Source organism: Kitasatospora sp. NBC_00315 (assembly GCF_041435095.1).
Classification (GTDB): domain Bacteria; phylum Actinomycetota; class Actinomycetes; order Streptomycetales; family Streptomycetaceae; genus Kitasatospora.
Genome location: NZ_CP108025.1, coordinates 6,081,625 through 7,000,578 on the forward strand (window position 1 = coordinate 6,081,625; position 918,954 = coordinate 7,000,578).

The following is a 918,954-nucleotide window of genomic DNA, read 5'->3' on the forward strand; positions in this document are numbered from 1 at the left end:
GACACGAGCCCCCCGGACGCGGACGGGGCCGCCCCGGCCGGCGCCCGCGGCGATGCCACGACGGGCACCGGCCACGCTGCCGCGGGCACCGCTGCCGAGCGGGACGGCCACGAGCGGGACGGCCACGAGCCGGGCGGCCGTGCCACCGGTGACGAGCCGGGCGGGCCGGACGCCGCCGGGCCGGTGCCCGAGGGCCGTGCACCCGAGCAGCTCGACCGTCCGCTGCCCGAGGGCGTCCGCCGCCGGGTGGTCGGAATCGCCGCCGACGCGCTGGGCGGCCTGCCCGTCGGCGAGCTGCCGCTGTCGCTGCGTCAGTACGCCAAGTTCACCCCGGCCCGCCGGGCCAAGTACGCCGCCACCGCGCTGGCCGCGGCCCTGGAGGCGGAGCCTGCCTTCCGGGTGCGGATAGCGGACCGGTTGCGCCTGGGCCAGCCCGACCTGGTCTCCGCGCTGGAGGCGGGCAGCGTACCGGGCGCGGCCGACCCGATGGACGTCGCCACCGCCGCCTACCTGCTGCGCCCGCCCGGTTGGTCGCGGCTGGTCGCGCAGGCCGGCGAGCAGGCCGAACGGGCCGGCGCCGAGGGCGCGGTCGCCGAGGCCACCCGGCTGAACGAGAAGCTCCAGGCGGAGCTGGCCGAGGCGCGGGCCGCCGCGCGGGCCGACCTGGACCGCCGCCGGGCCGAGTCGGAGGGCGTGCGCAGGGAGGCCGAGTCGCTGCGCAAGAAGGCGCGCTCGCTGGAGAGCGACACCCGAAGGGCCCAGGCCGAGGCGCGGAAGCTGGCCGCCGAGCTGGAGGCGGTCCGGGCCGCCGCCGCCGCGGAGCGCAGCGCCGCCGAGAGCGAGGCGCGCCGGCTGCGGCACCGGATCTCGGAGCTGGAGACCGCGGTGGAGCAGGGCCGCCGCTCCGCGCGCGAGGGCCGCAGCGTGGAGGACATGCGGCTGCGGCTGCTGCTGGACACCGTGCTCCAGTCGGCCCAGGGGCTGCAGCGGGAGCTGGCGCTGCCGGTCGCCCAGATCCATCCGGCCGACCTGGTCGAGGCGGTGCAGCCGGCCTCGGCCTCGCCGCACGACGTGGCCCGGCGGGCGCTGGCGGAGGACGATCCGGCGCTGCTGGACCAGTTGCTGGCGATCCCGCAGGTACATCTGCTGGTGGACGGCTACAACGTGACCAAGACCGGCTATCCGACCCTGCCGCTGGAGCAGCAGCGGATCCGGCTGCTCGGCGGCCTGGCGATGCTGGCGCAGCGCACCCAGGCGGAGGTCACCTGTGTCTTCGACGGCCAGGACCTGGACGTCCCGGTGATCCTGGCGCCGCCGCGCGGGGTCCGGGTGCGGTTCAGCCGTACCGGGGAGACCGCGGACGAGCTGATCCGCCGCCTGGTGCGGGCGGAGCCGCAGGGGCGTCCGGTGGTGGTGGTCTCCACCGACCGCGAGGTGGCCGACGGGGTGCGCGACGCGGGGGCCCGGCCGGTGGCGTCGATTCTGCTGCTCAACCGGCTGGCGCGGTCCTGAGACGTCCGGCCCCTCGGACCGTCGCGGGGCCGGTGCGCGGGCCCGGCGGGGGCGGGCGGGGGCGCCCGGAGTGACAGCTGGTCAGCGGCTTGGTGACGCGGGTGTGTGGGTCACGTGAAATCCCCGCCGGAGCTCCAGGTTCATGGTCCCGTGGGAGTGGCGGAAAGCTCTGATCTTCACTAGGGTCTGGCGTCAAACCTATTTCCGGATACTCACTCGTTCGGGTGAGTCCGCAGAAAGAAGGAGCGGGTCTTTTGGCCTCCCACCGCCGTCCTAAGCAGCCGAGCCGCGCACGGGTCTCCGTGCTCACCGCTGCGGCGGCGACCGCGGTCGCCCTCTCCGCCCAGATGAGTGCCCACGCCGCGCCGGCGCCCAAGAAAGAGGACGTCAAGGCGCAGGTCGACCAGCTCAACACGGAGCAGGAGCAGGCGGCGGAGCGGTACAACGGCGCCAAGGAGCGGGCCGACCAGCTGCGCAAGCAGGCGGACCAGCTGCAGGACCAGGTCGCGCGTGGCCAGGACCAGATGACCCACCTTCAGGCCGGTCTGGCCGAGGTGGCCGGCGAGCAGTACCGCACCGGGGGCATCGACCCCTCCGTCCAGCTGATGCTCACCTCCGACCCCTCCGGCTACCTGGAGCAGGCGGCCAGCGTCCAGCAGGCCACCTCCAGCCAGGCGGACGCGCTCAAGGGCCTCCAGGACCAGCAGCGCCGCCTGGACCAGCAGAAGATCGAGGCCGCCGCCGTCCTCGCCTCGCTGGACGAGACCACCAAGGACCTGAACCAGGCCAAGGCGGACGTCAACAAGAAGCTCCAGGAGGCGAACGCGCTGCTGAGCCAGCTCAGCGCCTCCGACCGGGCCTCGATCACCCAGGGGGACGGCCGCGCCTCGCGCGACTCCGTCCGGGTCGACCTCTCCGCGCTCCCGCAGGCCGCCGGCTACGCCGGTGTCGCGGTCGCCAAGGCGATGAGCAAGCAGGGGTCGCCGTACGTCTGGGGCGCCACCGGCCCCAGCACCTTCGACTGCTCGGGCCTGATGGTGTGGGCCTACGGCCAGGCCGGGGTCTCGCTGCCGCGTACCTCCCAGGAGCAGGGCAACGTCGGCGCCCGGGTCCCCTCGCTCGCGGACGCCCAGCCCGGCGACCTGATCGTCTACGGCAGCGACCGGCACCACGTGGCGATGTACATCGGCAACGGGCTGGTCGTGCACGCACCGCACACCGGTGACGTGGTGAAGGTGATGAAGGCGGACGCCATGCCGATCAACACCATCCGCCGGGTCTGACGCACCGGGAGGCGCCCGGTGCCGGGCGCCCCGGGCCTCTCCCGCTCGGCCCCTGCGGGCCGGCCGCCCTCGGTCGCGGCGAGCGGACAACGCCCGCATAACGGACATTTGCTGACCGTTCGCCACATCCAACACGCCCGAACCCGGGGAAATCGTTCTGTGATCTGGAACACCCCCGGCCGGCGCTCCGTGTGACCAGCTGATGAAAAACAATCAGCCCTCCGTGGGATTCCGGTCACGGATGGTCATATGTGCCACCGAACTCGGCCGTCATTCCAACTTTTTTCCTACAACGATTTGAACGGATCACGGTTTCGTTACTAGGGTCATGCCTCGAACCACCGCACAGTCGATCACCCAGTCCGGGTGGCGGCGGGGGTTACCGCCGAGTCCGCGAAACAGCCGGGCAGTCAACTGCTCACGGGGAAGCCCCTGTGGGGGTGCTGTGGAACGGAGCCGGGGAACCATGTTCCTCGGGGTGAATCGGCGCCAGGTCGGCCGCGTGCGGCCGGTGAGGCGTCGTAGGGCATGTCTTCCAGCCCGAACCCGTCAGCTCACCCGGTAGGCGGACGTAGGAAGAAGGAGTCCGCCTTCGTGGCGTCCCATCGTCGTCCCAAGCCTGCCGGCCGTGCCCGCGTGTCGATCATGACCGCTGCTGCCGCCGCCGCCGTGGCCCTCTCCGCGCAGTCCGGCGCCCACGCCGACCCCGCGCCGACCAAGGACCAGGTCAAGGAGCAGGTCGACCAGCTCAACGAGCAGGCCGAGGTCGCCACCGAGCAGTTCAACGGTGCGCAGGCCAAGCAGCAGGAGCTGCAGAAGCAGGTCGGTGACCTGCAGGACAGGGTGGCCCGTCAGCAGTCCCAGGTCACCGACCTGCAGGGCGGTCTGGCCGAGATCGCGGCGGAGCAGTACCGCAACGGCGGCATCTCGCCCACCGTCCAGCTGATGCTCTCCAGCAGCCCGGACAACTTCCTGACCCAGGCCGGTTCGCTCAACCAGGTCGGCGACTCGCAGAGCAGCGCGCTCAAGGAGCTCCAGGCTCAGCAGCGCAAGCTCGACCAGGACAAGTCCGAGGCGCAGGGCAAGCTCGCCGAGCTGGACTCCACCACCCAGCAGCTCAAGGCCAGCAAGGACGAGGTCCAGGGCAAGCTGGCCAAGGCCACCGAACTGCTCAACACGCTGACCGAGCAGGAGCGCCAGGCCCTGCGCGCCGCCGAGGCCAAGTCCGCCGCGGACGCCAAGGCGCAGGCCGACGCCGCCAAGGCCAACACCGACCGCGCCTCGCGCGACAGCGGCCGCAGCTCGCTCAGCGCCTCCACCGGCTCCGCGCCGGCCTCCTCCGTCCCGGCCAGTGGCCGTGCCGCCGCCGCCATCGCGGCCGCCGAGAGCAAGCTCGGTTCGCCGTACGTCTACGGCGCCACCGGCCCGAGCTCCTTCGACTGCTCGGGTCTGACCGGCTGGGCCTACGCCCAGGCGGGCGTCACGCTGCCGCGCACCTCGCAGGCGCAGGCCTCGGCCGGCACCCGGATCGGCACCAACATCGCCAACGCGCAGCCCGGCGACCTGATCATCTACTACAGCGGCATGACCCACGTGGGCCTCTACGTGGGCGGCGGCCAGATCATCCACGCCCCGCACACGGGCGCGGTGGTCCGCTACGAGTCCGCCACGGTGATGCCGATCGCGGCCATCGTGCGCATCTGACCTCCCGCCGAAGCGGCGGTACCGACAGGCCCGGCCCCCGATCCCCGGGGGGCCGGGCCTGCGGCTTTCCGGGGAGCCGAGTGGATGTCCGATTAGGGGTCAAATATTCGTGTTGAGAGGGGTTTGGACTCGGTCGCGCTGACTCGCTAACGTCTGCCACCTGGCCCCCGCACGGACGGCCGCCCAGCCCGGGCGGCGGCGGTGGCCGGGCCGCAGGAATGGAGCCGCGCCGTATGGCGATGCACCGTCACCAACTGCCAGGTGTGCACACACTGGTCCGCGCGCTGGTGCTCACCGCCGCCGCCAGTACCGCGCTCGGCGTGACGGCCGGCGGCAGCGCCTTCGCCAACCCGGGTGCCCCCGGTGGGCCGCCCGACCGCAACGATGTCAAGGCCCAGGTCGACCAGCTCTACGGCGAGGCCGAGCAGGCCTCGGAGAAGTACAACGCGGCCCAGGAGTACCAGCGCAGGCTGATCGCCGAGACCGGCGCGCTCCAGCAGCAGGTGGCGCTCGGGCAGGACGAGCTCAACCGGCTCCGCGGCGACCTCGCTGTGGTCGCGGGCGCCCAGTACCGGGCCGGTGGCATCGCGCCGACCGCCCAGCTGATGCTGGCCTCCGACCCGGCCGGCTACCTCTCCCGGGTGAGCAGCCTGGACCAGGCCGCCGAGCGGCAGAGCGACGCCCTGCGCGAGGTGGCCGACCACCAGCGCAGACTGGACCAGCGGCGCGCGGAGACCGGTGCCAAGCTCGCGGAGCTGGAGGAGGCCCGCCGGGCGCTGGCCGACAACAAGCAGCAGATCCAGCAGCGGCTGGCGCAGGCCCAGCGGCTGCTCAACGGTCTCGGGGTCGGCGGGCGGGCGAGGTTCGTGGCGCAGGACGCCCGGGAGGCCGAGCAGCGCGTCACCCGGGGCACCGACCGGCTCGACCTCGGCACCGCCCCGCCCGCCTCCGAGCGCGCGGCCGCCGCGCTCGCCGCGGCCGTCGCCAAGATCGGCTCCCCGTACGTCTTCGGGGCGACCGGGCCCGGCGCGTTCGACTGCTCCGGTCTGATGTACTGGAGCTGGCGGCAGGCCGGAGTGACCCTGCCGCGGACCTCGCAGGGGCAGGCCTCGGCCGGCCGGCGGGTGAGCCTCGCCGAAGCGCAACCGGGAGACCTGGTGATCTTCTACAGGGACATGCACCACGTCGGCATGTACGCCGGCGGGGGAGTCGTCGTGCACGCGCCCTACCCCGGCGCCCGGGTGCGGTACGAGAGCGTCAACGCGATGCCCGTCGCGGAGGTGGTCCGGCTCTGAGCCGCACCCGGCCGGATCCGGCGGACGCGATCGGCGACCCGCCCCGTGAGGAACCCGGGGCGGGTCGCCCCGTGCTGTCCCGGCGCGGCGCGCTGCTGCTCGCGGCCGGCGCGCTGACCCAGCTCTCGCTCCCCCCGGCCACGCCCGTGCCCCGGGCGGCGCAGGCGCCGACGCCCGGTGAGGTGGCCGCCCTGCTGGCCGCGCGCGCCGGGGCGCTGCGGACGCACGACGCCGCGGCCCTCCCGGTCGGCGGCGCCACCGCCGGGGCCGAGGGGTCGGAGCCGGTGGCCAGGATCGCAGCCGTCCCGCTGGCCGCCCTGGAGTACCGCACGCCCACCCGCGCCGCTCCCGGCCCGGACAGACGGCCGGTCGTCGACGCCGTCCTCGCGGTGCGCGTCGAGGGGTACGACGACCATCCGGCGCTGTTCTCCCGCCGGATCACCCTGATACGCGGGGCGGGGCCGCGCGGGGCCCGGCCCTGGCGGGTCGAGCGGGAGGAGGCGGCCGGCGGCGCCGTACCGCTGTGGGACCTCGGCACGGTGGAGGCCGCCGCGGGCACGCACTGCCTGGTGCTCGGCACGGCCGGCGCCGCCACCGCGCCGGCCGCCCTGGTGCCGGTCGCCGACCGCGCGGTGGCGGCGGTCAGCGCGGCCTGGGGCACCGGCTGGGCCGGCCGGCTGCTGCTGGAGGTCCCCGCCACCGAGGACGGCTTCGCCCGGCTGCTGGACGTCCCGCCGGCCGACTGGGCCGGCATGGCGGCGGTCACCAGCGCCGCGGCCGGCGCGCCGGCCGGCACCCCGGCGGACCGGGTGCTGATCAACCCCGAGGCGTACCAGCGGCTCAGTGAGCTCGGCCGGCAGGTCGTCGTCACGCACGAGGCCACCCACGTCGCGACCCGCGCGGACACCCGACCGTGGACCCCGCTCTGGCTCTCCGAGGGCGTCGCAGACTGGACGGCCTACCGGGAGACCGGGCGCACCGCCCGGCAGATCGCGCCGGAACTCACCCGGGACGTCGCCGCGGGGCGGCTCCCCACCGCGCTGCCGACCGCCGCCGACCTGGCACCCGGCGCGAAGGACATCGCGCAGGCCTACGAACTCTCCTGGCTGGCCTGCGAGCTGATCGCGCGCCGGTACGGGCCCGAGCGGCTGGTCGGGCTCTACCGGGCGGTCGGCGCGGCGGGCGCCGGCGCCGCGCCCGAACGGCGCCTGGACCTCGCCCTGCGCGCGACGCTCGGGACCGGCCTCGCCGACTTCACCGCGCTGTGGATCGCCGAGACCCGACGGCAGCTGGCCGGCGGCTGAGGACGGCCGACCGCCGCCTCAGCGCTCGGCGCCCGCGGTCCGGCGGTCGATGCCGTCCAGCAGGTCCTGCTCGTACGCGATGCCCGGCCGCACCGGGTAGCCGGTGCCCGCCGGCGCGTCCACCACGGTGGCCGGCAGCGCGACCGGGACGATCGCGGCCGTCGGCACCCGGGTGGAGCGCCACAGCCGGACGCAGGAGAGCACGGCGGCCGCGAGCAGGAGCAGGTTGCGCAGGCCCAGGACGATCACACCCCAGGTGTGGCTGCCGGTCACCTGGACGAACAGCAGCGGGAACTCCAGCAGCGTCAGCGGGGTGGCCAGCAGGATGAGCACGGCGACCGGCCGCTGCCCGGTCGCACGGACGGTCAGGCAGACCGCGGCCGCGCCGACCAACCAGACCATGTACTGCGGGCTGATCACCCGGCTGGTCACGGTGAAGATCAGCAGTGCGGAGAGCGCCGCGTCGTACGTGGTGGCGGCGGTGCGGTGCTTCAGGGTCAGGCGCCAGAACAGCAGCCAGGCGAAGCCGCCCAGGGTGCCGGCCACCATGACCTTGGAGATGACGTCCACCCACGGCCCGAGCATCTCGTTCGAGCCGTAGTTCATCTTCACCTCGCCCGTCCAGGCCCCGGCCATCCGGGCGAAGTGCAAGGGCATGGCGCCCAGTGACTCGACCTCGATGCCGCGTTCCTTCTGGAACTTGAGGAACTCGAAGGCGCCGTTCATACCGGCCGCCAGCAGGAACCCCAGGCTGCCAGCGGTCGCCGCGGCCGAGGTCCAGGACCGCCGGGTGCGCCGGCCGGACGGTGTGCCGATGAGCGCCAGCAGCGGCCAGACCTTGATGATCCCGCCCAGGCCCAGCAGCAGCCCGCCGATCGCCGGGCGCCGCAGGACGGCCAGCAAACCGGCCACGGCCAGTGCGGTGACCAGGATGTCGTACCGGTTGTAGATCATCGGGCCGAGCAGCGGCACGCCGACCACCCAGACCCAGGCCCCGCTGAAACTGCGGCCCCGGCGCCCGCCGGCGCGCATCAGCAGCGCCACCGTCAGGGCGTCCACCACGCCGCAGATCACCCAGAAGGAGACCAGGTAGGACCACGGCAGCAGCCCCGGCAGGAGGATCACCAGGGCCGCGCCCGGCGGATACTGCCAGGTGACGTCGTCCAGCGGGAAGGTGCCGGTCTGCAGGACGCCGTACCAGCCGTGGTAGATCACCCAGACGTCGGTGCTCACCTCCCCGGCCAGCCTGAGAACACCGGTCACGGTGAGCAGCAGCAGGGTCCGGGAGGCCGCCCAGCCGATCCCGAGCGCCCACAGCGCCCCGCCCGCGGCCCGCGGGGGGACGGCCGGCTCCGCGGTCGTCGTCCCGGCCCCGGGGTCGTCGGCGCTGCTGGATCTGCCGGACTCGCCGGCCGGGGCCAACTCCACTGCGCTCCCTCGTTCGTCTCGTACGTCCCGCCGCAGGTGTCGCGCACGACGCCGGGCACCTGCGACCGACACCCGTACCGGCCGCCCGGGGCCCACCGATTACCAGGACGGACCCGGGGAGGAAACGGTTGCCGTACGTCGTTCCGTTCCCGGCGGGTCGTGGTGTTGACCTATCGTACGGATCACCGAGCGGTACACCGAGCACCCCCCGACCGAGCGAGCCGTGGCCTGATGCACAAGACCTTGATCGTCACCAACGACTTCCCGCCCCGGCCCGGCGGTATCCAGGCCTTCGTCCACAATATGGCGATACGTCAGCCCGCCGGGAGCATCGTGGTGTACGCCTCCTCCTGGCGTGACGGCGCCGAGTGCGCCCGGTTCGACGCGGAACAGCCCTTCCCGGTCGTCCGCGACCGCACGAAGGTGATGGTTCCCACACCCCGGGTCACCCGCCGGGCCGCCGAGATCCTCCGGGCCGAGGGGTGCGAGTCGGTCTGGTTCGGCGCCGCCGCGCCGCTCGGCCTGATGGCCCCCGCGCTGCGCCGGGCCGGCGCCGGGCGGCTGCTCGGCATGACGCACGGGCACGAGGCGGCCTGGGCGCAGTTGCCCGGCTCCCGGCAGCTGCTGCGCCGGATCGGCGCCGGCACCGACACCCTGACCTACCTCGGGGAGTACACCCGCTCCCGGATCGCCGCCGCCGTCGGGCCCGAGGCGGCCGGCCGGATGGTGCAGCTGCCGCCGGGCGTGGACGAGGAGACCTTCCACCCGGGCTCGGGCGGCGTGGAGCTGCGCCGCGGCCTGGGCCTCGCCGACCGGCCGGTGGTGGTCTGCGTCTCGCGCCTGGTGCCGCGCAAGGGGCAGGACACGCTGATCGAGGCGATGCCGCAGATCCTCGCGGCGGTGCCGGACACCGTCCTGCTGATCGTCGGGGACGGGCCCTACCGGGGGGATCTGGAGAAACTGGCCGACGCGCGCGGGGTGCGCGCCTCGGTGCGCTTCACCGGCGCGGTGCCCTGGGCGGAGCTGCCCGCGCACTTCGGCGCCGGGGACGTCTTCGCGATGCCCTGCCGCACCCGCAGGGGCGGCCTGGACGTCGAGGGCCTCGGCATCGTCTACCTGGAGGCGTCCGCAACCGGTCTGCCGGTGGTGGCCGGCGACTCCGGCGGTGCGCCGGACGCCGTGCTGGAGGGCGAGACGGGGTACGTGGTGCCGGGCGGCTCGGCCCCGGCGGCGGCGGAGCGGATCGTCCGGCTGCTGAACGACGAGGGGTTGCGGCGGCGGATGGGCGCGGCCGGGCGCCGCTGGGTCGAGCGCTCCTGGCGCTGGGACCTGCTGGCCGGGCGGCTGACCTCGCTGCTGGCCTCCTGACGCGCGGACGCGCCCGCCGGACGGTGCCCGGCTCACGCCGGACGGTGCCCGGCTCACGCCGGACGGTGCCCGGCTCACGCCGGACGGTGCCCGGCTCACGCCGGACGGTGCCCGGCTCACGCCGGACGGCCGGCTCACGAGGACGGCCCGCCCGGTCGGGTGACCGGGCGGGCCGTCCGTGCGTCCGGCCGTCGGCGGCGCGGTCCGGGGGTCAGCGCAGGTAGAGCGCCTCCACCTCGACCGCGTAGTCCCTCAGCACCACGTTGCGCTTGAGCTTGAGCGACGGCGTGAGGTGGCCGCTCGCCTCGGAGAAGACGGTGTCCAGCAGCCGGAACTTCTTCACCGCCTCGGCGTGCGAGACGGCGGCGTTGCCCTCGTCCACCGCGCTCTGCAGGGCCGCCAGCAGGTCCGCGTCCTCGCGCAGCTCGGCGACGGTGGCGCCGGCCGGCTTGCCGTTCATCTCCTTCCACTTCGGGAAGAAGTCCTCGTCCACGGTGACCAGACAGGCGATGAACGGCTTGCGGTCGCCGACCACCATGACCTCGCCGACCAGCGCGTGCGCCCGGATGCGGTCCTCGATCACCGCCGGGGCGACGTTCTTGCCGCCCGCGGTGACGATGATCTCCTTCTTGCGCCCGGTGATGGACAGGTAGCCCTCGTCGTCGAGGGCGCCCAGGTCACCGGTGGCGAACCAGCCGTCGCGCAACGCCTCGGCGGTGGCCTGCGGGTTGTTCCAGTAGCCGGTGAAGACCTGCGGGCCCTTGAGCATGACCTCGCCGTCCTCGGCGATCCGCACGGCGGAACCGGGCAGCGGCTGGCCGACGGTGCCGATCTTCGGCTTGTCGTGCGGGTTGAAGGCGGTGGCCGCGCAGGTCTCGGTCAGGCCGTAGCCCTCCAGCACGGTGAAGCCGATGCCCCGGTAGAAGTGGCCGAGCCGCTCGCCCAGCGGGGCGCCGCCGGAGATGGCGTGGGTGGCCCGGCCGCCGAGCGCCGCCCGCAGCCTGCTGTAGACGAGGCGGTCGAAGACGGTGTGCCGGAGTCTCAGCATCAGCCCGACGCGGCCCCGGTCCAGGGCCCGGCTGTACGCCACCGCGGTGTCGGCGGCCCGGTCGAAGATCCTGCCCTTGCCGTCCGCCTGGGCCTTGGACCGGGCGGTGTTGAAGACCTTCTCGAAGACCCGCGGCACGCCCAGGATCAGCGTCGGGCGGAACGAGGCGAGCTCGGCGGTGACGTCCTTGATGTCCGAGACGTGGCCGAGCTTGATCGGGGTGATCGCGGCGGCGATCTCGGCGATCCGGCCCAGCACGTGCGCGAGCGGGAGGAACAGCAGGACGGAACTCTCGCCGGTCCGGAACAGCGGCTCCAACCGGGCCGTCACGTTGCCCAGTTCGGCCATGAAGTTGCCGTGGGTGAGCTGACAGCCCTTCGGCCGGCCGGTGGTGCCGGAGGTGTAGACGATGGTCGCGATCGAGTCGGCGCCCGGGACGGACCGGCGCTCGGTCACCGTGGTGTCGGCGACCCCGGTACCGGCCTCGGCGAGCGCGGCCAGCGCGCCCCGCTCGATCTGCCAGGTGTGCTTCAGCTCCGGCAGCGCGCCGCGCACCTGCTCGACCAGCGCCGCGTGCCCGTCCGTCTCCGTCAGCACCGCGACGGCCCCGGAGTCACCGAGGATCCACTGCACCTGTTCGGCGGAGGAGGTCTCGTACACCGGCACGGTGACCGCCCCGGCCGACCAGATCGCGAAGTCCAGCAGCGTCCACTCGTAGCGGGTGCGCGACATCACGCCGACCCGGTCCCCGGGCTCGATGCCGGCCGCGATCAGGCCCTTGGCGGCGGAGTGCACCTCGGCGAGGAACTGCGCGGCGGTGAGGTCGGTCCAGCTCCCGTCCACCTTGCGGCTGAGCACCGCGACATCCGGATGCCGCTCGGCGTTCTGGTGCACCAGGTCCGAGAGGTTACCGCCGCTCGGTACCTGGTAGAGGGCCGGAAGACTGAAGTCGAGCAAGACTGCTCCTCGTTCGCGACGCTGCGGGACGCCAGGACGTTACTGCCCGGTAGGCGGATTGGACCAGGGGGGTCGGCCCCGGTGTTCGAAGTGTCACACCTTCGCAGGCGGGGCCGGTACCGGGCCGGATCGTTCGATTGGCACCCTATGACAGCGGCGCGGTGACCTGCCGGTAGCCCCGGGCCGACCTGACGACCTGTGGACCGAGCTGTTCCCCGGGCGCGATAGCCTGCCCTGGGCGCACAGCCGACGGGCGGCCAGGGCCGTCCGGCCGCGCACCCGACCAGCACGCACCGGATCACGCGGAGGGCCGTTCCATGGCGGAGCACACCAGGGCGAGCATCACCATCGAGGCGACCCCGGCCGAGGTGATGGCCGTGATCGCCGACTTCGCCGCCTACCCGGCCTGGACCGGCGAGGTCAAGGAGATCGAGGTGCTGGAGACCGGCGCCGACGGCCGGGCCGCCCAGGTCCGGCTGCTGCTCGACGCGGGCGCCATCCGCGACGAGCACGTGCTGGCCTACACCTGGGACGGCGACCGCCAGGTCGGCTGGACCCTGGTCAAGAGCCAGATGCTGCGCACGCTGGACGGTTCCTACGCGCTGGCCCCGCTGGGCGACGGCACCGAGGTCACCTACCAGCTGGCCGTCGACGTCAAGATCCCGATGCTCGGCATGATCAAGCGCAAGGCCGAGAAGGTCATCATCGACCGGGCACTGGCCGGTCTCAAGAAGCGCGTCGAAGGCTGACCACCACCCGCCGGGCGGGCCGCCGCGGCGGCCCGCCGGGGACGACGGACCAGGACGAGCGACCCAGGACGGCGGAGCACCGGCCATGACGGCGACCAGCAGCGAGACACCCCGCCCCACCGCGGCGCGCACCGTCCTGGTCACCGGTGCCCCCGGGGCGGTCGCCGTGGCCGCCGCCACCGCGCTGCACCTCGCCCGCCGGGGCCTGCGCACCCGCCTGCTGGCGGCCGACGACCCGCACCGCACCCTCGACCGGCTGCTCGGCGCCCGCCTGAGCGCCGAGCCCCTCGACCACGCCCCCGGGCTCACCGTGGCGCGCACGGACGAGCAGGCGGCCTTCCGCCGCGCTTTTGACGCCGTGGGCGGGCGGATCAAGCCCGCCCTCGACCTGCTCGGCGCCGATCCGCTCGACCCCGAGGAGCTCACCGCCCTCCCCGGCACCGGCCGGCTCGCCCTGCTGCGGGCCCTGCACGACTGCGACGCCGACGTCCTGGTCGTCGCCGCTCCGCCGCCCGCCGAACTGATCGCCACCCTCGCGCTGCCCGAGCAGTTGGAGCGCTACCTCGCCCGGCTCGTCCCCGAGCAGCGCCAGGCCGCCCGCGCGCTGCGTCCGCTGCTGGCCGCGGTGGCCGGCGTCCCGATGCCCGCCGAGTGGCTCTTCGAGGCCCGGGCCTCGGCCACCGCGGCGCTCGCCGAGGCCCGGCGGGCGATCACCGCGCCCGGCACCTCCGTCCGGCTGGTGGTCGACGCCGACGCCCGGCCCGCCGAGGAGCTGCGGCGGATCCGCTCCGGCCTCGCCCTGCACGGGCTGCGGACGGACGCGGTGGTCGCGCACCGGGCGCTGCCGGCGGCCGCGCTGAGCTCGGCCGACCCCTGGCTGGCCGCCAGGGCCGCCCGGCAGCGGGAGGTGCTCGCCGGCCTGGCCGCCGAGCTGGACGTGCCCCTGCTGCTCGGCGGCGATCCCGAGGCCGCGCCGCAGGACCTCGCCGAGGAGCTGTACGGCGGCCGCCCCGACCCGGCGCCGCTCGCCGCGGCGCCCTGGACGGTGGAGGACCGCCTCGCCGAGGAGGGCCTGCTGGTCTGGCGGCTCACGCTGCCCGGCGCCGACCGGGCCGACCTGGATCTCGTCCGGCGCGGCGACGAGCTGGTGGTCGGCCTCGGTGCGTACCGTCGGATCCTGTCGCTGCCGTCCGCGCTGCGACGGTGCACCGTCACCGGCGCGGGCCTCACCGACGGTGTGCTCGCGGTGCGCTTCGCGCCCGACCCCGCGCTCTGGCCCCGGGGCTGACCGGCGCGCTTCGGGTAGCGTCGGAGGTGGCGGCCGCAGGTGCGGTCGCAGCTGAGGAGGCACCCGCGATGACCACTGCCGACGACCGGACCGGTGACCCGAGCGCCGAGGCGCCCGACGGGGCGGAGCACCCCTTCGGGCCGGAGCTCGGCCCGCTGGTGGACGAGGTCCGGCGGCTCGCCGACGCGGTCGGGGCGAAGGCCCAGGAGGCCGGCGCCCAGCAGTTCGCCGCCGCGGCCCTGGGCTCGCTCGCCGCACTGGCCGAACTTCCGGGCACGCTGCGCGAGAAGCACCCCGAGGTCTACGGGCACCTGTCCGCGGCCGGGGGCGAGCTGCTCGCCGCGTATCGGGCCGCCGTCTCGGGTCATGAGCGCCGATGGTCAGCCGGAGAGCGTTCCCCGAGTGAGCACATCGACCTCGACACGCCGAGCGAGCATGCTGCCAAGGAGTGAATCCCCAGGTCAGGCATGGTTACTCAGGGAAGGAGCTAGCTGACGCAGTGATTCGAAACGTACGACTTTTGAAGGCGCTCGGCCATGTTCCTCGGCACTTGCTTTCGGATAATGTAGGCGCCGGTGTGTACGGGAGCGGCGCTGGACGGTACCTTTCCGTGCAGCGGGAACGAGATGAATAGCTGAGGGACACATGGCTCTGACCATCGGCGTCGATGTCGGCGGTACCAAGATTGCGGCCGGCGTGGTCGACGAGGCAGGCGAGATCCTGGCCCGGACCCGGGTACCCACCCCGGCCGACCCCCAGTGGGCGGTCGATGCCATCGCGCAGGCAGTACGCGAGCTCAAGGAGCTGCACCCGGACGTGGCGGCGGTGGGCGTAGGGGCCCCCGGCTTCGTCGACCGGGACCGCTCCACGGTGATCTTCGCGCCCAACATCGACTGGGAGAACGAGCCGCTCAAGGCCCGGATCGAGGAGCTCACCGGCCTTGAGACGGTGATCGAGAACGACGCCAACTGCGCGGCGTGGGCCGAGTTCCGGTTCGGCGCGGCGGCCGAGCACAGCGACATGGTGCTGATCACCGTCGGCACCGGCATCGGCGGCGGCATCGTCCTGGACGGCCGCCTGCACCGCGGCCGGTTCGGGGTGGCCGGCGAGATCGGCCACCTCAACATGGTCCCGGACGGCCTGCTCTGCGGCTGTGGTGGCAAGGGCTGCTGGGAGCAGTACGGCTCCGGCCGCGCGCTGCGCCGCTACGGTCGCGAGGGCGCCGCCGCCGACCCGGTGCGCGGCAAGCGGATGCTGGAGCTCAACGACGGTGTCGCCGAGACGATCCGGGGCATCCACATCACCGAGGCCGCCGAGGCGGGCGACCCGCTGGCGCTGGAGTGCTACGACGAGCTGGCCGACTGGCTCGGCCGCGGCATGGCGGACCTCGCGGCGCTGTTCGACCCGGGCGTCTTCGTGCTCGGCGGCGGCGTCTCCGACTCCGGTCGGCTGCTGCTGGACCCGGTCGCCAAGGCCTTCCAGCGCTACCTGACCGGTGGTGTCCACCGCCCGCGCGCCGAGGTCGTCCTGGCCTCGATGGGTTCGGCCGCCGGCATCTCCGGTGCCGCCGACCTGGCCCGCACGCTCTGACCGTACGGCCCGGCCGTACGGTCCACGCAGTCCACTCCGCCGACGGCGGGACGGGGAGCCCTCACCCCCGCCCCGCCGTCGCGGCGTTTCGGGCCCCGGCCGGGAGCGGCGCGGGCCTATCGTGACGGGCGGACCGCCGGGGCCGTGCAGGCCCCGCCCGGCGGACCGCCCGAGCGCAGGAGGGACGAGAGCGCGTGACCGAACCCCCGGCGGACACCCCGGCCGCCGTGCCCGCCGTGCCCGCCGTGCCCGCCGTGCTTCCGGCCTCCGGGCCCGGGCCGGACGGCAGCCGGCGGGTGCGGCTGCTCAGCTACAACATCCGCTCGCTGCGTGACGACCGCCGGGCGCTGGCCCGGGTCGTCCGCGCCTGCGAGCCGGATCTCGTCTGCGTCCAGGAGGCGCCCCGGTACTGGCGCCCCGAGGGCCAGGCCCGGTGGCTGGCCCGGAGCACCGGCACGGTGGTCCTCTCCGGCGGCGGGCGCAGGGCGGCCGGGCCGCTGCTGCTCGGTACGCCCGGCGTCGAGGTGCTGGCGCGGCACGACCGTCTGCTGCCCAAGACCCGGGGCCTGCACGCCCGGGGCTTCGCGAGCGCGGTGGTGCGGATCGGCGCGAGCGCGCCCTTCTCGGTGACCAGCTGCCATCTCAGCCTGGACGCGGCCGAGCGCCGGGGCCAGTTCTCCCTGCTGCTGGACGGGTCGGCCGTCGCCGAGCACGCCGTGATCGCCGGCGACCTCAACGAGCACCCCGACGGTCCCGGCTGGCGGCTGCTCGCCGGGCGGCTCCAGGACGCGCACCCCACCGCGCCCTGGGGCGGCACCTTCACGTCCGTCCCGGAGAACCCCTACCAGCGGATCGACGGGGTGTTCGCGACCGCCGGCATCCGGGTGCTGGCCTGTGGCGTCCCGCACGACCTGCCCGGCGTCGCCGAGGCCGATCTGCGGGCCGCCACCGACCACCTGCCCGTGCTCGCCGTGCTGGAGATCCCGGCCGCCTGGTAGAGCCGGGTGCGCCGGCGGGGTGCGCCGGCGGATCGACGGGCCGGCCCCGGCCGTCCCGCGCCTGCCGCCGTCGCCCCGGTGGCCGCGCCGCCCCGGCCGTCAGACGACCGCGCCGCCGTGCGGGTCCGGCGGCTCGTCCTCGTCGCGCTCCTTCATCCGGACCACCAGGGTGACGAAGCCGCCGAGGAAGGCCGTCACGCCGACCCAGGCCGGCCAGCCGGCGACCTCCTGCCAGACCACCGCGTCGAACAGCAGCAGCGCCGGCCCGCCGAGCACGGCGAGCCAGGCGAACTTGGCCGTCGCGTCGGCCTCGGGCAGCGGCGGGGGCTCCGGCGGCACGAAGTGCCCCTCGTCCGGGTCCTCGGCCACCTCGAAGTCGCGCGGACCGGCCGGGGGCCGGGGCCGGGGCTGCGGGGCGAGGTCGGAGACGTCGGCGCCGCCCCTGAAGCCGCCGCCCTTGAAGTCACCCTTGGACTCGCCCCTGGCCCGCAGGTTCTCGATCTCGGGCCAGTCGGGGTCGTTGAGGTCGACGGGGTCGTCGAACTGGGCGATCAGGGCGGCGAAGATCTCGTCCTGCTCGGCCTGGCTGCGCTCGGGCACCCGTCTGGCCGGCGGGGCGTCGTCCGTCCGGCCGGGGGCGCCGCCCGCGGCATCGGAGGCGACGCCGTCCGCGTGCTGGCCGGACGGCTCCTCGGCGGCCTTCTTCAGACCGTCCTCGCGGGGTGCTTCGTCCTCGCCGCCCGCCGTGCTGCTCTCGTGCACTTCCGGCCCTTCAGCTCAGCCTCGGTGATCGTCGGATTCGACCCGGGTGGCGCCCGCCGCGTTCGCCGGCGCCAGTCGTCGGATGAAGTCCAGACTCGCCCCGAATATTTCCGTCGCGTCGTGGTCGAGCGTCGCGACGTGGAAACTGCGCTCGCACAGCCGCTCGGTCACGTCCGTCGAGGATATCCGGGCGAGCACCAGTTCCGAGTTGGCCGGCGAGACCACGTGGTCCTGCGGACTGTGGAACAGCAGCACCGGCTGGCGCACCTGTGCCAGCCGGCCCCGGACGTCCCGCCACAACCGGGACAACGACCAGGCGGCGTGCAGGGGTGTGCGGTCGTAGCCGGTTTCCCTGGAGCCCTCCAGCGCGATGTCGTTGGCCACCCCCGACAGGCTCGGCACCAGATGCCGCAGCACCGGCAGGAGCACGGTCGCCGGGTTGTCCGAGCGCACCGAGGGGTTGACGAGCACCAGACCGGCCACCGCGCCGCCGTGCACCGCCGCCAGCCGCAGGGCCAGCGCGCCGCCCATCGACAGCGCGCACACGAAGACCTGATCGCAGCTCTCGGAGAGCGTCAGGAACTCCCGTTCGACCTCGGCGTACCAGTCCTCCCAGCGGGTGACCTGGAGGTCCTGCCAGCGGGTCCCGTGGCCGGGCAGCAGCGGCAGCGAGACGGTCAGGCCCGCCGCGGCCAGCTCGTCCGCCCACGGGCGCAGGGACTGGGGCGAGCCGGTGAAGCCGTGGCAGAGCAGGACGCCGACCGGGCCGCCCTGGTGGCGGTACGGCTCGGCACCGGGCAGCAGCGGCATGCGCGGGGGCTCCTTCGCGTCTGCGGACTGCGCGACCGCGCGGATGGCCCGGGCGGGAGCGCTGGAGCCGCATCGTCCCACGCGCCGGTGCGCGCCGTACAGCCCGCCGGGGCCGCCGAAGCCCCGCCCCGGAGCCCGCACGGAGCCCGCGCCGGAGCCCCGCCCGGAGGCCGTCCGGAGCCCGCCGGGGGCGGGGCGCGGCGCGTGGGCGCTCCGCTGGGCATTAGGATCGACCGGTCCGCTGAACATGGAGGCCCGGCGTTGTTCTACCGACTGATGAAGATGATCGTCGCGCCACTGCTACGGATCTTCTTCCGGCCGTGGATGGAGGGGGTGGAGAACATCCCCGACGAGGGCGCCGCGATCATCGCGAGCAATCACCTCTCCTTCTCGGACTCCTTCTTCCTCCCCGCACTGATGAAGCGTCGAGTCACGTTCATCGCCAAGGCGGAGTACTTCAACACCCCCGGGATCAAGGGCAAGCTCACCGCCGCCTTCTTCAAGGGCGTCGGCCAGCTCCCGGTGGACCGCTCGGGCGTGCGCGGGGCCGGCGAGGCGGCGATCCGCAGCGCGGTGGCCGTGATCGACCGGGGCGAGCTGTTCGGCGTCTACCCCGAGGGCACCCGCTCGCCCGACGGCAAGCTCTACCGGGGCAAGGTCGGCGGCCTGGCGCGGGTCGCGCTGGCCACCGGCGCACCGGTGATCCCGGTCGCGATGATCGACACCGAGAAGGTCCAGCCGCCCGGCCAGGTGATGCCCAACTTCGGCATCCGCCCCGGCATCCGGATCGGCCGCCCGCTCGACTTCTCCCGCTACCACGGCATGGAGAACGACCGCTTCATCCTCCGTTCGGTGACGGACGAGGTGATGTACGAGATCATGCGGCTGTCCGGCCAGGAGTACGTGGACATCTACGCGACCGCCGCCAAGCGGCAGATCGCGGACGAGAAGAAGCGGGCCGACACCGAGCGCAAGGCGGCGCAGAAGGCCGAGCAGGCCGCGCTGAAGGCGGAGAAGGCCGAGGCGGAGAAGGCCGAGGCCGACGCCGCCGGAGCCGAACAGGAGGACGGGCCGGCCTGACCGCCGGCCCGCCGGGGGAGGGCACAGATGGACGGCACCGGCAGACCCGCCCCGACCGGGCTCGCCCGGCCGGGACCGCCCGGGCCCGTGGCGGCGCCCGCCGCCCGGGCCGGAGCCGGGCTCGAAGGCCTCCCGGGCGTCGGCGCCTCGGTGGCCGCCGGGGGGATGTCCGTCGAGCTGCCGCTCTGGCGCGCGATCTCGTACTTCAGGGTGCTGGCGCTCGGCTACGCCGTGCTGCGCTACCTCGACGCCTACCTGGACTTCCGGCACCCGGTCGCGGGCTGGATCTACATGGGCGCGCTGGTCCTCTGGACCCTCGCGACCGTACGCGCCTTCGCCGGCCCCCAGCGGTGCACCTGGGCCGTGCTCGGCGTCGACCTCACCGTCGCGGTGACGGGCGTGGTGATGAGCGGGTTGGTGGACGACCCCGCGCGGATCCACCACGGCTCGCTCACGCTGCCCACCATCTGGGCGGCGGGCACCGTCCTCGGCTTCGCGGCGAAGGGCGGCTGGCGGCCGGCGGCCTTCGCGGGGACGGTCATCGGCATCGCCAACATCTTCGCCCACGGCGGGTTCACCGGGGACAACGTCCACAACATCGTGCTGCTGATGGTGGCCGGCTGCGCGATCGGCTACGTGATCGAGCTGGCCCGCGCCGGCGAGGCGGCCCTCACCCGCGCGCTGCGGGTGGAGTCCGCCACCCGCGAGCGCGAGCGGCTCTCGCGGGACATCCACGACGGGGTGCTCCAGGTGCTGGCCCTGGTCCAGCGCCGGGGGAGCGAGCAGGGCGCCGGCGCCCCGGCGCTCGGCGGGCCCGGCCCGGATCTGGCCGAGCTCGGCCGGCTGGCGGGTGAACAGGAGCGGGCGCTGCGCACGCTGATGACCGGCGGCCCGATCCCCCGCCAGGCCCAGGACGGCCCGCCCGGCCCGGCGGACCTGCGCACCCTGATCGCCCCCTACGCCACCGAGCGGGTGACCGTGTCGGCGCCCGGGACCCCGGTGCTGCTGCCCGGCCCGGTCGCCGACGAGCTGGCCGCCGCCGTGGGCGCGGCGCTCGACAACGTACGCCGGCACGCCGGTCCCGCCGCCCGGGCGTGGATCCTGCTGGAGGACGAGCCGGGGGCGGTGACGGTCGGCATCCGGGACGACGGCCCCGGCTTCGAGGCCGGGCGTCTCGGAGAGGCGGAGCGGGCCGGGCGCCTGGGCGTCTCGCAGTCGATCCGCGGGCGGCTGCTGGACCTCGGCGGCACGGCCGAGTTGTACTCGACGCCGGGCGAGGGCGTCGAGGTGGAGCTGGTGGTGCCGAGGAGCGACGGATGACGGGTCGGGAGCGGACGACGGTGGAGGACGGCATGACGGGGCAGCAGCCGGCCGCGCTGCGGGTGATGGTGGTGGACGACCACCCGATGTGGCGCGAGGCGGTCTCCCGGGATCTCGCCGAGGCGGGCCTGGACGTGGTCGCGACCGCCGGGGACGGGGAGGAGGCCGTCCGCCGGGCGCGCGCCTGCTCCCCGCAGGTGGTCGTGCTCGACCTCAACCTGCCGGGACTGCCGGGCGTCGAGGCCTGCCGCCGGATGGTCGGCCAGGACCCCTCCGTGCGGGTCCTGGTGCTCTCCGCGAGCGGGGAGCACCAGGACGTCCTGGAGGCGGTGAAGTCGGGCGCGACCGGCTACCTGGTCAAGTCGGCCGGGCGCGAGGAACTGCTGGACGCGGTGCGCCGCACCGCCGTCGGCGACGCGGTGTTCACCCCGGGCCTCGCCGGTCTGGTGCTGGGGGAGTTCCGCCGGCTGGCCGCCGAGCCGGCGCCGGCCAGTGCGCCGGCCGCCCCGCAGCTCACCGCGCGCGAGACCGAGGTGCTGCGGCTGGTCGCCAAGGGGCTGTCGTACCGTCAGATCGCCGACCGGCTGGTGCTCTCGCACCGCACCGTGCAGAACCACGTGCAGAACACGCTCGGCAAACTGCAACTGCACAACCGGGTGGAGCTGGTGCGGTACGCGATCGAGCAGGGGCTGGACGACGGGGCCTGACCGGGGCCCCGGCGACGGCCGGCTCCCCCCCCGGCCGGGTGGCCCGGGGGAGCCGGCCGTGGTCAGGCCCCCGCCCGGAGCGCCGCGCTCGGCGCCCCCAGCAGCCCGGCGACGATCTCGACCCCCTCGCGGGTGAGCACCGACTCGGGGTGGAACTGCAGCCCGGCGAAGCCCGGCCCGCGCAGCGCGTGCACGTCCCCGGTGACCCGGTCGCGGGCGACCTCGACGCCCTCGGCGGCGAGCCGGGCGGCCGCCTCGTCCGAACAGCGCGCGGTGAAGGTGTTGTAGAACCCGACGGTGCGGCGGGCCCCGAAGAGGTCGATCTCCTCCTGGGCGCCCTGGTAGGGGACGGCCTTGCGGGCCAGTGGCAGTCCGAGCACGTCGCAGAGCAGCTGGTGGCTGAGGCAGACGGCGAGCAGCGGCGCACCGCGGGTGCCGGCCCGCACCGCGGCCAGCGCGTCGGCGACGATCGGGCGCAGCAGCGCCATCTTGGGGTCGGCGGGGTCGGCCGGGTCGCCGGGGCCGGGGCCGAGCACCAGCGGACCGTTGTGCGCAGCCACCCGTTCGCGCAGCCCGGGGGTGTCGTGGCGCAGCACCGAGACCTGGTGGCCGAGCGAGGACAGCAGGTGGGCGAGCATCGCGGTGAAGGTGTCCTCGCCGTCCACCACCAGGGTCGGCAGCGGTTCGGTGACCTCGGTGGGGTCCTGCATCCGGAGCCAGAACGGCGCCAGCCCCGCGCGCCGGGCGTCCAGGGCGGCCTGCACCCGGTGGTCGTCGGAGAGCCGGGGCCCGCCGGGCCGGGGGAGTCGGTGGGCCGGCGCCGGCCGGGCGCCGATCGCGGTGAGCACGCCGGCCGCCTTGGCGTGCGTCTCGGCCACCTCGGAGTGCGGGTCGGAGTGCCGTACGAGGGTCGCGCCGACCCGGACGACGAGTTCCCCGGTGGCCGGGTCGATGTCGGCGGCGCGGATGCAGATCGGGGAGTCCAGCAGCTGCCCGCCGCTGCCGGAGCGCCCGATCAGGGCCAGCGCGCCCGAGTAGTAGCCGCGGCCGGTGGACTCGTAGCGCTTGATCACGCGGGTGGCGTTCTGGACCGGGCTGCCGGTGACGGTGGCCGCGAACATGGTCTCCTTCAGCACCTCCCGGACGTCCAGCGAGGTGCGTCCGCGCAGCTCGTACTCGGTGTGCGCGAGGTGGGCCATCTCCTTGAGGCGCGGGCCGAGCACCTGGCCGCCGAGGTCGCCCACGGTGCACATCATCTTGAGCTCCTCGTCGACCACCATGGTGAGCTCCTCCAGCTCCTTGGGGTCCTTGAGGAAGTCGAGCAGCGAGTCCAGGCCGGGCCCGGCGGCCGGGTAGCGGTAGGTGCCGGAGATCGGGTTCATCACGACCGTCCCGCCGGACTGCCGTACGTGCACCTCGGGGGAGGCGCCCACGAGCACGCGCTCCCCGGTGTGCACCAGGAAGGTCCAGTACGCGCCCCGCTCCTGCTCCAGCAGGCGCCGGAAGAGCGAGAGCGCCAGCTCGGGGGAGAAGTCGTCGAGCGTGGCGGTGAAGTCGCGCCGGATCACGAAGTTCGCGCCCTCGCCCCGGCCGATCTCGTCCCGGATCACCCGGCGGACGATCCTCGCGTACTGCTCGTCGTCGATGTCGAAGCCGCCGCCGGAGAGCGTGACGGGCAGCCGCGGGAGGGCGTCGAGCACCTCGGCCAGCGGGTACACGTACTGCTCGTCGACGCTCAGCGCCTGCAACGGGGTGGCGTCGTCGTGCGCCTCGAAGCCGCGTTCGCGGATCTGCCGGTACGGGACCAGGGCCAGCAGGTCGTGCCGGGGCCCCTCGGCCGGGATCCCGGCGCGTACCGGCAGGTCCGCGAGCCGCTCGTGGGTGGCGACCGTGCCGAGCAGCACCTCCACGGTGTCCGGCGCGAGCCGGGGGGCGCGGCGGTGCAGCAGGGCGAAGGCCGGGGCACCGGGGGCGGTCAGGCGGGCGAGCAGATGCGTGGGACTGGTCACGTTCACGGCTTCCTTCCGGGAAGGCTTCGGGGTGCGGTGCAAGGTCCGCTGTCCGGGAAGGCCGTCTGCTCGCGATACGCCGACGGCCGCCCCGAGGGGCGGCCGTCGTGTCGTCAGGGACGCGCTATCGGTGGGCCACCTCGGGGATGGTCCACCACCAGGAGAAGGTGCGCGGCGCGTTCATGGGGGAGAGCCTAGCGGATGCCCCGCGGACGTGAGCCCGGTCACGGATATGTCCACGACGCGTCTCATCCATCGGGCAGGGGACACAATTCGGTTGTCACACCCCGTAGCCTGGCTCTGTGACCGTGACAAATCTCCACACATGGCAGTCCCTGCCCGCGGCGCAGCAGCCTGAATGGCCGGATTCTGAGGCGCTGCGCAAGGCTCTTGCGGACCTCGCCTCCTATCCGCCACTCGTCTTCGCCGGCGAGTGCGACCAGCTGCGCGCCCGGCTCGGTGCCGTCGCGCGTGGTGAGGCGTTCCTGCTCCAGGGCGGCGACTGCGCCGAGGCGTTCGACGGCGTGTCCGCCGAGCAGATCCGCAACAAGCTCAAGACGCTGCTCCAGATGGCGGCCGTGCTGACCTACGCCGCCTCCGTGCCGGTGGTCAAGGTCGGCCGGATCGCGGGCCAGTACTCCAAGCCGCGTTCCAAGTCGACCGAGACCCGCGACGGGGTGACCCTGCCGGTCTACCGTGGCGACTCGGTGAACGGCTTCGAGTTCACCCCCGAGTCCCGCATCCCCGACCCGGAGCGCCTGAAGCGGATGTACAACGCGTCCGCCGCGACGCTCAACCTGGTGCGTGCCTTCACCACCGGCGGTTACGCGGACCTGCGCCAGGTGCACGCCTGGAACCAGGACTTCGTGCGCAACTCCCCGTCCGGGCAGCGTTACGAGAAGCTGGCCAAGGAGATCGACAACGCGCTGGCCTTCATGCAGGCCTGCGGGGTCGCTCCCGAGGAGTTCAAGACCGTCGAGTTCTACTCGTCGCACGAGGCGCTGGTGCTCGACTACGAGACCGCGCTGACCCGGGTGGACTCGCGGACCGGCGACCTCTACGACGTCTCCGGCCACATGGTCTGGATCGGGGAGCGGACCCGCCAGCTGGACGGGGCGCACATCGAGTTCGCCTCGAAGGTCCGCAACCCGATCGGCGTGAAGCTCGGCCCGACCACCACGGTCGAGGAGGCGCTCACGCTGATCGAGCGGCTCGACCCCGAGCGCGAGCCCGGCCGGCTCACCTTCATCACCCGGATGGGCGCGGGCAAGGTCCGCGACCACCTGCCCACCCTGGTGGAGAAGGTCACCGCGTCCGGCGCCCAGCCGGTGTGGATCTGCGACCCGATGCACGGCAACACCTTCGAGGCCTCCAGCGGCCACAAGACCCGCCGCTTCGACGACGTGCTCGACGAGGTCAAGGGCTTCTTCGAGGTGCACCGCGCGCTCGGCACCCACCCGGGCGGCATCCACGTGGAGCTGACCGGCGACGACGTCACCGAGTGCGTCGGCGGCGGCGACGAGGTGCTGGTCGACGACCTGCACCAGCGCTACGAGACGGCCTGCGACCCGCGGCTCAACCGCAGCCAGTCGCTGGACCTCGCGTTCCTGGTGGCGGAGATGTACCGCGGCGGTCACTGACCGCCCCCGATGTGACGAAGGCCCCTCCGGTTTCGGGATTCCCGAACCCGGAGGGGCTTTTTCGTACCCGGATCCCCGGGTAAGGTGAGGCTTAGTGAGGTAAGCCTTGCTTGATCATCCGCCTCCGGAGCGCGCCTCCGGGCACACCGAGCCACCCGGGAGAATCCGCGATGTACGTGTGCATGTGCCATGCGGTCACCGAGGACCAGGTGAAGCGCGCGATCGACGCCGGCGCCGACAGCCCCCGCCAGATAGCCAAGGGCTGCAAGGCCGGCACCGACTGCGGCTCGTGCGTGCGACGGATCCAGGCGCTGCTGGGCGAGCACGGGGCGCGGCCCTGCCCGACCGCCCGGCTGGCCGCCCGGCTGGGCCTGGCCGAGCCCGAGCTGCCGCCGCCCGCGCAGGTGCCGGTGACGGCGGGGGCCTGCGCCCCGGTGCCGACCGTGAAGTCACCGCTGTCGGTGGTCCGCGGCCTCGGCGCCGGCCCGCTGCGCGCGGCCTGACGGCCTCCCGGGCGTGCGCCGCGGCGGGTGTCGCCGGCCGGGCCGGTGTCAGGACTCCGGCTGCTCGATCAGCTGGGCGAGGTAGAGCGGCTCCCCGAGCTTCGCCAGCAGCTCCAGCTGGGTGTCGAGGTAGTCGATGTGGTGCTCCTCGTCGGCCAGGATCGACTCGAAGATGTTCGCCGAGGTGACGTCGTTCTTGGCGCGCATCACCACGATCCCGCGCCGCAGCCGGTCGATCGCCTCGACCTCGACCTGGCGGTCCGCCTCGAACATCTCCTGGACGGTCTGGCCGACCCGGACGTGGAAGAGCCGCTGGTAGTTCGGCAGCCCGTCGAGGAAGAGGATCCGGTCGGTGAGCAGCTCGGCGTGCTTCATCTCGTCGAAGGACTCGTGCCGGGTGTACTTGGCGAGCTTCGTCCAGCCGAAGTTCTCCTGCATCTTGGCGTGCAGGAAGTACTGGTTGATCGCGGTCAGCTCGGCGGTGAGCTGCTCGTTGAGGAACTCGATGACCTCGGGGTCACCCTTCATGGGGCTGCCTTCCTGCTGTACATCCGGGAACCACGGCTGCTCGCATCCTGGCACCGATATGGGACGTAATTCCAGTAAGTTCACACTCACTCGGACATGTGTCGGAATATACGATTTGCGCCCCATTGCGCTGATCGGGCGGGCGCAGGGGCCCGTCGAGGGGCGCGCGTCTGGCGTGGCGCGCCGTCTGTCACCATGGATGCATGGGTCAGTCCGAACAAGAAGCACCTCCGCCGTCTGACCCGAGGCTCCCCCCGGGCCAGCGCCTCCAGCGCGGCTGGCCGGTTCTGCACTACGGGCCGGTACCCCGGTTCAAGCCGTCGACCTGGGACTTCCAGGTGTTCGGGGCGACCGCCTCGGCCGAGAAGCACAGCTGGGACTTCACCGGCTTCCACGCGCTGCCGCGCACCACGGTCCAGGCCGACCTGCACTGCGTGACCCGCTTCTCGATGCTCGGCAACGAATGGACGGGCGTGCCGGCCGCGGTCGTCCTCGAACAGGTGCCCCCCGCCCCCGGCGTCACCCATGTGATGGTCTGGGCCGAGTACGGCTACAGCGCCAACCTGCGCCTGGCGGACTTCGCCGACCCGCGGACCGTCTTCGCCACCCATCACGACGGCGAGCCGCTCACGGTGGAGCACGGCTTCCCCGTCCGGCTCGTGGTGCCCCAGCTGTACGCCTGGAAGGGCCCCAAGTGGGTGCGCGCGGTCGAGTACATGCGCGCCGACCGCCGGGGCTTCTGGGAGGAGCGCGGCTACCACAACCGTGCCGACCCCTGGGCGGAGAAGCGGTACTCCTACCAGGAGGAGCCCGGCGACGGGCCGTTGCGCTGAGGCCCCGGCCCGTCCACCGGGTGCCGGCTCAGGCGGCCGGCTCGATGTTCTGGTTGAGATGGAACAGGTTGCCCGGGTCGTAGTCCCGCTTCACCGCCGCCAGCCGGGCGTAGTTGCCCCGGTAGTTCGCCTCGATCCGGTGCTGGTCGTCGGCGCCCATGAAGTTGACGTACCCGCCGGCCTCGGAGTGCGGCGCCAGCGCCGCGTGGTAGTCCCGTACCCACGCCGTCTCCGCCGCGCCGCCGGCCGGGTCCTCCCAGACACCCAGGACGACGGTGGAGAAGGACGCGTCCCGGTACGAGTAGGCGGTGGCGTCCGGGGCGATCCGCTGGGGGGCGCCGTCGACCGGGTAGATGTGCACGGTCGAGCTGAGCGTCGGCACCCGGGGCCCGTGCTCCAGGTGCACCGCGATCGCCTCGTCGGTCAGCCCGGTCGCGAAGCTGCCCTTCCAGTACTCCCGCAGCCCCGGCGGCAGCAGCGCGTCGAAGGCGCCGTTGATCGCCGGATACGGCATCGGTCCGACCGCCTCGGCGACCCGGGGAGCCAGCTCGCGCAGCGGCCGCAGCACCGCGTCCGCCTCCTCGGGCGGCCCGGACCAGCAGACCACCACGATGCCGAGGACGTCGCCGTGCCGGTTCTCGGGGATGAACGGCAGCGGCGGCGCGGTCTGGAAGCCGGGGAACAGGAAGAGCTGCTCGGGGGCGCCCCCGACGAACTCGCGGTAGAAGCGCAGGACGCTGTCCATGTGCTCCAGCTCGAACAGCATCGGGCCGGCCACCACCGTGTCGACCGGGCTGAGCCGGTACTCGAACGACGTCACGGCTCCGAAGTTGCCCCCGCCGCCGCGCAGCGCCCAGAAGAGGTCGGGGTGGTGCTCGGAGTCGGTGGTCAGGAACCGGCCGTCGGCCGTCACCACATCGGCGGACAGGAGGTTGTCGCAGGTCAGCCCCAGCGACCGGGTCAGGTAACCGAAGCCGCCGCCGAGGGTCAGCCCGGCGATGCCGGTGGTGGAGATGATCCCGCCGGTGGTGGCGAGGCCGAAGGCGTGGGTGGCGGCGTTGAAGTCGCCCCAGGTCGCGCCCGGCTCGGCGCGGGCCGTCCGGTTCTCCGGGTCGACGCGCACCCCGCGCAGGCCGGACAGGTCGGCCACCACCCCGCCGTCGCAGGTACCGAAGCCGGGCCCGCTGTGACCGCCGCCGCGTACCGCGAGATCGAGGCCGCTCTCGCGGGCGTACCCGACCGTGGCCATCACGTCGCCGGCGTTGGCGCAGCGCACCACGGCCGCCGGCCGCCGGTCGATCGCGGCGTTGTAGACGGTGCGGGCCTCGTCGTAGCCGTCGTCCCCGGGGGTGATCACGGCGCCCCGGGTACGTTCTCTTAAGTCGTCGATCGTGGTGGGCCCGGCCATGGTGACCACTCCTCGGGTACCGGCCTGCGACGCCCCGTCCGGAAGACCCGGCGCTGGGGGGATCGGAGCCGCCCGCAGCGGCACGGCGGGGCCTGGTTCCACGCTACGCCGATCGGGCGACCCCTCAACCCGGGGCGCCCGGGCCCGTCAGATCAGCGGGAAGCTGATGACCACCGTCGTGCCCTGCGGGCGGCGCTGGCCGGCGGCCGGGGCCTGGCCGGACACCTTGCCCGTCCCGAACAGGTTCAGGCCGTTGCTCTGCACCTGGAACCCGGCGGCCTGCAGCGCCTTCGTCGCGTCGTCCTTGGACATCCCGCCGACGTCCGGGACCGGCACCATGCCCTTGCTGACCACCACGGCGACCGGGGAGTTCTCCGGGAGCAGCGCCCCGGCGGCCGGGGAACTGCTGATCACGGCCCCCTGCGCCACCGTGTCGTCGTACTCCTCGGTGCTGCTCCCCGGTGTCAGCCGCGCGTCGGTCAGCGCCTGCCGGGCCTGCTCGGCGGTCTTGCCGGCGAGGTCGGGCACGGCGATCCGCTTCGGCCCCCGGGAGACCGTCACCGCCACGGCGTCGCTTCTGCGGACCCGCTGCCCGACGCCGGGATCGGTCCCGATCACCTCGCCGGCCGGCACGTTCTCGCTGTACGCCTGGGTGAAGCGGCCGCGCAGCCCGGAGCCGTCCAGCACGGTGACCGCCTGGGCCTGGCTCTGGCCGATCACACTCGGCACCGTCGCGTACAGCGCGCCGGACAGCGCGTACGTCGCGCCGCCGACGGCCAGCAGCACGGCGGCCAGGACGCCGGCCCAGATCAGCGGCCGGAGCGAGCGTCGCCGCCGGGGCGGGCGGGCCGCCCTGGCCGGCGGCGGCTCGTTGTACGGGCGGGGCGTCGTGAGCAGGCCGTCCAGCAGCTCCGGCGGTACGTCCAGCACGCTGGTGTGCTGCACCGGCCGGATCACCGAGGTGGCCTCCGTGGTGGGGTACGCCGGGCTCGGCCGGGCGGAGGCCGGCGGCTCGGCGTCCAGCTGGGCCGGGGTCAGGCCGCGCCGCACCCGTTGCAGCGCGGCCAGCAGCTCCACCGCGTCGCCCGGCCGCCCCCGCGGGTCGCGCGCGGTCGCGGCCGCCACTATCGCGTCCAGCGCGGGCGGGACGCCGGGCACGGCCAGGGACGGCGCGGGGACGTCCTCGTGCAGGTGGCGGTAGATCACCTGGGCGTTGTTCTCGCCGGTGTGCGGCCGCCGGCCGGCGAGCATCTCGTACAGCAGGATGCCCGCCGCGTAGACGTCCACCCGCTGGTCGCTCTCCCCGCCCGGCCGGATCTGCTCGGGGGCCAGGTAGGAGACCGTGCCGAGGACCACGCCGGTCGCCTCGGCGCCGCCGGTGGCCTGGGCGTCCGCGGCGTTCAGCAGGCGCACCAGCCCGAAGTCGGCGACCTTGACCAGGCCGTCGTCGGTGATCAGCACGTTCTCCGGCTTGACGTCCCGGTGCACCAGCCCGGCGCGGTGCGCGGAGCCGAGCGCCGCGAGCACCGGCTCCAGGACGTCCAGCGCGGCCCGGATGGACAGCGCGCCCCGGTCCTGCAGCAGGTCGCGCAGGGTGTGGCCGGGCACGTACTCCATGGCCAGGAAGACCGTCGTGCCGTCGGCGCCCTGGTCGAAGACGTTCACCACGTTGGGGTGCGAGAGCCGGGCGACCGCCTTGGCCTCGCGGATGAAGCGGCCGGTGAAGTCGGCGTCCCCGGCGAGCGAGGGGTGCATCACCTTGAGCGCCAGCACCCGGTCCAGCCGGGTGTCGGTGCCCCGGTAGACGGTGGCCGTCCCGCCGGTCGCGATGCGCTGCTCGACCCGGTACCGGCCGTCCAGCAGGGTACCGATGAGCGGGTCGTGCAGTGCCATGTCCACCAGGGCAGTCTAGGGGCGCGGACGGCGCCGGCCCCGGGCGGACGCCACCCCCGGGGCCGCTTGTGCCCGGCTTGTGACACGTACGCGAGGGCCCCGCTCAGAAGGCCGGCCGCTCCCGGTGGTCGAGGTCGGCCCGGCCGGCCATCGCGGAGGAGGCCTCGGCGTGGAAGCGGCGCGGGATGCGCCCGGCCCGGTGGGCCAGCCGGCCGGCCTCCGCGGCGTGCCGCATCGCCTCGGCCATCAGCACCGGATCCTGGGCCCGGGTCACCGCCGAGGCCAGCATGACGGCCGCGCAGCCCAGCTCCATCGCCAGCGCGACGTCCGAGGCGGTGCCGGCCCCCGCGTCCAGGATCACCGGCACGCCCGCGCTCTCCACGATCAGCTGGAAGTTGTGCGGGTTGCGGATGCCCAGACCCGAGCCGATCGGCGAGCCCAACGGCATGATCGCCGCGCAGCCGACGTCCTCCAGCTTCCGGGCCAGCACCGGGTCGTCGTTGGTGTACGGGAGCACCGTGAAACCGTCGTCGACCAGCGTCTCCGCGGCGTCCAGCAGCTCGATCGGGTCGGGCAGCAGGGTCCGCTCGTCCGCGATGACCTCCAGCTTGACCCAGTCGGTGCCGAGCGCCTCCCGGGCGAGCCGGGCGGTCAGCACGGCCTCCCCGGCGGTGAAGCAGCCCGCCGTGTTGGGCAGCACCCGGATGCCGTTGCGGGTGAGCACGTCCAGCACCGAGCCCTGGGTGGTGGTGTTCACCCGGCGCATCGCCACCGTGGTCAGCTCGGTGCCGGAGACCCGCAGCGCCTGCTCCAGGATCTCCAGGCTCGGCGCGCCGCCGGTGCCCATGATCAGCCGGGAGCCGAAGGCGGTGCCGGCGATGGTCAGGACGTCCTTGTCGTCCGCGGGACGGCTGTCGGTCGTCACGGCTCAGCCCCCCTGGACGGCGGTGAGGATCTCGACCCGGTCGCCCTCGGCGAGCGCCGTGCGCGACCAGGCGCCACGCGGCACCACGGCCTCGTTGAGGGCGGCGGCGACCCCCGAGGGTGCGCCGCTCACGGTGGCGACCACCTCGGCGAGGGTGCTCGCGACGGGCACCTGCCGGGCTTCGCCGTTGACGGAGAGGGAGATGTCGCTCATACCAGGGCCTTTGCGGTGAAACGGGTGGGGGAGAAGTCGGTGGCGAGCTCCGGCGTCGCGCCGGTGGCGAGGTACTCGGCGAGCAGATCCGCCGTCACCGGGGTCAGCAGCACGCCGTTGCGGTAGTGGCCGGTCGCCGCCACCAGGCCGGGCAGCGCGGTCGGGCCGAGCAGCGGGGCGTTGTCCGGCGACCCCGGACGCAGCCCGGCGGAGGTCTCCACCAGTGGCAGCTCGGTGATCCCGGGGACCAGGTCGTGGGCGTCGCGCAGCAGCTCGTACACCCCGCCGGCGGTGACCGTGGTGTCGTACCCCTGCTCCTCGCTGGTGGCGCCGATCACCAGCTCGCCGTCCTCGCGCGGCACCAGGTAGAGGTGCTGCCCCCGCACCACGGCGCGTACGTTGCGGGAGAGGAACGGCCGGTACGCCTCGGGGACGCGCAGCCGCAGGATCTGCCCCTTCACCGGCCGGATCGCCGGCAGCACGCCCTCGGGCAGGCCCGGCAGCAGGTGGCTGCGGGAGCCGGCGGCCAGCACCACCCGATCGGCGCCGAGCGCCTCCCCGGTGCTCAGCCGCACCCCGGCGGCCCGGCCGTCGGCCACCACCAGCTCGGTCACCTCGGCGCGCTCCAGCACCACCCCGGCCCGCTCGCAGGCGACCACCAGCGCCCGGGCCAGCCGCCGGCCGTCCACCTGGTGGTCGTCCGTGACGTGCAGGCCGCCGCGCACCCCCGGGGCCAGCATCGGCTCCAGCCTGCGGCACTCGCGGCCGGTCAGCCAGTGCGAGTCCAGGCCGAGCCGCCGGTGGAAGGCGTGCAGCTCGCGCAGCTCCTCCCGGTCGTCCGCGTCCAGCGCCACGGCGAGCGTGCCGCAGGCCCGGTAGCCGGTGGAGAGGCCGGAGGCCTCCTCCAGCTCGGCGGCGAACGCCGCGTACCGCTCGTTGGAGGCCATCCCGAGGCGCAGCAGCGCCTCCTCGCCGTACTGGAGCTCGGTGACCGGCGCCAGCATCCCGGCCGCCACCTGGACGGCCCCGCCGCCGTGCGCCGGATCGACCACCACGACACGCAGCCCGCGCTGCGCCGTCCGCCAGGCGACCGCGAGGCCGATGACGCCGCCGCCGATCACCAGGACGTCCGCGGGCGTACCGCTCTCGAAGCGTGTCAAAGTCGCTGCTCTCCCTTCGCCGGTATGACCCGGATCAGGTTCGGACGGTCGCGGGCCGTGCAAGCCCGCCTCTCAGCCCGGTCCGCCGGGCTCCCGTGTGAAGTGCCCCCACCATAACTCCGCGTGCCACCGGCCCCGAAGGCGCGTACCGGGGGTGGCCGGCCCGGCCGATAGGGTGACGCCGTGGGAGAGCTGCTGAGCACGGACACGGTGGTCGTCGTCGGAGCCGGACTGGCCGGCGCGCAGTGCGCGGGCGCGCTGCGGGCGGGAGGCTGGCCGGGCCGGATCACCCTGCTGGGGGACGAGCCGCACGCCCCGTACGACCGGCCGCCGCTCTCCAAGGACGTCCTGCTCGGCAGGGCCGACGCCACCACGCTGGACGTCGACCACGCCGCCCTCGGCGTGGACCTGCTCACCGGCCGCCGCGCCACCGGGCTGGAGCCCGGCGTGCTGCACACCGACGGCGGCGGGCTGCGCTACGACAGGCTGGTGATCGCCACCGGCGCCGCCGCCACCGCACTTCCCGGCGCGGAGCGCGCGCACCTGCTGCGCACCGTCGACGACGCGCTGGCGCTGCGCGTCCTGCTGCGGCCCGGCGCCAGGATCGTCCTGGTCGGCGCAGGCTGGATCGGCGCCGAGACCGCCACCGCCGCCCGCGCGCTGGGCTGCGAGGTGACCGTGGTCGAGGCGGGCCCGACACCGCTGCCCGGCACGCTGCCCGCGGCGGTCGGCGGCGCGATGGCCGCCTGGTACGAGGAGGCCGGCGTCGACCTGCGGCTCGGCGCCGCCGTCGCCTCGGTCGGCCCGCACGAGGTGCTGCTCGACGACGGCACCCGGCTGGCCGCCGACGAGGTGGTGGTCGGCATCGGCGCCCGGCCCGCGACCGGCTGGCTGGCCGGGTCACCGGTGGAGCGGGCGGCCGACGGCGCGGTCCTGGTGGACGAACGGCTGCGCACCTCGCTGCCGGGCGTGCTGGCGGCCGGTGACTGCCTCTCCTACCCCTCGGCCCGCGCGGGCACCCGGCTGGCCGTCCAGCACTGGGACCACGCGCTGCGCTCGGGTGCGGCCGCCGCCGCCTCGCTGCTGGGCGACGACACCCCGTACGACCCGGTGCCGTACTTCTGGTCCGAGCAGTTCGGCCGGATGGTGCAGTACGCCGGGCGGCACGCCGAGGGTGACCGGATGCTCTGGCGCGGCGCCCCCGGCGACCCCTCCTGGACGGTGCTCTTCACACGCGGCGGGCGGCTGACCGCCCTGCTGACCGTCGACCGGCCGCGGGACCTCGCCCAGGGCCGGCGCCTGCTGGAGCGGGGCGCCGCCCTCGACCCGCTCCGGGCCGCCGATCCGGCGGTGCCGCTCAAGTCGGCCGTCACGCCCTGATCCGCCCGGTCACGTTCGGTCATCGGTGTGCCCGTCCGGGGTGCGGGTGGTGCGCGGCGGCCCGGCGAGGTGGCAGTCTGGTGACGTGAGCGAGATCGAAGCGAAGATTGAAGACCTTGTCCCCGAGTGGATGTACCTGCCCGACATCTCGGAGCAGTGGGGCGTCCGGGTCACCGAAGTCCGTGACCTGGTCAAGACCGGCGGCCTGATCGCCGTCCGGCGTGGCCCCAACAGGTCGCTGCAGGTGCCGGCCGCCTTCATCGACGGTCCCGGCCTGGTCAAGCACCTGTCCGGCACCCTGACCGTGCTGCGCGACTGCGGGTACAACGACGCGGAGATCCTGGAGTGGCTCTTCACCGAGGACCCGTCGCTGCCCGGCAGCCCGATCCAGGCCCTTCAGGAGAACCGGGGCACCGAGGTGAAGCGCCGCGCCCAGGCGATGCTGATCTGATGGCGGCCGACACCGCCCCGGCCGGCACCGCCCCGGCCGACACCGCCCCGGGCGCCGGCGCCCCGGCCGACACCGCCCCGGCCGACACCGCCCCGGCCGACACCGCCCCGGGCGCCGGCGCCCGCGCGCGGCTGGCCGAGGCCCGGCTCTACCTGTGCACCGACGCCCGCCGCGAACAGGGCGACCTGGCGCAGTTCCTGGACGCCGCGCTGGCCGGCGGCGTGGACGTCGTCCAGCTCCGGGACAAGGGCCTGGAGGCCCGCCAGGAGCTGGAGTACCTGGAGATCTTCGCCGACGCCTGCCGCCGCCACGGCCGGCTGCTCTCGGTGAACGACCGGGCCGACGTCGCGCACGCCGCCCGCCCGGACGTGCTGCACCTCGGCCAGGACGACCTCCCGGTGCCGGCCGCCCGCGCGATCCTCGGCGAGGACGTGATCGTCGGCCGGTCCTGCCACGCCGAGTCCGAGGTGGACGCGGCGATCGCCGAACCGGGCGTGGACTACTTCTGCACGGGCCCGGTCTGGCCGACCCCGACCAAGCCCGGGCGGCACGCCCCCGGCCTCGGCCTGGTCTCGTACGCGGCGAAGCAGGCCACCGGGCGTCCCTGGTTCGCCATCGGCGGCATCGACCTCGGCAACCTCGACGAGGTGCTGGCGGCCGGTGCCCGCCGGGTGGTGGTGGTCCGCGCGATCACCGCGGCCGACGACCCCGGAGCGGCGGCGGCCGAGCTGGCCCGCCGGGTCCGCGAGCTCTGACCGCACCGCGGACCGTCCGGCGCCGCTGCTGAGCCCCGCTCGGTACCGCCGGACGGTCGCGGCCTCGGCCGGCGCCGGCAGCACCGCCCGTGCCCGCGGGTCCTGGGCCCTGCTCAGTACCGCCGGACGGTCGCGGCCTCGGCCGGCGCCGGCAGCACCGCCCGTGCCCGCGGGTCCTGGGCCCTGCTCAGTACCGCCGGACGGTCGCGGCCTCGGCCGGCGCCGGCAGCACCGCCCGTGCCCGCGGGTCCTGGGCCCTGCTCAGTACCGCCGGACGGTCGCGGCCTCGGCCAGCGCCAGCAGCACCGCCCGGGCCCGCGGGTCCGCCAGCGGGGCGGCGTCGAGCGCCGCCAGCGACTGCCGCATCAGCTCCTCGATCCGCTGCTCCACCCGCTCGGCGGCGCCGCTGCGCGCGACCAGCCCGCGCAGCACCGTGACCTCCTCGGGCGCCAGGTCCGGCGCCCCGAGCCGCTCGTCCAGGTGCCGGGCGTCCGCGGCCGGCAGACCGCGCATGGCATGGGCGACCAGCAGCGTCCGCTTGCCCTCGCGCAGGTCGTCCCCGGCCGGCTTGCCGGTGACCGCCGGGTCGCCGAAGACGCCCAGCAGGTCGTCCCTGAGCTGGAACGCCTCGCCGAGCGGCAGACCGAAGGCCGAGTACGCCTCGACCAGCTCCGGGCCCGCCCCGGCGAGCAGCGCGCCGATCTGGAGCGGCCGCTCGATGGTGTACTTCGCGGACTTGTAGTGCAGGACGGTCTGCGCCCGCTCCAGCGCCCCCTCGTCGGTGGAGTCGCCCGCGACCGGCTCCAGGACGTCCAGGTACTGCCCGAGCATCACCTCGGTGCGCATCAGGTCGAAGACCGGCTTGGCCGCCAGGACGGCGGCCGGGTCCAGGCCCGAGCGCAGGAACAGCTCGTCGCACCAGATCAGCAGCAGGTCGCCGAGCAGGACGGCGGCCGAGGCCCCGTACTGCTCGCGGTCGCCGCGCCAGCCGCTCTCCCGGTGCAGCGCCTCGAACCGGCGGTGCACCGAGGGCAGGCCCCGGCGGGTGTCGCTGCGGTCCATCAGGTCGTCGTGCACCAGCGCGCTGGCCTGGAGCAGCTCCAGGGCCGCCGCCGCGTTCGCGATCCCGTCGCCGTCGGCGAGGCCGCCGGCCCCGCGCCAGCCCCAGTAGCAGAACGCCGGGCGCAGCCGCTTGCCGCCGTCCAGCAGGAAGTCCCGCAGGGCGTCGGCGGCGGGCACCAGCTGGGGGGAGATCTTTCCGAGCAGCACCGCCTGGCCGTCCATGAACTCCGTGAGGGCGCCGTTGACACGCTCGCGCACGGCCTCCACATCGATGGGGTTGGCCGGTCGGCTGCTGGACGAGGTCACGATGAGGCTCCGGAGTCGCTGGGGATACCGGTCAGCCTAACCGGGCTCCGCCGAACAGACGGCCGGCCACAGGACTGTTGTCCGTCCGTTCGTCTCAGTCGGTGGACATAAGGTGTCCGCTCTCTCAGGGCGACGGTTAACCTGCCAGCATGGCACTCGGCATCGCTTCCACCAGAACCGACCGCGCACTGACCGTTCGCGAACTACTGGCGGCGGGCAACCGGTCCTTCTCCTTCGAGTTCATGCCGCCGCGTACGGAGGCCGCCGAGAAGCGGCTCTGGGACGCGATCCGCCGGGTCGAGGCACTCGACCCCAACTTCGTCTGCATGACGTACGGCGCGGGCGGCTCCTCGCGCGGGCGCACGGTCAACCTGGTCGGCCGGATCGCCACCGAGACCACCCTGACGCCGGTCGCCCACCTCACCGCCGTCGACCACTCGATCGCCGAGCTGCGCAACATCATCGGCCAGTACGCGGACCAGGGCGTGCGCAACGTCCTCGCGGTGCGCGGCGACCCGCCCGGCGACCCGCTGGGCGAGTGGGTCCGCCACCCGGACGGCGTCAGCTACGCGGCCGAGCTGGTCGAGCTGATCAAGGGCATCGGTGACTTCTGCGTCGGCGTCGCGGCCTTCCCGCAGATGCACCCGCGCTCGGCCGACTGGGACGACGACATCCGTCACTTCGTGGCCAAGTGCCGGGCCGGCGCGGACTACGCGATCACCCAGATGTTCTTCGAGGTGGACGACTACCTGCGGCTGCGCGACCGGGTCGTGGCGGCCGGCTGCGAGGTGCCGATCATCCCGGAGATCATGCCGGTCACCAACATCAAGCAGCTGGAGCGGTTCCCGCAGCTCAGTGGTTCGGAGTTCCCGGTGGAGCTGGTGCGCCGGTTCCGCGCCGTCGAGGAGGACCCGGCGGCCGTCCGCGCGGTCGGCATCGACCACGCCACCGCGATGTCCGAGCGGCTGCTCGCCGAGGGCGCCCCGGGGCTGCACTTCATCACCCTCAACCACTCCACCTCCACGCTGGAGATCTACCAGAACCTCGGCCTGCACCGGCCCTGATCCCGGCCGCCCGCGAATGTGGGCCGGGAAGGGCGGAACCGGTACAGTCGCGGCACACGCGCGGCGGGCGCGCACGCGACTGGAGGTAGCGGCGAATGAGCATCGGATACCTGCTCCTGTACGCCGCTCTGGCGGTGGTGGCGCTCTGGCTGGTCGCCGAGCTGCTGCTGCAGAACCGTGCGCCGCTGCACTGGCGCGCGGTGGCGCTCGGCGGCTTTCTCACCGTGGTCGCGGGGATGGCGCTGGGCTCGGTCGTGGTGATCGGCGCCGGTGCGGTGCTCTTCGCGCTGGGGCAGGTCTTCGTCACCGTGTCGGTCAAGCGCGGCTACCGCACGGGCTGGTCGCTGCGCAGGTCCGACGGCGGGCTGCCCGGCCCGCTGGCCAAGGTGCCGCTGCTGAGCGCGGCGACCGGCGGCGAGGACGTGGCCGAACCGGTCGTGGTGCGCCAGGTCGGTGAGGTCGGCGCGGTCGAGGCGGAGCCGGCGCTGGTCGGCGCGGTGCTGCCCGGCCCGCGCGCCGGGTCCTTCGGCGGGTCGTTCGGCGGCTCCGCGGCCGGTTCCGCGGCCGGTTCCGCGGCCGACGAGGCCCCGGCCGTCCAGGAGACCTCCGCATTCGAGATGCAGGAGCTGGGCACGGACGGCGTCTACGCCGACGCCCGCTACGACACCCACTACGGGGGGCAGCAGGCGTACGGCGGGCAGCAGGACGGGTCCTACGCGGCCGTCCAGCAGCAGCCGGTCTGGGACGCGGCCACGCAGCAGTGGCAGCAGCCCGCGCAGCAGCAGGTCTACGGGTACGACCAGGGCTACGGCGGCTACCAGCAGGACCTCTACGGCCAGGCCGGCCAGCAGTGGCAGCAGCAGCCGACCGGCTACGAGCAGCAGGACCAGGGGTACCAGGGCTACGCGCAGCAGCAGCCGGTCTGGGACGCGGGCACGCAGCAGTGGCAGCAGCCCGCGCAGCAGCAGCAGCAGCAACAACAACAGCAGCAGGCCGGCCACGAGTACCCGCAGGGCGGCTGGCAGCAGCAGGGCTGACGGCCGGGAGGGCCCGGCCGGGCCCTCCCCCCGGGCCATCCGCCCCCGGCATACGGGGCCGGGCGTCAGGAGCGCTCGCGCGCCGGTACGACGGCCTCGCCCGCCGGCGCCGGTACGACGGCCTCGCCCGCCGGCGCCGGTACGACGGCCTCGCCCGCCGGCGCCGGCGGGAGCTCCCGCAGCTCCCGGGCGGCCGCGCGCAGCACCGTCAGCAGGGCCAGGCCCATCAGGGCGGCGTAGAGCTCGATCTTCAGGTAGCGGCCGACGTCCGGCGCCAGGTACTCCAGGTAGGAGCCGAAGGAGGCGACCTGCACCAGGACCGGCAGGTACCGGAGCCGGCCGGGCAGGTAGAAGGCGGCGATCACGCTGAGTACGTCCGCCGGGTAGAAGTACCGGTCGTGCATCGAGGGCAGCAGGAACGGCACCAGGATCACCGAGGCGGTGGCCAGCAGCACGATCTGGGTGGCGGTCAGCTCCCGGGACCAGCCGCCGGGCCGCAGCGGCCCCCGGCCGGAGCGGCGCAGGACCACCCAGGCGGTCAGCGCGAGCACCACCGCGCCGGTCACCAGGACCCCCGCCTGCCGGACGCCGTCCGCGTGGTCGCCCGCCTGGAAGAGCTGGTAGACCGACGGCGCGTTCATGGTGAGTTCCTGGTAGGTGCCGGTCTGCCGGGCGTACACCGTCAGGAGCCGGACCGGATCGGCGCCGAGCAGCAGGGCCGGCACGTCGAGCAGCAGGTACACGGCCGGCACGGCGAGCAGCGCCCGCCAGGGCACCCGCCGGGTGAGCAGCAGGACCAGCAGGAAGGGCAGCACGAAGACCGCCTGGAGCTTGAAGGCCAGCGCGATCCCGAGGAAACCGCAGGCCCACCAGGGCCGGTGGCGCAGGACGGCGTGGACGGCCGCGAGCACGAACACCGTGTACAGCGAGTCGGCCTGCCCCCACCAGCCGCTGTTCGTCGCGACGGTCGGCAGGAACAGCACCACGGCGCCGGCGAGCGGCGGCCGCCAGGTGCTCTCCGGGTGCCGTACCGCCACGATCAGACGGGCGAGGTGGGCCGCCATCAGATCGAACAGGGTGGAGACGGTCTTCATGCCGGCGAGGTCCTGCACCGGCAGGTGGGTCAGCCCGGCCAGGACGTAGAGATACGGCACGTTGTAGTCCGCGAAGCCGCTGTCCTTGAGCGCCGCGAAGCCGCCGTGCGTCCTGATGTGCTCGTACCAGGGGTGCAGGAAGTAGTGGTAGTCGTCCGACTCGTAACGGAACATCATCTGCCGCACCACGATCGCGAGCAGGACGACCCCGAGTGCCAGCATCGTGGGGCCGGCGGACCGCTCGGCGAGGGCCGGCCGCTTTTCGGCGGCGGTGACTCTCGGCATGTGGACCTCCGGGGCGGCGGGGTTGCTGGACGGGCGGTGGCGCATCGGATGCTAGCGGCCAGGGCCGCCGACTGTCAGTCAGGCCGGCACGGCGGGAGGGCCGGTGACCGGTCAGGCCGGACCGATCAGCCCTGCCGTGATCGAGGCGGACATCCCCACCCGGGCCAGGCCGCCGCCCGGGTGGGCGGCGCCGCCGACGAGGTGGAGGCCGGGGCGGGAGCTCTCGTTGGCGGTCTGCAGGTGTCCGCCGCCCGACCCCGCCAGCGCGGGTCTCGGGACGGAGCCGAGCAACGAGCCGCTCTCGCGCGCGGTGTCCGCCGGGGTGCGCACCACCCGCCACAGCAGGCGCTCGCGCAGGCCCAGCCCGGCCGCGTCCGCCTGGGCGAGCATCCGGTCGGCGAAGGCGTCGGCGACGCCGGGCGCCGTCCAGTCCAGGTCCATCGAGGGCGCGGTCGCGGTGAGCACGACGCTCTCGTGGCCGCCCGGGTGCAGCGTCGGGTCGTCGGGGCGCAGGACCTGGACGGTCGGCCGGTCGGTGAGCGGAGCGCCGGGGTCGAACACCCCGGCCCGCTCGGCCGCCGGGTCCGCCGCGTGCACCACCGTGCGGTGCGCGGTGCCCGGCGGGCGGGCGCCGCGCAGGGCGAGCAGGACGCCGACCCGGCCCGGGACGCCGCGACGGGCCCCCGGCGGATCCGGCCGCTCGCCCCGGGGCCGGGACGGGCCGGTCCACCCGGTGGGGAGCACCCGGGCGTCCATCGCGGACACCACCGTGGTGCTCGCCAGCCGACTGCCGTCCGCCAGCTCCACGCCGTCGACCCGGCCGGCCTCGCCGGTGACCTCGACCACGCGGGCGTCGAAGCGGAACTCCACCGCGCGCTCCAGGCAGCGCTCGTACACCGCGTCGGCGAGCGCCCGGATGCCGCCTCGGACGTACCAGACGCCGAAGGACTGCTCCATGTACGGCAGCACGGTGGCGCCGGCCGGGGCGGTGCGCGGATCGAAGCCGAACCGCAGGGCGTGCTCGTGCAGCAGCGCGGTGAGCCCGGGGTGGCCGCCGAGTTCGGTGGCGGCCACGTCCGCGAGCGTCCACGGCGCGCGCCGCAGCCGGGCCAGCCCCCGGCGCGGCGGCGCGGGGTAGGGGTCGGCGTGCAGCGGCTCGGGGTCGGCGGGGAGCGGCTCCTCCAGCAGCGGGCGCCGGGTGGCCTCCCAGACGGCGCGGCCACGGTTCATCACCGTGCTCCAGCGCTCGCCCGAGCCCGCGCCGAAGGCGGCGTCCAGCGCCTGGGCGACGCCGCCCCGGGAGGCGTTGGGGAGCAGCAGGTCGGTGCCGTCCGCGAACAGGTGCCGGCTCTCCGGATCGACCGGGGCCAGCCCGACCAGCTCCTCCAGCGGCTGCCGGCCCGTCTTCAGGGCCAGGTCGCGGTAGACGGCCGGCAGCGTGAGCAGCCCGGGGCCGGTGTCGAAGGCGAAGCCGTCCCGCTCGTACCGGCCGACCATGCCGCCGTAGGTGCCGGTGGCCTCGCAGACGGTCACCCGGTGCCCGAGGGTCGCCAGTCGGGCGGCTGCCGCGAGCCCGCTCATTCCTGCGCCGATGACGACGATCCTTGCCATGGCATCCGATCCTAGGGGGCGCCCCGAGGTGCCCCGACCGGACGGGTCAGTAACCGCCCCGGTCGGGCACCGGCCGGGGGCGGCCGCCCGTGGTCCGGGCGGCGGCGCGGGCGGCCCTGCGCTCGCGCCGCCGGGCCAGGAAGCGGCGGATCCGGGTGACGGCGAACCCGACCAGCAGCAGGCCCGTCAGCAGCAGGACCGCGGCGATCGAGGCGGCCACCCACGGGTGGAAGATCGCCAGCGTCACCAGGCCGGCCACCGAGAGGTCCTCGGCGAGGCTGATCACGATGTTGCTCGCGGGCTCCGGCGAGGTGTTGACGGCCATCCGCAGGGACGCCTTGACGCCATGGCTGACGAGCGCCGTCGTGCCGCCCAGCGCGCCCGCCGCCACGGAGCCGAGCGAGCCCGGGTCGTGGCTCGCCAGCAGGGCGGCGACGGTGGCGCCCGCGACGGGGCGGATCAGGGTGTGGACGGCGTCCCAGGCGGTGTCCACGTACGGGATCTTGTCGGCCACCGCCTCCAGCAGGAACAGCGCGGCGGCGGCGATCAGCACGTCCGGGCGCTCCAGGACCGGCGGCACGGTGTCCGCGCCGCCGAAACGTCCGAGCAGGCCGAGCAGCAGCACCACCGCGTAGGCGTTGATCCCGCTCGCCCAGCCGCTGGTGAAGATCAGCGGAATGATCGACATGCCTCTTCGCCCCTCCCAGGAACCCCGGCCGGTTCCACCCGGCCGCGCCACACCGTACCGGCCCGCGCCGTCGTGCCGTCACCGCGCCCGGCGCTCTGAGGACGCGTCCGGGAGCCCGCCGGTTCCACCCTGCCCCGGCCGGCGCGGATCTGAGTACGGGTACTCAGATCCCGGATTGAGTACCCGGACGGATAGCCCTCCGACCTGCGGGGACGAGAAGCTGTGCGGACCGGGAGGACGGGCCGCGAGGCTGTGGTCCCGGGAGCGGCCACGATCGGAGCCGCCGGTCACGGGGGTGTCGGCGGCGGGGGGGCGATCGCGCCGTGCACACGAGCCGGCCCCGGGGCCGCGCACTGCCGGTACGGGGCGGCGGAGCACGGCCGGGTGGCCGGCGGTGGGGGATCCGGTGTGTCGGGAGCACGCGGAGGGCGCGCGGGGTGACACCGGGTGGCCGGCCGGGACGGGGGAGACGCCGGGCCGGCCGCCGGGGTGTCCCGCGCGAACGGCCCGGCGGCCCCGGCCTGCGGGGTCGCTCCGCGCACGGCCGATTGTCAGTGGGGCTTGTCACCATGGACCCGCACGGGTCGACCGGCCCGCGCGACTCGCCTCGGACCGGGGGAGACCATGACCATCAGCCACCCTGAGCCCGTCACCGCCAGCCGCCGCCACCCTGCCGACGAACAGCCGCAGCCGGGCCGTGCCCGACCCGCGGCCGCGCCGCCCGCCGTGCCCCCCGTCCAGCCCTCCGTCCAGCCACCGTCCCTCCAGCCACCGTCCCTCCTGCCACCGTCCCTCCTGCCCCAGGCCGCCCGGGCGGCCCCGGGCGCACCCGCCGTGCCGGCCGCCGGCCAAGCCGGCGACGTGCACCCCGTGCTGCGCCGGGTCGGCGCGCCGCCCGCCGGGCTGGATCTGCTGCTGCACGCGCAGCGCACGCTCCTCCAGGCCCGTCGTACCGAGGATCCGCTGCAGCGGTACGCCACCGCCCACCTCGCCGCACTGCGGACGGTCGCGGCGGTGCTGGCCGTGCGTGGCCGGCCGGAGAAGAACCCCAGGCGGCGCAAGGCCATCCGCAGCGCCTGGGAGGTGCTGCCGGAGGTCGCGCCCGAGCTCGCCGAATGGGCGGTGTACTTCGCGGCCGGCGCCCGCCGCCGGGCCGCCGCCGAGGCCGGTATCGCGGGCGCCGCCGGGCCGAGGGACGCGGACGACCTGATCCGCAACACCGCGCTGTTCCTGCGGATCGTCCAGCGGCTGCTCGGCCTGCACCCGACGCCCCCGGCCCCGCGCCTGCCGCTGGAGGGGGTGCACGAGGAGTAGCGGTCGGGGTACGGCGGGCGGGCACCGGTGCGGCGGTGCCACGCCCGCCCTACCCCGCCCGCCGATCCGGCTAGGGTGGTGCCAGTCCCGACGTACCTCCCCGCGCCAAGGAGTCCTCACCTTGTACCCGACGCGTCCCCGCAGTGCCCTGCGTACCGCCGTGGTCTGGGAGGTGGTGCGGGCTGCCCTGGAGAAGCGGGCCGGGGAGCTCGGGCAGCCGGTCCTCGACATCGTCGACACCGGTGGCGGGACGGGCAACTTCGCGGTGCCGGTGGCGCGGCTCGGTCACCGGGTCACGGTGGTCGACCCGAGCCCCGACGCGCTGTTCGCGCTGGAGCGGCGGGCCGCCGAGGCCGGCGTCACCGAGCTGGTCCGGGCCGTCCAGGGGGACACCCAGACGCTGCCCGAACTGGTCGAGCCCGGCAGCGTGGACGCGGTGCTCTGCCACGGCGTGCTGGAGGTCGTGGACGACCCGGCCGAGTCGCTCGGCAGCCTGGTCGCGACCCTGCGCGGTGGCGGCGTGGTCAGCCTGCTGGCCGCCAACCGCAACGGCGCGGTGCTGGCCCGGGCGCTGGCCGGCCACTTCAACGAGGCCCGCGCGGTGCTGGAGGCCGCCGAGGGCCGCTGGGGCACCGGCGACCCGATGCCCCGCCGCTTCACCGGCGAGGAGCTGGCCCTGCTGGCCGCCGCCGCCGGCCTGCGGGTGGAGTCGGTGCACGGGGTGCGGGTCTTCGCGGATCTCGTGCCGGGCGTGCTGGTGGACACCGAGCCGGGGGCGATGGAGGCGCTGCTGAAGCTGGAGCAGGCGGCCGCCGAGCAGCCGGCCTTCCACGCCGTCGCCACCCAGCTTCACCTGTTGGCCACGCTCGCCTGACTTCTCCTCCGTGTGCGGTACTCCTCCCGTTCTCCCGTGCATCCGCCCATGTCCGGGGTGATTCCAGGGTCTCGGGCACTTGTACGCGGCCTCCGCCGTTGGGATCGGTGCGTGTCCGGTGTGCCGACGTGGCCCGACCCACGAGCCGTTGACCACTCCGGAAAGCGGCGGTGGACCGTATGATCTGGGTAAAGCCGGAAAGCATGACAGCCGGACGCATGGGGCATATGGACGACACAGGACCGGGACGGCGGAGCTCTCAGGGGCAGGCACCACGATCGTCCGGGTCCCGTGGTGACGGGTATGGGGCGGAGGCGGCCGTCGCCTCGGCCCCGGCCGGCACACAAGCGTCCGACTGCGTGTCTTGAAAGCTGAATGGACTGGCCGCCCTGTGCGGGGCGGCGGACCGGTCGCCCCGCGACCGACGAGTAGGAGGACTCCGTGCCGCTCTCGGAGCACGAGCAGCGTCTGCTCGAGCAGATGGAGCGAGCGCTGTACGCCGAAGATCCCAAATTCGCGTCAGCGCTTGAGGGAACCGGGCTGCGCGCCTACACCCGTCGTCGGGTCTACCAGGCCGCCGCGGGGTTCGTGGTGGGCATCGCCCTGCTGATGGGGGGCATGGTCGCCCAACTGATCTGGGTGAGTGTCGTCGGGTTCCTGGTGATGCTGGGTTGCGCGGTCCTCGCCGTCACCGGGTGGAAGCGCAGTCCGGCCGGACACGGCGGGGCACGTCCGGGCTCACCCCCGGCCGCGCGCCGCAAGGCCGGGGTCATGGACCGGATGGAGCAGCGCTGGCAGCGCCGCAGGGACGAGCAGAGCGGCCTCTGAGATCTGCCCGCCGCGGCGGGCGACGAGGTGGAACCGAAGAACCTGTGCCGAGGGCGGGCAGTCGCGGCGACTGCCCGCCCTCGGCGTCGTCCCACCCTGCGGGGCCCTACTCGCCCCGGTCGGGACGCACCCGCGCCCAGGCCCGGCGCACCGGCCCGGTGACCACCCCGGCGGCCCGTGCCACCCGGCCCCGGGCCGCCGCCCGGAGGTTCTCGGCCCGGTCGGCCGTACGCCACCAGAGCCGCGCCGAGGACGGCGGCAGCAGCAGGGCGCGGGCGCGCCCCGAGCGCCGGGCGGAGGCCCGCAGGCCGTCCCGGGCGGCCCGCACGTCCGGCGCCAGCGGGCCACCCGTCCGGGTACCGCCGGCCTCGGCGTACAGCACCCGCTCGGTGGCGAGGGCGACCCGCCCGGCGGCCGCGGTGGCGCTCTCGTCGAGCTCGCCCGCCTCGGCGATCCGCCGCGCGGCGGATCGCGGGGTCCGGGAGTCGTCCGGCGGGATGCCGAGATCCCAGGCGGAGTCGACCAGCTCGTCCCAGGCGGCGAGCACCTCGGCGTCCGTCGGCCCGGTGGGCCCGGCGCCGCCGGGCCCGCGCCGCCCGCCCGCGCCGAGGCGCCGGCGTCGCTGGGCGCCGCGCCAGAGCATCGGGGTGGCGAGCAGCGCCAGCAGGACGGCCGCACCGGCCGCGGTGCCGAGCACCTGCCAGGACAGCAGCCAGGACCGGTCCCCCGGCGCCGTGGCGGCGTTCTTCTTCGGGCTGCCGGGGCAGTCGGCGCTCGGCCGCCCGCCGGTGCAGCCGGTGCCGGCCGTCGCGGACGGCGCCGCCGTGCCGCTCGGCGCGGCGGTGGTCGGCTGCTGGGTCGGCGTGGTGCTGGGAGCGGCCACCGGCTCGGAGTACTCCGGCGTGCTGCCCCGGCTCGGGGTGGGTTCGAAGCGCAGCCAGCCGGCGCCCTGGAAGTAGAGCTCGGGCCAGGTGTGGTACTCGCGGTCCGTCACCGAGTAGCTGTTGGGCCCGGTCGGGTTGCCCGGGGTGAAGCCGACGGCCAACCGCGCGGGGATGCCGAGTGACCGGGCCATCGCCGCCATCGTGGAGGCGAAGTGGACGCAGAAGCCCTGCTTGTTCTGCAGGAAGGTGACGATGGCGTCGTTGCCCGTCCCCTCCGCCACCTCGGCGTCGTAGTGGAAGCCGCCGGTGGACGAGAACCAGGTCTGCAGGGCCACCGCCTTGTCGTACGCCGTCCGCTTGCCCCTGGTGACGTCCGCGGCGGTGGCCGCGACGACCGTCGGAAGGTTGCCGGGCAGGCTCAGGTAGCGGCTGCCGATCGCATCCGGGGCGGGGGCGGCCGCTCGCAGCTGATCCGCGGTGGGCCGCACGTCCAGGCTGCTGACCTGGTACGACAGCCCCTGGGTGGTCTGCTTGCCGTTCCCGACCAGGGTGCGGGTGGAGCGTTCCAGGCTCCACTTGCCGGGGGGCGTCGCCCTGGTCGCCGGGTAGGGCATCGGCAGCCAGACCGAGTCCGTCCCGCTGCCGACGGTGAACGCGGTGGTGACCGCCGAGGTGTCGATCGCGCCGGTGAGCCCGTCGGGCGCGGGCAGCGTGCCGGGGTTGTCGACGACGTCCTTGGCGCCGAGCTTCCACGCGGTGCCGTCGAACTCGTCGAGGGCGGCCGTCCGCAGGTAGGTGCTGCCGGCCGAGTCGCCCGACATGGTGTACGTCAGCAGTTCCCTGCCGGTGGGGCGGCTCAGCGAGGCGGAGAGGGTGACCAGCGGGTCCAGCGTGGTGACCCCGCCGCTGCCGCCCAGGCCGGGCCCGCTGCCCGCCCGGCCGTCGATCAGGCCGTGGTCCAGGCTGCCGAGCGCCATCGGCAGAGCCAGCGCGGCGGCCAGTGCCAGCAGGCCGATCCGGTGGCCGCCGAGCGAGAGAGCGCCGCCGCCGCCGCCCTGGCCGCCGTGGAAGACCCGGCCCCAGCGGGAGAGCCGGTCCTGCCCCTCGGCGAACAGCAGCAGCAGGTATCCGAGGGCCGCGAGCAGGAACCAGAGCCAGGCCCTGCCGCCGTCGGCGCCGATGCCGGTGCCGACGGAGTAGAGGGCGAGCAGCGGGAGCCCGGCCAGCGCGGCCCGGCGGAAGGTGACCGCGACGGCGTCCACCAGGACGGCGATCAGGGTCACCGAGCCGACCAGGATCAGCCGCAGGCCGGCCGAGGAGGGCGCGGGGATGGCGTAGACCTGGATGTCCTCGACGCCGCTGTTCAGCAGGGTGCCGAGGGCGTCCAGCGCCTTCGGGCCGGGCAGCAGGCCGAGGGTCATCGCCGACCCGGCGAAGGTGAGCATCAGCGTGTACAGCAGCACCAGCAGCTGGCCGGCGGGGACCAGCCAGCGCGGCAGGGGCAGCCGGCGCAGGCCCGCGCCGGTCGCCGCGATCAGCGCGATCAGCGCGAACGCGTGGAGCAGCCAGGCGTTGGAGACCAGCAGCGGGGTCAGGCACAGGGTCGCGAGCGCGCAGGCCAGCGCCGAGTAGACGGTCAGTTTGGCCCGGGTGGTCACGCGTCGGCCTCTTCTCGGTGGGCGGCGGCGGAGTCGGCGCGGTCGGCGGCCCGCCACAGGTCGGGCACGGAGTCGCCGGCCCGCGCGGGCAGCACGGTCCAGCCGGCCTCGCGCAACTGGCGGACCCGGGCGCGCAGCTCGGCGCCGCCGGTCTCCGGGGCGAGCAGCCGCAGGCCGGCCCAGGTGTCGGTGTCGATGAGGAAGGCCACGGCGGTCCCGGTGCGGCGGCGCAGCCGGGCGAGGCGGGCGGTCTGCTGCTCGTCCAGCGTGCCGAGCACGGCGACCAGCAGGCCCTCGCCGCCCAGCCGCACGGCCTCCTCGCCCCGGGAGAGCGAGGTGCCCTCGGAGAGGTCGACCAGGGCGAGCGCGTCGAGCAGCATGCCGGAGGCCTCGGAGACGGTGTTGGCGCCGCCGTCCGGGCCGGGGACCGACAGGCCGGTGTCGGTGAGCAGCCGGACCTGGTAGCCGCGCTCCATCAGGTGCACGCCGACCGAGGCGGCGCAGCTGACCGCCCATTCGAAGGAGGAGGCCGGGCCGGTTCCCCGGTGGCCGCTCTCCCGGGTGTCCAGCAGGACGCTCGCCCGGGCCCGCTGGGGCTGCTCCTCGCGGCGGACCATCAGCTCGCCGTAGCGGGCGGTGGACTTCCAGTGCACCCGGCGCAGGTCGTCGCCGTGCCGGTACTCGCGCAGGATGACGTCGTCGTCGCCGGCCAGGGCGACCGACCGGGCCTGGCTCTCGCCCTGGCCCGACCACGCGCCGCGCAGCCGGACCTCCGGCAGCGGCTGCACCCGGGGGACGACGGTCAGCAGGTCGGAGGCGGCGAAGGCCCGGTTGAGCTCGCACATGCCGAACGGGTCGGACAGGCGCAGTTGCAGCGGGCCGAGCGGGTACTGCCCGCGCAGGTCCGAGCGGACCCGGTAGGAGACCTCGCGGTGGCCGTGCGGCTCTATCCGGTCCAGCACGAAGCGCGGCCGCGGACCGAGCACGTACGGGACCTTGTCCTCCAGTTGGAGCAGGCCGGTGGGCACCCGGGAGACGTTGTCGACCCGCAGGTGCACCCGGGCCTCCTGGCCGGCCGTCGCCCGGTGCGGGCTGAGCCGGCGGCCGCTGGCGACCCGGTAGCGGGTGCGCAGCAGCAGCAGCGCGGCGACCAGTGGCAGCGCGGTGAGCAGGACGCCGACCCGGAGCAGGGCGTCCTGGCCGAGAACGTACGCGCACAGGACGGCCGTGACCCCGGCGGCGAGGAAGGAGCGGCCCCGGGTGGTCAGGCCCGCCAGGCCGGCGCGCAGGCCCGACGGTGTGTCGGACGAGGCCACCTCAGCCCCTCCGGACGGCCGGGCCCTGCGGGCGCGGCAGCGGCAGCCGGGCGACCAGGTCGAGCACGATCTGCTCGGAGGTGCGGCGGCTGAGCTGGGTCTCGGCGGTCGGCATCAGGCGGTGGGCCAGCACCGGGACGGCGAGGGCCTGGATGTCGTCGGGGGTCACGTAGTCGCGGCCGTCCAGGGCGGCGGCGGCGCGGGCGGCCCGGACCAGGTGCAGGGTGGCCCGGGGGGAGGCGCCCAGGCGCAGCTCGGGGCTGGTGCGGGTGGCGCCGACCAGGTCGACGGCGTAGCGCCGGACCGGATCGGCGACGTGCACCGTGCGCACCAGCTCGATCAGCTTGAGGATGTCGTGCGCGTGCGCGACCGGTGCGAGGTCGTCCAGCGGGTTGGCGCCGCCGTGCACGTCCAGCATGGCGAGCTCGGCGTCCGGGCTCGGGTAGCCGATGGAGATCCGGGCCATGAAGCGGTCGCGCTGGGCCTCCGGGAGCGGGTAGGTGCCCTCCATCTCGACCGGGTTCTGGGTCGCCACCACCATGAACGGGGACGGCAGTTCGTAGCTGGTGCCGTCGATGGTGACCTGGCGCTCCTCCATCGACTCCAGCAGCGCGGACTGGGTCTTGGGCGAGGCCCGGTTGATCTCGTCGCCGACCACGATCTGCGCGAAGATCGCGCCGGGCCGGAACTCGAAGTCACGCTGGTGCTGGTCGAAGATGTTGGTGCCGGTCACGTCCGAGGGCAGCAGGTCGGGCGTGAACTGGATGCGGCGCACCGTGCAGTCCAGCGACTTGGCGAGTGCCTTGGCGAGCATCGTCTTGCCGACGCCCGGCACGTCCTCCAGCAGCAGGTGGCCCTCGGCGAGCAGGACCGTCAGCGCGATCCGGACGGCCTCCGGCTTACCCTCGATGACGCTCTCCACGGAGGCGCGCACCCGGTCCACGACGGCGCCGAGCTCCTGCAGGCCGCCCCGCTGGTAAGCCTCGGGCTGCCGGTCGCCGCCGCGACTGTTCTGACCGGCCTGATCGTATGTGCTCGTCACCCGTACGCTCCCTGGCATTGCGCCGGTCCTCACCCCGAGGACGGCCCCCACCCCGTGACTGACGCGGCGCGCCCGGACGCGGTTCCGACTGGGGCCGGTGCCGGGCGGAGCCTGCGGCCAGGCCGCCCCAGGTGGTGCGGGGCAGGCCTGCCGTCGCATTCTTCCCTGTCGGGTGGCCAGAAGTCACTCTCCGCCCTTGACCGGGGCTTTGCCGGTGGTGCGGGGTGGGCGACAAGAGAGCAGTGTCCCGGTTCGTCCCCGGTGCGCCGCCGGTGGGAGCGGGTACGGCGGTGTCCGAACCGTCCCCGGCAAGGGCCCCGGGCTTTGCCGGGCGCGCCGGAAGGTGGGCGCCGGAAGGTGGGCGCCGGGAGGTGGGCGGCGGCCCGGCGGCGGGCGTGGAAAAAGGGCCCGGACGGCGCTGGCCGGGCCCTGGAGGACGAGGTGTGCTCAGTGGATCTCGCGGAGCAGTCCGGTGTGCACGTCGAAGACGAAGCCGCGCACGTCGTCGGTGTGCAGCAGGAACGGTGAGGTGCGCACCCGCTGCATCGACTGGCGGACGTCGCCGTCCAGATCGGCGAACGCCTCGACGGCCCACTGCGGGCGCTGTCCGACCTCCACCTCCAGCTCGTGGCGGAAGTCCTCGGTGAGGCCGAGCAGACCGCAGCCGGTGTGGTGGATCAGCGCGATCGAGCGCGAGCCCATCCCGCGCTGGCTGATGGTGAGCGAGCGGATGGTGTCGTCGGTGACGACGCCGCCGGCGTTGCGGATCACGTGGGCGTCGCCGAGTTGCAGGCCGAGCGCGGCGAACAGGTCGAGTCGCGCGTCCATGCAGGCCACCACGGCGACCTTCTGGACGGGGCGGGCATCCATGCCGCCGTCGCGGAAGTCGACGGCGTAGGCGCGGTTGGCGCTGACGAAGCGGTCGATGATGCCGGGCCGGACCTGGGCCGCGGCCACGTCCTCGGAGGCGGCGGTGGAGGACGCGGGGGCGGCAGCGGCGGTCGGCGCGGGCCGGTCGGGGGTCACTGTCATAGCTCCGACGTTAGTGCGATTCCGGCCGCCGTGGTGAGGGGACGGGCCCGCTGAGCGGCAGCTGTGATCGATGGCATACCGCCGGGGCGGGGCGTCGATGGTGGAGTGTCCCGCTATGCCCGGTCTTGTCCGGCGCGTACTCACACCGGCGCGCGTCGCGCCGTGAGCTCGCGCGGGCCCCCCGAGTGCGCGGCCCGCACCGGTGGCGGCCTGCGGGAATCCGTACCGCCGCTCGGGTGGCGCGCCGCAGCGGGCCATTGACGGGCAAGGTGTCCGCGATAGAGTTGCGGCGCAGTGCAGCACAGCCGCCGATCACCGTCAACCGGGTCTTTCCGGACGGTCCCGGCGCAGGCGTACGCAGTCCGCGGCCTCCTCCCGCTCAGTGCCACCTGGCGCACCTTCCCCGGTGCCGGGCGGTCACGGTCTTCCCCAGCGAGCGGGCGGGGACCACGGACGGCGTGCGGGCCCCATGCGGTGGGCCGGGCGCGGAGTGGGCCAAAATGGTCCCAGCCTCCCCGCGCCCCGGGCCCCTCCTCCCGGCGGCGGCCAGGGAGGGAGGCTTCGCACCGAGGAAGGGCGCCACAGCGCACATGAGCACCAACGATCCGGCACCCAAGCACGTCCCGGTCATGCTCCAGCGGTGCATGGACGCGCTGGCCCCGGCGATCTCCGGTCCCGGCGCGGTGGTGGTGGACGCCACCCTCGGTCTCGGCGGGCACAGCGAGGCACTGCTCACCCAGTTCCCGGACGTCCGGCTGGTCGCCGTCGACCGCGACCCGGCCGCGCTGAAGCTCTCCGCCGAGCGCCTCGCCCCGTTCGGCGAGCGCGCCACCCTGGTGCACGCGGTCTACGACGAGATCCCCGAGGTGCTGGAGCGCCTGGACATCCCGCGGGTCCAGGGCATCCTGTTCGACCTCGGCGTCTCCTCGATGCAACTGGACGAGGCGGAGCGCGGCTTCGCCTATTCCCAGGACGCCCCGCTCGACATGCGGATGGACCAGACCCGCGGCCTGAGCGCCGCCGAGGTGCTCAACACCTACGGCCACGGACAGCTCGCCCGGATCCTCAAGGTCTACGGCGAGGAGCGGTTCGCGGGGAAGATCGCCTCGGTGATCCTGCGTGAGCGCGAGAAGGAACCGTTCACCAACAGCGCGCGTCTGGTGGAACTGGTGAGGAACGCCATCCCGGCCGCCACCCGGCGTACCGGCGGCAACCCCGCCAAGCGGACCTTCCAGGCGCTGCGGATCGAGGTCAACGGCGAGCTGGAGGTCCTCGACCGGGCCGTCCCGGGAGCGCTCGACGTGCTCGCGACGGGCGGACGGATCGTGGTGATGTCGTACCAGTCGCTGGAGGACCGCCTGGTCAAGCAGTACTTCGCGGCCGGCGCCACCAACACCGCGCCGCCCGGGCTGCCGGTGATCCCCGAGGAGCACCAGCCCTGGCTCAAGCTCATCACCCGCGGTGCCGAGCAGGCCACCGAGGAGGAGATCGAGGAGAACCGGCGTGCCGCGCCCGTCCGACTGCGGGTGGCGGAGAGGATCAGGGACCGGGGCAACCGCCGCTGACCAGGTCGGGGGCGGTGGACCGGATCGACGGACGAGAGCGACAGACGCGGGCGAGGAGGGCGTGGTGCCAGTGGCCGGCGGGGAGGCCCGGGCGGGCGGCAGGCTGCTGCCCGGTCAGGGCGGCAGAGCGCGGATCACCGTGCGGCCGGGCCGGGCGTCCGCCCGGGGCCGGACGCCCTTCACCGTCCTGGTGGTGGTGCTGCTCGCGGGCGGCCTGCTCGGGCTGCTGGCCCTCAACACGGCGCTCAACGAGGGCTCCTTCGAGCTCTCCCGGCTGCAGAAGCAGACCACCGCGCTGACCGACCAGGAGCAGACCCTCCAGCGCCAGATCGACCAGGGGTCGGCCCCGGACGCGCTGGAGCGCCGGGCCCGGGAGCTGGGCATGGTCCCGACCGGTGGGCTGGCGTTCCTCCAGGAGGACGGCACGGTGCTCGGCAAGCCGGGGACCGCCCAGGACAGCCCGCCGGTCAAGCCCTCCGGGGCGCAGCCGTGGGGCGGCGCCCAGCCGGGCGGCGGCGCCCCGGCGGCGCCCGCGCCGTCCCCGGCGGCCTCGCCGGCCGCTCCCGCGGCTTCGCCGGCCGCCGCCGCGCCGGCCTCCCCGGCCGGCTCCCCCGCTCCGCCCGGGGACACCACCGTCCAGATCAACCCGGCAGGCCCGGCCACGCCGGTTCCGAGCGGAGGCCCGGCCCGATGAGCACGCCCCGTCAGCCGCCCGGTGGCCCGGGCGACCGCAAACCGCCGCCCCGCGGCTCCGGCGAGCGCCCGCGCGCACAGTCCCCGCGGACCCCCAGGGCGCCGGGTCCGCGCCGCGCCGCCGGGCAGCCGCCCGAGCCGCCGGCCCGCTCCGGGCCCCGGCCGGGGCAGCCCAAGGCGGCGCAGCCCAAGGCCGGGCGGTCCACGCCGGGGCAGCCCGGGGCGGGACGCTCCGGGGACCAGCAGCGCCGCCCGGCCCCCGCCGCCGGCTCCACGGCCCGCCGGCCGGGGAGGACGCAGCGGTCCGAACTGCGCTCCGGACCAGCCGGGCCCCGTCCGCGCCCGGCCGCCCGGCCGCAGCCCAGGAAGATCCGGCTGGCCGACCCGCGCAAGCGGCTGCGCCTGGTCACGGTGGTGCTCTCGCTGGTGTTCTCGGTCTTCGCGGGCCGGCTCGTCCAGCTCCAGCTGATCGACTCCGACGCGCTGGCCGCCGACGCCAACACCAACCGCTACCAGGAGATCCCGCTCACCGCGGAGCGCGGCTCGATAACGTCCTCCGACGGCGTCGCGCTCGCCACCACCGTCGACGCGTACGACATCACCGCCGACCCGCAGATGTTCACCCCGGCCGCCACCGGTGTGCCCGACGCGCCCGAGCAGGCGGCCGCACTGCTGGCGCCGATCCTCGGCGTGCCCAAGGAGCAGCTCGCCTCGGACCTGCACACGCCCAAGACCCGGTACAAGCGGCTGGCCGCCCAGCAGACGCCCGACACCAAGAACCAGATCAGCGACCTCAAGGCCGGCCTGGACAAGCAGGCCGGCTCCAAGGCGTGCCAGGCCCAGAAGGCACTCCTGCGCCTGCCCGCCGACCAGGGCGGACGGACCAGGGTCGACAACGAGTGCGCCAACCCGCTGGCCGGCGTCTTCAACCGGGACACCCAGCGCCGGGAGTACCCCTCCGGCGGCCTCGCCTCCAACCTGGTCGGCTTCGTCAACGCCGAGGGCGTCGGCTCGGGCGGCCTGGAGCAGCAGTACCAGCAGCAGCTGGCGGGCAAGGACGGGCGCAGCAGCTACGCCCAGGCGGGCGGCCGCCTGGTGCCCACCTCCGGCGGCTCGATGGACGCCGCCGTGCCGGGCACCGACCTGCGCCTGACGGTGAACCGGGACATCCAGTGGGCGGCGCAGCAGGCCATCACCGACCAGGTCGCCAACGCCGGGGCGCAGAAGGGCTACGTCATCGTCCAGGACGTGAAGACCGGTCAGGTGCTGGCGATGGCGACCTCGCCGGGCTTCGACCCCAACGACCTGCGCTCCGCCAAGGCCGACCAGCTCGGCAACACCGCGCTGCAGGACGTCTACGAGCCCGGCAGCACGGCCAAGCTGATGACCATGGCGGCCGTGCTGGACACCGGCAAGGCGACCTGGGACACCCACGTCACCGTCCCGAACACGCTGCAGCGCTCGGACCACGTGTTCCACGACGACGTGGACCACGCGACCTGGTACCTGACGCTGGCCGGGGTGCTCGCCAAGTCCTCGAACATCGGGACCATCGAGGCCGCCGAGCAGCTCGGGGCCACCCAGCCCGAGTCCAACAAGGTGCTCTACGACTACCTGCGCAAGTTCGGCATCGGCCAGCCGACCGGCCTGGGCTTTCCGGGGGAGACCCCCGGCCTGCTCGACAGGCCCGAGGACTGGAAGGCCTCCAAGCAGTACACCATCCCCTTCGGCCAGGGCCTGTCGCTGAACGCCCTGCAGGCCACCTCGGTGTACTCCACCATCGCCAACGGCGGTGTGCGGGTCGCCCCGAGCGTCGTCCAGGGCACCACCGCACCGGACGGCCACTACACCCCGGCCGCGCCCGCCGCGCAGAGCCGGGTGGTCAGTGAGCAGACCGCCAGAACGCTCACCGGGATGCTGGAGTCGGTCGTCACGGACGAGCAGGGCACCGGCGGCGCGGCGGCCATCCCCGGCTACCGGGTCGCGGGCAAGACCGGCACGGCCAACCGGGCGGACGGCAAGGGCGGCTACTCCGGCTACACCGCCTCCTTCATCGGCTTCGCCCCCGCCGACCAGCCCCGGGTGACCGTCTCCTGCGTCATCCAGGACCCGGTCAACGGCCACTTCGGCGGCCAGCTCTGCGGGCCGGTGTTCAAGCAGGTGATGGAGTTCTCGCTGAAAACCCTCCAGGTCCCGCCGAGCGGCAGCGCGGCGCCCAACCTGCCCGTCGACTGGAAGCCGTGATCAACGATGACCACCGAGCCCCACGATGTGTTCCCGGTCACAGCGGCCCCCGCGCCGGCCGGGGCGGCGCGGTCGCGGTTTGGCCCTGGGCGGCCCGAGGCCGATAGCCTGCCCGCCGTGCCGAAACCCGATCAAACCACCGTGAGCCCGCCCCGCCCCGACCGGGTGGCGGCGCTGCCGCTGCCCGAGGTGGCCCGCCTGCTGGGTCTGCCGCCCGTCGACGGGGGCCCGGTCAGCGGCGTCACCCACGACTCCCGCGCGGTGCGCCCCGGCGACGTCTACGTGGCCTTCCCCGGCGCCAACCACCACGGCGCCGCCTTCACCGCCCAGGCCGCCGCGGCCGGCGCCGTCGCCGTGCTCACCGACCCGGCCGGTGCGGAGCTCGCCGCCGGCGCGGGCCTGCCGCTGCTGGTGGTGGACCGCCCCCGGGCCCGGATGGGCGAGCTCGCCGCCGCCGTCTACGGCCACCCCGCCGACCGGCTGCTCACCATCGGCCTGACCGGGACCAACGGCAAGACCACCACCTCGTACCTGGTCGAGGGCGGTCTGCTGGGCGCCGGCCGCGCCCCGGGCGTGATCGGCACCGTCGAGATGCGGGTCGGCACCGAGCGGATCAAGAGCGAGCGCACCACCCCCGAGGCCACCGACCTGCACGCCATCCTCGAGGTGATGCGCGAGCGCGGAGCCGACGCGGTGACCATGGAGGTCTCCAGCCACGCGCTGGTCTTCGGCCGGGTGGACGGGGTGACCTACGACGTCGCGCTGTTCAACAACCTGACGCCGGAGCACCTGGACTTCCACCCCGACATGGAGGACTACTTCCAGGCCAAGGCCCGGCTCTTCGCCCCCGGCAGGTCCAGGGCCGGGGTCGCCAACGCGGACGACGCCTACGGCCGCCGGCTCGTCGCCGAGGCCCGGATCCCGATGACCACCTTCTCCGCCCGGGGCGCCGCCGACGCCGACTGGCGCGCGGTGGACGTCCAGCTCGGACCGGTCGGCTCGACCTTCCGGGTGCTCGGCCCCGACGGCGCGGCCGCGGACGCCTCGGTGCCGCTGCCGGGCCCCTTCAACGTCGCCAACGCGCTGGCCGCGATCACCGTGCTGGTCACCGCCGGGCTGCCGCTGGACCGGGCCGTCGCCGGCATCGCCGCGGTGGCCGGAGTGCCGGGCCGGCTGGAGCGGGTCGACGCCGGCCAGCCGTACGTCGCCGTGGTCGACTACGCCCACAAGCCGGACGCCCTGCAGGCCGTCCTGGAGTCGCTGCGCGAGGTCACCAAGGGCCGGCTGCACGTGGTGGTCGGCTGCGGCGGCGACCGCGATCCGCACAAGCGCGCCCCGATGGGCGCCATCGCGGCGCGCCTGGCCGACACCGCTGTGCTGACCAGCGACAACCCGCGCAGCGAGGATCCGCTCGCGATCCTGGCCGCCATGCTGACCGGCGCCGCCGGCGTCCCCGAGACCGAGCGTGGCGCGGTCCTGGTGGTGCCCGACCGGGCCGAGGCCATCGCGGACGCGGTGACCCGCGCGCACGCCGGCGACACCGTCCTGGTGGCCGGCAAGGGCCACGAACTTGGCCAGTACGTACGAGACGAGATCCGCCCCTTCGACGACCGGGAAGTCCTCCGGGACGTCATCTCCCGCTCCTCGGCCGCCCGGGGCACCCGAGGAGTGGAACAGCCGTGATCGCACTGACCCTCGCCGAGGTCGCCGCCGCCGTCGGAGGCACCCTGGACGGCGCCGACCCGGCCGCCACGGTGACCGGACCGGTCGTGGTGGACTCCCGGCAGGTGCGCCCCGGCGGCCTGTTCGTGGCCTTCGCCGGCGAGAACGTCGACGGCCACGAGTACGCCGGGCGCGCGGTCGAGGCCGGCGCCGTCGCGGTGCTCGCCGCCCGCCCGGTCGGCGTGCCCGCCGTGCTGGTCGACGACGTGCTGGACGCGCTCGGGAAGCTGGCCCGCGCCGTCGTGCTGCGCGCCGAGGACGTCTCGGTGGTGGCGCTGACCGGCTCGGCCGGCAAGACCAGCACCAAGGACCTGATCGCCCAGCTGCTGGGGCACCTGGGAGAAACGGTCTTTCCGCCCGGCTCGCTGAACAACGAGATCGGGCACCCGATGACGGCCCTGCGGGTCGAGCCGACCACCCGTCACCTGGTGCTGGAGATGGGCGCCCGGCACAAGGGCGACATCGAGTACCTGACCGCGATCACCCCGCCGCGGATCGGCGTCGTGCTGAACGTGGGCACCGCCCACGTGGGCGAGTTCGGCTCCAAGGAGGCGATCGCCGAGGCCAAGGGCGAGCTGGTCGAGGCGCTGCCCGCCGAGGGCGTCGCGGTGCTGAACGGCGACGACCCGCTGGTACGGGCGATGGCCGCCCGCACCCGGGCCCGGATCGTGCTGTTCGGCGAGAGCGCGGACGCGCACGTCCGGGCGAGCGATGTTCGCCTGGACGCCACCGGAAGGCCGTCGTTCACGCTGACCACCCCGGCCGGTTCCGCAGCGGTGCGGCTGCGCCTGTACGGTGAGCACCACGTCTCGAACGCCCTCGCCGCCGCTGCGGTGGCGATGGAGCTCGGGCTGTCCGTCGACGACACCGCCGCCGCCCTGGGCGAGGCGGGCGCGCTGTCCCGCTGGCGCATGGAGGTCGTCGAACGGGCCGACGGTGTCACGGTCGTCAACGACGCCTACAACGCGAACCCGGACTCGATGCGGGCCGCGCTGCGGGCGCTCGTGTCGATGGGAGGCCGCGGCCCGGGGCGCCGCCGTACCTGGGCGGTGCTCGGCGAGATGCGGGAGCTGGGCGAGGAGAGCTTCGCCGAGCACGACGCCATCGGGCGCCTCGTGGTCCGACTGGACGTCACCAAACTGGTGGCGGTCGGTGGACGCGACGCGGCCTGTATGGAACTGGGCGCGAGGAACGAAGGTTCGTGGGGTGAGGAGTCGGTGCTGGTGTCCGATGCGGACGCGGCGGTCGAACTGCTGCGCGGTCAGCTGCGGCCAGGGGACGTGGTCCTGGTGAAGGCGTCCCGTTCGGTGGGTCTGGAGCGGGTGGCCGAGGCGCTGCTCGCCGACGTGGCGCCGCTGACGGGCGGTGCTGCCCTGTGATGAAACAGGTGCTCATCGCCGGGCTCATCGGCCTGGTGCTGTCGTTGCTCGGCACTCCCGCCCTGATCAAGGTGCTGGCCAAGCGCGGCTACGGCCAGTACATCCGCGACGACGGTCCCAAGGCCCACCACAGCAAGCGCGGCACACCCACCATGGGCGGCATCGCCTTCATCCTGGCCACGCTCATCGCGTACGCCGCGACCAAGGTGATAGCCGGGGAGAGTCCGACCGCCTCCGGTCTGCTGGTGCTGTTCCTGACCACCGGCCTCGGCCTGGTCGGCTTCCTGGACGACTACATCAAGGTCGTCAAGCGCCGCTCGCTCGGGCTGCGCGCCAAGGCGAAGCTGCTCGGACAGTCCTTCGTGGGCCTCGCCTTCGCGGTCCTGTCACTGCAGTTCAGCGACAGCCGCGGACTCACTCCAGCCTCCCAGCACCTGTCGTTCGTACGCGACTTCGGCTGGACGATCGGCCCGGTGCTGTTCGTGATCTGGGCCTACTTCATGATCGCCGCGATGTCGAACGGCGTGAACCTGACGGACGGCCTGGACGGCCTGGCCACCGGCGCCTCGGTGATGGTCTTCGGCGCCTACGTCTTCATCGGCGTCTGGGAGTACGGCCAGAGCTGCGCGTTCGTGCACTCCGCGACCAACAGCTGCTACGACGTACGCGACCCGCTGGACCTGGCGGTCGTCGCCGCCGCGCTGATGGGCTCCTGCTTCGGCTTCCTCTGGTGGAACACCTCGCCCGCCAAGATCTTCATGGGGGACACCGGTTCGCTCGCCCTCGGCGGCGCGCTGGCCGGCCTGGCGATCCTGTCGCGCACCGAGATGCTGCTCGCCCTGCTCGGCGGCCTGTTCGTGATCATCACGCTGTCCGTGATCATCCAGGTCGGCTCGTTCCGGATGACCGGCAAACGTGTCTTCAAGATGGCCCCGCTCCAACACCACTTCGAACTGAAGGGCTGGAGCGAGGTCCTGATCGTGGTCCGCTTCTGGATCATCCAGGGCCTCTGCGTGGCCGTCGGCCTCGGCCTCTTCTACGCGGGATGGGTGACCGGATGACCTCGACCCCCGACTGGGACGGCCTGCCGGTCGTGGTGGCCGGCCTCGGCCTCTCCGGCATCAGCGCCGCGCGCGTCCTGCACGGACTCGGCGCCCGGGTCACCGTCGTCGACGGCGGCTCGGGCGAGGGCCTGCGGGCCCGCGCCGACGGCGTCGAGGCCCAGGGGGTCACCGTCCGCCTGGGCGACGGCGACAGCCTGCCCGAGGGCACCCGGCTGATCGTCACCTCGCCCGGCTGGCCGCCGAGCAGCCCGCTGTTCGCCGCCGCCGAGGTGGCCGGCGTGCCGGTCTGGGGCGACGTCGAACTCGCCTGGCACCTGCGCCGGCCGCTGGCGGCCACCGGCGAGCCCGCCCCCTGGCTGGCCATCACCGGCACCAACGGCAAGACCACCACCGTCCGGATGCTCGCCTCGATCCTCACCGCCGCCGGGAGGCGCACCGCCGCCGTCGGCAACGTCGGGGTCTCGGTGCTGGACGCGGTGCTCGCCGACGAGCCGTACGACGTGCTCGCCGTCGAGCTCTCCAGCTACCAGCTGCACTGGGCCCCCTCGCTCCGTCCGCACTCGGCGGCCGTGCTCAACCTGGCCCCCGACCACCTGGACTGGCACGGCTCGATGGAGGCCTACGCCGGCGCCAAGGGTCGGATCTACCAGGGCAACGCCGTGGCCTGCGTCTACAACACGGCCGACCCGGCCACCGAGGAACTGGTCCGCGAGGCCGACGTCGAGGAGGGCTGCCGCGCCGTCGGCTTCACCCTCGGCGCCCCCGGACTGTCCGAGTTCGGGGTGGTCGACGGCCTCCTGGTGGACCGCGCGTTCGTGCCCGACCGGCAGAAGAACGCCGCCGAGCTCGGCTCGGTCGAGGACGTCAACCCGCCCGCCCCGCACAACATCGCCAACGCCCTCGCGGCGGCGGCGCTGGCCCGGGCGTACGGGGTCGACCCGAAGGCCGTCCGCGAGGGTCTGCGGGCCTTCCGGCCGGACGCCCACCGGATCGACGAGGTGGCGGTGGTCGACGAGGTCACGTACGTCGACGACTCCAAGGCGACCAACACCCACGCCGCGGCGGCCTCGCTGGCCGCCTACCGCCCGGTGGTCTGGATCGCCGGCGGCCTCGCCAAGGGCGCGACCTTCGACGACCTGGTCCAGGGCGCCGCGGAGCGGCTGCGGGCCGCCGTGCTGATCGGCGAGGACCGCGCGCTGATCCGGGAGGCGCTGGCGCGACACGCGCCGGATGTGCCGGTGATCGAGGCGGCCGAGGGCCAGACTGGCGCGGTGGCGATGGCGGAGGTCGTCGCCGCGGCCTCCGGGATCGCCCGACCGGGTGACACGGTCCTGCTGGCCCCGGCCTGCGCCTCGATGGACATGTTCGCCGACTACGGCGAGCGCGGCGACCTGTTCGCGGCGGCCGTCCGGGACCTGGCGGACATGTAGGACCCGCGCTACCGCGCGCCCCGCGGCCGGGCCGGGGCGAGCCCCGGCCCGGCCGGCGGGAAGGCGCCGCCAGGGGCCCGTGACAGCTGCTCCGGCGAGCGGGCCGTCGGGCCGCCGTCGGTACGACGCGAGAGCCCCGGCGGGGCTCGTGACGGCACCGGGAGCGAGCCGGGCCACAAGACGTTGGGAGCGTGCAGGGGTGGCGGGTCAGGGCAGCAAGGGCGCGGCGACGGCTCCGCCGGAGCGCGGCGAGTCCCCGCTGAAGCTGATCTCGGCGACCTCCACCACCTTCAAGTCGGCCGGGCCGCTGGCCCGTCTGCGGGCCTTCCGGGCCCGGCTGCGGTACGCCCTGGAGCGGCCGCTGACGCCGTACTACCTGATCCTCGGGTCGGTGCTGCTGCTGCTCGTCCTGGGCCTGGTGATGGTCTTCTCGTCCTCCCAGATCCTCGCCATGGGCCAGCACCGCTCGGCGCTGTTCTACTTCCGCAAGCAGCTGGTGGCGGCGATGCTCGGCACCGTCATGCTGGTGCTGCTGGCCCGGACGCCGGCGGCGGTGCTGCGGGTGCTGGTGTACCCGCTGCTGTGCGTGGTGGTGGGCGCCCTCGTGCTGGTGGCGATCCCCGGCGTCGGGGTGCAGATCAACGGCAACCGCAACTGGCTGGATTTCGGCTTCTTCCAGGTCCAGCCCTCGGAGTTCGCCAAGCTCGCGCTGGTGCTCTGGGGCGGGGACCTGCTGGCCCGCAAGCAGCGGACCGGCACCCTGGAGCAGTGGAAGCACCTGCTGATCCCGCTCGTGCCCGGAGCCCTGCTGCTGCTGATGCTGATCATGCTCGGCGGCGACATGGGCACCTCGATGATCCTGGTCGCCATGCTGTTCGGCCTGCTCTGGATGGTCGGGGCGCCGGTGCGGCTGTTCGTCGCCACCCTCGGCGTCGCCGTGGTGGCCTGCACGGCACTGGTCGTCACGGTGCCGCACCGGGCCGAGCGGCTGAGCTGTATCGGCGTCACCAGACTGGACGCGAAGGGCGCCTGTTTCCAGGCGCTGCACGGCGTCTACTCGTTCGCCCTGGGCGGTCCGTTCGGCTCCGGCCTCGGCGCCGGCGTGGAGAAATGGGGCCAGTTGCCGGAGGCCCACACCGACTTCATCTTCGCCGCGACGGGCGAGGAACTCGGACTGGTGGGGACGCTGTCGGTCATCGGCCTCTTCGCGGCACTAGGCTACGCGGGTATCCGTGTGGCCATCGGTACGAAGGACCCCTTCGTCAGGTACGCCGCGGGAGCCGCCACCACCTGGATCATGGCTCAGGCCATGGTCAACCTGGGGTCGGCGCTGGGACTGCTGCCCATCGCGGGCGTCCCGCTCCCGCTGTTCTCCTACGGCGGTTCCGCCATGCTGTCGGCCATGTGCGCCGTCGGTGTGCTGCTCTGCTTCGCACGCAGCACGCCGGGGGCCCAGGCGGCCCTGGCCGCTCGGACCACCAACTCCCGGTTCAGGACACGACTGGCCCGGGTGCTGCCACGACGACGAACCACAGCACGCCCGGCCTCCCGGCCGGCGCGCAGGGAGCGGTGAATTTCGGTGCATGTCGTACTCGCCGGCGGGGGGACCGCCGGTCACATCGAACCGGCCCTCGCCCTCGCGGACGCCCTCCGCAGGCACGACCCGACCATCGGGATCACCCTCCTGGGCACCGAACGCGGCCTGGAGACCAGGCTGGTGCCCGAACGCGGCTACCAGCTGGAGCTGATCCCCGCGGTGCCGCTGCCCCGCAAGCCCACACCCGAGCTGATCACCGTCCCGGGCCGGCTCCGCGGGACGGTGAGGGCCGCCCAGGACATCATCGAGCGGGTCAAGGCGGACGCCGTGGTGGGCTTCGGCGGCTACGTCGCGATGCCGGCCTACCTGGCGGCCAAGCGGGCCGGTGTGCCGATCGTGGTGCACGAGGCGAACGCCCGCCCGGGCCTGGCCAACAAGATCGGCGCGCGGTACAGCGACTTCGTGGCGGTCTCCACGCCCGACAGCAAGCTGCGCGACTCGCGGTACATCGGGATCCCGCTGCGCCGCACCATCGCCACCCTGGACCGCAACGCGGCCCGCCCGGAGGCGCGCCAGTACTTCGGGCTCGACCAGCGGCTGCCCACCCTGCTGGTCTCCGGCGGCTCGCAGGGCGCCCGGCGCCTGAACGAGACGGTCCAGAGCATCGCGCCGCGCCTGCAGCAGTACGGCGTCCAGATCCTGCACGCCGTCGGTCCGAAGAACGAGCTGCCGGTGATCGACGACATCCCCGGGATGCCGCCGTACCGGGTGCTGCCGTACGTGGACCGGATGGACCTCGCGTACGCCGCCGCGGACCTGATGCTCTGCCGGGCCGGCGCGATGACCGTCGCCGAGCTCGCGGCCGTCGGCCTGCCGGCCGCGTTCGTCCCGCTGCCGATCGGCAACGGCGAGCAGCGGTTGAACGCCCAGCCGATGGTCAAGGCGGGCGGCGGTCTGCTGGTGGACGACGCCGAGCTGACCCCGGACTGGGTGCTGAACAACGTGCTGCCGGTGCTCACCGACCCGCAGCGACTCTGGGACATGAGCCGGGCGGCCGCCGAGTTCGGCCGCCGCGACGCGGACGACCTGCTGGTCGGCATGGTGTACGAGGCGATCGAGGCAGCCCGGGGCGGCCGCCGCCGTGGCTGACGGCTCGCCCGGCACCGGGGCGTACGGGGACGAGGAGGAGGCCGAGGAGTACGCTCCCCGCCTGCGCCTCTCCCGGCGCGGTTTCACGGTGCTGGGCGTGCTGATCGCCGCTGTCCTGGGCGCGCTGTCCTGGCTGGTCTTCTTCTCCTCGGTGCTCGACGTGCGCAGCGTCTCGGTGCAGGGCGTGCGGGACGACCGGCTGACGGCCGACCAGGTCCGCCAGGTGCTGGGGAACCTGGGGGACGGGCCGCTCGCGCGGGTCGACCTCGCGGACGCCAGGCGCCGGGTGGAGTCGATCCCGCGGGTGGCCTCGGCCGAGGTCTGGCGCGGCTGGCCGCACACCCTCCAGGTCAAGGTGGTGCAGCGCAAGCCCGTCGCCGCCGTCAAGGGTGACGACGGGCAGTTCACCCAGATGGATGCGGGCGGGGTGAGTTTCGCCACCGAGGCGACCGCCCCCGCGGGTGTGCCGGTGGTCGAGCTGCAACTCAGTCAGCAGGCGAACGACGCGATCGGCGTGATCACCCGCCAACAGCTGGTCCAGGGGGCGGTGGCGGTGGCGGCGGGCCTGCCGCCGGCCGTCGCCGAGCGGGCCGGTGCGGTCACCGTGCACTCGTACGACGACATCCGGCTCCAGCTCGGCGGGGGCACGACGGTGCGCTGGGGGAGTCCGGAACGGACCGATCGGAAAGCCAAGGTGCTGACCGCGCTGCTGAATCGGAAGGCCACGAACTATGACGTGAGCGTGCCGGAGGCGCCGGCGGTGTCGGGATGATCCGGTAGGTTCTCTCTACGGCCGTTTGTCGGTCACCCCGGTTTCCCAGGCCGGTTGATGATCACATAGGCTCAAAAGAAAAAAGGGAAGCTCGGCGTGTTCGTTGAACACGGGCTCGCCGCGACCTAGTGTCCTGTGTCACCAGGCTGTGTCCTACGGTGATGTGACAGAGGCACAGCAGTAACCCTAAAGGTCAAGTTTAGGGTTCGGGTCGGCGGTCGGCATTTCGGACATTCAGTCAGGAACCAGGCTCCCCACCCATCGACATCCGTCGGAACGGCGCGCACCCGGGCGCCGGGCCGACCCGGAAATTCGAGGCGAGAGGCCTTCGACGTGGCAGCACCGCAGAACTACCTCGCAGTCATCAAGGTCGTCGGCATCGGCGGCGGTGGTGTCAACGCCATCAACCGGATGATCGAGGTCGGTCTCAAGGGCGTCGAGTTCATCGCGATCAACACCGATGCGCAGGCCCTCCTGATGAGCGACGCCGACGTCAAGCTCGATGTGGGCCGTGAACTCACCCGGGGCCTCGGCGCCGGCGCGAACCCCGAGGTCGGCCGCAAGGCCGCAGAGGACCACCGCGAGGAGATCGAGGAGGTCCTCAAGGGGGCCGACATGGTCTTCGTGACCGCCGGCGAGGGCGGCGGCACCGGCACCGGCGGCGCGCCCGTCGTGGCCAACATCGCCCGCTCGCTCGGCGCCCTGACCATCGGCGTCGTGACCCGCCCCTTCACCTTCGAGGGCCGCCGTCGCGCCAACCAGGCCGAGGACGGTATCGCCGGCCTGCGCGAAGAGGTCGACACCCTCATCGTCATCCCCAACGACCGGCTGCTGTCCATCTCGGACCGCCAGGTCAGCGTGCTGGACGCGTTCCGCTCCGCCGACCAGGTGCTGCTCTCCGGCGTCCAGGGCATCACGGACCTGATCACCACCCCCGGCCTGATCAACCTCGACTTCGCCGACGTCAAGTCGGTCATGTCCGAGGCGGGCTCGGCGCTCATGGGCATCGGCTCCGCCCGCGGGGAGGACCGCGCCAAGGCGGCCGCCATCATGGCGATCTCCTCGCCGCTGCTGGAGGCCTCCATCGACGGCGCGCGCGGCGTCCTGCTCTCCATCTCCGGCGGCTCGGACCTCGGACTGTTCGAGATCAACGAGTCGGCCCAGCTGGTCAGCGAGGCCGCCCACCCCGAGGCCAACATCATCTTCGGCGCGGTCATCGACGACGCGCTCGGCGACGAGGTCCGGGTCACCGTCATCGCGGCCGGGTTCGACGGCGGCCAGCCGCCGGCGATCGTCCGCGACCCGGTGGTCAAGTCGACCCCGGCCGCCTCGCCCGCCGCCCCCGAGCGCCCGGCCACCCGGCCCTCGTACGGGAGCATCGGCTCGGTGACCTCGCGCTCGGAGGGCGAGTCCGGATCCCGGCACTCCGACGGCCCGTCCACCACGACCGCCTCGCCGGTTCCCCCGCAGGTGCAGCCGGCCCGGCAGCCCTACGTGGAGAGTCCCGCCGAGGAACTCGACGTGCCCGACTTCTTGAAGTGAGGCAGCTCGACGCGCGAAACGGTGCTCACTTCGCCTTCACCGACCGGTGGGGCGGGGTGAGCATTTCGCCGTACGGGGAGCTGAACCTCGGCGGCGCGGTGGGCGACGACCCGCTCGCCGTCCGGGAGAACCGGCGGATCGCGGCCCGTTCGCTGGGCCTGGATCCGGCGGACGTGGTCTGGATGAACCAGGTGCACGGCGCGGACGTGGCGGTGGTGACCGAGCGGCAGCCGCAGGGCGGCGCCCCGACGGTGGACGCGATCGTCACCGACCGGCCGCTGGCGCTGGCGGTGCTGACCGCCGACTGCACGCCCGTACTGCTGGCGGACCCGGCGGCCGGTGTGGTCGGCGCGGCCCATGCCGGGCGGCCCGGGCTGGCGGCGGGTGTCGTCCCGGCGGTGGTGCGGGCGATGGTCGATCTCGGCGCCCGGCCGGAGCGGATCACCGCGGCCACCGGCCCGGCGGTCTGCGGCCGGTGCTACGAGGTTCCGGCCGCACTGCGCGCCGAGGTGGCCGCCCTGGTGCCCGCCGCCCACGGCGAGACCTCCTGGGGGACGCCGGCCCTGGACATCGCGGCCGGGGTCGAGGAGCAGTTGACCGGTGCGGGAGTCACCGAGTTGGTGCGATCATCTGTCTGCACCCTGGAATCCGCCGATCACTTCTCCTATCGCCGCGAGCAGCGCACCGGCCGGCTCGCGAGCTACGTCTGGTTGGGCTCTGAACTCTCATGACGAATGACATCTACGGTCCGTTCCCCGGCGGGCCCGCCTTCCTGGACGCCCTGACGGACGGTCAGCGGGCTCGCTCTGAGGAGCTCGGGGCCAACCTCGACGCGGTCGAGCGCCGGATCGCCGCGGCCTGCGACGCCGCCGGCCGGGCCCGGGGCGAGGTCCGGCTGATCGTCGTGACCAAGACCTACCCCGCCGAGGACAGCGCACTCCTGGCCGGACTCGGTGTCACGGACGTGGCGGAGAACCGCGACCAGGACGCGGCGCCCAAGGCCGAACTGTGCGCGAACCTTCCGCTGGAGTGGCACTTCGTCGGCCAGCTGCAGACCAACAAGGTCCGCTCGGTCGTCCGGTACGCGAACCGGGTGCACTCGGTGGACCGGCCGCGCCTGGTCGGCTCGCTGTCGGCGGCGGTGCTCAAGGCCGAGCGGGCCGAGCTGGGTTGCCTGGTCCAGGTCGCCCTGGACAAGGAGGCCGGCGAGGGCGAGGGCCGGGCGGGCGTCGCCCCGGCGGACGTCGAGGCGCTGGCCGACGCGATCGCCGCCGCGCCCGGGCTGCGCCTGGACGGTGTGATGACGGTCGCTCCGCTCGCCGGGCCGCTGGCCGGTGATCCGGCCCGGGCTTTCGGGCGGCTGGCGGAAATCTCAACCGTCGTACGGGCGACCCATCCTGCTGCCACCATGGTTTCCGCGGGAATGAGCGGCGACCTGGAGCAGGCCGTGGCCGCCGGAGCGACACATGTGCGCGTCGGAACGGCGGTACTCGGAGTGCGGTCACCCCTCGGGTAACGTCACCGGGTAGTAGATCAGACTGCAGGACAAAACAGGACAGAACCTAGCAGCTTTCCAGAGCGCTAGCGAACCGTGGATCGCAGCTTCACGACCCCACCAGCCCGCTCGGTCGATTCCCGGGTCGGGCCCCGGGGTCGCGGAATCCGCAGGCGAAGGCCGCCGGTGACGGAGCCGATCCACCACAGAGCGGAGGAGACAGGAGAATGGCCGGCGCAATGCGCAAGATGGCGGTCTACCTCGGCCTCGTGGAGGACGAGACGTACGACGGTCAGGGGTACGACCCCGACGACGACTACGACGCGGACCCCGAGCCGATGCGCACCGGCCGGACCGAGGACATCCCCCGGCCCGCCGCCGCACAGCCCGCCCCGGTCGCCCAGATCGCCCCGCAGCCCGTTCCGGCCGCGGTCCCGATCCGTCAGGAGACCCCGAGGATGGCCCCAGTGTCGTCCATCACACCCGAACGCCGCCAAAACCTGGAGAAGAGCGCCCCGGTGATCATGCCCAAGGTCGTGAACGAACGAGAGCCCTACCGCATCACGACGCTGCACCCCAGGACCTACAACGAGGCCCGTACCATCGGGGAACAGTTCCGTGGCGGTACTCCTGTGATCATGAATTTGACCGAGATGGACGACACCGACGCGAAGCGCCTCGTAGACTTCGCCGCTGGACTCGTCTTCGGTCTGCACGGCAGTATCGAGCGCGTGACACAGAAGGTGTTCCTGCTGTCGCCTGCTAACGTCGATGTCACGGCGGAGGACAAGGCTCGTATCGCCGAGGGTGGGTTCTTCAACCAGAGCTGACCCGGCCACGACTGTACGTGTGGATCTGATCGACAGTGAGTTAGCGACAGTTCAGCAGGCGCGAGCCGAAGTCAGGGAGAGGGAGACGGATGGGGATCGTGGGGGCGGTGCTCGGTTACGCACTGACCGTCTTCCTGGTGTTCCTGCTCTTCCGGCTGGTCATGGACTGGGTCTTCCAGTTCGCGCGTTCGTGGCGGCCCGGCAAGGCCATGGTTCTGGTCCTGGAGGCCACGTACACTGTCACGGATCCGCCACTCAAGCTTCTTCGGCGGTTTATCCCGCCGTTGCGTCTCGGGGGCGTGGCGCTCGACCTGTCCTTCTTCGTACTGATGATCATTGTGTATGTCCTGATCTCGCTCGTGCAGCGCCTGTCGTAGGTGAGCGATGCGACAGGATGCCGGTGTGCCGACGATCACGTTGAGGTGAAGAGATGCCATTGACCCCCGAGGACGTTCGGAACAAGCAGTTCACGACCGTCCGCCTGCGCGAAGGCTATGACGAGGACGAGGTCGATGCCTTCCTCGACGAGGTCGAAGCCGAGCTGACCAAGCTGCTCCGCGAGAACGAGGACCTGCGCGCCAAGCTGGCCGCCGCGACCCGTGCCGCCGCGCAGAACCAGGCCAACATGCGCAAGGAGCCGCCGCAGGACTCGCGTCCCGGCGCCCCCGTGCCGGCGGCCATATCCGGCCCGCCGGTGCCCGGCCAGCAGCAGGGCCCCGGTCAGCCGATGGGCGGCCCGATGGGCCAGCAGCAGATGGGCAACCAGCAGCAGCAGATGGGCAACCAGCCGCTGGGCCTGCCCTCCGGCGCTCCGCAGCTGCCCTCCGGCCAGGGCGGCCCGATGGGCCAGCAACAGCAGCAGCAGCAGATGGGCCAGCCGCAGCAGATGGGCGGCCAGCAGCAGATGGGCACCATGGGCGGCCAGCAGCAGCTGGTGCAGCCGATGGGCGGCCAGATGCTGCAGCCGATGGGCGGCCCGATGGGCCAGCAGCACGGCCAGCAGATGGGCCAGCAGCACGGTCAGCAGCAGATGGGCGGCCAGCAGCTCCAGCCGATGGGCGGCCCGATGGGCCAGCAGCAGCAGATGGGCGGCCCGATGGGCGGCCCGATGCAGCAGCAGCAGCCTCCCGGCGGCGACAGCGCGGCCCGTGTGCTCGCGCTCGCCCAGCAGACCGCCGACCAGGCGATCTCCGAGGCCCGCTCCGAAGCCAACAAGATCGTCGGCGAGGCCCGCAGCCGCGCCGAGGGTCTGGAGCGCGACGCCCGTGCCAAGGCCGACGCCCTGGAGCGGGACGCGCAGGAGAAGCACCGCGTCGCGATGGGCTCCCTGGAGTCCGCGCGGGCCACGCTGGAGCGCAAGGTCGAGGACCTGCGGGCGTTCGAGCGCGAGTACCGCACGCGTCTGAAGTCGTACCTGGAGACCCAGCTGCGCCAGCTGGAGTCGCAGGCGGACGACTCGCTCGCCCCGCCGCGCATCCCGGCCACCGCCTCGCTGCCCCCGGCAGCGTCGTCGATGGCTCCGGCCGGTGCCTCGGCGATGAGCAGCGGTCAGCCGAGCTTCGGTGGCGGCCAGCAGTCGTTCGGCGGCGGTCCCTCCTTCGGCGGGAACTCCTTCGGCGGCGGGAACCAGCCTTCCTTCGGCGGCGCCGGCCAGGCGTCCGGCGGATCGGGTGCGCCGCAGATGGCCCCGGCCGGGATGACCCAGCCGATGGCCGCCGTGCGGCCGCAGCCCCCGCAGCCGATGCAGCAGGCGCCGGCGCCGATGCGCGGCTTCCTGATCGACGAGGACGGCGACAACTAGTCGCCCAGCGATAACCGAAGGCGCCCCCTCCCGGTGGAGGGGGCGCCTTCGTGTCCGCCCGCGGCCGGTGGCGCCGTGGCCGGGCGGGGTGCGCGGTGCCACCGGCCGGGCGCGAGCCCGGGCCGGGGCCCTCGGAGGAACGGCGCCCGGCCCGTGGGGCGAACGACGCGGCGGCCGCCCGCCCCGGGAGGGGGCGGACGGCCGCCGCGGGCCGTGCGGGTCAGGCCTTGCGCAGCTGGAACACCAGGCCGAGGGCCTCGTCCTGGAACGCCTCGGACTGCCAGTCGGCGGCGCCGTCGGCGAAGTCGACGGCCAGCACCTCCTCGGCGACCAGGGCGCCGTGCTCGGCGATCGCCTCCGCGGTCGCCGGGTCGGTCGACCGCCAGCGCAGCACGATCCGGTCGGCGACGTCCAGGCCGGAGTTCTTACGGGCCTCCTGGATCTGGCGGATCGCGTCCCGCGCGATACCCAGGCGCCTGAGCTCCGGGGTGATGTGGAGGTCGAGCGCGACGGTGGCGCCGGCCTCGTTGGCCACCGCCCAGCCCTCGCGCGGCGTCTCGGTGATGATCACCTCGTCGGGGGAGAGGGCCACGCTCTCGCCGTTCAGTTCGACGCTCGCGCTGCCGGTGCCGCGCAGGTCGGCGGCGAGCACGGCCGCGTCGGCGGCGGCGACCGCCTTGGCGACGTCCTGGACACCCTTGCCGAAGCGCTTGCCGAGCGCCCGGAAGTTGGCCTTCGCGGTGGTGTCGACCAGCGAGGCGCCGACCCCGGCCAGCGACTCCAGCGCGGAGACGTTCAGCTCCTCGGCGATCTGCGCCCGCAGATCGGCCGGCAGCTCCTCCCAGCCCTGGGCCGCGATCAGCGCGCGGGAGAGCGGCTGGCGGGTCTTCACGCCGGACTCCGCGCGGGTGGCGCGGCCCAGCTCGACCAGCCGGCGCACCAGCGCCATGTGCCGGGACAGCTCGGTGTCGATCAGGCTCTCGTCCGCCACCGGCCAGGAGGCCAGGTGGACCGAGGCGGGGGCGCCGACCTCCACCGGGACGACCAGGTCCTGCCAGACCTGCTCGGTGATGAACGGGGTCAGCGGGGCCATCAGCCGGGTGACCGTCTCCAGCGCCTCGTGGAGCGTGGCGAGCGCCGCGGCGTCGCCCTGCCAGAAGCGGCGGCGGCCCCGGCGCACGTACCAGTTGGAGAGGTCGTCGACGAAGCCGGAGAGCAGCTTGCCGGCCCGCTGGGTGTCGTACGCCTCCAGCGAGGCGTCCACCTCGCGGACCAGGGTGTGCAGTTCGGAGAGCACCCAGCGGTCCAGCTGCGGCCGCGCCTGCGGGGCCGGGTCGGCGGCGGACGGCGCCCAGCCGGCGGTGCGGGCGTACAGCGCCTGGAAGGCGACGGTGTTCCAGTACGTGAGGAGGGTCTTGCGGACCACCTCCTGGATGGTCCCGTGGCCCACCCGGCGGGCCGACCAGGGCGAACCGCCGGCCGCCATGAACCAGCGCACCGCGTCGGCGCCGTGCTGGTCCATCAGCGGGATGGGCTGCAGGATGTTGCCCAGGTGCTTGGACATCTTGCGGCCGTCCTCGGCCAGGATGTGGCCCAGGCAGACGACGTTCTCGTACGCGTTGCGGTCGAAGACGAGGGTGCCGACCGCCATCAGCGTGTAGAACCAGCCGCGGGTCTGGTCGATCGCCTCGGAGATGAACTGCGCCGGGTACCGGCTCTCGAACAGCTCCTTGTTCTGGTACGGGTAGCCGTACTGCGCGAACGGCATCGAGCCCGAGTCGTACCAGGCGTCGATCACCTCGGGCACCCGGGTGGAGGTGCCGCCGCACTCGCGGCAGTCGAAGGTGACGTCGTCGATGTAGGGGCGGTGCGGGTCCAGCCCGCTCCGGTCGGTGCCGGTCAGCTCGGAGAGCTCGGCCAGCGAGCCGACGCAGGTGAGGTGGTTCTCCTCGCAGCGCCAGATCGGCAGCGGGGTGCCCCAGTAGCGGTTGCGCGAGAGGGCCCAGTCGATGTTGTTGTTCAGCCAGTCGCCGAAGCGGCCGTGCTTGACGTTCTCCGGGAACCAGTTGGTCGCCTCGTTCTCCCGGATCAGCGCGTCCTTGACGGCGGTGGTCCGGATGTACCAGGACGGCTGCGCGTAGTACAGCAGCGCGGTGTGGCAGCGCCAGCAGTGCGGGTAGCTGTGCTCGTAGGGGAGGTGGCGGAAGAGCAGGCCGCGCTCCTGGAGGTCCTTGACCAGCGCCTCGTCAGCCTTCTTGAAGAAGACGCCGCCGACCAGCGGCACCTCGGGGGAGAAGGTGCCGTCCGCGAGGACGGGGTTGACCACCGGCAGGCCGTACCTGCGGCAGGTCGCGAGGTCGTCCGCGCCGAAGGCGGGGGACTGGTGGACGATGCCGGTGCCGTCCTCGGTGGTGACGTACTCGGCGTTGAGGACGTAGTGCGCGTTCTCGATCTCGACCAGGTCGAAGGGGCGGGTGTACGCCCAGCGCTCCATCTCGGCGCCGGTGAACCGCTCGCCGGTGGGCTCCCAGCCCTCGCCCAGCGCCTTGGCCAGCAGCGGCTCGGCGACCACGAGCCGCTCGGCGCCGTCGGTGGCGACCACGTAGGTGACGTCCGGGTGGACGGCCGCCGCGGTGTTGGAGACCAGCGTCCAGGGCGTGGTCGTCCAGACCAGCAGCGCGGCCCCGCCGGCCAGCGGGCCCGAGGTCAGCGGGAAGCGGACGAAGACCGAGGGGTCGACGACCGTCTCGTAGCCCTGCGCCAGCTCGTGGTCGGACAGGCCGGTGCCGCAGCGCGGGCACCAGGGGGCGACGCGGTGGTCCTGGACCAGCAGGCCCTTGTCGAAGATCTGCTTGAGCGACCACCAGACGGACTGCACGTAGGACGGGTCCATCGTGCGGTACGCCTCGTCGAGGTCGACCCAGTAGCCCATCCGGGTGGTGAGCTCGGCGAAGGCGTCGGTGTGCCGGGTCACGGACTCGCGGCACTTCTCGTTGAACTCGGCGATGCCGTAGCGCTCGATGTCCTGCTTGCCGGAGAAGCCCAGCTCCTTCTCGACGGCGAGCTCGACCGGGAGGCCGTGGCAGTCCCAGCCGGCCTTGCGGGCGACGTGGTAGCCCTTCATCGTCCGGTAGCGGGGGAAGACGTCCTTGAAGACGCGGGCCTCGATGTGGTGCGCGCCGGGCATGCCGTTGGCGGTCGGCGGGCCCTCGTAGAAGACCCACTCCGGGCGGCCCTCGGACTGCTCCAGGCTCTGCCGGAAGACCTTGTTGTCCTGCCAGAAGCTCAGGATCCGGTGCTCCAGGGCCGGCAGGTCGACCTGGGCGGGTACGGGGTTGTAGCTGTTCATACGGGGCGTCTACCTCCGGCGGATGCGTTGACTGGCTCCGACGGAGGGACGAGACGGCGTGCCGTCCCGCGGTACCACCCTCCTTGGCCGCGATACTGCCTGCGACCCACTTGTTTGGGCTTGCTGCCGGGTCTACCGGGCCCTTGCGGGCCGTTCTTCCGGCGGCTCCGGGGTGATCTTCCCGCCGTGCACACCCCCGGGCTCGCACCGTCCCCGGGTCGCTGGTGGCTGCGTACGTCGGTACTCGTCCCATCTGCGCCTTGCAGGCCCAGTGTATCGGCCCCGGCAAGCCGATTCGGCCCGCGTTCGTCCGTTCGCGGCCCCGGCCGGCGGGGGCGGCCCGGGCCGCCGGTGATTAGCGGATGACGATCTGGGCACAAGTTGGACAGCGCGCTGCTGGTGGCGGCCGGGGAGGCCGCCCGGGTGGGAACGACAGGGCGTATCGGTATGTCACATTGTGGCCGGGTTTGATGGGGATTATCGTTCCGGCACTGGAGGCCGCCGGGAACCGGCGGCTCGATTCATTCGTAGATGGGGTCGAAGCCATGGCTGAGAAGGCAACCGGCGCGGGCACCGCCACCAAGCGGGCCCGCAAGGCCGTGGCAGGCGACCCAGGGGAGGGGACCGTGACCACTACCGCACGGCGCACGACCAGCACCGGAGCCGGACGCGTGGCAGCGCCCGGCCGTACCCGCACACCCGCTGCCACCGGCGCCCGAGCGAGCGGCGGCGGCGCGGAGTCGGTGGATCCGGCGGAGCTGCCGGTACGCCCCGGCGAGGACCCGTGGACCTCACGGGAGGTGGCCGACCTGCACGCCGAGCTGATCAGCGAGATGGAGCGGCTGCAGGCCGAGATCGACGCCTCCGAGGCCGCGATCACCGGCCTGATGCGCGACTCCAACGACGGGGCCGGCGACGACCAGGTCGACGCGGGGACGAAGAACATCTCGCGGGAGAGCGAGCTCGCGCTCGCCAACAACGCCCGCGACAGCCTCGCCCAGACCGAGCGAGCCCTGCTCCGCCTGGAGGGTGTCGGTTTCGGCGTCTGCGAGTCCTGCGGCCAGGCGATCGGGAAGGCCAGGATGCAGGCGTTCCCGCGGGCCACACTCTGCGTCCAGTGCAAGGCGAAGCAGGAACGGCGGTAACCGGGGCGTCGAACGGGGCCGGGCTTGCCGTACGCTCGACCCCGTAACGTCGGCCCTCCCCAACCTTCGGCCGGGGAGCCCCATCGGCAGCGGAGCGGATCATCAGTACGCCAGGTTCCCCCAAGACGCGGGACGATTCCGTCCCGACCACCGCTGCCCCGGCGCAGACGCCCGCCACCGCACCGGAGGACGCCGTGCAGCAAGCAGCCGTGGCCGAACCCGCGCCGACCGCCGGGGCCGAGGCCCCGGCGGGCGCCACCGCCTCGACCGGCGGCGCCCGCCGCCGCCGGATCGGCGTGCTGCTGCTGGTGGCGGTGCTCGCGTACCTGATCGACCTCGGCAGCAAGCTGCTGGTCGTCGCCCGGCTGGAGGGCCACTCGCCGATCCAGGTGGTCGGCGACGTCGTCACCCTTCAGGTGATCCGCAACGGCGGCGCCGCGTTCGGCATGGGCCAGGCGATGACCATCGTCTTCACCATGATCGCCGCCGCCGTCATCGTGGTCATCTGGCGGATCGCCCGCCGCCTGTACAGCCTGCCCTGGGCCGTCGCGCTCGGGCTGCTGCTCGGCGGGGCGTTCGGGAACCTCACGGACCGGCTGTTCCGGGCACCGCAGGTGTTCCGCGGGCACGTCGTGGACTTCATCTCGGTCCAGCACTTCGCCGTCTTCAACCTCGCCGACTCCGCCATCGTCTGCGGCGGCATCCTGGTGGTGCTGCTCTCCTTCCGCGGCAGCAACCCGGACGGAACCGCCCACCAGGGCAACGCCAAGGCCGGTTCCGCCGCCGAGGGCACCGGCTCCGAGGGCGCGGGCACGGAGGAGTAGCCGGGCGGGGCGGGGCGGGTGCGTCAGGACCGGCCCCGCCGTCCGGCATACTCGTACGAGTGAGTACCGCAGCGCAGACCCGCAGCCTCCCCGTTCCCGACGGCCTGGAGGGCGAGCGACTCGACGCCGCTCTCGCCCGGATGTTCGGCTTCTCCCGGACGAAGGCCGCCGAGCTGGCCGCCGACGGCAAGGTGACCATCGACGGGACGACGGCCGGCAAGTCCGACCGGGTGATGGCCGGATCCTGGCTGGAGGTCGAGATCCCCGCCCCCGCCGCGCCCGTACGGATCGTGGCCGAGCACGTCGAGGGCATGCGCATCGTCCACGACGACGACGACATCGTGCTGGTCGACAAGCCGGTCGGCGTGGCCGCCCACCCCAGCCCCGGCTGGACCGGCACCACCGTCATCGGCGGCCTCGCCGCCGCCGGCTACCGGATCTCCACCTCCGGCGCGGCCGAGCGCCAGGGCGTCGTGCACCGCCTGGACGTCGGCACCTCCGGGCTGATGGTCGTCGCCAAGTCCGAGCGCGCCTACACCGACCTCAAGCGGCAGTTCCACGACCGCGTGGTCGAGAAGAAGTACAACGCGCTCGTCCAGGGCCACCCCGACCCGATGAGCGGCACCGTGGACGCGCCGATCGGCCGCCACCCCAGCTCGGACTGGAAGTGGGCCGTCACCCAGGCCGGCAAGCCGTCCGTGACGCACTACGACCTGATCGAGGCCTACCGGGCCGCCTCGCTGCTCGACATCAAGCTGGAGACCGGCCGCACCCACCAGATCCGGGTGCACATGTCGGCGCTGCGCCACCCCTGCGTCGGCGACCTGACCTACGGCGCCGACCCGACGCTCTCCAAGCGGCTCGGCCTGACCCGGCAGTGGCTGCACGCCGTCTCGCTCGGCTTCGAACACCCCTCGAACGGCGAGTGGGTGCAGTTCGACAGCCAGTACCCGGCCGACCTGCAGAAGGCCCTCGACGTCATCTCCTCGGAGTCCTGACGTGCCCGACATCCGGGTCGCCGCGGGCGAGGCCGACATGGCGCTGGTGCACGGAGTCCGGCGCCAGGTCTTCATCGTCGAGCAGGAGATCTCCGAGGACGAGGAGTGGGACGACCTCGACGCCACCTCCGAGCACCTGCTCGCGCTCGGCGCCGACGGCGCCGCGCTCGGCACCGCCCGGCTGATCCACGGGGAGCAGGCGCTCGCCGTCACCGGCGGCGTCGAGGGCCGGGTCCTGCTCGGCCGGCTCGCGGTCCTCAAGGAGACCAGGGGCACGGGCCTGGGCGCCGCCCTGGTGCGCGCCGTGGAGCAGGCCGGCCGCGAGCGCGGCGCGACCGCGATGGAGCTGCACGCGCAGGTCCAGGCGCTCGGCTTCTACGAACGGCTCGGCTACGTCGCCGAGGGGCCGGAGTACCTGGACGCCGGCATCCCGCACCGGACGATGACCCGGGGGCTCTGAGCCCCCGGCCGGGTGCGGCCCGTCGGCCGCTCTCCCGGCGCCGCGCGACGGCCAGGCCCACCACCCGACCTCGGCCGACGGCCCGGACCGCCTTTACGGCTTCCCTACCGGAACCGCCCATAGGATCGCTGTTCATGAGGTTCGGTGGGGCATGGCGACGTCGGCGGGCACGCAGGAGATTCACGACCCGTGCACTGGCGGTCGCCGCCGCCTCGGTGGTGGTGCTCGCCGGAGCGGGGACGTGGACGGCGCTGGCGGCCGGCGGCGGGGCGGCGGTCCGCCAGGAGGACCAGGTCCTGGCGATGCCCGAGACGCCCGGCAGCGCGCGGACCGTCTCCATCGACACCTCGTACTTCACCACCGGGACCACTCCTCGGCCCGCCGTCCTGCTCGCCCACGGCTTCGGCGGCAGCAAGGAGGGGGAGCGCGACCGGGCCCGGCAGCTCGCCCGCTCCGGCTACGCCGTCCTGACCTGGTCGGCCCGGGGCTTCGGGCACTCCGGCGGCAGGATCGGGCTCAACGCGCCGGACCGTGAGGTGGAGGACGTCAAGCACCTGGTCGACTGGCTCTCCCACCGCCCCGAGGTCCAGCTCGACGCACCCGGCGACCCCCGGGTCGGGATCACCGGAGCCTCGTACGGCGGCGCGGTCGCCCTGCTCGGCTCGGCGTACGACCCCCGGATCGACTCGGTGGCGAGCCAGATCACCTGGTGGAACCTCGCCGACGCGCTGTTCCCGCAGGAGGTGCAGGGCGGGGCCGCGGTCGACGGGGTCTTCAAGAAGCTCTGGGCCGGCATCTTCTTCACCACCGGCTCGGCGGGCGACCTCTCGGCCCCGGACACCGGGCAGGCGGCCACGCCGACGGGGCCGGTCGGGTGCGGGCGCTTCCTGGACGACCTCTGCGCGATGTACGACCGGGTGGCCACCACCGGGCACGCGGACGCCGACGCCGTCGCCCTGCTCGACCGCTCCAGTCCCTCCTCGGTCGCGGCCCGGCTCAAGGTGCCGACCCTGGTCGTCCAGGGGCAGCAGGACTCGCTCTTCCCGCTCGACCAGGGCGACGCCATCGCCAAGGCGGTCGCGGCGAACGGCGCGCCGGTCGCGGTGGACTGGTTCGCCGGCGGGCACGACGGCGGCACCGAGACCAGCGAGCGCGTCGACAGTCGGGTCACCGGCTGGTTCGACCACTACCTGAAGGGCGCGGCCGGCGGCACCGACCCCGCATTCCGGGTCACCCGTACCGGCGGCGTCGACTCCACCGGCTTCCAGGCCGTCCTGCGCGGCGCCACCGCCGACGCCTACCCCGGCCTGGGCGGCACCGGCTCGCGCAGCGTCCCGCTCACCGGCACGGAGCAGGCGTTCGCCAACCCGCCCGGCGGCTCCCCGCCGAACATCTCCTCGCTGCCCGGTATCGGCGCGCTCTCCCAGGCGGCCTCGCTGGGCGCCGGGCTCTCGCTGGACTTCCCCGGCCAGCACGCCACCTTCGACTCCGCGCCGCTGGGGAGCGCGCTGCACCTGACCGGTCGGCCCACGGTCGCCGTCCAGGTCAGCGCCGACCGGCCGGACGCCGTCCTCTTCGCCAAGCTCTACGACCTCGGCACGGACGGCAAGCAGACCCTGCCCCAGCAACTGGTCGCCCCCCTGCGGGTCACCGGCGCCGACGCACCCGGCGGCCGGACCGTCCAGGTCGAGCTGCCCGCCGTCGACCACGACTTCCCCGCCGGGCACCGGCTGCGGCTGGTGCTCGCCGCCACCGACCTCGCGTACGCCTCGCCGGCCGAGCCCGCCACCTACCGGGCCGCGCTCGCCGGTCAGCTCACCGTGCCGACCGTCGAGGCCCTGGTCACCGAGCCCGCACCGCTGCCCGCGCGCACCTGGCTGCTGCCGCTGATCGCGCTCGCCGCCGCCGCTCTGCTGCTCGGCGGGCGGGGTCTGCGGCGGCGCGGACGGCGGCCGGCGCCCGATCCCGCGCTCGCCGACGTACCGCTGGAGATCACCGGCCTGAGCAAGCGCTACAAGGGGGCCGAGGACCGTTACGCTGTCCGGGAGCTGGGCTTCCGGGTCGAGCGGGGCCAGGTGCTCGGCCTGCTCGGCCCCAACGGTGCCGGCAAGACCACCACCCTGCGGATGCTGATGGGGCTGATCCGCCCCGACGCCGGTGAGATCCGGATCTTCGGCCATCCGATCCGGGCCGGCGCCCCCGTGCTCTCCCGGGTCGGTTCCTTCGTCGAGGGCGCGGGCTTCCTGCCGCACCTCACCGGCCGGGCCAACCTGCACCTGTACTGGCAGGCCACCGGCCGCCCGGCCGAGGACGCGCACCTGGAGGAGGCCCTGGTCATCGCCGACCTCGGCGAGGCCCTCGACCGGGCGGTCCGCACCTACTCCCAGGGCATGCGCCAGCGCCTCGCCATCGCGCAGGCGATGCTCGGTCTGCCCGACCTGCTGATCCTGGACGAACCCACCAACGGGCTCGACCCGCCGCAGATCCGCGAGATGCGCGAGGTGATGATCCGCTACGCGGCCGCCGGGCGCACCGTCATCGTCTCCAGCCACCTGCTCTCCGAGGTCGAGCAGTCCTGCACGCACCTCGTGGTGATGGATCACGGCCGGCTGGTCAGCGCGGGCGCCGTCGCCGAGATCGTCGGCGCGGGGGAGCTGCTGCTGGTCGGCACCACCGCCGGCTACGGAGCCGACGAGCTGGCCGTGGCCGCCGACAAGACGGCCGCGCTGGCCGGGGTCGGCTCCGCCGAGGTGGTCGAGGGCGGGCTGCTGGTCCGGCTGGACGGCATGACGGCCGGGCAGCTGATCGCCGAACTCGTCCGCCTCGGCGTCCCGGTGGAGCGCGCCGGGCCGCACCGCCGCCTGGAGGACGCGTTCCTCTCCCTGATCGGAGGCTCCGCGTGAGCACCCCCACCGCCGTCGCCCCGGCCCCCGACCACGCGGCCGGCTACCGGGCCGGCCGCACCCTGCCGCTGCGGGTCGAGGCGATGCGCCAGCTGCGCCGCCGGCGGACGATGATCATCGGTGGGGTGCTGGCGGCGATGCCGTTCGTCATCCTGCTGGCCTTCCAGATCGGCGGTACGCCGAGCCGCGCCGACCGGACCACCTTCATCGAGCTGGCCACCGCCTCCGGCCCCAACTTCGCCACCACCATGCTCTTCATGGGTACCGGCTTCCTGCTGGTCATCCCGGTCGCGCTGTTCTGCGGCGACACCGTCGCCTCGGAGGCGAGCTGGTCCTCGTTGCGCTACCTGCTGGCCGCCCCGGTGCCCCGGGCCCGGCTGCTGGCCCGCAAGTTCGCCGTCGGGCTGGCCTTCTCGGCGGCCGCGATCGTCCTGCTGCCGCTGATCGGCCTGGCCGTCGGCACCGCCGCGTACGGCTGGGGGGATCTGCGGCTGCCGGCCGGGGCGAGCCTGCCCGCCTCGGCCGCGCTGCCCCGGCTGGCGATCGCCGTGGCGTTCGTGTTCCTCAGCGAACTGGTCATCGCCGCCCTCGCGTTCTGGCTCTCCACCGCCACCGACGCACCGCTCGGGGCGGTCGGCGGGGCCGTCTTCGCGTCCATCATCACCGGCGTGCTGGACGCCGTCACCGCCCTCGGCGGCCTGCGCGAGTGGCTGCCGGCGCACTGGCAGTACGCCTGGGCGGACGCCCTCCAACCGAACCTGGAGTGGGGCGGGATGATCCAGGGCGCCTCGCTCTCGCTCTCGTACGCGATCGTGCTGCTGGCCCTCGCCTTCCGGGGGTTCGCCCGCAAGGACGTGGTGTCCTGACGCGGTGTCCTGACGCGGGGCCCCGGCGCGGGGCCGGCCGGCCGGTCCGCCGGAGCGTCCGGGCCGGCCGGGGCCTCGGCTCTCAGATCCGGGTGCCCGCCGGCACGGGGGTGGGTGCGTCCTCCTCAGCGGCTCCGTCCGCGCCGTCGGCTCCGTCGGCCTCGGCGGACGGAGCGCTTCCGCCGCGCTCGACCATCCCGAGTGCCACCCCCGCGACGATGATCGCGCCGCCGACGACCTGGGCGAGCCGGACGACCTCACCGTTGACCAGCACCGCGCCGAGCACGCCGAAGGCCGGCACCAGGTTGAGGATGTTGACCGCGACGCTCGACGTCATCCGGCGCAGGCCGTAGTTGTAGAGCAGGAAGCCGCCCACCGAGCACGCGACGGCGAGGTAGGCGAGGAGCACCGAGGCGACCGTGCCGGGCAGTCGGAAGTCCCGTACCTCGATCACGGAGGCGAGCAGGAACCCGCCCGCTCCGGCCAGCGTCTGGTGGTAGGTGAGGCCGAGGGCGTCCTGTCCCCTGCCGGCGTGCGTGCCCAGGATGTTGTACCCGGCCCAGACCAGGCCGCCGAGCAGGAGCAGGAAGTCGCCGATCCAGCGCGAACTGCCGCCGATCTGGGCGCCGTTGTGCACCACCAGGGCGGCGCCGAGGGTGGCGAGCAGCACCCCGGCGATCCGGGTCGGCGCCAGTCTGGCCCGGAAGGCCGCCAGTTCGAGGAGCATCGTCATCAGCGGGTAGGTGGCCACGATCAGCGAGGCGTCGGAGGCGGTGGACAGTTCGACGCCGATGTTCTCCAGGACGAAGTACGCCGTGATGCCGAGCAGTCCGCTCAGCCAGATCAGGCGCCGCCGCCGGGCGTCGGGGCGTACGCCGGGCTTGCGGCGCAGCCGCACCATCAGGCCGAGCAGCCCGGCGGCGAGTGTGAAGCGCATGGCGCCGATGGTCAGCGGTCCGACCTCGTCCAGCACCCGCTTGGTGACCGCGTACGAGCTGCTCCATAACAGTGCCGCCGCCGTCACCGCCAGGATCGCCCGTAGTCTGTCGCTGCCCACGTACCGCATCGGTGGTCCCCTCTGTGCGGACCCGTCCGGACCACGCCGGCCTCGGAACGGCAGGCGGAACAGTGGACGAGGTCTCCGGGGCCAACCTTAGAGTGACCGGCACATGGCGGATGCCGCCCGCCGTCGGCCGCCCGGGGTGTCGCCCGGGCGGCCGACGGCAGATCGCGGTGGTCGGCGGCCCACCGCCGGATCCGCGGTCAGACCGGGACCGGCGCCGTCCAGCGGATCCGGGTGGCGCACAGCGAGACCAGGGCCGCCGAGACGGCGACGGCGCCCATGCCCCACACCAGGCTGCCGGCGCTCGCGATGAAGCCGATCAGGGCCGGCCCCGCCAGCAGGCCGGTGGTGCCCATCGCGGCGACCAGGGCCAGCGCGTCCGGACCCTGCTTGGCCGCGGCCACGTAGACGCAGGGCGTCACGGCCGCGACCCCCAGGCCGACGCAGGCGAAACCGATCAGCGCGGGGGCCACGCCGCCGACCAGCAGGGCGGTCGCCAGCCCGAGCCCGGCCAACGCGCTGCCGGCCACGACGATCCGGCCGTCGCCCCAGCGGGCGCGCCGGCCGTCGGCGAAGATCCGGGCGAGCACCATCATCCCCGACACCACGGCGATGCCCAGCGGCGCGATCTCGGGCGCCGCATCCGCGACGTCCTTCATGTACAGCGAGGACCAGTCGTTCATGGCGCCCTCGGTGACGGTGCCGAAGACCATCGCCAGGCCCATCCAGACGGTCAGCCGGGACGGCAGGGGCAGCCTGCGCGGCGCCTTCTCCGGCTGCCCCGCTTCCTGCTCCTGCGGCGCCGTCGGCGGCTGCTGGTCCTCGGTCAGCAGGCCGGACCGGGTCACCCCGACCAGCAGCAGCACCAGGACGGCCGCGGCCGTCAGATGCACCCCCAGGGAGGACGTGAACAGGTTGACGCCGGAGGCGAGCAGCGCGGCGCAGAGCGAGCCGGCGCTGAACGTCGCGTGGAACCTGGCCATCACCGTGCGCTCGTGGGCCACTTCGAGGGCCGCGCCCTGGGCGTTCATCGCGACGTTGAGGAATCCCACGGCCACGCCGTCCAGGCAGATGACCAGCAGGGTGACCGGGTAGTCGGGTGACACCGCCAGCACCGGCAGGATCAGACCCAGGACCAGTACGGACCAGAGCGACAACCGCCGCGAGCCCAGGCGTTTCATCACGATCGGCACCAGCGGGAACGAGGCCACCGCCCCGATGCCGCCCGCCATCAGCAGCAGGCCGAGCTGTGCCTCGCTCAGGTCGAGCCGTGTCTTCAGCGCGGGGAGCCGCGAGACCCAGGTGGCGTACTGGAACCCGAGAAAGAGGAACAGCGCGGCGATGGCCAGCTGAGCTCTTCGGAATGGATCCTGGTTGCGAAACATTGATCTGCCTACTGTCTTCCGGTGGTGACCCGCGCAGCGGATCGCTGGGTACGGCGATGTCCCGGTCCGGGGGGTCTACAGCTCCTTGGACATGTAGACCGCCTTCGGGCCGTAGCTCTCGGGGAGGGTGACGTCGGCATGGGCGGTGTAGCCGAGGCGGCGCCAGAGGATCCAGCTGCGCTGGACGGCCACCATCGAGATCCGGTCGAAGCCCTGGGACCGCGCCTCCTGCTCGAACTGCCGCACGAAGTGCGGCGAGAGGCCCCGCGCGCGCAGGTCCTCGGTGATCACGAAGTCGTGCGCGTGCAGGTTGGCCGAGCCGAGGCCGTCGGAGCCGTCGGCGCCGTCTGAGCCGTCGGCGTCATCGGCGTCGTCGGTCTCGGTCTCGGTCTCGGTCTCGGTCTCGGGGAGGGTCAACTCCGGGCAACGGCCGGGCGGGTAGGGCAGAGCCAGCAGGTAGCCGCCGAACCGCTCGGCGTACTCCAGCACGTAGCAGGTGGCCGGTGAGACGCGGCCCCTGGAGCGCAGCACCTCCCGTCCCTCGGACAGGCCGCTCTCGGCGTAGGCGCGTGCCTCCAGCGCCACGACCTCGTCCCAGTCGCTCTCGGCCAGGCGGCGCAGGCGGATGGTGTCCTCGGCCATCGCTCAGACCTCTTCCGCGGCGGAGCCGGTGTCGGCGGGCGGAGCCGCCACGGCGCCGGGCGTGCCCGCCGCCCCGTGCGGGCGGGCCGAGTCCGGCACCGGCGACTGCGCGAGGCCGGTGGCCCGGCTCGCCGCGACCAGCGGGGCCCAGGCGTCGATCAGCAGCGCGAAGTACTCGATGTCCGCCTGGGCCTCGTCGAGCAGGCGCTCCCGCAGCGGCGCCAGGTGGTCGGCGAACTCGGCGTACTTTCCGCCCAGCCGCCGGTAGCAGCGGTCCACCACGTCCAGTCGCCGGACGTTCTCCGCGCGGTCCGCCCCGGCCGTCCGCCGGGCGAATCCGGCGATCGTCGCGGCACGGACGTGGTGCTGCTCGTCGAGCAGTTCCGGGCCGGCCGCCTCCAGGTCGAAGTAGACGGGGTGGAAGTAGAGCATCGACAGCAGGAACTTCACGAACCGCAGCTGGTAGGCGAGGAAGCCGGGGCCGGTCCGCCGCTCCGCGGTGTAGTAGTTGACGATGTGGCGGTTGTGCACGACCGCGGGGAGCGGGGCGTGGCGGACCACGTGCAGCAGGAAGTAGTCGCTGCCGATGGTGGCCGTCGCGGGCGGCAGGGGGACGCGCTCGTACAGCTCCCGGTCGAAGCCGATGTTGCACATGTCCAGCCGCCAGATGTCGGGGATGTCCAGCACCGAGTGGTCGGCGCCGAACGGCTCGGTACCGGCCCCGACGAACGACTCCTGGACCAGCTCCCCGATCTCCTCCGCGGACCACTCGGGCGGCGCCCAGAGGCTGACCACCTCGTGGTACACACCGGCGTCCAGCTCCTTGATCTCGCCGACGTCGACCGACAGTTCACCGACGAAGGAGGCCCCGACCATCGAGACCGGCTTCGCGCCGTGCGCCCGGTCCAACGTGTTCTCGGTGACGCCGTCGGCCGCGTCGGCCCCCGACCTGCCGAGGGAGAGCAGTTCGTGGTGGATCGGGAAGACCGGCTCGCCGTCCAGGCGCTGGTAGCCGCTGTCGGAGTCCCGGCGGTGGATCGACTCGCAGCCGAGGGCGGCGGCCAGCAGGAACGCCCGGTTGGTGCAGGCACCGTAGGAGACGGCGTCCGGAAGCATCAGGTCGAGCAGCAGCTCGGGCCCGGCGACCCCGGCGCGCCGGATCACCTCCCGCAGGAAGTCGCGCTGGCGCGCCTCGTCGAGGTGGTGCACGATCACGTTCGGTACGGCGGGGAGCTCCTCGACGGCCTTCGCGTGCTCGGAGAACGTCGACCCGTCGGAGGAGTCGAGGATCAGCAGGCGGACCTCCACGCCGAAGTGCTCGGCGGCGTAGGCGGCCTCCTCGCCGATGTCGGCGATGGTCGCGGTACAGGCCCGGTTGGTGGGGAGGGTCAGGCAGATCCTGCGCATGTCGGTGTCCCGGTTCACTGTGCGGTGTCCGTTCCGTGCCGGGGGCGGCCCGGCCGTCTCGTGCCGAACCCGGTGGGTTCGGCGCTTCGGTGGCGGAGGGGAGTCGTGGGTCAGGGCGTCGCGGTGGCTCTCGGGCGGGTGGACGGGCGCGGTGTCGGCGGGAGCGCCTGCGCGCCCCCCGCCGGTCGCGGCCTCCGGCGCCGGAGGCCGCGCTAGCGGAGCGTGGCGCCCGCGCCCCGCCGCTCACCGGCGGTCTCCGGGGTGTCCGGCAGCCAGGTGTAGGGAAGCGGGTCGAAACCGTTGAAGCCCTGGGTCGTGTAACTGGTGGCGTAGGCACCGCTGGAGAGGATCCAGACCGGATCCCCGGAGCCGACCGTCCTGGGCACCTGGACGCGGCTGTGCTCGTGGGCGTACGCGTCGTCGCTGTCGCAGGTGGGCCCGGCCACGACGGCCGGGACGTACTCCGCGTCCAGGTGCGCCGGGAAGACCAGCCGGTACTGCAGTTCGTCCATCTCGTACAGGCCGTTGAACTTCCCGCAGCTCAGGTAGAGCCAGTGCTGCCGCTCGCCGTTGAGCTGCTGGCGCGAGGAGAGGCGCGAGACGTGGGCCTTGATCGCGCCCTGGTCTGCGACCAGGTGGCGGCCCGGCTCCATGACGAAGTCCAGCGCGGAGGCGGAGACCTCCCGGAGCCGCTGCACACCCTCGCGGATCACGGCGAACATCTTGTCCAGCGGCGGGTCGAGCGGATTGCCGCGCCGGTCGAGGTAGCCGAGCGCGGGCAGCCCGCCGCCCAGGTTGACGTGGTCCGGGTGGATCCCGAGGCGCTGCAGGGCGACCAGCACGCCCTCGATGCGCTCGAAGGCGTCCTGCCAGGCCTCGGTCGTCATCTGCTGCGAGCCGACGTGCACCGAGAGGCCGGCCGGTGTGAGACCCGCCGCCCGTGCCGCCGCCAGGACCCGCACCGCGTCGGTGTCCGAGCAGCCGAACTTCTGGCTGAGGCCCCAGAGCGCGCCCTCCCCGCTGGTGGCCAGCCGGCAGAACACCCGGGCGCCGGGAGCGGCCGTGGCGATGGCCGCGACGTCCTCCAGGCTGTCGGTCGCGAAGTCCCGCACCCCCAGGCGGTACGCCTCGGCGATGTTCCGGTCGGACTTGACCGTGTTGCCGTAGTGGATCCGGCCGACCGGTACGCCGGTGCGGAGCGCCTGGGCGATCTCGTTGGGGCTCGCCGCGTCGAATCCGGCTCCCTGGGCCGCGAGATGGGCGAGCACCTCGTCCACGGGGCAGGCCTTCATGGCGAACCGGACGGCGACGCCGGGGAGTTCCTCGGTCAGTGAGGTGTACCGCGCGCCGATGCCGGCGAGGTCGTAGATGATCCGGTCCTCGGACGCGGCCGCCAGGGCGGCGTGCAGGGCCGCGCTCAGCGGGGCCGTTCCGGCGCCGCTCACGGCCGCGCCCGGTCGGCGCCGGTGGCGCCGCCCGCCCGTGACAGCGGGTCCGAGTCCTCGGACCCTTCGTGCCAGGGGGTCAGGCCGAGCAACTTCCGCCCGAGGTCGTTGAGTTCGGCCGAGGGGTAGCGCAGGGACTCGTGCGTGACGGCGTCGCCGACCAGGGTGCGGTTCCAGTCGGGAGTGCTGAGGGTGTACCAGGAGTTGATGCGGGAGCGGCGCATGTCCCGGTGCTCCTCGAGCGCGGGCATCATCGAGAGGTACTGCACCGCCCGGACGCCGTCGCGGGAGGTGTTGCGGGCCACGCCGTGGGCCAGCGCGCCGTTCCAGATGAGCAGGTCGCCGGCGGACAACTCCGGCCTGATGACGGGGAACTCGTCCCGGTCGACGGCCGGGCGGATCGGGTCGCGGTCGTCCGGCTGGTCGAGCTTCCAGTGGTCGAACCGGTGGAACAGCTCGGGGTTGCACTGGAAGCCGCCGTGGTCGGGCTCGGTGTCGGAGAGGGCGATGATGCCCTGCACGCGCTGCGGGACGACGGCGAGGGTGCTGTCGATGTCCCAGTGGAGTTCGATGTCGAAGCCGGTGTCGGTGGGTTCGATCAGGGCCCGGTCGCGGTTGCGGACGTTGGGCGGGTTGAGGTTGAGGCGGTCCAGGGTGACCCAGAGTTCCTCGCAGTCCCAGACGTCGACGAAGGCGTCGTAGACGCGCTGGGCCTGCCGGCTGTCCCAGATCAGCTGGTGGTGGTAGGCCTCGACGAAGCCGTAGACGTGCAGGTGGCGGTCCAGCTCGTCGCGGTAGGGACGCTCCTGGTACCAACTGTCGGGCCGCTGCGGGTCCAACCCCTGGAAGTCCCAGGCGAAGTCCAGCAGGCGCCTGGCGGCGTCGGCGGGGATCGCCTCCTTGACGACGACGTACCCGTAGGTCTGCCAGAAGGCGAGATCGGCCTCGGACAGCACGCGCAGCGGTTGCTCCTTGCGGATGTCCTTCAGGGGAGTCTGGGCCAGGTAGCTCTCACCGTCCGCGCTGAAGTACGGGCGGCTGGAAGCGGCTCGGTGCAGATATCGGTCGGGCGCGGTCATGAGGTCTCTCCGGATTCGGTCACGGGCGGAGGGCGGATCGAGGGCACGGCGGGGCCCGGTGCCGGCCGACGCCGGGCAGGGCGCCGCGGGCGCGTCGGAAGCCCCGTCGTGCAGCTGATGGTTGTCGGAGGGTATGGCGCGCCGGTATTCCGCCCCCGGTGGGAACAGGCGCCCTCACGACTCGTGTCTCTACATTGGACTAGACCAACTTTCGGCGTCAACCCTTTCCGGCGGGTAACTCGCCTCCATGCGTGTCGGAACTGTGAATTGATGCCGCGACAGGCATTCGGAAGGGCTGCGAGAAGGGCTGCTAATCGAGATCGGTGCGCGGACGCATTATGTGTAATTCGAAAACAAAAAAGCGATCGGTGAAGGCGGGGGAGGCTATTCGCCGGTCGTCCGGAGGTCTCGGCGCGGGCCCGGTGACGGGATGCGAGCCGGCCGACGGCCTGCTCCGCGGGCCTCCGGGGACGGTGGCACGACGGCTGGTCGGGCCGGTCGGGGTGGGGTCGGTCGGACGGGCCGGGGTCCCCGTGGCCGCGTGGCCGGCCGGTCGTGGCGCGGACCCCCGGGGATGTTCCACCGGGCGCCGCCCTCCGGCCCGCTGTCGGTCGGCCGCCGGTCGGCCGGGTGAATTCCGGCGCTCGGGGCTGGTGGCGCCCGGGCCCGCCGGGGCGGCGGTGACCGAACGTGGGCGAAGGGTCGCATTCCGCTGTCGGTCGCCGCTGGGGAGTATCCGCCGCCGATCGCTCGGCGGATATCGGAGCGGGTTCGTGGTCCGGCGCCGCCCGGCCCGGCAGGTCCGGTCCGCCGGCGTCCGGCCTCCCGGGCCGAACTCGCCGGCGCGCCCCGGGAGGGTCCCTCGCCGCGGGCGCGCCCGGGGGCCGGCCCCGGCCGTCCCGGGTGGGTGTCGGCGGCCGTCGCCGCGCCCCCACCCGTCCTCCGCGCGAGCGGCGGCCGGCGGGCCCGGTGCGGGCCCCGCGCGGTCGCGCTCGGCGTGCTCGCCGCCGGGCCTCTCCCGGGGGAGCGTGCCCCGGCCCTGCGGTCACCGCGGCCCGGCGGATCGCACCCGTGGCCACGGGTGCACCGGTGGACGAGCGGCCGCGAATTAATCGGTGGGCAACTCCGGGCGGCCCAGCTACTGTTCCGGGTGCGGGCGGCTCCGCGGCGTGCTTCCTTCTCCACTCACCCTGACAACGATCAGTGTGCCCCCTCTCCGCCCCCTCTTTCCTCTGCCTTCCTCTCCTCGGGGGATTTCTTTGACCCGAGTCGCCTCGACCGTCGTCGACGTCGACCTTGACTCCTTCCTGCTCCGCCGGCGCGGTGTCGTCTGCGTCCCGCCCGGCGACCTCCTCCCCGTGGCCGATCCCTGGAACGCGGACGGCCTGCTGGCCCTGGACGCCGATCTGATCCAGCGCGGCTACCTGCTGACGAGCGGACTGCGCACGGCGCTGGGCCGGTTGGCACCGCCCGCGCTGGCCGCGACCGGCGGCGCGCTGCTGGCCCGGATCGACCACCGCCTCGGCTCCGACCGAAGGCACCTGACGCTCTTTCACCGCTTCCCCGACGCCGTGCCGGACCACGCCCACCTGCTCTACTCCCGGAGCATCAGGGCGTTCCTGCTCAACCAGCCCCGCCAGCCGTGCGCGCACTGCGGGCGGACGGGCGCCGAGGCGGGCATCGGAGCGCTCGCGCCGTGCGCCCACCTGGTGTGCGGCGGATGCTACGACGGGCTGGAGGCCGAGGGCCGCGCCGGACAGTGCCCGCTGTGCGGCGCCGCGTTGGCCGACCGGCCGTACCTCGGCGAGGACCACCGGGCCGGCCGACTGGCCGCCGAGGAGTTCGGCGGGGACCGGACGCTGCGCCCGCTGCGCCTCGCCGAGGGCGACACCCTCACCGTCGCGCTGGCCGGACTCGACCGGCTGCTCGCCCGCCGTACCCCGCTCGGCCCGGAGGACCGCGAGGACCTGGGCGCCCTGCTCGCCCTCGCGCCGGAGGACCTGCCCGAACGACTGCCCGCGCGGATCCCCGTCCGTGAGACCAAGGCCGTCGTGCTCGCCGCGCTGCTGCGCCGCGACCCGGCCCGGGCGCTGCCGGTGCTCGCGGCGCGGATCGACACCGCGACGGACGTCCTGCGGCTGCTCTGGGCCTGGTCCGGCGCGGAGCCGGACCTGCTGCCGGCCACCGCCCGCAGACTACGGCTGGCCAACCTTCCGCGCCCGCTGCGGCGTGACCTGCTGGCGATACTGGACGCCCTGCATCCGGCCGCGCTCGCCGAGGACCTCCGGCGCCACCGCTCCGCCTGGCTGCGCGCCGGCGAACTCCTCCACCCGTTCGAGTACCGGCACCGCCACCCGACCGTGGCCGCGGCGTTCGCGCTGCTGCGCGGGACCGACCTGCGGACCCATCCGATCGGCACGCAGTTCGCCGAACCGGCCGCCCCGCTGCGGGTGGTGGAGTCCGCAGGACGCACCCGGCTCGCCCACACCGGATTCGCCGGGCGGGTCGAGACCCTGCTGGCGGCCGGGGACGTGTCCGGGGCGGCCGGGCTCCTGGCCACCCGCCCGGGCGAACTCGCCCGCCGCCTGCACCACCTCCTGCGGGTGCGGGCCGCGACCGCACCCGGCGAGGCGCTGCCCGGGGACGTCCTGCGAACGATCGACGCGGGCCTGCGCGGCGCCGCGCCCGGCCCGCTGCTCGGTGCGTACGGGCGGCTGCGCGGGGCCCGTGAGCAGGGCGAGCGGCGGTTGTACTTCCCGCGTGGGACGGTCTCCCTGGCGCATGCCCGGGAGGACCACGGCGCCCTGGTCCCGGTGGAACTGAGCGCCCCGGTGGTCGAGTCGATCGAATCGGAACTGCTGCGCCGGTGCGCCGGGGAGCGGTACGACCTGGCGGTGCTCGACGAGGGGCTGGCCGACCTGGTGGCCCCGTTCGCGGAGCGGGCCGCCGCCCGGACCCTGGTCTCCGTGCCGCGCGGCTCCCGGCAGCGGCTCCCGGCCGGCGATCGCCTGCGGCTCTTCCTGCACTGGATGCAGCCGGAGCACCTGCGGGTGGACCTCGATCTCTCGGTCGCGCTGTACGACGCCGACTGGCGGTTCACCGGGCTCTGCGACTACACCGCCCTCGTGCACGGCGACCGGGCGGCCGTCCACTCCGGTGACCTGGTGTCGGCCCCGCCGCCGCACGGCGCCACCGAGTTCGTGGACCTGGACCTCGGGCGGCTGGCGGCCGGCGGGTCACGGTACGCCGTGATGATCGTGTTCAGCTACAACGACGTGTCGTTCGAGCAGCTCACCGACGCCTTCGCGGGCTTCATCCAACTGGCCGGAGCCGACCGGGGCGCCGGGCACTACGACCCGAAGGCCGTCCGCCAGCGGATGGACCTGGCCGGTGACGCCAAGGTCTGCGTGCCGATGATCATCGACCTGGCGGACCGCCGCTACACCTGGACCGACCTCAACACCGGTGCCGACGGGGGGTTCCACAGCGTCCGCCGGTACCACGAGGAGGTCGGGCAGCTCTCCCGGGACGTCCTCGCCCACTTCTCCCCGGGCAGCCGCGCCACGCTCTGGGACCTCGCCTGCGCCACGGCCGCCGCGACCACGGACGAGGTACTGGTGCGGGGCCGGGACGCGGCCGGGAGCCCCCGGATCTGGCGACGCGGTGCGGGCGAGTCGGTGGAGGACTTCGCCGCCAGGCTCCGGAACCGGCGCGGCGAGGACGGGCCGGCCGCGGCGGGGATCACCGAACTTCTCTCGGCGCGACGGGCGTTCGTGGCCCTGGTGGACGGGGACGTGCCGGCGCCCGAGAAGCTCTCCGGGGTGGCGTACCGCCTCTACCCCGGCCCCTTCGATGCGGCGCCCGAGGAGCTGGAACGTCTCACGGCGGGTGACCTGGTCGCCCGCTTCGGGCCCGGGTCGTAGCCGCCGGGGCCGTCCGTCCCGGCCCGGCGAGCGCCGGTCCGGTGGCGGGCGGGCCGGCGGGCGTCGGTCTGCTGGGCGGGCTCGGTCCCCGGGGCCCGTCGAGGCGGCGACCGGCCGCCGCCTCGACGGGAGGCGCGGCCGGTCGTCCGGCCCCGGTCACGGTGGTCCGGCCCCGGTCACGGTGGTCCGGCCCCGGTCACGGTGGTCCGGCCCCGGTCACGGTGGTCCGGCCCCGGTCACGGTCGTCCGGCGTCGCTTCACCTCCGGCGCTACTTCACCGGTGCCCAGACCCGCTCCAGGCTCTGCGTGCCCGAGCGGCTGCGGTAGGAGCGGGTCCAGGTGCTGGTGGCGTCCCGGCGGGTGCGGTCGGAGAGGATGTAGTAGTCCATCTGCACCTGGTCGGGGGTGACGTCCAGGACTCCGTAGCCGTGCGAGTCCAGGTCGATCCACTTCACGTGCCGGTTGGCGCTCCTGAGTGCGGCGGCGGCCACCAGCGAGACGGTCTGCGGCGCGACGTGCAGGAAGTCGTCCACGTTGTCGGAGGTCACGGACGTGACCACGAACTCGGTGGCGACACTGCCCGAAGCCGGGTAGGTGGCGGCCTCGTTCGGTACGTCGGCGGCCCAGGCGGAGTGGATGTCGCCGGTCAGGAAGACGGTGTTGCGGATGCCCTGCGAGGTCAGGTGGCCGAGCAGCTCGCGCCGGTCGTGGGTGTAGCCGTCCCACTGGTCCGGGTTGATCGCGAGCCCCTCCCCGGGCAGGCCGAGCAGTTTGGCGACCGGACGCAGCAGGTAGTCCGGGAGCGAGAGGAAGGCGACCGGCGAGATCATCACCGAGTTGCCGACCAGGCGCCACATGGTGTCGGAGGCGGACAGGCCGGCCTTCAGCCAGTCGAGCTGGGTACGACCGGTGATCGTGCGGTCGGGCGAGTCGACGTCCCCGTTGCCGACCTTCACCTGGGCCGAGCGGAACGAGCGCAGGTCGAGCAGGTTGATGTCGGCCAGCCTGCCGTAGCGCAGGCGGCGGTAGGTGGTGCCGGCGATCGAGGGTCGGACCGGCATCCACTCGAAGTACGCCTGCTTCGCGGCGGCGACCCGGGCCGCCCAGTCGCCCTCGGTGGCGGGGGTGTGGTTCTCGGCGCCGACCGAGGAGGCGTCGTTGGCGAACTCGTGGTCGTCCCAGATCGCGATGGTCGGGACGGCCGCGTGCAGGGCCTGGAGATCCGGGTCGGTCTTGTAGCGGCCGTGCCGGGTGCGGTAGTCCGCGAGGTCGAGGATCTCGTGGGCGGGCTCGTGGGGGCGGACCACGGTGCCGGCGGCGCAGAACTCGCCGGACTTGTACTCGTAGATGTAGTCGCCGAGGAAGAGGAAGGCGTCCAGGTCGCCGCGGGCAGCCAGGTGCCGGTAGGCGGAGAAGTAGCCCGCCTCCCAGTTCGCGCAGGACGCGACGCCCAGTCGGAGCCGTTGCACCGCGGCCTCGCTCGCGGGGGCGGTCCTGGTCCGGCCGACCGGGGAGGCGGCACCGGTGGCGGAGAAGCGGTACCAGTACGCGGTGTCGGCGCGCAGGCCCCGGGCGTCGACCTTGACGGTGTGGTCGGTCGCGGCGGAGGTGGTCACCGTGCCGCTCGCCACGACGGCCGTGAAGGCCTTGTCGGTGGCCAGCTCCCAGCGGACCTCGGTGTCCGCCCCGGCACCCGAGCCGGGTACGGCGTCCGGGGTCGGCGTGAGCCTGGTCCACAGCAGGAGGCCGTCCGGCAGCGGGTCACCGGAGGCGACGCCGTGCAGGAAGGCGGCGCCCTGGCCGGTGCCGGCGGCGGCGCGGTCGGCGAGCGCCAGCGGCAGGGCGGCGGCCCCGGCGGCGATGGCGGTGGCCTTCAGTACCTGACGGCGACGCGGGCGGGGGGTGGCGAGCGCCACGGACTTGTCATGTATGGGATCAGTCACGGCGTTCAGGCTACCCGCTGGTAATTCTGTTGTGGAGAGGACCGACTGACTGTTCGTCCGGCCGTCACCCAGGGCTCGGCCGCCGACACCCCCCGGCGCCCGGCACGCCACCCGGCGGCCATCCGCGCCCGCCCGCCGGCATGGGAGAGGATGGGGCGTACCCCCGACCGAGTTCGCGAAGGAGCCCGTACCCGTGGCCCACATCGTCCTTTTCCACTCCGCCTACGGCCTGCGCCCGGCCGTCCACGAGGCAGCCGACCGGCTGCGCTCCGCCGGGCACCGGGTGCACGTCCCCGACCTGTACGACGGCCGCACCTTCGACACCGTCGAGGACGGCATGGCGTACAAGGACGAGCTCACCACCGACGAACTCCTGCGCCGCGCCGTCACCGCCGTGGCGCCGCTGCTCACCTCGGCCAACGGCACGACCGCGCCGCCGGACGGTCTGGTCTACGCCGGCCTCTCGCTCGGCGGCGCGCTCGCCCAGAACCTCGCCCTCGCCGACGAGCGGGCCAAGGGCCTGCTGCTCCTGCACGGGACCTCGGACATCCGCGAGGACGCGGCCACCACGGTCCCGGTCCAGCTGCACGTCGCCGAACCCGACCCGTTCGAGTCCGAGGACTGGCTGAACGCCTGGTACCTGCAGATGCGCAAGGCCGGCGCCGACGTCGAGGTCCACCGCTACCGGGGCGCCGGCCACCTCTTCACCGACCCCGAACTCCCGGACTACGACGCCGAGGCCGCCGAGCAGACCTGGGCCGGCGCGCTCGCCTTCCTGGCCGAACTGGACGGCTGACCGACGCGGCGGCTCGCGCGCGGCTCGCTGCTCGCTGGGCGCGGCGGCCGGAGGGCCGGGACGGCCCGGGGCCTCCGGCACGCCGGTCATCGGCTGTCATCTGTCATCTGTCAGGCGTTATCGGCTATCGGTTATCTGTCAGTCGTCAGGCGGTCGGCGGACCGACTGGTCGAGTCGGCGCAGCCGCTCCGATGAGGGTCCGGCCCGGAGCCGGAGGGAGCGATGTACTCGGGTGCGGTGCGTTCAGAGGGTGCGGTGCATGATGTGGAGGCCGACGTAGCCCTTCGACGGGTGGCGGAAGCCCTCCGGCAGGGTGCCCAGGATCTCGAAGCCGAGAGAGCGGTACAGCTTCACCGCATGGACGTTCGTCTCCACGACGGCGTTGAACTGCATCGCCCGGAAGCCCGCCGTGCGGGCCCACTCCACCGTGTACGCGCAGAGCGCCCGTCCGACGCCGCGCCCGGAGTACGCCGGATCGACCATGTAGCCAGCGCTCGCGATGTGCGAGCCGTTGCCCAGGTGGTTGGTGTTCATCTTCGCCGTGCCCAGGACCGTACCGGCGTCGTCGACGGCGACGACCGTTCGGTGGGGGGCGCTCAGGAGCCACCAGTCGCGGCCGTCCTGCTCGCTCAGATCCGTCGGACAGGTGAAGGTCTCACCCGCTCTGACGATCGTCCGGAAGAAGGGCCAGACGGCGTGCCAGTCCTCGGTGTCGGCTTCCCTGATCAGCATGTGGACAGGATGTCCGGGCGGCCGAGGGAGCACCAGCGCTTTTCGCCCCCGGACGAAAGGGGTGTCCCGCCCCCACAGCGGAACACCCCCGGGTCAGTTGTCCTGGGTGGCGTTCGAGTCGGCCTGCGCGGCGGCGCTCTCGGCCGCGTCGACCTTCTGCTGCATGTCCTTCACCTGGGCGTCGTCCGGGGCGGCCGGCTGGGTGACGGCCGCCTGCCCGCCCGCGTCGCTCCCGCCCGCGCCGCTTCCGCCCGCGCCGTGGGGGCCGCAGCCGGTCAGCAGCAGGGCGGTGACGGCGGCCAGGGTCGCGAGGCCGGCGGCGGTGCGGCGGCTCACTTGGCCGCCGCCGTGCCGAGGCCCTGCGCGGCGCACCAGGTGGTGACCGCCGCGAGGTCGGTCTGCCGGGTCTGGAGCGTGGGCAGCAGGCTCTTGCGGAAGGTCAGGCGGTCGTTCAGGTAGGTGTGGATCTCGGTGTGGCCGGCGGCCTGGGCCTCGTCCACCCGCTTCTGCAGGCGGGCCACCGAGCCGGTGACGGTGGCGTCGCCGTTCAGCCGGGCCAGGGCGGTGGTGACGCGCTGATCGATCTTCGGCAGGCGGTTGCAGACGGATTTGGCGCCGTCGCCCTTCGGGGCGACCGGGGCCTTGGTGCCGGCCGCCTGAGCGGGGGCGCCCGCGAGGAGGGCGGCGGCTACGGCGAGGGCGCCGACGGCGGCGGCCTTCCTACGGTTCGGGAGCATCGCTGGGTCTCCTTCGTGGCAGGTGCGCCGGGCCCGTGGGCGGGTCCGGCTGTGCTGGAAGGTAGCGGGGCTTCTTGTGGATTCCTTGTGAGTGGATTCCTTGCTCGGGCGGCTCGGGCGGCTCGGGCGGCTCGGGCGGCTCGGGCGGCTCGGGCGGCTCGGGCGGTCAGGAGTGTCCCGAGATCCAGTCCCGGCGGACGGGCAGCTCGACGGTCGGTGCGTCCGTCCGCAGCAGCGGCAGCCGCACCTCGAAGCGGGTGCCCGCGCCGCCGGGCGCCGCTCCGGCCGTGACGCTGCCCCGGTGCAGCGCGGCCTGCTGGGCGACCAGGGTCAGACCGAGCCCCGACCCCGGGCTGTCCGGGCGGCGGTGGAAGCGATGGAAGATCGCCTGGCGCTCCGGTGCGGGGATGCCGGGCCCCGCGTCGTCCACGGTCAGGACGGCCACCCCGCTCTCCGCCCGCAGGCCGACCGCGATCGTGGCCGGCTCGCCGGGGCGGTGCCCGTGCACCACCGCGTTGGTGAGCAGGTTGGCGAGCAGGATCCGCAGCCCGCCCTCCCAGCCGAAGACCCGCAGCTCGGTCAGCCCTCCACTCGTGACCGTCGCCTCGGGGTGACGGCGGCGGGCCTCCCCGGCGGCGGCGTCCACCAGTTCGGCGAGGTCGAGCGGGCCGAACGCCGACACCTCCACCAGATCGCCCTGGGCCAGTGTCCGCAGGGCGGTGAGCAGTTCCTGCAGCCGGGCGTGATCCTCCCGGAGGTCGCGGACGACCTCCGCCCGCTCCTCGGCGGGCAGGTCGGGGTGGGCGGCCAGGACGTCCAGATCGGTCCGCATGCTCATCAGCGGGGTGCGCAGTTCGTGCGAGGCGGCCGAGGAGAAGGAGCGGGCGCTGTCCAGCGCCTGCGCCGTCCGTCCGGCCTGTTCGTCGTAGCGCGAGAGCAACAGGGCTATCGCCGTGGTGAGTTCGTCCACCTCGGCGATCCTGCTGGGTTCGGGGGCGAAGGCGGCGGCCCCGGCACGCGGGTCCAACTCGGCGGCCCGCCTGCTGAGTCGGCGCAGTGATCCGGTGGCCCGGTGTGCCAGCCCGAGGGCCAAGAGTCCCGAGACGGGTGCGGCGAGCAGGGCCACCAGCAGCACCCGGCGCCGTACGGCGGTGAGTTGGGGGCCGTCGGCCACCGCCGGGGCGAACAGCTGGAGGGTGCCGGGCGCGTTGCCGTCCACCGCCACGGTCAGCACCCGCCAGGCCCGGCCCCGCTCGCGGACGGTCGCCGGGCCACCGGTCGTGCGGGCCGTCCGGGCCGGGTCGGTGGGCTGGGGGCCGCCCGTCAGTACGACCGTGCCGTCGGTGGCCGTCACCCGGACACCCGAGTCGAGGGTGTCGCCGAGCACCTTGCGGCTCTGGTTCTGCTCGGCCTTGGGCCGTCCGCCGTGGTCCGCGGTCAGCAGCGCCCGGATGTCCGGGGCGATCGCCGCCGCCCGGTCGGCCAGTTGGGTGTCCTGCTGGGCGTGCAGATCCCGGCCGACCAGGCCGAGCAGCAGCGCGCCCGCGCCCAGCACCAGCAGCGGCACGACGACGGTGACGGACAGGGCTATCCGGGTGGAGAGTTTCACGCCCCGACCTCCCCGGCGGGCAGCCGCAGCACGAAGCCGACGCCCCGGACGGTGTGGATCAGCCGCGGCCGTCCGCCCTCCTCCAGCTTGCGGCGCAGGTAGCTGACGAAGGTGTCGACGGCGTCGGTGCGCACGTCGAAGTCGTAGCCCCAGACCCGGTCGAGCAGCTGGTCCCTGGTGAGGACGATCCCGGCGTTGCGGGCGAACTGCTCCAGCAACTCGAACTCCCGCCGGGTCAAACGGATCTCGACGTCGTCCCGGTGCACCTGACGGGTGGCCGGGTCGATCACCAGCGGGCCGACCCGGAGCCGTTCGGTGGGCGGCGCGGGCCGTCGGCGCAGCAGCGCGTGCAGCCGCAGCACCAGCTCCTCCAGGGCGAACGGCTTCACCAGGTAGTCGTCCGCTCCGGCCTGCAGCCCGGCCACGCGGTCGGCGAGCTCGTCCAGCGCCGAGAGCATCAGGACGGGCGTCTCGTCGCCCCCGGCGCGGACGGCCCGGCAGACCTCGGTACCGGACATCCCCGGCATCGACACGTCCAGGACCAGGACGTCCGCCGCCTGCCGGGCGAGCGCGGCCAGTGCCGACGGGCCGTCCTCGGCGAGCAGCACGCCGAAGCCGCTCAGCCGCAGCCCGCGCTCAAGTGACCGGCGGATGGCGGCATCGTCGTCCACGACGAGCACCCGGCCCGTGGTCATGGGCGTCTCCCTCCGTCACGCGAAAGAGGGCCACCGTCTCATGCGCCTCCGACGCGCGGCCCGTGGGGGTCGGCGCCGGCCGCGGGACCGGGTGTCGCGGCGGCCTCACCCGCCTGCCGGACGCGAGCGTCGCCTCCTGGCCCGGCCAGGCGGCCGGTCACCGACGGTTCCGGGCCGCCGTCCCCGGTGCCACCGTCGCCGGTGCTGCCGTCGCCGGTGCTGCCGTCGCCGGTGCTGGCTGCCCCGGTGCCGCCGTCGCCGGGGCGAACGGCGCGGGGGCTCGCCGTGCCGTTCGGGCCGCCCGCAGCCGGCCTGCCACCAGTTGCAGGGCGAGCGCGCAGGCGACGGCGATGCCGAAGGCGGGGCCGCCGCCCAGGGGTTCGGTCAGCTCGGCCACCAGGAAGCAGAAGACGGCGAAGCCCAGGAGGCCGCGCAGCACGCCGCGCAACGTCGCCTCCGCGACCGAGGCGCCGCCCTGGGCGAGCGCGAAGGTCGCGACCACGCTGGTGCCGATGGGGAACGGCGCGAGTACGCCCGTCAGGTCGGGACCGAGGTGCGAGGCGGCCGTGGTCAGGACGGTGACCAGCAGGGCCGTCGCGGCGGCCCGCGCCGGGAGGTCCCACCGCGGTGGCCGCGGTGTCGCCGTCACCTCACCCCCCGGAGTGGTTCGGCCCAGTGCCCGGGCGCCGCAGGCGGTCGCGGCCAGCGACAGGCACAGGGCGAGGAGGGGCGGCACGGAGAGCAGCGACAACGCGGGGTCCGCGACCAGACAGAGCGACCAGGCCAGTACCAGGGTGACCGACCAGTGCCCGGTCCGCACCGTCCGGGACAGCAGGGCGAAGACGACGACGAACAGTGCCAGCGAGACCAGGCCCAGCAGCGAGGCCCCGGCGGCTCGTGCGGCGAACCCCGGGCCGTGTTCCAGACAGGTGATGAACAGGATCGGCCCGGCCACGATCGGGAGCGCCACCAGGGTGCCCGTCAGGGCCGGTCCCCAGCGACGTCCGGCGAGGGAGGAGGCCACCACGAGCCCGGGCGCGAGGAGCAGCTTAAGGATCAACATCGACACTGGCGTCATCCTGACGCATCCGCCCGGCGGACCGGTCCGCCCTGGTGGGCGGCCCGGCGCGGTGGTTCAGGACGGACGCTGATCCCCGGGCGGGGTGGCCGGGAACACCGGGGGGAACGGCGGCGGGCCCGGCTGCGCGGGCGGGGGAGTGGCGGCCTGCGGCGCGGGCTGGTGCGGCGCTTGGGGTGCCTGCGGCGCGGGCTGGTGCGGCGCTTGGGGTGCCTGCGGCGCGGGCTGGAACGCTGTCGGCCCGGAGTGGGCTGCCGGCTGGAACGGTCCGGGCTGGAACGGCGTCGGCCCGGACTGCGGCGGCACCCCGGTCGGCACCGGCCCGTAGGAGGTGTACGGGTTGAACACCGGAGCGGGGGGCGTCGTGGTGCGGGTGGCGGCGACGATGACGGCCACCAGGACGGCGGCGAGAACCGCGAAGACGTGCAGCAGGTTGAAGGTCAGATAGGTGCCGTTGTACGCGAAGCCCCCGCCGGCGTCCGAGCCGCTGAGCTGGTTGATCAGTGACGCCGCGGTGGAGTAGGCGTCCACCGCGAGCAGGACCACCGCCGCGGGCCGGACCCACCGGCCGCCGCTGAAGGCGCCGACGGCGATGGCCAGCAGGGCGAGCGACAGTGCTGTGTCGTACCCGAAGAAGCCGCTCGGGCCGGGGATGACGTGGGCGTAGCTGAAGCCCAGCGCGACCGGGACGTAGCCCAGGCCCTCCTGGCTGATGTCGTAGGCGAGGGTGCCCAGTTCGCCGAACAGCAGCAGGAGCGCCAGGATTCCGATGCCGACCAGCCCGCCGCCGCCGGGGCCTCGGTTGACGGGTGCCACCGGCGGGTAGCCGCCGACGGCGGGGCGGTACGGGTCGTAGGTCATGAAGTCCCCCAGGTGGTGCGGTGATTCACAGGTCCGCACGAGGCTAGCGCGCGGGATGCCCGGGCGGAACACGGTCGGGTGAGCGCGTCCACCTGCGGGGGCGCCGTCCGCGCCGCGGCCGCCCCCGCGCAACCGGGGGCTAGAGCCCCGGGATCCGGCCGTTGCGGAACAGGTCGACGAAGATCTGGTGGTCCTGGCGGGCCCGGGCTCCGTAGGCGTGGGCGAAGGCGACCAGCATGTCGGCGAAGCCGGCCGCGTCCTCGCCGATCGCCGCGTCGATGGCGTGCTCGGTGGAGAACGGCACCAGGGTGTGGCCGCTGGAGGATTCGTCGGCGGCCGCGTGCATGCCCGCGGTGGCCCGGCCGAGGTGGTCGATCACCGAGCGGAGGTCGGCGGGCTCGTTGAGGTCCGTCCAGTCCAGGTCGGTGGTGTAGGGGGAGACCTCGGCGACCAGCTGTCCCTGGCCACGCAGGGTGGCGTGGCCGAGCCAGGGGTCGCTGTGGGCCTGGAGGGCGCGCTGGGAGATGACGGTGCGGTGGCCCTCGTGCTCGAAGTAGCCGCGGATCGCCGGATCGGTGACGTGCCGGGAGACGGCAGGGGTCTGGCCCTGCTTCATGTAGATGACGACGTCGTTCTCCAGGGCGTCGGTCCGGCCCTCCAGCAGCAGGTTGTACGAGGGCAGACCGGCGCTGCCGATGCCGATGCCCCGCCGCCCGACCACGTTTTTGACGCGCAGGGCGTCGGGCCGGGTGCGGCTGGCGGGCGGCAGGGTGGCGAGGTACGCCTCGAACGCCTCCAGCACCTCGGCCCGGGTGGCCTCGTCCAGGTCGATCGCCCCGCCGCCCTTGCGGAAGCGGCGGTCGTAGCCGTCGACGACGGTCTCGCTGTCGAGCAGGGAGACGCGGGTCTGCAGGCGGGCCCGGCGCAGGGTCTCCAGGATCGGGCCGGTGGCCGTGTCCAGGGTGAACGCGGTGCTCTCGCCGTCACGGACGAGGACGGAGATCTCCTCCCGGTAGGCGGCGGCGAAGGCCCGCACCAGTTCGGTGATCGTCTCGTCCGAGAGCGCCTTGGCGTATCCGATCAGGGCGAGGCTGGCGGCGAGCCGCTGGACGTCCCAGGTGAAGGCGCCGACGTACGCCTCGTCGAAGTCGTTCACGTTGAAGACCAGCCGGCCTTCGGCGTTGAGGTAGGTGCCGAAGTTCTCCGCGTGCAGGTCGCCGTGGATCCAGACCCTGCTGGTGTGCTCGTCCAGGAACCCGGCGCCGTAGGCGTCGTAGGGGGCGGTGGTGAGGTCGGCGTAGTAGAGGCCGGCGGTCCCGCGGTAGAACGCGAAGGCGGAGGCGGCCATCTTGCGGAACTTGACCCGGAACGCCGCCGGATCCTGGGCGAGCAGCTCGCCGAAGGCGGTGTCGAAGACGCGCAGAATCGCCTCGGCGCGTTCGGGTTCGCGGTGGGCGGCGGTGAGCTGGTCGGGCATCGGTGTTCCTTCTGTGGCGCTCGGCGGATCCGGTGGCGAGTCCGCACCCTACTGCGGGTGACCGGAGGGCGGCGATTCGCCGCTCACGGGGCCGCTCCGGGTCCGCCGGGGCGGGACGGCTGCGGCTGGATCGACCCGCGCGCCCGGGCGAGGCGATCTCTCCGACGTCGGATGCCTTCGACTTCCCGGGCGCCCGGTCCACCCGATCCCGCCCCGCGCCCGTTCCGCCGGTGCCGCCGTCCGGCCGGTGCCGATCGTGCCGCTGCCGCCGTCCTCGCAGGTGCCGCCGTCCCGCCGCTGCCGCCGTTCTTCGAAGCGATGACCGGTCCACCCGGGAGCGAGCCCTCGGTCGGGGAGCTCCGTCGGCATGATCGGCCATCCCGACGGTCGCCGAAAAACTCTCGATGTCAAGTATCTTGACGTCGAGATTGATTGTCGGGCAAGCTGCTCCCGAGTCTCTTGATGTCGAGACACTTTCCGTACGGATCGGAGGCCGGCGATGCCACGCGGCGCAGTGAACCCCCGGGCCCGCCGGGGCGAACCCGGCCTGTTGGCACAGTTGCGGCGGCCACCGGGCGGCCGTGACGCGCGGATCATGCTGCTCGCCCAACTGATGGACAGGACCGGCTCGGGCGTCTGGGGCGCCTCGGCGGTCCTGTACTTCACCTTCGTGGCCGGACTGGACGCCCGGCAGTTGGGCCTGTTGCTCGGCGCGGCCGGCGTCGCGGGCATCGCCGGCTCGCCGCTGGCCGGTCGGCTGGCCGACCGCTTCCCGGTGCGCCCGCTGCTGATCGGCTGTCACCTGCTGCGCCTCGGGACCCTCTGCCTGCTGCTGGTCTGCACCGGCCTCCACCTGCTGCTCCCCGTGGTCGCGGTCACCCACCTCGGCGACCGGGCGGCCAAGACCCTGGAGATGCTGTTCGCCACGCGGGTCGCGGGTGAGCGCCGCTCCACCTACCAGGCGCTGTCGCGCAGTGCGGCGAACGCCGGCTACGCGCTCGGCGCCGGGATCGCCGCGATCGGACTCGCGGTGGGGACGGCCGCCGCCTACCGATCCCTGATCCTGGCCGACGCACTGTCGTTCCTGGTGGCCGCCGCGCTGGTGTGGCGCACCGGCGAGCCACGCGGCGGCGGTTCGGTGGTGGCGCGCTACGGCGGCCCCGACGCGGCGAGTGACCCGGTGGGTGGCGGGGTCGGCGATTCGGCGGGCCGGCCGGCCGAATCGCCGACCCGGAGCCCGTGGCGGGATCGCGGCTACCTGCTGTTCGTCCTGCTGGACGTCCCGATGAACCTGGACGACTCGATTCTGGGCGTCGGGCTGCCCCTGTGGCTGGTGAGTCGCACGGCGGCGCCGCACGCCGTCGTCCCGGTGTTCCTGGTGATCAACACCGTGCTGGTGGTCGTGCTCCAGGTCCGGGTGTCGGCCAGGGTCACCGAGCCGCGCCAGGCCGCCGGAGCGGTGCTGCTGTACGGGCTGACGATGTTCGCGTCCTGCATCGTGCTGGCCACCGCCACCGGCGGCGGGCCCTGGGCCGCCGCGGCCGCCATGCTCGCCGCGGCGGTGCTGGTGACCGCGGCGGAGCTGATGCGTTCGGTGAGCTCCTGGGAGCTGGCGGTCTCGCTGGCGCCCCGGCGGGCGCGGGCTTCCTACCTGGGGGTGGCCGGAATGTCCCAGTCGGTGCAGAAGTCCGCCGGACCGCTGCTGCTGACCGGCGCGGTGCTGACCGCCGGCCCGGCGGGCTGGCTCGTGCTCGGCGCGGCGGTGGCGGCGCTTTCCGTCGTGCAGCGACGGGCTTGCCTGCGGCGGTTGGAGGCCGTGCTCCCGCCGTCCCCCGCCGACCGGCCGCCGGTCGCCCAGCCGGCCGGCGGCCGGATCACGCCCTGAACCCGCCGGTCGCCACCGCAGCGCCACCACCGCCGTCACCAGCGCAGCGTCACCCCGCCGGTCACCACCGCAGCGCGTTCCCCCGCCCCGGGTCCGGGTCCGGGCCCGGCCGCCCGCCGGTCAGGCGCTCCAGGCGGACGGCCCCAGCAGTGTCTTGACCTCGCTCGCGAAGCCGTTGTCGGGGTTGACCAGGAACCCGAGCTCGTAGAGGACGTTCTTCTGCGGACTGGTGGTCAGCATCCGGACGGGCACGTCCCCGGGGTGGGCCCGCAGCGAGCGCTTGAGCTCGTGCACCACGCGCGGGCTCACCTTGGTGAACGGGACGGTGATCTGCACGGGGGGCTTGCCGCCGTGCTCGGCCGAGGAGATGTCGAGGGTGCTGATCTCCTGGCCGAAGATGCTCAGGGAGCCGTCGCGCTCGTTGAGCCGGCCGCGGGCCGAGATGACGTTGTCCTCGACCATCTGGTCGGCCATCAGGTTGTAGGTGGCGGGGAAGAACAGCACCTCGACGGAGCCGTCGCGGTCCGCCAGCGTGATGATGGCCCAGGCGTTGCCGGCCTTGTTGATCCGGCGGTCCACGCCGGTGATCAGCCCGGCGAGCTTGACCTCGCCCTCGGTGCGCCCGGAGCCGAGCAGCTCCGCGATGGAGATGTCACGGTTGCGGGAGAGGATGTGCTCGGCGCCGTCCAGCGGGTGGCTGGAAACGTACAGGCCGAGCATCTCCCTTTCGAGGCTGAGCAGTTGCTTGCGCGGCCACTCGCGTTCGGTGAGTTCGAAGTCCAGGCCGATGGCCGGGATGTCCTCGCCGTTGTCCATCGCGCCGAACAGGTCGTCCTGGCCGATGGCCTGCTGCTTCTTGACGCCGGTGACGGCGTCGACCGCACTCTCGTGCACGCTGGTGAGCGAGAGCCGGGTGTGCCCGAGCGAGTCGAAGGCGCCGGCCTTGATCAGGGAGTCGATGGTGCGCTTGTTGCACACCACCAGCTCGACCTTGTCGAGGAAGTCGGCGAAGGAGGTGTACTTGCCCTTCTCGCCACGGGTCCGCACCAGGGACTCGATGACGGGCACGCCGACGTTGCGGACGGCCTTGAGGCCGAAGCGGACGTCGGTGCCGACGGCGGTGAAGTCGACCACGGACTCGTTCACGTCCGGCGAGAGGATCTTGATGCCCATCTGGCGGCACTCGGCGAGGTAGATCGCCATCTTGTCCTTGTCGTCGGCCACCGACGTGAGCAGGGCGGCCATGTACTCGGCCGGATAGTTCGCCTTGAGGTAGGCGGTCTGGTAGGAGACCAGCCCGTACGCGGCGGAGTGCGATTTGTTGAACGCGTAGCCGGCGAACGGGACCAGGACGTCCCAGACCGCCTGGATGGCCTCGTCGGAGTAGCCGCGCTCCTTGCAGCCCGCGTGGAAGGGCACGAACTCCTTCTCCAGGACCTCCTTCTTCTTCTTGCCCATCGCGCGGCGGAGCAGGTCTGCCTGTCCGAGGCTGTAGCCGGCCAGCACCTGCGCGGCTCGCTGCACCTGCTCCTGGTAGACGATCAGGCCGTACGTCGGGCCGAGGACCTCCTTGAGAGGCTCCTCCAGCTCCGGGTGGATCGGGATGATCTCCTGCTGGGCGTTCTTGCGCAGCGCGTAGTTGGTGTGCGAGTTCATGCCCATCGGGCCGGGCCGGTACAGCGCCGAGACGGCGGAGATGTCGGCGAACTCGGTGGGCTTCATCAGCTTGAGCAGGGCGCGCATCGGGCCGCCGTCGAGCTGGAAGACGCCCAGGGTGTCACCCCGGGCGAGGAGTTCGTACGTGGTGGGGTCGTCGAGGGGGATCTTCTCGATGTTGACCTCGCCACCGCGGTTGGACTTGATGATCTTGATGCAGTGGTCGATGATGCCCAGGTTCCGCAGACCCAGGAAGTCCATCTTGATCAGGCCCAGGGCTTCGCAGGACGGGTAGTCGAAGCCGGTGATGATCGTGCCGTCCTTGTCCCGCTTGTGCAGCGGGACGAGTTCCAGCAGGGGTGTGGACGAGAGGATCACGGCGGCCGCGTGCACGCCGGTGCCGCGGATCAGGCCCTCGATGCCGAGGCCGGTGTCGATGATCTTCTTGACGTCGGGCTCGTTCGCGTAGAGCGAGCGGATCTCGGTGCCCTCGTTGTAGCGCGGGTGCTTCTCGTTGAACAGGTCCGCCAGCGGGACGCCCTTGCCCATCACGTCCGGCGGCATCGCCTTGGTGATCCGGTCGCCCATCGCGAAGGGGTAGCCGAGGATGCGGTTGGCGTCCTTGACGGCGGCCTTGGCCTTGATGGTGCCGAAGGTGTTCACCTGGGCGGTGTACGCCTCGCCGTACTTGTCGGTGACGTAGCGCACCATCTGGTCGCGCTGGCGGTCGTCGAAGTCGATGTCGACGTCCGGGGGGTTGATGCGCTCGGGGTTCAGGAACCGCTCGAACAGCAGATCGTGCTCCAGCGGGTCCAGCTCGGTGATCCGGGTCAGGTAGGAGACCATCGACCCGGCCGCGGAGCCACGGCCCGGGCCGACCGGGATGCCGTTGTCGCGGGCGTACTGGCAGATGTCCGCGACCACGAGGAAGTACGCGTCGAAGCCCATCGGGGAGATGACGCCCATCTCCAGCTCGACCCGGTCCAGCACCTCCTGGCTCGGGTTGTCGCCGTAGCGCAGCGACAGCCCGGCCTTGATCTTCTGGCGCAGGAAGGACGCCTGGGTCTCGCCCTCGGGCACGTCGAACTGCGGCATCCGGTCGACGTAGGTGAAGACCTCGTCGTAGGGCTGGATCCGCTCGCCGATCGCCAGCGTGTTGTCACAGGCCTCGGGCAGCTCGCGGAACATCTCCCGCATCTGCTCGGCGGTCTTGATGTAGTAGCCCGAGCCGTTGAACTTGAACCGGTTCGGGTCGTCCTTGTTCTTGCCCACGCCGACGCAGAGCAGGCTGTCGTGCGCGTCGGACTGGTCCTCGGTGACGTAGTGCGAGTCGTTGGTGGCCAGCAGCGGGATGTTCAGTTGCTTCGCCAGGCGCAGCAGGTCCTCGCGGACGTCGCGCTCGATGGACAGGCCGTGGTCCATCAGCTCCAGGAAGTAGTTCTCCCGGCCGAAGATGTCCTGGTAGGCAGCGGCGGCCTTGACCGCCTCGTCGTACTGGCCCAGCCGCAGCCGGGTCTGCACCTCGCCCGAGGGGCAGCCGGTGGTGGCGATGATGCCGGCCGCGTTCTCGGCGATCAGCTCGCGGTCCATGCGGGGCTTCATGTAGTAGCCCTCCATCGACGCGAGCGAGGAGAGCTTGAAGAGGTTGCGCAGGCCCTGGGCGTTCTCCGCCCACATGGTCATGTGGGTGTACCGGCCGCCGCCGGAGACGTCCTTGCCGCCCTCACCGTCGGCGTTGGCCATCCGCTGCCCGCCCGGAGCCCAGAAGACCGGCTTCTTCGCGAAGCGCGAACCGGGCGCGACGTACGCCTCGATCCCGATGATCGGCTTCACCGAGCTCTTGGTCGCGGTCTGGAAGAACTCGTACGCGCCGAACATGTTGCCGTGGTCGCTCATCGCGATGGCCGGCATGCCCTGCTTCTCGGCCTCGGCGAAGAGCTTGCCGTTCTTCGCCGCCCCGTCCAGCATCGAGTACTCGGTGTGGACATGGAGGTGCACGAAGCTGTCGGCCACGGTGGAAAGGCTCCTAGCAGAGGGGGCGGGACGCGTTCCGGGGGATGTTCCACCCTAGCGCCACTGAGGCCCTTGAACCTCGCCGTGACCGATGGTGTCCGCGATGCCTTCACAAGCGATCGGGGCTGCTCGGGCAGGGCCGTCGCAGGGGCCGGACGGGTCGGCGCCCGGCCCCCGGTGAGACCGACGTCACGTACCCGCCCGGCGGCCGGTCAGCTCCAGCGGTAGCGCAGCTTCAGCCGGTCCACGACGAGGTTGAAGCGGGCCCGGTCCAGCGCGCAGGCCTCGCGGCGCATCCCCGCGTCGTGCACCCGCAGCACCCGGTCCAGGGCGACCCAGGAATCCCGGCCGGTGCGGTCCCAGGGCCCCGAGCCGATCGGCACCCAGTCGCTGTCGGCGTGCGCCTTGCTGGAGAGCATCACGGTGAGCAGCGTGCCGTCCGCCTCCCGGGCGACCACCAGCACCGGGCGGTCCTTGCCGCGGCCGTCGTTCTCCTCGTACGGCACCCAGGTCCAGACGATCTCGCCCGGGTCGGGATCACCGTCGTGGTCGGGCGCGTACTCGGTGCGGACCCGGCCGATCCGCAGCGGGTCGACCTCCCGGGTCGCGGCGGGTCCGTGGGAGCCGGGGGAGCGCTCGTCCTGGTGCGTCAACTCAGCCATGCGCGAAGGCTAGTGATCGCGGCCCGGACGATCAAGATCCCGGCGCGGTCGCGCTCCCGAGAGCGGAGGGCAGCGTCGTGCGCAGCGCGGCGGTGAAGGCGGCCACGGCCGGGTGGGTGGCCGCCCCGCTGCGGAACGCCGTCCTGGTGCGGCGGCACATCGCGAGTTCGGTGAGGAGGACGCCCGGCGGCGGGTCCACCGCACCGAGGCGGGGGACCAGGGCGACCCCCTGGCCCGCCGCGACCAGGGCCAGCACGGTGGCGAACTCGTCGACCTGGTGGCGCACCCGGGGGGTGAAGCCGGCCGCCTCGCAGGCCCGGACGGCCATCGTGCGGCAGAGCGTGCCGGGCGTACCCATGATCCAGGGGGTGTCCCGGTGCGCGGCGACCGGATCGACGGGGGCCGACGCGGCGGCGGCGCCGGCCGACGCCGGGGTCGCGGCCGGAGCGGCGCCGTCGGTCCTGGCTGACGCCAGAGCGGCGCCGTCGGTCCTGGCTGACGCCAGAGCGGCGCCGTCGGTCCTGGCTGACGCCAGATACATGGCCTCGCTGAACAGCGGTTCGGTGGCCAGGCCCGGTTCGGCCGGGGAGGGCACGAAGTCGTAGTCGTGGACGAGCGCGACGTCCAGCTCGCCCGCCCGCAGCGCGTCCGCGACGTCCGCCGGATCCATCTCGGCGACCATCGGTTCCAGCGCGGGGTGCTCGCGGGCGAGGACGGCCAGCGCGCCCGGGACGATCGCCCGGGCCGCACTCGGGAAGGTGCCGATCCGCAGCGGTCCGGCCGGCCCCTGCCGGGCGTCGACCAGTTCGGCGGCGGCCAGCTCCAGCCGCTCCAGCACGGCCTCGGCATGGCGGACCAGGTTGCGCCCGGCGGGCGTCAGGCTCACCCGGCGGCCGGTGCGCTCCAGCAGCGGCACCCCGGCCTCCCGCTCCAGCACGGACAGCTGCTGGGAGACGGCGGACGGACTGAAGGCGAGGGCCTCGGCCACGGCGGCGATGGTACCCCGGTGGGCGAGTTCCCTGAGCAGGCGCAGGCGCCGGACGTCGAGCATCGGTCCAGCTTACGGTTCTCGGTGGAAATGTGAACTGGACCCGGCGGTACGGTGCGGGCCAGGCTGGTCACCATGGACCACCGCACCCCGCTGCGCGGGATCTACGTACCGCTCGTCACCCCGTTCGCCGCCGACGGCACGATCGCCGCCGGGGCGCTGGAGGAGCTGGCGCACGGCGCCCTGGACCAGGGCGCCGCCGGCCTCGCCGCGCTCGGCACCACCGCCGAGGAGGCCGCCCTGGACGCGGCCGAGCGGCGGACCGTGCTGCGGGTGACCGCCGCCGTCTGCCGTGAGCGCGGCGCGACGCTGCTGGTCGGCGCCGGTGGCTCCGACACCCGGCGCGCCGGCGAGGCCCTGCTCGCGCTCGGCGAGCAGGCCCCGGAGGCGGCCGCCGCGATGGTGACCGTCCCGGCGTTCTCCCGCCCGGGCGAGGCCGGGGTCGTCGCGCACTTCCGGTACCTCGCCGGGCTGAGCCCCGTCCCGCTGGTGATCTACCACATCCCCTACCGCACCGGGCAGCCGCTCGGCGCCGCCGCGCTGCTGGAGCTGGCGGCCGTGCCGGGCATCGCCGGGGTCAAGTACGCGACCGGCGGCATCGACCAGGACACCGTCGAGCTGCTGGGCGCGGCCCCGGGGGGCTTCGCCGTGCTGGCCGGGGACGACGCCTTCCTCTCCCCGATGCTGGCGCTCGGCGCCGCCGGCGGCATCCTGGCCTCCGCCCACCTGGCCACCGCCCGCTTCGCCGAGCTGGCCGGGGCCTGGCTGGCCGGCGACGTGGAGCGGGCCCGGCCGCTCGGCCACGCCCTGGCGGGCCTGGCCGGAGCCGCGTTCGCGGCGCCCAATCCCACCGTGATCAAGGGCGTGCTGCACGCCCAGGGCCGCATCCCCACCCCGGACGTCCGGCTGCCGCTGCTGCCCGCGGAGCCCGCCCGGGTGGCGGCGGCGCTGGCCCGGGCGGCGGCCCTGGCCGACTGAGGCAGGGCCCCCGACGAGCCGGGGCCCGGGCCCCCACGGGCCGAGCGGAGCCCCTCCCCCGTTCACAGCGTGGAACGCCCCGCGGCCCGAGTCGGCTGTCAGGGCATGATGGGCGGAGTGCGGCTGACATCGGCAGGCTGTGACCTGCGAGAACCACCCCAGAGGAGATAGTCGGATGAGGATCGGCATTGTTGGGGCCACCGGCCAGGTCGGCGCGGTCGTGCGCGGCATCCTGGCGGAGCGCGAGTTCCCGGTCGAGCAGCTCCGGCTGTTCGCCTCGGCCCGCTCGGCCGGACGCACGCTGCCCTGGCAGGGCACCGAGATCACCGTCGAGGACGCGGCCACGGCCGACTACAGCGGCCTGGACATCGTGATCTTCTCGGCCGGCGGCTCGACCTCCAAGGAGCTGGCACCCAAGGTGGCGGCTGCCGGCGCGGTCGTCATCGACAACTCCTCGGCCTGGCGCCGCGACCCCGAGGTCCCGCTGGTGGTCTCGGAGGTCAACCCCGAGGCGATCGCCGACCGCCCCAAGGGCATCATCGCCAACCCGAACTGCACCACCATGGCCGCCATGCCCGTGCTGCGCCCGCTGCACGAGGAGGCCGGCCTGACCGCGCTGGTCGCCACCACCTACCAGGCCGTCTCCGGCTCCGGGCTGGCCGGCGTCGCCGAGCTGCACACCCAGGCCGGCAAGGTCGTCGGCGAGGCCGACCGGCTCACCCACGACGGCGAGGCCGTCGAGTTCCCGGCCCCCACCGTCTACCGGCGCCCGATCGCGTTCAACGTGATCCCGCTGGCCGGCAACCTGGTCGACGACGGCTCCTTCGAGACCGACGAGGAGCAGAAGCTCCGCAACGAGTCGCGCAAGATCCTCGGCATCCCCGAGCTCAAGGTCTCCGGCACCTGCGTGCGGGTGCCGGTCTTCTCCGGCCACTCGCTGCAGATCAACGCCCGCTTCGCCGGCCCGATCAGCGTCGAGCGCGCCTACGAGCTGCTCAAGGACGCGCCGGGCGTGGAGCTCTCCGAGATCCCGACCCCGCTCCAGGCCGCCGGCAAGGACGCCAGCTACGTCGGCCGGATCCGGGTGGACGAGACGGTCGACAACGGCCTCGCGCTCTTCCTCTCCAACGACAACCTCCGCAAGGGCGCGGCGCTCAACGCCGTCCAGATCGCCGAACTGGTCGCCGCCGAACTGGGCTGACCCGCTCCGCCCGGCACCGCCGCGCCCGTTCCCCGACGCCGGGGGACGGGCGCGGTTCGTCGCACGGGGGTCGCGGGCGCCCGGGGCCCGTGCGTCGACGCACCGCCCGGACCGGGCGCGGCCGTGGTCCACCGGGCGCCCGGGGCGGCGGCCGGTCGGCGCCGGCGGCGCCCGGAGCCCGGCAGGGGCCGTCGGCCCGATCGGCGTGGTTTGGGGGATTGGAGGGCAGCCGGTCGGGCAGACTGCTCCGTACGCCGCGCCCCGGGCCGCCTGCCCGGGTGGTGGCGGACCGCGCCCGCGCGGCGCTGCCGGCCCGGTGGCGCGGTGCCCGGGGCCGACCGGAACGACCGGAAAGAGGTGCGGACGTGGACCGCTGTGTCGTCCTGGTGGACGCCGGATACCTGCTGGGCGCGGCCGCCAGCCTGCTCGCCGGGGACCCGTCCCGGTCGCGGGTGACGGTGGACCACACCGCGCTGATCGCCGCGCTGCGCGAACGCGCCGAGGCCGAGACCGGTCTGCCGCTGCTGCGCATCTACTGGTTCGACGCGGCCCCGGACCGCCGCCCGATGCCCGAGCACCGCCGGCTGCGGGTCCTGCCCCGGGTGACGGTCCGGCTCGGTGCGCTGACCCGCGCGGAGGGCCGCTGGGTGCAGAAGGGCGTGGACGCCGCGATGCACGCCGAACTCTCCGAGCTGGCCCGTAACCGGGCCTGCGCGGACGTGGTCCTGGTCACCGGGGACGGCGATCTGCTGCCCGGCATGATGTCCGCCAAGGAGCACGGCGTGGTGGTGCACCTGTGGGCGCTGCAGGCCGCCGACGGGGACTTCAACCAGTCCGAGGACCTGGTCGGCGAGGCGGACGAGCGCCGGGTGCTGGACCGCGAGTGGATCGAGCGCTGGGTCGCCGTACGGGAGAGCCTGCCCTTCCAGGCGCCGGGACCGCGGGCCGAGATCGCCAAGATCCTCTCCGCGCCGCCGGCCCCCGCGCGCTCCGGCGCCGCGACGCGGCCGGCCGCGCGCCCGGAGCCGGCCGCCGCGCTGGCCGGGGCGGCGGAGCCCGCCTCGGCGCTGAAGGTCGTGCCGACCCCCAAGGACCTCGCGGGCCGCGCCCCGGTGCCGGTCGTGGCCGCCGCCGTCCCGAGCGCCAACGGCGGCGGGGGCGGGAACGGCGGGGGTGCCCACGCCGGGGTGAACGGCACGGGTGCCAACGGGCACGTGGTGAACGGCAGCGGCCCCGTGCTGCGCTGGTCCTCCGACCGGGGCTGGGTGGACCGCCCCGCCGCCGAGACCGCGACCGCGGGCGACGGCCTGCCCACGCTCGCCCAGCTCACCACCGCCGAGCAGCGCTGGGTCGACCGCGAGGAGGACATCACCACCATCGGCGGCGACGCCCACGAGGTCGGCCAGGTCTTCGCCCGGCGCTGGACGGAGCGGCTCGGCGACGTCGAGCGGCTCACCGTGCTGTGGCCCGACTACCCGCGCATCCCGCACCGCGTCGACGGCGAACTGCTCCGCTACGCGGCCCGGTTCGGCCTCCTCGCGCACAAGGACGACCAGATCGACGAGCACGACCGGTACGCCATCCGGGCCGGCTTCTGGAAGGAACTGGCCGTCCGGGTGCCCGGCGGGGACCTGATCGTCGTCGAGGACTGAGCGCCCGGCGCCCGCCCGCCGCGCGGCCTGATTCGTCGCATCAGGCCCCCTTGTCCGGATCTGGCCCCCCAGCGCGTAGAGTCTTCGCTCGTGAGCGAGACCGACCGGCGGGCACCACGGGCCGTGCCGCAGGGCGAGGCCGCCGACCCGCCGGGCCGGCCGGCCGAGCTGTGCTGCGCCGTGCGCGACCTGGTCAAGACCTACCGCCCCGCCCGTGGCGGGGACGCGGCCGTGATCCGCGCCAACGACGGCATCAGCCTGGACATCCGCCGGGGCGAGGTGTTCGGCCTGCTCGGCCCCAACGGGGCCGGCAAGTCCACCCTGGTCCGCCAGCTCACCGGGCTGCTGCGCCCGGACAGCGGCAGTGTGGAGATCCTCGGCCACGACGTGGTGCGCCACCCCGAGCGGGCGGCCAGGCTGCTGGCCTATCTCGGCCAGGAGTCCACCGCGCTGGACGAGCTGACGGTCGCGCTGGCCGCCGAGACCACCGGACGGCTGCGCGGCCTGAGCCGGGCCGGGGCCCGCGCCGAGGCCGCCGACGTGCTCGCCGAACTCGGCCTCGAAGCTCTCGCGGCCCGTCCGCTGGCCAAGCTCTCCGGCGGTCAGCGCCGGCTGGCCTGCCTCGCCGCGACGCTGGTCGGTGAGCGCCCGCTGCTCGTCCTGGACGAGCCGACCACCGGTATGGACCCGGTCGCCCGCCGGGCCGTCTGGTCCGCCGTGGACCGCCGCCGTGCCGAACACGGCGTGACCGTCCTGCTCGTCACCCACAACGTCATCGAGGCGGAGACGGTGCTCGACCGGGTCGCGGTGGTGGACGAGGGCCGGGTGATCGCCTGCGACACCCCCGGTGGCCTGAAGGCACTGGTCGACGGCGACGTCCGGCTCGACCTGGTCTGGCGCACCGAGGCCCCGATGGAGGTACCCGCCGTCGCCCGGCTCGCCGAGCGGGCCGAGCGCACCGGCCGCCGCTGGACCGTGCGGACCAGCCCCGAGCAGGCCCGTGAGCTGGTCGCCGCCGTCACCACCGGACCGGCCTTCGCCGCCCTGGACGACTTCACCCTGGCCACCCCGAGCCTTGAGGACGCCTACCTCAAACTGGGCGGCCGCCACGGAGGTCTGGCCAAGTGACCCTGTTGTCCGCCCCGCCCCAGCAGAGCGCCGGGCCGTCGGCCGTGCCCGCGCCGCTGGCGCCCGCCGCCCGGCTGCTGCCCGCGCTCGCCGCCGTCTACCGGGCGCAGCTGGCCCGGGCCAAGGTCGCCCGGATCCCGCTGCTGTTCGTGGCGACCTTCCAGTCGATCGGCATCCTGGTGATGATGCGCGGAGTGGTCGACCCGGGGGACAACCCGGCCGCGCACACCGTGGTGGCCGGATCCAGCGTGCTGGTGGTCGCGTTCGTCGCGCTCAACCTGCTCGCCCAGTACTTCGGACGGCTGCGCGCCACCGGCGGCCTGGACCACTACGCGACGCTGCCGGTACCGGCAGCGTCGGTGGTGCTCGGCGCGGCGGCCGCCTACGCCTCGTTCACCCTGCCGGGGACGCTGGTGACGGCCGTCGCCGGTGCGGTGATGTTCGGCCTGCCGGTCGGGCACCTGTGGGTGCTGCTCGCCGTCGTCCCGTTGGCCGGTGCGGCGCTGTCGGGCCTCGGCGCCGCCTGCGGCCTGATCGCCCCGCGCCAGGAGATCGCCACCCTGCTCGGCCAGCTCGGCATGTCGGCCGCGCTGCTGCTGGGCGTGCTGCCGGTGGAGCGCCTGCCGCAGCCGGTGCTCTGGCTGCGGGACCTGCTGCCCTCGACGTACGGGGTGGAGGCCTTCGCCAGGACGTTCACGCCGAACCCCGACTGGGCGGCGGTCGCCGGTGACCTCGGGGTCTGCGCCGCGGTGGGACTGGTCTCGCTGGCAGTGGCGACCTGGGCCTACCGGCGGGCCACCACCCGATAGTGCCGCTCCGGGTAGGTCCTGCGAGGGTCAGCCTGCCTTGAGTGGGGTGCCGTCGTAGGTCCGGCGATGGGGCCCGGCGCTCTGGTGGGGTTCGATGACGTAGGTGTCCGTCGCGTCGGTCAGGTCGTCGCGCGCGTCGAGCCGCCCCGTGGCGGACCACGCGGCGGCTCGACGCGGAGAAGAACAGCTCTACCCGGTTGGGCCAGGAGGCGTGCGCGGGTCCGGTGGACGTGCCGCCGCGGATGGGCGCGAAGCCCGTCCGGTGTGCCCGTGATCTCCGCCGGATCTAACTGCCGGTCGTCCCGTCGAGCATCTCGCGCAGGATGTCCAGGTGGCCGTTGTGGCGGGCCGTCTCCTCGGTGAGGTGGAGGAGGATCCAGCGCAGGTCGACGTGGAGGCCGTCGCGGATGGTTCGCCGGGTTTTCGTGTCCAGGCCGTTGCCGGCGACCAGTTCGCGGTAGCGGGCGCTCTGTTCGGCGTATTCGTCGAGAAGCTGCGTGAGGGGGAAGTCGACGGCGATGCGCATCTCGCGGTCGGGGTCCTCCTCGGTCCAGGGGCCCTGCTCCTCCTCGCCGAGGAAGACCACCTGGAACCAGTAGTACTCGACCCAGCGGAGATGGTTGATCACTCCGCTCATGGTCATCAGCGGTGAACCCGGCAGGAGCGCCTCGCGTGCGTTCTCCGCGGAGACGCCGTCGCACTTGGCGCGGGCGGTGGCACGGGCGTAGTCGAGAAACGTGGTGAGCTGGGTGCGCTCGTCCCACGCGGGCGGGGTGTCGTCGATTTTGGTCATCGCGCGAAGCGTCGCCGATCAGCGCGACCGATGTCGAGGTATTTGTCGACAGCCCCGACCCGATCCGCCCGGTTCGACCGTCCCCCGGGCACGAGCTCCGGCGACGCCCGCAGCTCACCCGGCGCGACACCGTGGGGACGGCCCGCACCACCCCGGCGGGGCCGATCGTGAAACGATGACGGGGTGACCGTACCGAACACACCTCCGGATCCCGGCCGGATCCCCGCCGCGGACGTCGCGGGACCGGCCGCGGACGCCGCCGCGAGCGCCCCGGCGAGCCCCGCCCCGGACCCCTACGGTCCGCCCGCCGCCGTGGACCCCTTCGCCCCGCCCGCCGCTCCCGATCCGTACGGCGCGCCGCCGGCCTTCGGCCACGGGCCCGCCCCGGCGCCCGCCCGTCCGCTGCTGCCCGAGCTGCGGGCGGGCGCGCTGACGGCTCTCGTCTGCGTGCTGCTGGGGCTCGGTGTGGCCGGGCTCTGGGTCTGGCTGGCCCCCCGGGTGCCACTGCTGGTCAGCGGGAACCGCATCCTGTACGCCGACCCGGAGGGCGAGCAGCGCGCCGGGGCGGACGCCGTGTTCGCGCTGATCGGACTGGGCGCCGGCGTGGTCACCGCGCTGGGCGCCTTCCTGCTGACCCGCCGCCGGGGCGGCGGGATCGCGGTGGCGGTCGGCCTGACCGTCGGCGGGCTGCTCGGTTCGCTGGTCGGCTGGAAGCTCGGGGTCCGGCTCGGCCCGACCTCCGACGTCGTCGCGCACGCCCGGCAGGTCGGGGACGGGCACGGCTTCGACGACGCCCTGCGGCTGGGCGCGCACGGCGCCCTGCTGGTCTGGCCGATGACGGCGATGGTGCTGCTGCTCGTACTGTCGGCGGCGTTCGGCAAGCGCGAGGAGGATCCGCCGCCGTACTGGGCGGGTACGGGCTGGCCGGCGCCGGGCACGCTCGGCGCACCCCCGGCCGGTGGCGCCCTGCCGCCCGGCGGGTACGCGCCCGCCCCCGCGCCGGGCCCGGCGCCCGTGCCGCTCTCCGAGCCCGGGTCCGCGCCCGAGCCGCCGCCCGGCGCAGAGCCCGTGCGGCCCGCCGACGACCGGCCGGTCCCGCCCTCCTGACCCGTCCCGCCCCTGATGACCCGCCCGCTCTCCCGAGCCGGCGGAGCGCCGCCGACGGCCCCTATCGCCCGATGGGGGCCGTCAGCGCGTCGGTCAGCGCCACCAGGTCGGCCGGGGCCAGCTCGACCTCCAGGCCGCGCCGGCCCGCCGAGACGTACACCGTGGGGTGCTCCAGCGCGCTCTCGTCCAGGACCGTCCGCAGCGCCCGGCGCTGCCCGAGCGGGGAGATGCCGCCGAGCACGTAGCCGCTGCTGCGCTCGGCCGCGGCCGGGTCCGCCATCGCGGCCCGCTTGCCGCCGACCGCCGAGGCCAGCGCCTTGAGGTCCAGCCTGCCGGAGACCGGCACCACACCGACGGTCAGCTCGCCGTCGACGTCGGCTACCAGGGTCTTGAAGACCCGGGCGGCCGGGATGCCGAGCAGCGTCACCGCCTCCCCGCCGTAGGAGTCCGCGGCCGGGTCGTGCTCGTACGCGTGCACGGTGAACGGCACACCGGCGCTCTCCAGGGCCACCGTCGCGGGCGTGCCCTGCCCGCCCTTCTTCGCCTTCTTGGCCATCGGGCGGCCTCCCCTCGAACGTCCGACGGTCAGTTCGGGCTGAACGACTGCCGGGTCAGGTCCACCGCCGGCAGCGACGGCAGCCAGGCGAGCACCGCCGTCTCGCGCCGCAGCAGCTCCAGCTCCATGGTCAGCCGCTGCGCGGTGTCCGGGCAGGCCAGCAGCTGCTGCTTGACCGGGGTGTCGAACACGGACGCCGCCGCCACCAGGTAGGACAGCACCTGCGGGTCGGCCGGCAGCTCCTGCTCACCGGCGATGCTGGCCTCGCGCGCGCCCGCCAGCCGCTTCTGGTACGTCCGGAAGGCCCGCTCGACGCCGGCCGCCAACGCTCCCGCGCCCTCGCCGGGCTCCTCCTCGATCGTCTCGATCTCGCCGGTCAGGTAGGGGCCGCCGGTGTCGACGCTGCGCAGCCAGAACCGGGTGGTACCGGTGACCAGCAGCTCGTAGCGGCCGTCCGGCTGGGGTTGCACGGAGGCCACGTCGGCGACGCAGCCGATGTGGTGCAGCGCCTCCAGCGGGTCCCCGGTCACGGTGCCGAGGCCGTCCAGCGGCCCGGCCGGACCCTCGCTCTCGCGGACCGGGGAGACCTCCCGGCCGTCCTTGATCGCCAGTACCCCGAACCGGCGCGGTTCGTCCTCCGGCTGCGCCAGCAGGTCGGCGACGAGACGGCGGTAGCGCTCCTCGAAGACGTTGAGGGGCAGCACCAGGCCCGGGTAGAGGACCGAGTTGAGCGGGAAGAGCGGCAGCCGTTCTGTCACGGCGCTCAGCGTAGTTGCCCGGAGCGGTGCGGCGCGCCAGGGTTCCGCGCGCGCCCGGGCCCCGGCGCCCGCCGGCGGCTGCCGCCGCCGGCTCAGCCCCGCTGGAGCAGCCGGGTCGCGCCCGCCACCACCGTGGTCGCCAGCACCCAGCCGATCACCACCAGCCCGGCACTGACCCACTGCCCGGCCCCGGCGGGGTTCCAGCCGCCCTGCCCGAAGTCGACCACCGGCAGCAGCTGGCTCAGGGTGTACAGGGCGGCGTTCCAGTGCGGCCGCTCGTCCGCCTTGAGCGGCTCGGGCGGATGCTGCCGGAAGAAGATCGTGCCCAGCACCCAGGCCAGCAGCAGCCAGAGCGCGGCCCGGCCCGGCCGGTAGCCGTAGCCGACGGTGGCCTCCTGCAGCCGCCCCCAGACCCGGCTGGGCAGCGGCAGGGTGGCGTGCCGGCGGCGCTGCTTGGCGTACAGCACCTCGCGCGCGTCGTCGTCGGCGCCGTCCCGGCGCAGCGCGGCCGCCAGCTGTTCGTACGACTCCGGCTGGAAGTCGACGGAGGCGCTCTCCAGCCAGGCGATCCGCTGCTGGACGCTGAACGGCGCCAGCGGGCGCAGCACCTCGTAGGTGAAGCCGGTCAGTCCGAGGTGCTTGCCCTGCGGCCAACTGGCCGGGGCGTCCACCAGGTTGCCGACCTTGGCACGGGAGAGCGCGACGGTGCCGGTGGGCCGCATCCGGCAGGCGAAGCGCAGCTCGGGGGTCTGGATCCGGCGCAGCGACAGCTCCTCCTCCGGCCCGAGGTGGAACTCGCCGGATATCAGGCAGGCGCTCTCGAACCTGGCGTCGGAGAGCCGGACCCTGCCGTAGGCGCGGAACGGCGTGCTGGGCGAGTTGAGCGGCGCGTGCTCGCCGTACCCGGAGCCGTAGTAGGAGCGGGAGCCGGACCACCCGCCGTCCGCCGAGCTGGTCAGGTAGAGGGTGTGGCCGACGCTGAGCCGCACCGCGTTGAGGCAGGCGCTGTTCTGCGGTGTGCCGCGCAGCTGGGCGCCGCGCAGCGAGAGCCGGCCGCCGATCCGGGCGGTGCGCAGGCTCAGCTCGCCGGTGGACTCCAGCCGGTCGGCCTCGAAGTCCTGGTGGATGTTCATCCCGTCGGCGGAGAGCGAGCGGCCGTGGCGGTCTGCGCCGATCACCGCCTGGTTCAGCAGCAGGTCGGTGCCGATCCTGGCGTCGGTCAGCCGCAGGCCGTCGGGTATCCGGCAGCGGGCGAGATGAAGGTCACCCTCGGTGGCCAGCCGGGACGCCTCGATCCGCGGCAGCAGGCAGCTGACGAAGCGCAGGGTGCCCGCGCGCGCCTCGGACATCAGCACGGTGTTGCGGAACCGGCAGTCGTGCAGCTCGACGTAGTGCGCGATGGTTCCGCCGGCCAGCACCAGCGGCCCGGTGACCGTCGCGCCGGTGAGCTTCAGCGCCGCCACCCGCCCGGGTACGGCGGTCGGACCGTCCAGCAGCAGCCGGGCGATCACCTCCGCGCGGATCGTGCGCTCCGGGCCCCAGGGCGCCTCCCCGAAGACCGCGTCCTGCTCCTCGACGCCGGTCACCAGGCTGTAGATCTCGCCCTTGCGGAAGGCCTCCCACAGGCCCCGCTCCACCGGCGTCCAGTCCTCCGGCGCCTGTTCCACGATGCTTCCCCCCCAAGATCCCCGACCGTCCCGGCTTTCGTATCACGGACTGAAATGCGGGGCCGCCCGTTCCGGCCACTCCTTACACTGGGTGGCGTGATCTCTCGAATCGACCTCCGCGGCTCCCTTGAGGACCCGCGTGACCTGCTGCCCCGTGCCGAGTTCGACGTGGAGGCCGCCCTGGAGAAGGTGCGGCCGATCTGCGAGGACGTCCGCCATCGCGGAGTCGCGGCACTGGTCGAGATCACCGAACGGTTCGACGGGGTGACGCTCGCGTCCACCCGGGTCGCCGAGGCGGACATCACCGCCGCGCTGGAGACGCTCGATCCCAAGGTGCGTGCCGCGCTGGAGGAGTCGATCCGCCGCGCCCGCCTGGTGCACCGCGAGCAGCGCCGCACCGACCAGACCGTCGAGGTGGTGCCGGGCGGCACGGTCTCCGAGCGCTGGGTGCCGGTCGACCGGGTCGGCCTGTACGTGCCGGGCGGCCTGGCCGTCTACCCGTCCTCCGTGGTGATGAACGTCGTCCCCGCGCAGGAGGCCGGCGTGCCGGGCATCGCCGTCACCTCGCCGCCGCAGAAGGACTTCGGGGGCTCCGTGCACCCGACCATCCTGGCGGCCTGCGCACTGCTCGGGGTCACCGAGGTGTACGCCGTCGGCGGCGCCCAGGCGGTCGCGATGTTCGCGTACGGCACCGAGGAGTGCCGCCCGGTGAACCTGGTGACCGGCCCCGGCAACATCTACGTCGCGGCCGCCAAGCGCCTGCTCAAGGGCCGGATCGGCATCGACGCCGAGGCCGGCCCGACCGAGATCGCGGTGCTCGCCGACGACAGCGCCTCGCCGCGCGACGTCGCCGCCGACCTGATCTCGCAGGCCGAGCACGACCCGATGGCCGCCTCCGTGCTGGTCACCGACTCCACCGAGCTGGCCGAGGCGGTGGAGGCCGAGCTGGCGGCCCAGGTCGCGAACACCAAGCACCGTGAGCGGGTCACCGAGGCGCTGAGCGGTCGGCAGTCCGGCATCGTGCTGGTCGACGACGTCGAGCAGGGCCTCGCGGTCGTCAACGCCTACGCCGCCGAGCACCTGGAGATCCAGACCCGCGACGCCCGCGCGGTCGCCGCCCGGGTCCGCAACGCCGGCGCGATCTTCATCGGCCCCTACGCGCCGGTCTCGCTGGGCGACTACGCGGCCGGCTCCAACCACGTGCTGCCCACCGGCGGCTGCGCCTGCCACTCCTCGGGCCTGTCCGTGCAGTCGTTCCTGCGCGGCATCCACGTCGTGGACTACAGCCGGGAGGCGCTGGCGGACGTCGCCGCGCACGTGGTCAACCTCGCCGACGCCGAGGACCTGCCCGGTCACGGCGACGCCATCCGCGCCCGCTTCGACTGGACGGTACCGAACGCCTCGTGAAGATCGACGATCTCCCGGTCCGCGACGAACTGCGCGGCCAGTCGCCCTACGGCGCCCCCCAGCTGGACGTCCCCGTCCAGCTGAACACCAACGAGAACCCGTACCCGCTGCCCGAGCCGCTGGTGGCCCGGATCGCCGAGCGGGTCGCCGAGGCGGCCCGGAACCTCAACCGCTACCCGGACCGCGACGCCGTCGAGCTGCGCACCGAGCTGGCGCGCTACCTGACCCGCACCACCGGGTTCGAGCGCACCCCCGAGCAGGTCTGGGCCGCGAACGGCTCCAACGAGATCATCCAGCAGCTGCTGCAGACCTTCGGCGGCCCCGGCCGCAGCGCGCTCGGCTTCGAGCCCTCGTACCAGATGCACGAGCTGATCTCGCGCGGCACCGGCACCCGGTGGATCTCCGGTCCGCGCCGGGCCGACTTCACCATCGACCTGGACGCGGCCGTCGCCGCGCTCGCCGAGCACCGCCCGGACGTGCTGTTCATCTGCTCGCCGAACAATCCGACCGGCACCGCCGTCGACGCCGACACCGTGCTCGCGCTCCACGACGCCGCTCAGGCCGTCAAGCCGACCGTGGTGATCGTGGACGAGGCGTACGTCGAGTTCTCGCACCGGCCCTCGCTGCTGTCGCTGCTCGAAGGCCGCCCGCTGCTGGTGGTCTCCCGCACGATGTCCAAGGCCTTCGGCGCGGCCGGCCTGCGGCTCGGCTACCTGGCCGCCGACCGGGCCGTGGTGGACGCGGTGCAGCTGGTCCGGCTGCCGTACCACCTCTCCGCCGTCACCCAGGCCACCGCGCTGGCCTGCCTGGAGCACACCGACACCCTGCTCGGGTACGTCGAGCGGCTCAAGGCCGAGCGGGACCGGCTGGTCGACGCGCTGCGCGCGCTCGGCCTGGAGGTCACCGACTCCGACTCCAACTTCATCCAGTTCGGCACCTTCGAGGACCAGCGCGCCGTCTGGCGGGCGATCCTCGACCTCGGCGTCCTGATCCGCGACAACGGCGTCCCCGGGCAGCTGCGGGTCACCGCCGGCACGCCCGCCGAGAACGACGCCTTCCTGGACGCCGTCCGTACAGTCATCAAGGAGCTGTGACCCGCATGTCCCGCATCGGCCGCGTTGAGCGCACCACCAAGGAGACCTCGGTCCTCGTCGAGATCGACCTCGACGGCACCGGCAAGACCGACATCTCCACGGGCGTCGGGTTCTACGACCACATGCTCGACCAGCTGGGCCGCCACGGTCTCTTCGACCTCACCGTCAAGACCGAGGGCGACCTGCACATCGACACCCACCACACGATCGAGGACTCCGCCCTCGCGCTCGGCGCCGCCTTCAAGCAGGCGCTCGGCGACAAGGTCGGCATCTACCGGTTCGGCAACTGCACCGTCCCGCTGGACGAGTCGCTGGCCCAGGTGACCGTCGACCTCTCCGGCCGCCCGTACCTGGTGCACACCGAGCCGGAGACGATGGCGCCCATGATCGGCGCCTACGACACCACGATGACCCGGCACATCTTCGAGTCCTTCGTGGCCCAGGCGCAGGTGGCCCTGCACATCCACGTCCCGTACGGTCGCAACGCGCACCACATCGTCGAGTGCCAGTTCAAGGCCCTCGCGCGTGCCCTGCGCTACGCCTCCGAGCGCGACCCGCGCGCGGCCGGCATCCTCCCCTCGACCAAGGGCGCACTGTGAGCAAGGCCGCAACAATCCTGATCATCGCCGGGCTGTTCCTGTCCGGCGGCGTGTACTCGTTCTGGAAGCAGAAGCAGTCCAAGAGCCTGATCGCGGTGCTCGCGATCGGCGCGGTGCTGTGCCTCGTTTCCGGCGTCATGCGCCTCTAGAGACTGGACGACGAACTCCCATGGCAAAGAACGTTGTGGTCCTCGACTACGGGTCGGGGAACCTGCGCTCCGCCCAGCGGGCCGTCGAGCGCACCGGCGCCAACGTCACCGTCACCTCGGACTTCCGGACCGCGCTGGACGCGGACGGCCTGCTCGTCCCCGGCGTCGGCGCCTTCGAGGCCTGCATGCGCGGCCTCAAGGAGGTACGCGGCGACGTGATCATCGGCCGCCGGCTGGCCGGCGGCCGCCCGGTGCTCGGCATCTGCGTCGGCATGCAGATCCTCTTCCAGCGCGGCGTCGAGCACGGCGTGGAGAGCGCCGGCTGCGACGAGTGGCCCGGCACGGTCGAGCCGCTGGACGCGCCGATCGTCCCGCACATGGGCTGGAACACGGTGGACGCCCCCGAGGGCAGCCGGCTGTTCGCCGGTCTCGACGCGGACACCCGCTTCTACTTCGTGCACTCCTACGGCGTGCGCTCCTGGGAGCTGCGGGTCACCAACGAGAACATCACCGCGCCACTGGTCACCTGGGCCACGCACGGTCAGCCGTTCGTCGCGGCCGTCGAGAACGGCCCGCTCTGGGCCACCCAGTTCCACCCCGAGAAGTCCGGCGACGCCGGCGCCGCCCTGCTGACCAACTGGGTCAACACCCTCTGACATCCGGAGAGTTGCAACTCCATGAGCAACCGCCTCGAACTCCTCCCCGCCGTCGACGTCCGTGACGGCCAGGCCGTGCGCCTGGTGAAGGGCGCCTCCGGCAGCGAGACCTCCTTCGGCGAGCCGCTCGCCGCCGCCCTGGCCTGGCAGAGCGCCGGCGCCGAGTGGCTGCACCTGGTCGACCTGGACGCCGCCTTCGGCACCGGCGACAACCGGGCCCTGGTCCGCGAGGTCACCGAGCGCCTCGACATCTTCGTCGAGCTCTCCGGCGGTATCCGCGACGACGCCACGCTCGCCGCGGCACTGGCCACCGGCTGCCGCCGGGTCAACCTCGGCACCGCCGCGCTGGAGACCCCGGAGTGGGTCGCCAAGGTCATCGCCGAGCACGGCGACAAGATCGCCGTCGGCCTGGACGTGGTCGGCACCACCCTCAAGGGCCGCGGCTGGACCAAGGACGGCGGCGACCTGTACGAGGTGCTCGCCCGCCTCGACGCCGAGGGCTGCGCCCGCTACGTCGTCACCGACGTCAACCGCGACGGCACCCTGACCGGCCCCAACCTCCAGCTGCTGCGCGACGTCTGCGCCGCCACCGACCGGCCCGTGGTGGCCTCCGGCGGCGTCTCCTCGCTGGACGACCTGCGCGCCATCGCCACCCTGGTACCCGGAGGTGTCGAGGGCGCCATCGTGGGCAAGGCACTCTACGAGCAGAAGTTCACCCTCGAAGAGGCCCTGGAGGCCGTGTCATGACAGATCGTCAGATCGTACGCGGCCGGATCGCCGGATTCTCCCCCTGGGAGGACGAGTTCGGCTACTCGCGGGCGGTGGCAGCCGGGGACTACGTGCACGTGGCCGGCTCCACCGCGTGGGTCGACGGGAGGATCGAGCACGAGGGCGACCCGTACCACCAGACGCTCGCCGCCTTCGGCGTCGGGCTCACCGCACTCGCCGCGTACGGTCTGACGGCGGACGACGTGATCCGCACCCGGATGTACATCACCCACGTCCGCGACGCCGACGAGGTGGGCCGCGCCCACCGCAAGCTCTTCGACGCCGCCCGCCCGGCCGCCACCATGGTGGTGGTCGAGGGCCTGATCGACTCCCGGATGATGGTCGAGATCGAGATCGACGCCTATCGCGCCGGGCTCGCCGGCGCGTTGCGTGCAGGCACTTCGCGCGAAAGCACTTCGGAAGGCAAACAGCCGTGACCCTCGCAGTACGTGTCATCCCCTGCCTGGACGTGGACGCGGGCCGCGTGGTCAAGGGCGTCAACTTCCAGAACCTGCGCGACGCCGGGGATCCGGTCGAGATGGCCAAGCTCTACGACGCCGAGGGCGCCGATGAGTTGACCTTCCTCGACATCACCGCCTCGTCCGGCTCCCGGGAGACCACCTACGACGTGGTGCGCCGCACCGCCGAACAGGTCTTCATCCCGCTCACCGTCGGCGGCGGCATCCGCGCCGTCGACGACGTCGACAAGCTGCTGCGGGCCGGCGCCGACAAGGTCGGCGTCAACACCGCCGCGATCGCCCGTCCCGAGCTGATCAACGAGATCGCCCGGCGGTTCGGCCGCCAGGTGCTCGTCCTGTCGGTGGACGCCCGCCGCTGCCCCGAGGGCACCGAGACCGCCTCCGGTTTCGAGGTCACCACCCACGGCGGCCGCAAGGGCACCGGCCTGGACGCGATCGAGTGGGCCGGCCGGGCCGCCGAGCTGGGCGCCGGGGAGATCCTGCTCAACTCGATGGACGCGGACGGCACCAAGGACGGCTACGACCTGGACATGATCCGGGCCGTCCGCAGGACCGTCTCCATCCCGGTGATCGCCTCCGGCGGCGCCGGACGGCTCGCCGACTTCGCCCCGGCGGTCGAGGCCGGGGCGGACGCGGTGCTCGCCGCCAGCGTCTTCCACTTCGGCGACCTGCGGATCGGCCAGGTCAAGGACGCGCTGCGGGAGGCCGGGCACCCCGTCCGCTGAGCCTAGGCCCGCTCCCCGGGCAGTGGAAGCGCCCCGGCCAGCGCTTCCACCGCCGCCGGGGAGCCGTCCACCGCCACCCGGCTGCGGGCGCCGCGGCCGCCCGCGAACAGCACCAGTTCGCCCGGCTCGCCGGTCACCTCCACGCGCTCCCCGCCGGCCGGGCCGACCTCGATCCGGCCGCCCGCGGCGCCCGAGCGCGCCAGCACCAGGCGGACCGGCGACCTGCGGCCCGCCTCCAGCCGGGCCACCATCGGCAGCCGCCGCCAGAGCGCCGCCGACAACTCGGCGGAGATCTCCTGCGGCTCCCCGGCCCCGGCCCCGGCCCGCCGGACGTCCTCCGCGTGCACGAAGTACTCCACCGTGTTGGCCGCCTCGTCCGCCCCGGGCAGCGCGAACGGCGACAGCGTGGGCGGCCCGCCGCGGAACGTCCGCACCAACTCCTGGTAGGGCCGGGCCGCGTAGCGCCCCTGCACCCGGGCCGTCCAGCCGGCCAGGGCGCGCAGCTGGATGCCCGCCGCCGCGTCCGGCCGTCGTTCGCGCAGTACCAGGTGCGCGGCCAGATCCCGGGTGGTCCACCCGGTGCACAGGGTGGGGGCGTCCGGCCCGGCGGCGGTCAGCAGGTCGGCGAGCCGGTGGCGTTCGGTACGGGCGAGTTTCGGCATGCGGCCAGCCTACGGGCGCGGCTCCGCACGGCGTCAGTGCAGATGGCCGGTCAGCTTCCTGCCGTCCTGCTTGTTACTGGCCGCCAGGGTGCAGGTGGCGTCCCGCATCCCCTGCTGGTAGTACGCCAGGTACGGCCCGAGCGGACGGCTGTAGTACGGCCCGGTGTCGCCCTGGCGTTGCTCCGCCGCGTCGACGGCCGCCTTGCAGGCCACCAGCAGGGCCCGCCCGATCTGGCTGTCGCTGGTCAGCCCCTCCGGCAGCAGGACGTCGGCGATCGCCTCCGCGTCGTGCGGGCCCTCGCACGGCCGGGCCTCGGCCTTGGTGATCACCTTGCTCAGCTGCGGGTGGTCCAGGCACGTCCCGACCGTGAAGAACGGGTACGGCAGCACCTTGGTGGGCGTGGGCGTCGGGGTCGGACTGGGCGTCGGGGAGGGCGAGGCGGAGGGCGGCGGGGGCTGGGCCACCGGCTTGGTCCGCGGCCACAGCGCCACCGTGGCGACCACGGCCAGCAGCAGCGCCAGCACGGCGAGGACGGCGAGGACCAGCCCCCGCGACGGACGGGGGGCGGCGGGCGGCTGCTCGGTGGTCATGCCCGAAGAATGGCCCACCGGAGCCCGCCGCGGCAGGCACTTCGCACAAACTCCTCCCGGCCGGCCGCCCCCTGTGGTGCCCTAAGCTGGGCGCGGCACGACACGTTCCCAGGAGTCAGCGGATGCGCGTCGGAATCACCGGGTACCAGCGGCTTTCGGGCATCACCGAAATGCTCGTACGCGGCGAACTCTGGAAGTTGGTCAGCACCTTCGGCTCCTACGAGCTGGTCGGTGTCAGCTGCGTCGGGGAGGGGCCGGAGAGCTGGTTCGCCCGCTCCGTCCTGGAGCACGGCGGCAAGCTGGAGGTGATCGTCCCCGGCGGCGGCTCGGTGTTCGCCGCGGTCGGCGACGCCCACCGCAGTACCCGGCTACGGCTGATGAACGAGGCGAACGCCGTCCACCGGCTGGCCCCGGTCGCCCACGGCGGGCTCGGCGACGACACCGCCGCCGCGCTGGTCGGCATGGTCGACGAGGTGATCGCGGTCTGGGACGGAGCCTCCGGCACCGCCCCCGCCCGGGTCGCCGAACTCGCCCGGCGGGCCGGGCTGTACGTCCACCGGCTCTGGCCGGACGGCTGCGAGCCGCCCGCCTGACGGAGCCCCGCGCCCCGCGCAGGGCGGTGCTGACAGAATGGGGCGCATGTCCACCACACCCGCCGCTCCCGGCAGCACCGCCCTGGCCGCCGACATCGCCGCGCGACTCAAGCGCACCCCCGACGGCCTGCTGCCCGCCATCGCGCAGCAGTACGACACCGGCGAGGTGCTGATGCTCGGCTGGATGGACGACGAGGCGCTGCACCGCACCCTGACCACCGGGCGCTGCACGTACTGGAGCCGCAGCCGCAGCGAGTACTGGGTGAAGGGCGACACCTCGGGGCACTTCCAGCACGTCCACGCGGTGGCACTGGACTGCGACGGCGACACCCTGCTGGTCAGGGTCGACCAGGTCGGCGCGGCCTGCCACACCGGCGAGCGGACCTGCTTCGACGCCGACGTGCTGCCGGTCAGTCGCTAACCTTCTCCCACCCTCACCATCGATCTTCATCCGCCCCACAGTCCGTCACACAGGACAGGAAACGGTGCCGCCATGGACCTCGACGCCTTCCGCGAACTCGCCGTCGACACGCGGGTCATCCCGGTCACCCGCCGGCTCCTGGCGGACGGCCTCACACCGATCGGGCTGTACCGCAGCCTGGCGGGCGAGCGTCCCGGCACCTTCCTGCTGGAGTCGGCCGAACAGGGCAGCTGGTCGCGCTACTCCTTCGTCGGCGTGCGCTGCGCCGCCACCCTGACCGCCGACCTCGACGGCAACGCCCGCTGGCACGGTGAACCGCCGGTCGGCATCCCCACCACCGGCGACCCGCTCCAGGTGCTGCGCGCCACCGTGGAGGCCCTGCACACGCCCCGGCCCGCGGACGGCCTGCCGCCGCTCACCGGCGGCCTGGTCGGCTACCTCGGCTACGACGTCGTGCGCCGCCTGGAGAAGCTGCCCCGACTGACCCCGGACGACCTGCGGCTGCCCGAGCTGACCATGCTGCTCGCCACCGACCTGGCGGTGCTCGACCACTCCGACGGCACGGTGCTGCTGATCGCCAACGCGGTCAACCACAACGACCTGGCCAGCGGCGTCGACGAGGCGTACGCCGACGCGGTCGTCCGCCTCGACGCGATGGAGGCCGATCTGCTCAAGCCGGTCGACCCGGGCCTGGCCACCTTCGTCCCGACCGCCGCCGAGGCCGTCTCGCCGTTCGGCGGAGCGCCCTACCGCGCGGCCGTCGAGGAGATCAAGGAGCGGATCCGGGCCGGCGAGGCCTTCCAGGTCGTCCCCTCGCAGCGGTTCGAGGCACCCTGTCCGGCCTCCGCGCTGGACGTCTACCGGGTGCTGCGCACCACCAATCCCAGCCCGTACATGTACCTGTTCCGCTTCCCCGGCCCGGACGGCACCGCCGAGGGCGGCTTCGACGTGGTCGGCTCCAGCCCGGAGGCGCTCGTCAAGGTCACCGAGGGCCGGGCGATGGTGCACCCGATCGCCGGCACCCGCCACCGCGGCGCCACCCCGCAGGAGGACGCCGACCTCGCCGCCGAGCTGCTCGCCGACCCCAAGGAGCGGGCCGAGCACCTGATGCTGGTCGACCTCGGGCGCAACGACCTCGGCCGGGTCTGCGAGCCGGGCAGCGTCGAGGTGGTCGACTTCATGTCGGTCGAGCGCTACAGCCACGTGATGCACATCGTCTCGACCGTCACCGGCACCGTCGCCGCCGGCCGGACCGCCTTCGACGTGCTCACCGCGTGCTTCCCGGCCGGCACGCTCTCCGGCGCGCCCAAGCCGCGCGCGATGCGGATCATCGAGGAGCTGGAGCCCACCCGGCGCGGCCTGTACGGCGGCTGCGTCGGCTACCTGGACTTCGCGGGCGACTCCGACACCGCGATCGCGATCCGCACCGCGCTGCTGCGTGACGGCACCGCCTACGTCCAGGCGGGCGCGGGCGTGGTCGCCGACTCGGACCCGCACAGCGAGGACACCGAGTGCCGCAACAAGGCCGCCGCCGTGCTGCGCGCCGTCGCCACCGCCAACACGCTGCGCGCGCCGCTATCGTGAGCTGAGGAGCACCGCCGCAACCGCCGCGGCCGCGGCCGGGAGGTGACCGGGATGACCACGCCGAGCGCCTGGGACGTACTGGAGGGCACCACCCTGCCGCGCGGCCACCGGGTGGAGATCGCGGCCGGGCGGATCGTGATGACGCCCCGCCGGGAGGCCGGACGGCAGGCCGTCCTGGCCGCCTCGCCGCAGATCGAGGCCCAGCTGGCCGGCCGGGGCGTCCTCGTCGCCGACGCCAGGATCGACTTCCCGTCCGCCGACCACGGCTACGCGCCCGACCTCGCGGTCCTCGCGCCCGGCGCCGCACCGGGCCGCCGGGGCCGCTACTCCTGGCGGGTGATCGAGGCCGCGTTCGACGTGGTCCCCAGGCCCGAGCAGGACCACGACTACGTCCGCAAGCTGCGCTTCCTCTCCGAGTGCGGGGTCCCGCTGTACGTCGTCGTCGACCCGGTCGAGGCGCTCTGCACGGTGCACAGCGACCCGCAGCGCGCCGGCGCCTACCGGGAGGCCGAGCGGGTGCCGTTCGGGAGCGATCTGTACCTGCCGCTGGCGGACCGCACGCTGGTGATCGGGACGGGAGACTTCCCGGCCGAGCCGCCGCGCGCGGCGACCCCGGAGGCCGGGCCCGGCCGGGCCCGGGGGACACTGGACGGGTGAGCGCACTCCCCGCACCCCGGACCGAAACCCGCGACGAGCCGGCCGAGGCCGTCCCCGCCGCGCCGCCGAGGGCGGGCCGCCGCACCCTCGCACCGATGCTGCTGCTGACCGTGCTCGGCGCCGTCCTGGTGCTGACCGCCGTCGGCCGGGTCTGGGCGACCGGCACGGTGGCCGGCGTCACCGGCGGCACCCTGGACGTCTCCGTCACCGGCAGCACCGTCTCCGGCCTGCCGACCGGCCTGGCGCTGGCCGCGCTGGCGGCCGCCGTGGCGGTCTTCGCGGTGCGCGGCGCCGGGCGGGTCGCGGTGGGCGCGCTGACGGCGCTGGCCGGGCTGGGCGCGGCCGGCGCCGCCGCGGCCGGTGCGGGTGACACCGCGGCCCTGCACACCGAGGCGGCCCGCAAGCTGGCGCTGACCGGCGCGCAGGCCGAGCAGGTCGGCCACAGCCTCTGGCCGTGGGTCGCGCTGGCCGGCGGGCTGATGATCGCGTCGGCCGGGCTGCTGACCGTACGGTTCGGGCGGGACTGGCCGGGCATGGGCAGCCGCTACGACGCTCCGACCCGCAGGAAGCCCGCGCAGGCCGGTGACACCCCCGCCGACCTGTGGAAGGCGCTGGACCGCGGCGAGGACCCGACCTCGGGCTGAACGCGGCCGCCCCGGCTCCGGCCCCGGCCTCGGCTCCGGCCCCGGCTCCGGCCCCGACGGGCGGCCCGGACTGTGACCCGACAGACAGCGGCCCCCCTTTGGGCCGGGCCGTGGCGGCCCGGCACAATGGACAGCGACAACCCACCAGGAGCCCCCGGCGCCGCCCTCGGACGGCAGCCCGGCCGGACCCCGGAGAACCAAGGAGCAGCATCAGATGTCGGCAGCAGCACACGGCCACACTCCCGCCGCCTGGACCGGCGTGACCATCGCCTTCATCGGCTTCACGGTCAGCGGCGTCGCGATGATCATCCCGAACGTGCTCCTGGTCTGGGCGGGTCTCGTCGTCGTCCTGCTCGGCGGCGTGGTCGGCAAGGCGATGGCGATCGCCGGCATGGGGCGCCAGCCCAGCCCGCACTACGAGAGCGCCCCCGCCGTGCTCGTCACCGACAAGCGGGCCGCCGTCGCCGCCTCGTAAGGCATCGGCACGGGCCGGGAGCCCGCGAGGCGTCGGGCGCGTCGCGCCCGCCGTTGCGCTCGGCCCCCGGCCCGGCGGGGCACAATCGTCCGGGTGAACGCTCCCGCCGCCCCCGCGCCGCCGACCTCCGCCCTGCGCCGGCTCGGGCGCCCGCTGGCCGCTCTGGCGGCCCTGGCCGTGCCCACCGGCTACGTCGCCTCGGTGGACCCGAACGCGCCCGGCCACTACCCGACCTGCCCGTTCCTGCGGGCCACCGGCTGGTGGTGCCCGGGCTGCGGCGGCCTGCGCTGTGTACACGCACTCAGCCGCGGCGACCTCTTCACCGCCCTGCACGACAACGCCCTGGTGGTCGGGCTGGCCGCGGTGGTCGCGGTGCTGTGGCTGAGCCGGGTCCGGTCCGCGGTGCGCGGCGTCCGGCCCCCGGGCCTGGTCATCGGCGGGCGGCGCACCGTCCTGCTGGCCGTCCTGCTGGTGCTCTTCACCGTGCTGCGCAACCTGCCGATCGGCATCGGCCTGGCACCGGCGGCCCTCTGAGCGGCACCGCGGCGCCGCAGGTTCGAAGCGCCGCCGTGCAGGCCCCCCGCTCCGTCCGAGCGGCGCCGCGGGGCCCCTGACGGCGCCCGGCGGGGTCCGCTCCGCGAGACGTGCGCCGGTCGGATGCGCCCCGCGCTCCCCGGTGCCGATACCATCGAAGTGCCGACGAAGGCTGATGACCACAGAATCCTCACCGATCTGTGTGAATCGCGGCCGTCGGCCCGACAGGGCCGGGAGGACCGAGGTCACCCCGGCTGCCGGTCCGCAGAACTAGCAGAATGATGGGGGCGCCCGCGTGAGTGTGCTCGACGAGATCATCGACGGGGTCCGCGAGGACCTCGCGGAGCGGCAGGCCGGGGTCACCCTGGACGAGCTCAAGGCGCTCGCCGCGAAGGCCCCGAACGCCAAGGACGGCGTGGCAGCCCTGCGCGGCGACGGCGTGCGGGTGATCTGCGAGGTCAAGCGCTCCAGCCCCTCCAAGGGCGCGCTGGCCGCGATCGCGGACCCGGCGGCCCTGGCACTCGACTACGCGGCCGGCGGCGCCGCCGCGATCAGCGTGCTGACCGAGCAGCGCCGCTTCGGCGGGTCGCTCGCCGACCTGGACAGCGTGCGCGCCGCGGTCGACACCCCGGTCCTGCGCAAGGACTTCATCGTCACCGCCTACCAGCTCTGGGAGGCCCGCGCCCACGGCGCCGACCTCGCGCTGCTGATCGTCGCCGCCCTCGACCAGCCGGCCCTGGTGTCGCTGATCGAGCGCGCCGAGTCGATCGGCCTGACCCCGCTGGTCGAGGTGCACGACGAGGAGGAGATCGCCCGCGCGGTCGACGCCGGCGCGAGGATCATCGGCGTCAACGCCCGCAACCTCAAGACCCTCGAGGTGGACCGCAACACCTTCGGCAACGTCGTGGACAGCATCCCGGCGCACATCGTCAAGGTCGCCGAGTCCGGTGTGCGCGGGCCGCACGACCTGATCGCGTACGCCAATCTCGGCGCCGACGCGGTGCTGGTCGGCGAGTCCCTGGTGACCGGCCGGGACCCGAAGGCGGCCGTGGCCGACCTGGTCGCCGCCGGTGCCCACCCCGCGCTGCGCAACAACGGCCGGGGCTGACCCGCCGCCATGTCACTCGCCACCCGCCTCGCCCCCGGCTGCCGCCCGCGCGGCTGCCGCGCGCCCGCACGCCGGGTGCTCGGGCGGCGGGTGCGCTACGTGATCGGCTGCGAGCCGGGGCAGGTGCAGGGCAGCCGATGGCGCAGGACGTCCGGCTGACCACAGCCGTCCGACGTCACTGCAGTCATCTCTGAGAAGGACTTCACCATGTCCGAGAAGGACTACCTGCCAGGCGCCCAGGTCCCCGACGCCCGGGGCTACTTCGGCGCGTACGGCGGCCGCTTCATCCCGGAGGCGCTGGTCGCCGCCGTGGAGCAGGTCGCCGACGAGTACGAGAAGGCCAAGGCCGATCCGGCGTTCACCGCCGAGCTGGACGGCCTGCTGAAGGACTACACCGGCCGCCCCAGCCCGCTCACCGACGTCCACCGCTTCTCCGCGGAGGCGGGCGGCGCGCGCATCCTGCTCAAGCGCGAGGACCTCAACCACACCGGCTCGCACAAGATCAACAACGTGCTGGGCCAGGCCCTGCTGACCCGCCGGATGGGCAAGACCCGGATCATCGCCGAGACCGGCGCCGGCCAGCACGGCGTCGCCACCGCCACCGCCTGCGCGCTGTTCGGCTTCGACTGCACCGTCTACATGGGCGAGGTCGACACCGAGCGCCAGGCGCTCAACGTCGCCCGGATGCGGATGCTCGGCGCCGAGGTGGTCGCCGTGACCTCCGGCAGCCGCACCCTCAAGGACGCCATCAACGAGGCCTTCCGGGACTGGGTGGCCAACGTCGACAGCACGCACTACCTGTTCGGCACGGTGGCCGGCCCGCACCCGTTCCCGATGATGGTCCGCGACTTCCACCGGGTGATCGGCGTCGAGGCCCGCGAGCAGGTCGTCGAGCGCACCGGCAAGCTGCCGGACGCCGTCGTCGCCTGCGTCGGCGGCGGCTCCAACGCGATGGGGATCTTCCACGAGTTCATCCCGGACGCCGGCGTGCGACTGGTCGGCTGCGAGGCGGCCGGCGAGGGCGTCGACACCCCGCGCCACGCGGCCACCCTCACCAAGGGCGAGCCCGGCGTGCTGCACGGCGCCCGCTCCTACGTCCTGCAGGACGAGGACGGCCAGACCATCGAGAGCCACTCCATCTCGGCCGGCCTCGACTACCCCGGCATCGGCCCCGAGCACGCCTGGCTCAAGGACACCGGCCGCGCCGAGTACCGCCCGGTCACCGACGACCAGGCCATGCAGGCGCTGCGCCTGCTGTCGCGCACCGAGGGCATCATCCCGGCCATCGAGAGCGCCCACGCGCTGGCCGGCGCCCTGGAGCTGGGCCGCGAACTCGGCCCGGAGGCCACCATCCTGGTCAGCCTCTCCGGGCGCGGCGACAAGGACATGCACACGGCCGCCCAGTACTTCGGCCTCTACGACGACAAGGGCGGTAAGTGACCGTGGCTTCCAAGCTCAGCGAGACCCTGGCGGCGGCCAGGGCCGAGGGCCGGGCGGCCCTGATCGGCTACCTCCCGGCGGGTTTCCCCAGCGTCGAGGGCGGCATCAGGGCCGTCCGCGCGCTGATCGAGGGCGGCTGCGACATCGTCGAGGTCGGCCTGCCGCACTCCGACCCGGTCCTGGACGGCCCGACCATCCAGACCGCCGACGACATCGCGCTGCGCGGCGGCGTCAGGATCAAGGACGTCATGCGCACCGTGCGGGAGGTGGCCTCGGCCACCGACGCCCCGGTGCTGGTGATGACGTACTGGAACCCGGTCGACCGCTACGGCGCCGCCCGCTTCGCCGCCGATCTGGCGGCCGCCGGGGGAGCGGGCTGCATCCTGCCCGACCTGCCGGTCGAGGAGTCCGAGGAATGGCGCAAGGCCGCCGGGGAGCACGGTCTGGACACCGTCTTCGTGGTCGCTCCGAGCAGCAAGGACCCGCGTCTGGCCGAGGTCACCGCGGCCGGCACCGGCTTCGTCTACGCCGCCGCCGTGATGGGTGTGACCGGCAGCCGGGCCCAGGTCGGCAACCTCGCCGAGGACCTGGTCGCCCGGACCCGGGCCACCACCGACCTGCCGGTCTGCGTGGGTCTCGGCGTCTCCACCGCCGCGCAGGCCGCCGAGGTGGCGGGCTTCGCGGACGGCGTGATCGTCGGCTCGGCGTTCGTCCAGCGCATCCTGGACGCCGACGGGGACGAGGAGGCCGCGCTGACGGCGGTCCGCGCCCTGGCCGGCGAGCTGGCCGCCGGCGTCCGGCGCCGCTGACCACCGTGCCGCGCACCTGAACGACCGATCGCGCGTCCGACGGCCCGTCGACTCCCTCCTCCCCGGAGGGAGTCGACGGGCCGTCCGCCGTTCCGGGCGGCGCCGGAGCCACCGCTCCCGCCCGGTCCCCGCGGCCACGGCGGGGCGGGCCGTCCCCCCGTGAACCCGTACGGGTGAACAGTGGACGGGGGACGCATCACCCGCGGTTGACCGGCGTTGAGTGAGGGGACGGGTCGGCGGTGGGCTCCGGCGTTCGTCGTTCGTGCACGGTTCAGCCCCCGGGAGCGAGAGGACGGGCCGGTCGGTGCCGTGTCAGCAGCGAGCCGTCGTGATCCGGGCGGCGGTGGCGGCGCTGGCGCTCGGGATCGCGATCGGGGCGGACGCCGCGGTCGGACACGCGCTGGCCAGGAGGGGTGCGGAGCGCGCCGAGCGGGAGGCCTCGGTGTGCGCCGAGGAGGCGGCGGCGAACGCCTCGGCGCGGGCCGCGCGCTCGGCCGGCGCTGGTCGTCCGAGCCTCGGGGAGGACGCCGGGACGGTGGGGTGCACGGGCGGCCTGCGTTGACCGACAGGGGACGGAATGCCGCAAAGCATCACTCATTCGGCTTAATTCGCGAATATGGAGGAACCACACCTCATCCCCTACGGTTCATCAGGAAGCGTGGTTCGCGCCACGGCAGGACCGCGTGAGCGTCCCCGGCCCGTGAGGGCGGTACGGGCGGCCGCGCAGGCATTCACACCCGAGGGGGGTTCCCGATGTCCGGTCAGCAGGGCGCCGAGTCACGCCCGCACATCGCCGGCCGGTCCGACGCCGGTTCGGCGCTGCGGCGGGTGACGGACGGTCCGGCGGCCGAGTGGATCAGCACGGCTGCCAGGCTCGGCCTGGCCGTGGTCTGGGCCTGGGCCGGCTTCGCCAAGGTGTCGGATCCCGCCGCCGCCGCCCAGGCCGTGCGCGCGTACGAGATCCTCCCGGAGTCGCTGGTGAAGCCGGTCGGCTACGCGCTGCCGTTCCTGGAGCTGGCGCTCGCCCTGCTGCTGCTGATCGGCCTGGGCGTGCGGATCGTCGCCGTGGTCTCCGCGGTGCTGCTGCTCGCCTTCATCGCGGGCATCGGCTCGGCGTGGGCGCGCGGCATCTCGATCGACTGCGGCTGCTTCGGCGGTGGCGGGGCGGTGGACGCCTCGCAGACCGAGTACCTGCAGGAGATCCTGCGCGACACCGGCTTCCTGCTGCTGGCCGGCTGGCTGGTGTTCCGGCCCCGTACCAAGTTCTCCGCCGACGCCTGGCTGGCCGCCTGAGCGGTCCCGGCCGCCCCCGCCCGACCCCCACCCGCGCCGGCCCCCGCCCGGCCCCGACCCTGGATGTCCAGCAGATGAGCGAGAAGAACCGAGATGGCAAGCGCACCGCCCGTGAGCGGATGCTGGAGGAGCGGGCGGCCGAGGAGGCCAAGTCCAGGCGGAACAAGAAGCTGGCCGTCGGCGGCTCCGTCCTCGCGGTGATCGTGGTGGCGGCGGTGGTCGGCGTGGTGGTGCAGAACAACCGCTCCAAGCCCGAGACGCCGGTGGCCGCCCCGGCCGGCACCATCGGCGACAAGAACCTGGTCATCCCGGTCGGTTCGCCCGACGCCCCCTCCACGCTCACCGTGTACGAGGACCCGCGCTGCCCCGCCTGCGGTGCCTTCGAGCGCGAGTTCAGCCCGACCATCGACCAGCTGGAGGACCAGGGCAAGCTGGTCATCAACTACCACATCGTGTCGTTCATCGACCGCTCGCTCGGCGGCAAGGGCTCGAAGTACGCCGCCAACGCCCTGGCCTGCGCGCAGGACGCCGGGCACTTCCGCGACTACCACGACGTGCTCTACCGCAACCAGCCGGACGAGACCAACGACGCCTTCGGCGACAAGGCCACCCTGATCTCGCTCTCCAAGCAGGTCACCGGCCTGGACACGCCGACCTTCGAGGCGTGCGTCAACGACAACAGGTTCAGCGGCTGGGTGTCGGCCGTGCAGCAGGACTTCGACAAGTCCAGCTTCAAGTCGACCCCGACGGTGCTGCTCAACGGCCAGCCGGTCTACCCGAAGAACGGCGCCGACGAGATCACCCCGGAGAACCTGGTCAAGTGGGTCGACGCGGCCAACCAGGGCAAGACCCTCGGCACCCCGGGCTCGAACGGCCAGACGCCGGCCCCGACCAGTACCGCCTCCGAGTCGAACAACCCGTCGCCCGGTGTCACCGGCTGATCGCGCGGGCGGCGGCGGGCGCGGGCCGAGTGCGATCTGTGACCCGCCGGGGTGGCCGATCGGGGCCCGCGACACGGTAGCGTCGACCCTGCCATGAATATCGCTTACATTCCGAGCCCGTCGCGGGGCGTCCTCCACCTGGGACCGCTCCCGCTGCGCGCGTACGCCTTCTGCATCATCATCGGTGTCGTCGTGGCCGTCTGGCTCGGCAGCAAGCGCTGGGTCGCCCGGGGCGGTGCCAAGCACACGGTGGGTGACATCGCCGTCTGGGCCGTCCCGTTCGGCCTGGTCGGCGGTCGGCTGTACCACGTGATCACCGACAACCAGCTGTACTTCGGGGACGGCAGGAATCCCTGGAACGCCTTCAAGATCTGGGAGGGCGGCCTCGGCATCTGGGGGGCGATCGCGCTCGGCGCGGTCGGTGCCTGGATCGGCTGTCGCCGCCGGGGCGTACCGCTGCCGGCCTGGGCGGACGCCCTCGCGCCGGGCATCGCGCTCGCCCAGGCCTGCGGCCGCTGGGGCAACTGGTTCAACCAGGAGCTCTACGGCCGGGCGACGACCCTGCCCTGGGGCCTGAAGATCGACAAGACGCTGCCGGACGGCGAGGTGGTCCACGGGATCTACCACCCGACCTTCCTGTACGAGTCGCTCTGGTGCGTCGGTGTCGCGCTGCTGGTCATCTGGGCCGACCGCCGCTTCACCCTCGGCCACGGCCGCGCCTTCGCGCTGTACGTCGCCGCGTACACGGTGGGCCGGTTCTGGATCGAGGCGCTGCGGATCGACGAGGCCCACCGGTTCCTCGGCCTGCGCCTCAACGACTGGACGTCGATCGTCGTCTTCGTCGGCGCCGTCACCTACCTGGTGATCGTCGGGAAGAAGCGCCCCGGCCGGGAGGACCCGGACTCGATCGACCCGGCCGCCCGTGAGGAGCGTGCCGCCGCGGCGTCCCACGCCTCGGACGGTGACGACTCCGCCGAGAGCCCCGGTGCCGGCGGCGGCCTGGCCGACGCGGTCGGCCCCACCCCCGCACAGGCTGCCCCGACGGATGCCGAGAAGCTCATCTGACCTGCGTCGATCTACTGCTTCGGCCGCTCCCACCGACCAGGTGGCGGGCGGCCGAAGCGCTGTTCGGACAGCCTTACTTTGCTGGAAAACACCTGATCATCGGACTACGTTCAGCCATGTGAGAGCCCCCGGGCAGTCCGTCGCTCACGGCAGTCAGCCGTGCCCGGACGCGGCCGGGGACAGGCGGCGACGGAGGACGACAGACGTGAGCGCGACCATCAGCGAACCCCGCACCGAGGACGACCAGCCGAAGCCCCGCATTCCCGCGGAGGGACACCACCGCGACGTGAACGGCGGCTGGCTGCGTCCGGCGGTGTTCGGCGCGATGGACGGGCTGGTCTCCAACTTCGCGCTGATGACCGGCGTGGTCGGCGGCGCCGCCTCCAGCGGTGCGGTGGTGCTGACCGGCCTGGCGGGGCTCGCCGCCGGCGCCTGCTCGATGGCGGCGGGGGAGTACACCTCGGTCGCCTCCCAGCGTGAGCTGGTGCAGGCCGAGATCGAGGCGGAGCGCCTGGAGCTGAGCCGCAACCCGCACGGCGAGCTGGCCGAGCTGGCCGAGCTGTACGTCTCCCGGGGGGTGGAGCCCGAGCTCGCGCGCGAGGTGGCCCGGCAGCTGTCGGCGGACCCGGACCGCACGCTGGAGATCCACGCCCGGGAGGAGCTGGGCATCGACCCGAACGACCTGCCCTCGCCGCTGGTGGCGGCGGGCTCCTCGTTCGTCTGCTTCGCCCTGGGCGCGCTGCTCCCGCTGCTGCCCTACCTGCTGGGTGCGACCTCGCTGCTGCCCGCGCTGCTGCTCTCGCTGGCCGGCCTGTTCGCCTGCGGCGCCGTGGTGGCCCGGGTGACGGCCCGCAGCTGGTGGTTCAGCGGTCTGCGTCAGCTGGTGCTGGGCGGGGTCGCGGCCGGTGTGACCTACCTGCTGGGGTGGCTGATCGGCGGGGCGGTCGGCTGACCGGAGCGTGGGCCGCCCGCCTCCGGGCGGTCGGCCCCGCGGCATCGTGCGATGGCACAACTGATGCATGATTATGCCCCGGAGTGCGTGACGTTCCGCACATGGGAGCAGGGTGCTCGGTTGTCCTAGTATCCCCGTGGGGCCTGCGGACCCGACGATTCCAATCTTCGGCTCCCCCTCGTGGTGACGAATCGCAGGCGGGCCCGAGGCGATCTTGGTTCGCCGGCATTTCGTCACTGTTTCAGGCGCGCGGCCGGCGGGCACACTGGTGGGAGCATGCGGACGCGTGTTCGCCCCCCTCGGTAGCTACTACCCGTCGGTAACCGGCTCTGACCTGGGGTTTGCGTCCGCCATGTGGACGGCGCCGTCCACTTCCCGGGATGTCGGGCATCATGTAACCTGCACGAAATCGCAGAGGGCCAACGTCGTCCCTGTTGCACAGAGAGCTCCCCAGGCCTTGGCGCCGGGTGGGCCCCACTATCAAGACGACGACGGGAGAGCCGATGCTGTCTGCATCCATGCACTCCGACAACGAGCCCAAGGCCGGCGCATCGCGCTCGCCGTACGCGCTCGTTCCGGATGCGCGACCTGCTGCTCAGGGCCTGTACGACCCGCGGAACGAGCACGACGCCTGTGGTGTCGGTTTCGTCGCGACGCTGACCGGCGTCGCCGACCACAAGATCGTCGAGCAGGCGCTCACCGTCCTGCGCAACCTGGAGCACCGCGGTGCGACCGGTGCCGAGCCGGACTCCGGTGACGGCGCGGGCATCCTGACCCAGGTCCCCGACGCGTTCCTGCGCTCCAAGGTCGCCTTCGAGCTCCCCACCGCCGGCGCCTACGCGGTCGGCATCGCCTTCCTCCCCGACGAGGACGCCGCCGATGCCGGCGCGGTCGCCCAGATCGAGGCCATCGCCGCCGACGAGGACCTGACCGTCCTCGGCTGGCGCGACGTCCCGGTCACCCCCGACCTGCTCGGCGCCACCGCCCGCTCGGTCATGCCGCGCTTCCGGCAGATCTTCCTGGCCGCCGCCGCTGGTAAGGGTGACCTTACCAGCCTGGAGCTGGACCGCGCCGCGTTCGTGGTGCGCAAGCGCTCCGAGCGCGAGGCCGGCGTGTACTTCCCGTCGCTCTCCGCCCGCACCATCGTCTACAAGGGCATGCTGACCACCGGCCAGCTGGAGCCCTTCTTCCCCGACCTGTCGGACCGGCTCTTCGCCTCCGCCATCGGCCTGATCCACTCGCGCTTCTCCACCAACACGTTCCCGAGCTGGCCGCTCGCCCACCCGTACCGCTTCGTCGCGCACAACGGCGAGATCAACACGGTCAAGGGCAACCGGAACTGGATGACCGCGCGCGAGTCCCAGCTGGCCACCGACCTGATCCCGGCGAACCGGAACGGCCAGGGCCTGGAGCGGATCTTCCCGATCTGCACCCCGGACCACTCCGACTCGGCGTCCTTCGACGAGGTCCTGGAGCTGCTCCACCTCGGCGGCCGCTCGCTGCCGCACTCGGTGCTGATGATGATCCCGGAGGCCTGGGAGAACCACGCCACCATGGACCCGGCCCGGCGCGCCTTCTACCAGTACCACTCCAACCTGATGGAGCCCTGGGACGGCCCGGCCTGCGTCACCTTCACCGACGGCACCCAGATCGGCGCGGTCCTCGACCGCAACGGCCTGCGCCCGGCCCGCTACTGGATCACCGAGGACGGCCTGGTCGTCCTCTCCTCCGAGGTCGGCGTGCTCGACCTGGAGCAGGAGACGGTGGTCAAGAAGGGCCGCCTGCAGCCCGGCAAGATGTTCCTCATCGACACCGCGGAGCACCGCATCGTCGAGGACGAGGAGATCAAGTCCGCCCTCGCCGCGGAGCACCCGTACGAGGAGTGGATCGCCGCCGGCCAGATCCAGCTCGCCCAGCTCCCCGAGCGCGAGCACATCGCGCACACCCACGCCTCGGTCACCCGTCGCCAGCAGACCTTCGGTTACACCGAGGAGGAGCTGCGCGTCATCCTCGCCCCGATGGCGAAGACCGGCGGCGAGGCGCTCGGCTCGATGGGGACCGACAGCCCGATCGCGGCCCTCTCCGAGAAGCCGCGCCTGCTGTTCGACTACTTCATCCAGCTGTTCGCGCAGGTCACCAACCCCCCGCTGGACGCCATCCGCGAGGAGCTCGTCACCTCGCTGCTGAGCAACCTCGGCCCCGAGGGGAACCTGCTCGCCGCCGAGTCGGCCGCCTGCCGCTCCGTCGGCATCACCTTCCCGGTGATCGACAACGACGAGCTGGCCAAGCTGGTCCACATCAACGCCGACGGCGACCAGTCCGGCCTCAAGGCCGTCACGCTCTCCGGCCTCTACAAGGTCTCCGGCGGCGGCGAGGCCCTGGCCGCCCGCCTGAAGGCCGTCGCGGCCGAGGCCGACGCGGCGATCGCCGACGGCGCCCGCATCGTCGTCCTCTCGGACCGCCACTCGGACGCCGAGCACGCGCCGATCCCCTCGCTGCTGCTCACCTCCGCGGTGCACCACCACCTGATCCGCACCAAGCAGCGCACCCAGGTGTCGCTGATCGTGGAGGCCGGTGACGTCCGCGAGGTCCACCACGTGGCCCTGCTGATCGGCTACGGGGCCGGCGCGGTCAACCCGTACCTGGCGATGGAGTCCGTCGAGGACCTCGTCGCCCAGGGCGTGTTCATCACGGGCATCGAGGCCGAGAAGGCCATCAAGAACCTGATCAAGGCGCTCGGCAAGGGCGTCCTGAAGGTCATGTCGAAGATGGGCATCTCCACCGTCGCCTCCTACCGCGGCGCCCAGGTCTTCGAGGTCATCGGCCTCGACCAGCAGACCGTGGACAGCTACTTCTCCGGCACCACCACCAAGCTCGGCGGCATCGGCCTGGACGAGATCGCCAGGGAGGTGGCCGCCCGCCACGCCAAGGCGTACCCCGCCTCCGGCATCACCGCCGCGCACCGCGCGCTGGAGATCGGCGGCGAGTACCAGTGGCGCCGCGAGGGCGAGCCGCACCTGTTCGACCCGGACACCGTCTTCCGTCTGCAGCACTCCACCCGCAGCCGCCGGTACGACATCTTCAAGCAGTACACCGAGCGGGTGAACGAGCAGTCCGAGCGGCTGATGACGCTGCGCGGCCTGTTCAGGTTCGACGGCAACGGCCGCACCCCGATCTCCATCGACGAGGTCGAGCCGGTCTCCGAGATCGTCAAGCGCTTCTCCACCGGCGCCATGTCCTACGGCTCCATCTCGATGGAGGCGCACGAGACGCTCGCCATCGCCATGAACCGGCTCGGCGGCAAGTCGAACACCGGTGAGGGCGGCGAGGACCCGGAGCGCCTGTACGACCCGGAGCGCCGTTCGGCCATCAAGCAGGTCGCCTCCGGCCGCTTCGGCGTCACCAGCGAGTACCTGGTCAACGCGGACGACATCCAGATCAAGATGGCCCAGGGCGCCAAGCCCGGCGAGGGCGGTCAGCTGCCCGGCCACAAGGTCTACCCGTGGGTCGCGCGGACCCGGCACTCCACCCCGGGTGTCGGCCTGATCTCGCCGCCGCCGCACCACGACATCTACTCCATCGAGGACCTGGCTCAGCTGATCCACGACCTCAAGAACGCCAACCCGGCGGCCCGCATCCACGTGAAGCTGGTCTCCGAGGTCGGCGTGGGTACGGTCGCGGCCGGCGTCTCCAAGGCGCACGCCGACGTCGTGCTGGTCTCCGGCCACGACGGGGGCACCGGCGCCTCGCCGCTCACCTCGCTCAAGCACGCGGGCGGCCCCTGGGAGCTCGGCCTCGCCGAGACCCAGCAGACCCTGCTGCTCAACGGCCTGCGCGACCGCATCGTCGTGCAGACCGACGGCCAGCTGAAGACCGGCCGCGACGTGGTCATCGCCGCGCTGCTCGGCGCCGAGGAGTTCGGTTTCGCGACCGCGCCGCTCGTCGTCTCCGGCTGCATCATGATGCGCGTCTGCCACCTGGACACCTGCCCGGTCGGCGTCGCCACCCAGAACCCGGTGCTGCGCGAGCGCTTCTCGGGCAAGCCCGAGTTCGTGGTGAACTTCTTCGAGTTCATCGCGGAGGAGGTCCGCGAGATCCTCGCGGAGCTGGGCTTCCGCACCATCGAGGAGGCCGTCGGCCACGCCGAGCACATCGACGCGACCGAGGCCGTCAGCCACTGGAAGGCGGCGGGCCTCGACCTGGCCCCGCTGTTCCACGTGCCCGAGCTGCCCGAGGGCGCGGCCCTGCACAACACCACCGGCCAGGACCACTCGCTGGACAAGGCCCTGGACAACCAGCTGATCTCGCTGGCCGAGGACGCCCTGGAGCGCGGCGACGCCGTCCGCATCCAGCTGCCGATCCGCAACGTCAACCGGACCGTCGGCACCATGCTCGGCCACGAGGTGACCAAGCGGTACCGCGGCGAGGGCCTGCCCGAGGGCACCATCGACGTCACCTTCACCGGGAGCGCCGGCCAGTCCTTCGGCGCCTTCGTGCCGCGCGGCATCACGCTGCGCCTGGAGGGCGACGCCAACGACTACGTCGGCAAGGGCCTGTCGGGCGGCGTGCTCATCGTCCGCCCGGCGCGCGGCGCGGCCGCCATCGGCGCCGACGCCCAGAACCACGTGATCGCGGGCAACACCATCGGGTACGGTGCCACCAGCGGCCGGATCCACCTGCGCGGCAAGGCCGGCGAGCGCTTCGCCGTCCGCAACTCCGGTGCCACCCTGGTCGTGGAGGGCGTGGGCGACCACGGCCTGGAGTACATGACCGGCGGCCGGGTCGTCATCCTCGGCGAGACCGGGCGCAACCTGGCGGCGGGCATGTCCGGCGGTATCGCCTACGTCCTGGACCTGCGCCCCGCGAACGTGAACGACGGCATGGTGGGCATCGAGGCCCCGACCGCCGCCGACCGCGAATGGCTGCGCGACACCGTGCAGCAGCACTACGAGGAGACCGGCTCCACCGTGGCCGCCGAGCTCCTGGCCGACTGGGCGAGCGGGGTCTCCCGCTTCTCCAAGATCATGCCGACCGACTACAAGGCTGTGCTCGCCGCCAAGGATGCCGCTGAGCGCGACGGGCTCTCCGAGTCCGAGACCACTCGCAAGATGATGGAGGCGGCAAATGGCTGACCCCAAGGGCTTCCTGACCACGCCCAAGCAGCTCGCCGAGCGTCGCCCCGTCGACGTCCGGATCCGTGACTGGAACGAGGTCTACGTCGAGCGCAGCCTCCTTCCGATCATCACGAAGCAGGCCGGCCGCTGCATGGACTGCGGCATCCCGTTCTGCCACAACGGCTGCCCGCTCGGGAACCTCATTCCCGAGTGGAACGACCTGACCTACCGGGACGACTGGTCCGGCGCGATCGAGCGCCTGCACGCGACCAACAACTTCCCGGAGTTCACCGGCCGCCTCTGCCCCGCTCCCTGCGAGTCGGCGTGCGTGCTCGGGATCAACCAGGACGCGGTGACCATCAAGAACGTCGAGGTCACCATCATCGACAAGGCCTGGGACAACGGCGGCGTCACGCCGCAGATCCCGGAGCGGCTGTCCGGCAAGACCGTGGCCGTCGTCGGCTCCGGCCCGGCCGGCCTGGCCGTGGCCCAGCAGCTGACCCGGGCCGGGCACACCGTGGTGGTGTACGAGCGCGCCGACCGCATCGGCGGCCTGCTGCGCTACGGAATCCCCGAGTTCAAGATGGAGAAGCGCCACATCAACCGCCGCGTCGAGCAGATGCGCGCGGAGGGTACCCGCTTCCGTACCGGTGTCAGTGTCGGCGAGGACATCACCGGCCAGCAGCTGCGCGAGCGCTTCGACGCCGTCGTGGTCGCCGCCGGTGCCACCACCGCCCGTGACCTGCCCGTCCCCGGCCGGGAGCTCAAGGGCATCCACCAGGCGATGGAGTACCTGCCGCTCGCCAACAAGGTGCAGGAGGGCGACTTCGTCGAGACGCCCATCAGCGCCAAGGGCAAGCACGTCATCGTCATCGGCGGCGGCGACACCGGCGCCGACTGCCTCGGCACCGCACTGCGCCAGGGGGCGGCCTCGGTCACCCAGCTGGAGATCATGCCGCGCCCGAGCGACGACCGGCCGACCGGCCAGCCGTGGCCGACGATGCCGATGGTCTACAAGGTCACCTCCGCGCACGAGGAGGGCGGTGAGCGCGTGTACAGCGTGAACACCACCCACTTCAGCGGCGACGAGGACGGCAACGTCCAGGAGCTGCACCTGGTCGAGGTCGAGTTCAAGGACGGCCGCTTCCAGCCCGTCGAGGGCACCGAGCGGTCCATCCCGGCCCAGCTCGTCACCCTCGCCATGGGCTTCACCGGCACCGACACCGCCAACGGCCTGGTGGAGCAGCTGGGCGTCGACCTCGACGCCCGCGGCAACATCAACCGGGACGGCGCCTTCGCCACCAACGTGGACGGCGTGTACGTCTGCGGCGACGCCGGCCGCGGCCAGTCACTGATCGTCTGGGCCATCGCCGAGGGCCGCTCCGCGGCCGCCGCGGTGGACACGTTCCTCGGTGGCAAGACCGCCCTGCCCGCCCCGATCCGCCCGACGGACCGCCCCCTGGTGGTCTGACCGGACGGCCCGGCGCCGCATCGCCGGGCTGCTTCAGCCGCTGACCCGTCAGAGCCGCCGGGCCACCGCGGTCTTGCAGCGCCTGCTCCCTCCCCGACCAAGTTGGGAGCAGGTGCTGCTTTGTCGTGTGCGCCCGCCCTGCGGGGCGCGGCGTGTGAGCCCGCGCGGGCGGGGCTGCGCGGGCGGGCGAGTCGGCGGGCGGTTCGGCCCCCGGGGTGCCGGTGTGCCCCAGGAGCCCTTCGGCGTACCACAGTTGTGGGTCGTCCGGCGGTTCCGGTACCGGATGTCGGCCCCAAGTGGCAGACTGCGGCGAGAACCGGGGGCGGACGCGAGTGGCGGAGGTTCACCAGGATGAGCACAACGCAGACCGGTGGCGGTACGACGGTGCGGCGCCTGATGCTGGGCTCCCAGCTGCGCCGGTTGCGGGAGGCCGGCGGTGTCTCGCGGGAGGAGGCCGGGTACTCGATCCGGGCGTCCGAGTCCAAGATCAGCCGGATGGAGCTGGGCCGGGTCGGCTTCAAGGAGCGGGACGTCGCGGATCTGCTCACCCTCTACGGCGTGGTCGGCGACGGCGAGCGCGGCGCTCTGCTCGCCATGGTGGGCGAGGCCAACGCGGCCACCTGGTGGCACGGTTACGGTGACGTGGTGCCGAGCTGGTTCCAGGGGTACCTGGGGCTGGAGGAGGCGGCCTGCCGGATCCGCAGTTACGAGGTCCAGTTCATCCACGGCCTGCTGCAGACCGCCGACTACGCGCGCGCCGTCATCCGCCTGGGCAACGGGGGCGCCGAGCCGGAGGAGATCGAGCGGCGGGTGGCGGTCCGGACGCGTCGCCAGGAGCTGCTGACCGGCGACCGGGCGCCGCTGCTCCTCGCGGTCGTCGACGAGGCGGCGCTGCGCAGGCCCTGGGGCGGGGCCGAGGTGATGGCCGCCCAGATCGACCGGCTGGCGGAGCTCGCCGAGCTGCCGAACGTCGACCTGCGGGTGATGCCGCTGGGGGTCGGCGGCATCCGTGCGGAGGGCGGCGCCTTCTCGATGCTGAGCTTCCCCGAGCCCGAACTGCCCGACGTGGTCTACCTGGAGCAGTTCACCAGCGCGCTCTACCTGGACAAGGCGGACCAGGTCGAGGCGTACGGCCGGGCCATGGAGCGGCTGGTCGCCGACTGCCTGGCGCCGGAGCAGGGGCTCGAACTGCTGGGGCTGATCCGCAAGGAGCTCTAGCGGGACGGCCCCGACCGGACGGCTGCCCTCCGTTCGGCGCCCGGACACCCAGGATCCGTTCGTGGTCACTACGATGATGGTCGGTCAGACGAGAGGTCGGCCGGTGGTGTCGTGGGCGAGAGGGATCAGATGTCCTACTTTACGGAACTGTCGCGGCAGTTCATCGACGGCGAATGGCGGACCGGTTCCGGCACCTGGGACATCGTCGACATCGATCCGTACAGCGGCGACAAGCTCGCCACCATCACCGTCGCCACCGTGGACGAGATCGACGACGCGTACCGCGCGGCGGAGCGCGCGCAGCGGTCCTGGGCCCGGGTCAACCCGTACACCCGGCGGCTGGTGTTCGAGCGCGCGCTGCGGGTGATCGAGGAGCGCGAGGCCGAGATAACCGAGGCGATCATCGCCGAGCTCGGCGGTACGGCGCTGAAGGCCGGCTTCGAACTCGCCCTGTCCAAGGACATGTTGCGCGAGGCCACCCAGCTCTCGCTGCGCGCGGAGGGCCGGATCCTGCCCTCGCCGGTGGACGGCAAGGAGAACCGTCTCTACCGGCTGCCGGTCGGCGTGGTCGGGGTGATCAGCCCCTTCAACTTCCCGCTGTTCCTGTCGCTGAAGGCGGTCGCGCCGGCGCTGGCGCTGGGCAACGCCGTGGTGCTCAAGCCGCACCAGAACACGCCGGTGGTCGGCGGCACCCTGATCGCCAGGATCTTCGAGGAGGCCGGGCTGCCCGCCGGTCTGCTGAACGTGGTGGTCACCGACATCGCCGAGATCGGCGACGCCTTCATCGAGCACCCGGTGCCCAAGGTGATCTCCTTCACCGGCTCCGACACCGTCGGCCGGCACGTCGCCACGGTCGCCGCGGGGCACTTCAAGCGGACCGTCCTGGAGCTCGGCGGCAACAGCGCCCTGATCGTGCTGGACGACGCGGACCTCGACTACGCGGTGGACGCGGCGGTGTTCAGTCGGTTCGCGCACCAGGGGCAGGTCTGCATGGCGGCCAACCGGGTGCTGGTCGACCGCAGCGTCGAGCAGGAGTTCACCGAGCGCTTCGTGGCCAAGGTCGCCTCCCTGAAGGTCGGCGATCCCAGGGATCCGGCCACCCACATCGGCCCGCTGATCAACGCCAACCAGGCCGAGGCGCTCACCGCCGAGGTGGACCGGGCGGTCGCGGCCGGCGCCACCGCGCTTCTGCGCGGGCAGACCGTCGGCACCCTGATGGACCCGGTGGTGCTGGGCGGCCTGCCGGACGGTGACCCGATCCTGCGGCGCGAACTCTTCGGCCCGGTGGTCCTGGTGGTGCCCTTCGACGGCGAGGACGAGGCGGTGCGGATCGCCAACGACACCCCGTTCGGGCTCAGCGGCGCGGTGCACACGGCGGATGTGGAGCGAGGGGTCCGGCTGGCGCAGCGGATCGAGACCGGCATGATCCACATCAACGACGGCACCATCCACGACGAGCCGGTGGTGCCGTTCGGCGGCGAGAAGAACTCCGGGGTGGGCCGGCTGAACGGTGAGGCCACCGTGGAGGCGTTCACCACGGTGAAGTGGATCTCCATCCAGCACGGGCGCAGCCGCTTCCCGTTCTGACACTCCGGCCGGGTCGCCACCCCCTGTGGGGGCGGCGACCCGGCCGGCGGACCGCCAGTGATGGGCCGGGGGTGGGCCGGGGCCCGGCCCACCCCCCAGGGTGCCTAGAAGACCGGCACGCCGGCGCGGACCAGGCGCCAGGACACCGAGGCGAAGTCCGCCGGGTCGATGACGCCCTTGGCCTTCACCCAGGCGATCATCGTGTTGCGGATCTCGTTGGAGTCAGCCCAGACCGACGTGGCCGCCGCGACGTGCGGGAAGTTGCCGCCGCCGTTCGCCCGGTAGTTGTTCACCGCGAGGACGAACTGCGCGGCCGGGTCGACCGCCTTGCCGTCGTAGGAGAGGCCGACGATCCGCGAGCCGACCGGCTGCGAGATGTCGATGTCGTAGGAGACCCCGTACAGCGAGTCGTAGTTGTAGTCGGGTGTGCTCTGCTGGTTGGTCAGCGTCTCCAGCACCACGGGCGCCCCCGGGGCCAGCTGCGCGAAGTACTTGGCCGAGAACTCCAGGTAGTCCTTGATCTGGGCGCCGGTCAGGATGCGCGCCTCCAGGGTGTTCTCGTAGATGTACAGGCCGGCCGCGTCGCGCAGCTTGACCTGCCCGGCCGGGATCAGCGCCGTCCGGTTGAAGGGCGCGGCCTGGGCCAGCACCGGCAGGTTCGCGTACGACGTGGAGGCGAGGGCGGCCTTCACCGTGTCGGCCTGCACCCGGCCGATCAGGTCGATGATCGGGGTGTCCTTGAACGGCGCCTCGGCGATGGAGAGTTCGGTCTTGCAGGTGCCGATCACCTGGTTGACGTACTCGACCACCTTCTTGTGCTGGGCGGAGAGCGCGTCGACGATCTCCGGGTCCTCCGCCACCGTGTTGGAGTTCAGCACCCGGGAGGAGAGCGAGACGAGCGTCCAGGAGCCGTTGTCGAACTCCACCTCGAAGTCGAAGCAGGTCAGGCGCTGGCCCCAGCAGAGCGGCTCGGAGAGCACCACCGTCCTACCGGTCTGCTTGTTGACGATCAGGCGCTGGGCCACCTCCTTGTGGGTGTGGCCCACCAGCACCGCGTCGATGCCGGCCACCGTCTCGGCCATCTCGCCGGACGCGTCCTCGGGCCAGGGCAGCTGGTCGCCGTAGGTGGTCGGCTCGTCGATGCCTGAGTGTGCCGACACCACGATGATGTCCGCGCCGGCCGCCTTCATCCGGGGCACGTACTTCGCCGCCATCTCGACGATGCCGGGGAAGACCATCTTGCCCGAGACGTTGGCCTTGTCCCAGATCGCGATGCCCGGGTTGGTCAGGCCCAGGATGCCGACCTTGAGCGGGCGGCCGTGGCCCAGGTGCAGCTCCTTGATGACGTACGGAGTGAACGCGGGCTTCTCGTTCTTGGCGTGCAGCGCGTTGGCGCCCAGCAGCGGGAACTCCAGCTGCTCCTCGAAGGCGCGCAGGGTCGGGATGCCGTAGTTGAACTCGTGGTTGCCGAGCGCCGCCGCGTCGTAGCCCATCAGGTTCATGGCCAGGGCCATCGGGTGCTCGGGGGCGGTGTCCGCGTCGGTGGCGATCGGGTCGACCCGGGCGTAGTAGTACGTCAGCTGGGTGCCCTGGATCATGTCGCCGGCGTCGATCAGCAGGGTGCGGTCCCAGCCCTTGTCCTCGCGGACCTGGTTGGCGAGGGTGGAGATCTTGGCCAGGCCGACGTCGTTGTGCGCCTTGTCCGCGTAGACCGCGTCGGTGAAGTAGTCCCAGTTCAGCACCCGGCCGTGCAGGTCGGTGGTGCCCATGACGGTGAAGGCCTGCTTCTTCTGGTCCTTCTTCTTGCCCTGCTGGTCGGCGCCCGCGGCCGCGGCCGGGGAGGCCGCGGCCACCGAGGCGCCGCCGGCCAGGGCGGCGCCCGCGGCGGTCGCGGCGGAGCGGGTGACGAAGTCACGGCGGTTCAGAGGCATCAACGGCTCCAGGGGGACGTGCGGGCAGACGGATCGTCAAACATATGTGACGCGCGTAGAGGAACGCGCGTAGAAGTGTGCCCCGTGACGGCCCCGCGCCGATAGACCCCGGACGTTTCCAACAGGTGAGATCTTGGCGACCCCGCGATGGCCGCGGGCACCGGAGGGTGGCCGCCCCCGCCGCCCGGGCCGGGCGCGGCTAGATGTAGCCCTCGCGCAGCGCGTGCGCGACCGCGTGCGCCCGGTTGCGCAGGTGCAGCCGGGTCGTCAGGCCGTGCAGGACGTTCTTCACCGTCCGCTCCGAGTACGAGAGCTTCGAGGCGATCTCGGCCGTGTCCCAGCCCTCCGCGACCAGTCGCAGGATGTCCGACTCCCGCTCCGAGATCCCCGGCGGGGTGAACCCGGGCAGGCCCTGGACACTGCGCTGCAGTCGCCCCATCTGCACGATCAGCCGGCCCAGCAGGTCGGCCGGCAGGTCGCCGTCGCCCCGGGCCGCGGCGAGCACCGCCTGGCCGAGCCGGGGCGCGGTCGCCTCGCGCCGCCACAGGATCGCCGCGACCCCGCACTCCACGGCCTCCAGCAGCTCCGCCTCGCGCATCCGCTCGACCACCAGGACGACCCGGACCTCGCCGCCGCGCACCAGCCGGCGCAGCGTCGCCGTCACCGTCGCGTCCACCGTCTCGGCCAGCATCACCGCCACCGCCCCGGGACCGGGCGACGGCTCCTCGGCGAGCCGGACCGCGGCGCACTGCTTGAGCTGGCTGACCGCACCGGCCCGCGAGATCGGGTCCGCCGCGTGGACGACCACCGGAATCCGGACCCCCGGCCGTACACCGCCGCGGACCACGCTCTCGGCCTGCAGGACACTCATGGCTCCCCCTTCTGGATGCCCGGCCCGACGGCGCCCGGCCGCGGCCGCCCGAACGACGGTCCGCATGTGCCTGACACCCGGGTGGGCCCACCTGTGACAAAGGGCCGGCGCCGACAGCACCCCGCCCCGTACCCATGCTCACCGCAGCCCGGGCCGCCGGGCCATCGTGGTGCACCACGAGATCGGGCGGCCCTCCGCCACCGGGTGCGACGAAGCTCACAGCCCCCGTTGGGGCGCTGGTGCAACGTCAAGGTCACCGAGCACGTGGAGGTGAGGAGCAGGCCGTCCGGCCCGCTGACCGCCGCCGTCTCGACCGGGGGGACCACGATGATCGGCACCACGACCACGGGCACCACGAGCACCGGCGGCGCGACCACGAGAAACCACCGGGCTCAGGCCCCCCTCCCCGCCCCGGCCGGACGGCCGGGGCCGGCCGACCGCCGGGAGCCACTGGCCCGCGCGGACGCCATGGCCGAGCGGGCCCGGCAGGGGCAGGGCGGCATCCTGCTGCTCACCGGCGCCGCCGGGACCGGCCGCAGCGCCCTGCTCACCGCCGTCGCCGACCGGCACGCGCGCGACGGCATGACCGTGTTGTGGGCGCGCTGCTCCGCGGACGAGTCGGACCGCGCGTACGGCGTCGCCCGACAGCTGTTCAACCCCGGCGCCCGGGACCGCGTCCCGGCCGCCCGCGCGCCCGCCGACCCCGGCCGGGCCGGGCCCCCGCACCGGGCCCCCGCACCGGAGAGCGACCTGTGGGAGCTGCTGCTGCTGCACGCCTCGCACGGCCCGGTGCTCCTCGCCGTCGACGACGTCCAGCTGGCCGACGCCCCCTCCTGGCGCTGGCTGCACCAGGTCGGCCGCCGGATCGACCGGCTGCCGGTGCTCCTGGTCGTCACCGAACGCCGCCAGCACGAGCTGCGCGCCCCGCTGGCCCGCTTCGGCCGCACCCTGACCGCGCCGCTCGCCCAGTCCTGCCGGATCGGCCCGCTCGGCCGGCCCGCCGTCGCCGAGCTGCTCACCGGCCGCCTGGGCGCGCCCGCGCCCCGGCGACTGCTCGACGACTGCGTGGCGGCCACCGGCGGCAACCCGCTGCTGCTGGAGGCCCTGCTCACCGACCTGGACGCCCTGCCCGCCGGAGCCGCCGCACTGCCGCCGAGCTGCGCCGGGCTGCCGACCGGGGCCTTCCTCGACGCCGTCGACCTCTGGCTGCACAGCGCCGGACCGGAGGCGGCCACCGCCGCCCGCACGCTGGCCCAGCTGCAGGACCACCGGATGGGACCGGGCCACCACCCCGGCCCGGAGTCGGAGTCGGAGTCGGAGTCGGAGTCGGAGTCGGACACCCCCACGGCGGCCGACCTGGCCGAACTCACCGGCGCCGACCCCGAACGGCTGGCCGGCTGGCTGGCCGGGCTGGCGGCCCAGGGACTGCTGCACACCCGGCCGGGCGGCGAGCGCCCCCGGTTCGGCCACCCGCTGCTGCGCGAAGCCGTCCTGGCGGGCTGGCGGGCGCCCCGCCGGGCCGAGGCGCACCGGGCCGCCGCCCTCCTGCTGCACCGGCGCGGCGAACCGGACGAGCTGGTCGCCGCCCACCTGGTGCACGCCCCCGGACCGGGTGTCCGGTGGGCCGCCGACGTGCTGTTCGGCGCGGCCCGCGCGGTCCGGCGCGCGGGCCGCCCCGACCGGGCCGCGGCCCTGCTGCGCCGCGCCCTGGACGAGCCGCTCCCGGCCCGCCGCCGGGGCGCCACGCTCACCGAACTCGGCTGCCTGGAGATCTCGCTGGGCGCCGCCCGGCACGCCGCGGGCATCCGGCACCTGGCCGAGGCGGTGCACCTGGAACAGTCCGACGAGGGCGTCTTCGCGGCGGCGAACGCGCTCGGCGCCGCCCTCGCGGCCCAGGGCGAGACGGCCGCGGCCCTGGAGGTGCTGGAACAGCTCGCCGAGCGCTTCGCCGGCCGGGAGGACCTCACCCGGGCCGTCCAGGCCGCCGCCGCCCTGATCTCCTCGCACGACGGGAACAGCTGGCTGCAGGTCGTCCAGGGGCTGCGCCGGCTCGCCGCCCGCACACCCCGGCCGATCGCACCGGCCGCCCGGGCGCTGCTGACCGAGTTCGACTCGACCAGCGGGCTGCTGTCGGCCGCCGAGGTGGAGCGGCGGGTCCGGGAGCTGACACAGGCGCCGTCCGAGCCGTTCTCCCAGCACTACGTGCTGGCCTCGGCCGCCACGCTGGCCCAGTGGGCGGACTGCCTCCCGGAGGCCGACCGGCTGGTGGAACAGGGCCTGGCCGCGCACCGCGGACCACTGCTGCACTCCGGCTACCAGTGCCTGCTGAGCGTGCGGGCCGAGAGCCGGGTGATGCGCGGGGAGTACGAGCCGCTGCTCGACGAGCTCCGGGCGCTGGGCCGGGAGGCCGGGACGCGGGGCTCCGGCGGGGCCGGGAGCGCGGACGCGGGGGAGGACGGCGGCTGCCTCGCGGTGCTCTCGCTGGGCAACGCCCACCTGGTGGCGCAGGCCGTCATCGCGCTGACCGAGCTGGGCCGCCCGGCGCAGGCCCGGGAGCTGGCCCGCCACGCCGAGGCGGTTGGCGCGCACGGCTCGTGGGAGTGGAACGAGTACCTGTACGCGCGGGGCCTGCTGCACCTCGCCGTCGGCCGCCCCGCCACGGCGCTGGAGGACCTGCTGGAGTGCGGCCGGCGCCAGCGCGAACGCCAGGTGGAGAGCCCGATCGTGACCCCCTGGCGCTCGGCGGCGGCCGACTGCCAGGTGCTTCTCGGCCTGCCCGGACCGGCCGTCGCGCTGGCCACCGAGGAGCTGCGGCTGGCCGAGATCTGGGGTACGCCCCGGACGATCGGCCGGGCGATGCGCGCGCTGGGCGCGGCCACCGGCGGCCGACAGGGTCTGGAGAGCGCCGGGGGAGCGGTGGACCTGCTGCGCACCGCGCAGGTGGAGACGGAGCTGATCCCGGCGCTGCTCACCCTCGGCCGGATGCTCGGCGCAGCCGGGCGCCGGGCCGCCGCGCGGCAGACCCTGCGCGAGGCCGCCACCCGGGCCGAGCGGCTGGGCGCGACGCGGCTGCGGACGGCCGCGGAGGACCTGTTGCAGGAGACCGGTGCCCGGCTGACGAAGGAGCGGCACACCGGGGCCCCCGCGCTGACCGGCAGCGAGCAGCGGATCTGCCGGCTGGCGGTCGCCGGGCACTCCAACGGCGAGATCGCGGCCATGCTGCACCTGGCGGTGCGGACGGTGGAGACCCATCTGACCAACAGCTTCCGGAAGCTGGGCGTCCGGCGGCGGGCCGAGCTGGCGGGCCGGTTCGAGCCGCCGGAGGGCCCGCAGGACCTCTGAGGACGCGCCCGGCGGCGGACCGGTTGCCCGCAAGGGCAACCGGCACTGCCCCCGGGGGCGCCCCGGTGGCCGCTGACACCCCGTCCGGTCGGCGCCTAGAGTCCGGCGGTGAGCATCTGGACTTCCCTAGAACCCGCGTCGGCCACGGTGGACGCAGGCGGCAGCACCGGCGTCACCCTGCGGGTGCGCAACACCGGTGACGTCGTCGAGGAGTATCGCGTCGCCCCGCTGGGCGACCCCGCGCGCTGGCTGCGGGTCGAGCCGGCCACGCTGACGCTCTACCCCGGTACCACCGGCACGGTGGAGCTGGTCCTCACCCCGCCGCGTTCGCCGGAGGCCGTCGCGGGGCCGCACCCGTACGCCCTCCAGGTCATCCCGGCCGAGCAGCGGGAGGCCACCACGGTGGTCGAGGGCGTCGTCTCGGTCGCGCCGTTCACCGAGCTGCACGCCGAGCTGGTGCCGCCGACCTGCCGGGGCCGGTTCCGGGGCCGGCTGCGGCTGGCCGTCGACAACCTGGGCAACTCGCCGGTGACCGCGGTGCTGGCCGGCCGCGACAGCGGGGACCAGCTCGACTTCGACGTACGCCCCTCCTCGGTGCAGATCGAACCCGGCCGGGCGGTGTTCGGCACGGTCGTCGTCAAGCCGCGGCGGATCCGCTGGAGCGGCGGCAGCGAGACCGTGCCCGTCACGCTCGCCGTGCAGCGCCCGGGTGTCGAACCGCTGATTCTGGAGGGCACCTACCTCAGCCGGGCGGTGCTGCCCGGCTGGGCGGCCGGCGTACTGGGCGCGGTGGCCGCGCTGACGCTGGCCTGCGTCGCCCTGTGGCTCACCGCCGCGCCCTCGGTGGCCGGCAGGGCGAAGCCCGCCACCCCGGTGGCGCTGCAGCCCGCGGGCGCCCCGATCGCGGCCGAGACGCCCCCGCTCGCACCGGCGCCCGGCGAACCGGCCCCGGCGGCACCGGCCCCCGCCGATCCCGGCACCGGGCCGGGCGCCGGCGGCGGTGGCGGCGGCGCCCAGGCCGGCGGGTCCTCCTCCGGCGGTGGCGGCGGCTCCTCGTCCACCGGTGGTGGCGCAGGCGGGGGCGGTGCCGCGCCCCCCGCGCCCGTCGTACCGGCGGCCCCGGCCCGGGCCGCGCTGCCGATCAAGGCGGGGGACAAGACCCCCAACCTCTTCGTGCTCTTCGCGCAGGAGCGGCTGAAGCGGCTGGACGCGACCAATCCGTGCCGGCTTGCCAAGCCCGTCACGGCGGGTGTGATGGACGCCAACACGGTCGAGCAGGTCGGCTGCTTCCAGCAGGCCACCGACCGGCACGGCGGGCGCACCCCGGCCGGCACCCTGGTGGCGACCGACAAGCTGGGCAACCTCGGCCGTTCGACGCTGGCCGGGCTCTGGATGTGGGACGTCATCGGCGACACCGCGAAGATCGGCCCCGGGAAAACCACCTGGGAGGTGTTCGCCACCAGGGCCGCCCTGCGCTGGGCCGACCAGAGCCAGCTGAGCGCCGCCGACCTGGACGCCGACGCGGACAACGTCCGTAAGCTGATCGCGAGTTGGAACACCAAGGCCGCGCTGCCGACCGCTTCGTACGACGCCGTGAAGCTGGCGGACGCGCTCACCCGCTACCAGGGCGACCAGCCGAAGGCGGCGGGCTCGACCGGCACCGCCCTGACCGCGCTGATCTCCGGCTGGGTGAAGGACCAGACGGTGCCCGGCGAGGTGCAGCCCACCGCCTGGCCCGCACCCTAGGGCCCGGGCCGAACAGCGGTGGGGAACGGCTGCGGCCGGGGAGGCGTCCACGCTCCCCGGCCGCAGCCGTTCTCGCTCCCGTTCTCGTGCCCGGGACTGTGCTCGTTGCCGGTGCCGGTGCCGGGGCCGCTCAGTCGTACGACAGCTCGACCCGGTGGGCCACGTGGGCCGGCCGGTGCTCCTCCACCAGGGCCTCCACCCGTCGCAGCAGCATGCCCCGGACCGTTGCGGCGGCGGCAGAGTGGGCCGTGACCGGGCCGGTCGGGACCTTGGTGACCGAGATCCGGTCGGCCGGGAGCCCGGCGGCCGTGACCCGGCCGGTCCGGACCGGGCCCGTCGCCGTCGCGGTCGTCCCGTCGGTCGCGGTCGCGGTCGCCGTCGCCGTCGCGGTCGTCCCGTCCGTCGCCGTCGTCCCGTCCGGAGCCTCGGAGCCGGTCGTTCGGCCGTCCCCCGCCGCCGGTACCCGGACCCGGACCAGCAGGGCCTGCCGGGGCGAGCCGGGCAGCGGACCGTTCGGAGTGGCGGACCAGTGCGCCCCGCCGCTGTCGGTGACCTCCGCCTCGACGCCCAGCAGGCGCAGCTGCGCGGCCAGGCCGGCCGTCGTGCCGCGCAGCCGGTGCACCCGGACCGCCTCGGCCACCGCCACCCGGCGCCGCTCCGGCGGCTGCTCCCGGGCGCCGTCCGCGGCGACCCAGCCGGCCAGCCAGTCCACGAAGTCGGTCGGCGCCAACCGCGGGTCCCAGTAGGCTTCCAGACAGTCCAGCACGGCGAACACCGGGGCCAGCACGTCGTCGAAGGCCCCGACGAACCGCCCGGTGAACTCACCCTCGGCGTACACCTCGGGCAGCCGGCCGGCCAGCGGCCGGGGAGAGGCCAGGCCGTCGACGGCGTGGCGCCCCCCGCCCGGCCGCTGCGGGCCGCTGCCCGTCCCCCCGCTCACAGCTCCTCCACCCGGACCTGGTGCTGGAAGGAGAACACCAGCGCGTTGCGGTCCAGGTCGACCCGGTCGCCCGGCACACCCCGCTCCCCGGTCAACGGGTTGGCCGGGAACAGCTTCACGTCGTCGACCAGTTCGACCCCCGGCAGACGCTGCAGCACCGCGTACGCCTCGCCGGCCTGCACCGGGCGGCCGAACGGCCAGCCCCTGCCGTCGGCCCCGCCCGTCAGCGGGTTCAGGTAGCGGTACAGCGCGTCCAGGGCCCGTTCGCGCACCTGGCCGGTCGCGGTGCCGCGCCTGGCCATCAACCGGGCCACCACCGTCACCCCCTGGTAGAAGGGCGGCTCCACCACCAGCCGGGCGCCGATCGGGCGGCGCTCGTCCAGGTACCGGGCGATGTCGGCCAGCATGTCGTCCGGCGGGACCATCTGCTCGAAGCGCAGCCGGTCGCCGGTGTCCGCCACCGCCGACGGCACCACCAGCACCCGCACCCCGCCGTCCTCGGCCCCGCTGCCCGCCGGCAGGGCGAGGATCCGCGCCGCCGAGGGCGCCGCCCGCCGGGCCAGCAACTCGTAGTCCGCCGCCGTCACCGCCCGGTCCTGGGTCCGCAGGTACATCGGCCCGCGCTCCATCGCACCCTGCACGCTCTCGCCGTCCACCCCGCCCGCCGCCGCCTCCCGGTTCTCCACCCGGGCCACGTACGGCACGGAGCTGCGCACCACCGACAGCGCGCCCCTGGCCACGTTTCCGCGCCGCCCGCCGCCGGTGCGGTAGCGCACCACCCGCAGCCGCGCGCCCTTGGGCGGCACCGCGCCGTAGCGGCGCAGCGAACCGTCCGGCTCCCGGACGGCGGGCCCGAACGCCAGCTCACCGGCCGTCCGGTCGACGGTGAAGCACCGCTGGTCCGCCCCGCAGTCCCCGAAGGACTCCACCTCGCCCCAGCTCTGCCAGCCGTCGTCCGAGGAGACCTCCACGGTCAGCGGGCCGTCACCGCCCAGCATCGGTGCGTGCGCCACGGTGAAGCGCTGGCCCGGGGTGCCCTCCGACTCGCCGATCGACTCCCCCTCCACGCTCTGCGCGTTGACCGCCCCCACGGTGGCGCCGACGGTCGCCGCCGACACGGCCCGTACCGTCGGCGAGGCCGCGTAGAACGGCTGACCCGGCCGGGCGGGCACCGTCCGGCAGCGCAGCCAGCCGGCCCGCTGCCCCGCCACCGTCGCCAGCGCGTGTCCGCCGGGGACGTGCAGCACCACCTCGCCCGGCCGGTTCAGGCCGCCCGTACCGTCGCTGTCCACCTCGCACGGCAGCCAGCTGTCACCGTCGTACGCCTCCCAGAGCAGCGGGGGCTGGCGCGGGTCCACACCGACGCCCTCGACCCGGCTGTCCAGCCGCAGCAGCACCGCGCAGTGCGGCACCGCCGCCGAGAGCCCGACCAGCAGCTGGTCGCCGACCTGCGGGACGTCCGCGAAGCACTGGACGTCCTGTCCGGCCTGCAGCCCCTCCGTGCGGTCGACCGGCCGGCCGTCCGCCACCCTGGTCAGCAGATGGCCGAACTCGCAGGGATTGATCGCGAGTTCGTCCGTGGTGGCGAAGACGATCCGGTCGTCGTGGCCGGTGCTCAGCGTCGACACCTCGGTGCCCGCCCGCAGCCGGAGCTGGACGGGCTGCGGCGCCGACAGCCAGAACGTCACCTCGGCGCGGGCCGCGGTCGCCGGGAACAGCGTGACGCCCACCAGGTCCAGGAAGGCCAGGTAGCTCTTCTCCGGCACCCGGTTCAGCCGGTAGAGCAGCTGGTCGGTCATGTGCGCGAACGCCTCGACCAGCGTCACCCCCGGATCCGAGACGTTGTGGTCCGACCACTCCGGGCAGCGCTGCTGGATGAACCGTTTGGCCTCGTCCACCAGGTGCTGGAAACGGCGGTCGTCGAGATGGGGGGAGGGAAGGGCCATCAGCGGTAACTCTCCTGAACGGACTGCGCGCCGGCGCCGGTCGGCGACGGCTCGTGCGCGGGGATCACGTAGAACGGGAACACCAGGCTGCGAGGGTTGTTGGTGCCCCGCACGGTGTAGTGGACGTCGATGTAGAGGGTGCCGCCGTCCGCGCTGTCCAGCGCCACCTCCACGGCGTCGACCAGGATCCGCGGCTCCCACCGGTCCAGCGCCCGCCGCACCTCGTACGAGATCCGCCCGGCGGTGTCCGCGTCCGCCGTCGCGAAGACGTAGGCGTGGATGCCGCAGCCGAACTCCGGGCGCATCGGCCGCTCGCCGGGCGCGGTGCCGAGCACCAGCCGGATCGACTCGGTGATCTCCTTGTCCCGGTCGACCAGCGCGATCGACCCGGTCGCGTCGACCCGCAGCGGGAACGCCCAACCCGCGCCGACGAACTGCTCCGGCATCTCAACGCCCCCCGACGAACACGGTCGGCGCCCCGCTGCTCACCGAGGCCTGGCAGGTCAGCCGGTCCCCCTTGCGGGCCGCCGGGAAGCCGCCGATCAGCACCCGGCCGGTGACCGGCGCCGCGAGCGCGGGCAGCGCCAGGTTGTTGGTCAGTGTCAGCGTCATCGGCATGTGCAGCGAACAGGTGTGCACCGTGCCGACGACGGCCGCCGGCCGGCCGCCGATCCGCACCGAGGGCACCCCGAGCAGCGGCCCCGGATTCACCGGCAGCGCGGGCAGTGCCGCGCCGCCGGGCGGACCGACGGTGCCGGTGGGAACCCCGGGCACCACGGGGGTGTAGGTGTGGCTGGTGGTGTCGCCCAGCCTCGCCGCCTGCGGCATCGGTCACTCCTCGATCGGACGGAACGTCAGTTCAGGTGGATGGTGGCGGCCTTGACCGTGACGTCGGTGCCGCCGTGGACCGAGACGCTGCGCCCCTTCAGGCTCAGCTCCCCGTTGCCGGCGTCCAGCGTGATCCCGTCGCCTTTGACGGTGATCCCCTCGGCCGCCGTCACCGTCACCGCCCCGTCGCTGTGCACGGTGATCTCGGTGCGCCGGCGGTCCAGGTGGACGGTCAGCCGGTCGTCGCCCGTGCGCAGCCGGATGCCCTGCTCGGCGTAGAGCGAATCCAGCAGCTCCAGCCGGTCCCCGCTGCGGGAGGCCAGCGAGCGGCGGTTGACCCGGCCGTACCCGTCGGTCAGCGGCAGCGTGTCGGGGGAGGGCCGGTCCAGCCCGTTGTAGAGTCCGCCGATCACGTACGGGCGGTCCAGCAGGCCCTGCTCGAAGGCCACCAGCACCTCGTCCCCGATCTCCGGGCAGATCAGTCCACCGCCGCGCACCCCGCCCAGCTGGACGGTCCGTGCCCAGTCGCTGACGTACGCCTCGCCGCCACCCGAACTATCGGACAGCCAGGGGAACTTCAGCTTCACCCAGCCCTGCTTCTCCTGCTCCCGGTAGCCCGAGAGCGGTGTCTCGCCGGCCTTCATCACGTCCACCACCACGCCCGTCGCGACCGAGGGGATCCGGGGGGAGCGCGCCTGCGCCGAGGCTCCGGAGGCCAGCCCGTACAGGCTGCGGTCCTGGCGCCCGCTGACCGTGAGCCGGGTCTCGTACCCGATCCCGAGCAGGTCGGTGTGCACCGCCGACGTGATCGTGTACTTCCCGTCGAACGGCGCCCCCGCACTGCTCAGCGCCACCGGCACCCCCACCCGCAGGTGCGGATTGCCGCGGACCGTGATCTCCAGCTCGCCCAACGCGCCGGCGGTGTCGGCCGCCAGCGCGGCGGACACCGCGGTGGCCTCCGCCGCCGTGCGGTACGGCACGTCCGCCACCAGCATCCGGGCCGGCCCGAAGGCCGCGACCGCCTGCTGCGGGGTGACGCCCAGCTGGAGCTCGGTACTCGGGGTCACCGCGGTGTCCGCCACCACCGCCTCCTTGCGCGTGACGTCCCAGCCGCGCACCTCCACCGTCGAGACCTGCCCCACCGAGGAGACCGCCGCACGCACCGCCAGCACGTTCTTGCCCAGCTCCAGCACGTACGGGCTCTGCTCCGGGCGGGTGGACAGACCCGGCGCCGACGTCGCCGGGACGGGATCGCGGAAGTGCAACAGGCCGTCGGCCACCACCAGTTCCCGGCCGTTCTCCACCGCCAGGGTGCGCAGGAACTCCCAGTCGGACACGTTCGGCTGGGTCAGGTACTCGTACACCGTGCCCGTCGCGTCCACCGTGCCCAGCGGCACACCCGCCGCCGTCGCGAGCTGCGTCACCACCTCGGACGCCGTGCTGTTGCGGTGGCCCGCGATCCGCCGTCCCCGCTGCAGGCGGTGCGAGACGTCCAGGGCCCGGATCGTGGTGAAGCTGCCCGTGCCGTCGAACTCGGCCTCCAGGGCGACCACCTCACCGGCGAACAGCGGAAGTTGGGCGGTCTCATCACCGGGCTTCACCTGCACGGTGAACCTGCCGCCCACCCGGATGCCGGTCTGCGCCAGCAGATCACGACCGGGGTCGAGAAAGCGCACCACGGCGACCGCGGGCAGCCCGCCGCTCTCCTCGACCCGGACCTCCGTCGGCATCCTCGGCCAGGGCGCCGGCAGCGGCCCCGGACAACCGATCACGAAGGCGTTGGTGTTCGCACCCAGCGACATGACCCGCTACCCCGCCCTCAGCTCGGAGGCGGCCGGCACCAGCAGCTCCGCACCCGGTCGCAGCCGCATCGGATCCTCGACGCCGTTGGCCTCCGCGATCACCCGCCAGGCCGTCGAGTCCCCGTACTCCTGGTGGGCCAGCAGCTCCAGGCTGTCCCCCGCCACCAGGCGGTGCACCCGGCGCGCGTCGATCGCACCCGAGGTCGGGTTCTGGCCCGGCGTGGGCTCCCCGGACTCCGTCACCTCCACCTGGCAGGTCGCGCGCAGCGGACGGCCGCTCGGGTCGAAGAGCGAGTACGTCGCGCTGACACTGCCGAGATAGCCGAAGAACTTCACGCTCTCGAACGATCCCCAGGCGAACATCACCCGGGGCGCGCACGGCGCCTTCGCCGCGATGCTGGCCGGCGTGGGGGCGCACCAACCGAGCAGCGTCTCCACCGACTTGGCGACGCTGTCGTCCCGGGTGGCGGTGGCGTCCAGGAACAGCTCCACGCCGAGCCGGCGCGGCGCCGCGCCGACGAACTCCGGGACGCCGGTCTCCTCGCCGCCCCGGATGAGGTTCTGCCGCCACTGCGCTCCCTTGCTCAGCGACAGCGTGTTCGGGTTGAACTGGAACCTGATCTCCGGCCCGAACCGCCCGCCGGGCTGGGCACCCGGTTTGGGTGGCGGCTCGTAGGCGGTCAGGGTGGCCTTCGTCGGTGTGCTCTGCATGGGGTGCGTCTCCTTGGTCCGCTGCGGCAGTTGCTCCGGGGGTGTCCGGCTGATCCGGTGTGCGGGGCGGATGGGGGGAGGCTCGGTCCGGTGTGCGGGACCGCGCCGGCGAACTGGCGGGAGGGATCAGAGGAACCCGTGGTGGGCCAGTTCGATGCTCTCGGTGGCGGCCTCGGAGCGGGCCGGGTCGAAGGAGGGCCCGGTCCAGCGCACCACGATCACCTCGCGCAGCGCCCACGTGGCCAGCACCGGACCGGCCCCCAGCATCGGTGTCAGCGCGGTGATCTGCGCACTGCCCCGGGTGACCTGGGTGGGCAGCGTGGCCAGAAACCGGGAGACCTTCGCGGTGTCGGGCGTCAGGCCCCGGGAGAGCGTCACGTTCGGGTACGTGATCCTGGTCGGCAGCTGCCAGACGAAGCCGTTGTTGCCGCCCTCGGCCCGCTGCTCGACCTCCACCTGGGCGCCGAGCCCGCTGCACGTGGTGAAGTCGCCCAGGTCGATCCCGCTGATCTGCAGCTGGAAGTGGACGCTGGTGCCGGGGTAGGGGAGGGTCACGGTCGGGATCTTCCTGTCATCGGTGGGGCGGGTCGTGCGGGTACGGCTGGCGGGTCGCGTGCGGTGGGTGCGGTGGGTGCGGTGGGTGGGACGCGTGCGTCGGGTCGGATGGAGCGGGCCGCGCCGGTCGCTCGGGCGGGGCGGCCCGGACGCCCGGGCCCGGGTGCGCCGTCAGCGTCCGCCGTCCAGCAGTCGGCCGCCGCGCTCCCGGCCGAGCCGCAGCTCCGAGCGGAACAACCTCCCCAGCGGCTCGGCCAGCTTGCGGGCCAGGTCGTCCAGGTGTCCGCGCTCCAGCGCGTCGAGCAACTTCGCCGGATCCACCGGGGCGGCCGGCGGATCCGGCTGCCACGCGGCGCCCGGGGCGGCCGCGGTCGCACCCCGGGGTGTCCCGCCACCGCTCGGGGCCGGGCGGCCGAAGAGGTCGACGGTCGTGGCACCGGTCGACCGGGTGGGCGCCGGCTGACCGCCCTGACCACCCTGACCGCCCTGACCGCCCTGACCGCCCTGACCACCCTGAGTGGCCGGGGACGGCGACGCCGGGCGTCGCTGCACGACCATCGGGCCGGCCTCGACCGCCACGGGCAGCCGTGGGGCGATGGTGGGCAGCGCGGACGGCGGTACGGCCGCCGGCCGGACCAGCGGCGTGGACGGGACGGGCAGAGCGTTCGGGGTGGCCGGGGTGCCGGCCGCAGCCGCGACCGGGGAGGCGGTGGCTGAGGTCGAGCCGGCCGCGGACGAGGCGCTGGAGGTGGAGGCTGCGCGCTGCAGGGACGGCAGCGAGGTCGCGGCGGGCGGAGGGAGGACAGGAGACGGAGACGGAGGAGAAGGCGCGGAGGGCACGGAGGGTACCGAGGGCGTGGTGGCGCCCGCGACCGAGCGGGGCACCGGTGGACCGGTGGTCGCACCCCGGCGGGTCGGAGCGACCGAGGGCAGTACCGCGGGGGGCGACGCGGGCGCGGCGGGCCTCGCCGAGCGTTGGACGGGCGCGGCTTCCCGGGCCGTTCGGGGCGCGGGGGCGGACACCGGCCGGGGAGCGGGGGAGTGTCCGGCCGCGCCCGGGACGGGCGCCGGGTACGAGGACACGCCGCCCGGTGAGGGCACGCCGCCGGGTGAGGGCACGGCGACCGAGGGGGACACATCACCCGAGGAGGACACGGCGACCGGGCCGGGCCGGAGGGTCGGGTGAGCTTCCTCCCGGACGGCCCGACGGTCGCCGCCGACCGACGCCGGGGCCGCTCGCCGCAAGCGCTGGACGAAGCGCCGTCCTGCCCCCGTTCCTGTTCCTGCTCCGGTGCCTGCTCCCGTGCCGCTTCCGGGCCCGGGGCCCGGGGCAGTCGGCCCGACGGAGCTGGCCGAGCGTGGCGCGGCCGGGGCCCCGGACGTCGTTGCCGGGGCGCTCGGTTCGCCGTGTTCGGTGGCGCGAGCACCGCGCGGGCGGCGGGGTGCGGACGCGTCGGTACCGGAACGGCGCGGGGCGAACCGGGGTGTCCGGCCGCCCCGCTCCCGGCCGCCGCCTGCCTCGCCCTGCGGCGCGGCGGACGCGGCCGGGCCGGGCGGTGTGCGCCGCCCGGCCCGCTGGACCGCGGAAGCTGCGGGAGTCGTAGGAGGCCGGGTTCGTTCGGTGCCCGACGCCGCGTCCACGGGCACCGCCGGCGGCCGGACCCATCGCAGCGGGACCACGGCGGGACCGGTGACCGTCGGTGGGGCGAAGGCCGCCCCCGCAGCGCCCCCCGCTGACACCCGAGGGGACAGCGGACGGTCCGCCAGCAGCTGGACCACCCGGACGGGCGGCAGCGACCCGGCCGGGCCCGTACCGGCCTTCACGGTGGCCGTCCCGTCGGTGGCCGGGGGGTGCACGGCAGGGGCCGGCTCGACGAAGTCCGACCGCGCGCTCCGGGTCGGGCCCGGTACGGACGCCGGTCCACGGGCGGGCGCCGTCGGCGTCACGGCACGTTGGACCGCGGGTGCGGGTGCGGGTGCGGGTGCGGGTGCGGCGGCGGTAGCGGGGGCGCGGGTCGAGGTGGGGGCGGGTACGGGGGCCCCTCCGTTCGTCCGTCCGGACAGCAGCGGCTGCGCCGGGGCCGCCGTCGCCAAGGGAGCCGCCGTGGGCGGCAGTGCGGGCAGCGGTTCGCCCAGACCGGTCCGCCGGTGGGCACTGCGCTGGACCGGACCGACCGCACCGGCCGGCCCGGTCGGCGGCCCCGCAGCGCCGGACCGGGTGGGCACCGCCGGTGTCGCCGACCCTGTCACCGGCGACGAGCCGGACGACGAGCCAGACGACGAGCCGGACGACGAAGGAGCCGACGAAGGAGTGGCGGCCGGCCCGGTGGGTGCCCCGGGCCCCCCGAGCGTGCTGCGTACCGGCTCCGCGGGCCCCGGCTGCGCGGGAGCGGTGGGGTTTCGGCGCGGTGGCGCGGTCGAGGGCCCGGGCAGCGGCTGGAGCCGACGCAGCTGGGTCGGCGCCCCCTGCGCGGACACGAGCGGGCGCGCAGGGGACGCCGGCCGACCGACCGCCCCGGGGACGGCGGCACGCTGCACCGCGAGCCTGGGCAGCACGTCCGCCGGGGCCGGAGCGGCCACCGCCTTCGACCGTTGCGCCATCGCAGGCGTCACGCGGGGCGTCACAGGAGGCGTCACGAGAGGTGTCACCAGGGGCGCTGCCGCCGAGGCTCGGGCCTGCGGCTGTGCCACCCCGGGCGCGGACGGACGGGCCGGCGGCGCGGTTGCGACCGCACCGCCGCCGGGAGCCTGCGGCCCGCCCACGCGTGCCCCGACCGCCTGCGCGGCCTGTACCGGCGCGGTGGTCGGCAGCTGCGGCGTCTGCACCCGCGCGGTCCGCACCGGCGGGGCGCTCGGGGGCGAGGCGTTCACCGCTGGCGGGCGCGGCGGTGTCGGGCGCGCCGATGCCGGGTGCGGCGAGGGCGCGTTCGCCGGCGTGGTGTCCGTCCAGGCGGTGTCCGCCCGGGCGGCGCCGGTCGGCCGGAGCACGGCGCGCCGCGGTGCCGGTCGCCCCGCCGCGCCGGTCCGGCTGCCGGGTGCACGTCCGGCGGCGGTGCCCGCCGCGGCGGGCGGACCGCTCCGTACGTCCGGGCCGCCCGCGAGGGTCGGGGACTGCGCTCCCGCCGACGGGCCCGCCGCACCGGCCTCGGACCCGCCCGTCTCGTCGGGCCGGACGAGCGGCAGTGCTCCGCCGCCCGCCCGCTGCACCGCCGTGCCGGGTACCGGACGCAGCAGGCCGTGCAGGACGCCCGACGGCGCCTGCGCGCTCACCAGGTGTCCCAGGCCGCCGTGGAACATCGGATTCCGACGGGTCGCCAGACCGTGCTCGAAGCGCGCCGGGTCGCTGAGCAGCGCGGCGTCCGAGGCCGTCCGCTGCACGGTCGGCAGGCGGCGCCAGTCGTCCTGCGTCGTCCGACCCCCGGGCTCGGGAGCGGGGCCCGCCGGAGCCGTCCCCGGTACGTCCGCCGGGTCCGGGCCCGCTGCGGCCGTGGCAGCCGCAGGGTCGTCCGTCGGGCGCTGTCGCCGCCCCAGCCGGTCCCGCAGTGCCACGTTCCTCACTCCTACCCTTCGTTGACGCGCGTGTTGATCCGGGCGATCTCCTGCACCCAGCGGATCCGGTCCGGATGGGTCAGGTCGAGCAGCCGGTCCTGCTCCCAGTGGAAGTGGTAGGCGATGTACGCGATCTCCTCGTACAGACGGTCGGTCGCGTACGTCACGATTCCCCCAGGCGCCCCCCGGCGAGGTCGACCTCGAAGGGGGATTCGCAGGACGGACAGGTGACCGCCGCGCGGGTGTGCCCCTCCGCGTTGATCCGCCGGTAGAAGTCCTGGAGGAAGGCCAGGTCGGAGGCGAACAGCTCCTCCACCACCGTCCCGCCGGGGTCCGTGACGGCACCGATCCGGGTGATCACCGAGCCGAGCAGGACGACCGTCAGGTACGCCGGGTTGTTCTTCACCCGCATGTCGACCAGCGGCATCAGTTCGTCCCGTGCGGTGGCCAGGCGCATGGCGCCGTGCCGGTGCAGGGTGCCGTTGGCGTCCAGGTAGCCGCGCGGCAGTTCGAACTCGAACTCGGTCCGGAACCGCTCCGGCGGGGCCGCCGCCGGAGCGGGCCGACCGGAAACCGGCGGGAGGGCGAACTGATCCTGCTGCTCCGCCTGTTGCGCGTCGTCGGCCTCGTCCGGGCGGGCGGCGGGGCCGGTCAGGGTGCGGCGCCTCACTTGAGGTCGACGTCCTCGAACACGACGGTGACCTTCTCCAGCGCGGGCTGGGACTCACCGGCCTTGAGGGTCGGACCCTCCCACTTCTTCACCCAGGCGTTCTTCAGGTTGATCGTGCGCACCGCCTGGTTGGCCGCGTCCCTGATCACGATCGACAGGGACTGCCGGGCGGTGGCGACGTTGCCCCGGATGAAGGACTCCTCCAGCCAGTTGGTGAGGGTGGGGCTCTGGCCCAGGCCGCGCGAGATGACGACCTCGCCGCCCTTGCGGGCACCGGCCAGCTTGCGGACCAGCAACTGGCCCGTCCTGGTCACCTCGTAGTGGTCGATCGAGTCCATCTCGAAGGAGAGACCGGAGATCTCCTGGACGGTCTCGACCTCGTAGGCACCCAGCTGGATGCTGAAGATGTGGGTCGCGATCGGGTTGCCGGCTGCCTGGGGCATGCGGGGCTACCGCCTTTCTGTGGTCGGTGTGCGGGGAGTCGGGTGGGGGAGCCGGGGCGCTATTCGTTCACCAGGCTGGTGCTGTCGGAGAACTGCGCCAGCCTGAAGACCACGAACTCGGCGGGCTTCACCGGGCAGATGCCGATCTCGCAGACGACCTGCCCCAGGTCCACCGACTCCGGCGGGTTGGTCTCCGCGTCGCACTTCACGTAGAACGCCTGCTCCGCCGTGGCGCCGAAGAGCGCGCCACGGCGCCACTCCTCCATCAGGAAGGCCGAGATGTCGCGCCGGATGCTGATCCACAGCAGCTCGTCGTTCGGCTCGAAGACCGTCCACTGGGTGCCCAGGAGGATCGACTCCTCCAGGTAGTTGAACAGCCGACGGACGTTGATGTAGCGCCAGGCCGGGTCGGAGGCCAGGGTCCGGGCGCCCCACACCCGGATGCCGCGCCCGGGGAACGCCCGGATGCAGTTCACGCCGATCGGGTTCAGCAGGTCCTGCTCGCCCTTGGTGACGTTGGTCTGCAGGTCGATCGCCCCGCGCACCACCTCGTTCGCCGGGGCCTTGTGCACCCCGCGCTCGGTGTCGTTGCGGGCCCAGATGCCCAGCAGGTGGCCGCTCGGCGGAACGAACCGGTTCTGGCCGCTGGCCGGGTCGAACACCTTGATCCACGGGTAGTACAGCGCCGCGTACTTGGAGTCGTAGCCGGCGCCCTCCTGGCGCCACTCGCGCACCTGGCGGGGCGTGAGCTCGGGCAGCGGGTCCAGCACGGCGACCCGGTCGCCCATCAGCTCGCAGTGCGTGATCATCGCCAGCTGGACGGCCTTGACGCCCTCGGCGTCGATCAGGCCCTGCTGGTGCGCCGCCATCAGGTCGGGCACCGCCAGCATGGTGATCTCGTCGATCGCCTCCAGGCCGGCGAAGCCCGTCCGGGCCTCCGCGTCACCCACGTACTCGGCGGCCGAGATACCGGTCGGGACCACCTCGGCCGGCGCGGCGGGCACCGTCAGGGTCAGCGTCTGCTTCTGCGGCCGGGCCAGCGCGCCCGTACCGGCCGCCGCCTCCTCGACCAGGACCAGCGCGGAGCGCTCCCGCACCTGCGTCACCACGTAGTTGCGGGCGCTCTTCTTCGCCGAGACGTCGAAGGACTCGGCCGGGCGGCCTGCCTGCTGGACCACCAGCTTGAAACGGTCCTCGGCCGGCGCGTCGCCGTCCGCGTCCGCCACCTCGACCGTGACCTCGCCCTCGATCCCGGCCCGGGCCGCGATCCGGAAGGACCCGAGCGCCACCGGCTCCCCGGTGGCCGGCTCCTTCGCGCCGCCCCGCGGGCCCTTCGCCAGGGCCGCCTTCGCCGCGCCGCCCTCACCGCCGACCTCCGCGCCGACCCGGACCACGTACGCGATGCCGCCGCCGTTCGCGAAGTACCCGTACACCGAGTGCGCGAGGTACGAGCCCTCGACGAACCCGCCGAACAGCTGGACGTACTGGCTCCAGGTGGTCACCAGACTCGGCGAGTGGAACGGCCCCTTCTCGGCGAACCCGACGAAGGCGGCCACGGACGTCCCGACCCCCTCGATCGGACGGGGTCCGCTGTGGACCTCCTCCACGTACACCCCGGGCGACAGGTACTGCGGCATGCTCGGCGCTCCTTCGACGACTGCTCTTCCACCACACAGCCTGTCCGTCCGCGCCCCGCCTGAGAACGGCCGCCCGTCACCCGCCGGGGGCAGGCCCCGCTGCCCGATCGGGCAGCGGCGCGGGCCCCGCCACCCCGCGCGCCGGGCCCGCCGACGCGCTCACACCCACGGCCCGAACTCCTCGCTCAGCACCAGCCGTCCCAGCTTGCGGTACTCCCGCCGCACCGCCGCCACCAGATCGGCCATCCCCACCGGCCGCCCCGCCTCCGCCGCCAGGTACGCCGCCGTCACCGCACACGCCCGGATCGAGCCGCCCGCCAGTTCGAAGCGGGCGCAGAAGGCGAGATCCAGGTCCTCGGCGCGGGGCAGGTCCGGGCCCAGGCAGCGGTCCCACAGCGCCTCGCGCTGCACCGCGTCCGGTACCGGGAAGTCCACGATGACGTCGAGCCGCCGGGTGAACGCCTCGTCCAGGTTGGCGCGCAGGTTGGTGGTGAGGACGGCGATGCCGTCGAAGGACTCCATCCGCTGGAGCAGGTACGCGCTCTCCATGTTGGCGTAGCGGTCGTTCGCGTCCTTCACCTCCGAGCGCTTGCCGAAGATCGCGTCCGCCTCGTCGAACAGCAGGATGCCGTTGACGCCGGCCGCCTCGGTGAAGATCCGCTCCAGGTTCTTCTCCGTCTCGCCGACGAACTTGTCCACCACGGTGGAGAGATCGACCACGTAGAGGTCCAGCCCCAGATCGGCCGCCACCACCTCCGCCGACATCGTCTTGCCCGTCCCCGAGTCACCCGCGAACAGCGCCATCACCCCGCGTCCCCGCCCACCGCCGGGCCGCATCCGCCAGCGGCCCAGCACCTGCTCCCGATGCCGGGCGCGCAGGGCCAGTTCGCCGAGCTCACGGCCGGTCGCCTCCGGCAGCACCAGGTCCTGCCAGCCCACGGCCGGCTCCACCCGGCGGGCCAGCCGCTCCAGTCCGGCCGCGTTCTGCCCCCGGACACCCGCGCGCAGGTGCGCGGCCCCGACCGGCGCGCCGCCGTCCAGCAGGGCCTGGCGCCGCGCGCTGCCGGCCGCCCGGCGGATCTGGTCGGGGGTGAGCAGGTACGGCGCCAGCGCGTGCGCGAGATCCAGCTCCGGGTCCACCGGAGAACCCTCCAGGGCGCTCCGGAACACCTCCGCCCGCCCGGCGGGGGCCAGCTGTCCGGCCGTCACCGACAGCGGGCTGTCGTCCGCCCAGAGCGGGTCCCACGCCCCGTGCCCGGTCAGCAGCACCGGCACCGGCAACCGCGCCAACTCACCCAGCAACCGGGCCCGCTCCGGACGCCCGGCCGGCTCCAGCGCCTCCACCGGACCGGCCACCAGAGCGCCGCCCAGCAGCCGGACCTCCCGCGCCACCAGCGGCAACAGCTCCCGCGGGTGCGGCTCGGCTGCCAGTGCGGTCAGATCCAGCCCGATCGCCGGCCGGCCCACCGCCGCCAGCGCGGCGGCGGCCAGCGCCGCGGCCGACCCGCCGGGCCGCTCCCGCAGGTGCACCAGCCGGACCCCGGCCGCCAGCGCCCCGGCCAACTGCTCCGCACCCGCGACCGGCGCGGACACGGCGGGAGTCAGCAGCCCCCGCAGCGCCCGGTCCGCCCGGTCGTCCCCCAGCAGCGCCGAGGTGACCCGGTCCGGGACCCGCAGGGAGCGTCCCAGGAAGGGCCGTTCGCCGTCCTCCACCAGCAGCAGGCCGCCGCCCACCAGCGCGGATCCGTCGGCGAGCAGCGCCCTGGCCGTGGCGTCCAGCGGTGCCAGGCCGAGCAGTTCGAAGGCCCGCGCGACGGTGGCCCGCCGCCGCGTCACGTCGTCGTTCAGATAGCCGTACACCTGCTCGAACCGGGCGTCGGCGTCCGGGAGCAGCGCGATCAGCAGCAGCTCCACGTCCAGCGCCGAGAGCCCGAAGTTCCGCTCCAGCGCCCGCAACGGCAGCACCGCGCCCGCGGCCTGCGCCGCGTCGGCCCAGACCTCCAGCTCGGCCGCCCGCGCCTCCACCGACGCATCCGGCTCCCCGAGCACCCCCGGCCCGCCGAACACCCCCGGCTCCCCGACCACCCCCGGCCCGCGATCCAGCAGCCGCTGCGCCGCCTCCTGCGACAGGAACATCCCCCGGAACGGGTCGTCCGGCTGCGGATCACCGGCACGCCGGCGCTCCACCGCGCGTCGCACCCGCCCTTCGGTCAGCGCCAACCGGCGCTCCAGATGGTCCCTGCCCTGCTCGTTCACCGGCCGATCCCTCCCGGCCGCGACCGGCCGGCCGCCGCCCCGCGCGTCCGGCGCGCGCCCACCTGCGCCGCCGGCCGGGCCGAAGCCGACGGCGCGTCCTCGAACCGGGGCCGGCGCACCTCCGCCGCCGCACCCTCGCCACCGCCCGCGTCCACGACGCTCAGCAACAGCGCGTCCGTCACCAACGCCGCCGGCACGGACCGGGCGCCGGCGATCGGCGCCGACACCAGCAGATTCAGCGAGGGCTTCAACTCCCCGCCCAACGCCGACCAGATGTCCGCCCCGGCCCGGCCCTCGCCCGGCGCCGCCACCGTGTACGGCAGCGGCAGGCCGAGCGCGGCCAGCGTCCCGGACAGCCGGGACGGCTCCAGCCCCGGGCGCCCGATCAGCCCGGCCAGCAGCACCGACAGCAGCCGGTGCTCGTCCTGCGGCCGGGCCGTCCACGCCGTCACCAGGTACGACAGCGTGAACCAGCGCGGCGGCGCGTGCTCGGCCACCAGCTCACCGCGCTCGGCACCCAACTCCCGGCGCCGCCCGGACTCCCGCCGCCCGACGTCCTCCCCGATGTCGTACAGGAACACGTTCACCGTCGGACCGTTGCGCCGGGCCGCCCAGTCCCTGGTCGGCGCGTCGAACAGCACCTCGATGCCGGACGTCCCCAGGATCTCGTCGCGCAACAGGGCGGACAGCGCCTCGTCCACCTCGTGGATCACGAGGAACCCGAGGACGTGCGGCCGAAGAACTCCAGCTCCGCGACCGCCACCTGCTTGCCCGCCGCCACCCCGAACGCGGACCGCAGCACCACCCGCACCTTGGTCACCCGGGCCGCCCGCAGCTTCACCCGCTGCGCGCCGTCACCGGTCAGCTCGACCTGCCGGGTCTCGCTGCGCCCGTCCGCGTCGGTGATCACCAGCTCCACCAGGTGCGGGCGGGCCTGGGCCAGCTGCTGCGCGGCGTCCGCGGACGCCCCCGGTGTGACCAGCAGGTCGAGCAGCCGCACCGGCCGGCCGAAGGAGGCCTCCAGCCACTCACCGGCGCCGTCACCCTCGATCCCGGTGCCCCACCAGGAGTTGGACACCTTGTCGACGGTGAGTTCGGGCCCGTGTCCCTCGTACGACCGCGACGCGGTCATCGTGACCGGGTCGAGGGGCACCCGGGCGGCGAAATGGTCGGTCACCGCGTCCACCGCGGGGCCGGTCCACACCAGCGCCGCCACCAGGACCGCCACCGCGAGCAGGGCGGCCAGTACCAGGCGCACCGTCCGCCCCAGGCCCCGCCGCAGCCGCGGCCGCTGACCCGCCCAGGGGGCCTCACCGCCGTCGCGGGCCCACAGCCGGCGCCACCAGGAGCGTGGCACCGGCGCACGGTCGCCGATGGTGGAGAACTGCGCGCCGCAGCGCCGGCAGAAGTGCCGCTCGGGCGGGTTGGACGTGGCGCACCACGGACAGTCCGTCCCGTCGAACCGCGGCTCGTCGCCCGCGGTGCGGACCCTCGGCCTGGCCTCCTCCGGGCGTCCCGGCAGCACCGGGGCCACCGCCGGGTCCCCGGCCGGCGCGGCCACCGGGCCGGGCACCGGGACGAGCAGCGCGTGGGCCCGCTCGGCCGCCGCCCGCGCCGGCGCTCGGGGTGCGGCGGGGGCCGCGACCGGCGGGAGTTCGGTGGTCTCGGCCTCCGGGGCCGGGACGGGGGCGGTCACGGTCGGGTCGCCCGAGGGCGCGGGCGCGGGCGTAGTCGTGGCGGGGCCGGCGGCCGGGGCCGCCTCCCGGGCCGTCCCGGCGGGCGCCTCGGCCACTGCGCTCGCCGCCACCGCCGCCGGCGCCGGTCCGGGCGCCCAGCTCAGGAACGCCCCGCACTCCTCGCAGAACGTGCGCTCGGGCGACGCCTCCGCACCGCAATCCGCACAGGTGCCTCGGGCCGGACGTGCTGGGGTCTCGCTCGCGCTCACCGGGGTGGATCCTCTCCGGCGCGGCTGGTGCCGCTGCCGGGCCACAGCATCCCCGCGCCCGCGCCGGCCCGACAGGGACGTTCGGCCGCCATCGGGGGCGCCCCGAGCTGCCCCTTCGGGCAGTCACCCCGAGCACCGGGCGGTGCCCGGTCTACCCGAGGCTCGCGGCCATCAGGTCGACCTCGCGCCGCAGGGCCGTCACCGGGTCCTGCGCGAGCGTCGCCCACCGCTCCCAGCTACGCGCCCGAAGGTACCCGTCCAGCGCGATCGGCAGTCGTTCGGTCGCCACCAGGCGGGCCGTCCGCAGGGCGGCGGCGTCCGGTCCGGGCCGTCCCGCCGCGGCCGTCCGCCCCAACGCGGTCAGCAACTCCTCCACCCCGGCCGACCAGGGCAGCTGCACGTCCGCCAGGTGGTCCGCCAGCTCGGCCAGCTCGGCCCGCAGCTCCTCCGACAGCAGCTCCTCGGCCGTCCGCACCGGTCCGGCGACGGCCGGCGCCGACACCGCCGACACCGCCGTGCCGGGCCCCCGGCGGGGGCCGGGCGCCAGCAGCGCCCCGACGCCGTACAGCCCCGCCACCACGGCCGGCCACCAGGGGCCCGCGACCCCCGTGAAGTGGAGCACCAGCCCAGCCGTGCCACCTGCGCAGCCCGCCAGGTTCCGCCCCGACTCCAGGTACCGCCACAGCCCTCTACTGATAGCCACGGATCTCCTCGAACGCCCCCTCCAGCGAGCCCGTCCCGTCGAACAGCTTGCCGCCGGTGAGATCCGCGATCCCCTGCACCTGCCCCTTCGCCGCGTCGCCGAACAGGATCGGGAACACCGGCACCGCCCGCTCGGACGACGGCAGCGCCAGGAAGAACGCCTTGAAGTCGCCGTCCGAGGCCCCCTCGTTGCTCTCCCCGTCCGTCATCAGCACGATCGAGGTGAACCGGTCGTCCTTCGCCGCCGACTGCTGGCGCTCGATCGTCCGGTACGCCTCCTCCAGCGAGCTGTACACCGCCGTGCCGCCGTCCGCCGCCAGCCCCTGCACGTCCTTGTCGATCGACGCCAGCTCCGCCTGCGGGTCCCGCTCCGGCACCGAGTGGGTGCGCGTCCACTTCACCTTCGAGGCGAAGGAGATCAGCGTGACCTCCTCACGATCGCGGAACCGCCGCACCGCCCGGGTGTCGTCCGCCCCGGTCAACCGCGCCATCGCCGCCTTCAGCGAGGCCAGCCGCTCGCCCGACATCGACCCCGAGGTGTCCAGCACGTACACCGTCCGGGAGGGGCGCCGCAGCTCGTTCTGGTACGAGGCGAGCAGCCCGTCGGCCACCGCCTTGCTGCCCGGGAACGGCAGCTCCCGCCGGCGGTCGGCGGGCAGCCCCGCGGCCGGCGCCACCCCCGGCGCGACCGGCCGGCGCAGCGTCAGCTCCGAGATCCGGCGCTGCACGTCGTCCTTGAGCAGGTAGGCCGTCAGTCGCTGGAAGGACTCCCGCTCCCGCTCCCCGGAGGAGGCCAGCAGGGCCAGCGGGTAGTCCGCCGACACCACCCCGTCGGTCGGCCGCACCACGGTCAGCTGCCCGTCGGCCGGCAGTGTGCGGTTCAGCGACAGCAGTACGGACTCGTAGTTGACCAGCGCCCCGATCCGGCCCGGCTCCGCCTTGCCGTACGCCTGGGCCAGCCAGCCGGAGGACCCGGAGGTCAGCTTCTGCCCGGTGAAGAACTGCTTCAGCGAGGGAGCGGCCTTCTGCACGTCCGCGTCGGTCAGCGCCGAGCCGGCCCCCGAGAACGCCGAGGCCACCGCGACCAGCGCCGAGAAACCCGAGTTGGAGCGCGAAGGGTCCGCCATCCCGTACGCGAGCCGCCCCGTCGACGCCGCGTCCCCGATCTGCGCCCAGGTCACCTGTGAGCCGTCGCCCCACCCGAGCTCCGCCAGCACGGAGGACCGCACGCCCACGGCGACCGGGGAGACCATCACGGGCGTCTCGGAGAGCAGTTTCGCCCGGCCGCCGTCGTCCAGCCGCAGATAGTGGTCGGAGGGGAACCAGACCGCGTCGTACCTGCCGTCCGCCCGGCCCGAGGCGACCGCCTCCGCGCCGTCCAGCGAACCCGTCCAGGCGAACTGCACGCTCACCCCGGTGGCCTTCCTGGCCTCCTCCAGGATCGGCGCCATGTCCTGCAGCTCGCTGCCGGCCAGCACCCGCAGCACCCCGGCCTGCGGCGTGGGCGCGACCGCGTCGGTGGGCGCGGGCGCGGGCGCGGCGCCGCCACCTCCCGAGGTGCACCCCGCCACCAGCAGCGCCAGCCCCGCGATCAGGATCCGGCCGGCCGCCATGCTCCGCTTCAGTCCCGCGTTCACCGCAGTCATCCCCCGTCACCGGCCCTTGGCCGCGTCGACCAGCTGGTTCAGAATCGTGAGCGCGGGCACCGGCACCTGCTGCACACCCGCCGCCGTGAGGTCCGGTGCGAACACCGGCCCGGCCCTGCCGGCCACCGCCGCGCCGAAGGCCGCCGGATCGCCCTGCGGGCGGAAGCCGTAACGGGCCTCCAGGGCGCGGAGCGTGGTGTCGTCGCGCAGCAGCGCGGCGACCTTCCAGCCGTTGTCCGTCAACCCGACCAGGGTGTGGTCACTCGAAACGGTGGTGTCCGGGTACAGCACCACCAGATCCCCCGTCGAACGCCCCTGGGACACCAGCGCCGCCACCTGGGACTCGTACACCAGCACCAGCGGACTGCCCACCCCCGACAGGAAGTCCTTGAACGGGCCGTCACTGCTGGTCTTCTGGTCCCCCTGCATGGCCGTCACCTTGCGCAGCACGTCCCGGGTCCGGTCCACCCCCGCGGAGTCGGCCACCACCCGGCCGCCGTTGGCCAGGTACGAGACCGCCGCCAGGTGCAGGGCCCCCGAGGAGGAGGTCCCCGGATCCGTGGTGGTCACGTACAGCGCCCCCGCCAACTCGGCGTGACCGGCGGTGTCCTTCAGCTGCTGCCAGGTCCGGTCCGCCCGGACGGCCGTCAGGTACTGGTCCATCCGCAGCGTCCAGACCCCCGACTCCGCCTTCGCGGCCAGGCCGTTGCCGCGCAGCACCTCCGCCACCGGAGCGTGCGCGATCACCACCAGCGGCGAGTAGAACGGCCGGACCGGCTCACCGGCGATGTTCCGCCTGGCCCGGATCTCCTCGGCCGGCGAGAGCGCGGCGGGGAAGGCGAAGTCGTCGCCGTTCAGTTCCGACCCGGCCATCTGCCAGGACCCGGTGGTGACCGCGTCGATCCGCAGACCGTGCGCCCGGAACGCGGCGACCACCTCCGGATCCGCGAAGAACTCGCGCTTCTCGGAGCCGATCACCCCCTTGACCACGGTCACTCCGTTGTCCGGCTGGGACCGGTGCAGGACCGCGAACACCACCCCGCCCAGCAGCACCAGCGCGGCGAGCACGCTGATCACACGTCTCATGGCGACCGAATCCCCCTCGACCTTCAGTCCAGCCCTCGGAACCGAAGCGTCCCGCCGGGCGGGGAGCGGTGGCCGACGCGGGGGTGAACCAGGGGTGAACAGCCCTTCACGGAACGGCACCAGTGCCCACAGGGCGGGCAACTCGCCCTCACCGGCCCTGAAGTCACGATGTGTCAGATTGTTCAACGAACCTTTCGGCAACGGTCATCCCGCCGCCCGGCGGAACGTCGTTGTTACGCACCGGTAATGCCTACGCTCAGCACTATGCGCCGAGCAAAAATCGTCTGTACTCTCGGGCCCGCCACCGATTCGTACGACCAGATCAAGGCCCTGGTCGTCGCCGGCATGGACATCGCCCGTCTCAACCTGAGCCACGGCTCCCAGAACGAGCACGAGGAACGCTACCGCCGGGTCCGCAAGGCCGCCGACGAGACCGGCCGCAGCGTCGGCATCCTCGCCGACCTTCAAGGCCCGAAGATCCGACTCGAGACCTTCGCCGAAGGCCCTGTACTTCTCGAACGCGGCGACGAGTTCACGATCACCACCGAGGACGTCACCGGCGACCGCGACATCTGCGGCACCACCTACAAGGGGCTCGCCGCCGACGTCTCGCGCGGCGAGCGCATCCTCGTCGACGACGGCAGGGTCTGCCTGGAGGTCACCCGCGTCGACGGCCCCCGCGTCCACTGCACCGTCCTCGAAGGCGGCCTGGTCTCCGACCACAAGGGCCTCAACCTGCCCGGCGTCGCCGTCTCGGTGCCCGCGCTCAGCGACAAGGACGTCGCCGACCTGCGCTGGGCCCTGCGGACCGGAGCCGACCTCATTGCCCTGTCCTTCGTCCGCAGCGGCCAGGACATCGAGGAGGTCCACAAGGTGATGGCGGAGGAGGGCCGCTTCCTCCCCGTGATCGCCAAGATCGAGAAGCCGCAGGCCGTCGAGAACCTCGAATCCATCGTCGACGCCTTCGACGGCATCATGGTGGCGCGCGGAGACCTGGGCGTGGAGATGCCCCTCGAACAGGTCCCGCTCGTCCAGAAGCGCGCCGTCAAGCTGGCCAAGCGCAACGCCAAGCCGGTCATCGTCGCCACCCAGATGCTCGACTCGATGATCAACGCCTCCCGGCCCACCCGGGCCGAGGCCTCCGACGTCGCCAACGCCGTCCTCGACGGCACCGACGCCGTGATGCTCTCCGGTGAGACCTCCGTCGGGAAGTACCCCGTCGCCACCGTCCGCACCATGAGCCGCATCATCGAGGCCGCCGAGGAGGAGGTCCTCGCCGCCGGCCTGCCGCCCCTCACCGCCACCAACAAGCCCCGGACGCAGGGCGGCGCCGTCGCCCGCGCGGCCGCCGAGATCGGCGACTTCCTGAACGCCAAGTACCTCGTCGCCTTCACCCAGAGCGGCGACACCGCGCGCCGCCTCTCCCGCTACCGCTCGCCCATCCCGGTGCTCGCCTTCACCTACGAGCCCGACGTCCGCAGCCAACTCGCCCTCACCTGGGGCATCGAGACCTTCCTCGGCCCCTTCGCCCCGACCACGGACGAGATGGTCGAACAGGTCGACGCCGCCCTGATCGGCCTCGGCCGCTGCCGGAAGGGCGACATCGTCGTCATCACCGCCGGCTCCCCGCCCGGTCTGGCGGGGTCCACCAACCTCGTCCGGGTGCACCACGTCGGGCAGCTCGACAACTGAGCACGGCCACGCGTACCGACCGCGCCGCGGCCCCGCGCCGCGGTCGGTACGCGTGGCCGAGGTGCTCGTCCATCGGGGCGGCCGACGCCCTGCGGGCGGCGGAGACGTGCGCGGCGCCGGCGGGACGGGCCGAGGCCCTGCGGTCCGGGCCCGCGGTGTCGAGGGCGACCGCGCGGCGCCGGGTGGCCATGTCGTCCACGGGGCGAGCCCGTGCGACGGACCGTCGAACGGCGGCCGGAACGCCCACGGCCACTCGAAAAGCTGAAGATCGCCAACTGTTGCTTCAGATGGCGACCTTCGAATTGAAGGAAAAGTACCCCGAGTGGGATTCGAACCCACGCTGGATGGTGTTTGAGACCATTGCCTCTAACCGCTGGGCTACCGGGGCATCACTGAATCAAAGGTTTCCTCTGACCCCTCTGGGTCTCAAACATACCGTGTCTAGGTAGGCTCATGCATGCAGTACCCCGCCGGAACGAGGAGCCCCGTGAGCACCGCCGACGAGCAGCCTGAGCCGCTTGAGACCTATTCGTCCCAGATCACCCGGATTGTCATCGCCGAGGACGAGGCGTTGATCCGCCTCGACCTGAAGGAGATGCTCGAAGAAGAGGGTTACGTCGTCGTCGGCGAGGCCGGGGACGGTGCGACCGCGCTGAAGCTGGTCGAGGAGCTCCGGCCCGACCTGGCCATCCTCGACGTGAAGATGCCCGTCCTGGACGGCCTGTCGGCCGCCGAGCAGATCCACGCGGCGCACCTGGCGCCCGTCCTGATGCTGACCGCGTTCTCGCAGCGCGAGCTGGTGGACCGGGCGCGGGACGCCGGCGCGATGGCGTACATCGTGAAGCCGTTCAGCAAGAGCGACCTGGTGCCCGCGATCGAGATGGCGGTCTCCCGCTACACCGAGATGCGGACGCTGGAGGAGGAGATCGCCGACCTCACCCAGCGCCTGGAGACCCGCAAGCTGGTGGACCGCGCGAAGAGCGTGCTGCAGACCAAGTTCGGGCTGACCGAGCCGGCCGCGTTCCGCTGGATCCAGAAGACCTCGATGGACCGCCGGATGACCATGGCCGCCGTCGCGGAGGCCGTGATCGAGGAGGGCGTCGCGCAGGACAAGAAGAAGGCGGACGAGGCTCCCGCCGAGGGCTAGGACCGCACGGCGAAGGGCCCGACCGCGAGGTCGGGCCCTTCGCCGTTCCGGTCGCCCGGTCAGTCCTCGCCGAGGTAGGCCTTGCGGACGGACTCGTCGTGCAGCAGGTCGCCGCCGGTCCCGGTGAGGACGATCCGGCCGGTCTCCATCACGTACCCCTGGTCGGAGAGCGAGAGCGCCGCCTGGGCGTTCTGCTCGACCAGCAGGATGGTGGTGCCGGAGGTCTTGAGCTCGATGATGGTCGCCATGATCTTCTGCATCATCAGCGGGGAGAGCCCCATCGAGGGCTCGTCCAGCATCAGCAGCTTCGGCCGGGACATCAGCGCCCGCCCCATCGCGAGCATCTGCTGCTCGCCGCCGGAGAGGGTGCCGGCCGCCTGCTTGCGGCGCTCGCCGAGGATCGGGAAGAGCGTGTAGGCGCGCTCGACGTCGGAGGTGATGCCGTCGGCGTCCTTGCGCAGGAAGGCGCCGAGGAGCAGGTTCTCCTCGATGGTCATCCGGGGGAAGATGTGCCGGCCCTCGGGGGAGTGCGCCAGCCCGAGCGCTACGATCCGGTGCGCGGGGACGGTGCTCAGCGGCTGCCCGTCGAAGGTGATCGTCCCGGAGGTCGGCCGGAGCAGCCCGGACAGGGTGCGCAGGGTGGTGGTCTTACCGGCGCCGTTGGTGCCGATGAGCGTGGTGACCTCGCCCTGGTTGACGGTGAAGCTGATGCCCTTGACGGCTTCGATCTTGCCGTAGGAGACGCGGAGGTCCTCGACCTCCAGGAGAGCGGTCACTGGCTGGCCTCCGTGCTTGCGTCCGGGCCGGGCCCGGTGGTTCCTTCGAGCGGTGCGCCGAGGTAGGCGGTGATGACGCGCTCGTCGCTCTGGACGGTCTCGCGGTCGCCCTCGACGATCTTCTGGCCCTGGACCAGCACGGCGGTGCGGTCGCAGAGGTTGAAGATGAAGCGCATGTCGTGCTCGATGACGAGGATCGCGACGCCCTTGTCCCGGATCGCGAAGACGAGCTCCTCGGCGGCGCGGGTCTCCTGGGGGTTCATGCCGGCGGTGGGCTCGTCCAGCAGCAGCAGGCCGGGGTCACTGGCGAGGGCGCGGGCGATCTCCAGCTTGCGCTGCTCGCCGTAGGGCAGATTGCGCGCCAGGTGGTCGGCCTTGGCGGCGAGGCCGGTGAACTCCAGGAGCTCCATGGCCCGGTCGTGGCCCTCGGACTCGGCGCGACGGTAGCCGGGGCCGCGCAGGATGGCGGAGAAGATGCCCTCCTTGGTGCGGCAGTGCCGGCCGACGAGGACGTTCTCCAGGACGGTCATGTTGGCGAAGAGCCGGATGTTCTGGAAGGTGCGGGCGATGCCGGCCTGGGTGACCCGGTGGGGCTTGGGCGGCAGGACCTTGCCCCGGTAGCTGACGGTGCCCTCGGTGGGGACGTACAGGCCGGTGAGGCAGTTGAAGAAGGTGGTCTTGCCGGCGCCGTTGGGCCCGATCAGGCCGATGATCTCACCCTCGTTGACGGTGAGGTCGACGTTGTTGACGGCGGTGAGGCCGCCGAAGCGCATGGTGACGCCCCGGACGTCGAGCAGCGCGGTGCCGACGGGCGCGGGCGCGGGGGCGGTGGTGGTGGTCATCTGGGTTTTCACGCCCCTGCCTTGGTGAGTGCCGAGTCGTCCGGTGAAGCCTGGGCCGGGATGAGCGGCTCGTGGAACTCCAGCTTGTTGCGGCGGTTGGGGATGAGCCCCTCGGGGCGGATCCGCATCAGGATGATGAGCGTGACGCCGAACGCGAGCAACTGGTAGTTGGAGAGGAACTCGAGCTTCTTCGGGACGAGGAAGAGCAGGGTGGCGCCGACCAGGGGCCCGCTGATGGTGCCCATGCCGCCGAGGATGACCGCGGCGAGCAGGAAGGCGGAGTTCGGCGGGAGGGCCTCGGCGAAGGTGTACTGGTCGGGGGTGACGGTGTAGCTGACGTGCGCCTGGACGGTACCGGCCAGGCCGGCCAGGCAGGCGCCGAGGGCGAAGGCGAGCAGCTTGAGGCGGAAGCCGTTGATGCCCATGGCCTCGGCGGCGGTCTCGTCCTCGCGGATGGCGACCCAGGCGCGGCCGATCCGGGAGTTGCCGACGCGGGCGAAGACCAGCACGACGAAGGCGGTGACGATGAGCATCAGCAGGTAGTAGTTGGAGAACCGGCCGAGTTCGACGCCGCCGACGAGGTGCTTCCTGCCCAGGTCGAAGCCGAGGATCTGGAGGTCGGGGATGCGCGGGATGCCGTTGGACCCGTTGGTGAGGTTGGGGCCGGTGGTCCCGTTGAGGTTGTTCATGGTGATGCGGAAGATCTCGCCGAAGCCGAGCGTGACGATGGCGAGGTAGTCGCCGCGCAGTCGCAGGGTCGGGGCGCCGATCAGGACGCCGAACACCATGGAGGCGGCCGCTCCGGTGAGGGCCGCGGCCCAGAAGGGGAACTGGACGTGGATCGGGGAGGCGGGGGAGCCGGAGACCAGGGCCGCGGCGTAGGCGCCGACGCCGAGGAAGGCCACGTAGCCGAGGTCGAGCAGGCCGGCCAGGCCGACGACGATGTTCAGGCCCAGGGCGACGGTCGCGAAGATCAGGATGTTCGCGGCGACCGAGGTGTACTGGTCGCTGGTCTGGGTGAACGGGAAGCCGGCGGCGGCGGCGAAGGCGGCGCCGGTGGCGACCGGGCGGTGCTTGACGGTCAGGGCGCGCAGGCGGTCCAGCAGGCCGGACTTGGCGAGTGCGGCGACGCTGAAGCCGGTCAGCAGCAGGTAGGCGGTGAACAGCTCGCCGTACTCGGTGTCGATGCCGAAGGTGATGGCGAACAGGCCGACCGCGAACGCCGCGATGATCAGCAGCACCTCGACCCAGGAGGGCAGTTCGCGGGGCGGCGCGAGGCGGCGCTCGACCTTGGCCAGGCGCAGTCCGCGTCCGGTGGTGTTGCGCTCCAGCGGGAGGCCGAGCGCGCCCACGACGGTGAGCAGCGAGGTGAGGCCGGCGAGCCAGCCGCCGGGTTCGAGGTTGGCGAGGCCGCCGAGCTCGACCGAGATGGCGATGAGGGAGAACCAGCTGACGGCGGCGGTGCCGAAGGCGGCGTACAGGACGGCGTTGTCACTGCCGGTGGGGCTGAGCCAGCGCAGTCCGGGGACGCGGTGCCCGGCGAGGGTGAGCAGCAGGGTGATCAGGCCGCCGGTGAGGGTGAGCCACTGCAGGCCGGCGGGGGAGCCGTAGTAGGTGAGGTCGCCGGGGAACTCGGAGGTCCAGGTCCAGGCGGTGAGGGCGGTGAGGGCGGTGGCGGCGGCCGCCGCGGCGGTGAAGGGCCGGGCGGCGCGGGCGGGGACGGGGATGACGGGGGTGAGTTCGGTGCTCATGGTGGTCACGCCCTGTCCGCGACGCGCTCGCCGAGCAGCCCCTGGGGCCTGACGAGCAGGACGACGATGAGGAGTACGAACGCCCAGACGTCCTTCCAGGCGCCGCCACCGAAGAGGTGCATGCCGGGGACGTGCTGGATGTAGGCGGTGGCGAGACCTTCGGCGAGGCCGAGGGCGAGGCCGCCGAGCATGGCGCCGTAGATGTTGCCGATGCCGCCGAGGACGGCGGCGGTGAAGGCCTTGAGGCCGAGGATGAAGCCCATCCGGAAGTCGACCTGGCCGGTGCGCAGGCCGTAAGCGACGGCGGCGACGGCGGCGAACGCGGCGCCGATCGCGAAGGCCATCACGATGACCCGGTCGGTGTCGATGCCCATCAGCTTGGCGGTGTCGGGGTCCTGGCTGGTGGCCTGCATGGCGCGCCCGGAGCGGGTGCGGGCGACGAACCAGCCGAGGATGACCATGCAGACGGGTGCGGCGATGATCAGGAAGACGTCGCTGCGCTGGATGGTGACGGAGGCCAGGTGGAAGGGGTCACCGGGGATCTTGGGGAAGACCCGGGCCTTCTTGGCGTCGGGGTAGAACGAGAAGACCAGCTGCTGGAGCACGATCGACAGGCCGATGGCGGTGATCAGCGGTGCGAGCCGGGGGGCGGTGCGCAGCGGCCGGTAGGCGAAGCGCTCGGCGCCGACGGCGACCAGGGTGGAAACCAGGATGCCCGCGATCAGCATGAGGGGCACGGCCAGCCAGAGGGTGGTGCCGCCGGGCAGCACGAGGTAGGCGGTGAGGGCGCCGAAGCCGCCGACCATGAAGATCTCGCCGTGGGCGAAGTTGATGAGCTGGACGATGCCGTAGACCATCGTGTAGCCGATCGCGACGAGGCCGTAGAGGGCTCCGAGGATCAGGCCGTTGGCCAGCTGTTGCGGTAGATCGTGCACCGCTGGGCCTCCGTTGTGCGTGTGTCCGCGTGGGTGGGGGAAGTGGGTGCGCGGGGGCGCTCGTGGCGCCCCCGCGCGGGTGGTTCGGCTGTCGGGACGGTGGGAGGTCAGCCGGCGAAGGTGCCGGACTTCTCCACGGCCCACGCGTTGTCCTTGACGGCGTAGACGGTGAGCTGCTTGTTGGTGGTGTCGCCGTACTCGTCGAAGGAGACCTTGCCGGTCACACCGTCGAAGGAGATCTGCTGGACGGCGTCGACGACCTTCTTGCGGACGTCCGTGGGGACCTTGCCGTTGTTGGCGGCGACGACGGTCTTGACGGCCTGGACGATGGCCCAGGCGCTGTCGTAGGAGTAGCCGCCGTAGGTCTCGTACTTGTCCTTGTAGCCGGCCGCGTTGTAGTCGGCGATGAACTTGGCGGCGGTGGGCAGCTGCTCGACGGGCAGGCCGACGGCGGTGGCCAGGTCGCCCTGGCCCTTGGGGTTGAGCTTGATGAAGTCGCCGCTCTGGATGCCGTCGCCGCCCATCAGCGGGATGTTGACGCCGGCGTCCTTGAGCTGGAGGGAGAGCGGGCCGGCCGCGGGGTACTCGCCGCCGTAGTAGACGGCTTCGGCGCCGGCTGCCTTGACCTTGGTGACGATGGCGTTGAAGTCGCGGTCGTCGGGGTTGACGTGCTCCTCGCCGACGATGGTGCCGCCGAGCTTGGTGAACTCGCCCTTGAAGGTGGCGGCGAGGCCGGCGCCGTAGGTCTTCTGGTCGTCGATGAGGAAGACCTTGGACTTCTTGGCGTCGGTGAACAGGTACTGGGCGGCGAAGGGGCCCTGCACGGCGTCGGTGGTGGCGGTGCGGAAGTAGGACTTGAAGGGGCGGGCCTTGGTGCCGGTGGCCCACTTCTCGCCCTGGCTGAGGGCGACGCCGGTGTTGGCGGGGGAGATCTCGACGAGGTTGGCGTCGTTGAAGATCTGCTGCATCGACTGGGCGACGCTGGAGTTCAGCGGGCCGACGACGCCGATCACGTTGTTGTCGGCAACCAGCTGGGTGGCGTTCTGCTGGCCGGGAGCGGGCTTGGCGGTGTCGTCCAGGGCCTTGATCTGGAACTTGACGCCGGGCACCTCGTTCTTCTCGTTGGCCTGCTTGATGGCGAGGTCGACGGAGTTCTTGATGCCGAGGCCGAGCGCGGAGAGGTCTCCGGTGAGGGGGGCGTCCACGCCGATGGTGACGGTGGTGGATCCCCCGCCTGCGGCGTCGCCGCCCTTCTTCGCGTCGCGGGCGCCGCAGGCGGAGAGGCTGAGCGCTCCGATGACGGCGATGCTCACGACAAGCGCTGAACGATGACGCACGAGGGACTCCTTCGGTCAGGAGGCGCCCCGCCAGAGGTGGCGGGTGCCGGGTCGCGCGCTGAGCCGGGCCCAGTTGGGTGGCGCGGTGACTGGCCGTGACTCTAGATGCCGTTGGGCGGCTCGTGGAGGGGTCCGGGCAGGCTGTGATTCTCTTGTTATGAGCACAGTGATCATCTGTCTCAGAATCCGGTCCGTTCTGGCGCGATCGATCCGTTGCTGCGCAGGGGGCGGCCCGCCCCGGTTCCGATGTAAGGCCCAGAACCGCAGGTGACTACTGGTGTGTTCGACTATCGGTCATCACCGTCCGCCGTGATGGACCCGGACACAGGTGTCCGGATACCGGACGAAGGGTGGGGAAGGCGCAGGTCGGCCGACGGATCGAGCGCATACGCCTCGCCCGGGATTCGATGCGGGGTCTGAATTGCGTCCGTGTTACGCAGCGTTACATCCAGGAAAGGACGTTCCGCATCCGCGGGCGCCGCCGCGCGGTCGGCGGCCGTGTACCGGGTCTTCGGCTCCACCGGCCGCCGCGGTGTCACCGCGGTCGCGGGAGGGTCGGCCGTCCCGTCGGGGAGGGCGGCGTGCGGCCGCCCGATGCCGGTGATCCGGTACGGGTGGCCGCCGGTGCCGGTGCCGGTGCCGGTGCCTGTGCCGGTTCCCGCCGGGGTGCGCGGGGTGGAGCCGCTGCCGGGCCCGGTCGCCTCGCGGACCGCGCCGACGTACGTGAACCGGACGTCCCGCGCGGGGTGCGGAAGCAGGGTTGGCGGTGCGTCGGCCGGTGGGCCGGAGCCGGTCGCCCGGTGTCCCGTACCGGCCGCCGGAAAGGCCGCGAACAGGGCGGGTTGACGCCCCGTCGGCCCGGGGCCGGCCGGGCGGGCAGCACGTCGCGCCCCTCCGTGCTCGCACTCCGTGCCGGACATGCCGCCGCCCCCTCGTCTGGACCAAGGGCCTGCCCGGCGGGGACAGTTGTCAAACGCCTTGATCGAACAAGGGGGCGGAGCACGATCGTTGGTCCGGCGGCCGGTGGGCCGGGAGCCGTCCTACAGGTCGCGCAGCATGCAGGTGAGCCGGCAGCTGGTGATCCGCCGTCCGGTGTCGTCGGTGATCGCGATCTCGTAGGTCGCGGCCGTGCGGCCCTTGAAGACCGCGGTGGCCACGCCGGTGACCGTTCCCGAGGTCGCCGAGCGGTGGTGGGTGGCGTTGAGGTCCACCCCGACCGCGTAGCGGCCGGGCCCGGCGTGCAGCATCGCGCCGATCGAACCGAGCGTCTCGGCCAGCGCCGCCGAGGCGCCGCCGTGCAGCAGGCCGTACGGCTGCTGGTTGCCCTCCACCGGCATGGTGCCGACCACGCGGTCCCCGGAGGCCTCGACGACCTTGATGCCGAGCCGGTCGCCGAGATGGCCGCCGGAGAAGGTGGAGGGGTCGACGCCGAGCTTGGCGAAGTGGTCCAGGACGTCCTGCGGGACGTCCAGGACGGGGGCCGCGTCGGTGGGGGCCGCGTCGGTCATGGGAGCTCCTGCCGGTCAGGGGTCACGTCTTCATGAGCGTGCTGCTGTGATCGTACGACCGCGCTACCCGGGAGTAGCGGCCGCGCCCGGCGGTGGCGCGGCGCACCGCCGTCCGGGCCCGCCGCCGTCCTCGCGTCCGTTGTCGGCGGCGGGCCATAGGATCGGTCACCGGCAGTGGAATCGGCAGGAACGGGACGTTGACGTGGCTACGCAGAGTACGGGCAAGGGCGCGACGGGTGGCGACGGGACCGGCCCCCGGCCCCGGCTGATGCTGCTCGACGGGCATTCGATGGCCTACCGGGCCTTCTACGCGCTGCCCGTGGAGAACTTCAACACCTCCACCGGTCAGCCCACCAACGCGGTGTACGGCTTCGCCTCGATGCTCGCCAACACGGTGCGCGACGAGCAGCCGACCCACCTCGCGGTCGCCTTCGACCTCTCCCGCAAGACGTTCCGTTCGGCCGAGTTCCCCGACTACAAGGCCAACCGGGCCAAGACGCCGGACGAGTTCAAGAGCCAGATCGGGCTGATCGGCGAACTGCTCGACGCGATGAACGTCCCCCGGATGACGGTGGAGAACTTCGAGGCCGACGACATCATCGCCACCCTCGCCACCGCCGCCGCGGCCGAGGGTTTCGACGTCGACATCGTCACCGGTGACCGGGATTCGCTCCAGCTGGTCACCGAGCGGGTCACCGTGCTCTACCCCACCAAGGGCGTCTCCGAGCTCACCCGCTACACGCCCGAGAAGGTCGCCGAGAAGTACGGCGTCACCCCCGCCCAGTACCCGGATCTGGCCGCCCTGCGCGGCGATCCGTCGGACAACCTCCCCGGCATCCCCGGGGTCGGCGAGAAGACGGCCGCGAAGTGGGTCAACCAGTTCGGCTCCTTCGACGAACTCGTCGCCAACGCGGACCAGGTCAAGGGCAAGATCGGCGAGAAGCTCCGCGAGCACCTCGACTCGGTCAAGCGCAACCGGGTGCTCACCGAGCTGGTCCGCGACGTCGAACTCCCGCTCGGCGTCGCCGACCTGCAGCGCGCCGCGTTCGACCGTGAGGCGGTCGGGCAGCTGATGGAGTCGCTGGAGTTCCGCAACAGCAACTTCCGCGAGCGGATCTTCGGCATCGACCCCACCGCCGGGCAGAGCGCCGAGCAGGCCGAGGTCGCCCCCGGTATCGAGGTGGACGGCGATCTGCTCACCGAGCCCGGTGCGCTGGCCGGCTGGCTCGCCGAGCACGCCGCCGGCGCCGCCGCCCCGGTCGCGCTGGCCGCCGTCTACCAGTGGGGTCTCGGCGCGGGCAGCGTCCAGGAGGTCGCGCTCGCGGCCGGCGAGAGCGCCGCCTGGTTCGACCCCGCGCACCTGGACGAGGCGGACGACCGCGCCTTCACCGCCTGGCTGGACGACCCGGTCCGCCCCAAGGCGCTGCACATCGCCAAGCAGGTGATGCGGGCCTTCGCCGAGCAGGGCTGGCAGATCCGGGGCGTGGTCGCCGACACCGCGCTCGCCGCCTACCTGGAGAAGCCCGGCCGGCGCACCTTCACCCTGGAGGTGCTGGCCGAGGAGTACCTCTCCCGCTCGCTCACCCCGGCCGCGGCCGCCGAGACGGGCCAGCTCAGCTTCGACGCGCCGGAGGAGGACGCGACCGCCGGTGCCCGCGCGCTGATGGTCCAGGCCCGTACGGTGCTCGACCTCGCGGCGCAGTTCGAACCGCGGCTCGCCGCCGCAGGCGCCACCGAGCTGCTGCGGGACATGGAACTGCCGATCGCCTCGCTGCTGGCCCGGATGGAGCGCACCGGCATCGCCGCCGACCGGGCCTGGCTGACCGGCCTGGAGGCGCAGTTCGCCACCGAGATCCAGCGGGTGGTGGAGGAGGCGCACGCCGCCGCCGGGCACGAGTTCAACCTCGGCTCGCCCAAGCAGCTGCAGGAGATCCTCTTCGGCGAACTGGCGCTGCCCAAGACCAAGAAGATCAAGACCGGCTACACCACCGACGCCGACGCGCTGGCCTGGCTGGCCGGCCAGACCGACAACGAGCTGCCGGTCGTCCTGCTGCGCCACCGGGACCAGGCCAAGCTGCGCACCACCGTGGAGGGCCTGCTCAAGACGGTCTCCCCGCAGGGCCGGATCCACACCACGTTCAACCAGATGGTCGCCGCCACCGGCCGGCTCTCCTCGCAGGACCCGAACCTGCAGAACATCCCGGTCCGCACCGAGGAGGGCCGGGCGATCCGTCGTGCCTTCGTCGTCGGCGAGGGCTTCGACGCGCTGCTGACCGCCGACTACTCGCAGATCGAGCTGCGCATCATGGCCCACCTCTCCGAGGACGAGGCCCTGCTGGAGGCCTTCGCGGGCGGCGAGGACCTGCACACCACCGTCGCCTCCCAGGTCTTCGGCGTCGAGTCGGGCGCGGTCGACGCCGAGATGCGCCGCAAGATCAAGGCGATGTCCTACGGCCTGGCGTACGGGCTCTCCGCCTACGGGCTCTCCCAGCAGCTCGGCATCAAGCCGGGCGAGGCGCAGGGCCTGATGGACACCTACTTCGAGCGCTTCGGCGGCGTGCGGGACTACCTCCAGCGGGTGGTGGAGGAGGCCCGCGCCACGGGGTACACCGAGACGCTGCTCGGGCGCCGCCGCCACCTTCCCGACCTCAACAGCGACAACCGCCAGCGCCGGGAGATGGCGGAGCGGATGGCCCTGAACGCCCCGATCCAGGGCTCGGCCGCCGACATCGTCAAGATCGCCATGCTGAAGGTGGACGACGCCCTGCGGGCCGCCGGGCTGACCTCCCGGATGCTGCTGCAGGTGCACGACGAAATCGTCCTGGAGCTGGCCCCGGGCGAGCGCGGGCAGGTCGAGGCGATCGTGCGCGAGCAGATGGCCGGCGCCTACCCCCTGCGGGCTCCGCTGGACGTGTCGGTCGGCGTCGGCCCGAACTGGGAGAGCGCCGCGCACTGACCGCGCCGGTCGGCGGGGGCGGTGCGCGGCCGCCTCCCGCCGACCGGTCAGGGGCGGCGAAGACTCGGAAAGGGCTTGCAGCAAGTTTCTGAAATTCTTTGCGAGATCCATTGACCGCCGCCGAGCCGGCGCGGGAGGGTCGTGGTCGTCACCCCTCCCACCGAAAGGCGCCACGCCATGCCCGGACACGCCCCGCCGGTCGCCGACGAGCGCGACGCACTGCTCGCCTTCCTCGCCCAGCAGCGCCAGGGACTGCGGATCACCGCACACGGCCTGACGGAGGAGCAGGCGCGGTCGGCGCCCTCCGCCAGCGAGCTGAACATCGCCGGCCTGATCAAGCACGCGGCCCGCTGCGAGCGCGGCTGGATGGATCTCGTCCTGCGGCGCGAGAGCGGCCCGCGCCGGGAGGCCGACGAGTCGGACGACTCCGACTTCCGACTCACCCCGGACGAGACGCTGGCCGGTGTCCTGGACGACTACCGGCAGGCGGCCGCCGAGACGGACGAGATCGTCGCCGGCATCGCCGATCTCGGCCAGGGCGTACCGGTGCCCCGGGGAGTGCCGTGGTTTCCGGCCGACGTCGAGCAGTGGTCGGTGCGCTGGGTGCTGCTCCACCTGATCGAGGAGACCGCGCGGCACGGCGGCCACGCCGACGTCATCCGGGAGACCGTCGACGGCGCCACCCACTACCCGCTGATGGCCGCCGCCGAGCGGTGGCCCGACCCGTGGTTCCGGCCCTGGGAGCCCGCCGGCCCCACTACCTGACCGGACGGTCCGTCAGCTCGGCCCGGTCGGACCGGACATGAGGTGCGCAGGCGGCCTGGCGGGCGCCTGCGCACCGACGGGGCGGCCACCCCCGCGCGGTGCCGGGCGACGGCCCCGGCCCGACGGATCCGGCGCCGCGCCTACCTCCGCTGGTTGAGCCGCCGGGTGGGCTCGGCGGTGCCCGGGTCCTCCGGCCAGGGGTGGCGGGGGTAGCGGCCGCGCAGTTCGGCGCGGACCGCCCGGTAGCCCTCCCGCCAGAACGAGGCGAGGTCGCCGGTGACGGCGGCCGGCCGCCCGGCGGGGGAGAGCAGGTGGACCGTCAGCGGCACGCGGCCGCCGGCCAGCGCGGGGGCCGCGGCCCAGCCGAACAGCTCCTGGAGCTTGACGGCGAGCACGGGCCGCTCGCCGCTGTAGTCGACCCGGATCCGGGAGCCCGACGGCACCGTGATCCGCTCGGGGGCGAGTTCCTCCAGCCGCCCGGCCTGCCCGGTGGCCCAGGGCAGCAGCCGATGCAGGGCGGCGGCGGTGTCGAGGCGTTCGAGCGCGGAGCGGCGGCGGGCACGGGAGAGTTCCGGCTCCAGCCATCTGTCGACGGCCGCCAGCAGCGCGTCGTCGCCGACGTCGGGCCAGGGCTCGCCGAGGGCGCGATGCAGGAAGGCCAGGCGCTCGCGCAGCGCGGCGGCGGCCGGTGACCAGCTGAGCAGGTCGGTGACGCCCTCCCGGGCCAGGCCCTCCAGCAGGGCGGCCCGGACCAGGGCCGGGTCCGGCGAGGTGAGCGGGACGGCGGCGAGTTCGATGGCGCCCAGCGACTCGACCCGGCGGGCCGCCAGGTCACCGCGGCGCCCGCCCGGCGGCGTCGCCCAGCGGACCTCGGCCCGGCCGGTCAGCAGCGGCGCCCCGGCCAGTCGCGCGGTGCTCTCGTCCAGTGCCGCGGCGTGCAGGATCCGGGCCGAGGGCGAGCCGGCCGGGCGGTCGGCGACCGCGACCGCGAGCCAGGGCAGGCCGGTCAGCGCGGTGCCGGGGGCGGTCTCGGCAGCCGTACCGGACGCCATCAGATAGGGGCTCCGGGCGCCGGGTTCGGGCTTGTCCACGCGGGCCCGGGCGATCCGCTCGGGGAAGGCCAGCGCGACCACCAGGCCGGCGGCGGCGGTGTCCGGCAGCCCCCTCCCCGGGGTCTCGTCCAGGCTCCGGCGCAGCCGCCGGACCTCCTCGCGCCAGCGGCCCGCATAGGGGTCGTTGCCCTGCCTGACGGCACGCCAGACGGCGCCGAGGTCGTCCCCGAGCGCGCGCGGCGGCTCCTCGGAGAGCAGCGCGACCACCTCCGCGGCCCGTCGGGAGCCGACCTCGGCCGCGCCGTCGAGCAGCGCGCGGGCGAGCCGGGGGTGCAGCCCGGTGCGGGCGAGGCCGGTGCCGCGCGCGGTGGCCCGGCCGTCCTCGTCGACCGCGCCCAGGGCCCGCAGGGTCTGCCGGGCGGCGGCCATCGCGCCGGCCGGCGGGGCGTCGGGCAGGGCCAGGCCGCGCGCGTCCGGGTCGCCCCAGCAGGCGGCCTGGAGGGCGAAGGAGGTGAGGTCGGCGAGTGCGATCTCCGGGGTGGGGAAGCGGGCGGCGAGGGCGTCCTCGGCCTCGTTCCAGCAGCGGTAGACCGTGCCGGGTGCCTCGCGTCCGGCCCGTCCGGCGCGCTGGCGGGCGGCGGCCAGCGAGGCCCTCACCGTCACCAGGGCGGCGAGGCCCCGGGCGTGGTCGGTGCGCGGCTCGCGGGCCAGCCCGGCGTCCACCACGGTCCGCACCCCGGGGACGGTGAGCGAGGACTCGGCGACCGAGGTGGCCAGGATGACCCGCCGGGCGCCGCCGGCGGTGAGTGCCGCGTCCTGGACGGCCTGCGGGGCCCGGCCGTGCAGCTGCAGCACCTCCGCCGGCGCGCCGGCCAGCAGGCCCGCGACCCGGGAGATCTCGCCGACGCCGGGCAGGAAGCAGAGCAGGTCGCCGGTCCGCTCGGCCAGCGCCCGCCGGACGGTGGCGGCGACGTGCTCCAGCAGCAGCGGGTCGGTACGGGTGCCCTGCGGGGCGCGCACGGCGCGCGGCGGGGGCGCCCAGACGACGTCGACGGCGTGCGACACCCCGTGTGCCTCGATCACCCGGGCCGGCCCGTCGGGCCCGCCGAGCAGTCGCGCCCAGGCCTCGGTGTCGGAGGTCGCCGAGGCACAGACCAGTCGCAGCTCGGGGCGGAGCGCGGCGCGGACGTCCAGCAGGAAGGCCAGCGCGGTGTCGGCGTCCAGATGCCGCTCGTGGCACTCGTCCAGGACGACGGTGCCGACGCCGGCCAGCTCCGGGTCCCGCTGGAGCCGCTGGAGCAGCACACCGGTGGTGACCACCTCGACCACGGTGGCGGGGCCGACCCGCCGCTCGCCCCGGATCGCGTACCCGACGCGCCCACCCGGCTGCTCGCCGAGCAGCCAGGCCATCCGCCGCGCCGCCGCCCGGACGGCGAGCCGGCGTGGCTCGGCCACCAGCACCCGGCCGGGCGGCCCGGGCGGCCCGCCGGCCAGACCGGCCAGCGCCAACGGCACCAGGGTGGTCTTGCCGGTGCCGGGCGGCGCCGCCAGCACGGCCACGCCGTCGGCGGCCAGTGCGTGCCGCAGGGCGGGGACGGCCTCGCGGACCGGAAGGTCGAGCCAGGCGGGGTTCAGCGCGGCGGAGGTGTCGGTCAAGGCCGGTTCAGCCCCGCTGCGTGACGAAGATCGCGGTGCCGGGGATGTGCCGTCCGCGCAGCGGGCTCCAGCCGCCCCACTCCTGCTCCAGACCGGCCGGCCACTCGGGCTCGACCAGGTCGAGCAGCCGGAAGCCGGCCGCGGTCAGCTCACGGACCCGGTCGCCGAGGGTGCGGTGGTGCTCGACGTAGGTGGCCCGCCCCTGCTCGTCCTCCTCGACGTACGGGGTCCGGTCGAAGTAGGAGGCGACGGCGGTCAGGCCCTCCACCCCGGGCTCGTCGGGGAAGGCCCAGCGGATCGGGTGGGTGACCGAGAAGACCCAGCGCCCGCCCGGCCGCAGCACCCGGTGCACCTCGCGCATCAGCTGCTCGGTGTCGGCGCTGAAGGGCACCGCGCCGTACGCGGAGCAGGCCAGGTCGAAGGAGCCGTCGGCGAACGGCAGCACCGCGGCGTCCGCCTGCACCACGGGGACGACGGCGGCGCCGCGACCGAGGTCGATCCGCCGGGAGTGCTGGAGCTGGCGGTGGGAGATGTCCAGGGCGACCGGGCGGGCGCCGCGCGCGGCCAGCCAGCGCGAGCACTGCGCCGCGCCCGCACCGATCTCCAGGATGTCGCGGCCCTTCCAGGACGAGGGCTCGCCGAGCAGCCGGGCGTCGGCCTCGTCCAGGCCCTCGGGGCACCAGGTGAAGCGGTCGTCGCCGAGGAACTCGCCGTGCTCGTCCTGGTACTCGTCCGCGTTGCGGTCCCACCAGTGGCGGCTGGCCCGGCTGCTCTCGCCGGCCTCGGCGGCGCGCCGGACGGCGTCGTTCTCGTCCTCCCCGGGCAGGGCCGTGGCCTGCGGTTCGAGCAGAGGATCAGGGGTGGTGGCCAAGGTGGTAGTGCCCGTCGCGTAGGGTGTCGTCTGCGGAAAGCGCCGCTGTTCCGAGTCTGTCCCGTACGGGTCAGCTCCGGGACGGTGGCATCCGGGGAGCGGGCCCCTGCGGCTGCCACCCGACACACCGGCCGAGCCGGCGTGAAGGGGCGCGGTTGCGAGGATATGGCCTGATCCACACCGGCCTCCACCGTCTCGCCACAGTTGGCGTTGACCGTGCCCGGCTGTCCCCGTATGCTACAAGTTGCGCTGCGGGCCTGCGCGCCTCGGACGGAGCAGGTCGCGCTCGCATCTGTCGAAGACCCCACGGTCGCAAGACGGACACCGGATCTCGGATTCTTTCTGGGAATCACCGGTGCGCCGTGCATCTGGCTGTCCGGCTTTCGGTGGGAGCGATACGGGCCCTCCGCGTGGCATTACCTACGACTTCATGTCCGTACCGGAGCCCTTTTCCTAATGACGAGCCCCACCGACTCCTCCCTCAGCACCACCCCGCAGGTTGCGGTCAACGACATCGGCGACGCTGAGGCATTCCTCGCGGCGATCGACGAGACCATCAAGTACTTCAACGATGGCGACATCGTCGAGGGCATCATCGTGAAGGTCGACCGTGACGAGGTTCTCCTCGACATCGGTTACAAGACCGAGGGTGTGATCCCTTCCCGCGAGCTCTCGATCAAGCACGACGTTGACCCGCACGAGGTCGTCAAGGTCGGCGACGAGATCGAGGCCCTGGTTCTCCAGAAGGAGGACAAGGAGGGTCGTCTGATCCTGTCCAAGAAGCGCGCACAGTACGAGCGCGCCTGGGGCACGATCGAGAAGATCAAGGAAGAGGACGGGATCGTCACCGGTACCGTCATCGAGGTCGTCAAGGGTGGTCTCATCCTCGACATCGGCCTCCGTGGCTTCCTGCCGGCCTCGCTCGTCGAGATGCGCCGCGTCCGCGACCTCCAGCCCTACGTGGGCAAGGAGCTCGAGGCCAAGATCATCGAGCTGGACAAGAACCGCAACAACGTGGTCCTGTCCCGCCGTGCCTGGCTGGAGCAGACCCAGAGCGAGGTCCGCCAGACCTTCCTCACCACCCTGCAGAAGGGTCAGGTGCGCTCCGGCGTCGTCTCCTCCATCGTCAACTTCGGTGCCTTCGTGGACCTGGGTGGCGTCGACGGCCTCGTGCACGTCTCCGAGCTGTCCTGGAAGCACATCGACCACCCGTCCGAGGTTGTCGAGGTCGGCCAGGAGGTCACCGTCGAGGTTCTCGACGTCGACATGGACCGCGAGCGCGTCTCCCTGTCGCTGAAGGCGACCCAGGAAGACCCGTGGCAGCAGTTCGCCCGGACGCACCAGATCGGCCAGGTCGTCCCCGGCAAGGTCACCAAGCTGGTTCCGTTCGGTGCGTTCGTCCGCGTGGACGAGGGCATCGAGGGTCTGGTCCACATCTCCGAGCTGGCCGAGCGCCACGTGGAGATCCCGGAGCAGGTCGTCCAGGTCGGCGACGAGATCTTCGTCAAGGTCATCGACATCGACCTCGAGCGTCGTCGCATCAGCCTCTCGCTGAAGCAGGCCAACGAGTCGCTCGGTGCCGACCCGGCCTCGGTCGAGTTCGACCCGACCCTGTACGGCATGGCTGCCTCGTACGACGACCAGGGCAACTACATCTACCCGGAGGGCTTCGACCCCGAGGCGAACGACTGGCTCGACGGCTTCGAGAAGCAGCGCGAGGCGTGGGAGGCCCAGTACGCCGAGGCGCAGACCCGCTTCGAGCAGCACCAGGCCCAGGTCATCAAGAGCCGTGAGGCCGACGCCGAGGCCGCTGCGGAGGGTGGCGACGCCGTCGCCGCCGCCGCCGGTGGCTCGTACTCCTCCAGCAGCGACGAGGGCTCCGGCGCTCTCGCTTCGGACGAGGCGCTCGCCGCACTGCGCGAGAAGCTGGCCGGCGGCCAGAGCTGAGCTCTCGCCCCTGCCGCTGAGCGTCAGGCGATCACTCGCTGAGCCGCTGAGCAACGGCTGAAACGTGGACCCCCGCCCGGGGAACCGGGTGGGGGTCCACGCGTTTGTGCGGGTGCGGGTGCGGGTGCGGGTGCGGGTGCGGGTGCGGGTGCGGGTGCCGTGGCGACGGTGGCAGTGGCTTCGTCGGGGGCCGGGTGGGCGCCGCGCCGCAGCCGTGCTTTCCGGCGGCCCGACGGTCCCGATGTTGGCCCGGGTACGCGCCCGCTTACGCGTTCACTACGTGAACGAATTGTGTGACGAGGGGCTCATTGCACCCCTATGGGTCTTTCATGTCTCAGCGCCTACCTTGGGGTGAGTTGCCCGACGGGCCCCTCCGGAGCCCCCTGACGCAAGGCACCCCCCGCATATGCGCCGAATCACCGCAGTGACCACCGACGCTCCTGCATCCGACGCCCCCGAGGTCCGCGGCCGGCTGGCCGCCCTGGGACGGTTCTGCTTCCGGCGGCGTCGCTGGGTGCTGGGCCTGTGGGCCGTGGTCCTGGTGGTCGGGGTGCTGATCGGCGGCCGGGTGTTCGAGGGGAGCGTCGCCGGCGCCTCCGGAAGCTCCGAGGCGGATCGCGGCACGTCCGTGGTCACGGCGGCCGATCCCGCGAAGGGATCGGTCACCGCCGTGGTCGACGGCGTCCCGGTGGACGACCAGCCGGTCCGCGCGGCCGTCACCAAGGCCGCCGCCGAGATCGCCGCCCTGCCGGGAGTGGTCTCCGTCACCGACGCCTACGGCCCGGGCGGCGCGGCCCTGCGCTCCGCGGACGGCAACGCGAGCCTGGTCAGCGTCCGGATGGCCGACGCCGGCGACAACGCCCAGCTGGACACCGTCGTCCACCACCTCTCCACGATCGAGGCGGACGGCGCCCACGTCACCGTCGGCGGGGACCTCGTGCTCCAACAGGAGGTCAAGAAGCAGACGGCGAGCGACACCCGCTTCGGCGAGATCGTCACCCTGCCGCTGACCCTGATCGTGATGGTGCTGGTCTTCGGCGGCCTGGCGGCCGCCAGCCTGCCGCTGATCGGCGCGGTCGCCTCGGTGGGCGGCGCGCTGCTGGCGATGTTCGGGTTCAGCAAGATCATGGACATCGACACCAGCGTGCTGCCGATCGCCACCGTGCTCGGCCTCGGCCTCTCCATCGACTACGCCCTGCTGATGGTCAACCGCTTCCGTGAGGAACGCGGGCACGGCGCGAGTGTCGCCGCCGCCGTGGAGCGCACCGCCGCCACCGCCGGACGTACCGTCGCCTTCTCCGGGCTGACCGTGGCCGTCGCGCTGTCCGGCCTGTTCGTCTTCACCAGCCCCGTCCTCGGCGCGGTGGCCGCGGCCGGCGTGAGCGTGGTGGTGATCGCGGTCGCGGCCGCGCTGACGCTGATCCCCGCGCTGCTCGGCTTCTCGGGCCACCGGATCAAGGCGCCCGCGACGCCCGTACCCGACGAGGGTTTCTTCAGCCGTACGGTCCGACGGGTGCGCCGCCGCGCGGTGCCGGTGGCGCTGATCTGCACCGCGCTGCTGGTCGCGGCCGGCGCGCCGTTCGCCGGCGCCCAGATGCGCAACTCCGGCGCGGCCGTCCTGCCCGCGTCCTCCGCCGGGCGACAGGTCTCGGAGACCGTCGACCAGCGCTTCCCGCAGGTCTCGGCGGCGCCCGTCACGGTCGTGGTCAAGGCCGGGCCGACGGTGGCCCAGGCGTACGCCGACGAGGTGGTGGCGAAGCTGCCGGGGGTCAGCGGGGTCCGGGCGGTGACGCCGGTCGGCGACCAGGTCTCCACCATCGACGTGCTGGTGGCGGGCGACCCGCAGGGCGGCGCGGCCAAGCAGGTGGTGAAGGAGCTGCGGGCCGACCGGGCCGGGCTGACCACGTACGTCACCGGCGGGGCCGCCTCGGTGGTGGACTTCCAGCACGAACTGCTGACCCGGGGCCCCTGGGCACTGGGCCTGGTGGCCCTCGGCACGCTGATCCTGCTCTTCCTGATGACCGGCTCGGTGGTGATGCCGGCCAAGGCGCTGCTGATGAACCTGCTGTCGCTGGGGGCCTCGCTCGGTGCGCTGACCCTGGTCTTCCAGGACGGCTGGTTCAGCGGCCTGCTCGGCTTCAGCCCGGTCGGCGGTCTGGAGACCTTCATCCCGGTCCTGGTCTTCGCCTTCGCCTTCGGACTCTCGATGGACTACGAGGTGTTCCTGCTCGCCCGGATCAAGGAGCTGCGCGACCGGGGCCACAGCTGCACCCGGTCCGTCGAGCTCGGCCTGCAGCGCAGCGGGAAGATCATCACCTCGGCTGCCCTGCTGATGGTCATCGTCTTCGCCGGCTTCGCGGCCGGGGACATGCTGATGGTGAAACAGATGGGCATCGCGCTGGCGGTCGCCGTCGCGGTGGACGCGACGCTGGTGCGGTGCCTGCTGGTGCCCGCCGCGATGACCCTGTTCGGCGAGTTCAACTGGTGGGCGCCCGCGCCGCTGCGCAGGCTGCACCGGCGCTTCGGACTCAGCGAGCACGTCGAACTGCCGCCGATCACGGCTCCCGGCGCTCCCGTCGCGGCTCCCGGCGCTTCCATCCCGACTTCCGGCGCTTCCGTCCCGGCTCCCGACGCTCCCGTCGCGACTTCCGGCGCTCTCCTCCCCGCGCAGCGCGGCCGGAGCACCGCCGTCGGTGGCGACCTGGTGGGAGTCGCGGCCGAGCACTGAAGCCTTGACCGGCCGGTGTCGTCCGGCCGGTGTCGTTCGGCCGGTGTCGTTCGGCCGGTGCCGTTCGGCCGGTGCCGGGCGACCAGGACCGACCGGGGCACGCGCTCCGGCAGCGCCGACCGGCGCCGTCCCACGAACACCGAACCGTCGTCGGGGAGGGCGACTTCGGGGGGTCGGTGCGGGTCTGGCTAGAGTGAGCCACTGCCGCGGGCGCCCTGAAGGTCGCCCGCCGAGGACCGGGGGGCCGACCCAGCATGCGCTTCAAACCCATTGGCCGGGTCGTGACGGTGGCCGCCCTGGTGGCGGGAGCCACGGGAGCCGCGCTGAGCGCGGGAGTGGCGCTGGAGTCCGAGGGCGACGCGCCGGAGCAGGCCGTGGTCAGCACGAGCGCGGCCCCCGGCGGCGACGTCCGGCCGGCCGCCCCGGCCGCCTCGTACCTGCAGATCGTCGCGCACCAGGACGACGACCTGCTGTTCATGAACCCGGACATCACCCACCAGGGCAAGGCCGCCTCGGTCACCGTCTATCTGACGGCCGGCGAGGCCGACGGCGCCGGGTTCCGGGACCGCTGCGCGTACGCCGAGGGCCGCAAGGCCGGGGCCCGGGCCGCCCACGCCCGACTGGCGGGCACCGCCGACGAGTGGAACCGGGCGCCCCTCACCCTGGACACCGGCCGCACGGTCGAGGTCGACACCCTGGTCGGGGCGCCGCACGTGGCCCTGGTCTTCCTCGGGCTGCACGAGAGCGGGGATTCCGCCTTCAACCCGAAGGGCCGGTCCGGCGATCTGAAGAACCTGGCGATGGACCAGAACGCGCCCCCCAACGTCTCGCTCGGCAGCCTGGCCACCGACGGCCGGTGCGATCCGGCGTACGCCGGGCAGAGCTACGGCCGGGGGGAGCTGGTCGGCACGCTGCTCGACCTGATGCGGCGCTTCCGGCCGACGGTGGTGCTCACCCAGGACCCGAAGGTCGGCCTGATCGGCGCCGACTACCACGCGAACACCGCCGAACGGGGCGACCACGCCGACCACATAGGCGCCGCGCGGCTGGCCGGCGAGGCCCTGTCCGCGTACCACGGACCCGACGGCGACGGCCGGGTGCTGTCCCGCAGCTACCGCGACTACAACATACGCTCGGCCCCGCCCAGCCTGGACGCCGCACAGACGGCGGCCAAGCGGCAGGTCTTCCTGGCGTACCTCGGGCCCGGCCAGTCCTTCGACCCCTCGCCCCGGCCGGACGAGGTCTCGTTCTACGGGATGTTCCAGAGCCGGCAGTACCCGCGCTGGTCCAACGGCACCGCCTGGTCGGCCCTGGACCGCAGTGGACGTCTGAACGCCTTCGCGGTGGTCGACGGCCGGGCCAAGACGTGGCGCGAGCAGGCCCCGGGCGGCCGCTGGAGCGGCCCGCGGGATCTCGGCAGCGGGCTGCTCGCACCCACACTGAGCGTGGTCAAGGGCGCCGACGGCCTGCTGCACCTGGTCGCGGTCCGCCTGAGTGACGATCAGGTCGTCACGGCGGACGAGAGCGCCCCCGGCATCTGGGGCCCTTGGAGCCCGATCGGCGCCCCGGGGCCCGGTGACCCGGCGCTGATCGGCACCCCGGTCGCGGTTCCCCGGCCGGGCGGCCTGCTGGTGTTCGTCCGCAACCCGGCGGGCGGGGTGAGCGCGCGCGGCCAGGGGCCGGACGGCGCCTGGGCGCCGTCCTGGACGGACCTCGGCGGCACCGCCGTCCAGGACGGTCTGGCCGCCGCGCCGGTCGCCGACGGCCGGGTGGACCTCTTCGCGCCCGCCGCCGGGGGAGTCCTGCACTGGAGCCAGGCCGGGCCCGACGCCCCGTTCGTCCAGGACCAGGGCCTCGCCGGCGCCGTGCCCGCGGGGCCGCTGACGGCGACTCGCAGCGCGGACGGGCGGGCACAGGTGTTCTACGTTCAGGGCGGCACCGGGCAGGCCGTCACCCAGGGGCGGCAGGCCGACGGCAGCTGGAGCCTGGTCCCGGTTCCGCTGGGCGGTCCGGCCCTCCAGGAGGGCCTGGCGGTGGTCGACGGGGGAGACGGCCGACTGACCGTGGTCGCCCGCAACGCGGGCGGCGGCGTCAGCACCACCTCGCAGTCGGCGCCCGGCGGCGGCTTCGGCGCCGAGTGGCCGGATCTCGGGAGCACCGTGATCGGCACGCCGACGGCAGCCGTGGACTCGGCCGGCCGGGTGGTGGCGCTCGCGCTCGCACCGGACGCCGGCCTGCTGGTGGCCCGGCAGCGCGCGGCGGGGGCCGGGCAGGCGTTCGGGCCCTGGGAGCCGGCCGGTTCCTGAGCACCGGGTTCCTGGGCGCCCGTTTCTGAGCACCGGGTTTCTCGGCGCCGGGTTCCTGGGCGCCGGGTTCCTGGGCGGCGGTTCGTCGGCGCCGGGTTTCGAACGCCGGGCCGCCTCCGCCCGAGGGTCCGCGCGTGGGTCTGCCCGTCGGTGTGCCCGCCCCTCGGTGTGCCCGCCGCGACGGCGGGCCGGAGCGGCTCGGGAGTCAGGCGAGGCGGCGCAGCAGTTCGATGCCGCAGCGAAGTTGGCGCTGCTCCTCGGCGGAGAGGCGTTCGGTGATGGCCGCCGCGATCCGGCCCTCCCGGCGGGCGCGCTGGGCGAGCAGGGCGGCGGTACCGGCCGCGGTCGCGGCGACCAGCAGCTTCCGGCCGTCGGTGGCGTGCCGCTCCTGGTGCACCAGCCCGGCGTCGGTGAGCAGTGCCACCGTCCGGGCCATCGACTGGTGCCGTACCCGCTGCCGCGCGGCGAGTTCGCTGGTGGTGCTCGGGCCCTCGCGGACGAGCAGCCCCAGGACACTCGCCTGGTTCTGCGGCAGGGCGTCGTCCGTCCGCAGGGTGCGGACCAGGTGGCCGACGGCGGTGCGCAGGTCGGCGGCGAGCTCCAGCGGGTCCGGCGCGTCCTGCGGGTCCGGCACGTCCTGCGCGTCCGGCACGTCCGGCACGTCCTGCGGGTCCGTCGCGTCCTGCGGGACCGGTGTTTCCGGTGGTGACGTCATGGGTTCAGGGTACCGCCAGGTCTGCAGCAAAACTGCGCAGCCTTGCTGTAGAGTCTGGAGACATGAAGCTGACCAAGTTGGGACATGCCTGCGTACGCCTGGAGCAGGGCGACACCACCCTCGTGATCGACCCGGGTGTCTTCACCGAGAGCGACGCGCTCGCCGGGGCCGACGCGGTGCTGATCACGCACGAGCACTTCGACCACTTCGTGGAGGCGCAACTGCGCGCCGCCCTGGCGGCGGACCCGGCACTGCGGGTCTGGGCCAACCGCTCGGTGGCCGCGCAACTGGACGGTGTGGCGCAACGGGTCACGGTGGTCGGTGACGGCGACGCCTTCGAGGTGGGCGGCGTCTCCGTCACCGTGCACGGGGAGCTGCACGCGGTGATCCACCCGGACGTCCCCCGGGTCGGGAACATCGGATTCGCCGTCGACGGCCGGCTCTTCCACCCCGGCGACGCGCTGACCGTGCCGCCGCACCCGGTCGAGACCCTGCTGGTGCCGGCCGGTGCCCCCTGGGCCAAGCTCTCCGAGCTGCTGGACTACGTCCGCTCGGCCGGGCCCGGCCAGGCCCTCGGCGTTCACGAGGCGCTGCTCAGCGAGATCGGGCAGCAGTTCTACGGGCGCATGCTGGGCGAGGGTGGTCCGGGGACGGGAGCGCCCTTCCGTCAGCTGGCCGCCGGCGAGCAGCTCGACCTGGGCTGACGGCTCCCTCCGTCCTCCGGCGGCGTTCCCTCGACCGGCCGTGAGCCGCACCGATAGCCTGACGGCATGGTGAAGATCGGACTGACGGGCGGGATCGGCGCGGGCAAGAGCGCGGTGTCGGGGCTGTTCGCCTCGTACGGGGCGGTGGTGGTGGACTCCGACCTGATCGCTCGTGAGGTGGTCGCGCCGGGCACCGAGGGGCTGGCCGCCGTGGTGGCCGAGTTCGGCCCGGAGGTGCTGGTGGCCGACGGCTCGCTGGACCGCCCGGCGCTCGGCGCGCTGGTGTTCGGCGATCCCGGGCGCCTGCGGGCGCTCAACGCGATCGTCCATCCGCTGGTCCGGGCCCGCTCCGCCGAACTGGAGTCGGCGGCCGAGCCCGGAACGGTCGTCGTGCACGACGTCCCGCTGCTCGCCGAGAACGGTCTCGCTCCGCTGTACGACCTGGTCGTGGTGGTGGACGCGTCCGACGAGACGCGCCTCGACCGGCTGGTCCGGCTGCGCGGCATGGCCGAGGCCGAGGCCCGGGCCCGGATGGCCGCACAGGCCACCCGGGAGGCCAGGCTCGCCGTCGCCGACATCGTGATCGACAACAGCGGGCCCCTCGACGCTCTGGCCCCGCAGGTCCGCCGGGTCTGGGACGGCCTGGCCGACCGCTAGGTTCTCTACGGCGGATCCGGGGGCCGTCGCATGAGCGGATCGCGGACGAGGCCCACGGTGCGCACCGAATCCGCCGCTACCTGCGTGGACGCGGAATCGGCCGCACCATCCCGGAACCCCGCGCCCGGCGGGCCGACCGCCCGCGACGTGATCCCACCGGGTGGAGGCGGTCCGCGGCGTCCCGGGCCGCGTCGGCGGCCGGATCGGCCGTACCCGTCCGGGTCGGTGGTACGGCCCTGGCCGGTCGATGGCGGCCCCTGGTTCAGCGCGGCTGGATGAGGTCCCAGCGGTTGCCGTACAGGTCCTCGAAGACCGCCACCGAGCCGTACGCCTCGTGCCGGGGCTCCTCCAGGAAGGCGACCCCGGCGGCGGTCATCCGCCGATGGTCGGCCGCGAAGTCGTCCGAGGTGAGGAAGAGGCCGACGCGTCCGCCGGTCTGGTCGCCGATCCGTGCCACCTGCTCCGGCCCGGACGGGCGGGCCAGCAGCAGCCCGGTCTCCCGTGAGCCGCGCGGGGCGACCACCACCCAGCGGGCGCCGTCGCCGCGTGGGGAGTCCTCCCGCAGTTCGAAGCCGACCGCGTCGACGTAGAAGGCGATTGCCTCGTCGTAGTCGCGTACGAGCAGGGTGGTCAGTCCGATGTGAGCCATCGGCCGATCCTGTCACAGCCGCCGGCGGCCCCGGCGACCCGCGCCCGGCCGCGCCCGGCCGTGGCGCCCCGTGGCGCCCTCGGCCCCGCACCGCCTCCGGTCCGTCCGCCACCTGCCGCCCGGCGAGGAGCCTGACTGACTGTCTGCCTGACTGTCTGCCGGGCGGGCGGGCGGGCGTCAGTCCGCCGTGGTCTCCGGTCCCGTCCCCGGATCCCGGGTGAGCAGGTAGCGCGCACCCGGGCCGGCGGCGGCCGCGCGGTCACCGGCGTTGTAGAGGGCGCAGCGCGAGATGGAGAGGCAGCCGCAGCCGATGCACCCGGTGAGCTTGGCCTTCAGCCGCTCCAGCTCGGCGATCTGCTCGTCGATCCGGGTCTGCCAGGAGGCGGCCACGCCGCTCCAGTCGGCGGTGCTGGGGGCGCGGTTGTCCGGGAGGCGGTCGAGCGCGGTCCTGGCCTCGTCCAGCGAGAGGCCGACGCGCTGGGCGGCGCGGACGAAGGCGACCCGGCGCAGGGTCGCGCGCTGGAAGCGCCGCTGGCCGCCGGCGGTGCGCTCGGAGTGGATCAGCCCGAGCTTCTCGTAGTAGCGCAGGGCGGAGGTGGCCAGACCGCTGCGTTCGGCGAGCCGGCCGATGGTCAGGAGGTCGTGGCGGTTCGGTCCCATGTCGCTCACTCTAGCGGCTTGACTTGAAGTCGACTTCAAGTTGCACGCTCTTTCCATGACCGCGACAGATGTACGTGTGCAGCAGCCCGGACGCCGGCTCCCCGGAGAGTACGCCTTCGGCGACCTGCCGGGCCTGATGGCCCTGATGACCGGCGCCGAGAAGCACGGCCCGGCCGCCACCTCCACCCTGGACGTCCTCTGGGTGCTCTACGACAGGGTGCTGGACGTGGACCCGGCCGGGTTCGGGCGCCAGGACCGCGACCGCTTCCTGCTCTCCAAGGGCCACGGCCCGATGGCCTACTACGCGGTGCTCGCCGCGAAGGGTTTCCTCGCTCCGGACGTGCTGACGAGCTTCGGGGCGTACGACTCGCCGCTCGGCCACCACCCGGATCGGCTGCTCGTCCCCGGCGTCGAGATCAGCTCCGGCTCGCTGGGCCACGGGCTCCCGCTGGGCGTCGGCACCGCACTGGGCCTGCGGGCCCAGGGGCTGACCGATCCTGCGGTCTGGGTGCTGCTCGGCGACGCCGAGTTCGACGAGGGCTCCAACCACGAGGCGGTGGCCTTCGCCGGGGCGGCCGGGCTGGAGCGCCTGCACACCGTCGTCATCGACAACTCCTCGGCCACGCACGGCTGGCGCGGTGGCATCGCGGCCCGCTTCGAGACCGAGGGCTGGTCGGCGGTGACGGTCGACGGTCGCGACCACGAGGCACTGTACGAGGCGTTCACCGTCCCGCACCCGGGCCGCCCGCACGTGGTGGTCGCCCGGGTCGAGCCCAAGAACGGCTGACCGCCGGAAGCCCCCGACCGCCTGTCGGCCATGACGGCCCGACCGCCATGACCGCCTGTCGGCCACGACCGCCCGTCGGCCGAGAACGTCGGACCGTCAGGAACCGCATGCCCGAGAGCGCCCGACCGGCTCCGTCCCCCCGACCCCCCCTCCACGATGAAGGAATCCCGATGGACACCATGCGCGACCGCTTCCTGGACGTCACCACCCGCCTGCTCGACGAGGACCCGCGCCTGGCCCTGGTGCTCGCCGACATCAGCGCGGCCGGCTTCGAGCCCGCCGCCGGGCGGCACCCGGACCGGGTGATCAACGTCGGCATCCGTGAACAGCTGCTGATCGGCACCGCCGGCGGTCTGGCACTGACCGGGATGCGCCCCATCGCGCACACCTTCGCCAGCTTCCTGATCGAGCGGCCGTTCGAGCAGGTCAAGCTGGATCTGGTGCACCAGGGCGTCGGCGCGGTCCTGGTCAGCGCCGCCGGTTCGTACGACTGGCCGGCCGGCGGGCGTACCCACATGTCACCGGGGGACGTCGCTCTGCTGGACACCCTCCCCGACTGGACGGTGCACGTGCCCGGCCACCCCGACGAGGCCGAGACGCTGCTGCGGCACGCCGTCGCGGACGGCGACCGCAACGTCTACCTCCGGCTCTCCGAGCACCGCAACGCGGCCGCCCACGCGGTCGTCCCGGGCCGGTTCCGCACGCTCCGCGAGGGTCGCGGGGGTGTGGTCCTCGCGGTCGGGCCGATGCTCGACGCGGTGCTCGCGGCCACCGAGACGCTGGACGTGACGGTGTTGTACGCCGCCACCGTCCGGCCGTTCGACGCGGCGGGCCTGCGGGCGGCGCTCGGCGGCCGGGCGGATGTGGTGATCGTCGAGCCCTACCTCGCGGGCACCTCCGCCACCGAGGCGCACGAGGCACTGGCCGCCGTCCCGCACCGGGTGCTCGGGCTGGGCGTCCCGCGCGCGGAGCACCGCCACTACGGCTCGATCGAGGAGCACCTGGCCGCCTACGGGCTGGACTCCCGCTCACTGCACGAGCGGATCGCCTCCTTCCTCCGGTGAGCCGGCGTCCCGCCCGCCGATCCGGTGCCCCGCCCGTCCGGCGTCCCGCCCGCCCGTCCGGTGCCCCGCCCGGCGAGCGGTGCGCCGCGCTCAGACCCGGACCACGGCCGTGGAGTTGTGCGCCAGCACGAGCGATTCGCCGTCCGTCTCGCACCGCCCGAACACCGCGAGCGCCCCGGCGCCCGGAGCCCCGAGCGGGACAGTTCGGGGGCCCTCGGACCCGAGGTTGGCCGCGATCCGGTACGGGCCCCGGTGCACCACCAGCCAGCGCGCCTCCTCGTCGTACGCGACCCGGACGCCGGCCAGATCCGGATCGCAGAGCTCGGGGTGCGTGCGGCGCAGCCGCAGCAGGAGGCGGTACCAGTCGAGGATCTCGGCGTGCGGCTGCTGCCCGGGCTCGCTCCAGTCCAGGGTGGAGGCCCGGACGGTCTCGGGGGACTGCGGGTCGGGGACCTCCTCGGCGAGCCAGCCGTGCTCGGCGAACTCACGGCGCCGGCCCTGGCGCACGGCCTCGGCGAGCGCGGGATCGGTGTGGTCGGTGAAGTACTGCCAGGGCGTGGCCGCGCCCCACTCCTCACCCATGAAGAGCATCGGGGTGAACGGCGAGGTCAGCACCAGGGCCGCACCGGCGGCGAGCAGGCCGGGGGTCAGGCCGGCGGAGAGCCGGTCGCCCAGTGCCCGGTTGCCGATCTGGTCGTGGGTCTGCAGGTACCCGAGCAGCCGGTGCCCGTACGGCGCGGGGAACGGCCGCCCGTGGGCGCGGCCCCGGAAGGAGGACGGGCTGCCGTCGTGGAACCAGCCCCGGGTCAGCACCTTGGCGAGGGCCGCCATCGGCCCGGCCGCGAAGTCGGCGTAGTAGCCCTGGGATTCGCCGGTCAGGGTGGCGTGCAGGGCGTGGTGGAAGTCGTCGCTCCACTGGGCGGCCAGGCCCTGGCCGCCGCTCTCACGCGGTGCGGTGGTCCGCGGGTCGTTGCGGTCGGATTCGGCGACCAGGAACAGCGGGCGGTTGCTGGTGACGGCCAACCGGTCGACCTCGGTGGACAGTTGCTCCAGGAAGTGCACGGCCCGGTCGTCCACGAGGGCGTGCACGGCGTCCAGCCGCAGCCCGTCGATCCGGTAGTCGCGCAACCAGGTCAGGGCGCTGCCGATCAGGTAGTCCCGTACCTCGTCGGAGCCGGGGGCGTCCAGGTTGACCGCCGAGCCCCAGGGCGTCTGGTGACGGTCGGTGAAGTACGGGCCGAAGGCGGGCAGGTGGTTGCCGGACGGGCCGAGGTGGTTGTGCACGACGTCGAGCACCACGCCGAGGCCCCTGCGGTGTGCGGCGTCGACGAAGCGCTTCAACCCCTCCGGACCGCCGTAGGGCTCGTGCACCGCCCAGAGCGACACCCCGTCGTAGCCCCAGCCGTGCCGGCCGGGGAAGGGGCAGACCGGCATCAGCTCGACGAAGTCGACGCCGAGCTCCACCAGGTGGTCCAGGCGCTCGACGGCCGCCGCGAAGGTGCCCGCCGGGGTGAAGGTGCCGATGTGCAGCTCGTAGAAGACGGAGCCGGGCAGCGGGCGCCCGCGCCGACCGGCGTCGGACCAGCGGAAGGCGCCGTGGTCGACGGCCCGGCTCGGTCCGTCCGGACCGAACGGCTGGCGCGGGGAACGCGGGTCCGGCAGCGGGGGGCCGCCGTCCAGCCGGAAGGCGTAGTCCCCGGCGGGCGCGGTGCCGTGCCACCAGCCGGGCCGGCCGGCGAGCGGATCGAGGTGGAAGCGACTGCCCGCCACCTCGACCTCGACCCGGCCGGCCTCCGGGGCCCAGACCTCGTACTGGCTCACACGTGCTCCTCCGGACGGGCCGGCGGACGGGCCGGCGGGCGGGTCAGCAGGGCCACCGGCTGCTGCTCCAGGAGCAGGGCCAGCGGGACGGGACCGGGCGGGAAGTCGCGCCCGGTCAGTTCGTCCGTCCACCGCGTCCCGCCGGCCGGCAGCTCCAGCGTGCTGTCGCGCCAGCCGCCTGCCCGCGCCAGCCCGTGGGGGAGGCGGGTGACGGCGGTGACCACGTCGTCGCCGCGGCGGAACGCGAGCAGGTGCTCCGCGGCCGCTCCATGGGCGCCGATCGGCCGGTACGGGCCGAGCGGACGGCTTCGCCGCAGGTGCAGCGCCGTGGTGGTCAGGTGGAGCTTCTCCCGGGCCAGGTCGTCGGCCCGGGCGGCGGCGGAGTCGGTCAGCCGCACGGCCAGCGCGCCCAGGTCGACCGGTCCGCGGTTGTCCGGGTCGACCAGCGTGTACAGCGGCTCCTCGCTGCCCTGGTAGAGATCCGGGACCCCGGGGACGGTCAGGTGCAGCAGCGCCGCACCGAGCGTGTTCGCCCGCGCGTACGGCGCGAGGGCGTGCACGAAGCCCTCGATCCGCGGCAGCAGCCCCGGGTTGGCGTAGACCCCGCGGGCGTGGTCGGCGAGGGCCTGTTCGTAGGCGGCGTCCGGGGCCGTCCAGGAGGTCTGCAGCTTGGCCTCGCGGGCGGCCTTGAGCAGGGCGGTGACCAGCCGGTCCGGGGTGATCGGCCAGGCGGCCACCAGGGTCTGCCAGAGCAGCCAGGCGCTGTTGCGGTCGGGGCAGGGGCCGGCCGCCGTCGTCCAGGCGGCGGCCTCGTCGGCCCAGGCCCCCGGCTGCTCGGCCAGCACGGCGAGCCGGGCCCTGGCGTCGGCGCTGCGCTTGGTGTCGTGGGTGGAGAGCGCCGTCATGGTGTGCGGCCAGCGCCGCTCGATGTACTCGCACCAGGCGTGGAAGTCGGCGGGCGGGACCCCGGGGTGGGCGGGCTCGCCGCCGACCTCGTTGAGCGCGGTCAGCGCGTTGAAGCGGTAGAACGCGGTGTCCTCGACGCCCTTGGCGGCCACGGCCGAGGCGGTCTGGGCGAACCGCACGCAGAACTCGTCCTTCTCCGGGCTGCTGCCGAGCCGGCCCAGGGTCAGCGCGCCGACCAGGGCGAGCGTGTCGGCGCCCGGGCCGCCGGCCGGGTCCCCGGCCCGCTCCCCGCCCGCTGCCGGGCCCGGCCCGGCGGCCTCCTCGCCGTCCGGCTCCAGGGCGGCCCGCAGGTGCTCGGCGGCGATCGCTGGGGCCGGTTCGCCGGGGCGCACGTAGGGGCGGTAGACGGGGTAGTCGGTCAGTATCCGGTGCAGGGCCGTCCGAAGCTCCCACGGCGCGTGGTCGGCGAGCCGCGGCTCGGCGGCGCAGATCCGACCGGCGAGGCGGACCAGCCGGTCGACCTCGGCGGCCAGCTCGCCGAGCGGCGCGGTGAGCTGGGCCCGGCCCAGCCGCCCGGCCTCGTCGGCGGGGTGCGGATCGGCGCACGGCTGCCCACCGCCCGAGCCGGGGGTGTCGGATCCGTCGAGGAACCGCTCGTACGCGGCGGTGAGCCGGCAGGCGCCCGCGTGGTCGGTCAGCACGCCGTCGATCCGGTGCAGCGCGTCGTAGCCGGTGGTTCCCGCGCAGGGCCAGTCGTCGGGCAGCTCCTCGTCACCGGTGAGGATCTTCTCGACCACGGTGTACGCGCCGCCGGTGGCCTCGGCGAGGCGCCGCAGGTAGCCGCGCGGGTCGGCCAGGCCGTCGGGGTGGTCGATCCGGAACCCGTCCAGCACGCCCTCGGCGTGCAGCCGCAGCAGCGTGCCGTGGGTGGCCTCGAACACCTCGGGCAGTTCGACCCGCAGGGCGATCAGGTCGTTCACGGTGAAGAAGCGGCGGTAGTTCAGCTCCGTCCTGGCCAGCTGCCACCAGGCCAGCCGGTACCACTGGCGTTCCAGCAGGTCGGGCAGCGGGAGGCCCTCGGTGCCGGGGCGCAGCGGGAAGGCGTGGTCGTGGTAGCGCAGCACGTCCCCGTCGACGGTCAGGTCGCCGATGACGGCGCCGAGCCGGTCGCCGAGCAGCGGCAGCAGCAGCCGACCGCGCTCCGGGGCGTCGACCGGGCCCGGATGGGCGGCCCAGTCGATGTCGAACCAGCGCGCGTAGGGAGAGTCCGGACCGTCGCGCAGGACGTGCCAGAGCGGCCGGTTGAGCTGCTCGGGGACGGGGACGGCCATGTGGTTGGGCACCACGTCGGCGATCAGCCGCAGGCCGTGGCGGCGGGCCTCGGCGGCCAGCTCCCGCAGGGCGTCCTCACCGCCGAGCTGTTCGCTGATCCGGCCGTGGTCGACGGTGTCGTACCCGTGGGTGGAGCCGGCGGTGGCCTCCAGCAGCGGGGACAGGTGCAGGTGGGAGACGCCGAGCGCGGCCAGGTACGGTACGGCGGCGGTGGCGTCGCGCAGGGTGAAGGCGGGCTGCAGCTGGAGGCGGTAGGAGGCGGTGGGGGGCGGCGCCGCGTCGGCCGGGGTGCGGGCCCGGCCGTCACCGGCCGGGCGTGGCTGCGCGGGCTCGGCGGGTGAGGTCATGCTCCTACACCTACCCGCCGCGGCCCCTCGCTATGGCCCGATGTCGGGCGAACGGGTGAACGCCCGGTGGCTCCCGGGCTCACGAGGCCCGTTGCAGGACCAGGAGCGAGCGGTCGGCCAGCCAGAGCGCGTCCCCCGCCTTGACCCGCGCGCCGGTGCCGGGGGCGGGCAGCACGGGCTGCGTGGTGTCGACCACCACGTGCCACTCCTTGCCGTGGCCGGCCGGGACGGTGAACTCCAACTGCTCGAAGTGGGCGTTGAACATCAGCAGGAACGAGTCGTCGGCGATCTTCCCGCCGCGTCGGTCCGGTTCGGAGATCGCGTCGCCGTTCAGGAAGACCGTGAGCGACTTGGCGTAGCTGGCGCCCCAGTCCCGCTTGGTCATCTCCTCGCCCGAGGGCGTGAACCACGCGATGTCGGTGAGGTCGTCGTGGGTGCCGGAGACCGGGCGGCCGTGGAAGAAGCGGCGGCGGCGGAAGACCGGATGGTCGCGGCGGAGCCAGATCATCCCCTGGGTGAACTCCAGCAGCGTGGCGTCCGGAGCCTCGTCCTGCTCACCCGTCCCGCCGTCGGGCCAGTGCACCCAGGAGAGTTCGTTGTCCTGGCAGTAGGCGTTGTTGTTGCCGCGCTGGGTGCGGCCCAGCTCGTCGCCGTGGGAGAGCATCGGGACGCCCTGGGAGAGCATCAGGGTGGCCAGCAGGTTGCGCTGCTGGCGTGCTCTCAGCTTCTGGACGGCCGGATCGTCGCTCGGGCCCTCGGCCCCGCAGTTCCACGAGCGGTTGAAGGACTCGCCGTCCCGGCTGTCCTCGCCGTTGGCCTCGTTGTGCTTGTCGTTGTAGGAGACCAGGTCGCGCAGGGTGAAGCCGTCGTGGCAGGTGACGAAGTTGATGGAGGCGATCGGCCGCCGGCCGTCGTCCTGGTAGAGGTCGGAGGAACCGGTGATCCGGGAGCCGAACTCGGCGAGCGTGGCGTTCTCGCCGCGCCACAGGTCACGGACCGTGTCGCGGTACATGCCGTTCCACTCCGTCCAGAGCGGCGGGAAGTTGCCGACCTGGTAGCCGCCCTCCCCGAGATCCCACGGCTCGGCGATCAGCTTGGCCTGGGAGACCACCGGGTCCTGCTGGACCAGGTCGAAGAACGAGGAGAGCCGGTCGACCTCGTGGAACTGCCGGGCCAGGGTGGCGGCGAGGTCGAAGCGGAAGCCGTCCACGTGCATCTCGGTGACCCAGTAGCGCAGCGAGTCCATGATCATCTGAAGGACGTGGGGGCTGCGCATCAGCAGGCTGTTGCCGGTGCCGGTGGTGTCCTCGTAGAAGCGCTGGTCCTGGGCGAGCCGGTAGTAGGAGACGTTGTCCAGGCCGCGCAGCGACAGCGTCGGGCCCAGGTGGTTGCCCTCGGCGGTGTGGTTGTAGACCACGTCGAGGATCACCTCGATACCGGCCGCGTGCAGCGCCTTCACCATCGACTTGAACTCCTGCACCTGCTGCCCGCGGTCCCCGCCGGAGGAGTAGGAGGAGTGCGGGGCGAAGAAGCCGATGGTGTTGTAGCCCCAGTAGTTGGCCAGCCCCAGATCGCGCAGCCGGTGGTCGCGGACGAACTGGTGCACCGGCATCAGCTCGATCGCGGTCACCCCGAGCTTCGCCAGGTGCTCGATCGCCGCCGGGTGGGCCAGCCCCGCGTACGTGCCCCGGATCTCCTCGGGGATGCCCGGGTGGAGCTGGGTCAGCCCCTTCACGTGCGCCTCGTAGAGGACCGTGCGGTGGTAGTCGGTGCGCGGCGGGCGGTCGTTGCCCCAGTCGAAGTAGGGGTTGATCACCACCGAGTGCATCGTGTGGGGGGCCGAATCCAGGTCGTTGCGCCGCTCGGGCGCGCCGAAGTGGTACCCGTAGACCGCCTCGTCCCAGTCGATCGTCCCGCTCATCGCCTTGGCGTACGGGTCCAGCAGCAGCTTGGCACTGTTGTGGCGCTGGCCCAGCCCCGGGTTGTAGGGGCCGTGCACCCGGAACCCGTAGCGCTGGCCCGGCTGCACCCCCGGGATGTAGGCGTGCCGGACGAACGCGTCCGTCTCCCGCAGCTCCACGGCCGTCTCCGAGCCGTCCTCGCCGAAGAGGCACAGCTCGATCCGGTCGGCGCTCTCGGAGAACACCGCGAAGTTGGTGCCGGCCCCGTCGTAGGTGGCGCCAAGCGGGTACGGCTGACCTGGCCAGACCTGCATAAGTCCTCAACTTCTCTTTGTGTGACGGGAACTGACGATATCTCCGGCCCCGGCCCAGCTCTGCCCGCTGTCTTCCCGGCCGAGCGGCCGGGCATGTGCGGTTGCCGCGTACCGTGACGCACGGCACACCTGGCATACTCCCCGACGCCTCGCCCGACCCATGGTCCATTCGCCTTTTGTTCGCCCGAACGGGTGTCCGCGGGGCTGGTGGGGCGGGTGTGACGACCCGCCCGGCCCGGGGCGCGGTCGCCCATCCGGCTGCGGGCGCCGTCCGGCGAGCAGTACTCTTGATCGTCCGGAGGGCCCCGAAATCCGGGGACCGCGCCGGTGCCCGGCGGGCCCGGCCCCGTCGCCACCGTGGCTGAACGGCTGTCAGCCCACGATCCGTCAACGAACGACCCGTCACCCCCGCGGTGCGACGGCCGAGAGGTGAGGTGGCGCATGGTGTTCCCCGCCGGCGGTCGGGGCGGCGGGCCCGGCGGCGCCAGGGGCCCGGCCCGCAGTGAGGCTCCGACGGTCGTCATGCGCCCCTCGATGGCCGGGCGCACCACCGTGCCCGCCCAGAGCGGCCCGGTCGAGATACCGGCGCTGGCCTGGTCGGGAGCCGAGTGGGACGCCGCCTACCAGCGGGTGCGGCTCGCCGGGCGGGCGTACGTCTGGCTCAACCTGGTCGAGCAGCGGCTGCGCGCCCTGGTCGACGAGGTGCTGCGGCCGGTCTACGCCCCCGCGCACGGCGAGGACTGGGTGACGGCCGCGGCCGGTCCGGCCGGCGAGGAGTGGGCCCACCGGGCCGGCGCCGTCCGCGAGGTCAGCCGCCGCAAGGGCTTCCTGCTCGACCCGGCCGACGACGATCCGCTGGTCTTCCTCACCCTGCCCCAGCTGCGCGAACTCATGGTCCAGCACTGGCCCTGCTTCGAGCCCTTCCTCGCCGACCGGCGCGAGCTGGAGATGGCGCTGGACGAGCTGGAGGTCGCCCGGCACGTGGTCTCCCGCAACCGCACCCTGTCGCCGACCGTCCTCGCGCAGACCGAGCGGGCCGCCGCCCGGCTGCTCGCGGTGCTGGACGGCGGCACCGGCGGCGTGCCCGCCGACGTGGTCGAGTCGCTGGTCGCGGGACGGTACGCGGACGTGGTGGCGGTGCACGCCGACCGGGTCCGGCTCCAGCGGGACCTGCCGGTGGAGGACCTGCTCGACGGCGCGCGTCGGCTCGACGCGCTCGGCATCGGTCTCGGGATGCTCTGCCAGAACTACACCGGCCGCCGCCTGGTCCGGCTGGCCACCGACGGCTGCCGGGTGCGGCTGCTCTTCCTCAACCCGGCCAGCAGCGCGGTGCGGCGGCGCGAACGCGAGCTGGGGCTCGGGCGCGGCGAGCTGGCCCGCTCGATCGAGATGAACATCATGCACGTGCGGCGGGTCCGGGCCCGGCTGCGCGACCAGGGCGGTTTCGAGATCCGGGTCTTCGACGAGACGCCCCGCTTCACCGCGTACCTGGTCGAGGGCCCCCGCCCGAGCGGGCAGGCGGGCGGTCGCCGCCAGTCCACCGACGTCGGCGTGGTCCAGCCGTACCTGCGCAAGGCGCGCGGGATGGAGTCGCCGGCGCTGGTGCTGCGCGGCGGGGCGGGGCAGCAGCCGGGCGCCACCGAGCCGGGCCTGCTGGAGGTCTACCGCGAGGAGTTCGAGGGCGTCTGGGCGGACTCCCGCCCGGTCTCCTGAGCCGACGCGCGGGCCGACGCGCCGAGTCGCTGGGCCGAGCCGCCGGGCCGAGCGTCGGGCCGAGCCGCCGAGGCGCCGGCCCGCGCGGGTCGGCCGACGCAGATCGGCCGACGGGGGCGTCCGGGGCGCGTCGGACGCCCGGCCCCCGGGGTCGCGCGCGGTAGGCCGGACGGATGGCAACCGGCCGGTATTCAGCCGATGGGCGGTCCCCGGCGCCGTCCGGCAGCGCGCGGGCGTGGCGTGGTTGCTAGCGTCGCCTCCATGATCGAACAGGCCGTGGTCCTGTTCTCCCCGTGACCCCACCCGCGAGCCCGGGCCGAGCCCGGGCGCCCGGGCTCGGCACGCCCGTGGGCCGTCCGTACCCTCCTCGCCGGCCTCCGCGCACCCGCGCGCCGCCCTGCCCCGCGTTGATCCGCTCCGCCACCGTTGTGCCCAGACCCGGAAGGCCGATCGATGACCAGCCAGCACGCAGCCGGTGGCTCCCGCCCCGTCCAGCCCGCGACGCTCCAGCCCGCGACGCTCCAGCCCACGACGATCCAGCCCGCGACGGCCCCACCGACGAGTGACCTGCCGACGAGTGACCTGCCCGTCCCCGACCTGCCCGTCCCCGACCCGCCCGTCCCCGACCGGCCCGAGGCCGCCGCACCGGTGACGAGCCCCCGCCGGGGGGCCGCCCCGGCCTCCCGCCGCAGCTTCGTCCGCGCCGCGCTCGGCGCCGGCACGGCGGGCGCCGCACTGGTCCTCGGGGCCGCCCCGGCGGCCGCCGCCCCCACCGCCCCCAGGTCGCAGGCCGGGTTCGTCCCCTTCCACGGCCCGCACCAGGCCGGCATCACCACTCCGGTGCCGGCCTTCGCGTCCTTCGTCTCCTTCGACGTCACCGTCCCCGACCTCGCGGCGCTCCAGGAACTCTTCCGGACCCTCACCGAGCGCATCCGCTTCCTCGCCTCCGGCGGCACCCCGCCGGACCTCGGCCCGAGCGCCCCGCCCTCCGACAGCGGCATCCTCGGACCGGTGCTGCCCACCGACGACCTCACCGTGACGGTGGGCCTCGGCGCCTCGCTCTTCGACGACCGTTACGGGCTGGCCGCCGTGAAGCCCGTCCGGCTGGCCCCGATGAAGAGCTTCCCCAACGACAGCCTGCGCCCCGCCGAGACCCACGGTGACCTCTCGCTGCAGATCTGCGCCGAGAGCCGGGACACCGTGCTGCACACCCTGCGCGACCTCACCCGGCACACCCGGGGCGCGCTGCGCGCCCGCTGGCGGACCGACGGGTTCCAGAACCGCCCCCGCCCCAGCGGCTCCCAGCGCAACCTGCTCGGCTTCAAGGACGGCATCGCCAACCCGGACACCGCCTCCGCCCGGCAGATGGACGCGCTGGTCTGGGTGGTGGACGGCGGCGGCGAACCGGGCTGGGCGACCGGCGGCAGCTACCAGGTGATCCGCACCATCCGCACCCTGGCCGCCGCCTGGGACGGCACGCCGCTCGGCGAGCAGGAGCGGATCATCGGCCGCCACAAGGACACCGGCGCCCCGCTCGGGGCCTCCTCCGAGGGCGACAACCCGGACTACGCGAAGGATCCGCAGGGCGCCGTCATCGCGACGGACGCGCACATCCGGCTGGCCAACCCCCGTACCGCGCAGAGCGCCGACAGCCGGATCCTGCGACGCGGCTACAACTACGACCGGGGTGTGGACGAGGCCGGCGAGCTCGACATGGGGCTCGCCTTCTGCTGCTACCAGCAGGACGTGGTGCGCCAGTTCGAGGCCGTCCAGACCCGGCTCGTCGACGAACCGCTGGCCCGCTTCCTGCAGCCCACCGGCGGCGGCTGCTTCTTCGTGCCGCCGGGCGTCAAGGACGCCTCCGACTGGCTGGCCCGGGGCCTGTTCGCGGCGCTCTGAGCACCCCCGCGCGGTGGTCCGCGGGCCACTGCGCGGGGGCCGCCGGGCCGGGTTGTCGGTGGCGCGGGCGATGATAGGGGACGTCAGCGCGGCCGGACGGAAGGACACACCCCTATGAGCTGGTGGCAGGAGCCACTGGTCGGCTTCGATCTGGAGACCACGGGTACCGACCCGGCCGAGTCCCGGATCGTCACGGCCGCCCTCGTGGACACGGTCGGGAGCCGCCGGCAGGGCGCCGCCAACTGGCTGCTCGATCCCGGTGTCCCGATCCCCGCCGAGGCCGAGGCCATCCACGGCATCGGCGACGACCTCGCGCGCGGCAAGGGCCGCCCGGCGAAGGAGGGGGTCGGGGAGATAGCCGCGGCCCTCTGCGAGCGCCTCGCGGCGGGCCGCCCCGTGGTCGCCTTCAACGCCCCCTTCGACCTCTCCATGCTCGACGCCGAGCTGCGCCGCCACGGCCTGCCCGACCTGGCCGAGCGGCTCGGCGGCCCGGTCGCCCCGGTGCTGGACGCCCTGGTCATCGACCGCGCCGTCGACAAGTACCGCAAGGGCTCGCGCACCCTCCAGCGGGTCTGCGAGGTCTACGGGGTCGAGCTGACGGACGCGCACGAGGCGGGCAGCGACGCGCTCGCGGCGGTCCGCGTCGCGGTGGCGCTCGCCGAGCGCTACCGCGCGGAGGTCGCGGAGCTGCCGCTCGCCGAGCTGCACCGCCGTCAGGTCGACTGGTACCGCGAGTGGGCCGAGGGTCTGGAGGCGTGGCTGCGCAAGGGCAAGGACCCACAGGCCGTGATCGACCCGCGCTGGCCGTTGCGCTGATCCGGCCGGGCGGCGCCCGGCGGGATCAGGTGGCGGGAAAGTCGAAGGTGTAGCCCTGGGCGGCCAGCTGCGGGAGCAGCTGCCGCAGGGCCGCGACGGTCTGGCTCCGGTCGCCGCCCCCGTCGTGCATCAGGATCACCCCGCCGGGCCGCAGCTCCCGCCGGACGGCGGCCAGGATCGCCGGAACCCCGGGCTTCGCCCAGTCCCGGGTGTCCACCGTCCAGCCGAGCGGGCGCATCCCGTACGAGGCCGCGACCTGCTGGTTGGCCGCGGTGAAGCCGCCGCCCGGCGCCCGGAACCAGGCGACCGGGGTGCCCGGGCCGCCGGCCCGGACGATCATCTCCCGGGCGGCGGATATCTCGTACACCTGCCGGTCGGGCGGGAGCGCGGCGAACGGCTGGGGGTGGTGCACGCTGTGGTCGCACAGCCGGTGGCCCGCGGCCAGGATGCGCCGGACCGTCGCCGGGTCGGCGGCGGCCTGCGGGCCGATCTGGCAGAAGGTCGCCTTCGCGCCGTACCGCGCCAGCAGGTCGAGGATCTGTCCGGTGGCCGGACCGGGGCCGTCGTCGAAGGTCAGTGCCACGCTCCGGCCGCCGGAGGCGGTGGCGGTGACCACCGCCGGTGACACACCGCCCGTGGGAGGCGGGGCGGGGGTGGTCGCCGCGAGGGGAGCCGCCGCCGCCGGGGCCGGCGTGCTCGACGCCGCGACGGGGGAGCGTGTGGCGGAGGCGGAGGCGGGGGCGGAGGGCGTGGGCGACGTTCCGGGCGAGGTCCCGGGCCCGGACCGGCCCGAGGAGACCGAGGGGTCCGACGAGCTGGAGGAGGGCGCCGCCGGAGCGGTCGCCGTCGGCGGCCGGAGCGCGCCCTGCGCGGTGCCGCCGCAGCCGGCCAGCACCGCCGAACCCACCAGGGCGGCGCAAGCCGCCGCCAGGCCGCGCCGCAGTGCGCGGTTCGTCCGTGCCGGGCGGCGGCCGGGCTCCGGCAGGTGCTCCGGCACGAGGTCGGAGCGGCGCCGGGTGAGGTGCACGGGCGTCCGGGCGGTGGGGAGTTCGGGCATCGCAGCGGCTCCTGGTGTCCTACCGATCGCCCTCGACCGGGATGACTGTCCGACAAGACGCCCGCCGGGTCGTCACGGTTCCGCGCGCTCGGCCACGCCCGCCGCCCGGCCGGTCGCCCGCCACCCGCCCGGCCGGTCGCCCGCCACCCGCCGCTCGGGGTACGGGGTCAGAACGGGTACCAGCGCACCGCCGTCCCGCCGTCCCGCAGGGACGCCACCCGGCGGCGGAACTCCGCCAGGGCCGCCGGATTCCCCGGCGCCTGCTGCGCGACCCAGGACGCGCTGGCCGTCTCCCGCGCGCCGCGCAGCAGGGCGAACCCGGGCCACTCGCGCACGTCCCAGCCGTAGGCCGAGGTGAAGGCGAGGTAGTCCTCGGCGGGCACCCCGTACCGGTCGTGGCTCAGCGCGAGCACCACCAGATCGTGTTCGCGCAGATCCCGCGAGAAGGTCTCCAGGTCCAGCAGCACCGGCCCGTCGGGGCCGACGTGGACGTTGCGCGGCAGTGCGTCGCCGTGGACGACCCCCGGGGTCAGATGCGGTGTCAGCTCGGCCGCGGCGGCGGCGAAGGAGTCCCGGCGCCGGCGCAGGAAGGCCACGTCCGCCGGGTCGACGTGCCCCTCGGCCGAGGCCAGCCAGCGTTCCACCGGCGCGAGCAGATCCCGCCCTCCGAGCTCGAACGGCGGCGGCTCGAGCCCGTGCAGGGCGCGCAGCAGCGGCGCGAGATCGGCGGGGCGGGCGGGCCGGACGGCGGGAGCCAGCCGGTGCCAGAAGGTGACGGGGTGCCCGTCGGCGAGCTGCGGCTCCGGCGGCGCGTCCCGGTACGGGAGGACCACCGGGATGCCCCGGCCGGCCAGCCAGTGGGCGACCGTGAGCTCCCGGCGGGCCTGTTCGGCCAGCTCGGGGCCGCGTCCGACCTTCGCGACCACCGCCGGGTCGCCGAGGTCGAACACGGCGTTCTCCCCGAGGGCGATCAGCCGCGCCCGCGCCGGTACGGCCAGCCCGGCCCCGGCGCAGGCCACGGTGAGCAGGGCGCGGGCGCGGCCCTCGTCGAAGGCGGTCATCGGGCGGGCTCCGTTCAGCGGGGGACGTCGCCTCATCTTCACCCACCCGCCGAGCCGTGGTCCGACCGGCCCGCCGGGCCGTGGTTCGCCCGCCCGCCGTGCCCGCCCGCCCGCCGTGCCCGCCCGACCGCCGTGCCCGTGCCGACCGGCCGTCGGCGTCGCAGCGGCTACGCGCGGGGGCCGGGGAGGGGGCGGGTGAGCCGGGCCTCCCGGAGCACCGATCCCCACCAGAGCAGCTGGTCCAGCAGCAGCCTCGCCGCACCGGCCGGCTCCGCCGGCTCCCGGAGCGAGCCGTCCGGGCCGAACAGCTGGTAGTAGCGGGGGAAGGACACGTAGTCCCGGACGGTGTGCGCGTGCAACTCCCCGAACACCTGGCGGAGCTGCTCGATCGCCAGCAGCCCGCCGCTCGCACCGCTGTAGCCCACGAAGCCGACCGGCTTGGCCCGCCACTCGGTGTGGTGCCAGTCGATCGCGGCCTTCAGCGCCGCCGGGAAGCTCCGGTTGTAGTCCGGCGTCACCACGACGAACGCGTCGGCCGCCGCGAGTCGTTCGGTCAGGCCGGTCATCCCGGCGGGCCGGAGCAGGTCCGGCTGCAGTGCGGGCGGCACCGACGGCAGTTCGAGCGGGAGCTCGACGTCCGCCAGGTCGACGACGTGCACCGCGAAACCGCCGTGCAGCTCGGCCTGCCCGGTGAACCAGTTCGCGACCACCGGTCCGAACCGGCCCTCCCGGACGCTGCCGATGATCACTGCGAGGTCGAGGGTGTCGGTGCTTTCGACGGACATGGCTGTGCTCCTTCTCCGTACTGCGAACTCCGGACCGGCCGGGCGGCCGTGGCGGCCGCACCCCCAACCTGCCGGGCACCGACCGGGGTAGGAAGGCCGGGCCGGGACGGGCACCGGCAGGGCCACGATCCGACCGGCCCCGGCTGCTAGGTTCGAGGGGTGAGCGACAACGAGCTCGGCCTCTTCCTCCGGATCCGCCGCGAAGCCGTCACCCCCGCCGCCGTCGGCCTGCCCACCGGCCCCCGCCGCCGCACCCCCGGGCTGCGCCGCGCCGAACTGGCCACCCTGGCCGGCGTCAGCGTCGAGTACCTCTCCCGGCTGGAGCAGGGACGGGACCGCAGGCCGTCCGCCCAGGTCCTCGCGGCCCTGGCCGACGCGCTCGGCCTCACCGTCGGGGAGCGCGTCCACCTGCACCGCCTCGCCAAGGGGGCCGAAGGGGGCTTCAGTTGCCGGGGTGGCGCGCTGCCCGCCCGCGCGGTGCGCCCGACCGTCCGCAGGCTGCTCGAGAGCCTGGAGCCCGCCGCCGCCGTCCTGCTGAACCGGCTGAGCGAGATCCTCGCCTGGACCGAGGGCTACGAACGGCTCGCGCGGCCGGTCGGGCTGCTGGACGGCGGCCCGCCCAACCTCGCCCGCTTCGTCTTCACCGACGCCCGCGCCCGCACCGCGCTCCCCGACTGGGAGCACGCCGCCGACGAGCAGGTCGCCGCCCTGAAGCAGGGTCCCTACCGCGCCGATCCCCATGTCGCCCGGCTCGCCGACGAGTTGACCGTCACGGCGGGCGCCGCCTTTGCCACCCGCGCGAGCACCGTCCCCGGCCTGCCCAGGCCCAACGGCGTCACCCGCCTGGTGCACCCAGAGGCGGGCGAGCTGCGCCTCGCGTACGAAAGTCTCGACCTGCCCGCCGACGACGACCTGCGCCTGGTCGTCCACCTCCCCGCGGACGAGGCCACCGTCACCGCCCTCGCCCGCCTCGCCGGCCGCCGTGCGGGCGCCCTGCGCGTGGTCCCGGCCTGAGCGTGCCGTCGGTGGCACCGCTGCAACAACCCCCGGCGCGCCGGAGACGTCGTCCCGTCCTGCCCGCCGTCCCCGTACTGCGCGCCGTCCCCGCCCTGCGCGCGTACGCCGCCGCCCGCGGGTACCGTGCCCCCGTGACACGACACCACGGTGAACCACCGGCGCCCGCAGCGGGCGACCTCGACGTCCACTGGCACGCCGGCTGGCCCTCCGCGAAGCACGATCCGGCGCCGGAGATCCAGGTGCACGCCTACACCGAGGACACCCTGATCCTGCGGCAGAACAAGTCGGTCCACTACGAGGCCCCCTTCCTGTTCCTGCTGTTCGGCGCGGAGCGGGCGCTGCTGCTGGACACCGGGGCGACCGAGGACGCCCGGTACTTCCCGCTGCGGCGGACGGTGGACGGGCTGGTCGCACGGTGGCTGGAGCGCCACCCGCGCGAAGCCGGGCAGGAGTACGGGCTGCTGGTCGCGCACACCCACGGGCACGGGGACCACGTGGCGGGAGACGGCCAGTTCGCGGGCCGGGCGGCGACCACGGTGGTCGGGCGCGAGGTGGCGGCCGTGGTCGAGGCGTTCGGCCTGGCGCACTGGCCCGAGCGGCTCGGGGAGCTGGATCTCGGCGGCCGGGTGCTCGACCTGATCCCGGGGCCGGGCCACCAGGAGGCCGGCCTGGTCCTCCACGACCGCCGGACGGGACTGCTGTTCACCGGGGACTCGCTCTACCCGGGACGGATCTACGTCCAGGACCCGCCGGTGTTCGCCGCCACCGTCGAGCGACTGCTCGCCTTCTGCGCGGTCAACCCGGTGACGCACGTCCTGGGCTGCCACATCGAGATGTCGACCACGCCGGGCAAGGACTACCCGCGCGGAACGACGCACCAGCCGGACGAGCCCGCGCTGCAGCTGGGCGTCGACCGGCTCCGGGCGCTGCGCGAGGTCCTGGCACGGGCCGGAGGCCGCCCCGGCGAGTACCCGAGCACGGACTTCATCGTCCACATCGCCGGCTGAACGCGGCCGGGCCCCGCACGAGGCGGGGCCCGGCCGGGGCGCTGTGCGCTCAGACACCGACCCGGCGGTGCCGGGCGCCGTCCCGCTCCGAGGGCGCCGGGGAGTCGGCGACCGGCTCGAACGCCTCGGTGTGCGAGAGGTCCGGGAGCCGGTCGAGCCAGCGCGGCAGGTACCAGTTGCGCTCGCCGAGCAGGGTCATCACGGCGGGCAGCAGCACCCCGCGGATGACGGTGGCGTCGATCAGCACCGCGACGGCCAGGCCGACGCCCATCTGCTTCATGGACTGCATGGAGAGCGTCCCGAAGACCGCGAACACCGCGACCATGATGACCGCCGCGCTGGTGACGACCCCGGCGGTGGAGCGGATGCCGTGGGCGACGGCCTCCCGGGTCGGCAGGCCGCGGTCGTGGCTCTCCTTGATCCGGGAGACCACGAAGACGTGGTAGTCCATCGAGAGCCCGAAGAGGATCACGAACAGGAACAGCGGGACCCAGCTCTCCACCGCGCCGACCCCGGCGGTGCCCAGCAGCGAGGCCCCGACACCGTGCTGGAACACCAGCGTCAGCACTCCGTACGCCGCGCCGACCGAGAGCAGGTTGAGCACCACGGCGGTCAACGCGATGCCGAGCGAGCGGAACGAGGTGAGCATCAGCAGGAAGGCGAAGAGCACCACGAAGCCGAAGACCGGCAGCATGCTGCCCGTCATCTGGCGGTTGAAGTCGTACGAACCGGCGGTGGAGCCGGTGACCGGGGCCTGCGTGCCGGGCACCTTGAGCAGGGTGGCCGGCACGATCTCGCCGCGCAGCGTCCGCAGGGCGTCGGTGCTGGCCCGGTCGTTGCCGGAGCCCGCGAGCGGGACGTCGACGGTGGCGATGTTCTGCTCCGGGTGCACGGTGACCTCGATCGGGCCGTGCATCCGGCCGCTCGCCAGCGCCCGCGCCTTGAGGTCGGCGATCGCGGTGGTGATCGCGGGGGAGCCGATGTCGGCGGCCTTGATCACGACGGTGGCGGGGGAGGGGCTGCCGGGGAAGGCCGCCTCGATCCGCTCCGAGGTGGTGACCAGGGCGTTGCCCTTCGGCAGTTGCTGGCGGAAGGTCAGGTTGGCGGTGTGCATGGTGACCAGCGGGGCGGCGACCGCCAGCAGCAGGCCGCCGGCCAGGACGGTCGCGGCCAGCGGGCGGCGCAGCACCGGGGTGAGGACGGCGTTCCAGATCCGGCCGCCGTCGGCCGGCGCGGTGGTGCGGCGCAGGCGGTGCAGGAACGGCAGCCGGCCCTTCTCGACCCGGTCGCCGAGCAGGGAGAGCAGGGCGGGCAGCACGGTGAGCGAGCCGAGCACGGCGGTGACCACCACGACGATGGTGGCGTACGACATGGCCTGGAACTCGGCGACGCCGGTGAGGAACATGCCGGCCATGGCGACCACCACGGTGACGCCGGAGATCAGGACGGCGCGCCCGCTGGTGGCGGCGGCGATCCGAAGGGCGGTCTCGGCGTCCCGGCCGGCGGCCCGCTCCTCGCGCTCGCGGCGCAGGTAGAAGAGGCAGTAGTCGACGCCGACGGCCAGGCCGACCAGCAGCATCACGGAGCCGGCACTGTCGCTGGTGTGCAGGAACCCGGTGCTGAGGGCGACCAGGCCACCCGCCGCGACGAACGCGGTGAGTGCGAGCAGCACCGGCAGCACGGCGGCGACCAGGGCGCCGAAGGCGACCAGCAGGATGCCGAGGGCGAGCGGCACGGCCGTCCACTCGGCGCGCTGGAAGTCGTCGGCGAACTGGTCGGAGACCCACTTGCCGGAGCTGGCCTCGCCGAGTTCGTCGACGGTCAGGTCGCGGTGCCGCGCCTGGACGGCGGCCACCGCGTCGAGCACGGCGGGGACGTTCTTGACCGCCTCCTCGCTGTCGCCCTCGACGGTGAACCGGACCAGGACCGAGTGGCGGTCCGCCGACACGGCTCCCGAGTCGTACGGGGAGCGCAGGTCGGCGGTCCTGCCGGTGCCGGTGACGGCGGCGACGACCTGGTCGACGACGGCGTGGAAGGCCGGGTCGTCCGCGGTCAGCGTGGCACTGCCGACGAGTACGCTCTCGCCGGCCGGGGTCTTGATACCGGCCTCGTCGAGGATCTTGGAGGCGCGGGCGACCTGGCCCGGCATCGACTCGGCGTCGGTGATCTTGGTGCTGCCGTGGGCGCCGCCGAGGTACGCGGCGAGGACGACGAACAGGAGCCAGCCGAAGACCGCGCTCTTGCGGTGCCTGGCGCTCCAGGCGCCCATGGCGGCGGCGAGCCCCCGCCCGCGGTCCTGCTTGGTAGTCACGGAGGTTCCCCCAGGATGTGCGGCGGTACGGGCCGCCGATGTCGGTGCCGGGATGCGGTCCGGCGTCACCACCGACACTAGGAACACCGGAACTTCGCCGGAATCCGGCTGGCGGGGGAGTCGTCCCGGGGGTCCGCCTCGGGGAAGGGGTGGGGTTTTCCCTACCTGTCCGCCCTGACACGCGTCGGGGGTCTCCTCCTTGGGGACGGCGCGAGATCCACCCTGAGGGGGAGGGGTCTCCACCCGGAGCACGAGGTCAGCGGGCCTGCGTCCGGTGCAGGATGGTCCGGGGGCGGCCGTGCCGGCGCTCCGAGGGGCGGATCCACGGGGGCTGCTTGCCGGGCGGCAAGCAAGGGCTCGTAGGATGATGCTCCAGTCACTTACCTGCCGACCGGCTAAGGAAGACCCTCCGGGGCCGCTCCCGAATCGGTCCTCAACCGTCGCCCGGCGTCCCACCCCCAGGGCTGCGGTGAACCATGCCCAGGAGGCAAAGCGAGCATGTTCCACCGAATCGGACAATTCGTGGTACGCCGTGCGTGGTGGGTGATCGCGGCGTGGGTGGTCGCGGCCATCGCGATCATCGGCACCGCCCCGACGCTGACGGCGCAGACCGACGAAGCGGCCTTCCTGCCCAAGCACTACGAGTCCATCCAGGCCTCGATGCTCCAGGAGAAGGCCTTCCCGGCCAGCTTCACCCCCGGCGCGCTGATGCTCTTCGAGCGCACCGACGGCGGAAAGCTGGACGACGCGGACAAGGCCACCATGGACAAGGTGGTCCAGGGCCTCACCGACAAGCACATCGCGCTGGTCGAGCAGATCATCCCGGTCAGCGACCAGTCGATGTCCAAGGACGGCAAGTACGCGCTGTCGATGGTCGCCATCGACAAGACGAAGATGCAGTCCCCGGAGTACGGCGACGCCGCCAAGGCGCTCCGTACGGACGGCGCCGACCTGACCGCGGGCACCCCGCTGAAGTTCCAGGTCGGCGGCCAGGCCGCGATGAACCTGGACCAGAAGGACTCCTCCGCGCTGGCCAACGCCCTGATCGGCGGCGGCACGGTGGTGATCATCCTGCTCACCCTGGGGATCATCTTCCGCAGCCCGATCATCGCCCTGCTGCCGATCCTGTCGATCTTCGTCTACTCGATGGTCGCCAACGGCCTGATCGCCGACGCGAGCAAGCTCTTCGGGCTCAAGTCCGACGCCTCCATGTCGGCGATCCTGATCGTGGTGCTGTTCGGAGTCGGCACCGACTACTTCCTCTTCCTGATGTTCCGCTACCGAGAGCGGTTGCGGGCCGGCGAGGACCGCAAGACCGCCGTGGTCAACGCGGTCGGCCGGGTCGGCGAGGCGATCGCCTCCGCCGCCGGCGCCGTCGTGGTGGCCTTCGCGGTGCTGGTGCTCTCCAGCCTCGGCCTGTTCAAGGCGCTCGGCCCGTCGCTGGCCATCGCGGTCGCCGTCACCGCCCTGGCGTCGGTCACCCTGGTGCCCGCGATCCTCTCCCTGATCCCGGAGAGGGTGCTGTTCTGGCCCTCCAAGGCCTGGAAGCTGGAGCCCAAGGGCGCCCGCTTCGCCGCCATCGGCAAGGCGGTCAGCCGTCGCCCGCTGGTCGCGGTTCTCGGCTCCGGCGTGGTCATGCTGGCGCTGGCCCTCTCGGTGGTCGGCTACAAGGGCACCTTCGACCTGGCCGGCAGCTCCATGCCGAAGAGCAAGGAGTCGATGGTCGTCCAGGACAGGCTGATGACGGCGTTCTCGGCCGGCGCGGCCGACCCGAGCCACGTCTACCTGACCACCACCCAGGACGGCGCCAAGCTCGACACCGCCGCGCTGGACGCCTACGCGGCCAAGCTCGGCGCGGTCGACGGCGTCGCCTCCGCCTCGCTGCCCAAGAACGGGCTCAGCAAGGACGGCTCCACCGCCGACTTCACCGTCCTGCTCAAGGACGCCCCGGCCAGCAACAAGGCGATCGGCACCATCGCGGGCCTGCGCGACACGGCCCACTCCCAGGCGCCGGCCGGCACCAAGGCGTACGTCGGCGGCCTCACGTCCGTCTACAAGGACATCAACACCGCGATGGCGCACGACTACTCGCTGGTGTTCCCGGTCGCCGCACTGCTGATCATGGTGATCCTCGGCCTGCTGCTGCGCAGCGTCGTCGCGCCGTGGTACCTGATGGCCTCGGTCGGGCTGGGCTTCGGCGCGACCCTGGGGGCCACCAAGCTGGTCTTCCAGAACTTCAGCGGCGAGCCCGGTCTGATGTTCATGCTGCCGATCTTCATCTACCTCTTCGTGGTGGCGATCGGTACCGACTACAACATCCTGATGATCGCCCGCCTGCGGGAGGAGGCCCGCGAGGGCCGCAGCCCCCGCGAGGCGGCGGGTGAGGCGATCCGGCACGGCGGTCCGACCGTCGCGGCGGCCGGCTTCATCCTGGCGGCGACCTTCGCCACCATGATGCTGGCGGGCAACACCCTGTTCAGCGAGATGGGCTTCTCGATCGCGTTCGGCATCGTGCTGGCGGCGTTCGTGATGTCGCTCTTCTTCACTCCGGCGCTGACCGCGCTGCTGGGCCGGGCGGCCTGGTGGCCGGGGCACGGAGACACCGCGGGCCACGGCCACCAGGCCGCGGTCGCCGAGACCCACGGTGCGCCGGAGCCGGCCGGGCGGCGCTGACGCGTCGTACCTCCCGACCCGGGTCCTACCTGGTCACAGGGCACCCGGCGGCCGCTTCGGCGGCCGCCGGGTGCCCTCGCCGTGGGCCCTGCAAACGTGACGTGTCCGGCAAAAAATCACTCGATCATTCCGCTGGGCACCGTGCTACAGTCGACGCAGTTGCAGTTTTGGTTCCCATGAACGTCTGTGTGCGCCTGCTGGTACCAACCAACAGGCGCATTTGTTTTGTCCGGTGTTTCAGTCTCCGGATGGGGATCGCGGCTACTTTGGGGCTCACGAGGTGTGGGTCCCGATGCCCCAGTATGAGGAGACGGTTATGGCTACCGGCACCGTGAAGTGGTTCAACAGCGAAAAGGGCTTCGGCTTCATCGAGCAGGACGGCGGCGGCGCTGACGTGTTCGCCCACTACTCGAACATCCAGGCGAACGGTTTCCGTGAGCTGGTCGAGGGCCAGAAGGTCGAGTTCGACGTCACCCAGGGCCAGAAGGGCCCGCAGGCCGAGAACATCCGCGTCATCTGAGTCCAGCCTCCGAGCTGACTCGCGAGTCGCGAAGCGAGGGCCCGTACCGCACGGTGCGGGCCCTCGTGCATGCCGCCGAACGGCCGGGGCGGCAGTGGTTCATTCCTCTCCTGACGGCCGACCTTCCCCAGCTCCCCGCTGGGGGCCCTACCCCCAGCCTCCGCGGGGGGTACCCCCAAGGTCCGCCACCACGGCACAGCCGTGGCAGTCGGCCGTATCAGGACGGAACATCACCACATGACCGATCAGTCACGCCCGCAGCGCAACCGCAGCACCGGCGGCCGCACCCAGGGCGCCGCAGCAGGCCAGGCCGGCCGCGGCCGCCCCCGCACGGGCGGCAACGCGAGCAGCAGCGGCGGCTTCAGTGACGCCCAGCGCCGCAGCGGCACCAGCGGTGGCGGCCTGCGCGGCGCCGGCGCCGCCAACAACGGCGGCCGTGGCCGCGGCCGCGGCGCCGCCCCCCGCGAGCGCGCCGTCGAGGCGCCCGCCGACTTCGCCGTCGTCGAGGGCACCCCGGCCCGCCCGCCGGCGGCGACCTTCGCCGAGCTGGAGATGCCCAAGGGCCTGCTCTCCGCACTGACCCGCGAGGGTGTCACCGAGCCCTTCCCGATCCAGTCGGCCACGCTGCCGGACGCGATCGCCGGGCGCGACGTGCTGGGCCGCGGCCGTACCGGCTCCGGCAAGACCCTCGCCTTCGGCCTGTCGATCCTCGCCCGGACGGCCGGCAAGCGCGCCGACGCGCGCCGCCCGCTGGCCCTGGTCCTGGTCCCGACCCGCGAGCTGGCCCAGCAGGTCACGGACGCCCTCACCCCGTACGCGACCGCGGTGAACCTGCGGATCGCCACCGTCGTCGGCGGTATGTCGATCACCCGGCAGGCGAACGCGCTGCGCCGGGGCGCCGAGGTGCTGGTGGCCACTCCCGGCCGCCTCGACGACCTGATCAACCGCCAGGACGTCCGGCTGGACGACGTCGCCGTCACCGTCCTCGACGAGGCCGACCAGATGGCCGACATGGGCTTCCTGCCGCAGGTCACCAAGCTGCTGGAGCAGGTCGCCGAGGGCGGGCAGCGGATGCTGTTCTCCGCCACGCTGGACCGCAACGTGGACCGCCTGGTCCGCCGCTTCCTGACCGACCCGGTGACGCACTCGGTCGACCCGTCGGCCGGCGCGGTGACCACCATGGACCACCACGTCCTGCAGATCGACGCGACCGACAAGGCCTCCGCCACCGCGCACATCGCCGCCCGCGAGGGCCGGGTGATCATGTTCGTGCACACCAAGCACGGCGCCGACCGCCTCGCCAAGCAGCTGCTGGCCACCGGCGTGAAGGCCGCCGCCCTGCACGGCGGGAAGTCCCAGCCGCAGCGCAACCGCACGCTGGACCAGTTCCGCGAGGGCCACGTCTCCGCGCTGATCGCCACCAACGTCGCCGCCCGCGGCATCCACATCGACGGTCTCGACCTGGTCGTGAACGTCGACCCGCCGATCGACCACAAGGACTACCTGCACCGCGGCGGCCGTACCGCCCGGGCCGGCGAGTCCGGCACGGTGGTGACCCTGGTGCTCCCCGAGCAGCGCCGCGAGGTCAGCCGCCTGATGACCACCGCCGGCATCCGCCCGACCACCACCAAGGTCCGGCCCGGCGACGCCGAGCTGGCCCGGATCACCGGTGCCCGCACGCCCTCCGGCATCGCGGTCGCCCTGGCCGTGCCGATCTCCCAGGCCCCGGCCGCTGCCACCAGCGCCCCGCGCCGGCGCACCTCCGGCCCGCGCTCCGCGCTGCCCGCCGACGTCGACATCAACGGCAACGCCCGCCGTCGCCGTCCCAAGCAGCGGATGGGCACCACCGGTGGCGGCGCGACCCACACCGCGGCCGGCTTCTCCGGCAAGGCCAGCGTCGGCTCCAAGCCCGGCTCCGGCTCGAAGACCGGCTCCAACTACGGCACGGGCCGCCAGCGCCGCCAGGCGGGCTGACCGGGCTCCCGGCTCCCGGGCTCCCGGTCCGACGGACACACGAAGCGGGCACCGCCTCCGGGCGGTGCCCGCTTCGCCGTTGCCGCCCTTCGCCGGCGGCGCCCACCCCGCGCACCCGTGGCCCGGCACCCGTGGCCCCGCACCCGCCGTTACGCCTCGCTGAGCGCGTGCGCCGGGGCCAGGCGGTGGAAGCGACGAGCCGTGGCCTCGTCCCTCGGGGCGAACACCACCAGTTCCAGGCGGGGTTCGGCCTGGGCGAGCAGGACGGCCTGGTCGATCCGCAGCAGGCCCAACTCCTCGTGCTCCAAGTCCTTCTCGGTGCCGGAGCGTTGCTGCACCTGGTGCTCGTCCAGCCAGCGGGAGGCCTCCGGGAAGCCGGCCCGCAGCCGGACGATCAGGGACGCCAGTCGACGGGCACCAGGGGAGTCGTCACCGCCGCGTTCACCGTAGGCGGCGCGCAGTTGGGCCAGCATCCGGCGGGCGTGCTGCTCCCAGTCGACCGTTCTGGCCCGGTGCTTCTGGTTGGCGAACACCACCCAGGCGAGATTGCGGTCCTGCTCGGACCACCGGGCGAAGTCGAACAGCGCCTCGGCCTGGGGGTTCCAGGCCCGGATGTCCCAGGCCGAGTCGATCAGGAAGGCGGGCGACGGCGACTGCGAGTGCATCAGCCGCAGCAGCGCGTCCGGCACCCGCTCGGTCACCGCGCGTTCGACCGGCTGGGGGTGACTGCCCGCCAGCCTGAAGAGGTACTCGGTCTCCGCGCGGTCCAGGCGCAGCGTCCGGGCCAGGCTGGTCAGCACCTCGGGGGAGGGGTTGATCGCCCGCCCCTGCTCCAGCCAGGTGTACCAGGTCACCCCGACACCCGCGAGCACCGCCAGCTCCTCCCGCCGCAGGCCCGGGGTGCGGCGGCGCAGCCCGGGGGCCATCCCCACGTCCTCGGGGGTGAGCCGGGCCCGTCGACTGCGCAGGAAGTTCGACAGTGCCGTCCGACGTGTCGCCGTCGCGGTCGCCGTCATCGTCATGGTGCGTCCCCCACTTCCGTTGCCTGGTAGCCGTACTACCAGTATTGCCACGCACTGCTGCGGCGCCGTGGATACCGCGAAGCTTGCTCTTAAAGGAACACGGGCCTTCGTCGTCCGTGGCACCGGTCCCTCGGCGATCCGGCCGACGGACCGGCCGACGGACCGACCGCCGCGTCCGACCCACCCGAAACAATCTGTCGAACCGATCCCTCGCGGGATCCGTCACAGGGGGCCAGCCTCATGAACCGTCAGCTCAGCCGTGCCCTGGTGGCCGCCGCGACCACCGCGCTGCTCACCGCCGGCGCACTGCCCGCCGCCAACGCCGCGTCCGCCAACGCCGCGTCCGCCAACGCCGCGGCCGCGAACGGGCACGCCGCCCACTACCAGGCCGTGGTCGCGGGCCACGCGCCCTCGCTCCACCCCGAAGGCGCGACCTGGGATCCGCTGCACCGTCAGTTCCTGGTCGGCTCGCTGCACCACGGTACCGTTTCCGCGGTCCGCCCGGACGGCAGTGTCCGCACCCTGGTCGACGAGCCGCAGACCATCGTCTCCGTGCTCGGCCTGCACGTGGACGCCGCCCGCGACCGGGTCCTGGTGGCCAACGGCGACAACGGCGTCGGCGTCCGCAGCTCGGCCGCGACCACCGGCAAGCTGGCCGGGCTCGGCGCGTACGACCTGGAGACCGGCCGCCGGCTGTTCTACGTCGACCTCGCGGCGGTGGCCGGCGACGGCGCCGCGCACATCGCCAACGACGTGGCCTTCGCGCCCGACGGCACCGCGTACGTCACCGACTCGCTCTCGCCGATCGTCTACCGGGTCACCCGGGACGGCCGGGCCTCCGTCCTGCTGCGTGACGCGCGCCTGTCGCCGGCGCCGGGCGGCTACGGCCTGAACGGCATCGTCTACCAGGACGGCACGCTGGTGCTGGGCAAGTACGACGACGGCACGCTGTGGCGGGTGGACGTCCGCCGCCCGGCCGACGTCCGCCCGATCCCGGTCACCGGCACGGCCGGCGCGCTGGTCGGCCTGGACGGTCTGCTCGGCCGCCGGGACGGCAGCATCCTGGGCGCCACCAACGGCCTCGGCGCCCCCGGCCGGGACGCCCAGGTCGAGCTGCGCTCGAAGGACGGCTGGCGCACCGCGCGCCTGGTGGCGGTCCACCCGTCGGTGGACCCCGCCGTCACGGCCGTCACCCCGGGCCCGGACGGCAGCGCCTACCTGCTCTCGGGCCGGATGGACCTGCTCTTCTCGGGCACCACGAGCGACAGCTTCACGCTGCGCAGGATCTGAGGACTCCGGGCGGTGCACCGCCCGGGCAGTGAGCGGCCGGCCGGCGGCGGTGCCGGCCGGCCGCACGGGCGCGGCCCGGTGGCACGTCGGCAGCGGCGTGCCACCGGGCCGCGCCCGTGCGACGTTCGGTGCGGCAGGGTGTGTGCGGCAGGGTGTGTGCGCTGCGGGCCGTTGTCGCCCGGGACCGGTGCGAGCCGTCCGGGACCGTCAGGCGGTCAGGTCAGGCCAGGTCAGGTCAGGTCAGGCCAGGTCAGGCCAGCCGGTCAGGCGGTCAGGGCCGAGGGGTGGTCGGCCGCCGCCCGCCGGGCCCGGTCGTAGCGCCGCAGCAGCAGGCGGGCGACCTCCGGCGCGGCGCCGAGCACGCCGGCGGTGAGGTCGGCGCCGTCGGCGGCGGCCGCGATCCGGTCGGGCAGCAGTCCGGGGGCGAGCAGGTACGGGGCGACGGCGACCCGGGCGGCGCCGGCCGCCCGCAGGAGGCCGATCGCCTCGGGCACCCGGGCGCCGCGGGCGGCGGTCGCGGCGTACGCGACCTCGACACCGGCCCAGCCCCTGCTCCGCTGCCAGTCGGCCGCGAGTGCCCGGGTGGCGCGGTCGGCGGCGGGATCGGAGGAGCCGGCGGCGGCGAGCACGACGCCCGTCCCCGCCCGGACGGCGGCCGAGCCGACGTCCAGCCCGGCCTCCGCGAGCCGGCGTTCCAGTGCGTCGAGCAGCAGGGGGGAGGGGCCGAGGACGTCGGCCAGCGGAAGGTCGGCGCCGGCCTCCCGCAGGGCGGCCGGGATGTCCGTCTTGGCGTGGAAGGCCCGGTTGAGCAGCAGCGGCACGGCGACGGCGGGGGCGCCGGCCAGGCGCCCGGTGACCTGCGGCAGGCGCGGGGCGCAGAACTCCAGGTAGGCGGTGACGACCTCCAGCGCGGGCCGCAGATCGTGGACCCGCCGGACCAGCGCCTCGACGGTGGCCGCGTGCCGGGGGTCGCGGCTGCCGTGGGCGATCAGCACCAGGGCAGGGCTGCCCGCCGGTGGAGCAGCGGGCAGCCGGCCGGCGAACATGGGTCCGAGCCTACCGGGCGGCGGCGAGCAGGCCGCGGTTGCGCAGCACCCGGCGCTCGATCGGGGCGAACACCAGCAGCTCGATGGCGATGCCGACGATCAGGATCAGGACGATGCCGAGCAGTACCCCGGACATCTCCGAGAACTCGCGCTGGTTCTCCAGGTAGCGGCCGAGGCCCTGCCCGAGGTCGGGGGAGCTGGCCACCAGCTCGGCGGCCATCAGCGAGCGCCAGGAGAACGCCCAGCCCTGCTTGAGGCCGGCCAGGTAGCCGGGCAGCGCGGCCGGGAGCAGGACGTGCCGGGCGCCGGAGAGCCCGGTGGCGCCGAGGGTGCGGCCGGCCCGCAGGAACAGCGGCGGAACCTGGTCGATGCCGGCCACCAGGCCGTTGGCGACCGAGGGGACGGCGCCGAGCAGGATGACCGCGTACATCATCTGGTTGTTGATCCCGAGCCAGATGACCGCGGGCGGCACCCACGCCACCGAGGGCAGGGACTGCAGCCCGGAGAGGATCGGGCCGACGGCCGCGCGGACCGGCTTGACCCGGGCGACCAGCAGGCCGATCGGGGTGCCGATGGCGACCGCGATGACGAAGCCGGACAGGCCGCGCCAGACGCTGGTCCAGATGATCTCGAACAGGGTGCCGGCGGTCCAGAGGTCGCCGAGCGCGTGCCACACGTCCAGCGGGCTGGGCAGCTTGTCGGGGGTGGTGAGCTCCAGGCTGTACGCGCCCTGCCACAGGACGAGCACCAGGAGCACGCCGAGCAGCGGCGGCAGGGCCTTCTTGCGCAGCTGCCGGCCGAACGAGTCGCCCTGGGCGGCGACGGTGTCCAGGGCGTCCAGGCCGGCCTCGACGCTGGCCGAGTCCGCGGCGCCGTCCTTGACGAGGCCGGGGGCGGTGTCAGTGCTGGCCATGGCGGCGGATCTCCCCACGCAGTTCTTCGGTGATCTCGATGGACAGGTCCGCGACGCCGGCGGACTCGATACGGCGCGGCTGCGGGAGGTCGATCCGCCACTCACGGGCGACCCGGCCGGGGCGGGAGGAGAGGAGCACCACGCGCTGCGCGAGGCGGACGGCCTCGCGCACGTTGTGCGTGACGAACAGGACGGTGAGCTTCTGCTCGGCCCAGATCCGGGTGATCTCGTCGTGCAGGACGTCCCGGGTGATCGCGTCGAGCGCGGCGAACGGCTCGTCCATCAGCAGGACGGAGCTGCCCTGCGCGAGCGCGCGGGCCATCGCCACCCGCTGGCGCATGCCGCCGGAGAGCTCGTGCACCCGCTTGCCGTAGGAGCCGCCGAGGCGCACCAGCTCCAGCAGCCGCTCGGCCTCGGGGCGGCGCTCGGGGCGGGCCACGCCGTTCAGTCGCAGGGCGAGTTCGATGTTCCTGCCGGCGGTGAGCCACGGGAAGAGCGCGTGCTCCTGGAACATCAGGGAGGGGCGCCCACCGGGCACCTCGATGCTGCCCGAGGAGGGCTTGTCGAGGCCGGCGACCAGGTTGAGCAGGGTGGACTTGCCGCAGCCGGAGGCGCCGAGCAGTGTGACGAACTCGCCGGGCGCGACGTCGAGCGTGATGTCGTCCAGCACGTGGGTCGCGGCGCCGGGGCGGCCGAAGGACTTGTGGACGTGCGAGATCCGGACGGCGGGGGAGCCGTCCAGGACGCCGACGCCGGGGGCGTCTTCCGAGGTGGTCAGTGCCGGGCTCATTCGGGCACCTCCTGCATGAGTGGTCTGGGGCCCTCGCTCCCGGCCTGGCGGCCGGGAGGTGCCCCTGCCCGTTCGGCGGGCGGGGAGGGAGGGGTGGCGAAGTGGGAGCCGGGGTCCGGCCCCGCCCGGCCCTGTGACTGGGCATCGACCGGGCGGGCGGGGTTCCGGACCGCGGAGCTTGTGCGGGTCGCGCTGACGGGTGCCGGCCCCGCGGGGGCCGGCACCCGGTACGGGCTACTTGGTGCCGAGCCCGGCGTCCGCCACGGCGCTCTGACCGGCGGCCTTGAGCACCTTGTTGAGCAGGGTCAGGTCGTAGATCCCGGTCAGGTCGGGCTTCTTCAGCAGACCGGCGGTCACCGCGTGGTCGGCCTCGGACTGCAGGGTGCCGGCCAGCGGGTCGTCCAGGAAGTCGATGTCCTGCCAGGCCGGGTCGAGGACGGCGGGCTCCAGCGCGTTGCCGGCCGCCTCCTTGATGGCGGCGTTGGCGGAGGCCTTGGCCTTGTCCGGGTTGGCCTTGATGAAGGCGTTGGTGTTCACCGAGCCGCGCAGTACGGCCTCCACCACGTCCGGGTGCTCCTTGAGGAACTTCTGGGACACGATGATGTTGGTGATCACGAACTTGTTGTCCGGCCAGAGCGACTTCTCGTTCAGCAGCACCTTCGCGCCGAGCGTGACCAGCTTGGAGGCGGTCGGCTCGGGCACCCAGGCGCCGTCGATCGCACCGGACTTGTAGGCGTCCGGGGTGACCTTGTTGTCCGTACGGACCACCGAGACGTCGCCGGCGCCGGTGTTGGCGTCGACCTTGAGGCCCTTGGTGGCGAGGTAGTTGAGCAGCGCCACGTCCTGGGTGTTGCCCAGCTGCGGGGTCGCGATCTTCTTGCCCTTGAGGTCGTCCAGCGAGGTGACCTTGTCGGGGTTGACCACCAGCTTGACGCCGCCGGAGGCCGAACCGCCGATGATCTTCAGCGACTTGCCCTCCGACTTGGTGTAGCCGTTGATCGCCGGGGAGGGGCCGATCCAGCCGATGTCGATCGAGCCGGCGTTCAGCGCCTCGATCTCGGCCGGGCCGGCGTTGAAGATCTGCGGCTTGATCTGGGTGGCGCCCAGCTCCTTCTGGAAGATGCCTTCCTTCAGGCCGATCAGGGGGGTGCCGTGGGTGAGGTTGGCGAAGTAGCCGATCTTCACCGTGTCGGCGGAGAGCTTGACGGCGGAGCCGGAGCCGGCCACCGGGGCGGCCGCGGGGGAGGTCTTGTCGGTGCTCTTGGAGCCGTAGCCGCAGGCGGTCAGCAGGGTGACGGCGGTGAGGCCGGCCACCGCCGCCACGGCGGAGCGTCTGATCCGGCCGGCGGCGGGGCGTGCGGCGCTATGGGGCAGGGACTGGTTCGAGGCCATGGAGTCGTCCTGTTCATGGACGGACCGTCACCTGACGGTCCTCGTGCGGAAGCTGGGGTGTCGCTCGCGGCATCGGTGATGCCGGGCAAGCCGGGCGGTACCTGCTGTGGGAAGGAACCGGCCCGGTGACAGGGGGTCAGAGCCCCTGTCCGCCCACACATCGCGTCAGTCCGCCCTGGCCGCTGCCGAGGACGCCGCTGCCGATGCGGCCGCCTTCCTTGTCCATGCCCGAGAACGCCTCGTGGGGCATCAGACCCAGTCCTCCTCGTCTGCCGCGTCGACCGCGACCGTGTCGAAGGCCTCGCCCGCCATGCCGGCGGTGAGGGTGGTGCCGTCGGCCGGGTCGATCAGCAGGAAGGACCCGGTCCGGCGGTTGTCGGTGTAGTCGTCGAGGGACAGCGGCTCGGAGGTGCGCAGCGTGACGTGGCCTATGTCGTTGACCGACAGGCCGTCGGCGCCGGAGCGCTGCTCCAGGGAGTCGATGTCGATGCGGTAGCCGATCTCCTTGACCAGCGCGCGCACGGTCCGGGTGGTGTGCTTGAGCAGCACCTTGTCCCCGATCCGCAGCGGCCGCTCGTGCAGGTGGCAGACGGTCGCGACGACGTCCTTGGTCGGCACCGGGATCCGGCCGCCGGCGATCAGGTCGCCGCGCGAGACGTCGATGTCCTCGGCGAGGCGGACGGTGACCGACTGGGGGGCCCAGGCGACGTCCGTCTCGCGGCCGAGCGCGTCGATGCCCACGACCGTGGTGGTGTGGCCGGACGGCAGGACCGTCACCGCGTCGCCCTTGCGCAGCACGCCGGAGGCCAGCTGGCCGGCGTAGCCCCGGTAGTCCGGGAAGTCGGCGTTCTGCGGGCGGATCACGTACTGGACGGGGAAGCGGACCGGCTCCTGGCTCGGGTCGCTGCCGACCGGCACCGTCTCCAGGTGCTCCAGCAGGGTCGGTCCGCCGTACCAGTCCATGTGGGCGGACGGCTCGACCACGTTGTCGCCGGCCAGGGCCGAGATCGGCACGGCGACGACGTCGGTCACGCCGAGCGAGGCCGCGTACGCGGTGAACTCCTCGGCGATCGCGGCGAAGACCGGCTCCGCGTAGTCGACCAGGTCCATCTTGTTGACGGCCAGCACGACGTGCGGCACCCGCAGCAGCGCGGCGACGGCGGCGTGCCGGCGGGTCTGCTCGACCACGCCGTTGCGGGCGTCGACCAGCACCACGGCGAGTTCGGCGGTGGAGGCGCCGGTCACCATGTTGCGGGTGTACTGCACGTGGCCGGGGGTGTCGGCGAGGATGAACCGCCGGCGCGGGGTGGCGAAGTAGCGGTACGCGACGTCGATGGTGATGCCCTGCTCGCGCTCGGCGCGCAGGCCGTCGGTGAGCAGTGCGAGGTCCGGGGTCTCCTGGCCGCGGCCGAGCGAGACGCGCTCGACGGCCTCCAGCTGGTCGGCCAGCACCGACTTGGAGTCGTGCAGCAGCCGGCCCACCAGGGTGGACTTGCCGTCGTCGACGGAGCCCGCGGTGGCGAAGCGCAGCAGCGCGGTGGCCGAGGCCTCCTCGCCGAACGGGTTCTCACCGGAGGCGGGGGCCGTCGAGTTGGTGTGCAGATCGGTCGACATGTCTAGAAGTACCCCTCGCGCTTACGGTCTTCCATGGCGGCCTCGGACATCTTGTCGTCCGCCCGGGTCGCTCCTCGCTCGGTGAGCCGGCTGGCGGCGATCTCGGCGATCACGTCGCCGATGGTCGCCGCGTCCGAGTCGACCGCGCCGGTGCAGGACATGTCGCCGACCGTGCGGTAGCGCACCAGGCGCCGCTCGACGGTCTCGCTCTCCTTGGGGCCGCCCCACTCGCCGGCGGTCAGCCACATGCCGTTGCGGGCGAAGACCTCGCGCTCGTGGGCGTAGTAGATCTCGGGGAGATCGATCTTCTCCCGCTCGATGTACTGCCAGACGTCCAGCTCGGTCCAGTTGGAGAGCGGGAAGACGCGCACGTGCTCGCCGACCGCGTGCTTGCCGTTGTAGAGGCTCCACAGCTCGGGCCGCTGGCGGCGCGGGTCCCAGGCGCCGAACTCGTCGCGCAGGGAGAAGACGCGCTCCTTGGCGCGGGCCTTCTCCTCGTCGCGGCGGCCGCCGCCGAAGACGGCGTCGAACTTGTTGGACTCGATGCCGTCCAGCAGCGGGACGGTCTGCAGCGGGTTGCGCAGGCCGTCCGGGCGCTCGCGCAGCCGGCCGTCGTCGATGAAGTCCTGGACGTGGGCCACGTGCAGCCGCAGGCCGTGCTCGGCCACCGCGCGGTCCCGGTAGTCCAGCACCTCGGGGAAGTTGTGGCCGGTGTCGACGTGCAGCAGGGCGAAGGGCACCGGCGCCGGCCAGAAGGCCTTCAGCGCCAGGTGCAGCATGACGATGGAGTCCTTGCCGCCGGAGAAGAGGATCACCGGGCGCTCGAACTCGCCGGCCACCTCCCGGAAGATGTGCACCGACTCCGCCTCGAGGGCGTCGAGGTGGGAGAGGGCGAAGGGCCCGCCCGGGTTTTCGTCGGTGGCGTCCGGCAGGGTGTGGGTCGCGGTCGTCATGCCAGCCCCTTCGTGGTCAGGAAGGCGTGCAGTTCGGCGGCCGAGTCGGCCACCGAACGGCCGTGCGTCTCAAGGCGCAGCTCCGGGTTCTCCGGGGCCTCGTACGGGTCGTCCACGCCGGTCAGGTGGGAGATCTCGCCGGCCGCCTGCTTGGCGTACAGGCCCTTGACGTCGCGCTCCGAGCAGACCTCCACCGGGGTGGCGACGTGGATCTCCAGGAACTCCGTACCGGCGGCGGTGTGCCGCTCGCGGACGGCGGCGCGTGAGCCGGCGTACGGCGCGATGACCGGGGCGAGCACCTTGACGCCGTGGGCGGCGAGCTTCTCGGCCACGAACCCGATCCGGGTCACGTTGGTGTGCCGGTCCTCCTGGCTGAACCCGAGGCCCTTGGAGAGGAACTCCCGGATCTCGTCACCGTCCAGGACCTCCACCTGGTGGCCCTCGGAGCGCAGCCGCTCGGCGAGGGCGAAGGCGAGGGTGGTCTTGCCCGCGCTGGGCAGCCCGGTCAGCCACACCGTGGCGCCGCGCTCGCAGGGGGCGGCCGCACGGGCCGCCTCTGCGGCTCCGTCAGCGGCCAGTGTGCTGGCTGTCGTCACGGTGATCTCTCCTGGTCGGTGGTGCGGGGTGGTCTGGTGCGCGGCGGCGCGGTGGGTCAGAGGTGGATGCCGCACTCGGTCTTGCCCGAGTCGGCCCAGCGGCCGGCCCGGCCCTCCTCGCCCTCGGCGGGCTTGCGGGTGCACGACAGCGGCGAGCAGCCGACCGAGGTGTAGCCCTCCCACAGCAGCGGGTTGAGCAGGACGCCGTTGGCCGCGACGTAGGCGTCCACGTCCTCCTGCGTCCAGCGGGCGATCGGGGCGATCTTCACCTTGCGGCGCTTGGCGTCCCAGGAGACCACCGGTGTGCCGGCCCGGGTCGGCGACTCGTCGCGGCGCAGCCCGGTGGCCCAGGCGTCGTACCCGCCGAGGCCGCGGTTCAGCGGTTCGACCTTGCGCAGCGCGCAGCACAGGTCCGGGTCGCGGTCGTGCAGGTTCGGCCCGTACTCGGCGTCCTGCTCGGCCACGCTCTGCAGCGGCTTGAGGGTGATGACGTTGACCGGCATCACGGCGGCCACCGCGTCGCGGGTGCCGATGGTCTCGGCGAAGTGGTAGCCGGTGTCGAGGAACACCACGTCCACGCCCGGGAAGACGGAGGAGGCGAGGTGCGCGACGACCGCGTCCTCCATCGAGGAGGTCACACAGAAGCGCTTGCCGAAGGTGTCGGCGGCCCAGCGGAGCACGTCCTGCGCGGACGCCTCCTCCAGGTCGCGACCGGCGGCGGTGGCCACCGCCTCGTAGTCAACCGTGCTGGTCATCTCGCTCGCCCCCGTTCGCAGGTGACCGGCCGTGGCCCGGCGCGGCCGTCGTGGGCCCGTCGGCCGGCGACAGCAGGCCGAGGAACTTCAGCTGGAACGCCCGGCGGCAGCTGTGGCACTCCCAGGCACCGTGGCCGGCCTCGGCGGAGGGCCGCAGGTCCTCGTCGCCGCAGTACGGGCAGTGGAAGGGCGCCGCTCGCTCGCTCACGAGAGGGCCTCCTCGCCGGCCCTGGCGGTCCACTGGGCGAACCGCTCGCCCTCGGTGCGCTCGGCCTGGAACCGGCCCAGCACCCGCTCGATGTAGTCCGGCAGGCCGTCCTTGGTGACCTTGAGGCCGCGGACCTTGCGGCCGAAGCCGGCCTCCAGGCCCAGCGCGCCGCCCAGGTGCACCTGGTAGCCCTCGACCTGCTCGCCGTTCTCGTCGGTGACGAGCTGGCCCTTGAGGCCGATGTCGGCGACCTGGATGCGGGCGCAGGCGTTCGGGCAGCCGTTGATGTTGATGGTGAGCGGCTCGGCGAAGTCCGGCAGGCGCTTCTCCAGCTCGTCGATGAGCGTGCGGCCGCGCTCCTTGGTCTCGACGATGGCGAGCTTGCAGTACTCGATGCCGGTGCAGGCCATCGTGCCGCGGCGGAACGGGGACGGGGTGACCCGCAGGTCCAGCGCCTCCAGGCCGGCCACCAGCGACTCGACCCGGTCCTCGGCGACGTCCAGGACGATCATCTTCTGCTCGGCGGTGGTCCGCAGGCGGTCCGAGCCGTGCGCGGCGGCGAGGTCGGCGATGGCACCGAGCAGCTTGCCGTCCACCCGGCCGACGCGCGGCGCGAAGCCGACGTAGAAACGGCCGTCCTGCTGGCGGTGCACGCCGACGTGGTCGCGCCAGGTGCCGCTGGGCTCCTTCGGCGCGGGGCCGTCGACCAGCTTGTACTTGAGGTACTCGTCCTCCAGCACCTGGCGGAACTTGTCCTTGCCCCAGTCGGCGACCAGGAACTTCAACCGGGCGCGGTTGCGCAGCCGGCGGTAGCCGTAGTCGCGGAAGATGCCGATGACGCCGCCGTAGACGTCCGCGACCTCCTCCAGCGGGACCCAGGCGCCGAGCCGCACGCCGAGCTTGGGGTTGGTGGAGAGGCCGCCGCCGACCCAGAGGTCGAAGCCCGGCCCGTGCTCGGGGTGGACGACGCCGACGAAGGCGATGTCGTTGATCTCGTGCGCGACGTCCAGCAGCGGCGAGCCGGAGATCGCCGACTTGAACTTGCGCGGCAGGTTGGAGAACTCCGGGTTGCCGATGAAGCGGCGCTGGATCTCGTCGATGGCCGGGCTGCCGTCGATGATCTCGTCCTCGGCGATGCCGGCCACCGGCGAGCCGAGGATGACACGCGGGGTGTCGCCGCAGGCCTCGGTGGTGGAGAGCCCGACGGCCTCCAGCTTCTGCCAGATCGCCGGCATGTCCTCGATCCGGATCCAGTGGTACTGGACGTTCTGCCGGTCGGTCAGGTCGGCGGTGTTGCGGCCGTAGAGCTCGGAGACCTCGGCGATCGCCTTCAGCTGGGCCACGGTCAGGCGGCCGCCGTCGATGCGCACCCGGAGCATGAAGTACTCGGCGTCCAGCTCGTGCGGGTCGAGGATCGCGGTCTTGCCGCCGTCGATGCCCTCCTTGCGCTGGGTGTACAGACCCCACCAGCGCATCCGGCCGCGAAGGTCGGCCGGATCGATCGAGTCGAAGCCGCGCTTGGCGTAGATCGTCTCAATGCGTGTCCGCACGTTGAGACCGTCGTCGTCCTTCTTGAACTGCTCGTTGGCGTTCAGCGGTGTGAAGTGCCCCATGGCCCACTGGCCCTCGCCGCGGTGGCGGGTCACCTTGCGGGCGGCGGCGGGGCGTGGCGCCGGGGCGCTCGCTTCCTGGGGCTCGACCGGTTCGGGAGTGGTGGCCATGGTGAAGTCCTTACGGGCAGGTGGCTCTGACGCTTGCGGGAGGCGCTGGGCGTGCTCCGGTTCGGCGCTGCTGTGACCTGCGGTCCTGCACGGGGTGACGTGCCGGGGACCAGGAACAGTGACCGTGGCCGGGGGCGCCCGCGCATCCGCTTCAGCGGGGATGACGAGGTGTGGCGCCGGGTGTGACGATGGCAGCGGGGGTGGGGGCTCAGGTCACCGGACAGATGGCGCTGGACACGCGAAGGAGATCGACGTGGAGTCGACCAACCAGGGTGGTTCCGGCGCTTGGCATGCCAAGAGATTCGCACGCCTGGCGACTCGCGGTCCACTAACGTCCGCATAGTGGACGGAATGGTTTCACACTGTGAGACGAACCGCTCTTTCCCGCGCTCCTGGCCCTGAGCTCCCGCCGGACCGGCCCGGGCGAGCCCGCCGTCCGGCCCCGGCAGCCCGCCCCGCCCCACCGTACGGGACCCGTCGGCGGCACCGGCGGCCCCGTAGATCCGCACGGAGGCGTCGGCCCGATACCGTAGGGCTGTGCAACCAGCAGGCGAAATCACGAGACCGACTCCCGAGCGCCCCTCGCGGCGGCGGGGCAAGGGCTCCCGGCGCGCGGTCAAGCGGGTCACCTGGCGCAGTACGGCCTGGGTGCTGATCAAGGAGACCACCAACACCTGCGTCGAGTACCGGGTGACCGGCCTCGCCGCCGAGGCGGCGTTCTTCACCCTGCTCTCGATCCCGCCCCTGCTGCTCTGTCTGGCCGGCACCCTCGGCTACCTCGACGCGTTCCTCGGCGCAGGCACCATCGACAAGCTCAAGCAGGACATCGTCTCGGCATCCGGGACGGTGCTCTCGCAGTCGTCGGTCCACCAGATCGTCGAACCGCTGCTGCACGGCGTCTTCGACGACAAGCGGCCCGACCTGATCTCGATCGGCTTCCTGCTCTCGCTCTGGTCCGGCTCCCGGGCGCTCTACATCTTCATCGACACCATCACCGTGATGTACGGCCTGGACGGCAAGCGCGGCATCGTCAAGACCCGCCTGCTGTCACTGGGCCTCTATCTGGGCGCGCTGGTGATCGGCTCGCTGGTCCTGCCCCTGCTGGTGGCCGGCCCCGGCCTGGTGATGAACGCGCTGCCCAACTCGGCCGCACTGGTGAGCGCGCTGTACTGGCCGGTGGCGATCCTGCTGCTGGTGGTCTTCCTCACCACCCTCTACCACCTGGCCGTGCCCGTCTCCACACCCTGGCGCGAGGACATCCCCGGCGCACTGGTGGCACTGGTCGTGCTGGTGGTCTGCAGCCTGGCACTGCGCCTCTACCTGGTGAGCTCCGTCGAGGGCCACTCGGTGTACGGGTCGCTGGCGGCGCCGGTGGCCGTCCTGCTCTGGATCTTCGTGGTCGCGCTGGCCGTGCTGATCGGCGCCGCGATGAACGCCGCCCTGGACCGCCGCTGGCCGACCCTGGAGACCGCCGACGCCCGCGCGGAGAACGAGCGCGCCAACGAGGAGGCCGCCGCCGCCGTGGTCCGCGAGGTCGCGGCCCGCCGGGCGGTCGAGCGGGCCAGGCGGGCCCGCGAGCTCGGCCTGGCCGAGGGGGTCGAGGACGAGTCCGAGGAGGAGGGGGACGAGGGCGCGGTGCCCTCCGAGTACCCCGAGCGCTGGGCCGACGTCCTGGCGCCGGAGAACGTCAAGGGCCGGCTCGCCTCCCGCGGCCCGCACCACCGGCCGACGCCGCCCCCGCCCGACAGCGACCGCCCCGCCGAGCCCTTGCCCGCTCCGCCCGTGCACCCGGGGGCGCCCGGCCCGGACCCCGGCCGGGTGATGCCGGGGCAGCCGCCGCAGCTCCAGCCGCCCCGCCCGCCCCGGCCTCCCTGGGAGTAGCGCCGCGGACGGCCGCGGCCGCCCCCGGTGGCGGGCGGCCGTCCACCGGTCGGTCATGATGGCCGGGGCCGGGGCGTCGCGAGTGCGGGGCAGCGCGGTCCGGCAAGGAGAGCGACGGATGCAGACCTCGGGACAGGCCCTCGGCTACCACGGCCCGCCACCCTGGCACTGGGCCGACCTGGCCACCGCGTGGACGCCCGAGCCGGTCGTGCTCACCCTGGCGGCGCTGCTGGCGGGCTGGTACCTGTACGCCGTCACCGCGCTCGGCCGGGCCGGCGAGCGCTGGGGGCCGACCCGCACCGCCGCGTTCCTCGGCGGCCTGCTGCTCTGGGTCTGGGTCACCTGCTCCGGCCTCGGTGTGTACGAGCGGATCCTGTTCACCGACCGCGCGGTGCAGATCGTCCTGCTGCTGATGCTGGTCCCGTTGCTGCTCGCGCTCGGCGCGCCGGTCTCGCTGCTGGTGCGGACCTCCCCGCCCGCGCGCCGGGAGCGGCTGTTGCGGGCGTTGCGCAGCCGTCCGTCCAAGCTGCTGATGTTCCCCGCGATCTCCACCGCGCTGCTGATGGCGCCGCCCTGGCTGCTCTACTGCACCCCCTGGTACGAGAAGACGCTCAGCAGCGGGCTGTGGAACACCGGCCTGCACGTCTCGCTGGTCGCGCTGGGACTCGCGTACTTCTGGCCGCGGCTGCAGATCGACCCGGTCGGCCACGAGTACCCGCACCTGGTCGGGCTGTTCATCACCTTCGCCGAGGTGATCTTCGACGCGGCGCTCGGGATCCTGCTGATCTACGGCGGCCACCTGGTGGCCGGCCACTACTACACGGAGCTGGCCCGCCCGTGGGGCCCGAGCGTGCGCCAGGACCAGACCTGGGGCGGCAACAGCCTCTGGGTGCTCGGCGACCTGGTCGGCCTGCCGTTCCTGTGCGCCCTGGTCCGCCGCATGATCGTCCAGGGCCGGGTCGAGACGGCCGAGGTGGACGCTGCACTGGACGCCCGCTTCGAGGCGGCGGCCGTGGCCGGGCACCCGGAGCAGGACGAGCAGAGCATGCGCCCCTGGTGGCTGGACGACCCCAACCTGCGCCACCGCTACGGCGGGGAGCACTGAGCGGCGAGCACTGGTCCCCGGGTACTGATCCCGGGTACTGAGCGCTGAGCGCCGGGCCCCGGCGGCCCGAAAACCTGTGGCGGAGTCGGTCGGCCGGCGCTAGCGTGACTCTCGTCAGGAGCGGCCCGAGGCGGGCCGCTGCCGCAGAAGCCGTGCAACACACCGGGAGGTGAGGATCGTGACGACTGTCGCTGCCGTGGGCGCCGTCCGCGTCCGGAAGGTCATCGTTCCCACCCCCCTGGTCTCCGGCTGACCCGACGTCCGACACCTCCGTGCGACGTCCGTAGCTCATCGCTCGCGCCCGAACGCGCGCAGCCGGGGCCGCCCCTTGCGAAGGGTCACCCCGTTGTATCTCTCCACCTCCGCTGCCCATCCGCTGTCCGGCTACGGCTGGGACGACGACTGGGCCGCTGATTTCTCCTTCCACGCCGCGGTCGGGCTGCTGCCCGGCCGGGTGGTCCGGGTCGACCGCGGCCTGTGCAGCGTCGCCGTCGCCGACGGCGGCGCCGTGCGCGTCCTGCGGGCCGAGATGTCCGACGTCTCCACCCCCGATCCGATGCGCTACGTCTGCACCGGCGACTGGGTCGCGGTCGACGAGGTGCCCGGCGGCCGAGCGGCCGTACGGGTCCTGATGCCGCGTCGCACCGCACTGGTGCGCTCGACCAACACCAAGCGCTCCGAGGCGCAGGTCCTGGCGACCAACGTCGACCGGATCGCGATCTGCGTCTCGCTCGCGGCCGAGGTCGACCTCGGCCGGATCGAGCGCTTCCTCGCCCTGGCCGCCGCCAGCGGCACCGGCGAGGCGCTGCTCGGCGGTCCGCCCCGGCCCGGCGCCGAGCCGCTGATCGTGCTCACCAAGGCCGACCTGGCCTCCGACGCCGAGCACATCCGGGCCGATGTCGAGGGTGTCGCCCCCGGCGTGACGGTCCTGGTGGTCAGCGCCGGGACCGGCGAGGGCCTGGACGTGCTGCGGGCCTGCACACCGGGCAGCACCGCGCTGATCGGCCAGTCGGGTGCGGGAAAGTCCACCCTGACCAACGCGCTGGCCGGGGCCGAGGTGATGACGGTCCAGCAGACCCGGTCGGTCGACGAGAAGGGCCGGCACACCACGACCGCACGCGAGATGGTCCCGCTGCCGGGCGGCGGCGTCCTGATCGACACGCCCGGCCTGCGGGAGGTCGGCCTCTTCGGCGGGGACGGCCTGGCCCAGGCCTTCTCCGAGGTCGAGGAGCTCGCCGAGCGCTGCCGGTTCCACGACTGCGGCCACCACACCGAGCCCGGCTGCGCCGTGCGGTCGGCGCTGGCCGACGGCGAACTCTCCGAGCGTCGCTGGGAGAGCTACGTCAAGCTGCAGCGCGAGAACGAGTGGGTCGCCTCGCGGACGGACGCCCGGCTCGCTGCCGAGCGGCTGAAGAAGTGGAAGGCGATCACCAAGTCGGTGCGGGCGGCGGGCGGCACCGTCAAGCGCTGACGTCCCGCCGTCCGCGACCTGCCGTACGGCCGCCCGGGGCCCTGACGCCCCGGGCGGCCGTACGGGCCGGTGGGTCGGTCAGCGGGCGGGCAGCCGACCGGTGCGGATCACCTCGGCGTACCAGCGGGCACTGTCCTTGGGGGTGCGGCGCTGGCTGGCGAAGTCGACGTGCACGATGCCGAACCGCTTGCTGTAGCCGTATGCCCACTCGAAGTTGTCCAGCAGCGACCAGAGGAAGTAGCCGCGCACCTCGGCGCCCTCCTCCATCGCGCGGTGCACCGCGTCCAGGTGGCCGTGCAGGTACTCCACCCGCTCGGGGTCGTGGACGGCGCCGGAGGGGTCGCTGTAGTCCTCGTACGCGGCGCCGTTCTCGGTCACCAGCAGCGGCACGCCGGGCAGGTCGTCCCGGAGCCGGGTGAGCAGTTCGTAGAGGCCGTCGGCGTCCACCGGCCAGTCCATCGCGGTCCGGCTGCCCTCGGCGGGCAGGAACCGCACGCCCTCGTCGGCCGGCCAGGGGGAGAGTGCGCTGGCGTGACCGTCCAGGCGCGGCGCGGGGGCGGCCGGGTCGTCGGCGGCGACCACCGTCGGCGTGTAGTAGTTGATGCCCAGCGAGTCGATCGGGCGGGAGATCTCGGCGAGGTCGCCCTCCCGGACGAAGGACCAGTCGGTGACGTGCGCGGTGTCGGCCAGCACGTCGGCCGGGTAGTGGCCGTGGAAGACCGGGTCCAGGAAGATCCGGTTGGCCAGGCCGTCGATCCGGCGGGCCGCGTCCAGGTCCGCCGGGGAGTCGGAGAGCGGGCGGACGGCCGCCAGGTTCAGGGTCAGCGAGACCTGGGCGCCGGCCGGCAGCTCGTCGCGCAGCGCCGCGGTGCCCAGGCCGTGCGCGAGCAGCAGGTGGTGGTGCGCGGTGAGGGCGGCCGCCGGGTCGGTCCGGCCGGGCGCGTGGATGCCGGCGCCGTAGCCGAGGAAGGCGCTGCACCAGGGCTCGTTGAGGGTGGTCCAGGCGGGGATCCGGTCGCCCAGCCGGCGGGCGGCCAGGGCGGCGTACTCGGCGAAGCGGTACGCGGTGTCGCGCTCGGTCCAGCCGCCCCGGTTCTCCAGCACCTGGGGGAGGTCCCAGTGGTACAGCGTGGCGACCGGGGTGATGCCCCGGGCGAGCAGTTCGTCCACCAGGCGGTCGTAGAAGTCCAGGCCCGCCTCGTTGGCCGGGCCCTCGCCGGCCGGCTGGATCCGCGGCCAGGCGAGCGAGAACCGGTAGGCGCCCAGGCCGAGTTCGGCCATCAGCGCGACGTCCTCGCGGTAGCGGTGGTAGTGGTCCGCCGCGATCTCCCCGGTGTCCCCGTTGCGGACCCTGCCGGGGATGCGGCTGAAGGTGTCCCAGATGGAGGGGGTGCGGCCGTCCTCGCTCGCGGCGCCCTCGATCTGGTACGCGGCGGTGGCCGCGCCCCAGAGGAACCCGGGCGGGAAGGCCGGACCGGCCGCGAGGGCCGGTCCGCCGGCCGGTGCGGGCCGCACCGGAGTGGTGGTGGGCAGGGCTTCGACGGACATAACGCCTTCCAGAAAGGGGAGTGGGGACGGGGGTCGGTCCTCGGTGGGTCAGCCCTTGACGGCGCCCTGCATGATGCCGCCGACGATCTGCCGGCCGAGCAGCGCGAACACCACCAGGACCGGGAGGGTGCCGATCAGGGTGCCGGCCATCACGATCGACTGGTCCTGGACGTAGCCCTGACCCAGCGAGCGCAGCGCGACCTGCACCGTCGGGTTCTGCGAACTCAGCGCCACGATCGGCCAGAAGAAGTCGTTCCAGGTGGCCATGAAGGTCAGCATGCCGAGCACCGCCATGCCGGGACGGGCCACCGGCAGCACGATGGACCGGAAGATCCGCAGGGACGAGGCGCCGTCCACCCGGGCGGCCTCGATCAGCTCGTCGGGCAGCGCCTGGATCAGGAACTGCCGCATGAAGAAGACCCCGAACGCGGAGACCAGGGACGGCAGGATCACCGACGGCAGCTTGTTCTGCAGATCCATCTTGACGATCACCATGAACAGCGGGATGACCCCCAGCTGCGGCGGGATCATCATCGTGCCCACCGTGACGGCGAGCAGCAGCCCCCGGCCCCGGAACCGGAGCTTGGCGAAGGCGAAGCCGGCCAGCGTGGAGGAGAGCACCACGCCCAGCGTCACCGTGGACGCGACGATCAGCGAGTTCACCAGCGCGGTGCCGATGGCGGCCTGCTGGAGCGCCTCGCCGATGTTGTGGAACAGGTTGCCGCCGGGGGTGAGCGCGGGCCGGGCCGAGCTCATCTCGGCATTGGTGCGGCTGGCGCCCACCAGTGTCCAGTAGAACGGGAACACGAACAGCGCGGTGGCACCGATCAGGACGGCGTAGGCCAACGGGCCGCCCTGCAGCGGCGAGCGCCTGCGCAGCCACGCGATCCGGGGCCGCTCGGCGGAGTGGGGCTCCCGGACGCGCAGCTCCGAGGTCTGAACAGTCGTCATGTCACTCACCGGTCCGTACGGTTGCGCCGGGCGGCGATCGCCGCGTTGGCCAGGGCCAGCAGCACGATCAGCAGGAACATCACCCAGGCGACCGCGGCCGCCCGGCCGAGGTGGAAGAAGCTCCAGCCCTGCTCGTACATGTAGAGGCCCAGGGTCTGGTACTGGTGCGAGACGCCGCCGCCCGCGTTGCCCTCGTAGAGCAGCGGTTCGCCGAACAGCTGGGTCGCGCCGATGGTGGAGACCACCACCGTGAAGATGATCGTCGGGCGCAGGCCGGGCACGGTCACGTGCAGGAACTGCTTCCAGCGCGAGGCGCCGTCCATCGCGGCGGACTCGTACAGCTCGGTCGGGACGGCCTGCATGCCGGCCAGGTAGATCAGGGCGTTGTAGCCCGTCCAGCGCCAGGTGACGATGGTCGAGACGCCGATCTGCGAGGCCCAGCTGTTCGCCTGCCAGTCCACCGGGTCGAGTCCGACGCTGCTCAGGGCCCAGTTGAGCAGCCCGTAGTCGCGGCCGAAGAGCTGCGCGAAGACGAGCGTGGCCGCGGCCACCGAGGTCGCGTACGGCATCAGCATCGCGACCCGGAAGAAGGTGCGGCCGCGGAGGCGGTAGTTCAGCAGGTGGGCCAGTCCGAGCGCCATGATCAGCTGCGGGACGGTGGAGAGCACCCCGATGGTGAAGGTGTTGCGCAGCGCGTTCCAGAAGAACGGGTCCTCGAACAGGCGGGTGTAGTTCTGGAACCCGACCCAGTCCATCCGGTCGGAGGTCTGCAGTTCGACCCGGTGCAGCGAGACGTACGCGGTGTACAGCAGCGGGAAGAGGCCGAAGGCCGCGAACAGGACGAAGAACGGCGCCAGGTAGCCGTAGGGCGCGGCGCGGGTGCCCCGCCGGGCGCGGGGCCGGCCCCCGGGGACGGCCGCCGCGGGGCGGGGGCTTCGGTCGGTGGTACTGATGGCCATGGTGGTCCTTCGGTGGGCCGGGTGGTCCGGGCCGGCGGGGCCCGGACCACCGGTGGTCTGTCAGTTCCCGCTGGCCTTCTTGACGTTGTCCAGCGCGTGCTGCCAGGCGGCGTCCGGCGCGGTGCCGGTGCGCTCCACCTCGCCGAGGGCGTCGGTGAACGCCTTGCCGACCACGCCGTCCTCGGTGCCGAGCACCTGGGCGGGCATGTTGGCGGCCGACTCGCTGAAGATCTGGCCGATCGGCGCGTTGTTGAAGTACGGGTCCTGGATCGACTTGATGTCGGCCTGGGCGTCGGTGCTGGAGGGGAAGGACCCCTGCTTGGTGAACACCTTGACCTGCTGCTCCCGGGCGGTCAGCCAGGTGATCAGCTCGGCGGCCGCCTTCTGGTGCTTGGAGGTCTTCGGGATCGCCAGGTAGGAGCCGCCCCAGTTACCGGTCTTGCCGGGGCCGGCCGCGATGTCCCACTTGCCGGCGAAGGCGTCGCCGGCCTGGCCCTTGATGTAGCCGATCATCCAGGCGGGGCAGCTCAGGGTGGCGAACTTGCCCGTGGTGAAGGCCTTGTTCCACTCGGGCGTCCACTGCGGGAGCTTGGCGGAGAGGCCGTCGGCGACGAGCTTGGTGGAGTCCGCCCAGGCGCTCTTCACGGCCGCGCTGCTGTCGTAGACCGGCTTGTCCGACTCGTCCGCGTAGCGGACCTTCTGCTGGCCCACCTCGGCGGTGAACATGCCCGCCGCGCTGTCCGTCCAGGCGTTGCCCGCCTCGGCCTTGCCGACGTACTCCTTGCCGAGTTCGAGGTAGCCCGCCCAGGTGGACCACTTCGCGGCCAGCTCGGTGCGGTCGGTGGGCAGGCCGGCCGCCTTGAACAGGTCGGTGCGGTAGCAGATCGCCTCCGGGCCGATGTCGGTACCGGCGCCGAGGACCTTGCCGTCGGCGGTCTTGACGGCGGCGGCCTTCCACGGCACCAGGCCGTCGTTGACGGTGCCGGCGCCCACCGTCTTGAGGTCGACGAACTTGTCGGCCTGCTTCTGCAGCACGCTGGCGACCCGGCCGACCTCCAGGCCCTGGATGTCGGCGAGCCCGCCGCCGCCGGCCAGTTTGGTCTGCAGCGCCTGCCAGTACTGGCCCTCGTCCTGGGTGTCGCTCTGCTTGATGGTGACGTTCGGGTGCAGCTTCATGTACTCGTCGTAGAGGCCGGTCTCCTTGAACCCGAAGGTGCCGAAGAGGTCCACGGTGAGCGTGACCTTGCTGTCGGCGGCGTCCGTGGACCCGCCCGCGGAGCCCGAGCTGCAGGCGGTGAGGAGGAGCATGGCGGCGAGGGCAGCGGTGCCGAGGGAGGCGGCGGTGCGGCGGGCTCTGAAGGTGGGCATGGAAGCCTCCTGGCTTCGTCCGGATTCATCGGCACTGGGTGGAGGGCTGGGTGAGGGGGACAAGAGAGCGCTCTCATCGAATGGGCTTGAGAGCGCTCTCAAGCGCTGTCAGGAGATTGCCGGGCGGCACCACCCGCCGTCAAGGGCCCGAAATCCGACCGTGACCTAGCGCTCGGCCGGGCCGGGCGTGTCGGCGCCGTGATTCGGGACGGTTTCCGGCCGGTCTCGTCCAGGTCATTGACAGCCCGGCGGCCGGGCCTTACCTTCCGGAATTTGAGAGCGCTCTCACCTGGCCCTTTGCGGGGATTCCCCACCGGTGGCTCTCGCCCGTGCCACCGTCCCGGACTCACCCCACCCCCACGAGGTGTCCCGAATGAAGCCGCTACGCCAGCTCCGCCGGCCCACCGCAGCCGTGGCCGCGCTGACCCTGGCAGCCGCCGCCGCGCTGACCGCCACCGTCGCGACCGCGAGCGCCTCCGCCGCGACCGTCCCGGTCGGACTCGGCGGGTACCGCGACGCCCGCCCGGCCGGCACCGTCGGCCCGAGCAACTCCGACGGCGCTCCCGTGGCCCCCAAGGTCACGCCGAGGACGGCGGGCCGGGCGGCCCCCACCAACGACTGGTGGTCCTCGCTGATCTACCAGCGCTACGCGGGCAACCCGTACAGCGAGAACATGTACGCCAACCCGTACACCTTCAAGGCGGGCGCCTCGGGTCTGGAGGTCGGCTACCCCACCAACCCGACCGTGACGCCCGACGGCCGCCAGTACGACTTCACCCACACCAAGGACCTCACGCTCGGCGTGGCGGGCCTCAACTCGCCCGACACCAAGGTCGACGGCTGGTCGGACTGGACCGTCACCCCGTACTGGGCCGACGGCACCCGCACCTTCAGTGCCACCATCGGCCACGGCATGCCCTACGTCTACGCCCACGCCACCGGAGGCGCCGCCCAGGTCACCACCGCCTCCGCGCCCGCCGTCTGGTCGAACCAGGGCAACGTGCTCGGCATCACGGTGGCCGGCCACACCTACGCGCTGTTCGCCCCGACCGGCGTCAACTGGACCGTCAGCGGCAGCACCATCAGTGCCGACCTCGGCGCCAAGGACTACTACTCGGTCGCGGTGCTGCCCAGCCAGGCCGACCTCGCCACCTACCGGAATTACGCCTACAACTTCGTCACCGACACCAAGGTCGCCTGGGACTACCAGCCCACCGCCGGGACGCTGCGCACCACCTACACCGCCACCACCACCCCGCAGGAGGGCGCCGGGACGGGCACCCTGCTCGCCCTGTACCGCCACCAGTGGCTGGTCACCGGCGATCCGCTGACCGCGCTCAGCTACACCTCGCCCGAGGGTGTGATGAAGGTCCGCGAGGGCTCGTCCTTCACCACCACGCAGAGCGTCAACGGCATCCTGCCCTCGCTGCCGGACGTCGGCTCCTACGACCGCGCGAAGCTGTCCGGCTACCTCCACGCGGTGGCCGACCTGCCGGATCCGTTCATGGGCTACAGCGACACCTACTGGGTCGGCAAGGCACTCGGGCAGCTCTCCCAGCTGATCCCGATCGCCGACCAGCTCGGGGACACGGCGACCCGCGACAAGCTGCTCGGGCTGGTCAAGGGCAAGCTGCAGGAGTGGTTCGCCGGGACCAACTCGGCCTCCTTCGCGTACGACAACGTCTGGAAGACGCTGATCGGCTACCCCGCCTCCTACGGCACCGACTCCGAGCTCAACGACCACCACTTCCACTACGGCTACTACATCCAGGCGGCCGCCACGGTGGCGCGCTACGACGCCGCCTGGGCCGCCGACTCCGCCTGGGGCGGCATGGTCAAGGTGCTCGCCAAGGACGCCGCCAACGCCGACCGCAACGACGCCCGCTTCCCGCTGCTGCGCAACTTCGACCCGTACGCCGGCCACGGCTGGGCCTCCGGCCACGCGGGCTTCGGGGCCGGGAACAACGAGGAGTCGTCCTCCGAATCCCTCAACTTCTCGTCCGCGCTGGTGCTCTACGGCTCGGCCACGGGCGACACCGCCATGCGCGACCTGGGCGTCTACCTCTACACGACCGAGGCGAGCACGGTCGAGCAGTACTGGTTCAACGCCGACAAGCAGACCTTCCCCGCCTCCTTCCAGCACGGCACGGCCGGCATGGTCTGGGGCAGCGGCGCCGCGTACTCCACCTGGTGGACCGCCGCGCCCGGCATGATCCACGGGATCAACGTCATCCCGGTGACCGGAGGTTCGCTCTACCTGGCCCGGCGTCAGGACGTCGTCACCGCCAACCTGGCGGAGCTGAAGGCCGAGAACGGCGGCCGGTTCACCGACTGGCGCGACCTGCTCTGGGAGTTCCAGGCGCTGGCCGATCCGGCCGCCGCCAAGGCGAACTGGGACGCCGGGAACGCCGGTTACACGCCCGAGGAGGGCGAGTCCAAGGCGCACACCTACCACTGGATCTACAACCTCGCGACCCTCGGCACCCTCGACCCGGCGACCACCGCCGACAGTCCGACGGCGGCCGTCTTCGTGAACGGCGCCACCAGGACGCACGTGGCGCACAACTACACCACCGCCTCCCGGGTCGTGCGGTTCTCGGACGGCTACGGCCTCACCGTGCCGGCCAGGTCCACCGCCAGTGAGCGCGGGTCGTTCACGGACGGCGGCAGCGGCGGCGCCGACCCGTCGCCGACGGCGAGCGCCTCGCCGTCGCCCACGGCCTCGCCGAGCGCCTCGCCGTCCGCCACCGCCTCGCCGTCGCCCACCGCCTCGCCGACCGCCTCACCGACCGCCACCGCCACCGCTCCCGCCACCACCGGCACCCTGTACCTGCAGCCCGGCGGGGCGCTGACCGGTGCCAACGGCACGGCGGCGGCCTCCGCCACGATCGCCTCCGGCGGCGGTCTGAACCACGACGGCGCCCCGTACCAGCCGCTGGTGTACCAGGTCACCAACCTCACCGGGACGCTGAAGCCGGGCGGCGCGACGGACTTCGACCTGTACGTCGACGCGGGCGCGAGCGTCGGGCTGGCCCCGCAGGTCAGGGTCTCCTACGACCTCACCGGTGACGGCAGCTACGACCGGGTCGAGACCTACCGCTACTTCGCCACCGACCCGGTGACGGGCTGGGAGCGCTACACCGGGGCCGCGGCCGGGCTGCAGTCGGCCACCGGCACGCTCGGCAACCTGAACAAGGGCACCGTCCGGGTCGAGGTGTGGCCGGCCCTCGGCAACGCCACCGCACAGCTCCGAGTCGGCGCGAGCCAGGCCCAGGGCAGCGTCTCGGTGCTGCGGATCCCGTTCGGCTGACCCGCCGCCGAACCCTCCCGAACGGCCGTCCCACCGGCCGGCGGCGGGCCCGGAGTCCTCGACTCCGGGCCCGCCGCCGTGCGTCCCGGGCCCGGGCGGCCCCTCACGCCGTCGCCCGCACCACCAGCCGGGTCGGGATGATGATCGAGGTCGGGCCGGAGACGCCCGGGCCGGCCAGTCGGCGCAGCAGGAGGCGGGCCATCAGCCGGCCCATCTCCTCGATGTCCTGGCGCACGGTGGTGAGCGGCGGGTCCGTCCAGGCGGCGATCGACTCGACGTCGTCGAAGCCGACCAGCGCGACGTCCTCCGGCACGCGCCGGCCGTGCTCGCGCAGCACTCGCAGGGCGCCCGAGGCCATCGCGTCGGAGGCCGCGAAGACGGCGTCCAGGTCGGGCCGGCGCTCCAGCAGTTCCGTCATCGCCCGACCACCGCCGTCGGCGGTGAAGTCCCCCTCGGCGATCAGGTCGGGTTCGCCGTCGGGGAGCAGGTCGCGGTAGCCGTCGAGGCGGTCGACGGAGGAGGTCTGGTCGAGCGGGCCCGTGATGGTGGCGATCCGGGCGCGGCCCAGCGCCCGCAGGTGCTGGACGGCGAGGCGCGCGCCGCCGCGGTTGTCACTGTCGACGTAGAGCAGTTCGCGGTCGGCCTCGGCGCCGGGCCAGCCCGGGCGGCCGCCGATCACGGTGGGCAGCCCGACCCTGCGGGCCATCTCCGGCAGCGGGTCGCTGTGGTGCAGGGAGAAGAGCAGGGCGCCGTCGACGTGGCCGCCGGCCAGGTAGCGGCCGACCCGCTCGTAGTCCTGCTGGTCCTCGACCAGCAGCAGCACCATCTGGTTGTCGGCCGCGGACAGCTCGCGGCTGATCCCGCGCAGGTGCTGGGCGAAGAACGGGTCGGAGAAGAGCCGGCTCTCGGGCTCGGCCACGACCACGGCGATCGCCCGGTTGCGACGGGTGACCAGGGTGCGGGCGGCGAGGTTGGGCACGTACCCGAGTTCGTCCACGGCCTGCTGGACCTTGGCCCGCAGCGACTCGCGCACGCCCGTTCCGCCGTTGACCACCCGTGACGCGGTGGCTCGGGAGACTCCGGCGCGCTCGGCCACGGATTCCAAGGTGGGTCGCGGGAGTGCGCCGACGGGCTGTTGCTCGGTCACCGGTGGTCCCTTCGAGTGCCGCGGTCCGGAGGTCCAGCCTATCGGGTGCGGAAAATGCTTTGAGAGCGCTCCCATGACTTCGTCCCGCCCCGTGGCGGAGCGCCGGACGCGGACGGTGCCGCGGACGACGCTGCCGAGACCGCAAACCCGCATCGTACGTCCGGGCGGCGCGCGCCGACGGCAACGTCCGATTTCCGCCAGTCGGGACGCGGGCGGTGCCGCAGACTGGACAGCGTGATCGACGACGACATGCGGTACCGAGCGGTGGACAGCCGGGACGCCCGTTTCGACGGGGTGTTCTTCACGGCCGTCACCTCGACGGGCATCTACTGCCGCCCCAGCTGCCCGGCGGTGACCCCCAAGCGCGCCAACTGCACCTTCTACCGGACCGCCGCGGCCGCCCAGGGGGCGGGCTTCCGGGCCTGCCGCCGCTGCCGCCCCGACTCCGTCCCGGGCTCCCCGGAGTGGAACCACCGGGCCGACCTGGTCGGCCGCGCGATGCGGCTGATCGGCGACGGCGTGGTGGACCGCGACGGCGTGGCGGGTCTGGCCGGCCTCCTCGGGTACAGCTCCCGCCAGCTCCAGCGCCAGCTGACCGCCGAGCTCGGCGCCGGTCCCATCGCGCTGGCCCGCGCCCGCCGCGCGCAGACCGCCAGACTGCTGCTGCAGACCACCGAGCTGCCGGTGACCGAGGTCGCCTTCGCGGCCGGCTTCTCCTCCGTCCGGCAGTTCAACGACACCGTCCGCGAGGTCTACGACCGCACGCCCAGCGGCCTGCGGGCGGAGGTCGCGGCCGGCCGCCGCACCGCGAGCCCGGCCGGCGGGCTCGCGCTGCGCCTCGCCTACCGGGGCGCGCTCGACAGCGGGCACCTGATCGACTTCCTGGCGCTGCGCGCCGTCCCCGGCGTGGAGGAGGTCGTCCCCGGCGCCCGGCCTGGGGTGCGCACCTACCGCCGTACGCTCGCCCTCCCGTTCGGGCACGGCATCGCCGAGGTGGACGGTCTGGCGGCCGGCGAGTCCCGGACCCGGGGCTGGCTGGACTGCCGGCTCCGGCTCGCCGACCTGCGGGATCTCACCACCGCCGTCCACCGGCTGCGCGCGCTGTTCGACCTGGACGCCGACCCCGACGCGGTGGACGAGCAGCTGGGCGCCGACCGGCTGCTCGGCGCGGCCGTCCGGGCCCGGCCCGGTCTGCGCTCGCCCGGGCACGTCGACCCGCACGAGCTGGCCGTCCGGGCCGTCCTCGGTCAGCAGGTCACCGTCGCGGCCGCCCGCACCCTGGCGGCCCGGCTGGCCGGGACGTACGGGGCCGCGCTGCCCGCGCCGAGCGGTGGACTGACCCGGCTGTTCCCGACGGCCGCCGCGCTGGCCGGCGCGGACCCGGCCGACCTCGCGATGCCGGCCGCCCGCAAACGGGCCCTGACTGGGCTCTGCGCGGCCCTGGCCGAGGGCGCGGTCCGGCTGGACGGCGGCGTGGACCGCGAGCAGGCCGCCGCCCAGCTGCTGGCCCTGCCGGGCATCGGCCCCTGGACGGTCGGCTACCTCCGGATGCGGGCGCTCGCCGACCCCGACGTGTTCCTGCCGGGCGACGTCGGCGTGCGACACGGCCTGCTGCGGCTCGGCGCCGCCGGGGATCCGAGGAGCGCCGCGGCGATCGCGACCGGCTGGGCGCCCTGGCGCTCGTACGCGGTGCACCGCCTGTGGGTGCTCGCCTCGAACCAGGCGGCGGACGCCGCACCGTACACCGGGACGGACGCCACGCCGTGCGGCGGGGTGGAAACCCCGACGTACACCGGGACGGACGCCACGCAGTGCAGCGGGGTGGAAAACCCGACGGCGACGGGCACCGCGGTGACCGAGGACGGACAGCCGGCGGAGTCGGCCCGAGAAGCGGAGTGTGAAACGGCATGACCACGGTCTTCACCACGATGGACAGCCCGCTGGGACGGCTGCTGCTGAGCGGCTCCCGGGACGGCGACGGGCCGGCGGCCCTCGCCACGGTGACCGCCCCCGGACAGAAGGGCGCTCTCGCCGAGCCCGCCGACGACTGGGAGTACGACCCGGAGGCGCTGGCGCCGGCGGTCGAGCAGCTGACGGCCTACTTCGCCGGCGAGCTGACCGCCTTCGACCTGCCGCTGGCGCCGGTCGGCACGGAGTTCCGGCAGCGGATCTGGGCGGCGCTCGACGACATTCCGTACGGTGCGACCGTCACCTACGGCCAGCTGGCCGCGATGGCCGGCCAGCCGCCCCAGGCGGTGCGGGCGGTCGGCGGCGCGGTCGGCGCCAATCCGCTGCTGGTGATCCGGCCCTGCCACCGCGTGATGGGCGCGAGCGGCGCGCTGACCGGTTTCGCGGCCGGGGTCGACCGCAAGCGGCGGCTGCTGGATCTGGAGGCGCAGCGCGCGACGCTGTTCTGAGCCCTGCTCCGGGGCGCTGTTCCGGGCCCTGCTGCGCGACGGTGTTCCGCGCCCTGCGGCGGGGGGACGTCCGTCGGGGCCGCCCTCGGGCCGCGGGGGCGGGCGGACGGGGTGCTCGGGCCGCGACTCGGGCCGCGGGGTCAGGCGGAGGACGTGCCCGGGCCGGGGGCGGCGAGTGCCCGGGCGAGGCTCTCCAGGCCCGGCAGCGCCGCCATCACGGCCTCGCGCTCGGTGGGGGAGAGGCTGCCGAGTGCGTCGGCGATCCTGCGCTCGTGCGCCCGCTGCCAGTCCTCCAGCTGCCGGTGGCCGGCGTCGGTGAGGGCGATCCGCGCGGTCCGGCGGTCCCCGGGGTCGGCCTGGCGGTCGACGAATCCCGCCTCCAGCAGCTTGCTGATCAGCCCGCTGACGGTGTTCGGCGCCAACCGCTGCCGGGCCGCCAGTTCGCCGACCCGCAGGGGCGCGGCGGCCAGCGTCTGGAGGAGTTCGATCTGCGCCATCGGCAGCGACTCCCACGGGTAGTCGGTGCGGATGCTGCTGCGCAGGGCGCGGCGGAGCCGGGTGACGACGTCGGTGAGCAGCCGGGCGCGCTCGACCGCGAGCGGGGCGCCCGCGCCGGAGGTGTCGCGATCGGGACCGTGGTGGTCCGGGGTGCCGCGGTCCGGGCCGTCGTGGTCCGGGCCGTCGTGGTCCGGGCCGTCGTGCCCGCCGTTTCCGTCGTCCGGGATCGCGCGCGCCGGTGCCGGGGTCCGGTCCGCCGGAGCGGACACCGCGCGGACCGGAGCCTCGCCGGGTGCCTCGGAGTGGGCGTCGGCGCTGGTCGGATCGGGTTCGGGCAGTGGCGGCATGGCCGAAAGCGTAGCGCTTCGCCCGGCGCGGTCCGGTGGCGAGGTCACGGAGCCGGTCGCGCCGGGGGCGGTCGGGGCGGTCGCCGGGGACGGCCTCCAGGGAGATCATCGGGGACAGAGAGGATCTTCGAGCGATAAGGTCGTCAGCAGAACAGCTCGGTGTCAGATATATTTTTCTCATGAGCGCCGACCGCCCCCTCCCCTCGCCCTCGTTCGGCGTCCGGCTGCGGGAGAGCCCGCTGTTCGCCGAACGCGCGCGCCCGCGCGGGGTCGCCCGCTGGCGGTACGCGCACTGGTTGGCCGTCGGCACCGTCTGCCTGGGGGCCTTCCTCGGGCAGCTGACCGCGAGCATCACCGCCCTGGTCTTCCCGGCCCTGGAGCACCACTTCGGGGCGGGCCCGGCGACCGTCGAGTGGGTCGCGCTGGCGTACCTGCTGGTGCTGGTCGCCCTGCTGGCACCGATCGGGCGGCTGTCCGATCTGGTCGGCCGCAAGACGATGTACCTGTGGGGGTTCGCCGTCTTCGCCCTCGCCTCGCTCGGCGCGGGCTTCGCCGGGAGTCTGGCCCTGCTGGTGGCCTGCCGGGCCGTGCAGGCGGTGGGCGGGGCGATGATGCAGGCGAACAGCGTCGCCCTGGTCGCCCGGGGCGTGCCCGGACGGGCGATGCGCGGCGCCCTCGGCGTCCAGGCCGCCGCGCAGGGGCTGGGCCTCGCCCTCGGCCCCACCCTCGGCGGGCTGCTGGTCCAGCACGCGTCCTGGCGGTGGGCTTTCTGGATCAACGTGCCGATCGGTGTGCTCGGCATCCTGGCCGGCTGGTTCCTGCTCCCCAGGACCCGGCCCGAGGCCGCACCGGGGCCGTCCCACGAGGCACCGGGCCGGTCCGCTGCCGAGGCACCGGGCCACGCCGGTGCGCCGATTGCGTCGGGCGGGGGCCGGTTCGACCTCCCCGGGCTGCTGCTGCTCGCCGGTGCCTCCGCGACGCTGCTGCTCGCCCTCTCGGCCGCCTCCGGCCTGCCGGTCCCGGCCTGGGCGGCGGTCGCGCTGCTGCTCGCCTCGGTGGTCCTGGGGCACGCGCTGGCCCGCCGGGAGCAGCGCGCCGAGCGGCCGATCATCGCGCCCGGCCTGGTCAGCACCCCAGGGGTCCGGGCCGGTCTGGTGGTCGCGCTGCTCGGCTACCTGCTGCTGTTCTGTCCACTGGTCCTCGGCCCGATGATGCTGGCCGGAGCGGGCCTGCCGACCGCCCGGGCCGGGTTGGTGATCACCCTCCTGCCGGCCGCCTTCGCCCTCACGGCGACCCTCGGCGGCCGGCTGCTGCCCCGGCACTGGCCGGACGGCACCCGCTGCCGGTGGGGCGCCGGGACGGCCGGGGCCGGGCTGGCCCTGCTCGCGCTGCTCCCGGCCGGGGCCACGCTCCCGCGGCTGATCCCGCCGGGGGTGGCCCTGCTGGTGATCGGTGCCGGGCTGGGTCTGCTGCTGCCGGCCAACAACGCCCTGGTGATGCGCGCCGTGCCGGCGGAGTGCTCGGCCCTGGGCGGCGGCATGGTGAACATGGTCCGCAGCCTCGGGACGGCGCTCGGGACGGCGCTTCCGGTCCTCGGTGTGCACCTGGCCGGGCCCGCGCTCGGGGGCCGGGCGGTGCTGCTCGTCCTGGTGGTGCTCGCCGGGTCGGCCGTGGTCCTCGGCGGGGCCGGCGGCGGTGCTCCCGGCCCGACGGGCACCGACGGGAGGGCCCCGCGCGGTCGGCCCTCGGGCGGGGACCGGACCGGGGTGCGGCGGACGTAGCCCGAAGGCCGTCCGCCGCACCCCGGTGCGGTGCGCGTGCGGTGCTGCGCGTGCGGTGCGCGTGCGGTGCGGGTGCTCAGGAGGTGGCCGGCTCCGCGCCGCGCTCCGTGAGCATCTCCGTGATCAGCTTGATCTCGGAGGTCTGGCCGATGACCATCGACTGCGCGAGCCGCTTCTCCGACTCGTTCTTCGCCAGGTCGACGTAGCCCTGCGCCATCGCCACCCCGCCCTTGTGGTGCTCCAGCATCAGCTGCAGGTAGTAGACCTCGGCCTCCCGGCCGCTCAGGCCGCGCAGCTTGTCGAGCTGGGTGTTGGTGGCCATGCCGGGCATCAGCGAGCCGTCGTGGGCCTGGTAGGCGTGGCCCATCTGCATCCACGCCATCGGCTTGGCCGCCGAGGACTGGGTCAGCCCCCACTGGTCGAGCCAGCCCATCATCATCCCGCGCTGGTTCGCCTGGGTGTTGATGATGTCGAAGGCCAGGTTGCGGACCGGCACGTCGGCGGTCCGGTCCCGGACGATGAACGACAGGTCCACGGCCTGCTGGTGGTGGACCGACATGTCCCGGGCGAACCCGGCCTCGGGAGAGCCGTCCGCCGGAGCGACCGCGACCGTGCCGGAGGCGCTGCTGCTGGTGCCGCTCGCCACCAGGGCGGGCACGCCCAGGCAGAGCGCCACCGCCGCCGCCAGCGCCGCCGGCCACCACAGCTTGCGGCGCCGCGCGGAGGTGATCCGCGGGTCGCTCACGTCCGAGGACCGCTCGGCCGGGGTCTTCCGCTCGGAGCTCATCGCGTCGCCCCCGGTCACTGCGGGCCGGTGCAGGACGCGCCGGGCTCCTGGGTCTGCTTGCCCTGGACGTACTTGGAGAAGAACTCGCCCACCCGCGGGTCACTGGCGCTGTCCAGCACCAGCTGGGTGCCCCAGGCGCTGAGGGTGATGGTGCCCGGCTCGTCCGGGTAGGGGCTCATCAGCGAGTACGGGGTCGCCTGCACCTTGTCGGAGAGCGCCTTGATGTCGTCCGGCGTGGCCTTGGCGTTGTAGGTGACCCAGACCGCGCCGTGCTCCAGCGAGTGCACCGCGTTCTCGTTCACCACCGGCTGGTCGTAGACGTGGCCCATGCAGTCCAGCCAGACCGGGTTGTGGTCGCCGCCGACCGGGGGCGTCTGGCCGTACGTGACCTTGGTCTGGACGTGGTTGCGGGTCAGGTTGTCGTACGTCTTCACGCCGTCGATCGGCTTGTTCGCGGCCGCCTCCGCGGCGGCCGCCTTGGCCTTCTTCTTCTGGTTCGCGTCGGTGACGATCCAGGTGCCGGTCGCCACCGCGCCGATCACCACCACACCGGCGACGACCCCGGCGATCACCTTGTTGCGGCGGTCGCGACGCTGCTCCTCGGCGCGCAGCTCGGCGATCCGGGCCCGGCGGTCCAGGCCGGTCTGCTTGCCGGACGGCTTGTTCGAGCTGCTCGACTGCTTCGAGGCGGAACCCATGGAGATGTCCTTGTCCCCGTCGTGCGCTCTGGGCACGACGGCGTGAGAGATGGAGGAAGGCGCGGAGCCGTCGGCCCGGATCGCCCGTGGGTGCGGGCGCGGACCGGCGGTGGGTTCCGCTCAGGATCTGTGGATCTGCAATTCGTGCAGGTCGGGCGCGAGACGGTGGGCGACCGGGGTGCCCGGGCGCGGGGTCTCGGGCAGCGCGTCCACGGTGACCAGCCGGGGCAGGGTGCCGGGCACCGGCTGCGGCGGGGCGTTCGGAAGCTGCGACTCCTGGGCACAGGACGGGTGGCTGGAGCACCCGTTGTTGTTCCGGGGCAGGCCGTCCAGGGCCGAGCACCAGGTGTGGTCCGGCCGCTCGTCGGCGTACCGGACGGCCGGCTGTCCGTGGTGCGGGGCGCCCGAGGCCACGGTCGCCGCGAGTGCGGCGGCCCGCCCGGTCGGGGCCGCGTCGCGCGGGGCGGCGGTTCCGGTCGGCGTGGCGTCGGCGGTGCCTGCTCCGGGGGCGGTGGCGCGCGGGCCGACCGGTCCGGTGGCCGGCGCGAGCAGCGCGCCCGCCTCACCTGCGGCGGCCTGGGCGCTGGCGGCGCACGGGAGCACGGTGAGCAGTCCGACCAGGAGCAGCGACCACAGAGCGCCCACCGGGCGGCCCGCGGCTGCGGCCCTCCCCGGCCGAGGTGCTCTGGGCGCCGACGCGGTCATGCGCACATATTAATCAGCCGAACGAGTGAAGCGATGCCCCCCTCGGGCCCCGAATTTCCGTACGCCCCCGCCCGGGAGCCCGGGTGTCGGCTCCCACGGCACCTCCGGCGACCGACCGGTGGGCGGCCCCGGACCGACAGCGGACACGGGCGGTTGCGGCACGGCGGTACACGTCGGATGCCCACCGGCCCCTTCGGCCCGGTTCGTCATCAGGGGCGCCCGTGGGTCCCCCGATCGGTGCGGCGTTGTCCCCGAATGCCGGACACCGTCGGTGCGCACGGGGAGAATGACGTCGAGTCCGGGACGCGGTCAGCCCGCTCGGCAGAGCCGCCGCGCCCGCCGGGGGACGGCAAGCACCGACCAGGAGTCGCCAGATGAGCAACCAGGGCGCACCCGCCCAGCACCGGCCGGAGGACGACTGGTGGCACGCGGTGTACGAGGGGCCGGCCGGCACCCTCCCGGACACGCCGGGCGCCGTGGCGGGGGAGGGCAGCGTCGACGACTGGTTCGCGACCGCCGCCGGCCTGATCGGGGCTCAGCGCACCGCCGAGACGGGCGTGCCCGCCGAGGTGACGGGCTCGGCCGACGGGAGCGCGGACCGGTCGCCGCGGATCTGGGCACAGGCCGGCGCCGAGACGGCGGGGGTGGACGCGGAGCGGGCGCAGGCGGGCCCGGCGACGGTGAAGGCCGACCCGGCGCCCCGGGATTCGGCTCCGCGGGATTCGGCTCCGCGGGATTCGGGGCCCCGGGATTCGGCTCCGCGGGATTCGGATTCGGGGCCCCGGGACCCTGCGGCCGAGGGAGCACCGCCGGTGGCGGCGGTCGACCGGCCAAGCCTGGACGACTGGTTCGACACCGCCCTGGGCGTGATCGGCGTGCAGCGGCCGAGCGGGAGTGCCCCGGGGCCGGTGCCCGCCGAGCGCGAGACGGAGCCAGCCGCGTCGGCCGCGCCGCCCGTGCTTGAGCCGCCCGTGCTCGGGCCCCTCGTGCCTGACGCGCCCGCGCCTGAGCCGCCCGCGTCGGACGCGGCCCGGAGGCCGGTCGGTGCCCGCAGCTCCGCGCCGGTCGAACCGGTCGGGCCGGACGAGACGCACAGGTTCCCGGCACCCTTCTGGGCCGGCCGTACCGTCCCCGCAGCGGAGCGGATCCCGGAAGTAACGCCTGACGCGGTGCCGGACGGGGCGCCGGCCGAGGTCCCGGCCGAAGGCCGCGCAACCGTTCCCGTACTCGCCGGCCCGGTCGTCCCGGCGGCGGAACCCGCGCCCGCCGTCTCCTCGGAGGAGCCCGCTCCGGCCGGGGCGCCCACTCCCGTCAGATCCACCCCTCCCGCCGTGCCGCCCACTCCCGTCAGGTCGGCCCCTCCCGCTGTGCCGCCCGCTCCCGTCAGGTCGGCCCCTCCCGTGCCGGCCGTCCCCGTCCGTCCGGCAGGCCGCGCTGGGGGCGCCGAACCGGCGGCGCCCGCGCCGCCGCACGTGGGGGAGCGCCCGCCCACCTACGGCCCGGAGCCGACCGCCGTCCCGGCCGCCGATCCGGAGGCGCTGGGCGTGATCGTCCCCGACACCGCGCTGGAGGGGGCGCAGTACGCGTCGGCCACCCTGCGGGCCGCCTCCGTCCGGGGCGACTCGGCCCGCCACCGGGGCGAACCCCGCCGCGACAGCCTGCTGGTGACCCGCTTCGGCGACGGCCCCGACGGGCTCCTCCTCGCCGTCCTCGGCGGCTACGGCCGTACCGAGGGGCAGCGGGAACCGGCCCCCCAGGAGGTGGCCGCCGCCACCGCCGAGGCCTGCCGACAGCTCGCCTCCGCCGTCGGCCGCAGCCGCGCCGAACTCGCCGCCGACCTTCGTGCGGGCGCCCGGGACCGGCTCCGCTACGGCCTGCAGCGCCTCGCCACCGGTGCCTGCGCGCCGCTGCGCGCCCTGGTCACGGACACCCCCGTGCCGGTCACGGAGGCCCACTCCCTCCTCACCGACGCTCCCGAGCCGCCCGGTGCCGAGACCCGGGACGAGTGGCCCGAGCAGCCCCCACCGGGATCGCTGCACTGCCTCCTGCTCTCCCTGGACCCGGAGGCGGCCTACCGCGCGGCGTTCGGGGTGGGGCCGGGTGGTCTCTACCTGCTTCGCTCCGGCCACTGGATCGACGCGTACGCCGCCCGCCTGCTGCACCACCCGGACGGTCACCCGCCGGTGCCCGCCGAGGCGGTGCCCGATCCCCGTCCCTTCCGGTTCCGGCTGGTGCCGGCCACGTCCGGCGACATCCTGGTGCTCTGCACGCCCGGCCTGGCCGGGCCGATCGCCGACGAGCCCGCCGTCGCGCACTTCCTGGCCTCGCACTGGGCGCACCCCCACCCGCCGGGTACGGTCGACTTCCTCCGTCAGGTGCAGGTCCGGGCCAAGGGGTATGCCGACGACCGGACGGCCGCCGCACTCTGGACAGAGTGATCCACGAGCGGGCCCGCCGCCTGGCCCCCGGGCCCCGTCACCCCTGGGCCGCCTCCGCCGGGCCGGTCAGCGTCGGCCGAGCAGCGCCGCCGCGCCGGCGGCCGTCTGGGCCAGCGCCTCGGTGCGGCGGGCACCGGGCAGCCCGATCGCCAGCGGAACGGCGAAGCCGTCCAGCAGCGCGCGGAGTTGGACGGCCCGGTCGTTCGCCGGTCCGGGGGTGAACGCCCCGCAGGTCGTCCCCTCCTCGATCAGCGCGACCAGGTCGGCCTGCCAGGGGCCCTCGATGTCGAGCTGGCCCTGCCGGATCTCCGCACTCGCGGGCGAGCGCCCCCAGACCTCGACCCAGAGGATCCACCGGGGGTCGCCCGGGCCCTCGGGAAGGTACAGCCGCCGGTACTCCGAGAGCCGGTCCCACACGTCGTCCTCGGAGCGCGCCAGCGCGGCCTGCCGACGGCTGCCGAGCTGCTCCTCGCTCCAGCGGAGTGTCTCCAGCAGGAGCTGGTCCTTGCTGCCGAAGTAGTAGAGGAGATGGCCGGCGCTCATCTGGAGCTGCTTCCCGAGGCCCGCCATGGTCAGCTTGGCGAGCCCGTGCTCGGCGATCGCGGCCCGCGCGACGGCGAACACCTCCTCGCGGGGGCGCGCCGGGCGGCGCGGCCGGGGGTCCGCCATGGTGTGTTCTCCTCCTGCTGCCGGTCGACCCTCACGATACGTGGCCCGGTCTGCCGACCTCGCGCTCCGTGGAGGCGCCGCCCGGTCTTGACGGCGGGCACGGCCGGCGCCGGAGGACCGCCCTGGCAGGCCGGTACCCAGGTGGTGCGGTCCTTCAGGTTCGAGCCGAACGCGTGGGTGGATGCCGGATCGGGCCCGACGGTCAGCACGGTGTGCGCGCCGGCGACCGCAGGCTCCTGGTCGATCTCACGACCACCGACCACCGACCACCGACCGCCGACCACCGCCGCCGCACCGGCCGCGCCCTGGACCGCTTCTGCGAGCTCTGCCGGCACTGAACGAAGCCGGCCTCGCACGCGATGGCCGTGGGTCGCCGCTCCGAGCTGCCCGCAGACAGGAGCCGTCCGAGGTCTGACGGAACGGCCCCGCGGACCGCCGCGACGACACCCGCCCGACCCTCCGCGCCGGTGAACCGGCTGTTCAGGGGCCAGGCGGTACCGTCGGCACCATGATGATCGTCGAACTCGCCCTCACACTCGATCCGGAACGTCTCGCCGCGCGCCCGGCCCACCGGGAGAAGCTGGCCGTCCTGCACGCGGACGGGCGGCTGATCGCCGCCGGGCCCTGGGAGGGGGACACCGGCGCCCTGCTGCTGTTCGACGTCGAGCGACCGGAGTTGGAGCTCATCCTCGACGCCGACCCGTACTACAGGACGCCCGGCGTCGAGGTGGCGGCCGTCCGCGAGTGGAACCCGGTGTTCGGCCTGTCCCGCTGACCGCGGCGGCCCCCGCTCGTCACCCCGTCCGGCCCCCGCGGCGTCCCGGGCGTCCCGGCCCCGGCATCGCCTGCGGAACGGGAGCCGTCCGTCACCCCGTCCGCCTCGGCGCTGCCCGGCCCGCCTCGCCACCGCCCGGGCGGCCGTCGGGGCGGCCCGGAACCCGGCTCGCGGCCGCCCGATCCGGGCCGGTCGGCGCCCGCCCGAAAAGCGGCCGGGCGGCCGGTTGGCGAGCCCGATCATCCCGCGACACTTACCCCTGGTAAGCCACTTGACCTGCGGGCCGGATCAGCCGATACCCATCAACGGCAGCTGAACTCGCACCCGAGAGGCCCCCGTGATGTGGCTCCGCATCCTGACCGCCGCAGGCATCCTCCTGGTCGCCGCGAGCGCGGTGTTCGTCCTCGCCCGGTGCACCTCGGGCGCCGCCGGTGAACGAGCCGGACCGACCGAGCCGGACACCCGGACGTCCGCCGTCGAGAGCGGGCTGATCCCGGGGCCGGAGGAGGAGTGCTTGTGACCGGCCGCAGCGGTCGCGGTCAACCGGTTCCGGAGGGCCGCCGCGTGAGAGCGCCGGAGGCGTGCAGGGCGAGGCTCTCGCGCAGGTGGGCCAGCCGGTCGATCTCGGCGTCGAGGGCCGCCAGCCTGCGGCCGACGACCCCGGAGCCGGGCGAGCCGGGTTCGACGGAGCCGCACCGGGGCGGCGGGTCCTGGCCGAGCAGGTGCAGGCGGTCGGCGCAGCCGCGCAGGTCCTCGATGGTGAGCCCGAGGGCCAGCAGCTCGCGGATGACCCGCACGCGGGCGATCTCGCCCGGCCCGTACTCCCGTTGCCCGGAGGACGTCCGGACGGGCGGGGGCAGGAGTCCGCGCTGCTCGTAGAGCCTCAGCGCCCTCGGTGTGGCCCCGGCCGCAGCTGCCGCGTCGCCGATCCGCATGCTGTCCCCCGCTCCCCGAACTCCGCCGTGGACCGCCCCCGGCCGGTGCCGCGCAGCCACCGCCGGCGTCACGACGCCCGGCGACTGCACGACGACGGCGCCACAACTCCCTACGGTTCCACGACGACGGCGCCGAAGTGCCTGCCCTCGATCATCTCCTGCAACGCCTGCGGCGCGCGATCGATGCCCGCGATCCGGGTGTGGGGGAAGCGGATCTCTCCGGAGCGCAGCCAGTCGCCGAAGCGGCCGGTCCACTCCCGCTCCACGTCCGGGTGGTCGGCGCCGCTGTATCCGCGCAGCGAGACGCCCTTGACGACCAGGCGGAAGGCGTCGATCTCCACCGGTGCGCTGCCACCGGCCAGTTGCGCCGACAGCTGCCCGGACAGCGTTCCGACCAGGACGAACCGCGCGCCCTGCCGGGCCGCACCGAGTGCCGCGACCAGTTGATCGCCGGCCACGGTGTCCACCAGGACGTCGACACCCTCCGGCGCGGCCTTCGCGAGCTGCGCCGCGATCGGCTCGCCCCCACGCAGCAGGACCGCGTCGTAGCCGAGTTCGGCAACCAGGCGGTCGGCCTTCGCGGGCGAGCCGGTGGTGCCGATCACCCTTCCGGCGCCCAGCAACCGGGCGATCTGCCCGGCGAGCGATCCCACGGCTCCCGCCGCGCCGGTGACGAGGACGGTGTCGCCCGCGCGGACCTCGGCGAGCCGGGTCAGGGCGCCGTAGGCGGCCGACCCGGGGGAGAGGTGGGCGACGGGATCGGGCAGGGTGCCGTCCAGCGGGGTGCAGTCCGCGGCGGCGACCAGGGCGTACTCCCGCCAGCCGAGCAGGTGGGACACCATGTCGCCGATGCGCAGCGGGCTCCCCGCCGCCGCGGCCACGACCTCGCCGACGGCGGGCCCGAACAGCACGTCCCCGCTGCGCAGCGGCGGCAGTGGCACGCCCTCGACCTCCCCGCCGATCAGCGTCCGCAGGCCGGGGAAGACCAGGAAGTGCCGGTTCCTGACCAGGACCTGGCCCGCCCCGGGCACGGGCAGGGGCGTCTCGACGACCGCGAGGTGCTCCCTCCCGGGCAGCCCCTCGGGGACGGTGGCGAGTCGGACTTCGCGGGACGTACGGGGCAGGGCTTCGGTCACGGTCGTCTCCTGGGCGGGCTCGGGACAGCGTCGGCGCACTCCGGCGACGACAGGCCGTGGGCCCGCGGCCGCCGGAGTGCGCCGACGCTAACTCCTGACCCGCGGGTCAGGGTCAAGCCGATCCCGTCCCTGTCCCGCACGAACCTGACGGTGGCTCAGGCAGTCGGCTGCTGCTGGGTGATGCAGTGGATGCCGCCTCCGTTGGCGAAGATCTCGCGGGCGTCCACGAGCTCCACCGTCCGGCCGGGGTAGGCCTCGCCCAGGATGTCGGCGGCCTGCTGGTCGCGCGGGTCGCCGAAGGCGCACAGGACGACCACGCCGTTGGCGACGTAGTGGTTGACGTAGGAGTAGTCGACGGGCTCGTCGTCCTCGTCGAACAGCACGGTCGGGGCCGGGAGTTCGATGACCTGGAGGGTGCGGCCACCGGCGTCCGTGGAGGTCCGCAGGATGGTGACCAGGTCCTTGCAGACCTCGTGGTCGGGGTGCGAGGGGTCGGGCTGGACGTGGGCGACCACGACGCCCGGCCGGACGAAGGAGGCGACGATGTCGATGTGGCCGCGGGTGCCGAACTCGTCGTAGTCGCGGGTGAGTCCGCGCGGCAGCCAGACGGCCTTGGTGGTGCCCAGCTGGGCGTGCAGTTCGGCCTCCACCTCCTCCCTGGTCCAGTCGGCGTTGCGGCCCTCGCCGAGCTGGACCGTCTCGGTGACCAGGACGGTGCCCTCGCCGTCGACGTGGATGCCGCCGCCCTCGTTGATGAGACGGGAGGCGAAGCGCCGCACGCCGGCCAGGCCGGTCACGGCCTCCGCGACGTGCCGGTCCTTCTCCCAGCTCGCCCAGGACTGCGCGCCCCACCCGTTGAACACCCAGTCGGTGGCGGCGATCCCGCCCTTGCCGTCGATGAGGAAGCTCGGGCCGATGTCCCGCATCCAGGCGTCGTCCAGCGGTCGCTCCACGAGCTCGACCTGCTCGGCGACGTACCTGCGGGCGTCCTCGCTCTCACCGGTGTTGACGACCAGCGTCACCGGCTCGTACCGGACGAGGGTGTTGGCGACCTCGGCCCAGGCGAGGCGGGCGGCGTGCAGGTGCTCGGCGCTGTCGAAGGTCTGGTTGGCGGTGGGGAAGGCCATCCAGGTGCGGTCGTGCGGGGCCCATTCGGCGGGCATCCGGTAGCCGAGCACGGCGGGAGTGGTCATGAGGGTGGGATCCTAAGCGGTGGGGGAGGGACGGCGGGTGGTGCCGGGTCGCGCGGGGCGCCGGCTCACTGGAGGTACGGGCTCACAGGAAGTACAGGCGGCTGAGCGAGACGCTGTCGGCCGGCTCGGAGCGGATGGGGGAGCCGTCGAGCGAGACCAGGCCGGTCTCGGCCACCTGCACGTCGCCGATCCGGGCGTTGCGGACCATGTCGCGGGGGCCGATGCCGCGGGTGTCGCGGACGGCGACGCGGCGGCGGCGGGTGGGCATTTCGTCGCCGTTGTCGGTGGCGGCCCGGGCGACGAAGGCGACGGAGAGGTCGGCGGCGGTGGCGCCGTGGGCGCCGAACTGGGGGCCGAGGACGAGGGGTTCGCAGCGGTCGGTGGAGGCGTTGGGGTCGCCGGTGACGCCGTAGGCGGGGAAGCCGGCTTTGAGGACGAGTTGGGGTTTGGCGCCGAAGTGGTCGGGGCGCCAGAGGACGATGTCGGCGAGTTTGCCGATCTCGAGGGAGCCGACCTCGTGGGCCAGGCCGTGGGCGATGGCGGGGTTGATGGTGAGTTTGGCGATGTAGCGCAGGACGCGGTCGTTGTCGTCGCCGTGGGCGGTGGTGCCGTAGGAGCCGGTGCCGTCGAGGGGGCCGAGTTCGTTCTTCATCTTGCCGGCCATGGCGAAGGTACGGCGTACGGTCTCGCCGGCGCGGCCCATGCCCTGGGCGTCGGAGGAGGTGATGCCGATGACGCCGAGGTCGTGCAGGACGTCTTCGGCGCCCATGGTGCCGGCGCGGATGCGGTCGCGGGCCATGGCGGCGTCGCCGGGCAGGTCGGTCTTGAGGTCGTGGGCGGAGACGATCATGCCGAAGTGTTCGGCGAGGGCGTCGCGGCCGAAGGGCAGGGTGGGGTTGGTGGAGGAGCCGATGACGTTCTCGACGCCGGCCATCTTGAGGACGTTGGGGACGTGTCCGCCACCGCAGCCCTCGATGTGGAAGGCGTGGATGGTGCGGCCTTCGAGGACGGCGAGGGTGTCCTCGACGGAGAGGCATTCGTTGAGGCCGTCGGTGTGCAGGGCGACCTGGACGTCGTGTTCCTCGGCGACGCGCAGGGCGGTGTCCAGGGCGCGGGTGTGGGCGCCCATGTCCTCGTGGACCTTGAAGCCGCAGGCGCCGCCCTCGGCGAGGGCCTCGATGAGGGGGGCGGGGTCGGAGGAGGAGCCGCGGCCGAGGAAGCCGATGTTGACGGGCCAGGCGTCGAAGGCGTTGAAGGCGTGGCGCAGGGCCCAGGGTGAGTTCACCCCGACGCCCCAGACGGGGCCGAATTCCTGGCCGATGACGGTGGTGACGCCGGAGGCGAGGGAGGCTTCCATGATGCGGGGGGACAGGAGGTGGACGTGGGTGTCGATGGCGCCGGCGGTGGCGATCATGCCTTCGCCGGAGACGATGGTGGTGCCGGTGCCGACGACGACGTCGACGCCGTGGAGGGTGTCGGGGTTGCCGGCGCGGCCGATGGAGGCGATCCGGCCGTCGATGAGGCCGATGGAGGTCTTGCGGATGCCCTGGATCGCGTCGATCACCAGGACGTTGCTGATCACCACGTCGCAGGTGTCGCGGACGGCGGCGGCCTTCAGGTGCAGGCCGTCGCGGGCGGTCTTGCCGAAGCCGGCCAGGAACTCCTCGCCCGGCTCCTGCGAGTCCGTCTCGACCCGTACGATCAGGCCGCTGTCGCCCAGCCGGATCCGGTCCCCGGCCCGCGGACCGTGCACCGAGATGTAGTCATGGGGCGTGATCGCGCTCATGCTCCCACCTCGCCGCACCCGGCGGGGCGGGACCGCCGGGCGGCTCCGTCCGGTCGCTCTGCCCGGGTCCGGGGCCGGGGGTGCCCCCAACGCTCGCTCATGACTCGACCTCCGTGTCGTCGAAGCTGATCAGGTATCCGGTCGCGCGGGCCTTGCCGAGCGCGGCCTCCTTGGCGCCGGGGGCGTCCAGCGGGCCGTCGACCAGGCCGGCGAAGCCGATCGCCACCCGTTGGCCGCCGATCGGGACGAGTCCGACCTCCACGGTGGCGCCCGGGTCGAAGCGGACGGAGGACCCGGCCGGGACGGCCAGGTGCGTGCCGTAGGCCGCCGCCCGGTCGAAGGCGAGGCGCGGGTTGGCCTCGAAGAAGTGGAAGTGCGAGGTGACCGAGATCGGGACGGCCGAGGTGTTGTGGACCGCCAGCACCACCGTCTCCTCCACCGGGTCGTAGCCCTCGCCCGCGCCGATCAGGGCACCGCCGGGGGCGCCGTCCCCGAGGGAGCCCGCTCCCCGGAACGGGTCGTCGACCACGGCGAGCCGGGTGCCGTCGTCGAACACGGCCTCGACCTGGACGACGGTGACCACGTCCGGTACGCCGGGCAGGACGTCCTCGGCGGTGAGCACGCTGCGGCCGGCCTCGATGGCCTCGGCCAGCCGGCGGCCGTCGCGGGCCGCCTCGCAGACGGCGTCCGCGATCAGTGCGTGCGCCTCGGGCACGTTGAGGCGCACGCCCCGGGCGCGGCGGGCGCGGGCCAGCTCGGCTGCGGTGAAGATCAGCAGCCGGTCCCGCTCGGTGGGGGTCAGTCGCACGGTTCCTCGCTAGCGGTCGACGGTGTGCCGGGGCGGGCCGGCGGGGGCCGGTCGGTCCGGCCCGGGAAAGTTAGAACGGCGTTCAAACATCCCCGGCTCATTGAACCCGGACGGGGCCGCCCTGTCCAGCCTCGCCGGGGCGCGGCCGCACTCCCTCCAGCCTGGCGCCGCCCCGGGCGGCCCGCCCGGGCGGAGGTCGCGCGCCGCGCCCGGGCCTCGTCCGATCAGCGTTCCCCCCTCACCCCCGGCGCGGGAGCCGCCGCGCCGGAGCGAGCGCCCCGGTCCGCGCGCGGCGGTCCACCGGTCCACCCGTTTGCCGTAGCGGATCGACGGGCGCGGCGGACGGCGACCGGGAGGGCCCTACGTCTCGCAAACCTGTCCGAGGCCGGGGATCGGATCACGCGACGGTGTTCGAGCCCCTTTCACCCCATGTGACCGGACGCACACTGTTGCAAAGCGCCGCAGCTGGGCATGAGGATGAGTGTCGGTAAGAGGCTGCCCGGCCGGCGGGGGACTCCGGCACGGGCGTCGTGCGAAGGCGGGGGCGTGTGGTGATGGACGGTCAGGCGCGGTTTCCGCGGCAGCGGACGGATTCAGGGTCGTGGCGACGGATGGATCCGGGGCCGCGGTCGGCGCCGGGTGACGCGGTCGGATTCCCGGCGCCCGGTGGCGGGCCGGCCGGGCAGACCGGCCCCGCCAGGGCGGCCGACCCGGCCGACCAGGGCGTACGCGGGGTGTCCGCCCCCGGCTGCGCCCTGCACCGGCGGCTGCACCTCCCGCTCGACGCGGCCGACCTGGTCGCGGTCGGCGCCGTCCGGCACCGGCTGCGTGGCGCACTCGAACAGTGGGGTGTTCCCGAACTCGCCGACACCGCCGAACTGCTGACGTCGGAGGTGGTGACCAACGCGCTGGTGCACACCACCCACGGCGCGGTGTTCGACGCGGTGCTCACGGCGGACCTGCGGCTGCGGATCGAGGTCCAGGACGGCACACCACGGCTGCCGGGCCGCCGGCGCGAGCCGGCCGCTGAGTTCGCCACCTCGGGCCGCGGCCTGTTCCTGGTCGAGGCCCTCGCCGACGACTGGGGCGTCCAGCTCCGCGGGGACGGCAAGGTCACCTGGTTCGAGTTGGCATATTCCTGAGCCGATCGCCCGGCCCCTCCCCGAACGCCCGTAGCGGCTGTTCGGGGACTTCCGGACGGCCCGGTACGCCCCGGGGGCATTCGCGGTCGTTCGCCGTCGAAGGAAAGATTCCCGGGCGCCGCCATTGCCGCTCTGCCGAACATTAGACAGGATGGTAAGAACGTGTGCCCGGGAGCGGGACCCAGCGGGGAGATCCGGCCTCGACCGACCACCGCTCGCCGGCCCACTCCTTCAGATCCATCACCACACGGTCATGCGCCCCGCCCGGACGGGCCCGCATGGCACGGCAGCGGCAGGAGCAGCATGGCCACAGAGCCCGAGCCACAGGGGCCGGGGCTACCGCCCGGTCCGCCCGCGGCCGGGTCCGGCCGCGCCAGGCCGCCCGCCCAGGCGGTCCGCCGGCATGCGCTGCGCACCGCGCCGGGCCTCGCGGCCGGCCGGATGGCGCCGGTCGTGCCCAGCGGTCTGCCGACCCCCTCCGGGGACTCCACCCCGGACTGGCTGGAACCGGCGATGGCCGCCAACGGCATCGGATCCTTCGACTGGGACATCCGGCGTGACGTCCTGGAGGGCGACCAGCGCGCCTGCACCATCCTGGGCGTGGAGAAGGGCCGCTTCGACCACACCTCGGCGTCCTTCCTCGGGCTGCTGCACCCGGAGGACGCGCCGGTGGTGCGCCGCCGCGTCGAGCGCGCGGTGGCCGAGCTGGGCCAGTGCGGCGCGTACTACCGCACGGTCGGCCACGGCGGCACGATGCGCGCCGTACGCTTCCGCGGCCGGGTGCTGGCGGACGCCTTCGGCCGGGCCTCCCGGATGGTCGGATTCGTCTGGGACGCCACCGTCGAACTGCACAAGCGCGACCGCGCCGACCGGATGGCCATGCTGCGCGAGGAGCGCTCGCGCTTCATCAAGGAGGCCGCCCGGGCGCTCTCCGAGGCGGTCACCGTCAGGGACGTCGCCCGGGTCTTCACCGAGCTGCCGCTGCCCGGCCTGCCGCCGGACGGCCTGGTGCTCGCCTCCCAGGAGGCCGGCCGGGTCCAGATCCTCGGGGCCAGCGGCTACCAGCCGCACGAGCTGGCCGGCTACGACCGCTCACTGCTGCCACCCACGCACCCCGCCGCCGAGGCGATCCGGCTGCGTGCCCCGGTGTTCATCGCCAGCCGCGAGGAGTACCGCGAGCGCTACTCGGAGGTCTGGACGACGGCCAGTCCGATCCGCAGCGCCTGGGCCTTCCTGCCGCTGGTCGCCAGCGGCCGGGCCATCGGCGTCTGCCTGGTCAGCTTCGACGACGACCGCGAACTCGACGCGGACGAGCGCACGCTGCTCTCCACCCTGGGCGGCCTGGTGGCGCAGTCGCTGGCCCGGGCCCGCCTGCACGACGCCGAGCACGAGCTGGCGGCCGGGCTGCAGCGGGTGATGCTGCCGCGCACGGTGCCGTCGATCCCCGGCGTCTCCACCGCCGTGCGCTACCTGGCAGCCGGGTCCGGCCTGCAGATCGGCGGCGACTGGTACGACGTGGTGCCGCTGCCCGGCGGGCACGTCGGTCTGGTCATCGGCGACGTCCAGGGCCACGACGTGCACGCCGCCGGGATCATGGGCCAGCTGCGGATCGCCCTGCGCGCGTACGCCGCCGAGGGCCACCCGCCGGCCGCCGTGATGGCCCGCGCCTCCCGCTTCCTCGCGGACCTGGACACCGACCACTTCGCCACCTGCACGTACGCGGAGGTGAACGTCGACTACGGCGTGGTCTACGCGGTGCGGGCCGGCCACCTGGATCCGGTGGTGCGCCGGGTGGACGGCACCACGGCGGTGCAACCGGTCGCGGGCGGACTGCCGCTCGGGATCGCGCCGGACGAGGAGTACCGGGTCACCCGGTTCAGCCTCGACCCGGGGGAGACGGTGCTGCTCTGCACCGACGGCCTCGTCGAGTCCCGCACGATGGATCTCGACACCGGCTTCGCCCGGCTCTGCCACGCCCTGTCCGGCGAGCTCCGGCCCCGTCACGAGGGCGTCCGGGATCCCCTGGAGGACCTCGCCGACCGGGTCGCCTCGCAGTCCGCCGACTCCAGCGAGCGCGAGGACGACATAGCGCTCCTGCTGCTGCGCTGGGACGGACCGGAGGGCGGCCTCGCCGCCCAGCAGCTGCGCCGCCGGATCGGACAGGCCGACCTGGCCCGGATCTCCGAGGTCCGGGCCGAGCTGAGGGACGCGCTGAGCCGCTGGGGGGTCGCCGAACTGATCGACACCGCCGAGCTGCTCGCCTCCGAGCTGGTCACCAACGCCATCCGGCACACCGACCGGGACGCCATGTTCACCGCGCGGCTCTACCGGGAGCCCGGCGCGGACGGCGCCAGGCTCCGGGTCGAGGTGGAGGACGAGTCGGATCTCTGGCCGACCCGCCGGACGCCGGGCGAGCAGGCCTCCTCCGGGCGCGGGCTGATGCTGGTGGAGGCCCTGTCGGACGGCTGGGGCGTGGAGCCCCGGGGCTCCGGCAAGCGGATGTGGTTCGAGCTCAGCGCGGCCGGGCTCGCCGCTCCCGCGAGCGGGGGCAGGAGCCCGGCCTGAGCCGGCGCCGCCCGGCGACCGGCCCGGGGCGGCAATCCGGTCCGGGGTGCGAGTCCGGACCGGACGCCGGGCCCCGGTCGGGCGTCAGCCGAACTGCTGCTCCAGATCCTTGAGCTTCTGCTCCAGGGATTCCAGCCGGGGCAGCGTGACGGTCTCGTCCTCGGCGGTGAGGTCGATGGTCCGCCGGCCGGGGCGGACCGGCAGACCGGGCCGGGAGAGCCGACCCTCGACACCCTCGGCGCCGGCCGCTGGCGCCGCCGCCGCTCCGGGGGCCGGGAGCGGCTCCGCGGGTTCGTCCGCCGTCGCTATCGCGGACTCCGATCCGGACTCCAGCTGCCGGGCCGCCCCGCGGGGGCGCCAGACACTGTGGGTGCGGTTGATCGCGCGGATCTCGGCCCGCTCGCGCCGACTGGCCATCCGCTGGCGTTCGCGGTTGGCGGCGGCCTCGCGCTTGTCGTCGCGGACCTCCTCGACCGCCTCGTCCAGGCTGCGGACGCCCTCCAGGAGCATCAGCGACCAGGCCGCGTACGTCTCGCGCGGTGCCCGCAGCCAGCGCACGATCCGGATCTGCGGGAGCGGTCGCGGCACCAGACCCTGCTCGCGCAGTGCGGCGACCCGCGTCTGCTTGAGCGCGCGGTCGAACAGCACGGCCGCCGAGAGGGACATCCCCGCGAAGAACTGCGGCGCCCCGGCGTGACCGAAGCCGCGCGGCGCGTGCACCCAGTTGAACCAGGCGGACGCGCCGGCGAACAGCCAGACCAGCAGTCGGGAGCCGAGCGCCGCGTCGCCGTGGCTCGCCTCGCGGACCGCCAGCACCGAGCAGAACATCGCGGCTCCGTCGAGGCCGAACGGCACCAGGTACTCCCAGCCCCCGGAGAGGTTGAGGTTCTGCACCCCGAAGCCGACCAGGCCGTGGAAGGAGAGCGCCGCCGCGACCGCTGCACAGCAGAACAGCAGCGTGTAGGACGCCCCTCCGTAGAGCGATTCCTTCCGTCGCCTGCGCTCCTCGGAACGCTCCCAGGAATCGGAGCCGACCGTGGCCGAGGAGGAGCCCCTGGTACGTGCGAAGGCCACCAGCACAGCGCTGACCACCAGCGCTGCCACGCCCGTGACGGCCCAGCCCAGTGGTATGTCGGACAGTTTCATCGCCTGAACCAGCCTCGCTTTCCTGCGTAGTGACGGCGGCACCATCATGGCGGATTCGCGGCTGCGGAATGACTGATTTGCTGTCAATGCGCTGAGGAGGGGGATTTCTGACGGGATATAAATGCGATCGTATTACTGATATCCCTGCGCTATTTCCCGGAATCACTGCTTTTCGGGCCGCTTCCGGATCCGGCGGACGTCAACTCCGCGTGGCCCGGGGGCAGCCCGCGCACCGCTGCTCCGGGCGGACGGTGTAGAGCAGGCAGCAGCCGGCCCGGTCCCGGGTCCGGGACGATCCCGTCGCGGCGCATCCCGGATCCGCGCTCGCCCCGGCCCGTCCGGCGCTCGCCGCCCGAAATCCGGCCCCCCCGACGAACGGGCCGGTCGCCGCCGGGGGCGGTGGCAGCAGCCGGGCGAGGGCGGCCACCGCGCGCTCCTCCTCGCCGAGTCGGGTGGCGACCTGCCAGAGGCCCTCGACCACCGCGTCCGTGGCGCAGGCCCAGAGGGTGCGCGGGCCGCGCCGCAGCTCCGGGCGGAAGGCCGCCAGCACGGGCGACAGGTGCTCGGCCAGCGCCCGGAGGAGCTCACCGCGCAGCGCCGCCGCGTCGGCCACCACCCGGGCACCCGGCAGGCCGGCCGCCGGATCGTCCGGCAGGCAGGAGAAACCCGCCGGATCGGCGGTCAGCTCACCGGTCCGGCGGCGGATCGAGACCGCCTCGGCCGCCAGTCGCGGCACCCGGCGCTCCCAGAGCCAGGGCAGGGTGAACAGCAGTCCGGCCGGCCAGCAGTAGCGGTGCAGGCAGAAGCCGGCCGCGACGTCGGGGCGCAGCGGCCGTCCGTAGCGCTCCAGGCCCTGGCGGGCGTCGAAGGCGATCAGCTCCCGCACCGCCGCCCGGTCGGCCAGCAGGTCGGCGCCGCTGATCCAGCCGTCGCCGGTGCGGGGCGCGCCGCCGTGCACGCGCACCCCCGGAAATGCCTCGGTGAGCCGGGCGTACCCGAAGATGCGGGGCGCGCCGGCCAGGTGAAGCGCCGGGGTGTTCGCGCCCGGTCCCGCGCCCGGGGGCCGGGCGGTGCGGACCGGCGGCGGGCAGGGGCTTGCGCTGCTCACGGTCATGGCGGGGCCCCATCGGGTCGACCGGAGCTCGCGGAGCCCGGGAAACGGCAAGGCGACCTGGCCGGAGTACTGCTCCCTCCGGCCAGGTTAGGCTCACCTTAGCTGATGGCGCCACCCGCTTCCTGTCCGATGCGTCCGTCCGGGGGAGCGCCCGCTGCGGGCAGCGCGCTGAGCTGCCGGGCGAGCCAGACCGGGACGCCCCCGAGCGCCTGCACCAGCCGGGAGGCCTCGGACCGCATCCGGGCCGCCTCGGTCGGCGTCGAGACCTCGGCGAGCGCGGCCAGCGCGGGCGCCACCCCGACCGTGAACCCGAGCTGCTCGCGCAGGCGCAGGGAGGACGTGAAGCCCTCCTGCGCCCGGGCGGTGTCCCCGCTCGCCAACGCCAGTGCCGCCAGGTGCCGCCAGGTGTAGGAGCAGAGCAGGTCGTCCCCGCGCTCCTGTGCGCCCTCGTGCGCCCGTCGATACGCGATCCAGGCCGCCGTCCGGTCCCGCAGCAGGTTCTCCGCCACCAGCCCGCGACGGAAGTCCAGTAACGGGCGACCGGGAGCGTCGGGCGGCAGGAGCGCCGAGGTGCGGCCGAGCGCGGCCTGCGCCTCGTCCAGCCGGTCGCGCGGGCCCAGCACGCTGGCGACGTAGGCCAGGAAGCCGCGCGCGCAGGACGCCGCCGCACGCTGTTCCGTGGTGGACACGCCGGCCTCCGCCAGCCGCAGGGCCTGCTCGGCCTGCTGCCAGTGCGACGCGGTGAACAAGCACTGTTCGATGAGGAGTTCGGCCATTCCGAGGGCTGCCGTGGGATCGTGTTCGGCGGCCGGGCGCAACAGCTCCGCGGCCTCCTGCCAGCAGGCCCGTGACCGCAGCCGCCACACGGTGTCCCGTGGTTCCTCCGGAGCCCGCCCCCGCTTGTCCCAGCCCTCCAGGGCCGTTCCGTGCTCCGACAACGCCACCTCCTTGTGTGCGCCATCCAGCAATCGGGACTGCTGTGGCCGCAATTCAACACGGGGGTGAGCTTGTGCACCAGATCACGAGCGCGACTGTTTTGAACCCGCCGCCGCCGGGCGAGCGCCCGAGCGCCCCGCCGTGGCCCCGCGGCGGACGGCTCGTCAGCTGGGCCGGCGGCGGGTCGCGGGGCAGGTCAGGATGTCCAGCCGGTCTCCACCAACGACTCCGCCGCGCCGTTCGCCGGCTGCGGGACACCCGCCTGGTCGACGCTGAACAGGGCCACCAGAAGCTGCTCGCCGCGGACCGTCGCCTGGTGCGAGTAGCCGGACATGGTGAACATCGCGGCCGCCATCTCCTCCGCGTGCAGGGTCTGCAGCCACAGGCACTCGACCGACTTCACATCGGCCGGCTCCGTCCAGGTGTCCACCTGGGCGACCATCCGGCGGCCGAGCAGGGTGACCCCGTCACGCTCCTGGGCCTCGGAGAGCTCCAACTCGCCGAACCCCAGCCACTCCAGGTACCTGGCCGCGGTGAACACCGCGTCCTGCGAGGTGCGCACCGGCTGGGGCAGGAACGGCGAGCGGTGCTTGCGGTGCCCCCGCGGCGGGACGGCCGGTGCGGTGGGCGGCGCCTGCGCCGGGGTGGCGCCGTACGGGCGGTCGGCCTGCGGCCGGGTGCTCTGCGGGCCGGTGCCGGCGGCGGGCGCGCCGCCGTGCAGACGGCTCGCCCGGTCCACCGGCAGCCGGACGGTGGCGCCGCAGTTGCAGGTGAACTCCGGCTGCGGCCACTGGTCCGAGCGGCCGCAGTGCGGGCAGCGCATGCTCAGCCAGGAGTCCTCCCAGGAGCGGAACCGCACCTGGACCGGCACCCCGCCGCGCAGCAGCGGCACCTTCAGCGCCGCCCCGCACGGACAGGGCAGGGACGGCGGCTCGTACAGGTGCTCGCGGCGGCACGCCGGACAGCGGATCGGCCTCGCCCCGCCACCGCCCTGGCCGGGCTGGGACGGATCGCGCCCGGTGAAGTCGTCGGGCAGTGACAGTCCGGACACGGCGGGCACCGTCCGTTTCGGTTCGGCATTGCGGTGCCCCCGGGCGGGCCCGGGGGACGGACGACTCCATGCTCCCCGATCGGCACCGGGCGCGGCGCTGATTGCGGCAATCATCAGGGAGAGATCAGGGGTGTACGCGCGATCGCGTACGCGGGGCGGAGGAGGCCCGGCGATCCGGCTCGTCCCCCTGGGGGAGCGCCGGGGAGCGGCAGGAGGGGGCGCAAGGGGCGCACGGGGGCGCACATGGAGTGTGCCGCGCCTGCCACCCCGGCCGCGCGCCCCGGTGAAGCCGTGCGGTTTCCTGTTATCCCCCCGGCCGACCAGGGTCTCCGAGGTGCTGGGTGTCGGGTGCCGGGTTTCGGAGCAGTGAGGACAGCGGATGCGGGTGGGCAGGGGATTCGGTGCGGCGGCTGCGGCGGTCGACGGCGGGGCGGTCGGTACGGAGGCGACCGGTGGCGCGGTGACCGGTGACACGGTGACGGGCGGCGCGCCGACCGATGCGGACGCGACCGGTCCGGCGGTGGTCGCCGCCGCGCAGGCCGGGGACGAGGCGGCCCGGGAGCGCCTGGCCGCCGCGTACCTGCCGCTGGTCTACAACGTGGTCGGCCGGGCGATGGACGGTCACCCCGACGTGGACGACGTGGTCCAGGAGACCATGCTCCGGGTGTGCGGCCGGCTCGACGGGCTCCGCGACCCGTCCTCGTTCCGCTCCTGGCTGGTCGCCGTCGCCATGAACGAGGTCCGCCGGCGCTGGGCGGCCCGGCAGCAGGCGGCGGTCCCCGGCCTGGACGGCGCCGAACGGACTCCGGACCCGGCGGCGGACTTCGTGGACCTGACCATCCTGCGGCTCGGGCTCTCCGGGCAGCGCCGCGAGGTCGCCGAGGCGACCCGCTGGCTGGACGACCGGGACCGCGACCTGCTCTCGCTCTGGTGGCTGGAGACCGCCGGCGAGCTGACCCGCGCCGATCTGGCCTCGGCCCTCGACCTCTCGCCGCAGCACACCGCCGTACGGGTGCAGCGGATGCGGGAGCAGCTGGAGAGCGCCCGGGTGGTGGTCCGCGCGCTCGCCGCCGTGCCGCGCTGCGCCGAACTGGCCGACCTCGCCGCGCCCTGGGACGGCCGCCCGGCGGCACTGTGGCGCAAGCGGATCGCCCGTCACGCCCGAGGCTGCCCGGCCTGCTCGGGTCACCGGCGCGGCCTGATGCCGGCCGAGGGACTGCTGGCGGGCCTCGGCCTGCTGCCCGCCCCGCAGCACCTCGGCGGCGCCCACCTCGCGGCGCTGCCCGCCGCCTGGCAGGTCCCGGCCCCCGGCGGCGCCGGGACGAACGGTGCGGGTACGGGTGCGGGTACGGGCGGCGGAGCGGGTGCCCGGGGCCCGGCCCCGACCGGTGGCGCGTCATCAGGCCCGACCGGGCCGCGCACCCGGCGGGGACGGACCGGTGGACGGCGTACGGGGCGCCTGGTCGCGCTGGCGGCCGGGGTGCTGGCCCTCTCGGCGGCGGTGCCGGCGGTGCTGCACGCGGGCCCGGACGCCCCGCCGGCCGCACCCCCGCCCGCCCCGGCGTCCCCGCCCACGGCCACCCCGACGGCCCCGGTGGCCGCCTCACCCCTCCCGTCGCCCCCGCCGGCGCCGCCGACCGTCGCACCGGTGCCGCCCACCGCCACGGCCGCCGTCAGCACGACCGCGGCCCCGAGGAGCACGGAGCAGCAGGTGACCGACCTGATCAACACCGCCCGGGCGGGCCACGGCTGCGGGGCGCTGCGGATCGATCCCCGGCTGCACGTCGCGGCCCAGAAGCACTCCGAGGACATGGCGGCGCGTCACTACTACGACCACGTGACCCCCGAGGGGACCCACGCCGACAGCCGGATCACCGCGGCGGGCTACCGCTGGAGCCTGTGGGGCGAGAACCTGGACCGCGGCCGGAAGGGCCCCGCCCAGCTGGTGGACGCCTGGACGGACGGGGCGATCCACCAGGAGAACATGCTGGACTGCCGGTTCACCGGCGTGGGCCTGGGCTCGGCGGCCGGGCCCGACGGCACCCTGTGGACGCTCGACCTCGCGGCGCCGCGCTGAGTCGGACCGGCGGGCGGCCAGGGGAGCCGGTGGCCGCCCGGCCGGCCGACGGGGGGGTGCCGGGCCGGGCGGGGCGGTCGTCGGGCGGGGCGGTCTCAGCCCGCGGTGGCGAACACCTGCGTCCACCACGGTCCGCCGGCGCCGAGCGTGACGCCGACACCGATCTCCCGGAAGTCGCAGTCGAGGATGTTGGCGCGATGGCCCGGACTGTTCATCCAGGCCGTCATCACCGCCGCCGGGTCCTGCTGGCCCTGGGCGATGTTCTCGCCCCAGCGGCTCCAGCGGTAGCCCGCCGCGGTGATCCGGCTGTCGGCGTGGTGCCCCTCCGGGTCGGCGTGGTCGAAGTAGTGACGCGCCGCCATGTCGTCGGAGTGCGCCTGCGCGGCCGACTGCAGGGCCGGGTTCACCGTCAGTGGCGCGCAGCCCTGCTTGGCCCGCTCCTCGTTGACCAGCTCGGCGACCCGGCCGACGAACCGGCCCGCCGCGGTGGCGCCGGCCGGCGTGTCCGAGCCGGCGGCGGGCACGGCGTGGGGGGCCGCGGCCGGACTCCTCGGCGGGGTCGTGGCGGTGGGCGCGGTCGTGGCGGGGGTCGCGCGGGCGGCGGCGGTGGCCGTCGCCGCTCCGTCCGGGGCGGCCGTGCCGCGGCCATCTCCCGGGACGGCGGCCGGTGAGGCCGTGGTCGTGGCCGCGGGCGGCTGCGCCGGCTGCCCGGACGGCGCGGGGAGGGCGGCGTCGGGAACGGGCCGGTCGGGGAGGGTGAGCGCGGCGGGCCGGGCGTCGTCGGCGCCGGGCGCTCCGGCCGTCAGGAACCAGCCGCCGGTGGTACCGAGGGCCACCGACCCCGCGATCACCCCCAGCACACGGCGGGCCGCCCGCGGCTTCCTCCGGTGACCGCGCCTGCGGTGCCGGGCCGCGGGGGCGTGACCGCTCTCGGGATGCTGGGGGTTCATACGGGTACGTCCTCTGCCGTCAGGTGTCGTGCCTACACCTGGGAGACCGCCGAGCGGGCACCCCGACAACAGAAAACCGATCACCGATCACCGATCACCGGCGAATGCCGGTCGTCCGCCCGGGCCGACCGCCGCAGTTCCGCCCGGGCCGACCGCCGCAGTCCCGCCCGGGCCGACCGCCGCAGTCCCGCCCGGGGTCCGCTACCCGTCCGCCGTCCAGCGGGCCAGGTCCGCCGGGGTGTCGAGGTCGTCCGGGACGGCCACGTCGCCGCACTCCACCAGGGCGACCTCCGCCGCGTGCGCACCGAGCAGCGCGCGGGCGCCGGCGTCGCCGGTGGCTCCGGCGGCGGCCTCGGCGAAGTAGCGGGCGCCGATCAGCACCGGGTGTCCGCGCCGCCCCTGGTAGGCGGCGGCCGCGAGCAGCGCGCCGGCCCGGTGGGCGGCCAGCAGCCGGGCGACGGCGGCGGGGCTCACCCCGGGGGTGTCCACCAGCATGACCAGGACGGCCGGGGTGCCGGGTGCCAGTGCGGCCAGGCCGACCCGCAGTGAGGAGCCCATGCCGCTCTCCCAGTCGGGATTGTCGACCAGTCGGCAGTCCGCCAGCCGGGCCCGCGTCCGGACCTGCTCGCGTGCGGCGCCCAGCACCACGGTCACCGGCCCGCAGCCGCCCTCCCGGACCACCTCCGCCGCGTGCTCGACCAGCGGACGGCCCCGGTACGGGATCAGGGCCTTCGGCCGCCCGCCGAGCCGCCGCCCGCCCCCGGCGGCCAGGACCAGCGCGGCGACGCCCGGCTGTTGATGCCGATCTTCCATGCGACCAGCTTGCCGGGCGCCGCCGGGACCCGCAGTTGGACGAATGCACAACACGATCCCGCAGGTCGTGGCGGCGCACCGGCTCTTCCGCCGCTGGATTCTGTCGCGAACCGAGCCTGTACTTGGTCGATGGACACCGCACCTCCCCCGCTGGTCGACCGCTTCGGCCGGGTCCACACCGACCTGCGGGTATCCCTGACCGACCGCTGCAATCTGCGCTGCACCTACTGCATGCCGGCCGAGGGCCTCAACTGGCTGCCCAAGGCGGAGGTGCTCGGCGACGACGAGGTGGTCCGGCTGGTGCGGATCGCGGTACGGCGCCTCGGCATCACCTCGGTCCGGCTCACCGGCGGCGAACCACTGCTCCGGCGCGGTCTGCCCGACCTGATCGCCCGGCTCACCGCCCTGGGCCCGGTCGCCGCGGACCGGGCCGCCCCGGACCGGGAGCACGAGGACCGGGAGCACGAGGGCGGGCGACAGGCGGGCCGGGGGGCGTCCGGCCCGGAGATCTCCCTCACCACCAACGGCATCGGTCTGGCCCGTACCGCCACCGCGCTGAAGGCGGCGGGGCTGCACCGCGTCAACGTCAGCCTCGACACCCTGCGGGCCGATCGCTACACGGAGATCACCCGTCGTGACCGGATCACGGACGTCTTCGCCGGCCTCGCGGCCGCGCACGCCGCCGGGTTGGCGCCGGTCAAGATCAACGCTGTGCCGGTCCGGGGCGTCAACGACGACGAGATCCTCGACCTGGTCGAGTTCGCGGCGGACCACGGCTACCGGATGCGCTTCATCGAGTCGATGCCGTTGGACGCCCAGGGCGCCTGGGACCGCAGCACGATGATCACCGCCGACGAACTGCTGGAGATCCTCGGGGCCCGCTGGCAACTGGTCCCGGTCGGGCGGCACGGCAACGCGCCCGCCGAGGAGTGGCGGATCGCCGGTACCGACACCGTGATCGGCGTCATCGCCTCGGTGACCCGCCCGTTCTGCGGCGGCTGCGACCGGGTCCGGCTCACCGCCGACGGTCAGCTCCGCAACTGCCTGTTCGCCACCACCGAGTCCGACCTGCGGGCCCTGCTGCGCGGCGGCGCCGACGACGCCGCGATCGAGGCGGCCTGGCGCCGGACCATCGCCCGCAAGGGCCCGGGACACGACATCGACTCCGCGGACTTCGTCCAGCCGGATCGTCCGATGTCCGCGATCGGCGGCTGAGCACCCGGCGCCGGGGCGTCCCGGCGCCCGCCGGCGCCGGTCCCGACGGCGGCTGCGCGGCCGGACCATGGCGGGCCGTCAGCCGGGGCGGGGCCGGCCGGCCGGGGGCGGGTCGGCCGGTTGCGGGGGTGCGACGGCCCGCGCGTCGCCCGGGCCGGCCCGGGACCGGCGCACGCCCGCCCGGAATGTGAGCTTCGACATGCTCCCCCGCGCCCGAGCCGCGGCCACTTGACCCGGGGTGAGACGGCTGCTCTGCTGGTGCGCCGTCACCTGCCCACCACTCCGGGAGCCCCCGTGCCCGCTCGCCGCCGCATCCTGTCCACGACCGCCCTCCTGATGCTCACGGCCCTGGGGCTGACGGGGTGCACCGGCGGCGCCGGGACGTCCGCCGACAGCGTCCCGGCCGGCGGCGTCGGCACCAGCCCGCTGCAGAACCCGGACGGCACCAAGCCCGGTCTGGGGCCGATCGTCTCGGCGGCCGACCGGCAGACGGCCCGCGACCTGATGGCCAAGGTCCGGACGGCCGCCGCGGGGCCCAAGGACGGCTACGACCGGGACCAGTTCGGCCCGGCGTGGACCGACAGCGTGGACGGCGTGGCGCTCGGGCGCAACAAGTGCGACACCCGCAACGACCTGTTGGCCCGCGACGGCCGCTCGGTGGAGCACAAGGACAAGTCCGCCTGCACGGTGACCGCGATGACCATCTACGACCCCTACACCGGCAAGGACGTCCGGTGGACCAAGCAGCAGGCGTCGAAGATACAGATCGACCACGTCATGCCGCTCTCCTACGACTGGCAGATGGGCGCCGCCAAGTGGGACAAGGCCGAGCGCGTGCAGATAGCCAACGACCCGCTCAACCTCATCCCGGCCGACGGTCCGCAGAACGCCGCCAAGGGCGACTCGGGGCCGGCCGAGTGGCTGCCCGCCAACCCGGCCGTGCGCTGCTCGTACGTGGTCCGCTTCGCCCAGGTGTCGATCAAGTACCAACTGCCGGTCACCGAGGCGGACAAGAAGGCGATGCTCCAGCAGTGCGCCGGCTGACGGCTGGCACCGGCGGGGCTACCCGGCCCAGTGCGCCGGGCGGGTCAGGGCCGCCGGCAGTCCGGTGGCGCCGTCGCCCTTCGCCGCGTTGAGCTGTGCCTGGGTGAGGAAGATGCTCCCGGTGAGGTCGGCGCCGGCCAGTCGCGCGTCGCGGAGGTCGGCGCCGATCAGGTCGGCGGAGCGCAGGTCGGCGCCCGTGAGGTCGGCGGCGATCAGGTACGCCCCGCGCAGGTTCGCGCCCCGCAGGTCGGCGCCCCGCAGCCGGGCCCCGATCAGGTCGGCGCCGCGGCGGTCCTTCGGCTTTCGCGCGACGCCCGCCCGGGCGAGCTCACTGGCGCGCAGCAGCAGCGCGTTCACGGTCGCCCGGTGCCCGGAGACGTCCAGCCGTACCAGGGCCTCGGCGTCCTGGCCGGCCAGCCGCTCGGTCTCGGCGACCGCGTGGCGGAGCTCGGCGCGCATCCCGGCGGCCGGGGCCAGCGTCAGTGCCTCGGTCAGGTACCAGAGCAGCTCGTGCAGATGGCGTACGACCGGGAAGACCTCGAACATCTGCCGGGCGCTGCCGGGTTCCCGGCGCCAGTCCCGTCCGCCGAAGGTGATTCGGGAGACCCGCTGCCCGGCGCCGAAGCAGTCGTACACGGTGCAGCCCTGGAAGCCGCTCGGCCGGAGCCGGGTGTGGATCCCGCAGCGGAAGTCCTCCCGCAGGTTCGTGCAGGGCTTTCCGGCGGGCTTGTCGACCGCGAAGTCCGCCGAGGCCGCGAAGGGCAGGGCGACGCAGCAGAGCGCGAAGCAGTTGCCGCAGTCGGCCCGCAGGTCGGTGGGGCCGCCGTCGACCGGCCCCGGCGGGTGGTTCTCGGACACGGCTGGTGGTTCCTCCGACGTGATCGGTGCTGCTGCCCGGGACGGATCGTACCGCGCGACGGGAGGGGGCGGGCCGCCTGCCGCGGCCCGCCCCCTCCCGTCGCCACCCTCCCGGCACCGTGCGTCCGGTCAGCCGGTGGGGGCCGTCAGGTCGTACACGGTGGCGTTGCCGACCGTCTTGGCGGTGAAGTGGGAGGACACCCAGGTGGAGATCTCGTTGGAGTCCGAGGAGCCGCCCATGCCACCGCCCATGCCGCCGAAGCCGGTCGTGGCGCCCGCCTCACCGGTGCCCGCCTCCGTGCCGGTGGCACGGCCCTGCGAACCGCCGATGAAGTAGTGGACCTTGCCCTCCTGCACGTACTGCTGGAAGGCGCTCAGGGTCAGCGAGGGGTCGGTGCCGTTGAAGCCGCCGAGCGCCATCACCGGCTCGCCGGTGGCCAGCTGGTAGCTCGCCTGGTTCTGCGAGCCGACCGCGGCGGCGACCCAGGTGTACTGTCCGGCGTCCTGCTTCAGCATGGCCGCCAGCTCGCTGCTGACCTGGGCGCCGTTGAGCAGACCGCCCATACCGCCGCCGCCCGCGCCGCCGCCCGCACCACCGCCGCCGCCCGCGCCGCCGCCCGCACCACCGCGGCCGCCGAAGCCGCCGGCCGCGCCGCCCTGGCCGCCCGTGCCGGTCCGGCCGCCGAAGCCGCCCTGCGGCATGCCGGGGAAGCCGTTCTGACCCTGGCCCGCCCGGCCGCCCTGGCTCTGACCGGGCCGGCCCTGGCCCGCCTGGCTCTGACCGGCCCGGCCCGGGATCTGGCCGGCGCCGAAGAACTCCGCGCCGCCGCCCGTACGGCCGCCGCCGGGCCCGCCGAAGCCCGCGCCCTGAACGGCCGGTCCGGCGGTCACGATCGACCCGGAGTGACCGGTCGAGACCGTGTCCAGCGCGTACGCCGTGGGGCCGCCCAGCGCCGCCGCGAGGCCCACCAGCCCGACCGCGGTCGCGACCCGGGCGGCCAGCCGGCCGGCCACCACCAGGCCGAAGGCCGCCACCAGGCCGCCGAGCAGGACCGCCCAGCGCAGCCACGGCAGGAACGTCGAGCTGCGCCCCAGCAGGACGAACGCCCAGATCGCGGTGACCGCCAGGGTCGCGCCCAGCACCGCCGCGTACGGCAGCCGGTGCCGGACCCGCCACAGGCCGTCCACGCCCATGCCGACCAGTGCGGCGACGGCCGGGACGAGCGCCACGGTGTAGTACTGGTGGAAGATGCCCGACATGAAGCTGAAGGTCAGGCCGGTGCAGAGCAGCCAGCCGCCCCAGACCAGGAAGGCCGTGCGGGCGCTGTCGGTGCGGGCGTAGCGGCGGGTGCCCCAGAGGCCGAGGACGAGCAGGATCAGTGCGGCGGGCATCAGCCAGGCGATCTGCCCGCCGATGTCGCCGTCGAACAGCCGGGTGATCCCGGTACTGCCCCACATGCCGCCGCCCGCGCCACCCGCGCCGCCGCCACCGCCGCCACCGACGCTGCCGGTCTCGTCGCCGGTGATCCGGCCGAAGCCGTTGTAGCCGAAGGTCACGGAGAGGAAGTCGTTGTCCTGCGAGCCGCCGATGTACGGCCGGTCGGCCGCCGGGACGAGCTGGACGATCGCGACCCACCAGCCGGCCGAGACGACCATCGCGAGGGCCCCGTACAGCAGCTGGCGCACCCGCCGGCCCAGGCCGGTCGGCGCGACCACCAGGTAGATCAGCGCGAAGGCGGGCAGGATCAGGAAGGCTTGCAGGGTCTTGGTCAGGAAGCCGAAACCGAACATCACGCCGGTGAACACCAGCCACCGGGTGCTCGCCGTCTCGGTGGCCCGGACCACGCCGTACGCGGCCAGCGTCATGAGGAGCACGAGCAGCGCGTCCGGGTTGTTGAACCGGAACATGAGCGCCGCCACCGGGGTGAGCGCCAGCGCGGCGCCGGCCACCAGGCCGCCGAGCGGCGAGAAGCGCCGGCGTACGGTCGCGTACACGGTGGCGACCGTGCCGACCGCCATCAGCACCTGCGGTGCCAGGATCGCCCACGAGCTCAGCCCGAAGATCCGGACGGACAGCGCCATCGGCCAGAGCGACATCGGCGGCTTGTCGACCGTGATGAAGTTGGCCGAGTCCGAGGAGCCGTAGAAGAGGGCCTTCCAGCTCTGGCTGCCCGCCTGCACGGCGGCGGAGTAGAACGAGTTCGCCCAGCCGGAGGCGGTGAGGTTCCAGAAGTAGAGGACGGCTGTCGCCGCCAGCAGCCCGAGCAGCGCGGGGCGGGCCCAGCGCGGGTCGTCCGCCCGGCCCCGCCAGGTGCGGCCGGGGAGGGTGCGCAGTCGTCCGGACCAGGAGGCCGGGCCCTTGGGGCCCGGCTCGGGCAGCTCGACGGGCGGGAACAGCGGGGCGTCGACCGCGTCACGCGCCGGGGCCTGGGGCGGCGGGTAGTTCGCAGCCTCGGGCCACGGTTCGCTGGTCGGAGGGAAGGAACTGGTCGTGGTCATGGGGGATACGCTCGGCCGGTCGGCTGAGAGGTTCATGAAACCCAGCTATGAGCGGCCTGTGATCTTCCCGGGGAGCGCGGGCCGCCGTCGCCGTCCGTCGTCCCGGACGGTGAAGTACCGCTGCTGTCAGACAGTCTGATGATCCGTCAGGTGCTTGCCCAGCCACTCCAGGGCGGGCGGAATCTCCCTCGTCCAGGTGTGGAAGTTGTGGCCGCCGCTGTTCAGCGTGATGGTCGACAGCTGGGTCGGCGCCCTGAACGCGCCGACCATCGTCTGGGTCTCCTGGTAGTTGTTCTCGTCGTAGCTGGTGGCGAGGAGCAGCGAGACCGGTGCGGCGGGCTCGTTCCTCAGCCGCCAGAGCAGGTCGTTCTGCTGCTTGAGACGGGCGTCCCCGCCGAAGAGGTCACCGGTGGTCTCGTCGATCGGCGCGGTGTAGTAGCCGGAGAGCGAGATCGCGGAGCGGTACGCGTCGGGCTTGCGCAGGGCGAACTTCAGCGCGCAGTAGCCGCCGGTGGAGTTGCCGATCACGGCTCGCGAGCCGGGGTCGTCGGCGAGCCGGTAGGTGGCGGACAGCGCCTTCGGCAGGTCGGCCGTGAAGAAGGTCTCCACCTGCGGACCGCCCGGGACGTCCACGCACTCGGTGTCGCGGTTGCCCGCGACGGTGGGACGCATCAGCACCAGCACGGTGGGCGGCAGCTTCTTCTGCTCGATCGCCTTCAGGGCGGAGGCCGGGTACTGCATCAGGGAGATCAGCTTCTCCGCCGACCCGGGGTATCCGGCCAGCACCAGCGCCATCGGGAACGCGTGCGCGGCGTACTCGGGCTGGAAGTACTGCGGCGGCAGGTAGACGTAGGCCTCGCTGCGCAGGCCGCTCACCGCGCCGCGCACGTCGACCTGCTGGATCACGCCCGAGCGCTCGCGGGCCGAGCCCTGCTCGGAGTAGACCTTCTGCTCGCCCATCACCGCGACGGCGCCGTTGGGCCGGTGGTCGACGACGGTCCCTGGGCCGCCGTCCGAGCCGAGCAGGTCGCTCCAGGAGCTGTAGAAGCCGAAGTAGCCGTTGGCGATCAGGCCCATCGCGACCAGCACCGCCAGCTGGGTGGCGAGGAACGCGCCCACCCTGCCCAGCCAGGACCGCCAGCTCCGCCCGCCGAATCTCGGCCAGAGGTACATGGTGGCGGCGAAGACGAGGATCGCCGCGGCGACGGCGGCGATCTGGAGCGGAAGTCCGGTGAGGCTGAGCACGCGCCCGATCGTAGTGGACGGGCTGCGCGCCTTCGCCCGTGCCCTGGTGCGCCCCCGGTTGCCTCCGCACGCCCCTCTGGATCCGGTCGATTCCGTTGACCGGCCGCTCCGCTGCTCGGGATCATGACCGGGGGAGTGCCGCAGGACAATCGGGGGGTCGTGGATGGCTTCGGTTCGTACCATCGGGAGATCGACGACGGGGCGGGCCGCCGCCCGCGCCACCGGCGCCGCGGGCGCGCTGGCCTGCGCCGTCCTGCTGCTCGCCGCCTGCAGCAGCGGGGGCGGCGGCGGGGGTGCGCCGACCCCCGCGCGGCTCGCCGACCGGGGTGTCGCCGCCTCCCCGGCGCCCGTTCCCACCCCCACCGCACCCCCGTACGGGTCGGTCCTGGTGAAGTGGATCAACCCGCTGAACACCGCCCTCGCCAAGCTGCCGCCGAGCGGTGACCTCACCGCCTTCGGCGCCGCGCTGGAGGAGGTCCGGTCGGCGGCCGCCTCCGCCGGATCGGGCCTGGAGCTGGCCGACGAGCCGCCGGGCGTCTCCACCGCGCACCGCCAGGTACTGGTCGCCCTCGACTCGCTGGTCGAGCACATCACGAAGGTGCAGGCCGACATCGAGGACCGCAGCCTGTGCGCGACCGGCTCCGCGCTGGCGAGCTTCGGCCAGGCGGACGCCCTGGTCACGCTGCCGACCGCCCTGCAGAGCCTGGCCGCCGCCGGCTACCCCAGCACCCTCACCGTCCCGCAGACCGGCACGCTCCAGCAGCGCGCGCTCGACAACGGCACGCTGGTGCGGGAGGGCGGCCGCGACGGCGAGGGCGAGCTGACCATCGAGAACGGCGGCAGCTCCGACGCCGTGCTGTCGCTCGCGCTGGACGGCAAGTCGGTCCACTCGATCTACGTCGGCCAGGGGAAGAACGCGACCCTCAAGGGCATCGAGGACGGCACCTACACCGTCTACTTCGCCGGCGGCACCGACTGGGACCCGGGCACCAAGGCCTTCACCCGGAACTGCGGGTTCAGCAAGTTCGACGACACCATGGCCTTCGAGACCGGGCGCACCTACACCACCTGGACGCTCACCCTCCAGCCCACCGTCGGTGGCAACGCCACCACCAGCGACGTTCCCGAGGGCTCCTACCCGCTGCCGTAGCGGGCGCCGGCGCCGGGCCGCCCGGGCGGCTCAGGCCGCTTCGCGCGGGATCCGCTGCTCCCAGACGCGGGTGAAGATCACCGTGCCGCCCTCCAGGGCGGTGAGGTGACTGCGGGCGGTGAAGTGGGTGGCGTCGCAGGTGATCTCGGAGCGGGTCTGCACGGTGACGTCCCAGCCGATGTCCTGGCGCTCCAGCCGGATGGTCCAGTCGGAGCGGGTCGCGGCACTCAGCGGGTCGCCGGAGAGGATGCGGTAGGCCTCCACGGCGTGTTCGTCGTAGACCAGGCCGTCGGGGTGGATGGTGGCGCCGCCCTGGCCGGGGTCGACCTCCAGCCGCCATTCGTCGGTGGCGACGTCGCGCAGGACGACGCGCGGCGGGCGGCAGGTGAGCGGTTCGGTGTGGCGCAGCTCCAGCGGTGCGGCCTGCTCCGGCGGGCCGAAGGAGACGGGCGCGCTGCCGGCGTCGGCGGCGAGGTGGCGCACCGGCAGGGTCAGGGCGCTGTGGCCGGGGTCCAGCTCGAAGCCCTCGTCCTCGGGCTGCGGCCAGATCCAGGGCCAGTACGCCGAGGAGAGCGAGAGCCGGACCCGGTGGCCCGCCGGGAACGCGTGGCCGATGCCGACCAGGCCGAACGCGACGTCCTCGGTGGCCCCCGGGGTCCACTCGACGGCGCGGTCGCGGCCGTGCCGGGCGGAGAGGTTGAGCACGCCCCGGGTCACCAGCGTGGACGAGCCGTCGGGCGCCACGTCGCACAGCCGGGCGATGACCTGCCCGCGGCGGGCGGGGGTGCGCAGCCGCAGTTCCACGGCGGCCCGGCCGAGGATCTCGACCCGCTCGGGCAGCGGGGCGGTCTCGAAGCAGACCGAGCGGCCGTCCTCCTCGCGCTGGTCGGGCGGCAGGTCGGCGGCGCCGCCGAGCGGGATGAAGCGGCCCGCGTCGACCCCGGTGTGCTGGGGGGAGCGCACGTGCACGAACCGGTCGGCGGAGGCGGTGCCGGCGCCGCGCAGCGCGGTGTCCAGACCGTAGTGGATGTCGCGGACGTCGGGGGAGGGCCAGGACTCCTCGCCCACCCAGCGGCCCGGGCGGATCCCGTAGTCGGTCGCGGGCGGTACCGACTCGTTGATCCAGCCGCGCAGCGCGGGCTCCCGCATGACACCGGTGTCGTCGCCCTTGAGCCAGTGGTCCCACCAGCGCAGCGTCTCCTGGAGGAAGCCGATGGCAGGGCCGGGTGGCAGGGCGCCGTCGGGGTACTGGTGCGACCAGGGCCCGATCAGGCCGCGGACCGGGGCGTCCAGGTGCTCGATCAGGCGCAGCACGGCGTCCCGGTACGGGTCGGCCCAGCCGCCGACGGCGAGCACGGCGGCCTTGATCGCGCCGTAGTCCTCGCAGACCGACCCGCGGCGCCAGTAGTCGTCGCGGGTCTGGTGGCCCAGCCAGGGCTCGATGAACGGGGCGAGGGCCTCCAGCCGCTCCAGCCACATCCGGCGCCAGTGGTCGCCGACGTACTTCGGATCCGGCGGGCGGGCGGCGCACGCCAGCATGGCGGCGGAGCGCGCGTGCATGTCCACGGCGAGCAGCGATCCGCCGAAGTAGTGCACGTCGTTGTCGTAGCGGTCGTCGCCGGCACAGACGCTCACCACGGCCTTGAGCGCGGGCGGGGCGAGGGCGGCGATCTGCAGGCTGTTGAAGCCGCCCCAGGCGATGCCGAACATGCCGACGCTCCCGTCGCACCACTGCTGGTCGGCCAGCCACTCGATGACGGCGACCCCGTCGGCGAGCTCCTGGGCGCAGTACTCGTCGCCGGGCAGGCCGCCGGAGTTGCCGTGGCCCCGGATGTCGACGCGTACCGAGGCGTAGCCGTGGCCGGCGTACCAGGGGTGGCGCTGGGCGTCGCGCGCGGCCGTCCGGTCGGCGAGCCGGTGGGGCAGGTATTCGAGCAGGGCGGGGACGGCTTCGGTGGTGACCGGGCGCCAGATCCGGGCGTACAGCTCGACGCCGTCCGCCAACGGGATCCGGACGTCCTCGCGGACCGTCCGGCAGGGGTAGGACGACGGGTGCTGCACGGTCTGCGGCATGGCCCCTCCGGGGGGAGCTGGTCGGTGGACGGGAGACGTGGTCCGGCGCAGCCGGGGCGCGGTGCACGGGTGGCGGAGGCCGTCGGGGCCGGGGCCCGGGCCGCGTCGCCGGGGCGGCCGGCGACGGGGGCGCCGCCGGGGTGGCGCTCCCGGACGGCTCGAACCCGAGCAGCGGCGTGGGGCTGCTCGGGTTCGGCGCGCTCGGGCAAGGGAGGGCGGCCTCTCGGTGTCACGGTCGGGCCCACCGGGTGGAGGGGACGGCCGGCGGCCGCTCCGCCCACCCGGTGGGTCGCGTGCCGGGTGGTCATTCAGAATCAGACGATAGTGGACTCCATTGCCGTTTTCCTGATGACTCGGGATGTAGCGGACATTCTGCCCGTCGGGAGGATCAGCCGGTGCCGGTGGCCAGCCAGGCGGTGGCGTTGAGGGCGAGGGCGGCGTCGGTGCCGGCCGGGTCGTCCCAGCCGTTGTAGAGGGTGTTGCCGGACTGGCCGGTGCCGTCGTCGATGGTGGAGCTGTCGCCCCAGATGGCCACCCGGCCGCTGCCGAAGGTGCTGGTGACGAAGAAGGCGCCGGTGTTGCCGCTGTAGCCGGTGCGGTAGACCAGGCCCTTGACCGCGGGGTTGTCGGCCGGCTTCAGGGTGAAGGTGGTGCCGTTGCGCAGGATCGAGCCGGTGACGGCGCCGAAGGCCCCGTGCAGCACCGGGTTGCTCGCGTCGGTGATCGCCCGCGGGTTGTCGGTGGTGATGTTCAGCAGGTCGACCGAGAAGCCGAAGGGGTCGGTGTTGTCGACCCCGTTGCTGGTCAGCAGGTCGTTGATGATCTTCGGAGAGTCCCAGCCGTCGTTGTTGCGGTCGCTGACGGTGTGGTCCGAGATCAGGAAGAGGCCGCCGCCGTTCTGCACGAACTTCATGATCGCGGTCTTCTCCGCGGTGCTGAATCTGGTGTTCGGCTCGGGGATCACGAAGGTGTCGAAGTTGGCGAGGTCGAGCGCGCCGCCGGTGCCGTAGGTGATGGTGGAGCCCGAGGGCAGCGTCTTCAGGCTGTACTGGCCGGTCTTCTGCAGGGCCACGCCCCAGGCGGAGAGCGCGCCCGTCCAGCTCTTCTCGGTGGTCGGGTTGGCGTTCTGGGTCAGCGGGTCGGGCTGGCCGGTGCCGATGATCCAGTCGGCGTTGCCGGCCGTCTCGGCCTTGGTGTTGTCGAACAGCACCCGGTGCGCGGTGCCGGCGGCGACGGCCGCCGGGGCGGTGACGGCCCCGGCGCCGGCCGGAGCGGCCAGGCCGATGAGGGCGGCGGCGAGCAGGGCCGCCCCGGCCATGGCCGCCTTCGGGCGCATACGGTGACGGTTGATCATGTTCTGTGCCTCCATGGGGAGTCGAGGGTCGCGCATCCGGGGTGTCCGCGCGTGGATCCCGAGTATCCGCGCGTAGACCGGCTGTCGAAAGCCTCCGGAGGTTACGGGCGTTTGTACGGTGCATGACGGGATTCGGGGCCGCCCCGCCCCGTCGCCGCCGGGAAGTACTTGCATATGACTTGCAACTACTTCCCGGAAGAGGGAAAGATGGCCCGGTTGCCCCTGCTCCTATGCATCCGAGAGGACGCCGCCATGCCGAGCGCGCCCCCCGCCGCCCCGACCGTCAGCGTCCCCGGCGCGACCGGTGGGCCCGGCCGGCTCACCCGGGACGAATGGGTACGACTGGCCGGCATGGGCGGCTTCGTCCTCGCCCTGCACGTGGTCGGCTGGTTCACCCTCCTCGCGGTCATCGCGCCCCGGCACTACGACGTCGGCGGCCAGGTGTTCGGCGCCGGCATGGGTCTGACGGCCTACACCCTCGGCATGCGGCACGCCTTCGACGCCGACCACATCGCGGCCATCGACAACACCACCCGCAAGCTGATGGGGCAGGGCAAGCGCCCGCTCTCGGTCGGCTTCTGGTTCTCGCTCGGCCACTCGTCGATCGTCTTCGGGCTCTGCGCGCTGCTCGCCTTCGGCATCAAGTCGCTGGCCGGCCAGGTCGAGTCCGACGACTCCGCCCTGCACACCGCCACCGGCCTGATCGGGGTCAGCGTCTCCGGCGTCTTCCTGGTCCTGATCGGGCTGATCAACCTCGGCGCCTTCAACGGCATCCTCAAGGTCTTCCGCCGGATGCGGCACGGCGAGTTCGACGAGGCGGAGCTGGAGCGCCAGCTCGACCGGCGCGGGTTCATGAACCGCATCCTCGGCAGGGTCACCCGGGCCGTCACCAAGCCCTGGCACATGTACCCGGTCGGCCTGCTCTTCGGCCTCGGCTTCGACACCGCCACCGAGGTCTCGCTGCTGGTCCTGGCCGGTGGCGCGGCGGCGTTCTCGCTGCCCTGGTACGCGTTGCTGGTCCTGCCGGTCCTCTTCGCGGCCGGGATGAGCCTGCTGGACACCATCGACGGTTCGTTCATGAACTTCGCGTACGAGTGGGCGTTCTCCAAGCCCGTCCGCAAGATCTACTACAACCTCACGGTCACCGGCCTGTCCGTGATCGTCGCGCTCGTCATCGGCGTGATCGAGCTGGTCGGCCTGCTCGGCGAGAAGCTCGACATCACCAGTGGCCCGGTCGCCTGGGTCGGCGCGCTGGACCTCAACATGGTCGGCTACGCGATCGTCGGCCTCTTCGTGGTCACCTGGGCCGGGGCGCTGGCCTTCTGGAAGTTCGGCAAGGTCGAGGAGAAGTGGTCGGCCGGCATCCGCAAGGCGGCGGTCGCCCCGGGCACCGACTGACCTGCCCGTCCACGGCCCCGCCGGCCCCCGTCACCCCCGCGGTGGCGGGGGCCGGCGTCGCTCTGCGGTCGCCGCCCGCGCCCGGGCCCGGGCCGCCGCCGCGCCGGGGCCGGGCACGGCGATCACCGGCGGGTTCTCGGCCTCGCGGGGGTGCCCTGGGCCGGCCGCCGGGCGGTGGTCGCGGGACCGCAGCCGGGTGACGGCGACTCAGGGGGTGGGCCCGGCGGGGGTGTCGCCGGTGAGGCCGATCCAAGAGTTAACCGCAGAGGTCTTGTCGCGTCATTTTCTACGCGCGTATCTTGAGCGCTGCAAGGCTGCTCGCGGCCTTGGTCTACGCGGGTAGTGCACGCGGTGCACCGCCCGAACCACCCTCACGTCCGGTAGCCGCGAGGCGGCCGGGCGATCGTGCTGCACCACTGCACCCGGACGCCGTGTCATGGCAATGACACGGCAGCCTTAAGGAGTCCTGCCCCGGTGACCACGCCCACCGCTTCCCGCCCCCACTCCCGCCGGGCGCTGCTGCGCGCGACCCTCCTCCCGGCCGGCCTGGCCGCCTCGCTGGTGCTCGTGCCGCTGCCGTCCGCCTTCGCCGCGCCGTCCGCCGACGCGGTGATCGCCGAGGTCTACGGCGGCGGCGGCAACTCCGGCGCGACGCTGAAGAACGACTTCGTCGAGCTGGCGAACAAGGGCGGCGCGGCCTTCGGCCTCGCCGGCTGGAGCGTCCAGTACATCTCCGGCACGCCGGGGGCGAACTCGCAGTGGTCCGTCACCCCGCTGACCGGTTCGATAGCCGCCGGCGGGAGCTTCCTGGTCGCCGAGGCGGCCGGGACGGGCGGCACCGTCGCGCTGCCGACGCCGGACGCCACCGGCACCCTGGCACTCTCCGGCACCTCCGGCACCGTCGCGCTGGTCAACGGCACCGACCCGCTGACCTGCAAGACCGCCGCCGACTGCGCGGCCGACAGCCGGGTCCGCGACCTGGTCGGCTTCGGCACCGCCGTCGTCCACGAGGGTTCGGCCTCGGCCGCCGGCGCGAGCAACACCGCCTCGGTCGCCCGGCACGCGGACCTCGCCGACACCGACGACAACGCGGCCGACCTGGCGGCCGGCGTGCCCAGCCCGACCAACAGCTACGGCGAGGTCGCCGAGGGCTCCGCGCCGCCCGCCGGCCCCACCGAGCCCGGCCCGCTGCGCATCCACGACATCCAGGGCACCACCCGCATCTCGCCGCAGCTCGGCAGCACCGTCCCCGGCGTGCCCGGCATCGTGACCGGCGTGCGCGGCTACGGTTCCAAGGGCTTCTGGATCCAGGACCCGACCCCGGACGCCGACCCGGCCACCAGCGAGGGCCTGTTCGTCTACACCGGCAGCGCCGTCCCGACCGTGAAGGTCGGCGACTCGGTGCTGATCACCGGCAAGGTGGCGGAGTACTACCCGAGCTACGCCGGCGGTTCGCAGTCGCTGACCCAGCTGACCGCCCCGGCGATCACCGTGCTCTCCTCCGGCAACGCCGTGCCGGCCCCGGTGGTCATCAGCACCCGCAACATCCCCGGCACCTACACCCAGGACGCGGCCGGCGGCTCCGTCGAGGGCCTGACGCTGAACCCCGGGAAGTACGCCCTCGACTTCTACGAGTCCCTCGAGGGCATGAACGTCCAGGTCCAGGACACCCGAGTGATCCAGGCCACCGACAAGTACAACGAGCTCTGGGTCGCCGCCGACGCGCAGGACCAGAGGAGCAAGCGCGGCGGGGTGCTGTACGAGTCGTACCGGGAGCCGAACGTCGGGCGCCTGATGGTCCAGCAGCTGGCCCCGGTCGCCCAGCAGCCGTTCCCGGTCGCCAACGTCGGCGACGTGCTGACCGGCGCCACCACCGGCCCGCTGGACTACAACGCCTTCGGCGGCTACACGCTGGCCGCCACCGCCATCGGCGCCCTCCAGGACAACCACCTGGAGCGCGAGGTCACGGCCCCGGCCGCCGACCGCGAGGCGACCATCGCCACCTACAACGTGGAGAACCTGGCGCCCGGCAACCCGGACGCCAAGTTCGCCCAGCTGGCCCAGGCCGTCGTCACCAACCTGCGCTCGCCCGACGTCATCGCGCTGGAGGAGATCCAGGACGACAACGGCGCCACCGGCGACGGCACGGTCGACGCGAGCGTCACGGTGGCCAAGTTCATCGCCGCGATCCAGGCGGCCGGCGGCCCGGCGTACGACTGGCGCTCCATCAACCCGGTGGACGGCAAGGACGGCGGCGAGCCCGGCGGCAACATCCGCCAGGTGTTTCTCTTCAACCCGCAGCGGATCTCCTTCACCGACCTCCCCGCCGCCGACCCGACCAACACCCCGGTGGACGTGGCCGGCACCGGCGCGGCCGCCGCGCTGACCGCCTCGCCCGGCCGGATCGACCCGCTGAACGAGGCCTGGGCGAACAGCCGCAAGCCGCTGGTGGGTCAGTTCAGCTTCCGCGGCAAGAAGCTCTTCGTGATCGCCAACCACTTCAACAGCAAGGGCGGTGACCTGGGCATCGACAGCCGCTTCCAGGCCCCGGCCCGCAGCTCCGAGGTGCAGCGCGGCAAGCAGGCCGTGGTCGAGCAGGCGTTCGTCGCCAAGCTGCTGGCCGCCGACCCGACCGCGAAGATCGTCTCGGTCGGCGACTTCAACGACTACCAGTTCTCCCCGGCGCTGGGCGCGCTCACCAAGGACGGCGTGCTGCGCGACCTGGTGAACGAGTTGCCGGAGAAGGAGCAGTACTCGTACGTCTACCAGGGCAACTCGCAGGTGCTGGACCACATCCTGGTCAGCCCCGAGGTCGGCTACGCCAAGTACGACGTGGTGCACATCAACAGCGAGTTCGCCCAGCAGGCGAGCGACCACGACCCGCAGATCGTGCGCGTCAAGCCCTGATCCCGGGGCGGACCGAGGGGGCGTGGCCGGGGGTTTCGGCCACGCCCCCTCGGGGTTTCGCGGGCGGTGCTCCGAGCCGTCACCGGCGCCCGGTCTACCGCAGGGCGGCCAGTACGGCCTGCGCCATCACCTTCTCGCCGGTCGCGTTCGGGTGGAACGGGACGGCGGGGGAGCCGGGCAGCGCGCCCTCGATCCAGCGGTCGGTGGAGCAGGCGTCGTGGCCGCGGGTCGGGCCCGCGGTGTCCACGTAGGTGGCGCCGTGCGCCGCGGCGGTGACCGCGAGCATCGTGTTCAGAGCGCCGAGCACGCCGCGCAGGTAGCTGACGTCGCCGGGAGTGACGGGCTGGCGGCCCACGCAGTCCCCGGAGTTCTGCGGCAGCACGGACGGGTAGCCGACCACCAGCACCCTGGCCCCCGGCGCCTTCGCGTGGATCCGGCCGAGGACGTCGGCGAGCTGCGGCGCGGTGGCCGCGACCCGGTCGGCCAGGTCGTCGTTGCCGTACTGCCAGGACCAGCTGCTCCAGTCCCAGTGGCCGTGGTTGTACACGTCCCTGCAGGGCGTGCCGAGCGGGTTGACCACGGCGCCCGCGATGCAGGTGGCGATCACGTCGCCGACGCCGAGGTCGCTGGTGCCCAGGTCGTTGCCGCCGATGCCGATGGTGACCAGGTCGGTGTCGGGGGTGAGCGCGTTCAGTTGCGGGTCGTTGACCCGGATGAAGGCGTCGTACTGGGGCGAGGTCATCGCCTTGACCTTCGCCGCCGAACAGGTGACGTCGGTGTACGCGGCGGTGTTGATCGCGGCGGCGACCAGACGGCCGTAGTTGTGGTCCGAGCGCAGGCAGAGTCCCGCCGACTGCCCGGGTACGCCCGCCCCGGCGGCGTACGAGTCACCGAGCGCGACGTAGTGGCGGGAGCCGGTCGCGGCGTTCGCGTCCGAGCCGGTCAGTGCGACGGTCATCAGCAGCGCGATGCCGGTGACCAGCAGGGAGGCGAGTTTCCGGGCAGGACTGAGCATGGTTCCTCCTGGGGGAGAGAAACAGCGGGTGGGGGTTGCGGGAGCCGGGCCCACGACTCCTACTGATCAGTAAGTTACTGCCAGGTTTCGCGTTCGTCCATGGAATGCGCGGTCATTTCTGAAAATCCGTCAGAATGCATTCGGAATTACGCTCCACCGTGGAGCGGCCGGTATTTCTGCTCCACCGTGGAGCGAAATTCGGGCCGCGGTATGTTACCGACCGGTTGACTGCGCGCAGGGCAGGCCGCAGTATCGGACCACCCACGGGCGCCCCCATCCACCGGCCCCGGCAGCCCGCGCGCACGGAGGACCCCCGCATGGCATTCGACGCCGACGTCATCGTCATCGGAGCCGGCCTGGCCGGTCTGGTCGCCACGGCGGAACTCGCGGACGCCGGGCGCCGGGTCATCCTGCTCGACCAGGAGCCGGCCGCCTCGCTCGGCGGCCAGGCGCACTGGTCCTTCGGCGGGCTCTTCCTGGTCGACTCGCCCGAGCAGCGCCGGATGCGCATCCGCGACTCCCACGAGCTCGCCTGGCAGGACTGGCAGGGCACGGCCGGCTTCGACCGCGACGAGGACGCCTGGCCCCGCCGCTGGGCCGAGGCGTACGTCGACTTCGCGGCAGGCGAGAAGCGCTCCTGGCTGCACGCCCAGGGCGTGCGCTTCTTCCCCGTCGTCGGCTGGGCCGAGCGCGGCGGGCTGCTCGCCAGCGGCCCCGGCAACTCCGTCCCGCGTTTCCACATCACCTGGGGCACCGGCCCCGGCATCGTGGAGCCCTTCGCCCGCAGGGTCCGGGAGGCCGCCGCGCGCGGCCTGGTCGACCTGCGCTTCCGGCACCGCGTGACCGGGCTCGCCGCCAACGCGGGCGTCACCGACACCGTCACCGGCGAGATCCTGGAGCCCAGCGACGCGGCGCGCGGCGCCGCGAGCTCGCGCGAGGCGGTGGGAGCCTTCGAACTCCGCGCCCAGGCCGTCATCGTGACCTCCGGCGGGATCGGCGGCAACCACGACCTGGTCCGCAAGGCCTGGCCCGCCCGCCTCGGCACCCCGCCCGCCAGGATGCTCTCCGGAGTGCCCGCCCACGTCGACGGCCTGATGCTCGGCATCGCCGGCGACGCCGGCGGCAACCTGATCAACGGCGACCGGATGTGGCACTACACCGAGGGCATCGAGAACTGGGACCCGATCTGGGCCCGGCACGGCATCCGGATCCTGCCCGGCCCCTCCTCGCTCTGGCTGGACGCCCGCGGCAACCGGCTGCCCGTGCCGCTGTTCCCCGGGTTCGACACCCTCGGCACCCTCGAACACATCATGACCACCGGCTACGACCACACCTGGTTCGTCCTCACCCAGAAGATCATCGAGAAGGAGTTCGCCCTCTCGGGCTCCGAACAGAACCCCGACCTGACGGGCCGCAGCATCCGCCAGGTGCTCGCCCGCGCGCTGCCCGGCGCGACCGCACCCGTGGAGGCGTTCAAGCGCCACGGCGCCGACTTCGTGGTGGCCGGCAACCTCCCCGACCTCGTCCGGGGCATGAACGCCAAGACCCCGCAGGCCCTGATCGACGGGGACGCGCTGCGCCGCGAGATCGAGGCCCGCGACCGCGAGATGGCCAACCCCTACAGCAAGGACCTCCAGGTCACGGCGATCCACGGTGCCCGCCGCTACCTCGGTGACAAGCTGATCCGCACCGCCTCCCCGCACCGCATCCTGGACCCCAAGGCCGCACCGCTGATCGCCGTCAAGCTCAACATCCTCACCCGCAAGTCGCTCGGCGGGCTGGAGACCGACCTCTCCTCCCGGGTGCTGCGCGCCGACGGCAGCGTGCTGGACGGCCTGTACGCGGCCGGCGAGGCGGCCGGGTTCGGGGGCGGCGGCGTGCACGGCTACCGCTCGCTGGAGGGCACCTTCCTCGGCGGCTGCATCTTCTCCGGTCGGGCCGCCGGCCGGGCGGCCGCGGCCGCCACGGCCTGAAGCCCGGGCCGGCCGGGCCGCCGACGCGGCCTCGGCCCACCGGGCCTGCGTGCTCCGCGGTGGCGCCCGGCGCCCGCTCCGTCGCCGCCCCCTCCCGGCTCCCGGCGCGGGCACGGGGGTGGCGCCGGTCGGGTACGGCGCGGGCACGGGTCAGTCGCGGACGACACGTACCCCGCCCACCAGGCCCCAGGCGTCCACCCGGACGACCGGGCCGCCGGGCGCGCTCGGGCCGTCGTCGCTGACACCGCCCAACCGGATGCCGCCGACCCTCACCCGGACGTCCGGGCGGACCCGGATCGTGACGCCGCCGACCAGGCTGATCTTGGTGATCCGCAGCTCGGCGCCGTCCGGGATCAGCACCTCGGTGAGATCGATGTCGGCGCCGCCGACCAGTGAGGCGGTCAGCGTCCGCCGGTTGAACACCGCACCGCCCAGCCGGTGCCCGCCGATGATGCTGATCCGGACGTCGGTCTTCTCGTCGTGCCCGTCGCTCTTCGTCATGACGCACACGGTAGGGGGCCGGGTGGCCCGGCCTCCAGTGCCCCGAGGCAGCCGTTCGGGCTGACACCTGCCACATCGTCAGCACCCGTGAGGGGCCGTTCCCTCGGTCGTCCGGCCGGGGGCGGGGGCCCGGAGCCGGACGACCGGCCGGTCAGCCCGCCGCGTACGCCAGTGGCGGCAGCACCGCCTGGGCGTCCGCCCCGTCGATCCAGAGCCCGATCACGAACGCGGCGGTGGCCTCCAGCAGCCCGGCGCGGGCCAGTGCGCCGCCGGCCACCGGGGTGGCCCCGAGGTCGGTGACCAGGCGGCGGACCACCGTGAGCGCCTGCGGATCGTCACCGCAGAGCGGAACCGCCAGCGGGCGGCCGTCGAAGACCGGCGGCGTGCGCCGCCAGACGCTGACGTGGCACAGGTTGAACGCCTTCACCACCGGCGATCCGGGCGCCGCCGCCGCGATCCGCTCGGCCGTCGACGGCCCGCCCCAGCTCTGCAACTCGCCACCGACGACCGGGTTGGTGCAGTCGATCAGCACCGTACCGGGCGGCGGCGCCGCCCGCGCCACCACCTCCGGAGCGCTGCCGGCCGGCACCGCCACCAGGAGCGCCTCGCCGAACGCCGCCGCCCGCGCCGTACTGCCGGCCGCGGCGCCCGGGCCGATCCGCCCGGCCAGCGCGTGGGCCCGGCCCGGATCGCGTGCACCGATCACCAGCCGGTGCCCGGCCTGAGCCCAGCGGGTGCCGAAGGCGTCCGCCATACCGCCCGCACCGAGGATGCCGATCCGCATCCTTCCTCCTCTGCTTGACTGGTTGTCAGGACGACGCTAGGAGGCCGGACAGGTACCGACCGGTGCCTGACGGTGGTGGTAGAGGGGGCTGGAGACTGATGGCGCACGACGCGTTCCTGGCCGACTGCCGGGCCCGGCAGGGCTTCGACCTGATCGCCAACACCTGGACGGCGGTGGTCGTCTGGTCGCTGCGGCACGGCCCGAGCCGGCCGGGAGAGCTGCGCGCGCGGATCGGCGGGATCAGTGCCAAGGTGCTCACCGAGACCCTGCGCCGGCTGGAGTACAACGGTCTGGTCGAGCGGACCTCCTACGCCGGGGCCCCGCCGCGGGTCGAGTACGCGCTGACCGCCCTGGGCCGCACCCTGCTGGCACCGATCGAGGCGCTCGGCGCCTGGGCGTTCGAGCACGGCGACGCGGTGCTGGAGGCCCAGGACCGCTCCGCCGAGCGGGCCCGGCCGTTCGTCCCGCCCGGTCGGCCGGGCGACTGAGTCACCGTCAGATCCGCTGGGCGTCCTGCTCGACCGGCGCCTGGGACGGCAGCGCCGCCACGACCGGATGGTCCCGTCCGAGCGGACCGAGCCTCGCGCTGCCGCCGGGGGCGCCGAGGTCGGCGAAGAACTCGGCGTTCACGGTGTTGAAGTGCTGCCACTCCTGCGGGGTGTCGTCCTCGAAGAAGATCGCTTCGACCGGGCACACCGGCTCGCAGGCACCGCAGTCGATGCACTCGTCCGGCTGGACGTAGAGCATGCGCTCACCCTCGTAGATGCAGTCGACGGGGCACTCGTCGAGGCATGCCTTGTCCTTGACGTCCACACAGGGCAAAGCGATCACAAACGTCATCGAACTGCCGTCCTCTCCGGGTCGTTCCTGCTTGCCGTTCCTGCTTGCCTTCCGACGAAGCCGACCGTATGACCTCAAGTAAGCTTGAGGTCAAGAGGAGGATCTTCATGACGAGCTACCGTTGCGGCGGCGTCCGAGCCACTCCGGACGACTGGCTGAGCATCGGTGAGGTGAGCGCGCGGACCGGGGCGGCCGTCTCCGCTCTGCGGTTCTACGAGGAACTCGGCCTGATCGCGTCCGAACGCGACGAACGCAACCAGCGCCGCTACCCGCGGCACATGCTGCGCCGGGTGGCACTGATCTCGGTGGCAAAACGGATCGGCATCCCGTTGCAGGACCTCCAGGAGGCGTTCGCCGATGTGCCGCTCGACCGTCCGCCGAGCCACCAGGAGTGGCAGCGCGCGTCACGCGGCTGGAAGCGTCGACTGGAGGAGCGCCGGCAGACCATCGAGCGGCTCGAGGCGGAACTCACCGGCTGCATCGGCTGCGGATGCCTCTCGATGAAGGCGTGCGCTCTGCTGAATCCCGGTGACGCGCTCGCCGGGGATGGTGTCGGGCCTCGACGGCTCTGAGAGACGGACGATCGCGCCGGAGGGTTCAGCGCGGTCGCCGCACGGGCCGCAGACGGTGGGAACGCCGCCGGGGCTCGTGCCCCACGGGGCCGGGCGTTCAGGGCCGCACGAAGCGCGGCCTCGCCCTCGACGGCCTCGCCCTCCGCGGCCACGGCGAGCGGATCCGAGGCGCCGGCTCCCGGCGCGGCGGCCGGTCGGCCCCCGCGCTGCACCAGGACCGGCCGGTCCGGCTCCCGGGCCCGTTCCCGCTACCCCCGGCGCGGGCCGGCCTGACCCACGGCGGCCCGGGCCCGGGCGACCAGGGCGCGTCCGGCGGGGCTGCCGACGCCGTCCGCGCGCCAGGCGAGGACCAGTCGCCCGCGCAGGGCGGGGCGGTCGATGCCGATCGACTTCAGCTGCTCCGACCGCGCCGCCGCGAACACGCCGGGCAGGATGGCCGCGCCCAGCCCGTGCGCGGCGAGCTCGGCGAGTTGGCCGGGGTCGCTCGCCTCGAAGGCGATCTGCGGCGTGAACCCGGCCGCCGCGCAGGCCTCGTCGAGCCGGGCCCGCAGCCCGGTGCCGCGCGGCAGGCTGATCAGGGGCCGGCCCCGGAGGGTGTCGATCGAGACGACCCGGTGGACCGCGAGTTCGTGGTCGTGGGCGACGGCGACGACGATCGGCTGGTCCTCGATCACCTCGATGCCGACACCGGCCGGGGTGCTGTCGCCCACGCTGGCGATCACCGCGTCGAACTCCCCGGTCCGCACTCCCTCCAGGAGCCGGTCGGAGGGGGCCTCCGACAGGGTGATCCCGACGGCCGGGTGGTCCCGGTGGAACTCCGCCAGCAGGCCGGGCAGATCGACCTTGTGCGAGGTGACCGTGCCGACCGAGACATGCCCCCGGAGCAGCCCGGTCAGCTCGTCCACGGCGAGTCCGGCGCCCGCCACGGCGGCGAGCGCCGCGCGCGCGTACGGGAGAACGGCCTCGCCCGCCTCGGTGGTCCGGACCGAGCGTCCGGAGCGGTCCAGGAGCTCCTGGCCGAGCTCGCGCTCCAGCCGGCGGATCTGGGCGCTGACGCCGGGTTGGGACACGTGCAGCTTCTCGGCGGCGCGGGTGAAGTTCCGCTCCTCGGCGACGGTGACGAAGTACTCGAGCTGCCGGAGTTCCATAACCGATGATTCTAGTGGTCAGACATACCATGTCTTGGACTTCTGATCGTCGCGGGACGAGAGTGGGACGTGTGACCGAACGGGAAGACCAACCGAACGGGATGACCAGGAGAGGAACCACCATGACGGAGACCCGAGAAGCCGCCACCACCCCCGAGGACCTCGCCCGGCTGTTCGTCGAACGGGTCAACGCCCGCGATGCGCGGGGTGCGGCCGCGCTGTACGCCCCGGACGCCGTGATGGCCTACCCGGCCGGTACCGCGACGGTCGGCCGCGAGGCGATCCAGGCGGTGCTGCAGCGGTTGATCGACCACGCGCCGCTGCCCTTCCGGGTCGAGGAGCCGCTGCCGACCGTCCGCCACGGGGACCTTGCGCTCACCTCCACCCGCAGCGCCGACGACACCGGCGGCCGGGTCCAGGTCGCCCGCCGCGAGGCGGACGGGACGTGGTTGCGGATCATCGACCGCCCCGAGGTGCCGGGCGCCACGGCCTGATCGCGGCGGGCGCCCGGGACGCCCGGTCCGGCGCCGGCAGCCCCGGTAAGCACCGGCAGTACCGGTGGCCAGGGGCGTGCGGCGGGCGGTGTGCGGCGGGTGGCCGAGCCTCAGCGGCTGGTCGGCCCCGGTCCGTCGGCGGGGTCGGTGGTTCGCGCGCCGGACCCGTCGCCGGACCCGCTTCCGTCCGCACCGCCGGAACCGTCCCCGGCGCTGGTCTCCCACGGCCGCCGGGACCAGGCCGTCGTCGCCGTCGGCGGCGGCGCGGACCTGCTCCCGGACACCATTGCCGGGCGCGCCGTCGAGCGCTCCCGGTACGGCGGCGTGGCCAACGCCGCCGGCGCCGCCATCGCCCTCATCAGCGGCGAGTACGAGACCCTCGTCCCCGCCGACGCGGGCCGGGCCGAGGCACTCGCCGACGCCCGGGCCGAAGCCGTCGGCCGGGCGGTCGCGGCCGGTGAGGCACCCGAACACACCGGCGTCGTGCGGATCCGCGAGGTCCCGGTCAGCTATGCCGGTCGCCCCTGCCTGCGCGTCACCGTCAAGGCGGCGGGGCGTCTGCGCTCCGCCTGACCGCCCCCCGGCCGACGACCGGGAGAGACCCGGCCGCGCGGGACCCGGCCGCGCGGGACCCGGCCGCGCGGGACCCGGCCGCGCGGGACCCGCCGTCGTCTCCGTCCCGGGCCGGCCGCTGTTCCCGTCCCGGGCCGGCAGCGGTTCCTGGGGTGGCTCCACCCCGGACCGGCAGAGGTTCCCGCCCCGGGGCCGGTAGCGGTCCCGGGGCCGCCCCGCCCCGGGAACTGTGCTGCGTTGGATAGAGCGTAGGGGCGGGCTCGCGCGCCCCCGGGCGTGCGCTGTGCGCCGCGGTGACCGAGGTCTTGGGGGACGGATGCGCTGGAGAACCGCGAAGCAGGGGTCGGCGACGGACGAGTCGGGCGGGAGGCCCGCCCGGGACCGGCGCCGGCGGCCGTTCTGGCAGGAGTTGCCGATACTGATCGTCGTCGCGCTGGTCCTGGCCTTCGGCATCAAGACCTTCGCGGTGCAGGCCTTCTCGATTCCGTCCGGCTCGATGCAGAACACCCTGCAGCAGGGCGACCGGGTGCTGGTGGACAAGCTGACGCCCTGGTTCGGGGCCACGCCCTCGCGCGGGGACGTGGTGGTCTTCCACGATCCGGGCGACTGGCTGGCGAACCGGCCGGTGCCGCGCTCCGGCGCCCTCCAAAAGGCGCTGAGCCTGGTCGGCCTGATGCCCTCGGCCGATGAGAAGGACCTGATCAAGCGGGTGATCGCGGTCGGCGGGGACACCGTCACGTGCAGCGCCGGGTCACCACTGGCGGTCAACGGCGTCGTCCTGGACGAGCCCTATCTCTATCCCGGGGCGACGCCCTGCGACGACTACCCGGTCGGCACCGTCACCGTGCCGAAGGACCGGATCTGGGTGATGGGCGATCACCGCAACGACTCCGAGGACTCCCGCTACCACGAGCTCGACCGGGCCGGGAACGGTTTCGTGCCGGTGGACGACGTGATCGGGCGGGCCGTCGTGGTGGCCTGGCCGCTGGGCCGCTGGGCGACCCTGCCGGAGCCGGACACCTTCGGGCAGCAGGGGCTCGCCGCCGGGCGGGGCGGCGAGCCGGTCGCGGCCGCGGCCCCGGGGGCGCTGGGGGCGGCCGCCGCCGTACCGCTGACGCTCTGGCTGCGGCGCCGGCGGGCAGGCCGCTGAGGTGCAGGCCGCCGAAGCGCAGTCCGTGGAGGGGCGGTCCGTGGAGAGGCGGTCCGTGGAGGGGCCGGTCATTGAGGGATTCGGACGGGGTCCCGGGGACCCCGTCCGGCGGGGACGGTACGGTGATCATCGGCCGCAGCCACGACAACCGGTCGCCGGTGCCGACCCCCGGGCCACCGGGTGGCTGGACCGCTGGACGATGGCCGGGCGCCGGATGGCCCGGGGTGCCGGCCCGCGCCGCGCCTTCGGACCGAGGTACCACCGCACCGTAGGACGGAACCACCACCGCGCCGTAGGACCGCTGGACCGACAACGACCGCACCACCCGTAGCGCCCACCACAGCAGAGTGCATCAGGGAGCCCGATGAGCCGCCGAACCCGCCCCGACAGCCCGGCGGTCCCGTCGCCGGTGACCGTCACCGTCTGCCGGGGCTGCTGCTGCGGCACCGAGGCCAAGCACCCGGGCGTCGACCACGCGGCGCAGCTGGTACGGCTGCGCACGGGCGTCGGCGACAGCGGTCAGGTCCGGGCGGTCAAGTGCCTGGACGCGTGTGCACACTCGAACGTGGTGGTGGTCAGCCCGTCCGCCGAGGGCCGGCGGGCCGGCGGCCGTCCGGTCTGGCTCGGCTGGGTGCTGGCGGACGACATGCTGGACGAGATCACCGACTGGGTCCGGGCCGGCGGCCCCGGCCTGGCCGACCCGCCGGGAACGCTCGACCTCCAGGAGTTCGCCGTATCCCGCCGGGTCCGGGAGGGCCTGCCGGGCTAGGGGCACGTCCGGAGAGCGGTCGGCGACCGGGCCGCCGGTACCGGGTTGCGCCCGGGCCGGTCCTTGTCCGGCGACTTCGGTGCAGCGGCGGGTGTCGCGGGTCTACGCTGGCGACTGGCGCCGACGACGGAGGAATCACCATGGCCACGATCACGCGGGCCGCCGACCACCCCGCGGGGGTGTCCCGGTGACGACGGTCTGCCGGATCTGCGCAGGCACCGGCCGCACCGCCGGCCTCAGCTGCCGCACCTGCCAGGGCACCGGCACCACCGAGGTGGGCGGTGGCGGCGGGAACTGCTTCCTCTGCGACGGGACGGGCCTCTACGTCCGCTACCGGGTGGACGCGAGCGGCGCCAAGCACGCGTATCGCGAGGAGGTCTGCCGTACCTGTGACGGCACCGGCAACCGCGCGCCGAGCTCGCGGGACGAGACCCTCGCGACGTAGCGAGGACGCCGGCCGGGGTGATCCCCGGTGAGCTGCCGCCCGGCCGAGGCAGCCCGGCCCGGTGGACTCAGCCGGGCGGTGTGACCAGCCCCATCTCGTACGCGGTGATCACGAGTTGGACCCGGTCCCGGGCGCCCAGCTTGCTGAACAGCCGTGCCACGTGAGACTTGGCCGTGGCCACCGAGATGAACAGGTCCTCGGCGATCTCGGTGTTGGAGCGGCCCCGGCCGACCAGGGTCAGCACCTCCCGCTCCCGCTCGGTGATCCCCTCCACCGCGCGCAGGGTGCTCCCGGGAGTCGGCGGACCGGGCTGCCGGGCGATGTCCGCGATCAGCCGGCGGGTCACGGCCGGGGCGATCAGCGCGTCACCGGCGGCGACCACGCGGACCGCCGTGAGGATGTCGTCCAACGCCATGTCCTTGACGGCGAAGCCGCTCGCGCCGGCCCTGAGCGCGCCGTAGACGTGATCGTCCTCGTCGAAGGTGGTGAGGATCAGCACGCGGGTCGTGGCCGGTCCGGCCGTGATCCGCCGAGTGGCCTCGATCCCGTCCATGCCGGGCATCCGGATGTCCATCACGACCACGTCCGGGCTGTGCTCACCCACCAGCCGGACCGCCTCGGCCCCCGTCGCGGCCTCACCGACGACGGTCAGGTCAGGGGCGTCGGTCATCAGTACACGGAGACCGGAGCGCACCAGCGGCTGGTCGTCGGCCAGGACGACGCGCACGCTCACCGCGCCTCCTCCGGCGCCCCGGCGCCCTCGTGCAGCGGCGGCAGCGGCAGCGACGCCGTCACCCGGAACCCGCCCCCGGGGCGCGGCCCCGCGCTGAAGCGGCCCTGCAGCAGGGCGACGCGCTCGCGCATGCCGGTGATGCCGAAGCCCGTGTCTCCCGGGCCGTCCGGCGCGCCGCGCCCCTCGTCGTCGACCTGCACGTGCAACTCCTCGACCCCGTACCCGATCGTCACCCAGCAGTGCCCGACGGCCGCGTGGCGGACCACGTTGGTCACCGCCTCCTGGACGATACGGTAGGCGGACAGTTCGATGTCGGGCGGCAGCCGACGCTGCTCCCCCCGCCGGTGCAACTCCACCCGGACGCCGGCGTCCGCCGTCATCGCCACCAGTCGTTCCAGGCCCGCCAGATCCGGCGTGGGCGCGAGCGGCTCCTGCTGCCGGCCGGCTCCGGGATCGGCCTGACGCAGCGCCACCAGCGTCCGCCGCAGGCCCGCCAGGGTCTCCCGGCCGATGGTCTCGATGGCCTCCAGGGCGTTGCGCGCCTCGGCGGGCTGCGTGTCGATGACTCGGCGGCCGACCCCGGCCTGGATCGCGATGATGCCGATGCTGTGCGCGACCATGTCGTGCAACTCACGGGCGATCCGCAGCCGTTCGGCGGTCACCGCCTCGGTCACCTCCTTCGAGCGCAGCGACACCGCGTGTTGGCGCCGCTCGCGGGCCAGCAGGCCCACCGTGCAGGAGACGGTCATCGCCAGCAGGGCGACCACACCGGTGGCCGTCATGTCGTCGGGCCTGTGGGCGAACCCTCCGACGGCGGCGCTCTGCACGAGGAGCGACAGCAACGCGCCCGCCGTCGCGCTCCGCCACGACCTGGAGGCGACGACGAAACCGAGCGCGACATCCGCAGCCAGGAAGGACAGGAACCGCCCCGGGGCGAAGTCGCTCGACACCGCCAGCGCCAGCACGGATCCGGTCAGCGTCAGCGCCAGCACCGACAGCGGAGACCGGCCGAGCAGGCCGACGAGCAGGGCCGCGGCGAGCACCACTCCGAGGGCCTGGACGGCGGCGGACGCCCTTGGCGCGCCCCCGAGCAGGAGGGTGAGGAAGACGAGGTAGAGGAGGGCTCCGCCCCAGGCCGCGCCGGCGGCCACGCCGCGTGCGGTAGGTCGTGAGGACGGGGGCCCCGGCAGCGAAGCGGGTGAGGTGGCGGTCATGCCGCGACCCTAGGCGGCGCCCGCCCGCGAACGCATCGCCCCGGGGATGTAAACCCCCGGGCCAGTGCTGGGCACCGAAGTGCAACCCCCGGTCCGATGCCCGGCCGGCCCGCGCCCGGCAGGCTCGGTGCCGTGATCAAAGTCGATGAACTCACCGAGCGCCACGGCGGCACGACCGCCGTCGACCGACTGTCCTTCAGCGTGCGGCCCGGGCGGGTCACGGGCTGCCCGGGCCCCCACGGAGCGGGAAGGACCAGCACGCTGCGCATGGTCCTCGGTCTGGACGCTCCCACCGCCGGTACCGCCACCGCGGGCGGGGTACCGTTCCGCTCCCATCCGCGCGGGCTGCGCCACGTCGGAGCCCTCCTGGACACCCATCAGGTCCACGGCGGGCGCAGCGCGGTGGCGCATCTGCCCGCCCTGGCCCGTGGCAACGGCATCCCGCTGTGCCGGGTCGACGAGGTGCTCCCGGAGGTGGGCCCGGTCCGGCGGTGCGGAGCCCGGACGGGCGTCGTGGCGGGCGCCCCGCAGGCCGCGGAACCGGCCGAGCTGCTGACGGCGGCCGGAGCACCGATGGAGCCGGAGGCCCCGGCGACGTCCGGGCGGATCGCGGTGACCGGGCTGCCGGCGGGCCGAATCGGGGCACTCGCCCTCGAAGACGTGGCCCCCGTTCGTGCGCCGGCCGGTCCGAGGCTCGGAGTGCTGATCCGACACAGCGCGGGCACGATGGTGACCACCGCCATGACGTTGCTGATGCTGCTGTTGTTCTTCTCGACGAGCAGGCGCTGGTCCGCCGACGTCAGCGCCTCCACGGTGGCGAGCGCCTGGCGGCGTCCGGTGCAGAATCGGGGAGCCGGATCCCGGCAGCCGCGGGTTCTCGCCCACCGTGGGAGGCTCCCGGCCGGTCTTCGTGCCGTGGTCGCTGGTCGCGATCGCTCTCGCGCCGGTGGTCGTGCGCCGCCGCGACGTCCGAGCGGGCTGCCTGGGGAGGACGGGGGCGGCCGGTACCCGTGGTCGTCACGGCGGCCGTGCGGGGTGGTGAGTCGCCGCCTCGGGCGGCACCCGGAGCGGGGCCGGCCGGTGCGCCGGGAGCTCCGTCGCCTTGTACACCTCCCAGGGGTACTTTGCCTGCACATGGTCGAACATTGGTGTTCGAGTGGCCGACACGCCGATGGCCGTTCACCGTCCGTCCGTGTGCGGGCAATCCGCCGCTGCGAAAGTCCGGCCATGGATATCCCTCGCATGGGCGTGCCCGAGAAGCTCGCCGACCGTATGAGCATGGCTGAGCAGCACGAGTACCTGCGCAGCCGCTTCTCCCGCCGCCGGATGCTGCGCACCGGCGCGATCACCGTGGGCGCCCTCGCGGTCGGTGGCACGCTCGGCACCGGCAGCGCCGCCGCCGCCCCCCTGTCGTCGAAGACCGCCACCACGGACGGCATCGACGGCTCGCTGGTCGCCCCGATCGGCCGTCACCTCGCCTTCGGCCCCGAGCCGGACACCCAGTTCCGGGTCTCCTGGCAGGTCCCGGCCCCGGTGAAGAAGCCGTTCCTGCGCTTCGGCAAGCAGCCGTGGGACCTCAGCCACAAGGTCGCTGCCGAGGTGCGCGCCCTGCACACCCCCGCGCTGGTGCCGACCGCCGCGCCGGTCGACCAGTACTACCTGCACGTGGCGCTGGAGGACCTCCAGCCCGACACCACGTACTACTACGGCGTCGGCCACCAGGGCTTCGACCCGGCCTCGCAGCAGGCGGTCTCCACCCTGAGCACCTTCCGCACCGCGCCCGCGCGCGACCACATGTGGGGCAAGGTGTACGAGCCGTTCACCTTCACCGCCTTCGGCGACCAGGGCGTCAGCGCGCACGCGGCCGGCAACGACCACGTGATCCTGGCTCAGAACCCGGCCTTCCACCTGCACGCCGGCGACATCTGCTACGCCGACCCGGCCGGCTCCGGCCAGGACTCCGACAAGTCCGTCTACAACGCCACCACCTGGGACGCCTTCCTCGCGCAGACCGAGACGGTCGCCTCGAAGATCCCGTGGATGGTCTCCTACGGCAACCACGACATGGAGGCCTGGTACTCGCACAACGGGTACGGCGGCGAGAACAACCGCTTCTACCTGCCGGACAACGGGCCGGACCCGCGTACCGTCCCCGGCGTCTACAGCTTCCGCTACAAGAACGTCGGCGTCATCTCGCTGGACGCCAACGACGTCTCGTACGAGATCCCGGCCAACCTCGGCATCTCGGCCGGCAAGCAGACCAAGTGGCTGGAGCGCCAGCTCAAGGACCTGCGCAACGACGAGACGATCGACTTCGTCGTGATCTTCTTCCACCACTGCGCGTTCTCCACCACGCACCAGCACGCCTCCGAGGGCGGTGTGCGCGAGGCCTGGGTGCCGCTGTTCGAGAAGTACCGGGTGGACCTGGTGGTCAACGGCCACAACCACGTCTACGAGCGGACCGACGCGATCCTCGGCAACAAGGTCTCCAAGGCGGTGCCGAGCGGCGCCACCGTCGAGCCCGCCAAGGACGGCGTGGTCTACGTGACGGCGGGCGCGGCCGGGCGCAGCCTCTACAGCTTCGACGCCCCCGACACCTACGAGGGCCACGAGAACCCCCAGGACTCGGTGAACACCTTCCACTTCGCCCAGGGCGGCGTGAAGGTCACCGAGACCGTCGAGTGGTCGCGGGTGCGCTACACCGGCTACTCCTTCATCCGGGTCGACGTCACCCCGGCGCACCTGGGGCAGAAGTCCTCGATGAAGGTCATCGCGCTCGCGGAGAACGGCACACAGGTGGACAACTACACCATCCTGCGCACGGTCGGCGAGGGCTGGGACAGCAAGAGCGACGACGACGGCCACGGCGGCGGCTGGGGCTGGAGCGCCGGCGACCGCTGACGCCCCACCACACGCCGTCCGGCCCCGGGGGAATCCTCCCCGGGGCCGGACGGCGTCGCGGGCCCGGCCGATGCACCCCCGCGCCCCTGCCCGGGGCACCCGGTAGGAGCCGAACGTGCCGTGCAGCGGGGTGCCGTGGCGCAAGCTGTCCGGCCCGCGCGCCATCGCGCGGATCGCAGGGGTCTACCGGCGAAAATGTCCTCTCCACGCTCACCGTGTCCTGCCGCCGGGGCGGGCCGGCCTTTCGGCTGACGACGACTCCCTCACTTCGCGTCGTCCGGCTTTGGCCTCGCGTCGTCCGTCGTCCGGCTTTGGCCTCGGGTCGTCCGTCGTCCGGCTTTGGCCTCGGGTCGTCCGCCGTCCGGCTTTGGCCTCGGGTCGTCCGCCGTCCGACCCTCGCTTCGCGTCGGAGTGGAGGCCACGGGCACGTGGGGGCGGGCCACGCAGACGTCAGACGTGTCGGCGGTCGCGGCCCCCGGCCCGCGAGGTGCCCGGGGGCGTCTCGGGCCTGCGCTGTGCCGCCGGTCAGTCCCTCAGTGCGGCCAACTGCTCCGCGAGTGTGTCGCTGTGCTGGAAGGTCAGCCCGGCGAGCGCGACGTGCTTCCAGCGGACCGTGCCGTCGCCGTCCAGGATGAAGACCGAGCGGCGCAGCCCGAGCCCGGGTACGGCGATGCCGTACGCGCGGGCGACGGCCCGGTCGGTGTCGGCGAGCAGGGGGAAGCCGAGGCCGTGCTTGCGGGCGAAGCGCTCGTGACTGTCGAGGTCCTGCGGGCTGATGCCCCACACGGTCGCGCCGAGGTCGCGGAAGCGGTCGAGGTCGGAGGTGTACGAGCAGAGCTGCTTGGTGCAGACGGCGGTGTCGTCGCCGGGGTAGAAGACCAGCACCAGCGGCCCGCCCTTGGCGTCCACGAGCCGGTGCTCGCGCCGCTCGGCGTCGCCCTTCTCGGGGTCGAACAGCAGGCCGGGCAGGGTGAATTCGGGGGCGCGTGTACCGGGCTCGGGAGGCTTGGGCATCGGGGGGTCCTTCCGCGGTGGGGGTGAGGCCGATGCTAGCCCGCCGGGTCGCCGGCCGGCGCTCCGGCCCGCCCCGGCGGAGCCAGTTGAACATGTTCAAAATATTGGCCATGATGAGCCCGGCCGTCCTGGACGGCTCGGAGCACCGCCGCCGGTCACCCCGGCGCGCCGACTGTCGGCGCGCCCCGTCGCCCCGTCGCCTCCGCTCCCCGGGCTCCGGCGGCCGGTCCGTCGGCGGCTTTCGGACCGGTCGGCATCGAACGAGAGGACGATCACGTGATCAGATCCCGGTGGACAGCGCTGCCGGCGGCAGCGGTCGCCCTGATGTGGTTCTACGAGGGCTTCTGGTGCAAGGTCCTCCCCGGCCGGGCGGACCAGCGGGCCATCGTCGAGAGCGTGCCGCTGCTGCCCGGCGGCGCGGTCACCCCGGTGCTGCTCGCCATCGGCTTCGCCGAGGTGGCCCTCGGGCTCTGGGTCCTCGGGGGCCGGGCCGCCCGGGCCGCCGCGGTGGTCCAGACCGGCCTGGTCGTCGGGTTCAACGCCGGCGGCCTGCTGTTCGGCGGCGACCAGATCCCCGAGCCCGGGCGACTGGTCGTCCAGGACCTGGCGTTCCTCGCGCTGATCTGGACGGTGGCCGCCCGTGAGCCCGCTCGACGGACCACCGGGGACCGCCCGCGGCCGGTCGCGGTATGAGCGCCACGCCGTGGGCCGGAGCCCGGCTGTCGGTGGGCCCGGCCGGCCGGCCGCGCGTCCTGTTCGGCCGGATGTACGAGGACCCTGCCGTCGAACTCGCGGCCTTCCCCCCGTCCGGCGCCCGGGTGTTGAGCATCGCGTCGGCCGGCGACACCGCGGCCGCGCTCGCCGCGGCCGGCCACGAGGTCACCGCCGTCGACCTCAATCCCGCCCAACTCGCCTACGCCCGGGCTCGACTGGAGGCCGGGGCGCCCGCCGTGGCCGGCTCCGCCGAGCGGCTGACGGCGGTCGGCCGGGTCGCCGCCGCCATGGCCCTTCCGGCCTGGCGCCCCACTCCGATGGAGCGCTTCCTGCGGCTCGACGACCCCGTCGCGCAGGGCCGCCACTGGCGTACCGCCCTGGACGGCCCCGGTCTGCGCTGCCTGATGGGCGCGGCGCTTCGACCGGCCGGCACGCTGGCCGTCGGCCTGCGCCCGGAGTTCCGCCGCGTTGTACCGCGCCGCTTCGACGCCGTCCTGCGCTCCCGGATCGAGCGGGCCGTCGGCACCCACCCCAACGCCGCCAACCCCTGGGCCTGGCGGCTGCTGCTCGGCCGCGAGCGCCCCGGCGACCCGGAGGGCCTCGACACCGGCGGGCAGCGCGTGCGGCTGGTGCTCGGCGACGTGGTCGAACACCTGGAGCGGGCCCCGGCCGGCAGCTACGACGGGGTCACCCTGTCCAACATCCTGGACGGCCCCGGCCCGGACTTCGCCGCCCGGCTGCGCGCCGCCGTGCGTCACGCGGTCCGCCCAGGCGGCGCGGTGGTGCTGCGCAGTCTCCGCGAGCCGGGCCCGGCCGGCCCAGGCCGGGCGGCCGAGGACCGCTCGATGCTCTGGGGGGTCGTACGGGTCCTGCGGATCGGCGCCACCGGTACCACCGAGGAGAGGAACGACTCGTGAGACACCTGCTGCAACGCCACCCCTTCCCGATGCGCACGCACTTCGCGCACTCGCTGGTGCTGACCTACGCGCTGGCACCGGAGCTGCTGACCCCGCTGCTGCCGCCCGGGCTCACCCTCGACACGTACACCGACCGGACGGGACGGGAGCACGGCTTCGTCGCGGTCGCCCTGGTCGACGCCCGGCGGCTGCGCCCGGCCGGCCTGCCGGCCCGGCTCGGCGGCGACCACCTGCTGACCGGCTACCGGATCTTCACCCGCTTCGCGACCCCCGGTGGCCGCACCATGCGCGGGCTGAAGATCCTGCGCAGCGACACCGCCGGCCGGCCGATGGTGCTCGGCGGCAACCTGTTCTCCCGCTACAACTACCGGCTGGCCCGGATCGGCAGCCGGGTGGTGGCCGACACCCTGGAGTTCAAGGTGGCCAGCGCGGACGGACGCGCCGACCTGCACGTGCGGGCCGATCTCGCGGACCGGCCGGCTCCGCTGCCGCCGGACAGTCCGTTCGCGGACGCCAGGGACGCCCGCCGGTTCGCCGGCCCGCTGCCCTACACCTTCGAGCACGAGCCGCAGACCGGTACCGTCATCGTGGTCAAGGCCACCCGCACGCGGTGGGACCCGGTGCCGGTGGCGGTCGAGGTGCCCCGCCTGACCTTCTTCGAGCACGGTCCGTTCGCCGGGTCGAAGCCGGTGCTTGCCAACGCCTTCCACGTGGCCGCCGTCGACTACGGCTGGGAGTCCGGCCGCCGCCGCCGTGAGAGCGGGGCCGAGCTGTGACGAGGCCGCCGGCCCCGCCCCGCCCCTCGGGCGTACGCGAGGTGCTCGCCTACAACTGGCCGCTCTACGCCGCCGGGGCGGCCACGGTGGTGGGCGGCCGCGCGTCGGCCGCTCGGCTTCCCCGGCCGGCCGCCACCGCCGTGCGGACCCTCGCGTGGGGCGCCGCCGCGCTACTGGCCACCGCCACCGCGGCCACCTGGTGGGTGTACGACCGCTCAGAGCTGCACTCCTTCGCCTGGCTGCCCGACCTCCTGCCGGACGGCCCCGGCCGCTACCTGGTGGTCTCGGCCGGGCTGGACGAGGCCGCCCGGCCGCTCGCGGAGCGCCACCCCGGCGCGCGGGGCACCCTCGTGGACCTCTACGACCCGGCGCTGATGACCGAGGGCTCGATCCGCCGGGCCCGGCTGCGGGTGCCCCCGATCCCCGGTACGCTGCCCGGCCGCCCCGGCCGGCTGCCGGTGGCGTCCGGCTCCCAGGACACCGTGTTCGCGGTCTTCGCCGCCCACGAACTGCGCCACCGGACAGACCGGGAGGCACTGTTCGACGAGATCGCCCGGACACTGCGCCCGGGGGGCACGCTCGTCCTGGTGGAGCACCTGCGGGACGCCGCCAACACGGCCGTGTACGGCCCCGGCGCCTGGCACTTCCTGCCCCGCTCCGAGTGGCTGCGACTGGCCGCCCGCTCGGGGCTGGTCCACGCGGCCGAGCGCCGGATCGCCGGGCTGGTCACCGCCTTCGCCTTCCGCGGCGAGCCTTCGTGAACCACCCGCTCGCCGCGCTGCTCACGCTGGACGGCCAGTTGCGCCTGGTGGGCCTCGTACTGGTCGGCCTGGGCCTGTTCCACGCCCTGCTGCCCCGGATCGTCGGCTGGCCGGCGGATCTGGCCGGCAGCAGCCTGCTGACCCGTCAGGTCGGCTACGCACACCTGTTCTTCATCGGTCTCACCTGCGTCCTGCTGGGCCTGCTGCCGCTGCTGCTCGTCCGCGACCTGCGGGCCGGTACGCCGCTGGGCACCGCCGTGCTGGCCGGTCAGACCCTGTTCTGGGGCACCCGATGGGTCTTCGAGTTCGCCTACTTCTCGCCCCGCCTCTGGCGCGGCGACCGGCTCCGGACCGCCGCCCACCTGGCCCTGTCGGTGCTGTGGACCTGGGTCACCGGGGTGTTCGCCTGGGCCTTGGTCCTGGCACTGACCGCGTCGGGAGGCTGACCGGACGAGCGGCGGCGCGCGCGGCCGACGGGGCCCCCGGGGGCAGGTGGCGCGGGTTCCTTGACGATTTAGTCTGCGCGTAGGTAATCTACGCGTAGAGCAAATGCCGAACGGCTGAGCGCGGAGCACCGGGAGACGACATCATGTGGAGCCACGAGTACAGCGCCGAGACCAGCGCCACCCCGCGGGCCGTCTGGAGCGTCCTGCGGGACCTCGACGGCTGGACGCGCTGGGACACCTCGATGGAGACGGTCTCGCTCCAGGGCCCGTTCGAGGTCGGTTCCAAGGTCTCGATGACCCCCAAGGGCCAGGATCCGATCGTCTCGGTGATCACCGGCGTCCGGGAGAACGAGTACTACGCCGACGAGACCGAGTTCGGCGGCGTCACGCTCGGGTTCAGTCACACCCTCACCCCGCTGCCCGACGGCGGCACCCTGGTGGTCCACCGTCTGGAGATCACCGGCCCCGAGGCCGACGCGCTCGGGCCGGAGGTGGGCCCCGCCATCACCGAGGACTTCCCCGAGGCGATGGCGGGCCTGCTCGCCCACGCCGTCGCCCCGTGAGCGGCGCAGGGCCCGACCAGAGCCCCGGGTTCTGGCTCTGGCACGCCACCCTGCGCTGGCAGCGCGAGATCGCGGCGGCGCTGACACCGCACGATCTGACCCATGTGCAGTTCGTGCTGCTCTCCTGCGCGTGGTGGCTGAACGAGCGCGGCAGTACGCCCAACCAGCAGGCCCTGGCCCGGCAGGCCGGCACCGACGTCAAGATGACCTCCCAGGTCGTCCGCCGGCTGGAGGCCAAGGGTCTGCTGGTCCGGGAGGCCGATCCCGCCGACAGCAGGGCGCGGCTGCTGCGGATCACTCCGGAGGGCACCCGGGTGGCGCTCGCCGCCATCACCGAGGTGGAGCGGGTGGACGCGGAGTTCTTCCGCCCGGCCGCCGAGGGCGAGTTCGGCCGCGGTGCGCTGCTCGGTCTGCTCAGGGGCCTGGCCGAATCGCCGCCCGCCCCCTGAGCGGCCGTCGGGGCGGGTCGGGCGTGGGCCGGAGGCGAGCTGGGCGGGACGTCGGCGCGGGACGTCGGGGCGGGGCGGCCGCCGGGGCGGTTCAGCTCCCGCTGCGCGGCCCGTACATGATGACCGCCACCCCGGCCAGGCAGATCGCCGCTCCCACCACGTCGTAGCGGGTGGGGCGGAAGCCGTCCACCACCACGCCCCAGAGCAGTGAGGCGGCCACGAACACCCCGCCGTACGCGGCGAGCACCCGCCCGAAGTCGGCGTCCGGCTGGAGTGCCGCGACGAAGCCGTACGCGCCGAGCACCAGCACGCCGAGTCCCGCCAGCCACCACGGGCGGGACTCGCGCATGCTCTGCCAGATCAGCCAGCAGCCGCCGATCTCCGCGAGGGCGGCGAGGGCGAAGAGCAGGACGGAGCGCAGTACGGTCATGCCGGCCAGCCTACGGAGGGCCGCAGGCCCGGGCCGCCGCCGGCTGCGCGGCACCCCGGCTGCGCAGTGGGTCACTGCCGGTAGGTGGTCAGGAAGCGGCCGATCCGGCTGATCGCGGTCTCCAGGTCGTCGGCGCGCGGCAGGGTGACGAAGCGGAAGTGGTCCGGCCGGGGCCAGTTGAAACCGGTGCCCTGGACGATGTGGATCTTCTCGCGGAGCAGCAGGTCCAGCACGAACTTCTCGTCGTCGACGATCTTGTGCACGGCCGGGTCGAGCCGGGCGAAGGCGTACAGCGCGCCCTTGGGCTTGACGCAGCTGACGCCCGGGATGTCGTTGAGGGCGCGCCAGGCGACGTCGCGCTGCTCGGCGAGCCTTCCGGTCGGCAGGACCAGGTCGTTGATGGACTGGTGCCCGCCGAGCGCCGCCTGCACGGCGTACTGCGCCGGTACGTTGGGGCACAGGCGCATGCCGGCCAGCATGGTGAGCCCCTCCAGGTAGTCCCGGGCCCGGGCCTTGGGGCCGGAGACCATCAGCCAGCCGCTGCGGAAGCCGGCCACCCGGTAGGCCTTGGAGAGGCCGTTGAAGGTCAGGGTGACCACGTCGTCGGCCAGGGCGGCCAGGCAGTGGTGCTCGACGCCGTCGTAGAGGATCTTGTCGTAGATCTCGTCGGCGAGAACCATCAGGTTGTGCCGGCGGGCCAGGTCGAGGATCCCCTCCAGCAGTTCCTTCGGGTAGACCGCGCCGGTGGGGTTGTTGGGGTTGATGACGACGATGGCCTTGGTGCGGTGGGAGATCTTCGAGGCGATGTCGTCCAGATCGGGGTACCAGTCCGCCTCCTCGTCGCAGAGGTAGTGGACGGCCTTGCCGCCGGCCAGCCGCACCACGGCCGTCCAGAGCGGGAAGTCCGGCGCCGGGACGAGGACCTCGTCGCCGTCGTCGACCAGGGCCTGGACCGACATCTGGATCAGCTCCGAGACGCCGTTGCCCAGGTAGACGTCGTCCACCGTGACACCGCCGACGCCCCGCTGCTGGTAGTACTGCACGACGGCGCGGCGGGCGGGCAGGATGCCGCGCGAGTCGCTGTAGCCGTGCGCGCCCCGCAGGTTGCGGACGATGTCCTGGATGATCTCCTCGGGCGCCTCGAACCCGAAGGTGGCGGGGTTGCCGGTGTTCAGCCGCAGGACGCTGTGCCCGGCCTCCTCCAGCGCGTTCGCCTGGTCGACCACCGGCCCGCGGATCTCGTAGCAGACACCCTTGAGCTTGCTGGACTGGCGGAACTCCATCAGTGGCCTCCCGACCCTCACCCTCATCAACCGATCGCTTTGTTCTACCAAGTATCCACTTGGAAAGTCCAACCTTTTGGCTATGCTGATCCCCATGTCACGCCGAAGCTACGACCAGTACTGCGCCGTCGCCCGCGCCCTGGACGCGGTGGGGGAGCGCTGGAGCCTTCTGATCGTCCGTGAACTCCTCGGCGGCCCCCGCCGCTACACCGACCTGCACGCCGACCTCCCGGGCGTCTCCACCGACATCCTCGCCGCCCGCCTCAAACAGCTGGAGGCCGACGGCCTCGTGCTGCGCCGCAAGCTGGAGCGCCCGGCCAACGCGGTGGTGTACGAGCTGACGGAGCAGGGGCTGACCCTCCATCAGGTGATCGCGGCGCTCGGCGAGTGGGGTACCGCCCTGCTCGGCAAGCAGCGCCCCACGGACGCCGTCCGGGAGCACTGGTTCACCCGGACGGCGGCGGACACGGCGTGGCTCGGTGGCTAGGGTCGGGCCATGACCACGCTCACGCCCGTCGACGTGGCGATGTCCGACGACCCCGCGCACCAGCTCGCGCAGGTGAACATCGCCCGGATGCTCCAGCCGCTCGACAGCCCCCTGCTCGCCGACTTCGTCGCCGCCCTCGCCCCGCTGAACGCCGTCGCCGACGCCGCCGACGGCTTCGTCTGGCGGTTGCAGAGCGAGGACGGCGACGCCACCGCGATCCGGGTCTTCGAGGACGACTGGCTGCTCGTCAACATGTCGGTCTGGCGCGACCCCGCCGCCCTCGACGCCTACGTGTACGACACCGGGCACCGCGCCATGCTGAAGCGTCGGCGCGAGTGGTTCGAGAAGCCCGCCGAGGCGATGACCGCGCTCTGGTGGGTCCCGGCCGGGCATCGCCCCGACGCGGTGGAGGCCGAGGAACGCCTCACCGTGCTCCGCGCCAACGGGCCCACGGCCGAGGTGTTCACCCTGCGGCAGACCTACCCCGCGCCGGTGGCCGGCTGACGGGCCGGGCGCCGGCCGGTCACGACCCCGCGCGCGTGGCGCCGATCCGCTCGGCGAGGTGCTCGGGCAGCGGGTACGGCCGCTCGGCGGGGATCCGCGCGTCGGCCGCCTCGGGGCCGCTCGTGCGCAGCAGGTCGCGGCTCTCGTGCGCCAGCGCGGTGACGTCCTCGACGCCGAGGATCCACTCGTCGACGTACCGGTGCACGGCCTCGCCGGACAGGCCGATCTGGATCGCCCGGTGGGCGAGCGGGGCGAGCCGGGTGGAGCGCTCCGGATCCCACTGGAGCCGGACCGGACTGCGCCCGAGATCCGCCTTCCAGGCGGCTGCGTCGGCGTACCGGTCGCGGTCGTAGTGGCTCGGGCAGGCGTGCGCCAGGGCCCACTCGAATCCCGCCCGGCTGATCCGGACGGCCAGCACCCGCTCCTGCCCCGCCCTGGTGCCCCAGCCGGAGCGGTACATCATCCAGCGGAAGGACGGCTTGATCCAGGTCATCCGGTCGCGCTCGAACGGCGGTCTGAAGGTGCCCGCCGTGAGGGCCGCCTCGGCGATGTCCGCCGGATACGCCTGGTACACGACGAGGCCGTGCGCGTCGTGCACGGCGCGGATCTGCCGCAGAAGGGGTTCGGGCACGCGGGGCCTCCACGGCCGCCGCGGCGGCCCGGTCGGGGACGGCCGGAGTCTACCGACCGGTATCCGCGCCGTCGCGTGGATTCCGGCTCCGCCGGGCGCGACCTGCCGACGACGGACTACCCGCAGGTAGGGGAGTGCCTCCGGTACGCGTACGATCGTCGCGCCATGGAGAACACAGTCACTTCCACCGTGAACCGCAGGTACACCAGCTACGTCGCCGTCGGGGACTCCTTCACCGAGGGCATGTGCGACGACCTGCGCCCCGACGGCCACTACCTCGGCTGGGCCGGCCGGGTCGCCGCCCGACTGGCCGCCGAGCAGCCCGAGGGCGGCGGCTTCCGGTACGCCAACCTCGCCGTCCGGGGCAAGCTGATCGGGCAGATCCACGACGAGCAGGTGCCGGGCGCGGCCGCCATGGGCGGTGAGCTGATCACGCTGGCCGGCGGTCTCAACGACGTGCTGCGGCCCAAGTGCGACGTCGACCGGGTCGAGGACCTTCTCGGCCGGTCCGCCACCGCACTGCTCGCCTCCGGCGCCACCGTCGTGCTGTTCACCAGTACCGATCCCAGTCGCAGGCTCGCGGGCAGCGCCCGGCTGCTCCCCGCGATCCTGCGGATGAAGGCCTTCGTCGAGGGCCTGGCCGCCGCCCATCCCGGTGTCGCCGTGGTGGATCTCTACTCCGCCCCCTGCTTCGACGACCGCCGCCTCTGGGCGGAGGACCGCCTGCACCTCTCGCCGGAGGGCCATCGCCGGGTCGCCGAGGCCGTCCTGGAGGCCCTCGGCCGTCCCGCCGGCTTCGACTGGCGCGCTCCGCTGCCGCCGGTCGCGGCGCCCGGCCGCTTCGAGAAGCTCCGGTCGGACCTGCGCTGGCTCGGTACGCACCTCGGCCCCTGGATCGGCCGCCGCCTCACCGGCCGCTCCTCCGGCGACGGCCGGCCGCCGAAGCAGGCGGAGCTGGCCCCGTACGAGGGCTGACCGCCCGGACCACCCGGCCGGGCCGGGGCACGGCAGTGCGCGATGCGCTGCTCCCGCCCCGGCCCGGCACTGCCGTGTCCCGCCCGTCGCGCCGGGCCACCTGCGGCGCCGTGTCGTTCGCCGCCCCCGCCCGCCACCAGGGGAGACGTCGGAGAACTTCATTGTCATGCCCATGAAGATCGTGATCTCCCCCCGCTCTGTCACGGGTTGCCGACGCGCAGCAATCTCCTGCAGGGGGATTGACCCACGAAATCTGAACCCCTAGGTTTCCCGGGAAGTTGCGGAAAGGTTTTCGAAATGTTTCGAGCGACAGTGGCTCGGCGCGACCCGCGCGAGGGCCCGGTGTTCCGCAACACCTGAAGGGACACAGAGACATGAAGGCGACTCACGCCGTGGTGGTCGGTACCGCAGTAGCCCTGCTGGCCGGCGCGTTCACCCTCCCCACCGCCTCGGCCGCTACCGGGAGCGGCGGCCCGGGCCCGGTGAAGAAGGGCTCCTCCGCCCGGACCCTGGGCGAGCTCGGCGACCGCGCCGGTGTCCGGATCGGTACGGCGGTCGACATGTCCGCCCTGGCCGCCGACGCGCCCTACCGGGCCGTGGCCGCCACCGAGTTCTCCGCCGTCACCCCGGAGAACGTCATGAAGTGGGAGGCCGTGGAGCCCACCCGTGGCACCTACGACTGGGCCCCCGCCGACCAGTTGGTCGACTTCGCCCGCGCCAACGGTCAGCAGGTCCGCGGCCACACCCTGGTCTGGCACAGCCAGCTGCCGTCCTGGCTGACCGAGGGCGACTTCAGCGCCGCCGAGCTGCGCGACATCCTGCACCGGCACATCACCGACGAGGTCGGGCACTTCAAGGGCAAGATCTGGCAGTGGGACGTGGTCAACGAGGCGTTCAACGACGACGGCACCATGCGTGACTCGATCTGGCTGCAGAAGCTCGGCCCCGGCTACATCGCCGACGCCTTCCGGTGGGCCCACCAGGCCGACCCCAAGGCCAAGTTGTACATCAACGACTACAACGTCGAGGGCGTCAACGCGAAGAGCACCGCCCTGCTCGCCCTGGTGGCCGAGCTGAAGAAGCAGCACGTGCCCGTCGACGGCGTCGGCGTCCAGGGCCACCTGGACGTCACGTACGACGCCCCGCACGACATCGCGGCCAACCTGCAGCGCTTCGACGACCTCGGGCTGGAGACGGCGATCACCGAGGCCGACGTCCGGATCCCGCTGCCGGTCGACAGCACCAAGACGGAGGCGCAGGCCGAGGCCTACAGCGTGCTGCTCCAGGGCTGCCTGCTCACCGAGCACTGCACCGACTTCACGGTGTGGGGCTTCAGCGACAAGTACTCCTGGGTTCCCGGCGTGTTCAAGGGCGAGGGCTCGGCCAACCTCATGGACGAGAACCTCCGGACCAAGGCGGCCTACACCGCGCTCTCCCAGGACCTGAAGCTGGCCGCCGGCCGACGCTGATCCGGGCGCTGCACCGGCCTCCGCTGCCCCCGGGCGGGACCGGCGCACCGCCGGGGGCGGCTGCGGCGCAGGTCGCGGCCGCCCCGGGCGGCGTGGCCCACCGGGCCCGCGCCCGATCCCACCCACCGCCGGGACGCACCACCGAGACGCACCGCGGAGACTCACCGCCGGGACGCACCACCGAAGTCACCATCGAGACGAAGACCCTGGGAGAGCTCCGCATGGACAAGCAGGTCCCGCACCACACCAGCCGCCGGGCGGTCCTCGGCGCCGGCCTGGGCCTCACCACCGCGCTGGCGACCCCGCTGGGCTCGCTGCTCGGCCTCGCCGGCTCGGCCTCGGCGGCCACGCCCGGCGATCCGGACGGCCTGCTCGCCCCGGACGGCCGCGCCGGCGGCTTCCCGCTGGTCGCCGGCGGCAGGGCGGCCCCGATCCTGGTCAGCGCCGCGGACCATCCCGGCGTGGTGCGGGTCGTCGGCGACCTCCGGACGGACGTCGCGCGGGTCACCGGTGTGCGCCCCCTCGTCGTGCGCGACACAGCGCCGCGCACCCGCGAGCTGGTCATCGTCGGCACCATCGGCCGCAGTCCGCTGGTCGACGCCCTGGTCGCCGCCGGCCGGCTTGACGTCACCGGCATCGCCGGCCGCTGGGAGACCTCCCTCCAGGTCGTGGTCGACCGGCCGATGCCGGGCGTCGACCGGGCGCTGGTGATCGCGGGCAGCGACCCGCGCGGCACCATCTACGGCGCCTACGACCTCTCCCGTGCCATCGGCGTCTCGCCCTGGTACTGGTGGGACGACGTGACCCCGCTCCACCGGGACGAGCTGTACGTACGGCCCGGCCGCCACAGTCAGGGAACCCCGGCGGTGAAGTACCGCGGATTCTTCGTCAACGACGAGAACCCGGGGCTGGGCACCTGGGCCCCCGCCTTCTTCGGCCCCGGCAAGGCGCCCGGTTACGAGGGCGGCTTCAACGCCGACTTCTACGCGAAGATCTTCGAGGTGATGCTCCGGCTGCGGGCGAACTACCTGTGGCCGGCCGTCTGGGGCCGCGCCTTCGCCGAGGACGACCCGCTCAACCACGCCACCGCGAAGGCGTACGGCGTCGTGATGGGCACCTCGCACGAGGCCCCGATGATGCGCGGCATCGAGGAGTGGAACCGGCACGCGGTGCCCGCCGTACGCGATGCCGCCGGCACCGTGACCACCCCCGGCCACGATCCCTACGGTGGCACCGGAGAGTGGTCGTTCCGGCGCAACTCCGCCGCACTGAAGGCGTACTGGGCCGACGGCATCCGCCGGATGACCGACCAGGACTTCGAGGGCGTGGTCACCCTCGGCATGCGCGGCAACGGCGACGTCGGCCTGCCGGACGGCGACGGCATCGAGCTGATGACCGAGATCATCGCCACCCAGCGGCAGATCCTCGCCGAGGTCAGCGGCCGGGACGTCACCACCATTCCCCAGGTCTGGACGCTCTACAAGGAGGTCCAGCGCTACTGGGACCGTGGCCTGCGGGTGCCCGACGACGTCACCGTCGTGCTCACCGACGACAACTGGGGCAACATCCGCAAGCTGCCCGCCCCCGGCGCCGCACGCACCGGCGGATACGGCCTCTACTACCACTTCGACTACGTCGGGGTGGGCCGCGACTACAAGTGGGTGGACACCACCTCGCTCCCCAACATGTGGGACCAGCTGCACCAGGCGCACGCCTACGGCAACCACGGCCTCTGGGTCACCAACGTCGGTGACCTCAAGGGCAACGAGGCGGCCACCCAGTTCTTCCTCGACTACGCCTGGGCGCCGGACCGCTGGAGCCTGGAGGCCCTCCCCGAGTGGGAACGGCGCTACGCCGCGCAGAACTTCGGCGAGGAGCAGGCGCAGGCCGTCGCCGAGGTGCTCGGCACCTACGGACAGCTGCAGTCCCGCCGCAAGCCCGAGCTGCTGAACCGGCGGATCACCCTGGACCCGGCCAGGGATCCGGCCACGGACTCCTCCGCGATCGTCTACGACGACCAGGCCACCCCCTTCAGCCTCACCGACTACCGGGAGCTGGAGCGGGTCACCGAGGACTGGCGCAAGCTCGCCGCCGACGCCGAGGCCATCGCCCGCAGGCTTCCCAGGAGCGGGCAGGACGCCTGGTACGAACTGGTCGGCTACGAGATCGCCGCCACCGCCAACCTGTACGAGCTGCGTGAGGCGGGCTTCACCAACCTGCGGTACGCGGCCGAGGGGCGGGCGGGCACCAACGACCTCGCCGCCGCGGCGGAGGCCCGGCTCGCCGAGGACCGGCAGCTCGCCGACCGCTTCGGCACGGCCGTGGCGGGCGGCAAGTGGAAGGGGTTCCAGACCCAGCCGCACATCGACTACGGCGACGTGGCGCGCTACGGGCCCAACGCACCCTGGCAGCAGCCCGAGTTGAACAACGTGGCGCTGACCGACGTGCTCTTCCCCGCCGTGAGGCGGATCGAGCTGCCCGCCGCGGCGGAGATGGGCGTCGCGATCGACGGCTCCGGCGCCTGGTGGCCGCACGAGCAGGGCCCCGCCGAACTGCCCGTGTTCAGCCCGTACCAGAGCCAACCGGCCCAGTACATCGAGGTCTTCAACCGCGGTGGCAGGGCCTTCGACTACCGGATCGGGACGGGGGTGTCCTGGCTGAGGGCCGACCGCACCCGGGGCCGGGTCGACCAGCAGGAGCGCGTGACGCTCAGCGTCGACTGGTCGAGGGCCCCCCAGGGCCTCACCCACGTCCCGGTGACCGTCTCCGGCCCCGACGGGCGCACGGTGGTGGTGGGGGCGGTGGTCGACAACCGGCGGGTGGCCGCTGCCGAGGGCGCCGGGCCGGCCGGATTCGTGGAGGCCAACGGGTACGTCTCGATCGAGGCCGAGCACCACTGCGCGGCGGTCGGCGCGGCCGGGATCGGCTGGCAGCGCATCCCGCGCATCGGCCGCACCGGCGCCGGCATGGAGCCGATCCCGGTCACCGCGCCCCGGCAGACGCCGGGTGGCGGCAGCCCCCGCCTGGAGTACCAGGTCAGCCTGTTCACCACCGGCCCGGTCACGGTCTGGGCCTACCTGTCCCCGCGCAACAACGCGCTGGCGAGCGACGGGCTCAAGTACGCCGTCTCCTTCGACGAGGACCCGCCGCAGACGGTCAACGTCACCGCGGTGACCGGAGCCGACGACGGCACCATGAATTCGCAGTGGGCGCGCAACACCTCCGACAACGTCAATCTCACCAGCACCACGCACCATCTGGCCGCCCCCGGCCCGCACGTGCTGAAGTTCTGGATGGTCGACCCGACGGTGGTGCTGCAGAAGCTGGTGATCGACACCGGTGGCCTGCGGCCCAGCTACCTCGGCCCGCCGGAGAGCACGCGGCTGGGCTGAGCGGCCCGCCGGCCCGGCCCTCGCCCTCGCCCTCGCCGTCGCCCCGCAGGCCGGGCGACGGCGAGGGCCCCAGGCGGGGAGCCCGTCTCGGCATCGGCCGGGGCACACGTCACCGGGCCGCGCCGGCCAACCCCGCCTCGGGCCGGGGCACCGCCGCCCGGTACGCGAACCGGGGCAGCAGCAGCTGGGTGAGCGGCCCGACCACGAGCGCGTAGAGCACCGTACCGAGGCCGACTCCGCCGCCGAGCAGCCAGCCCAGGGCGAGGACCGTCAGCTCGATCGCGGTCCGGACGGACCGCAGGGAGCGCCCGGTGTTGGCAGCGGCCCCCGTCATCAGCCCGTCGCGCGGCCCGGGGCCGAAGCGCGCCCCGACGTAGACGGCGATGGACAGCGCGTTGAGGGCGATGCCGGCCACCAGCAGGACGAGCCGGGCGGCGAGCCCCAGGTGGTGCGGGAGCAGGAGCAGCCCGAGGTCCGAGGAGAGCGCCAGCACCACGATGTTGGCGAAGGTGCCGAGGGTCGGCCGCTGCCGCAACGGGATCCAGCACAGCAGGACGAGCGCACCCAGCGCGGCACTGGTCGCGCCGAAACTGAGCGGGGTGTGGTCGGCCAGACCCTCGGTCAGCACGCTCCAGGGATTGACGCCCAGCCCGGCGCGGACCATGAGCGACAGGCTGAAGCCGTACAGCCCGAGGCCGGCGAAGAGCTGCGGCAGCCTGCGCAGCGGTCGCTCGCCCGCCGGGAGGTAGCCGAGCGGCGGCAGGGGGCGGGGGGTACGGGCCATCGGGTGCTCCTGGATGCGTGCGGTGGGTGCGGTGGGTGCGGTGGGTGGGGCGGATGCGGTGGGAGCGGGGGCCGCCGCTGCCGGGGTCCGCTCCGGCCCGACGCTAGGCGGCGGCGTGCTCGGCGTCCTGGTCCACTTCGGGCAGACTGGACCAGTGCGGATGGGTGTGGAGCAACTGGTCAGGGCCCTCGGCGCGTGGCAGAGCGCCGGCGTGCCGCTCGTCGACGCGCTGGACGGCGCCCTGCGGGAGGCCGTCCTGGACGGGCGGCTGCGGGTCGGCGGCGCACTGCCCGCCGAGCGCCGGATCGCCGAGGGCCTCGGCGTCAGCCGGGGCACGGTGGTGGCCGCGTTGGCCCGGCTGCGGGAGAGCGGCTGGGTGCGCACCCGGCACGGCGGTGCCAGCACCGTGCAGCTCCCGCCCCAGGCGGCCGAGCGGATCGCCCCCCTCTCGGCGGACGGCAGCGGCGGCTCGATCGATCTGCGCCGGGCCGTACCGGCCGCCCCGCGGGCCGGCTATCTCGCCGCCTCCGTCCGGGCACTGGAGCGGGCCGGCCCCGCGCTGGCCCAGGGCGGCCGGTCGGGCGCCGGCCTGCCCGAGCTGCGGGCGTCGATCGCGCGGCGCTACACCCGCGAGGGGCTGGCGACCAGGCCGGAGCAGATCCTGGTCACCTCGGGCGCCCGGGCCGCGCTCGCCCTGCTGGCCGCGCACCTGCGCCCCCGGGTCGCCGCGGTCGAGAACCCGACCTACCCCCGGGCGCTCGCCCTCCTGCGCGGGGCCGGGGCCCGGCCGGTGGGCCTGCGGGTCACCACCGGGGGCTGGGATCCGGACCAGCTGCGGGCCGCCCTCGCCGCCGCGCACGGCGGACTGGCCTACCTGGTCCCGGACTTCCAGAACCCGACGGGGGCACTGATGGACGCCGCCACCCGGCGGGACGTCGCCGCGGCCGCAGCCGAGCACCGGGTCACGGTGGTGGCCGACGAGACCCTGCGCGACCTGCATCTGGAGGATCCGGCGCGGCTGCCGCCGCGGATCCGGCGCGCCGTCCTGGTCGGATCGGTCAGCAAGGCGATCTGGGCCGGTCTGCGGGTGGGCTGGATCCGCGCGCCCGAAGCGGCCCTGGTCGGCGAACTCCTGCACCACCCGCTCAGCGAACCGCTCTCCGCGCCGCCGATGGAGCAGCTGGTCGCGGTCGAGCTGCTGGACGAGCTGGACCCCCTGCTGGAGCGGCGCCGTGCCGAACTGCGCGCCCAGCGTGACCACCTCGCCGGCCGGCTGGCCGGGGACGGCCGGTGGGATTTCACGGTGCCGCAGGGTGGTCTCGTGCTGTGGTTGCGGCTGAACGGCATGCGGGCCGACGCCGTCACCGCCCGGGCGAGCGCGGCGGGGCTCCACCTCGCCCCGGGGCAGGGCTTCGCCGTCGACGGCACGCTCGGCCGCTACCTGCGGGTGCCGTACACTCCGCCGCCGGCCACCCTCGACCGGATCGCGGCGATCCTGGACGAGGCCTGCGGCCCGCTGCCCGGTTAGACCGCACGACGCCCTGGCACCAGGTGTCATACCGGGCACTCCTGTGGAGACTCTCCAACAACCCGCCCCGAAGTCGATCACGGACGGCAGGTGATGGGCTGTCACTGCCCTGGCAGAGTCGCAGATGTCCACAGCACCGCCCCGACGACCAGTGGGGACGTGTGTGACTTCACCACAAGGGAGAGCACCCGATGACCGTCGCAGACACCACCGTCGTGGTCACCGGCCTCGGCGCCACCACCCCCCTCGGCGGGGACGTCCCCTCGACCTGGGCCGCGATGCTGGCCGGCGAGTCGGGCATCACCGCGATCGAGGAGGAGTGGGCCGCCGGCCTGCCGGTCCGGATCGCGGCCCGGCTGCGGGTCGACCCGGCCGGGGTCCTGGACCGCGTGCAGGCCCGCCGGATGGACCGCTGCGAGCAGATCGCCCTGATCGCCGCCCGCGAGGCCTGGGCCGACGCCGGCCGCCCCGAGGTCGACCCGGAACGTCTGGCGGTGGTCGTCGGCACCGGTACGGGCGGCGCGTTGAGCATGCTCGGGCAGGACGACGTCCTGGAGACCTCCGGCGTACGCAGGGTCTCCCCGCACACCGTCCCGATGCTGATGGCGAACGGGCCGGCCGCCTGGGTCAGCATCGAACTGGGCGCCCGGGGCGGCGCCCACACGCCCGTCAGCGCCTGTGCCTCCGGCGCCGAGGCGATCGCCCTCGGCCTGGACCTGATCCGGCTGGGCCGGGCCGACGTGGTGGTCGCCGGCGGCAGCGAGGCCTGCATCCACCCGCTCCCGTTGGCCGGGTTCGCCCAGGCCAGGGTCCACTCCACCCGCAACGACGCGCCCCGGGCGGCCTCCCGGCCGTTCGACGCGGCCCGGGACGGCTTCGTCATCGGCGAGGGCGCCGCGCTCGTCGTCCTGGAGTGCGCCGAGTTCGCCGCCGCCCGCGCCGCCCGCCCGTACGCGCAACTGGCCGGTGCCGGGCTGACCTCCGACGCGCACCACATCACCGCCGCCCACCCGGCCGGTCAGGTCCGCGCGATGCGTCTCGCGCTGGCGAGCGCCGGACTCGCCCCGACGGACGTGGCGCAGGTGCACGCCCACGCCACCGCGACCCTCCGGGGGGACCTCACCGAGGCCGAATCGGTCGCCGAGGCGATCGGCCGCCACCCCGCCGTCACCGCCACCAAGTCGATGACCGGTCATCTCTTCGGCGCGGCGGGCTCGCTCGGGGCGGTGACCGCCGTGCTCGCGCTGCGCGACCGCCTCCTGCCCGCCACCCGCAACCTGGAGCGGCTCGACCCGGGGGTGAAGCTGGACGTCGTCACCGGCGCGACGCGCGAGGTGGCCCCTGGGGCTGCGCTCACCAACGCCTTCGGTTTCGGCGGGCACAACGCGTCACTCCTGTTCGCCGCGCTCTCCTGAGCGCGGCGGCCGTCTCCCGGCGCGGGCCCCCGGGCGGGCGTCGGGAGGGCGCCGGCCAGGTGGCGGGCCGGGCCGCGAACCCGGCCCGCCACGGTACGGGCCCGCACCGCCGGTCCCCGGGCTGACCCGGAGACCTCCGGGTCGGTGCCTGTAGAGTCGCTCGGCATCGGACACCGCGCACCCTGGGGGATCAGTGCCGGAAGGCCTGCTCGTGCACCTCGTCGATCAGTTCGTCACCCGCCGCGAGCAGGTGGCGACCTGGGGACTGTCCTACCTCGCCCGCGAGTACGCCGCCGTCCGGCAGGTGCTCGGGGCCCTGTCGGAGGTCGCCCCCGCCGACCGCGACGCCCTGGTGTACCGCTCGGAGGGGCAGGACCAGGACGCCCTCGGCCGCCCGGATCTGGTCGGCGAGTACGGCGGGAGACGCTGGGTCACGGTGGAGGGCAAGTTCTGGGCCAGGCTGACCCCCGCGCAGCCCTGCCGCTACCTCGACGGCGTGGTGGAGGGCGGGGTGGTGCTGTTCCTCTGCCCGAGCTCCCGGATCGAGCCGCTCTGTGACGAACTCGCCCGGCGGGTGAGGTCGGAGGGCCTCGGCTACGACGACTTCGCCCCGGACGGCACCGGCCTGCACGTGCTGACCACCGCCGGATCCCGCCACCTGGTCGTCACCTCCTGGCCCGTCCTCCTGCGGCGGATCAGGGAGAGCCCCGGGGCGGCCGGCCGGTTGGACTACGAGATCGAGCAACTGGAGGGCCTGGTAGGCCGCTTGGAGAGCGAACTGGTGGAGTGGTCACGCGCCGGACTGGAGCAGGGCGTCAGCCGCGACAGCTTCCGCAAGGCCGTCACGACGGCCGGGCTGCTCTTCGAGGGTCTCGACCGGGACGTGCGGCTCACCCGGGACGGCTCGGCGAAGTGGGTCGACCAGAAGGGGGTGTACTACCGCGCCCGGTACGTCGTGAACCCGGCGGTGCGGTTCTACGCCGGGTTCGAGCCCGAGCGCTGGTCGTCCGGGCTTCCCACCCCGCTGACCTTCGGCATCTGGCGCGACGACGTCCCCGCCGAGGCGCGGCCGCAGGTGTACCGCGCCTACGCCGGGGCCGTCCGCCGGATCTGGGCCCGATCCGACTTCCCCCGGCTGGAGTTCACGCCGGCGCCCGAGGCGGCCCGGTGGTGGTGGGGCCCGGTGCCCGTCGCGGCCGACCGCCCGGCGGACGAGACCAGGGCCCTGCTCACCGACGTACTGGACGAGCTGATCGACGCGGTGGCGAAGGTCTGAGCGCGTGCGGCTGCCGCCCGGCGGCGCCCCGCCGCCGTCCGCCGGTGACCGGCCGCCGTCCGCAGGGCCCCCGTTGCCGTCCGCCGGGGTGCGGGCCGGACGGACGGCGGCGGACGGCAGTCGGACTCAGAAGAACGTCATGTCCCAGTCACCGGTGATCAGGGCCTGGAGGGACGGCGCGAAGCCGTTGGCGACGCGCTGGACACCGGCGTCCCCGGCGATCAGGATGTCGCCGTTCTCGGCCAGCAGCACCCAGTCCTCCGTGGAGGAGGTGACGCCGACCGGGAGGACCGGCTCCCCGATGCGCTTGGCGTAGATCCGCGCACTGCGGACCGGCATGTCCAGTGCCTGCTCGACCGAGGTGGTGAGTTCGACCTCCCACTGCCGGAACATCCAGGTCACCGTGAGCTCGCCGTAGTTCTCCAGGAACTCCCGGAGCCGGGGCGTGACCTCGTACCCGGCCTCGGCGTACCGCCGGCAGGCGTCCTCGACGTCCAGCGGGCCGACCTCGAACCGCTGCGCCCCGGTGAGGGTGTCGCGCAGGCGGTCGAGCTCCGGCCGCTCGGGGGAGGCGCTCATCCGGTCAGAACCTCTCCTCCGAAATCGGGCACCCACGTCTGGCAGTTCGAGCACATCTTGAACTTCTTCCCCTTGGGGTTGACGGTGACCAGGTCCACGTTCTTCGGATCGGCCCCGTCCTTGATCGCGTTGGTGAACATCCGCGGCTCGCCGCAGACACCCGGCGGGCGGCCGCGTTCGTGGTGGGACTCCTTGGGCATCGCATCCGTCACGGCCTGCTCGTGGCCGGTCTCCGGGCCGCTGTCGCCGTAGTAGATCTTACCGGTGGTCCGGTCCTTGCCGACGGTGTAGGCCCCCGGCGGGGTCTCGTCGTCGCCGAGGGTCGACGCGACGTCCGTGATCCGCTTCTTCCCCAGGTCCATCAGGTGCTTCCTGGTGGCGTCGTTGGGATCCGGCATCAGCCCCAGCGGGTCGCACCAGGTGTGCGGATTGTGGACGTAGCCGTCGGCGTTCGGGGCCGGGCTGAGACCGAGCGGGTCGGGGCTGGTGTAGCGGGCCGTCTCGGGGTCGTAGTACCGGTGCAGGTTGTAGTGCAGCCGGGTCTCGGGGTCGAAGTACTGACCGGGGAAGCGCAGCGGGGTGTACGTGCTGCTGGAGCTGGGCCAGGTGGTGTTGCCCCAGAGGGTGGGGGTGGCGCGCCAGGCGACGGTGGCGGAGGCCGGGTCGACGAGTTCGGTGGGCGTGCCGACCAGGTCGGTGACGATGGCGAAGAAGCGGCGGTCGATCTGCTCCTGGGGCGTGTCGGCCGTCGCGGGGGTGGTGATGGTCTCGGTCTGGGCGAGCGGCTGGAGGCCCTTGTGGTTCCAGGTCAGCGTGTGCGGGCCGGGGAGGTAGGGGGCGTGCGTGGTCTGCTCGGCGAGGGTGCTGCCGTCCCAGGTGAAGTCCGTCCACTCGGCGACGGTGACGCCGTCCGCGGCCAGGCGCTGCTTGGCGATCCGCCGGCCGAACGGGTCGTAGCGATAGCGCCAGCGGGTGCCGTCGGGGGTGGTGACGGCGGTGAGGCGGTCCTCGGCGTCCCAGTCGTAGTGCCAGCTGTCGGGCTTCCGGGAGAGCCGGGTGACCTGCCGCAGGACGATGCGGCCGGCCCCGTCGTACTCGTACCGGATGCGGCCGGCGCTGCCGAGCTCGGTCCCCTGGTAGCTGCGGGTGCCGAGGGCGGCCTCGGTGGCGCCGGTGGCGGGCCACTCGGCCTCGGTGAGGTTTCCGGCCGGGTCGTAGGCGTAGCTCTCGGTCCAGGTCGCGGCGTGGACGGCGGTGACCCGGCCGGCGGCGTCGATGTCGAAGCTGCGGTCGCCGCCGAGCTCGTCCTCGACCCCCGTGAGGACGCCGTCGGCGCGGTAGGAGTAGCCCCGGCGTTGCAGCACCGACGGCCCGGCGCTGAGGATCTGGCCGGTGAGGCGGTGCTCGCTGTCCCAGGTGCTGGCCAGGGTCAGGCGCTCGCCGATACCGCGCTCGGACTCCTGGCCGGCGGCGTCGTAGGCGAAGTCGAGCCGGCCGTCCGGAGTGACCAGCGAGGTCCGGCGCCCGCCCCGGTTGTACGTCCAGGCGCTGGTGTGGCCGCTCGGGGTGGTGCGTCCGACCGGCCGGGCCATCATGTCCCGGGCGTGGGTGAGGGTCCGTCCGTTGACGGTCTCGGTCAGCAGGTTGCCGAGCGGGTCCACGGTGCGGAGCAGATCGGCGTCCGGGCCGGTGGCGCGGACGAGGTGCCCGGCGGGGTCGTAGCCGTAGGTGGTGGCCGCTCCGTCCGCGTTCTTCCCGGTGAGCCGGCCGATGTCGTCGTAGGAGTAGTCGATCCGCGCGCCCAGGGGGTTGGTCCGGGAGACGAGCTGCCCGGCGGCGTCCAGGCGGTAGCCGACCGTGCGGCCGTTGAAGTCGGACTCCTCGATCAGCTGCCCGGCGGCGTCGTAGACGTAGTCCCAGGTCTGGCCGAGCGCGTTGGTGACCTTGACGAGCTGCATGTGGGCGTCGTAGTCGAACGCGAGGCGGGCGCCGTCCGGTCCGGTGCGGGCGGCGAGGGTCTCGAAGGGCGTGTACTCGAAGGTACTGACCCGGCCGACGCGGTCGGTGTGCGTGAGGAGGTTGCCCTCGTCGTCGTAGGCCCAGGTCTCGATGGTCCGGTCCGGGGCGGTGAGCGAGGCGATCGCGCCCTCGATCGTCCAGGTCAGCCGGGTGATCCCGCCGAGCTGGTCGGTGACGGTAACGACCCGGCCGAAGCCGTCCCGGTCGTACCGGCTGGTCGCTCCGGAGCGGTCGGTGACCTCCAGCGGGAGGCCGGCCGCGTTGCACCGGACGAGCGTGGAGTGGCCCAGCGGGTCGGTGACCGAGGCCAGGTGGCCCGCCTCGTCGTAGCCGTACCGGGTGGTGGCGCCGGTCGGATCGGTCACCGAGGTGCGCCGGCCGGCCTCGTCGTAGGTCTGTCGCCAGGTCAGGCCGCCCGGCCTGGTGATCACCGCCGGGAGGCTCAGCTCCCCGGCGTAGGCCGCCGTGGAGCGCTCGCCGTCGGGGTGGGTGACGGCGACGACGTCGCCCGCGCCGTCGTACTCGAACCGGGTGACCCGCCCGAGCGGGTCGGTCCGCGAGAGCAGGCGGTCGTACTCGTCCCGTTCGAACCGGGTGGTGTGGCCCAGCGGATCGCTCTGGGCGACCACCTGGGAGAGCTCGTTGACGTGGTGGAGGACGGTGTGGCCGAGCGCGTTGGTCTCGGAGTGGACCCTGACCCCGGTGACCGGATCCGGCTCGCCGTAGGCGAAGCCGAACCCGAGGGTGCCGTCGGCGGCGCCCTCCGCGAGGACCCGGTCGTACTGGTCGTAGGTGTAGCGGTACTGCGTGCCGTTGCGGTCCGTCCAGGAGACCACCCGCCCCTGCGAGTCGTTGGCGAACCGCAGCGGCCGGCCGGAGGAGTTGTAGACCGAGCTCAGGTGGCCGTCGGTGTACCCGTAGCGGGTCAGCAGGACGTCCCGGCCGTCCTCGCCCGCGCCGGCCAGGCGCAGGGCGGTGATCCGGCCGCTGTCGACGGTCACCAGCACCCGGTAGCCACCGGAGTGGGTCATGCTCAGCGGCGAGCCGTCGGCGTCGTAGGCGAAGTGGACGCGGTGGCCGGACCGGTCGCGGATCGCGGTCAGCGGGGCCGTCCCGCCGTCGGGCCAGGTGGTGAACTCCCGCACCAGGCCGGTGGACGCGTCCGTCAGCGTGTAGTCACCGGTGGTGGCGTCGACCGCCAGGTCCAGGCGGGCACCGGCCGTCGCCTGCGAGGGGTCGCCGGGCTCCGGGTGCGGGTACGCCTGCGAGATCCGGTCGGCGCTGAGGTAGACCACGCCCTGCGCGTCGATCTCCAGGCGTTCGTCGAACGTGCACACCCAGCGCGGGCCCATCCAGCGTCCGGCCTGGTACCCCGACTCGAAGGAGCGCTTGAACAGCAGCGGCAGGGACCCCGGCAGGGAGAGGTCCATCTGCTCGATGAACATCCGCCCGGTGGCCATGTCGACCGGTTCACCACCGGGACAGACGGAGTCCTGCGGCCGGCCGGACTCGTGCGGCTTGTCCACCTGACGCCGGCCCCGCCCGTCGTTTTTGGGCGGACCACCGCGATCGCGCGGGCCGCCGCCGTCGGCGTGCACCGTGTGCGGGGTCTTCTTGGCGTCGCCCTTGAGGATCTTCTCCAGGTCCTTGGCGTGCTTGCCGTCGGCCTCGCGGGTGTTGTGGGCGACGTTCTTCAGGTTGTCGCCGGCCTTGCGGTAGAAGCCCTTCAGCGCCTTCCCGGCGTCCTCCGCCAGGGTCTTGCCGAGCTTCTGCGCGCCGTGCTCCAGCGCCTTGACGATCTGGTTGCTCATTCGAAGCTCACCCCCGCGATCCTGGACTGGAAGGTCTGCGCGTGCCCGGCCACCGTCTCGGCGTGCTGGTGCATCGTCTGCGCGTGCGACTCCAGCGCCGCCGGATCGATCCGGAACCCCGTACCGCCCCCGCCGCCCGACACCCCGAGCGCCGACTCCGCACCCTTGAACACCAACCCGGCCACCGCGCCCGCCACCACGTCCACCAACGGGTTGATCGCCGCCTCGATCACCTGCCCGATCACGTACTGCTCCAACTGCTGCTCCAGAGCGTTGACCAGCCGCTTGCCGGCCTCCTCGATCGCGATCACCGCCGCCTCCGCCAGACCGAACGTCGCCACCGCCGCCGCCTGGTCCGCCACCAACGCCACCGCCAGCACCACCAGCTCGGCGATCGTCTCGATCTTCATCGCCACGATCACCCCCGCCGCCACGTCCAACGCCGTCGCCACCACATGGCACGCCTGCACCAGCTCGTTGAAGTGCGCGTCCGACACCTGCGACCACTTGGCCAGCAACGCCTCGTAGGACGCCCCCTCGTACGCCTCACCCAACGCGTGGATCGTCGCCGTCGAATCCCGGTGCGCCGACTCCACGCTCTCCGCGAACTCCCTCACGTGCGAGGCGAACTCACGCACCTTGTCCTCGTTCACCGTCGGCCAGTTGATGCCGATGAACGACAACAGCGAGACCACCTCGCCCGGCAACTCGATCGCCACGTGGTTCCCCCTGTCAGCGTCGCCGATGCCGGCCCGCCCCGGACGGCCCCTCCGCCCCGGAAGGTGACACTGTACTTTCCCGCAGGCGTCGTCCCGGCTAACGCGGGGGGCTGCCCGGGCCGGCGGTGGGGGAGTGGTGGGGAACGAGTGGCCTGCTGGTAAGGGGTCTGTGGCGGCCGCCTGTCCTGGGTGTCAGACGGAGGCGGGGAACTCGCCGGAGCGGACTGCGGTGACGAAGGACGCCCAGGCGGCCGCCGGGAAGACGAGGACCGGGCCGGCCGGGTCCTTGGAGTCGCGGACGGGGACGAGACCGGGGAGACCGGTGGCGGCCTCGACGCAGTTGCCGGCTTCGGGCCCGCTGTAACTGGCCTTTCGCCAGACGGCCCTGGAGAGGTCGGGGGCGGTGGAGCTCATGTTGAGCAGTCCTTCCATCACGCTGCGGATCAGGCGTGCACTGTCCTGACGCGAGAGCGCGTCACCCCTGAGCTGATCGTACCGCCGCTGCCACTCCTGTACCTTCTGCGGATTCTCGAGGAAGTGGCCGTGCGCCAGCGTCTCGGAGTAGGCGCACTTCCTGCCCTCGGGCGAGGTCAGGATGATCAAGGAGGTGCTCAGTCGGTTGAGCTCGCCGAGAGCGAAGGGGGCCACTTGGACCGTCACGTTCCTGCGTCCTCCCATCCTTAGAAGATGCAGGAGTTGGTCGTGCATCACCTGCCGACCACCGACCGTCTGGCGCAGCGCCGTCTCTGCGAGGATCACGGTCAGGAGTGGTGCGTCCGGGCCGGTGACACGGTGCTGACGGGTGAGTCGGGCGGTCACCCGCTCCTCGAGGAGCTGCTCGTCGCCGGTCACGTTTCCGACGGTGAGGATCGCTCGGGCGTACGCCTCGGTCTGCAGGAGCCCGGAGATCCAAGGGGTCTGGAACTCCTGAATGCTGACCGCCTTGGCTTCGAGTCGTACGAACCGTTGGAACCAGTCCGGATGCTCCACCTGCGCGTACCAGTCGACCTCCTCCCAGATCGACAGCAGCTCCCCGCCGGTGTCGAGGATCGTGTCGCAGGCCGTCACGAGCGAGTACTGCGGCACCCGCAACCCCTGCTCGATCCGGGTGATCTGCGGGCGGCTGCACGGGATGAGCCGCGCCAGCTCCCCCTGCGACATGCCCTTGGCCTCGCGGGTGCGCCGGAGCAGCGTCCCGAACAGGGATGCGGCGCTCGACCGCAGATGAGGGCCGCTCGACGGTCGACGGGTCATGCGGGCGCCCCCTGGTGCCAGAGAAGTCGGTGGTACCGGCCGATCACTCGTCACCGTAACGACAGCGACCGATGATTGGTGGCGGAACGAGTCGATCTGCTCGCTCTGCGTGACCTCGCGCGCCCGGCGTTCCGTTCGTGCGCCCCCGGTCACGTCTTCCCGCTCCCCGGAGGTGGCCCCGCCATGCCCGAAATCCTCGACAGACCGGACGCCGTGGCAGGCGAGTGTGCCGTCCTACTGCCGCACCACCGCAGGTCGGCCGGTGTGGCCAGGCTGCTGCTGAGGCGCCTCCTGGAGGGCCTGGAGGGCGGCGAACAACTGCTGGAGGTAGGCGAGTTGCTGGTCAGCGAGCTGGTCGCGAACGCGGTTGAGCACGTCCGAATGCCGGCCGGGCGGGTGATCGAGCTCCGCTGCCGGGTGGCGGCCGGGCACCTGCGGATCGAGGTCGCGGACGCGGGCGGCGAACTGCCCCGAGTACGGGAGCTGACGGTCGAGGCGGAGTCCGGGCGAGGTCTCCGGCTGGTCAGGGAGTTGGCGCTGGCCTGGGGGTGCTGCCCACGGACGGGTGGGAACGGCAAAGTCGTCTGGGCGGTCGTCGGCCCGGACGGTCTGCCGGGGGAGTCGACCGCGTGACGCCGCCCCTGGGTGAGACCGGCCGGCGCCCGCGGACGCTCAAGGAGGTGATGGCGCCCGTACGGGCCTATCTGTTCCGGGTGTTGGACGACGGTGGGCCGTTCGAGGGCGCGACCGTGTTCGCGGGCGAGGTCGCCGGGGCGGGGCGGGCGCTGGTGCGCGTCCGGGTGGAACTGGTGGCCCTGCCGCCGAGGAGTGGCCGCCCGGCTGACGGTGCCACCCAGTCTCGGGCGGCCGCGTCGTCGTCGCCGCCCCTCGCGCAGGACGGCTTGGACCGCGCCGGGCGCCGTGCCCGCAGGGTTCGACCGGCCGTCGTTCCGGGCGTCAGTCGGCGGTCGGCCGGGAGGTCACCAGGGTCTGCAGTGCGCGCACCAGCCCGTCCGCGTCCGCCGGCGCGAGCGGGGCCAGGAACCGCCGCTCCGTCTCCCGGCGGGTCTGCTCGGCGCGGTGCAGCAGATCCCGGCCGGCAGGGGTCGGCTGCACGATGTTGCGCCGCCGGTCCCGTTCGCTGCGGCGGCGCTCGACGAGGGCCTTGCCCTCCAGCGCGTCCACCAGTGCCACCATCGTCGTCCGGTCGACGCCGAGGCGGCCGGCCGCCTCCAGCTGGGAGAGCGGGTCCTCGCCGGCGAGCACGGCGAGGACGGCGAGCTCCCGGCCGCCGATCCCGAACGGCTCCAGCGCCCGCGTGGACGCCTCGGTCAGCTGCAGGTGGGCGTGCTTGAACAGGTAGCCGAGGCGGGAGGTGAGGAGGTCGGTGGAGCTGTCGCCGGTCATGCAGACAGCCTAGACGCCCCTGATCGTCAGTAGCACTGACGATCGGCTATGGTGATGATATCTGCCGTCGCCCGCCGCGACGGCGCACCGAACCGAAGGGCGCGTGAGCACCATGGGCGAGCAACACCGGATTCAGCTGACCTTCGGGGTCAAGACCACACCGATGCGGGCCACCTACGACGAGATCCGCCGGGTCTGGGAGGAGGCCGACGCGCTGCCGGAGATCGCGGACGCGTGGCTGTGGGATCACCTGATGCCGATCGCGGGCCCGAAGGACGGGCAGGTGCTCGAAGGCTGGACGCTGCTGAGCGCCCTCGCCGCGCAGACCCGGCGCCTGCGGCTCGGCCTGCTGGTCACCAGCAACCGGGTGCGGGAGCCGGCCGTCCTGGGCAAGATCGCCACCACGGTCGACGTGATCTCCGGCGGACGCCTGGTCATGGGGCTCGGGGTGGGCGGCACCCACCAGCCCCCCGGCGCCGGGGGCATCGCCGGGGTGAACCCCGCGGTCGCCGAGTACGAGGGGTACGGCCTGACCCTCGTGCCGCCGGCCGAGGGCATCGCCCGGCTGGCGGAGACCGTCGACATCCTCCGGGGCATGTGGACGCAGGACGTCTTCGACCACGAGGGCCGCCACTACACGCTCAGGGGGAACCGCAACGACCCCAAGCCCGTCCAGCGGCCGGGGCCGCCGCTGCTGATCGGCGGCTGGGGCACGCGGACCCTGCGCCTGGTGGCCGAGCAGGCGGACATCTGGAACATCCCCGGCCCCCCGCACCACGCCGTCGGGTACCTGGCCGAGCGCGGCCGCGTGCTGGACGACCACTGCGCGGCCATCGGGCGCGACCCGCGAACGATCACCCGCTCCGTCCAGTTCACCGTCTCCTACGACGACCCCGCCGGTGACCGGGCGACGATCCTGGAGCTCATCGCCGCGGGTTTCACGCACATCGTGCTCAGCCTGCGCAGCCCGTACCCGCGAGGCGCCGCGCAGTGGCTCGTCGACGAGATCATCACTCCCGTCCGTGACGCCCGGCAGGGCTGAGGCGCGCCGGTACCGGGAGCCGATTTGACAGAACATTGACCAAACGACGGGAGAACGCCGACAAACACCCCAACTATGGTCGGCCGCATGCCCTCACACCCCCAGAGGACCTCCGCCCTCCCGGTCCTGCCCTACCGCAAACCCACGCGTGACAGGGACTACTGGCTCATCGACGACGTCCTGCCGAACATCGACGCCGTGCGCGCCCGCGTCCTCGCCCGGGACGACTGGGCCGAGGGGTACCCGCACAAGCCGGAGAGCTGGCCCGGCCTGCGCACCATGCCCGGTCTGGAGCCGGCCGAACTGGCGCGGGTGGAACGGCTGGTGATGAAGGCGACCGGCGCTCGGAGGATCTGGCCCGAGACCGCTCCGGGCGGCGCCACCCTCAACCACAACTGCGTCCAGGTCGTCGGCAAGGACGAGTGCGAATCCCGTCCGCACACCGACTCGCGCGCACTCTGCCGCTACGCCGCCGTGCTCTACCTCAACCCCGACGTGCCCAAGGACGCCGGCACCAGCTTCTACCGGCAGAGCCTGCCCGGCGGACTGCTCGGCGGGAACATGGTGACGGCCCCGCACAACAACCTGGTCGAGGCCCTCGGCACCCGCTACGTCCCCGCGGACCACTTCACCGAGGACGTCCGCGTGCCGCACCGCTACAACCGCCTGCTGCTCTACACCTCCAACATGATCCACAGCGCCACCGGCTACTGGGGCAGCACCCTGGCGGAGAAGCGCATGACGGCGGTCTTCTTCTGGATGGCCTGACCGGCCCGCCCCGGAGCGACGCCGGAGGCCCGAGCGCCTGCGCGGCGCCCGGACCTCCGGCGTGGCTGCCATTCGCCATGCCGTCACACGACGGGACGAACCGGCCGGATCAGAGGCGGTACCAGGTGCGGAAGGCCTCCCCGGGTGCGCCCTGGTCGATGGCCCAGGTGGCACCGGAGGCATCGACGGCGGTGACGATCATGGCGCCGCTCGCGGCGATGGTGACGCCGGGGTCGCCGGCGAAGACGGGGGAGGTGGCGTCGGGGGAGCTGCCGCTGCTCAGGCGGAGGTCGATCCGGTCTGACCGAAGACGGCGATGTGGCCGTCCGTGGTGCGGGCGAAGAGATTGACGGTACCGCCGCCCCCCGGCGAGAGCACCGCGGCGGTGGCACCGCTGAGGCCGCCGGAGACGCGCTGGCCGGTGGCCAGATCTGGCACACCGTCCGCCACCCCGACACCTCCTGGCGGGCCTGGGGCAACGTCAGTTCAGCAGTGGGTGCGCTCACCCAGCCGCTCTGGTCGGCAGTCGTCAACTCCGGCGGCGACCTCAAGCTCGTCACCGTGGCGGGCGGCGCACTCAACTACACCAAGCGCTCCGCCGTCACCAGCAACTGGCTCCCCTGGGCCCAGATGCCGCAGAGCGCCACCTCCACGCTGAGCGATCCCGTCCAGCGAGCCTCCACCTACCCCACCCCGGGGAGCACCCAGCCTCACGCCCTGGCCCGCGTGGACACCACCGGTACCGGAGCGCCTACCGACACCTTCACCTACGAGACCGCAGGCAACACCGTCCGTCGCGTCACGGCCGAGGGAGACCAGACCCTCGTCTGGGACTCCGAAGGCCACCTCGCCAAGTCCACCATCGCAGGCAAGGACACCACCTTCCTGTACGACGCCGACGGAAACCGGCTCCTGCGCCGCGACCCCGACGCGACCACCCTCTACCTCCCCGGCCAGGAGCTGAAACTCACCAAGGCCACCACCCAGGTCACCGGCACCCGCTACATCACGGCCGGCACCAGCACCATCGTCAAGGGCTCCGACGGCAGCCTGAACTACCTCCTGCCGGACCGCCAGAACACCGGCCAGGTCACCGTCAACGCCACCACCATGGCGTACACCCGCACCACCACCACCCCGTTCGGCGGCCCGCGCGGCACCCAGCCCACCACCCGCCCCACCGACAAGGGCTTCGTCGGCGGAACCACCGACACCTCGAACGGGCCTCACCCACCTGGGCGCTCGGGAGTACGACACCGCCAACGGGCGCTTCGTCTCGGTCGACCCGGTTCTGGACCTGACCAATCCGCAGCAGATCAATGGGTACGCCTACGGCAACAACGATCCCATAAACCTCAGCGACCCTTCCGGGCTCTGGAGCTGCGGCTGGTGCAAAAAGGCGGCAAAGTCGACGGGGAAATTCCTGGCCGGAGCCGTAGACAACGCAGTTGGTTATGTGGGATCGATTAGCCCCTATGTCGGTTTCCGGAACTCAATTTCCGGTGCCAGCAACAGAATGGGTATACCTGGGCCTACGACCGTTGCGCCTGCAACGCACCCGGCAGCCGATCTATTCGGAATATCGCATGATGACCCGTCCTATGTGGCGGGGGAGGTTACGGAAGCCGTCGTCGAGGTAGCGATCGACGGCGTAGAGATCGCCAGGGGAGCTGTCAGGGGCGCACGATTCATCAAGGCGGCAAAAGACGCCGGAGATCTGAAGGCTCTGTTCGGTAAGCTCCTGCCGAAGAAGGCGGCGGAGCCAACGGGAAACTTCTGCAGCTTCTCTGCATCCACCCTCGTCCTGATGAGCGACAGCTGTACAAAGCCAATCGCTGATATTCGATCCGGTGATGAGGTCAAGTCCGCCGACCCCGAAGTCTCTGGAGGCACTGCTGAGGGGAATCGGACTGTCATTGCTACCTGGGTGCGCACCGACGCTGATCTAGTCACTCTCACGGTTCGCTCGGGTAGCGGTAACGAGTTCACCATAAACACTACTGCGGAACAACCGTTCTGGGATGCAACGGAGAGTTCCTAGATCCCTGCGAAGGGGCTCAAGGAGGGGCATGTCCTAGAGTCGGCCGTAAAGGGCCGTGTCACCGTGGTGAAGGCACGGGCGGTCGCGGGGCCGGCGGTCATGTATAACCTGACCGTCGCTGGCTTTCACGCGTACTATGTGATGGCAGGCACCGCGCCGATCTTGGTGCACAATACTTGTGGACCGACTACTGAATTCCATACGGTGCAGGGGCCGGAAGATGCTTCCCGGCTGACGTCAGGAGGGGATCCGTTCCCCACGGAGCCATATCGTGCGCATTTCGGTCCTGACGTTTACTCGTCATGGATTGGACTACACAACCCGGCCGACAGCACGCGGAACGGAAAACTACTTCTCCTCCGATATCTTTCACCTACTGAACTTTGGCGAGTCGGGATGACCAGCACATATGTCTATCGATTGATCAAGTCCTCGTGGGGGATCCGCATTGCGATCACGGCGCGCGTTGAACAGCGTGCTTCTGTGGAGGGGGTGCGGATATCCCGCGAGGATCAGCTCTGGTTGGAGTTTCCCAGCGGCTCAATGCTTACGGATCCCGAGAAGGACGAAGTTGCCAAGGGATTGCGGTATGTCTCTCGTGAGATCACGGCGAAGATCGGCTCTCACGCCGTGGTGCTGGTAATTGAGTCGATCTCATATGTTGAGTCAGATTTCCAACTGGAAGGGCTTTCTGTCGCCATGCTCCGATGGGCGGAAGTTGAGTTTGGATTGCAAGCCCATGAAGTGGTGGAGACATTTAGCCGAGAGTCTAATCGCTATATAATTGAAGGGCCCAGATAGCCAAGATTGGCCCCACCGGGGTGCTTTTCCGGTGGGGCCGCTGTGGCGTCTGAGCTGAGAGGCTCTGAGGGCAGTAGTTGACGGCAACGTCAGCGGACGGGCGCTGCCCAAAGCGGCGGGTTCCAGTCAGCGGAGGGCGTCCGGTCATCGACGTCCCATGGACCACGCCGTGTCGTGAGCGCTGGACGCGATGCGCTGAGGCCGCCTACCCGGCCGCCTTGGCCCGGCGGAGGAACTCCTCGATCAGGTCGGGGCTCTTCACGCCGCGCCTGATCTCCACGCCGCTGGAGACGTCCACGCCCCAGGGGCGGGCCAGGGTGACGGCCTCGGCGACGTTCGCGGGGGTCAGGCCGCCGGCCAGCAGCCAGCGGCCGGCCGGCGGGGTGGTGCCCAGCTCGGACCAGTCCCAGCTCTCGCCGGAGCCCGGTACGGGGGAGTCGAGCAGCAGCAGGTCCTCGCCGAAGTCGCCGGCGGCGGCTCCGGCGGCGGAAGCGGCGGAGGTGGCGCGGACCAGCGTCAGCCCGAGGTCGCGCAGTTCGGCGAAGGCGTCGGCAGGGTGATCGCCGTGGAGCTGCACCGCGCCGACGCCCGCCGCGCGGACGGCGCGCCGTACCTCGTCGGCCGGCTCGTCGCGGAAGACCGCCACCGTGAGCACCTTCGCGGGCACCGCCTCGACCAGCTCGCGCACCAGTGCCGGGTTCACCCGGCGCGGGCTCTCGGTCAGCACGAAGCCCACCGCGTCCGCGCCGCCCCGTACCGCGGCCTCGATGTCCCGGATGGTGCTCAGACCACAGATCTTGACGAACACGCCTGCCGTCCCTCCTCCGCTGTGCCGGTGTGCGGGGCCAGCCTGCCACGACCGGCCTTCCGGCCGCACGGCACGGCCGCTGTCAGTGGGCGGCGGCCGTCGCGTACGGGTGGGGGTGCCCGAGGTGGTGGGCCATGAACTCCTCGGCGGCGGCGGCGTCGCCACCGAGCATCAGGTCGAGCAACTGGAGGTGCTCCTCGGCGGAGGCCATCAGCTCGCCGGCCCGGTCGAGCCGGGTGAGGTCGTGCAGCCGGGCGCGGCCGTGCAGTTCGCCGACGGTCTCCACCAGCCGGGTGTTGCCGGCCAGCGCGAGCAGCGCCAGGTGGAAGCGGCGGTCGCTCTCCAGACAGGCGACCAGGTCGCGCGTCCGCGCGGCGTCCACGACGGCGCGGGCCAGCGGCCGGAGCTGCTTGAGCTCCGCGGTGGTGGCCGTGCGGGTGATCCGGCCGACGGTGGGCACCTCGATCAGGGCGCGGATCTCGGTGTAGTCCCCGAGGTCGCGCTCGGTGAGCTCGGTGACCCGGAAGCCCTTGTTGCGGACGGCCTCGACCAGGCCCTCCCGGGCCAGGTCGAGCATGGCCTCGCGGACGGGGGTGGCGGAGACGCCGAAGTCGGCGGCCAGCACGGGGGCCGAGTACACCGTGCCGGGCCGCAGTTCACCGGAGATCAGCGCGACGCGAAGGGCGTTGGCGACCTGGTCGCGCAGCAGCTCCTGGGCGGAGACCGGAGCGCGGTTCAACGGGTCGGCCATCGTCTTCCCTCCGGTGGACTGGGCGGCCATCGTACAAGCTCACCCGGTGGCCGGCCCGGCACCGGCGAGCGGCGGCCCCGGCGGCCCCGCGCCCCAGCAGGGGCCCGCGTCAGTCCGCGAGCGTGATCCTGATCCCGACCGTGCCCGTGTCCCCCCGGCGCAGTTTGCTGCCCAGCAGCGTCACCATGCCGAGCAGGCCGTACTTGCGGCGCAGCAGCGTCCGGTAGGCGGCCGTCCGCTCGGCACCGAGGATCTCGGCGGTCGCCGGGACGGACTCCCCGGTGGGGTTGCCGCGCACGTCGCATGGGCCGACCAGGACGTCGGCGCGGTTGCGGATGCGCTTGACCTTCCAGGAGTCGGTCACCGTCCAGACGCCCAGCGCGTCGCCGTCGCGCACCACCCAGACGGGGGTGGGGACGGGCGTGCCGTCCTTCTTGTACGTGGTGACCAGCAGGTAGCTCCCGGCGGAGAGTCGGACGATACGTTCGAGCTGCTCGCGCGGCATGTCGTTCATGGCGTGAAGTGTACGGCCGCGAGCCGGGCCCGGACCGGGCCACGAGGTCGGCCGCCGGAGGATCGGATGTCGCGGGCGTCCACCGCGCCGTGGGCTGCCAGAATGCAGGACGTACGGGGAAAGCAACGCGGCAACACTGGAGAAGGTGACCGGCTTCGTGAGCACGGCAGTCGAACAGGCGGCCCAGCGGGCAGTAGAGCGCAAGATCGCCGAGGAGCTCGGCGTCCGCGAGGGGCAGGTGAAGGCGGCGGTCGACCTGCTCGACGCCGGCTCGACCGTGCCCTTCATCGCGCGGTACCGCAAGGAGGCGACCGGCGAGCTCGACGACGCCCAACTGCGCGCGCTGGAGGAGCGGCTGCGCTACCTGCGCGAGCTGGAGGAGCGCCGGAGCGCGATCCTGGAGTCGGTCGAGGCGCAGGGCAAGCTGGACGACACCCTGCGCGCGCAGATCCTCGCCGCGGACTCCAAGGCCCGGCTGGAGGACATCTACCTCCCGTTCAAGCCCAAGCGCCGGACCAAGGCGCAGATCGCCCGCGAGGCCGGTCTGGAGCCGCTCGCCGACGCGCTGCTGGCCGATCCGGGGCTCGACCCGGCGGCCACCGCGGCCGGTTACGTCAACGAGTCGGTCGCGGACGGTGCGGCCGCCCTCGACGGCGCCCGCTCGATCCTGGTCGAGCGCTTCGCCGAGGACGCCGACCTGATCGGCACCCTGCGCGACCGGATGTGGACGCGCGGCCGGCTGGTCGCCACCGTCCGCGCCGGCAAGGAGCAGGAAGGCGCCAAGTTCGCCGACTACTTCGACTTCGCCGAGCCGTTCACCAAACTCCCCTCGCACCGCATCCTGGCGATGCTGCGCGGCGAGAAGGAGGAGGTCCTCGACCTCGAACTCTCCCCCGAGGACGGCCAGGAGGCCGCCGACCTGCCCGGCCAGAGCGACTACGAGCAGCGGATCGCCGCCCGGTTCGGGGTCGCCGACCACGGCCGCCCCGGCGACAAGTGGCTCGGGGACACCGTCCGCTGGGCCTGGCGCACCCGCATCCTGGTCCGGCTCGGCATCGACCAGCGCACCCGGCTGCGCCAGGAGGCCGAGGACGAGGCCGTCCGGGTCTTCGCCGCCAACCTGCGCGACCTGCTGCTCGCCGCCCCGGCCGGGACCCGCGCCACCATGGGCCTGGACCCGGGCTTCCGCACCGGCGTGAAGGTCGCCGTCGTGGACGCCACCGGCAAGGTCGTCGCGTACGACACCATCTACCCGCACCAGCCCGCCAACAAGTGGGACGCCTCGATCGCCACCCTCGCCGCGCTGGCGAAGAAGCACGACGTCGACCTCATCGCGATCGGCAACGGTACCGCCTCCCGCGAGACCGACAAGCTGGCCGAGGACCTGATCAAGCGCCACCCGGAGCTGACGCTCACCAAGGCGATGGTCTCCGAGGCCGGTGCCTCGGTGTACTCCGCCTCCGCGTACGCCTCGCAGGAGCTGCCGGAGCTGAACGTCTCGATCCGGGGCGCCGTCTCGATCGCGCGCCGCCTTCAGGACCCGCTCGCCGAACTCGTCAAGATCGACCCCAAGTCGATCGGCGTCGGCCAGTACCAGCACGACCTCAGCGAGGTGAAGCTCTCGCGCTCGCTCGACGCCGTGGTCGAGGACTGCGTCAACGCGGTCGGTGTGGACGTCAACACCGCCTCGTCCCCGCTGCTCACCCGGGTCTCCGGGATCACGGGGACGCTCGCCGACAACATCGTCGCGCACCGCGACGCCAACGGGCCCTTCCGCACGCGCAAGGCGCTCAAGGACGTCGCCCGGCTCGGCCCCAAGGCCTTCGAGCAGTGCGCGGGCTTCCTGCGCGTCCCCGGCGGCGACGACCCGCTGGACGCCTCCGGCGTCCACCCCGAGGCGTACCCCGTGGTGCGCCGGATCCTCGCCGCCACCGGCGGCGACCTGCCCGCGCTGATCGGCAACGGCCCCGCGCTGCGGGCGCTGCGCCCCGGTGACTTCGCCGACGACACCTTCGGTGTCCCGACCGTCACCGACATCCTCGGCGAGCTCGACAAGCCCGGTCGTGACCCCCGCCCCGCGTTCAGGACGGCGACCTTCAAGGAGGGCGTCGACAAGATCGGCGACCTGGAGGTCGGCATGGTGCTGGAGGGCGTCGTGACCAATGTCGCCGCCTTCGGCGCCTTCGTCGACGTGGGCGTGCACCAGGACGGTCTGGTGCACGTCTCCGCCCTGTCGAAGACCTTCGTCAAGGACCCGCGCGAGGTGGTCAAGCCCGGCGACATCGTCCGGGTACGGGTCACCACGGTGGACGTGCCGCGCAAGCGGATCGGGCTCACGCTGCGGCTCGACGACGAGGTGGGCGCGTCCGCCGCCTCGGCCGGTGGCGGCGGCCGCGATCGGGGTGGTGAGCGCGGTGGTGAACGGGGTGGTGAGCGCGGTGGCGACCGTGGGCCGCGACCGCCGCGCCAGGACCGTCGGGGCTCCGGCTCCGGCTCCGGTGCCGGTGCCGGGCGTACGGGTGGCACCGGTGGTGCGGGTGCCCCGGCCCCCGCGGGCAACAGTGCCATGGCGGACGCGCTGCGCCGGGCTGGTCTGACCGGCGGCTCGGGCTCGGGATCCGGCTCCGGCTCGGGATCCGGCTCGGGCTCCGGGCAGGACCGGCGGTCCGGCCGCCGCTGAGCGGAGCGTGGCGGGTGCAGGTCGGCCGGGTGACCGGTGACTGGTAGCCGTGGCCCATGGATCGGTGGCCGGGCGGACGCGTCGGAGTGTCCGCCCGGCCTTTGAGCCGCGGCCCCTGAGTGCCGGCCCCTGAGTGCCGACTGCCCGCGTGCCGGCCCCCGGCCTGCCGTGGCGCGGCCGAGGGGCGTCGGCGGACTCCGGCGGGGGAGCCGGACGGCGGACCGGCGTCAGTAGACGGTGACGTCCCAGTGGCTGCCCTCGTTGCAGTAGAGGTTGCCGGAGGCGGCCTGCCACTGCGGGTATCCGTCGCCGCGGTACCCGATGTAGCTGAAGCTGTTCTGCACGTAGCCGTCGATGCAGGAGTTGCGCGCGATGTCGACCTTGTAGCCGTTGTAGTGGCTGTAGGTGCCCGAGGCGTGGCCGACCTCGGTGCCGCCGGTGATGTTGATGGCGCAGCCGCTGGACTGCTTCAGCGTGATGATCGTGCTGACGGTGCCGGAGTTGATCTGCTCGAACGAGGTACAGGTCGAGTTGGAGCGGGTGGTGCAGTTCCCGCTCGAACTCCAGGTGATGCCGGCGGCGCGGAACTGGCTCGCGGCGGCGGACTGGGAGAGCTTGGTGCCGCTCGCCTCGGCGGCGGGTGCGGCCAGGGGGAGCAGGGCCATCGCCAGGACGACGGTGGCGGCAGCACGGCGGGTGTTCATGCGTTCTCCAGTGTGTCGGCTTCGGTTACAGGGGTGCCCGCCCGGCATGCCGAGTGTGGGCATGCCAATGCTGTCCACCGCGCGGGGGTTTCAGACCTCTGAATTCCCGGCCGACCCGGCGGCGCCCGAACGCGTGGGAGCCGGGGCGGCTGCACCCGGCCGCTGTTGCAGGCGTGCGGGCGCGGGCGGAGATTGGGAACGGGCCGCCGCGACGACGGCGGGGGGTGCCATCGACCGATCAGGAGGGCTCGCATGGCGATCCTCGCGCAGATCACGCTGGACGGCGTCACCAAGCAGCAGTACGACGCCCTGAGCGCCAAGGTGGAGTCGGGCGAGGTGCCCGCCGAGGGGTGTCTCGCCCATGTCGCCGTGGTGACCCCGACGGGTGTGGAGGTGACGGACGTCTGGGAGTCGCAGGCGGCGATGGACACCTTCACCAGTCGGCTGACGCTGGCGGCCCGGGAGGTCGGCTTCCCGCAGGTGGACGCGCGGCCCCGGATCAGCCAGGCGCACACGGTCTGGATCCCGGGCCGGTAGCGGGACCGAGCCGGTTCCGGTCCTGCGGTCGAGGGCCGGGGCCGGCTTCTCGGCTGTCCGGGGCCGGTTCCCCGGCGCCCGTGCGCCATGGGGGCCGCGGGGCCGCGGGGGGCGTGCGGCCGCGTGCGGGGGTGTGTGGAGGTGCGGGGTGTGCCGCCGCGGCGCGCGCGGAGCCCGGATCGCCCGCGCTGCGCGTCCGCTTGCTGACGTTGCGTGGCAAGTGTGGCCGCGGCCACTCGGGCGAGGGGGTCGAGCGGCCGGGGATTGGACGGGGGGTCGGTCGGTGGTGACGGTCCGTGGAGCGTGTGGTCGGGCTCACGGGGGTTTCGGAGTGACCGGGGGCACTCTCGGGGGGTGTTTGATCATGAAAATGCGGTCAAAAGGGCCGATTCACGGCATATTCCTTGATCCATACACCTGGTAACCCTGCATTGACCTGCGACGATCGCCGAATGCTTGAATCAAACCTCGCAGGTCCGTAGCTTCGTTGTTGTCGGTGCAACGAGCACCACCCGGGTTCACCCCCGCAGCGCGGCCCGCCGGTTCAGCCGGATGGAGACGGTACGTCCCTGACGTGCCAGGTCGGCGCTCATCCGAAGAAGGCGAGAAGTCCCGGCCCGTCCAGGGTCTGGTTCCGCATGCCTGCCCGGGGTTTTCCGAGAGGACATACATGACCTTCCGTAACGAGACCGCCGCTGCCACCACCGCCACCACCGCCAAGGCCGCCACCAAGCGCAGCCGGGCCCGGATGGCGCTCATGGGCGCGGCCGTCGTGGCCCTGCCGGTGGCAGGCCTCGTCACGGCCAACTCGGCCTCCGCCGCCTCCTCGTCCACCTGGGACAAGGTCGCGCAGTGCGAGGCGACCGGCAACTGGAGCATCAACTCGGGCAACGGCTTCTACGGCGGCCTGCAGTTCACCTCCAGCACCTGGGCCGCCTTCGGTGGCACCTCGTACGCCCCGCAGGCCCACCAGGCCACCAAGGCGCAGCAGATCGCCATCGGCGAGAAGGTGCTCGCCGCCCAGGGCCCCGGCGCCTGGCCGGTCTGCTCCGTCAAGGCGGGCCTCACCAAGTAACAGCCGGGGTCGCGCGACGACCCCGCGGTGCCCGAACACGACTGTGCCCCACCCCTCCGGCGTTTCCAGGGGTGGGGCACAGTCGTGTTCGGGCACGTCAGCGGCGGGCGTGCGACTCCACCGCGAGCTGGACGAGTTCGCCCCACCACCCTTCGCGCGCGTGCACCAGCAGCCGTCCCGCCTCCTGCGGATCGACCGCGCGGACCTCGACGACCTCCTCGCCGTCCGCCGGGTTGGTCGGCGCGGAGTCGACGTCCACCTCGGCCCAGCCCCAGAGCCACGCCTTCTCGGGGTGCGGCTGCCAGGGACGGTAGGGCACCGGGTCCTCGGTCACACATCTGTGCGCGCCGATCCAGACCGGTGCTCCGGTCAGCCGGGCACCCGCCTCCTCGCGCAACTCCCGTGCCAGGCACGATTCGACGCTCTCACCGGCCTCTCGGGTGCCCCCCGGAAGGAACCAGTGGCCGCGGGCGTCGCGGCAGAGCACCACCCGGTCGTCCGAGAACCCGACCACATGGATGTTGGTGATCAGTTCGTCCGGCGGCAGGGCCGTCGAGAACTGGGCGTCGTAGCCACCCCAGGCCCAGTGCTGCGGGGCATGCAGCAGCGGGAACCGGGAGGCCGGGTCGGTGAGTTCCGTCGCGGTTTCCGTGGTATCCGTCATCGAATGATCGTAGTCCTCAAGGTGCTCCGGAGGTGAGGGTCAGTCAGCTCCGCGCCTCCCGCGCGCGTCGGGCGCCGCCGGTGCTCGCCGCGCTCGGCGTGCTCTCGGGCCGACCGCATCGCCCGCCGCACGGGCTGTGCCCCCGGACCGTCGCGGGTCCGCGCGTCCGCTCTCAGCGATTCCGCCGAGAGCGTGCGGGGGTTCACCGACGGGCCGGCCCGGGGCAGAGTCGGGGGCATGAGACTACTGGTGCTGGGCGGAACGGAGTTCGTGGGCCGGGCGGTCACCGAGGACGCGCTCGCGCGCGGGTGGGACGTCACGGTCTTCCACCGCGGTCGGCACGAGCCGCCCGAGGGCGTGACCGCGTTGCGCGGCGACCGGACGGCCGAGGGCGGGCTGGCCGCGCTCGGCGCGGGTGAGTGGGACGTGGTGGTGGACACCTGGCGGGCCGCGCCCGTGGCCGTCCGGGACGCCGCCCGCCTGCTCGCCGACCGCGCCGGGCACTACGCGTACGTCTCCAGCCGGTCGGTGTACGCCGACCCCGTGCCGGCCGGCGCCGGGGAGGACCACCCGGTGGTCGAGGGCTCACCGGACGACGACGGGCCGGTGGACTACGCGCGTGCCAAGCGCGGCGGGGAGCTCGCCGCGCAGGAGGCGTTCGGGGAGCGTGCGCTGCTGGCCCGGGCCGGGCTGGTGATCGGCCCCGGTGAGAACGTCGGGCGGTTGCCGTGGTGGCTGGACCGGATCGCCCGGGGAGGTCCGGTGCTGGCACCCGGCCCGCGTGAGCTGCCGCTGCAGTACATCGACGCCCGTGACCTCGCGGCCTGGATCCTGGACGCCTCGGCGGGTGGCCTCGGCGGCGCGTACAACGTGGTCGGCCGCCCGGGTCTGACCACCATGGGGGAGCTGCTGGAGATCTGTGCCCGGGTCACCGGTTCGGACGCCGAGCTGCGCTGGCAGGATCCCCGGCGGATCGTCGACGCCGGCATCGAGCCGTGGACCGACCTGCCGCTCTGGCTGCCGCCGGGGGAGCTGCACGACAGCCTGCACCAGGGCGACGTGACCAGGGCGTTCGGCGCGGGTCTGCGGGTCCGCCCCGCCCGGGAGACCGTCGCCGACACCTGGGCCTGGCTCTGCGACCGGCGCGAGCACGGGCATGCCGAGGGCGCGCCGATCCGGGAGGACCTCGACCGGTGCGGGCTTGACCCGGCGACCGAGGCCGCCTTCCTGCGGGGCGTTCCGGCCGGGTGAGCCCCGGCCCGGACGGCGCCCCGCCGCCGCGACGGTGGGCGCCGTCCGGTGGACGCCGCGCACCACTGCGGCGGCGGTCCGGTCCTGACGCGCCCTCGGCTCCGGCCGGACGGTCACCAGGCCGCCTCCCGGTAGTCCTTGAGGAACACACCGGAGACGGGCGAGCCGGCCTCGCCCCGGACGATCGGATCGTAGACACGGGCCGCGCCGTCGACGATGTCCAGCGGGGTGCGGAAGCCCAGGCGCGCCAGCCGGGACTTCTTCGGCGCCGGGTTCTCGTCGGTGATCCAGCCGGTGTCCACCGCGCACATGTGCACGCCCTGGCGGGCCAGTTCTCCGGCGCTGGTCCGGGTGAGCATGTTCAGGGCGGCCTTGGCCATATTGGTGTGGGGGTGCCCGCCCGTCTTGTTGCGGACGGTGAACCTGCCCTCCACCGCCGTCACGTTGACGATGTAGCGGCTGGGGTGCGGGGAGGCGAGCAGCAGCGGAAGCAGCCGGTCGCAGAGCAGTGCCGGGGCGAGCGCGTTCACCAGCTGGGTCTCCAGCAGCTCGCCGGGGTCGAGGGCGCCCAGCCGCGCCGACCAGGAGTTGGTCGGCGAGAGGTCGGGCAGCAGGCCGGCCTCGTCGGCCGGGGGCATGCCGGGTCGCGGCAGCGGCAGGGCGCCTGCCGGGGCGGCGCCTCCGGTACGGCCTCGACCGGATGCGAGCCGGCCCCTCCGGTCGGTCGTTCCGGTGCACCGGCGCCACCCCGCGGGTCCGCACCGCCCGGACGGTCGGATTCGAACCGACGTCTCCACCTTGCGGAGGTGGTGCGCCTGCCTCTGCGCCACGCCCGGACGTGAGGTGGACTGTAGTGGGCCGCCGTCCGCGGCTGACAACCCTTTTCGGGCGGCGCCTGGCACCCCGCCCGGTCCGGGCGCCGCCCGTGGCACCGGCCCGGAGGAGTCACCCGGGCAGCCTGCCCGGCAGCGGTCGCCGGGGGTGTCACCCCGGCGCCGTCCCGGAATGGCGTGCGGCTACCGTGGGGGCGGTGCTCGGGTCCGTCGGGGGCTCGCGCCCACGGGGGAGGCGGAGTTCATGGTGGTGAGTGCGGCGGCGACGGCCGGGATCGCGGCGGTCGCGTTCGGCATGGTGCTGACACCGGGGCCGAACATGATCTACCTGGTGTCCCGGTCGGTGTCCCAGGGCCGCCGGGCCGGGCTCATCTCGCTGGCCGGTGTGGGCGTGGGCTTCCTGACCTACCTGGTCGCGGCCACCGCCGGGATCGCCACGGTGTTCGAGCTCGTCCCCGAGATCTATGTGGCGATCAAGCTGGCCGGCGCCGGCTACCTGCTCTGGCTGGCCTGGAAGGCCGTCCGGCCCGGCGGCGAATCGGCCTTCGCGCCGAGGGAGTTGAAGGCCGATCCACCGGCCAGGCTGTTCGCGATGGGGCTGCTCACCTGCCTGCTGAACCCGAAGATCGCGATCCTGTACGTCTCCCTGCTGCCGCAGTTCGTCGATCCGGCGCGCGGCCACGTCGGCGTGCAGAGCATGCTGCTCGGCCTGACCCAGATCCTGGTCGGGCTGTCCATGAACGCCGTCTTCGTGCTGACGGCCGGTTCGGTGTCGCGGTTCTTCGCCGGCCGTCCGCTCTGGACCAGGATGCACCGCTACCTGATGGGGACGGCTCTGACGGCCTTCGCCGTGCGGATCGCGGCGGACCGTTCGCAGGCGGCGCTCGCGGCTCCCTGAACGGCTCCGGCAGGGCCCGCGCCGCCGGTCCCGCCGGTCCCGCCCCGCCGACCGGCCGTTCGGCCCGCGTCCGGGATCTGCCGTGTCCCGGTGAGCGCGGTGAGCGCGGGGAAGTGCGGCGGCGTCACGGCCCGGCCGCTTCGTCTCGTGGACGGCGGCCGGGCTCGTCGGTGTCCAGCGGGGTGTCGCGGCCGAATCCGGCCGACGGTGGATAGCATTTCCAAGCGAAGGTGATGAACGCCGTCCGGGGAGTCGACCGGAAACACCTGCTGTTCTTCGAGCCTTCCCTGACCGACGACTTCGGTACGCCGGACTGGATGCCGAATCCGACCGGCGATCCGAGCGGGCACGAGCTGTCACGACCACTGCCTCGGCCAGGCCGACACCTGTGTGAGCAACGGAAACAGTGTGTTCCGGGCCGCTCGTGCCGTGGCGGGCAGGATGTGCGCGACCGCCGGGGTGTGGGCCCGGCGGGCCACCGGGCGGATCTCGGGCGCGGTCGCAGCCGACGCGGTCGCACCCGACGTGGTGGAAGCCGACGTGGTGTCAGCCGAGATGGTGTCAGCCGGTGTACTGCGCGACGATCTTCGAGAACTCGTAGGGCTGCTGCGCGATGTTGGTGCACTTGTACAGCGCCCCGGTGCAGGCGTTGGCGTCCCGGGTGGCGTCCCAGAAGGCCAGGACACCGAGGTGGTGCTGCTTCGCGAAGGCGACCAGCTGTCGGGCGTCCGCCTGGTCGTAGATCTGGTGGTCGTCGTTCTCGCCGATCATCGGCGTGACCCCGACGGCAGCCCAGAGCTGGGCGTCGGACTTCGCCGGGTAGAGCGACTTGAGCTGGGTGTAGGTGCTCTGGGCGGCCTGTACCGCCGCGTCGCCGTAGTCGGCTCCGGTGCGGTAGTAGTCCATCGCCATCACGTTGACCAGGTTGACGTCGACGCCGGCGTCCCGGGCCGACCGGACCACGGCGACGCCGTCGGCGGTCAGGCCCTCCGGCAGCACGGGCAGCGTGAAGGAGACCTTCAGCCCCGGGTGCGCCGCCTGGAGCCTGGCGAGTGCGGCGGCGCGGCGGTTGTTGGAGGCGGTGTCGGCGATGGCCGCGCCCTCGATGTCGAAGTCGACGTACCGCAGGTTGTACGCGCGGACGACGGCGTCGTACTCGGTGAACAGCGAGTCCACCGTGGTGCAGGCGGCGGCGAGTTCGGTGCCGCCGGCGCCGCCGAACGACACCTTGACGTCGCCGCCGGCCGCGCGCAGCGCGTCGACCTGGTCCCTGGCCCAACCCGTGCGCGGGTCGTAGGCGTTGAACCAGCTGGCCTTGCAGCCGACGCCGGTCACGAACCCCATGGTGAAGGAGCGGAGATTGCCGGCCGTCGCCATCGCGGGCAGCGAAGGGGTCGGCCACGCGCCCATGTCGACGTACGGAGCGGCCGGCACGGCCACGCTGGGCGGCGGCGCGGTGGGCGTGCCGCTCGGCGCGGGCGTCGAGCCGGAGGGCGAGGGGGAGGGCGAGGTGGGCGGCGGGGTGGTCGGCGTACCGCCGGGCCCCCCGAGCACCACGTCGTCCGCGCCGTACGCGCCCTGCCCGTACCAGCCGTGCAGGTAGACGGTGACGCTGGTGGTGGCCGCGCCGGTGGTGAAACCTGTCGACAGCTGCTGCCAGGCGGCGCCACCGGCCGTCCAGGTCGCCGGGTCGGTCACCCCGCTGCCCGTCACTCCCAGATAGACGTAGGCGCCCTGCACCCAGGCACTGAGCGAGTACGCGGTGTTGGGCTTCACGGCGACGGTCTGGCCGCACTGCGCGGTGTCGTTGTTTCCCGCCGCGCCCCTGAGCGCGTAGGAACCGGCGTGGACCGGGCTGCTGACGACCGATCCGGTGCCGGCCGAGCAGCTCCAGGCGCCGAGTGAGCCGCTCTCGAAGCCCGCGTTGGCGAGCAGGTTGGTGTCGGCGGCGCTCGCGTTCACGGTCAGGGTGGCGAGCGTGCCGACGGTGAGGACGGCGGCGGCGCCGACGGCGAGGAGCCCGGTGGTGCGGGGAGTCGTCCCGCGGTGGTGTGCGCGTGGCATGGGGGAGCCTTCCGGGACGGGGAGGGCGGCGCTGCCGGGCACGGCTGTGGGGGTGGCCCGGCGGGGCCGGCGGGTCCGATCGGGTGCACGGGTACTAGCCAACAAAGTGGACTAGACCAACTGTGCACGTCAAGAACCCCGACCCGCTTTTTCGACGGTTCCGGGCGCGGGGTGGCCGGCTGCGGCCACCCCGCGGTGCCGCCCGCCGGGTCCGCCCCGCAGGGGCGCCCGCTCCAGGCGCCCGCCCGCCGGTGACTCCCGCCCGTGCTCCGGCCCCCGGTCAGTCAGCCAGCCCCAGGGCCAGCACCGCCACCGCCGGGAGGAGGAACCCGAGAGCCAGGCCGTACGCGTCGTCCCCGGCCGGTCGCAGGTGGGTGAGGATCGCGCCGACGAAGAAGAGCACGATGCCGGTGGCGGCGGCCGTGCCGACCACCGGCACGCCGATCAGCCCGGCCAGCAGACCGACCGCGCCGGCGCCCTTGAGGGCGCCGAGCACGGGCAGCCACGTGTGCGGGACACCGGCCCTGGTCATGTTGACCAGGATCGGCTGGTAGCGGGCGAAGTCGAGGACCGCCGAGAAGGCGCAGTAGGCGATGACCGCGATGGCGACGGTCAGATGGGCGATGTGCACAGGAGGCTCCGGTCTTCCCCGTCGGGGGTTCAGTCGGCCATGCCGAGGGTGTGGTGGACGGTCTCGGGCCGCTCCAGCGCGGCGAGCATGCAGTGGGCCACGTCGGCGCGCGAGACGGAGAAGCCGCCCCGCACGTTCTGGTCGAACGCCGTCCGGTAGTCCGCGGTGAGCTCCTTGTCGGTGAGCTTGGGCGGCCGGACGATCGTCCAGTCCAGCCCGCTGGCGTGGAGGGTGTCCTCCATCCGGGCGAGGTCGGCGTAGTGCGGGCGCAGGAAGACCCGGGTGAGCGGGGCGCCCAGGTGCCGCATGAAGAAGCCGTCACCCGGATCGTGCCGGGGCGGCGTGGGGCGGGCCGGTGAGGGGACGGTGCCGATCGGGGCGGCGCTCACCACGACGATCCGCCGCACGCCGGCCGCCGCCATCGCACCGGTGACCGCGAGCGTGCCCCGCCAGGCCACCCCCGCCTCGGCGTTGGAGCGCGCGCCCAGGCCGGACAGGACGGCGTCGGCACCCTCGACGGCGGCGCCGAGGACGGCGGGGTCGGGATTCGCGAGGTCGGCCGTGACGCTGCGCACCGGCCGGGTCAGCCGGGCCGGGTTGCGGACGACGGCGGTCACGTCGTGGCCGGCGGCGACGGCCTGTTCGAGGATCTGCTGTCCGATGCCGCCGGTGGCCGCGAGGACGGTGATCTTCATGGTCTGCTCCCTTGATCTGCGGGGTCTGCGGGGTCTGCGGGTCTGCGGGTTTGCGGGTTTGCGGGGTTTGCGGGGGGTGCCGGGCCGTGGGTCGTGGGCCGAGACCCGTGAGCCGGGGCCCGGGCCCCGGCTCACGGGGTGTGCCGGGGTGGCGCGGCGTTTCGCGGGTCAGCCGCCGAAGGCGTCGGCGTGGTCGGCGGCCCAGGCGTCGTAGCCGCGCGCCGGGCGGCCGAGGATCTCCTGCACGACGCCGGTGGCGGGGTGCTGCGGGCGGTCGAGATGGCGGGCGTACCTGGCCATCAGGGCCTGGACGAACGGTGCGGGCATGCCCGCACGGATCATGGCGTCGGCGGCGGCCCCGGCCGGGATCTCCTCGAACCGCAGCTCCCGGCCGAGCACGCCACCGAGCACGGCGACCGTCTCCCGGTGGGAGAGCGACCGCGGGCCGGTCAGCTCCAGGCGGCGGCCGGAGGGCAGCTTTCCGAGCAGCGCGTGGGCGGCCACCTCGGCGATGTCGCGCTCGTCGACCAGCGACTCCTGGAACGCCCCGAACGGGTAGCGGACGACGTCCCCGGCGCGGAGCTGTCCGCCCCAGGCACGGGCGGTGTTGCCGGCGAAGGAGCTGGGCCGCAGGCTGGTCCACTCCAGGCCGCTCGCCACCGCCACCTCCTCGCACTCCCTGTTCCGGTCGCCGGCCGCGCGGGAGGGCTGCTCGTCGAGCGGGTCGTCGATGTTCATCGCGGCGAGCGCCACCACGCGGCGCACGCCCCGTTCCCGGGCCAGGGCCAGCAGTTCGGCGGCCCGGTCGCCGGCCACACGCGGGTGCAGGAAGATCGCGTCGACGCCGGCCAGGGCGTCGCCGAGCAGGTCGGGCCGCAGGGCGGCGTCGCCCTCGACCACCCGCACTCCGGCGGGCAGGGCGGCGGTCGCGGGCGCGCGGGTGACGGCGCGCACGGCGGCGCCCCGGCCGAGGAGGGAGTCGGCGAGCAGGCGGCCGACGGCGCCGGTGGCTCCGGTGAGGAGTATCACGGGATGTCCCTTCGATTCGTGGTGCTGGCGGTTCGGTGGTGCTGCGGGGTCGGTGGTGCTGACGGCCGTGGCGGTCGGCGGAGGGGATCAGTCGAGGTGGGAGAGCTTGTCGGGGTTGGTCACGAAGTAGATGTCGCGGACCAGTGAGGTGTCCGGCTCCAGGTCGACGACCAGGACGGCGAACGGCGAGCCCTGGTGGAACAGCACCGCGGACGGGCCGCCGTTGACCTGCCGGTAGCGGATGTCCAGGTGGCCGGAGATCCGGCTGCCCCGGACGGCCAGCAGCCGGCCGATCCGCTCCCGCCCGTGTACCGGTCCGAGACCGGCGGCCGGGGCCTTGCCGCCGCCGTCGGCCCAGAGCGTCACGTCCGGCGCGAGCAGCCGCAGCAGCGCCTCCAGGTCGCCGCCGTGGACGGCGGCGGCGAACCGCTCGGTGACCTGCTGCTGCACCCGGGGATCGGCCCGGTAGCGCGGGCGGCGGGCCTGGACGTGCTCGCGTGCGCGGTGGGCCAGCTGCCGTACGGCGGCGGGGCTGCGGCCCAGGATCCCGGCGGTCTCGGTGTGGGCGTAGCCGAACACCTCGTGCAGCACGAACACCGCGCGCTCCAGCGAGGTGAGCGACTCCAGGACGACCATCAGTGCCATCGACACCGACTCGGCGCGCTCGACCACCTCCGCGCCGTCCCCGCCCGGCCCTTCCCCGCCCGGTCCGGCGCCCCCCGGCCCGGCGACCAGGCCGGTGGCGAGCGGCTCGGGCAGCCAGGGGCCGACGTACGTCTCGCGCAGCCGGCTGACGGCGGCCTGCCGGGCCAGGGCCTTGTTGACGGCGATCCGGACCAGGTAGGCGCGCGGGATTTCGACGGGTTCCGCGTGCGGGGAGCCGGTGCGGGCGGCCCAGGCGAGCCAGGTCTCCTGGAGGACGTCCTCGGTGTCGGCCACGGTGCCGAGCATGTTGTAGACCATGGAGAACAGCAGCTCGCGGTGGTCGACGAAGACCTGGGTCGCGATCTCCGCGGGGTCGTCCGCGCCGGCGGCGCCGGCGGCCTCCCGTGCGCGGCCGGGTGGTGAGGTGTCGGACATGGTGGGTGCCTCCTGTCGGTGTCGCATCCTGAGAGCGGAGCGGGCGCCGTGGTGTGACATCCGGGCCGGGGAACGTGACCCGGCTCTCATCGGCGGGGACGGCGCCGCAATCGACGGTACGAGGGCCGGGCCCGGTGGCCGTGGCGGCGCCCGGCCGGAGGGGCCGATCGGAATCTTTGTTTCCTGACGCACGGTCACCGTGATCGGTCGAGGGGCCGACGGCCGAATCAGTCGCAACCGGGTCATCGGGGGCCCTGCGCTGACCGAGTGTCACGGTTCGGCCGCCCGAGCGGGGAGGCGGGAGAGGGGGTGACCCTTGACGGCGATTATTGGTCCAGTCCAATCTTTGGTGCGGCGCCGCGCCCGCCGTCCTCGGCCTCACGCGGCACCGGTTCCACCGCATCCGTTCCACCCCCGCACGTCCCCGTTTGCAGATCCCACCCCCACAGGGCTCCCACCCGCCCGGGCTCCCCGCCGATCCATCCCGGGTCGCTTGCACCGCCGGAAAACCCCACGTCTCCGGAGGACCTTCCATGCTCGAACGAGCCACACCCGAGCGCGCGTCCGCGCACCGGGTCACCCCCAGCCGCCGGGCCGGCGCGCTGGCCGTCGCCGCCGTGCTCGCCACCACGGGCGCGGCGCTCGCCACCACGTACGGCGCCGCCTCGGCCGCCACCGTGAACCTGCTGGCCAACCCCGGCCTGGAGACCGGCACGCTCAGCGGCTGGACCTGCTCCAACGGCTCCGTCGTGACCACCCCCGTGCACAGCGGCTCGTACGCGCTGAACGGCGGCGCCTCGGCGTCCGACACCGGCCAGTGCCAGCAGACCGTGACCGTCCTGCCGAACACGGCGTACACCCTGTCGGCCTGGGTCCAGGGCAGCTACGTCTACCTCGGCGCGACCGGGACGGGCGTGAACTCCAGCGTCTGGGCGCCCTCGGCCGCCGCCTGGAGCCAGCTGTCCACCTCCTTCACCACCGGTGCGGCCACCACCTCGGTGACCGTCTTCACCCACGGGTGGTACGGCCAGGGGGCGTTCAAGGCGGACGACCTGAGCCTGACCGGCCCGGCCGGCACCACCGCGAGCCCGAGTGCCTCCGCCTCCGCGTCGGCCAGTGCCTCCGCCTCGGCCTCCGCCAGTGCGTCGGCCAGCGCCTCGCCCAGCAGCAGCCCCTCGGGCAGCGCGAGCCCCACGAGCAGCGGCAGCCCGAGTGCCACCGCCACGGCCACCGGCACCAGCGGCCCGACCGGCGACGGCAAGGTGACCACGCCCACCGGTGTGACCGTGGGCAAGGTGACCCACAACGCGATCGTGCTGAGCTGGAAGCCGTCCACCGACAACTCGCAGAACGGCGACACGGCCGCGTACAAGGTGTGGGCCAACGGCCAGGTCGTGGCGACCTCGATGGGGACCCAGGTGGCCGTCAGCTCGCTGCTCCCGAACACCTCGTACACGTACACCGTGCAGGGCTACGACGCGAGCGGCCACGCCTCCGGCCAGTCCGCCCCGGTGAGCACCACCACGGCGGCAGCGCCGGCCGCGACGCCGTTCAAGTCGGCGTACTTCGACCAGTGGGGCATCTACGAGAACGCCTACTACCCGAAGAACGTCGGCACCAGCGGCGCGGCCGGCAAGCTCGACGTGATCACCTACGCGTTCGGCAACATCGACCCCACGTCGCACACCTGCTTCGAGGCGGTCAAGGCCTCCGACGCGGCGCACGAGGAGAACCCCAACGCCGGCGACGGCGCGGGCGACGCGTACGCCGACTACCAGGACACCTACGCGGCCGCCGACAGCGTGGACGGCACGGCCGACAGCTGGGAGCAGCCCATCAAGGGCAACTTCAACCAGCTGCGCCAGCTCAAGGCCAAGTACCCCAACCTGCGGTTCACGATGTCGCTGGGCGGCTGGACCTACTCGAAGTACTTCTCCGACGCGGCCGCCACGGACGCCTCGCGGAAGGCCTTCGTCTCCTCCTGCATCGACATGTTCATGAAGGGCAACCTGCCCAAGAACATCGCGGGTGACGCCTCCGGCGGCGTCGCCTCGGCCGCCGGTCTCTTCGACGGCATCGACATCGACTGGGAGTACCCCGGCTCGGCGGGCGGCCACACCGGCAACCACTACACGGCCGCCGACAAGGCCAACTTCACCCTCCTGCTGAAGGAGTTCCGCACCCAGCTGGACTCCTACGGCTCGACCGTGGGCAAGAGGTTCCTGCTGACCGCGGCCCTGCCGAGCGGCCAGGACAAGATCAACTACATCGAGACCGACAAGATCGGCGCGTACCTCGACCACGCCGACATCATGAGCTACGACATGCACGGCTCCTGGGACGCCACCGGCCCGACCAACCACCAGGACCCGCTGCACGACAGTGCCGCCGACCCGACCACGCCGATCGCCCCGGGCACCCGCAAGTACAACGTGGACACCACGCTCGCCGCGTACACCACCGGCCTGCCCGAGTACGGCATCCCCGGCGGCTTCCCGGCCTCCAAGATCGTGCTCGGCATCCCGTTCTACTGGCGCGGCTGGACCGGGGTGCCCGCCGGCTCCGACTACGGCCTGTACCAGAGCGCGACCGGCCCGACCGCGGCCAAGGCGCTGAGCCAGGAGGCCGGTCTGGCCGCCTGGAAGGAGCTCAGCCCGACCGCCGCCACCACCCACTGGGACGCCACCACCGAGAGCTCCTGGATCTACGACGGCACCAACTTCTGGACGGGTGACACCCCGCAGGCCATCCAGGCCCGTGGCGCGTACGCCAAGTCCAAGGGCCTGGGCGGCATGTTCGCCTTCTCGCTGGAGAACGACGACACCTCCGGCACCCTGCTGAACGCGGTGGCGAGCAGCCTGGGCTGATCCGGCCCGACTGCCCCGTCCCACCCGGATCCCGGACCCGGCCCCGTCGCGAGAGCGGCGGGGCCGGGTCCGGGTGCGTCGAGGGGGCCGGGAGGGGTCCGCCGGGGCTGCTTGGGCCCGCCGAGCCGCCCGCCCCGGGTGACGGCGAGCGACCCGCCACCCGGCCGGCCCAAGTCCCGGCGCGGCGGCGGTGCTTGCCCTGGAGTGCACTCGAAGGGGCATGCTGGTGCCCGTACGCGACCGACAACTGAGGGAGTATCAGTCATGCGCACCAGCACACTCGGCGAGGGCGGCCCCGAGGTCGGCGTGGTCGGCCTCGGCTGCATGGGGATGACCTTCGCCTACGACCCCACCGGCCGGGACGACGCCACCTCCACCACGGTGATCCGGACCGCGCTCGACCTCGGTGTCACGCTGCTCGACACGGCCGACATCTACGGCCCGTACAGCAACGAGGAGCTGGTCGGCGCCGCGCTGGCCGGCCCGTACCGCGAGCGGACGGTGCTCGCCACCAAGGTGGGCCTGGTCCCCGGCGAGGGGGACGAACTGGTCCGGCGCAACGGCCGGCCCGAGCACATCCGCCGCTCGATCGACGACAGTCTGCGCCGGCTCGGCACCGACCACGTCGACCTCTACCAGTTGCACCGGGTCGACCCCGAGGTGCCGATCGAGGAGAGCTGGGGCGCGCTCGCCGAGGCGGTGACGGCCGGCAAGGCCCGGCGGATCGGCCTCTCGGAGGTCACCGTCGAGGAGATCAAGCGGGCCCAGAGCGTCCACCCGGTGGCCTCGGTGCAGTCCGAACTCTCCCTGTGGACCCGTGACCCGCTGACCGAGGTGCTGCCGTACACGGAGGAGCAGGGCATCGCCTTCCTGCCCTTCTCGCCGCTCGGCCGGGGCTTTCTGACCGGCCGCTTCGGCTCCCCCGACGACCTGCCCGCCGACGACTGGCGGCGTACGCTGCCGCGTTTCCAGCAGGACGCGCTGAAGGCCAACCTGGCCCTGGTGGACGCGGTCGCGGCGATCGCCGCCCGGTACGGCGCCACGCCCGCGCAGGTGGCGCTCGCCTGGGTGCTGGCGCAGGGCCGCTACGTCCTGCCGATCCCGGGCACCAAGACGCCCAGGTACCTGGCGGACAACGCGGCCTCGGCCGATCTGGTGCTCACCGCCGAGGACCGCGCCGAGCTGGACGCACTGCCGGCGCCCACCGGCGGCCGGTACTGACGACCGCTGCCGGCGCCGACCGGCGGACGGTACCGACGACCACCCTGGCGTCCGCCGCCGGTCAGGCCGCCGCGCCCCGCTCCATGAGCCAGATCAGCTTGCGGCCGGTCTCGGCCGGGGCGGTCACCGGGGCGTCGACCACCCGGTCGAGCCGGTAGCCGAGCTTGCGCGGCACGGCGGCGCTGGGGCCGTTCGCCTCGTCGCAGTGGATCTCCACCCGCTCGATCCCGGGCAGCGCGAGGGCGGCCGCGGTCAGCGCCCGGGCGGCGGCGGTGGCGATGCCCCGGCCGACGTGGTCGCTGCCGACCCAGTAGCCGAGTTCGAGCGCGCCGGGGCCGATCCGGCCGTGCAGGCCGAACGCGCCGACGACCCTGCCCGGTTCGGCGTCCGCGACGGCCAGGTACATGAAGTCGGTGCCGGCGTCCCAGGCGGCGATGCCGGCCCGGGTCATCTCCACGGTGCGCTCGGGGAGCGGGGCCCGGTCCGCCCACTCCATCCAGGGCCGCAGGTGGTCGAGGTCGGCGACCACCGCCGCGTTCAGGGCCGGTGCGTGTGCCACGGTCCGGCGCTGCAGGGACACCCCGGCGGTGGTGGGCAGCAGCTCGGGCGGGCGGCCCGTGGTGATCTCGGCGGGCACGGCGGGTGAGTGGCTCATGACACGATTATGTCCGCCTGCTCAAGCTGCTGACCAGCAGGTTTCGCTTCAGGTGGAGCCCGCCGGGGCGCTCAGAGGCGCACCAGCACCTCGTCGAGCGCCTTACGGCGCAGATCCGGTACCCGTGCGCCCTCCGCCGGGTAGCCGACCGGGATCACGTAGGCGGCGCGCTCCTCGGCCGGGCGCTCGCAGACCTCGTTGAGGAACCGCATCGGGCTGGGCGTGTGGGTGAGGGTGGCCAGTCCGGCCTGGTGCAGGGTCGCGAGCAGCAGGCCGACGGCGATGCCGACCGACTCCTTGGTGTAGTAGGGGCGGGGTGAGTCCGGCCCCTTGTGCACCTCGAAGACCACGATCACCGCCGGGGCCTCCTCCAGGAAGGGTTTGCGCCAGTCGGTGCCGATCGGCGCGAGGGCGGCGAGCCACTCGGCCGAGGCGCGGTGAGTGTAGAAGGCGCGCTCCTCGTCCTCGGCCGCCGCCCGCAGGAGCCGCTTGCGCTCCGGATCGGTGATCACCACGAATCGCCACGGCTGGACGTGCGCCCCGCTGGGTGCGGTGGACGCCGTCCGGACCGCCCACTCGATGACGCCGTCCGGGACGGGCCGGGCCGAGTAGTCGCGGACGGTCCGGCGCCGGGCCATCACGTCGTGGAAGGACCTGCTGCGTGCCTCGGCCTCGTGGGCGGGCACCGTCATCGGGCGGTGCGGGACGCTCGGGTACGAGCTCCCGGCCGCTGTGCTGTCAACCATGTCCGCCAGCACAGCACATGACGGAGCGTCGGCGAAAGGGTGCGGCCGGCCCGACCGCCCCGCCGGCCGGCGCCGCCGTCAGCTCTCGTGGACCAGGCCGCCGCGGACCTCGATCCGGCGGTTGACGGTGACCGCCTCCAGCATCCGCCGGTCGTGCGTGACCAGCAGCAGCGTCCCGGTGTAGGACGAGAGGGCGGACTCCAACTGCTCGATCGCCGGCAGGTCCAGGTGGTTGGTGGGCTCGTCCAGTACCAGCAGGTTCACCCCGCGCGCCTGGAGCAGCGCCAGCGCCGCCCGGGTGCGCTCGCCGGGGGAGAGGGTCGCGGCGGGGCGTACCACGTGGAACGCCTTGAGCCCGAACTTGGCCAGCAGGGTGCGGACCTCCTCGGGGGACAGCTCCGGCACCGCCGCCTCGAAGGCGGCCGACAGCGGCTCCCCGCCCAGGAAGAGGCCGCGGGCCTGGTCGACCTCGCCGACCACGACGCCGGAGCCGAGCACGCTGCTGCCGCCGTCCAGTTCGAGGCGGCCGAGCAGGGCGGCCAGCAGGGTGGACTTGCCGGCCCCGTTGGCGCCGGTGATGGCGATCCGGTCCGCCCAGTCGATCTGCAGGTCCACCGGCCCGAAGCCGAAGTCCCCGCGCTTCACGCTCGCCCCGCGCAGGGTGGCCACCACCGAGCCGGAGCGCGGCGCGGCGGCGATCTCCATCCGCAGCTCCCACTCCTTGCGGGGCTCCTCCACCGTGTCCAGCCGCTCGATCATCCGCTGGGTCTGGCGGGCCTTGGCGGCCTGCTTCTCGGTGGACTCCGAGCGCATGTTGCGGCCGAGTTTGTCGTTGTCGCCGGACTTGCGGCGGGCGTTGCGCACGCCGTTCTCCATCCAGCCGCGCTGCATCCGGGCGCGGGCCTCCAGGCCCGCCTTGGTGTCGGCGTACTCCTCGTAGTCCTCGCGGGCGTGCCGGCGGGCCACCGCGCGCTCGTCCAGGTACGCGTCGTAGCCGCCGCCGTACAGGTTGACCTGCTGCTGGGCGAGGTCCAGCTCCAGCACCTTGGTCGCGGTGCGGGCCAGGAACTCGCGGTCGTGGCTGATCAGGACGGTGCCCGCGCGCAGGCCCTTGACGAAGGCCTCCAGCCGCTCCAGGCCGTCCAGGTCGAGGTCGTTGGTGGGCTCGTCCAGCAGGAAGAGGTCGTAGCGGGAGAGCAGCAGCGAGGCCAGGCCGGCCCGGGCGGCCTGGCCGCCGGAGAGCGCGGTCATCGGCAGGTCGAGGCCGATCTTCAGCCCGAGCGAGTCGGCGACCTCCTCGGCGCGCTCCTCCAGATCGGCGCCGCCCAGGTCCAGCCAGCGGTCCAGGCTCACCGCGTAGGCGTCGTCCGCTCCGGGGCGGCCCTCGACCAGGCCCTCGGTGGCCTCGTCCAGCGCGGCCTGCGCGGCGGCGACGCCGGTGCGCCGGGCCAGGAAGTCCCGGACGGACTCGCCCGCCCGGCGCTCCGGCTCCTGCGGGAGGTGGCCGATGTTGGCGCTCGGCGGGCTGAGCCTGAGCGAGCCGCCCTCCGGGGTGTCCAGGCCGGCCATCAGCCGCAGCAGGGTCGACTTGCCCGCGCCGTTGGCCCCGACCAGGCCGATGACGTCGCCGGGGGCGACGACCAGGTCGAGCCCGGAGAAGAGGGTGCGGTCGCCGTGGCCGGCGCTCAGGTCTTTGACTACGAGAGTGGCGCTCATGATGCCCCGATCATAGGAGGCCGGGGCATGATCGCGTGATCCCGTCCGAAAGGGCCCCGGGGGCCGCGGCGGTCACCGCGGCCCCCGGGGCCCTTCGCGCGCACCGAGGTGTGCGCCACGTCACCGCCTCGCGGTCACTTCTTCTTGGTGAAGTAGTCGAAGGCGTGCGCCGCCACGTCGTCCAGGTACGGGCCGGCCTCCCAGGTGTTGTCCTCGCCACCGATCGAGGTGTCGCTGACCAGGTAGTTCCTGCCGTCCTTGGCGGCGTACCAGGCGCCGCCGCTGTCGCCGGCGGTCATCCGGCAGCCGATGGTGAGCATCGACGGGCGGGTCGCGTCGGAGGACGTCCGGACGGGCCTGCCGCCGTCGCAGTGGTTGAGCTCGGCGCCGTCGAAGGGCGGGGCCGCCGGATAGCCGTAGTTGCTGACGGCGCTCAGCTGGTCACGCGGCGCGTTGAACCACACCGGCACCGAGCCGCCGACGGTCTCCTCCAGCGACTTGCCCCCGGCGGACGGGTTGGCCACCCGCATGATGCCGAAGTCGTACTGGCTCCAGGCCCCGCCCCTCTCGGCGTCGGCCTCGCCCGGCCACTGCGGGGAGGTGACCGCGTCGACCACGCCCCACTCGCCGAACGGCTCGGCCAGCGTCTGGGTGGTGCTCTTGCCGTTGCTGGCCGCGCCCGAGCTGTTGAACGCCGGGGCGAAGGTGATGTTGGTGTGGAACTTGCCGCCCTTGCCGCTGTGCAGGCAGTGGCTCGCGGTCCACACCAGATTGCTCTTGCCCGGGTGCGCGGGGTCGGAGACCACGGTGCCGGAGCAGACGTACGACTTGTCGCCGTCCTCGAAGAAGATCTTCCCGTTGACCTGGTACTTGCTGTACGGGTGCGGGACGGCCTTGGGCGTGATCGGCGACGGCCGCGGGTCCTCGCCGCCGTCGTCCGACACCGGCTGCGGTGCGGCCGACGGCGCGGCCGTGGACGGCCGACCGGCCTTCGACGCAGTGGCGGACGGCTGTGCGGTCCTCGACGGCTGAACGCTCGGCGCGGCCGGCGCCAGCGGCTTGGCCGGCTGCGCCTGCATGATCTTCTGGAGGTCCCAGAAGCCCTGGACGGCCGGGGTGATGACGTTCTGCTGGGCCCACTTGTCCCAGTCGTCGAACTTCCAGTTCTTCAGCTCGTCCGCACTCGGCAGCTTGATCGGCGCGGCGGTCGCGTTCGGGCCGGCGGCGTTGCCGGGGCCGTCCGCCTGGTCGTTGTCCGGGCCGCAGCCGGACACGGCCAGCAGGGTCAGCGCGGCGACCGACGCGGCCAGCGCGGTGCGGGTCGTGCGGGCGGTACGGGCGATGCGGGCAGTACGAACATTGGATGACACGAAATCATTTCCCCCTAGAACTCCCCCGAACGGCCCAGGGCCGCCGGTCCGGCAGCAGGGAGTCTCCCATGTCGGGTCGGTGCCGACGGCAGCCACCCCCCGGCTCACCGGCGGGGCGCGTGTGCGGGGCGCGTGCGGCCCGGGCGGGACGAAAGTCCGTTGCGCGCCCGTGGCGGCGCCCTTAGCGTGGAATCCGACACCCGCCAGAACAGGAGAAGGCCGTTGCTCCACTGAGGTCCCGAGACACCGCCCCCCGCGCCGATCGAGCGCGGCGCGCGAGCGTGCGACCTCAGTGCTGAACCGCAGCGGCAGGCCGGCCCCGTAGGGCCGGGCCGCCCCTCGCCGGGTTCCCCCGCACCCCCGCACCCGCCCCGCGGTGTCTCCCGTGTTGCTACCTCCCCCCCCCCAGCAACCATTCCGGGAGACCATCCATGGCTCATCCGACCACCACCTCCGTACTCTGCACCGACCTCGGCTTCGAGTGGCCCGACGGCAGCGGCGTCTTCGACGGGCTCCACCTGGCGATCGGTCCCGGGCGCACCGGCCTGATCGGCCTCAACGGCGCCGGCAAGTCCACGCTGCTGCGGCTGCTCGCCGGTGAACTCACCCCCACCCGGGGTACCGTGCGCACCGTCGGCGAACTCGGCCACCTCCCGCAGGGGCTGACGCTCGACACCACCCTGCGGGTGGACGAGGCACTGGGCGTCCGGGCCACCCGCGAAGCGCTGCACGCCATCGAGGCCGGCGACCCCGACACCCGCCACTACGACGCGGTCGGTGACGACTGGGACGTCGAGGAACGCGCCCGCGCCACCCTCGACCGGCTCGGTCTCACCCGGTTGGAGCTCGACCGAACCACCGGTGAACTCTCGGGCGGTGAAGCCGTGTTGCTGCGTCTGGCGGCCCTGCTGCTGCGCCGCCCGGACGTGCTGCTGCTGGACGAGCCCACCAACAACCTCGACCTCGCGGCCCGGGAGCGGCTCTACGAGACGGTCGCGTCCTGGGGCGGGGTCATGGTGATCGTCAGTCACGACCGCGAACTCCTCCAGCACGTCGACCAGATCGCCGACCTGCGCGACGGCGCCGTCACCTGGTACGGCGGCAACTTCGCCGCGTACGAGCACACGGTGGCGGCCCAGCAGGAGACGGCGGAGCGGCTGGTCCGCACGGCCGAGGCCGACGTCCAGCGCCAGAAGCGGGACCTGGTCGACTCCAGGACCAGGCAGGAGCGCAGCGCCGGCTACGGAAAGAAGCGCGCCGTCACCCGCAACGACCCGAAGATCTTCGCGGGCAAGTTCAAACGCCAGAACCAGGAGACCACCGGGCGCCTCCAGGGCATCCACACCGAGCGGCTCGACGAGGCGAGGCAGCGGCTCAGCGCCGCCGAGGAGGCCGTCCGCGACGACGCCGAGATCCGCGTGGACCTGCCCCGGACGGCGGTCCCCGCCGGGCGCACGGTGCTCTCCCTCGACCGGGTCCGGCTGCCGTACGGCGTCACCGCGGACCTGGAGGTGCGCGGCGCCGAGCGGATCGCACTCGTCGGCCGCAACGGCTCCGGCAAGACGACCCTGCTGCGCACCATCGCGGGTGAGGTCGCCGCACAGGCGGGGGAGATCAGCACGCCGGTACCGCTGCGCCACCTCCCGCAGCGGCTCGACCTGCTGGACGACACCCTGAGCGTGGCCGACAACGTCAAGGCCTTCGCCCCCGGTGCCGGGGACAACGCGATCCGGGCCCGGCTGGCCCGCTTCCTGTTCCGTGGCGCCAAGGCCGAACAGCTCGCGGCCACCCTCTCCGGTGGCGAGCGGTTCCGGGCGACGCTCGCCGCCCTGCTGCTCGCCGACCCGCCGCCCCAGCTGCTGCTGCTCGACGAGCCGACCAACAACCTCGACCTCGCCAGCGTCCGCCAGCTCACCCAGGCCCTCGCCGCGTACGAGGGAGCCCTCCTGGTGGCCAGCCACGACCTGCCGTTCCTGCGGGGTCTGGGCATCACCCGCTGGCTGGAGCTGGACGGGGGGCTGCGGACGGTCGAGCCGATGTGACGGGCCGGGCGGCGGTGACGGGCTGTGGCGATGTGACGGGCCGGGCGGCGGTGACGGGCCGGGCCGGTGCGCGGGGTCGGGCCGCTCCGGCCCCGCGCGCCGATCCGCCGGGAGACGCGGTCCGGCCGGCCCGGGGGATCATCGGATCAGCAGCAGGTTGAAGGCCACGGCCGGGCGGTCCGGCCGGCGGCTCCAGGAGCGTCCGGTGCCGTCCATCAGGCCCAGGAACAGCTTCAGCTCGTCCGGTTCGTCGGCCAGCAACTGCCCGGCGTCCGCGACCACGACCAGGTAGTGCCGGCTCGGCATCCAGGAGAGGTCCCGCACGCACTCGTGGAAGGCCGCCCAGTTCCACCCGAAGTGGACCGGGAAGCGCAGGGCGCGGGCGAACTCCTCGAACACCCCCTGGCTGTCGCGCATCCGCGCGCCGTCCAGGTGGGCGACGTAGCAGGTGCCCGGCGGCGGGAGCGGCCAGTGGGGCCGGGTCGCGGATCCGTCGTCGACGCGGTGGATCCACGGCGCTGTCCCGCTCCAGACATCCGGTTCGTCCGGCATGGCACCCTCCGACGCTCCCGACCAGGAGCCGGGGGTGGCGCACTGCTCCGTCACTCCCGGCCGCGTGCCCCCACGGTAGCGCTGCTACGCCTCGACGGGGGCCGGCCGGAGCCTGCCCGCGACCAGGGTGCCGAGCCGGTCCAGGCCGACCACGACGGCCGCGAGGACCACGAACTCGACGGTGAGCAGCGCGATCTGGCCCCACACGTAGCCGTAGCCCTTGGTGGTCGGGTCGAAGAAGAAGTACGGGTACGGGGTCGGGTAGTTGGAGAACAGCGCCGCGCGGGCCATCACGACTCCCGCGTATCCGAGCGGGAAGGCCAGCCAGAGCGGGATGTCACGCCAGTGCGAGGCGTTGCGCGGACGCAGGGTCAGCCAGTCGATGATCACCATCACCGGCGTGACGTAGTGCAGGAAGAAGGACGACCAGTGCTGCAGCCGGTCCGGGCCGTCGAAGAGCCCGGGCAGCGGGTTCGCGCCGTGCTCCAGCAGGATGTGCGAGACCAGGCCGGTGATCAGGATGTACAGCGTGACGGCGCCGCGCAGCCGGGGCGCGGGGGCGTCGACGGTCCCGCGCCGCTTCATCCAGTAGACCGCGCCGGCGAAGTAGCCCACGACGAACACGTTGCTCTGGACGGTGAAGTAGACCAGGGAGGCGGTGCCGAGGGTGATGCCCGTCGCCGCCGAGATCACGATGGCCAGGCGCCACCAGAGCGCGGGTCGGGTCCAGATCGGCATGCTGTCACCTGTTCTCTTCGGGGCCGTGGGGCACCGCGTCGGGGAGTGGGGCGTCGTGGTCGTCGCACTCTACTGACTGGTAGGAGTGCGGGGGAACACTCGTGCCCACGGCGGGTGGCGACCCGGTGGCCCGGTGTGGAAACCGGCCGGAGAAGCATGGAGCGTCGGCCTTGTTACTGGCCGGTCGCTTATCTATCATCGCGAGTGTGACAGCTTCACTGTCAAACCTAGCGAAGGGGCAGCCGGTGGCCAGCACGCCCGATCCCGGTCCGCTCGCCGGCGTACGCGTGGTGGAACTGGCCGGTATCGGCCCCGGGCCGTTCGCCGCCATGCTCCTCGCCGACCTGGGCGCCGACGTCGTCCGGGTCGACCGCCCCGGGCCGTCCCCGCTCGGCACCGAGCCGGCGTACGACGTGACCAACCGCAACAAGCGCTCCGTCCTGATCGACCTGAAGGCCCCCGGTGGACCCGCTCTGGTGCTCGACCTGGTCGAGCGCGCCCACCTGCTGATCGAGGGCAACCGCCCGGGGGTCGCCGAGCGGCTCGGCGTGGGCCCCGAAACCTGCCTCGCCCGCAATCCGGCCCTGGTCTACGGCCGGATGACCGGCTGGGGCCAGGACGGCCCGCTCGCCCCCCGGGCCGGCCACGACATCGGCTACGCCGCGGTGGCGGGCGTGCTCGGCCTGATCGGCGAGCCCGACCGGCCGCCGGCCATCCCCGCGAACCTGCTCGGCGACTACGCGGGCGGCTCGCTCTACCTCGTGGTCGGACTGCTCGCCGCGCTGCACCACGCCCGCGAGAGCGGAGCCGGCCAGGTGGTCGACGCGGCCGTCGTGGACGGCGCCGCTCATCTCACCTCGATGCTCTGGGGCCTGCTCGCCGCCGGCCACTGGCAGGACCGGCGCGGCGTCAACCTGCTCGACGGGGGCGCGCCCTGCTACGCCGTGTACGAGTCGTCCGACGGCGGCCACCTCGCGGTCGGGGCCCTGGAGCCGCAGTTCTACGCCGAGTTCGCCGAGCTGCTGGGCCTCGGGGCGGACGCCCCCGGCCAGTTCGACGTCGCCCGCTGGCCGGAGCTGCGGGCCAGGATCGCCACCCGGTTCGCCGCCCGCACGCTGGCCGAGTGGACGGCGGTCTTCGACGGCACCGACGCCTGCGTGGAGCCGGTCCTGACGCTCCGTCAGTCCGCCCGGCATCCGCACCTGGTGGCACGCGGCACCTACACCGAGGTCGACGGCATCACCCAGCCCGCCCCCGCCCCCCGGTTCTCCGCCACCCCGGGCACCCTGCGCCGGCCCCCCGCCCGACCGGGCGCCGACACCGCCGAGGTCGCCCGCGACTGGGGCGTCCCCGGCCTGCGGCCCCGCTGACCGGCCGACCCCGGCTCCCCGGCCCGGGCGCTCCGGGCCCGCCGACGTTCCCCCGAGAGGACTTCGCAGTGCAGCGAGACATCTACACCGAGGAGCACGAGGCCTTCCGGGAGACCGTCAGGGCCTTCCTGGGCAAGGAGGTGCTGCCGCACCACGACCGCTGGGAGCGGGCCGGCATCGTCGACCGCTCCGCGTGGACGGCCGCCGGCGCCCAGGGCCTGCTCGGCCTCGCCGTACCGCAGGAGTACGGCGGCGGTGGCAGCGACGACTTCCGCTACAGCGCCGTCCTCGCCGAGGAGTTCACCCGGGCCGGCGCCTCCGGCCTGGCGATCGGCCTGCACAACGACATCATCGGCCCCTACCTCACGTCACTGGCGGACGAGGAGCAGCGCCGGCGCTGGCTGCCGGGATTCTGCAGCGGCGAGATCGTCACCGCCATCGCCATGACCGAGCCGGGCGCCGGCTCCGACCTCCAGGGCATCCGCACCCACGCGGTGGACCAGGGGGACCACTACCTGCTCAACGGCTCCAAGACCTTCATCTCCAACGGCATCATCTCGGACCTGGTCGTGGTGGTGGCGAGGACCACCCCCGAGGGCGGCGCGCACGGGCTCAGCCTGCTCGTGGTGGAGCGCGGGACGCCCGGCTTCGAGCGTGGCCGCAACCTCGACAAGATCGGCCAGAAGGCCCAGGACACCGCCGAGTTGTTCTTCAACGACGTCCGGGTGCCGAAGTCCAACCTGCTGGGGGAGGAGAACGGGGCCTTCGTCTCGCTGATGCGCAACCTCGCCCAGGAGCGCCTGGCGATCGCGGTCGCCGCGATCGCCGCCGCCGAGCACCTGGTGGAGATCACCACCGCGTACGTGAAACAGCGCGAGGCGTTCGGCCGTCCGCTCGCCAGGCTCCAGCACGTCCGCTTCGAGATCGCCGAGCTGGCCACCGAGTGCGCCGTCACCCGCGCGTTCGTCGACCGCTGCATCACCGAGCACAACCGCTTCGCCCTCACGCCGGTGGACGCCTCGATGGCGAAGTGGTGGGCCACCGAACTGCAGAAGCGCACCGCCGACCGCTGCCTCCAACTGCACGGAGGCTACGGCTACATGAGTGAGTTCCCGGTCGCCAAGGCGTTCACCGACGGCCGGATCCAGACCATCTACGGCGGCACCACCGAGATCATGAAAGAGATCATCGGCCGTTCCCTGCTCGGCTGAGGCCCCCGGCCGCGGCCCCGACCACCTTGCCCCGAAACCCCCTCGAAAGGCACCCACCGTGACCACCGAAGCGTACGTCTACGACGCTGTCCGCACCCCGCGCGGCCGGGGCAAGGCCACCGGCTCGCTGCACGGCACCAAGCCGATCGACCTGGTGGTCGGCCTGATCCACGAGCTGCGCCGCCGCTTCCCCGGCCTCGACCCGGCCGCGGTCGACGACATCGTGCTCGGTGTGGTCAGCCCGATCGGCGACCAGGGCTCCGACATCGCGCGGGTCGCCGCGATCGCGGCCGGCCTGCCCGACACCGTCGCCGGCGTCCAGGAGAACCGCTTCTGCGCCTCCGGGCTCGAGGCCGTCAACATGGCCGCCGCCAAGGTCCGTTCGGGCTGGGAGGATCTGATCCTGGCCGGCGGCGTCGAGTCGATGTCGCGGGTCCCGATGGGCTCCGACGGCGGCGCGTGGGCGATGGACCCGATGACCAGCTACGAGACGCGCTTCGTTCCGCAGGGCATCGGCGCCGACCTGATCGCCACCGTCGAGGGCTTCTCCCGCACCGACGTGGACGCCTACGCGGCCGAGTCGCAGGCCCGCGCCGCCAAGGCCTGGGCGGACGGCCTCTTCGAGCGCTCCGTGGTCCCGGTCAGGGACCGCAACGGACTGGTCGTCCTGGACCACGACGAGTTCATCCGCCCCGGCACCACGGTGGAGTCGCTGGCGGCCCTCAAGCCCTCCTTCGCCGGCATCGGCGAGGCGGGCGGCTTCGACGCCGTCGCCCTGCAGAAGTACCACTGGGTCGAGCAGATCGACCACGTGCACCACGCGGGCAACTCCTCCGGCATCGTCGACGGCGCCGCCCTGGTCGCCATCGGCTCCGCCGAGATCGGCGAGCGGTACGGGCTGCGCCCACGGGCCAGGATCGTCTCGGCCGCCGTCTCCGGCTCCGAGCCGACCATCATGCTCACCGGTCCCGCCCCGGCCACCCGCAAGGCCCTCGCCAAGGCCGGTCTGACCGCCGCCGACATCGACCTGGTGGAGATCAACGAGGCGTTCGCCGCCGTCGTCCTGCGCTTCATGCGTGAACTGGGCTTCCGGCACGACCAGGTGAACGTCAACGGCGGCGCCATCGCGCTCGGCCACCCGCTCGGCGCCACCGGCGCGATGATCCTCGGCACCCTCCTCGACGAGCTGGAGCGCCGGGAGCTGCGCTACGGCCTGGCGACCCTCTGCGTGGGCGGCGGTATGGGCATCGCCACCATCGTCGAGCGCCTCGCCTGATCCCCCTTCCGGCTTCCCGATCGGCTTCTGGAGAACCTCACATGTCCGAATCGCACCTGTCCGAGACGGCCCGCCCGCAGGGGGGCACCCCCGCCATCCGCTGGGAGCAGGGCCGGGACGGCGTCGTCACGCTCGTCCTGGACGACCCGGCGCAGTCCGTGAACACCATGAACGACGCCTTCCGGGACGCCTTCGCGGACGTCGTCGCCCGGCTCGCCGACGACGAGGGCCTGCGCGGCGTGATCATCACCTCGGCGAAGAAGACCTTCTTCGCCGGCGGCGACCTGCGACTGCTCTCCACCGTCGGGCCCGAGCGGGCGGCCGACTTCCTCGAGGCGTCGATGGCGTTGAAGCGCGCGCTGCGCCGGCTGGAGACGCTCGGCAAGCCGGTGGTGGCCGCGATCAACGGCAGCGCGCTCGGCGGCGGCCTCGAACTCGCCCTCGCCTGCCACCACCGCATCGCCCTGGAGGCGCCCGGCAGCAAGCTCGGCCTGCCCGAGGTCACCCTCGGGCTGCTCCCCGGCGGCGGGGGTGTGGTCCGTACCGTCCGGCTGCTCGGCATCACCGACGCGCTGCTCAAGGTGCTGCTGCAGGGCCGCCAGTACCGGCCCGCGCAGGCGCTGGAGATCGGCCTGGTGCACGAACTCGCCGCCACCCCGGAGGAGATGCTCGCCAAGGCGCACGCCTGGATCGCGGCCAACCCGACGGCGCAGCAGCCCTGGGACGTCAAGGGCCACCGGATCCCCGGCGGCACCCCGTCCACCCCGGCCTTCGCCGCCAACCTGCCCGCCTTCCCCGGCAACCTGCGCAAGCAGCTGGCCGGCGCGCCCTACCCGGCGCCGCGCAACATCCTGGCCGCCGCGGTGGAGAGCGCCCAGGTGGACGTCGACACCGCGATGGCGATCGAGGCCCGCTACTTCACCGAGCTGGTCTGCGGGCAGACCGCCAAGAACATGATCCAGGCGCTCTTCTTCGACATGAACGCCGTCAACTCCGGTGCGGGGCGCCCCAAGGACGTCCCGAAGCGCGAGGTGCGCCGGGTCGCGGTGCTGGGCGCCGGCATGATGGGCGCCGGCATCGCGTACTCCTGCGCCAGGGCGGGTCTCGACGTCCTGCTGAAGGACGTCAGCCGGGAGGCCGCCGAGCGCGGAAAGTCCTACTCCGCCGGACTCCTGGACAAGGCGGTGGCGCGCGGGCGTTCCACCCCGGCCCAGCGCGAGGAACTGCTCGCCCGGATCACCCCGACCGCCGACGCGGCCGACCTGGCGGGCGTCGACGTGGTGATCGAGGCCGTGTTCGAGAACCCGGAGCTCAAGCACAAGGTGTTCCAGGAGGTGCAACAGGTGGTGGCGCCGGACGCGCTGCTCTGCTCCAACACCTCCACCCTGCCGATCGGCCTGCTCGCGGAGGGCGTCGAGCGCCGGGCGGACTTCATCGGCCTGCACTTCTTCTCGCCGGTGGACAGGATGCCGCTGGTGGAGATCATCCGCGGGCCGGAGACCGGCGACGAGGCCCTGGCCCGCGCCTTCGACCTGGTCCGGCTGATCGGCAAGACGCCGATCGTGGTGAACGACTCGCGCGGCTTCTTCACCTCGCGGGTGATCGGCCAGTTCATCAACGAGGGTGTCGCCATGGTCGGAGAGGGCCTGGACCCGGTCTCGGTCGAGCAGGCCGCCGCCCAGGCCGGCTACCCCGCCAAGGTGCTCTCGCTGCTGGACGAGCTGACCCTCACCCTGCCGCGCAAGATCCGCAACGAGGCGCGTCGGGCGATCGAGGAGGCCGGCGGCAGCTGGGCCCCGCACCCCGGTGACGTGGTGATGGACCGGATGCTCGACGAGTTCGGCCGCCCCGGCCGCAGTGGCGGCGCCGGTTTCTACGAGTACGAGGAAGGCCGCCGTACCCGGCTCTGGCCGGGGCTGCGTGAGCACTTCACACGGGCGGACGCGCGGATCCCGTTCGAGGACATGAAGGAGCGGATGCTCTTCGCCGAGGCACTGGATTCGGTGCGTTGCCTGGAGGAGGGCGTGCTCACCTCGGTCGCGGACGCCAACGTCGGCTCGATCCTCGGGATCGGCTTCCCGGCCTGGACGGGCGGTGTGCTGCAGTACATCAACGGATACCAGGGCGGCCTGCCCGGATTCACCGCCCGGGCCCGCGAGTTGGCGGCCGCCTACGGCGAGCGGTTCGCGCCGCCGGCGCTGCTGGAGCGGCTGGCCGCCGAGGGCGGCCGCTTCGGGGACTGACGGCGGGACGGGCGCCCGCGCCCTCGGGCCGCCCGCGCCGCGTACGGGGCTCAGCCCTCGTGCGCGGCGCCGTCCACCGGTGTGGTCGGGCCGCCCGGCCGGGCGCCCTCGCCGTTCGGTCCGCCGCCCAACTCCTCGCGCAGCGAACGCTGGAAGGCCGTCACGAGGGCCTGGGCGATCATCGGCTGGATGTGGTCGGTGAGCTCCTTCATCCGCTCCAGTTCGGCCGGCTCCGGGCCGCTCTCCCGGTAGGGGCGCCAGACCGTCTCGCGGAACAGCCGGTGCAGCTCGTGCGCGGTCGCCCGGCTGTGCCGCAGCACCACCGCGCGGGCGGCCACCAACGTCTCCAGCGGGATCGGCACGTCCAGCACCCGGACCCCGAGCGGCAGCAGTCCCGGGTCGACCCGGAACACGTCCGGGTCCGCCGTCCGGGCCAGGGCGCCCATCGCGGCGAGCCGGGCCAGATGGGTCTCCGACAGGGCCCGGCCGGCCCGGCGCTCCAGCTGGGCCCGGGTGCTCTCCTCGGCGGCCTCCGGTGTCCAGGAGGCGACCAGGGCCCGGTGGATCGCGAGGTCCAGCGAGCTCATGCCCTCCGGCAGTTGGGCCAGGTAGCGCTCGATCGCGGCCAGCGTCAGGCCCTGCCGCTGCAGTTCCTCGATCAGCTCCAGCCGGTCCAGGTGCTCCGCCCCGTACAGGCCGACCCGGCGGGCCCCCAGCTCGGGCGGGGGCAGCAGGCCCTTGCTGCTGTAGAAGCGCAGCGTGCGGACGGTGACGCCGGCCCGGGCGGCCAGTTCGTCGACGGTCAGCCGCAGCGGCGCGGCGGGTGTGGCGGTCATCGCGTGGTGCCTCCGCTGCTGGTGGGCCGGACGGGACAGTCCTGGTGTGACAGTAGCAGTGGGACGCTCCGTGCAGCCGAGGTCGCAGGGGCTCGGGCCCTGATGCCCATACACCTTCCTGTTGCTCGATGCGGCCTGTTTGGCAAACCTTTCACATGATCAGGCAAAGACTCCCGCAGATCTCTTGTCGTCCGGGCGTCGATCGGGTGGGATGCGCGAGTCCTACTGCCGTCTCGACCGGGGCCGCGCCCCGTACGGGCCGCCCTGATCCGAGGGCAGCCCCTTGGGCGTTCCGGACGATCCGGTCCGCCAGGCATTCGAACATCGAGGTCGAAGCACATCATGCGTCTGATATCCCCCGCCGCCGGCCTGCTCGCCGTCGCGGTGCTCCCGCTGGCGCTGACGGCCTGTTCCCCCACCGCCCCGAAGGCCGCCGCGCCGGCCGCCGCACCCGCCGCCGACGCGCAGACGCCCTCCGCCGCCGTTTCTGCCTCGCCCACCGAGGCAGACGCCAACGCCGGTCTGCTGACGGGCACGCAGCTCAAGGCGGCGCTGGCGCCCGCCTCGTACTTCGCCGCCGGCTTCACGGCCGACCCCGCGGACGCCCGTGACACCGGGGACACCTACGAGCTGCCGGCCGCCGCCGACGTGCCCACCCCCGACTGCACCAAGCTGGGCGGGACCTCCTGGACGGCCGTCACCGGCATCTCCGGGGTGTCGTTGGCGCAGAACGCCTACGTGAACAAGAACTCCTCCGACGAGCTCGCCCAGGAGATCGACGTCTACCGCGGTACGACCGCCGAGACCGTGCTCGGCGCGCTGGGCAAGCTCTCCAAGGCGTGCCCGAGTTTCTCCGACGCGCAGACCAGCAGCAAGGTCACGGTCACCGAGAAGGCGGTGGCCGGGCTCGGCGACGGGGCCTGGGCGATCACCGAGACCAGCCCCGCCTGGAAGGGCGGCACCACCCTGGTGGCGGCCCGGGTGGGCACCTCCGTGGTGACGGTGCTGGCCAGCAGCAGCACGGACAAGGGCGTGGCCGGTGCCACGAAGCTGGCGACCCGGCTGGTGGGCGCCCTCAAGGGCAAGGGCTGACCGGCGCGCGTTCCCGCGACCCGGTGACGGGAGTGCCCCCGAGCCGACGGCTCGGGGGCACTCCCGTCACCGGGTCAGTAGGTGTAGCGCCCGTGCTGGGGTACGACGTCCATGCAGTTCCGGTCGTCGGCGGCGGTGTCGGCCGTCACCGAGGTCGGCAGCGCGGTCGGCGCGGCCCCGGCGGTCGGCGTCCCCGCAGCGCCGAAGGTGGTGCCACCGGGCCAGTCCGAGCCGACCACCAGAGCGAGCGCCGTGCTCTCGCCGGCCGGCCTGAGTGCGCTGTCCGGCAGCCCCAGCGCGGCGGCCACCGCCTGCGCCTGCGGGAGCCGGCCGCTGCCGTACGTGAGCGTGGTGGCGGCGCGGGTGCCCCCGGTGGCGACGGTGGCGGCCTGGGTGAAACCGGCCCCGGCCAGCGCGTCCCTCACCTCGGTGGCCCGGTTCGGGCCACCGGTGGCGTTCTGGACGGTCACCGCGATGCCGTCCCTGGCCGGTCCCTGCGGCGCCTCGGCGGACGGTGTCGCCGCCCCGGTGGGCGAGGCGGTGGGCGAGGCGCCGGCGGCGGCCCGGCCCTTGCCGTCCAGCGGGGTGTCGGTGAGCAGCATCTTCCAGATGTCGCCGGTGTCGGGCTCCTGCATGACCACCCGGTTCGTGTCCTTCGGGTCCTCCAGCGTCGGCACGGTCAGCGTGGTGGTGCGCTCGGCGGGTATCGACTTGAGCTCGTCGCCGAGGTCGTAGAGCTTCCTCACGTCGGCGATCGAGTGGTCGACGCTCAGCGACCTGGTGGCGGCCTCGGCGAGCCGCATCAGCTCGCCCGGGTCGGTCAGCGAGCCGTTGCTCTTGAGTTGGCGCATCAGTGAAGCGAGGTACAGGTGCTGGGCCTTGGTGCGCCCGAGGTCCGATCCCCAGGCGTCGCGGACCCGCAGCCACTGCAGGGCGTCCTGGCCCTTGAGGGGGTGGGTGCCGGCGGGCACCTTGAGGCCGGTGCCGCCGACGCCCGGGATCTGACGGTCGTACATGTTCATGGTGACGCAGACCGGTACGCCGCCGACCGCGTCGGCCATGGTCACGACGCCCGCGAAGTCGACCATCATGTAGTGGTCGATCGCCAGGCCGGTGAGGGCGATCCAGGTGCCCACCACGCAGCCGGGGCCGCCCCGGGCGAGTGCCTCGTTGATCTGGATCCGCTTCTGCGCGGGGTAGTCCTGCTTGCCGTCCTCGCTGTGGCAGGCGGGCATGGCGACCATGGTGTCGCGCGGGATGCTGATCATCGAGGCGTTCTGGCGGTCGGCCGATATGTGCAGCAGCATCTGGACGTCGGCGAGGCCGGGCCGGTCGGCGTCGGCGGAGCTCCCGCCGAGGGCGACGTCGGCGGCGGAGCCGCGGCTGTCGGTGCCGATCAGCAGGATGTTCAGCGGGGTCTGCCCGGCGGCGTTCGGTGCGCTCCTCGCGCCCTGGGCGTCGCTGAGGTTGTTGCTGCCGGCGTGCAGATTCCCGTTCAGGTGGCGGTAGTACAGGTAGAGGCTGCCGCAGCCGGCGACCAGCGTCAGGACCAGCGCCAGCGCCACCGGCAGCAGCCGGCGGCGCAGCCTCGTCCGGCGCCGTCCGCCGTCGGCCCGGTCGCCGGCACCGGTCCGCGCGCCGGGCAACGCCCCCGGGCCGGTGGCGGAGGGACCGCCGGCGCTCGGAACGGTCTCGCTCGGGTGGCCGGCCATCGGCTCGGCGCTGCGGGTCATCGCGGTCGCCCCGCCTCTCCTCGTCGGGCCCCGGGGGGCTGAACAACGGGGAACCTACCCGACATCGCCAACCGGACACGAATTTGTTACATCATCAGAACGGTCCGCTGAAGGCCAGGTCGAACGGGTCGGCGGACCGGGGTGTACGACGGTGACGGCTCCCGGTGACGGCTCCCGGCGCCGGCGCCCGCCGTGGCGCCGGGCGCCGCGAACGGGGGAAGCCCCCGGGCGTGCGGGGCGAGGCGCACCCACGGGACGGGGCCGGCCGGTTACGTTCGGGCGGGGGCCGACCGACCGATACTCCCGGGAGAGTGATGACCTCGAACCAGCCTGCGGGTGGTGTGCGGGCCCGGCAGGTGCTGCGCAACCCCAAGGTCTGGGCCTTTCCGACGGTCATCGTCGGAGTCCTGGCCCTGCTGCTGTCGCTGCTCTACATGGGCGGCATCATCAACCCGCGCACGGATCTGCACCGGCTGCCGATCGGGCTGGTCAACTCCGACCAGGGGGCCACCGTGGCCGGGCAGTCGCAGAACCTCGGCGCGCAGATCACGGCCGGTATCCTCGCCGCGCCGGACCCGCAGGGGCAGGTCTCCTGGCGGTTGCTCGACCGTGCGACGGCCGACGAGCAGCTCGGCTCGGCCAAGCTCGCCGGCGCGCTGGAGGTCCCGGCGGGCTTCACCGCCGCCGTCGCCGCACTGGGCGCCCCGGCCCAACAGGCGCCCGCCAGACCGACGATGACCGTGCTCACCAATCCCGGGGTGGGCAGCCTGGCCTCCTCGCTGGCCTCCTCGATCTCCCAGGCGGCGGCCCAGCAGGCCTCGGTGGGGCTCGGCATGTCGCTGACCTCGCAGGCCCGGGCCACGCCCCCGGTCGACGGCGCGACCATCGCGGCGCAGCTCCAGCTGGCCGACCCGATCACGGTGGTGGTCCAGGTGGGCCATCCCATCGGCCCGCACAGCGGCCTGGGGCTGACGGCGTTCTACTACACGCTGCTGCTGGTGCTCTGCGGGTTCCTCGGGGCGAACATCATCAGCAACGGGGTCGACGTCGCGCTCGGCTACGCGGCCAGCGAGCTGGGGCCGCTGCGCACCCAGCGTCCACTGGTCCCGATCAGCCGGACCAGGACGCTCGCCGTCACCAGCGTGATGTCCGTCGTGCTCTCGCTGCTGACGTCCAGTCTGGTGATGCTCTCGACCGTGGTGATCCTGGGCATGGACGCCTCGCACCTCCCGTTGCTCTGGGTCTTCTCGGTCTGCGCCAGCGCGGCGGTGGGGCTCGGGGTGCAGGCGCTGGTCGCCGCGTTCGGCGGTATCGGGCAGCTGGTCAGCATGTTCATCTTCATCGCCCTGTCGCTGCCCTCCTCCGGGGCGACCATCCCGTTGCAGGCGCTGCCGACCTTCTACCGGGGGCTGGCGGTGTTCGAGCCGATGCGCCAGCTCAGCGACGGGGTGCGGTCGATCCTGTACTTCGAGGCGCAGGCGGACGCGGGGCTGACCCGGGCCTGGATCATGATCGCGATCGGGACGGTCGGGGCGCTGGTCTTCGGCTTCGCGATGACCTCCTACTACGACCGCAAGGGCCTGCACCGGGTCCACCCCGAGGCGAGCTGACCGGCCGATTATGTCTCGCCGGGACTCATGTCCCACTGGGACATTATCGGGTGTACGGTGGGCGGCGTGAGCATCGAGAGAGCCGAGGAAGCCCCCGAGGGGCGGCGCGACCGCAAGGCGCGCCGCACCCGGGAGTCGCTGGCCGCCGCCGCCCTGCAGCTGGTGCTGGAGCGGGGCCCGGCCGCGGTCTCCGTCGAGGACGTCACCGATCTGGCCGACGTCTCCCGGCGCACCTTCAGCCGGTACTTCCCCTCCCGGGAGGACGCCGTACTGGACTGCCTGCGGGCCGACTTCGCCCGGATCAACGCGGCTCTCGCCGCCCGCCCCGCCGCCGAGAGCCCGCTGACCGCGTACCGCGCGGCCCTGCGGGTCTGGCTGCGGGACGAGCAGGATCCGGCCTGGCACCGGCGCCCTGGCGTGCGGGAGCTGTTCGGCCTGATCGCCGAGGAGCCCTCGCTGACCGCCGCCTACCGGCGGATCTGCGTCGACGAGGAGGAGGCGTCCATCCGGATCGCCGCCGCGCGCCTGGGCCTGGACGCCGAGTACGACCTGCGGCCGGCCGTGGCGGTCGGCCTCGGCGTCGCGGCGCTCCAGGCGGCGGCCCGCGCCTGGGTGCGGCATCCCGTCGGCGCCTCGTCGGGTGAGACCCCCGATCTGCCCGACCTGCTGGAGCGGGCCTTCGACCTGCTCGCCGCCGAGCCGCCCCCCGACGGCCCGTCCGCTCGACCGCACCCCTCGGGCGCCCACCCCTAGAGCTCGGGCGCCCACCCCTAGAGCTCGGGCGCCCACCCGTGGAGAAGGAAGTACCACCATGACCGACAACGACTACGCCCGGGAGTTCACCGGCAGGACCGCCCTGATCACCGGCGGGGCCTCCGGCATCGGCCTCGCCGTGGCGCGGCGGCTGGCGGCGGGCGGCGCCGCGGTCGCGGTCGCCGACTTCGACCTGGAGGGCGCCCGCAAGGCCGTCGCCGAACTGGAGGCCGCCGGCGCCCGGGCGCTCGCCGTCGAGGTCGACGTCACCGACCCCGAGTCGGTGCGCGCCGCCGTCCAGGCCACCGTGGAGGGCCTCGGCGCCCTGCACCTGGCCGTCAACAACGCCGGCATCGGCGGTGACTCCGCGCCCACCGGCGCGTACGAGCCGCGGGCCTGGCGCCGGGTGCTGGCCACCAACCTCGACGGCGTCTTCTACTCGCTGCGGTACGAGATCCCGGCCATCCTCGCCGCCGGCGGCGGCGCGGTGGTCAACATGGCCTCGATCCTCGGCACCAACGGCTTCGCCGGATCGCCCGCCTACGCGGCCGCCAAGCACGGCGTGGTCGGCCTGACCAAGACCGCCGCACTGGAGTACGCGGCCCAGGGCATCCGGATCAACGCCGTCGGACCGGGCTTCATCGACACCCCGCTGCTGCGCGACGCCGACGCGGCCGCCCGTGAGGCGCTGATCGCCCTGCACCCGGCCGGCCGGCTCGGCCGGGCCGAGGAGGTCGCCGAGCTGACCGCCTTCCTGCTGTCCGACCGGGCCTCCTTCGTCCACGGCAGCTACCACCTGGTCGACGGCGCCTACGCGGCCCGCTGACCGGCCGCCACCCGCGGGGACGTCCCGGTGGAGACGCACCCGTCGGCCGAGGCCCGCTGCGAGGCCCGCCGGCCGGCTCAGGCCGGCCGGCGGGCCTCGATCAGGTAGCGGGTGGTGCGGGCGCGGAACGGGCCGTCCCGCTCGATCCGCTCGTGCAGCTCCCGCAGGCGGTCGCGGTACCGCTCCACGGTGAAGCCGGGGACCATCCAGATCACCTTGCGGAGGAAGTAGACCACCGCGCCGACGTCCAGGAACTCCGTCCGCAGCCGCTCGAAGCGCAGGTCGACCACCTCCAGGCCGGCCGCCGCCGCGTCCCGGCGCGCGTCGTCGGGGTGGCGGCCGCGGCGGACCTCCTCGGGCTGCGGGCCGAGGAAGTACTCGACGAGCTCGAAGACGCTGGAGGGGCCGACGTGCTGGGAGAGGTAGCTGCCGCCGGGGCGGAGCACCCGGGCGATCTCCTCCCACCAGACGGTCACCGGGTGGCGGCTGGTCACCAGGTCGAAGGAGGCGTCGGCGAACGGCAGCGGCGGCTCGTCCGGGTCGGCGACGACCACCGCGCCGAGCGGGTGCAGCAGGGCGGTCGCCTTCGCGACGTTGGGCGGCCAGGACTCGGTGGCCGCCATCAGCCGGGGGAGCGGCCCGGCCCCGGCGAGCACCTCGCCGCCGCCGGTCTGGATGTCCAGCGCGGCGTCCACCCGGCCGAGCCGCTCGCCGACGGTCCGCTGATAGCCCCAGGAGGGGCGCTGTTCGGTGGCGCGGCCGTCCAGCCAGGAGAAGTCCCAGCCGTCCACGGAGACGGCCTCGGCCTCGGCCACCAGATCCTCGAACGTACGTGACATACCCGCATCATCGCGGTGGGAGGAGCGGTGGGCCAACCGGATTACCGGTCCGGCGGTCCATTGTTCAGCAGGGCGGCGCGCAGCGTGAGGTGGTGGCGCTCCGGAAGGCTCGCGGTCCTGGCGGCCGCGGCGCGCAGGTTCTCCACCGCCCCCGGCCGGTCGCCCGCCAGCTCCAGCAGATGGGCGCGGACCACGTACACCCGGTGATGGCCGACCAGCCGCCCGTCCGCCTCCAGCGCCGCCAGGACGGCGAAGCCCGCGGCCGGTCCGTGCACCATCGAGGCGGCGACCGCGCGGTTGAGAGTGACGACCGGGCTGGCCGCGACCCGCTCCAGCACCTCGTACAGCGCGAGGATCTGCGGCCAGTCGGTCTCCCCGGCGCTGGGGGCCTCGTCGTGGAGGGCCGCGATCGCCGCCTGGAGCTGGTAGGGGCCGACCGGGCCCCGGGGCAGCGCGGCGGTGACCAGCGCGACGCCCTCGGCGACGGCGGCGGCGTCCCAGCGGCTCCGGTCCTGCTCGGCGAGCGGGATCAGCTCTCCGTGCGGGCCGCTCCGGGCCGCGCTGCGGGCGTGGTTCAGCAGCATCAGCGCGAGCAGCCCGGCGACCTCGCTGTCGTGGGGGAGCAGCGCGCGCACCGCCCGGGTGAGCCGGATCGCCTCGCCGGAGAGCTCGACCCGCTGGAGTTCGGGGCCGGCGGCGGCGCTGTACCCCTCGTTGAAGATCAGGTAGAGCACGTGCAGCACCGCGTCCAGCCGGTCCGCCCACTCCGCGGGCAGCGGCATCCGCAGCGGTACGCCGGAGGTCTTGATCCGCTGTTTCGCCCGGCTGATGCGCTGCCCCATGGTGGCCTCGGGCACCAGGAAGGCCCGGGCGATCTCGGCCGTGCTCAGACCGCCGACCGAGCGCAGGGTGAGGGCGACCGCGGCGGCGGGCGGCAGCGCGGGGTGGCAGCAGAGGAAGAGCAGCGTCAGCGTGTCGTCCTGCCCGGCCGGATCCGCCTCGTCGGCCGCCGGCGCGGTCCACCGGTCGACCGGGAGTTCACGGGCCGAGCGGTCCTCGCGCCGACGGCGGGCCTGCTCGGCGCGGACCTGCTCGATCATCCGCCGGGAGGCGACCTGGATCAGCCAGCCGCGCGGATTGTCGGGCACGCCCTCCCGCGGCCACTGGACGGCGGCGGCCAGGAGCGCCTCCTGGACGGCGTCCTCGGCGGCGTCGAAGTCGCCGAAGCGACGGGTGAGCACGCCGACGACCTGCGGCGCCAGCGTGCGCAGCAGGTCGTCGGCGGGCATATCCGCACCGGACAGCGGGCTCAGAGCTCCGTCGGCGGACCGGACATGACCTCGCGCACCTCGATCGGCATGTTCAGCGGCTCGCCCTTCGGACCGGGCGCGGCGGACACGTACGCGGCGATCTCCACGGCCCGCTCGGGGCCGTCGCAGTCGACGATCCACCAGCCGGCCAGGAACTCCTTGGTCTCCGCGAACGGGCCCTCGGTGACCAGCGGCGCGCCGCCCGCGTGCGAGCGGACGATCTTCGCGGTGGCGGGCATCGCCAGCCCCTGCGCGTCGACCAGCTCTCCGGCCTCGGTGAGCTTGGCGTTGGTCTCCCCCATGAACCCGATGTGCGCCTGGATCTCCTGCGGCGTCCACTCGGTGATCGGCGTGAAGTCGGTGGTCGCCTCGCTGAACTGCATCAGCAGCATGTACTTCATGGCCCTGCTCCTCGCACTCCCGGGCCCCCCGATCGGGGGCTTTCACGTACAGGTAGAAGCTGGTGCCGCGATCTCGACACCGCCGCCGCGATTCCGCGAAGAAAATCTAGCGGGCCGCCGGGACGGCCCGGCGCAGGCGCACCGTCAGGCCGGCGGGAGGGCGTCCAGGTAGACCCAGGCACCGTCGTGGCGGACGAAGCGGCTGTGCTCGCGCAGCGCGTCCGGGGTGCCCCGGTCGCTGTAGTGGGCGGTGAAGTCGACGGTGCCCTCCTGGTGGAAGGGCCCGCCCTCGGTGGTGGAGTGGATCTCCAGGCGGAGCCAGTGCACGCCGGGGTCGAAGTCGACCTCCGCCGGCCGGGTGTCCGGGTGCCAGCTGCGCAGCAGGTACGCCTCGTCCCCGACGGCGAACGCGCTGAAGCGCGAGCGCATCAGCCGCTCGGCGGTGGGGGCGGCCGACTCGCCGCGGTGCAGCCCGGCGCAGCAGTCGCCGTACGGGGCGGGCAGCCCGCAGGGGCAGGGGGTGGCGGCGGTGGCGGCGGGCTGCCGGTTTCGTCGGGACATGACGCCATTGTGCCCGCTGCCGGGGGCGGGCCCCCGGCAGCGGGGTCAGCGCGAGCCGGCGTCCAGCAGGCCGGCGTGGTGCCGGCGGGTCACCTCGGGATGGGCGCGAAGATACCCTTTCAGCTCATTTCGCCCGAAATCGGCAAAGAGCGGATTGCCCGGATCCTGGGTGGCGCCGGGCGCGTGGTGGGCCAGCGGGAACTCCAGCGGCTCGATGTGCGCGTCCAGCCGCGGGTTGTAGAAGAACGGCACCGAGAAGCGCTCCCGGGCGCCGGGCGGGCTGACCACGCGGTGGCTGGTGGCCTTGAGGTAGCCGTCGGTGGCGACCTCCAGCAGCTCGCCGAGGTTGACCACGAAGGCACCCTCCATCGGCGGCACCTCCAGGAACGAGCCGTCCGCGCGTGCCACCTGGAGGCCGCCGACGCCGTCCTGGAGGAGCAGGGTGATGAAGCCGTAGTCCTTGTGCGCGCCGACGCCCTGGCCGGCGCCGTCCTGAGCGGTGCCGGGGTAGCGGACCAGCTTCAGCCGCAGATGGGGGTGGCCGGCGAAGGCGCGGTCGTAGAAGTCGGGCGGCGCGCCGATCGAGGCCAGCAGCTCGTGCAGCAGCCGCTCGGCGACGGCGCCGAGCCGGTCGATCCAGTGCAGGGCGGCGGTCCGCAGCTCGGGCAGCGCCCGCGGCCACTGGTTGGGGCCCTCCAGCCACCAGTAGGGCGGCTCACCGGGAGCGGGGACGTGCGGCGGCAGCTCGGCGCCGATGTCGAGCTGGTCGCGCCAGTCCTGGCTGCCGCCGGTGCGCTCGTCCCCGGTGCGGGTGTAGCCGCGGAAGTGCGGTGAGTTCAGGTTGCTCACGGACAGCCGGTCGGCCTCCGGAAGGGCGAAGAACGCGTGCGTCGCGGCGGTCAGCGCGGCCGTCTCCGCCGGGGTGACGCCGTGGCCGACGAGCTGGAAGAAGCCGACCCCGGTGGCGGCGGCCCGCAGGTCGTCGTGCAGCCGGGCGCGCTCCCGCGCGCTGCCGGCGGCGAGCGAGAGGTCGATCACCGGCAGCGCGGCGGCGGGCGGGCCGTCGGGGGTGGTGCCGGGGGAGGGAGTGGGAGCCTGCTGCGTCATGGGTGACATCCGCTGGGTCTCGTCCCGGCCGGGCCCGGTGGTGACCGGGGACGCCGAGGCCGCGCCGGGTGGGGCGGGTCCAGGGGGCCGGGAGGGGGAGGCGGGCCCGGTGGGGCCGCGCGAGGAGTGGGAGGAGGGTCAGCCGGAGCGTCGACAGGACATGCTCGTGACGCGGAGCAGGTCCACGTGGCGACGGCTGACGAGTATGAGCACGTCATCCAGCCTAGATGACCGCCGGCGGTGGCGGGCGGGGCCCGCGCTGTGGGGTCCGCCACGTGGTGCGGCGCGGGCCGCAGCCGTCCCCGGGGCGTGGTGCGAGCCGTACCGGACCCTGCGCTGAACCCGGGCGCGGAACCCCTGCGCGGCGCCCGGCGCGGGCCCGCCCGGCGCGGGGCGCCGCCGGCCGGCCCGGGGACCCGGCCCGGCGGGGACCGGACGGTGCGTCAGGGGAGCGCACCGGAGGATCGGGCGACAGTGGGCAACCTGGGAGTAGGCGCGGCACCCGGATCGGCCGGAGGATGGACCGTCCCCTGTTCCGGCCGAACCCCGCGGAGAGTCACGCCATGCCCCACATCGGGATTTCCAATGATCTTCCGGGCATCACCGGCCTGATGGTCCAGCGCCCCGACACCGCGGCGCCCCTCAACCAGCTCGCCGAGACGCTGCTGCGCGGCCCGGGCACGCTGAGCCGGGGCGAGCGTGAACTGATCGCGGCGTACACCTCGGAGCTCAACGAGACGCAGTTCTGCTCGGCCTCGCACAGCGCGTTCGCCGCGGCGCAGCTGGAGGGCGGCCGGGACGTGGTCAAGGCCGTCCTGCACGACCTCGACGAGGCGCCCGTGACGCCGCGGCTGCGGGCCCTGCTGCGGATCGCGGCCGAGGTCCGGGGGCCGGTCCGGGCCCTGTCGCCGGAGGTGGTCGCCGCCGCCCGGGCCGCGGGCGCCGGTGACGACGAGATCCACGACACCGTGCTGATAGCGGCGGCGTTCTGCCTCTACAACCGGTACGTCAGCTGCCTCGACACGGAGCTCCCGACGGATCCGGGCTACTACGAGGAGGGCGCGGAGCGGATCGTCACCCGGGGGTACGCCCCGCCCCGCTGACCGCGCCGCTCATCTCACGGCCCGGCGCGGCCCCCGCGGCACGGCCCCGCGGCACGGCACGGCACGGCGCCGAAGGCGTGCTCGGCGACCGGCGGGCCGGCACCACCCACGCGTTCCCGGCCGGGGCCGGCGGGGCGGCCGGGGCCGCCGTCACCCGCCGCCCGGCCGGGCCGGCCGGCGGGGCTCACCCCGGTAGGTGCCGAACGACCAGCGGTTGCCCTCGGGATCCCGGAACGCGCAGTCGCGCGAGCCGTAGTCGGTCCCGTGCGGCCCGGAGAGCACCTCGGCCCCGGCGGCCTGCGCCCGGGCGAACAGCGCGTCCGGATCGTCGGTGACCACGTACGCGCCGAAGCTGCCGGGGCGCAGCGGCCACGGGTCCTCGTCGTCGTCCTCCTCGCGGGCCGAGCCGAGCATGACGCCGCCGCCGGCCGGCCAGGACAGCTGGGCGTGGTGGACGTGCTGCTCGTCCCCGTGGACGGCGGTCTCCTCGAAGCCGAAGGCGTCGACCAGGAAGCGGATCAGCGCCCGCGCGTCGTGCGCGCGCAGGCTCGGCCACACCTGCGGGGGCGGCGGCGAACCGGGGACGGGACCGGCGGGTGCGGCCGGTCCGGAGGCGGAGGGTACGGTGTCGGACATGGCGCGAAACCTCCTCGGGAGCGGATCACGGGGCCGTCCGAAGCGGCGCCGGGCCCCTCGCCGCCCAGCCTAGGCATGGCGAAGCCCGTGCGCCCCGCGACCGGCCCGGCGGTCCGCCTCTCATAGGCCCGTACTATGGGTCCATAGATCCGATGCTGCTACCGGGTCGGCGCGCCATCGGCAAGGGTGTCCCGAGAGCGGTACCCGTTCGCGCCCCCGCGGCGCCGTCAGCCGGAGGAAGTCCCCCATGCCCCGTCCCATACGAGTGGCGATCGTCGGAGCCGGCCCCGCCGGCATCTACGCGGCCGATGCGCTGATGAAGTCCGACGTCGCCCAGGACCCCGGCGTGTCGATCGACCTCTTCGAACGGATGCCCGCCCCCTTCGGTCTGATCCGGTACGGCGTGGCCCCCGACCACCCCCGCATCAAGGGCATCGTCACCGCCCTGCACCAGGTGCTCGACAAGCCGCAGATCCGCCTCTTCGGCAACGTCGACTACCCCGGCGACATCAGCCTCGACGACCTGCACCAGTTCTACGACGCGCTGATCTTCTCCACCGGCGCCGACGCCGACCGCGACCTCGTCGTCCCCGGCGTCGAGCTGGACGGATCGTACGGCGCGGCCGACTTCGTCTCCTGGTACGACGGCCACCCGGACGTCCCCCGGACCTGGCCGCTGGAGGCCGAGAAGGTCGCCGTGCTCGGCGTCGGCAACGTCGCCCTGGACGTGGCCCGGATCCTCGCCAAGACCGCCGACGAGCTGCTGCCCACCGAGATCCCCGCGAACGTCTACGAGGGCCTCGCCGCCAACCGGGCCGTCGAGGTGCACGTGTTCGGCCGGCGCGGCCCCGCCCAGGCCAAGTTCAGCCCGATGGAGCTGCGCGAGCTCGACCACTCGCCGACCATCGAGGTCATCGTCGATCCCGAGGACATCGACTACGACGACGGCAGCATCGCCACCCGCCGGGGCAACAAGCAGGCCGACATGGTCGCCTCCACGCTGGAGAACTGGGCGATCCGCGATGCCGGGAACCGCCCGCACAAGCTGTTCCTGCACTTCTTCGAGTCGCCCGTCGAGATCCTCGGCGAGGACGGCCGGGTCGTCGGGCTGCGCACCGAGCGCACCGAGCTGGACGGCACCGGCAACGTCAGGGGCACCGGCCGGTTCCGCGACTGGGACGTCCAGTCCGCCTACCGCGCGGTCGGGTACCGCTCGGCCGAGCTGGCCAAGCTCCCGTTCGACGAGCTGTCCGGCACCGTCCCGCACCAGGCCGGCCGGGTGGTCGAGAGCGACGCGCACCTTCCGTCCACCTACGTCACCGGCTGGATCAAGCGCGGTCCGGTCGGCCTGATCGGCCACACCAAGGGCGACGCCAACGAGACCGTGGCCTGCCTGGTCGACGACTACCGGGGCGGGCGGCTGCGCACCCCCGACGAGCCGGGCGAGGACGCGGTCACCGCGTTCCTGGAGCGCCGTGGCGTCACGTACACCACCTGGGAGGGCTGGAAGCGGCTGGACGCGCACGAGCGCGCGCTCGGCGAGAGCCAGGGCCGCGAGCGGGTCAAGGTGGTGGAGCGCGCGGAGATGGTCCGGGCCAGCACCGCGGACACCGTCGCCTGACCCGCGCCGGGCCACGGCCGCCACCCGTGTCGAGAGCCGTGGGCCCGTCCGGACGTCCTCCGGGCGGCCCACGGGCGTCACCGACGGACCGTTCACCGCCGGACCGTTCCCGGGCGCTGTCGTGCGGGCGGCCGCGGTTACCGCCTGACGGCCCGCAGGATCACGAACTTCGGGTCGCTGCTCACCAGTTCGCAGTTGCCGAAAATGCGCCGCAGCTTCACGTGGTATCCGAGATGGCGGTTGCCGATCACCCACAGCTCGCCGCCGGGGCGCAGCGCCTCCCGCGCCCCGGCGAACATCCGCCGGGACGTGGCCTCGGTGGTCGCCTGGTGGGTGTGGAACGGCGGGTTGTTGAGCACCAGGTCCACCGAGCCGGCCGGCACGCCGTCGAGACCGTCGCCCACCCGGAACCGGGCCGGGGCGTCCGGGCCGGTGTTCGCCCGGAAGGTGGCCTCCGCCGAGGCGACGGCCTGGTGGGACTCGTCGAGGAACAGCAGCTCGGCCGCCGGGTTGGCGAGCGCGGCGGCCGTCCCGACCACGCCGTTGCCGCAGCCCAGGTCCACCACCCGGTCCGGGCCGTGACGCTCGGGCAGGTGCCGCAGGAAGAACCGGGTACCGATGTCGAGCCGCTCCGCGCAGAAGATCCCCGCGTGGTTGGTGACCGTCCGGCCCGAGGCCGCGCCGATGTCACCGGGCAGCTCGTAGCGGTGCGGCCACGGGCCGGCGGTCCGGGGGAGCGCGAGGTCCGGCGTGCAGAGGATCAGCCGGGCCTTCTTCACCGCGAGCGAGGTCCGGGTCGGGCCGAGGATCCGCTCGAACAGCTTGAGGGTCGAGGTGTGGATCTCGGTGACCATCCCCGTCCCGACGATCACGGTGCCCGCGTGCACGGCCGGCGCCAGCCGGTGCAGCTGGTCCTCCAGCAGCGCCAGGCTCTTCGGGACCCGGATCAGCAGGACGTCGATCCGCTCGGGCGGTGCGTCCCTGGTCGACAGCAGCCGCACGGCGTCCGGGCCGGCCCCGGCCCGTTCCAGGTTGGCGCGGGTGGCCCGCTGGCCGAGGTACGAGTCACTGATCTGCAGCAGCCGGCCGGTGCCTCCGTCGGCGGTCCGGGCGGCGCTTCCGTCGGTGCTGCCGTCGGCACGCGCGGCGGCCAGCGCGGTGGCGAGTGAGCCCCAGCGGTCGCCGAGCACGGCCACCGTGCCCGAGAGGTCCGTCGGACCGGGGTCACCACCGGTGCCGGCCGCCGCGTCGAGGTGGCGCAGCAGGTACTCGTCGGCGGCGTCCCAGGCTCGGAGCTGGTCGCGCGGGTCCTCGGGGAAGCGGGTGAGGTCGAACCCGCCCCACGGCGTAGTCAAACGGTTCATGGTCAGCCCAGGCTAGCCGAGCCGGCCGCGCGCCCGGCAATCACCGCAGGTCGGACCGGGCCTGCGGGGTCTTCGCCGCCGGCGTCGGTCCGCCCGTCCGCCCGACCGCCTCCCCGGGGCCGGGCCCTCAGTCCTGCGCGGGGAGCAGGTCGGCCAGCAGCGCGTCGATCACCCGGCGGGTGGTGGCGGCCATGTCGACGGACGCCGGTGCGAGCAGCCACTGCACCTGGAGGCCGTCCATCACGGCGATGACGGCGGCGGCCACGCCCTCGACGTCCAGCTCCGCGTGGACCTCGCCCAGGTCGCAAGCCTCGCACAGGGCCTCCGTCACCAGGGCGCGCAGGCCGTCGTACCGCTCGCGGAAGAAGCTCTGGGCGGGGTGGCCCTCGGTGACGCTCTCCGCCGAGAGCACGGTGTAGAGCCGGACGATGCCCTCGCGTTCGGCGTTCCGGCGGACGGTGTCCACCAGATGGTTCAGGAAGGCCAGCCCGCGTGGGCGCTCCGGGCCCAGCTGCTCGATCTCGGAGCTGTCCCGCAGCTCCAGGACGCTGCTCAGCAACGCGGTCTTGGAGCGGAAGTGGTGCAGCAGGCCGGCCTGGGTGAGCCCGGCGCGTTCGGCGATCTCGGCCAGCGAGGCGTTGTGGTAGCCGCGGGTGGCGAAGGTGTCCACGGCGATGGCGAGGATCTCCTCGCGCCGACGGGCGCCCACCGCGCGGGGGGACCGGGGGGAGTTGGCGTCGTGGACACCGGGCGTCCGCCCGGCGCTCCCGGCCGCCTCGTTCGTGCTTCTGGGGCTCACCGCTGAAGTCTAAGCGGAACCCCGCGACCCCCGGCGGCGCCCTCGACGTGGTGTGCCCGCGCGCCCGGACGGGGCGGGCACGCGGGCCCGTACCCGCTCAGGGGTGTGCCGTGCGCGCGGTCCCGCACGCGGGGTGGGCGGCCCGAGGGGCACCCCGTTCGCGCCTCGGCGGGCGCCGGGCCTGCAGATTTGTCATGGCCTGAAAAAAGGGCCCGCACCATACTTACCAAGTGGTTGGTAGGTCTGCTTTCATTTCAGCCGTCGCACCGGCCCGGGCTCCGGCGGCGCCCCGTCCGGGTGCCACTGTCCGGGCGTCACCGGCCGGGCCGCTGCGCGCGCCCGCCACCCCGCCCGCGAGACGGAGAGACACCTGTGAAGTTCCTCCCCAGCCGCACCACCGACGGCCCGAGCCGCCCGAGCCGCCCGGCCCGTCGGCGTCACCTGCTCGCCGGCGCCCTGCTCGCCGCCACCACGCTGGCCGTCGGCGCGGTGCCGGTCACGGCGGCCCAGGCCGCGCCGCTGCACGCCGGCGACCGGGTCGCGCCCTACCTCGACCCGAGGCTCCCGGTGGAGCAGCGGATCAGGGATCTCCTCGGCCGGATGACGATCGAGGAGAAGGTCGGCCAGATGACGCAGGCCGAGCGCAACTCCGTCAACGGGGACCAGACGCAGATCACCGGGCTGGCCCTCGGATCGCTGCTCTCCGGCGGCGGTTCGACGCCGACCCCGAACACGCCCGCGGCCTGGGCGGACATGATCGACGGCTACCAGAAGCACGCCCTCGACACCCGGCTGCACATCCCGCTGCTGTACGGCATCGACTCGGTGCACGGCGACAACAACCTGGTCGGCGCGACCGTCTTCCCGCACAACATCGCGCTGGGCGCGACCCGCGACCCGGCTCTGGTGGAGCAGGCCGCGCACATCACGGCCACCGAGACCCGGGCGACTGGCCCGCAGTGGGTGTTCGCCTCCTGCATCTGCGTGGCCCGCGACGACCGCTGGGGGCGCACCTACGAGAGCTACGGCGAGGACCCGGACCTGGTCACCCGGATGGAGACCGCGATCGACGGCTTCCAGGGCGACGGCGGCAGGGATCTCTCCCACCCCGACCGTGTCCTGGCCACGGCCAAGCACTTCGCCGGTGACGGCGACACCACCTACGGCACTTCCACCAGCGGCACCTACAAGCTCGACCAGGGCGTGACCGTCACCGACCGCGAGCACTTCCGGAAGATCGACCTCGCCCCGTACGTCCAGGCGGTCCGGCAGCACGACGTGGGCAGCATCATGCCCTCCTACTCCAGCGTCGACTGGACCGAGGACGGCGTCGGCAACCCGGTCAAGATGAGCGCGAACAAGGAGCTGATGACCGACGTCCTCAAGCAGAAGATCGGCTTCGACGGCTTCCTGGTGAGCGACTGGGAGGCGATCCACCAACTGCCCGGCGACTACGCCACCCAGGTCCGTACGGCCGTCGACGCCGGCCTCGACATGTTCATGGAGCCGTACAGTGCGGCGCAGTTCGAGCAGACGCTGCTCGCCGAGGTGCAGGCGGGCCGGGTGCCGACGGCCCGGATCGACGACGCCGTGCGCCGGATCCTGCGTGCCAAGTTCGAGCTGGGCCTGTTCGAACACCCCTACACCGACCGCACGAACGCGGCCACCATCGGGTCGGCCGAGCACCGGGCGGTGGCCCGCAAGGCCGTCGCCGAGTCGCAGGTGCTGCTGAAGAACGACCACCGCGCGCTGCCGCTCACGTCCTCCCAGCGGATCTACGTGGCCGGCGTCAACGCCGACGACATCGGCAACCAGGCCGGCGGTTGGACGGTCACCTGGCAGGGCGGATCGGGCAGCACCATCCCCGGTACGACGATCCTGCAGGGCATCCGGCAGAACGCCGCGCAGACCACCTACAGCGCCGACGCCTCCGCCCCGACCGACGGCTACGACGTCGGCGTCGTGGTGATCGGCGAGACCCCGTACGCCGAGGGCGTCGGCGACGTCGGCAACGGCCACACCCTGGACATCTCGGCCGCCGACCGCGCCGCGATCGACAAGGTCTGCGGGGCGATCAGGACCTGTGTGGTGCTGGACGTGGCCGGCCGCCCGCAGATCATCACCGACGAACTGCCCGGCATCGACGCGTTCGTGATGTCCTGGCTGCCCGGCAGCGAGGGGGCGGGCGTCTCCGACGTGCTGTTCGGCAAGCGCGCCTTCACCGGAAAGCTCCCCGTCAGCTGGCCGCGCAGCGAGGCCCAGGAGCCCGTCAACGTCGGCGACAAGGTGTACGACCCGCTGTTCGCGTACGGGTACGGCCTGACCACCCGTCGCTGAGGCCGGATCCGGGCCCGACTCCCGGCCCCGCCCCGGAGGTTCGCCCGCCGGGGCCGGGGCCGGGGCCGGGCCGGCAGCAGGCCCGGATCCGGACAGGCGGGCCAACAGCGGACTTTGACAAAGGACGGGCCGATCGGGAGTCGGGCACGCCGTTCGGCGCATTTTACGGTTGGTACACGATCTCTGATGGCCTGTCGCCGTCGCCGGCTTTTCGGTCACCGTTGTGGAGCGGTGGAACTGACAACACGCCAGTCGGGGGAAGGTCCCGGGCGAAAAGCGGAATCGAGCCTAATCTCGCCATGACACAGTCCAGGAAAGGATGGAAATGAACCGAATCGTCAAGGCCGCGGCACTCCTGATCACTGCGGCGGGCATTCTCGGCCAGCCTGCTGTCGCGTTCGCGGACTCCACCGGCGCGGCCGTCATCATCGGCGACGACAACCAGGTCGCCGGCGACGACATCTTCAACGCGGGCCACGACAACATCGTCGGCTCGGGCAACGGCGCCGCGGCTCTGGGGGGCGGCATGTCCTCCTCGGAGGAGGGCGACTCCGCCGCCTACGCGGTGATCATCGGCGACGGGAACCAGGTCGCCGGGTACGACATCTTCGACGCCTTCGACGACAACATCGTCGGCTCGGGCAACGGGACCGACTCCTAGCAGGTCCGTGCGGCGAGTGCTGGTCACGGCCTCTCCGGCGGCTGCGACCAGCACGGCCCACCCCCGGCCGACCCGTTGCCGCCCGTACGTGACATCCCCGTATGTGAGGCGCCCCGGTGGTCGGCGGACGCCGCCGTGCTCCGGCGGTCTTTCCGGGACCGGTTCGGCGTAGGAGGGTGCGGCTCGCCCACCGCGCGGGTGGCGAGGGTGCCCCGTGCCCGGCGGGCGGTGTCCAGCAGCAGGGGGACGAAGGCTTCCAGGGTGACGTACGCCCCTGGACTCGGGCCGCGCAGCAGTACGGGCCACGGCCGCGGTCAAAGTCGCAGTCGCAGTCGCAGTCGCAGTCGCGGTTGGTACGGGACGACGCGGCGATCCGTTCCGGGCCGGTCCGTTCCGGGCCGATCCACTCCGGGGCGCATCGTGCCCTGGTGCGAGACCTCCTGACGGTCGGTCCGTCGACGGCTCGTCCGCCGGGGCCGAACGGGGGCGGGTCCTGGGCGGCGCCGGGGCCGGTGTCGGCCGGGCCGGGGGGTCGGGGAGTGCGGGCCGGTCCGTCGGGGCCCCGGGGCATTCGGGTGCCGTGGGCGTCTTACAGGCGTCCTGCAGGCGTCCTGCGGGCTCCCGTGCGGGGCCCCGGGGGGTGCGCGGATTCCACGATCAGACGACAGGTGCATCGACACTTTTGCACCTGTCATTGCTGGTCACGTCACACAGGGTGACAGAGGGGGTGGCGGAATCGGACTTGAATCTTTACGAACAGATGTTCGATCCTGGGGGTGTGTCCACTTTCGATTCCGCGCTCCTGCAGCAGACGCTCCGGCCGGCCACCCCGGCCGGGGGCGGCCTGCTGCCGGTGCTGCCCGCCCTGGCTCCGCTGCTCCCCGACGGAGCTCTGCGGCGCGGGAGCGCGGTGTCGGTGCCCGGGGACACCGGGCTGCTGCTCGCGTTGGGCGCCGGCGGAGCCGGGGCCGCCGGGAGCGTCGGGGAGGCGGTGGGCGGCGGGTGGTCCGCCGCAGTGGGGCTCCCCGATCTCGGGCTCGCCGCTGCCGCCGGTTACGGCTTCGACCTGCGCCGACTGCTGGTCGCCGATGATCCGGGCCCGCACTGGGCCGAGGTGGTGTCGGCACTGGCCGGCGCGGTCGGGCTGATCATGCTGCGTCCGGACGGTCCGGTGCCGCCGCAGCTGGCGGCCCGCCTGGCGGCCATCCTGCGGCGCAGCGGCTGCGTGCTGCTGGTGGCCGGGCCCTGGCCGGGCGCCGGGCTGCGGCTCAGCGTCCGGTCCGGTGGCTGGGTCGGACTCGGCGCGGGTCACGGGCAGCTGGCCGGGCGGCAGGTGGAGGTGCTGGCGGAGGGACGCGGTGCGGCAGCGCGCAGCCGTACGGCCCGGCTCTGGCTGCCGGACGAACACGGAGCGGTACGGGCGGTCGAGAGCGGTGCGGCGACCGGCACCGGCCCGGCAGTCGGTACAGGTTCGGCGGGCGCGGGTTCGATGGGCGTGGGTTCGATGGGCGTGGGTTCGGCGGGTGCGGGACCGGGGGAGGGCCTGGCGGCGGGGGCGGTCCCCGAACACCTGGCGGTGGTGTGACATGGCCGGCAGTGAGACGGGGACGCCCCGCGTGCTGGTGGTCTGGTGTCCGGACTGGCCGGTCGTCGCCACCGCACGCTCCGACGCGGACGAGCACCGGCCGGTGGCGGTGGCGGTCGCCGGGCGGGTGCTGGCCTGTTCGGAGCCGGCCAGGGCGGCCGGCGTCCGGCGGGGGCAGCGTCTGCGGCTGGCCCAGCGGCTCTGCCCCGAGCTCGAGCTGCGGGACCGCGACCCGGAGGCGGAGACCCGCCGGTTCGAACCGGTCGTCGCGGCGGTGGAGGCGTTCACTCCCCGGGTGGAGGTGCTGCGACCGGGCCTGTGTGCGATTCCGGTCAAGGGGCCGAGCCGCTACTTCGGTGGCGAGGAGGCACTGACGGCCCGGGTGCACGAGGCGGTGGCGAACGCGCTGGCCCAGGGCTGGGCAGCGGCGGCCGAAGAGCTTCGAGCCGAAAGGGAGCGGGAGACGGATCTCGGGTCCGGCCCGGGCCCGGGCCCGGAGCCGGAGCCGGCAGCCGGGTCGGCGCGGTCGGACACCGAGCCCGCTGACGGCCCCGCTGACGGCCCCGGTGACGGCCTCGGTGACGGGCCCGTCCGGGTTCCCGATCCCGACGACTCCGAGCCAGGGAGCGCCACGCCGGGACGGCCCCGGCTCCGGGTGGTCCGCGCGCCCGACCCGGCCCCGCCGTCTCCTTCCCCCCGTCCTGCCCTTGCCTCTTCTCCCCTTGCCCCTGCCCCTGCCCCTGCCCCGGCCCCGGAGGAGGCTTCACGGACGGTCCCGAGCCCGCCGTCCGGTCCTCCGCTCAGCCGCGTCGGTGTGGCCGACGGGTTGTTCGCCGCCGTGCTGGCGGCTCGGGCCGGCCTGTTCGTGCCGGTCGGGCGGACGGCGGAGTTCCTGGCCCCGTACCCGGTGGCGGCGCTCGGCGACGAGGAGCTGGCCACCCTGCTGGAGCGCCTGGGCATCCCCACCGTGGGGGCGTTCGCCACGCTGCCCGGGCCGGCCGTGGCCGACCGCTTCGGGCCGACCGGGACGGCGGCGCACCGGCTGGCCCGCGGGTTGCAGGCACGCCCACTGGCTCCCCGGCCCGAGGGGCTGGACCTCACCGCCGAACAGCTCTTCGACCCGCCCGAGCTGCTCGCCGAGCCCCTGGTGTTCGTCGCCCGGATGTTGGCCGAGCGGCTGCACGGCATGCTCGGTTCGGTCGGGCTGACCTGTCAGCGGGTGGCCGTCGAGGTGGTCTGCGCCGACGGCCGCACGGTTTCACGGCTGTGGCGGCACGAGGGCCGGTTGTCCGCGACCGCGCTGGCCGAACGGGTGCGCTGGCAGCTCCAGGCCTGGCAGGGCGCCGGGACGTTCGTGGCGTCCGGCGACCGGGCCGTGGCGTCCGACCCCGTCGGCACGCCCGATCCGCTCGGCACGCCCGATCCGGCGGCAGGTTTCGCCGCGCTGCGGCTCGTCCCGGACGGCCTGGTCCCCGATCAGGGCAGGCAGTTGGCGCTCTGGGGCCAGGCCGTCATCGACGACCGGGTGGAGCGCGCGGTGGCCCGGGTGCAAGCGGTGCTCGGACATGCCGGGTTGCGCCGGATCGAGCAGGCCGGCGGCCGGGGGCCGCAGGAGCGGGTCGTCCGGGTGCCCTGGGGCGAGGTGCACGAGCCGTCGGCGCCGGAGGACGCCCCCTGGCCCGGGCGGATCGAGGACCCGCCGCCGCCGGTGGTTCCCCGACGGCCGGTGCCGGTCACGGTGCTGGACGCGCTGGGGCTGCCGGTCTCGGTCGACGGCCGGGCCGGGGTGTCCGCCGCACCGGCCCGGATCACCCTGCAGGGAAGGGAAGTGGAGGTGACCGGCTGGACCGGGCCGTGGCCCTCGGTCGAGTACTGGTGGGATCCGGGCCTCCACCGCCGCCGGGCGCGCTTCCAGGTCGCGGTCGCGGACGGCCGTGCCCTGCTGCTGACCGTGGAAGCCGGCCAGTGGTTCGTGGAGGCCGCCTACGACTGACGGGCCACGACTGACGGGCCACGACCGACGGCCACGACTGACGGGCCACGACGGACGGCCACGGGCCGACCCGGCCCACCGGCACCACCGACACCACCAACACCACCAACACCACCGACACCGACGAAGCAGGAGAACCCGCGACCCACGACCACCGCACACCACAGAACCGGGCCGGGGGGCCACCAGGGCTCGCGACGCGACGATTTTCGACACCCCCCGAGACGGAGCACCACCCGCGATGGGATTCACCAGTCACCCCTCGCTCCCCTGGCAGGAGCTGCACCGGCGCCTGGCCGGCCACCGGCCGCCCGGCCCGGCGGGCGGCGAGGTCGTGCCCCTGCCGCTACGCCGTCCGGAGCAGCCTTCCGGTCCTTCCGGTCCTCCCGATTCCTCCGGCGCGCTCGCGGAGGCGGCGCCCTGGGCCGAACTGCACGTCCACTCGGCCTTCAGCTTTCTGGACGGTGCCAGCGACCCCGAGGCCCTGGTCGCCGAGGCGGCCCGGCTCGGCACCGAGATCATGGCGCTGACCGACCACGACGGCCTGTACGGAGTGGTGCGCTTCGCCGATGCGGCCCGGGAGGCGGGGGTCGGCACGGTCTTCGGCGCCGAGCTGAGCCTCGGCCCGGACGAGCATCTGCTGGTGCTGGCCCGCGACCAGGCCGGGTACCGCCGGCTGTCGTCCGCGATCAGCGCGGCGCAGCTCGCCGGCGGGGTCAAGAACCGTCCGGTGTACGACAGATCCCTCCTCGCCGGGGCGCACGACGGTCACTGGGCGGTGCTCACCGGCTGTCGCAAGGGCCGGGTACGGGCCGCGCTGGACGCCGGTGGAGCCGAGGCCGCCGAGCGCGAACTGCGCTATCTGGAGGAGATGTTCGGCCGTGGAAACGTCTTCGTCGAACTCACCGACCACCGCCTTCCCGGCGACGACCGGCGCAACGACGCGCTGGCCGCGCTGGCCGCCCGGACCGGACTGCCGTCGGTCGCCTCCACCAACGCCCACCATGCCTCGCCCGCCCAGGGACGACTGGCCCAGAGCCTCGCCGCCCTGCACGGCCGCCGCACCCTGCGGGAGGCGGCCGGCTGGACCCAGGCCGCCGGCACCGCCCACCTGCGCTCCGGCCGGGAGATGGCGGCCCGGCTGGCCCGCTACCCGGGCGTCCAACAGGCCACCGTCGAGCTCGCCCGAGCCTGCGCCTTCGACTTCGGCGGCCTGGAGCCCAAGCTGCCGGGCTTCCCGGTGCCCGACGGCCACACCGAGATCAGCCACCTGCGGGCCCTGGTCGCGGAGAGCGGACCGGCTCGCTTCGGCGCCGGGAACGAGGCGGCCCGCAAGCAGCTGCTCCGCGAGCTCGACGTCATCGAAGAGCTCGACCTGGCAGGGTACTTCCTCATCGTCCACGACATCGTGGCCTTCTGCCGGGACACCGGTGTCTGGTGCCAGGGGCGTGGCTCGGCCGCCAACTCGGCGGTCTGCTACGCCCTCGGGATCACCGCCGTCGACCCGATCCGCTACCGGCTGCTGTTCGAACGCTTTCTGAGCGTGGCCCGCGACGGGCCGCCCGACATCGACCTGGACATCGAGAACCGCCGCCGCGAGGAGGTCATCCAGTACGTCTACCGGCGGTACGGGCGCGAGCACGCCGCCCAGGTCGCCAACGTGATCACCTACCGCCCACGGCTCGCCCTGCGCGACGCCGCCCGGGTGCTCGGCTACCCGGCCGGCCAGATCGAGGCGTTCACCCGGCAGAGCGACTTCCACGCCCCACCCGGTGCGGACGCAGTCATCCCGGACGACGTGGTCGCCCTCGCCCGGCAACTGCACGGACTTCCGCGTCACCTGGGCATCCACTCCGGGGGGATGGTGCTCACCCGCGAGCCGATCGGGGAGGTCTGCCCGACCGAGTGGGCCCGGATGCCCGGCCGGTCCGTCCTGCAGTGGGACAAGGACTCGACGGCCGGCGCCGGGCTGGTCAAGATCGACCTGCTCGGCCTCGGCATGCTCGCCGCCCTGCACGACACCAGTGACCTGATCGCCCGCCACCACGGTGAGCGCTACGATCTGGCGAGCATCCCGGACGAGGACGAGGGCGTCTACGCGATGCTCTGCCGGGCCGACACCGTCGGCGTCTTCCAGGTCGAGTCGCGCGCCCAGATGGCCACGCTGCCGCGACTGCGTCCGCGCCACTTCTACGACCTGGTGGTCGAGGTGGCGCTGATCCGGCCCGGGCCGATCCAGGGCGGTTCCGTCCACCCGTACCTGCGCCGTCGGGCCGGGGTCGAGCCGGCCGGCTGTCCGCACCCGCTGATGGAGAACGCGCTCGGCAAGACCCTCGGGGTGCCGCTGTTCCAGGAGCAGATGATGCAACTGGCCATCGACTGCGCCGGATTCACCCCGGCCGAGGCGGACCGGCTGCGCCAGGCGATGGGCTCCAAACGCTCCCACGAACGGGTCGCCCGACTGCGGGAGCGGCTGCTGTCGGGCATGGCGGAGCGCGGTATCCCGCAGGACGTCGCCGAGGACGTCTACACCAAGATCGAGGCCTTCTCCAACTACGGCTTCCCGGAGTCGCACGCCATCAGCTTCGCCTATCTGGTGTACGCCAGCGCCTGGTTCAAGTACCACTACCCGGCGGCCTTCGGATGCGCGCTGCTGGCCAACCAACCCATGGGCTTCTACTCGCCGTTGAGCCTGATCGCCGATGCCCGCCGACACGGTGTGCGGGTCCGTGGGGTGGACGCCAACGCGAGCTCCGCCGGGCCCTCGCTGGAGCCCGACGACGCGCCGCCGCCGCCCCCGCCGATCACCGCCGGCCATCCGCAGCCCGCGATCCGCCTCGGCCTGGACACCGTACGCGGCATCGGCGCCCCGCAGGCCGAGGCGATCGCGGCCGGGCAGCCGTACGCCGACCTGGAGGACTTCGCCCGCCGCACCGGACTGCCCGCCCCCGCGCTGGAGGCACTGGCCACCGCCGGGGCCTTCGGATGCTTCGGCCTGACCCGGCGCCAGGCTCTGTGGTCCGCAGGCGCACTCGCCGGAAGCAGCGCCGGTACTCTCCCCGGCACCACCCCCGGCACCACGGCGCCCCCGCTGCCCGCGATGACTCCCGTCGAGGAGACCATCGCCGACCTCTGGGCCACCGGCGCCTCCGCCACCAGCCACCCCATGCAGCACCTGCGTGCCGCCCTGGATCACGGCGGCGCACTGTGCGCCGCCGAACTGCTGACCACGGCGCCGGGCACCCCGGTCGTGGTCGGGGGACTGGTGACGCACCGTCAACGACCGCCCACAGCAGGCGGAGTGCTCTTCATCAGCCTGGAGGACGAGACCGGTCTGATCAACGTCATCTGCAGCCGCCCGGTCTGGGAGTCGCAGCGCCGTACCGCGCTCGACCGGGCGGGTCTGCTCATCCACGGCCACGTCGAACGCGACCACGGCGCCACCAACCTGGTCGCCACCCGGCTGACTCCGCTGCGGATCGGGGTGGGCTGAGGACGGCCGCGCTCAGCGGCCCGGCCGCCCCTGCCGGGCGCTCGCGGGTGCCGGGGGTGCCGGGGTGCGTCGGGGCCGGGGCCGGGGCGGGGGTGGCAGGCGCGCGGCCGCCCGGAGCCGTTGGACGCGACGCCGATCGCCGTCGCACACTGACGGTCCGTCCGTACGGTGCGCCGCCGCCGTCGGACGACTCCGGTGCAGCGGTCCGGGGTACCGCCGACGGCGCGCAGCGGGTACCGACGAACGGAGATGACCATGGACGACCTCGTCACGGGTGCCACCACCGAGGTGGAGCTGACCGTGGATCTGCCGCCCGAGCAGCTCTGGGACCTGGTGAGCGACGTGACCCGGATCGGCGAGTGGAGCCCGGAGTGCGTCGGGGCCCACTGGACACGGCGGGAGGGTGACAGGCCGCGTGCGGGGGACCGCTTCCGGGCACGCAACGAGTACCGCGACGGTTTCGTCGCGACCGTCGAGTGCGTGGTCACCGAGGCGGACCGGCCGTCCGTGTTCGCCTGGGTGGTGCTCGACGACGACGGGGTCGTCGACCGGCCCGGCTCGCTCTGGCGCTACGGGTTGCGGCCGGCCGGCGGGGGGACCACCGTGACCCACACGTTCGTCCACGGCCCCGGGCTGACCGGCCTGCGGGTCGGTTCGGAGCGAAGCCCCGGCCGGGCGGACGACGTGGTCACCGGCCGGCTCGCCGAGCTGCGGCGGAACATGGCGGCCACGCTGCGCGCGATGACCTGCGCGGCCGGCGGATGACGGTCGGCCGGGTGCCGCAGGCAGGCGTGGCGGTACGGGCTCCGAGCGGCACCGCAACCTGGTCTGCGCTCGGCAGCTGTCGTCGGGGCGGTGCGGGACTACCGCTGCCGGTCCAGGGCGGCGGCGACGGCGGCCTCGGCGTGCAGCCGGGTGGTGGGGAACACCGGGACGGGGCTGTCCTCCGGGCGGACGAGCAGTTCGATCTCGGTGCAGCCGAGCACGATCCCCTCGGCGCCCGCCACCACCAGCTCGTCGATGACGGCGCGGTAGGCGGCGCGGGAGTCCTCACGGACGATGCCGAGACAGAGCTCCTGGTAGATCACCCGGTGGACGACGGCCCGGGAGCCGGCCTCCGGCACCAGGACGTCGAGGCCGTGGCCGGCCAGCCTGCCCCGGTAGAAGTCCTGCTCCATCGTGAACGCGGTGCCCAGCAGGCCGACGCGCCGAAGGCCCGCCGCACGGACGGCCGCCGCGGTGGTGTCGGCGAGGTGCAGCAGCGGGACGGTGACCGCGGCGGCGACCTGGTCGGCGACCTTGTGCATGGTGTTCGTACAGATCAGCACCAGCTCGGCGCCGGCTGCCTCCAGTGACCGCGCGGCGCCGGCGAGGATCTCGCCGGCCTCCTCCCAGCGGGCCTCGCTCTGCAGCCGCTCGATCTCGGCGAAGTCGACCGAGTACAGCACGCACTTCGCCGAGTGCAGCCCGCCGAGCCGCTCACGGACCAGCTCGTTGAGGAGGCGGTAGTACTCCGCCGTGGACTCCCAGCTCATGCCGCCGATCAGGCCGATGGTCTTCATCCGCCCACCCTAGGCCGCACCGGTCCGGCCGGACCGGACCGGGCGTACCGAACAGGCCGGACCGGACCGTGCGGGGAGTCGTAGCCGAGCGTCGGTCGTCGGAACGGGTGGTCAGGTGGGTCTCGGGTTGGGCCTCGCGGTCCGCGAAGCGCTCGGTGACCGACGTGCGTCGGCTCCGTCGGGGAAATCGGCGTGCCACTCAATGAGACCGCCCCGAACAGGGCGGAGGAAGATCTTCTAGTGTCTCAACTCCCGGTCACTGTGCGGTCGTTCGCGTAGTGATCCCCCCACCCTGGGAGTCATGCATGCAACAACGAACACGATGGGCGAGCGTTCCGGCCGCAGGTCTGGCCCTGTCGCTGGTGACGGCGGCGGCGGTGACGCTGAGCCCGGTCTCCGCGTCGGCGCTGCCGTCGGGCGTGGCCGTGACGGACGCCGGCCTCGTCCAAGGGGCGGCGCCGGACGCGAACGGCGTGACCGCCTACAAGGGCATCCCCTACGCCGCCGCGCCGGTGGGTCCGCTCCGCTGGAAGGCACCCCGGCCGGCGCCGGCCTGGAAGGACGTGCGTCCGGCCGACGCCTTCGGGCCGGCCTGCTGGGGCACCCAGCAGCCGGGCGCACCGTCGGTGGCGATGAGCGAGGACTGCCTGACGCTCAACGTCTGGCAGCCACCCCGGCGGCTGGGCCCGCCGAAAGCCGTCATGGTCCGGCTCCACGGCGGAGGGTTCCAGTTCGGCTCCTCCGCCGATCCCAAGTACGACGGGGCAGCGCTGGCCGCCAGGGGCGTGGAGGTCGTCAGCCTGAACTACCGGTTGGGAGTCTTCGGCTTCCTGGCGCAGCCGGAGCTCGACCGGGAGGCGGGAAGCTCCGGCGGCTTCGGCCTGCAGGACCAGATCGCCGCCCTGCGCTGGGTGCAGCGCAACATCGCCGCGTTCGGCGGTGACCCGGGGAACGTCACGCTCTTCGGACAGTCCGCCGGTGCCCACGCGGTCGGCATGCTGATGGCGTCCCCGCAGACGTACGGCCTTGGTCATCGACGTCTCCGGCTACGCCGCCGCGCACCGCCCCGCGACCACCCCGTGGGCGTCGGAACTGGCCGCCCACGGAATCGCCGTGGCCGCCGTCCGCGCCCGCCGCACCCCCCGGCACGACCACGCACTGCGCGACCTGCGCGCCCTCGTACGCCTCCTGCGGACGAACGCCACCGCCTTCGGCCCCGCCACCGAGCGGATCGGCCTGTTCGGCCATGCCGACGGTGCCTACCTGGCGGCCCTTGCCGCCTAGAGCACGGTCGACAGCCGGGCCCAGGTCCAGGCGGTGGCCGGAGTCGGCGGCTCCTGGGGCATGGAAACCGCCCCCCGCCCAGGTCACCGCCAAGGACATCGAGCGGCGGACGACGTCCCGGCCCACCACGGAGGTGCACGCCTGATGCCCTGGACCCGCGACCGGATGGCCGCCCGGGCGGCCGCCGAACTCGCCGACGGGACGTACGTCAACCTCGGCATCGGCCTGCCCGCCCTGATCCCCAACCACCTGCCGGACGGCGTCCACGTCGTCCTGCAGTCGGAGAACGGCATCCTCGGCACCGGCCCCTGCCCCGCCGAGCACGAGGTCGACCCCGACCTGATCAACGCGGGCAAGGAGACCGTCACCGTGCTGCCCGGCGCGTCCTTCTTCGACTCGGCCCTGTCCTTCGGCATGATCCGCGGCGGCCACATCGACACCGCGGTGCTCGGCGCCATGCAGGTCTCCGCCGCCGGTGACCTGGCCAACTGGATGGTCCCCGGCAGGATGGTCAAGGGCATGGGCGGCGCGATGGACCTCGTCCACGGCGCCCGCCGTGTCATCGTCCTGATGGAGCACACCGCCAAGGGCGGCACCCCCAAGATCGTCCGGGAGTGCACCCTGCCGCTCACCGGCCGGGCCTGTGTCCACCGCGTCATCACCGACCTCGCCGTCCTGGACGTCACCCCCGACGGCCTCGTCCTGGTCGAGACCGCACCCGGTACGACCGTCGAGGAGGTCCTCGCCCGCACCGACGCACCCCCCTGCACACCGCCACGCACGCCGGCGCGCCGACGGCTGCCCGCTGAACCACCACCCACCCTCACCGGCCGGTCCGGCGACAGCGCGCCTGCCATGCCGCCGGGCCGGCCCCCCGCACTCCACCCCGGCCGCACCGTCCATCCGAGGTTGCCCTGCCTCGCGGCCGGGGTGGACCCGTCGGCGCCCCGCTCGTCCGGCACCGGCCGGACGGCTGACCGGCACCGCCGCCTCGCCGGGGCACGGCCCGACCGCCGTGCCCCGGCGTCGGCCGCCCCACGACCCCGGTCGCGGGGCGGCCGACGCTCACTCCCGCACGGTCGGCAGGCCGATCAGCACCGGCCCGCCGGCGGCGGCTCCCCTGGTGCAGGCGTCGTGGCACTCGGCGTCCAGACTGCAGCAGAGCGAGCAGATGGTGCCCGCGTGGAAGGGGCAGTGTGCGGTGTCCGGCACCTCGTAGGAGCCGGCGCAGACGGTGCACTCGCGGGTGGCCGTGATGTCGGCGTCCTCACCGAGGCCGCCGTCCGCGTGACCGGCGTCGGGGTTGGGGCGGGCCAGGTAGTAGCGGCCCTGGGTGGCCCAGGCGATCAGCGGGCTGCAGGCCATCGCGAGGACGAGCGCGATGAACGGGCTGAACGCCTTGGCGTACTCGCCGAACCAGCCGAAGAAGGCGGCGATCGACACGGCGGCCGCGATGCACATCGCCCCGAAGCCGGCCGGGTTGACCGGGTGCAGGTAGGCACGCTTGAACTCGATGTACTTCGGGCTGAGGCCGAGCGGCTTGTTGATCACGAGATCGGCGGTGACGGCGCCGATCCACGCGATCGCGACGTTGGAGTAGAAGCCCAGCAGCGAGTTCAGCGCGCTGAACATGTTCATCTCCATCAGCAGCAACGCGATGCCGCAGTTGAGGAAGATGTACCAGACGCGGCCCGGATGCCGGTGGGTGAGCCGGGAGAAGAAGTTGGACCAGGAGAGCGAGCCCGAGTAGGCGTTGGTCGAGTTGATCTTCACCTGTGAGACGATCACGAACAGCCCCGCCAGTGGCAGGGCCGCCGAGCCGAACCAGGGCCGCAGCGCTTCGACGTACGGGGCGATCGGCTCCAGTGCCCGGGCGTTGCCGACCACCGCCAGAGCGCTGAACGCCAGCAGTGCGCCGCCGAGTTGCTTGAGCGCGCCGATCACCACCCAGCCGGGGCCGGCGGCGAGCACCGCGAAGTCCCAGCGGCGGGCGTTGGCGGCCGTCCGGCGGGGCATGAAGCGCAGGTAGTCGGCCTGCTCGCCGATCTGGGCGATCAGCGAGAGCGCCACGCCGGTGCCGAGACCGAAGCCCAGCAGGGTGAAGCCCGAGCCGACACCGGCCGTGCCGCCGAAGTGGGTGAAGGCCCCGAAGGTGCTCGGGGAGTGCACGGCCAGGATGACGAACGGTCCGACCAGGCCCACCAGCCACAGCGGTTGGGTCCACGCCTGGAGCTTGGCGATCCAGGTCATACCCCTGAACACCACCGGAATGACGATCAGCGTGGTGATCAGATAGCCGAGCGGGAGTGGGATGTGCAGGACCTCGTGGAAGGCCTGCGCCATGATCGAGCCCTCGAGGGCGAAGAAGATGAAGGTGAAGCTCGCGTAGACGAGCGAGGTGAGGGTGGAGCCGAAGTAGCCGAACCCGGAGCCGCGGGTCAGCAGATCCATGTCCACGCCGTTGGCCGCGCAGGCCCGTGCGATCGGGATGCCGGTCAGGAAGATCACCACCGCGGCGGCCAGGATCGCGGCGAGCGCGTTGGTGAACCCGTACGACATCACGATCCCGGCGCCGATCGCGTAGTCCGCGAGGTAGGCGATGCCGCCGAGCGCGGTCGAGGCGACGGACAGCGGGGACCACCGGCGGAACGAGTGCGGCGCGTACCTCAGCGAGTAGTCCTCCAGGCTCTCGTCGGCGGCCGACTTGGCGTACGAGCGACGTGGCGCGACGGAGGGGCTCGGCGCCGTACCGGGCGTGGGCGGACTGGTGGTGTCGGTCATCACCGCTCCTACGGATCGAGGCGTGTGAGCGGTGACGCTAGGCAGGGCGTGTGAAGTACGCGGTGCCCGGACCGTTACGGCGCGGTAACCGGCCGTCACATGGACGGTCGGCCCAAAACGGTCGCGGACAACGCCGCGATGCTGCGCTCCGCCGAGCGCAACGGCTTCGTCCGCGAGGGCGTGCCGCGCTCCTCGGCGTGGGTGATGGGCGAGTTCCTGGACGAGGTGCTGCTCGGGCTCCTCGTCCAGGACCGGACGTCGGCCCCGGTGGTCTGGCCCCCGCCCGGGGCCGCGCGCCCGGCGTCGCGCCCGGGGCCGCCCGCCCGGCGCCCGGCCCGCCGTCCCGTCCGCCGTCCTGCCAGGCGTCGCGGCCGGACGAGGACGGCGGCGAGGTGGCGGTCAGAACGGCTGGTGCTCCGCCGCCGGGGGTGCCGAGCCCGGCTCGCGCCCCTTGCCCGGCGCGCCCGCGAAGGCCTGCGCGATCGGCAGCCAGGCGAGCGCCGACGGGCCCGAGGCCACCAGCGCGACATCGTCCCGGTGGCGCCGCTGGGTGACCAGCTGGCAGAAGTCCAGCGCCGGTCCGGTGATCCGGTCGGGCGCGTCCTCGGGGCCCCAGGCCCAGAGCTCCCCGTCCGGTCCGGTCAGCTCCACCCGGATCGGTGTCTGCGGCGCCGGCAGCCCGTGCAGGCCGAAGGCGAATCCCATGGTGCGCACGCCCAGGTGGGCCACGTGGCGCAGGCGCGCCGTCGGGGCACGGGTCGCACCCAGGGCGTCGGCCACGTCCTGCCCGTGCGCCCAGGTCTCCATCAGCCGGGCCGTGGCCAGTGAGGCGGGCTTCATCGGCGGCCCGAACCAGGGCAGCCGGACGTCCGACGGCGCGGCCTCCAGAGCGGCCAGCAGCTGATCGCGCCCGGTCCGCCAGCGTGAGAGCAGTTCGTCCGGAGCCAGGGCGGCTCCGGCGGCGGCTCCCTCCTCCACCGGGTCGGTGCCGGGGGAGAAGGACCGTTCGACCACCGAGGTGAAGTCCTCCGGCTCCCGGGCGGACAGCGCCGCCCAGTCGTCGGTCCAGGCCAGGTGGGCGATCTGGTGGGCGATCGTCCAGCCCTCGGCCGGTGTGGGCCGGGCCCAGTCGGCCGGGTCGAGCCGGGCCACCAGCGCGTCCAGCTCGGTGTTCTCGGCCCGTAGGTCGGCCAGCAGGCCGTCCAGGGTGGTGGTCATCGTCGTCTCCCGCTCGTTCACCAGGTACTGCCGGGAATTGCCGGGTGCGCCGGGGCCGCGTCCGGAGCCTCGGACCCGGCGCCGGCCCGCCGTCGCCACCGGGTCACCGATGGGGACCGTGCGCGGGGCCACGGACGGAAGCCCATGGACGAACACCCCGGACGCAGACTACGGGCGCCGACCGGGGGTTCGGGCACGAACGCGGAACAGGCCGGCAACACGTGCGGCACGGACCTCGCCGACGGCCCCCGCTCATGTGACAATCGCGCGATGAGATGGGCTGCGGACACCCCCACCCGGGCGGCCGGCGGCGCCGACACCCGGGCCGCCGAACTGGTCAGGGCCGCCGTGCTGGCCGACCTCGCCCGCCGCGTGGTCGCGGACTGCGGCGCCGACGTCGGGCTCGTCGGCGTCCCCGATCCGGGCCACCGGTCCGGCCCCGCCGGTCGAAGAACCGCCGGAGCCGCCGGCGAGGGCCCGGCGGGGATGGTGCTGCGGCACTGGGCCGGCACCCGGGCGGCCCTGCTGCACGACCTGGCGGTCCCGAGCGGGTCGGGCCTGGGCGGGAAGGCACTGGCCGAGCGCGCCCCGACCTGGGTGTCCGACTACCGGGCCGCCACCACCATCTCGCACGACCACGACGCGGCCGTGAGCGCCGAGGACCTCTACGCGATGCTCACCGTGCCGCTGCTGCACGACGGCATCGTGCACGGCGTGGTGTACGCCTCGCTGCGTACCGTCGTCCCGTTCGGCGACGTGCGCATCCGCAAGGTCACCGAACTCGCCGCGACCGCCACCCGCGCCCTCGCCAGGGCCGCCGCCTGGACGGCTCCGGCGGTGGCGGGCCCTGTCCTCCAGGGCGTCGCCGCTCTGACCCCGCGTGAGCACGAGGTGCTCCGCTGGGTGGCGACCGGCCGTACCAACCCGGAGATCGCCGCCCAGCTCGGCCTCACCTGCAACACGGTGACCGGCTACCTGAAGAGCGCGATGCACAAGCTCGGCGTCCGCAACCGGGTGGAACTCGCCCTGATCGCCAGGGAGTCCGGGCTGACCGACTGACCGGCTGACCGGTCGGGCGGCCGGGCGGCCGGGCGAAGGGTGCTCCGGGGTCGGTCGCCCGTCCACGCGGGCCCGTCCACGCGGGCCCGGGCGTGGGGTGACCTGCACGCGTTTCGTCCGGGTTCAGTTCACTCCGCGCTCGCGGCCCGTCCAGTACGGCTCGCGGAGCCGGAACTTCTGCAGCTTCCCGGTCGTGGTCCGCGCCAGCACGTCCCGGAACTCCACCGAGGTGGGGGACTTGTAGCCGGCCAGTCGCTGCTTGCAGTGCGCGATGAGGTCCGCCTCGCTCGCGGTGCGCCCCGGCTTGAGGACCACCAGTGCCTTGACCGTCTCGCCCCACTTCTCGTCGGGTACGCCGATCACCGCGACCTCGGCGACGGCCGGGTGGTCGTAGAGGCAGTCCTCCACCTCGATCGAGGAGACGTTCTCGCCGCCGCTGATGATGACGTCCTTCTTCCGGTCGGAGATGGTGAGGTAGCCCTCCGTCAGGGTGCCGCCGTCACCGGTGCGGAACCAGCCGTCCCGGATCGCCTCGGCGGTCTCCTTCGGCTGCCGCCAGTAGCCCTCCAGCACGGTGTTGGAGCGCAGCAGCACCTCGCCCCCGTCGTCCACCCGTACCTGGCTGCCCAGGGCCGGCGCTCCCGCCTGGACCAGCTTCTCGGCGCGCTCGGCGGCCGGCAGCTCGTCCCACTCGGCACGGGTGCGGTTGACCGTCGCGAGCGGAGAGGTCTCGGTCAGGCCGTAGATCTGCATGAACTCCCAACCGAGTTCGGCCTCGATGCGCTGCACCACCGAGGTGGGCGGCGGCGCGCCGGCCACGATGATCCGCACCCGGTCCCGGCCGGGGATCGGGCCGTCCCAGTCGGCGGCGGCCTCCAGCACCATGGTGATGACGGCGGGCGCACCGCACAGGAACGTCACCCCGTGCCGCTCCACCCGGCGAAGGATCTCCGCGCCGTCCACCTTGCGCAGCACGATGTGCTGCGCGCCGAGGCCGGTCAGGGCGAACGGCAGGCCCCAGCCGTTGGCGTGGAACATCGGCAGGGTGTGCAGGTAGACGTCCCGGTCGCTCGCGCCGAAGTGCAGGCCCATCAGCACCGCGTTGAGCCAGATGTTGCGGTGGGTGAGCTGAACGCCCTTGGGACGGGCGGTGGTTCCGCTGGTGTAGTTGATGGTGGCGGTGTCGGACTCGGCGATCTCGACGCGCTGTGGCGCGTTGTCGAAGTCGTACAGCACGGCGTCGCTCTCGGCGCCGATCACGAACGTGTGCCGCGCCTTCACCCCGGCCAGCGAGTCGGCGAGTTCGGGATCGACCAGCAGGACGGACGCGCCGCTCTGCTCGACGATGTACGAGACCTCCTCGGCGCGGAGGCGGAAGTTGACCGGCACCAGCACCCGGCCGTGTCCGCTGACGCCGAACAGCGAGGTCATCAGCCGAGCCGAGTTGTGCGAGACGATCGCGACCCGCTCACCGGGGCCGACACCGAGCCGGTCCAGGCCCGCCGCCTGGGCACGGGCGAGTTCCGCCACCCGGCGGTAGCCGAGCTCGCCCCAGGACGGGGCCGGCTGCACCGGTTCGTCGACGATCCCGACCCGGTCGCCGTAGACCAGCTCGGCCCGGTCGAGGAAGTCCATCACGGAGAGTGGAGTCTGCATGACCCCACTCTGCTACCGGCCCGGCCCGTTGCACACCCCCGATCGGGGGTGTCGTCGCCGGCTCGGCCGCTCGGTTCGCCGGTTCGCCCGTGCGTCCCGGTGCCCGGCGCCCGGTGCACCGCGCGGCTCGGCCGCCGACGCTCCGGAAACGGTGCGCCGAGCGCAGGCCCGGCCGGGACACTAGCCTGGAACCGGTCGGCGGGCCCGGGACCGGCAGGCCCGGCGGAGTCAGGAGGCGCGCATGCCCGTGGAGAGCGGCCGCACCGAGAGCCTGTACGACGCCATCGGCGGTACGGAGGCGCTCCGGCGCCTGAGCAGCACCTTCTACGACGCGGTCCTGGCCGATCCGCTGCTGGCCCCCGTCTTCGCCGGCTTCACCCGGACGCACACCGAGCACGTCGCGGTCTGGCTCGCCGAGATCTTCGGTGGCCCCGCCCGGTTCACCGCCGAACTCGGCGGACACCAGGCCCTGTTGCGTTCGCACCTGGGCCTGTCCATCACCGAGGGCCAGCGGGCCCGCTGGATGGAGCTGATGGCCGGGGCGGTCGAGCGGGAGCTCCCGGCGGACGCGCTGTTGCGACGGCGCGTCCTGGAGTACTTCGACTGGGGCACCAGGATCGCCCGGGACGTCTCGACCTCACCGGCGGGCGAGGACCTCGGCGACCCGGGCCCCACCCCGCGCTGGGGCTGGGACGGCCTGGTGGGCGGCGCCTGACGGCGGCGGCCTCCCGCCCGCAACGCCCGCCGCCGGGGCCCTCAGCCCAGCTGGAGGGAGCGCTTGGCGAGGCCCATCCAGAAGCCGTCGATCACGCTTCGCTGGGTGGCGAGGTCGGCCTCGCCGGCGCCGAGGGTGACGAACAGCGGGGCGAAGTGCTCGGTGCGCGGGTGGGCGAGCCGGCCGGCCGGCGCCTTGCGCTCGAAGTCGAGCAGGGCGTCCAGATCGTGGGCCTCCAGCGCGCGCCTGCCCCAGTCGTCGAACTCCGCCATCACGGACGGGACGGTGCCGTCCGGACTGATCGCGCGCAGGTTGTGCGTGAAGAACCCGCTGCCGACGATCAGGACGCCCTCGTCGCGCAGCGGAGCGAGCCGGCGGCCGATCTCCATCAACCGCTGCGGGTCGAGGGTGGGCATGGAGACCTGGAGGACGGGGATGTCGGCGCCGGGGTACATCTCCACCAGCGGCACGTACGCGCCGTGGTCCAGGCCCCGGTCGGGGACGTCCTGCACGGGGGTGCCGGGCGCGCGCAGCAGCTTGCGCACGCTGTCGGCGAGCTCCGGAGCGCCGGGGGCGGCGTACGTCACCTCGTAGTAGTGCTGCGGGAAGCCCCAGAAGTCGTACACCAGCGGGATCGTGGTGGTGGCGCCGAGGGCGAGCGGGGCCTCCTCCCAGTGCGCGGAGACCATCAGGATCGCTTTCGGGCGGGGCAGGCCGGCCGACCAGGCGGCGAGTTCGCCGGGCCAGACCGGGTCGTCGGCGAGTGGCGGTGCGCCGTGCGACAGGTAGAGGGCGGGCATGCGCTCGGGGGCTGTGGTGCTCATCGGGGCCTTCCTCGGTTCGATCCCGCTCGTCCACGTCGGGACTGTCCGCCGGGCGGTTTCCCACGGCGGTTAGTTCAAATTTGAACCTCGATACTCGAAACGGTACACCTTGGTTCGAATTTGAACAACAGGAGTAGCATGCACTCATGGAAGAACCCCGCTGGCTGGACCAGGACGAGATGGCCGCATGGCGGGGCTTCGTCGCCGCCAGCAACCTGCTGGGCCGGCGCCTGGAGCGCCAGCTCAAGGAGGACTCCGGCCTCTCGCACACCCAGTACGAGGTTCTCGTCCACCTCTCCGGCGCCCCGGGCGGCTCGCTGCGGATGACCGAGCTCGCGGAGAAGCTGATCACCTCCAAGAGCGGCCTCACCTACCAGGTCACCCAGCTGGAGAAGGCCGGACTGGTCAGCCGCCGTTCCTGTCCGAGCGACGTGCGCGGGGTCTTCGCCGACCTGACGGAGGCCGGCCGGGAGGCGCTACGGCAGGCGGCCCCGGGGCATGTCGCCCTGGTCCGCGAGCTGCTCGTCGACGTCCTCACCCGCGAACAGCTCACCGCCCTGGCCGAGGGCCTCGGCGAGGTCAGCGCCCGGCTGCGGGCGGACGAACGGTCCTGACCGGCCCCCGGGAAATCCGGGTCCGTGGCCACCCGGCCGGCCCGAGCAGCCGATCTGAGTATCCGGACTCAGGCGCAGCGCCGCACCGGGCACCGAGAATGGGCGCACGCGCCGGTCGTCGGCGACGCACCGCAGCCGATCCCGAGGACCGCATCATGCTCAGCGCCGTGGCCCGTACCGTCGTTCCCGTGCTCGGCCGTCTGACGATGTCCATGGACGAGGGCGCCGTCCTGGCTCCCGGAAGCATCGTCGCTCCCAACCACTCCTCGCTGGTCGACCCCGGGGTGGTGCTGGCCGCCGTCCGCCGCCTCGGCGTCGAGCCGGTGATCCTCGCGACGTCGGGGCTGTGGCGGATACCCGTGCTGGGCCGGGTGCTCGTCCGCGAGGGCCATGTGCCCGTGCGGCGCGGGACCGAGCGGGCCGCCGAGGCACTGGAGGCCGCCGCGGCCGCGCTCGCCGCCGGCCGCGTGGTGGTGATCTACGCCGAGGGGCGGCTGCCCCGGCACGTGGAAGCGGCCGACACCGCCCCCGGGCCGTTCCGCACCGGCCTGGCCCGGCTCGCCGCCGAGGGCGCGCCGGTCGTCCCGCTCGGACAGGCGGGCGCCCGCCGCATCAGTTCGGGTTCCACCGCCAAGCAGCTCAGCGGGCTGCTCACCGCGCCGCTGCGCCGTCCCGCCCTGCACGTGCACCTGGGCGCGCCACTGCGGCTGACGGGGGACGTGGAGGCCGCGACCGCCCAGGCCAGGGAGGCCGTCACCCGGGCCTGGCGGACGGCGGCGGACCGGCTGGCCCGCTGACGGCGTCCGCCTACCGGGCGCTGTCCCACCGGATCTGTCCCACCGGATCTGTCCCGACCGGGCGCCGCCCCGAACGCGCCCCGGTCCGGTCTGTCCCGAACGCGTCCCGGTCCGTCCCGGTCCGGCCCGGGATCAGTCCTTCAGGACGCGGAAGCCGATGCCCGCCGCCACCAGCCGGGCCGTCAGCGCGTCGCCCATGGCCACCGCCGTGGTGACCTGGCCCGAGCAGGCTGGCAGGTCGTCGAAGGCCAGGCAGAGCGCCGACTCCGCGAGCATCTTGGACGTCTCCCCGTACCCGGGGTCGCCACCGGACACCTCGGTCACCACCCGCTTGCCGCCGCCCTCGCCCAGGAAGACCACCCGGAACCAGGACCGCGCCCGCCGTTCGGCCGAAGGTCCCTCGCCCGGCCGCCGGCGCCCCAGCAGCCAGCCCCGGGCCACCGGCAGCTGGGCGAGCGCCACCAGCGCGCCCACGCCGCCCGCGAGGCCGATCGCGACCGGCAGCCGTCGGACCGCCAGGTGGTGCCCGTAGTCGAACGCGGGGCCGTAGCGCTCCAAGGTGCGGGCGGACCGCAGCACGATCTGCGGGTCGATGGTCGGGGCCGGCAGCGCCCAGGCGCCGATCCGCCGCTCGTAGCGCGGGCGCGGGGGCAGGCCGCGCACCCGGCGGCCCGCGGGCCGCTCCTCGGCCCGCCCGCGCTCCTTCGCGACCCGGGCGCTCGCGCGCAGCCGGGCGAACGCGGTGAGCGCCGAGTGGAAGGTGCCACCGGAGAAGGTGGCCGACGCGCTGACGAACCCCTCCACCCGCAGCGGCACGCCCTCGGGCAGCCGGCCCACGGTGAAGTGCACGCCGAGGTCGTAGGGGATCGAGTCGAAGCCGCAGCAGTGCACCAGTCGGGCGCCGTTGGCCACTGCCGTGGCGTGGTGGCGCAGGTAGGTGCGGTCGACGAACTCGGGTTCACCGCTGAGGTCGACGTAGTCGGTGCCGGCCGCCGCGCAGGCGCCGACCAGGGCGTCGCCGAAGTGGACGTAGGGCCCGACCGTCGTGATCACCACCCGGGCGGCCTCGGCGACCGCCCGCAGGGAGCCGGGGTCGCCCGCGTCCGCCGTGAGCAGATCCAGCCCGGCCAGCGCCGGATCGATCGCGGTCAGGCGGTCCCGGACGGCGGCGAGCCGGTCGGGGCTGCGCCCGGCCAGTGCCCAGCGGGTGCCGGCCGGCGCGTGCCGGGCGAGGTACTCGGCGGTCAGCTCGCCGGTGAATCCGGTGGCGCCGAACAGGACGATGTCGTAGCTGCGGCCGGTAGGCATGGTCGGACCTTACTCATCGGTAATCGGGCGCGTCCAGAGCCGCGCCGTCGCTCCGGCTCCCGGGCCTTCGGCTGCTCCCGCCGGTCCCGTCGCCGCCCGGCCCGTCGCTTTCCGTGCCGTCGCCGCCCGGCCCGTCCCCGCTCGGCCCGTCCCCGCTCGGCCCGTTCCCGCTCAATGCCCCGCCCGGCCCGTCCCCGCTCAGTGCCCCGCCCGGTCCGTCCCCGCTCAGTGCCCCGCCGGGGCGCAGAGCAGGGCGGCCCGCAGGTCCAGCCGGTCCTGCAGTCGGGCCAGGTTGCGTCCGGTCAGCTCCTCGATCCGCCGGATCCGGTAGTGCACCGTGTTGACGTGGACGTGCAGCGAGTCGGCCGTCCGGGCCCAGGAGCCGTCGTGGTCCAGGAAGGTCGTCAGGGTGCCCAGCAGGGAGACGGCGTTGTCGCGGTCGTGCGCGGCCAGCGGGGCCAGCAGCCGGGCGTGGAACGCGGCGGTGACCTCGGGCGGGATGCCCCGGAGCAGCTCGGCGAGGGAGTCCAGGGCGGTCGCGCTGCCGACCGGGCCGGCGCTGCCGGCCAGCACGTAGCGAGCCTGGACGAGCGCGCCGCGCAGCCCCGCCGCGGTCGCGGGCGCGGCCGGGCCGACCCCGGCGCGCAGCGACTGCCGCCCGGTCAGCCCGGCCTCCAGGCCGGGCCACGCCCCGCGCAGTGCGGCCGCCGCCTGCTCGGGAGGTGCGGCGACGAGGGCGGCGGTCCGCCCGGCGTGGTCCGTCCCCACGGCGAACGGGACGGCGAGCGGCTCCAGCGCCTCGTCGAGGGCGTACGCGGCCCAGCCGGCGGGGGCGGCGTCGGCCCGCGCCGCGATCGCGACCAGCGGGCCGTGGCCGGGCAGGCCGCAGGCGGCGAGCGGATCGGAGAGGTCGACCGGCCCGTCGGCCGCGAGCAGGTCGAGCAGGTGCCCGGCCGCCCGGCCGCGGGCGGCGGTCCCGGCGTGTGCGCGGACCGCCAGCGGGGCGAGCAGTCCGGCCAGGGCGTCCAGTATCGGGGTCCGGTCGGGCCCCGCGTGGTCCGGCCGGCCGGCGGGGCCCGGGTGGAGTCGCCAGCCGTCGAAGGGGGAGTCCTCCTGCGGGCCGACGGGCAGGCCGCCGCGGGCGGCGGCGCCGCGGGGGAGGGCGGGGCCGGCGACCGGCCGCCCGGCGGCGGTGGTGATCGAGCAGTCGGGCAGGCCGAGCCGGTTCACCGCGTGCGCGAGCACCACCGCCGGGCCGGCGCCCGCCTCGACCAGGGCGGCGAGTTCTCGTCCGACCGTGCGCGGGATCACCGCGGTGTCCCCTTCGCCGGCCCGCAGGCCGCCCCACAGGCGAAGGTAGACCCGGTCGGTGACGGCACGGAAACTGGTGCCGGCCGGCACCGCGAGCAGCGGGATCCCGTGGGTGCGGCAGGCGTCGGCGAGGCTGGTCGGCACCGTGCCGTGGGTGCCCTCGCCCGCCATCAGCGCGGCCACCCCGGCACTGCGCAGGGCGGTCGCGAAGCGCAGCGCCCCCGAGGCGTCCTCGGGCTGCCACCAGACCAGTCCGGTCAGCACCAGCTCGCCCGCCTGAAGGTAGCGTGCCGGGTCCTGGAGGTCGGTGGAGGTCACGCCGGTGACCGGGCGGTCCAGAAGTTCGGGCGTGCCCCAGGCCAGGTGGATGTCCAGGTCGTCCAGGTCCAGCAGGTCTCCGACGATCATGCTTCACTCCTTGTGCTTGCGCCGGACTTGAGCTTGCAGATGCAAGCTTAAAGTGCGCACAGGCATCGTAAATGCAGGTCAAGCCGAGAGAATTCTTCTTGGCCGATCGTCCAGTGCGACCACCCCGGGGCGGCGCCGCGAGGTGGTCGTCCGTCGTATTGCGCGACCGGTCCGATCGGTGCCCGGCCCCCGTCCGGCCGCGGCGGCGGCCCGCGTCGCACCGGGTTCGCCCCTGCGTCGGACCGCCACCCGGCCCCGTTCCGGCCGGCCGCCGCTTTCCGGACACCCGGCGCGCGCGGGAGGGGGCACCGCCGTCGACCGCCGGCCCTCGCAGCACGGCCGGCGCCCGCGAAAGCACCTGTTCACAGGGCCGGCCGGCTGGTCGATCGTCCAGCCCGGGCGTGGCTCGCTGGTGCGCGAGACCACTCGTCCGCGCCACCGGCGGTTGCTTCAATCGCACTGTCGAACTGCTGAGGACGGTGGGAGAACGTGGATCTGAACACGGTGCTGGAGGTGCGCGACGCCCGCCGTCGCGGCGGGTGGCAGCAGGGGGACGCCTGGCTCGCCGGGGGCACCTATCTGTTCTCCGAGCCGCAGGTGCACCTCCGCCGGCTGATCGACCTCGGCGGGACCGGCTGGGAGCCACTGCGCGTCACCGCCGACGACTCCCTGGAGATCGCCGCGACCTGCACGATCGCCCGGCTGTTCCGGTTCCCCGACCACGAGCGCCGGGCGGCCGGGCCGCTGTTCCAGCAGTGCTGCCACGCCTTCCTGGCGTCCTGGAAGATCTGGAACATGGCCACCGTCGGCGGCAACCTCTGCAACTCGCTGCCGGCCGGACCGATGATCTCGCTGACCGCGGCCCTGGACGGCGTCTGCCTGCTGCGCGGCCAGAGCGGGGCGCTCCGGGAGGTCCCGGTCGCGGACTTCGTCACCGGGGCGGGCCGCAACCTGCTGGAGCGCGGCGAGCTGCTGCGCTCGGTGACCCTGCCCGCCCGGGCACTGGCCGGCCGGACCGCCTTCCGGCAGGCCTCGCTGTACGGGCTCGGCCGGTCGGGCGTGCTGGTGATCGGGGTGCTCGACCCGGTGGACGGCGCGCTGACCGTGACGGTGACCGCGTCCACGGTACGACCGGTACGCCTGCGCTTCCCCCTGCCGCCGAACGCCCGCGCCCTGCACGAGGCCGTCGAGCACGCGATCGCGCCGGGCGAGTACTTCGACGACATCCACGGCACTCCCGCCTGGCGCCGGCACATGACCTTCCGTCTGGCCGAGGAGATCCGCCGCGAACTGACCGAAGGCGGGCCGGGCGCGGCCGGCCGTACCGAGGAGGCCGGACGATGAGTTTCGAGATCCGCGTCAACGACCGGCGTTTCGACGCCGAGCCCCGGCCGGGGCAGTGCCTGCGGACGTACCTGCGGGACCGCGGCTGGTTCGGGGTGAAGAAGGGCTGCGACGCCGGGGACTGCGGCGCCTGCACCGTCCAGGTCGACGGTGCGCCCGTGCACAGCTGCCTCTACCCGGCGGTGCGGGCCGAGGGCCGCTCGGTGACCACCGTCGAGGGGCTGGCCAGGGACGGCGAGCTGCACCCCGTCCAGCAGCGGTTCCTCGACGCGCAGGGTTTCCAGTGCGGCTTCTGTACGGCCGGCTTCCTGATGACCGCCTCCGCCCTCGACGAGCAGCAGCTCACCGATCTGCCGAGGGCGCTGAAGGGAAACCTGTGCCGCTGCACCGGCTACCGGGCGATCGAGGACGCAGTGCGCGGGGTCAGGAACGCCGAGCTGCCCTGCGCAGGGCAGGCGGTCGGCCGCAGCCCCGGCGCGCCGGCCGGACCGCAGGTGGTGACCGGAACCGCCCGCTACACCTTCGACCTGGAGGTGGACGGGCTGCTGCACATGAAGCTGCTGCGCTCGCCGCACCCGCACGCCCGGATCCTCGCCGTCGACACCTCGGCCGCGTTGCGGGTGCCCGGCGTGCACCTCGTCCTGACCCACCACGACGCCCCCGACCGGTTGTACTCCTCGGCCCGGCACGAGCACCCCACCGAGGACCCGGACGACACCCGGGTGCTGGACGACGTGGTCCGCTTCGTCGGCCAGCGGGTGGCGGCCGTCGTGGCCGACACCGAGGGCGCGGCCGAGGAGGGCTGCCGCCGGATCGTGGTCGAGTACGAGGAACTGCCCTACGTCCTCGACCCGGAGGAGGCCATGGCCCCCGGCGCCCCGGTGATCCACCCCAAGGGCCCCGAGTCGCGGATCGCCCGCCCGGAGAACAACGTCTGCGGGGAGGTGCACGGCGAGAGGGGCGACGTCGAGCAGGGCTTCGCCGAGGCGGACGTCGTCTACGAGGAGACCTTCCGCACCCAGCGGGTGCAGCACGCGAGTCTGGAGACGCACGGCTGCGTCGCCTACTTCGAGGAGAACGCGGAGAGCGGCGAGGAGCGGATCGTGGTCCGCTCCAGCACCCAGGTGCCCTTCCTGACCCGGCGCGCGCTGTGCGCGCTGTACGACCTGCCGATGGAGAAGGTCAGGGTGGTCGCCGGCCGGGTCGGCGGCGGGTTCGGCGGCAAGCAGGAGATGCTCACGGAGGACATCACCGTGCTCGCCGCGATGAGGCTGCACCGGCCGGTCAAGCTGGAGTTCACCCGCCCCGAGCAGTTCTACGGGGCCACCACCCGGCACCCGTTCACGGTGACCGTGAAGGTCGGGGCCCGGAGTGACGGCACCCTGACGGCCCTGCGGTTCCGGGTGGTCTCCAACACCGGCGCGTACGGCAACCACGGCCCCGCGGTGATGTTCCACAGCGTCGGCGAGTCGATGGGCGTGTACCGGGCACCGAACAAGAAGGTGGAGGCGTACTCCGTCTACACCAACTGCGTTCCGGCCGGGGCGTTCCGCGGCTACGGACTCGGCCAGGTCACCTTCGCCCTGGAGTCGGCGATGGACGAGCTGGCGCGCCGGCTGGGCCTCGACCCGCTGATCCTGCGCGAGCGGAACGTCATCGGGCCCGGCGAGCACATGGAGGGCCCCTGCGGTGAGGAGGAGGACCTGCACATCGCCAGCTACGGCCTGGACCAGTGCCTCCAGGTGGTGCGGAACGCGCTCGACGACGACCGCAGCGCCGAACTCGCCCCCGAGGGCTGGCTGGTCGGTCAGGGGTTCGCGATGGCGGCCATCGCCACCGGGCCGCCCGGCGGCCACTTCGCCGACGCCACGGTGAAGCTGCTGGAGGACGGCACGTACGACATCGCCGTCGGCACCGCCGAGTTCGGCAACGGCACCACCACCGTCCACCAGCAGATCACCGCGGGCGCGCTCGGCACCACGGTGGACCGCATCGCCGTCCGGCAGTCCGACACCGACGTGGTCCGGCACGACACCGGGGCCTTCGGCTCCGCGGGCACGGTGGTGGCGGGCAAGGCGGTGATGAAGGCGGCCAACGCGCTCGCCGAGCAGCTGCTCTCCTTCACCGCCGAGTACGCCCGCACATCGCGCGGCCTGGTGCGCCTCACCGCCGACGCGGTCGACTGCGACGGGCGGACGGTCTCCCTCAAGGAGGTCTTCGAGGCCGCGCGGGCCCGGGGTGTCGACCTCGCGGCCGACGGGCACTGGGGCGGCTCCCCGCGCTCGGTGGCCTTCAACTCGCAGTGGTTCCGGCTGGCGGTCGACCCGGGCACCGGCGAGATCAGGATCCTGCGCAGCGTCCACGGGGCCGACGCCGGAAAGGTCATGAACCCCATGCAGTGCCGCGGCCAGGTCGAGGGGGGTGTGGCCCAGGCCCTCGGTGCCACCCTCTTCGAACAGGTCCTGGTGGACGGACGCGGTGAGGTCACCACGGCCGCGTTCCGCCGCTACCGCCTGCCGGCCTACGCCGACGTGCCGCGCACCGAGGTCCACTTCTCGGAGACCTCCGACGCCATCGGGCCGCTCGGCGCCAAGTCGATGAGCGAGAGCCCCTTCAACCCCGTCCCGCCCGCCTTCGCCAACGCCCTGCGCGACGCCACCGGCATCCGATTCACGCAGGCGCCCTTCCTGCGCGACAAGGTCTGGCAGGCCATCGAGGAGCACCGCACCGGCCGCCCGGTGGCAGGGGCCTGACGAACCGTCCGCACCTGCGAGGAAGAACGCCGCATGTTCCTCGCAGCTGCGGCCGATGGAATCATTCCACGGTCGCAGCTGCGAATGGCCGGCGATCCCACGGGGTACCACCCTCCCGGGCCGCACCCGGCGGACCGGGAGGGAGCACGCCGTATGAGACGTCCCGCCGTCCGGCTGCACGGCCATCTGGACCGGCCCGCAGAGCTGACCGTCGGCCAGCTGCGCGACCTGCCCGCGCAGCACGTCGAGGTGACCTTCGACTGCCGAACCGAGGGCGCGCAGCACCACGGCTACGACGGCCCCCGGCTCTGGGACGTGCTGCGCGCCGCCGGTCCGATGGTCGACCTCACCGCGCGCAAGCCGCGCCTGGGCTTCCTGCTCGCGGTCACCGGCGCCGACGGCCACCGCGCCGTGGTCTCCTGGGCCGAGATCGACCCGGACTTCGGCGGCCAGCAGATCCTGCTCGCGACCAGCATGGACGGCGCCCCGCTGGACGAGGCCGGGCCGCAGCTCGTCGTCCCCGCCGACCACTGCGGTGCCCGCTACGTCAGCGGCGTGACCGCGGTCTGGCTCGGGCCCGCACTCGGGGCCTGAGCGGCGGCGACCGGGGGCAGCAGCGGTACGAAGGAGTCCCAGCGCGCGATCTCGCAGCCGTCGCGCCGGGAGAACCGGGCGTCGACCGGCCGCCCGGCCCAGTGGCCGGTGACCCGGGCGGTGGCCGGTCCGCCGTAGCGCTGCGCGCACACGGCGTCGGGCGGTACCGGGGCGAAGAGGTCCCGGCCCCAGGAGGTCAGCGAGTCGAGCCGGTCGCAGGCCGCCCGGGGCTCCGGGTGGTCGCCGCCCGTCGGGTGGCACCGCAGCTCGTGCCGCCCGTCGACGGCCGGGCCGGCGCCGGACGAGAGCGTCACCGTCAGGCGGTCCCCGGAGTCGTCCCGGGCCGGCGGTGGCTGGGCCGCCACGGCCTGGCCGAGTGCGATGAGCAGGGCGGCGGCCGCGGCGGTGACGGCGGCGGCCCGTCGGAGCTGGGTGCTGGACATGCGTCAACAGCTACCGCGCGCGGCGCCGCACACGCGGCCATCACCCGGACGAGGGCGTGGCGGCGCCGCGGTGGCGAGCACCTCCCGGGTGCCCGCCACCGCGGCGCCGCGGCCTCAGACGGTCGCGAGCGAGACCTCGGTCGACTTGATCAGGGCGACCACCGTGCTGCCGGTGACGAGGCCGAGATCGGCGACGGCGTCCGCCGTGATCGCGGCGGTCAGCTCGCCGCCCTCAACGGCCACCTTCACCCCGGCCATCGCGCCGCCGGTGGCGACCTCGACGACCGTGCCCGGGATCTGGTTGCGGATGCTCAGTCCGGCGACGGGCCCGGTGGCCAGGGCCACCTCGGTGGACTTCACCAGGGCGCGGACCCGGCTGCCCTCGGCGATCCCGAGGTCCTTCACCGAGTCCAGGGTGATGGCCGAGGTGATCTCCAGACCCGAGCCCAGGCGGACCTTGACGGTGGCCATCACCTCACCGGTGGCGACCGCGGTGACGGTGCCGGGAAGCTGGTTGCGGATGCTCAGGCTCATGGGTGGTGCCTCGCTCTTCGGTCGGGGGAACAGGGGTTCCGATCGCGCCGCCCTCCACCCTACTGGGAAGAAAAGAGCAGGTCAGAAGCGTTCTGACGGGGCATCGCAGATGCGGGCCGCAGTCGCCGTCCCAGGTCGCGACTGCGACCCGGCCGCCCCCGGCCGCCCCCGGCCGTCCCTCGTTCAGCCGATCACGGCGGCCCGGACGCAGAGCACGTCCGGCAGGTGGGAGACCAGCAGCCGCCAGCTGTCGCCCTCGTCCGCGCTCGCGTGCACCTCGCCGTTGCGGTTGCCGAAGTAGAGGCCGGCCGGATCCGCGTCGTCGCTGCGCAACGCGTCGCGCAGGACCACGCCGTAGTGGTCGCCGCCCGGCAGCCCCTCGGCGAGCGGCTGCCAGCTGTCGCCGGCGTCCTCGGTGCGGAACACCCGGCAGCGGCGCCCGGGCGGCATCCGGCTGGCGGCGCCGTCCAGCGGGAAGACGTACGCGGTGTCGGCGCGCCGGGGATGGGCGGCGACGGCGAAGCCGAAGTCGGCGGGCAGTCCGTCGGCGACGAACCGCCAGGTCGCGCCCGCGTCGTCACTGCGGTAGACGCCGCCGTGGTTCTGCAGGTAGAGACGGTCGGGGTCGACCGGGTCGCGGGCGATCTTGTGCACGCACTGGCCGAACTCCGGGTACTGGCTCTCCTGCGGCAGGAACTCCGCCCGCAGGCCGGTGTTGGACGGCTGCCAGCTCTGCCCGCCGTCCTTCGTCCGGTACACGCCGCCGCTGGAGACCGCCACCAGCACCGTCTGCGGGTCGCGCGGGTCGGTCAGGACGGTGTGCAGCCCCTGCCCGCCGTACCCGGCGCCCCAGTGCGCGCGCTGCGGGTGGTCCCAGAGCGACTCGACCAGGGCGAAGGACTCGCCGCCGTCCTCGGAGCGGAACAACGCGGCCGGCTCGGTGCCCGCGTAGACCACACCGGGCGCCTCGTCACCGGCGGGCTGGAGCTGCCAGACCCGGGTGAGCGAGGCGCCGGTGTGCTCGGGGAACCCGATCGCGGGCCTGGGCGGCTCGTACCAACTGCCGCCCAGGTCGTCGGAGCGCCACACCGACGGGCCCCAGTGGCTGCTGTCGGCACCCGCCAGCACCCGGACCCGGCCGCCGCGGCGGTCGATCGAGACGGAGTAGACCGCGTTCATCGGGAAATGCGGACCGCTGAACTCCCAGTCCACCCGGTCGTGGCTCCGCCCGAGGAACAAACCCTTCTGCGTCCCGACGGCCAACAGCACTTCGGTCATGACGAACACCCACCTGATCGGCGACTCGGCCCCCGCCGCCAGTGTCCCGCCGTCCGCGGGGCCGCACACCCCGGCGCGCCGGGGTGTGCGGCCCCGACGCCCCCGGAGACCTCAGCCCCGGCAGTCCTCCAGCAGCCGCAGCCACACCTCGCTGATCGTCGGATAGGCCGGCACCGCGTGCCAGAGCCGCTCGATCGGCACCTCGCCCACCACCGCCACCGTCGCCGAGTGGAGCAGCTCCGCCACCCCCGGACCGACGAAGGTCGCGCCGACCAGCAGCCGGCGGTCCAGGTCGAAGACCACCCGGGCCCGGCCCCGGTAGTGGTCGCCGTACAGCGAGGCCCCGGCGACCTGTCCGAGGTCGTGGTCGACGGCCTTCACCCGCAGGCCGGCCCGCTGCGCCTCGGCCAGGCTCAGGCCGACCGCCGCAGCCTCCGGCTCGGTGAACACCACCTGCGGCGCGCCCGCGGTGTCGGCGGAGGCCACGTGCGCGCCCCAGCGCGCGGTGTCCAGCACCTCGCCCCTGGCCAGGGCGCCGATCGCGTTGCCGGCGATCCGGGCCTGGTACTTGCCCTGGTGGGTGAGCAGCGCCCGGTGGTTGACGTCGCCCGCCGCGTACAGCCAGCCGCCGGGCACCCCGAGCACGGCGCAGCCGTCGTCCGTCACCAGCCAGGAGCCGGGCTCCAGGCCGATCCGCTCCAGGCCGAGGTCCTCGGTCCGGGGCGCCCGGCCGGTCGCGTACAGCACCTCGTCGGCGGTCAGCCGCTCGCCGCCGTCCAGGACCACGGTCACCGGCCCGTCGGCCGCCGGGCGCTCCAGCGAGGCGACGGCGGCGTGCGTGCGCACGTCCACCCCCGCCTCGCGCAGCCCGTCCGCGACCAGCTCGCCCGCGAACGGCTCCATCCGGGGCAGCAGCCGCTCGCCGCGCACCAGCAGCACCACCTCGGCGCCCAGCGCCTGCCAGGCGGTGGCCATCTCCACGCCGACCACGCCGCCGCCGACCACCACCAGCCGCCCCGGCACCTTCGCCGCCGACGTCGCCTCGCGGCTGGTCCACGGACGGGCCCCGGCGAGGCCGGGCACACCCTCGGGCAGCACCGCGCGGCTGCCGGTGCAGACCGCCACGGCATGCCGGGCGGTCAGGACGCGCTCGGCGCCGTCGGCGGTGGTCACGGTGACCGTCCGCTCGCCGGTCAGCCTGCCGTGCCCGCGCACCAGGTCGATGCCCGCGCCGTCGAGCCACTCGACCTGGCCGTCGTCCCGCCAGTGCGAGGTGAAGGAGTCGCGCCGGGCCAGCACCGCCGACACGTCCAGCCGGCCGACCACCGCCTCCCGGGAGCCGGCCACCGCCCGCGCGCCGGCCAGCGCGGCCACCGGCCGCAGCAGCGCCTTGCTGGGCATGCACGCCCAGTACGAGCACTCGCCGCCGACCAGCTCGCTCTCCACGACGACCGTGCGCAGCCCGGCGGCCGTCGTCCGGTCGGCGAGGTTCTCCCCGGTGGGGCCGGCCCCGAGGACGATCACGTCGTACCGGTCGCTCTCCCGCGCGCTCACGCCTTCTCCTCGGTGGTCTCGATCGCGACGCCCGCCCGCAGCGCCAGGTTGACGGGGGTGCGCTCGCAGATGTCCAGCAGCCGGGCGCGCTGGGCTTCCTCCAGCGCCCCGACGAGGGCCACCCGGCGGGAGGCCGGCGCGCCTTCCGCCGGGTTCTGTACCGGGCTCTCGGCGGGAGTCTGGCTCTGGGTCATGAGGCGTACGCCCTTGCTCTCGGTCGGCCGGGTGCGCCGCAGGTCCGTCGGCGCCCCGGCCCATCCTGCGCCGGGTACGGCCGTCCGCGTGACCGAACACGCTGATCGGCCGAACACGCTGATCGGCCGGCCGCGCGGAGCGGCGGGCGGCGCGGAGCGGCGGGCGGCGGGCTCAGGCCGGGCCGAACCGCCAGCGGGTCTGGCTGTACTCGCCCTTGCGGAAGCCGAACGCGGTCACCGGCTCCACCCGGAACACCGGGTCGTTGCCGCCGGAGCCGAGGAAGTAGCCGTTGCGCACCTCGAAGCGCCACTCGCTGCCGTACTTGGCCTCGTACGCGTCGGCGACCGCCCGGAGCGCGTCGTCGTCGGCCAGCCGGACGGCCTCGCCCTCGACGACCACGTCCAGACCGGAGTGCAGGGTGTTGGTCCCGGTGGTGAGCACACAGTGCGGGTTGCCCGCGAGGTTCCTGGCCTTGCGCTCGTCCCCGCCGGTGCAGAAGTGCAGGGCGCCCTCCACCCAGACCGCGATCAGGGGCGTGACGTGCGGTCGTCCGTCGGGGCGGACGGTGGAGAGCCAGTACAGCTCGGCGGCCGCCAGCCGGTCGAGGGCCTGCGGCCACTCGGTCGCCGCCGCGTCGTCGTCGCTGTACCGGGGGTCGAGTTCGGCCACCGGCCGCTGCTCCGCCATCCGTCGACCCGCCGATCGCTCGCCGGTGCGCCCGGGCGCGGTGCGCCCGGGCCTTCCGGATGCCTCCCATGCTCGCCGCCGGGCGCGGGCCGGGCCGGGAGCCGGGGCCGTGTCGGCGCAGGTTTCACCCGGCCCGCGCGCCGGGCGGCCGCGCGGGCACCGGCCGGCAGGGCTCGGCCGTCGGGGTCAGCGGGCGGCCGGTTCCGGGGCGCCGCTCGTCGGGTGGTCGGGGGCGCCGTCGTCGCGCATCAGCCGCTGCGGGCGGCGCAGCACCAGGTACCCGAGCCCGGCCAGGGTGACCAGCCCGACGCCGAGCAGGGCCGCCCAGACCTGGTACCAGGGGGCGCCGGGCGGGGCGAGGACGGTGCGAGGCCAGCAGATGTTGACCACCTCCAGGCCCGTCCACAGGACCGCGAGCGCGTTCAGGGCGGTGCCCGCGCGCCCGTAGGAGACCTGGCCGGCCGGGCGCCAGTGGCCGCGCAGACGGGCGGTCAGGGCGGCCAGGCAGAGCAGGAAGAACGGCAGGAAGGTCGCGGCGGTACCGAAGGTGATCAGACTGCCGATCGCGGTGGAGCGCAGGCCCAGCGGCAGGGCGGCGCTGCTGACCAGGGTGGCCGCGACCAGGCCGCCGATTGGTGCCCGGTGCCGGTTGACCTTGCGGACCTGGGCGGAGAAAGGGAACACGCCGTCCCGTGCCAGCGAGTAGAGACCCCGGGCGGCGCCGCCCTGTGAGGCCATCAGGCAGGCGGTGAAGGAGACCAGCACGACCACCACGAACGGCTTGGCGGCCCAGTCGCCGAAGCCGGTGGTGACGGCGGCGGTGACCGGGTCGAGGTCGGCGCCGGCGACCACCGCGGCCGGGTCGGGGTGCGCGAGGGCCACCGAGACGGCGTTCAGAATGACCACCACCCCCACGCTGAGCAGGGCGTACCACATGGCACGCGGCACCTGGCGCCCCGCGTCCCTGGTCTCCTCCGCCGTGGAGACGCAGGCGTCGAAGCCGATGAAGGCCCAGCCGCCGACGGCGATCACGGCCAGGAAGGCGGCCGGAGCGGAGAGCCCGGCGGCGGCCGGCGCGTGCAGGGTGTCGGTCAGCAGCCCGAAGCCGTGCACGCGGCAGAACAGCAGCAGCGCCAGGCCGACCAGCACCGAGGCGATCGCCTCGGCGGCGATGCCGAGCGAGACGAACCGGCGCAGCAGGTCGATGCCGTACGCGTTGACCAGCGTGCAGCAGAGCATGAACGCGGCGGACACCAGGACGAGCCGCGCGGGCGTGGGGGTGAGCCCGAAGAGGGCGAAGAACCAGGGGGAGGCCAGGTAGGCGACGGTGGTGTTGGCGAACATCACCGCGAACTGCCAGAGCCAGCCGCTCATCCAGGCGAAGGACGGCCCGGCGAGGCGGCGGGTCCACTGGTAGGCGCCACCGGCCAGCGGCCACTGGGAGGCCAGCTCGGAGTAGACGCAGACCACCAGGATCTGGCCGAGCAGGCAGACCGGCAGGGCCCAGACCCAGGCGCCGCCGGCCACGCTCATGCCGACCTGGCTCACGGCGTAGAGGCCGACCACGGGGGAGACGACGGCGAAGCCCATGGAGATGTTGCCGAGGACGCCGAGACTGCGGCGCAGCTCCTGCCGGTAGCCGAGGGCGGCGAGGCGTTCGGCGTCGGTGCCGGCACCCGGGTCGGTGCCGGTCCCGGTGCCGGTGCCCGTGGCGGGTGCGGTGGAGCCGGGAGCGGCGGGGGAGGTGGTGGCGGCCGGTGCCGCGGTCGTGCCGGGGGCCGCCGAGGGGCCTGGAGGGTGGTCGTTCATGGCCGGTCCGCCTTGCCGTCGTCGAAAACTAACTTTGTTAGTTCGGGACGGTAGCCCCTCGCCCGGACCGAGCGGAAGGGGTCGACACCAGGCTGTAATACGGTGGGCCCGGTTCGGACACAGACGTGAGGGGCGGGTCATGGGGCGACCGAGCAGAGCGCTGCTGAGCAGGGAGATCATTGCCGAAGCGGCGCTCCAGGTGGTCGACGACCTCGGCTCCGAGGGCCTCACTATGCGCGTCCTGGCCGACCGCCTGGGGGTACGGGCCGCCTCGCTCTACAACCACATGTCCGGCAAGGACGAGCTGCTCGACGCGCTCGCCGACCTCGTCAACGCCGAGATCGACCTCACGCCGCTGACCGCCCTGGCCACCGGCCCCGACCTGCGGACCGGCCTGGCGGCCTACGCCCGCGGCTACCGCGCGGTCTTCCTGCGCCACCCCAACACCATCGCGCTGCTCGCCCGGCGCCGCGTCGAGGCGGAGCGCCAGTTGCTCGGCTACGAGACGCTGTTCGCCGCCCTGGAGCGGGCCGGTCTCCCGCCCGCCGACGCCGCCGAGGCCGCCGCGGCCCTGGACTACCTCGTGCTCGGCTCCGCCCTGGAGACCTTCACGGCCGGCTTCACCCGTGACAGCGCCGACTACCGCCCCCGCTACCCGGCCCTGGCCGGCGCGCTGGAGGCCTCCGCCGCGCGCGGGGGCGGGCCCGGCGGGCTCGACGAGCGGGGCTTCGAACTGGCGCTGCGCCTGCTGCTGGACGGGCTCGCCGCCCGCGTCCGGCCCGCCGGCGCCGCCTGAGCCCGCGTGGTGCGGGTGCGGGTCTGCTGGGCCACGGTGCCCCGGCAGGTGGTGCACCGGTCCGAGTGCCGTCGTTCTCCGCCGTCGGCCGGTGGGATCGACCTCGCCCCGAAAATCCGTTGCGGGCCCCCTCGGGGTGGGTGCGAGGATCGGCCGATGAGCCACATCATCAGGGCAGTGCGGTCGGAGGACTGGCCGAGGGTCAAGGAGCTACGCCTCACCGCCCTCCAGGATCCGGTGGCGCACCTCGCCTTCCTGGAGACCCGCGAGCAGGCCCTGGCCAGGCCCGACGACTCCTGGCGGGAGCGGACCGACCGCGCCGCCGAGGGCGAGACGCTGCTGCAGCTCGTCGCGGAGCAGCCCGACGGCCGCTGGCTCGGCACCGTCACCGTGCTGGTCGAGCCGGCCGGCGAACTCGGCCTCTTCGGGGACGTGCCCGAGCAGTCGCAGACCCACCTCGTCGGCGTCTTCGTACGCCCCGAGGCGCGTGGCACCGGCCTCGCGCACGAACTCTTCGGGGCCGCGCTGGAGTGGTCCTGGGAGCTCACCGAGCCCAGGGTGGAGCGGGTCCGGCTCTTCGTGCACGAGGACAACACCCGGGCCGAGGCGATGTACCGCAGGGCCGGGTTCGCCCGGACCGGCGAGTTCGTGCCGGCACCGGGTGACGGCTCGGCGAAGGACCTCGAACTCGCGGTGGCCAGGAGCGGGGCCCGGACGACCGACCGCGGCCGGGAGGACCGAGCGCGGCCGTAACGACCGACCGGCGGGGCGGGGCCGGCCGACGCGGGTCGACCCCGCGCCGCCGTCCGCCGCCCCGCGCCGCCGGTCGGTCGGGAATCAGACCGTCTCGGCCGGTCCCGCCGCACCGGTCGACGCCGCGGCCTTGCGCTTCACCTCGGTCATGTCCAGCTCCCGGGCCTTGCCGATCAAGTCCTCGAACACCGCCTCCGGCAGCGCACCCGGCTGCGAGAACACCAGCACGCCCTCCCTGATGATCGCCAGGGTGGGGATCGACTGGATGCCGAACGCCGCCGCGAGCTCCTGCTGCGCCTCGGTGTCGACCTTCGCGAACACCAGGTCCTGGTGCCGCTCGGCCGCCTTCTCGTACACCGGCGCGAACTGGCGGCACGGGCCGCACCAGGCCGCCCAGAAGTCGATGAAGACGAAGTCCCGGCCCTCGGGGCCGGGGACCAGCTCGTCGAAGTTCTCCTTGGTCAGTTCGACCGTGCTCATGTGCGGGTTCCTTCCCTTCGGGTGGGGGCTGCGCCGTCCGCTCGCGTCAACCCGCCCGTCGTACGAGCTATTCCGCACCCGGCGCGCGCGGCCCGGCACCCGGCGCGCGGCCCCGGCGCCTGTCGTCCGACCCGAATCGCGCGCCCCGAAAAACCCCGGCGGAAGGTGAGCGATCCGTCGCCCGCGCCCGTACTGGAGGGTGCGGGCGCGGAGACGGCGCCCCGCCGCCGGGGGATCTCCCGGCGGTCCACTCCGGCACGACCCATGGGGGAAGCCATGCGTCACCACAGCCGAGCCGCCCTGCTCGCCGCCGCCGGCATCACCTCGCTCGCCCTGGTCACGGCCTGTGGTTCGAGCGGATCCGGGTCCGGCTCCTCGGGCTCCGCGGGCACGAGCGGCGCCCCGTCACCGGCGGCCACCGCGCCGGCCGCCCCCGGCAGCGCGGGTACGCCCGCCCCGAGCGGTGCGGCCACGCTGTCGGCGGCCACCGACGCGAAACTCGGCGCCATCGTCACCGACAGTGCGGGATTCACCCTCTACCGGTTCGACAAGGACACCACCCAGCCGCCCGCCTCCCACTGCGACGGCAGCTGCGCCACCCTGTGGCCGCCGGTCGCGGCCACCGGCCAGACGTCCGTCAAGGGCATCGACGGCAAGCTGGTCGGCACCGTGACCCGTGCGGACGGCAGCAAGCAGCTCACCCTCGACGGCCGGCCGCTGTACCGCTACGCGCCGGACACCAAGCCCGGCGACACCACGGGCCAAGGCGTCGGAGGCGTCTGGTTCGCCGTCACCCCGACCGGCGCGAAGGCCGGTACGACCACCCCGGCGCAGTCGACCACCCCGACCATGCCCCCGGCCACCGGTCCCGGCGGCTACGGCTACTGACCCGCGGCGCGGCCGCCCCCGACCGCCGTGCCGGGCCGACCGCGGTCGCGGACGGACACCGCCCGCGGAGCGGGCCACTTCTCGACCCCGGAGGTGCGGGTGCGCAAGGATGGCGCTGTGACCGAGCAGCACTACGGCGACGGCGACGGCGCCGGCGGTCCCCCGTACGGCCCGGCGCCGGACGAGCAGCTGATGCGCACCCTGTACCGGGATCACGCGGGTCCGCTGTTCGGGTTCGTCCTGCGCCTGGTGGCGGGGGACCGCCAACGGGCCGAGGACGTCGTGCAGGAGACGCTGGTCCGGGCCTGGCGCAACATCGACCGGCTGGACGCCACAGCCGGGTCGCTGCGGCCCTGGCTGGTGACGGTCGCGCGGCGGATCGTCATCGACGACCACCGCAGCACGCTGGCCCGGCCGCGCGAGGTCGACCCCTCGCCGCTGGAGCTGCTGCCGGCCGAGGACGAACTCGACAGGGCGCTGAGGTTCATGACGATCTCCGACGCGCTCGACGACCTGACCGAGGCCCACCGGACGGTTGTCGTCGAGACCTATCTCAAGGGCCGCACGGTCAACGAGGCGGCCGCCGCGCTCGGTATCCCCGCGGGAACCGTGCGATCGCGGATCTTCTACGCGCTCCGCGCCCTCAAGGTCGCGCTCGAAGAACGAGGAGTGACATCGTGACGCCGCCACCGGAAGACCACGTGGACGTCGGCGCGTACGTCCTCGGCGTACTCGACCCCGCGGAGCGGGCCGCCTTCGAGGAGCACCTCGCCGGCTGCGCGCAGTGCGTCGGCGAGGTCGCCGAACTCGGCGGGCTGGAACCGATCCTGGCCGAGTACCGGGCCGCCGGCGCCCCGGGCCGGCCGGCCGCCGTACCCACCCGTCCGGACGAGGCGATGCTCGGCCGACTGGTCGGCGAGGTCACCGCCGCCCGCCGCCGGGGCCGTCGGCGCCGGCTGGTGCTTGTGGCGGCCGCCGCGGTGCTGGTGCTCGCAGGGCCGGCGGTCACCGCCGTGGTCACCGCCGACACCGGGCACCCGGTCCGGGCCGTCGCCCAGCAGTTCAGCGGCACCGACGCTGCCAGTGGCGCCACGGCCACCGTCGGGGTCGAGGGCGCGGCCTGGGGCAGCCGGATCACCCTGCGGCTCTCGCACGTCCCGGGCCCGTTGACGTGCGACCTGGTCGCGGTCTCGCGGACCGGCGAGCAGCAGACCGTCACCTCCTGGAGCGTGCCGGCCGCCGGCTACGGCGCCCCCGGCGCTCCCGCAACGCTGAACACCACCGGTGGCGCCGGTCTGAGGCCCGGGGACATCGACCACTTCGAGGTCCGCACCCTGGACGGCGCCAAGGTCCTGGTGACGGTTCCGGCCGCGCCGGCGGCCTGAGAGCCCGGCCGCCGTGGCGGACGGCCCGCGCCGGGCCGCCCCCGCCGGCGGCCGCCCCCTGGTGTTCGACGCGCACCCGGCGCACCCTGGAAAGGGGTATCCGCTGGAGGTGATCGGCCATGCAGACTCTCGTCGGTTGGCACATCGAGATGGAATTCCGCGAGGACGGCCCCAGGACGGCCGCGGCGGCGCTGCTCCGGCTCGGCGACGGGACGGAGGTCCGGGCCCACGGCTACAGCAGCCGGCACCCCTCGGACCCGGACCAGTTGCGCGTCGGCGAGGAGATCTCGGCCGCGCGGGCGCTGAACGACCTCGCCTCCCAACTGCTCACCAAGGCCCACAACGAGATCCAGGACGTCGGGCGCCTGCCCGACCACCCGTTGATGTGACCACGCGGGGGGTCGGGCGGCCGGGCCGCCCCGGAGCCGGAGCGCCGCCGCGTCCGCGCGCCGCCGCTCCGGGGCCGGGACACCGCCCGTCTCCGACCGCCTGCCGTCTCCGACCGCCTGCCGTGCCCGCCCGGCGCCCTCGCGGGGCCCGGCTCCGCCGGTGTCGCACGCGGCTCCGCCGGTGCCGGACGCGGTTCCGGGCCCCGGCACCCCGACGTCTCCAGGGAGGTTCGCCATGTCGCGCGTTCCGCTGATCTGCCCCCGGTGCGGCCACCCTCAGCGGGTGGTACCCGGTGGGCCGGAACGGCCGATCAGGGTCGTCCACGAGGCCACCGGCCGAGAGGCCTGCACGGAGTCCGAGGACGCCCCGGCCGTCGAGCGGCCCAGCGAAGCCGGCCCGGCGGGCTGACGCGGCCGGCCGACGCGTGGGAGGGCGCCGTGGGTGGCGCGGGGGCGACGCTTTCACGAAGGGTTTCGGCTGCGCCGCGGAGTCCGTGGACGCTTCCGGCCATGGACCGAACCGTCCATCGTGATCGACCGTGCGCGGTTCGGGTCGTTTGGGACGCTCGATGCATGTACCTCGTCCACGTCACGCCGCAACCGGCCGGGCCGTCCGTTCTCGCGGCCGAACTCCCCGTGAACGCAGGCGAGATGCTCTTCTCCGTCGCGCTGCCCGAGGAGCGCATCGAGCGCGTGGACGGTGGCGGGGGAGTTCAGCAGCCGGTCCTGCTGGTGGGTGAGACCAGTACGGCGCTCAACGCCCGATCCGCCTTGACGGTGACCTCGGAGGTGCCCTTGCCGTAGCCGGTCGGCGAGGACTCGAAGCTGAGCGTGGCAGGGAGTTCCGCGTCGGTGATCGCCTCGCCGAGGTGGACGACCGTGAGGGTTCCCTTGCAGGCCGCGGGCTCGGGCGGCGCAGTGCCCGGGACATTGCCGACACCCAGGGTGAGGGCGACGGCGGTGGTGCTGATCGGCGCGTACACGTACACGTAGTGGGTGTCCGTGACCCGGCCGGTGCCGGGGGTCCGGCGGGTGGTGCCCGTGGTGCCGGTGGTGTCCGAGGTGTCCGTCGTCACCAGTACCCAGTAGTGGGAGACGTTGACGTACAGCGTCCTGCAGGACCGGTGGTCGACGGCCGGATCGAAGTACACGCCGTACTCGTCGGTGCGCAGGCCCTTGAGTCCGCTGGAGGCGCCCGGCAGGGCCGTGAGGTAGTCGTGCATCTGCGTCGTGGTGAACGCCGAGGTGTCGATGCAGTCGGCGACCGGGCTCCGCGCCGTGGTGGGCGCGGGTGCTGTCGTCGCTGCCGCCGTGGGCGTGGGCGTCGGAGTGGGCGCTGAGGTGGGTGCCGTCGCGGCCGTCGTCGCCGGGCCGTCCGCCGAGGCCGGGCGGGAGCCGTCGGAGGAGCAGCCGGCGAGGGTGAGCAGGACTCCGGCCAGGGCCGGGACGGCGATCCGCCAGGACGGGGACGACCCACGCATCCTGACACCTCCGGCTACCGCCGGGCCCCCACGACACCGGCAAGCCGATGGTGGCAGATCGGCGGACCGTCGCGCAGCGCGATGGCGTGACTGCCCTGAGTTGATGTTCGGGCGGGCAGTCGATTCCAGGTCAGAAGACCGACCAGCCGGTGGCGGTGGTGAAGGCGTCCAGGGCGGCGACCGCGCCCACCGAGTTCCCGGCGGCGTCCAGGGCCGGGCTCCAGGCGCAGAGAGTGCCCCGCCCCGGGACGACGGCGAGGATGCCCCCGCCCACGCCGCTCTTGCCGGGCAGGCCGACCCGGTAGGCGAACTGGCCGGCCGCGTCGTAGGTGCCACAGGTCAGCAGGACGGCGTTGATCCGCTTGGCCTCGCTGCGGCTCAGCAGGCGGCTGCCGTCGGCGCGCAGGCCGTGGCGGGCGAGGAAGAGACCGGCCAGCGCGAGGTCGCGGCAGCTGGCGGTGAGGGCGCAGTGGTCGTAGTAGTGCTGGAGCACGGTCTCGACCGGGTTGTCGAGGTTGCCGTAGCTGGCGATGAAATGGGCCAGGGCGGCGTTGCGGTGGCCGTGCGCGGCCTCGGAGGCGGCGACCACCGAGTCGCTGTCCAGCCGCGGGTTGCCGGATTCGGTCCGCAGGAAGTCCCGGACGGCCGCACGGGCGTCGCCGGTCAGGCTCTGCAGGCGGTCGGTGACGACGACCGCGCCCGCGTTGATGAACGGGTTGCGCGGGATGCCGTGCTCGCTCTCCAGCTGGACCAGCGAATTGAACGGGCTGCCGGAGGGTTCGCGCCCGACCCGGTGCCACAGGTCGTCGCCGCCGACCGCGAGGGCGAGCGCGAGGGTGAAGAGCTTGGAGATGCTCTGGACCGAGAAGGGGTGCTGCCAGTCGCCGACGCCGTGCACCTCGCCGTCCACCGTGGCGAGCGCCAGGCCGAACGCGCCGGGATCGGCGGCGGCGAGGGCCGGAATGTAGTCGGCGACCCGCCCGGTGCCGAGCACCGGACGGGCCGCTTCCATGGCCTGGTTCAACTGGTCCTGAAGATCCACCAGGTCATTGTGCACGGAGCGGCGCGGCCGCCCCTTGCACGGGGTCAGTGCGCGAGCACCGGGATCTGGTTGGCGTCCTCGTCCTTCGAACCGGCGGTGGCGGCGGGGCCGCCCTGGTGGCCGGTGTTGATGAAGGTGAAGGCGATGCCGGCGGCCAGCACCAGGATGCCGAACGACCACCAGATGGCGGTGGAGAAGCCGTGCACCATCGACTGCATCACCAGCGCCTGCTTGGAGGTGGCGCCCGCCGTGTGCGCGGTCAGGTAGGCCGTGGTGGCGCTGGCCGCGATGGTGTTGAGCAGAGCGGTACCGATGGCGCCGCCGACCTGCTGGGAGGTGTTGACCATGGCGGAGGCGACACCGGCGTCGCGCGGCTGGACGCCGTGCGTGGCCAGGCTCATGGCCGGCATGAAGGCGGTACCCATGCCGAGGCCCATCAGGACCAGACCCGGCAGGATCAGCACCGGGTAGGAGCTGTCCGTCTTGATCTGGGTCAGGATCAGCATGCCGATCGAGGCGACCAGGAAGCCGGGCGCCATCAGGTAGCGCGGCGCGACCCGGGTCATCAGGCGGGCACCGATCTGGGTGGAGCCGGTGATCATGCCCACCACCATCGGGAGGAAGGCGACACCGGTGAGCACCGGGCTGTAGCCGAGCACGACCTGCAGGTAGTACGTCAGGAAGAGGAACAGGCCGAACATGCCGATCACGGCCAGGCCCAGCGACATGTAGACGCCACCGCGGTTGCGGTCCAGGATGACGCGCAGGGGCAGCAGCGGGGCCTTGACCACGCGCTCGACCACGACGAACGCGGCCAGCAGGACGGCGGCGGCGACGAACAGGCCGATGGTGATCGGAGCGGACCAGCCGTCCGTCTCGGCGCGGGTGAAGGCGTAGACCAGCGAGACCAGGCCGGTGGTCACGAGCAGCACGCCGGGGATGTCCAGCCGGTTGCGGTTGCGGCCCTGGGCGGGCTCGCGGATCACCATGACGGCGCCGAAGGCGGCGACGATGGCGAACGGGATGTTGACGAAGAAGGTCCAGCGCCAGTTGAGGTACTCGGTGAGCAGACCGCCGAGGATCAGGCCGATGGCACCGCCACCGCCGGCGATGGCGCCGTAGATGCCGAACGCCTTGGCGCGCTCCTTGGCCTCGGTGAACATGACCGCGAGCAGCGAGAGCGCGGCCGGGGCCAGCAGTGCGCCGAACACGCCCTGCAGGGCACGGGCGCCGAGCAGCATGGCCGTGTTGGCGGCCGCGCCGCCGAGCGCGGAGGCGAGGGCGAAGCCGGTCAGGCCGACCACGAAGGTCCGCTTGCGGCCCCAGAGGTCGGCGATCCGGCCACCGAACAGCAGCAGGCCGCCGAAGGCGAGCGCGTAGGCCGTGATGACCCACTGGCGGTTGCCGTCGGTGATGCCGAGGTCGCGCTGGGCGGAGGGCAGGGCGATGTTCACGATCGTGGCGTCGAGCACGACCATCAGCTGGGCGAGACCGATGAAGATCAGCGCCTTCCAGCGCCGGGGATCGGGCTGCAGTGCTGTTTCGGGCATGGGGGTACTCACTTTGCGGTGCGAGGCTTGCGAACTCAGGGCAGGTTTGGGCCGCGGCGCGAGTGCGTCGGTGCACCCGGTCGCGTGGGTCGGGCAGGGACGGCGTCAGCGGGACGTGCGTCGGCGGTCCGTGGTCGGTAGATGGTCCGTGGTCGAATGGAGAGCGGCTCGGTCGGCCGTGTGCTCAGGACTGGAGCTTGAAGTCCTCGAAGGTGATGGCCCGACCGGGAAGGACGGAGTGGGCGGGCGCCCGCATGCCGTCCAGGAACAGCTGCAGGTGGCGGTGGACGAAGTCGGAGAAGTTGAGGCAGTGCGTGCCGGGGAGCGGCCGGGTGAGCTGGCTGATGGCGACGAAGACGTCCCCGGCGCCGACGTCCGCGCGCAACGCACCGCAGTGGCGCGCGCGGTCGAGCAGCTCCGTGACGGTGCTCTCCAGCCGGGCACGGGCCTCCACCAGCTCGGGGTCGAACGGGTCGAAGCGGCCGGACATCATCGGGCAGAGCGCGCCGAGCTTCTCGTCGGCCGCCGCGTGGACGAAGCCCACGAGGGCCTCGAACGGCTCGGACCCGTCGCCGAGGGCTTCCTCGGCCCGTGCGACGATTCGGGTCTTCACCTGGAGGACGACGGCCCGGAAGAGCGACGCCCGGTCCGGGAAATTACGGTACAGGGTCGCGTTGCCCACTCCCGCACGCCGGGCGATCTCGTCCAGCGGCGCATCGGCACCGTGCTCGACGAAGGCCTCCCGGGCCGCCATGATGATCCGCTCCCGGTTGCGTGAGGCGTCCGCACGCAGCTTGGGTGCGCGGGGCGCGGCGATGGTGCTGGTCACGGCGGACTCCTCTCCGGGTTCCGGGGAGAAGCTCCCCGGTTGGGCCTACAGAAGAGCAAACGGGGATTCCGTCCCCAGAAATTTCGGAACTCGACGTGACCTGGATCACATTTTCGCCCGGGGCCGTGCGGAGCCGGTCCGGAGGTGGTTCCTGGGCCGTTCCGGGCTCCTTCCGACCGGCGATGACCGGGGGCGACCGGCCCGTGACGGGCCGCCCGACCCTCGTCGGGCCGGAGCGTGAGGCCGGACGGTCAGGCCGGGCCGGCGGGGTGGTCCCGGAGGGCGGCCCGAAGGGAGACGCTGTGCTCGGAGCGGACCAGCCGCAGCATCGGGCATCGGCCGTCCGCGGTGGCGAGCAGGGAGGCGGCGGTCCCGGCGTCCACGGCGCCGCGCAGGTCGACGGTCGCGGTCAGGTCGTACGGCACCGGCGGCGCGTCGGTGGCGACGCCGAAGAAGCGGGCGTCGTTGTTGCGTGCGGTGACGGCGACCTCGACCCGGTCCAGCGCGAGTCCGTCCGTGGCCGCGATGCACAGGATGGTGTGGGTCAGGCAGGTGCTGATCACCGCGCACAGCAGCTCGGGCGAGGACGGGCCGAGGCCGAAACCCCCGATGTCCGGGCCGCCGTCGCCGATGAGCGACCAGTCGCCGATCCGTACCTTGCGCACGCCGGTGGCGTCGTCGGCCACGCAGACCGCGCCGATCTCCTCGTCCCAGTCCCCGCTCGCGGGACGGCGGGCGGCCGCGGCACGCATCGCGGCGCCCTTGTCGCGCAGGTGATCGGCGAGCCCGGGGCGGTGGGGCGCGGGTGTGATCGTCATGCCGGGCAGCCTACCGGGAGGTGGATCCTCCCCGGGGTCAACCTCATCGCCGGCGGGCGAAGTTGACGAGTCGTCGATGGCCGGCCCACGCCGCGTCGCGGCCGGGCCGGCCCTGGACGCCCCGCCCCGGAGGATCAGCGCGCGGAGGTCCCCACCCGGCCTCTCACGTGCGCGAATGCCGCCCGTGTCGTCCGCCCGCCGTGGCCGTACCGGCGCCTGCACCCGCGCGGGCCGGGGAGCGCCCGGCCGCCAGGCGCGCGACGGCCGCGGCGACGAGCAGCAGCGCGGCGGGCACCGCGATGTTCAGCGCCTGCCGGATGCCCCGGGGGTCGCGCAGCGTGTCCAGCGGCAGGCCGGCGCGCCCGAGCAGGTAGAACGAGTCGTACGTCGCCGCCACGTACGCCACCGCGCAGAACAGCACGCCGAAGGCGAGCAGCGGCAGGCTGCGCTCGCCGGCCGCGAGGGCGAGCAGGGTGACCGCGACCAGCAGGACGGGCGTGGCGCCGTTGAAGAGGATCAGCTCGGCCGTCTCCACCAGGGCGGAGGGCCGGTGGAAGCCGTGCCAGTGGGTGACCGTCAGCCAGGCCGTTCCGGCCGCGAAGACCGTGGCCGTGAGAATGGCCGGCACCAGCCGGCCGAGGTTCCCGGTCCGCCGGTAGCGCCTGACCAGCAGGAACCCGCCGAGCGCCGTCGCGAGCAGTGCGTACACCTGGAGCAGGCCCGGGCGCGGGAGTTGGTCGACGGTGAGCAGGCCGGCGGGGGAGGAGAGACCGACCGCGCAGTCCCGGCCGCCCGTGCAGGGGGATCCGTGCGTGACGTACAGCGGTAGTGACAGGAGCAGCAGCCCGCCGAAGACCGCCAGAGCGAACCAGTACCGTCGTGTTGCCACCGGGGCCACCTTCCTGCCGTCCGGAAACCTGTCGTGGACCTGCTTTTCCGGCCGATTCTCCTCGGCCTGTCAAGGCCCCGTCGGATGCCCGCCCGGGAGGGCTATCGCCCTCGGGGCCAGGCGAGTTGGGCATCGCGGGCGGTGCATCCGGAGCGTGACGGAACAGGTCGGGACGGGTGAGCAGCACGGGCGGGATGTGCGAGCCGGGGGAGAGGCGCGTGCCGTGCCGCGCTCCGGCACCCGGGTGACCCTAGGCTGAGGTCGGACGGCGGCCCGGCGGCCGCCCGTGCCGGGACGGCCCCGGCGCCGGCCGAGGAGGTAGCGCGAGAATGGGCAGCCCAACTCCCAAGGTGCGATGCGTGGCGGCTGCGCCGTGCTGGGTCAGCCTCACGGCGCACGATCTCGACGCGGCACAGGAGTTCTACGGGCAACTGCTCGGCTGGGATTTCGAACCGGGCCCCGACCGGTTCGGTCCCTACGTCCACGCCGTCGTCGCGGGCGAGGCGGTGGCCGGCCTCGGGGTCGGGGGGAGCGACTGGTCGATGCCGGTCGCCTGGACCAACTACTTCGGCACCGAGAATGCCGACCGGGCCGCCGACGCGGTCCGTGAGCGGGGCGGGACGCTGGCGGTCGGACCGCTCGCCTTCGACGTCGGCCGGGTGGCCTTCGCGGCCGACCCGGCCGGTGCCTCCTTCGGCATCTGGGAGGGCCCGGCCGGGCCGCCCAGGCGGCAGGAGGTGCCCGGGGCCCCGGTCTGGATCGAGCTGCGGACGCCGGATCCGTTCGCCGCCGCCATGTTCTACGGCGAGGTGTTCCGCTGGGACGACCGTGACCCGGCGGAGTTCGAGGTGCGCTGGGAGCACGAACGGGTGGTGCTGCTCGCGGGCGGCCGCAGCGTCGCCGCGCTGCGGGCGGAGAAGGCGGACAGTCCGGCCGGCACGCCGCCGCACTGGGAGGTCTCCTTCTCCGTGCCGGACGCGGACGCGGCGGCCGCCCGGGCCGAGCACCTCGGCGGCGGCCCGATCGGGCCGGTGTTCGACAGTCCGTACGGGCGGGTCGCCCGGCTGCGGGATCCGCAGGGCGGCCGCTTCGCGGTGATCAGCCCCCGGGTGTAGCCGTTCCCGGTGCGTCGTGGTCGGGTGCGATGCGGTCGGATACGTCGTGGTCGGGTGCGGTGCGGTCGTGGTGTGCCTCGGGTTGCGGTGCGGCGGGTCCGGGCTCGGGTGCGCCGCCGTCCGGTCCGCCGCTCCCGGATGCGGGGCCGGGGCCGGCGGCGGATTCGGCGCCGGGGCCGGATTCGGAGCCGGTGGGCCGGTCCGCCGTGGCTCGCCGGGCCTCCCGCAGCCGTTCACCCAGCGCGGTCAGCAGAGCCGGTGCCATCGCCCTGCGCACCGCGGGGAAGAGTCGTTCCTCCTCTTCGCCCAGATGGGTGTGAACGGCGCCGGAGAGGCCGGTCAGCAGCGGCGCGAAGGCCGGATCGCCGGGGACCAGGCCCTGCAGGTCGGTGAGGTACTGCCCGATGGCGAGGTGGTCGGCGAGGCTGGTGAAGACCAGCGCGCCGCCGTCCGGCACCTGCTCGTGCACCGCGGGGAAGAGGTACTCCTCCTCGTCGGTGCAGTGGCTCAGCAGTAGGTCGGAGAGCTCCTCGACGAGGGCCACCAGAGCCTCTGGGCCGGGGCCCGACGCCGTGCCGTGCCCGGCCGCAGCGTCCTGCGCGCCCGTCGGCGCCGTGCCGGTCGGCGGCGGCCCGGCCTGCTCCGCGCCGGTCGGCGCGGTCGCCTCGATCCGGGTGAGCAGCTCCGCCACCAGGCGGTGGTCGGCGCTGAGCTCGCCCACGACGTCTGCCCTGTTGCTCATGGCTCGCCCCGTTCCGGTTCGCCCTCGTCACGTCGGCCGGCCCGGCCTGATTCCAGTATCCGGCGTCGAGCGGGCCGCCGTACGGCCGCGCGACCGCGCCGGGGCCCCCACGGCGCCGCAGGTCCGACGGCGCCGCGGCGGTTCAGGGGCCCTCCCGGCGCCCGGTCAGGCCGAGCAGTCGGGTCAGCGGGGTCACGTCGTCGGGGGTGGGCACGGGCGGCCCGAACAACCCGCTCGCCGCGAGGTCCTCTCCGTGGCCGGTGACCTCGCCCAGCGCGAAGTCCACCAGCTCGGGTGCCAGGGCCGGGTCGGCGCCGATGGCACGGGCGAGGTCCCAGGTGTGGACGACGGTGTCCGCGAGCAGCTGGGCGCAGTAGATCGGCGCCCCCACGTCGCCGTACGAGAGGTGCACGGTGACCTCCGCCGCTCCCGGGACGCCGAAGGCCTCCTGCGCGGCGTCGGCGGCCGTCTGCCAGAACGCCGCCGGGTCGTCGTCGAGTACGTCGCCGTCGAAGCGTCCGCCGACCTCCGCGACGGTCGCGCCCATCAGCAGCTCGGGTACCCAGAGCTGCTCGACGGTGACGTGGTTGACGAGATCGCGGACGGACCAGTCGGTGCAGGGGGTCGGGGCCGCCCACTGGTGCGGCGCGACCCGGCGGACCTGCCGGCCGAACGCGGCGAGGGCCTGCGGGTAGCGGGCGGCCGCGGAGGTGGCCGCCGGGTGCGCTTCGGGTCGCTCTGACATGCCTCCACCCTGCCTCCGATCGCCCGCCCCGGCGCGTCGGGCGGCCCGGTGGCGGGGCGCCGCCGGTCCGGTCCGGGCGGGGCGGAGCGGTGGACGGGCGCGGGTGGGGCTGGGCGGAGCGGTGGACGGGCGCGGGTGGGGCGCGGGTGGGGTGTCAGCCGCCGACCCGGACCAGTGCGAGGGTGATGTTGTCCGGCCCGCCCGCCTCGATCGCGGCCTTCCACAGGTCGAACGCCGCCCGGCCGTCCGCCCGCTCCGACTGCTCGTACGGTCCGGCCAGCACGCGGTGCAGCTCCTCGTCCGGCACCGGGTCGGTGAGGCCGTCGCTGCACACCAGGAACCGGTCGCCGACGGCCAGCCCGGCCGTCGTCACGTGCGGTTCGACCACGGTCAGCTCCGCGGAGCCGCCGAGGGACTGCGTGACCAGGGAGGTGGTGCGTCGGCCGGGGTCGAGCGGCGGGGAGTCGTCCGTGCTGAGTCGCCGCAGCCCGTCGGGCGCCACCCGGTACACGCGGCTGTCGCCGACGTTGAAGACGACCAGCGACTGCGGGAGCAGGACGACCCCGGCGACCGTCGTCCCCATCGCGGTCAGTTCGGGAGCCGCAGCGGCCGCCTCGTACACCGCGCGGTTGCAGGTGTGCAGCTCCTCCCGGACGGCCTGCTCGCTGTCCAGCCGCGCGCCCGCCGCCGCGAGCCGGCGGGCCACCAGCGCGCCCGCGACCTCGCCGCCGGGATGGCCGCCCAGCCCGTCCGCGACCGCCACCACGCACGGCGGCGACCCGGCCCCGTCGAGCGGGAACAGCAGGGTCTGCGGATTCCCGGTCACCGTGGCGCAGAGCGTCCACGGCCCGACGGCCAGGCTGTCCTCGTTGTGCTCCCGGACCAGTCCCTCATGGCTCAGCGCACTCACCGCGACGTAGGGCATGCTTGCCGCCCTTCCGGGTCGGTCGGTCTCGTCCCCGCTGCCTTCCATTGTCGCCCGGGCCCGGCGGCCGGGCATCGGCATGGGCGGCGCGCGGGGCCACCGCCCCAGGGCCGTGCCGCGCAGCCAGGCGTGCGTCGGCGCACGGAGCCGGGCCCGGTCGAAGCCCCGCCCGTGGCCGGGGTGGACCACGGAGACGGGCCCGTGAACGCTCCGCCGGGCGGGGAGCGGATCCCCGGCTCCCACACGGTCGCGCTGCCCGGTCGCTCCGGCCGGTCGCTCCGGTGCCGGGGGAATGAACCCGGGTCGACCGGTGCTAGGGTGGTTGAAAGTTAAATGACATGGGGAGTGGTGAGCAGCATGCAGTTCGGAATCTTCACCGTGGGCGACGTGACCCCCGATCCCACGACCGGTCGGACGCCGACCGAGCACGAGCGGATCAAGGCGATGGTGGCCATCGCACTGAAGGCGGAGGAGGTGGGCCTGGACGTGTTCGCCACGGGCGAGCACCACAACCCGCCGTTCGTGCCGTCCTCGCCGACCACCATGCTCGGCCACATCGCCGCGCGGACCGAGAAGATCATCCTCTCCACGTCCACCACGCTGATCACCACCAACGACCCGGTGAAGATCGCCGAGGACTTCGCGATGCTCCAGCACCTCGCGGACGGCCGGGTCGACCTGATGATGGGACGCGGCAACACCGGGCCGGTGTATCCCTGGTTCGGCAAGGACATCCGCCAGGGCATCCCGCTGGCGATCGAGAACTACGCGCTGCTGCACAAGCTGTGGCGCGAGGACGTGGTCGACTGGCAGGGCCGCTTCCGTACGCCGCTGCAGTCCTTCACCGCCACTCCGCGTCCGCTGGACGGCGTGCCGCCGTTCGTGTGGCACGGCTCGATCCGCAGCCCGGAGATCGCCGAGCAGGCCGCGTACTACGGCGACGGGTTCTTCGCGAACAACATCTTCTGGCCCAAGGACCACTTCCGGAAGCTGATCAACCTCTACCGGGAGCGCTTCGCGCACTACGGCCACGGCACCCCGGAGCAGGCGGTGGTCGGGCTCGGCGGGCAGGTGTTCATGCGGCAGAACTCGCAGGACGCGGTACGTGAGTTCCGGCCGTACTTCGACAACGCGCCGGTCTACGGGCACGGTCCCTCGCTGGAGGAGTTCACCGAGCAGACTCCGCTCACCGTGGGGAGCCCCCAGGAGGTCATCGAGAAGACGCTGACCTTCCGCGAGAGCTTCGGCGACTACCAGCGCCAGCTGTTCCTGATGGATCACGCCGGCCTGCCGTTGAAGACGGTGCTGGAGCAGCTGGATCTGCTCGGCGAGCAGGTGATCCCCGTCCTGCGCGAGGAGTTCGCCAAGGCACGCCCCGCCGGGGTGCCGGAGGGGCCCACCCACCGGGCGCTGGTCGCCCGACGGGACGCCCAGCAGGCCGCCGCACCGGCGCTCTGACGCACCGCCCGCATCGGCGCATCGGCGCATCGCCGCACCGGCGCACCGGCGGTCCGGGACGCCGACCGGCCCACGCGCCGGTCGTCCGTCCCGGTGGCCGTCCGTCCGGCCCACCGGTCGTCCGGCGGTCGGTACCGAGAGGAGAGGAACACCATGGACACCCTGAAGCTCGTGGCCGTGTCGGCAGGTCTCGGCAAGCCCTCGTCCACCCGCCTGCTGGCCGACCGCCTGGCTGCGGCCGCCGTGCTGCGACTCGGCGGGGAGGCAGCGGTACAGGTACGGGTGATCGAACTGCGGGACCTCGCCACCGGCATCGCCGACAACTTCGTGACGGGCTTCCCCGGCGCGGCGCTGCACGAGGCCCTCGGGGCGGTGGCGGAGGCGGACGGCGTGATCGCCGTGACACCGATCTTCACCGCTTCGTACAGCGGGCTCTTCAAGTCGTTCTTCGACGTGATCGACAAGGACGCGCTGACCGGAAAGCCGGTGCTGATCGCGGCGACCGGCGGCACCGGGCGGCACTCACTCGCCCTGGAGTACGCCGTCCGGCCCCTGTTCACCTACCTCCGGGCGGTGGTCGTGCCGACGGCGGTCTACGCGGCGACCGAGGACTGGGGGAGCGGCGGGGACGCGCACACGGACGGGCTGCCCGCCCGGATCGACCGCGCGGCCGGGGAACTGGCCGCTCTGACGGCCCGCCGACCGGTGTTCCCGGTGCCGGGTCAACCCGAGCCGGGCCGAGTGCTGCCGGGTCGGTTGCTGCCGGATGGGTTGCTGCCGGACCGACCGGAGCAGGGGGACCCGGAGCAGGCCGGACCGGAGCAGGCCGGACGGTGGCAGGGCGAGCCGGTGGTCCCGTTCGCCGAGCAGTTGGCGGCGCTGCGGGTCTGACGGCCCCGCCCACCCCACCCGGCCCCTCCGGGCCGGTCCGTCCGAGTGGCGCGCGCACCCGCCGGTGGCCCGACGGGACGGGTCCGGGGCCGCCCGGCCCCGCCGGCTGCCCCCCCCGGCCGGGCCCGGCAGCGGTGGCCGGGGCCGGACTCCCCCCGGATACTCGGTCGAAGGGCCGCCGTGACCTGCGGCCCGTCGCCGACCCCAGGATCTGTGCTGCCATGACGCTGCCGGCCGACCCGACGGCCCAGTCCCCCGCCAACCGGTCCCCCGCCAACAGAACCCCCGCCAACAGAACCCCCGCCAACCGGACCCCGACCGATCGGACCCCCGCCGACCGGCCCGCCACGGAGGCGGCCGGGGGCGGGCTCCCCGGCGCGGACCGGCTCCCGGCCGGTGCGCCCGCCGCCGCCCCGGCGCCCCCCGAGCCGCAGGCCGTCCTCGCTCCGGTCAGCGACGCGGCCGTGTTCCTGGTCGTGACGGTCGCCCCCGGCGGCGAGGCGGTGGTCCGGGAACTGCTGCCGGATCTCGCCGGGCTGCGCCGGTCGGTCGGCTCGCGGGTGCCCGCCGGTGCGCTGACCTGCGTCACCAGCATCGGTTCGGGGCTCTGGGACCGGACGTTCGGCGGACCGCGCCCGGCCGGGCTGCACCCGTTCCGGGAGTTCGCCGGGGACCGGCACCGCGCCGTCTCCACGCCCGGCGACCTGCTCTTCCACATTCGCGCCCAGCGGATGGACCTCTGCTTCGAACTGGCCGTCCAGATCGCCGACCGGCTCGCCGGGGCCGCCGAGGTCGTGGACGAGGTGCACGGTTTCAAGTACTTCGACGAGCGGGACCTCATGGGCTTCGTCGACGGCACCGAGAACCCGGTCGGCCGGGCCGCCGAGGCCGCCGTCGTGATCGGCGCGGAGGACCGTGAGTTCGCCGGCGGAAGCTACGTCGTGGTGCAGAAGTACGTCCACGACATGCGGGCGTGGAACGCGCTGCCGGTCGAGGAGCAGGAGAAGGTGATCGGCCGCACCAAGTCCTCGAACATCGAGCTGGACGACGACGCCAAACCGGCCGACTCGCACGTGGCGCTGAACACCGTCACCGCCGCCGACGGCTCCCAGCTGCAGATCCTGCGCGACAACATGCCCTGGGGAACGGCCGGCCAGGGCGAGTTCGGTACCTACTTCATCGCGTACTCCCGCACCCCCGACGTCACCGAGCGGATGCTGGAGAACATGTTCGTCGGCAGCCCGCCGGGCACCTACGACCGCATTCTCGACTTCTCCTCGGCCGTCACCGGATCACTCTTCTTCACCCCCTCCGCCGCCTTGCTCGGCGACCTGCCCGATGCCCCTGGGCGGGCGGCGTCCGCCCACCGCCCGGAGGCCGTTGCCATCGCGACGGGCGGCGCGGGCACCCGCGCCGCCGACGGCTCGCTGGGCATCGGCAGCCTGAAAAGGAGCAACCCCCGATGAACAACCTGCACCGCGAACTGGCGCCCATCTCCGCCGCGGCCTGGGCCGAGATCGAGGAGGAGGTCAGGCGCACCTTCACCCTGCACGTCGCCGGGCGCCGCGTCGTCGACCTGCGCGGACCGGAGGGACCAACCCTCTCGGCGGTCGGGATCGGCCACCTCGACGACCTCGACCCGCCGGTCGAGGGCGCCGTCGCGCACGCGCGCCGCTCCCAGCCGATGGTGGAGCTGCGGGTGCCCTTCACCGTCGACCGGCGGGCGGTGGACGACGTGGAACGCGGCGCCAAGGACTCCGACTGGCAGCCGGTGAAGGACGCGGCGCTGACCATGGCCCGCGCCGAGGACCGGGTGGTCTTCGACGGCTACCGGCCCGCCGCCGTCGCCGGGATCCGGGAGGCGTCGACCAATCCGGCGCTGACCCTGCCCGAGGACGTCCGCGAGTACCCGAACGCCGTCAGCCGGGCCCTCACCGCGCTGCGGCTGGCCGGCGTGAGCGGCCCCTATTCGCTGCTGCTCGGGGCCGAGGCGTACACCGCCGTCAACGAGACCTCCGACCACGGCTACCCGGTGCACAACCACCTGGCCCGGCTGCTCGACGGGGAGATCATCTGGGCGCCCGCGATCGAGGGCGCGTTCCTGCTCTCCACCCGCGGCGGGGACTACGAGCTGCACCTCGGACAGGACCTGGCGATCGGTTACCACGCGCACGACACCGAGAGCGTCCAGCTGTACCTCCAGGAGTCGCTGACCTTCCTGATGTACACGGGTGAGGCGGTCGTCAGCCTCGCGCACGCGGCGCGGCCGGCCTGACGGCCGCCGTGGCCGGTGCGGGCATCCGTCGCCGCCCGGGCCCCAGCCGGTCGCTCCCGCTCAGGCGGGGGCCCGGCGGGGGCCCGGCGAGCTCAGGCGGACCCGAGCTCCACCCGGCGAAGGAACGGGCTGGGCTCGCCGTGCCAGGACACGTACAGGGCCTCGCGGGCCCGGGTGCAGGCGACGAACAGCAGGCTCAGCTCGCCGAGCAGGTCCTCGCGGTGCTGCTGGGCGTCCACCTCCACCGGTGTGAGGGCGTTGCGCATCGGGACGACGCCCTCCGACACGCCGGCCACCGCCATGCAGCGGAACTCCAGGCCCTTGAGGCGGTGCATGGTGCCGATCCGCACGCACCCCTCCTCGCCGGCCGGCGAGGAGGCCCCCGTCACGGCGTCGGTCACGGCGCCCGTCACGGCGGCCGGGATGCCGGCCCGGGTGAGGGCGGCGGCGACGTCCCGGCCGAACTGGACGAACCGGACGGCGATGCCGATCTGGTCGGCGGGTATCGCGCTGACCGTCAGCCACTGCGACACCTGCTGCGCCAGGGCGTCGAGCTCGGCGGCCTTGGTCGGGTGGCCGGAGGTCACCGGGCGGCTGCCGTGGAAGGCGGAGCGGTAGTCACCGAGGCGATCCGCGCCGCCGTCCATGTCGTCGACCGCCTCACCCGCGAGCAGGGCGGTGGCCCAGGCGACGATCTCGTGCGTGGAGCGGTAGTTGATCCGGAGCCGGTGCGAGCGGCCGGTGACGGCGATGCCCATGCCGCGCAGCGACACCTTGTTCCCGTAGATCCGCTGGTGGGGGTCGCCGGCGATGAACAGGTCGTCCGGGCGGCCGGGTTCGGTGGCGGCGCGCAGCAGGCGCCACTGGGCCGGGTGGAGGTCCTGCGCCTCGTCGACGAGGACGTGCCGGAACAGCCGGCGGCCGCCGTCGGTGCCCCGCGCGTCCAGGATCCGCGCGGCCTCGTCGCACACCTGGTGGAAGGTCCAGGTGTCGGCGGCCCGGAGCTCCTCGGTGAACGCGGTGACGGCACGCCAGACCTCGGCCCGCTTGAGCGGCCCGAGTGCCGTGCCGCGTCCGGCCCTTGACGCCCTGAGGTACTCCTCGGCAGTGCCGATCGACTGGGCGAGCACGACGTGCCGCCACTCCTGGTCCAGGAACTCCGCGCTGTGCCCGAGGCCGAGCCGGCGGGCGATCCGGCCCCAACGGGCCGTGACGGCACGCTGGTCGGTGAGGATGCTGAGGCGCCGGGTGCCCCGGCTGCCGCGCAGGATCTCGGCGGCGAGCGCGTCGATGTTGACCACCCGGACCCGGCGGCGCTGTTCCGGGTCCGTCATCAACAGGTTCAGGCTGCGCTGGAGTTCGGCGGCGAGATCCCGGGTGAAGGTGGTCAGCAGGATCGAGTCGTCGGGGGTGTCGTCGGGGAGTGCGGCGGCCAGGTGGGCCGCGCGGTGCAGGGCGACGACGGTCTTTCCGGTGCCGGGTCCGCCGGTGACCCGGGCCGGCCCGCTGAACGAGGGGCGGTAGGCGATCCGGTGCTGGGAGGGGTGCAGGAAGACCCGCCAGGCGTCGAAGGGACGCTCCAGCAGTTCCATCAGTTCGGCCGGTCCGGAGACCAGCGTGATCCGGCCCCGGGCCCGGGCCATCGCGGCGGTCAGACCGTCCTTCGGGGAGTCGTCGCCGGCGCCGGCGCCGGCGGTGCTCCCGGAGCCGGCGGCGAGCTGGGTCTGCACGATCTCGCGCCAGACGTCCTCGGCGCTCATGCCGGCGGCCAGCCCGAACAGCACGTCGTGCTGGTGTTCGGGGAGGATCGGGCGCAGCGCGTCCAGCAGTTCCTCCGAGTCGAGCCGGCGGGCGATCGGCAGGATCTGGGCGTCGATGCCGAGCCGGGTCAGGTCGCTGTCGGAGACGTGGGCGAACAGCGGGCGGGCGACGCCGTCCCCGGTGGCCCGGGCCAGCCCGGGGCCGAGCTGTTCCAGTGCGATGTCGTTGCGCAGTTCGATGCCCTCGGTCGCCGCGTTGACGGTGGCCCGGTGCTTGAGCGCCCAGTCGATCGCGTCGTCGTGCGGCAGGACCTTCAGCAGCAGGAAGCTGTCGCCGTCCTCGGGGGCCAGTACGACCCCGCGGTAGAACCGGTCGATCCGGATGGTCTTCAGCCGGGCGTCCCGGGCGTGGTTCAGCTTCTCCAGGTGCTGCCCGGTGGCCGAGGAGTGCTCGAACTTGTCGAAGGCGTCGGCGACCTTCGTGCGCACCTTCTTCTCCAACTGGGCGAACTCGCGCAGGAAGTCCTTGTGGAGCCCGAGCGTCGGCATGCGAAGTCCTCTCACGGCGTCGTCGGTCGGTGCGGACCCGGCACGGGATGATCACCCTACTGGTCCGCTCCGGGCACGACCGAAAGGGTGCGGCGGCCGGAAGCACCCCCGCAGGCGGCGCCACGGCGGTCGTGACGCGGGTGTGCTGGACAGCACCGGTGGCGAGGATGGCATGGTTCCCCCATGGCCTCCCCCGCACCGAGAGGGGCGGCCGCCGTGCTCCGGCCGCGCGCCGGGACCTTACGCGAAGGAGCCGACGCCGTGCGTCCCACCGCCCCAGAGCCGCGCTTCCTGGTGATCGGCGAGTGCGTCGCCGACATCGTCCGCACGCCCGGCCGGCCCGACCGGACGCACCCCGGCGGGAGCCCGGCCAACGTCGCGTACGGGCTGGCGCGGCTCGGCCGCCGGGCCGCGCTGGTGACCCAGCTCGGGGCGGACGCCGACGGCGAGTTGATCCGGGCCCACCTGGGCTCCGCCGGGGTGGAGGTCCTCACGGCCGGCGACGGTGCCCGGACGCCGGCCGCCGTGGTGACCCTGGACGCCGAAGGACACGCCTCGTACGCCTTCGAGATCGGCTGGACGCTGAGCGCCGTGGCGGTGCCCTTCCGGCCGGACCACGTGCACATCGGATCGATCGCGGCGGTCACCGAGCCGGGCGCCGACACCGTCCTGGCGCAGGTGGAGTCGGTGCGGTCGGGTGCCTCGGTGAGCTACGACCCCAACGTGCGGCCCGCGCTGATGGGTGACCACTCCCGGGCGGTGGCGCGGGTGGAGCGCTGCGTCGCGCTGAGCGACCTGGTGAAGGCCAGCGACCAGGATCTCGACTGGCTCTACCCGGGGCAGCCGTACGAGCGGATCGCCGAACGCTGGCTGGATCTCGGTCCGGGCACCGTCCTGGTCACCCGGGGCGGTGCCGGTTCGCTGGCCCTCGGCCGGCAGGGACGGGCGGAGGTCGCCGCGCGCGCCGTCACGGTGGCGGACACCGTCGGCGCGGGGGACTCCTACACGGCGGCGACCCTGGACGCGATGGCGCGCCTGGACGCCCTCGGGAGCGCGAACCGGGCCCGGCCGGCCGGTTGGGACGCCGGAACGCTCGCGCGGATCGCCCGGTACGCGGGGGCGGCGGCCTCGGTCACCGTCTCCCGAGCGGGCGCCAACCCGCCGGACGCCGCCGAACTGCGGTCCGCGATGGGTGGGGCGGGGCTCGGCTAGGGCGCCGGGTCGGCGAGGACGGCGCCGGTCCACGGGCCGGCTCGCCGGCGCACCCCCACGCCTTCGGCCACCGGCGCCCCGCGGGGGACGCGGCCCACCGGGAGGGTGGGCGATCCCGGCGACGAGCGGATCGCCCTCGCGCGGCGTGCGAGCAGTACGTATCGGGAACGAAGGCTTCTCGACGGCTTGTCCGTCCACGAATTGACGGGGTGGGCTACCCGTTCTTTTGTTCCGACGCGTAACCTATGCCGAGGGCGCGGCCGATCGGTCGGCGCCCTGCTCCTCCGAGCCCTCCGGGCCGGAGTTTCGAGCGGGCCTTGGTCCGTACCAAGTGCCGATTTCGTTGCCTCCCGGTCACCTTCGAGGCGCCCTCTGCACCCCCAGCATCGATTCGGTAAAGAGGTCTAGTCCTCTATCTCGGGGTGGTGCACTCTGACTCACGCAGCAAGACGGCGCCCCGCGACCTCGACCGGACGCAGGCGCACACCCAGTGGAGTACCTGCTGCGGCCGCGCGCACGGCCGCACGCACCAAACCGGACGACGACTCCGGGCCACGGCGGGCCGACCGTGCCACCCGGCCCCCACCTGCCCGTCCCCCACTCTCAGAAGCCCCCGCACCGGTGGCTTCAGATCAACGCAGAAAGCGGTAACTCCTGTGAACCGATCTGTACTTCTCCTCTCGGCGGCCTGTGCCACCGGTGCCCTGGTGCTCACGGGTTGCGGCAGCAGCACCAAGAGCGGCGGGGACTCCGCGGGCGGCACCACGACCATCAAGCTCGTCGCGGCCGACTACGGTGACAAGGCGTCAAACAGCTCGAAGACCTACTGGGACGCGGTCGCGACCGCCTTCACCGCGGCCAACCCGAAGATCAAGGTCGATGTCCAGGTCGTCAACTGGAACGACATCGACAAGCAGGTCAAGACGATGATCCAGTCCGGCAACTACCCGGACGTCCTGCAGACCGGCGGCTACGCCGACAAGGTCGCCGACGACCTGCTCTACAAGGCCACCGACGTGCTCTCGCCGGCCACCCAGTCGAACTTCATCGACACCTTCTCCAAGGCCGGCCAGGTCAAGGGCACCCAGTACGGCATCCCGTTCGTCTCCTCGGCCCGCGCCTTCTTCTACAACAAGGCGATCTTCACCCAGGCCGGCATCACCGAGGCCCCCAAGACCTGGGACGACGTGAAGAAGGACGCCGACCTGATCAAGGCCAAGGTCCCGGGCGTCACCCCCTACGCGCTGCCGCTCGGTCCCGAGGAGGCCCAGGGCGAGAGCATGATGTGGGAGCTCGGCAACGGTGGCGGGGTCACCGACGCCTCCGGCAAGTACACCATCAACTCGGCCGCCAACGTCGAGACCTTCAACTGGCTGAAGACCAACCTGGTCGCCACCGGTGACACCTACCCGAACCCGGCCACCACGGACCGCAAGACCGCCTTCGCGGACTTCGCCGCCGGCAAGGCCGCGATGCTCAACGGTCACCCCTCGCTGATCCAGATGTCCAAGGACGGCAAGGTCGACTACGGCACCGCCGCGATCCCCGGCAAGAGCGGCCCGCTGGCCTCCACCCTCGGCGTTGCCGACTGGATGATGGCGTTCAAGAAGAACGGCCACCAGGAGCAGGTCAAGTCGTTCCTCGACTTCGCCTTCAACAAGGAGAACACGCTCAAGTTCGACGAGCTGTACAACCTGATGCCGGTCACCAAGGACACCCTGGCCGACATGACCGCCAGCGGCAAGCACGCCGACCTGGCCCCGTTCTTCGCCCTGCTCCCGCAGGCCTCCTTCTACCCGCTGGGCGACACCAGCTGGGACGCCGTCTCCGCCGAGATCAAGAAGAGCGGTGGCAGCGCGGTCTCCGGTGACCCGACCGCCGTCCTCGGCGACCTGCAGAAGAAGGCCGAAGCCGCGGTCGCGAACAAGTAACACCCCTCGGGCCGGTGCCGGCCACCACACCGGCACCGGCCCGACGCCGCACCACCGCTCCGCCCCGTACCGCCGCTCCTTCGAGCCGCACCCGCGCGTACCCCTCGTACTCCGCGTCGCAGGCACGTACCGCGCCCCACCACCGCACACCGTGTGCCGGCCGACGCCGCGCACACCAAGGGAAGGCCTTACCCCGTGTCGCTCAAGACCGCCGAGCCCGGTGCCGACCGGGCACGCCGGGGCACTCCGGCGGGCAGGCGCTCCGGCCTGGCCCGGCTCGGTCCGCTGCCCTGGATCGCCCCTGCCGTTCTGTTGATCCTGTTCGTGGTGCTCTGGCCCGTCTACGAGATGGTCCACACCTCGTTCCTGCGCATCAGCACCACCGGCTTCGTCCGCGGGACGGCCGGCTTCGACAAGTACACCAAGCTGTTCGACGAGCCCGACTTCCTGCCCGTGCTCGGCTGGACGGTCATCTGGACCGTCGCCGTCGTCATCCTCACCATGGTGCTCTCGCTCGCCCTGGCGCAGCTGTTCAACCAGCAGTTCCCCGGCCGCCGGCTCACCCGCTGGGCACTGATCGCGCCCTGGGCCGCCTCCGTGCTGATGACCGCCATCGGCTTCAAGTGGATGCTCGACCGCACCGCCGGCGTCCTCAACACGGCGCTCACCGACCTCGGCATCATCGACCACCCCCAGGACTGGCTCGGCGACCCCGGCTCCGCCAAGCCCTGGATGATGCTCGTCGCCGTCTTCGTCTCGCTGCCGTTCACCACCTACACCCTCCTGGCCGGCCTGCAGACCGTGCCCGCCGAGGTCTACGAGGCCGCCAAGGTCGACGGCACCGGCCCCTGGCAGACCTACCGGCTGATCACCCTGCCCCTGCTGCGCCCGGCCCTGCTCGTCGGCCTGGTCATCAACCTGATCAACGTCTTCAACTCCTTCCCCGTCATCTGGGGCATGACCCAGGGCGGTCCGAACAGCGACACGGCCACCAGCACCGTCTTCGCCTTCCAGCTGATGAACACCGACATCGGTGAGTCGGCGGCCATGTCCGTCATCAACTTCGGCCTGGTCGTACTCATGGTCCTGGTCTTCCTCAAGGTCAGCCGCTGGAACCAGGAGGAGAACTGATGACTCAGCCCAGCACCGCCGCCGCCCCCGCCGCCCCCGCCCCCGCGGTCACCGCCCCCGCCGGTCCCGTCAGGGCGAACGCCAGGCCGCGCCGCACCATCCGCCCGCGCACCGTCGTCATCGCCTCGGTCGCCTGGCTGCTCGCCGCGCTCTTCCTCATCCCCTACCTGGAGATGGTGGTCACCGCGCTGCGGCCCGCGGACGAGCTGCGTGACGCCACGTACCTGCCCTCGCACTTCGAGTGGTCCAACCTCGTCAACGTCTGGACCGACTCCACCCTCGGCGGCAACCTGCGGGTCACCCTGCTCGTCGCCGGCGGCTCCACCCTGCTCGTCCTGCTGGTGGCGCTGCCCGCCGCCTACTACACCGCCCGCATCAAGTACCGCGGCCGCAAGATCTTCCTGCTGCTCGTCCTCGTCACCCAGATGTTCCAGCCCACCTCGCTGCTGGTCGGTCTGTACCGCGAGTTCTACCAGTTCGACATGCTCAACTCCGTGTGGACGCTGATCATCTGCAACGCCGCCTTCAACCTGGCGTTCGCGATCTGGATCCTCACCGCCTACATCTCCTCCATCCCCGTCGAGCTGGAGGAGGCCGCCCAGATCGACGGTCTCGGCCGCCTCGGCGCACTGCGCCGCGTGACGATCCCGCTCGCCATGCCCGGCATCGTCACCGCGCTGATCTTCACCTTCATCTCGGCCTGGAACGAGTTCGTGATGGGTCTGCGCCTGACCACGGTGCCCGAGAGCCAGCCGCTGACCGTCGGCATCAACAACTTCATCGGCAACTACACCGTCCAGTGGAACTACCTCTTCGCCGGCTCGGTCGTCGCCATCCTGCCCGTCATCGTCCTGTTCGCGGTCATCGAGCGCCAGGTCGTCTCCGGCCTCACCGCCGGATCCGTGAAGTAACTCACGGGCAAGGGGAGTTCACCGCGATGCCGACGACACGGGAGGAGCGGCGCCGTGGCTTCCAGGATCTGGTGGAGCTGCTGGAGACGCTGATGCGCGACTCCCTCCGGGAGGAACTCGGCGGCTACTACGGCAACGTGACCATGCCGCTCCAGCGAGCGGCCGGGCTCGGGCCGATCAGCACCACCAGGCGGGCCGCCCGGACGGCCGGCGAGCGGCTCGGTTGGGACACCTACACCTACCTGGTCGACGGCATGTTCATCATCCGCGACCGCAGGCGGGCCCCGGAGGAGATCCGGTTGCCGGCGGTCCCGGCCGGCAGCCGACCGGACGGCACCCTCTGAGTCGCAACTCCTGGCCCGTGGCGGCTCCGCCCCGGAACCGACCCTCGGCGTCGGCTCCGGGGCGGAGCCGTTCCGGCGGGCCGGCCGGGGATCCTGCGGACGCCGCGGGCCCGGTACCCGCCGTGACATCGCGGCCGATCAGCCCACGCCGTCCGACAGCCGGACGAAGTGGCGCCCGGCGTCCAGCAGTTCGGGGACGGCGGCGGCGATCCCGGCCGCCGTGCCGCCGCCCGGTTGGTTCATGTGGGCCAGGACGATCGCACCCGGGCCGGCGGCGCCCACCTCCCGGCGGACCTGCTCGGCACTGAAGGTCGCGCCGCCGTCGCCGTTCACCGTGAAGCCCGCGAACCGTTCGCCGAGGTCGTCGACGATCCGGGCCGCGACGTCGTCGAGGTACGCGGTGCCGGAGCGGAAGAAACGCGGCGGCCGCCCCAGCAGGCGGGTGAGCCCGGCCCGGTTGCCCGCGATCTCGTCGAAGACCTCGCCCGCGTCCCGGGTGCCGTCGATGCCGTAGGCGGAGCGCCCGGACACCGACAGCGGGCAGTGCCGGGTGCCGTGGTTGGCGATCTCGAACAACGGGTCGGCGGCCAGCTGCCGGAAGACCGATGGATTGGCCTCGATCCAGCGGGAGTTGAGGAAGAGGGTGGCCGGCACCCGGTGCTCGCGCAGGAACCCGGTCAGTGCCTCGTCGTAGCCGCTGCCCTGCGGGCCGCCGCAGGCGTCGAAGGTCAGCGCGATCGCTCCGGCGTCGGTCGCGGTGGGCGACAGGCGGCTGATCACTCCCGGAGCGTCGAAGCCCCAACCGGTCGGCTCCGCAGCGCCGTAGCGGGCGACCACCTCCTCCCGGGTGACGCCGGCGGGCGGCGGGACGGCGTCACCCGAAGGGCTCGCCGCGGTGGCCGCCGGCGATGCCCCGGGCGGCTGCGCCCCGGTGCGGTCCGGGTTCGGCGGTCCTGACCGGGTGCCGGCCGGGGAACGGTCGGGGCCCGGCCGGCACCCGGTCAGGGCGCCGCCGGCCAGCGCGGCCAGCAGCGTCCGGCGACTCGACGGCATCCTGTACCTCCCGTGTCCGCCCGCGGCACCCGTCGTGCGGGCTCCCGCCGCTTCCGGCCGGGCGGTGGCTGGACCGACCGTAGGCGCCCGGCCCGGGAGAGCGGACGGGAACACGCCGGTCGCGGCGCGGCAGCACCCGATCGGCCGGGTGCGCCCCGGCCGATCGGGTGCCGGGATCGCCCCGGCCGGCGGTCAGCGGTGGCTGAGCCAGCTCATCGCGGCGGTCGGCTTCCCGGTGTAGTCGAACATCGCCTGGTTCTCCCAGGCGTCCTGGGAGGTGGGGTCGGCCGGATCCCAGCCGTTGCCCGCGACGGCCGTCCAGGTCGGCTCCCAGTAGAAGGCCCCGATGCCCTTGCCGTTCGGTACCGCCTCGACCACGTTCAGCACGTCGCGGAAGTTCGCGGCCTGGCCGGCCTGGGTGGCGTCGTAGCCGGCCACCAGCTGGGAGGAGGTGGCGATGTTGTTCTCCAGGCTGTCCTTGTTGGCCAGGGTGAAGGGGTAGGCCGTCTCGGCGACGAAGACCTGCTTGCCGTAGCGGGCGGCCATGTCGTCCAGGGTGGTCTGCAGGTCGCTGAGCGGCCCGTGCCAGTAGCCGTAGTAGGAGAGGCCGATGGCGTCGAACGGCACCCCGTAGGAGACGGCGTTGTCGTAGAACGTCCGGGCTCCCGCGTCGTCACCGCCCTTGGCCAGGTGCAGCGCCACCTTGGTCGAACTGCTCACCGCCTTGGCGGCGTTGGCACCCTGGGTGAGCAGGGCCGCCAGGTTGGACCAGTTGGCCGTCGATCCCTCGGACCACAGGATGCCGCCGTTGATCTCGTTGCCGACCTGGACCATGTCGGCCGTGGTGCCCTGGGCCTTCAGGCCGTTCAGCACGTCGTAGGTGTGGTTGTAGACCGCCGTCTTGAGCTGCGCGAGGGTGTAGGCGGACCAGGCGGAGGGCTTGGTCTGCTTGCCCGGGTCGGCCCAGGTGTCGGAGTAGTGGAAGTCGATCAGCACCTTCATGCCGAGGGCCTTCGCACGCTTGGCCATGGCCAGCACCTGGGTCTTGGTGTTGTACCCGTCGGCGGGACCGACCCAGACCTTGAGCCGGACGTAGTCGGCGCCGGCCGAGTGCAGGATGCTCAGCGCGTCGCCGGTGGCGCCGGAGGAGTTGAGGTAGACGCCGCCCTTGTCCTCGCTCTTCTTGAGGGTGGAGACGTCCACTCCGCGCGCGGTCAGGCCGGTGCTGCCGGCGGCGAAGGACACGTCGTCGACGTTGAGCCAGTTCCCGGCGTTCGCGTCGGAGTTGATGCTGATGGTGCACTGGCCGCCGGTGACCGCGACCGAGGTGACCAGCCGGATCCAGGCCCCGTTCGGGGTGGGCGGCAGGTCGGTGCGCTGTTCGGCGCCGCCGCAGTTGCGCAGCGCCAGGTAGGCGGAGTTCTGCCCGCCGCTGGAGCGCACCCAGGCGGTGAGCGTGTAGGTGCCGTTGGCCAGGCCGGAGAGGTACTGGTACGTCTCGACCTTGTACGCGCTCGCGGACCAGTGGGTCAGCCGGTAGGAGCCGCCGTGGCCGCCGGCCTCGGTGTAGGAGGCGGCGCTCTGGCCCCCGGCGGAGTAGGCGGTCCAGCCGGCGGGGGTGGCGGTGGCGGCGCCGCCGGTTTCGAAGCCGGCGTTGGTGAGTGTGGTCGCTGCCTGCGCCCCGGCGGCCGGGAGCGCGACGACGGCGGCGGAGGTGAGGAGCATGGTGGCGGCGCCGCCGGTGAGCAGGCGCTTGAGTCCCTGGTGCATCGTCATCCTTGGCGATGAGGCGGGGTGGGGGAGGTGGTACGGGCCGCCCCGGTGGTGGCGGGCGGGGTGGTGCGGGCCGCCCCGCGGGTTCCGGGGCGGGGTGTGCCGAGGGAGGGGGACTGCCGGGAGCCCGCCGGGGCAGTGGCGGGCTCCCGGACCGCCCGGGCACGTTGGGGGCGCGACCGGACGGGGACCTGCGGGGGCCGACCCTCAGCGGCCCCGGCAGGTGGTCGGGGGGATCACAGGTGGACGACCCGGGTGGAGTTGCCGGGGACGTCCAGCGCGCCGCGGACGGCGCTGCCGGTGAGCAGTTCGACGCCGTCGCCGGGCAGCGGCACCACGGCGTCCTCGTCGGTGTGGTTGATCACGAAGAGGTACCGGCCCAGCTCGCCGGCTCGCTCCACCACCTCGACGTCGCGCGGGAGTTCGCGCTCGGGCAGGCCGGCCTCGGCGGCGGCGCGAGCCAGTACGGTGTCCAGTCCGGCAGCGTCGAGGCGGCTGGAGACGTACCACGCGGAGCCGGTGCCCAGGGCGTGGCGGGTGACGGCGGGGTGGCCGGCGGTGGGGCCGTCGGCGTACGTCCAGAGCGTGCCGGCGCCCTGCGGGACGACCCACTCGGCCCAGCCGTCGGCGGTCAGATCGCCCGCCGCGCCGGTGAGCCGCACGCTCTGGCCGGCCCGCAGCGGCGCGAACTCCTCGATCGTCAGGCCGAGTACGTCCCGCAGCGCACCGGGGTGGGGGCCCGCGTGGACGGTGTCGTGCTCGTCGACGATGCCGGAGAAGTACGAGACGACGAGGGTGCCGCCGCCCTCGACGTACCGGCGCAGGTTCTGCCCGGCCGCCTCGGTCATCAGGTAGAGCGCGGGGACGAGCACCAGCGGGTAGCCGGTGAGATCCGCCTCGGGGTGCGCGAAGTCCAGCGTCAGGTGGCGGTCGTAGCCGGCCGCGTACCAGGCGTCGGCGCGCTCGCGGGCGTCGAGTTCGACGCTCGGGCGCCACTCCAGCTTCTGCGCCCACCAGGACTGCCAGTCCCAGAGCACCGCCGCGTCGGCCACCACCCGGCTGTCGCGGATGCCGGCCAGCGAGGTCAGGTCGGAGCCGAGGGCGACCACCTCGCGCCAGATCCGGCTGTCGGTGCCGGCGTGCGGGAGCATCGCGGAGTGGAACTTCTCGGTGCCGTAGCGCGAGGCCCGCCACTGGAAGAACATCGCTCCCTCCGAGCCGCGCGCGACGTGCGCGAGGCTGTTGCGGGCCAGCTCGCCCGGCCGCTTGGCGAGGTTGCGGGGCTGCCAGTTGACCGCGCCGGTGGAGTGCTCCAGCAGCAGCCAGGGCTTGCCGCCGGCCACCGAGCGGGTGAGGTCGGCGGACATCGCGAGGTTCACGTGGTTGCGTTCGGCCTCGGCGACCAGGTAGTGGTCGTTGGAGACCAGGTCCACCTCGCGTCCCCAGGCCCAGTAGTCGACGGACTCGCACTGGGAGAGGGCGGTCATGAAGTTGGTGGTGACCGGCACCCCGGGGGCGAGGCGGTGCAGGATGTCGCGCTCGCTCCGGAAGTTCTCCAGCATGGCGTCGCTGGTGAACCGGGCCCAGTCGAGCTGCTGGGCGGGGTTGCAGGCGGTCGGGGTGAGCCGGGGCGGACGGATGTCCTCCCAGCGGTTGTAGTGCTGGCCCCAGAACGGCGTGCCCCAGGCCGCGTTGAGCTCCTTGACGGTGGTGTGGCGGGCGGCGAGCCAGCGTCGGAAGTGCGCGGCGGACTCCTCGCAGTAGCAGGCGCTCACCGGCACGCCGTACTCGTTGTGTACGTGCCACAGGGCGAGCGCGGGGTGGTCCGCGTAGCGCAGCGCGAGCTGCTCGGTGATGCCCGCGGCGGCGGCCCGGTAGGCGGGGGAGCTGTGGCAGATCGCGCCGCGTCCGCCGAACTCGTACCGGACGCCCTCGCGGGAGACCGGCAGGGCCTCGGGATGCTCCCGGTAGAACCAGGCGGGCGGGACGACGGTGGGCGTGCCGAGGTCGACCCTGATGCCCGCCTCGTGCAGCAGGTCCAGCAGCCGGTCGAGCCAGCCGAACTCGTACCTGCCCCGCTCGGTCTCCAGCAGCGACCAGGAGAAGATCCCGACGCTGACCATGGTGACCCCGGCCTCCCGCATCAGCCGGACGTCCTCGGGCCAGACCTCCTCGGGCCACTGCTCGGGGTTGTAGTCGCCGCCGTAGGCGAGCGCGTCCAGGCCGACCGGAGCGGTGGGCCCGGCCGCGGGGCGCGGGGCCGCGGCCGGGGTGGTGGCGCGGCTCGGCAGGTGATCCATGGGTGCTCCATCAGGCAGGTCTGCGTACGGCTGTGCTGTGCGGTGTCCCGGGCTTGCTGTGAACGTGCACAGTCGAAGGTCGTTGTGTTTCGCATAGATAACCGTACGACTCCGGGGATTGACAAGTGTCCGGCCGGTTTCCGTACTGTGAACGTGCACAAGCCGCAGTCACAGGGCCCGCCCCGTCGCTGGGCGGCCGACCGGCGCGCTCCCCCCATGTGCGAACCCCGCGCGACCCCCGTGCGAACCCCGTGCGAATCCCGTGCGAACCCCGTGCGAACAACCGCCCGGATCCGCACGGGCCCCGCAGGCCCCCACCCCCACAGACCCAGCCGTGATCCTCGGGAGGATTCATGCACCGTCGCCTCGCCCTCGCCGCAGCCGCCGCACTCTCCGGCGCGCTCGTCCTCACCGCCTGCGGCAGCAGCGGAGGCGGCTCCGACACGGCCGCCAAGGCCGCCGCCGGCCCGGTGAAGCTGACCTTCTGGTCCTGGACCCCGAACATGGACAAGGTCGCCGAGATCTGGAACCAGGCCCACCCCGACATCCAGGTCAGCGTCCAGAAGCAGGCCTCCGGCGACGACGCGGTCACCAAGACCATCACCGCCGCCAAGGCCGGCAACGCGCCCGACCTCGTCCAGGCCGAGTACCAGGCGCTGCCCACCCTGGTCAGCAACGACGTGCTCGCCGACATCGCCAAGCAGGCGGGCGCCGCCAAGGACAAGTTCGCCGCCGGTGTCTGGCAGCAGGTCACCCTCGGCTCCGACGCCGTCTACGCGATTCCCGAGGACAGCGCCCCGCTGGCGCTCTACTACCGCCAGGACCTCTTCCAGCAGTACGGCCTCAAGGTGCCCACCACCTGGGCCGAGTTCGCGGACGCCGCCCGGCAGCTGAAGCAGAAGGACCCGGCCAAGGCGCTGACCACCTTCTCCTCCAACGACTCCGGCCTCTTCGCCGGCCTCGCCCAGCAGGCCGGCGCCAAGTGGTGGACCAGCTCGGGCGACACCTGGAAGGTCGGCATCGACGACGCCGCCACCAGGAAGGTCGCCGACTTCTGGGGCGGTCTGGTCAAGGAGGGCGCGATCGACAACCAGCCGATGTACACCCCGGCCTGGAGCAAGGCGCTGAACGACGGCACCCAGATCGCCTGGGTCAGCGCGGTCTGGGCGCCCGGCGTCTTCACCAGCTCCGCCCCGGACACCAAGGGCAAGTGGGCCATCGCCCCGCTCCCGCAGTGGAACGCGGGCGAGTCGGTCACCGGCAGCTGGGGCGGTTCCACCACCGGCGTCACCACCGGCGCGGCCAAGGCCGGCCACGCGGACGCCGCCGCACAGTTCGCCACCTGGCTGAACACCGACCCGCAGGCCGTGGCCGCCCTGGTCAAGGAGGCCGGCATCTACCCGGCGGCCACCGCCGCGCAGAGCGGTGACGCCCTCGCCACGGCGCCGGACTTCTTCTCCGACCAGCCGGACTTCTACACCCGGGCCGCCGAGATCGCGAAGAACACCGCCCCCGCCGCCTGGGGGCCGAACGTCAACGTCGCGTACTCCACCTTCAAGGACGCCTTCGGCAAGGCCGCCCAGGACAAGAGCGACTTCTCCGCCGCGCTGAGCGCGATGCAGCAGGCCACCGTCGCCGACCTGAAGAAGAACGGCTTCACGACGGAGGGCTGAGCCGCCCCGCCCGCACCCGGGGCTGCGCCGCCGCAGCCCCGGGCCCCGCCCCCACCGCCCCCTGATTCGAGGACAGCCATGGCCGCACCGGCGCCCCCCTCCACCAGGCCCGCCCGGCGCCTGGCCCCGTACGCCTTCCTCACCCCCGCCGTCATCCTGTTCGCGCTGTTCTTCGCGCTGCCGATCGGCTACGCCGTCTACCTGAGCTTCCGGGCCGTCCACATCAAGGGCCTCGGTCTCGGCTCGCACGCCCGCACCGAGGTCTGGGCGGGCCTGTCCAACTACAGCAGCGCACTCACCGACTCCGAGCTGCTGTCCGGCTCCGGACGCACCCTGCTGTACGGCGCCCTGCTGGTGCCGACCATGCTCGGGGGCGCGCTGCTCCTCGCCCTGATGCTGGACACCCCCCGGGTACGGCTCCGGGCCTTCTCCCGGCTGGCGATCTTCCTGCCGTACGCCGTCCCCGGCATCGTCGCCTCGCTGCTCTGGGGCTTCCTGTACCTGCCGACCGTCAGCCCCGGCTACTTCCTGCTCGCCCGGGCCGGCATCGGCGGGCCCGACCTGCTGCACGGCAACGGGCTGTTCGTGGCGCTGGCCAACATCGCGGTCTGGGGCGGTACCGGCTTCAACATGATCGTCATCTACACGTCGCTGCGGGCCCTTCCCGCCGACCTGTACGAGGCCGCCCGCCTGGACGGCTGCTCGGAGCTGCAGATCGCGCTGCGGATCAAGATCCCGATGGTGGCCCCCTCGCTGGTGCTCACCTTCTTCTTCTCGATGATCGCGACCCTCCAGGTGTTCAGCGAGCCGATGACGCTCAAGCCGCTGACCAACTCCCTGAGCTCCACCTGGAGCCCGCTGATGAAGGTCTACCGCGACGCCTTCGTCCAGGGCGACATCTACTCCGCCGCCGCGACCTCGGTGGTCATCGCCGTCGTGACGCTGATCCTGTCCTTCGGCTTCCTCAAGCTGGTCAACAAGCGCTCCGACGGAGGCAGCTGAGATATGAGCACCGACCTGACCCGGCGGGCCGTGCCCGCCGCCCGCCGCCGCACCGCGCCCGCGCCGGGCTCCACCCCCGGCGGTCCCGCCGCGCCGCGCCGGCGCACCGCCTGGACACCCACCCTGATCCTGCTGCTCGGCGCGGTCTACTGCCTGGTCCCGATCGTCTGGGTGGTGATGGCCGCCAGCAAGAGCAGCCAGGAGCTCTTCACCACCTTCACCTTCGCCCCGGGCAGCGGCCTGCTCCACAACCTGGCCGACCTCTCGCACTACCGGGACGGCGTCTACTGGAGGTGGCTGGCCAACTCGGCGCTCTACGCGGGCGTCGGCGCGCTGCTCTCCGCCGCGCTGTCCGGCGTGACGGGATACGCGCTGGCCAAGTACCGGTTCAAGGGGCGCACCGCGCTGTTCAACATCCTGCTGGCCGGTGTGCTCATGCCGCCGGTGACGCTGGCCGTGCCGCAGTACCTGCTGATGGCGAAGGCCGGCCTGGCCGACAGCTACTGGTCCGTGCTGCTGCCCAGCATCGTCAGCCCGTACGGCATCTACCTGGCCCGGATCTACGCCGCCGCCGCCGTGCCGGACGAGGTGGTCGAGGCGGCCCGGGTGGACGGTGCGCGCGAGTTCCGGCTGTTCCGCAGCATCGCGCTGCCGATCATGGTGCCGGGGCTGGTCACCGTCTTCCTCTTCCAGTTCGTGGCGATCTGGAACAACTTCCTGCTGCCGTACATCATGCTCGGCGACGACCACAAGTTCCCGGTCACCGTCGGCCTGTACTCGCTGCTCCAGCAGGGCGCCAACGCGCCGGCCCTCTACACCCTGGTGATCACCGGAGCGCTGCTCTCCGTGGTACCGCTGATCGCGCTGTTCCTGGGGCTCCAGCGCTACTGGCGCATCGATCTGCTCTCCGGGGCCGTAAAGTCCTGACCGTCCGCCAGTACCGTTTGTTGAGGAAGCGACCATGACGGAACCCGCGCCCCGGGGCCGGGCCACCGGAAAGACCCGGCGGCCGCCCACCATCCACGACGTGGCCGCCGAGGCCGGTGTCTCCCGCGGGACCGTCTCGCGGGTGCTGCAGGGCGGACACAACGTCAGTCCGGCGGCGCTCGCGGCGGTGAACGCCGCGATCAGGAAGCTCGGCTACGTCGTCAACCGGCACGCCCGCAACCTGGTCACCCAGCGCTCCAACTCGGTCGCCTTCCTGCTCACCGAACCGCAGGAGCGCTTCTTCGAGGATCCCAACTTCACCACCCTGCTGCGGGGCTGCACCGCGGCGCTGGGCGAGCACGACATCCCGCTGCTGCTGATGACGGCCGGCAACGAGCCCGAGCGCCGCCGGGTCGCGCGCTACCTGGCGGCCGGGCACGTGGACGGCGTCCTGCTGGTCTCCTCGCACAGCGGCAACCCGATGCTGGAGCAGCTGCGGGAGGCCGCCGTCCCGGTGGTCTCCTGCGGTAAGCCGCTCGGCCAGCGCGGGCGCGTCTCCTACGTGGCGGCGGACGACCGGGAGGGGGCCAAGGACATGGTTCGCCACCTGCTCGACTCCGGCCGGCGCCGGGTCGCCACCATCGCCGGCCCGCAGGACACGCCCGGCGGGGTGGAACGGCTCTACGGCTACCGCGAGGTGCTCGGCGAGTACGGCATCGCCTACGACGAGCGGCTGGTGGCGGTCGGCGACTACAGCCGGGCCGGCGGCGAGGCGGCCATAGTGCGGCTGCTCGCCGACGCGCCCGACCTGGACGCGGTCTTCGTCGCCTCCGACCTGATGGCGGACGGCGCACTGGTCGCACTGGAGCGCTCGGGGCGCAGCGTCCCGGGCGACGTGGCGGTCGGCGGCTTCGACGACTCGCCGGTGGCACTCGCCACCCGCCCGGCGCTGACCACGGTGCGCCAGCCCTGGGACCGGATCAGCGACGAGATGGTCCGGCTGCTGCTCGCCCAGATCGCCGGCGAGGAGCCGGCCACGGTGATCCTGCGTACGGAGCTGGTGGTGCGCGGGTCGGCCTGATCCGCATGGAGGGGCGACGCATCAGTGCAACTTGTTGCATAAAACTGGTGCGTCGCCCTACCGTGTGGCGACACCGTCGCGCGAGGAGACCCGGATGACCGCCTACCCGCACCTGCTGAGCCCGCTCGACCTGGGTTTCACCACGCTGCCCAACCGCGTCGTGATGGGTTCGATGCACGTCGGACTGGAGGAGGCCGAGAACGGCTTCGAGCGGATGGCCGAGTTCTACGCCACCCGCGCCCGGGGCGGCGTCGGCCTCATCGTCACCGGCGGCATCGCCCCCAACGAACAGGGCCGGCCCTGGTCGGGCGGCGCCAAGCTCACCACCGACGCGGAGGCCGACCGGCACCGGATCGTCACCGACGCCGTCCACCGGGCCGGCGGCCGGATCGCGATGCAGATCCTGCACTTCGGCCGCTACGCCTACCACGAGGACCTGGTCGCCCCGAGCGCCGTCCAGGCGCCCATCAGCCCGTACGTCCCGCACGCGCTCACCGAGGACGAGATCGAGCGGACCATCGAGGACTTCGTCCGGTGCGCCGCGCTCGCCCGGCAGGCCGGCTACGACGGCGTCGAGATCATGGGCTCCGAGGGCTATCTGATCAACGAGTTCATCGCCGCCCCGACCAACCGGCGCGAGGACCGCTGGGGCGGTTCCTACGAGAACCGGATGCGGCTGCCGGTCGAGATCGTCCGCCGGGTGCGCGAGCGGGTCGGAGCGGACTTCATCCTGATCTACCGGCTCTCCATGCTCGACCTGATCCCCGGCGGCTCCACCTTCGCCGAGGTCGTCCGGCTGGCCCGGGCCGTCGAGGCCGCCGGTGCCACCATCATCAACACCGGCATCGGCTGGCACGAGGCCCGGATCCCCACCATCGCGACCTCCGTCCCGCGCGGCGCGTACACCTGGGTCACGAAGAAGCTGATGGGCGCCGTCGGCGTACCGCTGGTGACCAGCAACCGGATCAACACCCCCGAGCTGGCCGAGCGGCTGCTCGCCGACGGGCACGCCGACCTGGTCTCGCTGGCCCGTCCGCTGCTCGCCGACCCCGAGTTCGTCGCCAAGGCCCGGAGCGGCCGTCCCGAGGCCGTCAACACCTGCATCGGCTGCAACCAGGCCTGCCTCGACCACACCTTCGGCGGGAGGATCACCTCCTGCCTGGTCAACCCCCGCGCCTGTCACGAGACCGAACTCGTCCTCGCGCCGACCCGGTCGCGCAAGCGCGTCGCCGTGGTCGGCGCCGGCCCGGCCGGTCTGGCCTGCGCCGTCACCGCCGCCGGTCGCGGCCACGCCGTGACGCTCTACGACGCGGCCGACGAGATCGGCGGACAGCTCACCATCGCCCGTCAGGTGCCCGGCAAGGAGGAGTTCGACGAGACGATCCGCTACTTCCGCCACCAGCTGGCGGCCGAGGGGGTCGACGTCCGGCTCTCCACCACCGTCACCGCGCCCGGCCTGGCCGCCGAGGGCTTCGACGAGATCGTCGTCGCCACCGGCGTCACCCCCCGCCTGCCCGAGCTGCCCGGCACCGACCACCCCAGCGTGGTCGGCTACCTGGACGTGCTGCGCGACAAGGCGGCGGTGGGGGAGCGGGTCGCGATCCTCGGCGCGGGCGGCATCGGGTTCGACGTGGCCGAGTACCTCACCGACCCGGGCGCCGGTGCGAGCCTCGACCCCGAGGTCTTCTTCGAGCAGTGGGGCGTGGACACCGAGCACCGCACCCCCGGCGGCCTGCGCGAGCCCGTCCGACGCGGCTCCCCGCGTACCGTCCACCTGCTGCAGCGCAAGACGGGCAAGGTCGGCGCCGGCCTCGGGAAGACCACCGGCTGGATCCACCGCACCGAGCTCCGGCACCGCGGCGTCGCCATGACCGCCGGCGTGGCCTACGACCTGATCGACGACCAGGGCCTGCACCTGACCGTCGAGGGTGAGCGGCGGATCCTCCCGGTCGACACCGTGGTGCTCTGCACCGGCCAGGAACCCCGCCGCGACCTGTACGACGCGCTGCGCGCCCAGGGGCTGGAACCGCACCTGATCGGCGGCGCCGACCTCGCGGCCGAGCTCGACGCCAAGCGGGCCATCGACCAGGGCACCCGGCTCGCGGCGACCCTCTGACGGTCCGGCCGGCCCCTCTAGGATCGCCCCATGTCACTGCCGCACGCCATCCTCACCGCCCTGCTGGAGAAACCGTCCTCGGGGCTGGAGGTCACCCGGCGGTTCGACCGCTCGATCGGCTTCTTCTGGTCGGCGACCCATCAGCAGATCTACCGGGAGATCGGCAAGCTGGAGCAGGCCGGGCTGATCAGCGCCGTACCCCAGCCGCCCTCCCGGGGGCAGCGCAAGGAGTACGAGGTGCTCCCGGCCGGCCGGGAGGAGTTGGCCGGCTGGGTCGCCGAACGCCAGGACCCCAGGCCCGTGCGGGACCCGCTGCTGCTGCGCCTGCGGGCCGCCGCGGTGCTGGGCACGGACGGCCTGGCGGACGAGCTGCGCCGCCATCTCGATCTGCACCGGCGCCAGTTGGAGGAGTACCGGGAGATCGAGGAGCGGGACTTCCCGCCGGAGAAGGCCGCCGACGAGAACCGCCTGCAGCACCAGGTGCTGCAGGCGGGCATCGGGTTGGAGACGTTCTGGATCGACTGGCTGACCCGGAGCATCGGCGACGCACGGGACTGAGCCACCGGGTCGGGCGGACGGCCGGGGCGCCGGACCGAGCCCCGGGGCCGGGGTGCCGGGGTGCCGGACCGAGCCCTCGGACCGAGCCCCGGGTCGGTCCGGCGGCCCGCTCCCGCTACCGGGCGCCCGCCAGCATGGGCAGGTCGGCCAGGTGCTCCTCGGGCAGGTCGAACGCCTCCGCCAGGGTGGCCAGGTGCGGGGCGAGCCGGGCGGTCACCTCCTCGATCTCCGCCGGGAGCGCGCGGACCTGCTCGGCGCTCAGGTGCCCGTCGGCCAGCAGGTCGCCGCTGGAGCCGCTGATCTCGCGGAGCAGGAACAGCCGGCAGAGGGCCGACAGGAGCCCGCGGGTGGCCGGGTCGGGGATCGTCGCGACCGCCTCCGCGAAGGCGTCCGCGGCCTGCAGACAGGCGTGCGCGCCGACGACCTCCAGGGCCGCGGCGACGGCGTTGTTCCAGCGGCCGATCGGGTCGCCCGCCGGGCCTGCGCGCAGCCCCTGCCGGGCCCGGGCGTGCCAGATCCGCTCGGCGGCGGCCAGCAGGCCGCGCAGGCGGACGAGGTCGTCCGGGTCCGGTCCGACCGAGGGCGCCGGCCCGGCCGGCTCGTGCCCGAAGATCATCTCGGACGCGGCCTTGCACCAGACCGCGAGGTTGTCGCCCTCGGCGGTGATCGCGCCCTCCATGTCGGCCGGGAACGCGGCGAGCCCGTTCACGGGGAAGAGCCCCTGCGCGCCGCACCGCTCCCGGCACTCGATCGCGACGCTCCGTGCCCGCCAGCTGATCCAGCCCTTGGCGATCGCCACCAGCCTTTCGACGGTGGCCCGTTCGGCCGGCTCGTGGGCGACCCACCGCCGCACCACCGACCGGTGCAGGAAGGTCATCGCGTACGCCGTGGCCAGGCCCTCCAGCAGCCGGCCGTGGTGGCTGCGGTGCGCGGCCAGCGGGATGCGCAGCCCCGCGACCGGCCCGGAGATGTGCCGTCGGCCGGCGTAGCGGACGGCGATCGCCAGGGCGGCTCGCGCTGCGCCGAGGGCGCAGGCGCTCATGCAGAGTTTGCCGGTGGTCACCCGGCCGATGGCGTGCAGGAAGCGTTTGCGGGCGCTGCCCAGCTCGCTGCGGAACTCCCCGTCGGGGCCGAACCACCCGTGGCGACCCTCCACCAGCGCGGTGCGCGGCAGCCGGACGTGCTGGAAGGAGGTGGCGCAGTGGTCGACCGGCGTGCCGGTCCGCTCGGGCAGCGGGGTGATCCGCACGCCCGGCAGCGGGCCGTGCCGGTCGGTCAGGGGGGTGAGGAACAGGAACACCCCCTGGTCCCGGCCGGCTGCGAGCAGGCGGGCCGCGACCACGGCGCTCTTGGGGCCACCGATCGGGCTGGTGTTCGGCATGAACTTCTGCGCCCCCTCGTGCGGGGTGTGCAGGACGAATCCGCCGCTCTCCGGGTCGAGGGTGGCGGTGGTCTCCAGCGCCGCGGCGTCGTTGCCGTGGTCACGTTCGGTGCACAGGAAGGTGCCGGTGCGGCCCAGGCCGGCGAACTGCGCCAGGTCGGTCCTGGGCGCGCCGTGGCCCGCGTCGGCGCTGTCCAGGAGGCTGCCGAGGAAGAGGTTGTAGTGGATGCCCGCGACGGTGGCCAGGCCGCCGTCGACGGTGGCGGTCCACTCGTGCATCGCGGCGAGCGTCCGGGGGTCGCGGGCGAGCTCCTCGGCGCAGGGGATCTCCTCGTCGAGGACCCGCAGGCGTTCGTAGGAGAGCGCGGCCCGTTCGGCGGTACTCAGGCCCTCACGGTGGCGGAACGCTTCGGTGGAGACGATCTTCCGCCAGTGTTCGTGGGTGGGCGCGGGCCCGTCGTCGAAGAGCGCGGCGGTGAGCGCCCGGGCGCTCGGTCCGGCGGGCACGGAGCGGGATTCTGGGGTGTCGATGTCGGTTAACACATTCGCCTAACGATCACCGCCGGACCGGGTCACCGGTGTGATCACGATGTTCACCGGCTGTTGACCCGGGGCGGGCGGTCCGGTGTCCGAACTGCCGCGGGCCACCGCCCCGGCGGTCCCGGCGGGGCGGCCCGGCACCCCGATCGCCGCCGCCATGACCAGTCCGCGCTTGTGCGTGATGGAGACGCTGATCCCGGCGATGCCGCGCTCCCGGGCCCGCTGCGCGGCGGCGCCCGACAGCCGCACGACGGGCGCCCCGAGAACGGTCCGCAGGACGGCCACCTGCCGGGGGGTGACCCCGGAGCCGACGCCGGTGCCGATCACCTTGAGCGCGGCCTCCTTGGCCGCGAACCGGCCGGTGAGGAACTCCCGGGCCCGCTCCTCGCCGTAGTCCCCGGCGAGGGCGAGCTCCGCCGGGGCGTACGCGTACGCCCGGAACCAGGGGCGCTCCAGCAGCGCGGACAACTCGTCCTCGTGCAGGACGTCGACTCCGATCCACACCGTCAGCACACCCCCGGCCCGCGGTACCCGCCCGACCCGTTCACCCGAGGAACGTCCCCTTGAGCACGCCCTGGAAGACGGCCAGCCGCTGGATGTGGCCGGTCCCCTCCATGAACTCGAAGGCGCGGGCGTCCCGGTACAGCTTGTCCAGCAGCGGATCCTCCAGCAGGGCCGCGGGGCCCAGCAGTTCGGCGGCGGCCAGGGTGGCCTCCTCGGCGAGCTCGGCGGCGCGGGTCTTCACCCCGGCGATCCGGTCCGGGCGGATCCGCCCGGCGTCGACGGCCACGGCGACCTCGTAGTTGTGCCGGCGCAGCGCGGCCAGCCGGTCCCGCAGGTCGTCGAGCCGCAGCCGAGCCGCGGCGCCGAGCGCCGGGCGCTGCTCGTGCACGTGGTCCAGCACCGCGCGGACCAGCCCCAGGGCGGTGCCGGCCAGCACCGGCCGGAACCGTTGCAGCGTCCGGACGGCGCCGACCAGGCCGCGCCGGCTGGGCTTGAGGGTCCGGTAGCCGAGCACCTGCTCCGGCTCCACCCGGACGTCGTCGAGCTCGATCGCGGAGATCCGGGCGCCGCGCAGGCCGACGGTCGGGATCCGCTCCGCCCGGAACCCGGGGGAGTCGGTGTCGAGGAGGACGGCCTCGATCCCGAGCGGCCCCGGCGCCCGCCGGCAGAACACCACGCCGAGCTGCGCGTACGCGGCGTTGCCCACCCAGCGCTTCGCGCCGTTCAGCCGGAAGCCGTCGCCGTCCGGGGTCAGGGCCGTCTCCAGCTCGGTGGCGGCCGATCCCCTGGCCGGCTCGGTCAGCCCGAAGAACGTCCAGGTCGCCGTCGGTCCGGCGAGCCGTTCGTAGTACGCCTGCCGCTGCTTGTCGTCGCCCAGCGCGGCCACCGCCACGCCGGACATCAGCGGGCCCGGGCAGGCCAGCATGAACCCGGCGTCGCCGTAGCTCAACTCCTCGATGGTGATGGTGTGTTCGAGGCAGGAGGTCAGGTCGTAGGTGTGGCCGTCCAGACGCAGCGGGCGTTCCAGGTACTCCACCGGGACGGTGCACAGGCGCATGAGGTCCACGGCCGGCAGGTGCAGCCAGCGGTCGATCGCCTCCGGGTCGCGGTCCAGCTCCAGGCCGAGCCCCCGCAACTCCCGCGCCGCCTCCTGGACGTGGGCCCGCAGTGCGGCCGTCCGGGGCGAGTCGGGGTCACTCATCTGCGCCCTCCGTCTCGGTGTCGCGCGCCGGCCGGCCGGACGGCAGCAGGTAGGTGTTGCCGAGCAGTTCGGTCAGGTACAACCGGGTGCCCGGCCCGTCCGCCGCGAAGCCGCTCGCGCCGTACAGCTTGATCGCGGTGCGCCCCGCGGTCACCAGCTCCCGGTGGACCCGCCACCGGCGGGCGCCGTCCGGGCCGGGGAGCCCGAGCAGGTCCTCCACCTCGGCGAGCGCCAGGGCGACGTCGGCGACCGCGCCCCGGGGCAGCTGGCGGTTGAGCAGGCTGGCGCCCTCCGACAGGCGTCCGCCGAGGTGCGTGACCGCGCCGTCGAGCACCTCGCGCAGGGCGCCCAGCTGCAGCCGGAGCAACCCGTCGGCGAACGCCGCCAGGACGGGCCCGGCCGCCGGTGCCCGGTGCCCGGCCGCCACCAGCGCGGCCGGGCAGCCCGGTACCGGGGCGCCCCCGGGCAGCCGTGCGGCCGAGGCGATCGCCCAGCCGCCGGGCGAGACGACCACGGCTCCCGGCGCGGCCCGCTCGTGGCAGGCGTCGAGGGCGTCGAGGGCGGCGGCGAAGTCCACCCGCGCCGCCGGGGCGGGCGGCGCGCCCTGCCCCGGCGTCACCGGATCCCCCCGGCCGGGTCCGGCTGCGGGGCGTCGGGCGCCGAGCGCAGCACGGCCAGGTGGCTCTCGCCGGAGCGCGGGTCGGTGTCGCAGAGCAGCACCGTGGTGTACCGCTGCTGCCAGGCGCGCCAGTTGCGGGCGAGGGCGAGCCACACGCTGGTGCAGTAGGTGCCCGGGCTCACCCGGTGGCGGGTCAGGCCCTCCGGGAGCGCGCGCGGGTCGAACCACGGCCCGGTCACCAGCAGGGTGCCCTCCGGGTCCTTGGCGGCGAGCTCCTCGATCCGCCCGGTCGCCGACCTGGTCGAGGGGATCGTCTCGACGTTCGTCACCTGCGGCCCGTCCTCGCTGCCCAGGACCAGCAGGACGCCGGAGTCGACCAGGTGGTTGTCGTGGACCAGCGGGAACCGGGTCGGCAGGGTGGTCTGTTCGAGGACGGCGACGACGGCCCGCCGGCTGCGGCCGGCCCGCTGGAAGGCGGCCACGATCCGCAGCGCGGTGAACGGCGCGGCCAGCCCCTGCTGGTGGATGCCGAGGCTGGTGGCCCCACCGCCGAGCAGGTGGTCGAGGTAGGGACCGATCGCGGTGAAGGGTGTGACGTCCGGCAGCGCCTGCGCCACGATCACCAGATCGGGCGCGGCCCCGCGGACCTCCTCGTCGGCGGCCAGCCGGTCGACGAGGTCGCGGTGGTCGACGTTCGGCCCGGCGCGCAGCAGGTCCTGCGCCACCTCCAGGCCGAAGGGCTCGACCAGGTCGCGGTAGTAGGCGAGCTTCGCCGGATCGTCGTCGTAGGGCCGCCGTGGCGGGGCGACCACCACGGCGGCCGCGTTCAGTGCGGGCATCTCACGCCCCGCCGGTCCGCTGGGACAGGACGTAGTCGGTGAGCGTGCCCACCGACCGGAAGTCGTCCATGTCCAGCTCCTCCGGGTCCACCGAGATGTCGACGGTGTCCTCCAGCACCATCAGCAGCTCCAGTACGGAGGTCGAGTCCAGGTGCAGGTCCTCGAAGAGCCGGGCGTCCTCGGAGAGGTCGCCGACGGCACGTTCCAGCACCTCGCTGAGGGCCGCCTCGACCGCGGACACCACGTTCTGACGTTCCATCTTCCGTGTCACTCCTCTGCTGCGGGGCCGGGCAGCCCGTTGACGGCCGGCGGTCCGAAGTCGACGAGGCGCTGCTTGGCGAGCAGTTCCTCCTGGTGGTCGCGCTCCCGGACCAGGTGCGCGGTGCCGCGGTGGACGAGCACCTCGGCGGGGAAGCCGTGGCTGAGGAACAGCCCGGGCGAGGCCGTCGGTCCGTACGCGCCGGAGCGCTCCACGCCCAGCAGGTCGCCGGCGGCGACCGGCGGCAGCGGGACCTTCCTGCCGATGACGTCGTTGGGCGTGCACAGCGGCCCGGTCACGGTGTAGACGCCCTCCGGCTCCTGCCCGTGGCGGGTCAGCGAGCGGATCGGGAAGTTGCGCTTGACGAAGCTGCCGACGCCGACCGCCGCCATGTGGTGGTTGGTCCCGCCGTCCGCGACCACGAACCGCTCGCCCAGCGACTCCTTGACGTACAGCGCGCGCACCACGTACGTGCCGGCGAGAGCGGTCAGATAGCGGCCGAGCTCGTTGATCAGCCGGCAGCCGGGGTGCGCCCGGACGAAGGGTTCGACGACCTCGTTGATCCCGGCCACCGTGGCCGCCAGGTCGAGGTCCTTCTCGTTGTCGAAGTAGGCGACGCCGAAGCCGCCGCCGAAGTCGACCGTCTCCAGCGGGACGCCGAGGGTCTGCGACAGCTCCTCGGCGAGCGCCAGGATCTGGCGGGTGTTGTGCACCAGGTCCTCGGCGTTCAGGAAGCGGGTGCCCATGTAGGCGTGGAAGCCGCGGACCTTCACCCGGCGAAGTCCGTCGATCACCGGCCGGGAGCGGCGCAACAGCTCGGCGTCGATGCCGAACTGCCGGGGCTTGCCGCTCATCGCCAGCCCCGAGCCCTTGGTGTGGAAGTCCGGGTTGACGCGCAGCAGCACCGGCACCTCCTCACGGCCGGCCTCGGCCGCGATCTCCTCCAGCGCGCGCAGCTCGTCCAAGGACTCGCAGACGACGGCGTGCAGGCCCGCCGCCACGCAGGCCTCCAGCTCCGCGCGGGTCTTCCCGGGCCCCAGGAAGATCACGTTCTCCGGCGCGATACCGGCCCGGCGGACCGTCATCAGCTCCACGAGCGAGGAGATCTCGGCGCCGGCGCCCAGCGAGCCGAGGTACCCGGCGATCGCGACGTTGGGATTGGCCTTGAGCGAGAGGAAGACGTCCACCGCCGGGTGGAGCCCGTCGCGCAGCGTGCGGTAGACCTCGTGCAGCACGTCGGCGTCGTAGACGAACAGCGGTGTGCCGAACTCCTCGGCGATGTGTGACACGGGAATGCCCTGCACCCGCAGTTCCCCGGCGTTCACGGTGTCCTCCCGGCGTGGTCGAGTCGGCGCAGCCGGTCGGTGACCCGGCGGTCGACCGAGGCCAGGCCCTCCCGGTCGGCGGCGAAGAGCAGGGTGTACAGCCGGCCGTCGAACGGCCCGTCCCGGCCGGCCTGGGCGTTGACCGTGCCGTAGCAGGTGACGATCAGGCCGGTGCCGTCGACCGGTGGTTCGGCCAGCTCGCCGAGGGCGTCGGCCACCTCGTCGAAGGACAGCGGCCGGTCGAGCCGCAGGGGGTAGTGCCTGGCCAGCGCCGCGCCGCCCGGGCGCAGGAAGCGCTCGGTCACCCGACCCTGGTAACTGGACATGTTCAGACGGGCGTTGATCTCCAGCACCGGGTAGACCAGCTCGTCGGCCCCGAGCAGGGCGTCCACCCCGACGACCCCGAAGAAGCCGTCCGCGTGGAGCCGCGCACCGAGCAGGACGGCGGCGTCGGCCAGAGCCTCGTGCTGCTCCGGGGAGAGCCCGGCGGGCATCACGTGTCCCAGGTGCACGCCCCCGGCGGTCAGCGCCTCCTTGGCGAAGTCGAACCGGACCTCTCCGCCGCGGTCGATGGTGAACTGGTAGTTGAGGTCGAAGCGTTTGGGCAGGAACCTCTCCACCACCACGTGGATGGCGTCACTCCCGGAGGTGCGTGCGCGGCGGTCGACCATGCGGAGCAGCCGGTCGGCCCGGGCCCGGTCGTCGAGCACGATCAGACCCTTGCCGGAGACGCCGTAGGCGTCCTTGACGATCACCGGGCCGCCGTCGCGCAGCCCTTCGTCCAGGGCCCGGCGGAGTTCCTCCACCGTCTCGCAGCAGAAGCCGGGGATGGTGCGCAGGCCGAGCTCCTCGGTCAGCCGGCGACTGTAGATCTTGCTGTTGACCCGGGCCGAGGTCTGCGGGTCGGGCACCGCCGGGCGCAGCCCGGTCAGCCGGCAGATCTCCTGCTCCAGCGGCGAGTTGCCCATCGGCATGAGGTGGGCGCCGCCGTCGGCGAGCCGGCGCAGCCGGTGCAGCAGCTCCGGCGAGTCCAGCACGGCCGCGCTGGTCCCGCCGGCGCCGGCCGGGGCCCGGGTGACCAGCTCGGCGGGCGCCCCGAGACCGGACTTCTCGACGTAGCCCCGGTAGCCCTGGTCCAGCGGGCGGTCCAGCAGCAGGAAGTCGGTCGGCTCGGCCAGCAGCGCCCCGAGCTCCTCCATCCGCTGGACGGTCGCGGCGGTGGCCGTGACACGCGGCGCCGGCAGGCCGGTGAAGCCGTGCGCCCACTGCTTCTCCACCTCGAAGTTGCAGAGCCAGACGAACCGCGCGTCCCGGTCGCCGGTGAGCGCCTCCTTCAGGTCCGCGGTGTACGCGGTGCCGGTCATCGCGCGTCTCCCTTCCGATGGGTGATCACCATGGCGCCGAAGGTGGCGCCCAGGCCGACCGAGACCAGGACGTAGTGACGCCCCTCGACGAGCCGGCCCTGCTCGCGCAGCGTGGTGTAGTTCACGAACACGTCCGAGGCGTAGCAGTGGCTGTACAGCGGGATGTTGTCGAGGAAGAACCTGGCCGGGTCCGCGCCCATCTCCTTGATCGTCTGGCGCCAGGAGACCGCGTTGACGTTGTGCGGAACGACCAGGTCGATGTCGGCGAAGTCCAGCCCGGCCTCCCGGACGGCCGCCAGGATGACGTCGCCGAGCACTCCGGCGTAGGCGGCGCCGAAGCCCTGGACCTCCTCCCGGGTCATGTCCAGCCCGGCCGCGTACTCGCCGAGCGTGCGGGTCAGGAAGGAGCGCACCGTGTCCCCGGATCCGCCGGTGGTCACCAGGCAGGCGGCGGCCGCGTCCGCCATGATCGCGCTGTTCGGGATCAGCTGGACCTTCGGCGAGTAGGCCCGCTCCCCGGTCACCATCAGCGCGTACGCACCCGGCCGGCCCTCCGCCCGCAGCAGCTCGCCGGCCAGGTCGACGGCCCCGAGGCTGCTCACGCAGGCCTGCTGGGTGAGGGCGAACGCCTCGGCCTCGTGCAGTCCCAGCTCCGCGCGGATGACCCGGGCGGCGTCGATGTGCGGCGGGGTCAGGGTCTGCATGGTGTGGGCGTAGATCACGTACTCGATCCGCCGCCCCTGCGGCAGCGCCGCCAGCGCGCGGCGGGCGGCGGGGAGCACCAGGTCGAAAAGGCCGGTGCCGGGGTCGAACCGCAGCCGGTCCAGACCGTAGATCTTCCGGAACACGCCGATCTCGGCGCGCCGCAGCCCCAGCGGGCCGGCCAGTTCGTCGATCCGCACGCTGCGTTCGGGAAGGAACGACTCGATCCGCTCCAGGGTGGTCGCGGTGCTCATCGGTGCCCCCTCAGCTGCCGGAGAACTCGGCGCGGACCAGCCAGCTGCGGGCCGCGCCCCGGCGCTCGCGCGGCTGCACCTCGTACGGCCAGCGGCCCTGCCCGGCGCCGGGCTCCCCGGGCTCGCGCAGATCCCGGACCTTCCACCCGGCGGCGGCCAGGAACTCCTCCGGGTCGTCGGTGCCGAACAGCCAGGGCGTGCCGTCCTCCCGCAGGCCGTTCAGGAACGCCTTGGAGAACGGGCTGCGCAGCAACGCCCGGCTGACGAAGTCGACGGCCAGCCGGCTGCCGGGTGCGGAGACGGATCCCAGCGTGGCGAGCAGACCGGCCGCCTGCTCCTCGGTGAGGAAGAACATCAGGCCCTCCGTGACCCAGAGCGTGGGCCGCCCGGGGTCGAAACCGGCCTCGTGCAGCGCGGGCAGCCAGTCGCCGGCCAGGTCGGCCGGAACCTCGCGGCGCTCGACGGCCGGTTCGGCGCCCAGCGCCGCCAGCCGGCGGCGCTTCTCCTCGACCAGGCCGGCGTGGTCCACCTCGTACACCGTGGTTCCGGCCGGCCAGTCGAGCCGGTACGCCCGGGTGTCCATGCCGGCGGCGACCAGCACGACCTGCCGCAGGTCGCTCTCGCGCAGCACCGTGTCGATGCTGTCGTCCAGGTACCGGGTGCGGATCGCGATGAACGGGACGAGCCCGCCACCGCCGTACTTGTCCAGGAGCTCGAAGCCGCGCGGGGCGGCCAGCTCCCGGGCGAACTCGTCCCGGAAGAGGGCGTCGCCGGTGCGCTCGGACTCCACGGCCCGGGCGGCGGCGGTCCACTGGGCCGTGTACGAGACAGCTTCCATGGCGGGTGCCTCCTAGGGGAGTCGGGCGGGGGCGAAGAAGGTCTTCTCGATCGCGGAGAGCGTCTGGAAGTCCTGGATGTCGATGCTGTCGAAGTCGATCTCGGTGCCGCTCGCGCTCTCGATCACGTAGACCAGCTCCACGAAGGAGAGCGAGTCGACGAGCCTGCTCTCGATGAGGTTCTCGTCCGGTGCGACGGAGACCCGGTCCGGGTGCCGGCCCAGGATCCAGTCGCGGACGTCGTCGATTCCTGGCGAAGCCATGGCCACTCCTCGGTTTCTCTCCGGCCCGCGGTGGGGGCCGGTACCGGCCCCCGGGGTCGGGGACGGCGGGTACGGGGATTCGGGGATTCGGGGGTACGGGGATTCGGGGGTACGGGGGCAGGGGGGTGCGCCGGCTCTCGGGGCGGCGGCTACCGGGGGTCCGGGGCCAGTGGCTGCGGCTGCCCGGAACCCGTCCGGGCGAAGGCGACCGCGACCGCGCAGGGTTCGTCGTGCGCGATGCTCACGTCGATGCCCTCGATGCCGGCCTCCCGGGCGAGCCGGGCGGCGCGCCCGCTCAGCCTGACGACCGGCCAGCCGCCGTCGTCGCGCAGGATCTCCACGCCGAGCCACGGCAGGGTCTGCCCGGACTGCCGGAACAGCTTGAAGACGGCCTCCTTGGCGGCCAGCCGCCCGGCGATGCCCGCGACGTCCGGGGCGGCCGGCGCCGAACAGAGCCGCAGCTCCCGCTCGGAGAGCATCCGGGCGAGGGCCGGGCCGGCTCCCGGAGCGAGCAGCTCGCGCACCCGGCCGAACGGGACGAGGTCCACTCCGACCCGTCCGCCGGACATCTCAGGACACCTGTCGCGCGGCGGTCCGCACCGCGTCCAGGGCCTGCGCCGCGTCGTCCCCGTGCAGGTCGAGCAGGACGGAGAGCCAGCGCTCCAGACCGAAGGCCACGCAGCTGCTGTAGGCGAAGTCGTTGTGGGCGAGCCGGATGTCGCAGCGCTCGCCGAAGAAGTTGCGGTGCGTGTTGACCGAGGAGATGGCCAGGTCACCGACCTGGAACTCGTACTTGACCGGGCTGAGCTTCTGCAGCAGCGCGCGGCCGCCGTCACTCTGGAAGAACGGGTCGAACGCGGGGACCTTGTCCAGCTTCAGCGAGAGCGCCTCGGCGAACGCGGCGATCCGCTCGCCGAACACGCCGATGACGTCCTGGGTGTGCTCGAAGGAGCCGAGCGCCACGATCTCCCGCATCTGGAAGCTGAGCAGTCGGCGCAGGCCCTCGTAGCGCTCCTCGGCGCGGAAGCAGCGGTTGACCAGGGTGGTCAGGGTGTCGGGGGCGACGACGGTGTTCCGATGGTACAGAAAGGCGCTGTAGCAGGTCGCGTGCGGGAGGCCGACCTGCGCTCCGGTCAGCGCGGAGGGCGGGAAGACACCGTCCGCCGGCTTCGCCCCGCCGTCCGCCAGATCGAGCCGGGCGGCCACCAGGGCCAGGTGCGGGAAGTTGGTGTAGACGTCGAACCGCTCCAGGTCGGAGACCGGGTACAGCGGCGGCGCGAGGATCTCGCCGGCGCCGGCGGACCGGCCCCACCCGCTGAACGTCCGGTCGAGCTCCAGGAGGAGGTCGGTGCGGCCGGGGTCGAGGATGACCAGCCCCTCGGAGAGGTCCGCGGCGTGCGGCAGGGTGTGGCCCATCAGATGATCCCCGTCCTCTCCAGGTACTTGGCGGTCTTGCGGAAGACCCTCTTCTCGAACTCGGTCCGGGCCGGGGAGTCGAGCAGTTCGCGTCGCAGGTCCAGCGGGTTCTCGATGCCGGCGTCCCGGTACACCTGCGGGTTGTAGAGCGTCTCGAAGCTGTAGGTCATGTAGCGGCGCAGGTAGCCGGCGATCTCGGCCAGCTCCGCCTCGGTCGAGGTCCGCTTCACGTCCTCGGCGAGCACGGAGACCAGCTCGCGGCCGAAGGCGATGTGCCGGGACTCGTCCTGGTGGTGGATGCGGTTGATGGCCCGGATCGTGTCGTGCAGCCGATCGTCGACCGCCATCCGGGAGTTGAAGTGGTCGACCAGCTCCTCGAAGATCAGGATCCGGGCGAAGACCAGCAGGCTCTCCACGTTCGACCGGGGGATCTCGGCGGCCGCGCCGGCCGGCTGGCGGTAGATCTTCCCGCCGTAGCGCAGGCAGAATTCGGCGAAGAACCACATGTGCTCGTTCTCCTCACCGATGAAATGGTGGAAGAACTCCGACGGCGTCTCGAAACCGGTGGTGTGGATCCGGCGGGTGACCTCGATGAGCAGCTCGCGGATTCCGTGCACGTTCAGGCTGTAGAAGTTGATGCTCTCGTGCCGCGACAACGCGTGCAGCTGCTTCTCGGTGAGCCGGTCGAGAGCCTCGGTGCCGTGAGTGGTGGTGAGTTCGGAACTCATCCACCACATGTCCTCGGGCAGGCTTTCCGGCCATTCGAAGAGCTTGTACGGGTTGTAGTAGTCGTCGATCGACTTCGTGGTCAGACGATCGAGGACTTCCAGGAACCGGTCGTCCTGGTTGATCAGCTTGCTGACCATGCTGGAGTGACCTCCGGGGATCTCCGGCCGCCGCCTGATGGTCGGCGGACCCGACGTTCGTGCCGTTGTTCCCGGCACTTCTCGACCGTATGGAGATTCCGGTGGGCCCCGCAATGTCCTGATGCGGTGTGGCCGCTTGCGGCCACCCGGGGCCCGTCGGCCCCGGGTGGCCGTGATTCAGTCGGCGGTGCGGGCCACCTGCCGGGGCGGCCGGACCATGGCCCGGCCGCTGCCGCCCGGACCGGTCAGGAGGCCGGCGCGGACGGCGGCCGCACCGGCCTGGAACCGGCTCTCGGCGTGCAACTCCTCCATGATGGTGGCCAGATGACGGCGGAAGGTGCGCGAGGACATGCCGATCCGCCGGGCCACCACGTCGTCCTTGAGCCCGGAGGCGAGCAGGTCCAGGATGGCGCTGCGGACCTCGTCCAGGGTCTCGCCGTAGCTGACGACGTTCGCGGCGAAGTCCGTTCCCGACTGCCAGGCGTACTCGTAGTGGCGCACCAGCCGGGAGACGATCGTCGGTTCGTAGACCACGGTGACGGCCGGGGCGCCCTGCTCCGGGTGCGGGTCGGGGAGGAAGGCCACCTCGCCGCCCACGATGACCAGGTGGTCGAAGGCCTGGTTCGAGGTGCGGACCCGCGCACCCGACTCGACCAGGGCGCGAAGACCGCCGCGCGAGACCAGGCTGGTGCGGGCGGTGTGGGGAAAGAGCGCCCGTATTCGCACCCCCGGCGACAGGCCCGGCAGGTCGAGCGCGGGGGAGTCGTGACCCTGGCCGGGGGCGAGCGGCTCCATGGTGAGGATCTCGGACCGGCAGTCGCGCACCGCCTCGGCCAGCCGCAGCCGGGCCTGCTCCGGATCCTGGTTGCTCAGCACCGGATCCTGCCGCAGCTGGGTCCGCTGGAGGTTGCTGAAGGTGTCGGTGAACGAGCGCAACTGGTCGTGGAAGTCGGCCAGTTCGCGCCGCTTGTCATGGATCGCCTGTTCCAGCGGCAGGATCAGCTCCAACTGGGCGCTGTCCGGGCTGACCGCGGCCAGGTAGCCGCGGGTCTTGCAGTACTTGACCAGCTTCAGGGCGCGCAGGGTGTCCAGGGCCTGCTCCGCCCGGTCGACCGGGAGGTCCAGCTCCTCGGCGATCTCCGAGATGCTGAGGCACCTCCTGGCCAGCATCAACTCGTAGACCCGCTGCGCCACGTCCTCGTCGGTCTCGTCCAGTACCTGCTTCACGGCCGGCCTCCGGTGCCTCGCGGGGTGGAATCGATGCCCAGGTCGGCCGTGATCACCGTGACGATGGCCGCCAACTGCTCGTTCAGGAAGAAGTGGCCCCCGGGGAAGGAGGCGAGCCGGAAGTCCTGCGCGGTGTGCCGGCGCCAGGCCAACGCGGCGTCGGGGTCGAGGTAGGGGTCGTCCTCCGCGAAGAGGAAGGTGAGCGGAGTCTTCACCAGCGCGGCGGCGGGCGCGCGGTAGCGCGAGTTGGCGCGGTAGTCGGTGCGGATCACCGCCATGATCGACTCGCGGTACTTCGGCCGCGCCAGCAGCCGCTCCGGGATCCCGCCCAACTCCCTCAGCTCGGCGAGGATCTCCGCGTCGTCCCGCGGGAGATCCAGGCCCAGCCCGGCCGAGGGCGAGCGCCGCCCCGAGACGAACAGCCGTACCGGCTGCACCCCGGCCTCCTCCAGCCGCCGGGTCACCTCGAAGGCGACCACCGATCCCATGCTGTGGCCGAGTACCGCGACCGGCGGCCCGGGGCTCCCCAACGGCCCGTCGGCCCGGAGGAGTTCGGCGCTGATCCGTTCCGCCAGCTCGCCGATGTCGTCGATGCCGGGGCCGGCCGGCCCACCGCGCCGGCCCGGGTACTGGACCGGCAGCGCCTGCACGGCGGCGGGCAGCGCGCCGGACAGGGCCCGGTAGGTGCCCGCGGACGCCCCGGCGTGCGGACAGCAGACCAGCCGCAGTGCGGTTTCCGGGGAACGGTCGAATATCCGGATCCAATCGGTGCTGTTCGTGGGAAGTGGTTCTTCCATCGGGGGTGTCCATCCCATCCGGTCACTGATCAGCGAAAGGCCGAAATTCCGCGAGTGGGCGGAACTTCACGCGAGAAAGGAGATACGCGACGGTAGGCGCTGAGCATTCCCCGTGCGATGATGGCCGACGGGGAGGCGTCGGCGGAAACCGGAGTGCAGTGCGTGCCCGAGCGGTCAATCGGGCGTGTGCGCACATGAGCTGGCGGAACGTCAGCTTACCTCTTGACTCTTGCCTGTCAACCGATCTGGGTCCGTGTGCGATGTGTTCCCTCTGGGGCCGCCGGTGAGAGGTGGAACTCGCTGGCCGAAATCACACCATGGGCCGGTTCGGTGGGGCGGCTGTCCCGCAAATCGGTTCGGCCGGAAGGCGCCACCGCGAGAATGCCCCGGCCGACGGCGCCGACTGTCGGGGTCGACTGTCGGGGTCGGCTATCGGGGCCGGCCGGTGGCGGCCGGACGCATCGCGCCGCGGCCGGCCGCCACCTCACCCCCGGCGGGACCCGCGGTCACTTCGCCGCCGGGGAGACCGGCACGGTCGAGGCGGCGGGTTCGCCCTCGGCCGACTCGCCCTCGGCCGACTCGCCCTCGCCCTCGTCCTCGGCCTCGCCCTCGCCCTGCCCCGGCCGGCCGGTCAGTCGGGCCACCAGGGCTGCCGCGACCACGAAGGCAGCCGCCGCCGGCAGCAGGTACACCGGGGAGTCGAAGGCGCTCAGGAGGATCGCGCCGAGCACGCTGGAGAGCGAGATGGCCAGGTACATCACGGCGGCGTTGAGGGAGACCACCAGCGACTCCGCGCCCGCCGGTGCCAGCGCGATGATGCGGTGCTGCTGCGGGGCCGTCACCGACCACGACCCCAGCCCGGCCAGCGCCACCATCAGTACGGCGGGGAGGAAGGATCCCCGGCTCGGCACCATGGCGAGGAAGACGGCCGCCAGCCCGAGAGTGGCGGTGATGACCACCCGGCGCGGACCGTGGCGGTCGGCGAGGCGGCCGGCCATCAGGTTCCCGCCGGTGCCGGCCAGTCCGAAGACCAGCAGCAGCAGGGCCACCCGGCCGCCGTCGCCGAAGGTGGCCGGGGCGAAGACGGAGCTGATGTACGTGTAGGGCAGGTAGATGCCGACGAACGCCAGCAGCGTGCAGCCGAGCACCCCCGCCACCCGGCGGTCGGTGAGCGGCGACAGCCGGGTGCGCAGCCGGGCGGCGGTGCCCAGGCGGATGTCGGGCAGGCGCAGTGCGATGACGGGCACCACGACGAGGGCCAGCGCGGTGACGAACCACATGGTCGCCTTCCAGCCCAGCGCGTTGCCGATGGCGGTGCCGAGCGGCGCACCGAGAGCGAGCGATGAGGTCAGGCCGACCGTCACGATGGCGATGGCCCGCCCCCGGCGCTCCGGGCCCGCGAGGGCCGCCGCCGTCGCGCCGGCGTTCGGGGTGAACATCGCCGCGCCGGCCGCGGCGAGCACCCGTGAGGCCAGTACCAGCGGGTAGTCCGGGGCCAGTGCGGTGACGACGTTGCCCACCGCGAAGACGACCAGCGCCGTGAGCAGGACGGTGCGCCGCGACCAGGTGCCGGTGAGGGCGGCCAGGACGGGCGACAGCACCGCGTACGCGATGGAGAAGACGCTGACCAGCTGTCCTGCCGCCGCGACGCCGACGCCCAGGGAGCGGCTGATGTCCGGGAGCAGGCCGGCGATGACGAAGGCGTCGGTGCCGACCGCGAAGGTGCCGAAGGCCAGGACCATCACGTGGGCCCGCCAGCGGTCGTCCCGGGGGGATTCTGCGGTGTCGGTCATGGGTACGGCTCCTGTTCCGATGCTCGACGTCTGTTACGATCGGCATCGTAACTTATTCCGATGACCATCGTCATGGTCGATGAGGATCGGAGAAGGTTCGGATGCCGGCCCGGGAGGAGTGGATTCCGATGTGTATCGTCGGCACCGGGGCTCGTCGAGAACGACGACGCGCGTGGCGAAGAGAGGCGAACGATGCAGGACACCTGGCTGCCGCAACCCGACCTCGCGGAGGTGGAGATCGGCCTGGTCCTCCAGGCGCTGGCCGATCCGGTGCGCCTGCAGATCGTGCGCCTGCTCGACGCGGCGGGAGAGGGCTCGTGCACCTCGCTCGACGTGCCCGTCAAGCGCTCCACCGTCTCGCACCACCTGCGCACCCTGCGCGAGAGCGGCGTGGTGGCGACCCGGCTGGTGGGCAACTCCCGGCTGAGCCGGCTCCGCCGCGACGATCTGGAGAGCCGCTTCCCGGGGCTGCTGACCTCGGTCCTGGCGGCCGACCCCCCGGCGGTGCGTCCGCTCGCCGGATGAGCCGGCGGGCGGCGGCGTCCGCCCGATCGGCGAGAAGGAGTACGGCATGAGCCGTTTCGCCCACTTGGCCTACACCGACACGGTGCGCCTGGTACAGGAGGAGCAAGGGAGTGCCGCGGCTGTCGGCCGACGGCTCGCCGAGGGCGACGAGCCGGACCGGCTGGCCGCGGACGAGAGCGCGTTCATCCACTCCCGGGACGGGTTCTACCTCGCCAGCGTCGGCGAGACGGGCTGGCCCTACGTGCAGTTCCGCGGCGGGCCGCCGGGCTTCTGCCAGGTCCTCGACGAGCGGACGATCGCCTTCGCCGACGTCCGCGGCAACCGCCAGTACATCAGCACCGGCAACATCCGGGCGGACGGGCGGGTGGCGCTGTTCTTCATGGACTACCCCCGCCAGGCCCGTCTGAAGATCCTCGGGCGGGCAGCCGTCCAGGGCCTGGACGACGACCCGGAGCTCACCGCCCGGCTCTGCGGGCTACGCACCGAAGGGCTGGTCGAACGCCTGCTCCTGATCCGGGTCGAGGGCGTCAACTGGAACTGCCACCAGCACATCACCCCGCGCTTCTCGGAGGCCGAACTCCGGCCCCATCTGGACCGGTTGCACCGGCGGACGGCCGCCCTGGAGGAGGAGAACCGGCTGTTGCGGGCCCGGCTCGGGATGCCCGACCGGGTGGATCCGGAGGGAGCGGACGACACCGGCTCCCTTCCGGGCGAGGCTCTCTGACGGGCGGTCACCGTGGGCCCGGGCCGCGCGGACGCCGCTGCCCGCACCCGGGCGGGGTGCGGGCAGCGGCGGGGTGAGGCGCTCGGGATCTCAGCGTGAGCCGGCGGTCACGTCCCCGGCCCGCTCCGGTCCGGGCTGGGCGGGCAGCACGGCCGTACCGCCCGGCTGCGGGTCACCCGGCCGCGAACCGCCCGGCCGGGCGGCGCTCGCCCCGGCACCGTCCGATGCCGTTCCGTCCGGTCCGGATCGCGACCCGCCCGGGCCCGGTCCGGCGGCCACGGCCGGCAGCCCGCGCTCCACCGCCTTGAGGACGCGCCGTCCGAGCTTCTGCATGGGCAGTTCCACCAGGCGGTACAGCAGGTAGCTCACCAGCAGGACCACGGCCAGGAACTCGGCCGTCCAGAGCACCTTGCCGCCCGCCGTGTGCGGGACCGGCGGCACGTGCAGCCGCGGGGCGAGGGTGTGGAGCAGCGGGATGTGCAGCAGGTAGACCGAGAAGCTGACGGCCCCCAGCCAGGTCAGCACCCGCGGGAACCTGCGGCGGCGCAGCATCAGGCCGACCCCGAAGGTCGCCCAGGCGCCGAAGTAGGCCGCCGACCAGGCGACCCAGCCGGCCGTCCAGGTGTTCTGCTGCATCCCGTCGCGGTTGTACATCCAGCCGACCAGGACACCGGCCACGATCACGAACCCGCAGCAGAACGCGGCCTGCATCCGATCGATCTGGCCGTGCTCGGCTCGGTACACCGCGGTGCCGGCGAACATGGTCGCGAAGATCATCCAGGTCTCGAAGGACGGCGCCCGGCTGTTGAAGACGACCAGCACCAGGCCGAGCCCGGCCAGCAGCAGCGCCCCGGTCCGGGTCAGCGTCCGGTTGCCGCTCAGCATGCAGGCGAGGCCCATGGCCACGATCACCGCGGCGGCCAGCACCAGGTTGCGGGTGGACGAGAGGTCGGTGGTGAGGGTCATCGGGGCGATGGCGGTGCCCAGCACGAGCGCCACCGTCGCGGAGCCCACCGCGATCGGGCCGCTGCGCCGGTGCCAGCCCAGACTGAACAGCGCGGTCACGAAGTAGTAGAAGACCATCTCGTAGCAGAGCGTCCAGGTGACGTTCATGCTGTTGATGACGCCCAGCAGATCCTGGAGCATGATGCCGTTCGCGACCAGCGAGATCAGGTTGTGGCCGGTCCGCAGGAGCGCCACCGAGCCGTCGCCGCTGGGCAGGATCATGATCGAGAGCGCCAGGGCGGCGATCATGGCCGGGTAGATCCGGAATATTCGTCCGACCCAGAACGCCCGTATGTCCCCCCGGCGTTCGAGCGACGCGGGGATGATGTAGCCGCTGACCACGAAGAACAGCATCACCCCGTACAGCCCCGGGTCGAAGTGCCACCAGACGAAGCCGCCGAACGGCAGCATGCCGAGCAGGTTGAAGTGGTGCATGGCCACGGTCAGCGCGGCGAGTCCGCGAAGCGCGTCCAGCCAGCCGAGCCGGGCGGCGGCCCGACCGACGGTGGACGGGACCTGGGCGCTTCCGGCGGTGGCCCGGGGTAGCCACCTGCGGTTTCTGTTCACCGCAGGGACGGTAGCCCATCACCCCTGGTTCGTCGAACATCGGCCATGGCACTCGAACGCGCAGCCGGGGCGGACCGGTCACCGCGGGCCACCGCGCCCGCGGTGGCCCGCGGAGCCCGCAAGACCCGCGACGACCCGCAAGACCCACGACGACCCGCAAGACCCGCGGGAAAACGCGAAATGCGGGCCAGGATTTCTCCCGACCCGCATTCTCTCGCCGACCGCATCGGCGATCTGTTGTGTCCGAGGGGGGACACAAACCATTTCCCCACCGGTGTTCTCGCTGGTCAGCGACCTGCATCTGGACTCGGCGGTGAGCGATGCCGGGGATTCATGAGGCTTCCATCGCAATGGGGCAAACCTGAACGAAGGAGCCGGCAGTCAAACCAACCAACAGTCTGGACTACGGCTCGCGTCTACCGAGCCCGCAGTGGCGGAGCCGTTGGTCGGCCTCAGCCCGAATCCACCGGGCTGATTCCGAACTGATCGTTTCGGCGGCTTGGTCGGGGTGACCGGTTGGAGGGTGTGGGGTGTCCGCTGGTCTGCCCAGCTCTTCCACGTTTGCTCCGGTTGGGCCCTGGCGGGCGGGGTGGTCGGGTCTGCGATCAGGTGGGCGGGGCGTGGGCGGTGTCGAACAGGTCGGTGAAGGCGTGTTGCCAGGGCCATCGGCGGGGCAGGTGGAGTGTTTGCCGACGGGCTGAGCGGGCGAGGCGGGCGGGGACGTTGATCAGGTGGGCCCGCAGGGTGGCGGTGGTCGCTCTGGCGTGGAAGGAGCCGGCGAGGCTGCCGGCGGCCCGCAGCAGGTTGTGGGTGATCGCCCACAGGGTGAGCCAGGCGTTGTTGGCCTGGAAGTTGCCGGAGGGCAGGTGGGCCAGGGCCGATCCCTTGCCGTCCGCGATGACCTGCTCGATCGTGGCGTGCTGGCGGTGCTGCAGCTCGGCCTGGAGCATCTCGAACGGGCTGTCGGTGAACACCGGGTGGTAGCGCCAGGCCGTGAAAAGCTCGCCCTGCCCGGCCGCGACCTCGGCGTTCAGGCGGCGGACGCGGCGCACGACCAGGCGCGCGGTGACGTGCTCGGCCTTCTTGCGGCCGGTGAACGCGGTGTAGGTAGTCTCGGCGACCTCGGCGTCCACGCGGCCTCGTCGATGGCGCTGATCGCGGCGGCGACGTGCGGGTTCATCCGCACGGTCACGGAGAATCGGGCGTTCGCCCGGCGGCAGGCGGCCACGACGTCGGCGTTGTAGAACTGGCTGTCCGCGCGGACGATCACCGTGCCGCTCGCGCCGGCCTGCCGGGTGGCCGCGAGGGCCTCGGCGGTGAAGGGCCCGGCTCCGCGGGCGTCGGCCGCTTTGCCCCGCCGCAGTCGGACCGCCGCTATAACCGGGCGGGCCGACGGGGTGGAGAGGGTGGCGAGGATCGGGTGCAGGGTGCGTACGCCCTTGAACCGGCCGACCTCGGCGCCCTGCTTGCCGCGGCCGTAGACGCGTCGGTGGGTGGGGTCGATGTCCACGAACGCCACCAGGTCGACGCCGGGCAGCAGTGGCGTGGTGCGGGCCAGGCGGGCAAGGAAGTCCCGGTGAACCGCGTGGAGTTGACGGTTGTGCCCGTGCGTGAAGGCGCGCAGGAAGGTGCCCAGGGTGGACGGCGCGCGCACCCCGCCGAACAGTCGGTCCATCGCGCCGTGCCGGAGCCGGTCGGTGTCGTCGATGGAGTCGGCCCCGGCGCACATCGCCGCGACCAGCGTCATCGCCTTCGCGGCCGGATTGGCACCGGCACCGCTGCCGGCGCCTTCGATGCGCAGCCTGTCGCCGACCAGGGCGGGCAGGTCGACGCGCTCGGCCAGGCGGACCAGCGGGAGCAGTCCGGCGTCTGCGATCAGATTCGGCTCGTCGAACACGACGGAGACGGCCGAGACAGCATGAGAGGATTGCACTTACGAGATGCCTTGCCGATCGTGCGTGGTGGAGCCTAGCCTCGCGCTTTCATGAGCGGCTCGTCCAAACCTTGATCAAATAAACGGAGAGTGCTTCTGACCTGCAACGATGGGACTTGTCTAGGGTCCTGTCCGCTGCAAGGAAAGAAGCACTCTCCAGGTGAAGAAGCTTATCGGGTCCTACCCGCGCGTCCGCGTCCAGGGCGACGGCGGTGCGGTGGTCTCGCAGGCCGGCGGGGTGCTGCTGGTGGAGACCGTGCGCAAGACCGGGTTGGACACAGCGATATCGGCGGCGCTGGCGCCGTGGCGCAAACAGCGTGCGGTGCACGACCCGGGCAAGGTGCTGCTGGACCTGGCCCTGGCGGTGGCGCTGGGCGGGGACTGCCTGTCGGACGTGGCCGTGCTGCGTGCCGAACCGCAGGTGTTCGGGCTGGTGGCCTCCGACCCCACCGTCTCGCGCCTGGTGGAGACCCTGGCCGCGGCCGGGCCCCACGCGCTGACCGCGATCCGCCGGGCCAGGGCCGAGGTCCGCGAACGGGTCTGGAAGCTTGCCGGGGCCGATGCCCCCGACGCCGGAGGGCAGGTGATCGTGGACATCGACGGAGTGCTGGTGCTGGCGCACTCCGAGAAGCAGGACGCGACCGCGACCTGGAAGCGGACCTTCGGACACCACCCGCTGGTCGCGTTCGTCGACCACGGAGCGGGTGGTTCCGGGGAACCGGTGGCCGCACTGCTGCGGCCGGGCAACGCCGGCAGCAACACCGCCGCCGACCACATCACCACCACCCAGCTCGCCCTGGCCCAACTTCCCAAGCGCCACCGGCGTGGACGCCGCACCCTGATCCGCACCGACTCCGCAGGAGGCACCCACGACTTCCTGAACTGGCTGACCACACGCGGCCGGTGGCTGTCCTACTCGGTCGGGATGACGATCACCGACGCGGTCCACCAGGCCGTGCTCCATGTCCCGGCCCCGGCCTGGACGCCCGCGGTCGAACCCGACGGCCAGGTCCGCGACGGCGCCTGGGTCGCCGAACTCGCGGGCGACGTCCTCAACGGCTGGCCGAAGGGAATACGGCTGATCGTCCGCAAGGAACGACCGCACCCCGGAGCCCAGTTGAGGTTCACCGACGCCGACGGGATGCGCCTGACCTGCTTCGCCACCAACACCCCCGGAACCGCGATCGCAGCCCTGGAACTGCGGCACCGCCAGCGCGCCCGCGCCGAGGACCGCATCCGCGCCGCCCGCGACACCGGCCTGCGCAATCTCCCCCTGCACCACACCGCCCAAAATCAGCTCTGGCTGGAGATCGTCCAACTCGCCCTGGACCTCCTCGCCTGGATGCCCACGCTCGCCCTCACCGGCCGAACCCGCAGATGGGAACCCAAGCGCATGCGGCTGCGACTGTTCTCCGCCGCCGCCCGCCTGGTCACCACCGGCCGCCGCCGCATCCTCCGCCTGGCCAACCACTGGCCCTGGACCGACGTGATCACTACCGCGTTCAGCAGGCTGCAAGCACTACCGAACCCTGGCTGACCAGCGACAACGACCCACCCCGACGAGCAGCCGAACACCTCCGGAACCGTGGAATCCGACGCGCACCCGACGCGACAGTCGGGCCCTCGGCCTACCCACCACTACCCACACAAGCCGAAACGGCCCGCCGACCACGCCAACGGACCGTCATGAAAAATCGAGGCTAGAGAACTCCCATCATCGCAGGTCGCAAGGCATCTCTTCGTTGCACGGGGCTTCCCTGGCAGCAATCACCCGGTGGATTCGGGCTCAGCGTTGCCTGGCTCCGGAGCCAGGCAACGCCTACCTTGGGCGAAGACCTGCCCCGGAGCGGCACTCTGCTATACAACAATTCGCCAGCTGTCAGCGATCCTCGACGATGCCCTCTCGGAGAAGTCGCTTTGCAATCTGAACAAGCGTCTCATCGTCCGCCGTGGCCCAGCGGCGAGGGCCCCGTACGCCAGAAGGTGGGGACATGCCTGCGGCGATCATCGCTGTGGTGACCAGGTTGCTCGGGGAGTAGCGCTTGTCGTCGTACTCCCAGATGAGTGGCTGCTGGTACGGCGGCTCGTTGGTCCACCGTACGCGGCCACGGCGAGGGTCCTGCTGGATCCAGGGGAGCATCTGATTCCGCTCGCGCTCTGTCCCTGCCTTGAACAGCAGGAGGGCTCCCTCCGGCAGGGCGGATGCCTCCTGAATGACCTTGATGGCGTCCTTCATGCGAGAGATGCCGACGGTTCGAGCGGTCTCTGTCGAGTCTGCGCTGCCACTTCCGTTCTGTGGTGCCGCCGGCTGATGCCGCCGCGGCTCGGGGAGGCTCACCCGCGTGCCGGAGTACTCGCTCAGTGCTGTCTCGACCAGATGGCGACACTTGGAGTGGTTCTTGAAGAGCGGTTGGAGGAAGGTGTTTGCCGGATAGGCGGCGTTCACTGCGTTCCGCAAATGCTCAGCCAGTAGCCGGGTGAGGTCGGGAACCTGATCAAGTAGACCCTCGGCTTCGGCCTCTGGGTTCTGAATGACCTTGGCAGCTTCGAGCTGAGACATCACCAGGTGCGCGATCAGGCGGTTGCCATGAACCAGGACTCCCGATGCCTTGCTCGCGAGGGAGTTCTTGAGGCGACCGAGTTCTGTCTCAACCTGGCGCAGAATGAGCACACTGTTCCAGAGCCGAGCGACGTCCAAGTGGGCCGGGAAGAGCGCCAGGTAGGTGGGATCATTGGTGGATGCCCAGAGCAGGCTGACCTGGCGCTTGGCATCGACGGCGAATGCTGGGTCCGGATTGGCGCAGGCCAGGGCAATGGCTGCCTCCTCGACGTCGCACCCTGCAGCTCCGGTGATCGGCTGCGCGCTGCGTTTGACGCCGTAGGCCTTGTCGAACTGCAGGCGCAGTTGCGCCCGGATCCGGTCCTGGCCCGGGTCGAGCGCGACGAAGTCGCGGGCGCCGACGCCGTTCTGGGTGTTGGTCGCGCGGGTCACGCTGGCGGCGAAGCCATCGGGGCAGCCGTCCAGGGCGATGACGCGGATCCAGATCGCCGCGTCCTCGAGGAGCGCTTCGTCCCTCTGTAGAAGGGCGTGGATGCTGGCGGCCGTCTGGGCGCCGTTCACTACGGTGGCACCGCTGAGATGGAATTGGCCGTGGGCTCGGTTCTGGCTTCCGCGTGCGGCCCGGTTCACGCTCTCGGCTAGTACGGTGATGCCGTTGTTGAAGTACCAGAAGTGTTCCGGTTCCTGGTCAAGGGTGGTGACCAGGGCGTCGTTGACCGCGGTGCTGCCGAGAGCTTCCCGGATGTTCCCGTCGAAGAGGCGGTCTCCGTACTGGTCGTACCACCCGGCGATGTCGATGGCCGAGGCGACGCCGTAGTACGCCTGGTAGGGCGTCTGGACACTTCCCCAGCCCGAGAGGTTGAGAGTGAGGTCGACCTTCTGCGACGCCGTCCCGTGAGTCAGGAATCCGTGAAGGTCCGCTGAGCCCAGGACCCGGAGGCTCACCAGGTCGTCCCCGCCGTCGTTGATCTCGGTCAGCAGGTCGACCAGCGGGCGTTGTACTTCTGCCGGGAGTTGGTCGCCACCGGTTGTGGCGATCGCGATGACGATGCGCGTTTCAGGTTCATTGAGGCTCGACTCGATCGCCGGCATGAGGCGGCGGACGCGCTCGTTGAACGGATCGGGGTTGCTCCGGAACAGGTCGCGAGTGCCCTGGACGAGCTTGAGGGCCTCGCCCGCGTTGAGGGTCTTGCGTCCGTCGGCGTGCCATTTCGACTGGACCAGGATGATGCGGTGATGGTCCGCGTCGACGGCCACCGCGTCGATCCCGTTGTCGTTGAAACCGTCGACGACGCACGCCGCCGCATCGGCCGGGCTGAAGCCCGTGAGCATCTGGACGGCCAGAGCGGAGAGGCCTCGGGTGAGGACAGCGGAGTCCGTGTCGCCGCGGCCCGCAAGGTCGCTGAGGTCAAGGTGCGGTCCGATGGTCCGCTGAATCGAGGCCGCGATCTGGCGGATGTGCAGGATGCTCAACTCGGCTCCCCCGTAAACGTTGGTGTGGAGATCTTACGGTCGATAGCAATGGTGATGGGCACGAGCCGAGTGCCCTCAGTGCGTTGGCGATACGGGGGAGGGCGTTGACCCAAGGCCGGGTAGTTAGGCTTGCCGGAGAACAAAGCGTTGCTTCCCGTTCCGGGCATCGTTGTTGTGGTATGGGCGTATCTCTGGAGATCGAGGCGTCGCTGACGGCGAAGTTCGAGGTGCTGTGCCCGCATCTGGATGAGCGGCAACGCCGCCTGGCAGCTGGGGCTGAGGCGCGATCGTTAGGGCATGGCGGGATCCGGGTGGTGGCTCGGGCTGCGGGAATGCGCGAAGGTACCGTCTCGCGTGGAGTGGACGAACTGGACGGCGCGGTGGAGCCGAGCGGTCGGGTCCGCCGGCCCGGCGGGGGCCGCAAGAAGCTGGCCGACCTGGACCCGGAACTGGTGCCCGCGCTGCTGGCGCTGGTCGAGCCGGACATGCGCGGGGATCCGATGTCGCCGCTGCGCTGGACGACGAAGTCGACCAGGAATTTGTCCCGGGAACTGACGGCGGTCGGTCACCGCTGTTCGGCCGACACCGTCGCCGGCCTGCTGCGCGCCGAGGGCTTCAGCCTGCAGGGCAACGCCAAGACGATCGAGGGTAAGCAGAGCCCCGAGCGCGACGGGCAGTTCCGCTACATCAACGAGCAGGTCAAAGCCTTCCACGCGGTCGGTGACCCGGTGGTGTCGGTGTACACGAAGAAGAAGGAGTTGATCGGCGAGTACCGCAACACCGGCACCGAGTGGGCGCGGGCCGGGCAGCCGGTCCCGGTACGCACCCACGACTTCCCCGACGAGAGGCTGGGCAAGGCGATCCCCCCTACGGGGTCTACGACGTGTCGGCGAACACCGGCTGGGTCAACGTCGGCATCGACCACGACACCGCCGCTTTCGCCGTGGAGTCCCTGCGCTGCTGGTGGACCGCGATCGGCAAGGACACCTATCCGCAGGCCGGACGGCTGCTGATCACCTGCGACGCCGGCGGGTCCAACAGCTACCGGCGCAGGTCCTTCAAGACCGAGCTCGCCGCGTTCGCCGAACAGACCGGCCTGGCCGTCACCGTCTGCACACTGCCGCCGGGCACATCGAAGTGGAACCGCATCGAGCACCGCCTGTTCGCCCACATCAGCATGAACTGGCGCGGCAGGCCCCTGACCAGCCACGAAGTCCTACTGAACTGCATCGCCGCGACAACCACCAGTACCGGACTGACCGTCACCGCAGCTCTGGACGCCAACAGTTACCCGGCCGGAATGACGATCGGCGACACGCAGATGGCAGCTCTGCCGCTGGACCGCCACGACTGGCACGGGGACTGGAACTACACCCTGCGCCCCGAGAAACACTGCCGCGACGGCATCCCACCGATCCCGCCCCAGGACCTGCTCGGACCGGGCCGCTCATGGCTGGCCCACCTCGCCCTGACCGGCATGCCGGACGAGCAGTGGAGCCAGTTCATCGCCGCACTGAGCACGGCACGAGAAGGCCAGCGGGAAGCACCTCCACCAACGACGCGGCGGTGACCGGCAGAAAGCGCCCGCGCCCGGTCGCTACACCGGCCGGCGCCCCGGCCTCACCCTCGTCCACCGGCTCCTGGCCACCCTCCTCTACCAGCGACACCGGCTTCCGCAAGTGACGATCGCCCCGCTCTTCGGAATGGTTCCCCAGAGCCTCAACCGGGCCGTCAGCCAGACCCGGCGCCTCCTCGACGAAGCCGGCCACACCATCGAACCCGCCGACACCCGACTGGCAACCCTGGACGACCTCATCGGCCTCGCCACCCGCCACGGCATCACACCACCGTCAGAGATCAAGACAGCGAGTGATTTCCGGCAAGCCCTAACTACCCGGCCTTGGGTCAGGGCCCCCTCACCAATCCTCGCTATACCGGCCATCAGGTCTGGGCCAAGCAGCGGAAGGATGAAGTCCTCTTCGACACCGAAGACGTGGCGCTGGGTCACATGTCAGTGATGCGCTGGAATCCCAGTGACAAGTGGATCTACTCCAGTGAACCCGTCCACGAGGCCATCATCGACAAGGAGACGTTCGAGCAGGCGCAGGCTGTCCTTGCCTCCCGTGGCTGTGGCCCGAAGAAGCAGACGGGCTATCGCACCACGAACCACTACGCCTTCAAGAGCGCCCTCTGCTGCGGGTTGTGCAACCGCAAGATGCAAGGTCAGCAAATTCACGGTGAGCCGTACTACCGCTGCCGCTTCCCCGACGACTACGCGCTCGCGGACCATGTTCAGCACCGGCGCAACGTCTATGTTCGCGAAGCGGACCTCGTCGGGCCGCTGGACGGGCTGGATCGCCCGGGCCTTCGCTCCCGGCCGCCTTGAGCGCACCCTGGCAGCCATGGTCGAGGCCCAGCGGGACGACTTGTCGACGGCAACGGACGCCTCGGCGGCTGAGGATGCTCGACGAGTCATCAAGACGAGCGACGAGAAGATCGCTCAGTACCGGAGCGTGCTCGAAGCCGGTAGAGACCCAAAGCTGGTTGCCCTCTGGACCAACGAGGTCCAGGCGGCAAAGGCCGAGGCACAGATTCGGCTGAAGGCCCTGCCCCGGACAGGGGCACCTGTCTCGGGAAGCAGATCAAGGCTCTGGTGGCCAAGATCACCGACATGGCAGCCGCGATCAGCCACGCGAGGATCGAGGTGAAGACACCCGTCTACCAAGCCTTTGGGGCTGTGAGGCACCTACTACCCGGGGCGAAAACAAGGTGCGGGTCGAGGTGAACCTCGACCCGCACCTTCTGAGCACTATATCTCCCCGTGGGGAAATGCTTGGTGTCCGAGGGGGACACGCACCATTTTCCCACGCGCGTTTGTGCTGGTCAGTGACCTGGAGCTAGATCCACCAGTGGTGGTATCGGATGAGTGCTGACGCGGATGGGCCTCCGGGAACGTGGGAGTCGAGCCGTCGTCCAGCTGCATTCCGAGGACGGGAAGGGTGCCGCCGCCCGCCGGCGGGCGGTGGGGGCGCGGCGGACCGCAGCGCCCGGCCCTCTGCCTACGCCACCGCGACTGCCTCCCCCGCGCCCGCGGTGTCTGTCACGTTCTTCCCGGGTGCGTGCTTCTCGAACTGCGTGCGGTGCAGCTCCGCGTACCGGCCGTCCGCCGCGAGCAGTTCCTCGTGTGTGCCGCGCTCCGCGATCCGTCCGCCCTCGATGACGAGGGTCACGTCGGCGGCCCGGATGGTCGACAGCCGGTGGGCGATGACGACGGCGGTCCGCCCCTCCAGGGCCTCCGCGAGTGCCTCCTGGACGGCCGCTTCCGAGGTGTTGTCCAGGTGGGCCGTGGCCTCGTCGAGGATGACGACGCGCTGGCGGGCCAGCAGCAGCCGGGCGATGGTCATGCGCTGGCGTTCGCCGCCGGAGAGCCGGTAGCCGCGCTCGCCGACCACGGTGTCGAGGCCGTCGGGCAGGGAGCGTACGAGGTCTTCGAGGCGGGCCCGTTGCAGCACGTCCCACAGTTCGTCCTCGGTGGCCCCGGGCCGGGCGAGCAGCAGGTTCTCGCGTACGGAGTCGTGGAAGAGGTGCCCGTCCTGCGTGACCATGCCGAGAGTCGCTCGCATCGAGGTGGCGCTCAGGTCGCGCACGTCGACGCCGCCGATCCGCACGACTCCCGCGTCGGTGTCGTACAGCCGCGGCAGCAGCTGTGCGATGGTCGACTTTCCGGCGCCGGACGAGCCGACCAGCGCGACGGTCTGGCCGGGTTCGGCGCGGAAGCTGATGCCGTGCAGGACCTCGGCTCCGTCGCGGGTGTCCAGGGCGGCGACCTCCTCCAGTGAGGCCAGGGAGACCTTGTCGGCGGACGGGTAACTAAAGCGGACGTCCTCGAACTCCACGGCAACCGGCCCTGCCGGCACGGCGCGGGCGCCCGGCTTCTCCTCGATCAGCGGCTTGAGGTCGAGCACCTCGAAGACCCGCTCGAAGCTGACGAGGGCGCTCATGACCTCGACGCGAGCCCCCGCGAGCGACGTGAGCGGCGCGTAGAGGCGGGTCAGCAGCAGCGCCAGGGCCACCACGGCGCCCGGCTGCAGGGTGCCGCGCAGCGCGAACCAGCCACCGAGCCCGTAGACGAGCGCGAGCGCCAGGGCGGAGACCAGCGTCAGGGCGGTGATGAACGCCGACTGCGCCATCGCGGTGCGCACCCCGATGTCCCGCACCCGCCGGGCCCGCGCCGCGAACTCGACGGACTCCTCCTCGGGCCGCCCGAAGAGCTTGACCAGGGTGGCGCCGGGCGCCGAGAACCGCTCGGTCATCCGGGTGCCCATCGAGGCGTTGAGGTTGGCGGCCTCGCGCTGGAGCTTCGCCATCCGGCTGCCCGTCCGCCGCGCGGGGATCACGAACACCGGCAGCAGTACCAACGCGAGCAGCGTGATCTGCCAGGACAGGGTGAGCATCACGGCCAGGGTGAGCATCAGCGTCACCAGGTTGCCGACGACACCGGAGAGGGTGTTGCTGAAGGCGCGCTGCGCTCCGATCACGTCGTTGTTGAGGCGACTGACCAGCGCTCCCGTACGCGTACGCGTGAAGAACGCGACCGGCATGCGCTGCACGTGATCGAACACAGCCGTCCGCAGATCGAGGATGAGCCCTTCGCCGAGGGTCGACGACAGCCAGCGGCCGAGGATTCCGAACGCTGCCTCGGCCAGCGCGATGAGGGCGATGAGCAGGGCAAGGCGTACGACGGTGCCCTGGTCGCCGTGGGACACGATGACGTCGACGACGCGCCCCGCGAGCACCGGCGTGGCGACGGCGAGCAGCGCGGTCACCACGCTGAGCGCCACGAACTGCCCGATACGGCGACGGTGCGGTCGGGCGAAGGTGGCGATCCGCCGCAGCGTCGCGCGGTCGAACGGGCGGCGCTCCTGCTGCGCGTTCATGACGCTGTGCAGTTGCATCCAGGCTGTGCTCTCCATGCTCATAGGAGAGAAGGTATGACCTCAAAGCCACCTGAAGCCAAGGGGGACCTCAATCCGCCCTGGATCCAGCATGCCACCGTGTGAACTGTCGGCCGTTCCGCGAGTCGACGGCAGGTTCGAGAGGCGCCGGTCGGTGCAGCCCTGCATGGCGATCGGTGCTTCCGGCCTGCTAGCCAGGAGTGGCGCCGACATGTGTACACCACCTCGATACGGACACGGCTGTTGCCGGACTCAAGACACACGGCATCCGAAATATCGGCGCGGCCCCCGATCGCTCAAGGGTTGTCGCCTTGACACCCAGGGCGCTCGAGAGCTTCTCGGTGCGGCCGGCGGTGCCGGTGTACTGGCGCTGCACGCCGGCCGAGCGGACGCCCTTGTCTGCTCAGCGCCGTCCTGTCCTTTCTGACGGTACGGCGGCCGGAGGGCGTTCAGGCCCACCACTGACGGTACGAAGGCAGGTGCCGGCTGTCGTGTCCCCGCGCGGGGACACGACAGCCGGCACCTGCCTTGCGCGCCACCATGGGTGCTACGCGGCGACGACAGCCGGCCGGCGACGGCCGAGGAGCCGGCCGCAGCCGACCACGGCGGTCGCCGCGCCGAGCATTCCGACGGCGCCGGCGAGGCTGCCCACGGCGGCGGCGGTGGCGAGCAGGATCAGGGGGCAGACGAATTCGCCGAGGAAGAACGCCATGTTCCACAGGCCCGTGCCACGCCCGCGGTTGGTGTGGTCGAGGAGGGCCACCGTCCGGGTCAGCAGGGTGGGCAGCAGCATGCCGGCGCCCAGGCAGTTCAGGACGGCCCCGATGACGAGAACGGGCGTGCCGGTGGCGAAGGACATGACGCCGAAGCCCGTGGCGCACAGGGCGAGGACGGCGGGCAGCAGTTGCTCGGCGCGTCCGGCGACCCGGGTGAAGACGATCGCACCGACGACGGTGGCGAGGCTGGCCGCCGCCGTGGCGGCGCCGACCGCGGCGGTGGCTGTCACGCCCAGGTCGTCGAGCAGGTAGGCCATCTCGACGGGCACGGTGTAGAAGACGATCGCACCGAAGAAGGTCAGCGCGCAGGAGGCGGAGAGCTTGCGCCAGGGGAGGGCACGGCCGGCGTCCGGCTCGGTGGCCGTCCCGGCGACGTGGGCCGGTGTCCGCAGGACCGCGGCCATCACGGGGGCGAGCAGCAGGCTCACCGCGTAGGCCCAGAACGGTGTGCGCCAGCCAGCCGACCCCATCGCCCCGCCGAGGACGAAGAAGGCGGTCGCCGACAGGGCCGAGCACATGGTCTGCAGGGCGAGGTAGCGCTCGCGGGTACGGCCGGACCAGTAGTCGCCGATCAGTGCGGTGCAGCAGGTCATGATCACCGCTTCGGCCACGCCGACCAGCGCCCGGCTGGCGATGATCGCGCCGAGCGAGTCGAGCCAGAGCGGGGCCGTGCCCACGAACGCGTACGCGACGGCCGCGCCGACCAGCAGACGCCTGCGCCCGAGGCGATCGGCCAGTAGGCCCGCGAAAGGCGCCAGCAGGGCGAGCGACAGCGCCGGGATCGTCAGGGCGACCGGCACCAGGGTGGACGCCCCCGGTGTGGCGGCGAAGTGGTCCTGCATCCGGGGCAGCACGGGGGCGATGAGGACGGCGCCGAGGATCGGCAGGCAGCTGCCGGCCATCAGCAGTGCGGCCAGCAGCCGGCGGGTGGGCTCGACGTTTTCGCCGGATGGGGAAGTGGGCACGGTGCTCTCCGTTCGGTGGGGCCACGAGGGTGGAGATCACCGGGCGGCGGCGCCGAACCCTGCAGGGCATCTCAGCAGGGAGGGCAGGCCGAAATCCCGGGCTCGCGCGGCGGATTCGCCAGTGAGGTGGCGAGGCAGTCGCCATCTTGGAGGGGAGGCCGTGCCAAGGGAATGCCCGTGCCGATCGATTGTTGTGATGGCAACGATCCGTGCGCCGGATGGCTGGGGCGGGGCCGCTGTCAGTGTCCGGCGCCGAGGGTCTCGCCGACGCGGGCCGCCGTCTCGCGCAGCCACACGTGGGCCGAGTCCTGGGTGTGCACGGGGTGCCACCAGAGTGCCTCGTGCACCGGTACGGCATCGAACGGGCACGGCAGGATACGTACGTCGGCGAGCCGGGCCAGTCGCTCGGCCATGCGTTCCTGGACGAGCGCGACCCGCCGCGTGCCGGCGACCAGGAACGGCAGGAGCTGGAAGCTCTCCACCGACACTTCGACCTTCGCGTCGATGCCGAGCAGGCCGAGCTGTTTGGCGGCCGGTGCGTCGTAGGGCTGTTGGTAGATGGCCCAGGGCAGGCGGCCCAGGTCGTCCATGGTGAGGAAGTCTCCGACTTCGGGATGGCCGGTGGCCACCACGCAGACCCAGCGGTCCCGGTACAGCTCGACCGTGGGATAGCCGCTGATGACACCGTGCGGCATCAGCAGACCGTCCACCGAGCTCAGCAGCGGCCCGGCGGCTTCGACAATGCCGGGCCCGACCTGCTGGAAGCGCAGCCGGATCTCGGGCGCCTCCTCGTGCACGACTCGGGCCAGTTCCGTGCCGAACACCGCTACCGCATAGTCCGAGGCGAGCAGGGTGAACTCGCGGCTCTCCACGGCCGGGTCGAACGAGGCCTGACTGCTGAAGACCCGTTCCAGCAGGTCGCACGCGGTGGCGGTGCGTTCCAGCAGTGCGGTGCCCAGGGGGGTGAGCACGTAGCGGTTGCCGTCGCGCGCCAGCAGGTCGTCATCGAAGTGGCGCCGCAGCCGGGCCAGGGCGGCACTGGTGGCGGGCTGGCTCAGTCCGATCCGGGCGCCGGCGCGGGTGACGTTGCGCTCCTCCAGCAGGGCACGCAGAGCAAGCACGAGGTTGAGGTCCAGTTTGGCAAGGTTCACGACGAGACCTCCAGATATTTGTACTGCCGATGGTAGCGATTCAAAGAATCTATTTCCCGGATTCCTTGATCTCGGTCAGATTAGTCGCATCGCATCAGGAGGAAACCTCGTGGCAATGCAAGCGCAACTCGCCGGTCCTTTCGCCGTCGGGACCTTTTCACGGCCGGACGGTGTGCAGTTCCCCGGCCTGGTGGTCTCCGGCCGTGTTCTCGACATCAGCGGCGTGCTCGGTGACGGCCGGTCGCGGAACACCCGTACGCTGCTGGAGAATTGGGACGAGGCACTGCCCGTCCTCCACCGCCTCGCGGCGGAACCCGGGCAACCGTGGCAGCCGATCACCGGTCTGCACACCCACGCCCCGGTCGAGCCCCGGCAGATCCTGCAGTCCGGCGCCAACTACCGGCAGCACGTGATCGACCTGGTGGTGGCCCACCGCCGGCCGGACGACCCGCGCACCGAGGAACAGGCCCGCAACGAGGCCGCCGCGATGATGGACCGCCGCGCGGCCGAGGACCAGCCGTACATGTTCATCGGCCTGCCGTCCTCGATCACCGGCCCGTACGACGACGTGATCCTGCCCGCGTGGTGCGAGAAGCCGGACTGGGAGCTGGAGCTGACCGCGGTCATCGGCCGGCCCGCCTACCGGGTCAGCCCCGAGGAGGCGTTGGAGCACGTCGCCGCGTACACCATCGCCAACGACCTGACCGCCCGTGAGCTGATCTTCCGCAAGGACATGCCGGAGATCGGCACCGACTGGCTGCGCAGCAAGAACGCCCCCGGCTTCACCCCGCTCGGCCCCTACCTCGTGCCCGCGGCCTTCGTCGCGGACCCCTCCGGCCTGCAGGTCACGCTCAAGCTCAACGGCGAGACCATGCAGGACGAGTCCACCAAGGACATGATCTTCGACGTGGCGCGGATGGTCTCCTACGCCTCGCAGACCACCACCCTGCTCCCCGGCGACCTCGTCCTCACCGGCAGCCCGGCCGGCAACGGCATGCACTGGGGCCGCCTGCTGCGCGACGGCGACGTCATGGACGGCACCGTCACCGGCCTCGGCGCCCAGCGCACCCGCTGTATCGCGGAGCAGCGATGAGTACCCCCGACCGGACCGCCCCCGAGGCCGAGATCGCCAAGGCCGCCGCCGCGTACTCCAACTGGGGCCGCTGGGGCGAGGACGACCGCCTGGGCACCCTCAACTTCCTCGACGCGGCCAAGCGCCGGCAGGGCGCCGCCCTCGTCCGCCAGGGTGTCAGTTTCTCGCTCTCCCAGCGTTTCGACATGAACGGCCCGCAGAAGGGCTGGCGCCGGCGCACCAACCCCGTCCACACCATGCTCGACACCGGGACCGACGCCGCCGCCGGCCACCAGCCGTTCCCGCACGGCATCGGCGGCGCCGACGACGTGATCGCCATGCCCCTGCAGTGCTCCACCCAGTGGGACGGCCTCGGCCACATCTTCGACCACGGCAGGGCGTGGAACGGCCGTGACGCCGCGAGCACCGTCACCTCCGAGGGCGACCAGGTCACCGGCATCGAGCACATGGCCGCCGACGTCGCCGGACGGGGCGTCCTGCTCGACGTCGGCCGGGCGATCGGCACCGACGGGGAACTCCCCGACGGCTTCGCGATCACCGAGGACCACCTGCGCGCCACCATCGAGGCCCAGGGCCCGAGTTCGGCCGTGGGCCGCGGCGACCTCGTGGTGATCCGCACGGGCCAGCTCACCCGCGCCCGCCGCGAGGGCTGGGGCGACTACGCAGGCGGGGACGCCCCCGGGCTCTCCTTCACCACCGCCGGCTGGCTGCACCGCACCGAGATCGCGGCCGTCGCCACCGACACCTGGGGCTTCGAGGTGCGGCCCAACGAGTTCGACCAGGCCTTCCAGCCCCTGCACCAGGTCGCCATTCCCAACATGGGCCTGCTGATCGGCGAGATGTGGGACCCGGACGCCCTCGCCGAGCACTGCGCCGTCGACGGCGTGTACGAGTTCTGGCTCACCGCCGCCCCGCTGCCGATCACCGGCGCCGTCGGCTCCCCGGTCAACCCGATCGCCGTCAAGTAGGCCGGCCCGCTCCCCTCAGCCGGGTCGGGCGCCCTGCGCCCTGGACAGCCACCGGGCGTCCGACCCGCACTTCCATCCAGGTATCCCCTACCGCTCCTCCCCGTCCGCCGCTCAACGCAGCGCGGTTCACCCGTCAGGGAGTACACATGACCAGCGTCCGCACCGTCCTCGTGATCGGCGGTGGCACCGCAGGCAACGGCCTCACCGTCCTGCTGCGCAGGGCCGGCCTCGACGTCGACCTCGTCGAGGCCAAGACCGACTGGAACGTCTCCGGCTCCGGCATCACCCTCCAGGGCAACGCCCTGCGCGTGCTGCGCGAGATCGGCGTCTGGGAGCAGGTCCGGGAAGCCGGTTTCGGCTTCGGATCACTCGGCATCACCGCCCCGGACGGCACGCTCCTGCACGTCGCCCGCGACGTGCGCACCGGCGGCGACGACCTGCCCGCCACCCTCGGCATGCAGCGCCCGCAGCTCCAGCGCATCCTCATCGACGCGGTGAAGGCGTCCGGCGCCAAGGTCCGTCTCGGAACCACCGTCGAGTCGCTGTCCTCGGACGACGACGGCGTGTGGGTGCGCTTCGACGACGGCACCGGCGGCCGCTACGACCTGGTGGTCGGCGCCGACGGCATCAGCTCCGCCACCCGCGCCATGATCGGCATCACCGAGCGCCCCGAGCCCACCGGCATGGCGATCTGGCGCACCCCCGCCCCCCGCCCCGCCGACGTAGAGCGCACCGACCTCACCTACGGCGGCCCCTGCTACATCGCCGGCTACTGCCCCACCGGCCCCGACACCGTCTACGCCTACCTGGTCGAGCCCAAGCGCGACCGCGCCGGCATCGACCCCGCCACGTACGCCGACGAGATGCGCCGCCTCGCGGCCGGCTACGGCGGCCACTGGGCCGAGATCGCCGCGAGCATCACCGACCCGAAGCAGGTCAACTACACCTGGTTCGACCGCCACCTCGTCGAGGGCCCCTGGCACCGCGGCCGCGTCGTCCTGGTCGGCGACGCCGCGCACGCCTGCCCGCCCACCCTCGCCCAGGGCGCCGCGATGTCCCTGGAGGACGCCGCCGTCCTCGCCGAACTCCTCACCACCCGGGAGAAGTTCGACGAACAACTGCTGCTCGACTACCACGCCCGCCGACTGCCCCGCGTACGGCTGGTCGTCGAGAGCTCCTGCCAGCTCGGCCAGTGGCTGATGGACGGCGTCCGCGACGCCGACGTCCCCGGCCTGATGGGCCGCACCATGACCGTCCTCAAGGAACTGCCGTGATGACCCCCGCCAACAACGCCCCCACCAACAACGCCTCCGCCAACAACGCCCCCACCGTCGACGTCCACGCCCACCTGCTGCTGCCCGAGGTCGAAGCGCTGGTCGCCGACCACCCCGCCCTGGCCGACGCCCGCGCCCTGGACGCCCGCCGCAACGGCCCCGAGGCCCTCGCCGTCAGCGGCCCCATGGTCCGCGAGCGCATCCCGCTGCTCACCGACGTCGACGCCCGTCTGGCCGCGATGGACACCCAGGGCGTGGACATCCAGCTGGTCAGCCCCTCGCCCTCGCACTACCACTACTGGGCCGACGAGCAGACGGCGCGCGGTGTCTGGCAACTCGCCAACACCGCCACCGCAGAGCACTGCGCCAAGGCCCCGGACCGGCTCCGCGGTCTCGGCCTCATCGCCCTCCAGCACCCCCACCTCGCCGTCGAGGCGCTGGACCACGCCCTGGACAGCGGCCTGCTCGGCGTCGAGATCTCCAGCCACGCGCCCGGTCTCGAACTGTCCGACGCGCGGCTGGAGCCCTTCTGGGCCCGCGCAGCCGAAACCGGCGCCGTCCTCTTCCTGCACCCCTTCGGCTGCACCCTCGACGAGCGACTGAACCGCTGGTACCTCTCCAACACCGTCGGCCAGCCCACCGAGAACGCGGTCGCCCTCTCCCACCTGATCTTCTCCGGCGTCCTCGACCGCCACGCCGGCCTGAAGGTCATCGCCGCGCACGGCGGCGGCTACCTGCCCACCCACATCGGCCGCTCCGACCACGCCTGGCGCGCCCGCCCCGACGCCCGAGGCTGCGCCCGCGAACCCAGCAGCTACCTCAAGGACCTGTGGTTCGACTCCCTCGTCCACGACCCCGCCGTCCTGCGCGAACTCGTCCGCGTCGCCGGCGAGGACCGGGTGCTGCTCGGCTCCGACTTCCCCTTCGACATGGGCACCTGGGACCCGCTCGGCGCACTCGCCGAAGCCGGCCTGTCCGACCACGACCACCACGCCGTCCGTGGCGCGAACGCCGCAGCCCTGCTGGGCCTCGGCTGAGGAGGAACACACCATGAACCGCCTGCTCACCCACCTGCGGCACGTCGACCTCGCCGTGCCCGACTACGAGGCACAGCTCGACTTCTACGCCCAACTCTGGGGCCTCACCAAGGTCGCCGAGGACTCCGGCATCTCCTTCCTCGCCGCCGAGGGCTCACCCGAGCAGTACATCGTGCGGCTGCGCCGCGCCGAGGAGAAGCGCCTCGACCTCATCTCCTACGGCGCCGCCACCCCCGCCGACGTCGACACCCTCGCCGAGCAACTGCTCGCCGGCGGCGTCCAGCTGATAACCCGCCCCGGCACCGTCGACACCCCCGGCGGCGGCTACGGCTTCCGCTTCTTCGACGTCGACGGCCGCACCATCGAGGTCAGCGCCGACGTCGCCACCCGCACCCACCGCCGCATCGAGGAGAAGGAGTCCATCCCCGTCCGCCTCTCCCACGTCGTCGTCAACTCACCCGACCTGGACCGCACCCGCCAGTGGTACGAGCGGCACCTCGGCTTCGCCCTCTCCGACACCCTCGCCTCCCCGCACATGGGCGAGGTGATGCACTTCATGCGGATCAGCAACCAGCACCACTCCATGGCCATCGCCAAGGGCCCGCACACCTCGCTGCACCACGTCTCCTTCGAGATGCGCGGCCTGGACGAGTACATGTACGGCACCGGCCGGCTGCTCCGGGCGGGCGTCCGCAAGGTCTGGGGCCCCGGCCGTCACCTGGCGGGCAACAACACCTTCACCTACTTCCTCGACCCGCACGGCAACACGGTGGAGTACACCACCGAGCTGGAGCAGTTGGACGAGGACGCCTGGCACCCGCACGTCTACGACTTCTCCCAGCCCGAGGTCACCGACCAGTGGGGCACGGCCAATCCGATGAGCGAGATCGTCGCCAAGGAATCGTTCAACGACGTCGACCGCGGCGTGTTCGTCGCCCCGCCGGTCTGACCCGAACCCCGGTGCCCGGCGGCCGGGCCATGCCCTGACACGGCGCGCCGGGCACCGGACCCTCTTCCGCACCGATCCCTTTACCTCCGAGGAACACCATGCGCCTGGCCACCTACGAGTACGACGGCGAACGCCGCTGCGGCGTGGTCGACGGAGACCGCCTGCACCCGCTGCCGGCCGACGTCGACCTGCTCCAACTGGTCCGCGCCGGGCTCCCCGCCCTCCTGCACGCCGGCGAGGAAGCGCTCGCCGGTCCCGCCGGCCCCGCGCTGGCGGACGTGCGGCTGCTGCCGCCTCTCCAGCCCCCGACCGTGCGCGACTTCGTCGCGTTCGAGGAGCACGTCGAGGGCGTGCGCCGCAGCATCGACGGCGCCGCCGGTGTGCCGGAGGCCTGGTACGAGGCGCCCACCTTCTACTTCGGCAACCCCTACGCCGTGATCGGCGCCCACGACGACGTCCCGATGCCCCCCGGATCGACGGTGCTGGACTTCGAACTGGAGGTCGCGGCGGTCATCGGCCGGGAGGGGGCCGACCTCACCTCGGAACAGGCCCGCGAGCACATCATCGGGTACACGATCTTCAACGACTGGTCGGCCCGCGACCTGCAGTCCCGCGAGATGAAGGTCGGCCTGGGCCCCTGCAAGGGCAAGGACACCGCCACCACCCTCGGCCCCTGGCTGGTCACCGCCGACGAACTGGAGCCCCACCGCGACGCGGACGGATTCCTGCGCCTCGCCCTGACCGCCGAGGTCAACGGCGAGGTCATCGGCCGGGACCTGCTGTCCAACATGGGCTGGACCTTCGAGGACCTGGTCGCGTACGCCTCCCGCGGCACCACCGTGCGCCCCGGTGACGTCCTCGGGTCGGGCACCTGCGGCAACGGCGGCTGCCTCGCCGAGCTGTGGGGCCGCAACGGGCAGCAGAGTCCGCCGCCGCTCCAGCCCGGCGACACCGTCACCCTCACCGTCGAGGGCATCGGCACCGTCTCCAACACCGTCGTCACAGGTGCCGACCCGGTGCCGCTGCGGCCCGCCCGGGCCCGGCCCCGCACCCGCCCCTGACAGCAGCCCACACGACAAGAGGCAGAGGAACACCCCCATGGACAAAGTGAGTACAAGCGCCGGGGAGGCCGTGGCCGACATCCCCGACGGCGCCTCGCTGGCCGTCGGCGGCTTCGGCCTCAGCGGCGTGCCCGACACCCTGATACGGGCGCTCTTCGCGCAGGGCGCCGCCGGCCTGAGCGTGGTCTCCAACAACTGCGGCGTCGACGGCGCGGGCCTCGGACTGCTGCTGGCAGCCGGCCGGATCGCCCGCGTCACCGGCAGCTACGTCGGCGAGAACAAGGAGTTCGCCCGCCAGTACCTCGGCGGCGAGCTGGAGGTAGAACTCGTCCCGCAGGGCACCCTCGCCGAGCGGCTGCGGGCCGGCGGCTGCGGAATCCCGGCCTTCTTCACCCCCGCCGGTGTCGGCACCCAGGTCGCCGACGGCGGCCTGCCCTGGCGTCACACGCCCGACGGCGCGGTGGCCCTCGCCTCCCCGCCCAAGGAGATCCGCGAGTTCGACGGCCGCAGCTACGTCCTGGAACGTGGTATCACCACCGACTACGCGCTCGTCCGGGCGGCCCGCGGGGACCGCCACGGCAACCTCGTCTTCAACAGGGCCGCCCGCAACTTCAACCCGCTCGCCGCGATGGCCGGACGCATCACGCTCGCCGAGGTCGAGGAACTCGTCGAACCCGGCGAACTGCGTCCCGACGAGATCCACCTGCCGGGCGTCTTCGTGCAGCGCGTCGTCGCCCTCACCCCCGCACAGGCCGCCGACAAGCAGATCGAGAAGAGGACGGTGCGCGCCTGATGGCCTGGACCCGTGACCAGATGGCGGCCCGGGCCGCCCGCGAACTCGCCGACGGCAGCTACGTCAACCTCGGCATCGGCCTGCCGACCCTGGTGCCCAACTTCCTGCCCGACGGCATCGACGTCGTCCTCCAGTCGGAGAACGGCATCCTGGGCGTCGGCCCGTACCCGGCTTCCGAAGAGGTCGACCCCGACCTGATCAACGCCGGCAAGGAAACCGTCACGGTCCTGGCCGGAGCCTCCTTCTTCGACTCCTCGCTGTCCTTCGGCATGATCCGCGGCGGCCACGTGGACGCCGCGATCCTCGGCGCCATGCAGGTGTCCGCCGGCGGTGACCTCGCCAACTGGATGATCCCCGGCAGGATGGTCAAGGGCATGGGCGGCGCGATGGACCTGGTGCACGGTGCCCGCCGCGTCGTCGTCCTGATGGAGCACACCGCCAAGGACGGCTCCCCGAAGATCGTCCGGGAGTGCACCCTGCCGCTCACCGGCAAGGCCTGCGTCCACCGCATCATCACCGACCTCGGCGTCCTCGACGTCACCCCCGACGGCCTCGTCCTCGTCGAGACCGCCCCCGGTGTCACCGTCGCAGAGCTGGTTGCCGCCACCGCCGCACCCGTCCGGGAACAGGTGTGAGCACCCGCGACGTCTACATCGTCGACGCCGTCCGCACCCCCGTCGGCAAGTACGGCGGTGCGCTCGCCGGCACCCGTCCCGACGACCTGGCCGCGCACACCCTGCGCGCCCTGCTGGAGCGCACCCCGCAGCTCGACCCGGCCCGCATCGACGACGTCGTCCTCGGCAACGCCAACGGCGCCGGCGAGGAGAACCGCGACGTCGCCCGGATGGCCGTCCTCCTCGCCGGACTGCCCGTCACCGTGCCCGGCAGCACCGTGAACCGGCTCTGCGGCTCCGGCATGGAGGCCGTGATCCAGGCGTACCGCGCGGTCGCGCTCGGCGACGCCTCGATCGTGATCGCCGGCGGCGTCGAGTCGATGAGCCGCGCCCCCTGGGTCCTGCCCAAACCCGACCGGGCCTTCCCCGCCGGCCACCAGGAACTCTCCTCCACCACCCTCGGCTGGCGGCTCGTCAACCCTACGATGCCCGCCGAGTGGACGGTCCCGCTCGGCGAGGGCGCCGAACTCGTCGCCGACCGCCACGGCATCACCCGCGAGGCCCAGGACGCCTTCGCACTCGCCTCCCACCACAAGGCCGCCACCGCCTGGGCCGCGGGCGCGTACGACAGCGAGACCGTCCCCGTGCCGGGCACCGGCCTCCACCGCGACGAGAGCGTCCGCGACAACGCCTCCACGGAGGCGCTCGCCCGCCTCAAGCCGGTCTTCCGGCCCGGCGGGACGGTGACCGCGGGCAACGCCTCCCCGCTCAGCGACGGCGCGGCCGCCCTGCTGATCACCGACGAGGCGGGCCTCGTCGCCACCGGCCGCGAGCCGCTCGCCCGCATCCGCGCCTCCGCGGTCACCGGCATCGAGCCTCCCTACTTCGGCCTCGGCCCGGTGGAGGCCGTCCGCCGCGCACTCCTGCGCGCCGGGCGCGGCGCCGGCGACGTCACCGTCTGTGAACTCAACGAGGCGTTCGCCGCCCAGGCACTCGGCTGCCTCACCCACTGGCCCGACCTCGACCCCGGAGCCGTCAACCCCCGTGGCGGCGCCCTCGCACTCGGCCACCCTCTCGGCGCCTCGGGCGCCCGCATCACCGGCGCCGTCGCCCACCAGCTCGCCGCCGCCGGCTCGGGCCTCGGCCTCGCCACCCTCTGCATCGGCGTCGGCCAGGGCCTCGCCCTCGTCCTCGAAAGGTAGACCCCGTGCTCCCCACCCAAGCGGACATCTCCCACGAGATCGACCGGCACGCGGGCGCCGGCGGAGGCCGTACCCACCCGGCCCGCGACTACCCGCCCTACCGCAGCGCCGCACTGCGCCACCCCAAGAACCCACTGGTCGCCGTGCACGACCCCGAGGCGGTCGAACTCTCCGGCCCCGCGTTCGGCACCACCGACGTCACCGACCTCGACGCCGACCTCACCCGCCACCACCCCGGCGAACCCCTGGGCGAGCGCATCACCGTCACCGGCCGCGTCCTGGACCGCGACGGCCGACCCGTGCGCCGCCAGCTCGTCGAGATCTGGCAGGCCAACGCCGCCGGCCGCTACGCCCACCGGCGCGACCAGCACCCCGCCCCGCTCGACCCGAACTTCACCGGCGCCGGCCGCTGCCTCACCGGTGACGACGGCAGCTACGCCTTCACCACGATCAAGCCCGGCGCCTACCCGTGGCGCAACCACACCGGTGCCTGGCGGCCCGCCCACATCCACTTCTCGCTGTTCGGCACCGCCTTCACCCAACGGCTCGTCACCCAGATGTACTTCCCCGGCGACCCGCTCTTCCCGTACGACCCGATCCTGCAGTCCGTCACCGACCCCGCCGCCCGCGCCCGCCTGGTCGCCGCCTACGACCACGACCTCTCGACCCCCGAGTGGTCGCTCGGCTACCGCTGGGACATCGTCCTCGACGGGCCGTCCGCCACCTGGATCGAGGAAGGCCGCTGATGCTCCCCACCCCCTCACAGACCGTCGGCCCCTTCTACGGCTACGCCCTGCCCTTCCCCGGCGGCGGCGACCTCGCCCCGCCCGGCCGGCCCGGCACGATCACCGTGCACGGCCACGTCCTGGACGGCGCCGGCGAGCCCGTCCCCGACGCGCTGCTGGAGTTCTGGCAGCCCGCTCCCGACGGCACCCGCACCGGCGTTCCCGGCTCGATGCGCCGCGACCCCGTCACCGGTGGCCATCTCGGCCGCAACGGCACCGATTTCACCGGCTTCGCCCGGGTTCCCACCGACGCCGACGGCCACTGGACGCTGCACACCCTGGCGCCGGGCGGCGTTCCCTACCTCGCCGTGTGTGTCTTCGCCCGTGGCCTCCTCCACCACCTCCACACCCGCGCCTACCTGGCCGGTCACCCGCTGCTCGCGGCCGACCCCCTGCTGGCGGCGCTGGGGCCGGAGCGCCGCAGCACCCTGGAGACCACGCCCGACGGGCCGGGCCGGCACCGGTTCGACATCCGTCTCCAGGGCGAGAAGGAGACGGTCTTCCTTGCCTTCGACTGACCCCGCCCTCCCCCCGGACGACCTGGGGCTGCTCACCCCCGTCACCGCGGGTTCGCCCGTCACCGCGGCCACCGGCGACGCCGCGCTGCTCGCCGCGATGGTGCGGGCGGAGACGGCGCTCACCCGGGCCCAGGCCGACCTCGGCCTCGCCCCGGCCGGCGCGGCCGACGTCCTGGCCGCAGCCGCCGGTGACCTCGACGTACGCGACATCGCACTGCGCGCCCGAGCCGGCGGCAACCCCGTCATCCCGCTGGTCGCCGATCTCACGGCCGCGGTCGCCGCCCGCAGTCCGGGTGCCGCCGCCCACGTCCACCGCGGCGCCACCAGCCAGGACATCCTCGACACCGCCCTGATGCTCGTCGCCGTGGACGCCCTCGGCGCGACGATCACCGACCTCGGTCGGACCGCCGCAGCCCTGGCGGCCCTCGCCGAGCGACACCGCGACATCGCCATGCCCGGCCGGACCCTCACCCAGCACGCCGTCCCCACCACCTTCGGCCTCAAGGCCGCCGGCTGGCGCAGCCTCGTCCTCGACGCGCACCGCCGCCTCGCCGGCACCCGCGCCACCCTGCCCGCCCAACTCGGCGGCGCCGCAGGCACCCTGGCCGCCTTCCTGGCCCACGCCGAAGCCGACGGAGCCCCCCGCGAACCCGGCCTCGCCCTGAGGCTGCTCGCCGCCTACGCCCGCCGCACCGGACTCGCCGAACCACTGCTGCCCTGGCACACCCTGCGCACCCCGGTCGCCGACCTCGCCGCCGCACTCGCCTTCACCGCCGGCGCGCTCGGCAAGATCGCCGCCGACGTGCTCACCCTCTCCCGCACCGAGATCGGCGAGCTCACCGAGGGCGACGGCGGCGGCTCCTCGGCCATGCCGCACAAGTCGAACCCCGTGCGTGCCACCCTGATCGCGGGCACCGCCCGTCAGGTCCCGGCCCTCGCCGCGATCCTGTTCGGCGCGATGGCCGCCGAGGACGAACGCCCGGCCGGCGCCTGGCACGCCGAATGGCAGCCGCTGCGTGACGCCCTGCGCCTCGTCGGCGGCGCCGCCCACGCGGCAGCCGAGCTCACCGAGAACCTGCAGGTCCACCCGCACCGGATGGCCGACAACCTCGACCTCACCGGCGGCCTGGTGGTCACCGAGCATCTCGCCGCCGCCCTCGCACCCCTCGTCGGCCGGACCGAGGCAAAACAGGCACTCGCCCGCGCCGCCCGGCGCGCCGCCACCGAAATGCTCGACCTCGACGAGGCGCTCGACGCCGAGCCGGCCCTGACCGGACTGCTCCCCGAGCGCCGCCTGCGTGAGCTCATCGACCCCGCGAACTACCTGGGCGCCGCTGCGGCACTCGTCGACCGAGCCCTCAAGGAGCACCCGTGAGCCCTGAAGGAGCACCCGTGATGTCGACCGTCCTGCACCACCGCGCCGACGGTCCCGCCGACGCACCGGCCCTTCTCCTCGGGCCCTCGCTCGGCACCACCCTCGCGGTCTGGGACGCACAGGCCCCCGCCCTCGCGGCCACCCACCGCGTCGTCCGCTGGGACCTGCCCGGACACGGCGGCTCGCCTGCCACCCTCCTCGCCGCCGGGGCCACCGTGGCCGACCTCGCCGCCCGCGTCCTGGACCTCGCCGACCACCTCGGCGTCGACCGGTTCGCCTACGCCGGCATCTCCCTGGGCGGCGCCGTCGGGGCGCACCTCGCCGTCCACCACCCGCAGCGCGTCACCTCGCTCGCCCTGATCTGTTCCTCCGCCCGCTTCGGCGCACCCGACGCCTGGCGGGCCCGCGCCGCGCACGTCCGCACCGAAGGCACCGGCCCGCTCGCCGACACGGCCCCCGGCCGCTGGTTCACCCCCGCCTTCACCGACGAGCCCGTCGCCCGCGCCCTGGCCGCCGACCACCGCGCCGCCGACCCGCAGGGGTACGCAGCCTGCTGCGACGCCCTCGCCGCCTTCGACCTGCGCGCCGACCTGCACCTCATCACCGCACCCACCCTCGTCCTCGCCGGCCGCGACGACCCAGCCACCCCGCCCGCCCACGCCCGCGAACTCGCCGACGGCATCCCCGGCGCCACGCTCACCGAGATCGCCCGCGCCTCCCATCTCGCACCCGTCGAACGGCCGCACGCCGTCCTCGCCGCGCTCCGGGAGCACCTCGGCGGGCAACGGCCGGCGGGGGAGCGGGTGCGCCGCGCAGTCCTCGGCGATGCCCACGTCGACCGAGCCGCCGCCCGGACCACCGCCTTCACCGCCCCCTTCCAGGACTTCATCACCCGCTACGCCTGGGGCGACATCTGGACCCGGCCCGGGCTGGACCGCCGCACCCGCAGCTGCATCACCCTCACCGCCCTCGTCGCCGGAGGCCACCACGAGGAACTCGTGCTGCACGTGAGGGCCGCCCTGCGCAACGGGCTCACCCCGGAGGAGATCGGCGAGGTCCTGCTCCAGAGCGCCGTCTACTGCGGTGTACCGGCCGCCAACGCCGCCTTCGCCGTCGCCGACCGCGTCCTGCGCGACGACCACCTCCTCCCCGACCACCCTCTCGACGACAGGAACAGTTGATGCACACCACCGTCGGCATCATCGGCGGCGGCCCCGCAGGCCTCCTCCTCGCCCGCCTCCTCCACCGAGCAGGCATCGACAGCGTCGTCCTGGAGAGCCGCGACCGCGCCTACGTCGAACAGCGCCAGCGCGCCGGCATCCTGGAACAGACCACTGTCGACGCGCTGCGTGCCGCCGGGGCGGGTGAGCGAATGGACCGGGAGGGCCTCGTGCACCACGGCGTCGAACTGCGCTTCGACGGCCGCTCCCACCGCCTCGACTTCCCCGCACTCACCGGCGGGCGCAGCGTCATGGTCTACGCCCAGACCGAGGTGGTGAAAGACCTCATCGCCCTGCAACTGCGGGAGGGCGGGCCGCTCCTGTTCGGCGCCGAGGTCGCAGGAGTGGACGGCGCGGACACCGACCGGCCGGTGATCCGCTACACGCACGAGGGCCGGGAGCAGACCCTGACCTGTGACTACGTCGTGGGCTGCGACGGCTTCCACGGCGTTGCCAAGCGAGCGATCCCGGAGGCCGAGCGGCGCACCTTCGAGCGCACGTACCCGTACTCCTGGCTCGGTGTCCTGGCCGACGCGCCGCCGGTCGGCGACGAGCTGGTCTACGCCCACTCGGACCGCGGCTTCGCCCTGGCCAGCGTGCGCAGTCCCACGGTCAGCCGGCTCTACCTCCAGGTACCCAACGGCACCGACGTCGCCGACTGGCCCGACGAGAGGATCTGGGACGAACTCGGCCTCCGGCTCGCCTCGGAGGGCTCCGGCCCGCTCCACCGCGGACCGATCACCGCGAAGTCCGTGCTGCCGATGCGCAGCCACGTCACCGAACCGATGCGCTGGGGGCGGGTACTGCTCGCCGGCGACGCCGCCCACATCGTCCCGCCGACCGGCGCCAAGGGCCTCAACCTCGCCGCCGCCGACGTCATCGTGCTGGCCGCGGCTCTCACCGAGAGGTACACGACCGGCTCCACCACCCTTCTCGACACGTACTCCGACACCTGCCTGCGGCGAGTGTGGCGCGCCGAGCACTTCTCCTGGTTCATGACGACCACCCTGCACACAGACCCGGGACACACGCCGTTCGAGCGCCGCCTCCAGATCTCCCAGCTGGAGCGCATCGCCACATCCACGCACGCCGCCGCCGAACTCGCCGAGAACTACGTCGGGCTGCCCGTCGGTATGTCGGCGGCCTGCCGCCCCAGAGTCACAGCAGGCTGCCGCACGGACGTGAGCGGCACCGCGGCAGCTGCGGCGAACTCGATGTCGTCGTAGCCGACCAGCGCGATGTCCTCGGGGACCCGGACGCCGGCCGCGAACACCGCCTGCAGCATGCCAAGCGCCAGCAGGTCGTTGGCGCAGAACACCGCCCTCGGACGCGGATCAAGGCGGCACCTATATCGGCACGCCCGCCTTCCCGAAGGCCGCCAAGATCTTCACCAGGAACGGACAGCGGCGCGCCAACCTCACCCACGCCACCCGCACCATCCGCGATAAACGCACCACCTCCGGCCCCTCGCCACCAGCATTATCGAACCCGGCCGCGTTGAAGGAGTCCACGGCCCCCGAACCCTCGACGTCGTCCTCCTGGACAGTTGACGTACGTAGAGGCGGCGCATCATGCAGGGGCGCTGGCCACTGTGCAGGCGGGCGTGTGTCGGTCCGGTCACACTGGTGAGCGAGGGCCGGTCTGGCCTGGGCCGTCTGCCCGCAAGCCTTCGCGGAGGAGGGTGAGGGACATGAGCGGCTTCCTCGGAAATGAATCGGTGCTTCTGGTGGGGGGCGACGACGTTCTCGGCTGGTCCCCCGGTACCGAGCAGTACCTCGGCGTACCGGCGGATCGGATGAGGGAGACCCGGGTACCCGACCTTCTCGACCCGTGGCCCGGCAGATCCGGAGGCGAGGCCCCGCCCTCCTCCTGGTCGGCCACGCTACGAAGTACGGGCATGCCGGTGAGGTGCCAGCTGCTGCCCGTAGCGGGGGCAGGGGCCGCAGACTGCCTGCTGCGGCTGCTTCCGGAGAGGACGGCGCAGTACGCGGACCAGGACGCGGCTCTGCTGCAGGCACTCTTCTCCCAGGCGAAGGTCGGTCTCGCCGTCCACGACGCCGCACTCCGGGTGACCCGGGTGAGCCTCGACGAACAGTTCGGATCCCCCTCCGGGGGTTCCATGGTGGAACGGCTGGGCGGGCAGCCGCTGGCTGAGGCACTGGTCGCCCAGGACGCCGCCGAGATCGAGGTGCAGCTCCGGCGCGTGCTGGAGACGGGAGAGGCGATGGTCGAGGTCCCTCAACGTGCTCGTAGTGCCGAGCAGCCTCTGTCGGACCGCATCGTGTCCTTGTCGGCGATCCCGTTGTCGGGCCCGGACGGCAGCCGGTGCGGCGTTGTGGTGGCGTTCACCGACATCACGGCCGAGCACCGGGAGAAGGAGGGCCGCTTCCTCGCCGGGGAAGCGGCGCGCCGCATCGGTGCCGATCTCGATCCCGCGCAGTGTGCACGGGAGCTGGTGGAGGTCCTCGTGCCGGCCTTCGCCGACGGGGCTGCCGTCGACCTCTCTGAGGCCGTGCTGTCCGGCGAGGAGCCGGACGACTTCTCCGGACAAGCGGCCCGATTGCGCGTCGCCTCACTCGGCCGCTGCGAACGCCTTCCTGAGCCGGACCAGGACCCTGCTCTCCCAGATCCGTCCGCCGTGCCGGACGCGGGCGAATCTGGGGTGTTCTCCCTACTGGCCGGCGCACTGCAGGCACGCGGCCGGACCCTCGGCCGGGTGCTGATGCAGCGGCTGCCCGCGCGGCTGCCCTTCGACGCCCTCGACGAGGACATCGCCGAGGAGGTCGTCACCCGGGCCGCCCTGAGCATCGACAACGCCCGGCGGTTCGTGCATGAGCGCCGCAGCGCCGAGGCGCTTCAGCGAAGCCTCCTGCCGCCGTCCGTCGAGGACGTCAGCGCCGCAGACATCGCGTACCTCCACGTGCCTTCCCCGTCCCCGGCGGCGAACTGCGGTGCCTGGGCCGATGCGGTGCCGCTGTCCTCGGCGAGGGTCGCCTTCGTGGCCGGGACCACTGCCGCCCGCGGGGTCGCCGCGGCTGCTGCGGCCGGTCGGCTGCGCACCGCGATCCAGACCCTCTCCGACCTCGACCTCGCTCCCGAGGAAGTGCTGACCCACATCGACGAGCTCGTGCGGCGACTGGCGCGCCACCGCGCGCACACCGGGCCACCGGCGGACCGTGACGGACGTGCGGGCGAGATCGGGGCCACCTGTCTCTACGCCGTCTACGATCCGGTCACAGGCCATTGCGCCATGGCCAGTGCGGGTCACATGGCCCCTGTGGTCATCTGTCCTGGTGGCGAGGCCGCTCCGGTCCCGATCGAACCCCGGCAGGCGCTCGGGGTCGGTGACCTGCCCTATGAGACCGTCGAGCTGCGTCTCGATCCCGGCAGCGTGCTGCTGTTCCTCGCCGGTGGTGCCACCCTCCCGGCGGAAAGGGCCGAATCGGCCACCGCAGGGGGCAGAGTCGCAGCACTCCACGACCTTCTTGAAGAAACCCTCGGTGCGCCCGGCGCGGCCGGAAGGGACGGAGCAGCCCTGGCGGCTCGCGTGCGGCGGCTGGCCCCCGAAAACACCACCCACTTCCGGTTCCCGGCGGACCCGTCCGTTGTCGCCCACGCCAGACAAGCGGTGACGCGCACGCTGGCCTCCTGGGACCTGGAGCATCTGGCCTTCGCCAGCGAACTCGTGGCCAGCGAGCTGGTCACCAACGCGATCCGGTACGCCGGCAGCCCAGTGGACCTACGTCTGATCAGGGACCGGTCCCTGATCTGTGAGGTCTCCGACCCCAGTCAGACCCAGCCGCACCTGCGCCATGCCCGGCCGACGGACGAGGGCGGCCGCGGTCTGTTCCTCGTGCACCAGCTCACACAACAGTGGGGCAGCCGGTACACGAGGGACGGCAAGACGATCTGGACGGCGCAGCAGATCGACGCTGCGGTATGAGGGGGCTGCGACACGCCGATGGCGGGTCGGGCGTGGCACCCGTCGGCATCGTGCCGGTCGGCAGCGTCAGACTCGGTCCCGGTCCTTCGTTACGGGCTGTGCATGCTCCGTGTCCCAGCGCCGGCGGGCCTGTGGATCCGGACCCATCGACGATGAACAAATCGTGTGCTCCGGCGGTACCGCCAGGGCCGGCATGCAGGGTGACGAAGGGGAGGCCGCGCGCCACTGCCTCTCTCCTGCCAGCCCCGGGCTCCCGCCGCAACACACACCCGCACGGTGGCTCCTGACGAGAACCATTCGATGCCCGCCCGCGGTTCCCCTCCAGCCCAGCGAAACGTCCCTGCAGGCGCTCTTCGAGTCCGCCGAGAAATGATCAATGGACATGCGCCCGGATGCTGGCCCCCGGCAGGCCGAGGGAGTCGGCCTGTTCTGCTTGCCTATGCGCGCCCCAGGATTTGCAGGCCCGCGTCTGTTCCAAGTCTCTCCAGGACTTCACCCCGAACATACGGTCACCGGCCCTTCCGGCTGCGAGCCGTCCTTGCCGATGTGCGCCGCTCCGGGTCTGTAGTGAGCAAGCGTCAACCAGCTTCCTCGGGCGGAGTCCTAGGGCAGTTGTCAGGGGATGTCTAGGGTCAGTACGGCGCGGTCATCGCCGATGGAGGCTACGGTGCCGGCCGGGTCTTTCCGTACGGCCCGTGAGACGCAGGCGCACAGGCGCTTGGTCGCCTGCTTCTGGTCGTCGTCGAAGAAGACATCGCGGTGGTCGATACGACCTTGTACGTCGAGGACGGTGACCTGGCACAGGCCGCATTCGCCTTTGCGGCACTCTGAGAGGACGTCCGCGCCGGCACGTTCGAGCGCCTGGAGCATGGTCTGCCCGGCTTCGACGGTGGTTCGGATGCCGAGCCGCGGGATGGATACGACGAAGTCCTCGGAGGGGAACCAGCCGCCGTTCCCGAAGGTCTCGTAACGCAGGTCGGTCGGGGGCAGGCCGTTCTCCCGCCAGCTGCGGCGTACCGCGTCCATGAGGGGGATGGGGCCGCACATGTACAGTTCCGCCGGTCCGGTGGTGGCGATCTCCTCGACCAGCGAGGATGCGTCCAGAGAGGTGCCGTCCTCGGAGACGTGGACGCGGATTCGCTCCTGGTGGAGCTCTTCGAGGGCGTCGAGATAGGCCATGCGGTCGCGGCTTCGGCCGGCGTAGACGAGCTGGTAGTCCGAGCCCAGCTGCTGCAGGAGGCGCGCCATGCCGGCGATGGCGGTGATCCCGATCCCTCCGGCGAGCAGGACGTACCGGTCGGCTCCCACGCGCAGGGGGAAGTTCTGCAGCGGCTGCGTCATCGTGATCCGCTCGCCCGCGGTCAGGGCGTGCATGAACGCCGAACCCCCACGTGTGCGGGAGGCCAGTTGGACGCCGAGGGTGAGCAGGGCACCGTCGTCGTTGGACTCGACGATCGAGTAGGAACGCGTCTCGCTGGTGTGGCCCAGGTCGGCGAGGACGTCGACGTGGGTGCCTGGTGCGGCGCGCTGGGGGTTGGCCGGCGCCACGACGATGCGCCGGATACCGGTGGCGGCGGGGGTCGCTTCCACGACCGTGCCCGTCTGCCACACGGGCTGGTTCTGTGCTGCCATGGTGTCTTCCTGAGTGGGTCGGGGGTGGTCGGTCAGGCGCCGGCTGCGGCCGGGGATTCAGCGGCCAGCATGCGTTCGATGAGCCGGCGTACCCACATTCCGCCGGCGTCGATGTTGAGGCTGTAGAACTCGTGGTCCGGGTTGGCGTCGATCGCCGCCTGCTGGGCGGCGAGCATGATGTCGTCCTCGCCGAAGACGTTGGTCACGCCCTCCTTGAGCTGCGTGGTGATGAGCTGGCTCTCCAGGCGGTAGTTGCGCATGAAGGCCCAGAAGTAGTGGCAGGAGCGGTCCGTCCGGGGCGTGATGGTGTTCATGACGTAGCCGTTGACGCCCTGGCTGCGGTCGCCCTGGGGCGCTCCGGTGCCGGCTTTGGCCACGCCGACGTCGATGCGGATCGTCGAGGGTGCCTCGAAGCGGATGATCTGCCAGCGGTCGACCCGGCCGGTGAATCCGGGGAACTTGTCCCGCATGTTCTTCAGCCAGAACGGGGGCGGGTCGATGTCGAGCATCCACCGGGACACGGTCACGGTCCGTTCGTCGTGCGTGACTTCGAAGTCCGATTCGCTCAGCTCCGCCTGGCCGATGCTGCTGCTGTGGACGAATTCCTCGTGGGTGAGGTCCATGAGGTTGTCGAGCAGCAGCTGGTAGTTGGCGTCGACCGACAAGTTCGAGCCGTCGCCCGCCCAGTCGGGTGAGTCCATCTGGTGCATGTCGGGCACCGTCTGGGGATCCGCCCGGGTGGGATCCCCGAGCCACACCCAGAGGAAGCGGTGACGTTCGACGACGGGGAAGGAGGGGACCGTCGCGCTGGGGTTGATGGTGCTCTGGGCCGGCATCTGGGTGCAGCGCCCCGCGGAGTTGAAGCGCAGACCGTGGTAGGGGCACTGAACCTCGTCGCTGCCCACCCGCTTGCCGCGGGAGAGCGGTGCCAGGCGGTGCCAGCAGGCGTCAGCCAGCGCGACCGGGCGGCCGGCGTCGGTGCGGTAGAGGACGACGGGTCGGCCCGCCACGGTGCGCGAGAACAGTGCGTTGGCGGTGACTTCGTGGTCCCATGCGGCCGCGTACCAGGTGTTGAGCGGATGTCCCAGGGTCTTGTTCGTCGTCGAGGTCTGTGGCGTGTCCAGGGAAGGCATGGATCCTCCGGGTGGGGGAGAGGCAGCCGGAGCTGCTGCGGCACGCTTCAATACCTATCTCGATAGGTATAGGGGTGTGTCGTAACCTATACCTATGGGCAGAGGTGTCCGCAAGACCCTGCAGCGCGGACTTCGCCGGCGCCGGGCGCGGGCGTGCAGAAGGGTGAGGACCGTTGAGCGTTCGATACGCGCTTTTGGCCCTGTTGACAGCCCGTCCCCTCACGGCCTACGACATGGCGAAGCAGTTCGGCGCCTCGGTCGGCCACGTGTGGCACGCACCCGATTCGCAGATCTATCCCGAACTGCGCCGCATGGAGGCCGACGGGCTCGTGCAGGCCGAGGAGATGGCCTCGGGCGGTCGCCGCACCAAGCGCGAGTACCGGATCACCGAGGAAGGAACCCTGCAGTTCCGGGCCTGGATCAACAGCCCTCTCGGCTACCAGCGCGAGCGGGACGTGCACCACTTGAAGGCGGCCTACCTGGAGTGGGCCGAGCCCGAAGCGGCGCGCAAGCAGTTGCAGCTGCACGTGGACTTCCACTCCCAGCAGCTGGAGCAGTGGCTCGCGCAGCGCCAGGGGATCCTGGACCGGACGAACCCGACACTTCTGGCACGGCTGAAGACTGCTTTGCCGCAGGACCACGAGCGGATCGTGGCGTTCAAGGTGTTCGCCTACGACGGTCTCATCGAACGGGCCAGGACGGAGATCGCTTGGGCGCGGCGCGGACTGGACCTGCTCGACGGCAGTGGGCACTTCGACGGCGAGATCTGACGGTACAGCCGGTGAACCCGTTGGTGGCCTCACCGGTTCCGCCAACGGAAGTGCTCAATGGAGTCGGCGGGCTTTCCGGGCACGGGTGATGTGTGGACGGTCGGATTCAATTGGCTGGCGGCGGCAAATTCCTGGATGCCAGCCGGGCAGCGGGCGCCGCCCGGCCCTGGATGATCTCCCAGCTGTCCTGGCCCAGTTGTTCGGTGACGGCAAGGGCCCGGGCGTCCCAGTTGACGTCCGACCAGGCCAGGGTGCACGCCTCGCCCCGCCGGAGCCCGCGGAGGGCGATGATGTGGAACAGCCCGTAGAAACGGTGCTCGGTCTCGACGGGGTAGTCGAGGAAGTGGCCTGTCTGCTCGGCCGTCCAGGCCATGACCGGTGGTGGCTTCTGGCCGCTCTCCCGCCACTGGGCGATCCGTTCGGGCGTCCACAGGAGGGCTTTGGGCCGGCGTACGGGGTCAGTTCGACGTACTCGGCCGGGGTTGCACGGGACCGCGGTCCTGGGAGCGGTTCGACCGGCCGACGCCGTACGACTACGGGATGACGGTGCGGTCCGACGGTCAGTTCGTGTGGCTGAACGACCCCGAAACCGGCCCACGCTGGCCGGCCGTCCCCGGCCGCCGGCCGGTCGGCGCCGACCGACGATGAACCCGCCGGGGTGATGGGCCCGGCGGGTGCCCGGCCCGTCACCGGATCCCACTCGTGGTGAGCCAGGTGCAGAGACCGCACCGTGCCCGGCTTGTTCTCCGCTTCGTCGTCTTCATATGCACGACTTCAGACCTACGGACAACGGCAGGCCAGCGCAGGCGGATCCGCGAGATCGCGTCTCTAGGCGAATCCGGCCGCGTCACCAGTCCCTGCCCTGACCTGCACCTTCAACCCGGCAGAGACTCCAGCGCCCCAGAATCACGCGGAACGCAGGCACTCCCGTCGTTCCTTGAGCTCTTCGAGGATGCGGGGGTGCAGGGCATCCATCCGCCAGAACGACATGACGAGGAGCTGGAGCAACAGCAGGGCGATCGGTGCTCCGTAGTAGAGCCAGCGCAGGCCGTTCACAGTGGCTCCGCCCACGTGGCCGGGGTCGAAGGCTGTCATGGCGAGGACTGCGGCGACCAGTGCGGCGCCCAGTGCGGTGCCGAGTTTGGTGGCGAGGGACTGGGCGGCGTTCAGCAGTCCGGTGGCCCGGTTGCCGAACTTCCACTCGTGGTAGTCGACCGAGTCCGCGACGAGGGTGAAGCTGGAGGTGAGGCTGAGGCTGATGACCAGGCAGGCGCACACGTAGACGGTGATCAGCAGGGGGAGGACCGATTCGGTGAAGGGCATAACGGCGTATAGCAGCGCTCCGACGGCCAGGGCGAGGACGTTGCCGCGCCGTTTGCCCAGGCGGGCGAAGTAGCGGGGTGCGGCCAGTGAGCCGACGAGCAGGGAGCCGGAGATCAACGGAAGCAGGACGGAAATGGTCCACGGTTCCTTGAGGACGTACAGGGAGAAGTAGACGGTGACGGTGGTGAGCAGTCCCAGGCGGGTGAAGTTGACCACCATGAACAGGGCGGAGAGCACCCAGGGGCCGTTGCGGAGGCCCTGCCTGACCGTGGTCCAGGCTCCGGTGACGGTCTTGCCGGCCGCTTCCTGTGCGGGCAGGTCGCTGTAGTGCTCGGTGGTGGTGCGGAAGGTGAGCAGGAAGAAGACGACACTTCCGGCACCGAGGAGGACGGCGGTGAGGAGGTAGCCGCGTTCTTCGCTGCCGCCACCGAATGTGGTGACCAGGTGCGGGGTGGCGATGGCGACGAAGATGGTGCCGATCGACATGCCGACGGCCCGGGCGGTGCCCAGTTGCATGCGCTCGCGGCTGTCGCGGGTCATGAGCGGCATGAGTGAGCCGTAGGGGATGTTGACGACCGAGTACACGACGCCCATCAGCAGGAACGTGACGGCCGCGTAAATGACCTTGCCGGTATGGGAGACGTCGGGTGAGACGAAGGCCAGTACGGACAGCACGCCGAAGGGGACCGCGCCGTAGAGCAGGTAGGGGCGGGCACGCCCGTGGCGGCTGCGGGTGCGGTCGACGGCCACGCCGACCACGGGATCGGCAACCGCGTCCAGGATGCGGGCGAGAAGCATGATGGTGCCGGCGACGGCCGCTGATATGGCGGCGACGTTCGTGTAGAAGTACAGCAGGAAGCTGCCGGTGAAGTTCCACGACAAGTTGGAGGCGAGGTCGCCAAGGCCGAAGCCCAGCTTCTCCTTGCGGGACAACTGCGGGGGGCCAGTCTGCGCGGGCGCGGCCGCAAGCGTCTGGTCTGTCATGTGCACGCACGCTCACTTCATTGTGAAGGCAGAAACGGGTGGGGGGTGGCGGGTGCGGGCCTGCTGCGGCTCTGTGCATCCCACCGCGTCCGACCTGCGGCGCGCTGAGCGTGCCAGGGAGGCCGGTGGCCGAAACGTGTCATACCGACAGCTCGCCGTCAATACAGAATTCTGTTTTCGTTTCCTTGGGCTCCAGTCTTGACGGGGGGCTTCGGCCGACCTAGATTCAGAATCTCGATTCCGTTTCTTTGATCTGGGACTGCTCATGCGCTTCTCCGTGTTCCTCGTCGGCCGTTCCACCGGTCCAGACGACGACTCCTACGTCATCCAGACCCTGGCCGACCACGCGCTGGAGGCCGACCGGCTCGGCTTCGACGCCGTCTTCCTGCCCGACCACCACTTCACCGGCTACGCGCCGATGGCGTCGGATCCGTTCCTGTTCGCGGCGTACCTGGCTGGCCGGACGCAGAAGGTGCACTACGGCTTCTCGGTGACCACGCTGCCGCTGCACCACCCTGTGCGCTTCGCCGAGCGAGTCAACCTCCTCGACCACCTCACTGGCGGAAAGCTGCTGGTCGGCATCGGCTCGGGCACCACGCCGGAGGAGACCATCGGCTTCGGCGTGAACTTCCAGGACTCCAAGGATCTCATGGACGCCCAGGTCGAACTGGTCCAGCGGCTGTGGGCGAAGAAGGTCGAGGACGAGCCCATCGAGTTCGAGCACGGCCCCTACAAGGGCGCGGTGGTCCAGCGGATCGTGCCCGCCCCCTACAGCGACCGCCACCGCCTGATGAGCGTGGCGATGCGCGAGGCGAGCACCGCCCGCGCCGCGAAGTACGGCTGGCCCGCCTTCATCCCCGCGTTCGTCCCGCCGATCCCGGCGAGCGGGGAGCCCTCGACCGCCTTCCAGAAGTACCTCGACGCCTACCGGGCGGCCATGGCCGGCTCCGGACAGCCGCAGAACGTCATCGACGACTCCATGTCCTGGACCACCCACTCCTACCAGTGCGTGCACGTCGCGCCCACGGACGAGCAGGCCCGGGAGGAACTGGACATCATCCTCGGCGCCTACCAGGAGGCCATCGAGCGCGAGCACGCCTTCAACAAGCGGGCCGAGGCCATCAGCGGCGTCGACCTGCCCGACCCGCCGAACGCACTGTCCGAGGACTGGATCCGCACCTGGTGCCTGTACGGCAGCCCGGACACGGTCGCCGAACAGCTGCACCACTACGAGCAGCTCGACGTCGGCAACATCCTCATGGGCTTCACCAACGGACCCCTCACCCCCGAGCGGTACGCCCTCACCCAGTCCTCGCTGCGCCTGTTCGCCGACGAGGTCATGCCCCGCTTCCGCTCCACCGACCAGTAAGGCAGCTCCACATCATGAGTCACCTCATCGTCGGTATCGGCGGCACTACCCGTCCCGGCTCCAGCAGCGAACTGGCCGTACGCACCGCCCTCGCCGCCACCGAGCGGCGCGGCGCGCGCACCGTGCACTTCGGCGGCGACTTCCTCGCCGCGCTTCCTCACTACGCCCCGGAGCGCCCCGAGCGCACCGACGAGCAAAAGCGCCTGGTCGAGGCCGTACGGCAGGCCGACGGGCTGATCATCGGCTCTCCCGGCTACCACGGCGGCATCTCCGGACTGGTCAAGAACGCCGTCGACCTGCTGGAGGACCTGCGCGACGACGACCGGGTCTACTTCGACGGTCGCGCTGTCGGCCTGGTGGTCACCGCGGCCGGCTGGCAGGCGTGCGGGACCACGCTGAGCGCCCTGCGGAACGTCGTCCACGCCATGCGCGGCTGGCCGACACCGCTGGGCGTCACCCTCAATTCGGCGCGAACCAGGCTCTTCGAGGCCGACGGCACCTGCGCGGACTCCGCCGCCGCCGACCAGCTGGCGATGCTCGGCGGCCAGGTGCACGACTTCGCGCTGCGGCACACCGCGGCGCCAGCCGCCGTGCGCGCCGCCTGAAACCGGCAGCCGTTTCATCCGGCGTGCCCACCCGCCATGAGAGTGGCGCAGGCACGCCGGCCCCTTCCCGCTCTGCATGACAGCTCACCGACGAAGGCCCTGTGACCCCGTGAACGACCTGGACGACCTCGACTTGCTGGCCCGCCTTACCGCCGGTGCCGACATGCAGACCACGCACCGCGACCCTGAGCACCACGTGCGCGCCCTGCGCCTGGTCGACGGTCCCATGGGCGTCACCGGCCGCCTCCTCGACGAGCGGGACGTCTCGCTGCTGGCGCCCTGCGGCAGCGCACTGGCTGCCACCTGGAACCGCGCCACCGTGGAGGCGGTCGGGGAGCTGCTCGGTGAACAGGCCGCCGCGCGCGACGTGGACGTCCTGCTGGGTCCCAACCTGAACCTGAGTCGCAGCCCGGCGGGAGGTCGCGACTTCGAGCACTTCGGCGAGGACCCCTATCTCGCCGGCGTCCTCGGAGCCGCCTGGATCACCGGTGTGCAGAGCAAGGGTGTCGCGGCCTGCGCCAAGCACCTGGTGTGCAACGACACCGAAACAGGCCGCCACGGCTACGACGTCCAGGTCGATGAACAAACCCTCCATGAAGTCTATTTGGCGCCCTTCGCCGCCGCAGCAAGAGCCGGCGTATGGGCCATGATGGCCGCCTACAACAAGGTGAACGGCCGACACTGCGCCGAACACCACGGTCTGCTCACCCGCGTCCTGCGCGAACAGTGGGACTGGGACGGCGTGGTGATGTCCGACTGGTTCGGCACCCACTCCACCACCGCTTCCCTGACCGCGGGCCTCGACCTGGAGATGCCGGGTCCTGCCCGCTACCTCGGCCCCGCCGCCGCCGGGGCCGTGCGGGCCGGTGACGTCGCCGCGTCCACGGTCGAGCGGGCCGTCGAACGCCTGGCCCTGCTGTCCCGGCGCACCGCCGGACGCACCGCTCCCACCCGGCCGGCGGCCGAGGCCCGGCGGGTGCTGCACGAGGCGGCGGCGGACTCCTTCGTCCTGCTGAAGAACGACCGCACGGTCCTGCCCCTCTCGGATGACACGTCCGTCGCGGTGATCGGCCCCCAAGCCGACGAACCCGCCTACCAGGGGGGCACCTTCGCCCGCATCGCCCTCGGCCCCGAGGTCCGCACACCCCTGGCAGCGCTGCGCGAGGCACTCGGCCCCCGGGTCACGGCCTATGAGCCCGGCGCTCCGTCAGAGTCCCGCGTGCCCTCCCTGCTGCCTCTCGACCCCCGGGCCGCAGACTCACCCGGAGCACCCGGTTTCACCGTCACCTACCACCGCGTCGGCACCGACGGCGCGGTGTCCGAGCCGCTGGCCACCGACACCCGGGCCACCGGGATCCTGGTGTGGTTCACCGAACTGCCCGGCATCGGCGCCTTGGCCGACCTGCCGACCGGGTCCGCCGGGCTCGTACGGGCCTCGTGCCTGCTCACACCCGAAACCGACGGCACCTACGACTTCCACTTCGCCGGCACCGGTGACGTACGTCTGCTGATCGACGGTCAGGAGAGCGGCCGAGGGGGTTCCCGGGCGTTGCCCGCCGACGTGATGGGGGCACTGCTGCACGGTGACATCACCCGGGTCCCGGTCGAGCTGACGGCCGGCCGGCAGGTCCGGATCGACTTCGAGATGCGTTTCACCGGCGGGGGCCGCGCCCAAGGGATGCAGTTCGGCGGGCGTGCCGCCGCGCCGGCCGATCTGGCCGCCCGCGCGGTGCACGCCGCGCGGGCGGCGGACACCGCGATCGTGTTCGCCGGGGTCTCCCAGGACAGTTCACTGGAGAGTCAGGACCGTGACTCCCTCGCCCTGCCGGCCGCCCAGATCGACCTGATCGAGCGTGTCTGCGCAGTAAACCCGCGCACCGTCGTGGTGGTCAACGCTCCCTTCGCCGTAGACATGCCGTGGGCCGACCGGGCAGCGGCCGTCCTGCTGACCTGGTTCCCCGGCCAGGAGTACGGACCCGCCCTGGCCGACGTCCTGACCGGGGCGCTGGAGCCCGGCGGACGACTGCCGGTCACGCTGGCCCGCGCGGACGCCGATCACGCCGTGACCTCGACCGCTCCGTCCGACGACGGCCGCCTCACCTACGCCGAGGGCCCCCTGATCGGCTACCGACACTTCGACGCCCTGCACACCACGCCCCGCTTCTGCTTCGGCCACGGCCTCGGATACGCGGACGTCCGCTGGCGCGCCGCGCACTTGTACGCCGACCCCACCGGCCGGCATCTCGCCCTGGTCGGAGTCACGCTCGACAGCGCGGCAGGGCGACCCGGCAAGGAAGTGGTCCAGGTGTACGCCGTCCCGCTCACGGACACCGGAACCGTGGAACCCGGGCGCCCCGAACAGCACCTGGTGGGCTTCGCCGCCGTCGAGGTCTCCCCCGAGCCGGCAGAGCTGCGGGTCGACATCCCGCTGGATGTACGGGACTTCAGCATGTGGGACACCCGGGCGGGCACCTGGAAGCCGCGGGCCGGCCGCTGGGAGATCCGACTCGGCCGCTCCAGCCGGGACATCTTCCACCGCTTCCGCGTGTACGTCGACCAGGCCGGCGACTTGCGTACAGGGCCGATCGGTTGAGGCACTCGGCGCCGGACGCAAGGGCGTCCGGCGCCGAAATCTCAGGACTCCGAAGGCCTGTCGAAGCACAGGAACGACAGCGACATCCCACCGAGGTCCTCGATGAGCGCGGACAGGTCACCGTCGCCGCCCGCCGCCTCCGCGGCCTCCGCCGCGACGTCCAGCGCCATGGCGCGTGCGAGCGTCGCGTAGACGGTGACGAAGCAGGACGTGACCACCCGCTCGGGATCGGGGTGGCGGATCTCATCTCGGCGCTCCAGAAGCAGGGCTGTGAAGCGGTCCCGCAGATCGAAGTAGCCGACCTTACCGACCCTGGCCACCGTCTCGTCCACCGCGCCCAGCTGCATGAAGGCGCCCAGTACCTTCCCGCGCCGCTCCAGCAGACGGGCGAAATCCTTGATCAGTTCGGGCAGTAGGGCCGCGAGCGGCTTCCCCTCCCACCGGTCACCGCGCAACAGCTCCCGCTGCTCGGCACACACCTGCTCCTGGAAGCGCTCCTGCGCCGCGCGCAGGACGTCGTCCTTACCGTCGACCCGGGTGTAGATGGCCCCCACCGAAACCTTGGAACGGCGGCTCACCTCAGTGAGTGAGAAACCCTGGTATCCCTGCTCCGCGAGCAATTCCAGGGTGGTGTCCAGCACCAGCTCGAAGGACCGCTGACTGCGCTCCTGCTTGGGGGCTCGGATGCCGGACAACTTCGCGGGGCGCTTCGGGGAGGTGGGCACCCGTTCAGTCTAGAGAACCGCTCGCCGAAGGTGAGCGGGGTATGGCCCCTGCCGTCAGCCGAAGCCCTCGTTCCGGCCCACCAGGTGCACTCCGCGCGGGAGGAACACGGCACCGGCTACGTCCTCGCAGGGCCTTCTCGGACGAAGACCACCCAGGCGCCGGGAAGTTCTGCCCGGACACCCGGGCCAGGAAGGTGCCCAAGAGGGCCTGGCAGAAGCCGTCCGCAGGGGTCCGGCCAAGGGCCACCGCTTCTACGACTGAGGTTGTCGCGGGCCGCGCGCTGGCCTGCGGCGTTGGCAGTGGAGCGGACCAGGATCCGCCGCAGCGCGATCACGGGATCGCGTTTGCGGGGTCGGAGGTTCCGAAACTCGCGACGAACTCGTGCCGGGGTGAGCCGGTGCTGCTCGGTCCGCTTCTTCCATGGGCGGCGGAGGTCGGCTGCGAGGGAGCGGGCAAGGCGGAGCTGGGTGCGGGCGGCGATGACGAGCCAGGTCCAGCGGTCAGCGGCTTCGGAGCCGGGGCCTTGTCCAGCCCAGGGTCTGCGTGCAGAACCGGTGGCGCAGGAACGCGAGGCGGCCCGGGTCGAGCGGGAGCCGGCCAAACGGCTGGCGGAGCGTGAGCGCGAGGTCAAAGCGCAGGCGCGGGAGCAGGAGAAGGCGGAACGCGAGAATGTCCGGCTGCGGCAGGCCGCGGACGTCGAACTGCTCAGGGAATCAGCGGTGCGGCGCACCGAGGCGGTCCGGGAGCGGGTGGAGGAGCTTGAGTCGATCTTGCTGAGTCGTCCCGGCGACCTCGGTGCCTATCGTCGTCGGGCCGAGAGCCGGCTGGCGGAGGGCGGCCCGGAGGCGTTCGCCGCAGCAGTTGAGGACCTCCTGGTCCGATCGCCGTTGCCCGAGGGGTGTCGCCCGTGGGTCCGTGCCGCCTACGCGCCCGAAGCGAAGGGCTGGACAGCCGCCCCGATCTCGTCCAGATGGATCCGTTCGCCTTCGAGCACCTGGTCCGGCAGCTGTTCGAGGCGATCGGTCTGGAGGCGTGGACGACGCAGGCGAGCCGGGACGACGGCGTCGACGCCGTAGCGGTCAACCGGGACCCCTGACCGGAGGCCTGTGCATCATCCAGGCCAAGCGGCTCAAGGGCACGGTTCCCACCGATGCCGTCCGCGCACTCGCCGGGGTGATGCACGACAAGGCCGCAGCGAAGGGCATCCTGGTCACCACCGCGTGGTTCGGGGAGCCCAGCGTCGACTTCGCCCACCGCACCGGTCGCCTCCAGCTGATCGACGGCCGCGGGGCTCAAGGCACCTCTGCGAGAGCATCTCGGGATCGACGCTCTCTTCGGCCTTCCCAAGGTCCCGCCGGGCTGGCGACCGGAGGACGTGCGGTGAACCGATCTGTCGGTCATGTGCGTGTTCTTCTTCGTCTGGAGCTGGAACGAGCTCCTCTTCCCCGTCGTCCTGCTCATCTCCAACGAAAACCAGACCGCGCCGCTGGTCCTGTCCGCCACATCGGCTCAGTTCACCAGCGACCCAACAGCCCTCAGTGCCGTCGCCCTGCTGGGTGTCCTCCCCATGGTGATCTTCTTCTTCATCTTCCAGCGGACCTCACCCGCGGCATGGCCGTCGGCGCTGTCTGGTGCTCCAGCCGTAGGTCGTGATCTTGTTGGCGGGGCCGCTGCGGGAATGCGAACGGCCACCGCTGATCATCGGTGTGTGAAGACAGAAGATCATGCGGTGGCTGCAGGTCAGAGCGTGAACTCTGCCCGTTGGAGGAGGCGTTCGGGGGCTTGATGGGCCGGATCGCGGGGCGGTTCGGGCGGGTCGAGCCCCGGCGTCGGGTACGGCGGTCGGTGCTCGGGCTGCTGTCGGACCTGCCGCGCAAGAACGGCTGGACGATCGCCGAGTGGGCCGGCGAGGCGACTCCGGACGGGGTGCAGCACCTGCTGGGCCGGGCCAAGTGGTACGCCGACCTGGTGCGCGACTACGTGGTGGAGCATCTGCACGAGGGCCGTGCGGTGTTGGTGGTCGACGAGACCGGGGACGTGAAGAAGGGCACGCGCACGGTCGGCGTCCAGCGCCTCCCGCTGGGCTACCCTCGCGATGCTCGCCCACGCCCGTGTCGCCGACGCCGGAAGGTGATGTTCATCCTTTCGGGTTGACTGTGGTGTCTTTCGGTGTGTCTGCCGCGCAGGCGGTAATCCCGATGGTGGGGAAGCAGGTGCGCGTCTGTGGGAGGTGCCGCCCATGACCATGGGAACTACGACGGCTCTGCTGTCCGCTTCGGCCCCTGACCCTGTCCCAGGCGGATCGTTGGCGCATTGGGCCGGGAGGTTTGGTCGGCTTCGGCTTGAGGCTGGTCGTTCGGAGCGGGGCGGGCTGCGGCTCGCGTTCTACGGTCGGGTCTCCACCGAGGACCATCAGGACCCGGTCACCTCGCGAGGGTGGCAGCTCCTACGAGCGCAGGCCTTGACGAGTGGTCACGGCCGCATCGTGGCGGAGTTCTTCGACGTCGGCCACAGTCGTGCCCTGCCCTGGGCCCGGCGGCCGGAGGCTGCCGCGCTGCTCGCGGCGATGGCCGATCCGGAGTGGGAGTTCGACGCCATCGTGATCGGCTCCAGCGAAAGGGCCTTCTACGGGAGCCAGTTCACCGCCATGGCCCCGCTGTTCGAGCGCTACGGCGTCGCCGTGTGGCTACCGGAACTGGGCGGCGCGGTGGACCCGAAGGTCGCCGGGCACGAGGAGTTGATGGTCCTGCTCGGCATCCTGGCAAAACGCGAGATCGTCCGCACCCGCATCCGGGTCCGCACGGCCATGACCATCCAAGCCCGTGACCAGGGCCGCTACCTCGGAGCCGCCCGCCCTACGGGTACCGGCTCGTGGACGCGGGGCCGCACCCCAACCGGGCGCCGGCCCGCCGCGGCCTGCGCATCCAGCGTCTTGACGCCGACCCCGAGTGTGGGCGGATCGTGAGCTGGATCTTCGCCCAGCGCCTGGCCGGCCACAGCATCGCCCGGATCACCCGCGCCCTCGACGACACCGCGATCCCGTGCCCCTCGTCGGCGGACCCGGAGCGCAACGCACACCGCAGCGCGCAGCGGTGGACCCTCACCACCGTGCGGGCGATCCTGGCCAACCCCCGCTACACCGGACGCCAGGTGTGGAACCGCCAGCGCACCGACCACGACCTGATCGACACCGCCAACACCACTCTCGGCACGCGCGACGTGATGCGCTGGAACTCCCCCGACGACTGGGTCATCTCCACCGATGTGGCGCATCCCGCACTGGTCAGTGAGGCCGGCTTCATCGCGGTCCAGGGCATCCGCGCCCGACGCGACACGCTCCCCGAGCGTGAGTACGTGCTTGCGGGGCTGCTGCGCTGCGGCCCGTGCGGTCGGGTGATGGAGTCCTGCTGGTCGCACGGCCGCCCCGCCTACCGCTGCCGCCACGGCCACTCCAGCGCCGCGACGCCCAGTCCTGACAGGCCGCGCAACGCGTACGTGCGTGAGGACGAGGTCCTGCCGCGCCTGCTGGCCCTGTGGATCAGGCTCGCCGCCCACCGGGCGGACGAGCAGGCCGTGGGAGTCGCGAGCGCACTGGAGGTCGTTGCGCGGCTTCGGGCCTGCGGTGTCGACCTTGTCTACGACCCAGCGGGCAGAACCCTGACCGCCAGCACGCCGTCGAGAGAAAGGATCGCCATCGGCTGACATCCACCGCCGTGCCGACAGCCCACCGGAGCAGGGCGTGAACGGCGAACGCCCGTCCCTCGCCGAAGGCCAGGAACGGGCGCCGATGACCGCTGCCCGAAAGCTGGGCACCGTGTATTAAAAGTGTGTCCGAGGGGGGACTTGAACCCCCACGCCCGATAAAGGGCACTAGCACCTCAAGCTAGCGCGTCTGCCATTCCGCCACCCGGACGGGTGTACCGCTGGTACCGCTCGATGTCCTCGTGGCCACTGCCGCGCTGACATGGATAACTGTAGCAAAGATCGGCTTCTGGTCCCAAAAACGGCCGGTCCGGAGGTTTGAGCAGGTGCGGGGCCTTGGGAACCGGGGATATCTCCTTGGGGTGCGGCGGTGGCTGGGGGAGGATGGGCGGACCGTGCTCGCACGACCCCGGGCGCAGGTTCCGGGGCGGCGCCAACCGCGCCGGGCGGGCCAGAGACGAGGAGTGACCGTGAGCGACTCGAAGGCGGACCGGGTGTCGGGCCCGAAGGTGACGGGCGAGTCGGAGGTCGCCGAGATCTGTCGCGATCTGATCCGGATCGACACCAGCAACTACGGCGACGGCTCCGGGCCGGGTGAGCGCAAGGCCGCCGAGTACGTGGCGGAGCAGCTCGCGGAGTTCGGGCTGGAGCCGCAGATCTTCGAGTCGGCCAAGGGCCGGGCCTCGACGGTCGTCCGGATCGAGGGCGAGGACCGCTCCCGGCCGGGCCTGCTGATCCACGGCCACACGGACGTGGTGCCGGCCAACGCCGCGGACTGGACGTACGACCCGTTCGCCGGCGAGATCGCGGACGGCTGCGTCTGGGGCCGCGGGGCGGTCGACATGAAGGACATGGACGCGATGACGCTGGCGGTCGTCCGCGACCGGCTGCGGACCGGCCGCAAGCCCCCGCGCGACCTGGTGCTGGCGTTCGTCGCGGACGAGGAGGCGGGCGGCACGTACGGCGCGCGCCACCTGGTGGACAACCACCCGGACCTCTTCGAGGGGGTGACCGAGGCGATCGGCGAGGTCGGCGGCTTCTCCTTCACGGTCAACGACCAGGTCCGGCTCTACCTGGTGGAGACGGCCGAGAAGGGCATGCACTGGATGCGCCTGACGGTCGAGGGCCGGGCCGGGCACGGATCGATGGAGAACAACGACAACGCGATCACCGAGCTCTGCGAGGCCGTGGCGCGGCTGGGCCGGCACACCTTCCCGCTACGGATCACCAAGACGGTCCGGGCGTTCCTGGACGAGCTGTCCGACGCGCTCGGCGTCGAGCTCGACCCGGAGAACATGGAGGAGACGCTGCGGGTGCTCGGCGGGATCGCCAAGATGATCGGCACCACGCTGCGCAACACGGCCCAGCCGACCATGCTCGGCGCCGGCTACAAGGTGAACGTGATCCCGGGCCAGGCGACGGCGCACGTGGACGGGCGATTCCTGCCCGGCTACGAGGAGGAGTTCCTGGCGGACCTGGACCGGGTGCTCGGCCCGCGCGTCAAGCGCGAGAGCCTGCACTCGGACAAGGCGATCGAGACCGGCTTCGACGGGGCGCTGGTGGAGGCCATGCAGCTGGCGCTGAAGGCCGAGGACCCGATCGCCCGGGCCGTGCCGTACTGCCTCTCGGGGGGCACGGACGCGAAGTCGTTCCAGGATCTCGGCATCCGCTGCTTCGGCTTCGCGCCGCTGCAGCTGCCGCCGGACCTGGACTTCGCCGGCATGTTCCACGGCGTGGACGAGCGGGTGCCGGTGGACGGGCTCAAGTTCGGCGTCCGCGTGCTCGACCGGTTCATCGACGCCTGCTGAGCGGTCGAAGCCCCTGTGCGGCCCGCCCCGGAACCCTCGGTGGCGGGCCGTTCGCACGCTCCGATCCGGTGATTTCGGGGCGGGTCGGGGAGGCGGGAGAAACGATTCGGCCGGGAAACGGACTCGGTCATCCGTGCGGAAGATCACCGTTACGGGTGAATGGCATCTCTCCTCCGTACCCCCTTCGCCGGGGCCTCGTTCATTCCTTTGCGACCCAATGAACGGGTTGTGTCATCAACAGGAGGAACGATGAACGTCAAGAAGCTCGCCGCTGTCGCCGCCGCCACCGGTGGTCTGGTGCTCGCCGGTGCCGGCGCTGCCGCCGCCCACGGCGCCGAGGCCCACGGCGTGGCCGCCGGTTCCCCGGGCGTGCTGTCGGGCAACCTGATCCAGATCCCGGTGCACGTGCCGGTGAACGTGTGCGGCAACACCATCAGCGTCATCGGCCTGCTCAACCCGGCGTTCGGCAACAGCTGCGCGAACGTCTGAGCGTGCGGCGGGTGCCCGGCGCCCGGCGCCCGGCTCTGATCGACCCGTGAACGACGTGCCCCCGGGCGGCGGACCAGCCGCGCCCGGGGGCACGCCCGTGCGCGCGTCATCGTCCCCGGTCAGCGCCCCGGCCGAAATCGCCCGATCGGGTGAAGCGGCGCCGATCGGCTCAACCTTTCGTCCGGCGCCTCGTTGTCTCCTGTGCAGCCGAAGGTGTAGTCGGCAATTCGGAAATTCCGACTTTCAACACGTCTTCTCAACACGTCAGGGGAAAGTATGAGGAATGTAGCCAAGAAGGGGCTCCTCACGGCCGTGGCCACCGGCAGTGTGCTGGCCTCGACCGCCGGCTACGCCTATGCGAGTGCCGAGGCCCACGGTGGCGCGGTCAACTCGCCTGGGGTGGGATCCGGGAACTCGGTTCAGGTCCCGGTGGACGTTCCGATCAACGCCTGCGGTAACACCGTGGACGTGATCGGCCTGCTCAACCCGTCGTACGGCAACCGGTGCGCCAACGTGGACGCCGGGACGCACGGCAACGGGGCCACCGGCGGCGAGAGCTCCGGCCGGCCCGGCTCGGGCGACGACGCTCCCGGCCGGTCCTGGCCCGGCGGCGGGTCGGACCACGCCGGCTCGGACCACTCCGGCTCCGACCACTCCGGCTCCGACCAGGGCGGCGGCCACGCGGGCCATGACGGCGCCGAGCACAAGGCACCCGGCGGCCCCGGCCAGGGGAGCGTCCCGGGGGCCTCGGCCTCGGGCGTCACCACCGGCTCGCCGGGCGTGCTCTCCGGCAACCAGGCGCAGGCCCCGGTGGACGTCCCGGTGAACGCGTGCGGGAACTCGCTGGACGTGGTCGGCCTGGTCAACCCGGCCTTCGGCAACTCCTGCGGCAACGTCGAGGTGGCCCCGGCTCCCCAGGAGGACTGCCCGCCGGAGGAGACCCACCCGCAGCTCCCGCCGGAGACCCCGGGCACCCCGCGCGCGGGCGGCCCCGCCGACGCTCCCGCCGTGTCGCCGGCCGTCGTCCCGGCCGCCGCGGTCGTGCCGGCTCAGGCCACCGCTCCGCAGCTCGCCTCCACGGGTGCCGGTGACGTCGAGCTGCTCGGCGCGGCCGGTCTCGCCGCCCTGCTCGGCGGCGGCGTGCTCTACCGCCGCTCCCGCGCCGGGGTCCGCTGACCCGGTAGCCCCGCCGGCCCGGTACGGCGCACCCGCTCCCGGACCGACCGCGCGCCCGAAGCCGTACGCCACGGCCTCGGGCGCGTGTGCGTCTGTCCGCCCGGGATGCCAGGGCGGGCCGCCGTCGCCGGCGGCGTCAGCGGGTGGCTGTCACCAGCTTCTGATCTGCCGGATGATCTTCCGGCGCAGCAGTACGGTACGGCTTCCGTCGGGAAACAGCCGCAGCCGGTCCAACTCCCAGTGCCCGTATTCGGCGTGCTCGGTGAGCACCTGCCGGGCCGCGTTGCGGGTGGTGCCGCGCGGCATGCGCAGCGACTGGTACTCGTATTCCGGCTGCTGGACCAGCTTCGGTGGGGTCAAGACACTCCTCCTGGGGACGCCTGCGGGCAAGCCTACGGCCTGCCTCCGACAACGGGCCCGGCATTTTCGGCCGCGCCCGCCGCACGCCGCCCGCGTCACGGGGGGATGTCCGCCGCCCCGCGTCGCTGACCGTGCATCAGTTCCTCTTCTCCTGCTGACGGGATACCCAGATCGGGGCGTCCGGAAGCGGGCCGCCCGGGCGGCGCGGGTGGCCGGCGGGTCACGATCTGCCTGTCACAGAACCACCCGGATCGGACATCAGGGGGGAAGTTACGGTGAAAACGCGGGTGTAGGTGACAACCGCTGTGCGTGGCGGCACCGGGGGGAGATAGCGTCTGCACCATGTCTGATGCCGCGCAGCCAACCATTGCCGAGGTACGCGCCGCCGCCGAGGCGGTCAAGGCCGCCATCGACCGTCACCTGGAAGCCGTCTCCAGCCCCACCGCAGCGGACGATCCCGCCGTGTTCGCCGCCTACGAGCAGCTCGCGTCGGCGGCCATCGTCTACGACCAGCTCCTGTACGAGGTCTATGACGAGGTCACTCCCTTCGAGGTCCCCGGGGACGAGGGCTCCGGCGGATACCACGGTCCGGACCAGCCGGAGGCGATCAGCGTGCTGATCCGCCGCGACTACCAGATCGCCGACCCGAAGCGGCTGCGCGCCCAGGCGGAGCGGCTCGACAGCTCGCTCACGCCGGGCGGTGGCGGCGCCGGCGCGGTGAACGCGGCGATCGGGGTGATCTTCGGCGAGTACGAGCCGGACGAGATCGCCGCCCGCAGCGAGGAGTTCGGCCTGGAGGAGGGGGACTCCACGCTCTGGGTATCGGCGGCCGAGCCGACCGACCCGGGGGAGTGGCTGCCCGAGCCCTTCGAGAGCGCCGACCCACAGCTGCTGATCTGCCGCTTCGATGTCAGCGAGGTCTACGACGACGAGGAGGAGCACGAGGACGAGGAGCCCGAGGGCTGACCCTCCCGAGGGCCGGTCTCCGGCCCTCCGCGCATCAGCCGTTCCCGCCGTCCCGCTTCCACTGCCGGGCGGTACCGGGCGAGTCGCCCCGGTACCGCCCGGCAGTGTCGTGTCCGGGCGGTACCGGGCCCGACGGATCCCCCGGCCGGGGGCGCGGGGTCAGTACGCCGGCTCGGTGTTCTCGGCCAGGATGGCGCGCAGCCGGGTGGTACGGGGCCCGGCCGGCCTCTCGGCGACCGCCTGCGCCAGTGCCGGTCCGGCCGCGTGCACCACCGACAGGTGCCGCTCGGCCCGCCCGAAGGCGGTGTACACCCACTGGCGGGTCAGGCCCGCCGCGGCGTCGTCCGGCAGCACCACCACCACGCCGGGCCAGCGCCGGCCGACCGCCTGGTGCACGGTGAGGGCCCAGCCGTGCCGGAGCCTGGCGGCCTCGGCGGGCGGCACGGTGGCGCGGGTGCCGTCGGAGAGCTCCAGGTGCAGCCCCCGGGCGTCGCCGTCGAGCACCCGGCCGGGGTGGCAGACGCCCGGCGCGGGTGAGTGCACCACCCGGTCGCCGGGGTCGAAGCCGCCGAACCGGCCCGGGCCAGGATTGAGCCGCGCCTTCGCGGCGGTGTTGAGCGCGCGGGTGCCGGCGCCGCCACCGTGGCCCGGCGTCAGCAGGACGACCTCCTCGACCGGGATGCCCAGGGCGCGCGGGATGGAGTCGGTCAGCAGCTGGACGGCCCGGTGCACGGCCTCGGCGCCGTCCTTGGCGGTGAGGATCACCACCTCCTTGTCGGGCGCGTCGACCGGCTGGAGCTCTCCGATGCCGATGCCCGACACCAGCTCGCCGATCGGCCCGAAGTCGGGCGTCCGGGAGGCGACGGCGGGGCAGGCCTTCGCGGCCAGCAGGTCGGCGAAGAACCGGCCGGGCCCGGCCGACCAGAGCTGGCCCGGGTCGCCGCTGAGCACCAGGCGGGTGCCGTCGGCCAGCGACTCCAGCAGGGTGGCGGCCAGCTCGGCGTCCAGCAGCGGCGCGTCCAGGACGAGCAGCAGGTCCAGGGCGAGCGTGCCGTCCCCGGCGCGTCCGGGACCGGCCTTGCCGGCCAGCAGCTCGGCGAGGGTGGCCACACCGCCGGCACCCTCCGGGAGCAGGGCGGTCAGACTGCGCCGGCCCTGGTCGGTCCAGGTGGCGGCCCAGGCGCGCAGGCCGAGCCGCTGGGCGCCGCTCAGCACTGCGGCGGCCTCCGCGCGGGAGGACTCGCCGCCGGTGTGGGTCACCAGGGCGCTGCCGGCCACCGCCCTGATCAGCGCGGCCGCCGAGGAGGACGGAGCGGCGGCGGCCGCCGCCTCCCAGGCGGCGGGGCCGGGCGAAGCCGGGGCCTGCCCCGCGTCGTCGGCCTGCCCTCCCTCGCCCTCCCGCCCCACCACGTCCTGCGGCGCCGCGTCGTCGGCCGGCTCGCCCTCGACCGGCTCGCCTGCCGCGGGGGTATCCGCGCTCTCGGCGCGGGCGCCCTCGGGGTCCGAACCACCCGGCTCCGCGTGCTCCGGCTCCGCGTGCTCGGGCTCCGCGCGCTCGGGCTCCGCGTGCTCCGGCTCCGCCGGCTCCTCGCCGGTCGCCTCGCCGGTCGGTTCGTCGTCCGGTTCGTCGTCCGGGTCCTCGGCGGGCACGAAGGTGGACATGAGCCGGACCAGGCCGTCCGCGAGGCTCTCCTCCGCGAGGGCCAGCCGCTCCAGCGCGAGCAGCGTGCGGGTCGGCGGCTCGTCGTCCTCGTCCGCATCGCCCCGGCCCGTCGCGGCCGTCCGGGCCTCGGGGCCGGTGAGCTCGTCCTGGAAGGGCATCACCAGGCCGTCGACCACGACCTCCTGGAGGGAGGCGGCGGGCTCCGGGAGCCCGAGCCGTTCGAGCCCGGACGCGACCTCGCCGATCTCCACCGCCGAGTGCCCGCGCAGCGCGGCCTGCTCCAGCAGCCACGGCACCAGCGCGCGGGCCCGGCGCTGGTCGCCGGGGCCGGCCTGCGCGCCGAGCAGGCCCCGGGCGAAGCCGTCCGCCTGCTCGGGCCGGACACCGGGCAGCGCGAGCACGGCCCAGGGGTCGGACCGGAGCTGCTCGGCGGCGCCCTCGCCGAACTCGGCGACGGCGGCGCCCGCGAAGTCGGCGGGAGCCCCGCCGGCCGTCAGGACCTCGGCGGCCGCGCGCAGGGCCTGCTCCCGCTGCTCGTCCGCCCGCACGGCGCCCGCTCCGGCCCCGGCCGGGCCCGGCCCGGCCTCCGGGTCCGTCCGCGCGGTCGCCGGCCCGTCCGCGCCGGCCCCGGGCTGCTGCCCGACCACGCGGATCGCCTCCGCGAGCGCCGCGACAGCGTCCGCCCGCCGGTCGGCGCCGCCGCCCGCCGGATCGCCGTCGGCCGGTCCGGCCGGCGCGCTGTTCTGTGCGTCGCTCACCATTCGCTCCAAAGGGGTACGCCACTGCTGGGCAGTGCGGGCGGCCGCCACCCCGGGGGGCGGCGGCCGCGTCCGGTCGTCGTCGGTTCGTCGTCGTGGCCGGGCGGGCTCCCGGGCCGGATCGGCCCTAGAGTTCGCTCCAGTCGTGGTCGGGGTAGCGGTGGACCGGCGCCGAGATGTCGTCGAGCGCACCGCGGATCTCCTCCGGAAGCGTAAGCGCCTCCACCGACAGCGCCGCCTGCAGCTGGCTCGTCGTCCGCGCCCCGACCAGGGCGCTCGCCACGCCCGGCCGGTCGCGCACCCACGCCAGCGCCACCGCGAGCGGGCTGCTGGCCAGTCCGTCCGCGGCGGTGGCGACGGCGTCCACGATCCGGCGCGAGCGGTCGTCGAGGTACGGCTGGACGAAGCCGGACAGGTAGGGCGAGGCGCCGCGCGAGTCCTTCGGGACGGCGTGCCGGTACTTGCCGGTGAGCACGCCACGCCCGAGCGGGGAGGAGGCGAGCACCGAGACGCCGGCGTCCAGCGCGGCCGGCAGCACCTCGCGCTCGATGCCGCGCTGGAGCAGCGAGTACTCCATCTGCGTCGCCGCGAGCGGCACCCGGCCGTCGCCCTGCCGGCGTGCGGCCATCTTCGCGAGCTGCCAGCCGCTGTGGTTGGAGACACCGACGTACCGGGCACGGCCGGAGGAGACCGCCAGGTCGAGGGCGTGCAGGGTCTCGTCCGTGGGGGTGCCCGGATCGAAGGCGTGCACCTGCCAGAGGTCGACGTAGTCGGTGCCGAGCCGGTGCAGCGAGGCGTCCAGGGCGCGCAGCAGGTACCCGCGTGAGGTGTCGAAGCGCCGGTCGGACTCGGGCACGCTGCCGGCCTTGGTGGCGATGACCAGCTCGGAGCGGGGGATCAGGCTGTCGGTCAGCCGGGAGAGCAGGTACTCGGCGCCGCCGTCCGCGTACACGTCCGCGGTGTCCACCAGGTCGCCCCCCGCGTCGACGAACTCCTTGAGCTGGTCGGCGGCCTCGTGCTCGTCGGTGTCGCGGCCCCAGGTCATGGTGCCGAGGCCGAGCCTGGAGACCCGCAGCCCGGTGCGGCCCAGGTGTCGCTTTTCCATCGGGCAGGCCCTCCGCTGGCTGGTGAACGGGCAGGTGGGGTGGGGATCCTTCCTGTCGGCCGAGCGTAGCGGCCGTGGTACGGGCGGGTGTGCAGACCCGCAGGACGACCGGCCGGCCACGCGACACGCCGGTGTGACGCGCGCCACTGCTACCGGCCAGTAGCCTTGGGTCGCGCCACGCGGCTACTGTCGACGGCGTGGCGTACCCCGCCACGCGAGCGGCTCCCTACGGAAGGCTTGGCACCCCCATGCGACTCGGCATCAACCTCGGCTACTGGGGACTCGGCATGGACGCCGACAACATCGCGGTCGCCCAGGAGGCCGACCGGTTGGGCTACTCGGTCTGCTGGGCCGCCGAGGCCTACGGCTCGGACGCCGCGACCGTGCTCAGCTACGTCGCCGCGAAGACCGAGCGGATCGACGTCGGTTCGGCGATCTTCCAGATCCCCGCCCGGACCCCCGCGATGACGGCGATGACCGCCGCCACCCTGGACACCCTCTCCGGCGGGCGCTTCCGGCTCGGCCTCGGCGTCTCCGGCCCGCAGGTCTCCGAGGGCTGGTACGGCGTCAAGTTCGACAAGCCGCTGGCCCGCACCCGCGAGTACGTCGAGATCATCCGCAAGGCGATGTCGCGCGAGCGCCTCGTCCACGAGGGCGCCAACTGGACGCTGCCGCTGCCCGGCGGCCCGGGCAAGCCGCTGAAGCTCACCGTGCACCCGGTCCGCGAGCACATCCCGCTGTACATCGCCGCGATCGGCCCGAAGAACCTGGAGCAGACCGGCGAGATCGCCGACGGCTGGCTCGGCATCTTCTTCGCGCCCGAGCACGCCGCGCTCTCGCTGGAGCCGCTGACGGCCGGGCGCGCCAAGGTGGGGCAGACCCTGGACGGCTTCGACCTCTGCCCCACCGTGACCATCTCGGTCGGCGAGGACATCAAGGCCGCCGCGGACGCCCAGCGCTCCTACGCCGCGCTCTACATCGGCGGCATGGGCAGCAAGGACAAGAACTTCTACAACCAGCTGACCCGTCGGATGGGCTACGAGCAGGCCGCCGACGAGATCCAGGAGAAGTACCTCGCCAAGGACTACGCCGGCGCCGCCGCGGCCGTTCCGCACGAGCTGATCGACGCCACCTCGCTGCTCGGCGACACCGCCCGGATCGCCGACCGGATGCAGGCCTACGCCGACGCCGGCGTCACCACCCTCACCCTCGCCCCGGCCGGGTTCACCCTCGACGAGCGGGTCCGGGCGCTGCGTACCGGCGTCGAGGCACTGGAGCGGGCCGGGCTCGCGCAGTAGCCCCCGGCCGGGCGCAGGCCCGGCGACGGCAGGAGCCCCGGAGCCCGAGGGCCCCGGGGCCCCTGCCGTCCGGGGCTCCGGGGCCTACAACCAGCCGCTGCGCTTGAACACCCGGTGCAGGAACAGGCAGGTGCCGGCCATCAGCAGCAGCACGGCCGGGTAGCCCCAGGGCTGGCGCAGCTCCCACATGTGCTCGAAGTTCATCCCGTAGACACCGGCGATCATCGTCGGGACGGCGGCCAGCGCCGCCCAGGCGGAGATCTTCCGCATGTCGTTGTTCTGTTGCACGCTGACCTGCGCCAGATTGGCGCTGAGGATGTCGGAGAGCAGCCGGTCCATGCCCTCCACCTGGTCGTTCGCCCGGGAGAGGTGGTCGGAGACGTCCCGCAGGTAGGGCACCGCCTCCGGAGCGACGAACGGTTCGCCGCCCCGGACCAGGCGCAGCATCGGCTCCATCAGCGGCCCGGTCGCCCGGCGTACCGTCACCAGCTGCCGCTTGAACCCGTAGATCCGCTCGGCCGTTCCGCCGGGCACCCGCCCGGGCGCGAAGACGGCGGCCTCCAGTTCGTCCAGGTCGCCCTGGAGCGCGGTGACGACGTCCACGTAGCCGTCCACGATCGCGTCGCAGACCGAGTGCAGGACGGCGCCCGGCCCGTGCCGCAGGATCTCGGGCTGCTTCTCCAGCTGGGCCCGCAGCGCCGCCAGCGGGCTGTCCGCGCCGTGCCGCACGGTCATCACGAAGCAGTCGCCGAGGAAGATCATCACCTCGCCGGTGCTGACCGCCCGGCCTCCCTCGTGGTGCCCGATGGTCTTGAGCGCCATGAACAGCGAGTCCTGGTAGGACTCCAGCTTCGGCCGCTGGTGGGCGCTCACCGCGTCCTCGACGGCGAGCGGGTGGAGGGCGAACTCCTCGCTGACCAGGTCCAGCTCCGCCGCACTCGGCTCGTACAGCCCTATCCAGACGAAACGGTCACCGGCCGCGCGGGCGGCGGCGAGGGCGTCGGAGTAGTCCTCGGGCCCCTCGATCCGGTGGCCGTCGCGGTAGATGGCGCAATCGACGATCATGCGGGACATTCTCCCGCCTGCCCGGCCGGACGGGTGTCGAATCCGCTGACAGCGCACCCCCGCCGCTCCCGCCCGCCGCTTCCGCCGCCGCTCCCGCCACGATCCCGTCGCCCCGGCCGGGCGCCGGGCGCTGCTCCGTCCGTGCGACCGCGGCGGGGCAGGCCGTAGGCTGGGCCCATGCCCACCCTGCTGCTCGTGCGCCACGGCCGCTCCACCGCGAACACGGCCGGAATCCTGGCCGGTTGGACCCCCGGCGTGGACCTCGACGACACCGGACGGATCCAGGCCGCCGCGCTCGCCGGGCGACTCGCCGGCATCCCGATCGCGCAGGCCGTCTCCAGCCCGCTGGAGCGCTGCCGCCAGACCCTGCTGCCGCTGCTCGCCGGCCGGCCCGAACTGGTCGGCCCGGCCCTGGACGAGCGGCTCGGCGAGTGCCACTACGGGGAGTGGACCGGTCGTCCGCTCTCCGAGCTGGCCACCGAACCGCTCTGGCGGACCGTCCAGGACCACGCCGCGGCGGCCGCCTTCCCCGGCGGGGAGTCGCTGCGTGAACTCAGCCACCGCACGGTCACCGCCGTGCGCGAGTGGAACGAGAAGATCGCCGTCGAGCACGGCGAGGACGCCGTCTGGGTGGCCTGCTCGCACGGCGACGTGATCAAGGCGGTGGTCGCCGACGCGCTCGGCCTGCACCTGGACCACTTCCAGCGGATCAGCGTCGAGCCCTGCTCGGTCACCGCGATCCGCTACACCCCGCAGCGCCCGTTCGTGCTGCGGATGGGGGACACTGGCGACCTCTCCTCGCTGGTCCCCAGGGCGGGCGGCCACGCCACCCCGGCCGGCGACGCCGTGGTGGGCGGCGACACCGGGGCGAGGTGAGGGCTCCCGCCCCGGGCCCGGCGCCCAGGCCGTAGGGTGACACTCGGGCCCCGTCCCGCCCCGGCGGTGCGGCCCGCCCGACCCGCAGCACCCGAATGATGACCACGCCAGAACGATCCGGAGCGAGAGCGTGCCCCGTCAGGTCTTCTTCTACGACCAGCCCGAACGGTTCGTGGCCGGCACCGTCGGCCAGCCCGGTGCCCGGGCGTTCTATCTGCAGGCCAGTGCACGTGGCCGGATCACCAGCGTCCTGCTGGAGAAGACCCAGGTCGCGGCGCTCGCCGAGCGCATCGAGGAGGTCCTCGACGAGGCGCTGCGGCGCGGTGGCGGCGATGCCGAGATCCCGGCCGCGGCCCCGGCCGGGATGATCGACACCGCACCCCTCGACCTCCCGCTGGAGCAGGAGTTCCGGGTCGGCACCATGGCCCTGGCCTGGGACAGCACGGAGTCCTGCCTGGTGGTCGAGGCGCAGGCGGTGATCGAGGGCGAGGACGGCGAGGAGGAGGACGCCGAGGAGGTCTTCGAGGACGAGGAGAACGGCCCGGACATGCTCCGGGTCCGGCTGAGCGGGGCGATGGCCCGGGTGTTCGCCAAGCGGGCGCTCGACCTGGTCGCGGCCGGCCGTCGGCCCTGCCCGTTCTGCAACCTCCCGCTCGACCCGGAGGGCCACCTGTGCCCGCGCGCGAACGGGTACCGGCGCTGAACGCCGACGCTCCCTCCTCGCCCGCCGCCCCGCCGCCCCGCGACGAGGCTCCGCCGGACGTCCCCGAGGCCGACCCGGTGGCCGGCGCCGCGCTGGCCGCCGACACCGGCACCGCGCTGCGACTGCTGCGCGAGGGCGCGCTCACCCTCCACGGCCGGCTCACCACCGCCTCGAACGCCGCCCTGTACTGCTCGGTGAGCCTGGACGGCCTGACCGCCCAGTGCGTCTACAAGCCCGTGGCCGGCGAGCGCCCGCTCTGGGACTTCCCGGACGGCACCCTCGCCGGACGCGAGGTGGCCGCCTACGAGGTGTCCGCCGCCACCGGCTGGGCGCTCGTGCCTCCCACCGTGCTGCGCGAGGGCCCGCACGGCCCCGGGATGGTCCAGCTCTGGGTCGAACCCGATCCGGACGCGGCCCCCGTACTGGCCCTCCAGGACCCGGCCGGCCCCGAGAGCGGCTGGCTGCCGGTGATCGAGGCCGAGGTCGGCGGCGGCCGCACCGCCCTGCTGGTGCACACCGACGACGTACGGCTGCGCCGGATGGCCGTGCTGGACGCGGTGCTCAACAACGCCGACCGCAAGGGCGGGCACCTCATCCCCGCGGCGGACGGCCGGATCTACGGCATCGACCACGGCGTCACCTTCGCCGTGCCCGGCAAGCTCCGCACGCTGCTCTGGGGCTGGGCCGGTGAGCCGCTGCCGGCCGAGGCCCGGGCCGTCCTGGCCGGCCTGGCGCAGGCGCTCGACGGCGAACTCGGCGAGCGCCTGGCCCCGCACCTCACCGCGCAGGAGCTGCGGGCCACCGCCGGCCGGATCGCCGCGCTGCGCCGTACCGGCCTGCACCCGCTGCCCTCCGACGAGTGGCCGAGCATCCCCTGGCCGCCGGTCTGAACCGGCCGGCCCGGGCTCCGGGGCACCCTGGACGCTCCGCCGGCCGGGCCGCAGACTGCACCGGTGGACCAGGACGACGCCCCACGTACCCATGCTGCACAGGCCCGGCCGGCGCACCCGGCACCCGCCGACGTCGGCCCGGTGCCCCCTGATCCGGTACCGCCCGATCCGGTGACCGCCGGCTTGGTACCGCCCGATCCGGTGCGCGTCGGCGCGGTATCGCCCGGAGCGGTACGCGAGGCGCCCGTGCACGCCGTGCCCGTGCACGACCTGGAGGTGCCGGTCCCCGCCGTCCTGCCGTTCGCGATCGGCTCGTTCGACACCATCGGCCCGCTCTCGCGGGCGGCCTTCCCGCACCGGCACTCGTTCTACGAGATCGTCCACGTCACCGCCGGCGAGGGCGCGCACGTGCTGGACCTCGCGCACCGGCCGCTGCGGCCGCCGCACCTGTGCGTCATCGCCCCGGGGCAGGTGCACTACTGGGACGCGGCGGTGGGGCTGAGCGGCTGGGTGGTCCTGTTCAACGAGGACTTCCTGCTCGACCACCCGCAGGACGTCGAGGCGCTGCGCCTGCTGAGCACCCACCCGTGGCAGGGGTCCGGGCCGCAGGACGGCGACCTGGCCGCGCTGTTCGTCGAGATGGACCGCGAGTACCGCGGCGGGCAGCCCGGCTTCGCGGGTGTGCTCCGCTCCTATCTGCACATTCTGGTGGTCCGCGCGTCCCGGATGCTGAGTCCGGAGGATCCGCAACCGGTCGGCCGGGCAGCGGAGTTGGCAGCCCGGTTCACCCGGCTGATCGACGAGGGCGCCCGGCCGGAGCGCTCGGTCGCCTCGTACGCGCAGGAGTTGGGGGTCTCCGCCGGTCACCTGCACAGCCTGGTCAAGGAGGCCACCGGTCGTACCCCGGGGCGGCTGATCCGCGGCCGGCTGGCGCTGGAGGCCAAACGACTGCTGTCGAGCACCGAACTGACGGTTCGACAGGTGGCACGGGAGACCGGCTTCGCCGATCCGGCGTACTTCTGCCGGTTCTTCCGCCGGGAGACGGGCGTGTCGCCGGGGGAGTTCCGCAGCGGCGCCGCAGGAAAGCACCACGATCCCCGGATCGCGTCCATCGCGGAGCCCGGTCCACCGTCCTAGGTTGGATCGCAGCCCACCGAGTGGCGCGGGCCGTGCAAGGGCGTCGTCGCCCCCTCCTTGATGTCATGCGCATGTCGAATGCTGCTCGGTCACCCCGAAGGAGTCGTCCCCCATGGACCCCCGAGACCCCGCTCGCCCGCTGGACCCCGCCCACCCCCGAGGCCCCGAGCACCCCCGAAAGTCGGCCGCCCCACGCGACCCGGGGCGGCCGATCAGCCGTAAGACCGTTCTCAGGGCCGCGATGCTGGCCGGGGCCACCCCCCTGCTGCTGAGCGGCGGCGTGGCGCTGGCCCGTGACACCGGCGGTCGGGGCCGATCCCTCGCACTCACCCCCACCTGCGACGACGGCGACCACGTCACCGCCGAGCAGATCGAGGGGCCCTACTTCAAACCCGACTCACCGCTGCGCACCTCGCTGGTGACACCCGGAACCCCGGGAGTCGCGCTGACGGTGAGCGGCCACGTCTTCGGCCGGGCCTGTCTGCCGGTGGCCGGGGCCCTGCTCGACTTCTGGCAGGCCGATGTGAACGGCGCCTACGACAACACCGGCTTCGCCTTCCGCGGTCACCAGTTCACCGACGCCCAGGGGGCGTTCAGTCTCACCACGATCGTCCCCGGCCTCTACCCGGGCCGGACCAGGCACCTCCACGTCAAGGTCCAGGCCCCGAACCGGCCGGTGCTGACCACGCAGCTGTACTTCCCCGGCGAGCCGCGCAACAGCACCGACACCATCTACGATCCCGCCCTGCTGATGACCGTGCGGCAGGTCGGCCCCGGCAGGGAGGGCAGTTTCGACTTCGTCCTGGACGTGCCGCAGACGCCCGCCCCCTCCGCCAGTGCGACGGCTCCCCCGACCGGCAGTCCGTCCCCCGGCAGTCCCTCGCCCCGCCCGTCGCAGAGCCCGACGGCCCTGCCGGGCGCTGCCTGGACGGCGGGGACCGGCTACCGGGTCGGGGACGCGGTGACCTACGCCGGGTCGGCCTACCGCTGCCTGCAGGCGCACACCGCCATCACCGGCTGGGAGCCGCCGAACGTCCCGGCGCTCTGGCAGCGCGGCTGACGCACCCGCCGACCGTCCGCGCCCGGTCCCGCGGACCCGTCCATGCCCGGTCCCGCGGTCACGTCCGCGGACCCGTCCGTGCCGCGCGGGTGGCCCGCCGGACGACCCGCGCGGCGGCCCGGACGATCGGACGCACCCCCCGAACGGCCCGCCCGGCAGGCCCCCACAGCCCGCCGGGCGGGTCCCGGCACGGCCCGGAGCGGGCCGGGAAGGCGGAATCCGGCCGATCTCGCGCACTGGTTAGGCTTTCAAATGATCGCGAGGTTAGAGTCGTTCCCATGCATGCCTGGCCCGCCTCCGAGGTTCCCGCCCTGCCTGGTCAGGGGCTCCCCCTGCGTATCCACGACACCGCCGCGGGCTGTATCAGGGAGGTCGTGCCCCAGGGCCGTACCGCCCGGATCTACGTCTGCGGCATCACCCCGTACGACGCGACCCACCTGGGCCACGCCGCCACCTACAACACCTTCGACCTGGTGCAGCGCGTCTGGAAGGACGCCGGTCACGACGTCCTGTACGTGCAGAACGTCACCGACGTGGACGACCCGCTGCTGGAGCGGGCCGTCGCCACCGGGCAGGACTGGACGGCCCTCGCCGAGCGCGAGACGGCGCTCTTCCGCGAGGACATGACCGCCCTGCGGATGCTCCCGCCGGCCCACTACGTCGGCGCCGTCGAGTCGATCCCGTGGATCGTGCCGCTGGTGCAGAAGCTGCTGGCGAGCGGCGCGGCGTACGACGTGGACGGCGACATCTACTTCTCGGTCGAGTCCGACCCGCGGTTCGGCGAGGTCTCCGGGCTGACCCCGGACGCCATGCTGCCGGTCTTCGCCGAGCGCGGCGGCGACCCGGACCGTCCCGGCAAGAAGCACCCGCTGGACGCCCTGCTCTGGCTGGCGGCCCGCCCGGGCGAGCCCGCCTGGGACACCGAGCTCGGCCACGGCCGGCCCGGTTGGCACATCGAGTGCGTCGCGATCGCCCTCAAGTACCTGGGCATGTCCTTCGACATCCAGGGCGGCGGCAGCGACCTCTCCTTCCCGCACCACGAGATGGGCGCCGCCCACGCGCAGGTCGCCACCGGCGAGCACCCCTACGCCCAGGCGTACGTGCACGCGGGCATGGTCGGGCTGGACGGCCACAAGATGTCGAAGTCCCGGGGCAACCTGGTCTTCGTCTCCGCGCTGCGCCGTGAGGGCGTGGACCCGGCGGCGATCCGGCTGGCGCTGCTGGCCCACCACTACCGCTCGGACTGGGAGTGGACGAAGGGCACGCTGGACGACGCCGTGGAGCGCCTGGCCCGTTGGCGCGCCGCCGTCTCGCGCCCCGACGGCCCCTCGGCGGACGCGCTGCTCGCCGAGGTCCGCGCGGCCCTGGCCGACGACCTGGACGCACCGGCCGCGCTCGCCGCGGTGGACCGCTGGGCCGCAGGCCAGGCCGAGAGCGGTGGCCAGGAGATCGGCGCGCCGGGCCTGGTCTCGCGCACGGTGGACGCGCTGCTCGGCGTCGCGCTCTAGCCGCGGCCCCACGGGCACGGATCGCCCACGGGCCACGGATCGACAGGAACACCGAAGGGGCGCCGGGATCTCTCCCGGCGCCCCTTCGCGCTGCCCGCACCTACCGGTGATCAGTCCTCGGTACCCGGTTCGGGCCCGTCCTCGCCGGTCTTGGTGTCCTTCGGGCCGGGCTCGGCCTCGCCCGGCCGCTCCGCGGTGGCGTGCCCGGCGACCGGCTTCTCCCCGGTCGGGCCGAGGTTCTCCCGGCGGCGCAGGTAGCGCTCGAACTCACGGGCGATGGCGTCGCCGGACGCCTCCGGGAGCTCGGCGGTGTCCTGGGCCTCCTCCAGCTGCTGGACGTACTCGGCCACCTCGCTGTCCTCGGCGGCGAGCTGGTCCACCCCGAGCTGCCAGGCGCGGGAGTCCTCGCCGAGCTCGCCCGGCGGGATCCGCAGGTCCAGCAGGTCCTCCAGCTTGTTCAACAGGGCCAGCGTGGCCTTCGGGTTCGGCGGCTGGGCGACGTAGTGCGGGACGGCGGCCCAGAGCGTCACGGCCGGCACACCCGCGTGGGTGCACGCCTCCTGGAGCACGCCGACGATCCCGGTCGGGCCCTCGTAGCGGCTCTCCTCCAGATCCAGGGTGCGGGCCAGGTCGGGATCGGAGGTGACGCCGCTGACCGGCACCGGGCGGCTGTGCGGGGTGTCGCCGAGCAACGCGCCCAGGATCACCACCAGCTCCACGCCGAGTTCGTGCGCGAAGCCGAGCAGCTCGTTGCAGTACGAGCGCCAGCGCATGCTCGGCTCGATGCCGCGGACGAGCACGAGATCCCGGGTCTTCGGCTCGGTCACCCGCACCACGGACAGCCGGGTGGTCGGCCAGGTGATCCGGCGGATGCCGCCGTCCAGCCAGACCGTGGGCCGGTTGACCTGGAAGTCGTAGTAGTCCTCCGCGTCGAGGGCGGCGAACACCTTGCCGGTCCAGGTCTCGTCCAGGTGCGCGACGGCCGCCGACGCGGCGTCGCCGGCGTCGTTCCAGCCCTCGAAGGCGCACACCATCACCGGGTCGATCAACTCGGGAACATCTTCCAGCTCGATCACCCAGCGTCTCCCTCCGGTCGGCCGACGGCCGCGCCCGGCCCCGCGGGCCTGCAAGGGCGCCGACGGCCGGCTGCCGACTGTTGAACCTCTCCGCTCATGGAGCAGTCCGCCCCATGGTTCCCTACCTGCCCAGCCTACGGGCTTTGATGCGCGCGATGGTGCCGCACGACGGCCCCCGCCCGGACAGTTTGCGGCAGTCGGGGCCGCTTGATCCACCGGGTTCCGGCCATGGTCGGACCGACGCACCGGATGCGAACAAGTTTGCAATGATCTGCAAATTAATTGCACTAACTGTCGTATACTCGCAAACATGACACGACGACTTGCTCAGGTGGCCAAGAAGGTCGGGGTGAGTGAAGCCACGGTGAGCCGGGTGCTGAACGAGAAGCCCGGCGTCTCCGAGGCGACCCGGGCCGCGGTGCTGACGGCACTGGACGTACTCGGCTACGAGCGCCCCACCCAGCTGCGCGGGGAGCGGGCGCGACTGGTCGGCCTGGTGCTGCCCGAGCTGCAGAACCCGATCTTCCCGGCCTTCGCCGAGGTGGTCGGCGGCGCGCTGGCCGGGCAGGGCTTCACCCCGGTGCTCTGCACCCAGACCGCCGGCGGCGTCTCCGAGGCCGACTACGTCGGACTGCTGCTGGAGCAGCACGTCGCCGGCGTGGTGTTCTTCGGCGGTCTCTACGCCCAGCAGGACGCCCCGCACGAGCACTACGACCGCCTCGCCGAACGCGGTCTGCCCACCGTCCTGCTCAACGCGGCCATCGACGACCTCGACTTCCCCCGGGTGTCCTGCGACGACGCGGTGGCGGTCGAACAGGCCGTCGGCCACCTCCACCAGCTCGGCCACCGCCGCATCGGCATGGTGCTCGGCCCCGCCGACCACATGCCCTCGCGCCGCAAACTCGACGCCGCCCGCACCGCCGCCGCCAAGGCCGGCCTCGACCTGCCCGACACCTGCGTCGAACGCGCCCTGTTCAGCCTCGAGGGCGGCCAGGCCGCCACCACCCGGCTGCTGCGCCAGGGCGTCACCGGGATCATTTGCGCGAGCGACCCGCTGGCCCTGGGCGCGGTGCGCGCCGTGCGCCGGGCCGGACTCTCGGTGCCCGCGGACGTCTCGGTGATCGGCTACGACGACTCGGCGTTCATGACCTGCACCGACCCGCCGCTGACCACCGTGCGCCAGCCCATCGAGGCGATGGGCCGAGCCGCCGTCGAGCTCCTCGCGGGCGAGATCGCGGGGGTGAAGGTGACCCATGACGAGCTGCTCTTCGAGCCGGAGCTGGTGGTGCGCGGCTCCACCGCCCCCGCCCGTGCGCGGGACTGACCCGGGGCGACGGCGGTGAACGGGGGGCGGGCGCTTCGGCGGCCGCCCCCCGTTCACCGCCCGTCGGCACCCGCCGGAGCGCGTCGGCGCCGGCTCGTCCGCCTCGTGGTTCCAGTCCGTCCCGTCCCGGTCCCGTCCGCACCAGTCCGTCCCGTCCCCGTCCGCACCGGTTCGCCCCTGGTTCCGGTACGCGTCGTGCGGCGGGATGCCGGCTCCGTGCGCCGCACCGCGCCCGGCGGCCGGCCCGGCCGCCGGGCGCGATGATGGAGGCAGGGGGCCGTGACGGCGGACGAGGAGCCGAGACGATGCCCGGATGGCCACTGATCGCCGCGGGTGCGGTGGCCGCGACCGGCGCGACGGTGTTCGCGCTCGGCCGCTGCCTGCCGCTGGAACACCGGGTGCGCAGATCGCTGGAGCTGCGCCGCCCGCCCGAAGCCGTCTGGGACGTGCTCACCGACATCGAGCGCTTCCCGCACTGGCGCCCCGGTGTGACCCGGGTCGAGCGGCTCCCGGACGAGGCGGGACGGCTCTGCTGGCGCGAGTACGGCCGCCACGGCGACGCCGCCTACGAGCTCGTCGACGCCACGCCGCCGCTGCGGCTGGTCACCGCGATCGCCGACCCGCGCCTTCCGTTCGGCGGCACCTGGACGTACGAGCTCACGCCCTGGCCGGGCGGCTGCACGCTCACCGTGGTGGAGCGGGGCGAGATCCGCAGTCCGCTGTACCGCTTCGTCTCCCGCTACCTGACCGGGCACGCGGCGACGCTGGAGCGTCACCTCGCGGCGCTGGCGGCCCAGCTGGGCGGTCGCGCCTGACCGGACGGGCGGCGGGGCTGGATTTTCTGGACACCTGTCCATAAACTATGGACAGGTGTCCATCGTGGCCGCCGTGAACCGTTCCGGAAGGCGGTGAGTGGTCGTGCGGACCACCGCGAACATCCTGGTCGCCCTGGTGGGCGCCCTGCACGTGTACATCCTGGTGCTGGAGATGTTCCTCTGGCAGCGCCGGCCCGGCCGGGAACTCTCCGGCTTCGACGCCGAGACGGCCCGGGTCACCGCGCCGCTCGCCGCCAACCAGGGCCTCTACAACGGCTTCCTGGCGGCGGGCCTGTTCTGGGGCCTGACCGCGGCCGATCCGACCGGCCACCGCGTGCAGATCTTCTTCCTCGGCTGCGTGGTCGTCGCCGGCCTCTACGGCGCGGCCACCGCCAACCGGCGCATCCTCTTCGCCCAAGCCCTGCCCGGTGCCCTCGCGCTGGCCGCCGTGCTGGTGGCCGGATGAGCCCGGAGCGCGGCGCTGGCGGGGCGGGCGACCCGCGCGCCGAGCGCAGCCGGGACAAGCTGCGGCAGGCCCTGCTCGCCGAGTGCGCCGAGCGCCCGCTCGCCGAGGTCAGCGTCGCGGCCCTGGTACGCCGGGCCGGGGTCGGCCGAGCCACCTTCTATCTCCACTACGAGGACCTCCAGGCGCTCGCCGTGGACGCCTGCGCCGAGATCGTCCGCCGCGCCGTCGAGGCACTGCACGCCTGGCGCGGCATCCCCGACCCGGCCGCCGCGCCGCCCGCCCTCACCACGTTCTTCGCAGAGACCGCCGAGCACGCGGCGCTGCACCGCGGCCTGCTGCGCCCCGGCGGCGGCGGGCCGCTCGGCGACCTGCTGCACCGGGAGCTGCGCGAGCGCAGCCGGACCGAACGCGAGCTGGCCGGGGCCGCGCACGCCGAGCTGGTCGCCTCGGCGGTCGCGGCGGCCTTCACCGGCGTGCTGGCCGACTGGTTGCACGGGAGCGTCGAGGGCGGCCCCGAGCAGGTGGCGGCGGACGTCTGGCGGCTGCTGATCGCGCTGCACCGGGCCGTGCCCTGAGCGCCGAACGTCAGGCGACCCAGCCGCGCCGGTAGGCCGACCAGTGCTCGGGCGTCGCGGTGAAGTCGACGTACAGGGCCAGCCCGAAGGCCTGCCGCTGAGGTGCCTCGCGCCCGAGCGCCAGCCGGGCCCCGCGGACGGCCGCCTCGACCGTCTCGGCGGAGCCGTAGTGGCCGGAGCGGTTCTCCCAGTAGGCGGGCAGCCCCATCAACAGGTCCACCTGCGGCGGGGTGACCTCCAGAGCGAGCGTGGTCTGCTGCGCGACGTACCCGCCGTACAGCGACTCCAGCGGGAGCCCGGTGTCGTAGGACATCACCGCGATCTGCTCGACCCGGCGGGCGGTCTGCGCGAAGTACGCCTGTGACCACCACTTGCCGTGGCCGCTGAGCGCGAGGCCGGCGGCGTGCAGGCCGGGCAGCGGGTCGATCTGCGGGGCGGCCACCGAGAGCGGCACGCCGCGCGCCGCCGTCACGGTGTGGACCTGGTCGAGCAGGGCGAGCCAGCCGGCCGAGCCCGAGTGCACCGGCTCCATGTCGAAGTGCACCCCGTCGAAGCCGAGGTCCAGGACCTGCGCCGCGGAGGCGGTGATCCGGTCCCGGACGGGGAGCTGCTCCAGGTGCAGCCCCTCCTTCTCGGGGGCCATCACGTCGCCCAGCCAGGACTGCACCCGGATGCCGGGCAGGGCGCGGTGGACCGCCCCGAGGAACCAGCGGGCGTTCGGGTACAGCGCGGAGTCCAGGCTCCCGTCGTGCTCCAGGGGGCCGGTGTGCACGTAGAGGTCGCGGATTCCGGTGCCGGCGAGCCGGGCGGCCAGTGCTTCCACGTCCGCGTCACTCTTCCGGCCGTCCACCCAGGCGTGGCCGAGCCAGACCGCGTCCCGCCCCCGGGTCCGGGTCTGCGGGGCCGGGTCGCCCGCGTACTCCAGGCGCAGCGCGAGCGCCGCCGTACCCACCGGAACCGCCAGCACACCCAGCGCCACCAGGGCCGTCACCAGCAGGCGGCGCCCGCGCGACCAGCCGCGCGGGCGGGCCGCGACGGCTCTCGCGAGGCGCCGGGCACGCGCTGTGAACGACTTCATCCGAACCCCCCGGTGATGATCGAACGCTCAGGATACGAAACGTGCCGTCGGCCCGGGCGTCCGGGCGGATACCCTGGCCAGGTGCCTCCCCGATTCAGCGGGGAGCGCAAAGCCGACAGCCGTCGCACCCAGGGAGAAGCCCCATGGCCACCGCCGCCACCCCGTCCACCGCCGTCCAGCAGGAGCGCGCCGACGCCCTGCGTGAAGCGCTCGTCACCCGCGTCGTCGTCGCGGACGGCGCGATGGGCACGATGCTCCAGGCACAGGACCCGACACTGGAGGACTTCCAGGACCTGGAGGGGTGCAACGAGGTCCTCAACGTCACCCGCCCCGACATCGTGCGCTCGGTGCACGAGGCGTACTTCGCCGTCGGTGTCGACTGCGTGGAGACCAACACCTTCGGCGCCAACCTGTCGGCGCTGGGCGAGTACGACATCCCCGAGCGGATCTTCGAGCTGTCCGAGGCCGGTGCCCGGATCGCCCGTGAGGTGGCCGACTCCTACGACGACGGCCGGACCCGCTGGGTGCTCGGCTCGATCGGCCCGGGCACCAAGCTCCCGACGCTGGGCCACATCCCCTACGCCACCGTGCGCGACGGCTTCCGGCTGAACGCGGCCGGTCTGATCGCGGGCGGCGCGGACGCGCTGCTGGTGGAGACCAGCCAGGACCTGCTGCAGACCAAGGCCGCCATCCTGGGCTCCAAGCTGGCGCTGGCCGACGCCGGCGTGGACCTGCCGCTGATCGTGCAGGTGACGGTGGAGACCACCGGCACGATGCTGCTGGGCTCCGAGATCGGCGCCGCGCTCACCGCGCTGGAGCCGCTGGGCGTCGACTACATCGGCCTGAACTGCGCCACCGGCCCCGCCGAGATGAGCGAGCACCTGCGCTACCTGGCGAAGAACGCCCGGATCGGCCTCTCCTGCATGCCGAACGCCGGTCTGCCGGTGCTCGGCAAGGACGGCGCGCACTACCCGCTGAGCCCGGCCGAGCTGGCCGACGCGCACGACACCTTCACCCGCGAGTACGGCCTCTCGCTGGTCGGCGGCTGCTGCGGCACCACGCCCGAGCACCTGCGGCAGGTGGTCGAGCGGGTTCGCGGGCGGGCGATCACCCCGCGCGACCCGCAGCCGGAGCCGTCCGCCGCGTCGCTGTACCAGTCGGTGCCGTTCCGCCAGGACACCTCCTACCTGGCGATCGGCGAGCGGACCAACGCCAACGGATCCAAGAAGTTCCGCGACTCGATGCTGGCCGGCGACTGGCAGGCCTGCGTGGAGATCGCCCGCGAGCAGATCCGCGACGGCTCCCACCTGCTGGACCTCTGCGTGGACTACGTCGGCCGTGACGGTGTCGCCGACATGCGGGAGATCGCCGGCCGGCTGGCGACCGCCTCGACCCTGCCGATCGTGCTGGACTCCACCGAGACCCCGGTGCTCAGGGCCGGCCTGGAGATGCTCGGCGGCCGCGCACTGCTGAACTCGGTGAACTACGAGGACGGCGACGGCCCGGACACCCGCTTCGGCACGATCGCGGCGCTCGCCCGCGAGCACGGCGCCGGTCTGATCGCGCTGACCATCGACGAGGAGGGGCAGGCCCGCACCGCCGAGAAGAAGGTCGCGATCGCCGAGCGGCTGATCGAGCAGCTCGGCCGCGAGTACGGCGTCGCCGAGCACGACATCCTGGTGGACTGCCTGGCCTTCACGCTCGGCACCGGTCAGGAGGAGTCGCGCCGCGACGGCATCGAGACGATCGACGCGATCCGCGAGCTCAAGCGCCGCCACCCGGCCGTGCAGACCACGCTGGGCCTGTCGAACATCTCCTTCGGTCTCTCCCCGGCGGCCCGTCAGGTGATCAACTCGGTCTTCCTGAACGAGTGCGTCGAAGCCGGCCTGGACTCCGCGATCGTGCACGCCTCGAAGATCCTGCCGATGGCCCGGATCCCGGCCGAGCAGCGCGAGGTCGCCCTCGACCTGGTCTACGACCGCCGCCGGGAGGGCTACGACCCGCTGCAGAAGCTGCTCCAGCTGTTCGAGGGCGTCTCGGCGGCCTCCAGCGCCGCGTCCAAGGCGCAGGAGCTGGCGGCGCTGCCGCTGGAGGAGCGCCTGCAGCGGCGGATCATCGACGGTGAGCGCAAGGGCCTGGAGGCGGACCTCGACGAGGCGCTGACCGAGCGCCCGGCGCTGGAGATCGTCAACAGCACGCTGCTGGCCGGTATGAAGGTGGTCGGCGAGCTGTTCGGCTCGGGCCAGATGCAGCTGCCGTTCGTGCTCCAGTCGGCGGAGGTCATGAAGACCGCCGTCGCCCACCTGGAGCCGCACATGGAGAAGTCCGACGACGAGGGCAAGGGCACCATCGTGCTGGCCACCGTCAAGGGCGACGTCCACGACATCGGCAAGAACCTGGTCGACATCATCCTGTCGAACAACGGCTACACGGTCGTCAACCTGGGCATCAAGCAGCCGGTCTCGGCGATCCTGGACGCCGCTCAGGAGAACAGGGCCGACGTGATCGGCATGTCCGGTCTGCTGGTCAAGTCCACCGTGATCATGAAGGAGAACCTCCAGGAGCTCAACCAGCGGGGGCTCTCGGCGGACTTCCCGGTCATCCTCGGCGGCGCCGCGCTGACCCGGGCCTACGTCGAGCAGGACCTGCACGAGATCTACGAGGGCGAGGTCCGCTACGCCCGGGACGCGTTCGAGGGCCTGCGCCTGATGGACGCGCTGATCGCGGTCAAGCGCGGGGTGCCCGGGGCGACCCTGCCGGAGCTCAAGCAGCGCCGGCACGCCCGGGTCGAGGTCGTGGAGGAGCCGGAGGAGAACCTCGGCCAGATCCGCTCGGACGTCTCGGTCGACAACCGGGTGCCCACCCCGCCGTTCTGGGGCGACCGGATCGTCAAGGGCATCCCGTTCGCGGACTACGCCTCCTGGCTGGACGAGGACGCGCTGTTCAAGGGCCAGTGGGGCCTGAAGGCGGCGCGCACCGGTGAGGGCCCCTCCTACGAGGAGCTGGTGGAGACCGAGGGCCGGCCGCGGCTGCGGATGTGGCTGGACCGGCTGCAGACCGAGGGCTGGCTGGAGGCCGCCGTGGTCTACGGCTACTACCCGGCCGCCTCCAAGGGCGACGACCTGCTGGTCTACAACGAGGACGGCTCCGAGCACACCCGGTTCACCTTCCCGCGCCAGCGGCGTGGGCGGCGGCTGTGCCTGGCCGACTTCTTCCGCCCGGAGGAGTCCGGCGAGAAGGACGTGCTGGGCCTCCAGGTGGTCACCATGGGCAACCGGATCTCGGAGGCCGCGAACGAGCTGTTCAAGGCCGACGCGTACCGCGACTACCTGGAGCTGCACGGCCTGTCCGTCCAGCTGGCCGAGGCGCTCGCCGAGTTCTGGCACGCCCGGGTCCGCTACGAGCTGGGCTTCTCCGGTGAGGACCCGCAGGACGTGAAGGACATGTTCGCGCTGAAGTACCGCGGTGCGCGCTTCTCGCTGGGCTACGGGGCCTGCCCGGAGCTGGAGGACCGCGCCAAGATCGCCGAGCTGCTGAAGCCCGAGCGGATCGGCGTGGTGCTCTCCGAGGAGTTCCAGCTCCACCCGGAGCAGTCCACCGACGCGATCGTCATCCACCACCCCGAGGCCAAGTACTTCAACGCGCGGTAACCCGGCGGTCGCGCAGCGTTCGCCGCATTCCGGCGAACCCGGCGTATCCTGGATCATCCTGAACGGGCCGGTCCGCTCACCAGCGGGCCGGCCCGTGCCATCCCCGGAGGCAGATCCGGGGGTGCGCGAACGGAAGGAAACCCGCCATGACGACCATCTCCACCGCCGCCCGCGCTCTCGACCGGAGCAACGGGCACGGCCTGCAAGCGGTGCTGCTGGACATGGACGGGACGCTGGTCGACACCGAGGACTTCTGGTGGCAGGCCGAGGTCTCGCTCTTCGCCGAGCTGGGCCACGCGCTCGACGAGCGCGACCGCGCGCACGTGGTCGGCGGCCCGATGAGCCGGGTGATCGACTACCTGCTCTCCAGCACCGGGGTGGACATCGCCCCCGTGGACCTCGCCGCACTGATCAACCAGCGGTTCGTGGACCTGCTGGGCGCCGGCGTGCCGCTGATGCCGGGCGCCGAGCGGCTGCTCAACACGCTGGCCGCGCACGGGATCCCGGCCGCCCTGGTGTCGGCCTCGCACCGGCACATCATCGACATCGTGCTCGCCACCCTGGGAGCGCACAACTTCGCCTTCTCGGTCGCCGGGGACGAGGTGCCGCGGACCAAGCCGCACCCCGACCCGTACCTGGAGGCGGTGCGCCGACTGGGTGCGGAACCGGCGCGCTGCGTGGTCGTCGAGGACGCCCCGACCGGGGTCCTCTCCGGCGAGGCGGCGGGCTGCCCGGTGATCGCGGTGCCCTCGGTCGCGGTGATCGAGCCGGCACCGGGGCGGCTGGTGCTGCCCTCGCTGGAGCTCGTCGACCTGGACGTGCTGCGCTCGCTGGTGGCCTCGCGGGTCTGACCTCCGGCGCCGGGGTGTGCGGCGCCCCGGCCCGGTCGGCCGCCGTCACGGCCGTGACCGAGGGCCGGGACGGTGTGCGGCGCCACGACTGTCGATCGTGTGCGAATTGTGACGACGACGATGTGATTGTCGTCTCATCGTCAAAGTGCCCGACTGGCGGGTAGGTTCCGTCCGGTCAGCGGACAGTCCTGTTGCACCCGGGAGAAATCGGGCATTGGCTGACAAGTCGTCTACCTGCCTGCTCCGGGGGCCTCTCAGGGCGGCGGAAGAGAGTCACGGCACGGGTGGGAGCGATCGGCGGCCGATGTGGCACGCTACCTTCGATCGATTCCCATCGACAGCCCCCCGGCCCGGCGAACCACGCCCGGCCGGCGGATCGCTGCCGCCCCACCGCCCCCATGCCGTGCCACCGCCGAAGACGGGCAACCCCGTCGGGTCCGCGGGCGCGCGGCACCAGGCCCCACCGGCGCACTCCCCATCGGGAGAGGCAGCGCGGAGGCCACCGGCACACACCGCCGGCCGCACGGAGAAGGACGCTACCCGCATGACTTCAGTTCACCGACTGGCAGTGCTCACCTGCGCCGGGCTCGTCGCCTCCACGGTCGCGGGCTGCGGCTCGGTCACCAAGGCGGTCACCGGTTCGGACCCGGGCGGTGCGATCGTGATGGGAACCACCAGCGTGACCAGCGTGCTGGACCCGGCCGGCGCCTACGACAACGGCTCCTGGCTGCTCCTGAAGAACGTCTTCCAGTCGCTGCTGAAGTTCCCCGCCGGCAGCTCGACGCCGAGCCCGGACGCCGCGCAGTCCTGCGAGTTCACCGGCAGCGATGCCACCACCTACCACTGCACCCTGCGCAGCGGCCTGAAGTTCTCCAACGGGCACCCGCTGACCGCTCAGGACGTGGTCTTCTCCGTCGAGCGGATGGCGAAGATCAAGGACGACAACGGCCCCGCCTCCCTGCTCGACTCGATCGCGTCGGTCGAGGCGAAGGGCGACACCGAGGTGACCTTCCACCTGAGCCGTCCCGACGCGGTGCTCCCCGCCAAGCTGGCCAGTGCGGCCGGCTCGATCGTCGACCACCAGGTGTTCCCCGCCGACAAGCTGCTCGCCAACGACAAGCTGGTCGGCTCGGGACCCTACAAGATCGACTCGATCGAGGCGATGACCTCCGACGGTGGCAGCAAGGTGCCCGGCCGGGTGACGGTGGTCGCCAACGACCACTACTCCGGCGACGAGATCCTCAAGAACAAGAAGTTCACGCTGCGGTACTTCAACAAGGGCGCCGAGCTGAAGACCGCGCTGGACAAGGGCGAGGTCGACCTCGCCGACAACAGCCTCGACCCGGGCGCGGCGGCCCAGTACCTGGCAGACGTCCAGGCCGGCAACACCGCGGTCCAGGTCGCCGAGGGCGACAGCTCCGAGACCCGCTACCTGGCCTTCAACACCAAGGACGCGGTCACCGGCAACCCGGCCGTGCGTCAGGCGGTGGCCCAGCTGCTGGACCGCAAGGTGCTCGCCCGCGACGTCTACGCGCGAACCGTCCAGCCGCTGTACTCGGTGGTGCCGGCCGGCGTGCTCGGCCACAACACCGCGTTCTTCGACAAGTACGGCGACCCGGATCTCGCCAAGGCCAAGCAGATCCTGACGGCCGCCAAGATCGCTCTGCCGGTGAAGATGAGCCTCACCTGGTCGCGGGCCCGGGCCGAGGGCGCCGAGAGCGCCGAGATCAAGCGGCAGCTGGAGGCCGGCGGCCTCTTCCAGGTGACGGTCAACCAGGAAGCCGACTGGGACAAGTTCAAGAAGGGCTGGACGGCCGGCAGCTACCAGGCCTACACGATCGGCTGGACCGCCGACTACCCCGACCCGGACAACTTCGTGGCCCCGCTGGTCGTCGACGGCGGCGCCTACCACACCGGCTGGAACGACCCCCGGATCAGTGACCGGCTCGTGCCGGAGAGCCTGCGACAGGCCGACCGGGCCGCCGCCTCCTCCACCTTCGCGCAGATGCAGAACATCACCGCCGAGGGCGTGCCGCTGATCCCGATCTTCCAGACCAAGTCGCTCTACGCCTCCCGCTCCGACATCACGGGTGTGGAGTCGACCGTCGACACCACCGGCGTGTTCCGGTTCTGGGAGATCGGCCGCAGCGGCAAGTAGGACCCGCCGCCGGCCCCGGGTGCGACCGGGGCCGGCGGCCTCGGACACGGTGGCCCGTCCGCTCCTCCTGGTGCACAGGAGCGGACGGGCCACCGTCACGTCCGGCCCGCCGACCGCTACAGCGCCCCCGGGCGCACCAGACCGCTCTCGTACGCGTAGACCGCGGCCTGCACCCGGTCGCGCAGCTGAAGCTTGGTCAGCACATGGCCGACGTGCGTCTTCACCGTCGTCTCGCTGACGAACAGCTCGGCCGCGATCTCGGCGTTCGACAGGCCCTTGGCGACCAGCCGGAGCACCTCCAGCTCACGCTCCGTCAGCGCGGTGAGGGCCTGCGGCGGCGCCTCGTCCCCGGACGGGAGCTTGGTGGCGTACATGTCCAGCAGGCGGCGGGTGATGCTCGGGGCGAGCATGGCGGCGCCGTCCGCGACGACCCGGATCGCCTGCACCAGCTCCTCGGCGGGGACGTCCTTGAGCAGGAAGCCGCTGGCGCCGGCCCGCAGCGCCTCGACCACGTACTCGTCCAGGTCGAAGGTGGTCAGCACCAGCACCTTGGCCGGCCCGTCGCGGCCGGGACCGGCGATCCGGCGGGTCGCCTCGACGCCGTCCATCCGGGGCATCCGGATGTCCATCAGCACCACGTCGGGCTGCAGCGCGCGGACCTGGTCCAGCGCCTGCTGCCCGTCGCCGGCCTCACCGACCACCACCAGGTCGGTCTCGGCCTCCAGGATCATCCGGAAGCCGGTGCGCAGCAGCGGCTGGTCGTCGACCAGCAGCACTCGGATCGTCACCTAGGACTCCTTGCTCAGGTGCTCGGGCGACCCCTGCGGGGCCGCGTCGGCGGCTGGTACGCCCGGCCGGGGGTCGATGTCGGGGCGGTCGTCAGGTCGGTCGTTCGGGCGGCCGTCGTTCAGGCCGCCGTCGTTCGGCAGGCCGGCCGTCGGTCGGTCGTCGTTCGACGGGCCGGCCGTCGGTCGGTCGTCGTTCGGCAGGCCGGCCGTCGGGCGGTCGGCCGTCGGTCGGTCGTCGTGCGCCCCGGGCGGGTCGGCCTCCGGCCGTGCGGCCGGGACCAGGGGCAGGGTGAGCAGCGGCAGCGGGTACGGCGGGGGAGTGCCGCCGAACTCCGGGCAGCTCGCCTTGTGGTCGCACCAGTCGCAGAGCCGGTTGCGGGTGGCCGGGAACTCGCCGGTGGCCACCGCGCGGCTGATCGTCTCCCAGAGCGCCAGCAGCTTGCGCTCCACGGCGAGCAGATCGGCCTCCTCCGGGTCGTAGGAGACCACGTCCCCGCCGCCGCCCAGGTAGACCAGCTGAAGCCGCTTGGGGACGACGCCCTTCCAGCGCCACACCACCAGGGCGTAGAACTTCATCTGGAACATGGCCTTGCCCTCGAAGTCCCGCGAGGGCGCCCGGCCGGTCTTGTAGTCGACCAGGCGGACCTCGCCGGTCGGTGCGACGTCCACCCGGTCGATGTAGCCGCGCAGCAGCGGGCCGGACTCCAGCTGCGTCTCCACGTACAGCTCGCGCTCGACCGGGTGCAGACGGGTCGGGTCCTCCAGCTTGAACCACTGGCCGATCAGCTTCTCGGCATCGGCCAGCCAGCGGGTCAGCGCGGCGCCGTCCGGCTCCGGTCCCTCGCCTCCGCCGAACAGTGAGGCCAGCTCGGGCCGCTCGCCCAGCAGGCGCTCCCACTGCGGGCGCAGCAGGCCGAGCGCGCGCTCGTGGGTGCGCTCGGCGGCCGGGCTGTCGAACAGTCGCTCCAGGACGGCGTGCACGAGCGTGCCGCGGGTGGCGGCCGGACTGGGCGGCTCCGGCAGCTTGTCGATCACCCGGAGCCGGTAGAGCAGCGGACAGGTCAGGAAGTCCCCCGCACGTGACGGGGACAGCCCGGTCGGGGGCGCGGCCGGGCGGGCCGGGGCCCCGACGGCAGAGCCGTGGTCGGTCTGGTGCATACCCCGACCCTATTGCCCGGCGCTGTCATCGCGCTGCCACGGCGCTGACACCCGCCGCGCTGAGGACGCCCCGGAACGGGTACAGGAGCTGTAGGAGGGGCGGACACCGGATCGCACCGGAGATCACGTAGCGTGGGCGCACGGCCCGACGCAGCCGGTTCGGCCCACGGGCGCCGCGACCGGGCCCCGTGGACCACGCCGCCGGGCACGTCGGGGCACCGAACCGGGACGACGAGCTGGAGGGACAACGGTGAGCGACACCAGGGGGCGGCAGACCTCCGACCAGCCACCGGCCGGCGGTACGCCTCCGCCCGGCGGACCGCCGGCTCCGGGCCGGCGCCCGGGCGAGGACCCGCAGCCGCGCGGCGGCATCCTGATGGGCCGCCCGTTCGGCGTCCCGGTCTACGTCACCCCGTCCTGGTTCGTCGTCGCCGCGCTGATCACCTGGATCTTCGGCGGCCAGCTCTCCCAGGTGCTGCCCGACCTCGGCGCCACCCGCTACCTGGTCGCGCTCTCCTTCGCGATCGCCTTCTACGCCTCCGTCCTGGTCCACGAGCTGGCCCACACGGTGGTCGCACTGCGCTACGGACTCGGGGTGCGCCGGATCCAGCTGCAGTTCCTCGGCGGCATCTCGGAGATCGAGAACGAGGCCCAGAGCCCGGCCCGGGAGTTCTGGCTGGCCTTCGTCGGGCCGCTGCTCTCCCTGCTGCTCGGCGGCGTCTTCCTGGCCGCCGGGCGGCTGGTCGAACTCGCCAGCGTCCCCGGGGTGCTGCTGACCGGCCTGATGGTCAGCAACTTCGTGGTGGCCGCCTTCAACCTGCTGCCGGGCCTTCCGCTGGACGGCGGCCGGATGCTGCGGGCCGTCGTCTGGGGCCTGACCGGCCGCCCGATGACCGGCACCGTCGCGGCGTCCTGGGCCGGCCGGGGCCTGGCGATCGCCGTCCTGATCGGCCTGCCGCTGTTCAGCGCCTCCCGGGACGGCGGCGCCGGCCGCAGTGGGACCGACACCCTGATCGACGCGGCGCTGGCCGCGATCCTCGCCGCGATCATCTGGAACGGCGCCGTCGGCAGCGTCCGCAACGCCCGGCTCAAGGAGGCGCTGCCGGGCCTGCGGGTGCGCGAGCTGGCCCGCCGGGCCGTACGGGTGACCGCCGACACCCCGCTGGGGGAGGCGCTGCGCCGGGCCCGGGAGGCCGAGGCGGGCGCGGTGCTGGTGGTGGACGGGCTGGGCGAGCCGATCGCCCTGGTGCGTGAGTCCGCGGTCCGGGCGGTGCCCGAGCACCGTCGGCCGTGGATCGCGGTGGGGGCGCTCTCCCGGGATCTGGAGCCGGGCCTGCGCCTGTCGGCCGACCTGGCCGGCGAGGACCTGCTCGGGGCGCTGCGGGCGGCCCCGGCCAGTGAGTACCTGGCCGTCGAGGCGGACGGCTCGGTGTACGGGGTGGTGGCGCTGACCGACGTCGAGCAGCGGCTCAGCCGGGCCGTCGCGGGCGCCTGAACCGACCGGTCGGTCCACTCCTGGATCTGGTCGGGTCGGGGTCGTCGGGAGTTTCTAGACCGACCGGTCGGTTCACTCCTGGGGCGGTCGGGCTGGGGTCGTCGGGAGTTTCTGGACCGACCGGTCGGTTCACTCCGGGATCTGGTCAGGCTGGGGTCGTCGGGGGCTTCTGGACCGACCGGTCGGTCCACGCCGGGGGCGGGTACGGGGTCGGGGGTGACCGGAGCCGCGGTCACGCCTGTGACCGGTGGTGACGCCCGTGGTCGGTGGGACGCGCGGCAGCCCTTAGAATTGTCCGCATGTCCGAACCGACCGGTGCCACCCGCCGACGCGGGCCCTTCCAGGTCGGGGACCAGGTCCAGCTGACCGACCCGAAGGGCCGCCACTACACGTTCACGCTCCAGGCCGGGAACCAGTTCCACACCCACAAGGGTGCGTTCCCGCACGACGAGCTGATCGGCTCCCCCGAGGGCACGGTCGTGCGCACCACGGGGAACGTCCCGTACCTCGCGCTGCGCCCCCTGCTCCCCGACTACGTCCTGTCCATGCCGCGAGGCGCCGCCGTGATCTACCCCAAGGACGCGGGGCAGATCCTGGCGATGGCCGACATCTTCGCCGGTGCCCGCGTGGTCGAGGCCGGCGTCGGCTCCGGTGCGCTCAGCACCTACCTGCTGCGCGCCGTCGGCGACACCGGCCTGCTGGCCTCCTACGAGCGCCGCCAGGACTTCGCCGACATCGCCAAGAGCAACGTCGAGCGCTACTTCGGCGGCTCGCACCCGGCCTGGAAGCTCACCGTGGGCGACCTCCAGGACAACCTGGTGGAGACCGACGTCGACCGCGTGATCCTCGACATGCTCGCCCCCTGGGAGTGCCTGGACGTCGCCTCCAGGGCGCTCGTTCCCGGCGGCCTGATCTGCTGCTACGTGGCCACCACCACGCAGATGTCGCGCACGGTCGAGGCGCTTCGCGAGCACGGCACCTTCACCGAACCGCAGGCCTGGGAGACCATGGTCCGCACCTGGCACCTGGAGGGCCTCGCGGTCCGCCCGGACCACCGGATGATCGGTCACACCGGCTTCCTGCTCACCTCCCGCCGCCTCGCCGACGGTGTCGAGCCGCCGCTGCGCCGTCGTCGCCCCGCCAAGGGCGCCTACGGCGAGGAGTACGACAACGGGTCTCCGGAGCAGAGCCTCCAGGAGCGCGCCGCCGCCCGGGCGGCCGCCCGCGACGTGGGCACCGAGCCGACCGGGGCACCGGAGCTCGGCTGACGGCGATGACACGACGGCGATGACACGACCGCGATGACGCGACCGCGATGACACGACCGCGATGACACGACCGCGATGACGCGACCGCGCGAGGGGCGGTACGACGGGCTTCGGCCCGTCGTACCGCCCCTCGCGTCCGTGCAGGTGGGGCGAGCCGTCACGTCGTGCGACCCCCTGCACGGGACACCGGGGGCGTGTGGGACGATGCTCGCTCACACAGACCCACCGTGCCGTTCGGCGGCACCGTACCGGTGGAGGGGAACGCCCGGTGGAAACTGCGGTCGGGACGGCGATGGCTGACGAGGACACCGGGGGAGGCGCCCGCCCGACGGGCCCCGCGCAGGCCCGGTCGGGGCTGCTGCACTGGGCGGTGGTGGCGGCGGGCTGCGCCGCCGTGGTGGCCGGGGCGCTGGCGGCCGACCCGGCCCAGGGCTCGACCGCACCCGTGCGGCCCACTCCCAGGGCGCTGCCGGCGGCGGAGGCTCCGGATCCGGCCAAGGCCGAACTCCCCCTCGACTGCGGACCGTTCCCGGTGAAGATATCCGTGCACTTCGGCGCGGATCTCGGGGACGGCAGGCCCGGGACGGTGGCGGCCGCGCACTGCGACGCCGAGAACGGCACCCCGCCCGACGCGGTCTACCTGCTCGGCCCCGGAGCCGGGCCCGGCGACCGCCCGGTGGTGCTCGCCACCCTGCTCTCGGAGCAGGAGAACCTGACGGTCGGCAGGCTGGCCCTGCGCAGCGACGGTGTGATCACCGGTCACGCCCAGGGCTACTCCTCCGACGACGTCCCGCGCTTCAGCCCGGACCTCTCACTGGACCTCACCTGGACCCGCCGGAACGGCACCTGGACCCGCACCGCGACCAGCGCCCCGGCCGCCCGCGCCTGACCCCTCCCACGGGAGCCGCAGGCCCGCCCACGAGCCCCGGTCACCGACCCGTTCCGGTCTCCCTGTCAGCGCCTCGTGCCGTCAGCGCCGGCCGGTGAGCCGCAGGCCCGCCCACGAGCCCCGGTCGCCCCGTCAGCGCCTCGTGCCGTCAGCGCCGGCCCGTGAGCCGAAGCCCGCCCGCGGCCCGGAGGCGAGCGGTCCAGAGACGGCCTGCGCCCGAATCAGTCGGCGTCCGGCCCGTAGACCTCGACCCGATCCGCCACCCGGCGTACGTGGATGCAGTCCCCGGGGCACTCCTTCGCCGAGTCCACCACGTCCTGAAGCAGAGTCAGCGGCACCGGCGCGGTCTCGCCCGGCTGCTGGCGCAGCTCGTCGTCGGAGCCCTTCACGTACGCGAGGCCGTCGATGTCCAGTTCGAAGACCTCCGGGGCGTACTGCACGCAGATGCCGTCACCGGTGCACAGATCCTGGTCGATCCACACCTCAAGGGGCTCGCCCGCCGCCGTCGTGCCACCGGTCACCGACATGTCTCCTGCCGTTTCGTCCCGGGTCGCCCCGGATTCAGGGGCAATCCCGCCATTCGTACAACGATCGGACAGCAATTCGCGGTCCCGATCGGATATCGACTTGCTCGACGATACATCCGGTCCGCTTTGACAGGTGTGCGCCGGGGTATCCCTTCACGCAGAGGGGAAGCACGCGAGGGCGAAGATCGGACACGCCCGTTCCATCTTTCTTGATCTAGGGGTTTACATACCCCTGGTCCCAGGTAGGGTCTGGAAGCGTCCAGCTCCCCGGAGGAGGTGAGGACCGTGGCAGCCCACGATGACGACTACAACCGCAGCCCCGGCAGGCCCGCTCGTGGTTCCGACGAGGCCGCACAGGTCTCGTACCTCGAGCAGGAAATCGCTGTCCTGCGCCGCAAGCTCGCCGACTCGCCGCGCAATTCGAGAATCCTCGAAGAGCGGATCGTCGAGCTCCAGACCAACCTGGCAGGCGCGACCGCTCAGAACGAGCGGCTCGCCTCCACCCTGCGAGAGGCCCGCGACCAGATCGTGGCCCTCAAGGAGGAAGTGGACAGGCTGGCCCAGCCCCCCGCCGGATTCGGCACCTTCCTCGTCCAGAACGAGGACGGTACCGCAGACATCTTCACCGGCGGCCGAAAGCTGCGGGTCAACGTCAGCCCGAGCGTAGAGCTCGACGAGCTGCGCCGCGGCCAGGAGGTGATGCTCAACGAGGCCCTCAACATCGTGGACGCGATGGCCTTCGAGAGCATCGGCGACATCGTCACCCTCAAGGAAGTCCTTGAGGACGGCGAGCGCGCCCTGGTCACCGGGCACACCGACGAGGAGCGGGTGGTCCGGCTCGCCGAACCGCTGCGCGGCCTCACCCTGCGTTCCGGTGACGCCCTGCTGCTGGAGCCGCGCTCCGGCTACGTCTACGAGGTGGTTCCGAAGTCGGAGGTCGAGGACCTGGTCCTCGAAGAGGTCCCCGACATCGACTACCGGCAGATCGGCGGTCTGGCCAACCAGATCGAGCAGATCCGGGACGCGGTCGAGCTGCCCTACCTGCACGCCGACCTGTTCAAGGAGTACGAGCTCCGGCCGCCGAAGGGCGTCCTGCTCTACGGCCCTCCCGGCTGTGGCAAGACGCTGATCGCCAAGGCCGTCGCGAACTCGCTCGCCAAGAAGGTCGCCGAGGTCACCGGTCGCCCGCAGGGCAAGAGCTACTTCCTCAACATCAAGGGCCCCGAGCTGCTCAACAAGTACGTCGGCGAGACCGAGCGGCAGATCCGCCTGGTCTTCCAGCGTGCTCGCGAGAAGGCCAGCGAGGGCACGCCCGTCATCGTCTTCTTCGACGAGATGGAGTCGCTCTTCCGCACCCGCGGCTCGGGTGTCAGCTCGGACGTGGAGAACACCATCGTTCCGCAGCTGCTGGCCGAGATCGACGGTGTCGAGGGCCTGGAGAACGTCATCGTCATCGGTGCCTCGAACCGTGAGGACATGATCGACCCGGCGATCCTGCGGCCCGGCCGGCTGGACGTCAAGATCAAGATCGAGCGTCCGGACGCCGAGGCGGCCAAGGACATCTTCTCGAAGTATCTCAGGGACTCGCTGCCCTTCCACCCGGACGACCTCAAGGAGCACGACGGCTCGGTGGACTCCACCGTGGCGGCGATGATCCAGGCGGTCGTCGAGCGGATGTACACCGAGACCGAGGAGAACCGCTTCCTGGAGGTCACCTACGCCAACGGTGACAAGGAGGTCCTGTACTTCAAGGACTTCAACTCCGGCGCCATGATCCAGAACATCGTGGACCGGGCGAAGAAGATGGCCATCAAGGACTTCCTCGATCACGGTCAGCGCGGTCTGCGCGTCGCCCACCTGCTCGCCGCCTGTGTGGACGAGTTCAAGGAGAACGAGGACCTGCCCAACACCACCAACCCGGACGACTGGGCCCGCATCTCCGGCAAGAAGGGCGAGCGGATCGTCTTCATCCGTACGCTCGTCACCGGCAAGCAGGGCGCCGAGTCCGGCCGCTCGATCGACACCGTGGCCAACACGGGGCAGTACCTGTAACCAGGTATCTCCCGTCGGCCCGTACTCCCCGTCCGGCTGTGGCGCCTCGCGGCCCCGCAGCCGGACGGCGCGTCTCGGGGCGGCACCGTCGGTGCCGCGTTCTAGGCTCTACCCACCGTCGGCGGCCGCCCGGCAGGCCGCGGTGTTGTTCAGCGGTACGTCAGTGCGTTCCGCCCGTGGGGGGCGGCGCACCGGGCAAGGAGGGCCGCATGACCGTACGGCGCGTGATGGGGATCGAGACCGAGTACGGGATCTCCGTACCCGGGCACCCGAACGCCAACGCCATGCTCACCTCGTCCCAGATCGTCAACGCGTACGCCGCGGCGATGCACCGGGCTCGGCGGGCCCGCTGGGACTTCGAGGAGGAGAATCCGCTGCGCGACGCCCGGGGCTTCGACCTCGCGCGTGACGTCGCGGACGCCAGCCAGCTGACCGACGAGGACATCGGTCTCGCCAACATCATCCTCACCAACGGCGCCCGCTTCTACGTGGACCACGCGCACCCCGAGTACAGCTCGCCCGAGGTCACCAACCCGCGCGACGCCGTGCTCTGGGACAAGGCCGGCGAGCGTGTCATGGAGACGGCGGCGGCCCGGGCCCTGGACCTGCCCAACGGCCAGACCATCCGCCTGTACAAGAACAACACCGACAACAAGGGCGCCTCCTACGGCACTCACGAGAACTACCTGATGAAGCGGTCGACGCCGTTCGCCGACATCGTCCGCCACCTCACCCCGTTCTTCGTCTCGCGCCAGGTCGTCACCGGCGCCGGCCGGGTCGGGATCGGGCAGGACGGCAACGCGAACGGGTTCCAGCTCAGCCAGCGCGCCGACTACTTCGAGGTCGAGGTCGGCCTGGAGACCACCCTCAAGCGCCCGATCATCAACACCCGCGACGAACCGCACGCCGACGCCGAGAAGTACCGCCGGCTGCACGTGATCATCGGGGACGCCAACCTCTCCGAGATCTCCACCTACCTCAAGCTGGGCACCACCTCCCTGGTGCTGGCGATGATCGAGGACGCCTTCATCGCCTCCGACCTCGCCGTCGACCAGCCGGTGCGGACGCTGCACCGGGTCTCCCACGACCCGGGCCTCAAGCACCTGATCACCCTGCGCAGCGGGCGCCGGCTGACCGCCGTCCAGCTCCAGCTGGAGTACTGCGAGCTGGCCCGCAAGTACGTGGAGGACCGCTACGGCAACGACGCGGACGAGCAGACCGTGGACGTCCTGGCCCGTTGGGAGGACGTGCTGGGCCGCCTGGAGCGCGATCCGATGAGCCTGTCCCGGCAGCTGGACTGGGTCGCCAAGAAGGAGATCCTGGAGGGCTACCGCAGCCGGGACGGCCTCGACTGGGACAACTCCCGGCTGGAGCTGATCGACCTCCAGTACAGCGACGTCCGGGCCGAGAAGGGCCTCTACAACCGCCTGGTGGCCCGAGGCCGCTTCGAGCGGCTGGTGTCCGAGGAGGACGTCCTGCGAGCCGTGGGCAAGCCCCCGGAGGACACCAGGGCGTACTTCCGCGGCCGCTGCCTGGAGCAGTACGCGGACCACGTCGCCGCGGCCTCCTGGGACTCGGTGATCTTCGACCTCCCGGGCCGGGACTCGCTCCAGCGGGTGCCGACACTGGAGCCGCTGCGCGGGACACGCGACCACGTGAAGGACCTGCTGGACCGCTGTCGCACCGCCGAGGACCTGGTCCGGGTGCTCTCCGGCGACCGCGGACAGGGCGGCACCTGAGCGGCCGGCGCGCGCTGCCCGCGGACGCCCGCTGGGCCGGGTGCCGCGGGCGGCTCCGACGCGGCCGCGGGGCCCGGCCCCCGGTCCGGCGCCGCCGTCCGTTCGACGGGTAACTTTTCGATCACCACGGGTGAACGCGTCCCGAATGGGAATCATCCGGGGGAGCCCCCGGCGTTGGACAGGAAGCGCCACACGCAAACCGGGAGCGATTGTCGCACCCGGTGTATAGGGTCGACGCAGCGGCGCAGACACGCAGCACGTGCAGACCTGACAGCACCAAGCCGTGCCAGACGAATGAGCGGGGTGAGGGAAATGGCGAGCAAGGACACCGGCGGCGGCCAGCAGCGGGCGAACCGTGCCTCCGAGGAGGTCGAGGAGCAGGCTGCCGAGACGCAGAATTCCGAGGAGCTCCAGGAGCGCCAGGAAAAGCTGACCGACGACGTGGACGCGGTTCTGGACGAAATCGACGAGGTTCTGGAGTCGAATGCCGAGGATTTCGTGCGGCAATTCGTCCAGAAGGGCGGCCAGTAGCCGTCCCGGACGGGCCCGGGGCCAGCCGGTGGACGGTCCCGGGCATTCGCGGAATTGACGGCCCAGACCGCTTCGGGCGGACGGGAGGCTCGGGCCTCCCGTCCGCCCCGGTCCGCCCCAGACGTCCGCGGCGACCACAGGTGGATAGTGATCGTCCGGCGGGTAGGGTGCGGGCAACGCGCGCTTCAAGCTACTCGGAAGGAATCGTGTGGAAGCCAACACTCGTGGCACCGGGCGTCTACCGGCTGCCTTCCTGACCCCCGGGTCGTCCTCGTTCATCGACTTCCTGGCCGAGCACTCGCCGGACATGATCCCGGGCCGCCGCGGCCTCCCCGAGGGGCTGACCATCGACGCGCCGCACGGGACGACGATCGTCTCCGCGGTCTTCGACGGCGGCGTGGTCATCGCCGGCGACCGCCGGGCCACCATGGGCAACGTGATCGCCCAGCGCGACATCGAGAAGGTCTTCCCGGCCGACGAGTACAGCGCGGTCGGCATCGCCGGCACCGCCGGGCTCGCCGTCGAGATGGTCCGGCTCTTCCAGTTGGAGCTGGAGCACTACGAGAAGATCGAGGGCACCGTCCTCTCCTTCGAGGGCAAGGCCAACCGCCTCACCACGATGATCCGGGGCAACCTGGGCATGGCGATGCAGGGTCTCGCGGTGGTCCCGCTGTTCGCGGGCTACGACCTCGACCTCGGCCGGGGCCGGATCTTCACCTACGACGTCACCGGCGGCCGCTCCGAGGAGCGCGGCTTCGCCGCCACCGGCTCCGGCTCGGTCTTCGCCCGGGGCTCGATGAAGAAGCTCTACCGCGCGGGCCTGTCCGCGCAGCAGGCCTCCACCGTGGTGGTGCAGGCCCTCTACGACGCCGCCGACGACGACTCGGCGACCGGCGGTCCCGACCTCGCCCGCAAGATCTTCCCGATCGTCTCGCTGATCACCGACGCCGGCTTCCGCAGGCTGTCCGAGACCGAGGTCTCCGACATCGCGCACTCGATCACCGAGACCCGCCTGGAGCGCCCCAACGGCCCCCAGGCCCCGCTCCTCTAGGCACTCCGCCCGATCCACCTCCCGACCCTCCCTCCCGGGCCCGCCAGCGGGCCGGAGGGGCCCTGACAGAAGGGGACGACCGCCGGTGTCCACACCGTTCTACGTCTCGCCTCAGCAGGCCATGGCGGACCGCGCGGAGTACGCCCGCAAGGGCATCGCGCGCGGCCGTAGCGTGGTCGTGCTCACCTATGCCGACGGCATCGTCTTCGTCGCCGAGAACACCTCGCGCGCCCTGCACAAGGTCTCCGAGATCTACGACCAGATCGCCTACGCGGCGGTCGGCCGCTACAACGAGTTCGAGAACCTGCGCATCGGCGGCGTCCGCTACGCCGACCTGCGCGGATACTCCTACGACCGGGCCGACGTGACGGCCCGGGGCCTGGCCAACGTCTACGCCCAGACGCTCGGCACCATCTTCTCCTCGGTCGGCGAGAAGCCCTACGAGGTCGAGCTGATCGTCGCCGAGGTCGGCAAGTCGCCCGACGACGACCAGATCTACCGCCTGACCCCCGACGGCTCGGTGGTGGACGAGCAGAACACCGTCGTGGTGGGCGGCAACGCCGACTCCATCGGCAGCTACCTCGGCCAGCGCCACCGGACGGGCCTGAGCCTCACCGAGGCCCTCAAGCTGGCCGTCGACTCCCTCGCCAGGGATCCCAACGGCGGTACCCCGCGCACCCTGACGCCCGAACAGCTGGAGGTGGCGGTGCTGGACCGCCAGCGCTTCCAGCAACGCAAGTTCAAGCGCATCCTCGGCAGCCAGCTGGGCCGGCTGCTCGACGGGGACCAGTCCGCGGAGGCGGACGAGGACGAGGACAAGCCGGCGGCGACGTCGGAGTAGCCCTTGTGGGTGAATCCCGTACGGCCGGCCCGACGGGCCGTACGGGATTCACGTGCCCCTACGGGGTGCAGTGCGCACGTGCGAGGCCGGACCGGGCCGGGCGTGGACGCACTGTCGCCGTGGAGGCGGTTTCGGACAGCTCCAATCAGAGAATGGATGCCTCTATGGACCGCCGAATTTTCGGGCTGGAGAACGAGTACGGCGTCACGTGCACGTTCCGGGGACAACGACGGCTGTCCCCGGACGAGGTGGCCAGGTACCTCTTCCGCCGTGTCGTTTCCTGGGGCCGCAGCAGCAACGTCTTCCTGCGCAACGGGGCACGCCTCTACCTCGACGTGGGCTCGCACCCCGAGTACGCGACACCCGAGTGCGACGAGGTGACCGAGCTGGTCACGCACGACAAGGCGGGCGAGCGCATCCTCGAGGGGCTCCTGGTCGACGCCGAGCGGCGGCTGCACGAGGAGGGCATCGCCGGCGACGTCTACCTGTTCAAGAACAACACCGACTCGGCCGGGAACTCCTACGGCTGCCACGAGAACTACCTGGTGGCCCGGCACGGCGAGTTCTCCCGGCTCTCCGACGTGCTGATCCCCTTCCTGGTGACCCGCCAGCTGATCTGCGGCGCCGGGAAGGTGCTGCAGACCCCGCGCGGCGCGGTCTACTGCGTCAGCCAGCGGGCCGAGCACATCTGGGAGGGCGTCAGCTCGGCGACCACCCGCTCCCGCCCGATCATCAACACCCGCGACGAGCCGCACGCCGACGCCGAGCGCTACCGGCGACTGCACGTCATCGTGGGCGACTCCAACATGTCGGAGACCACCACCCTGCTCAAGGTCGGCGCCACCGACCTCGTGCTGCGCCTGATCGAGGCCGGCGTGGTGCTGCGCGACCTGACGCTGGAGAACCCGATCCGGGCGATCCGCGAGGTCAGCCACGACCTGACCGGCACCCACCAGGTCCGGCTCGCCAACGGCCGGGAGGCCAGCGCGCTGGAGATCCAGGAGGAGTACTACAGCAAGGCGCTGGAGTTCGCCGACCGCAAGGGGATCAACACCGGCACCATCGCCCGGGTGCTGGAGCTGTGGGGCCGCACCCTGGAGGCCGTGCGCACCGAGGACCTCGCCAAGGTCGGCAACGAGATCGACTGGATCATGAAGTACCGGCTGATCGAGCGGTACCGCGAGAAGCACCAGATGAGCATGTCCAACCCGCGGGTGGCCCAGATCGACCTGGCCTACCACGACATCCACCGCCGGCGCGGCCTGTTCTACCTGCTGCAGGCCAAGGGACAGGCCGAACGGGTGACGACGGACCTCAAGACCTTCGAGGCGAAGTCCGTCCCGCCGCAGACCACCCGGGCCCGGCTGCGCGGCGACTTCATCCGCCGGGCGCAGGAGCAGCGGCGGGACTTCACGGTCGACTGGGTGCACCTGAAGCTGAACGACCAGGCGCAGCGCACGGTGCTCTGCAAGGACCCGTTCCGTTCGGTGGACGAGCGGGTGGAGAAGCTCATCGCGGGGATGTGACGCCCCGTGCGCAAGAGCTCAGTGTGACGTGGAACCGTGCCCCGGTGTCGCCTACCGGGGCACGGTGCGGTCTCGGCCTACGCTGTCGGAGGAATCCGCGTACAGCTGCCCTTGACCGACAGTTAGGAACACCGTGCGCCGCACCGCCGGTTTGCTCGTAGTCCTCCCTCTGCTGCTGGTGGTCGCCTGCAGCAGCAGCTCGAAGGCGCCCGCCGAGGCGTCCCCCACGGCGTCGAGTGCGGCGCCCACGGTGCCCTCCCCGGTGAGCGAGGCCGCGCCGATGCCGACCGTCGAGGGCGCCTTCGGCAGCAAGGCCACCATCACCGTTCCGGCGGGCCAGCCCAGCGGCCAGTTCGTGATCAAGACGGTCACCGAGGGTGACGGTGCGACGGTCGGCAAGGGCGACTGGGTGACGGTCAACTACTCCGCGAAGGACTGGACGACCGGCAAGGACCTGCCGAGCTCGTACGACGCCGGCGGCCGTCCGCAGCTGTTCCAGGCCGGCAGCGGCCAGCTGGTGCCCGCCTTCGACCAGAGCGTGGTGGGCAAGAAGGTCGGCACCCGGGTCCTGGTGGTGGCTCCGCCCGCCGCCGCGTTCGGCAGCCAGGGCAACACCACGCTGGGCATCGCCGGGGGCGACACCGTGGTCTTCGTGCTGGACATCGCCGAGACCCTGCCGCAGGACTCCACCCTCTCGGGCACGATGACCCAGGCGCCCGCGACCTCGCCGCAGGTGAAGGACAACGGCAAGGCCGCTCCGACGATCACGATTCCGGCCGGCCAGCCGGCACCCACGGACCTGCAGCAGTTCGTGCTGATCAAGGGCGACGGCACCCAGGTGAAGTCCGGCCAGACCCTGGTGGTCCAGTACACCGGGGTGCTCTGGAGCAACGGCCAGCAGTTCGACTCCTCCTGGAGCCACGGCGGCGCGCAGGCCCTCCAGGTCGGCACCGGGAGCCTGATCCAGGGCTGGGACAAGGGCCTGGTGGGCCAGACGGTCGGCAGTCGCGTGCTGCTCGTGGTGCCCCCCGCACTCGGCTACAAGGACCAGGCGCAGGGCGCGGTGCCGGCGAACTCGACATTGGTCTTCGTGATCGACATTCTTGAGGCCGTCTGACGCGCACGCCCGCGCACTCGTACGCTTGGGCGGGCGCTCGCACACCAGAAGCGCCCGTCCTCATCCTGACCTGTCATACTGCTGCCCTTCCGCACTGTGGTGGAGCAGCGCTGTCCGGGTGCGGCGGTTGTACGGCAGGATCTCGGCGATCAGCAAGCCGGCCGGTAGGCCTCGAAGACCTGGTGAGATGGATGGGGAGTCATGTCTGAGAAAGCGACGAGCCCGGGCGGGCCCGGCACCGCGGACGGCGGCTCCGCCGGCGACCCGGCCGACTCCCGGCCCGGTGGCCCGCTGCCCGGCGACGGCGAGTCGATCGTCGTACCGCCGTCGATCCTGCGGCAGTCGGCGGGCTGGGGAAGCCCAGGTGACGGTCCCCGGCCCAAGACGGCCGGCCCCGCCGACGAGGCTCCGCAGATCTTCGCCTCCAACGTCCGCCGCCAGGACACCTCGGAGGCCGGGTACGACCAGAACCCGCCCGGTGTCGGCAGGCTCGGCCTGATCCTGGGCACGGTGCTGGCCGTCCTGCTGGTGGGTAGTGGCGTCACGCTCTACCTGGCCAACCGGGGCGACGACAGCAAGCCGACCGCCGCGCCGGCCGACGCCGCGACGGCGGCCACCCCGACGCCCAGCGCGGAGCCGGTGCCGCCGATCAAGGACACCGCCAAGGTGCTCCCGACCGTGACGGGCGACTTCGGCAAGAAGGCCACGATCACGGTGCCCGGCGAGGCCGCCGACGGCACCTTCGTGGTCAAGACGATCTCGGAGGGCAGCGGCCCGGCCGTCGAGAAGGACTCCTGGACGTCGGTGGACTACACCGCCAAGGACTGGACGACCGGCAAGGACATCCCGAGCTCGTACGACGACAAGGGCAAGCCGCAGATCTTCCAGGCCGGCACCAACGCCCTGATCCCGGCGCTGGACCAGGCCGTCGTCGGCAAGAAGGCCGGCAGCCGGATCCTCGTGGTGGCCCCACCGGCCGCCGCCTTCGGCTCCCAGGGCAACACCACCATGGAGATCGGCGCCAAGGACAACCTGGTCTTCGTCATCGACATCCAGCGCGTCAACGCGCCGGACGCCGTGGTCAGCGGCGCCGTGACCCCGCCGCCCGCGGACTTCCCGCAGGTGAAGGACAACGGCAAGAAGGCCGCCGAGATCACCCCGGCCAAGGGCGCCACGGAGCCGACCGAGCTGAAGAGCCACGTCCTCATCCAGGGCACCGGCCCGAAGGTCGAGACCGGCGAGAAGGTCCTCGTCCAGTACACCGGCGCGCTCTGGAAGGACGGCAAGAAGTTCGACTCCTCGCTCGACAAGGGCCAGGCGTTCTCCTTCTCCGTCGGCGGCGGCCAGGTCATCGAGGGCTGGGACAAGGGCCTGCAGGGCGTGGCCGTCGGCAGCCGCGTCGAACTGGTGATCCCGGCCTCGCTGGGTTACAAGGACCAGGCGCAGGGCGACATTCCGGCGAACTCCACCCTGGTCTTCGTGGTCGACGTGCTGGACGCGGGCGTCGGCTGACCCGCATTCGGGTGACAATGGAACGTGTATGACCTTCGGGCGGGGCCGCGTGGCCCGCGCCCGGGCGGGCGGCGGACGCCCGTACCGTGGTCCCGGAAGGGACCGGTGCGGGTGTCTGCCGCTCCGTCATGTACGTAACGAACCGTGAGAAGAGGCAGTTGTGAGCAAGCCGGAGATTGACTTCCCCGTTGGCGACCCGCCGGCCGACCTGCAGATCCGTGACATCACGGTCGGCGACGGCGCCGAGGCCAAGCCGGGCCAGGTCGTCGAGGTGCACTACGTCGGTGTCTCGTTCAGCACCGGCGAGGAGTTCGACGCCAGCTGGAACCGTGGCTCGTCCTTCAAGTTCCCGCTCGGCGGCGGCCGCGTCATCAAGGGCTGGGACCAGGGCGTCGTGGGCATGAAGGTCGGTGGCCGGCGCGAGCTGACCATCCCGGCCCACCTCGCCTACGGCAACCAGTCGCCGAGCCCGCTGATCAAGGCCGGCGAGACGCTGATCTTCGTCGTCGACCTGCTCGGCGTCTGATCACCGCGCTCGGTCGCACCGGGGGCTGACGCCCCGGGCCGCGCGAACAGGGCCGTACGCCGTACCCGGCGTGCGGCCCTGTCGCGTGCTCCCTTCCCACCCGACGGGTGCCCGGCGAGCGGTGTCCCCGCCCGTGAGCAGGGCTCGGCTTTCGCCGACGGTGGCGCTACCGGTACGGTCGGGGCGCCGGGTAGAGCACCTCCCGGCGGGCGCACCCCGCGCGCGGCGCGGCACACCGGAAGGGTCAGCGATGGCGATCGCCAAGGCAGAGCGGCTGATGAATCTCGCCCTGTGCCTGATGAACACCAGACGGCCGCTCTCCAAGAAGGAGCTGCGGGAGTCCGTCGAGGCCTACCGTGAGGCGTGGCAGAACGGCAGCGAGGACGCCTTCAACCGGATGTTCGAGCGCGACAAGGACGACCTGCGCGAACTCGGCCTGGTCATCGACGTCGACGAGAACTCGCTGGACGGCGAGCTCGGCTACCTCGCCCGCCCGGACCGCAACCGGCTCCCCGAGATCGCCCTCGACGCCGAGGAGGCCGCGGCGCTCAGCCTGGCGGCCCGGGTCTGGCAGCAGGCCAAGATGTCCGGCGCGGCCAGCGGAGCCCTGCAGAAGCTGCGCGCCGCCGGCGTCCCGTTCACCGATACGCAGACGCACAGCGCCTTGGAGCCCCGGATCCCGGTCCGCGAGGCCGCCTTCGAGCCGCTGCTGACCGCGGCCCGTGACCGCCGTCCCGTCACCTTCGAGTACCGCAAGGCCGGCGCCGCGGCCACCGAGCAGCGGGCCGTCGAGCCCTGGGCGCTGGAGTGCTGGCGCGGCCACTGGTACCTGGCCGGCTGGGACCGCGACCGCCAGGACGCCCGGGTCTTCCGTCTCGGCCGGATCACCGGCAAGGTGCGCTCCCGCTCCGGCGCGTTCACCGGCGCGGTGCCCGAGCACGTGGACGTCCGCGCCTACGTCGCCACCTTCGCGGGTGAGGGCGCCACCGCCACCGCCACCGTACGGCTGCGCCGGGGCGCCGGATTCCCGCTCCGTACCAAGGCGCTGAACAGCCGTCGGGTCGACGAGCACTGGGACGAGCTGGAGATCCCGTACGGCAACGGGCTGGGCGCCGACCTCGCCGAGTTCGGGCCCGACCTGGTGGTGCTCGGCCCCGACGACCTGCGGGCGGACGTCGTCGACCGGCTGCGCGCGGTCGCGGGCCTGCCCGCCGCCGCGCCGGGCACCGGCGCCGGGAGCGCCGGGGCCGTCGAATCCGGAGCCGTTGTCGAGGCCGTGGCCGTCGAGGCCGGAGTCGTTGAGGGAGCACAGGCATGAGCAACGCCATCGACCAGACCCGCCGGATGCTGTCGCTGGTCACCTACCTGCGCGAGCGTCCCGGCGCCGAGGTGGCCGAGGTGGCCCGCGCCTTCGGCATCACCGAGCGCGAGCTGATCGGCGATCTCAACGTGCTGCCGATGTGCGGCACCAGCTTCCGCGGCGGCGACCTGCTCGACATCGACACCGACGGCGAGCGGATCTGGTGGCACAACGTCGACGACGTGGCCCAGCCGCTGCGCCTGGCCGCGGACGAGGCGACGGCGCTGCTGGTCGCCGCCCGCGCGGTGGCCGGCCTGCCCGGTCTGCGTGAGCGCGACCGCGAGGCCCTCACCCGGGCCGTGGCCAAGATCGAGAACGCGGCGGGGGACAGCGCCGAGGGCAGCGCCCGGGTCGGCGTGACCTTCGAGGCGGAGAGCCACGTGTTCGCCGACATCGACCGGGCCCTCAGCGAGGGCCGCCGGCTCTGGCTGCGCTACTACTCGCACGGGCGCGGCGGCATGACCGAGCGCGAGGTCGACCCGATCCGGCTGGTCACCGAGGGCCACACCTATCTGGAGGCCTGGTGCAGGGTCTCCGAGGACCGGCGGATGTTCCGGCTGGACCGGGTCGCCGAGATCAAGGTGCTCGACACCCCCTCCGACCCGCCCAGGCTGGAGCCGCGCGACCTCTCCGGCGGACTGGTCAATCCGTCCGCCGACGATCCGGAGGTGGTCGTCGAGGTCGGCCCGGCCGGGCGCTGGGTCGCCGAGTACTACACCCACGACCACGCCGAGGAGCTGCCCGACGGCGGCCTGCGGATCACCCTGCGCAGCGCCGACCCCTCCGGGCTGCGCCCGCTGGCCCTGCGGCTGGGCCGCGACGGCCGGATCGTCTCGCCGCCGGAGCTGGCGGACCAGGCCCGGGAGGCGGCCTCCCAGGCACTGGCCGGCTACCGGGACGGGACGGTCTGAGCACCAGTGGAGACCGGCACCAGATTCAAGGTCTACTGCTCGGACTGCCGGGAGAAGGTGGAACTGGCCGCCGACGACTTCCGGCTCACCCTCGGCCGGACCCAGGCGCAGTCGTACTACAGCTTCGGCTGCCCCTCCTGCGGGGCGGCGGTCCGCAAACCGGCCGGGGAGAAGATCGTCGAGGCGCTCACCCGGGCCGGGGTGCGGACCATGCGGCTCGTCCCGGTCGAGGGGTGACCGGCGGTTCTCAGGGCGACGGTTCTCAGGGCGGCGCTGCTCGGGCCGGCGGTTCGTAGGGCCGGCGGTTCCCCGGTGGGCCGTGGTGCGGCCGGGCGGGGACCGGTGCGGGAGTGGTCGGTGCGGGAGCGGTCGGGCGCCGCGGGCGGGCGCTGCGGCCGGGGGTGGCGGCGCGCGGGCCCCGGCGGGCCAGGGCCTAGGCTTGCGGGCATGTCGTGGACTCTCGTCGCCGCCGTTCTGCTCGCCACCGCCGGCCTGCTGGTGCTCGGCCTGCTCGCCGTCCGGCTGTGGCTGGCCGTCCGGGTACTGGCGCGGGAGGTGGACACCGCCTCCCGCGCGCTGGCCGAGGTGGCCGGCGAGCTCGCCGAGGCGGGCCGGGCGGGCTGACCGGCGCCGCTCGCGGCCCCCGGGTCACGAGCCCGCAGGGCGATTCTTCACCCGATGGTGGCCCGGGGGTCTGCTCAGCCCGCGGGCGGGGGGTTACGCTCTCACCGTGGCGGTACCGGCGACGGCGCGGTCACAACGGCAACGACGGTCGTCGTCGCCGTCGCACCGAGGAGGGTGGTCGGCTGTGCGGGTCTCGGGAACCGCGATCCTGGTGGTCGTGATCTTCGCCATCGTGCTCTTCGGCGCCAAGCGCCTGCCCGACCTGGCCCGCTCGCTGGGCCAGTCGCTACGGATCCTCAAGAGCGAGACCAAGGCACTGCGCTCCGAGGACGAAGCCGCCGGGCCGCCCGCGCAGGCGGATCCCGCACCACGGACCATCAAGTCCGCACCGGGGGCCGCCGGGCCCTCGCGGCCGGTGGCCGAGCAGCAGCAGCCACCGCAGGAGACCACGCAGCCGCGATGAGCCGGCGCGCGACCAGCGGAGCCCGCCACCCGGCGGGCTTCGACGCACGAGTTGAGGACCGGGGTTGAGCAAGTCTTCCAAGGCGCTGAAGGCGCCCAAGGACTCCGAGGGGCGGATGGCCCTCGCCGACCACCTCCGCGAGCTGCGGAACCGGCTGGTCAAGTCGGTCCTGGCGATCGTGCTGTTCACGATCGTCGCGGCGATCTACCACAAGCAGATCGAGACCTTCCTGCTGAGGCCGCTGCCGCAGTGCAACACCCGGGCGGAGATCGAGGCCTTCAGCGGTAAGTGCGCCCAGATCTCCAACATCGGCCTGACCACTCCCTTCACCTGGACCCTCAAGGTCGCCCTGACGGTCGGCGTGGTCGCCGCCGTCCCGGTCTGGCTCTACCAGCTCTGGGCCTTCGTCGCTCCCGGTCTGCACCGCAGCGAGCGCAAGTACACGCTCGGCTTCATGGCGGCGGGCGCCCCGCTCTTCCTGGCCGGCGTCGGTTGCGCCTACCTGCTGCTGCCGACCACGGTGAAGGTGCTGATCTCGTTCAGCCCGAACGGCACCACGCCGATCCTGCCGCCCGAGGACTACTTCGACATCGCGACCCGGATGGTGCTGGTCTTCGGCTGCGCCTTCGAGTTCCCGCTGCTGCTGGTGATGCTCAACTTCGCCGGGGTGGTCACCGGCAAGCGGCTGCTCGGCTGGTGGCGCGGCATGGTGATGGGCATCACGCTGTTCGCGGCCTTCGCCACCCCCAGCGCCGACCCGCTGAGCATGCTGGCGCTGGCCGCGCCGATCTGGGCGCTGTACTTCTCCGCCGTCGCCATCGCGCTGCTGAACGACAGGCGCCGGGCCCGCCGCAACCCCGACGCCGGGCTCGACGACGAGGAGGCCTCGCACCTGGACCTCTCGGTCGAGGAGGTCGCCGGTGCGGCGCCGGTCGAGGCCTCGGTGGCCCCGGTCGCCTCCGCGGCGGTACCGGCCGCCCGCCAGGAGCAGCTGGACGACATCACCTGATCCCCGGGCCGTGCCCTGGGCCGTGCCGGTGCCCCGGCCGCCGTACCCCGGCGGGCCGGGGCACCGGCGTCCGCGGGCCCGGGTGAGCGCCCCCGCGGGTGCACACCGGCCCTGACCCGCCGCCCGGACGGGGGCGGCCCGCGAGGAGCGTCCCGGCGTCGGCAGCCGGGGGAGTTCCGGGCCCGGAGCCCGCGAAGCCCCGACCCGCCCGGGGTCGGGGCTTCGCCGGTCGCGGCGAGGTCAGGTCCGCGCCGGTACCCGGAGCCGGCCGTCGTGGACCTCGGCGACCTGGTCGACGGCGGTGAGGTGGGTGCGGTCGTGGGTGACCAGCACGGTCGCCGTCGCCCGGCGATGGGTGAGCTCCGTGACGAGGCCGACGACGGCGGCGCCGCGTTCGTGGTCGAGGGCGCTGGTCGGCTCGTCCACCAGCAGGACGGTCGGGTCGTTCATCAGCGCGCGGGCGATGTTGACGCGCTGGCGCTGGCCGCCGGAGAGCTGGTGCGGGCGGCGGCCGGCCAGATCGCCGAGGCCGACGGCGTCCAGCAGCTCCAGCGCGCGGGGGCGGGCGGAGCGCGGCGACCGGCCGTCGAGGTGCGCCATCACCTGGAGCTGTTCGGCGGCGGTGAGGGAGGGCAGCAGGTTCGGCTGCTGGAAGACGATCCCGATCCGGTCGCGGCGCAGCGCCGCCAGTGCGCCGCGGTTCAGGCCCCGGGTGTCGACGCCGTCGACGACCACCCGCCCGCGGTCCGGCGTGATCAGGGTGGCGGCGACCGCCAGCAGGCTGGACTTGCCGGAGCCGGACGGGCCGACCACGGCGGTGACGGTGCCGGCCGGCACCTCCAGGCCGACGTCGTCCAGCGCGGTGAGCCGGCCGTCGCCGTCCGGGTAGGTGAGGGTGACGTGGTCGAGGATCAGACTCATCGGGCGCTCCCCAGAGCGGTCAGCGGGTCGACGGAGGTGATGCGGCGGACGGAGAGCCCCGCGCCGAGCGCGCCGAGCGCGATCATCACGGCGGCCGGCACCAGGACGGTCGGCGCGTCCAGGACGAACGGCACGGCGGAGCCGATGGCGGCCCCCACCCCGGCGGCGATCGCGGTGCCCAGGGCGGCGCCGAGCACGAGGAGCAGGACGGCCTGGCCGAGCGCGTCCCGCAGCAGGTACGCCGTCGAGGCGCCGAGCGCCTTCAGCACGGCGACGTCGCCGCTGCGCTGGATCGTCCAGACCGTGAAGAAGGCCCCGACGACCAGCGCCGAGATGGCGAACAGGAAGCCCCGCATGAGCTGCAGCGAGCCGTTCTCCGAGGTGTAGGAGCCGATCGCGGCCAGCGAGTCGTCCAGGGTCAGCGTCCTGGTGGTGAACCGCCGGTCGGCGGCGGCCAGGTCGGGGTGGGAGCCGAGCCGCAGGGCGATCACGGTGGCGTGTTCGCCGGGCTGGGCGGACGCGGCGATGTGCTGCCAGTCCTCCAGGGCGGTCCAGATCACCGGGGTGTGGCTGAACGAGGCGTCGCCCGCCACGGCGGCCACCGTCAGCTCCCGGCCGGCCAGGGTGATCGTGGCGCCGGGTCCGACCCCGAGGTTCCCGGCGGCGGTGCCGGAGAGCACGGCCCGGCCCGCGGCGAGCGCGTCGCCCCGCGGTGCCAGGTCGGAGCCCGCCGGGACGCCGAGGGCGGAGACCGCCGAGCCGCGCTGCCCGGCGGCGGCCCGGGCGGTGGTGACGCCGAGCGGCTGGGCGGAGGCGACGCCGGGGGTGTGCGCCCAGCCGTCCCACTGCGCGGGGGTGACCCGGGAGTCGGTGAAGGAGAGCTTCTGCCCCTCGGCCGGCGCCGAGAAGACCAGGCGGTCGGCGGGCAGGCCGGTGACGGCCGAGACGTTCTGGCGGCCCAGCCCGGCGGTCAGCCCGGACAACAGGCCGACCAGCACGGTGATCAGTACGATGACGGTCCCCATCAGGGCGAACCGCCCCTTGGCGAACCCCAGGTCCCTCCGGGCGACGAACACGACGGTCACGGTCCTCTCTCGGCAACGGTGCGGCGACGGTGCGCCGACGGTCACCAATCTCGCCGCCGGGCCCGCGTCCGGGCATCGCACCGGGGATTGGATCCTGCGCATCGAAGGACACAACCGCAGGTCAACCTTTCGATTGATGCTCGTGCGCCGTCGGCCCGCCTAGCCTGGAGGGATGGCGACCGACCGTTCACCCACCCCCGTCGCCCGCGTGCTGCGGCTCTGCCTGCACCTGCTCGTGGCCGGCCTGCTGGCCCTGGCCGTGGCCCGCTCCTTCGCCGGCCACGCGCCGCACCCGGCGGCCGTCACCGTCGCGGCGGCCGTGACGGCCGCGGTCTACGCGGCGGGCCCGCTGCTGGGCCCGGTGCGCCGCTCGCGCACCGGGGCGGCGCTGTGGCTGGCCGCCCTCGCGGCGGCCTGGCTGGTGCTGCTGGCGCTGACCGAGGACGGGGTCTGGCTCGCCTTCCCGCTCTACTTCCTCCAGCTGCACCTGCTCGGGCGCCGCAGCGGGCTGATCGCGGTGGGTCTCACCACGGCGGCCGCCGTCACCGGCTTCGCCTGGCACCGCCACGAGGTCAGCGCGGCGGCGGCGATCGGGCCCACCCTCGGCGCGGCCGTCGCCACCGCGACCGTGCTGGGCTACCAGGCGCTGTACCGGGAGAGCGAGGAGCGCCGCCGTCTGATCGACGAGCTGAGCGCGGCCCGGGCCGACCTGGTCGCAGCCCACCACACCGCCGGGGTGCTGGCCGAACGCGAACGCCTGGCCCGCGAGATCCACGACACCCTCGCCCAGAGCCTGTCCAGCATCCAGCTCCTGCTGCGCGCGGCCGGCCGGGCCCTGCCCGAGCGGACCGAGGCCGCCGCAGGGTACGTGGAGCAGGCCCGGCAGGCCGCCCAGGACAACCTCGCCGAGGCCCGCCGCTTCGTGCGGGCGCTCACCCCGCCGGGCCTCGACGGCTCCTCGCTGCCGGCCGCGCTGGAGCGACTGTGCGCGGTCACGGCCGAGCACAGCGGGGTACCGGTGCGGTTCCATCTCTCGGGCGTTCCCGCGCCGCTGCCGGTGCCGCACGAGACCGCGCTGCTGCGGATCGCGCAGTCCGCGCTGGCGAACACCGTGCGGCACGCGGGGGCCTCCCACGCCGAGGTGACGCTCAGCTACATGGACTCCGAGGTCGCCCTCGACGTCCTCGACGACGGCAGCGGTTTCGACCCGGCCGACCTCCCCGCGCCCGGCACCGGCGACGCGGGGTTCGGCCTGCCCGCGATGCGGGCCCGGGCCCGCGCCCTGGGCGGTACCTTCACCCTGGAGACCGCCCCCGGCCGGGGCACCGCGCTGGCGGTCCTGCTCCCCGAACCCGCCGAGGACACCCCGTGAGCGACCCGATCCGACTGCTGCTCGCCGACGACCACCCCGTGGTGCGGGCCGGACTGCGGGCCGTCCTGGAGACCGAGAGCGATCTCAGCATCGTCGCGGAGGCCGCCACCGCCGAGCAGGCGGTGGCCCTGGCCGCCGAACTCGACCTCGACGTGGTGCTGATGGACCTCCAGTTCGGCCCCGGCATGAACGGCGCCCAGGCCACCGCCGCCATCACCGCCCGCCCCGGCGCGCCCCGGGTGCTGATCGTCACGACCTACGACACCGACGCCGACACCGTGCCGGCGCTGGCCGCCGGCGCCACCGGCTATCTGCTGAAGGACGCCCCGCCGGAGGAGCTCGCGGCGGCGGTCCGCGCGGCCGCCGCCGGGCGCTCCGCACTCGCGGCCACCGTCGCGGACCGCCTGGTGGAGCGGATGCGCACCCCTGCCACCGCGCTCAGCACCCGCGAGACGGAGGTGCTGGAGCTGGTCGCGGCCGGGCTGACCAACCAGCAGATCAGCGGGCGGCTCCACCTCAGCCAGGCGACCGTGAAGTCCCACCTGGTGCACATCTACACCAAGCTCGACGTCGACTCCCGGACGGCGGCGGTGCGCACCGCCACCACCCGGGGGCTGATCAGGCGCGGCGGCCGCTGACGGTCACCGCGGCGCGGCGAGGTAGGCCCGCCAACCGCCGTAGGCCGTGATGTCCTCGGCGCCGTCCAGGGCGGCCGGCTCGCAGAGGAAGCCCGCCACCCGGCTGCCGTCGGCGAGGCGGACACTGCCGAGGGCCATCGGTTCGGGCAGCCCGGCGGCCAGGGTGCCCAGGCCGGCGGCGGGGAGCTCCCAGACCTCGGCCTCCACCGAGGATCCGCCGGCCGCGACCCGGACCAGGCCGGGCTTGGCCGGAACGGTGTCCAGGGCGTACAGCCGGTAGTCGGGGGCGGTCCGGGTCACGGCGGCGGGTGTGGCGCCGAGGGCGAGCAGTTGGCCGTTCAGCGGCTGCCCGCAGAGATGTGCGCCGACCACCGCGACCCGTACCCGTGGGGGCTCCTCCAGCGACCGGGCGAGCGCGCCCAGCCGGCCTTCGGTGTGCGGGCGGCCGATCAGCATCACCCCGAAGGGCAGGCCCCGGACCTCCCCGGCGGGGACGGCGAGGGCGCACAGCCCGAGCAGATTGGTGGAGTTGGTGAACCGGCCGAGCCGGGAGTTGGCTCCGACCGGATCGGCGGCGACCTCGGCCAGGGTCGGGTGGCCCGGCGTGGTGGGCAGCAACAGCGCGTCCGCCTCGCCGAGTTCCGCCAGCGCGAGGGCGCGCAGGCGCTCCAGTTCGGCCAGGTCCCGGTGGAGCCGGTGGGCGGGGACGTCGCGCCCGGCGGTGATGATGGCGCGCACCACCTGGTCCAGATCGGCCGCGTCGGCGTGCTTGTCGATGAACTCGCCGACCGCGGCGTACCGTTCGGCCACGAAGGCGCCTTCGTACAGCATCCTCGCCACCGCGTCGAACGGGGCCGGGTCGATGCTCAGCAGTTCGGCGCCGGCCGCCGCGAGCCGCTCGGCGGCCGCGAGGTAGGCCCCGGCCCAGCCGTCGTCCAGTTCACCGAGCCGGTCGAGCGCGGGCACCGCGACCCGCCAGGGCCCCGGCCGGCGCGCCGCGGGGGTGGTGGGCAGCGGGTCGGCGACGACGCCGAACGCCTGCTCGGCGGCGGCGACGCTGCGGGCGAAGACGCTGACGCAGTCCAGGCTGCGGCAGGCGGGCACCACGCCGGTGGTGGGGACCACGCCCCTGGTGGGCTTGAGGCCGACGACGCCGTTGAACGCGGCCGGCACCCGGCCGGAGCCCGCGGTGTCCGTCCCCAGGGCCAGGTCGACGATGCCCAGCGCCACGGCGACGGCCGAGCCCGAACTCGAACCGCCCGAGACCCGGGTGGGGTCGACGGCGCCGCGCACCGCGCCGTACGGGCTGCGGGTGCCGACCAGGCCGGTCGCGAACTGGTCCATGTTGGTGGTGCCCAGCGGCACCGAGCCGGCCGCCCGCAGCCTGGCCACGGCGGGCGCGTCGGCCTGCGGCAGGTAGGCGTAGGAGGGGCAGCCGGCGGTGGTGGGCAGCCCGGCGACGTCGATGTTGCCCTTGACCGCGAACACCGTGCCGGCCAGCGGCAGGCGCTCCCCGGCGGCCAGGCGCCCGTCCACCGCCGCCGCCTCGGCCTCCACCTCGGCCTGCGGGCGCAGATCGATCCACACCTCGGGGCGGTCCGCCTGCGCGAGCCTGCGGTACGCCGCGCGCACCCGCTCGACCGCCGCCGTCATACCGTCACCCCCACCGTGACCGGGGCCAGCACGACCAGCGGCGAGCCGGCCTCCACCTGGTCACCGGGCTTCACCAGCAGGTCGGCGACCACGCCGTCCCGGTCGGCCACCACCGAGGACTCCATCTTCATCGCCTCCACAGCCATCAACTGCTGCCCCTTGCGGACCTGTTCGCCTGCGCGCACGTCCACCTTCCAGACGCACGCGGTGAACTGCGCCTCCACCACGGCCCCGCCGGGTGGCGCCGTGACCTGCCGCACCGGCCCCGGGGTGTCGGCGCCCGCGCTCTCGGCCCGGTCGAACTCGCCCGCCTCCTCCCAGGCCTGCCGTTCGGCGCCGAAGGCCGCGGCCTGCACCGCCCGGAAGTCCTCGATCGGACCGGCGTTCTCGGCCAGGAAGCGCAGGTGGTCGGCGAGCGCGAACTCGCCCTCCTCGATCCTGAGATCGAGCCGCCCGGCGGCCATGTCCGCGCGCATCTCCAAGAGTTCGTCCGCGGAGACCGGGTACCACTTGATCCGGTCGAAGAACCGCAGCAGCCAGGGAGCGCCCGGGGTGAAGGGCCCCCGCTGCTGCCAGCCGGACCACATCTGCACCGTCCGGCCGACGAACTGGTACCCGCCGGGCCCCTCCATGCCGTACACGCAGAGGTACGCGCCGCCGATGCCGACGGAGTTCTCGGCCGTCCAGGTGCGGGCCGGGTTGTACTTGGTGGTGACCAGCCGGTGCCGCGGGTCCAGCGGGGTGGCGACCGGTGCGCCGAGGTAGACGTCGCCGAGCCCCAGCACCAGGTACTCGGCGTTGAAGACCGTCCGGTGCACCTCGTCCACCGACCCCAGGCCGTTGATCCGGCGGATGAACTCGATGTTCCAGGGGCACCACGGCGCGTCGTCCCGTACCCCGGCGATGTAGCGGGCGATCGCCTCGCGGGTGGCCGGGTCGTCCCAGGAGAGCGGCAGATGGACGGTGCGGCTCGGTACCACCAGCTCGTCGGTGGGCGGCAGCGCGTCCTCGATCTCCCGGACCAGCGCCAGCAGTCGCGGGACGGACAGGACGTCCGGGTCGGTGTGCACCTGGAGTGAGCGGATGCCCGGGGTGAGGCCGAGCACGCCGGGCACCTGTGCGGCGTCCAGGTGGGCGGCGAGGGCGTGCACCCGCATCCGCAGGGCCAGGTCCAGCTGCATCGGACCGTACTCGACCAGCAGGTTGTCGTCCCCGCTGCGCCGGTACGTCACGCTCGGCCGGGCCGCCGTTCCCGGGAGCCGGGCGAGGATGCCGCCGTCGGTGATCGGTGCGCGGGAGGGCGCCGGCGTGCTGGCGGGTGAGCGGCGCAGCGCGGCGGCGGCCTCCAGGGTGACGGGCACGAAGCGCACGGTGTCACCGGGGCGGAGCTGGCCGAGCTTCCACCGCTCCGCGGTGACCACGGTGGCCGGGCAGACGAAGCCGCCGAGCGAGGGGCCGTCGGGGCCGAGCAGGACGGGCATGTCGCCGGTGTAGTCCACCGCCCCGACCGAGTACGGCGTGTCGTGGATGTTGGACGGGTGCAGCCCGGCCTCGCCGCCGTCGGTCCTGGCCCAGGCCGGCTTGGGCCCGACCAGCCGCACGCCCGTGCGGGCACTGTTGAAGTGCACCTTCCAGTCGGCGGCGTAGAACGCCTCGATGTCCGGTTCGGTGAAGAACTCGGGCGCGGCGTGCGGCCCTTCGGCGGCGGCCAGCTGCCAGGCGTGGGTGAACCCGGGCCGCTGCGCGGGCGCCACCGGCCCGGCGCCGGCGGGCGGTTCGCCGGCGCCGCCGTGCAGCACGTCGCCGACCCGCAGCGCCCGGCCGCCGTGGCCGCCGAACCGGCCGAGGGTGAACGTGGCCGCGCTGCCGAGGAACCGCGGGACGTCCAGGCCCCCGGCCAGCAGCAGATAGGTGCGCAGCCCCGGCCCGGCCGGTGCGGCGATGTCCAGCACTGCGCCGGCCGGCACCAGCACCGGCTCCCACTGCGGTACCGGGGCGTCGTCCACCGTGACCGCCGCGGGGGCGCCGGTGACGCAGATCCAGGTGGCGTGGGTGAAGCGCAGCGCGGGGCCCTGGAGCGTGCATTCCAGGCCCGGCAGGCCCTCGGGGTTGCCCAGGGCCCGGTTGCCGAGCCGGAAGGACAGGTCGTCCATCGGTCCGCAGGGCGGAACGCCGACGTGCCAGTAGCCGGTGCGGCCGGGCCAGTCCTGGACGGAGCTGAGCGTGCCGGCCCGCACCACCTCGATCCGCGGGGTGGGATCGGTGATGTCGGCCAGGGTGGCGGTGTGGTGGGCGGCGTCGCGGACGACGGCGACGGCCGGGATGGCCCGCAGCAGACCGAGGTTGGTCTCGATGCCCTCGATCCTGGTGCCCGCCAGGGCGGTCGACAGCGCGGCCAGGGCCTGCTCGCGGTCGGCGCCGTGCACGATGACCTTGGCGAGCATCGGGTCGTAGGAGGTGGTGACCTCGGTGCCGGTCTCGACCCAGGTGTCCACCCGCACGTCCTCGGGGAAGGTCACCTCGGTGAGCAGCCCGGCGCTGGGGCGGTGGTCGCGGCTGGGATCCTCGGCGTAGACCCGGGCCTCGACGGCGTGGCCGACGGCCGGCCCGGGCTCGCGGACGACGGCGGTGTCCCCCTGGGCGAGCCGCAGCATCCACTCGACCAGGTCGACGCCGTGCACCGCCTCGGTGACCGGGTGCTCCACCTGGAGGCGGGTGTTGACCTCCAGGAAGTAGGCCTCCTCGCGGGCGGCGTCGTAGACGAACTCGACGGTGCCGGCCGAGCGGTAGTCGACGCCGGCGCACAACGCGCGGGCGGAGTCGGCCAGTTGTCGGCGGACGTGGTCGGGCAGCCCCGGCGCCGGCGCCTCCTCCAGCACCTTCTGGTTGCGGCGCTGGAGCGAGCAGTCCCGGTCGCCGAGGGTCACGACCCGGCCGGCGCCGTCGCCGAACACCTGCACCTCGACGTGCCGGGCCCGCTCGACCAGCCGCTCCAGGAAGACACCGGCGGTGGCGAAGCTGGCGGCGGCGACCCGCTGCACCCGCTCCCAGGCGCCCGCGAGTTCGGCCGCCGAGTGGCAGGCCTGCATGCCGATGCCGCCGCCGCCGCCGGTGGCCTTGAGCATCACCGGGTAGCCGATCGTCGCGGCCGCCGCCAGCGCCTCCTCCAGACCGGGCAGCAGTCCGGTGCCGGGCAGCAGCGGGACGCCGGCCGCCTCGGCGGCGGCCCGCGCGGTGTGCTTGGCGCCGAACACCTCCAGCTGGCCCGGCGTCGGGCCGACGAAGGCCAGCCCGGCGGCCTCCACCCGGCGGGCGAAGTCGGCGTCCTCGGAGAGGAAGCCGTAGCCGGGGTGGACCGCGCCCGCTCCGCAGTCGAGCGCGGCCTGCAGGACGAGGTCGGCGCGCAGGTAGCTGTCCTTGGCGGGCGCCGGGCCCAGCCGCACCGCGTGGTCGGCGAGCCGTACGTGCGGCGCCGGGCGGTCCGGGTCGGAGTGGACCGCGACGGTGCGCAGGCCCAGCCGGCGCGCGGTGCGGATGATCCGGACGGCGATCTCGCCCCGGTTGGCGATCAGCAGCGTGTCGTAGGTCATCGGTTCAGCCCTCGCTGATCGTCAGCTGGATCGGCGTCGGGTCGAAGCCGTTGCAGGGGTTGTTGACCTGCGGGCAGTTGGAGACCAGGACCAGGACGTCCGTCTCGGCGCGCAGGACCACCCGCAGACCCGGGGCGGAGAGGCCGTCCACGATGCCGAGGGTGCCGTCGGGGTCGACCGGGACGTTCATGTACCAGTTGACGTTGCTCACCAGATCGCGCTTGCCGAGCCCCCAACGGGCGCCCTCCGCGAGGAAGTTCTCCACGCACGCGTGCTGGGACCAGGTGTGGTGCCCGTAGCGCAGCGTGTTGGACTCCTTGGAGCAGGCGCCGCCGATGGTGTCGTGCCGGCCGCAGTCGTCGGCGAGGACGGTCATCAGCGGGGTGTGCTCGTTGGAGAGCAGCACGCTGCCGCCGGTGAGGAACAGCGAGCCCTGGGCCTGCAGGGTGTCGGGCGCGCTGTACCGGACGGCGGTGTCGTGCGCGTCGTACACCAGGCAGTCGACGGCCTGGTTGCCGTGCAGGTCGGTGATGGTGAGCAGCTGCCCGCGGCGCACGACCGCGGACCAGCCGGCGCGGGCGGGCACGATCCGGTCGAGGACGATGCTCATGAGGTCTCCTTGGCCGGGGCGGTGAGGGCGGCGGTGTTGAGCAGGGCGCGCTCGCCCTCGGGGGTGGCCGCGAGCAGCGGGTCGCCGGGCGCCGCGGGCGCTCCGGGGGCGGCCCGGACGACCAGCGGGGTGCAGCGGTAGGCCGGGCGCGGGTCCAGCGGGTGGGCGGTGTTGGCGATCAGGACGGTGAGCGGCAGCTCGGCCCGCAGGGTGACCCGCGCCCCGGCGCCGGCCGCGCCGGTCGCGGTGAGCGCGCCGTCCTCCTCGGCCCGCACGCCCCGGAAGAACGAGAGGCTCGGCGGCAGGTCGCGCGGGGTGAGCCCGTGCTTGGCGGCGGCGAGCTTGAAGAGTTCGCGGCCGGCGGGGGAGGGGCCGTGGGCGGCGCCGTCGCCGTAGCGGGCCGTGTTGCGGGCGGCCGTGGAGGTGCCGGTCAGCGTGTCGTGCCGGCCGGAGGTGTCCTCGGTGAGGGTGGCGAGCACCCGGCCCTGGTCGGAGAGGAGCAGGCTGCCGGCCCGGAGGTAGGCGTTCCACTGCACCTTGACGGTGTCGGCGACGTTGAGGCGCTCCCAGCTCCGCCCGGTGACGTACAGCAGCAGGTGGGCGCAGGCGTCGCCGTCGCGGTCGGTGAGGGTGAGGCGGGCGCCGGCCGGGAGGACGAGGTGGGTGTAGTTGCCGCCGGCCACCGTCTCGTCCCACAGCAGCCCCTCGGACGGCGGGAGCCGGGGCATGCAGTCGACGACGGTGCCCTGCTGCGCCCTGGCGTGGGCGCGGGCGGCCACGGTGGTGGCCGTGGATGTGGCGGGGGTGGTCACGACGCCTCCTGGGCTGCTGCCGGTAATTTCGATCGCGTGACAGAAATTAGGGGCGGGCGGGGTCCGCGCCATTGCCCGGGTGTTTCACGGCAGTTACCGTCCCCTCACCGTCCGGCCGCTGTGCGAGGATCGAGCCGTGCCTGCCACCCGAGGAACCCCGTCACGCGTCGGCCGCCCGCGCGCCCAGGGGCCGTCCGACAGTGAACTGACGCCCCGTGCCGAGGTGCTGGCGGCGGCGGCCGAGCTCTTCACGGTCAACGGATACGCGGCCACCACGACCCGGGCGGTGGCCGAACGGGCCGGACTGCGGCAGGCCTCGCTCTACCACTACTTCGCCGGCAAGGAGGACATCCTCGCGAGCCTGCTGGAGAGCACCGTGCAGCCCTCGCTGTCCTTCGCCGGCGGCCTGCTGGCGCGAACGGCCCCCGAGGCGGCGGCCGGAGCCGGGCTCTGGGCGCTGGCCGCCTTCGACGCCGAACTGCTCTTCGGCGGCCTCTACAACCTCGGTGCGCTCTACCAGCTGCCGGAGGTGCGGGGCGAGCGGTTCGCACAGTTCCGCGGCTCCCGGGCCGGGTTGAAGGCGGCGTACGGAGCGCTGCTCGCCGCGCTCGACCCCTCGGAGGACCTCGCGCTGCGTACGGACCTGCTGCTCGGACTGGTCGAAGGCGGTGTCGCGGTGGCCCGCGAGACCGGCGGACGTGATGCCCGGACGGTGGGGGAGGCGGTGGCCGACAGCGCGCTGCGGCTGGCGGGCCGTACCGCCCGCCAGATCGCGGCCGCCCGGACCGGCGCCGCCGGGCTCCGGCCGGCCTGACGAGGACGGCGGGAGCCCGGCGGCGCCGGGGGTCGGACGGTCGGTGCGGCGGGCTTCCGTCCTCAGCCGCGTGCTCGGCGCACCGGCGCCGTCACCGCCGGCGCAGCCGGTAGGCCGCGCCCACCAGCAGCGCGGCGGCCAGGAACAGCACGCTGAACCACTGCAGGTACCAGTGCCCGCCCGCCGGGTCGTAGACGGCGGCGCGCGGCCAGGCCAGGTTGACGGTCATCGCCACGCCGTAGATGAGGGCCAGGACGTTCACCGGCAGGCCCCAGCGGCCCAGGCTGAACAGCGGCTCGCCGTGCTCGTCCAGCTCGACCGGCTCGGCCGACGGGTCGCCGGCGCCGTCCCCGTCGCCCGCGGCGCCGATCGGCAGCCCGCGCAGGCGGCGGCGCAGCATGGCCCCGACCACCAGGGCGTACGCGGTGTACACCAGCACGATGCAGGTGGTCTCCAGCGCCAGGAAGGCCGACGGCGCCAGCAGGTTGACCAGCAGGAAACCGACCGCCAGTACGCCCACCACCAGCGCGGGCAGGTGCGGGGTGCCGCTGCGCCGGGAGACCGCGGCGAGTCGGGCGGAGAACGGGAGGACGCCGTCCCTGGCCATCGAGAACAGCATCCGGGCGCCGGCGGTCTGCATCGCCAGGGTTCCGACGCAGACCGCCACCGCGACGTCGGCGAGCAGCAGGCGGCCGACGCCGTCGCCGAGCGTGCTGGTCAGGACGTAGGACATGCCCTCGGAGGCGAGCCGGCCGTCGCTGAGGCTGGGCGCCGCGAGCAGGGCGCCGAGCATCAGGAGCCCGCCGCCGACCCCCGCGGCGGTGAGCGCCCCGAGGATCGTCCGGGGGGCGGTGCGGCGGGGGGCGACGGTCTCCTCGGACATCTCACCGGCGCTGTCGAAGCCGATCATGACGTACGCGGCGGTGAACGAGCCCACCAGGAAGGCCCAGAGGTACCCGCTCTGCCCGCCGGTGTGCAGGGTGACGGTGGGAGTGCGCTCACTGTGCGTGAGGAGCAGGACGACGATGAGCACGATGCCGGTGATCTCGGCGGTCACGCCGACACTGTTGATCACCGACATCAGGCGGATGCCCACCACGTTCACCAGGGTGGTGAGGGCGATCAGCGCGGCGCCCAGCAGCACGGCGTTCCGCGCGCCGGTCCGGGTGGTCAGCGCCGGGTCGCCGCCGACCAGTTGGAACCCGGACCAGACGGCGGGCAGGACCACCTGGAGGGCCAGTGCGGCGGCGGTGACCACCACGATCTGGCCGATCACCATCAGCCAGCCGGTGAACCAGCCGTAGGTGGCGTTGCCCAGCCGGGACGCCCACTGGTAGATGGAGCCGGATATCGGGTACCGCGCGGCGAGTTCGGCGAAGCAGCCGGCGACCAGCAGCTGGCCGCCGAGGACCAGCGGCCAGCTCCAGAGGAACGCGGGCCCGGCGAAGCCGTAGCCGAAGGAGAACAGCTGGAACACGGTGGTCAGGACGGAGATGAACGAGAAGCCGGCCGCGAAGGAGGCGAACCGGCCCATCGTGCGGTGCAGTTGCTGGGGGTAGCCGAACCCGCTGAGCGAGTGGTCGCCCGCTGCGGGCACGGCGGTGGTGTCGGGCGGTGCGAGGGAAGGGCTGGTGGTCATGGGGCACCGGCTTTCCACGGGAGCGGGAAGGGGCTGCCGCGCAGTTTCTGTCGGCTGACAGAAATGTGAGGGTCGGCGGCTTCCCCCGCGTTGCCCGTCGATTGCCGGGATGTTGCCTTGTGCTCACCGGCGGCCCCGCCCGCCGCGGGGTTAGGCTGGCCGGGTACGACCGACCGGCGGTGGAGGGAAGTACGCGGTGCCGATGCCGACCGGGTTCGAGTGGCCCGCCGTACCGATCCTCGCGGCGCCGATGGCCGGCGGGGCGTCGACCCCCGAACTGGTGGCCGCGGTCGGCGCGGTGGGCGGGCTGGGCTTTCTCGCCGCCGGCTACCTCGGCGCGGGCGCCGTCCTCGAACGGGTCTCCCGACTGAGGGAGCTGTCGGACCGTCCGTTCGGCGTCAACCTCTTCGTCCCGTCCGCCTCCCCGGTCGACGACGCCGACACGGAGGCGGTCGCCCGCTACCGGGAGCGGCTGCTGCCGGAGGCGGAGCGCCTCGGTGTCGGGCTGCCGTCGGTGATCCCGCCCGACCGCGACGACTGGGACGCCAAGATCGCGGCGCTGCTCGCCCACCCCGTCCCGCTGGTGTCGTACACCTTCGGCCTGCCCGCACCCGAGGAGGCCCGCGCGCTGCGCGCCGCCGGGACGGTGCAGATCGGCACCGTGACCACGGTGGACGAGGCCCGGCTCGCCGTCGCGGCGGGCATGGACGCGCTCTGCGTGCAGGGCCCCGACGCGGGCGGCCACCGCGCCACCTTCCGGGTCGCCGACCCGCCGGGGCGGGAGCCGCTGGCCGACCTGCTGGCCGGGATCCGGGCTGTCACCGGCCTCCCGCTGATCGCCGCGGGCGGCCTCGCGGACGGCCGGGCCGTCGCGGCGGCGCTGCACGCGGGGGCGGTCGCCGTCCAACTCGGCACGGCCTACCTGCGCGCGCGGGAGTCGGGCGCCCCGGCCGTCCACCGCGCGGCCCTGGTGGACCGGCACTTCACCGAGACGGTGGTCACCAGGGCCTTCACCGGTCGCCCCGCCCGCGCCCTGCGCAACGCGTTCACCGACGGGCACGAGCGTCACGCGCCGGCCGTGTACCCCGAGGTCCACCACCTCACCCGGCCGCTGCGGGCGGCCGCCGCGAAGCGCGGGGACGCCGAGGCCGTTCACCTGTGGGCGGGCACGGGCCACCGGCTCGCCCGCGCCGCTCCGGCGGCGGAGATCACCCGCGAGCTGTGGCGTACGGCCCGGGGCTGAGCGGCCTGCGGGGTGGCGGCGGCGAACCCGTACCGCGCCGCCCCGAACGGCCCGGCCGCCCGGGCGGGCGGTCGTCCTCAGTCCCGCGCCGGGTCCGCGCCGCCCAGCGCCGCGCGGTAGTGCCCGATCTTCCGGTGGATCAGCTCCTGCTGGAGGCGCAGGTGCGCGATCTGCGCCTCCACCTGGGCGTCGTGCCGCTCCAGAGCGGTCAGCCGGGCGCCGACGGTGGCCTCACCGGCCCGCACGAGTTCGGCGAAGCGGAGCATGTCGGCGATCGGCATGCCGGTGTCGCGCAGGCAGCGCAGCACGGCGAGCCACTCCAGGTCGTGCGGGGTGAAGCGGCGGTGCCCGGTGCGTGAGCGCCCGACCGTGCCCAGCAGGCCGATCCGCTCGTAGTAGCGCAGGGTGTCCAGGCTGAAGCCGGACCGTTCGACGGCCTGCGCCGGCGTCAGCAGGGCGGTGGCTGTGCCGGTGGCTGTGCCGGTGCCGGTGCCGATAGCGGTGGCGGTGGCGGTTGCTGGGCTCATGCGGGCGATGATGCCAGCGCCGGCCGGATGTGGCGACGTGGGGCGTGGTGACGTGGGGCGTGGTGGCACACGGTGTGGCGACATGGGGCGTGGCGAGGCGCCGGGGTGGGCCGAGGCCGGCGTGGTGGGCGGCGCCGCGCTCCGCCCGGTCCGGGCCCGCCGGCCGGCGGTTGACCTGGAGTGCGCTCCAGCTGACAGGGTTCCTGACGCAGCGTCGAGCCACCACCACGGAGGAACCATGCGCTACCGCACCCTCGGCCGTCTCGCCGACGGCACTCCCGGCCCCCGGGTCAGCGCGCTCTGCCTGGGCGCCCTCCCGTTCGGCAGCACGGTCGGCCCGGCGGCCTCGTACGCCGTCCTGGACCGTTTCGTCGAGCGCGGGGGCACCTTCGTCGACACCGCGAACTGCTACAGCTTCTGGGTCGACGGCGCGAGCGGCGACGAGAGCGAGCTGCTGCTCGGCCGCTGGCTGGCCGAGCGCGGCACCCGGGACGACCTGGTGCTCTCCACCAAGGTCGGTGCCCATCCGGCCGGGCCCGGGCCGTGGCCGGAGAGCGCCGAGGGGCTGGCCGCCGAGGTGGTCCGCCGGGGCGTCGAGGGCAGCCTCGAGCGGCTGGGCACCGACCGGGTCGAGCTGCTCTACGGCCATCTCGACGACCGGGCCACGCCGCTGGAGGAGACGGTCGACGCGTTCGGCGCGCTGGTCCGGGACGGGATCGCGGGTCAGGTCGGTATCAGCAACCAGCTGACCTGGCGGCTGGAGCGCTCGCGCGCTCTCGCCCGGGCGCGCGGTGTGGCCGGCTACACCTGCATCCAGCAGCGGCACAGCTACCTGCGCCCGGCGGCCGGGACCGACTTCGGCACCCAGCAGCACGTCACCCCCGAACTGCTGGACTACGCCCGCGCCGAGCCGGATCTCACCCTGCTCGCCTACACCCCCCTGCTCTCCGGCGCCTACACCGACCCGGCCAAGCCGCTCCTGCCGCAGTACCGGCACGCCGGGGCGGCCGCCCAGCTCGCGGTTCTGCGGGAGGTGGCGGCCGAGACCGCCGCCACCGCCGGGCAGGTGGTGCTGGCCTGGCTGATGGGCGGGGAGCTCCCGGTGCTGCCGGTCATCGGCGCCAGCTCGGTGGCCCAGCTGGACGAGTCGCTGGACGCGGTGGAGCTGGAGCTGACACCGGAGCAGCGACAGCGGCTCGACGAGGCCTGACGGGCCGAGCCGGTGACGGGTGCTCAGGCCGGGTCGCCCGCGCGGGCCGGTTCGCCCGTGCGGCCCAGCCCGTCGAGGTACGCCCGGACGAGCTCCCCGCCGTCGGCCGGGGCGACCAGCGCGAGGTGGTTGTCCGGCCGGACCAGCACCAGCGCGTCCCCGGTGATCCCGTACGCCCGCCGGGCGTGCCCCTCCGGGTCCTCCAGCGTCCGGACCCCGTCCGGGTCCTCCGGCGTCCGGACCCCGTCCGGGTCCTCCGGTGTCCCGCTCCCGTCCGGTCCCGCCTCCACGGCGACCGGTCGGAGCAGCGGGCCCCAGCCCGTCAGGGCGGGCCGGGCGGCGGCGCCGAAGCCGAGCAGGGTGAAGCGGCCGCCGGCGAAGCACTCGAAGAGCCGGACGGCCGTGCCGTCCGGGCGCCGGCAGGGCGCGTCGGGTGCGCGGTCGCCGGCCCGCGGGCCGTCGCCGGCCGCCGTCGGGCCCGCCGCGAGCGGGCTCCAGCGGTAGTGGATGCCCAGGCCGCGCAGATCCGGCACGCTGATCGACTCCACTCCCACCCCCGGGACCTTCACGGCCTCCATCACCGTGGCGAAGGCGGTGCTGCTGAGGCTCAAGGCCCGGGCGGCGACCGGCAGACGCTCCTGCTCGTAGGTGTCGAGCAGGTCCGGCCCGGCCCGGCCGGCCAGCACCAGGGCGAGCTTCCAACCGAGGTTCCAGGCGTCCTGGATCCCGGTGTTCATGCCCAGCCCGCCCGTGAAGGGGTGCACATGGGCGGCGTCCCCGGCGAGCAGGACCCGGCCGACCCGGTACCGCGTGGCGATCCGGACGTTGGCCCGCCAGGTGGAGAGCCAGGTCGCGTTGCGCAGCCGTACCCCGGGCAGCTGTGCGTACCGGTCGAACAGGCGCTGGAAGCCCTCCAGAGAGGGTTCGACCGGGGCGCCGTCCTCGTCCCGCTCCGGGACGGCCTGGAACTGCCAGGTGGGGGAGTCCCGGAACGGGCAGAGCAGGACGGCGCCGTCGGCGTCGAACCACTGGTGCCACACCGTGCGATCCAGGTCGCCGTCCACCTCGACGTCGCCGCAGACCATCACCTGGCCCGGGTCGGTGGCGCCCTCGAAGGGCACGCCGATCAGCTTGCGGACCCTGCTGCCGGCGCCGTCGCACCCGACCAGGTGGTCGGCCGTGATCCGGCCTCCGTCCGCCAGCAGGGCCGTGACGCCGTGCTCGTCCTGCTCCAGGCCCGCCAGCTCCCTGCCGGTCTCGACCTGGACGCCGTGTTCGGCCAGCCGCTCCCGCAGGATCTCCTCGACCCGCCACTGGGGCAGCGAGAGCGGGCCGGGGTAGGGGGCGTCCGGGGTCGCGACGGCCTCGGCGGCGGGATCGGTGTCGCTGACGTGCCTCCCGGCGAAGTACTTGCGGAAGGCCAGGTGCGGGCGGCCGACGGCGGCCAGCCGCTCGGCGAGTCCGAGGTCCGCGAGCGCCTCCAGACTGCGGGGGTTCAGCGCCTTGCCGCGGGAGATGCGGTGGTGCCCGGGCGCGCGGTCGATGATCCGGATGTCGGCGCCCTGGCGGGCGAGGACGCAGGCGAGCGTCAGTCCGGTCGGGCCGGCGCCCACGATCAGTACGGATGCCATGTCTCGGTTCCCTTCTCGGTGGTGGACACCATGAAAGGACAACCGGGTAATAAAAGCAACCCGGTAACGAAAGTTCCTGGGTTAGGATCGACCCATGAGCGAGCCCGGAGGTCTGCGGACCCTGAAGAAGGAGCGCACGCGGCAGGCCCTCGCCGACACGGCGATCTCCCTGTTCCTTGCGCACGGCTTCGACCAGGTCTCGGTCGCGCAGATCGCGGCCGCCGCCGAGGTCTCCAAGCCGACGCTGTTCCGCTACTTCGCCACCAAGGAGGACCTGGTCCTGCACCGGATCGGCGACCACCTCGGGGAGGCGGCGGGCGTGGTCCGCGCGCGTCCAGCCGGGCTGACCCCGCTGGAGGCGCTGCGGCGGCACTTCCTGGAGCGGCTGGCGGCGCGGGACGCGGCGAGCGGTCTGAGTGACCTGCCCGACGTGGTGGCCTTCCACCGGCTGGTCTACGAGACCCCGAGCCTCAGCTCGCACCTGATGGACTTCCTGGCGGCGGACGTGGACGCGCTGACCGAGGCACTGGCGGAGGGCCCCGGCGCGCCCGACGCCCTGACGGCGCGCCTGGTCGCGGCCCAGTACGTGGCCGTGCGCCAGGTGCTGGCCCACGCCAACTGGAGCCGGATCGCCGACGGGGGGAGCGCGGACGACAGCGCCCCGGTGGCGGTGGCCTCCGCCGAGTCGGCGTTCGCGCTGCTCACGGGCGGCGCCGCGGCCCGGGGCTGCTGACCCCGCCGGTGCACCGGGGCGTGGCGCCGGGCCACCGGCCACGCCCCGGGTGTCCGCTCGGCGACCGGCCGACCGTGCGGGCGCGCCACCGGCAGGGCGCGCCTTCCGGCAGGGCGCGCCTTCCGACGGGGCGCGCCTTCCGACGGGGCGAAGCCGGCTACGCCACGCAGAACTCGTTGCCCTCCGGGTCCCGCATGACCCACCAGTGGCCGGCCGGCCCCTTGTCCACCTCGCTGACGCGGCTCGCCCCCAGGTCTTCGAGCCGGGACACCAGCCGGTCGAGGCCGCCGGGCTCGCTGTGGACGTCCAGGTGCAGCCGGTTCTTGCCGGACTTGGCCTCGGGCACCTCCTGGAAGAGCAGACGCCGGCCCCGGCCGACGCCACTGGTCCCGTCGTACGGGTCCTCGGGATGGCGGATCGCGGCGTACCCCCGGAAGAGCGCGCGGCCGTCGTGCTCGGTGACGGCGTCCTCGGTGAGCTGCCCGGCGGCCAGGAGGCGTCCGATCAGCGGAGCGGGGTCCTCCACCCGGTAGTCCAGCGCCGCGGCCCAGAAATCCGCGAGGGCCGGTGCGTTCCCGCAGTCGATGACGAGTTTCCAGTGCAGTGTCATACGACCACTGTCCCGCGTGCGGGCCCGGCGGGGTGGTGTTGCCGGGCCGCCGGAGCGGCGTCCGCGGACCGGTGGGCTCAGTCCGCCGCGCGGAGCTCGGCGAGCAGGATGTTCTGGTCGGCCAGCAGGACGGTGAGGATCCGCCGGGCCGCCTTCAGCAGGTCCGCGACGTCTCCTCCCGCGAGGGCGTAGACCACGGTCGAGCCCTCCCGGCTGGCCGTGACGATGCCGGAGCGGCGCAGCACGGCGAGCTGCTGGGAGAGGCTGGACGGTTCGATGTCGATCGCCGCGAGCAGTTCGCGTACGGGCGTGGGTCCGGCCTGGAGCAGTTCCAGCACGCGGATCCGGATGGGATGGCCGAGCATCCGGAAGAACTCGGCCTTCGCCTGGTAGAGGGCCGTGGCCACGGTTCCAGCCTTCCTCGTGCGGCTTCTGCGACGACACCCCGGGCCGGCCGGGTCAGACCTCCAGGCCGACCTCGATCCGCCTGAGCTGGTGGCGGGCCATGGCGAGGTTGGCGCGGTTGCGGTGCAGCGCGAGGTAGAGGAAGAGACCGCGGCCGCTCTGCGTGGTCAGCGGCCGGATCAGGTGGTACTGCGTGGTGAGGCTGATCAGGATGTCGTCGATCTCGTTGTCGTGGAGGTTGAGCATCTCCATCGTGCGCATCTTGGCGCGGACCAGGTCGGTGTTGCCGGCGGCGGCGACGTTGAGGTCCAGTTCGGTGTTGTCGCCGAGGGTGCCGAGCGCCATGCCGCTGCCGTAGTCGACCAGCGCGACCCCGATCGCGCCGTCGATGGTCATGGCTTCCTTGAGGGACGTCTCCAGATTCGCCATCACGATCCTCCTGTGGGCCGGGCCCCTACCGGTGCGGGGGCTGTCGGTCCCGACTGTAGGCAGCCGCCGGGTCCGGCGATGACGAATGATCAGAGACGACCGTTGCTGGTCACAGCCGGGTCGGACGGGTGGTGGACAGTGATCGATTGAAGACTTTTGCAACTATGGATCTGATTGAGAGGTGATCCCGAGCCTCATCCGGGGCGTTCCGCCGACCGCCGGAAAAACGGTGCTATCGATGTCTGTCCCGCCGGGTAACCTCTGCCTGAGATGCTCGATCACCACACCCACCGCACCCGCTGCGCCCCGGCTCCGGTCACCTCCGGCACCGGCCCGGCCCCGCAGCCGCAGGCGTCGCCGTCTGCGCCCCCGTTCCGCCCGTTCGGGCCCCAGCCCCACGGGACGCAGCAGTCCTACGGGAAGAAGAGGTGACGCGGATGAACACCGTCCCGCAGCGTTCCGACGACCAGCGGTCCGAGGAGCTCGGCCCGGCCGAGGCGTACGCGGCCTTCCGCCGCCGCGCCAAGGAGCAGGCCACCGCCCTCCACGGCTTCCAGCAGCTGTACGACTTCCCGCTGGACGAGTTCCAGATCGAGGCCTGCCGGGCCCTGGAGGCCGGCGAAGGGGTGCTGGTCGCCGCGCCCACCGGCTCCGGCAAGACCATCGTCGGCGAGTTCGCCGTGCACCTCGCCCTCCAGGGCGGGCGCAAGTGCTTCTACACCACACCGATCAAGGCCCTGTCGAACCAGAAGTTCGGCGACCTGGTCAGGCGCTACGGCGCCGACAAAGTCGGCCTGCTCACCGGTGACAACACCGTCAACGGGGACGCCCCGGTGGTCGTGATGACCACCGAGGTGCTGCGCAACATGCTCTACGCGGGCTCGCAGACCCTGAACGGCCTCGGCTACGTGGTGATGGACGAGGTGCACTACCTCGCCGACCGCATCCGCGGCGCGGTCTGGGAGGAGGTCATCATCCACCTCCCCGAGTCCGTCACGCTGGTCTCGCTCTCGGCGACGGTCTCCAACGCCGAGGAGTTCGGCGACTGGCTGGACACCGTGCGCGGCGGCACGAAGGTGATCGTCTCGGAGCACCGCCCGGTGCCGCTCTGGCAGCACGTGATGGCCGGCAACCGGATGTACGACCTGTTCGCCAACCCGGACCGCGACGGCCGCCCCAAGGACGCCCCGCGCAACCCGGCCAAGCTGGTCAACCCCGAGCTGGTGCGGCTCGCCCGCTCCGAGGTGGCGGTGAACCCGCGCGGCGACCGCTTCGCCAAGGGCCGCGGGCGCTCCATGCCGAACGGACGCCCCGGGCGGGTCTGGACCCCCAGCCGGGTCGACGTCATCGACCGGCTCGACGCCGAGGGCCTGCTCCCGGCGATCACCTTCATCTTCAGCCGGGCCGGCTGCGAGGCGGCCGTCCAGCAGTGCCTCGGCTCGGGCCTGCGGCTGAACAAGGACTCCGACCGCCACCGGGTCCGGGAGATCGTCGAGGAGCGCTGCGCCGACATCCCCGACGAGGACCTGCACGTCCTCGGCTACTTCGAGTGGCTGGACGGCCTGGAGCGCGGTATCGCCGCCCACCACGCCGGGATGCTGCCGCGCTTCAAGGAGGTGGTGGAGGAGCTCTTCGTGAAGGGCCTGGTCAAGGCCGTCTTCGCCACCGAGACGCTCGCGCTCGGCATCAACATGCCCGCCCGCTCGGTGGTCATGGAGAAGCTGGTCAAGTGGAACGGCGAGACCCACGCCGACATCACCCCCGGCGAGTACACCCAGCTCACCGGCCGGGCCGGCCGTCGCGGCATCGACATCGAGGGCCACGCGGTGGTGCTCTGGCAGCGCGGCCTCGACCCGGAGGCGCTGGCCGGCCTGGCCGGCACCCGCACCTATCCGCTGAAGTCCTCGTTCCGGCCGTCCTACAACATGGCCGTCAACCTGGTCTCCCAGTTCGGCCGGCACCGCTCGCGCGAGCTGCTGGAGACCTCCTTCGCGCAGTTCCAGGCGGACCGCTCGGTGGTCGGCATCGCCAAGCAGGTCCAGCGCAACGAGGAGGGCCTGGACGGCTACCGCGAGTCGATGACCTGCCACCTCGGTGACTTCGACGAGTACATGGGCCTGCGCCGGGAACTCAAGGACCGCGAGAACGACCTCGCCCGGGAGGGCAGCGGCCAGCGCCGGGCGGCCGCCGTAGAGGCGATCGAGCAGCTCAAGCCGGGCGACGTGATCCACGTGCCGACCGGCAAGTTCGCGGGCCTCGCCCTCGTCCTCGACCCGGGCCTGCCGCCGGTCAGCCGCTCGCCGCGCACCCACCGCCACCCCGACTACCAGGACGGGCCCCGTCCGGTGGTGCTCACCGCCGAGCGGCAGGTCAAGCGGCTCGCGATGATCGACTTCCCGCATCCGGTCGCCGCGATCGACCGGCTCAAGATCCCGAAGTCGTTCAACCCGCGCAGCCCCCAGTCCCGCCGGGATCTGGCCTCCGTGCTGCGGACCAAGGCCGGCCATCTGGAGCCCGAGCGGTTCCGCAAGGGCCGCGCGGCCGCCGCCGACGACCCGGAGATCACCCGGCTGCGCGCCGCCCTGCGCCAGCACCCCTGCCACGGGTGCGACCAGCGCGAGGACCACGCCCGCTGGGCCGAGCGCTACCACCGCCTGCACCGCGACACCGACCTGCTGGAGCGCAAGATGCGCTCCCGTACCCACACCATCGCCCGCACCTTCGACCGGGTCTGCGGGCTGCTCACCGACCTCGGCTACCTCCAGGGCGACACCGTCACCCCCGACGGCAAGCGCCTCGGCCGGCTCTACGGGGAGCTCGACCTGCTCGCCTCCGAGTGCATCCGCGAGGGCGTCTGGAAGGACCTCGCCGCCGCCGAACTGGCGGCCTGCGCCTCCGCGCTGGTCTACGAGGCCCGGCAGGCCGACGACGCGGCGGCCCCGCGCGTTCCGGAGGGCGCCGCGAAGGAGGCGCTGGGACGCATGGTCCGGATCTGGGGCCACCTCGACGCCCTGGAGGAGCAGCACCGGATCAACACCGCGGAGGGCGTCGGCCAGCGCGAGCCCGATCTCGGCTTCGCCTGGGTCGCCTACCGCTGGTCGCTGGGCCACAACCTGGACGCCGTCCTGCGCGACGCCGAGATGCCGGCCGGTGACTTCGTCCGCTGGACGAAGCAGCTGATCGACGTGCTCGGACAGATCCAGGACGCGGCGGGCGAGGACGCCCAACTGCGCGGCACGGCCCGCAAGGCCGTGGACAGCCTGCGGCGCGGCATCATCGCCTACTCCTCGGTGAGCTGACGGGCACCGCACCGGCGAACGACGGGCGGCCGGGACTGTTCGGTCCCGGCCGCCCGTCATGTTCGGACCTGCCCTGCCGCCCCCGCTGCTCCGTGCGGGCGGCGGCCCGTGGGGTCAGCCGCGCAGTGTCTCCAGCAGCCGCTCCAGCGAGCTGCCGAGGCCCCAGCGCACGGACAGCTCCTCCAACGTCATCGGGTCCAGCGGCTCCTTCGGAAGCACCGGGTCGAACGCCGGCAGCGGCGCGTCGGTGGCGACGCGGACGACGGTGGGGGCGACGTCCAGGTAGGCCGAGCCCTCGATGATGTTCTTCCGTCGGGCCGGGGTCAGGCGCGAGCGCAGGTCCAGCGCGGCCGCGCGGATCGCCGCCAGGTCGCCGTACTCGCCGATCAGCTGCGCGGCGGTCTTCTCGCCGATCCCCTTCACACCCGGCAGGCCGTCGCTCGGGTCCCCGCGCAGGGCGGCCATGTCCGCGTAGCGGTCCCCGCGCACGCCGTACTTCTCCAGCAGCAGCGCGTCGTCCGTGATCTGCAGGTTGCCCATGCCCTTCACCGGATAGAGCACCTGCACCGGCCGGGTGTCGTCCACCAGCTGGAAGAGGTCCCGGTCGCCGGTGACGATCTGCACCGGGCCGCTCGTCCGCGCGGTCAGTGTGCCGATCACGTCGTCCGCCTCGTAGCCGGGCGAGCCGACCCGGGCGATGCCGAGCGCGTCCAGCACCTGCTCGATCACCGGGACCTGCGGGGCCAGCGTGTCCGGGATCTCCTCCTCGCCCTCCGCACCGGCCTCGGCCAGCCGGTGGGTCTTGTAGGAGGGCACCAGATCCACCCGCCACTGCGGACGCCAGTCCGCGTCCATGCAGGCGACCAGCCGGTCGGGGCGGTGGTCGTGGACGAGCCGGGCGATGAAGTCCAGCAGCCCCCGGACGGCGTTCACCGGTTCGCCGGCGGGGGAGCGGAGCGAATCCGGCACGCCGTAGTAGGCCCGGAAGTACAGGCTGGCCGAGTCGAGCAGCATCAGTCGCGGTACGGTCACGCCTCCGATCATGCCGTACCGGACCGACAGTCGGCCGCCAGACGGCACCGGGCGCCCCGGGTGCTACGGGTGCTACGGGCGGTCAGCGGTCGGCGTCCTTCCCGTGCCACGGCTCGACGCCGGTCGTCACCGCGCCGCCGCCGGCGGCGGACTCCTCCACCGCGAGCGCGATCAGGTGGTCCTGGCACGCCTCGGCCAGCGGGTACGGAGCGGGGCCCTCCTCCCGTGCCCAGGCCCCTGTCGCCGTCAGCAGGGTGGCGATGGCGATCTCCTCGTCCATCAGCCGCAGGCCGAGGAAGGGGTTGCGGTAGACCACGGCGCCGTCGAAGGTGATGTGCTCGGTGTCGTAGCCGTCCAGGTTGAGGTCGTAGCCGAGCTGCGAGCGCACCAGGGCCGACCTGGTGATGGTGCGCTCGCCCGCCAGCCGCACCACGGTGTCGTCGGCGATCTCGCCGTGGCTGCCGCGCACGACGATCCGGCGCAGGCGCAGCTGGTTGTGCCATTGGTTGTCGGTGAAGTCGTACAGGCCGGACGCACCCCCGAAGTCCAGCGTGGCGATCGTGGTGGCCGCCTCCCGGGGGGTGTCGTCGCCGGTCCAGCCGTCCCGGGTCAGCGGGTCGACCAGCGGGGCGCGGAAGCGGGACGCCGAGACCCGGACCGGGCCGAACCCCGCTCCGAGCAGGCCCCGGATCATCGCGACCGCGTGGTACATGTGGGTGGAGGAGACCTGGACGCCGGTGGGCCGGCCGATCACCCCGCGCTCGACCAGCGCGCGGCGGGCGGCGTGGCCCGGCATCAGCAGGTACTGCTCGGCCACCTGGACGAGCCCGCCGGGGCCGACCCGCTCCCACAGTCGCCGCAGCCCGTCCGCGTCCGGCGCCGGTGGGGTCTCGCTGAGGACCCGGACGCCGGCCTCGGCCAGCGCGGCGACCACCTCGGGGTTGGCGGACCACGGCACGCTGCTGATCACGAAGTCGGGACGCCGCGCGGCCACCAGCTCCCCGGGGGAGAGGTACGCCGGCACCTTCCACCGCCGGGCGGCCTCCTCGGCCGCCTCCGGACGCCGGACGACCGCGCCCACCAGGGTCAGCTGCTCGGGCAGCAGGGCCGCCAGCCGGACGAAGAACTCCGCGCGCCAGCCGCTGCCCGCGATGGCGAAGGTGGTGGGTGTGGTCGTCATGGCTGCATCGTCACAGCCGGCCGCCGCCGTGTCACCCCCGTCCGGGTGCCGGACCCCGCCCGGCGGGCGCGTGTGAGCGGACGCGTCGAAGCGGGCGATCGCGTGCCGGGCCGACCACGGGCCGGGTACGCGCGGGCCGGGTGGACGCGGGCAGGGTGGACGCGGGCCGGGTGGACGCGGCCGGCGCGCATGGCCGATCATGGCGCGATGTCGCTCCGTCCGTACGAGGCCGATCCGTTCGAGCGTTCCAGGGGCCGTCTGGAGGCCATCGCCTATCGGCTGCTGGGGTCGGCCGGTGACGCCGAGGACGCGGTGCAGGACACGTTTCTGCGCTGGCACGCGGCGGACCGGGAACGGATCGAGACGCCGGCGGCGTGGCTGACGAAGGTGCTCACCAACCTCTGCCTCAATCAGCTCACCTCGGCGCGGGCCAGGCGGGAGACCTACGTGGGGCAGTGGCTCCCGGAGCCGGTCCTGGCCGGGGACCGGATGCTCGGGCCGGCCGAGACCGCCGAGCAGCGCGAGTCGGTCTCCACGGCGATGCTCATCCTCATGGAGCGGCTGTCGCCCAACGAGCGCGCGGTGTACGTGCTGCGTGAGGCGTTCGGGTACGCGCACCGCGAGATCGCGGAGATCCTCGACCTCACCGAGTCCAACTGCCAGCAGATCCACCGGCGGGCCAAGCAGCACCTCTCCAGCGGCCGGGCCCGCACCGAGGTCGACGCGGCCGCCGCGCGCAAGGTCGTCGAGGGATTTCTCGCCGCGGCCCTCAGCGGCGAGACCGAACCGCTGATCCGGCTGCTCACCGACGACGCGGTGGGCGTGGCCGACGGCGGTGCGCGGGTCCGGGCCCGCAGGACCCCGGTCGTCGGTGCGCTCGGGGTCGCGCGCTACCTGCGCGGGCTGTTCCGGCCGGGCGCGGCCAAGCGGGCCGAGGCCGGTGGCCGGGCCGCCCTCCACGCCGCCGTCGTCAACGGCTCGCCCGCCGTGCTGGTCGCGGCCGGCGAGCGGATCCTCGCCGTCCTCTGCCTCGCCCCGACCCCCGAGGGCGTCGAGGCGGTCACCATCCAGGTCAACCCCGACAAGCTGGAGCGCATCACGCGCCGGTGGGCGGCCGCCGGCCCGCATCACCCCCTCGCGGAGATCTGGTGACCCACGTCACATCCCCTTCCCGTCAGGGATCGCGGGGCTGTCCGGTTCAGGAGGTGAATCCCACCGGACAGGAGCAAGCCATGAAGCACCGCATCGTCGTCCTCGGAGCCGGGTACGCCGGAGCCGTCGTCGCCGGCCGCCTCGCCAGGCGACTGCACCGCGACGACGTCGAGATCACCGTGGTCAACGCCGACCCCGACTTCGTCGAGCGGGTGCGTCTGCACCAGCTCGCGAGCGGGCAGGACCTGCCGCGTCGCCCGCTGCTCGACATCTACGCGGGCACCGGGGTGCTGGTCCGGCCGGCGCGGGTCACCGCGGTCGACGCGGACCGCCGGACCGTCGATCTCTTCGGCGAGCACGGCGCCGGGACCCTCGGCCACGACACCCTCGGCCACGACACCCTCGGCCACGACACCCTCGGCTACGACACCCTCGTGTACGCCCTCGGGAGCACCGCCGCCGACCACGGCGTCCCCGGTGTCGCCGAGTACGCCCACACCGTCGCCGGGAAGCCGGACGCGCTGCGACTGCGGGCGCGCCTGAGCGCGTTGGATCCGGGTGGGACCGTACTGGTCGTGGGCGGCGGGCTGACCGGTATCGAGACGGCCACCGAGATCGCCGAGGCCCGCCCCGACCTCCGGGTCGCCCTCGCCGCCCGCGGCGGCGTCGGCGACCGGCTCAGCGACAAGGCCCGGCACCACCTGCGCGTGGTTCTCGACCGGCTCGGCGTCACGGTCCACGAGCGGGCCGAGGTCACGAGCGTCGAGGCGGGCCGGGTGGTCACCGGCGCGGCCGGGGAGATCCCGGCCGACGTGACCGTGTGGACCGCGGGCTTCTCCGTGCACCCGATCGCGGCCGCCACCACGCTGGAGGTGTCCGACACCGGGCAGATCGTCGTCGACGCCACCATGCGGTCGGTCTCGCACCCCGAGGTGTACGCCGTCGGGGACGCCGCGCTCGCCGAAGGAGCGGGCGGGAGGCCGCTGCGGATGTCCTGCGCCACGGCGACCCCGATGGCGTGGCGGGCTGCCGACGCACTCGCCGCCCGGCTGACCGGTCGCAAGGTGCCCGAGACCGTGATCGGCTACACCGCCCAGTGCGTCAGCCTCGGACGCCGCGCCGGAATCCTCCAGCGGGTGACCCACGACGACCGGGTCACCCCGACCGTCGTCACGGGCCGGACCGGCGCCCGCATCAAGGAGCTCATCTGCGCGAGCGTGGCCTGGAACGTCTCCCACCCGACCATCATGCTGCCGAGCCGCCGCCGCCACCTCGTGGCAACCGCCGCCCCGGAGTCGCACCCCGTCACCCCGTCACCCGGTGACGCGGTGGCCGCGTCCGTCGGCTCTCCCCGCCCCTCGGAGGATCGCTCACGCGGCACGGCCTAGTGCTCGTGCGGCCCGCTGCGGTGGACCGGGCCGTGCGAGTCGCCGCAGCGGTCGTCGAGGACGGCCGGGCCGGCCGGGGTGATCTGCAGCAGCCCCTGGTCGTCGTCCTCGCCGAGATGGTCCACCTGCAGCGTGGCGTGGGTGATCCGGTACTCCTCGCGCAGCCGCCGCTGCAGGCCGCGCCGGACGGCGTGGCAGTCCCCGCCCGGGGTGACCAGGACGTGGGCGGAGAGCGCGGGCTGACCGGAGGTGATCTCCCAGATGTGCAGGTCGTGGACCTCCACCACCTGCTCGGTCGCGATCATCCGGTCCGCCACCGTGTCGGGATCGATCCCGGCCGGCGCGGCCTCCAGGAAGATCCGGCCGGAGTCGCGGACCAGCCCGACGCCCGCACGCAGCATCAGCGCCACCACCACCAGGGAGGCGATCGCGTCCGCCTGCAGGAAACCCGTGGTCAGCATGACCGCGCCGGCGACGGCGGTGGCGATGAAGGCGTACAGGTCGGTCAGTACGTGCTGGTAGGCACCCTCGACGTTCAGCGAGGTGCGGTTGGCCCTGGACATGCACCAGGCCGCCCCGATGTTGACCACGATCCCGACCAGGGCGGTGACCAGGACCAGCGAGCCGGTCACGTCCGGCGGGTCGATCAGCCGGGTGACCGCCTCGTACCCGAGCCAGGCGGAGAGCACCAGCAGGGTGACGCCGTTGGCCTGCGCGGAGAGGATCTCGGCCCGCTTCAGCCCGTAGGTGTACCCGCCCCTGGCCGGACGGGCCGCCAGCCGCATCGCGACCAGCGCGAGGACGATCGAGGCGGCGTCGGTGAGCATGTGGGCGGCGTCCGAGATCAGCGCCAGCGACTGCGCGGCGAAGCCCACCACGACCTCGCCGGCCATGAAGACCACGATCAACGCCAGCGCGCCGAGCAGCCACCGGCGGTCGGCGTCGGCGGCCACGCCGTGCGAGTGCCCGCCGGGGCCGTGGCCGCCGTGCCCGTGCCGGTCGTGCCCCTGCTCGTGCTGGCTGTGGTCGTGGCCGGCCATCGGGATCCTCTCGTGGACGCGCGGGGGCAGGGAGCGGCCGCCCCGCACCCGAAGTGAACCGCAGATCGGATGGAGATCCAAAGGCTGCACTGGTGACCGTTGTCGTTGCCGTCGAGCCGCTCCCACCGGTTTTCTCCACCCCTGCTGTTGGCCGTGATCGGATAGGGTCGCCCCGCCCCGGCACCGGGGCCGCTCACCCGGGCACCGGACGTCGGACTTCGGATGCCGGACTTCGGATGCCGGACGCCGGGTGAAGCGCGGCGGCACGCGGGGGAGCGATCGGCAGTGGAGCACAGCCCGGCGGTCCGGCTACGGACCATCGCCCTGGAGTGGGTGCGGATCGGCCTGATCGGTTTCGGAGGCCCGCCCGCCCACATCCTGTTGCTGCGCCGGCTCTGCGTCGAGCGGCGCCGGTGGATGAGCGAGGCGGAGTTCGAGGACGGCATCGCGGCCACCAACCTGCTGCCCGGCCCGGCCTCCACCCAACTGGCGATCTTCACGGCCTGGCGGCTTCGCGGCGCCGCCGGGGCACTGGTGGGCGGGATCGGGTTCATCGCGCCGGGGCTGGTGCTGATCCTCGCCCTCTCCGCGCTCTTCCTCGGCGGCGACCCACCGGTGTGGGTGCTCGGCGCGGCGGCCGGGGCCGGGGCGGTCGTGCCCGCCGTGGCCGTGCAGGCCGCGGCCGCGCTGGTGCCCGGCAGCCTCGGGCGGGCCGGCAAGGCGCGCGCGGGCCGGGTGCGCTGGGGCGCGTACGCCGTCGCGGGTGCGTCGGCCGCGCTGCTGGCCGGCCCCTGGCTGGTGCTCGTCCTGCTGGCGGCCGGCCTCACCGAGTCGGCCGTCCGGGCGCGTGGACGGGAGCGTGGACGGTGGCGCGGGCCGGGCGACGACGGGCCGGGCGGCCGGGCGGGCGCCCCGCCCCGGTCGGCTGTCGCGGCCGTGCTGCCCGTGGCGGGTGCGGTGGGCGGCCTCGGCGCGGTGGCATGGGTGGCGTTCAAGGTCGGCGCGCTCTCGTACGGGGGCGGCTTCGTGATCATCCCGCTGATGCGGTACGACGCGGTGCACCGCTTCCACTGGATGACGGACGGGCAGTTCCTGGACGCGGTGGCGCTCGGACAGGTCACCCCCGGCCCGGTGGTGCACACCGTCGCGGCGGTCGGCTACGCGGCCGCCGGGTTGGGCGGCGGGCTGCTGGCGGCGGCGGTCGCCTTCGGCCCGTCGTTCCTCTTCGTCCTGCTGGGCGGCCGCCACTTCGACCGGTTGCGGGCCGACGCCCGGGTCCAGGATTTTCTGACCGGCGCGGGGCCGGCCGTGACCGGCGCGATCGCCGGCTCGGCGGTCCCGCTGGCAGGCGCCCTGCAGTACGGCTGGCAGTGGGGCGTGCTGGCGGCGGCCCTGGCCCGGCTGCTCCCGGCCCGCCGGGGCGCGGTCGCGGCCCTGGTCGCCGCGGGCGGTCTCGGTGTGCTGGCGACCCTGGCCGGACTGCCGCCCGGCTGACGCCGGCAGGCCGCGGCGGCGGTCACCGCGCGGACGCCCCGCGAGCGTGAACCCCGGGACGATGATCCCCGCGAGCGCGAAGCCCGGAAGCGTGAACCCCGGGAGCGCGAAGCCCGGGAGCGTGAACCCCGGGAACGGACGCTCCGGCCGCGACCCGGGCCCCGCGCGGCGGCCGGGTGTCAGGTTCGCGCGGCGGCGCTCACGCCCGCCCGGGTCGGCGGGTCGAGCGGGGCCTCCACCGGCATCAGCGGCACCGTCCGGGCGGCGGTGGCGGCACGGACCAGGGCCTGCATCACCCGCAGGTCCTCGCCCTGCTCCGGGTGCCACTGCACGCCGAGGGTGAAACCGGTGCCCTCGATGCCCTCGATCGTCCCGTCCGGGGCCAGCGCGTTGACCCGCAGGCCCTCGCCCAGCCGGTCGACCGCCTGGTGGTGGAAGGTCGGGACGGTCAGCTCGGGCTCCGGCAGCAGACCGCCGAGCAGGGTGCCCGGCAGTGGCCGCACCACGTGGGTGCCGTACCGGCCGGGCGAACCCGCGTGCACGTCCGGCCGGACGACGTCCGGCAGGTGCTGCACCAGCGAGCCGCCGCACACCACGTTCATCAGCTGCATGCCGCGGCAGATGCCGAGCAGCGGCATGCCGCAGGCGAGCGCCGCCCGGACGAGGGCGGTCTCCCAGTGGTCGCGTTCGGGGGAGTCCGCCTCGGTCCGGGGGTGCGGGGACTGGCCGTAGTACGCCGGGTCCATGTCCGGGCCGCCGGAGATGACCAGCGCGTCCAGTCTGGCGAGCACCTCCGGCGCACGCTCCGGCGCGTCCGGCGGCAGCAGCAGGGCCACCCCGCCCGCGTCGCGGACGTACGCGGTGGTGCGCTCGGGCACCAGGGCCACCCGGCGCCCGCGCCAGTCACTCCAACTCACGTCGACCAGGTAGGTGCTGACGCCGATGAAAGGCCTGCGATCCATGGCCGGAATTGTCCACCCGGTCACCCTCCGTGTCCCGGCAATCACGTTCCTCGGCGCGCCACGCCTCCCGCGCTCCCCGGTGCGGCCCCGGCCAGGCCGTACGGTTTCGCACAGACGCCCCGGCTTCGCCCGGACCGCCCGGCCTCGCCCGGTACACCCCCCGGCGCGGACGCGCGGATACCGGCACCGCCGGCGCCGGCGTCCCGACGCGTACCCCCGGTGACGCGTACCCCCAGCGAGGAGCAGGAGCCCCGATGGCCGACAGCCCGGCGACCAAGGCCCCCGTGGACCTGAGCCCGGTCTGCCGCCGACTGGTCGGCCGCACGGCGGTGATCACCGGAGCGGGCGGCGGGACCGGCCTGGCCGTCGCCCGCAGGCTGGCCGCCGAGGGCGCGCGGGTGGTCTGCGCCGACCTCGACGAGAAGGCCGGCCGTGCGGCGGCCCGAGCGGTCGGCGGCCTGTTCGTGCACACCGACGTCCGGGACCCGGCCATGGTCGAGGCGTTGTTCGACGAGGCGTACGAGACCTGCGGCAGCGTCGACGTGGCGGTCAACCACGTCACGCTGCCGCCGCCGGCGCACGAGGCCGGCGGCGCCCCCGCCGACGGCCCGGCCGCCTGGCACCGGGTGCAGGAGGCCACGCTCACCGCCGTCCACCTCTGCTGCTGGGCGGCCCTGCCGTACATGCGCCGGCACGGGCGCGGCTCGATCGTCAACACCGTCGGCTTCGTCGCGCGGACGGAGGTGGCCGCCGCGCAGATCGCGTACGCCGCCGCCCGGGGCGGGGTGCTGGCGATGTCGCGGGAGCTGGGGGTGCAGTTCGCCCGGGAGGGCATCCGCGTCAACGCGCTCTCGCCCGGGCCGGTCGGTGCCCCGGCGTCCGGCGGCCTCCCGGCGGTCGACCCGGCCGCCGACGCCCGCCGACCCGGCTGGATCCCGCTGGGCAGGCTCGCGGCGCCGGAGGAGATCGCGGCCGCGGCCGCCTTCCTGGCCAGCGACGACGCGTCCTTCGTGACCGCCGGCGAATTCCTGGTGGACGGCGGGATCTCGGGCGCCGCACTGACCGCGCGGTAGCCGCCGGGCGCGCTTCGCGACGGTGGCCCGGCCGGGGCGGACGGCGGTCGTTCGGCCCGCTCCGCGAAGCCGGGCGGCAGGGCTCCCGGGCCGTTTTCCGGGCCGGTGCGGGCACTTGTCACGGCTTCTCACCGTAATCTCATCCAGAATCGCCGAATTGGCCGCCCTGCTGATATCGCGCTTATCCGCGGCCGTTTAGATTCATGGTCGTGAGCGAGCAGATTCCCGCCGGGTGGTACCCGGATCCGCAGGACACCACCACGGACCCCCGGCCGGAGCGCTGGTGGGACGGCAAGGGCTGGACGGCCGGTACCCGGCCGGCGCCCTCGGACGCACCGTCGTCCGAGACCACGCCGGAGTCCGAGGCCACGACGGGACCGGCCGCCGGCTCCGGCACCGAGGACGACACCCGGGTGCTGGAGGGCCAGGTGCTGCAGGACGGCGCCGCGGTCCGCTACCCCGAGCTGCCGCCGCCGATCGGGGCACCGGCGAAGGCGAAGCGTTCCTTCCGCAAGCCCCCCCGGCCGGTGCTCGTCGCGGCGGCGGTCGCGGCGCTGCTCGGGTTGGCGGTGGGCTCGGGCATCACCTATCTGGCGATGGACGGCCGGTCGGACACCCAGGCCTCCCGCAACAGCCGGCCGAAGCTTCAGTACAACGGGGAGAACGGCCCGTGGGGCGGGCTGCCCGGACTGAACGGCCAGAACGGTCAGAACGGGAGGGGCAACAACGGTCAGAACGGCCAGGGCGGCAGCGGGAACAACGGCCTGGGGGGCCAGGGGAACAACGGCCAGGGGAACAACGGCCAGGGGAACAACGGCCAGGGCGGCAACGGCGGTGGCAGCGGCAACGGCCAGGGCGGCCAGGGTGGCGGCAACAACGGCTCGAACGACGGCGCCTCCGCCGGTGTGGCGGCCGACCTGGTCAACCGGATCACCCTGCCCGTTCCGTCCGGCTGGACCGGCGGTACGACGAACGACGGGTACGCCGCGCTGAGCATCGGCACGTACACCTGCGCCGGTTCGGCGGGCGGCAGCTGCTCGCTCGCCGGTGCGAGCACCGGGTCGGTGACCGGGACGGACGCGCAGGCCGCCGCCAAGACCGACATCGTCCAGGCGGCCAAGGAGTCCTACGGGGACAGCTCCTCCCACGAGGAGCTGAAGTCGGAGGCGGTCAAGGTGGACGGGCGCGACGGCTACCTCGTCCGCTGGAAGGTCAAGGCCACCCAGGGCAGCGACGGATACGTCGAGACGGTGGTCTTCCCGAGCGCCGACGGCAAGGCACTGACCACGATCCACTTCGGGTTCGACGTCGATCCCAAGGCGCCCGACGTGTCCGTGATGGACACCATCGTCAAGGGCGTCGTCGACTACACCGGCCAGGGTCGGCCCGGCGCCGGCGCGCCGGGCACCACCACCTGACGGACACCCGGGGCCCGTCCGGTGGTGAACGGCGTGAACGGCGCCGGGGGCGGACGGGAACGGGTGCGTCGTCGGCGGCGGCCGGTACGCCCCACCGGGACACGGTGGGGCGGACCGGCCGTTCGCGTTGCCGCTGTCAGGCCGCGCGGCGAGCGTCGGCGCGACGGCGCCGCAGCACCATCACGCCCCACCCGGTGCTGATCGCCGCGGCGCCGCCCAGCATCAGCGGGCCGGCCGGGGAGCCGCCGCCGACGGCGGCGGCCCGGCTCTGCACGGCCGGGGCGTCGGGGGCGGTGCTCCCGCCGTGTCCGTGGTGGCTCACCGTGGACTTCGAGGCGGCGGCGGCGATCTGCTCCTCCGTGGGAGCCACCGCCGCGACCGCGGCCGCCGGCGGCTTCGCCGCGGTGGCACCGAAGTCCACGTCGGAGCAGCTGTAGAAGGCCTCGGGGCTGTCACTGCGCTGCCAGGTCATGTAGAGCAGCTGGCGGCCGGTGCGCTGCGGCAGGGTGCCGGCGAAGTTGTAGTAGCCGTCGGTCGCCGTCCGGGTGACCTGCGTCTGGGCGACCGGCGTCGGGTCCAGGTCGGACCACTTCAGCGGCTGGGTGGGGTCGTAGCCCACCTTGGTGATGTAGACGGTCATCAGGCCGACGTGCGCGGCGGTGACCCGGAACTTGAACGCGTAGGGGCCGGCCGCGACCGCGGTGGCCGGCCAGTCGGTGCGCGCCATGTCGAGCGCCTTGTACTTGTCGCGGTTGGCCGAGCACAGCTTGCCGTCCGGGATCAACGCCTGGTGCTGGCCGTTGGCGTTGGCGATGTTGACCTCGTTCCAGTCGTAGAGCGGCTGGGTGCCGCTCATCGCGACGAGGTCCTTGCACACCTGGGACTGGGGGTGCTCGGGGCCCTCGGCGAAACACGCCGCGACCCGGCTGACCGGGTTGGACATCGAGCCGTGCGCGCTCGCGGTGCCCGCCGCCGAGAGGGCCGTGAGCAGGACGGTGGATGCGACGACGCCGAGCGTGAGGGCTCTGCGGTGGAGTGACATGGGGACTCCTTGACGGTGTGCGTCGGGGTCGAACGGTGTGGGGGGCGGGCACGTCTGCCCGCGGTCGCGACCCCGGCGAGCGTATGATTGGTCTGGACCACGAGGCAAGAGCCCGTTCCCGTACAGTTCCTGACGGACCATCGCCGTCCCGGCCGCTCCCGGCTGCTCCCGTGAGCTCGCCCGTCCGTCCGCCCGGGCCTGCCGCCCGGGCCCCGGTGGCGACCGCCGACGGGCCGGCCGGTCGGCCGTCCCATGCCTCCGACGACAGTCGGGTTTCTGCCCAAGTTCCGTGCAGGCCAGTCTGGTTGGGGTGCACCGAGGTCGGTCCGGCGGCTCGTCGCCGGCCGGACTCCGGAGCGGGCCGGCCGTCCCGCTCCGGGCTCACGCCGGTCCTGGGCGACCGCCCGGTCGGGCGGCGCGGCGCTCGCACCGGGCTCGCACGCCCCGCCGCTCCCGCCCCCGGCCGGATCGACTTGAGGAAGTGTTAAGGGGCGGCTGAGCGTCCCTTCAGATCACCGGGGCCCGGTCTGTACGGCGGCGAGCGCACCTCCCGCCGCCCGGGCCCGTCCGGCGCGGCGCAGGCGCCCGGGCCCCGTGTCCGGCCACGCCGTACGGGGACTGCGCGGTGGAACAGCGGGGCCGGGGCGAGCGGCGGTTGGGACGACGGCTCAGAGAAAGGTCTTCCCCTCGCCGCGGTAGGTGGGCGCGCTGCGCACCACCCGGTCGCCCTCGACGAGGTGCAGCTCGGCGAACCGCTCGCACAGCTCCCCGGCCTTGGCGTGCCGGAACCAGACCCGGTCGCCGATCAGCAGGTCGTCGGCGGCCGAACCGAGCAGCGGCGTCTGCACCTCGCCGGCGCCCTCCATCGGGTCGTAGCGCAGACCGGTCGGCAGGTACGGCACGGGGGAGCGGTCCGCGCCCGCGGCGCCGGAGGCGGGGTAGCCGCCGCCGAGCACCGTCACCACGCCCACTCCGGGCCGGCGCACCACGGGCTGGGCGAACAGCGCCGCCGGACGCCCCTGGAAGGAGCGGTAGTTGTCGAACAGGCGTGGCACGTACAGGCCGGAGCCCGCCGCCACCTCGGTCACCGCCCGCTCGGCGACGGTCGACTCCACACTGCCGGTGCCGCCCCCGTTGACGAATTCGAGGTCGGCGACCTGCCGCAGCCGGCGCACCACCGCGGCCCGGCGCCCGGACAACTCGGTACGGGCCCTGGCCTGCATCAGCCGGACCATCCGCGACCGCAGCGGCCGGCCCGCGAGGCTGTCGCCCACGCCCGCGATGTGCCCCTCGTACGCCATCAGCCCGACCACCCGGAAGCCCGGTCGGCGCTGGACCAGTTCGGCGAGCGCCGCCAGATCCTCGGGGGTGCGCAGCGGCGAGCGCCGGGCGCCGACCCGGACCCGCCCGCCGAGCAGCTGCAGCGAGGTGTCCAGCTCCAGGCAGACCCGGACCTCCTCGCCGCCGCCGCGGGCCCGGTCGATCAGGTCCAGCTGCGCGGGGTCGTCCACCAGGACGGTGACCGTGTTCGCGAGCGCGGCGTCGGCGGTCAGCTCCGCGTAGCCCGCCCGGTCGGCGGAGGGGTAGGCGAGCAGGATGTCCTCGAAGCCGGCCTGGGCCAGCCAGAGCGACTCCTCCAGGGTGAAGCTCATGATCCCGGCGAACCCGTCGCGGGCCAGCACCCGCTCCAGCAGGGCCCGGCAGCGCACCGACTTGCTCGCGACCCGGATCGGCTTGCCGGCGGCGCGCCGCACCAGATCGTCGGCGTTGGCGTCGAACGCGGCCAGGTCGACGATCGCCAGCGGGGCTTCCAGGTGCGCCGTCGCCCGGTCGTAGCGGGCGCGGTCGGCGCCGGGCGAGACCTGCGCGGGGGCGCCGGCGGCGGGCTGGGCGGTACGGGCGGGGGCGAGGGGCTTGGCCATGGCCGCAGACTGCCACACCGGCGCTACCGGTGGGTAGGGCCAAGGGCCCGTCAATCCGTGGCCGCGGCGGTCAGCGCGTCCACCGCGGCCACCGCCACGGATTCCACCAGGGAGATGCCGCCCTGCTCGGTGCCGTTCCCGTCCGAGAGCACCGCGACCAGGACGTCCCGGCCGTCGTGGGTGACCCGGCCGATGCTGTTGATCACCCAGAGGCCGTCCGCGCTGCGCGACAGCCAGCCGTTCTTGAGCATCCAGTGAGCGTCGGAGGAGCCGTCGCCGGAGTCCGCGGCGGACACCCCCCAGTCCTGGTCGGTGGATATCCGCCCCATCAGCTTCTGGGCGTAGGCCCGGGAGTCGGCGTCCAGCGGCGAGTCGTCCTCGAAGATGACCCGCAGCAGGCGCAGCTGGTCGGCCGCCGTGGTGGTGGTCAGCCCCCAGTACCCGTTGCGGCCCGCCGTCGTGGCGGTCAGCCCGAAGGCCCGGTTCGCCGCGTCCAGTCCGTCCGCCCCGCCGACCGCGTCGAAGAGCGCGCCCGCGGCGTCGTTGTCGCTCTGCTCGATCATCGCGACCGCCTCGGTCCGCTGCGTCGCGGTGAGGTCGGAGCCGGACTGCCGGAGCAGGGCCGCCAGGATGTCGGCCTTGACGATGCTGGCGGTGGCGAACGCGTGGCCGCTCCCGCCCGAGTCGGCGCCGACGCCGGAGGCGAGATCCAGCACCGCCACCGACACCTCGCCCCCGGCGTCGGCGCCGGCGGTCGCCAGGGCCCGGGCGACGGCCTGCGTGGCACGGGCCTGAGCGGCGGCCGCGGCGTCGACGGTCGCGGTGGCGGACGGCACGGCGGTCGGTGTCGCGCTCGGCCCGTCCGTGGCGGTGGCCCCGGGCTCCGGGTCCGCCGTACCGGTCGCGGCGGCGCCGTCGCTCGCCGCGACCGGTACGGTGGACGGCCGCCCGGAGATCAGGTGCACGCCGCCGAGGCCGAGCAGCAGCGCCGCGGCGACCGCCGGCAGCAGGGCGGACGTGACCGTCCGCGGGGGCGTGCGCTTCTTCCGGTGGACCCGGCGGCTGGATGTCATGCCGGCATGCTGCGCCCCGTCCCTTGGGCGGCCGTGAGAGTCGGCTCAGTGCCTTCTGAGAGTGGGTGCCCCGTGGTGGCATAGGCTCGCGGGGTGGACCGCAAGAACATTCCGAACCCAGGATTCGCCGCCGACGACGGCGCCCCCGATCCCGCCCTGACCGCGGCGCTTGAGCGCTGGTCGCGGGATCCGGCCGCCGAGCCGGAGGTGCTGGCCGCGCTGCTGCCGAGCCGGCTGATGGTCCCGATCGTGGCGCTGCTCGGTGAGGTCGAGACCGATGAGAACGGTCTGCGGCACGAGAAGACCAGCGACATGGCCGTCCCCGTGATCGAGGCCGCCGACGGCCGGCGGGCACTGCCCGCGTTCACCTCGCTGGAGAGCCTGGCCCGCTGGCGCGCCGACGCCCGGCCGGCCCCGGTCGCGGCTCCGCAGGCCGTCCTCGCCGCCTACTCGGAGCGGGCCGACACCCTGCTCCTCGACCCCGCGGGGCCGGTCACCTATCAGCTCACCGGCGCCCGGATGCGGGCCGTCGCGGAGACCCGGGAGTACCTGCCGCCCGTCCGCGATCCCGAGGTGCGGGAGGCGGTGCGGCGGGTGCTGGCGGCCGAGCCGGCGGTGGCGGCGGGGTACCTGCGCTCCGGCGGCGGCGCGGACGGCACGCTCGCGCTGGTGCTGGACCAGGACGCGGCCGACGGCGACGTACGCGCCGTGGCGGACCGGTTGGCGGCCGCGCTGGTCGGCGACCCGGTGCTGAGGGTCCGGCTCGACCGGGGTCTTGAGCTGGCGCTGCTGCGCACCGAACTCGCCCGGGAGCCGTTCTACCGCCGCTGAGCCGGTCCCGCCGGACCGGTGCGGCCGCCCGCCGGGCCCGGCCCGCACTGCCGGTGCCCCCGTTCGGTCCGGACGCGCCGGTGCCCCCGGAGCCGTCAGGGCTCGCGGGGGCACGCGGCGCGCCGGTCGGGTCTCAGGAGTAGACGGGCCCGGTGAACTTCTCGCCGGGGCCGGTGCCGGGGGCGTCCGGGACGAGCGAGGCCTCGCGGAAGGCGAGCTGGAGCGACTTGAGGCCGTCCCGCAGCGGGGCCGCGTGGAAGTTGCTGATCTCGGGGGCGCCCGCGGTGACCAGGCCGGCCAGGGCGGTGATCAGCTTGCGGGCCTCGTCGAGATCCTTGTCGGCGGCGCCGCCCTCGGCCAGGCCGCACTTGACGGCGGCCGCGCTCATCAGGTGCACCGCCACCGTGGTGATCACCTCGACGGCCGGGACCTCCGCGATGTCACGGGTGAGGTCGTCGAAGCCGATCTCCCCGTCGTCCGCGGAGCTGTTGCTGTCGGTGGGCTCGCTGCTCAAGGGGACTCACTCCGTCGTGCCGGTGTACGTACACAGGGAGCGTACAAGGGGGCGTGCGGGCGCCGCGAAGGGCGGCCCGTCGGCGGGCGGGAGCCGGAATACCACTGGGCGGGCAAACGCTGTATGATTCGAGACTGACCGGCCAGGAACCCGCAAGGGCCCCGGCCAGCAAGTGGAGGCTCCACCCAGGAGGCCCTAGAGGGCAACCGCGAAAGTCTCCCACCTGATCGACCTCGCGGTCGACGGGTCCCGGTCCGCGACGGTGGCCGCAAGGCTTCCAGTCGCCAGCAGCGTCCCTCACCAGGACGCCGCCCCCGGATGTGTGGAGCCCCGCTGGCACCGAGCGGGGCTTTTTTCGTGTCGCGGTGCGTGCAGCCAACGAGCAAGTGGGCAGCGCAGCACGAATGAAGCCCCGCCCAGTGGTCGAGTCCACTACGTGCGACCGCCGCCCGACGGCCGCATCGAAGAAGGTGCAACCCGAGGAGGCCCCATCAGCACCGAGCCCCGCATCAACGACCGGATTCGCGTCCCCGAGGTGCGACTCGTCGGTCCCAGCGGCGAGCAGGTCGGCATCGTGCCGCTTGCCAAGGCGCTGGAGCTCGCACAGGAGTACGACCTCGACCTGGTCGAGGTCGCGGCGACCGCCCGGCCGCCGGTGTGCAAGCTCATGGACTACGGCAAGTTCAAGTACGAGTCGGCCCTGAAGGCCCGTGAGGCGCGCAAGAACCAGGCGCACACGGTCATCAAGGAGATGAAGCTCCGGCCGAAGATCGACCCGCACGACTATGACACCAAGAAGGGTCACGTCGTCCGGTTCCTCAAGCAGGGCGACAAGGTCAAGATCACGATCATGTTCCGCGGTCGTGAGCAGTCCAGGCCCGAGCTGGGCTTCCGACTGCTGCAGCGGCTGGCGAACGACGTCCAGGACCTGGGCTTCGTGGAGTCCTCGGCCAAGCAGGACGGCCGAAACATGATCATGGTGCTTGGCCCGCACAAGAAGAAGACCGAGGCGATGGCCGAGGCCCGCGTGATCGCGGACGCCCGCAAGGCCGAGCGTCAGGGCCGTACCACCGGCCCCGACACCGCCGCGGACGACGACGCAGCGCTTGAGGCCGAGAACGCCGCAGCCGAGGCGGAGGCCGATGACGCCGACGCCGCCGAGGCCACGGACGAGACCGACACCGAGGTCGAGGTCGAGCAGCCGACCGAGGTCGCCCAGGACGCCTGAGCCGCAGGGCTCGGGCTGTTCGGGAGACCGGTCACCCAGGTGATGGGGCATCCGCCCCGCCACCACACATGAACCCAGTACCTGCCCGCGCGGGACCACCGCGCGGGCAGGGCCGGGACCGACGAGGAGAGACGGCGACATGCCGAAGCAAAAGACGCACAGCGGCGCCAGCAAGCGCTTCAAGATCAGCGGCTCCGGGAAGGTCCTGCGCGAGCGCGCCGGCCGTCGCCACCTGCTTGAGCACAAGCCCTCGACCCTGACCCGCAAGCTCGCCGGCACGGTCGTGGTCGCTCCGGCCGATGTCAAGAAGGTCAAGAAGCTTCTCGGCAAGTGATCGCCCTCCCGCGGCCACGCTGCGGGATCAGCTGATCCTTCCCGACCCATTCGATTGACGGACCACGTGAAGTAGTCCGTGGTCCAAGCCAAGGAGTAATGAAGTGGCACGCGTCAAGCGGGCAGTAAACGCCCACAAGAAGCGCCGGGTCATCCTCGAGCGGGCCAGCGGTTACCGCGGCCAGCGGTCGCGCCTGTACCGCAAGGCCAAGGAGCAGGTCACCCACTCGCTCGTCTACAACTACAACGACCGCAAGAAGCGCAAGGGCGACTTCCGTCAGCTCTGGATCCAGCGCATCAACGCTGCGGCCCGTGCCAACGGCGTCACCTACAACCGCTTCGTGCAGGGTCTGAAGGCCGCCAACGTCGAGATCGACCGCAAGATGCTGGCCGACCTCGCCGTCAACGACCCGGCCGTCTTCGCGTCGCTCGTCGAGGTGGCCCAGAAGGCGCTGCCGACCGACGTCAACGCCCCCCGGGTCGCCGCCGACGCCGCCTGACCTTCCGAGGTCGGGTGCCCCGGCACCGCGTAGCCCAGTGATCGGACCCGCAGGCACTCCAACCTGCGGGTCCGATCGCGTTCGACCGCCGGTCGCACCCCGGGCCCCGCTCCCCCCGCCCCCGGTCGGGGGCCCGCCCGCCGAAGGCCGGCGGGGAGGAACGGGGCCGATCGCATCCTCACCGGCCAGCCTCCAACGGCACCGCCCCAGAGACGAGACCATGCAGAGCACCGACACCCCCCTGCTGACCTCCCTGCGCTCGCCCCGCGTCGTCGCCGCCCGCAGGCTGGCCAAGCGCAACCAGCGCACCAAGGAGCGCCGCTTCCTCGCCGAGGGCCCGCAGGCCGTCCGGGAGGCCGTCGCGTACGGGCAGCTGCCGGGCACGTCCGAGCACGCCGTGGTCGAGGTCTACCTCACCCAGGAGGCCGCCGAGCGGCACGCCGACATCGTGGCGGCCGCCCTCGCGGAGGGCCTGCCGGTGCTCACCGCCACCGACGAGGTCATCGCGGACATCTGCGACACCGTCACCCCGCAGGGCATCGTCGCGCTCTGCCGCTTCATCGACACCCCCTTCGAGGACGTCCTGCGGGCGGGCCCCCGACTGGTCGCCGTGCTCGCGCACGTCCGCGACCCCGGCAACGCCGGTACGGTGCTGCGCACCGCCGACGCGGCCGGCGCGGACGCCGTGGTGCTCACCGACGCCTCCGTGGACCTGTACAACCCGAAGGCCGTACGGGCCTCCGTGGGCAGTTTGTTCCACCTCCCGGTCGCCGTCGGCGTGCCGGTCGAGGAGGCCGTCGCGCGACTGCGCGAGGCCGGTGTCCGGGTGCTGGCCGCCGACGGCGCGGGGGAGCGCGACCTCGACCAGGAGCTCGACGAGGGCACGCTCGGCGCGCCCGGCGCATGGGTGTTCGGCAACGAGGCATGGGGCCTGCCGGAGGAGACCCGCGCACTCGCCGACGAGGTGGTGCGCGTGCCCATCCACGGGCACGCCGAGAGCCTCAATCTCGCCACGGCCGCCGCCGTCTGCCTCTATGCGTCGGCCCGGGCCCAGCGCTCGCCGGGAGGGTGTCGCGCACAGGGGTAGCCACGCTAGGGTCGACTCCGGTGGGGGAAAGTACACGGTGGGTAATCGGGGAGGAAACCCATGGCCGGCAACGGGGCAGAGCTGAACCCGGACGACCTGCCCGACGGCCTGGTGATCGCCGACGCCGCCGGCCTCGTGGTCTGCTTCAACAGCGCCGCGGCCCGCCTCACCGGGATCCGGCCCGGCGCCGTCCTCGGCAGCCCGCTGGCCGCCGCCCTCCCGCTGGAGGACCTGGACGGCCGCCGCTGGTGGCAGTTGACCGATCCGTACGGCGGCCTGGCCACCCGCACCGGCCAGCCGGAGCGCAACCTGCTGCTGCCCGGCGGCCGCGAGGTGCTGGTATCCGCCCGCTACGTGCGCGCGGCGCCCTGCGGGCCGCCCGAGCGGGTGGTGATCGCGCTGCGCGGCACCGAGGCCCGCCGGCGCACCGAGCGCAGCCACGCCGAACTGATCGCCACCGTCGCGCACGAGCTGCGCTCCCCGCTGACCAGCGTCAAGGGCTTCACCGCCACGCTGCTGGCCAAGTGGGAGCGCTTCACCGACGGGCAGAAGCGGCTCATGCTGGAGACCGTCGACGCGGACGCCGACCGGGTCACCCGGCTGATCGCCGAGCTGCTGGACATCTCCCGGATCGACGCCGGCCGCCTGGAGCTGCGCAAGCAGGTGGTCGACCTCGCGGCCGCCGTGCGCCGGCACGTGGAGGGCAAGGTCGCGGCGGGCATCCCCGAGGACCGCTTCGACATCCGGATCAGCGGCCCGCTCACCCAGCTCTGGGCCGACCCCGACAAGGTCGACCAGGTGCTCGGGAACCTGCTGGAAAATGCGGTGCGGCACGGCGAGGGAACTGTCACGATCGAGGTGGCACCGGCCAAGGAGGTCGTCGAGGCACCCGTCTGGGAGCGCCCCGGCACCCCGCCCCGCGTCCTGGAAGGCACAGCGATCACCGTGAGCGACGAAGGCGGAGGCATCCCCGAGGAGTCGATTCCGCGCGTCTTCACCCGCTTCTGGCGCGGCAGCAAGCGTGGCGGCACGGGCCTGGGCCTCTACATCGTGAAGGGCATCGTCGAGGCCCACGGCGGCTCGATCCGCGTCGACCGCGCGCCCGGCGGCGGCGCCCGGTTCCGATTCATCCTGCCCGCCGCGGTGCCCGACTTCATGCTCTGAAGCGGCCACACCGGCGGGCCACCCCCGCCCCGGCACCCCCGGTGCCCCCGGCACCCCGCGAGGGGGCCGAAGAGGCGCGCCGGTGCCGAGAGGGAGAAGGGCCGAGGTCCGACGTCAGGAGGACCGCAGTGCCCGCCGACCGTCGGCGCCGGACGCGAGCGCCCCGGAGGCGAGCCGAGCCCTTCAGAGGGGCGACTACACTCGACCATTGGCGTCGTTGACACGACCGGCGCGGCCGAGCCGCGGACAACCCGTCCTCCACCTGCGGAGACGGCTGCCCGCGCCCCCGCCACGCCGGTCGTACCGCAACGGCGGTCAGCCCCACACCTGAGCACGGACGAGCAGGAGCACGGGAAAGATAGAGATGTCGGCACCCAATAAGTCGTATGACCCGGTAGAGGTAGAGGCATTGAAGCCCGAAGAGGTCGAGCGTGCCCGCGACGAGGCCCTCGGCGCCTTCGCCGCGGCCGGCAGCCTCGACGAGCTCAAGCAGGCCAAGGTCGCCCACACCGGCGACCGCTCCGCGCTGTCCCTCGCCAACCGCGAGATCGGCGCCCTCCCGCCGCACGCGAAGGCCGCGGCGGGCAAGCTGATCGGCCAGGCCCGCGGTGCCGTCAACCAGGCGCTGGCCAAGCGGCAGACCGAGCTGGAGGCGGAACGCGACGCCCGCGTGCTGGTCGAGGAGGCGGTGGACGTCACGCTGCCGTACGACCGCGCCCCGCGCGGTGCCCGGCACCCGCTGACCACCCTCGCGGAGCGCATCGAGGACACCTTCGTCGCGATGGGCTACGAGGTCGCCGAGGGCCCCGAGGTCGAGGCCGAGTGGCTCAACTTCGACGCCCTCAACCTCGGGCCGGACCACCCGGCCCGTTCGATGCAGGACACCTTCTTCGTCCAGGCCCCGGACGGCTCCGCCGACTCCGGCGTGGTGCTGCGCACCCAGACCTCCCCGGTCCAGATCCGCAGCATGCTCGATCGCGAGCCGCCGGTCTACGTGATCTGCCCCGGCCGGGTCTACCGGACCGACGAGCTGGACGCCACCCACACCCCGGTCTTCCGGCAGCTGGAGGGCCTGGCGGTGGACGAGGGCATCACCTTCGCCGACCTCAAGGGCACCCTGGAGCTGCTGGTCTCCAAGCTGATCGGCGACGGCCTGGAGCTGCGCTGGCGGCCCTCGTACTTCCCGTTCACCGAGCCGGGCGCCGAGATCGACCTGCAGTGCTTCGTCTGCCGCGGCGAGAGCATCGGCAACCCGGACAAGCCCTGCCGCACCTGCTCCTCCGAGGGCTGGATCGAACTGGGCGGCTGCGGAGTGGTCAACCCCCGCGTGCTGATCGCGGCCGGTGTCGACCCCGACCGCTACAGCGGATTCGCCTTCGGCCTCGGCCTGGAGCGAATTCTGATGAACCGCCACAGCGTCGCCGACATGCGCGACATGGTCGAGGGTGACGTCCGTTTCACCCTCCCGTTCGGGATGGAGATCTGATGCGCGTCCCGCTTTCCTGGCTGCGTGAGTACGTCGACCTGCCGGCCGGCGAGACCGGCCGCGACGTGGCGGCCCGGCTGGTCCGCGCCGGCCTCGAGGTCGAGACCGTCGAGCAGCTCAACGCCGACCTCAAGGGCCCGCTGGTGGTCGGCCAGGTGCTCTCCATCGAGGAGCTGTCCGGCTTCAAGAAGCCGATCCGGCACTGCTTCGTCAACGTGGGCGACGCCAACGGCACCGGCGAGCCGCAGGAGATCGTCTGCGGTGCGACCAACTTCGCCGTCGGCGACAAGGTGGTCGTGGTCCTCCCGGGCGCGGTGCTGCCCGGCCCGTTCCCGATCGCCGCGCGGCAGACCTACGGCCACACCTCGGCCGGCATGATCTGCTCCGCCCGCGAGCTCGGCATGGGTGACGACCACAACGGCATCATCGTGCTCCCGCCGGAGTACGAGCCCGGCACCGACGCGGTCGAGCTGCTCCAGCTCGTCGACGAGGTGCTGGACATCGCCGTCACCCCGGACCGCGGCTACTGCCTCTCCATGCGCGGCGTCGCCCGTGAGGCCGCCGCCGCGTACGGGCTGCCGCTGGCCGACCCGGCGCTGCTGGACGTGCCCCCGGCCAACAGCTACGGCTACCTGGTCAAGGTCGCCGACCCGGTGGGCTGCGACCGCTTCGTGGCCCGTACGGTGACCGGCCTCGACCCGGCCGCCAAGTCGCCGATCTGGCTGCAGCGCCGTCTGCAGAAGTCCGGGGTCCGCCCGATCTCGCTGACCGTCGACATCACCAACTACGTGATGCTGGAGGTCGGCCAGCCGCTGCACGCCTACGACCGCGGGCGGGTCGACGGCCCGATCCAGGTCCGCCGGGCCGAGGAGGGCGAGCTGCTCACCACCCTCGACGGGGTCAAGCGCAAGCTGTCCGCCGAGGACCTGCTGATCTGCGACAACTCCGGCCCGATCGGGCTGGCCGGCGTGATGGGCGGCGCCAGCACGGAGATCGCCGACCCGGTGACCGACCCGGCGACCGGCCAGGTCACCGGCTCGACCGAGGTGATCATCGAGGCGGCGCACTTCGACGCCGTCGCGATCGCCCGCACGGCCAAGCGCCACAAGCTGCCCTCGGAGGCGTCCAAGCGCTTCGAGCGCGGCGTCGACCCGGAGGCCACCCGCGCCGCCGCCCAGCGCGCCGTGGACCTGCTGGTCCTGATCGCCGGCGGTACCGCCGAGGCCGGGGTCACCGACATCGCGGCCCCGCACCCGCTGCGTACCATCACCATCGCCGCGGACCTGCCCGACCGGGTCGCCGGCACCGTGTACGGGCGGGAGACGGTCGCCCGGCGACTGCAGGAGATCGGCTGCTCCGTCGCGGGCGCCGACATCCTGGAGATCACCCCGCCGACCTGGCGCCCCGACCTCACCGACCCGTACGACCTCGCGGAGGAGGTCATCCGCCTGGAGGGGTACGACAACGTCCCCACCCGGATGCCCACCGTCCCGCCGGGCAAGGGCCTGACCGAGGCGCAGCGGATGCACCGCCGGGTCGGTGTCGCCCTCGCGGGCGCGGGCTACGTCGAGGTGAACAACTACCCGTTCGTCGGCGAGGCCGCCCTCGACGGGCTCGGCCTGGAGCCGGACGACCGGCGCCGCCGCACGGTGAAGCTGGTCAACCCGCTCAACGACGAGGAGCCGGCGCTGCGCACCACGCTGCTGCCCGGCCTGCTCGGCGCCCTGCGGCGCAACATCGGCCGCGGCAACACCGATCTCGCGATCTTCGAGACGGGCACGGTGTTCCTGCCGAAGGACGAGCTGACCGTCGCCCCGCGCCCGTCCGTGGAGCGCAGGCCGACTCCCGAGGAGTTCGCCGAGCTGAACGCCGCCCTGCCGGACCAGCCGCGCCGCGTGGCGGTCGCGCTGGCGGGCGAGCGGCTGCCGTCCGGCTGGTGGGGCAGGGGCGCACAGGCGGGCTGGGCGGACGCGGTCGAGGCCGCCCGTACGGTCGCCGCCGCCGCGGGCATCGAGCTGACCGTGCGCCAGGGCCGGCTGGCCCCGTGGCACCCGGGCCGCTGCGCCGAGCTGGTCGTCGCCGGTACCGACCGGGTGGTCGGCCACGCCGGTGAGCTGCACCCGCGCGTCGTGAAGGCGCTCGGGCTGCCCGAGCGCACCAGCGTGATGGAGCTCGACGTCGACCTGCTGGCCGCCGACGGCGCCGAGCGGGTCACCGGGCCGACGGTGTCCGCCTACCCGGTGGCAACCCAGGACGTCGCGCTGATCGTCGACGCGGCCGTTCCGGCCGCCGAGGTTGAGGGCGCCCTGCGCGCCGGCGCGGGCGAACTGCTGGAGGCGATCCGGTTGTTCGACGTCTTCACCGGCGAGCAGGTGGGCGGGGGCAAGAAGTCGCTGGCGTACGCGCTGCGCTTCCGCGCCACCGACCGCACGCTGACGGCGGACGAGGCGTCGGCCGCCCGCGAGGCGGCGGTCGCCGAGGCCCTGGCCCGTACGGGCGCGGTGCTGCGCGGCGCCTGACGCCGGGCCCGGTCGGGCCGACACCGCCGAACGGCCCCGCCCCGGACCACTCCTGGTCCGGGGCGGGGCCGTTGGCGTGGGCGCGGGTGCGCGGGTGCGGCGGTGCGGCGGTGCGGCGGTGCGGCGGTGCGGCGGGTGGCGGGTGGCGCCCGACGCCCCGGCCCTGCCCTGCGGCCCACGCGCGGCCGGCCACGGCGCCGGGTGCGGAGGCGAACCCTCGGGCCCGGCCCCGGGGCGAGGCCGCAGGTCGGAATCGTTGCCCACGCGGACGCGGTCCGGCGGCTGCCCCGGCCGGTGGCCTGAGCTGTGCGTTTGCCGGCCGGGAGGACATCCGTCCGACGTATTGGCATGTCTGTGGCGGGAATATCTTGGCAAGACCCTTGCGGTGAAGGGGAGATGAGCGCTTCAATCAGTTAGGAAAGTTTCCTAACGAGAGCGCCGGGCACCCCCATGCCCCCGCCATCGGTCCCCCGCGGCGCCGCGCCCCGACGGTGCCCACAGCAGACGGAGCGTCATATGCACCCCCAGCACAGGACCGCCCGCATAGCCCTCGCGGTCATCCTGGCGGCCGCGCCCGCCACCCTCGCCGCGGCCGGCGTCAGCCACGCCGCCACTCCCGCCGCGTCCGCCGTGACGGCGGCCGCGGTCGGGCTGGACGACCCGCACAAGAAGGACATCGCCATGCAGCTGGTGTCCAGCGCGGAGAACTCCTCGCTGGACTGGAAGGCGCAGTACAAGTACATCGAGGACATCAAGGACGGCCGGGGCTACACCGGCGGCATCATCGGCTTCTGCTCCGGCACCGGTGACATGCTCGACCTCGTCCAGCACTACACCGACCTGAAGCCGGGCAACATCCTGGCCAAGTACCTGCCGGCCCTCAAGAAGGTCAACGGCACCGCCTCGCACACCGGCCTCGGCACCGCGTTCACCAACGACTGGGCCACCGCCGCCAAGGACACCGTCTTCCAGCAGGCGCAGAACGACGAGCGCGACCGGGTCTACTTCAACCCGGCCGTCAACCAGGCCAAGGCCGACGGCCTGCGGGCGCTGGGCCAGTTCGCCTACTACGACGCCATCGTCATGCACGGCCCCGGCAGCGACCCGGTCAGCTTCGGCGGCATCCGCGCCACCGCCATGAAGAAGGCCAAGACCCCCGCCCAGGGCGGCAACGAGACGACCTACCTCAACGCCTTCCTGGACGCCCGCAAGGCCGCCATGCTCACCGAGGCGGCCCACGACGACACCAGCAGGGTCGACACCGAGCAGCGGGTCTTCCTGAAGGCCGGCAACCTCGACCTCAACCCGCCGCTGAAGTGGAAGACCTACGGCGACAGCTACACCATCAACAGCTGATCCCCGGAGGGCGGGTGCGGGGCGCCGCGTGCTCGGCGCCCCGCACCCGCCCTCAGCCGTCGCCCTGGACCGGCCGGTCGCCTTGGAGCGACCGGCACACGGTGGGCGGCGTCGCGACGCCCGGGCCCGTGTCTGGACTGCGTTGTCGTCGGTCACCGCAGCTCCGCTGCTGCTCCATCCTCCGCCTTGCCGGACCCGGCCCGAACGCCGCTCCTTCATCCACCCACCATGTGCCGGTCCCTCTTAATCGAACGACAGCGCGCCGCCGAGCCTGCTAGCGTCCTGCCCGTGGCCAAGCTGAATCAGATCATCGCCGTCGAAAAGGGCGTCAAGTCCAAGTCCTTCCAGGAGTTGACGCACGCTCACCAGGGTTTGCAGAAGCCCGCACTGCTGGCCGGCATCTCCCGGACGTACCAGCCCAAGGACGAGGAGGGCGAGCAGCTCCCGCCCGAGTCCACCCGGGTCCAGGCCAAGGCGGAGGACGTCCTGCGGACCACCGCGGCGACCCTCACCCGGCTGTTCGACGTCACGGCGACCAAGGACTGGGCCAACTGCTCGGCCCGCGCCGACGTCGTCCTGGAGGGCCGCACCCTGCTCACCCAGGTGCCGGTGACGTACCTGCTCTTCCTGGAGAAGCAGCTGACGGACCTGCACACCTTCGTGCGCAAGCTGCCGGTGCTGGACGCCTCCGAGTCCTGGAACCTGGACGCCTCCACCGACGCGTGGAAGACCGACCCGGTGCGGACCATCCGCACCAAGAAGGTCCCGCGCAACCACGTGAAGGCCGAGGCCACCGAGAAGCACCCGGCGCAGGTCGAGGTCTACTACGAGGACATCCCGGTCGGCTACTGGACGACCGTCAAGTTCTCCGGCGCCCTGCCGGCCCGGCGGGTGAACGAGCTGATGGAGCGGGTCGAGAAGCTCCAGCAGGCCGTGCAGTTCGCCCGCGAGGAGGCCAACAGCGCCGAGGTCACCGACCAGCGGGTCGGCGACGCGGTGTTCGGCTACCTGTTCGGGTAGCCTCATGATCCCCCCTCGTCGAGCGCGAGGGGTGCGCGAAAGCGCAAAGCTGAAACTGACGTTGAAGCTGAAGATGGGGTATCGGTGGAGGTTCGAATCCTCCCCCCGGCACTGTCACGCCGGGGTGGCCCAAGGGCAGAGGCAGCCCCGATCAGACTCAGATTCTCGCTCAAGTCTCAGTATTCGCCGCCGAGCGCCAGATCGACCGAGGGTGGACCGGAAGCATCGGATGCGGGTTCAAGTCCCGTCTGTGCCTCTCCCGTGGCACGGTAGTTCAAAGGCAGAGCACGACGCTATGAGAATGATCCACCGCTCTTAAACGTGCTGGCGCGAGCAATTGGGTGGCAAGCAGGGGCCCGGGAGCCGGATACCGCTCCCGGGCCCCGTCACGTCCGCGCGGTCCACCGTCCGCGGGCCCGGCCCCGACCCGCCGCCCGCTCCTCGCCCGCCGCCTGCTCGTCGCCCGCTGTCGGCTGCGCGCCCGCCGCCTCCCGCCCGCCGTCGGCTGCGCGCCCCCACCGGCGGGCATCCGTCACGTCCGCGCCGCTCCCTCGGACGCGGCCGGCTCCCGCCGTCCGTCCCCGTGGTCGGGCGTCGGGTCCAGGTACACCCGCCGTACGGCGGGGAAGCGCTCCCGCAGGCGCCGTTCGGCCTGCTCGCAGGCCGCCTCCACCTGCGCGACCGTGGCGAGGTCGCGAAACCCGACCTTGGCCGCGACGGTCACGTCCTGCGGTCCGTGCACCACCGTCAGCAGACCGGCGACCGTCTCCACGTGCGGGATCCCGAGCAACTCGGCCCGGATCTCCTGCCGGGTCCGGGACGGCAGCGCGCGCCCGATCAACAGGGACGCGTTGCTGCGCCCGAGCACCCAGGCGACCCGCGCCAGCAGGACGCCGATCAGCAGCGAGGCGACGCCGTCCCCGACCGAACTCCCGGTCAGCACACCGGCCAGCAGACCGCCGGCGGCGAGGAGCAGCCCGACCAGCGCGGCGGAGTCCTCCATCACCACCGCCTTCACGGTGGTGTCGTGCGTGCGCTTCAGGTGCGACAGCACCGACCGCCCGGCCCCGGCGGCCTCACCGCGGACCTGCCGCAGCCCCTTGAGCAGCGAGACGCCCTCCAGCGCGAAGCTGACCGCGAGGACGACGAACGACAGGCCGGCCGGCCCGGGCTCGCGGTGGGACAGCAGGGTGTGCACGCCGTCCCAGCACGCGAAGAGCGCGCCGCCCACGAAGGTGGCGACGGAGGCCAGCAGGGCCCAGAGATAGAGCTCCTGGCTGTGGCCGAGCGGGTACTCCTCGTCCGCGGGCCGCCGGCTGCGCCGCAGGGCGGTCAGCAACAGAAGCTCGGTCACCGTGTCGGCCACCGAGTGCGCCGCCTCGGAGAGCATCGCGCCCGAGCCGCCGAGCAGCCCGGCCACCGCCTTGGCGATCGCGATCCCCAGGTTCGCCCCCGCCGCGACCAGCACGGTCGCGACGCTCTCCGCCCCGGCCGGCGCGCCCGACCTCTGCGCCCCCTCGGGCCGCGTCGCCGGAGGCGGGCCGGTCGGGCTCGACCGTTCGAGCGGCAGCGGTTCGGCCGTCTGCGGTTCGGCCGTCCGGAGCTCGGGCGTCTGCGGTTCGAGCGGCAGCGGTTCGGCCGTCTGCGGTTCGGCCGTCCGGGGGCCGCCCGGCTGCGCTCCGGTCGGCGGCCGGGCCTCCTCACGGTGGCTGTGGATCTCGGTCACCTGGGCTCCTTCACGGGCATCCGCCCGGTGCCCGACCGGCCCCGGATCCGCGTGCCGCGCAGACGTCTGCCCCGGAGGAGCCGTTTCAGCTCACCCGCCGCTGCCGTAGTACCCCGCGGTCTCGTCCCGGTACGCCTGCTTGACGTCCGCCTTGGACATGGCGACCCACACGGTGTGTGCGGCGTGGTCCACCCGGGTGATGACCGAGGCGGGCAGCATGACCTCGGTGCCGAACACCCAGACGCCGGTGTCCACCACGATGTGCCGCTCGTCGACCCCGGCGGTGTGCCGGTCGACCTTCCCGACGTGCCCGTCCGTCGCCTCGACCCGGTAACCCACCAGGCCTCGCACCACGTCCTGCCCGGCGCCCGCCGACTGCTCCTGCGACATCCCTTACGTCCTCTCCCGTGCTCCGGCCGGCCGACCCGGTGACGGCTTGCCCCGCCGCCCGGACCAGGGCCGCTACCGGGAGGGTTTCTCCGCGTTGGCCGCTGTTATGCGTCCTGCGGCTCCCGGACCTCGGCGGCGTCCGGAGGTCGGCGGCTCCCGGACCTCGGCGGCGTCCGGAGGTCGGCGGCGTCCGCCCCCATCATGGCTGCCGTCCGGCGCCGCCGCGGTGGCCGGGGGGCCGCCCGCACCCGCCACCAGCAGCGCGGTCCCGCGGGCTGCGGACCTGCCGCCCATTCCGGACGCCGGCGCGCTCGCGACGTACCTCGCGGCCCTCCCGGCGATCGACCCGGAGATCGTCAACCATCTGCCTGACGTACCGACCCCAGCCGCGACGAGACGCCCCGCCCCCAGGATTCGCCTCACAGGGGGCGGGGCGTCGAACGTCGGGGCGGCCCCGACAGAACTGCAGGTCAGGCGCTCGCGGTGTAGTCGTAGAACCCGCGCCCGGACTTGCGGCCCAGCAGCCCCGCGTCGACCATCCGGGAGAGCAGCGGGGGAGCGGCGTACAGCGCTTCCTTGTACTCGTGGTACATCGACTCGGCGATGGAGACGATGGTGTCCAGGCCGATCAGGTCGCAGAGCCGCAGCGGGCCCATCGGGTGGGCGCAGCCGGCCTCCATGCCCTTGTCGATGTCGGCGGCGGTGGCCACGCCCGACTCGAACATCCGGACCGCCGAGAGCAGGTAGGGAACCAGCAGGGCGTTGACCACGAAGCCGGCGCGGTCGCGGGCGCGGATCGGCTCCTTCCCGAGGACCTGGGTGGCGAAGGCCTCGGTGCGGGCGGTGGTCTCGGCGGACGTGGTCAGCGTCGGGATGACCTCGACGAGCCGCTGGACCGGGGCCGGGTTGAAGAAGTGCAGGCCGATCACCTGCTCGGGGCGGGAGGTGGTGGCGGCCAGCTTCACGATCGGGATGGAGGACGTGTTGGAGGCGAGGATGGCGTCCCGGCGCTCGACCACCTGGTCCAGCGTCTGGAAGATCTTGATCTTGACGTCCTCGCGCTCGGCGACGGCCTCGACCACCAGGTCGCGGTCGGCGAAGTCGGCGAGGTCGGTGGTGAACGCCAGACGGGCCATGGCGTCGTCGCGCTGCTCGGCCGTGAGCTTGCCGCGACCGACCGCCGTGTCGAGGGAGTTGGTCAGCCGGGTGCGGCCGAACTCCAGAGCCTCGCCGCCGGCCTCCGAGACCAGGACGTCGAGCCCGGCCCGGGCGAAGACCTCCGCGATGCCCGACCCCATGAGGCCACAGCCGATGACTCCGACGCGCGCGATGTCGCTCACTCACTTGCCCTTCGGTGGTGCTGGGGTGCCCAGCGTCCTGCTGTCCAGTCCTGTGCTGTCCAGGAGGCTGCCCGCCGGGTGTCGTGGCCCGGTGCGCCGCCCCGACGACGGTACTACCCCGCGCCGGCGCGCCGGCCATCTGCTCCTGGGCTGGGCCGATCGGATGACGCGGATCACGTCGGCCGTGTGGCCGAGGGTCCCGCCGCAGGCCGGAGGGGACAATGCGGGGACGCCGAGGAGGGAGCAGGGATGCCGACGGGATCGCTCGCAGGCCAGGTCGCACTGATCACCGGGGCCGGCCGGGGGATCGGCCGGGAGATCGCCGTCGGGCTGGCCGCCGAGGGCATGGCGGTCGGTCTGCTCGGGCGCACCCAGCAGACGTTGATCGACACGCTCAAGGAGTGCGCCGGCCACGGCGCCCGGGGTGTGGCGGTGACCGCGGACGTGACCCGGGTCGGTTCGGTGCGCGAGGCCGTCCGGGTGGTGGAGCGCGATCTGGGGCCGGTCGACCTGCTGGTCAACAACGCCGGCCAGGTCGACCGCGCCGAGGTGCCGCTCTGGGAGGCCGACCCCAACCAGTGGTGGCAGGTGGTGGAGACCAACCTGCGCGGCCCCTTCAACATGCTGCGCTGCGTGCTGCCCGGCATGGTGGAGCGCCGCCGGGGCCGGGTGATCAACCTCAACTCGGGCTTCGCACTGCGCCCCGACGGGCAGTACACGGCGTACGCGACGTCCAAGGGCGCCCTGCTCCAGCTCTCCGACAACATCGCCGACTCGCTCGCGCCGCACCACGTCGTGGTGCTGGACATCAGCCCGGGGGCGGTCGCCACCGACATGACCGCCGGGATGCCGATGTTCAAGGACATGAAGACCTGGGGCAGCATCCCGTACATGGTGGCGGTCACGGTGGACGCGGCACGCGGGCGCTTCGACGCCCTGCACGGCCGGTTCATCCACGTCGGCAGGGACGACCTCGCGGAGCTGGTCGCCCGGGCCGAGGCGATCCGCGAGGCGGACGCCCGTACGCTGCGGCTGCGTCCGTACGGGGCGGACGACCCCGTGGCCTGACCGGGCCGCCCGGGGGCGCCGGGCCCACCGGTCGGCGCCCGCGCCTGGGCCCGCATTCCCGCGTCCGGGTCCGCACTCCCGCGCCTGGGCCCGCATTCCCGCGTCCGGGTCCGCATTCCCGCGCCTGGGCCCGCATTCCCGCGCCTGGGCCCGCACTCCCGCGCCTGGGCCTGCACTCCCGCGTCCGGGTCCACGCGCGGTTACACGCAGAGCTGACTGGCCGTCACCGCGGTCAGGCCGGCCTTGTCGAGGCCGTCGAGGATGCCGGGCAGTCCGTCGATCGTGCACTGGTGCCCCATGTGCAGCGCCACCACCGAGCCGGGCCGGACCGCGTTCAGCAGCCGCCGCTGCAGCACGTCCGAGGCGGGGTCGTTGTAGTCGCGCGGGTCCACGTCGAAGGAGAGCACGTGCTCGTACCCGACCTGGCGGGCCTGGTCGCGCACCATGGGGGAGGCGTACTGGGCGGCGGACGGGCGGAACCACCGGCCGATCGAGCCGGTGAGCTGCTGGAGGCGCTCGGCGCACTGCGCGATCTCCGCGCGCGCCTGGTCCGGGCTCATCGCGGTGATGTTCTGGTGGTTCTGGGTGTGGTTGCCGAGCTCGTGGCCGCCCGCCAGCACCCGTTGTGCCATCTGCGGCTGCTGGTCCAGCCAGCTGCCCACGGCCATCACGGTGAGGCGCACGCCCCGCCGCTCGGCGATCTCCAGGACAGCGGTGGCCATCCCCGGGTCGCCCGCGCCGTGGAAGGTCAGCGCCACCTGCTTGCGGTCGCGCGGCCCGTTGACCACCTCCACCGGGGTACCGGCGGCGAGCGGCGCCAGGACGGGCGCCACCGGGGCCGCGGGAGCCTCGGCCGCCCCGGCGGGGGGAGGCGGCGAGGACGTGGCCCCGGGCGCGGCGGCCACCGGATCGGTGGGCGGGAAGGCCGGGTCGACCTCCGGCGGTTCGCCGCTCGCCCGGACGGCGAGGCCGGGCGGGGCCGAGCGGCGAGCGGGCGGCGCGGCGTCCCCGCAGGCGGCGAGAGCACCGCCGAGGGCGGTCAGGGCGGCCAGTCCGGCAGTGGTACGCAGCACGGTGCGTCGGTCGGCAGTCATCACTGAGCAGCATAGATATGACAGGCAATCCGGGCGATTCGAGGCGGCCGTGGGCGCCGTGGGCCGACGGAGTGTCATTGGATACGATTCCCGCGACACGTGGGGTGTATCGCTAGGGGGCGGACGGTATGGACAAGGACGCGACACAGGGTGCTGCGGGTACGCGGGACGGGGCCCCGGCTCCGGGCGGCGGCGCGGCGGCCGGCGACGCCTGGCGGTGGGCGAGGGCCGAGGATCTGAAGCCCCCCACCGAGCTCCACACCGAGACGGCGCACCCCGCCCGGATGTACGACTACTACCTCGGCGGCAAGGACAACTTCGAGGCCGACCGCCGGGCCGCCGAGGCGGCCATCGCCGCCTACCCGGCGCTGCCGCTGCTGGCCCGGACCAACCGCGCGTTCCTCGGCCGGGCGGTCGAGTACGCCGCCGGCCTGGGCATCCGGCAGTTCCTCGACATCGGCACCGGCATCCCGGCGGTCGGCTCCACCACGGAGGTGGCGCGGCGGGTGGCCCCCGACGCCCGGGTGGTCTACGTCGACAACGACCCGATCGTCGCCACCCACGCCCGCGCCCTGCTGGCGGGCCACCGGGACGGCCACACCACCGTGCTGCAGGCGGACCTCCGGGATCCGGGCGCGATCCTCGCCGACCCCGGCCTGAAGCAGGCGATCGACCTCGGCGAGCCGGTGGCGCTGATGCTGGTCGCCGTCCTGCACTTCGTCCGTGACGAGGAGGGCGTCGACGAGATCGTCGCGACCCTGCGGGACGCGCTCGCCCCGGGCAGCGCGCTGATCCTCTCGCACGGCAGCCCGGACTTCGCCCCCAGGTCGAGTGCGGACGAGGGCGTCCGTGTCTACAGCCGGGCGAGCGCCCCGCTGGTGCTGCGCGAGCGCTCCCGGGTGGAGAGCCTCCTCGGCGACTTCACGCCGGTGGAGCCGGGCCTGGTGCAGCTGCCGCTCTGGCGGCCCGGTCCGGAGGGCCCGCCGGAGGGCTGGCAGGCCGTCTCGGCGTACGCGGGCGTGGCACTGAAGGTCTGACGCCGCCCTCCCGGGCGGGGCACCTCCCCGGCGCTGCACCTCCCGGGAGCGGCGTCCGCCCGGGAGCGTCCGGCCCGGGGCCGTCGGGGCCCGGTGGGTAGCCGGTAAACCGGGTGACCTGTCCCGGTCTGCGGTGTTAGGTTCCATCATCATGAATCCGCTGGGCGAGACCGAGATCCGCAAGTCCTTCGTCAACTGCTCCAAGGGCGAGGCCGGCCGGCTCAGCCTGCCCCGGGGGCTCGCCGAACTCCCCTGGGAGTCGCTCGACTTCCTCGGCTGGCGTGATCCGGGTGCGCCCGACCGCAGCTATCTGGTGGCCGAGCGCGACGGCGGCCCGGTCGGGGTCACCCTCCGGGTGCCCAACGTCCGCCGGAGCCTGACCAGGACCAACGTCTGCTCGCTCTGCATCAGTGTGCACGCCGGCAGCGGCGTCGCCCTGCTCACCGCCCGCCGCGCGGGCGCCGCGGGCCGGCAGGGCAACTCCGTCGGCACCTACATGTGCGCCGATCTGGCCTGCTCGCTCCACCTGCGCGGCCTGAAGAAGTCCCCGTTGGTCAGCAGGCCCGAGGAGTCGCTGACCCTGGACGAGCAGATCGCCCGCACCCGCGCGAACGTGGACCGCTTCCTCGCCCAGGTCCTGGACGACTCCCTGCCCGGGTGAGTCCGCGCCGCGGTCACCGCGGGCGGGCGGCCGGTTCGCGCGCCGTGTTCACCAGCCGCGCAGCTGCTCGATCTCGCGGCGGTCGCGCTTGGTCGGGCGCCCCGCGCCCCGGTCGCGCTCGGCGGCCGGCGCCCCGGCGCCGCTCTCCGCGGGCGGCGGCGGACTGTTGTCGACGAAGCACTCGGCGGCCACCGGCGCCCCGACCCGCTTGCGGACGATCCGCGAGACCACGGCCACCCGCTCCCGGCCGTCCTGCCGCAACCGCACCTCGTCGCCGACCCGGATCGCCTGGGCCGGCTTGACGCGCTCGCCGTTCACCCGGACGTGTCCGGCCCGGCAGGCCGCCGCGGCCAGCGATCGTGTCTTCGTGAGCCGTACGGACCACACCCAGGCGTCGACCCGCACGCTCCCCTCGTCCGGAGCCATGGCACCACTCTAGAGCGTCCCGGGGGCGGGGCCGGGCGGGTTCGCGCGGGTTCCAGCGGGCCCGGCCCGTCCGCCCACCGCCCCGCCCCGCGTCCTGCCGGCGGCCACCCGGCGGCGCACGTCGGTGCCCGTCGGCGGGACCTCGCTACCAGGGCAGCGGGCCCTCGGCGTCGAAGTAGCCGCCGGTGGGGCCGTCGGGGCCCAGCTGTGCCATCCGGACGATGATCCCGGCGCCCTGTTCGACGCTCTGGACGCCGGTGTTCCCGTTCAGGTCGGTCCGGGTGAAGCCCGGCTCCACCGCGTTGATCCGCATCTGCGGGAACGCCTTCGCGTACTGGACGGTGATCATGTTGACCGCCGCCTTGGACGCCGGGTAGGCCACGCCCGGGTAGGTGTACCGCGGCGTGCCCGGGGTGGTCACCTCGGTCAGGGAGGCCAGGCCGCTGCTGACGTTGACCACCACCGGCGCGGCGGAACGCAGCAGCAGCGGCAGGAACGCGTGGGTGACGCGCACCGTGCCGAAGACGTTCGTCTCGAAAGTCCCGCGCATCAGCTCGGCCGTCACGTCGGCGGCGCCGATCACGCCGTTCGCGGCGTCCCGCTCCTCGACGCCGGCGTTGTTGACCAGCACGTCCAGCCCGCCGTCGCGCTCGACGGCCCGCACCGCGGCGTCCACCGACGCGTCGTCCGTGACGTCCAGGAGGACCGTTCGCGCGCCCAGCCGTTCGGCGGCCAGGCGCCCGCGTTCGGCGTCGCGGCTGCCGATGTAGACGGTGTGGCCCGCGGCGAGGAGCCGGCGGGCGGTCTCGAAACCGAGACCCTTGTTCGCTCCGGTGATCAGTGTGGTTGCCATGCCACCACGATGCGGCGGGGCCGCGGGGGCAGCCAGGTGTCCCGTCTTCCTGGGACCGCCGGTGCCAGGAAGACGCGGCCGGGGTGGTGCACAGTGGAGCCATGGCGACCACGGAGTTCGGGCACACGGTTCGGCGCTGTCGTGACCGGGTCTCGCCGGCGGCGGCGGGGCTGCCCGTCAGCGGCCACCGGCGCGCGGCCGGGCTGCGCCGTGAGGAGCTCGCCCTGCTGGCCGGGATCTCGGTCGACTACGTCACCCGCCTCGAACAGGGCCGGGCGACCAACCCCTCGGAGCAGGTCGTCGAGGCCCTGGCCCGGGCGCTGCGGCTGTCCGGGGCCGAACGCGAGCACCTGTTCCACGTCGCCGGGCTCGTCCCGCCGGGACGGGGAACCGTCCCCGCCCACGTCACACCGAGTGTCCAGCGGATGCTGGACCGGCTGACCGGGACGCCCGTCGCGGTGAGCGACGCGATGTGGACGCTGCTGCTGGCCAACCCCCTGTACACGGCCCTGATGGGGCAGTACCGCGGCGACGAGCGCAACGCCGTGTGGCGCACCTTCCTCGGCTCCGGCAGCCGCGTGCGCCACACTCCGGAGTCGCTGCGCGCGCTGGAGGCCGCGCAGGTCTCCCAGCTGCGGGCGACGGCGAACCGGTATCCGGCGGACCAGCGGCTGCGGCGGCTGATCGCGGAGCTCCGCGCGAACAGCGACCGGTTCGCCGGGCTCTGGGACTCCGGATCCGTGAGCCGACACGAGGCGTCGCGCAAGACCGTCGACCACCCGCGGGTGGGCGCCCTGACGCTGGACTGCGACGTGCTCACCGTGGCCGGCAGCGATCTGCGGATCATGATCTACACGGCCGAACCCGGCACCGAGGACGCCGAACGCCTCGCGCTCCTCGCCGTCCTCGGCACCCAGGCGCTGGTCGGCTAGCGCCTGGTCACCGCCGCCCGTCGGCCGGGCACCGTCGGCCGGGCGCCCGTCGGCCGGCCACCGGGAATCCTGCCCGTCCCGGCGCCGGGAACCCTCCCGGCGGAGCCGTCGGATCCCGGCGTCCTGACCCGGCCGGGCGCGGCCGGGCGGAAAGGGGCGATCATGGATGCGTGACCTGCCGCCGGGGGCGGGGCGGACCGGGGCCGAGCGCGTATCCGGCCGTACCGGTGCCGGCCTCCCGGCGCGGCGTCGGCTCCGGCCGGGTGCAAGCCCCCTCCTTGCATGAATGTTCCGTGGTGCGTATATTCATGCCAAGTCCTAGGAGGGAACGTCATGGCATTGCGAGTCGCCGTAGCCGGAGCGAGCGGGTATGCGGGTGGCGAGGTTCTGCGCCTGCTGCTCGGGCATCCCGAGGTCGAGATCGGTGCGCTGACCGGTGGCTCCAACGCCGGTGCCAGACTCGGCGCGCTGCAGCCGCACCTGCTGCCGCTGGCCGACCGCGTGCTGGAGCCCACCACCCCCGAGGTGCTGGCGGGGCACGACGTGGTCTTCCTCGGGCTGCCGCACGGCCAGTCCGCCGCCGTGGCCGAGGAGCTCGGCGAGAACGTCCTGGTGGTCGACTGCGGCGCCGACTTCCGGCTGAAGGCCTCGGCGGACTGGGAGCAGTTCTACGGCTCCGCGCATGCCGGCACCTGGCCGTACGGACTGCCCGAGCTGCCCGGCCACCGGGCCGCGCTCAAGGGCAGCAACCGGATCGCCGTCCCCGGCTGCTACCCGACCGCCGTCTCGCTGGCCCTGTTCCCCGCGTACGCGGCCCGGCTGGCCGAGCCCGAGGCGGTGATCGTCGCGGCCTCCGGCACCTCCGGCGCCGGCAAGGCGGCCAAGCCGCACCTGCTCGGCAGCGAGGTGATGGGCAACGTCAGCGCGTACGGGGTCGGCGGCGCGCACCGGCACACCCCCGAGATGTCGCAGAACCTCACCCCGGTCGCCGGGGAGCCGGTCAACGTCTCCTTCACGCCGACGCTGGTGCCGATGCCCCGGGGCATCCTGGCGACCTGCTCCGCCAAGGCGAAGCCCGGCGTGACGGCCGAGGCCATCCGGGCCGCGTACGCCGAGGCGTTCGCGGAGGAGCCGTTCGTCCACCTGCTGCCCGAGGGGCAGTGGCCGCAGACCAGCTCGGTCTACGGCTCGAACGCCGCGCTGGTCCAGGTCGCCCTGGACGAGCACGCCGGGCGGATCATCGCGATCAGCGCGATCGACAACCTGGTGAAGGGCACCGCCGGCGGCGCGGTGCAGAGCATGAACATCGCCCTCGGCCTGCCCGAGGCGCTGGGCCTCCCCCTGATCGGAGTAGCACCGTGACGAACCACCCCTCCATCGGTGTCACGGCGGCGAAGGGCTTCCGTGCCGCCGGCGTCACCGCCGGGATCAAGGCCTCCGGCACCCCGGACCTCGCCCTCGTGGTCAACGACGGCCCGTCGCTGGCCGCCGCCGGCGTCTTCACCTCCAACCGGGTCAAGGCCGCGCCGGTGCTCTGGTCGGAGCAGGTGCTCAAGGGCGGTCGGCTCTCCGCCGTCGTCCTCAACTCCGGTGGCGCCAACGCCTGCACCGGCCCGCTGGGCTTCCAGGACACCCACGCCACCGCGGAGAAGGTGGCCGAGGAGCTGAAGCTCAACGCCGGTGAGGTGGCGGTCGCGTCCACCGGCCTGATCGGTCTGCGGCTGCCGATGGACCTCCTGCTGCCGGGTGTGGAGCAGGCCGCCGCGGCGCTCGCCCCGGACGGCGGCGAGGCCGCCGCGATCGCCATCAAGACCACCGACACCGTGCACAAGACCGCGCAGGTCACCAGCCCGGCCGGGTGGACGGTCGGCGGCATGGCCAAGGGCGCCGGCATGCTGGCGCCGGGCCTGGCCACCATGCTGGTCGTGCTCACCACCGACGCCGAGGTCGACAGCGCCGGTCTGGACGCCGCGCTGCGGGCCGCCACCCGCACCACCTTCGACCGGGTGGACTCCGACGGCTGCATGTCCACCAACGACACCGTGCTGCTGCTCGCCTCGGGTGCGGCCGGGACCGCCCCGGACGTGGCCGAGTTCGCCGAGGCCGTCCGCGCGGTCTGCGCCGACCTGGCCCGGCAGCTGATCGGCGACGCGGAGGGGGCGAGCAAGGACATCCGGATCGACGTCACCGGCGCGGCCACCGAGGACGAGGCCGTCGACGTGGCCCGGGTGGTGGCCCGCAACAACCTCCTCAAGTGCGCCCTGCACGGCGAGGACCCGAACTGGGGCCGGGTGCTGGCCGCGATCGGCACCACCTCCGCCGCCTTCGACCCGAACCGGCTGGACGTCGCCATCAACGGCGTCTGGGTCTGCCGGGACGGCAGTGTCGGCGAGGACCGCGACCTGGTGGACATGAGCGGCCGCGAGGTGGTCATCACCGCCGCCCTGAACGCGGGCGACGCCTCGGCCACGGTGTGGACCAACGACCTCACCGCCGACTACGTGCACGAGAACAGCGCCTACTCGACCTGACGGCCCGCGCCGCCGCGCGTCCGCACCCACCCACCCGAGCCGGAGACGTAGACCGTGCAGATCGCACCCAAGGGTGAACAGGCCCGCAACAACACCGCGTTGCCCAAGGCCCTCACCCTCATCGAGGCGCTGCCGTGGCTGGAGCGCTTCCACGGCAAGACCGTCGTCATCAAGTTCGGCGGCAACGCCATGATCGACGAGGACCTGAAGGCGGCCTTCGCGCAGGACGTGGTCTTCCTGCGATACGCCGGACTGCACCCGGTCGTCGTCCACGGCGGCGGCCCGCAGATCAGCGCGCAGCTGGCGAAGCTCGGCCTGGAGTCCTCCTTCACCAACGGCCTGCGGGTGACCACACCGGAGACCATGGACGTGGTCCGGATGGTGCTGGCCGGCCAGGTCCAGCGCGAACTGGTCGGGCTGCTCAACGGCCACGGCCCGTTCGCGGTCGGGATGACCGGCGAGGACGCCCACACCATGACGGCGGTCAAACGCTACGCCGTGGTGGACGGCGAGGCGGTGGACATCGGCCTGGTCGGCGACATCGTCAACATCGAGGCCGGCGCCGTCAAGGCACTGATCGCGGACGGCCGGATCCCGGTGATCTCCTCGATCGCCCGGGGCACCGACGGCCACGTCTACAACATCAACGCGGACACCGCCGCCTCCGCGCTGGCGGTCGCGCTCGACGCCGAGATGCTGGTGGTCCTCACCGACGTCGAGGGCCTCTACGCGGACTGGCCGAACTCGGACGACGTGATCAGCCAGCTCGGCGCGAGCGAGCTGGAGGCACTGCTGCCGGACCTGGCCTCCGGCATGCTGCCCAAGATGGAGGGCTGTCTGAACGCCGTGCGCTCCGGCGTCGGCACCGCCCGCGTCCTGGACGGCAGGGTGCAGCACTCGCTGCTGCTGGAGATCTTCACCGACGAGGGAATCGGCACGATGGTCGTGCCGGACGACGAGACGACCGTGACCGGGGGCCTGGCATGACGAGCAACGAACACCTCACCGGGCGGTGGCAGCACGCCCTGATGGACAACTACGGCACCCCGCGGATCCCGCTGGTGCGCGGCGAGGGCGCCAAGCTCTGGGACGCCGACGGGAAGGAGTACACCGACTTCATCGCCGGTATCGCGGTCAACGCCCTGGGCACGGCGCACCCGGCCGTGGTCGCCGCCGTGACCGAGCAGATCTCCACCCTCGGCCACATCTCCAACCTGTTCATCGCCGAGCCGACGGTGCGCCTCGCCGAGCGGCTGATCGAGCTCTTCGGCCGGGCCCGGCCGGACGGCGGCGAGGGGTACGACGGCCGGGTGTTCTTCGCGAACTCCGGCGCCGAGGCCAACGAGGCCGCGTTCAAGATCAGCCGGCTGACCGGCCGCACCCATCTGGTCTCGGTCGACGGCGCCTTCCACGGCCGGACGATGGGCGCCCTGTCGCTCACCGCCCAGCCCGCCAAGCAGGACCCGTTCCGCCCGCTGCCCGGCGACGTCAGCCACGTGCCCTTCGGTGACGTCGAGGCGCTGCGCGCCGCCGTCACCACCGGGACGGCCGCGGTCTTCCTGGAGCCGATCCAGGGCGAGAACGGCGCCGTCCCGCTGCCGGACGGCTACCTCGCGGCGGCCCGCGAGATCACCCGGGCCACCGGCACCCTGCTGGTCCTGGACGAGATCCAGACCGGTGTCGGCCGTACCGGTCTCTGGTTCGCCCACCAGGCGTACGCGGACATCGAGCCGGACGTGGTCACCCTGGCCAAGGGCCTGGGCGGCGGCCTGCCGATCGGCGCCACGGTGGCCTTCGGCCCGGCTGCCGACCTGCTGCACCCCGGCAACCACGGCACCACGTTCGGCGGCAACCCGGTGGTCTGCGCGGCGGCGCTGGCCGTCCTGGACACCATCGAGGCCGAGGGCCTGCTGGAGCACACCCGCAAGCTCGGCGAGCGGCTGCGCCTCGGCATCGAGGCGATCGGCGACCCGCTGGTCTCGCACGTGCGCGGCGCCGGCCTGCTGCTCGGCATCGTGCTGACCGAGCCGGTGGCCGCCAAGGTCCAGGCGGCCGCCCAGGACGCGGGCTTCCTGGTGAACGCCGCGGTGCCGGACGCCGTCCGGCTGGCCCCGCCGCTGGTGCTCACCGAGCAGGAGGCGGACGCCTTCCTGGCCGCGCTGCCCGGTGTCCTCCGGTCGGTCCGCGAGAGCGCCCCGCCCGCTGCGGCCCGCGCGTAGTCCGGGAGAATCATTCATATGACCGCACCCCACTCCGGCCAGCCCGCCGCCGGGCCGATGTCGCAGGTCCCGCAGACCCGCGCCGCGCGCCACCGGCGGATCGTGGACCTGTTGACCCGTCAGCCCGTGCGGTCGCAGAGCCAGCTCGCCAAGCTGCTCGCCGACGACGGACTGGTCGTCACCCAGGCCACCCTCTCCCGGGATCTGGACGAACTGGGCGCGGTGAAGATCCGCAACCGGGACGGCGCGCTCATCTACGCCGTCCCGGCCGAGGGCGGCGACCGCACGCCGCGCGCCCCGATGGGGGAGTCGGCCAGCGAGGGCCGGATGGCCCGACTGGCCGGCGAGCTGATGGTCTCGGCCACCGCCTCCGGCAACCTGGTGGTGCTGCGCACCCCGCCCGGCGCGGCGCAGTTCCTCGCCTCGGCGATCGACCAGGCGGAGGTGTTCGAGATCATCGGCACCATCGCGGGCGACGACACGGTCCTGCTGATCAGCCGGGACCCGGCCGGCGGCCAGGCACTGGCCGACCACCTGATGCAGCTCGCCCAGACCCGCTCCTAGCGGTCTCCCGCCGGAGGCCGGCCCCGAGGCGGGCGCGGTCACCGCCGCCGGCCGCCGGGGGAGCCCCGCGCCGAGGCGGTCGGCGCCCCGGGAGCGGCCCCGCCCGCGACGGCCCTGGTGAAGCGGCGCGGCCATGCCCGTCCGGCTTTGAGTTTCATACGGTGTCGTGCATACTTATACCTAGCAGTGCATGGGGGATCCCGGCTCTGCGCCCTGTTCGCATTCCGTTCGTGAAGGAGAAAGCCGTGACCGAGCGCGTCGTACTCGCCTATTCGGGCGGTCTGGACACGTCCGTCTGCATCGGCTGGATCGCCGAGGAGACCGGTGCCGAGGTCATCGCCGTCGCGGTCGACGTCGGCCAGGGCGGCGAGGACCTGGACGCCATCCGTCAGCGGGCGCTGGACTGCGGCGCCGTCGAGGCCGAGGTCGCCGTGGCCCGCGACGAGTTCGCGGACGAGTACTGCCTCCCCGCCATCAAGGCCAACGCGCTGTACCAGGGCCAGTACCCGCTGGTCTCCGCGCTGTCCCGCCCGGCGATCGTCAAGCACCTGGTCGCCGCCGCCAAGAAGCACGGCGCCGGCATCGTCGCCCACGGCTGCACCGGCAAGGGCAACGACCAGGTCCGCTTCGAGGTCGGCATCCAGTCGCTGGCCCCCGAGCTGAAGTGCATCGCCCCGGTCCGCGACTACGCGATGACCCGTGACAAGGCGATCGCCTTCGCGGAGGCCAAGAACCTCCCGATCGTGACCACCAAGAAGAACCCGTACTCGATCGACCAGAACGTCTTCGGTCGCGCCGTCGAGACGGGCTTCCTGGAGGACATCTGGAACGCCCCGATCGAGGACGTCTACGAGTACACCCAGAACCCGGCCACCCCGCGTGAGGCCGACACGGTCGTCATCACCTTCGAGGCCGGCGTGCCGGTCGCGATCGACGGCCGCAAGGTGACGGTGCTCCAGGCGATCGAGGAGCTCAACAAGCGCGCCGGCGCGCAGGGCGTGGGCCGGCTCGACATGGTCGAGGACCGCCTCGTCGGCATCAAGTCCCGCGAGATCTACGAGGCCCCCGGCGCGATCGCCCTGATCACCGCCCACCAGGCCCTGGAGAACGTCACCGTCGAGCGCGAGCTGGCCCGCTACAAGCGGCAGGTCGAGCAGCGCTGGGCCGAGCTGGTCTACGACGGCCTCTGGTTCTCCCCGCTCAAGCGCGCCCTGGACGGCTTCATCAACGAGGCCAACCAGCACGTCTCCGGCGAGATCCGGCTCGTGCTGCACGGCGGCCGCGCGGTCGTCGACGGACGCAAGTCGGACCAGTCGCTGTACGACTTCAACCTGGCGACCTACGACACCGGCGACACCTTCGACCAGTCGATGTCCAAGGGCTTCATCGAGATCTTCGGCCTCTCCTCCAAGATCGCGGCCCGCCGCGACCAGGCCTGACCGGATCCGCCCACGGTCCCGGCTGCACCCCGGCAGCCGGGACCTCCCGCTACCCACGCAAGGAGCCCACGCGATGTCGTCCGACCAGACTGCAGATGTCCGACTCTGGGGCGCGCGCTTCGCCGACGGCCCCTCCGAGGCGCTGGCCAGGCTCTCCGCCTCGGTGCACTTCGACTGGCGGCTCGCGCCGTACGACATCGCCGGCTCCAAGGCGCACGCCCGGGTCCTGCACAAGGCGGGTCTGCTGAGCGACGAGGAACTCGCGGGCATGCTGGCCGGCCTGGACCGGCTGCTCGCCGACGTCCGGGCCGGGACGTTCACCGGCACCGTCGCCGACGAGGACGTGCACACCGCGCTGGAGCGCGGCCTGCTGGAGCGGCTCGGCGCCGACCTCGGCGGCAAGCTGCGGGCCGGCCGCTCGCGCAACGACCAGATCGCCACGCTCTTCCGGATGTACCTGCGCGACCACGCGAAGGTCATCGGCGGGCTGGTGCTCGACCTGCAGCACGCTCTGGTCGGCCTCGCCGAGGCGCACCCCGACACGGCGATGCCGGGCCGAACCCACCTGCAGCACGCCCAGCCGGTGCTCTTCGCCCACCACGTGCTCGCCCACGTCCAGGCCCTGGGCCGGGACACCGAGCGGTTGCGCCAGTGGGACACCCGCACGGCCGTCTCCCCGTACGGTTCGGGCGCGCTGGCCGGCTCCTCGCTCGGCCTGGACCCGCAGGCCGTGGCCGCCGAGCTCGGCTTCGAGGGCGGTTCGGTCGCCAACTCCATCGACGGCACCGCCTCGCGCGACTTCGTCGCCGAGTTCGCCTTCGTCACCGCGATGATCGGTGTCAACCTCTCCCGGATCGCCGAAGAGGTGATCATCTGGAACACCAAGGAGTTCGGCTTCATCACGCTGCACGACGCCTTCTCCACGGGCTCCTCGATCATGCCGCAGAAGAAGAACCCGGACATCGCCGAACTGGCGCGCGGCAAGTCCGGCCGGCTGATCGGCAACCTGACCGGCCTGCTGGCCACCCTCAAGGCGCTGCCGCTGGCCTACAACCGGGACCTCCAGGAGGACAAGGAGCCGGTCTTCGACTCCTGCGACACCCTGGAGGTGCTGCTGCCGGCCTTCACCGGCATGATGGCCACCCTCACCGTGCACCGCGAGCGCCTGGAGGAGCTGGCCCCGGCCGGGTTCTCGCTGGCCACCGACATCGCCGAGTGGCTGGTCAAGCAGGGCGTGCCGTTCCGCGTCGCGCACGAGGTCGCCGGTGCCTGCGTCAAGGTCTGCGAGGGCCAGGGCATCGAGCTGTCCGACCTGACGGACCAGCAGTTCGCCGAGATCTCCGGGCACCTGACGCCCGAGGTCCGCTCGGTGCTCAACGTGCACGGCGCGATCGCCTCCCGCAACGGACGGGGCGGCACCGCCCCGTCCGCCGTCGCGGTCCAGCTCGCCGAGCTGAAGGCCGACCTGGCCGTCCAGCAGGAGTGGCTCCAGGGCTGAGACGCACCTGACTGGGAAGCACCTGACGAAGGGGGCGTGACGGGCGACCGTCGCGCCCCCTTAGCCGTACCCGCGCGGGCGCGGCCGTGTCCGGGGCCGCCCCCGGGCGGTAGTACCCGGTGTGCTGACCGAACGCCGCGCCACCGAGCTGCGCCCCGCCTTCGCCCCGCTCGCCGCCGTCCTGGCGCGCCGCCACCGGCTCGACGCCGAGGACCTGGAACAGGCGGTCTGGCTGCTGGCCTGCGAACACGCCGCCGGGGGAGCACTGCCCCGCGACCCCGTTCCCTGGCTGCGCTCGCTGACGCTGCGCGAGTGCCGCCGGCTCACCCGGACGGCCCACGACGAGCGGCTCGTCCCGGTCGGCGACGCGGGTGCCGGGGGCGTCCCGTCGGCGGAGGAGCAGGTGCTGGCGGCCGGCCGCCGGCGGGCCGTCCGGACGGCGCTGGCCGCCCTGCCGGGCCGCTGCCCGCAGCTGCTCGCCGCGCTCGCCGACGCGCCCGGTCTCACCTACCGTGAGCAGGCCGAGCGCCTCGGCATCCCGCGCGGCAGCATCGGCCCCACCCGCTCGCGCTGCCTGGCCTGCCTGCGGACCCTGCTGCACGGCCTGCGGGCGTGACGCTCGACACGTCGGAAGGCCGGAAGGTTGAGAGCAGGCGTCGCTGGGGTAGAGCCGTGGCGAACGTAACTCTTGACGGTCGCGCGATCGCACGGATACTGAGCGTGAGCGCGAGTCGGCCCGGTGGACGACGTCCCCGGGTCGGACTGGTACGTTCGTGCGCCAACCCCGGTCAGGGCCGATCCCCGGCCGGGCACATCTCCGGCAGAGCATCCGGTGCGGAACCCTCACTTCTGCGCGCCGGAGACAAACGATGGGGAGGCCCCTGCACATGGGCATGAGTGTGATCATCTCGGTGGCGTCCGAGGAGGATGCGGAGCAGATCCTGAAGCTCCAGTACCTCGGTTTCCAGAGCGAGGCCGAGCTGTACGGCGACTGGGGCATCGAGCCGCTGACGCAGACCCTGGACAGCCTGCGGACGGAACTCGCCGAGCGGCACGTCCTGGTCGCCCGCCTCGGCGACGAGGTCGTCGGCACCGTACGCGGCCGGGTCGACGAGGGCGGTGTCGGCCGGATAGGGCGTCTGGTGGTCCACCCCCGGATGCAGCGCCACGGCCTCGGCGGCCGCCTGCTGGAGGCGATGGAGCGCCGGCTGCTGGAGGAGCGCCAGGTGGTGGGCTTCCGGCTCTTCACCGGTCACCGCAGCCTCGGCAACCTGCGGCTGTACACCCGCCAGGGCTACCGTCAGACGGGCGTGCGGCCGCTCGGCGGCGAGCTGAGCTACGTCGTCCTGGAGAAGCCCGTGCCGAGCGTGCTGGCCGCGTAGGCCGAGCCGACTCCCGGGCACCCGTGCCCCTCGGTGCCCGGCAGTACACGACCGTGTCCGTATTTCGGACACCGGATCCTGAAATATGGGATTGAATCGAGCAGTCTGATTTACTGGCTCGTATGACCACGACGACGAACTGGCCCCCCACCGGCACCATGCCGGCAGGTGAGCGCGCCATGTGCCGTCGTACCCACCGGTGCGCGTGTCCGCGCATGTGTCAGTACTGAGGGCCACCGCCTTCCCCTCGCGCCCCGAAGCGAGAACCCCGGAGCTCCCCGTCGCGGAGCGCCGCCCTCCCTTCCCGCCCGCCCCCCGACCCGGTCCCGCGCGGACCCGACAGGGTCGCGCCCCGCGCCGCCCCGGCGCGGGCGGTGGCAGGCCCGGGAGGACCCTCAACGGCGTTCCGCCGCGCGTCACCGTCCGCAGTCCGCGCCGGTGGCAGCGCGCCGCCCGCCCCCGACCCACGGAAGCAGCTGTGATCACCACCACCGACCTCACGAAGGTCTACCGCTCGCAAGGCCGCGAGGTGACCGCCCTCGCCGGCGTCGACCTGCACGTGCGCGAGGGCGAGGTCTACGGCGTCGTCGGCACCAGCGGGGCCGGCAAGAGCACCCTCATCCGCTGCGTGAACATGCTGGAGCGCCCCAGCTCCGGCACCGTCACGGTGGACGGCCTGGAGCTCACCGCCCTCGGCGGCCACGAGCGGCGGGCCGGCAGCGCCCTGCGCGAGGCCCGCCGCCGGATCGGCATGGTCTTCCAGCACTTCAACCTGCTGTCCTCGCGGACGGTCCAGGAGAACGTCGAACTCCCACTGGAGATCATCGGCCTGGACCGGCAGCAGCGCCGCCGCAAGGCCGCCGAGCTGCTCGACCTGGTCGGCCTCACCGACAAGGCCCGCAGCTACCCGAGCCAGCTCTCCGGCGGGCAGAAGCAGCGGGTCGGGATCGCCCGCGCGCTGGCCGGCGACCCCAAGGTGCTGCTCTCCGACGAGGCGACCTCCGCGCTGGACCCGGAGACCACCCGCTCCATCCTCAAGCTGCTGCGCGAGCTCAACCAGCAGCTCGGCCTCACCGTGCTGCTGATCACCCACGAGATGGACGTCATCAAGTCGGTCTGCGACTCGGCCGCCCTGATGCGCGGCGGCCGGGTGGTCGAGTCCGGCGCGCTGACCGACCTGCTCGCCACGCCCGGATCCGAGCTCGCCCGCGAGCTGTTCCCGCTCGGCGAGTCCGGCTCCGGCCACGCCGGGCGCACCGTCCTGGAGATCACCTTCCAGGGCGACAGCTCCGCCCGGCCGTTCGTCTCCCAGCTCGCCCGTACCTACCAGATCGACATCAACATCCTCGGGGCGGCGGTCGAGACGATCGCCGGCCGGATGGTCGGCCGGATGCGCGTCGAACTCCCCGGCAGCCACCACGACAACGTGGTGCCGATCGGCTTCCTGCGCGAGCAGGGCCTGCAGGTGGACGTGCTCGACGCGATGGACGGAGCGGTGGCATGACCTGGGACCAGATGCTGGAGCTGATCAAGCCCGCCACCGTCGAGACCTTCCAGATGGTCGGCATCGCCACGCTGGCCACCATCCTGATCGGCCTGCCACTGGGCATCCTGCTGGTGCTCACCGCCAAGGGCGGCCTGCTGGAGAACCTGCCGGTCACCAAGGTCATCGGCGCGGTCGTCAACGTCGGCCGCTCGCTGCCCTTCGTGATCCTCATGGTGGCGCTGATCCCGCTCACCCGGGCGGTGGTCGGCACCTCGATCGGCTGGCAGGCCGCCACCGTGCCGCTCGCCGTCGGCGCCATCCCGTTCTTCGCCCGACTGGTCGAGACGTCCGTCCGCGAGGTGGACGGCGGCCTGGTCGAGGCCGTCCAGGCGATGGGCGGCGGCACCTGGACGATCGTGCGCAAGACCCTGCTGCCCGAGGCGCTGCCCGCCCTGGTCGCCTCGCTGACCACCACGGTCATCGCGCTGATCGGCTACTCCGCGATGGCCGGCACGGTCGGCGGCGGCGGTCTCGGCACCCTCGCCATCAACTACGGCTACCTCCGCTTCGAGACCGGTTTCATGTGGGTCATCGTCGCCGAGCTGGTCGTCATCGTCACCGCGGTCCAGCTCCTCGGCGACCTCGTCGTGCGCCGGCTCGCCCGGCGCGGCCGCACGGCCGGCCCGCTGCGCCTGCTGCGCCCGCGCGGCAGGGCCTCCGCCGCACGCGACGAGGAACTCGTCGCCCCCTGACCACACCCCGTCCGACCCTGGACGGCGGCTCCCCGAATCACGCAGAAAGGCACTTTTCGTGCGCAACGTCCTGAAGTTCACCAGCATCCTCGCCACCGCCGGCATCGCCCTGTCCGTGGCGGCCTGCGGCAGCGGCTCGTCCTCCTCCGGGTCCTCCGACCCGAACGCGACGCTCACCGTCATCGCCAGCCCGACCCCGCACGCCGAGATCCTGAACTACGTGAAGGACAACCTCGCGGCCAAGGCCGGTCTGAAGCTGGACGTGAAGGTCGTCACGGACTACGTGACCCCGAACACGGCCGTCCAGGACGGCTCGGCGGACGCCAACTACTTCCAGCACGTGCCGTACCTGGAGGACTTCAACAAGAAGCACGGCACCGACATCGTCTCGGTCGGGGCCGTGCACCTGGAGCCGCTGGGCCTCTACTCCAAGAAGGTCAAGGCCGCCACCGAGCTCGCGGACGGCGCCACCGTCGGCATCCCGAACGACGCCACCAACGAGGGCCGGGCGCTCAAGCTGCTCGCCGACAACAACGTCATCACCCTCAAGGACGGTGCGGGCACCGCCGCCACCCCGGCGGACGTCACCGGCAACCCGAAGCACCTGAAGTGGAAGGAGCTGGACGCGGCGCAGCTGCCCCGCTCCCTGGCCGACCTCGACGCCGCCGTCATCAACGGCAACTACGCGCTCGACTCCGGCCTGAAGCCCGCCACCGACGCCATCCTGCTGGAGAAGGCCACGGGCAACCCCTACGCCAACATCCTCGCGGTCAAGAAGGGCAAGGAGAGCGACCCCCGGGTCAAGAAGCTCGCCGAGCTGCTGAACTCCGAGGACGTCAAGAAGTTCATCAACGACAAGTACCAGGGCTCGGTGATCCCGGCCCTCTGATCAACCCGCCGCCCGGGCCGCTCCGGCCCGCCCCGACCGGGCCCCCGCCGCACCTCGGCGGGGGCCCGGTCGGGCAGTATCTGGGGGTGACGGTGTGACAGGTGACGTTTCTGACGTACCGTCGTGCGGTCCGTGCACCACGGGACACCCTGGCCCCCGGCGGGGCGTACGGTGTGTCCACGATCCGGCGAGGAGAGACGGCATGGCAGCGAGCTTCCCCGAGACCGCCATCAGCACCGAACGGCTGCTGCTGCGACCCCTTGAGGACGGCGACGCGCCCGCGCTGGCCGAGCTGATGGCCGACGAGCTGGTGTACGCCTGGACGGACTTCCCGCAACCCTTCACCGAGGCCCGCGCCACCGACTGGGCGCGGCGGCTGGCCCCCGCCCACCGGGCGGCCGGCCGCGGGATCACCTTCACCGTCACCGAGCACCTGACCCAGCGGGTGGTCGGCGCCGTCGAACTGCGCAACACCGACTGGCGGCTGCGCTCCACCGAGATCTGCTGCGTCACCGCCCCCTGGGCGCGCGGCGAGGGCTACGCGCCGGAGGCGGTGCTCGGCGTCGCCCAGTGGCTCTTCGAGGACCGCGGCTTCCTGCGGCTGGAACTGCGCACCGCGGCCGGCAACACGGCCGGTCAGCAGGTGGCGCAGAAGGTCGGCTCCATCAGCGAGGGAGTGCTGCGCAGCGCCTGGATAGTGCGCGGCGGTGAGCCGGGGGCGAGCGGCTACGAGGGCCGCAGCGACCTCATCCTGTGGAGCCTGCTCCCCGAGGACATGGACGTCCCCCCGGAGCCCGGCCGACCCGCCGAGCCGTACGCCCTGCGGGACTGAGCCGCGCGGCCGGGCCGCGCGACCGGGCCGGGGTCGCGAGCCGGGGTCCCGGGCCGGGGGTGCGGGCCGGGGGTGCGGGACAGCCCCTGCCGGGGGCCGGGACGGGACATGCGTGCGAGTTGTCCACACCGGGGGGTGCCCCACCGGGTAGCCTCTGCTCCTGGACGGACCCGGCCGGGTCCGGTGGCGGATCGGACCGCCCGGGTCCGTGCGGTGCGCAGAGTCGAGGGGAACAGCCGCGAATGGCTGACCGGATCACGGTCATCGGGTGGGACGGCACACCGCTGACCGAGGCCGCCGGCGCGGCCCTGGCGGCGGCGACCCTGGTCGCGGGGGCCCCTTATCAGTTGGGCGCCCTCCCGGTGCCCGCCGGGGCCGAGCGGATCGCGCTCGGCAGCATCCAGCTGGCGGCCCGCCGGATCGCCGAGCACCGCGGTGCGGCCGTCGTGGTGGCCGAGGGCGACCCCGGTTTCTTCGGAGTGGTCCGCACCCTGCGCAGGCCCGAGTACGGCCTCGAACTCGAAGTGCTGCCGGCCGTCTCCTCGGTGGCCGCCGCCTTCGCCCGCGCGGGGATGCCCTGGGAGGACGCCCAGGTGGTCAGCGCCCACGGCGGACGGCTGCGCCGGGCTGCCAACGTCTGCCGGGCCCATCCCAAGGTGGCGGTGCTCACGGCGGCCGGCGCCGGGCCGAGCGAGCTGGCGCTGATGCTCCGGGGGGTGCACCGCACCTTCGTGGTCTGCGAGGCGCTCGGCACCCCGGAGGAGGACGTCACGGTTCTGACCTCGGACCGCGTCGCGGACCACATCTGGCGGGATCCGAACGTCGTCCTGGTGATCGGCGGAAACGGCCCGCAGAGCGGGACGGCCGGGGAGGCGGCCGGCTGGCTGGCCGGGCGTCCGGTGGGCTTCCCGGGACAGGAACGGGGCTGGGCGCTGCCCGCCGACGCCTACGCGGGCGCCGGGCGCGCGGGGGAGAGCGGGCGCGGCGCCGGGGCTGGGAGCGCGCCGTCCGCGCTGCCCGCGCACGTCCGCGCGCTGGTACTGGCCCGGTTGGGCGCCCGGCCCGGTGATCTGGTGTGGTCCGTCGGCGCGGGCAGCGGCTCGCTGGCGGTGGAGGCGGCGCGGTTCGGCGCCGCCGTCGTGGCGGTCGAGGCCGATCTCTCCGCCTGCGCGCAGATCGCGGTCAACGCGCGCCGGTACGGGGTCGAGGTGGAGACCGTGCACGGCTCGGGGCCCGAGGTCCTGGGCGGCCTGCCCGAGCCCGACGCCGCGGTGGTGGAGACCGGAGGCGCGGACGTGGTGCGGGCGGTGCTGGCACGCCGCCCGGAGCGGATCGTCGCCGTCGCCCGGACGCTCGCCGAGGCGGAGCAGATCAGGTCGGCCATCGCCCTGGCGGGATACCGGGCCTCGGCGGCGCTGCTGCAGTCCACCGAGCTGCTGCCGGCGGAGGTGGCGGGCGAACCGCTGCCGGCCGGGCCGCCGGCCGGCGGCCCGAGCTCCGTCGGGTCGCGGTCCATGCCGCTGCAGGGCGCCGTGCAGCGCTCGGGCGGTGCGCGGGCGGTCGCCGTGGACGCGGCCGGCGCGGGTCTGCTGTTCGGGCCGGGCACGCAGACCGTGCTGCTCTGGGGCGAGCACGGGGCCTGAATCCGACGGCGCGCCCCGGCCGTCGGCCGGCGGTGATCCAGGTCGCATCCGGACGCCGATTCGAGAGAGGCCGGCCCCAGGCCGGTAGTGTGGCGTTCTGGTTGGCCCGGGAGGGTTGGCGACCGGCGTCCGATCTGAGGCGTTTGTCGCCTTTTTGACGTGGTGCAACCCCCTGTGGTTCGAAGTGTGGGCAATTCGACGGGTCGCCTGCGGGACGGGGAGAATGCCGTAGGGTCCGGTGCGATCGTGCCGGTTGCCCCGGGTTGTCGTTGTTTCAGATGGCGTTCCACCGCGCACGGGTGGGGCGCGGGCCGGGGTGTCGCAGCGCGCCGGTGGATCTACGGCCGCAGCGCCTCGGCGCGGCGGCCGTGAGTGGTTGAGGGGTGGGCCGGAATCCGGCCCGGCCCGTGAGCGGATGTGGGCGCTGCGGTCGGTGATCGTGTCGCCAAGGGCGCGGCAGCGGCCTGGAAGGAGCTTTGACATGACCGATGGCGGCCACGTCCCCAGCGAGGGACTACCGGAGCACCTGCTCGTCGGGTCCGACCCGGCCGGCCGGCCGGAGGGCTTCGCGGTACCCGCCGCCCCGGTCCAGGGTGCCGCGGTGCAGGGCATCCCGGCGCAGGGGTACCCGGCGCACGCGGCGCAGGCACCCGGCGTGCCCGGCTACGGCGCACCCGGATCCGCCGGCGCTCCGCCGCCCGCCGAGGCGGGCTTCCAGCGTCCGGGCTTCACCTTCCTCGACCAGCCCGACCAGCTGGAGGACGAGGAGGACGTGCTGCTGATGCCCGGTCCGCAGGGCTCGTGGGGCGAGCCGCTCGTGCACGGCCCCGGCGAGCCCGCCGCGTTCCCGCCGAGCCAGGCCGAGCAGAACCCGCTCGTGCAGAACCCGCTCGTGCAGAGCCCGGTGGCGCCGAGCCCGGCCGTCGAGGCACCCACCGTGGCGGACACCGTGGCGCTGCGCGCCGTCGGCGACGAGCTGGCCACCGGGGCCGCGCCGGCCGGTACCCCGGTCGAGCCCTCCTGGCCCCCGCTGGCACCACCGGTCCTCGCGGCGCCCGCCGAGGCGCCCGCCGCACCCGCCGCACCCGTCGGGGCAGCGGCCGCCGCGCCGGTGGCCGTCGAGCCGTCCGCACCCGCCACAGCCGCGCCCGTCCCGGCCGTCGAGCCGTCCGCACCCGAGGCGCCCGGCTCCGCCGCGCCCGCCCAGACACCGGAGCAGTTGATCGCCGCTCAGCCGCCCCGGCGCCCGCTGCACGCCGGGCCGCCGATCCCCGACCCCTCGCTGATGACCGGCCACGTACCGGTGCGCTCGCTCGCCGACCGGGGGCCCTCCCAGGGCAGCACCCCGGCGCACGGCGTCCGGGTGGTCGGCCGGCCTGATCAGCCGCAGAGCGTGCCGCCCGTGCAGCAGGCCCAGGCGGCGGCGCCGGAGGCGCCCGTCGCGGAGCAGAGCCTGCCGGAGACCGTGCGGCCGCAAGCGGCGGAGCCGCAGGCCGTGCCGCTCCAGGACGTGCCGGTCGCCGAGGCACAGCAGGTCGCGCCGGCACCCGTGCCGGAGCAGACCGTGCCGGAGCAGCCGGCCGTTGAGCAGCCCGTCGTTGAGCAGCCCGTCGCCGAACAGCCGGCCGCCGAGCAGGCGGTCGTCGAGCAGTCCGTGCCGGAGCAGCCGGTGCCGGAGGCGCCCGTCGCGGAGCAGACCCTGCCGGAGACCGTGCGGCCGCAAGCGGCGGAGCCGCAGGCCGTGCCGCTCCAGGACGTGCTGGTCGCCGAGGCGGCCCAGCCGCAGCAGGAGGCCGTGGTACCGGTCGTGACGCCGCCGCAGGCACCCGATGCCGCGCCCGAGCAGCCGGCGGCCCCGCAGCCGGTGGCCCAGCAGCAGGCGCCCGAGCAGCCGGTGGCCGAGCCCGTGGCCGCGGTACTCCCCGCGGCCGCTCCGGCCCCGGTGACCGGTCGCGCGGCCGCCCGCGCCGGACGGATCTCGGCGTTCCTGGCCGCGCCGACCCCGCACGGTCTGCCCACGGTCGGGGCGGAGCCCGCCCCGGTCGTCGAGCAGCAGGCGGCCGTCGAGCTGCCGTCCGCCGAGCAGGCCGTCGCCGAGCAGCCGACGGCGGGTACGCCCGTCGCCGAGCAGCCGCTCGGGCAGCCCGTCGACGTCGCGAACGGCACCGGTCTGCCCGCCGAGGCGGCGCAGGCCCCGCAGGCCGCCGTGTCGCCGACGGCGGAGGGCACCGGTGACATGGCGGCCGCCCACGCCGCCGCGCCGTCGCCCGAGCAGCCGCAGCAGCAGCCGGAGGCGGCCCCGCAGGCGCCCGCACCGGCCGGACCGGACACGACCGCCCCGGAGGCGCCCGTCCAGGGCGATGCCGGGGTCCCCACCGAGGACGGTCAGGCCGAACCCCAGGCCGCCCCCGAATCCGAGGAGGGCACCGTCATCACGGGCACCGACGCCACCGTCACCCACGCCACCGTCACCGAGGCCGCCGTCACCGGGCCCGCCGGTGAGGTCCTCACCGGGCCCGCCGCCGGTGCCGTGGCCGCCACCGCTCCCGAGGCCGCTCCCGAGGCCGCTCCCGAGGCCGTCACCGGAGCCGTCGAGGAGGCCGTGCCGGACGTCCTGGCCGAGGAGCCGCGCCCGCCGGCCGCCCCCGGGTACGACGAGGCCGGCCGGGAGGCCGTCCACCAGGTGATCCGCGAGCGCCGCGACGTCCGCAACGGCTTCCGTCCGGACCCGATCCCGCACGAGGTGCTGATCCGGGTTCTGGAGGCGGCCCACACCGCGCCCAGCGTCGGCTACTCCCAGCCCTGGGACTTCGTCGTCATCCGCTCGGCCAAGACCCGCCGCAAGATGCACGAGCTGGCGGAGCGCCAGCGTGAGGCCTACGCCGACTCGCTCCCCAAGGGCCGGGCCAAGCAGTTCAAGGAAATCAAGATCGAGGCCATCCTCGACACCCCGGTGAACATCGTGGTCACCGCCGACCGCACCCGTGGCGGCCGGCACACCCTCGGCCGGCACACCCAGCCGCAGATGGCTCCGTACTCGGCGGCGCTCGCCGTGGAGAACCTCTGGCTGGCCGCCCGCGCCGAGGGCCTGGGCGTCGGCTGGGTGAGCTTCTTCGACGAGGACGAGATGGTCCGCGAGCTCGGCCTGCCCGAGCACCTGGAGGTCGTCGCGTACCTGTGCGTCGGCTACGTCGACGCCTTCCCGGACGAGCCCGAGCTCCAGCAGCAGGGCTGGGCCAAGAAGCGCCCGCTCTCCTGGGTCGTCCACGAGGAGCAGTACGGCAACCGCGCGCTGCCCGGCGAGGAGCCGCACAGCCTGCTCGCCGAGACCCTGCGCGGGATCCGCCCGCTGGACGCCAAGGCGCTCGGCGAGGCGTGGGACCGCCAGAAGCGGATGACCAAGCCGGCCGGTTCGCTCGGCATGCTGGAGATCATCTCGGCGCAGCTCTGCGGCCTGTCCCGCAAGTGCCCGCCGCCGATCCCGGAGCCGGGCTGCGTGGCGATCTTCGCCGGTGACCACGGCGTGCACGCCCAGGGCGTCAGCCCCTGGCCGCAGGAGGTCACCGCGCAGATGGTGGCCAACTTCCTGGCGGGCGGCGCGGTGATCAACGCCTTCGCCAAGCAGATCGGCACCGAGGTCGTCGTCGTCGACGTCGGCGTGAAGAGCGACCTGCCGGACGCGATCCAGTCCGGTCGCACCACCGGTCTGCTCCCGCGCAAGGTGAAGCCCGGCACGGACGACATGACCCAGGGCCCGGCGATGAGCCGGGAGGAGGCGCTGAAGGCGATCGAGGTCGGTATCGAGACCGCCCGCGACCTGGTCGCGGCCGGCAACAAGGTGCTGATCACCGGTGACATGGGCATCGGCAACACCACCGCCTCCGCCGCGCTGATCTCGGTGTTCGCCGGAATCGACCCCGGCGAGGTCACCGGCCGCGGTACGGGCATCGACGACGCGATGCACGCCCACAAGGTCGAGGTGATCCGCGCCGCGCTGGCGCTGCACCAGCCCGACCCGGGCGACCCGATCGGCGTCCTGGCGGCCATCGGCGGCCTGGAGCACGCCGCCATCGCGGGCTTCCTGCTGGGCGCGGCCTCGCTGCGCACGCCGGTCGTCCTCGACGGCGTCATCGCGGGTTCGGCGGCACTGGCCGCCAAGGCGATCGCCCCCGAGGTGCTGGCCGCGTGCATCGCCGGCCACCGGTCCGCCGAGCCTGGCCACCAGGCCGCGCTGGCCAAGCTCGGGCTGCGTCCGCTGATCGACCTGGATCTGCGGCTCGGCGAGGGCACCGGAGCGCTGCTGGCGCTGCCGCTGGTGCAGAGTGCGGCCCGTTCGATGCACGATGTAGCCACGTTCGACTCCGCCGGCGTCACCGAGAAGGCCTGACCCGACGAAGTCCCCCGTACCCGGCCCGAGGGCGCGCCGGGTACGGGGACCGCCGCCGTACCCGAAAACCCTCCCTCCCACCCAGGAGCCCCGCCCATGACCGCGCCCACCCCAGCGCCCAACCCGCACCCCGGCACCGAGGGCCGCACTCCGTACCCGGTCGGCCTGCTGCTCGACGGCCGCCGCGTGGTGGTCGTCGGTGGCGGCCACGTCGCCCAGCGCCGGCTGCCCGCGCTGATCGCCGCGGGGGCCGACATCCAGCTGATATCACCGAGCACCACGCCCGCCGTGCAGGCGATGGCGGACGCCGGCGAGATCACCTGGCACCCCCGTCCGTACGAGGAGGGCGACCTCGCCGACACCTGGTACGTGCTGGTCGCCACGGACGCCCCGGCGGTCAACAGCGCCGTGAGTGCCGAGGCCGAGCGCCTGCGGGTGTTCTGCGCCCGCAGCGACGACGCCTCCGCCGCCAGCGCCTGGACCCCGGCTTCGGGCCACGACGGCGGCGCCACCGTGGCCGTCCTCACCGGGGACCCCCGGCACTCCGCCGCCCTGCGCAACGCCATCGTGGACGGCCTGCAGGACGGCTCCCTCGCCGCCCGCCAGTACCGCGAGCGGACCCCCGGGGTGGCGCTGGTCGGCGGCGGCCCCGGCGATCCGGACCTGATCACCGTGCGTGGCCGCCGTCTGCTCGCCGACGCGGACGTGGTGGTCGCCGACCGCCTCGCCCCGCGCGAGCTGCTCGCCGAGCTGGCGCCGCACGTCGAGGTGATCGACGCCTCCAAGATCCCCTACGGTCGCTTCATGGCCCAGGAGGCGATCAACCGGACGCTGATCGACCACGCCAAGGCCGGCAAGTTCGTGGTCCGCCTCAAGGGCGGTGACCCCTACGTCTTCGGGCGCGGCGGCGAGGAGCTGCTCGCCTGCGTCGAGGCCGGTCTGCCGGTCACCGTGGTTCCGGGGATCTCCAGCTCGATCAGCGTGCCGGCGGCCGCGGGCATCCCGGTCACCCACCGCGGCATGACCCACGAGTTCACGGTGATCTCCGGGCACGTCGGCCCGGACGAGCGCTCGCTGACCAACTGGGACGCCGTGGCGGGGATGACCGGCACCGTGGTGCTGCTGATGGCCGTCGACAAGATCGGCGCGATCGCCGCCAAGCTGATCGAGGGCGGCCGCCCGCCCGCGACCCCGGTCGCGATCGTCCAGGAGGGCACCACGGCCGGCCAGCGGCGGATCGACGCGACGCTCGGCACGGTCGCCGCGACGGTCGCCGCCGAGCAGGTGCGCCCGCCCGCCGTGATCGTGGTCGGGGACGTCGTCAACGTCCTCGCCGACGCCTTCGGGGCCTGAGACCCCCGGGGTCGCGCCCTGACGCCGGGCCCGGTGGAGAGCCTCCACCGGGCCCGAGCGCGCCCCGCCCGGGTCCTGTTCGGGCCCCGCCCACGTGCTGCCCGAGCGCGACCCCGCCCGGGTGCTACCCGAGCGGCTGTTCGGTCCAGATGACCTTGCCGGTACCGGTGTAGCGGGTGCCCCAGCGCTCGGCGAACTGGGCGACCAGGAAGAGCCCGCGCCCGCCCTCGTCCGTGCTGGCCGCGTACCGCAGGTGCGGGGAGGTGCTGCTGGTGTCGGAGACCTCGCAGATCAGCATCCGGTCGAGCAGCAGCCGTACCCGGATGGGCCCGGTGGCGTAGCGGATCGCGTTGGTGATCAGCTCGCTGAGGATCAGCTCGGTGACGAACGCCGCCTCCTCCAGACCCCACGCGCCCAGCTGCGCGCTGACGGCGGCACGGACGCCGGAGACGGCCGCCGGGTCGGAGGGCACCTCCCACTGCGCCATCCGCTCGGCCGCCAGCACCTTGGTCCGGGCGACCAGCAGCGCGATGTCGTCGGTCGGCCGGCTGGGCAGCAGGGCGCCGAGAACGTCCGCGCAGGTCTGCTCGGGGTTGCGGCCCGCCCGGGCCAGGGCGGTGCGCAGCAGGTCGAGGCCCACGTCGATGTCCCGGGTGCGGTCCTCGACCAGGCCGTCGGTGTACAGCACCAGCGTGCTGCCCTCCGCCAGCTCCAGCTCCGCCGTCTCGAAGGGCATGCCGGCCAGGCCGAGCGGCGGCCCCGCGGGCAGCGAGGGGTACTCCACGGTGCCGTCGGGGTGGACCACGGCGGGCGGGGGATGGCCGGCCCGGGCGAGCGTGCAGCGCCGGGAGACCGGGTCGTAGACCGCGTACAGGCAGGTGGCGCCGGTCACCTGGGACCCGCCCTGGGTGGCCGCCTGGTCCTGGTCGATCCGGCTGACCAGCTCGTCCAGGTGGCCGAGCAGTTCGTCCGGCGCCAGGTCGAGCGCGGAGAAGTTGTGGATCGCGGTCCGCAGGCGCCCCATCGTGGCGGCCGCGTGCAGGCCGTGACCGACCACGTCGCCGACCACCAGGGCCACCCGGGCGCCCGGCAACGGGATCACGTCGAACCAGTCGCCGCCCACGCCGGCCTGCGCCGGAAGGTAGCGGTGCGCGACCTCCAGCGCGTTCTGCGGCGGCAGGCTCCGGGGGAGCAGGCTGTGCTGGAGCGTCACCGCCATCGCGTGCTCGCGGGTGTAGCGGCGGGCGTTGTCGATGCAGACGGCTGCGTGCGCGACCAGTTCCTCGGCCAGCGAGAGATCGTCCTCCTCGAACGGTTCGGTCCGCTCGCAGCGCCAGAACCGGGCCACCCCCAGCAGGACTCCCCTGGCCCGCAGCGGCACCCGGATCAGCGAGTGCACGCCGTGTTCCAGGATCAGTTCGGCGCCGGCCGGGTCCTGGGTGCGCCAGGCGGTGGCGACCCGGAGGTCGGGCTCCAGCACCGGCCGGCCGCCGGCGATGCTGCGGGCCAGGTGGGACTCCGGGACGACGTCGATCAGGGTGCCCGCGACCATGAACGGCACCTCGGCGCCGACGCTGCTGAGCGCAGCCCGGCGCATCCGGCTGATGGCGCTCCCGGTCGGCGGTTCGTCCCCGCCGAACACCTGCTCCGCCAGGTCCACGCTGACGATGTCGGCGAACGAGGGCACCAGCACCTGGGCGAGTTCCTCGGCGGTCCGGGTGACGTCCAGGGTGCTGCCGATGCTCACCCCGGCCTCGTAGAGCAGCCGCAGCCGTCCGCGCGCCCGGTCGACCCGGCCGGCCAGGCCGACCAGCTCGGTGGAGTCGCGCAGGGTCGCCACACTGCCCGCCGGGCCGCCGTCCCGGTCGGTGGGCCTGATGTTCACCGCGAGCAGCCGCCCGCCGGCCGGCACCACGTCGTCGGTGACCGTCCTGCCCGCGGCGAGCAGGGCGGCCAGCGCCGGCGCCAGGCCCACCTCGGTGACCGGCCGCCCCTCCGCGTCCCGGGGCAGCTCCAGCAGCCGGCGTGCCTCGTCGTTGGCCAGCACCAGCCCGCCGTCGCCGTCGGTGATCAGCACGCCCTCCCGGACGGAGTGCAGCACCGCGTCGTGGTGCTCGTACATCCGGGTCATCTCGACCGGGTCGAGACCGTGCGTCTGGCGCCGCAGCCGACGGCTGACCAGCGCCGTTCCACCGGTGGCCAGGCACAGCGCCGCTCCGGCGGCGCCCAGCACGATGGGCAGCTGGTGGTTGGAGGCGCTGCTGACCCGCGCGATGGTGATACCCGCCGAGACCAGGCCGACCACCGCGCCGTTCGGCGCCCGCACCGGGACGACGGCCTGCACCAGGGGGCCGATCGTGCCGGTGATCTGCTCGGTGACCACCCCGCCCGCCAGCGCGGGCTCGATGGTGCCGACGAACTTCTTGCCGATCCGGTCCGGCAGCGGGTGGGTGTAGCGGATGCCGTCGTTGTTCAGCACCACGACGAAGTCGACGCCGGTCTGGATCCGGACGGACTGCGCCTTCGGCTGGAGGATCGCGGTCGGGTCGGGGCTCTGCAGCGCCTCGACGATGCCGGGTGAGTTGGCGAAGGTCTGGGCGACGGCGACGGACCGGTTGCGGGCCTCCTCGACGCTGTCCCGGTTGGACTGCACCACCAACGCGACCACGGCCGCCGCCACCAGCAGCAGGACCACCACCACCTGGAGGGCGAAGACCTGGGCGGCCAGGCTGAGACTGTTCGACGCCGAGCGGATACGCCGCCCCGGGGCCCGCTCGGGGGCCGGCTGCTCGGGACGCTCCGTCTGCTCGCGCGGTGAACGCGAAGGGTCTGGCCGGCCCGACGGAAGCCCACCGGCGGCGCCAGCGGCCGGGCGCCCCCTGGCCCGGCCCGGAAAACGGGCCATACGCCATGTCTACACTGCCCGCGCCGGGCAGGCCAGGGGCAGCGCCGCGACGCGCCGGACCGTCCGCGGCGGCATCCGGTCGGCATCCGGTCGGCGCCCGGTCGGCATCCGGTCGGCGCCCGGGCCCCGGCGGTCCTCCGGTGGGGCGAGGCCCCGGTGCCGGCGGCAGGGGCGCGGTGCGGGAGCGAGGCGCGGCCGGGTGCGGTTTGGCCTTCGTCCGCCCGACCGGGCAAGATCGCACGGTGTCCGAACCCCGTGCTGTTACTGACCCCGCCGACCCCCGCCTCGCCGACTACACCGGTCTGACCGACGTCGAGCTGCGCCGCCGTCGCGAGCCGGCCGAGGGCCTGTTCATCGCCGAGGGGGAGAAGGTCATCCGCCGGGCGATCGAGGCCGGCTACCGGATGCGCTCGATGCTGCTCACGCCCAAGTGGCTGGAGGTGATGGGCGACGTGATCGGCGCGGCCGAGGCACCGGTCCACCTGGTCGAGCCCGCTCTCGCCGAGCAGGTCACCGGCTACCACGTGCACCGCGGCGCGCTCGCCTCGATGGAGCGCAAGCCGCTCCCGGAGCCGGCCGGGCTGCTGACCGGCGCCGCGCCGGCCCAGGCGCCGGGCGACCGTCGCGCGGGGTCGCCCGCCGGCGGAGGGGCGGGCGCCGTCCGCCGCGTCGCGGTGTTCGAGGACATCGTCGACCACGCCAACGTGGGCGCCGCGTTCCGCAACGCCGCCGCCCTCGGCGTCGACGCCGTCCTGCTCACCCCGCGCTGCGCGGATCCGCTCTACCGCAGGTCCGTGAAGGTCTCGATGGGCGCCGTGCTCCAGGTGCCGTGGACGCGGCTGACGTCCTGGCCGCAGGACATCGGGATCCTGCGCTCCGCGGGCTTCACGGTGGCCGCGCTCTGCCTGAGCGACCGTGCGATCACCCTCGACGAACTCGCCGCGCGCGACGACGACAGGCTGGCGCTGGTCTTCGGCACGGAGGGCGCCGGCCTCGCCCCCGGGACCCTCGCCGCGGCCGACGACCACGTCCGCATCCCGATGGACGCCGGCGTCGACTCGCTCAACGTGGCAGCGGCCTCGGCGGTGGCGTTCTACGCCACCAGGCCGCGAGGGGTCTGACCGGCGGGCGGACGGGCTCAGCCCCCGGTGCCGCCGGACACCCCGGAGCCGGGCCAGGACTCCTCCAGAGTGCCGTCGCCGCGCACCGAGTAGCGGGTGGAGGAGACGGCGCCGGTCTGCGAGACCCGCTCCTCCCGCACCAGGGCGCCGCTCTCGATCCGCCAGCTCGCGACCGCCTGCGGGTTCGCGGCCGAGGCCCGGGCGGCGAGGGGGACGGGAGCGTCGCCGTTGAAGCCGAAGAGCTGGACCAGATCGACCGGGACGGACCCCTCCGCGCGACGCAGCACCACCAGGGCGGCCGACGCGCCCCGGTACTGGGCCGGCAGCACCGCGCTGAGCGCGACCTGTCGGCCGTCGACGCCCGAACGCCCGTCGTGCAGCAGGATTCCGCCGCCGCCGGCCGGATCGGTGAAGCTGCGGTTCGGCCAGTCCACGGCGGGCTGGGGGCCGACGGCCTGGCTGAGCCCGGCGTCGGCCGCCGGGGCGGTGCCGCGGGCCGCCGCCGTCAGCGCGGCGGGGGACTGCAGCGCGCCGTCCGCCGAGAGTCCGCCGGAGGCCGGGGTGGCGGGCGCCGCCGCGGCCGCCGGGGCGCCCGAGGGCAGGCCGAGACCCTGGTCGGCGCGGTTCTCGCAGCCCTGGGCGGCCGCGATGGCGAGTGCGACCCCGAGGGTGACGGTGACGAAGACGATCAGCCGCTGGCGCAGCAGCCGTCGGCGAGCCGTCACCGGTCGGCCGGGGGCCGGGGTGTGCTGCCGGTCGCGCGGCGCGCCGCCCCGGCCCGGCGGCGGGGTCAGCGGACGCTCCCGCAGCGGCCGGGTGGCCTGGGCGGATTCGGGGCGCGGCATCGGCGCGGTGGCGGGCTGGCCGTAGGGGCGCCGGGGCTGGTCCGGCCGCTCGCCGCCGCGCGCGCGGGCCCCGACGGCGGGCCCGGGCGCCCGCCCGGGGGCCGGCACCGCGTGGGGCGGCGGAGCGGTGCCGCGGGCGGGAGCGGCCCGCCCCGCGCCGGGCAGGGCGGCTCCCCGTGCCGCCAGTTCGCTGAGCCGCTCGTGCAGGGCGGCCGCGCCGGGGCGTTCGGTCGGCTCCTTGGCCAGGCAGGCCCGGACCAGCGGCGCCAGCTGCGGCGGCACGGCCGAGAGGTCGGGCTCCTCGTGCACCACGCGGTAGAGCATCACCTCGGAGGAGGCGCCGGAGCCGAAGGGCGAGTCCCCGGTGAGCGCGTAGGCGATGGTGGCACCGAAGGCGAACACGTCGGTGGCCGGCGTCACCGCCGCCCCGCGCACCTGCTCGGGCGCCAGGAAGCCGGGTGAGCCGACCGCCGTGCCGACGTGGGTGAGCGTGCTGGCCCCGCGCGACCACGCGATGCCGAAGTCGATGATGCGGGGGCCCTTGGGCGAGAGCAGGATGTTGGACGGCTTGAGATCCCGGTGCACCACCCCGGCCTCGTGCACCTTCACCAGGCCGTCCGCCAGCGCGGCCCCGACCCGGGCCGCCTCCGGCCAGCCGAGCGGCCCCTCGTCGCCGACCCGCTTGTACAGCGAGGGCCCCGGGACGTACGCGGTGGCCAGCCAAGGCCGGTCGGCCTCGATGTCGGAGCCCATCACCCGGGCCGTGCAGCCGCCCCGGATCCGGGAGGCCGCCGCGATCTCGCGCGCGAAGCGGGTACGGAACTCGGCGTCCTCGGCCAGCTCGGCGCGGATCAGCTTGAGCGCGACCCGCTGGCCCCGCCGGTCGGAGCCTAGGAAGACCACGCCCATGCCGCCGGCCCCCAGCCGCCGGTGCAGGCGGTACGGTCCGACGATGCGGGGGTCCTCACGCCTCAGCCGCATCATCGCCATCTTCGTTCCCGTCAGCCCGTGGGTGAGCCCCCGTCGGTTGGGGCATCGTCAGATCCTGTCCGGCACAGCTTACGGACTGCCTGCTGCGGTGTGCTGATACGCAACACCTCAACGGTCCGTGGGATTGTCCGATCTTCCCGGTGGGACCGCTGTGACCAGCGGTGCGACCCTCCGGACGACCGCTCGCGCGGTGGCTCCCGGGGCCCGACCGGGACAGCTCCTCGGGGTGCCTCTCAGGGTTCCCCCGAGGGTGTCTGCGCCGTCGTCTCCCCCTCCAGTACTACGTCTCAGGTCGGAGGGTCATCCTCCGGGATGCCTGGAGAACGGTACGCGGGCATGACGCGGGACCACCCCCCTGCGCCCTAGCGTAGTGACCAGCGGTGGACGGGACGCTCGTCCCCCGAGAAATCCGTCCACCGCCCCGGCCGGCTGTACCGGCAGTACCGCAGTACCCGCACCCCGAGCAGTACCTCATCCCAACCGGCAGTCCGCAGCGAGCAGGAGCAAGGTCATGGCAACGCAGGTCACCGGCCCCGCCCGTCGGCGCAGGCCGTTCGCCGGCCCCCGCCGGGCCGGCCAGACCAGGCACCCGGCGGTGGCGCTGGCCATGGCGCTGCCCTGCGCCGTCCTGCTGGTGATGCTCTTCGGCGGCTGGCAGCAGGTGGCCACCCAGGCCCGCGCGGTCGCCGATCTGATCGGGCACTGACCCCTCGGGACGGGGAGGCAGTGCCGGCCGAGGCACAGCGCCCGTGTTGACACGCGGACGGGCGGGAGCGGCGCGCGAAGCGCCTCGGCAGGCGGGAGTCGCCGTGTACGGAACGCCGGTGAGGGCGCCCGTGCACGGCGCTCCCGTGCTTGTCGTCGCCTGTCGTCCCGGAGCGGCGGCGAGGCCGGATCCTCGCACCTCCGGGTACGGAAAAACGACGACGGCCGTGATCCTCTCGGACCACGGCCGTCGTCTGTACTGTGCGCGATACTGGGATTGAACCAGTGACCCCTACCGTGTCAAGGTAGTGCTCTCCCGCTGAGCTAATCGCGCCTGATGAGGCGTTCCTGCGAAGATCCCCGAAGGGACCGAGTGCGCGATACTGGGATTGAACCAGTGACCCCTACCGTGTCAAGGTAGTGCTCTCCCGCTGAGCTAATCGCGCCTGATGAGGCGTTCCTGCGAAGATCCCCGAAGAGATCGAGTGCGCGATACTGGGATTGAACCAGTGACCCCTACCGTGTCAAGGTAGTGCTCTCCCGCTGAGCTAATCGCGCGGGAAGGACCCTCGGTGAACCGGGGGCACCTCTTGGAGGTGGAGACGGGATTTGAACCCGTGTAGACGGCTTTGCAGGCCGTTGCCTCGCCTCTCGGCCACTCCACCAGGCAACACTCGAAGGACGACCCTACACTGTCCTTCATCGAGCGGACGACGAGATTCGAACTCGCGACCCTCACCTTGGCAAGGTGATGCTCTACCACTGAGCCACGTCCGCCTGTCTCCCGAGGGCCTCACCGGTTCTTCCCGGCTGCGCTCCCTGGCGACGTGTTGAACTCTAGCGGATTCCCGGGCCAGCTAAAAATCCGTTCCCGCAGCGTGCCGCGGGGATGCCCCGCAGGTGGTGCTCCGTCAGCCCGACCGGACCCGGCCACCGGCCCGCACCCCGGACGCCGCCGGGCGCTGCGGCCAGGCCCGCAGGCCGCGCCCGGACCGGGCGCCCCCGCATCCGCCCGGACGCCGGACCTACACTTCAGGCACCGCAGACCACACCTTTCACCGCGCCCACCCCCGCGCGGCACAGCACCGAATCCGCGCAGGAGAACCGTGTCCGGCCCAGCCCTCCCACCCAGCCCGCTCGCCCGCTTCGGCGGCCGCCTCGCCACCGGGCTGCGCGACGTGACCTCGGACCCGGCCGCGCTCGACTCCGCCGGCTTCTGGGCCGTCGTCCACGACTTCGAGGGCCGCCTGACCTGCGCCCGCTTCGACGACGTCCGCCCCGCCCCGGCGCCCCCGCGTGCGGACGCGTGGCGCGGGCCGCACCCGGACAGCTGGCGCAGCTCCCTCGACCGCTCCGCCTACACCGCCGGGGTGCGCCGCATCCGCGAGCACATAGCCGCCGGCGAGGTCTACCAGGCCAACCTCTGCCGGGTGCTCTCCGCGCCCCTGCCCGACCCCGCCCGCAGCGACATCGACGCCCTCACCGGCCTGCTCGCCCTCGGCAACCCCGCGCCGTACGCCGGGACGGTGCGCCTGCCCGCGCACGGCGTGGAGATCGCGACCGCCTCGCCGGAGCTCTACCTGCGCCGCGACGGCGACACCGTCTCCTCCGGCCCGATCAAGGGAACCGGCCGGACCGAGGACGACCTGCTGGCCAAGGACCACGCCGAGAACGTGATGATCGTGGACCTCGTCCGCAACGACCTCGGCCGGGTCTGCGCCACCGGCACCGTCACCGTCCCCGACCTCTGCGTGGTCGAGAAGCACCCCGGCCTGGTGCACCTGGTCTCCACCGTGCGGGGCACCCTGCGCGCGGACGCCGGCTGGCCCGGGCTGTTCGCGGGCACCTTCCCGCCCGGTTCGGTGACCGGCGCTCCCAAATCCAGTGCCCTGGGCATCATCGACGCCCTGGAGAGGGCCCCCCGCGGCCCGTACTGCGGCGCCGTCGGCTGGGTCGACGCCGACCGCGGCGAAGGTGAACTCGCGGTGGGCATCCGGACGTTCTGGATCGACCGGGCCGACCCGGAGGCACCCGTCCTGCGCTTCGGCACCGGTGCGGGCATCACCTGGGACTCCGACCCCGACCGCGAATGGGCCGAGACCGAGCTCAAGGCCGCCCGACTGGTCGCGATAGCGTCTGCCGCGGGCACCCCGTAGCCCCGGACCACCCCCGGACCACCTCCGGCCCGGACCACCCCCGGCCCGACCGCCGTCGGCCGCACCACCCGACCCCGAGGAGCAGCGCCGATGCAGCGCCCGACCGACAGCACGATCTGGGTCAACGACTCACTGGTGGACACCGGCGACGCGAACGTCTCCGTCCTCGACCACGGCCTCACCGTCGGCGACGGCGTCTTCGAGACGATGAAGGCCGTGGACGGCCGGGCCTTCGCGCTCACCCGTCACCTGGAACGCCTCACCCGCTCCGCCCGCGGCCTCGGACTGCCCGATCCCGACCCGGAGCGGATCCGCGAGGCCTGCGCCCAGGTCCTGCGGGCCAACCCGATGCCGCTCGGCCGCCTCCGGGTCACGTACACCGGCGGCACCGCCCCGCTCGGCTCCGAGCGCGGCGAGGTCGCGCCGACCCTCGTGGTCGCCATCGGCGACACCGCCCGCCGCCCCGACACCACCGCCGTGGCCACCGTCGCCTGGCGGCGCAACGAGCACAGCGCCGTCGCCGGGCTCAAGACCACCTCGTACGCCGAGAACGTCGTCGCCCTCGCCGCCGCCCACCGGCAGGGCGCCTCGGAGGCCCTGCTCGCGAACACCGCGGGCCGGCTCTGCGAGGGGACGGGCTCCAACGTGTTCGTCGTCCTCGGCGGCCGGCTGCTCACCCCGACGCTCGCCTCCGGCTGCCTGGCCGGCATCACCCGTCGGCTCGTCGTCGACTGGTGCGACGCCGAGGAGGCCGACCTCCCGCTGTCCGTGCTTCAGGAGGCCGACGAGGTCTTCCTGACCTCGACCCTGCGCGACGTCCAGGCCGTCACCCGGATCGACGGCCGCGAGCTGGCCGGACCGGGCCCGGTCACCGCGAAGGCCATGGCGGTCTTCACCGAGCGCAGCGGTGACGACCTCGACCCCTGACCGGCCCGCGCCGGGCGCCCCCGCCGCGCACCGGCGGCCGCCCGGCGGTGGCGCCGCGCCGACCGGGCCGTCCGACGCACGGTAGAACCACCGGTCGGCGGGGAAGGGACTCCGGCATGACCACCACGCTGCGCCCCGAGAGCCCCGAATCCCCGGCGCCGGGCGGCGGCCGCACCAGGCGCTGGCAGATCTGCGCCAACGGCCGCCCGGTCGGCGCGCTGCGCACCAGTGCGACGCCGCGCGGGGACCGCTGCTGGGGGAACATCTCCGAGCTGGAGATCTGGGAGGGCCGGGGGCGCGGCCGGGGCACCGTGGGCGCGCTGGCGGCCGAGGAGGTGCTGCGCGGCTGGGACTGCGAGCGGGTGGACGCGGTCATCCCGGAGACGGCGACCGCCGCGTTGCGGCTGGCCGAGGCGCTCGGCTACCGCGAGCGGATGCGCAACATGGCCAAGGCGCTGGGGGCCGGTCCCGAGCCGGTCCTGCCGCCGGGCGTCACGGCCCGGCCGATCGACGCCGAGCGGTACCCGGCCTGGCTGGACGAGGCCAGGGCCGGCTACGTGCGCGATCTGCGTGCCTCGGGCCTCAGCGAGCGGCAGGCCCGCGCCAAGTCGGACGCCGACCACCTGCACCTGCTGCCGCAGGGCGCCGCCACCCCCGGGGTCGCTTTGCGGTGGCTGCACGGGCCGGACGGCGCGGTGCTGGGGAGCCTGTGGCTGGCGCTGCGCGAGCGGGACCTCCCCGACGGCCGGCCGCTGGCCTGGGTGATGACCGTCGAGGTGGCCCCGGGGCTGCGCGGCCGGGGCCACGGGCGGACCCTGATGCTGCTCGCCGAGCGGGAGTGCCTGGCCGTCGGAGTGCGGGATCTGGGCCTGAACGTGTTCACCGAGAACCGGGTGGCGATCGGCCTCTACACCTCGCTCGGCTACCGGATCACCAACCGGGTGCTCGGCAAGCAGCTGATATGACGGAACCTCAGAAGGACTTCTGTTCCTCGATGACGGCGATGATCCGGGCCTGCAGGCCGTCCTGGCTCTGCCCGCCGTCCAGCCGCCGGCCGGCGATGACGTAGGTGGGGGTGCCGCTGATCCCGATCGCCTTGCCCTCGGCCTGGTCGGCGTCCACGATCAGGGTGTGCCGGCCGTCGATCAGGGCCAGTTCGACCTCCTCGGCGTCCAGGCCCACCGTGCGGGCGACCTCCACCAGCAGGGTCTCCCCGCGCCCGGCCAGCTCGTCCACCCGGGCGAGCAGCGCCTCCACGTAGGGCCAGCCGAGGCCCTGGGCGAACGCCTCCTCGGCGGCTTGCGCGGCGGCGTACGCGTGCTTGTGCTTCTCCAGCGGGAAGTGCCGCAGCTCGATCGGCAGGTCACCGCCGTACCGGGCGCGCAGGGCGCGGATGTCGTCCAGGGCGGTGCGGCAGTCCGGGCACTGGAGTTCGCACCAGAATTCGAGCCGGGGAAGGGAACCATCGATCATGCCCCCAGTGTTCCACTAGTGAGCGTGGCGGCGGTGGGCCCCGGTCCAGGCGGGGGTCCGGCCGCGGGACGGAGGCCCGACGTGTCCAGGAACAAGCTTCTGACCGAACCCGGTCGCCGTCCCGGTGGTGGCGGTCGCGGCGGCCCTCCCGGCGGCGCCGCGACGGACGGGCGGACGGCGGCCCGGCCGTGCTGACCGCGGTGGTCGCCTTCCTCCTCACGGCGGCGGGAGTGGCCCTCGCGGTCGTCCGCGCCCGCCGGGGCCGCCGGCTGTCGGCCACCCGGTGGTTCGCTGTGGCCCTGCTGCCGGCCGGCCTCTATCTGACCGGCTTGTTCCCGGTCGCCCGGACGATCGGCGGCGAGCTGTCGGACTGGGCGACGAAGCTGGTCCTCGACCCCCGGGTGTGGGCCGGCATCGCGCTGCTGGCGCTCTCGGCGGGACTGCTGATCGGCTCCCGGTGGATCGCCCGGCGCCGCCCGGTCGCCGATGCCGCGGCCCCCGCCCGGACCGGCGCGTCCCCGGGCCGTCCGGCGGTGTCCGGGGCCGCCGCCGAGGGTGGGCGGGCCGCCACCCGGGACGCGCCGACCGGGCGGGGCCGACCGGCCGGGAAGGCGGACGCGGACCTCGGCGACTTCGCGGAGATCGAGGAGATCCTCCGCAAGCGCGGAATCTGAGCACCCCGGCGCCCGGCGGCCCGGGACGTACGCCGTCGCACGGGAGTGGCCCGGCGTATCCGGGCGCGGGCCGGCCGGGGCGCCGGCCGTCAGGCGTCCGCCGGTACCGCGTCGGCGGAGCGCTGGCGCGCCCGGTACGCGGCCACGTGCAGGCGGTTCCCGCAGGTCCGGCTGTCACAGTAGCGCCGGGACCGGTTGCGGGAGAGGTCGACGAAGACCCGCGCGCAGTCCGGTGCCTCGCAGTTGCGCAGCCGCTCCCGCTCACCCGCCATCACGATGAAGGCCAGCGCCATGCCCAGCTCGGCCGCCAGGTGGTCGCCCAGGGCGGCGTGCGGGGCGAAGTAGTGGATGTGCCACCCGTGGTGGTCGTGGTTGGTCAGGCGCGGCGTGGTGCCGGCGGCCGCGACCACGGCGTTGACCAGCTCGGCCGCCTGCTCGGTGGAGCCGGCCGAGAACACCGCCCGCAGCCGGGTGCGCAGCTTCTGCACGGCCCGCAGGTCGGCGGACGTGGGGGACTCGACCTCGCTGATCTCCAGGCTCGTCACGAAGGCGCCCAGCGCGCCCACGTCCGGCAGCAGCTCGCTGCCGCAGGCCTCTGGGGAGGTGTTGAGCAACTCGACCAGAATGCTCAGCGCGCATTCGGTGTCATGGGTGATCAGCACGTGGGGGACTCCTCGCGCGGCGGGGGCCGTCGGCCTCCCGCGTCAACAGTCACGCAGACCTTACCGGCCGGGGCGCCGCGGGGGCGAGGTCGCGCGGGCCCGGCCGGGGAGGGAGGCCGGGCCCGCAGCAGAGAATGCCGACCACCCTGGATCAGGTGGCCGGCACCGGTGCCGGGTGCTTCCGGAGCCCGGTCCGCCCCCGTGGGAGCGGACCGGGGACCGGCCCCGAAGCCGCATGGTGCGCGGCAGGGTGTGCGACCGTGCCCCCGAGTAGGACGGCCGCGCTACGGCAGGACGGGTCCGCCTCGCCCTTCCGGCGTGGCGGGGCCCTGCGGCGGGTTCAACTTTCGGCGAGGATGTGCGACAGCTCCCGGTCGAGGTCGAAGTGGCGGTGTTCGGTGCCGGGCGGTACCGCGGCGTCCGTTCGCTTGAGAAAAGACTCAAGCGCTCGGGCCGGGGCCTCCAGCAGGGCTTCTCCTTCCGGAGAGCTCAGCGCGATGCAGACCACTCCCTGGCCGTGACTGCGCGAGGGCCACACCCGGACGTCGCCGGTACCGGTGGGTCGGTGCAGCCCCTCCGCAAGGAGATCTCGGGCGAACACCCACTCCACGGTCTCGTCGGCACCGGTGTGGAAGGTGGCGTGCACGGCATAGGGGTCGGCGGTGTCGTAGCGCAGGCCCGCGGGGACGGGCAGCGAGGACTCGCTGGACACGATGAGGCGCAGGTGCAGCTCGCAGCTGACCGTGGTGTTCATAAGCGCCATGGCCTTTCGCTCAGTGTGCGCTCGGGGAATCGCACGTCGGCGAACGGACCATCCCACCCCTACGACCGATGTAAACCCCTCTGTCCCGATTCGGGCGCGAGTCGTACCCCTTCCGGCGCATTGCGGAATCGCCACGGAGCACCGGGTGGCGGATTACCGGGCGGCTTCTCGGTTAGTTTCCTCAGCATGGCTGTACGAAGCGACAACACGAGTACGAGCGGGTCCGGACCGGACGGGGAGGGGGCGGCCCCACGGCCCCCGGCGGCGGGCGCCGACGTGCCTGGGACGGAGGCCGGGGAAGCGGCCGGGACGGAGGCCGGGGAGGGGGCGGGCGAGGAGCCGGAGGGCGGCCGGGCGCTGGGCTCCCGGGCGCCGCGCTTCATCAGGCGCTCGCGTCCGCTGCACCTGAGCTGGCAGGTGGCGGTCTTCCTGGTCGGCCTCGCCGTGGTGGTGCTCGGGGTGCTGATGCTGCCGCTGCCCGGGCCGGGCTGGGTGGTCATCTTCCTGGGCATGGGCATCTGGGCGACCGAGTTCGTCTGGGCCCAGCTGGCCCTGCGCTGGACCCGCCGCCGGGTGGCCGAGGCCGCACGCAGGGCCCTGGACCCCCGGGTGCGCCGGCGCAACCTGACGCTGGCCGTGGTCGGACTGGCCGTGATCGCCGGGCTCGCCGGCTGGTACCTCTGGCGGTACGGACCGGTCATGCCCTGGCAGCTGCTCTGAGCCGGCCGGCCGGGGCCCGCCCCGGAGGGGTGTTCGGAGCAGCCTTCGGGATGCGGTAATGTTTTCTCTGCACCCGGGCGATTAGCTCAGCGGGAGAGCACTTCGTTCACACCGAAGGGGTCACTGGTTCGATCCCAGTATCGCCCACCGGAATGCATTGGTGAGACGTCGGGCCCCGGCCATTAAATGGCCGGGGCCCGACGTCTTTTCCTTTAATCCCGCAACTCTCGTGGGGAATCCGGCTGAGGCGCAGTCATCTTCCCTGTGGAGCGCCGGTTCTGCGGTTGCGACAGGTGCCGCCGGGGAGATGCGGGTTGCAGGGCGCCCCCCGAACGGTGCTAGTCTTCTTCTCGTTGCCCGGGCGATTAGCTCAGCGGGAGAGCACTTCGTTCACACCGAAGGGGTCACTGGTTCGATCCCAGTATCGCCCACCGGACAGCACGGTCGTTCGACGACCGGCAAGACGCGGGCCCCGACCGGTTCTCCGGTCGGGGCCCGCGTCGTTCTCCGTACCGCAGTACCGCAGTACCGCAGTACCGAAGTACCGCAGTACCGTTCGGCCCGTTCGGCCCGCGGTACCGTCCGCATCGCGCCGATCGCTCAGGCCGCCGCCTCGCAGCGGTGCTCGGGCGAGAGCCGCCGGCCACAGAGACAGCGTGCCGGCCGCAACGGCCAGGAGAGGTCCACCCGCTCGTCGGCGCCGGAGCGGTCGAACCAGTTCTGCAGTCCCCGGGCCTGCGCCGCGTGCCAGACCCGCTGGCGCAGGTGGAGTTCGGCGGGGGAGAGCGCGCCCAGCGCCCCCGGATAGCGAGCCGCCAGGGTCCGGACCAGCCCCATCGCCGCGGTCGCGTCCGCCGCGGCGTCGTGCGCCCCGGCCAGCTCGACGCCGTAGTGGGCACAGAGGTCGGTGAGCGTGCGGCGGCCCTTGCGGTAGCGGTCGACGTGCTTGTCCAGCACCCTCGGATCGAGTATCAGCAACGGGGCCTGCCCCAGGCACTGCGCCAGCGTGACATCCCGGTGGCGACGCAACTCCCGGTCGAGCAGGGTCAGATCGTACGGCGCGTTCATCACCACCAGCGGCGTGCCGGCCCGCGCCTGCTCGACCAGCGCCTCGGCTATCCGGGCCACCACGGTACGCGGCGGGTGCCCGTGGGCGCGGACCCTCTCGTCGGTGATGCCGTGCACCGCGCGGGCGCCGTCGGGGATCGGCACGCCGGGATCCGCCAGCCAGGTCTGTGCCCGGGGGGCGGCGTCGGGAGCGAGTTGGACGACCAGGGCGGCGGAGACGATGCGATCGGTCTCGACGTCCACGCCGGTGGTCTCGGTGTCGAAGGAGGCGAGCGGGCCCGCGAACCACAGCTGCTGCATGACTGCCCCTCACTCAGGTACTGCCCTCGGGAACGGTGTGCTCCCGAACCGGAGCGGGGGAGACCGGGCGGGGGTGGGGCACCGCCGAGGACCGGCGGTGCCCCACCCCCGCCCGGTCTCGTCCCGTCCTGGTGATACCCCGTTCTGACGGGGCCTCAACCGTTTGCGGCGCGGATGCCCGGGGATGCTCCCGGTGGCGGTCTGTTCGAATCCGGACAGGGCCGACGCGCCGAGGTGGGGGAGGCGGCAGCCATGGCGCTGACACAACCGCAGCCCGAGGGGACGGCGGCCGTCCTTCGCGGCAACCTGGCCACCACGGCCTGCATGGAGACCCTGCAGGTGGCCTACCTGCACGCGGTCACTGCGGCCGCGGGCTGCTCGCTCTCCCAGCCGTTCCCGGACAACGGGATCGACTGGCAGGTCAGCCACGGCTCGCCGGCCCACGAGGTCGACGACGAGGTCACCCTCAAGATCCAGCTGAAGGCCACCCAGCAGATCGCGTCCGCTCCGGTCGGCCCGTACTTCAGCTTCACCCTGGACAACGACCACCTGCGCAAGCTGGCCCGGGTCCGGGTCGCGGTTCCCAAGATCCTGGTGGTCATGCTGCTGCCGCGCCGGGTCGACCAGTGGCTGCAGGCCCGGCCGGACGCGCTGGAGCTGCGGCACTGCTGCTACTGGGTCAACCTGGCCGGCCACGCGGTGACCGGGCAGCGGCGGACCAACGTCCGGGTGCCGGTCGCCCGGGTCTTCGACGACCGCGCACTGTGCGAGATCATGGCGAGGGTCGGCGCGGGCGAAAGCCCGTGACGCCCCGGCGCCCCAGGCTGCGAGGAGCTGACGCATGACGGGTACCCGGATGTCCGAGGACGGAGCCCCGGCCCTGCCGGACCCCGCGGCGGTCGACCCGGCGGTGCTGGCCACCCTGCTGGCCCGGTACGGCTGGGTCCGGCGCGGCGGCCCGACCGCCAGGTACGGACGGTGGACCCCGCCCGGCGACAGCGACCCCGACACCAGCCTGCTGGTGCCGGCCGGCGGCGGCTTCGACGACGCCGTGGACCTGCTCGCCGACGCCGTCACCGCGCTGTCCCGCTCGCGCAGCCCCTCGGCCCGCTCGATCCTGGTCGCCCTCACCGTGCCCGGCGACGAGATCCAGTGGCGGCGCGAGACGCCGGGCGTGCCCGGGGCCGTCCCCTGGGAGGGGGAGGAGCACCTGCGGGGCGCGGCCCGCGCGATGCTCGCCGCCGCTGCCAAGGCCGGCCGGACCAGGGCCGCCTACTTCGGGGCCCGGCTGGACGGCTGGGCCGGCGCCTTCGTCGAGCGCGCCCTGGTCGTCGCGCCCGCCGCCGGCGCCGGCGGCCTCACCGCCTTCACCCCCGCCCCCGAGGGGCGGGCCGCCGTCACCACGCTGGTCCGGGCGCTGGAGGCGATGCGGGACGCCGTCGACTACCGCCGGGTCAGCGGCGGACTGGAGGCCTTCGAGAACGCCGTCCAGAGCGGGGTGAGCCGGGAGCTGGTGGACGCCGTCCAGCAACTGGTGCGCGGCGCGACGGCGGCCCAGGTCTCGGTCGCCTGGTCGGCCGCCGTCGGGACCCCGGGCGGTTTCGGCGACCGCCGGATCTCGCTGGAGTTCTCCCCGGGCGACCTGCCGGCGCTGGCGGAGGCCGCCGAACTGCTGGAGCGGATCGAGCCCGCGGTGCCGGTCACCGTGCTCGGCGCGGTGGTCCGCCTCAAGCGCGGCGCGGCCGCCGGGCCCGGCACCGTCCGGCTGCGGGTGCTGAGCGGCGCCGAGGTCGCGGAGGTGAGGCTCCGGCTGGACGACCGGGAGTACCGGCTGGCCGCCGAGGCGCACCTGGCCGGTGCCCCGATCCGGGTCAGCGGCCGGCTGGAGCGGCGCGGAGGGTTCCGCCGGCTCGTCCACCCGCACGATCTCGCCCCCGTCACGCTGGAGGACGCCGAGCGCGAGCGGCTGCTGAAGACCCTCGGCGAGGACGAGTCGCGGTAGCCGCGCGAGCCGCAGGGCCATATAGGTGCACGAGGCGGCCGCCGCTCTCGGTACCATCGTGAACGCGCAGTGAAGTGCTGCGCCTCACGCATCCAGCACGTCAGGAGAGACCGGTGACGGACGTCCGGGTAATCATCAATCGCGAACCCGATCGGGAAGAGCGCGTGGTGACCACGGGCACGACGGCCGCCGAGCTCTTCGCGGACGACCGCTCGATCATCGCCGCCCGGGTCGCGGGCGCGCTCAAGGACCTCGCGTACGCCGTCCAGGACGGCGACGAGGTCGAGCCCGTCGCGATCGGCAGCAAGGACGGCCTGGACATCCTGCGGCACTCCACCGCACACGTGATGGCACAGGCCGTGCAGCAGCTCTTCCCCGAGGCCAAGCTCGGCATCGGCCCGCCGGTCAAGGACGGCTTCTACTACGACTTCGACGTCGAGAAGCCGTTCCACCCCGATGACCTCAAGGCCATCGAGAAGAAGATGCAGGAGATCATCAAGCGGGGCCAGAAGTTCTCCCGCCGGGTGGTCGCCGACGACGCCGCCCGCGAGGAGCTGGCCGCCGAGCCGTACAAGCTGGAGCTGATCGGCCTCAAGGGCGCCGCCTCCGCCGAGGACGGCTCGAACGTCGAGGTGGGCGGCGCCGAGCTGACCATCTACGACAACCTGGACGCCAAGACCGGCGAGCACTGCTGGGGCGACCTCTGCCGCGGCCCGCACCTGCCGAGCACCCGGCAGATCCCGGCCTTCAAGCTGATGCGCAACGCGGCCGCCTACTGGCGCGGCAGCGAGAAGAACCCGATGCTCCAGCGGATCTACGGCACCGCCTGGCCCACCAAGGACGAGCTCAAGGCGCACCTGGACTTCCTGGTCGAGGCCGAGAAGCGCGACCACCGCAAGCTCGGCAACGAGCTGGACCTCTTCTCGATCCCCGAGGAGATCGGCTCCGGCCTCGCGGTCTTCCACCCCAAGGGCGGCATCATCCGCCGCACCATGGAGGACTACTCGCGCAAGCGGCACGAGCAGGAGGGGTACGAGTTCGTCTACACCCCGCACGCCACCAAGGGGAAGCTCTTCGAGAAGAGCGGCCACCTGGACTGGTACGCGGACGGTATGTACCCGCCCATGCAGCTCGACGAGGGCGTGGACTACTACCTCAAGCCGATGAACTGCCCGATGCACAACCTGATCTTCGACGCGCGCGGCCGCTCCTACCGCGAACTGCCGCTGCGCCTCTTCGAGTTCGGCACCGTGTACCGGTACGAGAAGTCCGGCGTGGTGCACGGCCTGACCCGCGCCCGCGGCTTCACCCAGGACGACGCACACATCTACTGCACCCGCGAGCAGATGGCGGACGAGCTCGACTCGACGCTGACCTTCGTGCTGGACCTGCTGCGCGACTACGGCCTCACCGACTTCTACCTCGAACTGTCCACCAAGGACCCGGTCAAGTACGTCGGTTCGGACGAGACCTGGGAGGAGGCCACCGAGGTCCTGCGCAGGGTGGCCGAGAAGCAGGGCCTGCCGCTGGTGCCGGACCCGGGCGGCGCGGCCTTCTACGGCCCGAAGATCTCGGTGCAGGCCACCGACGCGATCGGCCGGACCTGGCAGATGTCGACCATCCAGCTGGACTTCAACCTGCCGGAGCGCTTCGACCTGGAGTACACCTCGGCGGACGGCTCGCGCCAGCGCCCGGTCATGATCCACCGCGCGCTGTTCGGCTCGATCGAGCGGTTCTTCGCGGTGCTGCTGGAGCACTACGCCGGCGCCATGCCGCCGTGGCTCTCCCCGGTCACCGTGGTCGGCATCCCGATCACCGACGAGCACGTGCCGTACCTCCAGGAGGTCGCGGCCGAGCTGAAGAAGCGCGGCATCCGGGTCGAGGTGGACGCCTCGGACGACCGGATGCAGAAGAAGATCAGGAACGCCCAGCGCGCCAAGACGCCGTTCATGCTGATCGCGGGCAACGAGGACATCGAGGCGGGCGCCGTCTCCTTCCGCTACCGCAACGGTGAGCAGAAGAACGGTGTGCCGGTCGCCGAGGCCGTCGCCGAGATCGTGGACGCCGTGGAGCGCCGCATCCAGGTGTGACGCCGAGCAGGCGGGTGCGGGGCGGACTCGACGAGTCTGCCCCGCACCGCTTTGCAAGCGGCGTACGGCGAATATGCTGATCAGCATGACGAGTGAGCCGGAACTGCAAAGGGGCGTCGGGGAGCCGGACGGCTTCCGCCGCCTGTGGACCCCCCATCGGATGGCCTACATCCAGGGCGAGAACAAGCCCACCGGCCCGGCTCCGGACGACGGTTGTCCGTTCTGCTCGATCCCGGCGCTGAGCGACGAGGACGGGTTGATCATCGCCCGGGGTGAGGCCGTCTTCGCCGTGCTCAACCTCTACCCGTACAACGGCGGTCACCTGATGGTCGTCCCGTACCGGCACGTCGCCGACTACACCGACCTGGACGGGACCGAGACGGTCGAACTGGCCGCCTTCACCAAGCGGGCGATGACCGCGCTGCGCGCCGCCTCCGGCGCGCACGGCTTCAACATCGGGATGAACCAGGGCGCCGCCGCCGGCGCCGGCATCGCCGCCCACCTGCACCAGCACGTGGTGCCGCGCTGGGGCGGGGACGCCAACTTCATGCCGGTGGTGGGCCACACCAAGGTCCTGCCGCAGCTGCTCGCGGACACCCGCAAGATGCTGGCCGACGCCTGGCCGCAGGACTGAGCCCGGGCGGACGGGAACGGGGGCCCCGCCGGACGGATCCGGCGGGGCCCCCGCGGCGTGCGGCGGCCCGGTTCAGTCCGCCGCGTACTGGTCGAACAGGTACGGCCGGTTTCCCTGCATCTCGGACTTCAGGATGCCGACCCGGTTGGTGAAGCGGCTGCTGTCGATGTCGTGCTCGTCCAGGAAGTCGACCAGCGCGGCGGTGACGGCGGCGACCACCGGCGTCGCGCTGCGGAGCACGTCGTCGGTCTTGTCGCGGTTCACCCAGGTCTTGCTGACCCAGGAGGAGCGCAGCCCGAACGGCTCCGGCAGGCCGAGCCCGCCGCCCAGCCAGCCGAGCAGCACGGGGGCGCGCATGAAGGGCGCGCGCAGGGCCTGACGCACCACGTCGTCGTTGTCGATGAGCGGCAGCTGGACGGTCTCCTCCACCCAGAACTTCCCGCTCTTCTGCCGGGTCAGCTCCCTGGCCTTGGGCTTGCCGGTGAACAGCCCGTGCACCGGCCCCAGGGCGTGCCCGGAGACGGTGATCTCCAGGATGTTGGCGAGCACACTGATCTCCACCAGGATCGTGGAGATCAACTGCCCCTGGTGCAGCACGAACTGGGTGGCGACGCAGTGCCGGGGGCCGCTGTGCCCGAAGGACTGCTTGTTGGCGACCTCCTGAACCGCGAAGTCACGCATCACGAAACCGTCGGCGTCCATCTCGGGACCGCTCGGGCGGCCGATCTCGTCCGCCCCCTCGGGGACGTGCTGGAGGATCCAGTGGTTCACCGAGTACGCCGGCATGCCGCCGTTGGCGACCTCGCTGCGGCCCAGGCCGCCGAGCCGCTCGCCGATCTTCCGGGCGAGGTCCCAGGTGTGGAAGGTCCGGAAGTCCTGGTGGCCCTCGGCGGGCCTCAGCTCCGCCGACACGTTCCAGGAGCCCCAGCGCCGGCCCGCGCCGAGCAGGCCCTTCGGCCCGGCGTAGTGCAGGAAGTTGGTCTCCTGCTCGGCCTCCAGCCGGCCGAGCTGCGCCTTGAGGGTGGCGGCCTTCTTGTCCATGTCGTCGCGGGGCACCGCCTTGGCCACCGTGGCGGCCGGCCCGTTGCCCTCGACCAGCGCGAGCCAGCGGGCCCGCATGTCCTCGGTGCTGCGCAGCACGATCCGCTTGGCGAGGAGCCAGCCGACGACGGGTGCGATCATCATCACCCGGAAATAGAGCGCCCAGAGCCCGCTCACGGGCGGCCGCACGGCGAGCAGGACGGCGATCAGGCCGACACCGACCAGCACCAGCGTGCCGTAGAGGTCCTGGCGTCCCGAGTCGTCCTTCTTCAGCCAGGTCCGGATCTGGAAGGCGGCCAGCCAGAGCAGGGCGCCCGGCAGGAAGAGCAGGCCGCTCACCAGCGTCACGACCATCAGCCGGCGGTCCCGCTCGTCGCGCAGCTCCTCGGCGGCCAGGCAGTGGTGCACGATCATGCGTGCGTCCACGCCGAAGGAGGGCACCAGCGGATTGCGCTTGGCGCCGAGCGTGCGGGAGATGACGGCCTTGCTGAAGGCCTCGCCGAGGTTGGGCCGCAGCAGCTTGAAGCGGCCAGCCTTCACCTTGCCGGACTGGAGGCCCTCGTAGGCCGAGATGTCGGTGTCGCGGTAGGCGGCAGAGGAGAGCGCCTGGGTGACCGCGGTCTGCGGGCCGGCGTCCGTACGAGGTATCTGCGCGCCCGGGGTCATGTCGAGTTTGCTCACGGGTGGTGTGCCCTCCTCCCCTTGTCAGCGGCAGATTACCGTGCCGCGGGCCCGCCGCGTGGGTGATCTTCTGAAGAGCAGTCACGCCGCCGCCACGGTCGGTGTTTTCGGCATGCTTCCCCGGAATCGGTGGCTTCGACCCTCCGACCGGGATTCCGGTGCGGTCGAACCCGCCCGATGGGGGAGTATCGGGTCATGGACGAGATGCTGACGACCGACCCTGTCCTGGTCTTCGACGGGGACTGCTCCTTCTGCACGAGCTGCGTGCACGCGGCCGAGCGCCATCTGCGCCAGACCCTGGCCTCGGGCGGCTGGGACGCGGTGCCGTACCAGTTCGCGGACCTCGCCGCGCTGGACGCGCGGGCCGGCGGCCGGGGTGAGGTGACCGCGGAGCGGGCCGGCCGCGAGGTGCTCTGGGTGACCCCGGCGGGCCGGGTCCACGGCGGGGCGCAGGCGGTGGCCCGGCTGCTGATGCGCACCGGCGGCGCGTGGGCGTACCTGGGCGGGCTGCTGGCGCTGGCGCCCGTGCGGCCGGTGGCGGCGCTGGCCTACCGCTGGGTGTCGGCCAACCGGGACCGGATGCCGGGCGGCACGCCGGCCTGCGCGCTGGCGCCGGCCGCCCGGCGCTGAGCGGCGTCAGTCGCCGTCGGCCTCCTCGGCGGTGAGCCGGGCGGCCAGCGCGGGGGGCATCGGCTCGTGGCGCAGGTGGGAGCGGGAGAAGCCGGCCGTGCCGTGGGTGAGCGAGCGCAGGTCGACGGGGTAGCGGGCGAGTTCGAGCTCGGGCACCTCGGCGCGCAGCAGGGTGAGGCCCTCGCCGCCGGTCTCGGTGCCGAGCACCCGGCCGCGTCGGGCGGAGAGGTCGCCCAGCACGGCGCCGAGGTACTCGTCGGGGAGCAGCACGCCGACGGCGGCCACCGGCTCCAGCAGGCGGATGACGGCGTGGCCGGCCGCGTCGCGCAGGGCGAGGGCGCCGGCGTTCTGGAAGGCGGAGTCGGAGGAGTCCACGGAGTGGGCCTTGCCGTCGGTCAGGGTCACCCGGATGTCGGTGAGCGGGTGCCCGCTGGAGACGCCCCTGGCGAGCTGGGCGCGGACGCCCTTCTCCACGGAGGGGACGAAGTGCCTGGGCACGCTCCCGCCGACCACCTGCTCCCGGAACTCGAAACCGGCGCCGGTGGGCAGCGGTTCGACCTCCAGGTCGCAGATGGCGTACTGGCCGTGGCCGCCGGACTGCTTGACCAGCCGGCCGTGGCCGGCCGCGGCGGTGCCGAAGGTCTCGCGCAGCGCGACCCGGTGCGCGACGGTGTCGACGTGCACGCCGTGGCGGCCCCGGAGCCGGTCGAGCACGACCTCGGCGTGCGCCTCGCCGGTGCACCACAGGACGAGCTGGTGGGTGTCGGCGTTCAGCTCCAGGCGCAGGGCCGGGTCCTCGGCGGTGAGCCGGGTGAGGGCCTGGGACAGCTTGTCGTCGTCGGCCTTGCCGTGCGCCTCGACGGCGATCGGCAGCAGCGCCTGCGGCAGCGGCCAGGCCTCCAGCCGGACGTCCCCGCCGGGGTCCCCCAGCGTGTCGCCGGTGCGGGCACCGGTGAGTTTGGCGAGGCAGACGAGGTCGCCGGCGATGGCGTGCGGGACGGGCCGGTGCTGCTTGCCGAAGGGGCCGGTGAGGGCGGTGACCCGCTCCTCCACGGGCTCCCGGCCCTCGGCGTCGTCGTCCGGGGCCCGGCCGGGCGGGCCGGTGGGCGCCGTGACCTGGACGTGGGTGTCGGGCCGGAGGGTGCCGGCCAGCACGCGGACCAGGCTGATCCGGCCGACGTAGGTGTCCCCGGTGATGTGGATGACCTGGGCCGCCAGCGGGGCGCCGGGGTCGCAGGCGGGCTCCGGCGCGGGTGGGCGGCGCTCGGTGGGCGCGGGGAAGGCGGTGGCGATCAGGTCCAGCAGCTCGGCGGCGCCGAGCCCCTCGTCGGTGGCGGCCAGCGCCGGGTGCAGGGCGCAGGCGAGCACCTCGCGGCGCAGGCCGGCCGCCAGTGCGCCGGTGTCGAGCTCCTCACCGGCCAGATAGCGCTCCATCAGGGTGTCGTCCTGCCCGGAGATGGCCTCGACCAGGCTCTCCCGGGCGGTCGCGGCGTCCGGGCCGGCCGCCGGGCCGTCGTCCGGGCCGTCCTCGGAGCCGTCCGCGCCGTACCGGCGGCCGGTGAGCAGATCGAGGGAGCCGGCGGGGCGGCCGTCGTGGTGGAGCGGGAGGTAGAGCGGACGCAGGGTGTCCGGGCCGAGGCCGAAGGCGTCGTGGCAGGCCGTGAGGATGTCCTCGAAGGAGCTGCGGGCGACGTCCAGCTTGGCGACCACGACGGCCCGGGGGATCCCCGCGGCCGCGCACTCGCGCCACAGCGCCCGGGTCGGGGCGGTGACCGGGTCGGTGGCGGAGACCACGAAGACGGCGCCGTCGGCGGCGTGCAGGGCGGCGCGCAGGTCGGCGGCGAAGTCGGGGTGGCCGGGCGGGTCGAGCAGGTTGATCTTGGTGTCGCGCCACTCCAGCGGCAGCACCGCGAGCTGGACCGAGTGCTGGCGCCGGTGCTCGATCTCCTCGTGGTCGGAGACGGTGGTGCCGTCCGGCACGCGGCCGGCCCGGGTGACGGCGCCGGCGGCGAGCGCGAGCGACTCGGCGAGCGTGGTCTTGCCGGCGCCGGCGCAGCCGATCAGGACGACGTTGCGCAGCTGTTCGGGGCGCAGGGCGGGCGGCACCTGGCCGGTTCGTACCGTGGCTCGGTCGGGCACGGGTGTCTCCTCCCGTTGCGACTCCCGCTGCGACGGGGGCCGCGGCTGGCCGGACGCTCCAAGTCTAGGTGGCGCGCCCGGGGGCCGCCCGGGGGCCGCCCGGAACTCAGCGTGCGCGCGGATGAGCTTTGAGTAGTTGGCAGTTGGCCCGAATGCCGGTGCGGCGGTGTGGGGCGCCGGAGCGCACGGGCGGCGTGGATACCATGGGTCAGCCGGGTGGGCTGATCCACTCGGCCGCCTGCCGCCGATCATGGCCCCGGGCGGGTACCAGTGAGATCGGAGCGGTCCGGAAGGCCATGCTCAACAAATACGCGCGTGCCTTCTTCACACGTGTCCTGACACCGTTCGCCGCTTTCCTGATCCGCCTGGGTGTGAGCCCGGACGCGGTCACCCTGATCGGTACGGCCGGTTCGGTGGCCGGCGCTCTGCTGTTCTTCCCGCGCGGGGAGTTCTTCTGGGGCACCATCACGATCACGTTGTTCATCTTCTCGGACCTGGTCGACGGGAACATGGCCCGCCAGCTGGGCCGGACCAGCAAGTGGGGGGCCTTCCTGGACTCCACGCTGGACCGGGTCGCCGACGCGGCGATCTTCGGCGGCCTCGCCATGTGGTACGCGGGCAAGGGCGACAACGACCTGCTCTGCGCGGTGGCGATCTTCTGCCTGGCCAGCGGACTGGTGGTGTCGTACACCAAGGCGCGGGCCGAGAGCCAGGGCCTGCCGTGCGACGTGTCGGGCCTGGTGGAGCGGGCCGAGCGGCTGGTGATCAGCCTGGTCGCGGCGGGTGTCGCCGGTCTGCACACCTTCGGTGTGCCGTACGTGGAGTGGCTGCTGCCGACCGCCCTGTGGCTGGTGGCGGCGGGCAGCCTGGTGACCGTCTTCCAGCGGATGCTGACCGTCCGCCGGGAGGCGTTCGAGGCGGACCGCCTGGAGGCGGCGGAGCGGGGGGCGGCATGAAGGACCGGATCGTCTACGGGGCGTACGCGCTGGGCTGGGCCGCGCTGAAGCACCTGCCGGAGCCGGTCGCCCGCGGGCTGTTCGAGCAGATCGCCGACTCCGCCTGGCGCAGGCGGGGCAAGCGGGTGCTCCAGCTGGAGGCGAACCTGCTGCGCGTGCGGCCCGGTACCGGCGAGGAGGCGCTGCGCGCGCTCTCCCGGGCGGGGATGCGCTCCTACCTGCGGTACTGGATGGAGTCCTTCCGGCTGCCGGTCTGGAGCCGGGAGCGGATCGCCGCGAGTGTGGCGATCGAGGGCCTGGAGCACCTGACCGAGGCCATGGAGACGGGCCGCGGTGCGGTGGTAGCGCTACCGCACATGGGCAACTGGGATCTCGCGGGCGCCTGGGTGGCCTCGCACATCGGCTACCGGTTCACCACCGTCGCCGAGCGGCTGGAGCCGGAGCGGCTGTTCGAGCGCTTCGTGGCCTACCGGGAGAGCCTCGGCATGGAGGTGCTGCCGCTCACCGGCGGCGACGTCTCGGTGGTGGGCACCCTGGCCCGGCGCCTGCGTGCGGGAAAGATGGTCTGCCTGGTCGGCGACCGGGATCTCTCCGAGGCCGGCGTCGAGGTCTCGTTCTTCGGCGAGGCCACCCGGATGCCCGCCGGGCCCGCCGCGCTCTGCCTGCGCACCGGGGCCGCGCTGCTTCCGGCCACGCTCTGGTACGACGGCCCGGTGCTGCGGGCCCGGATCCACCCCGAGGTGCTCGCGCCGGCGGCGCGGGAGGGCGAGGATCCCAAGCGGGAGCGGCAGCGGCAGACCGAGGCGATGGTCCAGGCGACGGCCGACGTCTGGGCCGGCGGCATCGCCGAGCACCCCGAGGACTGGCACATGCTGCAGCGCCTGTGGCTGGCCGACCTGCCGGTCCGCGAACCGGCCGGGGCCGCCCCGCCGGTCGCGGTGCCGGAGCCCGCCGGCGAGCCCGCGAGCGAGCCCGCCGGCCCCTGAACGTGCCCCGACCCGAAGCATTCTGAGAGGAACCAGGTGAAGATCGGCATCGTCTGCCCGTACGACTGGGACGTCCCCGGTGGCGTGCAGTTCCACATCCGGGACCTCGCGGAGCACCTCATCGCGCTCGGCCACCAGGTGTCGGTGCTGGCCCCCGCCGAGGACGACGAGGCGCTGCCGCCCTACGTGGTCTCGGCCGGGCGGGCGGTGGCCGTGCCGTACAACGGCTCGGTCGCCCGGCTCAGCTTCGGCATCCTGTCGGCGGCCCGGGTGCGGCGCTGGCTGAACGACGGCCGCTTCGACATCCTGCACGTGCACGAGCCGGCCTCGCCGAGCCTGTCGATGCTGGCGGCCTGGTCGGCGTCGGGCCCCATGGTGGGCACCTTCCACACCTCCAACCCGCGCTCGCGGGCGATGATCGCGGCCTCCCCGATCCTCCAGCCAGGCCTGGAGAAGATGCGGGCCCGGATCGCCGTCAGCGAGTACGCCCGGCGCACGCTGGTCGAGCACCTGGGCGGCGACGCGGTGGTGATCCCCAACGGCGTCGACGTCGGCTTCTTCGCGGAGGCCGAGCCCGACCCCCGCTGGAGCGGTGGCGCGGCTGCCGGGGAGCCGGGCACGATCGGCTTCATCGGCCGGATCAACGAGCCCCGCAAGGGCCTGCCGACGCTGCTGGCGGCGCTGCCGACGATCCTCGCGCAGCGCCCCGGGGTGCGGCTGCTGGTGGCCGGCAAGGGGGACGAGGAGGAGGCCGTGGCCGGCCTCGCCCCGGAGGTCCGGGCGCAGGTGGAGTTCCTCGGCATGGTGAGCGACCGGGACAAGGCCCGGCTGCTGCGCAGCGTCGACCTCTACGTGGCGCCCAACACCGGCGGCGAGAGCTTCGGCATCATCCTGGTCGAGGCGATGTCCGCCGGTGCGCCGGTGCTGGCCAGCGATCTGGACGCGTTCAAGCAGGTGCTGGACGGCGGCGACGCGGGCGAGCTGTTCCCGGTCGAGGACGCCGCCGCGCTGGCGGCCGGCGCGCTGCGGCTGCTCGGTGACCCGGCCAGGCTGGAGGAGCTGCGCAAGGCGGCCTCCCGGCACGTACGGCGCTTCGACTGGTCGACCGTCGGCGCGGACATCCTGGCGGTGTACGAGACCGTCACCGACGGCACCGCGGCTGTGGTGCCGGTGGAGGACGAGCGGGCCGGCTGGCGCGGGCGGCTGGGGCTGGCCAGGGACTGACCGGCGGGGGCCGACCGGTGGGGGGCGGTCGGCGGTGGCGGTCGGCGGTGGCCTGCGGGGGCGTACCGGGTGGGGGTCGGCCGGCGGTGGCTGGCTAGGGTGGCCCCGACCGTCCCACCCCCGACACCCGGAGGCCCCTCCATGCCGCAGATCTCCGTCGACTACTCCGCCGGGCTCGCGGAGGCGCTCGACCGCCAGGCCCTGGGCCTCGCCCTGAACCGGCTCGCGGTGAAGCACCTCGGCGCCGGCCCGGACGCCTGCCGGACCCGCTTCCGCGCGGCCGACGCGACCGTGGTGGTGGGCGAGCGCGCACAGGAGCACGAACTGGTGCTGGTGGCGTTCCACATCTTCCCCGGCCGCACCGCGCAGGCGAAGGCCGAGCTCGCCGACGCCGCCCTGGCCCTGCTGACCGAGCTGTCGGCCCCGGCGGCCGGCCGGCCGGTGCACGCCGCCGTGGACGTGGTCGAGATCGACCGGGACAGCTACCGCGGGGCGACACTAGGCGGCTGACCGCGCGGCACCCGGTAGCGTTGCGCCCCGTGACTACGTGGATCTGGGCGGCTGCGGCCGTGGTGCTGTTCGGGATGTACCTCAGTTGGACCGCCGGCCGGCTGGACCGGCTGCACGCCCGGATCGACGCCGCCCGCGCGGCGCTGGACGCGCAGCTCGTCCGCCGTGCCTCGGTGGCGCTGGAGCTGGCGACCTCGGGCCGGCTGGATCCGGCGGCCTCGCTGCTCCTCTACCAGGCCTCGCACGTGGCCCGGCAGGCGCAGGACGAGCACCGCGAGGTGGCCGAGAGCGAGCTGAGTCTGGCCCTGCGGGGGGTCTTCGCCGATCCCGAGCAGGCCGAGGCGCTGCGGGCCGTGCCCGGCGGCGAGGAGGCCGTGAAGGATCTGACGGCGGCCGTGCGCCGGGTGCCGATGGCCAGGCGCTTCCACAACGACGCCGTCCGGGCCGCCCGCGCGGTGCGCGAGCACCGGCTGGTGCGCTACTTCCGGCTGGCCGGAAAGGCGCCGTTCCCGATGGCGTTCGAGATGGACGACGAGCCACCGCTCGCCCTCACGCCCGAGGGCGCACCGGCCTGACAGGTGCGCCGCCCGTCCGCTTCGGACTCTTTGTCGTATCCCGGATCCCGGGATGGACCGGAAGGCGTATGGAAAGCCCTCCATCTCCGCCTACCATAAGGCGATAGCACTTTCGTCTCCGAGTGAGGTCTCACGTGTCCACCACCCCCATCACCGCAGACCAGCCGCAGATCGGTACCGCCCGGGTCAAGCGCGGCATGGCCGAGCAGCTCAAGGGCGGTGTGATCATGGATGTGGTCAACGCCGAGCAGGCGAAGATCGCCGAGGACGCCGGCGCCGTGGCCGTCATGGCCCTGGAGCGCGTCCCGGCCGACATCCGCAAGGACGGCGGCGTCGCCCGCATGTCGGACCCGGACATGATCGACGGCATCATCAACGCCGTCTCCATCCCGGTCATGGCCAAGTCCCGCATCGGTCACTTCGTCGAGGCCCAGGTCCTCCAGGCCCTCGGCGTGGACTACATCGACGAGTCCGAGGTGCTGACCCCGGCCGACGAGATCCACCACTCCGACAAGTGGGCGTTCACCACCCCCTTCGTCTGCGGCGCCACCAACCTGGGCGAGGCCCTGCGCCGGATCGCCGAGGGCGCGGCCATGATCCGCTCCAAGGGCGAGGCCGGCACCGGCAACGTGGTCGAGGCCGTCCGCCACATGCGCCAGATCCGCGCCGACATCAAGCGCCTCACCACCCTCGACGAGACCGAGCTGTTCGTCGCGGCCAAGAACCTGCAGGCTCCGTACGAGCTGGTCAAGGAGGTCGCGCAGCTGGGCAAGCTCCCGGTCGTGCTGTTCTCCGCCGGTGGTGTGGCCACCCCGGCCGACGCGGCCCTGATGATGCAACTGGGTGCCGAGGGCGTCTTCGTCGGCTCCGGCATCTTCAAGTCCGGTGACCCCGCCAAGCGCGCCGCCGCCGTCGTGAAGGCCACCACCTTCTTCGACGACCCGAAGGTCATCGCGGACGTCTCGCGCGGCCTGGGCGAAGCCATGGTCGGCATCAACTGCGACACCCTGCCCGAGACCGAGCGGTACGCCAACCGCGGTTGGTAGTCCCCTGCCGACGGCCCGCCGCGCGCCCGTCCGGCGCGGCGGGCCGTCGCGCGTCGCCCGTACGAGAAGTCGAAGAGGTAGCAACTGTGTCCACTCCCGTCATCGGCGTCCTGGCCCTGCAGGGCGACGTCCGCGAGCACCTGATAGCCCTCGCCGAGGCGGACGCCGTCGCCCGCCCGGTGCGCCGCCCCGAGGAGCTCGCCGAGGTGGACGCGCTGGTGATCCCCGGCGGGGAGTCCACCACCATGTCCAAGCTGGCGCTGGCCTTCGGGATGATGGCGCCGCTGCGCGACCGGGTCGCCGCCGGAATGCCGGTGTACGGCTCCTGCGCGGGCATGATCATGCTGGCGGACAAGATCCTCGACGGGCGGGACGACCAGGAGACCGTCGGCGGGATCGACATGACGGTGCGGCGCAACGCCTTCGGCCGGCAGAACGAGTCCTTCGAGTCCGCGATCGCCTTCAAGGGCCTGGGCGGGGAGACGCCGGGCGGGGAGCCGGTGCACGGCGTCTTCATCCGGGCGCCCTGGGTCGAGTCGGTGGGCGCGGGCGTCGAGGTGCTGGCCGAGCTGCCGGCCGCCGACGGCTCCGAGAGCCGGATCGTGGCGGTCCGTCAGGGCGGCCTGCTGGCCACCTCGTTCCACCCGGAGCTGACCGGTGACCACCGGGTGCACGCGTACTTCGTACGGATGGTCGAGAACGCCGCCTCCTGAGCCCCTCCGACCGCCGCCACCGGGCGCCGGCCTCCGGCGCGCACCGGTCCGGTGCCCCCGTCAGGGTGCGGCACCGGTAAGATCTCTCCTGTTCATTTCCCTTTTGGCGACGTAAAGGAGCTGGCGATGTCCGGCCACTCTAAGTGGGCTACCACCAAGCACAAGAAGGCCGTGGTCGACGCCAAGCGCGGCAAGCTCTTCGCCAAGATGATCAAGAACATCGAGGTGGCGGCGCGCACCGGCGGCAGTGACCCGGCAGGCAACCCGACGCTCTACGACGCCATCCAGAAGGCGAAGAAGAGCTCGGTCCCGATCGACAACATCAACCGCGCCGTCAAGCGCGGCGACGGCGCCGAGGCCGGCGGGGCCGACTACTCGACCATCATGTACGAGGGTTACGGCCCCAACGGCGTCGCGGTGCTCATCGAGTGCCTCACCGACAACCGCAACCGGGCCGCCTCCGACGTGCGCGTCGCGATGACCCGCAACGGCGGCAACATGGCCGACCCGGGCTCGGTGTCGTACCTGTTCAACCGCAAGGGCGTCGTGATCGTCCCCAAGGCGGACGGCGTGGACGAGGACAAGGTGTTCGAGGTCGTCCTCGACGCCGGCGCCGAGGAGGTCAACGACCTCGGCGAGTCCTTCGAGGTGATCAGTGCGGCCACCGACATGGTCGCCGTCCGCACCGCGCTGGTGGAGGCCGGGATCGACTACGACTCGGCCGACGCCAACTTCGTGGCGGACCTCCAGATCCCGCTGGACGCCGACGGCGCCCGCAAGATCTTCAAGCTGATCGACGCCCTGGAGGACAGCGACGACGTGCAGAACGTCTTCGCCAACTTCGACATCAGCGACGAGGTCGGTGCCGAGCTCGACGCCGAGTGACCAGGCTCGATCCCCGGCCCGGTGGTCCCCAGGACCACCGGGCCGGTGTCGTCGGTCCGCTTGTCGGACCCGCCCGATAGCCTTCGGGGATCGGAGGAGAGGCAGGTGCAGGGTGCGGGTACTCGGTGTTGACCCCGGGCTGACCAGGTGCGGCGTCGGCGTGGTCGACGGCGGCCCGGGCCGGCCGTTGCGGATGGTCGGCGTCGGCGTGGTGCGTACGCCGGCCGAGGCGGAGATCGGGCCCCGGCTGCTCCTCATCGAGCAGGGCCTGGAACTCTGGCTGGACGAGCACCGGCCCGACATGGTGGCCGTCGAGCGGGTCTTCGCCCAGCACAACGTCCGCACCGTGATGGGAACCGCCCAGGCCAGCGCCGTCGCGATGCTCTGCGCCACCCGACGCGGCATCCCCGTCACGCTGCACACCCCGAGCGAGGTCAAGGCGGCGGTCACCGGCTCCGGCCGGGCCGACAAGGCACAGGTCACCTCGATGGTCACCCGCCTGCTGCGGCTCGACGCCCCGCCCAAGCCCGCCGACGCCGCCGACGCCCTCGCCCTCGCCATCTGCCACATCTGGCGCGGCACCGCCGCCGGCCGGATCGCCGCCGCCGTCGCCACCGCCACCAAGGCCCAGGCCGCGCTGGCCGAGGCCGTCGCCGCCCAGACGGCCGCCCGCTCGGCCGCCCGCCCCGCCGCCGGCGCCGCCACCCGTCCCGCCGCCCGTCCCGCCGCTCGTCAGGAGTACCGCCCGTGATCGCGTTCGTGCAGGGCCCGGTCGCCGCCCTCTCCGCCGGCACCGCCGTGGTCGAGGTCGGCGGCGTCGGCCTCGCCCTCCAGTGCACCCCCACCACGCTGGCCGCGCTGCGCCTGGGCGAGCCGGCCCGTCTCGCCACCTCGCTGGTGGTCCGCGAGGACTCCCTGACGCTTTACGGTTTTGTCGACGAGGACGAGCGCGCGACCTTCGAGCTGCTGCAGAGCGCCAGCGGCGTCGGCCCCCGGCTCGCCCAGGCGATGCTCGGCGTGCACAGCCCGGACGCGCTGCGCCTCGCGGTCGCCAACGGGGACGAGAAGGCGCTGATGACGGTGCCGGGCATCGGCAAGCGCGGCGCGCAGAAGCTGCTCCTGGAGTACAAGGACAAGCTCGGCGCCCCGCACGGCATCGTCCCGGCCCAGAAGCCGCTGGCCGCCGGGCCGGCGCCGTGGAGCGAGCAGCTGCAGGCCGCGCTGGTCGGCCTCGGCTACGCGCCGCGCGAGGCGGAGGACGCGGTCGCCGCCGTCACCCCCGAGGCCGAGAGCCAGAGCGTGCCGGACGTCGGCGCCCTGCTCAAGGCCGCCCTGCGGACGCTCAACCGCACCCGCTGACCCGCTGACTTGCGGATTTGTCGACCCCGGCGGGTCGGCGGCCCGCACCGGCGTCCGGACCGACCCGGCACCGGACCTGACCCGCCACCGCCCCACCGCCCCACCGCTTCGCCGCCTCGCCGACCCACCGCCTCGCCGACCCACCGCCTCGCTGACGACTGGAGCCCGCCCCGATGACCCCCTACGACTCCGACCCGGCGGACCGGCTGGTGACCGCGGCCGCCGACGGCGAGGACCAGGCGGTCGAGGCGGCGCTGCGCCCCAAGCTGCTGGACGAGTTCATCGGGCAGGAGCGTGTCCGCGAGCAGCTCTCGCTGGTGCTGCAGGCCGCCCGTCAGCGCGGCAGCGCGCCGGACCACGTCCTGCTCAGCGGGCCGCCCGGGCTGGGCAAGACCACCCTGTCGATGATCATCGCCGCCGAGCTGAACGCCCCGATCCGGATCACCTCCGGCCCGGCCATCCAGCACGCGGGCGACCTCGCGGCCATCCTGTCCTCGCTGACCGAGGGCGAGGTGCTGTTCCTCGACGAGATCCACCGGATGTCCCGGCCCGCCGAGGAGATGCTCTACATGGCGATGGAGGACTACCGCGTCGACGTGATCGTCGGCAAGGGCCCGGGTGCCACCGCCATCCCGCTGGAGCTGCCGCCCTTCACCCTGGTCGGCGCCACCACCCGGGCCGGGCTGCTGCCGCCCCCGCTGCGCGACCGCTTCGGCTTCACCGGCCACATGGAGTTCTACGCCCCCGCCGAGCTGGAGCGGGTGGTGCACCGCTCGGCCGCGCTGCTGGACGTGGAGATCGACGCGGCCGGCGCCGCCGAGATCGCCGGCCGGTCCCGGGGCACGCCGCGAATCGCCAACCGGCTGCTGCGCCGGGTACGGGACTACGCGCAGGTCAAGCACGACGGCGTGGTCGACCGGGGGATCGCCGCCCAGGCCCTGCAGGTCTACGAGGTGGACGCCCGCGGCCTGGACCGCCTCGACCGTGCGGTGCTGACCGCGCTGCTGCGGCTGTTCGGCGGCGGTCCGGTCGGCTTGTCGACACTGGCCGTCGCGGTGGGGGAGGAGGCCGAGACGGTCGAGGAGGTGGCCGAGCCCTTCCTGGTCCGGGAGGGCCTGCTGGCGCGGACTCCGCGCGGCCGGATCGCCACCGCCGCCGCCTGGGAACACCTCGGGATGACCCCACCGGTCCAGACCGGTGCCGCGTGGGCGTCCGCGCCCCGGACGGGGCCCGGCCAGGGCCCGGCCGCCGCCGTGCCCGCCCAGCCCGAGCTGTTCCGCGCCTCGGAGGCCCCCTCGCAGGAGTGAGGACGGAAGGTGGGAAATCCGTGCAGGCGCAGGGTCGCCACTTTCGGCGGCAGGATGCGATGCTTGGCGTTGTCCGATCAGTTCGGGTCGCCTAGACTCCGCCGGACCGCCCCTCTCACCCGAAGGGCCGACCAACACCGAAGGCCGCCCGGTAGCGGCCCGTTAGGACCCTGACTGCAGTGTCGATGATCATCCTTGTTGTCCCGCTTCTTCTCATGTTCGTGATGTTCCGGTCGCAGAAGAAGCGCCAGCAGCAGCAGCAGTCCACGCAGACGGCACTCGAACCGGGCGCTGGCGTGCGCACCATCGGTGGCCTGTACGCCCAGGTGAAGGCGGTCAACGACGAGACCGTCGAGCTGGAGATCGCTCCGGGTGTGGTCACCCACTTCACCAAGAGCGCGATCGCCGCGGTCCTGGAGCCGCAGGAGTACGACGCGATCATCAACGGTCGCCCGGTCGACGACGAGCTCGCCGAGCTGGACGAGTCGGTCGAGGCCGTGGCCGCGGAGGAGGACGGCGACAAGCCCCTCTCGCTCTCGAAGGACGGTTCCGACAAGGACGACGCCGAGGGCGGGGCTCCCGCAAGCAAGTAGTACGGTCGGGCCCCAACCCGGCCGCTGCGGCACCGTGCCGCGAGCCCACAGGACCTCAGGGCCGTCGCTCCGCCACGTCTTCCCCCCGTCCCGCCCCACGCCGGACGGGGGTCCGGCGGGCGACGGCATGGACAGGGAGAAACGAGCAAGGTGGCAACACCCAAGTCGCGCCCGCGCGACGGTTACCCGGGACGGGCCCTGGCCCTCATCCTGGTGGTCACCGTCGGACTGGTCGCCCTCATGTTCGGGACGGGCAACACCAAGCCCCGCCTCGGTATCGACCTCGCCGGCGGCACCAGCATCACGCTGACCGCCAAGTCGGACGATCCCAAGGCGATCAACAAGTCCAACATGAACATCGCCGTCGGCATCATCCAGAAGCGTGTCAACGGGATGGGTGTCTCCGAGGCGGAGGTGCAGACCGAGGGCGACAAGAACATCGTCGTCAACATCCCCAAGGGCGGGGACAGGCAGTCTGCGGCCGACCAGGTCGGTACGACGGCCAAGCTCTTCTTCCGCCCGGTCCTCGCCTACGCCCCCAGCGGCGTGAAGGCCACGGCGCCCACGGCGAGCCCGAGCGCCACCACGAGCGGCAGCCCGGCGGCGGCTCCCACCCCGTCCCCGACGGCCACGGCCGGCTCCACGGCGGCCGCCGCCTCGCCCAGCGCGAGCAAGGCCGGTCGCGCCGTCGGTGAGGCGCTGCTGGCCGACCCGACCGCGTCCGCCTCCGCCCCGGCCGCCTCGCCCAGCGCCTCCGCCGCGGCGGCGAGCCCCAGCGCCGCGGCCACCGCGCCCACCGAGGCCGAGATGACCGCCGCGCTGACCCAGGGCACCGTCCCGGCCGAGCTCCAGGCGCAGTTCGCCGCCATGGACTGCTCGGACCCGGCGCAGCGCAAGGACTACCAGTCCACCGACATCACCAAGACCACGGTCGCGTGCAGCTCCGACCCGGAGCAGGGCTACTACGACAAGTTCGCCCTCGGCCCCGTCCAGGTGAACGGCTCGGACGTCTCCAAGGCGCAGGCCGTCATCGACACCCAGAACGCCGCCGGCTGGCAGGTCCAGCTGCAGTTCAACGACAAGGGCTCGAAGGCGTTCGCCACCACCACCGGCGCGCTCTCCACCCAGGCCTCCCCGGCCAACCAGTTCGCCATCGTGCTCGACGGCGGTGTGGTCTCCCACCCGCAGGTCAACGAGACGATCTCCGGCGGCTCGGCGGTCATCTCCGGCAGCTTCACCCAGAGTGACGCCCAGCAGCTCGCCAACGTGCTGAGCTTCGGTGCGCTGCCGCTCAGCTTCGCCCAGAGCGACGTCGTCACGGTCTCCCCGCAGCTCGGCGGCGACCAGCTGAAGGCGGGCCTGATCGCCGGCCTGATCGGCATGGTCCTGGTGATCATCTACTCGCTGATCTACTACCGCGGTCTCGGCCTGGTCTCCATCGGCGGTCTGCTGGTCTCGGCCGCGCTGACCTACTCGATCATGAGCCTGCTGGGCGCCGGAATCGGGTTCGCGCTGAACCTCCCGGCGGTCTGCGGTGCCATCGTCGCGATCGGTATCACCGCCGACTCCTTCATCGTGTACTTCGAGCGCATCCGGGACGAGGTCCGCGAGGGCGCCCCGCTGCGCCCGGCGGTCCAGCGCGCCTGGCCGCGTGCCCGGCGCACCATCCTGGTGTCGGACTTCGTGTCGTTCCTCTGCGCCGCGGTGCTCTACCTGGTCTCGGTCGGCAAGGTGCAGGGCTTCGCCTTCACCCTCGGCCTGACCACCGCGCTCGACGTCGTGGTGATCTTCCTCTTCACCAAGCCGCTGATCACGCTGCTCGCCCGGAAGAAGTTCTTCTCGGACGGCCACCCGTGGTCCGGCCTGGACCCGAAGCGCCTGGGCGCCCGCCCGCCGATCCGCGGCACCCGTCGCCGGACCTCCGCCCCGTCCGCCACGAAGGAGGCCTGACTCCATGTCTCGCTTCTCCAATCTGGGCCACCGGCTCTACCAGGGCGAGGTCAGCTTCGACTTCGTCGGGCGCCGCAAGCTCTGGTACAGCATCTCCGGCGTCATCGTGCTGGTCGCGGCCATCGGTCTGGCCATGGGCCTGCACCTGGGCATCGAGTTCAAGGGCGGCTCGGTCTACACCGTGCAGAAGCCCGGACTGTCGGTCGCCCAGGTCCAGACGGCGGCCAACGACGTCACGCACGGCAGCAGCGCGCTGGTCCAGTCGACCGACAAGGGCAAGATCCGGGTCCAGATCAGCTCCGAGGAGACGCAGAGCCCGGACAGCATCCGCAACGGGCTCTCCAAGGCGCTGGACATCCCGGTCCAGGAGATCGACAGCCAGGTCATCGGCCCCAGCTGGGGGCACCAGATCTCCCAGAAGGCCCTGCTCGGCCTGGTGATCTTCATGGTGCTGGTGACGATCTACCTGGCCATCGCCTTCGAGTGGCGAATGGCGGCGGCCGCCCTGGTCGCCCTCATCCACGACCTCCTGATCACCATCGGCGTCTACGCGCTGGTCGGCTTCGAGGTCACGCCCGGTACGGTGATCGGCTTCCTGACCATCCTCGGGTACTCGCTCTACGACACGGTCGTCGTCTTCGACACCGTGAAGGAGAACACCAAGGGGCTCACCAAGCAGAGCAAGCTCACCTACAGCGAGGCGGCCAACGCCGGCCTGAACCAGACGCTGGTGCGCTCGATCAACACCACAGTGGTCGCACTGCTCCCGGTCGCGGCGCTGCTGTTCATCGGCGGCGGCCTGCTGGGCGCGGGCACGCTGAACGACATCTCGCTCGCGCTGTTCATCGGCCTCGCGGCCGGTGCGTACTCCTCGATCTGCGTCGCCACCCCGCTGCTCGCGCAGCTCAAGGAGGAGCAGCCGGAGATGAAGGCGCTCGCCAAGCGCGTCGCCCAGCGCCGGGCCTCCGAGGCCAAGGCGAAGGCCGAGGCCGAGGCGAACGGCGAGGCGGTCCCCGAGGGCGAGGAGTTCGCCGACGAGGACCTGCCTGCGGGTATGGTCGGACAGCGCGCCCAGGGGGCCGGCCGGTCCCGTAACAAGGGCCGTCCGTCCACCAAGCGCTGACCCGCTCCCCACCGATAGGACCTCTCGTGACCTCCCCCGCCGTGGAACTCGCCGACCTGCTGACCAGCAGGATCCGGGACGTTCCGGACTACCCGAAGCCCGGCGTGCTGTTCAAGGACATCGCGCCGCTGCTCGCCGACGCCGAGGCCTTCGCGGCCCTCACCAGGGCGCTGGCCGAGCGTGCCAGGGCGCTCGGGGCGACCAAGGTGGTGGGCCTGGAGGCGCGCGGGTTCGTGCTGGCGGCGCCGGCGGCCTTCGCGGCCGGCCTCGGCTTCGTGCCGATCCGCAAGAAGGGCAAGCTGCCCGGCGAGGTGCACGCGCAGTCCTACGAGCTGGAGTACGGTTCGGCGACGCTGGAGGTCCAGTGCGACGCGTTCACCCCGGGTGAGCGGGTCCTGGTGGTCGACGACGTGCTCGCCACCGGCGGCACCATCGGCGCCTCGCTGGACCTCGTCCGGCGGGCCGGCGGTGTGCCGGCGGGCGTGGTCGTCCTGATGGAGCTCGGCTTCCTGGAGGGCCGCGCGGCCCTGGCGCCGCACCTGGACGGCGCTCCGCTGGAGACGCTCGTCGAGGTCTGAGAGAACGTCGCAGGAGCCGTCGGGGGCGGTGGTCGCAGGTCGCGGCCACCGCCCCCGACGCGTGTGCGCCCGACGCGGCCGGGGACGCGGCGGAACACCGGCCCGCCGGGCTCGGTACGATGGAGGTTCATCCCTTGCCGCAGACGCCGGGGAACCGGCCCCGCGCCCCCGAGGAGTGTCCTTGCCCGACGAGGTTGTGCCCACGGCCGCACCGGCCGCCCCCGACAGCGAGCCCGCGCCCACGGGGGCCGTCCCGGCGCGTCCCGCCCCGGCCGCCTCGCGTGCGGTGGCTCCCGCGCACCGCCCGTCCTCCGCGAGCGGCATGCGGGCCCGGCTGGCCCGGCTCGGCGGTCAGCGCAGCACGGTGCTCAACCCGGTGCTGGAGCCGCTGTTCCGCAGCATCAGGGCCAACGACGCCAAGGCCGACCCGGCGCTGCTGCGCGACATCGAGCGGGCGTACGCGGTGGCCGAGAAGTGGCACCGCGGCCAGAAGCGCAAGAGCGGCGACCCGTACATCACCCACCCGCTGGCCGTCTCCACCATCCTGGCCGAGCTGGGCATGGACGCCGCCACCCTGATGGCCGGCCTGCTGCACGACACGGTGGAGGACACCGACTACGGCCTGGAGACCCTGCGCAAGGACTTCGGCGACTCGGTCGCCCTGCTGGTCGACGGCGTCACCAAGCTCGACCGGGTGAAGTTCGGCGAGGCGGCGCAGGCCGAGACGGTGCGCAAGATGGTCGTGGCGATGGCCAAGGACCCGCGGGTCCTGGTGATCAAGCTCGCCGACCGCCTGCACAACATGCGCACCATGCGCTACCTCAAGCGGGAGAAGCAGGAGGCCAAGGCCCGCGAGACGCTGGAGATCTACGCTCCGCTGGCGCACCGCCTGGGCATGAACACCATCAAGTGGGAGCTGGAGGACCTCGCCTTCGCGATCCTCTACCCCAAGATGTACGACGAGATCGTGCGGCTGGTCGCCGAGCGCGCCCCCAAGCGGGACGAGTACCTGGCCACCGTCATCGACCAGGTCCAGGGCGATCTGCGCGGGGCGCGGATCACCGCCTCCGTCACCGGCCGGCCGAAGCACTACTACTCGGTCTACCAGAAGATGATCGTGCGGGGCCGCGACTTCGCCGAGATCTACGACCTGGTGGGCATCCGGGTCCTGGTCGACACCGTCCGCGACTGCTACGCGGCGCTGGGCACCATCCACGCGCGGTGGAACCCGGTGCCGGGGCGGTTCAAGGACTACATCGCGATGCCCAAGTTCAACATGTACCAGTCGCTGCACACCACGGTGATCGGCCCCGGCGGCAAGCCGGTCGAGCTGCAGATCCGCACCTTCGACATGCACCGCCGGGCCGAGTACGGCATCGCGGCGCACTGGAAGTACAAGCAGCGCGCGGTGGCCGGCGCCTCCAAGGTCCGTACGGACACCCCCTCGCAGACCCGTAAGGACGACAAGGCCGGCGCCGTCAACGAGATGGCCTGGCTGCGGCAGCTGCTGGACTGGCAGAAGGAGACCGAGGACCCGAGCGAGTTCCTGGAGTCGCTGCGCTTCGACCTCTCCAACAACGAGGTCTTCGTCTTCACGCCCAAGGGCGACGTGATAGCGCTGCCGGCCGCCGCGACGCCGGTGGACTTCGCCTTCGCGGTGCACACCGAGGTCGGGTACCGCTGCATCGGGGCCCGGGTCAACGGCCGGCTGGTGCCACTGGAGTCCACCCTGGAGAACGGCGACACCGTCGAGGTGTTCACCTCCAAGGCCGAGAACGCCGGCCCGTCCCGGGACTGGCTGGGCTTCGTCAAGTCACCGCGCGCCCGGAACAAGATCAAGGCCTGGTTCTCCAAGGAGCGCCGCGAGGAGGCCATCGAGCAGGGCAAGGACTCGATCGCCCGCGCGATGCGCAAGCAGGGGCTGCCGATCCAGCGGATCCTCACCGGGGACTCGCTGGTCACGCTGGCGCACGAGATGCGTTACCCCGACATCTCCTCGCTGTACGCGGCGATCGGTGAGGGCCACGTCTCGGCCCAGAACATCGTCCAGAAGCTGGTACAGGCGCTCGGCGGCGAGGACGGGGCCACCGAGGACCTCGCCGAGACGGCGACCCCGACGCAGGACGGCGGCCGCGCCGCGCGGCGCCGGGCCAAGGGCGATCCGGGCGTGACCGTCAAGGGCGTGGAGGATCTCTGGGTCAAGCTCTCGCGCTGCTGCACGCCGGTGCCGGGCGACCCGATCATCGGCTTCGTGACGCGCGGCAACGGGGTGTCGGTGCACCGTGCGGACTGCGTCAACGTGGAGTCGCTCAACCAGCAGCCGGAGCGGATGATCGAGGTCGAGTGGGCCGCCACCCAGTCCTCGGTCTTCCTGGTGGCCATCCAGGTCGAGGCGCTGGACCGCTCGCGGCTGCTCTCGGACGTCACCCGGGTGCTCTCGGACCAGCACGTCAACATCCTGTCGGCGGCGGTGCAGACCTCCCGGGACCGGGTCGCGATGAGCCGCTTCACCTTCGAGATGGGCGACCCCAAGCACCTGGGGCACGTGCTCAAGGCGGTCCGCGGCGTCGAGGGCGTGTACGACGTCTACCGGGTCACCTCGGCCCGCAACAAGTAGCCGTACGGGCGAGGGCCCCACCGCCGCGGCGGTGGGGCCCTCGCCCGCGTTCGGCGGCGGTGTCAGCCGCTGAACTCCTCCAGGCTCTTCTGGGCCTGGTCCAGCAGGGTCTGCAGGCCCGCCAGCTCGCCCTCCAGCTTGGCGGTCCGGGAGGCGTTGCCGGCCGCGCGGGCCTTCGCCAGGTCGGCGTTCAGCTTGTCGGCCTTGCCCTGGAGCAGACCGGCCATGCCGGCCGCGCGGGCCCGGGCCTCCGGGTTGGAGCGCTGCCACTCGGCCTCCTCGGCCTCGCGGATCGCCCGCTCGACCACACCGAGGCGGCCGTCCAGCTTCGGACGCGCGTCACGGGGGACGTGGCCGATGGCCTCCCAGCGCTCGCTGACGTCGCGCAGCGCCGCCTTGGCCGCCTTGAGGTCGGTGATCGGCAGGATCGTCTCCGCCTCGGCCGCCAGCACCTCCTTGAGCTTCTGGTTCTCGACCTGCTCGGCGTCGCGCTCGCTGAACACGGCGGAGCGCGCCTGGAAGAACACGTCCTGCGCGCCGCGGAACCGCGCCCACAGCTCGTCCTCGACGTCGCGCTGGGCGCGGCCGGCGGCCTTCCAACGGGTCATCAGGTCGCGGTAGCGGGCCGCGGTGTCGCCCCACTCGGTGGAGGAGGACAGCGCCTCCGCCTCGGTGACCAGCTTCTCCTTGGCCGCGCGGGCGTGGTCGCGCTCGGCGTCCAGGGTCGCGAAGTGCGCCTTGCGGTGCTTGGAGAAGACCGAGCGGGCGTGCGAGAAGCGGTGCCACAGCTCGTCGTCGCTCTTGCGGTCCAGGCGCGGCAGCGCCTTCCAGGTGTCCACCAGGGCGCGCAGCCGGTCGCCGGCCTCCCGCCACTGGGTCGACTCGGCGAGCTGCTCGGCCTCGGCCACCAGCTTGTCCTTGGCCACGCGGGTCTCGTCCTGCGCCTTGGCGCGGGCGATCTTGCGCTCCTCGCGGCGGGTCTCGATGTCGGCGCTCAGCGCGTCCAGCCGCTTGGCCAGCGCGTCCAGGTCACCGACCGCGTGCGCCTCGACGACCTGCGCACGCAGGTGCTCCAGTGCCGCCTGGGCGTCCTTGGCAGCCAGGTCGGTGGTCCGTACCCGCTTCTCCAGCAGGCCGATCTCCACGGCGATGCCCTGGTACTTGCGCTCGAAGTAGGCCAGGGCCTCCTCGGGCGAGCCGGCCTGCCAGGAGCCGACGACGCGTTCGCCGTCCGCCGTCCTGACGTAGACCGTCCCCTGCTCGTCGACACGGCCCCACGGGTCGCTGCTCATAGCGCGTCCTCCACATGACGTCGCGCCCGCGCCGGGGCGGCACGCGTCCGTCGTCCACAGTTGATGTGCGGCGGACCGATGAGTCCGCCGTCCCGCCCGCCGTACGACCAGCCGAGGGTGACGGCCGACGGGTCTGGGCACCCTACACAACGCCAACATAGGCGACCAGTGCCGGTGCTGTCCGCATCCCCGGCCGGGCGATTTCGGCCCGAAGCCGGGCGGCGGCCACCCGCAGGTGTCCGCCGCCCGGCGCCGGGGTCGATCAACCCTTCGCGGTGGTCACCGCGTTGAGCGTGACGTCGGCCATCGGGGCGCCGTCCGTGCCGCCGTCCAGGGTGCCGGCCGCGGCGATCTTCGTGAGCACGTCCAGGCCACCGGTGATCTTGCCGAACGGGGTGTAGCTCGGCGGCAGCTGGGTGTCCTTGTAGACCAGGAAGAACTGGCTGCCGTTGGTGCCCGCACCGGCGTTGGCCATCGCGACGGTGCCCGCCGGGTAGGTCGCACCGGTCAGGTTCTCGTCGGCGAACTGGTAGCCCGGGCCGCCCGAGCCGGAGCCGGTCGGGTCACCGCACTGCAGCACGAAGATGCCGTCGGTGGTGAGGCGGTGGCACTTCACGTGGTCGAAGTACTGCTCGCCGGAGAGGAAGGCGAAGGAGTTCACGGTGTGCGGCGCCTTGGCGGCGTCCAGCGCGATCGTCACCTTGCCGCAGTTGGTGTCCAGGGTCGCGGTGTAGGCGGCCTTGGCGTCCACCGTCATGGCCGGCTCCGCCGCCCACTGCTTGGCGTTCGGCTTGCCGTCGGCCGGGGCGGCGCAGCCGTCCACGGCCTTGCGCACCGCCGGGGTGGTCGCGGTGGCGGCCGGGGTGGGGGCCGCCTGCGCGGACGGGGTCTTCTTGGCGTCCGAGTCGAAGACGCCGCCGATCAGGGCGCCGCCGCCGGCGAGCACGACGACCGCGAGCGCGGCGCCGATGATCGCGTTGCGGCGCCGGGTGTGCTTCTGTGCCTCGGCGCGGCGCTCGGCCTGACGCTCGTACTTCTCGCGGGCGAGCTGCCGCCGCCGCTGTTCGCTGGTGACCACCGGCCGTGTCTCCTACACATGAGCTGGGGCCCCGTCCTGTCCGTGCCGGGCGGGTCGGGGTTCTGGGGGTGCTGCTCCGAGGGTGTTGCTGCGGATCATCGCACCCATCGGCGGCCAAGTGTAGGGACCTCGTACGTAAGAGCGGGGTGAGGCGCGGGCACGGCGGCGTGCTATCTGGTTCGCAACCGGTGCCGCGGCGCCGGTAGGCTGCAGGTGGAACCGCCGCACTCCCGCCATCACCGCGGCAGCCGCCATCCGATCGACGACCGACCACGGAGGACTCGCGTGTTCATCGCCGGATTCCCCGCGGGCGCCTGGGGTACCAACTGCTACCTGGTGGCGCCCGCTCCCGGCGAGGAGTGCGTCATCGTCGACCCGGGGCACGAGGCCACCCAGGGCGTCGAGGATCTCATCCGCGAGCACCGGCTCAGGCCGGTCGCGGTCGTCCTCACCCACGGGCACATCGACCACGTCGCCTCCGTGATGCCGATCTGCGGCGCCCGCGGGGTCCCGGCCTGGATCCATCCCGAGGACCGCTACATGCTGGCTGACCCGGAGCGCGCGCTCGGCCGCTCGCTCGGGCAGCAGCTGATGGGCTCGATCACCGTCGGCGAGCCGGACGAGGTCCACGAGCTCAAGGACGGCAGCGTCCTGGAGCTGGCCGGGCTGAGCCTCACGGTGGACCACGCCCCCGGCCATACCGGGGGGTCGGTGACCTTCAGGACGCCGGCGGCGGCGGACGTCCCGCCGGTGCTGTTCTCGGGCGACCTGCTCTTCGCCGGCTCCATCGGGCGCACGGATCTGCCGGGCGGCTCCAGCGAAGCGATCATGCGGTCGCTGGCCCGGGTCTGCCTGCCCCTCGACGACGCGACCGTGGTCCTCTCCGGCCACGGCACCCAGACCACCATCGGCCGCGAGCGCGCCACCAACCCCTACCTCCAGCAGGCAGCCGGTGCGCAGGGCGCGCCCGGCTTCCCGCGACGAGGAATGTGACGGAAGAGAAGTTGAGCACCTTCAACGCCCCCAAGGGCACCTACGACCTGCTGCCGCCGAGCTCCGCGACCTACCTGGCGATCCGCGAGCGCCTGAGCGCGCCACTGCGCCGGGCCGGCTACGGCTACATCGAGACCCCGGTCTTCGAGGACGTCAAGCTCTTCTCCCGCGGTGTGGGCGAGTCCACCGACATCGTCAACAAGGAGATGTACACCCTCACCACCAAGGGCGGCGACGAGCTCGCGCTGCGGCCCGAGGGCACCGCCTCGGTCGTGCGGGCCACCCTCCAGGCCAACCTGCACAAGCTCGGCAACCTGCCGGTCAAGCTCTGGTACTCGGGCTCCTTCTACCGCTACGAGCGGGCCCAGAAGGGCCGCTACCGCCAGTTCGCCCAGATCGGCGCCGAGGCGATCGGCACCGAGGACCCGGCGCTCGACGCCGAGGTGATCATCCTCGCCGACGACGCCTTCCGCTCGCTCGGCCTGCGCGGCTACTCGCTGCTCCTCAACAGCCTCGGCGACAAGCAGTGCCGTCCGGTCTACCGCACCGCCCTGGTCGAGTTCCTGGCCGGCCTGGACCTGGACGAGGACACCCGCCGCCGGGCCGCGATCAACCCGCTGCGCGTGCTGGACGACAAGCGCGAGAGCGTGCAGGCCCAGCTCACCGACGCGCCCAGGCTGCGCGACTTCCTCTGCGAGGACTGCAAGGCGTACGACGAGCAGGTGCGCGAGCTGCTCACCGCCGCCGGCGTCGCCTTCGTGGACGACCCCAAGCTGGTCCGCGGCCTGGACTACTACACCCGCACCACCTTCGAGTTCGTGCACAACGGCCTCGGCGCCCAGTCCGCGATCGGCGGCGGCGGTCGCTACGACGGCCTCTCCGAGATGCTCGGCGGCCCCGCGCTGCCGTCCGTCGGCTGGGGCCTCGGGGTGGACCGCACCTACCTGGCGATGGAGGCCGAGGAGATCGTCCTCGACCTGCCCGCCACCACCTCCGTCTACGCCGTCGCGCTCGGCGAGGAGGCCAAGAACGTCCTGTTCGCCAAGGTCACCGAGCTGCGCCGGGCCGGCGTCGCCACGGACCTGGCATTCGGCGTCAAGGGCATCAAGAACGCCATGAAGTCCGCCGACCGGTCGGGTGCCCGCTGGGCCCTGGTCGCCGGCGACCGCGACCTCGCCGAAGGCGTCGTCCAGCTCAAGGACATGACCACCGGCGAGCAGAACCCCGTCGCCCTGGACGCACTCGTCACCACCCTGAAGGAGAAGCAGCAGTGATCCGCACGCACGACGCGGGCACGCTCCGCGCGGAGCACGCCGGCACCACCGTCACCCTGGCCGGCTGGGTCGCCCGCCGCCGCGACCACGGCGGCGTCGCCTTCATCGATCTGCGCGACGCCTCCGGCACCGTGCAGATCGTGGTGCGCGATCTGGACTCCGTGCACGGCCTGCGCGCCGAGTACTGCGTCAAGGTCACCGGCGACGTCCGGGTCCGCCCGGAGGGCAACGAGAACACCGAGATCCCGACCGGCGCCGTCGAGGTCGTGGTCAGCGCCATCGAGGTGCTCTCCGAGGCCGCCCCGCTGCCGTTCCCGGTCGCCGAGTACGAGCCGGGCACGGTCAACGAGGAGGTCCGCCTCCGGTACCGCTACCTGGACCTGCGCCGCGAGGGCCCGGCCCGCGCGCTGCGCCTGCGCTCCAAGGTGAACCACGTCATCCGCACGGTGATGGAGGAGAACGGCTTCCTCGACATCGAGACGCCGTACCTCACCCGCTCCACCCCCGAGGGCGCCCGCGACTTCCTCGTCCCGGTCCGCCTGCAGCCGGGCCACTGGTACGCCCTGCCGCAGTCGCCCCAGCTGTTCAAGCAGCTGCTGATGGTGGCCGGGATGGAGAAGTACTACCAGATCGCCCGCTGCTTCCGGGACGAGGACTTCCGCGCCGACCGGCAGCCGGAGTTCACCCAGCTGGACATCGAGGCGTCCTTCGTCGACCAGGAGGACATCCTGGCCCTCGGCGAGAAGACCGTCGCCGCCATCTGGCGCGAGGTGCACGGGTACGAGATCCCGAACCCGCTGCCCCGGATGACCTACGCGGACGCCATGAACCGCTACGGCTCCGACAAGCCGGACGTCCGCTTCGGCCAGGAACTGACCGACCTCACCGAGTACTTCAAGGGCACCGAGTTCCGGGTCTTCCAGGCCCCGTACGTCGGCGCGGTCGTCATGCCCGGCGGCGCCTCGCAGCCGCGCAAGCAGCTCGACGCCTGGCAGGACTGGGCCAAGGCCCGCGGTGCCCGCGGTCTCGCCTACGTCGTCATCGACGCCGAGACCGGCGAGCTGCGCGGCCCGGTCGCCAAGAACCTCAACGAGGAGCACCTGGCCGGCCTCGCCGCCGCCGCCGGGGCCAAGAACGGCGACGCGATCTTCTTCGCGGCCGGCAAGAAGACCCCCTCGCAGGAGCTGCTCGGCGCCGCCCGCCTGGAGATCGGCCGCCGCTGCGAGCTGATCGACGAGTCGCAGTGGGCCTTCCTCTGGGTGGTCGACTTCCCGATGTTCGAGCCGATCGAGGACGACAAGGGGCAGTTCCAGGGCTGGCACGCCGTCCACCACCCCTTCACCGCCCCGACCGCCGAGTCGCTGGCCACCTTCGACACCGACCCGGGCAACGCGCTCTCCAACGCGTACGACCTGGTGCTCAACGGCTCGGAGCTGGGCGGCGGTTCGATCCGTATCCACCAGCGCGACGTGCAGAAGCGGGCGTTCGACGCGATCGGTCTCTCCGAGGAGGAGGCGCAGTCGCAGTTCGGCTTCCTGCTGGACGCCTTCAACTACGGCCCGCCGCCGCACGGTGGTGTCGCGTTCGGCCTGGACCGCATCGTCACCCTGCTGGGTGGGTACGACACCATCCGGGACGTCATCGCCTTCCCGAAGACGTCCACCGGCGGTGACCCGCTGACCGGCGCGCCCACGCCGATCACGGTGGCCCAGCGGCGCGAGGCGGGCGTGGACTCCAAGCCCAGGCTCAAGGGCGAGACCGAGCAGCAGGCCTGACGCCCGGTCTGATATACCTTCACGGCCCCGGTACGGGCGCGGACTCCGCGCCCGGGCCGGGGCCGGTCCACAATGGCGTGAGACACCGAAGGAGCGGGGATGGCCCTGCGCACGAGAGTTGAGACCCCTGCGGACGTCCCGGCGACAAGACGGGTCCACATGGCCGCCTTCCCGGGGCCCGACGAGGCCGATCTGGTGGACGCGCTGCGAGGTGACCCGGCCTGGCTGCCCGAACTGTCCGTGGTCGCCGTCAACGGCGCCGGACTCGTCCTCGGGCACGCCCTTCTGACGCGTCTGCGGATCGGCGACGGGCAGGGCCTGGCGCTCGCACCGGTCGCGGTGGCCCCCGAGTGGCAGCGCAAGGGCGTCGGCGAACTGGTCGTACGGGCCGCCCTCGCGGCCGCGGCCGAGGCCGGGGAGCGACTGGTCGTCGTCCTCGGCGATCCGGACTACTACGGCAGGTTCGGGTTCGTGGCGGCGGGCGAGTACGACATCACCGGCCCGTTCGAGGTTCCGGAGGCCTACTTCCAGGCGCTCGTCCTGCCCGCCTACGACGGCGGCCCGCGCGGGCGGTGCGACTACCCCGCGCCGTTCGAGACGGTCTGAGCCGGGACGCCCCGATCCACGGCGCTCCGACCCGGGACGGCCCGATCCGGGACGTCCCGGGTGGCGCCACCGTGCGGACCGGCGAACTCCACCGTGGCCAGGCAACTGCGCACGAAGGCCGTCATCGCCGGGGTGCAGGCCCGCTCGCGCGGCCAGTACAAGCCGACCTGGCTGGGGCCGAGCCCCCGGACCGGCCGGAACACCACGCCGGGCCGGGTGCTCAGCCTGCTGACGGTCGTCGGCGAGATGCCGACGCCCTGCCCGCAGGCCACCGCCGCCAGCCACTCGTCCGCGTTGTGCGCGACCGCCCCGATCCGCGCGGGGGCGCCCCCGCGCTCCTCGGTGGCCAGCCAGTAGTCCCGCCAGTGGCCCGCCTCCTGCGGCATCGCCACGAAGGGCTCCTCCAGCAGGTCGGCGAAGTCGATGACGCCGCGCCCGGCCAGCCGGTGCCCGGCGGACAGCGCCACGCAGCGGTCGTCGACCCCCAGCGGGCTCATCGCGTACCGCTGCGCCATCCAGTGCGGGGCGTGCCACAGGGCGAGGTCGACCTCACCCGCGGTCAGGCCGGCGGCCGGGTCGAACCAGCTGTTCTGCCTGATCTCGACCTGCCAGCCGGGCATCCGCCGGACGAAGTCGGTCACGGTGCGGTGGTCGACCAGGTTGATCGTGCCGCCCTCGAAGCCCACCCGCAGGGTGGCGCCGCCGAGCGCCGCGGCGTCCCGGGTGGCGCGCAGCGCGCCGTCCCAGGATCCGAGTACGGCGGTGGTGTGCGCCGCCAGCGCGTTCCCGGCCGCCGTGGGGGTCATGCCCCCGCGTGAGCGCCGGAAGAGCTCCACACCCAGACGCTCCTCCAGCAGCAGGATCTGCTTGCTGAGCGCGGGCTGGGACACCCGCAGCCGGGCGGCCGCCGCGGTGAGCTGCCCCTCCTCGCAGACCGCGGCGAAGTGGCGCAGCAGACGGGTGTCGATATCCATGCCGTCAGGTTATGGAACAGGGAATTGGACCCGTCGGGCAGGTCTGGGCCAAGGTTGAGCGGCCGGACACGGGGGACGGCGGCGCCGGGGGATCAACGGGGGATCAACGGGGGATCCACGGGGCCGGCGGTCCGGACGCGCGGGGCGCCGCGGGGGTGTGCGCCGCGCGGTAGGGGGGCGGCCGCGTTGGAGGTCGGCGGGGGCCGCGGTCCTCGTCGGCCTCCAACGCCCGGCACCGGGCCGCGCATCCGGAGGCCCCGGCACCAGGCCATGCACCCGGAGGCCCCGGCACCGGGCCATGCACCCGGAGGCCCCGGCACCGGGCCATGCACCCGGAGGCCCCGCCCGGGCCGCCGACGGCGGACCACCGCCCCCCGTCCGCGAACGGCCGCCTGCCACGACCTGCGGACGCCCGCGATCCGGCCTAGCGTGAGTGCTCATCAGCACTCCTCGGCCGAGAGCCGGGGGCGTACCCCCGTACGGAGGGCACCCGGTGGCAGCCAAGGCCGAACGCAAGCGGCTCGCGAAGGAACCGTACGAGCGCGAACTGCTGCGCCTGCAGCACGAGCTGGTGAAGCTCCAGGAATGGGTGCGCACCGAGGGCGCCCGGCTGGTGGTCGTCTTCGAGGGACGGGACGCGGCCGGCAAGGGCGGCGCCATCAAGCGGGTGACGGAGTACCTCAACCCCCGTATCGCCCGGGTCGTGGCGCTGCCCACCCCGACCGAGCGCCAGCGCGGCCAGTGGTACTTCCAGCGGTACGTCGAGCAGCTGCCGGCCGCCGGGGAGATCGTGCTGTTCGACCGCAGCTGGTACAACCGGGCCGGCGTCGAGAAGGTGATGGGCTTCTGCAGCCGTGAGGAGTACTGGCAGTTCCTGCACCAGTGCCCGACCTTCGAGCGGATGCTGATCGAATCCGGCGTCCTGCTGCGCAAGTACTGGTTCTCGGTCAGCGACACCGAGCAGGAGCGCCGCTTCCGCGGCCGCCTGAAGGACCCGATGAGGCGCTGGAAGCTCTCGCCGATGGACGTGGAGTCGATCACCCGGTGGGAGGACTACTCCCGGGCCAAGGACGAGATGTTCGTCTACACCGACACCCCGGACGCGCCCTGGCACGTGGTCGAGAGCGACGACAAGCGCCGCGCGCGGATCAACATGATCGCCGACCTGCTCGCGGGCGTCCCGTACTCCGACGTCGCCGTGCCCGGGATCGAGCTGCCGCCCCGGCCGCCGTCCGCGGGCTACCAGCGGCCCCCGCGCGACCTGCAGAAGTACGTGCCCGACCACGCCGCCGGCCTGGAGCGCGGCGGGCGGCGCGGGCGGGCCTAGCGGCGGCGCGGGCGCGGGCGCGGGAGTGGCCGGGCGAGTGGCCAAGGGAGTGGCCGGGGGAGCGCGTCCGGGGGCGGGCGGAGCCCTCGCGGGGAGCGGCGGTGCTCCCCGGGCGCGGGGAGGTGTCGGCGCGCTCGCATAGGCTTCCGGTGTGGACGAACCGGACCTCTTCACCGCAGCCGCCGAGGATCTCCAGGCCAAGGAGCCAGGACGCGCCCCGCTCGCCGTACGGATGCGCCCGCGCACCCTGGACGAGGTGGCCGGGCAGCGGCAGCTGCTCAAGGACGGCTCACCCCTGCGCCGCCTGGTCACCGGCTCGCACGGCCCGGCCGCGACCAGCTCGGTGATCCTCTGGGGCCCGCCCGGCACCGGCAAGACCACCCTGGCTCACGTGATCAGCCAGGCCGTCGAGGGCCGCTTCGTCGAGCTGTCCGCGATCACCGCCGGGGTCAAGGAGGTGCGCGCCGTCATCGAGGGCGCGCGCCGCGCGGTCGGCATGAGCGGCCGGGAGACGGTGCTCTTCCTGGACGAGATCCACCGCTTCTCCAAGGCCCAGCAGGACTCGCTGCTCCCGGCGGTCGAGAACCGCTGGGTCACCCTGATCGCCGCCACCACCGAGAACCCGTACTTCTCGGTGATCTCGCCGCTGCTCTCCCGTTCGCTGCTGCTCACCCTCGAATCGCTCACCGACGAGGACGTGCGCGCCCTGCTGCACCGCGCGGTGGCGGACGAGCGGGGCCTGAACCACGCGGTGGCGCTGACCGCCGAGGCCGAGGACCACCTGGTCCGCCTCGCCGGCGGCGACGCCCGGCGGGCGCTGACGACGCTGGAGGCGGCGGCCGGCGCGGCGCTGGAGAAGGGCGAGGCCGAGATCACCCTGGCGACCACCGAGACGGCCGTCAACCAGGCCGCGGTGCGGTACGACAAGGACGGCGACCAGCACTACGACGTGGCCAGCGCGCTGATCAAGTCGATCCGGGGCAGCGACGTGGACGCCACGCTGCACTACCTGGCGCGGATGATCGAGGCGGGGGAGGACCCGCGCTTCATCGCCCGGCGGCTGATGATCTCGGCCAGCGAGGACATCGGCCTCGCCGATCCGACCGCCCTGCAGACGGCGGTGGCGGCCGCCCAGGCGGTGGCCCTGATCGGCTTCCCGGAGGCACGGATCATCCTCTCCCAGGCCGCCATCGCGCTCGCGCTGGCGCCCAAGTCGAACGCGGCGTACCTCGCCATCGACGCGGCGCTGGCGGACGTCCGGCAGGGGCTGGCGGGCGCCGTGCCGCCGCACCTGCGGGACGCGCACTACGGCGGGGCGGGCAAGCTCGGCCACGGCCAGGGCTACCAGTACCCGCACGACCTGCCGGGCGGCATCGCCGCGCAGCAGTACGCGCCCGACACGGTGCACGGCAGGGCCTACTACCGGCCGACCAGGCACGGCGGCGAGGCCCGGTACGCCGACGTGGTGGAGTGGACCCGGGCCCGGCTGAACGGTGAGCGGGAAACGAGTGGCTGATCGGCGGGTATACTCGCTCGGAGTGCCATGTCCCGGGATCGGCAGCAGGGTCTCCCTGATCTGACCGGCCGCACCAGCGGGGCACCGGCCCGAGGCTCCTCACGGAGCCTCCAGGAGCGTCGCGCACCGTTTCGGTGTCGCGAGCAGCCCACCACCTTCGCGGTCGGCGGGCCACTCGTGTGCAAGCACTTCCGTGCCCGGCTCCGGAGAGCGGCTGATCACCCCTCGGGGTGGTTTTTCTCCGGGTCGCGAGGAGCGACCTCCGTCAACACCTGGTGAAGCCGTAGTCGAAAGCAAGGAAGGTTTGGTTCATGGCGAACCAGAAGCGCCCCAAGGTCAAGATTGCCCGTGCCCTGGGCATTCCGCTGACCCCGAAGTCCGTCAAGTACTTCGAGGCCCGCCCGTACCCGCCCGGCCAGCACGGCCGTGGCCGCAAGCAGAACTCGGACTACAAGGTCCGTCTGCTCGAGAAGCAGCGTCTGCGCGCCCAGTACGACCTGAGCGAGAAGCAGATGGCCCGCGCGTTCGACCGCGCGAAGAAGGCCGAGGGCAAGACCGGTGAGGCGCTTGTCGCCGACCTGGAGGTGCGCCTCGACTCGCTGGTGATGCGTTCGGGTATCGCCCGCACCATCTACCAGGCCCGTCAGATGGTCGTCCACGGCCACATCGAGGTCAACGGCGGCAAGGTCAACAAGCCGTCGTACCAGCTGAAGCCGGGCTTCGTCGTGACCGTTCGCGACCGTAGCAAGGAGAAGGTCCCGTTCCAGGTCGCCCGTGAGGGTGGCTACGCGGGCGAGGGCCAGACCCCGAAGTACCTCGAGGTCAACCTCAAGGCCCTGGCGTTCCGCCTGGACCGCGCCCCGCAGCGTCGTGAGGTCCCCGTGATCTGTGACGAGCAGCTGGTCGTCGAGTACTACTCGCGCTGACCCGCGGGCAGTACCTGCAGGACCCGACGAGCCCCTGCCGCCTTTCGAGGCGGCAGGGGCTCGTTCCGTTCTCCGGGCGTCGCGGGCTCCCGGACCTGCGTGAACCCGCGCCCCGCCGGCCCGCCCGCGCGGATCCGCCCGGGCGGGCCGGCGCTCAGGCCGTCTCGGCGCCCATCGCGGCGGCCAGGCGCAGGTGCGCCCGCGCCTCGGCGGGCCGGCCCTGGCGCTGGAGGGTGCGGCCGAGCATCAGCTGCGCGTAGTCCTCCGCCGGGTCCTGCTCCAGGATCCGGCGCAGTTGCCCGGCGGCCCTGGACAGCTGGGCGGAGTGGTACAGGCTGCGGGCGAGGAGCAGGCGGGCCGCGAGGTTCGCCGGCTCCTCGGCCACCAGTGGGTCGAGGATCCGGGCGGCGTCCGCGTACGCCTTCGAGTCGAAGTAGAACTGCGCGCGGGTGTACTCCTCGGCGCTGCCGCGTGTGGTGGTCATGGCGGGGCTCCTTTCCGGTACTGCCGGAGAGAGCAATGATCAATCTTCAACTATTCCGGCGGTGCGCCGCTCACGGCCGGCAGGCCGGCGCCGGTGAGGGCGAGCACGGCGCCGGGCGCGGGCACGGCAGGTGCCCCGGGCCGCCGGGGCGGTCCTCGCCGCCCAGGGCCCGGCGGACCGCCTCCGCCAGGTTCAGCCCGCTGCCGTGCTCGAAGGCCTCGCTGAACTCCTGCTCGGTCAGCCCGGCCCTGGCCCGGGCCTCGCACTCCAGGTGCGCGCCGTTGAACGTGTGCGAGCCGAAGAACGGCTTGCCCACGCCCTGCCAGATCCGGTGCGCCGCGCCCTGCAGCACCCGGGCCTCCACCAGGTCGTACTCCTCCCCGGGCCCGGCCGGCTCCGTCTCCAGCAGGGCCAGCACCTCCATGCCCAGCACGATCCCCAGCAGGTCGCGGAAGGTGTAGTTGAGCCGCACACACTCGCGCGCGTAGGCCCGCGCCAGCCGCACGTCCCCGTCCAGCCACTGCCCGTACGCCATCGCGTAGAGCCCGTACGCGTACGCCCACTGCTCGCCGTGCTCCTCGCACAGCTCCCGGACGCGGCCGATCCAGAGCTCGCCGGTCTCGGTCTCGCCCTGGAAGAGGTGGGCGATGCCCAGCTCGAACATCGCCATCAGCACGTTGCTGTTGAGCTCGCCGAGTGCGTTGTAGTGCCAGAGCGCCTCCTCGAACAGCTCGGCGGCGCGGGCCGGCTCGTCGCCGATCAGCGCCGCGCAGCCCTGCCGGTGGACGGCGTACGCGAGGGCGCGGTCGTCGCCGGTCTCCAGCGCCTGGCGCCGGCACTCCTCCAGGGCGGGCCCGGCCCGGTGCAGATCGCCCTGCAGGGTGGCCATGTAGCCGGTCACCCAGAGGGCCTTCGCCCTGGCCTCGGTCGGTTCGGGCGCGAGCGCGAGCGCCCGGTCGAGCCAGTGCCGGCCCTCGCCCAGGTGTCCGCAGCCGACCCAGTAGAACCACAGGGTGCCGGCCAGCAGCAGGGCGATCTGCTCCTCGCCCGGCTCGGCCAGGCAGAACTCCAGCGCCGCGCGCAGATTGGGGTGGGCGAGCCGGGTGCGCTCGGCGGTCTCCGGCTGACGGGGGCCGAACCACTCGACCTCTCCCCAGGTGGCCACGCCCAGGTACCAGTCGCGGTGGCGCCGCAGCAGCCGCTGCTCGTCGCCGGTGGCACGCAGCCATTGGCCGCCGTACTCGCGCAGGGTGTCCAGCATGCGGTACCGCACGCCGAAGCGGCTGTCCTCGCGGAGCACCACCGACTTGGCCACCAGATCGGCGACGAGCTCCAGCATCTCCTCGGCCTCGATGCCGTCCCCCGCGCAGACGTACTCGGCGGCCTCCAGCTCGAAGCCGCCCGCGAAGACCGAGAGGCGGGCCCAGAGTAAACGTTCCTGCACCGTGCAGAGCTCGTGACTCCAGCCGATGGTCGTCCGGAGCGTCTGGTGGCGCGGCAGCGCGCTGCGCGAGCCCCCGGTGAGCAGCCGGAAGCGGTCGTCCAGACGGGCGGTGATCTGCTCCACCGACAGGGCCCGCAGCCGGCCGGCCGCCAGCTCCACGGCCAGCGGGATGCCGTCCAGCCGGCGGCAGAGCTGGGTGATCTCCGCCTCGTTGGCGGCGGTCAGCGTGAACGTGGGCAGCACGGCCCGGGCGCGGTCGACGAACAGCAGCACCGCGTCGGGCCGCCGCCCCGGCCGGCACCGGCCGCCCGGTGCGTTCGGCGCGGTCCGGTCGGCCGGGCAGGGACCGACGGGAAGCGGCGCCACCGGCAGCAGGTGCTCGCCCGCGGTCTGCAGCGACTCCCTGCTGGTCGCCAGCACCCGCAGCCCCGGCACCGCCTGGAGCAGCCCGTTGGCCAGCTCGGCGCAGGCCGCCACCAGGTGCTCGCAGCCGTCCAGCACCAGCAGCAGCCGCCGGCCGGCCAGTTGCTCGATCAGGACGTCCAGCGGCGGCCGGGCCGTCGAGTCGGTCAGCCGCAGGGCCTCCAGCACGGCATGGCCGAGCAGCAGCGAATCCTGGACCTCGGCGACCTCGACCAGCCAGACGCCGTCCGGGAACCGGTCGGCGGCGCCGGCCGCCGCGCGGACGGCCAGCCGGCTCTTGCCGACACCCCCGGGGCCGGTCACCGTCACCAGCCGGGCTCTGCCCAGGAGACCGGCGAGGGTGGTGAGTTCCTCCTGCCGCCCGACGAAGCTGGTGACCTCCGCCGGCAGGCTGCCGATCGTCGTGTCCCGCCGCCCCGCTGTCGTTGACTCGCTGGACAACCCGCCGCTCCCCGTGTCTGAAGGCCGCACGCGCGGCAGCCGGCCACTCGCGCCGGGCGGACACCGGCCCGCCCAGCGGGCCCAACGAGGTGACCGGCCGGTAGGTTACGCCCGGCGGAGCGCACAACCGACCGCCGTGACTGTTTCAGCCCCGCCGGCCCCGTCGGCCCGTCCGGCCCCTCGGGACCCCTCCGGCCCGCCCGCGGCCGCGCCGTCCGGCGGCCCCGCACGCCGCCCGCAGCGGCCCGCGGCGACCCGCGGGGGCGACGGGGTGGCCGGGAGCCGGCCGACGCGCGCCCCCCGACAAACCGGTCCGGAAACCGGCCATGGTCGCGATAGGGTTCCCCCTTGAGGGCAAGCAGCGGGGAAGCAGCAAGGCGAGGGAGCGCGCAAGGTGTCCGTGGGAGAGCTGGCCGGCCTGCTCGTGGCCGTGTTCTGGGCCGTCCTGGTCACCCTGCTCGCGGTCGTCCTGGTACGTCTCGCCCGGGTGCTCAAGGAGGCCACCGCGCTGGTCTCCGCCGTGACCGAGCAGGCGGTGCCGCTGCTGGCCGAGGCCGGAGCCGCCGTCCGCAGCGCGAACGAGCAGCTGGAGCGGGTGGACGAGATCACCGCCAACGTGCAGGACGCCGCCGCCAACGCCAACGCCCTCTCCTCCACCGTCGCCGCCACCTTCGGCGGCCCGCTGGTCAAGGTCGCCGCCTTCAGCTACGGCGTGCGCAAGGCCGTGGCCCGGCACAACGGCGCCGCCGCCCTCCCGCAGCAGCAGAGCGAGCGCGAGGCACTGGCCCGGCTGGTCAGGGCCGAGGTACGGGCGGCCACGGCGCCGCGCGGCGGCCTGCTCGCCAGGGTCCGGCGCGCGGTGAGGGGCTGACGACCATGGTGCGACGCATCTTCTGGATGGCGGTCGGCGCCGGCGCCACCGTCTGGGCCATGAACAAGGCCAACGAGGCCGTGCACCGGCTCACCCCGGACAGTCTCTCCGGTACGGCCGCGCGCGGCGCCCTGCATCTGGGTGACGCGGCCCGGCGCTTCGCCGGTGACGTCCGGGCGGGCATGGCGGAGCGCGAGGAGCAGCTGCGCGGTGACCTCGGGCTGGACGGCACCGCCGTCGTCGAGCCGCGCCGCCGCGCACGGCGCGGCGAGCCCGAGTACCGAGCTATCTCGGCGGCGCCCGGCAGCCCGGCCGCCGCCCTGCCTCCGTCCAGCAGTGCCCGTACCACCCGATCAGCCATCGAACAGACGCCCCGACGCGCGCTACCGCCGCGGGGCAGCGACCGGAAGGACCAATAATGGAGTCGGCTGAGATCCGCCGCCGCTGGCTGCGCTTCTTCGAGGAGCGCGGACACACCGTCGTTCCGTCGGCGTCCCTGGTCGCCGACGACCCCACCCTGCTGCTGGTCAACGCCGGCATGGTGCCCTTCAAGCCGTACTTCCTGGGCGAGGTCAAGCCCTCCTACAGCCGCGCCACCAGCGTGCAGAAGTGCGTCCGCACCCCGGACATCGAAGAGGTCGGCAAGACCACCCGCCACGGCACGTTCTTCCAGATGTGCGGCAACTTCTCCTTCGGCGACTACTTCAAGGAGGGGGCGATCACCTATGCGTGGGAGCTGCTGACCTCCTCCGTCGCCGAGGGCGGTTACGGCCTGGAGCCCGAGAAGCTCTGGATCACCGTCTACCAGGACGACGACGAGGCCGAGAAGATCTGGCGGGACAAGATCGGCGTCCCCTCCGAGCGCATCCAGCGCCTGGGCAAGGCCGACAACTTCTGGTCGATGGGCGTGCCCGGCCCCTGCGGCCCGTGCTCGGAGATCAACTACGACCGCGGCCCCGCCTACGGCGAGGAGGGCGGCCCGGCCGTCAACGGCGAGCGTTACATGGAGATCTGGAACCTGGTCTTCATGCAGTACGAGCGCGGCGCCGGCACCGGCAAGGACGACTTCCCGATCCTGGGCGACCTGCCGAACCAGAACATCGACACCGGTCTCGGCCTGGAGCGCCTGGCCACCATCCTTCAGGGCGTCGACAACCTCTTCGAGATCGACACCACCCGGATGATCCTCGGCCGTGCCGCCGATCTGACCGGCCACAGCTACGGCGCCGGCGAGAAGGCCGACGTCTCGCTCCGGGTGGTCTCCGACCACATCCGCACCTCGGTGATGCTGGTCGGCGACGGCGTCACCCCCGGCAACGAGGGCCGCGGCTACGTGCTGCGCCGCATCCTGCGCCGCGCGATCCGCAACATGCGCCTGCTGGGCGCCACCGAGCCGGTCGCCAGGTCGCTGGCCGAGGTGACCATCGAGGCGATGGGCCCGCAGTACCCGGAGCTGTTCGCCGAGAAGAACCGGATCGTGACCGTCATCGTCGCCGAGGAGGCCTCCTTCCTCCAGACGCTGCGCAGCGGCACCACGATCCTGGACACGGCGGTCGCCGAGACCAAGTCGACCGGTTCCGTCGTGATCGCCGGCGACAAGGCCTTCCAGCTGCACGACACCTACGGCTTCCCGATCGACCTCACCCTGGAGATGGCCGCCGAGCAGGGCCTCTCGGTGGACGAGGACGGCTTCCGCAGCCTGATGAAGGAGCAGCGGGACCGCGCCAAGGCCGACGCCCGGGCCAAGAAGCACGGCCACGCGGACGTCTCCGCCTACCGCGCCGTGGCCGACCGCTCCGGCGCCACCGTCTTCACCGGCTACACCGAGTCGCACGGCGAGGCCACCGTGGTCGGCCTGCTGGTCGACGGCGTCCCGGCGCCGGCCGCGCACGAGGGCGACGACATCGAACTCGTGCTGGACCGCACCCCGTTCTACGCCGAGGGCGGCGGCCAGCTCGCCGACCAGGGCCGGATCCGGCTGGACTCCGGCGCGGTGGTCGAGGTCCGCGACGTCCAGACCCCGGTGCCCGGCGTGGTCGTGCACAAGGGCCGGGTCGTGGTCGGCGAGGTGCTGGTCGGTGCCGGCGCCTTCACCCAGATCGACCTGGAGCGCCGCCGGTCCATCGCCCGCGCGCACTCGGCCACCCACCTGACCCACCAGGCGCTGCGTGACGCGCTCGGTCCGACGGCCGCCCAGGCCGGCTCCGAGAACGCCCCCGGCCGCTTCCGCTTCGACTTCGGATCGCCCGCCGCCGTGCCCGGCAGCGTGCTGGTCGACGTCGAGCAGAAGATCAACGAGGTGCTGGTCCGCGAGCTGGACGTCACCGCCGAGGTCATGACGATGGACCAGGCCCGCAAGTCCGGCGCCATCGCGATGTTCGGCGAGAAGTACGGCGACGCCGTGCGCGTGGTCACCATCGGCGACTTCTCCAAGGAGCTGTGCGGAGGCACGCACGTCGGCAACACCGCCCAGCTGGGCCTGGTGAAGCTGCTCGGCGAGTCCTCGATCGGTGCCGGTGTGCGCCGGGTCGAGGCGCTGGTCGGCGTCGACGCGTACAAGTTCCTGGCCCGGGAGCACACCGTGGTCTCCCAGCTCACCGAGCTGGTCAAGGGCCGCCCGGAGGAGCTGCCGGAGAAGATCTCCGGCATGCTCGCCAAGCTGAAGGACGCGGAGAAGGAGATCGAGCGCTTCCGCGCCGAGAAGGTCCTCGCCGCGGCCGCCGGCCTGGCCGACTCCGCCCAGGACGTGAACGGCGTCTCGGTGGTGGCCGCCCGGGTCTCCGACGGCACCGGCGCCGACGACCTGCGCAAGCTCGTCCTGGACGTCCGGGCCCGGCTGGGTTCGCGTCCGGCCGTGGTCGCCGCCTTCACCGTGGTGAACGACCGCCCGCTGACCGTGATCGCCACCAACGAGGACGCCCGCACGCGCGGCGTCAAGGCCGGCGAGCTGGTCCGGGTCGCGGCCAAGACCCTCGGCGGCGGCGGTGGCGGCAAGGACGACGTCGCCCAGGGCGGCGGTACCGACCCGGCCGCCGTGGACCAGGCCATCGCCGCGGTGCGCGGGCTGGTCGCGGAGCGCGCCTCCTGATGACCGAGCAGCCCCTGGACGAGCGTCCGCCCTGGCGCCGGGGCCGGCGGATCTCCGTCGACGTCGGCGACGCCCGGATCGGGGTCGCCTCCTGCGACCCCGACGGGCTGATCGCCACCCCGGTCGAGACGGTCCCGGCCGGGGGCCGCTCGCAGGCGAGGATCGCGGCCATCGCCGAGGAGTACGACGCGGTGGAGGTCATCGTCGGCCTGCCCCGCTCGCTCAGCGGCAAGGAGGGGCCGGCGGCGGCCAAGGTCCGGCTGTACGCCGGGCAGCTCGCCGCCAGGCTGGCCCCGGTGCCGGTGCGGCTGGTCGACGAGCGGATGTCGACCGTCACCGCGACCCAGGGGCTGCGCGCCTCCGGCGTGAAGGCCAGGAAGGGCCGCTCGGTGGTCGACCAGGCCGCCGCCGTGGTGATCCTGCAGAGCGCTCTTGAGGCCGAACGGGTGAGCGGCAGGCCGCCCGGCGAGAGCGTCGTGCCGGTCATCTGATCGGGCTGGTCTAGCGTCCCTGACGAGGGGCCCGTGCGGACGCGTCCGCACGGGCCCCTCGATCTCTTCCGGCACGTGAGAGGCCGCCGGCTCTCCCACCTGCTCGTCCGGGACAGCCGAGGGGGCCACCGCCATGACCGATCAGGACTTCACCCCCGGGCTCACCCCCGGCCACCTCGGCGCGCCCCCGGTCGAGCCGGAGGGCCGTCCGCCGGGCCAGGGCCCCGCGCACGAGCCCCCGGACCCGGAACGGCTGCGAACCGGGCTCGCCTGCGGGCTGACCGCCCTGGCCCTGGTCGCGGTCTTCGGCGGGATCGGGCTGGCCGGCTACTCGTGGCTGCAGGGCCAGCACAAGCCGCCCGCCGCCGACTACGCGGGCGGCGGGGTGGAGAGCAGCGTCGTCGAGGTCTCCGTCCCGCAGGGCGCGGGCCTGATCCAGATCGCCGGCGCGCTGGTCCGGGACGGGGTGGTGGCCAGCACCCAGGCGTTCAGCAGGGCGGCGGCCACCAGTTCGGGGGCGGCCGGGCGGATCCAGCCCGGCACGTACACCCTGCACCCGAAGATGTCGGCGGCCGCCGCGCTGGCCGTCCTGGTCGACCCGGCCAACGCCAACGGCCTGACCATCCCGGAGGGCTGGCGGGTCGGGCAGGTGTACGCGGCGATCGACCAGAAGCTGAAGCTCGACAAGGGCACCACCGAGCACACCGCGCAGGAGCACCTCGGTGAGCTGGGTCTGCCGGACACCGCCAACGGCAGTCCCGAGGGCTACCTCTTCCCCGCCACCTACAGTGTGACCAGCGACACCACGGCGGTGGACCTGCTCAAGGAGATGGTCCAGCAGGCCGGCAAGGACTTCGCCAGCGAGGACATCGAGACGGTCGCCACGACCCTGGGCCGGACGTCCTACGCGGTGCTGACCGTCGCCAGCCTGGTCCAGGGCGAGGCCGACAACTCCGAGGACATGGCCAAGGTCGCCCGGGTGATCTACAACCGGCTGGCCCAGAACATGCCGCTGCAGCTCGACTCGACCATCAACTACGCGCTCGGCCGCAGCACCCTGGACACCACCGTGACGGACACCAAGCTGGACTCCCCGTACAACACCTACCTGCACCCGGGACTGCCGCCCACGCCGATCTCCAACCCCGGCCGGCAGGCGATCCGGGCCGCCGCGGAGCCGGCCGCCGGGGACTGGCTCTACTTCGTCACCGTCCGGCCGGGCGACACCCGCTTCACCGACAGTCTGGAGCAACAGCAGCGCAACGTGGCCGAGTTCAACGCGATCCGGGCCGCGCAGGGCAGCGCGTCCCCGAGCGGCGGGCAGCACTGAGGGGGTCAGCGGCCAGCCGGTGAGGCGTCTGCGGTACGGTAACGTCTCCCTTCAGGCGCTGCGCTAGCACGCCGGTTCGAGAATTTTGCCGGGACGCCGTCCCGGACGGCCGATCGGAACCATCGGTCGTCTCCGTCGGTATAAGGGGATCGATGACTGATCTTGGTCGGGGCTACGGCTCCCAGGGATCCGAGCCGTGGCTCCCCGGTGATCCGGCGTACGGCGGTCAGCAGCAGCCGCCCCCCACCCCGCAGGACGGTGCCTGGCAGCAGCAGCCCGACCCGGTGCAGCAGGGCTACCCGCAGCAGCAGGGCCAGCAGTACGGGCAGGCGCAGCAGCAGTACGGCCAGCAGGGCTACCCGCAGCAGCCGAGCCCCCAGCAGCAGGGCCAGCAGCAGGGGCAGCAGCAGTACGGGCAGGCGCATCAGCAGCAGTACGGCCAGCAGGGCTACCCGCAGCAGGGCCAGCAGCAGTACGGGCAGGGGCAGCAGCAGTACGGGCAGCAGGGCTACCCGCAGCAGCCGAATCCGGTGCAGCAGGGCTACCCGCAGCAGCAGGGCCGCCAGCAGCCTCCCGTGCAGCCGAACCCGATGCAGCAGGCCGGCCGGCCCTACGGCCAGGGCCCGCAGCAGTTCGGGCAGCAGGGCACGGCACCGAACCCGGCGCAGCAGCCCCCGGCGCAGCCCGGCCGGCCGCAGTTCGGCCAGCAGCAGCGTCCCGTCCCGCAGGCCCGCGCGCAGGCGGCGGAGCCGGTGTCCGCAGGCCCGGGCCCGGACGGCATCGACTGGGAGGCCGAGGCCGCCGCGCTGGAGGCCGGCGCCCCCGTCGAGGCCGCGCCCGCCGAGGAGGACTGGGCCGGGCACGACGACGGCTACCAGGACGAGCACGAGGACGAGCACGCCGGTGGCTTCCTCGGCGAGGAGGACACCTCCCGCGAGGCCCAGCGCAAGCGCAAGGAGAAGGGCAAGAAGTCCGGCCGCCGCAACGGCGGCGCCTGCCTGCTGGTCGCGCTCGTGCTGATGGGCGGCGTCGCGGGCGGCGGCTGGTGGGGCTACGGCTTCTACCAGAGCCACTTCGGGCCGCCGCCCGACTACCAGGGCGACGGCTCCGGTTCGGTGAACGTGGAGATCAAGTCGGGTTCCTCGGGCGGCCAGATGGGCGTCGCGCTGAAGGCCGCGGGCGTGGTCAAGAGCGTCGAGGCCTTCTCCACCGCCTTCGGGAAGAACCCCAAGTCCGGCGGCATCCAGGAGGGCTTCTACACGATGAAGCGCGGGATGTCCGCCGAGGCCGCCGTCAAGCTGCTGGTCGACTCGGCCGGCGGCGACACCCTGATCCTTCAGGAGGGTCTCAGCGCGGCCGAGATCTACGCCAAGATCGACGCCAAGCTGAAGCAGCCCAACGGCACCACCGCGGCCGTCGCCAAGGCCCAGGTGGCCGATCTCGGGCTGCCCGCCTTCGCCAACGGCAACCCCGAGGGCTTCCTCTTCCCGACCCGCTACGGTGTGGCCGAGGGCATGAAGCCGCTGGACCTGCTGAAGCAGATGGTCCAGAAGGCCTCGGCGGAGTACAACGGGCTGAAGCTGGACGACGCCGCGAAGCAGGTCGGGCTCAAGAACGCCTACGAGGTGGTCATCGAGGCCAGCATCCTCCAGAAGGAGGGCAACAACTCGCAGGACTTCGGCAAGATGGCCCGCACGATCCAGAACCGCCTGGCGAACGACGCGCAGACGCAGCACCGGCTCGGAATGGACACCACCCTCCAGTACTCGCTGGGTCGCAAGGAGCTGACCCAGAAGGAGATGGACGACGCCTCCAACAAGTACAACACCTACATCAACCCGGGCCTGCCGCCGACGCCGATCTCCAACCCGGGCGAGGACGCGATCAACGCGGTGCTCCACCCGGCGGACGGCAAGTGGCTGTTCTTCATCGCGATGTCGCCCTCGAACACCCGCTTCGCGGAGACCTACGCGGAGCATCTGGTGAACGTGCAGGAGTACTGCACCAACGCCGGCCAGGGTTTCGACAAGGTACGCGGGCACTGCACCACCAAGTAGCGGCCGCCGGAAAGAGCAAGGACGAAGGATCGTGACGAGCAAGCACAGGGCCGCGGTACTCGGTTCGCCCATCGCGCACTCGCTCTCGCCCGCGCTGCACCGGGCCGCCTTCCGGGCACTCGGCCTGGAGCGGTGGAGCTACGACCGCTTCGAGGTCGACGAGGCCGGGCTGCCCGGCTTCGTCGCCGGGCTGGACGAGGCCGAGTGGGCCGGGCTGTCGCTCACCATGCCGCTCAAGCGGGCGGTCGTGCCGCTGCTCGACGAGGTCAGCGACACCGCCGTGTCGGTGGACGCGGTGAACACCCTGGTGTTCACCGCGGACGGTCGCCGCACGGGTCACAACACCGACGTCCCCGGCCTGGTCAACGCGTTGCACGAGCGGGGCATCAAGAGTGTCCCGGCGGCCGCCGTGCTGGGCGCGGGGGCCACCGCCTCCTCCGCGCTGGCCGCGCTCGCCCAGGTCTGCACGGGCGAGGTGACCGTGTACGTCCGCAGTCCCGAGCGGGCCCGTGAGATGGCCGCGCTCGGCGAGCGGCTGGGCCTCGTCCTGCGCACCGCCGACTGGGAGCTGGGGGCCCGGGCGCTGGAGTGTCCGCTGACCGTCTCCACCACCCCGGCCGGGGCCACCGACGTGTTCACCGCCGGGCTGCCCCCGGCGCCCGGCGCGCTCTTCGACGTGCTGTACCACCCCTGGCCGACCGAGCTGGTGCGGGCCTGCGCTGATCGCGGCGCCACCGTGCTCGGCGGCCTCGACCTGCTGGTCCACCAGGCCGTCCTGCAGTGCGAGCTGTTCACCGGCGTCGCCGAGGGCCCGCTCGCGGCGATCCGTACGGCCGGCGAGGCGGCGCTCGCCGCGGCCTGAACCGCTCCGCCCGGCGCACCCGCGTCCTCCTCCCGTCACACCGGGGCGACCGTCCCGACCCGTGCCGTACCGCTGTCCGTCACGCGGACCGTGCACCCGGTGGTCGCCCCGGCATGAAAGGATTCGGGGGTGAACGCGGGGCCGGTCCGACCTGGGGGCCCTCGGTAGGAATGCCCGGTCGGCCGCGCGGTGAGCGCTCCGGCCGGTCCGCTGACGAAGGAGCTCCGTTGGGTACGTTGCGCTGGCTGACGGCGGGGGAGTCGCACGGCCCCGCACTCGTCGCGACGCTGGAGGGCCTGCCCGCAGGCGTGCCGGTGACCACCGAGCTGGTGGCCGACGCACTGGCGCGCCGCCGGCTGGGCTACGGCCGCGGCGCCCGGATGAAGTTCGAGCAGGACGAGGTGACCTTCCTCGGCGGTGTCCGGCACGGCCTGACGATGGGCAGCCCGGTCGCAGTCATGGTGGGCAACACCGAGTGGCCCAAGTGGGAGCAGGTGATGTCGGCCGACCCGGTCGACGCCGAGATCCTGGCGGGCCTGGCCCGCAACGAGGCGCTGACCCGCCCCCGGCCCGGCCACGCCGACCTGGCCGGCATGCAGAAGTACTCGATCGACGAGGCCCGCCCGATCCTGGAGCGCGCCAGCGCCCGGGAGACGGCCGCCCGGGTCGCGCTGGGCGCCGTCGCCCGCTCCTACCTCAAGGAGACCTGCGGCATCGAGCTGGTCTCGCACGTGGTGGAGCTGGCCGCCGCCAAGGCCCCGGCCGGTGTGCTGCCGCTGCCCTCGGACGAGGCCCGCCTCGACGAGGACCCGGTGCGCTGCCTGGACGCGGACGCCTCCAAGCGGATGGTGGCCGAGATCGACCAGGCCCACAAGGACGGCGACACCCTGGGCGGCGTCGTCGAGGTGCTCGCGTACGGCCTGCCGCCGGGCCTCGGCTCGCACGTGCACTGGGACCGCCGGCTGGACGCACGGCTCGCCGCCGCGCTGATGGGCATTCAGGCGATCAAGGGCGTCGAGGTCGGCGACGGCTTCGAGCTGGCCCGCATCCCGGGCTCGCAGGCGCACGACGAGATCATCCCGACCGCGGAGGGCGTCAAGCGCGCCACCGGCCGCTCCGGCGGCACCGAGGGCGGTCTCTCCACCGGTGAGCTGCTGCGGGTGCGCGCCGCGATGAAGCCGATCGCGACCGTGCCGCGCGCGCTGCAGACCCTGGACGTGCGCACCGGTGAGCCGGCCAAGGCGCACCACCAGCGCTCCGACGTCTGTGCCGTCCCGGCGGCGGGCATCGTCGCCGAGGCGATGGTGGCCCTGGTGCTGGCCGACGCGGTGAGCGAGAAGTTCGGCGGCGACAACGTCTCCGAGACCCGCCGCAACGTGCAGGGCTACCTCGACCACCTGATCGTCCGATGACCGCTCCGGTCCTCGTGCTGGTCGGCCCGCCCGGCAGTGGCAAGACCACGGTCGGGCGGGCGCTGGCCGAGCGCCTCGGCGTCGAGCTGCGGGACACCGACGCGGACGTCGTGGAGCTGGCCGGCAAGCCGATCGCCGAGATCTTCATCGACGAGGGCGAGCCGTACTTCCGCGAGCTGGAGGCGCGCGCCGTCCGCGAGGCGGCGACCGGGCACCGCGGCGTGCTGGCGCTGGGCGGCGGCGCGGTGATGGCCGAGGCCACCCGCGCGCTGCTGGCCGACCTGCCCGTGGTGTTCCTGGAGGTCCCGCTGGCCGACGCGGTCAAGCGGGTCGGCCTGGACGCGCCCCGACCGCTGCTCGCGGTCAACCCGCGCGCCCGCTGGCGGGAGCTGATGGACGCCCGCCGCCCGCTCTACCTGGAGGTGGCGACCGCCGTCGTCAGCACCGAGGGGCGCAGCCCGGAGCAGGTCGCCGACGCGGTGCTCGAAGCACTGGAACTGAAGCCCGAGGAGTGAGACTTCCGATGGGACGCCCGAGGAGTGAGAAGGCAGCATGAGTGACATCGTCACCATCTCGGTCGGCGGCAGCGCCGGCCACGACCCGTACGACGTGCTGATCGGCCGCCAGCTGCTCGGCGAGCTCGGCCGGCTCATCGGCACCAGGGCCAGGCGGGTCGCGATCATCCACCCGGAGGCGCTGGAGGCCACCGGCGAGGCGATCCGCGAGGACCTCGCGGCCGAGGGCTACGAGGCGATCGCCCTCCAGGTGCCCAACGCGGAGGAGGCCAAGAGCGCGGAGGTCGCCGCGTACTGCTGGTCCGTTCTCGGGCAGACCGGCTTCACCCGCAGCGACGTGATCGTCGGTCTGGGCGGCGGGGCGACCACCGACCTGGCCGGCTTCGTCGCCGCGACCTGGCTGCGCGGGGTGCGCTGGATCTCGATGCCCACCACGCTGCTCGGCATGGTCGACGCGGCCGTGGGCGGCAAGACCGGCATCAACATCGCCGAGGGCAAGAACATGGTCGGGGCCTTCCACCCGCCGGCCGGCGTGCTGGCCGACCTCGACACCCTGGAGACGGTGCCCAAGCACGACTACGTCTCCGGTCTCGCCGAGGTGATCAAGGCGGGCTTCATCGCCGACCCGGAGATCCTCGACCTGGTCGAGGCCGACCCCGAGGGTGCCAAGAGCCCCGCCGGAGCGCACACCCTGGAGCTCATCCGGCGGGCCATCCAGGTCAAGGCCGACGTGGTCTCCGGAGATCTCAAGGAGGCCGGCCGGCGCGAGATCCTCAACTACGGCCACACCCTCGCGCACGCCATCGAGCGCAACGAGCGCTACAAGTGGCGGCACGGCGCGGCGGTCTCCGTCGGCATGGTCTTCGCCGCCGAACTCGGCCGGCTCGCCGGGCGGCTCGACGACGCGACGGCCGACCGCCACCGCACCGTCCTCGCCTCGGTCGGCCTGCCGCTGACCTACCGCGCCGACGCCTGGCCCAAGCTGCTGGACGCGATGAAGATCGACAAGAAGTCGCGCGGCGACCTGCTGCGCTTCATCGTCCTCGACGGCCTGGCCAGGACCTCCGTGCTGGAGGGCCCCGACCCGTCGCTGCTGGCGGCCGCCTACGCGGAGGTGTCGGCATGACCGGCGCCCCCGTGACCCGGGTGATGGTGCTGAACGGCCCCAACCTGGGCCGCCTCGGCAGCCGGGAGCCCGACGTCTACGGCGCCACCTCGTACGCCGGCCTGGTCGAGCGCTGCACCGCACTCGGCAAGGAGTTCGGCTTCGAGGTCGAGGTGCACGAGACCAACTCCGAGCAGCAGATGGTCGAATGGCTGCACGAGGCGGCCGACGGCCAGGTGCCCGTGGTGATCAACCCGGGCGCCTTCACGCACTACTCGTACGCGATGCGCGACGCCGCCGCCCAGCGGACCGCCCCGCTGATCGAGGTGCACATCTCCAACCCGTACGCGCGCGAGGTGTTCCGGCACAACTCGGTGATCGCGGCGGTCGCCTCCGGCACCGTCGCGGGGTTCGGCCTGGGCTCCTACGAACTGGCGCTGCGCGCCCTCGCCGAGCAGCTGACCACGCGCTGAGGCGGGGCCGGCGGCCCGGGTGGCGGACTGTGCCCGCCCCCGGGCCGCCGTGTAGTGTCCCCGTCGGGACGGGACGGTGTCGGGAGGTGACCGTGACTCAGTACGCAGGGGGAGGTCAGGTGCCGCCCCGCCCGGTGGCTCCGCCGAATCCGGCCGGTCCGCCGGACGCCGTGGCCGCTCCGCCGGGCGCACCCGCCGCCGCGCCGACGGTGTCGCCCCCGTCGTCCGCGCCGATCGGTCTGACGATCCTTCCGGTGCTCACCGCCCCGCCGTCGGCGCCGCCCGCGCCCTCGCCTACGCCCCCCTCGCCGACGCCGTCCGCGACCCTGGCGGGCCGCCCGCCCGGCCGGCCCCCGTACGGCGGACCGGGGCCCGGCCAGGCCCCCGCCCCTGCCGCCGGGCCCGCGCCCGCCGCACTGCCGCCCGGTGCCACCGGTCACTTCCTGCTGCCGTCCGGTGCTCCGGTCCAGTTGCCGGCGCACGCTCAGCAGCAGCACGCGCCCACCGGGCCGATCGCGGTGCTGCTGATCGGGCCCGCCGGGGCCGGCAAGACGACCGTGGCCCGGCACTGGGCCGAGCGCCGGCCCTCCCCGACCGCGCACATCAGCCTCGACGACGTCCGCGAATGGGTGCAGTCCGGGTTCGCAAACCCCCAGTCCGGCTGGAACAACGCCTCCGAGGCGCAGTACCGGCTGGCCCGCCGCACCTGTGGCTTCGCCTGCCGCAACTACCTCGCCAACGGCATCTCCTGCATCATCGACGACGCCGTCTTCCCGGACCGCCCGGCGATCGGCCTCGGCGGCTGGAAGCGTCACATCGGCCCCGGCATGATCCCGGTGGTGCTGCTGCCCGGACTGGACTCGGTCCTGGCCCGCAACGCCCGCCGCAGCGGCAACCGGCGGCTCAGCGACGAGGAGGTCGCCCGGATCCACGGGCGGATGGCCGGCTGGTACAACTCCGGGCTGCCGATCATCGACAACTCCCAGCTGGACGTGGGCGCCACCGCCGCCGCGCTGGACCGGGTGATCCTCGCCCGCCTGCTCGGCCACCCGGTGCGCTGAGCCCGCGAGGCCCGGGGCTGTCGGCGCCGGCTGGGATGATGGAACCGTCCTGCTGAACCACCGGGGGAGCCGCCGCCGTGCCCGAAGGCCACATCATCCACCGCCTGGCCGCCGAGAACCTCACGAGCTTCGGCGGGCGCCCCGTCCGGGTCTCCAGCCCCCAGGGGCGGTTCGCCGACGGCGCCCGGCTGATCGACGGACAGCTGCTGGCGGGGGCCGAGGCCAGGGGCAAGCACCTCTTCCTCGGCTTCGAGGAGGGTGCCTGGCTGCACATCCACCTCGGCCTCTACGGCGGATTCACCTTCGGTGCGGGCCCGGCGCCCGCGCCCGTCGGCCTGGTGCGGCTGCGCCTGCAGAACGACGACGCGTACGCCGACCTGCGCGGCCCCACCACCTGCGAGCTGCTCACCGCCGCGGAGAAGTCCGCCGTCGACGCCCGGCTCGGGCCCGATCCGCTGCGGGCGGACGCCGACCCGGCCGCCGCCTGGCGCCGGATCTCGAACAGCCGGACGACCGTGGCGGCCCTGCTGATGGACCAGAAGGTGCTGGCCGGGGTCGGCAACGTCTACCGCGCGGAGGTGCTCTTCCGGCTCGGCATCAGCCCGCACCGGGCGGGGCGCGATCTGACCCGGACCGAGTGGGACGCCGTCTGGGCCGATCTGGTCGCCCTGATGCGGGACGGCGTCGGCGCCGGGCGGATCGACACCGTCCGCCCCGAGCACACCCCCGAGGCGATGGGCCGCCCGCCCCGGGTGGACGATCACGGCGGCGAGGTCTACGTCTACCGGCGGGCCGCGATGCCCTGCCTGGTCTGCGGCACCGACATCCGGACGGAGCAGCACGCCGCGCGCAACCTCTTCTGGTGCCCCGGCTGCCAGCAGACGTAGCCGCCCGCCCGGCGCCACCGGCCCCGCCCCGCCCGCCGTCCGCCGCCGCCCGCCGCACTGCCGCTTGCCGCCCGTCGCCGTTCAGCGCTGCACGGCGACGCCCGTCGCCGTGCAGCGCTGGGCGGCGCCCCGTGCCACTGTCCAGGCGGCCGCGGCGCCGGCCAGGCAGAGCGGGGTGTAGAGCGCCAGGTTGAGCCGGTGGAAGGCCGAACCGCTGTCCGCGCCGATCCCGGCCGCCCACACCAGCCCGGCCAGCCCGCGCGCGAGGAACCCGGCGGCCACCATCCGTGGCGCCCAGCGCAGCGCGACGGCCGGGAGCCGGCCCGCGGCCCCCTCCCACCCACCCCCGGCGGCGAGCACGAGCGTCGCCCCGGCGAACAGCGTGGCGGCGAGCGGCAGCACCACCGGCGCGGTGAACGGGACGTCGGCGTTGAGCACGACCCGGGAGAGCGTGGCGGTGTCCGGGGCCGGCCAGGTCCGGCCGGTGGCCCAGTAGACGTGCAGCAGGCCGTCGGCCGCCAGCAGTGCCGCGACGGCGCGGGCGGCGGCGCGGCGCGTGCCCGCCGCGCCCCGGGCCCCGGCAGCGGGCGGGCGGGCCGCGCCGCCGGTCGTACGGGCGGCGGTGTTCTGGTTCATGGTCCACCTCGGGTGGTCTCGGGCCGGTCTGTCGGACAGCAGGAGCCGGGGCGGGCGCGTTCCGTTCCTGTGACGAGCGTCACGTGGGCGATCCGCCGTCCGCAGGGAACCTCTGCCGCCCGCGGCGCCTCTGGTGTGGACGTGGATGGTCCCGAAACCCGTCAGGCCGGCGAAGCCGCCGAGCCACCGCCCGCCCGTACCGGCGACGTCGTCCGTGACGCTCGTGACGCTCGTGACGCCGATCCGGGCCGTACCGCCGCGCTGGTGCGGGCCGCCCAGCGCGGCGACCAGCTGGCGGTCAGCGAGCTGCTGGAGCTGCTCACGCCGTACGTCCGGCGGCTCTGCGGCCCGATCGCGCTGGCCGACGGCGCGGACGCCACCCAGGAGGCGCTGATCGCGGTCTTCCGCCATCTGCGCCAACTCCACGAGCCGGCGGCCCTGTTCGGCTGGGTGCGGTCGATCGCCGTCCGGGAGGCCGTCCGGTACGTGCGCCGGGTCGCGCGCTGCGTCCCCGCGGACCTCTCGGAGCTGCCGAGCCCGGACGACCCACAACTGGCCAGCGACGTCCGGGACGTGCTCGCCCGGCTCTCGCCCGAGCACCGGGCCGTCCTGGTCCTGCGGGACCTGGAGGGCCTGGACGAGCGGGCCACCGCCGAACTCCTCGGCGTGGCGGCCGGCACCGTCAAGTCCCGGTTGTCCCGGGCCCGACTCGGCTTCCGAAGGGCGTGGCAGCAGTGACCGAGCAGATCCCCTGGCCCGTCGCGGACTTCGACCCCGTGCGCCGGCTGCACGTCGTCGCGGCGGCGACCCCCGGCGCCACCGTCCACGAGGCGCTGATCGACGCACCCTTCGAGGCGGTCTGGGCCGTCGCCGAGGACCTGGAGGGCCGGCTGCCGCGCTGGCTGCCGGACATCCGCTCGGTCCGGCTGGCCCCCGGGCCGGACGACGGCGCCGCCACCTGTCGGCGGGAAGCCCTGGTGACCGGCCACAGCCGCCTGCGCGCCCGCTTCGACGTGGAGCTGCGCCCCGGCTGGTGCCTGATGCGCAGCCGCTTCCTGCTCGGCGGCATGGCCGCCCGCGCCGAACCGGACGGCACCCGTTTCGCCTTCCTCGGCGCCTTCCGGCTGCCCGCCGCGGCACTCCTCGGCGCGGCCCTCGCCCCCGTCACCGACCCGCTGGCGCAGCGCTCCCTGCGCCGCTTCGAACGCCTGGTGCGGGAGGGCTGACGCGGGAGGGCCGGCGCGGGAGGGCCGGCGCGGCGAGCCGCCCGGCGGGTGGCGCCGGGGGCGCGGGTGGGGCGGGTGGCGCCGGGGGGTGGGGTCCTCGCGTCCGGCGGTGCCGAGCCCCCGGCCCTGCCGGGGGCCGCCGGGGTCAGCCGACTGCCGACTCCGACTCCGGCTCCCGGTGCTCGGCCGCCACGCACGGCGTCAGCATCGCGGCGAGCTGCTCGTCGACCAGGCGGTAGCGCACCACCCGCCCGTCCTTCTCGCCGGCGACCACGCCCGCCGTGCGCAGCAGTCGCAGCGCCTGCGACACGGCGGGGTCGCGCATGCCGGTGGCCACGGCGAGGTCGCTGACGGCGAGCGGGCCGGCCCGGTGCAGGGCGAGCAGCAGGGCCAGGCGCCCGGGGTCGGCGAGCAGTGAGAAGCGGTCCGCCCAGGTGCGGACGTGCGCGGTGTCGCCGATCGCGGCGATGGCTTCGCAGACCCGGTGCCCGTCGATGGTCCGGTGGCCCGCGCGCTCGGCCGGTACGAGATGCATGCGGATCATTGTCGCAGCAGCGGCACTGTGATCCTGGACACTTCCGCGACGCGGGCCGCGGCCCGGCGGCGGCGCGGGCTCAGGCCGCCGCGAGCAGCAGTGTGCCCGCCACCGCCAGGCCCGCGCCGATCACCTGCACCCGGCGCAGCCGTTCCTTGAGCACTCCGCGGGCCATCAGGGCGGTCACCACGGGGTAGAGGGAGGCGAGGACGGCGGCCACGGCCGCCGAGCTGCCGTGCGCGGCCATCGCGTAGGTGCCGTTCGCGGCCACGTCGGCGACGCCCACCGCGGTGAGCGCCGGCAGTCGTCCGCGCAGGCCCCGGGCCAGGCCGGGCGCCGCCCCGGCCCGGCGCAGCGTCGGAGCGAGCGCCGCCCCGCCGACCGCGACGTTGCAGACCCGCTGGACGCAGAGGGCGAGCAGCAGTCCGCCGCCGGCCGACGCGTGGGCGATCAGGGCCATCACGGCGCCGAAGCCGAAGGCGGCGCCGAGGGTCAGCGCCAGGACCCGGGCGGCGGCCCGGGAGCCGCCGCGCCGGGGCCCGCCGGCCAGCGCGACGCCGACGACGGCGATCGCGATCCCGGCCGCCTGGCCGAGACCGGGCCGCTCGCCGAGCGCCAGGCCGACACCCACCGGTACCGCGACGCCGACGGTGGCCAGCGGCGAGACCACCCCCATCGGGCCGAGCGCGAGCGCCCGGTAGAAGGCCAGCATCGCGAACGGCCCGATCACCCCGGCCGCCACCGCGTACCAGAGGTCGGACGAGGCGTCGCCGAGCCCGCCGGTGGCGAGCACCGCGACGACCAGCAGCACGGCGGCCGCCAGCTGGGAGGAGACCACCACGGCGAGCGCGGGCAGCCGGCGGGTGAGGGCGCCGCCGCCGAAGTCGGCGAGCCCCCAGAGCAGGCTGGCGCTGAGCGCGAGCAGCACGCTCACCGGGCCACGGCCGTCGGATCGATGAGGGACAGCACCATGGCCTCCGCAGTAAAGTCGGTCGGACTCGTCGCCCGGATCGCAGCGTAGTTCACTTGAGTGGACTATCCGAACCAATATATTGGACTCTCCACGTGCCGGACCCCGATCTCGTCTCCCAGGCGCTCGCCCGGAACCTCAAGCGGCTGCGCGCCGAGCGCGGCCACACCCTGGACGCGCTGGCGGCCCGGTCCGGCGTCAGCCGGGGCATGATCGTCCAGATCGAGCAGGCCAGGACCAATCCCAGCGTCGCCACCGTGGTCCGCCTGGCCGACGCCCTCGGCGTCTCAGTCGCCCGGCTGCTCGACTACGACGAGGGCGACGCCGTCCGGATCGTCACCGCCGAGCAGGCCGTCCCCCTCTGGACCGGCCCGGACGGCGGCAGCGGCACCCTGCTGAGCGGGGTGGAGGCCCCCGGGCCGCTCGAACTCTGGGCCTGGCACCTGCAGCCGGGCGAGGGCTACACCTCCGAACCGCACCCCGCCGGCACGGTCGAGATCGTCCGGGTCGAGAGCGGCGAGCTGACGCTCTCCCACGGCGAGGACGACCATCTCGTACCGGCCGGCAGCACCGCCTCCTTCGACGCCTCGCACCCGCACGGCTACCGCAACGCCGGCGCCGAGCCGGTCCGCCTCACCATGGTGGTCTCGGTGCCCCCGCCGCGCTGACACGGCCCGCCCCGAGCCCCCGGTGGGAGCGCCCCGGGCCCCCGGCGGGACGGCCCCGAGCCCCGGCGGGCCCGGGGCGTGCGCCGTTCGCCCTGCTCGGCGGGCGGAGCGGCGCCTGCCTCCGTAGGCTCGAAGCATGTCTGATGCGTACGCGGGCCGGCGGGAGCGTCTGAGGGAGAACTGCAGCGCCTCGGGCACCGACGCGGCGCTGATCACCCGATCGTCCAACGTCCGCTACCTCACGGGCAGCGCGCCCTGTGGGGCGGCGCTGCTGCTCACCCGGGAGCGGGCGGTGCTGGCGCTGCCCGACGACCTGCCGCCGGACGACACCGGTGAGCACCTGCTCGGGGAGGACCTCACGTTGCTCCCGGTGGCGGGCGGGGCGGACACCGCGCTCGCCGCGGCCGAGGCCGCCACCCGGCTGCGGGTGGGCGATCTCGCCGTCGAGGAGCACGACCTGACCGTCAGCCGCCACCGGGCGGTCGCCGCCGCCGCCGAGGGCGTCCGGCTGGCCGACGTCCGCCGGGCGGTCGAGCGGATGCGGGTGGTGAAGGACGAGCACGAGATCGCCGACCTGCGGATCGCCGCCGAGATCGCCGACCAGGCGCTCAGTGAACTGCTCGAATCGATCCTGGTCGGCCGAACCGAGCGGCACCTGGCGATGGAGCTGGAACGCCGCATGATCGACCACGGCGCGGACCGCGCGGCCTTCCCGGTCTCGGTCGGCACCGGCAGTCACTCCGGCCGGCGGGACCACCAGCCCTCGGACCGCCGGGTCGAGGAGGGCGACTTCCTGACGGTCGTGCTGGGCGCCCAGTACCGGGGCTACGGGGTCTCCACCGCCCGGACGTTCGTGATCGGCGCGTCCCCCGCGCCCTGGCAGGTGGAGCTCCACCGCCTGGTGTTCCGGGCCCAGCGGGCCGGGCGCGAGGCGCTCGGGCCGGGCGTCGAGAGCTGCGTACCCGACCTTGCCGCGCGGGAGATCCTGCAGGCGGCCGGCCACTCCGAGAGTTCTCCGCACCCGGTCGGCCACGGCATCGGTCTGGAGATCCGGGAGGCGCCGCGCCTCGGCCCGGCAGACATGGGTAAACTGGACAATCGCGTGCCGGTCACCGTCGGCCCGGGGGTCCATCTCCCGGGGCGGGGCGGGGTCCGGATCGAGGACACGCTCGTGGTGCGCCCCCTCGAAGAGGGCGGGCCCGAGCTGCTCACCATCACCACCAAGGAGCTCCTCGCCCTGTAGTCCCGCTGCTGCGCACCCGCGCGGCGCCGGGGCCAGGACGCGTCCCCTTGGTTCCTTGACAGCTATATCCAGGAGTAAGTGCGCCCGTGGCTTCCACGAACGATCTCAAGAACGGCATGGTCCTCAAGCTCGACGGTGGCAAGCTCTGGTCCGTCGTAGAGTTCCAGCACGTCAAGCCCGGCAAGGGCCCGGCCTTCGTGCGCACCAAGCTCAAGGAGGTCCTGAGCGGCAAGGTCGTCGACAAGACCTTCAACGCCGGCACCAAGGTCGAGACCGCGAACGTCGACAAGCGCGGCATGCAGTTCTCGTACAAGGACGGCTCGAACTTCGTGTTCATGGACACGGACACCTACGACCAGGTGACCATCGAGCCCGCCGTGGTCGGCGACGCCGCCAAGTACCTGCTCGAGGGCTTCGACGCGGTCGTGGCGATGTACGAGGGCGCACCCCTGTACATCGAGCTCCCGGCCTCGGTCGAGCTGCTCATCTCGCACACCGAGCCGGGCGTCCAGGGCGACCGCTCGACCGGTGGCTCCAAGCCGGCCACGCTGGAGACCGGCGCCGAGATCGCCGTCCCGCTCTTCCTCACCACCGGCGAGAAGATCAAGGTCGACACCCGCGACGGCAGCTACCTCGGGCGGGTCAAGTAACAGTGTCGGCCGCACGCAGTAAGGCCCGTACGCGGGCCTTCCAGATCCTCTTCGAGGCCGACCACCGGGATGTGGACCCCCAGCGCGTCCTCGCCGACTGGGTTGCCCGCGCCCGGGAGCCCAAGCCGGACGAGGGTACGCCGCAGATCGGCGAGTACACCATGCAGCTGATCGAGGGGTACTGCCGGCACGCGCGTCGCATCGACGAGCTGATCTCCACCTACTCGGTGGGCTGGACCCTCGACCGGATGCCGATCGCGGACCGCAACGTCCTGCGGCTCGGCGCGTACGAGCTGATCTGGGAGGACGGCGTCCCGGACGCGGTCGTCCTGGACGAGTCCGTCGAGATCGCCAAGGAGTTCTCCACCGACGACTCCCCGGCGTTCGTGAACGGTCTGCTCGCGCGGTTCATGGAGCTCAAGCCCACGATCCGCCGCGACTGACGACGACGCCCCCGACGGCCGCCGGACCGACCTGGTCCGGCGGCCGTCGTGCGTGCGCCCGCGCGCCCCGGGGCCGGTGGAGTAGGGTTTTGCTACTGGTAGGTAACCAGGCAGTCGGTCCACCGAGCACCGGAGGGCGTTCCCCCCATGACCACGGCGATTCGCAGCGAGTTCGACCAGGGCATCGCCCTGACTCCGCGCCCCGGCGGGCCGGGCCTGTACGACGGCGAGCTGGGCGCCGGGTGGCAGATCGGCGGCGGAATCAACGGCGGCCTGCTGCTCGCGATGGCCGGGCACGCGCTCTCACTGGAGCACGCCGAGCACCCCGACCCGGTGTCGATCAGCGGCTACTACCTCTCCGCCTCGCGTCCCGGCCCGGCCACCGTCAGCACCGAGGTGATCCGCAGCGGGCGCAGTCTGACCACCAGCACCGCCTCCCTGGTGCAGACCGGCGAGGACGGCCTGCCGGTGGAGCGACTGCGCGTGCTCGCCGGGTTCGGCGACCTGGCCGCCGCCGCCGGTGAGGTGCACACCACCGCGCTGCCGCCGCAGATGCCGCCGCCCGAACGGTGCATCGGCATGGAGCACGCCCCCCGGCAACTGATCGAGCAGGCGGCCCTGTTGGAGCGGCTGGACCTGCGGCTCGACCCGGCCACCGTCGGCTGGGCCCTCGGCGAACCCTCGAAGAAGGGACGCATCCAGGGCTGGTTCCGGCTCGCCGACGGCCGCGACCCGGATCCGCTGCTGCTCCTGCTGGTCGCCGACGCGCTGCCGCCGGTCACCTTCGACCTCGGCATGCCCGGCTGGGCGCCGACCATCGAACTGACCGTCCACCTGCGGGCCAGGCCGGTCCCGGGCTGGCTGCGGGTCACCCACTCCACCCGGAACCTGGCCGACGGCCACTTCGAGGAGGACGCGGAGATCTGGGACGAGTCGGGCCGGCTGGTGGCGCAGTCCCGCCAGCTCGCCCGCGCCCCGCGCCCGGTCTGACCGCCCGCCGCGACGGGCCGGCGGGGTGACCGGCCGCGACGACGGGCCGACGGTGTGACCGCCCGGCCCGGCGGGTGCCGACCTCACGCGCGGTTACACGCCTGTGACACGCCGTGCGTGTGCGACCGCCGGGGAGGGGGAGGAAGAGGAGCAGTGGCGGCCCCCCGCCGCTCCCGATCCCCCTCCGCCCCCAGGAGCCCGCGATGCCCCGCAACGGCCGCCCCCGCCGCACCGCCCTCCCCTCCTGCCGGGCGACGGGACCGGCGGGCCTGGACCGGCGGGTGCGCGCGCAGGCCCGGCCGGGTGCACGGCCGAGCCCCGGCCAGGCCCCCGCCGGCGACCCGGCCCGGCCGGGCCGGGTCTGCATCACGGGGATCCTCACCAGCCGCGAGGACTTCGAGCGGGCCCGCCGGTGGAACCTCAGCGACGCGGGCGACTACGACAGCTACCTGCTCGACACCGCGCTCCTGCTCGCCGAGGCGCACCGTGGGTTCGACGTGGTCCGGGCCCGGATGTTCCACCCGGGCGACTTCGAGGAGTTCTGCCTCCTGCACCGGCTCGACCCCGCCGAGCCGGCCGCCCGGGACCGCTACCTGGTCAACCCGCCGCTGCGGGCCCAGCTGCTGCCCTACCAGGGTGAGGAGCTCACCGGTGACTTCATCCCGCGCCTGGTCCGGGCCCGGGACAACGGACTGACGCTCTGTCACATCGACCTGCTGCTCGACGGCGCGCTGCGGCCGGACGGTCCGCCCGCCGAGGACGGCGACGACCGCGCCGGGTCGGTGCGAGCGGTCCGTGACGCCCACCGGCGGGCCGGTGAGATCTTCCGCCGGATGCTGGTGACCGCCGGTCCCGGGGTGTTCGAGTTCCGCTGCGCGGTGGACGCGCCGGGCGGACGGCTGGAGGCCGCGGCCCGCATCCTGCACTGGGAGGACGGTGTGGTGCGGATCAACGACGAGGACCTCGACCTGGTCTGCGCGGTGCTCTGTGCGGGACTGGCCCGGGAGCTGCCCGGCAGCGCCCTGCTGACCGGCTCGCGGGGCCCGGCGGCGCAGGGCGGGGAGTGCGCGGAGGCCGCCTGGGCCTGGCGCAGCGGCGGCCGGGACTGGACCTCGGCGACCGGCGGGGCCCCGGCGGCGCGCCCGGGCTTCGGTCTCGGCACGATGTGCTGACCGTCGGCGCGGCAGGGGGCGCGGGCACGCGAAACGGCGCGGCTCCCCGGAAGGCCGGAGCGCCGCGCCGTGACGATTCTGCAGGCGGGGAGCGGTCAGCTCGCGTCCTCCTCGCGCACCGCCCGGCGCGCGTCGGGGTTCAGGACGCCCCAGGAGATGAGCTGCTCGGTGAGGATCGACGGCGACTGGTCGTAGATCACGGCCAGGGTGCGCAGGTCGTCCTGGCGGATCGACAGCACCTTGCCGTTGTAGTCGCCGCGCTGGCTCTGGATGGTCGCCGCGTACCGCTGCAGCGGGCCGGCCTTCTCGGACGGCACCTGGGTCAGTCTCTCCAGGTCGAGCACCAGGCGCGGCGGCGGCTCGGCCGCACCGCCGGGCGTGCCGCCGGGCAGCAGTTCCTGGACCGGGACGCCGTAGAACTCCGCCAGCTCGGCCAGGCGCTGCACGGTGACGGCACGGTCGCCGCGCTCGTACGAGCCGACGACGACGGCCTTCCAGCGCCCCTGGGACTTCTCCTCGACACCGTGCAGGGAGAGCCCCTGCTGGGTGCGGATCGCTCGGAGCTTGCCCCCGAGTTGCTTCGCGTAGTCGCTGGACATTGATCTCCCCGGACGATGTTGCTTCGCGTTGAGTGGTGAGCCACGACCGGCCGCCGGCTGTGCGGCCGGCAACTCCCGGCACGCCCTACCGGTGGGTTCGACGTGCGTCCCGTAACTCACTGTGAGGTTACGTAGAGTGAGGTAGTTGCGTCAAGCCGAATGGGGCAGTCGTGCGAATGGCCCGCATCAGCGGCATGAACCACGCCGGTACGCATTGGTTGACCTGCGGTGTCACAAAGCGGAACGAACCACCTCCGGATGCGCCGCGACCACGCTGATAGGATGGCCGAGGCCTTCGCCGCGACCGGGGGGCCCACCATCAGACATCCTTTAAGACCCGTCCCGTGAGGCGGGGAAGGAGGTCGGCTTCGGCATGACCACAGTAAGAGAATCGTCGTCCGCCCCGCGTCCGCCGCACCAGGTGCTCGACGGCACCGACATCGCCCGGGTCGTCACCCGGATCGCCCACGAGATCGTGGAGCGCGCGAAGGGTGCCGAGGACGTCGTCCTGCTCGGCATCCACACCCGCGGTGTCCACCTCGCCCGCCGGCTGCACGCCAGGCTCACCCAGATCACCGGCCGGGACATCCCGCTCGGCACGCTGGACATCACGATGTACCGGGACGACCTGCGGCTCAAGCCCGCCCGCGCCCTGGAGCACACCGAGATCCCGCCCGGCGGCATCGACGGCCGGCTCGTCATCCTCGTGGACGACGTGCTCTTCTCCGGCCGCACCATCCGCGCCGCGCTCGACGCGCTCGGCGACATCGGGCGCCCGCGCGCCGTCCAGCTCGCCGTCCTGGTCGACCGGGGCCACCGGGAGCTGCCGATCCGCGCCGACTACGTGGGCAAGAACCTGCCCACCTCGCTGCGCGAGGCCGTCCAGGTGCAGCTCTCCGACAGCGACGGCCGCGACGCCGTCCTGGTCGGGGACCGCGACTACGCGGCCCGCTCCTCGCAGGCGCTCGCCGCCCAGCCGCCCGCCGACCCGCACCTCCCGGAGTAATCGCGTGATGCGCCACCTCGTCTCCGCCGCCGACCTCACCCGCGACGACGCGCTGCTGATCCTCGACACCGCCGAGGAGCTGGCCCAGCTCTCCGGACGCGCCGTCAAGAAGCTGCCCACCCTGCGCGGGCGCACCGTCGTCAACCTCTTCTTCGAGGACTCCACCCGGACCAAGACCTCCTTCGAGGTCGCCGAGAAGCGGCTCTCCGCCGACGTCATCAACTTCTCCGCCAAGGGCTCCTCGGTCTCCAAGGGCGAGAGCCTCAAGGACACCGCGCTGACCCTCCAGGCGATGGGCGCCGACGCGGTGGTCATCCGCCACCACGCCTCCGGCGCGCCGGCCCGGCTCGCGCAGTCCGACTGGCTGCACGGCAGCGTCATCAACGCCGGTGACGGCACCCACGAGCACCCGACCCAGGCCCTGCTCGACGCCTTCACCATGCGCCGCCACCTCAACGCCGGCACCGGCCGGGACCTCGCCGGCCGCCGGATCACCATCGTCGGCGACATCCTGCACAGCCGGGTCGCCCGCTCCAACGTGCACCTGCTGACCACCCTCGGCGCCCAGGTCACCTTCGTCGCCCCGCCGACGCTGGTGCCGATCGGCATCGAGAACTGGCCCTGCGAGGTGAGCTACGACCTGGAGAGCGTGCTGCCCGGTACCGACGCGCTGATGATGCTGCGGGTGCAGCGCGAGCGGATGAACGCCGCGTTCTTCCCGACCGAGCGCGAGTACTCCCGCCGCTACGGCCTGGACGGCGCCCGGCTGGCGAAGCTGCCCGAGCACGCCATCGTGATGCACCCCGGCCCGATGGTGCGCGGCATGGAGATCACCGCCGAGGTGGCCGACTCCCCGCGCTGCACCGTGGTCGAGCAGGTCGCCAACGGCGTCTCGGTCCGGATGGCCGTGCTCTACCTCCTCCTCGGCGGGGCCGTCTTCGGCGACGGCGCCACCGACCCCGCCCGTACCGACGTCCGTACCGACTCCAGTGGGGCCGCCCTGTGAGCGAGCTCAGCGAGGGAACCATCATGGTCAGCTACCTGATCCGCAACGCCCAGATCCTCGACGGCGCCGCACCGCAGGACATCCACATCGCCGACGGCGTCATCAAGGCGATCGGCGCCGGCCTGGAGGCGGCCGCCGACATCGACATCGACGCCCACGGCCTGGTCGTCCTGCCGGGCCTGGTCGACCTGCACACCCACCTGCGCGAGCCCGGGCGCGAGGACGCCGAGACGGTGCTCACCGGCACCCAGGCGGCGGCCCGGGGCGGCTTCACCGCCGTCCACGCGATGGCCAACACCTTCCCGGTCGCCGACACCGCCGGTGTCGTCGAGCAGGTCTGGCGGCTCGGCCAGGAGTCCGGCTACTGCGACGTGCAGCCGGTCGGCGCCGTCACCGTCGGCCTGGAGGGCAAGCAGCTCGCCGAGCTCGGCGCGATGCACGACTCGGCGGCCGGCGTCCGGGTGTTCTCGGACGACGGCAAGTGCGTCGACGACGCGGTGATCATGCGCCGCGCGCTGGAGTACGTGAAGGCCTTCGACGGGGTCGTCGCCCAGCACGCCCAGGAGCCCCGGCTGACCGAGGGCGCCCAGATGAACGAGGGCCAGGTCTCCGGCGAGCTCGGGCTCGGCGGCTGGCCTGCCGTGGCGGAGGAGTCGATCATCGCCCGCGACGTGCTGCTCGCCGCGCACGTCGGCTCGCGCCTGCACGTCTGCCACGTCTCCACGGCCGGCTCGGTGGAGATCATCCGCTGGGCCAAGGCCAAGGGCTGGGACGTGACCGCCGAGGTCACCCCGCACCACCTGCTGCTCACCGACGAGCTGGTCCGCAGCTACGACCCGGTGTACAAGGTCAACCCGCCGCTGCGCACCGCGGCCGACGTGATGGCGCTGCGCAAGGCGCTCGCGGACGGCACGATCGACGCCGTCGCCACCGACCACGCGCCGCACCCGGCCGAGGACAAGGACTGCGAGTGGGCGGTCGCCGCGATGGGCATGGTCGGCCTGGAGACCGCGCTGTCGGTCGTCCAGCAGACCATGGTCGAGACCGGCCTGCTCAAGTGGGAGGGCGTCGCCGACCGGATGTCCCACCGCCCCGCGCGGATCGGCCGCCTGAGCGGCCACGGGCGCCCCGTCTCGGTCGGTGAGCCGGCCAACCTGGTGCTCTTCGATCCCGCGTACCGTGGGACCGTGAACCCCGACAGCTTCGCCACCCGCAGCCGCAACAGCCCCTATCGTGGCCTTGACCTGCCGGGACGGGTGCACGCCACCTTCCTGCGCGGCGTCGCCACGGTGCTCGCGGGCGAGCTGGCCGAGCGGGGCGGGCTCGCGTGAGCGCCCCGACCACCGCACGGCAGCACCTCGCACACCTCGCCCAGGAAAAGGCCAAGGTCACCGACTGGCCCGGGTACATCGGCTGGGCCGTCGGCCTGCTGGTGCTCATCGCGCTGGTCTACTGGCTGATGCGCCAGGGCTGGAACTGGCGCCGGACCCTCCAGTCCGGCCTGCCCGCGCTGCCCGCCGTGCCGCCCGACGCCGGCCCGGTCATCCTGGAGACCGGCGGCCGGTACCACGGCACCACCACCGCCGGGAACTGGCTGGACCGGGTCGTCGCGCACGGCCTCGGCACCCGCAGCCGCGCCGACCTGACCCTCGGCGAGCGGGGCCTGCTGGTCGTGCGTCCGGGTGACGTCGACCTGTGGATCCCGGCCGAGCGGCTCACCGGCGCCCGGAAGGACTCCGGGATCGCCGGCAAGGTGGTCCCCGCCGGCCTGCTGGTCGTCACCTGGTCGCTCCAGGGCACCGAGCTGGACTCCGGCTTCCGGGCCGACCACCCCGACGAGCACGCCGCCTGGGTCGAGGCGGTCAACGAACTCGCCACACGTACGACGAAGACGAAGAAGACGGAAGAGGCCGCACCATGACCGCACCTGCCCCCACCACACCGCGATCGAGGCGGGAGCGCGTGCCCGCCGTGCTCGTCCTGGAGGACGGCCGGACCTTCCGCGGACAGGCCTACGGCGCCGTCGGCGAGACCTTCGGCGAAGCGGTCTTCAACACCGGCATGTCCGGCTACCAGGAGACCCTGACCGACCCCTCGTACCACCGCCAGGTGGTCGTGATGACCTTCCCGCACATCGGCAACACCGGCGTCAACGACGAGGACCCGGAGTCGAAGCGGATCTGGGTCGCCGGGTACGTCGTGCGCGACCCCGCCCGGGTGCCGTCCAACTGGCGCTCGCAGCGCTCGCTGGACGAGGAGCTCAGCAACCAGGGCGTCGTCGGCATCAGCGGCATCGACACCCGCGCGCTCACCCGCCACCTGCGCGAGCGCGGCGCGATGCGGGTCGGCATCTTCTCCGGCCCCGCGCTGGCGGACGAGGCCGCGCTGCTGGCCCGGGTCAACCAGGCTCCGGAGATGAAGGGCGCCGACCTCTGCGCCGAGGTCGCCACCACCGAGCCGTACGTCGTGCCGGCCGTGGGCGAGAAGCGCTTCACCGTCGCCGCCGTGGACCTCGGTATCAAGGGGATGACCCCGCAGCGGATGGCCGAGCGCGGCATCGAGGTGCACGTGCTGCCCGCGAACTCCACCGTCGAGGACGTCTACGCGGTGAACCCGGACGGCGTGTTCTTCTCCAACGGCCCCGGCGACCCGGCCACCGCCGACCACCAGGTCGCGGTCATGCGCAGTGTCCTGGAGCGCAGGACCCCGCTGTTCGGCATCTGCTTCGGCAACCAGATCCTCGGCCGCGCGCTGGGTTTCGGCACCTACAAGCTGAAGTACGGTCACCGCGGCATCAACCAGCCCGTCCAGGACCGCACCACCGGCAAGGTGGAGGTCACCGCGCACAACCACGGCTTCGCCGTGAACGCGCCGCTGGACAGGGTCAGCGACACCCCCTACGGGCGCGCCGAGGTCTCCCACGTCTGCCTGAACGACGACGTGGTCGAGGGCCTGCAGTGCCTGGACACCCCCGCTTTCTCGGTGCAGTACCACCCGGAGGCCGCCGCGGGCCCGCACGACGCCGCGTACCTCTTCGATCGCTTTGTCGACCTGATGGCCGGCGCCCCGGCCCGTACCACCGCAGGGAGCTGACCCGTGCCGAAGCGCACTGACATCAAGTCCGTCCTGGTGATCGGCTCCGGCCCGATCGTCATCGGCCAGGCCGCCGAGTTCGACTACTCGGGCACCCAGGCCTGCCGCGTCCTGCGGTCCGAGGGCCTGCGGGTCGTCCTGGTCAACTCCAACCCGGCCACGATCATGACCGACCCGGAGATCGCCGACGCCACCTACGTCGAGCCGATCACCCCGGAGTTCGTCGAGAAGATCATCGCCAAGGAGCGCCCCGACGTCCTGCTGCCGACCCTCGGCGGCCAGACCGCGCTCAACACCGCCATCTCGCTGCACGAGAACGGCACCCTCGACAAGTACGGCGTCGAGCTGATCGGCGCCAACGTCGAGGCGATCCACAAGGGCGAGGACCGCCAGCTCTTCAAGGGCGTCGTCGAGGCGGTCCACGCCAAGATCGGCCACGGCGAGTCCGCCCGCTCGGTGATCTGCCACACCATGGACGAGATCATGGCGGGCGTCGACACCCTCGGCGGCTACCCCGTCGTGGTGCGCCCCTCCTTCACCATGGGCGGCGCCGGCTCCGGCTTCGCCCACGACGAGGAGGACCTGCGGCGCATCGCCGGCCAGGGCCTGGCCCTCTCGCCGACCACCGAGGTGCTCCTGGAGGAGTCCATCCTCGGCTGGAAGGAGTACGAGCTGGAGCTGATGCGCGACAAGAACGACAACGTCGTGGTCGTCTGCTCCATCGAGAACTTCGACCCGATGGGCGTGCACACCGGCGACTCCATCACGGTGGCGCCCTCGATGACGCTCACCGACCGCGAGTACCAGACGCTGCGCGACATCGGCATCGCGATCATCCGCGAGGTCGGCGTCGACACCGGCGGCTGCAACATCCAGTTCGCGATCAACCCGGCCGACGGCCGGATCATCGTGATCGAGATGAACCCGCGCGTCTCCCGCTCCTCGGCGCTCGCCTCCAAGGCCACCGGCTTCCCGATCGCCAAGATCGCCGCCAAGCTGGCCGTCGGCTACACGCTCGACGAGATCCCCAACGACATCACCGAGAAGACGCCGGCCTCCTTCGAGCCGTCCCTCGACTACGTCGTCGTCAAGGTCCCGCGGTTCGCCTTCGAGAAGTTCCCGTCGGCCGACGCCACCCTGACCACCACCATGAAGTCGGTCGGCGAGGCCATGGCCATGGGCCGCAACTTCCCCGAGGCGCTCAACAAGGCGCTGCGCTCGCTGGAGAAGAAGGGCTCGCAGTTCTCCTGGGCCGGCGAGCCCGGCGACAAGGCCGCCCTGCTGACGAAGGCCCAGGTCCCCACCGACGGCCGGATCAACACCGTCATGGAGGCCATCCGGGCCGGCGCCACCCAGGAGGAGGTGTTCGAGGCCACGAAGATCGACCCGTGGTTCGTCGACCAGCTCTTCCTGCTGGACGAGATCGCCGCCGAGCTGGCCGAGGCCGCCGAGCTCACCCCGGAGCTGCTGCGCCACGCCAAGCGGCACGGCTTCTCCGACCAGCAGGTCGGCGAGATCCGCGGGCTCAAGCCGGACGTCGTCCGCGAGGTCCGGCACGCGCTGGGCATCCGTCCGGTCTTCAAGACCGTGGACACCTGCGCCGCCGAGTTCGCCGCCAAGACCCCGTACTTCTACTCGTCCTACGACGAGGAGAACGAGGTCGCGCCGCGCACCAAGCCCGCCGTGATCATCCTCGGCTCGGGCCCGAACCGGATCGGCCAGGGCATCGAGTTCGACTACTCCTGCGTGCACGCGTCCTTCGCGCTCTCCGACGCCGGGTACGAGACCGTCATGGTCAACTGCAACCCGGAGACCGTCTCCACCGACTACGACACCTCCGACCGGCTCTACTTCGAGCCGCTCACCCTGGAGGACGTGCTGGAGATCGTCCACGCCGAGCAGCAGGCCGGCCCGCTCGCGGGCGTCATCGTCCAGCTCGGCGGTCAGACGCCGCTCGGCCTGGCCCAGGCGCTCAAGGACAACGGCGTGCCGATCGTCGGCACCCAGCCCGAGGCGATCGACCTCGCCGAGGAGCGCGGCGCCTTCGGCCGCGTCCTCAAGGAGGCCGGCCTGCCGGCTCCCAAGCACGGCACCGCCTTCTCCTTCGACGAGGCCAAGGCCATCGCGGACGAGATCGGCTACCCCGTGCTGGCCCGCCCGTCCTACGTGCTCGGCGGCCGCGGCATGGAGATCGTCTACGACGAGCCCTCGCTGGCCTCCTACCTGGAGCGGCACGCCGGCCTGATCTCCGAGCACCCGGTGCTCATCGACCGCTTCCTGGACGACGCGGTGGAGATCGACGTCGACGCCCTCTACGACGGCACCGAGCTCTACCTCGGCGGCGTGATGGAGCACATCGAGGAGGCCGGCATCCACTCCGGCGACTCCGCCTGCGCGCTGCCCCCGATCACCCTGGGCGGCTACGACATCAAGCGCCTGCGGACCTCCACCGAGGGCATCGCCAAGGGCGTGGGCGTCCGCGGCCTGATCAACATCCAGTTCGCGCTCTCCGGCGACATCCTCTACGTCCTGGAGGCCAACCCGCGCGCCTCGCGGACGGTGCCCTTCACCTCCAAGGCGACGGCCGTCCCGCTGGCCAAGGCCGCCGCCCGGATCTCGCTCGGCGCCACCATCGCCGAGCTGCGCGCCGAGGGCATGCTGCCGGCCGAGGGCGACGGCGGCACCCTGCCCGCCGACGCGCCGATCTCCGTCAAGGAGGCCGTGATGCCGTGGAGCCGCTTCCGCGACGTGCACGGTCGCGGCGTCGACACCGTGCTCGGCCCGGAGATGCGCTCCACCGGCGAGGTCATGGGCATCGACAAGGTCTTCGGCACGGCGTACGCCAAGTCGCAGGCCGGTGCGTACGGCGCGCTGCCGACCAAGGGCAAGGTCTTCGTCTCGGTCGCCAACCGCGACAAGCGCAACCTGGTCTTCCCGGCCCGCGCGCTGGTCGAGCTCGGCTTCGAGGTGCTCGCCACCTCCGGCACCGCCGAGGTGCTCCAGCGCGGTGGCATCCCCGCCACCGTGGTGCGCAAGCACAGCGACGGCGAGGGCCCGAACGGCGAGAAGACCATCGTCCAGCTGATCCACGACGGCGAGGTCGACCTCATCATCAACACGCCGTACGGCACCGGCGGGCGCCTCGACGGCTACGAGATCCGCACCGCGGCCGTCTCGCGCGGCGTGCCGTGCCTGACCACCGTCCAGGCGATGGGCGCGGCCGTCCAGGGCATCGACGCGCTGCTGCGCGACGAGGTCGGGGTCATGTCGCTCCAGGAGCACGCCGAGCTGATCAACGCCGGCCGCAAGTAGCACTGCCGCAGTGGGGGGCACCGCAGGCCGGGTGCCCCCCACTTCCATGCCAGGAGGAGCACGCCTTGTACAAGACCCTGTTCAACCTCGTCTTCCGGAAGATGGACCCGGAGAAGGCCCATCACCTGGCCTTCTTCTGGATCCGGCTGGCCGCCTCGGTGCCGGGCCTGCGACAGCTGGTGCAGCTGGTGCTGGCCCCCCGGGACCGGGCGCTGCGCACCACCGCGCTCGGTCTGGACCTGCCCGGTCCGTTCGGGCTGGCGGCCGGCTTCGACAAGGACGGCATCGGCATCGACGGCCTGGCGATGCTCGGCTTCGACTTCGTCGAGATCGGCACCGTCACCGGTGAGCCGCAGCCCGGCAACCCGGCGCCGCGGCTGTTCCGGCTGGTCGACGACCGCGCGCTGGTCAACCGGATGGGCTTCAACAACCAGGGCTCGGCCCGGGTCGCCGCCCGGCTGGCGGGCCGCCCGCACACCACCTCGACCCCGGTGGTCGGCGTCAACATCGGCAAGACCAAGGTCGTCGAGGAGGCCGACGCGGTCGCCGACTACGTCAAGAGCACCGAGCGGCTCGCCAGGCACGCCGACTACCTGGTGGTCAACGTCAGCTCGCCGAACACCCCCGGACTGCGCAACCTCCAGGCCGTCTCGCACCTCGGCCCGCTGCTGCACGAGGTGCGCGTGGCCGCCGACCGGTCGACCCCGCACCACGTCCCGCTGCTGGTCAAGATCGCCCCCGACCTCGCCGACGAGGACATCGACGCGGTCGCGGACCTCGCGATCGAACTCGGCCTGGACGGCATCATCGCCAACAACACCACCATCGGCCGCGAGGCCCTGGTGGCCCCCGCCGCGCAGGTCGAGGCGATCGGCGCCGGCGGCCTCTCCGGCGCCCCGATCAAGGCCCGCTCGCTGGAGGTGCTGCAGCGCCTGCGCGCCCGCACCGAGGGCAGGCTGACGATCGTCTCGGTCGGCGGCATCGAGACCGCCGAGGACGCCTGGCAGCGCATCGTGCACGGCGCCGACCTGGTGCAGGGCTACAGTGCCTTCGTCTACGAGGGTCCGTTCTGGATGCGCCGCGTCCACCGGGGCCTCTCCGCCCGCCTGCGGGCCTCCGGGTTCCGCACCGTCGCCGAGGCCGTCGGCACCGCGAAGGCGAACTGACCCGCTCGCTCGGGCGGGCCGGTACGGGCACGAAATGACAGTGACCGCCCGCCTTTGGGAGAGTTCAGAGCACTCCGTGATCCCCCCGTGTCCCGGGCAGCCGAAAGGTCCCCCCGCATGGCCCACCCCCTGAAGACCGACGCCGAGGTGCTCTCCCGCACCACCGAGGGCGCGTACCACCGACTGGTGCTGCGCGCCCCCGGCGTGGCCGCCCGGGTCCGGCCCGGCCACTTCGCCACCCTGGCGGTGGGCGGCCCCGCGTCGGCGCTGCCGACGCGCCGCGCCTTCTTCGTGCACCGGGCCGACCCGGAGGCGGAGACCGTCGAGCTGGTGATCGCCGAACGCGGCCCCGGCACCCGCGAGCTCGCCCGCAGCCGTCCCGGCGACGTCCTGGACCTGATCGCGCCGCTGGGCACGCCCTTCCCCCTGCCCGACGGCCCTGTCAGCGCCCTGCTGGTGGCCGAGGGCCACGGCAGCGTGCCGCTGCTCGCCCTCGGCGCCGAGATCAGACGGCGCGGCGGCCAGATCGGGTTCATCCTCGGCGCGCCCACCGCCGCGCTGCTGTACGGGGCGGACCGGGCCCGGGAGCTCACCCCGGACGTCCTGGTGGTCACCGCGGACGGCTCGGCCGGCCTGGCCGGCCCGGTCACCGGGCCGGTCGCACAGGCCGTCGAGGCGATCGACGCGACCGTCGTGCACGCCTGCGGCCCGGCGGCGGTGCTCCGGGAGGTCAGCGCGATCGCCGCCCGCCGGGGCGCCCGCAGCTGGACTGCCGTCGAGACGCCGATGGCCTGCGGCAGCGGCCTGTGCGCCGGCTGCGTCCTGCCGGTCGTCGGGGCGGACGGTGTCAGCCGGTTCGTCCGGGCCTGCACCGACGGCCCGGTGTTCGACGGCGCCAAGGTCCGCTGGGCCGACATCGGCGCCGTTCCCGCCGACCTGGAGGGCGCGCCGGGCGAGCCGGACGGCGCACCCGCGGGGGGAGTGCGCTGATGCGGCCCGAGGACGTCGATCTCAGTGCCCCGCTGGGCGGCCTGACCCTGCCCAACCCGCTCACCACCGCCTCCGGCTGCGCCGGGTACGGACGGGAGCTGGCCCGGTTCGTCCCGCTGGACGAGCTGGGCACCGTCACCACCAAGACGATCATGCCGGCCGTCCGGGCGGGCCTGGCCACGCCCAGGACGGTCGAGACGCCCTCCGGGCTGCTCAACGGCATCGGCCTGCCCGGCGCCGGGATCGACGCGTTCGTCGAGCAGGAGCTGCCCTGGCTGGCGGAGCGCGGCGCCCGGGTGCTGGTCTCGATCGCGGGCGAGCGGCTGGAGGAGTACGCCGCGCTCGCCGCCCGGCTGACCGGCCGGCCGGGCGTGACGGGCATCGAGCTCAACATGTCCTGCCCCAACGCGGCCGGCCGGGGCCTGCTCTTCGCGGGCAACCCGGCCACCTCGTACGACGTGGTGCGGGCCGTGCGCGAGGTGGCCGACCCCGGGCTGCCGGTGTACGCCAAGCTCACGCCCGACGTCGGCGCGATCACCGAGATCGCCGCCGCCTGCGTCCAGGCCGGCGCCGACGGCCTGTCGATGATCAACACCACCCTCGGGATGGCCATCGACCTCGACACCATGCGTCCCGCGCTCTCCGGCACCGTCGGCGGCCTGTCCGGTCCGGCGATCCGGCCGATCGCCGTCCGCTGCGTCTACCAGGTGCACGCCCAGATGGCGGCCGGGCGGATCCCGCCGGTGCCGATCCTCGGCATGGGCGGCATCCGCTCCGGCCGGGACGCCCTGGAGTTCGCGCTGGCGGGCGCCGCCGGCTTCGCCGTCGGCACCGCCCTGTTCCACGACCCGGTCGCCCCGCTGCGCATCCTCGACGAGCTGCGCACCGAGCTGGCCGCCCGGGGCATCGCCAGGTTCATCGACGCGGTCGGCCTCGCCCACCGCCCCCATCCGACCCCCACCCCCTCCGTCGAAAGGCCGTCATGACCCTCGCCCCCTTCGGTGCCCGCTTGCGGCACGCGCTCGACACCCGTGGCCAGCTGTGCGTGGGGATCGACCCGCACGCCTCCCTGCTCGCCGCCTGGGGCCTGGGCGACGACGTCGCCGGGCTGGAGACCTTCAGCCGCACGGTCGTCGAGGCGCTGGCCGACCGGGTCGCCGTGCTCAAGCCGCAGGCCGCGTTCTTCGAGCGCTTCGGCAGCCGGGGCGTGGCCGTGCTGGAGCGGGCCGTCGCCGACGCCCGCTCGGCCGGCGCGCTGGTGCTGATGGACGCCAAGCGCGGCGACATCGGCTCCACCATGGCGGCCTACGCGGACGCCTTCCTCAGCCCCTCCAGCCCGCTGTTCTCGGACGCGGTCACGGTCAGCCCCTTCCTGGGCTTCGGCTCGCTGAACCCGGCACTGGAGGTGGCCCGGGCCAACGGCGGCGGGGTGTTCGCCCTGGCCCTGACCTCCAACCCGGAGGGCGCCGAGGTGCAGCGCGCGGTCGGGGCCGGCGGCGAGACGGTGGCGGCCTCGGTGCTGCGCCGGCTGGCTGCGGAGAACGCCGGTGCCGAGCCGCTCGGCTCGTTCGGCGCGGTGGTCGGCGCGACGCTCGCCGACGCGGGCGTGGACCTCGCGATCAACGGGCCGCTGCTGGCCCCCGGCATCGGCGCGCAGGGCGCGACCATGGCGGACCTGCCACGGGTCTTCGGCGACGCCGTCCTGAACGTGGTGCCGAGCGTCAGCCGTGACGTTCTCCGGCACGGCCCGTCCGTCCCCGCACTGCGCGAGGCGGCCCGGCGTTTCGTCGAGGAGTTCGCGGCCGCGGTGAAGTAGCCGGGCCGCAGGTGCGGCGCCCGTGGTGGTGCGGAGCACCGGGCGGGCGCGTCACCGGGAAGTGAGCGCCGTCACACTCGCGTGGAGAGGGGCCGGATTCCCGGCTGTTTTGCCCGGAAAAGTCCTGGTCGGCCTGGGCTGACCAGGACTTTTCGTGTTCTTTTCCTGACGCGGCGCCGCAATCCGGGTAGTGTCCGGCGGTAGGTCACCACGGAGCGGCGATTCCCGTCGCTCTCGCAGGTCAGAGCCCTCGGGTTCGCTTGCGGCGGGGGCCCGTTCCACCGTCCTGGCTCATCCCTTCCTTCCACACCCTGAGGTGAACGGCGTGGCTCTTCCGCCCCTTACCCCTGAACAGCGCACCGCCGCGCTCGCCAAGGCCGCCGAGGCTCGGCGTGAGCGCGCCGAGGTGAAGAACCGGCTCAAGCACTCCGGTGCTTCGCTGCACGAGGTGATCAAGGCCGGCAAGGCCGACAACGAGGTCATCGGCAAGATGAAGGTCTCCGCACTGCTGGAGAGCCTGCCGGGTGTCGGCAAGGTTCGTGCCAAGCAGATCATGGAGCGTCTCGGCATCAGTGAGAGCCGCCGCGTGCGCGGCCTCGGCACGAACCAGATCGCCTCGCTGGAGCGGGAGTTCGGCGGCGCCGTCTCCTGACCTCGGCCGGGTGCGGTGATCCGATCACCCCTGTACGCACCTGATCATCAAAGCGTGTCATACGCCGAGTGTGCCCGGTGGTCTCCGGATCCTCCGCGATCCGGGATAATCGGTGCATGAGTGAGCGTCCGCGGCTGACCGTGCTCTCCGGCCCCTCGGGGGTCGGCAAGAGCACGGTCGTCGCTCATATGAGGAAGCAGCACCCCGAGGTCTGGCTCTCGGTGTCGGTGACCACCAGGCACCCGAGGCCCGGCGAGCAGAACGGGATCCACTACTACTTCGTCGACAACGACGAGTTCGACAAGCTGATCGCCAACGGCGAGCTGCTGGAGTGGGCCGTTTTCGCCGGCAACCGGTACGGCACGCCGCGCGCGGCGGTGCTGGAGAAGCTGGACAACGGAGTGCCCGTCCTGCTGGAGATCGATCTGCAGGGCGCCCGCCAGGTGCGGGAGTCGATGGCCGAGGCGCTGTTGATCTTCCTGGCCCCGCCGAGCTGGGACGAGCTGGTCCGCCGGCTCACCGGTCGGGGCACCGAGCCGCAGGACGTGATCGAGCGGCGGCTGGAGGCGGCCAAGGTCGAGTTGGCGGCGGAGTCGGAGTTCGACACGACCCTTGTCAACACCTCGGTCGAGCAGGTAGCGGTCGAACTGCTAGCCTTGCTCGGTGTGGCCTGACCGGATTCGTCCCCGTGACGCTGTCTGATCAGCATCTTGTCTTTTCCACCTTTCGGAAGGTTTCAGCGTGTCCTCTTCGATGACCGCGCCCGAGGGCATCATCAACCCGCCGATCGACGAGCTGCTGGAGGCGACCGACTCCAAGTACAGCCTGGTCATCTACGCCGCCAAGCGCGCGCGTCAGATCAACGCGTACTACTCGCAGCTCGGTGAGGGCCTCCTGGAGTACGTCGGCCCCCTGGTCGACACCCACGTGCACGAGAAGCCGCTGTCGATCGCGCTCCGCGAGATCAACGCCGGCATGCTGACCGCCGAGGCGATCGAGGCTGCCTGAGCAGCACCCGTCTCCTCGCACAGCGTTGTGAAGGGCCCGCCGGATGCCTCCGGCGGGCCCTTCCCGTTGTGCCCCGCGCCACAGTGCGGCGCCGATCCGGCGGGTCATAGGGTGAAGCCCGACCCGGCACGCCCCGAACGGACGGAGAGAGCAGCAGCATGAACGCGACCACGGACCGGTCCGACGCCCCGCGCGTCGTCCTCGGCGTCAGCGGCGGCATCGCCGCGTACAAGGCCTGCGAGCTGCTGCGCAGACTGACCGAGTCCGGCCACCGGGTCACCGTGGTGCCGACCGCCGCCGCCCTGCACTTCGTCGGCGAGGCCACCTGGGCCGCGCTCTCCGGCCGGCCGGCCGCCACCGAGACCTGGGAGAGCGTGCACGAGGTCCCGCACGTACGGATCGGCCAGCGGGCCGACCTGGTCGTGGTCGCGCCCGCCACCGCGGACCTGATGGCGAAGGCCGCCCACGGGCTGGCCGACGACCTGCTCACCAACACCCTGCTCACCGCCCGCTGTCCGGTGGTCTTCGCGCCCGCGATGCACACCGAGATGTGGGAGCACCCCGCGACCCGGGAGAACGTCGCCACGCTGCGCCGGCGCGGTGCGATCGTGCTGGAGCCCGCCGTCGGCCGGCTCACCGGGGTCGACACCGGCAAGGGCCGGCTGCCCGACCCGTCCGCGATCTTCGAGGCCTGCCGGGCGCTGCTGCGGCGCGGCACCGCCACCGCCGACCTGGCCGGCCGGCACGTCGTGGTCTCCGCCGGGGGCACCCGGGAACCGCTGGACCCGGTGCGCTTCCTCGGCAACCGCTCCTCGGGCAAGCAGGGGTACGCGCTGGCCGTGACCGCCGCCGCGCGCGGCGCGAGGGTCACGCTGCTCTCGGCCAACGCCGAGCTCCCCGACCCGGCCGGGGTGGATGTGGTGCACGTCTCCACCGCGCTCCAGCTGCGCGAGGCCGCGATCGCGGCGGCCGGCGACGCGGACGCCGTGGTGATGGCCGCCGCCGTCGCGGACTTCCGGCCGGCCGAGTACGTCACCGGGAAGATCAAGAAGGTCGAGGGGGTGGACCCGGCGCCGGTCGCCCTGGTGCGGAACCCGGACATCCTCGCCGAAGTCTCGGCCGACCGCGCCCGGCCCGGGCAGCTGGTGGTGGGATTCGCCGCCGAGACCGACCACGTGCTCGACAACGGCCGGGCCAAGCTCGCCCGCAAGGGCTGCGACCTGCTGGTGGTCAACGAGGTCGGCGAGCGCAAGGGCTTCGGCTCCGACGTCAACGAGGCCGTCGTGCTGGGCGCCGACGGCACCCGGACGGACGTACCGGTCGGACCGAAGGAGGCGCTGGCCGACGTGGTCTGGGACCTGGTCGCGGCGCGGTTGGGGGCCCGCTCGGCTGACCGCGGGGGCCCGCTCGGCTGACCGCGGGGGGCGGCCCGGCGGCCCCTGAGCCGGTCGGCCCAACCGTGATCGCAGGTTGACCGGAATCGGTGACAACCGCGTCTTTTCTGTCGGACTGAGTGCCGGTTGCCGGTAGCTGCCCGTTACACTCCAGGCATCAAGTCTTTCCGGATGTCCCCGGTCCGCCGGGGGCCTTCAGTCAGCAGCCGCTGCAACCCCAGGGAGCGCTGTGTCTCGCCGCCTGTTCACCTCGGAGTCCGTGACCGAGGGACACCCCGACAAGATCGCTGACCAGATCAGCGACACCATCCTGGACGCTCTCCTCAAGGAGGACCCGACCTCCCGGGTCGCCGTGGAGACGCTCATCACCACCGGCCAGGTCCACATCGCCGGTGAGGTGACCACGAAGGCGTACGCGCCGATCGCCCAGCTCGTCCGGGACAAGATCCTCGAAATCGGGTACGACAGCTCCAAGAAGGGCTTCGACGGCGCGTCCTGCGGCGTCTCGGTCTCCATCGGCTCCCAGTCGCCCGACATCGCGCAGGGCGTCGACACCGCGTACGAGGCCCGGGTCGAGGGCTCCGCCCAGGGCGACGAGACCGACGACCTGGACAAGCAGGGCGCCGGCGACCAGGGCCTGATGTTCGGCTACGCCAGCGACGAGACCCCCGAGCTGATGCCGCTGCCGATCACCCTGGCGCACCGCCTGGCCAAGCGGCTCTCCGAGGTCCGCAAGAACGGGACCATCCCGTACCTGCGCCCGGACGGCAAGACCCAGGTCACCATCGAGTACGACGGTGACAAGGCCGTGCGCCTGGACACCGTCGTGGTCTCCTCGCAGCACGCCAGCGACATCGACCTCGACTCGCTGCTGACTCCGGACATCCGCGAGTTCGTCGTGGAGCCCGAGCTCAAGGCACTCGCCGACGAGGGCATCAAGCTGGTCACCGACGGTTACCGTCTGCTGGTGAACCCGACCGGCCGTTTCGAGATCGGCGGCCCGATGGGCGACGCCGGCCTCACCGGCCGCAAGATCATCATCGACACCTACGGCGGCATGGCCCGGCACGGCGGCGGCGCCTTCTCCGGCAAGGACCCGTCCAAGGTCGACCGTTCCGCCGCGTACGCGATGCGCTGGGTGGCCAAGAACATCGTCGCGGCCGGCCTGGCCCGTCGCGCCGAGGTCCAGGTCGCGTACGCGATCGGCAAGGCCGAGCCGGTGGGTCTGTTCGTCGAGACCTTCGGCACCGAGAGCGTCCCGGTCCTCAAGATCCAGGAGGCCGTGGCCAAGGTCTTCGACCTGCGTCCGGCCGCGATCATCCGTGACCTGGACCTGCTGCGCCCGATCTACTCCCAGACCGCCGCGTACGGCCACTTCGGCCGTGAGCTGCCGGACTTCACCTGGGAGCGCACCGACCGGGTGGAGCAGCTGAAGAAGGCCGTCCAGGCCTGATCCGGTCCCGACCCGCAGCACGACACCGCCAGGCGGCGGCCGCCCCGGAGCACCGGGGCGGCCGCCGCCTGCGGCGTTGTGTCGCACCCGAGTGGTACTACTGGAGCGATGAGCAGCGCAGACGAGGGTGGGGGGAGCGGGGCGCCGGAGCAGCTCGCCTTCATCCGCGAGACGGTCCGCCGTGCCAAGCCGCGCACCTGGCTGGGCGCCCAGCGGGCGGCCGAGCTGCCGGTGGCCCGGGTCCTGGTGGACAAGGGGCTGCTCCACCTCGACCAGTTCTTCGACTACGCCGTGCCCGCCAACCTCGCCGACGACGCGTTGCCCGGCGTCCGGGTGCGGGTGCGTTTCGGTGCGCGGGTGGTGAACGGGCGGCGCGAGGGCGGGGAGCTGCACGACGGCTTCATCGTCGAGCGCCGTGCCGACAGCGACTACGCCGGGCCGCTCGCGCCGCTCGCCCAGGTGCTCTCGTCCGAGCAGGTGCTCGGACCGGAGCTGCTGCGGCTGTGCCGGACGGTCGCCGACCGCTACGCGGGCACGCTGGCGGACGTCCTCCAGCTCGCGGTGCCGCCCCGGCACGCCAAGGCCGAGGCCGAGCCCTCGCCGCCGCCGCTGCCGCCGCCCGCCGCCCCCGGACCGGGCAGCTGGAGCCGCTACCCGCAGGGGCCGGAGTATCTGACGGCGCTCGCCGAGCGGCACGCGCCCCGCGCGGTGTGGACCGCGCTGCCCGGCCCCGACTGGCCGCAGGAGATCGCCCGGGCGGTCGCCGCCACCCTGGCGGGCGGGCGCGGCGCCCTGGTGGTCCTGCCCGACGGACGCAGCACGGCCCGGGTCGACGAGGCGCTGACCGAGCTGCTCGGTGGCGGCCACCACGCCACCCTCGCCGCCGACCTCGGCCCCAAGGAGCGCTACCGCCGCTGGCTGGCGGTCAGCCGGGGCTCGGTGCGCGCCGCCGTCGGCACCCGGGCGACGATGTTCGCCCCCGTCCGGGATCTGGGCCTGGTGGTGGTCTGGTCGGACGGCGACGGCAGCCACTCCGACCCCCGCGCGCCCCACCCGCACGTGCGGGAGGTGGCGCTGCTCCGGGCCGCCGAGGAGGGCGCGGGCGTGCTGCTTGGGGGGCTCACGGTCACCGTGGAGGGCGCGCAGCTGGTCAGCACGGGCTGGGCCAGGTCGCTGGCCGCGGACCGGGCGACCGTCCGCGAGGTGGCCCCCCGGGTCCGTACCGTCACCGACCTGGACCAGGCCAGGGACGCCGCCGCGCAGGCCGCCCGGCTGCCCAGCCTCGCCTGGAAGGTCGCCCAGGAGGCGCTGGCCTCGGGGCCGGTGCTGATCCAGGTGCCCCGGCGCGGCTACGTACCCCGGCTGGCCTGCGGGCGCTGCCGCACGGCCGCCCGCTGCCGGCGCTGCGAGGGGCCGCTGGAGGCCGCCTCCTCGGCCGAGCCGCTGCGCTGCGCCTGGTGCGGGGAGGCGGAGCCCTCCTGGCACTGCGCCGAGTGCGGCTCGTTCCGACTCCGGGCCCAGGTGGTGGGTGCCCGGCGCACGGCGGAGGAACTGGGCAAGGCCTTCCCGCGGATCCCGGTCCGCACCTCCGGGCGGGACGCGGTGCTGGCCTCGGTGCCGGCCGAACCCGCCCTGGTGATCTCCACACCGGGCGCCGAACCGGTCGCCGAGGGCGGCTACGCGGCCGCGTTGCTGCTCGACGGCTGGGCGCTGCTCAGCCGCCCCGACCTGCGCGCGGGGGAGGAGACCCTGCGGATCTGGCTGACGGCGGCCGGGCTGGTCCGGCCGGCCGCCGAGGGCGGCACGGTGGTGGTGGTCGCCGAACCGACCACCCGTCCGGTCCAGGCGCTGGTGCGCTGGGACCCGGCGGGCCACGCGGCGACGGAGCTGGCCGAGCGGGCCCAGCTGCACTTCCCACCGGTCTCCCGGATGGCCTCCCTGACCGGTTCGCCGGCCGCCGTGGAGGACCTGCTCGGGTTGGTCCGGCTGCCGGAGGGCGCGGACGTGCTCGGCCCGGTGCCGGTGCCCGGCGGCCGGGGCGAGGAGGTCGAGCGAGCCCTGCTGCGGGTGCCGCCGGGCCAGGGCTCGGCCCTCGCCGCCGCGCTGAAGGCGGCGCAGATCGCGCGGATCGCGCTGCGCACGCCGGACCCGGTCAAGGTGCGGATCGATCCGCTCGACATCGGTTGAGACGGCCCGCCGTGCGCCGGTCGGCCCGGGGCGCCCGCCGCCGGCCGGGCCGGGGGCACCCGCCCCGGCCCGCCGGCGGTGTCGGTGACGGGCGGCGGGTCAGCCGCGGATCGGCAGGCCCGGCCTGCTGAGGCCGCCCTGGCGGGCCGCCGGGACGGTCGTGGCCAGCCCGGACGGGCCCACGGCGGCCTGCCCCGGCACGGTGGCACCCAGGCCGGCCGTCGCGTGCGCCGGCACCCCCGCGACGGCGATCTCCTCGGCCCGCTCGCCCCGGCCCGGCCCCGCGGGCGGCGGGACGGTGCCCGCCGCGAGCAACTCGCCGGCCGGCCGCCGCATGCCGTAACGGCGGTGCACGGCCTGCTTGGTGACACCCAGCGCGGAGCCCACCGAATCCCAGGAGAAGCCCAGCGCGCGGTCGAACTCGACCGCCGCCGCCACCAGCGTCTCCACGCTCTCGCGCAGTTCCTGCGCCAGCCGTACGGTCGGAGCCGGAGCGCGCCCGTACACCACGAAGCCGGCCGAGGTGCTCGGCCGCCGGGGGCGGTAGACGTTGCCCAGTTGGGCGGTGAGCGTCCGCAGCGCGTCGACCTGCCGCCTCACCCGCTCGATGTCCCGCACCAGCAGGTGCAGGCTCGCCCGAGCCCGGGCGTCGTGATTGATCTGCTCGGCCATGGCCTACGTGCCACCTTCCGTACGGTCAGCCCGGCCGGGCGGCTACCCGTGCCCCGGCCGGTCCCACTCGGTCAATCCCACTCGGTCAATCTCACTTGACCAACGCCCGAGCGGGGCCGGGGTCACGCAGCCGGACCCAACCGGCTCGGACGAACACCCGGCGCTCTCCCGTACGGGCTTGCGAGGGCGGCCGGGCGCGCCGGTCGGATTGCATAGACTTGTCACCGTCCAGCAGACCGCGAGCCCGACCCGACAGGAGAGCGCCACCGTGCCGATCCAGCCGATCCGGATCTTCGGTGACCCCGTCCTACGGGCCACCGCCAGGCCGGTGACCACCTTCGACAAGGAACTGCGCACGCTGGTCCGGGATCTCACCGAGACCATGCTCGCCGCTCCCGGAGCCGGCCTCGCCGCTCCCCAACTCGGCGTCTCACTCCGGGTGTTCACCTACCACGTGGACGGCGTGACCGGGCACCTGGTCAACCCCGAACTCAGCCTGACGGACGAGGAGCAGGACGGCCCCGAGGGCTGCCTCTCGCTGCCCGGCCTGCGCTTCGACACCCGCCGTGCGTACGGCGTGGTCGCCAGGGGCTTCACCATGTACGGCGACCCCGTGACCGTCGAGGGCACTGAGCTGCTCGCCCGCTGCATCCAGCACGAGACCGACCACCTGGACGGGATCATCTTCATCGACCGCCTCGACCGCGAGCGCCGCAAGGCCGCGCTCAAGGCGGTCCGGGAGGCCGACTGGGGCGAGGGTCCGGCCCCGACCGTCCGGATCTCGCCGCACAGCACCTTCGGCAGCGCCCGCTGACCCGCCGTCACCACCACCGCCCAGTCCCCTCCCCGGAAGGCCCTTGATGCGCCTCGTCTTCGCCGGCACCCCCGAGGTCGCCGTTCCCGCCCTGGACGCCCTGCTCGCCTCCGACCGGCACGAGGTCGTCGCGGTGGTCACCCGCCCCGACGCCCCCGCCGGGCGCGGGCGCAAGCTGGTCGCCAGCCCCGTCGCGCAGCGCGCCGAGGAGGCCGGGATCGAGATCCTCAAGCCCGCGAAGCCGAGCGACCCGGAGTTCCTGGCCAGGCTCGCCGAGCTCGCGCCGGACTGCTGCCCGGTGGTCGCCTACGGCGCGCTGATCCGCCCCGGCGCGCTGGAGATCCCCACGTACGGCTGGGTCAACCTGCACTTCTCGCTGCTGCCCGCCTGGCGTGGCGCGGCCCCCGTGCAGCACGCCGTGATGGCCGGGGACGAGGTGACCGGCGCGTCCACCTTCCTGATCGAGCAGGGCCTGGACTCCGGTCCGGTCTTCGGCGTGATCACCGAGGAGATCCGCCCCGCCGACACCAGCGGCGAGCTGCTCGACCGGCTGGCCCACTCCGGCGCGCGGCTGCTGGCCGCGACCATGGACGGCATCGCGGACGGCGGCCTGTACGCCGTGCCGCAGCCCGCCGACGGCATCTCGCTGGCCCCGAAGATCAGCGTCGAGGACGCCAGGATCGACTGGAGCCACCCCGCGCTGCGGATCGACCGGGTGGTCCGCGGCTGCTCCCCGGCGCCCGGCGCCTGGACGACCTTCCGGGGCGAGCGCCTCAAGGTCTCCGGCCCGGTGAAGCTGCTCACCGACAGCGCCGAGCTCGCCCCGGGCGTGCTCGCGGTCGGCAAGAACAGCCTGCGGGTCGGCACCGGCAGCCACGACGTCGAGTTCGGCGAGGTGCAGCCGCAGGGCAAGAAGCCGATGCGCGCGGCAGACTGGGCGAGGGGGGCCCGGATCGAGTCCGGCGAGCAGCTCGGACTCTGACCGCCGGCGCGGCCCGCCCCGGGCCCACCGGCCGGGCCCCGACGGCCCCGCACCCGCGGTCGTACCCGCCCGCAGCTCCACGCACCTGACGTTCCACGCACCCGCAGTCCCACGCACCCGCAGTCCCACGCACCTGACGTTCCACACATCCGCAGTCCCACACATCCGCAGCACATTGAGGCACCTCGTGACCACCCCCAGCGCCAAGCGCCCCCCTCGCCCGCACCGCCGCCCCAAGAAGGACCCGGCCCGCACCGTCGCCTTCCGCGCCCTGCGCGCCGTGGACGAGCGCGACGCGTACGCCAACCTGATCCTCCCCTCGCTGCTCCGCGAGGCCGAGCAGAAGCACGCCATGGACCGCCGCGACGCGGCCCTGGCCACCGAGCTGGTCTACGGAACCCTGCGGCTGCGGGGCACCTACGACGCGATCATCGCCGCCTGCATCGACCGGCCGCTGCGCGAGGTCGACCCGCCGGTCCTGGACGTGCTCTCGCTCGGAGCGCACCAGCTGCTCACCACCCGGATCCCCAGCCACGCCGCCGTCTCCGCGACGGTCGAGCTGGCCCGCGGCGTCCTCGGGGACGGCAAGGCCAAGTTCGTCAACGCCGTCCTGCGCCGGATCAGCGCCCAGGACCTCGACGCCTGGATCGCCCAGGTCGCCCCGCCGTACGAGAAGGACGCCGAGGACCACCTCGCGGTCGTCCACTCCCACCCGCGCTGGGTCGTCTCCGCGCTCTGGGACTCGCTCGGCCGCTGGCAGCCGGACGCCTCCGGGCGGACCGCGATGGAGGAGCTGCTGAGCGCCGACAACGAGCGCCCGGAGGTGACCCTGGTGGCGCGCCCCGGCCGGGCCACCGCGGAGGAGCTCGGCCGGGCGCTTCCCGAGTCCACGCCCGGGCGCTGGTCGCCCTACGCGGTGCGGCTCGCCGAGGGCGGCGACCCGGGCACCCTGGAGCCGGTGAAGGAGAACCGGGTCGGCGTCCAGGACGAGGGCAGCCAGCTGGTCGCCCTCGCGCTCGCCGCCGCGCCGCTGGACGGCCCCGACCGGCTCTGGCTGGACGGCTGCGCCGGCCCCGGTGGCAAGGCCGCCCTGCTCGCCGCGCTCGCCGCCCAGCGGGGTGCGGCCCTGGTGGCCAGCGAGAAGCAGCCGCACCGGGCCCGGCTGGTGGCCCGCGCGCTGGAGGGCAACCCCGGCCCGTACACCGTGATCGCGGCCGACGGCACCAACCCGGCCTGGCGGCCGGGCGCCTTCGACCGCGTCCTGGTCGACGTCCCCTGCTCCGGCCTCGGCGCGCTGCGCCGCCGCCCGGAGGCACGCTGGCGCCGCCGGCCCGAGGACATCGCCGCCGTCGGCCCGCTCCAGCGCGACCTGTTGCGCGGCGCCATCGCCGCCACCCGGATCGGCGGGGTGGTCGGCTACGCCACCTGCTCCCCGCACCTGGCCGAGACCCGGGCCGTGGTGGACGACGTGCTGCGCGACGAGGGCGGCCGGCTGGAGTGGATCGACGCCCGCCCGCTGCTGCCCGGGGTGCCCGCCCTCGGGGACGGGCCCGACGTGCAGCTCTGGCCGCACCTGCACGGTACCGACGCGATGTACCTCGCGCTGCTGCGCCGTACGGCCTGATCGGTCCGGTCCGTCCGACCTGGTCCGTCCGGTCCGGTCCGGATCGACCCGTCCGACCCGTCCGACCCGTACGCGCACGTCCGTCCGGTCCGACCCGTCCGACCCGTACGCGCACGTCCGTCCGGGCCGTCCGTGCGGCGCTTCGGCCGGCCCCCGCTCAGGCGGGGGACTGGCCGCGGTGCCGCACGTGCAGGGCCCGGAGCGCCACCTCGGTCGCGAACCGGTCGTCGGGGTCGACGAGTTGCTCGCCGAAGGCGCGGTCGAGGATGCGCATCCGGTAGCGCACGGTCTGCGGGTGCACGCCGAGCAGGTCCGCCATCTGGGCGGCCGTGCCCCGGGTGGTGAGCCAGGTCAGCAGCGTGTCGACCAGCCGCCCCCGCTGGGCGGCGGTGAGCGCGGAGAGCGGGCCGAGGTACTTCTTCGCGAGCTGCTCGACCAGGGCCGGATCGCCCAGCAGCCAGAGCGAGAGCAGGTGGTCCTCGCAGGCCAGCACCGGGCTGTCGTCGATGATGCCGGCCGCCGCGAGGGCGAGGGCGTGCCGGGCCCAGCGCAGCGAGTCCGCCGCCTCGGCCAGCGGGGTGGTGAGGCCGTACGCCGCGCGGCAGCCCGCCAGCGCCCGGTCGAGGCGGGCGCGCCGCTCGGCGGTGAGCGGTCCCGGCACCAGCAGGTGCGGCTCGGGCACCGTCAGATCGAGCAGGACGTCCTTGTCCAGAGCAACGGTCGACGGCTTCGTCCCGGCGTCGACGGCGACCAGGGTGACCTCGGCCGGTAACGGCCAGGCCGCGTGCTCGGCCAGCTCCGCGAGCGCGCTGCGGGCCACCGACGACCCGGTGAGGATCCGCCGTAGCAGTTGTCGGCGCCGGTTGTCCGGCTCCTCGCCCAGCTCCGCCATCGCCTGAAGGTAGCCCTCCCGGGAGAGCGCGGCGAGATCGCCCATGTAGGCGAAGAGGGCGTCGGCGAACGCCAGCATGACGGTGGCGGAGAGGTTGTAGCGCTTGCCGAGCGTCCTGGCCCTGCGCAGCGCGGTCTGACAGCCGATCCGGTACGCCTCCTGCAGCATGTCCAGGCTGCGGCCCTCGTACGCCTCGAAGCGGCCGAAGCGGCGGCAGATGTCGTCACGCAGCACCGTCGTCGCGGTGGGCACGGCGATCTGGTCGACGAAGGCGGCGATGTTCTGCTCGATGCCGAGCCGGATGACCCGGGCGTTGGGACCGTCCATCAGCGGCTTGTACTCCGGTATCGCGCTGACGATCTCGGCAGCCATCTCCCGCAGTAGGCCGGGGAGTTCGGGTCGCATGATCACGGCGAGCTCGCGCGGCATCGGCCCCATCGGCTCGCCGCGCTCGGTCGACTGTCTGGCTACGGCCATACCTGTCCCCCTGACTCTCCGATGCCTGACGGTGCGTGGCCCCGGGCGTGCCGGGGCCCGCGGGTGACGGTGCAGGTGCGGAGCTTCGGTCGATGGCCCGGCTCCGGCGCGCTGGTGGGGAGCGGCCGAGGCGGTGGCAGCGGATCGCGTACAACTCAGTGCGGCTGCGTGAAAGATAGACCACGGTGTATGCGGAGCGCAGCACCCCGGACACAGAAACCTCACCTCCGGGCGGCGCCCCCGGCCCGGCGGCCGGCCGGGGCGTCGGCGGTGGGGCGGGCCGGTCCCGTGCGGGGAGGGCCGCCGGAACGCCGCCGAAACCACTCGCTTGTTTATAAAAGAGCGGGGCCATTTGCTGTCCGGATGACAAAGGAATACCAGCCGGTAGGTAACGCCGAAGAAAGTATGGCGAGGCTGTTGCACCGCTGGGTTACCCATGCGTAACGTCCCTGTTCATCAGGCCGCCGGAGGAATTCGGGAGCAGCCGAATTCCACGGCCGGCGGTCCGGGTCACCGCTTTTCAGTAGGCCCAGCGACCCTCTCCCGAAAGGATCTACCGTGCGCAAGCTCACCACGAGCGCGATGGTCATCGCCGCCGCATTCACCGCGGCGGCCGGCCTCGCCGCGAGCCCCGCATTCGCCGCCCCCACCTGGACCGTCACCCCCGGTGGCGCCTGGAAGGCCAGCGCCGCCTCGCCGAAGCTCACCGACACCAAGACCGGTACCAAGCTCACCTGCACCTCCTCCAGTGCGGCGGGCACGCTGGCGAGCGGCACCGGCCTGTCGGGCACCGGCATCTCCTCCATCACCTCGGTCGGCTGGGTCAGCTGCTCGGGCCCGCTCGGCATCACCTTCACCGTCACCGCCCAGGGCCTGCCGTGGAGCCTCAACGCGGTCTCCTACGTCGCCGGCACCGGCACCACCACCGGGACCCTGACCGGTGTCAAGGCCCACATCAGCGGCGCCGGCTGCACCGCCGACTTCGCCGGCCCGACCAGCACCAGCACGGCCACCCTCACCGGCACGTACGTCAACTCCAGCCACACCCTCACCCTCAGCGGCGGCGACCTGCACGCGTACAACGTGTCGGGCAGCTGCCTCGGGCTGATCAACGGCGGTGACGCGGCCACCTACAGCGCCGCGTACGTCCTGTCCTCGGCGCAGACGATCACCTCCCCCTGATCCGGCACCCGGGCCCGCCGTCCTTCCGGGCCCCGGGTACCGCCGCGGCGCCCCACGGCCGGACACCCCCCGGTCCGTGGGGCGCCGCGGACGCTCGCGGCACTCAACGGAGGACAATATTCCGCTGCGGATTTGTCAATCCGTGACAAGAAACCGGCCTCGGGTCGGATCGCTCGACATTCCCCGGTTCGATCACTTGTCGCTGCTTGTTACCGGCCCGTACTGTCCAGTGCCCGGAGAAGTTCGCGCCGCAAGTGTCCGCAATCGTCCGCGCCGTGGTCTGTTCCGCGGCATTTCCCCTCCCGCGGTCCGGGAATTCGGCCGTGCCCCGCCGGCGGGTCCGCCGGTCCGACCCTACGAGCCAGTCCGAGGAGCCATCGCCATGGGCGAAGCAGTGGGCCGGCGCCGAACGTGGCGGCCGGCGGCGATCAGTACCGCGGCCCTGCTGGCCGGTCTGCTGCCGGCCGCGGCCTGGTCGGCCGACGGGCCGGCCGGCCCGGTGAGCCTGGCGTACGACTGCCGCTCCGCCCAGGGCGCACCGCAGCGGGTGACGGTCGCCGTCACGCAGTCCTACCCGGCCGAGGGCGCGGTCGGCCGGCCCGTCCAGCCGGGCCCGCCGACCGCGACGATCACGGTGCCCCGCGCGGCCGCGGCCGCCCTGCTCCCGGCGGCGGCCGAGACCGTCGGGGGCACCGGGCGGCTCACCACCCTTGTCTCCCAAGGAAGTTCCACGGCCGAGGCGCACTGGGACGCCCTGGCGGCCCCGGCCGTCCCGCTGACCGGGACGGCCGACGTCCTCCTCACCTTCACCGGTCCGGTCCCGGCGGTGACGGTGTCCGCCCCGGGGGAGGTCACCTTCACCGCCGGCGACCTCGCACTCGCGCTGACCACCGGCGGTCCGGGCCCGGCGACGGCCGTCCTGCTGAGCTGCACGCAGCCGGCCGGCCGGAGCGCCCGGCTGGGCACCGTGGCGGTGCCGGCCCCGGACTCCGCGTCGCCCACCGTCTCGCCGTCGCCGTCGCTGTCGCCGTCGCCCGCCTCCTCGCCCTCGCCCGGAGACGCGACCGGTTCCGCGAGTGCGTCTCCGAGTACCGGGCCCAGTGCGACGGCAGCCCCGGCCGCCGGAGCCACCGGCCCCTCGGCAGCGACCGGTTCGACCTCGCCGGCCCCGTCGGAGCTGGTGGTGCCCCGGGGCCGACGGCCCGCCGACGGCACCATCACGGTCGACGAACCCGTCCACTCGGGCGTCGACGCGTGCCCGGACGCCCCCACCGGCGACCTCGACCCCACGCGGCTGCCCCCGGTGCCGGACGGCGCGATCGTGCTGCCGATGCCCGGCGCCGACCCCTTCGAACCGGTACCGGCCTGCGCCTTCGCCGTCGGCTACGCGAACGTCGGCAAGCTCGGCGGGGCGGCCCTGGTCAACGACCCGCGCAAGCAGCCCGCCATGGTGCGGGTCGACATGCACAAGCGGATCGTCATGCTCTGGACCGACGACGGCAGCCCCGGCTACATCGAGGCGGACGGCATCGGCGCACTCGACCTCCCGCCGGCCGAGTCCACCTTCCTGACCTTCGGGTTCATGCCGACCACCGCCAAGATGAAGCTGACCCCGGTCGGCCCGCTGACCTTCACCGTGGTCGGCAACACCGACTGGGACCAGCCGGTGCTCACCGCCGTCGGCGGCTACCAGTCGCTCAGGCTGTACGACGTCGAGGTCAACGGCACGCCGCTGGACGTCGGGCCGAACTGCCACACGGTCGATCCGGTCGACCTCACGCTCAGGGGACGGCAGGACGCCGGGATCAGCTCCGACGACGGCAAGCCGGACTACACCGTCCAGACGGGCGGACCCCTCGCCGCCGAGAACCTGGTCATCCCGGCGTTCACCGGCTGCGGCACCGGCGGGGAGGACCTCAGCCCGCTGTTCACCGCCGCCGTCTCCGGGGCCGGCAACTCCCTCAACTTCATCCAGGGCGCCCTGTGCACCCCCACCAGCGACCAGCCCAACGGCTGCCTGCCGGAGATCGAGATGCCCAGCCCCCCGCACCGCTGACCCGCACCGCTGACCCGCATCGCCTGCCCCTGCCCGTGCCCCTGACCCGCATCGCCTGCCCCTGCCCGTGCCCCTGACCCGCATCGCCGGCCCGCACCGCCCGGCTCCGCCGCTCCACCCCGCCCGCACCCGCAACCACAGCCGCTCGCACCCCCGGGAGGTGTCATGGGAATCGAAGTGATCGTCGAAGGTCTGACAAAGTCCTTCGGCCAACAGACCGTCTGGCAGGACGTCTCGCTCACGCTGCCCCCCGGCGAGGTCAGCGTCCTGCTCGGCCCCTCGGGCACCGGCAAGACGGTGTTCCTGAAATCCGTCATCGGGCTGCTCAAGCCCGAGCAGGGCCGGGTACTGGTCAACGGCGTCGACATGGTGAACAGCCCCGAGCGCGACATCTACGAGGCCCGCAAGCTGTTCGGCCTGATGTTCCAGGACGGCGCCCTGTTCGGCTCGATGAGCCTCTTCGACAACATCGCCTTCCCGCTGCGCGAGCACACCCGGACCAGGGAGTCCGACATCCGCCGCATCGTGATGGAGCGGATGGACATGGTCGGCCTGCTCGGCGCCGAGGGCAAGCTCCCCGGCGAGATCTCCGGCGGCATGCGCAAGCGGGCCGGCCTCGCACGGGCGCTCGTCCTCGACCCGCAGATCATCCTCTGCGACGAGCCGGACTCCGGCCTCGACCCGGTACGCACCTCCTACCTCTCCCAACTCCTGATCGACCTCAACGCGCAGACCGACGCGACCATGCTGATCGTCACCCACAACCTCGACATCGCCGCCACCGTGCCCGACAACATGGGCATGCTGTTCCGCCGCGGCCTGGTCGCCTTCGGCCCCCGGGAGCTGCTGCTGACCAGCGAGGAGCCGGTGGTGCGGCAGTTCCTCAGCGGCCGCCGGCAGGGCCCGATCGGGATGTCCGAGGAGAAGGACGAGGCCACCCTGGCCGACGAACGCCGCGAGGCGGGCGACCTGCCGCACGCGCCCAGGGCCCTCGCGCCGCAACTCGAACCCTCGCCCGGGCTACCGGCGCGCTCCGCAGTGCAGCGCCGCCGGGCGCGCGTCCTGGACATGTGGGAGCAACTGCCCGCCGCCGCCCGGGACGCGCTGCGCACCACCCCCGTGCCGGTCCGGGGGGAGCCGGCATGACCGCCGCCGCCCGGCTGGCCGGGCCGCTGCGCCAGAGCGGCCGGCTCTTCGCGCTCTCCGCCACCACCGTCCGCGAGACCTTCCGCCGTCCGTTCCAGGTACGGGAGCTGATCGAGCAGTTCTGGTTCGTCGCCAGCGTGACGATCCTGCCCGCCGCGCTGGTCTCGATCCCGTTCGGCGCCGTCATCGCGCTCCAGGTCGGCTCGCTGGCCCAGCAGTTGGGCGCGCAGTCGTTCACCGGCGGGGCGAGCGTGCTGGCCGTCATCCAGCAGGCCAGCCCGCTGATCGTCGCGCTGCTGATCGCGGGCGCCGGCGGCTCCGCGATCTGCGCCGACCTCGGCTCGCGCACGATCCGCGAGGAGCTCGACGCGATGGAGGTGATGGGCGTCTCGCCCGTCCAACGCCTGGTCGTCCCCCGGGTGCTGGCGACCATGCTGGTCGCCGTCCTGCTCAACGGCCTGGTCTCGGTGGTCGGCACGCTCGGCGGCTACTTCTTCAACGTCGTCCTGCAGCACGGCACTCCCGGCGCCTACCTCTCCAGCTTCTCCGCGCTCGCCCAGCTGCCCGATCTGTACATCAGCGAGTTCAAGGCGCTGGTGTTCGGCTTCGTCGCCGGGGTGGTCGCCGCCTACCGGGGGCTCAACCCCCGGGGCGGACCGAAGGGGGTGGGGGACGCCGTCAACCAGTCGGTCGTCATCACGTTCCTGCTGCTGTTCTTCCTGAACATGGTGCTCACGGCGATCTACCTGCAGATCATCCCGCAGAAGGGAGCCTGACCCGTGGCCCTCGTCGACAAGAACCCCGCCGGGAAGCCGCCCGGCCGCCGGCTCGCCCTCCTGGAGGAGACCGGCGACCACCTGATCTTCCACATCGCCGCGGTGCTGTGGATCCCGCGCACCCTGCGCCGCTACCTCACCGAGGTCCAACGCCTGCTCGCGGAGGTGGCGTTCGGCAGTGGCGGCCTCGGCGTCGTCGGCGGCACCGTCGGCGTGATGGCCGGGATGACCCTCTTCACCGGGACCGTCGTCGGCCTCCAGGGCTACGCCGCGATGAACGAGCTCGGCACGACCGCGTTCACCGGCTTCATCTCCGCGTACTTCAACACCCGGGAGATCGCCCCGCTGGTGGCCGGCCTCGCACTCTCCGCGACCGTCGGCGCCGGATTCACCGCCCAGCTCGGCGCCATGCGGATCAACGAGGAGATCGACGCGCTGGAGGGCATGGGCGTGCGCAGCGTGCCCTACCTCGTCTCCACCCGGATCATCGCGGGCGTGACCGCGATCGTGCCGCTCTACGGCGTCGGCCTGCTCAGCTCGTTCGTCGCCTCACGGGCCGTCACCGTCCTCGTCAACGGCCAGTCGGCCGGCACCTACGACCACTACTTCAACCTGTTCCTCTCACCGGTGGACGTCCTGCTCTCCACACTCAAGGTGCTGATCTTCAGCGTGATCGTGATCCTCGCGCACTGCTACTACGGCTTCCACGCCAAGGGCGGACCGGCCGGGGTCGGCATCGCCGTGGGGCGCTCGGTACGCAACGCGATCGTCATCATCAGTGTGAGCGACTTCTTCCTCAGCCTGGCGATCTGGGGCGCGACCACGACGGTGCGGGTGGCCGGATGAACCCGCCCGCCGCCCTGCCGTCGGCCGCAGCCCCGCCACCCGTCACCCCGGCATCCGTCACCCCGGCACCGTCCGCCGCCCGATCCCGGCGCACCCTCGCCACCCGGCGGCGGCTCGCGGGCGTGGCCTTCCTGATGGCGCCCGTCCTGCTGGCCTGGTTCGCCGTCGCGGTCTACGACAAGAAGTTCACCACCAGTGCCACCGTCACCGTGGACGCCGGCAGCGTCGGCCACGAGATGCACGTCAACGCCGACGTGAAGCTGCGCGGTGTGGTCGTCGGCCGGGTCCGGGCCATCCGGGCCGTCCCGGACGGCGCCCGCCTCACCCTGGACATCGACCCCGCGCGGCTGCGGCAGATCCCCGGCGACGTGTCCGCGCAGATGCTGCCGACCACGCTGTTCGGTGAACGATTCGTGGCCCTGGTGCCCGCCGCCCGGCCCAGCGGGCGCGCCCTCGCCGCGGGGGACGTCATCCCGCGCGACCGCTCCGGCAGCGCCGTCGAGCTGCAGCAGGTGCTCGACCACCTGCTGCCGCTGCTCACCGCCGTCCAGCCGGAGAAGCTCGCCGCCACCCTCGACGCCGTCGCCACCGCGCTCAGCGGCCGCGGCACCCAGCTCGGCGGCACGCTCACCCGGCTGAACACCTACCTGACCGGCCTCAACCCCGAACTGCCCGTCCTCACCGACGACATCACCCGCCTGGTGGAGGTCAGCCGGATCTACGACCAGGCCGCGCCGGACGTCGTCCAGGCGCTGACCGACTTCACCAGCACCAGCCGGACGATCGCCGAGCAGCAGACCGGCCTGGCCACGCTCTACGGCGCGGCGACCGCCACCTCCCAGGACCTCACCACCTTCCTGCAGCAGAACAAGGAGAACCTGATCAGGCTCAGCACCGACAGCACCGCCACCCTCGGGCTGCTGGCCGAGTACGCGCCGTCGTTCCCCTGCACGCTCAGCACCCTCGCCGCCTTCGTGCCGGTGATGGACAAGGCGCTCGGCAAGGGCACCGACCAGCCCGGCCTGCACGTCACCGTGACCACCGTGCCCTCGCGCGGCGCGTACCTGCCCGGCCGGGACACCCCCGACTACCGGGCGAGCGGCGGCCCGGCCTGCTACGCCGTCCCCTACACCGCAACGGCGCTGCGGCCGACCGACTCGGCGACCAGCCCCGTCCCCGCCACGCCGTCCACGGGCCGGTCCGACGCCACCGGCCTGCCCAACTCACCGCAGGAGAACGCCCTGGTGACCGAGTTGCTGGCGCCCGGTACGAACGCCGCCGGGCCGGCCCTGCCGGACTGGACCAGCCTGCTGGCCGGGCCGCTCCTGCGCGGGGCGGAGGTGACGCTGCGGTGAAGCGCCGAAGCATCGCGGGCCCGCTCGCCAAATCCGTCGCCTTCGTCGCGGTGACCGCCCTGGCCACCACGGCCCTGGCCTTCGGCATCGCCGGCACCGGTGTCGGCGACACCTACGGCTACGACGCCCGCTTCTCCGACACCACCGGGCTCACCGCCGGTGACAGCGTGCGGATCGCCGGTGTCCGGGTCGGCCAGGTGGACAGCATCCGCGTGGTCGACCACCGGATCGCCGAGGTGCACTTCTCGGTGGCCAAGGACCGGCCGCTGCCCGCCTCGGTCACCGCCTCCGTCAAGTACCTCAACCTGGTCGGCCAGCGGTACGTGGAACTCGCTCAGGGCGCCGGCCCGGTGGACCGCAGCCTCGCCCCCGGCACCACCATCCCGCTGGAGCGCACCACCCCCGCGCTCGACCTCACCCAGCTCTTCGACGGCTTCCAGCCGCTCTTCCAGGGGCTCTCGCCCCAGGACGTCAACAAGCTGGCCGGCGAGATCATCCAGGTGCTGCAGGGCGAGGGCGGCACCGTCGACAGCCTGTTGCGGAGCATGGGCTCGCTGACCGGCACGCTGGCGGGCAAGGACCAGGTGATCGGCCAGGTCGTCGACAACCTGAACTCCGTGCTCACCACCGTCAACGACCGGGAGAGCGGCTTCCGCGACCTGGTCGCCACCCTGCAGCAACTGGTCACCGGCTTCGCCGGGGACCGGGAGCCCATCGGCCGGTCCATCACCGCGATCGCCCAGCTGACCACCAGCACCGCCGGACTCCTCCAGGCGGGCCGGGAGCCGCTCAAGGACAGCATCGACCAGCTCGGCCGGCTCTCCACCAACCTCGCCGACGGAACCCCGCAACTGGAGAGCTTCCTGCGCAACACCCCCGAGAAGATGCGGGCGCTGGGCCGCGCCGCCAGCTACGGCTCCTGGTTCAACCTCTACCTCTGCCAGGCCACCGTCTCCGGCGTGACCACCTCGGACGGCAGCAAGGCCCCCACCGGCATCCTGGCCGACGAAGGGAGGTGCGGCGGATGACAGCCGTCCGACGCAGGCCGCTCTTCAGGCCGCTGCGCGATCGCAATCCCGTCCTGGTCGGCGCGATCGGCCTGCTGCTGCTCGCGCTCGTCGCCCTCGGTGCCTACCGCGCCGACTCGCTGCCGCTGATCGGCGGCGGCACCACCTACCGCGCCGACTTCACCGAGGCCGCCGGCCTGCGGACCGGCAACGAGGTACGGGTGGCCGGCGTCAAGGTCGGCAAGGTCACCGGCGTCGCGCTGGACGGCAACCGCGTCAAGGTCACCTTCGAGGTCCGCGACACCTGGATCGGTGACGCCAGCACCGCCGCCATCGGCATCAAGACCCTGCTGGGGGAGAAGTACCTCGCCCTCGACCCGCTGGGCGGCGCGGCGCAGAACCCGGACGTCCGGATCCCGCTCACCCGGACCACCTCGCCCTACGACGTCACGAAGGCGCTCGACGGCCTCGGCACCACGCTCGGCGCGCTCGACACCCGGCAGCTCGCGCAGAGCTTCGAGGCGATCGCCGACACCTTCAAGGACACCCCCGCCTCGGTGCGCAGCGCCGTGGACGGCCTCACCGCACTGTCGAGGACGGTCGCGAGCCGCGACACCCAGCTCGCCCAACTCCTGGCGGGCAGCAAGCAGCTGACCACGACACTGGCCGACCAGAACGGCCGGGTCGCGTCGCTGGTGTCGGACGGCGACCTGCTGCTCGGCGAACTGAGCAGGCGGCGCGACGCCGTCCACGCGCTGCTCACCGGCACCCGGGATCTCAGCACCCAGCTCAGCGGACTGATCCAGGACGAGAACCAGCGGCTCGCACCGACCCTGGACGCGCTGGACCGGGTCACCACCGTGCTGCGGGCGAACCAGAGCAACCTGGACCAGGTGCTCGCGCTGGCCGGCCCGTACTACCGCCTGGTGGGCAACACGGTCGGCAACGGGCGCTGGTTCGACAGCTACCTGTGCGGGCTCGTCCCGCGGAACTACCTGTCCGCCGGCGCCCAGCCGGAGAGCGGATGCCTGTCGCCCCAGTCGCAGGGCGGCCACGGATGAGGGGGCCAGTGATGCGCAAGCGTGCGAGGCGCCCGGTCGCCCTGGGCCTCGCCCTGGTGGTCGCGGTCGGCGGCGCCACGGCGGGAGCCCTGGCCGTGACCGGTTCGGGCGGGCGGCACATCACCGCCTGGTTCGACCACACGGTCGGTGTCTACGCCGGCTCCGACCTGCGGATCCTCGGGGTCAAGGTCGGCACGGTGGACGAGGTGCGGCCCGAGGGCTCCCGGGTCAGGGTCACCATGACCCTGGACGACGGCATCCCCGTGCCGGCCGACGCGGGCGCGGTCGTGGTCGCGCCCAGCGTGGTGGCCGACCGCTACGTCCAGCTCACACCCGCCTACACGGCGGGCCCCCGGCTCGCGGACCACGCCGTCATCCCGGCCGAGCGCACCGCCACCCCGGTCGAGGTCGACCAGCTCTACCGGAGCATCACCGAACTCAGTGACGCCCTCGGCCCGAACGGTGCGAACGCCACCGGCAGCCTCTCCCGGCTGCTCGACACCGGCGCGCAGAATCTGGCGGGCAACGGCAAGGCCATCGGGGACACGATCGACCAGTTGGGGCAGGCCACCCGCACCCTCTCCGGCCACAGCGACGACCTGTTCGCGACCCTCGCGGCCCTGCAGTCCTTCACCACCATGCTGAAGGAGAACGACGGCAAGGTCCGCTCCGCCACCGAGGAGCTCTCCACCGTCACCGGCTTCCTGGCCGCCGACCGACAGGATCTCGGCGCGGCGCTGGACCAACTCGCCACCGCACTGGGGCAGGTGAAGAGCTTCATCGAGGACAACCGGAGCAGGCTCAGGTCCACCGTGGACCGGCTCGTGCCGATCACCCAGTCCCTGGTCGACCAGCGCGCCTCGCTGGCCGAGCTCCTGGACACCGCGCCGCTGGCGGCGGACAACCTGCTCGCCGCGTACGACCCGGCCCGCCGCACGATCGACGGCCGCGCCGACCTCAACGAGATCAGCGCGGACGCCCGGGCCGTCGGGACCCCGCTGCCACTGCCGCTACCGCCGGTGGACACCACACCGACCCCGGTGCCGACCGCGTCGCCCACGCCCGATCCGACCACCGATCCCGGCACCGATCCGCCCCCGGACCCCGGTACCGATCCGCCCCCGGACCCCGGTACCGACCCGACCGCCGACCCGGGCAGCCAGGGGGTGGCCCGATGAACCGTCGCGGCAGCACCGCGGCCGTCGCCGCGCTGGCCGCCGGCCTCGCGCTGGCCGGCTGTTCGGCCTCGTTCACCGGCGCGCAGGGCCTGCCGCTCCCGGGCGGGGCCGACCTGGGCGGCCACCCGTACGAGATCAGGGCCCACTTCGCCAATGCCCTCAGTCTGGTGCCGCAGTCCGCCGTGAAGGTCGACGACGTCCCGGTCGGCCGGGTCACCGCCGTCACCCTCGCGCCGGGGGACTGGTCGGCGGTGGTCAGCATGAAGATCAACGGTGACGTGCAACTGCCCGCCAACGCCTACGCCCTGCTGGAACAGTCCAGCCTGCTCGGCGAGAAGTACGTCCAGCTGACGCCGCCCCCGCAGTCCCAGGGCGCGCAGGGCCGGCTCGCGGACGGCGCGGTCATCCCGATCGACCGGACCAACCGCAGCGCCGAGGCCGAGGAGGTCTTCGGGGCGCTGTCCATGCTGCTCAACGGCGGTGGCATCCAGCAGCTCAACACGATCACCGTCGAGATGAACAGAGCACTGGCCGGCAACGAGACGCAGGTCCGGTCGCTGCTCGGCCAGGTGGACACGCTGGTCGGCCAACTCGACGCGCACAAGAAGGACATCACCGACGCCCTGGACGGCATCGACCGCCTGTCCGCCACCCTGGCCGGGCGCGACCAGCAGATCGGCACCGTCCTCACCGACCTCGCCCCCGGGCTCAAGGTGCTGGAGGAGCAGCGGGGTTCACTCGTCACGATGCTCCGGTCGCTGGACGCCCTCTCGGCGACAGCGGTGGACACCGTCAACAGGAGCAAGGACGACATGGTCGCGGACCTCAAGGCGCTCGCGCCCACGCTGCAGCGCCTCGCCGACGCGGGCAGAGCCCTGCCCGACTCGCTGCAGGTGCTGGCCACCTACCCGTTCACCGACGAGGTGCTGCGCGGGGTGAAGGGCGACTACCTCAACACCTACCTCGACCTGACCGCCGCACCGGGCACCGTGATCATCCCCGAGCTCCGGGCCGAGGACAACGTCTACCCCCCGCCGGCCGCGACGCCCGAGCCGACGCCGGACCCGGGCACCGAGCCGGCGCCGGATCCGGGCACCGATCCGGGCACCGAGGGCGCGGCCGCCCGGGTCGCGCCGCCCGTGCCGCTGCCGTCCGTGACCGGGAGGGGCCACTGATGCTGACCCTGGGAACCCGCCTGCGCAACATCGCCTTCCTGCTCGTCGCCGTACTCGTCCTCGGCTTCATCGCCGTGCGCTACGCCGATCTCGGACGCTACGTCGGCCTGCGCGGCTACTACGTGGTCCAGGTCGAACTACCGGAGACCGGGGGGCTGTTCGAGCACGCGGACGTCACCTACCGGGGTGTCTCGGTCGGTCGCGTCGGCCCGATCACACTCACCGCGGACGGCGTCCGGGCCGAACTGCGGATCGACGACTCCGCGCCCCGTATCCCCGCCAGGCTGCAGGCCGTCGTGGCCGACCTGTCCGCGGTCGGCGAGCAGTACATCGATCTGCGGCCGAGCACCGACGAGGGCCCCTACCTCGGCGACGGCTCCACCGTTGAAGCGAAGGACACCCGCACCCCGGCCCCCGTCACCGACCTGCTCACCAGCGTCGACCGGCTCACCACCTCCGTCCCGCTGCAGTCCCTGCGCACCGTCGTCGACGAGTTCGGGCAGGTCTTCGCCGGCCAGGACGCCAACCTGGGCGCCCTGCTGGACGACAGCGACCACCTCGTCGCCGCGGCGGACACCGCGCTGCCCGGCAACACCACCCTGATGGTCGACGCGCAGACCGTGCTCGGAACCCAGGCGGACGAGGGGCGGGCCATCACGTCCTTCGCCGCCGACGCCACCCTGCTGGCCGGACAGCTGAACGCCTCCGACCCCGACCTGCGCCGCATCATCGCCGCCGGCCCGGCGGCCGCCGGGCAGGTCAGCTCACTGCTGCGGGACCTCGACCCGGGGCTCAGCGTGCTGCTCGCCAACCTGCTGACCACCTCCGACATCGCGGTCACCCGCCAGCGCGGCATCGAGGAACTGCTGGTACGGCTACCGGCGTTGGCCGCCGTCGGCCCGAGCGCCGTCGACGACAAGGGACTACGCGTGGGCATGGCGCTGACCTTCTTCAGTCCGCTGCCCTGCACCGACGGCTACCAGGGCACCACCAGGCGGGGCGGGCTCGACACCGGCACCGCCCCCGCTCTCAACACCGACGCGCGCTGCACCGCGGCGCCCGGCACCGGGGTCGACGTGCGCGGCTCCGCCAACGCGCCGGCCGGCGGTGTGCCGACGCCGGCCCGGCCCGGGGCGCTGCTGCCCGCCGCCGGGGAGGCACCCGCGGCGGGCAGCCGGGCCGCCGCCCTGCCCGGCCCACTCGCGCTGCCCGCCGTACCGCAGGGCGCGCCCACCGACATGAGCGGTCTGCTCGGACTGGGGGAGAGCGCCGGATGAACACCCGCCGAATCGCCGGGGCGCTCGCCGTCCTGGCCGCCGCCGTCTTCTGCGCACTGGCCGCGCACTCGTACGCCCAGGCCCGCGACGACGACACGCTCGCCCAGGCACGGGCCCGGGACACCGTCCGGACGGTCGGCCAGGAGGAGATCGGCCGGTTGAACAGTGTGGACGCGCAGCACGTCGAGGACTGGTTGCGCGAGCGGCTGGATGCGACCTCGGGCCCGCTGCACGACCAGATGCGGCGCAGCACGGACTCCGACCGCACCGCCCTGCAGCAGTCCGGGGCCTCCGCCCGCGGCACCGTCACGGACGCGGCCGTCACCGCCCTCGACCGGGCGGCGGGCACCGCGAAGCTCATCGCGACGGTGGACGTCCTGGTGACGCCGAAGGCCGGCGGTGGCACACCCAGCACCGACCGCAAGCGGTTCGAGGCGACCCTCGACCGCACGGCCGACGGGTGGAGGATCACCACCCTCACCGCCGTGCCCGTGGCCGACTCCGGCCCCGGCGCCACCGCTCCTGGCGGAATGCCCACCGCCACCGCCACCGCCACCGCCACCGCCAGTGCCACCGCCACTGCCGCTACCCAGGGCTGAGCCGAAGCCGAGAGGACGAACGTGACCACAGCAGAGACCGGAACACCCGCGCTCGACGCCCCGGCCACCCGGGATCAGCCGCCCGCCGGGCAGGAGGAGGGCCGCCCGGGCGATCCGGTCGGGGACCCGCGCGGCGAACGGGACGGCGACGGGGACGGCGACGGGGACGGCGACGGGGTTGGCGAGGACACGGGCGCGGACGGCTCCGGAGAGCCGTCGGCGGCCCCGGCCGCCGACCGGCCTCGCGGCCGGTGGCGCCGGGCGGTGCCGGTGACGGTGGTGACGGCGGTGGCGGTGCTGCTCCTGGCGGCGGGCGGTGTCCTCCTCCAGCTCGGCGGACAGCTCCGCGGCTCGGCGGACACCGCCAACCGGGCCCTCACCGACACGGCGGCCGGCACCCGGCTGGTCGGCGACGTCGGATCCGCCCTGACCAAGGTGTTCTCGTACGCGCCGAACGACACCGACGCGACCACCACGGCCGCCCAGGACTCCCTGGACGCCAAGGCCGCCACGCAGTACCGGGCCCTGATGGACCAGCTGCGCCGGCGCGTGGCCGAGGAGAAGCTGACGCTCACCACCCGGGTGGTGCGCGTCGGGATCGTCCGGCTGACCGCCGGTGACGCGCAGCTGCTGGTCTTCCTCGACCAGACCTCGCGACGCGAGGGCCGGCCCGCGAGCGTGGTCGGGGCCCAACTCTCGGTGACCGCCCGGCTGGACGGCGGCCACTGGCGGATCACCGATCTCAGCGCCAGGTAGGGGAGGACGCACGATGAGCAGGCGCACGACGAGCGAGCGTACGACGAGCGAGCCGATGACGAGCGGGCGTACGACGAGCGGGCCGATGACGAGCGGGCGAGCGGCGAGCGGGCCGACGATCGGTCGGTGGGGGAGGTGGCCGGGCCGGAACCCGCTGGTCGCGGCGGGCGCCGCGACGGCCGTCCTCGCAGCGGGCCTGGCGGCCTGGAGCGGGTGGTCCTGGTACGACGCGGCGCACGACGACTCGGCGGCCTACGCCCGGGCGCGGGACCAGGTCCTCGCGGCGGGGGAGCAGGGCGCGCAGAACATGAACACCCTGGATCACCGCGATCTCGCACACGGGCTGGACCTCTGGGAGGCCTCCACCACCGGTGACCTCCACGATCAGCTGGTGCGGGGCCGGTCACAGTTCGAGACCCAGGTCGAACAGGCGCAGACCGTCACCAGCGCGAAGACGCTCTCCGGCGCGGTCACCGAACTGGACGATCGGGCCGGGCGGGCCACGGTGATGATCGCGCTGCGGATCACCGTCGAGGTGCCGAACACCGCGCCCGCGACCAAGGACAGCCGGATGCTCGGCGAACTCACCCGGACCGCCGGCGGCTGGAAGCTCAGCGCGCTGGGTCAGGCACCCATGGGCGTGAGCGCCCCGTCCGCCGCCAGCTCACCGGGGCCGTCGGCAGCCCCGGCCGCTTCCTCCGCCCCTTCTGCATCGGCAGTCCCGCCCGCTCCCGCCACCCCGCAGCCGTCCGCCGGCCGCTGAGCCGTACCCGAGAGGACCGCCGTTCATGTCGACGACCCGCCATCTGGTCAACCGGCAGCGCCGGCTGGCCGCAGTAGCGCAGACCCGTACCGCCCCCGAGACCTTCACCCCGGAGCCGTTCGCCCCGCGTCCCTCCGTCCCGCGTCCCTCCGTCCCGGAGCCGTCCGTCCCGGGCCGTTCCGGATCGGCGGCTGTCGGGGAGGGGGCCCGCCCGGGGCGCCGGTCGCGCCGGCTGCTGCCGCCGCTCGCGCTGGGCCTGGCCACCGTTCTGCTGGGCGGCTTCGCCGCCTGGGCGCACGGCGCGGCGGTTGACCGGAACACGGTCCCGTCCGTCCACAACCTCGCGCTGACCGACCCGGTCCGGACCAACGAGGTGAAGGGTGCGGTCTCGCAGGCGGTCAACACCGTCTTCTCCTACAACTACGCCGACCCCGGCAGGACCGACACGGCCGCCCGCGGCGTCCTGGTGGGTGCCGCGGTGCAGCAGTACGCGACCCTGCTCGCCGAGGTCCGGGCGCAGGCCGGGCCGCAGAAGCTGGTGCTGACCACGACGGTGACGGACAGCGGTGTGGAGATGATCGACGGCACCCGGGCCCGGGTACTGGTCTTCGCGGATCAGCGGAGCACCAGCACGGCGACCACCGCCACGGCGGCGGACGGCACCTACGCCGCGGCCATGTTCGCGGTCGACGCCGTTCGGCAGGACGGGGCCTGGCGGATCGCGAGCATCGACACCTTCAGTCGGTGACCCGCCGGGCGGCCGGCCGCCGGTGGTCGGCCGGTGGTCGGCCGGTGGGGGCACCACGGGGGTGACGGGGCTCCGACGGCGCGATCCGGGTCGGCCAGGCATCCCCGAGCGCTCCGATTCAGGCCCCTAATCGGACATATGGGGCGCACGGCTGGTGAGGGTGCTCACAGGCCCCAGGGGCCTACGATCCCGCGTAGTTGATCGTCCGGCTGGCGGTGGACCGTGGCCGGACATCGCTAAAGAAGGTAAAAACCTAGTTTGGTGGGTTTAGTCCGTTATCTTGCTATGTGCGCAGCTCAGTGGCGGGCGAGGGTGCTCAGCCGGGGCTCGAAACCGGTGGTTCGGGGGCGGAGGAGCGGGGTAGCAGGACGCCCGCGGAGTCGGTGATCATCTGCTCCGACTACGACGCGGCGTCGTATCAAGGGGTCTTGGCGGCGGCCCCGGAGCCCGCTAACAATTGCGGAGTCGTCAGAGACCGCGGCACCTGTTCAGCCGCGGCACTCGTTCGCAAGGCCCCGCCCAGCGCGGGTGCCCAGCACTCCGTCCCGACCGCACGAGCCCCTGTCCGGCCGTGCGCCCGCTGTGGACGTGAGCGCACCAACCGATGAGGACCAGCTTCCCCATGCGCATTTTCTCCACCCGTCTGCGTGCTTCGGCCGCTCTGCTCGCCTCCGCCGCCGGCATCGCCACCCTGGGTAGCGTGGTGGCGCCGACCGTCGCCAGTGCCAGCACCCCGGCCTCCTCCGCGCAGGCCCTGGCCGCGAAGATCGTTCCGGCCAACCAGCTCGCCTCGTTCAACCAGATCGTCTCGCACGAGAGCAGCTGGAACGTCAACGCCACCAACGCCTCCTCGGGCGCCTACGGCCTGGTCCAGGCGCTGCCGGGCTCCAAGATGGCCTCGGCCGGGGCCGACTGGAAGACCAACCCCGCCACCCAGATCAAGTGGGGCCTGAACTACATGAACGAGCGCTACGGCAGCCCGAACGCCGCGTGGGCCTTCTGGCAGACGCACCACTGGTACTAAGCCGTACCCAGGCTGCTGCCGTACACCGACCGGCACCGAGCCGGATCTCCACCGAGCCACTCTCGCGGCGCCCCGGCGTCGGACAGGGGCCCCGGGGCGAAGTCGGAGGACCCGGTGCGCACTTCGCGCTCCGGGTCCTCCGCCTGATGTTCGCCTGCGCCGGGCCCGAGCACTGTCGTACTCCCTGAAGGCCGTCTCCGCACCCGGAGGCGGCCTTCGGCATGGGGTGCCCAGCCGCGGCGCTCTCCGGCCCCGCAGGAGATCCACTCGTCGGGAGGTTGTGCCAGGCTGGTGAGGTGGGGCGGAGCAGGGCCGAGGTCTGGAGGTCTGCGATGGCCATGATCAGGGCGAACGGGATTTCGCTGTACTACGAGGTCCGGGGCACCGGGCCCGGTGTGGTGCTCGTGCACGGCTCGTGGGGAGACGCCGACAGCTGGGAGCGCGTGGTGCCGGGTCTGGCCGAGGACTGCACCGTCGTGGTCTACGACCGACGCGGGCACAGTCGCAGCGAGGACGTGCTGAGCCAGGGCTCGGTGTACGAGGACGCGGCGGATCTGGCGGCGCTGATCGAGGGGCTCCGGCTGGCGCCGGTCTTCGTCGGTGGCACCCTGTACGGCGCGATGGTGGCCCTGCGACTGGCTTCCGTCCGGCCGGAGCTGATCCGGGGTGTCGCCGCCCACGAACCGCCCGCGACGGGACTGCTCGCCGCTGATCCGGAGCTGTGCCGGCTCGCCGACGCCGCCCTCGCCCGCGTCGCGCCGGTGCGGCTGCTGCTGGAACGCGGGGAGACGGCCGCCGCGGCCGAGCTCTTCGTCGAGACGGTGACGTACGGCCCCGGCGCCTGGTCGGCGCTGCCCGCGCCGCTGCGGCACACCTACATCAGAAACGCCCCGACGTTCCTGGACGAGCTCCGCGACCCGGATGCCCACGACCTCGACCTGACGGCCCTCGGGAGGTTCCCGGAGACCGTTCTGCTGACTCAGAGTGACGACAGTGATCCGCTCTCCAGTGCCGTGCTGGACATCATCGACCTGGCGCTGCCGAAGGCCGAGCGCCACCTGTACGAGGGGGCCGGCCGGGAGCCGCAGGTCGTGGAGCCGAGCGACTTCGTAAGGGCGACGGCGCCCTACGCCCTGCGGTAGCCGGTAGCCGGTAGCGGGGAATCGCCCATCGTTCATCGTTCATCGCTCATCACTGCTCGGTAGCCGCAGCGGGGTCGGGCCGAGGGCCGAGGCCGGCACACCCTGACAGTCGTCAGGTACCGAGCGTGACGACGGGCTGGTTCTCTGGTGATGGACGCGGTCGGCGGCGGATTCCCGGAAGTGGGGCCGCGCGACCGGGGCGTCCTCGGCACCCACCCGTCAGCACGAAGGAGAATCATGTTCGGTGTGCGCAAGCTTGCCCTGGCCGGCGCGGCGGCCGTCCTGGGGGTCGCCACCCTGGGGCTCACCGCCACCTCCGCGGAGGCGGCCGGCGGCTGCTCCGACAACGGCAACGGCACCTTCAACTGCAACGTCTGGAAGACCGCTCCGACCTACTTCGAGGGCAACGTGCGGGCCGGCACCCTCAACGCCGGTACCAACTACTTCTACTGCCAGGCCGTCGGCTCCGAGATGTCCGACGGGGCCTACCACAACAACTGGTACGCCAGGACGGACGACGACAGCGGTAACCGCGGTGTCTGGGTGAACGTCATCTACCTCTCGGGCGGCGGGAACGACGAGCCGGTGCCGGGGCTGCCCTGGTGCTGACCGCGCCCCGGCGGTCGGCCGGATGATCCGCCGTCCCCGCTCGCCCGTCCACCCCGGCGGGCGGGGACGGCCTGCCGGCTCCTCGGCTCGTCCCGTCCTCAGCGGGTGTACTGCGCCAGGTAGTCCATCACCTTGTCGACATGTGCCCTGACTCGCTCGGGCACGCCGCCGGCGTCGGCCACGGTCTTGTCGCTGGTGCGGTAGCCGGCCACGACCAGCGCGGGAAGGTCCTCGGTCATGCCGCGGTGCTTGAACCGCTGGTCGAGCCAGCAGACGTAGTCGCCCATGCTGACGATCGCGTCCGGCGCCGACATGTAGTCCTTGTCGCCGTCGTTGTCGCCGTCCTGGGCCCAGGCGTTGAAGACCGCGGGCGTCCACATCGCGATGCCGTACTCCTGCGTCGACGGGTTGGCGGCGGCGGGGTCGAAGCCGCTCTCCGCCTTGAGCATGGCGGCCAGCAGTGCGGGGGTCACCTCCGGTTCCGGGCAGCGCCGGGCCGTGTCGGTGATCACCGCGCGCAGTTCCCGTGGCACGTCCGAGTCCTCGGGGAGGGCGCCCCGAGCCGTGCCGGTCACGCCCCGAGCGGCGCCGGTCGCGGGGGTCGGCGCCGGCGCCGGGGGAGGATAGGTGCGGAGCGTGGCCGGCCCGCCGACGACGACCGTCGCCGTGCCGAGGCCGAGGACGAGCGCGGCGCCGGCCGCGAACAGGGCGGCGCGCCGGGCCCGTCGTCTCCGCGGCGCCGCCGTGGCGGCGAGCGAGTGGACCCGGGCCGCCAGCAGGGCCGAGGTGAGCCGGGCCCGTTCGGCCTGGTCCGGCTGGAGGCAGTCCACCACGATCGCCCGCCAGGGCTCGGACAGTCCTTCGTGCAGCCGCAGTCGGCAGGCGCCGCGGGCGTACGCCTGGGCAGTGAGCGAGCGGGCGCGGGCGGTGGCGCCGAGAAAAGGATGCAGCCCGCCGGTGAGCACCTGGTGCGCGATGACGCCGAACGCCCAGACGTCGGCACTCGGTCGCAGCGGGACGCCCCTGCTGCCGGCCCGCTGGGACCACCACTCCGGCGGTACGTGGTCGAGCGAGCCGAGCGGGGGCACGTACGCGTGGGTGCCCTCCAGCTCGGCGGTCAGCCCGAAGTCGGCCAGCCGGACGGTGTCGTCGGCCATCAGCAGGATGTTGGCGCCCTTGAGGTCGCCGTGCACCCAGCCCCGCCGGTGCATGTGGGCCAGCCCCGCGCACACCTCGCCGAGGATCCGCTCGGCGCCGGGAAGCGGCCGGCCGGGCGTCGCGGCGGACAGCGCGTCCCGCAGGCTGCGGTCGGCGCGCTCCATCACCAGCGCCACGGCGCCGTCGAGCCGGGGGTCCTCCGGAGTCCGCAGTGTGGCGGTGGCGAAGGTCCGGATGAGATGGGGGTGATCGGCCTCCCGGCTGAACCGGACCTCCCTGGCGGCGAGTTCGGCCATCGTCGCGCGTTGCCCAGGACTCAGCAGGTCGGGTCGGAGCAGCTTCACCGCGACCGGTGCGCCGTCGGCCACCCGCTCGGCGGCATAGACGCTGCTCCACCCGCCCGAGCCGATCAGGCCGGTGATCCGTACCCCCGCGAGGACGCTGCCTGCCGGGATGTCCAGCGGAGTCCGCCCTCGGTCGTTCACGTGGGTTCGGCGCCTTTCGGGGTCGGGTCGGGTCGGATCGTGGGCCGGTCGGATCGTGGGCCGGTCGGTCGGGGGTCGGTCGAGGTCCGGGGGTTGCCGGCCGGGTCGCGCTCAGACGCTCCGGCGGCTCGGCAGCAGGGCCAGGTGCTCCTCCCTGACCAGGTCGAACCGCAGGGCGAGGGCCACGAGTTCCTCGCGCTTCCCGCCGGCCGTCCGGACCGCACCCGCCGTCCGGGCCGCGTCGGCCGTCCGGGTCGTACCGGCAGGGGCGCGGCGCTCGTCCTCGCGCAGCCGGAGTTTGCTGCCCGCGAGGTAGTCGATGTGGTAGTTGACGGCGGATCTGCTCAGGTCGCCGCAGCCCGGCAGACCGCGCAGGCGCTCGACCACCTCGGTCGCCCCGGGGACGGCGGCGGCGGCCGACCGCAGTCGCGGTTCGCAGAGCGCCAGCAGGACCAGGAAGTACTTGGAGGTCGGGTCCAGGGCGAACGGGCTCACCGTGTGCTCGCCGGTGCACGGGCCCACCGCCTCGTCCAGGTAGGCGTGTTGGGGAGCGAAGACCTTGAACTCGGTGGCGCCGCCGACCGAGGGCAGTACCACCCGGGAGAACTCGAACGGCACGGGTGCGCCGAGCCGCCCGGGCGCGACCTTGAGATGCTCACCGGCGCCTTCGAGATTCTCGACCACATAGGTGGTGCCGGAGCTGAAGTTGGACAGCCGCCAGTAGTCCTCGGCGGCGGTGAGCTCGCCCGCGCGCCGCGAGACCGCCTGGTCGTCGAGCGCGATGGCGACCGGCCGTCCGGGTGAGCCCCGCCCGAACTCGGCGCTCTCGCCGGGGCCCATCCGCAGCAGCCGGGGCGGGTCGGTCCGGCCGGTGGCCCGGAGCCCCGGGAGGTCGGGCAGTTGCACGATGACCGTGTCCAAGGAGCGTCCTTCCCCGGCGTACGGCCGACGTTCCGTCAGCGTCCGGTGGCCGGTGGCCGGTGGGTCGGACGTGACGGCCGACGGCTCGGCCACGGCCGGGGGTGCCGACCGTGTGACGTACACGCAGCATCGTACGCGCTCCGGAGTGCCCCGGTCACGGGCGGTCATGGTGGTGGCGGGTCAGGGTGCCGGAGTGGGCGCCGGAGTGGGCGCCGTGCTGCCCGCGGTCTTCGGCCCACTGCCCGTCAGGAGTTCGGCGCTCGCGGGCGCCGATCCGGCCGGAGCGCGGCCCGGTACGGCCGTGGCGGAGATTCGTGCTGGACAAACCGGTCGGAGCGGCGGAGGGTGGTGGACCATGGAGTTCACCCACCTCGGCCGTACCGGCCTGACCGTCTCCCGTCTCTGCCTGGGCACCATGAACTTCGGCCCGCACACCGAAGAGGCCGACGCCCACGAGATCATGGACACCGCCCACGAGCAGGGCATCAACTTCTTCGACACGGCCAACGTCTACGGCTGGGGCGAGAACAGGGGCCGCACCGAAGAGATCATCGGCAGCTGGTTCGCCAAGGGCGGCGGCCGCCGTGAGAAGACCGTCCTGGCCACCAAGCTCTACGGCGACATGGGGGACTGGCCCAACGAGGGCAAGCTCTCCGCCCTCAACATCCGCCGCGCGGTGGAGGCCAGCCTGCGCCGCCTGCAGACCGACCACATCGACCTCTACCAGATGCACCACGTCGACCGGGCGACTCCCTGGGAGGAGATCTGGCAGGCGATGGAGGTGCTGGTCGCCCAGGGCAAGATCGTCTACGTCGGCTCCAGCAACTTCGCCGGCTGGCACATCGCCCAGGCGCAGGAGAGCGCGAAGGCCCGCAACTTCCTCGGTCTCTCCAGCGAGCAGTCGATCTACAACCTGCTGGAGCGCTCCGTCGAGCTGGAGGTCGTCCCGGCCGCCCAGCACTACGGCCTCGGCCTCATCCCGTGGTCCCCGCTGCACGGCGGGCTGCTCGGCGGAGTTCTGCGCAAGGAGCGCGAGGGCGTCCGGCGCAGCCAGGGCCGCTCGGCCGAGACGGTGGAGGCCAAGCGCGACCAGATCCAGGCGTACGAGGACCTCGCCGCCGAGATCGGGCACGAGCCCGGCGACGTCGCCCTGGCCTGGCTGCTCTCCCGCCCGGCCGTCACCGCGCCGATCGTCGGCCCGCGCACGCTCGACCAGCTGCACGCGGCCGTGCGCGCGCTGGACGTGAGCCTGGACCAGAAGACGCTGGACCGCCTCGACGAGATCTTCCCGGGCCACCGCACGGCGCCGGAGGACTACGCCTGGTAGCACACCGGCGGCGCGCGGCACGCGCCGTACCGGCCCGGACACCCCGCCGGTACGGGCGGCGCCGCGCGCCGCCGTCGTCCGTCCCCGGAGGCCGCCGTCCCGGGGACGGACGACGACGGTCCTGCCGCTGTGCCCCGCGGCCCCGCGGGCCCGCTTCGACGCGAAGGCGGCGCGGGCCTGTGGCAGGGTCGGTCCATGACGACCACCGCGGAGCTCATCCACCAGGTGCCCTACTACTCCCAGTGGGAGTCCCCCGGACTGGTCCGGGAGATCATCGGGGGGCAGCTGAGCGCCGCCGACGATCCGTTGTGGGGACAGTCCGGGGCGACGACACCGGAGGAGTACGAGTACTGGTCCTGGCGGCTGTGCGGGGTGGCCTGCCTGCGGATGGCACTGGACTACTGGTGGGGCCTGGCACCGCCGCCCATCACTCTTGCGGGTGAATGCCTGGACGCCGGTGCGTACGTGCGCAAGGGCGAGCTGCTGGAGGGGCTGATCCACGCCCCGTTCGCCGCGTACGTGAGCGGGCGGTGGGGGCTGGCCGCGCGCTCGCGGCCGGAGCTGCCGGCCGCCGAGATACCGGGCCACCTGGCGGCCGGCGAGCTGGTGATGCTGTCGGTGCACCCGGCCGTCCGGATGCTCGGGGCCGCCGAGCCGCCGCGCCGTGGCGGCCATCTGGTGCTGGCGGTCGGCGACGCGGCCGGTGATCTGGTGATCCACAACCCGTCCGGCTTCGCCGGGGAGTCGCAGGAGTTCGCCCGGGTGCCCTGGCCGGATCTGTCGCGGTTCTACGCGGGGCGCGGCATCGTGCTCGGGCCGCACGGCTCGGGCTGAGCGGGCTGACGGGTTCGGGCCGCCCTGGGGTGGGCCACCCTGGGGTGGGCGCCGGAGTGGCGCGTCGGTCCGGAGTCGGCCCGCGCGGCGCCGACGCTGCGCGGCCCGAACCCGGGGCCGACTCCGGGCCGACTCCGGGACGACGACGCTCAGCCGGCCATGGCCGGGAGCCCGATCGGGTTGATCGGCGGCAACGCGGTGCGACAGATCGCCGAGATGGGCCGGAGGTCCTCGACGAGCCGGTCCAGCTCGGCGCGGCGGCAGCCCTCCCAGACCCGGGCCGCGGCGAGGTCGGTGGCCGCCTCCAGGCTCTGGTGCCGGATCCGGCCGCACTCCGTGATCGTCCCCCGGCCGGTAAGCCAGCCGCGCTCGACCAGCCGTTCGGTGGCGGCGTCCCACTCCTCGTCGGTCCAGCCGCGGTACGGCTGCATCGAATCCCGGCGGACGTCCAGCGAACATCGCACCACCAGTGCCTCGCACCCGTCCAGGCCCGCGCCGACCAGCGCCGCGACGTGCCCGTCACCCCGGTGCTCGCGCATCACGGTGGTGGCCTGCCAGAGCCGGCCGAGGACACCCTCGGGCCGGGGCAGCGCGGCGTTGGCGGCGGCCAGCACCCGGCCCGCGCAGTCCAGTTCGGCGGCGGCCCGCTCCAGGCGGTCGGTCACCCGCTCGATCTGCTCGGGCTTGACGTGCTCCAGCAGCCGCTCCAGCGCGGCCGCCGCGCCGGTGGTCCGGGCGGCGAGGGCGGCCTCCGGGGTGGCCCGGCTCCAGACGTCCGGCAGCGCCCGCTCGACCATGCTGGGCGCGAAGCTGAAGAACGCGGCGGTGACCGGTGGGGCGTCCACCGCGCCGAGCGGTGCGGCGCGGCCCGCGAAGTAGCCGCGCCAACTGCCGCGTAATCCGGCCGCCTCGTACGCGGCCCTCCCCTCGGGGGAGAAGTAGGTGACGGCGTGCACCGGCTCGAAGAGCCACCACAACGCACGGGCGGGATGGACCAGATCGGCCATCGGAAGACCTTCCTCGGAGGGACGGGGACGGATCACGGCGGCGGTCACGATAGCGCGCCTGCCCTGTGATGCGGGTCACGAGCGCGTATCACTGTTCATCCCTGCCCGCCGCGCCGGGGGATGATGTGGCCGGAGGTGCCCGCTCCCGGCACCCGTGTCCAGCTGTGAAGGCATCGGAAATGGCGCAGATCAACCCCAGCATCCTGTCGGCCGACTTCGCGCGCCTGGCCGAGGAGGCCGAGGCCGTCCGGGGCGCGGACTGGCTGCACGTCGATGTGATGGACAACCACTTCGTCCCGAACCTGACGCTGGGCGTCCCGGTCGTCGAGTCCCTCGCGCGCGCCACCGACACCCCGCTCGACCTCCACCTGATGATCGAGGACCCGGACCGCTGGGCGCCGCAGTACGTCGAGGCCGGCGCCGGCTCCGTCACCTTCCACGTCGAGGCCGCGGCCGCGCCCGTCCGGCTGGCCCGCGAGATCCGCGCCAAGGGCGCCCGGGCGTCGATGGCCCTCAAGCCCGGCACCCCGATCGAGCCCTACGAGGACCTGCTCCCCGAGCTCGACATGCTGCTGATCATGACGGTCGAGCCCGGCTTCGGCGGGCAGGCCTTCCTCGACATCATGCTGCCCAAGATCCGCCGGACCAGGGAGCTGATCGCCAAGTACGACCTCGACCTCTGGCTCCAGGTCGACGGCGGCGTCTCGGCCGCCACCATCGAGCGCTGCGCCGAGGCCGGCGCGGACGTCTTCGTGGCCGGCTCGGCCGTGTACGGCGCGGCCGACCCGGCGGAGGCGATCCGCGCGCTGCGCGCCCAGGCCGAGGCCGCCACCGCCACTGCCTCCTGGGCCTGCGCGCACTGACGGCCCGTCCGGCGCCCGTCCGCCCCTGCCGTGGCCACCGCCCGGCCGCGCGCCTGCCCGCTGTCGCCCGACGGTGACGGGCCCGGCACCGTCCGCGCACCCGCCCGCCCCTACAGTGGGGGCTCGCCGTCGAAGGGGGAGACGCAGTGGGTCACGGGACAGGTGCCGGTGCACCGTCGGGCCGGGTGGGACGCCGAACGCTGCTGCGCGCCGCCGTCGGGCTGGGCACCCTGACGGCGGCCGGCGCCGGTGCCGGCGTGGCGATGGCCGAGGACGTGCTGCCGGGGGGTGTCCGGCTGCGCCGGGTGCTCGGTCTGACCGGCCCGGACGGCACCGTCCCGAACGTCACGCCCGGTCCGCTGAACAGCTCCGACGCCCCTTCGGCCGCCCGCGGCACCACCGTGCGGATGATCACGATGCTCCCGCCCGGCGCCGCCCGCCCGGGCGACCTGCCGGTCTGCCTCGCGCTGCACGGGCGCGGCGGCAACGCGCAGAGCATGGTGGACGCCGGGCTGCCGCAGTTCCTGGCGGCGGCCGTGGCGGCGGGAGTCGCGCCGTTCGCGCTGGTCGCGGTGGACGGTGGGGACGCCTCGTACTGGCACCGCACCGGGGCCGACGATCCCCAGCGGATGCTGCTGGGCGAGCTGCCCGGCCGACTGGCCCAGCAGGGCCTGCGCGCCCCGGCGGGTGTGCTCGGCATCTCGATGGGAGGCTCCGGCGCGCTGCGCTACGCCCGGGGCCGCGGTTCGGGCTTCGGCCCGGTCGCGCTCCTCAGCCCCGCCCTCTTCCGTACCTGGGCGGACGCCCGGACGGTCGGCAGTTTCAGCACCGAGGCCGACTGGCGCGAGCACGAGCCGCTGCTGCACCTGGACCAGCCGCACGGCAGCCCGCTCGGCGTCTGGTGCGGCACCGAGGACCCGTTCTGCGGCGCGGCCCGGACGCTGGCCCCGGGTGCGGCGCAGGCGCACTTCCCGCGCGGCGAGCACACCCAGGGCTTCTGGGCCCGGGTCCTGCCGCAGGTGACCGCCTTCATGGGCAGCGCGCTGGCGGATCTGCCCGCCTGAGCCGGGGGCGCCGGGAGCGGCTGCTTCCCGATCCGGGCCCGCCGGGCGGATGATCGTACCGACCCCCGGCGCGGCCGGCCCCGATCAGTACGGTGGACGACATGAGCAATCTCGACCTCAGCCCCTCCCCGACCCGCTGCGGCGGCGAGGCGGACCAGGGGCCCGTCAAGGAACTGCTGACCGGGCGCCGGGTCAAGCTGGGAGAGAGCACCGAGGTACGCCGGCTGCTGCCCGGCCTCGGGCGGCGGATGGTCGGCGCCTGGTGCTTCGTCGACCACTACGGCCCCGACGACATCGCGGACGAGCCCGGTATGCAGGTACCGCCGCACCCGCACATGGGCCTGCAGACCGTCAGCTGGCTGCACGAGGGCGAGGTGCTGCACCGGGACAGCCTCGGCAGCCTGCAGACCGTACGGCCCTACGAGCTCGGGCTGATGACCTCCGGCCGGGCGATCTCCCACTCGGAGGAGTCCCCCCGCGAGCACGCCCGGCTGTTGCACGGCGCCCAGCTCTGGGTCGCCCTGCCGGACGGCCACCGGCACACCGCGCCCGCCTTCGAGCACCACGCCGCCCTCCCGCTCGTCACGGCGCCCGGCCTGCGCGGCACCGTCATCATGGGCACCCTCGACGGCGCCACCTCGCCCGGCACCGCGTACACCCCACTGGTGGGCGCCGACCTGGCGCTGACCGAGGGCGCCGAACTGCGCCTGCCGCTGGAGCGGGAGTTCGAGTACGCGGTGCTGGCGATGAGCGGCAGCGTGGACGTGGACGGCGTCCGGGTCGAGCCCGGCTCACTGCTCTACCTGGGCTGCGGCCGCAGCGAACTGCCCCTGCTGGCCCGGACGGACAGCGCGGTCCTGCTGCTCGGCGGAGAGCCGTTCGAGGAGGAGATCGTGATGTGGTGGAACTTCATCGGCCGCTCCGGCGCGGAGATCGCCCAGGCCCGGGAGGAGTGGGAGCAGGGCCTGCGGTTCGGTGAGGTGCGCGGCTACGACGGTGCCCGGTTGCGCGCGCCCCACGTCCCCGCCGTGCCGCTGAAGCCGCGCGGGCGGGCGCGCTGAACCGGTCCGACGTCTCCGGGGGTGGCCCCGCGCCTCCTGTGGTCGGCGGTGTTCCGGGAGTGGCCCCGCTGGCGGCGGAGCTTTCGTGGCGCGACCATTCAGGTGGAGGTTGCCATGGCGAGGGACACACCGGAACCGCCGATCGGGCCGGTGCCGCCCGGAGCGGCTGACGGTGCTCAGCCGGAGCCGGAGCCGGACCCGGCGCCGGCTCCGAACGAACGCAGGACTCCGCTCCACCTCACACTCCCCGGGTGCTGGGGTGCCGTCGTCGTGGGGTGCCTCTCCTTCACGCCTTCGTTGCTGCCGCGCGGCGGGATCGTCCAGGGCCTCATCGTCGGCATCACCGCCGCCATCGGCTACGGGCTGGGGGTGCTCCTCGCCTGCGTCTGGCGTGCTTTCGCCGATCGCGCCCCCCGGATTCCGCGGCGTCGGGCCTGGGCCGTCTTCCTCGTCTGCGCCTTCGTCCTGTTCGCCGCCTTCTTCGCACTCGGGCAGTACTGGCAGAACGAGATCCGCAACCTGATGGGGGTGAAGGACTACAACATCCTCTTCGCCGTCCTCTCGCCCCTCGTCGCCGCGCTGGTCTTCTGCCTCCTCCTCCTGCTCGCGCGGGGGATCCGCGGCCTCTACCGGTGGGCCGCGAGTCTGCTCCGGCGCTGGATCGGGCCCCGCGCCACCCACGCGGTCGCCTGGATCCTGGCTGCCGGTGTCACCTATCTGATCGTCACCGGGCTGCTGCTCGACGGTCTCGTCGGCGTCGCCAACGAGACGTTCTCGCTGCGCGACACCACGACCACCGAGGGGGTGCAGCAGCCCGGATCCGCGCTGCGTTCGGGCGGACCGGACTCCCTCGTGCCCTGGGACTCGCTGGGCCGGCAGGGGCGCAACTTCACCGGGACGGGCCCTTCGGAGCGCGACATCGCGCAGTTCTCCCACCGGCCGGCCATGGAACCGATCAGGACGTACGCCGGGCTGGGCTCGGCCTCCGACACGGAGTCCCGCGCCGCTCTGGCGGTTCAGGACCTCACCCGTGCGGGCGGTTTCCAGCGCAAGAACCTGCTCGTGGTGACCACGACCGGCAGCGGCTGGGTCGACCCGGCCTCGATCGACACGTTCGAGTACCTCAGCGGCGGCGACTCGGCGGCCGTGGCGCTCCAGTACTCCTACCTGCCGTCCTGGATCTCCTACCTGGTCGACCAGACGAAGGCCCGCGAGGCGGGCCGCGACCTCTTCGACGCCGTCTACGACGTCTGGTCGAAGCTGCCCGCCGGTGAACGACCCCGGCTGTTCGTCGCGGGGGAGAGCCTGGGCTCGTTCGGCGGGGAGGCCGCCTTCAGCGGAGAGTACGACCTGCGCAACCGCACGGCGGGCACGCTGTTCGCCGGGCCGCCCAATTTCAACACCCTGTTCCGGGAGTTCAGCGACCGCCGTGACGCCGGCAGCCCGGAGGTCCAACCCGTCTACAAGGACGGGCGGACCGTACGCTTCTCGAATGATCCGGTCACGGGCATCGTGCCGACGGGTCAGCCCTGGGAGGGCAGCCGGGTCCTCTACCTCATGCACCCGTCCGATCCGATCGTCTGGTGGAGCCCGCGCCTCGTCTTCAGCGAGCCGGACTGGATCGGCCAGGCACCCGGCAGGGACGTGCTGGAGGGCATGGTCTGGATGCCGTTCGTGACCTTCTGGCAGGTCACCGCCGACCTTCCGTTCTCCACCGGCGTTCCGGCCGGCCACGGCCACAAGTACGCGGCCGAGTACGTCGACGGATGGAACGCCGTCATGCAGCCCTCCGGGGTCTCCGGTGAGGACCTGAGCAGTCTCAGGAGCATCATCGGGGCCGAGAAGTGACGGTCGGCCCACCGCGGAGGTGACGGGCGGCCCACCGCGTGAACGCGTGCCGACGGCGTCCCGTCCCGGCGCGGGTGAAGGCCGCGGGGCCGCGGGGGTTTGCGGCGCCTCGACGCGGCCAGACGAGGGAAGATCATTCGCCGAGTGCAGGAGGAAACCGATGCTGTCGATCCTGGTTCTGGTGAGCGCCCCGCTGCTGCTCGCCGCCATCCTGCTGGTCGGTCGTACTCCCGCGCAGCGCTGGACCGCCCGGCCGCAGACTCCGTCCGGCGGTGCCGGCGCCCGTCGGCGACTGATCGCCCGCCACGAGCGCGGCGGCCGGTAGCCCCTCGCACCGCCCTGGCCCCGGCCGTGGCGGACCCCGGCGCCTCGCGCCGGGGCAGCCGTTCAGCTCGCGGTGAGCGTGGCGACCACCCATGCGTCGATCGCGCTCTCACAGTCCTCGACGCCGGCGGGAACGATGTCGGTGGTCCGGCCGAGAAACCGGGTCAGCGGGCCGGTGTCGACACCCACCAGCGCGGGCCCGTCCGTCCCGTGCAGGGTGATGAGGACGCGGTCGTTTCCGGGATCGGGATCGGGTTCGACGCGGACGTCGCCGTGGCCCGAGGGCCGGTCCAGGCCCTCGGCGAGGAGATCGCGGGAGAACACCCAGGTGCTGCTGCGGGGGCCGGGATCGAACTCCACGTGCACGGCGAACGGATCGTCCGCCGTGTACGACCACGTCGACCAGAAGGCCACGTACCCCCGTTCACCGGGCAGGAGGACGGCAACCTCGAACAGGAACACTGCGGAGCGGGAGGACACATGATCTCCAGTCGGGCACGCACGGTGGTGCCGCGCGTGTATCCCGCTTTCGTCCGGGCAAACGGGTACGAGGGGCGGGGCAGGTCGCAATCACCCCTTCGGTCGAGCGGGCGGCCCCGCGGCCGACCGGCCGGGCCCCCTACCGGGGCCAGTCCGGTGCCGGGTCGTCGGCGAGAAGGGGCCGCAGGGCGCCCAGCACGGCACCGACGCAGACGTCCCGCAGTTCGGTGCGGGTGCAGGTCTCGTTGGTCAGCCAGTCCACGCAGAGCACCTGGACGAACACGAGCCAGCTCCTCAGCACCCCCGACACGGCGTCCCGGGCGCTCTCGTCGGCGAGCGGAAGCACGTTGAGGAGGCGTTCGCGGAGCGCGTCGAGCTCGTCGGCGATCACGGTCTGGACCACGCGGTCGCCGGCGAGGACGCGGTTGGCCGCGAGCACGGTGTTGCGGTTGGCGGCGAAGTACTCGATGTGGGCGTCCAGGCCCTCGACGAGCTGTTCGACGAGGGTGTCGGCGGGGTCGAAGCGGGTGCGGGCCAGCAACCTGTCGGCCACTTGCTGGTAGACGGCGGCGAAGAGGTCGCGCTTGTTCGCGAAGTGGCGGTAGAGCAGGGCGCGGGAGACGCCCGCGTGGTGGGCGACGTCCTCCATCAGCACGTCGTCGTACGGGTGCGCGGCGAAGAGCCGGGCGCCGACGCCGAGGAGCTGAGCCCGGCGTTCGTCGGGGCTGAGTCGTTGGCGGGGAGGCACGGACCCAGCTTACTTGACGCGTGTCTACTGGCCGGGCGTACTCTGGTAGACACGTGTCAACCAGGGGTGAGGGGTGGGTCATGGCGGCCAGGTTTCTCAGAGGTCTCGCGTGGGCGATGGGCATCGCCTGCTTGGCGATCGGGCTCGGTCACGTTCTGCTGGGGAACGCGTCGATCCCCGGCGAGGGCTCGGCGGACGCGACGATCGACAGCCTGGGCCGGTTCTTCGGCGCGATCTTCGCGGGCTACGGACTGGCCTGGCTGTGGGTGGTCCGGCAGTCGCCGATCCCGGCGACGGCGGTGCGGTGGCTGGCCGGGGTGTTCCTGCTCGGTGCGGCGGGACGCCTGCTGTCGCTCGCCGCGTGCGGGTGGCCGGACGGGTTCCAGGTGGTGCTGACGGTGATCGAACTGATCGTGCCGCCGGTGTTCTTCCTGCTGGCGGACGCGGAGGAGCCCCGGGCGGCGGCCCGCGCCTGACGGTGCGTCGTGGGTCGTGGGTCGTGGGTCGTGGGGTGTGGGCCGTGGGGCGTGGGTCGTGGGTCGTGCGTCGTGGGTCGTGGGTCGTGGGGCGTGCGTCGTCGGTCCTGGGCCGGTGTCAGCCCGGTGTGACGGTGCGCAGGAAGAAGGAGTCGATGGCCCGGACGGCCAGCGTCAGCGCGTCCGGGTCGGAGGACTTGGTGATGTAGGCGTTGGCGTGCGCGCGGTGGGCCCCGGCGATGTCGTCGGCGGCCCTCGGCGCGCGGACCGTCGCCGTGCCGCGGCCGCTCGGCTGTCGGACGCGCGGCGGAGCGCCGGACTGGGCCGTCCGGTGGACAGCGGGCACGGCCGGGTCGGATGAACACGTGGCGGTGTGCGGTGCACCCGAGAATCGCGTCGTGGCGCCCGCCCGGATTGCGGACAAGTGACGTTGGGACCCGGCAGTGTCAGGTGAAGAGCACGGTCAACGCCCCGATCAGGCGGATCGTCACGCGGGAGCGGCCGCCACGGCTCGGGGCGGCGCGGACGGCACCCCCGGACCGGGCGTCGCCGCGGAGTCCGCGACGACGCGGCCGGAGCCGCCCGGGGGAGCCGCTCAGCGGAGCCCGACCGGGCGGATCGGGACGCTGACGGGTCGTGCGATCACCCTGGCGAAGGACCCGCCCCGTCCGCCGGGCCCGTTCCGGCCCGGGTTCTGGCGCTCGCCGATCCGCGGGCCGTGGCTGACCGCCGTGCTCGGCCTGGTGCTGCTGTTCGGGATCACCGTCCTGTTCGTCACCGGGCTGCTCTCCTACGCCGCCTACAACCCGTGGCTGGGTGCAGTGAACGACAAGACCCCCGACAAGGGGATCCTCGGCTTCTACCTGTTCGCCTGGCCGACCGACCCGTACTGGCTGTACCGCCTCACCCAGGGTGTCCACGTCACGCTCGGCGTCGTCCTGGTACCGGTGGTGCTGGCCAAGCTCTGGTCGGTCATCCCGAAGCTCTTCGAGTGGCCGCCCGCCCGCAGCCCCGCGCACGCGGTCGAGCGGCTGTCGCTGCTCCTGCTGGTCGGCGGCGTGATCTTCGAGTTCACGACCGGCATCCTCAACATCCAGCTGCACTACGTCATCCCGGGTTCGTTCTACCCCCTGCACTTCTACGGCGCCTGGGTGTTCATCGCCGCGTTCGTGGTGCACGTCGCCCTGCGGTCGGCCCGGATGTGGCGCGCCCTGCGCTCGCGCCGCCTCGCCGAGGTACTCCGTACCGACACCGCCCACACCGTGCCCGAGCCACCGGACGACTCCGGTCTCGTCGCTGCCGCGCCGCGCGCGGCGACGATGAGCCGGCGTGGCGCCCTGGCACTGACCGGCGCCGGCTCCCTCACCCTGCTGGTGGTGACGGCGGGCCAGAGCATCGGCGGCCCCTGGCGCCGTACGGCCCTGCTGGCCCCGCACGACCGGGACCCCGCCGACGGCCCGAACGGCTTCCAGGTCAACAAGACGGCCGCCGCCGTCGGCGTCACGGCCGAGGACATCGGGCCCGCCTGGCGGCTGAACGTCCACGGCCCGGCCAGCACCTTCACCTTCGCCCGGGACCAGCTCCTGGCGATGCCCCAGTGGGCCGCGGCGCTGCCGATCGCCTGCGTGGAGGGCTGGTCCACCGACGACCAGCACTGGTCGGGCCCGCGCCTGGCCGACCTCGCGGCGCTCGCCGGGCTTCCGGACGCCGGGAGCGTGCTGGTGGAGTCCGTGCAGCGGGGCGGGTCGTTCAGCAGGGTGCTGCTGGCGGGCAACCAGATCCGCGACCCCCGCTCGCTGCTGGCCCTGCACGTCAACGGCGCCGACCTCTCGCCGGACCACGGCTACCCGGCCCGGATCATCGTTCCCGCCAACCCCGGTGTCAACAACACCAAGTGGGTCGGCAACCTCACCTTCCGGACGTGACCCGATGAACCGCCGCCCGACCGTCCGGGACCGCTTCCGCCACCGCTACGGCGCGCACCCCCTGCACCTGCTCCTGATGGCCTGCTGTTTCGCGCTCGCCTCCTACGCCGCCGTGCGGCTGCTCAGCGGCCGGACCCTGGAGGTCGCCCTCTGGTTCATCGGTGGAGCCCTGGTGCACGACCTCGTCCTCGTCCCCCTCTACTCCGGCGCGGACCGCGCGGCCCAGGCCACCCTGGGCCCGCGACCCGGGGAGGCGTGCCGGCCTGCCCGCGCCGGCTTCGTCAACCACGTACGGGTCCCCGCCTTCCTCTCCCTCCTGCTCCTCCTGGTCTGGTTCCCGCTGGTCCTCGACCTCTCCGATCCCTACACCCGTGACACCGGGCTCTCGGAGAGCGTTTACCTGGGGCGGTGGCTGCTCGTCACCGCTGTCCTGTTCGGGATCTCCGCGCTGCTGCTGGTCGCGCGTGCCCTGTTCGCCGGGCGTGCCGTGCGACGGAGCCCGGCCCCTCCGGACGCTCCCCCTTCGGACGGTCCCCCACCGGGGCCGAGTGCCACGCCGGGTACGGCGGTGGCGGCCGCCGCGTCGCCCGCTGCCGCGGCCACCGCGCGGGCTGTCGCGCCGGCTGTCGCGCCGGTGGGCGCCGCCGCCCACCGGGGCCCGGTCGTCCCGGCGCGGGCGGGACGGCGGATCCGTCGGATACGTCCCGTGACCGCCGCCGCTCTGGCGACGGCCGCGGGATCGGCCCTCGTACTCGCCGTCGTACTCGCCCGGCGGGCGTCGTGCCGCGCCCGCCGGACACCGTCCGGCCGACGGGATCCACGCCCGCTCCGAAAGGCCGCACCCCGATGACCGAGTCCCACGCGCGCGGCGCGGCGCACCAGCGACTGCACACGGCCCGGTCCGATCCACCGCCCGCACGGGACGGGAATCCTGACGGGGGCCCGGACCACGGCGACGACCGTGCCGCGGTGACGAAGGACCCAGGCGCCTGCCGTCCCGCGCGGGGCGGCCGGCGGGCGGACGCGGTGACCGCCGCCGCGGGCGCACTGCTGCTCGTGGCGGCGGCCCTGATCGGCGCGGCGATCCAACGGGCCGACGGAACCCTCCAGGTGCCGTGGCCGCCCCTGCAGGCGTCCTGGCTGCCGCACCTGGGCCCGGGGACGCCGGCCGCGGTGCTGGTCGCGGTGGCGGTCGTCAGCCGGGCGCCGGGACTGGCCCGGCGGTTGTCCTGGCGGCGTCTCCTGGTGGTGACCTGGGGGGCGGCGATGGCCTGGACCTGGGCGCTGGCGCTGGTGGACGGCTGGCAGCGCGGCGTGGCCGGCAGACTGACCACCGGTTTCGAGTACCTGTCCCAGATCGACCGCTTCGCCGACGTCCCCGCCGCCCTGCGGGACTACACCCAGCACATCCTGAGCACCCAGCCGCAGCCCTGGGCCACCCACGTGGCCGGGCACCCGCCCGGCGCCGTCCTGACCTTCGTCGGCCTGGACCGGCTGGGCCTGGGCGGCGGGGCCTGGGCCGCGGTCTGGTGCATCACCACCGGCAGCTCGGCCGCGGCGGCCGCCCTGGTGGCCGTCCGCGCACTGGGCGACGAGGCGACCGCACGACGGGCGGCCCCCTTCCTGGCGCTGTCCCCGGCCGCGATCTGGGTCGGCGTCTGCGCCGACGGCTACTTCACCGGCGTCGTCACCTGGGGGCTGGCACTGCTCGCGCCGGCCGCCACCCGGGCCACCGCCCGGCCCCGGAGCGCCGCGCTCGCCGCCGGGCTGCTGCTCGGCCTCGCCGCCTACCTGTCCTACGGCCTGGTGCTCGTCGCGGTACCGGCCACCGCCGTGCTGCTGCTGGCCCGCACGGCGCGACCGCTGCCCGCCGCCGTCCTCGGCGCCGCCTCCGTGGCGGCCGCGTTCACGGTGGCCGGGTTCGCCTGGTGGCAGGCCTATCCGCTGCTGGTCCAGCGCTACTACCAGGGAGCGGGCGGCATCCGCCCGTACGGCTACTGGGTCTGGGCCGATCTCGCCTGCGCCCTGTTCAGCACCGGTCTCGCCGCCCTCGCCGCGACCCGACGCGCACTGGCGGCCACGCCGTCGGCCGTGATCCGGCTGCGCACAGGGGCGCCGAGTGGCCCCCAGGTGGTCGCCGTCCTGGCCGCCGCAGCGGTACTCACCGTCCTGATCGCCGACCTGACCGGGATGAGCAAGGCCGAGACGGAACGGATCTGGCTGCCCTTCACCATCTGGCTGCTGCCCGCCGCCGCCCTGCTCCCCGGGCGCGACCACCGTCGCTGGCTCGCGTGCCAGGCCGTCCTCGCGCTGCTGGTCAACCACCTCCTGCTCACCCTCTGGTGAGGCGCGGCCGAGCCCCACGGCGTCCCCGCCGGGAGCCCGCCACCCGCCGCCCGCCACCCGGCACCCGCCGCCCGGCGCCCGGCGCCCGGCGGTTCGGGCGGCGAGCACCCGCCGCGCCCGGGTGCGCCCGCGCGGCGGGTGCGCTGTCGCCGGGCCTCGTCCGGTGGCCGTTTCTGACAGAAGCCGGTCATTGCGGACGCACCCGCCGGGGCGTGAGGATCGTGCCATGGCCGAACCGCGCAGAGTCGTCATCGCCGCCTTCCCGGGCGTCGAGTTGTTGGACGTCACGGGACCGGCGGAGGTGTTCTCCATCGCCTCCCGTCTGCTGGGCACCGGCACGCCCGGCTACCGGGTGGAGGTCGCGGCGCGGGCCGCGGGGGAGCTGGCCACCTCGGGCGGGATCCGCCTGGTGGCGGACCTCGCGCTGGAGGAGGTGCGGGGCCGGGTGGACACCCTGCTCGTGGCGGGGGCGATGGACCTGTCCGCCGGGCGGGTCTCGGCGGTGGTCGATCCCTTCGTGGCGGGCTGGCTCGTCGGCGCCGGCCCACGGGCACGCCGCGTCGCGGGGCTCTGCGCCGGTGCGCACCTACTGGCGGCGGCCGGGATGCTGGACGGCTCGAAGGCCACGACGCACTGGCTGACCGCGGACCAGCTCGCCTCCGAGCATCCGCGCATCGACGTCGACCCGGATCCGATCTTCATTCGGGTGGGGCGGGTGTGGACCTGCGCGGGCGTGACCGCGGTGCTGGACCTGGCCCTGGCCATGGTCGCCGAGGACCACGGCCAGGCCCTGGCGCTGGAGACGGCCAGGGCGATGGTCATGTACGTCAAACGCCCGGGCGGGCAGAGCCAGTTCAGTGTCCCACTGTCCCTCCAGGCGCCGGTGGACGACCGCATCGACGGCCTGCGGCTGTGGATGCAGGACCATCTGGCCGAGGAGCTGCCCGTCCCGGTCCTCGCGGAACGGCTGCACCTGAGCGTGCGGCACTTCTCCCGCCTGTTCCGCCGCCGTACCGGCCGCACCCCGGCCGACTACCTGGAGGCCGTCCGACTGGAGGCCGCCCGGCGTCTGCTGGAGGAGAGCGACCGCGGCCTGGCGGACATCGCCGCCGGCACCGGCCTCGGGTCCGTCGAGACCCTGCACCGGGCGTTCAGGACCAGGCTGCGCACCACCCCGGCGGAGTACCGGCGCCGATTCCGTTCCCCCGACGTGGTGGCCCCGGGCGCCGACTGACCGGTTCACCCGGTTCACCCGCACATCGGCCCCGGCGGTCGGCGCCCTCGCGCGCCGGGCGTCCGGTCCGTCACGCCCTCAGCCGGATTCCCAGCCGGATTCCCAACCGGACGCACTCAGCCGTGTTCACGGTCGGAACCGCATGCCCGCCCGCACACCCGCAGGCCCACGCCCACGTACACGTCCGCACCCGCACCCGCACCCGCACCGCTACGGAGCCCCTCATGTCACGCACCAAGGTCATCGCGATCCCGGTCCTGGGACGGCACGCCGTCAACGCGTACCTGCTCCTGGGCCGCCACCCGGTCGTCGTGGACGCCGGAACCCCCGGAAGCGGGCCGCTGATCCGTGACGCCGTCGCCCGCAACGGCGTGGACCCGGCCGACGTCAGGCTGATCGTCATCACCCACGGGCACATCGACCACTTCGGGTCCGCCGCCGAACTGCACCGGCTCACCGGCGCACCCGTCGCCGGGCACGTCGCGGACCTCCAGCCGTACCGCAGCGGCCGGGTCCGCGAACCGTACCTGCCGACCGGTCCGATGGGGCGCCTGATGGACCGCAGCCGCCAACTGCACGCCGCCGTCGAGCCGTTCGAGCCCGGTGTGCTGATCCGCGGCGAGTACGCTCTGCACGAGCACGGGATCGACGCCCGCGTCATGCCCACCCCCGGGCACACCGCCGGCTCGATCTCCGTCCTCACCGACGAGGGGGATCTGGTGGCCGGTGATCTGGTCGCCAACTCCTTCATGGGCCTGATCCCCGGCCGTCCCGCCAACCCGCCCTTCCACGACGACCCGCAGCGCAACCTGGCCAGCCTGCGGGAGATGCTGGCCCTCAAGCCGACCCGGCTTCACGTCGGACACGGTGTCCCGCTGGATCCCGTGCGGGTCGAGCGCTGGGCACTGCGGGAGCAGCGACGACTGGACGAACTGGCGGCCACCGGACGTCTGCGAGCCCGCCCGTCGAGCGGTGATCTGCCCGACCCGCAGGAGTGCTGACGACCGTCCGCCGCCCGTCAGCCGCATCCTTCGACCGTGGCGGCCCCGTGCCGCCCCACCACGGCGCCGTGGCGCGGGTGGGGCGGCACGGGGCCGTGGCGGGACGGGCGGCACGGGTGTCCCGCAGGGGCCCGGTGGCGGGGCGGTCAGCCCGGCAGGGTCCAGCGCTGCCAGGCGTTGCTGTTGCAGTCCCAGATCTGCAGCTGGGTACCGTCGGCGCTGCTGCCGCCCGGTACGTCCAGGCACCGGCCGGACACCGGGTTCCGCAGCTGCCCGGAGGTCTGGGCCTGCCACTGCTGGGCGCTCGTGCCGTTGCAGTCGTACAGCTGGATCCGGGTGCCGTTCGCCGTACCGGCGGACGTGATGTCCAGGCAACGGCCGGAGTTGGGGTTGCGGAGGGTGCCGTCCGTGCCGACGGTCCAGGTCTGCGCGACGCCCGTGGAGCAGGTGTAGAGCTGGACGGCGGTGCCGTTGGCGGTGCCCGAGGCCCGGGCGTCCAGGCACTTGCCGGCCAGACCGGTGACGGCTCCGGTCCTGGGGCCGGGCGTGGGGGTCCCGGTCGTCCCGCTCGGGAGGGTGATCTCGCCCTGGTTGAGCACACGGGGCAGGAAGTACCCCGTCTGGATCTCGGCGTTGGTGTTGTCGCCCTTCAACTGCTCGGACCACATCATGAAGTAGGACCAGCGAGGCTGGGCGTCCAGCAGAGCGGCGGTGGGGATCTTCCCCAACTCCGCGATGGCCATCGGCTTGCTCCCCGCGATGGCCTGCAACTGCTGGTAGTCCGCGGCACTGGGGTAGTCCTTGTACCAGGCGTCCAGCGAGGCGACATCCACGTACGCGTCGCCGGGGTAGTAGCCGCTCCAGCCGCCGGCCGGATTGTCCTGGACGTTCCAGACCCAGATCAGGTTGCTCAGACCCTTGGTGTTCGCCAGGTAGTCATGGGTGATCTGGTAGAGGCGGGCACTGCCGGAGGCACCGGGGCGGTGGCCCCACCAGTTCCAGGACTCGTTCATCTCGTGCAGGGGACGGAACAGCACCGGCACCCCGGCGTCCTTCAACTGCTGGAGGTAGGGAACGGCTTCGTCGAGGCGCTGCTTCCATGCCAGGTTGAGGGCCGTGCCGTCGGTGATGATCTGGTTGAACTGGGCATCCGTGATGCTGGACTTGACGCCCCCGTCGAAGGCGCAGGAACTGCCGCCGGTGGGCGGGCAGACGTGCCACGTCAGCGCGACCAGGGAGCCGTTGGCCCATTCCGTTCTGGCCTGGTCGATCACGCTCTGACGGTTGGCGACGTCGGCGGCGTTGAACATCAGGTCGCCGCCCCACAGGCCCGGGTACTGGCCGGTGATGTCCTTGACCTGCTGGGTGTACTGGCCGGGAGCGCTCGCGGGCTCCTTGTTGTGCTGGCCGGACACGATGCTCGTGCCGGTGATGGATTTCAGGTAGGCCAGCACGTCCTGCTTGGCGGAGGCGGGGAAGGCCTGGGCCGTGGAGGGGGCCGTCAACAGTGCCAGCATGAGTGCCAGCAGGGCGGCCGGGGCGGTGGACCAGGTAAGTGCTCTGCGCATACCGGTTCGGCTCTCTCGTGTGGGGTCGGTCAGCCGTTGCCGTGGCCAGGACAGCGAGGGTGCTGCCGGCCGGTGCCGCCCCGGTCGTCGGGTCGCCGTGGCGGGGGCGCCGGGTGGGGTGGTGGAGGGGCCCGGCAGGGGCGGCCGCACGCGCGCGACGGCCGGGATCCGGCCGAGGCGCACGTGCGGCACTGGCATGACTTAACCGAGTAAGTGCCCCAGACCATAAGGTCGGGCCTTGTCGCTGTCAATGGATCGCGACGCCATCCGGCGGACGGAATTCCGGCCGGTTGTCCTCACCTGCGATGTCGTCAATCCGCCGGCGGGGCAGGCACGATGGCGGCAACTCCGGCGTCCGGTTCACTGCGGCCGCCCTGCCGCCCGCACCCCGCCGTCCGCATCCTGGCGCGGATGTCATCGCTGAACCGGGTAAGTTGCCCGGCCCGGCGCCGGGCTCGGCGGTCCACTGTTCAGGCCGGTCGGCCGAGTCCACCCGGTGTCCGAGTCGAGGACCCGGGCCGACGGGGGGCACCTGATCGGGCGAACGGATCCGGGAGGGGCCAACCGGGGCAAGCCGCATGCGTCGTGCCCCGGCCCCGGCCGCAGTGCGCGGGCGCCCCGGTTCAGGGCGCGGTGGCTTCCCAGGCCGCCTCGATCATCCGGAAGACCTCGTCCACCGTGGCCTCGGGATCGTCCGCCCGGCAGGCGAGCGCGTAGGCGTCGATGGCGAACCGCGCGGTCGCCCGGCAGGCCGTCGTACTCCGGGTCAGGTGGGGATCGGCGGCCAGTGCCGCTGCCAGCGCCTGCGCGTGACGCAGGCTCATCGACTCCTCGTACTCCCGCAGGGCGGGCGATCCCTCGATCATGCGTCGGACGGGTGCACTGCCCTCCGCCGTGCAGTGCCGCACCAGGGCCTGGACCTCGCGGTGCAGTGCCGGGACGGGCGGGTCGAGCGGAGGCCGGTCGATCACCGCCCGCGTGAGGCGCTGCTCGAAGTCCTGGTCGCGCTCGAACACCAGGGCCTCCTTCGAGGCGAAGTGGGCGAAGACGGTGGTGACGGCCACGTCGGCCTCGGCTGCCACGTCACGGATGCCCACGGCGTCGTACCCGCGCTCCAGGAAGAGGCGCAGCGCCGTGTCGGCGATCTTCTGGCGCGTCACGGCCTTCTTGCGGTCGCGGCGTCCGGGCGGCTCGGTCATGCCATGACCCTACCAGGTATGAATCAATAACTGTTGTGAAACACTAACTGTTAGGTCTATCTTCGGCCGCATGAGGAAAATCAGCTTCGCCGAGTTCGGCGGTCCCGAGGTCCTGCAACTGGTGGAAGCCGAGGAGCCCCACGCGGGCCCCGGTCGGATACGCATCGCCGTACGGGCGGCGGGTGTCAACCCCGTCGACTGGAGGATCCGGGAGGGCCAGGTTCTGGGAGCCCATCCGGTCGAGCTGCCCGCCGGGCTCGGACTGGACGCCGCCGGGGTGGTGGACGAGGTCGGTGAGGGCGTCGAGGGGGTCGAGGTCGGCGACCGCGTGTTCGGCGAAGGTGCCGACACGTACGCCGAATTCGCTGTGCTGTCGGCCTGGGCCCGGATGCCCGAGGGGCTGCCCTTCGAGGAGGCGGCCGGGTACCCGTCGGTGGTGGAGACCGCGCTGCGCGTCATCCGCGAGGTCGGCGTGCGGCCCGGCCAGACACTGCTGGTCAGCGGCGCGTCCGGCGGCGTCGGGTCGGCGGTGCTGCAGATCGCGCGCGCGCGCGGCATCGCGGTGATCGGCACGGCCGGGGCTGCGAACCAGGACTACCTGCGCGGCCTGGGCGCCCTCGCCACGACCTACCACGAGGGCTGGGTCGACCGGGTGCGGCTTTTCGGCCGGGTCGACGCGGCCCTCGACCTGGCCGGCTCGGGCGTCATCCGCGAACTCGTCGAGCTGACAGGGCACCCGCGCAAGGTCGTCTCCATCGCCGACCTCGGCGCGCCGCAGCTGGGCGTCCGGTTCTCCGGCGTGGCCGGGAGCGTGCCGGACGCGCTCGCCGAGGCCGTCGACCTCATCTCCACGGGCAGACTCCACATCCCGGTCGAGAAGTCGTACCCGCTCACCGAGGCAGCGGCGGCGCACACCGACAGCCGCCTCGGTCATACCCGGGGGCGCCGGGTCCTGGTCGTCTGAGGCGCGGCCCGCGCGGCATTCCGCAGCCGCGCGGCCCGCTCGGCGTCCCGCGCCGACCGGCCGGTCACCAGCGGGTGGGGGAGCGGCGTCGGACGAAGCGGGCAGACGCGCCTCGCCCGCCAGGGCGACCGCGGCGCCCTCCGCCGGGATCCGGTTCGGGCCGTCGGCCCTTCCGGGGGGCCGGTCGCCGCCCGGTGCGGAGGCGGCCAGGACATCGCCTGTCCCGCTCGTCGGTCCGGGCGGTGGGCGGGGGATCTCACGGACGCGCGGCCGGCGTACTAGGCTGTGGCTCGCAGTTGGTTCGCCCTGTCCGCCAGGCAGGTGCGTCGTAAGAGGGAACCCGGTGTGAATCCGGGACTGCCCCGCAGCGGTGAGTGGGAACGACCGCCGTCACATGCACTGGGCCCCAGCGGGGCCCGGGAAGCGACGGCCAGTAGGTGCCGGACAGGCCGAAGGCCCGACCGGTGTGCCCATGAGTCCGAAGACCTGCCACTGCCCGTGTGCGACCGCACGCGGTGATCTCGGTGACCTCGTGGGCGGGTCGGCGGAGCGGGCGGGCCCATCCCGGTGCCACGCCCCGACTGCTGTTCCTTCGTGCCCCCGTGCCCTCCCGGGATCGCAACGCGACTCGCGAAGGAGAGTTCCGTGTCACCGAGTTCGACCACACCGCCGGCCACCGTCCACGGCTACCCGCGTCAGGGCCCGAACCGAGAGCTGAAGAAGGCGATCGAGGGGTACTGGGCGGGGCGCGTCACCGCGGCCGACCTGCGCACCGCCGCCGCCGGGCTGCGCCGCGACACCTGGCGGCGCCTCACCGAGGCCGGTATCGCCGAAGTGCCCACCGGGGACTTCTCGTTGTACGACCACGTGCTCGACGCCACCGTCGCGGTGGGCGCCGTTCCGGAGCGGCACCGCGCCGCCGTCGAGGCGGATCCGCTGGACGGGTACTTCGCCATGGCCCGCGGCACCCAGGCGGTCGCACCGCTGGAGATGACCAAGTGGTTCGACACCAACTACCACTATCTCGTGCCCGAGTTGGGACCGGACACCGCATTCGCCGCCAACTCGTCCAAGGCGGTCGGCGAACTGCGCGAGGCGATCGCGCTGGGCCACACCGCACGGCCGGTCCTGGTCGGCCCGCTGACCTACCTGCTGCTCGCCAAGCCCGCCCCCGGGGTGGCGGCGGACTTCCGGCCGCTGACCCTGCTGGACCGCCTGCTGCCCGTCTACGCCGAGCTCCTGGCGGACCTGCGAGCGGCCGGCGCCGAGTGGGTCCAGCTGGACGAGCCCGCGCTCGTCCAGGACCGCAGCCCGGCGGAGTTGAACGCCGCGGCGCGGATCTACCGTGACCTCGGCGCTCTCGCGGACCGACCCAGGATCCTGGTCGCGACGTACTTCGGCCGAGCCGGTGAGGCCCTGCCGATCCTGGCCAGGGCCCCGATCGAGGGCGTCGCCCTCGACTTCACCGGGCCCGGCGCCGCCAACCTGGACGAACTCGCCGCCGTCGGCGGCCTGCCCGGCAAGCGCCTGGTCGCGGGGGTGGTGGACGGCCGCAACATCTGGATCAACGACCTGGAGAAGTCGCTCGCCACCCTGGCCACCCTGCTCGGCCTGGCCGACCGGGTGGACGTCGCGCCGTCCTGCTCCCTGCTGCACGTCCCGCTCGACGCCGACGCGGAGCGCGACCTCGACCCGCAGGTCGCCCGCTGGCTGGCCTTCGCCCGCCAGAAGACCGACGAGACCGTGCTGCTCGCCAGGGCCCTGAGCCAGGGCACGCACACCCTGACGGCCGAACTGGCGGCCAACCGCGCCGACCTGGCCTCCCGCGCCGCCTCCGCGCTCACCCACGACCCGGCCGTCCGCGCCCGGGCCGGCGCCGCCACGGCGGAGCACGCCCGCCGGGCCCGGACCTATCCCGAGCGGGCCGAGGCCCAGCGGGCCCGGCTGGGCCTGCCGTTGCTGCCGACCACCACCATCGGCTCCTTCCCGCAGACCACCGAACTGCGCACCGCCCGCGCCGACCTGCGCGCCGGGCGCCTCGGCGCCGACGGCTACCGCGAGCGGATGGAGGCCGAGGTCCGCGAGGTGATCGCCTACCAGGAGAAGGCCGGCCTGGACGTCCTCGTCCACGGTGAACCCGAACGCAACGACATGGTCCAGTACTTCGCCGAACAGCTCACCGGCTACCTCGCCACCAGGCACGGCTGGGTGCAGTCCTACGGCACCCGCTACGTCCGCCCGCCGGTCCTGGCCGGCGACATCTCCCGTCCGCACCCGATGACCGTCGACTGGTACCGCTTCGCACAGGATCTGACGGACCGTCCGGTCAAGGGCATGCTCACCGGCCCGGTCACCATGCTCGCCTGGTCCTTCGTCCGCGACGACCAGCCCCTCGCCGACACCGCCCGCCAGGTCGCCCTCGCCCTGCGCGAGGAGGTCACCGACCTGGAGGCCGCCGGCGCCGCCGTCATCCAGGTGGACGAGCCCGCCCTGCGCGAAACCCTCCCGCTGCGCGCCGCGGACCGCCCGGCCTACCTGGCCTGGGCCACCGGGGCCTTCCGTCTCAGCACCTCGGGCGTGCGGGCGGACACCCAGATCCACACCCACATGTGCTACGCCGAGTTCGGCGAGATCATGACCGCGATCGACGAGCTCGACGCGGACGTGATCTCCCTGGAGGCGGCCCGCTCGCACATGCAGGTCGCCCACGAGCTGGCCGGGGCCGGCTACCCCCGTGAGGTCGGGCCGGGCGTCTACGACATCCACTCCCCGCGGGTGCCCGGCACCGAGGAGGCCGCCGCCCTGCTCCGCGCCGGCCTGGCGGCCATTCCCGCCGAGCGGCTCTGGGTCAACCCCGACTGCGGACTGAAGACCCGCGGCTGGCCGGAGACCCGGGCCTCCCTGGAGCACCTGGTCGAAGCGGCGCGCCTGGTCCGGGCGGAGCTGACCGGCTGACGAGGACGCCGGGGACCGGCCGGGCGCCCGCACACGGCCCGGCCCGTCCCCGGCCCGTCCCCGGCCCGGCCCGGCCCCGGCACTCCCGGACGACGGCGCAGCCTGGACGGTGCCGCCCGGCCGGGCAACGGCTCTCGGACGGGGGGCACCGACCCCGGCGGCCGGGGTTTGCCGTCGCCGGTGATCGCTGTTGAGATCGGCTCATGAGCCCTTCGAGCGCCCGGCCCGCCGGCCCCCCGGCCAGGATCCTGCTTCCCTACCCGACCGAGCGGATCGGCCTGCCGGGGGTGGCGGCCGAACTGTGGGACGGCCGGGGCGAGGGCCCGCCCCGCAGGGTGCTCGACGAGGTGGAGTTCTTCGTCGTCCCGTACACCTTCGCGTCGGCGGCCGTGCCGCTGCTCGCGCGGATGCCCCGGTTGCGGATCGTGCAGAGCCTGTCGGCGGGCGTCGAGGGCCTGCTGCCGGCCGTGCCGCCCGGTGCGGCGCTCTGCAACGCCAGGGGCGTCCACGACGCGAGCACGGCCGAGCTCGCGCTCACCCTGATCCTCTCCTCCCTGCGCGGCCTGCCGGGCTTCGTCCGGGCGCAGGACGCCGGTGCCTGGCAGGGCGGATCGTTCGCCTCGCTCGCCGACCGTACGGTGCTGGTGGTCGGCCACGGCTCGATCGGCGCGGCCGTCGAGGAGCGCCTGGTGCCGTTCGAGTGCGAGGTGCTCAGGGTCGCCCGCAGCGCCCGGACGGCGGCCCGCGGGCCGGTGCACGCCCTCGCCGACCTCCCGGCCCTGCTGCCCCGGGCCGACGTCGTGGTGCTGACCGTCCCGCTCACCGACGGGACCAGGGGGCTGGTGGACGCGGCCTTCCTCGCCGCGATGAAGGACGGCGCCCTGCTGGTCAACGTGGCCCGTGGCGCCGTGGTGGACACCACGGCCCTCCTCGCCGAACTGCGCGGCGGCCGGCTGAGCGCCGCGCTCGACGTCACCGACCCCGAGCCGCTGCCCGCCGGCCACCCGCTCTGGCAGGCGCCCGGCACCCTGATCACGCCTCACGTGGGCGGCAACAGCTCCGCCTTCCTGCCCCGGGCCCTGCGCCTGATCCGCGCCCAGCTGGAGCGCTTCCTCGCCGGTGAGCCACCGAGGAACGTGGTGTCCCCGCCCGCCGGCTGAACCCGGCGGGTCGGCCGCGCCCGACCGGGGCCCGTTACGCCGTCGGAGGGGCGCGGCCGTCCCGAACGGACGAGCGGGGCGAGCCGCTCACCCCCGGACGGGCCGGCGCCACGGAGTGTGGCCCCGGTACGGGTACGGGTACGGGGCCGCCACCGGCGGGCGGCGAACGACGGGAGACGGCAGTGACATCGTCCGCGGACGAGCGCCCCGGACGCGGCCCGCGCTCCGCGCTCCGGCTCCCGCGCTCCGCGCTCCGGCTCCCGCGCTCCGCGCTCCGGGCTCCGTCGCCGGCAGGACGGCGCGGCCGCTCGGCGCGAGCGGCCGGGGCCCGCGTGAGCACCGCGGTGCACCTGCCGGCGAGCGCCCCCGCGCAGTCGCTGCCCGCCCGGGAGCTGGTGGCCTTCACCCTGGCCTCCCAACGCGCGGTGACGGCCGAGCGCGGCGGGAGGTGGCGATGGTCCTCGACCTGCTCCTGATCGGCCTGGCCATCACCCTGGAGCCCGTACCCGTGACGGCCTTCATCCTGCTGCTCTCCGCCGACCGGGGCCTGCGCAAGGGGCTGGCCTTCGTGCTGGCGTGGCTCGGCTGCCTGGTCCTGGTCCTGGCCATGGTGGTCGCGGCGACCGGGGGCACGCCGTTCCAGCGCAGCAGCACCCCCTCGACGGCGGTGCTGGCCTTCAAGATCGCCCTGGGCGTCGGCCTGGTCGGCTACGGCGAGCACCGCCGGCGCCGGCTCGGCCGCCCCCACCGGCCCCCGGCCTGGGCCGGCCGGCTGAACCGCCTCTCGCCCTGGACGGCGGCCGGCACGGCCGTCCTGCTCCAGCCGTGGGCCCTGGTCGCGGCCGGCTGCGCGACGGTGGTGGACGCGGACCTGTCGCACGTCACGACCTACCTGGCGCTGACCGGCTTCTGCCTGCTCGCCAGCTCCAGCCTGCTGGTGATGCTGGTCCACGCCGCCCTGTGGCCCGCCGCCGCGCAGGAGCGCCTCGGGCGGCTGCGCGCCTGGATGGAGGCCCACCAGGACCCGACCGTCGTCCTGCTCTGCCTGCTGATCGGCCTCTGGCTGGTCGGCAGGAGCATCTACCAGCTCGTCGGATAGGACGGCGGTGAGGCGCCCGGTCGGCCGCCCCCGGCGGTGAGGCGCCCCGGTCGGCCGACCGGAGGACTGGGCCGACGGAGTGACGGCGGAGGGTTCATCGGGAGGTCGCGGGCCGAAGGCCCGGAGCGGCCGCCGCCACGTGGTAGCAAGTCAACGAGGCAGGTCGGCCGAGGCTTTTCGGACGGCTTCCGACGCTGAGGACGAGCCGAGGAGGCGATCAGCATGCCGGCCACAGCCGCAGGTCCGCCGGCCCGGCCGCCGGACCCCCTCGCGCTGGTCCGCACCCGCCAGTACGCGGTGCTGCTGGTGGTCACGGCGCTGCTCGGCATCCCGATCTCGGCGGCGGCGTTCGGGTTCCTCGCGCTCGTCTCCGAACTCCAGTCGCTCACCTACACCGATCTCCCCAGCGGCCTGGGATTCCACGGGACGCCCCTGTGGTGGCCGATCCCGCTGCTCGCCGCGGGCGGGTTGCTGGTGGCGCTGACCATCCGCTACCTGCCGGGGGAGGGCGGCCACAAGCCGGCCGAGGGGCTGGCCACCCAGGGAGCACCCGCGGCGGCGGCGCTGCCCGGTGTCGCGCTCGCGGCGCTGCTGTCCCTCGGCGCGGGCGTGGTGCTCGGCCCCGAGGCGCCGCTCATCGCACTCGGCGGTGGCCTGGCGGTGTTCGCGGTCCGGGCGGTCAAGCGGGACGTCCGGCCGAACGCGAGCGCGCTGCTGGGCGCCGCGGGGAGCTTCGCGGCCGTCAGCACGCTGCTCGGCTCTCCGCTGCTCGGCGCGTTCCTGCTGATGGAGGCGGCCGGGCTCGGCGGCGCGATGATGGGTGTCGTCCTGGTGCCCGGCCTGCTCGCGGCCGGGATCGGCGCACTGATCTTCACCGGCCTCGGGTCCTGGACCGGCCGGGGCACGTACTCACTGGCCCTGCACCAGGTGCCGCACGCCGGGCGCCCCGACCTCGCCGGCTTCGGCTGGGCCGTCGTCATCGGCCTGGCCTCGGCCCTCCTCGGGACGGCGATCCGCCGGACGGCACTGTTCCTTCAGGCCCGCGTCGAACGGCGGCGGGTGGCGCTGACCGTGGCGGCCGGTGCGCTCGTGGGCGTCGTCGCGCTGGTGTTCGCCGAGTGGACCGGTGGGCAGCCCTCCGAGGTGCTGTACTCCGGGCAGAGCGCGTTCGGCGCGCTGCTGGCCGACCAGAGCAGTTACTCGGCCGGGACCCTGGTGGTCCTGCTGCTCTGCAAGGCCGTCGGCTACGGCCTCTCCCTCGCGGCGTTCCGCGGTGGCCCGGTGTTCCCGTCGATGTTCGTGGGAGCGGCGGGCGGTCTGGCCCTCGCACACCTCCCCGGCCTGGACGTGACCTCCGGCTTCGCGATGGGCGTCGGGGCGATGTGCGTGGCGATGCTGAAGCTGCCGATGACCTCGGTGCTGCTGGCCACCGTGCTGCTGGGCGTCGAGGGGATCACCGTCATGCCGCTCGTCATCGTCGCCGTGGTGGTCTCCTACACCCTCACGCTCCGGCTCACCCCCGTCCCGGCGCCGGCTCCCGTCCCGTCGCCGCTCCCGCCGTACCCGTGAGCCCTGCTCCGGGGCCGCGCGCCCGCGTGCCCGCGTGCCGTAACCGCGTACCCCCGCCCACCCCGCCCACCCCGCCCAGCCCGCCCGCCCCGCCCGCCGTCCGACCAGGAGGCCCCGCCATGTCCCAGAGCCCGAGCGGACAGCAGTTCCGGCTGCGCAGCGGAGCGCACAGCGCCGTCGTGGTGGAGCTCGGGGCGGCCCTGAGCCGCTACACGTTCGGCGGGCGGCCCGTCCTGGACGGCTTCGCCTCCGACGAGCGGATCACGGGCGGCCGCGGGCAGCTCCTGGTGCCCTGGCCGAACCGGATCGGCGGCGGACGCTACCGCTGGGACGGCGAGGACCAGCAACTCCCGCTCACCGAGCCGGCCGCCGGCAACGCCATCCACGGCCTGCTCCGCTGGTGTTCGTGGCAGCCGCTGGAGACGGCGCAGGACCGTGTGCTGCTCGGGGCGACGCTCTTCCCGCAGCCCGGTTACCCGTTCCACCTCGGGCTCCGGGTGCAGTACGGGCTCGACGCCGAGGGCCTCTCGGTCACCGTGACGGCGCGCAACCTCGGTACGGGGGCCGCACCCTACGGCGTCGGCCAGCACCCCTACCTGACGGTGGGTACGGAGCTGGTGGACGAGGCGGTGCTGACCCTCCCGGCCCGGGCCTGGCTGCCGGCCGCGCAGCAGGGCGCGCCGGTCGCGGCCCAGACGGTGGAGGGCACGCCGTTCGACTTCCGGGTGGCGCGCGCCATCGGTACGCAGCGCCTGGACACCGCGTTCGCCGACCTGGAGCGGGACTCCTCCGGTCGGGCCCTGGTGCGCCTCGCACACCCCGCGGGCCACCACGGCAGCGACCTGTGGCTGGGGGAGGGCGCCGACTTCCTCCAGGTGTACACCGGCGACACGCTGCCCGGGCGGGTCCGGCGCCGAGGCGTCGCGGTGGAGCCGATGTCCTGTCCACCGGACGCGTTCCGGGGCCGGCCCGCCGCGGTCGAACTGGGCCCCGGTGACCTGCACACGTTCCGCTGGGGCCTGCGGCCGTGGAACGGCCCGCACGAGGCATAGAGCGGCGGATCCGCCCTCACCAGGTCGGTGACGCGCTGGGAGTCGCGGAGCGCCAGGACGTCCGTGGCGATGTCGCGAAACACCGGTCGGGGGCCTCAGAGGCAGGGCTCGCCGGCCGGGTCGACCCGGAGCCTGTCGGTCCAGCCGTGGAGCTGACGGTGGGTGGAGGCACGGACGCCCGAGGTGCGCATCTCCCGCATCGTGGGCTGTCGGGCGTCCGTACCGCCGACTCGCGGTGGCGGCCGGGAACTCGTTCCCGCTGTCAGCCGGCGAGCGGCGGGGCGCCCTCGGAGGTGGCCGGCGGCGCTGCGGCGGATTCCGTCCCCTGCCCGGTGTCGAGGAACTCCCGGACCGCGAACGCGGCCAGCACCGCCACGGCGATCCACACCACCACGGCCGAGGACGGGTAGCTCCAGGTGAACAGCACGACGGCGGCCACCAGGAGGATCGCCGCGCCGATCCAGCGCTTGAAGCGGTGGACGAACCGTCCGACCGGCCCCAGCCGCATACCGAACGAGGAGAGCACCTCGCGTACGGCTCCGATGCCCCGGCGGCAGACGGTGCGGACGGTGACCGCGACGGACGAGGGGCCGATCAGGAACGCGCCCAGTGCGGTGATCAGCGCCAGTGCCCCGACCGCCCGCACGCTCGCGCGCATGAACCGGATCAGGGTGTCGTACACCGCCCCGGCCGCCGCCTGGGAGGCGCCGGGCGGGAGGTGGTCGAGGTAGAAGGACCGGAACACCGTCAGCACGATGCCGGTCAGCAGCATCGCGGCGAACACGCCCAGCGCCGCCCCGATCAGCGCCCGGCGCCGGTTCACGGCCAGGAACACCCCGGCCGCGGCGATCAGCACGGTGACGATCGGCAGCCAGGTGCCCATGATCTCCAGCAGGCGGAAGTACGACTTGACCTTGCCGATGTCGTTCGAGGCGAACACGACGAAGTTCGTGTGCACGGCCGGGATCTTCGCGGCGAGGCCGAAGCCCGAGTTCACCAGCTCGGTCTGGACCCTGGCGACGATCGGCGCGATGTCGACGGTGACCTGGTTGTTGTCCAGCGAGACCGCGCCGCCGCCCTGCCCCGTCAGCGCCTTGTCCAACGCGCTGTGGCCGGCCCGGTTCGCGTTGATCCACAGCGACTCGAACGCGCTGCTGGAGACCACCCGGTGGACGGTGGTGTTCACCAGATCGGTGAGGCCACTGGTGATCGGCCCGCTCAGGCCGTTGATCAGGTTGGCGGCCGGGGCCGGGACGCCCTGCTGGGCCGCGGCCTCGGAGAGCTGGTTGACCAGGCCCTTCACGTCGATCTGGTCGAGGACCGCCGTGGTGACCCGTGCGGCGACCGCCTCCTGAACGTCCGGGTTCGAGGCCAGCGGGGCGACGGTGGAGACGTAGCGGTCGGTGTTGCCGACGATGTCGCTCGTCCAGACCGAGACCACCGACAGCAGGGACAGCACCGAGGCCAGCACGATCAGCACCACCGCGCCGGAGGTCCGCCACCAGTGGTGGCGCCGGCGCGGCGTGCTGGAGCTCTCCAGCATCGCGACCCGCTGCCGCAGCTCGTCGACCTCGCTGGGCCCGCTCACCGGGGGTCGCGGCGGCGGGGCCGGCGGTGCGGCCGCCGTCGGCGGTGTCACCTTCGGAACCGACGCGGTGGGCTGCTCGCCGGGCCCGGCCGGCGGCAGCGGCGGCAGGTGCTTCCCCTGCGGTGGCTGCGGCTCGGCGGGTTCGGTGCCGGGTGGCGGCTGGTTCGCTTCGGCGGGTTCGGTGCCGGGTGGCGGCTGGTTCGCTTCGGCGGGCTCCGGGCCGGACTCGCTGGAGGCCATCGCACTCTCCCTGGGGTGGGTCCTCGTGCGCCGTCGCGGGCGGCGCCCGGCTGCTGTGCGCACCAGCAGACACCGCCCGGGGCGGCCCCACCACCCGGGATGCGCGCACGGGTGACCCGGTGTCGGGGAACGCGCGCCCGTGCCCCGGCGCCCGTCCGGCTCGCGGATGCCGGAACCGGTGCGATCCGCGATGATCGGAGTTGCGTGCACGCCGCGCCGGCCTCCCGGCGCGTTCCCTCCGGCAGGGCCCGCGGCGCGTGCCGCGGGCGGACCGGCGGCGTGCCGATCGCCTCCCCGCGCCGGCGGGCCGCTGACCGGGCGTCCGAAGCCGTCGCGGCGACGGTCGTGGGGCCCGTGTTCCGCAGGCCGTTCTGGAGGGTTCCGATGACTGAGTACGCTGGTGCGCGGTTGCGTGCCGTACCCGACGAGACGCCGGCGCAGCGGTCGGCGCGTGGCAAGGCGGCCCGTCACGAGGTGCCGCGTTCGAGCCACGCCGAATTCCGGCCGTCGAAGACCCGGTTCGACCCGGTGGCCGTCCTCGAGGCCCAGTCGGCGACGAGGCTGCCCGAACTCGTCCCGATCCGGTACGGCCGGATGATCGAATCGCCGTTCCGCTTCTACCGCGGCGCTGCCGCGATCATGGCGGCCGACCTGGCCGGCACGCCGGTCTCCGGCATCCGGGCCCAGCTGTGCGGCGACGCGCACATGATGAACTTCCGGCTGCTCGCCTCGCCGGAGCGTCAACTGCTGTTCGACATCAACGATTTCGACGAGACGCTCCCCGGCCCCTGGGAGTGGGACGTGAAGCGGCTCGCCACCAGCCTGGTGATCGCGGGCCGGGCGAACGGCTACACGGAGGAGGAGCGTGCCGGCATCGTGCGGGGGACGGTGCGCTCCTATCGCGAGGCGATGACGCTGTTCGCGGGTATGCGCACGCTCGACGTCTGGTACGCCCGGATCGGCGAGGAGCGCCTGCAGGCCGTCGCCGACGAGCAGTTGGCCAAGCGCGGCCGCAAGGGTGTGACCCGGGCGATGGCCAAGGCCAAGACCCGCGACAGCCTCCAGGTCTTCGAGAAGCTCACCGAGACGGTGGACGGTCAGGCCAGGATCGCCGCCGACCCGCCGCTGCTCGTACCGCTCACCGACCTGCTGCCCGATGTCGAACGCGGCGCGCTCGAAGCGCAGTTCCGCCTGCTGGTCGAACGCTACGGCCGCACCCTCGCGTCGGACCGGCGCACCCTGCTGGAGGACTACCGGCTGGCGGACGTGGCCCGCAAGGTGGTCGGCGTCGGTAGTGTCGGCACCCGCTGCTGGATCTTCCTGCTGCTCGGCCGGGACGGCGAGGACCCGCTCTTCCTCCAGGCCAAGGAGGCCGGCGCCTCGGTCCTGGCCGAGCACGTCGGCGCGAGCGAGTACGAGAACCAGGGGGAGCGGGTGGTCTCCGGCCAGCGGCTGATGCAGGCCGCCAGCGACATCTTCCTGGGCTGGGAGCGGGTCGACGGGATCGACGGCCGGCGCCGCGACTTCTACCTCCGCCAGATGCGCGACTGGAAGGGCGTCGTCGAGCCGGAGCTGATGGTCCCGCAGGGCATGGGGGTGTTCGGGGAGCTCTGCGGCAGTACGCTGGCCCGCGCCCACGCGAGGTCGGGGGACAGGATCGCCATCGCCGGCTACCTGGGGAGCGGCGAGGCTTTCGACCAGGCCCTGGTCACCTTCGCCGAGAGCTACGCCGACCAGAACGAGCGCGACCACCAGGCACTGCTGGACGCGGTGCGCGAGGGGCGGCTCGCCGCCGCGGCCACCGAACCTCCCGCCTGATCCGGGGACCCGGGGGGACGCGAGCCGTGACGGCGGCTCGCGTCCCCCGGCGGTCAGCTCCGGCCCAGGGCGAGGGAGACGATCCGGCGCAGGTCCAGGGGCCGGGCCGGCGCCGGAGCACCCGGCCGGTGCCGGGGCACCAGAACCCGCAGCGCTCCGGGGTGGATGGCGCAGGCGACGGGGGTGGGCAGGTGCAGCGCCTCGCCGTCGACGGCCACCGGGATGCTCCGCGCATCGGAGTCGACCGTGACCCGAGTGGCCGTCAGCAGCCGCAGCCCCGCCGCGCGGGTGCCGAGCAGAGCGAGTTCGGCCGCCTGGGCGGCGTTCGTCACCCGTACGCCGACGATGCCCAGCAGCCCGGAGTCCAGCCGGGACCTGCGGCCGCCCGGAGCCAGTGGTTCGGGAACGGCGTAGGGGTTGTTGCTGATCAGGAGGGCCTGCTGGGAGTCCAGCGCGGTGTCGTCGGCCCGGGCGTGCAGCGGGTGGCCCGCGTAGCCGAGCAGCAGATCGGGCAGCGCCTCCAGGATGGTGCCCGCCTTGGCGTCACGGTATTCGGGGTGCTGGACGATCTGCGCGTAGACCCCGAACGAGACGGTGTTGACGAACGGCCGTCCCGCCACCGTGCCCAGGTCGACCCGGAGCTCCTCGCCGTCGGTCAGCGCGTCCAGGCAGCGGGCCGGATCGGCGCGGTCCAGGCCGAGGTCCATCGCGAAGTGGTTGCGGGTACCGGCGGAGATGACCAGGAAGGGCAGGTCGTGCTCGACCGCGACCTGTGCCAGCAGTGCGAGAGTCCCGTCGCCGCCCGCGCCGCCGAGCAGGTCGGCGCCCTCGGCCACGGCCCGGCGGGCGAGGCCGGCGATGTCGGTCCCGCCCGAGGCGTCCAGCAGCACGACCCGGGCACCGAGCGCCTCGGCCTTCTCGACCAGTGCGAACTGCCCGACCTTGCCGCCGCCGGAGCGCGGATTCATGATCAGGACCGGATGCTCGGGGCGGCGGCCCGCGACCGCGACGGCGACCGCGGCCGGGGCGCCGGGCCGCCGCAGCCTGCCGAGGGCCGAGCGGGCACAGGCCAGGCCGGTGCCCAGCAGTGCGATCGAGGCGACCGCGGCCGGCCACAGCCCCGCCCAGGTGTACAGCACCACCACGACCACGGGCGCGGCGAGCGCGAGCACTGCGCCGGCCACCCGAACGGCCCCATGGTGCGAGAGCGCCCACCAGCTGCCGGCCGCCGCGACCAGCAGGCCCGCCAGCCCGATCGCGAGGATCAGCAGACCGCTCGGCCCGCTCGCGGCCGGCAGTACCGCCGCCGCGCCCAGTGCACAGACCAGAGCCAGCCGGGCGAGGACCCGGGCGCCCCTCGGCGCGGGGGAGTCGGTCGATGCCATCGCATTCCCTTCGCGACGCGGGCGGCCCCGCGCGTCCCTCCGCACGACGGCGGCGCCCCGGCGGGCCGCGTGAGCGGCCCGCCGCGACGTCGACCGGAGGGACGCGCTCGCGCGCCCCTCCGCGTGTGCGTGGCCGCCGTCGCGTCGCTCGGCGACCGGGCCCGGTACGGGCCGGCCGCTCGGTTGGACGTGGCGGTCGGGGGGAACTGCCGGGGCCGAGGCCGACCGGGCTTGCGGTCATTCCATCAGCGGGCGGCCTCGGACGCATCTCGGTCCGGCGGTGGCGCCGGGGCGCGGTGGACGAGCGTGGCACCCCGTCAGCGCGGTCGCGAGCCCTCCCGGCGAGCGCGCCGTCCGGCCTCCGCCCTCCCGGCGGTGGCCTCCGCCGGCCCGCCGGCCGCCGGCCGTGAGCCGTGCCGTCGTCGGCCGGTGACCCGGGTGGACGCAGCCGGTGACCCGGGTGGACGAGCCGCTCGAACGGCGACGGGACGACAGGCGGAGTCGCAAATAGGGTGATATGACTCATTTGATCGCCGCCCGCGACGGGGTGGCGCAGTCCGCCGGACGGTCGCCGAGGGTCGGCGGCTCACCGGCAGGGGAGCATCATGGACGACTATCCGTTGCTGAGCCTGTTCTGGTCGATGCTGGAGTTCTTCCTCCTCATCCTCTGGTTCTTCCTGCTCTTCAAGATCATCTCGGACATCTTCCGCAGCCGGGACATGGGTGGTTGGGGGAAGGCCGGCTGGACGGTCTTCGTGATCCTGCTCCCCTTCCTCGGCGTGTTCGTCTACCTGATCGCGCGGGGCAACTCCATGGCCCAGCGGGACCTCGAACAGGCGCAGGCGGCCGACGCGGCCTTCAAGTCGTACGTCAGGACCGCGGCCGCCGACCAGGGCGGCGGCGGGGCCGCGAGCCCCGCCGGGGATCTCGCCAAGCTCGCCGATCTGCGGAGCACCGGCGCGATCTCCGAGGCCGAGTTCCAGCGGGCGAAGGAGAAGCTGCTCGCCTGACGCGCCGGTCCGGGCGCCCGCCTCGGAGGCGGGCGCCCGGAGGGCGGTACCGGCCATCGTGGGCGGTGCCGGCCATCACGAGAAGGAGACCGAGCGATGTTCGAGGAACGCAAGGACCGTCGGCGCGCCAACCACGCGTTCGAGGACGGCGAGGGTGTCACCCGATACCGGATGCAGCAGAAGATGATCTCCATCGGGAACGACTACTGGATCGACAACGACGCGGGCGACCACCTCTACAAGGTGAACGGCAAGGTCCTGCGGGCCCGCCGCACCTACAAGATCGAGGACCGGGAGGGGCACACCGTCGCCACCGTCCAGGGGCGCCCGCTGCGGATCAAGGACTCGATGGCGATCGAGGACGCCGACGGCCATCGCGTGGCGCTGGTCAAGAAGGCCCTCGTCAGCCCGCTGCGCGACCGCTGGCTGATCAAGGCCGCGGACGGCGGTGAACTCACCGTCCAGGGCAACGTGCTGGATCACGAGTACACCATCGAGCGGGACGGCTACAAGGTCGCCGAGGTCTCCAAGCGCTGGTTCCGGGTCCGTGACACCTACGGCCTGGACGTCGGTCCCACCGCCGATCACGCCACGGTGCTGGCCGCCGCCGTCGCGATCGACGCCATGACGCACCCGGGCGACTGAGCGACCCCGCTCGCCGGGCCGGGCCAGACCCCCCCCGGCGCGCCCTGCCCCGCCCCGCCCCGGCGCGCCCGCCCCGCTCGCCGGGGCGGGCGTTCGCCGTTGCCGAAAAGGTCTGGACCACTGCCGGTGCGGCGTGTGATCGTGGTCCGCATGGCGGCTTTCCCTTCCTACGACGGCACCGAGATCTGGTACGAACCGGTGGGCGAGGGAGCCCCGTTGGTGGTCCTGCCCGGCGGTCCGGGGATGGATCTGCGCTACCTGGGGGATCTCGGGGGCCTGGCCGGGCACCGCCGGCTGATCCTGACGGATGCACGGGCGGCCGGGCGCTCGGGGGTGCCCGAGGACCGGGGCACGGTCTCCTTCGTGGAGCAGGCCCGTGACCTGGAGGCGTTGCGCGAGCACCTCGGATCGGCGCGAATCGACCTGCTGGCCCACTCGGCCGGCTGCCTGACGGCCCAGGAGTACCTCGCGGCCTACCCCGGACGGGTCCGGCGGGCCGTGCTCGTCGCACCGGTCGGCCGGGTGGGCCGGGAGCCGGACGGAGCCGAGCTGGCGGCCATTCGGGCCTCGCGCTCCGCCGAGCCCTGGTACGAGGACGCCGCGCAGGCCGATCGGCGGCTGGCGGAGGGCGGCGTCCGCGCGGACGAACTCGCAGCCCTGCTGCCCCGGATCACACCGTTCTCCTGGTACCGCTGGGACGAGCGCCGGCGGGCCGAGTACCGCCCCGAGTACGCCACCGCGCTGCCGTGGCTGCGGGAGGCCTTCTACGCGGGTTCGGCTGGCCCCGACACGCTCGCGGCGCGGCTGGCCAGGCTGTCGGCCGGTCGGACCCCGGTCCTGGTGCTGGCGGGCGCCGCCGACGGCCTGATCGGCACCGCCCCGGCGCGAGCCGTGGCGGCCTGCCACCCCGGCGCCGTGCTGGAGATCCTGGCGGAGTCCGGGCACCGCCCGTGGGCGGAGGAGCCGGAGCGGTTCGTGGCCGCGGTGACCGGCTTCCTGGACGAGGTGTAGCCGCCGAGGGCGGCGCCGCCGTGCGCTTTCGGCGCCGAGTGCTCCCGCCGGACACGCCGATCCCGCCGCTGGGTCACGGGAGCTGCTGCTCGGCCCAGATGATCTTGCCGGTGGGGATGTAGCGGGTCCCCCAGCGGCTGGAGAGCTGGGCGATGAGGAACAGCCCACGCCCGCCTTCGTCGGTGTCGGCGGCGTGGCGCAGGTGTGGCGTGGTGGTGCTGGTGTCGGAGACCTCGCAGATGAGGGTGCGGTCGCGCAGCACGCGCAGGTGGATGGGTCCGCCGGTGTAGCGGATGGCGTTGGTGACCAGTTCGCTGATGATCAGCTCGGTGGTGAACGCCAGGTCCTCCAGACCCCACCCGCGGAGCCGCTCCGTGACGGCGGCGCGGGTGCCGGCGACGGCGGCGGGGTCGGCGGGGATGTCCCAGTCGGCGACGAACTCGTGGGGGAGCGCGCGGGTGCGGGCGACGAGCAGGGCGACGTCGTCCTCGGGCTGATCGGGGAGCAGCGCCTCGATGACGTCCTGGCAGGTGTCCTGCGGCGTGCGCGCGGGGCCGGCGAGCGCGTTCCGCAGCAGGTCCAGACCCTGGTCGATGTCGCGGTTGCGGTCCTCGATCAGCCCGTCGGTGTAGAGGACCAGTTGGCTGCCCGCGGGCAGGTGCAGTTCGGCGCACTCGAAGGGCAGCCCGCCGAACAGCCCCAGGGGCGGCCCGACCGGGGTGTCGGGGATCTCCACGGTGCCGTCGGGGTGCACGAGTACGGCCGGGAGGTGGCCGGCGCGGGCCAGCTGGCAGACCCGGGACACGGGGTCGTAGATGGCGTAGAGGCAGGTGGCGCCGATGATGGCGGAGCCGTCCCCGGCGGACTTCTGGTCCTGGTCGATGCGGCTGACGAGGTCGTCGAGATGGCCGAGGATCTCGTCCGGCGCCAGGTCGAGGGAGGAGAAGTTCTGGACGGCGGTGCGCAGGCGGCCCATGGTGGCGGCGGCGTGCAGACCGTGCCCGACGACGTCGCCGACCACCAGGGCGACCCGGGCGCCGGGCAGCGGGATGACGTCGAACCAGTCGCCGCCGACGCCGGCCTGCGCGGGCAGGTAGCGGAAGGCGACGTCGAGGGCGCTCTGATCGGGAAGCCCCTGGGGCAACAGGCTGTGCTGGAGGGTGACGGCCAGGGTGTGGCTGCCGGTGATGGCGAAGATGATCTGTTCCTGCGTCGTGTACTTCACCTCGAACAGGCCGTTGTTGCGGCCCAGCCGCAGCACCGCCACGCGGTCGGCGACGGCCCGTACGTCCTCCAGGTTGTGGCTGATCAGGATGACCGCCATGCCCTGCCGGCGCAGGCGGTTGATCAGGTCCAGCACCAGAGCGCTCTGCTCGACGCCGAGGGCGGCGGTGGGCTCGTCGAGGATCACCAGCTCGGGCGCGCCGATCAGGGCGCGGGCGATCGCGACGGCCTGGCGCTGGCCGCCCGAGAGGGAGGCGATCGGCACGCGCACACTGGGGACGCGGATGGAGAGGCTGTCCAGAAGCGCGCGGGTGCGCCTCTCCATCTCGACCTCCCGCAGGACGCCGAACCGGCGCAGTTCCCGCCCGAGGAAGAGATTGCCGACCACGTCCAGGTTGTCGCAGAGCGAGAGGTCCTGGTGGACGGTGGCGATGCCCAGCCGCTGGGCGTCCTGGGGTCTGCGGACGTTGACCGCCCGGCCCTGCCACCTGATGGTGCCGCTGTCCAGGGGGCCCACCCCCGAGATCGCCTTGACCAGGGTGGACTTGCCGGCGCCGTTGTCCCCCACCAGGGCGAGCACCTCGCCCGACCGCACGTCCAGGTCGATGCCGCTGAGGGCCTGGACGGCGCCGAAGCGTTTGAAGACCCCCCGCAGCGAGAGCACCGGGACGCCTGCCACAAGATCCACCTCGCCCTTCCGCGCACGACCGCTCCGCCTGGCCCCTTCGAGTCTGCCCGCAACCCCCGTGCCGCGCCGGGCGACTGCCGCGTCGACGGGGGTGCGGCCGTTGTGGCACGCCGTCGGAGTCAAGGGGTGCGCGCCGTCGCCCCGGCGGACCGTCGCGCGACGCCGGTACCCCCGATCGGGTGCGGGCGGCGGCCTCCGGCGCGAGGAGGGTCGTCCGTCCCTGCCTTGCGGGCGGGCCGATGGCTGGCGATGATCGAACGGACGGCGACGCGCGGCCGGTGCCGACCGGCCCGGCCGGCCCCGCCGGGCGGGGCCTGGTGCGGTCCCTGGACACCGCACGGCCCGGCCCGGGTGCGCGCCGGTCACCGGCAGCGAGGGAGTCGTACCATGACCGAACCGCTCGGATCCGCCACGCAGGACCCGCTGTTCGTCCTGGCCGGCGTGGGGAGGTCGTGGCTGTGGCCGTTCGCCTTCGGCCTGCTCACGGTGGTCGCCGGGATCGTGGTGATCAGCTGGCCGGAGGAGACCACCCGGGTCGTCGCGATCATCATCGGCCTGCAGTTCCTGGTGGCCGGAGTGGTCCGCTTCGTGACCGCCTTCGGGCACGACGGTTCGAGGACCGGCAGCCGCACCGTGTACGTGATCATGTCGCTGCTGTCGATCGTCGCCGGCGTGCTCTGCCTGCGACACCAGGTCCAGACGGTCGCCGTGCTCGCCCTGGTCGTCGGCCTCTTCTGGCTGGCGGCCGGACTCCTGACCCTCTTCGTGGCACTCACCGAGCACGACCTGCCGGCGAGGGGGGCGGCGATCGCCCTCGGCGCGCTCGGCACCGTCGCCGGGATCGTCGTCCTCAGCTTCCCGGTCGAGTCGGCCGTGGCCCTCGCCTGGCTGCTGGGCCTGTGGCTGCTGGTGCTCGGCCTGCTCGAGGTGGCCGCCGCCCTCCTGCTGCGCTCGGCGCTGCGCCGGTCCGGGCCCGGCACACTCTGACGGTGCGCAACGCCCGGCCGGTCGCAGCCCCGGTCCGCCGGGCGGCGTCAGGCGGCCAGCATCTTCAGCAGCTCGGCGGCGAGCGGAGCGGAGGACGCGGGGTTCTGACCGGTGACCAGGTTGCGGTCGACGACCACCTTCGGGGCCCACGGCTCACCCTCCTGGAAGTCCGCGCCGGCCTGCACCAGGCGGTCCTGGAGCAGCCACTCGGCCCGGTCGGCCAGGCCGGCCTGGGTCTCCTCGGCATTGGTGAACCCGGTCAGCCGGTACCCGGCGAAGGCGTTGGAGCCGTCCGGGAGGGTGGCGGCCAGCAGTGCGGCCGGGGCATGGCAGACCACGCCGAGCGGCTTACCCGAGGCGAGGGCGTCGACGAGGAGCCGGCCGGAGGTGGCGCTGACCGCGAGATCCTCCATCGGGCCGTGGCCGCCGGGGTAGAAGACCGCGTCGTAGTCCTCCAGCCGGACGTCCTCCAGATCGATCGGGTGCTGGAGCTCGGTGGCGGCGTCGAGGCCCGCGGCGATCTCCGCCGCGCCCTCCTCGCCGCCGTTGACCTCGGGAGCGAGGCTGCCCTTGTCCACGGTCGGGACGACCGCGCCCGGGGTCGCGACGGTGATCCGGTGGCCGGCCGCGGTGAAGGCGCGGTGGGGGGCGACGACCTCCTCGGCCCAGAAGCCGGTCGGGTGCCGGGTGCCGTCGGCGAGCGTCCAGTAGGTGGCGCCGGTGACGACGAACAGGATCTTCGACATGGTGTGTGCTCTTCTCCGAGGGCGGGCCCGGGGGGCCCGGAGGGATGGTCCGGCGCTCCGGGCCCACCCGCGTGGTGGCCCGGCGCGTCGGTCCGCCGACCTGTCGACCATAGGCCGGGCCGTCCGCTCACCACCAATGACGGATCCGATGACCGCCATAGGTTTTTCGATGGCTCGACGGCCGCCGCCGCCGAGGCCGCCGTGGTGGCGGGCCGGCGGGCGCACGCCTCGGCCGGTGGCCCGGAGGTCGGCCGTGCTCAGCCCCGGAGCGCCGCGCGCCGTTCGAGGATCCGCAGCGCCAGTGCGCCCCAGCGGATGTTCTCCCGCTCGAAGTCCATCCCGCGCAGCAGGGTGAGGTAGGGGCCGATCCGCTCGGCGCCGAGGAGATACTCCTCCTCCGGTCGCCCGTCGAGCAGCCGCGCCCGGAGGCGTTCGTAGCGGGCGAGCTTCGCCGTCGCCCACTCGACCCGTTCGGCGATGGCGGCCCGCACCGCCGCGAGGTCCCCGACATCCGCGCACCGGACCTTGACCATCAGCTCGTCCCGGATGGCGGTCGGTCGGGCCAGGGGCTCCGCCGTGTAGGCGCGCACGGCCCGAAAGCCGTCCTCGGTGAGCGAGAAGACCCGCTTGTTGGGGCGCCGCTCCTGCTCGACGACGCGCGCGGCGATCAGCCCCTCGCCCTCCATCCGCTCCAGCTCGCGGTAGAGCTGCTGGGGGGTGGCCATCCAGAAGTTGGCGACCGAGGCGTCGAAGGCCTTGGCCAGGTCGTACCCGGAGGCAGCGCCCTCCAGAAGGGCGGCCATCACCGCGTTGCGCAACGCCATCCGGCCAAGCTAGCACCGCGTCATGTAGTCAACAAAGTGACTAGTCCACCCTGCTCTCCCATGCGGTCGCCCCGCCCGCGCGGGCCCTGGACAGCGCCCGCGCCCACCCTCATACTCACCGAAACACCTACTCAACTAGTTGAATACGAGGCTCGACCGTGCACCCCTTCCGCCAGGCCGTCGAGAAGCGCGACGAGGAGGCCGTCGCGGCTCTCCTGGCCGAGAACGTCGTCTTCACCAGTCCGGTCGTCTTCAAGCCGTACCCCGGCAAGGCGATGACCGCGGCCATCCTGCGCGCCGCGCTGCGCGTCTTCGAGGACTTCCGCTACGTCCGGGAGATCGCCGACCCGGGCGGCCGCGACCACGCACTCGTCTTCACCGCGACGGTGGCCGGCCGTCAGGTCCAGGGCTGCGACTTCCTGCACCTCGACGAGGACGGGAGGATCGACGAGTTCACCGTGATGGTGCGTCCGCTCTCCGCCGCCCAGGCGCTGGCCGAGGCGATGGGCGCCGAGTTCGACCGGATCGCCCGGGAGGCGGCCGAGGGGTGAGTCGAGGGCTGAACCGGGTGGTGAGCCGAGGGGTGAACCGGGCGGTGAACCGGGGGACCGGTTCGTGCGGTGGACGGCGCACGAACGGTCCTGTCCGGCGCGCGCCGTCCGAGTGCGCCCGCGAGGTCCGCGAGCGTCCCCGGGCGGGGATTGGCCGGATCCGCTTTCGGGGTATCACCTCGGCACCCTGCGCGCCGATCTGAGCAGGGGTACGGCACCGCGGCACAGTGAGGGGCCCCGACATGGCCGAGCAACCGCGAGACATCCGCCACGGCAGTCCGGACGACACACAGGGCCAGGACGAGAGGACCGTCAAACGCCTCTGTCTCGGCGTCGGACTGACCGGTCTGCTGCTGCCGGTCGTCCTGCCCATCGGCAACAGCCTCTTCATGCACCGCGCGGTGTGGCTGGTGTCGATCAGCGCCTCCTACTACACCGGCATGCGCAACTTCTTCGTCGGCGGCATGTGTGCCATGGGCGTCTTCCTGGTCTGCTACCGGTACGACCGACGGGAGGACAGGTTGAGCTCCGTCGCCGGGCTGCTGGCCGTCCTGGTCGCCCTCTTCCCGACGCTGCCGCCCTCGTTCGCCGGACGGCGGCCCACGCACTTCCAGCAGGTGACCGGGGTCTTCCACGAGGTGTTCGCGACCGCGCTGTTCATGGTGCTCGCCTACTTCTGCCTGCGGCTCTTCCGGGACGCTCCCCGGACGGACCGGCGCCGGCGCCGGCGCGCCCTGGTCTACCTGCTGTGCGGGGGCGCGCTGGTGGCGGGGATCGCGCTGATCGCCGTCTTCGCCGTCCTCCACCTCTCCTGGGGCCTGCCGCTGACCGCGATGTACGCGGGCGAGTCGCTGGGGGTGATCTCCTTCGGTGTCGCGTGGCTGGTCAGGAGCGAGGCACTGGAGGACGCGGCCACCGCGCTGCGCCGGGTCGGCGGCCGGATGGCGATGGCGGCCTCCGGCGGCGCGCCGTCCGCCCCGCCCGGGTAGCGGCGCCCATGCCCGGCCGTCCCGCTCGACCGGCGGACCGGTCAGCGGTGCGGTCCTCCTGCGGTGGCCCGGTGGCCCGGTGGCCCGGTGGCCCGGCGCGATCCGGCCGGTCAGCCGGGCATCATGCCCATCTGCCGCATCATGGCGACGGCGTCCCAGCTCCACCAGCCCTCCGTCACCTTGTCCTCCTCGAAGCGGAAGATCGTCATCCCGGCGCACTCGATGGTCTTGTGGCTGGCCGGCATCCCCATGTACTCGCCGATGTGGGTGCCGCGCCACATCCAGCGGGTGGCCACCTGGTCGCCGTCGGCGAGCTGGCTCCGGATGTCGAAGGTGAAGTCGAACGCCTTGCGGTAGCCCTCGATCATCTGCTTGACGGCGGCCGGACCGACCGTGTCGCCGTCCATCGACGGGTCGTGGTCGCGGTAGTCCGGCGCCACCAGCTCGTCGATCGCGGACATGTCCCCGGTCGGCGGGTCCACCAGCAGCCGACGCGCCGCCTCCTTGTGGAGTCGCTCGTCGCGGACCAGATCGAGGTTGGTGAAGGTGGGCGGCTCCTGGCAGAGCGCCATCATCTCCCGGAAGATCCGGTCGGTCTCCGGCAGCCCGGAATTGCGCATCGCCGCCTCGTACGAGGGGAACTCGACGATCTCCACGATGTGCCGGGCGTCCGCCCGGTCCGCACCGACCATCGCGTGGGTGGCGGTGCGCCTGCCCTGGGTCTCCTCGATCCAGGTGTCCATCAGCCGGTTGAGCTCGTCCGGCTGGTCCGTACGGCATTCGACGATCTGCACAAAGGTCATCGCGGACCTCCTGATCCGACCCCCTGCCTGCGTCCGCGACCGCACCCGCTACCACTCTCCTCCTCCTGCGGCGCGGGCACCACAGAACCGGCGGTCCCGCGGCGACCGCCGCCGTCGGCCCGCGCCCTCGGCTCGCCGGTGCCGTCAGCGCCCGGTGCCGTCAGCACCCGGTGTCGTCCGGGCCCGGTGTCGTCCGGGCCCGGGTCATTCGGGCCCGGGTCATTCGGGCCCGGGTCATTCGGACGGGGAGCCCGCCCGCTCGTGCGGCGGGAGTGTGGTGGGTGCGGGCCCGGCCCGGTCGATCTCCACCCAGACGGCCTTGCCGCCGTCCGCCCCCGGAGTCCACCCCCAGTCCCGTGCGAGGACGGCGACCACGTTGAGGCCGTTCCCGCCGGCCCGACCCGGCCGGTGCGGGACGCGGGGACGGGGCGCGTCGGGACTGCCGTCCGTGACCTCCACCCGCAGCCCCCCGGTGGTGCCGTGCAATCGGAGCTCACGCGGGCCGCCGGCGTGCAGGGAGGCGTTGGTGACCAGCTCGGAGACCAGCAGCAGCACGTCCTCGGCCACCAGACGCTGGTCCTCGGTGCGGGCCGGCAGCCACTGCCAGTCCCACAGGGCCTGCCGGGTGAAGTCTCGGCAACGGCCGACCGCCTGCCGGGCGCCGAAGAGAACCAGGCGCCGCAGTTGGCCGTCCGGCGGCAGTCCCGAGGGCTCGGCGAGCCCGTCGCCGGGAAGGATCCGCTCGGAGCGCATGGCAACGTCACCCCACGACAGGTCCGTCCGTCCGCCCGCCGGCCCTGGACGGAGCCCGCGTACGAAGGACGGCGGCTGGTCCGTGCCCGGTCGTGACCGGGCCGTTCGAGGACTCTTATGCCCCTTCGGCGGCAGCGGACACATCGTTCGTCCGGGCGGGAGGATGTTCCCGGCCGGACGGCCGGATTCCGCTCCGGACGTGTCGGCGGAGGCTGACGGGGTAGGCGGTCAGGGAGAAACCGACGACGAGTACCGGTGACCCGTCCCGGAGGTGTCCTCATGTCCGTTCCGCACAGCCCGGCCGGGCCGACCGGCCCCGCCCGCTCGGCCCGTTCCGGCCGCCCCGACGAGATCGCTCTCCACCCGGCCGCCGTACGGCGGGCCGCCGTCCGCGAGCCAGGAGCCCGCGGGGCAGGCGCCCGCGCGACCGCCGTCCATGCCGCCCCGACCGGACGTCCCCCCGGGCTGGAGGACCTGCCGCCCGTGCCCGATCCGCGCGGTATGGCGCCGGGCGACGCCCGTGAACTGTCGAAGGTGCTCTTCGTGCGCCTGCGGGCGGTCGACGAGGGCGGTCCCGAGTACTCCTACGTGCGCGGGACCCTGATCGAGCTGAACCTCTCCCTCGTCAGGTTCGCCGCCGGCCGCTTCCGTGGTCGCAGCGAGTCGATGGAGGACATCCTGCAGGTCGGCACCGTCGGCCTGATCAAGGCGATCGACCGGTTCGCCCCCGAGCGCGACGTGGAGTTCTCCACCTACGCCCTGCCCACCATCACCGGGGAGATCAAGCGGTTCTTCCGGGACACCAGCTGGGCGGTGCACGTCCCCCGCCGCCTGCAGGAGCTACGGCTGTCCCTGGCCCGGGCCACGGACGTGCTCGAACAGGACCTGGAGCGCGCACCCACCGTCCGGGAACTGGCCGAGCACCTCCGGCTGGAAGAGGAGGAGGTGGTCGAGGGTCTCGGCGCGAGCAACGCCTACACGGCCGGTTCGCTGGACGCCCAGACCCAGGCGGACGGTGCCGAGGGCAGCATCGCCGACCGGCTCGGCCGTCCGGACGACGCGATGGACGCGGTCGAGGACCTCGAATCGCTCAGGCCGCTGATCGCCCGGCTGCCCGAGCGTGAGCGGGCCATCCTGTCGCTGCGCTTCGTCGGCGACATGACCCAGTCCGAGATCGGGCGACGGCTCGGGATGTCCCAGATGCACGTGTCCAGGCTGTTGTCCCACGCGCTCCGGTCCCTGCGGGAGGGCCTGCTCTGCGAGGAGTGACGTCCCGGGCCCGCCGGGCCGAGGTGACATCCGCGGTGCGCCGGGCCGGGCGGGTCGTCCGGACGACCGTCGAGCCGGGCGTCAGGAGGACCGTCGGGCCGGACGGCCCGCCGTCAGGCCCGGCCGCCCGTGCGCCCCTCGCCGGCCGGGTCCTCGCCGGCTGAGTCCGCGCCCTCTGCGGCCCCGCTCCCGGTGGCGAGGGCCTCCTCCACCGAGGCGCAGATCCGGAAGACGGCCCCGGTGCCGCTGATCGCCAGCATCCGGGAGACCATGCCGGAGGGCGCCGCGAGGACCAGCCCGGTGTTCGTCGCGTCGGTCTCCGAGCGGGTGTCCAGCAACAGGTTGAGGCCGGTGGAGTCGCAGAAGGTCAGCCCGGCGCAGTCGACCACCAGCAGATCCGCGCCCGCGTTCGCGCCGGCCCGCAGGGCCTCGCGCAGCGGCTCGACGGTGTCGTGGTCGAGTTCTCCCTCGGGGCGGACGACCACGCCCCCGGGGCGGTGTTCGACGAGCACCCTGAGCCGCCCGTACGCGTCCGGCGCTGCACCGCCGGGGTGCTGGTCCATGGACGGCGCTCCTCCTCCTGGCACACGGCCCCGGCTTCCACGATAGGCGTCGCCGCTCGGCCGCACCCGTTCGCCGTCGTCCCTTCCGTGTGGCGCAGGACCGGTGCGACGGCGAACGGCCGTTTGCCGTCGAATGCGTACGAAAGCGCACAACCGCGGCCGGGCCTCGATCGGTTGTGCCCCCCTCTCGTGCGGACGCGCGATCGGTCAGTGCTAGCGTCACTGGGTCCTGGACGGTGAGGTGCACGGCGGCGACCCGAATCGCACCGCACCTCCCTGGCCGCCCGACCAGCCCGGCCGACCGTGCCGGGCCCCGGACTCCGGAAGGTCTGCAGACTCCGTTGACCAGCCACCGCGCCGTGCCCGACGGCGCTCCCCAGTCCACGCACCGCCGCAAGCGGCGGTTGCGGATACCTCTGGCCGTAGCGGCCGCCGCCGTGGCCTCCGCCACCGCTTTCGCGTTGCTGGCCGACGCCGGGACGACCAGGGCGGTGACGGCCGGTCCGGACACCCTGCAGCGCGGATTCGCCGACGCGGCACGGGAGTTCCACGTGCCGCAGAGCGTGCTGCTCGCGTTGTCCTACCAGCAGACCCGCTGGGAGTCGCACGGCGGCGAGCCCAGCACCACGGGCAACTACAACGTCATGGGTCTGACCCAGGTCGATCCGGCCGCGGTGGCCAAGGCGATCCAGTCGGGCCCCGGCCCGGAGGCCGACGGCCGTGGCGACGACGCCCCGGTGCGCAAGAACCCGCCGCCGGTCGAGGTGACGGACGGCCCCGCGCTGCACACCCTGGACAAGGCCGCCAAGCTGCTCGGCCGGCCCGCCGGTCAGTTGAAGTCGGACCCGGCCCAGAGCATCCGGGGCGCCGCCGCCCTGCTGGCGAAGTACCAGAAGGACGCCGGGCGTCCCGCCTCCGACGACGTCTCGGCGTGGTACGAGGCGGTGGCCCGGTTCAGCGAGTCCACCGACAGCGAGGGCGGCAAGGCGTTCGCGGACCGGGTGTTCGACACGGTCAAGGTGGGAGCGGTGCGCACCACCGCCGACGGGCAGTTGGTCACCCTCGCCCCCGCACCCGCCGTGCCGGTCGAGGCCGGCGCCGCGCAGCACCCGCACAGCAGCGCGGACGGCCAGGGCCCGGCCCCGGTCACGCCCGCCGCCGGGACCGCCAAGGGCGCACCCGCCCCGGCGAAGTCCGCTCCTGGATCGGCTGCGAAGACGCCTTCCTCCCGCGCCACCGGCACCCCGGCCTCCCGCAGTTCGGCCGTGACCCGGGCCTCGCTCGCCGCCGCCCCGGAGCTGGACGCGAGCAGCACCCCGGAGTGCCCGGCCGGTCTCGGCTGCGACGTCCGTCCCGCCGCGTACAAGCTGATCAACGCCGCCGACCCCACCTCGTACGGCAACTACAGCGTGGGCAACCGTCCCGACGACGGCGACGCGATCCAGTACATCGTCATCCACGACACCGAGGGCGGTTTCGACGGGTCCATCGCGACCTTCCAGAACCCGAGCACCCAGGCCAGCGCCCACTACATCGTGCGGTCCTCGGACGGGCACGTCAGCCAGCTGGTGGCCACCAAGGACGTGGCCTGGCACGCCGGCAACAAGACAGTCAACATGCACAGCATCGGGATCGAGCACGAGGGCTACGCCTTCCCGACCACCAAGCCGACCTGGTACTCGGAGCAGCTCTACCAGTCCTCCGCGACGCTGACCCGCTACCTGGCCGGCCGCTTCAACGTGCCGCTCGACCGCCAGCACATCATCGGCCACGACGACGTCCCCGGGCCGACCGAGTCCGCGATCTCCGGCATGCACTGGGATCCGGGCACGTTCTGGGACTGGAACCACTACATGGACCTGCTCGGTGCGCCGGTCCAGGGCAACACGGGCGGCCCGCTGCTGGTCGGCGGCAAGGTGACCATCGCGCCGGCCTTCGACGCCACCAACACCCCGCCGGTGGACAACACCGCCGCCCGCCCGCAGAACTTCGTCTACCTGCGCACCCAGCCCTCGGACGCCGCTCCGCTGATCAACGGTGCGACCACCCAGGCCGCCGACGTCCGGGCCAAGGCGGTGGCCGGCACCAGCTACGTCGTCGCCGACCAGCAGGGCGACTGGACGGCCGTCTGGTACGGCGGCCAGAAGGCCTGGTTCGCCAATCCGAACGGCCGCGCCGGCACCGCCGACAACCGCACCGGGCAGACCGTGCTGACTCCGCGTCAGGGCGTTGCCTCGATACCGGTGTACGGCCGCACCTACCCCGAGACGACCAAGTACCCGGCCGGCATCGACACCACCAACCTGGCGCCGGTCTCGTACACCAGCGTCACCGTCCCGGCCGGACAGTCCTACGTCGCGCTCGGCCCGGACCCGGTCAAGGGCGACTACTACTACACGCAGAACATCAACGGCGACGCGCCGAACGACCGCACTCTGGTGGTGGGTGACGAGACCTACTACCCGATCCGCTACAACCACCGGCTCGCCTACCTGAAGGCGAGCGACGTCGAGGCGCGGACCGCGGTGACCCCGCCGGCCAGCGGCTACACCCCCGCCGGTCCGATCCGGCTGCTGGACACCCGCACCGGGCTCGGCGGGCGGACGGGCAAGGTCGGTGCGACCCAGTCCGTGGCGCTGCAGATCGCGGGCGCCGACCTCGGTGGTGGCCTGACGGTGCCGGCGGACGTGACGGCGGTGGTCCTGAACGTGACGGCCACCGATCCGACCGGGCCGAGCTTCGTCGCGGTCTACCCGGACGGCCAGCCGCGCTCCTCGGCCTCGAACCTCAACTTCACCACCGGACAGACCATCCCCAACCTGGTGGTGGTGCCGGTGATCAACGGCAAGGTCGACCTCTACAACAACGACGGCGCCGTCCACCTGATCGCCGACATCACCGGCTACTACTCGCCGAGCGGTGCGTCCAAGCTGGTCACGGCCGGTCCGGTCCGGCTGCTGGACACCCGCACCGGGCTCGGCGGGCGGACGGGCAAGGTCGGTGCGACCCAGTCCGTGGCGCTGCAGATCGCCGGGGCGGATCTCGGTGGCGGCAGGACGGTGCCGGCGGATGTGACGGCGGTGGTCCTGAACGTGACGGCCACCGATCCGACCGGGCCGAGCTTCGTCGCGGTCTACCCGGACGGCCAGCCGCGCTCCTCGGCGTCGAACCTCAACTTCACCACCGGTCAGACCATCCCCAACCTGGTGGTGGTGCCGGTGATCAACGGCAAGGTCGACCTCTACAACAACGACGGCGCCGTCCACCTGATCGCCGACATCAGCAGCTACTACACCACCGGCAAGGGCTCGTCCTTCGTCAGCGCGGGTCCGACCCGGCTGCTGGACACCCGCTTCGGCATCGGCGCCAGGGTGGGCAAGCTGCAGGGCCAGCAGTCGCTGGCGCTCCAGGTCACCGGCCGCTCCGGAGTCCCGTCGAACGTGACGGCGGTGGTCCTGAACGTGACGGCCACCGACCCGACCGGGCCGAGCTTCGTCGCGGTCTACCCGGACGGCCAGGAGCGCACCTCGGCGTCGAACCTCAACTTCACCACCGGTCAGACCATCCCCAACCTGGTGGTGGTGCCGGTGATCAACGGCAAGGTCGACCTCTACAACAACGACGGCGCCGTTCACCTGATCGCGGACGTCGCCGGGTACTTCACGGGCTGATCCACCGTCACCCGGCCGGGCCGGCCCCCGAGGAGCACCTCGGGGGCCGGCCCGGCGCCTTTTCACCGGTCGGACGTGCACGGTGCGTAGCATGGGCGACGACACCGGCTGAACGCCGCCAGGCCCGCGGAGCGCGGGTCTGCCACCCCGTCCGCAACGGAGCCGTCCATGATCCTGATCGTCGTCAAGATGACCGTCCGCCCGGAGTTCGCCGACAGCTGGCTCTCGCTGGTCGACGACTTCACCCGTGCCACCCGCGCCGAGCCCGGCAACCTCTTCTTCGAGTGGTCCACCAGCGTCGACGAACCGCACACGTTCGTCCTGGTCGAGGGCTTCGCCTCGCGCGAGGCCGGCGACGCGCACGTCAACTCGGCGCACTTCAAGGCCGGTCTGGAGACGATAGCCGGGGCCGTGGCGAGCACGCCGCAGATCATCAGCACCGAGGCCGCGGCGACCGGCTGGGGCGAGATGGCGGAGCTGAGCCCGGCTCGCTGACCCGCGTCCGGGCGCGCCCCGGCAGGCCGGGACCACCTCGGCCGGCCGGCGCCCCGGGTACGGAGCTGGTCAGCCGGTGACCGGGTAGGCGTACGCGCCGTGCGGCAGCGCCGCCCGCTCGGGCAGCCAGCGGCCGAGCACCAGGGCGGACGGGAGGAACAGCGGACTCGGCAGCGACCCGACCGGGAACCGCTCCCAGCCCGCGCAGGCGTGCGGCTCGGTGACCTCGGCGGGGGCCGTGCTGGGCGGCGCGAGCACGGCGGCGGTCAGCCGGGGGCGCCCCAGCCGGTGGTCGAGCAGGACGGCCAGCACCCGCATCCCGGTGGCCGGCAGGAGGATGCCGGTCTCCTCGGCCAGCTCCCGGGCGGCGGCCTGCTCGAAGGACTCCCCGGGGTGGTCCACCTTGCCGCCGGGCAGGCCCCAGCTGGGATCCTCGCCCGCCGTGATCCGGCGGCCGAGGAGAACCCCGCCCGATCCGGTGGGCACGATCACGCCGACTCCGAGCACCGGTGCCACTGCCATCGGATCCCTCCCTGGGGACGTTCGTGCCGCCGGGCCGGCGGCTACCAGCCGGACTGGGCGTAGTCCTTGAGGAAGCAGCCGTGCAGGTCCTCGCCCAGCTCGCCGCGGACGATCGGGTCGTACACCCGGGCGGCGCCGTCGACCAGGTCCAGCGGCGCGTGGAAGCCCTCGGCGGCCAGTCGCATCTTGTCCGGGTGCGGGCGCTCGTCGGTGATCCAGCCGGTGTCGACGGCGGTCATCAGGATGCCGTCGCTCTCCAGCATCTCCTTGGCGCTGGTGCGGGTCAGCATGTTCAGCGCGGCCTTGGCCATGTTGGTGTGCGGGTGGCCGGCGCCCTTGTAGCCGCGGCTGAAGACGCCCTCCATCGCGGAGACGTTGACCACGTACTTGCGGCGCGCCGGGGAGGCGGCCATCGCCGGGCGCAGCCGGCTGATCAGGATGAAGGGCGCGGTGGAGTTGCAGAGCTGGACCTCCAGCAGCTCCATCGGGCCCACCTCGCTGACCGTCTGGACCCAGCTGTTGGTCGGGGCGAGGTCCGGCACGAGCCCGCCGGCGTCGATGGCGGTGCCGGCCTCGATCCGGGCGGGCGAGGCGGAGCCGCTGACCAGGGCGAGCGAGGTGATGTCCTCGGCGGAGAGCCGCTCGCTGCCGCCGGTGGCCTGGCCGGGCAGGGCGGGCAGGTCGACGCTGCCGCTGCCGAAGCGGCCGATGGTGGTGGACTGCGGCAGCTCACCGGCGGGCAGCGGGGCGGACTCGGCGTTGACCAGCTCGCGGTAGGACTCCGGCGGGCGGCGGACGGTCTGTGCGGCGTTGTTGATCAGGATGTCCAGCGGGCCGTCGGCCGCGACCTCGTCCGCGAGCGCCATGACCTGGGCGGGGTCGCGCAGGTCGATTCCGACGATCTTGAGGCGGTGCAGCCACTCGGCACTGTCCGGCATCGCCTTGAAGCGGCGGATCGCGTCGTTCGGGAACCGGGTGGTGATGGTGGTGTGCGCGCCGTCGCGCAGCAGCCGCAGTGCGATGTACATCCCGATCTTGGCGCGGCCGCCGGTGAGCAGCGCGCGCCGGCCGGTGAGGTCGGTGCGGGCGTCGCGCCGCCCGTGGTTGAGCTTCGCGCAGTTCTGGCAGAGCTGGTGGTAGAAGGCGTCCACCTCGACGTACCGCTGCTTGCAGGTGTAGCAGGAGCGCGGTCGCTCCAGGATGCCGGCGATCTCGGTGGTCGTGACGGTGGTCAGGCCGAAGGCGCCCTGGGTCTCGTCGTCGATCCGGCCGGGTGCGCCGGTGGCCGTGGCGGCCGTGACGGCCCGGTCGTTGGCCGTCTTGCGGGCGCGCGTCTCCTGGCGGCGGCGCTGCTTCAGGGTGCGGAACACACCGCCGACGGCCTGCCGGACGGTGATCGCGTCCGGGTGGTCGACGTCCAGTCCGTCCAGCTCGGCGAGCACGTCGAGGAGGAGGGCGAGGCGCTCCGGGTCGATGCCCGGACCGTGCTCGACCGCCTCCTGGGTGGTCCCGGTGGTGCTCTGGATGTCCTCGACCGCCGTCATGCCCGTCACTGCTTCCTTGCTCGCTTTCCCCGCCCGGTTACCGGGCGGAGTCTACTGGGCCGGGCGACGGGGAGGCGAAACCCGCCGGGATGATCAGCTGCCCGGCTCAGCGTCCGGCGCCCCGGGTGCCCTGGCCCGCTCCGGCCTGCCTGCGGTACCGGTCCAGGACGTCCTGGCGCAGCAGGTACCCGAAGCCCGCCGCCTCCAGCCGCAGGCCGAGCTGGGCCTCGGTGATGCCGAGCGCCGTCGCGGTCGTCGCCGGGTGCCAGTCGTGGGCGGCGAGCCGGTCCAGCAGGTGGCCGCGCCGGGTCTGGTTCTCCGAGAGGCGGAAGGTCTTCAGGTAGGCGGTCCGGCCGTGCTCGTCGGTGATCGTCTCGCCGATGTGGTTCTCCTCCTTCAACCGGAAGGCGGGCAGGTGTCGTTCGAGCGTGAACCGGCCCAGCCGCCGGACCCGCGTCGAGCGGTGGCCCCCGGCGAGCAGCCCGGCGGCCATCGTGGAGTCGTGGAACCGCGCCCACTCCTCCTCCTGGCGCAGCGCCGCCGCCCGCAGGTCCGCGAGCGAGCGGATGCCGGCGCCGGGGATCCGGGCGCGGAAGTCGGGCAGCGGGAGCATCAGCGTCGCGTAGTGGTGCACCAGCTCGCCGTAGAGGTCCTGGACGAGGGTGGTGTGCAGCGTGCGGTAGTCGTCGGGGTGCGGGACGACGAAGGCCGAGGCGAGCGCGTCGGAGACGTACAGCAGCACACCGCACTGCCCGGGGTGGATCTCGAACAGCCGTAGCGCGTCCGCCAGTCCGCGGACCTGCGCCCCGCTGTACGCCTCCTCGGCGCGCGGCGAGAGCCCGCGCCGCACGGCTTGCTGCGACCACTCCTCCCAGACGACGGACGGGCCGCCGAAGTGCAGCGAGAGGTAGCCCTCCAGCGCCAGGTGCAGCGGCAGGAAGCGCAGCCTGGTGCGGCTCTCGCGCTTCGCGAGCCGGTGGTGGATCCGTAGCGGTACGAAGTCCGGGGCGCCCGGGCCGCCGTCCGACAGCTGGGTGCCGTACGCGGCCACCGGGCTGCCGTCGCCGCTCCAGTCGGCGACGAAGCCGTGCGGGAGGTAGGAGGTGTGGTACCCGGTGCGGGCGTCGGTGCGGACGAGGACGGGGCCGTCGCCGTAGGCACGCCGATGCAGGCGCAGGTCGGTGACCGGCTCCTCGCGCAGCAGCGGGACGAGCCGGACGGCGCCCCAGAGCTGGGCGGGCCCGGTCCGCAGGCCGGTGAGGTTCAGGCCGTCGAGCTCCAGGCCGGTCACGGGGTGCCCTCCAGGAGGGTCGGTACGGCGGCGGCGGGGCCGGGCCCGGCCAGGAAGGCACGGGTCCGCGCGTCCAGATAGGCCGTCAGCTCCGCCAGACCGGTGCGGCCCTCGGCGAAGCCGGCGAGCTCGACCAGGGTGGGGAGGTCCTCGGCGTCGCGCAGGCCCGCGGTCGGTATGGTCGGGGCGAGCCGACGGACGTCGAAGTCCTCCGGGTCGTACACCGGGTTGAGGTGGACGACCCGGGTGCGGCCCTGCGGGTCGAGGCGGGTGCGCCAGATCCGCAGCACCTCGGCGGCCAGGCCGGGCGGGGCGTTGTCCCAGCCGTCGGAGACGATCAGCAGCCGGTCGGGGGCGGTGTCGAGCGCGTCGAGGATCCGCAGGCCGAGCGGCGTCGGGCCGTACGGGTACGCGAGCAGGGCGTCGGTGCGCCCGGACGTCCACAGCGGGGTGTACTCGGCGGCGAGCGCCTCCAGCAGGTGGTGCGAGGCGAGGGCGGCGGTGAGCGGGCGGCGCCGCTTCTGCCCGGAGCCGGCGGTGGAGAAGCTGTCGTCCAGCACGGCGGCGACCCGCCCCCACGTGCCCAGGTGCGGCCCGGCCACGCGCCGGGCGGCGGTGCGCAGTGCGCCGGTCAGCTCGGCGCGCCGGCGCACCCGGGCGTCGACGGGCAGGCCGAGGACGTACCCGGCGAGCCGGGTCAGCGGCATCCGGGCGAGGTCGGTGCGGACGGCGTCGGCGCCGACCTCGCGTGCGGACTCCTGAAGGCGCAGTTGTTCCAGCCGGGTCATCCGGGGTGCGATCTTCCGCAGGAACGCGCCCCGGTCGACGCCGTGCCGGGCGGCGAAACCCTCGGCGACGCTGTAGGGCAGCTCGTAGAGGGCGCGCTGCTCGTAGTGCGCGCGGCGCCAGGCGTCCAGCAGCGGGGTCGCGAAGTGCGCCTGCCCTGCCGGGCGGAACAGGAAGGTGCCCAGCTCCTCGGTGGGCGGGGAGAGGTGCGCGTGCCGCAGCGCGGCCTTGAGCCCGGGGCGGTACTTGACGGCGTCGAGTGCCGGGTCCGGCCGGGCGGCGATCCAGTCGCGGACGATCGCCCGGGTGCGCCGGTTGTTGACCCTGGCCGTCCGCAGGGCGCGGATCAGCCGGTACACGCGCGGCGGCGGGAGCAGGGCGAGCCGGCGGGCGATCAGCCGGCCCTCGGAGCGGCGCTGGGCGGTGGTGGCGTCGCCCGCGCTCTCCAGCAGGCCCCGGATGATCAGGGCCGCGTTGTGGTCGTTGATGTCGAGCGCCAGCACGGCCGCGTACAGGTCGCGGTAGTTGCCGAGGATGTAGGCGTGCAGGAAGTCGAGGGAGAGTCGCTGCTCGGCGGCCGCCGAGTGGAACTCGCGCTGCCCGGTGGCGGTGATCGCCGCGTTGACGAAGAGCAGGACGTCGTCGGCGGCCACGAGGTCGCCGGGCGATTCGTCGGTGGGCATCGGTGGCCGTCCCCCTGGTCGCTGCGGAGGCCGGCCGGGGAATGGGGGCGCGAACTGCGAATCATTGCTTTACAGGCGCGTTCCGGAAGTCGCGCCGGAGTCCCGCGGCCGGCTCCGGCGACCCTAACAGAGCCGTCGGGACCGGCGGCGGGTGATTTTCGAAGGCTCGATTGGAGGTTCGTACAGGCTGGGCCGGTCGTCCCGCTCCCGGCTTGTGCGGACCTTCAGGGAATACGGGTGAACTGGCGTTCGCACGGGGTATCGGCAACTATTGACGGTTGGGTGCGGGGCGCCCGAGTGCGCTCGGCCGGCCGGCCCTAACCGCACCCGAGGTCTACCCTCCCAAAGCCAGAGAGCCCTATTCCATGCGCTTCTTGAACCCCCAGACCGGCAGCTACGACGACCGCAACTCGGTGCCGTACGACCTCACGTACGACGACGTCTTCATGGTCCCCAGCCGCTCCGCCGTGGGCTCCCGGCAGGGCGTCGACCTCTCCTCGAACGACGGCACCGGGACGACCATCCCGCTGGTCGTCGCCAACATGACCGCCATCGCCGGCCGCCGGATGGCCGAGACCGTGGCCCGCCGCGGCGGCCTGGTCGCCATCCCGCAGGACATCCCGACCGAGGTCATCTCCGACGTCATCGGCTGGGTCAAGCAGCGTCACCTGGTGCACGACACCGCCATCACCCTCGCGCCCGGCGCGACCGTCGCCGAGGCACTGTCGCTCATCCACAAGCGCGCGCACAACGCGCTGGTCGTGGTCGAGGACGGCAGGCCGGTCGGCGTCGTCACCGACTCCGACTGCCAGGGCGTGGACCGCTTCACCAGCGTGAGCGAGGTGATGTCCCGCGACCTGCTGCTCCTGGAGGAGGGCATCGACCCGCGCGCCGCGTTCGAGAAGCTCAACGAGGGCCACCGCAAGCTCGCCCCGGTGATCGACGCGGACGGCCGCCTGGTCGGCATCCTGACCCGCAAGAACGCGCTGCGCGCCACCCTCTACACCCCGGCGGTGGACGCCGCGGGCAAGCTGCGGATCGCCGCCACCGTCGGCATCAACGGCGACGTGGCGGGCAAGGCCAAGGCGCTCGTCGAGGCCGGCGCCGACGTGCTGGTGGTCGACACCGCGCACGGCCACCAGGAGTCGATGATCAGCGCGCTGCGCGCCGTGCGCGGCCTGGACCCGCGGATCCCGATCGTGGCCGGCAACGTGGTCTCCGCCGCCGGCGTCCGTGACCTGGTCGAGGCCGGCGCCGACATCCTCAAGGTCGGGGTCGGCCCGGGCGCGATGTGCACCACCCGGATGATGACCGGCGTCGGGCGCCCGCAGTTCTCCGCCGTCCTGGAGTGCGCCGCCGAGGCCCGCCGCCTGGGCAAGCACGTCTGGGCCGACGGCGGCGTCCGGCACCCGCGCGACGTCGCGATGGCGCTGGCCGCCGGCGCGTCCAACGTGATGATCGGCTCCTGGTTCGCCGGTACCTACGAGTCGCCCGGCGACCTGCAGACCACCGCCGACGGCCGCCAGTACAAGGAGAGCTTCGGGATGGCCTCCGCGCGCGCCGTGCGCAACCGCACCTCCGAGGAGTCGGCCTACGACCGCGCCCGCAAGGCGCTGTTCGAGGAGGGCATCTCCACCTCGCGGATGTTCCTGGACCCGGCCCGTCCGGGCGTCGAGGACCTGATCGACTCGATCGTCGCGGGCGTGCGCAGCTCCTGCACCTACGCGGGCGCCAACAGCCTGGAGGAGTTCCGCGAGAAGGCCGTCGTCGGCATCCAGAGCGCGGCCGGCTACGCCGAGGGCAAGCCGCTGCACTCCAGCTGGGCCTGACCTCCCGCAGCGCCCCGGGCCGGCCCGCTCCCCGCGACGGGGGGCACGCCGGCCCGCATGCGTGGGCCCAGCGGTGTCAGCAGGGCGCGGCCGACCAGTCCGACCGAGCCGTCGAGTGCCGTGGCCGCCGCCGCGTACGCGAGTGGCACCGTCCGCAGCCGCCAGAGCGCGAGGACGCTCGCCCAGGCGGCCTCCCGTGCCCGGTCCACCGACCAGACCCCGCAGAGGTGCAGCAGGGGGTCGGCCGCGTCGAGCGGCTCCGGGACGGGCAGCAGCGCCGTCCGGACCTGCGCCTCCACGTCGGCCAGCAGCCCGTTGACCCGCCGGTAGTCGGCCGCGATGTCCAGCGGCTCCCGGCCGAGCGTCCGGCAGGTGTCCACCACCGCCAGCGGCAGGTCGTGCTCGATGTGGGCGTTCATCCCGGCGAGGGCGAACTGCAGCGGATGGATGCCGGGGTGCCCGCGCAGCTCGAACAGCGGGCGCCAGCAGGCGGGCGGCCGGCTCCCGGCCGCCACCGCGTCGACGGCCGCCAGGTAGCGGCCGGCGAACACCCCGTCCAGGATGGCGACGGCCGCCGGGTCGTCGAACCAGGTCGCCGCCAGGCGGTCGCGGACCAGCTCGGTGACGGTGAGGTACATCCCGTTGAAGACGCCGACCCCGTCGCCCGGCGCCAGCGCCGCTCCGAGCTCCTTCATCCGGCCGACGACCTGGTCGACCGTCAGCGCGGTGGTCCCCGGCCCGGCCGTCAGCTCGGTCATCGTCTCGCCCCGTCCGCTCGGTCGCCTGCGGTCCACCCGCTCCCGTCCACGATGACAAGCTCCGGCGGTGTCGGCCAGCCTCCGACCGGGCGAATCGTTTCCTCGGCGCGCAGGCTCCGCTCGGGGCACGCCCGGCCGACCGCCTGCCCGACCGCCTGCCCCACCGCCTGCCCGGCCGCCGCGCGCCCGGCCGCCCGCGCGACGGCGGCCGGCCGGTGAGGTGCGGTCAGTGCGTTTGCCACCAGGCGGTGCTGTCGGCGGGAAGCAGGACGTCCGAGCCCGTTCGGCCGGCCTGGGGCTCGGCGGAGGACAGCAGGAGCTCCCCGATCCGCTCTCCCGGGATCCGGACGGGTTCGCCGGTGGTGTTGACGGTGCAGACCAGCGCGCTCCCGTCGGCCTCGCGACGGAACGCGAGCACGCCCGGCGCGAGGTCCAGCCACTCCACCGAGCGGCCCGCGCCGAGGGCCGGGTGGTCGCGCCGCACGCGCAGCGCGCTGCGGTAGAGCTCCAGCACGGAGCGGGGATCACCGGTCTGGGCCTCGACGCTGAGCGCGGCCCACTGCTCGGGCTGCGGCAGCCAGGCGGGCCCGCCGGGGACCGGCCCGAAGCCGTACGGGGCCTCGGCGCCGGACCAGGGGAGTGGCACCCGGCAGCCGTCCCGCAGGCCGTGGCCGCCGTCGGCGCGCAGGAAGGACGGGTCCTGGCGGACCTCGTCGGGCAGGTCGGTGACCTCGGGGAGCCCGAGCTCCTCGCCCTGGTAGAGGTAGGCGGAGCCGGGCAGGGCGAGCATCAGCAGCGCCGCCGCCCGGGCCCGGCGCAGGCCGCGGGCGGCGTCGCCGTCGGCGTACCGGCTGGCGTGCCGCACGACGTCGTGGTTGGAGAGGGTCCAGGTGGTGGGCGCGTCGACGGCGCGCATGCTCTCCAGCGAGAGGGTGACCAGCTCGCGAAGCTGTACGGCGTCCCAGGCGGCGTTCAGGAACTTGAAGTTGAAGGCCTGGTGGAGCTCGCCGGGCCGGACGTAGCGGGCCGTACGGTCCAGCGTGCTGGTCCACGCCTCCGCCACCGCGATCCGGTTCCCCGGGTACTCCTCCAGTACGGCCCGCCAGGAGCGGTAGATCTCGTGGACGCCGTCCTGGTCGAAGTACGGCACCAGTTGCTCCCCGAGCAGGCCGAGGCGCTCGCTGCGCCCGAGGTCGGGCAGGCCGGGGGCTTTGACCAGGCCGTGCGCGACGTCGACCCGGAAGCCGTCCACGCCCATGTCCAGCCAGAACCGCAGCACGGAGCGGAACTCGTCCTGGACGGCGACGCAGTCCCAGTTCAGGTCGGGCTGCTGGGGGGCGAACAGGTGCAGGTACCACTCGCCCGGTGCGCCGTCGGGGTCGGTCGTCCTGGTCCAGGCCGGGCCGCCGAACAGCGAGACCCAGTCGTTCGGCGGCTGCTCGCCTCCGCGCCCGCGCCCGGGCCTGAAGTGGAACCGGGCGCGCTGCGGTGAGCCGGCGCCCTCGCGCAGGGCCTGCTGGAACCAGGGGTGCTGGTCCGAGCAGTGGTTGGGCACCAGGTCGACGACGACCCGCAGGCCGAGTGCGTGGGCGTCGGTGATCAGCGAGTCGGCGTCCCCGACCGTGCCGTACATCGGATCGACGGCGCGGTAGTCGGCCACGTCGTAGCCGCCGTCGGCCTGCGGCGAGGTGTAGAACGGCGAGATCCACAGGGCGTCGACGCCCAGCTCCCGCAGGTAACCCAGGCGGCTGCGGATGCCGGCGAGATCGCCGCAGCCGTCGCCGTCGCTGTCCGCGAAACTGCGGGGGTAGACCTGGTAGATGACGGCGTCCTGCCACCAGCCCGGCTGTGTGCGGGCCCGGGCCGGGGCTGCGGTGGGTGCGGTCATGAGTGGCTCTCCTCGGCTGGCGCTGGCTGGGTGGACGGTGGATCGGGCACCGGAGGCACGAGCCCCGGTGGGTCTGGTCTCCCGGCGCCGGTCGCCCCGGCCGGGCGCGGTGCGCGGAGCCACAGGGCCTCCGGCGCGGGGGAGTCGAGGGTGAGCGGTGACCGGGACGGCGGGTACGACGGTCCGCCCCCGCTCCCGACGGGCGGCCGCACGCCGCCCGGCACCCTCCGACGGGGCACCGCTCGCGCCCGGACCGGCGCGGCCCGGCCCGGCCCCGCACCCGGTCGGGCGCTCGGCAGGGCGGACGCGCCGGCGGCAGGTCCGGTGAGGAGCCCCGGTGGTCGGTGCCCCTGCTGCCGTGCCCCGCCGGAGCGCCCGGCGGCGGGGCGGGCCCGCGGCGTCCTCGTCCGGGGCGCACGGGTCGGTCATGGACCTGATGGTTCCACCGGCCCCCGATGCCTGCAAGTACTTGCTGAAAGTTTCTGAAGATCCTTGCTATTCGGGTCGCTCACCTGTTTGACTCTGCACTCGTTACCGCAGTTGACGGTCAGTCCGGCGAGTGACCGGCCGATCCGAGGAGTGTCATGGCGGCGCAGACAGCAGTGGCCGAGCCCGGGGTGAGTGGCGACGACGGTGGCTTCACGCTCCGTTCGCCGGAGGGGACTTCGTATCGGGTCGACATCGTGAGCGGGGTGTTCGCACCGGGCAGCGCGCTGCTCGCCGAGCACTGCGAGGGCCGCCGGGTGGTCGCCTTCCTCGGCCCGACCGTCGAGCGGCTCTACGGGGACCGGCTACGCCGGTACCTGGCGGCCCACCTGGCCCCGGGCAGCTGGAGCGTGGTGGTGATCGGCGGTGGCGAGGAGCAGAAGACCATGGCGTCGGTCGAGGAGATCTGCGCCCGGGCGAAGGCGGCCGGTCTGGACCGGCGGGGTGTGATGCTCGCCGTCGGCGGCGGCGTCACCTGTGACCTGGTGGGCTTCGCGGCGGCGATCTACTGCCGCGGCGTGCGCTACATCAAGGTGAACACCACCCTGGTGGGCCAGGTGGACGTCGGCGTCGGCGTCAAGACCGGCGTCAACGCGCTCGGCACCAAGAACATGCTCGGCTCGTACCACCCGGCGCACGCCTCGATCAACGACCCGGCGTTCCTCGACACCCTGCCGGAGCGTCAGATCAAGTGCGGCCTCGGTGAGATAGCCAAGATGGCGATCATCAGGGACGCCCGGCTCTTCCGCGTGCTGGAGGAGTGCCCCGAGGTCTTCCGGCAGTCCTACCCGGTGCCCGCCTGGCTGGCCGCCGCCGACGCCGGCCGGCGCGGCGTGGAGGACTACGTGCTGCGCACCTCCATGGCACTGATGCTGGAGGAGCTCTGCCCGAACCTCCGCGAGCACGACCTGGCCCGGCTGGTCGACTTCGGGCACACCTTCGGCCCGGTGATCGAGACGGCCGGCGACTACCGGGTCGCGCACGGCGAATCGGTGGCGATCGACATGGCCGTCTCGGCCCAACTGGCGCGCGTGCTCGGCCTGATCGGCGCCGACGACTGCGAGCGGATCGTCCGGCTGATCGCCGGCCTCGGCCTCCCGGTGTACGACCCGGAGACCTGTACGCCCGAGCTGATGGGGCAGGCGCTGCGGGCCTCCTGGGAGCGGCGCGGCCGACGCCTGCACCTGGTGGTGCCGGACGGGATCGGCTCGGCGGTCTTCGTCGACGACCTGGAGGACGTTCCCGCCGCCGCGCTGGAGGAGGCACTGGACGCCCTCGCCGTCCGCCCCGGCGGCCTGCCGGGCCCCCTCGCCGTCGCCCGCTGACCGTCGCCCGCCGACCGTCGATCTCGCGGCCGCCGGCCCCCGCGCCGACGCCCTCCCCAGCCCACGTGACAGGAGCCGTACCGAGATGAGCCCCGTCGAACCGCCACCGGCCCGCGGCGTGACCCGCAGCAGGGTCTCCAACCTGCACGAAGGGCTGCTCCGCGCGGTGAGTTCCGACCACGGGGGTGTCGGCACGATCCTGGCCCACCGGGCGTTCGACCGCGCCGACGAGCCGGCCGGCATCGCCTTCATCGACCTGGTCGTGCTGCCCGCGCACACCTCCATCGGCCTGCACCGCCACGCGGACGACCGGGAGACCTACGTGATCCTCACCGGGCGGGGTCGGATGACCCTGGACGGCGAGGAGTTCGCGGTGCGCGCGGGGGACGTGATCCCCAACCGCCCGCACGGCGAGCACGGGCTCGCCAACGACTCGGACGACGAACTCCGGCTGCTGGTCTTCGAGATCGGCCCGCTGGACGGCATCCGATGACCGGCCCCCGCCAGCTCGACCTGCTGGCGCGGGAGAGTGCCCGACTGGCCCCGGGCGCGTCGGAGGAGTCCGCCCTGGGCCGCCGGGTCTTCGTGGAGGGCGCCGGCGCGGTGCTCACCGACCTCGACGGCAACCAGTACATCGACCTCGCGGCCGGCACCCTCACCCAGTCGCTCGGCCACTGCCACCCCGAGGTCGTCGCGGCCCTGACCGAGCAGGCCGCCCGGCTGTGGAACGTCCACGACTTCGCCACCGCCGACCGCGCCGAGCTGTGTGAACTGCTCGCCCGGCTGCTGCCGGAACAGCTCGACACCTACGGCTTCTTCTCCACCGGAGCCGAGGTCGTCGAGGCCGCGCTGCGGGCCGTCCAGGCCGTCGCCGAACCCGGCCGCAACCGGATCGGCGCGCTGCGGGGCGGCTTCCACGGCAAGACCCAGGGGGCCAGGATGCTGGTGCACTGGGACATCGGCAACCAGGCCCACGCCGGCAACAGCATCCTCGGCTACTCGCCCTACTGCTACCGCTGCCCGCTCGAACTGGAGTACCCGTCCTGCGGGGTGCGCTGCGCCTCGCTGGTGCGGCGGCACATCACCGAGAAGCCGAACGTCTCCGCGCTGGTCTTCGAGCCGGTGCTCGGAGCGGCCGGGGTCATCGTGCCGCCGCCCGGCTACTGGGAGCAGATCTCCGACAGCGCCCGGGAGAACGGCGTCCTGCTGGTCGCCGACGAGGTGCTGACCGGCGGCGGGCGGACCGGGAGCTTCCTCGCCTCCGAGCGGTTCGGCATCGAGCCCGACCTGGTGACCCTCTCCAAGGGCATGGCCTCCGGGTTCCCGTTCGCCGCGCTGGCCGGCCGCTCCTCGGTGCTGCGCCACCCGCGCGCGGCGCAGGCCGGCTCCACCGCGTCCACCTACGCCAACAACCCGCTGGGGATCGCCGCCGCCCGGGCCACCCTGGAGGTGGTCGCCCGCGACACCCTGATCTCGCAGGTCCGCACCCTGGGCGAGCTGCTGGACGACCGGCTGGCCGAACTGAAGTCCCGCTACGAGGTGCTGGGCGACGTCCGGGGCGTCGGCCTGCTGCACGGACTGGAGTTCGTGCGCAGCCGGGAGACCCGGGAGCCCGCGCCCGAGATCGCCCGCGCGGTCTACCTCGCGGCGCTCGACCTCGGCCTGCGCACCTCGATCGGCGGCCACATCATCCGGCTCGCACCGCCGTTCACCATCGACCGGGCCCTCCTGGAGGAGGGCGTCACGCTGCTCGACCGCGCCCTGGAGCGCGTCACGGAGGGCGCCCGGTGATCGTCGCGGAGAACCTGGTCAAGGAGTTCAAGGTCTACGAGCGCAAGCCGGGCCTGCTCGGCAGCCTCGGCACGCTGTTCAGCCGCGAGCACCGCCTGGTGCGGGCCGTCTCCGGTGTCTCCTTCGAGATCCCGGCCGGCACCAAGGCCGCGTACATCGGCGCCAACGGCGCCGGCAAGTCCACCACCGTCAAGATGCTGACCGGCATCATGAGCCCCACCTCCGGCCGCTGCCTGGTGGCCGGCCTGGAGCCGTACCGGGAGCGGCGGCGCAACGCCGCCAACATCGGTGTGGTGTTCGGCCAGCGCAGCCAGCTCTGGTGGGACCTCCCGGTGCCGGACTCCTTCCGCATCCTGCGCCGGATCCACGAGATCCCGGACGCCGTGTACCGGCGCAACATGGCGCTCTACCGCGACCTGCTCGACCTCGACGCACTCGGTACCACCCCGGTACGGCAGTTGAGCCTCGGCCAGCGGATGCGCGCGGAGGTGGCCGCGAGCCTGCTGCACGACCCGGCGGCGGTGTTCCTGGACGAGCCGACCGTCGGTCTGGACCTGGTGCTGAAGGAGGCCGTCCGCGCGCTGGTCAACCACGTCAACGCGGAGCTCGGCACCACCGTCATGCTCACCAGCCACGACATCGGCGACATCACCGCGATCTGCGACCAGGTCCTGGTGGTCAACCGCGGCGAGGTCGTGCACCAGGGCACCATGCACGAGCTGCTCCGTACCGCCGACACCCGGGCCGTCGTCTTCGAGCACCACGGCGGGCCCGCCGCGGCCCTCGCGGTCGCGCTGATCGAGCGCCGGCTGCCCGGGGTGTCGGCCCGGCCGGTGGAGGGCGGGCGGATCAGGGTCGAGTACCCGGCCCGCCGGTGGTCCGCCCGGCAGGTGATGGGCTTCCTGCTGGAGAACTTCGAACTCACCGACTGCGTCGCCCCGGAGCCCGACCTGGAGTCCGTGCTGCGCCGGATCTACACCGGCGGCCCCGCGCCGCAGGAGGTGCTGGTGTGACGGCCGCCGCCGCCCTGCGCCGGTACACGCCGTTCGCCGTCGGGAGCCTCCAGGGCCTGCTCCAGTACCGCTCGACCTTCCTGATCAACGCGGTCACCGCGACCACCGCGGTCGGCCTCCAGGTCTTCCTGTGGCGCGCGGTCTACGCGGGCCACCGCGGCGCCCTCCCCGGCGGCTACGACCTGCCGCAACTCACCACCTACGTCCTGCTCGCCCAGATGCTGGCGCTGCTGCAGACCAGCCGGGTGGACGAGGAGGTGGCCGGGGAGGTCCAGCGCGGCGACATCGCCGTCTCGCTGCTGCGCCCCGTCAGCTATCCGCTCTCCCGCTTCGCCGCCGGCCTGCCGGTCTCGCTGGCCAACGCCGGCATGGTCGCCGTCCCGGTGGTCCTGCTCTACGCGCTGCTGCTCCCGCTCAGCACGCCCACCTGGGCGGGCGTGGCGCTGTTCGCGCTCTCCACGGTGTTCTCCCTGGTGATCGGCTTCGGGGTGAACCTCCTGGTCGGGCTGGCGGGCTTCCTCACCACCAACATCTGGGGCATCCGGATCGTCAAGGACAGCACCGTCGCGTTCTTCGCCGGCCAGGTCGTCCCGCTCGCGCTGATGCCCGGGCCGCTGGCGGCCGTCGCGCACGCCCTGCCGTTCCAGGGGCTGGTCGACGGGCCGTTGCGGCTGCTGCTCGGCCACTACCAGGGGCCCGCCGAGGCGCTGCGGATCCTGGCCGGCCAGGCCGCCTGGGCCGGCGCCCTGACCGGGCTGGCCGCGCTCGCCTGGCGCGGCGCCGTCCGCCGGGTGGAGGTGCTCGGCGGATGAGCCTGCTCGCCACCACGGCCCGCTACACCCGGCTCACCTGGCACCTGAGCGCCGTCAGCCTGCACCGGCTGACCGAGTACCGGATGGACTTCGTGCTCGGCGCGGGCGGCCTGCTGCTGCGGGTGACCTGCCAGCTCGCGGTGATCGGCATGGTCTTCCAGCAGGTCCCGGTGATCGCCGGCTGGACCTACGAACAGGTGCTCTTCCTGCTCGGCTTCTCGCTGCTGCCACGCGGTCTGGACCGCCTGTTCACCGACCAACTGTGGATCCTGGCCCGGAAGCTGGTGCAGACCGGCGAGTTCTACCGCTATCTGATCAGGCCGGTCCATCCGCTGTTCGCGCTGCTCTCCGAGCGCTTCCTCTACCCGGACGGCTTCGGCGAGCTGGTCACCGGCATCGCCATCACCTGGTACGCCGCCGACCGCCTGGACCTGCACCTCACCGCCGGGCAACTCCTGCTCGCCCCGGCGCTGGTGATCTGCGGCGCGCTGATCCTCGCCTCGATCAAGACCGCCTTCGCCGCGCTCTCGTTCTGGACCGTCACCAGCTTCCCGGCCCTCTACGCCGCCAACCAGCTCGGCGACTTCTCCGGCTACCCCCTCGACCTCTACCACCCGTCCCTGCGGTGGCTGCTCACCTGGCTGCTGCCCTACGCCTTCACCGCGTACGTCCCCGCCTGCTACCTGCTGTTCGGGCGGACCGAGCTGCTGCCCTGGCTGCCGGTGGTGACCGCGGCCCTCGCGGCCCTCGCCCTGCTGCTCTGGCACCGGGGCGTCGACCGCTACGAGATGACCGGGAGCTGACCATGGACACCCTGCTGCTCGGCAGCCCTCCGCCGGCCACGGTGGAACTCCTCCGCCAGGCGCCCTGGATGGACGAGACCGGCCGGCGGGCGAAGGACTTCGCCCTCCTCGACCAGGCCACCCTGGGCACCGTCCGCCTGCTGATCGTCGCGCCCGCCGGCGAGAGCACCGGCCGCTGGTTCGTCCCCGTGATGGACGACGACCCCGGCCGGGCCGCCGACCGCACCGCCGAGTACGACCGGCTGGTCGTGCGGGCGCTGCGCGAGGGGCTGCGCCTGCCCACCGTGCGCGGCAACCTGGTCGAGTTCCGCGGCGAGCCCGCGGAGTACCGCGGACAGCTGCCGTTCGACCCCGGCTGGTCCTCCAACGCGCTCTCGCTGCTCGACCTCGGCGGGGCCGCGCACGCCCACAAGGCCTACCGGCGGATCGGCGTCGGCACCCGTGAGCCGCACCTCCTGCGGCTGATGGCGGCCGGCGGCCGCACCCAGCAGCCGGCCGGCGACTACGCGTACGTGGACACCGCCACCGGGCACCGCGAGCCGCTCGGCGTGCTCTACCGCTACGCCGAGGGAGAGGGCCTCGACGCCCCGTTGCGGGCCAGCATCCGCTCACTTTGGCCGCTGCTGCGGGACGGGGCCGATCCGCGGGCCGCGGTCGCGCAGGCCCAGCGCGCCCTGGCCGCGCCGCTGCGCGAGGCCGGCGACTTCCTGCGCGGCTTCCACCGGGAGCTGGCCGAACACCTCGGCCCGCACCCCGAGTTCCCGGCCGGCGCCGTCCTCACCGACACGGCCGGGCGGACGGCGGCGCTGCGCCCGCTGATCCTCGCCGACCGCCGCTTCCCGGCCGCCGTGCGGCAGGCCGCCGTCACCGGCCTCGACCGCGAACTGGCACAGATCGCCGCGCTGCCCGCGCAGCCCTGGCCGGCCGGGCCGTGCCACGGTGACCTGCACCTCTCCCACCTGCTGCGGCGCGAGCGCCCCGACGGGAGCTGGCAGCTGTGCGTCATCGACCTCTCCACCCCGCTCCTGGATCCGGCCGACCCGGCCGGCGCGCAGTCGCCCTGGCAGGACCTGGCGGCCCTGCAACGCGGCCTGGAGTGCTTCACCGCCGACGAGTTCGCCGACCACGCCGCGCGCTCCCTCGGGATGGACCCGGAGGACACCTGCCGCACGGCCCTGCTGCTCGCCGCCGGATCGTCCCCCGACACCCCCGGCTGGAGCGCCGGGCACCTCGCCGAGCTGGCCCGACTGCGGAGCGCCGCCCGGCTCTGGGCGGCCAGGATCGGCGAGCTGCTGATCACCGAGGGCCAGCCCCTGGCGGGCCACCCCGCGTGGCGACTGATGCGGCTGCGCCGGCTGCTCCACGAACTCGACTACGCGTACGCCCACGACCGCGCCTATCACGCGGCCATCAACCTGCGGCACGCCGTGGAGGCCTCCGGCCTGCCGGCCACCACGGCGAAGGACTGACACCCGTGCACATCATCGAGACCTACTTCGAGTGCGGCGGCTTCGACCACCGCCTCATCCAGGGCGGAACGTCCGTCTACCTCTGGAACCTCTCCAAGGCCCTGGCCGGCCAGGGCCACCGCGTCTCCATCGTCACCCCCGCCCACGGCCGGCTGGACGACCTGCGGCGCCTGCACCACCTGGAGACGCTCGACTACCGGGACTCGTACGAGCTGCCCGTCGTCCTCGACCCGCAGACCTGGGGCGAGCGCTTCCCCGCCGAGGTGCGGATCCCGCTGACCACCACCGCGCACCTGCTGCGGCTGGAGGGGGTCGACCTGTACTTCCTCTCCAACGAGCTGCTCGACCAGCTGCCGGACCGGTTCTACCCGCCGTACCGGAGCAAGGGCCAGGACCTGGTCTTCTTCAAGCCGCTGGCGTACCAGGTGGACAGCATCCGCTTCATCCGCGAGCGGTTCGCCGACCAGAAGGCCGTGGTGCATGCCCACGAGCCGTACTACCACTACCTGATCCCGGCGGCCTTCCGCGCGGATCCGGACAAGATGGTGGTCGGCACCGTGCAGAGCAACATGCCGATCACCAAGAAGGTCTACCGCCCCAAGGTGGAGCGGCTGCTGGAGTTCCTGGACGCCGGGGTGACGCTGCCCGCCGAGGACGCCGGCGCGCCGCGCACCGAGCACGAGGCGGTGATGAGCAGCTACCAGCAACTCACCCACCTGCACTACGAGTACGACCCGGGACACGTCCGGGTGTACGACCTGGTGGCCGAGCACGCCGACCTGGTCGACTTCCTCTCGCCCGGGCACCAGGACTTCTACACCGATTTCGCCGACACCCCGTTCGAGCAGATCTTCACCCGGCTGCCCATCCACGAGACGGTGCGGCGCAACGCCCACAAGAGCTTCGTGGGCGGCTGCGCGGTCGGCGACACCTGGACGAGCGGTGAGCCGCCCGCCGCGGACCGGGCGGCGGTACTGGGCGGACTGGGACTGGACCCGGCACTGCCCACCTTCTTCCACAACGCCCGCTACGCGGTGAACCACAAGGGGCAGGTCGAACTGTTCCGGGCCGTCGACCGGGTGCTCTCCGAGGGTCTGGCCGCCAACTTCGTGCTGCGCTGCATCAGCGACGCGGGGATCGACGACCCGTACGTCCACGAGGTGGTCGAGCGGCACAAGGGCCGCGTCCATCTGGAGTGGGAGCGGGTCGACGAGCGCCGGATCACCGAGTACGCGGCCTCCAGCGACTTCTGCCTCTTCCCGTCGAAGTTCGAGATGGACACCTTCCTGATCGCGCAGGGCGAGGCGATGGCCGCGGGCGCGGTGCCGATCGCCACCGCGCAGCTGGGCATGGCGCACTTCGGGCACGTCGCCGACCCGATCGAGGGCCCCGACGCCGACCGGGCCACCGGCTTCGCCGTCAACCGCTCCTTCACCGAGGACGACCCGCTGCTCGCCGACGCCCTCGCCCGGCGCATCCACCAGGCCGCGGCCCTGCTGCGCGACCGGCCCGAGGAGTACCGCCGGCTGCGGGCCAACGCCGTCGCCAACGCACGGCAGTTCACCTGGGACCGAGCCGCGAGCCTGCACGTCGCCGCCTTCACCCCGCTCTGGGAGGGCCGCCGGCCCGAGCTCGGCACCGGCCGCATCCTGCGGCACGGCTGGTTCGACCTGCTGCCGGACGAGGCGTACCGCCTGCACCACGAGGAGGTCGCCGAGGCCGCCGTCCGGCTTGGCGACGCCGAGGCCTACCGGCGCTGCCGGGAGCTGGACGGCCGGGCCGCCCGCGCCCTGTTCGAAGCGGCCTGGGCCCGCGCCGACTTCGCCCGCTGCGAGCGGACCGCCGACAGTGATCCGGAGCTGCGCGCCCGGCTGGACGGCCGCTGCACCGTCGAGGACGGCCGGATCGTCTACCGGCTGCCGGGAGCCGAGCGGGTCGAGCTGGTCCGGCTCGCCCCGGCCGGCGCCGGCCGGCAGCAGGTGACGGTGCAACGGCTCGTCCGGGACGGCGCGGAGTTCACCGGTGAGCTGTCGGCCGAGGACGAGGAACTCCACCTGCTGCTGACCCTGGCCACCGGCCGCGCGACCTGGGACGTGGTGCGCCGTGGCTGACGCAGTACGCGCCGTCCTGCTGGCCGGGGGCGAGGGCCGCCGGATGGGCAGGCTCGGCCACGGCCGGCTCAAGCCGCTGGTGCCCTTCGGCGGTGCCTGCCGCCTGATCGACTTCTCGCTCGCCAACGCCGCCGCCTCCGGCCTCGGTGAGGTGCTGCTGCTCTCCCAGTACGAGGAGGAGCAGCTGATGGACGACCTGTACCGGACCTGGTGGCGGCCCGGCTTCCGGGTGAACTTCGGCCCCTACGACCGGGCCTACCGCGAGGGCGGCGGGCGCGGCCCCGAGCGCCCGGCCGGGCCGCCGGAGCGGGGCACCGCCGACGCGCTGATCCGCAAGGCGCCGTACGTCTTCGGCCCCGGCACCTCCGAGGTGCTGGTGCTGCACGCGGACCACGTCTACCGCTTCGACTACCGCCCGCTGATCGAGCAGCACCGCCGCTCCGGCGCCGCGCTGACCGTCTGCTACCAGCGGATCGAACGCCGCTTCGTGCACCTGTTCGGCATGGTCGAGTTCGACGCCGGCGGCCGGCTCACCCGGTTCGTCGAGAAGCCCGCCGAGCCGACCAGCGACCTGGTCTTCGCCGCGTTCTGCGTCTTCGACGCCACCGTGCTGCACCGCTACCTGGAGAAGCTCGACGGCACCGACTGGCAGCACGACATCAGCCGGGACGTCATCCCCGCCATGCTGGCCGGCGGCGAGCTGATCCTCGGTCACGAGGTACCGGGCCACTGGGAGGACATCGGCACCGTCGACCGCTACCACCTCGCCCACCTGGCCATGGTGGGGGAGGACCCGACCCTGCCGCCGGCCGAGCTGCCCAGCACGGTCGAGCCCGGTACGGCGCGCGGCCTGGTCGTCGCCGCACCGGGGATCGAGCGCAGCATGGTGCCCGCCGACCTGGTGAACCACGGCCGGATCGAACACTCCGTCGCCTTCCCCGGCGTGCGGATCGGCGCCGGGGCACTGGTGCGCCGCAGCGTCCTGCTGCCCGGCGCGGTCGTCCCCGCCGGTGCCCGGATCGACTCGGCGATCGTCCTGGAGGACGGCTTCGTCCAGCAGGTGGAGACCTCGTACGCCCAGGGAGGGGCCAGTGTCTGAACCCGCCTTCACCGTCGCCGACCTCGGGGGCACCACCCTGCGGATCGCCCGCTACGGCACCGACACGGACGCCGTCACCGACATCCGGCGCACGCCCACCGAGGGCATGGCCCGCCACCCCGGCGCCGCCGTACCGGAACTGCAGGACAGGGTGGTCGAGCAGCTGGCCGAACTGGCCGCCGCGGCCGTCGCGCGCCACCGCAGCAGCGCTCTCGCGCTGGCCTTCGCCGGCCCGGTCACCGCCGACGGGCGGGTGACGGCCGCACCGACCGTGTGGGGCGGTCCCGGTGCGACGCTGCCGCTGCGCCTCCTGCTGGAGGAGCGCCTCGGCCTGCCGGTGGTGGTCGTCAACGACCTGACGGCGGCGGTCTGGCGCTACGTCGCCACCGAGGGGCAGCAGCCGTTCTGCCTGATCACGGTGAGCTCCGGGATCGGCAGCAAGGTCTACCGCGACGGGGAGGTGCTGCTCGACCCCGAGGGCCACGGCGGCGAGCTCGGGCACTGGACCTGCGACCCCTCCCCGCAGGCACCGCCGTGCGACTGCGGCGGACGCGGCCACCTCGGCGGCATCGCCTCCGGACGCGGCATGCAGGCCGCCGCCCGCCGGGCCGCCCTGCTCGACCCGGCCGGCTACGCCCGCTCCCTGCTCGGGGCGGCCGCGCCCGATCCCGGGGAGCTCGACAACCGGGCCCTGGCCCTGGCCGTCCGCGACGGGGACGGGTTCGCCACCGCCGTGCTGCGCGGCGGCCTCGCGCACCTCGCCTCCGCGATCACCGCGGTGTTCACCTCGATCGGCGTGCGCCGCTACGTCCTGATGGGCGGCTTCGCGCTCGCCGTCGGGCCCCGCTACGCCCAGCTGCTCACCGAGGAGCTGGAGCGCCTCGGCTGCTTCGGCCTCAGCGGCGAGGAGATCCGCCGGATGGTCGTGCTGGGCGAACCGGACGACGACCACGGCCTGATCGGCGCCGGCCGGCTGCTCACCGCCCGCGGCGCCAACCCCCGGCGGGCGGTGACGGTACGGTGACCCGGACCTTGATCGTCGGCAGCGGATTCGTCGGCCGCGCCCTCGCCGCCCGGCTGCGCGCCGAGGGCGCCGACCCCGTGCTGGCCTCCCGCCGCCCGCCCGCCGGGACCACCACTTCCTGGGTGCCGCTCGACGCGGCCGACGCCGGCGCCTGCGCCCGGGTGGTGGACCAGGTCGCCCCCGACCGGCTGGTGCTGGTGCACGGCCCCTCCGACGTCACCTGGTGCGAGGCCGACCCCGAACGCGCCGTCGCGCTCCACACGGCGGCGGCGGCCAACCTCACCGCCGCCGCGGCCGGCCGCCGCACGGTGCTGATCTCCACCGACAACGTCTTCGACGGCAGCTCGCCGGCCAACGACGAGAACAGCCCCACCAGCCCCGCGAACGCCTACGGCCGGGCCAAGCTGCACGCCGAGCGGATCATCGGGGAGGCGGCCGACAGCACGGTGCTGCGGGTCAGCCTGATCTACGGCTGGGAGCCGGCCGAGGCCGGCAAGTGGCTCAACTTCTTCGCGTCCTGCGCCCACCGACTGCGCCGGGGCGAGCCGGTGGAGGCCCCCGACGACCAGTGGACCACGCCCGTCCTGGTCGAGGACGTCGCCACCGTGACCGCCGCCGTGCTGGGCGCGGGCGCGCCGGCGCTGCTCCACCTCGGCGGCCCCGACCGGATCTCCCGAGCGGCCTGGGCCGAGGCGGTCGCCGACGGGCTCGGCGTGCCCCGCTCGCTGGTGCGCCGGGTGCCGAAGGCCGCCGGGCGGTACGCCAGCAGACCCACCAACACCTGCCTGACCAGCGACCGGCTGGAGAGCTTCCTGGCCGCCCGGGGCCTGCGGGTGCGCGGGGTCGCCGAGGGCGTCCGCGTCCTGCTGGAGGCCGCGCCGTGATCCGTACCGTCCGCTCCCGCGAGGTCTACCGCAACCCGTGGATGAGCGTGCGCGAGGACGAGATCGAGCACGCCGACGGCAGCCCCGGCCGGTACGGGGTGATCGACAAGCCCGACTACGCCCTGGTGATCCCCCGCCAGGACGGCCGGGTGCACCTGGTGGAGCAGTACCGCTACCCCGTCGGTGGCCGCTACTGGGAGTTCCCGCAGGGCTCCTGGCCCGAGGGACACGAGGGCGAGGCCCCGCTCGACCTCGCGCGCGCCGAACTGCGCGAGGAGACCGGCCTGCGGGCCGACCGGATGACCTACCTGGGCCGGCTGCACGTCGCCTACGGCTACGCCAGCCAGGGCTGCCACGTCTTCCTCGCCGAGCAACTGACGGCCGGCCGCCCGCAGCGGGAGGCCACCGAGGCGGACATGCGCCAGCGCTGGGCCGACCCCGGCGAATGGCGCGACCTCATCCGCTCCGGGCGGATCACCGACGCCGCCACCCTGGCCGCGCACACCCTGCTCACCCTGCACACCACCGGCTCGGCCTGACCCGCGACGACAGAGAGGACCCGACGGTGCACATCGTCAAATTCGCCTTCGAGAGCGTGGGCTTCGACGTCCGCCTCATGCGCGGCGGCCTCGCCTCACTGGTCTGGAACCTGGCCCGCGAGTTCGCCGACCAGGGCCACCGCGTGTCCGTGATCACCCCCGCGCACGGCTGCCTGGACCATCTCAGGGCGCACTACCCCCTGGAGGAGCTGGACCACGAGGACCGGCACACCGTCCCGCTGGTGCTGGACCCGGCCGTGTGGCCCGGGCACCCCGCCGAGCTCGACCTCCACCTCACCACCCGCGCCCACCGGCTGCGGCACGAGGGCGTGGACATCTACTTCCTCTCCGACGAGTACCTCGACCTGCTCCCCGAGCGGATCTACCCGGCCCGCGCCAGCGAGGGCCGCGACCTGGCCTTCTTCAAGCCGCTGGTCTTCCAGGTCTCCGGACTGCGCTTCCTGCGCGCCCACTTCGGCGACGAGCCCGCCGTGGTCCAGGCCTACGAGCCCTACTACCACTACCTGCTGCCGCCCGTCCTGCGCACCGATCCGCGCTTCCTGGTGGTCAGCACGCTGGCCAGCAACATGCCGATCAACCAGCAGATCCACCGGCCGCAACTGGAACGGCTGCTCCGGCTGTTCGGCGCCGACACCGACGTCGACCTGGACCGCCTCGCCGACCCGCCGGCCCACGGCGCGCTGGCCGAGGCGATGGCCGCCCACCTGCCGAGCACCCACCTGGCCGACCCCCGGATCGCCGACGGCATCAGCTACTTCGCCCTGGTGGCGGCCACCAGCGACCTGCTGGACTTCCTGACCCCCGGGCAGCTGGACTTCTACTCCGCCTTCCGGGACACCCCCTTCGAGCAGGCCTTCCAGAACCTGACCGTCGCGCGGATCATCGAACGGTCGGCGCCCCGCCAGTTCGTCGGCGGCTGCGCCGTCCCCGACGGCTGGGGGGCCCGTGTCCCGGCCGGCACCGACCGGGAGCAGGCGCTCACCGCCCTCGGGCTCGACCCGGCCCTGCCGACCTTCTACCACGTCGCCCGCTTCTCGGTGCACCACAAGGGCCAGGTCGAGCTGTTCCGGGCGGTCGACGCGGTGCTCGCCACCGACCCGGACATCAACTTCGTGCTGCGCTGCGCGGTGGCGGCCGGCGGCGACGGCGTGGTCAGCGGCGTCGGCGACCCGTACTTCCAGGAGATCGCCGACCGCCACCCCGGGCGGGTCCGGCTGGACTGGGCGATGGCCGGGGAGGAGGTGCTCCAGCAGGAGGCGCTGGCCTCCGACTTCTGCCTCTTCCCGTCCAAGTTCGAGCTGGACTCCTTCCTGATCGCGCAGGGGCAGCTGATGGCCTGCGGTGTGGTGCCGATCGGCACCGCGCAGGAGGTCACCACCCACTACCGGCACCAGCTGCCGCGCGAGCACCCGGACGCCACCGGCTTCTGCGTCCCGCGCTCCTTCACCGAGGACGACCCGCTGCTCGCCGCCGCCCTGGCGGAGCGCATCCGGGAGGCCGCCCGGATCCACCGCGAGGAGCCGGCCGAGTACCGCCGGCTGTCCGACAACGCCAGGGCGCTCGCCCGCCGCTTCACCTGGCGCAAAGCCGCCACCGCCCGGCTCGCGACCTTCGCCGCGGCCGCCGCCGGGGTGCTGCCCGGCCTGACACCCGAACGGGCCGCCGGCTACGGCTGGTTCGACACTCTGGCCGACACCGACTGGGTGACGCACCGCCGCGAGATCGCCGAGGCCGCCCTGCTCCGCGGCGACCTGGCGAGCTACCGCAGGTGCGTCCCGGAGGTCGGCCGGCCCGAGCTGGAGCAGCTGTTCGCCGCCGCGTACGACCGGGCCGACTTCGGGCGCTGCGCGGAACTCGGCCGGCTGCTGGACGATCCCGGCCGGACCGCCCTGCTGGAGGGGCGCTGCGTGGCCGAACGGGTGCCCGAGGGCCTGCGGATCGACTACCGGCTGCCGCACGCCGAGAGCGTGCTGCTCCTGCTGCCGACCGGCGAACACCGGCTCACCGGCGCGGACGGCCACTTCTCGGTCGTGCTGGCGCAGGAGCCGGCCGGGCCGCTGGTCCTCCTGCTGGGGCTGCGCGGGGGCCGCTCCGCCTGGGACGAACGCGCCGTCGACGCCTGCCGGCCGGCGGCGCCGGTCGGCGCGGGCCGGAAGCGGGGCTGAGATGACCGCACCCGCCCGTGGCGGGCCGCCGCGCTTCGCCGTGGTCGCCACCGACCTGGACGGCACCCTGCTGCGCGGCGACCTCAGCGTCTCCGCGCGCACCAGGGCCGCGCTCGACCACGCCGTGGCGGCCGGGGCCCGGCACCTGGTGGTCACCGGGCGCCCGGCGGGCGGCTGCCGGAGCCTGCTGGAGCGACTGGACTACCGGGGCCTGGCGGTCTGCGGCCAGGGCGCCCAGCTCTACGACGTCGGCGCCGACCGGCTGCTGTCCTCCGCGACGCTGGACGGCCCCACCGTCCGGGCCCTGCTCGCGCTGATCGCCGAGCGGGCGGGAGCGCTGGACCTCGCCGTGGTCACCTCCGGTCTGGCGGGCCGGTTCGTGGTCACGCCCGGCTTCGGTGAACGGCTGCGGCACGGCTGGCGGCTCGCCGAGCGGCCGGCCGAGCTGTGGGAGCAGCCGGTGGACAAGGTCCTGATCCGGCGCCGGGGAATGGACGACGACCGGCTCGCCGCGCTGGCCCAGCAGGTGTGCGCGGACGCGGTCACCGTCACCCACTCCGGCGAGGGCCTGGTCGAGCTGCTGCCCGCCGGGGTCAGCAAGGCGAGCGGGCTGGCCGCCGCGGCCGCCCGGCTGGGCTTCACCGCCGCCGAGACCGTCGCCTTCGGCGACATGCCCAACGACATCCCGATGCTGGAGTGGGCCGGGCACGGCGTGGCCATGGGCAACGCCCACGCCGAGCTGCGCCGGCGGGCCGACGAGATCGCGCCGACCAACGAGGAGGACGGCGTCGCCGCGGTACTCGAACGCCTCTTCCCGACCGACCCCCACCGAGCGGAGAACCGGACCGATGCCGCCCACCCGTGAACTGGCCGAGCTGGCGCGCCTGCACCGCGTCGACACCCACTACACCACCGACCTCGGGCGCCGGGTCGACACCTCGCCGGACACCCTGCGCGCCGTGCTCGCCGCCCTGGGCGTCGACGCCGCCACCGACGGCGCCGTCCGGGCGGCCCTGGCCGAGCGCCGGCACACGCTGGCCGAACGGCTGCTGCCGCCCAGCGTCGTCCTGCGGTCCGGACGGCCGCGCGCGGACCTGACTGCCCCGCCCGGCACCGAGCTGTGGGTCGAGAGCGAGGACGGCGGCGCGCACCGCCTCGCCTCCCTCGGCAAGGAGGCGGCCGAGCTCCCGGTCGGCCGCCACACCCTGCACGCCGCGCTCGGCGGCCGCACCGAGGCCGTGCCGCTGCTGATCGCCCCCACCCGGCTGGCCGGTCCCGCGGTGCGCGGCTGGGGCTTCCTGGCCCAGCTCTACTCCCTGCTCTCGCAACGCTCCTGGGGCATGGGCGATCTCGCGGATCTCGCCGCGCTGGGCCGCTGGGCGGGCGGCCTCGGGGCGGACTTCATCCAGCTCAACCCGCTGCACGCCTACGTCCCGGGGCCGCTGCCCGACCCCTCCCCGTACCGGCCCAGCAGCCGCCGCTTCCCCGACCCGATGAACCTGCGGATCGAGGCCGTCCCGGAGTACGCCGCGCTGTCGCCCGCCGACCGGGAGGCCGCCGAGCGGCTCGCCGCCGGCGCCGCCCGGCTGCGCGAGAGTGTGCTGGGCGGCGGCCTGATCGACCGGGCCGCCGTCCGCGACCTCAAGTTCCGGGCGCTGGAGCTGCTGTACCGGGTGCCGCTCGGCCCGGCCCGGCAGGCCGCCTTCCAGCGGTACGCCGACGAGGAGGGACCAGGGCTCACCGACTTCGCCACCTGGTGCGCGCTCGCCGAGGTGCACGGGACCCGTTGGCGGTCCTGGCCGCCGGGGCTGCGCGATCCCGACGGTCCGGCGGTCGCCTCGGCCCGGGTCGAGCTCGCGGCCCGGATCGAGTTCCACCGCCGGGTGGCCTGGCTGGTCGACGAACAGCTCGCCGAGGCGCAGCTGGCCGCGACCGGCTCCGGCATGGCCATCGGCCTGATGCACGACCTCGCGGTCGGCGTCGATCCGGAGGGCGCGGACGCCTGGAGCCTGCGCCGCTACCTCGCCGAGGGCATGACGGTCGGGTGCCCGGCCGACGACTTCAACCCGCACGGACAGGACTGGGGCCTGCCGCCCTGGCGTCCCGACACCCTGGCCGAGGCCGGGTACGCGCCCTTCGCGCAGGTGCTGCGCGGTACGCTGCGCCGCTCCGGCGCGCTGCGGCTGGACCACATCATGGGGCTGTTCCGGCTCTGGTGGGTGCCGGCCGGGGCCCGGGCGGCCGAGGGCGCCTACGTCCGGTACGACCACGAGGCCATGCTCGGGGTGCTCGCCCTGGAGGCCCACCGGGCCGGCAGCATGGTGATCGGCGAGGATCTCGGCACGGTCGAGCAGGGCGTGCGGGAGGAGCTGACGGACCGGGGGATCCTCGGGACGTCCGTCCTGCGCTTCGAGTACCTGGGCGGGTCGGAGCACCGCTCGGGGCCGTTGCCGCCCGAGCAGTGGCGGGGCGACTGCCTGGCCACCCTGACCACCCACGACCTGCCCAGCACCGCGGCCTGGCTGGACGGCGCGCACGTACGGCTGCACGACCGGCTCGGCCTGCTCAACGAGCCGGTGGAGCAGGCCGAGGAGGCGGCCGCGGCCGAGCGGACGGGCTGGCTCGGGGAGCTGGCCCGGGCGGGGGCGCTCGGCCCCGAGGACGCGGGGGCGGGCGCCGTCCCCAGCCGGGAGGCGATGGGCCTGCACCGCTTCCTCGCGCTCACCCCGGCGAAGCTGCTCGGCGTCTGGCTGCCGGACACGGTGGGCGACCGCCGTCCGCAGAACCTGCCGGGCACCGCCGACGAGTACCCCAACTGGCGGCTGCCGATCGCCGACCCTGCCGGGCGCCCGCTCACCCTGGAGGAGCTCGCCGACCGGCCCGGCCCGCGGGCGGTCGCCGAGCTCTACCGGGAGCTGCCCGCGACAGGAGGCCCGCGCGAGGTGTGACGCCCCGCCCCGTCGGAGGCGGGCACGCGGCGGGTCCTCCCTACCGTACCGGGGCCTCCCGCGAGCCGTTCTGCAAGAATTTGCGGGAACTACCTGCAACTTCTTGCCATCATCTGCGGTGCCTGCTTGACTCACCTGTCGACAGCGTCAGTTGACGGCGACTCGGATCGCCGGCCGCGATCCGGCGGCGGCCTGGCCGGCTCGGCCGGGCCCCGGCCGCCGCCGGGCAGCCGCCGGGCAGCCGCCGGGCAGCCGCCGCACACCGGCCGCCGCACGGCCGGCCCACCCACGTAAGGCCCGAGAGGAACACCGATGAGTACCGAGACCGACGTCCTCGTCCTGGGAGGCGCTGGCGTTGACACGATCGTGTACGTCCCCGAGCTGCCGCTTCCGTTCGCCGACAGCTACATGGTCCCCGGGATCGAGATGCGCGCGGGCCAGACGGGTGACTTCGTCGCCCTCGGGGTGAGCGCCCTCGGCCTGCGCACGCACCACCTCGACATGCTCGGCGACGACCACCCGGGCGACCTGATCAGGGCCCTGCACCAGGAGCGCGGCATCGCGCTCACCGAGGTCCCACTGCCGGGCGGCACCAAGCGCGCGGTCAACCTGGTCGGCCCGGACGGGCGGCGGCTGTCGCTGTACGACGACAGCCGCTCGCACGAGGCGGACCGGCTGCCGGAGGAGACCGTCCGGGCCCTGGCCTCGGTGAGCCGCCACGCCCACGTCTCGATCACCTACCCCTGCGCCTTCGCCCTGCCGGTGCTGCGCGAGGCCGGCCTGACCATCTCGACGGACCTGCACAACTGGGACGGCGTCAACCCGTACCACGAGACCTTCGCCTACGAGGCGGACATCGTCTTCGTGTCCGCCACCGCCCTCGCGGAGCCCGAGCGGACCGTGCGGCAGATCGCGGAACGCGGCAAGGCCCGGGTGGTCGTCGCCACCGCGGGCGCCGAGGGGGCGTACCTGCTGGCCGACGGCGAGCTGACGCACGTGCCGGCCGTCGCTCCGCCGGCTCCGGTGGTGGACTCCAACGGCGCCGGCGACGCCTTCGCCTCCGGCTTCCTGCTCGGCTGGCTGGCCGGGGAGCCGCCGCTGCGCTGCGCCCGCTACGGCGCGGTCGCCGGTGCCTACGCCTGCACCGTCCCGGCGACCAAGGCCGACGCCATCGGCCGGGACGAACTCCTCGCCCGGGTCGCCGAGCTGGACGCCGCCGAGGCCGGGCCGGCGCGGGGCGCGGACCGGGCCGGGGAGCGCGCGTGACGGCCGGACCGGCCGCGGCCGGCTACGACGTGGTCGTCCTCGGCGGGGGAGTGGCCGGCTGCGTGCTGGCCGCCCGGCTGAGCGAGGACCGCGCCCGCTCGGTCTGCCTGGTGGAGGCCGGCCCGGACTACGGACCGGACCGGCAGGACTGGCCGCCCACGCTGCGCGACGCCCGCGCCCTGCCGCGCGACGACGTCTGGGAGCGGCACGCACCCGTGCACCGGATCCGCGCGCGGGTCATCGGCGGCTCCTCCAGCATCAACGGCTGCTGGAACACCTGGGGGTCGGAGGCCGACCACGCCGCCTGGGAGCGGGCGGGCGGCCCAGGCTGGTCCGCGTCCGCGATGGAGCCGTACCGCCTGCGGGCGGTGGAGCAGATGCGCCTGCGGCAGGTGCCGGAGCGCGAGTTCTCGCCCTGGAGCCGGGCCGCCCTGGCGGCGGCCGCCGAACTCGGCTACCGGGAGGTGGACATGGCCGCCCCCGGCGGTCCCGGCTACGGCACCCCGCTGCTCAACGCCGTCGACGGGCTGCGCCGGAACGCGGCCTTCGGCTACCTGGACGAGGCGCGCTCCCGCCCCAACCTGACCATCCTCGCCGGCGCCGTGGTGGACCGGCTCGACGTCCGCGGCGGGCGCGTGCACGGCGTCGAGATCGAGGTGGACGGACGGCGTGAGCGGCTGGTCGCCGACAGCTACCTGCTGGCCGGCGGCACCTTCGGGTCGCCCGCCGTACTCCTGCGCAGCGGGATCGGCCCGGCCGCCCACCTGGCGGAGGTCGGCATCCGGCCCGAGATCGACCTGCCCGGCGTCGGCGCGAACCTCGTCGACCAGCCCGGCGTCTTCGTACCGCTGGCCCCCACGGCGGAGCTGAACGCGAGCCTCGCCGCCCAGCAGGCGGCCGGCGAACTGTACGTCAGCCGGATGCTGGTCCGGGCGGCCGGCGAGGACTGCCCCGACGACTCCTGGAACCTGCACATCCTGCCCGCCGCCGGGCCGCCGCTGTTCGGCAAGCTGGCGCCGGGGGAGTTCGAGGCCGGCATCTCCGCCTTCGTGATGAACCCCCGCTCGCGCGGCCGGCTGCGGCTCACCTCGGCCGATCCGGCGGCGGCCCCGGAGATCGACCCCGGCTTCCTCTCGGACGACGGCGGGCGGGACGTCGCCGTGCTGCGATCGGGCCTGGAGATCGTCGAGCGGATGGCCGCCACGGCGGCGCTGAAATCCCTGGCGGGGCCGCTGAGCGGGCACCCCGCGCGGGATCTCTCCGACGAGCGGCTCCGTGCCCGGCTCGGCACCTACTGGCACCCGGTGGGCACCTGCGCCGTGGGGTCGGACGACGACCCGTTCGCCGTGGTCGACGGGCAGGCCCGGGTGCGCGGAGTGTCGAACCTGCGGATCGTCGACGCTTCTGTGCTGCCGACCGTCCCGGCGGCCAACACCCAGCTCCCGGTGCTCGCCGTCGCGGAGATGCTGGCCGATACGCTGCGGGACTGACCGGCTCTCGCCGGCCCCGCGACCCAGGGAGGAGAACCGGGTATGACAGGAAGCCACGACACCGCCGCCGTCCGTCGGCCGTTGTACGGCTGCATGGGACTCGGCGGCGGCTGGGACACCAGCCCCTTCACCGCCGCGGACATCGGCCACGCCGAGGCGGCCGTCGAGGCTGCCCTGGCCGCCGGGATCACGGCCTTCGACCACGCCGACATCTACCGGTACGGCAAGTCCGAAGCGGTCTTCGGGGAGGTGCTCGCCAGGACGCCCGGCCTGCGCGAGCGCATCGTCCTGCAGACCAAGTGCGGCATCCGGCTGCCCGAGGAGGGGCTCCCGGGCCGGTACGACCTGCGGGGGCCGAGCATCCTCCGGCGGGTCGAGGAGAGCCTCGGGCGGCTGCGGACGGACGTCATCGACGTCCTGCTCCTGCACCGGCCCGACCCCCTGGCCGACCCGCAGGACATCGCCGCCGCGCTCGCCGAGCTGCACGGCCAGGGGCTGGTGAGGAACTTCGGCGTCTCCAACATGAGCGCGGCGCAGATCGCCCGCCTGCAGGCGCACCTCGACGTGCCGCTGGTCGTCAACCAGCTGGAGATGAGCCTGGGGCGACGGGACTGGGTGGAGGCCGGCGTCCTGGTGAACACCCCGGCCGCGGCCGGCAACGGCTTCCCGCACGGGACGCTCGAACACTGCGCCGCGAACGGGATCCGGCTGCAGGCGTGGGGAGCGCTGGCCCAGGGGCGCTTCACCGGCTCCCGGGAGACACCGGCCGGGCGCCTCGTCGCGGAGCTGGCCGAACGCCGGGGGACCACGCCGGAGACGATCGTGCTCTGGTGGCTCCAGCGCCACCCGGCGGGCATCGCCCCGGTCATCGGCACCAGCCGGCCCGAGCGCATCGGCGCCTGCCGCGACGCCGTGCAGCGCGAGCCCGAGCTCACCCACGAGGAGTGGTACGAGCTGTGGATCGCCGCCCGGGGGGCTCCGCTGCCCTGATCGCGTCCGGCGGGCGACCGATCCGACCCGCTGTACGAGGAACACCCGGCCCGTCGCTCCCGGCCCGTCGCTCCCGGCCCGTCGCTCCCGGCCCGCTCCACCCGACGAAGCCCCGGCCCGCGCGGATCCGCCGCGCTCCGGCCGGGGCTTCGTCGTGCCCGCGAGGCGGTGGCCCGGCCCGGCGTACCGGGCGCCCCGGTTCGCCGGAGGGATCGCCAACGGTCCTGCGTACCAGGCAAGTCGACGGTCGGTCAGCATTACGCAAAGCCTTGCAGAATATTGCTGCAAGTTCTTGTCGTGAGCTGATGCGGGTGGAAGGATCGGCCCCGCCACACGAACCTCGTCAGCCCCACCCGCAACGGCGCGACAGCGCGCACCGCGGCGGCGGCGCCGCCGTCCGGCCGTCCGTCTGTCCGTCCGGTCGGATCACGTGTCCGGATCACGTCGTCCGGGTGTCCTCGTCGGACTTCCTCGCCCGGGCCGCGTCAACGGAGTCGGCGGCGCGGGGCGGCGGCGCGCACCGCCGTGCGAACGGGCCGTATGAACGGAGAGACAGCCGTGACAGCAGGCACAACACACGCGACCGCAGCCCCCACGGGTTCCCTGCGGTCGGCACGCTTCTACATCACCTTCCGCTGCAACTCGCTCTGCGGCTACTGCAACGTCTGGCAGGACGACAAGTTCAAGGGGTACGACGAACTCACCGCGGAGCGCGGCCGCGAGATCCTGGACCAACTCCACGCGCTCGGCGTGCGCTACGTGGACTTCACCGGTGGTGAGCCCGTCCTGCACCCGCACATCAACGAGATCGTCCAGTACGCCAAGTCCCTCGGGATGACGGTGGAGATCACGAGCAACGGCATCCGGTTCGCCAAGCACATCGACGCGATCGTCCCGTACGTCGACACCATGAACGTCTCCCTGGACACCCTCAGACCCGACCGCTACCGGGAGATCCGCGGCGTACCGACACTCGACCGCGCACTGGACGTGATCCGGCGGATCGCCGCGACCGGCTCCGGGAACCTCAAGCTCATCTGCGTGGTCACCCGGGAGAACGTCGACGAGGTGCCGGAGCTGCTCCGCTTCGCGCAGGAGAACCGGGTCGCCATCTACTTCTCCACCATGTTCGAGTACTTCGAGGACCAGGACACCGTCCGGGACTTCAACCGGACCCAGCGCAAGCTCAAGCTGGTCGAGCAGAACGGAAAGCCGGTCGACGACCGGCCGGCGCCCTGCGGCAGCGGTGGCGGTGGCGGGGAGCCGACCGGCGGAGCGATCGCCGCCGAGCTGCTCGGCCTGCTCCATCAGCCGTACGCGGTGATCAACCTGCACTTCCGCAAGTACGTCGAGGCCCTCGACCCGTCCGCCCCGACCGACTGCTACGCCAACAAGCGCATCCTCACCATCGGTCCGGACGGCCGCCTCGTCCTGCCCTGCTACCACGCCTTCGACAACTCGGTGGAGTGGGACCGCGATCTCTCGGAACTGGTCCAGAACGAGGAGTTCATCCGGGTCCGGGACGAGGAGGTCGGGCACCGGAAGGAATGCCGGGGCTGCACCGTCTTCCCGTACATCGGGCTCTCCTTCAGCTACCGCTTCGACAAGATCTTCCTCTACCAGGCCCTGTCCGAGGAGATCGCCAAGTTCAAGACCCGGTTCGCCGACCCCCTCCACCCCGCGATCACCCCGGACCTCGACGGACTCCGGCGGAGCTACGCCGATCTCGAACGGTTCATCGACCAGGGCATCCCCGTCCCCCGGCCGCCCGCCTCGCCGGACCTCTTCTACCGCTTCGACGTCACCGGGACCGGCATCAGATCCGAACTCCTCGCCGGTGAGACGAGCCTGGCGGAGCTGCTCGGCGACCACGTGGACGAGTACTGCTGGGGCATCCAGCGCTCGCCGCACGTCTGGATCCGGATGCTGTACCGGGATCTGATGCCCGCGCTGACCGAGCTCCACGCGGGGAGCCGGCTTCCCCGAGGAGCCTACGAGGCCACGGTGGCGGCCCTGTACGAGGTCCAACTCGCCTGGTGGCAGGCGTACCTGGGCCGCTACTTCACCGGTGGGCAGGCGATCGACACGGCCGGTCCGACCGCCGTGGTCGCCGGCTTCCTCGCGCGCACGGGTGACCTGCTGCCGGACGCGCCCCAGTCCGACCGGATCCGGCAGATCCTGCTGCACGCGGGCTGCGTGCTCGGCCTCGCACCCGAGAGCCTCGCTCCGCTCGCGGGCCGGACGCCGTTCGCCGAGCTGGCGTTGACCGTCAAGCACCTGCTGCTCGTCGCCGCCGACGCCGACCTCCCCGGTTACGCGGAGCTGCTCCCGGCGCACGCGGCGGAGCCGCTGCTCCGGGTGCTCCGGGAGCCGGAGCCCCGGCAGATCGGGCCCGCGGAGCCGGACGCGGACGACCCCGAGCTGTCCCGGCTGCTGCAGCACGAGCGCACACTCGACCGGGCCACCGCCGAGCGGCTCGCCGCATCGCTGCGCGGAGCCGTGCCGGAGCAGCACCGTGCGGACCTCACCGCCCGGCTGCTGGCCCACGAACTGCGGACCCCGCACCTGATCCGCCGTCGCGGGGCGGAGCTGCGACTGCGAGGGATCGGCGGAGCCGGCGGCGGCGCATCGCCGGTGGCCGTCGGGTCGGTGGCCGCAGGGTCGGTCGTGGCCGGGGCGCCGGCCGTCGGATCGCCGGTCGTCGGATCGATGGCCGTCGGCGAGGAGACCCCGCCCGCGTGACACTCGGGGCCGGGCGCGTCCCGGCCCCGATCGCCCGCCCGACGGCGATTCCCGGGAGCACCGGTGGGCCACCGGTGCTCCGCCTCCGGTGGCCCCCGCGTCGGGTCCTTCAGTCCTTACGGCCCGTCGCGGCGACCGTCACGCCGAGGCCGATCATCGTGAGCCCGCCGATCCCACCGATCAGCGCGAGCCGGCGCGGTGAGCGGACGAACCAGCTCCGCATGGTGCCGGCGGCGAGGCCCCACACGCTGTCGGACGCCACCGCGATGATGTTGAAGACCAGGCCGAGTACCAGCATCTGCGCCGTGACGCGCCCCCGGTCGCGATCGACGAACTGGGGGAGGACGGCGGCGAAGAAGACCATCGTCTTGGGGTTCGCCACGCCGACCGCGAATCCCTCCCACAGCGTGCGCAGGCCGCCCCGGGCGGGGGCGTCACCGGCGAAGGCGGCCTGCAGGGATCCGCGCCGCTGCACCGCCCGGGCTCCGAGGTACACCAGGTACGCGGCGCCCAGCAGCTTCAGTGCCGTGAAGACCAGGACCGAGCGTTCCACGATGCTTCCGACCCCGAGGGCCACGGCCACGACGAGCAGGTACGAGCCGAGGGTGTTCCCCGCGACCGTGGTCAGCGCGGCACGACGCCCCTGCGCCAGGGCCCGTCCGATCACGAACAGCACGCTGGGGCCGGGGATCACGATCAGCAGGAGGGACATGGCCGCGAACGCGATCAGCCGGTCGGAGGACACCATGGGGTCATGTAACACGGAGACCGCGTCCGACCGCAGCCGCTTTTTCGGACGCGGACCACCGCGGGCCGCTCCGGCAGTCGGGCAGTCGGGCAGTCGCGCGGGGGCGCGGGGGCGCGGATCGGGGCCGGATCGGGGCCTCGGTTCGGCGCCGGGCCACCGGAGCCGGGGACGGGGCGCGCCGGCGGTGCGGCGGAACGCCCTTGAGCGCCGCCGGGGTTGTCGGTGCTCGCCGATACGGTCGGGGTCCGAGCCGTTCCGACGAGAGGGAACCGACCGTGCCCGACCGGTCCGATGAGTTCACCGCGCGCCTGCGCGCCCTGCTGTCCGCGCCCGAGGCCGCCGCGGACCTGCGCCGGTACTTCTGCACCCGGGCCGCCGACGGAAGGGCGCCCGCGTACACCGGGGCCCGGTTCGAGCACCTGGACGGCGGCGGGGACCGGCCCGGGGTGGCCGACACCCTCACGGCCGCCGACCTGGCAGCCGTCCAGACCCTGTCGGTCACCGTGCCGGCCCGGGCGGCGATCGCCCTGCTGGAGGGAGACCTCGGTGTGACGCTGGCCGGGCTGCTGGCCGGCATACCCCGCGATCTGGACCTGGCCGAGGCGGAGCCGGGCGTGCTGGCGGCCGGATCGCCGGCCGACCTGGCCTGGCACCTGCTGAAGGAGGAGCCCGGGCTCGGGTGGGTGATGACCGGGAAGTTGCTGGCCCGCAAGCGTCCGCGTCTGATCCCGGTCTACGACCACGTGGTGCGCTGCGCGGTCGGCCGCCCCGACTCCTACTGGCTCTCGCTGCGGCAGGCACTGGCGGCCGACGGCGGTGCCCTGCACGAGCAACTGCTCGCCCTGCGAGCCACGGCCGACGTGCCGCGGACGGTGAGCGCGATCAGGGTGTGCGACGTGGTGCTGTGGATGCGTCACGTCACCGGCCACCAGGCCAAGGGCTGCCCCGGCGTGGCCGTACAGCCGCGCTGAGCGCTCCGACCGCTGCGACCGCGCTGAGCGCTGCGACCGCGCTGAGCGCTCCGACCGCGCTGAGCGTCCGACCGCTCCGACCGCTCCGAGTGGAGAAGGCGGAAAGCGGGGAAAGCGGGGAGCCGGGAGAACGGCCGCCGGGCGATGGTCCGATCGGTGGCGCCGGTGTTGCCCCGGCCGGGTGACGGCTCCGGCCGGTCGCCGGTGGCCGGAGCACCGCGGGTGGTGCGGTGGGGGTGGTCGGTGTCCCGCACCGCCCGGTCCCGATCGGCCCCCGTCGCGACCACCCCGCCCCGAGGAGCACCCATGCCGCTGCCCCGTCCGCGCCTTCGCCCGCTGCTCGCCGTACTGGCCGCCGCCTCGGTGCTCGGCCTGGCACCCCTCCCCGCCCAGGCGCGTCCGGCGCAGGACGAGAACCGGCTGCAACGGCGCCTGGCGGAGCTGGTCGGCAGGGCGGACGGCCCGCCCGGCGTCATCGCCGTGCTCCGGTACGGTTCGCACCGCGAGGTCCTGCACGCGGGCGTCGCCGAGGTGGGGAGCGCTCGGCCGCCGCAGCCGACCGACCACATGCGGATCGCCAGCGCGGCCAAGGCCTTCAGCGGAGCGGTGGCGCTCGGGCTGGTCGACAGCGGATTGCTCGGACTGGACGACACCCTGGCCGAGCGCCTGCCCGCGCTGCCCGCGGCTTGGGGGTCGGTGACGTTGCGTCAACTGCTCAACCACACCAGCGGGCTGCCGGACTACAGTGCGGCGCCGGAGTTTCGTGCGATCATCCAGGCCGACCCGCACCACCGCTTCGACTCCCGCTGCCTCCTCGACTTCGTCGCCGGCCAGGATCTTGAGTTCGCCCCGGGCTCCCGCTACGCCTACTCCAACTCGGACAACATCGCGGTCGCCCTGATGGCGGAGGCCGCCACCGGCCGCCGCTACGAGGACCTGCTGCGCACGGAGGTGTACCGGCCGCTCGGGCTGACCGGGACCACCCTTCCCCAGGGCTACCGGCTGCCCCGGCCCTACCTGCACGGCTACGCCGTCCAGCCGCCGGACGCGCCCGAGGACGTCAGCACGCTCTTCGGGGCCTCCGGCGCCTGGGCCTCCGGCGGGATCGTCTCCACCCCGGACGACCTGGGCAGGTTCATGGGCGCGTACGCCGGGGGCCGCCTGATCGCTCCGGCCGTCCGCAGGCAGCAACTCACCTTCGTCGACGGCGCCTCGGAGCCCGCCGGGCCGGGCCGCAACGAGGCCGGACTGGCGATCTTCCGCTACACCACCAGGTGCGGCGTGGTCTACGGCCACACCGGCAACACCGCCGGCTACACGCAGCTGGCGGTCGGCACCCCGGACGGCAGCCGCTCACTGGCCTTCTCCGTCACCTCGCAGGTCAACCAGAGCGGAACCCCGGACCTGCTGGCCGAACTCCGGTCCGTCCAGGAGGACTTCGTCTGCGCGCTGCTGAACGACTGAGGTCGCCCGTCGGTCGTCGCTCCGGCCGGACGGGGACACTCCGGCGCACCGGCGCGGTCGGCCGGCCCCCTCGCCGAGGGGGCCGGCCGACCGGGAGGACGGACGGTCAGGAGGTCGGCGGCATCAGGACGGTGTCGACGATGTAGACGGTGGCGTTCGCGGTGTGGACGTTGCCGCAGAGCACCTTGGCGTTGCTGTTGACGGTGAAGTCCTGGCCGGACCCGGTGACCATGACGTCGCCGCCCTCCAGGGTCTTGTGGGTGCCGGCCAGGGCGGCGGGCGCCAGGCTGTCGGGGGTGACGTGGTACGTGAGGATCTTGGTGAGCATGGCCTTGTCCGCCAGCACCTTGTCCAGGGTCTCCTTCGGGAGCTTGGCGAAGGCGTCGTTGGTCGGGGCGAACACCGTCACGCCCTTGGCCGAGTTGAGCGTGTCGACCAGGCCCGCCGCCTTCACCGCCGTCACGAGGGTGGACAGCAGCGGGTTGTTGGAGGCGGCGGTGGCCACCGGGTCCTGCGCCATGCCGCTGAAGCTGCCCGAGCCGTCCTTCGGCACGGCGGAACAGGCGGCACCGAAGGGGGCGTCCATGGCGGCGGCGCTCGGCGAGGACATGGCGGGGGAGGCGCTGGTCGCGGCCGGGGCCGACGAGGCGGCCTTGGCACTCGACGAGGAGGAGTCGCCACTGCTCCCGCAGGCCGTGAGACCGAGCGAGAGAGCGCCGACGGCGAGCACGACGGCGACGGTGCGGGTACGGGTGGTGGTCACGGACATGGTGGGTCTGCTCCTGGGGATCGCCGGTTCCGGGCATGGCGGTGCCGTGGCCCGGGCTCGGGTGAAGGTTCCCGCCGGACCGTTGAGTCGGTGGGCGGGTGGGTCGGTGGGTCGGTGGGTCGGTGGGTCGGTGAGTCGGTGGATCGGTCGAGTGGCAGAAGGGGTGTCGGACGGGTGGTCAGGTGACGGTGACCACGGTGCTGTGCCAGCCCGTGGATCCGCTCGGGTACGGAGTGACGCGCGCCTCGGGCTGCACGGCCCCGGTGGCATCGGTGGCGCGGACCTGGAGGGTGTGGGTGCCGGGGCGGGCGCCCTTCCAGTCGTAACTCCACTGGCGCCAGAGATCGGGCCCGGCGTCAGTGGCCAGGGTGGCCTCGGCCCATGGACCGTCGTCCACCCGGATCTCCACCGCGGCGATCCCGCGATGGGTGGCCCAGGCGGTACCGGCCACGCCGACGGTTCCGGCGGGCACCCGGGCGAACCCGGACGGCACCTCGATCCGGGAGGCGGTGCGCACCACACCCGCCCGGTCCCAGCCGCGCTCGACCCAGTAGGGGTCGTACGCGGCGAAGGTGGTGACCTCCAGGTCCACCAGCCACTTGGTGGCCGAGGTGTACCCGTAGAAGCCGGGCACCACCGTGCGGCAGGGGAAGCCGTGCGCGATGGGCAGCGTCTCGCCGTTCATCGCGACGGCGAGCAGCCCCCGGCGACCGTCGAGCACACCGTCCAGCGGAGTGCCGATGGTCATCCCGTCCTTCGAGCGGCCGACCAGCTGGTCGGCGCCCGCCCGTACGCCGGCCTCGCGCAGCAGCGCGGGGAGCGAGGCGCCCAACCAGCGGGTGGTGCCCACGTACGGGCCGCCCACCTCGTTGGAGACGCAGGACAGGGTGTGGTCCAGCTCCTCCAGCGGTCGTCGGAGCAGTTCGTCGAAGCTGATCTCCAGCGGACGGTCGACCAGGCCGTGCACCCGTAGCGACCAGTCACGCGGATCGATCCGGGGCAGGGTCAGCGCCGTGTCGACCCGGTAGAAGTCGGCGTTCGGGGTGACGAACGGCGACAGGCCGGGGACGTCGGGGTGGACGGCCCGCACCAGTGCGGGCGCGGGCCTGGCCGGCGGCGGTATCCGCACGGCGCGCCGTGCGCCGCCGACGTCCTCGCGCGCCGCGGTGAGCGCCCGGCCGCCGTAGCCGGCGGCGGCCGCGATCGCCGCGGCGGCGCCGGTGACGATCAAGAACTGCCGCCGGGCGGCCCCGGCCGCCGCCTGCGCCGCCTGCGCCGCTTCCGGCTCGACGGGGGCGGACGGAACGGGGGCGGACGGGACGGCCGCCCGGTAGCGGCCGGCGAGCAGGACCAGGACGGCGGCGCCGAGCAACCCGGCGGCCAGCGAGGGAAGCAGGGCGCCGGCGCCGGCGGTGTCGTGGGACATCGCGGCCCAGGCTCCGACACCCCCGAACGCCACGAAGACCGCGGCGCCGGCCCACCGGCGCCGCACCGCGATCAGCCCGGCCAGCACGGCGAGCGCCGCGAGGGTCAGGTAGATCCCGCCGAGCAGCACCGTCTTGTCGTCGGTGCCGAACCTGCGGACGGCGAATTCCTTCAGCCAGGTCGGCGTCAGGTCGATCGCCGCCGAGCCGACCGCGAGCGCCGGTGCGCCGGCCGCTCCCGTGAAGGCGGCGACCAGTTGGCCGGCCGCGAGCGCGGCACCGGCCGCGGCCACCCCCACGGCCGCGGCACCGGCCGTGCGGACCGCCAGGACGCGCAGGCGTCGTGGACGAGGTCCACCGGGGGAGGCCGGCCTGTCGCCGGGTTCGCTGCTCACACACCCCATTCGGCGCAGCCCCTGCGCCGGATGGGTGCGAATGACGATCTCACCCTTGAGAGTGAAAACAGGTGCCTGAGCTGGGGAATGACCGGCGGTCAGTCGACCCGGCCGGCGCGCGGCCCGCCGCCGAGGAGGGACGGGCGGTGGCGCGACCACCGCCAGGTCGTCGACGCGACCGCGCGGAGGTTCCGGACCGGCTCCGGGTAAGGGCGAGGGCGGCCACCCGCTACGAGAAGACCGCCATCGTCCACCGGGCAGGACTCCACCTCGCCGGCATCTTCCTTCGGGTCGGCACGCCGACCCGAAGGAAACGCCCTGGCTAGGTGGGCCGACCCGAATCGTGAGCCAGAGCGGCCGCGGTCATGGTGAGGTGCTGAATCAGGAGCGCGGCCGCGGTGTCGGCGTCGCGGGCCAGCGCCGCTTCCTCCAGCCTCCGGTGTTCCGTGGCACCGTCCCGGTCCGGGTCGCGGTGTGCCGACCAACGGCGGGCCAGCTCGCTCGCGGTCCACAAGCGGTCGAAGGTCTCCAGCAGGGCGGGATTGCCGCATCCCTCCAGGAGCGTGCGGTGGAAGGTTCTGTGGGCCTCGGCCCATGCGTCCGTGTAGTGCTCGCCCTCCTCCGGTGCGTACGCCGGGGTGCGGGCCAGGCGATGGTGGGCGGCCCGAACGCGGGCCTCCCAGTCGATGTCGCCGCGCTCGACGGACATGCGCAGGACCACCGGTTCGATGGTCCGGCGGGCCTCCGTGATCTCCTGCCAGCGCTGGTCGGAGAAGGACGGGACCACGAATCCCCGGTTGGGCAGCCGGTCGGCGAGCCCCTCGCCGACCAGCCGCACGAGCGCCTCACGCGTGACGGCCAGGCTCACGCCCCGCTCCCTGGCGAGGTCCTGCGGTTTGAGGGCGGCAGCAGGGGCGTAGTGCCCGCTCATGATCGCGCTCCGCAGGTGTGCGTAGACCTGCTCGGAAAGCATCTGCTTTCCGGCGGGGGTCGGGTCGGGAGGGGTGCCAGTCATGAGGCCAGCCTAGACGATCGTCCAGATAATCGATTATCCGTGTTATCGTCGATTCATTGACGGACGGGACATCGTCGCCGGCGCCGGTCATCGACTTCGGTGCACGCCTTCGACGTCGCCTCGACAGGCGTCCGGGCCGACGCGACCCCGGCCTTCCTCGGCCTCATCACGGCCGGTCACACCCTCGGCCACGCGGCGCTGACCGGCACCCCCGAAACCGCCGCCCGACAGGCGCCGCCCGACTCCAGGGAGAAGCAACCGCGATGCACCTCGACGACCTTGCCGACTCGGCCCGCCCCGGCGACGGCCCGATGGACCTGAACGCCGTCCGCGACGTCAGCCGTGCCATCAGCTCCGCCCACATGTTCGTTTACCTCGCCCCCGAGAGCGCGGCGGAAGCCGCCGCACTCGGCGTGACCGACCGCGGAGCGGCGTACCTGGCCTTCCGGTCGGCCGCGATGGGCGCGGTTCCCTGGCAGGTCACGCTCGCGGCCTTCTACAACTTCAGCCCGCGGGCGGTGCGGACCATGGCGGGTGTGTGGGACACCGCGTCGCCCGAGCGGTGGCAGGCCGCCCGATTCCTGGCCGTGGAACGGGCGATGCGGGCCGTCGGCGCACGCCTCACGGACGATCACCTCGCCGAGGCGCGCTCGCTGATCGACCCGGTCGTCACCGGCGCCGACTACGCCGGCAAGGTGCTGGCCGCCGCGAACGCCTCGGTCGCGCTTCCGTCCGATCCCCTCGTGGCACTGTGGCAGCAGATCACGGTGGCGCGCGAATGGCGCGGCGACGCCCATAACGTCGTGCTCGCCGACAACGGCCTCGGGCCGTGCGACTGCCTCGTTCTGCACACCGCGACGGGCCGCCTCCCGGCGCCCCTCGCGCGGGCCACCCGCCAGTGGAACGACGAGGAGTGGAGCGCGGCGACGGCACGGCTCACCCTGCGGGGTTGGCTCGACTCCAACGCCGTGCTCACCGACGCCGGCAGCGCGGCCCGCGAGCGGATCGAGGTGGAGACGGACGAGCACTGCGCCGCACTGTGGGCGCCGATCGGCAACGCGGGTGCCCGCCGCTTGGCCGCGCTCATCGCACCGATCACCGATGCGTTCACCGCGGCGGGGACGTTTCAGGCGGTTCGGGGCCGGCAGGATCTCGCCTAGACGATCCGTTGCCCGACGAGATCGAGTAGAGGCGTCCGGAGCCGGGCCGGACCCGCACAGCGATCCGGGCAGGCCGGCCGGGCCCGCGCCCGTCTCACCGAAGTGCCCGTTGACGCGGGCGCGGGCGACACCCTCCCCCCGGAGCGGCGGGCGGAGCCCGGTCGCGGCCCGTCCGGCAGCGGGAGCTCACCCCGGTTGCGGGGGTCGACGCGTGCTGTCGTGGCTTGCGGTCACGGTCGTCCGGTCAAGGTCGTCCGGGGCACGGGCCTGTCCCGGGGAGACGGTCACCCGGCCGTGCCGCTTCACGACATGCCGGGCACAAGTCCCACCCGGTAGGCGAGGACGACCGCCTGGACGCGGTCACGCAGGCCGAGTTTCGCCAGGATTCGCGACACATAGGTCTTGACGGTCTCGGGCGTGATGAACATCGCCGCGGCGATCTCCGCGTTCGACAGCCCCTCGGCGATCAGCTGGAGCACTTCCAGCTCACGGGGGGTCAGCACGCGCACGACGTCCTGCCTGGCCGTCCGGGAGGTGCCGGCCGGTCGCAGGTGCTGGGCGAAGTGGCCGATGAGGTGGCGGGTGACGGCGGGTGCCAGCAGGGCCTCCCCCCGGGCGACCGTCCGGATGCCGTTGACCAGCTCCGCCGTGGGCGCGTCCTTGAGGAGGAAGCCGCTCGCTCCGGCACGCAACGCGTCGTAGACGTGGGCGTCGACGTTGAACGTGGTGACGACCAGGACCTTCGACGTGTCCTCGGCATCGGGACCGGCCAGTAGCCGCGTCGCCTGGATGCCGTCGAGCAGGGGCATCCGGATGTCCATCACGACCACGTCCGGGCGCAGCCGCCGCGCGGCCTGGACCGCCTCGTGGCCGTTCTCGGCCTCCCCGACGACCTCCATGTCGGGCTGCGCGGAGAAGATGGTGGCATAGCCGGTCCGCACCAGCGCCTGGTCGTCGCAGACGAGCACGCGGATCGGTGGCGCTGCATCACTCACGGGATCACTCCTGAAGGGTTTTTGCCGGAATCGTGGCGCGGACTTCGAACCCGCCCTGGGGCCGGGGACCGGCCTCCAGTTCACCATCGAGCATCCGCACCCGTGCGCGCAGCCCGGTCAGCCCTCGTCCGCCCCCAGCGCCCGGTCTCCGTGTGACCGGTGCGACGGGTCCGTCCGTGGCCACCTCGATCCCGATGTGCTCGTCGCCGTACCGGAGCAGGACCCGGGTCGGCTCGCCGGCCGCGTGCTTCAGGGCGTTGGTGAGTGTCTCCTGCACCACCCGGTACGCGGTCAGTTCCACGTCCACGCTCTGCGGCCGCCGCTCGCCCTGCTGGCTGAACTCGACCGGTTGGCCCGACCTGCGGGCCCGCTCGACCAGGTCCCCCACCCGTCCCAGGGTGGGGGACCGGTCCGCAGGCGCCGGATCGGCAGTCGCCGATTCGCCGGTCGCCTCCAGGACGCCGAGCAGGTACCGCAGTTCGGTCAGCGCCCGTCGGCCGGTGTCACTGACGGCCGCCAGCCCCTCGACGACGCGTTCCGGCGCGGACGTGAGCAGGAACTGCGCCGCGTCGGCCTGGACCACCATGGCCGTCACGTGATGGGTGACCACGTCGTGCAGCTCCCGGGCGATCCGCGCCCGCTCGGCGGTGGTAGCGGCCTCGGCAGCCAGCCGCCGTCGCTGCGCGTCCTCCGCCCGCCGTGTGCGCACCGTGCTCCCCAGCAGCCGGACCGCGGCCAGGACCAGGAAGAACGCGAGGTAGTCCGGCACCGACTGCGGTGAACCGAGGTGGTGCAGGACGACGGCCAGCACGGCGTAGCCCGCGACCGCCGCGGCGGCCAGCGCGTGGCGCAGGCGGACCTGGTGGGCCCCGGCGGAGTACAGGGCCAGGTACAGGCCCAGGCTCGCGAACGTCGTCGCGAAGCCCAGTGCCTGGTGCACGGCGAACGCGCCCGCGACGACGGCCAGACAGGCCGCGGGCCACCTGCGACGGACCGCCAGCGGCAGGGTGTGGGCCAGGACCAGCCCGACGCCCAGCGCGTTCGCCGGCCGCTCGGGAAGATCGCCGATCTGTGCACCGATGCCGGACAGGGTCGGTACGAAGGCCGTCAGGGTGAGCGCCAGGGCGAGGATGCCGTCCTTGAGGAGGACATCCCGCTCCTGCCACCGGTCGAGCGGCGCCCGGAGCGACGGAAGGCTCCAGGATGTCTGACGATCGGTCATGTACGTTCCCCCCCAGTGGGTACTGCTCAGCGAGCCGTGCGTCGGCGGGCCTTCAGTCCACCGTTGCGGTGGGCCAGGACGAGCATCGGGACGGCCAGCGCCAGTGCGCTGAGGATGGGCAGCACCGACGCCTCCAGGCCGAAGTCGCCTCCGGTCAGCAGGGCGGACCCGTGGACGCCGACGGTGAACAGGCCCTCGGGGGCGTGCCCGGAGACCGGGATGCCGAGCAGTTGCTCCGCGGTGTTCCAGGTGAAGTGCAGGCCCGCGACGAACCAGATGCTACGCCGCCACAGGAACGCGGCCCCGAGCAGGCCCCCCGCTTCCAGGGCGATCGCCAGCCCGCTCCACACGTTGGCTCCCGGGGCGCTCAGGTGGGCGACGCCGAAGAACACCGAGGTGATCACGAGGGCGGCCCGGCTGCCCCACAGCTGCTCCAGGGCCTGCAGGGCCAGGCCCCGGAACATCAGCTCCTCGGTGACGGAGGCGCCGATCTGCACCATGACCGCGCTCAGGACGACCGACAGGAAACCGTGGTTCGCCCAGGAGAACGAGTAGCCTCCGAACACCGTGATCAGGAGGGCCGAGACGAGGATGAACCCCAGGCCGAGTCCGCCGCCCAGCAGCGTCGCCCGGCCGGCCCCGCGCCGAGCGGTCTCCGGCGTGGAGCGTCGTGCCGCGCGGTGCATGACCAACCGGTAGACGGCCACCGCGGCAGCCGCGCCCAGCGCCGGCACCGGGCCGGGCCCCGTCGCCGTCAGGGCCGAAACCAGGCCGACGCCCACCATCCCCGTCAGCATCCAGCCGAGCGGGGAGTGCAGGATCCGGCCGAACCGGCCGCCGTGTCCGACTCGGCCCTCGTCCAGGCCGGAGCCGGTGTCGCGCGGTATGGACGTCGTATCCATGGTGCCTCCCCTGTCGTGGTCGTACCTGTGCCGACCTGACGACCACGCTAGGGATCCGCCGACGTCCGCGAATCACCCGCACCGGGACAGCTCGGGTAGCTCGCACGGGGGATGCGCCACCCGCGGCGGCGGGTCCAGGGCCTGTTCGCGGATCCTGACAGGCCACCGCACGGGCGGTGCGTCACCGGGTGGGCGTCGGTGCCCGACGATCTGATGATCCGAAAGAAGCGCCGGCCCGGTGCCCGTCCATGCGGCGAGCTGTCGACCGGTCAGCCGACCTCGGCGGGCCCGGTGCTCTGCCGGGCCCGAGCGGCGATGTTCCGGGCCATCCCCCCGAACACCACGGTGTGGAACGGCGCCACCGACCACCAGTACGCGTGCCCTGCGAGCCCGTGCGGATGGAACAGTGCCCGCTGCCGGTAGACCGCGCCGCCGTGCTCGCCCGGCTCCACCCGCAGCTCCAGCCAGGCCGGCCCGGGCAGCCGCATCTCCGCCCGCAGCCGCAGCAGCCGGCCGGGCTCGATCTCCTCCACCCGCCAGAAGTCCAGCGAATCCCCGACCCGCAGCCGTGCCGGATCGCGCCGCCCGCGTCGCAGCCCGACCCCGCCGACCAGGCGGTCCAGCCAGCCGCGCAGCGCCCAGGCGAGCGGGAAGGAGTACCACCCGTTCTCCCCGCCGATGCCCTCCACCACCGACCACAGCGCGGCCGGGGAGACGTCCACCGCGAGCTCCCGCTCGTCCTCGTACAGGCTGCCGCCGGCCCAGTCCGGGTCGGTGGGCAGCGGATCGCTCGGCGCGCCGGGGATCGAGGCCGAGGACCACCGGGTGGCCACGTCCGCGTCCTGGATCCGCTTGAGGGCGAGCCGGACGGCCGTGTCGAAGCCGGTCAGGCCGCCGGGCGGGTCGGGGGAGTACCGGGCGATGTCGTGTTCCCCGCAGACCACCTCGTAGCGCAGCGACTCGACCAGTGGCCGGGCCAGCCCGCTCGGCACCGGGGTGACCAGTCCCACCCAGTGGCTGGACAGACTCGGCGTCAGCACCGGGACGGGCACGATCACCCGGCGGGGGAGTCCGGCCACCCGGGCGTAGCGCATCATCATCTCCCGGTAGGTCAGCACGTCGGGGCCGCCGACGTCGAAGGTGCGGTTGACCTCGGGCGGCAGCAGCGCGCAGTCGACGAGGTGGCGCAGCACGTCCCGGACGGCGATCGGCTGGATCCGGGTGCCGACCCAGCTCGGGGTGACCATCACGGGCAGCCGCTCGGTGAGGTGGCGCAGCATCTCGAAGGAGAGCGAGCCGGAGCCGAGGATCACCGCCGCCCGCAGCTCCGCCGTCGGCACCCCGCAGCCGCGCAGGATCCGGCCCACCTCGGCCCGCGAGCGCAGGTGGGGGGAGAGGTCGTGCTCCGCGACGCCCGCCGGGACGAGCCCGCCGAGGTAGACGATCCGCTGTACTCCGGCCGCGGCCGCCGCCCGTCCGAAGGCCGCGGCGGCCTCCCGGTCGCGGCGCTCGAACGAGGCGCCGGTGCCGAGCGCGTGCACCAGGTAGTAGGCGACCTCGATGTCCTCGAAGGCGTCCGGCAGCGTCTCGGGCCGGGTGACGTCGCCCCGGACGCACTCCACCGCGGTCCGCCAGGGCAGGTCGCGCAGGCGTCCGGGATCACGGGCCAGGCAGCGCACTCGGTGGCCGGCCGCCAGCAGCTCGGGGACGAGCCGCCCGCCGATGTAGCCGGTGGCGCCGGTCACCAGGACGGTGCGGTGCGCGCTCTGTTCGCTCTCGGGCATCCGGTACCTCCGCAGGGGTGGGACCGCCGGCGACGGGCCGGCGGGTCAGAACGCGTACCTGATCCGCAGCCAGGGCGCGTGCCGGCCGATCAGTGCGCGCAGGGTCTGTACGGCGGCGCCCTTGAGGCCGGTGCGGTAGCGCACGTTCCAGCCGCCGTTCTGGGAGCGCTTGGCCTCCTGGAGGCCGGTGCGCCAGAGCACCTCCTCGGCCTTCGGATGCCAGCGCAGGTTGACGTCGTGCAGGTCCCTGTTGTGGGTCAGCATGATGATCTCCGCCGCGGCCTGGCTCTTCACCGCGGCCGGCAGGGTGTCGTCCATCCGGCGCAGCAGATCCGCCCAGTCGCGCTCCCAGCCGTCGCGCAGCACCACCGGGGAGAAGTTGAAGTGCACCTCGTACCCGGCGGCCAGGAAGTCCGGTGCGGCGGCGAGCCGGTCGGGCACCGGGCTGGTCCGGACGTCGAGAAGCCGGGCGTCGGCGGGCGGCATCAGGGAGAACCGGATCCGGGTGCGGCCGCGCGGGTCCAGCTCCAGCAGCTCCCGGTTGACCCACTTGGTCGCGAACGTGGCCTTGGCCGTCGGCCAGTGCCGGAAGGCGCGGATCAGGTCGGCGGTGTTGTCGCAGATCAGGGCGTCGACCGAGCAGTCGTTGTTCTCGCCGATGTCGTAGACCCACGCGTCGGGATCGCACTGGTTCGGCTCGGGCTTGCGCCCCTGGCGGGCCACGTGCCGGCCGAGGTGGGCGATCACCTTGTCGATGTTGGTGAAGACGGTGACCGGGTTGGCGTAGCCCTTGCGCCGGGGCACGTAGCAGTAGGCGCAGGCCAGCGCGCAGCCGTTGGCCGAGCTGGGGGCGATCCAGTCCGCCGAGCGGCCGTTCGGGCGGGTGGCGATCGACTTCTTCACGCCGAGGACCACCACCTCGCTCTTGACCCGGGCCCAGCGCTCCACGTTGCCCTCGTTGCCGTGCAGGTGCGGGATCCCCCAGTGGGAGGGCACCTCGATCAGCTTCGCATCCGGGAAGCGCGCGAGCACCTGGCGGCCGCGCGGTGAGGCGGCGGCCTCCGGTTCGGCGTAGATCTCCCGGACGTCGAACAGCCGGCGGGTGGTGTCCTCGGCGGTCATGGTGCGGTTCTCCTCGTGGTCCCACCCGGCGCGCGGCACCGGGGGCGGCTTCGCTTCGTCCTGTTCGACGCCACGGGCTGGGAGGATTGGTGCCGGGACGCGGCGGTCGTCGAGAAATCGCACGCCGCGGCCAATCCGCCGGGCCGGCCGCGCCGAAGAGGGGGTGCCGAGCCCCGCGGACGACCGTGCGGGGGCGGCCCGTGCAGCCCGGCACCCAGCAGGAGGAAGCTCATGCCCGCGACCCGACCACAGGACCGCTCCCCGGTCCTGTACCAGCGACCGACGGCGCCCGGCGCCGGGCGGCGGGGGGTGGCGCGGTGAACGCGGTGGTCCACCTGGCCAACCCGCAGCGTCGCGGGCCGGACCTGCAGGAGCTTCTCGCCAAGGTGTCGTTCGGCGACCAGGACGCCTTCGCGCGCCTCTACGACGTGGTGGCGGGCCCGGTGCTCGGCCTGGTGCGCCGGGTGCTCCGGGATCCGGCGCAGTCGGAGGAGGTGACCCAGGAGGTGATGCTGGAGATCTGGCGTTCCGCCGCCCGCTACCAGCCCGAGCGCGGCGAGGTGATGGCCTGGGTGATGACGCTGGCCCACCGTCGCGCGGTCGACCGGGTGCGCAGCGCCCAGGCCGCCGCCGACCGCGACCGCAGGGCCGCAGCCCAGGAGCACGTGCCGGCCTACGACGAGGTGGCCGAGCAGGTCGAGAACCGGCTGGAGCGCGAGCAGGTCCGGCGCTGCCTGAAGACACTGACCGACCTCCAGCGCGAGTCGGTCACCCTGGCGTACTACCGGGGCTGTTCGTACCGGGAGACCGCCGAGATGCTGGGGGTGCCGCTGGGCACCATCAAGACACGCATGCGGGACGGTCTGATCCGGCTGCGCGACTGCCTGGGGGTGGGGTCATGACCACGGCTGCCGATCTGCACACGCTCACCGGCGCCTACGCGGCGCACGCACTGGCGGATTCCGAGCACCGGGAGTTCGAACGCCATCTCGCGCAGTGCCCGGCCTGCGCCCTGGAGGTCCAGGAGTTCCGGGCCGCGCTGGCGCGCCTGGGCACCGCCGAGGCGATGGCCGTACCGCCCGCCCTGAAGGCCCGGGTGATGGCCGGCATCGGATCGGTCCGCCAGCTCGGCCCGGGCGGCGCGGCCGACTCGCTCGACCGGGCCGGCGCCGACGGTCGCAGCCGGTTCGCCCGCAGCTGGCCGAAGTTCGCCCTGGCGGCCTCGGTGGCGGTGGCGGTCGGGCTCGGCGGTGTGGCAGTCACCGAGCACCGGGCGGCCCAGCGGGCGACCGCGCAGAGCGCCGATCTGCAGCAGCGGACCGCTGCGTTCAGCTCTCTGCTCACCGCCCCGGACGCCCGGACCACGACCGCCACGGCGGGCACCGGCGTCGGGACGGTGGTCTGGTCGCAGAGCCGGGGGCAGGCCGCCTTCCTCGCCTCGGACCTCCCGGCGCTGCCGCAGGGCAAGACCTACCAGCTGTGGTTCGACGACCACGGCACGATGCGGCCGGCCGGGCTGCTGGCCTCCTCCGCGGGGTCGCTGGTGCTGGACGGCGCGATCGACGGCGCGGCCGGCGTCGGTGTCACCGTGGAGCCGTCCGGCGGATCCACCTCGCCGAGCGGCGCGCCGGTGATGCTGATGCCGTTCGCCTGATCCCGGCTTGCGCCGTTGCCCCATCCGTACCAATCCGCGCCGCCGACTGCTCCGAATGCCTGATGTCCAGGGTGAACAAGGCCCTCCCGTGAGCCGGGAGGGCCCGACGGATCGGAGGGGCGTGCGGTGAGCGTGCCCGAGAGTGTCGCGGCGGCCGTGGTCGCGGGTGACGATGCCGGACGGCGCCGGGCGCGCCCGCGCGCGAGGAGGGGGCGGACGGCGGTGATCGGCAGCGGCGTGGCCGGCCTGACCGCCGCATACCGCCTGCAGACGGCCGGTACCGAGGTGGAGCTGTTCGAGTCGGACACCCGCCTCGGCGGCCACGCCCACACCCAGGAGGTGACCGGCGGGGACGGCCGAGCCGTCGCGCTGGACACCGCCTTCCTGGTGCACAACGACCGGACCTACCCCCACCTCACCGACCTCTTCCGGGAGTTGGGCGTACGGACCAGGGCGAGCGAGATGAGCATGTCCGTCCAGTGCCGGGGCTGCGGCCTGGAGTACGCCGGCGCCCGGGGGCCGGGCGGCCTGTTCGCCCGGCCCGCCCTGGCACTGCGCCCGGCCTACCTGCGGATGCTCGCCGAGGTGCCGCGCTTCCACCGACGGGCCCGCCGACTGCTGGCCGACGACCGCCCCGGGGCCGATGCCGTGACGCTCCGCCGGTTCCTCGCCGAAGGGCGGTTCTCGTCGTACTTCGTCAGCCACTTCATGACACCGGTGGTCTCCTGCGTCTGGTCCTGCCCGCCCGACCTGGCCGGCGAGTACCCGGCGCGTTACCTCTTCGCCTTCCTGGAGAACCACGGCATGCTCGCGGTCACCGGTTCGCCCACCTGGCGGACGGTGGAGGGCGGCTCGCGGACCTACGTCGAGAAGATCGCCGCCCGGCTGACCGCCGTCCACCGGGGCGCCCCCGTCCGCGCCGTCCGGCGCCACCCGGACGGGGTGGAGATCACCACCGCGGGCGGTGAGCCGGCCGACTTCGACGCCGTGGTCGTCGCCACCCACCCGGACCAGGCCCTGCGCCTGCTGGCCGACCCCACCGACGCCGAACGCGAGGTGCTCGGGGCCTTCCGCTACTCGCTCAACCCCACCGTCCTGCACCGGGACACCGGCCTGCTGCCGACCGCGCCGCGGGCCCGGGCGTCCTGGAACTACCTGATGCCCGACTGCACCGGGAGCGCCGACGCGGTCCAGGTCAGCTACCACCTGAACCGCCTGCTCGGGTTGGACACCGCGGAGGACTACCTGGTGACCCTCAACGAGGACGCCGCCCGCCCGCTGCCGGCCGACCGGGTGGTGGCCAGGATGGTCTACGAACACCCCGTCTACACCCCCGAGAGCGTCGCCGCCCAGCGCCTGCTGCCCGCGCTCAGCACCGGGCGCACCGCCTACGCCGGGGCGTACCACGGCTGGGGGTTCCACGAGGACGGCTGCCGCTCGGGGGTGCTCGCCGCACGCGCCCTGGCGGGGGTGGGCGCGCCGTGACCGGGAACCGCGCGGCGGCCCCGACCCCCGCCGTGACCGCGACCCTGCCGGGCCCCTGGGGAGCGGCCCTCTACGACTGCCGGATCACCCATGTGCGCGCCGGGCCCGTCCGGCACCGCTTCGCCCACCGCACCTACCTCTGGCTGGTCGACATCGACCGGCTGCCCCGGCTGCCGCTGCCGTTGCGCCCGCTGGCGCGCTTCCGCGGCCGGGACCACGGCACCGGCACCCGGCCGCTGCGCGAGGACCTCGCCGGCTACCTGGCCGGGCACGGCATCGACCTGGCGGGCGGGCGGGTGCTCATGCTGGCGCACGCGCACTCGCTGGGCCACGTGTTCAACCCGCTCACCGTCTTCTGGTGCCGCGACGCGGACGACGCCCCGCTCTGCACGGTCGCCGAGGTCCACAACACCTACGGCGAGCGGCACCGCTACCTGTTGCGCCCCGACGAGCACGGCCGGACCGGCCGGCCGAAGGAGTTCTACGTCTCCCCGTTCTTCCCGGTGGACGGCGAGTACCTGATGCGGATGCCCGAGCCGGGTGCCCGGCTCGACCTCTCCATCCACCTGGAGCGCGGCGGCCGGCGGGCGTTCACGGCCGTCCTGCACGGCGTCCGCCGGCCGGCGACGCCGCTGAACCTGCTGATCGCCGCCGTCCGCCACCCGTTCTCCACGCTCGCCGTCTCGCTGCACATCCGCTACCAGGGCGTCCGGCTGCTGCTGCGCGGCCTGCCCGTCCAACCCCGGCCCCGGCACGACGGCGCCACACCGCCCGCGCCCCGCGTCAAGGAAGAAGCCCCGCACTCGTGACGACCTACAGCACCTACCGCCTCGCCCCGGCATCCGGACGGCCGCAGACGCCGCCCGCGGAGATCCCCGAGGTCGACCTGATGCGCTGGCCCGACGTGGCCCGCGTACCCGGCGGCCCGGTCCGTGCCGCCGTCGCCCGGCAGCTGCTGCGCAGCGTCGCCCGCCGGCTCGCGCTGCGCGTCGAGCTGCCCGGCGGACGGCTGCTGGTACCCGCGCCCGAGAGTGCGCCGACGCTCCGCCTGCACCGGCCCGCCGACTTCGACCGGCGGGTCGGCGCGGGCGGCCTGATCGGCTTCGGCGAGTCCTACCAGGCCGGCGACTGGGACTCGCCCGACCTGGTCGCGCTGCTCACCGCGCTGGCCTCCTCGCCCGGGACGCTGGTGCCGCCCCGGCTGCAGGGACTGCGCCGCTGGCACGCCCAGCGGACGCCGGCGGCCGAGCTCTCCAGCGAGGAGAACGCACGCCGCAACATCCAGCGGCACTACGACCTCTCGAACGACCTCTTCGCGCTGTTCCTCGACCCCACCATGACGTACTCCGCCGCGCTGTTCCCCACCGACCTGCCGATCCTGCCGCGGACCGAGTGGGACGGCCTGCGACCCGCCCAGCACCGCAAGATCGACCGGCTGCTCGACCTCGCCGGGGTCGGCGCCGGCAGCCGGGTGCTGGAGATCGGCACCGGCTGGGGGGAGCTGGCGCTGCGGGCCGCCGGGCGCGGCGCGAACGTGGTCACCCTCACCCTCTCCGAGGAGCAGCGCAACCTGGCCCGGCAGCGGATCGCCGAGGCCGGGCACGGCGACCGGGTGGACGTCCGGCTCTGCGACTACCGCTCCGCCGAGGGCAGCTACGACGCCGTGGTCAGCGTCGAGATGATCGAGGCGGTCGGGCGGCCCTACTGGCCCGCCTACTTCGGGATCCTCGACCGGCTGCTCGCGCCGGGCGGCCGCGCCGTACTGCAGGCGATCACCATGCCGCACGACCGGATGCTCGCCAGCGCCGGGACGTACACCTGGATCCTCAAGTACATCTTCCCCGGCGGCCAGATCCCCTCCACGGAGGGCCTGGCCCGGGCCGCCGCCGACCACACCGCCCTGCGCCTGACCCACCGCCACGCCTTCGGGGCGCACTACGCGGAGACCCTGCGGCTGTGGCGGGAGCGGTTCACCACGCGGGCCGAGGAGGTCGCCGAGCTGGGTTTCGACCACGTCTTCCACCGGATGTGGGAGCTGTACCTGGCGTACTCGGAGGCCGGCTTCCGGACCGGCTACCTGGACGTCCAGCACCTGGTGTTCAGTCGCGGGGAGGAGAACCGATGACCGGCACCGCCCCGGCGGCCACCGCCCGCCCCCGGACCGCCGCCGGCGCGCCGGCCCCGTTCTCGGCGGAGGCGGCCCGGTGAGCGGCGTGGACGCGGGCGCGCTCGCGCTCTCGGTCGGGGCCACCCTCGGGGCGGCGCTCGTCGTGATGCTGATCGCCTTCGCGGTCGGGCTGCGGACCGGCCGGCACCGGGGTGTGGACGTGGCCTGGGGCCTGGCGTTCGGCGCGATGGCGCTCACCGGCTACGCCTGCTCGGCCGGGCACGGTGATCCGGGGCGACGGCTGCTGGCCACCGTCCTGGTCCTGGTCTGGGGCCTGCGGCTGTCCGCCCACATCTGGTGGCGCTCGCGCGGCGCCGACGAGGACCCGCGCTACGACCGGATGCTCTCCCGGGCACCCGGGAGCCGCGACGCGTACGCGCTGCGGACGGTCTACCTGCTCCAGGCGGCCATCGCCTGGTTCGTCTCGCTGCCGGTGCAGGTCGCCCAACAACTCCCGCACCCGCCGGGCCCGCTCGCCTGGACCGGCGCCGGGCTGTGGGCGGTCGGCCTGTTCTTCGAGGCGGTCGGGGACGCCCAGCTGACCCGCTTCAAGGCGGACCCGGCGAACCGGGGCACCGTGATGGACCGGGGGCTGTGGCGCTACACCCGCCACCCGAACTACTTCGGCGACGCCTGCGTCTGGTGGGGGCTGTTCCTGCTCGCCGCCGGGTCGCCGATCGGCTGGGCCACCGTGCTCAGCCCGCTGGTCATGACGTACCTGCTGGTGAACGGCAGCGGCAAGCCGATGCTGGAGCGGCAGTTGAGCTCGACCAAGCCCGGCTGGGCCGAGTACGTCGCGCGGACCAGCGGCTTCGTCCCGCTGCCCCCGCGCCGCCACCGGGGCGCCTGAACCCCGGCGGCGGCGTCCCGCTGCCCGTGACACCGCCCGTGGCACCGCCCGTGGCACCTCCCGCGCCGCTGCTGCGCCCGAACGCTCCGGCGGCGCGGGTGAGCGGTACGGGCGGTGGCACGGGCGGGTGGTCAGTGCTCCCAGCGGACGGCCAGCAGCGCGGCGTCGTCGTCCAGCCCGGCCCGGGCGTACGCGCGGACGTCGCCGAGCAGCTCGTCCAGCACGTCGCCCGGGTCGTGCGGGCCGACGGCGGCGAGCCGCTCGGCCAGCGGGTAGAACCGGCCGCCGCTGTCCCGGGCCTCCGACACCCCGTCGGTGTAGAGCAGCAGGAGATCCCCCGGGAGCGGCTCGAAGCACGAGGCCGGGTAGTCGCCCCCCAGCAGCTCCAGCAGGGAGAGCGGCGGCGCGTGCTCCGGCGGCTCCAGCTCGCTCACCCGACCCGCCCTGAGCAGCAAGGGGTGCGGGTGGCCGCAGTTCACCAGCTCCACCGGGCCGGCCCCGGTCGGGATGCCCGCCAGCAGCGCCGTGACGAAACGGGTCGACATCCCGGCCTGGCCCGGCCGTCGGGCGAGCGCCGCGTTCAGGCGGCCGGCCACCGCGGTGAGGTCCGGCTCGGTCCTGGCCGCCTCGCGGAACACCCCCAGCACGTCGGCGGCCGTCTCCACCGCGCCCAGACCGCTGCCCTGCACGTCCCCGAGCAGGATCCGCAGTCCCTGCTGCGTGTCCACCACGTCGTACAGGTCGCCGCCGATCCGGGCCTCGGCGGCCGCCGCCGCGTACCGCACCGCGATCCGAAGGCGCCCGACGTGCTCCGGCGGCGGGCGCAGCAGCGCCCGCTGGGCCGCCTCCGAGACGGTACGGACCTGGAAGAGCTCGCGCTCCCGGGTCGACACCAGGATCACGTTGGCGGCGCTCGCGAGGGTGGCGGCCAGCACCGCGACCAGCGCCGTGATGTGGACGGAGAGCGGCACATTCCGGTTGGCGAGCGCGAGCAGGATCACCGAGAGCGTCGCGACCACCCCGGCCAGCGCCGGTACCCGGGCCGCCCTGGTGGTCGCGCCCGCCAGCACCGGGACGGCCGCCAGCACCGGCGAGACGGTGGTGCCGGGGCCGGTCACCACGTCGGCGGCGACGCCGGCGACCAGCAGCAGGTACGCGCCCGCCAGCAACCGCCGCGCCCGCCGCGGCAGGCGCAGCGGCGGCGGGAGGGTCTCGTCCGGCCGGACGCCGCTGGGCACGACTTCCCTCCTCGGGGCGACTGCGGTCCGGCAGTGGCCGGCACGGCCGCTGCCTCTTCGTCCACTGTCCACCGCGTGGCCGTCCTCGGCCACGGCGAGCCGTCGGCGGGCCGTCGGCGGGCCCGGCGTGGCCGAGGACGGCCACGCGGTGGCCCGAGCGCGGCGTGGGCCGGGGTGGTCCGCGTGGGCCGGGGCGGCCGGGTCGCCCGTCTAGGCTTGCCGTGATGAGACGCAAGAGCGCGACCCCGCCGGCCCCGCTGCCCCAGCGCCACGGCGTCGATCCCGTACGCCTGCGGCTGCCCGCCGACGGACCGTGGCCGACCGTGCGGGACTACCTGGTGGAGCGGCTGGCCGCGGTCGATCCGGCGGCGATCGACGCGATGCTGGAGCGGCGGGAGATCATCGGGCTGGACGGTCCGATCGCCCCGGCCGCGCCCTTCGCCCCGGCCGCCTACCTCTGGTTCTACCGCGAGCTGCCCGCGGAGGTCCCGGTCCCGTTCGCGATCGACGTGCTGCACCAGGACGAGCACCTGGTCGTGGTGGACAAGCCGCACTTCCTCGCCACCACGCCCCGGGGCCGGCACGTCACCCAGACCGCGCTCTCCCGGCTGCGCCACAGCCTGGGCCTGCCCGCGCTCAGCCCCGCCCACCGGCTGGACCGGCTCACCGCCGGGCTGGCCATGTTCGTGGTGCGGCCCGCCGAGCGGGCCGCCTACCAGAACCTCTTCCGGGACCGGCTGGTCCGCAAGGAGTACCGCGCCGTCGCACCGTACGATCCCGTGGTGGAGCTGCCGCGCACCGTCCGCAGCCGGATCGTCAAGGAGCGCGGGGTGATCGCCGCCCAGGAGGTGGAGGGCCCACCGAACAGTGAGAGCCGGATCGAGCTGCTCGGGCACCGCGCCGGGCTCGGCCTCTACCGGCTGCTGCCCTCCACCGGACGCACCCACCAGTTGCGGCTGCACCTGAGCGGCCTCGGGCTGCCGATCCTCGGTGATCCCGTCTACCCCGTCCTGCTCCCCGAACCGGCCCCGGACGACTTCGGCAGCCCGCTTCAACTGCTCGCGGCGGTGCTGGAGTTCACCGATCCGGTGACCGGCACGCCGCGCCGCTTCGACAGCCGCCGCACACTGGCGGCCTGGCCGCCGCAGGGCCACCCCGAGCCGACCGGGCCGACCCGGGCGAGCGGGCCGACCGGGCCGACCGGGCCGACGGCCTAGGGCGAAGGACCAACCCGCCGCCGGGCCGACGGCCGATCCGTACGGGAGGGCCAGGGGACGACAGTTGGGTCATGAACGCATCGCAGACCTCCCGCCCTCCGCAGCCCACCGCCCCACCGGTCGCCGTGATCACCGGCGCATCGCGCGGCCTGGGCCTGGAACTCGCCCGGGCCCTGGCAGCCGACGGCTGGCAGCTGGTGCTGACCGCCCGGGACCCGGTCGACCTCGGCGCGGCCGAGGCCGAACTGGCCGCCGCCACCACGGTCGTCGCGCTCGCCGGATCAGTGGTGGACGACGACCACCGCGCGCGGCTCGCGCAGGCCGCCGCCGACCTCGGCGGAGCGGCCCTGCTGGTCAACAACGCCTCCACGCTGGCCGGTCACGACCTCGCGGGCGCCGCCCTGCCCCGGCTGGCCGACATCCCGCTGTCCGGCCTGCTGGAGACGTTCGAGGTCAACGTGCTCGCGCCGATCGCCCTCACCCAGCTCGTGCTGCCACAGCTGCGCGAGCACGCGGGCGCGGTGCTCGCCCTCAGCTCGGACGCCGCCGTCGAGGCGTACGAGGGCTGGGGTGCGTACGGCGCGTCCAAGGCGGCCCTCGACCACGCCTGCGCCGTCCTGGCGGCCGAGGAGCCGGGCCTGCGGGTCTGGGCCGTGGATCCCGGTGACATGCGCACCCGGATGCACCAGGAGGCCTTCCCGGGTGAGGACATCTCGGATCGGCCGCTGCCGCGGACCGTCGTGCCCGCCCTCCTCGCCCTGCTCCGCTCCCGGCCCGCCTCCGGCCGCTACCGTGCCGCCGGGCTGCTCGCGACGGCGGGTGCCGCGGACGGGGCGCGGCGATGACCACCGCCCTGGCGAGCGGCTTCGACTTCACCGTGCCGCCCGAGCTCTCCGCCCGCGCCCCCGCGGAGGCCCGCGGCCTGGGCCGGGACGGCGTGCGGATGCTGGTCGGCCACCGGAGCGGACCGGCCGTGGAGCACCGCCGCTTCACCGACCTGCCCCAGGTGCTGCGCCCCGGTGACCTGCTGGTGGTCAACAACTCCGCGACGCTGCCGGCCGCACTCACCGGGCGGCTGCCGGACGGCACCCCGGTGGCCGTGCACCTGTCCGGCGCCCGACCGGGGCCGCTCGGCACCCATCTGCTCGAACTGCGCCGGGTGCCCGCCGACCCGGGCGCCGCCGCCGAGTACTACCCGCCGGACGCCTCCCCGGCCCGGCCGGGCCTGCGGGTGGAGCTCCCCGGCGGGGCGGTCGCCGAGCTCGGCGGCGCGTTCACCGCACGGCTGTGGCACGCCCGCCTGGCCCTGCCGGGGACGCCGCCGCAGGCGCCCCCGCCCCCCGGGCCCGAGCCGCAGTCGGCGGCGGTGTCCGTCCCGGCGCCGCTGCTCGACTACCTGGCCCGGTACGGCCGTGCCATCCGCTACGGCTACGTCGACCGGCAGTGGCCGCTCGACGCCTACCAGACGGTCTTCGCGGCCGTGCCCGGCAGCAGCGAGATGCCCAGCGCGGCCCGGCCGTTCACCGCCGGACCGGTCGCCCGGCTGGCCGGCCGGGGTGTCCTGGTCGCACCCGTCACCCTGCACACCGGCGTCGCCTCGCCCGAGGCGCACGAGGCGCCCTACGCCGAGCCCTTCCACGTCCCCGCCGCCACCGCCGCCCTGATCGGGCACGTGCGCTCCGGCGGCGGCCGGGTGATCGCGGTCGGCACCACGGTGGTCCGCGCCCTGGAGTCGGCCACCGGCCCGGACGGGACGGTGCGGGAGGCAGCGGGCTGGACCGACCTGGTGATCACCCCGCAGCGCGGCGTCCGCGCGGTGGACGGCCTGCTCACCGGCTGGCACGAGCCCCGGGCCTCCCACCTGCTGATGCTGGAGGCCGTCGCGGGCCGGCCGCTGCTCGCCCGCTGCTACGCCGAGGCGATCGAACAGCGCTACCTCTGGCACGAGTTCGGGGACGTCAACCTGCTGCTCCCGGACTGAGCCGGTCGCGGACCGGACGCGCCAGCCCGGTCAGGAGAGGGTGAGGACGGCGTTGCCGCGGATCCTGCGCTGCCGCAGGTCGTCCAGCACCTGGGCGGTCAGGCCCCAGTCCGCCGTCAGGCCGATCTCCGGGTGCAGCCTGCCCTCCGCCACCAGCCGCACCAGCGTCTGCAGGTCCGGCGCGTCGGGCCCGTCCGAGTCGGCGTAGCTGAAGTGCCGCACGGTGGCGGAGAGCGGCCCGGCGAAGAAGTCGAAGAAGTTCAGCTCGACCGGCTCGCGGCTGGCCTGGCCGAACCAGACCAGCTGTCCGCGCGGCGCCAGCCGGGAGAGCGCGACCGGCAGGTTCTTCCCGCCGGTGGACTCCAGCACCACGTCGAAGGCGCCCTGCGCGTCGCCGACCTCGCGCACCACGGCCGCCGCGCCCAGCTCGCCGAGCCGCTCGCCGCGCTCGGCCGAGGCGCTCACCGCCGTCACCGACGCGCCGGCCGCCGCCGCCAGTTCGGTGAAGTAGTGCCCGACGCCGCCGGACGCGCCGGTCAGCAGGATCCGCCGGCCCGCGACCGAGCCGGCCGTGCGCAGCAGCCGCAGCGCGGTCAGCCCGGCCAGCGGCAGCGCCGCGGCCTGCACCGCGCTCACCGACGACGGCAGGACGGCCAGGCCGCCGGCCGGCACCGCGACGTACTCGGCCCACCCCGCGGCCGGCGGGTGGCCGACCACTCGCTGCCCGACCTGCGGTCCGGAGCCGTCCGGCGCGGCCTGGACGACCAGCCCGGCGACGTCCTTCCCGGGGCGCCAGCCCTCCCGCGGTGGCCCCTCCAACTGGAAGGTCTCACCCCGGTTCACCGAGTAGGCGTCCACCTTCACCAGCGCCTCGTCCGGCCGCTGCACCGGTTCCTGGACCTCGATCCGCCGGACGGACTCCGCCGGGTTGCCGGTCGCCACGAATGCCTTCATCGCCTCGCTCCTCGGTAGCCGCCGGCCGGTGCTCCCCGGCCGAGTACCAGCAAACCCGCAGCGCGCCGGCGCGGTCCAACAACCGGATTCCGCTGGTGACAACCGCCGGTTGTCGGCCAGGATGGGCGCTGTGGATCTCGACCTCGCCCAGGTGCGCGCCTTCGTCATGACGGCCGAACACCTGCACTTCCGGCGGGCGGCGCAGTCGCTGTCGCTGACCCAGCAGGCCCTGTCCAAGCGGATCGCCCGGCTGGAGGACGGTCTGGGCGCGGCGCTGTTCGAGCGCGGCGCGGGGGGCGTCGAACTCACCCCGGCCGGCGTCCGGTTCCTCGATCCGGCCCGAGCCGTCCTCGCCGCCGGGGAGACGGCCGTCGCGGCCGCCCGCCAACTGGAGCGGCCGCTGCGACTGGACGTCTGGGGCCACCTCTTCGCGCCGCTGCGCACGGTACGGGAGGTGCTGGACGACCCCGCCTGCGGCGGCGTGCACGCCGAGGTCGGTCCCGGCCGGGATCTGCCGGCGGTGGCGGCGGCCCTGCTGCGCGGGGAGAGCGAGGCGGGCTTCGGCCGCTACCACCCCTTCGGTGACCGCCGCGACGACGCGCTGGCCCACCGCCTGGTCCGGCTGGAGCCGGTCGACGCGATCCTGGCCGCCGACCACCCGTTGGCGCGCGCCGACGCGCTGCGCCCGGCCGCCCTGACGGACAGCCGGCTGATCCTGCCGGCGGCGGCCGAGCGGCTGGACTTCCTGCGCCGGTTCGCCGAGGAGTTCGCCGTCCCGGTGCTGTCCGGTGAGGTCAACCTGGGCTTCGACCACCTGGTGGAGCGGATCCTGGGCACGCCCGGCGGCTTCACGCTCCTCCCGGCCGAGGTGCCGTTGCCGGACGGCTGCGGCCTGGTGGCCGTCCCGCTGGTCGAGCCGACCCCGCTGTACGCGTGGTCCCTGCTCTGGCCGCGGCAGCAGCCCGATCCGGGTGTCGCCGGGCTGCTGCGCGGCTTCGTGGAGAGCGGCCGGCGGCGGCGCTGGCTGGAGTTCCGGCCCGGGCGGGACTGGCTCCCGGAGGCGGACCAGGCACAGGCCCGGGAGTTGTGAGGGCGGCGCCCGCCGGGAGGGGCGGCGCGCGGCCGGGCACGAGGGCGGCCGGGCGCGGGACGGTCGGTCACGGTGCCCGCCGGGCACGGGGGCGGCCGGCTCAGCGCGCCCGCCTCTGCGCCGCGCGGGCCCACAGCGCGAGCGCCGCGCCGGCCAGGCAGAAGGCGGCCGCCAGCAGGACGGCCCGGTCGGCGCCGGCCGCCATGGCCCGTGCCGCGTCCGGGCCGGCCCGGCCGGGCGCCGACCGGTTCACCACGGTGACCACGACCGCCACTCCCAGGGCCGAACCCAGGTAGCGCGCTGTGTTGTTGGCGCCCGAGCCCATCGCCGCGCGGTGGGCGGGCACGCTGCTGACGGCCAGCCGGGCGAGGGCCGCGTTCAGTACGCCGCTGCCGATCCCGGCCACCACCAGGCCCGGGATCAGGTGGAGCCAGGAGCCGCCGGCCCGGAACCCGTACAGGGCGGCCTCCCCGGCTCCGCAGGCCAGCAGGGCGAGGGCGACCTGGGTGGTGGCGGTCAGTCGGTCCGCCAGCCGCCGGGCCTGCAGGGCGGAGAGCACCGAGAGCCCGGACCAGACGGCGAGCACGCCCGAGGCCGCGACCGGGGAGACCCCGAGCGAGACCTGAAGGACGGTCGGCAGGTAGCTCATCAGACCGACGATCGACAGGCCGGTGAAGAGCGCGCCGCCACTGGAGGCCACGAAGCCCGGGTCGCGCAGCAGCGCGAGATCGAGCATCGGCTCGGCGGCCCGCGCCTCGACCAGGACGAAGCCGGCCAGCAGCAGCACCCCGAGCACCAGCAGGACGGCCACCGGGGCCCGGTCCCAGCCCTGCCGGGCCTCGGCCAGCCCCGCGATCAGGCAGGACGAGCCGGCGGCGAGGGCCCCGACGCCCCACCCGTCGATCCGGCGGGGCCGCTCGCTGCGGGACTCCTGGAGCCCGGCCACCGCGAGCAGGACCAGGACCGCGGCGAGGCCGGCGAGCCCCCCGTACACGGCACGCCAGCCCGCCGCGCCCACCAGCAGTGCACCGTAGACCGGGCCGAGTGCGATGCCGAGGCCGACCGAGGCGCCCCAGACGCCGAGTGCCCGGACCCGGGCCGGGCCGGCCGGATGGGCCTGCCCGATCAGGCCGAGCGCGGGGGCCAGCAGTGCGGCCGAGGCGCAGCCCTGGAGGATCCGGCCGGTCAGGAAGACGGCACCGTCCGGGGCCGCCGCCGACAACGCGGTGGACAGCAGGAGCAGCACGGCGCCCGCCCCGAAGACCCGCTTGCGGCCGTGGTCGTCGGCGGCGCTTCCGGCGGTCAGCAGCAGGGCGGAGAGCCCGACCAGGGTGCCGGTGAGCACCCAGGTCTGGGCGGACGGGCCGAGTCCCAGCGCGGCGGCGGTCGGGGCGAGGGTGGTGGTCGGCGCGGTGTAGTCGACCAGGACCAGCAGGGTGGCGAACCCGGTGATCAGCAGCGTCGCCCGGGGGCCGCGCAGGCCGGTGGCGGGGCCGGCGCCGGCCGGCGCCGGCGGGGACGTTGCGGGCAGGGCGGTGGCCATGACGCTCCCATGAGTTCGGTGAATGAACCTGTGGTCACGCTATCACCGTGGGTCTGTTCACCGAACCTGCCCGGTAGGATCGGGCCCATGGCACTCGGCACCGACTACGCCCGGCAGGACTGCTCGCTCGCCCGCGCGCTGGAGGTGGTCGGCGAGCGCTGGAGCATGCTGATCATCAGGGACGCCTTCTACGGGGTCCGGCGGTTCAACGACTTCCTGGTGCACCTCGGCATCCCGCGCGCCGTCCTCACCGGCCGGCTGCGGTCGCTGGTCGCGGCCGGCGTCCTGCGCAAGGAGCCGTACCAGCAGTCCCCGCCGCGGCAGGGGTACGTGCTCACCGAGGCCGGTCGCGAGCTGTGGCTGCCGGTCCACGCGCTGGCCCGCTGGGGCGGCGCGCACCTCACCGAGGGCGGCCCCCGGATGCTCTTCGCCCACGCCTCCTGCGGTACCCGGCTCGACCCGGCCGGTGCCTGCCCCCGCTGCGGCGCCTTCGTGCCACCCGAGGACGTGACGGTACGCGAGGGGCCGGGCGCCGACCCGGCGCTGCGGCGGGATCCGGTCTCCAGGGCCCTCGCCGGACCGCACCGGCTGCTCACCCCGATCGAGCCGGCCACCGAGTAGCGGGGCGGGCGGCCGGCCCCGTCCGGCCCGCGCCGCGCCACGCCGTCAGGAGCGTGCCCCCGGCCCGGGCCGCGTCAGACGGCTGTGGCGGGCCGCCCGCCGACGGGCAGGGCGCGCTCGTGCTCCAGCAGCGCCTGCTTGCGGTGCAGCCCGCCGCCGTAGCCGGTGAGGCTGCCGTCGGCGCCGACCACCCGGTGGCAGGGCACGATGACGCCGAGCGGGTTCCTGCCGTTGGCCAGCCCGACCGCCCGGGCCGCCGTCGGCCGGCCGATGTGATCGGCGAGCTCCCCGTACGACCAGGTCCGCCCGTACGGGATCTCGCGCAGGGCGGCCCACACCCGCTGCTGGAAGGGCGTCCCGTGCAGCGTCAGCGGGAGGTCGAAGGTCTCGCGCCGCCCGGCGAAGTACTCGTCCAACTGCCGCGCGGCCGCAGCGAACGGAGCGCCGTCGGGCTCCGGGCTCCGGGCGCCGAAGGCGGCCTCATCGGGCCGGTGCCGCTGGGCCTCCATGTAGAGGCCGACCAGGCACTCGCCCTCGGCCACCAGGGTCAGCGGGCCGTACGGGCTGTCCAGGACGGCATGGGTGCGGGCTCGGGCACGCGGATCGGTGCTGGAGCGGCTCATCGGGATCTCTCCGTTCGGGCGGCGCCGGCCGTGGCGTGGTGGGCCGGGTGGCCCCGCGTCGGCGGGCGGCTTCGTGCGTCCGTCCAGCATGGTCGCGGTCGGGGTGGGCGGGCTGGCGGTTTTGCGACGTCAGGGCCCCGCGAGCCCGACTGCTCCGGTGCCGGTGCCGGTGCCGGTGTCGGTGCCGGTGGCGGTGGCGGTGGCGGTGTCGGTGCTGGTGTCGGTGTCGGTGGCGGTGGCGGTGGCGGCGTCGGTGCCTGCCTTCAGCCGCCCGCCGGGAGGCGCCGCCGGCCGGGTCAGCGCTCCGCCACCAGCAGGGTCTGCAGGATCCTGCCGCAGTCACCGGTCCGGTCGTCGAGCTGTCCCGACGCCAGTCCGGAACCTCCGGGGCTGGCGGCGGTCGCGGCGCGCACGCAGAACCACTCGCCGACCGGATCGCGGTGCAGCGCGAGCGTGACGTCGGTGTTGATCACCAGCCGTCGGACGTGGTCGAGCTCGAAGGCCACCGCCCAGCAGCTGTCGGCCAGGGTGAGCGCCCGGGTCAGCGGGGTGTCGCTCTCGCCCGCCACCAAGGGGATGCGCTGGCGTCCCCAGGCCGTCCCCGGCCCGGAGCTGTCGAACCCCCGGCCCGGTTCGAACCGCCACTCGGTGGCGGCGAGGTAGCCGTCGGGGTGGGCGCCGGTCATGGTGGGCGCCGGCCTGCGCCCCGGAAGTGGCAGCGGTGGCGGCCCGGGCACCGGGCGCAGCGCGGGCGTGTCGGCCGGGCTCGCGACCATCCGCCAGGCCCGGGCGAGCAGCACCGGCCGGCCGTCGGAGGTGATCTCGCCCTCCAGCAGCTCGGTGCGCCCGCCGCCGCGTACGGTCCGCACGGCGACCTCCAGCTCGCCCACCGGCACCGGATACGGCAGCTCCACGGTGATCCGGGCGATCCGCAGGCCCGGCCGGGCCGCGTGCCGCTCCAGCGCCCGGCCCAGCAGCGCCGAGGGCGGGCCACCGTGCTGGGTCTTCGGACTCCACGGTCCGGCGGTGGCCGCCGTGCTCTCGTAGCGGCCCGGCCCCAGCGGCCGGTAGAAGGCCTCGGGCAGCGGCGCCGGTGCCCGGCCGGCTGCCGGATCCGGCGTCGGTTCGGGCGTCGGCGCAGCGGTCATCTGTGAGCTCCTTCACCGGATCCTGGGCGTCCGCGCGGGCTTGACGGTGCCTCATGCACCCCCGTGCACGGGGGCCCGGCCCGCGTCGCGGCACCGGCTCCCACAGTACGCCCGCCCGACACCACGGCCGCCCGGTCGCTTCGTCCGGTCGCTTCGTCCGGTTCCTCGGTGCGTGCAAACCGCCGCTCTCCCGGTGCGCCCTGGAGACCGACCGCGCCAAGGGTCGGTCGGCCCGATACCCCAGGGGGTACGATGGGTGCACACCACGAGGAGGAGCGACATGACTGTGGACGAGGAGGCCGTCGGCGCCGTCCTGAACCGCCTGCGGCGCGCCCAGGGGCAGCTCAACGGGGTGATCGCGATGATCGAGGCCGGCCGCGACTGCAAGGACGTCGTCACCCAACTCGCCGCGGTCTCAAGGGCGCTGGACCGAGCCGGGTTCAAGATCGTGGCGAGCGGGATGCGGCAGTGCCTGGCCACCGCCGACGGGGAGGCCCCGCCGATGACCGAGGCCGAACTGGAGAAGCTGTTCCTCGCCCTGGCCTGATCCGGGCTCGGCGGCAGGAGACGCCGAAGGCCGGTGGACGCGGCGTGAGGTCGCGTCCACCGGCCTTCTCGGACCGTGCGGTCGTGCGGGTCAGACGGCGCCGGTGACGGCCTCCGGCGCGCCGGAGCGCTCGGCGGCCGGGGCCGGCCTCGGCACCAGCAGGCGTTCGGCCAGGTACCCGAAGAGCAGGCCGAAGGATGCCCAGAGGGTCAGTTGGATGGCGAGCGCGGACAGTCGGAACTGCCACAGCAGGGTGGCCGAGAAGTCCTCCGGCACCTCGTTGATCGCCGGGAGGAACACGTACGCCAGGCCGACGGCGGCACCGAAGGCGACGATCGCCGCCGCGGTGGCGTTCCAGTTGCCCAGGCGGGGCGCCAGCCGCTTGCCGACGATCACCGCCGCGACCGCCAGCAACACGCTGAGCAGCATCATCAGGAAGTACAGCGTGGTGCGTTCGCCGATCGTCGCGGGATCGCCGATGGACGGCGGGTTGGCCGGGTACTTGAGGAACGGCACCAGGTAGACCGCGACCAGCGCCGCACCGGAGAGCAGGGCGGCGGTGGCACGCGGGCCGAAGCGGCCGATCCGGCCGAGTGCGAAGCAGTAGCCCAGTGCGGCCAGACCGCCGAGCGACACGCCGTAGACGAGAACGCCCGTGGCCAGCCCGGCAGTTGACTGGAGGGCCCGGCTGACGAGCTCGACCTCGCCGTGGTCGTGGCTGTGCGCCTCCTCGAAGGCGATCGCCGCGTCCACGTGCGGTTCGCCCATCAGGTAGGCGACCACCAGGGCGAGCAGCCCCGCGCCGAGGCCCGCGAGCATGCCGCGGACCAGCAGGGATCTGACAGTTGTGGAGTTCATGCGCAGGGTTCCCCCGGGATCAGTGGCAGGGGAAACCGAGCAGGTGGCGGCCGTCGTGCACCCATTCGTGGACGCTCGCGCCGGAGATGAGGGAGGTGGCGCCCTGCTCGGCGCCGACGAAGTAGATCAGTGCCAGCATCAGGATGCCGAAGAACACCGCCCAGGGCAGGATCGCCTTGACGGGCAGGGTCAGAGGGGCGGCCGGAACGGCCGTGGGGGCAGCGGTGTGCGCCATGATCAGGACCTCCTCGGGAACTCGCGTCCCGCTAGATGGTGCAGAGACGACGGCATCGGGTCTGACTCCCCGACAGGCACCTCCCAGGTGGGCGGTTCCGCGGGCTTACAGTGGCGCGACCGTGCCGGATTCTCACCGGACTTCCGTCATACCGTCGTCGTATCGGGCTCGAAGGTACCGTCTGCGGGCGGGCCCGCCAAGGGCGCGCGACCGCCCGGCCGGGTCACGCCCCCGGCCGACGGGCGCCCCGAGCGCCGGGTGTACGGAGCGACTCGGGTCCACGGCAACGGAGTTGGACAGAACGGAGAGAGCCTTGACGGTACGCGTGAGCTTGGTCTCAGCAGCGATGAGCACGGCGCTGCGGGAGGCGCGCTTCGACGCCGACGGGCCGTTGGACCCGGTCGGCCTGCGGCAGGCCCGGGACGCCGCGCCGGCCTTCCCGGCCGGCCGGCACGCCCTCAGTTCGCCGTCCGCCCGCTGCGCGGCGACGGCCGGGGCGCTCGGCCTGAAGGCGGATCCGGTGCCCGGGCTCGCCGGCTGCGCGATGGGGCGCTGGACCGGGCGGACGCTCACGGAGGTGGCCGCCGTCGAGCCGGACGCGCTGGCCGGCTGGCTCGCCGACCCGGCCGTCGCCCCGCACGGCGGGGAGAGCCTGCTGGAGTTCCTCGCCCGGGTCGGATCATGGCTGGACGGGCTCACCTCGGACCGGCTCGCCTCGGACCGGCTCGCCACGGACCGGCTCGCCACGGACCGGCTCACTACGGACGGAACGAGTACGGACGGAACGCGTACGGACGAAGCCGGCTCCGCCGTGCGCGGGCCACTGCTCGCCGTGGTCGAGCCCGACGTGGTCCGGGCCGCGGTGCTGCACGCACTGGGCGTACCCGGGCCCGCCTTCTGGCGCCTGGACGTCCGGCCGCTCTCCGTCACCGAGCTGAGCGGCCGGGCCGGACGGTGGAACGTGCGGTGCGGTGGCCCGGCCGACGGGGCGGCCGGCTGAGCCGGCGGTGAGGTCTGCGTGCGGTCGGGACGGGACGGGACGGGGACGGAGACGGGGGCACGCGGTCCGTCCGTCCCCCGGTTGGCCGATCGGGATGGCGACGGACCGGCGCCGGCCGGAGCCTGGGTGGCATCGACCCCGCCCGTGCGACCGTTCCCGTGAAGGAGCCCCGCCATGACCGTCACCGCCGACCTCGACAAGGTCCTGGACAAGAAGTACGAGAACCTGAGCCTGCCGGAGGTGCTGGACGCCCCGGTCGCCGCGCTGGCCGGGGTCACCGACGCCCACGGCGAGGCGCTCGCCGCGCTGAAGATCAAGACCGTCGGCGACCTCGGCCGCAACAAGTACGTCCGCTGGGCGGTGGCCATGGCCGACCTCCAGGACCGGACCCACTGACCGCCGCTCACGACGCCCGGCCCGGTCGGCGGTCGCCGTGCCGGTGACGGTGGTCGAGGGGCGCCGGCTCTCGCTGTCCCATCTGGAGAAGGTCTACTTCCCGCAGACCGGGACGCTCAAGGGAGAGGTGCTCCGCTACTACGCCGAGGTGCAGTCCGCCCTGCTGCCGCATCTGCGGGACCGGCCGCTCTCCTTCCTGCGCTGCCCCGAGGGCGTGGAGGGAGAGCGCTTCTTCGCCAAGAGCCCGCCGGCGGGCACCCCCGGCTGGGTGCGCACCGCCGAGGTGCCCAGCAGCGCCGGGGGTCTGCGGCAGGTGCTGATCGAGGACGCGGCCGCGCTGATCTGGGCGGCCAACCTCGGCTGCGTCGAACTGCACGTACCGCAGTGGCACGCCGCGCGGCCCGCCGTGGCCGACCGGCTGGTGCTCGACCTCGATCCGGGCGACGGCGCCGACATCCTGACCTGTCGCGCCGTCGCCGGGCTGCTGCGCGAGCGCCTCGCCGCCGACGGTCTGACCTGCTGGGTGAAGACCTCCGGTTCCAAGGGCCTGCACCTGCTGGTGCCGATCACCCCCACGCCCAGCGCGGACGTCTCCGCCTATGCGAAGGCCGTGGCGGCAGAGCTGGAGCGGGAGCATCCGGAGCTGGTGGTGCACACCATGGCCAAGGCGCGCCGGGTCGGCCGGGTCCTGGTCGACTGGTCCCAGAACGCCGCCAGGAAGACCACCGCCGCCCCGTACACCGTTCGGGCCCGGCCCCGCCCGACCGTCTCCACGCCGATCGGCTGGGAGGAGCTCGACCGGGCCGCCGGCGCGGAGGACCTCGTGTTCACCATCGCCGACCTGCCGGACCGGATCCGCGCCCTCGGGGACCTGCTCGCGCCGCTGCTGCTGCCCTCGCACGCCCGCCCGCTGCCGGGAGGCGCCGTCCCGGCCCGGGCTCCGGAACCGGCGCCCGCACCGGGCGGACGGGCGGGATCGAGGAAGGTGGCCGCAGCGGGGGAGCCGGGAACGGCGGGATCGAGGAAGGCGGCCGCAGCGGGGGAGCCGGGAACGGCGGAGCCGCCGGCACCGGAGCAGCCGCCGGGAACGCCGGACCCGGCGCGGCCGCCGCGATCGCCCACGCCGTCGGCCCCGCTGGAGCCGCCCGTCGACGTGATGCGCCCGGCCGCCGTGCCGGAACTGCCGCCGGAGGACGGACTCGGCGGCGCCGGGGTGGTCTACGAGCTCAAGCTGGACGGGTTCCGCTGCGTCGCGTTCGCCCGCGGCGGACGCGCTCCCTACCTGCAGTCGCGCTCCGGCCGCGATCTCGGCGCCGACTTCCCGTCCATCGCCGCCGCCGTCGGCCGGCTGCCCGACGGGCTCGTCCTGGACGCCGAGCTGGTCGCCTGGCGGGACGGGCGGTTCGCCTTCGAGGAACTGCTGCGCACACCCGCCGCCCGCGAGGCGGACCAGGTCGTGCTGGGCCTGATCGCCTTCGACGTGCTCGCGCTGCCCGGGGGCCGGGACGTGCGCCGGCTGCCGCTGGCGGAGCGTCGCCGACTGCTCGCCCAGGTGCTGGACGGCGTGCCGCCGCCCGTCCAGGCCGTCCTGGCGACCACCGACCGGGCCGAGGCGCTGGCCTGGGTCGGCCGGCTGGCCGGGACGGGGGTCGAGGGCATCGTCTGCAAGAGCGTCGCCTCGGCCTATCGCGCCAGGGGCGCCGGGCAGGTCTGGGTGAAGTACCGCCCCGGCGACACCCTGGACGCGACCGTCACCGCGCTGACGGGCACCCCCACCCGGCCCCGGGCCCTGCTGCTGCGCCTGGCGGACGGCAGCACCGCGCTCAGCTCGCCGCAGCTCACGCCCGCCCAGGCACGCCGGGTCGCCGAGGCGGTCGCCGGAGCGCTGGGGGAGCCCCGGGAGGACCCGGAGCACGGGACGCTCCACCCACTGCGGACCCCGCTGCGGGCCGAGATCACGATCGGTACCGGCCGGGCGGCCCGGGCCCGCTTCGTGCGGCTCCGCGGCGACTGAGCCCGGCCCGCAAGTGACTGAGCCAGACCCGCGAGCGGGTACGCCCGACCCGCCAGCGGGTACGCCCGGCCCGGGGGGCGCGTTCGCCCGGCCCGCGAGCGGCATCAGGGGAGGTCGTGGTCCCATGGAGTGTGCGTCCCGTGGAGTGCGCGGGGGTTCGAGAGGAGGCCGGTGATGGCCCGACCGATCTGGAGCGGAATCCTGAGCTTCGGCCTGGTGTCCGTGCCCGTCTCGCTGTACGCCGCGACCGAGGACCACACCGTGCACTTCCGGCAGATCCAGCGCGGTACCTCCGACCGGGTGCGCAACCTCCGGGTGAACGAGCGCACCGGCAAGGAGGTCGCGTTCGGCGACATCGTGAAGGGCTTCGAGACCTCCGAGGGCGAGTACGTGGTGGTGGAACCGGAGGAGCTCGAGCAGATCTCCCCGGGGCGCTCCAGAACCATCGAGATCACCGGCTTCGTCGATCTGGACCAGGTGGAGCCGATCTTCTTCGACAAGACCTACTACCTCGGCCCCAAGGGCAAGGAGTACGCGAAGGTCTACGCCCTCCTGCAGCAGGCGCTGCAGCGCTCCAACCGGGCCGGGATCGCGATGTTCTCGATGCGCGGCAAGGAGTACCTGACCGCCGTCCGCGCCGACGACGGGATCCTCACCGCCCACACCATGCACTTCGCCGACGAGGTCCGCGACCCGCGCCGGGAGATCGGCAACCTGCCCGAGGGCGACGCGGCGCTGAGCGACCGCGAACTGAGCATGGCGGAGCAGCTGATCGACATGCTCGCGGTCGAGTGGAATCCCGACGACTACCGCGACACCTTCGAGGAGAAGGTGCACGAGCTGATCGCCGCCAAGCAGGCCGGCCAGGAGTTCGAGGCCCCCGAGGCCGCGCCCCGGCCCAGCAACGTCATCGACCTGATGGACGTGCTCAGCCGCAGCCTGGAGTCGGCCGGCCGGCCGGGGGAGTCCACCTCGGCCGGCTCCGGCTCCGGCACCGGCTCCGGCACCGGCCACGCGAGCGGGGCCGGCAACGGCGCCGGTCAGGCGAGCGGCAACGGCGCCGGGAACGCGAACGGGCGCAGGCGCAAGGCCCCGGCCGCCGAGCCGGAGCCGGCCGGGGGCGAGGACCTTTCCGGGCTGACCAAGGCCGAGCTCTACCGGCGGGCCACCGAGATCGAGCTCCCGCACCGCTCCACCATGACCCGGGACCAGCTCCAGGAGGCCCTGGAGAAGGCGGCTGCCGAGGCGGCCCCCGCGGCGGCGCCGGCCAAGGCCAAGCGGCATCTGCGCGCCGCCTCCTGACGGGCCCCCGATAGCCTGTCCGCGTCAAACGCCCCGCCGGCGGGTGCCCGCGCCGCGGGTGGGGCGACTCGGCGCGACCGGAGGGATGCAGCAGTGACCACCGAACGGATCGGCCCGCCACTGATCGGCGGCGAACGTGAGATGCTGCGCGCCTTTCTGGACTACCACCGCGCGACGCTCGCGATGAAGTGCGACGACCTCTCCGACGAGGACCTGCGCCGCCGGTCGATGCCGCCCTCCACGCTCTCACTGCTCGGCCTGGTCCGGCACATGGCGGAGGTCGAGCGGGCCTGGTTCCGCAGGGTGATCGACGCCGAGGACGTCCCGCTCGTCTGGTCCGACGAGGAGGACTACCAGGCGGCCTACGACCCGGGTTCGGCCACCAGCTCGGAGGCGTTCGACGCCTGGCGGGCCGAGGTGGAGCACTCCCGGCGGATCGAGCTGGCCGCCCCCTCGCTCGACGTCACCGGCCATCAGGCCCGGTGGGGCGAGGACGTGTCGCTGCGGATGGTGATGATGCACATGATCCACGAGTACGCCCGGCACAACGGTCACGCCGACCTGCTGCGCGAGGGCGTCGACGGGACGGTCGGAGCCTGACCCCGGGCGGCTCCGGCGGCCGTCAGGGGTGTCCCGGCGGCCCGGACCGCCCCGCCGACCGCCCCCGCCGACCGCCCCCGCCGACCGTCCGGGCGCGGGGAGTGATCCGATTCGTCCGGTGATCGCTCTTGGCGTTGCCGGTGGTGGGGCGAACAATGGTGCGATGTTGACGTTGCGCCCCGGAGTCGGTGTGGTTCTGCCGGACGCGGCCGGGCTGTTGAGGTTCGGAATGTCCGCCACCGAGGTCCGGGAGGTGCTGACCGCGGGGGCCGAGGTCAGGTTGAGCCGTCAGTGTCTGCAGTTGACCCGGGATCAGTACGGTGAGCTGCGGCACGCGCACGACGCCTGGCTGAACGGCCTGCTGTTCGAGCCCGGGTGGAACATCAGCGGGTTCTTCGACGGCCTGGTGCTCACGGTCGGCGGCGGACTGGAAGCGGACTCCGGGCTGACCCGGATCGACATCCGGGCGGACCGGCCACCCGTCGGACCCGCCCCGACCGTGGTCTGCTGGGAGGACATCGACCTGTTCGGGTACCCGGCCGACGAGGTCCGGAGCGTGCTTCCCGGGCCGCTGCCGGTGCCCGGTCCGCCGGACACCGACGTCATGGTGCGCTCGCTGGGACTGCGGTTGTGGCGGGGCGGCTCCGCCGGCGCGGCCGTCTGGGAGGGGGTCACCCTGCTCGGCCCGGCCGAGGGCGGTTGGGCGGCGTGCTGCGCCGGCGGGCTCTTCTGCTCCGAGAACGGCGACGCACTGGACTGGAGCGACGGGACCGCCGTCGAGGCCTCCTGAGCCGCGGCGCACCGTCGGGTGCCGCCTCCCCGGGCGGGGCTCCGGGGCCGCGGCGCCCAGCCGGTCAGGCCGGCGGCAGGGCGTCGGCCACGGCGCGCGCCAGGTCGACCGGGTCGCCGCTGGGCTCGGTGGGTTCGTCCGGCCGGGGGCCGGTCCGCCGGGCCCAGGCGTCGTCCACGGCGTACCAGTCGACCGGCTCGGGCGCGCTCCCGCTCGACAGGGCCCGGTCGAGGGAGTCGAGGTAGCTGCCCCAGCGCTGGGCGTACAGGCCCGAGACCAGGCCGGCCCACTCGCGGTTGGCGTAGTCGTGCAAGCTGTGGTCCTCGCTGGCGGTGCGGCCGCCCCAGGTGGTGAGGATGGAGCGGGCATCGTATTCGAGCTGGTTCCGCTCGGCCGGTGTGGCGCCCTGGGCGCGGGCGGCGGCGAGCCAGGGGCCCAGCAGGAACCGGCGGTCGCTGCCCACGAGTCGGTCGAGCAGGGCGAGATCGTCCCGCCACTGCCCGGCCAGCGAGCGGAACCCGGCGAGGTCCGCCCCGCGGTAGGCGTCGGCGATCCGGGGGAGCAGCGCGCGGCTGTGGTCGGCCAGCGCCTGCCGGGCGGTGTTGACCAGGTCGAACCGGTACGCGTCGGACTCCCGCACCGCGGGCGCCACCGCGAGGAGTTCGTCGAGCGCCCGACGCACGTACGCGGGGTCGTAGCGCAGCGCGTCGGGGCTCCAGCTCGCCGCACTGGTGACGGTCAGGCTCGGGCGGGCAGCGAAGAGGCCGTCCTGCGGCTCGCTCCAGGTGCCGGACGCCATGCCGTACGGGCCCCGGCGCAGTGCCGTCCACGCGGCGGTCGCGTGCGGGTCGGCTCCGCCGTAGCGCGCGCTCGGATAGGCGCTGAACCAGGCGTCGAGGTCCGGCGGACCGTCCTGCCAGGCCAGGCCGGTGAACAGGGCGAACGCGGCCGGATCGGTTCCGGTGCCCTCGGGCAGGTACGCGATGCCGCTCAGCGCGCTGCCCGGCCGGGTGCGCCACTGCTGGAATCGCTCGGCCCAGGCGCCGGTGTCGGCGCCGAACGTGGTGTGCCCGCCGAAGGCGGGGACGGTCCCGAAGGCGTACGGCGTGCCCTGCCACCGCGCGTCCCGGTCCAGGCCGTCGTAGCGGTCCGAGAGGCCGTCCAGGACGAGCATCCGGGATCGGTCCACGCCGGCGAGCAGGGCCGTCGAGGGGTTGTCCTGCCAACCGAGGATCGCCCAGACGGCGCCCGGGTGAGCGGTGAGAAGAGCCCGCTGGACGGCGCCCGAGGCGGCGGCGACGTCCACCGGCCCGGCGTCGCCCCCCTCGTGCAGCAGGTCCATCTTGTACATGGCGCTGTCGCCGAACGCCTCGCTCTGCGCCCGGTAGTACCGGGCCGCCAGCCGGGCGAACACCGGCCCGGTCGGATCCAGCCAGTCGGGGCGGGTGAAGCCGGTCCAGTCGCCCTGCGGCACAGCCCTGGCACCGGGGTTGCGGGCGGCGAAGCCCGGCGGGACGGTGCCGAAGAACCCCGGCAGGACGGGGGTCATACCCAGCGAGCGCAGCTGGTCGGTGATCCGTCGGCCGAGTGCGGCGCGCGCCGTGAGGAGCTGCTCGGAGACCGGCCCGCCGAAACCGCTCATGTTCTGCAGCAGCCACCAGCTCTGGTGCGCGGGGGCCGGGATCCAGCCGCGCAGCTCGTCCTCGCGGTAGCCGAAG

The 918,954-nt window shown here is 73.6% G+C and carries 782 protein-coding genes, 10 tRNA genes, 22 pseudogenes and 4 riboswitches (1 of these 818 only partly in view); of the genes and pseudogenes, 488 read left to right on the forward strand and 326 right to left on the reverse strand.

Annotated elements, in window-relative coordinates; all coding sequences use genetic code 11:
* Positions 1 to 183: 183 nt before the first annotated feature.
* The 5 genes from OG823_RS25350 to OG823_RS25370 all read left to right on the forward strand — a co-directional run bounded on the left by OG823_RS25350 (position 184) and on the right by OG823_RS25370 (position 7,098).
* On the forward strand, positions 184 to 1,512 hold the full coding sequence (locus tag OG823_RS25350) for an NYN domain-containing protein (protein ID WP_371484648.1): 1,329 nt from the start codon (positions 184 to 186) through the stop codon (positions 1,510 to 1,512).
* A gap of 254 nt (positions 1,513 to 1,766) precedes the next feature.
* Positions 1,767 to 2,795: an NlpC/P60 family protein gene (locus OG823_RS25355; protein WP_371482106.1), complete on the forward strand. Its 1,029-nt coding sequence runs from the start codon at positions 1,767 to 1,769 to the stop codon at positions 2,793 to 2,795.
* 411 nt (positions 2,796 to 3,206) lie between these two features.
* Positions 3,207 to 3,379: riboswitch (cyclic di-AMP (ydaO/yuaA leader) on the forward strand.
* 10 nt (positions 3,380 to 3,389) lie between these two features.
* Positions 3,390 to 4,499: an NlpC/P60 family protein gene (locus OG823_RS25360; protein ID WP_371482107.1), complete on the forward strand. Its 1,110-nt coding sequence runs from the start codon at positions 3,390 to 3,392 to the stop codon at positions 4,497 to 4,499.
* 239 nt (positions 4,500 to 4,738) lie between these two features.
* On the forward strand, positions 4,739 to 5,794 hold the full coding sequence (locus tag OG823_RS25365) for an NlpC/P60 family protein (protein ID WP_371484649.1): 1,056 nt from the start codon (positions 4,739 to 4,741) through the stop codon (positions 5,792 to 5,794).
* Positions 5,795 to 5,865: 71 nt separating this feature from the next.
* Positions 5,866 to 7,098 (forward strand): hypothetical protein, encoded by a 1,233-nt coding sequence (locus tag OG823_RS25370; RefSeq protein WP_371482109.1) that lies wholly within the window; start codon positions 5,866 to 5,868, stop codon positions 7,096 to 7,098.
* An 18-nt stretch (positions 7,099 to 7,116) separates the two neighbouring features.
* Here OG823_RS25370 and OG823_RS25375 read toward each other — a convergent pair whose 3' ends face one another.
* A complete protein-coding gene (locus OG823_RS25375) occupies positions 7,117 to 8,526 on the reverse strand; it encodes a glycosyltransferase 87 family protein (RefSeq protein WP_371482110.1) in 1,410 nt (469 codons plus the stop codon).
* A gap of 231 nt (positions 8,527 to 8,757) precedes the next feature.
* Between OG823_RS25375 and OG823_RS25380 the strand changes: the two genes are divergently transcribed.
* Positions 8,758 to 9,894, forward strand: a complete 1,137-nt coding sequence (locus OG823_RS25380) for a glycosyltransferase family 4 protein (protein ID WP_371482112.1) — start codon at positions 8,758 to 8,760, stop codon at positions 9,892 to 9,894.
* Positions 9,895 to 10,105: 211 nt separating this feature from the next.
* On the opposite strand, the gene OG823_RS25385 is transcribed toward OG823_RS25380, so the two are convergent.
* Positions 10,106 to 11,899, reverse strand: coding sequence for a long-chain fatty acid--CoA ligase (locus OG823_RS25385; protein ID WP_371482113.1), 1,794 nt, complete (start codon positions 11,897 to 11,899; stop codon positions 10,106 to 10,108).
* Between the two features lie 317 nt (positions 11,900 to 12,216).
* Between OG823_RS25385 and OG823_RS25390 the strand changes: the two genes are divergently transcribed.
* The 5 genes from OG823_RS25390 to OG823_RS25410 all read left to right on the forward strand — a co-directional run bounded on the left by OG823_RS25390 (position 12,217) and on the right by OG823_RS25410 (position 16,524).
* Complete coding sequence (locus tag OG823_RS25390) at positions 12,217 to 12,648, forward strand: SRPBCC family protein (RefSeq protein WP_371482114.1); 432 nt, start codon at positions 12,217 to 12,219, stop codon at positions 12,646 to 12,648.
* An 85-nt stretch (positions 12,649 to 12,733) separates the two neighbouring features.
* Positions 12,734 to 13,936, forward strand: a complete 1,203-nt coding sequence (locus OG823_RS25395; RefSeq protein ID WP_371482115.1) for an ArsA family ATPase — start codon at positions 12,734 to 12,736, stop codon at positions 13,934 to 13,936.
* A 68-nt stretch (positions 13,937 to 14,004) separates the two neighbouring features.
* A complete protein-coding gene (locus OG823_RS25400; protein ID WP_371482117.1) occupies positions 14,005 to 14,388 on the forward strand; it encodes a DUF5304 family protein in 384 nt (127 codons plus the stop codon).
* Positions 14,389 to 14,581: 193 nt separating this feature from the next.
* Positions 14,582 to 15,526: an ROK family glucokinase gene (locus OG823_RS25405; protein WP_371482118.1), complete on the forward strand. Its 945-nt coding sequence runs from the start codon at positions 14,582 to 14,584 to the stop codon at positions 15,524 to 15,526.
* Positions 15,527 to 15,720: 194 nt separating this feature from the next.
* Positions 15,721 to 16,524, forward strand: a complete 804-nt coding sequence (locus OG823_RS25410) for an endonuclease/exonuclease/phosphatase family protein (protein WP_371482120.1) — start codon at positions 15,721 to 15,723, stop codon at positions 16,522 to 16,524.
* A 99-nt stretch (positions 16,525 to 16,623) separates the two neighbouring features.
* On the opposite strand, the gene OG823_RS25415 is transcribed toward OG823_RS25410, so the two are convergent.
* Together OG823_RS25415 and OG823_RS25420 are read right to left on the reverse strand one after the other, a co-directional pair.
* Positions 16,624 to 17,286, reverse strand: coding sequence for a hypothetical protein (locus tag OG823_RS25415; protein ID WP_371482122.1), 663 nt, complete (start codon positions 17,284 to 17,286; stop codon positions 16,624 to 16,626).
* 15 nt (positions 17,287 to 17,301) lie between these two features.
* A complete protein-coding gene (locus tag OG823_RS25420) occupies positions 17,302 to 18,096 on the reverse strand; it encodes an alpha/beta hydrolase (RefSeq protein WP_371482123.1) in 795 nt (264 codons plus the stop codon).
* Between the two features lie 261 nt (positions 18,097 to 18,357).
* Here OG823_RS25420 and OG823_RS25425 point away from each other — a divergent pair, with 261 nt between their 5' ends.
* The 3 genes from OG823_RS25425 to OG823_RS25435 are packed head-to-tail and all read left to right on the forward strand — an operon-like array spanning position 18,358 to position 21,203.
* A complete protein-coding gene (locus tag OG823_RS25425) occupies positions 18,358 to 19,176 on the forward strand; it encodes a lysophospholipid acyltransferase family protein (protein WP_371482124.1) in 819 nt (272 codons plus the stop codon).
* 27 nt (positions 19,177 to 19,203) lie between these two features.
* Positions 19,204 to 20,496: a MacS family sensor histidine kinase gene (gene macS, locus OG823_RS25430; RefSeq protein WP_371482125.1), complete on the forward strand. Its 1,293-nt coding sequence runs from the start codon at positions 19,204 to 19,206 to the stop codon at positions 20,494 to 20,496.
* Between the two features lie 32 nt (positions 20,497 to 20,528).
* Complete coding sequence (locus tag OG823_RS25435; protein WP_371484651.1) at positions 20,529 to 21,203, forward strand: response regulator; 675 nt, start codon at positions 20,529 to 20,531, stop codon at positions 21,201 to 21,203.
* 62 nt (positions 21,204 to 21,265) lie between these two features.
* Here OG823_RS25435 and OG823_RS25440 read toward each other — a convergent pair whose 3' ends face one another.
* Positions 21,266 to 23,212 carry an anthranilate synthase family protein gene (locus OG823_RS25440; protein WP_371482126.1) on the reverse strand — a complete coding sequence of 649 codons (1,947 nt, stop codon included), beginning with the start codon at positions 23,210 to 23,212 and terminating at the stop codon, positions 21,266 to 21,268.
* A gap of 302 nt (positions 23,213 to 23,514) precedes the next feature.
* On the opposite strand from OG823_RS25440, the gene OG823_RS25445 reads away from it, so the two are divergent.
* Both OG823_RS25445 and OG823_RS25450 read left to right on the forward strand, forming a co-directional pair.
* A complete protein-coding gene (locus OG823_RS25445; RefSeq protein ID WP_371482128.1) occupies positions 23,515 to 24,852 on the forward strand; it encodes a class II 3-deoxy-7-phosphoheptulonate synthase in 1,338 nt (445 codons plus the stop codon).
* 170 nt (positions 24,853 to 25,022) lie between these two features.
* On the forward strand, positions 25,023 to 25,355 hold the full coding sequence (locus OG823_RS25450; protein ID WP_371482129.1) for a bacterioferritin-associated ferredoxin: 333 nt from the start codon (positions 25,023 to 25,025) through the stop codon (positions 25,353 to 25,355).
* 48 nt (positions 25,356 to 25,403) lie between these two features.
* Here the strand turns inward: OG823_RS25450 and bfr are convergent, their stop codons facing one another.
* The gene (gene bfr / locus OG823_RS25455; protein ID WP_371482131.1) at positions 25,404 to 25,883 is read right to left on the reverse strand and encodes a bacterioferritin; all 480 of its coding nucleotides are present in this window, start codon (positions 25,881 to 25,883) and stop codon (positions 25,404 to 25,406) included.
* Between the two features lie 203 nt (positions 25,884 to 26,086).
* Between bfr and OG823_RS25460 the strand changes: the two genes are divergently transcribed.
* The gene (locus OG823_RS25460; RefSeq protein WP_371482132.1) at positions 26,087 to 26,716 is read left to right on the forward strand and encodes a sulfite oxidase-like oxidoreductase; all 630 of its coding nucleotides are present in this window, start codon (positions 26,087 to 26,089) and stop codon (positions 26,714 to 26,716) included.
* Between the two features lie 28 nt (positions 26,717 to 26,744).
* On the opposite strand, the gene OG823_RS25465 is transcribed toward OG823_RS25460, so the two are convergent.
* The 5 genes from OG823_RS25465 to thiO form a co-directional block, all read right to left on the reverse strand.
* Positions 26,745 to 28,124: an FAD-binding oxidoreductase gene (locus tag OG823_RS25465; protein ID WP_371482134.1), complete on the reverse strand. Its 1,380-nt coding sequence runs from the start codon at positions 28,122 to 28,124 to the stop codon at positions 26,745 to 26,747.
* 147 nt (positions 28,125 to 28,271) lie between these two features.
* The gene (pknB, locus tag OG823_RS25470; protein WP_371484652.1) at positions 28,272 to 30,017 is read right to left on the reverse strand and encodes a Stk1 family PASTA domain-containing Ser/Thr kinase; all 1,746 of its coding nucleotides are present in this window, start codon (positions 30,015 to 30,017) and stop codon (positions 28,272 to 28,274) included.
* 103 nt (positions 30,018 to 30,120) lie between these two features.
* Positions 30,121 to 30,942, reverse strand: a complete 822-nt coding sequence (locus OG823_RS25475; protein WP_371482135.1) for a thiazole synthase — start codon at positions 30,940 to 30,942, stop codon at positions 30,121 to 30,123.
* Positions 30,943 to 30,945: 3 nt separating this feature from the next.
* A complete protein-coding gene (thiS, locus tag OG823_RS25480; protein WP_371482136.1) occupies positions 30,946 to 31,155 on the reverse strand; it encodes a sulfur carrier protein ThiS in 210 nt (69 codons plus the stop codon).
* Positions 31,152 to 32,315: a glycine oxidase ThiO gene (thiO, locus tag OG823_RS25485; protein ID WP_371482137.1), complete on the reverse strand. Its 1,164-nt coding sequence runs from the start codon at positions 32,313 to 32,315 to the stop codon at positions 31,152 to 31,154. The genes thiS and thiO overlap by 4 nt, the downstream gene beginning before the upstream one ends.
* A riboswitch (TPP riboswitch) is annotated at positions 32,310 to 32,422 on the reverse strand. (Overlaps the previous gene by 6 nt.)
* A gap of 76 nt (positions 32,423 to 32,498) precedes the next feature.
* Between thiO and OG823_RS25490 the strand changes: the two genes are divergently transcribed.
* The 3 genes from OG823_RS25490 (at position 32,499) to thiE (ending at position 34,901) form a co-directional block, all read left to right on the forward strand.
* Positions 32,499 to 33,695 (forward strand): NAD(P)/FAD-dependent oxidoreductase, encoded by a 1,197-nt coding sequence (locus tag OG823_RS25490; protein WP_371482139.1) that lies wholly within the window; start codon positions 32,499 to 32,501, stop codon positions 33,693 to 33,695.
* Positions 33,696 to 33,780: 85 nt separating this feature from the next.
* Complete coding sequence (locus OG823_RS25495) at positions 33,781 to 34,146, forward strand: Rv2175c family DNA-binding protein (RefSeq protein WP_371482140.1); 366 nt, start codon at positions 33,781 to 33,783, stop codon at positions 34,144 to 34,146.
* Positions 34,146 to 34,901, forward strand: a complete 756-nt coding sequence (thiE, locus tag OG823_RS25500; RefSeq protein ID WP_371482141.1) for a thiamine phosphate synthase — start codon at positions 34,146 to 34,148, stop codon at positions 34,899 to 34,901. Before OG823_RS25495 ends, thiE begins: the two co-directional genes overlap by 1 nt.
* A 261-nt stretch (positions 34,902 to 35,162) precedes the next feature.
* On the opposite strand, the gene OG823_RS25505 is transcribed toward thiE, so the two are convergent.
* Complete coding sequence (locus OG823_RS25505; RefSeq protein ID WP_371482143.1) at positions 35,163 to 36,269, reverse strand: polyprenyl synthetase family protein; 1,107 nt, start codon at positions 36,267 to 36,269, stop codon at positions 35,163 to 35,165.
* Positions 36,270 to 36,418: 149 nt separating this feature from the next.
* Here OG823_RS25505 and metF point away from each other — a divergent pair, with 149 nt between their 5' ends.
* Positions 36,419 to 37,333, forward strand: a complete 915-nt coding sequence (gene metF / locus OG823_RS25510) for a methylenetetrahydrofolate reductase [NAD(P)H] (RefSeq protein WP_371482145.1) — start codon at positions 36,419 to 36,421, stop codon at positions 37,331 to 37,333.
* Between the two features lie 95 nt (positions 37,334 to 37,428).
* Complete coding sequence (locus OG823_RS25515; RefSeq protein WP_371482146.1) at positions 37,429 to 38,370, forward strand: hypothetical protein; 942 nt, start codon at positions 37,429 to 37,431, stop codon at positions 38,368 to 38,370.
* A gap of 65 nt (positions 38,371 to 38,435) precedes the next feature.
* Here OG823_RS25515 and OG823_RS25520 read toward each other — a convergent pair whose 3' ends face one another.
* The 3 genes from OG823_RS25520 to OG823_RS25530 all read right to left on the reverse strand — a co-directional run bounded on the left by OG823_RS25520 (position 38,436) and on the right by OG823_RS25530 (position 42,048).
* Positions 38,436 to 39,749 carry a glycosyltransferase 87 family protein gene (locus OG823_RS25520; protein ID WP_371482148.1) on the reverse strand — a complete coding sequence of 438 codons (1,314 nt, stop codon included), beginning with the start codon at positions 39,747 to 39,749 and terminating at the stop codon, positions 38,436 to 38,438.
* A gap of 111 nt (positions 39,750 to 39,860) precedes the next feature.
* Complete coding sequence (locus OG823_RS25525) at positions 39,861 to 41,360, reverse strand: phytoene desaturase family protein (RefSeq protein WP_371482149.1); 1,500 nt, start codon at positions 41,358 to 41,360, stop codon at positions 39,861 to 39,863.
* A 46-nt stretch (positions 41,361 to 41,406) separates the two neighbouring features.
* Positions 41,407 to 42,048, reverse strand: a complete 642-nt coding sequence (locus OG823_RS25530) for a DUF4126 domain-containing protein (RefSeq protein WP_371482151.1) — start codon at positions 42,046 to 42,048, stop codon at positions 41,407 to 41,409.
* Positions 42,049 to 42,843: 795 nt separating this feature from the next.
* Between OG823_RS25530 and OG823_RS25535 the strand changes: the two genes are divergently transcribed.
* The 3 genes from OG823_RS25535 to OG823_RS25545 all read left to right on the forward strand — a co-directional run bounded on the left by OG823_RS25535 (position 42,844) and on the right by OG823_RS25545 (position 45,064).
* Positions 42,844 to 43,362: an SAV_6107 family HEPN domain-containing protein gene (locus tag OG823_RS25535; RefSeq protein ID WP_371484653.1), complete on the forward strand. Its 519-nt coding sequence runs from the start codon at positions 42,844 to 42,846 to the stop codon at positions 43,360 to 43,362.
* A gap of 121 nt (positions 43,363 to 43,483) precedes the next feature.
* Positions 43,484 to 44,236, forward strand: a complete 753-nt coding sequence (locus OG823_RS25540) for a methyltransferase domain-containing protein (RefSeq protein ID WP_371482152.1) — start codon at positions 43,484 to 43,486, stop codon at positions 44,234 to 44,236.
* Between the two features lie 441 nt (positions 44,237 to 44,677).
* Positions 44,678 to 45,064 carry a DUF3040 domain-containing protein gene (locus OG823_RS25545; protein WP_371482153.1) on the forward strand — a complete coding sequence of 129 codons (387 nt, stop codon included), beginning with the start codon at positions 44,678 to 44,680 and terminating at the stop codon, positions 45,062 to 45,064.
* A 106-nt stretch (positions 45,065 to 45,170) separates the two neighbouring features.
* On the opposite strand, the gene OG823_RS25550 is transcribed toward OG823_RS25545, so the two are convergent.
* The 4 genes from OG823_RS25550 to OG823_RS25565 form a co-directional block, all read right to left on the reverse strand.
* On the reverse strand, positions 45,171 to 47,606 hold the full coding sequence (locus OG823_RS25550) for a DUF3488 and DUF4129 domain-containing transglutaminase family protein (protein ID WP_371482155.1): 2,436 nt from the start codon (positions 47,604 to 47,606) through the stop codon (positions 45,171 to 45,173).
* A complete protein-coding gene (locus tag OG823_RS25555; protein WP_371482157.1) occupies positions 47,603 to 48,922 on the reverse strand; it encodes a DUF58 domain-containing protein in 1,320 nt (439 codons plus the stop codon). Before OG823_RS25555 ends, OG823_RS25550 begins: the two co-directional genes overlap by 4 nt.
* A gap of 1 nt (position 48,923) precedes the next feature.
* Positions 48,924 to 49,982, reverse strand: a complete 1,059-nt coding sequence (locus tag OG823_RS25560) for an AAA family ATPase (protein WP_371482159.1) — start codon at positions 49,980 to 49,982, stop codon at positions 48,924 to 48,926.
* Positions 49,983 to 50,411: 429 nt separating this feature from the next.
* Complete coding sequence (locus OG823_RS25565) at positions 50,412 to 50,996, reverse strand: beta-class carbonic anhydrase (protein ID WP_371482161.1); 585 nt, start codon at positions 50,994 to 50,996, stop codon at positions 50,412 to 50,414.
* A 590-nt stretch (positions 50,997 to 51,586) separates the two neighbouring features.
* On the opposite strand from OG823_RS25565, the gene rsmH reads away from it, so the two are divergent.
* From rsmH to OG823_RS25645, 16 genes are all read left to right on the forward strand, one after another.
* The gene (gene rsmH, locus OG823_RS25570; protein WP_371482162.1) at positions 51,587 to 52,561 is read left to right on the forward strand and encodes a 16S rRNA (cytosine(1402)-N(4))-methyltransferase RsmH; all 975 of its coding nucleotides are present in this window, start codon (positions 51,587 to 51,589) and stop codon (positions 52,559 to 52,561) included.
* A 64-nt stretch (positions 52,562 to 52,625) separates the two neighbouring features.
* Positions 52,626 to 53,255: a septum formation initiator family protein gene (locus OG823_RS25575; protein WP_371482163.1), complete on the forward strand. Its 630-nt coding sequence runs from the start codon at positions 52,626 to 52,628 to the stop codon at positions 53,253 to 53,255.
* A complete protein-coding gene (locus OG823_RS25580) occupies positions 53,252 to 55,498 on the forward strand; it encodes a penicillin-binding transpeptidase domain-containing protein (RefSeq protein ID WP_371482164.1) in 2,247 nt (748 codons plus the stop codon). The genes OG823_RS25575 and OG823_RS25580 overlap by 4 nt, the downstream gene beginning before the upstream one ends.
* 6 nt (positions 55,499 to 55,504) lie before the next feature.
* The gene (locus OG823_RS25585; RefSeq protein WP_371482166.1) at positions 55,505 to 57,181 is read left to right on the forward strand and encodes a UDP-N-acetylmuramoyl-L-alanyl-D-glutamate--2,6-diaminopimelate ligase; all 1,677 of its coding nucleotides are present in this window, start codon (positions 55,505 to 55,507) and stop codon (positions 57,179 to 57,181) included.
* Positions 57,178 to 58,599, forward strand: a complete 1,422-nt coding sequence (murF, locus tag OG823_RS25590) for a UDP-N-acetylmuramoyl-tripeptide--D-alanyl-D-alanine ligase (protein WP_371482167.1) — start codon at positions 57,178 to 57,180, stop codon at positions 58,597 to 58,599. Before OG823_RS25585 ends, murF begins: the two co-directional genes overlap by 4 nt.
* A complete protein-coding gene (gene mraY / locus OG823_RS25595; protein WP_371482169.1) occupies positions 58,599 to 59,660 on the forward strand; it encodes a phospho-N-acetylmuramoyl-pentapeptide-transferase in 1,062 nt (353 codons plus the stop codon). Before murF ends, mraY begins: the two co-directional genes overlap by 1 nt.
* Complete coding sequence (gene murD, locus OG823_RS25600) at positions 59,657 to 61,093, forward strand: UDP-N-acetylmuramoyl-L-alanine--D-glutamate ligase (protein ID WP_371482170.1); 1,437 nt, start codon at positions 59,657 to 59,659, stop codon at positions 61,091 to 61,093. The genes mraY and murD overlap by 4 nt, the downstream gene beginning before the upstream one ends.
* A gap of 199 nt (positions 61,094 to 61,292) precedes the next feature.
* Complete coding sequence (gene ftsW, locus OG823_RS25605) at positions 61,293 to 62,666, forward strand: putative lipid II flippase FtsW (RefSeq protein ID WP_371482172.1); 1,374 nt, start codon at positions 61,293 to 61,295, stop codon at positions 62,664 to 62,666.
* Between the two features lie 6 nt (positions 62,667 to 62,672).
* A complete protein-coding gene (murG, locus tag OG823_RS25610) occupies positions 62,673 to 63,779 on the forward strand; it encodes an undecaprenyldiphospho-muramoylpentapeptide beta-N-acetylglucosaminyltransferase (RefSeq protein WP_371482174.1) in 1,107 nt (368 codons plus the stop codon).
* Entirely contained in the window at positions 63,772 to 64,551 is a 780-nt protein-coding gene (locus OG823_RS25615; protein ID WP_371482176.1) for a cell division protein FtsQ/DivIB, read from the forward strand. Before murG ends, OG823_RS25615 begins: the two co-directional genes overlap by 8 nt.
* 333 nt (positions 64,552 to 64,884) lie before the next feature.
* Entirely contained in the window at positions 64,885 to 66,093 is a 1,209-nt protein-coding gene (ftsZ, locus tag OG823_RS25620) for a cell division protein FtsZ (protein ID WP_371482178.1), read from the forward strand.
* Positions 66,090 to 66,824, forward strand: coding sequence for a peptidoglycan editing factor PgeF (pgeF, locus tag OG823_RS25625; RefSeq protein WP_371482180.1), 735 nt, complete (start codon positions 66,090 to 66,092; stop codon positions 66,822 to 66,824). The genes ftsZ and pgeF overlap by 4 nt, the downstream gene beginning before the upstream one ends.
* Positions 66,821 to 67,609, forward strand: coding sequence for a YggS family pyridoxal phosphate-dependent enzyme (locus OG823_RS25630; protein WP_371482181.1), 789 nt, complete (start codon positions 66,821 to 66,823; stop codon positions 67,607 to 67,609). Before pgeF ends, OG823_RS25630 begins: the two co-directional genes overlap by 4 nt.
* A 206-nt stretch (positions 67,610 to 67,815) precedes the next feature.
* Positions 67,816 to 68,418: a cell division protein SepF gene (locus tag OG823_RS25635; RefSeq protein ID WP_371482182.1), complete on the forward strand. Its 603-nt coding sequence runs from the start codon at positions 67,816 to 67,818 to the stop codon at positions 68,416 to 68,418.
* An 89-nt stretch (positions 68,419 to 68,507) separates the two neighbouring features.
* Positions 68,508 to 68,795: a YggT family protein gene (locus OG823_RS25640; RefSeq protein ID WP_371482183.1), complete on the forward strand. Its 288-nt coding sequence runs from the start codon at positions 68,508 to 68,510 to the stop codon at positions 68,793 to 68,795.
* A gap of 53 nt (positions 68,796 to 68,848) precedes the next feature.
* Positions 68,849 to 70,219: a DivIVA domain-containing protein gene (locus OG823_RS25645; RefSeq protein ID WP_371482185.1), complete on the forward strand. Its 1,371-nt coding sequence runs from the start codon at positions 68,849 to 68,851 to the stop codon at positions 70,217 to 70,219.
* Positions 70,220 to 70,439: 220 nt separating this feature from the next.
* On the opposite strand, the gene ileS is transcribed toward OG823_RS25645, so the two are convergent.
* Positions 70,440 to 73,568, reverse strand: a complete 3,129-nt coding sequence (gene ileS, locus OG823_RS25650) for an isoleucine--tRNA ligase (protein ID WP_371482186.1) — start codon at positions 73,566 to 73,568, stop codon at positions 70,440 to 70,442.
* 545 nt (positions 73,569 to 74,113) lie between these two features.
* Here ileS and OG823_RS25655 point away from each other — a divergent pair.
* The 6 genes from OG823_RS25655 (at position 74,114) to OG823_RS25680 (ending at position 80,764) form a co-directional block, all read left to right on the forward strand.
* Complete coding sequence (locus OG823_RS25655; RefSeq protein ID WP_371482187.1) at positions 74,114 to 74,713, forward strand: TraR/DksA family transcriptional regulator; 600 nt, start codon at positions 74,114 to 74,116, stop codon at positions 74,711 to 74,713.
* 98 nt (positions 74,714 to 74,811) lie between these two features.
* On the forward strand, positions 74,812 to 75,537 hold the full coding sequence (gene lspA / locus OG823_RS25660; RefSeq protein WP_371484654.1) for a signal peptidase II: 726 nt from the start codon (positions 74,812 to 74,814) through the stop codon (positions 75,535 to 75,537).
* A 59-nt stretch (positions 75,538 to 75,596) separates the two neighbouring features.
* Complete coding sequence (locus OG823_RS25665) at positions 75,597 to 76,535, forward strand: RluA family pseudouridine synthase (protein WP_371482188.1); 939 nt, start codon at positions 75,597 to 75,599, stop codon at positions 76,533 to 76,535.
* Positions 76,536 to 76,572: 37 nt separating this feature from the next.
* Positions 76,573 to 76,995 carry a GNAT family N-acetyltransferase gene (locus OG823_RS25670; protein ID WP_371484655.1) on the forward strand — a complete coding sequence of 141 codons (423 nt, stop codon included), beginning with the start codon at positions 76,573 to 76,575 and terminating at the stop codon, positions 76,993 to 76,995.
* A gap of 134 nt (positions 76,996 to 77,129) precedes the next feature.
* Entirely contained in the window at positions 77,130 to 79,898 is a 2,769-nt protein-coding gene (locus tag OG823_RS25675) for an alpha/beta fold hydrolase (protein WP_371482189.1), read from the forward strand.
* Positions 79,895 to 80,764, forward strand: a complete 870-nt coding sequence (locus OG823_RS25680; protein ID WP_371482191.1) for an ABC transporter permease — start codon at positions 79,895 to 79,897, stop codon at positions 80,762 to 80,764. The genes OG823_RS25675 and OG823_RS25680 overlap by 4 nt, the downstream gene beginning before the upstream one ends.
* Before the next feature lie 82 nt (positions 80,765 to 80,846).
* On the opposite strand, the gene OG823_RS25685 is transcribed toward OG823_RS25680, so the two are convergent.
* The 6 genes from OG823_RS25685 to OG823_RS25710 form a co-directional block, all read right to left on the reverse strand.
* The gene (locus OG823_RS25685) at positions 80,847 to 81,830 is read right to left on the reverse strand and encodes a DMT family transporter (RefSeq protein ID WP_371482192.1); all 984 of its coding nucleotides are present in this window, start codon (positions 81,828 to 81,830) and stop codon (positions 80,847 to 80,849) included.
* Between the two features lie 197 nt (positions 81,831 to 82,027).
* Positions 82,028 to 83,212, reverse strand: coding sequence for an MFS transporter (locus OG823_RS25690; protein ID WP_371482194.1), 1,185 nt, complete (start codon positions 83,210 to 83,212; stop codon positions 82,028 to 82,030).
* 75 nt (positions 83,213 to 83,287) lie between these two features.
* On the reverse strand, positions 83,288 to 83,854 hold the full coding sequence (locus tag OG823_RS25695) for a GNAT family N-acetyltransferase (RefSeq protein ID WP_371482195.1): 567 nt from the start codon (positions 83,852 to 83,854) through the stop codon (positions 83,288 to 83,290).
* Between the two features lie 3 nt (positions 83,855 to 83,857).
* Positions 83,858 to 85,261, reverse strand: a complete 1,404-nt coding sequence (locus OG823_RS25700; protein ID WP_371484656.1) for a DUF6271 family protein — start codon at positions 85,259 to 85,261, stop codon at positions 83,858 to 83,860.
* A gap of 212 nt (positions 85,262 to 85,473) precedes the next feature.
* Positions 85,474 to 86,706 (reverse strand): type III PLP-dependent enzyme, encoded by a 1,233-nt coding sequence (locus tag OG823_RS25705; protein WP_371482196.1) that lies wholly within the window; start codon positions 86,704 to 86,706, stop codon positions 85,474 to 85,476.
* The gene (locus OG823_RS25710) at positions 86,703 to 87,785 is read right to left on the reverse strand and encodes a phytanoyl-CoA dioxygenase family protein (protein WP_371482198.1); all 1,083 of its coding nucleotides are present in this window, start codon (positions 87,783 to 87,785) and stop codon (positions 86,703 to 86,705) included. The genes OG823_RS25705 and OG823_RS25710 overlap by 4 nt, the downstream gene beginning before the upstream one ends.
* Before the next feature lie 1,259 nt (positions 87,786 to 89,044).
* Between OG823_RS25710 and OG823_RS25715 the strand changes: the two genes are divergently transcribed.
* Positions 89,045 to 91,708, forward strand: coding sequence for an MXAN_6230/SCO0854 family RING domain-containing protein (locus OG823_RS25715; protein WP_371482200.1), 2,664 nt, complete (start codon positions 89,045 to 89,047; stop codon positions 91,706 to 91,708).
* A gap of 269 nt (positions 91,709 to 91,977) precedes the next feature.
* Here OG823_RS25715 and OG823_RS25720 read toward each other — a convergent pair whose 3' ends face one another.
* Positions 91,978 to 93,651: an alkaline phosphatase gene (locus OG823_RS25720; RefSeq protein WP_371482201.1), complete on the reverse strand. Its 1,674-nt coding sequence runs from the start codon at positions 93,649 to 93,651 to the stop codon at positions 91,978 to 91,980.
* Positions 93,652 to 93,844: 193 nt separating this feature from the next.
* On the opposite strand from OG823_RS25720, the gene OG823_RS25725 reads away from it, so the two are divergent.
* The gene (locus tag OG823_RS25725; protein WP_371482203.1) at positions 93,845 to 94,447 is read left to right on the forward strand and encodes a dienelactone hydrolase family protein; all 603 of its coding nucleotides are present in this window, start codon (positions 93,845 to 93,847) and stop codon (positions 94,445 to 94,447) included.
* 243 nt (positions 94,448 to 94,690) lie between these two features.
* On the opposite strand, the gene OG823_RS25730 is transcribed toward OG823_RS25725, so the two are convergent.
* The 8 genes from OG823_RS25730 to OG823_RS25765 all read right to left on the reverse strand — a co-directional run bounded on the left by OG823_RS25730 (position 94,691) and on the right by OG823_RS25765 (position 101,636).
* Entirely contained in the window at positions 94,691 to 95,179 is a 489-nt protein-coding gene (locus tag OG823_RS25730; protein WP_371482204.1) for an N-acetyltransferase family protein, read from the reverse strand.
* 93 nt (positions 95,180 to 95,272) lie between these two features.
* A complete protein-coding gene (locus OG823_RS25735; RefSeq protein WP_371482205.1) occupies positions 95,273 to 95,515 on the reverse strand; it encodes a hypothetical protein in 243 nt (80 codons plus the stop codon).
* Positions 95,512 to 95,916 carry a hypothetical protein gene (locus OG823_RS25740; protein WP_371482207.1) on the reverse strand — a complete coding sequence of 135 codons (405 nt, stop codon included), beginning with the start codon at positions 95,914 to 95,916 and terminating at the stop codon, positions 95,512 to 95,514. Before OG823_RS25740 ends, OG823_RS25735 begins: the two co-directional genes overlap by 4 nt.
* Positions 95,917 to 96,082: 166 nt before the next feature.
* Positions 96,083 to 97,525 (reverse strand): sensor histidine kinase, encoded by a 1,443-nt coding sequence (locus tag OG823_RS25745; protein WP_371482209.1) that lies wholly within the window; start codon positions 97,523 to 97,525, stop codon positions 96,083 to 96,085.
* Complete coding sequence (locus OG823_RS25750) at positions 97,522 to 98,220, reverse strand: response regulator transcription factor (RefSeq protein ID WP_371482210.1); 699 nt, start codon at positions 98,218 to 98,220, stop codon at positions 97,522 to 97,524. Before OG823_RS25750 ends, OG823_RS25745 begins: the two co-directional genes overlap by 4 nt.
* A 157-nt stretch (positions 98,221 to 98,377) precedes the next feature.
* Complete coding sequence (locus tag OG823_RS25755; protein WP_371482212.1) at positions 98,378 to 99,283, reverse strand: hypothetical protein; 906 nt, start codon at positions 99,281 to 99,283, stop codon at positions 98,378 to 98,380.
* A gap of 72 nt (positions 99,284 to 99,355) precedes the next feature.
* On the reverse strand, positions 99,356 to 100,159 hold the full coding sequence (locus OG823_RS25760; protein WP_371482213.1) for a hypothetical protein: 804 nt from the start codon (positions 100,157 to 100,159) through the stop codon (positions 99,356 to 99,358).
* A 139-nt stretch (positions 100,160 to 100,298) separates the two neighbouring features.
* Positions 100,299 to 101,636 carry a DUF2252 domain-containing protein gene (locus tag OG823_RS25765; protein ID WP_371482215.1) on the reverse strand — a complete coding sequence of 446 codons (1,338 nt, stop codon included), beginning with the start codon at positions 101,634 to 101,636 and terminating at the stop codon, positions 100,299 to 100,301.
* 499 nt (positions 101,637 to 102,135) lie between these two features.
* Between OG823_RS25765 and OG823_RS25770 the strand changes: the two genes are divergently transcribed.
* Positions 102,136 to 103,521: an MFS transporter gene (locus OG823_RS25770; RefSeq protein WP_371482216.1), complete on the forward strand. Its 1,386-nt coding sequence runs from the start codon at positions 102,136 to 102,138 to the stop codon at positions 103,519 to 103,521.
* 120 nt (positions 103,522 to 103,641) lie between these two features.
* Here the strand turns inward: OG823_RS25770 and dnaE are convergent, their stop codons facing one another.
* The 3 genes from dnaE to OG823_RS25785 all read right to left on the reverse strand — a co-directional run bounded on the left by dnaE (position 103,642) and on the right by OG823_RS25785 (position 108,903).
* Positions 103,642 to 107,190, reverse strand: a complete 3,549-nt coding sequence (dnaE, locus tag OG823_RS25775; RefSeq protein WP_371482218.1) for a DNA polymerase III subunit alpha — start codon at positions 107,188 to 107,190, stop codon at positions 103,642 to 103,644.
* A gap of 212 nt (positions 107,191 to 107,402) precedes the next feature.
* Positions 107,403 to 107,852, reverse strand: coding sequence for a type II toxin-antitoxin system PemK/MazF family toxin (locus OG823_RS25780; RefSeq protein ID WP_371482220.1), 450 nt, complete (start codon positions 107,850 to 107,852; stop codon positions 107,403 to 107,405).
* Positions 107,853 to 107,883: 31 nt separating this feature from the next.
* Positions 107,884 to 108,903 carry a LysR family transcriptional regulator gene (locus tag OG823_RS25785; protein WP_371482222.1) on the reverse strand — a complete coding sequence of 340 codons (1,020 nt, stop codon included), beginning with the start codon at positions 108,901 to 108,903 and terminating at the stop codon, positions 107,884 to 107,886.
* Between the two features lie 72 nt (positions 108,904 to 108,975).
* Here OG823_RS25785 and OG823_RS25790 point away from each other — a divergent pair, with 72 nt between their 5' ends.
* From OG823_RS25790 to OG823_RS25810, 5 genes are all read left to right on the forward strand, one after another.
* Positions 108,976 to 109,878 (forward strand): dihydrodipicolinate synthase family protein, encoded by a 903-nt coding sequence (locus tag OG823_RS25790; protein WP_371482224.1) that lies wholly within the window; start codon positions 108,976 to 108,978, stop codon positions 109,876 to 109,878.
* Positions 109,879 to 110,053: 175 nt separating this feature from the next.
* Positions 110,054 to 111,079 (forward strand): aspartate-semialdehyde dehydrogenase, encoded by a 1,026-nt coding sequence (locus OG823_RS25795; RefSeq protein WP_371482226.1) that lies wholly within the window; start codon positions 110,054 to 110,056, stop codon positions 111,077 to 111,079.
* A gap of 365 nt (positions 111,080 to 111,444) precedes the next feature.
* Positions 111,445 to 112,731, forward strand: a complete 1,287-nt coding sequence (locus OG823_RS25800) for an NYN domain-containing protein (protein ID WP_371482227.1) — start codon at positions 111,445 to 111,447, stop codon at positions 112,729 to 112,731.
* Between the two features lie 123 nt (positions 112,732 to 112,854).
* Positions 112,855 to 113,859 carry an ABC transporter ATP-binding protein gene (locus tag OG823_RS25805; protein ID WP_371484657.1) on the forward strand — a complete coding sequence of 335 codons (1,005 nt, stop codon included), beginning with the start codon at positions 112,855 to 112,857 and terminating at the stop codon, positions 113,857 to 113,859.
* The gene (locus OG823_RS25810) at positions 113,856 to 114,668 is read left to right on the forward strand and encodes an ABC transporter permease (protein WP_371482229.1); all 813 of its coding nucleotides are present in this window, start codon (positions 113,856 to 113,858) and stop codon (positions 114,666 to 114,668) included. Before OG823_RS25805 ends, OG823_RS25810 begins: the two co-directional genes overlap by 4 nt.
* A gap of 286 nt (positions 114,669 to 114,954) precedes the next feature.
* Here OG823_RS25810 and OG823_RS25815 read toward each other — a convergent pair whose 3' ends face one another.
* Positions 114,955 to 115,461 carry a DinB family protein gene (locus OG823_RS25815; protein ID WP_371482230.1) on the reverse strand — a complete coding sequence of 169 codons (507 nt, stop codon included), beginning with the start codon at positions 115,459 to 115,461 and terminating at the stop codon, positions 114,955 to 114,957.
* A 183-nt stretch (positions 115,462 to 115,644) separates the two neighbouring features.
* Here OG823_RS25815 and OG823_RS25820 point away from each other — a divergent pair, with 183 nt between their 5' ends.
* Positions 115,645 to 116,568, forward strand: a complete 924-nt coding sequence (locus tag OG823_RS25820; RefSeq protein ID WP_371482231.1) for an ABC transporter permease — start codon at positions 115,645 to 115,647, stop codon at positions 116,566 to 116,568.
* A 61-nt stretch (positions 116,569 to 116,629) separates the two neighbouring features.
* Here OG823_RS25820 and ybaK read toward each other — a convergent pair whose 3' ends face one another.
* The 3 genes from ybaK to OG823_RS25835 form a co-directional block, all read right to left on the reverse strand.
* Positions 116,630 to 117,124: a Cys-tRNA(Pro) deacylase gene (gene ybaK / locus OG823_RS25825; RefSeq protein WP_371482233.1), complete on the reverse strand. Its 495-nt coding sequence runs from the start codon at positions 117,122 to 117,124 to the stop codon at positions 116,630 to 116,632.
* Positions 117,125 to 117,153: 29 nt separating this feature from the next.
* Positions 117,154 to 117,882, reverse strand: coding sequence for an LON peptidase substrate-binding domain-containing protein (locus OG823_RS25830; RefSeq protein WP_371482235.1), 729 nt, complete (start codon positions 117,880 to 117,882; stop codon positions 117,154 to 117,156).
* A gap of 92 nt (positions 117,883 to 117,974) precedes the next feature.
* On the reverse strand, positions 117,975 to 119,549 hold the full coding sequence (locus OG823_RS25835) for an oxidoreductase (protein WP_371482237.1): 1,575 nt from the start codon (positions 119,547 to 119,549) through the stop codon (positions 117,975 to 117,977).
* Between the two features lie 96 nt (positions 119,550 to 119,645).
* On the opposite strand from OG823_RS25835, the gene hisD reads away from it, so the two are divergent.
* The 8 genes from hisD to hisF are packed head-to-tail and all read left to right on the forward strand — an operon-like array spanning position 119,646 to position 125,426.
* Complete coding sequence (gene hisD, locus OG823_RS25840) at positions 119,646 to 120,956, forward strand: histidinol dehydrogenase (RefSeq protein ID WP_371482238.1); 1,311 nt, start codon at positions 119,646 to 119,648, stop codon at positions 120,954 to 120,956.
* The gene (locus tag OG823_RS25845; RefSeq protein WP_371482239.1) at positions 120,953 to 122,050 is read left to right on the forward strand and encodes a histidinol-phosphate transaminase; all 1,098 of its coding nucleotides are present in this window, start codon (positions 120,953 to 120,955) and stop codon (positions 122,048 to 122,050) included. The genes hisD and OG823_RS25845 overlap by 4 nt, the downstream gene beginning before the upstream one ends.
* A 5-nt stretch (positions 122,051 to 122,055) precedes the next feature.
* Positions 122,056 to 122,649: an imidazoleglycerol-phosphate dehydratase HisB gene (gene hisB, locus OG823_RS25850; protein WP_371482241.1), complete on the forward strand. Its 594-nt coding sequence runs from the start codon at positions 122,056 to 122,058 to the stop codon at positions 122,647 to 122,649.
* Positions 122,646 to 122,798, forward strand: a complete 153-nt coding sequence (locus tag OG823_RS25855) for a hypothetical protein (protein ID WP_371482242.1) — start codon at positions 122,646 to 122,648, stop codon at positions 122,796 to 122,798. The genes hisB and OG823_RS25855 overlap by 4 nt, the downstream gene beginning before the upstream one ends.
* A 20-nt stretch (positions 122,799 to 122,818) precedes the next feature.
* Positions 122,819 to 123,454: an imidazole glycerol phosphate synthase subunit HisH gene (hisH, locus tag OG823_RS25860; protein WP_371482244.1), complete on the forward strand. Its 636-nt coding sequence runs from the start codon at positions 122,819 to 122,821 to the stop codon at positions 123,452 to 123,454.
* A gap of 21 nt (positions 123,455 to 123,475) precedes the next feature.
* Positions 123,476 to 124,201: a bifunctional 1-(5-phosphoribosyl)-5-((5-phosphoribosylamino)methylideneamino)imidazole-4-carboxamide isomerase/phosphoribosylanthranilate isomerase PriA gene (gene priA / locus OG823_RS25865; RefSeq protein WP_371482245.1), complete on the forward strand. Its 726-nt coding sequence runs from the start codon at positions 123,476 to 123,478 to the stop codon at positions 124,199 to 124,201.
* Complete coding sequence (locus tag OG823_RS25870) at positions 124,198 to 124,659, forward strand: RidA family protein (RefSeq protein WP_371482246.1); 462 nt, start codon at positions 124,198 to 124,200, stop codon at positions 124,657 to 124,659. Before priA ends, OG823_RS25870 begins: the two co-directional genes overlap by 4 nt.
* Positions 124,656 to 125,426, forward strand: a complete 771-nt coding sequence (hisF, locus tag OG823_RS25875) for an imidazole glycerol phosphate synthase subunit HisF (protein WP_371482248.1) — start codon at positions 124,656 to 124,658, stop codon at positions 125,424 to 125,426. The genes OG823_RS25870 and hisF overlap by 4 nt, the downstream gene beginning before the upstream one ends.
* A 2-nt stretch (positions 125,427 to 125,428) precedes the next feature.
* Here hisF and OG823_RS25880 read toward each other — a convergent pair whose 3' ends face one another.
* Together OG823_RS25880 and OG823_RS25885 are read right to left on the reverse strand one after the other, a co-directional pair.
* A complete protein-coding gene (locus OG823_RS25880; protein WP_371482249.1) occupies positions 125,429 to 126,088 on the reverse strand; it encodes a TIGR03085 family metal-binding protein in 660 nt (219 codons plus the stop codon).
* A 33-nt stretch (positions 126,089 to 126,121) separates the two neighbouring features.
* Positions 126,122 to 126,679 (reverse strand): hypothetical protein, encoded by a 558-nt coding sequence (locus tag OG823_RS25885; protein ID WP_371482251.1) that lies wholly within the window; start codon positions 126,677 to 126,679, stop codon positions 126,122 to 126,124.
* A gap of 122 nt (positions 126,680 to 126,801) precedes the next feature.
* Between OG823_RS25885 and OG823_RS25890 the strand changes: the two genes are divergently transcribed.
* From OG823_RS25890 to OG823_RS25985, 20 genes are all read left to right on the forward strand, one after another.
* Positions 126,802 to 127,272 (forward strand): hypothetical protein, encoded by a 471-nt coding sequence (locus OG823_RS25890; protein ID WP_371482252.1) that lies wholly within the window; start codon positions 126,802 to 126,804, stop codon positions 127,270 to 127,272.
* 46 nt (positions 127,273 to 127,318) lie between these two features.
* Positions 127,319 to 127,693 carry a phosphoribosyl-AMP cyclohydrolase gene (hisI, locus tag OG823_RS25895; protein WP_371482254.1) on the forward strand — a complete coding sequence of 125 codons (375 nt, stop codon included), beginning with the start codon at positions 127,319 to 127,321 and terminating at the stop codon, positions 127,691 to 127,693.
* A gap of 72 nt (positions 127,694 to 127,765) precedes the next feature.
* Entirely contained in the window at positions 127,766 to 129,277 is a 1,512-nt protein-coding gene (locus tag OG823_RS25900; RefSeq protein ID WP_371482256.1) for an anthranilate synthase component I, read from the forward strand.
* A 51-nt stretch (positions 129,278 to 129,328) separates the two neighbouring features.
* Complete coding sequence (locus OG823_RS25905) at positions 129,329 to 129,934, forward strand: Uma2 family endonuclease (RefSeq protein ID WP_371482258.1); 606 nt, start codon at positions 129,329 to 129,331, stop codon at positions 129,932 to 129,934.
* Positions 129,931 to 130,578, forward strand: a complete 648-nt coding sequence (locus OG823_RS25910) for a TIGR02234 family membrane protein (RefSeq protein WP_371482260.1) — start codon at positions 129,931 to 129,933, stop codon at positions 130,576 to 130,578. The genes OG823_RS25905 and OG823_RS25910 overlap by 4 nt, the downstream gene beginning before the upstream one ends.
* Positions 130,579 to 130,792: 214 nt before the next feature.
* The gene (locus tag OG823_RS25915; RefSeq protein ID WP_371482262.1) at positions 130,793 to 131,053 is read left to right on the forward strand and encodes an HGxxPAAW family protein; all 261 of its coding nucleotides are present in this window, start codon (positions 130,793 to 130,795) and stop codon (positions 131,051 to 131,053) included.
* A gap of 93 nt (positions 131,054 to 131,146) precedes the next feature.
* Positions 131,147 to 131,587, forward strand: a complete 441-nt coding sequence (locus OG823_RS25920; protein WP_371482264.1) for a DUF2752 domain-containing protein — start codon at positions 131,147 to 131,149, stop codon at positions 131,585 to 131,587.
* A gap of 295 nt (positions 131,588 to 131,882) precedes the next feature.
* Entirely contained in the window at positions 131,883 to 132,695 is an 813-nt protein-coding gene (trpC, locus tag OG823_RS25925) for an indole-3-glycerol phosphate synthase TrpC (RefSeq protein ID WP_371482265.1), read from the forward strand.
* A gap of 9 nt (positions 132,696 to 132,704) precedes the next feature.
* Positions 132,705 to 132,854: a tryptophan biosynthesis modulator TrpM gene (gene trpM, locus OG823_RS25930; RefSeq protein WP_371482266.1), complete on the forward strand. Its 150-nt coding sequence runs from the start codon at positions 132,705 to 132,707 to the stop codon at positions 132,852 to 132,854.
* Between the two features lie 48 nt (positions 132,855 to 132,902).
* Entirely contained in the window at positions 132,903 to 134,135 is a 1,233-nt protein-coding gene (trpB, locus tag OG823_RS25935) for a tryptophan synthase subunit beta (RefSeq protein WP_371482268.1), read from the forward strand.
* A 2-nt stretch (positions 134,136 to 134,137) separates the two neighbouring features.
* Positions 134,138 to 134,944 (forward strand): tryptophan synthase subunit alpha, encoded by an 807-nt coding sequence (gene trpA, locus OG823_RS25940; RefSeq protein ID WP_371482269.1) that lies wholly within the window; start codon positions 134,138 to 134,140, stop codon positions 134,942 to 134,944.
* Between the two features lie 304 nt (positions 134,945 to 135,248).
* On the forward strand, positions 135,249 to 135,506 hold the full coding sequence (locus OG823_RS25945) for a hypothetical protein (RefSeq protein ID WP_371482270.1): 258 nt from the start codon (positions 135,249 to 135,251) through the stop codon (positions 135,504 to 135,506).
* Positions 135,507 to 135,697: 191 nt separating this feature from the next.
* On the forward strand, positions 135,698 to 136,237 hold the full coding sequence (locus OG823_RS25950; RefSeq protein WP_371482271.1) for a MauE/DoxX family redox-associated membrane protein: 540 nt from the start codon (positions 135,698 to 135,700) through the stop codon (positions 136,235 to 136,237).
* Positions 136,238 to 136,311: 74 nt separating this feature from the next.
* The gene (locus tag OG823_RS25955; protein ID WP_371482272.1) at positions 136,312 to 137,178 is read left to right on the forward strand and encodes a DsbA family protein; all 867 of its coding nucleotides are present in this window, start codon (positions 136,312 to 136,314) and stop codon (positions 137,176 to 137,178) included.
* 93 nt (positions 137,179 to 137,271) lie between these two features.
* Positions 137,272 to 138,243, forward strand: a complete 972-nt coding sequence (gene lgt / locus OG823_RS25960) for a prolipoprotein diacylglyceryl transferase (protein ID WP_371482274.1) — start codon at positions 137,272 to 137,274, stop codon at positions 138,241 to 138,243.
* A 217-nt stretch (positions 138,244 to 138,460) separates the two neighbouring features.
* On the forward strand, positions 138,461 to 139,195 hold the full coding sequence (locus OG823_RS25965) for a VIT1/CCC1 transporter family protein (RefSeq protein WP_371484658.1): 735 nt from the start codon (positions 138,461 to 138,463) through the stop codon (positions 139,193 to 139,195).
* A gap of 518 nt (positions 139,196 to 139,713) precedes the next feature.
* Positions 139,714 to 144,327: a glutamate synthase large subunit gene (gene gltB, locus OG823_RS25970; protein WP_371484659.1), complete on the forward strand. Its 4,614-nt coding sequence runs from the start codon at positions 139,714 to 139,716 to the stop codon at positions 144,325 to 144,327.
* Positions 144,320 to 145,780 (forward strand): glutamate synthase subunit beta, encoded by a 1,461-nt coding sequence (locus tag OG823_RS25975; protein WP_371482276.1) that lies wholly within the window; start codon positions 144,320 to 144,322, stop codon positions 145,778 to 145,780. Before gltB ends, OG823_RS25975 begins: the two co-directional genes overlap by 8 nt.
* A 351-nt stretch (positions 145,781 to 146,131) precedes the next feature.
* Positions 146,132 to 146,998 (forward strand): helix-turn-helix domain-containing protein, encoded by an 867-nt coding sequence (locus tag OG823_RS25980; protein WP_371482277.1) that lies wholly within the window; start codon positions 146,132 to 146,134, stop codon positions 146,996 to 146,998.
* 129 nt (positions 146,999 to 147,127) lie between these two features.
* Entirely contained in the window at positions 147,128 to 148,585 is a 1,458-nt protein-coding gene (locus tag OG823_RS25985; RefSeq protein WP_371482279.1) for an aldehyde dehydrogenase family protein, read from the forward strand.
* A gap of 104 nt (positions 148,586 to 148,689) precedes the next feature.
* Here OG823_RS25985 and OG823_RS25990 read toward each other — a convergent pair whose 3' ends face one another.
* Together OG823_RS25990 and OG823_RS25995 are read right to left on the reverse strand one after the other, a co-directional pair.
* The gene (locus tag OG823_RS25990; protein WP_371482281.1) at positions 148,690 to 150,516 is read right to left on the reverse strand and encodes a bifunctional UDP-sugar hydrolase/5'-nucleotidase; all 1,827 of its coding nucleotides are present in this window, start codon (positions 150,514 to 150,516) and stop codon (positions 148,690 to 148,692) included.
* 199 nt (positions 150,517 to 150,715) lie between these two features.
* Positions 150,716 to 151,387: a LuxR C-terminal-related transcriptional regulator gene (locus tag OG823_RS25995; RefSeq protein ID WP_371482282.1), complete on the reverse strand. Its 672-nt coding sequence runs from the start codon at positions 151,385 to 151,387 to the stop codon at positions 150,716 to 150,718.
* 204 nt (positions 151,388 to 151,591) lie between these two features.
* Here OG823_RS25995 and OG823_RS26000 point away from each other — a divergent pair, with 204 nt between their 5' ends.
* Together OG823_RS26000 and OG823_RS26005 are read left to right on the forward strand one after the other, a co-directional pair.
* Positions 151,592 to 154,729, forward strand: coding sequence for an AAA family ATPase (locus OG823_RS26000; protein WP_371482284.1), 3,138 nt, complete (start codon positions 151,592 to 151,594; stop codon positions 154,727 to 154,729).
* A gap of 108 nt (positions 154,730 to 154,837) precedes the next feature.
* Positions 154,838 to 156,475, forward strand: a complete 1,638-nt coding sequence (locus OG823_RS26005; RefSeq protein ID WP_371482285.1) for a peptidoglycan-binding protein — start codon at positions 154,838 to 154,840, stop codon at positions 156,473 to 156,475.
* A 130-nt stretch (positions 156,476 to 156,605) separates the two neighbouring features.
* On the opposite strand, the gene OG823_RS26010 is transcribed toward OG823_RS26005, so the two are convergent.
* From OG823_RS26010 to OG823_RS26095, 18 genes are all read right to left on the reverse strand, one after another.
* Entirely contained in the window at positions 156,606 to 157,415 is an 810-nt protein-coding gene (locus OG823_RS26010) for a phage tail protein (protein WP_371482286.1), read from the reverse strand.
* Positions 157,412 to 159,361: a putative baseplate assembly protein gene (locus OG823_RS26015; protein ID WP_371482287.1), complete on the reverse strand. Its 1,950-nt coding sequence runs from the start codon at positions 159,359 to 159,361 to the stop codon at positions 157,412 to 157,414. Before OG823_RS26015 ends, OG823_RS26010 begins: the two co-directional genes overlap by 4 nt.
* Positions 159,361 to 159,807: a GPW/gp25 family protein gene (locus tag OG823_RS26020; protein ID WP_371482289.1), complete on the reverse strand. Its 447-nt coding sequence runs from the start codon at positions 159,805 to 159,807 to the stop codon at positions 159,361 to 159,363. Before OG823_RS26020 ends, OG823_RS26015 begins: the two co-directional genes overlap by 1 nt.
* Before the next feature lies 1 nt (position 159,808).
* Positions 159,809 to 160,189 (reverse strand): PAAR domain-containing protein, encoded by a 381-nt coding sequence (locus OG823_RS26025; protein ID WP_371482290.1) that lies wholly within the window; start codon positions 160,187 to 160,189, stop codon positions 159,809 to 159,811.
* 26 nt (positions 160,190 to 160,215) lie between these two features.
* Positions 160,216 to 161,991, reverse strand: coding sequence for a VgrG-related protein (locus OG823_RS26030; RefSeq protein WP_371482291.1), 1,776 nt, complete (start codon positions 161,989 to 161,991; stop codon positions 160,216 to 160,218).
* 6 nt (positions 161,992 to 161,997) lie between these two features.
* Positions 161,998 to 162,702, reverse strand: coding sequence for a peptidase M23 (locus OG823_RS26035; RefSeq protein WP_371482292.1), 705 nt, complete (start codon positions 162,700 to 162,702; stop codon positions 161,998 to 162,000).
* 126 nt (positions 162,703 to 162,828) lie between these two features.
* On the reverse strand, positions 162,829 to 163,257 hold the full coding sequence (locus OG823_RS26040; protein WP_371482293.1) for a phage tail protein: 429 nt from the start codon (positions 163,255 to 163,257) through the stop codon (positions 162,829 to 162,831).
* Positions 163,258 to 163,428: 171 nt separating this feature from the next.
* Positions 163,429 to 164,097, reverse strand: coding sequence for a hypothetical protein (locus OG823_RS26045; RefSeq protein ID WP_371482295.1), 669 nt, complete (start codon positions 164,095 to 164,097; stop codon positions 163,429 to 163,431).
* A 2,720-nt stretch (positions 164,098 to 166,817) separates the two neighbouring features.
* The gene (locus OG823_RS26050) at positions 166,818 to 166,973 is read right to left on the reverse strand and encodes a DUF6760 family protein (RefSeq protein WP_371482297.1); all 156 of its coding nucleotides are present in this window, start codon (positions 166,971 to 166,973) and stop codon (positions 166,818 to 166,820) included.
* Positions 166,970 to 167,476: a hypothetical protein gene (locus tag OG823_RS26055; RefSeq protein ID WP_371482298.1), complete on the reverse strand. Its 507-nt coding sequence runs from the start codon at positions 167,474 to 167,476 to the stop codon at positions 166,970 to 166,972. Before OG823_RS26055 ends, OG823_RS26050 begins: the two co-directional genes overlap by 4 nt.
* Positions 167,473 to 167,919, reverse strand: coding sequence for a phage tail protein (locus tag OG823_RS26060; RefSeq protein ID WP_371482299.1), 447 nt, complete (start codon positions 167,917 to 167,919; stop codon positions 167,473 to 167,475). Before OG823_RS26060 ends, OG823_RS26055 begins: the two co-directional genes overlap by 4 nt.
* A 59-nt stretch (positions 167,920 to 167,978) precedes the next feature.
* Complete coding sequence (locus tag OG823_RS26065; RefSeq protein ID WP_371482300.1) at positions 167,979 to 169,556, reverse strand: phage tail sheath family protein; 1,578 nt, start codon at positions 169,554 to 169,556, stop codon at positions 167,979 to 167,981.
* 159 nt (positions 169,557 to 169,715) lie between these two features.
* Entirely contained in the window at positions 169,716 to 171,812 is a 2,097-nt protein-coding gene (locus OG823_RS26070; RefSeq protein ID WP_371482301.1) for an AAA family ATPase, read from the reverse strand.
* A complete protein-coding gene (locus OG823_RS26075; RefSeq protein WP_371482303.1) occupies positions 171,809 to 172,525 on the reverse strand; it encodes a DUF4255 domain-containing protein in 717 nt (238 codons plus the stop codon). Before OG823_RS26075 ends, OG823_RS26070 begins: the two co-directional genes overlap by 4 nt.
* Complete coding sequence (locus OG823_RS26080; protein ID WP_371482304.1) at positions 172,522 to 173,757, reverse strand: zinc ribbon domain-containing protein; 1,236 nt, start codon at positions 173,755 to 173,757, stop codon at positions 172,522 to 172,524. Before OG823_RS26080 ends, OG823_RS26075 begins: the two co-directional genes overlap by 4 nt.
* A 151-nt stretch (positions 173,758 to 173,908) precedes the next feature.
* Positions 173,909 to 174,460 carry a hypothetical protein gene (locus OG823_RS26085; protein ID WP_371482305.1) on the reverse strand — a complete coding sequence of 184 codons (552 nt, stop codon included), beginning with the start codon at positions 174,458 to 174,460 and terminating at the stop codon, positions 173,909 to 173,911.
* Positions 174,447 to 176,105 carry a VWA domain-containing protein gene (locus tag OG823_RS26090; RefSeq protein WP_371482306.1) on the reverse strand — a complete coding sequence of 553 codons (1,659 nt, stop codon included), beginning with the start codon at positions 176,103 to 176,105 and terminating at the stop codon, positions 174,447 to 174,449. Before OG823_RS26090 ends, OG823_RS26085 begins: the two co-directional genes overlap by 14 nt.
* A 6-nt stretch (positions 176,106 to 176,111) precedes the next feature.
* Positions 176,112 to 177,191: a hypothetical protein gene (locus OG823_RS26095; RefSeq protein ID WP_371482307.1), complete on the reverse strand. Its 1,080-nt coding sequence runs from the start codon at positions 177,189 to 177,191 to the stop codon at positions 176,112 to 176,114.
* 264 nt (positions 177,192 to 177,455) lie between these two features.
* On the opposite strand from OG823_RS26095, the gene pyk reads away from it, so the two are divergent.
* Positions 177,456 to 178,883: a pyruvate kinase gene (pyk, locus tag OG823_RS26100; protein WP_371482308.1), complete on the forward strand. Its 1,428-nt coding sequence runs from the start codon at positions 177,456 to 177,458 to the stop codon at positions 178,881 to 178,883.
* A gap of 314 nt (positions 178,884 to 179,197) precedes the next feature.
* On the opposite strand, the gene OG823_RS26105 is transcribed toward pyk, so the two are convergent.
* Positions 179,198 to 179,271: transfer RNA gene (locus OG823_RS26105), tRNA-Leu, on the reverse strand.
* A gap of 69 nt (positions 179,272 to 179,340) precedes the next feature.
* Here OG823_RS26105 and OG823_RS26110 point away from each other — a divergent pair.
* The gene (locus OG823_RS26110) at positions 179,341 to 180,030 is read left to right on the forward strand and encodes an ANTAR domain-containing response regulator (RefSeq protein WP_371482310.1); all 690 of its coding nucleotides are present in this window, start codon (positions 179,341 to 179,343) and stop codon (positions 180,028 to 180,030) included.
* Between the two features lie 59 nt (positions 180,031 to 180,089).
* Here OG823_RS26110 and OG823_RS26115 read toward each other — a convergent pair whose 3' ends face one another.
* The 7 genes from OG823_RS26115 to OG823_RS26145 form a co-directional block, all read right to left on the reverse strand.
* Complete coding sequence (locus OG823_RS26115; protein WP_371482312.1) at positions 180,090 to 180,806, reverse strand: ABC transporter ATP-binding protein; 717 nt, start codon at positions 180,804 to 180,806, stop codon at positions 180,090 to 180,092.
* The gene (locus OG823_RS26120; RefSeq protein ID WP_371482313.1) at positions 180,803 to 181,648 is read right to left on the reverse strand and encodes an ABC transporter ATP-binding protein; all 846 of its coding nucleotides are present in this window, start codon (positions 181,646 to 181,648) and stop codon (positions 180,803 to 180,805) included. The genes OG823_RS26115 and OG823_RS26120 overlap by 4 nt, the downstream gene beginning before the upstream one ends.
* 8 nt (positions 181,649 to 181,656) lie before the next feature.
* Positions 181,657 to 183,399, reverse strand: coding sequence for a branched-chain amino acid ABC transporter permease (locus OG823_RS26125; protein WP_371482314.1), 1,743 nt, complete (start codon positions 183,397 to 183,399; stop codon positions 181,657 to 181,659).
* A 5-nt stretch (positions 183,400 to 183,404) separates the two neighbouring features.
* The gene (locus tag OG823_RS26130; RefSeq protein WP_371482315.1) at positions 183,405 to 184,334 is read right to left on the reverse strand and encodes a branched-chain amino acid ABC transporter permease; all 930 of its coding nucleotides are present in this window, start codon (positions 184,332 to 184,334) and stop codon (positions 183,405 to 183,407) included.
* 107 nt (positions 184,335 to 184,441) lie between these two features.
* Positions 184,442 to 185,671 (reverse strand): branched-chain amino acid ABC transporter substrate-binding protein, encoded by a 1,230-nt coding sequence (locus OG823_RS26135; protein WP_371482317.1) that lies wholly within the window; start codon positions 185,669 to 185,671, stop codon positions 184,442 to 184,444.
* A 287-nt stretch (positions 185,672 to 185,958) separates the two neighbouring features.
* Positions 185,959 to 186,591, reverse strand: a complete 633-nt coding sequence (locus tag OG823_RS26140; RefSeq protein ID WP_371482318.1) for a hypothetical protein — start codon at positions 186,589 to 186,591, stop codon at positions 185,959 to 185,961.
* Positions 186,592 to 186,711: 120 nt separating this feature from the next.
* Positions 186,712 to 187,179, reverse strand: coding sequence for a PaaI family thioesterase (locus OG823_RS26145; RefSeq protein WP_371482320.1), 468 nt, complete (start codon positions 187,177 to 187,179; stop codon positions 186,712 to 186,714).
* A gap of 268 nt (positions 187,180 to 187,447) precedes the next feature.
* On the opposite strand from OG823_RS26145, the gene polA reads away from it, so the two are divergent.
* Positions 187,448 to 190,135: a DNA polymerase I gene (gene polA / locus OG823_RS26150; protein ID WP_371484660.1), complete on the forward strand. Its 2,688-nt coding sequence runs from the start codon at positions 187,448 to 187,450 to the stop codon at positions 190,133 to 190,135.
* 177 nt (positions 190,136 to 190,312) lie between these two features.
* Positions 190,313 to 190,900, forward strand: coding sequence for a DinB family protein (locus OG823_RS26155; RefSeq protein ID WP_371482321.1), 588 nt, complete (start codon positions 190,313 to 190,315; stop codon positions 190,898 to 190,900).
* A 140-nt stretch (positions 190,901 to 191,040) separates the two neighbouring features.
* Here the strand turns inward: OG823_RS26155 and hrpB are convergent, their stop codons facing one another.
* Positions 191,041 to 193,608, reverse strand: coding sequence for an ATP-dependent helicase HrpB (gene hrpB, locus OG823_RS26160; RefSeq protein WP_371482323.1), 2,568 nt, complete (start codon positions 193,606 to 193,608; stop codon positions 191,041 to 191,043).
* Between the two features lie 7 nt (positions 193,609 to 193,615).
* Positions 193,616 to 194,458 (reverse strand): class I SAM-dependent methyltransferase, encoded by an 843-nt coding sequence (locus tag OG823_RS26165; protein ID WP_371484661.1) that lies wholly within the window; start codon positions 194,456 to 194,458, stop codon positions 193,616 to 193,618.
* Positions 194,459 to 194,935: 477 nt separating this feature from the next.
* Between OG823_RS26165 and rpsA the strand changes: the two genes are divergently transcribed.
* From rpsA to OG823_RS26180, 3 genes are all read left to right on the forward strand, one after another.
* On the forward strand, positions 194,936 to 196,426 hold the full coding sequence (rpsA, locus tag OG823_RS26170) for a 30S ribosomal protein S1 (protein WP_266324093.1): 1,491 nt from the start codon (positions 194,936 to 194,938) through the stop codon (positions 196,424 to 196,426).
* A 424-nt stretch (positions 196,427 to 196,850) separates the two neighbouring features.
* Entirely contained in the window at positions 196,851 to 199,154 is a 2,304-nt protein-coding gene (locus OG823_RS26175) for an MMPL family transporter (RefSeq protein ID WP_371482324.1), read from the forward strand.
* A gap of 254 nt (positions 199,155 to 199,408) precedes the next feature.
* Entirely contained in the window at positions 199,409 to 201,460 is a 2,052-nt protein-coding gene (locus tag OG823_RS26180) for a PIG-L family deacetylase (RefSeq protein WP_371482326.1), read from the forward strand.
* A 205-nt stretch (positions 201,461 to 201,665) separates the two neighbouring features.
* Here the strand turns inward: OG823_RS26180 and OG823_RS26185 are convergent, their stop codons facing one another.
* Positions 201,666 to 202,175, reverse strand: coding sequence for a MarR family winged helix-turn-helix transcriptional regulator (locus OG823_RS26185; protein WP_371482328.1), 510 nt, complete (start codon positions 202,173 to 202,175; stop codon positions 201,666 to 201,668).
* Between the two features lie 62 nt (positions 202,176 to 202,237).
* Between OG823_RS26185 and OG823_RS26190 the strand changes: the two genes are divergently transcribed.
* Positions 202,238 to 202,879, forward strand: a complete 642-nt coding sequence (locus OG823_RS26190) for an MBL fold metallo-hydrolase (protein ID WP_371482330.1) — start codon at positions 202,238 to 202,240, stop codon at positions 202,877 to 202,879.
* Between the two features lie 66 nt (positions 202,880 to 202,945).
* Complete coding sequence (gene coaE, locus OG823_RS26195) at positions 202,946 to 203,536, forward strand: dephospho-CoA kinase (protein ID WP_371482331.1); 591 nt, start codon at positions 202,946 to 202,948, stop codon at positions 203,534 to 203,536.
* A 262-nt stretch (positions 203,537 to 203,798) separates the two neighbouring features.
* Here the strand turns inward: coaE and OG823_RS26200 are convergent, their stop codons facing one another.
* Both OG823_RS26200 and soxR (OG823_RS26205) read right to left on the reverse strand, forming a co-directional pair.
* The gene (locus tag OG823_RS26200) at positions 203,799 to 204,185 is read right to left on the reverse strand and encodes a VOC family protein (RefSeq protein ID WP_371482333.1); all 387 of its coding nucleotides are present in this window, start codon (positions 204,183 to 204,185) and stop codon (positions 203,799 to 203,801) included.
* Positions 204,186 to 204,362: 177 nt separating this feature from the next.
* Positions 204,363 to 204,845, reverse strand: coding sequence for a redox-sensitive transcriptional activator SoxR (soxR, locus tag OG823_RS26205; protein ID WP_371482335.1), 483 nt, complete (start codon positions 204,843 to 204,845; stop codon positions 204,363 to 204,365).
* Positions 204,846 to 204,900: 55 nt separating this feature from the next.
* Here soxR (OG823_RS26205) and OG823_RS26210 point away from each other — a divergent pair, with 55 nt between their 5' ends.
* On the forward strand, positions 204,901 to 205,632 hold the full coding sequence (locus OG823_RS26210) for a transketolase (RefSeq protein ID WP_371482337.1): 732 nt from the start codon (positions 204,901 to 204,903) through the stop codon (positions 205,630 to 205,632).
* 170 nt (positions 205,633 to 205,802) lie between these two features.
* On the forward strand, positions 205,803 to 206,696 hold the full coding sequence (locus OG823_RS26215; protein WP_371482338.1) for a transketolase family protein: 894 nt from the start codon (positions 205,803 to 205,805) through the stop codon (positions 206,694 to 206,696).
* A gap of 90 nt (positions 206,697 to 206,786) precedes the next feature.
* Here the strand turns inward: OG823_RS26215 and treZ are convergent, their stop codons facing one another.
* From treZ to glgX, 3 genes are all read right to left on the reverse strand, one after another.
* Complete coding sequence (gene treZ / locus OG823_RS26220) at positions 206,787 to 208,517, reverse strand: malto-oligosyltrehalose trehalohydrolase (protein WP_371482340.1); 1,731 nt, start codon at positions 208,515 to 208,517, stop codon at positions 206,787 to 206,789.
* Positions 208,514 to 211,102, reverse strand: a complete 2,589-nt coding sequence (gene treY, locus OG823_RS26225) for a malto-oligosyltrehalose synthase (protein ID WP_371482341.1) — start codon at positions 211,100 to 211,102, stop codon at positions 208,514 to 208,516. Before treY ends, treZ begins: the two co-directional genes overlap by 4 nt.
* Positions 211,103 to 211,181: 79 nt before the next feature.
* Entirely contained in the window at positions 211,182 to 213,317 is a 2,136-nt protein-coding gene (gene glgX, locus OG823_RS26230; RefSeq protein WP_371482342.1) for a glycogen debranching protein GlgX, read from the reverse strand.
* Positions 213,318 to 213,758: 441 nt separating this feature from the next.
* Here glgX and OG823_RS26235 point away from each other — a divergent pair, with 441 nt between their 5' ends.
* From OG823_RS26235 to OG823_RS26245, 3 genes are all read left to right on the forward strand, one after another.
* Positions 213,759 to 215,030 (forward strand): SAV2148 family HEPN domain-containing protein, encoded by a 1,272-nt coding sequence (locus OG823_RS26235; protein ID WP_371482343.1) that lies wholly within the window; start codon positions 213,759 to 213,761, stop codon positions 215,028 to 215,030.
* 453 nt (positions 215,031 to 215,483) lie between these two features.
* Complete coding sequence (efeB, locus tag OG823_RS26240) at positions 215,484 to 216,929, forward strand: iron uptake transporter deferrochelatase/peroxidase subunit (RefSeq protein ID WP_371482345.1); 1,446 nt, start codon at positions 215,484 to 215,486, stop codon at positions 216,927 to 216,929.
* 114 nt (positions 216,930 to 217,043) lie between these two features.
* Positions 217,044 to 217,745 (forward strand): exonuclease domain-containing protein, encoded by a 702-nt coding sequence (locus OG823_RS26245; protein WP_371482347.1) that lies wholly within the window; start codon positions 217,044 to 217,046, stop codon positions 217,743 to 217,745.
* A gap of 25 nt (positions 217,746 to 217,770) precedes the next feature.
* Here OG823_RS26245 and OG823_RS26250 read toward each other — a convergent pair whose 3' ends face one another.
* From OG823_RS26250 to OG823_RS26260, 3 genes are all read right to left on the reverse strand, one after another.
* Positions 217,771 to 218,802: a polysaccharide deacetylase family protein gene (locus OG823_RS26250; RefSeq protein WP_371482348.1), complete on the reverse strand. Its 1,032-nt coding sequence runs from the start codon at positions 218,800 to 218,802 to the stop codon at positions 217,771 to 217,773.
* 167 nt (positions 218,803 to 218,969) lie between these two features.
* Positions 218,970 to 219,863 (reverse strand): phosphotransferase enzyme family protein, encoded by an 894-nt coding sequence (locus OG823_RS26255; RefSeq protein ID WP_371482350.1) that lies wholly within the window; start codon positions 219,861 to 219,863, stop codon positions 218,970 to 218,972.
* A gap of 167 nt (positions 219,864 to 220,030) precedes the next feature.
* Entirely contained in the window at positions 220,031 to 220,648 is a 618-nt protein-coding gene (locus tag OG823_RS26260; RefSeq protein ID WP_371482352.1) for an NADPH-dependent FMN reductase, read from the reverse strand.
* Between the two features lie 159 nt (positions 220,649 to 220,807).
* On the opposite strand from OG823_RS26260, the gene OG823_RS26265 reads away from it, so the two are divergent.
* Both OG823_RS26265 and OG823_RS26270 read left to right on the forward strand, forming a co-directional pair.
* Positions 220,808 to 221,662 (forward strand): helix-turn-helix domain-containing protein, encoded by an 855-nt coding sequence (locus OG823_RS26265; RefSeq protein WP_371482353.1) that lies wholly within the window; start codon positions 220,808 to 220,810, stop codon positions 221,660 to 221,662.
* 134 nt (positions 221,663 to 221,796) lie between these two features.
* Positions 221,797 to 222,672: an MBL fold metallo-hydrolase gene (locus OG823_RS26270; RefSeq protein WP_371482354.1), complete on the forward strand. Its 876-nt coding sequence runs from the start codon at positions 221,797 to 221,799 to the stop codon at positions 222,670 to 222,672.
* A gap of 49 nt (positions 222,673 to 222,721) precedes the next feature.
* On the opposite strand, the gene OG823_RS26275 is transcribed toward OG823_RS26270, so the two are convergent.
* Entirely contained in the window at positions 222,722 to 224,941 is a 2,220-nt protein-coding gene (locus tag OG823_RS26275) for an MMPL family transporter (protein WP_371484662.1), read from the reverse strand.
* A 540-nt stretch (positions 224,942 to 225,481) separates the two neighbouring features.
* Between OG823_RS26275 and OG823_RS26280 the strand changes: the two genes are divergently transcribed.
* From OG823_RS26280 to OG823_RS26290, 3 genes are all read left to right on the forward strand, one after another.
* The gene (locus OG823_RS26280) at positions 225,482 to 227,656 is read left to right on the forward strand and encodes an MMPL family transporter (RefSeq protein ID WP_371482355.1); all 2,175 of its coding nucleotides are present in this window, start codon (positions 225,482 to 225,484) and stop codon (positions 227,654 to 227,656) included.
* A 316-nt stretch (positions 227,657 to 227,972) separates the two neighbouring features.
* A complete protein-coding gene (locus OG823_RS26285) occupies positions 227,973 to 228,176 on the forward strand; it encodes a cold-shock protein (RefSeq protein ID WP_073922031.1) in 204 nt (67 codons plus the stop codon).
* A gap of 237 nt (positions 228,177 to 228,413) precedes the next feature.
* Positions 228,414 to 230,150: a DEAD/DEAH box helicase gene (locus tag OG823_RS26290; RefSeq protein WP_371482356.1), complete on the forward strand. Its 1,737-nt coding sequence runs from the start codon at positions 228,414 to 228,416 to the stop codon at positions 230,148 to 230,150.
* A 149-nt stretch (positions 230,151 to 230,299) separates the two neighbouring features.
* On the opposite strand, the gene OG823_RS26295 is transcribed toward OG823_RS26290, so the two are convergent.
* On the reverse strand, positions 230,300 to 231,172 hold the full coding sequence (locus tag OG823_RS26295; protein ID WP_371482358.1) for a helix-turn-helix transcriptional regulator: 873 nt from the start codon (positions 231,170 to 231,172) through the stop codon (positions 230,300 to 230,302).
* A 240-nt stretch (positions 231,173 to 231,412) separates the two neighbouring features.
* Between OG823_RS26295 and OG823_RS26300 the strand changes: the two genes are divergently transcribed.
* Entirely contained in the window at positions 231,413 to 232,462 is a 1,050-nt protein-coding gene (locus OG823_RS26300) for a hypothetical protein (protein WP_371482359.1), read from the forward strand.
* A 263-nt stretch (positions 232,463 to 232,725) separates the two neighbouring features.
* On the opposite strand, the gene OG823_RS26305 is transcribed toward OG823_RS26300, so the two are convergent.
* The 11 genes from OG823_RS26305 to OG823_RS26355 form a co-directional block, all read right to left on the reverse strand.
* Positions 232,726 to 233,508, reverse strand: coding sequence for a sirohydrochlorin chelatase (locus OG823_RS26305; protein WP_371482361.1), 783 nt, complete (start codon positions 233,506 to 233,508; stop codon positions 232,726 to 232,728).
* A gap of 10 nt (positions 233,509 to 233,518) precedes the next feature.
* Positions 233,519 to 234,421, reverse strand: a complete 903-nt coding sequence (locus tag OG823_RS26310) for an ABC transporter permease (RefSeq protein ID WP_371482363.1) — start codon at positions 234,419 to 234,421, stop codon at positions 233,519 to 233,521.
* On the reverse strand, positions 234,408 to 235,211 hold the full coding sequence (locus OG823_RS26315) for an ABC transporter ATP-binding protein (RefSeq protein ID WP_371482364.1): 804 nt from the start codon (positions 235,209 to 235,211) through the stop codon (positions 234,408 to 234,410). The genes OG823_RS26310 and OG823_RS26315 overlap by 14 nt, the downstream gene beginning before the upstream one ends.
* 234 nt (positions 235,212 to 235,445) lie before the next feature.
* Positions 235,446 to 236,603: an aliphatic sulfonate ABC transporter substrate-binding protein gene (locus tag OG823_RS26320; RefSeq protein ID WP_371482365.1), complete on the reverse strand. Its 1,158-nt coding sequence runs from the start codon at positions 236,601 to 236,603 to the stop codon at positions 235,446 to 235,448.
* Between the two features lie 249 nt (positions 236,604 to 236,852).
* On the reverse strand, positions 236,853 to 238,217 hold the full coding sequence (locus tag OG823_RS26325; protein ID WP_371482366.1) for a sulfate adenylyltransferase subunit 1: 1,365 nt from the start codon (positions 238,215 to 238,217) through the stop codon (positions 236,853 to 236,855).
* A gap of 2 nt (positions 238,218 to 238,219) precedes the next feature.
* Positions 238,220 to 239,170 (reverse strand): sulfate adenylyltransferase subunit CysD, encoded by a 951-nt coding sequence (gene cysD, locus OG823_RS26330; RefSeq protein WP_371482367.1) that lies wholly within the window; start codon positions 239,168 to 239,170, stop codon positions 238,220 to 238,222.
* Positions 239,167 to 239,748, reverse strand: coding sequence for an adenylyl-sulfate kinase (cysC, locus tag OG823_RS26335; RefSeq protein WP_371484663.1), 582 nt, complete (start codon positions 239,746 to 239,748; stop codon positions 239,167 to 239,169). Before cysC ends, cysD begins: the two co-directional genes overlap by 4 nt.
* Before the next feature lie 74 nt (positions 239,749 to 239,822).
* The gene (locus tag OG823_RS26340; RefSeq protein WP_371482368.1) at positions 239,823 to 240,521 is read right to left on the reverse strand and encodes a phosphoadenylyl-sulfate reductase; all 699 of its coding nucleotides are present in this window, start codon (positions 240,519 to 240,521) and stop codon (positions 239,823 to 239,825) included.
* Positions 240,505 to 240,729, reverse strand: a complete 225-nt coding sequence (locus tag OG823_RS26345; protein WP_371482369.1) for a hypothetical protein — start codon at positions 240,727 to 240,729, stop codon at positions 240,505 to 240,507. The genes OG823_RS26340 and OG823_RS26345 overlap by 17 nt, the downstream gene beginning before the upstream one ends.
* Positions 240,726 to 242,450, reverse strand: coding sequence for a nitrite/sulfite reductase (locus OG823_RS26350; protein WP_371482370.1), 1,725 nt, complete (start codon positions 242,448 to 242,450; stop codon positions 240,726 to 240,728). The genes OG823_RS26345 and OG823_RS26350 overlap by 4 nt, the downstream gene beginning before the upstream one ends.
* Before the next feature lie 208 nt (positions 242,451 to 242,658).
* Complete coding sequence (locus OG823_RS26355) at positions 242,659 to 242,742, reverse strand: putative leader peptide (RefSeq protein WP_310593185.1); 84 nt, start codon at positions 242,740 to 242,742, stop codon at positions 242,659 to 242,661.
* A 245-nt stretch (positions 242,743 to 242,987) separates the two neighbouring features.
* On the opposite strand from OG823_RS26355, the gene OG823_RS26360 reads away from it, so the two are divergent.
* From OG823_RS26360 to rsgA, 3 genes are all read left to right on the forward strand, one after another.
* The gene (locus tag OG823_RS26360) at positions 242,988 to 244,331 is read left to right on the forward strand and encodes a YihY/virulence factor BrkB family protein (protein WP_371482371.1); all 1,344 of its coding nucleotides are present in this window, start codon (positions 242,988 to 242,990) and stop codon (positions 244,329 to 244,331) included.
* Between the two features lie 118 nt (positions 244,332 to 244,449).
* Positions 244,450 to 245,436 carry a cytochrome c oxidase assembly protein gene (locus OG823_RS26365; RefSeq protein ID WP_371482372.1) on the forward strand — a complete coding sequence of 329 codons (987 nt, stop codon included), beginning with the start codon at positions 244,450 to 244,452 and terminating at the stop codon, positions 245,434 to 245,436.
* A gap of 346 nt (positions 245,437 to 245,782) precedes the next feature.
* Positions 245,783 to 246,907, forward strand: coding sequence for a ribosome small subunit-dependent GTPase A (rsgA, locus tag OG823_RS26370; protein ID WP_371482373.1), 1,125 nt, complete (start codon positions 245,783 to 245,785; stop codon positions 246,905 to 246,907).
* A gap of 78 nt (positions 246,908 to 246,985) precedes the next feature.
* On the opposite strand, the gene OG823_RS26375 is transcribed toward rsgA, so the two are convergent.
* The 4 genes from OG823_RS26375 to OG823_RS26390 are packed head-to-tail and all read right to left on the reverse strand — an operon-like array spanning position 246,986 to position 251,733.
* On the reverse strand, positions 246,986 to 248,455 hold the full coding sequence (locus OG823_RS26375; protein ID WP_371482375.1) for a GH1 family beta-glucosidase: 1,470 nt from the start codon (positions 248,453 to 248,455) through the stop codon (positions 246,986 to 246,988).
* 48 nt (positions 248,456 to 248,503) lie between these two features.
* On the reverse strand, positions 248,504 to 249,406 hold the full coding sequence (locus OG823_RS26380; protein ID WP_371482377.1) for a carbohydrate ABC transporter permease: 903 nt from the start codon (positions 249,404 to 249,406) through the stop codon (positions 248,504 to 248,506).
* A gap of 5 nt (positions 249,407 to 249,411) precedes the next feature.
* Positions 249,412 to 250,365, reverse strand: a complete 954-nt coding sequence (locus OG823_RS26385) for a carbohydrate ABC transporter permease (protein WP_371482378.1) — start codon at positions 250,363 to 250,365, stop codon at positions 249,412 to 249,414.
* Between the two features lie 60 nt (positions 250,366 to 250,425).
* Complete coding sequence (locus OG823_RS26390) at positions 250,426 to 251,733, reverse strand: extracellular solute-binding protein (RefSeq protein WP_371482380.1); 1,308 nt, start codon at positions 251,731 to 251,733, stop codon at positions 250,426 to 250,428.
* A 373-nt stretch (positions 251,734 to 252,106) separates the two neighbouring features.
* On the opposite strand from OG823_RS26390, the gene OG823_RS26395 reads away from it, so the two are divergent.
* The gene (locus OG823_RS26395) at positions 252,107 to 255,043 is read left to right on the forward strand and encodes a glycosyl hydrolase (RefSeq protein ID WP_371482381.1); all 2,937 of its coding nucleotides are present in this window, start codon (positions 252,107 to 252,109) and stop codon (positions 255,041 to 255,043) included.
* 103 nt (positions 255,044 to 255,146) lie between these two features.
* Here the strand turns inward: OG823_RS26395 and OG823_RS26400 are convergent, their stop codons facing one another.
* Positions 255,147 to 256,148 carry a LacI family DNA-binding transcriptional regulator gene (locus OG823_RS26400; protein WP_371484664.1) on the reverse strand — a complete coding sequence of 334 codons (1,002 nt, stop codon included), beginning with the start codon at positions 256,146 to 256,148 and terminating at the stop codon, positions 255,147 to 255,149.
* Between the two features lie 276 nt (positions 256,149 to 256,424).
* On the opposite strand from OG823_RS26400, the gene OG823_RS26405 reads away from it, so the two are divergent.
* Positions 256,425 to 258,101, forward strand: a complete 1,677-nt coding sequence (locus tag OG823_RS26405; protein WP_371482383.1) for a DNA-3-methyladenine glycosylase 2 family protein — start codon at positions 256,425 to 256,427, stop codon at positions 258,099 to 258,101.
* On the forward strand, positions 258,098 to 258,607 hold the full coding sequence (locus OG823_RS26410; RefSeq protein ID WP_371482385.1) for a methylated-DNA--[protein]-cysteine S-methyltransferase: 510 nt from the start codon (positions 258,098 to 258,100) through the stop codon (positions 258,605 to 258,607). The genes OG823_RS26405 and OG823_RS26410 overlap by 4 nt, the downstream gene beginning before the upstream one ends.
* A gap of 140 nt (positions 258,608 to 258,747) precedes the next feature.
* Here the strand turns inward: OG823_RS26410 and OG823_RS26415 are convergent, their stop codons facing one another.
* A complete protein-coding gene (locus OG823_RS26415) occupies positions 258,748 to 259,452 on the reverse strand; it encodes a MarR family winged helix-turn-helix transcriptional regulator (protein WP_371482386.1) in 705 nt (234 codons plus the stop codon).
* 179 nt (positions 259,453 to 259,631) lie between these two features.
* Between OG823_RS26415 and OG823_RS26420 the strand changes: the two genes are divergently transcribed.
* Entirely contained in the window at positions 259,632 to 261,233 is a 1,602-nt protein-coding gene (locus OG823_RS26420; protein ID WP_371482388.1) for an MFS transporter, read from the forward strand.
* A gap of 76 nt (positions 261,234 to 261,309) precedes the next feature.
* Here OG823_RS26420 and OG823_RS26425 read toward each other — a convergent pair whose 3' ends face one another.
* The 3 genes from OG823_RS26425 to OG823_RS26435 form a co-directional block, all read right to left on the reverse strand.
* Positions 261,310 to 262,020, reverse strand: a complete 711-nt coding sequence (locus OG823_RS26425) for a DUF305 domain-containing protein (RefSeq protein ID WP_371482390.1) — start codon at positions 262,018 to 262,020, stop codon at positions 261,310 to 261,312.
* 14 nt (positions 262,021 to 262,034) lie between these two features.
* Positions 262,035 to 262,718 (reverse strand): DUF3105 domain-containing protein, encoded by a 684-nt coding sequence (locus OG823_RS26430; RefSeq protein ID WP_371482392.1) that lies wholly within the window; start codon positions 262,716 to 262,718, stop codon positions 262,035 to 262,037.
* Between the two features lie 120 nt (positions 262,719 to 262,838).
* A complete protein-coding gene (locus tag OG823_RS26435; protein WP_371482394.1) occupies positions 262,839 to 263,363 on the reverse strand; it encodes a hypothetical protein in 525 nt (174 codons plus the stop codon).
* Between the two features lie 434 nt (positions 263,364 to 263,797).
* Here OG823_RS26435 and OG823_RS26440 point away from each other — a divergent pair, with 434 nt between their 5' ends.
* Complete coding sequence (locus OG823_RS26440) at positions 263,798 to 265,861, forward strand: hypothetical protein (RefSeq protein ID WP_371482395.1); 2,064 nt, start codon at positions 263,798 to 263,800, stop codon at positions 265,859 to 265,861.
* Between the two features lie 66 nt (positions 265,862 to 265,927).
* On the opposite strand, the gene OG823_RS26445 is transcribed toward OG823_RS26440, so the two are convergent.
* Positions 265,928 to 266,530, reverse strand: coding sequence for a TetR/AcrR family transcriptional regulator (locus tag OG823_RS26445; protein ID WP_371482397.1), 603 nt, complete (start codon positions 266,528 to 266,530; stop codon positions 265,928 to 265,930).
* A 212-nt stretch (positions 266,531 to 266,742) separates the two neighbouring features.
* On the opposite strand from OG823_RS26445, the gene OG823_RS26450 reads away from it, so the two are divergent.
* The 3 genes from OG823_RS26450 (at position 266,743) to OG823_RS26460 (ending at position 267,825) form a co-directional block, all read left to right on the forward strand.
* Complete coding sequence (locus OG823_RS26450; RefSeq protein WP_371482398.1) at positions 266,743 to 266,868, forward strand: hypothetical protein; 126 nt, start codon at positions 266,743 to 266,745, stop codon at positions 266,866 to 266,868.
* Positions 266,869 to 267,038: 170 nt separating this feature from the next.
* Positions 267,039 to 267,305 carry a YciI family protein gene (locus OG823_RS26455; RefSeq protein WP_371482400.1) on the forward strand — a complete coding sequence of 89 codons (267 nt, stop codon included), beginning with the start codon at positions 267,039 to 267,041 and terminating at the stop codon, positions 267,303 to 267,305.
* A gap of 340 nt (positions 267,306 to 267,645) precedes the next feature.
* Positions 267,646 to 267,825 carry a hypothetical protein gene (locus tag OG823_RS26460; protein ID WP_371482402.1) on the forward strand — a complete coding sequence of 60 codons (180 nt, stop codon included), beginning with the start codon at positions 267,646 to 267,648 and terminating at the stop codon, positions 267,823 to 267,825.
* Positions 267,826 to 267,844: 19 nt separating this feature from the next.
* On the opposite strand, the gene OG823_RS26465 is transcribed toward OG823_RS26460, so the two are convergent.
* The 5 genes from OG823_RS26465 to OG823_RS26485 all read right to left on the reverse strand — a co-directional run bounded on the left by OG823_RS26465 (position 267,845) and on the right by OG823_RS26485 (position 273,163).
* Positions 267,845 to 268,240: a MerR family transcriptional regulator gene (locus OG823_RS26465; RefSeq protein WP_371482404.1), complete on the reverse strand. Its 396-nt coding sequence runs from the start codon at positions 268,238 to 268,240 to the stop codon at positions 267,845 to 267,847.
* 110 nt (positions 268,241 to 268,350) lie between these two features.
* Entirely contained in the window at positions 268,351 to 269,376 is a 1,026-nt protein-coding gene (locus tag OG823_RS26470) for an NADP-dependent oxidoreductase (RefSeq protein WP_371482406.1), read from the reverse strand.
* Positions 269,377 to 269,531: 155 nt separating this feature from the next.
* A complete protein-coding gene (locus tag OG823_RS26475) occupies positions 269,532 to 270,569 on the reverse strand; it encodes an agmatine/peptidylarginine deiminase (RefSeq protein ID WP_371482408.1) in 1,038 nt (345 codons plus the stop codon).
* Between the two features lie 82 nt (positions 270,570 to 270,651).
* Entirely contained in the window at positions 270,652 to 272,355 is a 1,704-nt protein-coding gene (locus tag OG823_RS26480; protein WP_371482410.1) for an urease subunit alpha, read from the reverse strand.
* Between the two features lie 97 nt (positions 272,356 to 272,452).
* Complete coding sequence (locus OG823_RS26485) at positions 272,453 to 273,163, reverse strand: urease subunit gamma (protein ID WP_371482412.1); 711 nt, start codon at positions 273,161 to 273,163, stop codon at positions 272,453 to 272,455.
* A gap of 611 nt (positions 273,164 to 273,774) precedes the next feature.
* On the opposite strand from OG823_RS26485, the gene OG823_RS26490 reads away from it, so the two are divergent.
* Both OG823_RS26490 and OG823_RS26495 read left to right on the forward strand, forming a co-directional pair.
* Complete coding sequence (locus tag OG823_RS26490; RefSeq protein WP_371482413.1) at positions 273,775 to 274,305, forward strand: ATP-binding protein; 531 nt, start codon at positions 273,775 to 273,777, stop codon at positions 274,303 to 274,305.
* A 303-nt stretch (positions 274,306 to 274,608) separates the two neighbouring features.
* Positions 274,609 to 276,870, forward strand: coding sequence for a SpoIIE family protein phosphatase (locus OG823_RS26495; protein ID WP_371482415.1), 2,262 nt, complete (start codon positions 274,609 to 274,611; stop codon positions 276,868 to 276,870).
* A gap of 84 nt (positions 276,871 to 276,954) precedes the next feature.
* On the opposite strand, the gene OG823_RS26500 is transcribed toward OG823_RS26495, so the two are convergent.
* From OG823_RS26500 to OG823_RS26515, 4 genes are all read right to left on the reverse strand, one after another.
* Positions 276,955 to 278,016, reverse strand: coding sequence for a DUF2637 domain-containing protein (locus tag OG823_RS26500; protein WP_371482416.1), 1,062 nt, complete (start codon positions 278,014 to 278,016; stop codon positions 276,955 to 276,957).
* A 199-nt stretch (positions 278,017 to 278,215) separates the two neighbouring features.
* Positions 278,216 to 279,130, reverse strand: a complete 915-nt coding sequence (locus OG823_RS26505; RefSeq protein ID WP_371482418.1) for an iron-sulfur protein — start codon at positions 279,128 to 279,130, stop codon at positions 278,216 to 278,218.
* A gap of 98 nt (positions 279,131 to 279,228) precedes the next feature.
* Positions 279,229 to 280,068 carry a hypothetical protein gene (locus tag OG823_RS26510; RefSeq protein WP_371482420.1) on the reverse strand — a complete coding sequence of 280 codons (840 nt, stop codon included), beginning with the start codon at positions 280,066 to 280,068 and terminating at the stop codon, positions 279,229 to 279,231.
* 194 nt (positions 280,069 to 280,262) lie between these two features.
* The gene (locus tag OG823_RS26515; protein WP_371482421.1) at positions 280,263 to 281,117 is read right to left on the reverse strand and encodes a hypothetical protein; all 855 of its coding nucleotides are present in this window, start codon (positions 281,115 to 281,117) and stop codon (positions 280,263 to 280,265) included.
* Positions 281,118 to 281,502: 385 nt separating this feature from the next.
* On the opposite strand from OG823_RS26515, the gene OG823_RS26520 reads away from it, so the two are divergent.
* Positions 281,503 to 283,194: a sigma-70 family RNA polymerase sigma factor gene (locus tag OG823_RS26520; protein ID WP_371482423.1), complete on the forward strand. Its 1,692-nt coding sequence runs from the start codon at positions 281,503 to 281,505 to the stop codon at positions 283,192 to 283,194.
* Between the two features lie 95 nt (positions 283,195 to 283,289).
* Here OG823_RS26520 and OG823_RS26525 read toward each other — a convergent pair whose 3' ends face one another.
* Both OG823_RS26525 and OG823_RS26530 read right to left on the reverse strand, forming a co-directional pair.
* Entirely contained in the window at positions 283,290 to 284,144 is an 855-nt protein-coding gene (locus OG823_RS26525) for a CAP domain-containing protein (protein WP_371482425.1), read from the reverse strand.
* 201 nt (positions 284,145 to 284,345) lie between these two features.
* Entirely contained in the window at positions 284,346 to 284,957 is a 612-nt protein-coding gene (locus OG823_RS26530; protein ID WP_371482427.1) for an NTP transferase domain-containing protein, read from the reverse strand.
* A 129-nt stretch (positions 284,958 to 285,086) separates the two neighbouring features.
* Between OG823_RS26530 and OG823_RS26535 the strand changes: the two genes are divergently transcribed.
* Positions 285,087 to 286,172, forward strand: coding sequence for a GTP 3',8-cyclase MoaA (locus tag OG823_RS26535; protein WP_371482428.1), 1,086 nt, complete (start codon positions 285,087 to 285,089; stop codon positions 286,170 to 286,172).
* A 336-nt stretch (positions 286,173 to 286,508) separates the two neighbouring features.
* Positions 286,509 to 287,216: an HNH endonuclease family protein gene (locus OG823_RS26540; protein WP_371484665.1), complete on the forward strand. Its 708-nt coding sequence runs from the start codon at positions 286,509 to 286,511 to the stop codon at positions 287,214 to 287,216.
* Positions 287,217 to 287,234: 18 nt separating this feature from the next.
* Here the strand turns inward: OG823_RS26540 and OG823_RS26545 are convergent, their stop codons facing one another.
* The 3 genes from OG823_RS26545 to OG823_RS26555 all read right to left on the reverse strand — a co-directional run bounded on the left by OG823_RS26545 (position 287,235) and on the right by OG823_RS26555 (position 291,818).
* Positions 287,235 to 288,074: a pentapeptide repeat-containing protein gene (locus tag OG823_RS26545; RefSeq protein WP_371482430.1), complete on the reverse strand. Its 840-nt coding sequence runs from the start codon at positions 288,072 to 288,074 to the stop codon at positions 287,235 to 287,237.
* Positions 288,075 to 288,203: 129 nt separating this feature from the next.
* Complete coding sequence (locus OG823_RS26550) at positions 288,204 to 290,573, reverse strand: ArnT family glycosyltransferase (protein ID WP_371482431.1); 2,370 nt, start codon at positions 290,571 to 290,573, stop codon at positions 288,204 to 288,206.
* A 126-nt stretch (positions 290,574 to 290,699) separates the two neighbouring features.
* Positions 290,700 to 291,818 (reverse strand): alpha/beta hydrolase, encoded by a 1,119-nt coding sequence (locus tag OG823_RS26555; protein WP_371482432.1) that lies wholly within the window; start codon positions 291,816 to 291,818, stop codon positions 290,700 to 290,702.
* A gap of 163 nt (positions 291,819 to 291,981) precedes the next feature.
* On the opposite strand from OG823_RS26555, the gene OG823_RS26560 reads away from it, so the two are divergent.
* Complete coding sequence (locus tag OG823_RS26560) at positions 291,982 to 292,968, forward strand: hypothetical protein (protein WP_371482434.1); 987 nt, start codon at positions 291,982 to 291,984, stop codon at positions 292,966 to 292,968.
* Between the two features lie 30 nt (positions 292,969 to 292,998).
* On the opposite strand, the gene OG823_RS26565 is transcribed toward OG823_RS26560, so the two are convergent.
* Together OG823_RS26565 and OG823_RS26570 are read right to left on the reverse strand one after the other, a co-directional pair.
* Positions 292,999 to 295,029 (reverse strand): CocE/NonD family hydrolase, encoded by a 2,031-nt coding sequence (locus OG823_RS26565; RefSeq protein WP_371484666.1) that lies wholly within the window; start codon positions 295,027 to 295,029, stop codon positions 292,999 to 293,001.
* Between the two features lie 403 nt (positions 295,030 to 295,432).
* Positions 295,433 to 296,395, reverse strand: a pseudogene (locus OG823_RS26570) (hydrolase); the annotation flags it as partial.
* 252 nt (positions 296,396 to 296,647) lie between these two features.
* On the opposite strand from OG823_RS26570, the gene OG823_RS26575 reads away from it, so the two are divergent.
* Together OG823_RS26575 and OG823_RS26580 are read left to right on the forward strand one after the other, a co-directional pair.
* Positions 296,648 to 297,793 (forward strand): HoxN/HupN/NixA family nickel/cobalt transporter, encoded by a 1,146-nt coding sequence (locus OG823_RS26575; protein ID WP_371482436.1) that lies wholly within the window; start codon positions 296,648 to 296,650, stop codon positions 297,791 to 297,793.
* Between the two features lie 474 nt (positions 297,794 to 298,267).
* Positions 298,268 to 300,700 (forward strand): lamin tail domain-containing protein, encoded by a 2,433-nt coding sequence (locus tag OG823_RS26580; protein ID WP_371482438.1) that lies wholly within the window; start codon positions 298,268 to 298,270, stop codon positions 300,698 to 300,700.
* Positions 300,701 to 300,794: 94 nt separating this feature from the next.
* Here OG823_RS26580 and OG823_RS26585 read toward each other — a convergent pair whose 3' ends face one another.
* The gene (locus tag OG823_RS26585; protein WP_371482440.1) at positions 300,795 to 301,715 is read right to left on the reverse strand and encodes an SGNH/GDSL hydrolase family protein; all 921 of its coding nucleotides are present in this window, start codon (positions 301,713 to 301,715) and stop codon (positions 300,795 to 300,797) included.
* 317 nt (positions 301,716 to 302,032) lie between these two features.
* Here OG823_RS26585 and OG823_RS26590 point away from each other — a divergent pair, with 317 nt between their 5' ends.
* Complete coding sequence (locus OG823_RS26590; RefSeq protein WP_371482442.1) at positions 302,033 to 303,688, forward strand: FAD-binding dehydrogenase; 1,656 nt, start codon at positions 302,033 to 302,035, stop codon at positions 303,686 to 303,688.
* A 150-nt stretch (positions 303,689 to 303,838) separates the two neighbouring features.
* On the opposite strand, the gene OG823_RS26595 is transcribed toward OG823_RS26590, so the two are convergent.
* Complete coding sequence (locus OG823_RS26595) at positions 303,839 to 304,189, reverse strand: hypothetical protein (RefSeq protein WP_371482444.1); 351 nt, start codon at positions 304,187 to 304,189, stop codon at positions 303,839 to 303,841.
* A 151-nt stretch (positions 304,190 to 304,340) separates the two neighbouring features.
* Positions 304,341 to 304,973 carry an NADPH-dependent F420 reductase gene (locus tag OG823_RS26600; protein ID WP_371482445.1) on the reverse strand — a complete coding sequence of 211 codons (633 nt, stop codon included), beginning with the start codon at positions 304,971 to 304,973 and terminating at the stop codon, positions 304,341 to 304,343.
* 98 nt (positions 304,974 to 305,071) lie between these two features.
* Here OG823_RS26600 and OG823_RS26605 point away from each other — a divergent pair, with 98 nt between their 5' ends.
* Entirely contained in the window at positions 305,072 to 305,461 is a 390-nt protein-coding gene (locus OG823_RS26605) for a winged helix-turn-helix transcriptional regulator (RefSeq protein ID WP_371482447.1), read from the forward strand.
* Positions 305,462 to 305,468: 7 nt separating this feature from the next.
* Here the strand turns inward: OG823_RS26605 and fdxA are convergent, their stop codons facing one another.
* Positions 305,469 to 305,813, reverse strand: coding sequence for a ferredoxin (fdxA, locus tag OG823_RS26610; RefSeq protein ID WP_371482449.1), 345 nt, complete (start codon positions 305,811 to 305,813; stop codon positions 305,469 to 305,471).
* Between the two features lie 107 nt (positions 305,814 to 305,920).
* Here fdxA and soxR (OG823_RS26615) point away from each other — a divergent pair, with 107 nt between their 5' ends.
* Entirely contained in the window at positions 305,921 to 306,385 is a 465-nt protein-coding gene (gene soxR, locus OG823_RS26615) for a redox-sensitive transcriptional activator SoxR (protein ID WP_371482451.1), read from the forward strand.
* A 248-nt stretch (positions 306,386 to 306,633) separates the two neighbouring features.
* Here the strand turns inward: soxR (OG823_RS26615) and OG823_RS26620 are convergent, their stop codons facing one another.
* Entirely contained in the window at positions 306,634 to 307,533 is a 900-nt protein-coding gene (locus tag OG823_RS26620; RefSeq protein ID WP_371482453.1) for a LysR family transcriptional regulator, read from the reverse strand.
* Positions 307,534 to 307,655: 122 nt separating this feature from the next.
* On the opposite strand from OG823_RS26620, the gene OG823_RS26625 reads away from it, so the two are divergent.
* From OG823_RS26625 to OG823_RS26645, 5 genes are all read left to right on the forward strand, one after another.
* Positions 307,656 to 308,027: a nuclear transport factor 2 family protein gene (locus tag OG823_RS26625; protein ID WP_371482455.1), complete on the forward strand. Its 372-nt coding sequence runs from the start codon at positions 307,656 to 307,658 to the stop codon at positions 308,025 to 308,027.
* Between the two features lie 99 nt (positions 308,028 to 308,126).
* Positions 308,127 to 308,600: a hypothetical protein gene (locus OG823_RS26630; RefSeq protein ID WP_371482457.1), complete on the forward strand. Its 474-nt coding sequence runs from the start codon at positions 308,127 to 308,129 to the stop codon at positions 308,598 to 308,600.
* Positions 308,601 to 308,916: 316 nt separating this feature from the next.
* Positions 308,917 to 309,750, forward strand: a complete 834-nt coding sequence (gene lepB, locus OG823_RS26635) for a signal peptidase I (protein ID WP_371482459.1) — start codon at positions 308,917 to 308,919, stop codon at positions 309,748 to 309,750.
* Between the two features lie 364 nt (positions 309,751 to 310,114).
* On the forward strand, positions 310,115 to 310,519 hold the full coding sequence (locus OG823_RS26640) for a (2Fe-2S) ferredoxin domain-containing protein (protein WP_371482461.1): 405 nt from the start codon (positions 310,115 to 310,117) through the stop codon (positions 310,517 to 310,519).
* A gap of 187 nt (positions 310,520 to 310,706) precedes the next feature.
* Entirely contained in the window at positions 310,707 to 310,964 is a 258-nt protein-coding gene (locus OG823_RS26645; protein ID WP_371482462.1) for a hypothetical protein, read from the forward strand.
* A gap of 67 nt (positions 310,965 to 311,031) precedes the next feature.
* Here OG823_RS26645 and OG823_RS26650 read toward each other — a convergent pair whose 3' ends face one another.
* From OG823_RS26650 to OG823_RS26660, 3 genes are all read right to left on the reverse strand, one after another.
* A complete protein-coding gene (locus OG823_RS26650; RefSeq protein ID WP_371482463.1) occupies positions 311,032 to 311,697 on the reverse strand; it encodes a response regulator in 666 nt (221 codons plus the stop codon).
* Positions 311,694 to 312,911: a sensor histidine kinase gene (locus tag OG823_RS26655; RefSeq protein ID WP_371482464.1), complete on the reverse strand. Its 1,218-nt coding sequence runs from the start codon at positions 312,909 to 312,911 to the stop codon at positions 311,694 to 311,696. The genes OG823_RS26650 and OG823_RS26655 overlap by 4 nt, the downstream gene beginning before the upstream one ends.
* 377 nt (positions 312,912 to 313,288) lie before the next feature.
* Complete coding sequence (locus OG823_RS26660; protein WP_371482465.1) at positions 313,289 to 313,723, reverse strand: hypothetical protein; 435 nt, start codon at positions 313,721 to 313,723, stop codon at positions 313,289 to 313,291.
* A 415-nt stretch (positions 313,724 to 314,138) separates the two neighbouring features.
* Here OG823_RS26660 and OG823_RS26665 point away from each other — a divergent pair, with 415 nt between their 5' ends.
* The gene (locus OG823_RS26665) at positions 314,139 to 315,812 is read left to right on the forward strand and encodes a fibronectin type III domain-containing protein (protein ID WP_371482466.1); all 1,674 of its coding nucleotides are present in this window, start codon (positions 314,139 to 314,141) and stop codon (positions 315,810 to 315,812) included.
* 525 nt (positions 315,813 to 316,337) lie between these two features.
* On the opposite strand, the gene OG823_RS26670 is transcribed toward OG823_RS26665, so the two are convergent.
* Positions 316,338 to 316,826, reverse strand: a complete 489-nt coding sequence (locus OG823_RS26670; RefSeq protein WP_371482467.1) for a peroxiredoxin — start codon at positions 316,824 to 316,826, stop codon at positions 316,338 to 316,340.
* A 276-nt stretch (positions 316,827 to 317,102) separates the two neighbouring features.
* Here OG823_RS26670 and OG823_RS26675 point away from each other — a divergent pair, with 276 nt between their 5' ends.
* From OG823_RS26675 to OG823_RS26705, 7 genes are all read left to right on the forward strand, one after another.
* Positions 317,103 to 317,519: a DoxX-like family protein gene (locus tag OG823_RS26675; RefSeq protein ID WP_371482468.1), complete on the forward strand. Its 417-nt coding sequence runs from the start codon at positions 317,103 to 317,105 to the stop codon at positions 317,517 to 317,519.
* A complete protein-coding gene (locus OG823_RS26680) occupies positions 317,516 to 318,457 on the forward strand; it encodes a DUF3419 family protein (protein WP_371482469.1) in 942 nt (313 codons plus the stop codon). The genes OG823_RS26675 and OG823_RS26680 overlap by 4 nt, the downstream gene beginning before the upstream one ends.
* Entirely contained in the window at positions 318,454 to 319,233 is a 780-nt protein-coding gene (locus OG823_RS26685) for a DUF2071 domain-containing protein (RefSeq protein WP_371482470.1), read from the forward strand. Before OG823_RS26680 ends, OG823_RS26685 begins: the two co-directional genes overlap by 4 nt.
* Entirely contained in the window at positions 319,230 to 319,994 is a 765-nt protein-coding gene (locus OG823_RS26690; RefSeq protein WP_371482471.1) for a class I SAM-dependent methyltransferase, read from the forward strand. Before OG823_RS26685 ends, OG823_RS26690 begins: the two co-directional genes overlap by 4 nt.
* Entirely contained in the window at positions 319,991 to 320,440 is a 450-nt protein-coding gene (locus OG823_RS26695) for a hypothetical protein (RefSeq protein ID WP_371482472.1), read from the forward strand. The genes OG823_RS26690 and OG823_RS26695 overlap by 4 nt, the downstream gene beginning before the upstream one ends.
* Positions 320,441 to 320,583: 143 nt before the next feature.
* Positions 320,584 to 321,003 carry an SRPBCC family protein gene (locus tag OG823_RS26700; protein WP_371482473.1) on the forward strand — a complete coding sequence of 140 codons (420 nt, stop codon included), beginning with the start codon at positions 320,584 to 320,586 and terminating at the stop codon, positions 321,001 to 321,003.
* On the forward strand, positions 321,000 to 321,452 hold the full coding sequence (locus OG823_RS26705; RefSeq protein ID WP_371482474.1) for a MarR family winged helix-turn-helix transcriptional regulator: 453 nt from the start codon (positions 321,000 to 321,002) through the stop codon (positions 321,450 to 321,452). The genes OG823_RS26700 and OG823_RS26705 overlap by 4 nt, the downstream gene beginning before the upstream one ends.
* Before the next feature lie 91 nt (positions 321,453 to 321,543).
* On the opposite strand, the gene OG823_RS26710 is transcribed toward OG823_RS26705, so the two are convergent.
* Together OG823_RS26710 and OG823_RS26715 are read right to left on the reverse strand one after the other, a co-directional pair.
* Complete coding sequence (locus tag OG823_RS26710) at positions 321,544 to 321,882, reverse strand: YnfA family protein (RefSeq protein ID WP_371482475.1); 339 nt, start codon at positions 321,880 to 321,882, stop codon at positions 321,544 to 321,546.
* A 71-nt stretch (positions 321,883 to 321,953) separates the two neighbouring features.
* Entirely contained in the window at positions 321,954 to 323,165 is a 1,212-nt protein-coding gene (locus OG823_RS26715) for a pyridoxal phosphate-dependent aminotransferase (RefSeq protein WP_371482476.1), read from the reverse strand.
* Between the two features lie 94 nt (positions 323,166 to 323,259).
* Between OG823_RS26715 and OG823_RS26720 the strand changes: the two are divergent.
* Positions 323,260 to 323,613, forward strand: a pseudogene (locus OG823_RS26720) (winged helix-turn-helix transcriptional regulator); the annotation flags it as partial.
* Positions 323,614 to 323,661: 48 nt separating this feature from the next.
* Positions 323,662 to 324,156 (forward strand): DUF3291 domain-containing protein, encoded by a 495-nt coding sequence (locus tag OG823_RS26725; RefSeq protein ID WP_371482478.1) that lies wholly within the window; start codon positions 323,662 to 323,664, stop codon positions 324,154 to 324,156.
* Between the two features lie 19 nt (positions 324,157 to 324,175).
* Here OG823_RS26725 and OG823_RS26730 read toward each other — a convergent pair whose 3' ends face one another.
* A complete protein-coding gene (locus OG823_RS26730; RefSeq protein WP_371482479.1) occupies positions 324,176 to 324,787 on the reverse strand; it encodes a DUF4291 domain-containing protein in 612 nt (203 codons plus the stop codon).
* Positions 324,788 to 324,952: 165 nt separating this feature from the next.
* Between OG823_RS26730 and OG823_RS26735 the strand changes: the two genes are divergently transcribed.
* The 3 genes from OG823_RS26735 (at position 324,953) to OG823_RS26745 (ending at position 330,623) form a co-directional block, all read left to right on the forward strand.
* A complete protein-coding gene (locus OG823_RS26735) occupies positions 324,953 to 325,762 on the forward strand; it encodes an SGNH/GDSL hydrolase family protein (protein WP_371482481.1) in 810 nt (269 codons plus the stop codon).
* Positions 325,763 to 326,136: 374 nt separating this feature from the next.
* Positions 326,137 to 327,231: an endo-1,4-beta-xylanase gene (locus OG823_RS26740; protein ID WP_371482482.1), complete on the forward strand. Its 1,095-nt coding sequence runs from the start codon at positions 326,137 to 326,139 to the stop codon at positions 327,229 to 327,231.
* A gap of 221 nt (positions 327,232 to 327,452) precedes the next feature.
* Positions 327,453 to 330,623, forward strand: a complete 3,171-nt coding sequence (locus OG823_RS26745) for a glycosyl hydrolase 115 family protein (protein ID WP_371482484.1) — start codon at positions 327,453 to 327,455, stop codon at positions 330,621 to 330,623.
* Between the two features lie 109 nt (positions 330,624 to 330,732).
* Here OG823_RS26745 and OG823_RS26750 read toward each other — a convergent pair whose 3' ends face one another.
* Positions 330,733 to 331,407 carry a YitT family protein gene (locus OG823_RS26750; RefSeq protein ID WP_371482486.1) on the reverse strand — a complete coding sequence of 225 codons (675 nt, stop codon included), beginning with the start codon at positions 331,405 to 331,407 and terminating at the stop codon, positions 330,733 to 330,735.
* A gap of 160 nt (positions 331,408 to 331,567) precedes the next feature.
* Between OG823_RS26750 and OG823_RS26755 the strand changes: the two genes are divergently transcribed.
* From OG823_RS26755 to OG823_RS26765, 3 genes are all read left to right on the forward strand, one after another.
* Complete coding sequence (locus OG823_RS26755) at positions 331,568 to 332,935, forward strand: PLP-dependent aminotransferase family protein (RefSeq protein ID WP_371482487.1); 1,368 nt, start codon at positions 331,568 to 331,570, stop codon at positions 332,933 to 332,935.
* Positions 332,936 to 333,126: 191 nt separating this feature from the next.
* Positions 333,127 to 334,350 (forward strand): beta-ketoacyl synthase, encoded by a 1,224-nt coding sequence (locus OG823_RS26760; RefSeq protein ID WP_371482489.1) that lies wholly within the window; start codon positions 333,127 to 333,129, stop codon positions 334,348 to 334,350.
* Positions 334,351 to 334,561: 211 nt separating this feature from the next.
* Positions 334,562 to 335,626 (forward strand): hypothetical protein, encoded by a 1,065-nt coding sequence (locus tag OG823_RS26765; protein WP_371482491.1) that lies wholly within the window; start codon positions 334,562 to 334,564, stop codon positions 335,624 to 335,626.
* 126 nt (positions 335,627 to 335,752) lie between these two features.
* Here the strand turns inward: OG823_RS26765 and OG823_RS26770 are convergent, their stop codons facing one another.
* The 4 genes from OG823_RS26770 to OG823_RS26785 form a co-directional block, all read right to left on the reverse strand.
* Positions 335,753 to 336,205, reverse strand: coding sequence for an SUKH-3 domain-containing protein (locus OG823_RS26770; RefSeq protein WP_371482492.1), 453 nt, complete (start codon positions 336,203 to 336,205; stop codon positions 335,753 to 335,755).
* Positions 336,202 to 340,035, reverse strand: a complete 3,834-nt coding sequence (locus OG823_RS26775; protein ID WP_371482494.1) for an RHS repeat-associated core domain-containing protein — start codon at positions 340,033 to 340,035, stop codon at positions 336,202 to 336,204. Before OG823_RS26775 ends, OG823_RS26770 begins: the two co-directional genes overlap by 4 nt.
* Positions 340,032 to 340,754: a WXG100 family type VII secretion target gene (locus OG823_RS26780; protein WP_371476709.1), complete on the reverse strand. Its 723-nt coding sequence runs from the start codon at positions 340,752 to 340,754 to the stop codon at positions 340,032 to 340,034. Before OG823_RS26780 ends, OG823_RS26775 begins: the two co-directional genes overlap by 4 nt.
* 192 nt (positions 340,755 to 340,946) lie before the next feature.
* Positions 340,947 to 342,008: a Scr1 family TA system antitoxin-like transcriptional regulator gene (locus tag OG823_RS26785; protein ID WP_371482496.1), complete on the reverse strand. Its 1,062-nt coding sequence runs from the start codon at positions 342,006 to 342,008 to the stop codon at positions 340,947 to 340,949.
* A gap of 183 nt (positions 342,009 to 342,191) precedes the next feature.
* Here OG823_RS26785 and OG823_RS26790 point away from each other — a divergent pair, with 183 nt between their 5' ends.
* A complete protein-coding gene (locus OG823_RS26790) occupies positions 342,192 to 342,641 on the forward strand; it encodes an ATP-binding protein (protein ID WP_371482498.1) in 450 nt (149 codons plus the stop codon).
* A gap of 324 nt (positions 342,642 to 342,965) precedes the next feature.
* Here OG823_RS26790 and OG823_RS26795 read toward each other — a convergent pair whose 3' ends face one another.
* The gene (locus tag OG823_RS26795) at positions 342,966 to 343,415 is read right to left on the reverse strand and encodes a MarR family winged helix-turn-helix transcriptional regulator (RefSeq protein ID WP_371482500.1); all 450 of its coding nucleotides are present in this window, start codon (positions 343,413 to 343,415) and stop codon (positions 342,966 to 342,968) included.
* A gap of 112 nt (positions 343,416 to 343,527) precedes the next feature.
* On the opposite strand from OG823_RS26795, the gene OG823_RS26800 reads away from it, so the two are divergent.
* Positions 343,528 to 344,457 (forward strand): LLM class flavin-dependent oxidoreductase, encoded by a 930-nt coding sequence (locus OG823_RS26800; RefSeq protein WP_371484667.1) that lies wholly within the window; start codon positions 343,528 to 343,530, stop codon positions 344,455 to 344,457.
* Positions 344,458 to 344,544: 87 nt separating this feature from the next.
* Positions 344,545 to 345,225, forward strand: a complete 681-nt coding sequence (locus tag OG823_RS26805) for a DUF6445 family protein (RefSeq protein ID WP_371482502.1) — start codon at positions 344,545 to 344,547, stop codon at positions 345,223 to 345,225.
* Positions 345,226 to 345,504: 279 nt separating this feature from the next.
* On the opposite strand, the gene OG823_RS26810 is transcribed toward OG823_RS26805, so the two are convergent.
* Positions 345,505 to 345,675, reverse strand: a complete 171-nt coding sequence (locus OG823_RS26810; RefSeq protein ID WP_371482504.1) for a hypothetical protein — start codon at positions 345,673 to 345,675, stop codon at positions 345,505 to 345,507.
* 784 nt (positions 345,676 to 346,459) lie between these two features.
* Between OG823_RS26810 and OG823_RS26815 the strand changes: the two are divergent.
* Positions 346,460 to 348,067: pseudogene (locus OG823_RS26815) on the forward strand (polymorphic toxin-type HINT domain-containing protein).
* Positions 348,068 to 348,272: 205 nt separating this feature from the next.
* Here OG823_RS26815 and OG823_RS26820 read toward each other — a convergent pair.
* The 3 genes from OG823_RS26820 to OG823_RS26830 form a co-directional block, all read right to left on the reverse strand.
* A complete protein-coding gene (locus OG823_RS26820) occupies positions 348,273 to 348,875 on the reverse strand; it encodes a phosphoribosylanthranilate isomerase (protein ID WP_371482505.1) in 603 nt (200 codons plus the stop codon).
* 82 nt (positions 348,876 to 348,957) lie between these two features.
* Positions 348,958 to 349,626, reverse strand: a complete 669-nt coding sequence (locus OG823_RS26825; protein ID WP_371482506.1) for a GntR family transcriptional regulator — start codon at positions 349,624 to 349,626, stop codon at positions 348,958 to 348,960.
* Between the two features lie 109 nt (positions 349,627 to 349,735).
* Positions 349,736 to 350,140, reverse strand: coding sequence for a PPOX class F420-dependent oxidoreductase (locus OG823_RS26830; protein WP_371482507.1), 405 nt, complete (start codon positions 350,138 to 350,140; stop codon positions 349,736 to 349,738).
* Between the two features lie 157 nt (positions 350,141 to 350,297).
* Here OG823_RS26830 and OG823_RS26835 point away from each other — a divergent pair, with 157 nt between their 5' ends.
* Complete coding sequence (locus tag OG823_RS26835; RefSeq protein WP_371482508.1) at positions 350,298 to 352,820, forward strand: Tex family protein; 2,523 nt, start codon at positions 350,298 to 350,300, stop codon at positions 352,818 to 352,820.
* A gap of 227 nt (positions 352,821 to 353,047) precedes the next feature.
* Here the strand turns inward: OG823_RS26835 and OG823_RS26840 are convergent, their stop codons facing one another.
* Positions 353,048 to 353,524, reverse strand: coding sequence for a hypothetical protein (locus OG823_RS26840; RefSeq protein ID WP_371482509.1), 477 nt, complete (start codon positions 353,522 to 353,524; stop codon positions 353,048 to 353,050).
* 252 nt (positions 353,525 to 353,776) lie between these two features.
* On the opposite strand from OG823_RS26840, the gene OG823_RS26845 reads away from it, so the two are divergent.
* Together OG823_RS26845 and OG823_RS26850 are read left to right on the forward strand one after the other, a co-directional pair.
* Positions 353,777 to 354,061: a hypothetical protein gene (locus tag OG823_RS26845; RefSeq protein ID WP_371482511.1), complete on the forward strand. Its 285-nt coding sequence runs from the start codon at positions 353,777 to 353,779 to the stop codon at positions 354,059 to 354,061.
* Between the two features lie 748 nt (positions 354,062 to 354,809).
* Positions 354,810 to 355,133: pseudogene (locus OG823_RS26850) on the forward strand (transglycosylase family protein); the annotation flags it as partial.
* Between the two features lie 100 nt (positions 355,134 to 355,233).
* Here the strand turns inward: OG823_RS26850 and OG823_RS26855 are convergent.
* On the reverse strand, positions 355,234 to 355,800 hold the full coding sequence (locus tag OG823_RS26855; protein ID WP_371482512.1) for an NUDIX hydrolase: 567 nt from the start codon (positions 355,798 to 355,800) through the stop codon (positions 355,234 to 355,236).
* Between the two features lie 237 nt (positions 355,801 to 356,037).
* On the opposite strand from OG823_RS26855, the gene OG823_RS26860 reads away from it, so the two are divergent.
* Positions 356,038 to 357,051, forward strand: a complete 1,014-nt coding sequence (locus OG823_RS26860) for an NAD-dependent epimerase/dehydratase family protein (protein ID WP_371482513.1) — start codon at positions 356,038 to 356,040, stop codon at positions 357,049 to 357,051.
* Positions 357,052 to 357,164: 113 nt separating this feature from the next.
* Here OG823_RS26860 and OG823_RS26865 read toward each other — a convergent pair.
* Both OG823_RS26865 and OG823_RS26870 read right to left on the reverse strand, forming a co-directional pair.
* Positions 357,165 to 357,722: pseudogene (locus OG823_RS26865) on the reverse strand (SDR family oxidoreductase); the annotation flags it as partial.
* A gap of 93 nt (positions 357,723 to 357,815) precedes the next feature.
* Positions 357,816 to 357,887, reverse strand: a tRNA-Ala gene (locus OG823_RS26870).
* A 244-nt stretch (positions 357,888 to 358,131) separates the two neighbouring features.
* Here OG823_RS26870 and OG823_RS26875 point away from each other — a divergent pair.
* The gene (locus OG823_RS26875; protein ID WP_371484668.1) at positions 358,132 to 358,782 is read left to right on the forward strand and encodes a LysE family translocator; all 651 of its coding nucleotides are present in this window, start codon (positions 358,132 to 358,134) and stop codon (positions 358,780 to 358,782) included.
* 561 nt (positions 358,783 to 359,343) lie between these two features.
* Here OG823_RS26875 and OG823_RS26880 read toward each other — a convergent pair.
* The 5 genes from OG823_RS26880 to OG823_RS26900 form a co-directional block, all read right to left on the reverse strand.
* On the reverse strand, positions 359,344 to 360,846 hold the full coding sequence (locus OG823_RS26880) for a carbohydrate binding domain-containing protein (RefSeq protein WP_371482515.1): 1,503 nt from the start codon (positions 360,844 to 360,846) through the stop codon (positions 359,344 to 359,346).
* A gap of 280 nt (positions 360,847 to 361,126) precedes the next feature.
* Complete coding sequence (locus OG823_RS26885; protein WP_371482517.1) at positions 361,127 to 361,477, reverse strand: DoxX family protein; 351 nt, start codon at positions 361,475 to 361,477, stop codon at positions 361,127 to 361,129.
* 29 nt (positions 361,478 to 361,506) lie between these two features.
* The gene (locus OG823_RS26890; RefSeq protein WP_371482519.1) at positions 361,507 to 362,172 is read right to left on the reverse strand and encodes an NAD(P)-dependent oxidoreductase; all 666 of its coding nucleotides are present in this window, start codon (positions 362,170 to 362,172) and stop codon (positions 361,507 to 361,509) included.
* A 168-nt stretch (positions 362,173 to 362,340) separates the two neighbouring features.
* Complete coding sequence (locus tag OG823_RS26895) at positions 362,341 to 363,201, reverse strand: NAD(P)H-binding protein (protein WP_371482521.1); 861 nt, start codon at positions 363,199 to 363,201, stop codon at positions 362,341 to 362,343.
* Positions 363,202 to 363,288: 87 nt separating this feature from the next.
* Positions 363,289 to 364,281, reverse strand: coding sequence for a sigma factor-like helix-turn-helix DNA-binding protein (locus OG823_RS26900; RefSeq protein WP_371482522.1), 993 nt, complete (start codon positions 364,279 to 364,281; stop codon positions 363,289 to 363,291).
* A gap of 533 nt (positions 364,282 to 364,814) precedes the next feature.
* Here OG823_RS26900 and OG823_RS26905 point away from each other — a divergent pair.
* Together OG823_RS26905 and OG823_RS26910 are read left to right on the forward strand one after the other, a co-directional pair.
* Complete coding sequence (locus OG823_RS26905; protein WP_371482524.1) at positions 364,815 to 367,148, forward strand: glycosyl hydrolase family 18 protein; 2,334 nt, start codon at positions 364,815 to 364,817, stop codon at positions 367,146 to 367,148.
* A 264-nt stretch (positions 367,149 to 367,412) separates the two neighbouring features.
* Entirely contained in the window at positions 367,413 to 368,369 is a 957-nt protein-coding gene (locus OG823_RS26910) for an aldo/keto reductase (protein WP_371482525.1), read from the forward strand.
* A 61-nt stretch (positions 368,370 to 368,430) separates the two neighbouring features.
* Here the strand turns inward: OG823_RS26910 and OG823_RS26915 are convergent, their stop codons facing one another.
* The 4 genes from OG823_RS26915 to OG823_RS26930 all read right to left on the reverse strand — a co-directional run bounded on the left by OG823_RS26915 (position 368,431) and on the right by OG823_RS26930 (position 372,856).
* On the reverse strand, positions 368,431 to 369,024 hold the full coding sequence (locus tag OG823_RS26915) for a GNAT family N-acetyltransferase (protein ID WP_371482526.1): 594 nt from the start codon (positions 369,022 to 369,024) through the stop codon (positions 368,431 to 368,433).
* A 71-nt stretch (positions 369,025 to 369,095) separates the two neighbouring features.
* The gene (locus tag OG823_RS26920) at positions 369,096 to 369,770 is read right to left on the reverse strand and encodes a nitroreductase family protein (RefSeq protein ID WP_371482528.1); all 675 of its coding nucleotides are present in this window, start codon (positions 369,768 to 369,770) and stop codon (positions 369,096 to 369,098) included.
* A 78-nt stretch (positions 369,771 to 369,848) separates the two neighbouring features.
* Positions 369,849 to 371,486, reverse strand: a complete 1,638-nt coding sequence (locus OG823_RS26925; protein WP_371482530.1) for an ABC-F family ATP-binding cassette domain-containing protein — start codon at positions 371,484 to 371,486, stop codon at positions 369,849 to 369,851.
* Between the two features lie 134 nt (positions 371,487 to 371,620).
* Positions 371,621 to 372,856, reverse strand: a complete 1,236-nt coding sequence (locus OG823_RS26930; protein WP_371482532.1) for a serine protease — start codon at positions 372,854 to 372,856, stop codon at positions 371,621 to 371,623.
* A gap of 431 nt (positions 372,857 to 373,287) precedes the next feature.
* On the opposite strand from OG823_RS26930, the gene OG823_RS26935 reads away from it, so the two are divergent.
* On the forward strand, positions 373,288 to 374,898 hold the full coding sequence (locus OG823_RS26935; RefSeq protein ID WP_371482533.1) for an ABC-F family ATP-binding cassette domain-containing protein: 1,611 nt from the start codon (positions 373,288 to 373,290) through the stop codon (positions 374,896 to 374,898).
* A 138-nt stretch (positions 374,899 to 375,036) separates the two neighbouring features.
* Here the strand turns inward: OG823_RS26935 and OG823_RS26940 are convergent, their stop codons facing one another.
* Together OG823_RS26940 and OG823_RS26945 are read right to left on the reverse strand one after the other, a co-directional pair.
* Positions 375,037 to 375,450, reverse strand: a complete 414-nt coding sequence (locus tag OG823_RS26940; protein ID WP_371482535.1) for a barstar family protein — start codon at positions 375,448 to 375,450, stop codon at positions 375,037 to 375,039.
* An 84-nt stretch (positions 375,451 to 375,534) separates the two neighbouring features.
* Positions 375,535 to 376,188, reverse strand: a complete 654-nt coding sequence (locus OG823_RS26945; protein WP_371482537.1) for a Pr6Pr family membrane protein — start codon at positions 376,186 to 376,188, stop codon at positions 375,535 to 375,537.
* A 245-nt stretch (positions 376,189 to 376,433) separates the two neighbouring features.
* Between OG823_RS26945 and OG823_RS26950 the strand changes: the two genes are divergently transcribed.
* The 4 genes from OG823_RS26950 to OG823_RS26965 all read left to right on the forward strand — a co-directional run bounded on the left by OG823_RS26950 (position 376,434) and on the right by OG823_RS26965 (position 382,288).
* A complete protein-coding gene (locus OG823_RS26950; protein ID WP_371482539.1) occupies positions 376,434 to 377,558 on the forward strand; it encodes a CaiB/BaiF CoA transferase family protein in 1,125 nt (374 codons plus the stop codon).
* Between the two features lie 68 nt (positions 377,559 to 377,626).
* Positions 377,627 to 378,769: an acyl-CoA dehydrogenase family protein gene (locus OG823_RS26955; protein WP_371482541.1), complete on the forward strand. Its 1,143-nt coding sequence runs from the start codon at positions 377,627 to 377,629 to the stop codon at positions 378,767 to 378,769.
* Between the two features lie 58 nt (positions 378,770 to 378,827).
* Entirely contained in the window at positions 378,828 to 380,045 is a 1,218-nt protein-coding gene (locus OG823_RS26960; RefSeq protein WP_371482543.1) for an acetyl-CoA C-acetyltransferase, read from the forward strand.
* Positions 380,046 to 380,086: 41 nt separating this feature from the next.
* Positions 380,087 to 382,288: a 3-hydroxyacyl-CoA dehydrogenase NAD-binding domain-containing protein gene (locus OG823_RS26965; protein WP_371482545.1), complete on the forward strand. Its 2,202-nt coding sequence runs from the start codon at positions 380,087 to 380,089 to the stop codon at positions 382,286 to 382,288.
* A gap of 50 nt (positions 382,289 to 382,338) precedes the next feature.
* On the opposite strand, the gene OG823_RS26970 is transcribed toward OG823_RS26965, so the two are convergent.
* Positions 382,339 to 383,124, reverse strand: coding sequence for a MerR family transcriptional regulator (locus OG823_RS26970; protein WP_371482546.1), 786 nt, complete (start codon positions 383,122 to 383,124; stop codon positions 382,339 to 382,341).
* Positions 383,125 to 383,466: 342 nt separating this feature from the next.
* On the opposite strand from OG823_RS26970, the gene OG823_RS26975 reads away from it, so the two are divergent.
* The gene (locus OG823_RS26975) at positions 383,467 to 384,216 is read left to right on the forward strand and encodes a hypothetical protein (RefSeq protein WP_371482548.1); all 750 of its coding nucleotides are present in this window, start codon (positions 383,467 to 383,469) and stop codon (positions 384,214 to 384,216) included.
* Between the two features lie 74 nt (positions 384,217 to 384,290).
* Here the strand turns inward: OG823_RS26975 and OG823_RS26980 are convergent, their stop codons facing one another.
* Complete coding sequence (locus OG823_RS26980) at positions 384,291 to 385,949, reverse strand: LCP family protein (RefSeq protein ID WP_371482550.1); 1,659 nt, start codon at positions 385,947 to 385,949, stop codon at positions 384,291 to 384,293.
* 314 nt (positions 385,950 to 386,263) lie between these two features.
* Here OG823_RS26980 and OG823_RS26985 point away from each other — a divergent pair, with 314 nt between their 5' ends.
* The 3 genes from OG823_RS26985 (at position 386,264) to OG823_RS26995 (ending at position 389,138) form a co-directional block, all read left to right on the forward strand.
* A complete protein-coding gene (locus OG823_RS26985; RefSeq protein WP_371482551.1) occupies positions 386,264 to 387,559 on the forward strand; it encodes a DUF3533 domain-containing protein in 1,296 nt (431 codons plus the stop codon).
* Positions 387,560 to 387,625: 66 nt separating this feature from the next.
* Positions 387,626 to 388,312: a TetR/AcrR family transcriptional regulator gene (locus OG823_RS26990; protein ID WP_371482553.1), complete on the forward strand. Its 687-nt coding sequence runs from the start codon at positions 387,626 to 387,628 to the stop codon at positions 388,310 to 388,312.
* 58 nt (positions 388,313 to 388,370) lie between these two features.
* Positions 388,371 to 389,138, forward strand: coding sequence for an SDR family NAD(P)-dependent oxidoreductase (locus OG823_RS26995; RefSeq protein WP_371482555.1), 768 nt, complete (start codon positions 388,371 to 388,373; stop codon positions 389,136 to 389,138).
* A gap of 77 nt (positions 389,139 to 389,215) precedes the next feature.
* Here OG823_RS26995 and OG823_RS27000 read toward each other — a convergent pair whose 3' ends face one another.
* From OG823_RS27000 to OG823_RS27020, 5 genes are all read right to left on the reverse strand, one after another.
* Positions 389,216 to 389,977 carry a class I SAM-dependent methyltransferase gene (locus OG823_RS27000; RefSeq protein ID WP_371482557.1) on the reverse strand — a complete coding sequence of 254 codons (762 nt, stop codon included), beginning with the start codon at positions 389,975 to 389,977 and terminating at the stop codon, positions 389,216 to 389,218.
* 41 nt (positions 389,978 to 390,018) lie between these two features.
* The gene (locus tag OG823_RS27005; protein WP_371482559.1) at positions 390,019 to 391,266 is read right to left on the reverse strand and encodes an RNA polymerase sigma factor; all 1,248 of its coding nucleotides are present in this window, start codon (positions 391,264 to 391,266) and stop codon (positions 390,019 to 390,021) included.
* Between the two features lie 20 nt (positions 391,267 to 391,286).
* Positions 391,287 to 391,688 carry a YciI family protein gene (locus OG823_RS27010; RefSeq protein ID WP_371482560.1) on the reverse strand — a complete coding sequence of 134 codons (402 nt, stop codon included), beginning with the start codon at positions 391,686 to 391,688 and terminating at the stop codon, positions 391,287 to 391,289.
* Between the two features lie 144 nt (positions 391,689 to 391,832).
* A complete protein-coding gene (locus OG823_RS27015; protein WP_371482562.1) occupies positions 391,833 to 392,249 on the reverse strand; it encodes a YchJ family protein in 417 nt (138 codons plus the stop codon).
* Positions 392,250 to 392,294: 45 nt separating this feature from the next.
* Positions 392,295 to 393,356, reverse strand: coding sequence for an isopenicillin N synthase family dioxygenase (locus OG823_RS27020; protein WP_371482564.1), 1,062 nt, complete (start codon positions 393,354 to 393,356; stop codon positions 392,295 to 392,297).
* Positions 393,357 to 393,919: 563 nt separating this feature from the next.
* Here OG823_RS27020 and OG823_RS27025 point away from each other — a divergent pair.
* Positions 393,920 to 394,459 (forward strand): carboxymuconolactone decarboxylase family protein, encoded by a 540-nt coding sequence (locus tag OG823_RS27025; RefSeq protein WP_371482566.1) that lies wholly within the window; start codon positions 393,920 to 393,922, stop codon positions 394,457 to 394,459.
* 150 nt (positions 394,460 to 394,609) lie between these two features.
* On the opposite strand, the gene OG823_RS27030 is transcribed toward OG823_RS27025, so the two are convergent.
* Positions 394,610 to 395,095 carry a VOC family protein gene (locus OG823_RS27030; RefSeq protein ID WP_371482568.1) on the reverse strand — a complete coding sequence of 162 codons (486 nt, stop codon included), beginning with the start codon at positions 395,093 to 395,095 and terminating at the stop codon, positions 394,610 to 394,612.
* A gap of 247 nt (positions 395,096 to 395,342) precedes the next feature.
* Here OG823_RS27030 and OG823_RS27035 point away from each other — a divergent pair, with 247 nt between their 5' ends.
* The gene (locus tag OG823_RS27035) at positions 395,343 to 396,716 is read left to right on the forward strand and encodes an FAD-dependent oxidoreductase (RefSeq protein WP_371482570.1); all 1,374 of its coding nucleotides are present in this window, start codon (positions 395,343 to 395,345) and stop codon (positions 396,714 to 396,716) included.
* A gap of 137 nt (positions 396,717 to 396,853) precedes the next feature.
* Here the strand turns inward: OG823_RS27035 and OG823_RS27040 are convergent, their stop codons facing one another.
* Both OG823_RS27040 and OG823_RS27045 read right to left on the reverse strand, forming a co-directional pair.
* Positions 396,854 to 398,080 carry a methyltransferase gene (locus OG823_RS27040; protein ID WP_371482572.1) on the reverse strand — a complete coding sequence of 409 codons (1,227 nt, stop codon included), beginning with the start codon at positions 398,078 to 398,080 and terminating at the stop codon, positions 396,854 to 396,856.
* Positions 398,081 to 398,207: 127 nt separating this feature from the next.
* Positions 398,208 to 398,756 (reverse strand): TetR family transcriptional regulator, encoded by a 549-nt coding sequence (locus OG823_RS27045; protein WP_371484670.1) that lies wholly within the window; start codon positions 398,754 to 398,756, stop codon positions 398,208 to 398,210.
* 495 nt (positions 398,757 to 399,251) lie between these two features.
* Here OG823_RS27045 and OG823_RS27050 point away from each other — a divergent pair.
* The 6 genes and pseudogenes from OG823_RS27050 to OG823_RS27075 all read left to right on the forward strand — a co-directional run.
* Positions 399,252 to 401,216 (forward strand): annotated as a pseudogene (locus tag OG823_RS27050) (glycoside hydrolase family 3 protein); the annotation flags it as partial.
* A gap of 325 nt (positions 401,217 to 401,541) precedes the next feature.
* Positions 401,542 to 401,877: a hypothetical protein gene (locus OG823_RS27055; RefSeq protein WP_371482573.1), complete on the forward strand. Its 336-nt coding sequence runs from the start codon at positions 401,542 to 401,544 to the stop codon at positions 401,875 to 401,877.
* A gap of 778 nt (positions 401,878 to 402,655) precedes the next feature.
* Positions 402,656 to 403,462 (forward strand): hypothetical protein, encoded by an 807-nt coding sequence (locus tag OG823_RS27060; RefSeq protein WP_371482574.1) that lies wholly within the window; start codon positions 402,656 to 402,658, stop codon positions 403,460 to 403,462.
* Between the two features lies 1 nt (position 403,463).
* Positions 403,464 to 405,455, forward strand: coding sequence for a hypothetical protein (locus OG823_RS27065; protein WP_371482575.1), 1,992 nt, complete (start codon positions 403,464 to 403,466; stop codon positions 405,453 to 405,455).
* 241 nt (positions 405,456 to 405,696) lie between these two features.
* Positions 405,697 to 408,948, forward strand: coding sequence for an error-prone DNA polymerase (locus OG823_RS27070; RefSeq protein WP_371482576.1), 3,252 nt, complete (start codon positions 405,697 to 405,699; stop codon positions 408,946 to 408,948).
* A 255-nt stretch (positions 408,949 to 409,203) separates the two neighbouring features.
* Entirely contained in the window at positions 409,204 to 409,713 is a 510-nt protein-coding gene (locus OG823_RS27075) for an SRPBCC family protein (protein ID WP_371482578.1), read from the forward strand.
* A 98-nt stretch (positions 409,714 to 409,811) separates the two neighbouring features.
* Here the strand turns inward: OG823_RS27075 and OG823_RS27080 are convergent, their stop codons facing one another.
* The gene (locus OG823_RS27080; RefSeq protein ID WP_371482579.1) at positions 409,812 to 410,510 is read right to left on the reverse strand and encodes an aspartate/glutamate racemase family protein; all 699 of its coding nucleotides are present in this window, start codon (positions 410,508 to 410,510) and stop codon (positions 409,812 to 409,814) included.
* Positions 410,511 to 410,815: 305 nt separating this feature from the next.
* On the opposite strand from OG823_RS27080, the pseudogene OG823_RS27085 reads away from it, so the two are divergent.
* The 3 genes and pseudogenes from OG823_RS27085 to OG823_RS27095 all read left to right on the forward strand — a co-directional run.
* Positions 410,816 to 411,487, forward strand: a pseudogene (locus tag OG823_RS27085) (carboxylesterase family protein); the annotation flags it as partial.
* A 49-nt stretch (positions 411,488 to 411,536) separates the two neighbouring features.
* Positions 411,537 to 411,794 (forward strand): hypothetical protein, encoded by a 258-nt coding sequence (locus tag OG823_RS27090; protein WP_371482581.1) that lies wholly within the window; start codon positions 411,537 to 411,539, stop codon positions 411,792 to 411,794.
* Positions 411,795 to 411,938: 144 nt separating this feature from the next.
* Positions 411,939 to 412,556 (forward strand): annotated as a pseudogene (locus tag OG823_RS27095) (3-oxoacid CoA-transferase subunit B); the annotation flags it as partial.
* A gap of 303 nt (positions 412,557 to 412,859) precedes the next feature.
* Here OG823_RS27095 and OG823_RS27100 read toward each other — a convergent pair.
* On the reverse strand, positions 412,860 to 414,575 hold the full coding sequence (locus tag OG823_RS27100) for a cytosine permease (protein WP_371482583.1): 1,716 nt from the start codon (positions 414,573 to 414,575) through the stop codon (positions 412,860 to 412,862).
* A 114-nt stretch (positions 414,576 to 414,689) separates the two neighbouring features.
* On the opposite strand from OG823_RS27100, the pseudogene OG823_RS27105 reads away from it, so the two are divergent.
* Positions 414,690 to 414,845, forward strand: a pseudogene (locus tag OG823_RS27105) (GNAT family N-acetyltransferase); the annotation flags it as partial.
* Between the two features lie 129 nt (positions 414,846 to 414,974).
* On the opposite strand, the gene OG823_RS27110 reads toward OG823_RS27105, so the two are convergent.
* Positions 414,975 to 415,793 carry a TIGR03084 family metal-binding protein gene (locus OG823_RS27110; RefSeq protein WP_371482584.1) on the reverse strand — a complete coding sequence of 273 codons (819 nt, stop codon included), beginning with the start codon at positions 415,791 to 415,793 and terminating at the stop codon, positions 414,975 to 414,977.
* A gap of 270 nt (positions 415,794 to 416,063) precedes the next feature.
* Here OG823_RS27110 and OG823_RS27115 point away from each other — a divergent pair, with 270 nt between their 5' ends.
* The gene (locus OG823_RS27115) at positions 416,064 to 416,852 is read left to right on the forward strand and encodes a LuxR C-terminal-related transcriptional regulator (RefSeq protein WP_371482585.1); all 789 of its coding nucleotides are present in this window, start codon (positions 416,064 to 416,066) and stop codon (positions 416,850 to 416,852) included.
* 123 nt (positions 416,853 to 416,975) lie between these two features.
* On the opposite strand, the gene OG823_RS27120 is transcribed toward OG823_RS27115, so the two are convergent.
* Entirely contained in the window at positions 416,976 to 418,508 is a 1,533-nt protein-coding gene (locus OG823_RS27120) for an AMP-binding protein (RefSeq protein ID WP_371482587.1), read from the reverse strand.
* A 241-nt stretch (positions 418,509 to 418,749) separates the two neighbouring features.
* On the opposite strand from OG823_RS27120, the gene OG823_RS27125 reads away from it, so the two are divergent.
* The gene (locus OG823_RS27125; RefSeq protein ID WP_371482589.1) at positions 418,750 to 419,223 is read left to right on the forward strand and encodes a group II truncated hemoglobin; all 474 of its coding nucleotides are present in this window, start codon (positions 418,750 to 418,752) and stop codon (positions 419,221 to 419,223) included.
* A gap of 41 nt (positions 419,224 to 419,264) precedes the next feature.
* Here OG823_RS27125 and OG823_RS27130 read toward each other — a convergent pair whose 3' ends face one another.
* Complete coding sequence (locus OG823_RS27130) at positions 419,265 to 420,047, reverse strand: dioxygenase (protein WP_371482591.1); 783 nt, start codon at positions 420,045 to 420,047, stop codon at positions 419,265 to 419,267.
* A 146-nt stretch (positions 420,048 to 420,193) separates the two neighbouring features.
* On the opposite strand from OG823_RS27130, the gene OG823_RS27135 reads away from it, so the two are divergent.
* Entirely contained in the window at positions 420,194 to 420,661 is a 468-nt protein-coding gene (locus tag OG823_RS27135) for a MarR family winged helix-turn-helix transcriptional regulator (RefSeq protein WP_371482593.1), read from the forward strand.
* A 155-nt stretch (positions 420,662 to 420,816) separates the two neighbouring features.
* Positions 420,817 to 421,458 (forward strand): lysophospholipid acyltransferase family protein, encoded by a 642-nt coding sequence (locus OG823_RS27140; protein WP_371482594.1) that lies wholly within the window; start codon positions 420,817 to 420,819, stop codon positions 421,456 to 421,458.
* Positions 421,459 to 421,590: 132 nt separating this feature from the next.
* Here the strand turns inward: OG823_RS27140 and OG823_RS27145 are convergent, their stop codons facing one another.
* Positions 421,591 to 422,766: a trans-acting enoyl reductase family protein gene (locus OG823_RS27145; protein ID WP_371482596.1), complete on the reverse strand. Its 1,176-nt coding sequence runs from the start codon at positions 422,764 to 422,766 to the stop codon at positions 421,591 to 421,593.
* Positions 422,767 to 422,991: 225 nt separating this feature from the next.
* Entirely contained in the window at positions 422,992 to 424,485 is a 1,494-nt protein-coding gene (locus OG823_RS27150; RefSeq protein ID WP_371482598.1) for a PucR family transcriptional regulator, read from the reverse strand.
* A gap of 489 nt (positions 424,486 to 424,974) precedes the next feature.
* Here OG823_RS27150 and OG823_RS27155 point away from each other — a divergent pair, with 489 nt between their 5' ends.
* The 3 genes from OG823_RS27155 to OG823_RS27165 all read left to right on the forward strand — a co-directional run bounded on the left by OG823_RS27155 (position 424,975) and on the right by OG823_RS27165 (position 429,176).
* Entirely contained in the window at positions 424,975 to 425,829 is an 855-nt protein-coding gene (locus OG823_RS27155; protein ID WP_371482600.1) for a xanthine dehydrogenase family protein subunit M, read from the forward strand.
* Positions 425,826 to 428,582, forward strand: coding sequence for a molybdopterin-dependent oxidoreductase (locus tag OG823_RS27160; RefSeq protein ID WP_371482602.1), 2,757 nt, complete (start codon positions 425,826 to 425,828; stop codon positions 428,580 to 428,582). Before OG823_RS27155 ends, OG823_RS27160 begins: the two co-directional genes overlap by 4 nt.
* Positions 428,583 to 428,735: 153 nt before the next feature.
* A complete protein-coding gene (locus tag OG823_RS27165; RefSeq protein ID WP_371482603.1) occupies positions 428,736 to 429,176 on the forward strand; it encodes a molybdopterin-dependent oxidoreductase in 441 nt (146 codons plus the stop codon).
* On the opposite strand, the gene OG823_RS27170 is transcribed toward OG823_RS27165, so the two are convergent.
* The 7 genes from OG823_RS27170 to OG823_RS27200 form a co-directional block, all read right to left on the reverse strand.
* Positions 429,125 to 429,619: an SSI family serine proteinase inhibitor gene (locus OG823_RS27170; protein WP_371482604.1), complete on the reverse strand. Its 495-nt coding sequence runs from the start codon at positions 429,617 to 429,619 to the stop codon at positions 429,125 to 429,127. The two genes, OG823_RS27165 and OG823_RS27170, sit on opposite strands and share 52 nt — an antisense overlap.
* 114 nt (positions 429,620 to 429,733) lie before the next feature.
* On the reverse strand, positions 429,734 to 430,153 hold the full coding sequence (locus tag OG823_RS27175) for a molybdopterin-binding protein (RefSeq protein WP_371482606.1): 420 nt from the start codon (positions 430,151 to 430,153) through the stop codon (positions 429,734 to 429,736).
* A gap of 183 nt (positions 430,154 to 430,336) precedes the next feature.
* On the reverse strand, positions 430,337 to 431,431 hold the full coding sequence (locus tag OG823_RS27180; RefSeq protein ID WP_371482608.1) for a WD40/YVTN/BNR-like repeat-containing protein: 1,095 nt from the start codon (positions 431,429 to 431,431) through the stop codon (positions 430,337 to 430,339).
* 111 nt (positions 431,432 to 431,542) lie between these two features.
* Positions 431,543 to 432,985 carry an NAD(P)/FAD-dependent oxidoreductase gene (locus tag OG823_RS27185; protein WP_371482610.1) on the reverse strand — a complete coding sequence of 481 codons (1,443 nt, stop codon included), beginning with the start codon at positions 432,983 to 432,985 and terminating at the stop codon, positions 431,543 to 431,545.
* Complete coding sequence (locus OG823_RS27190) at positions 432,982 to 433,179, reverse strand: hypothetical protein (RefSeq protein ID WP_371482611.1); 198 nt, start codon at positions 433,177 to 433,179, stop codon at positions 432,982 to 432,984. Before OG823_RS27190 ends, OG823_RS27185 begins: the two co-directional genes overlap by 4 nt.
* A 172-nt stretch (positions 433,180 to 433,351) precedes the next feature.
* Entirely contained in the window at positions 433,352 to 433,867 is a 516-nt protein-coding gene (locus OG823_RS27195; RefSeq protein WP_371482613.1) for a pyridoxamine 5'-phosphate oxidase family protein, read from the reverse strand.
* Between the two features lie 186 nt (positions 433,868 to 434,053).
* Positions 434,054 to 435,676, reverse strand: coding sequence for an APC family permease (locus OG823_RS27200; RefSeq protein ID WP_371482615.1), 1,623 nt, complete (start codon positions 435,674 to 435,676; stop codon positions 434,054 to 434,056).
* A 139-nt stretch (positions 435,677 to 435,815) separates the two neighbouring features.
* Here OG823_RS27200 and OG823_RS27205 point away from each other — a divergent pair, with 139 nt between their 5' ends.
* Both OG823_RS27205 and OG823_RS27210 read left to right on the forward strand, forming a co-directional pair.
* On the forward strand, positions 435,816 to 436,472 hold the full coding sequence (locus tag OG823_RS27205) for a TetR/AcrR family transcriptional regulator (RefSeq protein WP_371482616.1): 657 nt from the start codon (positions 435,816 to 435,818) through the stop codon (positions 436,470 to 436,472).
* Positions 436,473 to 436,628: 156 nt separating this feature from the next.
* On the forward strand, positions 436,629 to 437,225 hold the full coding sequence (locus tag OG823_RS27210) for a GNAT family N-acetyltransferase (protein ID WP_371482618.1): 597 nt from the start codon (positions 436,629 to 436,631) through the stop codon (positions 437,223 to 437,225).
* A gap of 84 nt (positions 437,226 to 437,309) precedes the next feature.
* Here the strand turns inward: OG823_RS27210 and OG823_RS27215 are convergent, their stop codons facing one another.
* Entirely contained in the window at positions 437,310 to 437,705 is a 396-nt protein-coding gene (locus OG823_RS27215) for a thioredoxin family protein (protein WP_371482619.1), read from the reverse strand.
* A 276-nt stretch (positions 437,706 to 437,981) separates the two neighbouring features.
* Here OG823_RS27215 and OG823_RS27220 point away from each other — a divergent pair, with 276 nt between their 5' ends.
* From OG823_RS27220 to OG823_RS27235, 4 genes are all read left to right on the forward strand, one after another.
* Entirely contained in the window at positions 437,982 to 438,593 is a 612-nt protein-coding gene (locus OG823_RS27220; protein ID WP_371482621.1) for a hypothetical protein, read from the forward strand.
* Between the two features lie 93 nt (positions 438,594 to 438,686).
* The gene (locus tag OG823_RS27225; protein WP_371482622.1) at positions 438,687 to 439,274 is read left to right on the forward strand and encodes a sigma-70 family RNA polymerase sigma factor; all 588 of its coding nucleotides are present in this window, start codon (positions 438,687 to 438,689) and stop codon (positions 439,272 to 439,274) included.
* A complete protein-coding gene (locus OG823_RS27230) occupies positions 439,271 to 439,978 on the forward strand; it encodes a zf-HC2 domain-containing protein (RefSeq protein WP_371482623.1) in 708 nt (235 codons plus the stop codon). Before OG823_RS27225 ends, OG823_RS27230 begins: the two co-directional genes overlap by 4 nt.
* Positions 439,979 to 440,097: 119 nt before the next feature.
* Complete coding sequence (locus OG823_RS27235; RefSeq protein WP_371482624.1) at positions 440,098 to 440,367, forward strand: DUF1876 domain-containing protein; 270 nt, start codon at positions 440,098 to 440,100, stop codon at positions 440,365 to 440,367.
* A gap of 713 nt (positions 440,368 to 441,080) precedes the next feature.
* Here the strand turns inward: OG823_RS27235 and OG823_RS27240 are convergent.
* From OG823_RS27240 to OG823_RS27265, 6 genes are all read right to left on the reverse strand, one after another.
* The gene (locus OG823_RS27240) at positions 441,081 to 441,848 is read right to left on the reverse strand and encodes a hypothetical protein (protein ID WP_371482626.1); all 768 of its coding nucleotides are present in this window, start codon (positions 441,846 to 441,848) and stop codon (positions 441,081 to 441,083) included.
* A 130-nt stretch (positions 441,849 to 441,978) separates the two neighbouring features.
* Positions 441,979 to 442,890 carry a glutaminase gene (locus tag OG823_RS27245; protein WP_371482628.1) on the reverse strand — a complete coding sequence of 304 codons (912 nt, stop codon included), beginning with the start codon at positions 442,888 to 442,890 and terminating at the stop codon, positions 441,979 to 441,981.
* A gap of 44 nt (positions 442,891 to 442,934) precedes the next feature.
* On the reverse strand, positions 442,935 to 444,440 hold the full coding sequence (locus OG823_RS27250; RefSeq protein ID WP_371482630.1) for an MFS transporter: 1,506 nt from the start codon (positions 444,438 to 444,440) through the stop codon (positions 442,935 to 442,937).
* A 184-nt stretch (positions 444,441 to 444,624) separates the two neighbouring features.
* Positions 444,625 to 445,269 (reverse strand): TetR/AcrR family transcriptional regulator, encoded by a 645-nt coding sequence (locus tag OG823_RS27255; RefSeq protein ID WP_371482632.1) that lies wholly within the window; start codon positions 445,267 to 445,269, stop codon positions 444,625 to 444,627.
* Positions 445,270 to 445,520: 251 nt separating this feature from the next.
* Complete coding sequence (locus OG823_RS27260; protein ID WP_371482633.1) at positions 445,521 to 446,087, reverse strand: OsmC family protein; 567 nt, start codon at positions 446,085 to 446,087, stop codon at positions 445,521 to 445,523.
* A gap of 163 nt (positions 446,088 to 446,250) precedes the next feature.
* Positions 446,251 to 446,976: a hypothetical protein gene (locus tag OG823_RS27265; protein ID WP_371482634.1), complete on the reverse strand. Its 726-nt coding sequence runs from the start codon at positions 446,974 to 446,976 to the stop codon at positions 446,251 to 446,253.
* Between the two features lie 359 nt (positions 446,977 to 447,335).
* Here OG823_RS27265 and OG823_RS27270 point away from each other — a divergent pair, with 359 nt between their 5' ends.
* Positions 447,336 to 448,091 carry a VOC family protein gene (locus tag OG823_RS27270; RefSeq protein WP_371482636.1) on the forward strand — a complete coding sequence of 252 codons (756 nt, stop codon included), beginning with the start codon at positions 447,336 to 447,338 and terminating at the stop codon, positions 448,089 to 448,091.
* On the opposite strand, the gene OG823_RS27275 is transcribed toward OG823_RS27270, so the two are convergent.
* From OG823_RS27275 to OG823_RS27285, 3 genes are all read right to left on the reverse strand, one after another.
* A complete protein-coding gene (locus tag OG823_RS27275; RefSeq protein WP_371482638.1) occupies positions 448,075 to 448,833 on the reverse strand; it encodes a hemerythrin domain-containing protein in 759 nt (252 codons plus the stop codon). The genes OG823_RS27270 and OG823_RS27275 overlap by 17 nt on opposite strands.
* A gap of 142 nt (positions 448,834 to 448,975) precedes the next feature.
* Positions 448,976 to 449,578 carry a TIGR03086 family metal-binding protein gene (locus tag OG823_RS27280; RefSeq protein ID WP_371482640.1) on the reverse strand — a complete coding sequence of 201 codons (603 nt, stop codon included), beginning with the start codon at positions 449,576 to 449,578 and terminating at the stop codon, positions 448,976 to 448,978.
* Between the two features lie 154 nt (positions 449,579 to 449,732).
* The gene (locus OG823_RS27285; RefSeq protein ID WP_371482642.1) at positions 449,733 to 450,503 is read right to left on the reverse strand and encodes a PP2C family serine/threonine-protein phosphatase; all 771 of its coding nucleotides are present in this window, start codon (positions 450,501 to 450,503) and stop codon (positions 449,733 to 449,735) included.
* 357 nt (positions 450,504 to 450,860) lie between these two features.
* Between OG823_RS27285 and OG823_RS27290 the strand changes: the two genes are divergently transcribed.
* The 4 genes from OG823_RS27290 to OG823_RS27305 all read left to right on the forward strand — a co-directional run bounded on the left by OG823_RS27290 (position 450,861) and on the right by OG823_RS27305 (position 455,127).
* Positions 450,861 to 451,961, forward strand: coding sequence for an LLM class flavin-dependent oxidoreductase (locus OG823_RS27290; RefSeq protein WP_371482643.1), 1,101 nt, complete (start codon positions 450,861 to 450,863; stop codon positions 451,959 to 451,961).
* Between the two features lie 153 nt (positions 451,962 to 452,114).
* A complete protein-coding gene (locus tag OG823_RS27295) occupies positions 452,115 to 452,852 on the forward strand; it encodes a CE1759 family FMN reductase (RefSeq protein ID WP_371482644.1) in 738 nt (245 codons plus the stop codon).
* Between the two features lie 221 nt (positions 452,853 to 453,073).
* Positions 453,074 to 454,318 (forward strand): Dyp-type peroxidase, encoded by a 1,245-nt coding sequence (locus OG823_RS27300; RefSeq protein ID WP_371482645.1) that lies wholly within the window; start codon positions 453,074 to 453,076, stop codon positions 454,316 to 454,318.
* Entirely contained in the window at positions 454,315 to 455,127 is an 813-nt protein-coding gene (locus tag OG823_RS27305) for a family 1 encapsulin nanocompartment shell protein (protein ID WP_371482646.1), read from the forward strand. The genes OG823_RS27300 and OG823_RS27305 overlap by 4 nt, the downstream gene beginning before the upstream one ends.
* 92 nt (positions 455,128 to 455,219) lie before the next feature.
* Here OG823_RS27305 and OG823_RS27310 read toward each other — a convergent pair whose 3' ends face one another.
* The gene (locus OG823_RS27310; RefSeq protein WP_371482648.1) at positions 455,220 to 457,436 is read right to left on the reverse strand and encodes a UvrD-helicase domain-containing protein; all 2,217 of its coding nucleotides are present in this window, start codon (positions 457,434 to 457,436) and stop codon (positions 455,220 to 455,222) included.
* Between the two features lie 261 nt (positions 457,437 to 457,697).
* Between OG823_RS27310 and OG823_RS27315 the strand changes: the two genes are divergently transcribed.
* From OG823_RS27315 to OG823_RS27335, 5 genes are all read left to right on the forward strand, one after another.
* Entirely contained in the window at positions 457,698 to 458,648 is a 951-nt protein-coding gene (locus OG823_RS27315; RefSeq protein ID WP_371482649.1) for a carbohydrate kinase, read from the forward strand.
* Positions 458,649 to 459,304: 656 nt separating this feature from the next.
* Positions 459,305 to 460,579: an extracellular solute-binding protein gene (locus OG823_RS27320; protein WP_371482651.1), complete on the forward strand. Its 1,275-nt coding sequence runs from the start codon at positions 459,305 to 459,307 to the stop codon at positions 460,577 to 460,579.
* 195 nt (positions 460,580 to 460,774) lie between these two features.
* A complete protein-coding gene (locus OG823_RS27325) occupies positions 460,775 to 461,710 on the forward strand; it encodes a carbohydrate ABC transporter permease (RefSeq protein WP_371482653.1) in 936 nt (311 codons plus the stop codon).
* Positions 461,710 to 462,621 carry a carbohydrate ABC transporter permease gene (locus OG823_RS27330; RefSeq protein WP_371482655.1) on the forward strand — a complete coding sequence of 304 codons (912 nt, stop codon included), beginning with the start codon at positions 461,710 to 461,712 and terminating at the stop codon, positions 462,619 to 462,621. The genes OG823_RS27325 and OG823_RS27330 overlap by 1 nt, the downstream gene beginning before the upstream one ends.
* A gap of 26 nt (positions 462,622 to 462,647) precedes the next feature.
* Complete coding sequence (locus tag OG823_RS27335; protein WP_371482657.1) at positions 462,648 to 462,965, forward strand: hypothetical protein; 318 nt, start codon at positions 462,648 to 462,650, stop codon at positions 462,963 to 462,965.
* Between the two features lie 138 nt (positions 462,966 to 463,103).
* Here OG823_RS27335 and OG823_RS27340 read toward each other — a convergent pair whose 3' ends face one another.
* The 3 genes from OG823_RS27340 to OG823_RS27350 all read right to left on the reverse strand — a co-directional run bounded on the left by OG823_RS27340 (position 463,104) and on the right by OG823_RS27350 (position 468,091).
* A complete protein-coding gene (locus tag OG823_RS27340) occupies positions 463,104 to 464,018 on the reverse strand; it encodes a polysaccharide deacetylase family protein (protein ID WP_371482659.1) in 915 nt (304 codons plus the stop codon).
* 192 nt (positions 464,019 to 464,210) lie between these two features.
* Positions 464,211 to 465,788: an arabinogalactan endo-beta-1,4-galactanase gene (locus OG823_RS27345; protein WP_371482661.1), complete on the reverse strand. Its 1,578-nt coding sequence runs from the start codon at positions 465,786 to 465,788 to the stop codon at positions 464,211 to 464,213.
* A 239-nt stretch (positions 465,789 to 466,027) separates the two neighbouring features.
* Positions 466,028 to 468,091 carry a beta-galactosidase gene (locus OG823_RS27350; protein ID WP_371482663.1) on the reverse strand — a complete coding sequence of 688 codons (2,064 nt, stop codon included), beginning with the start codon at positions 468,089 to 468,091 and terminating at the stop codon, positions 466,028 to 466,030.
* A gap of 353 nt (positions 468,092 to 468,444) precedes the next feature.
* Between OG823_RS27350 and OG823_RS27355 the strand changes: the two genes are divergently transcribed.
* The 6 genes from OG823_RS27355 to OG823_RS27380 all read left to right on the forward strand — a co-directional run bounded on the left by OG823_RS27355 (position 468,445) and on the right by OG823_RS27380 (position 475,448).
* On the forward strand, positions 468,445 to 469,764 hold the full coding sequence (locus OG823_RS27355) for an ABC transporter substrate-binding protein (protein WP_371482664.1): 1,320 nt from the start codon (positions 468,445 to 468,447) through the stop codon (positions 469,762 to 469,764).
* A gap of 78 nt (positions 469,765 to 469,842) precedes the next feature.
* On the forward strand, positions 469,843 to 470,766 hold the full coding sequence (locus OG823_RS27360) for a carbohydrate ABC transporter permease (RefSeq protein WP_371482666.1): 924 nt from the start codon (positions 469,843 to 469,845) through the stop codon (positions 470,764 to 470,766).
* 3 nt (positions 470,767 to 470,769) lie between these two features.
* Positions 470,770 to 471,693: a carbohydrate ABC transporter permease gene (locus tag OG823_RS27365; RefSeq protein WP_371482668.1), complete on the forward strand. Its 924-nt coding sequence runs from the start codon at positions 470,770 to 470,772 to the stop codon at positions 471,691 to 471,693.
* A 34-nt stretch (positions 471,694 to 471,727) separates the two neighbouring features.
* Positions 471,728 to 472,774, forward strand: a complete 1,047-nt coding sequence (locus OG823_RS27370) for a LacI family DNA-binding transcriptional regulator (RefSeq protein ID WP_371482669.1) — start codon at positions 471,728 to 471,730, stop codon at positions 472,772 to 472,774.
* A 94-nt stretch (positions 472,775 to 472,868) separates the two neighbouring features.
* Complete coding sequence (locus OG823_RS27375; RefSeq protein WP_371482670.1) at positions 472,869 to 474,890, forward strand: FAD-dependent oxidoreductase; 2,022 nt, start codon at positions 472,869 to 472,871, stop codon at positions 474,888 to 474,890.
* Positions 474,891 to 474,920: 30 nt separating this feature from the next.
* Entirely contained in the window at positions 474,921 to 475,448 is a 528-nt protein-coding gene (locus OG823_RS27380; RefSeq protein ID WP_371482672.1) for a PadR family transcriptional regulator, read from the forward strand.
* Between the two features lie 115 nt (positions 475,449 to 475,563).
* On the opposite strand, the gene OG823_RS27385 is transcribed toward OG823_RS27380, so the two are convergent.
* The 17 genes from OG823_RS27385 to OG823_RS27465 form a co-directional block, all read right to left on the reverse strand.
* Positions 475,564 to 477,336: an acyl-CoA dehydrogenase gene (locus OG823_RS27385; protein ID WP_371482673.1), complete on the reverse strand. Its 1,773-nt coding sequence runs from the start codon at positions 477,334 to 477,336 to the stop codon at positions 475,564 to 475,566.
* A 42-nt stretch (positions 477,337 to 477,378) separates the two neighbouring features.
* Entirely contained in the window at positions 477,379 to 477,873 is a 495-nt protein-coding gene (locus OG823_RS27390; RefSeq protein ID WP_371482675.1) for a holo-ACP synthase, read from the reverse strand.
* A gap of 40 nt (positions 477,874 to 477,913) precedes the next feature.
* Positions 477,914 to 479,074, reverse strand: a complete 1,161-nt coding sequence (locus OG823_RS27395) for an acyl-CoA dehydrogenase family protein (protein WP_371482677.1) — start codon at positions 479,072 to 479,074, stop codon at positions 477,914 to 477,916.
* Complete coding sequence (locus tag OG823_RS27400; protein WP_371482678.1) at positions 479,067 to 479,693, reverse strand: hypothetical protein; 627 nt, start codon at positions 479,691 to 479,693, stop codon at positions 479,067 to 479,069. Before OG823_RS27400 ends, OG823_RS27395 begins: the two co-directional genes overlap by 8 nt.
* The gene (locus OG823_RS27405; RefSeq protein WP_371482679.1) at positions 479,690 to 480,532 is read right to left on the reverse strand and encodes a hypothetical protein; all 843 of its coding nucleotides are present in this window, start codon (positions 480,530 to 480,532) and stop codon (positions 479,690 to 479,692) included. The genes OG823_RS27400 and OG823_RS27405 overlap by 4 nt, the downstream gene beginning before the upstream one ends.
* A 1-nt stretch (position 480,533) precedes the next feature.
* Complete coding sequence (locus OG823_RS27410) at positions 480,534 to 480,791, reverse strand: acyl carrier protein (protein ID WP_371482680.1); 258 nt, start codon at positions 480,789 to 480,791, stop codon at positions 480,534 to 480,536.
* 8 nt (positions 480,792 to 480,799) lie between these two features.
* Positions 480,800 to 482,116 (reverse strand): diaminopimelate decarboxylase, encoded by a 1,317-nt coding sequence (locus OG823_RS27415; RefSeq protein ID WP_371482682.1) that lies wholly within the window; start codon positions 482,114 to 482,116, stop codon positions 480,800 to 480,802.
* Positions 482,113 to 483,480: a hypothetical protein gene (locus OG823_RS27420; protein ID WP_371482683.1), complete on the reverse strand. Its 1,368-nt coding sequence runs from the start codon at positions 483,478 to 483,480 to the stop codon at positions 482,113 to 482,115. Before OG823_RS27420 ends, OG823_RS27415 begins: the two co-directional genes overlap by 4 nt.
* A complete protein-coding gene (locus OG823_RS27425) occupies positions 483,477 to 484,436 on the reverse strand; it encodes a 3-oxoacyl-[acyl-carrier-protein] synthase III C-terminal domain-containing protein (protein ID WP_371482684.1) in 960 nt (319 codons plus the stop codon). Before OG823_RS27425 ends, OG823_RS27420 begins: the two co-directional genes overlap by 4 nt.
* Before the next feature lie 10 nt (positions 484,437 to 484,446).
* Entirely contained in the window at positions 484,447 to 485,274 is an 828-nt protein-coding gene (locus tag OG823_RS27430; RefSeq protein WP_371482686.1) for a class I SAM-dependent methyltransferase, read from the reverse strand.
* A 12-nt stretch (positions 485,275 to 485,286) separates the two neighbouring features.
* Entirely contained in the window at positions 485,287 to 485,535 is a 249-nt protein-coding gene (locus tag OG823_RS27435; RefSeq protein WP_371482687.1) for an acyl carrier protein, read from the reverse strand.
* A gap of 149 nt (positions 485,536 to 485,684) precedes the next feature.
* On the reverse strand, positions 485,685 to 486,104 hold the full coding sequence (locus tag OG823_RS27440; protein WP_371482689.1) for a holo-ACP synthase: 420 nt from the start codon (positions 486,102 to 486,104) through the stop codon (positions 485,685 to 485,687).
* A 1-nt stretch (position 486,105) separates the two neighbouring features.
* Positions 486,106 to 486,951 (reverse strand): hypothetical protein, encoded by an 846-nt coding sequence (locus OG823_RS27445; protein WP_371482690.1) that lies wholly within the window; start codon positions 486,949 to 486,951, stop codon positions 486,106 to 486,108.
* Positions 486,951 to 487,817 (reverse strand): diiron oxygenase, encoded by an 867-nt coding sequence (locus tag OG823_RS27450; protein ID WP_371482691.1) that lies wholly within the window; start codon positions 487,815 to 487,817, stop codon positions 486,951 to 486,953. Before OG823_RS27450 ends, OG823_RS27445 begins: the two co-directional genes overlap by 1 nt.
* A gap of 177 nt (positions 487,818 to 487,994) precedes the next feature.
* Positions 487,995 to 489,044 carry a LuxR family transcriptional regulator gene (locus OG823_RS27455; RefSeq protein WP_371482693.1) on the reverse strand — a complete coding sequence of 350 codons (1,050 nt, stop codon included), beginning with the start codon at positions 489,042 to 489,044 and terminating at the stop codon, positions 487,995 to 487,997.
* Positions 489,041 to 489,841 (reverse strand): thioesterase II family protein, encoded by an 801-nt coding sequence (locus tag OG823_RS27460; RefSeq protein WP_371482694.1) that lies wholly within the window; start codon positions 489,839 to 489,841, stop codon positions 489,041 to 489,043. Before OG823_RS27460 ends, OG823_RS27455 begins: the two co-directional genes overlap by 4 nt.
* A gap of 506 nt (positions 489,842 to 490,347) precedes the next feature.
* Complete coding sequence (locus tag OG823_RS27465) at positions 490,348 to 491,634, reverse strand: MFS transporter (protein WP_371482695.1); 1,287 nt, start codon at positions 491,632 to 491,634, stop codon at positions 490,348 to 490,350.
* A gap of 192 nt (positions 491,635 to 491,826) precedes the next feature.
* Here OG823_RS27465 and OG823_RS27470 point away from each other — a divergent pair, with 192 nt between their 5' ends.
* Positions 491,827 to 492,159 (forward strand): ArsR/SmtB family transcription factor, encoded by a 333-nt coding sequence (locus OG823_RS27470; RefSeq protein WP_371482697.1) that lies wholly within the window; start codon positions 491,827 to 491,829, stop codon positions 492,157 to 492,159.
* Positions 492,160 to 492,205: 46 nt separating this feature from the next.
* Positions 492,206 to 492,883: a pyridoxamine 5'-phosphate oxidase family protein gene (locus OG823_RS27475; RefSeq protein ID WP_371482699.1), complete on the forward strand. Its 678-nt coding sequence runs from the start codon at positions 492,206 to 492,208 to the stop codon at positions 492,881 to 492,883.
* A 90-nt stretch (positions 492,884 to 492,973) separates the two neighbouring features.
* Here the strand turns inward: OG823_RS27475 and OG823_RS27480 are convergent, their stop codons facing one another.
* Complete coding sequence (locus OG823_RS27480) at positions 492,974 to 494,455, reverse strand: acyltransferase family protein (RefSeq protein ID WP_371482700.1); 1,482 nt, start codon at positions 494,453 to 494,455, stop codon at positions 492,974 to 492,976.
* A 605-nt stretch (positions 494,456 to 495,060) separates the two neighbouring features.
* A pseudogene (locus OG823_RS27485) lies at positions 495,061 to 496,388 on the reverse strand (IS1380 family transposase).
* 160 nt (positions 496,389 to 496,548) lie between these two features.
* Here OG823_RS27485 and OG823_RS27490 point away from each other — a divergent pair.
* A complete protein-coding gene (locus OG823_RS27490; protein WP_371476415.1) occupies positions 496,549 to 497,925 on the forward strand; it encodes an IS1380 family transposase in 1,377 nt (458 codons plus the stop codon).
* 342 nt (positions 497,926 to 498,267) lie between these two features.
* Here OG823_RS27490 and OG823_RS27495 read toward each other — a convergent pair whose 3' ends face one another.
* Positions 498,268 to 500,421 (reverse strand): AIPR family protein, encoded by a 2,154-nt coding sequence (locus OG823_RS27495; RefSeq protein ID WP_371482701.1) that lies wholly within the window; start codon positions 500,419 to 500,421, stop codon positions 498,268 to 498,270.
* A 179-nt stretch (positions 500,422 to 500,600) separates the two neighbouring features.
* On the opposite strand from OG823_RS27495, the pseudogene OG823_RS27500 reads away from it, so the two are divergent.
* The 3 genes and pseudogenes from OG823_RS27500 to OG823_RS27510 form a co-directional block, all read left to right on the forward strand.
* Positions 500,601 to 502,289 (forward strand): annotated as a pseudogene (locus OG823_RS27500) (ISAzo13 family transposase); the annotation flags it as partial.
* Between the two features lie 32 nt (positions 502,290 to 502,321).
* The gene (locus OG823_RS27505; protein WP_371482703.1) at positions 502,322 to 502,807 is read left to right on the forward strand and encodes a recombinase family protein; all 486 of its coding nucleotides are present in this window, start codon (positions 502,322 to 502,324) and stop codon (positions 502,805 to 502,807) included.
* Positions 502,808 to 502,823: 16 nt separating this feature from the next.
* Positions 502,824 to 503,129: a hypothetical protein gene (locus tag OG823_RS27510; protein WP_371482705.1), complete on the forward strand. Its 306-nt coding sequence runs from the start codon at positions 502,824 to 502,826 to the stop codon at positions 503,127 to 503,129.
* 351 nt (positions 503,130 to 503,480) lie between these two features.
* Here the strand turns inward: OG823_RS27510 and OG823_RS27515 are convergent, their stop codons facing one another.
* The 3 genes from OG823_RS27515 to OG823_RS27525 all read right to left on the reverse strand — a co-directional run bounded on the left by OG823_RS27515 (position 503,481) and on the right by OG823_RS27525 (position 508,268).
* Positions 503,481 to 505,400: an ABC transporter ATP-binding protein gene (locus tag OG823_RS27515; RefSeq protein ID WP_371482706.1), complete on the reverse strand. Its 1,920-nt coding sequence runs from the start codon at positions 505,398 to 505,400 to the stop codon at positions 503,481 to 503,483.
* A 523-nt stretch (positions 505,401 to 505,923) separates the two neighbouring features.
* Positions 505,924 to 507,117 carry an MFS transporter gene (locus OG823_RS27520; RefSeq protein WP_371482707.1) on the reverse strand — a complete coding sequence of 398 codons (1,194 nt, stop codon included), beginning with the start codon at positions 507,115 to 507,117 and terminating at the stop codon, positions 505,924 to 505,926.
* 239 nt (positions 507,118 to 507,356) lie between these two features.
* Positions 507,357 to 508,268 (reverse strand): LysR family transcriptional regulator, encoded by a 912-nt coding sequence (locus OG823_RS27525; protein ID WP_371482708.1) that lies wholly within the window; start codon positions 508,266 to 508,268, stop codon positions 507,357 to 507,359.
* 115 nt (positions 508,269 to 508,383) lie between these two features.
* Between OG823_RS27525 and OG823_RS27530 the strand changes: the two genes are divergently transcribed.
* The 14 genes from OG823_RS27530 to OG823_RS27595 all read left to right on the forward strand — a co-directional run bounded on the left by OG823_RS27530 (position 508,384) and on the right by OG823_RS27595 (position 522,383).
* Positions 508,384 to 509,361, forward strand: coding sequence for a fumarylacetoacetate hydrolase family protein (locus OG823_RS27530; RefSeq protein WP_371484671.1), 978 nt, complete (start codon positions 508,384 to 508,386; stop codon positions 509,359 to 509,361).
* Entirely contained in the window at positions 509,358 to 510,329 is a 972-nt protein-coding gene (locus OG823_RS27535; RefSeq protein WP_371482710.1) for a cyclase family protein, read from the forward strand. Before OG823_RS27530 ends, OG823_RS27535 begins: the two co-directional genes overlap by 4 nt.
* A 146-nt stretch (positions 510,330 to 510,475) precedes the next feature.
* On the forward strand, positions 510,476 to 511,603 hold the full coding sequence (locus OG823_RS27540; RefSeq protein ID WP_371482712.1) for an FAD-dependent oxidoreductase: 1,128 nt from the start codon (positions 510,476 to 510,478) through the stop codon (positions 511,601 to 511,603).
* Positions 511,603 to 512,640: an amidohydrolase family protein gene (locus OG823_RS27545; RefSeq protein ID WP_371482713.1), complete on the forward strand. Its 1,038-nt coding sequence runs from the start codon at positions 511,603 to 511,605 to the stop codon at positions 512,638 to 512,640. Before OG823_RS27540 ends, OG823_RS27545 begins: the two co-directional genes overlap by 1 nt.
* A 13-nt stretch (positions 512,641 to 512,653) precedes the next feature.
* Positions 512,654 to 513,589, forward strand: coding sequence for a VOC family protein (locus tag OG823_RS27550; protein ID WP_371482715.1), 936 nt, complete (start codon positions 512,654 to 512,656; stop codon positions 513,587 to 513,589).
* Between the two features lie 98 nt (positions 513,590 to 513,687).
* Positions 513,688 to 514,650 (forward strand): fumarylacetoacetate hydrolase family protein, encoded by a 963-nt coding sequence (locus OG823_RS27555; RefSeq protein ID WP_371482717.1) that lies wholly within the window; start codon positions 513,688 to 513,690, stop codon positions 514,648 to 514,650.
* A gap of 37 nt (positions 514,651 to 514,687) precedes the next feature.
* Positions 514,688 to 515,443, forward strand: coding sequence for a CoA transferase subunit A (locus OG823_RS27560; RefSeq protein WP_371482719.1), 756 nt, complete (start codon positions 514,688 to 514,690; stop codon positions 515,441 to 515,443).
* Positions 515,443 to 516,078 (forward strand): CoA transferase subunit B, encoded by a 636-nt coding sequence (locus OG823_RS27565; RefSeq protein ID WP_371482721.1) that lies wholly within the window; start codon positions 515,443 to 515,445, stop codon positions 516,076 to 516,078. Before OG823_RS27560 ends, OG823_RS27565 begins: the two co-directional genes overlap by 1 nt.
* Entirely contained in the window at positions 516,075 to 517,259 is a 1,185-nt protein-coding gene (locus tag OG823_RS27570) for an acetyl-CoA C-acyltransferase (RefSeq protein WP_371482722.1), read from the forward strand. Before OG823_RS27565 ends, OG823_RS27570 begins: the two co-directional genes overlap by 4 nt.
* 5 nt (positions 517,260 to 517,264) lie before the next feature.
* Positions 517,265 to 518,005 carry a protocatechuate 3,4-dioxygenase subunit beta gene (gene pcaH, locus OG823_RS27575; RefSeq protein ID WP_371482723.1) on the forward strand — a complete coding sequence of 247 codons (741 nt, stop codon included), beginning with the start codon at positions 517,265 to 517,267 and terminating at the stop codon, positions 518,003 to 518,005.
* Positions 518,005 to 518,562: a protocatechuate 3,4-dioxygenase subunit alpha gene (gene pcaG / locus OG823_RS27580; protein ID WP_371482724.1), complete on the forward strand. Its 558-nt coding sequence runs from the start codon at positions 518,005 to 518,007 to the stop codon at positions 518,560 to 518,562. The genes pcaH and pcaG overlap by 1 nt, the downstream gene beginning before the upstream one ends.
* Entirely contained in the window at positions 518,549 to 519,937 is a 1,389-nt protein-coding gene (gene pcaB, locus OG823_RS27585) for a 3-carboxy-cis,cis-muconate cycloisomerase (RefSeq protein ID WP_371482726.1), read from the forward strand. Before pcaG ends, pcaB begins: the two co-directional genes overlap by 14 nt.
* A 20-nt stretch (positions 519,938 to 519,957) precedes the next feature.
* Positions 519,958 to 521,118 (forward strand): 3-oxoadipate enol-lactonase, encoded by a 1,161-nt coding sequence (gene pcaD / locus OG823_RS27590; protein WP_371484672.1) that lies wholly within the window; start codon positions 519,958 to 519,960, stop codon positions 521,116 to 521,118.
* Positions 521,118 to 522,383, forward strand: a complete 1,266-nt coding sequence (locus OG823_RS27595) for a 4-hydroxybenzoate 3-monooxygenase (protein WP_371482727.1) — start codon at positions 521,118 to 521,120, stop codon at positions 522,381 to 522,383. Before pcaD ends, OG823_RS27595 begins: the two co-directional genes overlap by 1 nt.
* Here OG823_RS27595 and OG823_RS27600 read toward each other — a convergent pair.
* Positions 522,290 to 522,496, reverse strand: a pseudogene (locus tag OG823_RS27600) (substrate-binding domain-containing protein); the annotation flags it as partial. The gene OG823_RS27595 and the pseudogene OG823_RS27600 overlap by 94 nt on opposite strands.
* A 124-nt stretch (positions 522,497 to 522,620) precedes the next feature.
* Here OG823_RS27600 and OG823_RS27605 point away from each other — a divergent pair.
* Together OG823_RS27605 and OG823_RS27610 are read left to right on the forward strand one after the other, a co-directional pair.
* Positions 522,621 to 522,707: pseudogene (locus OG823_RS27605) on the forward strand (lactate utilization protein C); the annotation flags it as partial.
* A gap of 140 nt (positions 522,708 to 522,847) precedes the next feature.
* Positions 522,848 to 525,100: a SpoIIE family protein phosphatase gene (locus OG823_RS27610; protein ID WP_371482729.1), complete on the forward strand. Its 2,253-nt coding sequence runs from the start codon at positions 522,848 to 522,850 to the stop codon at positions 525,098 to 525,100.
* Positions 525,101 to 525,715: 615 nt separating this feature from the next.
* On the opposite strand, the gene OG823_RS27615 is transcribed toward OG823_RS27610, so the two are convergent.
* The gene (locus OG823_RS27615; RefSeq protein ID WP_371482731.1) at positions 525,716 to 526,732 is read right to left on the reverse strand and encodes a 2Fe-2S iron-sulfur cluster-binding protein; all 1,017 of its coding nucleotides are present in this window, start codon (positions 526,730 to 526,732) and stop codon (positions 525,716 to 525,718) included.
* 32 nt (positions 526,733 to 526,764) lie between these two features.
* Complete coding sequence (locus OG823_RS27620) at positions 526,765 to 527,865, reverse strand: aromatic ring-hydroxylating dioxygenase subunit alpha (protein ID WP_371482733.1); 1,101 nt, start codon at positions 527,863 to 527,865, stop codon at positions 526,765 to 526,767.
* Positions 527,866 to 528,068: 203 nt separating this feature from the next.
* Between OG823_RS27620 and OG823_RS27625 the strand changes: the two genes are divergently transcribed.
* Positions 528,069 to 528,635 (forward strand): PadR family transcriptional regulator, encoded by a 567-nt coding sequence (locus OG823_RS27625; RefSeq protein ID WP_371482735.1) that lies wholly within the window; start codon positions 528,069 to 528,071, stop codon positions 528,633 to 528,635.
* 106 nt (positions 528,636 to 528,741) lie between these two features.
* On the opposite strand, the gene OG823_RS27630 is transcribed toward OG823_RS27625, so the two are convergent.
* Complete coding sequence (locus OG823_RS27630; RefSeq protein ID WP_371482736.1) at positions 528,742 to 529,008, reverse strand: hypothetical protein; 267 nt, start codon at positions 529,006 to 529,008, stop codon at positions 528,742 to 528,744.
* Positions 529,009 to 529,541: 533 nt separating this feature from the next.
* Positions 529,542 to 530,942, reverse strand: a complete 1,401-nt coding sequence (locus OG823_RS27635; RefSeq protein WP_371482738.1) for an MFS transporter — start codon at positions 530,940 to 530,942, stop codon at positions 529,542 to 529,544.
* Positions 530,943 to 531,207: 265 nt separating this feature from the next.
* Here OG823_RS27635 and OG823_RS27640 point away from each other — a divergent pair, with 265 nt between their 5' ends.
* The 3 genes from OG823_RS27640 (at position 531,208) to OG823_RS27650 (ending at position 535,509) form a co-directional block, all read left to right on the forward strand.
* Positions 531,208 to 532,311 carry an LLM class flavin-dependent oxidoreductase gene (locus OG823_RS27640; RefSeq protein ID WP_371482740.1) on the forward strand — a complete coding sequence of 368 codons (1,104 nt, stop codon included), beginning with the start codon at positions 531,208 to 531,210 and terminating at the stop codon, positions 532,309 to 532,311.
* Between the two features lie 14 nt (positions 532,312 to 532,325).
* The gene (locus OG823_RS27645) at positions 532,326 to 532,916 is read left to right on the forward strand and encodes an NADPH-dependent FMN reductase (RefSeq protein WP_371482742.1); all 591 of its coding nucleotides are present in this window, start codon (positions 532,326 to 532,328) and stop codon (positions 532,914 to 532,916) included.
* A gap of 109 nt (positions 532,917 to 533,025) precedes the next feature.
* On the forward strand, positions 533,026 to 535,509 hold the full coding sequence (locus OG823_RS27650) for a glycoside hydrolase family 3 protein (protein ID WP_371482744.1): 2,484 nt from the start codon (positions 533,026 to 533,028) through the stop codon (positions 535,507 to 535,509).
* A gap of 41 nt (positions 535,510 to 535,550) precedes the next feature.
* Here OG823_RS27650 and OG823_RS27655 read toward each other — a convergent pair whose 3' ends face one another.
* Both OG823_RS27655 and OG823_RS27660 read right to left on the reverse strand, forming a co-directional pair.
* On the reverse strand, positions 535,551 to 536,234 hold the full coding sequence (locus OG823_RS27655) for a TetR/AcrR family transcriptional regulator (RefSeq protein ID WP_371482746.1): 684 nt from the start codon (positions 536,232 to 536,234) through the stop codon (positions 535,551 to 535,553).
* Between the two features lie 326 nt (positions 536,235 to 536,560).
* A pseudogene (locus tag OG823_RS27660) lies at positions 536,561 to 536,789 on the reverse strand (transposase); the annotation flags it as partial.
* 416 nt (positions 536,790 to 537,205) lie between these two features.
* On the opposite strand from OG823_RS27660, the gene OG823_RS27665 reads away from it, so the two are divergent.
* The 6 genes and pseudogenes from OG823_RS27665 (at position 537,206) to OG823_RS27690 (ending at position 539,937) form a co-directional block, all read left to right on the forward strand.
* Entirely contained in the window at positions 537,206 to 537,331 is a 126-nt protein-coding gene (locus OG823_RS27665; RefSeq protein ID WP_371482747.1) for a restriction endonuclease, read from the forward strand.
* A 17-nt stretch (positions 537,332 to 537,348) separates the two neighbouring features.
* A pseudogene (locus OG823_RS27670) lies at positions 537,349 to 537,459 on the forward strand (restriction endonuclease); the annotation flags it as partial.
* A 181-nt stretch (positions 537,460 to 537,640) separates the two neighbouring features.
* On the forward strand, positions 537,641 to 538,021 hold the full coding sequence (locus OG823_RS27675; protein ID WP_371484761.1) for a hypothetical protein: 381 nt from the start codon (positions 537,641 to 537,643) through the stop codon (positions 538,019 to 538,021).
* A pseudogene (locus tag OG823_RS27680) lies at positions 538,021 to 538,308 on the forward strand (transposase); the annotation flags it as partial. The gene OG823_RS27675 and the pseudogene OG823_RS27680, both read left to right, overlap by 1 nt.
* Before the next feature lie 388 nt (positions 538,309 to 538,696).
* Entirely contained in the window at positions 538,697 to 539,200 is a 504-nt protein-coding gene (locus tag OG823_RS27685; protein ID WP_371482749.1) for a hypothetical protein, read from the forward strand.
* A complete protein-coding gene (locus OG823_RS27690; RefSeq protein WP_371482751.1) occupies positions 539,197 to 539,937 on the forward strand; it encodes a recombinase family protein in 741 nt (246 codons plus the stop codon). The genes OG823_RS27685 and OG823_RS27690 overlap by 4 nt, the downstream gene beginning before the upstream one ends.
* 126 nt (positions 539,938 to 540,063) lie before the next feature.
* On the opposite strand, the gene OG823_RS27695 is transcribed toward OG823_RS27690, so the two are convergent.
* Positions 540,064 to 540,148: transfer RNA gene (locus OG823_RS27695), tRNA-Leu, on the reverse strand.
* Positions 540,149 to 540,407: 259 nt separating this feature from the next.
* Here OG823_RS27695 and OG823_RS27700 point away from each other — a divergent pair.
* The 3 genes from OG823_RS27700 to OG823_RS27710 all read left to right on the forward strand — a co-directional run bounded on the left by OG823_RS27700 (position 540,408) and on the right by OG823_RS27710 (position 543,410).
* Positions 540,408 to 541,745 (forward strand): M20/M25/M40 family metallo-hydrolase, encoded by a 1,338-nt coding sequence (locus tag OG823_RS27700; protein ID WP_371482752.1) that lies wholly within the window; start codon positions 540,408 to 540,410, stop codon positions 541,743 to 541,745.
* Between the two features lie 249 nt (positions 541,746 to 541,994).
* A complete protein-coding gene (locus tag OG823_RS27705; RefSeq protein ID WP_371482754.1) occupies positions 541,995 to 542,234 on the forward strand; it encodes a chaplin in 240 nt (79 codons plus the stop codon).
* 276 nt (positions 542,235 to 542,510) lie between these two features.
* Positions 542,511 to 543,410, forward strand: a complete 900-nt coding sequence (locus OG823_RS27710; protein ID WP_371482756.1) for a chaplin — start codon at positions 542,511 to 542,513, stop codon at positions 543,408 to 543,410.
* A 150-nt stretch (positions 543,411 to 543,560) separates the two neighbouring features.
* Here OG823_RS27710 and OG823_RS27715 read toward each other — a convergent pair whose 3' ends face one another.
* Complete coding sequence (locus tag OG823_RS27715) at positions 543,561 to 543,770, reverse strand: DUF5703 family protein (protein WP_371482758.1); 210 nt, start codon at positions 543,768 to 543,770, stop codon at positions 543,561 to 543,563.
* Positions 543,771 to 544,112: 342 nt separating this feature from the next.
* Between OG823_RS27715 and OG823_RS27720 the strand changes: the two genes are divergently transcribed.
* Positions 544,113 to 544,736 carry a hypothetical protein gene (locus OG823_RS27720; RefSeq protein WP_371482759.1) on the forward strand — a complete coding sequence of 208 codons (624 nt, stop codon included), beginning with the start codon at positions 544,113 to 544,115 and terminating at the stop codon, positions 544,734 to 544,736.
* Positions 544,737 to 544,895: 159 nt separating this feature from the next.
* Here OG823_RS27720 and OG823_RS27725 read toward each other — a convergent pair whose 3' ends face one another.
* Positions 544,896 to 547,157: an ATP-binding domain-containing protein gene (locus OG823_RS27725; RefSeq protein WP_371482760.1), complete on the reverse strand. Its 2,262-nt coding sequence runs from the start codon at positions 547,155 to 547,157 to the stop codon at positions 544,896 to 544,898.
* 127 nt (positions 547,158 to 547,284) lie between these two features.
* Complete coding sequence (locus tag OG823_RS27730; RefSeq protein WP_371482762.1) at positions 547,285 to 548,262, reverse strand: aldo/keto reductase; 978 nt, start codon at positions 548,260 to 548,262, stop codon at positions 547,285 to 547,287.
* Positions 548,263 to 548,510: 248 nt separating this feature from the next.
* On the opposite strand from OG823_RS27730, the gene OG823_RS27735 reads away from it, so the two are divergent.
* Entirely contained in the window at positions 548,511 to 549,560 is a 1,050-nt protein-coding gene (locus OG823_RS27735; RefSeq protein WP_371482764.1) for an LLM class F420-dependent oxidoreductase, read from the forward strand.
* Between the two features lie 84 nt (positions 549,561 to 549,644).
* Here OG823_RS27735 and OG823_RS27740 read toward each other — a convergent pair whose 3' ends face one another.
* Positions 549,645 to 550,634 (reverse strand): magnesium and cobalt transport protein CorA, encoded by a 990-nt coding sequence (locus tag OG823_RS27740; protein ID WP_371482765.1) that lies wholly within the window; start codon positions 550,632 to 550,634, stop codon positions 549,645 to 549,647.
* Between the two features lie 168 nt (positions 550,635 to 550,802).
* Here OG823_RS27740 and OG823_RS27745 point away from each other — a divergent pair, with 168 nt between their 5' ends.
* The 6 genes from OG823_RS27745 to mshC all read left to right on the forward strand — a co-directional run bounded on the left by OG823_RS27745 (position 550,803) and on the right by mshC (position 556,799).
* Positions 550,803 to 551,501: a histidine phosphatase family protein gene (locus tag OG823_RS27745; protein WP_371482767.1), complete on the forward strand. Its 699-nt coding sequence runs from the start codon at positions 550,803 to 550,805 to the stop codon at positions 551,499 to 551,501.
* Positions 551,502 to 551,631: 130 nt separating this feature from the next.
* Positions 551,632 to 552,204, forward strand: a complete 573-nt coding sequence (locus OG823_RS27750) for a DUF3090 family protein (RefSeq protein WP_371482768.1) — start codon at positions 551,632 to 551,634, stop codon at positions 552,202 to 552,204.
* Positions 552,174 to 553,094: an SCO1664 family protein gene (locus tag OG823_RS27755; protein WP_371482770.1), complete on the forward strand. Its 921-nt coding sequence runs from the start codon at positions 552,174 to 552,176 to the stop codon at positions 553,092 to 553,094. Before OG823_RS27750 ends, OG823_RS27755 begins: the two co-directional genes overlap by 31 nt.
* A 261-nt stretch (positions 553,095 to 553,355) precedes the next feature.
* Entirely contained in the window at positions 553,356 to 554,231 is an 876-nt protein-coding gene (locus tag OG823_RS27760; protein ID WP_371484673.1) for a helix-turn-helix domain-containing protein, read from the forward strand.
* Positions 554,232 to 554,343: 112 nt separating this feature from the next.
* The gene (locus OG823_RS27765; RefSeq protein ID WP_371482771.1) at positions 554,344 to 555,291 is read left to right on the forward strand and encodes a carbohydrate-binding protein; all 948 of its coding nucleotides are present in this window, start codon (positions 554,344 to 554,346) and stop codon (positions 555,289 to 555,291) included.
* Between the two features lie 278 nt (positions 555,292 to 555,569).
* Positions 555,570 to 556,799 carry a cysteine--1-D-myo-inosityl 2-amino-2-deoxy-alpha-D-glucopyranoside ligase gene (gene mshC, locus OG823_RS27770; RefSeq protein WP_371482772.1) on the forward strand — a complete coding sequence of 410 codons (1,230 nt, stop codon included), beginning with the start codon at positions 555,570 to 555,572 and terminating at the stop codon, positions 556,797 to 556,799.
* A 110-nt stretch (positions 556,800 to 556,909) separates the two neighbouring features.
* On the opposite strand, the gene OG823_RS27775 is transcribed toward mshC, so the two are convergent.
* On the reverse strand, positions 556,910 to 557,875 hold the full coding sequence (locus tag OG823_RS27775; protein ID WP_371482773.1) for a PAC2 family protein: 966 nt from the start codon (positions 557,873 to 557,875) through the stop codon (positions 556,910 to 556,912).
* Positions 557,876 to 558,185: 310 nt separating this feature from the next.
* Here OG823_RS27775 and OG823_RS27780 point away from each other — a divergent pair, with 310 nt between their 5' ends.
* The 4 genes from OG823_RS27780 to OG823_RS27795 all read left to right on the forward strand — a co-directional run bounded on the left by OG823_RS27780 (position 558,186) and on the right by OG823_RS27795 (position 561,055).
* Positions 558,186 to 559,199, forward strand: coding sequence for a LacI family DNA-binding transcriptional regulator (locus OG823_RS27780; RefSeq protein WP_371482774.1), 1,014 nt, complete (start codon positions 558,186 to 558,188; stop codon positions 559,197 to 559,199).
* A gap of 305 nt (positions 559,200 to 559,504) precedes the next feature.
* Entirely contained in the window at positions 559,505 to 560,014 is a 510-nt protein-coding gene (locus OG823_RS27785; protein ID WP_371482775.1) for an SRPBCC family protein, read from the forward strand.
* Positions 560,015 to 560,117: 103 nt separating this feature from the next.
* Positions 560,118 to 560,480 carry a DUF1304 domain-containing protein gene (locus tag OG823_RS27790; RefSeq protein ID WP_371482777.1) on the forward strand — a complete coding sequence of 121 codons (363 nt, stop codon included), beginning with the start codon at positions 560,118 to 560,120 and terminating at the stop codon, positions 560,478 to 560,480.
* A complete protein-coding gene (locus OG823_RS27795; protein ID WP_371482779.1) occupies positions 560,477 to 561,055 on the forward strand; it encodes a TetR/AcrR family transcriptional regulator in 579 nt (192 codons plus the stop codon). The genes OG823_RS27790 and OG823_RS27795 overlap by 4 nt, the downstream gene beginning before the upstream one ends.
* 10 nt (positions 561,056 to 561,065) lie before the next feature.
* On the opposite strand, the gene OG823_RS27800 is transcribed toward OG823_RS27795, so the two are convergent.
* A complete protein-coding gene (locus OG823_RS27800; RefSeq protein ID WP_371482781.1) occupies positions 561,066 to 562,133 on the reverse strand; it encodes a hypothetical protein in 1,068 nt (355 codons plus the stop codon).
* A 143-nt stretch (positions 562,134 to 562,276) separates the two neighbouring features.
* On the opposite strand from OG823_RS27800, the gene metH reads away from it, so the two are divergent.
* The 3 genes from metH to OG823_RS27815 all read left to right on the forward strand — a co-directional run bounded on the left by metH (position 562,277) and on the right by OG823_RS27815 (position 568,792).
* A complete protein-coding gene (gene metH, locus OG823_RS27805) occupies positions 562,277 to 565,783 on the forward strand; it encodes a methionine synthase (RefSeq protein ID WP_371482783.1) in 3,507 nt (1,168 codons plus the stop codon).
* Positions 565,784 to 565,929: 146 nt separating this feature from the next.
* Positions 565,930 to 566,634, forward strand: coding sequence for an HAD family hydrolase (locus tag OG823_RS27810; protein WP_371482785.1), 705 nt, complete (start codon positions 565,930 to 565,932; stop codon positions 566,632 to 566,634).
* 544 nt (positions 566,635 to 567,178) lie between these two features.
* On the forward strand, positions 567,179 to 568,792 hold the full coding sequence (locus tag OG823_RS27815; RefSeq protein WP_371482787.1) for an ABC transporter substrate-binding protein: 1,614 nt from the start codon (positions 567,179 to 567,181) through the stop codon (positions 568,790 to 568,792).
* Between the two features lie 116 nt (positions 568,793 to 568,908).
* Here the strand turns inward: OG823_RS27815 and OG823_RS27820 are convergent, their stop codons facing one another.
* Both OG823_RS27820 and OG823_RS27825 read right to left on the reverse strand, forming a co-directional pair.
* Positions 568,909 to 569,580, reverse strand: coding sequence for a response regulator (locus OG823_RS27820; RefSeq protein ID WP_371482789.1), 672 nt, complete (start codon positions 569,578 to 569,580; stop codon positions 568,909 to 568,911).
* A 288-nt stretch (positions 569,581 to 569,868) separates the two neighbouring features.
* Positions 569,869 to 570,738 (reverse strand): annotated as a pseudogene (locus tag OG823_RS27825) (RecB family exonuclease); the annotation flags it as partial.
* 250 nt (positions 570,739 to 570,988) lie between these two features.
* On the opposite strand from OG823_RS27825, the gene OG823_RS27830 reads away from it, so the two are divergent.
* The 3 genes from OG823_RS27830 to OG823_RS27840 all read left to right on the forward strand — a co-directional run bounded on the left by OG823_RS27830 (position 570,989) and on the right by OG823_RS27840 (position 574,390).
* Positions 570,989 to 572,233: a site-2 protease family protein gene (locus tag OG823_RS27830; RefSeq protein WP_371482790.1), complete on the forward strand. Its 1,245-nt coding sequence runs from the start codon at positions 570,989 to 570,991 to the stop codon at positions 572,231 to 572,233.
* A 299-nt stretch (positions 572,234 to 572,532) separates the two neighbouring features.
* Positions 572,533 to 573,501 carry a tRNA (adenine-N1)-methyltransferase gene (locus OG823_RS27835; protein WP_371482792.1) on the forward strand — a complete coding sequence of 323 codons (969 nt, stop codon included), beginning with the start codon at positions 572,533 to 572,535 and terminating at the stop codon, positions 573,499 to 573,501.
* Positions 573,502 to 573,793: 292 nt separating this feature from the next.
* On the forward strand, positions 573,794 to 574,390 hold the full coding sequence (locus OG823_RS27840; protein WP_371482794.1) for a hypothetical protein: 597 nt from the start codon (positions 573,794 to 573,796) through the stop codon (positions 574,388 to 574,390).
* Positions 574,391 to 574,611: 221 nt separating this feature from the next.
* Here OG823_RS27840 and OG823_RS27845 read toward each other — a convergent pair whose 3' ends face one another.
* Positions 574,612 to 574,911, reverse strand: a complete 300-nt coding sequence (locus tag OG823_RS27845; protein WP_371482796.1) for a ferredoxin — start codon at positions 574,909 to 574,911, stop codon at positions 574,612 to 574,614.
* A 291-nt stretch (positions 574,912 to 575,202) separates the two neighbouring features.
* On the opposite strand from OG823_RS27845, the gene arc reads away from it, so the two are divergent.
* From arc to tatC, 16 genes and pseudogenes are all read left to right on the forward strand, one after another.
* A complete protein-coding gene (gene arc, locus OG823_RS27850) occupies positions 575,203 to 576,969 on the forward strand; it encodes a proteasome ATPase (protein ID WP_371482798.1) in 1,767 nt (588 codons plus the stop codon).
* A gap of 209 nt (positions 576,970 to 577,178) precedes the next feature.
* Positions 577,179 to 578,708 carry a depupylase/deamidase Dop gene (gene dop / locus OG823_RS27855; RefSeq protein ID WP_371482800.1) on the forward strand — a complete coding sequence of 510 codons (1,530 nt, stop codon included), beginning with the start codon at positions 577,179 to 577,181 and terminating at the stop codon, positions 578,706 to 578,708.
* 312 nt (positions 578,709 to 579,020) lie between these two features.
* On the forward strand, positions 579,021 to 579,239 hold the full coding sequence (locus tag OG823_RS27860) for a ubiquitin-like protein Pup (RefSeq protein WP_371482802.1): 219 nt from the start codon (positions 579,021 to 579,023) through the stop codon (positions 579,237 to 579,239).
* Positions 579,240 to 579,418: 179 nt separating this feature from the next.
* Positions 579,419 to 579,496 (forward strand): annotated as a pseudogene (locus tag OG823_RS27865) (recombination endonuclease VII); the annotation flags it as partial.
* On the forward strand, positions 579,493 to 580,290 hold the full coding sequence (gene prcB, locus OG823_RS27870) for a proteasome subunit beta (protein ID WP_371484674.1): 798 nt from the start codon (positions 579,493 to 579,495) through the stop codon (positions 580,288 to 580,290). The pseudogene OG823_RS27865 and the gene prcB, both read left to right, overlap by 4 nt.
* A gap of 85 nt (positions 580,291 to 580,375) precedes the next feature.
* Positions 580,376 to 581,131: a proteasome subunit alpha gene (gene prcA, locus OG823_RS27875; protein ID WP_371482803.1), complete on the forward strand. Its 756-nt coding sequence runs from the start codon at positions 580,376 to 580,378 to the stop codon at positions 581,129 to 581,131.
* 164 nt (positions 581,132 to 581,295) lie between these two features.
* On the forward strand, positions 581,296 to 582,657 hold the full coding sequence (gene pafA / locus OG823_RS27880) for a Pup--protein ligase (RefSeq protein ID WP_371482804.1): 1,362 nt from the start codon (positions 581,296 to 581,298) through the stop codon (positions 582,655 to 582,657).
* 133 nt (positions 582,658 to 582,790) lie between these two features.
* Complete coding sequence (locus OG823_RS27885) at positions 582,791 to 583,774, forward strand: FKBP-type peptidyl-prolyl cis-trans isomerase (RefSeq protein WP_371482805.1); 984 nt, start codon at positions 582,791 to 582,793, stop codon at positions 583,772 to 583,774.
* 201 nt (positions 583,775 to 583,975) lie between these two features.
* Entirely contained in the window at positions 583,976 to 585,286 is a 1,311-nt protein-coding gene (locus tag OG823_RS27890; protein ID WP_371482806.1) for an FKBP-type peptidyl-prolyl cis-trans isomerase, read from the forward strand.
* A gap of 160 nt (positions 585,287 to 585,446) precedes the next feature.
* Positions 585,447 to 585,812: an FKBP-type peptidyl-prolyl cis-trans isomerase gene (locus tag OG823_RS27895; protein WP_371482808.1), complete on the forward strand. Its 366-nt coding sequence runs from the start codon at positions 585,447 to 585,449 to the stop codon at positions 585,810 to 585,812.
* Positions 585,813 to 586,062: 250 nt separating this feature from the next.
* Positions 586,063 to 587,013, forward strand: a pseudogene (locus OG823_RS27900) (helix-turn-helix transcriptional regulator); the annotation flags it as partial.
* Between the two features lie 113 nt (positions 587,014 to 587,126).
* Positions 587,127 to 588,083, forward strand: coding sequence for a helix-turn-helix transcriptional regulator (locus tag OG823_RS27905; protein ID WP_371482809.1), 957 nt, complete (start codon positions 587,127 to 587,129; stop codon positions 588,081 to 588,083).
* A gap of 6 nt (positions 588,084 to 588,089) precedes the next feature.
* Positions 588,090 to 588,320 carry a hypothetical protein gene (locus OG823_RS27910; protein WP_371482810.1) on the forward strand — a complete coding sequence of 77 codons (231 nt, stop codon included), beginning with the start codon at positions 588,090 to 588,092 and terminating at the stop codon, positions 588,318 to 588,320.
* A gap of 210 nt (positions 588,321 to 588,530) precedes the next feature.
* Entirely contained in the window at positions 588,531 to 588,707 is a 177-nt protein-coding gene (locus tag OG823_RS27915; RefSeq protein ID WP_371482811.1) for a hypothetical protein, read from the forward strand.
* A gap of 184 nt (positions 588,708 to 588,891) precedes the next feature.
* Positions 588,892 to 589,170 (forward strand): Sec-independent protein translocase subunit TatA, encoded by a 279-nt coding sequence (gene tatA / locus OG823_RS27920; protein WP_371482813.1) that lies wholly within the window; start codon positions 588,892 to 588,894, stop codon positions 589,168 to 589,170.
* A 115-nt stretch (positions 589,171 to 589,285) separates the two neighbouring features.
* Positions 589,286 to 590,179, forward strand: a complete 894-nt coding sequence (gene tatC, locus OG823_RS27925; RefSeq protein ID WP_371484675.1) for a twin-arginine translocase subunit TatC — start codon at positions 589,286 to 589,288, stop codon at positions 590,177 to 590,179.
* Between the two features lie 240 nt (positions 590,180 to 590,419).
* Here tatC and OG823_RS27930 read toward each other — a convergent pair whose 3' ends face one another.
* Positions 590,420 to 591,100, reverse strand: coding sequence for an ABC transporter ATP-binding protein (locus OG823_RS27930; RefSeq protein WP_371482814.1), 681 nt, complete (start codon positions 591,098 to 591,100; stop codon positions 590,420 to 590,422).
* The gene (locus tag OG823_RS27935) at positions 591,097 to 592,176 is read right to left on the reverse strand and encodes an ABC transporter permease (RefSeq protein WP_371484676.1); all 1,080 of its coding nucleotides are present in this window, start codon (positions 592,174 to 592,176) and stop codon (positions 591,097 to 591,099) included. The genes OG823_RS27930 and OG823_RS27935 overlap by 4 nt, the downstream gene beginning before the upstream one ends.
* Before the next feature lie 181 nt (positions 592,177 to 592,357).
* On the opposite strand from OG823_RS27935, the gene OG823_RS27940 reads away from it, so the two are divergent.
* Entirely contained in the window at positions 592,358 to 593,557 is a 1,200-nt protein-coding gene (locus OG823_RS27940) for a sensor histidine kinase (RefSeq protein ID WP_371482816.1), read from the forward strand.
* Entirely contained in the window at positions 593,554 to 594,195 is a 642-nt protein-coding gene (locus OG823_RS27945; protein ID WP_371482818.1) for a response regulator, read from the forward strand. Before OG823_RS27940 ends, OG823_RS27945 begins: the two co-directional genes overlap by 4 nt.
* A 3-nt stretch (positions 594,196 to 594,198) precedes the next feature.
* Here OG823_RS27945 and atzF read toward each other — a convergent pair whose 3' ends face one another.
* Genes atzF through OG823_RS27965 form a run of 4 tightly spaced genes read right to left on the reverse strand, consistent with a single transcriptional unit; the run spans position 594,199 to position 600,860 of the window.
* A complete protein-coding gene (gene atzF, locus OG823_RS27950) occupies positions 594,199 to 595,848 on the reverse strand; it encodes an allophanate hydrolase (RefSeq protein WP_371482819.1) in 1,650 nt (549 codons plus the stop codon).
* Positions 595,845 to 599,438, reverse strand: a complete 3,594-nt coding sequence (uca, locus tag OG823_RS27955) for an urea carboxylase (protein WP_371482821.1) — start codon at positions 599,436 to 599,438, stop codon at positions 595,845 to 595,847. Before uca ends, atzF begins: the two co-directional genes overlap by 4 nt.
* A 4-nt stretch (positions 599,439 to 599,442) precedes the next feature.
* Positions 599,443 to 600,048 (reverse strand): urea amidolyase associated protein UAAP2, encoded by a 606-nt coding sequence (locus OG823_RS27960; protein ID WP_371482823.1) that lies wholly within the window; start codon positions 600,046 to 600,048, stop codon positions 599,443 to 599,445.
* Positions 600,045 to 600,860: an urea amidolyase associated protein UAAP1 gene (locus OG823_RS27965; protein ID WP_371482825.1), complete on the reverse strand. Its 816-nt coding sequence runs from the start codon at positions 600,858 to 600,860 to the stop codon at positions 600,045 to 600,047. Before OG823_RS27965 ends, OG823_RS27960 begins: the two co-directional genes overlap by 4 nt.
* Before the next feature lie 136 nt (positions 600,861 to 600,996).
* Here OG823_RS27965 and OG823_RS27970 point away from each other — a divergent pair, with 136 nt between their 5' ends.
* Complete coding sequence (locus OG823_RS27970; RefSeq protein WP_371482827.1) at positions 600,997 to 601,674, forward strand: TetR/AcrR family transcriptional regulator; 678 nt, start codon at positions 600,997 to 600,999, stop codon at positions 601,672 to 601,674.
* A gap of 91 nt (positions 601,675 to 601,765) precedes the next feature.
* Here OG823_RS27970 and OG823_RS27975 read toward each other — a convergent pair whose 3' ends face one another.
* Complete coding sequence (locus OG823_RS27975; protein ID WP_371482829.1) at positions 601,766 to 603,313, reverse strand: amino acid permease; 1,548 nt, start codon at positions 603,311 to 603,313, stop codon at positions 601,766 to 601,768.
* 202 nt (positions 603,314 to 603,515) lie between these two features.
* Between OG823_RS27975 and OG823_RS27980 the strand changes: the two genes are divergently transcribed.
* A complete protein-coding gene (locus OG823_RS27980; protein WP_371484677.1) occupies positions 603,516 to 604,556 on the forward strand; it encodes a nitronate monooxygenase in 1,041 nt (346 codons plus the stop codon).
* 77 nt (positions 604,557 to 604,633) lie between these two features.
* Here the strand turns inward: OG823_RS27980 and OG823_RS27985 are convergent, their stop codons facing one another.
* Complete coding sequence (locus tag OG823_RS27985; RefSeq protein ID WP_371482830.1) at positions 604,634 to 605,083, reverse strand: MerR family transcriptional regulator; 450 nt, start codon at positions 605,081 to 605,083, stop codon at positions 604,634 to 604,636.
* Between the two features lie 238 nt (positions 605,084 to 605,321).
* On the opposite strand from OG823_RS27985, the gene OG823_RS27990 reads away from it, so the two are divergent.
* Positions 605,322 to 606,293 carry an aldo/keto reductase gene (locus OG823_RS27990; protein WP_371482831.1) on the forward strand — a complete coding sequence of 324 codons (972 nt, stop codon included), beginning with the start codon at positions 605,322 to 605,324 and terminating at the stop codon, positions 606,291 to 606,293.
* A 23-nt stretch (positions 606,294 to 606,316) separates the two neighbouring features.
* On the opposite strand, the gene OG823_RS27995 is transcribed toward OG823_RS27990, so the two are convergent.
* On the reverse strand, positions 606,317 to 607,924 hold the full coding sequence (locus OG823_RS27995; protein ID WP_371482832.1) for an FAD-dependent monooxygenase: 1,608 nt from the start codon (positions 607,922 to 607,924) through the stop codon (positions 606,317 to 606,319).
* A 94-nt stretch (positions 607,925 to 608,018) separates the two neighbouring features.
* On the opposite strand from OG823_RS27995, the gene OG823_RS28000 reads away from it, so the two are divergent.
* On the forward strand, positions 608,019 to 608,657 hold the full coding sequence (locus OG823_RS28000) for a TetR family transcriptional regulator (RefSeq protein ID WP_371482833.1): 639 nt from the start codon (positions 608,019 to 608,021) through the stop codon (positions 608,655 to 608,657).
* A gap of 157 nt (positions 608,658 to 608,814) precedes the next feature.
* Here OG823_RS28000 and OG823_RS28005 read toward each other — a convergent pair whose 3' ends face one another.
* The 3 genes from OG823_RS28005 to OG823_RS28015 form a co-directional block, all read right to left on the reverse strand.
* Positions 608,815 to 609,267 carry a VOC family protein gene (locus OG823_RS28005; RefSeq protein ID WP_371482834.1) on the reverse strand — a complete coding sequence of 151 codons (453 nt, stop codon included), beginning with the start codon at positions 609,265 to 609,267 and terminating at the stop codon, positions 608,815 to 608,817.
* Positions 609,268 to 609,344: 77 nt separating this feature from the next.
* The gene (locus OG823_RS28010; protein ID WP_371482836.1) at positions 609,345 to 609,674 is read right to left on the reverse strand and encodes an ArsR/SmtB family transcription factor; all 330 of its coding nucleotides are present in this window, start codon (positions 609,672 to 609,674) and stop codon (positions 609,345 to 609,347) included.
* 52 nt (positions 609,675 to 609,726) lie between these two features.
* On the reverse strand, positions 609,727 to 610,101 hold the full coding sequence (locus OG823_RS28015; protein ID WP_371482837.1) for a hypothetical protein: 375 nt from the start codon (positions 610,099 to 610,101) through the stop codon (positions 609,727 to 609,729).
* Positions 610,102 to 610,538: 437 nt separating this feature from the next.
* Here OG823_RS28015 and OG823_RS28020 point away from each other — a divergent pair, with 437 nt between their 5' ends.
* The gene (locus OG823_RS28020; RefSeq protein ID WP_371482838.1) at positions 610,539 to 613,400 is read left to right on the forward strand and encodes a DEAD/DEAH box helicase; all 2,862 of its coding nucleotides are present in this window, start codon (positions 610,539 to 610,541) and stop codon (positions 613,398 to 613,400) included.
* A 114-nt stretch (positions 613,401 to 613,514) separates the two neighbouring features.
* On the opposite strand, the gene OG823_RS28025 is transcribed toward OG823_RS28020, so the two are convergent.
* Together OG823_RS28025 and OG823_RS28030 are read right to left on the reverse strand one after the other, a co-directional pair.
* Positions 613,515 to 614,414, reverse strand: coding sequence for a 5'-3' exonuclease H3TH domain-containing protein (locus OG823_RS28025; protein ID WP_371484678.1), 900 nt, complete (start codon positions 614,412 to 614,414; stop codon positions 613,515 to 613,517).
* A gap of 100 nt (positions 614,415 to 614,514) precedes the next feature.
* Positions 614,515 to 615,612, reverse strand: coding sequence for a Gfo/Idh/MocA family protein (locus OG823_RS28030; protein ID WP_371482839.1), 1,098 nt, complete (start codon positions 615,610 to 615,612; stop codon positions 614,515 to 614,517).
* 207 nt (positions 615,613 to 615,819) lie between these two features.
* Here OG823_RS28030 and OG823_RS28035 point away from each other — a divergent pair, with 207 nt between their 5' ends.
* Together OG823_RS28035 and OG823_RS28040 are read left to right on the forward strand one after the other, a co-directional pair.
* The gene (locus OG823_RS28035) at positions 615,820 to 616,764 is read left to right on the forward strand and encodes an RNA polymerase sigma-70 factor (protein ID WP_371482841.1); all 945 of its coding nucleotides are present in this window, start codon (positions 615,820 to 615,822) and stop codon (positions 616,762 to 616,764) included.
* A gap of 80 nt (positions 616,765 to 616,844) precedes the next feature.
* Positions 616,845 to 618,152 carry an NAD(P)/FAD-dependent oxidoreductase gene (locus OG823_RS28040; RefSeq protein WP_371482843.1) on the forward strand — a complete coding sequence of 436 codons (1,308 nt, stop codon included), beginning with the start codon at positions 616,845 to 616,847 and terminating at the stop codon, positions 618,150 to 618,152.
* Here the strand turns inward: OG823_RS28040 and OG823_RS28045 are convergent.
* Positions 618,149 to 619,192 carry a cation diffusion facilitator family transporter gene (locus tag OG823_RS28045; RefSeq protein WP_371482844.1) on the reverse strand — a complete coding sequence of 348 codons (1,044 nt, stop codon included), beginning with the start codon at positions 619,190 to 619,192 and terminating at the stop codon, positions 618,149 to 618,151. The two genes, OG823_RS28040 and OG823_RS28045, sit on opposite strands and share 4 nt — an antisense overlap.
* 285 nt (positions 619,193 to 619,477) lie before the next feature.
* On the opposite strand from OG823_RS28045, the gene chrA reads away from it, so the two are divergent.
* On the forward strand, positions 619,478 to 620,686 hold the full coding sequence (chrA, locus tag OG823_RS28050; RefSeq protein WP_371482846.1) for a chromate efflux transporter: 1,209 nt from the start codon (positions 619,478 to 619,480) through the stop codon (positions 620,684 to 620,686).
* Between the two features lie 179 nt (positions 620,687 to 620,865).
* Here chrA and OG823_RS28055 read toward each other — a convergent pair whose 3' ends face one another.
* On the reverse strand, positions 620,866 to 621,648 hold the full coding sequence (locus tag OG823_RS28055; protein WP_371482847.1) for a gamma-glutamyl-gamma-aminobutyrate hydrolase family protein: 783 nt from the start codon (positions 621,646 to 621,648) through the stop codon (positions 620,866 to 620,868).
* 254 nt (positions 621,649 to 621,902) lie between these two features.
* On the opposite strand from OG823_RS28055, the gene OG823_RS28060 reads away from it, so the two are divergent.
* Both OG823_RS28060 and OG823_RS28065 read left to right on the forward strand, forming a co-directional pair.
* Positions 621,903 to 622,721 carry an SDR family oxidoreductase gene (locus tag OG823_RS28060; protein ID WP_371482848.1) on the forward strand — a complete coding sequence of 273 codons (819 nt, stop codon included), beginning with the start codon at positions 621,903 to 621,905 and terminating at the stop codon, positions 622,719 to 622,721.
* A gap of 209 nt (positions 622,722 to 622,930) precedes the next feature.
* Entirely contained in the window at positions 622,931 to 624,139 is a 1,209-nt protein-coding gene (locus OG823_RS28065) for a DUF2510 domain-containing protein (protein ID WP_371482849.1), read from the forward strand.
* A 136-nt stretch (positions 624,140 to 624,275) separates the two neighbouring features.
* On the opposite strand, the gene OG823_RS28070 is transcribed toward OG823_RS28065, so the two are convergent.
* From OG823_RS28070 to OG823_RS28080, 3 genes are all read right to left on the reverse strand, one after another.
* On the reverse strand, positions 624,276 to 625,181 hold the full coding sequence (locus OG823_RS28070; RefSeq protein ID WP_371482851.1) for a lytic polysaccharide monooxygenase: 906 nt from the start codon (positions 625,179 to 625,181) through the stop codon (positions 624,276 to 624,278).
* Between the two features lie 668 nt (positions 625,182 to 625,849).
* On the reverse strand, positions 625,850 to 627,103 hold the full coding sequence (locus OG823_RS28075) for an amino acid deaminase/aldolase (RefSeq protein ID WP_371482853.1): 1,254 nt from the start codon (positions 627,101 to 627,103) through the stop codon (positions 625,850 to 625,852).
* Positions 627,104 to 627,153: 50 nt separating this feature from the next.
* Positions 627,154 to 628,176 carry a serine hydrolase gene (locus OG823_RS28080; protein WP_371482854.1) on the reverse strand — a complete coding sequence of 341 codons (1,023 nt, stop codon included), beginning with the start codon at positions 628,174 to 628,176 and terminating at the stop codon, positions 627,154 to 627,156.
* Between the two features lie 93 nt (positions 628,177 to 628,269).
* Between OG823_RS28080 and OG823_RS28085 the strand changes: the two genes are divergently transcribed.
* Positions 628,270 to 629,007 (forward strand): SseB family protein, encoded by a 738-nt coding sequence (locus tag OG823_RS28085; protein ID WP_371482856.1) that lies wholly within the window; start codon positions 628,270 to 628,272, stop codon positions 629,005 to 629,007.
* A 133-nt stretch (positions 629,008 to 629,140) separates the two neighbouring features.
* On the opposite strand, the gene OG823_RS28090 is transcribed toward OG823_RS28085, so the two are convergent.
* Positions 629,141 to 629,521 carry a DUF1844 domain-containing protein gene (locus OG823_RS28090; protein WP_371482858.1) on the reverse strand — a complete coding sequence of 127 codons (381 nt, stop codon included), beginning with the start codon at positions 629,519 to 629,521 and terminating at the stop codon, positions 629,141 to 629,143.
* A gap of 460 nt (positions 629,522 to 629,981) precedes the next feature.
* Between OG823_RS28090 and infC the strand changes: the two genes are divergently transcribed.
* From infC to OG823_RS28135, 9 genes are all read left to right on the forward strand, one after another.
* Positions 629,982 to 630,749: a translation initiation factor IF-3 gene (gene infC / locus OG823_RS28095; RefSeq protein ID WP_371484679.1), complete on the forward strand. Its 768-nt coding sequence runs from the start codon at positions 629,982 to 629,984 to the stop codon at positions 630,747 to 630,749.
* Positions 630,750 to 630,888: 139 nt separating this feature from the next.
* Positions 630,889 to 631,083 (forward strand): 50S ribosomal protein L35, encoded by a 195-nt coding sequence (gene rpmI / locus OG823_RS28100; protein WP_266319025.1) that lies wholly within the window; start codon positions 630,889 to 630,891, stop codon positions 631,081 to 631,083.
* 103 nt (positions 631,084 to 631,186) lie between these two features.
* Complete coding sequence (gene rplT / locus OG823_RS28105) at positions 631,187 to 631,582, forward strand: 50S ribosomal protein L20 (RefSeq protein ID WP_371482859.1); 396 nt, start codon at positions 631,187 to 631,189, stop codon at positions 631,580 to 631,582.
* Positions 631,583 to 631,802: 220 nt separating this feature from the next.
* Positions 631,803 to 632,669 carry a TrmH family RNA methyltransferase gene (locus OG823_RS28110; RefSeq protein ID WP_371482860.1) on the forward strand — a complete coding sequence of 289 codons (867 nt, stop codon included), beginning with the start codon at positions 631,803 to 631,805 and terminating at the stop codon, positions 632,667 to 632,669.
* Positions 632,670 to 632,729: 60 nt separating this feature from the next.
* The gene (locus OG823_RS28115; protein WP_371482861.1) at positions 632,730 to 633,833 is read left to right on the forward strand and encodes an ATP-binding protein; all 1,104 of its coding nucleotides are present in this window, start codon (positions 632,730 to 632,732) and stop codon (positions 633,831 to 633,833) included.
* A 364-nt stretch (positions 633,834 to 634,197) separates the two neighbouring features.
* The gene (gene pheS / locus OG823_RS28120; protein ID WP_371482862.1) at positions 634,198 to 635,319 is read left to right on the forward strand and encodes a phenylalanine--tRNA ligase subunit alpha; all 1,122 of its coding nucleotides are present in this window, start codon (positions 634,198 to 634,200) and stop codon (positions 635,317 to 635,319) included.
* On the forward strand, positions 635,319 to 637,838 hold the full coding sequence (pheT, locus tag OG823_RS28125; protein WP_371482863.1) for a phenylalanine--tRNA ligase subunit beta: 2,520 nt from the start codon (positions 635,319 to 635,321) through the stop codon (positions 637,836 to 637,838). The genes pheS and pheT overlap by 1 nt, the downstream gene beginning before the upstream one ends.
* 516 nt (positions 637,839 to 638,354) lie before the next feature.
* Positions 638,355 to 639,194, forward strand: coding sequence for a chitosanase (locus OG823_RS28130; RefSeq protein WP_371482864.1), 840 nt, complete (start codon positions 638,355 to 638,357; stop codon positions 639,192 to 639,194).
* A gap of 288 nt (positions 639,195 to 639,482) precedes the next feature.
* Positions 639,483 to 640,214: a hypothetical protein gene (locus OG823_RS28135; protein ID WP_371482865.1), complete on the forward strand. Its 732-nt coding sequence runs from the start codon at positions 639,483 to 639,485 to the stop codon at positions 640,212 to 640,214.
* A 532-nt stretch (positions 640,215 to 640,746) separates the two neighbouring features.
* Here OG823_RS28135 and OG823_RS28140 read toward each other — a convergent pair.
* The 3 genes from OG823_RS28140 to OG823_RS28150 form a co-directional block, all read right to left on the reverse strand.
* The gene (locus tag OG823_RS28140) at positions 640,747 to 641,784 is read right to left on the reverse strand and encodes a cation diffusion facilitator family transporter (protein ID WP_371484681.1); all 1,038 of its coding nucleotides are present in this window, start codon (positions 641,782 to 641,784) and stop codon (positions 640,747 to 640,749) included.
* 246 nt (positions 641,785 to 642,030) lie between these two features.
* Complete coding sequence (locus OG823_RS28145) at positions 642,031 to 642,330, reverse strand: PRC-barrel domain containing protein (protein WP_371482866.1); 300 nt, start codon at positions 642,328 to 642,330, stop codon at positions 642,031 to 642,033.
* Positions 642,331 to 642,800: 470 nt separating this feature from the next.
* Complete coding sequence (locus OG823_RS28150) at positions 642,801 to 643,670, reverse strand: 3-hydroxybutyryl-CoA dehydrogenase (protein ID WP_371482867.1); 870 nt, start codon at positions 643,668 to 643,670, stop codon at positions 642,801 to 642,803.
* A 249-nt stretch (positions 643,671 to 643,919) separates the two neighbouring features.
* Here OG823_RS28150 and OG823_RS28155 point away from each other — a divergent pair, with 249 nt between their 5' ends.
* On the forward strand, positions 643,920 to 644,738 hold the full coding sequence (locus OG823_RS28155) for an SDR family NAD(P)-dependent oxidoreductase (RefSeq protein ID WP_371482868.1): 819 nt from the start codon (positions 643,920 to 643,922) through the stop codon (positions 644,736 to 644,738).
* Positions 644,739 to 644,938: 200 nt separating this feature from the next.
* Here the strand turns inward: OG823_RS28155 and OG823_RS28160 are convergent, their stop codons facing one another.
* The gene (locus tag OG823_RS28160) at positions 644,939 to 645,832 is read right to left on the reverse strand and encodes a polysaccharide deacetylase family protein (protein WP_371482869.1); all 894 of its coding nucleotides are present in this window, start codon (positions 645,830 to 645,832) and stop codon (positions 644,939 to 644,941) included.
* Positions 645,833 to 645,960: 128 nt separating this feature from the next.
* Between OG823_RS28160 and OG823_RS28165 the strand changes: the two genes are divergently transcribed.
* Both OG823_RS28165 and OG823_RS28170 read left to right on the forward strand, forming a co-directional pair.
* Positions 645,961 to 646,869 carry an SAM-dependent methyltransferase gene (locus OG823_RS28165; RefSeq protein ID WP_371482870.1) on the forward strand — a complete coding sequence of 303 codons (909 nt, stop codon included), beginning with the start codon at positions 645,961 to 645,963 and terminating at the stop codon, positions 646,867 to 646,869.
* A gap of 151 nt (positions 646,870 to 647,020) precedes the next feature.
* On the forward strand, positions 647,021 to 647,530 hold the full coding sequence (locus OG823_RS28170) for an FBP domain-containing protein (RefSeq protein WP_371482871.1): 510 nt from the start codon (positions 647,021 to 647,023) through the stop codon (positions 647,528 to 647,530).
* Between the two features lie 48 nt (positions 647,531 to 647,578).
* On the opposite strand, the gene OG823_RS28175 is transcribed toward OG823_RS28170, so the two are convergent.
* Positions 647,579 to 647,956, reverse strand: coding sequence for an RNA-binding S4 domain-containing protein (locus OG823_RS28175; protein WP_371482872.1), 378 nt, complete (start codon positions 647,954 to 647,956; stop codon positions 647,579 to 647,581).
* Between the two features lie 145 nt (positions 647,957 to 648,101).
* On the reverse strand, positions 648,102 to 648,809 hold the full coding sequence (locus OG823_RS28180; RefSeq protein WP_371482873.1) for an SDR family NAD(P)-dependent oxidoreductase: 708 nt from the start codon (positions 648,807 to 648,809) through the stop codon (positions 648,102 to 648,104).
* Between the two features lie 101 nt (positions 648,810 to 648,910).
* Between OG823_RS28180 and OG823_RS28185 the strand changes: the two genes are divergently transcribed.
* The 17 genes from OG823_RS28185 to cobA all read left to right on the forward strand — a co-directional run bounded on the left by OG823_RS28185 (position 648,911) and on the right by cobA (position 670,716).
* Positions 648,911 to 649,741, forward strand: a complete 831-nt coding sequence (locus OG823_RS28185) for a helix-turn-helix transcriptional regulator (protein WP_371482874.1) — start codon at positions 648,911 to 648,913, stop codon at positions 649,739 to 649,741.
* Positions 649,742 to 650,074: 333 nt separating this feature from the next.
* On the forward strand, positions 650,075 to 651,103 hold the full coding sequence (gene argC, locus OG823_RS28190; RefSeq protein WP_371482876.1) for an N-acetyl-gamma-glutamyl-phosphate reductase: 1,029 nt from the start codon (positions 650,075 to 650,077) through the stop codon (positions 651,101 to 651,103).
* A gap of 14 nt (positions 651,104 to 651,117) precedes the next feature.
* Complete coding sequence (gene argJ, locus OG823_RS28195) at positions 651,118 to 652,272, forward strand: bifunctional glutamate N-acetyltransferase/amino-acid acetyltransferase ArgJ (RefSeq protein ID WP_371484683.1); 1,155 nt, start codon at positions 651,118 to 651,120, stop codon at positions 652,270 to 652,272.
* Positions 652,273 to 652,326: 54 nt separating this feature from the next.
* Positions 652,327 to 653,259 carry an acetylglutamate kinase gene (gene argB / locus OG823_RS28200; protein ID WP_371482877.1) on the forward strand — a complete coding sequence of 311 codons (933 nt, stop codon included), beginning with the start codon at positions 652,327 to 652,329 and terminating at the stop codon, positions 653,257 to 653,259.
* Positions 653,256 to 654,491, forward strand: a complete 1,236-nt coding sequence (locus OG823_RS28205; protein WP_371482879.1) for an acetylornithine transaminase — start codon at positions 653,256 to 653,258, stop codon at positions 654,489 to 654,491. The genes argB and OG823_RS28205 overlap by 4 nt, the downstream gene beginning before the upstream one ends.
* An 18-nt stretch (positions 654,492 to 654,509) precedes the next feature.
* Positions 654,510 to 655,055, forward strand: a complete 546-nt coding sequence (locus tag OG823_RS28210) for an arginine repressor (protein ID WP_371482881.1) — start codon at positions 654,510 to 654,512, stop codon at positions 655,053 to 655,055.
* A gap of 245 nt (positions 655,056 to 655,300) precedes the next feature.
* Positions 655,301 to 656,494: an argininosuccinate synthase gene (locus OG823_RS28215; protein WP_371482883.1), complete on the forward strand. Its 1,194-nt coding sequence runs from the start codon at positions 655,301 to 655,303 to the stop codon at positions 656,492 to 656,494.
* A gap of 73 nt (positions 656,495 to 656,567) precedes the next feature.
* Positions 656,568 to 657,992: an argininosuccinate lyase gene (gene argH, locus OG823_RS28220; RefSeq protein ID WP_371482885.1), complete on the forward strand. Its 1,425-nt coding sequence runs from the start codon at positions 656,568 to 656,570 to the stop codon at positions 657,990 to 657,992.
* A 121-nt stretch (positions 657,993 to 658,113) separates the two neighbouring features.
* On the forward strand, positions 658,114 to 658,608 hold the full coding sequence (locus tag OG823_RS28225; RefSeq protein ID WP_371482887.1) for an RNA polymerase sigma factor: 495 nt from the start codon (positions 658,114 to 658,116) through the stop codon (positions 658,606 to 658,608).
* A 271-nt stretch (positions 658,609 to 658,879) separates the two neighbouring features.
* Complete coding sequence (locus OG823_RS28230; protein ID WP_371482888.1) at positions 658,880 to 659,374, forward strand: GNAT family N-acetyltransferase; 495 nt, start codon at positions 658,880 to 658,882, stop codon at positions 659,372 to 659,374.
* 478 nt (positions 659,375 to 659,852) lie between these two features.
* Entirely contained in the window at positions 659,853 to 660,878 is a 1,026-nt protein-coding gene (locus OG823_RS28235; protein WP_371482889.1) for a methionine ABC transporter ATP-binding protein, read from the forward strand.
* The gene (locus OG823_RS28240; RefSeq protein WP_371482891.1) at positions 660,875 to 661,612 is read left to right on the forward strand and encodes a methionine ABC transporter permease; all 738 of its coding nucleotides are present in this window, start codon (positions 660,875 to 660,877) and stop codon (positions 661,610 to 661,612) included. Before OG823_RS28235 ends, OG823_RS28240 begins: the two co-directional genes overlap by 4 nt.
* Before the next feature lie 58 nt (positions 661,613 to 661,670).
* Positions 661,671 to 662,501, forward strand: coding sequence for a MetQ/NlpA family ABC transporter substrate-binding protein (locus tag OG823_RS28245; RefSeq protein WP_371482893.1), 831 nt, complete (start codon positions 661,671 to 661,673; stop codon positions 662,499 to 662,501).
* 202 nt (positions 662,502 to 662,703) lie between these two features.
* On the forward strand, positions 662,704 to 663,333 hold the full coding sequence (locus OG823_RS28250; protein ID WP_371482895.1) for a GNAT family N-acetyltransferase: 630 nt from the start codon (positions 662,704 to 662,706) through the stop codon (positions 663,331 to 663,333).
* Positions 663,334 to 663,575: 242 nt separating this feature from the next.
* On the forward strand, positions 663,576 to 664,976 hold the full coding sequence (cbiE, locus tag OG823_RS28255) for a precorrin-6y C5,15-methyltransferase (decarboxylating) subunit CbiE (protein ID WP_371482897.1): 1,401 nt from the start codon (positions 663,576 to 663,578) through the stop codon (positions 664,974 to 664,976).
* A 481-nt stretch (positions 664,977 to 665,457) separates the two neighbouring features.
* On the forward strand, positions 665,458 to 669,363 hold the full coding sequence (cobT, locus tag OG823_RS28260) for a nicotinate-nucleotide--dimethylbenzimidazole phosphoribosyltransferase (protein ID WP_371482899.1): 3,906 nt from the start codon (positions 665,458 to 665,460) through the stop codon (positions 669,361 to 669,363).
* 96 nt (positions 669,364 to 669,459) lie between these two features.
* Positions 669,460 to 670,716, forward strand: coding sequence for a uroporphyrinogen-III C-methyltransferase (gene cobA, locus OG823_RS28265; protein ID WP_371482901.1), 1,257 nt, complete (start codon positions 669,460 to 669,462; stop codon positions 670,714 to 670,716).
* A 124-nt stretch (positions 670,717 to 670,840) separates the two neighbouring features.
* Here cobA and OG823_RS28270 read toward each other — a convergent pair whose 3' ends face one another.
* Positions 670,841 to 673,621 carry a SpoIIE family protein phosphatase gene (locus OG823_RS28270; RefSeq protein WP_371482903.1) on the reverse strand — a complete coding sequence of 927 codons (2,781 nt, stop codon included), beginning with the start codon at positions 673,619 to 673,621 and terminating at the stop codon, positions 670,841 to 670,843.
* A gap of 242 nt (positions 673,622 to 673,863) precedes the next feature.
* Between OG823_RS28270 and OG823_RS28275 the strand changes: the two genes are divergently transcribed.
* On the forward strand, positions 673,864 to 674,742 hold the full coding sequence (locus OG823_RS28275) for a TrmH family RNA methyltransferase (RefSeq protein WP_371482905.1): 879 nt from the start codon (positions 673,864 to 673,866) through the stop codon (positions 674,740 to 674,742).
* Positions 674,743 to 675,356: 614 nt separating this feature from the next.
* On the opposite strand, the pseudogene OG823_RS28280 reads toward OG823_RS28275, so the two are convergent.
* Positions 675,357 to 676,577 (reverse strand): annotated as a pseudogene (locus OG823_RS28280) (protein kinase); the annotation flags it as partial.
* Between the two features lie 511 nt (positions 676,578 to 677,088).
* Between OG823_RS28280 and OG823_RS28285 the strand changes: the two are divergent.
* Positions 677,089 to 677,283, forward strand: a complete 195-nt coding sequence (locus OG823_RS28285) for a hypothetical protein (protein WP_371482907.1) — start codon at positions 677,089 to 677,091, stop codon at positions 677,281 to 677,283.
* A 261-nt stretch (positions 677,284 to 677,544) separates the two neighbouring features.
* On the opposite strand, the gene OG823_RS28290 is transcribed toward OG823_RS28285, so the two are convergent.
* The 5 genes from OG823_RS28290 to OG823_RS28310 all read right to left on the reverse strand — a co-directional run bounded on the left by OG823_RS28290 (position 677,545) and on the right by OG823_RS28310 (position 678,059).
* Positions 677,545 to 677,616 (reverse strand) — tRNA-Val (locus OG823_RS28290).
* A gap of 40 nt (positions 677,617 to 677,656) precedes the next feature.
* A tRNA-Val gene (locus OG823_RS28295) sits at positions 677,657 to 677,728 on the reverse strand.
* A gap of 40 nt (positions 677,729 to 677,768) precedes the next feature.
* Positions 677,769 to 677,840, reverse strand: a tRNA-Val gene (locus OG823_RS28300).
* Between the two features lie 33 nt (positions 677,841 to 677,873).
* Positions 677,874 to 677,947 (reverse strand) — tRNA-Cys (locus OG823_RS28305).
* Between the two features lie 40 nt (positions 677,948 to 677,987).
* Positions 677,988 to 678,059 (reverse strand) — tRNA-Gly (locus OG823_RS28310).
* 329 nt (positions 678,060 to 678,388) lie between these two features.
* Here OG823_RS28310 and OG823_RS28315 point away from each other — a divergent pair.
* The 3 genes from OG823_RS28315 to OG823_RS28325 all read left to right on the forward strand — a co-directional run bounded on the left by OG823_RS28315 (position 678,389) and on the right by OG823_RS28325 (position 681,330).
* Positions 678,389 to 679,438 (forward strand): chorismate-binding protein, encoded by a 1,050-nt coding sequence (locus OG823_RS28315; RefSeq protein ID WP_371482909.1) that lies wholly within the window; start codon positions 678,389 to 678,391, stop codon positions 679,436 to 679,438.
* A gap of 90 nt (positions 679,439 to 679,528) precedes the next feature.
* The gene (locus tag OG823_RS28320; protein WP_371482911.1) at positions 679,529 to 680,365 is read left to right on the forward strand and encodes an aminotransferase class IV; all 837 of its coding nucleotides are present in this window, start codon (positions 679,529 to 679,531) and stop codon (positions 680,363 to 680,365) included.
* Between the two features lie 116 nt (positions 680,366 to 680,481).
* The gene (locus OG823_RS28325) at positions 680,482 to 681,330 is read left to right on the forward strand and encodes a GNAT family N-acetyltransferase (protein WP_371482913.1); all 849 of its coding nucleotides are present in this window, start codon (positions 680,482 to 680,484) and stop codon (positions 681,328 to 681,330) included.
* Between the two features lie 7 nt (positions 681,331 to 681,337).
* On the opposite strand, the gene OG823_RS28330 is transcribed toward OG823_RS28325, so the two are convergent.
* Positions 681,338 to 681,838 carry a DsbA family protein gene (locus tag OG823_RS28330; protein WP_371482915.1) on the reverse strand — a complete coding sequence of 167 codons (501 nt, stop codon included), beginning with the start codon at positions 681,836 to 681,838 and terminating at the stop codon, positions 681,338 to 681,340.
* Positions 681,839 to 682,026: 188 nt separating this feature from the next.
* On the opposite strand from OG823_RS28330, the gene OG823_RS28335 reads away from it, so the two are divergent.
* Entirely contained in the window at positions 682,027 to 682,512 is a 486-nt protein-coding gene (locus OG823_RS28335) for a hypothetical protein (protein WP_371482917.1), read from the forward strand.
* 89 nt (positions 682,513 to 682,601) lie between these two features.
* Here the strand turns inward: OG823_RS28335 and OG823_RS28340 are convergent, their stop codons facing one another.
* Complete coding sequence (locus OG823_RS28340) at positions 682,602 to 683,174, reverse strand: CGNR zinc finger domain-containing protein (protein WP_371482918.1); 573 nt, start codon at positions 683,172 to 683,174, stop codon at positions 682,602 to 682,604.
* Between the two features lie 340 nt (positions 683,175 to 683,514).
* Positions 683,515 to 683,928: an SsgA family sporulation/cell division regulator gene (locus tag OG823_RS28345; RefSeq protein ID WP_030056266.1), complete on the reverse strand. Its 414-nt coding sequence runs from the start codon at positions 683,926 to 683,928 to the stop codon at positions 683,515 to 683,517.
* Between the two features lie 195 nt (positions 683,929 to 684,123).
* Here OG823_RS28345 and OG823_RS28350 point away from each other — a divergent pair, with 195 nt between their 5' ends.
* From OG823_RS28350 to OG823_RS28360, 3 genes are all read left to right on the forward strand, one after another.
* Positions 684,124 to 684,657 carry a TIGR02611 family protein gene (locus OG823_RS28350; protein WP_371482922.1) on the forward strand — a complete coding sequence of 178 codons (534 nt, stop codon included), beginning with the start codon at positions 684,124 to 684,126 and terminating at the stop codon, positions 684,655 to 684,657.
* A 75-nt stretch (positions 684,658 to 684,732) separates the two neighbouring features.
* Positions 684,733 to 684,804: transfer RNA gene (locus OG823_RS28355), tRNA-Val, on the forward strand.
* A gap of 212 nt (positions 684,805 to 685,016) precedes the next feature.
* Positions 685,017 to 685,088, forward strand: a tRNA-Val gene (locus OG823_RS28360).
* A gap of 169 nt (positions 685,089 to 685,257) precedes the next feature.
* Here OG823_RS28360 and OG823_RS28365 read toward each other — a convergent pair.
* Positions 685,258 to 686,025: an exonuclease domain-containing protein gene (locus tag OG823_RS28365; RefSeq protein WP_371482924.1), complete on the reverse strand. Its 768-nt coding sequence runs from the start codon at positions 686,023 to 686,025 to the stop codon at positions 685,258 to 685,260.
* A gap of 252 nt (positions 686,026 to 686,277) precedes the next feature.
* Here OG823_RS28365 and OG823_RS28370 point away from each other — a divergent pair, with 252 nt between their 5' ends.
* From OG823_RS28370 to OG823_RS28385, 4 genes are all read left to right on the forward strand, one after another.
* On the forward strand, positions 686,278 to 686,832 hold the full coding sequence (locus tag OG823_RS28370; RefSeq protein ID WP_371482926.1) for a DUF4365 domain-containing protein: 555 nt from the start codon (positions 686,278 to 686,280) through the stop codon (positions 686,830 to 686,832).
* Positions 686,833 to 686,866: 34 nt separating this feature from the next.
* Positions 686,867 to 688,027 (forward strand): hypothetical protein, encoded by a 1,161-nt coding sequence (locus tag OG823_RS28375; protein ID WP_371482928.1) that lies wholly within the window; start codon positions 686,867 to 686,869, stop codon positions 688,025 to 688,027.
* Between the two features lie 113 nt (positions 688,028 to 688,140).
* Positions 688,141 to 690,117 carry a threonine--tRNA ligase gene (gene thrS, locus OG823_RS28380; RefSeq protein ID WP_371482930.1) on the forward strand — a complete coding sequence of 659 codons (1,977 nt, stop codon included), beginning with the start codon at positions 688,141 to 688,143 and terminating at the stop codon, positions 690,115 to 690,117.
* Between the two features lie 73 nt (positions 690,118 to 690,190).
* The gene (locus OG823_RS28385; protein ID WP_371482932.1) at positions 690,191 to 690,751 is read left to right on the forward strand and encodes an HIT domain-containing protein; all 561 of its coding nucleotides are present in this window, start codon (positions 690,191 to 690,193) and stop codon (positions 690,749 to 690,751) included.
* 72 nt (positions 690,752 to 690,823) lie between these two features.
* Here the strand turns inward: OG823_RS28385 and OG823_RS28390 are convergent, their stop codons facing one another.
* Complete coding sequence (locus tag OG823_RS28390; RefSeq protein ID WP_371482933.1) at positions 690,824 to 692,473, reverse strand: hypothetical protein; 1,650 nt, start codon at positions 692,471 to 692,473, stop codon at positions 690,824 to 690,826.
* Positions 692,474 to 692,668: 195 nt separating this feature from the next.
* Between OG823_RS28390 and OG823_RS28395 the strand changes: the two genes are divergently transcribed.
* Positions 692,669 to 693,103: a thiol-disulfide oxidoreductase DCC family protein gene (locus tag OG823_RS28395; protein WP_371482935.1), complete on the forward strand. Its 435-nt coding sequence runs from the start codon at positions 692,669 to 692,671 to the stop codon at positions 693,101 to 693,103.
* Between the two features lie 6 nt (positions 693,104 to 693,109).
* Here OG823_RS28395 and OG823_RS28400 read toward each other — a convergent pair whose 3' ends face one another.
* On the reverse strand, positions 693,110 to 695,242 hold the full coding sequence (locus tag OG823_RS28400) for an elongation factor G-like protein EF-G2 (RefSeq protein WP_371482936.1): 2,133 nt from the start codon (positions 695,240 to 695,242) through the stop codon (positions 693,110 to 693,112).
* Positions 695,243 to 695,538: 296 nt separating this feature from the next.
* On the opposite strand from OG823_RS28400, the gene pgsA reads away from it, so the two are divergent.
* From pgsA to OG823_RS28480, 16 genes are all read left to right on the forward strand, one after another.
* Positions 695,539 to 696,198 carry a phosphatidylinositol phosphate synthase gene (pgsA, locus tag OG823_RS28405; RefSeq protein ID WP_371482937.1) on the forward strand — a complete coding sequence of 220 codons (660 nt, stop codon included), beginning with the start codon at positions 695,539 to 695,541 and terminating at the stop codon, positions 696,196 to 696,198.
* Positions 696,195 to 697,184 carry a phosphatidylinositol mannoside acyltransferase gene (locus tag OG823_RS28410; RefSeq protein ID WP_371482938.1) on the forward strand — a complete coding sequence of 330 codons (990 nt, stop codon included), beginning with the start codon at positions 696,195 to 696,197 and terminating at the stop codon, positions 697,182 to 697,184. Before pgsA ends, OG823_RS28410 begins: the two co-directional genes overlap by 4 nt.
* Before the next feature lie 36 nt (positions 697,185 to 697,220).
* On the forward strand, positions 697,221 to 698,408 hold the full coding sequence (locus OG823_RS28415; RefSeq protein WP_371482939.1) for a glycosyltransferase family 4 protein: 1,188 nt from the start codon (positions 697,221 to 697,223) through the stop codon (positions 698,406 to 698,408).
* A gap of 141 nt (positions 698,409 to 698,549) precedes the next feature.
* Positions 698,550 to 698,918 carry an isomerase gene (locus OG823_RS28420; protein ID WP_371482940.1) on the forward strand — a complete coding sequence of 123 codons (369 nt, stop codon included), beginning with the start codon at positions 698,550 to 698,552 and terminating at the stop codon, positions 698,916 to 698,918.
* 29 nt (positions 698,919 to 698,947) lie between these two features.
* Positions 698,948 to 699,493: a hypothetical protein gene (locus OG823_RS28425; RefSeq protein WP_371482941.1), complete on the forward strand. Its 546-nt coding sequence runs from the start codon at positions 698,948 to 698,950 to the stop codon at positions 699,491 to 699,493.
* Between the two features lie 134 nt (positions 699,494 to 699,627).
* Positions 699,628 to 700,539, forward strand: a complete 912-nt coding sequence (gene pdxS / locus OG823_RS28430; protein WP_371482942.1) for a pyridoxal 5'-phosphate synthase lyase subunit PdxS — start codon at positions 699,628 to 699,630, stop codon at positions 700,537 to 700,539.
* 86 nt (positions 700,540 to 700,625) lie between these two features.
* Complete coding sequence (gene pdxT / locus OG823_RS28435; RefSeq protein ID WP_371482943.1) at positions 700,626 to 701,252, forward strand: pyridoxal 5'-phosphate synthase glutaminase subunit PdxT; 627 nt, start codon at positions 700,626 to 700,628, stop codon at positions 701,250 to 701,252.
* Between the two features lie 126 nt (positions 701,253 to 701,378).
* Positions 701,379 to 702,137, forward strand: a complete 759-nt coding sequence (locus tag OG823_RS28440; RefSeq protein WP_371482944.1) for a YebC/PmpR family DNA-binding transcriptional regulator — start codon at positions 701,379 to 701,381, stop codon at positions 702,135 to 702,137.
* 112 nt (positions 702,138 to 702,249) lie between these two features.
* Positions 702,250 to 702,888 (forward strand): crossover junction endodeoxyribonuclease RuvC, encoded by a 639-nt coding sequence (gene ruvC, locus OG823_RS28445; RefSeq protein ID WP_371482945.1) that lies wholly within the window; start codon positions 702,250 to 702,252, stop codon positions 702,886 to 702,888.
* Positions 702,885 to 703,496 carry a Holliday junction branch migration protein RuvA gene (gene ruvA / locus OG823_RS28450; RefSeq protein WP_371482946.1) on the forward strand — a complete coding sequence of 204 codons (612 nt, stop codon included), beginning with the start codon at positions 702,885 to 702,887 and terminating at the stop codon, positions 703,494 to 703,496. The genes ruvC and ruvA overlap by 4 nt, the downstream gene beginning before the upstream one ends.
* Before the next feature lie 173 nt (positions 703,497 to 703,669).
* The gene (ruvB, locus tag OG823_RS28455) at positions 703,670 to 704,803 is read left to right on the forward strand and encodes a Holliday junction branch migration DNA helicase RuvB (RefSeq protein ID WP_371482947.1); all 1,134 of its coding nucleotides are present in this window, start codon (positions 703,670 to 703,672) and stop codon (positions 704,801 to 704,803) included.
* 185 nt (positions 704,804 to 704,988) lie between these two features.
* Positions 704,989 to 705,396, forward strand: a complete 408-nt coding sequence (gene yajC, locus OG823_RS28460; RefSeq protein WP_371482948.1) for a preprotein translocase subunit YajC — start codon at positions 704,989 to 704,991, stop codon at positions 705,394 to 705,396.
* Positions 705,397 to 705,546: 150 nt separating this feature from the next.
* The gene (gene secD / locus OG823_RS28465; protein ID WP_371482949.1) at positions 705,547 to 707,346 is read left to right on the forward strand and encodes a protein translocase subunit SecD; all 1,800 of its coding nucleotides are present in this window, start codon (positions 705,547 to 705,549) and stop codon (positions 707,344 to 707,346) included.
* A gap of 4 nt (positions 707,347 to 707,350) precedes the next feature.
* Positions 707,351 to 708,469 carry a protein translocase subunit SecF gene (gene secF, locus OG823_RS28470; RefSeq protein WP_371482950.1) on the forward strand — a complete coding sequence of 373 codons (1,119 nt, stop codon included), beginning with the start codon at positions 707,351 to 707,353 and terminating at the stop codon, positions 708,467 to 708,469.
* Positions 708,470 to 708,495: 26 nt separating this feature from the next.
* Complete coding sequence (locus tag OG823_RS28475; protein WP_371482951.1) at positions 708,496 to 709,047, forward strand: adenine phosphoribosyltransferase; 552 nt, start codon at positions 708,496 to 708,498, stop codon at positions 709,045 to 709,047.
* Between the two features lie 196 nt (positions 709,048 to 709,243).
* Entirely contained in the window at positions 709,244 to 711,664 is a 2,421-nt protein-coding gene (locus tag OG823_RS28480; protein WP_371484684.1) for a bifunctional (p)ppGpp synthetase/guanosine-3',5'-bis(diphosphate) 3'-pyrophosphohydrolase, read from the forward strand.
* Between the two features lie 62 nt (positions 711,665 to 711,726).
* Here the strand turns inward: OG823_RS28480 and OG823_RS28485 are convergent, their stop codons facing one another.
* Together OG823_RS28485 and OG823_RS28490 are read right to left on the reverse strand one after the other, a co-directional pair.
* The gene (locus OG823_RS28485) at positions 711,727 to 712,956 is read right to left on the reverse strand and encodes a DUF349 domain-containing protein (protein WP_371482952.1); all 1,230 of its coding nucleotides are present in this window, start codon (positions 712,954 to 712,956) and stop codon (positions 711,727 to 711,729) included.
* Between the two features lie 262 nt (positions 712,957 to 713,218).
* The gene (locus tag OG823_RS28490; protein WP_371482953.1) at positions 713,219 to 714,034 is read right to left on the reverse strand and encodes a peptidylprolyl isomerase; all 816 of its coding nucleotides are present in this window, start codon (positions 714,032 to 714,034) and stop codon (positions 713,219 to 713,221) included.
* Between the two features lie 285 nt (positions 714,035 to 714,319).
* On the opposite strand from OG823_RS28490, the gene OG823_RS28495 reads away from it, so the two are divergent.
* From OG823_RS28495 to OG823_RS28510, 4 genes are all read left to right on the forward strand, one after another.
* A complete protein-coding gene (locus OG823_RS28495) occupies positions 714,320 to 715,027 on the forward strand; it encodes an MBL fold metallo-hydrolase (RefSeq protein ID WP_371482954.1) in 708 nt (235 codons plus the stop codon).
* A gap of 11 nt (positions 715,028 to 715,038) precedes the next feature.
* Positions 715,039 to 716,301, forward strand: coding sequence for a histidine--tRNA ligase (gene hisS, locus OG823_RS28500; RefSeq protein ID WP_371482955.1), 1,263 nt, complete (start codon positions 715,039 to 715,041; stop codon positions 716,299 to 716,301).
* The gene (aspS, locus tag OG823_RS28505; RefSeq protein WP_371482956.1) at positions 716,298 to 718,076 is read left to right on the forward strand and encodes an aspartate--tRNA ligase; all 1,779 of its coding nucleotides are present in this window, start codon (positions 716,298 to 716,300) and stop codon (positions 718,074 to 718,076) included. The genes hisS and aspS overlap by 4 nt, the downstream gene beginning before the upstream one ends.
* Positions 718,077 to 718,175: 99 nt before the next feature.
* Positions 718,176 to 718,682 (forward strand): GNAT family N-acetyltransferase, encoded by a 507-nt coding sequence (locus tag OG823_RS28510; protein ID WP_371482957.1) that lies wholly within the window; start codon positions 718,176 to 718,178, stop codon positions 718,680 to 718,682.
* Here OG823_RS28510 and OG823_RS28515 read toward each other — a convergent pair.
* Positions 718,655 to 719,656, reverse strand: a complete 1,002-nt coding sequence (locus OG823_RS28515; protein ID WP_371482958.1) for a LysR family transcriptional regulator — start codon at positions 719,654 to 719,656, stop codon at positions 718,655 to 718,657. The two genes, OG823_RS28510 and OG823_RS28515, sit on opposite strands and share 28 nt — an antisense overlap.
* Positions 719,657 to 720,149: 493 nt before the next feature.
* Here OG823_RS28515 and ppk2 point away from each other — a divergent pair, with 493 nt between their 5' ends.
* The 3 genes from ppk2 (at position 720,150) to rpsD (ending at position 723,425) form a co-directional block, all read left to right on the forward strand.
* On the forward strand, positions 720,150 to 720,983 hold the full coding sequence (gene ppk2 / locus OG823_RS28520; RefSeq protein WP_371482959.1) for a polyphosphate kinase 2: 834 nt from the start codon (positions 720,150 to 720,152) through the stop codon (positions 720,981 to 720,983).
* Positions 720,984 to 721,134: 151 nt separating this feature from the next.
* On the forward strand, positions 721,135 to 722,499 hold the full coding sequence (locus OG823_RS28525; protein ID WP_371482960.1) for a replication-associated recombination protein A: 1,365 nt from the start codon (positions 721,135 to 721,137) through the stop codon (positions 722,497 to 722,499).
* A 311-nt stretch (positions 722,500 to 722,810) separates the two neighbouring features.
* Positions 722,811 to 723,425, forward strand: coding sequence for a 30S ribosomal protein S4 (gene rpsD / locus OG823_RS28530; RefSeq protein WP_073921478.1), 615 nt, complete (start codon positions 722,811 to 722,813; stop codon positions 723,423 to 723,425).
* 154 nt (positions 723,426 to 723,579) lie between these two features.
* Here the strand turns inward: rpsD and OG823_RS28535 are convergent, their stop codons facing one another.
* Positions 723,580 to 723,909, reverse strand: coding sequence for a tetratricopeptide repeat protein (locus OG823_RS28535; protein ID WP_371482961.1), 330 nt, complete (start codon positions 723,907 to 723,909; stop codon positions 723,580 to 723,582).
* Between the two features lie 70 nt (positions 723,910 to 723,979).
* Complete coding sequence (locus OG823_RS28540; RefSeq protein ID WP_371482962.1) at positions 723,980 to 726,217, reverse strand: regulator; 2,238 nt, start codon at positions 726,215 to 726,217, stop codon at positions 723,980 to 723,982.
* A 394-nt stretch (positions 726,218 to 726,611) separates the two neighbouring features.
* On the opposite strand from OG823_RS28540, the gene OG823_RS28545 reads away from it, so the two are divergent.
* The 13 genes from OG823_RS28545 (at position 726,612) to OG823_RS28605 (ending at position 740,369) form a co-directional block, all read left to right on the forward strand.
* A complete protein-coding gene (locus OG823_RS28545; protein ID WP_371482963.1) occupies positions 726,612 to 727,088 on the forward strand; it encodes a DUF948 domain-containing protein in 477 nt (158 codons plus the stop codon).
* 5 nt (positions 727,089 to 727,093) lie between these two features.
* Positions 727,094 to 727,507 (forward strand): DUF6167 family protein, encoded by a 414-nt coding sequence (locus OG823_RS28550; RefSeq protein WP_371482964.1) that lies wholly within the window; start codon positions 727,094 to 727,096, stop codon positions 727,505 to 727,507.
* Complete coding sequence (alaS, locus tag OG823_RS28555) at positions 727,507 to 730,176, forward strand: alanine--tRNA ligase (protein WP_371482965.1); 2,670 nt, start codon at positions 727,507 to 727,509, stop codon at positions 730,174 to 730,176. The genes OG823_RS28550 and alaS overlap by 1 nt, the downstream gene beginning before the upstream one ends.
* Entirely contained in the window at positions 730,176 to 730,667 is a 492-nt protein-coding gene (gene ruvX, locus OG823_RS28560; RefSeq protein ID WP_371482966.1) for a Holliday junction resolvase RuvX, read from the forward strand. Before alaS ends, ruvX begins: the two co-directional genes overlap by 1 nt.
* Positions 730,668 to 730,800: 133 nt before the next feature.
* Complete coding sequence (gene mltG, locus OG823_RS28565; protein ID WP_371482967.1) at positions 730,801 to 731,997, forward strand: endolytic transglycosylase MltG; 1,197 nt, start codon at positions 730,801 to 730,803, stop codon at positions 731,995 to 731,997.
* A gap of 152 nt (positions 731,998 to 732,149) precedes the next feature.
* On the forward strand, positions 732,150 to 734,054 hold the full coding sequence (gene mltG / locus OG823_RS28570; protein ID WP_371482968.1) for an endolytic transglycosylase MltG: 1,905 nt from the start codon (positions 732,150 to 732,152) through the stop codon (positions 734,052 to 734,054).
* A 31-nt stretch (positions 734,055 to 734,085) separates the two neighbouring features.
* Positions 734,086 to 734,916 (forward strand): shikimate dehydrogenase, encoded by an 831-nt coding sequence (locus tag OG823_RS28575; RefSeq protein ID WP_371482969.1) that lies wholly within the window; start codon positions 734,086 to 734,088, stop codon positions 734,914 to 734,916.
* A 227-nt stretch (positions 734,917 to 735,143) separates the two neighbouring features.
* Positions 735,144 to 736,328 carry a chorismate synthase gene (gene aroC, locus OG823_RS28580; RefSeq protein ID WP_371482970.1) on the forward strand — a complete coding sequence of 395 codons (1,185 nt, stop codon included), beginning with the start codon at positions 735,144 to 735,146 and terminating at the stop codon, positions 736,326 to 736,328.
* A complete protein-coding gene (locus OG823_RS28585) occupies positions 736,325 to 736,843 on the forward strand; it encodes a shikimate kinase (protein WP_371482971.1) in 519 nt (172 codons plus the stop codon). The genes aroC and OG823_RS28585 overlap by 4 nt, the downstream gene beginning before the upstream one ends.
* Positions 736,844 to 736,880: 37 nt before the next feature.
* Entirely contained in the window at positions 736,881 to 737,969 is a 1,089-nt protein-coding gene (gene aroB, locus OG823_RS28590; RefSeq protein WP_371482972.1) for a 3-dehydroquinate synthase, read from the forward strand.
* Positions 737,966 to 738,421, forward strand: coding sequence for a type II 3-dehydroquinate dehydratase (gene aroQ, locus OG823_RS28595; protein ID WP_371482973.1), 456 nt, complete (start codon positions 737,966 to 737,968; stop codon positions 738,419 to 738,421). Before aroB ends, aroQ begins: the two co-directional genes overlap by 4 nt.
* Positions 738,422 to 738,513: 92 nt before the next feature.
* Positions 738,514 to 739,482, forward strand: coding sequence for an AAA family ATPase (locus OG823_RS28600; RefSeq protein ID WP_371482974.1), 969 nt, complete (start codon positions 738,514 to 738,516; stop codon positions 739,480 to 739,482).
* A gap of 77 nt (positions 739,483 to 739,559) precedes the next feature.
* Complete coding sequence (locus OG823_RS28605) at positions 739,560 to 740,369, forward strand: Fpg/Nei family DNA glycosylase (protein WP_371482975.1); 810 nt, start codon at positions 739,560 to 739,562, stop codon at positions 740,367 to 740,369.
* Between the two features lie 81 nt (positions 740,370 to 740,450).
* Here OG823_RS28605 and OG823_RS28610 read toward each other — a convergent pair whose 3' ends face one another.
* Positions 740,451 to 741,005 (reverse strand): DUF3995 domain-containing protein, encoded by a 555-nt coding sequence (locus OG823_RS28610; protein WP_371482976.1) that lies wholly within the window; start codon positions 741,003 to 741,005, stop codon positions 740,451 to 740,453.
* Positions 741,006 to 741,146: 141 nt separating this feature from the next.
* On the opposite strand from OG823_RS28610, the gene OG823_RS28615 reads away from it, so the two are divergent.
* Both OG823_RS28615 and OG823_RS28620 read left to right on the forward strand, forming a co-directional pair.
* Positions 741,147 to 741,743, forward strand: coding sequence for an RNA polymerase sigma factor (locus OG823_RS28615; RefSeq protein ID WP_371482977.1), 597 nt, complete (start codon positions 741,147 to 741,149; stop codon positions 741,741 to 741,743).
* Positions 741,740 to 742,231, forward strand: coding sequence for an SRPBCC family protein (locus OG823_RS28620; RefSeq protein WP_371482978.1), 492 nt, complete (start codon positions 741,740 to 741,742; stop codon positions 742,229 to 742,231). The genes OG823_RS28615 and OG823_RS28620 overlap by 4 nt, the downstream gene beginning before the upstream one ends.
* 145 nt (positions 742,232 to 742,376) lie before the next feature.
* Here OG823_RS28620 and OG823_RS28625 read toward each other — a convergent pair whose 3' ends face one another.
* A complete protein-coding gene (locus tag OG823_RS28625; RefSeq protein WP_371482979.1) occupies positions 742,377 to 742,766 on the reverse strand; it encodes an ArsR/SmtB family transcription factor in 390 nt (129 codons plus the stop codon).
* 79 nt (positions 742,767 to 742,845) lie between these two features.
* Positions 742,846 to 743,700, reverse strand: coding sequence for an EamA family transporter (locus OG823_RS28630; RefSeq protein WP_371482980.1), 855 nt, complete (start codon positions 743,698 to 743,700; stop codon positions 742,846 to 742,848).
* Between the two features lie 131 nt (positions 743,701 to 743,831).
* Here OG823_RS28630 and OG823_RS28635 point away from each other — a divergent pair, with 131 nt between their 5' ends.
* The 6 genes from OG823_RS28635 to OG823_RS28660 all read left to right on the forward strand — a co-directional run bounded on the left by OG823_RS28635 (position 743,832) and on the right by OG823_RS28660 (position 748,902).
* Positions 743,832 to 744,404 (forward strand): helix-turn-helix domain-containing protein, encoded by a 573-nt coding sequence (locus OG823_RS28635; RefSeq protein WP_371482981.1) that lies wholly within the window; start codon positions 743,832 to 743,834, stop codon positions 744,402 to 744,404.
* Positions 744,405 to 744,540: 136 nt separating this feature from the next.
* Positions 744,541 to 745,647: a M24 family metallopeptidase gene (locus OG823_RS28640; RefSeq protein ID WP_371482982.1), complete on the forward strand. Its 1,107-nt coding sequence runs from the start codon at positions 744,541 to 744,543 to the stop codon at positions 745,645 to 745,647.
* Positions 745,648 to 745,733: 86 nt separating this feature from the next.
* The gene (gene efp / locus OG823_RS28645; RefSeq protein ID WP_371482983.1) at positions 745,734 to 746,297 is read left to right on the forward strand and encodes an elongation factor P; all 564 of its coding nucleotides are present in this window, start codon (positions 745,734 to 745,736) and stop codon (positions 746,295 to 746,297) included.
* A 2-nt stretch (positions 746,298 to 746,299) separates the two neighbouring features.
* Entirely contained in the window at positions 746,300 to 746,740 is a 441-nt protein-coding gene (nusB, locus tag OG823_RS28650; RefSeq protein WP_371482984.1) for a transcription antitermination factor NusB, read from the forward strand.
* A 147-nt stretch (positions 746,741 to 746,887) separates the two neighbouring features.
* Positions 746,888 to 747,730 carry a thioesterase family protein gene (locus OG823_RS28655; protein ID WP_371482985.1) on the forward strand — a complete coding sequence of 281 codons (843 nt, stop codon included), beginning with the start codon at positions 746,888 to 746,890 and terminating at the stop codon, positions 747,728 to 747,730.
* A 203-nt stretch (positions 747,731 to 747,933) separates the two neighbouring features.
* Positions 747,934 to 748,902 (forward strand): hypothetical protein, encoded by a 969-nt coding sequence (locus OG823_RS28660; protein ID WP_371482986.1) that lies wholly within the window; start codon positions 747,934 to 747,936, stop codon positions 748,900 to 748,902.
* 95 nt (positions 748,903 to 748,997) lie between these two features.
* On the opposite strand, the gene OG823_RS28665 is transcribed toward OG823_RS28660, so the two are convergent.
* On the reverse strand, positions 748,998 to 749,501 hold the full coding sequence (locus OG823_RS28665) for a transcriptional regulator (protein ID WP_030056198.1): 504 nt from the start codon (positions 749,499 to 749,501) through the stop codon (positions 748,998 to 749,000).
* Positions 749,502 to 749,874: 373 nt separating this feature from the next.
* Here OG823_RS28665 and pyrR point away from each other — a divergent pair, with 373 nt between their 5' ends.
* From pyrR to OG823_RS28745, 16 genes are all read left to right on the forward strand, one after another.
* Positions 749,875 to 750,507, forward strand: coding sequence for a bifunctional pyr operon transcriptional regulator/uracil phosphoribosyltransferase PyrR (pyrR, locus tag OG823_RS28670; RefSeq protein ID WP_371482987.1), 633 nt, complete (start codon positions 749,875 to 749,877; stop codon positions 750,505 to 750,507).
* Between the two features lie 4 nt (positions 750,508 to 750,511).
* Entirely contained in the window at positions 750,512 to 751,513 is a 1,002-nt protein-coding gene (locus OG823_RS28675; RefSeq protein WP_371482988.1) for an aspartate carbamoyltransferase catalytic subunit, read from the forward strand.
* Positions 751,514 to 751,536: 23 nt separating this feature from the next.
* Positions 751,537 to 752,844 (forward strand): dihydroorotase, encoded by a 1,308-nt coding sequence (locus OG823_RS28680; protein WP_371484686.1) that lies wholly within the window; start codon positions 751,537 to 751,539, stop codon positions 752,842 to 752,844.
* The gene (locus tag OG823_RS28685) at positions 752,841 to 753,434 is read left to right on the forward strand and encodes a hypothetical protein (RefSeq protein ID WP_371482989.1); all 594 of its coding nucleotides are present in this window, start codon (positions 752,841 to 752,843) and stop codon (positions 753,432 to 753,434) included. The genes OG823_RS28680 and OG823_RS28685 overlap by 4 nt, the downstream gene beginning before the upstream one ends.
* Positions 753,431 to 754,606, forward strand: coding sequence for a glutamine-hydrolyzing carbamoyl-phosphate synthase small subunit (carA, locus tag OG823_RS28690; protein WP_371482990.1), 1,176 nt, complete (start codon positions 753,431 to 753,433; stop codon positions 754,604 to 754,606). The genes OG823_RS28685 and carA overlap by 4 nt, the downstream gene beginning before the upstream one ends.
* Positions 754,607 to 754,609: 3 nt before the next feature.
* Positions 754,610 to 757,918, forward strand: coding sequence for a carbamoyl-phosphate synthase large subunit (gene carB / locus OG823_RS28695; protein WP_371482991.1), 3,309 nt, complete (start codon positions 754,610 to 754,612; stop codon positions 757,916 to 757,918).
* Between the two features lie 65 nt (positions 757,919 to 757,983).
* Positions 757,984 to 759,084, forward strand: a complete 1,101-nt coding sequence (locus tag OG823_RS28700; protein WP_371482992.1) for a quinone-dependent dihydroorotate dehydrogenase — start codon at positions 757,984 to 757,986, stop codon at positions 759,082 to 759,084.
* 117 nt (positions 759,085 to 759,201) lie between these two features.
* Positions 759,202 to 760,074, forward strand: a complete 873-nt coding sequence (locus tag OG823_RS28705; protein ID WP_371482993.1) for a dihydroorotate dehydrogenase electron transfer subunit — start codon at positions 759,202 to 759,204, stop codon at positions 760,072 to 760,074.
* Positions 760,074 to 761,060 carry a dihydroorotate dehydrogenase gene (locus tag OG823_RS28710; RefSeq protein ID WP_371482994.1) on the forward strand — a complete coding sequence of 329 codons (987 nt, stop codon included), beginning with the start codon at positions 760,074 to 760,076 and terminating at the stop codon, positions 761,058 to 761,060. Before OG823_RS28705 ends, OG823_RS28710 begins: the two co-directional genes overlap by 1 nt.
* Positions 761,057 to 761,890 carry an orotidine-5'-phosphate decarboxylase gene (pyrF, locus tag OG823_RS28715; protein WP_371482995.1) on the forward strand — a complete coding sequence of 278 codons (834 nt, stop codon included), beginning with the start codon at positions 761,057 to 761,059 and terminating at the stop codon, positions 761,888 to 761,890. Before OG823_RS28710 ends, pyrF begins: the two co-directional genes overlap by 4 nt.
* A 325-nt stretch (positions 761,891 to 762,215) precedes the next feature.
* Positions 762,216 to 762,542 (forward strand): integration host factor, actinobacterial type, encoded by a 327-nt coding sequence (gene mihF / locus OG823_RS28720; protein ID WP_073921446.1) that lies wholly within the window; start codon positions 762,216 to 762,218, stop codon positions 762,540 to 762,542.
* Between the two features lie 116 nt (positions 762,543 to 762,658).
* Positions 762,659 to 763,216 carry a guanylate kinase gene (gene gmk / locus OG823_RS28725; protein WP_371482996.1) on the forward strand — a complete coding sequence of 186 codons (558 nt, stop codon included), beginning with the start codon at positions 762,659 to 762,661 and terminating at the stop codon, positions 763,214 to 763,216.
* Positions 763,217 to 763,283: 67 nt separating this feature from the next.
* Positions 763,284 to 763,550: a DNA-directed RNA polymerase subunit omega gene (gene rpoZ / locus OG823_RS28730; RefSeq protein ID WP_030240625.1), complete on the forward strand. Its 267-nt coding sequence runs from the start codon at positions 763,284 to 763,286 to the stop codon at positions 763,548 to 763,550.
* A gap of 158 nt (positions 763,551 to 763,708) precedes the next feature.
* The gene (coaBC, locus tag OG823_RS28735) at positions 763,709 to 764,965 is read left to right on the forward strand and encodes a bifunctional phosphopantothenoylcysteine decarboxylase/phosphopantothenate--cysteine ligase CoaBC (RefSeq protein WP_371482997.1); all 1,257 of its coding nucleotides are present in this window, start codon (positions 763,709 to 763,711) and stop codon (positions 764,963 to 764,965) included.
* Between the two features lie 208 nt (positions 764,966 to 765,173).
* Positions 765,174 to 766,397, forward strand: a complete 1,224-nt coding sequence (metK, locus tag OG823_RS28740; protein WP_371482998.1) for a methionine adenosyltransferase — start codon at positions 765,174 to 765,176, stop codon at positions 766,395 to 766,397.
* Positions 766,398 to 766,505: 108 nt separating this feature from the next.
* Positions 766,506 to 768,584 (forward strand): primosomal protein N', encoded by a 2,079-nt coding sequence (locus OG823_RS28745; RefSeq protein WP_371482999.1) that lies wholly within the window; start codon positions 766,506 to 766,508, stop codon positions 768,582 to 768,584.
* A 99-nt stretch (positions 768,585 to 768,683) separates the two neighbouring features.
* Here OG823_RS28745 and OG823_RS28750 read toward each other — a convergent pair whose 3' ends face one another.
* Positions 768,684 to 769,256, reverse strand: a complete 573-nt coding sequence (locus tag OG823_RS28750) for a hypothetical protein (RefSeq protein ID WP_371483000.1) — start codon at positions 769,254 to 769,256, stop codon at positions 768,684 to 768,686.
* A gap of 268 nt (positions 769,257 to 769,524) precedes the next feature.
* Here OG823_RS28750 and def point away from each other — a divergent pair, with 268 nt between their 5' ends.
* The 3 genes from def to OG823_RS28765 all read left to right on the forward strand — a co-directional run bounded on the left by def (position 769,525) and on the right by OG823_RS28765 (position 772,676).
* The gene (gene def / locus OG823_RS28755) at positions 769,525 to 770,070 is read left to right on the forward strand and encodes a peptide deformylase (protein WP_371483001.1); all 546 of its coding nucleotides are present in this window, start codon (positions 769,525 to 769,527) and stop codon (positions 770,068 to 770,070) included.
* A gap of 46 nt (positions 770,071 to 770,116) precedes the next feature.
* Complete coding sequence (gene fmt, locus OG823_RS28760; RefSeq protein ID WP_371483002.1) at positions 770,117 to 771,052, forward strand: methionyl-tRNA formyltransferase; 936 nt, start codon at positions 770,117 to 770,119, stop codon at positions 771,050 to 771,052.
* Positions 771,053 to 771,239: 187 nt separating this feature from the next.
* The gene (locus tag OG823_RS28765) at positions 771,240 to 772,676 is read left to right on the forward strand and encodes an RsmB/NOP family class I SAM-dependent RNA methyltransferase (protein WP_371483003.1); all 1,437 of its coding nucleotides are present in this window, start codon (positions 771,240 to 771,242) and stop codon (positions 772,674 to 772,676) included.
* A gap of 157 nt (positions 772,677 to 772,833) precedes the next feature.
* On the opposite strand, the gene OG823_RS28770 is transcribed toward OG823_RS28765, so the two are convergent.
* Positions 772,834 to 774,045: a helix-turn-helix domain-containing protein gene (locus OG823_RS28770; protein WP_371483004.1), complete on the reverse strand. Its 1,212-nt coding sequence runs from the start codon at positions 774,043 to 774,045 to the stop codon at positions 772,834 to 772,836.
* A 558-nt stretch (positions 774,046 to 774,603) separates the two neighbouring features.
* Between OG823_RS28770 and OG823_RS28775 the strand changes: the two genes are divergently transcribed.
* From OG823_RS28775 to OG823_RS28860, 18 genes and pseudogenes are all read left to right on the forward strand, one after another.
* Positions 774,604 to 775,227, forward strand: coding sequence for a hypothetical protein (locus OG823_RS28775; RefSeq protein ID WP_371483005.1), 624 nt, complete (start codon positions 774,604 to 774,606; stop codon positions 775,225 to 775,227).
* Positions 775,228 to 775,609: 382 nt separating this feature from the next.
* A complete protein-coding gene (locus OG823_RS28780; protein WP_371483006.1) occupies positions 775,610 to 777,283 on the forward strand; it encodes a DUF6801 domain-containing protein in 1,674 nt (557 codons plus the stop codon).
* 165 nt (positions 777,284 to 777,448) lie between these two features.
* A complete protein-coding gene (locus OG823_RS28785; RefSeq protein ID WP_371483007.1) occupies positions 777,449 to 778,429 on the forward strand; it encodes an ABC transporter ATP-binding protein in 981 nt (326 codons plus the stop codon).
* Positions 778,354 to 779,205, forward strand: coding sequence for an MlaE family ABC transporter permease (locus tag OG823_RS28790; RefSeq protein WP_371483008.1), 852 nt, complete (start codon positions 778,354 to 778,356; stop codon positions 779,203 to 779,205). The genes OG823_RS28785 and OG823_RS28790 overlap by 76 nt, the downstream gene beginning before the upstream one ends.
* Positions 779,206 to 779,265: 60 nt before the next feature.
* On the forward strand, positions 779,266 to 780,051 hold the full coding sequence (locus tag OG823_RS28795; protein WP_371484687.1) for an ABC transporter permease: 786 nt from the start codon (positions 779,266 to 779,268) through the stop codon (positions 780,049 to 780,051).
* Between the two features lie 134 nt (positions 780,052 to 780,185).
* Positions 780,186 to 781,406: an MCE family protein gene (locus OG823_RS28800; protein ID WP_371484689.1), complete on the forward strand. Its 1,221-nt coding sequence runs from the start codon at positions 780,186 to 780,188 to the stop codon at positions 781,404 to 781,406.
* Positions 781,403 to 782,434, forward strand: coding sequence for an MCE family protein (locus OG823_RS28805; RefSeq protein WP_371483009.1), 1,032 nt, complete (start codon positions 781,403 to 781,405; stop codon positions 782,432 to 782,434). Before OG823_RS28800 ends, OG823_RS28805 begins: the two co-directional genes overlap by 4 nt.
* On the forward strand, positions 782,431 to 783,474 hold the full coding sequence (locus OG823_RS28810; RefSeq protein ID WP_371483010.1) for an MCE family protein: 1,044 nt from the start codon (positions 782,431 to 782,433) through the stop codon (positions 783,472 to 783,474). Before OG823_RS28805 ends, OG823_RS28810 begins: the two co-directional genes overlap by 4 nt.
* Positions 783,475 to 783,485: 11 nt before the next feature.
* Positions 783,486 to 784,652 carry an MCE family protein gene (locus tag OG823_RS28815; protein ID WP_371483011.1) on the forward strand — a complete coding sequence of 389 codons (1,167 nt, stop codon included), beginning with the start codon at positions 783,486 to 783,488 and terminating at the stop codon, positions 784,650 to 784,652.
* Entirely contained in the window at positions 784,649 to 785,827 is a 1,179-nt protein-coding gene (locus tag OG823_RS28820; RefSeq protein WP_371483012.1) for an MCE family protein, read from the forward strand. The genes OG823_RS28815 and OG823_RS28820 overlap by 4 nt, the downstream gene beginning before the upstream one ends.
* Positions 785,827 to 787,104 (forward strand): MlaD family protein, encoded by a 1,278-nt coding sequence (locus OG823_RS28825; RefSeq protein WP_371483013.1) that lies wholly within the window; start codon positions 785,827 to 785,829, stop codon positions 787,102 to 787,104. The genes OG823_RS28820 and OG823_RS28825 overlap by 1 nt, the downstream gene beginning before the upstream one ends.
* Positions 787,101 to 787,703, forward strand: a complete 603-nt coding sequence (locus OG823_RS28830; protein ID WP_371483014.1) for a hypothetical protein — start codon at positions 787,101 to 787,103, stop codon at positions 787,701 to 787,703. Before OG823_RS28825 ends, OG823_RS28830 begins: the two co-directional genes overlap by 4 nt.
* Positions 787,704 to 787,724: 21 nt before the next feature.
* Positions 787,725 to 788,459, forward strand: coding sequence for a hypothetical protein (locus OG823_RS28835; RefSeq protein ID WP_371483015.1), 735 nt, complete (start codon positions 787,725 to 787,727; stop codon positions 788,457 to 788,459).
* 85 nt (positions 788,460 to 788,544) lie between these two features.
* A pseudogene (locus tag OG823_RS28840) lies at positions 788,545 to 789,099 on the forward strand (hypothetical protein); the annotation flags it as partial.
* 148 nt (positions 789,100 to 789,247) lie between these two features.
* On the forward strand, positions 789,248 to 789,970 hold the full coding sequence (locus OG823_RS28845; RefSeq protein ID WP_371483016.1) for a hypothetical protein: 723 nt from the start codon (positions 789,248 to 789,250) through the stop codon (positions 789,968 to 789,970).
* A gap of 622 nt (positions 789,971 to 790,592) precedes the next feature.
* Complete coding sequence (locus tag OG823_RS28850; RefSeq protein WP_371483017.1) at positions 790,593 to 790,994, forward strand: transglycosylase SLT domain-containing protein; 402 nt, start codon at positions 790,593 to 790,595, stop codon at positions 790,992 to 790,994.
* Positions 790,995 to 791,326: 332 nt separating this feature from the next.
* Positions 791,327 to 792,136, forward strand: coding sequence for an alpha/beta fold hydrolase (locus OG823_RS28855; RefSeq protein WP_371483018.1), 810 nt, complete (start codon positions 791,327 to 791,329; stop codon positions 792,134 to 792,136).
* A 246-nt stretch (positions 792,137 to 792,382) separates the two neighbouring features.
* Positions 792,383 to 792,745 carry a hypothetical protein gene (locus tag OG823_RS28860; RefSeq protein WP_371483019.1) on the forward strand — a complete coding sequence of 121 codons (363 nt, stop codon included), beginning with the start codon at positions 792,383 to 792,385 and terminating at the stop codon, positions 792,743 to 792,745.
* A gap of 98 nt (positions 792,746 to 792,843) precedes the next feature.
* Here the strand turns inward: OG823_RS28860 and OG823_RS28865 are convergent, their stop codons facing one another.
* On the reverse strand, positions 792,844 to 794,388 hold the full coding sequence (locus OG823_RS28865; RefSeq protein ID WP_371483020.1) for a serine/threonine-protein kinase: 1,545 nt from the start codon (positions 794,386 to 794,388) through the stop codon (positions 792,844 to 792,846).
* Positions 794,389 to 794,499: 111 nt separating this feature from the next.
* Positions 794,500 to 795,309: a serine/threonine protein kinase gene (locus OG823_RS28870; RefSeq protein WP_371483021.1), complete on the reverse strand. Its 810-nt coding sequence runs from the start codon at positions 795,307 to 795,309 to the stop codon at positions 794,500 to 794,502.
* Positions 795,310 to 795,664: 355 nt separating this feature from the next.
* Here OG823_RS28870 and OG823_RS28875 point away from each other — a divergent pair, with 355 nt between their 5' ends.
* Together OG823_RS28875 and OG823_RS28880 are read left to right on the forward strand one after the other, a co-directional pair.
* Entirely contained in the window at positions 795,665 to 796,636 is a 972-nt protein-coding gene (locus tag OG823_RS28875) for an aldo/keto reductase (RefSeq protein WP_371483022.1), read from the forward strand.
* 195 nt (positions 796,637 to 796,831) lie between these two features.
* Positions 796,832 to 797,470, forward strand: coding sequence for a C39 family peptidase (locus OG823_RS28880; RefSeq protein WP_371483023.1), 639 nt, complete (start codon positions 796,832 to 796,834; stop codon positions 797,468 to 797,470).
* A 149-nt stretch (positions 797,471 to 797,619) separates the two neighbouring features.
* On the opposite strand, the gene OG823_RS28885 is transcribed toward OG823_RS28880, so the two are convergent.
* Complete coding sequence (locus OG823_RS28885) at positions 797,620 to 798,477, reverse strand: hypothetical protein (protein ID WP_371483024.1); 858 nt, start codon at positions 798,475 to 798,477, stop codon at positions 797,620 to 797,622.
* 179 nt (positions 798,478 to 798,656) lie between these two features.
* On the opposite strand from OG823_RS28885, the gene rpe reads away from it, so the two are divergent.
* From rpe to OG823_RS28910, 5 genes are all read left to right on the forward strand, one after another.
* Positions 798,657 to 799,340, forward strand: a complete 684-nt coding sequence (gene rpe, locus OG823_RS28890; protein ID WP_371483025.1) for a ribulose-phosphate 3-epimerase — start codon at positions 798,657 to 798,659, stop codon at positions 799,338 to 799,340.
* Between the two features lie 185 nt (positions 799,341 to 799,525).
* Complete coding sequence (locus OG823_RS28895; RefSeq protein WP_371483026.1) at positions 799,526 to 800,404, forward strand: alpha/beta hydrolase; 879 nt, start codon at positions 799,526 to 799,528, stop codon at positions 800,402 to 800,404.
* A 101-nt stretch (positions 800,405 to 800,505) separates the two neighbouring features.
* Complete coding sequence (locus OG823_RS28900) at positions 800,506 to 801,465, forward strand: pirin family protein (RefSeq protein WP_371483027.1); 960 nt, start codon at positions 800,506 to 800,508, stop codon at positions 801,463 to 801,465.
* 270 nt (positions 801,466 to 801,735) lie between these two features.
* Positions 801,736 to 803,313: an alpha/beta hydrolase gene (locus tag OG823_RS28905; protein WP_371483028.1), complete on the forward strand. Its 1,578-nt coding sequence runs from the start codon at positions 801,736 to 801,738 to the stop codon at positions 803,311 to 803,313.
* 160 nt (positions 803,314 to 803,473) lie between these two features.
* The gene (locus OG823_RS28910; protein ID WP_371483029.1) at positions 803,474 to 803,638 is read left to right on the forward strand and encodes a hypothetical protein; all 165 of its coding nucleotides are present in this window, start codon (positions 803,474 to 803,476) and stop codon (positions 803,636 to 803,638) included.
* 62 nt (positions 803,639 to 803,700) lie between these two features.
* On the opposite strand, the gene OG823_RS28915 is transcribed toward OG823_RS28910, so the two are convergent.
* Together OG823_RS28915 and OG823_RS28920 are read right to left on the reverse strand one after the other, a co-directional pair.
* A complete protein-coding gene (locus tag OG823_RS28915) occupies positions 803,701 to 804,117 on the reverse strand; it encodes an SsgA family sporulation/cell division regulator (RefSeq protein ID WP_371483030.1) in 417 nt (138 codons plus the stop codon).
* 139 nt (positions 804,118 to 804,256) lie between these two features.
* Entirely contained in the window at positions 804,257 to 804,865 is a 609-nt protein-coding gene (locus OG823_RS28920; protein ID WP_371483031.1) for a TetR/AcrR family transcriptional regulator, read from the reverse strand.
* Positions 804,866 to 804,945: 80 nt separating this feature from the next.
* On the opposite strand from OG823_RS28920, the gene OG823_RS28925 reads away from it, so the two are divergent.
* The gene (locus tag OG823_RS28925; protein WP_371483032.1) at positions 804,946 to 805,341 is read left to right on the forward strand and encodes a DUF4345 domain-containing protein; all 396 of its coding nucleotides are present in this window, start codon (positions 804,946 to 804,948) and stop codon (positions 805,339 to 805,341) included.
* Positions 805,342 to 805,459: 118 nt separating this feature from the next.
* On the opposite strand, the gene OG823_RS28930 is transcribed toward OG823_RS28925, so the two are convergent.
* Positions 805,460 to 805,687, reverse strand: a complete 228-nt coding sequence (locus OG823_RS28930) for a hypothetical protein (RefSeq protein WP_371483033.1) — start codon at positions 805,685 to 805,687, stop codon at positions 805,460 to 805,462.
* 295 nt (positions 805,688 to 805,982) lie between these two features.
* On the opposite strand from OG823_RS28930, the gene OG823_RS28935 reads away from it, so the two are divergent.
* The 5 genes from OG823_RS28935 (at position 805,983) to OG823_RS28955 (ending at position 811,847) form a co-directional block, all read left to right on the forward strand.
* Entirely contained in the window at positions 805,983 to 807,266 is a 1,284-nt protein-coding gene (locus OG823_RS28935) for a molybdopterin-dependent oxidoreductase (protein WP_371484691.1), read from the forward strand.
* 4 nt (positions 807,267 to 807,270) lie between these two features.
* On the forward strand, positions 807,271 to 808,116 hold the full coding sequence (locus tag OG823_RS28940; RefSeq protein ID WP_371483034.1) for a hypothetical protein: 846 nt from the start codon (positions 807,271 to 807,273) through the stop codon (positions 808,114 to 808,116).
* Positions 808,113 to 809,612: a hypothetical protein gene (locus OG823_RS28945; RefSeq protein WP_371483035.1), complete on the forward strand. Its 1,500-nt coding sequence runs from the start codon at positions 808,113 to 808,115 to the stop codon at positions 809,610 to 809,612. The genes OG823_RS28940 and OG823_RS28945 overlap by 4 nt, the downstream gene beginning before the upstream one ends.
* 226 nt (positions 809,613 to 809,838) lie before the next feature.
* Positions 809,839 to 810,846, forward strand: coding sequence for a GlxA family transcriptional regulator (locus OG823_RS28950; RefSeq protein ID WP_371483036.1), 1,008 nt, complete (start codon positions 809,839 to 809,841; stop codon positions 810,844 to 810,846).
* Between the two features lie 224 nt (positions 810,847 to 811,070).
* On the forward strand, positions 811,071 to 811,847 hold the full coding sequence (locus OG823_RS28955; protein WP_371483037.1) for an MBL fold metallo-hydrolase: 777 nt from the start codon (positions 811,071 to 811,073) through the stop codon (positions 811,845 to 811,847).
* 146 nt (positions 811,848 to 811,993) lie between these two features.
* On the opposite strand, the gene OG823_RS28960 is transcribed toward OG823_RS28955, so the two are convergent.
* Both OG823_RS28960 and OG823_RS28965 read right to left on the reverse strand, forming a co-directional pair.
* The gene (locus OG823_RS28960; protein WP_371483038.1) at positions 811,994 to 813,415 is read right to left on the reverse strand and encodes a glycosyl hydrolase; all 1,422 of its coding nucleotides are present in this window, start codon (positions 813,413 to 813,415) and stop codon (positions 811,994 to 811,996) included.
* A 623-nt stretch (positions 813,416 to 814,038) separates the two neighbouring features.
* On the reverse strand, positions 814,039 to 814,614 hold the full coding sequence (locus tag OG823_RS28965) for a TetR/AcrR family transcriptional regulator (RefSeq protein WP_371483039.1): 576 nt from the start codon (positions 814,612 to 814,614) through the stop codon (positions 814,039 to 814,041).
* A gap of 70 nt (positions 814,615 to 814,684) precedes the next feature.
* Between OG823_RS28965 and OG823_RS28970 the strand changes: the two genes are divergently transcribed.
* From OG823_RS28970 to OG823_RS29000, 7 genes are all read left to right on the forward strand, one after another.
* Complete coding sequence (locus tag OG823_RS28970) at positions 814,685 to 815,578, forward strand: NADP-dependent oxidoreductase (RefSeq protein ID WP_371483040.1); 894 nt, start codon at positions 814,685 to 814,687, stop codon at positions 815,576 to 815,578.
* Positions 815,579 to 815,858: 280 nt separating this feature from the next.
* Positions 815,859 to 816,087: riboswitch (cobalamin riboswitch) on the forward strand.
* Positions 816,088 to 816,223: 136 nt separating this feature from the next.
* The gene (metE, locus tag OG823_RS28975; RefSeq protein ID WP_371483041.1) at positions 816,224 to 818,533 is read left to right on the forward strand and encodes a 5-methyltetrahydropteroyltriglutamate--homocysteine S-methyltransferase; all 2,310 of its coding nucleotides are present in this window, start codon (positions 816,224 to 816,226) and stop codon (positions 818,531 to 818,533) included.
* A gap of 203 nt (positions 818,534 to 818,736) precedes the next feature.
* Positions 818,737 to 819,693 (forward strand): 2-hydroxyacid dehydrogenase, encoded by a 957-nt coding sequence (locus OG823_RS28980; RefSeq protein WP_371483042.1) that lies wholly within the window; start codon positions 818,737 to 818,739, stop codon positions 819,691 to 819,693.
* Between the two features lie 332 nt (positions 819,694 to 820,025).
* Positions 820,026 to 820,169: a hypothetical protein gene (locus OG823_RS28985; protein ID WP_371483043.1), complete on the forward strand. Its 144-nt coding sequence runs from the start codon at positions 820,026 to 820,028 to the stop codon at positions 820,167 to 820,169.
* Positions 820,148 to 820,792, forward strand: coding sequence for a GAP family protein (locus OG823_RS28990; RefSeq protein WP_371483044.1), 645 nt, complete (start codon positions 820,148 to 820,150; stop codon positions 820,790 to 820,792). The genes OG823_RS28985 and OG823_RS28990 overlap by 22 nt, the downstream gene beginning before the upstream one ends.
* A 222-nt stretch (positions 820,793 to 821,014) precedes the next feature.
* Positions 821,015 to 822,361, forward strand: a complete 1,347-nt coding sequence (locus OG823_RS28995; protein WP_371483045.1) for a chloride channel protein — start codon at positions 821,015 to 821,017, stop codon at positions 822,359 to 822,361.
* 119 nt (positions 822,362 to 822,480) lie between these two features.
* The gene (locus OG823_RS29000; protein ID WP_371483046.1) at positions 822,481 to 823,413 is read left to right on the forward strand and encodes an aldose 1-epimerase family protein; all 933 of its coding nucleotides are present in this window, start codon (positions 822,481 to 822,483) and stop codon (positions 823,411 to 823,413) included.
* A 262-nt stretch (positions 823,414 to 823,675) separates the two neighbouring features.
* Here OG823_RS29000 and OG823_RS29005 read toward each other — a convergent pair whose 3' ends face one another.
* Positions 823,676 to 825,241 (reverse strand): hypothetical protein, encoded by a 1,566-nt coding sequence (locus tag OG823_RS29005; RefSeq protein ID WP_371483047.1) that lies wholly within the window; start codon positions 825,239 to 825,241, stop codon positions 823,676 to 823,678.
* Between the two features lie 384 nt (positions 825,242 to 825,625).
* On the opposite strand from OG823_RS29005, the gene OG823_RS29010 reads away from it, so the two are divergent.
* Positions 825,626 to 827,059, forward strand: a complete 1,434-nt coding sequence (locus tag OG823_RS29010) for a DUF2252 domain-containing protein (protein ID WP_371483048.1) — start codon at positions 825,626 to 825,628, stop codon at positions 827,057 to 827,059.
* A gap of 53 nt (positions 827,060 to 827,112) precedes the next feature.
* On the opposite strand, the gene OG823_RS29015 is transcribed toward OG823_RS29010, so the two are convergent.
* Complete coding sequence (locus OG823_RS29015) at positions 827,113 to 828,444, reverse strand: diacylglycerol kinase family protein (protein WP_371483049.1); 1,332 nt, start codon at positions 828,442 to 828,444, stop codon at positions 827,113 to 827,115.
* Between the two features lie 605 nt (positions 828,445 to 829,049).
* Between OG823_RS29015 and OG823_RS29020 the strand changes: the two genes are divergently transcribed.
* From OG823_RS29020 to OG823_RS29030, 3 genes are all read left to right on the forward strand, one after another.
* Positions 829,050 to 829,454 (forward strand): SHOCT domain-containing protein, encoded by a 405-nt coding sequence (locus tag OG823_RS29020; protein ID WP_371483050.1) that lies wholly within the window; start codon positions 829,050 to 829,052, stop codon positions 829,452 to 829,454.
* 96 nt (positions 829,455 to 829,550) lie between these two features.
* Complete coding sequence (locus OG823_RS29025) at positions 829,551 to 830,099, forward strand: LURP-one-related/scramblase family protein (protein ID WP_371483051.1); 549 nt, start codon at positions 829,551 to 829,553, stop codon at positions 830,097 to 830,099.
* Positions 830,100 to 830,249: 150 nt separating this feature from the next.
* Entirely contained in the window at positions 830,250 to 831,110 is an 861-nt protein-coding gene (locus OG823_RS29030) for an alpha/beta fold hydrolase (protein WP_371483052.1), read from the forward strand.
* Positions 831,111 to 831,183: 73 nt separating this feature from the next.
* Here OG823_RS29030 and OG823_RS29035 read toward each other — a convergent pair whose 3' ends face one another.
* Positions 831,184 to 833,388 (reverse strand): SpoIIE family protein phosphatase, encoded by a 2,205-nt coding sequence (locus OG823_RS29035; RefSeq protein WP_371483053.1) that lies wholly within the window; start codon positions 833,386 to 833,388, stop codon positions 831,184 to 831,186.
* A 21-nt stretch (positions 833,389 to 833,409) separates the two neighbouring features.
* Between OG823_RS29035 and OG823_RS29040 the strand changes: the two genes are divergently transcribed.
* Complete coding sequence (locus OG823_RS29040; RefSeq protein ID WP_371483054.1) at positions 833,410 to 834,009, forward strand: HdeD family acid-resistance protein; 600 nt, start codon at positions 833,410 to 833,412, stop codon at positions 834,007 to 834,009.
* 47 nt (positions 834,010 to 834,056) lie between these two features.
* Here the strand turns inward: OG823_RS29040 and OG823_RS29045 are convergent, their stop codons facing one another.
* Together OG823_RS29045 and OG823_RS29050 are read right to left on the reverse strand one after the other, a co-directional pair.
* The gene (locus OG823_RS29045) at positions 834,057 to 834,755 is read right to left on the reverse strand and encodes a type 1 glutamine amidotransferase domain-containing protein (protein WP_371483055.1); all 699 of its coding nucleotides are present in this window, start codon (positions 834,753 to 834,755) and stop codon (positions 834,057 to 834,059) included.
* A gap of 257 nt (positions 834,756 to 835,012) precedes the next feature.
* A complete protein-coding gene (locus tag OG823_RS29050) occupies positions 835,013 to 835,579 on the reverse strand; it encodes a PadR family transcriptional regulator (protein ID WP_371483056.1) in 567 nt (188 codons plus the stop codon).
* A 158-nt stretch (positions 835,580 to 835,737) separates the two neighbouring features.
* Between OG823_RS29050 and OG823_RS29055 the strand changes: the two genes are divergently transcribed.
* Positions 835,738 to 836,130: a nuclear transport factor 2 family protein gene (locus OG823_RS29055; protein ID WP_371483057.1), complete on the forward strand. Its 393-nt coding sequence runs from the start codon at positions 835,738 to 835,740 to the stop codon at positions 836,128 to 836,130.
* Positions 836,131 to 836,372: 242 nt separating this feature from the next.
* The gene (locus OG823_RS29060; protein WP_371483058.1) at positions 836,373 to 837,119 is read left to right on the forward strand and encodes a hypothetical protein; all 747 of its coding nucleotides are present in this window, start codon (positions 836,373 to 836,375) and stop codon (positions 837,117 to 837,119) included.
* A gap of 110 nt (positions 837,120 to 837,229) precedes the next feature.
* Here OG823_RS29060 and OG823_RS29065 read toward each other — a convergent pair whose 3' ends face one another.
* Both OG823_RS29065 and OG823_RS29070 read right to left on the reverse strand, forming a co-directional pair.
* The gene (locus OG823_RS29065) at positions 837,230 to 837,922 is read right to left on the reverse strand and encodes an ester cyclase (RefSeq protein ID WP_371483059.1); all 693 of its coding nucleotides are present in this window, start codon (positions 837,920 to 837,922) and stop codon (positions 837,230 to 837,232) included.
* Between the two features lie 234 nt (positions 837,923 to 838,156).
* Positions 838,157 to 838,675, reverse strand: coding sequence for an ATP-binding protein (locus OG823_RS29070; protein ID WP_371483060.1), 519 nt, complete (start codon positions 838,673 to 838,675; stop codon positions 838,157 to 838,159).
* 279 nt (positions 838,676 to 838,954) lie between these two features.
* Between OG823_RS29070 and OG823_RS29075 the strand changes: the two genes are divergently transcribed.
* Positions 838,955 to 839,944 carry a SigB/SigF/SigG family RNA polymerase sigma factor gene (locus tag OG823_RS29075; RefSeq protein ID WP_371483061.1) on the forward strand — a complete coding sequence of 330 codons (990 nt, stop codon included), beginning with the start codon at positions 838,955 to 838,957 and terminating at the stop codon, positions 839,942 to 839,944.
* A gap of 113 nt (positions 839,945 to 840,057) precedes the next feature.
* Here the strand turns inward: OG823_RS29075 and OG823_RS29080 are convergent, their stop codons facing one another.
* A complete protein-coding gene (locus tag OG823_RS29080) occupies positions 840,058 to 840,507 on the reverse strand; it encodes an STAS domain-containing protein (protein ID WP_371483062.1) in 450 nt (149 codons plus the stop codon).
* Positions 840,508 to 840,848: 341 nt separating this feature from the next.
* On the opposite strand from OG823_RS29080, the gene OG823_RS29085 reads away from it, so the two are divergent.
* Entirely contained in the window at positions 840,849 to 844,178 is a 3,330-nt protein-coding gene (locus tag OG823_RS29085) for an N-acetylmuramoyl-L-alanine amidase (RefSeq protein WP_371483063.1), read from the forward strand.
* A 168-nt stretch (positions 844,179 to 844,346) separates the two neighbouring features.
* Entirely contained in the window at positions 844,347 to 844,673 is a 327-nt protein-coding gene (locus tag OG823_RS29090; RefSeq protein WP_371483064.1) for a putative quinol monooxygenase, read from the forward strand.
* A 69-nt stretch (positions 844,674 to 844,742) separates the two neighbouring features.
* Here the strand turns inward: OG823_RS29090 and OG823_RS29095 are convergent, their stop codons facing one another.
* The 4 genes from OG823_RS29095 to OG823_RS29110 all read right to left on the reverse strand — a co-directional run bounded on the left by OG823_RS29095 (position 844,743) and on the right by OG823_RS29110 (position 849,499).
* Entirely contained in the window at positions 844,743 to 845,195 is a 453-nt protein-coding gene (locus OG823_RS29095) for an NUDIX hydrolase (protein WP_371483065.1), read from the reverse strand.
* Positions 845,196 to 845,236: 41 nt separating this feature from the next.
* A complete protein-coding gene (locus OG823_RS29100; RefSeq protein ID WP_371483066.1) occupies positions 845,237 to 846,739 on the reverse strand; it encodes an SDR family NAD(P)-dependent oxidoreductase in 1,503 nt (500 codons plus the stop codon).
* A gap of 106 nt (positions 846,740 to 846,845) precedes the next feature.
* Complete coding sequence (locus OG823_RS29105; RefSeq protein ID WP_371483067.1) at positions 846,846 to 848,030, reverse strand: hypothetical protein; 1,185 nt, start codon at positions 848,028 to 848,030, stop codon at positions 846,846 to 846,848.
* Positions 848,027 to 849,499 (reverse strand): hypothetical protein, encoded by a 1,473-nt coding sequence (locus OG823_RS29110; protein WP_371483068.1) that lies wholly within the window; start codon positions 849,497 to 849,499, stop codon positions 848,027 to 848,029. The genes OG823_RS29105 and OG823_RS29110 overlap by 4 nt, the downstream gene beginning before the upstream one ends.
* Before the next feature lie 365 nt (positions 849,500 to 849,864).
* Here OG823_RS29110 and OG823_RS29115 point away from each other — a divergent pair, with 365 nt between their 5' ends.
* Positions 849,865 to 851,328 carry a GuaB1 family IMP dehydrogenase-related protein gene (locus OG823_RS29115; RefSeq protein WP_371483069.1) on the forward strand — a complete coding sequence of 488 codons (1,464 nt, stop codon included), beginning with the start codon at positions 849,865 to 849,867 and terminating at the stop codon, positions 851,326 to 851,328.
* Here OG823_RS29115 and OG823_RS29120 read toward each other — a convergent pair.
* Together OG823_RS29120 and OG823_RS29125 are read right to left on the reverse strand one after the other, a co-directional pair.
* Complete coding sequence (locus OG823_RS29120) at positions 851,289 to 852,086, reverse strand: DUF5995 family protein (RefSeq protein WP_371483070.1); 798 nt, start codon at positions 852,084 to 852,086, stop codon at positions 851,289 to 851,291. The genes OG823_RS29115 and OG823_RS29120 overlap by 40 nt on opposite strands.
* Positions 852,087 to 852,312: 226 nt before the next feature.
* The gene (locus OG823_RS29125; protein WP_371483071.1) at positions 852,313 to 853,974 is read right to left on the reverse strand and encodes a glycoside hydrolase family 13 protein; all 1,662 of its coding nucleotides are present in this window, start codon (positions 853,972 to 853,974) and stop codon (positions 852,313 to 852,315) included.
* A 584-nt stretch (positions 853,975 to 854,558) separates the two neighbouring features.
* Between OG823_RS29125 and OG823_RS29130 the strand changes: the two genes are divergently transcribed.
* The 19 genes from OG823_RS29130 to OG823_RS29220 all read left to right on the forward strand — a co-directional run bounded on the left by OG823_RS29130 (position 854,559) and on the right by OG823_RS29220 (position 878,952).
* Complete coding sequence (locus tag OG823_RS29130) at positions 854,559 to 855,785, forward strand: sedoheptulose 7-phosphate cyclase (RefSeq protein WP_371483072.1); 1,227 nt, start codon at positions 854,559 to 854,561, stop codon at positions 855,783 to 855,785.
* Positions 855,786 to 855,870: 85 nt separating this feature from the next.
* Entirely contained in the window at positions 855,871 to 856,278 is a 408-nt protein-coding gene (locus tag OG823_RS29135) for a cupin domain-containing protein (protein WP_371483073.1), read from the forward strand.
* Positions 856,275 to 857,576, forward strand: a complete 1,302-nt coding sequence (locus OG823_RS29140) for an aspartate aminotransferase family protein (protein ID WP_371483074.1) — start codon at positions 856,275 to 856,277, stop codon at positions 857,574 to 857,576. The genes OG823_RS29135 and OG823_RS29140 overlap by 4 nt, the downstream gene beginning before the upstream one ends.
* Positions 857,573 to 858,589, forward strand: coding sequence for an ATP-binding cassette domain-containing protein (locus OG823_RS29145; RefSeq protein ID WP_371483075.1), 1,017 nt, complete (start codon positions 857,573 to 857,575; stop codon positions 858,587 to 858,589). Before OG823_RS29140 ends, OG823_RS29145 begins: the two co-directional genes overlap by 4 nt.
* The gene (locus OG823_RS29150) at positions 858,586 to 859,401 is read left to right on the forward strand and encodes an ABC transporter permease (RefSeq protein WP_371483076.1); all 816 of its coding nucleotides are present in this window, start codon (positions 858,586 to 858,588) and stop codon (positions 859,399 to 859,401) included. The genes OG823_RS29145 and OG823_RS29150 overlap by 4 nt, the downstream gene beginning before the upstream one ends.
* Positions 859,398 to 860,204 carry an ABC transporter permease gene (locus tag OG823_RS29155; protein WP_371483077.1) on the forward strand — a complete coding sequence of 269 codons (807 nt, stop codon included), beginning with the start codon at positions 859,398 to 859,400 and terminating at the stop codon, positions 860,202 to 860,204. The genes OG823_RS29150 and OG823_RS29155 overlap by 4 nt, the downstream gene beginning before the upstream one ends.
* A 2-nt stretch (positions 860,205 to 860,206) precedes the next feature.
* Positions 860,207 to 861,673, forward strand: a complete 1,467-nt coding sequence (locus OG823_RS29160) for a phosphotransferase (RefSeq protein ID WP_371483078.1) — start codon at positions 860,207 to 860,209, stop codon at positions 861,671 to 861,673.
* A 5-nt stretch (positions 861,674 to 861,678) separates the two neighbouring features.
* The gene (locus tag OG823_RS29165; RefSeq protein WP_371483079.1) at positions 861,679 to 863,784 is read left to right on the forward strand and encodes a glycosyltransferase; all 2,106 of its coding nucleotides are present in this window, start codon (positions 861,679 to 861,681) and stop codon (positions 863,782 to 863,784) included.
* Entirely contained in the window at positions 863,777 to 864,883 is a 1,107-nt protein-coding gene (locus OG823_RS29170) for a sugar phosphate nucleotidyltransferase (RefSeq protein WP_371483080.1), read from the forward strand. The genes OG823_RS29165 and OG823_RS29170 overlap by 8 nt, the downstream gene beginning before the upstream one ends.
* The gene (locus OG823_RS29175; protein ID WP_371483081.1) at positions 864,876 to 865,907 is read left to right on the forward strand and encodes an ROK family protein; all 1,032 of its coding nucleotides are present in this window, start codon (positions 864,876 to 864,878) and stop codon (positions 865,905 to 865,907) included. The genes OG823_RS29170 and OG823_RS29175 overlap by 8 nt, the downstream gene beginning before the upstream one ends.
* Entirely contained in the window at positions 865,904 to 866,791 is an 888-nt protein-coding gene (locus OG823_RS29180) for an NAD(P)-dependent oxidoreductase (RefSeq protein WP_371483082.1), read from the forward strand. The genes OG823_RS29175 and OG823_RS29180 overlap by 4 nt, the downstream gene beginning before the upstream one ends.
* The gene (locus OG823_RS29185; RefSeq protein ID WP_371483083.1) at positions 866,788 to 867,330 is read left to right on the forward strand and encodes an NUDIX domain-containing protein; all 543 of its coding nucleotides are present in this window, start codon (positions 866,788 to 866,790) and stop codon (positions 867,328 to 867,330) included. Before OG823_RS29180 ends, OG823_RS29185 begins: the two co-directional genes overlap by 4 nt.
* A gap of 26 nt (positions 867,331 to 867,356) precedes the next feature.
* A complete protein-coding gene (locus OG823_RS29190; protein ID WP_371483084.1) occupies positions 867,357 to 869,516 on the forward strand; it encodes a glycogen/starch synthase in 2,160 nt (719 codons plus the stop codon).
* Between the two features lies 1 nt (position 869,517).
* Positions 869,518 to 870,381, forward strand: a complete 864-nt coding sequence (locus OG823_RS29195; protein WP_371483085.1) for an HAD family hydrolase — start codon at positions 869,518 to 869,520, stop codon at positions 870,379 to 870,381.
* Positions 870,365 to 872,464 (forward strand): 4-alpha-glucanotransferase, encoded by a 2,100-nt coding sequence (gene malQ, locus OG823_RS29200; protein WP_371483086.1) that lies wholly within the window; start codon positions 870,365 to 870,367, stop codon positions 872,462 to 872,464. Before OG823_RS29195 ends, malQ begins: the two co-directional genes overlap by 17 nt.
* 312 nt (positions 872,465 to 872,776) lie before the next feature.
* On the forward strand, positions 872,777 to 873,730 hold the full coding sequence (locus OG823_RS29205; protein WP_371483087.1) for an adenosine kinase: 954 nt from the start codon (positions 872,777 to 872,779) through the stop codon (positions 873,728 to 873,730).
* Positions 873,727 to 875,220 carry a GMC family oxidoreductase gene (locus OG823_RS29210; protein ID WP_371483088.1) on the forward strand — a complete coding sequence of 498 codons (1,494 nt, stop codon included), beginning with the start codon at positions 873,727 to 873,729 and terminating at the stop codon, positions 875,218 to 875,220. Before OG823_RS29205 ends, OG823_RS29210 begins: the two co-directional genes overlap by 4 nt.
* 42 nt (positions 875,221 to 875,262) lie before the next feature.
* On the forward strand, positions 875,263 to 876,210 hold the full coding sequence (locus tag OG823_RS29215) for an aldo/keto reductase family oxidoreductase (RefSeq protein ID WP_371483089.1): 948 nt from the start codon (positions 875,263 to 875,265) through the stop codon (positions 876,208 to 876,210).
* Positions 876,211 to 876,768: 558 nt separating this feature from the next.
* Entirely contained in the window at positions 876,769 to 878,952 is a 2,184-nt protein-coding gene (locus tag OG823_RS29220; protein ID WP_371483090.1) for a radical SAM/SPASM domain-containing protein, read from the forward strand.
* 109 nt (positions 878,953 to 879,061) lie between these two features.
* Here the strand turns inward: OG823_RS29220 and OG823_RS29225 are convergent, their stop codons facing one another.
* Positions 879,062 to 879,700, reverse strand: a complete 639-nt coding sequence (locus OG823_RS29225; protein WP_371483091.1) for a LysE family translocator — start codon at positions 879,698 to 879,700, stop codon at positions 879,062 to 879,064.
* A 275-nt stretch (positions 879,701 to 879,975) separates the two neighbouring features.
* Between OG823_RS29225 and OG823_RS29230 the strand changes: the two genes are divergently transcribed.
* Entirely contained in the window at positions 879,976 to 880,671 is a 696-nt protein-coding gene (locus OG823_RS29230) for a DUF6308 family protein (protein ID WP_371483092.1), read from the forward strand.
* Positions 880,672 to 880,977: 306 nt separating this feature from the next.
* A complete protein-coding gene (locus OG823_RS29235) occupies positions 880,978 to 882,135 on the forward strand; it encodes a serine hydrolase domain-containing protein (protein ID WP_371483093.1) in 1,158 nt (385 codons plus the stop codon).
* 106 nt (positions 882,136 to 882,241) lie between these two features.
* On the opposite strand, the gene OG823_RS29240 is transcribed toward OG823_RS29235, so the two are convergent.
* The 3 genes from OG823_RS29240 to OG823_RS29250 form a co-directional block, all read right to left on the reverse strand.
* Positions 882,242 to 882,904, reverse strand: coding sequence for a fasciclin domain-containing protein (locus OG823_RS29240; RefSeq protein WP_371483094.1), 663 nt, complete (start codon positions 882,902 to 882,904; stop codon positions 882,242 to 882,244).
* Positions 882,905 to 883,082: 178 nt separating this feature from the next.
* A complete protein-coding gene (locus OG823_RS29245; RefSeq protein WP_371483095.1) occupies positions 883,083 to 884,732 on the reverse strand; it encodes a molybdopterin-dependent oxidoreductase in 1,650 nt (549 codons plus the stop codon).
* Between the two features lie 313 nt (positions 884,733 to 885,045).
* Entirely contained in the window at positions 885,046 to 885,738 is a 693-nt protein-coding gene (locus OG823_RS29250) for a GntR family transcriptional regulator (RefSeq protein ID WP_371483096.1), read from the reverse strand.
* 263 nt (positions 885,739 to 886,001) lie between these two features.
* On the opposite strand from OG823_RS29250, the gene OG823_RS29255 reads away from it, so the two are divergent.
* The gene (locus OG823_RS29255) at positions 886,002 to 886,898 is read left to right on the forward strand and encodes a hypothetical protein (protein ID WP_371483097.1); all 897 of its coding nucleotides are present in this window, start codon (positions 886,002 to 886,004) and stop codon (positions 886,896 to 886,898) included.
* A gap of 302 nt (positions 886,899 to 887,200) precedes the next feature.
* Here the strand turns inward: OG823_RS29255 and OG823_RS29260 are convergent, their stop codons facing one another.
* From OG823_RS29260 to OG823_RS29280, 5 genes are all read right to left on the reverse strand, one after another.
* Positions 887,201 to 887,893 carry a response regulator gene (locus tag OG823_RS29260; protein ID WP_371483098.1) on the reverse strand — a complete coding sequence of 231 codons (693 nt, stop codon included), beginning with the start codon at positions 887,891 to 887,893 and terminating at the stop codon, positions 887,201 to 887,203.
* 4 nt (positions 887,894 to 887,897) lie between these two features.
* The gene (locus tag OG823_RS29265) at positions 887,898 to 889,115 is read right to left on the reverse strand and encodes a sensor histidine kinase (protein WP_371483099.1); all 1,218 of its coding nucleotides are present in this window, start codon (positions 889,113 to 889,115) and stop codon (positions 887,898 to 887,900) included.
* Positions 889,116 to 889,141: 26 nt separating this feature from the next.
* Complete coding sequence (locus OG823_RS29270) at positions 889,142 to 890,017, reverse strand: lysostaphin resistance A-like protein (RefSeq protein ID WP_371483100.1); 876 nt, start codon at positions 890,015 to 890,017, stop codon at positions 889,142 to 889,144.
* Between the two features lie 269 nt (positions 890,018 to 890,286).
* A complete protein-coding gene (locus tag OG823_RS29275; protein ID WP_371483101.1) occupies positions 890,287 to 891,801 on the reverse strand; it encodes an SDR family oxidoreductase in 1,515 nt (504 codons plus the stop codon).
* Between the two features lie 45 nt (positions 891,802 to 891,846).
* Complete coding sequence (locus OG823_RS29280) at positions 891,847 to 892,962, reverse strand: spore photoproduct lyase family protein (RefSeq protein WP_371483102.1); 1,116 nt, start codon at positions 892,960 to 892,962, stop codon at positions 891,847 to 891,849.
* 278 nt (positions 892,963 to 893,240) lie between these two features.
* On the opposite strand from OG823_RS29280, the gene OG823_RS29285 reads away from it, so the two are divergent.
* From OG823_RS29285 to OG823_RS29310, 6 genes are all read left to right on the forward strand, one after another.
* Positions 893,241 to 893,825, forward strand: a complete 585-nt coding sequence (locus OG823_RS29285; protein WP_371483103.1) for a sigma-70 family RNA polymerase sigma factor — start codon at positions 893,241 to 893,243, stop codon at positions 893,823 to 893,825.
* Positions 893,822 to 894,577, forward strand: coding sequence for an anti-sigma factor domain-containing protein (locus tag OG823_RS29290; RefSeq protein ID WP_371483104.1), 756 nt, complete (start codon positions 893,822 to 893,824; stop codon positions 894,575 to 894,577). Before OG823_RS29285 ends, OG823_RS29290 begins: the two co-directional genes overlap by 4 nt.
* 156 nt (positions 894,578 to 894,733) lie before the next feature.
* Positions 894,734 to 896,062: an NAD(P)/FAD-dependent oxidoreductase gene (locus tag OG823_RS29295; RefSeq protein ID WP_371484692.1), complete on the forward strand. Its 1,329-nt coding sequence runs from the start codon at positions 894,734 to 894,736 to the stop codon at positions 896,060 to 896,062.
* Positions 896,063 to 896,094: 32 nt separating this feature from the next.
* On the forward strand, positions 896,095 to 896,871 hold the full coding sequence (locus OG823_RS29300; RefSeq protein WP_371484693.1) for a DUF1365 domain-containing protein: 777 nt from the start codon (positions 896,095 to 896,097) through the stop codon (positions 896,869 to 896,871).
* Positions 896,868 to 898,187, forward strand: a complete 1,320-nt coding sequence (locus OG823_RS29305; RefSeq protein ID WP_371483105.1) for a class I SAM-dependent methyltransferase — start codon at positions 896,868 to 896,870, stop codon at positions 898,185 to 898,187. The genes OG823_RS29300 and OG823_RS29305 overlap by 4 nt, the downstream gene beginning before the upstream one ends.
* A 79-nt stretch (positions 898,188 to 898,266) precedes the next feature.
* The gene (locus OG823_RS29310; protein ID WP_371483106.1) at positions 898,267 to 899,079 is read left to right on the forward strand and encodes a DUF1295 domain-containing protein; all 813 of its coding nucleotides are present in this window, start codon (positions 898,267 to 898,269) and stop codon (positions 899,077 to 899,079) included.
* Between the two features lie 131 nt (positions 899,080 to 899,210).
* Here OG823_RS29310 and OG823_RS29315 read toward each other — a convergent pair whose 3' ends face one another.
* Positions 899,211 to 900,317 carry a PP2C family protein-serine/threonine phosphatase gene (locus tag OG823_RS29315; protein ID WP_371483107.1) on the reverse strand — a complete coding sequence of 369 codons (1,107 nt, stop codon included), beginning with the start codon at positions 900,315 to 900,317 and terminating at the stop codon, positions 899,211 to 899,213.
* Positions 900,318 to 900,541: 224 nt separating this feature from the next.
* Here OG823_RS29315 and OG823_RS29320 point away from each other — a divergent pair, with 224 nt between their 5' ends.
* From OG823_RS29320 to OG823_RS29330, 3 genes are all read left to right on the forward strand, one after another.
* Positions 900,542 to 901,534, forward strand: a complete 993-nt coding sequence (locus OG823_RS29320) for a pseudouridine synthase (protein ID WP_371483108.1) — start codon at positions 900,542 to 900,544, stop codon at positions 901,532 to 901,534.
* Positions 901,535 to 901,605: 71 nt separating this feature from the next.
* The gene (locus OG823_RS29325) at positions 901,606 to 902,379 is read left to right on the forward strand and encodes an SDR family NAD(P)-dependent oxidoreductase (protein WP_371483109.1); all 774 of its coding nucleotides are present in this window, start codon (positions 901,606 to 901,608) and stop codon (positions 902,377 to 902,379) included.
* Positions 902,376 to 903,515: an S-adenosylmethionine:tRNA ribosyltransferase-isomerase gene (locus OG823_RS29330; RefSeq protein WP_371483110.1), complete on the forward strand. Its 1,140-nt coding sequence runs from the start codon at positions 902,376 to 902,378 to the stop codon at positions 903,513 to 903,515. The genes OG823_RS29325 and OG823_RS29330 overlap by 4 nt, the downstream gene beginning before the upstream one ends.
* Before the next feature lie 30 nt (positions 903,516 to 903,545).
* Here OG823_RS29330 and OG823_RS29335 read toward each other — a convergent pair whose 3' ends face one another.
* The gene (locus tag OG823_RS29335) at positions 903,546 to 904,469 is read right to left on the reverse strand and encodes a zinc-binding dehydrogenase (protein ID WP_371483111.1); all 924 of its coding nucleotides are present in this window, start codon (positions 904,467 to 904,469) and stop codon (positions 903,546 to 903,548) included.
* Between the two features lie 121 nt (positions 904,470 to 904,590).
* On the opposite strand from OG823_RS29335, the gene OG823_RS29340 reads away from it, so the two are divergent.
* Positions 904,591 to 905,559 carry a LysR family transcriptional regulator gene (locus tag OG823_RS29340; protein WP_371483112.1) on the forward strand — a complete coding sequence of 323 codons (969 nt, stop codon included), beginning with the start codon at positions 904,591 to 904,593 and terminating at the stop codon, positions 905,557 to 905,559.
* Between the two features lie 100 nt (positions 905,560 to 905,659).
* On the opposite strand, the gene OG823_RS29345 is transcribed toward OG823_RS29340, so the two are convergent.
* Positions 905,660 to 907,102 (reverse strand): MFS transporter, encoded by a 1,443-nt coding sequence (locus OG823_RS29345; RefSeq protein WP_371483113.1) that lies wholly within the window; start codon positions 907,100 to 907,102, stop codon positions 905,660 to 905,662.
* An 87-nt stretch (positions 907,103 to 907,189) separates the two neighbouring features.
* Between OG823_RS29345 and OG823_RS29350 the strand changes: the two genes are divergently transcribed.
* Positions 907,190 to 907,723 (forward strand): winged helix-turn-helix transcriptional regulator, encoded by a 534-nt coding sequence (locus OG823_RS29350; RefSeq protein ID WP_371483114.1) that lies wholly within the window; start codon positions 907,190 to 907,192, stop codon positions 907,721 to 907,723.
* Positions 907,724 to 907,797: 74 nt separating this feature from the next.
* Here the strand turns inward: OG823_RS29350 and OG823_RS29355 are convergent, their stop codons facing one another.
* A complete protein-coding gene (locus OG823_RS29355; protein ID WP_371483115.1) occupies positions 907,798 to 908,346 on the reverse strand; it encodes a methylated-DNA--[protein]-cysteine S-methyltransferase in 549 nt (182 codons plus the stop codon).
* A 296-nt stretch (positions 908,347 to 908,642) separates the two neighbouring features.
* Positions 908,643 to 909,494: a thioesterase family protein gene (locus OG823_RS29360; RefSeq protein WP_371483116.1), complete on the reverse strand. Its 852-nt coding sequence runs from the start codon at positions 909,492 to 909,494 to the stop codon at positions 908,643 to 908,645.
* 280 nt (positions 909,495 to 909,774) lie between these two features.
* On the opposite strand from OG823_RS29360, the gene OG823_RS29365 reads away from it, so the two are divergent.
* The gene (locus tag OG823_RS29365; protein ID WP_371483117.1) at positions 909,775 to 910,041 is read left to right on the forward strand and encodes a metal-sensitive transcriptional regulator; all 267 of its coding nucleotides are present in this window, start codon (positions 909,775 to 909,777) and stop codon (positions 910,039 to 910,041) included.
* A gap of 90 nt (positions 910,042 to 910,131) precedes the next feature.
* On the opposite strand, the gene OG823_RS29370 is transcribed toward OG823_RS29365, so the two are convergent.
* Complete coding sequence (locus tag OG823_RS29370; protein WP_371483118.1) at positions 910,132 to 910,899, reverse strand: CbtA family protein; 768 nt, start codon at positions 910,897 to 910,899, stop codon at positions 910,132 to 910,134.
* A gap of 19 nt (positions 910,900 to 910,918) precedes the next feature.
* Entirely contained in the window at positions 910,919 to 911,134 is a 216-nt protein-coding gene (locus OG823_RS29375) for a CbtB-domain containing protein (protein ID WP_371483119.1), read from the reverse strand.
* A gap of 33 nt (positions 911,135 to 911,167) precedes the next feature.
* A riboswitch (cobalamin riboswitch) is annotated at positions 911,168 to 911,331 on the reverse strand.
* Between the two features lie 149 nt (positions 911,332 to 911,480).
* On the opposite strand from OG823_RS29375, the gene OG823_RS29380 reads away from it, so the two are divergent.
* The 7 genes and pseudogenes from OG823_RS29380 (at position 911,481) to OG823_RS29410 (ending at position 917,236) form a co-directional block, all read left to right on the forward strand.
* Entirely contained in the window at positions 911,481 to 912,134 is a 654-nt protein-coding gene (locus tag OG823_RS29380) for a histidine phosphatase family protein (RefSeq protein WP_371483120.1), read from the forward strand.
* Between the two features lie 174 nt (positions 912,135 to 912,308).
* On the forward strand, positions 912,309 to 912,530 hold the full coding sequence (locus OG823_RS29385; protein ID WP_371483121.1) for a hypothetical protein: 222 nt from the start codon (positions 912,309 to 912,311) through the stop codon (positions 912,528 to 912,530).
* 37 nt (positions 912,531 to 912,567) lie between these two features.
* A pseudogene (gene ligD, locus OG823_RS29390) lies at positions 912,568 to 913,452 on the forward strand (non-homologous end-joining DNA ligase); the annotation flags it as partial.
* Positions 913,453 to 913,686: 234 nt separating this feature from the next.
* Entirely contained in the window at positions 913,687 to 914,544 is an 858-nt protein-coding gene (locus OG823_RS29395; protein ID WP_371484694.1) for a DNA ligase, read from the forward strand.
* A 174-nt stretch (positions 914,545 to 914,718) separates the two neighbouring features.
* Positions 914,719 to 915,846: a Ku protein gene (locus tag OG823_RS29400; RefSeq protein ID WP_371483122.1), complete on the forward strand. Its 1,128-nt coding sequence runs from the start codon at positions 914,719 to 914,721 to the stop codon at positions 915,844 to 915,846.
* 93 nt (positions 915,847 to 915,939) lie between these two features.
* Positions 915,940 to 916,446, forward strand: a complete 507-nt coding sequence (locus OG823_RS29405) for a DinB family protein (RefSeq protein WP_371483123.1) — start codon at positions 915,940 to 915,942, stop codon at positions 916,444 to 916,446.
* Between the two features lie 163 nt (positions 916,447 to 916,609).
* Positions 916,610 to 917,236, forward strand: a complete 627-nt coding sequence (locus OG823_RS29410) for a hypothetical protein (protein WP_371483124.1) — start codon at positions 916,610 to 916,612, stop codon at positions 917,234 to 917,236.
* A 64-nt stretch (positions 917,237 to 917,300) separates the two neighbouring features.
* On the opposite strand, the gene OG823_RS29415 is transcribed toward OG823_RS29410, so the two are convergent.
* Positions 917,301 to 918,954, reverse strand: the 3' portion of a protein-coding gene (locus OG823_RS29415; protein ID WP_371483125.1) for an alpha-N-acetylglucosaminidase. It continues 581 nt past the right edge of the window; 1,654 of the gene's 2,235 nt are visible here — the last part of the coding sequence; its start codon lies off the right edge, out of view; its stop codon occupies positions 917,301 to 917,303.

Coding starts and splice junctions, on each gene's coding strand:
- OG823_RS25790 (WP_371482224.1), top strand. CDS start 108,976: ATGGACCACCGCACCCCGCTGCGCGGGATCTACGTACCGCTCGTCACC.
- OG823_RS28000 (WP_371482833.1), top strand. CDS start 608,019: ATGAGCGAGCCCGGAGGTCTGCGGACCCTGAAGAAGGAGCGCACGCGG.
- OG823_RS28845 (WP_371483016.1), top strand. CDS start 789,248: ATGTCGACGACCCGCCATCTGGTCAACCGGCAGCGCCGGCTGGCCGCA.
- coaE (WP_371482331.1), top strand. CDS start 202,946: ATGGTGAAGATCGGACTGACGGGCGGGATCGGCGCGGGCAAGAGCGCG.
- OG823_RS25465 (WP_371482134.1), bottom strand. CDS start 28,124: ATGGCCGGGCCCACCACGATCGACGACTTAAGAGAACGTACCCGGGGC.
- OG823_RS26725 (WP_371482478.1), top strand. CDS start 323,662: ATGACCACGCTCACGCCCGTCGACGTGGCGATGTCCGACGACCCCGCG.
- tatC (WP_371484675.1), top strand. CDS start 589,286: ATGGCCCTCGCCGACCACCTCCGCGAGCTGCGGAACCGGCTGGTCAAG.
- OG823_RS28055 (WP_371482847.1), bottom strand. CDS start 621,648: ATGGATCGCAGGCCTTTCATCGGCGTCAGCACCTACCTGGTCGACGTG.
- OG823_RS29290 (WP_371483104.1), top strand. CDS start 893,822: ATGACCACGGCTGCCGATCTGCACACGCTCACCGGCGCCTACGCGGCG.
- OG823_RS26715 (WP_371482476.1), bottom strand. CDS start 323,165: ATGGAGTTCCGCCAGTCCAGCAAGCTCAAGGGTGTCTGCTACGAGATC.
- trpB (WP_371482268.1), top strand. CDS start 132,903: ATGTCCGAGAAGGACTACCTGCCAGGCGCCCAGGTCCCCGACGCCCGG.
- OG823_RS27545 (WP_371482713.1), top strand. CDS start 511,603: ATGACCCCCGCCAACAACGCCCCCACCAACAACGCCTCCGCCAACAAC.
- OG823_RS26605 (WP_371482447.1), top strand. CDS start 305,072: ATGGCGCACGACGCGTTCCTGGCCGACTGCCGGGCCCGGCAGGGCTTC.
- OG823_RS27145 (WP_371482596.1), bottom strand. CDS start 422,766: ATGCCTACCGGCCGCAGCTACGACATCGTCCTGTTCGGCGCCACCGGA.
- soxR (WP_371482451.1), top strand. CDS start 305,921: ATGACGAGCTACCGTTGCGGCGGCGTCCGAGCCACTCCGGACGACTGG.
- lepB (WP_371482459.1), top strand. CDS start 308,917: ATGCGCTGGAGAACCGCGAAGCAGGGGTCGGCGACGGACGAGTCGGGC.
- OG823_RS26965 (WP_371482545.1), top strand. CDS start 380,087: ATGTCCGAATCGCACCTGTCCGAGACGGCCCGCCCGCAGGGGGGCACC.
- OG823_RS26785 (WP_371482496.1), bottom strand. CDS start 342,008: ATGACCCGTCGACCGTCGAGCGGCCCTCATCTGCGGTCGAGCGCCGCA.
- OG823_RS26500 (WP_371482416.1), bottom strand. CDS start 278,016: ATGAAACTGTCCGACATACCACTGGGCTGGGCCGTCACGGGCGTGGCA.
- OG823_RS29335 (WP_371483111.1), bottom strand. CDS start 904,469: ATGAAGGCATTCGTGGCGACCGGCAACCCGGCGGAGTCCGTCCGGCGG.
- OG823_RS26250 (WP_371482348.1), bottom strand. CDS start 218,802: ATGCCCGAACTCCCCACCGCCCGGACGCCCGTGCACCTCACCCGGCGC.
- OG823_RS25780 (WP_371482220.1), bottom strand. CDS start 107,852: ATGGCTGAGTTGACGCACCAGGACGAGCGCTCCCCCGGCTCCCACGGA.
- OG823_RS28030 (WP_371482839.1), bottom strand. CDS start 615,612: ATGACGACCACACCCACCACCTTCGCCATCGCGGGCAGCGGCTGGCGC.
- OG823_RS26845 (WP_371482511.1), top strand. CDS start 353,777: ATGGCGATCCTCGCGCAGATCACGCTGGACGGCGTCACCAAGCAGCAG.
- argH (WP_371482885.1), top strand. CDS start 656,568: ATGTCGTCCGACCAGACTGCAGATGTCCGACTCTGGGGCGCGCGCTTC.
- OG823_RS26350 (WP_371482370.1), bottom strand. CDS start 242,450: ATGGCCACCACTCCCGAACCGGTCGAGCCCCAGGAAGCGAGCGCCCCG.
- OG823_RS29410 (WP_371483124.1), top strand. CDS start 916,610: ATGTTGACGTTGCGCCCCGGAGTCGGTGTGGTTCTGCCGGACGCGGCC.
- OG823_RS25390 (WP_371482114.1), top strand. CDS start 12,217: ATGGCGGAGCACACCAGGGCGAGCATCACCATCGAGGCGACCCCGGCC.
- OG823_RS26625 (WP_371482455.1), top strand. CDS start 307,656: ATGACGGAGACCCGAGAAGCCGCCACCACCCCCGAGGACCTCGCCCGG.
- hisI (WP_371482254.1), top strand. CDS start 127,319: ATGTCCACCACACCCGCCGCTCCCGGCAGCACCGCCCTGGCCGCCGAC.
- rpmI (WP_266319025.1), top strand. CDS start 630,889: ATGCCGAAGCAAAAGACGCACAGCGGCGCCAGCAAGCGCTTCAAGATC.
- OG823_RS29360 (WP_371483116.1), bottom strand. CDS start 909,494: ATGACCGCTGCGCCGACGCCCGAACCGACGCCGGATCCGGCAGCCGGC.
- OG823_RS25695 (WP_371482195.1), bottom strand. CDS start 83,854: ATGGCCGAGGACACCATCCGCCTGCGCCGCCTGGCCGAGAGCGACTGG.
- OG823_RS27515 (WP_371482706.1), bottom strand. CDS start 505,400: ATGAGCATGGAGAGCACAGCCTGGATGCAACTGCACAGCGTCATGAAC.
- OG823_RS26855 (WP_371482512.1), bottom strand. CDS start 355,800: ATGACGGATACCACGGAAACCGCGACGGAACTCACCGACCCGGCCTCC.
- OG823_RS28825 (WP_371483013.1), top strand. CDS start 785,827: ATGCTGACCCTGGGAACCCGCCTGCGCAACATCGCCTTCCTGCTCGTC.
- thiS (WP_371482136.1), bottom strand. CDS start 31,155: ATGAGCGACATCTCCCTCTCCGTCAACGGCGAAGCCCGGCAGGTGCCC.
- OG823_RS28885 (WP_371483024.1), bottom strand. CDS start 798,477: ATGGCCGATCTGGTCCATCCCGCCCGTGCGTTGTGGTGGCTCTTCGAG.
- OG823_RS27610 (WP_371482729.1), top strand. CDS start 522,848: ATGAGCGGCTTCCTCGGAAATGAATCGGTGCTTCTGGTGGGGGGCGAC.
- OG823_RS28800 (WP_371484689.1), top strand. CDS start 780,186: ATGGCGCCCGTCCTGCTGGCCTGGTTCGCCGTCGCGGTCTACGACAAG.
- OG823_RS29080 (WP_371483062.1), bottom strand. CDS start 840,507: ATGGACCAGCACCCCGGCGGTGCAGCGCCGGACGCGTACGGGCGGCTC.
- OG823_RS27710 (WP_371482756.1), top strand. CDS start 542,511: ATGAGGAATGTAGCCAAGAAGGGGCTCCTCACGGCCGTGGCCACCGGC.
- OG823_RS26495 (WP_371482415.1), top strand. CDS start 274,609: ATGGCCACAGAGCCCGAGCCACAGGGGCCGGGGCTACCGCCCGGTCCG.
- OG823_RS26935 (WP_371482533.1), top strand. CDS start 373,288: ATGGCTCATCCGACCACCACCTCCGTACTCTGCACCGACCTCGGCTTC.
- OG823_RS27280 (WP_371482640.1), bottom strand. CDS start 449,578: ATGTCAGAGCGACCCGAAGCGCACCCGGCGGCCACCTCCGCGGCCGCC.
- OG823_RS26325 (WP_371482366.1), bottom strand. CDS start 238,217: ATGTCGACCGATCTGCACACCAACTCGACGGCCCCCGCCTCCGGTGAG.
- OG823_RS29330 (WP_371483110.1), top strand. CDS start 902,376: ATGACCACCGCCCTGGCGAGCGGCTTCGACTTCACCGTGCCGCCCGAG.
- OG823_RS26595 (WP_371482444.1), bottom strand. CDS start 304,189: ATGACGAAGAGCGACGGGCACGACGAGAAGACCGACGTCCGGATCAGC.
- pafA (WP_371482804.1), top strand. CDS start 581,296: ATGGACCGCCGAATTTTCGGGCTGGAGAACGAGTACGGCGTCACGTGC.
- OG823_RS27595 (WP_371482727.1), top strand. CDS start 521,118: ATGCACACCACCGTCGGCATCATCGGCGGCGGCCCCGCAGGCCTCCTC.
- OG823_RS26035 (WP_371482292.1), bottom strand. CDS start 162,702: ATGCAGAGCACACCGACGAAGGCCACCCTGACCGCCTACGAGCCGCCA.
- OG823_RS26410 (WP_371482385.1), top strand. CDS start 258,098: ATGACCACGGTCTTCACCACGATGGACAGCCCGCTGGGACGGCTGCTG.
- gltB (WP_371484659.1), top strand. CDS start 139,714: ATGCACTCCGACAACGAGCCCAAGGCCGGCGCATCGCGCTCGCCGTAC.
- OG823_RS29225 (WP_371483091.1), bottom strand. CDS start 879,700: ATGGTGTCCTCCGACCGGCTGATCGCGTTCGCGGCCATGTCCCTCCTG.
- OG823_RS28950 (WP_371483036.1), top strand. CDS start 809,839: ATGGCCGAACCGCGCAGAGTCGTCATCGCCGCCTTCCCGGGCGTCGAG.
- OG823_RS25635 (WP_371482182.1), top strand. CDS start 67,816: ATGGCCGGCGCAATGCGCAAGATGGCGGTCTACCTCGGCCTCGTGGAG.
- OG823_RS27475 (WP_371482699.1), top strand. CDS start 492,206: ATGAGCCGTTTCGCCCACTTGGCCTACACCGACACGGTGCGCCTGGTA.
- malQ (WP_371483086.1), top strand. CDS start 870,365: ATGCCGCCCACCCGTGAACTGGCCGAGCTGGCGCGCCTGCACCGCGTC.
- OG823_RS28710 (WP_371482994.1), top strand. CDS start 760,074: ATGCGGCCCGAGGACGTCGATCTCAGTGCCCCGCTGGGCGGCCTGACC.
- OG823_RS28035 (WP_371482841.1), top strand. CDS start 615,820: ATGTCGCTCCGTCCGTACGAGGCCGATCCGTTCGAGCGTTCCAGGGGC.
- OG823_RS28185 (WP_371482874.1), top strand. CDS start 648,911: ATGGCGACCACGGAGTTCGGGCACACGGTTCGGCGCTGTCGTGACCGG.
- OG823_RS27125 (WP_371482589.1), top strand. CDS start 418,750: ATGCCCGTGGAGAGCGGCCGCACCGAGAGCCTGTACGACGCCATCGGC.
- OG823_RS26825 (WP_371482506.1), bottom strand. CDS start 349,626: ATGGCCGACCCGTTGAACCGCGCTCCGGTCTCCGCCCAGGAGCTGCTG.
- OG823_RS29195 (WP_371483085.1), top strand. CDS start 869,518: ATGACCGCACCCGCCCGTGGCGGGCCGCCGCGCTTCGCCGTGGTCGCC.
- OG823_RS26280 (WP_371482355.1), top strand. CDS start 225,482: ATGTTCCACCGAATCGGACAATTCGTGGTACGCCGTGCGTGGTGGGTG.
- OG823_RS27260 (WP_371482633.1), bottom strand. CDS start 446,087: ATGACGATCACACCCGCGCCCCACCGCCCCGGGCTCGCCGATCACCTG.
- OG823_RS25750 (WP_371482210.1), bottom strand. CDS start 98,220: ATGACCACGGGCCGGGTGCTCGTCGTGGACGACGATGCCGCCATCCGC.
- OG823_RS26430 (WP_371482392.1), bottom strand. CDS start 262,718: ATGGGTTCCGCCTCGAAGCAGTCGAGCAGCTCGAACAAGCCGTCCGGC.
- OG823_RS26910 (WP_371482525.1), top strand. CDS start 367,413: ATGCGCACCAGCACACTCGGCGAGGGCGGCCCCGAGGTCGGCGTGGTC.
- OG823_RS26355 (WP_310593185.1), bottom strand. CDS start 242,742: ATGCCAAGCGCCGGAACCACCCTGGTTGGTCGACTCCACGTCGATCTC.
- OG823_RS27980 (WP_371484677.1), top strand. CDS start 603,516: ATGCCGACCGGGTTCGAGTGGCCCGCCGTACCGATCCTCGCGGCGCCG.
- OG823_RS25675 (WP_371482189.1), top strand. CDS start 77,130: ATGAGGTTCGGTGGGGCATGGCGACGTCGGCGGGCACGCAGGAGATTC.
- OG823_RS29045 (WP_371483055.1), bottom strand. CDS start 834,755: ATGTCGAAGATCCTGTTCGTCGTCACCGGCGCCACCTACTGGACGCTC.
- OG823_RS28045 (WP_371482844.1), bottom strand. CDS start 619,192: ATGGCCGGCCACGACCACAGCCAGCACGAGCAGGGGCACGACCGGCAC.
- OG823_RS27510 (WP_371482705.1), top strand. CDS start 502,824: ATGGTCGAGGCCCAGCGGGACGACTTGTCGACGGCAACGGACGCCTCG.
- OG823_RS26535 (WP_371482428.1), top strand. CDS start 285,087: ATGGACACCGCACCTCCCCCGCTGGTCGACCGCTTCGGCCGGGTCCAC.
- OG823_RS29050 (WP_371483056.1), bottom strand. CDS start 835,579: ATGGCGTTGCGCAACGCGGTGATGGCCGCCCTTCTGGAGGGCGCTGCC.
- OG823_RS27940 (WP_371482816.1), top strand. CDS start 592,358: ATGGCGACCGACCGTTCACCCACCCCCGTCGCCCGCGTGCTGCGGCTC.
- OG823_RS29270 (WP_371483100.1), bottom strand. CDS start 890,017: ATGGATACGACGTCCATACCGCGCGACACCGGCTCCGGCCTGGACGAG.
- OG823_RS27365 (WP_371482668.1), top strand. CDS start 470,770: ATGAGCACCGACCTGACCCGGCGGGCCGTGCCCGCCGCCCGCCGCCGC.
- OG823_RS27535 (WP_371482710.1), top strand. CDS start 509,358: ATGAGTACCCCCGACCGGACCGCCCCCGAGGCCGAGATCGCCAAGGCC.
- OG823_RS27355 (WP_371482664.1), top strand. CDS start 468,445: ATGCACCGTCGCCTCGCCCTCGCCGCAGCCGCCGCACTCTCCGGCGCG.
- OG823_RS29350 (WP_371483114.1), top strand. CDS start 907,190: ATGGCACTCGGCACCGACTACGCCCGGCAGGACTGCTCGCTCGCCCGC.
- OG823_RS27395 (WP_371482677.1), bottom strand. CDS start 479,074: ATGAGTGACCCCGACTCGCCCCGGACGGCCGCACTGCGGGCCCACGTC.
- OG823_RS28165 (WP_371482870.1), top strand. CDS start 645,961: ATGGACAAGGACGCGACACAGGGTGCTGCGGGTACGCGGGACGGGGCC.
- OG823_RS29030 (WP_371483052.1), top strand. CDS start 830,250: ATGGCGGCTTTCCCTTCCTACGACGGCACCGAGATCTGGTACGAACCG.
- OG823_RS27150 (WP_371482598.1), bottom strand. CDS start 424,485: ATGATCGTCGGAGACCTGCTGGACCTGGACGACCTGGACATCCACCTG.
- OG823_RS28850 (WP_371483017.1), top strand. CDS start 790,593: ATGCGCATTTTCTCCACCCGTCTGCGTGCTTCGGCCGCTCTGCTCGCC.
- OG823_RS25515 (WP_371482146.1), top strand. CDS start 37,429: ATGAGCATCGGATACCTGCTCCTGTACGCCGCTCTGGCGGTGGTGGCG.
- OG823_RS26790 (WP_371482498.1), top strand. CDS start 342,192: ATGCCCGAAATCCTCGACAGACCGGACGCCGTGGCAGGCGAGTGTGCC.
- OG823_RS26490 (WP_371482413.1), top strand. CDS start 273,775: ATGGATCCGGGGCCGCGGTCGGCGCCGGGTGACGCGGTCGGATTCCCG.
- OG823_RS27205 (WP_371482616.1), top strand. CDS start 435,816: ATGGGGCGACCGAGCAGAGCGCTGCTGAGCAGGGAGATCATTGCCGAA.
- OG823_RS28345 (WP_030056266.1), bottom strand. CDS start 683,928: ATGAACACCACGGTCAGCTGCGAGCTGCACCTGCGCCTCATCGTGTCC.
- OG823_RS26125 (WP_371482314.1), bottom strand. CDS start 183,399: ATGAGCACCGAACTCACCCCCGTCATCCCCGTCCCCGCCCGCGCCGCC.
- OG823_RS27405 (WP_371482679.1), bottom strand. CDS start 480,532: ATGCCCGCACTGAACGCGGCCGCCGTGGTGGTCGCCCCGCCACGGCGG.
- OG823_RS26740 (WP_371482482.1), top strand. CDS start 326,137: ATGAAGGCGACTCACGCCGTGGTGGTCGGTACCGCAGTAGCCCTGCTG.
- OG823_RS29130 (WP_371483072.1), top strand. CDS start 854,559: ATGGCGGCGCAGACAGCAGTGGCCGAGCCCGGGGTGAGTGGCGACGAC.
- OG823_RS27140 (WP_371482594.1), top strand. CDS start 420,817: ATGCTCAGCGCCGTGGCCCGTACCGTCGTTCCCGTGCTCGGCCGTCTG.
- OG823_RS28960 (WP_371483038.1), bottom strand. CDS start 813,415: ATGCGCAGAGCACTTACCTGGTCCACCGCCCCGGCCGCCCTGCTGGCA.
- OG823_RS25450 (WP_371482129.1), top strand. CDS start 25,023: ATGTACGTGTGCATGTGCCATGCGGTCACCGAGGACCAGGTGAAGCGC.
- OG823_RS27975 (WP_371482829.1), bottom strand. CDS start 603,313: ATGACCACCAGCCCTTCCCTCGCACCGCCCGACACCACCGCCGTGCCC.
- OG823_RS27615 (WP_371482731.1), bottom strand. CDS start 526,732: ATGGCAGCACAGAACCAGCCCGTGTGGCAGACGGGCACGGTCGTGGAA.
- OG823_RS27540 (WP_371482712.1), top strand. CDS start 510,476: ATGACCAGCGTCCGCACCGTCCTCGTGATCGGCGGTGGCACCGCAGGC.
- OG823_RS27765 (WP_371482771.1), top strand. CDS start 554,344: ATGGACCCCCGAGACCCCGCTCGCCCGCTGGACCCCGCCCACCCCCGA.
- fmt (WP_371483002.1), top strand. CDS start 770,117: ATGCGCCTCGTCTTCGCCGGCACCCCCGAGGTCGCCGTTCCCGCCCTG.
- OG823_RS27905 (WP_371482809.1), top strand. CDS start 587,127: ATGAGCAACGCCATCGACCAGACCCGCCGGATGCTGTCGCTGGTCACC.
- OG823_RS26155 (WP_371482321.1), top strand. CDS start 190,313: ATGCCCGGACACGCCCCGCCGGTCGCCGACGAGCGCGACGCACTGCTC.
- OG823_RS26900 (WP_371482522.1), bottom strand. CDS start 364,281: ATGTCCGACACCTCACCACCCGGCCGCGCACGGGAGGCCGCCGGCGCC.
- OG823_RS28945 (WP_371483035.1), top strand. CDS start 808,113: ATGACCGAGTCCCACGCGCGCGGCGCGGCGCACCAGCGACTGCACACG.
- murD (WP_371482170.1), top strand. CDS start 59,657: ATGACCTCGACCCCCGACTGGGACGGCCTGCCGGTCGTGGTGGCCGGC.
- OG823_RS28855 (WP_371483018.1), top strand. CDS start 791,327: ATGGCCATGATCAGGGCGAACGGGATTTCGCTGTACTACGAGGTCCGG.
- OG823_RS27110 (WP_371482584.1), bottom strand. CDS start 415,793: ATGACCACCACCCTGGACGGCCTGCTGGCCGACCTACGGGCCGAGAAC.
- OG823_RS25760 (WP_371482213.1), bottom strand. CDS start 100,159: ATGACCTACGACCCGTACCGCCCCGCCGTCGGCGGCTACCCGCCGGTG.
- OG823_RS28170 (WP_371482871.1), top strand. CDS start 647,021: ATGAATCCGCTGGGCGAGACCGAGATCCGCAAGTCCTTCGTCAACTGC.
- rpsA (WP_266324093.1), top strand. CDS start 194,936: ATGACGAGCCCCACCGACTCCTCCCTCAGCACCACCCCGCAGGTTGCG.
- OG823_RS27800 (WP_371482781.1), bottom strand. CDS start 562,133: ATGAAGTCGTTCACAGCGCGTGCCCGGCGCCTCGCGAGAGCCGTCGCG.
- OG823_RS26465 (WP_371482404.1), bottom strand. CDS start 268,240: ATGCGGATCGGCGACGCGGCAGCTGCGGCCGGGGCCACACCGAGGGCG.
- ybaK (WP_371482233.1), bottom strand. CDS start 117,124: ATGGCCAAGAAGGCGAAGAAGGGCGGGCAGGGCACGCCCGCGACGGTG.
- OG823_RS25995 (WP_371482282.1), bottom strand. CDS start 151,387: ATGAGTGTCCTGCAGGCCGAGAGCGTGGTCCGCGGCGGTGTACGGCCG.
- OG823_RS28830 (WP_371483014.1), top strand. CDS start 787,101: ATGAACACCCGCCGAATCGCCGGGGCGCTCGCCGTCCTGGCCGCCGCC.
- OG823_RS28925 (WP_371483032.1), top strand. CDS start 804,946: ATGGCGGCCAGGTTTCTCAGAGGTCTCGCGTGGGCGATGGGCATCGCC.
- OG823_RS28995 (WP_371483045.1), top strand. CDS start 821,015: ATGCCGGCCACAGCCGCAGGTCCGCCGGCCCGGCCGCCGGACCCCCTC.
- OG823_RS27010 (WP_371482560.1), bottom strand. CDS start 391,688: ATGAAGTACATGCTGCTGATGCAGTTCAGCGAGGCGACCACCGACTTC.
- OG823_RS29320 (WP_371483108.1), top strand. CDS start 900,542: ATGAGACGCAAGAGCGCGACCCCGCCGGCCCCGCTGCCCCAGCGCCAC.
- OG823_RS25980 (WP_371482277.1), top strand. CDS start 146,132: ATGAGCACAACGCAGACCGGTGGCGGTACGACGGTGCGGCGCCTGATG.
- OG823_RS29340 (WP_371483112.1), top strand. CDS start 904,591: ATGGGCGCTGTGGATCTCGACCTCGCCCAGGTGCGCGCCTTCGTCATG.
- OG823_RS28780 (WP_371483006.1), top strand. CDS start 775,610: ATGGGCGAAGCAGTGGGCCGGCGCCGAACGTGGCGGCCGGCGGCGATC.
- OG823_RS25950 (WP_371482271.1), top strand. CDS start 135,698: ATGTCCGGTCAGCAGGGCGCCGAGTCACGCCCGCACATCGCCGGCCGG.
- OG823_RS27370 (WP_371482669.1), top strand. CDS start 471,728: ATGACGGAACCCGCGCCCCGGGGCCGGGCCACCGGAAAGACCCGGCGG.
- OG823_RS26525 (WP_371482425.1), bottom strand. CDS start 284,144: ATGAACCCCCAGCATCCCGAGAGCGGTCACGCCCCCGCGGCCCGGCAC.
- OG823_RS28785 (WP_371483007.1), top strand. CDS start 777,449: ATGGGAATCGAAGTGATCGTCGAAGGTCTGACAAAGTCCTTCGGCCAA.
- OG823_RS26025 (WP_371482290.1), bottom strand. CDS start 160,189: ATGCCGCAGGCGGCGAGGCTGGGCGACACCACCAGCCACACCTACACC.
- OG823_RS27015 (WP_371482562.1), bottom strand. CDS start 392,249: ATGTCCCGACGAAACCGGCAGCCCGCCGCCACCGCCGCCACCCCCTGC.
- OG823_RS28970 (WP_371483040.1), top strand. CDS start 814,685: ATGAGGAAAATCAGCTTCGCCGAGTTCGGCGGTCCCGAGGTCCTGCAA.
- mshC (WP_371482772.1), top strand. CDS start 555,570: ATGCATGCCTGGCCCGCCTCCGAGGTTCCCGCCCTGCCTGGTCAGGGG.
- OG823_RS26380 (WP_371482377.1), bottom strand. CDS start 249,406: ATGACGACTGTTCAGACCTCGGAGCTGCGCGTCCGGGAGCCCCACTCC.
- OG823_RS29140 (WP_371483074.1), top strand. CDS start 856,275: ATGACCGGCCCCCGCCAGCTCGACCTGCTGGCGCGGGAGAGTGCCCGA.
- OG823_RS29250 (WP_371483096.1), bottom strand. CDS start 885,738: ATGACTGGCACCCCTCCCGACCCGACCCCCGCCGGAAAGCAGATGCTT.
- OG823_RS25915 (WP_371482262.1), top strand. CDS start 130,793: ATGTCGGCAGCAGCACACGGCCACACTCCCGCCGCCTGGACCGGCGTG.
- OG823_RS27080 (WP_371482579.1), bottom strand. CDS start 410,510: ATGAAGACCATCGGCCTGATCGGCGGCATGAGCTGGGAGTCCACGGCG.
- OG823_RS29385 (WP_371483121.1), top strand. CDS start 912,309: ATGACCGTCACCGCCGACCTCGACAAGGTCCTGGACAAGAAGTACGAG.
- OG823_RS29010 (WP_371483048.1), top strand. CDS start 825,626: ATGACTGAGTACGCTGGTGCGCGGTTGCGTGCCGTACCCGACGAGACG.
- OG823_RS28610 (WP_371482976.1), bottom strand. CDS start 741,005: ATGAACCAGAACACCGCCGCCCGTACGACCGGCGGCGCGGCCCGCCCG.
- OG823_RS29400 (WP_371483122.1), top strand. CDS start 914,719: ATGGCCCGACCGATCTGGAGCGGAATCCTGAGCTTCGGCCTGGTGTCC.
- glgX (WP_371482342.1), bottom strand. CDS start 213,317: ATGCAGGTCTGGCCAGGTCAGCCGTACCCGCTTGGCGCCACCTACGAC.
- gmk (WP_371482996.1), top strand. CDS start 762,659: ATGAGTGAGCGTCCGCGGCTGACCGTGCTCTCCGGCCCCTCGGGGGTC.
- OG823_RS25795 (WP_371482226.1), top strand. CDS start 110,054: ATGAGGATCGGCATTGTTGGGGCCACCGGCCAGGTCGGCGCGGTCGTG.
- mltG (WP_371482967.1), top strand. CDS start 730,801: ATGACCGATCAGGACTTCACCCCCGGGCTCACCCCCGGCCACCTCGGC.
- OG823_RS26415 (WP_371482386.1), bottom strand. CDS start 259,452: ATGCCGCCACTGCCCGAACCCGATCCGACCAGCGCCGACGCCCACTCC.
- OG823_RS26655 (WP_371482464.1), bottom strand. CDS start 312,911: ATGACCGCCACCTCACCCGCTTCGCTGCCGGGGCCCCCGTCCTCACGA.
- OG823_RS26995 (WP_371482555.1), top strand. CDS start 388,371: ATGACCGACAACGACTACGCCCGGGAGTTCACCGGCAGGACCGCCCTG.
- OG823_RS28705 (WP_371482993.1), top strand. CDS start 759,202: ATGGCCCACCCCCTGAAGACCGACGCCGAGGTGCTCTCCCGCACCACC.
- rsmH (WP_371482162.1), top strand. CDS start 51,587: ATGAGCACCAACGATCCGGCACCCAAGCACGTCCCGGTCATGCTCCAG.
- OG823_RS25405 (WP_371482118.1), top strand. CDS start 14,582: ATGGCTCTGACCATCGGCGTCGATGTCGGCGGTACCAAGATTGCGGCC.
- OG823_RS26190 (WP_371482330.1), top strand. CDS start 202,238: ATGAAGCTGACCAAGTTGGGACATGCCTGCGTACGCCTGGAGCAGGGC.
- OG823_RS27135 (WP_371482593.1), top strand. CDS start 420,194: ATGGAAGAACCCCGCTGGCTGGACCAGGACGAGATGGCCGCATGGCGG.
- OG823_RS26235 (WP_371482343.1), top strand. CDS start 213,759: ATGGTGTTCCCCGCCGGCGGTCGGGGCGGCGGGCCCGGCGGCGCCAGG.
- OG823_RS28025 (WP_371484678.1), bottom strand. CDS start 614,414: ATGCTGCTCGACTCGGCCAGCCTGTACTTCCGGGCCTACTACGGCGTG.
- OG823_RS28745 (WP_371482999.1), top strand. CDS start 766,506: ATGAGCAGCGCAGACGAGGGTGGGGGGAGCGGGGCGCCGGAGCAGCTC.
- mraY (WP_371482169.1), top strand. CDS start 58,599: ATGAAACAGGTGCTCATCGCCGGGCTCATCGGCCTGGTGCTGTCGTTG.
- OG823_RS27890 (WP_371482806.1), top strand. CDS start 583,976: ATGTCTGAGAAAGCGACGAGCCCGGGCGGGCCCGGCACCGCGGACGGC.
- OG823_RS26880 (WP_371482515.1), bottom strand. CDS start 360,846: ATGCCACGCGCACACCACCGCGGGACGACTCCCCGCACCACCGGGCTC.
- OG823_RS29020 (WP_371483050.1), top strand. CDS start 829,050: ATGGACGACTATCCGTTGCTGAGCCTGTTCTGGTCGATGCTGGAGTTC.
- OG823_RS27175 (WP_371482606.1), bottom strand. CDS start 430,153: ATGAGCCTGAGCATCCGCAACCAGCTTCCCGGCACCGTCACCGCGGTC.
- OG823_RS26640 (WP_371482461.1), top strand. CDS start 310,115: ATGAGCCGCCGAACCCGCCCCGACAGCCCGGCGGTCCCGTCGCCGGTG.
- OG823_RS28285 (WP_371482907.1), top strand. CDS start 677,089: ATGGCAACGCAGGTCACCGGCCCCGCCCGTCGGCGCAGGCCGTTCGCC.
- OG823_RS26710 (WP_371482475.1), bottom strand. CDS start 321,882: ATGACCGTACTGCGCTCCGTCCTGCTCTTCGCCCTCGCCGCCCTCGCG.
- OG823_RS28515 (WP_371482958.1), bottom strand. CDS start 719,656: ATGGATATCGACACCCGTCTGCTGCGCCACTTCGCCGCGGTCTGCGAG.
- OG823_RS27420 (WP_371482683.1), bottom strand. CDS start 483,480: ATGACCGGCACCGCGTACACCGCGGACCTGAAGGAGGCGCTCACCGGC.
- OG823_RS26505 (WP_371482418.1), bottom strand. CDS start 279,130: ATGACCGTGAGCAGCGCAAGCCCCTGCCCGCCGCCGGTCCGCACCGCC.
- OG823_RS28330 (WP_371482915.1), bottom strand. CDS start 681,838: ATGATCGATGGTTCCCTTCCCCGGCTCGAATTCTGGTGCGAACTCCAG.
- OG823_RS28240 (WP_371482891.1), top strand. CDS start 660,875: ATGACCTGGGACCAGATGCTGGAGCTGATCAAGCCCGCCACCGTCGAG.
- OG823_RS27815 (WP_371482787.1), top strand. CDS start 567,179: ATGACTTCAGTTCACCGACTGGCAGTGCTCACCTGCGCCGGGCTCGTC.
- OG823_RS25530 (WP_371482151.1), bottom strand. CDS start 42,048: ATGTCGATCATTCCGCTGATCTTCACCAGCGGCTGGGCGAGCGGGATC.
- OG823_RS29025 (WP_371483051.1), top strand. CDS start 829,551: ATGTTCGAGGAACGCAAGGACCGTCGGCGCGCCAACCACGCGTTCGAG.
- OG823_RS28750 (WP_371483000.1), bottom strand. CDS start 769,256: ATGGCCGAGCAGATCAATCACGACGCCCGGGCTCGGGCGAGCCTGCAC.
- OG823_RS25435 (WP_371484651.1), top strand. CDS start 20,529: ATGACGGGGCAGCAGCCGGCCGCGCTGCGGGTGATGGTGGTGGACGAC.
- OG823_RS25710 (WP_371482198.1), bottom strand. CDS start 87,785: ATGACCGCGCCCGACCGATATCTGCACCGAGCCGCTTCCAGCCGCCCG.
- rpsD (WP_073921478.1), top strand. CDS start 722,811: ATGGCGAACCAGAAGCGCCCCAAGGTCAAGATTGCCCGTGCCCTGGGC.
- OG823_RS27025 (WP_371482566.1), top strand. CDS start 393,920: ATGCCCCACATCGGGATTTCCAATGATCTTCCGGGCATCACCGGCCTG.
- OG823_RS25905 (WP_371482258.1), top strand. CDS start 129,329: ATGACCACGCCGAGCGCCTGGGACGTACTGGAGGGCACCACCCTGCCG.
- OG823_RS27930 (WP_371482814.1), bottom strand. CDS start 591,100: ATGAGTCTGATCCTCGACCACGTCACCCTCACCTACCCGGACGGCGAC.
- aroQ (WP_371482973.1), top strand. CDS start 737,966: ATGACCGGCGCCCCCGTGACCCGGGTGATGGTGCTGAACGGCCCCAAC.
- OG823_RS25525 (WP_371482149.1), bottom strand. CDS start 41,360: ATGGCAAGGATCGTCGTCATCGGCGCAGGAATGAGCGGGCTCGCGGCA.
- OG823_RS26310 (WP_371482363.1), bottom strand. CDS start 234,421: ATGGCCAGCACTGACACCGCCCCCGGCCTCGTCAAGGACGGCGCCGCG.
- OG823_RS26065 (WP_371482300.1), bottom strand. CDS start 169,556: ATGCCGCAGTACCTGTCGCCCGGGGTGTACGTGGAGGAGGTCCACAGC.
- pheT (WP_371482863.1), top strand. CDS start 635,319: ATGCGCGTCCCGCTTTCCTGGCTGCGTGAGTACGTCGACCTGCCGGCC.
- OG823_RS28365 (WP_371482924.1), bottom strand. CDS start 686,025: ATGCAGCAGCTGTGGTTCGCGGGCCCGCTCGCCTCCTTCGACACCGAG.
- OG823_RS27220 (WP_371482621.1), top strand. CDS start 437,982: ATGCGTCACCACAGCCGAGCCGCCCTGCTCGCCGCCGCCGGCATCACC.
- OG823_RS28900 (WP_371483027.1), top strand. CDS start 800,506: ATGAGCAATCTCGACCTCAGCCCCTCCCCGACCCGCTGCGGCGGCGAG.
- OG823_RS29265 (WP_371483099.1), bottom strand. CDS start 889,115: ATGACCGATCGTCAGACATCCTGGAGCCTTCCGTCGCTCCGGGCGCCG.
- OG823_RS25645 (WP_371482185.1), top strand. CDS start 68,849: ATGCCATTGACCCCCGAGGACGTTCGGAACAAGCAGTTCACGACCGTC.
- OG823_RS26620 (WP_371482453.1), bottom strand. CDS start 307,533: ATGGAACTCCGGCAGCTCGAGTACTTCGTCACCGTCGCCGAGGAGCGG.
- yajC (WP_371482948.1), top strand. CDS start 704,989: ATGATCATCCTTGTTGTCCCGCTTCTTCTCATGTTCGTGATGTTCCGG.
- OG823_RS27290 (WP_371482643.1), top strand. CDS start 450,861: ATGCAGTTCGGAATCTTCACCGTGGGCGACGTGACCCCCGATCCCACG.
- OG823_RS27555 (WP_371482717.1), top strand. CDS start 513,688: ATGCGCCTGGCCACCTACGAGTACGACGGCGAACGCCGCTGCGGCGTG.
- OG823_RS27460 (WP_371482694.1), bottom strand. CDS start 489,841: ATGGAAGAACCACTTCCCACGAACAGCACCGATTGGATCCGGATATTC.
- OG823_RS27810 (WP_371482785.1), top strand. CDS start 565,930: ATGACGACCATCTCCACCGCCGCCCGCGCTCTCGACCGGAGCAACGGG.
- OG823_RS28410 (WP_371482938.1), top strand. CDS start 696,195: ATGAAGGACCGGATCGTCTACGGGGCGTACGCGCTGGGCTGGGCCGCG.
- OG823_RS25690 (WP_371482194.1), bottom strand. CDS start 83,212: ATGTTTCGCAACCAGGATCCATTCCGAAGAGCTCAGCTGGCCATCGCC.
- ileS (WP_371482186.1), bottom strand. CDS start 73,568: ATGAACAGCTACAACCCCGTACCCGCCCAGGTCGACCTGCCGGCCCTG.
- OG823_RS26140 (WP_371482318.1), bottom strand. CDS start 186,591: ATGTCCGGCACGGAGTGCGAGCACGGAGGGGCGCGACGTGCTGCCCGC.
- OG823_RS26015 (WP_371482287.1), bottom strand. CDS start 159,361: ATGGCCCTTCCCTCCCCCCATCTCGACGACCGCCGTTTCCAGCACCTG.
- OG823_RS28075 (WP_371482853.1), bottom strand. CDS start 627,103: ATGGCCAAGCCCCTCGCCCCCGCCCGTACCGCCCAGCCCGCCGCCGGC.
- OG823_RS27410 (WP_371482680.1), bottom strand. CDS start 480,791: ATGGAACGTCAGAACGTGGTGTCCGCGGTCGAGGCGGCCCTCAGCGAG.
- OG823_RS27730 (WP_371482762.1), bottom strand. CDS start 548,262: ATGGAAAAGCGACACCTGGGCCGCACCGGGCTGCGGGTCTCCAGGCTC.
- hisH (WP_371482244.1), top strand. CDS start 122,819: ATGGCAAAGAACGTTGTGGTCCTCGACTACGGGTCGGGGAACCTGCGC.
- OG823_RS28115 (WP_371482861.1), top strand. CDS start 632,730: ATGGCCGGCAACGGGGCAGAGCTGAACCCGGACGACCTGCCCGACGGC.
- OG823_RS29240 (WP_371483094.1), bottom strand. CDS start 882,904: ATGTCCGTGACCACCACCCGTACCCGCACCGTCGCCGTCGTGCTCGCC.
- OG823_RS28325 (WP_371482913.1), top strand. CDS start 680,482: ATGACCACCACGCTGCGCCCCGAGAGCCCCGAATCCCCGGCGCCGGGC.
- OG823_RS26480 (WP_371482410.1), bottom strand. CDS start 272,355: ATGAGCGCGATCACGCCCCATGACTACATCTCGGTGCACGGTCCGCGG.
- OG823_RS26455 (WP_371482400.1), top strand. CDS start 267,039: ATGATGATCGTCGAACTCGCCCTCACACTCGATCCGGAACGTCTCGCC.
- treY (WP_371482341.1), bottom strand. CDS start 211,102: ATGACCTCACCCGCCGAGCCCGCGCAGCCACGCCCGGCCGGTGACGGC.
- OG823_RS26840 (WP_371482509.1), bottom strand. CDS start 353,524: ATGAACACCCGCCGTGCTGCCGCCACCGTCGTCCTGGCGATGGCCCTG.
- OG823_RS27620 (WP_371482733.1), bottom strand. CDS start 527,865: ATGCCTTCCCTGGACACGCCACAGACCTCGACGACGAACAAGACCCTG.
- OG823_RS25640 (WP_371482183.1), top strand. CDS start 68,508: ATGGGGATCGTGGGGGCGGTGCTCGGTTACGCACTGACCGTCTTCCTG.
- carA (WP_371482990.1), top strand. CDS start 753,431: ATGACCGCACCTGCCCCCACCACACCGCGATCGAGGCGGGAGCGCGTG.
- OG823_RS28665 (WP_030056198.1), bottom strand. CDS start 749,501: ATGTCCAGCGACTACGCGAAGCAACTCGGGGGCAAGCTCCGAGCGATC.
- OG823_RS29075 (WP_371483061.1), top strand. CDS start 838,955: ATGTCCGTTCCGCACAGCCCGGCCGGGCCGACCGGCCCCGCCCGCTCG.
- OG823_RS28040 (WP_371482843.1), top strand. CDS start 616,845: ATGAAGCACCGCATCGTCGTCCTCGGAGCCGGGTACGCCGGAGCCGTC.
- OG823_RS27130 (WP_371482591.1), bottom strand. CDS start 420,047: ATGAGCACCACAGCCCCCGAGCGCATGCCCGCCCTCTACCTGTCGCAC.
- OG823_RS26245 (WP_371482347.1), top strand. CDS start 217,044: ATGAGCTGGTGGCAGGAGCCACTGGTCGGCTTCGATCTGGAGACCACG.
- OG823_RS27380 (WP_371482672.1), top strand. CDS start 474,921: ATGTCACTGCCGCACGCCATCCTCACCGCCCTGCTGGAGAAACCGTCC.
- OG823_RS27720 (WP_371482759.1), top strand. CDS start 544,113: ATGTCTGATGCCGCGCAGCCAACCATTGCCGAGGTACGCGCCGCCGCC.
- OG823_RS27115 (WP_371482585.1), top strand. CDS start 416,064: ATGAGATGGGCTGCGGACACCCCCACCCGGGCGGCCGGCGGCGCCGAC.
- OG823_RS25420 (WP_371482123.1), bottom strand. CDS start 18,096: ATGCCGCTGCTGCCCGGTGCCGAGCCGTACCGCCACCAGGGCGGCCCG.
- OG823_RS27995 (WP_371482832.1), bottom strand. CDS start 607,924: ATGGCATCCGTACTGATCGTGGGCGCCGGCCCGACCGGACTGACGCTC.
- OG823_RS26600 (WP_371482445.1), bottom strand. CDS start 304,973: ATGCGGATCGGCATCCTCGGTGCGGGCGGTATGGCGGACGCCTTCGGC.
- OG823_RS26320 (WP_371482365.1), bottom strand. CDS start 236,603: ATGGCCTCGAACCAGTCCCTGCCCCATAGCGCCGCACGCCCCGCCGCC.
- OG823_RS29155 (WP_371483077.1), top strand. CDS start 859,398: ATGAGCCTGCTCGCCACCACGGCCCGCTACACCCGGCTCACCTGGCAC.
- OG823_RS25655 (WP_371482187.1), top strand. CDS start 74,114: ATGGCTGAGAAGGCAACCGGCGCGGGCACCGCCACCAAGCGGGCCCGC.
- OG823_RS28810 (WP_371483010.1), top strand. CDS start 782,431: ATGACAGCCGTCCGACGCAGGCCGCTCTTCAGGCCGCTGCGCGATCGC.
- OG823_RS26290 (WP_371482356.1), top strand. CDS start 228,414: ATGACCGATCAGTCACGCCCGCAGCGCAACCGCAGCACCGGCGGCCGC.
- OG823_RS27100 (WP_371482583.1), bottom strand. CDS start 414,575: ATGACCGACACCACCAGTCCGCCCACGCCCGGTACGGCGCCGAGCCCC.
- pyk (WP_371482308.1), top strand. CDS start 177,456: ATGCGCCGAGCAAAAATCGTCTGTACTCTCGGGCCCGCCACCGATTCG.
- OG823_RS28370 (WP_371482926.1), top strand. CDS start 686,278: ATGGCGCTGACACAACCGCAGCCCGAGGGGACGGCGGCCGTCCTTCGC.
- OG823_RS29205 (WP_371483087.1), top strand. CDS start 872,777: ATGAGTACCGAGACCGACGTCCTCGTCCTGGGAGGCGCTGGCGTTGAC.
- cobT (WP_371482899.1), top strand. CDS start 665,458: ATGACCGATGGCGGCCACGTCCCCAGCGAGGGACTACCGGAGCACCTG.
- OG823_RS28180 (WP_371482873.1), bottom strand. CDS start 648,809: ATGGCAACCACACTGATCACCGGAGCGAACAAGGGTCTCGGTTTCGAG.
- OG823_RS28375 (WP_371482928.1), top strand. CDS start 686,867: ATGACGGGTACCCGGATGTCCGAGGACGGAGCCCCGGCCCTGCCGGAC.
- OG823_RS27705 (WP_371482754.1), top strand. CDS start 541,995: ATGAACGTCAAGAAGCTCGCCGCTGTCGCCGCCGCCACCGGTGGTCTG.
- OG823_RS26830 (WP_371482507.1), bottom strand. CDS start 350,140: ATGAACGACATGCCGCGCGAGCAGCTCGAACGTATCGTCCGACTCTCC.
- OG823_RS27860 (WP_371482802.1), top strand. CDS start 579,021: ATGGCGAGCAAGGACACCGGCGGCGGCCAGCAGCGGGCGAACCGTGCC.
- OG823_RS26385 (WP_371482378.1), bottom strand. CDS start 250,365: ATGGCCATCAGTACCACCGACCGAAGCCCCCGCCCCGCGGCGGCCGTC.
- OG823_RS27435 (WP_371482687.1), bottom strand. CDS start 485,535: ATGGCTTCGCCAGGAATCGACGACGTCCGCGACTGGATCCTGGGCCGG.
- OG823_RS28440 (WP_371482944.1), top strand. CDS start 701,379: ATGTCCGGCCACTCTAAGTGGGCTACCACCAAGCACAAGAAGGCCGTG.
- OG823_RS28660 (WP_371482986.1), top strand. CDS start 747,934: ATGCCCCGCAACGGCCGCCCCCGCCGCACCGCCCTCCCCTCCTGCCGG.
- OG823_RS28955 (WP_371483037.1), top strand. CDS start 811,071: ATGTCACGCACCAAGGTCATCGCGATCCCGGTCCTGGGACGGCACGCC.
- secF (WP_371482950.1), top strand. CDS start 707,351: ATGTCTCGCTTCTCCAATCTGGGCCACCGGCTCTACCAGGGCGAGGTC.
- OG823_RS27565 (WP_371482721.1), top strand. CDS start 515,443: ATGGCCTGGACCCGTGACCAGATGGCGGCCCGGGCCGCCCGCGAACTC.
- OG823_RS27445 (WP_371482690.1), bottom strand. CDS start 486,951: ATGGGCCACACCCTGCCGCACGCCGCGGACCTCTCCGAGGGGCTGGTC.
- OG823_RS29380 (WP_371483120.1), top strand. CDS start 911,481: ATGAGCACGGCGCTGCGGGAGGCGCGCTTCGACGCCGACGGGCCGTTG.
- hisB (WP_371482241.1), top strand. CDS start 122,056: ATGTCCCGCATCGGCCGCGTTGAGCGCACCACCAAGGAGACCTCGGTC.
- pyrF (WP_371482995.1), top strand. CDS start 761,057: ATGACCCTCGCCCCCTTCGGTGCCCGCTTGCGGCACGCGCTCGACACC.
- OG823_RS27440 (WP_371482689.1), bottom strand. CDS start 486,104: ATGTCCGGCGGACGGGTCGGAGTGGACCTCGTCCCGTTCGGCCGGGTG.
- OG823_RS26060 (WP_371482299.1), bottom strand. CDS start 167,919: ATGCCCCAGGCAGCCGGCAACCCGATCGCGACCCACATCTTCAGCATC.
- alaS (WP_371482965.1), top strand. CDS start 727,507: ATGGAGTCGGCTGAGATCCGCCGCCGCTGGCTGCGCTTCTTCGAGGAG.
- OG823_RS25815 (WP_371482230.1), bottom strand. CDS start 115,461: ATGACCAAAATCGACGACACCCCGCCCGCGTGGGACGAGCGCACCCAG.
- cobA (WP_371482901.1), top strand. CDS start 669,460: ATGACCGCGCCCACCCCAGCGCCCAACCCGCACCCCGGCACCGAGGGC.
- OG823_RS27735 (WP_371482764.1), top strand. CDS start 548,511: ATGCGACTCGGCATCAACCTCGGCTACTGGGGACTCGGCATGGACGCC.
- OG823_RS28070 (WP_371482851.1), bottom strand. CDS start 625,181: ATGTCACTCCACCGCAGAGCCCTCACGCTCGGCGTCGTCGCATCCACC.
- OG823_RS27000 (WP_371482557.1), bottom strand. CDS start 389,977: ATGTCACGTACGTTCGAGGATCTGGTGGCCGAGGCCGAGGCCGTCTCC.
- OG823_RS27295 (WP_371482644.1), top strand. CDS start 452,115: ATGGACACCCTGAAGCTCGTGGCCGTGTCGGCAGGTCTCGGCAAGCCC.
- OG823_RS26980 (WP_371482550.1), bottom strand. CDS start 385,949: ATGACCCGCAGCGCCGAGCCGATGGCCGGCCACCCGAGCGAGACCGTT.
- pheS (WP_371482862.1), top strand. CDS start 634,198: ATGTCGGCACCCAATAAGTCGTATGACCCGGTAGAGGTAGAGGCATTG.
- OG823_RS28080 (WP_371482854.1), bottom strand. CDS start 628,176: ATGACATCCAGCCGCCGGGTCCACCGGAAGAAGCGCACGCCCCCGCGG.
- OG823_RS27335 (WP_371482657.1), top strand. CDS start 462,648: ATGCCGACGACACGGGAGGAGCGGCGCCGTGGCTTCCAGGATCTGGTG.
- OG823_RS28270 (WP_371482903.1), bottom strand. CDS start 673,621: ATGGCCCGTTTTCCGGGCCGGGCCAGGGGGCGCCCGGCCGCTGGCGCC.
- OG823_RS29245 (WP_371483095.1), bottom strand. CDS start 884,732: ATGGGGTGTGTGAGCAGCGAACCCGGCGACAGGCCGGCCTCCCCCGGT.
- OG823_RS26735 (WP_371482481.1), top strand. CDS start 324,953: ATGGAGAACACAGTCACTTCCACCGTGAACCGCAGGTACACCAGCTAC.
- OG823_RS29100 (WP_371483066.1), bottom strand. CDS start 846,739: ATGACGGCGGTCGAGGACATCCAGAGCACCACCGGGACCACCCAGGAG.
- OG823_RS25975 (WP_371482276.1), top strand. CDS start 144,320: ATGGCTGACCCCAAGGGCTTCCTGACCACGCCCAAGCAGCTCGCCGAG.
- OG823_RS25395 (WP_371482115.1), top strand. CDS start 12,734: ATGACGGCGACCAGCAGCGAGACACCCCGCCCCACCGCGGCGCGCACC.
- OG823_RS26860 (WP_371482513.1), top strand. CDS start 356,038: ATGAGACTACTGGTGCTGGGCGGAACGGAGTTCGTGGGCCGGGCGGTC.
- OG823_RS28155 (WP_371482868.1), top strand. CDS start 643,920: ATGCCGACGGGATCGCTCGCAGGCCAGGTCGCACTGATCACCGGGGCC.
- OG823_RS27190 (WP_371482611.1), bottom strand. CDS start 433,179: ATGACCCAGAGCCAGACTCCCGCCGAGAGCCCGGTACAGAACCCGGCG.
- OG823_RS26440 (WP_371482395.1), top strand. CDS start 263,798: ATGAGCAACCAGGGCGCACCCGCCCAGCACCGGCCGGAGGACGACTGG.
- OG823_RS26530 (WP_371482427.1), bottom strand. CDS start 284,957: ATGGAAGATCGGCATCAACAGCCGGGCGTCGCCGCGCTGGTCCTGGCC.
- OG823_RS27530 (WP_371484671.1), top strand. CDS start 508,384: ATGCAAGCGCAACTCGCCGGTCCTTTCGCCGTCGGGACCTTTTCACGG.
- OG823_RS26420 (WP_371482388.1), top strand. CDS start 259,632: ATGAGCGCCGACCGCCCCCTCCCCTCGCCCTCGTTCGGCGTCCGGCTG.
- OG823_RS27350 (WP_371482663.1), bottom strand. CDS start 468,091: ATGGATCACCTGCCGAGCCGCGCCACCACCCCGGCCGCGGCCCCGCGC.
- OG823_RS25730 (WP_371482204.1), bottom strand. CDS start 95,179: ATGCTGATCAGGGAAGCCGACACCGAGGACTGGCACGCCGTCTGGCCC.
- OG823_RS27550 (WP_371482715.1), top strand. CDS start 512,654: ATGAACCGCCTGCTCACCCACCTGCGGCACGTCGACCTCGCCGTGCCC.
- metF (WP_371482145.1), top strand. CDS start 36,419: ATGGCACTCGGCATCGCTTCCACCAGAACCGACCGCGCACTGACCGTT.
- OG823_RS26185 (WP_371482328.1), bottom strand. CDS start 202,175: ATGACGTCACCACCGGAAACACCGGTCCCGCAGGACGCGACGGACCCG.
- OG823_RS28395 (WP_371482935.1), top strand. CDS start 692,669: ATGGACGAGATGCTGACGACCGACCCTGTCCTGGTCTTCGACGGGGAC.
- OG823_RS27665 (WP_371482747.1), top strand. CDS start 537,206: ATGGATCCGTTCGCCTTCGAGCACCTGGTCCGGCAGCTGTTCGAGGCG.
- OG823_RS27745 (WP_371482767.1), top strand. CDS start 550,803: ATGCCCACCCTGCTGCTCGTGCGCCACGGCCGCTCCACCGCGAACACG.
- OG823_RS27180 (WP_371482608.1), bottom strand. CDS start 431,431: ATGACCGAAGTGCTGTTGGCCGTCGGGACGCAGAAGGGTTTGTTCCTC.
- OG823_RS29370 (WP_371483118.1), bottom strand. CDS start 910,899: ATGAACTCCACAACTGTCAGATCCCTGCTGGTCCGCGGCATGCTCGCG.
- OG823_RS27430 (WP_371482686.1), bottom strand. CDS start 485,274: ATGGAAGCTGTCTCGTACACGGCCCAGTGGACCGCCGCCGCCCGGGCC.
- OG823_RS26800 (WP_371484667.1), top strand. CDS start 343,528: ATGGGCGAGCAACACCGGATTCAGCTGACCTTCGGGGTCAAGACCACA.
- OG823_RS27990 (WP_371482831.1), top strand. CDS start 605,322: ATGCGCTACCGCACCCTCGGCCGTCTCGCCGACGGCACTCCCGGCCCC.
- OG823_RS27275 (WP_371482638.1), bottom strand. CDS start 448,833: ATGAGCAACAGGGCAGACGTCGTGGGCGAGCTCAGCGCCGACCACCGC.
- OG823_RS26210 (WP_371482337.1), top strand. CDS start 204,901: ATGACCGCGACAGATGTACGTGTGCAGCAGCCCGGACGCCGGCTCCCC.
- OG823_RS27630 (WP_371482736.1), bottom strand. CDS start 529,008: ATGGCCTGGACGGCCGAGCAGACAGGCCACTTCCTCGACTACCCCGTC.
- OG823_RS27425 (WP_371482684.1), bottom strand. CDS start 484,436: ATGAGCACCGCGACCACCCTGGAGCGGATCGAGTCGTTCCTTCCCGAA.
- OG823_RS26745 (WP_371482484.1), top strand. CDS start 327,453: ATGGACAAGCAGGTCCCGCACCACACCAGCCGCCGGGCGGTCCTCGGC.
- OG823_RS26750 (WP_371482486.1), bottom strand. CDS start 331,407: ATGGCCCGTACCCCCCGCCCCCTGCCGCCGCTCGGCTACCTCCCGGCG.
- OG823_RS25740 (WP_371482207.1), bottom strand. CDS start 95,916: ATGCTCCCGAACCGTAGGAAGGCCGCCGCCGTCGGCGCCCTCGCCGTA.
- OG823_RS28320 (WP_371482911.1), top strand. CDS start 679,529: ATGCAGCGCCCGACCGACAGCACGATCTGGGTCAACGACTCACTGGTG.
- OG823_RS28550 (WP_371482964.1), top strand. CDS start 727,094: ATGGTGCGACGCATCTTCTGGATGGCGGTCGGCGCCGGCGCCACCGTC.
- OG823_RS28210 (WP_371482881.1), top strand. CDS start 654,510: ATGACCGCACCCCACTCCGGCCAGCCCGCCGCCGGGCCGATGTCGCAG.
- OG823_RS28205 (WP_371482879.1), top strand. CDS start 653,256: ATGACGAGCAACGAACACCTCACCGGGCGGTGGCAGCACGCCCTGATG.
- OG823_RS26475 (WP_371482408.1), bottom strand. CDS start 270,569: ATGACCACTCCCGCCGTGCTCGGCTACCGGATGCCCGCCGAATGGGCC.
- OG823_RS26340 (WP_371482368.1), bottom strand. CDS start 240,521: ATGACCAGCACGGTTGACTACGAGGCGGTGGCCACCGCCGCCGGTCGC.
- OG823_RS26145 (WP_371482320.1), bottom strand. CDS start 187,179: ATGACCGACGCGGCCCCCACCGACGCGGCCCCCGTCCTGGACGTCCCG.
- fdxA (WP_371482449.1), bottom strand. CDS start 305,813: ATGACGTTTGTGATCGCTTTGCCCTGTGTGGACGTCAAGGACAAGGCA.
- OG823_RS27065 (WP_371482575.1), top strand. CDS start 403,464: ATGGCCGGCAGTGAGACGGGGACGCCCCGCGTGCTGGTGGTCTGGTGT.
- OG823_RS28625 (WP_371482979.1), bottom strand. CDS start 742,766: ATGCATCTCGTACCGGCCGAGCGCGCGGGCCACCGGACCATCGACGGG.
- OG823_RS27375 (WP_371482670.1), top strand. CDS start 472,869: ATGACCGCCTACCCGCACCTGCTGAGCCCGCTCGACCTGGGTTTCACC.
- pgsA (WP_371482937.1), top strand. CDS start 695,539: ATGCTCAACAAATACGCGCGTGCCTTCTTCACACGTGTCCTGACACCG.
- OG823_RS28020 (WP_371482838.1), top strand. CDS start 610,539: ATGAACACCGTCCCGCAGCGTTCCGACGACCAGCGGTCCGAGGAGCTC.
- OG823_RS26915 (WP_371482526.1), bottom strand. CDS start 369,024: ATGAGCCACTCACCCGCCGTGCCCGCCGAGATCACCACGGGCCGCCCG.
- OG823_RS26030 (WP_371482291.1), bottom strand. CDS start 161,991: ATGTCGCTGGGTGCGAACACCAACGCCTTCGTGATCGGTTGTCCGGGG.
- OG823_RS25460 (WP_371482132.1), top strand. CDS start 26,087: ATGGGTCAGTCCGAACAAGAAGCACCTCCGCCGTCTGACCCGAGGCTC.
- coaBC (WP_371482997.1), top strand. CDS start 763,709: ATGAACGCGACCACGGACCGGTCCGACGCCCCGCGCGTCGTCCTCGGC.
- OG823_RS26970 (WP_371482546.1), bottom strand. CDS start 383,124: ATGACCGCCACACCCGCCGCGCCGCTGCGGCTGACCGTCGACGAACTG.
- OG823_RS27450 (WP_371482691.1), bottom strand. CDS start 487,817: ATGGTCAGCAAGCTGATCAACCAGGACGACCGGTTCCTGGAAGTCCTC.
- OG823_RS26275 (WP_371484662.1), bottom strand. CDS start 224,941: ATGGGCGCCTGGAGCGCCAGGCACCGCAAGAGCGCGGTCTTCGGCTGG.
- OG823_RS26795 (WP_371482500.1), bottom strand. CDS start 343,415: ATGACCGGCGACAGCTCCACCGACCTCCTCACCTCCCGCCTCGGCTAC.
- OG823_RS29215 (WP_371483089.1), top strand. CDS start 875,263: ATGACAGGAAGCCACGACACCGCCGCCGTCCGTCGGCCGTTGTACGGC.
- OG823_RS26550 (WP_371482431.1), bottom strand. CDS start 290,573: ATGACCACGACCAGTTCCTTCCCTCCGACCAGCGAACCGTGGCCCGAG.
- lgt (WP_371482274.1), top strand. CDS start 137,272: ATGAATATCGCTTACATTCCGAGCCCGTCGCGGGGCGTCCTCCACCTG.
- OG823_RS28060 (WP_371482848.1), top strand. CDS start 621,903: ATGGCCGACAGCCCGGCGACCAAGGCCCCCGTGGACCTGAGCCCGGTC.
- OG823_RS29255 (WP_371483097.1), top strand. CDS start 886,002: ATGCACCTCGACGACCTTGCCGACTCGGCCCGCCCCGGCGACGGCCCG.
- OG823_RS26945 (WP_371482537.1), bottom strand. CDS start 376,188: ATGCCGATCTGGACCCGACCCGCGCTCTGGTGGCGCCTGGCCATCGTG.
- OG823_RS29325 (WP_371483109.1), top strand. CDS start 901,606: ATGAACGCATCGCAGACCTCCCGCCCTCCGCAGCCCACCGCCCCACCG.
- thiE (WP_371482141.1), top strand. CDS start 34,146: ATGGCGGCCGACACCGCCCCGGCCGGCACCGCCCCGGCCGACACCGCC.
- metH (WP_371482783.1), top strand. CDS start 562,277: ATGGCCACCGCCGCCACCCCGTCCACCGCCGTCCAGCAGGAGCGCGCC.
- OG823_RS27360 (WP_371482666.1), top strand. CDS start 469,843: ATGGCCGCACCGGCGCCCCCCTCCACCAGGCCCGCCCGGCGCCTGGCC.
- OG823_RS28655 (WP_371482985.1), top strand. CDS start 746,888: ATGACCACGGCGATTCGCAGCGAGTTCGACCAGGGCATCGCCCTGACT.
- OG823_RS29095 (WP_371483065.1), bottom strand. CDS start 845,195: ATGGCAGTGGCACCGGTGCTCGGAGTCGGCGTGATCGTGCCCACCGGA.
- OG823_RS26260 (WP_371482352.1), bottom strand. CDS start 220,648: ATGTCCGTCGAAAGCACCGACACCCTCGACCTCGCAGTGATCATCGGC.
- OG823_RS25880 (WP_371482249.1), bottom strand. CDS start 126,088: ATGCCGAAACTCGCCCGTACCGAACGCCACCGGCTCGCCGACCTGCTG.
- OG823_RS28485 (WP_371482952.1), bottom strand. CDS start 712,956: ATGAGCAGCGACCCGTGGGGCCGTGTCGACGAGCAGGGGACGGTCTAC.
- OG823_RS26095 (WP_371482307.1), bottom strand. CDS start 177,191: ATGAGACGTGTGATCAGCGTGCTCGCCGCGCTGGTGCTGCTGGGCGGG.
- OG823_RS26905 (WP_371482524.1), top strand. CDS start 364,815: ATGCTCGAACGAGCCACACCCGAGCGCGCGTCCGCGCACCGGGTCACC.
- dop (WP_371482800.1), top strand. CDS start 577,179: ATGACCGTACGGCGCGTGATGGGGATCGAGACCGAGTACGGGATCTCC.
- OG823_RS26755 (WP_371482487.1), top strand. CDS start 331,568: ATGGGTGTGGAGCAACTGGTCAGGGCCCTCGGCGCGTGGCAGAGCGCC.
- OG823_RS27165 (WP_371482603.1), top strand. CDS start 428,736: ATGAGACGTCCCGCCGTCCGGCTGCACGGCCATCTGGACCGGCCCGCA.
- ruvB (WP_371482947.1), top strand. CDS start 703,670: ATGACCCCCTACGACTCCGACCCGGCGGACCGGCTGGTGACCGCGGCC.
- OG823_RS29345 (WP_371483113.1), bottom strand. CDS start 907,102: ATGGCCACCGCCCTGCCCGCAACGTCCCCGCCGGCGCCGGCCGGCGCC.
- OG823_RS27795 (WP_371482779.1), top strand. CDS start 560,477: ATGAGCCCGGAGCGCGGCGCTGGCGGGGCGGGCGACCCGCGCGCCGAG.
- OG823_RS27785 (WP_371482775.1), top strand. CDS start 559,505: ATGCCCGGATGGCCACTGATCGCCGCGGGTGCGGTGGCCGCGACCGGC.
- OG823_RS28990 (WP_371483044.1), top strand. CDS start 820,148: ATGGTCCTCGACCTGCTCCTGATCGGCCTGGCCATCACCCTGGAGCCC.
- OG823_RS27075 (WP_371482578.1), top strand. CDS start 409,204: ATGGACGACCTCGTCACGGGTGCCACCACCGAGGTGGAGCTGACCGTG.
- macS (WP_371482125.1), top strand. CDS start 19,204: ATGGACGGCACCGGCAGACCCGCCCCGACCGGGCTCGCCCGGCCGGGA.
- cysD (WP_371482367.1), bottom strand. CDS start 239,170: ATGACGACCGCGACCCACACCCTGCCGGACGCCACCGACGAAAACCCG.
- OG823_RS29275 (WP_371483101.1), bottom strand. CDS start 891,801: ATGCCCGAGAGCGAACAGAGCGCGCACCGCACCGTCCTGGTGACCGGC.
- OG823_RS26760 (WP_371482489.1), top strand. CDS start 333,127: ATGACCGTCGCAGACACCACCGTCGTGGTCACCGGCCTCGGCGCCACC.
- OG823_RS25380 (WP_371482112.1), top strand. CDS start 8,758: ATGCACAAGACCTTGATCGTCACCAACGACTTCCCGCCCCGGCCCGGC.
- OG823_RS26375 (WP_371482375.1), bottom strand. CDS start 248,455: ATGTCCGTCGAAGCCCTGCCCACCACCACTCCGGTGCGGCCCGCACCG.
- OG823_RS25885 (WP_371482251.1), bottom strand. CDS start 126,679: ATGACCACCGAGCAGCCGCCCGCCGCCCCCCGTCCGTCGCGGGGGCTG.
- OG823_RS29125 (WP_371483071.1), bottom strand. CDS start 853,974: ATGACCGCACCCACCGCAGCCCCGGCCCGGGCCCGCACACAGCCGGGC.
- OG823_RS29000 (WP_371483046.1), top strand. CDS start 822,481: ATGTCCCAGAGCCCGAGCGGACAGCAGTTCCGGCTGCGCAGCGGAGCG.
- OG823_RS28510 (WP_371482957.1), top strand. CDS start 718,176: ATGGCCCTGCGCACGAGAGTTGAGACCCCTGCGGACGTCCCGGCGACA.
- OG823_RS26925 (WP_371482530.1), bottom strand. CDS start 371,486: ATGAGCGCCACTCTCGTAGTCAAAGACCTGAGCGCCGGCCACGGCGAC.
- OG823_RS28585 (WP_371482971.1), top strand. CDS start 736,325: ATGACCGCTCCGGTCCTCGTGCTGGTCGGCCCGCCCGGCAGTGGCAAG.
- OG823_RS28015 (WP_371482837.1), bottom strand. CDS start 610,101: ATGGCGAATCTGGAGACGTCCCTCAAGGAAGCCATGACCATCGACGGC.
- OG823_RS26560 (WP_371482434.1), top strand. CDS start 291,982: ATGGCTTCGGTTCGTACCATCGGGAGATCGACGACGGGGCGGGCCGCC.
- OG823_RS28230 (WP_371482888.1), top strand. CDS start 658,880: ATGGGCATGAGTGTGATCATCTCGGTGGCGTCCGAGGAGGATGCGGAG.
- OG823_RS25990 (WP_371482281.1), bottom strand. CDS start 150,516: ATGCCTCTGAACCGCCGTGACTTCGTCACCCGCTCCGCCGCGACCGCC.
- OG823_RS28130 (WP_371482864.1), top strand. CDS start 638,355: ATGCACCCCCAGCACAGGACCGCCCGCATAGCCCTCGCGGTCATCCTG.
- OG823_RS25580 (WP_371482164.1), top strand. CDS start 53,252: ATGAGCACGCCCCGTCAGCCGCCCGGTGGCCCGGGCGACCGCAAACCG.
- OG823_RS26120 (WP_371482313.1), bottom strand. CDS start 181,648: ATGACCACCACCACCGCCCCCGCGCCCGCGCCCGTCGGCACCGCGCTG.
- OG823_RS25985 (WP_371482279.1), top strand. CDS start 147,128: ATGTCCTACTTTACGGAACTGTCGCGGCAGTTCATCGACGGCGAATGG.
- OG823_RS26295 (WP_371482358.1), bottom strand. CDS start 231,172: ATGACGATGACGGCGACCGCGACGGCGACACGTCGGACGGCACTGTCG.
- OG823_RS26590 (WP_371482442.1), top strand. CDS start 302,033: ATGGCATTCGACGCCGACGTCATCGTCATCGGAGCCGGCCTGGCCGGT.
- OG823_RS28770 (WP_371483004.1), bottom strand. CDS start 774,045: ATGGCCGTAGCCAGACAGTCGACCGAGCGCGGCGAGCCGATGGGGCCG.
- OG823_RS25890 (WP_371482252.1), top strand. CDS start 126,802: ATGCGCGTCGGAATCACCGGGTACCAGCGGCTTTCGGGCATCACCGAA.
- OG823_RS29375 (WP_371483119.1), bottom strand. CDS start 911,134: ATGGCGCACACCGCTGCCCCCACGGCCGTTCCGGCCGCCCCTCTGACC.
- OG823_RS27005 (WP_371482559.1), bottom strand. CDS start 391,266: ATGCCCGCCGACGACCTGCTGCGCACGCTGGCGCCGCAGGTCGTCGGC.
- OG823_RS26200 (WP_371482333.1), bottom strand. CDS start 204,185: ATGGCTCACATCGGACTGACCACCCTGCTCGTACGCGACTACGACGAG.
- OG823_RS27835 (WP_371482792.1), top strand. CDS start 572,533: ATGTCCGAACCGACCGGTGCCACCCGCCGACGCGGGCCCTTCCAGGTC.
- OG823_RS27210 (WP_371482618.1), top strand. CDS start 436,629: ATGAGCCACATCATCAGGGCAGTGCGGTCGGAGGACTGGCCGAGGGTC.
- OG823_RS28535 (WP_371482961.1), bottom strand. CDS start 723,909: ATGACCACCACACGCGGCAGCGCCGAGGAGTACACCCGCGCGCAGTTC.
- OG823_RS27960 (WP_371482823.1), bottom strand. CDS start 600,048: ATGAGCATCGTCCTCGACCGGATCGTGCCCGCCCGCGCCGGCTGGTCC.
- OG823_RS27240 (WP_371482626.1), bottom strand. CDS start 441,848: ATGCGTGGGTCGTCCCCGTCCTGGCGGATCGCCGTCCCGGCCCTGGCC.
- OG823_RS26680 (WP_371482469.1), top strand. CDS start 317,516: ATGAGCGCCACGCCGTGGGCCGGAGCCCGGCTGTCGGTGGGCCCGGCC.
- OG823_RS26090 (WP_371482306.1), bottom strand. CDS start 176,105: ATGACTGCGGTGAACGCGGGACTGAAGCGGAGCATGGCGGCCGGCCGG.
- OG823_RS28250 (WP_371482895.1), top strand. CDS start 662,704: ATGGCAGCGAGCTTCCCCGAGACCGCCATCAGCACCGAACGGCTGCTG.
- OG823_RS29120 (WP_371483070.1), bottom strand. CDS start 852,086: ATGACCGAGCTGACGGCCGGGCCGGGGACCACCGCGCTGACGGTCGAC.
- OG823_RS29110 (WP_371483068.1), bottom strand. CDS start 849,499: ATGCCCACCGACGAATCGCCCGGCGACCTCGTGGCCGCCGACGACGTC.
- OG823_RS27640 (WP_371482740.1), top strand. CDS start 531,208: ATGCGCTTCTCCGTGTTCCTCGTCGGCCGTTCCACCGGTCCAGACGAC.
- OG823_RS27020 (WP_371482564.1), bottom strand. CDS start 393,356: ATGACGCAGCAGGCTCCCACTCCCTCCCCCGGCACCACCCCCGACGGC.
- OG823_RS28940 (WP_371483034.1), top strand. CDS start 807,271: ATGAACCGCCGCCCGACCGTCCGGGACCGCTTCCGCCACCGCTACGGC.
- OG823_RS26110 (WP_371482310.1), top strand. CDS start 179,341: ATGCAGTACCCCGCCGGAACGAGGAGCCCCGTGAGCACCGCCGACGAG.
- pcaD (WP_371484672.1), top strand. CDS start 519,958: ATGTCGACCGTCCTGCACCACCGCGCCGACGGTCCCGCCGACGCACCG.
- OG823_RS27035 (WP_371482570.1), top strand. CDS start 395,343: ATGCCCCGTCCCATACGAGTGGCGATCGTCGGAGCCGGCCCCGCCGGC.
- OG823_RS28680 (WP_371484686.1), top strand. CDS start 751,537: ATGGTCAGCTACCTGATCCGCAACGCCCAGATCCTCGACGGCGCCGCA.
- OG823_RS27285 (WP_371482642.1), bottom strand. CDS start 450,503: ATGCCCTACGTCGCGGTGAGTGCGCTGAGCCATGAGGGACTGGTCCGG.
- OG823_RS25520 (WP_371482148.1), bottom strand. CDS start 39,749: ATGCCGAGAGTCACCGCCGCCGAAAAGCGGCCGGCCCTCGCCGAGCGG.
- OG823_RS29090 (WP_371483064.1), top strand. CDS start 844,347: ATGATCCTGATCGTCGTCAAGATGACCGTCCGCCCGGAGTTCGCCGAC.
- OG823_RS26890 (WP_371482519.1), bottom strand. CDS start 362,172: ATGAAGATCACCGTCCTCGCGGCCACCGGCGGCATCGGACAGCAGATC.
- OG823_RS25630 (WP_371482181.1), top strand. CDS start 66,821: ATGACGAATGACATCTACGGTCCGTTCCCCGGCGGGCCCGCCTTCCTG.
- OG823_RS28160 (WP_371482869.1), bottom strand. CDS start 645,832: ATGACTGCCGACCGACGCACCGTGCTGCGTACCACTGCCGGACTGGCC.
- OG823_RS26665 (WP_371482466.1), top strand. CDS start 314,139: ATGGATATCCCTCGCATGGGCGTGCCCGAGAAGCTCGCCGACCGTATG.
- OG823_RS28175 (WP_371482872.1), bottom strand. CDS start 647,956: ATGGCTCCGGACGAGGGGAGCGTGCGGGTCGACGCCTGGGTGTGGTCC.
- OG823_RS29160 (WP_371483078.1), top strand. CDS start 860,207: ATGGACACCCTGCTGCTCGGCAGCCCTCCGCCGGCCACGGTGGAACTC.
- OG823_RS28980 (WP_371483042.1), top strand. CDS start 818,737: ATGAGCCCTTCGAGCGCCCGGCCCGCCGGCCCCCCGGCCAGGATCCTG.
- OG823_RS25400 (WP_371482117.1), top strand. CDS start 14,005: ATGACCACTGCCGACGACCGGACCGGTGACCCGAGCGCCGAGGCGCCC.
- OG823_RS27070 (WP_371482576.1), top strand. CDS start 405,697: ATGGGATTCACCAGTCACCCCTCGCTCCCCTGGCAGGAGCTGCACCGG.
- OG823_RS27160 (WP_371482602.1), top strand. CDS start 425,826: ATGAGTTTCGAGATCCGCGTCAACGACCGGCGTTTCGACGCCGAGCCC.
- OG823_RS25700 (WP_371484656.1), bottom strand. CDS start 85,261: ATGCGCAGGATCTGCCTGACCCTCCCCACCAACCGGGCCTGTACCGCG.
- OG823_RS26775 (WP_371482494.1), bottom strand. CDS start 340,035: ATGAGCAACCAGATCGTCAAGGCGCTGGAGCACGGCGCGCAGAAGCTC.
- OG823_RS27305 (WP_371482646.1), top strand. CDS start 454,315: ATGAACAACCTGCACCGCGAACTGGCGCCCATCTCCGCCGCGGCCTGG.
- OG823_RS26920 (WP_371482528.1), bottom strand. CDS start 369,770: ATGGTTGACAGCACAGCGGCCGGGAGCTCGTACCCGAGCGTCCCGCAC.
- OG823_RS28420 (WP_371482940.1), top strand. CDS start 698,550: ATGCCGCAGATCTCCGTCGACTACTCCGCCGGGCTCGCGGAGGCGCTC.
- polA (WP_371484660.1), top strand. CDS start 187,448: ATGCTGCTCGACGGGCATTCGATGGCCTACCGGGCCTTCTACGCGCTG.
- efeB (WP_371482345.1), top strand. CDS start 215,484: ATGACCAGCCAGCACGCAGCCGGTGGCTCCCGCCCCGTCCAGCCCGCG.
- OG823_RS27040 (WP_371482572.1), bottom strand. CDS start 398,080: ATGAACCGTTTGACTACGCCGTGGGGCGGGTTCGACCTCACCCGCTTC.
- OG823_RS29135 (WP_371483073.1), top strand. CDS start 855,871: ATGAGCCCCGTCGAACCGCCACCGGCCCGCGGCGTGACCCGCAGCAGG.
- OG823_RS27195 (WP_371482613.1), bottom strand. CDS start 433,867: ATGGCGGAGCAGCGGCCGGTGGCCGAACTCGACCCCCGGTACAGCGAC.
- OG823_RS25955 (WP_371482272.1), top strand. CDS start 136,312: ATGAGCGAGAAGAACCGAGATGGCAAGCGCACCGCCCGTGAGCGGATG.
- OG823_RS25685 (WP_371482192.1), bottom strand. CDS start 81,830: ATGCGGTACGTGGGCAGCGACAGACTACGGGCGATCCTGGCGGTGACG.
- OG823_RS27120 (WP_371482587.1), bottom strand. CDS start 418,508: ATGCAGACTCCACTCTCCGTGATGGACTTCCTCGACCGGGCCGAGCTG.
- OG823_RS29060 (WP_371483058.1), top strand. CDS start 836,373: ATGGCCGAGCAACCGCGAGACATCCGCCACGGCAGTCCGGACGACACA.
- OG823_RS29065 (WP_371483059.1), bottom strand. CDS start 837,922: ATGACCTTTGTGCAGATCGTCGAATGCCGTACGGACCAGCCGGACGAG.
- OG823_RS26540 (WP_371484665.1), top strand. CDS start 286,509: ATGCTCACGGCCCTGGGGCTGACGGGGTGCACCGGCGGCGCCGGGACG.
- OG823_RS25670 (WP_371484655.1), top strand. CDS start 76,573: ATGGCGCTGGTGCACGGAGTCCGGCGCCAGGTCTTCATCGTCGAGCAG.
- OG823_RS26700 (WP_371482473.1), top strand. CDS start 320,584: ATGTGGAGCCACGAGTACAGCGCCGAGACCAGCGCCACCCCGCGGGCC.
- OG823_RS26180 (WP_371482326.1), top strand. CDS start 199,409: ATGCGCTTCAAACCCATTGGCCGGGTCGTGACGGTGGCCGCCCTGGTG.
- soxR (WP_371482335.1), bottom strand. CDS start 204,845: ATGGGACCGAACCGCCACGACCTCCTGACCATCGGCCGGCTCGCCGAA.
- OG823_RS27030 (WP_371482568.1), bottom strand. CDS start 395,095: ATGTCCGACACCGTACCCTCCGCCTCCGGACCGGCCGCACCCGCCGGT.
- OG823_RS26315 (WP_371482364.1), bottom strand. CDS start 235,211: ATGAGCCCGGCACTGACCACCTCGGAAGACGCCCCCGGCGTCGGCGTC.
- OG823_RS25755 (WP_371482212.1), bottom strand. CDS start 99,283: ATGTTGATCCTTAAGCTGCTCCTCGCGCCCGGGCTCGTGGTGGCCTCC.
- ruvX (WP_371482966.1), top strand. CDS start 730,176: ATGACCGAGCAGCCCCTGGACGAGCGTCCGCCCTGGCGCCGGGGCCGG.
- OG823_RS27200 (WP_371482615.1), bottom strand. CDS start 435,676: ATGAACGACCACCCTCCAGGCCCCTCGGCGGCCCCCGGCACGACCGCG.
- OG823_RS27985 (WP_371482830.1), bottom strand. CDS start 605,083: ATGAGCCCAGCAACCGCCACCGCCACCGCTATCGGCACCGGCACCGGC.
- OG823_RS27250 (WP_371482630.1), bottom strand. CDS start 444,440: ATGCCCGAAACAGCACTGCAGCCCGATCCCCGGCGCTGGAAGGCGCTG.
- OG823_RS27055 (WP_371482573.1), top strand. CDS start 401,542: ATGAACCGAATCGTCAAGGCCGCGGCACTCCTGATCACTGCGGCGGGC.
- cbiE (WP_371482897.1), top strand. CDS start 663,576: ATGGCTGACCGGATCACGGTCATCGGGTGGGACGGCACACCGCTGACC.
- OG823_RS26770 (WP_371482492.1), bottom strand. CDS start 336,205: ATGAGCGCCTCCCCCGAGCGGCCGGAGCTCGACCGCCTGCGCGACACC.
- OG823_RS28350 (WP_371482922.1), top strand. CDS start 684,124: ATGGCTGTACGAAGCGACAACACGAGTACGAGCGGGTCCGGACCGGAC.
- OG823_RS25585 (WP_371482166.1), top strand. CDS start 55,505: ATGACCACCGAGCCCCACGATGTGTTCCCGGTCACAGCGGCCCCCGCG.
- OG823_RS29355 (WP_371483115.1), bottom strand. CDS start 908,346: ATGAGCCGCTCCAGCACCGATCCGCGTGCCCGAGCCCGCACCCATGCC.
- OG823_RS28815 (WP_371483011.1), top strand. CDS start 783,486: ATGCGCAAGCGTGCGAGGCGCCCGGTCGCCCTGGGCCTCGCCCTGGTG.
- OG823_RS27465 (WP_371482695.1), bottom strand. CDS start 491,634: ATGACCGACACCGCAGAATCCCCCCGGGACGACCGCTGGCGGGCCCAC.
- OG823_RS26940 (WP_371482535.1), bottom strand. CDS start 375,450: ATGCCGGACGAACCGGATGTCTGGAGCGGGACAGCGCCGTGGATCCAC.
- OG823_RS25565 (WP_371482161.1), bottom strand. CDS start 50,996: ATGACAGTGACCCCCGACCGGCCCGCGCCGACCGCCGCTGCCGCCCCC.
- OG823_RS28910 (WP_371483029.1), top strand. CDS start 803,474: ATGCTGTCGATCCTGGTTCTGGTGAGCGCCCCGCTGCTGCTCGCCGCC.
- OG823_RS28965 (WP_371483039.1), bottom strand. CDS start 814,614: ATGACCGAGCCGCCCGGACGCCGCGACCGCAAGAAGGCCGTGACGCGC.
- OG823_RS27915 (WP_371482811.1), top strand. CDS start 588,531: ATGTCGTGGACTCTCGTCGCCGCCGTTCTGCTCGCCACCGCCGGCCTG.
- OG823_RS27645 (WP_371482742.1), top strand. CDS start 532,326: ATGAGTCACCTCATCGTCGGTATCGGCGGCACTACCCGTCCCGGCTCC.
- OG823_RS27780 (WP_371482774.1), top strand. CDS start 558,186: ATGACACGACGACTTGCTCAGGTGGCCAAGAAGGTCGGGGTGAGTGAA.
- OG823_RS26300 (WP_371482359.1), top strand. CDS start 231,413: ATGAACCGTCAGCTCAGCCGTGCCCTGGTGGCCGCCGCGACCACCGCG.
- OG823_RS25785 (WP_371482222.1), bottom strand. CDS start 108,903: ATGCTCGACGTCCGGCGCCTGCGCCTGCTCAGGGAACTCGCCCACCGG.
- OG823_RS25900 (WP_371482256.1), top strand. CDS start 127,766: ATGGACCTCGACGCCTTCCGCGAACTCGCCGTCGACACGCGGGTCATC.
- OG823_RS28110 (WP_371482860.1), top strand. CDS start 631,803: ATGCAGAGCACCGACACCCCCCTGCTGACCTCCCTGCGCTCGCCCCGC.
- OG823_RS28875 (WP_371483022.1), top strand. CDS start 795,665: ATGGAGTTCACCCACCTCGGCCGTACCGGCCTGACCGTCTCCCGTCTC.
- OG823_RS25765 (WP_371482215.1), bottom strand. CDS start 101,636: ATGCCCGACCAGCTCACCGCCGCCCACCGCGAACCCGAACGCGCCGAG.
- OG823_RS25365 (WP_371484649.1), top strand. CDS start 4,739: ATGCACCGTCACCAACTGCCAGGTGTGCACACACTGGTCCGCGCGCTG.
- OG823_RS26215 (WP_371482338.1), top strand. CDS start 205,803: ATGGACACCATGCGCGACCGCTTCCTGGACGTCACCACCCGCCTGCTC.
- OG823_RS29235 (WP_371483093.1), top strand. CDS start 880,978: ATGCCGCTGCCCCGTCCGCGCCTTCGCCCGCTGCTCGCCGTACTGGCC.
- aroB (WP_371482972.1), top strand. CDS start 736,881: ATGAGTGACATCGTCACCATCTCGGTCGGCGGCAGCGCCGGCCACGAC.
- OG823_RS26285 (WP_073922031.1), top strand. CDS start 227,973: ATGGCTACCGGCACCGTGAAGTGGTTCAACAGCGAAAAGGGCTTCGGC.
- OG823_RS29365 (WP_371483117.1), top strand. CDS start 909,775: ATGACTGTGGACGAGGAGGCCGTCGGCGCCGTCCTGAACCGCCTGCGG.
- OG823_RS27740 (WP_371482765.1), bottom strand. CDS start 550,634: ATGTCCCGCATGATCGTCGATTGCGCCATCTACCGCGACGGCCACCGG.
- OG823_RS26985 (WP_371482551.1), top strand. CDS start 386,264: ATGACCTCGAACCAGCCTGCGGGTGGTGTGCGGGCCCGGCAGGTGCTG.
- priA (WP_371482245.1), top strand. CDS start 123,476: ATGAGCAACCGCCTCGAACTCCTCCCCGCCGTCGACGTCCGTGACGGC.
- OG823_RS26975 (WP_371482548.1), top strand. CDS start 383,467: ATGCGTCTGATATCCCCCGCCGCCGGCCTGCTCGCCGTCGCGGTGCTC.
- OG823_RS29040 (WP_371483054.1), top strand. CDS start 833,410: ATGACCGAACCGCTCGGATCCGCCACGCAGGACCCGCTGTTCGTCCTG.
- OG823_RS29015 (WP_371483049.1), bottom strand. CDS start 828,444: ATGGCATCGACCGACTCCCCCGCGCCGAGGGGCGCCCGGGTCCTCGCC.
- trpM (WP_371482266.1), top strand. CDS start 132,705: ATGTCACTCGCCACCCGCCTCGCCCCCGGCTGCCGCCCGCGCGGCTGC.
- OG823_RS26460 (WP_371482402.1), top strand. CDS start 267,646: ATGTGGCTCCGCATCCTGACCGCCGCAGGCATCCTCCTGGTCGCCGCG.
- OG823_RS26390 (WP_371482380.1), bottom strand. CDS start 251,733: ATGCCCACCTTCAGAGCCCGCCGCACCGCCGCCTCCCTCGGCACCGCT.
- pyrR (WP_371482987.1), top strand. CDS start 749,875: ATGACCACAGTAAGAGAATCGTCGTCCGCCCCGCGTCCGCCGCACCAG.
- atzF (WP_371482819.1), bottom strand. CDS start 595,848: ATGACGGCGGCGGTCGAGCGGGTGCGCGCGGCGTACCGCAGGCTCGCG.
- argC (WP_371482876.1), top strand. CDS start 650,075: ATGGCATTGCGAGTCGCCGTAGCCGGAGCGAGCGGGTATGCGGGTGGC.
- OG823_RS26020 (WP_371482289.1), bottom strand. CDS start 159,807: ATGCCGGAGCAGTTCGTCGGCGCGGGTTGGGCGTTCCCGCTGCGGGTC.
- OG823_RS27300 (WP_371482645.1), top strand. CDS start 453,074: ATGACGCTGCCGGCCGACCCGACGGCCCAGTCCCCCGCCAACCGGTCC.
- OG823_RS27330 (WP_371482655.1), top strand. CDS start 461,710: ATGACTCAGCCCAGCACCGCCGCCGCCCCCGCCGCCCCCGCCCCCGCG.
- OG823_RS26365 (WP_371482372.1), top strand. CDS start 244,450: ATGCAGACCTCGGGACAGGCCCTCGGCTACCACGGCCCGCCACCCTGG.
- OG823_RS27310 (WP_371482648.1), bottom strand. CDS start 457,436: ATGCCGACGCTCGGGCTCCACAAGGACTTCCTGCGCGAGTTCGCCCAG.
- OG823_RS25870 (WP_371482246.1), top strand. CDS start 124,198: ATGACAGATCGTCAGATCGTACGCGGCCGGATCGCCGGATTCTCCCCC.
- rpe (WP_371483025.1), top strand. CDS start 798,657: ATGGCGCAGATCAACCCCAGCATCCTGTCGGCCGACTTCGCGCGCCTG.
- OG823_RS26445 (WP_371482397.1), bottom strand. CDS start 266,530: ATGGCGGACCCCCGGCCGCGCCGCCCGGCGCGCCCCCGCGAGGAGGTG.
- OG823_RS27840 (WP_371482794.1), top strand. CDS start 573,794: ATGGCTGACGAGGACACCGGGGGAGGCGCCCGCCCGACGGGCCCCGCG.
- OG823_RS28385 (WP_371482932.1), top strand. CDS start 690,191: ATGCTGATCAGCATGACGAGTGAGCCGGAACTGCAAAGGGGCGTCGGG.
- OG823_RS28005 (WP_371482834.1), bottom strand. CDS start 609,267: ATGACACTGCACTGGAAACTCGTCATCGACTGCGGGAACGCACCGGCC.
- OG823_RS27215 (WP_371482619.1), bottom strand. CDS start 437,705: ATGAGCACGGTCGAACTGACCAAGGAGAACTTCGACGAGCTGGTCCCC.
- OG823_RS29115 (WP_371483069.1), top strand. CDS start 849,865: ATGCGCTTCTTGAACCCCCAGACCGGCAGCTACGACGACCGCAACTCG.
- OG823_RS26425 (WP_371482390.1), bottom strand. CDS start 262,020: ATGAGCTCCGAGCGGAAGACCCCGGCCGAGCGGTCCTCGGACGTGAGC.
- OG823_RS26255 (WP_371482350.1), bottom strand. CDS start 219,863: ATGACCGCCTTCGACGAGGGCCGCGCCCGCGCCCTGCTCACCGTGGCC.
- bfr (WP_371482131.1), bottom strand. CDS start 25,883: ATGAAGGGTGACCCCGAGGTCATCGAGTTCCTCAACGAGCAGCTCACC.
- OG823_RS27560 (WP_371482719.1), top strand. CDS start 514,688: ATGGACAAAGTGAGTACAAGCGCCGGGGAGGCCGTGGCCGACATCCCC.
- OG823_RS26805 (WP_371482502.1), top strand. CDS start 344,545: ATGCCCTCACACCCCCAGAGGACCTCCGCCCTCCCGGTCCTGCCCTAC.
- OG823_RS25770 (WP_371482216.1), top strand. CDS start 102,136: ATGCCACGCGGCGCAGTGAACCCCCGGGCCCGCCGGGGCGAACCCGGC.
- OG823_RS26575 (WP_371482436.1), top strand. CDS start 296,648: ATGCCGAGCGCGCCCCCCGCCGCCCCGACCGTCAGCGTCCCCGGCGCG.
- OG823_RS28640 (WP_371482982.1), top strand. CDS start 744,541: ATGTCTGATGCGTACGCGGGCCGGCGGGAGCGTCTGAGGGAGAACTGC.
- OG823_RS25560 (WP_371482159.1), bottom strand. CDS start 49,982: ATGCCAGGGAGCGTACGGGTGACGAGCACATACGATCAGGCCGGTCAG.
- OG823_RS27635 (WP_371482738.1), bottom strand. CDS start 530,942: ATGACAGACCAGACGCTTGCGGCCGCGCCCGCGCAGACTGGCCCCCCG.
- OG823_RS28145 (WP_371482866.1), bottom strand. CDS start 642,330: ATGTCGCAGGAGCAGTCGGCGGGCGCCGGGCAGGACGTGGTGCGAGGC.
- mltG (WP_371482968.1), top strand. CDS start 732,150: ATGACTGATCTTGGTCGGGGCTACGGCTCCCAGGGATCCGAGCCGTGG.
- OG823_RS28880 (WP_371483023.1), top strand. CDS start 796,832: ATGACGACCACCGCGGAGCTCATCCACCAGGTGCCCTACTACTCCCAG.
- OG823_RS29005 (WP_371483047.1), bottom strand. CDS start 825,241: ATGGCCTCCAGCGAGTCCGGCCCGGAGCCCGCCGAAGCGAACCAGCCG.
- OG823_RS29395 (WP_371484694.1), top strand. CDS start 913,687: ATGCGCCCGGCCGCCGTGCCGGAACTGCCGCCGGAGGACGGACTCGGC.
- OG823_RS27345 (WP_371482661.1), bottom strand. CDS start 465,788: ATGCACCAGGGACTCAAGCGCCTGCTCACCGGCGGCGCCGCCACCATG.
- OG823_RS29070 (WP_371483060.1), bottom strand. CDS start 838,675: ATGCGCTCCGAGCGGATCCTTCCCGGCGACGGGCTCGCCGAGCCCTCG.
- OG823_RS26585 (WP_371482440.1), bottom strand. CDS start 301,715: ATGCTCAGTCCTGCCCGGAAACTCGCCTCCCTGCTGGTCACCGGCATC.
- OG823_RS27170 (WP_371482604.1), bottom strand. CDS start 429,619: ATGTCCAGCACCCAGCTCCGACGGGCCGCCGCCGTCACCGCCGCGGCC.
- OG823_RS26305 (WP_371482361.1), bottom strand. CDS start 233,508: ATGTTCGCCGGCCGGCTGCCCGCTGCTCCACCGGCGGGCAGCCCTGCC.
- OG823_RS27235 (WP_371482624.1), top strand. CDS start 440,098: ATGCAGACTCTCGTCGGTTGGCACATCGAGATGGAATTCCGCGAGGAC.
- OG823_RS28820 (WP_371483012.1), top strand. CDS start 784,649: ATGAACCGTCGCGGCAGCACCGCGGCCGTCGCCGCGCTGGCCGCCGGC.
- pcaG (WP_371482724.1), top strand. CDS start 518,005: ATGCTCCCCACCCCCTCACAGACCGTCGGCCCCTTCTACGGCTACGCC.
- OG823_RS26395 (WP_371482381.1), top strand. CDS start 252,107: ATGAAGCCGCTACGCCAGCTCCGCCGGCCCACCGCAGCCGTGGCCGCG.
- OG823_RS27470 (WP_371482697.1), top strand. CDS start 491,827: ATGCAGGACACCTGGCTGCCGCAACCCGACCTCGCGGAGGTGGAGATC.
- uca (WP_371482821.1), bottom strand. CDS start 599,438: ATGACCTACGACACGCTGCTGATCGCCAACCGGGGCGAGATCGCCGTC.
- OG823_RS27340 (WP_371482659.1), bottom strand. CDS start 464,018: ATGCCGTCGAGTCGCCGGACGCTGCTGGCCGCGCTGGCCGGCGGCGCC.
- OG823_RS26670 (WP_371482467.1), bottom strand. CDS start 316,826: ATGCCCAAGCCTCCCGAGCCCGGTACACGCGCCCCCGAATTCACCCTG.
- pknB (WP_371484652.1), bottom strand. CDS start 30,017: ATGGCACTGCACGACCCGCTCATCGGTACCCTGCTGGACGGCCGGTAC.